Origin of the sequence: Burkholderia pyrrocinia (assembly GCF_001028665.1) — a bacterium.
Lineage (GTDB): Bacteria > Pseudomonadota > Gammaproteobacteria > Burkholderiales > Burkholderiaceae > Burkholderia > Burkholderia pyrrocinia.
Genome location: NZ_CP011503.1, coordinates 2,604,454 through 3,527,199, shown reverse-complemented (window position 1 = coordinate 3,527,199; position 922,746 = coordinate 2,604,454). Strand labels below are relative to the sequence as shown.

Sequence of the window (922,746 nt, the reverse complement as noted above, 5' to 3'; positions counted from 1 at the left end):
ATCGACACGTCGGCATGACCGAGCGGGATGCCGCAGTCGTTTTCGAGGATCAGGAAGATGTCGCGGGTCGCGAGATCGGCGCCCGCGAGGCGCTTGCCGAGCGCTTCGGGCACCCAGGTCTGTTCGAGCGACACGGGCTCGCGGTTCAGCAGCCGCACGCGGTGGATCTCGACGAGCGGCGCGCCTTCCGGCACGTTCAGCTTCGTCGCGAGATGGCGGTCGGCCTTCACGGTGCGAAAGCTGCGCAACTGGTTGACGATCTCGTAGCCCATCGTCGACATCGCCTCGGCGAACCCCTGCAGCGACGTCACGTTCTGGAACGCCTTCGGCTTCGACACGAACGTGCCCTTGCCGTGCAGCTTGAACAGCAGGCCTTCCTTCTGCAGGTCGCCGAGCGCCTGGCGCACCGTGATGCGGCTGACGTCGAACATCGCGCAGAGTTCGTGCTCGGACGGCATCCGGCTGTGCGGCGCATAAGTGCCGTCGAGGATGCGCACGCGCAGCGTGTCCTTGATCTGCACGTAGAGCGGGGCCGCCGACAGCGGCACGACGTTGGGTGGGGTCATCGGTCAACTTGTTATGACAAGATGGTTCGAGTGTAGCCGGCTCGATCGGGTGTCCAAACCAACCATTTCTGATTTCGACTTTCCGAATCCGGAAAAGCGGGGAGGCAGGCAGTGGGCAGAACGGGCGATCCGGCGTCCGGCGTCCGGTGTTCGAACGATCCGCTCCTTGCCAGTCGCGCGGATTGGCCGACAATCAAAAAAATTCGCCGGCGCGTGCGGCGCGCATGTCGATTTCCCGATGCGTCGCCCGTCGTATCCATGTCGACCAGGCTTGCGACAGCGTTGATGCGGCAGCCGGGCAGGCCGCCGTGCGGCGCCGCAGTAGCGCGGTTCCCGAGGATTGCCGAAACGAGACAGGAGACGCCAAATGCCGGATTCCCGATACCGCTGGGTGATCGTCGCCGCGGGCGGCCTGATGGGCTGCCTCGCGATCGGCGCGATGTTTTCGCTGCCGGTGTTCCTGCGCGCGATTGCGCGCGACACGGGCTGGTCGATGACCGGCATTTCCGGCGCGATGACGCTCGGCTTCATCGCGATGGCCTTCGCGAGCATGGGGTGGGGCAGCCTGTCGGACCGCATCGGTGCGCGCGCGGTCGTCATGACGGGCGCCGTGCTGCTGTCGGCGAGCCTCGCGCTGGCGAGCCGCGCGCCGTCGCTGCTCGCGTTCCAGCTGACCTTCGGCCTTGCCGTCGGCAGCGCGACGGCCGCGGTGTTCGCGCCGATGATGGCGTGCGTGACGGGCTGGTTCGACACGCACCGCAGCCTGGCGGTGTCGCTCGTGTCGGCCGGCATGGGGATGGCGCCGATGACGATGTCGCCGCTGGCCGCGTGGCTCGTATCGACGCATGACTGGCGCACGTCGATGCTGCTCGTCGCCGCACTGGCGGCCGTCGTGATGATCCCGGTGTCGCTGCTGGTGCGCAGGGCGCCCGCGCTCGACCGCGCGCACGCGGCGCCTCAGCCTGCCGGCGCGCCCGCGGCGATGTCGGTCGCGGACGCGCTGCGCTCGCCGCAGTTCATGGTGCTGGTGCTGACCAATTTCTTCTGCTGCGCGACCCACTCGGGCCCGATCTTCCATACGGTCAGCTACGCGGTGACGTGCGGGATCCCGCTGATCGTCGCGGTGTCGATCTACAGCGTCGAAGGGCTCGCGGGCATGGGCGGCCGGATCGTGTTCGGCCTCCTCGGCGACCGCGTCGGCGCGAAGCGGATGCTGGTGGCCGGGCTGCTCGCGCAGGCGCTGGGCGCGCTCGGCTACTACTTCGTGCGCACGCTCGACGGGTTCTACGCGGTCGCGACGCTGTTCGGCTTCATCTATGCGGGCGTGATGCCGCTGTATTCGGTGCTCGCGCGCGAGAACTTCCCGCTGCGGATGATGGGCACCGTGATCGGCGGCTGCGCGATGGCCGGCAGCCTCGGGATGGCCGCGGGGCCGGTTGCCGGCGGCCTGATCGTCGATACGTTCGGCAGCTACGGCCGGCTGTACATCGGTTCGTTCGCGATCGGTCTCGGCGCGTTTCTGATCGCGATGATGTTCCGCCCGTTTGCGAAAGCGCGGCCGGAAACGTTAGCCGCGTGATCCGGCAACGGCACATCGACGCCTGCCGTTTCACCGGATTCGCGACACCCGTCCTGTGTCATCGCAGATAAAAACAGGGCCCGACACCGCTTGTATTTGCCGGTGTCCGGAAGGCGCTCCGCCTGCTGCGGCGCAGCAGAGCGGCAAGTGGCGCCGATCGGCACGTATGCGCCGCGATTCGGCCCCTAAAAAACACAATATCGAGCATATATTCGAAGGGCCTGTCATACCCGCGTCACCCTGCTAGAATTCGGCCTGCCGCATTGTTCCAATTGACTGATGAGATTGCTTGACGCCCTGGTCGAACAACGTATCGCCGCCGCCGCCGCGCGGGGCGAGTTCGACGATTTGCCGGGTACCGGCGCGCCGCAGGCGCTGGATGACGACCTGCTCGTGCCCGAGGAGGTGCGGGTGGCCAACCGTATCCTGAAGAACGCGGGCTTCGTGCCGCCGGCCGTCGAGCAATTGCGCGCGCTGCGCAACCTGCATGACGAAGTGCAGGCGGTCAGCGACCGTGCCGCGCGCTGCCGGCTGCAGGCGAAGATCCTGGCGCTCGACATGGCGCTCGAATCGCTGCGCGGCGGCCCGATGGTGATGCCGCGCGACTACTGCCGTCGCATCGCGGAACGCCTGTGCGAGCGCGGGCTCGACGAGATGCCCGCCGAAGCGGGGCCGATGTGACGTCCGACGCGCTGCACGACGCAGCCCGATCGGCGGCCGACGCGGCCGCTGAACCCGCCGCCCGGTCTCCTGCTCCCGAAGCTGCTCCCGTATCGGCGCGCGACCTGCATTTCATGCGGCTTGCGCAGGCCGCCGCGGAAGAGGCGCGCGCGGCCGGCGAAGTGCCGGTCGGCGCGGTGCTCGTGCGCGGCGACGAAGTGATCGCACGCGGCTTCAACCATCCGATCGGCGGGCACGACCCGTCGGCCCATGCGGAAATGGCCGCGCTGCGCATGGCCGCGCAAAATCTGCAGAATTACCGGATGCCCGGCTGCGAGCTGTACGTGACGCTCGAGCCGTGCCTGATGTGCGCAGGCGCGATCATGCATGCGCGCATCGCGCGGGTCGTCTACGGCGCTGCCGATCCGAAGACGGGCGCGTGCGGCAGCGTGATCGACGCGTTCGCGAATCCGCAGCTCAACCACCACACCGAAGTGACCGGCGGCGTGCTCGCCGACGAGTGCGGCGCCGCGCTGAAGTCGTTCTTCGCCGAGCGCCGTCGCGCGCTGCGCGAAGCACGGCTGGCCCGCGACGCCGAAACCGGCGCGTCATAGTCGCGCCGGCCGTGCCTGTCGCTCCGGGCGCGCACGGTTCCCTGAACCGAAGACGGTTCGGACCCTCTAAGCAGGTTTGACGACCCGACACCTTTCGCCATGTCCTTTCAGCCCGCCGCGTCCTACACCATTCGCCTGCTGGCGCCGTCCGGTTATCCGCACGATCCCGACGCGATCAATCGCGCGCTCGAACGCCTCAGCACCGCGCAGCAACGCATCGAGAACATCGAAGCGACGCAGCGGCGCTTCCAGCGTTTCGGCGGCACCGACGGCGAGCGGGCAGGCGACCTGAACCGTCTCGCCGATCCCGAGCGGCCGCTGCCGGACATCGCGCTTGCGGTGCGCGGCGGCTACGGTGCCGCGCGGATCCTGCACGGGCTCGACTATCGCGGGCTCGAGCGCAGGCTGCGCGACCAGCCGGTTGCGCTCGTCGGCCACAGCGACTTCACGGCGATCCAGCTCGCGCTGTACGCGAAGGCGCGCATCAAGACGTTCGGCGGCCCGATGCTGTCCGCCGATTTCGGCGCGGAAACGCCGAGCGATTTCACGATGCAGCACTTCTGGCAGACGCTGACGCAGTCGAGCACGACGATCATCGCCGAGGCGCCGCAGGTGCAGACCGTGAACGTGACGGGCACCTTGTGGGGCGGCAACCTTGCGATCCTCACGTCGCTCATCGGCACGCCGTTCATGCCCGACATCGAGGGCGGCATCCTGTTCATCGAGGACGTCAACGAACAGCCGTTCCGGATCGAGCGGATGATCTATCAACTGCACCTGTCGGGGTTGCTCGCGCGCCAGCAGGCGCTCGTGCTCGGACAGTTCACCGGCGCGCGGCCGTTCGAATACGACAACGGCTACGACATGCAGGCGATGATCGACCAGGTGCGCGAGGTGGTCGGCATTCCGGTCGTCACGGGGCTGCAGTTCGGCCACGTGCCCGACCTGCTGACGCTGCCGTTCGGCGCGCACGCGCAGCTGGTCGCGAATGCGCACGGTTTCCGGCTTACGCTGTCGGACTATCCGCACCTCGGCTGAAGCTGACACGGTTGATCGAAAGGCGGGGTTCCCGCCTTTTTCTTTATGTAATTGTGCAACTAACGGTCAAAAATTTCGGCGGGCACCGACAGAATCGTCACCGGGTTTTGCACCAGTATTGTCAACAAAATGTCCGAAAGGGTATACGGCGAGGACGGCCTCTGTCATGGCTTATAGGCTTGGTGTGCATGGATTTCGCGCATCCTGCACCGATTGTGGTCGCGCCCGTGCACGCCGATTGTGCGAAATTCCGGAAAAGAATTGTTGACAATCTTTATGTCCATCCTAGGATGAGGACCATCACACGATGCAGATCATGAACGAGGCCGATTCCCACCCGTCCGGTGCAGCCAGTCCCGAAGCGATCGCCGAGCGGATCCGCACGGCGATCCTCGAGCATCGGCTCGCGCCCGGCGCGAAGCTGACGGAGGCGCAGCTCTGCGACGTGTTCGGCGTGAAGCGCGGGACGATTCGCCAGGCGCTCGCGCAGCTCGCGACCGACAAGCTGGTCGAACTCGAACCGAACCGCGGTGCGTTCGTCGCGAGCCCGACGCTGCAGGACGTGCACGAGGTGTTCGAGATGCGCCGGATCATCGAGCTCGCCGTGGTCGAGCGGCTCGCGGCCGGGCCCGGCGCGAAGCGGCTGAAGGGCGTCGCCGCGCTGATCGACAAGGAACGCAAGGCGTTCGAGCGGCACGACTTCGCGGCATGGATCCGCCTGTCGGGCGAATTCCATACGGCGCTCGCCACGCTGATGGGCAATGCGACGCTCAGCGAGTGCCTCGAAGGGCTCGTCGCACGCTCGACGCTGATGTCGGCGCTGTACGAATCACACGGCCGCAGCCCGTGTTCGTGTGACGACCACGACGAGATCCTCGCCGCGCTGGAGGCGGGCGATCCGAAGCGGGCGGTGACGCTGATGGCGCACCACCTGCAGCATGTCGAACTGAAGATGCTGGACCGGCCCGCGCAAGGGCAGGTCGATTTGCGCGAAGTGTTCGGCGGCGCCTGAGCGGCGACGCGAACCCGGCCGCGCGCCACAGAACGAGAGCAATGCAGGCCTGCGGCGTTCGCCGCGGGCCGCTGGTCCGACTCCGGGCGACGATCCGGAGCGATATCGATGACGGTGGAGCGGCCACCCGGCCGCGTCAAGGAGAAGTCATGGCTCAGTTCAGTGTGGCGCACGACAGCGCCTATCCGGCGGAAGAAGGCGGCGAGGGCGGCGACCCGACGCTGCCGGGCGGTTACAGCGAACGTCTGTATAACGAAGATTTGGCACCCCTGAAGAATCAGACATGGGGCTCGTACAACATCTTCGCATTCTGGATGTCGGACGTGCACAGCGTCGGCGGCTACGTATTCGCGGGCAGCCTGTTCGCGCTCGGGCTGACGAGCTGGCAGGTGCTGATCGCGCTGATCGTCGGGATCGGCATCGTGAACCTGCTGTGCAACCTGATCGCGCGGCCGAGCCAGCAGATCGGCGTACCGTATCCGGTCGCGTGCCGCGCGACGTTCGGCGTGCTCGGCGCGAACGTGCCGGCCGTGATCCGCGGGCTGATCGCGATCGCGTGGTACGGCATCCAGACCTATCTCGCGTCGAGCGCGCTCGTGATCGTCGTGCTGAAGTTCTTCCCGCAATGGCTGCCGTACGCGGACGTCCACCGCTACGGCTTCCTCGGGCTGTCGGCGGTCGGCTGGGCCGGGTTCATGCTGCTGTGGGTGCTGCAGGCGTTCGTGTTCTGGAACGGGATGGAGACGATCAAGAAGTTCATCGACTTCGCGGGCCCGGCCGTCTATGTCGTGATGTTCATCCTCGCCGGCTACATGGTGTGGCGCGCGGGCTGGCGCAACATCGGCCTCAACCTCGGCGGCGTCAAGTATCACGGCGCGGAAGTGATCCCGGTGATGATCACGGCCGTGTCGCTGGTCGTGTCGTACTTCTCCGGGCCGATGCTGAACTTCGGCGATTTCTCGCGCTACTGCCGCTCGTTCGGCGACGTGAAGCGCGGCAATTTCTGGGGGCTGCCCGTCAACTTCCTCGCGTTCTCGCTCGTCACGGTGATCACGACGGCAGCGACCTTGCCCGTGTTCGGCGAACTCATCACCGATCCGGTCGAGACGGTCGGCCGCATCGACCATCCGACCGCGGTGATCCTCGGCGCGCTGACGTTCACGATCGCGACGATCGGCATCAACATCGTCGCGAACTTCGTGTCGCCTGCGTTCGACTTCTCGAACGTCGCGCCGCGGCTGATCAGCTGGCGCGCGGGCGGGATGCTCGCGGCCGTCGCGTCGATCTTCATCACGCCGTGGAACCTGTTCAACAACCCGGCCGTGATCCACTACACGCTCGACGTGCTCGGTGCATTCATCGGCCCGTTGTACGGCGTGCTGATCGCCGACTTCTACCTCGTCAAGCGCGGCCGGCTCGTGCGCGACGACCTGTACACGATGTCGGAGAGCGGCACGTACTGGTACACGGGCGGCGTGAATCGTCGTGCGCTCGCCGCGCTGCTGCCGGCCGCGGTGATCGCGGTCGTTTGCGTGATGGTGCCGGGCTGGCAGGGCGTCGCGAACTTCTCGTGGTTCATCGGCGCGGGGCTTGGCTTCGTGTTCTACCGGCTGCTCGTGAGCGCGAAGGCGTGAGGAGCATGCGATGAAGATCCGACTGATCAATCCGAATACGACGCAGCGGATGACCGACGCGATGGGTCGCTGCGCGCGCGACGTCGCGGCCGCGGGCACGGAGATCGTCGCGGTGAGCCCGCCGATGGGGCCGCCGTCGATCGAAGGGTATTACGACGAGGCGCTCGCGACGCCCGGGCTGCTCGCCGAGATCGCGCAGGGCGAGCGCGACGGCTGCGACGCGTACGTGATCGCGTGCTTCGGCGATCCGGGCCTCTACGCGGCGCGCGAGCTCGCGCGCGGGCCGGTGATCGGCATCGCCGAGGCCGCGATGCATGCGGCGAGCGTGCTCGCGCCGGGCTTCTCGGTCGTCACGACGCTCGCGCGCACCTGCGGGATGGCGTGGCACCTGGCCGAACGCTACGGGATGAAGCGGTTCTGCCGCAACGTGCGCGCGACCGACGTCGCGGTGCTCGAACTCGACCGGCCGGGGTCGGCCGCGCGCCGGATCATCGTCGACGAATGCCGGCGCGCGCTCGACGAGGACGGCGCCGACGCGATCGTGCTCGGCTGCGCGGGAATGGCCGAGTTCGCGCACGAGATCGAGCAGCAGATCGGCGCGCCGGTGGTCGAGGGCGTCACGGCGGCCGTCAAGTGGGCCGAGGCGCTCGTCGCGCTGCGCCTCGCGACCGCGAAGCGCGGCGACTACGCGCGGCCGCTGCCGAAGCGCTACGACGGCGCATTCGCCCGCTTCAGCCCGCCGGACGGGGATGCGGCGGAACCGGTCCCGAATTTGCCGCAACCGCACATACACACCGTGTGACATGCACTATCTGCGCCGCTGTATGGGCGCGTATGGACGTTTTCGCTACACTGGGCCGTCATCGCATCGGCCCGCGCGGCCGGCCTGCGGCACCCGCGCGGTCGATGCGAACCCATTATTTCAGCGAACTTTCGCCGTACTTCGAACCATGTCACTCGATCCCAACTATCCTCGCGACCTGATCGGCTACGGCCGCCATCCCGTGCAGGCGAACTGGCCGGGGCGCGCCCGCGTCGCCGTGCAATTCGTGCTGAACTACGAAGAAGGCGGCGAGAACTGCGTGCTGCACGGCGATCCGGGCTCCGAGCAGTTCCTGTCCGAAATCGTCGGTGCGGCCGCGTATCCGGACCGCCACATGAGCATGGAGTCGATCTACGAATACGGTTCGCGGGCCGGCGTGTGGCGCATCCTGCGCGAATTCGAGAAGCGCGGGATGCCGCTGACGGTATTCGGCGTCGGCATGGCGATCGAGCGTCATCCGGAGCTCGCGCGCGCGTTCGTCGAGCTCGGCCATGAGATCGCGTGCCACGGTTGGCGCTGGATCCACTACCAGAGCATGACGCCCGAACTCGAGGCCGAGCACATGCGTCTCGGGATGGAAGCGATCGAGCGCGTGACGGGCGAGCGCCCGCTCGGCTGGTATACCGGCCGCGACAGCCCCAATACGCACCGCCTGGTCGCGGAATACGGCGGCTTCCTGTACGACTCCGACAACTACGGCGACGACCTGCCGTTCTGGATGGACGTCGGGGTGTCGGGCGGCGGCACGTCGCCGCAACTGATCGTCCCGTACACGCTCGACACGAACGACATGCGCTTCGCGACGCCGCAGGGCTTCAACACCGGCGATCACTTCTTCGACTACCTGCGCGACGCGTTCGACGTGCTGTACGCAGAGGGCGACGAGGCGCCGAAGATGCTGTCGATCGGCATGCACTGCCGACTGCTCGGCCGGCCGGGCCGGTTCCGCGGGCTGCAGCGTTTCCTCGATCACATCGAGAAGCACGATCGCGTATGGGTGACGCGCCGTGTCGATATCGCGCGTCACTGGCGTGAACATCATCCGTATCAGCCCAATCATCGAAACGAAGGGAAAGCATGAAGGCGATGCGTTACACGTTGAATCAACTGAACACGATGGCGCCGAGCGCATTCGTCGCGGCGCTGTCGGGGATCTTCGAACATTCGCCGTGGGTGGCCGAGGTCGCCGCGGGCGAGCGGCCGTTCGCGAGCATCGATGCGCTGCACAAGACGATGTCGGGCGCGGTGGAAACGGGCGGCGAAGTGCGCCAGCTCGCGCTGATCAACGCTCACCCGGAGCTGGCCGGCAAGGCCGCCGTGCGCGGCGAGCTGACGGCCGAGTCGACGCGCGAGCAGAGCGGCGCGGGCCTCGACCAGTGCACGCAGGAAGAGTTCGACAAGCTGCTGACGCTGAACCGCACGTATCGCGAGAAGTTCGGCTTCCCGTTCATCCTCGCGGTGCGCGGCTATGACCGGCACGGCATCATCGCGAACTTCGAGTCGCGCGTGAATCATTCGCGCACCGAGGAACTGCGCGCGAGTCTCGACCAGATCTACCGGATCGCGCGCTTCCGCCTCGACGACCTGATCGACGCCTGACACCGCATTACGGCCTGCTGCGCCGCAGCGGCCCGATCGCATCACTGAAACAAGGAAACATCATGGCTGTTCCGCTTCTCGACCCCAACGCACCCGAATTCACGCGGCGCTACGTGAATCTTGCCGACCCGCGTCTCGGTGCGCAGGCGCTCGAAGCCAGCGACGATTTCTTCGCGCCGAAGGACCGGATGCTGAACCCCGAGCCGGCCGTGTTCATTCCCGGCAAGTACGACGACCACGGCAAGTGGATGGACGGCTGGGAGACGCGCCGCAAGCGCACGACGGGCTACGACTGGTGCATCGTCAAGCTCGCGCGCCCGGGCGTGATCAAGGGCTTCGACATCGACACGAGCCACTTCACCGGCAATTTCCCGCCGGCCGCATCGATCGAGGCCGCCTTCGTGGCCGACGGCGCGCCGACGCACGCGACCGAGTGGGTCGAGATCGTGCCGTCGACGACGCTGCAGGGCAACAGCCATCATTACGTCGAAGCGGGCGACGCACGCGCATTCACACACCTGCGCGTGAACATCTACCCGGACGGCGGCATTGCGCGCCTGCGCGTGTACGGCCAGCCGCAGCTCGACTGGGCCGGCGCGAGCGCGACCGAGCAGTTCGATCTCGCGGCGATGGAAAACGGCGGTTATGTCGTGGCCGCGAACAACCAGCACTTCGGCGTCGCGTCGAACCTGCTGCTGCCGGGCCGTGGCGTGAACATGGGCGACGGCTGGGAAACCCGCCGCCGCCGCGAACCGGGCAACGACTGGGCGATCATCGCGCTCGCGCAGCCGGGCGTGATCCGCAAGATCGAAGTCGATACCGCGTTCTTCAAGGGCAACTACCCGGACCGCTGCTCGATCCAGGCTGCGTACGTGTCGGGCGGCACCGACAGCTCGCTGATCACGCAGTCGATGTTCTGGCCGGTGCTGCTCGGCGAACAGAAGCTGCAGATGGACAAGCAGCATTACTTCGAAGCCGACATCGCGTCGCTCGGCCCCGTCACGCACGTGCGGCTGAACATCATTCCGGACGGCGGCGTGTCGCGCCTGCGCCTGTGGGGGACGCTCGACAAATGAAGACGCTGGTTATCGAACCGCTGACCAAGGAAGCGTTCGCGCCGTTCGGCGACGTGATCGAAACGGAAGGAGCGAAGCAGATCCCGATCAACCTCGGCACGACGATCCGCTTTCACGATCTCGCGAAAGTCGACGTGACCGATGAAGACGGCCGCACGCTCGTCAACCTGTTCCGCGGCCAGCCGCGCACGCTGCCGTTCGAAGTGAAGATGCTCGAGCGGCACCCGCTCGGCAGCCAGGCATTCGTGCCGTTGAACGACCAGCCGTATCTCGTCGTCGTGGCGCCTGCCGGCGATCTCGATCCGGCGAAGATCCGCGCGTTCGTGACGAGCGGCTGGCAGGGCGTCAACTATGCGAAGGGCGTGTGGCATCACCCGCTGATCGCGCTCGGCGGCGTCAGCGACTTCATCGTCGTCGATCGCGGCGGGGATGGCCTGAACCTCAACGAGCAGGACCTGCAGGAATCGCTGTGGCTCACCGACGAGGCGCTGCACACGCTGACGGCCTGAGTCGCCGCTGGCGTTTCTGCCATCGCATGTCGAAACCCGCGCAACTTGCGCGGTTTTTTTTATGTGTCGCGCGTTTCAGGTCGCCACAGCCTTGCGCGTGTCGCGCGAACCGTTGCCGCCGCGACGCCGGTTCGCGACCGGCGCATGCTGCGCCATCAGGTCGGCGATCCAGTCGACGAAGACGCGCACCTTCGCGCTGACGTGCCGGTTCGGCGGGAACGCGACGTACATCGGCATCGGTTCGAGCTGCCACGCTTCGAACAGCGGCACCAGTTCGCCACGCGCGCGATGCGCGGCAGCCATGTAGTCGGGCAGCCACAGAATGCCCAGCCCGGCGAGGCCGGCCTCGAGGTACGCATTGCCGTCGTCGACGGCGAGCACGTAGCGTCCGCGCACGTCGACGCGCTCGCCGTCGCATTCCATCGCAAACGGCAGCGCCTTGCCGGTACGCGCCCACAGGAAGCCGACGATCCGGTGATGCGTGTCTTCCAGTTCGTTCGGATGCGACGGCGTGCCGGCACGCGCGAGATAGGCCGGCGACGCGTACACGCCGAGCCGCAGGTCGCCGACGCGGCGCGCGACCAGCGAGCGGTCGGCCGGTTCGCCGCCGCGCACGACGCAGTCGACGCTCTCGCCGATCACGTCCACCACGCGGTCGCTGACGCCCATGTCGAGCTGGAGGTCCGGATAGCGCGCATGGAAAGCAGGCAGCGCGGGGATCAGGATCAGGCGCGCGAACGGGCTCGGCACGTCCACGCGCAGCCGCCCGCGGGGCGAAGCGGACGCGGCGGACAGGCTCGTTTCGGCATCGTCCATGTCGGCCAGCAGCCGCACCACGCGCTCGTAGTACGCAGCGCCGTCGGCCGTGACCACGACCTTGCGCGTCGTGCGGTTGAACAGCTTCACGCGCAACCGCGCTTCGAGCTGCTGCACCAGTTGCGTGACGGTGGTGCGGCTCATGTGCAGCGTCTCGGCCGCCTTCGTGAAGCTGCCGGCTTCCACTACGCGGGCGAACGCCTGCATTGCGTCGAATCGATCCATCGGGTCGGGGCTCCGCGTCGTCGGGAATTGTTTGGGCCGCACAAACAGTGTTGGGCAGGGTTGCCGGTTTATCCGCCGGGCAACGGTCCTTAAAGTGCCTTCATCGTTGATGCAGGGGCGGCTTCGCCCCACTGACTGATGGAGGTGTTGGATGGCAAAGCGTAGCGTAGTTTTCCCGCCCGGTCGCCGGGCGCTGTATGAGCGCAACCGCTATTCGCCGGCGCTGGGCTCGAACGGCTTCCTGTTCGTGTCCGGGCAGGTCGGCAGCCGCGACGACGGTTCGCCCGAGCCGGAGCTGGGCGCGCAGGTCCGCCGCGCGTTCGACAACCTGAACGCGGTGCTGCGTGCGGCCGGCTGCACGTTCGACGATGTCGTCGACGTGACGGTGTTCCTCGTCGACCCTGAAGCGACGTTCGAGCGGATCTGGGAGATCGTCCCCGAGTATTGGGGCGACGCGCCGCACCCGACGCTGACCGCCGTCGGCGTGACCTGGTTGTACGGCTTCCAGTTCGAGATCAAGGCGATCGCGCGGCTGCCGGAGCCTGTCGACGGGTGAGGTGGCCGGCAGCGTTTCGTGTCGGCGCACGTCACAGGGCGACGAGCGGCTCCTGCTCATACGCGCGATGCAGCAGCGCGGCGAACGACGGCGAGTCGGGCAGCGTCGCCGTGCCGAACCGGCGCACGGCGATACCGGGCGTCCACGAATTCATCACGATGGCGCCGGCCATCGAAGGAATATCGGCCGGCGTCAGTTCGCGATCGTGCTGCGCGACGCCGAGGCGCGCCAGTTGCCGGCGCACGATGCGCATCGTGACGCCGCCGAGCATGCCGGCCACCGGCCATATGACTGCATCGCCGGTCCAGAACGCCAGGTTCCAGATCGAGCCTTCGCTGATGCGCCCGTGGCGATCGGTGAACGCCGCATCGTCGAAACCCTGCGCGACCGCGCGGCGCAGGAAATGCGTCTTCGCGACTTCGCCGACGTGCTTGATGTCGGGCAGCACGCGCTCGTATTCGAAAAGCGCGAGGTCGAGCGGGCCGGCCGGCCCCGACGACGGCGCGGCGGTACGAACCAGCACGTCGAGTGCTTCGTCGTCGCGCGCCGCGACGAATTCGCCCGTCGTCGCATGCACGGTTGCGGTCAGCGACAGCGCCGACGGTGCGCGCTCGAGCGCGGCGCGCAGGAACGCGCGAATCCGCTCGTCGGGCAACGCCTGGCCGAACAGCGCGTTCGATGCATCGCGCAACCGCGCGAGGTGCAGGTCGAGGCCGCGCACGCAGCCGTCGCGCACCTGCATCGCGGTGAAATGCGCATGGCCCGCGAACGCCAGCGCGGCGAGCGCGTCTTGCGTGGCGGCCACGCCGTTGATCCGGGCGACGGACGGGAAAGGGGCAGCGGTCATCGGCGAATCTCCGGGTTCGGCCTCGGGCACGGGGCGGCTCGCGGCATCTTCAAGAAAACCTATTGTTTGCCGATTGATGGCGTGCTGAAAAACGAGTAGTTTTGCAACGGTCATCAAATTATTTTTGAAGATCGATGGAACGCATGTGGCCCGGTACGCGCGCGCTGAGAACGTTCGATGCGGCGGCGCGGCACCTGAATTTCTCGCGGGCGGCCGACGAGGTCGGGCTGACGCCGGCGGCGGTCAGCCACCAGATCAAGGAAATCGAGGCGCAGCTCGGCATCGAGCTGTTCATTCGCACGAGCCGCAGCATCCGGCTGACGCCGGCCGGCGTCGTGCTGGCCGGCGCGGCCGCCGATGCGCTGGCGGGCCTGCAGCGCGCGACTGCACGGGCGCGGCGCGCCGCGCGGGAACAGACGGAGCTTCGCGTGTCGGTCGGCGCGCGCTTTGCGACGCACTGGCTGCTGCCGCGCCTGCCGCGTTTCAGGGCCGCGCATCCGGCGTTCGAACTGACGTTCGACATCACCGACCGGTTGCGCGATTTCGATGACGACGACGTGGATGTCGCGATCCGCTTCGGCACCGGGCGTTATCGCGGCGCGTGCGCGCAGCGCCTGTTCGGCACGTCGGTCGTCGCGGTGTGCAGCCCGGCGCTGCTGTCGGCCGGGCCGCCGCTGCGCAAGCCGCGCGATTTGCTGCGCCACACGCTTTGCCATGTGGACTGCGAAGTCGACGGCATGATCTGGCCGCGCTGGTCGGCATGGATGGCCGCGGCCGGCGTCGATGGTTTCGACGACAGCCGGTGCGTCGCGTTTCCGGATTCGAGCCACGTCGTGCAGGCCGTGACGGACGGCGCGGCGGTCGGTCTCGCGGAGCCGCACATGATCGCGCGCGATCTCGCGGACGGACGCCTCGTGCGGCTGTTCGACGTGAGCGTCGCGCTGTCGCCCGAGGTGGCCTATCACGTCGTGTATCCGGAGCGGACGCAGGATGATCCGCGCATCGTCGCGTTGCGCGGCTGGCTCGCGGACGAAGTGGCAATGGTGGATGCGTAGTGCCATCGCCGCGCGTGCTATCGTGCCCGCATCGCCACCGCACGACGTCCGGTTCCGGGCGTGTTCCTCCGATGAGCCAACCTGAAAACGACCTCGCAATCCTGCTGCGCACGATGCAACCCGAGCTGCATCCGGGCGCGTACGCGTTCGTATCGCTGCCGACCGATGCAGACGTATCGTTATCCGAAACGATTGCGACGTTCCGCGAAGCGGAAGGCCTGACGGTCGTCGTCCGCGAGGAGGTGGCCTCACGTCGCGGCTGGCCCGTGCTGTTCCGCGCCGCGTGGATCACGCTGACCGTGCATTCCGATCTCGCGGCCGTTGGCCTCACCGCGGCATTCGCGCGGGCGCTCGGTGCGGCCGGCATCAGTTGCAACGTGATGGCCGCCGCGTACCACGATCATATCTTCGTGCCGTTCGACGACGGCCCGCGCGCGCTCGATGCGCTCGTCGCGCTCCAGCGCGACGCGATGGGCAGTTAGCGGGCGGCGCATTCGGAACAGGCAAAAAAACGGGCCCGTCACCGGGCCCGCGAACGGAGAGGATCGCGCCGGCAACCGGCGCACGACGGCTTACTTGACCGCGCCACCCTCGAACCAGGCGGCGAGCTTCGTCCGCTCGTCGTCGGTCATGTGCGTGACGTTGCCGATCGGCATCGCCTTCAGGCGCACGGCCTGTTCGTAGATACGCTGCGCGTTCTTCGACACTTCGTCCGGCGTGTCGAACATCACGCCCGCGGGTGCGCTGCCCATCAGCGTCGGCTTCGACGAGTGGCACTCGACGCAGCGCTGCTGCAGGATCGGCATGATGTCGTTGATCACGATCTTCGGCGCGTTCGCGGCTTGCGCTTCCGGTGCGACCGGCTTCGGCGTCGTCCACACCAGCGCGCCGGCCAGCAGCGCGACGCCGCCGATCGGCAGGTACCACAGCTGCTTGCCGCGGTGACGCATCACGAAGAACTGACGGATCAGCGCGCCGGCCAGCATGATCAGCACGAGCACGACCCAGTTGAACTTGTTCGTGTACGTCATCGCATAGTGGTTCGACAGCATCGCGAACACGACGGGCAGCGTGAAGTACGTGTTGTGCACCGAGCGCTGCTTGCCGCGCTTGCCGTAGATCGGGTTCGGCTCTTCGCCCTTGAGCATCTTGTCGACCATCTTGCGCTGGCCGGGGATGATCACGAAGAACACGTTCGCCGACATGATCGTCGCGAGCATCGCGCCGACGATCAGGTAGGCGGCACGGCCCGCGAAGATGTGGCACGCGAGGTACGCGGCGACGACGACGTAGAGGCCGACGCAGATGCCGAGCACGCGGTCGTTGGTGCCGAGGATGCGGCACAGCGAGTCGTAGACGATCCAGCCGGCGGCGAGGAAGCCGAGCGCGGACGCGACGGCGACCACCGGGCCCATGTCGAGCACGCTCTTGTCGATCAGGTAGGTGTTCGGCGCGAGCAGGTACAGCACGAAGAACAGCGAGAAGCCCGACAGCCAGGTCGTGTACGACGGCCACTTCGACCAGTGCAGGTCATCCGGCATTTCCGGCGGGGCGACCGTGTACTTCTGCATGTTGTAGAAACCGCCGCCGTGGACGTGCCACAGTTCGCCGAACACACCGCGCTTGCGCTGGTTCGGGTCGGTCGGCGGTTTCAGGCTGTTGTCGAGCGCGACGAAATAGAACGACTCGCCGATCCACGCAATGGCGACGATGACGTGCAGCCATCGCAGCGCGAGGTTCAGCCAGTCGGTGATGAAGCCTTCCATGAAACTCCTCCAGACTCAGATCGTTTGTCTTTGATGTGGGCGCCGATGCGTATGTCAGCTGCCGCGATAGGTGCTGTACGACCACGGCGACACGAGCAGCGGCACGTGGTAGTGCGAGCCGGTGTCGGCGATGCCGAAGCGCAGCACGACGCGGTCGACGAAACGGGGTTCGGGCACCTTCACGCCGAGCGACGCGAAGTAGTCGCCGGCATGGAACACGAGTTCGTATTCGCCGGCGGCGAGCGCGGCGCCTTCGAGCAGGGGTTCGTCGCAGCGGCCGTCGCTATTGGTCAGTACGGTCTTGATCGCGCGGCGCGATTCGCCGTCCAGCGCGTAGAGGTCCACCTTGAGTGCAGCGCCGGGACGACCGTGCGCCGTATCGAGTACGTGGGTAGTGAGCTTTCCCATTCGTTGCGTCCTTGTATGAATGCGAGGTTCGGCGGCGACTCGATCCATTGACTGTGCGGCGGATCGAGGCTCCACGTCACGTGGCTACATACCCGTCGGCGAGGTGAAGCGAGCGCCGTGCAGGCATTGTAAAAAGGTTCCCCGAGCAAATACGGGCGCGATATCAAAGATAATGCGCCGCGCATGAGCGGCTGTCGACGGCACGCCGACAGGGCTTCCAGCGGGCGTTTCGGGCCTCCGGCGGCAGGACGGACCCAGCGCGCGCGGCGTACCATATCGAATCCGTGAAGCGCGGTATTCCGGATCGCGCATTGTGTGCCGCGCGTGCTTGGGCGATCCTCCCGCCGTGCGCGTCGGCCTGTGGCCCGCGCGTACCCCGAAGACGGCGAGCACGCCGGGTAACCGGGCCAGGGCGTTCGAACGGACGCAGGCACCGGGGCGTGCCGCGAATCAGCGTTCGAACGGCTTTGTGACCACCCCCAGGATTCAGCCCCTGGGGGCAGACCGACGCGGAGAACGCATGAACCTCGAGCAGCACGCCGGCGCACGCGCGCCGAACGCATCCCCATCCCGCCCGAAAACCCTGTTGGTCAAGCACGCCGACGTGCTCGTGACCATGGACGACACGCGCCGCGAGCTGCGCGACGCAGGGCTCTATATCGAAGACAACCGGATCGTCGCGGTCGGCCCGACCGCCGAGCTGCCCGACACGGCCGACGAAGTGCTCGACCTGCGCGGCCACCTCGTGATCCCGGGGCTCGTGAACACGCACCACCACATGTACCAGAGCCTCACGCGCGCGGTGCCGGCCGCGCAGAACGCCGAGCTGTTCGGCTGGCTCACGAACCTGTACCGGATCTGGGCGCACCTGACGCCCGAGATGATCGAGGTGTCGACGCTCACCGCGATGGCCGAGCTGCTGCAGTCGGGCTGCACGACGTCGAGCGACCACCTTTACATCTACCCGAACGGCAGCCGGCTCGACGACAGCATCGGCGCCGCGCAGCGGATCGGCATGCGCTTCCACGCGAGCCGCGGCGCGATGAGCGTCGGCCAGCGCGACGGCGGGCTGCCGCCCGATTCCGTCGTCGAACGCGAACCCGACATCCTGCGCGACACGCAGCGCTTGATCGAGTCCTATCACGACGAAGGCCGCTACGCAATGCTGCGCGTGGTGGTCGCGCCGTGCTCGCCGTTCTCGGTGAGCCGCGAGCTGATGCGCGACGCCGCCGTGCTCGCGCGCGAGTACGGCGTGTCGCTGCACACGCACCTGGCGGAGAACGTCAACGACATCGCGTACAGCCGCGAGAAGTTCGGGATGACGCCCGCCGAATATGCGGAAGATCTCGGCTGGGTCGGCCACGACGTATGGCATGCGCACTGCGTGCAGCTCGACGATGCGGGCATCGGTTTGTTCGCGCGCACCGGCACGGGTGTTGCGCACTGTCCGTGCTCGAACATGCGGCTCGCGTCGGGTATCGCGCCGGTGAAGAAGATGCGTCTCGCGGGCGTGCCGGTCGGCCTCGGCGTCGATGGCTCTGCGTCGAACGACGGCGCGCAGATGGTCGCGGAAGTGCGGCAGGCGCTGCTGCTGCAGCGGGTCGGTTTCGGGCCCGATGCGATGACCGCGCGCGAAGCGCTCGAGATCGCGACGCTCGGCGGCGCGAAGGTGCTGAACCGCGACGATATCGGCGCGCTGAAGCCCGGCATGGCCGCGGACTTCGCCGCGTTCGACCTGCGCCAGCCGCTGTTCGCGGGCGCGCTGCACGATCCTGTTGCGGCGCTGGTGTTCTGCGCGCCGTCGCAGACGGCGTACACGGTGGTGAACGGGAAGGTGGTGGTGCGGGAAGGGCGGCTGGCGACGCTCGATCTGCCGCCCGTCATCGAACGCCATAACGCGCTCGCGCAGGCGCTCGTCGAGGCATCGCGCTGAGCGAAGCCTGAAGAAGCGAGTCGGCGGCCGCCTTGCCGGGCGTGCCGCCGGCCGTCGCCGTGTTGCGCCGCGACGGCGCGGGCGGCGCGTGCCGTTACGCCTCGATCAGCGTGCGGGTGGCTTCGGCGACGAGGCTGCGCAGCCAGCGCACTTCGTCGGAGTAGTGGCAGCGCTCGTGCCACAGCTGGTAGTACTGCATCGGCGGGAAGTCGAGCGGCGCCGGCACGACCGACAGCGGCAGGAACTTCGCGTAGTGATCGGCGAACAGGCGCGTGGTGGTGAAGATCAGGTCGGACTTCACGAGCACGTACGGCGCGAGGTTGAAGTACGGCAGCGTGACGACCACGTGGCGCTTGAGCCGTTCGCGCGCGAGATGCACGTCGATCGCGCCGCGCTGGCCGACCGAGTACGGCGTCGGCGCGAGATGCGGCGCGTTCAGGTACTGGTCGAGCGTGAGCCCGCCGCGCTTCGCGAACGGGTGCGTGTTGCTCATCAGGCAGACGATTTCGTCGACGAACAGGTTCGACAGGTGCAGTTGCTCGGGTGGTTCGGGCCAGTTGCCGACGACGATGTCGAGCTTGCCGTCTTCCAGCGCGAGTTCGTAATCGAACGCGGGGCCGAGCGAGTGAAACTCGAGCGTCGCGTTCGGCGCGGCCAGGCGGAAGCGCTCGACGACGGTCGGCACGAACAGCACGTTCAGGTAGTCGGGGCAGCCGATCCGGTAGCAGCGGATCGACGTGGCCGGGTCGAAGTTGTGCTGCTGGAACTTGATGCGCTCGATTTCACGCAGTGCGTTCTGCACGGGCTCGAGCAGACGCAGCCCGTATTCGGTCGGCACCATGCCGGATTTGCCTCGCACCAGCAGCGGGTCGCCGGTGATGTCGCGCAGTCGCCGCAGCGCGGCGCTGATCGCCGGTTGCGACTGGTTCAGTTTGACGGCCGCGCGCGTGACGCTGCGCTCCATCAACAAGGTGTGCAAGACGCGCAAGAGGTACGTGTCGATCGCCTCGCGTTGCTGACTCATGATTTCTCCGGGTTATATGTCTGGGCTGATCGAGGGGTACTGTGGGTATATCGTTTTTAATATGAACGAAAGTCAGCGTCAAGAGATGGATACCCGCAGGCACCCGCCGGCCGGGCCTGAACAAGGGGCCTGAACGGGGTGGAAGGCGGGTTGTGCGGCGCCGCGCGGATGCGCATGGCGCGCATCCGGATCGCGGCGCGGCGTGTGACGCGGCGTGCGCGTCAGTCGTCGATGCGCATGCCGACCTTCAGCGTGACCTGCCAGTGAACGACCTGGTCGCCTTCGATGTGGCCGCGCGTTTCGGTCACCTGGAACCAGTGCAGGTTGTGCAGCGTCTTGCCCGCTTTCGAGATCGCGTTGCGGATGGCGTCGTCGCTCGATTGCTGCGACGAACCGGTCAGTTCGATCATCTTGTACACGTGGTCGCTCATGATGCGCTCCCTGGGATATCGACATATATCGTCGGTGCAGGTCGCGGTCCAGAAGCTGCGCCGCGCGTGCCCGGCTTCTTGAGTGATAGGTATGATGAGCGGCAAGTGCAACCCATATCGGAGACGAGGAACATCGTGGAAGTCGGATTTTGCGGACCGGGATTGATGGGCGCGCCGATGATTCGTCATTTGCTGGCGGCCGGGCATCGGGTCAGCGTGTGGAATCGCTCGCGCGACAAGGCCGAGGCGCTCGTGAAGGACGGCGCGCAGGTGGTCGGCACGCCGCGCGAGCTGGCTGAATGCGTCGATACGGTATTCGTGTGCGTGCTCGACGGGCGCGCGGTCGGCGACGTCGTGTTCGGCGAGCACGGGCTGCTTTCCGGCGATGCGGCTTCGCGCCGCCTGCAGCGCATCGTCGATCATTCGAGCATTCCGCCTGCCGCGACGCGCGACTACGCGGCGCGTGCGGCCGCGCTCGGCGTCGGCTGGGTCGATGCGCCGGTGTCGGGCGGCGTGCCGGGCGCGCAGGCCGGCACGCTCGCGGTGATGGCCGGCGGCCGCGCGGCCGATCTCGACGCGGTGCGGCCGCTGATCGGCACATACGCGTCGCGCATCACGCACATGGGCGACGCGGGCGCGGGCCAGACGGCGAAGCTGTGCAACCAGGCGATCGTCACCGCGACGGTGACCGCGATCGCCGAGGCGGTCGGCCTGGCGCAGGCGAGCGGCATCGACGCCGCGCGCCTGGCCGAGGCGCTGGCCGGCGGCTGGGCCGATTCGGTGCTGCTGCAGACGTTCGTGCCGCGCATGACGTCGGGCGGCCATCCGCCGATCGGCGCACTCGGCACGTTCCAGAAGGATGTCGATGCGATCGCCGACGCGGCGCGCGACACGGGCGCGGTGATGCCCGTGTCGGCCACCGTGCAGCAGGTGTTGCGGCTCGGCGCCGCGCAGGGGCTCGCCGGCGCCGATTTCGCCGCGTTCATCGACATCGTGCGGCCCGGCAACGGGCGTCAGCAGCCCGCGTGACGTAAACGCGGGGCGCATGAATGGCAGATGGGCCGCCCGGAGGCGGCCCATCGAATGACTGGCGGTTCAGCCGAGGGAGCGTGGTGTCGTGTCGCCGGCGTTCTGTCGACCGAGCCCGCCGCGCAGGCTCGCTTTCGTGCCTGCACCAAACTCGGGCAGGATGCGCGCGCGCGCCCGGCTCGCGAATACCAGGAAGCCGAAGCCGTTCGCTTCGTACCAGTACCCGCCGTTTTCGAGGCCGTCCAGCGGCTGCTCGAGCGCGTTGGCGATCGATTCGATGCAGCGCTTGCGCAGCTCGGCGATGGCCGGATAGGGCGGCTGTGCGCCGCGCACGCTGCACAGGAGCACGTCGAGGCCGGGCAGCACATGCGCGTAGAGGACGGGTTCGTCCTGCGCACGGGCGCGGGCAATCTTGGTGTCGAGCTGGGCGAAAGGTTTCGAGTGGCGCAAAACCGCAAGGAATGACTCCTGGCCATCCTGTTGGGCACGCCGACGTTTTTTCGGGAAGGACATAAACACTCGCCTCAAAAACAATTGCAAGAAATGCGGCACTTTCATGCGACCCACTCCCGGCTATGTACGCCGCATGTCGATCCTTTATAGCACACGAAAATGCTGCATTCGTGCAGTACGACGATCAATGTCTCCCGTCGACCTGCTCGCCATGATCGACACAGCCAGCGTCTTGGCGCCCGTACTGTCGTTTAGTCTCCATCATAGACCTGCTTTCCCCGCACGTGCATTCGCGCGTCACAAAAAAGTGAGATAGGCCGCATGCGGCGGGCGGTGCACGGCGCGCGCAATAAAAAAGGCCCGCACGGGGCGGGCCTGGCAGGCGGGGCGCCCGGCGCTCAGCGCTGCTTGAGCGAATCGCGGATCTCGCGCAGCAGCACGGTGTCTTCCGGCGTCGCGGCCGGCGCGGCTTCGTCCGGCTTGCGCAGCTTGTTGATGAATTTCACCATCAGGAAAATGATGAACGCGAGGATCACGAAATTGATCGCCACCGTGATGAACGAGCCGTAGCCGAACGCGGCGACGCCGGCGGTCTGCAGGTCCTTGAACGAATCGGGATTACCCTTGAACGTCGGGGGGATGGTGCCGAGCAGAACGAACTTGTTCGAGAAATCCAGACCGCCGGTCAGCAAGCCGATGACCGGCATGATGAGATCTTTCACGATCGAGTCGACGATCTTCGAGAACGCGCCGCCGATGATCACGCCGACGGCGAGATCCATCACGTTGCCCTTGACGGCGAACTCCTTGAATTCCTTGATGATGCTCATGAGCGGCTTTCTCCTGGTTGAGGCGAAGGGAGGCGTGCCGCGACGCGCAGGGATGCATTGCGTCGAATGAGGGTCGGTGGCACGCCGATGGCCGCATGATAGCGAACGCTCCCCATTGCCGGTAGTCCATCTTGAAATGATTGACAAATCCGCGCGTCGGCGCGGCCGGTCATGCAGGGGGGAGCGTGGCGTGCGTTGCAGCGCGTCGCGTCGTGCATCGACGCGCCGCGCAAGGTCAGGTGTTGTCGTCCGTCCAGCCGTCGTCGTTGCTGCCGAGATCGACGTTGCCGCTGCCGCCGTCGCTCCAGTTCGACGCGTCGCCGCGACCGAGGTCGAAGCCCGGGTCGGTTTCCTGCCGGCGTCGCTCGCCGTCGACGATCACGTCGCGTTCGACCACGCGTTCGCGGCCGCCCGACATCGCCTCGCCGAGCAGCACGCCGGTCAGCAGCCCGCCCATCCCGCCGCCGAAACCGCCGCCGCCTTGCTGGATCACGACAGGCGGCTGCTGTTGCGGGTAGGGCTGTTGCGGATACGGCTGGCCCTGCGCGCCCGTCATGCGATCGGCTTCCTGCGCGTACACGGAGCCGCTGCCGTTCGCCGGCGGCGCGGGTTGCGCGGCCGGATCGGGGCGGCCTTCGACGCGTGCCTTTAGGCTGGCATGACGCTGTTCGAGTTCGTCGACGCGATACGGCGGCACCGGATTCTTGCCGTTCGACAACGCCTCGACGAGCGTGCGCGCGTCGGTCTCGATCGCTTCGAGTTCGCCCATGAGCGCCGCGGCGCCGGGCGCCGTCGACAGCTTCGCGTCGAGTTTCAGCGGACGGATGTCGTTCAGCACGTCGGTCGCCCGCTTGAGCTGCGTGCGGCGTTCGTCGTCGGCGCGGCTGTTGTCGGCCGTGCGTGCGCGCCGCAGCGTCCAGCGCAGCACCAGCGCGATCACCGCGACGATCAGCCCGAGGCCGATCCACATGCCGGTCGACGGGCCGTGTTTTTCGGCGGGCACGGCGGGCGCGAGCGACGACTGCAGCGTGCCGGCCTGCGTGGCCGACGGCGTGTTGCCGCTTATGCGCGCGGCGTCGGCGCGAATGCGCGACTCCGTCTGCGCGAAGCGCGACGCGTCGGTGAAGCGCAGTTGCGGATCGAGCGACTTCGCACGCTGCAGTTGCGTGAGCGCGTCGGACGCGCGGCCTTCGCGGTCCAGCACCTGCGCATACAGGTAGCGCGCGTGCGCGTTGTTCGGATGGGCATCGATGACTTGCGACAGCTGCGTGTCGGCTTGTTGCCAGTTGCGCTGCGCGATCGACTGCTCGACCTGCTGCAGCGACGGTACCGCAAACGCGGCGGACGACAGCAACATCAGCGAGAGGCCGAGTGCGGCGAGAGATTTCTTCATGGTCGAACCGGGCGCAGGCGCCCGTCTCCTGACGATCGGTTCGCGCCGCGCGCCCGGGCGGGCCGCGGCGCGGTTGCCCGCGGTTGCCGTTACTGCGCGGGCGTGTCGAGCTGCTTCTTCAGCGCGGCGAGGCGATCCTCGACCGACGGGCCCTTGTTCAGCGCGGCGAGCTTGTCGTCGAGCGCCTTGCCGCTCGACGCGTCGGCCGAGTTGAGGCGCGCGTCCGAGCGTGCGTTCTGCAGCGCGACCTTGTCCTCGAGCTTCTGGAAATCCTCGGACAGGTTCTTGCCGCCGATGCCGCCCAGGGCGCTGGCCGCGACATCCTTCGCCTGCGCGATTTCCTGCTTGGCTTGCAGGATGTTCGAGCGCGCGTTCAGGTCGTTGCGGCGCTGACGCATGTCGGCGATCTGCCCCTTCAGCTTGTCGACCGACGGTTCGAGCGTCGTCAGCTCGGCCGCGAGCGCGTCGCGCTCCGCTTCCGCGTTCGACTGCGCGGCCAGTGCCTCGCGTGCGAGCGCTTCGTCGCCGGACTGCAGCGCGCGCTTCGCGCCGTCTTCGTACTTCTTCACCTTGTCGTCGGCCGCATCGCGCTTGCTACGCTGGGTCGCGACCTGTGCCTCGATCTCGATCAGCGAATTCTCGGCACGGCCGATGCTGTCGTCGAGCTCCCGCACGATCTGCCGTGCGTCGCGCGACGGATCCTGTACCGAATCGGCAGCATCGTTCAGCAGGCCTTTGATCGTGCGCGAAACAGAGTCGAAAAGCGACATGAAATCCTCCGTGGTTGAAAGGCGCCGCGTGGCCGCGGCAGTGCCCGCCGCGAGCCGGTTGCGACCCGCGTGAGCCGGCGGATATTACACCACCGGTTCACTTAAATACGGCTTAAACGCTGGAGTTCAAGCGGCTTGCGTATCAGGATGCCAAACCTTTCGCGATTGAAAGAAAATCGGCCGCGCGCGCCATATTGCGTGTCCATGATAGGCCGAGGATGCCGACAATACGTTCCGCAAATCACGGCGTTGCGGGGATTTTTACAAAAAATCGCGAAGTCACCCGGTCGATTTCATTAAAATGCGCTGTCACGTCGCGGGAACGGATCGCCGCGCGGCGGGGTCTGTCGACGTGACAGTGCATCTCGATGCACCCGCTCTGATCCATCCGCTTGCATTTCCGCATGCGTCCGAGGGCGCCACGTACGCCCGCCATTCCGACATGCCAATTATCAAACGACCGCCTTCTCCTTCCGACAGGAACGAACCCCACTACACGCTGCGCCGTTCGCCGTCCGGAGCCTATTACCCCGATGACGACGATCGCGACCATCGCAACGACGACCGCCGCGCACAGCGCAGCGGCGGCGGCGGGGGCCGTCGCTCGTTCGGCTCGCGCGTCGCGCTGTGGTTCGTCGGCCTGTTCGTCACGCTGGCGATCGTCGGCGCGTTGATCGTCGGCTACGCGCTGGTCGTGATGGCGCCGCAACTGCCGTCGCTCGATGCGCTGACCAACTACCAGCCGAAGGTGCCGCTGCGCGTGTTCACGGCCGATCACGTGCTGATCGGCGAGTTCGGCGAGGAGCGCCGCAGCCTCGTGCGCTTCCAGGACATTCCCGACGTGATGAAGAAGGCCGTGCTCGCGATCGAGGACTACCGCTTCTACGAGCACGGCGGCGTCGACTTCGTCGGCATCCTGCGGGCGGGCGTCGCCGACCTGATGCACGGCGGTGCGCGCCAGGGCGCGAGCACGATCACGATGCAGGTCGCGCGCAACTTCTTCCTGTCGAGCGAGAAGACCTACACGCGCAAGATCTACGAGATGCTGCTCGCGTACAAGATCGAGAAGGCCCTGACGAAGGACCAGATCCTCGAGCTGTACATGAACCAGATCTATCTCGGCCAGCGCTCGTACGGCTTCGCGGCCGCTGCGCGCGTGTACTTCGGCAAGGACCTGAAGGACATCACGCTCGCGGAAGCGGCGATGCTCGCGGGGCTGCCGAAGGCGCCGTCCGCGTATAACCCGGTCGTCAATCCGAAGCGCGCGAAGGTGCGCCAGGAATACATCCTGAAGCGCATGCTCGAGGTCGGCTACATCACGCAGCCGCAGTACGACGCGGCCGTGAAGGAAGAGCTCCGCGTGCGCACGCCGGGCAACCAGTACGCGGTGCACGGCGAGTACGTCTCCGAGATGGTGCGGCAGATGATGTACCAGCAGTACAAGGACGAAACCTATACGCGCGGGCTGACCGTCACGACGACGATCAACTCGGCCGACCAGGAAGCGGCGTACCAAGCCGTGCGTCGCGGCATTCTCGACTACGAGCGCCGCCACGGCTATCGCGGGCCGGAAGCGTCGATCAACCTGCCCGCGGCCGGCGACGACCGCGACGAGGCGATCGACGACGCGCTCGCCGATCACCCGGACAACGGCGACCTGCAGTCGGCAGTCGTGCTGTCGGCCTCGCCGAACGCGGTCGAGGTGCAGTTCGTCGGCGGCGCGACGACGACGATCGGCCCGGCCGGGCTGCGCTTCGTGTCGGCCGCGCTTGGGGCTCGTGCGAACGACGCGCTGCGCATCAAGCCGGGCTCGATCGTGCGCGTGCTGAAGGACGGCAAGACGGGTTGGCAGGTCGTACAGTTGCCGCAGGTCGAAGGCGCGCTCGTCGCGATCGCGCCGCAGGACGGCGCGATACGCTCGCTCGTCGGCGGCTTCGACTTCAACAAGAGCAAGTTCAACCACGTGACGCAGGCATGGCGGCAGCCGGGCTCGTCGTTCAAGCCGTTCATCTATTCGGCGTCGCTCGACAAGGGCATGGGGCCGGCGACGATGATCAACGACGCGCCGCTGTACTTCCCGCCGAGCGTGCCGGGCGGTACCGCGTGGGAGCCGAAGGACGACGACCAGCCGGACGGCCCGATGACGATGCGCACCGGCCTGCAGCGTTCGAAGAACCTCGTGTCGATCCGGATCCTCGCATCGATCGGCACGCAGTATGCGCAGCAGTACGTGACGCAGCGCTTCGGCTTCGATCCCGCGAAGACGCCGCCGTACCTGCCGATGGCGCTCGGCGCGGGCCTCGTGACGCCGCTGCAGCTCGCGACCGGCTACGCGGTGTTCGCGAACGGCGGCTACAAGGTCGATCCGTACCTGATCGCCGAAGTCGACGACGCGCGCGGCCAGCCGCTGCAGAAGTCGCAGCCGGTGATCGCGGGCAGCACGGCGCCGCGCACGATCGAAGGCCGCAACGCGTACGTGATGAACAGCCTGCTGCATTCGGTCGCGACGGCCGGCACGGGCGCGGGTAGCAACGCACTGGGCCGCAGCGACCTGCAGGGCAAGACGGGTACGACGAACGACGCGAAGGACGGCTGGTTCGCCGGCTACCAGCAGTCGCTCGTCGCGGTCGCGTGGATGGGCTTCGACCAGCCGAAGAGCCTCGGCAGCCGTGAATTCGGCGCGCAGCTCGCATTGCCGATCTGGGTGAACTACATGCGCACCGCGCTGAACGGCGTGCCGGAGCAGCAGATGCCGATGCCGGACGGCCTGACCTCGATCGACGGCGAACTGTTCTATGCGGATCGCACGCCGGGCAACGGCTTCGTCGCGAATGTCGACATCAACCCGGCCGAGAATGCGATCAGCGCGAACGACGCACTCGGCTCGGCCGGCGCGGCAGGGCTCGCGCCGCCGCCTGTCACGGCGCAGGAGAAGCAGCAGATCATGGACATGTTCGAGAACAAGTAAGCGGTACGCTGCTGTTCCGGTATGCGACGGGCGCCTTCGGGCGCCCGTTTTTTTTGCGCGGTGCCGGCAGCGGGAAAAGCGGAATCAGAACGACGCGCAGGTCGGCGCAAGCGTCATGCCGACCGATTGCTGCCGGAATCGCTGCACGTACGCTTGCCGGACCGCGGCGAGCCGCGCATGCGTGTCGGGCGTATCGTCGGCAACGATACGGATCACGAAGCTGTCTTCGCGTGTGATCCCGCCGGTCGCGCGGTCGCGCCACTGGCCGTGCGTGTCCCAGTAGGTGAGGCCGTCGGGGAAACGCGGCGTGACCGTGTCGGCGAGGAATGCGGCGCGTTCCGCATCGGTAACGGGGCCGCGCCCCGCGATGTCGCGCCCGAACAGCAGGTCGGCCTGCAGCATGCGGCTTTCGCCGGGCTGCGTGCAGGCCGGCTGCGCGCTGACGACGGGCGAGGGCGGCGCCGCGCAACCGGCGAGCAGCGCTATTGCCACGGCGGCGATCAACGGCCGCGCGCGGTGCCGCCACATTGCAGCCCATGGCGGCCGCATCTGCCCAATTCGTGTCGATCGACCTTCGCGCGCGCAAAACGCTGCGCGCTCAACCACTTGCGTGCTTGTCCGGCGGGTTATCAACAGGGCTGTCAACATAATCTGGGGATAACCCTAGGTTTGTCCACGTGCGCCCGGCGCGCGGTCAGTGCTGCAGTTTCGCGTGCGCGAGATGCATGCCGAGCGTGCCGGGGTCGGTGTTCGTGCCCGACAGCAGCACGCCGACGCGCTTGCCCTGCAGCGTTTCGCGCAGCGGGCCGAGCAGCGCGGCGAGTGCGGCGGCGCATGCCGGTTCGACCGACAGCTTCAGGTGCGAGAACAGGAACAGCATCGCGGCGCGCAGCGCGTCGTCGGACACGGTGACGATGCGGTCGACGTGGCGCCGGCACAGCTGGTAGCTGTATTCCTCGGTATGCGGTGCCATCAGCGAATCGGCGATCGTCTGCATCGCGCTCATCTTGATCGTGTGATTCGCGGCGAAGCTGCGGCTCATCGCGTCGGCGCCTTCCGGCTCCACGCCGTACACGTGCACGCGCGGATTCGCGAGCCGCAGCGCGGTCGCCATGCCGGCCGCGAGCCCGCCGCCGCCGATCGGCACGATCACCGCGTCGAGGTCGGGCGTCTGCGTCGCCCATTCGTAGCCGAGCGTCGCGGTGCCGAGGATCGTGTGATAGCCGTTGAACGGATGGATGAAGAAGCGGCCTTCCTCGGCCTCGATCCGCCGCACGAGATCGAACGCCTGCGATGCGCTGCCCGCGAGCACGACTTCCGCGCGGTACTGTTTGCACTGCGCGATGCGCGTCGGGCTTGCGGTATGGAACATCACCACCTTCGCGCTGCTGCCGAGCCGCATCGCCGCATACGCGACGGCCGCCGCATGATTGCCGGCCGATACGCACGTGACGCCGGCATTCTTGCGTGCCTCGTCGAGTGCGAGCAGGTTCGTGAATGCGCCGCGCGCCTTGAAGCTGCCGCTCACCTGCAGCAGTTCGAACTTGAAGTTGACGTGCGTGCCCTCGAGGGACGGCAGGTCGGCGCGTTCGAACACGGGCGTGCGCGCGACCCAGGGCGACAACGCGAAATGCTGCGCGGCGATTTCGTCGAGCGTCGGAATCGGCTCGCCGTCGATCGTCGTATGGGCAGTGCCCTGTTGGTCAGTCGACATGACGTGGCGGGTGGCGGAGTGGGCCGGCCCGCACACGCGGGCCGGCGTGGCGGGAGGCAGTCAGTGCGCGTCGACCGACATGCTGCGGATGAACTTGCGCAGGAACTGCTCGCAGCCGGCGAGCTGCGCGAGCTCGACATATTCGTTCGGCTTGTGCGCCTGCTCGATGTTGCCGGGCCCGCACACGACGCTCGGGATGCCCGCGCGTTCGAACAGGCCGGCCTCGGTGCCGTACGCGACCTTGCGCTTGTCCTGGTCGGCCGTCAGCGCGCGCACGAGCTGCGTGATCGCGGCCTGTTCGGTCGCGTCGAGCCCGGGCGCCGCGGCGATCTTCGAGAACTCGATCGCGGCATTCGGATGCTCGCGAAGCATCTGCGGCAGCAGCGTTTCCTGCGCATACGCTTCGATGCGCGTGAAGATCTGCTCGGGATCGAGCGTCGGCAGGTTGCGGAACTCGAAGTCGAACCGGCATTCGGCCGGCACCGTGTTGATTGCGTTGCCGCCCTGGATCGTGCTCGTCTGCGCGGTCGTGAACGGCACGTCGTACAGCTCGTCGAACGGGCCTTCGGCGCGAAAGCGCTCGGCGATGTCGCGGATGTGGCAGATCAGGCGCGCCGCGTACTCGATCGCGTTGAGCCCCTTCGGCGTCAGCGACGAATGCGCCGCGTGGCCGCGCACGCAGCAGCGGTACGCGTTGATGCCCTTGTGCGCGATGATCGGCCGCATGCTGGTCGGCTCGCCGACGATGCAGCCGGACGGTTGCACGCCGCGCTTGACGAGATCGGCGATCATCAGCGGCGCGCCCGCGCAGCCGATTTCCTCGTCGTAGGACAGCGCGAAATGGATCGGCTTCGCGAGCTTCGACGCCTGCATCTCGGGCAATAGCGCGAGCGCTGTGCCGATGAAACCCTTCATGTCGCAGGTGCCGCGACCGTACAGGCGGCCGTCGCGGATTTCAGGTGCGAACGGGTTGCTGTCCCATTGCTGGCCGTCGACCGGCACGACGTCGGTATGCCCCGACAGCACGATGCCTCCGTTCGTCGAGCCGTCGTGCGCGGGCACCGTCGCGAACAGGTTTGCCCAGCCTTCGCGCGGATCGTGCGTGATCGTCGACGCGATGCCTTGCGCGGCGAGCGCGTCGCGCACCGTTTCGATCAGGCCGAGATTCGGCACGCGGCTCGTCGTGTCCATCGACACCAGTTGCTTGACCCAGGGCAGGCTGACCAGCGATGCGTCGCCTTGGGTTGCGGCGGACGGCGCCGTCGCGTCGAGAGTGGACATGGCAAAACTCCGTCTGATGAATGGGAAAATCATACTCAAAAACGCGTCGGCCCGCCTGCGCCGGGCGCGATGCGGTGCAGCATCGCCGCCCCGTCAGCGCGCCGCGGCGGCCGCTCCCTGCTTCGGCGCGAGCGCGCGCAACGTTTCCTTGATCGTCGACACGCGGATCGCGAGATCGGGCGAGCGCGTTTCGATGCGCAGCTTGTCCTGGCCCGCGAGCTTGATGTGCCGGTGTTTCTGCACCATGTCGATGATCCGCATCGGATCGATCGGCGGATTCGGCTCGAACTGCAGCCCGATCGCGGCCTCGCTCGCGTCGATCTTCACGATGCCGAGCGGCTTCGCGGCGATGCGCAGCCGGTGCGTCTCGACGAGTGCGTGCGCCTGCGGCGGCAGCTTGCCGAAGCGGTCGATCAGTTCCTCCTGGATGCCGTCGATCGCGTCGCCGTGCTCGCAGTTCGCGAGACGCTTGTACAGCGACAGCCGCTCCTGCACGTCCGCGCAGTAGTCGGCCGGCAGGATCGCGGGCGCATGCAGGTTGATTTCCGTCGTCGCGGCAAGCGGCGCGGTGAGGTCGGGCTCCTTGCCGTTCTTCAGCGCCTTCACCGCGTCGTTCAGCATGTCCGTATAAAGCTGGAAGCCGATCTCGTGGATCTCGCCCGACTGCTTGTCGCCGAGCACCTCGCCGGTGCCGCGGATCTCGAGGTCGTGCATCGCGAGATAGAAGCCCGAGCCGAGTTCCTCCATCTGCTGGATGGCCTCGAGCCGCCGCTGCGCCTGCTTGGTCAGCGCCTGCGGATCGTGGACCAGCAGGTACGCATAGGCCTGATGATGCGAGCGGCCGACGCGGCCGCGCAACTGGTGGAGCTGCGCGAGGCCGAACTTGTCCGACCGGTGCATGATGATCGTGTTCGCGCTCGGCACGTCGATGCCGGTTTCGATGATGGTCGTGCACAGCAGCACGTTCGCGCGCTGCGCGACGAAATCGCGCATCACGCGCTCGAGCTCGCGCTCGTGCATCTGGCCGTGCGCGATCACGATGCGCGCCTCGGGCACGAGTTCCTCGAGCATCGCCTTGCGGTTCTCGATCGTCTCGACCTCGTTGTGCAGGAAATACACCTGGCCGCCGCGCTTCAGCTCGCGCAGCATCGCCTCGCGGATCACGCTTTCCTCCTCGCGGCGCACGAAGGTCTTGATCGCGAGCCGCTTTTGCGGCGCGGTTGCGATCACCGAGAAATCGCGCAGCCCTTCGAGCGCCATCCCGAGCGTGCGCGGGATCGGCGTCGCGGTGAGCGTCAGCACGTCGACTTCCGCGCGCAGCGCCTTCAGCGCTTCCTTCTGGCGCACGCCGAAGCGGTGCTCCTCGTCGATGATCACGAGGCCGAGGCGCTTGAACTGCACGTCCGACGACAGCAGCTTGTGCGTGCCGATCACGATGTCGACGCTGCCTTCGTTGATCTGCGCGATCGCCGTGTTCACTTCCTTCGTGGTCTTGAAGCGCGACAGCTCGACGATCCGCACCGGCCAGTCCGCGAAGCGGTCGACGAAGGTCTGCGTGTGCTGCTCGGCGAGCAGCGTGGTCGGCGACAGCAGCGCGACCTGCTTGCCGCCCATCACCGCGATGAACGCGGCGCGCAGCGCGACCTCGGTCTTGCCGAACCCGACGTCGCCGCACACGAGGCGGTCCATCGGCTTGCCGCTCGTCATGTCGCCGATCACGGCCGCGATTGCCGCGGCCTGGTCGGGCGTCTCCTCGAAGCCGAAGCTTTCCGCGAATTTCACGTAGTCGCGCGGGTCGAGCGCGAACGCATGGCCTTCGCGGGCCGCGCGGCGCGCGTACAGGTTCAGCAGCTCGGCGGCCGTATCGCGGATCTGTTGCGCGGCCTTGCGCTTCGCGCGCTCCCACTGGCCGGAGCCGAGCGCGTGCAGCGGCGCGCTGTCGGGATCGGCGCCGCTGTAGCGCGAGATCACGTGCAATTGCGCGACGGGTACGTAGAGCTTGCTGTCGCCCGAGTATTCGAGATGCAGGAATTCGGTCTCGCCTTCGCCGAGATCCATCGACACGAGGCCCATGTAGCGGCCGATGCCGTGCTGCGCGTGGACGACCGGGTCGCCGACCTTCAGCTCCGACAGGTCGCGCACCATTGCGTCGACGTTGCTGGCCTGTTCCTGCCGGCGGCGGCCCGCGCGGCGGCCGAGCGCGCCGTACAGCTCGGTTTCGGTGACGATCGCATAACCTTCGCCCGGCACCGCGAAGCCGCTCGACAGCGGCGCGACGCCGAGTGCGAAGCGTTCGTCGCTCGCGAGCCAGCCCGCGAAGTGGTCGTTCGACGCGGCGCGCAGGTGATGCTCGGCGAGCAGTTGCAGGATCGTCTCGCGGCGGCCGGCCGATTCGACGGTCAGCAGCACGCGCTTGCCCGACGATTCGACGAACGTGCGCAGCGACGCGAGCGGATCGTCGGAATGCCGGTCGACGGTGAGCTCGGGCAGCGCGGTCGCCCAGCCGCCGGCCGGTTGCGCGGGCAGCACGACGCGTGCGAACGGCTTCGCGAATGCGAAGAAATCCTCGTCGGACAGGAACAGGCGCTGCGGCTCGAGGATCGGCCGCTCGCGATCGTGCGACAGGAACGCGTGGCGCTGCTTCGTATCGGCCGTGAAGCGGCGGATCGAGGCTTCGAGATCGCCGGTGAACACGAGGTGCGCGTCCTGCGGCAGGTAGTGGAACAGCGTGGCCGTTTCGTCGAAGAACAGCGGCAGGTAATACTCGATGCCGGCCGACGGCACGCCGTTGCCGATGTCCTTGTAGATCGGCGCGCGGCTCGGATCGCCTTCGAAAGTCTCGCGCCAGCGGCTGCGGAAGGCCGTGCGCGCGGCTTCGTCGAACGGAAACTCGCGGCCGGGCAGCAGCCGCACGTCGCGCACCGGGTACAGGCTGCGCTGCGTGTCGGGGTCGAATGCGCGGATCGAGTCGACCTGGTCGTCGAACAGGTCGATCCGGTACGGCAGCGGCGAACCCATCGGGTACAGGTCGATCAGCGAACCGCGCACGCAGTATTCGCCGGGGCGCACGACCTGGCTCACATGCTCGTAGCCGGCCAGCGTGAGCTGTGCCTTCAGCTTCGCCTCGTCGAGCCGTTCGCCCTGCGCGAACGCGAACGTGTACGCGGCCATGAACGACGCGGGCGGCATCCGGTACAGCGCGGTGGTCGCGGGCACGAGCAGGATGTCGCAGCGGCCTTCGCCGAGGTCGTGCAGCGTCGCGAGCCGCTCGGACACGAGGTCCTGGTGCGGCGAGAACGTGTCGTACGGCAGCGTTTCCCAGTCCGGCAGCAGGCGCACGCGCGCGTCGGGCGAGAAGTAGCGGATTTCCTGCGAGAGCCGCTGCGCGTCGACCGCGTTCGCGCAGATCACCGCGAGGAGCGGCACGTCCTGGCGGTTGTCGGCGAGATAACGGGCGATGGCGAGCGCGTCGGCGGAACCGTGCGCGCCGTCGAAGGCGAAACGCTGGCCGGGTTTGACGCGGGCAACGGGCGAGGCGGACGGGTTGGAATCGTTATCTGGCATAGGGACGGCAGGGGTGGCGTGCACGGGCGCATCGCGGTGCGCCGGTCGAGACGAAAGACCTATTATAAAATCCGCTTCTCGATTTCATCTTTCCGGCGTTTCCTTTCGTGACTCCCCGACTTTTCGCCCTGATTCCCTGCGCCGGCACGGGCAGCCGTTCCGGTTCGGCCGTGCCGAAGCAATATCGCACGCTGGCCGGCCGCGCGCTCCTGCATTACACGCTCGCCGCGTTCGACGCGTGCAGCGAATTCGCGCAGACGCTTGTCGTCCTCGCGCCCGACGATTCCCATTTCGACGCGCGCCGCTTCGCGGGCCTGCGCTTCGCGGTGCGCCGCTGCGGCGGCGGTTCGCGCCAGGCGTCGGTGCTGAACGGGCTGCTCGAGCTGACCGAATTCGGCGCGACCGACCACGACTGGGTGCTGGTGCACGATGCCGCGCGCCCGGGCATCACGCCGGAGCTGATCCGCACGCTCGTCGCGACGCTGAAGGACGACCCGGTCGGCGGCATCGTCGCGCTGCCGGTGGCCGATACGCTCAAGCGCGTGCCGGCCGGCGGCGACGCGATCGCGCGTACCGAATCGCGCGACGCGCTGTGGCAGGCGCAGACGCCGCAGATGTTCCGCATCGGCATGCTGCGCGAGGCAATCCTGCGCGCGCAGCGCGAAGGGCACGACCTGACCGACGAAGCGAGCGCGATCGAATGGGCCGGCCATACGCCGCGCGTCGTGCAGGGCAGCCTGCGCAACTTCAAGGTCACGTACCCGGAAGATTTCGCGCTCGCGGAAGCGATCCTCGCACGCCCCGCGAACGCTTCCTGACTTTCACCCCATCTCAATCGGAACACGCATGGATTTCAGAATCGGACAAGGCTACGACGTGCACCAGCTCGTCCCGGGGCGCCCCCTCATCATCGGCGGCGTGACGATTCCGTACGAGCGCGGCCTGCTCGGCCACTCGGACGCGGACGTGCTGCTGCACGCGATCACCGACGCGCTGTTCGGCGCGGCGGCGCTCGGCGACATCGGCCGCCATTTCTCCGACACCGACGCGGCGTTCAAGGGCGCGGACAGCCGCGTGCTGCTGCGCGAGTGTGCCGCCCGCGTGCAGGCGGCCGGCTTCACGATCCAGAACGTCGACAGCACCGTGATCGCGCAGGCGCCGAAGCTCGCACCGCATATCGACGGGATGCGCGCGAACATCGCGGCCGATCTCGGGCTGCCGCTCGATCGCGTGAACGTGAAGGCAAAGACCAACGAGAAGCTCGGTTATCTCGGCCGCGGCGAGGGCATCGAGGCGCAGGCCGCCGCGCTGCTGGTCAGGCAGGGCGGCTGACGCCCGGCGGTGGCGGCGCGCGGTTCGTTCCGCGCGCCGTGCTGCGGAAATGAAAAATGCCACGCGTCAGCGTGGCATTTCCGTTTGGAGCGATGGCCGCTCCGGCATGGCTGCCGGTCGCGCGGCGAAACCGCTCATGCAGCCATTTACTCGCCTTCGGCGGCGATCACCTGCGCGGCGGCGTTGATCACCGACGCGATGCGGCCGACGTCGCGCAGTTGCGTGACGGTCATCCCTTGCTCGTTCTTCAGCAGCGCATAGTGCGACTTCACGCAGAAGTGGCACTTGCCGACGATCGACGCGGCGAGCGCGTACATCTCGAACTTGCGCTTGTCGACGCCGCCGTGCGTCGCATACGCGCCCATCCGCAGCTCGGCACGCTGCGTCTTCAGGTCGGCGTCGTCGGCCATCTCGACATACGGATACCAGGTGTTGTTCATCCCCATCAGCGCGGCCGCAGTCAGCACGGCGTTCGTCTCTTCGGGCGACAGCACGCCGGCTTCGCGGATCGTCTTCACGAGCACCGTGCTCTTCGCCGCGATCGCCGCCGCCAGTGCGACGCCGACCGCGTCGGTGCCTTCGAGCGACGAGCGAGAGATCGTGCCGTCGAGGTTCAGGCGAATGTCCTTCGCGTAGTCGGGGATGCGTGCCTTAATCGAGTCGATGAATTCCATTGATATCTCCTATGGGTTGGCCGTTAAAAAAGCCCGCAGGCAGCAAGTGCGCTGCGGGCTTCGTGCATCGATGCGCTTACAGCGTTGCGCCGCCGACTGCACGGTTGCACGGGCACAGTTCGTCCGTTTGCAGGCCGTCCAGAATACGCAGGACTTCTGCCGGGCTGCGGCCGACGTTCAGGTTGTTCACCGAAACGTGCTGGATCGTGTTGTCCGGATCGACGATGAACGTTGCACGCAGGGCCACGCCGGCTTCCTTGTCGCGCACGCCGAGCTGGTCGATCAGCTCGCCCTTGACGTCGCCGAACGCGTAGTGGTTCAGCTTGTCCAGGTCCTTGTGCTCACGGCGCCATGCGAGCTTGACGAATTCGTTGTCCGAGCTGCCGCCGAGCAGGATGGCGTCGCGCTCTTCGAACTGCTTCGTGAGCTTCGCGAACTCGACGATTTCCGTCGGGCACACGAACGTGAAATCCTTCGGATAGAAGTAGATGATCTTCCACTTGCCCGGGAACGACGCTTCGGTGACGGTCTCGAACGCCGACTGGCCGTTTTCCTCGTGATGATTGAAGCCCGGCTTCGCGGCTACGACGGTGAAAGCTTCGAGTTTATCGCCCACGGTTTTCATGCGGATACTCCTGTATGAGTTGGGAAGAAGACTGAGTCAAGCTACCTCGGTGCTGCAACGATGGTGTGACAGCATGGGGGAGACTGTAGCACTATTAGTAAAGCGCTTCAATAGATTTTGACTAACGATCCCCATAGTTTTTGTCAACCGGATCGATAGTGTGAAGCGGAGGAGGCGTGCGCGAGCGCGTCACGCAGTCGCACGCGCCTTGCCGGCGCCGGGGAATTCGAGGGTGACTTCGAGGCCCGCGTCGGGGTTGCGGTTGCGCAGGCGCAGCGCGCCGCGATAGCGGCCGACGAGCCGCAGCACGATCGCCATCCCGAGGCCCGTGCCGTCCGCCTTGGTGCGCGCGGTGTCGACGCGATAGAACGGCCGCATCACGAGCGGCAACTGATCTTCGGGGATGCCGGGGCCTTCGTCGCTCACCGACAGCTCGACGCGCGTGTGCGACACGCGCGTCTCGAGCGTGATGCGCGAGATGCCGTCCTGTTTGCTCTGGCCGTACTTGCGCGCGTTCTCGACGAGGTTGCCGATCACGCGGCGCATGTCGGTCTCGTCGGCTTCGATGACCGCGCTCGGCGCAAGCCGTGTGCGGATCTCGACGCCGTCCTCGCCCGACGCGCGCGCGGCGACTTCCTGCGCGATCGACGACAGGTCGACAGGCTCGGGCTTGCGCTGCGACGGGCGCGCGTAGTCGATGAAGGCCGCGATGATGCGGTCCATCTGCTCGATGTCGTCGACCATCGCGTCCTTGGTCGCCTGGTCGGACGGGCTCATCTCGGTTTCGAGGCGCAGCCGCGCGAGCGGCGTGCGCAGGTCGTGCGAGATGCCCGCGAGCATCAGCGCGCGGTCGGCCTCGAGCTGTTCGAGGTCGCGCACCATCTGGTTGAAGCTGCGGTTGGTGTCGGCCGCGACGCCCATCCCGCGCTCGGGCAGCAGCTCGGGCGCCTGGCCCGAGCCGACCTGGCGCGCGGCGAGCGCGAGCCGCGAGAACGGCCGGTTCACGAGGCTCGTGATGAACGCGGAGCCGAACAGCGACAGCGCGAGCGCGAACAGCCCCCAGCCGGCCCACTGCAGGCCGGTGACGTTGTCGAGCTGGTCGCGGTCGAGCGCGACCCAGTAATCGTCGTCGTCGATCTTGAAGCTGATCCACACGCCGGGAATGTCGTTGACCGACTGCGCGATCACGGTATCGTCGCCGAGGCGGCTGCGGATGTCGTGCTCGATCAGGCGGTTCAGCGATTCGTCGGGCTGCAGCTTGAACTTGTCGGTTTTCTCGCGCGGGTAAACGCGCACGCCCTCGTTGCTCTCGAGATCCTGCAGCAGCGCGCGCCGCAGATCGGGATCGGAATAGAGCAGGGCGGTGCGCGTGAGCTTCACGACCGCGACGAGCTGCAGCGCGACGCGCTGCGCACGCGGCTCGCGCTCGATCACGCGAAAGCTCTGGAACCACGCGGCGAGACTGACCGAGATCAGCAGCGCGATCAGCAGGAAGGTGCGCCAGAACAGCCCGCCGAACGCGAGCTGCAGGAGGCGCCGGTCAATACGCATGGGACGGGCCGTGGGCGGGCGAAACCGGAAAAGAAAAAATCAGGCGGCGCCGTCCGGGATGAACACGTAGCCGAGGCCCCAGACGGTCTGGATGAAGCGCGGGCTGCCCGGATCCGGTTCGATCAGCTTGCGCAGGCGCGAAATCTGCACGTCGAGGCTGCGGTCGAACACTTCGTATTCACGGCCGCGCGCGAGCTCCATCAGCTTCTCGCGCGACAGCGGCTGGCGCGGATGGCGCGCGAACACCTTCAGCACCGAGAATTCGCCGGTCGTCAGCGGAATTTCCTGGCCGGACTTCGTCAGCGTGCGGGTTGCGAGGTTCAGCGAGAACTCGCCGAACTCGAACACCTCGGTGGTTTCCGACGGTGCGCCCGGCAGTTCGGCCGGCGCCTGGCGGCGCAGCACCGCATGAATGCGCGCGACGAGTTCGCGCGGGTTGAACGGCTTCGGCAGGTAATCGTCGGCGCCCATCTCGAGGCCGACGATGCGATCGACGTCCTCGCCCTTTGCGGTGAGCATGATGATCGGCGTGCGGTCGTTGCTGCCGCGCAGGCGGCGGCAGATCGACAGGCCGTCTTCGCCCGGCAGCATCAGGTCGAGCACGAGCAGGTCGAAACGCTCGCGGACCCAGAGCTTGTTCATCGCCGTCGCGTTCTCCGCGACATATACGTTGAAACCCTGCTCGCCGAGATAGCGGCGCAGCAGATCGCGCAGGCGCGGGTCGTCGTCGACGACGAGAATCTTGGAGGGGTTTTTCGTTTCCATGATCGGCATCTTATCGCGAATGGGAATTGGCGCACGGCCGCGTATTTTCGTGCGTTACAGTCGGTTACAAAATTTACCCGTAGTGTCGCGCCGAGTAAAGGCAGGCTATAGAGATTCCTTTACTCGAAGCCGAAATTCGGTAGATACTCCCCTGCACTCCATCTTTCATCTTTGCACACCCGAATTCCGCAGGGTTTTTCAAGTACCAGAGGTAGCCGGTTGCCGCGTGACGAAGGGAACAAATCGACCAAAGAAGCGAGGACGGTCATGCGATCTGCCCGGATTGCACTGATGCTGACGATCGCGCTTGCCGGTCCGTATGCGTCGAACTTCTCGTATGCGCAGCGCCCCGAGCAGGGCGCACCGTCGCGCAAGCTGCCGCGCGGCAAGGCGCCGCAGCCCGACCGAGCCGCCGATGTGACGGTCCGTTCCGCCGTGCCTCCCGATCTCGAACAGCGCCGCCGCGACGGGCACATGACGCCCGAGGAGCGCCACATTTTGCGCCAGCACATCGAAGACGCCGTTCGCGAGTTGTACAAGCGCTGAAGCGTGCCGTCGTCGTCCTGCGCGGAACACCCCGCGCGGAAAAAATTCGTAGCACTTTTTCCGTCAACTTTCGCCTGCCGATTGCCGTTGTACCGGCATCCGCACCGCCGGTGCGCTCCGGGAGTCCATGACGATGAAAGCGAACGCTGCCGCACCGGCGCCGTCGCCCGCAATGCAGTCGGCGCTCGACGCCGACGATGCGCTGTTTTTCCTGAGCCGCACCGGTTTCTCTCCCGCACCCGCCGACGTCGCGCGCATCGTCGGCATGACGCGCGCGCAGGTCGTGGCCGACACGCTCGGCAACGTTCGCCGCGAACCCGTCACGGCGTGGCCCGACTGGATCGCCGAGCTGCCGCCGACGCGCGCGCAGCGCCAGGCGCTGACACCCGACATGCGGCGCGACGAGCAGCGCGAGCGCGATCGCCGCTACGATGCGTTGCGCGCGGCGTGGGTCAACGAGATGGTCGTGACGCCGTCGCCGCTGACCGAACGCATGACGCTGTTCTGGCACGGGCACTTCACGTCGGGGCAGGACAAGGTGCCTTATCCGCAAACGATGGCCGCGCAGAACGCGCTGTTTCGCCGCGAGGCGCTCGGCAACTTCGGCACGCTGCTGCATGCGGTCGCGAAGGACCCGGCGATGCTGCAGTATCTCGACGGCGCGAGCAATCGCAAGGGGCGCCCGAACGAGAACTTCGCGCGCGAGGTGATGGAGCTGTTCACGCTCGGTGAAGGGCATTACACGCAGTACGACGTGGCGGAAGCCGCGCGCGCGATGACGGGCTGGACCATCGATCCCGATACGCTGCGCTTCCAGGTGCGGCCGGATCTGCACGATGCGGGCGACAAGACGATTCTCGGCGAGACGGGGCCGTTCGACGGCGACGGCTTTCTCGACATCCTGCTGAAGCGGCCCGGCACCGCGCGCTTCATCGTCGGCAAGCTGTGGCGCGAGTTCGTGTCCGATACGCCCGACGCGGGCGCGCTCGATCTCGTGGCCGAGCGGTTTCGCGCGAGCGGCTACGACATTCGCGCGGCGCTCGCCGCGCTGTGGTCGACCGACGCGTTCTGGGATCCGCGCAACCGCGGCGTGCTCATCAAGTCGCCGGCCGAGTTCGTCGTCGGGTCGGTGCGGCTGTTCGACGTCGCGTACGGCGATCCGCAGATGCTCGCGAACACCGTGCGCACGCTCGGGCAGAACCTGTTCTATCCGCCGAACGTGAAGGGCTGGCCGGGCGGCGCGCTGTGGATCAACAGCACCACGCTGCTCGCGCGCAAGCAGTTCGTCGAGCAACTGTTCCGCGCGACGGAGACGGCCGGCATGCGGCCGCCGGCGCAACCGATGGCGCCGCCGCCGAATGCGCGTGCGCACGCGATGCCGGTGGTCGACGCGGCGTCCGCCGCCGGCATGCGCGGCGCGCCGGCCAAGCCCGCACGCGGCGGCCTGCGTTTCGATCTCGAGCGCTGGCTTGCGCAATATCGTGCACGGCCGCAGGCGATCGCGGGATTGTCGACCGAGCTTCAGCTCCAGCACGCGGTGCTGCCGGTGTCGCCGGTCGCGGCGATCGACACGGATTCGACCGGCAGCGCGTATCTCGAGGCGCTGCTGATGGATCCGGCCTATCAACTGAAATGATGCAAACGACGAAGAATCGGAGCGCCGGTGCGGCAAAGGTGCCGGGCGGCGAACCAAAGGATGCGCGATGAACCGACGTGATTTTCTGACGCTGACGGGTGCCGCGGCTGCTGCGGGCGTGTCGATGTGGCAGTCGCCCGCGCTGGCGGCATCGGTGGCGCCGGCCGGCCGGCAACCGGCGGCCGGGTACGCGAACGTGTTGATCCTCGTCGAGCTGAAGGGCGGCAACGACGGCCTCAACACGGTGGTGCCGTATGCGGACCCGCTGTACTACCAGTTCCGGCGCAGCATCGGCATCAAGCGCGAGCAGGTGCTGCAGCTCGACGCGCACACCGGGCTGCATCCGTCGCTCGCGCCGCTGATGCCGCTGTGGCGCGACGGGCAGGTCGCGGTCGTGCAGGGGGTCGGCTATCCGCAGCCGAACCTGTCGCATTTCCGTTCGATCGAGATCTGGGATACCGCGTCGCGTTCGGACCAGTACCTGCACGAAGGCTGGCTCACGCGCACGTTTGCGCAGGCACCGGTGCCGCCCGGTTTCGCGGCGGACGGCGTCGTGCTCGGCAGCGCCGAGATGGGGCCGCTCGCGAACGGCGCGCGCGCGATCGCGCTCGTCAATCCCGCACAGTTCATCCGTGCGGCCCGGCTCGCCGAGCCGTCGTCGCTGCGCGAGCAGAACCCGGCGCTCGCGCACATCATCGACGTCGAGAACGACATCGTGAAGGCGGCCGACCGGCTGCGCCCGCGCGGCGGGATGCGTGAATTCAGGACGGCGTTTCCGGCCGGCGCGTTCGGCACGTCGGTGAAGACCGCGATGCAGGTGCTGGCCGCATGCGAAGCGTCCGGGCCCGGTGCGCAGGATGGCGTCGCGGTGCTGCGCCTGACGCTCAACGGCTTCGACACGCACCAGAACCAGCCGGGGCAGCAGGCCGCGCTGCTCAAGCAGTTTGCGGAAGGGATGAGCGCGATGCGCGGCGCGCTGATCGAACTCGGGCGCTGGAACCAGACGCTCGTGATGACGTATGCGGAATTCGGGCGGCGCGTGCGCGAGAACCAGAGCAACGGCACCGATCACGGGACGGCCGCGCCGCATTTCGTGATGGGCGGCCGTGTGGCCGGCGGGCTGTATGGGGCGCCGCCCGCGCTCGGGCGGCTCGACGGCAACGGCAACCTGCCGGTCGCGGTCGATTTCCGCCAGCTTTACGCGACCGTGCTGGGGCCGTGGTGGGGGCTCGACGCGACGCGCGTGCTGCAGCAGCGCTTCGACACGCTGCCGCTGTTGAAGGCGTGATGCGTCGGGTTCAGCGCCGGCGTGCGGCGCGCCACGCGATCCACAGCTTGCGGATCGGCGTCAGCGCGATGCGCTGGTGCAGCACCTGGTAGCCGTCGCGCCCGATTTCGTCGAGCAGCGCGCCGGCCAATGCGATCTGCGCGCGCAGCGTGCGCTGCGTGCGGCGTTCGGATGCGGGGATCGCTGCGTCGGCGGCCGCGAGCGCTTCGCGCGCACGCGCCGTCTGGAATTGCAGCAATTCGGTGAAGGCCGGGCTGTAGCGGCGGTTCAGCAGATCGGCCGCGGTCACGTTGTAGCGCTGCAGTTCGTCGATCGGCAGGTAGATGCGGCCGTGGCGCGCGTCGTTGCCGAGTTCCTGCACGAATTGCGCGAGCATCAGCGCGCGGCCGGCGTCCGCGGCCCACGGCTGCGGGTCGGCCGGGTTCGCGGCGCTGGCGCGCGCGACCAGCGAAGCGAACGTGCTGCCGACCTGCGCGATGTAGCGCTGCAGGTTCGCGAAGTCGAGGTAGCGCGCCTGTTCGAGGTCCATCCCGTAGCCATTGACGAGCGTGCGCAACGTGTCGGCTTCGGCGGCGATCGCCGGATGATGCTGTGCGAGCGCCTTCGTGACGGGGTGCGACGGCTGCCCGTCGGCCAGTGCCGCGAGTTCCTTGTGCCACCACGCGAGCTTCGTGTGTCCGATGGTCGGGTCGCTGGTTTCCTTGACGGTTTCCTCGAGTTCGCGGCGCAGCGCGAACAGCGCCGTCAGGCGCGGCTGCGTGGCGAGCGGCGCCTGACGCAACGCGTAATAGACGCTGGAGCCCGCGGGGGCGGCCTTTTGCTGACAGTAGTCGTCGAAGTTCACGGGCGGAATCGGGTGGGGGCGGGTTCGGGGGACGCGCGGCGGCGCGGTGCCGAAACGTCGAGCGCGGCATTCTAGCACCGCTGCACGACGGGCGCCGGCAGGGCGAGACAAGGCCGCACGGATCGGGTAGAATCTCGCGCTCGCCTGATCGGGCGTGCCGGTTTTCGGGCCGGCATGACGTTCCGGGCGCGTGGAGAACGCATCTTGCGTGCCGCGCGGTCAGGCGACAGAAAATGCGCGTGAGTGGCGAAATTGGTAGACGCACCAGGTTTAGGTCCTGACGCCCGCAAGGGTGTGCCGGTTCGAGTCCGGCCTCACGCACCAGAAGTCGGACAAGCACCCGTCAGGGTGACGTTCCCGAAAAGCGCTGCCGGTCGGCTGACCGCAGCGCTTTTTTGTTTATGGCCATCGTTCCCGGCATGCGGGCCCGTACGAGCGCACGGGAAATTCGGGCGCGTGTAATATCGTGACCACGATTCATACAAGCAGCACATAAACCGAGGGGCCACCGATGAAGAGCACCGTACGCTTGCCGATTTCCATTTTCGCGCTGATGCTGGCCGCGCCGGCTTTTGCCGCGACGCCTGCCGACAACGTCGCATGGAGTGCGAAGCCCGTGCAGACGGTTGCAGCGTCGCCAGCGTGCTCTGCCTACTCGGGGCGGGTGATGTCGAGCGGTGAGCCGTTGTCGACGGAAACCGTGCTGAAAGCGCTCGGCACGTCGCTGGCCGGCGCTGCACTGGGTGCCGTCGCCGGCGGATATCAGGGCGCAGCCCCCAATCCGTGCCCGCGCCCCGGTCTTTGACCGGCTCGCAAGCGAACCGCAGGGATCGCCGCTTCGACTGAAACAAGCCGGATAACAAGCGCCGCGCGTCGCCCGACCGCGGCGCTTTGTCGTTTCAGGCGCGCCTATTCCCAGAAGCTCCGGATCGCGACCGCCACGATCACCGGCACCGAGAAGACCAGCGGGATCGCGAAATACTGCGCTTCGCGATCGACGATCCAGCTATAGATCACCCACGCCGCGCCGATCGCGAACGTGATGAGGCCGACCGTCACGGCGGCGATGTTCAGGACCAGCTTCGAAGGCTGGCGGCGCGTTTTGGCATTCTCGTTGTTATCGCGCGGGGACGATTTCATCGGAAGAGTGCGGCCTCGGGCCGGAACAGGGGTAAACGCACAGGAAACCCCATCCGCACGGATCGCGCAAGGGCCGGCGCATGCCGGCCCCGTCACGTTGATTCCCGCGCGTTACAACCCGAACGACGCAGCCAGTTCATCCAGCAGTCCGCGCTGGAACGCAACGAACCGCTCGCCCGGCTGCTGTGCGATCGCGAGGTCGAGCATCGGATCGGCGACGTCGGTGCGAATACCGGCCAGCGCCTCGACGATCGCGAGCCCGCAGAACGGCACGTACGCCTCCGAGTAACCGCCTTCGTGAACGATCACGAGCCGCCCGCCGCAATGGCGCTGCGCGGCATCCTTCACCGCATGCGTCATGAACCGGTAGCTGTCGGTATGCAGTTGCATGCGCGCGAGCGGATCGACCGCGCTCGCGTCGAGGCCGCTCGCAACGACGATCAGTTCGGGCCGGAAACGCTCCAGCGCCGGCAGTACGATCCGCTCGAACGCGTAGCGATACGCGTCGTCGCCGCTGCCCGCGAGCAGCGGCACGTTCAGGTTCGCGCCGACACCCGCGCCTTCGCCGCGATCGTCCGCGCCGCTGTAGCCTGGCGGGAAGCAGCGGTCCTGGTGCAGCGAGATCGTCAGCGTGTCCGGATCGTCGTAGTAGATCGACTGCGTGCCGTTGCCGTGATGCACGTCCCAGTCGATCACCGCGATGCGCTCGATGCCGTGTTTCGCGCGGGCGGCCTCGATCGCGATCGGGATGTTCGCCAGCATGCAGAAGCCCATCGGGCGGTCGCGCAGGCAGTGATGGCCGGGTGGCCGCGACAGTGAGAACGCATTGGCTGCGCGCTCGCCGACGACCATGTCGACCGCCGCGATCGCGAGGCCGGCCGACAGCGCGGCGATCTCGTAGCTACCTTTGCCGAACGGCGCGAGATCGCCGAGGTCGCCGCCGTTCGCGTCGCTGAGTGCGCGGAACGCGTCGAGATAGTGCGCCGGGTGAATGCGCAGCAGGTCGGCGGTCGAGGCCGGCTCGGCGCCGCGCAGGTCGAGTTGTGCGGCAAGGCCCGACGCCTGCACGAGCGACAGGAAGCGGCGTTTCGAATCGGGCGATTCTGCATAGCCCGCGCTCGACGGCGGTTGGACCCAGCCGCCGACCGGGAAGAACAGCGCGTGCGTGCCGCCGGTATGCCAGAAAGTGCGTTCGTCGGTGAAGAAGGCAGTGCGATTCATGGATGTGCGTGACCTGTCACGGTTGGGAGGAAACGGAAGGGCGCGTGCGGCGATCGATATGGCGCAGCGCGGCGAACGAAACGATCGCGACGGCCGTCGCGGCCGCGAACAGCGCGCGCATCGTGCCGCCGGCGTCGAGCATCAGCCCGGCCAGTAGCGGGCCGGCCGCGAGGCCGGCGCCGATCACGAAATTGAGCGTCGCGACGAGGCGGCCCGACGTGTCGATCTGCGCGACGGTCGCGAGGATGAACGGCAGCACGAAGGTCCACGCGAACTTGAACGCGAAGATCGCTGCGCTGTAGCCGCCCGCGTGCCGCATCGCCGCGAGCGCGACGAGCGAGGCCGCCAGCAGCGCGTAACCCGAGGCCAGCATCGCGCGCCGCGCGAGCCGGCCGCCGGCGCACGACGCGAGCGCCGCGCCGGCGATGCCCATCACGCTCGCGATCGCGAGCACGTTGCCGGTCGACTGCGGATCGAGCCCGGCCTCGGCCGCCGAGCGGCTCGCGAACGTCCATACGCTGCCGATCGCGAGATAGAACGTCAGCACCGCGCCGATTGCGAGCACGACGAAGCTTCGCGGCGTTTGCGTTGCGGCGCCGCGCGCGGCGTGCGCGGGCGTCGCCCGCGTGCCGAGCGACGACGGAAAGCCGCGCGACAGCGGTGCCGCGAGCAGCGCGAGCGCGGCGATCGCGATGTACAGCGCGCGCAACCCGAACGCGGCAAACACGTGCGGCAGCACGAACAGGCCGATCGCGCCCGCGATCAACTGGCCGACGACCCAGAGGCCGTATACGCGGTCGCTGTTCCTGCTCGTCGCCGCGCTCGTCATGCAGAGCACCATCAGCGAGCCGCCGCCGAGCGCGGTGACGGCGCGCAGCGCGAGCAACGCGGCGAAACCCGGCATCCACAGCGCGGTCAGCAGGTTGCCCGCGCCGAACAGCGTGATCGCGAACGCGGCGACGCGGCGCGCGTCGACACGGCCGAGCCACAGGTATGACGGCACGGTCGCGAGACTGAACGCGCCGAGTTCGACGAAGAAATAAGTGCCGATCTGTGATGCGGACAGCCCGAGTTGCGTCGCGAGCTGGCCGGCGACGGCCGGCGCCACGAGCAGCAGCAGCGGCGTGATGGCCGCGAACACGACGAGTGCGACGAGTGTCGAGCGCGCGAACGTCGGCGCGTGGCCGTCGGGCGAGAGTGCGGCATCCGGAGACAGGGTTTTCATGGCGGAATCTCGTCAGGGGAATCAGAACAGGTGGTACATGCCGACCATCGCGCCGAACTGCGACGCGCCGGCGAGCGGCGTCGGGTCGTATTCGTAGACGGTCTGCGAACTCTGGCCGCTGTTGCGCGCATAGCCGAGGTTCACGTACGCGACTGTGCGTTTCGACAGCGCGTACGTGGTGCTCGCGATGAACAGCGTCGGATGGCCGATCGCCGGCGTGCGCGAGTCGGTGTGGTAGACGCCTGCGTTCAGTCCGATTCCGTTCGACGTCAGATAGCGCGCGCCGCCCCAGACGATCGTGCGTGCCGCGTCGAGGTCGCCTGTCAGGCGTTCGACGCCGGCGTAGACGGTGAGCGGCAGTGTCGCGAACGCATAGCGCGCGGCGAGCGTGCCGAGTTCGCGGCGGCGTGCGGACGCGTCGTCGGCCGCCGCCACGTCGCCGTGCGCCTGATGCAGCACCGCGCTGACCGACAGGCCGTTGCTCGTGTACTGGCCGCCGAGTTCGAGCACGCGTCCCGCGCGCGTATTGCCGGCGACGCCGGCCGTCGCGGCGAGCGCCTCGACGTCGAAGCCGGCGAACGTCGGCGACTGGTACTTGACCGAGTGGTCGATGAAGTTCGCGTTCATCGGCACGATCACGCCCTGGCCGCTGTACGACGCGTACCAGAGCGGGTCGTAGAACAGCGTCTTGTCGAACAGCACGCTGAACTGCCGGCCGAGCGTGACGGTGCCGGCGGGCCCCGCGATGCCCACGTACGCGCCGCGAAAGAACGCGTAGCCGGGCGCGGTCGCGGTGCCGTCGTTGAGGTTGAGGCCCTGTTCGAGCTTGAACAGCGCACGCCAGCCGCCGCCGAGATCCTCGTTGCCCTTCAGCCCGATCTGCGACGGCAGGATGCCGTAGTTCTGCAACTGCACGGCCGAGTGGCGCCCGTCGGCGTGCGTCAGGTATTGCACGCCGGCGTCGAGCGCGCCGTACAGCGTGAGGGTCGACTGCGCGTGCGAGGCGCTGCACACGGCGAGCGTCGCGGCGGCCGCGGCCGTGCGGATGAAGCGGGGTTTCGTCACGTGGGGTTCTCCATACCGTCCTGCATCGGTTTGTCGTTGGTGTTGTCGCGACGCAGTGTCCGCAGCGGGAAAACCTTCGAACAGTCGTACAGATGAACGGTGCGGAAAACCCGCGGTGCGCGGCATGAACGCGATGCGATGCCGTAGCGCGGCGTGCTGCGGAGCAGCAACGTACCGTGCACCGTTCAAATGGATGGGGTTGCCGCCGGTTCCGGCACCGTGGCCCGCCAAAAAAGCCGCTCGCTATAATCGGCGGACTGCGTTGCGCGCATCAGCGGCCCGGTCGGGCAGGGGAGCGGAAGGTGAGGATCACGACGGATACCGGGCAGGATCTCGAAGCGCTGCGCGACGTGCCGGCCGCCATCGTGCTCGACGAATTCGCGTGGCCGCCGCTGCCTTCGCGTCGCGCCGATTTCAGCGGTGTCGCGCGCGGCGACGCATCGCAGCGCGAACTCGGGCTGATGCTGCTCGACCTGTACGCGGTCGCCGCGCAGTCCGGCATCGGCGAATTCGAATACCGCTTCTTTTCGCTGCTGCAGGCGCTCGTCCCGTTCGATGCCGCATGGACCGGCGTCGCGACGCACGCGTCCACCGGCCCCGTGATGCACAACAGCTTCCTGTACCGCCTGCCGCACGCGTTCTTCAGCGACTGGAAGCGCGTACGCGACTGCGATCCGCTCGCGCACCGCACGTTGCGCGGCGCACACGGACGCGCGGTGCGGCTGTCGGTCGTCGAGCCCGGGCTCGATGCGCGGTTTCGCGACTGGTGCGTGAAGTACGGGCTCGCGCAACTGATGTGCGTGTGCACGCTCGATCGTCGCTTCGGCCTGACGACGTTCATGTCGATCTATCGCCAGGGCCTGAATCGCCCGTTCGGCGACGACGATGCGCGCCGTTTCGAGGAAGTGATTCCGCATCTCGCTGCAGCGCTCACGATCAATCGCGCCGCGCAGTTCACGCGCGAGCGCGGCGATACGGCCGCACCGGCCGCACGTGCGCTGTGCGACAACTTCGGCGTGCTCCATCACGCCGATCACGGTTTCGACGACGTGCTGCGCGCCGAATGGCCGGCATGGGCCGGCACGCGTGTGCCGGAGCCGCTCGTCGCGCACCTGCGGCGCCAGTCGGGCCAGCCGTTCGTCGGCGACGCGCTGCGCATCCAGTGCGTACCTGTCGCGGGGCTGTTCCAGATCGAAGCGCGGCCGCGCTCGCTGCTCGACCGGTTGAGCCCGCGCGAACTGGCCGCGATCCGTTATTACGGCGCTGGCCGTTCGCACAAGGAAGTCGCGCAACAGATGGCGATTTCGCCGACGACCGTGCGCCACTACCTGCGCTGCGCGTACCGCAAGCTCGGCATGCACGACAAGAGCCAGATCGCGGGCGTGCTCGGCGCGACGGGCGGCGCGACCGACGACGAACCGGTGGAAGCGGGCGGCGAGCCGCGCTGAAGCGCGCGAACGCGGGCGTCCGGCATGCTTCCGCCATGATGGTTGTGTCCGCAACCATTGAGCGTTATGCTCGTCAGCTCCCAGGAGACGGAATTCCATCATGAACGACACGAATTCAGGGTCGGTGCGCGCGGCGGTGGTCGGTGTCGGCGCGATCGGCGGATTGCTCGCGGCCGCGCTGTCGCGGGCCGGCATGACCGTCAGCGCGTACGCACGCGGCGCGACGCTCGACGCGCTGAACGCGCACGGCGTGCGCGTGATCGACGAGGCGGGCGTCACATCGTCGGTGCCGGTGCGCGCGAGCGACGATGCGGCCGCGCTGGGCGTGCAGGACTACGTGGTGATCGCGCTGAAGGCGCAGGCGCTGCCGGCGCTGGCCGCGCGCATTGCGCCGCTGGTCGGGCCGGGCACCGTGATCGTCGCGGCGATGAACGGGCTGCCGTGGTGGTTCACGCACGGGCTCGAAGGGCCGATCGACGGCGTGCCACTCGACGCGGTCGATCCGGCCGGCGCGGTGTCGGCGGCGCTGCCGCCCGCGCAGGCGATCGGCTGCGTCGTGCACCTGTCGTCGAGCACCGACGGGCCGGGCATCGTGCGTCGCGGGCGCGGCAACCGGCTGATCGTGGGTGCGCCCGATCCGCGGCTCGACACGGCCACCGCGCGGTTCGCCGCGGCGCTCGCGGCGGGTGGTTTCGACGTCGAGTCGACGCCCGCGATCCGGACCGAGATCTGGACGAAGCTGTGGGGCAACATGAACATGAATCCGCTGAGCGCGCTGACGGGGTCGACGGCCGAGCAGTTGCTCGACGATCCGTTCACGCAGGAACTCGCGCTGCGGATGATGGAGGAGGCTGCCGCGATCGGCGCGAAGCTCGGCCTGACGACGGGGATGAGCGGGCCCGAGCGGATCGCGGTCACGCGCAAGCTCGGTGCGTTCAAGACGTCGATGCTGCAGGATTTCGAAGCGGGGCGTTCGCTCGAGATCGGGCCGATCCTCGGCGTGTTTCCGGAGCTCGGGCGCAAGCTCGACGTGCCGACCCCGTATAGCGACGCGGTGCTCGGGCTATTGCGCCAGCGTGCGGCGAACAGCGGGCTGTAACGCGTGCGTGACTGGCGGATTCGCGGTTGCCGGTAAGGCGGTAAAGCGCGATTCTTGCGGGGTGCCGCTGCCCAATGCAAAAACGGGCCGCCCGGGTCGCTGGTTACGCGACCCGGGCGGCCTGTCGAATTCGTCGGATCAATGCTGGCAGCAGGGCTCGCCCGTCTGGCGGTGCCGAGCCCGTCACGCGGCTCAGTCGTCCCGCTCGGTGGCGTGCGCGACGACCTTGTCGAGCAGCCGCTCGAACGTCTGGCGTTCGCTGTCGGACAGGCACGCGAGCAACCCGTCGTTCCACTTGCGCACGATCGGCATGATCTTGCGATGCAGTGCGCGGCCGTCGGCGGTCAGCGCGATCAGCACGATCCGGCCATCCTCGTCGCTCGCGCTGCGCTCGAGCAGCCCCTGGCGCAGCAGCGCTTCGGCCGCGCGGCTCGCTTGGCTCTTGTCGAGATTGGTGTGGCGCGCGAGATCCATGATCGAGAACGGACCGAACGCGCCGACGGCGGCGATCACGCGCGCTTCGGGCAGCGAGATGTCGAGCTTGTGCCGGTACACCTCGCCGATCCCGCGGTCGGATCGCTTCGTGAGCGCGTGGAGGCGATAGGTCAGATACTGATCGAGCCCGGCTTGACGGCCTTTCATGTCGAATCCTGAAGAAAAAGGGCGGGCCCGATTGTTCCTGTATCGCGCGCTCGGGTCAACGGTCAGTGTGCGCCGTATTTCAGGCGCGTCAATTGCTCCGCTTCGTTCGCGAGCAGGTTCGCCGCGTCGCGGATCGCGACGTCGAGCGTGATCGGCCCGGGAGCCGGCGAGAAGCAGCCGGAAAAATGTTCGGACAGGCGCGGCAGCGCGGCCGGGTCGACCGTGCCGGACAGCAGCGACGCGGGCACGCCGGCGGTCTGCGCGTGCCGGCACGCGATGAACGGCGCCTTGCCGTGCAGCGTCTGCACGTCGGAGCGGCCTTCGCCGGTGATCAGCCAGTCGGCGCCGGCGAGCGCCGCATCGAGTCCGACCTGCCGCGCGACCACTTCGGCCCCGGCTTCGAACTGCGCGCCGAGCATGTGCAGCGCGAAACCGAGGCCGCCCGCGGCGCCGGCACCGGGCAGGTCGCGCGCGCGCCGGTCGAGCGCGGCCTCGAGCAGGTCGGCGAAATGGCCGAGCGCGGCGTCGAGGGTCGCAACCTGCGCGGGCGTCACGCCCTTTTGCGGGCCGAACACGGCGGTCGCGCCGTGCGCGCCCGTCAGCGGGTTGTCGACGTCGGACATGCCGACGAATTCCGTTTCCTTCAGGCGCGGGTCGAGCCCCGACGCGTCGATGCGCGCGATGTCGGCGAGCCGCGACGGCACGGGTTCGACCGGCTGGCCGCCCGCGTCGAAGCATTGCAGGCCGAGGCCCGCGAGCAGCCCGGCGCCCGCGTCGTTGGTGCTGCTGCCGCCGAGCGCGACGAAGAAGCGGCGCACGCCGTCGTCGAGCAGCGCGCGGATCGCCTCGCCCATCCCGCGCGTGCTGCGCGCGTCGACCGGCACGCTCATGCCGACCGGGTCCGTAATGCCGACGATCTCGGCCGTCTCGACGATCGCGGTGCGCGCGTCGATCACGCCGACCGCCGCGTCGCGTGCCGCGAGCGACGCGCCGGCCACCCGCAGCGAGCGCCGCGTGCCGCCGCCTGCCAGCATCGCGTCGAGCGTACCTTCGCCGCCGTCGGCCATCGGGCAGCAGCGCACGACCGCGTCGGGGCGGGCGCGGCGGATGCCGGTGGCGATCGCGTCCGCGACCTGCTCGGCGGAAAGCGAGCCTTTGAACGAATCGGGCGCGATGACGACGACAGGCGCGGACGGGTGTTGCGGCATGGTGTCTCCGGAAGGCGTGATTGGTGTGAAGAATTAATGGGGCGCGACGACGGCGCACCCTCAATCGGAGCTTACAGGATGGCGGGCCCGCGGTGGATACGGCGTTCGGCATAGCGGCGATCCGCGCGCATCGCCGTGCAAGGGGCTGCCGACACGGCGGGGACGCATGCGCGTCGAGCCGAACTGGCGGTGCGAGGAAAATTGTTTGCTAGAATAGTCGATTCTTCCGGCCAAAGCCGTGCTCCGAGCCGCTTGCGCTAGCCATCCGGCGCGTGCAGGGATGGCGTGGCGCTCCGGCGCGGCGTGTATGCGTGTCGCAGTAGCGCCGCAGGCAGGCACGGCAAGGAAAACCCGATTCGCTCGAATAATTTTAGGACGATTGAAGCCATGGCTAACGTTGTTGAGAACCTCGGCAAGCTTGAACGCCGCGTGACGATTTCTTTGCCGAAAGACACGGTACAGAAGGAAATCGACGCCCGTATCCAGAAACTCGCGAAGAACGTGCGCATGCCGGGTTTCCGCCCGGGCAAGGTGCCGCTGAAGATGGTCGCGCAACAGTACGCGGGTCAGGTCGAGGCGGAAGTGCTGAGCGACAAGATCGGCCAGGAATTCTTCACGATCAGCCGCGCGGAAAACCTGCGCGTTGCCGGCCAGCCGAGCTTCGAGCCGAAGCAGGAGCAGGCTGAAGATGCGTACGCGTTCGACGCGACGTTCGAGGTCTACCCGGAAGTGAAGATCGGCGATCTGGCGACGGCTGAAGTCGAGCGCTCGACGACGTCGATCGGCGACGCCGAAATCGACCGCACGCTGGACATCCTGCGCAAGCAGCGCGTGCACTTCCACGCACGCGGCGAAGCCGGCGACCATGGCGACGGCGGCGCGGATACCGCAGCCAAGAACGGCGACCGCGTGACGGTCGACTTCGTCGGCAAGATCGACGACGTCGCGTTCCAGGGCGGCACCGCTGAAGACTTCCCGTTCGTGCTCGGCGAAGGCCGCATGCTGCCGGAATTCGAAACCGCGGCGCTGGGCCTGAAGGCCGGCGAAGCGCGCACGTTCGACCTGAAGTTCCCGGACGACTACCACGGTGCCGACGTCGCGGGCAAGACCGCGCAATTCACGGTCACGATGAAGAAGATCGAGTGGCCGCACCTGCCGGAAATCGACGGCGAATTCGCGAAGTCGCTCGGCATCGAAGACGGCGACCTCACGAAGATGCGCGGCGAGATCAAGGAAAACCTCGAGCGCGAAGCGAAGCGCCGCACGCAATCCATCGTCAAGAACCAGGTGATGGACGCGCTGCTGAAGATTTCCGAACTCGACGTGCCGAAGGCGCTGATCGAGCAGGACCAGCAACGTCTCGTCGAAATGGCTCGTCAGGATCTGGCGCAGCGCGGCGTGCCGAACGCGAAGGACGCACCGATCCCGGCCGAGATGTTCGCCGAGCAGGCCGAGCGTCGCGTGAAGCTGGGCCTCGTGCTGGCCGAGCTCGTGAAGTCGAACAGCCTCGAAGCGAAGCCGGAACAGATCCGTGCGGAAGTCGACGAGTTCGCGAAGAGCTACGAAGACCCGAAGGAAGTGGTCCGCTGGTATTATTCCAACCAGCAGCGCCTCGCCGAGATGGAAGCGTTCGTCGTTGAAAGCAACGTCGTCGATTTCGTGCTGGGCAAGGCAAAGGTGACGGACAAGGAAGTGAGCTTCGAGGCACTCGCGAGCGCATCGGCGCAAGCGTAAGTGTCGCTCTAGCGGCGTGCCGGCTGTCGGAGCGACGGCCTGCACGCCGTTTTTACGTCAAGCGCACGGTTGCCATTAATATGGCGATTGAGCGGGCGGCTTCCCTCCGTTCAATTTTCCATTCGAACAAGGTTCATTGAATGATCACTCGCGCTGAATTGCTGGACATGCTTGCTTCGAACGCGCCGCAGGGTTTCGAGGCGCAAGCACTGGGGCTGGTGCCGATCGTCGTCGAAACGAGCGGCCGCGGCGAGCGTTCGTACGATATCTATTCGCGTCTCCTGAAGGAGCGCCTGGTGTTCATGGTCGGCGAAGTGAACGACCAGACCGCGAACCTCGTGGTCGCGCAGTTGCTGTTCCTCGAGAGCGAGAATCCCGACAAGGACATCAGCCTGTACATCAACAGCCCGGGTGGCTCGGTGTCGGCGGGCATGGCGATCTACGACACGATGCAGTTCATCAAGCCGGACGTGTCGACGCTGTGCATGGGGCTCGCGGCCAGCATGGGCGCGTTCCTGCTCGCGTCGGGTGCGAAGGGCAAGCGCTTCGCGCTGCCGAACTCGCGCGTGATGATTCACCAGCCGCTCGGCGGCGCACGCGGCCAGGCATCCGACATCGAGATCCAGGCGCGCGAAATCCTCTACCTGAAGGAGCGGCTGAACCAGTTGCTTGCGCAGCACACGGGCCAGGACGTCGAGCGCATCGCGCGCGACACCGACCGTGATAACTTCATGTCGAGCGAGGACGCGAAGGCGTACGGGCTGATCGATCAGGTGCTGCTGAAGCGCCCGTAAAGTTAAGTGGGGTGCCGCCCCGATTCGCGCGGCGCCCCTGCTATGTTCCGCACGCCCCGAGCCTCTGCGGCAAGCGCATCCGGCCGGCTCCGGTCGCGCCCTAGGCGCGGCGTTCGGAGCATTCGGCGTATCATGTCATTTACCTGTCCGGAGGCTCTACATTCATGGCGGACAAAAAAGGTTCGAACAGCGAGAAGCTGTTGTATTGCTCGTTTTGCGGAAAGAGCCAGCATGAGGTGAAAAAACTCATCGCGGGCCCGTCGGTGTTCATCTGCGATGAATGTATCGACCTCTGCAACGAGATCATTCGCGACGAGGCGGCTGCCGCCGGCGTCGAGGCCAGCCTGTCCCGGTCGGATCTGCCGAGCCCGCAGGAAATTCGCGACATCCTCGATCAGTACGTGATCGGCCAGGAGCGCGCGAAGAAGATCCTCGCGGTGGCCGTGTACAACCACTACAAGCGCCTGAAGCATCTCGACAAGAAGGACGACGTCGAGCTGTCGAAGAGCAACATCCTGCTGATCGGCCCGACGGGCTCCGGCAAGACGCTGCTCGCGCAGACGCTCGCGCGGTTGCTCAACGTGCCGTTCGTGATCGCCGATGCGACGACGCTGACCGAAGCCGGCTACGTCGGCGAGGACGTCGAGAACATCATCCAGAAGCTGTTGCAGAACTGCAACTACGAGGTCGACAAGGCCCAGCGCGGGATCGTCTACATCGACGAAATCGACAAGATCAGCCGCAAGTGTGACAACCCGTCGATCACGCGCGACGTGTCGGGCGAGGGCGTCCAGCAGGCGCTGCTGAAGCTCGTCGAGGGCACGATGGCGTCGGTGCCGCCGCAGGGCGGCCGCAAGCATCCGAACCAGGATTTCATCCAGGTCGACACGACCAACATCCTGTTCATCTGCGGCGGCGCGTTCGACGGTCTCGAAAAGGTGATCACCGATCGCACCGAGAAAACCGGCATCGGCTTCGGCGCGACGGTCAAGAGCAAGCAGGAGCGCGACGCGGGCGAAGTGCTGCGCGAAACGGAACCGGAAGACCTGATCAAATTCGGGCTGATCCCCGAATTGATCGGCCGCCTGCCGGTGGTCGCGACGCTCGGCAAGCTCGATGAAGCCGCGCTGATGAAGATCCTGGTCGAGCCGAAGAACGCGCTCGTCAAGCAGTATCACAAGCTGTTCGCGATGGAGCGCGTCGAGCTGGAGATCCGGCCGGGCGCGTTGCAGGCAGTCGCCCGCAAGGCGATCCGCCGCAAGACCGGCGCGCGCGGTTTGCGTTCGATCATCGAACAGGCGTTGCTCGACGTGATGTACGAGCTGCCGACGATGAAAGGGGTCAGCAAGGTCATCATCGACGAGAACGTCATCGATGGGGACGGCAAGCCTTTGCTGATCTACGAGGACACGCCGAAGGTGGCGGGTTCGAACTGACCGGCTTGCCGACGATGTTCTGCGAAAAAGGCCGTTCATGAGACCGTGGGCGGCTTTTTTTCGTTTATCTTGTGGGTAACTCTGACTCGACACGCGGTGGTTACTTTCTTACCGAATATTTCCCGCACTTGAAGGCTTGCAATTCGTTGTGGCGGCCTCAATTACCGAACAATTGATTCCACTCATGGGGAAATGAAATGTCAGGCACCCAACTTCTCCCGCCGGAACGCATCACGCTCCCGCTGCTGCCGCTGCGGGACGTCGTCGTTTTCCCGCACATGGTGATTCCGCTCTTCGTGGGCCGGCCGAAATCGATCAAGGCCCTCGAAGCAGCGATGGAAGGCGGCAAGCACATCATGCTCGTCGCCCAGAAAACCGCGGCCAAGGACGAACCGACCGAAAAGGACATGTACGAGGTCGGCTGTATCGCCAACATCCTGCAGATGCTGAAGCTGCCGGACGGCACCGTGAAGGTGCTCGTCGAGGGCCTGCAGCGCGCGAAGGCGTTGTCGATCGAAGAACAGGAGACGCAGTTCTCCTGCGACGTGATGCCGCTCGAGCCCGATCATGCCGACAGCGCTGAAACGGAAGCGCTGCGCCGCGCGATCGTGTCGCAGTTCGACCAGTACGTGAAGCTGAACAAGAAGATCCCGCCGGAGATCCTCACGTCGCTGTCGGGCATCGACGAAGCAGGCCGCCTCGCGGACATGATCGCCGAGCGCCTGCCGCTGAAGCTCGACCAGAAGCAGCACATCCTCGAGATGTTCCCGGTCATCGAGCGTCTCGAGCACCTGCTTGCGCAGCTCGAAGCCGAGATCGACATCCTGCAGGTCGAAAAGCGCATCCGCGGGCGCGTGAAGCGCCAGATGGAAAAGAGCCAGCGCGAGTACTACCTGAACGAGCAGGTCAAGGCGATCCAGAAGGAACTGGGCGAAGGCGAAGAGGGTGCCGATCTCGAGGAACTCGAGAAGCGCATCAATGCCGCGCGCATGCCGAAGGAAGCCAAGAAGAAGGCCGATGCCGAGCTGAAGAAGCTGAAGCTGATGTCGCCGATGTCGGCGGAAGCGACCGTCGTGCGCAACTACATCGACACGCTGATCGGCCTGCCGTGGCGCAAGAAGAGCAAGGTCAACAACGACCTGTCGAACGCCGAGCAGGTGCTCGACGAGGATCACTTCGGCCTCGAGAAGGTCAAGGAACGGATCCTCGAGTATCTCGCGGTGCAACAGCGCGTCGACAAGGTCAAGGCGCCGATCCTGTGCCTCGTCGGGCCCCCGGGCGTCGGCAAGACCTCGCTCGGCCAGTCGATCGCCCGTGCGACGAACCGCAAGTTCGTCCGGATGGCGCTCGGCGGCGTGCGCGACGAAGCCGAGATCCGCGGCCACCGTCGTACGTATATCGGTTCGATGCCGGGCAAGATCCTGCAGAGCCTCACGAAGGTCGGCGTGCGCAATCCGCTCTTCCTGCTCGACGAAGTCGACAAGATGGGCATGGATTTCCGCGGCGATCCGTCGTCGGCGCTGCTCGAAGTGCTCGATCCGGAACAGAACCACACGTTCGCCGACCACTACATCGAGGTCGACTTCGACCTGTCTGACGTGATGTTCGTCGCGACGTCGAACTCGCTGAACATCCCGCCGCCGCTGCTCGACCGGATGGAAGTGATTCGTCTGTCGGGTTACACGGAAGACGAGAAGGTCAGCATCGCGCAGCGTTACCTGCTGCCGAAGCAGAAGAAGAACAACGGGCTGAAGGAAGGCGAGATCGACGTCGCCGAACAGGCGATCCGCGACATCATCCGCTACTACACGCGCGAAGCCGGTGTGCGTTCGCTCGAGCGGGAAGTGTCGAAGATCTGCCGCAAGGTCGTGAAGATGCTGCTGCTGAAGAAGGCATCGGGCGCGATCAAGGTCGATGGCGAGAACCTCGATACGTTCCTCGGCGTGCGCAAGTACGACTTCGGCCTCGCGGCGAAGGAAAACCAGGTCGGTCAGGTGACGGGCCTCGCGTGGACGGAAGTCGGCGGCGACCTGCTGACGATCGAAGCCGCGGTGATGCCCGGCAAGGGCAACGTGATCCGCACGGGTTCGCTCGGCGACGTGATGAAGGAGTCGGTCGAGGCTGCACGTTCGGTCGTGCGTTCGCGTTCGCGCCGTCTGGGCATCAAGGACGAAGCGTTCGAGAAGCAGGACATCCACATCCACGTGCCGGAAGGCGCGACGCCGAAGGACGGTCCGTCCGCCGGCGGTGCGATGACGACCGCGCTGGTGTCGGTGCTGACGGGTATCCCCGTGCGTGCCGATGTCGCGATGACGGGCGAAATCACGTTGCGTGGTGAAGTGCTGCCGATCGGCGGGCTGAAGGAAAAGCTGCTGGCTGCGCATCGCGGCGGCATCAAGCTCGTGCTGATCCCGGAAGAGAACGTGAAGGATCTCGCGGACATTCCGGACAACGTGAAGAACGCGATCGAGATCGTGCCGGTCCGCTGGATCGACAAGGTGCTGGAGCTCGCGCTCGAGCGTTCGCCGACTCCGCTGCCGCCGGAAGAAGAAGCGAAGGCAGCGGCGCCGGTCGGCGAGGCGGCGAAGGATGCCGGCTCGACGGAAGTCGTCAAGCACTGAGTACCCGAGCGCCGTTCTTCCTGACGGTTGTTCACGAAACCCGCGGCGTGTCCGCGGGTTTTTTTATGCGTGCGGGATCGCGAGCGGACGCTGCAGAAAAAATTCGCATCCGGGCTTGGCAAAATGATCTGGGATGAATTAAACTTGCGGGCTCGCTGGTTGTTGATGCGGAAACGCAGATCGCAGCCAGAACGAATCGGAAACGGGTGCTTAGCTCAGCTGGTAGAGCGGCGCCCTTACAAGGCGTAGGTCGGGGGTTCGAACCCCTCAGCACCCACCAGTTTCCTGATTCAGCCAGACCAAGGAGCGGTAGTTCAGTCGGTTAGAATACCGGCCTGTCACGCCGGGGGTCGCGGGTTCGAGTCCCGTCCGCTCCGCCAGAAAATGAAAAAGCCCGCCTCGTGCGGGCTTTTTCATTTGCGTTTCCGGTTGCGGCTGCTCGCAGCACGTCTGGATTTCTCCCGTCCCACCCCGTATGTTGTAATATCGGTCGTTTTGTCCAATTTTCCCGTCAAGCATGCTCGATTTCTTCCGTAATCACCAGCGCCTGATGATGGCGCTCCTGCTCCTGATCGTGTTGCCGGGGCTGGGTTTCGTCGGGATCCAAGGCTTCCGCGGCTTCTTCGACGATAGTGCGAACGCCGCAGCGGTCAACGGGCACAAGATCACGCGGGTCGAATTCGACGGCGCGTTCCGCCAGCAGATCGACCAGGCGCGTCAGGCGCTCGGCGGGCAGTTCGACGTCAAGATGTTCGATACGCCCGAGCATCGCAAGCAGGTGCTCGACGGCCTGATCCAGCAACGCGTACTGGCCGACGAAACGCAGCGTCTGCACCTGACCGCGTCCGACAATGCGGTGCGCGATGCGCTGATGAGCGACCCGATGATCGCGTCGCTGAAGAAGCCCGACGGTTCGATCGACGTCGAGCGTTACGCGCAACTGCTGTCGTTCCAGGGGATGACGCCCGAGCAGTACCAGGAGCGCGTGCGCTACAGCCTCGCGCTGCAGCAGATTCCGGCCAGCATCGTGTCGAGCGCGTTCACGCCGAAGAGCCTCGCGCAACACCTGTCCGAACTCGCCGCGCAGCAGCGCGAAGTGCAGGCGCTGGTGCTGAAGACGAGCGATTTCGCATCGAAGGTCCAGCCGACCGACGCGCAACTCACCGCGTACTACGACGCGCACAAGCAGAGCTTCGCGACGCCGGAGACCGCAACGATCCAGTACCTCGTCTATTCGCCGGCCGCGGCGGCCGCAGGCGCACAGCCGACCGATGCGGACATCAAGAAGTTCTACGACGACAACCCGACGCACTTCCGCACCGAAGCGCAGGTGCGCGTGAGCCACATCTTCATCGCCGCGGCGGGCAGCGCAAGCGCGGCCGACAAGGCGGCCGCGAAGACGAAGGCCGAACAGGTGCTCGCCGACGTGAAGGCGCATCCGGACCAGTTCGCGCAGATCGCGCAGAAGAGCTCGCAGGACGCGCCGTCGGCTGCGAAGGGCGGCGACCTCGGCTTCATTACGCGCGGCTCGACGGCAGGCGGCAAGGCGTTCGACGATGCCGCATTCGCACTCAAGCAGGGCGACGTGAGCGGTGTCGTGCAGTCGGATCTCGGCTTCCACATCCTGAAGGCGACCGAAGTGAAGCCGGCGGCCGTCAAGCCGTTCGCGGAAGTGAAGGACCAGATCGCGATCGACCTGAAGCGGCAGTACGCGTCGAAGGCGTTCACGGACAACGCGGAAGGCTTCACGTCGACCGTCTACGAAAAGGCGAAGACGCTGCAGCCGGCCGCGGACAAGTACAAGCTGACGATCCAGACGGCCAGCGTCACGCCGACGCCGAATCCGCAACTGCCGCCGACGAGCCCGCTGAACAATCCGAAGTTCCTGGCCGCCGTGTTCGCGAACGACTCGGTGAAGAACCAGAACAACACGCAGGCGATCGACGTCGGCAACAACACGCTGATCTCGGCGCGCGTGACCGACTACAAGCCGGCTGCGGTGCCCGCGCTCGACGCGATCAAGGACGTCGTACGCCAGAAGGTCGTCGCCGAGCAGGCCGCGGCACTCGCGCAGAAGGACGGTGCGGCGAAGCTGGCCGGGCTGCAGAAGTCGAAGTCGGCCGACGGGTTCACGGCAGTGCAGAAGGTGTCGCGCACGCAGTCGCAGGGCCTGACGCCGGCCGCGTTGAGCGCCGTCTACAAGGTCGATCCGAAGACGCTGCCGGCTTACGTCGGGGTCGATCTCGGCGCGGACGGCTATGCGATCTACCGCGTGAACGCGGTGATCCCGGGTACGGCCGTCGATCCGCAGCAACTGGCGGCGGCGCAGCAGCAGATGGCGCAGGTCGACGCGCAAAGCGAGGGCGAAGCGTATCTCGCCGCGCTGCGCGATCGCTCGAAAGTCAAGCTGTACGGGACGACGACCAGCCAGTCGCAGGACGGCGGCAACTGAGCATCGTTTCGCATGCAACAATAACAAGCCCCGCACGAAGCGGGGCTTTTTGTTTTCCGGCGGGGCTGCGTCGTCAGCTGCGAGGCTTGCCGAGCAGAGGCTTCAGTGCCGGCCAGACGTTGTCGAGCAGAATGCCCTGTGCCTGCTGCGCGGGATGCATCTGGTCGGCCTGGAACATCTCGGGCTTGTTCTCGATGCCGGCCAGCAGGAACGGCACGAGCGGCACGCCGAGATCCTTCGACAACCGCGTATAGACGGCGTGGAACTTCTGCGTGTAGTCGGGCCCGTAATTGGGCGGCACGTACATGCCGACCAGCACGACCTTTGCCTGCGCGCGCCGCGCGCCGGCGATGATGTCGCGCAGGTTCTGTTCGGTCGTCGCGAGCGGCACGCCGCGCAGCGCATCGTTCGAACCGAGCTCGACGACGACGATCGAAGGCTTGAGCCGCTGCAGCACCGCGGGCAGCCGAGCGCGGCCGCCGCTCGTGGTGTCGCCGCTGACGCTGGCGTTCGCGACGCTATAATCGATTCGCTCGGTCGTGAGCCGCTGCCGCAGCAATGCAACCCAGCCCGTGTCGCGCGGCAGCCCGTATTCGGCCGACAGGCTGTCGCCGAGCACGACGATCACCGGTTGGCCCGATGTCGGGGCCGGCGCCGTCACGGCGCGTGCGGGCGCGGTTGCGGCCAGCAGGGTGCCCAGCAGCGCGGCGAGCGCCGCGCGTCTTTTCCAGCGAAATGTCGTGTCCATGTTCAAGATTACCGATCCGATCATCGAAGTCCATGACGTGTGCAAGCGGGTCGCCGACGCAACGGGCGAGCTGACGATCCTCGACGGCATCACGCTCGCCGTGCGGCCGGGCAGCAGCCTCGCGATCGTCGGCGCGTCGGGGTCGGGCAAGTCGACACTGCTCGGCCTGCTTGCGGGGTTGGACAGCGCGACGAGCGGCACGGTTCGCCTGCTCGGCCGCGCGCTCGACCAGCTCGACGAGGACGAGCGCGCCGCGCTGCGCAACGGCGCAGTCGGGTTCGTATTCCAGTCTTTCCAGTTGATGCCGCACCTGACGGCGCTCGAGAACGTGATGCTGCCGCTCGAACTGCGGGGCGGCATCAGCGCGCGCGATGCGGCCGATCGCGCACGGGCGCTGCTCGTGCAGGTCGGTCTCGGCGAACGCACCGCGCATTATCCGAAGCTGCTGTCGGGCGGCGAGCAGCAGCGCGTCGCGCTCGCGCGCGCCTTCGTCACGCGCCCGGCGATCCTGTTTGCCGACGAGCCGACCGGCAGCCTCGACGCGGCGACGGGGCACGCGGTCATCGACCTGATGTTCGAACTGAACCGCACGCACGGCGCAACGCTCGTGCTCGTCACGCACGATGCCGAACTCGCGCGCCGCTGCGCGACGACCGTGACGCTCGACACCGGACGCATCGTCGAGCCGCACGCGGCGCAGCGCGGCGCCTGAATTTTTCTGCCAGCCGCGCGGGTTGTGCTGCGCGGCTGGCGTGCGCATGACGCCGTCGCGTCAGCGCTTGAGCGCCGCGCGGGCGCGTTCGATCAGCGCGGTGGTCGACGAGTCGTGCTTCGCGGGATCGACCGACTCGGCCGACAGGTCGGCTTCGACGACCTTGCCGAGAATCTTGCCGAGCTCGACGCCCCACTGGTCGAACGGATTGATGTCCCACACCGTCGCCTGCACCAGTACCTTGTGCTCGTAAAGCGCGATCAGCGCGCCGAGCGTGCGCGGCGTCAGCGCTTCGACGAGCAGCGTCGTCGTCGGGCGGTTGCCGGGGAACGTCAGGTGCGGCGCGAGCGCTTCGTTGCCGGGCCCGGCGACCTTGCGCGCTTCGTCGAGCGTGCGGCCGAGCATCAGCGCCTCGCTTTGCGCGAAGCAGTTCGCGAGCAGCTTCGGATGATGGCTCGCGAGCGGATGCTCGGGCGTCAGCACCGCGATGAAGTCGATCGGCACGATCGTCGGGCCTTGGTGCAGCATCTGGAAGAACGCGTGCTGACCGTTGGTGCCCGGCTCGCCCCACGTGACGGCCGACGTCGGGTAATCGACGAAGGTGCCGTCCAGCCGCGCGGATTTGCCGTTGCTCTCCATTTCGAGCTGCTGCAGGTACGACGACAGGTAGTGCAGCGCTTCCGAATACGGCGCGACGAGATAGCTCTGCGAGCCGAAGAAATTCCGGTACCAGATGCCGATCAGGCCGAGCAGTACCGGCAGGTTGCGTTCGAGCGGCGCTTCGCGGAAATGGCGGTCCATGTCGTTCGCGCCGGCCAGCAGTTCGTCGAACTGCTCGGGGCCGATCGCGATCATGATCGACAGACCGACCGCCGACCACAGCGAATAGCGGCCGCCGACCCAGTCCCACATTTCGAACACGTTGTCCGCGGCGATCCCGAACTTCACGACTTCGGCCGGGTTCGCCGACACGCCGACGAAGTGCTTCGCGAGCGCTTCCTCGGGGCAGCCGCGCGCGACGAACCAGTCGCGCAGCGAGCGTGCGTTCGTCATCGTCTCGAGCGTCGTGAAGGTCTTCGACACGATGATCGCGAGCGTTTCCTCGGGATCGACCTGTTCGAGCACGCGCGCAAGATCGGCGCCGTCGACGTTCGACACGAAGTGGGTCGAGATTTCAGGTGTCGCGACGTGATGCAGCGCATGCACGACCATCTTCGGCCCGAGATCGGAGCCGCCGATGCCGATGTTGATCACGTGGCGGATGCGCTTGCCCGTGTAGCCCGTCCACGTGCCGCTGCGCACGGCGCGCGCGAAGGTCGCCATCTTCGCGCGCTCGGCGCTCACCTGTGCGTGGAACGGCGCTTGCGGGTCGGTCGCGCGCAATGCGGTGTGCAGCGCGGCGCGGCCTTCGGTCGGGTTGACGATCTCGCCCGCGAACATCGCGTCGCGGCGCGCTTCGACGCCTGCGTCGCGCGCGAGCTGCACGAGCAGGCGCAGCGTTTCGTCGTTGATGCGGTTCTTCGAGAGATCGGCCGCGAGACCGCCGCCCGGGATCGTGAAGCGTTCGGCGCGGGTCGGCGCGCGGTCGTTTTCCGGCGCGAACCAGTCGCGCAGCCGGGCGTGGCGGATCTGTTCGAAGTGGGATTGAAGGGCAGTCCAGGCGGGGAGCGAATTCAGCGTCATGGCAGTTCGAGTGAAGCGTGAATCGGGAGGAATGCCGCGCCGGCTCATCGGGATCGGAAGGCCGGCGGACGAGAGGGCCCGCCGTGCGGCGGGGCAGTCAGTATAGCGGCGTTATGTGTCGGCGCGCGGCGACGGATAAAAAAGGCGATTGATCAGCGTGCGCACCATCGGCGCGAGTTCGCCGGCCGTGAGCCCGGCCGGGCCGGTGCCGTGCGCGGTCAGCGTGTCGGCCGCGAGGCCGTGCAGGTAGACGCCCGCGAGCGCCGCTTCGTACGGCGCGACGCGCTGTGCGAGCAGCGCGCCGATCAGGCCGCCGAGCACGTCGCCGGTGCCGCCGGTGGCGAGCGCCGCGTTGCCGGTCGGGTTGATCGTCACGCGGCCGTCGGGCGCCGCAATCACCGTGCCCGAGCCTTTCAGCACGACGATGGCCGCATGGCGCGCGGCGAGCGCTTGCGCGGCCGCGACGCGGTCGCGCTGCACCGTTGCCGTGTCGCTGCCGAGCAGCCGCGCGGCCTCGAGCGGGTGCGGGGTCAGCACGCAGGGATTGCCGCGCGCGCCGCGCTTGGCGACGGCGGCCGCGAGGTCCGCATGCGTCGCCACGAGGTTCAGCGCGTCGGCATCGAGCAATGTCGCGGCATCATGGGCGAGCACGTCGCGCACGAGCGTTGCCGCGGCCTCGCGCGTGCCGAGGCCGCAGCCGGCCGCGATCGCGGTCATCGCGCCGAGGTCGAGGCCGTCGGCCGGATGCAGCATCAGTTCGGGGAACGGCGGGTCGTACGGCGGGGCGCCGGCGCCGAGGAAGCCGACGTGCACCTTGCCGGCGCCCGCGAACAGCGCGGCGCGCGCGGCCAGGATCGGCGCGCCGCACATGCCCGTGTCGCCGCCGAGCACCGCGAGGCTGCCGAACGTGCCCTTGTGGGACGCGAACGCGCGCGCGGGCAGGGCCGCGGCGAATCGCGCGGGCGCATTCAGTACGATGGCCGGCGCGGCGGGCGGCGCGACGTCGAGCGACTCGATGTCGATCTCGCCGGCGAGGTCGCGGCCGTCGCCCGTGTAGAGGCCCGGCTTCGCGCCGATGAAGGTGAGCGTATGCGTGGCCGCGACGGCGACGCCCGCGCCGACGATCCGGCCCGTATCGCTGTCGAGGCCGCTCGGCACGTCGAGCGCGAGCACGCGGCCGCCGCTCCGTGCATGCGCGGCAATGCGCGCGGCCTGCTCGGCGAACGCGCCGTCGAGCGCGCGGCCGAGACCGATGCCGAACAACCCGTCGACGACCCATGCATAACCGTCCAGCGACGCGGGTGGCGTGGCCGACAGCGGTACGCCGGCCGCGCGCGCGAGGCCGAGCGCCCATTGTGCGTCGTCCGGCTTGACCGGCACCGGCATCCACGCCTGCGTCGCGACGCCGAGCTGCTGGAGCTGCGCGGCGGTCACCAGCGCGTCGCCGCCGTTGTTGCCGGGGCCGACCGCGAACCACACGGGGCGCTCGCCCGCGACGCGCTCGGACAGCCAGCGCGCGGCGGCGGCACCCGCACGGCCCATCAGCGTGTGCGGCGGCAGCGCCGCGGCTGCGTCGGCTTCGGCCGCGCGCAAGTCGGCGACGCGCAGCAGCGCGATCGGATCGGAATCGGGAAACGGGTGGGTAGCGGTCATCGCGGGATCGTGGCGGCTGGCAAGGATGCTGCCGCGGGACGATCCCGCGGCGGTCAGGTCGTGAAGCGCTCGGCGCGCAGCGCGGCGAGCGTGTCGGCGGGCCAGTGCTGCACGTCGCCGCCCAGATAGTCGGTCACCACTTTAGCAGACCCGCACGCGAGCCCCCAGCCGGTCGGGCCGTGCCCGAAATTGACGAATACGCGCGGATGCGGGGTCGGACCCACGACGGGCAGGCCGTCCGGCGACAGCAGTTGCGTGCCTTGCCACGACAGCGCGGCCGAGATCCGGGCGGCGCCGGGCACCCAGTCGTGGACGGCCTGGCCGAGCAGCGCGAGCGCAGCCTCGGACAGCGGCTCGGCGAGCGGCTTCGCGGTGTCGGGCAGGCTTTGCAGCACGGCGCCGCCGCCGACGCGCAGTCGCTGGTGGGTGCGCGTGATCGAGATGCGCTTGATCGAATCGACGACGCTCAGGTGCGGCGCGTGCTCTTCGTACGCGACCGGCGCGGTGAGCGTATGGACCCGTACCGGGTGCAGCGGCAGGCGCCAGCCGAGCCGGTCGAGCAGCGGCAGGCTGCCGGCGCCGGCGGCGACCACGATCGCGTCGGCGGAAATCACGTCGACTTCGTGCGCCTTCGCTGCGTTCCGGTGGCCGGACGGAACGAGTTCGACCGCGGTGCGGCCGGTGTCGACGCGAATCGCGGCAACGTCGGCGCCGAAGCGGAACTGCACGCCGTGCTCGTCGAGCGTCTGCTTGACCAGTTTCGCGAACAGCGGGCAGTTCCCGGTGCGCTCGGTCTCGAGCAGCACGCCGCCGGCGAAGCCGGGCTCGGCCGGCACCGACGGTTCGAGTGCCGCGCATTCGTCGGCGCTCAGCGTGCGGTACGGCTGGTCGAGCGTGCGCAGCAGGTCGAGCGCGGGCTGCATCGCTTCCCAGTCGCGCGGATCGCGCACGACGTGCAGGATGCCGGGCTTCTGTTCGAATTCGAGTTCGAGGCGCGCCTCGATGTCGGCGAGCGTGTCGCGCGACGCGTCGATCAGCGGGCGCAGCCGCGCGTACTGCGCGGCGAACACGTCGGGCTCGCGCAGCGCGGCGAGCTGCTTGACGAAGCGGCGCACGCCGCCGTTGAAGCCCGGCTTGTAAACGATGCCGCTGTCGCGCGGCTGGCGCTGGCGCATGAAGGTCGGGCCGAACCAGACGTCGAGCGGGCTCGGCAGCAGCGCGCCGCCGTCGCCGTAGGTCGCGCCTTGCGCGACGGTCGCGTGGCGTTCGACCACGCACACGCGATGGCCGGCCGCGCGCAGCTGGTAGGCGGTGGCGACGCCGCTGATTCCGCCGCCGATGACGATGACATCCATGGATTGCTTCGATGACGGGCGGCGCGCACGCCACCCGGTGAGAATTCGCAGAGGGCCCCGGCCCGGTGAACCCGGAATGATAGCGCCAAAATCGCGGTAACCGACGTCGGACGCGCGCGTACCGTGCGGCCGCGCCGCGGCCGCCGGCTGCCGCGTCCGCGCGGGCCGGCCCGGCGGGCGGCCGTGCGCGGCGCGCGCCGCGGCACCGTTGCGGTGCATGCGGACTACCGATCGGCCGGTTTGGGGCGACCGACTTCCGGGTATAATTACGGCCTTCCTTTCGCCCCACGTCGCCACCTTGCGCGACTCATCGACGTCAGTCCAGCCCATGGCTCACTTCTCGTGTTTTCCCGGCGCTTCGGCCCTCTCCGATTTCCGTCAAACCCGTCTGCTCGACACGCTCAGGCAAATCGACGCCAACATCGTCGCGGTGCGCGGCCAGTTCCTGCACTTCGTCAATGCGGCCGAGCCGCTGTCGGCCGACGACAGCGCGCGCATCGACGCGCTGATGCACTACGGTGCGCCGTTCGAGCCGGCGGCCGAGAAGGGGGCGGCCGAGACCTTCGTCGTGCTGCCGCGCTTCGGCACGGTCTCGCCGTGGGCGAGCAAGGCGACCGACATCGCGCAGCACTGCGGCCTCACGCAGGTGCGCCGCATCGAGCGCGGCGTCGAATTCACGGTCACGCTGAAGTCGGGCCTGCTCGGCGGCAAGAAGGCGCTGTCCGACGACGCGCGTGCGGCCGTTGCCGCCGCGCTGCATGACCGGATGACCGAAAGCGTGGTCGCCGCGCGCGACGACGCGAAGCACCTGTTCGACGAACTGCCGGCCAAGCCGCTCGCGAGCGTCGACGTGCTGGGCGTCGGCCGCGGCGCGCTCGAGCGCGCGAACGTCGAGCTGGGCCTCGCGCTCGCCGACGACGAAATCGACTACCTGGTCGATGCGTTCCGCAAGCTCGAACGCAACCCGACCGACGTCGAACTGATGATGTTCGCGCAGGCGAACAGCGAGCACTGCCGCCACAAGATCTTCAACGCACAGTGGACGATCGACGGCGCAGCGCAGGACATGTCGCTGTTCGCGATGATCCGCAACACCGAGAAGCTGAACCCGCAGGGCACGATCGTCGCGTATTCGGACAACTCGTCGATCATGGTCGGCGCCGAGGCCGAGCGCTGGTTCCCGCGCAACGCAGGCGCGGCCGGCGAGCCGGGCGAGCGTTATGGCCGCCACACCGAGCTCACGCACACGCTGATGAAGGTCGAGACGCACAACCACCCGACGGCGATCTCGCCGTTCCCGGGTGCGGCGACCGGCGCGGGCGGCGAGATCCGCGACGAAGGCGCGACGGGCCGCGGGGCGCGTCCGAAGGCCGGCCTCACGGGCTTCACCGTGTCGAACCTCGACCTGCCCGATGCACGCCAGTCGTGGGAAAACGCGCGCGACGCGGCGCAGCCGGTCGGCGAGCGCAACCCGAACGATGCGCACGGCCCGTACGGCCGCCCGGACCGCATCGCGTCGCCGCTGCAGATCATGATCGACGGCCCGCTCGGCGGCGCCGCGTTCAACAACGAATTCGGCCGCCCGAACCTCGGCGGGTATTTCCGCGTGTACGAGCAGAACGTCGGCGGCCAGGTGCGCGGCTATCACAAGCCGATCATGATCGCGGGCGGCCTCGGCAACATCGCGGATCAACATACGCACAAGCACGACGTGCCGGCCGGCTCGCTGCTGATCCAGATCGGCGGCCCCGGCATGCGGATCGGCATGGGCGGCGGCGCGGCGAGCTCGATGGCAACCGGCGCGAACACGGCCGAGCTCGACTTCGACTCGGTGCAGCGCGGCAACCCCGAAATCGAGCGTCGCGCGCAGGAAGTGATCAACGGCTGCTGGCAGCTCGGCGCGGAAAACCCGATCCTGAGCATCCACGACGTCGGCGCGGGCGGCCTGTCGAACGCGTTCCCCGAGATCGTCGACGGCGCGGGCAAGGGCGCGCGCTTCGAACTGCGCAAGGTCGCGCTCGAGGAATCGGGCCTGTCGCCGCGCGAGATCTGGTCGAACGAGGCGCAGGAGCGCTACGTGCTCGCGATCGCGCCGGCGGACCTGCCGCGCTTCGAGGCGATCTGCGCGCGTGAGCGCTGCCCGTTCGCGGTGGTCGGTGTTGCAACCGACGAGCGCCAGTTGCAGCTCGTCGACGCCGAAGCGACGGGGGGCGACGAATATCCGGTCGACATGCCGATGGAAGTGCTGCTCGGCAAGCCGCCGCGCATGCACCGCGACGTCGCACGCGTGGCGACCGAGCGCGCGCCGGTCGACGTGACGGGCATCGCACTGTCGGAAGTCGCCGTCGACGTGCTGAAGCACCCGACGGTCGGCAGCAAGTCGTTCCTGATCACGATCGGCGACCGTTCGGTCGGCGGCACGTCGGTGCGCGACCAGATGGTCGGCCCGTGGCAGGTGCCGGTGGCCGACTGCGCGGTCACCGCGCTCGACTATGCGGGCTTCAAGGGCGAGGCGATGACGATGGCCGAGCGCACGCCGCTCGCGGTGATCGACGCGCCGGCATCGGGCCGCATGGCGGTCGGCGAAGCAGTCACGAACATCGCGAGCGCGCCGATCGCGTCGCTCGACAAGCTGAAGCTGTCGGCGAACTGGATGGCCGCGTGCGGCACGGCCGGCGAGGACGCCGCGCTGTTCGACACGGTCAAGGCGATCGGCATGGAGCTGTGCCCGGCGCTCGGGATCGGCATCCCGGTCGGCAAGGACTCGCTGTCGATGAAGACGAAGTGGGACGAGCAGGGCGTCGCGAAGGAAGTGGTCTCGCCGGTGTCGCTGATCATCTCCGCGTTCGCGCCGGTCGAGGACGTGCGCCGTCACCTGACGCCGCAACTGCGCCGCGTCGCCGACGCGGGCGACAGCGTGCTGATCGCGATCGATCTCGGCCGCGGCAAGAACCGGATGGGCGGCAGCATCTTCGCGCAGGTCACGCAGCAGGTCGGCGACACGACGCCGGACGTCGACGATGCGGAAGACCTGAAGCGCTTCTTCAATGCGATCCAGTCGCTCAATGCGCAGGACAAGCTGCTCGCGTACCACGACCGCTCGGACGGCGGCCTGTGGGCGACGGTGTGCGAAATGGCGTTCGCGGGCCACGCGGGCGTGTCGCTGAACGTCGACATGCTGACGCTCGACGAGAAGCATGAATCCGACTACGGCGACGCAAAGGACTGGGCGAAGCAGACGAGCGGCCGCCGCGACGATCGCACGCTGCGCGCGCTGTTCTCCGAGGAACTCGGCGCCGTCGTGCAGGTGCGTGCGGCCGACCGCGACGCGGTGCTCGGCGCGCTGCGCGAGTTCGGTCTGTCGGCGTGTTCGCACGTGATCGGCTCGGTCAACGACCGCGACGTGATCGAGGTGTACCGCGACGCGAAGAAGATCTTCGACGCTCCGCGCACCGAACTCCATCGCGCATGGGGCGAAGTGAGCTGGCGCATCGCGCGCCTGCGCGACAACCCCGCATGTGCGGATGCCGAATACGACGCGCTGCTCGACGCGGCCGATCCGGGCATCTCGCCGGTGCTGAGCTTCGATCCGGCCGACGACATCGCCGCGCCGTTCATCGCGACCGGCGCGCGGCCGCGCGTCGCGATCCTGCGCGAGCAGGGCGTGAACTCGCATCTGGAAACGGCCTATGCGTTCGACCGTGCGGGCTTCGACGCGCACGACGTGCACATGAGCGACCTGCTCGCGGGCCGCGCGACGCTGGCCGATTTCGCGGGTGCGGTCGCGTGCGGCGGCTTCTCGTACGGCGACGTGCTCGGTGCGGGCGAAGGCTGGGCGAAGACGATCCGTTTCAACGCGAACCTCGCTGACATGTTCGCGGCGTTCTTTGCGCGTCCGGACACGTTCGCGCTCGGCATCTGCAACGGCTGCCAGATGCTGTCGAGCCTCGCGTCGATGATCCCGGGCGCGGAAGCATGGCCGAAGTTCACGCGCAACAAGTCCGAACAGTTCGAGGCACGCTTCTCGTTCGTGGAAGTGGAGAAGTCGCCGTCGATCTTCTTCGCGGGGATGGAAGGCTCGCGGATCCCGGTCGCGGTCGCGCACGGCGAAGGTTATGCGGACTTCTCGCAGCAGGGCGATATCGACCGCGTGGCAGTCGCGATGCGTTTCGTCGACCACCGCGGCGAAGCGACCGAGCGTTATCCGTTCAACCCGAACGGCTCGCCGGCCGGCATCACGTCGGTGACGACGGCCGACGGCCGCTTCTCGGTGCTGATGCCGCACATGGAGCGCGTGCACCGTACGGTCGCGATGAGCTGGCACCCGGAAGGCTGGGGCGAGGCGAGCCCGTGGATGCGCGTGTTCCGCAACGCGCGCCGCTGGATCGGCTGATCCGGATGATGTTCGACCCGAATGCGCCGGTCGAGGTCGTCACGCTGCGCGACGAGCGCAAGAGTGAGGTCGACACGATCGGCCGCGTGATTGGCGCGGCGTTTGCGGGCGAGCCGCAAGGCGGGCAGTTCGAGCGGCGGATCGTCGACGCGCTGCGCGCGGACGGTTTGCTGAGCGTGTCGCTCGTCGCGGAGCGCGACGGGCGCGTCATCGGCCACGTCGCGTTCTCGCCGGTCGCGATCGGCGGCGAACCGGCGGATCGACAGCAGTGGTACGGGCTTGCGCCGCTCGCGGTGCTGCCCGACTGCCAGCGGCAGAGCGTCGGCGCGGGGCTCGTGCGCGCGGGGCTCGACGCGTTGCGCCGGCTCGGCGCGCGCGGCTGCGTCGTGCTCGGCGATCCCGCGTACTACGCGCGCTTCGGGTTCGAGCCGTCCGGCGACATCGTGTTTCCGGACGTACCGCGCGAGTATTTCCTCGCGTTGTCGTTCGACGCATCGGCGCCGCTGCCGTCGGGCGAAGCGCGCTATCACGACGTGTTCTATCCCGCGTAGGGAACGCGGCGGCGCGGGTGATGTCCGGCACAGAAAAGGCTGCTCCTGGAGCAGCCTTTTTTATCGCGCGTCGACCGGCTGCCGAAACCTCGCGATGCGCGCGATCCCGCACGCCAAATGAAAAAGCCGCTCCGAAGAGCGGCTTTCCGATGCACGGGCGACGTGCGCCTGCGTTACTGGATCTTTGCGTGCTGGCGCAGACCTTCCTCGAACGCCTGCAGCTTCTGCTGCACGAGTTGTTGCGCGATCTGCGCCTTCACCTGGTCGAACGGCGGCGGCGCGATGTCGCGGATGTCGTCGACGCGGATGATGTGCCAGCCGAACTGCGTCTTCACCGGCGCGTCGGTCATCTGGCCTTTCTGCAGCGTCTGCGCGGCTGCCGCGAATTCCGGCACGTACGCCTTCGGGTCGGACCAGTCGAGATCGCCGCCGTTCTTGCCCGAACCCGGATCCTTCGAGTATTGCTTCGCGAGATCCTCGAACTTCGCGCCGGCCTTGATCTTCGCGATCAGGTCCTTCGCCTGCTGCTCGTTGTCGACGAGGATGTGGTGCAGGTGATATTCGCGGTTGCCGCCGGCGCCCTTGACGAGTTCGTCGTAGCGCGTCTTCACTTCGGCGTCGGTCGGCTGGTTCTTCTTCAGGAAGCTCTCGATCATCGAGCGCAGCACGACGGTCTGCTGCGCGACGGCGACCTGCGCCTTCACGTCCGGACGGTTCGGGATGCCTTCGCGGATCGCTTCCTGCATCAGGATTTCGCGGTTCACGAGTTCCTGGCGCACGGCCTGCTGCAGTTGCGGGCTGTCGGTCTGGCCTTGCTGGACGAGCTGAGCAACCATCGCGTCGGCGCGCGACTTCGGAATCGGCGTGCCGTTGACGACGGCGATGTTCTGGGCGAATGCCGGTGCCGCTGCGAAAGCAGCCGCCGCGACCCACAGGCGGGGGGATTTCAGGATCATCGGGAATTCCTAATGAGACTAGATAGAAGATTCGTTGAATTCTTCGGGCGTGTAAGCCACGATCGCGAGCGCGTGAATGCCGCGCTGCATCGCATCAGCGAGCGCATCATACACCAGCCGGTGCCGTGCGACGCGCGGCTTGCCCGCGAAGGCGGCCGACACGATCGTGACCGTGTAGTGGCCGCCGGAGGCCGCGCCGGCGTGGCCCGCGTGCTGCGCGCTGTCGTCGCGCACGGCGAGCGACACGGGGGCGAGCGACGCGGTGAGGCGTGCTTCGATCAGCGCGATGCGTTCGTCGGGCGACGCGTGGAGAAAGGCGTCCGTCATGTCATTCGTCCTTCAGGTACTTCGTGAGCCACAAGCTCTGCAGGATGATGAACACGACCATCGCGCCCGTCGTACCGAACAGCTTGAAGTTCACCCATTGCGATTCGGTGAAGTTGTGCACCACGTACAGGTTCGCGACGCCGAGCACCGCGAAGAACAGCGCCCACGCGACGTTCAGCTTGTCCCACACGGGGTGCGGCAGCGTGAGCTGCTTGCCCATCATCTTCTCGATCAGGTTGTTGCCGAACGCATAGCGCGCGGCAAGCAGCCCGACCGCAAACAACCAGTACAGCACAGTCGGTTTCCATTGAATGAATTTCTCGTCATGCAGGACGAGGGTAGCGCCGCCGAAGACGACGATCACGCCGAGGCTGACCCACAGCATCGTGTCGACCTTCCGGTGCCGGAAGGCGACCCACGCGACCTGGGCCAGCGTCGCGACGATCGCGACGGCGGTGGCGGTGAAGATGCCCCAGACCTTGAAGGCGACAAAAAACAGGATGATCGGAAACAGATCGAACAGGAATTTCATGGCGCTCGCAGCTGCGTGAAAGGCCGCTTGCGCGGCCTTTCACCGTTGTAGGGACCCGCCAGGCACCGCCGTCGCGGATCGGGGGCGGCCCGCCCGAGGGTAGCCGCCCGGCGAGGGTTGCCCCGCCGATCCGCCCGGCGCCGCTCATTCGTTTTCGGGTCGGGACTCGAAGTTTAACGCAGCCGAATTGATGCAGTACCGCAAACCGGTCTTGTCGCGCGGGCCATCCTCGAAGACGTGGCCGAGATGCGCGCCGCAATGGTTGCAGCGAACTTCGACGCGCACCATGCCGTGCGAGTAGTCGACCTTCTCGTCGATCACCTCGCCTTCGAGCGGCTTGAAGTAGCTGGGCCAGCCGCAGCCCGAGTGGAACTTGGAACCGGATTCGAACAGCGGCGTGCTGCAGACGACGCACTTGTAGATGCCGGCATCTTCGGTGTCGGTGTATTCGCCGGTGAATGCGCGCTCGGTCGCCGCATGCTGCGTGACTTCGTACTGCATCGGCGTGAGCCGGCGGCGCAGCTCGGCGTCGTCCTTCTGGTACGGGAAGGTTTTGTCGTCGGAATCGTGGGACATGTGGGGTTCTCCTGATCGGTCGGTCGATACGCGCGGGTTGGGTACTTCAGGACGAGCAGCTCACTTCGAGCGACCCGGCCCAGTCCGGCGGCAACGCCGCGTATGCTTCATGCTCCGGTTGTTCGTCGAACGGCCGGCGCAGGATCTGCGCGAGCCGCTCGACTTCCGAAAAATCCTTTTCCTTCGCGCGCCGGATCGCGACTTCGGCCAGATGGTTGCGAAGCACGTATTTCGGGTTCACGCGGTTCATCGCGGCCGCACGTGCCGCGTCGTCGCGCGTTTCCTCGGACAGCCGCGCACGGTAGAGGTTCGCCCATGCATCGAACGCGTCGCGATCGATGAACAGGTCGCGCACGGGCGCGTCGCGGCTCGCGTCGTGCTTCGACAGTTGCGCAAGCCGGCGGAACGTCAGCGTGAAATCCGCGTGGCTCGCATGCATCGTCTCGAGCAGCTGGTTGGCGAGTTCGGCATCGTTCTCGCGTTCGAGCTCGAGGCCGAGCTTCGCGCGCATCGCGCGTTCGAGCGCGGGGCCGAAGCGTTCCGGAAATTTCGCGAGCACGGCCTGCGCGTCGTCCACCGCGCGCTCGGCGCGCGCATCGTCATCGGCGATGCCGTGCTGCAGCCCGATCAGCGGCAGCAGCGCCTGCGCGAGGCAGTAGCAGTTCCAGTGCGCGATGCGCGGCTGCATCCGGTACGCGTAGCGGCCGCTGTTATCGGAGTGGTTGCAGATGTGGTTCGCGTCGAACGCGTCGACGAAGCCGAACGGGCCGTAGTCGATCGTCACGCCGAGGATCGACATGTTGTCCGTGTTCATCACGCCGTGGCAGAAGCCGACGGCCTGCCATTGCGCGACGAGGTCGGCCGTGCGCAGCGTCGCGGTTTCGAGCAGCGCGAGGTACGGATCGTCCGCGTCGCGGCAATCCGGATAGAAGCGGTCGATCACGTGATCGGCGAGCTGGCGGAGCAGGTCGGGGCGATCGTTCGAGAAGAAGTGCTCGAAGTGGCCGAAGCGCACGAAGCTTTCCGACACGCGCGTGACGACGGCCGACGTCTCGATCTCCTCGCGGACCACCGGCTGGTCGGAACCGATCACCGTCAGCGCGCGCGTGGTCGGGATGCCGAGGTGATGCATTGCTTCCGAGCACAGGAATTCGCGGATCGACGAGCGCAGCACCGCGCGGCCGTCGCCCATTCGCGAGTACGGCGTACGACCGCTGCCTTTCAGTTGCAGTTCGTAGCGCCGGCCGTCCGTGCCGGCTCGCTCGCCGATCGTCAGCGCGCGGCCGTCGCCGAGCTGGCCGGCCCACACGCCGAACTGGTGGCCGGAATACACCGATGCGTACGGCATCGCGGTTGCGGGCCAGTCGCGCGTCGGGTTGCCGGCGAACAGTTCGGCGAAGCCGGGCTGCGCGGCGATCGACGCCGGCAGTTCGAGCAGTTGCGCGACTTCGTCGGAAAAGCCGACGACGTACGGCGCGGCAAGCGGCGCGGCCGGCAGCCGCGTATGAAACGCGTCGCCGAGCTGGACGAACGCGCCTTCGGCGGGCGCGCCGAGCGTGGCGGCGAGGTCGGGAAGGGTGTCAGCCGGATCGGCTGCGCTTCGGGAAAACGACATGTTGAGCGCCTCTGGGTAAGCCGATATTGTAAGGCGGCGCAGCGCCGCCCGCATGGCGGCCCGCGCACCGTGCGCCACGCCCGTCCGGGCCGCTGACGGGCGCACGCCGGTCTCACGACAACGCATGTGTGTTCCTGATGGAAACAGCCGCCGGGCTGGTCACCGATTCGCGTCCTTCCGGGAGAACAAGACGATGGGTAAGCCGTTGCTGGGCCAGATGATGGACGTGCCGTTGCTGGTGTCCTCGCTGATTGCGCATGCCGCGCGTCACGCGGGCGATACCGAGATCGTGTCGAAGCGCATCGAGGGCGATGTGCATCGCTACACGTACCGCGCTTGCGAACGCCGCGCGAAGCAGCTTGCGCAGGCGCTCGCGCGGCTCGGCGTCGAAACCGGCGACCGCGTCGGCACGCTGGCGTGGAACGGCTACCGGCATCTCGAGGCGTATTACGGGATCGGCGGGATGGGCGCCGTATGCCACACGATCAACCCGCGCCTGTTCCCCGAGCAGATCGCGTACATCGTCAATCACGCGGAAGACCGCTACGTCTTCTTCGACATCAATTTCGCGCCGCTGATCGACGCGATCGCGCCGCAATGCCCGCACGTGAAGGGCTGGGTCGCGATGACGGACGCCGCGCACCTGCCGTCCTGCGCGACGCCGTTGCTCTGCTACGAAACGCTCGTCGAAGCGGAGGACGGCCGTTACGACTGGCCGCGCCTCGACGAGCAGCAGGCGTCGGGGCTCTGCTACACGTCGGGCACGACCGGCAATCCGAAGGGCGTGCTGTATTCGCACCGCTCGACGGTGCTGCACGCGTACGGCGCCGCGCTGCCCGACGCGATGAACCTGTCCGCGATGGATGCGGTGCTGCCCGTCGTGCCGATGTTCCACGTCAACGCGTGGGGGCTGCCGTACGCGGTGCCGCTCACCGGCGGCAAGCTGGTGCTGCCCGGCAAGGATCTCGACGGGAAATCGCTGTACGAGCTGATGGAGGCCGAGCGCGTGACGTTCTCCGCGGGCGTGCCGACCGTGTGGCTCGGCCTGCTGAACTACATGCGCGAAGCCGGCGTGCGCTTCTCGACGCTGAACCGCACGGTGATCGGCGGCTCCGCGTGCCCGCCCGCGATGCTGCGCACGTTCGAGGACGAATACGGCGTGCGCGTGATTCATGCGTGGGGGATGACCGAACTGTCGCCGCTCGGCACGCTCGCGAAGCTCAACTGGGCGCAGTCGCAGCGGCCGCTCGACGCGCAGCGCCGGCTGCTCGAGAAGCAGGGGCGCGTGATCTGCGGCGTCGACATGCGCATCGTCGGCGAGGACGGCGCCGAGCTGCCATGGGACGGCGTCGCGTTCGGCGAACTGCAGGTGCGCGGGCCGTGGGTGATCGATCACTACTTTCGCGGCGACGCGTCGCCGCTGTCGGACGGCTGGTTCCCGACCGGCGACGTCGCGACGATTGACCCCGACGGCTTCCTGCAGATCACCGACCGCAGCAAGGACGTGATCAAGTCGGGCGGCGAGTGGATCAGCTCGATCGACATCGAGAACGTCGCGATTGCGCACCCGGGTGTGGCCGAAGCCGCATGCATCGCATGCGCGCACCCGAAATGGACCGAGCGCCCGCTGCTCGTCGTGGTGCCGCGCGAAGGCGCGAACCTGAGCCGCGACACGCTGCTCGCGTTCTACGAAGGGAAGGTCGCGAAATGGTGGATCCCCGACGACGTCGTGTTCGTCGAATCGCTGCCGCACACGGCGACCGGCAAGCTGCAGAAGCTGAAGCTGCGCGAGACGTTCCGCGATTACGTGCTGCCGACGGCGGTGTGCGAGCCGTAAGGCTGAGGCCCGGGCCGGCGACGGCCCGGGATCCGGTCGCCCGATCCGTCCCCGGGTCGGGATAAAAATTCAAATTGAACGACCGTGCTTTTCCGTTGTATGCTGCCTCCGTTCGATCCGGACATGCGGCCGTTCGACCGCGCACAATGAAGCGTCGCCACCCCGGCGCGCGATGCATGGAGGCAGGCAGATGGCAGTGGATTACTCGACTCGCGACGGCGTGGCCGTCCTTACGCTCAACAATCCGCCCGTCAACGGGCTCGGCCTGTCGACCCGCCAGGGCGTCATGGACGCGCTCGATCGCGCCGCGCAGGACCCGTCGGTCACGGCCATCGTGCTGACCGGCGCGGGCCGCGCGTTCTCGGGCGGTGCCGACATCACCGAATTCAATACGCCGAAGGCGCTGCAGGAGCCGACGCTGCACACCGTGATCCGAGCGGTGGAAGCGAGCGCGAAGCCCGTCGTCGCGGCGCTGCACAGCGTCGTGATGGGCGGCGGCCTCGAGCTCGCGCTCGGCGCGCACTACCGCGTTGCGGCACCCGGCGCGCAGGTCGCGCTGCCCGAAGTGAAGCTCGGCCTGCTGCCGGGCGCGGGCGGCACGCAGCGCCTGCCGCGCGCGGTCGGGCTCGAAACCGCGCTGAACATGATCGTGTCGGGCGCGCCCGTGCCGTCCGAGCAGCTTGCGAAGAGCGGGCTGTTCGACGAGATGGCCGACGGCGACCTGCTCGATGCGGCCGTCGCGTTCGCGCGCAAGGTCGGTGCGCAGAAGGGGCCGCATCCGCGCGTGCGCGATCGCAAGATCGTCCACGAGAACGCTGCAGGCTTCATCCAGTTCGCACGCAATTCCGCGCGGGCCGCCGCGCCGAACTTCCCCGCGCCGCACAAGTGCATCGACGCGATCGAAGCCGGCGTGCTGAACGGTTTCGACAAGGGCAGCATCGCCGAGCGCGAGGGTTTCGTCGCGCTGATGATGACGCCGGAAAGCCGCGCGCTGCGCCATGCATTCTTCGGCGAGCGTGCGGCGAGCAAGATTCCCGACGTGCCGGCCGATACGCCGCTGCGCGAGATTCGCCGCGTCGGCGTGATCGGCGCGGGCACGATGGGCGGCGGGATCGCGATGAACTTCGTCAACGCAGGCCTGCCCGTCACGCTGCTCGAGACGAAACAGGACGCGCTCGAGCGCGGCGTCGCGACGATCCGCAAGAACTACGACGCGCAGGTGAAGAAGGGCAAGCTCACACAGGAAAAGCTCGACGCGCGCATGGCATTGATCACGCCGACGCTGTCCTACGACGACCTGAAGGATGCGGACCTGATCGTCGAGGCCGTGTTCGAGGAACTCGGCGTGAAGGAGCTGGTGTTCAGGAAGCTCGACGAAGTCGCGAAACCGGGTGCGATCCTCGCGTCGAACACGTCGACGCTCGACGTCGACAAGATCGCGGCGTTCACGAAGCGTCCGCAGGACGTCGTCGGCATGCACTTCTTCAGCCCGGCGAACGTGATGAAGCTGCTCGAGGTCGTGCGCGGCGCGCAGACCTCGAAGGACGTGCTCGCGACCGTGATGGCGGTGGCGAAGAAGATCCGCAAGACGGCGGTCGTGTCGGGCGTGTGCGACGGCTTCATCGGCAACCGGATGATCGAGCAGTACATCCGCCAGGCGCTCTTCATGCTCGAGGAAGGCGCGCTGCCCGCGCAGGTCGATCGCGCGATCGAGAAGTTCGGTTTTGCGATGGGGCCGTTCCGGATGAGCGACCTCGCCGGAAACGATATCGGCTGGGCGATTCGCAAGCGCCGCTACGTCGAGAAGCCCGATCTGCAGTATTCGAAGATCGCCGACCGCCTGTGCGAGCAGGGCCGCTTCGGCCAGAAGACGGGCGCCGGCTGGTACGACTACGTGCCGGGCGAGCGCAAGGCGAAGCCGTCGTCGCTGGTCGACGAGATGGTCGTCGCGTATTCGAAGGAGCGCGGCGTCGAGCGGCGCAAGATCGGCGACGACGAGATCGTCGAGCGGCTCGTGTTCGCGCTCGTCAACGAAGGCGCGAAGATCCTCGAAGAGAAGATCGCGTCGAAGGCGTCCGACATCGACATGGTCTACCTGACCGGCTATGGCTTCCCGCTGTGGCGTGGCGGCCCGATGCTGTACGCGGACATGGTCGGCCTCTACAACGTCGAGCGCGCGATTCGCCGCTACGCGGCCGCGCCGAACGGCGACGCATGGCAGCTCGCGCCGTCGATCGCGGAGCTCGCGAAGGCCGGCCGCGGGTTCAACGGCTGACGATGTCGCACGACGGTGCGACCGATTCCACCAGGAGAAACGCGATGAAACGCACCGACGACGTACTGCTCGTGATCGACGTGCAATACGACTTCATGCCGGGCGGCGCGCTCGCGGTGCCGGACGGCGACGCGGTCGTGCCGGTGATCAACGCGCTCGCGCAGCGCTTCGACCAGGTCGTGCTGACGCAGGACTGGCACCCGCGCGAGCACGTGTCGTTCGCGGCGAACCATCCGGGCCGCGAGCCGTTCTCGACGCTCGCACTGCCGTACGGCGAGCAGGTGCTGTGGCCCGTGCACTGCGTGCAGGACACCGACGGCGCGGCGCTGCATCGCGACCTCGACATCCCGCAGGCGCGGCTCGTGATCCGCAAGGGCGGCGACGCGCAGGTCGACAGCTATTCCGCGTTCGTCGAAGCCGATCGCACGACGCGCACGGGGCTCGCGGGCTATTTGCGCGAACTCGGCGCGAAGCGCGTGTGGTGCTGCGGGCTCGCGACCGACTATTGCGTCGCGTGGTCGGCGCTCGATGCGCGCGCGGCCGGTTTCGAAGCCGCGGTGATCAACGATGCGTGCCGCGCGATCGACCTGAACGGGTCGCTCGCGCACGCATGGCAGCAGATGCAGGCAGCGGGCGTCGCACATGTGACGTCCGCGGGCGCGCGCCCGACGGCGTAGCGCATTCCCCATCCGATTCAGGACATGAAGCAGGACCGAAGGAGACTCGCATGACCGAAGCCGTAATCGTATCGACCGCACGCACGCCGCTCGCGAAATCCTGGCGCGGCGCATTCAACATGACGCACGGCGCGACGCTCGGCGGCCACGTGGTCGCGGCCGCGCTCGAACGCGCGAAGCTCGACCCCGCGCGTGTCGAGGACGTGATCATGGGCTGCGCGAACCCCGAAGGCGCGACCGGTGCGAACATCGCGCGGCAGATCGCGCTGCGCGCGGGGCTGCCGGTGACCGTGCCCGGGATGACGGTGAACCGTTTCTGCTCGTCGGGGCTCCAGACCATTGCACTGGCTGCGCAGCGGATCATCGCGGGCGAAGGCGACGTGTATGTCGCGGGCGGTGTCGAATCGATCTCGTGCGTGCAGAACGAGATGAACCGGCACATGGTCCAGGAGAGCTGGCTCGTCGAGCACAAGCCCGAGATCTACTGGAACATGCTGCAGACGGCCGAGAACGTCGCGAAGCGCTACGGGATCTCGAAGGAGCGGCAGGACGAGTACGGCGTGCAGTCGCAACTGCGGGCCGCGGCCGCCCAGGAAGCCGGGCGCTTTCGCGACGAGATCGTGCCGATCACCGTGCTCGCGGGTATCGCCGACAAGGCGACGGGCCGCCTGTTCACGAAGGAAGTGACCGTATCGGCCGACGAAGGCATCCGTCCCGACACGACGCTCGAAGGCGTGTCGAAGATCCGTTCGGCCGTGCCGGGCGGCGTGATCACCGCCGGCAACGCGAGCCAGTTCTCGGACGGCGCGTCGGCGTGCGTCGTGATGAGCGCCGACGCCGCGCAGCGCGAAGGGCTGCAGCCGCTGGGCGTGTTCCGCGGCTTCGCGGTGGCCGGTTGCGAGCCGGACGAGATGGGCATCGGCCCCGTGTTCGCGGTGCCCAAGCTGCTGAAGCAGGCAGGGCTGAAGGTCGACGACATCGGCTTGTGGGAACTGAACGAAGCGTTCGCGGTGCAGGTGCTGTACTGCCGCGACACGCTCGGGATTCCTGAGGACCGCCTGAACGTGAACGGCGGCGCGATCGCGGTCGGCCATCCTTACGGCGTGTCGGGCGCGCGCCTGACGGGCCATGCGCTGATCGAAGGCAAGCGCCGCGGCGTGAAGTACGTGGTCGTCACGATGTGCATCGGCGGCGGCCAGGGCGCGGCCGGCCTGTTCGAAATCATCTGATTTTTGGCCGGTGGCGGCCGCGGTTTCGCTTCGGCGAGGCTCGCGGCCGCGACGCGAATCGGCGTGGCAGGACTGCCATTCCGAACAGTCGAGAAGCAAAAGCATGCTTTCGGCAATGCCGTTTCCCCTTACTTGTCAAACGAATTGCCCCACCTATACTTGCTCTGACATTTGCCTTTCGGCACGATGGGCAGGATCATGCTTCGCACGATCCGTGCCGCGAAGGTTCGAACCAACGCAGCAGACCGACCGGGGACCGAATGAGTACGACCTATGCAGCCGGGGAACCGCCGCGCGTCGTCAGCGCGGCCGCGAGGCTCTACGCGAAATGCCTGCTGATCGGTTTCGCGTTGCTGCCTGCCTATCTGATCGCCTATCTGTGGTTCTTCAGCGACCCGCACGTCGTGTTCGAGAGCCACGCGTTCCATGAAATCGCGATTGCGGCAGCGACCCTCGAGGGCGCGTTCGTCACCTATGTGACGTGGGTGTGCTACCGGTCGTCCGGCGAGCCGCTGCTGCGCTGGCTGACGCTCGGCTTTCTCGGCTTCGCGATGATCTATTCGCTGCACGGTGCGTTCACCGGGATGGCGCACCACAATATCTGGCTGTTCCTGCTGTACGGGCCCGCGTCGCGGCTCGTGATGTCGATCCTGCTGCTCACGGGCCTGATGTCTTATTCGCTTCCGCCCGATCGCATCGAGAAGCGCACGAGCGTGCGGACGTGGCTGCCGTGGATCGTATTCTTCTTGATCGTCAATGTGGCCGTGGCGTACATCGCGTATTCGCCGGTTGCGGGCGCGCTGGGCACGCGGCTGTCGATGGAGGGCGGCGCGCTCGTGTTCTCGCTGTTGAACGTCGGCGTGCTGCTCGCGCGGCGGATCCGCTCGCCGTTGATGGTGATCTACGGCGTGTCGATCATGGCGTTCGCGCTGTCGTCGCTCGCGTTCATCCTCGGCAAGCCGTGGAATCACATGTGGTGGCTTGCACATGCGATTTTCGCGGGCGGCTTCTTCCTGCTCAGCTATGGCGTCGTGCAGGCGCTGCAGACGACGCGCTCGTTCTCGGCGATCTACCGCCAGGAAGACCTGATGAGCCGGCTGTCGGAATCGATGGCGCGCACCGAGAGCGCGCTGCAGGAACTGCGGCGCACGAACCAGAAGCTCGAGTACATGGCCGCGACGGATCCGATGACGGGCGCATCGAACCGCCGGCAGTTCATCGCGCAGGTCGAGCGCGAGATGGTCCGGGCCGAGCGCGACGGCACGCCGTTTTGCCTGCTCGCGCTCGATCTCGACAATTTCAAGAACATCAACGATGCGTACGGGCACCAGATCGGCGACGAGGTGCTGCGCGGTGTCGTGCGCCAGTGCCTCGAGGCGATCCGCCCGGCGGGCGGGCTCGCGCGGGTCGGCGGCGAAGAGTTCATGGCGCTGCTGCCGGAGATGCCGCTCGAGGGCGCCCGGATGACGGCCGAGCGCGTGCGCTCGTCGATCGCGAGTTCGCCGTTCGGGCTGGACTTCAAGCGCGTGCAGGTGACGGTCAGCGTCGGCGTCGCGCAATACGGGGTCGACGGCAGCACGGTCGATGCGTTGCTGCGGGTGGTCGACGAGCGGCTGTACCAGGCGAAGCGGGAAGGGCGGAACCGGGTCGTGTCGCGGTGACGCGTGCGGTATCGGGACGGGTCGCGCACGGCCCGTCGAAGTCGGCTGCCTACGGTGCGAGCAACGGCGGAATCGCCGCAAGCATCGCATCGATTGCCACCCTCAGCTTGTACGGCAGGAACCGCGTCGCGGGCCACACCACATGCATCGGCGTGCCGGCCGACGGCACGTGTTCCAGCACGCGCACCAGCGCCCCCGTGCGCAACGCGTCGCGCACGAGCCATTCGGGCAGGTGAACGAGCCCCGCGCCGCGCATGGCGGCCGCGACCAGGCTGTCGATGTCGTCGAAGCCGAGCCGGTAATGCAGCGCGGGTTGCACGACACGACCGTCCGGCCCGGCCAGCGTCCACGGATTCGCGCGGCCGCCGTGCAGGTAGACGATGCAACGATGGGCGGCAAGTTCGTCCGTACTGCGCGGCGTGCCCCGCGTGCGCAGGTACGCGGGCGACGCACAGACCGCCATCGATTGCATGCCGAGCGGCCGCGCGATCAGCGTATCGCTGTCGGGCAGTGCACCGCTGCGAATGGCGAGATCGACGCCTTCGTCCGCAAAGTCGACGACGCGATCGGTGAAATGCCCTTCGACCTGCAGTTGCGGATGCTGCGCCGCCAGATCGAGCAGCAGCGGCGTTACGTGATGGCGGCCGAACACGACGGGCGCGCTCACGCGAATCCGCCCTGTCGCCTCGTTGCGGCCCGCTTCGAGCACGTGCTGCGCGGCATTGAGCTCCTCCAGCGCCTGCGCGCACCGTTCGTAGAACGCGTGGCCGTCGTCGGTCAGAGCTAGGCTGCGCGTGGTCCGCACGAACAACCGCGTCCCGAGCCGCGCTTCGAGCCGGCCGATCGCCTTTCCGACTGCCGAGCGGGTCTGTCCGAGCCGGGCGGCCGCCTGCGCGAAGCTGCCGGCGTCGACGGCAGCGACGAACGCGCTGATGCCGGCCAGCCTGTCGTGCGAGATTGGTTCCATTTTGTCTACTATAGGTCGATTAATTCGCGCCACATGGTGACTGCGGGAATCATTATCCTGCCGATTCCACTGTTTTCGTTATCGGAGTCGCCATGTCGTCACTCATGTATCGCTGGCAATCGCCGGCATTCGGCCGCCAACACCTGCAACTCGCGACCGTGCCCGTTCCGGCGCCGGGCCCGCGCGATGTGCTGGTGCGCGTGGACGCGGTCGCGCTGAACTATCGCGACCTGCTGGTGCTGCGGGACGGGATGGGGATGACCGTGCCGTTCCCGCTGGTGCCCGGTTCGGACATGCGCGGCGAGGTCGTCGCGACGGGGGCCGACGTGACGGATTTCGCGCCCGGCGACGCAGTGATCAGCACGTTCTTCACCGGCTGGCAGGACGGCCTCCAGCCGCGCGGCAGCGTGCCGCTCGGCGTGCCGGGGCCGGGGATGCTGTCGGAGTACGTGGTGCTCGGCGCCGATTCGCTGGTGGCCGCGCCGCGCACGCTCGACGCCGCGCAGGCCAGCACGCTCACCTGCGCAGGGTTGACCGCGTGGTATGCGCTGGCCGATGCGTCGACGACGCGGCCGGGCGATACGGTGGTCGTGATCGGCACGGGCGGCGTTGCATTGTTCGCCGTGCAGATCGCCAGCGCACAGGGCGCGCGCGTGATCGTCGTGTCGGGCAGCGACGAGAAGCTCGAGCGCGCGAAGCGGCTCGGCGCGCACGACGGGATCAACCGCACGCGGACGCCGGACTGGGCCGCCGAAGTGCGCGCGCTGACCGGCGGACGCGGCGCCGATCACGTGCTGGAACTCGCGGGCGCGGACAATTTCGGGCGTTCGCTGTCGTCGCTCATGCAGGGCGGCCGCGTGTCGGTGATCGGCAATCTGGGCGGCGATGCGCTGACGACGTCCGTGTATCCGCTGCTGACGGGGCGTGCGACCGTGCAGGGGATCGGCGTCGCGCACCGGCGCGCACTCGAGGATCTCGTGCGCGCGGTGGACTGGCTGAAGCTGAAGCCGGTGGTCGAGCGCGAGTATGCGTTCGATGCGCTGCCGGCCGCGCTCGACCATCTCGAACGCGGCGCGTTCGGCAAGGTGGTCGTGCGGATGCGTTGAGCGGCGTCGCACGCACCGAAGCCCCGGGATGAGACGGCCCCGGGGCTTTTGCGTGTTCCGCGTGCGATGCGCTATCGCGACGCGACGGCCGCCGTGCCGGTCGGCTGCGCGTCCTGCATCCGCTGCGACGCCTGCCACCAGTACTTGCCCGCGCGCTGCTGCGGATCGCGGATCGCGAGATACGTCGTACTCCAGAGCTGCGCCGCGTTGGCTTCGGTCGCATCCGCGCTGCGCGTGCCGAATGCATCGGTCCGGTACTGGCCGTTCACGTAGGACCACGTCCACATCTCCGACGTGCGCATGTCGCGTCCGTTCGAGATCACCTGCCAGATCGTCTGCCGCGCCTGCGTGAGCAACGCCCGGGTTGTCGCCGACAGATCCTGGCGCGCGAGCTGGCGATCGAGCCCGGCCACCCACATCGCCTGCTGCCACGACCAGATGACCGTGCCGTGATACGCGGAGCTCGTGAACTTCGGCCACAGCGACGGGTTCGCATACGCCGGGTTCGCGATCAGCATCCCGGCATCGGTCACGAGCCCGGTCGGGAACGGCCGCGTGACGTCGGTGACGATTCGCTGGAGCGCGTCGTCCGGCGGCGTGCCGAACAGCAGCGCGAAGCCGCCGTCGGAATTCATCACCGGAATCGGGTTGCCCTGCTGATCGAGCGACAGCGCGTAGAACGACAGCGGCGCACTCGGCGCGGCACCGGCCGGCACGCCGGCGGACGGCGCATAGGCCGACACGTCGGTGGCCGCCTGCGCGGCCGGTACGCTGACCTGGAACAGCGGCGGCGCCTGAGTTTCCCACCTGGCGGCTTCGTTCGCCGTGTCGGCGAGCGCCGCGCGCTGCCCGGCATCCAGGTACGGATCGAGCAGGCCGCGCGTGAGGAACGCGTTCGCCGCGCGCAACGCTGCCGGCACGAGCACCGCGTTGACGTCGTACGGGTAGACGCCGCCGCCGAGCCCGTCGGTGCTGTCGCGCCAGTTGCCGACGATCTCGCCGGGCCGCAGGTGGATCAGGTTCGCGACCGACGGCTGCTGCGCGAACGGCTGCGCGGTCGCCGCGACGTGCAGCAGGTTGACGACCAGGCGGCTGCCGTTGGTCTGCCCGTCGCTGCCGCGCTGCGCCAGATAGGCGGCCGCGCGGGCCTGGCCGCGCGTATCGTCGATCAGCCATGCGGCCGCGATCGGCGCGAGCAGGTAGTCGCTGTCGATCATCTTGTAGTCGTAGGTCGGCGTCGGATCGTTCGGCCGCCCGTTCTTCTGGTTGTCGACCAGCGCGAATTCGCCGATGCCTTCCTCGTGCGCGACCTTGCCGTCCACCGACAGGCGGCTCAGCACCGACGACAACCCGGCCTCGATCGCCGCGGGTTCGAGCACGGGCATCAGCATGCGCACCGAGATCAGCGTATCGCGGCCGAAGTACGTGTCGTACTGCCACGAGCCGGCCAGCAGCTTGTCGTGGAAGCTCAGGAATTCGAGCACGTTCTGGCTGACCGGATCGGGGTTCACGGACGGCGCGAGAAGATCGGCGCGCGTGATCGGCGACAGCGGCGTCTCGCCCGACAACGCATCGACATGCAACTTCAGCGTGTGCGAGCCCGCCGGTGCGCGCAGCACGAGCTTGCCGCCCGCTGCCGGCGCGATGCTGCCGCCGTCGCGCAGCGTGATCCGCAGCGCGTAACCGGGCGCGCCGTCGATCCGGTCGCGCTGCCATTGCGCGGCGCTGCCCTGGATCGTCGGCGCCGTGACGATCTGCTGCGGAATCGTCGCGCCGCCGTTGAAGTCGCGCAGGAAGCGCACGTTGCTGAGTACGCCCTGGCGGATCGTCAGCGTGTCGGTGTCCACCGACACGTCGGCGCCGATACCGTACAGCGGGCGGCCGTGCGTGTCGGGAGCCGACAGCGCGGACGGCGGCGTGTCGAGGCTCCAGTTCACCGGCTGCGCGGTGTCGTCGAACCACAGCCCGGTGCCGCTGTTGCCGGCAGGGAAGACCACGAGCAGGCGCGGTTTCGTCGACGAGCGCGCCAGCAGGTGCGCGGCGACCTTGTCCTGCCGGTAGAACGCATTGATCTGGCCGCCGGTGTCCATGCGGAACGACAGCGCGGCGTGGTTCGACGGCGTGCGGCTCGACCGGATGTCGTCGTCGTCGTGGCATGCGGCGAGCAGGCCGGCGCAGACGAACCCGAGACACAGCGACTTCGCAAGACGATGCATGTTGATGTCCCTCCTGGTGACTGGCGATTATTATCGGAATGGTCGAATGAACGGATCTTCTGTCCGTTTCGTTATGTGCTATGGACATTCGGGGAATGCCCGAAATCAGTCGGGATGCGGTGCTTCTGCAATAAGCGAATTGCGTGGCAAATAAGCGAGAGGCTGATCAGTGCCGAAAACTCAACTGGCAGAGGGCGTCTCCCCGGTGCGGCGCGGGGAAAGTCTCCGGGATGGCCTTCGCACGGGCGAATGGCGATTCGTGTGCGGCGGTAGAAAATAAAACGTAAGCCGTCGTAGGGGATTCTAAATTTGCGGGAAAGTTGGAGTCAATAATGTTTTCGAGATTTTCTGATATTCGATTGAAATGGTGGTCGCAATTATTGCCCGACGAGTCGGTAAAATATGCGATTTAATGAGGTTGGATAATGGAATTGCGATATCCGGTGGCGAAATAATTGGCAATGACGTTTCAATCCGGCGATTGATGCCTGACAGGAATTGAATCGTCGCGTGTGTGCCGGCCGCCGTTTGCGCGGATCGCGCCGTCGAGTGCCGACGCGGTGAAAAAGTGCGTATCGTCGCCGGAAAGGTCGGGCGATAGCCGATTCGATACGCGCTTTTTCCGAGCGTGGCTCCGGGCGAAAAATTGCGCATCGTGGAGTGCCAGGGCGGGCGCGGCACGGATTCCAACGAACAGGTGACGGTGTTCGCGAGACTTGCTCGACGGCAGATGTCTGCGGTCGGCCATGAAGCGACATTGAAGGTGACGCCTGATCCAACGTTCGTCGGTCCGTCACCTGTGAAAAAGCGGCCGTCCGTACTTCGCCGATACATGAGTCGGCATAGCCCGAGTTTCTCGCTACTGCTATGCGGGCAGAAGACCAGCAACGCGATAGCTTTCAATCAGCCCGTCATAGAGAGAAATATCCGAGCGACTCCTGGCAATGAGCTGAGCGCCGGCGACGGCCGCGAAGATGGCGCGAGCGCGCGGTTCGCTATCCTCGGAGCTGACCACGGCCGCGGCGGATAGCACCCGGCTCAGCCACGCAACATTCACATCGGCAAAGGTCTGGACCTCTTTCGTCACCGTTTCCGGCAGGTCATCAGATTCCGCGGCCATGAAGCTGCAGAGGCACATGCGATTGCCACTCTCGAGCGCCTTGCGAAACGTATCGGGATAGTGGCGCAGGCAGTCGATCGGATCCGCGGATTCGGCCAAAAGCGCATCCAGGGTAGCTGCCGAGTTCTCCCAATAACGCCTCGTCACCGCTGCGCCGAGATCGGCCTTGCTTGCGAAGTGATGGTAGATGCTCGCAGCCTTGATGCCGACATCCTCGGCGAGATCACGATAATTCAAGCCGCTGTAGCCGTGCGCCTGCGCAATCTTGGTGGCAGCCACCAGGATTCGCTCCCTGGAGTTCAAGCCTGAATCGTTCTTCACTACTACCGCCTCCGCAAACGGGGATGACTGTTGACATAGGGGAGTATAGCCTCTACCGTAAACCTAACGAACGTTAGGTAGTCAATGTGGACAATACCTCCCCATTTTGTCCGATCCCATGTAACAGTGCGCACAGCGAGGCAAGCATGACTTCCGGCACCATTGATTTTGACGTCACCACGATCCCGATCATGACGATTTACGATTTTCCCGAAGGGCCTTATCCGACACGCGTCCGTATCGCCCTGGCCGAGAAAAATCTGCAATCGCGCGTCGAGTTCGTGATGGTCGATCTTTACGAGGGAGAGCACAAAAGGCCCGAGTTCATCGCCGAGAAAAACTACTCGGGCACGCTGCCGGTCCTCGAACTCAACGACGGAACCTGCATCGCCGAATGCACCGCCATTACCGAATACCTCGATACGCTCGATGGCGCACCGACGCTGACCGGCAGGACACCGCTCGAAAAGGGCGTGATCCACATGATGAGCAAGCGCGCCGAGCTGGAGGTGCTCGATGCCATCAGTGTCTATTTCCACCATGCCACGCCAGGGCTTGGGCCCGACGTCGAGCTCTATCAGAACGCCGAATGGGGGTTTCGTCAGCGCGACAAAGCCCTGAGGGGCATGCGCTACTTTGATGGCGTTCTGAAAAAGCAGCTGTTTGTCGCCGGGGATGCCTTCTCGATGGCCGACATCACTCTCATTGGCGGCCTGGTCTTTGCGTCGATCGTGAAGCTGCCCGTGCCTGCAGAGTGCGAAGCCCTTCTTGCTTGGTACACGAGAATGCGGGAACGCCCGAGCGTCAAGAATCAGCCGGCGTTCGCCTGAAATCGCAGCCGTGGCCGACCGTCATCTATGATCGACCAATCTTTGGTTGCAAAGCCAAGGCGACCGGTCTGCTCGACTTCGACGACTGGTCTACGCAATCGATGCAGGATGGCCAGACGACGCCAGCTCTTCACCAAGCCGAAGACTGTGTTGATCCGGAAGTTGATCCGGTCAACGCTGCTGCAGCGTACGATCTGCACATTGTCTTTCACGGGCAATCGCGAACGTACTGGAGCGTTCCCGGCGCGGGGAGAGATAGCCCGTCTCCCCTGCAGGTTTTTGGCTCCCGCTTGTCCGCTGAACTACAAGAAGCCGTCGTTCAGCCGCCGTGAAGGTCAACGGCCGTTCAGAGTTGCGGATTCAACCGTTCGCCCGCCAGCGAGCCTGGCGTCATCGCATGCGAATTGCATGAGTTGACATGGGGGCCCGTGGCGGTCGTTCCGTCGGATCGAATGAACGCTACGAAACGGGCACTGAACGTTCGGATACCGCCCATGAGCATGCGCCGCGATCCGATCCGGGGATGCGCCACAACCGACGCTCTGGTGATCGCAATGGCGAGTGATTCAGGGAGATTGATCCACGGGAACCAGCATCATCGCCTTACCACCCAATTTCGGGGCAAGTTTCTGCTGCATTGCCACCACCGCAGGAAGCGGGCGCCACGCCACGGTCACGCTGTCGCCAAGGCCCTCATCGTTTAGATGCAGGTGGTCCACGCCATCGATGACTTTGTCGCCGAGTCTGATAGTGGAGACAGCGACAAAGTCGGCACCTTCGCGAATGAGGAACCTCGGTTCGAAGGCGTCCACAGTGCCAAAAAGGTGGGTGAGGACATCTGCGACGCGCCCCTTCCCTTCGAAGGGAGCGGGAGCGATCGGGCTACGGAGGATGACGTTATCTGCCAGGTGGGCCTTGATCCCTTCGACGTCGCGCCTGCCCATGGCTTCGAGGTAAGCGTCGAGATGTTCAGTAGTGTTAATGAATCCTCTCCTGATAGAACCGGCGCGCTGGCTCCGCGCGGTCAATTGGCGAAATGATGGTGACCCTGACGTTCGATACCGTCACTCAGTGCCCCAGGGCTTGGAAAAGCGCGACCGGTATCCCCCAGGGGCCAAGCCGCGTTTCGATTCCATCGTAAGGAGCGTCCGTCTTACGTCCGAAGGTGAGGTGTTCCTGGAACGGTGCGGACGAATCTTCGAGGAAGTTCGGACTCCTACGGGGAAGCTGTATCAATGGCCGCTGCTGCATTCGATATTCACAGCATCAGGCTCGTCACTGCCTTTGACAATGGTGTGCAACAGCCTGGACGCTATGCTTTATATGGCTCTGGCTGGGCGCGGGATCACATGCGTGCCTGCGCAGACCATTTTCTCCATGGGTCGCAGCGTTCGGCGACCGACAGGAGCCACATATACCCAGGGTTCTTCGACGTTTCAGAATTGGATCATCTGCTCCAATTTTTCCGTCTTCCGTGTGCATGAGCTTGTAGGCGCATCGCATGGACGGCACGGAATCGACGCTCCACGATTCAAGTCTGAAACATTACCCATCTTGCCCCATTTTAATTCGCCACGATGTAATTGGCCACCCTCATGCCACAAGCGAGGGCGACCGATGGTGCGCATTTTGCTTATTCGCTGATCGTGTACGGGGGCGTGCATGTGGGAAGAAGCAAGTTGTGTCGCGCAGGGTTAGGGAGCACTTCCCTTTGCGCGTTCGATGTCGACGGAATCATGAGCAGCGTCGGTGCATATGCGGTCGCACCAATCGGAAAGGACGGACCGCATCAAATGCTGCGCGGATTGGTGGTCATTTGATCTGTCTGGAGAAGAATTTTGAGGGCGTTGAGCAGTGTGCCAATTTTTCTACGCGGGGAAGAAAAATCATGAATCGACAATACTGGAAGAAGCAACGGGGTGTTGCAGCAGTTGAATTTGCATTGGTTCTCCCTTTGCTGCTGTTGATTCTGTTCGGCATTATCGAGTTCGGACTTGTAATGTTCGATCAAGCCGTTATCACAAACGCGAGCCGTGAAGGTGCGCGAGCAGGGGTTGTTCTTAAAACCCCCAAAGCGACCACAACCGATATTCAGAACGTCGCCCTCAACTACTGCCAAAGCCATCTGATCAGCTTGGGCAGCACGTCAGCGCCGACTGTCTCCGTTCCGTCGGGTCAAGGTGGCAGTTTTGGCACACCGCTCACTGTTACGGTCACGTACAAATTTACTGGACTGGCTTTGGGTTCCTGGATCGGTCCGATAAGCAAGCTGCTGACTTTGACGGCTACCACTGTCATGAACAACGAATGAGGAGCCGGTCATGGATCGCACTCACTCACATCGTGTACAGGTACCTTGCTCGTCCCGAAAGACGATGTACGCCCGCTGCGCTTTGAAGAGCCGTCGAAACCAGAGAGGTGCGGTAGCGATAACCGTCGCTTTCTTGATGTCGATACTGCTCGGTTTTGCTGCCCTCGCAATCGATGTCGGTTACCTCTTTGTTGTCCGGAATGAACTTCAGAACGCAGCCGATGCTGCTGCGCTGGCTGGTGCGCCATGTCTCTACCCGCGGGCGCAATGCGGTAATCCAAAAGCCACGGCTCCGGATTGGGCAACGGCCCAAGCGCAGACCGTGCAGGGTGTCTCGTTAAACAAGTCGTCGAACAAAACGCTGACGGGATATACGTCCGACGTCTCGTACGGTTACTGGGACGTTACTGGTAACGTCAAGGGCCTTCAAACCTCGATGCCGCCTTCGCCGGCCGTCGGCAAGCCTGCAGTGCAGGTGGTTGTCAGTCGCTCTGGAGCGAAGAATGGCGGCGGCGTTCCTTCTTTTCTGGCGAGGCTTTGGGGTTTCCAGTCTGTACCCGAGAACGCCGTGGCTGTCGCGGTCATTTCGGACCCCGGAAACGTTGGCTCCGGTGCATTATTCCCGGTTGCACTGACGAAATGCATGTATGACCAGTACTGGGATTCGACGAACGGAAAACCCAAAGTTGCAACATCCACGACGCCACCTGGCTCGGGGCAGCCAAACCAAACGGTCGGACAACCGTACACCTTTTATGTGACCTCGTCCTACCATGCTGGCCCCTGCGAGGCGGGTCAATGGACGACTTTCGATACAACCGCCAACGATGTGCCGACCGTGCGCAACTTGATATCCAACGGTAATCCGGATCCAGCATCAATTGGATCGCCAAGTGGTGTTTGCTCGACACCAGACGCAACATGCACCTATATCCAGCCCGGCACGAAGACGACGCTGTATACGTCCGTCAACGACTGTAGCGCGGCCGGCAATAAAGCTTGCGAATATGTAATGGTCCCGATTGTTCAGGATCTCACGACAAAGTCCTACGAGCGGATCCTTGCATTTGCGTGTGTGCACATTGACCAAGCAGTCGGCGGAAGCGGGAAATACATTCAAATGGAGATGAGCAACAATCCGGACAAATGCCAGACATCAGGAGCGGGCGGTGTCGGGCCTTACTATGGAGCGCTTACGCCTGCACGGCTGGTCGAATGAACTGAAGGAGACCCAAGACATGTCGATGGGCCCGCGAGACTCCGAGCGTCTGCCTCACTGTGCCTCTTCGAAAAAGGCTCGACGCTTCAGAAAGGCCGCACTCGTGACGGCGTTGGTGATCGTGCTGATTGTCGATTTGGGACTGTTGGCGGCCGATCTTGCCATACGTAGAGGAAGCCTTGAAAAGTCCGATAAGCGTCCCGAGCGTTCCGATGCTGTGCTTCGGGTGCCGACGTTGAGAGCGCATGGTACGTCAATGATGTACTACGTTTCGAGCGCGCGGAATTGTGAACTTATCGTCTCGTAAGGTTGCACAGTTGGCCCGCGGGATCAATGGATTCCCGTGTTGAGCCGTGTCCCGGGGGAGGGTGCCGGGCACGGCTCTCTTTTTGTCTATAAATAAATCTGCTGACGTTCACCTAGAATAGTAATCGACTTGAATCTGTAGTTTTCATCGAATTTTGACCCACGTTATTGAATGTCCCGGTCAACCTTTGAACTGCACCGGGAAATCATCAAAAGAACGAACAGGGGTAAGCATGGATGATCGCTACGTAACGATTGAACACGAACTGGCGCATGTGACATGCGCCCTTCAAACCCTTTCTGAGAAACGTGACGAGTTTCCGCTCGGGACGGTCATCGGCGATCCAGTATATTGGCGCGTGAGACTTCAGTCGATTCGCGTTATGGCCGAACGCTACAACCACCTGAAGCTCCGAGATCGTGCTGATGAACTGCTTGTCGTGGTCTCGAAGCTGCAATATTGGGTTCCTTGATATTGCGGTGTCGGGCCTGGCCACTAAGTGTGCCCATGTGCCCGGGAAAGTTGCTTTGGTGGTCGAGTTGACCGGCGGTTGTGAAGGGTAACCATGGAGCGTGCCTTGGCACCAGTTGCTCTAGATCGGCGGCACCAGCTTCGCTCGGCCTAGCCGTCTGCTCGCAAGACTGGGTTTCGATCAGGTCATAAGATAGCGGACAATCGACGCACGGATTGTGCGCGTCTTTCGAGGACTAGACAATATTCAGGGTACGCTTGCCAAGAGGCATGTGAAGCGAGCCTCCCCGGTCACGTGTCGAGCTGCCTTAAGGTGCGCCATGGCTTTCTATTTGGCAGCATGTCAGATGGGGCGAATGTACTGCTGACTCACAACGGAATTGGACGAGGATTGCGACATATGCGACGTACTGCATCGCGACACCGAAGAGCAATTTCTATTGCCCGACGCCCTGGGACAGGCCAGCCGCAACACGGCTCGGTTGCGCTTTTCTTCCTTCTGTTCCTCATACCGCTTCTATCATTTGGCGCCCTGGCGATCGATATCGCCTGGATCTCTGTTGTCAAAAATGAGTTGCAGAACGCTGCGGATGCGGCCGCGCTGGCTGGCGCAGCCAAACTGACCTCTGCAGGTGGAACAGCGCTGAATTGGTCGCAAGCTGCGGCCGCCGCCAATAATGCTGTTGCGCTTAATCGGGCTGCTGGGGCAGCACTGTCAACGGGGACCATAACCACAGGCTACTGGAATTTGACACGAAGCCCGTATGGAATGCAGTCAACAGCGATTACGCCAGGCACTTACGATGCGCCAGGTGTGCAAGTCACCATCTCTCGTACGGCGAACGTTAATGGCGGCCAGATTCCGTTGCTTCTGGGGCGCCTGCTAGGTATCCCCGGCGCGTCCGGGAGTGCGACTGCCGTGGCTGTTGTTACATCGCCAGCCACGATAGGCGCCGGGGGCGTGTTTCCCGTTGCAGTGGATCAGTGCGTGTACGGCCTGTACTGGAACTCGGCGACAAACCAGCCGCTTGTGAACCCGCTGACCGGCAGTCCCTATGAGCTTCTGATAACCAACGGGCAATTGTATGGCGCGTCGTGCATTGCGGGTACATGGACGTCATTCACGACCAATGCCAACGATGTGCCGACCTTGGCCGGCCTAATGGAAACGGGAAACTCGGAACCGCTGAGCATCGGCGACAGCATCTACCTCGCTCCCGGTACAAAGACCGCTCTCTACAATTCGGTCCCCGTTGGTGCGACCGTGGTATTGCCTGTAGTGGCGCAAAGCGCGACAAAGTCTTACGTACCTATTGTCGCGTTCGCCGCGTTTCAAATCGACGCTTCTGTTGGCGGCAGCGGTAAATATATCCTCGGCCATTTCGTCGCGGGCTACAGGTCGAAGGCCGCCGTCAGCGGGAGCGGGCCGAATTATGGTGTCTATGGCTCACCGACGCTTGCATTGTAATCGAGGGCTATCAGGCTCTTGCCCACAAGCGTAATCGAATACAAAGAGACGTGGGCGTCATGGCTGCAAGCACCCAATTCGTGCATTTCAGCGTAGGCGTTGGCGTAACTTCCGTCGTGAGGCCCTGTCACATAAGGCGGAGGTACTGCTGCATCATCGGGCATTGTCTATAGTCCCGTTGAGTGCCGCGCCGGCCAATGCCTCTGTTTCGAGCTGAGTAAGCAAGTCGCCCAAACTTGCATCATTTCTCGGCGATCCGGCAGATATTTCGCGTGATTGTATGTCGAGCGCGTCTTGTCCTTGTCCTTGTGTGAAAGCTGCATTTCAACAACTTCGTCTTTCCAACCCATTTCGTGAAGCTGTGTGGACGCGGTTGCTCGAAAGTCGTGACCCGTAATCGGTTGAGGGTTATCAGGGACCATATAGTCGATCGCTCTGTTGATCGTCGCTCGACTCATATGGGGTAGCTTCCGGTTGCGGTGAAGGATCGGCAGGACGTAGCCGCGATTACCATACATCTCCTGCAACTCGCGCAGCAGGCTCAATGCTTGTCGAGGCAACGGAACGATGTGTAGCCGCCGAGACTTGATCTTCTCCGCCGGGACCTTCCATTCAGCAGCACCCAGATCAATCTCTTCCCATCGCGCCCGACAAAGCTCGATCGTGCGGGGAAAGAGCATCATCAGTAACCGTATCGCGATCACGGTTCGCTTGCTCTTGTAGGTTGGGAGCTGCCGGAATATCGCATTCAGCTCGTCGCGACTCAGCGCACGTGCGTTCTCAGTCGGTGGTTTTACGACCGATCCACGCAATACCGATGCGGGATCTGTATCGGCTCGCAGTGTGATTACCGCATACTGGAACACGTTGGACACGTACTGGCGCAGTTTGATCGCTACGGCAGGGGAGCCACGCTCTTCGACCCGACGCATCAAAGCAAGCACGTCGTGCGCGGTAACAGAGCGCATGGGGCGGTTCCCGATGTACGGATACGCATCGGCTTCGAGCATGCGCAGAATCTCGCCAAAGTGCCGCTCGGTCCAAGTCTTCCGCTTCTTCTCCAGCCACTCGTCGCTGACGACGCGGAAAGTTGCTTTGCCTTCGTTGATGCGCGCGGACAGCACTTCCTGCCGCGCGTGAGACGGGTGCAGTCCCTTCTTGACGAGCGCACGGGCATCGTCGCGTGCCGCGGGTGCGTCTTGAAGGCTGATGGCGGGGCATTCGCCGATCGCGAACAGATTCTCCTTCCCGGCAATCCTGTATCGGTATCGCCAGAGCTTCGAGCCGGACGGATTCACCAACAGATACAGTCCATTGCCGTCGGCAAGTTTGGTAGGCTTGTCGCCTGCCTTCGCTTGTCGGATCTTGACGTCGGTAAGTGGTGCGGTGAAAAAGCGGGTATCGTCGTTGGAAGATTGAAATGACGCCCGCTTTGTTACCCGCTTTTTTCCCGGCCCGGCGCGATCTCTGACGAACGCGAGCGAACGGCGGAAGGGCGTAGAAAGCCCAACTGGCAAGGGTTACAGGCGAATCGCCGAACCAACACGAACAGGAGCAACCGAAGTGATCAGACATATTGTCATGTGGAAGTTGAAGGAATCGGCGGAAGGCGCGACGCGCGCGCAGAACGCGCTGAAACTGAAGGAAAAGCTCGAAGGCTGCCGCGACCTCGTGCCGGGCATCCTGCAGATCGACGTCGGCGTGGCGACGCCCGGCCTCGATGCGACCTCCGACATCGTGCTCGTGTCCGATTTCACGGACAAGGCCGCGCTCGACGCGTACCAGGTGCACCCGGTTCACCAGGAAGTGAAGAAATTCGTCGTCGCGGTGGCCGAATCGCGCGAGTGCGTCGACTACATCGTCGACAGCGCACGATGAGCGACGCGGCATCCCCGACGGACGGCCCGTCGATCGAAAGCCCGTTCGTCGACCTGCTCGGCGTGCAGCTCGTGTCCGCGAAGGACGGCGCGAGCGAGATCGTGTTGCCGCTCGAAGAGCGGCACATGAACACGTGGAGCATCGCGCACGGCGGCGTGACAATGACGCTCGCGGACATCGCGCTCGCGATGGCGGCGCGCAGCCTGACCGACGACGGCGTCGGCGTCGTCACGGTCGAGATGAAGGTGAACTTCATGCAGCCGGGTCGCGGCGAGTTGCGCGCGTACGGGCGCGTGATGCATCGCTCGACGACGATGGCCTACTGCGAAGGCGAAGTGCGCGACAGCGACGGCAACTTCGTCGCGAAGGCGCTCGGTACGTTCAAGTACATGCGGCGGCTCGCGGTGGGCCGCGACATCAAGCGGCAACGCTCGCGCACGGCGCCGGACGCGCAGCCCGGCCCGAGCGACGCGTAAGCGCCCGGACGCACGGCCCTGCCTCTTCACAGGCAGGGCCGTTTTGTTTGGCGGCGCGGGATTGCGTGCCGGATGCGCGTCACAGGACACCGAGGGGCCGGGATTTCGACACGCAGCCGCGCGTAGCGCTGGCCGGACGCGGGCGTGGCATCATGTGACGCTTGTCCGTTCACGGCGCCGCGCAGGCGTCGTTCTCACCGATGCCGCTGAATCCGAAGATCGCCCAGGTGCTCGACATGATCGAGCGCGCGAAACGTCCGTCCTATCACCACCAGACGCCGCAGCAGGCGCGCGCCGCGTACGAGAAGAGCGCGCCGATCCTCGACGTCGCGCCGGCGCCGATGCATTCGGTCGAGGAATGCGTCGTGCCGACGCGCGACGGGCGCACGATCGGCGCGCGGCTGTACCTGCCGGTCGAGCCGAGCCTCGCGGAGCCGTTGCCCGCGCTCGTCTACTACCACGGCGGCGGCTTCACGGTCGGCAGCGTCGACACGCACGATGCGCTGTGCCGGATGTTCGCGCACGATGCGCAATGCGCGGTGCTGTCGGTCGGCTACCGGCTCGCGCCCGAACACAGGTTTCCGACCGCGGTGAACGACGCCGACGACGCGTTGCGCTGGCTGCATCGCGAGGCTGCCGCGTTCGGCATCGACGCCGCGCGGCTGGCGGTCGGCGGCGACAGCGCGGGCGGCACGCTCGCGACCGTCTGCGCGGTGCTCGCGCGCGACGCAGGCATTCGCCTGACGCTTCAAATGCTGATCTATCCGGGCGTGTCGGGTTACCAGGACACCGAATCGCACGCACGGCTCGCGAACGGCTACCTGCTGCCGCAGGACACGATCCAGTGGTTCTTCACGCAATACGTGCGCGATCCGGCGGACCGCGACGACTGGCGCTTCGCGCCGCTCGACGGCACGCGCGACGCGCCGTCGTTCGCCGGCGTCGCGCCGGCATGGATCGCGACGGCCGAATACGATCCGCTGAGCGACGAGGGCGCCGCGTACGCGGACAAGCTGCGCGCGGCCGGCAATGCGGTTACGCTGGTCTGTTATCCGGGGATGATCCATGAATTCTTCAAGATGGGCGGCTACGTGCCCGAGGTGCGGGCCGCGCATGCCGATGCCGTCGCGGCGCTGAAGGCCGCATTCGACGACGTTTGACGGCGTGCGCGCCGCATGGAGGGCTGCGATGACGGACGGCGTGGTGGAAACGGGCGACTGGACGGTACTGGGCGGCGACGCTGCGCGGATTCGCGACGCGGTATTCGTGCGCGAGCAGCAGATTCCGCCGGAATGGGAACTCGACGACGACGATCCGCTATCGCTCCATGCGGTCGCGTACCGGATCGACGCGGCGACGGGAATACGCCGCGCGGTCGCGACGGGGAGGCTGCTGCCGTCCGGCACGATCGGCCGCGTCGCCGTGCTGGCCGACGCGCGCGGGCAGGGCGTCGGGACGGCCGTGCTGAACGCGCTGCTCGATGGCGCGCGGCGCCGCGGCGAAACCGTCGTGCGGCTCTACGCGCAGGATTCGGCGGTGTCGTTCTATGTGCGGCACGGCTTCGCGGCGGTCGGCGAACCGTTCGTCGAAGCCGGCGTGCCGCACGTCGAGATGACGCGCGCGCCGTAGCGCGGGGAATGCGTGTTCAGCGCGGTCGCGTTGCGTCGAGGTCGAACGTGAACGCGCGCTCGAACGCGCCCGGGCGGACGGTACGGTGCGAACCGTCGTCGTCGCAGCGCTCCTTGATCTCGACCGTCAGCCACACGCCTTCCTTCATCGTGACGCGCAGCGCAGTCGTGCCGCGCGTGCCGTACTCGGGCGTCTCGATGAACGCGGCCGACAGCGCGCGCTCGCGCTCGATCGGAATGCCGGTGTGCGGCAGCGCGTCGTCGTCCGCGACATGCGGGTCGCGCATCAGATCGATCAGTTCGTCGAGCGACGGGGTCGGATTGTCGGTGAGCAGCGTGCCGAGCTCCGCGCGCTTGCGCACCACTTTCGGCCAGGGCGTATCGAGCCGCGCATTCGACAACGCGTGCACGCCGGGCGCGATCGCGACGGGCGCGGCGACGGCGCTCTCGCCCTCGGGCGCACGGTTGCAGAACCACGCGAGTTCGCGCCGCTTCCAGTCGCCGACGAGCAGGTTGAAGCCGTTGTACACGGCCGCATGCTCGGCAAGCTGCCCGAGATAGTCGAGCGGCGCGACGGACGGGCCGCGGAGGAAATCGGACACGAGCTTGCCGCGGGTCGGCGCGCCGGCGCGGATGTCGAACGGTGCGCGGTAGTTGGTCAGCGCAGCGAAGCGGCCGTCGCGCGATACGCCGAGCCACGTGCCGCCCGCTTCGAGATCGCGGCCGGCCAGCACGCCCGGTACATCCTCCCACCAGGTGAGCGGCGCGCTCGTGCGGCGAAAGAACTCGTCGCGGTTGGCGGTCAGGGTAAAGACGGGACCGGCGGCGGCATCAGGCTGCCAGTCGAAGGCAATCAGACACATCGGGCGAATCTCTCGCAGGAAACATCGGGCGCCGGCTGCGACTCGCGAGCCGGCGCGCGAACGGGTTGTCAGTGCGTCACGCTTCCGTCGGCCATGCGTACGGGAGCGCGTCGAACGCGAGCGCCGGGCCGTCGGCCGAACCGAGGTGCACGGTGCCGTTGTCGAGCGCGGCGAGCTTGATCTCGACGAGCGCGTCGACGCCGCCCGCGGGCGCGGCCGCCGCGTTGACGATCATCCCGCACGGCTGGCCGGGATCGTCGCTGTGGAACAGCTCGACGCCGGCATGCACGGTATCGGTCTCGCCGGCGACGTGCGCGAGCGCGGTGCGGCGCTTGATCGTGCCGCGGTACTGGCTGCGCGCGACGACTTCCTGGCCCGGGTAACACCCCTTGCGGAAGTTAACGGCGCCGATCACGTCGAAGTTGACCATCTGCGGCACGAACTGTTCGACGGCCGGCTGCGTGATGCGCGGCTCGCCCGCGCGAACGTCGAGCCAGTCCCACACGGCCGGCGACACGACCGGCAGCGTGCCGGCGAGCGCGGCGAGGCGTGCATCGACTTCCGCGCGCGGGCCGATCCACAGATAGCGCTTGCGGCCGGCCGCATCGGGCACGCGGATCAGCGTGCCGGCCGGGCCGTCGACCTTCACGTGCACGCCGTCAGGCAGTGCATCGAAGATGCCCGACAGCGCGTCGCGCACGTCGCCCGCGAAGCCGACCACGGCGAGCGCGTCGCTCGCATCGGTGAGCTTCGCCTTCGAGCGCAGCACGAACATCGACAGCCGCTTCTGCACGGCGGGCTGCACGTCCATCGACACCAGCAGGCGCACGCCGTGGCCGGCACGCCACGCGAGGAACGACCCGAGGAGGCGCCCCTTCGGCGAGCAATAGCCGGACAGCCGCGCGCTCGCGGCATCGAGATGCTCGATGTCGTTGGTCAGCTGGCTGTGCAGGAACGTCGCGGCGTCGTCGCCGGCTACGTCGATCACGCCGAACTGCGGCAGCGGCATGCAGGCGCCCGGCGCGTCGAAATCGGCGGCGGACGGGCGGGGGAATACGGGGAGCGAGGCGGGGGCGGCCTGGGCAGCCGGTGAAGCGAACGGTGTGCTCATGGAATGAGGGAACAGTCAACCCTGACTTTGACGGAGGCGAACAAGTATTATATGGGTCTTACCTGAGTCACGTTTCCATGTCCCTACTGAAGAAATGCGCCGCGACGATCGTGGCGCTGGCCGTCGTTGTGGCCGCTGCCGGCGCGGGCGGCGGATATTACTGGGCAACCCGGCCGCTGCTGCTGGGTTCGGCATCGCTCGACGTCACGATCAAGCCGCGCAGCACCGTGAAGAGCGTCGCGCTGCAGCTCAAGCGCGGCGGCGTGCCGGTCGAGCCGCTCGGTTTCGTCGCGATGACGCGCGTGCTCGGGCTGTCGAGCCGGCTCAAGTCCGGCAACTACGAATTCAAGACGGGCATCACGCCGTATGAAGTCCTGCAGAAGATCGCGCGCGGCGACGTTAACGAGTACGTCGCGACGGTCATCGAAGGCTGGACCTTCAAGCGGATGCGCGCGGAACTCGACGGGAATCCCGATCTCGCACACACGACGGCCGCCATGAGCGACGCCGAGCTGCTGCGCGCGATCGGCGCGTCGGACAGCGCCGTACAGCGCGGCAGCGGCGAGGGGCTGTTCTTCCCCGACACCTACCTGTTCGACAAGGGCACGAGCGACCTGAACATCTACCGGCGCGCGTACCATCTGATGCAGACGCGCCTCGACGAGGCCTGGGCCGCGCGCGTGCCGGGGCTGCCGTACAAGTCGCCTTACGAAGCGCTGACGATCGCGTCGATCGTCGAGAAGGAAACGGGCCACGCGGCTGACCGCGCGTTCGTTGCTGCCGTGTTCGCGAACCGGTTGCGCATCGGGATGCCGCTGCAGACCGATCCGTCGGTAATCTACGGGCTCGGCGACGCGTACGACGGCCGCCTGCGCAAGCGCGACCTGCAGGCCGACACTCCTTACAATACCTACACACGACGCGGCCTGCCGCCGACGCCGATCGCGTTGCCGGGAATCGCCGCGCTGCAGGCGGCGATCAATCCGGCACCGACGAGCGCGCTCTATTTCGTCGCGAAGGGCGACGGCACGAGCGTGTTCTCGGACACGCTCGGCGACCACAACAAGGCCGTGGACAAGTACATACGAGGTCAATAATGGCGAGCGGTAAATTCATCACGTTCGAAGGCATCGACGGGGCGGGGAAGACCACCCACCTGCAATGGTTCTGCGAACGCCTCCAGGGCAAGCTGGCCGCGGCCGGCCGGCAGGTCGTCGTCACCCGCGAGCCGGGCGGCACGCAGCTCGGCGAGAAACTGCGCGAGATCCTGCTGAACCAGCCGATGGATCTCGAGACGGAAGCGCTGCTGATGTTCGCCGCGCGCCGCGAGCATCTCGCGCTCGTGATCGAGCCGGCGCTCGCGCGCGGCGACTGGGTCGTGTCCGATCGCTTCACCGACGCGACGTTCGCGTACCAGGGCGGCGGCCGCGGGCTGCCGCGCGACAAGCTCGAGACGCTCGAGCGCTGGGTGCAGGGCGGTTTCCAGCCCGACCTCACGGTGCTGTTCGACGTCGCGCCGCAGGTCGCGAGCGAGCGCCGCGGCGCCGCGCGGATGCCCGACAAGTTCGAGAGCGAGTCCGACGCGTTTTTCGCGCGCACGCGCGGCGAATACCTGCGGCGTGCGGAAGAGGCGCCGCACCGCTTCGCGATCGTCGACGCGACGCAGTCGATCCCCGAGATTCGCCAGCAGCTCGAACGCGTGCTCGCCGCGCTGTAACCCGCAAGGAACGCACCACATGATCTATCCGTGGCAGACCGACGACTGGAACCGCCTGCAGCAATTGCGCGCGCAATGGCCGCATGCGTTGCTGCTGCACGGCCAGGCCGGGATCGGCAAGCTGCAGTTCGCGCAGCATCTCGCGCAGGGCTTCCTGTGCGAATCGCCGCAGCCGAACGGCGAGCCGTGCGGCACCTGCGCGGCCTGCACCTGGTTCTCGCAGGGCAACCACCCGGACTACCGGATCGTGCTGCCCGAGGCGCTGGCCGGCGAAGCACCGGGCGCCGCAGACGACGCGAAGCCGGCCGACGCGGACGAAGGCGGCAAGAAGACGCGCGCGCCGAGCAAGGAAATCAAGATCGAGCAGGTGCGCGCGCTGCTCGACTTCTGCGGGGTCGGTTCGCACCGCGGCGGCGCGCGCGTCGTCGTGCTGTATCCGGCCGAGGCGCTCAACGTCGCCGCGTCGAACGCGCTGCTGAAAACGCTGGAGGAACCGCCGTCCGGCGTCGTGTTCCTGCTCGTGTCGGCGCGCATCGACCGCCTGTTGCCGACGATCATCAGCCGCTGCCGGCAGTGGCCGATGACCGTGCCGGCGCCCGACGCGGCCGCGGCGTGGCTCGCGGCGCAGGGCGTCGATCATGCGCCTGCGCTGCTCGCCGAAGTCGGCGGCGCGCCGCTCGCCGCGCTGGCGCTCGCGAGCGACGAGAACCGCCCGCTGCGCGACTACACGCTCGGGCAGCTCGCGGCCGGTGCGGCGTGCGACCCGTTCGCATGCGGCGAGACGCTGCAGAAGCTGCCGGTGCCGCTGGTGCTGGGCTGGCTGCAGCGCTGGCTGTACGATCTGCTCGCGCAGCGGATGGCGGGCACGCCGCGCTACTTCCCGATGCACGCGGCGGCGCTCGCGCGCTGCGCGGAGTCGGTCGACGCGAACGCGTTCGCGCGCTTCATGAAAGCCGTGACGCGGCAGCGGACGGTCGAGAACCATCCGCTGAACGCGCGGCTCGTATTCGAGGAATTGTTTCTCGGGTATCGGGAAATGTTCGCGTGATCCGGCATTGTTTCTTATGGGTTGAGAAACGATGACCGGTTCGCGCAGCGACGCGACCGTGGCCGGCCGGCCCGCGAACGCCGCCCGTTGCCGCCCGCCGGCGAGCGCATGAGCGCCCGCCTTACGTATTCAGGAACCACGATGTTCGTCGACTCTCACTGCCACATCAATTTCAAGGGCCTGGCCGACCGCCTGCCGGCCGTTCTCGAGAACATGCGCGAGCACGACGTCACGCACGCACTGTGCGTGTCCGTCGATTTCGAGACGCTGCCCGAGGTCCTTGCGATCGCGGACGCGTACGACAACGTCTACGCGTCGGTCGGCGTGCATCCGGATCACGAGGACGCACGCGAGCCGACGCTCGCGGAACTCGTCGAGCTGGCCGCGCACCCGAAGGTCGTCGCGATCGGCGAAACGGGCCTCGACTACTACCGTCTCGAAGGCCGCTCGATCGCAGACATGGAATGGCAGCGCGAACGCTTTCGCACGCACATCCGCGCGGCGACCGCGACGATGAAGCCGCTGATCGTCCACACGCGGTCGTCGTCGGAGGACACGCTGCGGATCATGGCCGAGGAGCGCGCGGACGTGCCGGGCGGCGTGATGCACTGCTTCACCGAGCCGTGGCCCGTCGCCGAGCAGGCGCTCGCGCAGAACTTCCATATCTCGCTGTCAGGCATCGTCACGTTCAAGAGCGCGACCGACGTGCAGGACGTCGCGCGGCGCGTGCCGCTCGACCGGCTGCTGATCGAGACCGACTCGCCGTACCTCGCGCCGGTGCCGTATCGCGGCAAGCCGAATGAACCTGCGTACGTCAGCCATGTCGGACGCTTTATCGCATCCGAGCGCGGGATCGCCGTCGAGGCGCTCGCCGATGCGACGACGCAGAACTTTTTCCGGCTGTTCAAGATCGCCCGCTAACGACGCGCGCGCAGCCGACAACCCAGGGAAGGAGCCCACAACAATGACGAAGCCGACCAACCATCTGACCAAACGCGCACTCGTCGCCGCCGCGCTGGTCGCGAGCGGCCTGTTCGCCGCCGCCGGCGCGCATGCCGAGTCGCTCGACGCGATCGTCAAGGCCGTCAAGTTCGACGACATCGCCGACATCGGCAAGCAGCTCAAGAACGGCCTCGATCCGAACACGCTCGCGCCGAACGGCGACCCGCTGCTCGTGATCGCCGCGCGCGAGAAATCCGACAAGGTCGCGGCAGCGATCGCCACGACGCCGAACGTCGACCTCGAGAAGGAAGACAAGGCCGGCGAGAACGCGCTGATGCTCGCGTCGCTGAACGGCGACGTCGACCTCGTCAAGCTGCTGATCGACAAGGGCGCGGAAGTCAGCAAGAAGGGCTGGGCGCCGCTGCACTACGCGGCGACCAACGGCCAGGACGCGGTCGTCAAGGTGCTGCTCGACCACGACGCGTATATCGACACTGCGTCGCCGAACGGCACGACGCCGCTGATGATGGCCGCGCGCGGCAACCATGCGTCGACGGTCACGCTGCTGCTCGACCAGGGTGCCGATCCGCAGGTGAAGAACCAGCTCGGCATCACCGCGCTCGAGTTCGCGAAGCACTACAAGGCGCCGGACGCGACCGACATCCTGAGCAAGCGGACGGTGCGCGTCGGTGCATCGGCGCCGGCAGATGCGCAAAAGAGTGCAAAATGACGGTTTTCGGTGCGGCGGCCGGTGCGCGCCCGGCCGGTTTCCGGCCGGCACGGTGCGCCCCGGCGCTGCGCCGGCCAAGGCAGCAGGCGGCCTCGGGCCGCATTGACATAAGGAGCACCATGTTGCGCGCAATGTTTTGTGCCGCGGCGTTTGCCGTGCCGTTGTCGGCGGCGGCTTTCACGGGCGCGGATCTCGACCGGCTGTGCGCGAAGACGGACGTCAAGTCGCGGGCGTCGTGCGCGGCCTACATCGAAGGCGCCGCCGACGGCGTCTACAACACCATCGACGCGATCGGCGGCACCACGGGGCCGCGTGTCGGCCAGTATTTCTGCCTGCCGCCCGACATCCGGGCGCAGCAGATGACCGATGCGGTGCGCAAGTACATCGCGGAAAATCCGAAGCTGGCCGACTACAACGCGAGCACCGCGGTGTCGCTCGGTCTCGGCAAGGCGTTTCCCTGCAGGGGCGGCAACTGACCTGACGCCGTATCCGGGCGCGTGCATTGCCCGGATGTCGCCGACGCATCCAGGACGAGGCGTGCGCGCCTCATAACCGAAGCATCCCGGGCGCCGATGATTTCAATCGAGGAACTGCAGCGCATTGCCGATGCGCCGCTGCATTCGTGGCTCGGCACGCTGGCCGTGTCGGTCATCGTCGTCCTGGTCGTTTCGATCGTGCACCGTCTCGGCGCCCGCATCGTCAAGCGCGTCGCGCAGCCGTATCCGCTGATGAGCGCGATCCTGCGCTACATCGACAAGTCGTCGCTCGTCGTGCTCGCGCTGCTGGCGCTCGAATTCCTGTGGGTCCAGGCCGACGACGGCATGTCGTTCGTGCGCGGCATGCGCACTGCGGCGGCGGTCGGCTCCATCGTGTCGCTCACGTGGCTGCTGGTGCGGCTCGCGGCCGGCGTCGGCGACGCGATCATCCAGGCGCATCCGATGGATACGGCCGACAACCTCCAGGCGCGGCGCATCCATACGCAGGCCAGGGTGCTCGTGCGGACCGTGATGGTGCTGATCGTGATCATCGGCACCGGCGCCGCGCTGATGACGTTCCCGAATGTGCGCCAGGTGGGTGCGAGCCTGCTGGCGTCGGCCGGCGTCGCGGGCCTGGTCGCCGGCATCGCCGCGCGGCCGGTGCTCGGCAACCTGATTGCCGGGCTGCAGATCGCGCTCACGCAGCCGATCCGGCTCGACGACGTGGTCGTGATCCAGGGCGAGTGGGGGCGCATCGAGGAAATCACCGGTTCGTTCGTGTCGGTGCGGCTGTGGGACCAGCGGCGCCTCGTCGTGCCGCTGCAGTGGATCATCGAGAACCCGTTCACGAACTGGACGCGCAGCAGCTCGGAGATCATCGGCACGGTCTACCTGTCGGTCGACTATCGCACGCCGCTCGCGCCGCTGCGCGAGGAGCTCGCGCGGCTCGTCCATGCGGCGCCCGAGTGGGACGGCCGCGTGCAGGTGCTGCAGGTGACCGACGCGACGGAGCGTGCAATGCAGTTGCGCGCGCTCGTCAGCGCGGCCGATTCGTCGTCGTGCTGGGATCTGCGCTGCCGCGTGCGCGAAGGGCTGATCGCGTACCTGCAGGATCGCTATCCGCAATGCCTGCCGCGCAGCCGGATGGAGCTGTATCCGCACGATTCCGCGCCGGACGCGCCGAATCCCGAACGGCCGCACGCACGGCCGCCTGCCGCCAGCACGGCGGCCAACACCGCAGCCGATCCGCAGGCCAACGAACGCCGCTGAACGCGGCCCGGTGCCTGCCCGCCATCCATCGCCATGTCCGGACTGAACACGCTCGCCATCGCCAATTACCGCTCGCTGCGCGAGCTGATCGTGCCGCTCGCGGCGCTCAACGTCGTCACGGGGCCGAACGGCAGCGGCAAGTCGAGCGTGTACCGCGCGCTGCGGCTGCTCGCCGATACCGCGCAGGGTCGCGTAATCCCGTCGCTCGCGCGCGAGGGCGGGTTGCCGTCGACGCTGTGGGCCGGCCCCGAGCGCTTTTCGCGGGCGATGCTGAACGGCGACGAGCCGGTGACGGGCACGGTGCGCAGGGAGCCGGTGAGCCTGAAGCTCGGCTTCGCGTGCGACGATTTCGGCTATGCAATCGATCTCGGCCTGCCGGTGAAGAACGACGCGTCGATGTTCCGGCTCGATCCGGTGGTCAAGCGCGAGTGCATCTGGGGCGGCGCGCTGCCGCGCCCGTCGACGCTGCTGGTCGACCGGCAGGGTGCGCAGATCCGCGCGCGCACCGCGTCGGGCGACTGGCGGACGATTCCGCAGCCGGTCGCGAGCTTCGACAGCATGATGACCGAGTTCGCCGACCCGACCGGCGCGCCCGAGATGATCGCGGTGCGCGAGCGGATCCGCTCGTGGCGCTTCTACGACCATTTCCGGACCGATGCGCAGGCGCCGGCACGGCAGTCGCATATCGGCACCCATACGCCGGTGCTGGCGGACGACGGCGCGGACCTGGCCGCCGCGCTGCAGACGATCCGAGAAATCGGCGACGGTGCGGCACTCGATGCGGCGATCGACGACGCGTTTCCCGGCGCATCGGTCGAGATCGACAATCCGGGCGGCCGGGGCCGCTTCGACATGCTGATGCGCCAGCCGGGGCTGCTGCGGCCGCTCGCGGCAGCCGAGCTGTCCGACGGCACGCTGCGCTACCTGCTGCTCGCGGCCGCGCTGCTGACGCCGCGGCCCGCCGGCGCTGATGGTGCTGAACGAACCGGAGACGAGCCTGCATCCCGATCTGCTGCCGGCGCTCGGCCGCCTGATCGCGCAGGCCGCGCAGCGCTCGCAGGTGCTGGTCGTGTCGCATGCGGCGCGGCTCATCGCGACGCTCGAGCGCGAGGCCGGCTGCGAATCGCTGGTGCTCGACAAGCAGCTCGGCGCGACCGCGCTCGTCGATGCCGACACGCGCGACCTGCCGGCATGGAAGTGGCCGTCGCGCTGACGGGCACGGCGGCGTGCGCTCGGCCGCGCTCGTCGCCCAAGGGCCCGAACCGGCCCGGCTGTACCCGGCGCGGCGCGATCGGGCCCGACGGGCCGAATGTATCCGGTCTGTAACAACGCCCATAAAATGAAAGACGGGCGGTTCCGCGCATCGGGATCGCGAATAATAATGAGATATCCGGCTGGCGCCATGCCGGCCGGCGCTGCATGGGAGCGTGGCGGACGCGCAAACGCCCGCCGGCCGTGCGGCAACGGACAGGACACAGGAGACGTGGACCATGAGAATTGCCCAGATCGCCCCGCTGACCGAATCGGTGCCGCCGAAGCTGTACGGCGGCACGGAGCGCGTCGTGTCCTACATCACCGAGGCGCTCGTCGAGCTCGGCCACGATGTGACGCTGTTTGCCAGCGGCGACTCGACGACACGGGCGAAGCTCGAGCCCGTCTGGCCGCGCGCGCTGCGGCTCGACACGTCGATCCGCGACCGCATCGCCCCGCACATGCTGCTGATGGAGACGGTCGCGCGCCGCGCGAAGGACTTCGACGTGCTCCATTTCCACATGGACTACTACTCGTTCTCGGTCTTCAACCGGCAGGAAACCCCTTACGTGACGACGCTGCACGGCCGGCTCGACCTGCCCGAGCAGCAGCCGGTGTTCGACACGTTCAACACGGCGCCGGTGATCTCGATTTCGAACTCGCAGCGCCAGCCGCTGCCGCAGGCGAAATGGCTGACGACCGTCTACCACGGGCTGCCCGATACGCTGTACATGCCGCAACCCGTCGAGCCGCGCTATCTCGCGTTCCTCGGCCGCATCTCGCCGGAGAAGCGCGTCGACACCGCGATCAACATCGCCCGCCAGTGCGGGCTGCCGATCCGGATCGCCGCGAAGATCGATGCGGCCGACCAGGAATACTTCGACCGCGAGATCAAGCCGCTCTTCGCGTTGCCGCACGTCGAATACATCGGCGAGATCGCCGATCACCAGAAGGCCGAATTCCTGTCCGGCGCGCATGCGCTGCTGTTCCCGATCGACTGGCCGGAGCCGTTCGGCCTCGTGATGATCGAGGCGATGTCGTGCGGCACGCCGGTCATCGCGTTCAATCGCGGCGCAGTGCCCGAAGTGGTGGACGAGGGTGTATCGGGTTTCATCGTCGAGGACGAAATCAGCGCGGTGGCTGCCGTGAACCGGCTGCACCTGCTGCCGCGTGCACGCGTGCGGCAGCGCTTCGAGGAGCGCTTCACGTCGCGCCGGATGGCGCAGCAGTACGTCGACGTCTACCAGTCGGTGATCCGCGCGCAGAAGCGCTCGCGCTTCAAGGTGATCGATTCGACGACCTGACGCGGGACGCGGGCGGATAAAAAAACGGCGATGCCCGCAAGGACATCGCCGTTTGCGCATGGCCCGCGCGCGTTGCGCACGGGCGGTGCATGAGCGTCAGATCTTGAGTTTCGTGACCTTCGTGCCGTTGATCGACACGTCGCCCATCAGGCCCGCGTTCGTCAGCACGACGACCTGGACCGGCGCGGTGGCCGTGGTCGTGTCGACCGCGCCGTTCGCGCCCATCTTCACGAGCGCGACCGACGCGCCAGCGCCGGCTGCCCAGCCGTCCGAGCCGCGGAATTCGTCGAGCGCTTCCTGCGTCATGAACAGGAACACGATCGCCTTCGATTGCGCACCGGCCTGCAGGCCGACCGACAGCGACGACGTGTTGTAGTAGCCGACCGTCGCGCCGCCGACGCGCAGCGCGCCGTTGCCGGACTGGCCGCCGACGATGAAGCCGGCCTGGAGCACGTCCGGGAACACCAGCACGCCGCGCGACTTCGCGACGAGTTCACGCGAACCCTTGACCGTGGAATACAGGCGCGACAGCGTCCCATCGACACTCGCGTCGATCGCCTGGCGCTTCGACGCGTTGGTCGCGGCGTTGTCCGGCTTGTCCGGGGTGGTGGTGCAACCGGTAAGCGCGAGGCTACCGACGATGAGCGCCGCGGCGGCTTTCAGCACAAGATTCCGTTTTTGCATCGTTCTTCTCCATCGGATGACGTTCGGAGTGAGTCTCGCTCAAGGAGCGGATCACGTCGGCAGTTATATCACAGTGGATTACAACCCCTTTTCGTTCGCGCATGAAAGAGCGTCAAATCGCGTTGGGGGTGTCGCGGCACGCCAACGGACGGGCCCGCGCCCGTGCGCCGACGCGCCCCGCGCCGGGGCGGCGTGCGGACAACTCGACGTAAACGGGATGGCGACGGCACTTGCGGGGCGCGTCAGTGCGTGACCGGCGGGACGGGCGGCTTGATCGGCGGGCGGCGCAGCGCGCGGCGGATCAGCGCGATCACGACGCCGCAGGCGAACAGGAACGCGGCCGGTACGACCCAGTAGCCGACGAACGCATGCCACAGATAACCCGCAAGCGTATTGCGGCGCACCACGTATTCGTCGCGGGCCGCCTGCTGGCGCGGCGCGTTGGCGGCGAGCACGTCGGCCGGGCAGCCGGCCGCGCGCGCCTCGTCAGAATCCCCATGGCACTTCGCGGCGGCGCCGGCGGCCTGCTGCGCGTCGGTGAGCTGCCAGGTGGTCAGCGCGAGCTGCAGGTCCGCCTTGTTGTAGGCCATTTCCTCGCGGATCTCGCGCACGGCGACGATCGCGACGGGCACGGCCCAGAACACGATCACGATCAGCCAGCGGCGGAACCAGCGGTGTTGTCTCCATGCCATCCATGCCTCCGTTTGACGCGCGTGCGCGTCCGTCTCGAGGGCGGCCCGATGGCGCTTCTTGTACTTTCTTGTACTTGAGTGGGCCGCGTTGCAGCCATCATAGAAGAAAACGCGGCGAATTGCCGCACCATGTGGCAGTGCCGGTGCGGTGGGCCCGGAAAGCGGGGTGGGCGGAGGCGGGCGGTCGAACGACGGCGGCGGAACGCGCGCGGCAGGTCGAGGTGCGCGACACGTGCGGCAGGCGCTTCAGGCGCGTACGCGTCGATGCGCATGCAACGAAAACAAAAATGCCGCGCCCGCCGAAGCGGTGCGCGGCATTCGATACGGGAGCGCCGGAGCTCAGGCGGCCGGCTGGCTGCTCAGGCAGCTCTTCATGAACGCCTTGCGGTCGTCGCCCTTCTTGCCGGTGGCCTGCGTGTTGCAGGCCTTCATCTTTTCCTGCTGCGACATCGCCTTCGCGGGCTTCGCCGACAGGCAGTCCTTCATGAACGCCTTGCGTTCGTCGCCCGTCTTGCCTGCTGCCTGGGTGTTACAGGCCTTCATCTTGTCCTGCTGGCTGTTCGCCGCGAACGCGGGGGAAGCCAGCATGCCGCCGAGAAGCACTGCGGCTACGAGCGATTGGATTTTCATTTCGACACTCCCATGGGGTGAATTGCGTGTTATTGACGCCGTCACGAAGCGCGTCGCGATGACGATAGGGTCGCATCGCGCCGCCCGCTCCGATTATGGCAAATCAATGTGAAAACACCAGAACGGCACTTTCTATAACGTTGCGGGCGCCACGGCCGTTGACGACGCGCGCGACCGGGCGATCAGGACAAACCATGACATACGGCGGCCGGCGTCGGCCGTGCCGCCGGAACCTGCCGGATCCCGGCCGCGAGCCATTACAATCGCGGCCATGAATACTCAGAATCCCGCATCCCCTTCGTCCGCGGCGGCCCTGCCGCGCATCGCCGTGCTCGCCACCGGCGGCACGATCGCCGGTGCCGCGCCCGACGCGGCCAGCACGGCCGGTTACCAGGCCGGCGCGCTCGGCGTCAATTTCCTGGTCGACGCGGTGCCGGCGCTCGCGTCGGTCGCGCGCATCGACGCCGAGCAGATCGCCAGCATCGACAGCAAGGATCTCGCGCTGCCGTTGTGGAACACGCTTGCCGCGCGGATCGACGCGCTGATGGCCGATCCGGCGGTCGACGGCATCGTGATCACACATGGCACCGACACGCTCGAGGAAACCGCGTATGCGTTGCATCTGGTCGTGAAGGGCGACAAGCCGGTCGTGCTGACGGCCGCGATGCGGCCGGCGACCGCGCTGTCGTCCGATGGCCCGCTGAACCTGCTGAACGCGGTGACGGTGGCCGCGCATCCGGCCGCGCGCGGGCAGGGCGTGCTGGTCGCGTTCAACAACCGGATCCACGGCGCGCGCGACGTCGTGAAGACGAGCACCTATGCGGTCGACGCATTCCAGTCGCCGGAACTCGGCGCACTCGGCTGGGTGCAGGACGGCCGCGTCGAATTCGCGCGCCGCGTCACGCGCTCGCGCGATGCGCAACTGGCGATCGCCGGTGCGTGGCCGCCGGTCGAAGTCGTCACGAGCTACGCGGGCGTGACGCGCACGGCCGTCGATGCGCTGGTGGCGGCCGGCGTGCGCGGGCTCGTCGTGGCCGGCACCGGCAACGGGTCGATCCATGCGACGCTGCAGGCGGCGCTTGCCGATGCCGTGCAGGCGGGTGTCGCCGTGATCCGCGCGTCGCGCGTCGGCTCGGGGCATGTGATGCGCAACGGCGCCGCGAGCGACGATGCGCTCGGTTTCGTCAGCGCGGGCTCGCTGAATCCGTTCAAGGCGCGCGTGCTGCTGATGCTCGCGCTGGCGAACGGCATCCTGGCGCGCGACGAACTGCAGCGCCTGTTCGATACGTTCTGACCGATGTCCGCCCGCCGCTCCGGCGGCGCGGCGGCGCCAAAGAAAAAGGCAGGCCAGATGGCCTGCCTTTTCCGTTTTTCAATCCTGCGCGGATGCTCAGGACTGCGGCGGAATCACGAGCTTCTGGCCCGGGTAGATCTTGTCCGGGCTCGACAGCATCGGCTTGTTCGCCTCGAAGATCGCCGGGTACTTGTTCGCGTCGCCATACACTTCCTTGGCGATCGCCGACAGCGTGTCGCCCGGCTTCACGTCGTGGTACTGCACTTCCGGATCGTCCGGCTGCAGATCGTCGTCGTTGACGCCCGCGACGCCTTGCACGTTGCCGGCCGCGACCTTGACCTTGGCCTTCGTGTCGAGATCGGCGACGCTGCCCGACAGCGTGACGGTGCGCGATGCGCCGTCGAACGCGACCGTCAGGTTCGACGTGTCGAGACCCTGCGTGCTGATGTAGTTCTTGATCGCATCGGCCGCGGTCTGGTTCGCGGCATTCGGATCTTCCGCCGCTTGCGCGTCGGCATGACCCAGCAGTTTTTCACCCGCCTCTTTGATAAACGAAAGAAGACCCATCGCTGCACTCCTTAGGTGGTTGAAAAGAAAACGCGCCGTGAAGTGGCGAAAAAAACATCGCGCTGGGCGCATTCACCGGAGTGAACGCAAGCGCGGCGGTTTTCTCGAAAGGCGTGGCGAAAGTGTAGGCGCTCAGCGCGACGATTGCATGAAAAATCGCATGCTCGAACGTAAAGAAATGTAATACGCGAAATCCGACAGGCGGACACCCGACGACGACGTCTGACCGACCAAGGCTTCCCCGGCGCCGCCGGGTGCCGCTGCGGACCCCACCACGCCGCTCTCAGCCCAGAGCGGCGTTTTTCGCCCCGTCCCGCACGCCGTTGGCGATGCGGAGCGGGGCGCCCCACCGTGATGCGCGAGTGCGTCGCGCATCGATGCGACCGGCCCTGGCCGAATCGCGCGTGTTCTTCGCGCGCGTCCGCCATTGCAGCGGAACCGCGCGTTGTTGCGTCCGCGTTACGCGGCCGGCGTCTGGCCGATCTCGAAGTTCGACATGATCTCGAGCGCGCGCACGAGTGCCGAGTGATCCCATGCCTTGCCGCCGTGCGATGCGCACACGCTGAACAGTTGCTGCGCGCTCGCGGTGTGCGGCAGCGCGAGGCCGAGCTTGCGTGCGCCGTCGAGCGCGAGGTTCAGGTCCTTCTGGTGCAGCTCGATGCGGAAGCCCGGATCGAACGTGCGCTTCGTCATCCGCGCGCCGTGCACTTCGAGGATGCGCGACGCGGCGAAGCCGCCCATCAGCGCCTGGCGAACGCGCTCCGGATCGGCGCCCGAGCGTGCGGCGAACAGCAAGGCTTCGCCGACGGCTTCGATGTTCAGCGCGACGATGATCTGGTTCGCGACCTTGCAGGTCTGGCCCGCGCCGTTGTCGCCGACGAGCGTGATGTTCTTGCCCATCTTCTCGAACAGCGGCCTGGCGCGCTCGAAGGCCGCTTCCGGGCCGCCGACCATGATCGTCAGCGTCGCTTCGCGTGCGCCGACTTCGCCGCCGGACACCGGTGCGTCGAGGTAGTCGCAGCCGAGCGCGTTGATCTGCTTCGCGAATTCCTGCGTGTCGAGCGGCGAGATCGAGCTCATGTCGATCACGAGCTTGCCGGCCGTCAGGCCCTTCGCGACGCCGTCGTCGGCGAACAGCACGTTACGCACGTCGGGCGTGTCCGGCACCATCACGACGATGACGTCCGCTTTTTGTGCGACTTCGGTCGAGTTTGCGACGACCTTCGCGCTCGCACGCAGGTCGTCCGGGATCGGGAACGCGCCGTTCACGACGAGCTGATGATCGCCCTTGAGCAGGTTGCGCGCCATGTGCGCGCCCATGATGCCGAGGCCGATGAAACCGATGGTTGCCATGTGAAAGTCTCCTATAGGGGCGAAAACGGGAAGGGCGGATCTCAGGCGGCGCGGCGCGCCGAGCCCGGTGCGCAGCCGGCGACGCCTTGTAACCAGCCGAGCCCTTCCGTCGTGGTGGTGCGGGGCTTGTATTCGCAGCCGACGTAGCCGTCGTAGCCGAGCCGGTCGAGCAGTGCGAACAGGAACGCGTAATTGATCTCGCCCGTGCCCGGCTCGTTGCGGCCCGGGTTGTCCGCGAGCTGGACGTGGCCGATCGACGCGAGGTTGCGTTCGATCGTCGCGGCCAGTTCGCCTTCCATGCGTTGCATGTGATAGATGTCGTACTGCAGGAACAGGTTGTCCGAGCCGACCGCGCGGATCACGTCGAGCCCTTCCGACGAACGGTTCAGCGCGAAGCCCGGGATGTCGAAGCTGTTGCACGGCTCGACGAGCAGGCGGATGCCTTCGCGCTTCAGCGCGTCGGCCGCGAAGCGCAGGTTGTCGACGATCGTGACGAACGTCTTGTCGCGTGCCGTGCTGGCCGACGGGATGCCGACGAGGCAGTTCAGTTGCGGCACCTTCAGTGCCTTCGCGTACTCGATCGCACGGCCGACACCTTCCTGGAACTCGCCGACGCGATCGGGCAGGCACGCGATGCCGCGCTCGCCCTGGTCCCAGTTGCCGGCGGGCAGGTTGTGCAGCACGAGGCACAGGCGGTGCGTATCGAGCCGCTCGGCGAGTTCCTCTTTCGAATACGGATACGGGAACAGGAACTCGACGGCGTCGAAGCCCGCGTCCGCGGCCGCGTTGAAGCGGTCGAGGAACGGCACTTCGTTGAACAGCATGGTCAGGTTTGCAGCAAACTTCGGCATGAGCTAAGCCTCTTCGGTCGGTCAGTCAAAAATGTCCTGCGGATCAGTCGAGCATCGAGATGGCGGTCGGCGCGTGCTCGGCCTTTTCGGCGAGATCCTCGAATTCGTTGATCGCGTCGATTTCGGTGCCCATCGAGATGTTCGTCACACGCTCGAGGATCACTTCGACCACCACCGGCACGCTGAACTCTTCCGCGAGCGTCTGCGCCTGGCGCAGCGCCGGCTCGATCTCTTCCGGCTTGAACACGCGCAGCGCCTTGCAGCCGAGGCCTTCGGCAACGGCCACGTGGTCGACGCCATAGCCGTTCAGTTCCGGAGCGTTCACGTTGTCGAACGCGAGCTGCACGCAGTAGTCGATGTCGAACGCACGCTGCGCCTGGCGGATCAGCCCGAGGTACGAGTTGTTCACGACGACGTGCACGTACGGCAGCTTGAATTGCGCGCCGGCCGCCAGTTCCTCGATCATGAACTGGAAGTCGTAGTCGCCGGACAGCGCGACGATCGGGCGGCTCGGATCGGCCGCACGCACGCCGAGTGCGGCGGGGATCGTCCAGCCGAGCGGGCCGGCCTGGCCGCAGTTGATCCAGTTGCGTGCCTTGAACACGTGCAGGAACTGCGCGGCGGCGATCTGCGACAGGCCGATCGTGCTGACGTAGCACGTATCGCGGCCGAACACTTTGTTCATCTCTTCGTACACGCGCTGCGGCTTGACCGGCACGTTGTCGAAGTGCGTCTTGCGCTGCAGCGTGCGCTTGCGCTCCTGGCATTCCGCGACCCATGCGCTGCGGTCCTTCAGCTTGCCGGCGGCCTTCCATTCCTGCGCGACCGCGACGAACAGTTCCAGCGCGGCCTTGGCGTCCGACACGATGCCGAGATCCGGACCGAACACGCGGCCGATCTGCGTCGGCTCGATGTCGACGTGCACGAACTTGCGGCCCTTCGTGTAGACCTCGACGCTGCCCGTGTGGCGGTTCGCCCAGCGGTTGCCGATGCCGAGCACGAAGTCGGACGCGAGCATCGTCGCGTTGCCGTAGCGGTGCGACGTCTGCAGGCCGACCATGCCGGCCATCAGCGGGTGGTCGTCCGGAATCGCGCCCCACGACATCAGCGTCGGGATCACCGGCACGCCGATCGTTTCGGCGAACTGGACGAGCAGGTCTTCGGCCGCTGCGTTGAGCACGCCGCCGCCCGACACGATCAGCGGCTTGTCCGCGTCGTTGAGCATCGCGAGCGCCTTCTCGATCTGCGCGCGGGTGGCCGCGGGCTTGTAGATCGGCAGCGGTTCATACGTGTCGATGTCGAACTCGATTTCGGCGAGCTGCACGTCGATCGGCAGGTCGACCAGCACCGGGCCCGGACGGCCCGAGCGCATCAGGTGGAATGCCTGCTGGAACACGCGCGGCACGAGCGCCGGCTCGCGCACCGTGACGGCCCACTTGGTGACCGGCTTCGCGATCGACTCGATGTCGACGGCCTGGAAGTCTTCCTTGTACAGGCGCGCACGCGGTGCCTGGCCCGTGATCGCGAGGATCGGAATCGAGTCGGCCGATGCGGAGTAGAGACCGGTGATCATGTCGGTGCCGGCGGGGCCCGACGTGCCGATGCACACGCCGATGTTGCCCGGGGCGGCACGCGTGAAGCCTTCGGCCATGTGCGACGCGCCCTCGACGTGGCGAGCCAGCACGTGGCTGATGCCACCCGACTTGCGCATGGCGGAGTAGAACGGGTTGATGGCTGCACCCGGCACGCCGAACGCGGTCTGGATGCCTTCCTTCTCGAGCACGAGCACTGCTGCGTCGACGGCTCTCATCTTGGCCATGAATGTCTCCTTGAATGTGGCGGATCGTGCGAATGGGTCTGTTGGGAACACTTTAGGGATGCAGGAAAGGTTTGATAAGATCAGCCGGAGTCGCTTATTTCGAAACTAAAAGTATGGAATGACGGCCGGACGGGGCTTCCCGCCGATGCCGGAACAGAGACGGAGACGGGAGATGGATCGCTTCAAGCAGATCGAGACGTTCGTGCGGGTTGCCGATGCCGGCAGCCTCGCGGCGGCGGCGCTCGAGGAGGGCGTGTCGCCGGTGGTGCTGGGGCGGCGCATCGACGCGCTCGAGAAGCGCCTCGGCGTGAAGCTGATGTACCGCTCGACGCGGCGGCTGGTGGTCAGCGAGGAGGGCGCCGCGTTCCTCGAACGCTGCCGCGGGCTGCTGTCCGAATGGGACCAGGCCGAGAACGAGCTGGCCGCCGGGCGGCGTGCGGTCAGCGGGCACCTGATCGTGTCCGCGCCGGCCGCGTTCGGGCGCAAGCACGTCGCGCCGCACGCGCCCGGCTTTCTGGCCGACAAGCCCGAGATGCAGCTGTCGTTCAACCTGACCGACCGAGTCGTCGATCTCGTGCGCGAAGGCTACGACCTGTCGATCCGGATCGGCGGCGCCGTCGATCCGAACTTCGTCGCGGTGAAGCTCGCGTCGAACCGGCGCGTCGTGTGCGGCACGCCCGACTATTTCCGCCGGCACGGCCGGCCGAAGTCGCTCGACGACCTGCTGAAGCACAACTGCCTGGCGTTCAACCTGCAGGGCGGGCAGAACCGCGGCTGGTATTTCCAGCGCCATGGCAAGATCGCGACGATGCGCGTCGCGGGCAATCTCGACTGCAACGACGGCGAGTTGCTGCACCGATGGGTGGCCGAAGGCCTCGGGCTCGGCTGGCGCTCGACGTGGGAAATCGCCGCGCAGCTCGAAACGGGCGAGCTCGAGACCGTGCTCGACGAGTACGCGCTGCCCGACTACGACATCCTCGCGGTCTACCCGCAACAGCGCTACGTGCCGGCGCGTGTGCGTTATTTCATCGACTACCTGCGCGCCGCGTACGCGCGCCCCGGCTACTGGAGCACCACGCCGTAACGGCGACGGGCGGCCCGGCCGCAGGGCCGTCCGGCGTTTTTTTACGCTTCATGTGCGTTGCGCGGGAATAAACTCGACGCAACGACGGTAAGGTCATCAAGCGAGCACGTTGCCGGTCTGTCCGGGCACGGTGCGCGGAACGGGCGCGGTTTCGGCCGCCGGGACCAGGGAGGCCACGTGGGGCAAGCCGGACAGGCGGTCGATGAGCGGGCAGCGGACGACGCGATAGCGCGCGGCGAGCGGTTTCGTACGCTCGTGCTGCCGCATCTCGACGCCGCGTACAACCTCGCGCGCTGGCTGAGCGGCAGCGCCAGCGATGCGGACGACGTCGTCCAGGACGCGTGCATGCGCGCGCTGCGCTTCGTCGATTCGTGCCGCGGCGACAACGCGCGGCCGTGGCTGCTGACGATCGTGCGCCACACCTGGTACACCGAGTGGCGGCGCCGTACGCACGAGCACGAGGTCGCGCTGCCCGACACGCTCGACGACGCCGACGTTCCCGACGACTGGCAGCCGGCGACCGAGGATCCGCTCGCGCAGCTGTTGCGCGGCGAGAACGTGCGGCTCGTGAATGCGGCGCTCGCAAAGCTGCCGCCCGAGTACCGCGAGGTGCTCGTGCTGCGCGAGATGGAGGACCTGAGCTACCGCGAGATCGCGGCGATCGCGGACGTGCCGGTCGGCACGGTGATGTCGCGGCTTGCACGCGGCCGTCGCAGGCTCGCCGTGCTGCTGGGCGGCGAGCCCGCGCCGGCGGCCAAAGGCCGGCCGGGCCGTACGCCGGCGGGCGGAACCGCATCGGAGGCTATCGATGGACTGTAACGAAGCGCGAGCGTTGCTGGACGCGGACGTCGACCGCGAGCTGTCGGCGCCCGATGCGTTGCGGGTCCAGCAGCATGTCGAAGGGTGCGAAGCGTGCCGCCGCGATCGTGCGCGGATCGTCACGCTGGTGCAGGCCGTGCGGCAGGCCGACTATCACCGGGCGCCGGATGCGCTGCGGGCGAGCATCCTCGCGAGCCTGCCGGCAGCGGGGGGCGGGCGGGCCCGAGGGCAAGCCCGGGCGGAACCCGAGCCCGAGCCGCGATCGCAGCCGCGGCCGCGCGGCCGTCGCTGGTTCTCCTGGCTGGGCGGCGGCGTATCGGCACGCCCGGCGCCGGCCAGCCCGGGGCCGCGCGTCGCCGCGCTGCCCGGGCTCGGCTGGGGCGTCGCGCTGCTGGTGGCGCTTGCCGCGGCGGCCGGGATGGCGCTGTCCGCGCGCCACGCCGACACCGACCGCACGGTCGACGAACTTGTCTCGAGCCACGTGCGGGCCGACCTGTCGGCGCGCGACATCGACGTGATCTCGACCGACCGGCACACGGTCAAGCCGTGGTTCAACGGCCGGCTCGACTATGCGCCGCCGGTCGAGGATCTCGCGGCGAGCGGCTTCGCGCTGGTCGGCGGCCGGCTCGACTATGTCGGGCGGCGCCGCGTCGCGGTGCTCGTCTACCGTTACCGGCAGCACGTGATCGACGTCTACGTGCGGCCGGCAGGCGAAGGGCCGGCGGCCCCGTATGCGACCGTGTCGCAGGGCTATTCGCTCGACCGCTGGGACGCGGCCGGGATGACGTGGTGGGCCGTGACCGATGCCGAGCCGTCGGCGCTCGCGGCGTTCAGGACGGCGCTCGACGCGCGGCTCGCCGGCACGCGCAGCGAGTGACGGCGCGCCGGGCCGGGGGCCCGGTGCGCTTGTGTTCCGGCCCCGACAGCAAAAAAGCCGAAGTGCGGCCGAATATGCATACCCGGACCTTCAAGTCGTTGAAAACACGGCTGAATCCGGCCGCGAATCGTCGATTGGCCTTGCATGCGCCCCGTATGCGGGTTAGAATCTTTGGCTTCTCACTTGCCACACCGGTTCAGACGCCCGGGTGGCTTTAATCCACAAGGAGTGTGTAATGCGTCATTACGAAATCGTATTCATCGTGCACCCCGATCAGAGCGAGCAAGTGCCCGCGATGATCGAGCGTTACAAGTCCACGATCACGTCGCACGGCGGTCAGATCCACCGTGTCGAAGACTGGGGCCGTCGCCAACTGGCCTACATGATCGAGAAACTCGCGAAGGCTCACTACGTCTGCATGAACATCGAGTGCGACCAGACGACGCTCGACGAACTCGAACACGCGTTCAAGTTCAACGACGCCGTGCTGCGCCACCTCATCGTCAAGATGAAGAAGGCCGAAACCGGCCCGTCGCCGATGATGAAGGAAGTTCAGCGCGAAGAAGCCAAGAAGGCGGCTGCAGCTCAGCCGACCGAAGCGCAGGCTTAAGTTCGTCATTCATTAAGCCATCAAGGAGCGCGCCACTCACGTGAACAGGTTGCAATTGACGGCGAGCGTCGTCGAACGCGCACCGGTGCGATATACGCCGGCAGGTGTTCCGATCGCAAGCGCCACGTTGCACCACCGCACGGAAGTCGTCGAAGCAGGCATTCCCCGTCAGGTCGAAATGACGATCGAGGCGGTGGCGGCCGGTGAGGCGAGCGGCAGGCTGGAAAGCCGTGAAATGGGCGTCGAAACGCTGTTCACGGGCTTCCTGGCAAAGAAAAGCCGCAACGCGAGAACCTTGGTGTTTCACATCACAGCATTGCAGGACATTGGAAAGGACTGAAATCATGCCCCGCCCGACTGGTAAGAAATTCGACAAGCGTCGTCAGCAACAAAACCCGCTCTTCAAGCGCAAGAAGTTCTGCCGTTTCACGGCTGCCGGCGTCGAGCAGATCGACTACAAGGACACGGAAACGCTGAAGGACTTCATCGGCGAAAACGGCAAGATCACGCCGGCTCGTCTGACGGGTACGAAGGCGCACTATCAGCGTCAGCTGGACACGGCAATCAAGCGCGCGCGTTTCCTCGCGCTGATGCCGTACACCGATCAGCACAAGGCGTAATCAGGCGACGCAATAAGGAGAATTCGAATGCAAATCATTCTGTTGGAAAAAGTCGCCAACCTGGGCAACCTCGGCGACATCGTCAAGGTCAAGGACGGTTACGCTCGCAACTTCCTGATCCCGAACCGCAAGGCTCGTCGTGCAACGAAGGAAGCGATTGCTGAATTCGAAGTCCGCCGCGCGGAACTCGAAAAGATCGCCGCTGAAAAGCTGGCAGCATCGCAGGCAGTCGGCGAGAAGCTGAACGGCCAGTCGTTCGAAATCACGCAGAAGTCGGGCGTTGACGGCCGTCTGTTCGGCTCGGTCACGAACGGCGACGTCGCGGAACTGCTGAAGAAGGCAGGTTTCGAAGTCGAGAAGCTGCAAGTTCGCATGCCGGAAGGCCCGCTGAAGATGATCGGCGAGCACAACGTCCAGGTCGCGCTGCACACGGACGTCGTCGTCGACGTCACGGTCAACGTGATCGGCGACCACGCGTAAGCGTACGCAAGCTTTCCGGGCGGCCTCCGCTGTCCGGACAAGGGCAGGCGCCCGGGCAACCGGGGCCTGCCTTTTTTATTGCCGCATCACTGGCGGCCGGTATGGCGCCGACCTGTGTAATTCGCGATAATCCCAACCCATGAACGCGCCGCAAGATCCCCAAATCGAATCGCTGAAAGTCCCGCCGCATTCGGTCGAAGCCGAACAGTCGGTGCTCGGCGGCCTGTTGCTCGACAACGCGGCATGGGACCGGATCGCCGACTTCCTGTCGCAGGGCGATTTCTACCGCTACGACCACCGGATCATCTACGAGCACATCGGCCGGCTGATCGCGTCGACGCGCCCGGCCGACGTCGTGACCGTGTACGAAGCGATGACCACGTCCGGCAAGGCCGACGACGTCGGCGGGCTCGCGTACCTGAATGCACTCGCGCAGAACACGCCGAGCGCGGCGAACATCCGTCGTTATGCGGAAATCGTGCGCGATCGTGCGGTGCTGCGCCGGCTCGTGTCGGTCGCCGACGAAATCTCGGCCGACGCGTTCAATCCGCAGGGCAAGGAAGTCCGCCAGCTGCTCGACGAAGCCGAGTCGAAGGTGTTCTCGATCGCCGAAGAGGGCGCGCGCGGCAACCAGGGCTTCCTCGAGATCGGCCCGCTGCTCACGCAGGTCGTCGAGCGCATCGACACGCTGTACCACACCGCGAACCCGAGCGACGTCACGGGCACGCCGACGGGCTTCGTCGACCTCGATCGGATGACGTCCGGGATGCACGGCGGCGAACTGATCATCGTGGCCGGAAGACCGTCGATGGGTAAGACCGCATTTTCGATGAACATCGGCGAATACGTCGCGGTCGAGTACGGGCTGCCGGTCGCGGTGTTCTCGATGGAAATGCCGGGCACCCAGCTCGTGATGCGTATGCTTGGTTCGATCGGCCGGCTCGACCAGCACCGGATGCGTACGGGCCGCCTGACGGACGAGGATTGGCCGAAGCTGACGCACGCTGTGCAGAAGATGAGCGAGGCGCAGCTCTTCATCGACGAGACGGGCGGCCTGAACCCGATGGAATTGCGCTCGCGCGCGCGGCGTCTTGCGCGTCAATGCGGCAAGCTCGGCCTGATCATCGTCGACTACCTGCAGCTGATGTCGGGTTCGTCGCAGGGCGAGAACCGCGCGACCGAAATCTCGGAAATCTCGCGATCGCTGAAGAGCCTCGCGAAGGAACTGGACGTGCCGGTGATCGCGCTGTCGCAGCTGAACCGCGGCCTCGAACAGCGTCCGAACAAGCGCCCGGTGATGTCCGATTTGCGTGAATCGGGCGCAATCGAACAGGATGCGGACGTGATCCTGTTCATCTACCGCGACGAAGTCTACAACCCTGACAGCCCGGACAAGGGCACGGCCGAAATCATCATCGGCAAGCAGCGTAACGGTCCGATCGGCCCCGTTCGACTCACGTTCCTGGGTCAATACACGAAGTTCGATAATTTTGCAGGGGCGCAGACGTTCTACGGCGAGTAACGCCGGATGTAAAGCCCTAAATCGCCAAGCGTTGTATCCAATCCCGGCGCGCGCATGTGCGCGCGTCGCGGCGCGACCGAAAACGGTACAATGTCGCCCGTTTTCGTGACAGTAGTTTGACAATCTCTCAGGAATCCCATGTTCGGTCGATTCATGCCCACCGAGGGCAAGTTCTTTGAACTCTTCAATGCGCACGCGAAGTACATCGTTTCCGGTGGCCGCGAGCTCGAACTGCTGATCGACAATCTCGCCGACGCCGAGATTCACAAGCAAAACGTGCAAACCGCCGAGAAGGCCGCCGACAAGCTCACGCACGAAGCGATCGATCTGCTGCACAAGACTTTCATCACGCCGCTCGATCGCGACGAGATCCACAAGCTGATCACGACGATGGACGACATCCTCGACCTGATGGAAGACGTCGCGACGGCCGTGTCGCTGTACGACGTGCAATCCGTCACGTCCGAGGCGAGCCAGCTCGCGCACATCGTCACGCAGTCGGCCCAGCACGTGCAGCAGGCTGTCGCGATGCTGTCGGACATGAAGCAGTCGGCGCAGATCCTCAAGCAGTGCGAGGAGATCGACCGCTGGGAGTCGGAGGCCGATCGCGTGCTGCGCGCCGCGATGTCGAAGCTGTTTCGCGAAGAAGACGACGTGAAGACGCTCATCAAGCTGAAGGCGATCTACGAGCTGCTCGAAGAGATCACCGACAAGTGCGAGGACGTCGCGAACATCATCGAAGGCATCGTGCTGGAAAACGCCTGAGCGGACCACGATGCATTCGATACAACTCGCCCTATGGATGGTCGCGACGCTGGTGCTCGTCGCGCTCGTATTCGACTTCATGAACGGCTTCCACGACGCGGCGAACTCGATCGCCACCGTCGTGTCCACCGGGGTGCTGAAACCCCAGCAGGCCGTGGTGTTCGCGGCGGCGTTCAACGTCATCGCGTATTTCATCTTCCACCTGAAAGTCGCGCAGACCGTCGGTAGAGGCACGATCGATCCCGAGATCGTCGACCACTATGTCGTGTTCGGCGCGCTGGTCGGTGCGATCGGCTGGAACGTGATCACGTGGTACTACGGGATCCCGTCGAGCTCGTCGCACGCGCTGATCGGCGGACTCGTCGGCTCGGCACTCGCGAAATCGGGCTGGAGCTCGCTGAATATCGACGGGCTGATGAAGACCGTCGCGTTCATCTTCATTTCGCCGCTGCTCGGCTTCATCCTCGGTTCGCTGTTCATGCTCGGCGTGTCGTGGCTGTATTTCCGTACCGCGCCCAGCAAGGTCGACCGGCGGTTCCGGCGGCTCCAGCTGCTGTCGGCCGGCCTGTACAGCCTCGGCCACGGCGGCAATGACGCGCAGAAGACGATCGGCATCATCTGGATGCTGCTGATCGCGTCGGGCTATGCGTCGGCGACGTCCGATGCGCCGCCCGCGTGGGTGATCGGCGCGTGCTACCTGTCGATGGGCCTCGGCACGCTGTTCGGCGGCTGGCGCATCGTGCGCACGATGGGCCAGAAGATCACGAAGCTCAAGCCGGTCGGCGGTTTCTGTGCCGAAAGCGGCGGCGCGATCACGCTGTTCATCGCGTCGTTCCTCGGCATCCCCGTCTCGACCACGCATACGATCACCGGCGCGATCGTCGGCGTCGGCGCGACGCAGAAGCTGTCGGCCGTGCGCTGGGGCGTTGCCGGCAACATCGTGTGGGCGTGGGTGCTGACGATTCCGGCATCCGCGCTGATCGCGGCCGGCGGATGGTGGCTCGGACACCGGATCTTCTGATCGCCAACGCTGCCGGATCGACATGAAATGCGCCGCAAGCCGAAAGGCTGCGGCGCATTTTCTTTGGGGGCAAGGAAGTTTGCGACGAACGGCGGGGCTGCGGCGGATGCCGCCGAGGTTGCCGTCGGGGTGTGAGCAACGGGCTAGTAGCTCCCGTTCGCGAACCGGGCAATCGGATCGTCTGCGGTGCCGGTGCGCGGGCTGACGGGCGCGGATTGCGTCGACGCACGCAGCACCTGCACGGCCGCGGGCTCGGTGCTGCGCGGCGACGTCGCGGCCGCTGCGGGCGGCGGTTCCGCATCGAATGCGGCCGCCTGGGCAGCCGTCAGTGCCGTCGTCGGAATCTGCGTGCCGACTTCTGCCGGGCCGGCCGGCGCTGCATTCGCCGTCATCGCGCTCAGGCCGCCATCGCCATTCGCCGACGTTGCCTGTTGCCGGGCTGCCTGCACGCGCGGCGGCGGCGGTTCGTACGGATCGGCGGGCGCGACTGCGGGCGCCACTGCGGCGGTCGTCACGGCCTGCGTGGCCGGCATGATCGGAGCGGGTGCCGGTGACGCGCCGGCTTGCGACGAAGCATAGGCAGGCTGCCGCGGCGCGGCGGCAGTCATGACAGGGGCGGGCGCAACCACCGGCGGGTTGCGCGGCTCGTCGCGCTTCGCTTCGTAGGTCGGCGCATCGAACGGCGTCGGCGTCGCGCGCGGCGGCGCGACGCGGCGAATGCCGTCGAAACGCTTGGCCCAGTACGGGTTCGTCAGGTAGTCGAGCCGCACGGTGCCGCCTGTCGACGGTGCGTTGACGAAGCGCAGCTTGCCGACGTAGATGCCGACGTGCGAATGCGGCCGTCCGGTCGTATTGAAGAAGATCAGGTCGCCCGGCGCGATCTGGTCGGGCTCGATCGACACGCCGCGGCCGCTCATGTCAGCGGTCGTGCGCGGCAGGTTCACGTCGGCCGCGCGGCCGATCACGTAGCGCACGAGCCCGCTGCAGTCGAAGCCGCTCGTCGGCGTGTTGCCGCCCCAGCGATACGGGACGCCGACGAGGCTCATTGCCTGGATCGAGATTTCTTCCTGGCCGACGCTGTGATCGACGAATTTCGGGAAATTGGCGGGAGCGGGGAACGCGCGCGGCGTTGTGATCCTCATTCCCGGCTCGCGCGATGCCGACTGCGGCGGCACGCTGGAGCAGGCCGCAAGCAGCGAAACGACGGTGACGGGAACCCAGATTCGAAGCATGGCAAGGCGGGCGAGCGCGGCGCGCTCGCGAATCGTATGACAACAGACAGACCCGATGGTAGACGCTCCGGCGGGGCTTAAGCAACCATTCCTGAGAATTTACTTGAAGTTTCGCGCGTAAGTGGGGCTGTTGCGTGACGATGCGTTACCTGCGTTTTCGACCCCAAATAAAAACGGCGCTCCGGAAACGGAGCGCCGCGATGCGTCGAAAGCCGGCCGGCGGGCCGGCCTGCCGCGTTACAGGATGTCCGACGCGTAGTCGGCGAGTCGCGAGCGTTCGCCGCGCGCAAGCGTCACGTGGCCGCTGTGGCCCCAGCCCTTGAAGCGGTCGACGACGTAGGTCAGGCCCGAGCTGCCTTCGGTCAGGTAAGGCGTGTCGATCTGCGCGATGTTGCCGAGGCACACGATCTTCGTGCCGGGGCCCGCGCGCGTGACGAGCGTCTTCATCTGCTTCGGCGTCAGGTTCTGCGCCTCGTCGATGATCAGGTACTTGTCGACGAACGTGCGGCCGCGCATGAAGTTCATGCTCTTCACCTTCAGGCGCGAGCGGATCAGTTCCTGCGTCGCGGCACGGCCCCATTCGCCGGCAGCGTCGTCGGTCTTCTGCAGCACTTCGAGGTTGTCGTCGAATGCGCCCATCCACGGCTGCATCTTCTCTTCCTCGGTGCCGGGCAGGAAACCGATGTCCTCGCCGACGGGCACGGTCGCGCGCGTCACGATGATCTCGTTGTAGCGCTTGTCGTCGAGCACCTGCGCGAGGCCGGCCGCGAGCGCGACCAGCGTCTTGCCGGTGCCGGCCTGGCCGAGCAGCGTGACGAAGTCGATCTCGGGGTTCATCAGCAGGTTCAGCGCGAAGTTCTGCTCGCGGTTGCGCGCGGTGATGCCCCACACGTTGTTCTTGTGGTGGCTGTAGTCGCGCAGCGTCTGCAGCAGCGCCGTCTTGCCGTTCAGCTCGCGGACGATCGCGTGGAACGTCGGCTCGCCGTTCTGCGGCTCGAGATAGACGAACTCGTTGACGAGCATCGACGCGACGAGCGGGCCCGTCACGCGGTAGTACGTGGTGCCCGTCTTCGTGTCCTGCCAGCTCTCCATGCCCTTCGCGTGCTTGGTCCAGAAGTCCTGCGGCAGTTCGCGCACGCCGTTGTACAGGAGATCCGAGTCCTCGAGCACCTGGTCGTTGAAGTAGTCTTCCGCGGGCAGGCCGAGCGCGTGCGCCTTGATCCGCATGTTGATGTCTTTCGACACCAGCACGACCAGGCGGTCGGGCCGGTCGCGCTGCAGCGCGCGCACGACGCCGAGGATCTGGTTGTCGGCCTTGCCTGCGGGCAAGCCTTCGACGGGCGCGATGTCGGCGAGCTTCGTCTGGAAGTACAGGCGGCCGAGCGCCTCGCGGCTGCCGAGGCGCGACAGCGGGATGCCGGCCGAGATCGGGCCGCCATCGGCGACGAGCGCGTCGAGCGTGCGGCTGACCTGGCGTGCGTTGCGCGCGACTTCGGACATCCCCTTCTTGTGGTTGTCGAGTTCCTCGAGCGTCATCATCGGCAGATAGACGTCGTGTTCCTCGAAGCGGAAGAGGCTGCTCGGGTCGTGCATCAGCACGTTGGTGTCGAGCACGAACAGTTTCTGCAGTTCGGCTTCGGCGGGCTTGCGGCTGCGCGACTTCGTCGCTGCGCCGGCATCGCGCGCGGGAGCCGCGGCCGGTTTGTCGGCGGCCGGCTTGTCGTTGCGCGCGACGACGGGCGCCGCGGGTTCGGCGTGGGCCGGCATCGGCTGCAACAGGGCAGCCGTCTGTTTGCTTTTGCGGCCGCGTGCGGGTGCGCTCGCGGTTTCTTGCGCCGAAGACGCGACGGCGCGCAGCGGCGCGGCCGTGTTCGCGGCTTCGATCATCGGTTGGGCCACGCTGGCCGGACCATAGTCACCGGCTGTGGATGCGTCCCCTTCGGCGGATTTCTTCGCGGCTTTCGCGGGCCGCGCTTTCGCCTTGTATTCGTCGGGCGGCAGCAGGCTGCCGAGCTTGCTGGGGGGAGTAGGCAAAGGCATGGTGTCCCTCGGGAGGAATCGTGTCGCAAGGCGTGCGCCGCTGATCGCATCCTGCGTGACGTAGACGCATGCAGTTTGCGCGCGGTGGCGCACAGGAAGTTCGTCTAGCCGGTTCGCCTAAGTGTCGATCAGCTCCTTGACGGGGTGAGGGCCGGACCGAGGGCCGGCGCGCAATCCATAAAAAAAGCCGCTGCCCCGTCGACAGGGACATGCGGCTCGGCTGATACCGTCGTGATGCGCGTCAGGTGCCGGGAAGCGTCGCATCGAGCACCGGCGCAGCTACGAGAAATATGGGGCGAACTGGCATTCATTGCGGCCCAATATAACGCGCCTCAAAGCGCTTGTACAGCACTTAGCACGTCGTCGACATGACCCGGTACCTTGATGCCGCGCCATGCCTGACGGAGCACGCCGTCAGCGTCGATCAGGAACGTCGAGCGCTCGATTCCGCGCACTTCCTTGCCATACATTTTCTTCATCTTGATGACATCGAACAGCGCGCACAGCGCTTCGTCGGCATCGGAGATCAGCGGGAACGGCAGTTCGAGCTTTGCCTTGAAATTGTCATGCGAGCGCAGGCTGTCGCGCGACACGCCGATGACTTCCGCACCGGCTTTCTTGAACTTCGGATAGAGATCGCGGAACTGCAGCCCTTCGGTCGTGCAGCCCGGCGTGTTGTCCTTCGGATAGAAGTACAGCACGAGCTTCTTGCCCTTCAGGTCGGACAGCGAAATGTCGCCGCCCGTGGCCGGCGCGGTGAAATCGGGAACTTGACGGTCAACTTCGACAGACACGTGTTTCTCCTGTTGTTATGGAAAGGCGCCGCGACGGCGGCGCGGTGCGGCGGGGCGTCGCGGCAGCGCGCCGCAAGGGCGCTGCGGGCGACGCCGGCTCGCGTGCGAACTCAGTCGGGCTGGACGATCAGTTCGCCGGAGCGGCCGGGGATTTCGCCCCACGTGACAGGGTACGATGGCAGCGAGTCGCGGTCCAGCGTCGCGTGGTAGTCGCCCATCGTCGCAAACGTGTGGCCTTGCGCGCGCCAGCCGGCGAGCAGTTGCTCGAACACGGGCGCGAGCTTCTGGCCTTCCAGCTCCGCATGCAGCGTGAACACCTGGTCGTGCGGATTGGTTTCGGTGAACTTGAGGATGTGCGCGGCGACGTTGTGCGTGTCGACGCCGTCGATGCCGAGCACTTCGTCGAGCGTGGGCAGCGTCGTCGGCATCTGCACGTGCGACAGCGTGCGGCCGCCGACGACGGGCAGGTACGGCGTATGGCCGCGACCGTCGGACGCGTAGCGCATCCCCCATGCGTCGATCTGCTCGAACGCGGAGTCGTTCATCTGCCAGCCGGCCGCGCCGTGCGTGACGGGCGGTGCGCCGAAGATCTCGATGAAGCGCGCATGGCTCTTCTGCATTTCACGCGCGGTCCAGTCGCGATCGCGCGCGCGGACGTTGTCCTGCCAGTACACGTGATCCCATGTATGGATCCCGCATTCGAAGCCGGCCTCGTGGATCGCGCGCATGTCGGAGATCGCACGGCGGCCGATGTCGGGGCCCGGCAGCAGCACGCCGTACATCAGCTGCTTCACGCCGTAGTGTTCGACCACCGACGTGCGCGACACCTTCTTCAGGAAGCCGGGGCGGAACACGCGCCGCAGCGCCCAGCCCGTGTGATCGGGCCCGAGGCTGAAGAGGAAGGTCGCGCGCGCATTGAAGCGGTCGAAGATGCGCGCGAGGTTCGGCACGCCTTCGCGCGTGCCGCGCAGCGTGTCGACGTCGATCTTGAGGACGATGCGAGCCAAGCGAGCGTCCCGATCAGCCTTGCTGTTCGACGAGCGCGCGCGCGTCGGCGACGTGGCCGCGATACGCTTCGAAGATGTTGCGCAGCGCGTCGTCGAACGTCGCTTGCGGCGCCCAGCCGAGCTCCTGCATCGTGTTGTCGATCTTCGGCACGCGGTTCTGCACGTCCTGGTAGCCGTTGCCGTAGTAGGCGCCGGACGTCGTTTCGACGAGCTTCACCTGCTTGGCCGAATCGGCGTACTCGGGGTATTCCGCCGCCAGTTCGAGCATCTTGTGCGCGAGTTCGCGAACCGAGAAGTTGTTCTTCGGATTCCCGATGTTGTAGATCTTGCCCGACGCGACGCCGTTCGCGTTGTCGATGATCTTCATCAGCGCGCTGATGCCGTCGCCGATGTCGGTGAACGCGCGCTTCTGCGAGCCGCCGTCGACGAGGCTGATGTTCTCGCCGCGCACGATGTGGCCGAGGAACTGCGTGACGACGCGCGAGCTGCCTTCCTTCGGCGTGTAGATCGAGTCGAGGCCCGGGCCGATCCAGTTGAACGGACGGAACAGCGTGAAGTTCAGGCCTTCCATCCCGTAGCCCCAGATCACGCGGTCCATCAGCTGCTTCGAGCACGCGTAGATCCAGCGCGGCTTGTTGATCGGGCCGTAGGTGAGCGCCGATGCATCCGGGTCGAACTGCTCGTCCGAGCACATGCCGTAGACCTCGGAGGTCGACGGGAACACGAGGTGCTTGCCGTACTTGACGGCCGAACGCACGATCGGCAGGTTCGCCTCGAAGTCGAGCTCGAACACGCGCAGCGGCTGCTGGACGTAGGTGGCGGGCGTCGCGATCGCGACGAGCGGCAGGATCACGTCGCACTTCTTCACGTGATACTCGACCCACTCCTTGTTGATCGTGATGTCGCCTTCGAAGAAATGCATCCGCTCGTGGTTGACGAGGTCGCCAAGCCGATCGGTCTGCATGTCCATGCCGAACACTTCCCAATCGGTGGTTTCAAGAATGCGCTTCGACAGGTGATGGCCGATGAAGCCGTTCACACCCAGGATCAGGACTTTTTTTGCTTTCATGAATGACGGGAAGAATGAATGAACTGCGCGAATTCCGCGGGCGTCACGACGGTTTCGCTGCCGTCGCGCTGCTGCCACAGCTCGAGAATGGATAGGGCGCGGCTGTCGCCGCAGACGCCGAATAGCGCATTATCGCTTACGTGCAGGCCGGGCGGCAAATCTGCCGCGGCGGCCGCTGCCGCGCTGCCGGGCGCCGCGAGGCGCGCGCGCGCGATCACGAAACGCGTGCCGTCGACATCCGTAAACGCGCCCGGATACGGGGGCGCGACCGCGCGCACCAGGTTGTAGACCTGCGCGGCCGGCTTCGACCAGTCGACGCGGCCGTCTTCGGGCTTGCGCCCGCCGAAGTAGCTGCCGGTCGCGAGATCGTTCGGCAGATGCGCAGCCTCGCCCGCGAGCAGCGCGGGCAGCACGCGCCAGAGCGTCTGCTCGGCGGCCACCGTGACCTTGTCGAACACTTGCGTGGCCGTGTCGTCGGGCAGGATCGGCACCGCGGTCTGGCCGATGATCGCGCCCGCGTCGGGCTTCGCGGCCATCTCGTGCAGCGTCGCGCCGGTTTCGGTCTCGCCGTTCAGCACGGCCCAGTTGGTCGGTACCCGACCCCGGTATTTCGGCAGCAGCGAGCCGTGCATGTTGTACGCGCCGCGCGGCGCGATCGCGAGCAGGTCCACCGGCAGCATGTGCCGGTAGTAGAACGAGAAGATGAAATCGGGCTGCGCGTCCGACACCGCGCGGCGCAGCGCCGGATCGGCGGGATCGGCCGGCGTGACGACCGGAATGCCGTGCTCGGCCGCGACCGACGCGACGCTGCCGAACCAGATGTTCTCGTTCGGGTTGTCCTCGTGCGTGACGACGAGCGCGACGTCGACGCCGCGCGCGAGCAGCACCTGCAGGCACCGCACGCCGACGTTGTGATACGCGAAGACGACCGCGCGCGGCTTCATTGCGCGGCTCCCGCGCGGTTCGCGCCGGCCGGCACCGCCGGCATGCCGTCGTGCTGCTCGAGCACGGCCTGGATCAGGTAGCGCGGCCGTGCGCGCACCTGCTGGTAGATGCGGCCGACGTATTCGCCGAGCAGGCCGAGCGCGAAGATGATCACGCCGAGCAGGAAGAACGTGATCGCGAACAGCGTGAACACGCCTTGCACTTCCGCGCCGACGATGAAGCGCCGCACGAGCAGCAGCACGAACAGCGCGGCGGAGCCGAGCGACAGGATCACGCCGATGAACGACAGCCACTGCAGCGGCACGACCGAGAAGCCCGTCACGAGGTCGAAGTTCAGCCGGATCAGGCTGTACAGCGAGTACTTCGACTCGCCCGCGAAGCGCTCCTCGTGCGCGACCTCGATCTCGGTCGGGTTCTGCGCGAACGTATAGGCCAGCGCGGGGATGAACGTGTTGACTTCGCCGCACACGTTGATCGTGTCGATGATGCGGCGGCTGTACGCGCGCAGCATGCAGCCCTGGTCGGTCATCTTGATGCGCGTGATGCGCTCGCGCAGCCGGTTCATCATCTGCGACGCCTTGCGTCGCCACAGGCTGTCCTGGCGCTGCTTGCGGATCGAGCCGACGTAGTCGTAGCCCTCGCGCATCTTCGCGATCAGCTTGCCGATTTCCTCGGGCGGGTTCTGCAGGTCGGCGTCGAGCGTGATGACGATCTCGCCGCGCGACTGCGCGAAGCCCGCGAGGATTGCCATGTGCTGGCCGTAGTTGCCGTTGAGCAGCACGACGCGCGTCGTGTCGGGGCGCACGTGGAACTGGTCGGCGAGCATCGCGGCCGAGCGGTCGCGGCTGCCGTCGTTGATCAGGATCACTTCGTATGACGTGTCGAGTGCGTCGAGTGCCGGATACAGCCGCGCGAACAGCGCGGCGAGGCCATCTTCCTCGTTGTACACGGGGATGATGATCGATACTTCGGGCCGGCCGGCGTCCAGGTGCCCGGCGCCCGGATGCCCGGCGCGTGCTTCAAGGTGACTCATGTACGCTTATTTTCCGTATTGTTCGCAAATCTGGTTGATGGCGTCGACCACGCGACGCACGTCGCCCTCCGTCATCTGCGTGAAGAGCGGCAGCGTGACGGTCGACGCGCCGTACCGTTCGGCGTGGGGGAACATGCCCTCCTTGAAGCCTCGCGCACGGTACAGCGTGAAAAGATGGATCGCCGGGTAGTGGATGCCCGTGCCGATGCCGCGTTCCTTCATCTGCGCCATGAACTCGGCGCGCGGGATCGACAGCTGCTCGAGCGGCAGCGTGATCTGGAACATGTGCCAGTTGCCGTTCTCGAATTCGGCGACCGGCAGGCCGACGCCGAGCTTCGCGGCCGCGCCGCCGTCGAACGCGGCGAAATACGCGCGCGCGAGCGCACGGCGCTGCGAGGTGAAGCGCTCGAGGTGCGGCAACTGGCCGAGGCCGACGCGCGCGGCGACGTCGGTCAGGTTGTACTTGCCGCCGAGCACGTCGCAGTCCATCCCGTCGAAGCCCGTGCGCGTGATGCCCTGCAGCCGGTACTTCTGCGCGAGCGTCGCCTCGTCCTCGTTGTTCAGCACGAGCGCGCCGCCTTCGATCGTCGTCAGGTTCTTGTTCGCGTGGAAGCTGAACGACACGATGTCGCCGAGCGCGCCGATGCGCTTGCCGTTCCACGTCGAGCCGAGCGCCTGCGCCGCATCTTCGATCACGCGCAGGTTGTGCGCGCGCGCGATCGCGTACAGGCGGTCCATGTCGACCGGCAGGCCGGCCAGGTAGACGGGGATGATCGCCTTCGTGCGCGGCGTGATCGCCTGTTCGAGCTTGTCGAGATCGATGTTGCGCGTGACGGGATCGATGTCCGCGAACACGGGCGTCGCACCCGTCTCGAGGATCACGTTGCTGGTCGAGACCCACGACGCCGGCGTCGTGATCACCTCGTCGCCCGCACCGACGCCCGCGATGCGCAGGCCGATCTCGAGCGTGCAGGTGCCCGAGTTGAACGCGCGGACCGGACGGCCGCCGCAGTATTCGGACAGCGCCGCTTCGAATTTCTGGCATTGCGGGCCGGTGGTGATCCAGCCCGAGCGCAGCACTTCGACGACGCCCTGGATGGTTTCCTCATCGATCTCGGGGCGGGTGAACGGCAGAAACGGAGCGGTAGTCTGGCTCATGAACGCTTTGGCCTGTAATGGCGTGTAATAAAAGGGTCGGGCGATCCCGACCGAAACCGGCATTAAACACCGGTTGGCGGATTCGCACCGTGATTTTTTGTAGGCAGGCGCTTAACGCTGCGAGGCATGCTCAGCTTCGTGCAAGCACGAGCACGCCGATCAGGATGATGCCGATGCCGACGAGCCGCTGGACCGACAGCACCTCGCCGAACAGGTACCAGGCCGCGACTGCGTTGACGACGTAACCGAGCGACAGCATCGGGTACGCGATCGACACGTCGACCCGCGACAGCCCGAGGATCCAGACGACGACGCTCAGCACGTAGCAGCCGAGACCGCCGATGATCGGCAACTGGGTCGCGATCTTCAGGCCGACCGGGAGGATGTTCGCACGGCTGAATTCGAAGTGTCCAACGGCGTTGACGCCGGCTTTCAGCAGCAGTTGCGCACAGGCGTTGAGCATCACGCCGGTGATGATGCAGACGAACGAAACGGGATTCATGCGGTGGGCGTCCTTACGATTGCGGTTTCTCGACGATCACGCGGCGGCTGTCGCGCGCGATCACGCGCATCGGCACGCCTTGCTTGACCAGCGTGTCGTACTGGCCGGGCGGCATGATCGCGAGCGCATGGGTTTCCTGCTTCCAGCGCGTGATCCATTCGTCGACGGTCGGAATCCACTTGTTCGGCTCGACCGAGATCCCGAATGCGAGCTCGTCCTGGCGCTGGACCATGATCGTCGTGTGGCCCATATAGAACGGGAACGTGTGATCGAGCATCTCGATCGAGTAGAACGGCGTGTCGGGCGGCAGCTTCGCCAGTTCGGCGCGCACGGCGGGCGCGAGCAGCGCGCCCGAGCTGTAGCGGCCGAACTCGTCGTGCCCGGTGCCGCCGATCGTGCCGAACGCGAGCCACGCGGCGCCGAATGCGGTGATCGCGGCTGCCACGCCCGCGCGGCGGTTCAGCCATGCCGCCGCGAGCGTCAGCGCGGCCGAGACCGCGAGGCCTGCGTACAGCCACATCTGGAACGCGCGGTACAGCGCGTTCGGCGTGCGGGCATCGCCCTGGTACGCGAGGAAGATGATCCCGAATGCCGCGACGACGAAAAACACGAGGTAGCCGAGCAGGTGGCGGCGGAACCGGTCGGCCGACATCAGCGGCAGGTACGCACCGATGATCAGCGCGAGCGCCGGCGCGACCGGCAGCACGTACGAGATCAGTTTCGAATGCGACGCGCTGAAGAACAGGAAGATGAATGCGCTCCAGATCAGCAGCACGAGCATCGGCGAGAAGCCGTTCGGCTGGCGCGGCATCCGCAGCGCATGGCGGATGCTCTGCCACGCGACCGACAGCCACGGCAGGAAGCCGACCAGCAGCACCGGCACGAAGTAGTACAGCGGGCCAGGGCGGTTCTGTTCCGGGGTCAGGTACCGGCGGAACTGCTGGACGATGAAGAAGAAGTTGAAGAACTCGGGGTTGCGTTGCTGGACGAGCACGAACCACGGCGTGACGATCGCGAAGAAGATCACGAGGCCGCTGACCAGGTACAGGCGCTTCCACAGCGCCCAGTCGCGCGCGATCAGCGTATAGAGCACGAGCACGGCGCCGGGCAGGATCAGGCCGACGAGGCCCTTCGACAGCACCGCGAACGCCATCGCGGCCCAGCACGCCCACATCCAGCCGCGCACCGCGGCCGGGCGCAGCCCGGGCCGCTGCGCGAGCAGCAGCGAGCACAGCGACAGCGCCATCCAGAACGCGAGACCCATGTCGAGCGCGTTGAAATGGCCCATCAGGTTCCAGTACGGCGAGCACGCGAGCACGACGGCCGCGAGGAAGCCCGACAGCGGGTTGAACAAGCGCGCGCCGGTGAAGCCGACGAGCAGGATGCCGGCGAAGCTCACGACGGCCGTGTAGAGGCGCGCCTGCCATTCGCCGATGCCGAACCACGCGAACGTCAGCGCGTTCAGCCAGGTCTGCAGCGGCGGCTTCTCGAAGTACTTGTAGCCGTTGTAGCGCGGCGTGATCCAGTCGCCGGTGACGAACATCTCGCGCGCCATCTCCGCGTAGCGGCCTTCGTCGCTCGGGATCAGGTGGCGCAGCCCGAGCGGCGCGAACCAGACGACCGCGAGCGCGACGAGCAGGAGGACGAGCGTGATGCGATTGAGCGGTAGCCTCGACGGCGTATCGTTCATGGATTTTCAGCCTGTTGGTTGTTGTGACGGGCCGCCGGCGGGTTGCGCCGGGGGCGGGCGGCCGGGCCGGGCCGATCCGGGGATCGACCCGCCGCGCCGGCCCGAGTTTTACCGCATCGGGGATTAACGTTCAATTAAGAGCGCGGCGGCGACTTTGCGGCCCTCGGCCATCAGGATGTTGTAGGTGCGGCACGCGGCCTGGAAATCCATCGTCTCGACGCCGATCCGCCTGGCCGTGAGCGCGGCGACCAGCCGCGGGTGCGGGAAGCGCAGCCGCGCGCCGCTGCCGAAGATCACGAGTTCGGGGGGCGGGTCGAGCAGCATCGCGAAATGCTCGGGTGCGAGCTCGTCGAACGACGACACGGGCCATGCCTGGACCGGCGCGCCGGGCAGCACGATGACGCTCGTTTCATGGCGTTCGAGATTGACGTCGACATAATCGGGGCCGTAGCCGGTGACGGTGTTGAGCGCGCCGCTCGCGTCCTGGTGCAGTTTCAAATCGGTATTCCGCGGTTCCGTAGGGGAATGTGTTGCAGGGCCGCACGGGCCCGGGTGGCCGGTTTCGCGCGCCTGCGCACGCGGGACGCCTCACGGCGCGGGCCCGGCGCGGCTATGGTGCATTGCGAAAGTCGGCCAAAATCCGCTAAATTATAACTTTTTGGTCGCCCCCGGGCGCCACTTGCATCGCGCGCTGCCACAAGTCGTGCCCGATCGCCCGCATTTTCCCAGTCTAGACAGCGCGCACAGACCGGCCGCTTTCCAGTTTTGATCCCGTCCCCCCGGCCGCAAGGCCAACCCAGGAACCGTGTCGTCGTGAAACCGATTCAGAAGTCGAACAAGCTGCTCAACGTCTGCTACGACATCCGTGGCCCGGTGCTCGAGCACGCCAAGCGCCTCGAGGAAGAAGGCCATCGCATCATCAAGCTGAACATCGGCAACCTCGCGCCGTTCGGTTTCGACGCGCCGGACGAGATCATCCAGGACATGATCCGCAACCTGCCCGCGTCGTCGGGCTATTCGGATTCGAAGGGCGTGTTCTCGGCCCGCAAGGCCGTGATGCACTACACGCAGGAGAAGGGCGTGGTGGGCGTCGGCCTCGACGACATCTACATCGGCAACGGCGCGTCCGAGCTGATCGTGATGGCGACCCAGGCGCTCCTGAACGACGGCGACGAAGTGCTGCTGCCCGCGCCCGACTACCCGCTGTGGACGGCGGCGGTGAGCCTGTCGGGCGGCACGCCCGTGCACTACGTGTGCGACGAGCAGAACGCGTGGATGCCCGACCTCGACGACATCCGCCGCAAGATCACGCCGAACACGAAGGCGATCGTCGTGATCAACCCGAACAACCCGACGGGCGCGCTTTATTCCGACGAATTGCTGCTGGAGCTGATCGAGATCGCGCGCCAGCACGGGCTGATCGTGTTCGCCGACGAGGTCTACGACAAGATCGTCTATGACGGCCTCGAGCACACGGCGATGGGCTCGCTGTCGGAGGACGTGATCACCGTCACGTTCAACAGCCTGTCGAAGAGCTATCGTTCGTGCGGCTATCGTGCGGGCTGGATGGCCGTGTCGGGCCTCGGCGGCGACAACCGCCGGCGCGCGAAGGATTACCTCGAAGGGCTCGGGATCCTGTCGTCGATGCGGCTGTGCGCGAACGTACCGGGGCAGTTCGCGATCCAGACGGCGCTCGGCGGCTACCAGAGCATCAACGAGCTGATCGTGCCGAGCGGGCGCCTGTACAAGCAGCGCGAGCTCGCTTACGACATGCTCACGTCGATTCCGGGCGTGACCTGCGTCAAGCCGCAGGCCGCGCTGTACATGTTCCCGCGCCTCGATCCGAAAATCTATCCGATCCAGAACGACCAGCAGTTCATACTCGACCTGCTGCTCGAGGAGCGCGTGCTGCTCGTGCAGGGCACGGGTTTCAACTGGGCGACGCCGGACCACTTCCGCGTGGTTTTCCTGCCGAACCTCGACGACCTGACCGATTCGATCAACCGGATCGCACGCTTCCTCGACGGTTACCGCAAGCGCCATTCGGCCTGAGCGGACAAGGACCACACGGAACTCACTACTTCTTACTCATCGATCACACGCAGCATGGAACCGATCAAAGTTGGCCTGTTGGGCTTCGGCACGGTGGGCAGCGGCACCTTCACGGTGCTGCGCCGCAACCAGGAAGAAATCAAGCGACGCGCGGGGCGCGGCATCGAGGTGGCGCGCATTGCCGTGCGCAACCCGGCCAAGGCGCAGGCTGCGCTCGGCGGCGACGCCGGCGCCGCGCAGATCACCGACGATTTCAATTCGGTCGTCGACGATCCGTCGATCGCGATCATCGCCGAGATGATCGGCGGCACGGGCATCGCGCGCGAGCTCGTGCTGCGCGCGATCGCGAACGGCAAGCACGTCGTGACGGCGAACAAGGCGCTGCTCGCGGTGCACGGCACCGAGATCTTCGAGGCTGCGCGCGAGCAGGGCGTGATGGTCGCGTTCGAGGCGGCCGTCGCCGGCGGCATCCCGATCATCAAGGCGCTGCGCGAAGGCCTGACCGCGAACCGCATCCAGTACATCGCGGGCATCATCAACGGCACGACCAACTACATCCTGTCGGAAATGCGCGATCGCGGGCTCGATTTCGCGACCGCGCTGAAGGCCGCGCAGGAGCTTGGCTACGCGGAAGCCGATCCGACCTTCGACATCGAAGGCGTCGACGCCGCGCACAAGGCGACGATCATGAGCGCGATCGCGTTCGGCGTGCCGGTGCAGTTCGACCGTGCGTACGTCGAGGGCATCAGCAAGCTCGACGCGACCGACATCCGCTACGCGGAAGAGCTCGGCTACCGGATCAAGCTGCTCGGCATCACGCGCCGCACCGAGCGCGGCATCGAACTGCGCGTGCACCCGACGCTGATCCCGGAGAAGCGCCTGCTCGCGAACGTCGAAGGCGCGATGAACGCGGTCGTCGTGCACGGCGACGCGGTCGGCACGACGCTGTACTACGGCAAGGGCGCGGGCGCGGAACCGACGGCGTCGGCGGTCGTTGCGGATCTCGTCGACGTCACGCGCCTGCATACGGCCGACCCCGAGCATCGCGTGCCGCACCTCGCGTTCCAGCCCGACAGCCTGTCGAACACGCCGATCCTGCCGATCGAGGAAGTCACGAGCGGCTATTACCTGCGCCTGCGGGTGGCCGACCAGACGGGTGTGCTCGCCAACATCACGCGCATCCTCGCCGAATCGGGCATCTCGATCGACGCGCTGCTGCAGAAGGAATCGGAGCAGGTCGACGGCGCGAACGGCGAGACCGACATCATCCTGATCACGCACGAGACGCTCGAGAAGAGCGTCAACACGGCGATCGCGCAAATCGAGAGCCTCGCGACGGTCGTGTCGAAGGTGACGAAGCTGCGCATGGAAGCGCTGAACTGAGGATCGAGGGCGACATGAATTACATCTCCACGCGCGGCGCCGGCATCGGCGAGCGCCACACGTTCTCCGACATCCTGCTCGGCGGTCTCGCGAAGGACGGCGGGCTCTACCTGCCGGCCGAGTATCCGACGGTGTCCGCCGACGAGCTCGCGCGCTGGCGCACGCTGTCGTACGCGGATCTCGCGTTCGAGATCCTGTCGAAGTTCTGCGACGACGTGCCGGCCGACGACCTGCGCGCGATCACGCGCCGCACGTATACGGCCGACGTGTACAGCAACACGCGCCACGGCGAGAACGCGTCCGACATCACGCCGCTGAAGACGCTCGGCACCGAGAACGGCGCGCCGATCTCGCTGCTCGAACTGTCGAACGGCCCGACGCTCGCGTTCAAGGACATGGCGATGCAGTTGCTCGGCAACCTGTTCGAGTACACGCTCGCGAAGCACGGCGAGGCGCTGAACATTCTCGGCGCGACGTCGGGCGACACGGGCAGCGCGGCCGAATACGCGATGCGCGGCAAGGCCGGCGTGCGCGTGTTCATGTTGTCGCCGCACAAGAAGATGAGCGCGTTCCAGACGGCCCAGATGTTCAGCCTGCAGGATCCGAACATCTTCAATCTCGCGGTCGAAGGCGTGTTCGACGACTGCCAGGACATCGTGAAGGCCGTGTCGAACGATCACGCGTTCAAGGCGCAGCAGAAGATCGGCACGGTCAACTCGATCAACTGGGCGCGCGTCGTCGCGCAGGTCGTGTACTACTTCAAGGGCTACTTCGCGGCGACGCAGTCCAACGACGAGCGCGTGTCGTTCACGGTGCCGTCGGGCAACTTCGGCAACGTGTGCGCGGGCCATATCGCACGGATGATGGGGCTGCCGATCGCGAAGCTCGTGGTCGCGACCAACGAGAACGACGTGCTCGACGAGTTCTTCCGCACGGGTGCGTATCGTGTGCGCAGCGCCGAGAACACGTATCACACGAGCAGCCCGAGCATGGACATCTCGAAGGCTTCGAACTTCGAGCGCTTCGTGTTCGACCTGCTCGGCCGCGATCCGGCGCGCGTGATGCAGCTGTTCCGCGACGTCGAGGAGAAGGGCGGTTTCGATCTCGCGGCGAGCGGCGATTTCGCGCGCGTCGAGGAGTTCGGTTTCGTGTCGGGCCGCAGCAGCCACACGGACCGTATCGCGACGATCCGCGACGTGTTCTCGCGCTACGACACGATGATCGATACGCACACGGCCGACGGCGTGAAGGTTGCGCGCGAGCATCTCGACGCAGGCGTGCCGATGGTCGTGCTCGAGACGGCGCAACCGATCAAGTTCGGCGAGACGATCCGTGAAGCGCTCGATCGCGAAGCCGAGCGGCCGGCTGCATTCGACGGGCTCGAGGCGCTGCCGCAGCGCTTCGAGGTCGTGAAGGCCGACGCGCAGCAGGTGAAGGACTTCATCGCCGCGCATACGGGCGCGTGACGCACGGCCGGGCCCGCGGGCCCGGCTGCGCAGGACGGCCGGAATGCCGATTCGTCGAACGGATCGGGATTCCGGCCGTTTCGTTTGGCGGCGCGGCGCAGCGGTGCTGCCGTGCTGCGATCGGCAGGCGTTCGCCCCCCGACGCGCGTGCCGCCGCACTGCGCGCGAAACAGGTGCCAGACCCGCGCGTTTGCGACGATCACAGTTTTCGCATGTCGGCCATATCGCGCGCCCGCGCGACGGCGTCGCTACAATGGCGTATTGATTCCAACGATCCCCGATTCCATCGATGTCGAACCCGAATCCCGCGGCGCCGCGCGCGCCGATGCTGTCGACCGCCGAGGCGCTCGCCGCGCTGCTCGATGCCGCGAAGCCGCTGCCCGGTACCGAAACCGTTGCCACGCTCGACGCGCTCGGCCGCGTGCTGGCGGCTGACGTGAGTTCGCCGCTCGACGTGCCGCCGATGCATACGAGCGCGATGGACGGCTATGCGGTGCGCGTTGCCGACCTGCTGCACGGCGAGCGGCGTTTGCCGGTGTCGCAGCGGATTCCGGCCGGTCATCCGGCCGTGCCGCTCGCGGCCGGCACGGCCGCGCGGATCTTCACCGGCGCGACGGTGCCGCCCGGCGCCGACGCTGTCGTGATGCAGGAGCAGGCATCGGCCGACGGCGACGCGGTCGAGATCCTGCATACGCCGAAAGCCGGTGAATGGATCACCGCGCAGGGCGCGGACATCCGGCAGGGCGCGGTGATCCTGCCGGCCGGCACGCGGCTCACGCCGCAGGCGCTCGGCCTGGCCGCGTCGGTCGGCTGCGCGCAATTGGCGGTCGCACGGCGGATTCGCGTCGCGGTGTTCTTCACCGGCGACGAGCTGACGATGCCGGGCGAGCCGCTGAAGCCCGGCGCGATCTACAACTCGAACCGCTTCACGCTGCGCGGGCTGCTGGAGCGGCTCGGCTGCCATGTGACCGACTACGGGATCGTGCCCGACTCTCTCGCCGCGACGCGCGACACGCTGCGCGAGGCCGCGCGCGATCACGACGTGATCCTGACGAGCGGCGGCGTATCGGTCGGCGACGAGGATCACGTGAAGCCGGCCGTCGAGACCGAAGGGCGGCTCGCGCTGTGGCAGATCGCGATGAAGCCCGGCAAGCCGCTCGCCTACGGCGCGGTGCGTCGCGGCGACGATCGCCCCGATGCGCACTTCATCGGGCTGCCCGGCAACCCCGTATCGAGTTTCGTCACGTTCCTGCTGTTCGTGCGGCCGTTCCTGCTGCGCCTGTCCGGCGTGCGCGACGTCGCGCCGCGTGCGCTGTCGCTGCGCGCCGACTTTTCGCAAGGCAAGGGCGACCGGCGCAACGAATTCCTGCGCGCGCGCGTCAATGCGGCCGGCGGCCTCGATCTGTTCCCGAACCAGAGCTCGGCAGTGCTGACGTCGACGGTCTGGGGCGACGGCCTGATCGACAATCCGCCGCAGCACGCGATCAGCGCGGGCGAGACCGTGCGTTTCATTCCGTTTTCCGAACTGCTGTCGTAACGCGACGGCTTCCCGAACCATGAAGATTCAGCTGAAATTTTTTGCAAGCGTACGAGAAGCGCTGGGCGTTGCCGACGAGCAGGCCGACGTGCCGGACAGCGTAACGACCGTCGGCGACGTGCGCGCGTGGCTGCGCGTGCGCGGCGGTGCGTGGGCCGAGACGCTCGCCGAAGGGCGCGCATTGCGCATGGCGTGTAACCACGAGATGACCGATCCCGACACGCGGCTCACCGAGGGCTGCGAGGTCGCGTTCTTTCCGCCGGTGACGGGCGGTTGAGCTTTGCATGGGACCCGAGTTAGCGCTGAAGCGCTAACTTGGGTCGACCGCGATGCATGGGGCCAGAGTAAGCGCTGAAGCGCTAACTCTGGTCGACCGCGAAGCATGGGACCCGAGTAACCGCTAAAGCGCTAACTCGGGTCGACAGAGGCAGATGATGGCAACGATACGAATCCAGACCGACGACTTCGATCTGAACGCCGAAGTCGCGGCATTGCGCGCGCGCAATCCGAAGATCGGCGCGGTCGCATGTTTCGTCGGCACCGTGCGCGACCTGAACGAAGGCGATTCGGTCGCCGCGATGGAGCTCGAGCACTATCCGGGGATGACCGAGAAGGCGCTCGAGAAGATCGCCGCCGAGGCCGGCCGGCGCTGGCCGGGCATCGACGTCGCGATCGTGCATCGGGTCGGCAGGCTCTTGCCGCTCGACCAGATCGTGATGGTGGCGACGGTCGCCGCGCATCGCGGCGATGCGTTCGCGTCGTGCGAGTTCGTGATGGACTACCTGAAGACCGAAGCGCCGTTCTGGAAGAAGGAAACGACGCCGGACGGCGAGCGCTGGGTCGATGCGCGCAGCGCCGACGATGCGGCGCTCGCGCGCTGGGGCGTCGAATCGGGCAACACACCGCGCTGAACGCGGCGTCCGGGTGATGCGGCGATGCGACGATGTGCCGCAGGTGCGCCAAGCGTCGCGCGCGATGTGTGAGCGTTAAGCGTCCGGATCGGTGCTGCGCCCGATGATCTTCGTCGGAAACGGTTCGCCGCGGGCGCGCGACGGCAACGCGTGCGGATCGTCGCCCTCGTCGCGGCGGCGCGGCGCGATCGCGTCGAGCAGCGCCTGCTGCTCGGGCGGAATCCGATAATCCCAGCCGAACCGGCTCAACTGCAGGCTCTGCGCGATCCGCAGCGCGGGTTCCATGAAACGGATCGCCGCGGGCGGCGCGTAGCGCGCCTCGACGGTCTTCAGGAACAGCGACAGCCAGCGGCTGAAATGGGCCGGCTCGATCCCGTCGAGCGGCTGGTGCGCCTGCTGCACATTGCCGCGATAGCCCTTGGTGCCGAGCACGAGGCTCGACCAGAACGTGACCATCTTCGGCAGGTGGTCGTCCCAGCGGCCGGCCAGTTTCGCGTCGAACACGGGCCCGAGCAGCGGATCGGCACGCACGCGGTCGTAGAACGCGTAGACGAGATCGCGAATGTTGTCTTCGGTCGGTTCGGCATCGCGAGGGCGGGCCGGTGCGGTTTCGGGCGAGGCGGGCAGGGCGGTCATGGCAAAAGGGCCGGAAGATTTGGGCGAAAGCGGAGCGGTGGCGCGGGCAACGAGCAGGACGCCGGCAGGATTTTGACGCAAAATAGCGTCCACCAACCCCTGAAAAACGTGTAGATGTCACGCATCTTATTGCGCGCACGCGATCCCGGCAACTCGCCGTCGCGGAACGGGGCCGTCAGCCGGCCCGGCGCGCGTGCCGATCGACTCGGCTCACGTCATCGGGGGACGATCGATCATTTCCGTATTCGCCCATGAGACTCACCGACTACACCGACTATTCGCTGCGCGTGATGCTGTACCTTGCCGTGCGCGGCGAGGGGCTCGCGACGATCCAGGAGATCTCGGACGCCTACGGCATCTCGAAGAACCATCTGATGAAAGTCGTGCAGCAGCTCGGCGAGCTGGGATGGGTCGACACGGTCCGCGGCCGCAATGGCGGGCTGCGGCTGTTCCCCGAATCGCTGCAACTGACGGTCGGCCAGGTCGTGCGCGCAACCGAGAGCGACTTCGCGCTGGTCGGCTGCTTTTCGACCGACGGCAGCGAGTCGCGCGGCTGCGTGATCGAACCGCAGTGCCGCCTGAAGGGCGTGCTGGCGGCCGCACGCGATGCGTTCTTCGCCGAACTCGACCGGCACACGCTCGGCGAACTGGTCGAACCCGCGTCGCCGCTCATGGCCTTGCTCGGCATCCGTCCGCTCGCGCTCGTGCGCGCCGCGCCGTCACCGGACGAATCGCCTGCGCCCGTCGAGCCGCCGTCGACTGCCGGCTGACACGCAGGCACCGCGTCCCGCGATCCGGCCGCGTCCCGCCCCCGGCTGCGGCATTGCCATCCTGCGATTTTTTGAACTGAATCAACCCGAATTTCGCTTGAAAGCCGCATAACGATCCTCATCTTGGTGTTAATCGAAAATTGGAGGTCTCGACTAAATGAGAATCGACAAGCTCACCACCAAGTTCCAGGAAGCGCTCTCGGACGCGCAAAGCCTCGCGGCAGGCCGCGACAATCAATACATCGAACCCGTTCACGTGCTGGCCGCGCTGGTCGCGCAGCAGGACGGTTCCGCCCGCTCGCTGATGTCGCGCGCGGGTGTTCACATCCAGGCGCTGCAAGGCGCGCTGAACGAAGCCATCTCGCGCCTGCCGCAAGTGACGGGCACCGGCGGCGACATCCAGATCGGCCGCGAGCTGGTCGGGCTGCTGAACCAGGCCGACAAGGAAGCGCAGAAGCTCAACGACACGTTCATCGCGAGCGAGATGTTCCTGCTCGCCGTCTCCGACGACAAGGGCGAAGCCGGCAAGCTCGCGCGTCAGCACGGCCTCACGCGCAAGTCGCTCGAGGCCGCGATCGCGGCGGTGCGCGGCGGCTCGCAGGTGCACAGCCAGGACGCGGAAAGCCAGCGCGAGGCGCTGAAGAAATACACGGTCGACCTGACCGAGCGCGCCCGTGCGGGCAAGCTCGATCCGGTGATCGGCCGCGACGACGAAATCCGCCGCTCGATCCAGATCCTGCAGCGCCGCACGAAGAACAACCCGGTGCTGATCGGCGAGCCGGGCGTCGGCAAGACGGCGATCGTCGAAGGGCTCGCGCAACGGATCGTCAACGGCGAAGTGCCCGAGACGCTGAAGGGCAAGCGCGTGCTGTCGCTCGACATGGCCGCGCTGCTCGCCGGCGCGAAGTACCGCGGCGAGTTCGAGGAGCGCCTGAAGGCCGTGCTCAACGACATTGCGAAGGACGAAGGCCAGACGATCGTCTTCATCGACGAAATCCATACGATGGTCGGCGCGGGCAAGGCCGAAGGCGCGATGGATGCGGGCAACATGCTGAAGCCGGCGCTGTCGCGCGGCGAGCTGCACTGCATCGGCGCGACCACGCTCGACGAATACCGCAAGTACATCGAAAAGGACGCCGCGCTCGAGCGCCGCTTCCAGAAGGTGCTCGTCGACGAGCCGAGCGTCGAGGCGACGATCGCGATCCTGCGCGGGCTGCAGGAGAAGTACGAGCTGCACCACGGCGTCGACATCACCGACCCGGCGATCGTCGCCGCGGCCGAGCTGTCGCACCGCTACATCACCGACCGCTTCCTGCCCGACAAGGCGATCGACCTGATCGACGAAGCCGCGTCGAAGATCAAGATGGAAATCGATTCGAAGCCCGAAGAGATGGACAAGCTCGACCGCCGGCTGATCCAGCTGAAGATCGAGCGCGAAGCCGTGAAGAAGGAGCAGGACGAAGCGTCGCAGAAGCGCCTGCAGCTGATCGAGGAAGAGATCGAGCGCCTCGGCCGCGAGTATGCGGACCTCGAGGAGATCTGGACCGTCGAGAAGGCGGCGGTGCAGGGCAGCGCGCAGCTCAAGGAAGAGATCGAGAAGGTGCGGGCGGACATCGCGCGGCTGCAGCGTGACGGCAAGCTCGAGAAGGTCGCCGAGCTGCAGTACGGCAAGCTGCCGCAGCTCGAGGCGCAACTGAAGCAGGTCACGCAGGCCGAAGAGAAGGAGCAGCACAACCCGACGCGTCCGCGCCTGCTGCGCACGCAGGTCGGCGCCGAGGAAATCGCGGAAGTCGTGTCGCGTTCGACGGGGATTCCCGTGTCGCGGATGATGCAGGGCGAACGCGAGAAGCTGCTGCACATCGAGGAAAAGCTGCACGAGCGCGTGGTCGGCCAGCACGAGGCGATCGGCGCGGTGGCCGATGCGATCCGCCGTTCGCGCGCGGGTCTCGCCGATCCGAACCGTCCGTACGGCTCGTTCCTGTTCCTCGGCCCGACGGGCGTCGGCAAGACCGAGCTGTGCAAGGCGCTGGCGTCGTTCCTGTTCGATTCGGAAGAGCACCTGATCCGCATCGACATGAGCGAGTTCATGGAGAAGCACAGCGTCGCGCGGCTGATCGGCGCGCCGCCGGGCTATGTCGGCTACGAGGAAGGCGGCTACCTGACGGAAGCCGTGCGCCGCAAGCCGTACAGCGTGATCCTGCTCGACGAGATCGAGAAGGCGCATCCGGACGTGTTCAACGTGCTGCTGCAGGTGCTCGACGACGGCCGCATGACGGACGGGCAGGGGCGCACGGTCGACTTCAAGAACACGGTGATCGTGATGACGTCGAACCTCGGTTCGCAGGTGATCCAGGCCATGACGGGTTCGCCGCAGGACGAGATCAAGGACGCGGTGTGGCTCGAGGTGAAGCAGCATTTCCGCCCCGAGTTCCTGAACCGGATCGACGACGTCGTCGTGTTCCATGCGCTCGACCGAACCAACATCGAGTCGATCGCGAAGATCCAGCTGGCGCGCCTGCACGACCGGCTCGCGAAGCTCGACATGGCGCTCGACGTGTCGGAAGCGGCGCTCGAGCAGATCGCGAAGGTCGGCTACGATCCGCTGTTCGGTGCGCGTCCGCTGAAGCGTGCGATCCAGCAGGAGATCGAGAACCCGGTCGCGAAGCTCATCCTCGCGGGCCGCTTCGGTCCGAAGGACGTGATTCCGGTCGACGTCAACGACGGCAAGTTCGTGTTCGACCGCGTCGTTCACTGAACGCAGGCCATCGACCGCCCGCCCGGTTCGCGCCGGGCGCGCAAAAACAAACACCCCGCCTCGGCGGGGTGTTTGTTTATGGAGCGGCTGAAAAGGCCGTGAAGCGGTGCTGCTTCAGCCCTGCTTGTTGCCGCCGAACATGCCGGCGAGCTGCGACAGCGAGCCGAGTACGTTCGACGGGTCGACCTGGGCCTGGCCATCGGCCGGCACCGCGCCGTCCGGCGTCGCGTGGTTGACGACGTGCGGCAGCACCTGCGCGAGGACGGTCGATGCCATCGACGGGTCGACGCCGAACTTGCTGGCCAGCGCACCGATCGCATCCGAGCCGAGCACGTTCTGCAGCGCGTCCGGCGAGATCGGCTGGTTCTGGCCGGTGCCGACCCACGAGCCGATGATGTCGCCGGCGCCGCCTGCCTTGAACTTCTCGATCAGGCCGTTCAGGCCGCCCGGCTGGTTGTTGATGAATTCGAGCGCGGTCGTGATCAGCGCGCTTTGCGAGTTGCCGCCGGCCTGGCCGCCGATCAGACCGCCGACGATGTCGAGGAGACCCATGGTTCTTCACCTTTACTGAGAAGGGCGCCGTGACGACGGCGCCCGTTGAACGAATGCCGCGCGCACGCCGTCGCGCGCGCGGCGCATATCAGGCGCCCGACGCCGCGGCGGCGGAGGCTGCCTTGTCCTTCTTGCTCTTTTTCTTCGAACCCTTCGTCGCCTTCGCGGACGACGCTGCGGCCGGTGCGCTCGCACCCGCGTCGGCGGATGCCGCTGCGGCCGCTGCCGCCTTTTCCTTCTTCGACGCGCGCTTGCTCTTCGCCGGTTTCGTTGCCGCTTCCGGCGCGCTTGCCGCCGGGGCCGGCGCCGTGGCCGTCGTGCCGGCCGTCGCGGTCGTGGACGTCGGCGCGGTGCCAGCGGACGTCGTGGCCGGCGTGGTGGCCGGCGTGGTCGCGGCCGGCTTCGACAGCTTCACGCCCTTCGGCGGCGTTGCCGAGCCGCCGATCGTCAGGCCGTTTTCCTCGAGATGCCCGACCGATTTCGTGCCGAGGCCCTTCACGCGGTTCGCCAGATCGTCGGCGTCCTTGAACGGGCCGTTCTTGGTGCGTTCGTCGATGATCGCCTTCGACTTCACGGGCCCGAGACCCTTCACGGATTCGAGCGCGGCCTGGTCGGCCGTGTTGACTTCGACGGCCGCGGCAAGCCCTGCGGCGAGCGACAGCGATAGCGCGACGAACAGCATCAGCAGCTTTTTCAGCATGGCAAAGGCTCCCTGGTTCTGACGGATGAATGGCTGTTGCAACGGACAGCGGGGCGGCACGCGGCCGGACGTCGCCGTTAAGCATAGGACAAATGCGTGCCCTTTTTAAGACAGGCTGACCGAATCTTGCTGAAGGCTTGCGTTGCTGTAAAGGTCGAAAGCCGTGCCGGGCGGCGATTTTGACCATTCTTTACGGTGTCGCGGGGTGTCGCGGGTTGTCGTCGCGCTGGCCGTTCAAAAGCGCTTGACTTAGAGTTTGCTCTAACTCTTAACCTTGTTTCTGCCATGTCGAAAACCGTATTCGGCAACAAGATCGCGTACTACGAGGCACGGGAACGCGAAACGGAACGACGGGCGACACCTTCTTACTCTCAATCGGAACAGGACGGACACAATGGAACAACTCGTTGAAGACCGCTACACGCGCGGCTGGAACAAACTGAAGGAAATCGACGGCGAAGTGGGCGAACGCGTGATTGCGGCGCTTGCGCCGATCGCGCCGGACTTCGGGCGGCTCCTGGTCGAGTTCGGTTTCGGCGACATCTATAGCCGGCCGCAGCTCGACCTGAAAGCGCGCGAGATCGCGACGATCGCGGCGCTGGCCGCGCTCGGCAACGCGCAGCCGCAACTGAAGGTGCATATCGAGGCCGCGCTGAATGTCGGCTGCACGCGCGACGAGATCGTCGAGGTGTTCATGCAGATGGCCGTCTACGCGGGTTTCCCGGCCGCGCTCAACGCGCTGTTCGCCGCGCAAGAGGTGTTCGTGCGGCGCGACGAAGCGGCCGCGCAGGCCGCGTGATGGCGGTCGCGCCGGCCGTTCGAAAGCGCTTGACTTAGAGTTGGCTCTAACTCTTAACCTTATTTCTGCCATGTCGAAAACCGTATCCAAACCTTCCGCCGCCGGTCCGCTGACGATCGGGCAAGTCGCCGAGCTGACCGGCATGTCGACGCATACGTTGCGGTATTACGAGCAGGCCGGCCTGCTGCGCGCGATTTCGCGCACGGCGGCCGGGCACCGGCTCTATGCGCCGGCCGACCTTGACTGGCTGGCCTTCGTGATGCGCCTGAAGGCGACCGGCATGCCGATCGCGCAGATGCAGGAGTTTGCGGCGCTGCGCGAGCAAGGCGAGCCGACGTTCGGTGCGCGGCGCCGGTTGCTGGTTACGCATCGCGACGCGGTGCGCGCGCATCTCGCCGAGCTGCAGGCGAGCCTCGATGCGATAGGCGACAAGATCGCGTACTACGAGGCGCGGGAGCGCGAAACGGAACGACGGGCGATACCTTCTCACTCTCAATCGGAACAGGACGGACACGATGGAACAACTCGTTGAAGACCGCTATACGCGCGGCTGGAACAAACTGAAGGAAATCGACGGCGAAGTGGGCGAACGCGTGATCGCGGCGCTTGCGCCGATCGCGCCGGATTTCGGGCGGCTCGTGGTCGAGTTCAGTTTCGGCGACATCTACAGCCGGCCGCAGCTCGACCTGAAAGCACGCGAGATCGCGACGATCGCGGCGCTGGCCGCGCTCGGCAACGCACAGCCGCAACTGAAGGTGCATATCGAGGCTGCGCTGAATGTCGGCTGCACGCGCGACGAGATCGTCGAGGTGTTCATGCAGATGGCCGTCTACGCGGGTTTCCCGGCCGCGCTCAACGCGCTGTTCGCCGCGCAAGAGGTGTTCGTGCGGCGTGACAAAGCGACCGCGCAGGCCGCGTGATGGTGGTCGCGCCGGCGCGTCACGCGCGGTGCGGCGCGACGATCCGGAGCTTCGCGATGCGCCGGTACAGCGTCGCGCGCGAAATGCCGAGCGCCTGCGCGGCCGAGTCGGGCCGCCAGCGGTGCGCGGTGAGCGCCGCGACGATGCGGCTGCGATCGTCGTCGGGCAGCGCGCCGGCCGGGGCGGCGCCGAGCCGGGCGGCGATGTCGGCCGGCAGGTCGCCCCGCGTCACGCGTGCGCTCGACGCGCTGTCGTCGGCCTGGCCGGACGTGTTCAACCACAACATCGAGACGGTGCCGTCGCTGCATCGCGCGGCGCGGCTGAGCGCCGACTATCGCGGTTCGCTCGAACTGCTGGTGCAGGCGAAGGCCGCGCGGCCGACGCTCATGACGAAGTCGGGGCTGATGCTCGGGCTCGGCGAGCGCGAGGTGCGCGACACGCTGCGCGACCTGCGCGCGCACGAAGTCGACGTGCTGATGTTCGGCCAGTATCTGGCGCCGTCCGCGCACCATCTGCCGGTGCGGCGCTACGTGAGCCCGGACGCATTCGCCGCGTGGCGCGACGCGGCGCTGGCGCTCGGTTTCAGGGAAGTCGTTGCCGGCACGCTCGTGCGATCGTCATATCACGCGGCCGACGTGCTGGCGGATGCGCAGCCCGCAGTGTGTCAGGCCTGCCGGGTCGATACGTGCGCGCGGCTCACGTGGCGCAGGTAGAACGCGAGCCCGGCGCCCGCGAGCATCAGGCTGACCGTGTTCGCGAACCAGAAGCCGCGCGCACCGGTCAGCCATGCGGGCGCGATGCCGCCGACGTCGAAGCCGAGCACGTAGCCGCCGCTGAGCCCGACGCCCCACAGCGCGACCGCATAGATCACGGTCGGCACGATCGCGACCTTGTACGCACGCAGCACGAACGCCGACGTGACCTGCAGCGCATCGAACACGTGGTAGCACGCGACGATCGCGACGAGCGGCATCGCGGCCGCGGCGACGGCCGGGTTCGGCGTATAGCCGCTGACGATCAGCGGGCGCAGCGTAAATACGAGCACGCCGTATGTTGCGGCCACGCCGCACGCGAACATCACGCTGTGCCGGCCGAGCAGCCGTGCCTCGTCGGGGCGTCCGGCGCCGAGCGCGCGCGCGACCAGCGTCGAGGCCGCGACGCCGATCGACAGCGGCGTCATGTACAGCACCGCGCCGATGTTGCCGGCGATCTGGTGGCCGGCGAGCGTCGTCGTGCCGAACTGCGCGATGAACAGCGCCATGCACGTGTACGACGTGACCTCGATCAGGTACGACAGGCCCATCGGCACGCCGAGTTTCAGGATCGCCTTCTGGCGCTCCCAGACGGGCCAGCAGAAGCGTGAGAAGATCGCGAGCGGCGCGAACACGTCGAGCTTCGCGAGCAGCGTGTAGCCGATCAGCGCGAGCGCCCAGTTGATCAGCGTGCTGGAGAGCCCGCAGCCGGGGCCGCCGAGGGCCGGCACGCCGAACCCGCCGAAGATGAACCACACGTTGAGCGGAAACTTGAGCAGCAGCGCGCCGATCTGCAGGATCATCGCGAGCCGCGGCTTGCCGGCCGCGTTGGTCAGCGCGTTGTAGATGCGGAAGACGAGGCTGGCGGGCAGCCCGTACGACAGGATGCGCAGGTAGTCGACGGTGCGGTCGTGCAGCGCGGCGGGCGCATGCGCGACGCGCAACAGCGGCTCGGGAAAATGCAGCAGCAGGAAGCCGGGCACCGCGAGCAGCAGCGCGAGCCAGAGCGCCTGACGGACTTCCTCGCCGATCTCGGCATAGCGCCGCGCGCCGTACAACTGCCCGGTGATCGGCTGCAGCGCGGACAGGATGCCCGTCAGGCCGATATAGATCGACACGTAGATCGACGAGCCGAGCCCGAGCGCGGCGAGATCGGTGGCCGAATAACGGCCGACCATCGCGGTGTCGATCACGCCGAACGCGATGATCGCGAGCTGGCCGACCAGCACCGGCCACGCGAGACCGACGATCCGGCGGATGTCGGCGAACATCGTCAATCGGCCGCCTGGCGGCGCGGCGGGCGCCGCTTGACGGGCGTCTTCGGCCGTTCGATGCGCTCGTACAGGCGGAAGCGTTCGTCGCGGTCGGCGACGCGGCGACCTTCCCACACGAGACGCCATACGTATTGCGACATCGCGCTCGGCTCGCCGAAGTCCGAGCGGTCCTGGCGCAGGATCACGTCGCAGTCGCCGGAGAAATCGAAGTGCATGTTGCCGAAATACGCGAAGGTCGCGATCTGCGCATCGCCGAGCCGCACCGGCGAGATGCATTCGTAGTCGGACGGCAGGTGCAATGCGATCTGCTGCGCGACGTCGCGATAGGTCCGGCCGTAGTTGACGATCGGCAGCCACAGCGTCATCAGCAGCACCCACATCAGCGTGGTGCCCGCGCCCGACAGCACGACGCTGCGCCACAGCACCTTCGGCTGCCGCGAGACGCGCCACCGCACGAGCACGCACCAGCACACGGTGACGATTACCGCGCAGATGAACGACAGGATCTTGAAATGCGGCTCGTAGCCGGGCACGAGACGCGCGAGGTTGCGTGCGAGCGGATGCGGGAAGCCGGTGAGCGACGCGAGCCACACGAGCCATACGAAGGTGCCGAGGATCGTGAAGCTCAGCACCGCGAACCAGTCGAACGCGTTGATCGCGCCGCGCTTGAGGGTCGGCAGCGCGAACGTCGCGAGCACCGCGAGCGGCGGCAGCAGCAGCATGTACATGCGGTTCGACTGCTGGCTCTGCAGGATCACGAGCGCGACGAGCGGCACGGCGACCGACAGCGGAATCGCGATGTGCGCACGGCGGCGCATGCCGGCCCAGCTCCACCACGCCCAGATCGCGAGCGGCCACGCGGGCCACGTGAACAGCGGCAGGTTCTTCGCCGCGTACGCGAGCACGGCGGTCGGCGGGCCCGAAAAGCGCATCAGGCTGCCGTGGATCCACTGATTGAAGAACCACGCTGCGTCGTCGGGCGCCGCGACGAACGCGGCAAGCGGCCACAGCGCGAAGATCGCGGCCGCGAGCGGCACGCCGACCAGCGGCAGGCGCAGGTTGCGCATCTCGGGCGTGACGAGCCACAGCGCGGCGGTGCCGGCGAGCAGCGCGACGACCAGCACGGGGTTGCCGGACAGCGCGACGAGGCCGATCGCGAGGCCCCACCACAGCGCGCCCTGCATCGGCTTGTCGATGCCGCGCACGATCCCGTAGACGAGCATCGCGATCCACGCGAACTGCGCGACCTGCGGCGTGGTCTCGTGCCCGCGTTCCGCGAGGCCGAAGCACGCGACGAGGACCAGCAGCGCGCCGTCGGCGAGCGTGCGGCCGTAGTCGCGCGGCTCCGGCTCGCCGCCGAATGCGTACTTGAACGGCTGGACCTCGGCGCGCCGGCCGAGCAGGTAGGCCGCGTACCAGACGAACGCGCACGCGACGCAGAACAGCACGCCCGTGTCGACGCGCGACGCGTTGCTCGCATCGACCCACGGGCCGAGGCCGCGGATCGACAGCGCGCCGAGCCAGTAGCCGAGCGGCCCGTCGGTCGTGATGAACTTGCCGACGAGGTTCGGCAGCAGCCAGTCGTGCCAGCCGCCCTTGGCCATCGTCCACATCACGCCGAAGCCCGCCGCGTCCTCGTTCTTCCACGGGTCGCGGCCGAACAGGCCGAACGCGGCATAGACGAAGCAAAGCGTGAGCAGCAGCCAGCGCGGCAGCGCGCGCGTGGCGGAGGCGGTGAGACGGACGACAGGCTTCATGCAGATGAGCGTTTTGTTATGGGCGGGCGGCCGGCGCGGGTGCGCGCGGCCGAGCCGGATTCGAGCATCCGGCATTGTAGACGCGCCGGCTGTTGCGCGTCAGGTCGATGCCCGGACGCCGGCCGGCGCTTTCCCGGCGAGCAGAGACAAAAAAGGGCAGCCTGGGCTGCCCTTTTGTGCGATACCGGTGCGTTGCAACCACCGGATGCGGTGCGAAGCTTACTTCGCCTTGCCGCTGGCGCGAACGCCGAACTTGTTCTTGAACTTCTCGACACGGCCTGCCGTGTCCATGATCTTTTGCTGACCCGTGTAGAACGAGTGCGATTCCGACGACACTTCGATCTTGGCGAGCGGGTAGGTCTTGCCGTCGAGTTCGATGTTTTCGCGCGTCTGGATCGTCGAGCGCGTGATGAACTTGAAGCCGTTCGACATGTCTTGGAAGACGACTTCGCGGTAATTCGGGTGGATGCCTTCTTTCATGGTCTTTCCTTGGTGAGAGCGGTAGCCAACCCGCCGCTTGCCGTGCCGGATCGCGCACATTGCGCGTACCAGGCGACGCCAAGCCCGGCGCGAGCCACTTGCCTAAGGTCGAAAAACGGCGATTATGCCAGAAAATCAGATGGTTGACGAATAATTTTCACGGTGCGTCGAGCGCGCCGGTGCCGGCCGGATCCTGCCGGTAATAGCGGGCGAGCAGACGATAAAGCTCCGGAAATTCGGACTCGAACGCCTTCGGCCGCACGAACAGCGCTTCGCTGCACACCGCGAAGAATTCCGACGGGTGGTCGGCCGCATAGGGATCGATCAGCGATTCCCGCTCGAAGCGCGCCCACGCGCGGTCCGGCACCGCGTCGACGCGCGCGCAGAACTGGTCGTACGCATGTTCGAACACGTCGGCCCACGCCTGTGCATCGAGGTGCGGCGCGTGCCAGCGGCGAAACAGGGGCGGATAGCCGTCGGCCGCGCCGTTCACCATGTCGATCTTGTGCGCGAACTCGTGGATCACGACGTTGTACGCGTCATGGCCGTCCGTCATCTGCGCGTCTTCCCACGACAGGATCACGGGGCCGCCTTCCCATGCCTCGCCGCTCGCATCCTGCTCGACTTCGTGGACGACGCCGTCCTCGTCCTGCACGGTCTTGCGGATCAGGAATTCGCCCGGATACACGACGACGCCGACCCAGCCGTCGTACAGCGACAGGTCGAGATTCAGCACGGGCAGGCAGGCCTGCGCGGCGATCGCGACGATCATCGCATCGGTCAGTTCGAGCCCGTGCGCGGTCGAGAACGATTTCTTCGCGACGAACAGGCTCGTCAGCTCGCGCAGCCGGCCGAGCGCGTCGGGCGTCAGTGTCGCGAGGAACGGCAGGCGTTCGACCGTTTCCTGCCACAGCGCGTCGGGGATCGGGTGGCTGCGCAGCGCGCGGTTGCGGCGGCGGTCGTCGAACCAGTGGGTCAGTTTCGAGAGCATGGAGGCTGCGGACGGAAATCCAAAGCCTGTCTTTTAACTCAATCGATCTCTTTTTGCCATGCTGCGAAGAGGCCGCCGACGAGCGCAACGCCTGCCAGGAAGTAAAAACCGTCGAGCGACGCGAGGAACGACGCCTGTTGCGCGACCATGCGGGCGATGGCGGCGATCGCGAGGCCGTGCGCTTCGTTCAGCGCGTGCCCGGCGGCCGCGTAGCTGCGTGTCAGGGTGTCGACGGTCTGCTGGAACAGCGGATCGAACACGTTCGCGCGCTCGACGAGCCGCGTCTGGTGCACGGCCACCCGGTGCTGCTCGACGATGATCACCGACGACGTCGCGAACGAGATCGTCAGTTGCCGCACGATGTTTTTCAGCCGGTAGCCGTGCGTGTATTCGTCGATTGCGAAGATCCGGAACGTCAGGTTGGCCACCGGCAGCACGATGAAGAGCAGCAGCAGCCCGCGCAGCAGCAGCGGGACGATCAGCGCGGCTTCGCCGACCTGCGGCGTCATCCGTGTCATCCACAGCGCGGCCGTGACGGCGATCGCGAACCCCGGCACGACGAACCACTTCTTGTGCGTGACGAATTTAGCGTAGCGCAGGTACGCGAACAGCGCGGTGGCCGAGATCAGCGACATCGTGCCGACCAGGCGCCCGGCGTTCTCGACCGGATAGCCGAGCCCGCCTTCTAGCAACCGCGACGTCAGGTAACTGAAACCCGTCGTCTCGTAGTAATAGAACATGTAGAGCAGCAGCCCGACCTGGAACGTCCGTTCGCGGAACGCATGCAGCCGCACGAGCGGCGTCGGGTGATGCCACTGGTGATATGCGAACCACGCGAGTGCGCCGATCCCCAGGAGCGTCAGCAGGATCAGCATCGGCGAGCCGCTGTAGAGCTGGTAATGCACCTGCTGCAGCACGATCTGCAGTGCACCTTGCGCGAGCGCGAACACGACATACGGCCAGAAGTGTCCGGAGCCGCGTTCGTCGTCGGGTGTCCGGCCCGAATCGGGCAGCGTGAGCAGCGCGAGGATCGCGAACGCGATGCCGGCGGGTGCCGTGCACGCGAACAGCGCGCGCCACGTCGAATGCGCGACGAGCAGCCCGCCGACGATCGGCGCGAGCGCGCTGCCCAGCAGGATCATGATCAGGAACGCGCGCGTCGCGGGCGGTCGTTCCTGCGGCTTGAAGCTGATCTGGATCAGGATCCGGCACGCGCCCATCATCGGGCCGATGAAGTAGCCCTGGAAGCCGCGTGCGAACGCGAGTTCCAGCGACGTATCGGCAAGCGCGGCCGCGACCGCGCCGAACGAGAACATCAGCATGCAGCCCGCGACGTAGCGGCGATGCCCGAGCCGGTCGACCCACCATTGCTGCTGCAGGATGCCGAGCACGGCCGTCACCGCATACGCGCTCGACGACCACACGAGTTCGTCGGGCGACGCATTGATGCCGCCCGCGATGTAGCTCGCGAAGAACGAGAAGGCCGCGTTGTCGAAGTAGTCGATGCCGGTGACGAGCGCGAGCGCCCACGGGAACAGGTCCGCGCGCAGGTTCGCGCGGCTCCACAGCGGCGAGCGGCCGGGCACCGCGTTCATTCGCGGTCCTTGCGCGTGCGCCGCGATCCGGCTTCGGCCTGCCGCTGCGCGATCAGCGCATCGGGGCTTTCGCCGGCGAGACGCCGCTCGACGTAGTCGATGTCGTGCTGCAGTTCCTTGCGCAGTGCGACGGCTTCCTTCAGCTCGCGCTGGACGGCCGCGATCCGCCGGTCGAGCGTACCGATCTGCTCGGCGAGGCCGGTGCGGATGTCGCGCAGCGACGCATCCGAATAGCGGCGCCGGCCGTCGCCCGTTTCTTCCAGCGGGCGCTTCAGCATTTCCGTGATGCCGTGCAGCGAGAAGCCGAGCGCGCGCAGCCGCAGGATGCGTGCGAAGCGTTCGAGATCGGCTTCGTCATAGAGACGGTAGCGGCCTTCGCTGCGCGACGGCGTGACGAGCCCGCGCTCTTCGTAATACTTCAGCGTGCGCGGCGTGACGCCGAGCCGCGATGCGGCATCGCTCACGGTCAGCAGCGGGGTGGAGGCGTCGTTCGGCATCGGGAGGCGGGGGATTCGATCAGGGGGGATGACGCGATTATAGATCAACCTGTACGTTCACGTTCAGGTTGGGATCGAAAAACGGCCGCCGGGCAGGATGCGCGGGCGGCCGTTCGTTGTGGGGCGGGGCGATCAGCCGCCGCGGCGCATCAGGTCGAAGAACTCGGAGTTGCTCTTCGTCTGGCGGATCTTGTCGAGCAGGAATTCCATCGCCTCGACTTCGTCCATGTCGTGGATGAACTTGCGCAGCACCCAGATCTTCTGAAGGATCTCGGGCTTGATCAGCATTTCCTCGCGACGCGTGCCCGACTTGTTCAGGTTGATCGACGGATATACGCGCTTTTCCGCGAGACGGCGCTCGAGGTGCACTTCCATGTTGCCGGTGCCCTTGAATTCTTCGTAGATCACGTCGTCCATGCGGCTGCCGGTTTCGATCAGCGCGGTGCCGATGATCGTCAACGAGCCGCCTTCCTCGATGTTGCGCGCAGCACCGAAGAAGCGCTTCGGACGCTGCAGTGCGTTCGCGTCGACGCCGCCCGTCAGCACCTTGCCCGATGCCGGGATCACGGTGTTGTACGCACGTGCGAGACGCGTGATCGAGTCGAGCAGGATCACGACGTCGTGCTTCATTTCGACGAGGCGCTTGGCCTTCTCGATCACCATTTCGGCGACCTGGACGTGGCGCGTGGCCGGTTCGTCGAACGTCGATGCGATCACTTCGCCGGCGACCGAGCGCTGCATTTCGGTCACTTCTTCAGGGCGCTCGTCGATCAGCAGCACGAACAGGATCACGTCCGGGTGGTTCTGCTTGATCGCGTGTGCGATGTGCTGGAGCATCACGGTCTTGCCCGACTTCGGCGACGCGACGAGCAGGCCGCGCTGACCCTTGCCGATCGGCGCGATCATGTCGATGATGCGGCCCGTGACGTTTTCCTCGCCGCGCATTTCGCGCTCGAGCGACAGCGGCTTGTTCGGGTGCAGCGGCGTGAGGTTCTCGAACATGATCTTGTGTTTCGAGGCCTCGGGCGGCTGCCCGTTGACTTTGTCGACCTTCACCAGCGCGAAGTAGCGTTCGCCGTCCTTCGGCGTGCGGACTTCACCTTCGATGGTGTCGCCGGTGTGCAGGTTGAAGCGGCGGATCTGCGACGGGCTGATATAGATGTCGTCGGTGCTCGCGAGGTACGACATTTCCGGCGAGCGCAGGAAACCGAAGCCGTCCGGCAGCACTTCGAGCGTACCGTCGCCGAAGATTGTCTCTCCCGTCTTGGCGCGCTTTTTGAGAATGGCGAACATCAACTCCTGCTTGCGCAGGCGGTTCGCGTTTTCGATCTCGAGGCCATTGGCCATTTCGATCAGTTCGGAGACGTGCAGAGACTTGAGCTCGGATAAATGCATACGGAGAACCCGCCAGGGAGGAGAAGCGACGAAAGAAATAAGGGAGGAGGGCGAGCGGAAGCGCTCAGAGACTTAAATGCGTCTTGTAGACGTTTTTTAATTCTAGCATAGGCCGATTCGCGCTTGAGCGGCCGATCGGCGGCTTGACGGCGGACGTGTTGCCGGTTGACAACACGTCCGCGGAACTGCCGGTATTACAGGTGGCTGTCCAGGAATGCGGTGAGCTGCGACTTCGACAGCGCGCCGACCTTCTGCGCGGCGGCCGCGCCGTTCTTGAACAGGATCAGCGTCGGGATGCCGCGCACGCCGAACTTCGCGGGCGTCGCCTGGTTGTCGTCGACGTTGATCTTCGCGATCTGCAGCTTGTCGCCGTAGTCCTTCGCGACTTCGTCGAGGATCGGGGCGATCATTTTGCACGGGCCGCACCATTCGGCCCAGAAATCGACGAGCACGGGCTTGTCGGACTTGACGACGTCCTGTTCGAACGATGCGTCGCTGATGTGTTTGATCTGTTCGCTCATTGGGTCAATACCTCTTACGGTTCGGGGACTGCCTGCTTGCGCGTTGCGGCGTGCCGGCCGCCGTAGGCTGCCGGCCGCTGCGGCAGGTCACTCCGCTCTCCGGAAGGGAGGTGCGTAAGCGCTGCATGCCGCGGCTCGCGGGTCGTTCGGGCGTCATATTAGCCTAAATTGCTATCTGCTGCGGGCGGCGATAGTAGCCGCTACGCGAGTAAGGGTACGACGCGACGTTCGACCGTTGTGCCCTGCAGGTGGAGGCCGGCTCGCAAATTACAAGGGGGGCGGCATATATGCAGCGATTCGGGAGGCCGGACGCGCGCCTGCTGGCAGGGTTGTTTGCATTGATGCGAACAAACGGTCGCATTCATCCGGAAGCGGTGATAGAATATGCCGTGACGGGCCTCCTCGCATGGTGGGGCGGTGAACCTGGTCAGGTCGGGAACGAAGCAGCCACAATCGTTTTCCGCCAGTGCCGAGGGTCGGGCTCGTCACCTTCCTTCTCGCCCCGTTCGCAGGGCGTTTTTTATTTCCGCGTCACACTCCGTTTACCTGCGCTTTGCCCGTCTTCCGCACCGTTTCGCGTGTCGGCGCGACGCAGCGTTACTGATACAATTTCCCGATGACCTATCAAGTTCTCGCACGCAAGTGGCGTCCGAAGGATTTCGCTTCGCTCGTCGGCCAGGAGCACGTCGTCAGGGCGCTCACGCACGCGCTCGACGGCGGGCGTCTCCATCACGCCTATCTGTTTACCGGAACCCGCGGTGTCGGCAAGACGACGCTGTCGCGGATCTTCGCGAAGGCACTCAACTGTGAAACCGGCGTCACGTCGCAACCGTGCGGCGTGTGTCGTGCCTGTCGCGAGATCGACGAGGGGCGTTTCGTCGATTACGTCGAAATGGATGCCGCGAGCAACCGCGGCGTCGACGAAATGGCCGCGCTGCTCGAGCGCGCGGTGTACGCGCCCGTCGATGCGCGCTTCAAGGTCTACATGATCGACGAAGTGCACATGCTGACGAATCACGCGTTCAACGCGATGCTGAAGACGCTCGAAGAGCCGCCGCCGCACGTCAAGTTCATCCTCGCGACGACCGATCCGCAGAAAATTCCCGTCACCGTGCTGTCGCGCTGCCTGCAGTTCAACCTGAAGCAGATGCCGGCCGGGCACATCGTGTCGCATCTCGAGCGGATTCTCGGCGAAGAGCAGATCACGTTCGAACCGCAGGCGCTGCGCCTGCTTGCGCGTGCCGCGCAGGGCAGCATGCGCGACGCGCTGTCGCTCACCGACCAGGCGATCGCCTATTCGGCGAACGAGGTGACCGAGTCGGCCGTGTCGGGCATGCTCGGCGCGCTCGACCAGACTTACATGGTGCGCCTGCTCGACGCGCTCGCGGCCGGCGGCGGCCCGGAAATCCTCGCGATTGCCGACGAGATGTCGCTGCGCAGCCTGTCGTTCTCGACCGCATTGCAGGATCTCGCGAGCCTGCTGCACCGGATTGCGTGGGCGCAGTTCGCGCCGGGCTCGGTGCTCGACGAATGGCCGGAAGCGGCCGACCTGCGCCGCTTCGCGGAGACGCTGAGCCCTGAGCAGGTTCAACTGTTCTATCAGATCGCGACCGTCGGCCGCGCGGAGCTCGGCCTCGCGCCGGACGAATACGCCGGTTTCACGATGACGCTGCTGCGGATGCTCGCGTTCGAGCCGGCCGTTGCCGCGGGCAGTGCGCCGGGCGGCCAGCCGTCCGTGCCGCGTGCCGTGCCGGGCCCGCGCGCTGCCGCGGCGTCGGCCGCTGCCGCGAAGCCGGTATCGGCTGCACCCGTCGACGCAGTGCGCCCGCAGGCTGCCGCACCGGCTACACCCGTTGCACCGGTCGCGCGATCAGCGGCACCGGCACAGTCCGGCGACGAAGCAGGCCGGCCGGTGGTGAAGCCGGCTACTGCTCCGGCATCCGCGCCGGCTTCGGTTGATGCACAAGTTGTCGAGACGCCGCAGCCGGAAACGAATCGGGCGCCGCAAGCGGCGACTGGCGGCGATCAGCCGCCACCGGCCCGCAAGGAGCCCGAGCAGCCTGCCGTTGCCGTTGCGCAGCGAAACGACGAACCGGCTGCGCCAGCCGAACCGGTGCCGCGCGCTGCGCCGTCCGAGCCCGCCGCGCGTCCGGCATCGCGAGCAGGCGGTGCTGCCGCTGCGCTCGACGTGCTGCGCAATGCGGGGATGCGCGTGTCGTCCGACCGTGCGCGGGCAGGCGCGGCCCCGAAGCCGGCTGTCCAGCCGGCCGCCGAGAAACCGGCCGCGCCGCGTCCAGCCGTGCAGGTGCCGACGCCGCGCGCTGCCGCCCGTGCGCCGCAAGCAGCCGATTCGCGCCAGGCTTCGCCGCCGTGGGAGGACATCCCGCCGGACGACTACGTGCCGCTCAGCGCCGACGAGATGTTCGGCGGGCCCGATGATGGCTTCGTTCCCGTGTTCGACAGCGGTCCCGACGACGTGCGCGTTTCGCCGAAGCTGGCGGAAGCCCGTCCGGCCGCGCCGGTCGACACGCGCCCGCTGCCGCCCGCGATCGCGCTCGATCCGGTCGGCTTCGACGGCGAATGGCCGGCGCTGGCCGCGCGGCTGCCGCTCAAGGGTGTCGCATACCAGCTCGCGTTCAACAGCGAACTGACGGCCGTCGATGCGACGACATTGAAACTTTCCGTGCCGGTGCCGCAGTACGCGGACGCCGCGCAGGTTGCGAAGCTGAAGGCCGCGCTGGCCGACGCGCTCGGCAAGCCGGTCGAAGTAGCGGTCGAGGTCGGGCCCGCACGGCGCACGGCGGCGGCGCTCGATGCGGCCGCGCGCGCGGCGCGCCAGCGCGAGGCCGAGCAGGAGATTCACGGCGATCCGTTCGTCCAGCAGCTCGTGCGCGACTTCGGTGCGCGCATCGTCGAGGGCTCGGTGCGTCCGCTCGCCGATTCGGCGCCGGACGGCCCGCCGCCGCTGCATTGAACTGACCGCACCGCGACAGGCACAATCACGCCCGCACACATTGGCCGGCACGCTCCGCGTGCCGGTTTTCACACGATCAAGAAAGAAGGAGTATTCCCATGTTGAAAGGCAACCTCGCCGGACTGATGAAGCAAGCGCAGCAAATGCAGGAAAACATGAAGAAGATGCAGGAGCAGCTTGCGCTGATCGAAGTCGAAGGGCAGTCGGGGGCGGGCCTCGTCAAGGTAACGATGACGTGCCGCAACGAAGTGCGTCGCGTGTCGATCGACCCGAGCCTGCTCGCGGACGACAAGGACATGCTCGAGGATCTCGTCGCGGCCGCGTTCAACGACGCCGTGCGCAAGGCCGAGGCGACGTCGCAGGAAAAGATGAGCGGCATGACGTCGGGCCTGCCGCTGCCCCCGGGCTTCAAGCTGCCGTTCTGAGCGCGGCGCCCTTGCCACTGTTTGCCGCCGTATGAAACAGCCGTCCGCCCTGTCCGCTCTCGTCGAAGCACTGCGCGTGCTGCCCGGCGTCGGGCCGAAATCCGCGCAGCGCATGGCGGTCCACCTGATGCAGCACGACCGCGAGGGCGCGGAGCGGCTCGGCCGGTCGCTGCTGTTCGCGACCGAGCACCTGCAGCACTGCGAGAAGTGCAACACGTTCACCGAAGCGCAGATCTGCGAGGTCTGCAGCGACGAGGAGCGTGATCCGACGCTGCTGTGCGTCGTCGAGACGCCTGCCGACCAGATCATGCTCGAGCAGACGATGACTTACCGCGGTCTGTATTTCGTGCTGATGGGGCGGCTGAGCCCGCTCGACGGGATCGGCCCGAAGGAAATCCATTTCGACCGTCTCGTGCGGCGCGCATCCGACGGAATCGTCAAGGAAGTCGTGCTCGCGACCAACTTCACGAACGAAGGCGAAGCCACCGCGCACTACCTCGGCCAGACGCTGAAGGCGCGCGGCCTTGCGGTCACGCGCCTCGCGCGCGGCGTGCCGGTGGGCGGCGAACTCGAATACGTCGACGCGGGCACCATCGCCCGCGCGATGCTCGATCGCCGCACGATGTAAGCCGGGCGCCGCCTGCCGGCGGCGCCGTTCCTCATGCCAGGGAGACACATGAGCACCAGCCAGGGCCCGCTCGCGGGCGTCAAAGTGCTCGAATTCGGAACGCTGATCGCGGGGCCGTTCGCGTCGCGGCTGTTCGCCGAATTCGGCGCGGAAGTGATCAAGATCGAGGATCCGAACGGCGGCGACCCGCTGCGCAAGTGGCGCAAGCTCCACCCGGAGCAGGGCGGCACGTCGCTGTGGTGGTCCGTCCAGGCGCGCAACAAGAAGTCGGTCACGCTCAACCTGAAATCCGATGCCGGCAAGGCGATCGCGCGGCAGCTCGCGGGCGAGGCCGACATCGTGATCGAGAATTTCCGTCCGGGCCTGCTCGAAAAGCTCGGGCTCGGCTACGACGTGCTGTCGGCCGACAACCCGGGCCTCGTGATGGTGCGCCTGTCCGGCTACGGGCAGACGGGCCCGTACCGCGACCGGCCCGGCTTCGGCGCGATCGCCGAATCGATGGGCGGGCTGCGTCACATCACCGGCTATCCCGACCTGCCGCCGCCGCGCATCGGCATCTCGATCGGCGATTCGATCGCCGCGCTGCACGGCGTGATCGGCGCGCTGATGGCGCTCCATCACCGCAAGGTCAACGGCGGTGCGGGGCAGGTGGTCGACGTTGCGCTGTACGAAGCCGTATTCAACATGATGGAAAGCGTGGTGCCCGAATACGGCGTGTACGGGATGGTGCGCGAGCGCACCGGCGCGTCGCTGCCGGGCATCGTCCCGTCGAATACCTATGCGTGCCGCGACGGCAGCATCGTGATCGGCGGCAACAGCGACCCGATCTTCAAGCGGCTGATGAAGGCGATCGAGCGCGCCGACCTCGCCGACGATCCCGCGCTCGCGAGCAACGACGGGCGCGTGCCGCGCACGCGGGAAATCGACGACGCGATTGCCGCGTGGCTCGCGCCGCGCACGATCGACGACGCGCTCGTCGTGCTCAACGCGGCCGACGTGCCGGCCGGGCGCATCTACAGCGCCGCCGACATGTTCACCGATCCGCAGTTCGTCGCGCGGCAGATGATCCAGCGCTTCAAGCTCGCCGACGGCACCGACATTCCGCTGCCGAACATCACGCCGAAGCTGTCGGACACGCCGGGCGAAACGCGCTGGCTCGGACCGGAGCTCGGCGAGCATACGGACGAGGTGCTGCGCGGCCTCGGCTACGACGCGCAGGCGATTGCCGCACTGCGCGACGCGGGCGCGATTTGAGCATCTCCGGACCCGTCGCTTCGCGCCGGGCCCCTCGAGGGGGGTATTCCCCAAGGGGACTACCTTCAGTGCGGAAAACCAGGGGCGGCCCGACGTTTTCCTGAGAGCGCAGAACGGCGCCGCGCAATGCGGCGGCGCACCGTGCTTACCTGCGCGCACCCGGCCATCCGCGGCCGCCGGACTGTCGCTCTCGCGCCATCTTTCCTCGGTTACAATCGCCGGATGCGAATCCTACTCAGCAACGACGACGGCTATCTCGCCCCCGGTCTTGCCGCGCTCAGCGAAGCGCTGCAGCCGCTGGCCGAACTCACGGTGATCGCGCCCGAGCAGAACTGCAGCGGCGCATCGAATTCCCTTACGTTGTGGCGGCCGCTGTCGGTGCAGCGCGCGACGGGTACGGGTTTCTTCTACGTGAACGGCACGCCGACCGATTCGGTGCACGTCGCGTTGACCGGGATGATCGGCGCGAAGCCGGACATCGTCGTGTCGGGGATCAACAACGGCCAGAACATGGGCGAAGACACGCTCTATTCGGGGACAGTTGCAGCGGCCACCGAAGGCATCATGTTCGGCGTTCCGGCCATCGCATTCTCGCTGGCCGACAAGGGCTGGGCCCATCTGGCGGACGCCGCGCGCGTCGCCGCGGAAATCGTCGAGCACTACCTCGCGCATCCGCTGCCGGGCCAGCCGCTGCTGAACGTCAATATTCCGAACCTGCCGTACGACCAACTGAAGGGCTGGAAGGTCACGCGCCTCGGCAAGCGTCATCCGTCGCAGCCGGTGATTCGCCAGACCGACCCGCGCGGCGAGCCGGTGTACTGGATCGGTGCGGCGGGTGCGGCGCTGGACGCGAGCGACGGCACCGATTTCCACGCCGTCGCAAACGGTTTCGTGTCGATCACGCCGCTGCAGCTCGACCTCACGCATACGCAGATGCTGCCCGCGACGCGCGAATGGGCGCGCGCCGGAGGGCGGGCTTCATGAGCGGCGAGCGCGCGAAGCGGTTCCCGCTCGCGCTCGAAGATCTCAAACGAGCGCCACGCAAGTCGGAAGGTCGGGCCGGCGAACGCCATGCGGCGGTCGCGGTGCCGAAAGCCGCCGACAAGCCCGCGGCCGTGCTGAAACCGGTTGCGGTGAAGCCGGCTGCCGGGCGGGCGCCGCTGTCCGGTTCCGCCGCCACGAAGCCTGCGACTGCGCCGAAGCCGACCGCGCTGAAGCCTGCGCTGCCGAAGCCGGCCGCGCCGAGCGTCGCGCCGGCCGGCACGTTCGCGCTCACGTCGGAACGTGTGCGCGAGCGGATGGTCGAACGGCTGCGCGCGAACGGCGTGACCGACGCGCGCGTGCTGGAAGCGATGGCCGCGGTGCCGCGCCACATGTTCGTGGATCCGGGGCTCGCGACGCAGGCCTATGAGGATTCGGCGTTGCCGATCGGCCACCAGCAGACAATTTCAAAGCCGTCGGTCGTCGCGCGCATGATCGAGCTCGCGATGGCCGGCCGCACGCTCGAGCGCGTCCTCGAGATCGGCACGGGCTGCGGCTACCAGGCCGCCGTGCTGAGTCACGTGGCACGCGACGTGTATTCGATTGAACGCATCAAGCCGCTCTACGAGCGCGCGAAGCTGAACCTGCGGCCGCTGCGCGTGCCGAACATCCGTCTGCACTACGGCGACGGGCGTGTCGGCTTGCCGTCCGCAGCCCCGTTCGACGCGATCGTGATCGCGGCGGCGGGGCTCGACGTGCCGCAGGCGCTGCTCGAGCAGCTCGCGATCGGCGGGCGGCTCGTCGCGCCGGTCGGCGCGCAGAGCGGGCAGCACCAGGTGCTCACGCTCGTCGAGCGCGTCGCGCACGCGCAATGGCGAGAGTCCCGGCTTGATCGCGTTTTCTTTGTCCCTTTAAAATCCGGAGTGATTTGATACCGATGAGTATGTTGCGCGCGATGCAAAACAACCGATCCAGGGAACCGCTCACGCTCGCCCAGCGCGCGATCTGTGTAGCTGCGTTCTCCACGCTTCTGGCCGCCTGTGCGACGCGGCTCGACAACGCGCCTGTCGTCGACCGCTCCGGGTCGCTCGGCACGACGGCCGCTGCGCAGCCCGCGGTGCCGCTCGGGCCGCCGCCGCCTGGCTTCTACCGTGTGAAGCCGGGCGACACGCTGTACCGGATCGCGCTCGAGAACGGGCAGAACTATCGCGACATCGCGTCGTGGAACAACCTGGCGAACCCGAACCAGATCGAAGTCGACCAGTTGCTGCGCGTTGCGCCGCCGGGCGGCGCCGCGGTTGCGGGCGTACCGGCTGCGGGCGTACCGGCCGCCGCACCGATCGCGGGTGCCGCCGTCGCGACCGCGCCGCTCAGCAGCGGCCCTGCGACGCCGGCCGCCGGCACGTCGTCCACGCTCGCAACGCCGCCGGCTGCGGCCACCGGATCGAGCGACACGGCGGCGGCTTCGAGCGGCCCCGTGACGTTTGCATGGCCCGCGCGCGGCCCCGTGCTGAACGGGTTCGACGACGCGAAGAACAAGGGTGTCAATATCGGCGGCGCGGCCGGCGAGGCCGTGAAGGCGGCGGCCGACGGCCGCGTCGTCTACTCGGGCAACGGCCTGCGTGGCTACGGCAACCTCATTATCATCAAACACGATGCAACTTACCTCACGGCGTATGCACATAATCGCGCTTTGATGGTAAAAGAGGGGGACGCGGTAACGAAGGGGCAGAAGATCGCCGAGATGGGTAACAGCGATTCCGACCGCGTGATGCTGCATTTCGAGGTTCGCCGGCAGGGTAAGCCTGTCGATCCGCTGAAGTATTTGCCGCCTCAATAACCGAGACGACCATGCCGAAATCGAAGCGCCACGAGCCGCAAGCCGAGTCTGAGAAGATCAGTCGTGCCACGCAAGCATCGGTGGGGCGAGCTGGTGCTTCGACGGACGACGAAGACGACGTCGCGGAAAACGAACGTGACCTCGAGGCACGCGACGCCGAGGCGGACGGTGGCGACGACGAGCGCGAAGGCCGCGCGGAAGCAGCGCCCGACGTCGACGATTTCCGCACGCTGCTGCAGGCCGAGCTCACGGCCGACACGATCCAGCATTACCTGAACCGCATCAGCGTGAAGCCGCTGCTGACCGTCGAGGAAGAGCAGCGCTATTCCCGGCTCGCCAAGGCCGGCGAATTCGAGGCGCGGCAGGTGATGATCGAGCGCAACCTGCGTCTCGTCGTCAGTATCGCCAAGGGGTATCTGAACCGCGGCGTGCCGCTGCTCGACCTGATCGAGGAGGGCAACCTCGGCTTGATGCACGCGATCGAGAAGTTCGACCCGACGCGCGGTTTCCGCTTCTCGACCTATGCGACCTGGTGGATCCGGCAGAGCATCGAGCGGGCGATCATGAACCAGGCCCGCACGGTGCGCCTGCCCGTGCACGTGATCCGCGAACTGAACCAGGTGCTGCGCGCGAAGCGCCACCTCGAAAAGAATTCGATGTCGACGGGCGAGGCGGCCGAGCGCCGCGAAGCCAGCATCGACGACATCGCCTATCTCACCGGCAAGACCGCCGAGGAAGTCACCGACATCCTCGCGCTCAACGAGCACACGGCGTCGCTCGACGCGCCGCTCGACCTCGATCCCGCGAGCAGCCTGCTCGACCTGCTGCCCGACGACCAGAGCCAGTCGCCTGACGCCGAGGTGCAGCACCGCGAGCTCGAGACGCTGACGCGCGCATGGCTGTCGCGGCTGTCCGACAAGCATCGGCACGTGATCGAGCGCCGCTTCGGCCTGAACCACATCGAACCGGCGACGCTCGAAGAGCTCGCAGACGAGATGGGGCTCACGCGCGAGCGCGTGCGGCAGATCCAGCAGGAAGCGCTGGTGCGCCTCAAGCGGTTCTTCGCCTCCAACGGCGTGCGCAAGGACGCCGTTCTGTAACTGATGACACCGATTCTTGTTTTTGACATCGAGACGATTCCCGATGTCGACGGCATTCGCCGTCTGGAAGACCTGCCCGCGACGCTCGACGATGCCGCGGTGGCCGAACACGCATTCGCCGCACGCCGCGAGAAGACCGGCGGCGATTTCCTGCCGCATCATCTGCAGCGCATTGCGGCGATCTCGTGCGTGTTCCGCGACAACAACGGCTTTCGCGTCCGCTCGCTCGGCACGCCGCAGGACAACGAAGCGACGCTGATCCAGTCGTTCTACCGCGTGATCGAGAAATACACGCCGCAGCTCGTGTCGTGGAATGGCGGTGGCTTCGATCTGCCGGTGCTCCATTACCGTGCGCTCGTGCACGGCATTCCCGCGACCCGCTACTGGGACCTCGGCGAGGACGACCGCGAATTCAAGTGGAACAACTACATCTCGCGCTATCACTCGCGGCATACCGATCTGATGGATGTGCTGGCGATGTATCAGGCGCGCGCGAACGCGCCGCTCGACGCGCTCGCGAAGCTGTGCGGCTTTCCGGGCAAGCTCGGGATGGACGGCAGCCAGGTGTGGCCGGCGTTCCAGGAAGGGCGAATCGAGGAAATCCGCAATTATTGCGAGACCGATGTCGTCAATACCTACCTGCTGTACTGCCGGTTCCAGTTGATGCGCGGCGGCCTGACGCAGAGCGAGTATGCGGACGAGATCCTGCACGTGAAGAACGCGCTCGCGCAGGAACCGGCATCGCACTGGGCCGAATACCTGGCCGGCTTCGACGCGTAGCGCGGGCGGGCGCCGCCGCGGCCCGCGGCTGGCGCGATCAAGCGAGTTCGAGCAGCACCGGCTGGTGATCCGATGCGCGCACGTCGCTGTCGATCTCGCACCGCGTGACGCGCGGCAGCAGCGTATCGGTCACGAACACGAAGTCGCACGCGAGCGGCCCCTCCGACCATTGCACCGTATCGTAGACGCCGGCCGTCGGTGGCGGCGTGCGGCCGGGATGCCGCGCGACCCATGCGTCGACCAAGCGCGGCGCGTCGGCGACCGGCTCCAGGAAGCGCCGGTACGCATCGCTGCCGAACGCGCTGTTGAAATCGCCGCAGACGATCGCGTCGCGCGGCTGGCCGGTCGCGCTGAACGGCCCTTCGGCGGTTTCGGCGGGCGCCGGCCGTTCCGCATGCGCGCAGGCCTCGCGATGTCGGTCGCGCAGCGCGTCGACCTGCGCAAGCCGCTGGCGCGCCGAATAGTATTCGAGGTGCGTGGTGACCACGCGCAGCGGGCCGAAAGGCGTCCGCAGCTCGACGTCGAGCGCGACGCGCGGCATCGATGGCGCGCCGGCGTCGGCCGGCCACGGCAGCAGCTGGCGCAGCACGCGCCCGACCGGCAGCCGGGTCGCGATCGCGTTGCCGAACTGGCGGCGCGGTGCGCCGGGTTCGATGGCCGGCAGATCCGCGCCGATCGCTTCGACGATCGTGTAGCCGGGCAGCAGCGCCGCGAGTTCGGCGAACTGGTCGGGGCCGGGCCGGCCGGGCAGTGCGCCGAAGCCGCGCGTGACCTCCTGCAGACACAGCACGTCGAAATCGCCGAGCCGGCGGATTGTCGCGACGGTACGCGAAAGGTCGACAACGCCGCCGGCGTCCCGACCCCATTGGATGTTCCAGTCGATCAACTGCATGGTCGAATCTCCTGCCGGGTGGATTTCGGGTTGCCGGCGTCTCCTGACTGGTTTCGCAGCCGACCGGCTGCGGGGCGTTCCTGAGCTACCTGCCTGCCCGCTCCGGTGCAACGCAGGGCCGTCTATGCTTAAGTGTCGGCACTTGCCCCATGCAAAGAGGCCAATGCGGGCCTGCGTCGTCTACAATCTCGCCTTCTTCAACGTTTGTCAGGAAAAGCTGGTGTCCGAAGCCGTCCCCACTTCTGTGCGCAAATCGAAAAATGCGCCCGTCGCGCCCGGGATCGCCCCGGTTCTCGAGATCGAATCGCTCGACATGGAAGCGCGCGGTGTCGGCCGCACGATGACCGAGGACGGCGAGCCGGGCAAGGTCATCTTCGTCGAGGGTGCGCTGCCGGGCGAACGCGTGACCTATTCGAGCTACCGCCGCAAGCCGAGCTACGAGCAGGCGACGGTTGTCGACATTCTGCGCCCGAGCGTGATGCGCACGCAGCCGAAATGCAAGTTCTTCGGCACCTGCGGCGGCTGCTCGATGCAGCATCTCGACATGCGCGCGCAGGTGGCGGTCAAGCAGCGTGTGCTCGAAGACAACCTGTGGCACCTGGCGAAGCTGCGTGCGGAAACGATGTTCGCGCCTATCCATGGCCCGTCGTGGGGCTATCGCTACCGTGCGCGCCTGACCGTGCGCAACGTCGCGAAGAAGGGCGGCGTGCTGGTCGGGTTCCACGAGAAGAAGAGCAGCTATGTCGCCGACATGACGAGCTGCGAAGTGCTGCCGCCGCACGTGTCGGCGATGCTCGTGCCGCTGCGCCGGCTCGTCGAGGGGCTGTCGATTCGCGATCGGATGCCGCAGATCGAGCTCGCGGTCGGCTCGGAGGTCACCGCGCTCGTGCTGCGCGTGCTGGAGCCGATCAACGCGGACGACGAAGCGTTGCTGCGCGCATTCGCGGACGAACACAAGGTGCAGTTCTGGCTGCAGCCGAAGGGCCCCGACACGGTGACGCCGTTCTATCCGCTCGACGTGTCGCTCGACTACACGCTGCCGGAGTTCGGCATCCGCATGCCGTTCAAGCCGACCGACTTCACGCAGGTCAACCATCAGATCAACCGCGTGCTGGTGGGTCGCGCGCTGCGCCTGCTCGCGCCGTCGCGCGACGACCGCGTGCTCGACCTGTTCTGCGGGATCGGCAACTTCACGCTGCCGCTCGCGCGGCTGTCGCGCGAAGTGATGGGCATCGAGGGCAGCGACACGCTGACGACGCGCGCGCTTGCGAACGCGCGCGAGAACGGTGTCGACGGCCACACGACGTTCGCGTGCCGGAACCTGTTCGAAGTGACGGGCGACGACATCCGTGCGCTCGGCGCATTCGACAAGTTCCTGATCGATCCGCCGCGCGAAGGCGCGCTCGCGGTGTCGAAGGCGCTGGCCGAGATTGCGCAAAGCGGCGAAGGCCCGCTGCCGAAGCGGATCGTCTACGTGTCGTGCAACCCGTCGACGCTTGCGCGCGACGCGGGCCTGCTCGTGCACGAGGCGGGCTACCGGCTGAAGGGCGCCGGAGTTGTGAACATGTTCCCGAACACGTCGCACGTCGAATCGATCGCGCTGTTCGAGCGCGACTGAGCCGGGCGGCGGACGTAAAAAAAACCGGCCCGAGGGCCGGTTTTTTCGTGGTGCGTGGCGAACGTCAGTTGCGGTTGCCGCCGAAGATGCCGAGCAGCGCGAGCAGGTTCGTGAACACGTTGTACAGGTCGAGGTAGATCGCGAGCGTCGCCGAGATGTAGTTCGTCTCGCCGCCGTTTACGACGCGCTGGACGTCGAACAGCATGTACGCGGAGAAGATCGCGATCGCGAGCACCGACACGGTGAGCATCAGTGCCGGCAGTTGCAGGAAGATGTTCGCGACCGACGCGAGCAGGATCACGATCACGCCCATGAACAACCACTTGCCGAGCCCCGAGAAGTCGCGCTTGCTGACGGTGGCGATCGTCGCCATCGCGGCGAAGATGATGCCGGTGCCGCCGAACGCGAGCATGATCAGCGACGGGCCGTTCGAGAAACCGAGGATGAAGCTCAGCAGCCGCGACAGCATCAGGCCCATGAAGAACGTGAAGCCGAGCAGCACGAACACGCCGGCCGCGCTGTTTTTCGTCCGCTCGATCGCGAACATGAAGCCGAACGCGATCGCGAAGAACGCAAGCAGGCTCATCATCGGGCTCGTGGCCGCGAACAGCGAGAAGCCCGTCGCGACGCCGACCCAGGCGCCCAGCACGGTCGGCACCATCGACAGCGCGAGCAGCCAGTACGTGTTCCGCAGCACGCGGTTGCGAACCTCGGCGGTGCTGACGGAACCGCCGCGGCCGAAATTGTACGGATAGTCGTTCATGGTTTCTCCTAACATTGAACGCGTGGGCGTCCGGGGCCGGCTCGGCGCGCGCGGTGTGCGGCGCAGCAAACCGGAGCAGCTATGGCTAAGATACGTTCCGCGTCGCGAGGTTTCAATGGCTGCGCGGCGCAAAACATATGGATTCGGAACCTTTCACGTGTGTAAGGGTTCAATCGCAATGATACACGGGATCGTGCTACAATAGCGGATTCATTTGAACCTGTAACTTCTTAATTTCTTGGAGTTTTTATGGCAATCGAGCGCACCCTGTCGATCATCAAGCCGGATGCGGTGGCAAAGAACGTGATCGGCCAGATCTACAGCCGTTTCGAAGGCGCCGGCCTGAAGATCGTCGCATCGCGCATGGCGCACCTGTCGCGTGCTGACGCAGAGAAGTTCTACGCGGTTCACGCAGCGCGTCCGTTCTTCAAGGATCTCGTCGATTTCATGATCTCGGGCCCGGTGATGATCCAGGTTCTGGAAGGTGAAGGCGCAATCCTGAAGAACCGCGACCTGATGGGCGCAACGGATCCGAAGAAGGCGGAACAGGGCACGATCCGCGCCGACTTCGCGGACAGCATCGACGCGAACGCGGTGCACGGCTCGGACGCAGCGGAAACGGCTGCCGTCGAAGTCGCGTTCTTCTTCCCGGAAATGAACGTTTACTCGCGTTAAGCCCTGGCTGACAGCAAGTAGGCAGGATTCAGCGCACGCGGCAAGGCAGCACATCATGACGAGCGAAACTTCCGTCAATCTTCTCGACTTCGATGCCGAGGGTCTTGTCGCGTACTGCGGCAGCCTCGGCGAGAAGCCGTTCCGCGCCAAGCAGTTGCAGCGCTGGATCCACCAGTACAACGCCGGCGATTTCGACGGCATGACCGATCTCGCGAAGTCCCTGAGAGAAAAGCTCAAGGGCCGCGCGTCGATCGTGATGCCGGATATCGCCAGCGATCACGTTTCCACCGACGGCACGCGCAAGTGGCTGATCGACGTCGGAAACGGCAATGCGGTCGAAACCGTGTTCATCCCGGAAGAGACGCGCGGCACGCTGTGCGTATCGTCGCAGGCCGGGTGTGCGGTCAACTGCCGCTTCTGTTCGACGGGCAAGCAGGGCTTTTCCCGCAACCTGTCGACAGCCGAAATCATCGGCCAGCTACGGATGGCCGAATTTGCGTTGCGAGCGTCGCTGGGCCGCGCGCCCGGCCCGAACGGCAAGGCCGAACGGGTCGTCACCAACGTGGTGATGATGGGCATGGGCGAGCCGCTCCTGAATTACAGCGCGGTCGTGCCCGCGATGCGGCTGATGCTCGACGACAACGCGTACGGCCTGTCGCGCCGCCGCGTCACGCTGTCGACGTCCGGCGTGGTGCCGATGATGGATCGCCTCGGCGCCGAGCTGCCGGTCGCGCTGGCCGTTTCGCTGCATGCGCCGAACGATGCGCTGCGCGACGAGCTGGTGCCGCTCAACAAGAAGTATCCGCTTCGCGAGCTGATGGCTGCGTGCCAGCGCTATCTGAAAGTCGCGCCGCGCGACTTCATTACTTTCGAATACTGCATGCTGGACGGCGTCAACGACACCGAAGCGCATGCGCGCGAACTGCTGGCCGTCACGCGCGACGTGCCGTGCAAGTTCAATCTGATCCCGTTCAATCCGTTTCCGGAATCGGGCCTCATCCGCTCGAAGCCTGAGCAGATCAAGCGCTTTGCACAGATCCTCATCGACGCGGGTGTCGTCACGACCGTGCGCAAGACGCGCGGCGACGATATCGATGCCGCGTGCGGCCAGTTGGCCGGCGCGGTGAAGGACCGCACGCGCCTCGCGGAACGAACGGGCGCAGCAGCAAAAATCATCGAAGTTCGGGCGATTTGACGGGGACGCCTAGTCGGGGGTGCCCGTCCGGGGATGCCCGAACCTATTGGCAGTACAACACGCGAATAGCGATCGGTCGCGGCGCCACGGCGCCGCGCATGGTATGAACAGTTGCGGGTGCCGGCCGGCGGGAGCCGGCGGCGGCCGCCAGTGAAGAAGAATCGACGCGAGGACAAGGATGAGTGAGCCGCAGCCGACTAACGGCGCAGAGACGAATGCCGCGAAGCCGGCACCGGCGGGACTGGAATCGCTGGCGGCAGTCGGCAGCCGGCTGGCGCAGCTTCGGGAGACGAAGGGCTGGACGGTCGACGACGTATCGGCGCGACTCAAGGTCGCACCGCAGAAGCTCCGGGCGCTCGAGGCCGGCGACATCAGCCATTTGCCTGGCGCGACGTTCGCGCTCGGTGTCGTGCGCAGCTACGCAAAGATGCTCGGCGTCGATCCGGAACCGTTCGCGCAGGCGTTGCGCCGTGAGCGCGGGGTGCCGGAAGTCGATCTGTCGATGCCCGCATCATCGGGGACGGATCTGCCGCGCGGCCGCGTGTCGATTCCGCTGGGCGGTTCGTCGCGCCACCACCCGTGGCTGTGGGGGACGGCGATCGTCGTCGTCGCGGTGGTTGCCGTACTGATGTGGCACACTGGCGGCGATTCGTCGAGCCTGCTCGCGCGCTTCAAGGGCAGCGACGCGGAGCATGCGTCGGCCGCAAGCGCACCGGCGGCATCCTCGTCGTCCGTCGACGAGGCGGCCGCGAGCGGCGCGTCGACCGTAGCCGCCAATGAGATTTCGGCCCCGGCCGCTGCGTCTGCCGCCCCGGCGCAGGCGATTGCGTCCGCTGTCCCGGCGCCTGCGGCACCGGTCGCGACGGCGGCTGCATCGCAGCCTGTCGTGGCAACGGCGGCGGCGAGTGCCGCTGCGCCGGCCGAGCCGGCGAGCGTCGTGGTCGCGGCAGGCCAGTCGATGGTCGAACTGAAGGTCAAGCAGGATTGCTGGTTCAGCGTGCGCGACAAGAACGGCAAGGAGCTGTTCTCGGCGCTGGTGCGGGCCGGCGAGACGAAGCAGGTCGCCGGCGACGGGCCGTTCAAGGTCACGATCGGCAACAAGGCAGGCCTCGACGCGGTTGCGTTCGACGGAAAACCTGTCGATCCGGCAAAATATTCGGCAGCGCGGGGTAATGTGGCGCGGTTCACGTTGCCCTGACGTCAAGCGCCGTGGCGAAGGCCTGTCGTCGATATCGACAGGCCGTGAGGACACGGCGCTTTTTCAATTCATGCGCCGCGTCGCGGCGCATTCCGCGTAAATGGATCTATCGATGCAATCCGAAGCTCAATCCCCACGCAGCAGTCAGATTTGTTCAACCGAACCGGTGTTCGGCGGGCATCAGCCCCGCCGCGTGTCGCATGCGGTGGATGTCCGCTGGGGCGGGCAGCTCGTGACGATCGGCGGCGACGCGCCGGTGCGCGTGCAGTCGATGACGAATACCGACACGGCCGACGCGATCGGCACCGCAATCCAGATCAAGGAACTCGCGAACGCGGGCTCCGAACTGGTGCGCATCACGGTCAACACGCCCGAGGCCGCGGCCGCCGTGCCGGCGGTCCGCGAGCAGCTCGACCGGATGGGCGTGACCGTGCCGCTCGTCGGCGATTTCCACTACAACGGCCACCTGCTGCTGCGCGACTACCCGGGCTGCGCGGAGTCGCTGTCGAAGTACCGGATCAACCCCGGCAACGTCGGTCAGGGTGCGAAGCGCGATACGCAGTTCGCGCAGATGATCGAAGCCGCGGCCAAGTACGACAAGCCCGTGCGGATCGGCGTGAACTGGGGCAGTCTCGACCAGGACCTGCTCGCGCGCATGATGGACGAGAACGGCGCGCGCTCGCAGCCGTGGGACGCGCAAAGCGTGATGTACGAGGCGCTGATCCAGTCGGCGATCGGCTCGGCCGAGCGTGCAGTCGAGCTGGGTCTCGGCCGCGATCGCATCGTGCTGTCGTGCAAGGTCAGCGGCGTGCAGGACCTGATCGCCGTATACCGCGAACTCGGCCGCCGCTGCGGCTTTGCGCTGCACCTGGGGCTGACCGAGGCCGGCATGGGCTCGAAGGGCATCGTCGCATCGACGGCCGCGCTCGGCGTGCTGCTGCAGGAAGGGATCGGCGACACGATCCGCATCTCGCTGACGCCGGAACCGGGCGCGTCGCGCACGGGCGAGGTGATCGTCGGCCAGGAAATCCTCCAGACGATGGGCCTGCGCTCGTTCGCGCCGATGGTGATCGCGTGCCCGGGCTGCGGCCGGACGACGAGCACGCTGTTCCAGGAGCTCGCGATGCAGATCCAGACCTACCTGCGCGAGCAGATGCCGGCCTGGCGCAAGGAGTATCCGGGCGTCGAGAAGATGAACGTCGCGGTGATGGGTTGCATCGTCAACGGCCCGGGCGAATCGAAGCACGCGAACATCGGCATCAGCCTGCCGGGTTCGGGCGAAAACCCGGCCGCGCCCGTCTTCATCGACGGCGAGAAGGTCAAGACGCTGCGCGGCGAGCGGATCGCCGAGGAATTCCAGCAGATCGTCAGCGACTACGTCGCACGCAACTATGGCCGCGCCGACGCGGCCGTGAACTAATTCGTCCACACACACGATGACTGAACAGAAACGCAAGATCGAGAAGCTCACCGGCGTCAAGGGCATGAACGACATCCTTCCGCAGGATGCCGGCCTGTGGGAATTCTTCGAAGCCACCGTGAAATCGCTGCTGCGCGCGTACGGCTACCAGAACATCCGCACGCCGATCGTCGAAAACACGCAGCTCTTCACGCGCGGCATCGGCGAAGTCACGGACATCGTCGAGAAGGAGATGTACAGCTTCACCGATGCGCTGAACGGCGAGAACCTGACGATGCGCCCGGAAAACACCGCGGCCGTCGTGCGCGCGTCGATCGAGCACAACATGCTGTACGACGGCCCGAAGCGCCTGTGGTACATCGGCCCGATGTTCCGTCACGAGCGTCCGCAGCGCGGCCGCTACCGCCAGTTCCACCAGGTCGGCGTCGAGGCGCTCGGCTTCGCGGGCCCCGATGCGGATGCCGAGATCATCATGATGTGCCAGCGCCTGTGGGACGACCTCGGCCTGACCGGCATCAAGCTCGAGATCAACTCGCTCGGCCTCGCCGAAGAGCGCGCCGCGCACCGCGTCGAACTGATCAAGTACCTCGAGCAGTTTGCCGACGTGCTCGACGAGGACGCGAAGCGCCGCCTGTATACGAACCCGCTGCGCGTGCTCGACACGAAGAATCCCGCGTTGCAGGAGATCGCGCAGAACGCGCCGAAGCTGATCGACTTCCTCGGCGACGAATCGCGCGCGCACTTCGAAGGGCTGCAGCGCCTGCTGCTCGCGAACAACATTCCGTTCAAGATCAACCCGCGTCTCGTGCGCGGCCTCGACTACTACAACCTGACCGTGTTCGAGTGGGTGACCGACAAGCTCGGCGCGCAGGGTACGGTCGCGGCCGGCGGTCGCTACGATCCGCTGATCGAGCAGCTCGGCGGCAAGCCGACCGCCGCGTGCGGCTGGGCGATGGGTATCGAGCGCATCCTCGAACTGCTGAAGGAAGAGGATCTGGCGCCGGAGCAGGAAGGTGTCGACGTGTACGTCGTGCACCAGGGCGAGACCGCACGCGAACAGGCGTTCATCGCGGCCGAGCGCCTGCGCGACACGGGTCTCGACGTGATCTTCCACTGCAGCGCCGACGGCGCGCCGGCGAGCTTCAAGTCGCAGATGAAGCGGGCCGATGCAAGCGGCGCGGCATTCGCGGTGATCTTCGGCGAAGAAGAGGTCGCGAACGGCACGGTGGGCGTGAAAGCACTGCGCGGTGCGGCCGAAGACGGGGAAAAGAACGTTCAGCAGACCGTACCGGTCGAAAGCTTGACCGAATTCCTAATCAATGCGATGGTTGCATCCGCCGAAGACGGCGACGACTGATCGCGCCGGCAATCGCTCGACTAGAAAGGCCTGAACAGGAAGGAATCGCTCGCCGATGAGTTATCACGACGAACAAGAATCGATTGAAAGTCTCAAGGCGTGGTGGGCCCGCTGGGGCAACCTCACCACGTGGATCGTGCTCGCGGCGCTCGTCGTCGCGGCCGGTTTCAACGGCTGGAACTACTGGCAGCGCCGTCAGGCTGCCGAGGCGTCCGGGCTGTACGAGCAGGTCCAGAAGGCCGCCGCCGCGAACGACAAGGCGACGATGGCCCGCGCGGCCGCCGACATGGAAGACAAGTTCGGCAGCACGCCGTATGCGCAGATGACGGCGCTCGCGGCCGCGAAGGTGCTGTACGCGGCCGGCGACGCCGCAGGTGCGAAGACGCAGCTGCAATGGGCCGTCGATCACGCCAAGGATGACGAGTACAAGCAGATCGCGAAGCTGCGTCTCGCGTCGCTGCTGCTCGACGAGAAGGCGTACGACGCGGGCCTCGCGCTGCTGTCGGGTACGCCGCTCGATGCATTCAAGGGCCTCGTGGCCGATCGCCGCGGCGATCTGCTTGCCGCGCAAGGCAAGACCGACGACGCGCGCGCCGCTTACAAGCTCGCGCTCGACGGCCTGTCGAAGGACGACCAGTCCGCGCGCCAGCTCGTGCAGTTCAAGCTGGACGCGCTCGGCGGCTGAACCCCGGCCCCCTCAACCTCTTAACTCTGCTTCGCTAACCGATGAATTTGCTGAAACGTTACGCTGTGCCCGTTGCCTGCGCGGCGGCTGTCCTGGCATTGGCGGCCTGCTCGTCGTCGAAGGATGCGCGCCGCGTGCCGACGCCGCTCACCGAGTTCAAGTCCGTGATGGACGTGCAACAGGTCTGGAAGGCAAGCGTCGGCAAGGGCGGACGCTACCTGTTCTCGCCGGTTGCCGTGGGCGACGCCGTCTACGCGGCGGGCGAAAACGGTTCGGTCGAGAAGATCGACGCGAAGACGGGCCAGACGATCTGGCGCTCGAAGGTCGGTTCGGACCTGTCGGCCGGTGTCGGCAGCGACGGCAACCTGACCGCGGTCGGCGCGCTGAAGGGCGGCGTGTTCGTGCTGGGTCCGGACGGCAAGCAACTGTGGAAGACCAGCGTGCAGGGCGAGATCTTCTCGCCGCCGCTCGTCGGCAACGGCCTCGTGGTCGTCCGCACGATCGACGGCCAGGTGATCGCGTTCAACGCGCAGACGGGCGAGCAGAAGTGGAACTACCGCAACCGCGCGGTGCCGCTGAACCTGCGCGTGTCGGCCGGCATGACGTTCGCGGGAGATGCGGCGGTGCTGGCGGGCTTCCCGGGCGGCGGTCTCGTCGCGATCAACCTGCAGACGGGCGAGCCGTTCTGGCAGACGCCCGTGTCGTTCCCGAAGGGTGTGACCGAGGTCGAGCGCATCAACGACGTCAGCGGTCCGCCGACGCTCGTGGGCGCCGAAGCCTGCGCGGTGACCTTCCAGGGTCAGCTCGGTTGTTTCGATGCGAACTCGGGCCGCCCGCTGTGGGAAAAGGCGTTCTCGAGCCGCAGCGGCCTCGCACAGGACGACTCGGTGGTCGCCGGCGGCGACGACTGGTCGGTCGTGACGGCGTACGACGCGGCCTCGGGCAACCAGCTCTGGCGCAACGACAAGCTGAAGAGCCGCGACGTCGGCGTGCCTTACCTGCTCGGGCATGCGGTCGTGATGGGCGACTACCAGGGCGTCGTGCACTTCCTGTCGCGCGAAGACGGCAGCTTCATCGCGCGGATGAAGACCGACGGCAGCGCGATTACGGCGGCACCGGTTCTCGCGGGCAATACGCTCGTCGTGCAGACGAAGGACGGCGGCCTGTACGGGTTCCGTCCGCGCTGACGAGCAGGAAACATGCGCAGCCGCGGCGCGGCGGGTTTGTCCCGCTCGCCCCGGCCGCGCGACATGAAGGCGGCCGGTGTTCCCGGCCGCTCGGTATTTGAAAGGCAGTTCGAGACGAAAGACGACGGCGCGCAACGCGCGCCCGGCGCGCGCATCCGGCGCTGCGCGAATTCGTGATATTTTCATTCAGCGCAGCCGCCCGCAGCAGCGGGCCTCCCGCTGCTGCGCTTCACCGTAGAAAACACAGATGAAACCGGTCATTGCCCTAGTTGGGCGCCCCAATGTGGGGAAATCCACGCTGTTCAACCGGCTCACGCGCTCGCGCGATGCGCTGGTTGCCGACTTGCCGGGCCTGACGCGAGATCGCCATTACGGCGAAGGGCGCGTCGGCGAGCGGCCGTACCTGGTCGTCGATACGGGCGGCTTCGAACCCGTCGCGAAGGACGGCATCCTGCACGAAATGGCGCGCCAGACGCGGCAGGCGGTCGAGGAAGCCGACGTCGTCGTGTTCATCGTCGACGGCCGCAACGGGCTCGCGCCGCAGGACAAGTCGATCGCCGACTACCTGCGCAAGACCGGCCGGCCGATCTTCCTCGTCGTCAACAAGGCCGAGGGGATGAAGTACACGGCGGTCGCGACGGACTTCTACGAGCTCGGGCTCGGCGATCCGCGCGCGATCTCGGCCGCGCACGGCGACGGCGTGACCGACATGATCAACGAGGCGCTGGAAGTCGCGTACGCGGACCAGCCGGAAGAGGAAGACGACAACGACCCGTCGCGCGGCATCAAGATCGCGATCGTCGGCCGTCCGAACGTCGGCAAGTCGACGCTCGTGAACGCGCTGATCGGCGAGGATCGCGTGATCGCGTTCGACATGCCGGGCACGACGCGCGACTCGATCTACGTCGACTTCGAGCGTAACGGCAAGAAATACACGCTGATCGACACGGCCGGCCTGCGGCGCCGCGGCAAGGTCTTCGAAGCGATCGAGAAGTTCTCGGTCGTGAAGACGCTGCAGTCGATCTCCGACGCGAACGTCGTCATTCTTCTGCTGGATGCGCAGCAGGACATCTCCGACCAGGACGCGCACATTGCCGGCTTCGTCGTCGAGCAGGGCCGTGCGCTCGTGATCGGCGTCAACAAGTGGGACGGGCTCGACGACCACGCGCGCGATCGTGCGAAAGCGGATTTGACCCGCAAGCTGAAATTCCTCGACTTCGCGAAATCGCACTTCATTTCGGCTGCGAAGAAGACGGGCATCGGCACACTGATGCGCTCGGTCGACGACGCGTATGCGGCGGCGATGGCGAAGCTGCCGACGCCGAAGCTCACGCGTGCGCTGATCGAGGCCGTCGAATTCCAGCAGCCGCGCCGTCGCGGCCCGGTGCGTCCGAAGCTGCGCTACGCGCACCAGGGCGGCCAGAATCCGCCGATCATCGTCATCCACGGCAACGCGCTCGACGCCGTGACGGAAACGTACAAGCGCTACCTGGAAAACCGGTTCCGCGAAACTTTCTCGCTGACCGGGACTCCATTGCGCATAGAGTTCCGTTCGTCGAACAACCCGTACGCGGACAAGGGCTGAAGCACGCCCCGCAACGGATAGGCCGCAAGGCCTATGCCCGGGGTGGGGCAGGCAAAATCGGCTATAGTGTAGCGATTGGCGCCGGATCTCTTTTTCTTCGTCGCCAATCCAGATCAACCTGCAAAAAAAGATGGAGTACGCCATGAGCAACAAAGGGCAATTGTTACAAGACCCGTTTTTGAACGCACTGCGCAAAGAGCACGTTCCCGTTTCGATCTACCTCGTCAATGGCATCAAGCTCCAAGGGAACATTGAATCGTTCGACCAGTACGTCGTGTTGCTCCGTAATACGGTGACCCAGATGGTCTACAAGCACGCCATCTCGACGGTCGTGCCGGCGCGCCCGGTGAATTTCCACCCGGACGCGGAAGCTACGTCCTAACCTATTGCAGCGGCCGGCATCCGGTCGCCGCGAGCGACCGATGCCAGCCGCCTTATCTTGACACCCGATAATTTGATCAACGCAGCGCTCGTCGGCATCGATTTCGGCAAGACCGATTTCGAAGCCAGTCTCGAAGAACTCAGTCTTCTCGCCTCCAGCGCGGGGGCCCGTCCCGCCGTCACCCTCACCGGGCGTCGCGCCAGTCCCGATGCCGCGATGTTCATCGGCAGCGGCAAAGCCGAAGAACTGCGGCTTGCCTGCGACGCGCACAACGTCGAAATCGTCATCTTCAACCACGCACTGGCGCCGGCCCAGCAACGCAATCTGGAGCGGGCGCTTAACAGGCGGGTCGTCGATCGCACGAGCCTCATCCTCGACATCTTTGCGCAGCGCGCCCGCAGCCACGAAGGCAAGCTGCAGGTCGAGCTCGCGCAGCTTCAATACCTGTCGACGCGGCTCATTCGTGCATGGACCCACCTCGAACGGCAAAAGGGTGGTATCGGCCTGCGCGGCCCCGGCGAAACCCAGCTCGAAACCGACCGCCGGCTGATCGGCGAGCGCATCAAGATGCTGAAGTCGCGGCTCGACCGGCTGCGCCGGCAACACAGCACGCAACGCCGGCAGCGCGCGCGCAGCGGCACGATGTCGGTGTCGCTCGTCGGCTATACGAACGCGGGCAAGTCGACGCTGTTCAATGCGCTGACGAAAGCGCAGGCCTACGCGGCCGACCAGCTGTTCGCGACGCTCGACACGACGTCGCGGCGCGTCTACCTCGGCGACGAGGTCGGCCAGATCGTCGTGTCGGATACGGTCGGGTTCATCCGCGAGCTGCCTCACCAACTCGTCGCGGCGTTCCGCGCGACCCTCGAGGAAACGATCCACGCCGATCTGCTGCTGCACGTGGTCGATGCGTCGAGCGCGGTCAGGCTCGAGCAGATCGAGCAGGTCAACGGCGTGTTGCACGAGATCGGCGCGGACACGATCCGACAGGTGCTGGTGTTCAACAAGATTGATGCCGTGCCCGAGCTGGCGGCCCGCGGCGACGCGGTCGAGCGGGACGAGTATGGTAATATTTCGCGCGTCTTTTTGAGCGCGCGCACCGGTCAGGGTCTTGACGCGTTGCGCGCCGCCATCGCCGAGATCGCCTCCGCGGAACACCTTTCCAGTGCGATGCCGCTTGACGGCGCGTCCGTTGAACCACACGAAGACCGCACGATTTCCGAACACGGGCGCTAACCGGTCCCGGCCGGTTCGCCGGCGTCTAATCTGGTGAACAAACTCTGGTGAACGAATACAACGAGCGGAGTACCTGGCGGCGGATGCGCGCCTTGCTGTCGAGCAACGATCCCCGCTGGGGACGCGGCGAGGGCAATGGCAAAGACGGATCCCGTCCCCGTGCGAACGAATCGAAGCGTCCGCAAGGCGGCGACGGCGAAGGTCCGCCCGATCTCGACGAGATGTGGCGCAACTTCAACCGGCGCCTGAGCGGCCTTTTCGGCGGCAAGGGCGGCAACGGCTTCCGTCCTGACAACGGCCGGGCGGCGCGGGTCGGCGTCGGCATCGTGATCGGCGTGCTGGTCGCGGTCTACGCGGGCAGCGGGCTGTTCGTCGTGCAGGAAGGCCAGACGGGCGTCGTGCTGCAGTTCGGCAAGCTGTCGGGCACGGTCGGCCAGGGCGTGCACTGGCGCGCGCCGTATCCGTTCGCGTCGCACGAGATCGTCGATACGTCGCAGGTCCGCTCGATCGAGATCGGCCGCAACAACGTCGTGCGTCTCGCGAACGTGAAGGAAGCGGCGATGCTGACGCGCGATGCCGACATCGTCGACGTGCGCTTCGTCGTCCAGTACCGGATCCGTTCCGCAACCGATTACCTGTTCCGCAGCGTCGATCCCGAGCGCAGCGTGTCGCAGGCCGCGCAGGCCGCGGTGCGTGCGATCGTCGGTACGCGCAGCGCGGCCGACGTGCTGAACCAGGACCGCGACGCGCTGCGCGAGCAGCTTTCCACCGCGATCCAGCGCGATCTCGATCGTTACCAGTCGGGGCTCGAGGTGACGGCCGTCACGATGCAGAGTGTCGCGGCGCCCGAGCAGACGCAGGCCGCCTACGGTGAAGTCGCGAAGGCGCGCGACGAGCGCGAGGCTGCGAAGCGCGCCGCGCAGGCGTACGCAAGCGACCTGCTGCCGAAGGCGCAGGGCGATGCCGCGAAGCTCGTCGACGAAGCGAAGGCGTATTCCGATCGCGTGGTCACGGAAGCCGAAGGCGATGCCGATCGCTTCAAGCAGGTCTACGCGCAGTACTCGAAGGCGCCGGCGGTGATCCGCGAGCGGATGTACCTCGAGACGATGCAGGAAATCTATTCGAACGCGACGAAGGTGTTCGTCGGCAACAAGGGCGGCAACAGCGTCGTGTACCTGCCGCTCGACAAGCTCGTCGAGCAGGGGCGACAAAACGCCGCGACGTCCACCGGCGCAACCGCGCCCGATGCGGCGTCGGCACCGGCGGCCGTCGCGCCGGCGGCAGCCGTACCCGCGAGCGCGGCACCGGCCGCCGCGGCGTCGAGCACCGACGTGCTGCGATCGCGTGAAGCGTTCCGCAGCCGGTCGCGTGAAGACGATGTGAAGTAACGGGGAGCGCAGAACATGAACCGAATCATTGCGCTTGTCGTCGCAATCGTGATCGTTGCCTTTGCGGCGTCCTCGACGGTCCTGACCGTCGATCCGCGCCATACGGCCGTGTTGTCCGGCCGCGACGGCGCGCAGCCCGAACTCGCCGGGCCCGGCATCCATTTCAAGCTGCCGCCGCCGCTGCAGACGGCCACGTTGATCGACACGCGCCTGCAATCGCTCGAGTCGTCCGATCCGCTGCAACTGGCAACGGAAGACAAGCACGACCTGCTCGTCGCGTATGCGGTGAAGTACCGGATCAGCGATCCGCTGAAATATTTCACGGCGACGGGCGGCGACCCGGCGGCAGCCACCGAACGCCTGGCCGGCGCGCTGAAGAGCGCGCTCGGCGACGCATTCGGCAAGCGTGCGCTCGACGACGCCCTCGGCGGTCAGCGCGCGATCGCCGATGCGGCCCGCGATGCGGCGAAGGCGAAGGCGTCCGGTTTCGGCGTCGACGTGGTCGACGTCCAGTTGACGCGCGTCGACTTGCCGGCCGCGCAGACGGATGCCGTCTATCAGCGGATGATCGGCGCGCTGCGCGAGCAGGCGGCGCAGGTGCGTGCGGAAGGCGCGGCTGATGTCGAGCAGATCAAGGCCGAAGCGGAACGCGAACAGCAGGCCGTGCTCGCGAACGCGTACAAATCCGCGCAGACGATCAAGGGCGAGGGCGACGCGAAGGCCGCGACGATCGCCGCCGATGCGTTCGGCCGCGATCCGCAGTTCTATCAGTTCTACGCGAGCCTGCAGGCCTACCGGAACACGTTCAAGCGGAACGACATCATCGTCGTCGATCCCGACAGCGAGTTCTTCCGCTTCATGCGCAGCCCGACGGGCGGTGCCGCACCGGCGGCGCCTGCTCCCCGCAAACATTGACCTTGGGGCGCCGCGTCGAGCGGCGCCGTCGCTCGCATGGACCTGGCTGGCTCGTTGTTGCTCGCAGTAGCGCTGATGCTGATCATCGAGGGGGCGTTCCCCTTCGTGTTTCCCGTCGCCTGGCGCGACACGTTTCGTAGAATAGCTGAGCGGCCGCCGCATCATATCCGGATCGGCGGGCTGATCGTGATGGTGCTCGGGCTCGTGCTGCTGCTGATCGCCACCTGACCGGCACCTGATCCGGACGGCGCATCCGCCGTTCGTCCCGCCCGATTTCGAATTTCCGATTCACATCGCGGCGCGCGTGTCGCGCGCTGTTTCCCGTCGTAGGACCGTACCGATGTCGACCTGGTTACTTCCCGAGAATATCGCCGACGTACTGCCGTCGGAAGCGCGCAAGATCGAGGAGCTGCGCCGCAGGCTGCTCGACCGCTTCCGTTCGTACGGCTACGAAATGGTGATGCCGCCGCTGCTCGAGTATCTCGAGTCGCTGCTGACGAGCGGCGGCGCCGATCTGCGCCTGCGCACCTTCAAGCTGGTCGACCAGCTGTCGGGCCGTACGCTCGGCCTGCGCGCGGACATCACGCCGCAGGTCGCGCGGATTGACGCGCACCTGTTGAACCGTCAGGGCGTGACGCGCCTCTGCTATGCGGGCCACGTGATGCATACGCGCCCGCGCGGCCTGCACGCGACGCGCGAGCAGATCCAGATCGGCGCCGAAATCTACGGGCACGCCGGGCTGGAAGCCGATCTCGAGATCCAGCAACTGATGCTCGACGCGCTGCATCTCGCGGGCCTGTCGCGTATCCGTCTCGACCTCGGCCACGCGGGTGTGCTCGCGGCGCTGCTGGCGCGCGACGCACAGGCTGCCGAGCGCGGCGAGTCGCTGTACGACGCGCTGTCGGGCAAGGACGTGCCGTTGCTGAACGAGCTGACCGACGATCTCGGCGCCGATACGCGCGCGGCGCTGCGCGCGTTGCCGAACCTTTACGGCGACGCGAGCGTGCTCGCCGAGGCGCGCGCACGATTGCCGGTGTTGCCCGAAATCACGCGGGCGCTCGATGATCTGGCGCAGCTCGCCGCACAGGCGAAGGGCGCCGAAGTGGCGATCGACCTCGCCGACCTGCGCGGCTACGCGTACCACAGCGGTGCGATGTTCAGCGCCTACATCGACGGCGTGCCGAACGCGATCGCGCGCGGCGGCCGCTACGACCACGTGGGCCAGGCGTATGGTCGCGCCCGTCCGGCCACGGGCTTCTCGCTCGACCTGCGCGAGCTCGCGCGGATTTCGCCGGTCGAGGCGCGCGGCACCGCGATTCTCGCGCCGTGGGCGCAGGACGACGCGCTGGGCGCGGCCGTCGCGGCGCTGCGCGATGCGGGCGAGGTCGTGATCCAGGCGCTGCCCGGCCACGACCACGTGCTCGACGAGTTCGCATGCGACCGTTCGCTCGTCGAGCGCAACGGCGCATGGGTGGTCGAACCCCGATAATCAGGCGTTCGCGGGCCGTGCTTCGGCGTGCATATCGTTGAAGCGAAACGGAAAAATTCGGAATCGCCCGCGAACATAGGTAGAATACGTTTTTAACCAGCTAACGAATCAACATGTCTGCCAGCGCAGTGAACGTGACTCCCGGGCGCAATGTCGTCGTCGTGGGAACTCAATGGGGTGATGAAGGCAAGGGCAAGATCGTCGACTGGCTGACGGACCACGCTCAGGGCGTCGTGCGTTTCCAGGGCGGCCACAACGCCGGCCACACCCTCATCATCGGCGGCAAGAAAACGATCTTGCGCCTCATTCCGTCGGGCATCATGCGTGAAGGCGTCGCCTGCTACATCGGCAACGGCGTCGTCCTGTCCCCCGAAGCACTGTTCAAGGAAATCGGCGAGCTCGAAGAAGCCGGCGTGAACGTGCGCGACCGTCTGTTCATTTCCGAAGCCGCGACGCTGATCCTGCCGTACCACATCGCGATCGACCAGGCGCGCGAAGCGCGCAAGGGCGCGGGCAAGATCGGCACGACGGGCCGCGGCATCGGCCCCGCGTACGAAGACAAGGTCGGCCGCCGCGCGCTGCGCGTGCAGGACCTGTTCGACGCGAAGACCTTCGCCGACCGCCTGCGCGAAAACCTCGATTTCCACAACTTCGTGCTGACCCAGTACCTGGGTGGCGCGGCCGTCGATTTCCAGGCCACGCTCGACACGATGCTCGGCTATGCCGACCGCCTGAAGCCGATGGTGGCCGACGTGTCGCGCCGCCTGTACGACGCGAACAACGCGGGCCAGAACCTGCTGTTCGAAGGCGCGCAAGGCACGCTGCTCGACATCGATCACGGCACCTATCCGTTCGTCACGTCGAGCAACTGCGTCGCGGGTGCGGCGTCGGCCGGCGCGGGCGTCGGTCCGCAGAAGCTCAACTACATCCTCGGCATCACGAAGGCGTATTGCACGCGCGTCGGTTCGGGTCCGTTCCCGAGCGAACTGTACGATGCGGACAATCCGCAGCGCCAGGACCAGGTCGGCGTCACGCTCGCGAACGTCGGCAAGGAATTCGGTTCGGTCACCGGCCGTCCGCGCCGCACGGGCTGGCTCGATGCGGCCGCGCTGCGCCGTTCGATCCAGATCAACGGCGTGTCGGGCCTGTGCATGACGAAGCTCGACGTGCTCGACGGCCTCGACGAGGTCAAGCTGTGCGTCGGCTACAAGATCGACGGCAAGGATGTGGACATCCTGCCGCGTGGCGCAGCCGATGTGGCGCGTTGCGAGCCCGTGTACGAAACGTTCTCCGGCTGGAAGGAAAGCACGGTCGGCATCAAGACGTGGGACGCACTGCCGGCCAACGCGCAGGCTTACCTGACCCGCGTCCAGGAAGTGGCTGGCGTGCCGGTCGACATGGTGTCGACGGGCCCGGACCGCGACGAAACGATCCTGCTCCGCCATCCGTTCAAGGTGTAACCCGAGATGACGCAGCAAATCACGATGACGGCGGCAGACTTGATGACCGATCCGCGCAACGACGACAAGAACCTGTGGGTGGGCTGGGACGAGTATCACCGTCTGATCGAGCTGCTCGCGCTCCACGTGCACGCATCGGGCTGGAAGTTCGACCAGATCCTGTGCCTCGCGCGCGGTGGCCTGCGCGTCGGCGATCAGCTGTCGCGCATCTATGACGTGCCGCTCGCGATCCTTGCGACGAGTTCGTACCGGGAAGCGGCCGGCACCGAGCAGGGCGACCTCGATATCGCGCAGTACATCACGATGACGCGCGGCAACCTCGCGGGCAACGTGCTGCTGGTCGACGATCTCGTCGATTCGGGCGTCACGCTCGCGCGCGTGCAGGAGCACCTGAAGGAGCGCTATCCGGCCGTGACGGCCGTGCGTTCGGCCGTGCTCTGGTACAAGGGTTGCTCGAAGGTCAAGCCGGACTATCACACGCAGTATCTGCCGACGAATCCGTGGATTCATCAGCCGTTCGAGGAGTGGGACACGGTTCGTCCGCACAACCTCGAGGCGTGGATCAAGCGCGGTCGCGCGCAGCGCGACGGTTCGGGCGCGTAAGCGGCCGGCCGATCGAAGGAAAGCCTTGTACGGCGCCGTTTGCGGCGCCGTTTTTCATTGCGGCACCGTTTGCGCGACGCGGCGTGCCCTGCGTATCCGGTAGGCAGACGGCGCCGCCCCGGCTATGATGGCAGCCCTGCCACAGCTCGCGCCGGATTGCATGCGCAGCGTGGATCACGTGGTTTCACGGCAACAGAGCAGGGCGGCGTTTCACGGGGGCGCGAGTAGAATAGCGCTCGTTTTGTCCGACCCGGACCCGATTATTACGCTTCATATGAACGACACGATCCACGCGACCGACGCAGCACACGCGCCGCACTCGACGCACCAACACTCGATGCGGGCGCTAGCGATAGCAGCCATCGGCGTCGTGTTCGGCGACATCGGCACCAGCCCGCTGTATTCGCTCAAGGAGGCGTTCAGTCCGGCGCACGGCATCCCGCTCACCGAAGGCTCGATTCTCGGCGTGATCTCGCTGCTGTTCTGGGCAATCATCCTGGTGGTCGGCATCAAGTACCTGCTGTTCGTGATGCGGGCAGACAACAACGGCGAAGGCGGCGTGCTCGCGCTGATGGCGCTGTCGCTGCGGCCGCTCGACTCGAAAACCCGTGTCGCGGGCGCGCTGATGGCGCTCGGGATATTCGGCGCGTGCATGTTCTACGGGGACGCGGTGATCACGCCGGCGATCTCGGTGATGTCGGCAGTCGAAGGTCTCGAAATCGCGACGCCGCACCTGTCCCATCTCGTGATGCCGATCACGATCGTGATCCTGATCGCGCTGTTCTGGATCCAGCGCCACGGCACCGCGCTGGTCGGCAAGCTGTTTGGCCCGATCATGGTGCTGTGGTTCATCGTGATTGCCGCGCTCGGCGTGTACCACATCGTGCGCGTGCCGGGCATCATCGCGGCAATCAACCCGTATTACGCCGCGTCGTTCATGTCGGAGCACGTGCTGCAGGCCTACGTCGTGCTCGGCTCGGTCGTGCTGGTGCTGACCGGCGCGGAAGCGCTCTACGCGGACATGGGCCACTTCGGCGCGAAGCCGATCCGCCTCGCCGCATATGGGCTCGTGATGCCGTCGCTCGTGCTGAACTACTTCGGCCAGGGCGCGCTGCTGATCCAGAACCCGAAGGCGATCGAGAACCCGTTCTTCCTGCTGGCGCCCGAATGGGGGCTGCTGCCGCTCGTCGTGCTGTCGACGGTCGCGACCGTGATCGCGTCGCAGGCCGTGATCTCGGGGGCGTATTCGCTGACGTCGCAGGCGATCCAGCTCGGTTACGTGCCGCGCATGAAGGTGCTGCATACGTCCGACCTCGCGATCGGCCAGATCTACGTGCCGGTCGTGAACTGGTTGCTGCTGTTCGTGATCCTCTGCATCGTGGTCGGCTTCAAGAGCTCCGACAACCTCGCGGCCGCGTACGGCATCGCGGTGACGGCGACGATGGTGATCACGACCGTGCTTGCGGCCGTCGTGATGGTGAAGGTGTGGAACTGGAACCGCCTGCTGGTCGGCGCGATCATCGCCGTGTTCCTCGCGGTCGATCTCGGCTTCTTCGGCGCGAACCTGCTGAAGGTCGCGCAGGGCGGCTGGCTGCCGCTCGGCATCGGCGCGTTGCTGTTCTTCCTGCTGATGACCTGGTACAAGGGGCGCCACATCGTCAAGGAGCGCACGGCGGCCGACGGCATTCCGCTCGAGCCGTTCCTGCAGGGGCTGCTCGCGCATCCGCCGCATCGCGTGTCGGGCACCGCGATCTACCTGACCGGCAATGACAAGCTCGTGCCCGTCAGCCTGCTGCACAACCTGAAGCACAACAAGGTGCTGCACGAGCGGACCATTTTCCTGACGTTCGTCACACGCGACTTTCCTTACGTGCGCGACGACAAGCGCCTGAGCTCGCGCGATGCGGGTGGCGGACTGTACATCGTGAAGGCCGAATACGGTTTCAACGAGACGCCGGACGTGAAGGCCGTGCTCGAGGAATTCGGCCGCACGCACGACATGACGTTCGAGCTGATGGACACGTCGTTCTTCCTCGCGCGCGAAACGGTCGTGCCGACGCATCTGCCCGGGATGTCGATCTGGCGCGAGCGCGTGTTCGCGTGGATGCATCAGAACGCGGCGAAGCCGACCGACTTCTTCTCGATTCCGGCGAACCGTGTCGTCGAGCTCGGCACGAAGATCGAGATCTGACCGGGCGCGGCGCGCGGGCCTCCTGGCCGCGCGCCGCGTCTGTCGACCGTCTGGACGGGCCGCGATCGTTCGCATCGCCGGCCGTCACCGCAAAAGCAAACGCAGCCGCATCGCGCTGCGTGTTCCGCACAAGCCAAACCATCCAATCCGGTAGCCGACTGCGCGCGCAGGCGCCAGCGCGCGTCGAGCCGTGCGCGTTCGCGGCAGCAATGAAAAAGCCCGCCTTGCGGCGGGCTGTTCGTGCGTCGACGGCTTTCGCGCGCTCAGCGCTTCAGCTTCGCGAATGCCGCGGCCATTGCGCCGGCCGGTTCCGGTTCGCGTGAACGCGGCGGGCGTGCGGCGCCGCGTCCCGCGTTGCCGCGATCCTGGCCGCCGCGAGACGACATGCCGGGTGCTGCCGCATCGTCGTCGAGGCGCATCGTCAGCGCAATGCGCTGGCGCTTCACGTCGACGTCGATCACCTTCACCTTGACGACCTGGCCGGCCTTCACGACTTCGTGCGGGTCCTTGATGAACTTCGTCGACATCGCGGACACGTGGACGAGGCCGTCCTGGTGGACGCCGATATCCACGAATGCGCCGAACGCGGCGACGTTCGTCACGACCCCTTCCAGCGTCATGCCCGGCACGAGATCCGACACTTTCTCGACGCCATCGCGGAACGTCGCCGTCTTGAATTCCGGACGCGGATCGCGGCCCGGTTTCTCCAGTTCGGACAGGATGTCGCGCACGGTCGGCAGGCCGAAACGTTCGTCGACAAATTCCGCGGGGGACAGGCCTGACAGCGCTTCGCGGTTGCCGAGCACGTCGTCGATGCGTTTGTTGATCTTCGCGAGCATCCGCTCGACGACCGGATAGGCTTCCGGGTGAACCGACGAGCGGTCGAGCGGATTCTCGCCGCCGTTGATGCGCAGGAAGCCGGCGGCCTGTTCGAACGTCTTGTCGCCGAGGCGCGGCACCTTGCGCAGGTGCTCGCGCGACGGGAACGGGCCGTTCGCATCGCGGTAGTCGACGATGTTGCGCGCGAGCGTCGCGTTCAGGCCCGACACGCGTGCGAGCAGCGGGGCCGATGCCGTGTTCGCATCGACGCCGACCGCGTTCACGCAATCCTCGACGACCGCGTCGAGCGAGCGGGCCAGTTCGCGCTGGTTCACGTCGTGCTGGTACTGGCCGACGCCGATCGCCTTCGGCTCGATCTTCACGAGCTCGGCGAGCGGGTCCTGCAGGCGGCGCGCGATCGACACGGCGCCGCGCAGCGACACGTCCATTTCGGGGAATTCCTTCGCCGCGAGCTCGGACGCCGAGTAGACCGACGCACCGGCTTCCGACACGACGATCTTCTGCAGGCGCAGCTCGGGGTGTTTCGCGATCAGTTCGCTGGCGAGCTTGTCGGTTTCGCGCGACGCGGTGCCGTTGCCGATGCTGATCAGTTCGGCCTGCGTCTGCGCGGCGATGCGCGCGAGTTTCGCGATCGAGCCATCCCAGTCGCGGCGCGGCTCGTGCGGGTAGATCGTGTCGGTCGCGAGTACCTTGCCGGTGCGGTCGACGACCGCGACCTTCACGCCGGTGCGCAGGCCGGGGTCGAGACCGATCACGGCCTTCGGGCCGGCCGGTGCCGCGAGCAGCAGGTCGTTCAGGTTGCGCGCGAACACGCGGATCGCTTCGGCTTCGGCTGTCTCGCGCAGTTGCGTGAGCAGCTCGTTCTCGATATGCGGCTGCACCTTCACGCGCCAGCACCAGCGGCATACGTCGGACAGCCATTTGTCGGCCGGGCGGTTCTGGTTCGCAATGCTGAAATGGCGCGCGATCATCGCCTCGCCGGGATGCGGCACCTGTGCGTCGAGCTCTTCGCCGAGGCCGAGCTTGACCGTCAGCACGCCCGCGTTGCGGCCGCGGAACAGCGCGAGTGCGCGGTGCGACGGCACGGTCTTGATCGTTTCCGCGTAGTCGTAATAGTCGCGGAATTTCTCGCCTTCCTCGTTTTCCTTGCCCTCGACGACGGCCGACGACACGACGCCCTGGTTGTGCAGGTAGTCGCGCAGCTTGCCGAGCAGCTCGGCCGTCTCGCCGAACTGTTCGGACAGGATGTCGCGCGCGCCGTCGAGCGCGGCCTTCACGTCGGCGACGCCCTTGTCGGCGTCGACATACGCGGCCGCCTCGGCCTGCGGGTCGAGCAGCGGGTTCGCGAGCAGCGCGTGCGCGAGCGGCTCGAGGCCGGCTTCGCGGGCGATCTGCGCGCGCGTGCGGCGCTTCGGCTTGTACGGCAGATAAAGGTCTTCGAGCACCTGCTTGCTGTCGGCCGCCTCGATCGCGGAACGCAGTTCGTCGGTCAGCTTGCCCTGTTCGTCGATGCTCGACAGGATCGCCGCACGGCGATCCTCGAGCTCGCGCAGATACAGGAGGCGTTCCTCGAGCTGGCGCAATTGCGTGTCGTCGAGATTGCCGGTCACTTCCTTGCGGTACCGGGCAATGAACGGAACGGTCGAGCCTTCGTCGAGGAGTTGCACGGCCGCCGCGACCTGGCGCGGCTGGACGGACAGTTCGGTGGCGATGCGCTGTACGATCTTGAGTGCTACGGTTTCCGTCATGTCGTGGATGATCTGCCTGCTGAAATCGCGGCGCGGGCCGGCAGGCCCGGCGCGGCGGGCTGCATGGCGGGCCCGACGGGCCAGATGCCGCGGGTGGGTGAAGCGGGGCATTTTGCCATAAATGACGGAGCGTCCAGCCGGGGGTGATAGAATTTGACACATGTCCCGCAGCTTTCCTACGACGTTGCCAACTTCCCGCATTTCTCTCGTCGCGCTCGGCGCAGCGCTCGCCGCGGCTTTGTCCGCCGGGCCTTCCGGCGCGTTCGCGCAGGCCTCGGGCGCAACCGCGCCGGCCGCCTCCGCAGCCGCGCCCGTTACGTCCACAGCCGCACCGGATTTCGACGCCCGTCAAAAAGTGCTCAATCAACGCTCCGCGGAAAACGATTATCGTTATGCGGTGGCCGAGCACGATTGCTACAGCAAGTTTTTCGTCAATCACTGTCTCGGCAAGGCGCGCGACCAGATGCGCGACGAGCGCGCGAGCATCCGCCAGGAACAGCTCGCGCTCGACGACGAGCAGCGTGCGGTGCGCGCGCAGCAGCGCGACCAGCAGCAGGCGCTGAAGCAGGCGCAGAATGCGGCGGAAGCGCCGCAGCGCGCGGCGAACGACGCGGCGAACGCGGCTGCGTTCCGCGACAAGCAGGAGCAGAATGCACTGAAGCAGGCGCAGCGCGGCGCGGAAGGGCCGCAGCGCGCGGCGAGCAAGCAGGCATACGACCAGAAGCAGGCCGACTTCCAGCGCAAGCTCGACCAGGCGCACCAGCAGGCGGCGCAGAAGGCGCAGGAGCGGGCGGACAATGCCGCGCGCTACGGACAGAAGCAGAAGGAAGCCGCGCAGCACAAGGCCGATGTCGAGCGGCGCCAGCAGGAAGCGACAGAGAAGGCCAAGCAGCAACAGCAGGGGCAGTAACGTGTTGGATTGATCGGGATCAGTCTCGTGCGCGTCGGCACGCCAGTCGGCGCGCTGCTTCGATGAGGAGGCAAACATGCAAAACCGTCTCACGGAACAGCAGCAGGAATTGCACAACCGTTTGGCTGCATTGCAGGAGCAGCACCAGCAGCTTGCTCGGGAGATCGAGCTGAAGGAAGGACACTCCGACATCGACGACATCACGCTGCACCGGCTGAAGAAGGAAAAGCTGGCAGCCAAGGACAAAATCATCTTGCTGCAATCGCAGCTGGAACCGGATAAGCGCGCCTGAGCGCGGCCTGGCAAGCGCCGGCGCCGCACGGGCGCTGGACACAGGAACGCTTGCCTTGAATTCACCGCTTGAAGCCACCCCCGATGCCCGGCGAGACACATCGTCCGCCGGGCGCGTTCGTGCGCCCGAAGGCACCTTCGAGCTGAGCCGCAAGCGCGTCGACGAGCTCGACACGATCTTCGGCGAAGGCGGATTGCTGGCGCGCGCGCTCGACGGCTATCGGCCGCGTACGTCGCAGATCGAAATGGCGCGTGCGGTCGCGTCCGCGATGGAAGCGTCCGCGCGCCGGATGCCCGAGCCCGAGATCTTCGAGACCCGCAAGCGGCCGGCGCGCCGCCTCGGCGACGGCGACAAGACGGCCGAACCGGGTGCGGACGCTGCTGCTGCGGCCGAATCCGATAACGACGCAGGCGACAACACGCTGATCGTCGAAGCCGGCACGGGTACCGGCAAGACCTATGCGTATCTCGTGCCCGCGATGCTGTGGGGCGGCAAGGTGATCGTGTCGACCGGCACGAAGCACCTGCAGGACCAGTTGTTCCAGCGCGACATCCCGACCGTGCGCAACGCGCTCGCGGTGCCGGTGACGGTCGCGATGCTCAAGGGCCGCGCAAACTACCTGTGCCACTACTACCTGCAACGCACGGCCGACAACGGCCGCTTGCCGTCGCGGCAGGACACGGCCTACCTGCAGGAAATCGTCCGTTTCGCGAAGATCACGAAGAGCGGCGACAAGGCCGAACTCGCGAGCGTGCCGGAAACGGCGCCCGTGTGGTCGATGGTCACGTCGACGCGCGACAACTGCCTCGGCCAGGAATGCCCGCATTACAAGGAATGCTTCGTGATGCAGGCGCGGCGCGAGGCGCAGCAGGCCGACGTCGTCGTCGTCAATCACCACCTGTTCTTCGCGGACATCATGCTGCGCGACACGGGAATGGCCGAGTTGCTGCCGAACGCGAACACGGTCATCTTCGACGAAGCGCACCAGCTGCCGGAGACGGCGACGCTGTTCTTCGGCGAGACGCTGTCGACGACGCAGATTCTCGAACTCGCGCGCGACACGGTGGCCGAAGGCCTGAGCCATGCGCGCGACGCGGTCGAGTGGGTGAAGCTCGGCGGCGATCTCGAACGCGCGGCACGCGACCTGCGCCTCGCGTTCGCGAACGACCAGATTGTCCGCATGTCGCTCGCCCAGCTCGGCGACGATCACCCGATGTTCGGTGCGCTCGACGCGCTCGAGGCAGCGCTTGACGCGCTCGCGTCGGCACTCGCGAGCCAGGCCGAGCGGGCGGAATCGCTCGGCGCGTGCCTGCGGCGCGCACGCGAGTTGCAGGATCTGCTGGCCGGCTGGGTCGCGCCCGGCGCGGCGGAAGCGGCCGCGAAGGCCGACGCGGCGGCAGCCGGCGACAAGGCGGCGTCCGACGGCGATCCGAACGAGAAGGTGCGCTGGGTCGAGGTGTTCGCGCATACCGTGCAGTTGCACGAAACGCCGCTGTCGGTTGCGCCGATCTTTGCGAAACAGCGCGCAGGCGTGCCGCGTGCATGGGTGTTCACGTCGGCCACGTTGTCGGTGCGCGGCGATTTCACGCACTACGCGGCACAGATGGGCCTCAGCTCGCGTCGCTCGATGACGCTCGCAAGCCCGTTCGACTACCAGTCGCAGGGGTTGCTGTACGTGCCGCGCAACCTGCCGCAGCCGTCTTCGCCGGCGTTTACCGATGCCGTCTTCGATGCCGCGCTGCCGGCGATCGAGGCGTCCGGCGGCGGCGTGTTCATGCTGTGCACGACGTTGCGCGCGGTCGACCGGATCGCGTCGAAGCTGCGCGACGTGATCGAGTCGCGCGGCTGGAATACGCCGCTGCTCGTGCAGGGCGATGCGAGCCGCACCGAGCTGCTCGATCGCTTCCGCGCGTACGGCAATGCGATCCTGGTCGGGAGCCAGAGTTTCTGGGAAGGCGTCGACGTGCGCGGCGACGCGCTGTCGCTCGTCGTGATCGACAAGCTGCCGTTCGCGCCGCCGGACGATCCGGTGCTGGCCGCGCGGCTCGACGCGCTGACGAAGAAGGGCCTGAGCCCGTTCGCCGTGCACCAGTTGCCGCAGGCCGTGATCACGCTGAAGCAGGGCGCGGGCCGGCTGATTCGCGCGGAGACCGATCGCGGCGTGCTGATGATCTGCGACACGCGGCTCGTCGACAAGCCTTACGGGCGCCGGATCTGGCAGAGCCTGCCGCCGTTCAAGCGGACCCGCGAGATCGCGGTCGTCCAGGACTTCTTCGACGAGCACCGCTCGGAAAAACGCACGTGACGGCATGCGCGGCGGCTGCCGCGCGCCTGCACCTGTGCCGCCGGCATGCGGTGCCAACAAAAAACCCGGCTCGATGGCCGGGTTTTTTGTTTGTGCAACGGGTGTTGCGTCGCGCAGTGCTTTAGAACTGCCACCACGACTTCTTCGCGCCGGGGCGCGAGTGGCCCGTCACGTACGGGCTGTCGGGAAACGTGCCCGCGAGCACGCGCTTCGTGTCCTCGGCGAGTTCCGGCTGGTTCAGCTTGCCGTACGACAGGATCATGATGTGCAGCGCGTCCTCGATCGCCGGCGCACCCTTGTAGTCCTTGATCGCGAGCTGCGCGCGGTTGATGGCCGCGACATACGCACCGCGCCGGTAGTAGTAGTCGGCCGCGTGCACTTCGTGCGACGCGAGCGCGTTGACGATGTAGCGCATCCGCGCGGCCGCGTCGGGCGCGTACTTGCTCTTCGGGAAGCGGTCGACGACGACCTTGAACGCATCGTACGATTCGCGCAGTGCCTGCGGATCGCGTTCGCTCATGTCCTGGCCGGAGAAGCGGCCGAACAGGCCGAGATCGTCGTTGAAGTGGATCATCCCCTTCAGGTAGTACGCGTACGGGATATCCGGATGATCCGGGTGGAGCTGGATGAAGCGGTCGACGGCCTGGTCGGCGGCTGCCGCTTCGTTGTCCTTCCAGTTGCAGTATGCAACGTTGATCTGTGCCTGTTGCGCGAAATGGCCGAACGGATCGCGACCTTGCAGCGATTCGAAATATTTCGCGCACTTGCCCCAGTCGCCGCCGGACAGTGCATCCTGGGCCTCTGAGTATAATTTGTTGTTCGACCAGGTAGCCGTCTCGTCCTGCTTCTGCGGCAAGCCGTGGCAGCCGGCGATGAGGGCCGCGGCCGCTACCGCCGCAGCTCGGGCGGCGACGGTTCTGGCCGTACGTTTGGTCGAATTCATCATGCTCGCATGTCCTAGCTTCAAGTCTCGGTGACCCAGTCTAAATGACCCGTTCAAGTTCGCAGAATGCCCAGCCGGGCACACCAAATCGCGAAGATTATAGCCCAAGCGGTCGGCCCGCCGACGCTGCCTCGGGGGATTCCCTCGATGACGATCTGACCGGCGACGCATTGCAACCGCCCGCGGTGCCGTCCGCGGCGGGCGATGACGCGCCGCGCGTCGTCGAAGTGCCGCTGTCGCTCGCGGGCGAACGCCTCGACAAGGCGCTCGCCCAGCTGTTCCCCGAATTCTCCCGCAGCCGCCTGCAGAGCTGGATCGAGGCGCAGCGCGTGCTGGTCGACGGCGCGCCCGCGAAGATCCGCCAGCCGGTGCCGCTCGGCGCAAAGATCGAGCTCGTACCCGACCTGCTTCCCGAGCAGCTCGCGTTCACGCCGGAGCCCGTGCCGCTCGACGTCATCTACGAGGACGACGCGCTCGTCGTCATCAACAAGCCGGCCGGCGTCGTCGTGCACCCGGCGGCCGGCAACTGGAGCGGCACGATCCTGAACGGGCTGCTGCATCGCTACGGCGACGCGGCGGCCGGCCTGCCGCGTGCAGGGATCGTCCACCGGCTCGACAAGGAGACCTCCGGCCTGATGGTGGTGGCGCGCACGCTGGCCGCGCAGACCGACCTCGTGCGCCAGTTGCAGGCCCGCACGGTGAAGCGCCGCTATTTCGCGCTCGTGTGGGGCACGATGCCCGAGGAAGGCACGATCGATGCGCCGATCGGCCGCGATCCGCGCGAGCGTACGCGCATGGCCGTCGTCACGGGCGCGTCGGGCAAGCCCGCGCGCACGCATTTCCGCACGGTTGACACATGCGTGTGGCAACGTCAGCCGGTTTCGGCGATCCAGTGCGACCTCGAAACCGGCCGCACGCACCAGATCCGCGTGCACTGCTCGCACGCCGGGCACCCGCTGCTCGGCGATCCCGTCTACGGGCGCGCGCGCGGCAAGCGCTCGGTCGCGCCGCTGCCGGACGGGTTCGCGCGACAGGCGCTGCATGCATGGCGGCTCGGCCTCGTGCATCCGGTCACGGGCAAGGCGATGCAGTGGCGCTGCCCGCTGCCGGACGACATGAACGCACTCGTCGCGGCGCTCGGCTTCGGGCAGGGCGACGAGGAATTCGACGACGACGACGGTGTCTACGACGATGACGATTTCGGCGGCGAGTATCACGACGATGAGCCGTACCTGGACGATGAGGAGGAGTGAGTGCCGATGACGAACCTGGCGCCGTTGACGTGGCAGGACTGCGTGCAGCCCGACTGGCAGGTGTCGCCGCGCGTGCGTGCGCTGATCACGACGCGCGACGGCGGTGTGAGCGAAGGCCCGTACGGGCGCTGGCAGGATGGTGCGGCGTTGGCAGGCGGGATGAATCTCGGCCTGCATACCGGTGACGATCCCGGCCATGTCGCCGGGAATCGCGCGCGCTTGCTCGCGCTGGCAGGCCAGTCGAGCGCGGCATGGCTCGAGCAGGTTCACGGCGCGCAGATCGTGCGCGCCGACGAGGTGATCGCGGCGGCGCCCGCGGCCGCGGCGCCGGTGAAGGCGGACGCGAGCGTCACGGACCGGGCGGGTGCCGTCTGCGTCGTGATGGTGGCCGATTGCCTGCCCGTGCTGCTGTGCGATGCACAGGGCCGGGCGGTCGGTGCCGCGCATGCGGGCTGGCGCGGGCTCGCGGCCGGCATCGTCGAGCAGACCGCGGCGCGCGTCGCGGCGCTGGCGGGCGGCGCGACGGACACGCTTCATGCGTACCTCGGGCCGGCGATCGGCCCGCAGGCGTTCGAAGTCGGCGCCGACGTGCGCGACGCGTTTCTCGACACGGCCCCGCAGTCAGAGCATGATGAAACCCGTCATGCGTTCGTCGCGATCGACGGCACGCCCGGCAAGTTTCTTGCCGATCTCTATGCGCTCGCGCGCCTGCGCCTCGCGCGTGCGGGCGTGGCGAACGTGAGCGGCGGAACGGCCTGTACGTTCGCCGAACAAGCGCGCTTCTATTCGTACCGGCGCGACCGGGTGACGGGCCGCATGGCGGCGGCGATCTGGCTGGCGGATTGACGGCATGCGCATGCGCGCATGGTTTTGTTGCGCCGCGAAATCGGGTATCTCGATATTTAGGCGGCAATACGGCGTTGCATGCGCAGTTGAATGAAAAATCCCGAAGTCAAGTCGATCAGAATATTTTATGTTTCGCCGGAACCCTTGTCCCGTCTGTTGCGCACGGATTATCTCCGTGCAGAAATGTTCAGCGGTTTGACATGGCGCTTCACATGGGGAAAACGATAATGATAAAAATACCGCACTGCGGCAGAATCTGGAGACGCCTCTCCAGAGCATGACGGCCCGGCTCGCAGCCGGCACGCCGCGCGCGAGCAGGATTTCACGATAGACGCTCACGAATCACCGGTAAGGCAGGTAATGACAGCATCGAAAAATTCGTCGACGTCCGCTCAGGCGGGCACTTCCGCAGGCAGCACCGGCTTCGATCCGGTTGCCCAGCCGATGCAGCAGATGTTCGAATCGTGGTTGAACGCGTGGCGCGGTTTTGCAGATCCGGCGCGCGCCGCGACTGCGTCGGCCACCGTCAATCCGTTCGCGACATTCCAGTTCCCGACTTCGTTTCCGTTCCAGGTGCCGTCGATGCCCGATCTGGGCAGCATGGCGTCGCCGTTCGCGGGGCTGAAGCTGCCGGTTGCCGCGATTCCGCCCGAACGGTTGCAGACGCTGCAGGCCGACTACGCGCGCGATTGCATGGCGCTGATGCAGCAAGCGGCCGCCGCGAAGCTCGAGTCGCCCGAACTGAAGGACCGCCGTTTCAGCGGCGATGCGTGGAAGGCGTCGCCGGCGCATGCGTTCGCGGCTGCCTGGTATCTGCTCAACGCACGCTACCTGCAGGAACTGGCCGACGCGCTTCAGACCGATCCGAAGACGCGCGAGCGCATCCGTTTCACGGTCCAGCAATGGACGGCCGCCGCCGCACCGAGCAACTTCCTCGCACTCAATCCCGACGCGCAGAAATCGATTCTCGAGACGCAGGGCGAAAGCCTGCGGCAGGGGATGATGAACCTGCTCGGCGACTTGCAGCGCGGCAAGATTTCGCAGACCGACGAATCGCAGTTCGTGGTCGGCAAGAACCTCGGGTGTACTGAAGGCGCGGTCGTCTACGAGAACGACCTGATCCAGTTGATCCAGTACGCGCCGAAGACGGACAAGGTGTTCGAGCGGCCGCTGCTGATCGTGCCGCCGTGCATCAACAAGTTCTACATCCTCGACCTGCAGCCCGAGAATTCGCTCGTCGCGCACGCGCTGTCGAACGGCCATCAGGTGTTCCTCGTGTCGTGGCGCAATGCGGATGCATCGGTCGCGCACAAGACGTGGGACGACTACATGAACGAAGGGCTGCTCGCGGCGATCGATGCCGTGCAGCAGGTCAGCGGCCGCGAACAGATCAACACGCTCGGCTTCTGCGTCGGCGGCACGATGCTCGCGACCGCGCTGGCGGTGCTCGCCGCGCGCGGCGAACATCCGGCCGCGTCGATGACGCTGCTGACCGCGATGCTCGACTTCACCGACACCGGCATTCTCGACGTGTTCGTCGACGAGGCGCACGTGCAGATGCGCGAGCAGACCATCGGCGGCAAGAACGGCACGCAACCGGGGCTGATGCGCGGCGTCGAGTTCGCGAACACGTTCTCGTTCCTGCGGCCGAACGACCTCGTGTGGAACTACGTCGTCGACAACTACCTGAAGGGCCGCACGCCGGCGCCGTTCGACCTGCTGTACTGGAACAGCGATTCGACCAGCCTGCCGGGCCCGATGTACGCGTGGTACCTGCGCAATACCTATCTCGAGAACAAGCTTCGCGAGCCGGGCGCGCTGACCGTGTGCGGCGAATCCGTCGACCTGTCGCTGGTCGACGTGCCGACCTTCATCTATGGCTCGCGCGAGGATCATATCGTGCCGTGGCAGACGGCCTACGCGTCGACGTCGATCCTGTCGGGCCCGCTGAAGTTCGTGCTCGGCGCGTCGGGTCACATTGCGGGCGTGATCAATCCGCCGGCGAAGAAGAAGCGCAGCTACTGGGTCAACGACAGCGACCTGCCCGAAGCCGCGGACGACTGGTTCGCCGGTGCGACCGAGCAGCCGGGAAGCTGGTGGACGACGTGGGTCGAATGGCTCGACCAGTACGGCGGCCGTAAGGTGGCGCCGCCCGCCAAGCCCGGTTCCGCGCAGTTCCCGGTGATCGAGCCGGCGCCGGGCCGCTACGTGTTGCAGCGCGATTGACGAAAACCGGACAGCGGCGCACGCTGTCCGATGCACCGCAGTTTTTTTAACAGGGCCGGTAACGATGCGCCGTGTCGTGCGGGCCTGGAGGAAAGGGAAATGACGGACGTAGTGATCGTATCGGCCGCGCGGACCGCGGTCGGCAAATTCGGCGGCTCGCTTGCGAAGATTGCGGCGCCGGAGCTGGGCGCGACGGTGATCCGCGCGGTGCTGGAGCGCGCCGGCGTGAAGCCGGAGCAGGTGAGCGAAGTGATCATGGGCCAGGTGCTGACGGCCGGCTCGGGGCAGAACCCGGCGCGGCAGTCGCTGATCAAGGCCGGGCTGCCGGCGGCAGTGCCGGGGATGACGATCAACAAGGTGTGCGGCTCGGGCCTGAAGGCCGTGATGCTGGCGGCGAATGCGATCGTCGCGGGCGACGCGGAGATCGTGATCGCGGGCGGCCAGGAGAACATGAGCGCGTCGCCGCACGTGCTGCCGGGCTCGCGCGACGGGTTCCGGATGGGCGACGCGAAGCTGGTCGACACGATGATCGTCGACGGCCTGTGGGACGTGTACAACCAGTACCACATGGGCATCACGGCGGAGAACGTCGCGAAGGAATACGGGATCACGCGCGAAGAGCAGGACGCGTTTGCGGCGCTGTCGCAGAACAAGGCGGAAGCCGCGCAGAAGGCCGGGCGCTTCGACGACGAGATCGTGCCGGTGTCGATTCCGCAACGCAAGGGCGAGCCGCTGCAGTTCGCGACCGATGAATTCGTGCGTCACGGCGTGACGGCGGAATCGCTGGCGGGGCTGAAGCCGGCGTTCTCGAAGGACGGTTCGGTGACGGCGGCGAACGCGTCGGGCCTGAACGACGGCGCGGCGGCGGTGCTGGTGATGTCGGCGCAGAAGGCGGCGGCGCTCGGCCTGACGCCGCTCGCGCGGATCAAGGCGTACGCGAACGCGGGCGTGGATCCGAGCGTGATGGGGATGGGCCCGGTGCCGGCATCGCGCCGGTGCCTGGAGCGCGCGGGCTGGACGCCGGGCGACCTGGACCTGATGGAAATCAACGAAGCGTTCGCGGCGCAGGCGCTGGCGGTGCACAAGCAGATGGGCTGGGACACGTCGAAGGTGAACGTGAACGGCGGCGCGATCGCGATCGGTCACCCGATCGGTGCGTCGGGTTGCCGGATCCTGGTGACGCTGCTGCACGAGATGGCCAAGCGCGATGCGAAGCGCGGGCTGGCGTCGCTGTGTATCGGCGGCGGGATGGGCGTCGCGCTCGCGGTCGAGCGTCCGTAACCGGTCGTCCGTTACCGGCGAACCGAATCCGGGCGCCGGCCGATTGCGGTTTCGGCCGGCGCCACGTGAAGTCAGAGCGGGCCTCCGGCAGCTCTCGAAACCAAAAAAATGGAGTGAGATCTATGTCTCAGCGAATTGCGTACGTAACGGGCGGGATGGGCGGCATCGGCACCAGCATCTGCCAGCGTCTGTTGAAAGATGGCTTCAAGGTCGTCGCGGGCTGTGGCCCGAACTCGCCGCGCCGTGTGAAATGGCTCGAGGATCAGAGGGCGCTCGGGTACGATTTCATCGCGTCGGAAGGCAACGTCGGCGACTGGGACTCGACCAAGGACGCGTTCGACAAGGTCAAGGCCGAAGTCGGCGAGATCGACGTGCTGGTCAACAACGCGGGCATTACGCGTGACGTCGTGTTCCGCAAGATGTCGCACGAAGACTGGACCGCCGTGATCGACACCAACCTGACGAGCCTGTTCAACGTGACGAAGCAGGTGATCGACGGGATGGTCGAGCGTGGCTGGGGCCGGATCATCAACATTTCGTCGGTGAACGGTCAGAAGGGGCAATTCGGCCAGACCAACTATTCGACCGCGAAGGCCGGCATTCACGGCTTCACGATGTCGCTCGCGCAGGAAGTCGCGACGAAGGGCGTGACGGTCAACACCGTGTCGCCGGGCTACATCGGCACCGACATGGTGAAGGCGATCCGCCCCGACGTGCTCGAGAAGATCGTCGCGACGATCCCGGTGCGGCGTCTCGGCGGGCCGGAGGAAATCGGCTCGATCGTCGCGTGGCTTGCGTCGAACGATTCAGGCTTCGCGACGGGCGCCGACTTCTCGCTGAACGGCGGCCTGCACATGGGCTGAACGCCCGGGCTGCGCGGGCCGGGTGGCCGCGCAGCCGGGTGTGTTCCGAAGGCCCCCGCCTCCCGGATTCGGGCGGCGGGGATTCGTCACTTGCGCTACGCTGCACTGAAAGGCGTTACATGACTACTACAAAGAAGACGGCCGAACGGCTCATCAAGAAGTACCCGAACCGCCGGCTCTACGATACCGAGACAAGCACGTACATTACGCTCACCGACGTGAAGCAACTCGTGCTGGAGCAGGAGGATTTCAAGGTCGTCGACGCGAAATCCAGCGAAGACCTGACGCGCAGCATCCTCCTGCAGATCATCCTCGAAGAGGAAAGCGGTGGCGTGCCGATGTTCTCGTCGTCGATGTTGTCGCAGATCATCCGTTTCTACGGTCACGCGATGCAGGGCATGATGGGCACGTACCTGGAAAAGAACATCCAGGCGTTCATCGACATCCAGAACAAGCTCGCGGATCAGTCGAAGAATCTGTACGAAGGCAACGCGATGAATCCGGAAGTCTGGTCGCAGTTCATGAACATGCAGGCGCCGATGATGCAAGGGATGATGACGAGCTACATCGAGCAGTCGAAGAACATGTTCGTGCAGATGCAGGAGCAGATGCAGAACCAGGCGAAGTCGATGTTCAGCACGTTCCCGTTCAAGCAGCCGGGCGCGTCGGAGCCGGAGAAGAAGTAGCGATTCGCGGCCGGCCGGCCGCGGCGGCGCGAGCCGTCGGGCGTCGGTGCCGCGAAGCAAGGTGGCGCGGGGCGGCCGATCGCGTGCCCGGGCACGACGATGCGCGGCTGCCGCCTGCCGGAAGATATCGCCGACGATCGTTCATGATCGTCGGCACGACATGCTTGCGCCGCGTATGGGGCGGGCATGACCGTTGTCCAGTCGATCGAGATCCAGTCAGCAAGCGAATAGAATGCCGGGACACGCTGCGCCCGACCGTGCGCGCTTGTGCCGATGCGGGTGTCTGCCTGCCGCATCCGATACGGCCGAGACGCGATGTGTCGATGCGGCTTTTGGCGAATCGCTGTATCGGGTCCCGGGCACGACAAGATGTTCGATGCCGCGTCGACGCGGTGCGGCTGAGAAAAACAAACCCACTGAGAGAAAGCATGCGAGGGATTCGAATGGCATCGGCCGGCAGGCTGGCCGGTCTTGCTGCGATGTTCATGTTTGGCGTTGGCCTGGCCGTTCCGGGCTTTGCGATGGATTGCGTGAAAGCCGCTCAGCCGATCGAGAAGCGCATCTGTGCGAACGGTGCGTTGCGTGCGGCCGATGCGCGAATGAATTCGGCCTATGCAGGCGCGCTGAAGGCCGCGCCGGACGCCGCTATCCACGACATGCTGGTGCGCAGCCAGCGCCGCTGGATCGATGCGCGCAACAACCGGCTCAACGCCGATTACGATGGCCATCCGCTGGCCGTCGACGAAGTGCGCAAGGCAATCGACCGGCGCACCGCCGAGCTGGCCGATCAGTCCGGTAAAGGACTGAACGCGCGAGCGCTGGCCGAGCGCCAGTGGCTCGCGAAATACACGGGCGGCCCGTTGACCGGTTTCGATGGAAACTGCGATTTCATTCCGGACGATGCGCGTGGCGCGCACGTTTCATATGCGTGTTTCGGCGCGGTTCATGTGCAGCATCGTGCACGGGTTTGCAGCCAGAGCGAGGACTGGGCGACCGGCGCGGTTTATCAGTACCGCTCGGTGAGCGCGGCCGATGGTGGGAAAGTGCGCCCGGTGGCGTTCTGCGAGGCGCAGGCGCATGGGCATGCGTGCGATAACGGGGGCGCGCAATCGGGGTGGATGCGCGCGGGGGTGTCCGGTGACGATAAGCGTGCGTCCGCGCCGGCAACCGGTTTACCGCAACTCGATGCGGAAATGTGGCCGATCGGCGATGGCGACGATGCGGTGTGGTTCGAGCGGTGTCTGACCGCGGCGATGTTTCCGTGAGGGCAGGACTGGATCGAGCCCGCTCCGGCGGGCTTTTTTACGGCCTCGTCGCTCGAGCGATTTCACGCAACGCGGGCCGGACGTGTGCGAATGCCGGCGGCAACGTCGACGGTACCGGCCCGGATTGCTTCACAGCGCCGGGAATCCTTGCTCGTCGTCGTGCGGAGGAAGGTCGAGCACGAGCTTGACGGCGCTGTAGTTGGCCTTGAGCGAAAACACGCGGCCGATCACGAGAAACGTCTGCCGCGAATTCTCGAGTTCGACGAAGTCGCCGGGCTGCGGCACGTGCGCGCCTTGATCGTAGGAAAAGCTGGTGCTGGTTTGTTCGCCGATGGTTTCGGCAGCGTGCTCGGTGAATTCGATCGTGATGTGGGTGGTCATGCGAACCCCGTTGGGTAATTGAAGAGAGCGGACGCTGCGATTTTCGCATAGTCACGGGGCGATTCCGGGGTGATTCCGGCGCGGTGGCGTTCGCCGATCGTGCCCGTCATCTCATTGCGTCGCCCTGAAAGGGACGGATCTGGTTCGGCTATCGACTCGGGGCGGCCGCGCGAGGCGCACATTGACGTCGTGGTCCGTATCGTCGCAACCGCCGGCTTGGGCTCGCTGACCGATGAATCGCTGTAACCCCACGCTGTTGACGGCCCGCCTTCACACGCCAGATGTCCCAATCCCCCAAAGTTGGGTTCGTATCCCTCGGGGTGGTCGAAGTTATTAAATATAACCTTGACCAGTATGGCAGTTTGAATTGTGCAAAGACTTGCGCGCGGCCGCGTTGACGGGCAGATGGCTGGCAGCTCCCGCGCTGGTCGCGTCGGCCGATAGCCAAGCTGCAGCTATCGGCCGTATGCGTGCCTGACCTCTTATGCGGACTCGCTAGCGGGCCGGCGGGGATAAGAGAAGACCTCGCAAATAATCGCGTTGGCGATGAGTGGCATCATTGTTCTTCCATTGATGCATAGGGGATCGGTTGCTCCAGTTGCCAGTTAACGCCATCGGACGTCGACGTGTAAAAAATGCTCGAGTCGGAGGCGCTTTGGTGCACCAAATAAAGAGTGTTGTTAAACACAGTCAATGAAACCGGTTCGGTGGTCTGGGCAACACCCAGGAGAAGTTCCCGCGGGAATTGCCAGTTAACACCATCCGAGGTCCATGTGTAATAGATGTTGTTGTTGGAGTCGGGGGCACCTTTATACGCCAGGTAAAGATTCCCGTTGAATGCCGCCATTGCAACAGGCACGTTGGTCGAGACAATTTCGGGTCGTACGATATTCTCCGTTGCCCAGTTAATGCCATCGGATGACGACGTGTAGAAAATTTTGGAGTCGGTGGCCCCTTTATGCGCCAAGTACAACTTCGTGCCAAATGCGGCCAATGCAACCGCCTGGGTGGTCCTGGCGACGCCCGAGAGGACTTGGTTCGGCGATGGCGCCCAGCTCGAGCCGTCGAATGTCGTGGTGTAAATGTTGGTGCCGGAGGCCTGTTTGAACGCCAGGTACAGCTTCGTCTTGAAATACGTCAGTGCGACCGGATTGTCGCTTCTGCAATTCTGAACGCCCCTGTCATTCCCCCATTGTGTGCCATTGGTTGAGTTGTAATAAACTTGGGTGTCGGTCCCGGAACTTTTGTGAGCCATATACAGATTATTGTTGAGTGCTGCTAATGCAATGGCTTGATTGGTCGTGTCGATGTTGTTGACCGGGGCAGGGCGCGTCCAGGTCGTACCATCATATGTTTGGTACTGCATTTTTGTACTACCTTGAGCTTTGTGTACCAAGTACAACTTCCCATTGAACGTGGCAATTGCAGGCCAATTCGTTGTCTGGGCGACGGCAGTGGAAATGTCTTGGTTGTTTTCTTCGTCAACAAGCCGGTTTTCGTCATTCATGATATGACCCTCAGGATTATTAATGGAGCTGGACCGGCCGATTTATTTGGGCCGGCACGTGAAATTTGAAAAATCACGTGCAATAAACGTAGTCTTGTTCATGCGGCAGAGCCATTACACTCGATTACGCGCCCACGCGATCTGGACGTAGCGCGATCAATGGAATTGCCGACGCTCGATCACTCGAAGCGCTAAGTGGCAGGCGTAACGAAAACGGCGCCGAAGCGCCGTTGTTCTCATGCAGGGGCCCGCTTTGATCATCCGCGAAGATATTTGCTGCCGATCAGGAAACATCGACAGAACCTGATCGCGTCATCTCGAACTGCGCGTGTGACGTTCGGGCCTGAGTCGATGATGCGCCTTTACATATCGATCACTGTGAGCGTCGCCGGCTCGCCGTCCGGCGTCGCGAGCCGCAACCCGTGAAAGCTGACCGTGCTGATCGTGCTGGTGATCGGCGCGACGAACGGCACGTTGTCCGTGCGGGCAATCTCGGTCGGCTTCGTCATTGCCGTGGTTCTCGCTTACATTCGAATACGATGATCCGGACCCACGGGTTCATTTCCCGGCAGTGGCCGCACGCAGTGTTGATGCTGTCCCACGGAGCGCGGAAACGCTCACATAGGGGCATCAAGTACCGGTCGCCGGTACAGCCGACGCGGCCTTCGTGCAGCCAGCAAACGACCGATCGGTAGCGCTTTCAGCTGCTCGCGGTTGTACGCGCGGCCGTCGCTGGCCGTCACGACAGGGAGGCTGGCGTTCATGATCTGCGCGAACCGCGCCTGAGCCTGTAGCCACTTGGCGAGGCTTGGGCGATTCAGACCCTCGACTTCAGGACCAAGTCGGTCGGCACCTCGTTGTCCTCGACGGCGCGCAGCAATACGCCAAGCGCGCCTTGCCTGACGTACCGCTGTCGATAGGCCGACAGACCCTCGTCCCGGAGAGAACGGGAGGTATCAACCCCCATCCCCCGATCCACCGCTGATCTGGCGGCCTGTCCGATCCCGTACTCCGTGGCCGTTTTCCCCCGCTTGTTTTGGCTCGCCGCCCCTAAATCGCTGTAAACTCACGCTTTTGCTGCCACGCCCCCACACATCCAGATGTCCCAATCCCCTAAAGTAGGGTTCGTTTCGCTTGGTTGCCCGAAAGCGTTAGTCGACTCCGAACAAATCATCACCCAGTTGCGCGCCGAAGGTTATGAAATCTCCGGCACCTACGACGGCGCCGACCTCGTCGTCGTGAACACCTGCGGCTTCATCGACGAAGCCGTGCAGGAAAGCCTCGACGCGATCGGCGAAGCGCTGACCGAGAACGGCAAGGTGATCGTCACCGGCTGCCTCGGCGCGAAGTCGAGCGCCAGCGGCTCGAACCTGATCGAGGAAGTCCATCCGAAGGTGCTCGCCGTCACTGGCCCGCACGCGGTGGGCGAAGTGATGCAGGCCGTGCATTCGCACCTGCCGAAGCCGCACGACCCGTTCGTCGACCTCGTGCCCGCGGCCGGCATCAAGCTCACGCCGCGCCACTACGCGTACCTGAAGATCTCCGAAGGCTGCAACCATCGCTGCACGTTCTGCATCATCCCGTCGATGCGCGGCGATCTCGTGTCGCGTCCGGTCGCCGAAGTGATGCTGGAAGCCGAGAACCTGTTCAAGTCGGGCGTGAAGGAACTGCTCGTGATCTCGCAGGACACGAGCGCGTACGGCGTCGACGTGAAGTACCGCACGGGCTTCTGGAACGGCAAGCCGATCAAGACGCGCATGACCGACCTGGTCGCCGCGCTCGGCGAACTCGCCGCGCAGTACGGCGCGTGGGTCCGCCTGCACTACGTGTATCCGTATCCGAGCGTCGACGAAGTGATTCCGCTGATGGCCGAAGGTCCGTTCAAGGGCCACGTGCTGCCGTATCTCGACGTGCCGTTCCAGCACGCGCACCCCGACGTGCTGAAGCGCATGAAGCGTCCCGCGAACGCCGAGAAGGTGCTCGAGCGCGTGCAGAAGTGGCGCGAGATCTGCCCGGACCTGACGATCCGCAGCACGTTCATCGCGGGCTTCCCCGGCGAGACGGAAGAGCAGTTCGAAACGCTGCTCGACTTCATCCGCGAGGCGGAACTCGATCGCGTCGGCTGTTTCGCGTATTCGCCGGTCGAAGGTGCGACCGCGAACGAACTGGACGGCGCGCTGCCCGACGATGTCCGGGAAGAGCGCCGCGCGCGCTTCATGGAAGTCGCCGAGGAAGTGTCGGCGAACCGCATCCAGCGCAAGGTCGGCAAGACCCTCAAGGTGCTGATCGACGAAGTCAGCGAAGAAGGCGGCATCGGCCGCACGGCAGCCGATGCGCCGGAGATCGATGGCGTCGTCTATGTCGAGCCGGCGACGAAGGCATCGAAGCGCTACAAGGTCGGTGATTTCGTGTCCGTGAAGATCACGGGCGCAGACGGTCACGATCTGTGGGGCGAGGTGTAAGCAATGACCGCCGCATTTCCGGAGATCCTCGCGCTCGGCGAGGCGATGATCGAATTCAACCAGTCGCAGCCGGGCCGTCCCGAATTCCTGCAGGGCTTCGGCGGCGACACGTCGAACTTCTGCATCGCGGCGGCACGCCAGGGTGCGTCGACGGGCTTCGTGTCGGCGATCGGCGACGACCCGTTCGGCCGCCTGCTGGCCGACATGTGGCGCGCCGAGCGCGTCGATACGACGTACGTGCGGCTCGACCGCGCGGCGCCGACCGGCGTGTATTTCGTCACGCACGGCGCCGACGGCCACCAGTTCGACTATCTGCGCGCGGGCTCCGCGGCGAGCCGCTATGCGGCGGGCGACCTGCCGCTCGACGCGCTGGCGGCCGCGAAGGCCGTGCACCTGTCGGGCATCAGCCTCGCGATCAGCACGGCCGCATGCGACGCCGCGTTCGCGGCGATCGACCATGCGCGCCGTAACGGTGCGAAGGTCAGCTTCGACACGAACCTGCGCCTGAAGCTGTGGCCGCTGCCGCGCGCTCGTGCGGTGATGCGCGAGGCGCTGCGCCAGACGGACATCTGCCTGCCGAGCTGGGACGACGTCACGGCGCTCACGGGCGCGAACGATCGCGACGCGATCGTCGACGCAATGCTCGAACACGGGCCGCAGGTCGTCGCACTGAAGCTCGGCAAGGACGGCGCGTATGTGGCGACGCCGAACGAGCGGCGCGTCGTGCCGGGCTTCGCGGTCGAGGCCGTCGACGCGACGGGCGCGGGCGACTGCTTCGGCGGCGCCTTCGTCGCGCGGATCGTCGCGGGCGACGATCCGTTCGCGGCGGCGCGTTATGCGAACGCGGCGGCGGCGCTGTCGACGACGGGCTATGGCGCGGTCGCGCCGATTCCGCACCGCGATGCGGTGGAGCGCCTGATGCAAGGCTGACGCGGCACACGCACGCCGGCCACGGCCCCGCACGATCGATTCATTCGAAGAGCAGGATGAGGAGGCAACATGCAACGTGAAGTGGTGGTGGTGAGCGGCGTGCGTACCGCGGTCGGTGATTTCGGCGGCAGCCTGAAGGACATCGCGCCGACCGAACTCGGCGCACAAGTCGTGCGCGAAGTGCTGCAGCGTGCGCAGGTGTCGGGCGACGAGGTCGGCCATGTGGTGTTCGGCAACGTCGTGCACACGGAGCCGAAGGACATGTATCTCGCACGCGTCGCCGCGATCAACGGCGGCGTCGCGCAGCATGCGCCGGCGCTCACGGTCAACCGGCTGTGCGGTTCGGGATTGCAGGCGATCGTGTCGGCCGCGCAGGGCGTGCTGCTCGGCGATGCGGACATCGCGATCGCGGGCGGCGCGGAGAACATGAGCCGCGCGCCGTATTCGATTCCGGCTGCACGCTTCGGGCAGCGCATGGGCGACATGCGCGCGGTCGACATGATGGTCGGCGCGCTGAACGATCCGTTCCAGACGATCCACATGGGCGTGACGGCCGAGAACGTCGCCGCGAAGTACGGTATTTCGCGCGACGCGCAGGACGCGCTCGCGCTCGAATCGCACCGTCGCGCGTCGCACGCGGCGAAGGCCGGCTACTTCAAGGACCAGATCCTGCCGGTCGAGTTGATCGGCTCGAAGAAGGGCACTCCGGTCGTGTTCGATCACGACGAACACGTGCGCCACGACGCGAGCCTGGACGACTTCTCCAAGCTGCGGCCCGTGTTCGTGAAGGAGAACGGCACGGTGACGGCCGGCAACGCGTCGGGCATCAACGACGCGGCGGCCGCGGTGCTGCTGATGGAGCGCGGCGTCGCCGAGAAGCGCGGCGCAAAGCCGCTCGCGCGCCTCGTCGCGTATGCGCATGCGGGCGTCGATCCGGCCTACATGGGAATCGGTCCGGTGCCGGCTACGCAAAAGGCACTCGAGCGCGCGGGGCTGACGGTCGCGGATCTCGACGTGATCGAGGCGAACGAGGCATTTGCCGCGCAGGCATGCGCGGTGACGAAAGAGCTGGGTCTCGACCCGGCAAAGGTCAATCCGAATGGGTCCGGCATTTCGCTCGGCCACCCGATCGGCGCGACGGGCGCGCTGATCACCGTCAAGGCGCTGTACGAGTTGCAGCGCATCGGCGGCCGATACGCGCTCGTGACGATGTGCATCGGCGGCGGGCAGGGCATCGCCGCGATTTTCGAGCGAATCTGAAGCAAGGAGCAACGCAAGGTGGGTCGATATTCGGAATGGCAACGGGCGCTCGTCGTCGCATGCGCGCTGGCGGCGGGTATCGCGCTGCCGGGTGCGGTCGCGGCGCAGGCCGTCGCGCCGGGCGCGCAACAGGATGAAGCGGCACCCGCGCGGCCGCTGCGGCCGAATCCCGAATTCGCCCGCCTGCCGCGCTACGAAGGCACGCTCGGCGACCGGCCGATCGTCGTGCATCTCGGCCCGAAGAAGGACGAGGAAGGCGTGCACGGCGAATACCAGTTCGCCGATACGGGCGAGGTCGTCCTGCTCGCGGGCGATCGCGACGGCGATACGCTTGAAATCGAGGAATCGAACGACGGCACGAACATCACCGGCGTGTGGGTCGGCCGCTTCGACGCGACGGGCGACCTGAAGGCCGACCGGATGAACTCGGACGAATCGGACCCGCAGCCCGTCGTGCTGCGCCTGGCGCCGGGCAAGCGCGCGGCGCTGCAGGTGCGCGACGGCCGCGTGCAGGAAATCGAGACGGTGGGCGGTGTCGTCAATCTGCGAACCGACGACTGAGCCCGCGCTGGCTCGGCGTGCGCGGCGCGCATTGTACCGGGCCAAATGCGCCGATTTTGGCTAATCTAGCGACATATTCCGCAACCGAACGGCCTTGTGCCCGGCTTCCTGTCATGACTGCATCCACTCCCAAGCGCGCGCTGCAAACCCGCATCGTTCAACCCGACGACGTCATTCCGGAAGGCTTCCGTTCGTTCGTGCCGCCGGTCGCGCGTGCGTCGACGGTCGTGTTCCCCGATCTCGCGACGATGCGCGCGCTCGTCTGGCACAACGACAACCAGTGGCGCTACGGGCTGCATGCGACGCCGACGTCGCTCGCGCTCGCGCAGCGGCTCGCCGAGATCGAGGGCGGCACGCACGCGCTGCTGCAGCCGTCGGGCCTCGCGGCGATCATGAACGTCTACTTCGGCATCGTGAAAGCCGGCGACGACGTGCTGATTCCGCACAACGTGTACGGGCCGAACGCGGATTTCGGCAACTGGCTCGCGAAGGATTTCGGGATCACCGCGCGCTTCTACGATCCGCTCGTCGGCACCGGCATCGCCGATCTGATCCAGCCGAACACGCGGCTGATCTGGATCGAGGCGCCCGGCTCGGTGACGATGGAAGTGCCCGACGTGCAGGCGATCACGGCGGCCGCGAAGGCGCGCGGCATCGTCACCGCGATCGACAATACCTTTTCGGCCGGGCTCGCGTTCAAGCCGTTCGAGCACGGCGTCGACATCTCGGTGCAGGCGCTGACCAAGTACCAGTCGGGCGGCAGCGACGTGCTGATGGGCGCGACGATCACCGCAAACGCGGAGCTGCACGCGAAGCTGAAGCTCGCGCGGATGCGCTGCGGGATCGGCGTGTCGGTCGACGATTGCTCGCTCGTGCTGCGCAGCCTGCCGAGCATGCAGGTGCGCTTCGATGCGCACAGCAAGAGCGCGCTCGCGCTCGCGCAATGGCTGAAGGCACGGCCGGAGATCGCGGCGGTGCTGCACCCGCAGATTGCCGACTGCCCGGGGCACGCGTCGTTCGTGCGCGACTTCACGGGCGCGGGCGGGCTGTTCTCGGTGGTGTTCGACGAACGCTACAGCGCCGAGCAGATCGACCGTTTCGTCGAGGCGCTCGAACTGTTCGCGATCGGCTGGAGCTGGGGCGGCGCGTGCAGCCTCGCAATGCCTTACGACGTCGCGTCGATGCGTCCGGACTGGCCGCATTGCGGCACGCTGGTGCGCTTCTATGTCGGTCTCGAGGACGAAACCGACCTGCGCGCGGATATCGAGCGCGCGATGCAGGCCACGCTCGGCTGATCGCAGGCCGATAAGGTCCCGCGGAAAAACGAAACGCCGGCGCGATGCAACATCGCGCCGGCGTTTTTCATTCGAGGTCGCGCGGGATCAGAACAGCCGCAGCAACCCGTCGAGGCCGACGTGGTCGAACGCGACCGTCGCCGCGTCGCGCACGACGGGCTTCGCGTGGAACGCGACCGACAGCCCGGCTTCGCCCATCATCTTCAGGTCGTTCGACCCGTCGCCCATCGCGATCGCGCGGCTCGGCTCGAGGCCGAGCGACGCGCACGTGTCACGCAGCATGCGCGCCTTCACGTCCGCATTGACGATCTCGCCGAGCACCTTGCCGGTCAGCTTGCCGTCGACGATCTCGAGCGTGTTCGCATGCGCGTAGTCGAGGCCGAGGCGTGCCTTCAGCCGCTCGGTGAAGAACGTGAAGCCGCCCGACACGAGCAGCGTTTTCATGCCGGCCGCCTTCACGCCGGCAAGCATCGTCTCGGCGCCCGGCGACAGTTGCAGCCGTTCCTCGTACACGCGCTCGAGCGCCTGCGCATCGAGCCCGGCCAGCAGCGCGACGCGGCGCGTGAGGCTTTCGTTGAAGTCGCGGATCTCGCCGCGCATCGACGCTTCGGTGATCTCGGCGACCTGCGTCTTGAGCCCGCAGAAATCGGCGATCTCGTCGATGCATTCGATCGTGATCAGCGTCGAATCCATGTCCATCACGACGAGCCCGAAATCGCCGAGCGTGCGGCCGGCCTCGACGAATGCGAAGTCGAGTGCGTGCGTGCCGCAGTACGCGTCGATGTCGAGGCGCTGCGCCGGGTTCGCATTTTCGACGCGCAGCGCGTGATCGTCGGTCTGCACGATGCGGGTGCCGCGCGACAGCGCGAGCAGCGGTTTGTGATGGGCGTCCGACAGCGGCGCAAGACTCTGGATGACGAGATTGTGGGTCATGGCGGGATGATTGGGATGCGAATGAAATGCGTGCGCGGCCAACGGGCGGCCGCCTGCGGACGCGGCCCCGTTCGGCTGCGGGCCGTTGCGTCGCGAACGCGCCATTGTAGCCGGTCGGCCGGGCCGGGCGGTCGCGGCAGGTACGAATCCTGAGGCCCGACTCGAACCGGCACGCCCGCGGCGCGAGCCGAACGCCGGCACCTATCGCTCGTCCGCGCGGTCCCAGTACGGCGAGTCGCCGAAATGCTCGGCCAGGAACGCGATGAACGCGAGCGTCTTCAGCGGCACGTGCGCGCGGCTCGGATAGACGGCCCAGATCGCGACGTCGTCGGCGAACGGATAGTCGTCGAGCACCGTGACGAGCGCACCGCTCGCGAGCAGCGGGCCGACGTCCCAGGTCGACTTGATCGCGATCCCGAAGCCGTCGACGAGCGCTTCGCGGATCGCCTCGCCGTTGCTCGCGACGAGCCGGCCGCCGACCCGCACGGTCAGCGGGCCTTGCGGCGTCGCGAACGACCAGTAGCGCTGGTCGCCGAGGATCACGCACTCGTGCTGCGCGAGGTCGGCCGGATGGCGCGGCGTGCCGTGTTCGGCGAGATACGCGGGCGAGCAGCACAGTACGCGGCGGTTCACCGCGAGCTTGCGCGCGACGAGCGTCGAATCCTTCAGCGCGCCGAGGCGGATCGCGACGTCGTAGCCGTCGTCGACGAGATCGACGATCTCGTCGGACAGCCGCAAGTCGAGCGACACCGACGGGTAGCGACGCAGGAACGCGGGAATCACCGGCGCGACATGCTGACGGCCGAACGACGACGACATCGACACCTTCAGCCGCCCGTACGGCTCGCTGCGGCCGCGGCCGACCGACGCGCGCGCGGCATCGGCGGCTGACAGCAGCGCGTCGGCGCGCGCCATGAAGATCTCGCCGTCCTGCGTGAGGCTGATGCGGCGCGTGGTGCGGTGCAGCAGCCGCGCGCCGAGCTGGCGCTCGAGCTGCGCGATGCGCGCGCTCGCGACCGCGGCCGACACGCCGAATTCGCGCCCGGCCGCGGTGACGTTCGCGAGCAGCGCCGCGCGCACGAACAGCGCGACGTCGAGCAGGTCGAGCGGCTTGTCGGGGGCCGGAATCGGATCGGACGACATTATTCTGAAATTCCTGAAAATGTTTCAGGAAATATAGCGGTTTTCTCGAAGGATCGGGTTGCCTACGATGACGTTCATGGGGCTGCGCCGCGGCCCGTCCGGTTTCCCTGAAAGGAGTTTCGTGATGAAAGCCGTTGGACTGACCCGTTATCTGCCGATCGACGACCCGCAGGCCTTGCTCGACGTGGAACTGCCGCAGCCCGTGCCGGGGCCGCGCGACTTGCTCGTGAAGGTCGAGGCCGTTTCCGTGAACCCGGTGGACACCAAGGTGCGTGCGCCGAAGCCGCAGGTCGAGGAGACGCCGCGCGTGCTTGGCTGGGATGCCGCCGGCACGGTCGTCGCGGTCGGCGCCGACGTCACGCTGTTCCGGCCCGGCGACGAAGTGTTCTACGCGGGCAGCATCACGCGGCCCGGCGCGAACAGCGAATTCCATGCGGTCGACGAACGGATCGCCGCGCTGAAGCCGCGCACGCTCGACTTCGCCGCGGCCGCCGCGCTGCCGCTCACTGCGCTGACCGCGTGGGAAGCGCTGTTCGACCGGCTGCGCGTGTCGCCGCAGGGCGCGGATGCAGGCAAGTCGGTGCTGATCGTCGGCGGCGCGGGCGGCGTGGGCTCGATCGCGATCCAGCTCGCGAAGACGCTCGGCAAGCTGCACGTGATCGCGACCGCGTCGCGGCCGGCGTCGGCCGAATGGGTGCGCTCGCTCGGCGCGGATGCGGTGGTCGACCATTTCGGCGATCTGCCTTCGCAGTTGCGCGAGGCCGGGCATCCGAACGTCGACTACGTGCTGATCTTCAACGACACGGACCGCCATTTCCCAGCCGCCGCGGAAGTCATCCGGCCGCAGGGCGGCATTTGCACGATCGTCGAGAACGAGAAGCCGGTGCCGGTCGAACTGCTGAAGGCGAAGAGCGCCGCGTTTCACTGGGAATTCATGTTCACGCGCGCGATGTTCGAGACGCCGGACATGATCGAGCAGCACAAGATTCTCGGCGAGGTCGCGCGGCTCGTCGACAGCGGCACGCTGCGCACGACGCTCGGTGAACAGCTCGGCGCGATCAATGCCGCGAACGTGCGCCGCGCGCACCAGTTGCTCGAAGCCGGGCGCACGATCGGCAAGCTCGTGCTGAGCGGTTTCTGAGCCGGCAGCGCGCGTAAGGTTGCAGCGCCGCGAACGCAAGCGGGGTAACACCCGATGCGTTTGCGGCGCATTGCATGCCGCTTGGCGGTAGACTGGCAACGCATCATGCATCGAAAACCGCGCGGCACGCGCGTGCCGCCGCATTACAAGGAGGTCAGCATGAGCCAACGCAGCTTGTCGGTCGCCGCATCGTGGTCGGCCGTGTTCGCGGCGGCGTGCGTCAGCGCGAGCGTATTCGCGGCGCCGCCGGTCAAGGGCAGCCTGAAGGGCGGCGGTACGGGACAGCTCGAATACACCGTCAAGGTCGACTCGAAGACCTTCGGCAATACGCAGGAGACCCGCAAGATCCGCTCGGGCGAGACGGACGACTTCAACTGGAAGTCGGTGCCGCCGAGCGGCGCGGTCGCGATGCCGGGCGGTTGCCCGAATGCGGATAATCTGCCGCGCGACGAGAACGGCGCGATGGTGCGCCAGACCCAGGTCCGGCTCGCGCCGTCGGTCGACGCGAAGGGGATCGCGAACGTGCAGTTGAGCTTCCAGGCGGCCGCGCCGAAGGGCACGCGCAACGTGACGGCCGGCGGCAAGTCGCTGCAGTGCCCGGACGTCGTGTCGGTGAGCCAGGTGAAGTGGGTGTCGATTCCGACCAACGGCGGATCGAAGGCCGTGACGATGAGCGACGGCACGAAGGTGACGGTGTCGATCAAGCGTTGAGCGGTGCGCTCGGGCCGGCGTTTCGTCCGGTGTGCGCGCCGGATTCTGCTGGCGGGGCGGGCAGGGCGGCACGTGACCGTTGCGTGTCGCCGTCACGATGCTTCTCCGCAACTTGCTTAGCAGTACGTTGCTGCGGCAACCGCTCGCGATGCGAGCGCGTCGCGTGGCGACCTGCGTGACGTCATACGGATATTACGTTATGCTTGCGATCGTCATCCTCCTTCCGTAGCGATATCCCGATGAAATTCCGCATGCCCATGCTGCTGTTGGCCGCTGCGTTCGTCTCTGCGCACGCGCAGGCGGCCGACGATTGCAGTTTCGTGAAGAAGGTCGAGCTGCCGGCGCGGCAGCAGGTGGCGGTCGTGTCGAGCGGCGCACTCGAACCGTGCTCGACCGGCAGCTACGCGGTGCGCGTGTATTCGACCGCGCATGCTGCCCCCGGCTTCGATACCGATGACTACGTGACCGGTGCGCTGCATGCGCGCGACGGCACGGTTACCGATGCGTACACGGCCGACCTCGGCACGCGGGCCCCGCAGGCGCTCGTCGTGACGACGCGCTCGGCCGGCAGCGGTGGCTATGTCGGCGCGCACGCCTATGTGACGACACCGCGTGCGGTGCGGCTCGTCGCGTCGGTCGACGGGCTCGCGCCCGACGCGGACATCGCGGCCGCGTTGCGGAAGGCGGTCGGCAAGCGCCGCGGCGCGCGCTGACCGCCACCGCGCGAATGCATCGCGCGGCGCCGCCGCGCGTCAGTGCGCGCGCTCTTCGAGCCGCGCTGCGAGAAAGCGGTGATCGGCCGAGAACAGCCGGCGATAGGTCATCAGCACCGCGCCGACGGTGCCGAGCGCGGACGCCGCGGCAATCAGGAACATGATCACGATCTGGTAGCGCACGGCCTGCAGCGGCGACTGGCCGGCCAGCACCTGGCCCGTCATCATCCCCGGCAGGCTCACGACGCCGACGACGGCCATCTGGTTCAGCGTCGGCAGCATGCCTGCGCGCACGGCCTGGCGCGCGGCGTCCTGCGCGGCTTCCCAGCGTGTCCCGCCCAGCGCGAGTACGGTCTCGACGCGGTCGCGGCGTGCCGTGAGCTCCTCCATCATCCGCTCGACGCCGAGCGACACGCCCGTCAGCGTATTGCCGAGAATCATCCCGAGGATCGGGATCGCGTATTGCGGCGCATACCACGGATGGATGCGGATCACGACGAACAGGCCGACCGCCGCGACGAACCAGCTGCTGAACCAGATCGACGCAATGCTGTCGATGCGCTGGCCGCGGTACGTGCGCTTGCCGCGTCCCGCGCCGGCGAAGCCGGCGATCAGCGTCATCAGCGCGGTGAGCGGCAGCACGACGGTCCAGTGCGGATGGCCGAACACCCAGCCGAGCACATAGCCGATCGCGAGCAACTGGACGACGGTGCGCACCGCCGCGAGCGCGAGCTTGCGGCCGAGGCCGAGCGACAGTGCCGCCGAGATCCCGCCGTTGACAGCGACGAGCGCGGCGGCGATGCCGACGTCGACGAGGCTCAGGTCCTGCAGTGCCGGGCTCATTGCGCAGCCTCCGCCGGGTTGGCAACGTGCAGCACGCCGGCCTGCATCACGAGCCGCATCGTGCCGATTCGTGCGGCCTGGGCCGGGTCGTGCGAGATCCACATGTACGCGCGTGCGTCGGGCGCCGCGTCGAACCACGCGCCGACGAGCGCTTCGATCGCGCGCGCCGATTCGGGATCGAGCGCGGACGTCGGTTCGTCGAGCAGCAGCACATCGGGATCGAGTTGCAGCACGCGCAGCAGCGCGGCGATCTGGGCTTCGCCGCCCGACAGGTCGCTTGCGCGCTTGTCGAGAAAGTCGGGGCCGCGGCCGGCACGTGCGGCGAGCGCTTCGGCGCGCGCGCGATCGAACGCGACGTCGCGATAGATCGCGAGCGAATACGGATAGCGCAATTGCGATTCGACGGTGCCGTCCATCTGAGCGGGACGCTGGCGCACATACGCGACGCTGCGCCGGTAGCGCGGGATCGCGCTGCGCCGGATCCGGCTGCCGCGCCACAGGATGTGGCCGCCGTCGATCGGATCGAGCAGTGCGAGCGCGCGCAGCAGCACGCTTTTGCCCGATCCGGATGGTCCCGTGATGGCAATTCGCGATCCCGCTGCGAGGCTGAAATCGGTCGGGGCGAGCAGGGTCTTGCCGCTGCTGGCGTCGCGCCGCGTGATGCGCTGTGCATCGATGAGGCCGGTGGGGGCTGTCATGTCACAAATGAAAAAAAGCGTTAATGGCGCCGAAACGTCACTACGGCGTGCGTCATAATACCGATTGAAAAGCCGCGGGTGTCGTGCGCCGTTCGTCCACGCAAGCGGCCCGGCATGATGCGGCAACACTTCAGAACAACAACGGAACCGCCATGACGCTAACCCGAGCCATCGGCAAATCGGCTGCATGGATCGTCGGTATCGTCGCGGTGCTCATCGCGGCGGCCGGCGTCTTTCTTTTCACGTTCGACTGGAACCGCGCGAAGCCGTGGGTCAACGAACAGGTGAGTGCGGCACTCGGCCGCCCGTTCGCGATCAACGGCGACCTCAAGGTCGGCTGGCGTCGCCCCGACGGCGAGACCGGCTGGCGCGCCTGGGTGCCCTGGCCGAGCTTTTCGGCCACGCAGCTCGAGATCGGCAATCCCGACTGGGCGAAGGTACCCAGGTTCGTCACGCTCGATGCCGCGCATTTCGATCTCGCGATCCTGCCGCTGCTCGCGCACGAAATCGTCATTCCGTCGATCGACGTCGTGAATCCCGCCGTCGACCTCGAGCGGCTCGCCGACGGCCGCAACACGTGGACCTTCCAGTTCAAGCAATCGTCGCAGCCGTCGCCGTGGAAGGTGCGGCTCGACAGCTTCGGCTTCGCGAAGGGCACCGTCACGTATCGCGACGCGATCACGAAGGCCGACCTGACCGTCGCGATCGATACGCTCGGGCAGCCGATTCCGCTCGGCGACGTGCTGAAGGAACAGGAACAGACGTCGCGTGAGGCGTCCGCGCAGCGTGTCGGCAAGCGCGGCGCCGCGCAGTTGAGCGCGAAGGCCAACGCGGAAGCCGCGTCGAGCGCGTCGGGTGCGCAGGCTGCGAGTGCGGTGTCGGCGTCGGGTGCTTCGGGTGCGTCGGTCGTTGCTTCGGCTTCGTCCGCGTCTTCCGCTTCTTCCTCCGCTTCCGCCGCGTCCGGCGCAAGCGGCGCCGCGGCGCCCGCGAAGCCGTCCGGCCCGACCTATGCGTTCGGGCTGAAGGTCGACGGCCGCTACAAGAACGTGCCGATCAGCGGCACCGGCAAGCTCGGCGGCGTGCTCGCGATCCAGGACGCGTCGCGGCCGTTCCCGCTGCAGGCCGACGTGAAGGCCGGCGACACGCGGCTTGCGATCGTCGGCACGCTGACCGATCCGATGCATCTCGCGGCGATCGACCTGCGGCTGTGGCTGCAGGGCACGTCGATGTCGCACCTTTACCAGCTCACCGGCATCACGCTGCCCGACACGCCGCCTTACGCGACCGAAGGGCGGCTGATCGGCAACTTCAAGCGGCACGCGAGCACGTTCCGCTACGAGAACTTCAACGGCCGCGTCGGCGGCAGCGATCTCGGCGGTACGCTGGTGTACGAGCAGCGCGAGCCGCGGCCGAAGCTGTCGGGCGAACTCGTGTCGAACTTGCTGCAGTTCTCCGATCTCGCGCCGGTGATCGGCGCGGATACGGCCGCAAGCAAGGCCAAGCGCGGCGACACGACGCGCCAGCCGCCGGGCCGCGTGCTGCCGGTCGAGACGTTCCGTACCGATCGCTGGCGCGAGATCGACGCGGACGTCAAGTTCACGGGCCGCAAGCTGATCAAGAGTTCGAACCTGCCGATCACGAACCTTTACACGCACATCGTGATGCAGGACGGCGTGCTGTCGCTCGAACCGCTGCAGTTCGGTGTTGCGGGCGGCACGCTCGCGACGACCGCGCACCTCGACGGCAGCGGCGCGCCGCTGAAGGGCCGCTTCACGGTGGCCGCGCGGCACCTGAAGCTCAAGCAGCTGTTCCCGACGCAGAAGGTCATGCAGTCGGCGCTCGGCGAGATCAACGGCGACGCGTCTTTGTCGGCGACCGGCAACTCGCCGGCCGCGCTGGCCGCGACGTCGACCGGCGAAGTGAAGGCGCTCGTCACCGACGGCCGCATCAGCCGCCTGCTGATGGAAGCGGCGGGGCTGAACGTCGCGAACGTCGTCTACGAGAAGCTGTTCGGCAACAACGACGTGAAGATCAACTGCGCGGCGATCGACTTCGTCGCGACCAACGGCATTCTCGACCCGAAGGTATTCGCGCTCGATACCGACGACGCGCTGATCAACGTCGACGGCCCGATCAGCCTGCGCGACGAGACGCTCGACCTGAAGATCCATCCGCATACGAAGGGTTTCCGGATCTTCTCGCTGCGCTCGCCGCTGTATGCGAAGGGCACGTTCAAGAACCCGAACGTCGGTGTCGATGCGGGCGCGCTCGCGCTGCGTGCCGGCGCGATGGTCGGGCTCGGGCTGATCAACCCGTTCGCGGCGCTGATTCCGCTGATCGCGCCGAGCAATAACAAGGACGTGCCGTGCTCCGAGTTGTTCGGGCAGATGAAGGAGAAGGCCGCGCAGAAGGCGGCCGCGAAGGCCGGCAAGTGATGCGTGCGCTCGTCGCAAGGCGAGTGCTACGCAGCCGCGCCGCACGCCGCGCGTGCGCGCAACGGCCAGCCGTCCGGTCGCACCGATCCGGCGAACCGTTGCGGCCGCCGGCGGCGCGTCAGCGGCCCGCGCGCGCCCAGAGCAGCACGGCGTCGACTTCCCGGCCGTCGATCCGCGCCGGGGCGGCGGTGCCGAGTTGCAGGCGATCGCCGTCAAGCATGACGACCCGCTGCTGCACGTTGCCGATCCAGTTCGGGTACAGGCTGACGTCCATTTCGTGGGTCAGCGTGCCGTCGTCGTCGACGCGAAAGGGGCCGGAATAGGCGATGTAGCCGCGGGCGGCGGTCGCGCGCTCGTCGACGGTGCCGCCGTGCAGGTCGCCGTCCGTGTAGGGCGGCCGACCGGCGGCCATCAGTTGGGCGGACATGTAGCCGTCCGGTGTGTAGAGAATCCAGCCGCGCACGTCGCGGCCGAGCGGATAGGCGACCGCGCTGCCGTCGCGCGGGCGCACTTCGTAGGACACGAGGCGCCAAGCGCCGACGAGTTGTTCGCGAAGCTGGCTGGCAAGCATGCGGGATTCCAGTAAGACGGCAGTGGGGCGCGTGCTGTCGTGTTGGCGGGCCACCGGGCGGCGGACCTGGGGTCGGAATGCGCTGCCGGAACGGCATGGTCGGCAGTTTCTCCGACACCTGCTAAAATACACGGTTTTCCGTCGATTTATCCTTTAACGGGACCTGCCGTGCTTTCTACTGCCAACATCACGATGCAATTCGGGCCAAAGCCCCTGTTCGAGAACATCTCGGTCAAATTCGGCGAGGGCAACCGCTATGGTCTGATCGGCGCGAACGGCTGTGGCAAGTCGACGTTCATGAAGATCCTCGGCAGCGACCTCGAGCCGAGCGCCGGCAACGTCGCGCTGGAGCCGAACGTCCGTCTCGGCAAGCTGCGCCAGGACCAGTTCGCGTACGAAGACGTGCGCGTGCTCGACGTCGTGATGATGGGCCACACCGAGATGTGGGCCGCGATGACCGAGCGTGACGCGATCTACGCGAACCCGGAAGCCACCGACGACGACTACATGCACGCGGCCGAGCTCGAGGGCAAGTTCGCCGAATACGGCGGCTACGACGCCGAGGCGCGCGCGGGCGCGCTGCTGCTCGGCATCGGCATCGAGGAGAAGTTCCACAGCGGCACGATGAGCGACGTCGCGCCGGGCTGGAAGCTGCGCGTGCTGCTCGCGCAGGCGCTGTTCTCGAAGCCCGACGTGCTGCTGCTCGACGAACCGACCAACAACCTCGACATCAACTCGATCCGTTGGCTCGAGCAGACGCTCAACGAGTACAACTCGACGATGATCATCATTTCGCACGATCGTCACTTCCTGAACTCGGTGTGCACGCACATGGCCGACATGGACTTCGGCACGCTGAAGGTCTGGCCGGGCAACTACGACGACTACATGCTCGCATCGGCACAGGCGCGCGAGCGCCAGGCCGCGGCGAACACGCGCGCGAAGGAGCGCGTGGCCGAACTGCAGGACTTCGTGCGCCGCTTCTCGGCGAACAAGTCGAAGGCCCGCCAGGCGACGAGCCGCGCGAAGCAGATCGACAAGATCAAGATCGAGGAATTCAAGCCGTCGTCGCGCCAGAACCCGTTCATCCGCTTCGAGTTCGAGAAGAAGCTGCACAACGTCGCGGTGGTCGCCGAGGACATCACGAAGAAGTACGAGCGCACGATCTTCCAGAACTTCAACCTGTCGGTGCAGCCGGGCGAGCGGATCGCGATCATCGGCGAGAACGGCGCGGGCAAGACGACGCTGCTGCGCTCGCTGCTCGGCGCGCTCGCGCTCGAGCACGGTACGGTGAAGTGGTCCGAGAACGCGAATGTCGGCTACATGCCGCAGGACACGTACGAGGAGTTCCCGAACGACATCACGCTGATGGACTGGATCGACCAGTACCGCAAGGACGGCGACGACGAAACGATGGTGCGCGGCACGCTGGGCCGCCTGCTGTTCTCGTCGGACGACATCAAGAAGTCGGTGAAGGTGCTGTCGGGCGGCGAGAAGGGCCGCATGATCTGGGGCAAGCTGATGCTCGGCCGCCACAACGTGCTGCTGATGGACGAGCCGACCAACCACATGGACATGGAATCGATCGAGTCGCTGCAGATCGCGCTCGAGCAGTTCGAAGGCACGCTGATCTTCGTGTCGCACGACCGCGAGTTCGTGAGCGGGCTGGCGAACCGGATCATCGAAGTGAAGACGGACGGCACCCTGTTCGACTTCGGCGGGAATTACGAGGAGTTCCTGACGAGCCAGGGGCAGGAGTAATTGTCCTGAGGCTTCCGTTCATGCGCCGCGGCTAGACAATACGAAGCCGAGCACATAAAGCGAAACCGCCAGAAACGCATCAGGCCCGCATCGACAGCAATGTCGATGCGGGCTTTTTCATTTCCGCCGCCGGCCAAGCCCGGCAGCGTCGCGCATTCCAGTTTCCTCCCATCAATCGACTTCGGGTAAATTACCCTCCGAACACCAATCCCCATTCCCCATCCCGACCCGGAGCCGCCCCTCGATGCAGGACCATCCTCTCCCGCTCGATCTATCCGGCCTTGCGCCAAGCCTGTACGCGCAGGGCACCGAGGAAAGCATCCTGGCGCGGCTGATGGAGCGGATCGCGCCGACGAATCGCTTCTGCGTCGACATCGGCGCGAGCGACGGCTTGCGCAACAGCAACACCGCGCGGCTGCTGCGTGAACAGGATTGGGCGGGCGTGCTGGTGGAAGGCAGCGCGTACCGCTTCGGCAAGCTTGCCGCTCACTACGCGGGCGCGGAGCGCGTGCGTCTGCACCACGACCGCGTCCAGCCCGACACGATCGACGCGTTGCTCGCCGATGCGAACACGCCGGCCGACTTCGACCTGCTGTCGATCGATATCGACGGCAACGACTACTGGGTGTGGCGCGGCCTGCAGGCGTTTCAGCCGCGCATCGTCGTGATCGAATACAACCCGTACTACACGCCGCCCGAACGCTGGGTCATGTGCTTCAATCCGGATCACGAATGGGACGGATCGACCTATTACGGCGCGAGCCTCGAATCGCTCGTTCATCTCGGCAGGCAGAAGGGCTATGAGCTCGTCTGCTGCGACGACATGGGCAACAACGCATTCTTCGTGCGGCAGGACCTGTACCCGCTGCTCGGCATCGCGAACAACGATCCTTCGGTGCTGTTCCGGCCGGCGATGTACAAGCTGCGCTACGTCGGGCACAACACGTTCCTGAGCGGTCATCCGTATCGGCACGGGCCGGCCGAGCACATCTGAATGGATCAGCCCGCCGTCACCTTCGACGAGATCCGCGACGCCTACGCGCTCGGCCAAAGCGGGCCGCCGCGGCAGGTCGGCGAACGCGTGTGGCATCTGCCGACCGACGACGGCGGCGTGGCGGTCAAGCTCTATGCGCAGGAGCATCGTGCGCGTGCGGCCAAGGAAGCCGCCGTACTCGCCCATTTCGAGACGCACGGTGATGCTCGCTTCCGTGTCCAGACGCTGAAACGCACGACGGCCGGCGAACCGCTGTGGACCGGCACCGGCGCGCACGCGATGCTGACGCGCTGGGAAGCGGGGCAGTTCAGAACTTACGACACGTTTTCGCCGGCGGAATGGGATGCGCTCGGCGCGAGTCTGGCGGCGTTGCATTTGAGCCTCGAACGGTTTCATCTGCCGTCGCTCGACACGATCCGCGCGCGGCTGACCGCGATCGACGCGGACGCGGTGCGCCGCAGCCTGCTCGACGCGCGGGATCGCGCGCGCTCGAACGACGGCGCCGCGAACCTGCGGCGCTATGTCGAGCTCGCGCTGCGCATGATCGACCGCTACTATCCGGGCAGCGTCGAAGCATTTCCCGCCGACGATCCGCAGCACCCGATCCACAATGACTACAACCAGTTCAACTACCTGTTCGCGGACGCGCGCACGCCGCCGCTCATCCTCGACTGGGAAGCGTCGATCGGCGCGCCGCGCGAATACGAGCTGGTGCGTTGCCTGAATCATCTGCCGCTGGAAGCGCCACACCTGGCGGAAGCCTTCGTGCATGCATACCGGCGGGTCCGGCCGGTGAATCCCGCGCATATCGCGTGGGCCGTCGATGCCGCGTGTCTGCAGCACGCGCTCAAGTTGTGGGTCGTGCAAGGCTGGTTCGACGATCCGTCGCGCTTCGCCGCGCACCTGAACGGGGCGGTGACGATGGCGTCCGCGATGGTGGACGCGCGCGGCCGTCTCGTCGATTTCTTTTCCCGTTGTGTGGAAACAGGAAGCTGATGTGAATGCGAATCTGAACCGGGCCACGAACCCGCTGCCATCCGGCGAGCGGCAACATGTCTTCCCGCCGCCGATGGATCGCGACTATCGCGTCGAAGACGGCCGCGTCCGGACGCGTTCGCTGGAAGCGCATATCGTCGATCACTGCAACCTGACCTGCGCGGAATGCTGCTCGCTGTCGCCGCTGTTGCCCGAGTGGTATGCGAGCCCCGATTCGCTAGAGGCCGACCTGCGCAAAGCAGCGAAGGTCTTGAGCCCGCGCATGTTCAAGCTGGTCGGCGGCGAACCGCTGCTGCATCCGGCGCTCGTCGAGCTCGTCGAGCGCGTGCGCGCCACGGGCATCGCACCCGTGATCTCGGTCACGACGAACGGCCTGAAGCTCGGCGAGATGCCGGACGCGTTCTGGCAGGCGGTGGATGCGTTGACGATCTCGCGCTACCCGAAGCCGCCGCTTTCGCCCGACCTGGTCGCGCTTGTCGAGCGCCAGGCCGCGCGCTTCGACGTCCGCCTGAACTGGAAGGTGCAAGACGTGTTCACGACGATGAATCGCGCCCAGCCCGGCACGGACCGCGATGATGCGCAGCGCCTCTATCGCGATTGCTGGATCCGCGAGCGCTGCCATATGATTCGCGACGGCATGTTCTACACGTGTACGCGTCCCGCGCATTTCCATACGCTGTACAAGGGCGCGAAGGATTTTCAATCCGACGGCCTGCCGTTGCGCGACGACGCAGGCATGCTCGACGCGATGCTCGCCTATCTGCAACGCGAGGCGCCGCTGGAAGCGTGCCTGCATTGCCAGGGCGGCAGCGCGCCGGTGGCGCCGCATCGCATCCTCAAACGTATTGAAGTGGACACCTTGAAGGCTCGTTATCCATGATCGTCGGCACGCGCGACCCGTTCGGTTTCGATCGTCTGCACTACCATCCGCGCAGCGGCGTGTCGGCGTCCGGCATCAGGGCCGTCCTGCATGCGTCGGGGCAACCGGCCGGCGCGCCGGACACGGCCGCCATCGCGGGCTACCTGAGCGGCGAGCGTCCCGTCGGTCGCACCGTGCTGCGCGACGTGCTGCCGGTGCCGCCCGGCCATGCGCTGATCCGTTCGCCGCAAGGGTTCGCGGTGCAGCCGGCGCCCGAGCGGCCGCAGCGCGGCGATCTGGAAACCGTGCTGCGCGCATCGCTGCAACGCGCGCTCGACAGCGGCAAGCGCGTCGCGCTGGCGCTGAGCGGCGGGCTCGATTCGGCGCTGCTGCTCGCGTTGCTGCGCGAACTCGGCGCGCAGCGGCATGTCACGTCCTACATCCTCGCGACCGACATGCCGGACTATTGCGAACGCGATGCGGCACTCGAACTGGCCGAGCAGATGCAGGCGACGGTGAAGATCGTGCGCGCGAACGAGGCCGATTTCGTGGCCGCGCTGCCGAGAACGACCCATGCGGTCGAGGAGCCGATGTTCAACCTGCATCCGGTCGCGAAGCTGCTGCTGGCCGAGGCGATGGCCGCCGACGGCATCGAGGTGGCCATCACCGGCGACGGCGCGGACCAGGTGCTGCGCCGCGACCGGTCGGCCAACTACCTGCCGCTGTGCCATGCGTTGTTCGATGCGGCGTCGGTCGACCTGCATCCGCCGTTTGTCGACGCCGCCGTCGTCGCGCATCTGACGAGCATCGAACCCGACCTGAACAAACAATGCCTGCGCGATCTCGGTGCGCGCCTGAACCTGCCGGACCGTCTCGTGCACGGCCCCAAGCGCGGGCGGCTCGCGCCGGCAATGGACCTCACGACACTGCTCGATCGCGACCGCACGCGCGCGCTCGCCGGCACGCTCGGTCTTGCCGCGCCCACGCTGCAGGCGGATACCGAACGCGTGCTGTGGGCGACGCTGACGCTGCTCCTCGATCATCTCGACCACTTCCACTTCGATGCCGCGCATCGCCCAACCTGAGCCGCTCATGAAACGCATCCTGTTCTGCGTGGTGCCCGAAAAAGGGCACGTCAATCCGTGCATCGGCCCGGCCCAGCATCTGCGTGCCGCCGGCTGCGACGTCGCGTTCTACGCGCCGGCCGACATCAGCGCGCAACTCGACGGCGCTGGCGACTTCGCGTTCGTCGGGCCGCGCGAGACCCCCGAACGCCACGACCTGTCGCGCGGCGCGAGCTTCGCCGCGAACATCCGCGACGCCGACTGGCTGCGGCACTGGATCCGCACGCTGCTGATCGACCTCGCGCCCGCGCAGGTGGACGGCATCCGCGCGGTGCTGCGCGAATGGCAGCCCGACGTGGTCGTGATCGATCCGCTGCTCTATGCGGCGGCGATCGCCGCCGAGCTGGAAGGGCTGCCGTGGGTGTCGATGTCCAATTCGCTGAATCCGGTGCTGCCGGACGATCTCGATTCGGAGCTGCTGCGCACCGTGCGCTGGCTCGCGCCGGAACGCACGCGCCTGTTCGCGCGCTACGGTCTCGACGCGCGTTTTCGCGGTTGCGACATCCTGTCGCCGCATCTGACGCTCGCGTTCACGACCGACGCGCTGGTCGGCGCGCCGCCGCCGGGTGTCGAGCTGGTCGGCCCCGCGCTGCCGTCCGGCCCGCGCGGCGACGAGACGCCGTTCCCGTGGGAACGCCTCGACGCGGATCGCCCGCTCGTCTACATGTCGCTCGGCAGCCAGCTTTACTACCACCCGGACGTGTTCGCGAAGGTCATCGACGCGACGCGCGCGACGTCGGCGCAACTGGTGCTGTCGGTGGGCGAACTGGTCGATTCGGATCTGCTGCCGGCCGATGACGAGCGCGTCGTCGCGGTGCGTTATGTGCCGCAACTGGCGCTGCTGCGGCGCACGCACGCGTTCGTCAGCCACGGCGGCGCGAATTCGGTGATGGAGTCGCTCGCGTGCGGTGTGCCGATGCTGCTGTCGCCGTTCTGCAACGACCAGTTCCATTCGGCGCACTTCGTCGAGCGGGCCGGCGCCGGATGCGTGCTGGATCTGCAGCAGGCCGGCGTCGCCGGCATTACCGCTGCGCTCGAACGCCTGTTGCGTCCCGGCCCGCTGCGCGAGCACGCGGCGCGAATCCGTGCGAGCTACACGCTCGACGGCTCGGCGCAGGCTGCCCGCCTGATCAGCGAACTCGCCTCAGGAAGCCGCCTGGCGACAGCGTCATGAGCACGCGATCCTCGATGTCCTCGTCGACTTCGAAGCGGTCGTCGCGGGCGAGAAATTCGCGCGCGGCCGTCGCCGGGTTGTTGCCTTTGCCGTACGGCTTGCCGTCGAACATCGATGCCGGCAGATACTCCATGATGGTGTCCATCACGATCGCGTAGCTGCCGGGCGTGACGAGGGATGCATAGCATTCGAGTTCGCGCAGCACGTGCGCGTGCGTATGCGTGAGATCGAGGATCGCCATCACGCGCGCGCCGTCGGCGATCTGTGCGCGCACCGACGCGAGCGTGTCGGCCGCGCACGATTCGCCTTCGATCAGCACCATGCGATCGGCGAGCCGGTGCGATTGCAGGCGCTGCCTGACCTCGTCGCGCAGGCGCGGTTCGATCGCGACGACGCGGCCGCGATCGCCTGCCAATTCCAGCATCGACGCGGAGAACACGACGCCGCCGCCCGCCGCGATGCCGGTCTGCACGATGCAGTCGGGGCGCTCGCGCCAGATCAGTTCCTGGAGCGCGAGCATGTCGCCGGGCAGATGGAAGAAGCGCTCGCCGAGCCAGCGCGTCTGGAACAGATGGTCGAATTCGGCAGCGCGCGTCAGCCATTCGATGTTGATGTCCCGCATGCGGGCCGAAGGACGCTCTGACATGGTCAATGCAACGAGTAGGAGTGACGTGAAAACGCTGGAACCCTGGCTTCGCCGGCACTGGAACCTCGGGCCGGCGCGCCTGCAGGCGCTGTCGTCGGGCCATACTAACAAAACGTATCTCGTCGAGTGCGATTCGGAGCGCGTGGTGCTGCGCGTGTCGTGGTCCGGCAAGCCGGTCGAGCAGGTGCATCGCGAGGCGTCGATACTCGGCGATCTCGGCCGTTCGCGCACGGCGCCGATGCTGCCCGCGCTGCCGCGACTGCGGCCGACCGTGGACGCGCAATCCGGTGTGCAGGCCCCCGATGGAAGCTGGCTGCACCTGTTCGAGCATATCGACGGCAGCCCCGGCCTGCCCGACGATGCGCAAGCGGGTGCGATCGATGCGATGCGCGCGCTCGCGCATCTGCATGCGGCGCTGGCGGCAATCCCAGTGAGCGAATCCGCGCCGATGGCCTGGTTGGCGGCGCGCCATGCGCGTGTGTCGGCGCGCGCGATGCCGTCGTTGCCGGGCGACTTGAATGGCCATTACGACACGGTGATCCGGCGGATCGGCATGCATCTCGCCGCGGCGGCGCGCTGGCTGACGGGGTCGGTGCATTGGCTGCACGGCGACTATCACGCGGGCAACCTGCTGTACGTGGGGCGTGCGGTGAGCGGCGTGCTCGATTTCGACGATGTCGGGCAGGGCGCGCAGTGGCTCGAGGCGGCCTTTGCGCTGTTCGCGCTGTCGCGCGATGCGGGCAGGGACGATCGATTCGTCTTCGATGCACAGCGATGGGAGGCCGGCCTGCAAGCCTATGCAGCGACGCGACCCGATGCTGCGCCGGACTGGATGCGCGCGAATCGCGATGCGTTGATGGCGCTGTTCTGCGTGGACCAGACGCTGATCCACCTCGAAGCCGCGCAGCGCGGCCTGTGGATGCCGGGGCCCGGCATCGGATTTCTCGGTGGCTGGCGGCAGTTGCTGGACGGCGCGGCGCCTGGACGCTAGCCGGCCACCGGGTCAGTTCTGTCGATTCAGGAACAGGCGCACGGCTTCGACCGTATTGGGCCGCGCTTCTCCATGCCGCGATCCGTCGTGCATGCAGAACAGCACGTCCTGGTGCCGCGCTGCGCTGTCGGCGACATGCGCGCGCATCGCGTCGCACAGTGCCTCGGGCGACGGTGCTGGCCGCTGCCAGTCGTCCAGTATCGCGGTCCAGCCCGTGTGTTCGCGCTGCAGCCGCGTGAGCACGCCGACGCGATTGTCCTGCGGTACCAGCCCGTAAGGCAGGCGCAGCGGGATCGCGTCCGGTGCGGGTACGCCGGCCCGGCGATAGGCCTCGCGAATCAGCGCGTCGGTCGCCTCGATCTCGTCGATCAGCGCGTCGTCTGCCAGCGCGCCCGGCCTTGCGTGCGAATGGGTGTGATTGCCGAGCCGATGACCCTCGCGCGCCATTCTTGCCGCGACGTCGAGCGCGCCCGCGAGGTTCTGGCCGAGCAGGAAGAAGGTCGCCTTGCACGAGGCGTCGCGCAGGACGTCGAGCAAGGGTGGTGTCGACGGGCCCGGGCCGTCGTCGAAACTGAGGCGAATGGACATCGCTTGGAGGGCGCGTCGTGTGAGTGGAACCTGAACGATAGCTCAATCCGACGGCTGGCCGGTCGAGCCTCGTCAGTGAGCGGAAGCGTGCGGGTGCAACGCGGCCGGCCGACACCGCCCGTACTCAAGCGTTGAATCGCTCAAGCGTCGCAAGCAAGCGCTGGCTCGTCCGGAATCGCCCGCTCCGCCAGCGCGACGTAATCGCCCGACGCCGTGCGCTCGATCCTTGCATCGACGCGGTACGCGCGCCGCAGGTTCGGCGGCGTCAGCACGTCGACCGGCGCGCCGTCCGCGACGAGTCCGTCGGCGCTCAGCAGCACGAGCCGGTCGCAGAAACGCGATGCGAGATTCAGGTCGTGCATCGCGGCCAGCACGATTGCGCCGCGCCGGCGGGCCGCGTCGCCGACCGCCTCCAGCGCGAGCAATTGCCAGCGCAGGTCGAGCGCGCTGGTCGGTTCGTCGAGCAGCAGCAGCGGCGTGTCGCGCACGAGCACCTGCGCGAGCCCGACCATCTGCCGCTGGCCGCCCGACAACCGGTCGAGCGGCGACATCGCGAGCGGGTGCAGCCGCAGCCGCGTGAACACCTGTTGCAAACGCCGGTCGTGCGTCGCGTCGGACAGGCTGCCGCAGGTGGCGCGCAACGCGCTGCGCACGGCTTCGTAGACGAGCAGTGACGACGGTTGCGGCAAGGTCTGAGGCAGATAACCGACCTGCCGCGTGTGCTCGCGGCGCGACCCGGACAGCAGGTCGAAGCTGCCGAATGCCGCGCGACCGGTCGCGGACGCGAGCCGCGCAAGCGCGCGCAGCAGCGTCGACTTGCCGACGCCGTTCGGCCCGAGCAGCCCGATCGTCGTGCCCGGCTCGACTGGCGCGAGCGACAGCCCGTCGAGCACGACCCGGGCGCCGTAGCGGACGCACAGCGCGTCGAGTTGCAGCATCGGCTCAGCCATCGAGCCTCCTGCGCCGGCTGACGAGCAGCATGAACAGCGGCACGCCGACCAGCGCGGTGATGATGCCGATCGGCAGCGTCACGCCGGGAATCAGCGTCTTGCTGAGCACGGACGCGCCGGCCAGCATGATCGCGCCGGCGAGCGCCGCGCCCGGCAGGTAGTAGCGATGCTCGTCGCCGACCAGCAGCCGCGCGACGTGCGGCCCGACGAGGCCGACGAAACCGATCGTGCCGACGAACGACAGCGCCGTCGCGGACAGCAGGCTGATGCGCGCGAGCGCGACGAGCCGCAGCCGTTCGACCGCGATGCCCATGCTGCGCGCCTGCTCGTCGCCGGCGCGCAGCGCCGTCAACGACGCGACGTCGATGCTCGCCCATAGCGTGCAGGTCGCGAACACGCAGGTCAGCAGCACGATCTTGCCCCATGTCGCGCGCGCCAGGCTGCCCATGCTCCAGAACACGATCTGCTGCAACGCATTCGCGTCGGCGATGAACTGCAGCAGCCACAGCAGGGCCTCGAAGCTGAACATCAGGCCGATGCCGAACAGCACGACGGTCTCGGTCGTCGCGCCGTGGCGCCACGCGAGCCAGACGATCAGCAGCGTCGCGGCGCTCGCGCACGCGAACGCGCCGAGCGACAGCGCGACGTTCTCGTTCCACAGCACCAGGTGCCAGCCGGAAATCACGACGAGCGACGCGCCGACGCTTGCGGCGGCCGACATGCCGAGCGTGAACGGGCTCGCGAGCGGGTTGTTCAGCACGGTCTGCATTTCGGCGCCGGCGAACCCGAGCGACGCGCCGACGAGCACGGCCATCAGCGCATACGGCAGGCGCACGTCCCACAGGATCACGCGCTGTTCGAGCGGCAGCCCGTCGGGCCGGAACAGGCCGCCGAGCAGGTCGGCGACCGGGAACGGCGACGGGCCGGTCGAGACGTCGACGACGAGCAGCGCGACGAGCACGCCTGCGAGCGCGGCCAGCGCACCGACACGCCGCGCGGCGACCGCGCGGTAGCGAAGTCGCAGCGACGGCGATGAAACGGGTGTCGTCGTGCTCATGCGGCCGCTCCGGATGCGGGCTCGAAAACCACGCGTGACGCAAGCGCGAGGCTCGGCAGCACGACGCCGCCGTGATCTTCGCCGTCGATCAGCCGGAACGCAGCGTCGAGCCCTGGGCGGCCGCCCACCCGCGCGACGAAGTCGCGGGCGGAACTGACCTGCTTGCGCGCTTGCTGGCGGCGCATCCGTTCGGCGTCGGGGTTCGGTGCATCTTCCTCGAGGCTGCCTGCGGTCACGAGGACGCGCAGCGGTGGTGCTAGCGGGGCGGCTTGCGCGGCGAACCGGTCGGCAAAAGGCAGCAGCATGCGCTCGCCCCACCAGATCGACGGGCTTGCGGCCACGTAGCGCCGAAACAGGTGCGCGCGCGTGAGCATCGCGTACAGCGTCAGCAGGCCGCCGTACGAGTGGCCGAACAGCGTCTGCCGCTCGGGATCGACCGGCAGCTGGCGGGCGAGCCACGGCTGCACGTCGTACTCGATGAAGTCGAGAAAGCGGTCCGCGACGACGCCGCGGCCGTTCGGCAACAGCGCGAGCGTGTAGTCGTCCGCGCGCGCGGCCATGTCGTAGGGCCCATCGACCGGATAGCCGATGCCGATCACGACGGCCTCGGCGTCGCGCGTGCCGTCCGGCCGCGCGCGGCGATTGCGGGTGAGTTGTGCCGCGAGCGGGAACAGCGCATTACCGTCGAGCACGGTGAGCACCGGATGGGGCAGCGAGCCGGAACGCTCGGCCGGCAACGCGACGAACAGACGCCGCGTGCGGCCGGCGATCGTCACGTCGAACTGGCGGCTGTTCGGCACGAAGACCGGCGGTGCGGCGTCGAGGCCGGGCCACGCACGCGTATCGGCGGCACACGCGGGCGCGAGCCGGCCGCCGAGCGGGCCGGCCAATCCGGCGACGAGCAGGGAGCGGCGCATGGAGGAGGCGGGCATCCGCATGTCAGGACCCTTCCTGCACCCAGTATTCGCCTTGCAGCGCAACGGGCTGGAAGCGTCGCACCATCGTGTCGAACGTGGCGCGCGGATCGAGATCGGCGAACAGCGCCGGATGCAGCCACTTGGCCAGCGCCTGCACGGCGACGACGTTGAACGGCGAATTGTAGAAGTGATGCCAGATCGCATACGCGCGCCGCTCGCGGATCGCGCGCAGCGGCGCGATCTGCGGCCGCTTCAGCGCACGGTCGAGCGAGCGGACGGCGGCGTCGCGCGGCACGCCGGCGCCGAGCGCGATGCGCTGCGGCGCACTTTGCAGCGTCTGGAGCGAGCCGATCGCGGTGCCGATGTAGAAATCGGGCTGGCGGCTCAGCAGGTATTCGGGGTTCAGCGTGCCATGCTCGCCGGGCACGCGGCCTTTCGCGACGTTGTTGCCGCCGGCGGCGTCGAGCAGGTGGCCCATCATGCCGGTCATCGTGTCGCAGCAGTCGCCCGACAGGCCGACACGGCTTTCGAGGAACACGCTCGGTGCGACCGGGCGTGCGGTCGCGAGCCGCGTGCGGACGAGGTCTAGCTGCTGCTGCCAGTACGTGTTGAATTCCGTCGCGCGCTGCGGCGAGCCGAGCACCTGGCCGAGCAGCGCGATGCTGCGCGGCGTGTTGGCGAGCGGGTCGTGCCGGAAGTCGACGAACACGATCGCGACGCCGGCCGCCTCGAGCCGCGCGAGCGTTTCGCGATCGCGCTCGCCGGGGCCGTGGCCGCCGCCGAGCCCGAAGATCGCGACCTGCGGACGCAGCGCGAGCGCGCGCTCGTCGCTGAAGCTGCCGGACTGCGAGCGTCCGATGCGCGGCACATCCTTCAGGCGCGGGAAGCGCGCGAGCCATTGCGCGTAGCTCGCGGGATCGAGTTGCTCGAAATCACCCATCATGCCCACGAGGCGGCGCGTCGGATCTTCGCCGTCGACCACCGCCAGCGCCGGCAGCAGGCGGCCCTCGCCAAGCAGCACGCGCTCGACGCGCGCGGGAATCCGGACCTGCCGCCCGGCCAGGTCGGTGACGGTCGTCGTGTCCGCTTGCGCGGCATGGATCACGAGCCAGCCGCACAGCCATACGCCCAGCATGGCCCACATTCCGCTTGTCTTTTTCACGCGACTCCCGATACGATATAAATGAGAACAATTCTCATTTAATTGTAGCCGAGCCGAGGCCATGCAAGGGGTATCGGCCGTTTGATCGAACACCAAAATAGTTTGTGCGGGCGCAAGAGGCCTGCGCGCGGGGGTATGACGACATGACAGCGCTGACGCCAGCCGCTTCCCATTCCGATCGCTATCGACACGATGCGCACGTCGCGCGGACCCGCGAGGTGCGGCCCGGGTTGCGGATCCATTCGGACGATGCAACGGACGAATTCGACGCCGTGATGTCGGGGCAGTGTTCACCGGGCCTGCATCTCGTGCTGCTGCTCGAGGGTGCGCTCGACGTGTCGTACGGCGACCGGCGCGTGGTGTTGACGACCGACGGGCGCCGCACCGGCCGCGTGGACCGCGAAACCGCGCGGCCCGCGGTGCGGATGCAGTCGTTCCTGCTCAACGCGGTCGAGCCGGACACGTTCCGCAGGCGGCTCAGCAAGGGCGGTTACGCGCGGCGGCTGAGCCTCGCGATGTCGGGCGAATGGCTCGGCCATCTGCAGGAGGCCAGCCGCGGCGTTCTGCCGGAACAGCTCGGCGCGATGCTGTCCGCGCATCTCGCGATCCGCTTCTGGCAGCCGACGCCGCGCGCGACGGCGCTCGCCGAACAGATCGTGCGGCCGCCGGCCTATCAGCCGATGCTGCAGGCGATCTATCTGGAAAGCCGCGTGCTCGAACTGCTCGCCGAGGCGTTCACGCCGCTCGAGAGCGATGCCGCGCAGGCGTCGGACGCGTCGCTCGGGTCGCGCGACTATCGCCGGATGGCCGAGCTGCGCGCGTTCCTCGCGAGCGACGCGGCGCAGGAACTGTCGCTCGACGACATCGCGCGGCACGCCGGGATGAGCGCGAACGCGATGCAGCGCCAGTTCCGCGCGGCCTACGGCACGACCGTGTTCGACTTCGTCCGCGAACATCATCTGCAGCGCGCGCGGCTCGCGCTCGAGCGCGACGCGGTGAGCGTCAAGCAGGCCGCGGCGCTGGCCGGCTACACGAGCGCCGCGAACTTCGCGACGGCCTACAAGCGCCGCTTCGGCGTCACGCCGACGCTCGCGCGACGCAGCGACCGACGCTGACGACGGCCGGCGACGGCGCTCAAACGACTTCGATGCTTACGCAAAGATTTCGGTTGATTACATGTTTCATAATGTAAATGAGAATCAATCACATTTTGAAACATCGAAAGCGCCACCATGTCGAGTCAAGCTGCAAGCCTTGCATTGAAGCCGGTTGTCGTCGCCGGCCTGTATCTGATGGGGGCGTCGTGCGCGTGGGCGCAGGCGCCTGACCGGGCGGCGGAACCTGCCGCCGCGTCTGCCGTCGCCGCCCGATCCGCCGCCGCCAAACAGGACGACCCGGCCAAGCCGGCCGGATCAGCGCCGCCGGAGGCCGCCGCCGATCCGGCCATGCTGAAGGAGGTCGTCGTCACGGCGAGCCGCCGCGAGCAGGCGATCCGCGAGGCTCCCGCGAGCATTTCGGTGATCAGCCGGGAAGACATCGAGGCGAAGCCGTATACGTCGGTTGCCGAGATCGTCGCCAACGTCGAGGGCGTGAGCGTCGTCGGTGCATCGCCGAACGACCAGGACATCTCGATTCGCGGGATGCCGGGCGAGTACACGCTGATCCTCGTCGACGGCCGTCGCCAGAACACGCGCGAAACAATGAACCGCGGCACGGCCGGTGTGCAGTCGAACCTGATGCCGCCGCTGTCCGCGATCGAGCGGATCGAGGTCGTGCGCGGCCCGATGTCGTCGCTGTACGGCGCCGACGCGATGGGCGGCGTGATCAACGTGATCACGCGCAAGGTGCCGAAGCGCTGGGGCGGCACGATCACGGCCGGCAGTGTGTGGCAGCTCGAATCGAACCAGGGCGACACGCAGAGCGTCGACTTCTGGCTCGGCGGCCCGCTGAAATCCGACGTGCTCGGGCTGCAGGCGTCGGGGCGTCTCCTGCATCGCGGCGAAGACGACATCTACTACCCGAACAGCGGGACGGGTGGCGCGAACGGCCAGCGGATCGGCAGCTTCGACGTGAAGTTGTCCGCGAAACCCGCGAGCAACCAGGACGTGAGCGTGAACATCGGGCGCGAGCAGCTCACCTATCTCAGCACGCCGGGCAAGAGCGCCGCGCCGCTCACGCCGCGCACGGCGGCCACCGCGCTCACGGAGACGCGTCATGTCCGCGATTACTGGGGCATCACGCACGACGGCCGCTGGGGCTTCGCCGACACGACGGTGTCGCTGTACGGCGAGCGCGGCGTGCAGGACCAGTGGACGCCGGCCGGGCGTTCGTCGGTGAAGCCCGCGCTGACCGACACGATCCTCGAGGCCAAGGCCGCCGTGCCGTGGTGGGGCGAGCGCAACATCCTGACGGTGGGTGGCCAGCACATCTGGTCGAGGCTGTCGGGCGTCAGCGTGCAGGACGCGGTGCCGAAAGGGCATGGCGCCAATGCGGATCGCGTCACACGCAACGCGTGGGCGCTGTTCGGCGAGAACGACTACTTCTTCAACGACCGCTTCACGCTGACGACCGGCGTGCGACTCGATCACGACGACCGCTACGGCAGCCACGTGAGCCCGCGCATCTACGGCGTGTACCAGCTCAGCAAGGCGTGGACGGTGCGCGGCGGCGTATCGACCGGTTTCCGCCCGCCGTCGCTGCGTCAGAGCACGGCCGGCTACTGCATGACGTCGGGCGGCGCGGCGGGCGCGACGCCCGGCACGCTGTGCGGCAATCCGGATCTCAAGCCGGAGACGAGTCTGACCGAGGAGCTCGGCGTGCGCTACGACCTGGGCGACACGTACGCGGGCCTGACGCTGTTCAACAACCTGTTCAAGAACAAGGTGGCGAGCTACGACACGGGCAAGGCCGATCCGCGCTCGCCGGGCCGCAACATCTATGTGTACGACAACATCGACCGGGTCAAGCTGTACGGGCTCGAGATCGGCGCGGGCACGCGCCTGTCGCGCACGCTGAGGGTGTCGGGCGCCTACACGCTGACCGAATCGCGTCGCGAGGGCAGCGGCGAGAAGGCGTTCAACGGCAGTTCGCTCGACGGCTATCCGCTCGACAAGACGCCGAAGCACAAATTCAACGTGCAGGTCGACTGGACGCCGACTGCCAGGCTCGACCTCTACGCGGCGGCGAACTACAGCGGCAGCGAATACTGGGCCGCGTTCCGCAACGGCGCGCAGGGCGTGCGCGAGCGGCCGTCGACGACGACCTTCGATCTCGGCGGGCGCTACCGGATCGACAAGCGTTTCTCCGTCAATTTCGCGGTGCTCAACCTGACCAACAAGATGGTGCCGATCGACGATCGCACGCGCACGACCGGGCTGAGCGGCAACTGGCTCGTCGACCAGGGGCGCCGCATCGCGGTGAGCCTGACCGCCGAAATGTGACGGCATGGCCGGCGCGCCGCGCCGGCTCATTCAATCTGGAGGCAATGTCATGAATGCGATTTCCCGACCCGACGAACTATTAGTACCCCATAACGTGTGGGATGTGTATCGCGCGGATACCCCGTTGTTTCTCGCAACGCCGGCGCATACGGTGCTGGCCTGCGATGTCGCGGAGGCGATCCCGCATGCGGACGCGGCGCTCGCGGCGCGCGTGAACGATGCGTTGCGCCGCGCACGGGCCGACGGCCACGTAGGCGCGACGGTGGTCGGCGCGGTGCCGTTCGACGTCGGCGCGCCGACTGCGCTGCGGGTTGCGCGCACGATGCTGCGCGCGCGGCCGCTCGGCGCGCAGCGGGCAGCCGGGCCGGCCGGCACGCGCTATGCGACGCGCGAGGTGCCGTCCGCGGATGCGTATGCGGACGCGGTCGCGCAGGCGGTTGCCAGGATTCGCGCGGGCGAGCTCGACAAGGTCGTGCTGGCGCGCACGCTGGAGGCGACCGGCGAGGTGCCGGTCGACGTTGCGGCGCTCGTCGCGCGACTCGCGTCGTGCAATCCGCACGGCTATACGTTCTCCGTGGATCTCGGCGCGGGACGCACGCTGCTGGGCGCGAGCCCGGAACTGCTCGTGAACCGCTTCGGCGGCGTCGTGCGCGCGAATCCGTTGGCGGGTTCCGCGCCGCGTAGCCGCGACCCGGTCGAGGACCGGCGCCGCGCGCAGGCGCTGCTGGCGTCCACGAAGGATCTCGACGAACATCGGGTCGTCGTGGAAGCCGTGCGCGACAGCCTCGCGCCGCTGTGCCGACGGCTCGACGTGCCGGCGCGCCCGTCGCTCGTCCACACGGAAACGATGTGGCATCTGTCGACCGAGGTGTGCGGCGAAACCGATGCGGATGCGTTGACGCTCGCACTCGCGCTGCATCCGACGCCCGCCGTCTGCGGCGCGCCGCGCGCGGCGGCGCGCGACTGCATTCGCGATGCCGAGCCGTTCGATCGCGGCTTCTACGCGGGGATGCTCGGCTGGGTCGATGCGCATGGCGACGGCGAGTGGGTCGTCACGATTCGCTGCGCCGAAGCGTTCGACCGCACGCTGCGGCTCTATGCGGGCGCGGGCGTGGTCGGCGAATCGACGCCCGAAGGCGAACGCGCGGAAACCGCCGCCAAGTTCCGGACGATGCTGGATGCGCTCGGTATCGATCGCGATGCCGCATCGGGCGCCGCGCGGGAGGCCGCATGACGTCCGCGAACCGCACGCCGTGGCCGGACGCGTTCGCCGCCGCGTATCGGCAGAAGGGATACTGGCTCGGCCAGTCGTTCGCGCAGTGGTTCGACGAACGCGTCGCGCGGCACGGCGAACGCGTCGCGCTCGTACAGGGCGACCTGCGCTGGTCGTACCGGACGTTCGCGGCGGAAGCCGAACGCACGGCCCGCGCGCTGACCGCGTGCGGGATCGTGCCGGGCGAGCGCGTCGTCGTGCAATTGCCGAACTGCGTCGCCTTCTTCGCGGTGACGTTTGCGCTGTTCCGGATCGGCGCGCTGCCGGTGTTCGCGCTGCCCGCGCATCGCCGGCGCGAGATCGGCTACTTCTGCCGGTACGCGGGCGCGGTCGCCTATGTCGCGGCCGAACAGCACGACGGGTTCGACTACCGGGCGCTCGCGAGCGAGATCCGCACCGATGCGCCGACGCTGCGCCATGTGCTGTTCACGACGCCCGGCAATACGCGCGTGGCGCTGCCGGATGCGACGCCCGACGTCGCGCTGCCGCCGGGGCCCGGCGCGCACGAGATCGCGTTCCTGCAACTGTCGGGCGGCAGCACGGGTACGCCGAAGCTGATCCCGCGCACGCACGACGACTACCTGTACAGCGTGCGCGAGAGCGCGCGCATTTGCGGGCTGACCGAACGCAGCGTCTATCTCGCGGCGCTGCCGGCCGCGCACAACTATGCGCTGAGTTCGCCGGGCTCGCTCGGTGTCTTCGATGCCGGCGGCACCGTCGTGCTGAGCGACGGCGCGAGCCCTGACGCCGCGTTCCCGCTGATCGAGCGCGAGCGCGTGACGGTGGCGGCACTGGTGCCGCCGCTCGTGCCCGTATGGCTGGCCGCGGCCGGGCAGCGGCGCGGCGCGCTGGCGAGCCTCGAACTCGTACAGGTCGGCGGCGCGCGCTTCGATCCGGCGCTTGCGGCGCGCGCGGCCGACGGCTTCGGCACGCAATTGCAGCAGGTGTTCGGGATGGCCGAAGGGCTCGTCAACTACACGAGGCTCGACGATCCGCGCGACGTGGTGATCGCCACGCAAGGGCGCCCGATCTCGCCGGACGACGAGATCCGCATCGTCGACGACGACGACCGCCCGGTCGCACCCGGCGAGGTCGGCCATCTGCTGACGCGCGGCCCGTACACGATCCGCGGCTACTACGACGCGGCCGCGCACAACGCGCGCGCGTTCACGGCGGACGGCTTCTATCGCACCGGCGATCGCGTCCGCCTGACGGCGGGCGGCCAGCTCGTCGTCGAGGGGCGCGCGAAGGACCAGATCAACCGCGGCGGCGAGAAGATCCCGGCCGAGGAAATCGAACACCTGCTGCTCGCGCATCCGGGCGTCGTCGACGCGGCGCTGGTCGCGATGCCCGACCCGTATCTCGGCGAACGCAGTTGCGCGTACGTGATTCGCGGCGCGCCCGCGCCGGCCGCGGCGGACCTCGTGCGCTTCGTGCGTGGCCAGGGCGTGGCCGCTTACAAGGTGCCCGACCGGATCGAATTCGTCGACGCATTCCCGAAAACGCCCGTCGGCAAGATCGACAAGCGCGCGCTTCGGCAGCACATCGCGGATCGGCTCGCCGCCGCTGCGTGACGGGTGCGGCGACGCCCCGTCGATTTTTCAATTCCAAAGCAATCCAACATGGCCATTCCGAAAATCGCTTCCTATCCGATGCCGGCCGAGCTGCCGGCGAACCGCGTGAACTGGCGGTTCGACCCGCGCCGCGCGGCGCTGCTCGTGCACGACATGCAGGACTACTTCCTCGACTTCTACGACCGTGCGGCCGCGCCCGTGCCGACGCTCGTCGCGCACGTGCGCCGCCTGATCGATTTCGCGCATGCCGCCGGGATGCCGGTCTACTACACCGCGCAGCCGGCAACCCAGGCGGCGGCCGACCGGGCGCTCCTGACCGACATGTGGGGACCGGGCCTCACCGCGCAGCCGTCGCGCGCGGCGATCTGCGACGCGCTCGCGCCGGCGCCCGGCGACACGGTGCTCGACAAGTGGCGCTACAGCGCGTTCCGGCGCTCGCCGCTCGAGACGCGCCTGCGCGAGCAGGGGCGCGACCAGCTCGCGATCTGCGGGATCTACGCGCACATCGGCTGTCTGATGACCGCCTGCGACGCGTTCATGCGCGACGTGCAGCCGTTTTTCGTCGCCGACGCGCTCGCGGATTTCTCCGAGCGCGAGCACCGCATGGCGCTCGACTACGTGGCTGGACGCTGCGGAATGGCGGTGACCACGGACGCGCTCGTCGGCGTCGCGCCGGCGGACGATGCGGCACCGATGCTCGCCGCGATCGCGGCGCAGGTCGCCCGCAGCCTGCGGATGCCGGCCGCCGACCTGCGCGAGCACGACAACCTGGTCGATTGCGGGCTCGATTCGATCCGGATGATGACGCTCGTCGAGCAGTGGCGCGCGCAAGGCTACGACGTCACGTTCGTCCAGCTCGCCGAGCAGCCGACGCTCGGCGCATGGACGCGGGTGCTGCAGCGCGCGGCGCGGGTGAGCGCATGACGGCGCGTCCGGCGATGCCCGATGCCCGTCCGGCGTCGTTCGTCAGCACGGCGGAGGTGTCGGTGCCGCAGGCCGACCGCGTGCTGTTCAAGCTGTGCAAGCACTACGCGATCAAGGTGCCCGTCGTGTTCGACGAGCATCGCGCGACCGTCGATTTCCCGTACGGCGTCTGCCGGATGCTGCGCACCGACGACGTGCTGCAGCTTCGCTGCGAAGCCGACTCGTCGGAGCAGCTCGAGCAGATCCAGTACGTGATGGACGAGCACCTGGGGCTGATGTCGCGTAACCGGGCGCTGGTGGTCGCATGGGAGCGGGGCGCGTGACGCGGCCCGCGTCCGGCTCAACGAACTTCGGAGCTAGCTCGCTCATGACAAACGAATCCCCGCCGATCCGCGCGACTTCGGCGCAGTACGGAATCTGGGTCGCGCAACAGGTCGACTCCGACGATCCGGGCTATCTGACGGCCGAGACCGTCGAGCTCGACGGCGCGCTCGACGTCGCCGCGCTGACCGACAGTGTCGAGGCCGTGCTCGATCACGCCGACGCGCTGCACATGCGGTTCGCGTGGCAGGACGATGCGCTGTGGCAGGCGCGCCGGACGCCGCGCACGCGGCTGCCGCTCGTCGACCTGTCGGCGCAAGCGGATCCCGTGCAGGCGGCGCATGCGTGGATGAAGGCGTCGCTGTCGATCTGCTGCGACGTGACGGCCGATCCGCTGTACCGCACCGCGCTGCTGCGGCTGTCACCGACCCGGCACTGGTGGTACCTGCAGGTACATCACATCGCGCTCGACGGCTTCGGCTACGGGCTGCTGCAGCAGGCCGTAGCCGTCCGCTACAACGCGCGTGTCGGCGGCGGGCCGCTGCCGGTGCTGCCCGACTGGCGGATCGATCGCGTGGTGGAGGCCGAGGCGCGTTATCGCGCCGACGGCGGCTTCGATGCCGATCGCGCGTTCTGGCGCGCGCATCTGCGCGACGTGCCCGCGCCGCTCGTCCTCGCGCGGAAGCAGGACATCGCCCCCGACGCATGGCGCGCGACGCGCGTGCTCGACGCCGAACGCGTGCGCGCGCTGCGCGCGGCCGCCGAGCGTGTCGACGTCGACTGGAATGCGTGGCTGCTGTGCGCGGTCGGCATCTGGCTCGCGAAGCAGGGCGGCCAGTGCGACCTGACGCTCGGGCTGCCGGTGATGAACCGACTCGGCACGCCGGCGCTCGGCGTGCCGTGCATGGCGATGAACATCGTGCCGCTGCGCATGCATGTCGATGCCGAGCGCTCGCCGCGTGCGCTCGCGCGCGAATGCGCGGAGCGCCTGCGCGCGATCCGGCCGCACCTGTATTACCGGTACGGCTGGATTCGCGGCGATCTCGGGCTGCTGGAGCGCAACGCGTTCCTGTTCAATCAGGCCGTCAACGTGATGCCGTTCGAACGGCAGGTCGCATTCCACGGGCTCGCGAGCGACACCCGCGCGGTGAGCGGCGGCCCGGTGAAGGATCTGAACGTGACGCTCGCCGTGCGCGGCGGCGCGTGGCATCTGACGCTGGAAGCCAACCCGAACGCGTACGACGAAGCCGTGCTCGCCGCGCATGCGCGCGACCTTGCCGCGTGGCTCGACGCATTTGCCGAACAGGCGCCGGACGAGCCGGTGAGCGTGCTGCTCGACGGGATGCCCGCGCCGTCGATCGTGCGCGGCGCGCCGCTCGCCGGGCCGTACGACGACGTGCTCGCGCGGATCGAACGCATCGCGCGCGACGCACCGGCGCACCCGGCTATCGAGGCCGGCGACTGGCGCATCGACTACCGCGCGCTGCTTGCCGACGCCGACGCGCTCGCGTCGGAACTCGAACGCCGGGGTGTGGCGCGCGATGCACGCGTCGCGATCGCCGCGCCGCGCGCGCCTGACGTGATCGCGGTGATGCTGGCCGTGCTGAAGGTTGGCGCGACGATCGTGCCGATCGATCCGGACGGACCGCCGCAGCGCGTCGCGTCGATGCTGGCTGATGCGGCGCCCGCGCTGGTGATCACGCGCGACGTGTATCGCGAATGTGCAGGCGGGCGGCCGGTGCTCGATCTGGATGCGGCGCGTGTGCCGTCGCCGCGCGACGTGGCGTGCGCGGCGCCCGACGCGGCACAGCCCGCGTACCTCCTGTACACGTCGGGATCGACCGGCCGGCCGAACGGCGTGCTGGTCGGGCGCGGCTCGCTCGCGCATTTCGTCGCGAGCACGCGCGACCTGTATCGCATCGGTCCGAGCGACCGGGTGCTGCAGTTCGCGCCGCTGCATTTCGATGCGAGCTTCGAGGAGATCTTCGCGACGCTCTGCAACGGCGCGACGCTCGTGCTGCGCGACGACGCGATGCTCGACTCGATCGACGCGTTCACGGCCGAGGTCGAGCGGCGCCGCATCACGGTGCTCGACCTGCCGACCGCCTACTGGCACGTGCTCGCCCATGCACTGGACGCGCGTCATGCGCAGCGCCTTGCCGGCGTGCGTCTGACGATCATCGGCGGCGAGGCCGCGTTGCCGGAGCGGATCCGGCGCTGGCACGCGCACCTGCCGCATCTGGCGCTGCTGAACACCTACGGGCCGACCGAAGCGACGATCATCGCGACGGCCGCCTGCGTGAGCGGCCCCGGCGTGGTCTGGCGCGACGGCGAGCCGGTGCCGATCGGCACGCCACGCGCGGGCGTCGACGCGCAGGTGGTCGACGAGCGGCTGTATCCGGTGGCCGAGGGCCGGACGGGCGAGCTGGTGCTGTGCGGCGACGCGCTGGCGCTCGGCTACCCGGGCAATGCGGCGCTGACGTCCGAGCGCTTCGTCACGCTGCCGGGGAGCGGCGCGCGCGCGTACCGGACCGGCGATCTCGCCACCGTGCGCGACGGCCGGCTGGTGTTCGACGGCCGGATCGACCACGAGGTGAAGATCAGCGGCGTACGCATCGATCCGCGCGAGATCGAGGACTGGCTGCTGCGCACGCCGGACGTGCGCGAGGCGGCGGTCGTCGCGTTGCGCGGCGACGCCGACGTGACGACGCTCGCGGCGTTCGTCGTCGGGGTGGACGAAACGACCGCGCTGCGTGCGCGGCTCGCCGACGCGCTACCGGCCGCGGCGATTCCCGACGCGTGGCACGTGCTCGAACGGCTGCCTCGCAACGTCAACGGCAAGACCGATCGCAACGCGTTGCGGCAGCACGCGATGGCGGCCCGCATCGGCGTGGACGACAATCCGCGCGCCGACGCGCTCGAACGGCAGGTGGTGCACGCGTGGCGCAGCGTGCTCGGCGGCGTTGCGCTGACGCCGGATTCGAATTTCTTCGACATCGGCGGCAAGTCGTTGCAGGCGATCCAGGTGAGCGCGCGGCTGGCGACCGCGCTCGGCCGCGACGTGCCGGTATCGATGCTGTTCCGCCATGCGACGGTCGCGGCGCTGGCGGCTGCACTGCGCACGCCGCTGCCGTACCGGCCGCGCGCGGAGCGCGACGCGTTTGCCCCGCATCTTGCGATCCAGACGGCGGGAGGCGCTGCGCAGCGGCTCATCTGCATCCATCCGGCCGACGGCCTCGCGTGGAGCTACCTGCGGCTTGCCGCGTACCTGCCCGACACGACGGTCGACGGGCTGCAACTGTCGGTCGGCGACACGAACGGCGCGGCCGATTTCGACGCGCTCGTCGACACCTATGTGCGGCGCGTGCGGGCACTGCAGCCGGACGGTCCGTACCACCTGCTCGGCTGGTCGCTGGGTGGCGCGCTCGCGTACGCGGTCGCGGCGGCCCTCGAACGCGTCGGCGCGCCGGTGGGCGTGCTCGCGCTGATGGACAGTTATCCGTCGTCCGCGTGGATGGCGCAGCCGCAGCCGGAGACGGGCGACGCGCTGCGGATCCTGCTGACGGTGAACGGCGATTTCGACACGGAGGCGTTGTCCGACGCATTGCTGCGGCAGCGCTTGCTGCGCGCGAACAGCCCGTTCGCGGCGCTCGGCGGCGCGGGGCTCGACGCGCTGGTCGACGCGACGCTGCGGCAGATGCGCCAGTTCCGCGCCGCGCCGACCCCGCAATACGGCGGCGAACTGCTGCTGTTCAACGCAACCCGCAAGCGGCCCGGCACGCCGGCGCCCGACAGCTGGGCCGCGCACCGGCCGGCGGCGTTACCGACCTGCGTGGCGCTCGACTGCTCGCACGACGGGATGTCCGATCCCGAACCGATGGCGGCGATCGGCGCCGCGCTGACCGAACGGCTCGCCGCATGGGCCGACATGGGAACCGTTACGAGGAACTTGAATCGATGAGCAGGGAAACCGAGATGGCATTTCCGGCGGGTGTGGCCGTCGTGACCGGCGCGGCGCGCGGGATCGGCGCCGCCGTGGTTCGCGCGCTCGCCGCGCGCGCGGTCGACGTCGCCGCGTTCGACGCCGACGGCGACGCGCTGGCGCGTGCGACCGAGGATCGCCCGCCGGCGCCAGGCCGCGTCCATCCGTTCGCGGTCGACGTGGCCGACGCGCGCGCCGTGCGCGCGGCAATCGAGCACGTGGAGGCGACGGTCGGCCCGATCGGCATGCTCGCGAACGTCGCCGGCGTGCTGCGGCTCGCGGCCGCGACGTCGCTGACCGACGACGACTGGGCGCATTGCTTCGCGGTGAACACGCATGGCGTGTTCCATCTGTCGCGCGCGGTCGCACAGCGCATGATCGAGCGGCGCGCGGGCAGCATCGTGACCGTCGGGTCGAATGCGGCGCTCGTGCCGCGCACGCAGATGGCCGCCTACGCCGCGTCGAAGGCCGCCGCGCATCAGTTCACGCGCTGCCTCGGCCTGGAGCTGGCCGGCCACGGCATTCGCTGCAACATCGTCGCGCCGGGTTCGACCGACACGCCGATGCAGCGCCAACTGTGGCGCGGCCCGGAAGGCCCGGCAGGCGTCATCGCGGGGTCGCTCGAAACCTATCGCACGGGCATTCCGCTCGGACGCATCGCCGCGCCGGACGACGTCGCCGGCACTGTGCTGTTCCTGCTGTCCGACGCCGCGCGCCACGTGACGCTGCACACGCTGTGTGTCGACGGCGGCGCGACGCTCGGCGTGTGACGGCCCGTCTGAATTCCGTCTCCGGAGCATCTTCATGAAACAGATATCGGCCTGTGCCGAACAAGGTGCGGCAGGCGCCTTCGCGTTGCCGCGTCACGAGAAACGATTGCGCGTCGGTGCGCGGCTGCCCGTGCCCGACGCGCTGCGCCACGCGGTGCCGGCGTCGTATGCCGCGCGGGCGACCGTCGACGCGGGACGCGCGCAGCTGCGCGCGATTCTCGAACGGCGCGACGCACGCCGGATCGTCGTCGTCGGTCCGTGCTCGATCCACGATCCGGCGGCCGCGCTCGACTATGCGCGCCGTCTCGCCGGTCTTGCGCACGCGGTGCGCGACGCGCTCTGCGTGGTGATGCGCGTCTACTTCGAGAAGCCGCGGACGACGGTCGGCTGGAAAGGGCTGATCAACGATCCGGGGCTCGACGGCAGCCATCGCGTCGAGGAGGGGCTGCGCACCGCGCGCCGGCTGCTCGTGGACATCAACGCGCTCGGGCTGCCGGTCGCGACCGAGGTGCTGGACGTCGCGACGCCGCACTACCTGTCCGACCTGGTGAGCTGGGCCGCGATCGGGGCGCGCACGACCGAATCGCAAATCCATCGCGAGCTGGCATCGGGGCTCGCGATGCCCGTCGGTTTCAAGAACGGCACGGACGGCCAGGTCGACATCGCAGCGCACGCGATGCTGGCCAGCATGCGGCCGCACACGTTTATCGGCGTCGATCGTGCTGGCAGTCCGGCCTTGCTGCACAGCACCGGGAATCCGCACGCGCACCTCGTGCTGCGCGGCGGTCGCCACGGGCCGAACTACGACGCCGCGTCGGTGGCGGCCGCGGTCGAAACGTTGCGCGCGCAACGCCTGACGGCGAACCTGCTGATCGACTGTTCGCATGCGAACTGCGGCAAGCAGGCGGTGCGGCAACTGGCGGTGCTGGACGATGTGGTCGGGCAGATGCGCGCGGGCAACGAAGCGATCCGGGGCGTGATGCTCGAAAGCTTCATCGAGGACGGCGCGCAGCCACTGGGCGGTGCACTGCGCTACGGCTGCTCGATCACCGATCCGTGCATCGGCTGGGAGGCGACCGAGGACGCGCTGTTGCGCGCCCGCTGCCTGCTGACCGACGGCGGCACCCATGCGCGCTGACGCGCGTCGTTTTCCTTTTCCATCGGAACACCTTATGTCGACGACTTCCGCTGAATCCCTGCAAGCGCCGGCCGATGCCGGCGCGTCCTTGCTGCCGCTGATGCTCGCGAATTTCGCGATGGTGGCCGGCACCTACGCATTCGTCACGATCGCCGGCCCGATGGCGCGCCGCATGCATCTCGAACCGCTGCACATCGGCGCGATCATCGGCGTCGTCGGGCTCGTGTGGATCGCTGTCGCGCCTCGCTGGGGGCAAGCGGCGGACACGCGCGGGCGCTTGTCGACCATGCGCGCGGCGATCGTCGGGTTCGTCGCGAGTTCGCTGCTGCTGGCCGGCTACGTCGGCTGGGCGTTGCGCGACGGCGGCAGCGCCGTGCCGCCGGTGTGGGCGGGCCTTGTCGCGCTGCTCGTCACGCGCGCGGTGATGGGCGGTTGTTATGCGGGGCTGCCCGTCGCGGCCACGGCGTGGATCGCGGACCGGACGCCGGCCACGGGGCGCGCGGCGGCGATCGCGCGATTCGGCGCGGCGGGCGCGATCGGGATGGTGCTCGCGCCGCCGCTCGCGGGCTGGCTGGCCGGGTTCGACATGACGCTGGCGCTCGCCGTGTTCGCGGTGCTGCCGCTCGTCGGGCTGGCGGGTCTGCGACGGCTGCGCGACAACGGCGCGCATGCGGTGCGGCAGGCGCCGCCCCGGCTGAAGCCGACCGATCCGCGTGTACGCCTGCCGTGGTGCAGCGCGTTCGCGCTGTACAGCGCGGTGATGATCGCGAACAGCGTGCTCGGTTTTTACGTGATCGACCGGCTGCACGTGCGAACGGGCGACGCGTCGCGGGTGGTCGGTTACGCGCTCGGCAGCGCCGGCATCGGGTTGATCGCGACGCAGTCGCTGGTCGGCCGCCTGCGTGCGGTCGCGCCGCTTCAATGGCTGCGCTGGGGCGCGCTGGCGGGTGGCGCGGGGTTCGTGTCGGCGCTGGCCGCGGAGGCCGCGCATCCGCTGCTGCTGTGCGCGAGCTACTTCGTGGCGGCGTGCGGGATGGGCGCCGCATTTCCAGCGGTCGCGGCGCTCGCGAGCACGCGCGTCGAAACGCATGAGCAGGCCGCGTGCGCGGGCGCGATGTCGATGGCGCAAGGGCTCAGCATGGTCGTCGCGCCGCTGGCCGGCACGATGCTGTACGAACTGCATCCGGCGGCGCCGTTCGTGTCGATCGGCATGGTGCTCGCGGTCGTATTCGTCGCGACATGCGGCGCCGGGGCACGCGCGCCGGCGGCGTGACGGTTTTCGCGAGCGTCGCGCGAATCGGTCGTCGGTTATTCGACCGGCGCAACGACCAGCGGACAGGCGCCGATCGCGCGCAGCCGCGTGCCGGCGATCAGCAGAAATCGATGGGCGGGCGCCACGCGAGCATCCTTCAGGTTCGGGGGGAGTTCGGGCCGGATGATTCGAACGGCCGGCGACGACGATTCCATGACGCTTCGCGCGTGCCGGCGCAGGGGGCGGTGCTGGCGCACCGTACGCCGCCAGCCAGTCCGGCTGTTACCTCCACATCGACGAAAAGACCGTCGCGCAAAGCGGTGCCTCGACCCGCGCACGGTTCGATATGCGGCTCAATCGGCCAGCCGCTTGTCCGCGAGCGCCTTGCAGCAGTCTTCGTACACCCATTGCACGAGTTTCGCCCGATAGTCGAGATCGTCGGTATCGACGATTTCCTCGACCGCGTCGCGTGCCCACGACGCGTCGACGAACCCGGCGTGGCGCTTCGCGATGTCCTGCGCCAGCGCCGCGAGCTTGGCGACCGCGAGCCAGTCGGCCTGACGGTGATGTCGGTCGAGCCAGCGGTGCGCGGCCTGGACCTGGAACGTGGCGTCCGGCCACGATTCGTTGAGGTAAAACGCGCCGAGATTGCCGCAGGTAAGCCAGCAAAGCAGCTCCAGGCGATCTTGCGAGCCGAGGGTATGGGAGGCGTCGGACATGGCAGCGCTCACGAAATGCATCGATTCCGGGCGGCGCCGGTCGCAATGGGCCGGTGCCGATAATAAAAACATAGCACGATGCGGGCCCGACCGCGCACCCGGGCGGATGCTGACATGGCGGCGGCGAAACGGACGTGGCGCCGGCGTTCACGGTCGACCGCGGAGCGAGGGTGCGGCAGCGGCCGGAGTCCTTTCGAATGGCTGTCAATCGTCACACCAGTCGACCGCAACGCTCGTTAGAATGTCGGCTTCCCGCGAAGCGTCGGGCTGGAGCAGGTGCCGAAGCAGCTATTCCAGCCGACCTGAGCGTCAACGCGCCAACTCGGATCAACAGGAGACGGAACACGATGAAAATCTACGACCAGTTCTATATCGACGGTGCGTGGCGCAAACCGGCCGGAACGGGCACGATCGACGTGATCGACTCGGGCACCGAGGCCGTGATCGGCCGGATTCCGGAGGGCATCGCATCCGACGCGCAGGATGCGATCCGCGCGGCGCGCGCGGCCTTCGACGCGTGGGCGGCCACGCCGGCCGCGACGCGCGCGGGCTACCTGCGCAAGATCGTCGAGCGTCTGCAGGCGCGCAGCGAGGAACTCGCGCAGTCGATCACGGGCGAAGTCGGGATGCCGATCAAGCTGTCGCGCGCGATCCAGGTCGGCGGCCCGATATACAACTGGAAGGCGTACGCGAAGCTCGCCGAGTCGTTCGAATTCGAGGCGCAGGTCGGCAACTCGCTCGTGGTGCGCGAGCCGGTCGGCGTCGTTGCGGCAATCACGCCGTGGAACTACCCGCTCAACCAGGTCACGCTGAAGGTCGCGCCGGCGCTCGCGGCCGGCTGCACGGTCGTCCTGAAGCCGTCCGAAGTCGCGCCGCTCAACGCGTTCATGCTCGCCGAAGCGATTCACGAAGCCGGCCTGCCGGCCGGCGTGTTCAACCTCGTGTGCGGCTACGGTCCGGTCGTCGGCGAGGTGCTGGCCACCGACCCGGACGTCGACATGGTGTCGTTCACGGGCTCGACGCGCGCTGGCAAGCGCGTGGCCGAACTGGCGGCCGCGGGCGTCAAGCGCGTCGCGCTCGAGCTGGGCGGCAAGTCGGCATCGGTGATCCTCGATGACGCCGATTTCGCGACGGCGGTGAAGGGCACGGTCAACGCGTGCTACCTGAACGCGGGGCAGACCTGCTCGGCGCACACGCGGATGCTGGTGCCGGAAGCGCGCTACGAAGAAGCGCGCGAGATCGCGAAGGCCGCGGCCGAAACGTACGTCGCGGGCGATCCGCGGCAGGACGCGACGCGCCTCGGCGCGCTCGCGTCGGCCGTGCAGCAGCAGCGCGTGCAGGCGTACATCCAGCGCGGGATCGATGAAGGCGCGGAACTCGTGACGGGCGGCACGGGCCTGCCGGAAGGGCTCGCGAAGGGCTTCTTCGTGAAGCCGACCGTGTTCGGCCGGGTCGATCCGAAATCGACGATCGCGCAGGAAGAGATCTTCGGGCCGGTGCTGTCGATCATCACGTATCGCGACGAAGACGAAGCCGTGCGGATCGCGAACGATTCGCCGTACGGGCTCGGCGGCGCGGTATGGGCCGGCAGCGACGAACGCGCGATGGGCATCGCACGCCGCATCCGCACGGGGCAGGTCGACATCAACGGCGGCACGTGGAACGGCGCCGCGCCGTTCGGCGGCTACAAGCAGTCGGGGCATGGCCGCGAGAACGGCGTGTACGGGCTCGAAGAGTATCTCGAGTACAAGTCGATGCAGTTGAAGCCGACGAAGCCGGCCTGAGCGCTTCGCGCTGCATGAACCGGAAACGGCACGCTCGCGTGCCGTTTTTTTATTGACGGCCGTCAAGGTGCGCGGCGGTGGATCGTCGATCATCGCGGTTCCGATGTTCCGACGAGGTATCCGATGACCGTATGCACTTCCTTTCCGCCGCTGACGATTCGCGGCCGCACCTTGCTGCCCGTCGTGCAGGGCGGCATGGGCGTCGGCATTTCCGCGCACCGGCTGGCGGGCAGCGTCGCCCGCGAAGGCGCGGTCGGCACGATCGCGAGCATCGACCTGCGCCACCATCATGCGGACCTGCTCGCGCGTTGCCGCGTGCAACCCGATCGCGCGACGCTCGAAGCCGCGAACCTCGACGCATTGGCCCGCGAGATCCGTCTTGCGAAGACCTACAGCGAAGGGCGCGGGATGATCGCGGTCAACGTGATGAAGGCGGTGAGCGCGCATGCGGACTACGTGCGTGTCGCGTGCGACGAAGGCGCCGATGCGATCGTGATGGGCGCGGGCCTGCCGCTCGATCTGCCCGATCTCACGCAAGGACACGACATCGCGCTGATCCCGATCCTGTCGGACAGCCGCGGAATCGCGCTCGTGCTGAAGAAGTGGATGAAGAAGGGGCGCCTGCCCGATGCGATCGTGATCGAGCATCCGGCGCACGCGGGCGGCCACCTCGGCGTCACGCAGATCGACGACATGCACGATCACCGTTTCGATTTCGCGCGCGTGCTCGACGAGACCGCGCAGGTGATGGCGTCGCTTGGCCTCGCGCGCGACTCGATCCCGCTGATCGTGGCGGGCGGGATCAACAGTCACGACATGGTGCGCGCGGCGCTGGCGGCCGGTGCGAACGGCGTGCAGGTCGGGACGCCGTTCGCGGTGACGGAAGAGGGCGATGCGCATCCGGATTTCAAGCGCGTGCTTGCCGATGCGGCGCCCGACGACATCGTCGAATTCGTCAGCGTGACGGGGCTGCCCGCTCGCGCGGTGAAGACGCCGTGGCTCGATCGTTACCTGCGCAACGAGACGCGCATCCGCAACAAGCTCGGCGCATTCAAGCAGCGCTGCCCGACCGCGCTCGAATGCCTGAGCGTATGCGGCTTGCGCGACGGCATCGAGAAGTTCGGCCATTTCTGCATCGACACGCGGCTGGCGGCCGCGCTGCGCGGCGACGTCGCGAACGGGCTGTTCTTCCGCGGCCGCGAAGCGTTGCCGTTCGGCCGCGCGATCCGCAGCGTGCGCGATTTGCTCGACCTGCTGCTGACGGGCTGTGCGACCGAGCCTGCGGCAAACCGTCCCACGTTTACGCTGGCTTGACGGATATCAAGACGAAGGAAAGACCCTACAGGGAGAATGGAAACCATTCTTTGGGGGTCCGTAACATGCATAAAACGATTCGAACTTGTGCCACCGCTGCCGCCGTCGCGGCAAGCCTCGTCGCGATGCCTTCGCTGTCGCACGCGGCGTCGCCGGGCGACGGCATCAACCAGGGTGACGTACTGGTTCGCCTGCGCGCGATCAGCATCCAGCCGAACGAGCGCGCGAGCGATACGCTGGGTGCGCTCAACGTCGGCGTGAACAACGCGATCGTGCCCGAGCTCGACTTCACGTACATGATCCGCGACTACCTCGGCGTCGAACTGATCCTCGGCACGTCGCGGCACCAGTTGACGTCGAGCCTCGGCAATCTCGGCGGCGTGGGCGTGCTGCCGCCGACGCTGCTGCTGCAGTACCACTTCAATCATGCCGGCAAGGTGCGTCCGTACGTCGGCGCGGGGTTGAACTACACGTACTTCTACAACAACGGGCTCAACGTCGGCGGGCAGGGCGTGTCGGTCAACAAGAGCAGCTTCGGCCCCGCACTGCAGTTCGGCGTCGACGTGCAGGTGACGAAGAAGGTGTTCGTGAACGTCGACGTGAAGAAGATCTGGATGAGCACCGATGCGACGCTCGGCGACAAAGGCATCGGCACGCTGCACATCGATCCGCTGATCGTTGGCGTGGGCGTCGGGATGAAGTTCTAGACGCGCGGAGAAGAGAACAGAGTTGGGGTTGGCGGCATGGCGGTCGGCATGCCGCTTTTTTTATGCGCGGCGGATTTACAGCTTGTCGTACTGGAAGCGCATCGCGGTGCCTTCGCGCTGGATGCGCTCCCACACCGCGCGCTTTTCGTCGTCGCTCAGGAACACCCAGTTCGACACTTCGGCGGCCGTGCGGCCGCAGCCCTTGCAGACTTCGTCGAAGAGGGTCGAGCACACGCCGATGCAGGGGCTGTCGGGCAGGTCGTGGAGATTGGAGGCCATCGGAAGGGTTCGCGCAGTTGAATCGTCAGCCGCCATTTTAATGCATCGCGGCCGGTCGGCCCGGCGGGTGCGGCCGGCATGCTGTACCGGCGCATCGTCATGACGGTGCGACCGGCCGGTCCGGCGCGGCCGCACGGCAAGGGCTGGCCGACGGGATTGCCCGCCGGGCGCCGATGCGCGAAGCGCGCCGCGATTTCACCGGTGAAACGGCGGTAGGCGCAGCCATTGGGCGCGCGACCCGCGCGGCCGGCGAACGCGGTTGCGCCGCTGCCTGTTTTTCCCGGTGGACAGCCGCCGATTACCCGATAGAATTCCTCCCGGAATACCCGGCCGCACGGGCGGCCTGAAAGGCCGCCAGCGGTAATCTGTTCCGTTTGCGCGACACCGGCATGATTTTTTTGTGACGGAGCGCGAATGGTGGTAGTTTTCGGGGTTTTCGAGGGGCGGAGCACCAGATTGCGCCGCCGTGACGAGGCAGACGGCAGCCGGACAAACGGTCCGGCCGGAGGGAGAACGGGATGAAAGCAAAGGTAGTGGGCCGGTTCGCAGCGCTCGCGCTGTGCGTGGGTGCATCGGCGGCAGCGGCGAAGGATACGCAGCTCAATGTCTATAACTGGTCGGACTACATTGCGAAGGACACGATCCCGAACTTCGAGAAGCAGGCGGGCGTCAAGGTCCGCTACGACAACTACGACAGCGACGACACGCTGCAGGCGAAGCTGCTGACGGGCAGCTCGGGCTACGACATCGTCGTGCCGACCAGCAACTACGCGGGCAAGCAGATCGCCGCCGGCATCTTCGCGCCGCTCGACAAGTCGAAGCTGCCGAACCTCAAGTACCTCGATCCGCAACTGATGGCGCTCGTCGCGGGCGCGGACCCGGGCAACAAGTACTCGGTGCCCTGGGCATACGGCACGACCGGTCTCGCGTACAACCTGACGAAGGCGCAGCAGGCGCTCGGCAAGGTGCCGCTCGACAACTGGGACATCCTGTTCAAGCCGGAAAACATCTCGAAGCTGAAGACCTGCGGCGTGTCGGTGCTCGACGCGCCCGACCAGATGTTCGCGGCGACGCTGCACTACATCGGCAAGGATCCGATGAGCACGAACCCGGCCGACTACAAGGCCGCGATGGAAGTGCTGAAGAAGATCCGCCCGTACATCACGCAGTTCAACTCGTCGGGCTACATCAACGACCTGGTCGGCGGCGACATCTGCTTCGCGTTCGGCTGGTCGGGCGACGTCGTGATCGCAAAGCATCGCGCGATCGAAGCGAAGAAGCCGTACAAGGTCGAGTACTACATTCCGAAGGGCGGCGCGCCGGTGTGGTTCGACGTGATGGCGATCCCGAAGGACGCGAAGAACAAGGATGCCGCGCTGCAGTGGATCAACTACATCGAGGATCCGAAGGTGCACGCGGCGATCACGAACGCGGTGTACTACCCGAGCGCCAACGCCGAGGCCCGCAAGTACGTGCGGCCCGACGTCGCGAACGATCCGGCCGTCTACCCGCCGGCCGACGTCGTGAAGACGCTGTTCCTGCTCAAGCCGCTGCCGCCTGAAATCCAGCGCCTGCAGACGCGTCTGTGGACCGAGCTGAAATCGGGCCGCTGACGCGAGCCGGCGTTCCCCAGCAGTCATGAAGCCCCTGGTGCCCCCGGGGGCTTTGTTCGTCAAAACGCAGGAGAGAAGCAGCACATCATGAATAGCCAGTCGGGTGCGCCGGTCGCGGGCGCACCGTTCTCCGTTTCCTCCTCCGGCGCCAGTGCGCGCGCCGAGAACTTTGTCCAGATCGTCGACGTCGTCAAGAAATTCGGCGACACCGAAGCCGTGCGCAGCGTCAACCTGACCGTGCGCCAGGGCGAGCTGTTCGCGCTGCTCGGCAGCTCGGGCTGCGGCAAGTCGACGTTGCTGCGGATGCTCGCGGGCCTCGAGACGGTCACGTCGGGCAAGATCCTGATCGACGGCGAGGACCTCGCGCAGATGCCGCCGTACAAGCGGCCCGTGAACATGATGTTCCAGTCGTATGCACTGTTCCCGCACATGTCGGTCGAGTCGAACGTCGCATTCGGCCTGAAGCAGGAAGGCGTGCCGAAGGCCGAGCTGAAGGAGCGCGTGCATGCGGCGCTCGAACTCGTGCAGATGAGCAAGTACGCGAAGCGCAAGCCGCATCAGCTCTCCGGCGGCCAGCAGCAGCGCGTCGCGCTCGCGCGTTCGCTGGTCAAGCGCCCGAAGCTGCTGCTGCTCGACGAGCCGATGTCCGCGCTCGACAAGCAGATCCGCCAGCGCACGCAGATCGAGCTCGTCAACATCCTGAACAAGGTCGGCGTCACCTGCATGATGGTCACGCACGACCAGGAAGAAGCGATGACGATGGCGAATCGCCTCGCGGTGATGAGCGAAGGCCAGATCGTGCAGATCGGCTCGCCGAACGAGGTCTACGAATATCCGAACAGCCGCTTCTCGGCCGAGTTCATCGGCTCGACGAACCTGTTCGACGGCGTGACCGTCGAGGACGAGCCCGACCACGTGTACATCGAATCGCCGGAGCTGCCGAGCCGGCTGTACGTGAGCCACGGGATCTCGGGCCCGCTCGGGATGCCGGTCACGGTGTCGGTGCGCCCGGAGCGGATCGCGCTCACGCGCAAGCCGCCCGAAGGCGCGTTCAACTGGGCGCGCGGCAGGATCAGCAACGTCGCGTACATGGGCGGCTATTCGCTGTATCACGTGAAGCTCGACGCGGGCAAGACGGTGATCGCGAACGTATCGAGCCTCGCGATTTCCGAGCTCGACACGCCGTCGCTCGGCGACGAGATCTACGTGCGCTGGAGCGCGACCGCAGGTGTGGTGCTGACGTCATGAACGCGTTCAAGTCCCTGCTCGAGTGGCCGGTGCGGCGCTTCAACCTGACGGGCGCCTCGGCGGTCGTCGCCGGGCCGTTCACGTGGCTCGTGCTGTTCTTCCTCGTGCCGTTCGTGCTGGTCGTCAAGATCAGCTTCGCGGAACTGCAGCTGGGCATCCCGCCGTACACGGAGCTCGCGTCGTACGCGGACGGCGTCGTGCACGTCGCGCTGAACCTGTCGCACTACGCGTTCCTGTTCACCGACAGCCTGTATTTCGCGACCTACGTGAACTCGGTGTGGGTGGCCGCGGTCACGACGCTGCTGTGTCTGCTGATCGGCTATCCGATGGCGTACTACATCGCGCGCTCGAACCCGGCGACCCGCAACCTGCTGATGATGGGCGTGATGCTGCCGTTCTGGACGTCGTTCCTGATCCGCGTGTACGCATGGATCGGCATCCTGAAGAACAACGGGCTGCTGAACAACTTCCTGATGTGGATCGGCCTGACCCATACGCCGATCGAGCTGTACCGCACGAACTACGCGGTGTACATCGGGATGGTGTATTCGTACCTGCCGTTCCTCGTGATGCCGCTCTACGCGCACCTCGTGAAGATGGACCTGCGCCTGCTGGAAGCCGCGTACGACCTCGGCGCGAAACCGTGGAAGGCGTTCGTGCAGATCACGCTGCCGCTGTCGAGGAACGGGATCATCGCGGGCTGTCTGCTCGTGTTCATCCCGGCGGTCGGCGAATACGTGATTCCGGAGCTGCTCGGCGGCGCGAACACGCTGATGATCGGCCGCGTGATGTGGAATGAGTTCTTCAACAACGCAGACTGGCCGATGGCGTCGGCGGTGACCTGCGCGATGGTGCTGCTGCTGCTCGTGCCGATGGCGATGTTCCAGCACTTCCAGGCGAAGGAGCAGGAGGCCCGTCGATGAAGCCGAATCGTTACCTGCAGTTCGCGGCGCTGTTTGCCGGCTTCGCGTTCCTGTACATCCCGATCATCAGCCTGATCGTCTATTCGTTCAACGAGTCGAAGCTCGTCACCGTGTGGTCGGGTTTCTCGTTCCGCTGGTACTCGGCGCTCGTCGAGGACGACGAGCTGCTGACGGCCGCATGGCTGTCGCTGAAGATCGGCGTGCTGACCGCGTTCGCGTCGGTGTGCATCGGCACGTGGGCCGGCTTCGTGCTCGCGCGGATGGGGCGCTTTCGCGGTTTCGCGCTGTTCAGCGGGATGATCAACGCGCCGCTCGTGATTCCCGAGGTGATCCAGGGGATCTCGCTGCTGCTGCTGTTCATCGAACTCGCGAAGTGGATCGGCTGGCCGGCCGAGCGCGGCATCTTCACGATCTGGCTCGGTCACGTGATGCTGTGCATCTCGTACGTCGCGATCATCGTGCAGTCGCGCGTGCGCGAGCTGAACCCGTCGCTGGAAGAAGCCGCGCTCGATCTCGGCGCGACGCCGCTGAAGGTGTTCTTCACGATCACGCTGCCGCTGATCTCGCAGGCGCTGATCGCGGGCTGGCTGCTGTCGTTCACGCTGTCGATCGACGACCTCGTGCTGTCGGCGTTCCTGTCGGGCCCCGGCTCGACGACGCTGCCGCTCGTCGTGTTCTCGCGCGTGCGCCTCGGGCTGAACCCGGAAATGAACGCGCTCGCGACACTGTTCATCGTCGCGGTGACGGCCGGCGTCGTGATCGCGAACTTCGTGATGCTGCGCCAGGAGCGCAAGCGGATGGCGGGGTTCGCGACCTGACGCGCAGGTTGCGGCCGCCATGAAAAACGCCCGGTGCCGACGACGAGTCGGGCCGGGCGTTTTGTTTGGGCGCTCTGTATGCCGGATAGCGCCGGTCGCCGCCGGTCAGTACGCGAAGGTCTTGCCGGGTGTCGTCCAGACCGCCGTGGCAGCCGTGCACGGCTGGAGGCTCAGCGTGCCGCCAGCGGCGGGCGACAGGCAGCGGCCCGTCGACTGCGATACGAGCTGTGCCGAACCGGGCGCCGTGCCGGCTTTCACGAGCCATTGCTGATCGGCCTCGCCGGCGACGCAGGTGCGCAGCAGCGCGCCGTTGCCCGCGCTCGGTGCCTGTGCGGTGAGGCAGTAGCTGTACTTGGTCTGCAGCGTGCCGTCGCCCGCGGCGACCCACAGTTGCGGATTGAAGTGCGTGCCGCCGGAGGCGCGTACCGACGCGAGCGTCGGGCACGCGCCGAGCACCGCGGGATGACCGTCGGCGAGGCCGCCCGACGCGGTCAGGCACGCGCCGTTCGCTTTCACGACGCCGGCCGCCGATTGCTGCGGGCCGCCGATCAGCGTCGCGACGCCGTTGGACACGGATGCGTTCGCATCGCTGGCGGGGCAGGTCTTGTTGACCGTGACCGACGGCGCGGGCACGGCCACCGCGTTGCCGATCGCGTCATACGCGCGGATGCTGAACTGCGCGTCGGTGTACGCGATCGACGTGCAGCTCGTGCGGCTCGAGTTCCAGTCGAAATATTCGACCCACTGGCTGATCGACGAGACCGGCACCTGCGTCTGCGTCGTGCCGACGTAGATGCTGCCGATGTCGAAGCTGTCGCCGGCCGAGCCGGCCGTCACGTCGGTGACGTTGCTCTTGAACCAGCCGGGCCCCTGGCTCGTGTCCGGCGTGATGCGGAACCGGTACGTGTGGCCGGCCTGCCAGTCGTAGCGGTAGCGGCACTGCGCGCCCGCGCTGCCGTCCGTCGCCGAGCCGCTGACCGTGCAGTAGCTGCCCGCGCCGATGCCGGCGCTGGCGGGCGTGCCGGGCTTCGCGGCCGTCGCGCCCCACAGGCTGAACAGGAATTGCCGGCCGGTGCCTTCGCTGGCCGACACGAGCTCGGTCGACTGCAGGCCGGTGTAGCCGTGCAGCGAATTGACCTGGTTCGACCAGAATACGTTCGAGTTCGGGCCGGGGTCGGTCCGCGGCGTGATGAACAGGTCGAGCGTGCCGACGCTGCGCACCGTCGACGGGAACCACGTGTTGCTGTAAAGGCCCGGTGTGGCGCCGAGGAAGCCGGACAGCGTCGGCGCGGTGCTGGCGGAAAGCGTCGCGAGACCGGGTGCCGGGTTGCCCGTGACGGTGAAGCTGCGCGCGCCCGCTGGCGGAAGCGACGCGACGGGCGGCACATCGAGCGTGAAGCTGAACGTGCAGGTGCCGCCGGCCGGCACGGTCGCGCCCGACAGCGCGACCTGCGCCGTGCCGTCGCTGGCCAGCGTGCCGCCGCACGCGTTCGTGAAGCCGCTGGCGGTGAAGCCGGCCGGCATGCCGATGAAGAGGCCGGCGGCGGCTGGATCGGTGCCGGTGTTGGTGAGTTTCAGTGTCGCCTTGTCGGTCCCGCCGACCGACGGCGAGAGACTGGCGAGCGTCAGCGCCGCCGTGTAGGCGGGCGTGGCGAGCGCAGTAAGTGGAGCGAGCATCAGTGCGGCGACAGCCGCGCGGCTGACGGATGGGACGAGCATGGCCGGACTCCTGAATAATTATTCGTTTTCGACGCGCGACGTACGGGCGCGCGGCGGCGAGTCTAGCATGCGGTCCTGACAAATTCACGACGGACGAAGGGCGTCGCGGGCCGGACGCGGGTTCGATTCCCGCGTCCGGGTCGTGCGCCGGATTACGCGCCGAATGCGGCCTTGCCCAGCAACCCCAGCGCGACGAATACGAGCACCGCCGCGAAGCCGGCCTGCACGTGTCGCGCGGCAAGATGCCGCGACGCACCGCGGCCGGCGGCCATGCCGAGCGCGGTCGCGACGGTGAACCACAGCGTCACGTCGAGCGGCGCACGCGTGCCCGATACGAGCGTCGCGAACACGCCGCCGGTGCCGACCAGCGCGATCACCATCAGCGATGTCGCGACGACTCCGTGCATCGACACGTTCGTGAACTTGCGCAGCATCGGCACGATCACGAAGCCGCCACCGACGCCGAGCAGCCCCGTCATCAGGCCCGTCATCGCGCCGGTCGACGCCAGCGCGAAGCCGACCGGCCAGGACCACACGAGACGGCCCGTATCGGGATTCACGCGGCCGACGCACAGCGGCGACGCGTCCGGGTCGGCGGGCGCGTGCCGCAGCGCCTGCCGCAGCAGGCGGCCGGCGACGATCAGCATCGTCAGCGCGAACAGCGCGAGCAGCAGGCGCTGCGGCAGCACGTGCGCGAGCCGCACGCCGAGCGTGGTCAGCGGCACGCCGGCCACGGCCATCAGCAGCGCGGCACGATAGCGCACGAGCCCGCGGCGGAAGCCTTCGAGCGCGCCGAGAGCGGCGCTGCCGGCCACCGCGACGAGTGCGACCGGCGTGGCCTGCTGCATCGGCCAGCTCATGCCGACGACGAGCGCGGGCACCGCGAGTATGCCGCCGCCGGCGCCGGTCAGGCCGAGCACGGCGCCGACGAAGCCGCCGAGTACGAGGGAAATCAGCATGACGTCATCGGGCTCCGGTCAACGTGCGATCGCGGGCTTCGCGAGCCATTCGCGGCCCTTGAGCATCGCTTTCCAGTAGAGCGGCGGCAGCACGCGTTCCTTGAGCAGCCACGCGAGCCGCGACGGGCGCTTGCCGTCGATCAGCCAGGCGGGGAAGGTCGGCGCGACCTTGCCGCCGTACAGGAACTCGGCGAGCACGATCTTGCCGCGCTCGACGGTGAGCGGGCACGAGCCGTAGCCGTCGTACGCGGCGTCGCCGTGCGCGCGGCCGAGCGATGCAAGCAGGTTGTGCGCGACGACGGGCGCCTGCTTGCGGGCGGCCGCGGCCGTCTTCGCATTGGTCGTGTTGGTGGCGTCGCCGAGCGCGTAGATGTCCGGAAAGTGCTTGTGCCGCAGCGTCGCCGGATCGACGTCGATCCAGCCGGCCGCGTCGGCGAGCGGGCTCGAACGCACGAAGTCGGGCGCTTTCTGCGGCGGCACGACGTGGATCATGTCGAACGAACGCACGACGGTTTCCTTGCCGCCGTCCGGCAGCGCGCGCGCGAACGTCGCGCGGCGCGCGGGCCCGTCGATCGCGACGAGGTTATGGCCGAACGACAGCGCGATGTCGTAGCTTTTCACGTACTCCATCAGCGCGGGCACGTAGTCGGCAACGCCGAACAGCGCGCCGCCCGCATTCAGGAACTCGACGTTCGCGGCCTCGAGGCGCCCCGCGCGCCGCCAGTGGTCGCACGACAGGTACATCGCCTTTTGCGGTGCGCCCGCGCACTTGATCGGCATCGGCGGCTGCGTGAAGAGCGCATTGCCGCCGCGGAACGAGCGGACGAGTTCAAACGTATACGGCGCGAGATCGTAGCGGTAGTTCGACGTGACGCCGTTGCGGCCGAGCGTGTCGGCGAGGCCTTCGATCGCGTGCCAGTCGAGCTTGAGCCCCGGGCACACGACGAGCTTGCGGTAACCGATGCGCCGGCAGCCGTCGAGCACGACCGTGTGCGCGTCGGGCTCGAAGCCCGCGACGGCGGCCTGGATCCGGTGCACGCCGCGCGGCAGCACGTCGGTCATGTCGCGCGCGGTCGTCTCGGGCCGGAACACGCCCGCGCCGACCATCGTCCATCCCGGCTGGTAGTAGTGGACGTCGGCCGGATCGATCACCGCGATGTCGAGCGACGCATCGCGCGCGAGCAGGCTCGATGCGACCGCGATACCGGCCGCGCCCGCGCCGACGATCACGATGTCGTGCCGCGCGTCGACGGCCGGCGCGGCCTGCCGGCCGCCTTGCGTGACGCGCGATGCGACCGCGCGCAGGTCGTAGCCGGCCGCATTGGCCGTCGCGACGATGTCGTTCAGCGGGCGCAGGCCGGCCTGCGACAGCGCCCACAGCGTGGCCGAACGCGTGCCGCTGCGGCAGTATGCGAGCACCGGGCCGTCGAGCGATGCGACGAGCGCGCCGAACTGCGCGGCCTGGTCGTCGGTCACCTTGCCCGTATCGACCGGCAGGTAATGCACGTCGATGCCGAGCGGCGCGGCCGCCGCGCGGATCTCGGTGACGGTCGGCTGGTCGGGGCCTTCGCCGTCGGGCCGGTTGCAGACGATCGCGCGGACGCCCGCCGCGTGAAGCGCGGCCAAGTCGGCCGCCGTGATCTGCGGCGAGACCGACAGCGCGTCGGTCAGCTTGCGGATGGTGGTCATGTCGGGGTTCTCGGTCGGGGGCGGCGGCGCTCAGATCGCGTCGAGCGGGATCTTCAGGTAGCGCACGCCATTGTTTTCGGGCTCGGGCAGGTGGCCGGCGCGCATGTTGACCTGCACGGACGGCAGCATCAGCACCGGCATCGCGAGCGTCGCATCGCGCGCGGTGCGCATCGCGACGAAATCGTCCTCGGTCACGCCGTCCTTCACGTGCACGTTCGCGCGGCGCTGCTCGGCGACGGTCGTCACGAACTGCACGTCGCGGCCGCCCGGCTGGTAGTCGTGGCACAGGTACAGGCGCGTGTCGGGCGGCAGCGCGAGCACGCGGGCGATCGAGCGGTACAGCGTGCGCGCGTCGCCGCCCGGGAAGTCGCAGCGGGCCGTGCCGTAGTCGGGCATGAACAGCGTGTCGCCGACGAACGCGGCGCGCTGCGTCGCGTCGTCGACGCAGTAGGTCATGCACGCGGGCGTGTGGCCCGGCGTGTGCAGCGCGCGGATCGTCAGCGCGCCGAGCGCGAGCGTGTCGCCGTCGTCGACGAGCCGGTCGAACTGGCGGCCGTCCTCGGCGAAGCCGGGGCCCGCGTTGAACAGCGTGCCGAAGACGTGCTGCACGCGGCGTACGTGCGAACCGATCGCGATCTGGCCGCCGACCCGTGCCTTCAGGTATGGCGCGGCCGACAGATGGTCGGCGTGTACGTGCGTTTCCAGCAGCCAGTGCACGGTCGCGCCGAGTTCGGCGACGCGCTCGATCAGCCGGTCGGCGCTCGCAGTCCGCGTGCGGCCGGATTTCGGGTCGTAGTCGAGCACGCTGTCGACCAGCGCGCACGCGCGGCTCGCCGTATCGAGCAGGAGATAGCTGACGGTGTGGGTCGCCGGGTCGAAAAAGCCTTCGACCGACAGCGTGGGGGCGTTGCTCACGGGGTGTCCTCGATCGGGTTCTGCATCTGCAATCGGGATATCTATCTCAAGAAGCGTGCCAACCGGTCCCGCGGCGCCGACCGATATGCCAGAGACTTGATTCGGCTCGGGTTTTCGGTGCGGCCGTGACGATGCGCGGGCGTTGGCGCTAGCCGGTCGAGCATGTGGACTGCCATATCTGGCAGTGTCGTGGCAGAATTGGCAGCCTGCCTGGCAGTCCGTCCGGCAGAACCGTCCCCGAGCGTCCGCATGAATCCGCACGACACCATCCCGATCGTTCCCGCGCCGCGTCGCGACGTCACGCCCGACGTCCGCGCGCTCGTCGCGTATCTCGAGCAGGACCCGCAGCCGATGATCGTCGTCGATCCCGACTACCGCATCCTCGCGGCGAACGATGCGTACCGGCGCCAGTTCGGCGTGGCGGGCGTCGAGCACGTGGGCCGCCACTGCTTCCAGGTCTCGCATCACTACGACGTGCCGTGCGACCAGGCCGGCGAGCATTGCCCGATGAAGCAGGCGCTCGAATCGCGCGGGCTGAACCGCGTGCTGCACATCCACCACACGCCGCGCGGCCCCGAGCACGTCGACGTCGAGCTGCGGCCGATCTTCGATGCGGACGGCAACGTGATCGCGTATGTCGAGCGGCTGACGACGGTGCGCAGCGCGTCCGCGCAGCCGAGTGCGGAAGGGCTCGTCGGCGGCGCCGACGCGTTCAACGCGGCGCTCGGCGCGCTGCAGCGCGTCGCGCCGTCGATGTTGCCGGTGCTGTTGCTCGGCGAATCGGGCACCGGCAAGGAGCTGTTCGCCCGCGCGCTGCACGAGGCGAGCGATCGCGCGATGGGGCCGTTCGTCGTCGTCGATTGCTCGGGGATCGCGGAGACGCTGTTCGAGAGCGAACTGTTCGGCTACGAGAAGGGCGCGTTCACGGGCGCGAACCAGCGCAAGCCGGGCCTCGTCGAGACCGCGCAGGGCGGCACGCTGTTTCTCGACGAGATCGGCGACGTGCCGCTGCCGATGCAGGTGAAGCTGCTCAGGCTGATCGAGTCGGGCACATTCCGGCGCGTCGGCGGCGTCGAGGCGCTGCGCGCCGATTTCCGGCTCGTCGCGGCCACGCACAAGCCGCTGCGCGAGATGATCGACGACGGCCGGTTCCGGCAGGACCTCTACTACCGGATCAACGCGTTTCCGATCCCGCTGCCGGCGCTGCGCGAACGGCAGGGCGACGTTGCGCTGCTGGCCGAATCGATCCTGCGGCGGATCGCAAACGCGCGCGCCGGCGCGGGCGACGCGGGCGCGCGGCCGTTCGCGGCCCGGCCGTTCGTGCTGACCGAGCGCGCGCGTGCGTGCCTCGATGCGTATGCATGGCCGGGCAACATCCGCGAGCTGCGCAACGTGCTCGAACGCGCGTGCCTGTTCGCGGACGACGGGACGATTCGTGTCGAGCACCTGCCGGCCGAGCTGGTGGCGGCGTCGGCGGCGCCGCAGGATGGCGCGAGTGCGGCGGGTGCGCTGACGGATGCCGAACTGGCGCGGATCGCCGGCGAATTCACCGGTACGCGCAAGGCGCTGGCCGAGCGCACGGGGATGAGCGAGCGCACGCTGTACCGGCGGTTGAAGGCGCTCGGGCTGGGGGCGCGCGAACGCTGAACGGGCGCGTTGCGCGCGGCTGGCAGCGATAGGCGGTTTTACCGATAATGGCGCGTTCGATCCAGTCCCCATCGCCGATGAAGAGACACATCCTTTCGCCCTGCCTGTTCCTCGCAGCCGCTGCGCTGGCCAACCCTGCACCGGCTGCCGAATACACATGGACCGATGCGGCCGGCGTGCATGCGGTGACGCTCGCCAGAACCGCGTCCGGCGACGACGTCGCGCTCAAGGTCTCCGCGACGCTCGACGGCCGGCCCGACTGGACGGTGCGCGACTACGTGAAGGAATGTCCGGTCGACGTGATCCTCGACGTCGTGCCCGCCGCGATCGAAATGACCGACCTGCTCGGCAACGGCCGCAAGCAGTTCCTGTTCGCGTACAAGCTCGGCTGCCGCGGCGACGTCAGCGCCGACCAGGTCAAGTACTTCCTGATCGACCAGGGTACGAAGTACGCGCTGCGCGGCGAAGAGACCGTCACGGTCAAGGGCAAGTTCATGGACGGCGGCGCGGCGCCGGTGCCGAATGCGGAGCTGAAGTCCCATCCGGTGTTTCTGCGCTACATGACGAAGCATTGGCGCGGGATCAGCATGCGCGACTACGAGTAGGTCGCTGCGCGGGCGGCGCGCGGAAAACGCATGCCGCCCGCACGATCACGCGATCAGCGCGCCGGCGCCAGCTGCGCCATCGCCTCGCGGATGAAACCGAGCAGCGTTTCGTCGACCCATGCGTCCTTCGTCAGCGCCGGCTCGTTCATCATCGCGTGACGGAATTTCGCATGCGTGGCCGGATCGTGGCCCGCATAGCTGCAGAACAGTTCGAGCCAGCGCTGCGCGAGCGCACGGCCTTCCGGCGCATCGGGCTTCGTGCCCGCATCGATCGCGTCGCGCACGTCGCTCATCAGTTGCGGCCATTCCATCGCGCGTTTGCCGTAGTGCGCCCGCATGAAGCGGATCTCGTCCGGCGCGAGATATTTCTCGAAGATCCGCATCTTCGTTTCGGCGGTCGCGCGCAGCACATAGTCGCGCAGCGCGGTCGAAATGCCGATCTTCGACTGCATCGCCGGTTCGTGTTCGTGCATCACGTTCAGCTTCGCGAGCAGCCGCGGGTCGTTGTTCGTGTCGCGCACGAGCATCGTCATCCAGCGGCCGGCGAGCGCACGGGCACGCTCGTCCTCGGGCGGCACGCCCGCGTCGTGCAGCGCGCGCACGTCGCCGACGAGCGCGATCCATTCCGCGTCGCCCGCCTGGCTCTTGCGGTACATCGGCATGCGCGCGAGTTCTTCCTCGGAAAAGTATTTGTCGTACACGGTCATCAACTCCAGTGTGGTGAGCCAATCGGCCAGTTCCGGCTCCGTGCCCGCGGCGAGCTGCGCGTGCAGGCTCACGAGCCGCTCGCGCAGCTGCGCGGTTTGCGCGAGCTGGCGGTCGAGCAGCACGATCTGCTTCGCGACGAGCTCGACGAGCGGGGTGCCGGGCTGGTTCAGGTAGTCGCCGATTTCGGTGAGCGACAGTCCGAAGCGACGCAGCGCCTGGATCTGGTGGAGCCGGGCGATGTCGTGGCGGTCGTACAGCCGGTAGCCGTTGTCGGCGCGCGCCGAAGGCGTCAGCAAACCGATCGCGTGATAGTGATGAAGCGTGCGGACGGTCAGCCCGCTGCGTTTCGCCAGTTCTCCCACTTTCAGCTGCATTCGTTCCTCCGTTCGGTACGCACACTGGAGTCTGGAACGTTACGCTACGTGAGGGTCAAGCGGAAGATCGACGATCAAGCGCGCGCGGGGTTGCTCCGCGCGCGCCCGATCGGAGGGCCGACTTTATTACGGCGAAGGTGCGGTGCCGGGCGTGGCGGCGCGTGCTTCCTTGCCGGTCGCGCTGTCGCCGGCTGCCTTGCCGGTCTTGCCGGCCTTGTCGGCTTTATCGGCTGGCGGCGTGCCCATCGCCTGATAGAGCCGCGCGGTATCCGCGAACCGTGCGCCGGTCGCGCGGATCTCGTCGAGCCGCGCGTTGCGGTACTGCAGCTCGCTGGCGCGCGCGGCCGACGGCGGCAGCGCGCCGAGCCGCACGCGGGCGGCCGCGTCGTCGTATGCGCCGCGTGCGGACAGTGCGGCGCGCGACGACGCGTCGAGCGCCTCCGCATCATGCTCGAGCGCCGCGAGCGAATCGGCGACGTTCTGGAACGCGCCGAGCACGGCCTGCTTGTACTGGTCGACCGCGGCCTCGTAGGTCGCCTTCGCCGCGCGGCGCTGCGAGAGCAGCGCGCCGCCGTGGAAGATCGGCTGGCTCAACGACGCGCCGACGTTCCAGATCGCGCCGGCGCCCGACAGCATGGTCGGCCAGCTGAAACCGCCTTGGCCCATCGCCGCCGACAGCGACAGTTGCGGGAACATCTGCGCGGTCGCGACGCCCACTTCGGCGGCGGCCGCCTTCAGCCCCGCGTCGGCCGCCTGGATGTCCGGGCGGCTTTGCAGCAGATCCGACGGCACGACGACGGGCACCTGGTCGGGCAGGTGCAGATCGGCGAGCGTGAGATCGGCCGGCGGCCGGTCGGGCGTGCGGCCGACCAGCACCGCGAGCGCGTGGCGCGCCGAGTCGCGCTGCTGGCGCAGCGCGGGCAGGCTGGCCGCGAATGTGTCGGCGCTTTGCCGTGCGTTCAGCGCGTCGCTGCGCGACGCCGAGCCGAGCGCGTAGCGGCGCTCGGCGTCGTGCGCCTGGTCGTTCGCGAGCGCGACGAGCCGCTCGGTCGTGTCGATCTGCGCGTTGAGCACCGACACCGTGATCGATGCGGTGACGATGTTCGCGGCCAGCGCGCGCCGCGCGGATTCGAGCTGGAACGCACTGACGTCGACGCGTTTCGCGAGCGCGCGGTTCGCGAAGCGCGACACGCCGAACAGGTCGACCGTGTAGCTCGCCTGCAGTTGCCCGACGAACGTGTCGTACAGCAAGGTCGGTGCGCCGAGCGCCGGAATCGGCACGCCGAGCGCACGCTGGCGCGTGGCCTGGCCGACCGCGTCGATCGACGGCAGCATCGAGCTGCCGATCTGCCCGCGCAGTTGCTCGCGCGCGGCATCCAGCGAATGCGACGCCGCGCCGAGCGTCGGGCTGTTGCGCAACCCTTCGTCGACGAGCGCGTTCAGCGCATCGGAGCGGTACTGCTTCCACCAGTCGGGCACCGGCTGCGCGCCGACTTCGAACTGCTGCGCGACGCCTTGCGCGGGCACGGTCTGCTCGACTTGCGGCGCGACGCCGTAATGCGCGGGCGACGGCATCGCGGGCGGCTCGCCGCTCGGCGCGAACCACGCGCAGCCGGCGAGCGGGCCGGCGAGGCTCGCGGCTGCGAGCGCACGCACGGCTTGGGTTTTCAGGGTCATCGACACATCCATGGTCAGGCTCCCGACGGCGCGGCCGGCGCGCTGCCGTCATGCGGCGGGCCGTCCTGCGGGTCGCGTTCGTCGCGCTTCACGCGGAACCACGTCGCGTACAGCGCAGGCAGGTAGAACAGCGTCAGCACGGTCGCGCTCGTGATGCCGCCCATCAGCGCGGTCGCCATCGGCCCGAAGAAGTTCGAGCGCAGCAGCGGGATCAGTGCGAGCACGGCGGCCGCGGCGGTCAGCGTGATCGGGCGGAAGCGCCGCACGGTCGCACCGATGATCGCGTCGACGCGGCCGTGGCCTTCCGCGATGTCCTGCTCGATCTGGTCGACGAGGATCACCGAGTTGCGCATGATGATCCCGAACATCGCGATCACGCCGAGCATCGCGACGAAGCCGAACGGCTGGCCGAACAGCAGCAGCGTGGCGACCACGCCGATCAGCCCGAGCGGCGCGGTCAGCACGACCATCAGCACGCGCGAGAAACTCTGCAACTGGATCATCAGCAGCGTGAACACGGCGATCGCCATCAGCGGCATCTGCGCGTTGATCGAGTTCTGCGCCTTCGCGCTTTCCTCGACCGAGCCGCCGATGTTGATCTGATAGCCGACCGGCAACTGCGCGCGCAGCGCGTTCAGCTTCGCGTCGACCGCATGCGTGACGTCGATGCCCTGTGCACCGGCGCGCACGTCCGACTGCACGGTGATGGTCGGCTGGCGATCACGCTCCCACACGACGCCGTATTCGAGCGTCGGCTCGAAGCGGCCGAGCGAGCCGAGCGGCACCGGGCCGTTCGGCGTCGGCAGCGCGAGGCCCGCGAGCTTTGCCGGATCGACGCGGTCGGCCTGCGGCGCGCGCAAATCGACCGCGATCAGCTTGTCGCGCTCGCGGTATTGCGTGACCGTCGTGCCGGACAGCGTCATCGCGAGGAAGCTCGACACGTCCTGCGACGTGACGTTCAGCTCGCGCGCCTTCTTCTGGTCGATCTCGAAGCGCACCGAGCGCTCGGCCGGCTCGTCCCAGTCGAACTGCACGTTGACCGTGCGCGCATCGCCGCGCATCGTCGCCGCGACCTTCTCGGCGATCGAGCGGACCGTCGCGATGGTGTCGCCGCTCACGCGGAACTGCACCGGATAGCCGACCGGCGGGCCGTTCTCGAGCCGCGACAGACGCCAGCGCACGGCCGGGAACCGGTCGCGCAGCGTGGTTTCGAGCCAGGTCGCGAGCTTTTCGCGATCCTCGACCGATTTCGCGGTGATCACGAACTGCGCGAAGTTCGGCAGTTGCAGCTGCTGGTCGAGCGGCAGGTAGAAGCGCGGCGCGCCGCTGCCGACGAAGTTCACCGAATGATCGATCTCGGGGCGCTTGTCGATCACCTTCTCGAGGCGCTCGGTTTCGCGCAGCGTCGCCGCGAACGACGCGCCCTCGGGCAACCGCAGGTCGACCAGCAGCTCGGGCCGGTCGGAACTCGGGAAGAACTGCTGCGGCACCAGCGAGAAGCCCATCAGCGACACGACGAACAGGGCGCCCGTGATCAGCAGCACGACGAAGCGCCGCTCGATGCACCAGTCGACCCAGCCGCGCAGCCGCCGGTAGAACCGCGTGTCGTAGATGTCGTGCTCGTGGTCGTCGGGCAGGTGCGCCTCGTGCGCCTGCCGCTTGCGCTCGGGCAGCATGTGGAAGCCGAGCAGCGGGATCAGCACGACGGCCGCGAACCACGACGCGATCAGTGCGATCGCCGACACCTCGAAGATCGAGCGCGTGTATTCGCCGGTGCTCGATTTCGCGAGCGCGATCGGCAGGAAGCCCGACACCGTGACGAGCGTGCCCGTCAGCATCGGGAACGCGGTGCTCGTGTACGCGAACGCGGCGGCGCGCGCGCGGGTGTAGCCCTGTTCGAGCTTCACGGCCATCATCTCGACCGCGATGATCGCGTCGTCGACGAGCAGCCCGAGCGCGAGCACGAGCGTGCCGAGCGACACCTTGTGCAGCCCGATGTCGAACAGGTACATGAACAGGGCCGTCACCGCGAGCACGACCGGAATCGAGATCACGACGACCATCCCGGTGCGCAGGCCGAGCGACACGAGGCTCACGACCAGCACGATCGCGATGGCTTCGGCGACCGCCTCGAGGAAGTCGTCGACCGAATGCGCGACCGCGTGCGGCATGCTCGACACCTCGACCAGCTTGAGGCCGGCTGGCAACTGCGCCTGCAGGTTCTTCGATTCGGCGTCGAGCGCCTTGCCGAGCCGGATCACGTCGCCGCCCGGTTGCATCGTCACGCCGATGCCGAGCATGGCCTTGCCGTTCGATCGCATCTGCGTGACGACCGGATCGTCGTAGCCGCGCTTGACCGTCGCGAGATCGCCGAGCCGGAACGTGCGGCCGTTGATGCGGATCAGCGTATCGGCAATCGCGTCGACGTTGTCGAACTGGCCGCTCGGCCGCACGAACACGCGATCGTCGGCGGTCGTCAGCACGCCGGCCGACGAGATGCCGTTCTGCGCGTTGATCGCCTGCCCGAGCTGCTGCGGCGAGATGCCGAGGCGCGTGAGCTGCGCGTTGTTCACCTCGATGAAGATCCGCTGGTCCGGGTCGCCGAAATAGTCGACCTTGCCGACGCCCGGCACGCGCAGCAGCACGGTGCGCAACTGGTCCGCGTAGTCGTGGAGCTGCGCGGGCGTGAAGCCGTCGCCTTCGAGCGTCCAGATGTTGGTGTAGACGTCGCCGAATTCGTCGTTGAAGAACGGGCCCTGCACGCCGGGCGGCAGCGTATAGCCGATGTCGCCGACCTTCTTGCGGATCTGGTACCAGGTCTCGGGCACGTCCTTCACGGGCGCCGAATCCTTCATCGTGAAGAAGATCAGCGATTCGCCGGGGCGCGAATAACTGCGCAGGAAGTCGATGGCCGGCGTTTCCTGCAGCTTGCGGCCGATCCGGTCGGTCACCTGTTCCTGCACCTGCCGCGCGGTCGCGCCGGGCCAGAACGTGCGGATCACCATCACGCGGAACGTGAACGGCGGGTCTTCGGACTGCGCGAGCCGCGTGTACGCGAGGATGCCCGCGAGCGTCGCGAGCGCGATCAGATAGACGACGAGCGCCTGGTGGCGCAGCGCCCACGCCGACAGGTTGAACCGGCCTTCTTCGCGGGAGGTGCTCACGATGCGAAGTCCTCCGGGTGCAGCGGCGCGATCGGGCGGACCTTCTCGCCCGCGCTGACCGTATGCACGCCCTGCAGCACGACGCGCTCGCCCGGCTGCAGCCCGTGCGACACGGTGACGGAGCGCTCGTTGAAGCGCGCGACGTCGACGCGGCGCAATTCGAGCGTGTCGTCCTTCGTGCGCACGACCCACACGGCCGGATGCGCGCCGTCGTGGAACAGTGCGGTCGCGGGCAGCGTGATCGGCTGCGCGTCGCCGGCGGCCGGCGCGCCGTCGAACGCGACGCTCGCGGTCATTCCGAGCCGGATCGCCGGATCGGGCGCGGCGAGCGTGAGCTTCACGCGATACGTGCGGCTTTGCGGATCGGCGGCCGGCGCGATTTCGCGCACCTTCGCGGCGAACTGGCGGCCCGGCAGCGACGGCAGCGTGACGGTCGCCGCGTGGCCCGGCGCAAGCGACGCGAGCGCGGCCTCGGGCACGTCGCTGACGACGTCGACGTCGCCGGACCACGCGAGCTGGTAGACGGCCTGGCCGGCCGACACGTTCTGGCCGGTGTCGGCCTGTTCGGCGGTGATGTAGCCCGCATGATCGGCGACGAGCGTCGCATAGCGGAGCTGGTTCTTCGCGAGCGCGAGCTGCTGCTGCGCCTGGTCGCGCTGCGCGAGCGCCGACGTATAGCTGTTCTGGGTCTGCTCGAGCTGCGCGGTCGCGATCAGGTTTTCGTGCGCCTGCGCGCGATCGCGGTCGAGCTGCTGCTTCGCGAACGCGAGGCTGTGCGTCGCGGCATCGAGTTGCGCCTGCGCGCTCGCGGCGTTTTTCTCGACGTCGGACGGATCGAGCAGCGCGACGACCTGGCCGACCTTGACCGTATCGCCGAGCCGCACCTTGCGCTCGACGATCTTGCCGGCGATGCGGAACGACAGCGGCGTCGCGTAACGCGGCTGGATCTCGCCGGGCAGCGTGCGCGCGACCGCGGCGTCGTCGGCATGCGCGGGCAGCGCGACGACGGGGCGCGGCGCGGGCGGCGCGGATTCTTTCGGATGACAGGCGGCGACGAAGAGCGCGACGCCGATCAGCAGCGCAGCGCGGGAACCGGAGCGATTCACGAAACCCCCAGGTGAGGTGGAGCGGAACGAAGCCGGCAAGCGCGGCGGGCGCTTGCCCCAAGCGGCGCCGACACCGGCGCGCGGACAACATCTTTCGGAAACTGTGGCGAATTCTAATACACACCTGTATCCGAGTGCAAAGATGAATCTGAAAGGGAATTGGTGCTAGACTGCGCGCCATGAAACCACAGCGCTTAACCCGCGAGCAGAGCAGGGATCAGACGCGCGAACGTCTGCTGAATGCCGCGCATCGTATTTTTCTGAAGAAAGGCTATGTGGCCGCGAGCGTCGAGGACATCGCGGCCGCGGCCGGCTTTACGCGCGGCGCGTTCTACTCGAATTTCCGCAGCAAGTCGGAACTGCTGCTGGAGTTGCTGGAGCGCAACCATGAGGCGGTGCGGGCCGATTTCGAGGCGATCTTCGACGAGGGCGGGACGCGCGAACAGATGGAAGCGATGACGCTCGCGCATTACCGGACGCTGTTCCGCGACGACGAATTCTCGCTGCTGTGGGGCGAGGCGAAGCTGCAGGCCGCGCGCGACGCGAAATTCCGCGTGCGCTTCAACCAGTTCCTGCACGGCAAGCGCCTGCAGATGGCCGAATTCATCCAGCGCTTCGCCGATCGCTCGGGCACGCCGCTGCTGCTGCCGGCCGAGACGCTCGCGTTCGGGCTGATGTGCCTGTGCGACGGCGTGCAGTCGTACTACACGGCCGATCCGCAGCACGTGCCGGCCGACGTGGCCGAATCGGTGCTCGCGGGGTTCTTCGCGCGGGTCGTGCTGGGGCGTGCGCCGGACTGAGCGGGAAGCGGGTTCGCATGTGTCGTGCCCGCCCGCGGCAGGCTGGAAGCGATGAAGCGGTCCGGCGCGAGCCGCGCGATGCGCATCAGCGCTCGCCGGTCATCCGCCGGTACGCGTCGAGCAGCGACGTCTTGTAGACGACGCCCGCGAGCGTCGGCTCGGCTTCGCTTTCGATCACCGGCAGCCGTTCGCCCTGGAACGCCATGAAGCGTTCGAGCGCGGTCGCGAGCGGCATGTCGGGCGTGAGGAGCGGAAACGGCGTATGCGCGTAGTGCGCGGCCGTCTTGTCGGTCGTGTCGCGCTTGTCGAGCAGGTCGGACGTGATGTCCTTCAGCGCGACCGCGCCGCGGAAGCGCCCGGCGTCGTCGGTCACGTACAGGTACTTCACCGGATATTCGAGAAACACCCGCGTCATGTCGGCGACGCTCGCGGTGAGCGACACGACCGTCTGCGCGGGCTGGATCAGCTCGCGCATCTGCGTGGTGCGCAGCCGCAGCCGTTCCTGCGCATCCTGGTGATGGTGCAGCGTGATCTCGTACATCGACGTCGTGCCCGTCGCGCGTGCGACGAAATATGCGAACACGCACGACACCAGCAACGGCAGCACGACCTGGTAGCTCAGCGTCATCTCGAAGATCATCAGGATCGCCATCAGCGGCGCCTGCGTGGCGCCCGCCATGAACGCACCCATCCCGACGATCGCGTACGCGAAATACGCCGACGTATGGCCGGGCCACACGGCTTCCATCACGAGCCCGAACAGCGAACCGAACACCGCGCCGACGAACAGCGTTGGCGTGAAGACACCGCCGATCGCGCCCGAGCCGACCGTCGCGGAGGTCGCGATCACCTTGAACACGAGCACCGCGATGAGCGCCTGCCAGGTCCACGGTGAATGAAGGATGTGGTTCACGACGCTGTAGCCGTTGCCCCACACGTCCGGAGTCCATACCGAGATCACGCCGACGACGAGGCCGCCGAGCGCGAGCCGCACGGGCAGCGGCACGGGCAGCCGCTTGAACTGGTTCTTCGACGCGTCGAGCAGGTGCAGGAACTGCGGCGCGAGCACGCCGCACAGCGCGCCGAGCACGACGAACAGCAGCACCTCGGGGCCCGTGACGGCCGGAAACACCGGCATCTCGTACGGCGGCCGATAGCCGGCGAATTCGCGCATCACGATGTTCGCGACGACCGACGCGACGACCATCGGCCCGAAGCTCTCCATCGCGATCGTGCCGAGCACGATCTCCGACACGAAGAACGCGCCGGCGATCGGCGCGTTGTACGCGGACGTGATGCCGGCAGCTGCCCCGCACGCGACCAGCAGGCGCAGGCGCGGCGGGTCGAAGTGCACGAAGCGGCCGACGAGCGACGCGGCGAGCGCCGCGAGCTGCACCATCGGGCCTTCGCGGCCGATCGAGCCGCCGCTGCCGATCGTCAGCAGCGACGACACGCTGCGCCACAGGCTCTGCCGCACGGGCACGATGCCGTTGCCGAGTGCGACGGATTCCATGTAGTCGGTCTTGCCGGATTTCTTGTCGCCGCGCGTCGCGAGCAGCAGCACGCAGCCGGCGAGGAAACCGCCCGCGGCCGGCATCCAGAACCGCACGTACCACGGCAGGCTCTTCGCCATCTGCACGAAGCTGCCGCTGTGCCCCGAGATCAGGCGCTGCATCACGTCGATGCCTTCGCGGAACGCCATGGTGGCAAAGGCGCCGCCGACGCCGACGATGGCCGACCAGATCAGCATCGTATGGGCGTCCGACAGGCGGAACAGCGTTTGGGCGCGAGTGCGCAGCTTCAGCAGGAACGAGAGCACGGCTGAAAGGGGGCGATGGAAAACGACGCGAAGCATAGCACTGCGCCGCGCCCGCGGGACCATCCCGTCGGGCGCGGCGCGCGAGGTATCACGGACACGCGGCTCAGCCAAGCCAGTGCTGCACGGCCCAGGTGATCCCGTAGCCGCCGGCGATCAGCCACACGTACAGGATCAGGCCGGTCACCAGTGCGCGGGGGCCGGCTGCGCGGATCTGCGACACGCGCGTCTCGATGCCGAGCGCGGTCATCGCCATCGTCAGCGCGAAGGTGTCGAGCACGTTCAGCGTATGCGTGACGTCGGTGGGCAGCACGTTCAGCGAATTGACGATCACGAAGCCGAGGAAACCGAGTGCGAACCAGGGCACGGCCACCTTGCGCTTGCCTTGCGCGCCGCCGGCCGTGGCGCGGGCCGAGCAGGCGAGCCACCAGCCGAGCACGAGCAGCACCGGGACCAGCAGCATCACGCGCGTCATCTTGACGATCGTCGCGATGTGCGCGACCTGTGGGCTGATGTCGCTGGCTGCACCGACCACCTGTGCGACTTCGTGAATCGTGCCGCCGAAGAACAGGCCGAGGCCGGCCGGATCGAGGTTCAGCAGCCCGGCGTGATACGCGATCGGGTACAGGAACATCGACAGCGTGCCGAACAGCACGACGCTGCCCACGGCCATCGCGCTCTGGTGCGGCTTCGACTGCAGCGTCGATTCGAACGCGAGCACCGCGGCCGCGCCGCAGATCGCGCTGCCGGCGGCGGTCAGCAGCGCCGCGTCGCGGTCGAGCTTCATCAGCTTCATGCCGGCCCAGGTGCCGATCACGAGCGTGCTGACGACGACCAGCACCGACACCGTCAGGCCCGGCAGGCCGACCTGCGCGATTTCCTGCAGGCTCACGCGCAACCCGAAGAACGCGACCGCGATGCGCAGCAGCTTGCGCGCGGAGAAATTGACGCCGGCCGCCCAGCTGGCCGGCATGCCGTCGCGCAGCGCATTGCCGTACAGCGCACCGGCGACGATGCCGACGATCAGCGGCGACAGGCCGAGCCCCGCGATCGCGGGGAGTTCGGACAGGCTCGTGACGGCGGCGGCGAACAGCGCAACGAACAGCACGCCGTTCAACTGGCCGCGCATCGACGGCGCGGCGTGGCTGAGAGGAGGAGTCGAGGCAGTGGACATGGAAGCACCGGGATGGAGCGTGTTGCGATGCTGTAATCCTAATTTCGTTATATCGATATGAAAAATTGTGATTTGTGACATAAACTATCCGGAAAGCCGATAATTCATCCCCATGACCCCGGATCAACTGATAACGTTCGCCGCCGTCGCCGAACACCTGAACATCAGCCGTGCCGCCGTGGCGCTGCATCTGTCGCAGCCGGCCGTGTCCGGCCAGTTGCGGCTGCTGCAGGACGAATTCGGCGAGCCGCTGTACCAGCGCGACGGCCGCGGCATCCGGCTGACGCCGGTCGGCGAACAGCTCGCGCAATACGCGAAGGCGCAGCGCGACACGTTCGCGCAGGCGCGCGCGTTTCGCGACGCGGTGCGCGGCCTCGAGGCCGGCACGCTGCGGATCGGCGCGAGCACGACGCCCGCGAGCTACCTGCTGCCGTACCTGATCGCGGCGTTCCAGCCGCGTGCGCCGCGCGTGACGATCCATACGATGAGCGGCAATACGGCCGACGTGGTCGCCGCGCTGCCGTCGCTCGACATCGCGATGATCGAAGGGCCGCCCGGCGAGGCGCTGCCGCCCGGCACGACGGTGCATGCGTGGCACGAGGACGAGATCGTCGCGATCGTGCCGGCCGGCCATCCGCTGGCCGCGCCCGGCTACGATGCGGGCGTGACGCTCGACGCGCTCGCCGCCCATCCGCTCGTGTTGCGCGAGGAGGGTTCCGGCGTGCGGCAGCTCGTCGAGCGCGCGTTCGCGCACGGCGGCGCGCCGATGCGCGTCGCGTTCGAGATCGCGGGTGTCGAGGCGGTGAAGGAGGCCGTGCGTGCCGGGATGGGCGTCGGGTTCGTGTCCTCGATGTCGCTGCGTCACCAGGAGGCGGCGCTGGTGCTGCGTTCGCTGGCGCCCGCGCCGCTGACGCGCCATTTTTCCATCCTCGTGCCGCATGGCGGCGCGCCGTCGCGGGTCGCCGCGCAGTTCCTCGAAATGAGTCTCGCGCAGGACCTTGCCTAAGCGGCCGAAGCCCGGCCGGGAACGCGCGATGTGCGCCGTGGGGCGCGCATTCGCGTGGCGCCCGGCCTTAGGGATTTCCTCTATGGCGTGCGTTCGACGCGAAGCGCACCATCCGTCTCAAGCAAATGGAACCGGTTCCATTCCGGCAAAAAAAGGGCAAAATGGCAGATATCGTGATCGTGGCGAGCGCATTCGGGATGGACCGCGTGCGCCAGGAGGGCCACAGCGCATTCGTCGCGACCGCGGCGGCATCCGGTGCGACCGGCTTCGAGGTGCGGCGCGAGCTGTTCGCGTCGGACGACGACGCGACGCCCGGCGCGCTGGCCGCGCTCGGCGCGCAACTGGCCGGGCACGGGCTGTGGTCGGTCTATTCGACGCCGGCCACGCTGTACACGGAAACGGGCGCGCTCGATGCCGACGCATTGCGCGACGCGCTCGCGGAAGCTGACGCGCTTGGCGCGCGCTTCGTAAAATTCCAGCTCGGCGGTTTCGCCGGAAATGCTCATGCGGCCGACATCGTCGCGCTGTCGCGCGGCGCGCGTGCCCGTGTGGTGGTCGAGAACGGCCAGCTTCCGGTCGGCGGCGCGCTCGCGCAGTTCCGCGAGCTGTTCGACGCGCTGGCCGCGGCGGGCATGCCCGACGCGCTCGGGATGACGTTCGACATCGGCAACTGGCAGTGGCCGGGAGAAGCGCCGCTCGATTGCGCGCAGGTGCTCGCGCCGCACGTGGAATACGTTCATTGCAAGGCCGTCGAGGGCGAGGGCGCGCGCCGTTTCGCGGTCGCGCCGGCGCCGAACGACCCGCTCGTGACCGGCGTACTCGCGGCGCTGCCGCAGCATGCGCCGCGCGGCATCGAATTTCCGTTCGACGCGGGCGACCTGGCGGGCGATGCATGCCGGCGCGTCGCGTGGCTCGCGGCCGCATGACGGCAGAAGGATCCGGAGGAGTTCACTCATGAAAGCAGCACTCGATGTCGTGACCTACGGCGAGGCGATGGCGATGTTCGTCGCGACCGAGCCCGGCCATCTCGCGCATGCGGCGCAATTCACGAAACGGATCGCGGGCGCCGACCTGAACGTCGCGATCGGCCTGTCGCGGCTCGGCTTCCGGGTCGGCTGGATGAGCCGCGTCGGCCGCGATTCGTTCGGCGGCTACGTGCTCGACACGCTCGCACGCGAAGGCATCGACGCATCGTGCGTGACCGTCGATCCGCGTTACCCGACCGGTTTCCAGTTGAAGTCGCGCAACGACGACGGCAGCGACCCGACCGTCGAATATTTCCGCAAGGGCTCGGCCGCGAGCCACCTGTCGTGCGACGACTACGTGGCCGACTACGTGCTCGGCGCGCGCCACCTGCACCTGACGGGTGTTGCGCCGGCGATCTCCGCGACGTCGTGCGAGCTCGCGTTCCAGCTCGCGCGCGAGATGCGTGCGGCCGGCAAGACGATCTCGTTCGACCCGAACCTGCGCCCGACGCTGTGGCCGTCCGCCGACGTGATGGCGAAGACGCTGAACGCGCTCGCGACGCTTGCCGACTGGGTGCTGCCGGGCCTCGCCGAAGGGCGGCAACTGACCGGGCACGACACGCCGGCCGACATCGCGGGCTTCTATCTCGCACAGGGCGCGCGGGTCGTCGTGATCAAGCTCGGTGCTGACGGCGCGTACTTCCGGACGGCCGACGGCCGCGAGGGCACGGTTGCAGGCGAGCGTGTCGAACGTGTCGTCGATACGGTCGGCGCCGGCGACGGCTTCGCGGTCGGCGTGGTCAGCGCGCTGCTGGAAGGCCGGAGTGTCGAGCAGGCCGTCGCGCGCGGCAACCGGATCGGTGCGCTCGCGATCCAGGTGATCGGCGATTCTGAAGGCTTGCCGACGCGCGACGCACTGGATCGGATCGAAAATGTCAGCAATCGCGCCGATCGCTTAGAGGAAACCGTCACCGCGCAATGAGAGGCCGGACACGGCACAATCCGCGGTTCAATTTCGTGCATCAAGCACCGCTTTGCGTGAGACCGGACGGCAAAGCAGGCGACCGGAGCGGTGCTGACGCACCGGTTCCGGCCGCGCAGCGCTGCAGCGTCAGCCCGGTCAACAAAGGAGACATTCTGATGGCAACCAATCTCGCAGCCCGACGCTGGTGGACGATCATGCCGATCGTGTTCATCACGTACAGCCTCGCCTACCTCGACCGCGCGAACTACGGGTTCGCGGCGGCAGCCGGCATCAACCAGGATCTCGGGATCAGCAAGGGCCTGTCGTCGCTGATCGGCGCGCTGTTCTTCCTCGGCTATTTCTTCTTCCAGATTCCCGGTGCGATCTATGCGGAGCGCCGCAGCGTGAAGAAGCTCGTGTTCGTCAGCCTGATCCTGTGGGGCGGCTGCGCGGCGCTCACCGGCGTGGTCAGCAACATCCCGTCGCTGATGGCGATCCGCTTCGTGCTCGGCGTCGTCGAGGCGGCCGTGATGCCGGCGATGCTGATCTACATCAGCAACTGGTTCACGAAGAACGAACGCTCGCGCGCGAACACGTTCCTGATCCTCGGTAACCCGGTCACCGTGCTGTGGATGTCGATCCTGTCGGGTTATCTCGTGCACGAATTCGGCTGGCGCCACATGTTCATCGCCGAAGGCGTGCCGGCCGTCCTCTGGGCCGTGTGCTGGTGGTTCCTCGTGCAGGACAAGCCGGCCGATTCGCCGTGGCTCAACGCGCAGGAAAAACGCGACCTCGACGCCGCGCTCGCCGCCGAGCAGGCGGCGATCAAGCCGGTACGCAACTATCGCGAGGCGTTCCGCTCGCCGGCCGTGATCAAGCTGTGCGCGCAGTATTTCTGCTGGAGCATCGGCGTGTACGGCTTCGTGCTGTGGCTGCCGTCGATCGTCAAGAACGGCTCCGATCTCGGCATGGTCGCGACCGGCTGGCTGTCCGCGCTGCCGTATCTCGCGGCGACGATCGCGATGCTCGCCGCCTCGTGGGCCTCCGACAAGGTCGGCTCGCGGCGCGGCTTCGTATGGCCGTTCCTGCTGATCGGCGCGGCTGCGTTCGCCGCGTCGTACGCGCTCGGCTCGTCGCATTTCTGGATCTCGTATGCGCTGCTGGTGGTCGCGGGCGCCGCGATGTATGCGCCGTACGGCCCGTTCTTTGCGATCGTGCCGGAACTGCTGCCGAAGAACGTCGCCGGCGGCGCGATGGCGCTGATCAACAGCATGGGCGCGCTCGGCTCGTTCGTCGGCTCGTACTTCGTCGGCTACCTGAACGGCGCGACCGGCTCGCCCGTCGCGTCGTACGCATTCATGAGCGCCGCGCTCGTCGCCGCGGTGATCCTCACACTGTCCGTCAAACCCCAGGCGCGCGATGCGCATCCGCTCGCCGCGCCGCTGCAAGGAAAATGAAACCGATGAAGCCTCGTATCGTCGCGTACAAGCCGCTGCCCGATGACGTTCTCGCGTACCTGCGCGAGCATGCGGACGTCGTGCAGGCCGATGGCGCCGACGCGCTTGCCGATGCGCTCGGCAACGCGGACGGCGCGATCGGCGCGAGCCTGAAGGTCCCGCCGCAGATGCTCGACCGCGCGCCGCGGCTGAAGGCCTGGTCGACGATCTCGGTCGGCTACGACAATTTCGACGTCGCGGATTTCACGCGGCGCGGTATCGTGCTCGCGCATACGCCGGACGTGCTGACCGAGTCGACCGCCGATACGGTGTTTTCGCTGATCCTGGCGTCCGCGCGGCGCGTGGTCGAGCTGGCCGAGTGGGTGAAGGCCGGCCACTGGCATCGCAGCATCGGCCCGGACCTGTACGGCACCGACGTGCAGAGCAAGACGCTCGGCATCGTCGGGCTCGGGCGGATCGGCGGCGCGGTCGCGCGCCGCGCGGCGCTCGGCTTCCGGATGCAGGTGCTGTACGCGAACCGGTCCGCGCATGCCGAAGCCGAGACGCAGTACGGCGCGCGGCGCGTGACGCTCGACGAATTGCTCGCGCAGTCGGATTTCGTGTGCGTGCAGGTGCCGCTGTCGCCGGAAACGCACCACCTGATCGGCACGGCCGAATTCGCGAAGATGAAGCGCGGCGCGATCCTGATCAACGCGTCGCGCGGGCCCGTCGTCGACGAAGCCGCGCTGGTCGACGCGCTGCGCGCGGGCACGATCCGCGGCGCGGGGCTCGACGTGTTCGAGAAGGAGCCGCTGCCGGCGGATTCGCCGCTGCTGCAGATGAAGAACGTCGTCGCGCTGCCGCATATCGGCTCCGCGACGCACGAGACGCGCCACGCGATGGCACGCTGCGCCGCGGAAAACCTGGTCGGCGCGCTGGCCGGCACGCTGCGCACGAATCTCGTCAATCCGGACGCGCTCGCGCGGGCCTGAGCCGCGCCGGGTAACGGGGCGACAGCCGGTCGGCGGGGTGCCGGCGTCGTTAGAGTCGATGGTCTTGGTGCCGGAGGGCTGGCTGCGTTATGATCGCCCGCTCGTCGCATCGACGGCCCGGCAATCCTGCCGGCGGCGTCCGGCGACGGGTATCCGCGCCAGGTCCGGTGCGGCCGACTGCTTTTGCACGTGACCGATCGGCGTAAGCGCTGAAGCGCTGACGCTGGTCGACCGCGAAGCATGGGACCAGCGTAAGCGTTGAAGGGCTGACGCTGGTCGACCGCGAAGCATGGGACCAGCGTAAGCGTTGAAGGGCTGACGCTGGTCGACCGCGAAGCATGGGACCAGCGTAAGCGCTAAAGCGCTAACGCTGGTCGACAGAGGAGGCCGCCGGGTGGCTTACGTTTCCAACAACAAAGGTCCGTCTGCTCACGAAGCGGCGCGGATCGTACGTCGCGAGGCACGACAGTGACCGATTCGCAACCTTCCACGACGCGTCCGGCGACGATCAGCGATGTCGCGCGCGAGGCCGGCACGGGCAAGACCAGCGTTTCGCGCTACCTGAACGGCGAGACGCATGTGCTGTCCGTCGATCTGCGCCAGCGGATCGAGGCGGCGATCGCGCGGCTCAATTACCGGCCGAACCAGATGGCGCGCGGGCTCAAGCGCGGCCGCAACCGGCTGCTCGGCATGCTCGCCGCCGACCTGACCAATCCCTATACCGTCGAAGTGCTGCAGGGCGTCGAGGACGCGTGCCATGCGCTCGGCTACATGCCGCTCATCTGTCACGCGGCGAACGAGGTCGAGATGGAGCGCCGCTTCCTGCAGCTGCTCACGACCTACCGTGTCGAAGGGTTGATCGTCAACGCGCTCGGCGCCGACGAGGACGTGCTGCGCCCGCTGCGCGGCGCCGGCATCCCGGCGGTGCTGGTCGACCGGACGGTCGAGGGTTTCGAGGCCGACCTGATCGGCCTCGACAACGCCGATGCGATCGAGACGGCGATCGCGCACCTGATCGAGCACGGCTTCGACGCGATCCATTTCGTCGTGCAGCCGTTCGAGCGCGTCAGCTCGCGGCGCGTGCGCGAAGCCGCGTTCCGCGCGGCGCTGGATGCGCGCGGGCTGCCGGTGCCGGCGACGGTCGTGCTCGACCTGAACGAGCCCGACGCGGCCGCGGCGGCGCTCGCCGACCTCGATACGCGCATCGACGATGCAACGCGGCGCGGCGTGCGTGCGGCGCTGTTCGCCGCGAATGCGCCGGTCGCACTCGCGATCGCGCGCCACCTGCGCGCGCGTTTCGGCGCCGCGTGGCAGCAGAAGGCCGCGCTGCTGTCGATCGACGATCCGGAATGGGCCGAGCTGATCGGCATCACGACGATCCGTCAGCCGACCTACGAAATCGGCTACAAGGCCGTCGAATTCGTGCACGAGCGGATCGACGGCGCAGCGGGCGACGTGCGCGTCGCGATGCTGCCGGGCGAGCTGATTGCGCGCGCGTCGACCGCAAGCTGAGTATCATTCGGGGCACGCAGCGCGCCAGGTGCGCTGCCCCGAACAAGGAAATACATGACTGTCGCTCCCGTCACGCTGGCGGTGCTGATCGCCGCCACGCTGATCATCGCGCTGCTGCCGCTCGTCCTCTTCCGTATCCTGCGCAAGCCGCTCGCGCTCAACCGCCGCGACACGATCGTCGGCGTCGCCGTCTTCACGCTGTTTGCGATGATCGTCGAACGCGCGTTCCACGGTCTCGTGCTGAGCCAGACGCCGGCGGATGGCTGGCTGACGCAGCCGCTCGCGTTCGTCGCGTACAGCGCGCTCGCGACCGCCGTATTCGAGGAAGTCGGTCGTTATCTCGGGATGCGTTTCCTGAACCGGCGCTACGGCACGTCGGCCGGCGACGGCCGCGCGATCGGCTACGGGATCGGTCACGGCGGCGCCGAAGCGTGGTTCGTCGGCGTACTGGTGTGGGGCCAGTGGTCGTATCTCGCGTGGCTGGCGAGCCGCGGCCAGCTCGAGACGCAGCTTGCCGACCTGCCGGGCGATACCGTCGTGCGGCTGCACGTGATGCTCGCGACGCTGTCGGCACAGTCGATCCTGCTGTTGCTGCTCGAACGCTGCGCGGCGTTCGTGCTGCAGCTTGCGCTGTCGGTGCTGGTCTGGCGCGGCGTGCGCGCCGGCCGTGCGGGCGTGCTGCCGCTCGCGATCGTGCTGCATGCGCTCGCGGCGGCGCCGGCGCTGCTGTACCAGGTGCGCGTGCTGCCGGCCGGATGGGTCGAGGCCGCGTATTTCGTGCTGGCCGCGATCCTGGTCGTCGTGATGGTGAAGACGTGCCGGCCGTCGCGTACGGCAGCCTGACGGGAGAGACGGGATGGACGACTATCTGATCGAATGCCAGAGCGCGGAGTTCGACGCGCTCGCGCGCGTGATCTGCGATCTCTTTCCGGAGCAGACGCGCTTCACCGAAAGCAGCGACGAGCGCGGGCGGTTCCTGTCCGTACACTGGCTCGCGATGCGTTTCGGCGCGACGCCGAAGCGGATGACACTCGATATCCGCGTCGTGCCGGCCGCGCTCGCGCGTTATCTCGCGTTCAAGCCGATGCAGCGCGCACGCAGCCATGCGGTGCTGCATGCGTATACGGAAGCGATGCTCGGGTCGCTCGAGGAGCGTCACGCGGCCGGCGAGGCCGTCGAGCGCAACGCGGAACTCGAACTCGACGAAGACTTTGCGTGAGCGTGTGCGCCGGCATCATGCCGGCGCGGCGGATTACGCGTCGCGGTAGACCTGCGCGAAGCGCTGCGCCTGCACGACGCCGTAGTCGCCGGGCGCGTACTGCATCACCCAGTCGCCGGCGACGCCGCGCAGCGTGTCGCCGTTTTCCGAGCGGGCGATCGTAAACGGCTCGTCCATCCGGCGCGCGAGCACGACGGCCGGCCGGTTCCGGTAGGCGCCCGATGCGCCGTGCGCGAGTGCCGGATCGGCGGGCAGGTATTTGGCGTCGAAGCGCGCGCGCGACACGACCCAGCGGTCGCCGGTCGAGCCCGTGATCAGCGCGTCGCCCGCGACATAGCGGTTCGGGCCTTCGAGGCTCATCAGTTCGCCGTCGGCGTCCGCGAATGACACGGCGACGGTTTCGTCCTTGACGACGCGACGGGCCTGCGGGTCGGTGCGCAGATCGATGTGCTTGAGTTCGAGCATGGCGAGGAAGTGCGGGAAAAGCCGGGAGCTTATCCCGAATTCGGCGCGCCGTGTGACGCGCGCCGATCGCGGGCAGGACACGCGGCGCCGTTCGGCCCGGACGGGCAGCGCGGCGCCGGCGGCGAGGGCGTCAGGGTTGCGCGGGTGCGCTGGCGGCCTGTGCGGCTGCCGCCTTGCCTTCCTTGCCCTTCGTCTTGCCCTTGCCGCGGTGCTCGCCGCCATGGTTCAGCCAGCTGCGGAACGTCGTGTCGGCCAGCGCCTTCTGCTCGGCCGGGAAGCTCGCGTAGAGCGGCGCGAATGCGTCGGCGAGCTTCTTCGCGCCGTCGGCGTTCGCCTGCGACAATTCCGCATACTGCTTCATGTCGTCGAGCGCGGAGACGTCGTGCTTGGCCATCCGTTCGCTATAGAGGCGGCCCATCGTTTCGCCGTTGCCGCGCATCGTGTCGGCGAACGTCTTCCATTGCGGTTCCTGCGCCGACGTGATCTTCAACTGGTCGTGCAGGTACTTGATGCGCTGCTCGATGCGCGCTTCGTGACGTGCCGCGCGCTGCTCGGCGCTCGGGGCCGACGCCGCGACCGCAGCCGTGGTGGCTGGAGCGGGCGCTTGCGCCGGCGCCGGGGTTTGCGCGAACGCGCTGGCTGCAACGGCGAGCGTAGCGAGGGTGAGCGAGATTTTCTTCATGGTTGGCTCTCCGGGGTGGTGTCTTGCGAGCGGGCGCGGCGGCAATTGCCGCAAGCGCGCATCTCGCGTCGCACGTTATTAGTAACACGTTGCGTGCGGCGCGGCGGTGAATGCGACACTTGCTTACATCCGATACGAGTCGAAATTGAAAGGGACATAGCGGCTCGGTACGGGGCGCGCGATGGCCCGGCACGTACCGGCGACGGGCGCGGCAAACAGGCGGCAAACAAGCGGCAAGTGCGATCCGGATGCGGACGTTGCGCACGCACAAGGCGGCGCGACCGCATGACGGCGTGCGATTGCGCCGTCGTGCGATGCCGTTTGGGCGTGCGGGCGTTCGGCGCTATCATCGCGTCACCTTCCACTCAGCCGGCGCGTCGCACGCCGGCCCAGCCTCATGCGTCCACCCCGCCTCGATCAACTCGACGATCTCGACCGGCAGCTCGTCGCGCTGCTGCAAGCCGATGCGCGCGCAAGCGTCGCGGATCTCGCGCGCCAGCTCGACGTCGCGCGTACGACGGTCGTCGCACGCATCGCGCGGCTCGAACGCACCAACGTGATCGCCGGCTACAGCGTCCGGCTCGGGCAGGACGTGCTCGATGCGAGCATCTACGCGTATGTCGGCATCATCCTCACGCCGAAGTTCGGCAAGGACGTGTTGCGCAAGCTCGACCGGATGCCCGAAGTGCAGCTGCTGTGCGCGGTGAGCGGCGAGTACGACTACGTCGCGTGGCTGCGTGCCGATTCGCCCGAACGGCTCAACGACCTGCTCGACCAGATCGGCACGCTCGAAGGCGTCGAGCGCACGACCACGTCGATCATCCTGTCGCGCAAGATCGATCGCGGGACGGTCGGCGGCTGACGCTCACGTCCGGCGACTTTCGCGCCGCGCGTCTTGCGCCGGCGCATCGGCCAGGCTGTCGGGCTGCGCTGCGCCGGACGGCCGCACGAGCGGAATCCGCACCGAGACGCGCAGCCCGCGCGATGCCGGTTCGTCCGCATACGCGAGCGCGATGTCGGCGCCCATCCGGTCCGCGAGGATCTTCACGATCGACAGGCCGAGCCCGGAGCCGATCTGCGCGTTGCCGGGCACCCGGTAGAACGGATCGAACACGCGCTCGCGTTCGTGCGGCGCGATGCCCGGCCCGGTGTCGGCGATCGTCACGCACACGTGTGTGTCCGTTCGTTGTGTCGACAGATCCACGCGTCCGCCGGGCGGCGTGTAGCGGATCGCGTTGTCGACCAGATTCATGACCAGCGACGTGAGTTCGAACTCGTCGACGGGCACGCGGGTGTCCGGGCCGTCGTCGACGCCGATGTCGATCGTCTTGGCGTCGGCGAGCGGCATCAGGTCTTCCAGCACGCGGCGATAGATCGTATGCACCGACACGGCGCCGGGCGGCGCGGCCGGCGCGCTTTGCGCACGCGCGAGCGCGAGGAGTTGCCCGATCAGGTGGCGGCTGCGGTCGAGCCCGCCGCGCAGCGCGGCAAGCCGCGCGCGCGCATCGTCCGGCAGGTCGGTGTCGGCCAGGCGCTCGGCCTGCAGCGACATCGCCGTGAGCGGCGAGCGCAGCTCGTGCGCGGCGTCGGCGACGAAGCGGCGCTGCGCGTCGACCGATTGCGTGACGCGCGCGAGCAGCCGGTTGATCGCGACGACGAACGGCCGCACCTCGACCGGTACGTGCTCGGCCGGCACCGGGCGCAGGTCGTGTTCGTCGCGCGCGTCGATGCCGGCGGACAGCACGGCTACCGGGCGGAACAGCTTGCGCACGAGATCGGCGACGAGCAGCAGCAGGATCGGCACGAGGATCAGCAGCGGCAGCGCGGTGCGCCACGCGCTTTCGCGTGCGACGTCGTCGCGCATGCCGGCTTCCTGCGCGACCGCGATGCGCTCGCCATTCGCGAGCGTATGGACCATCACGCGATACACGTTGCGGCCGGCTTCGACCGTATGCAGCCCGTCGGCGAGCGTCGGCGGCAGCGCAAGCCGCGGCGCGCCGTCGGCGGCCGGTTGCGGTGCGCCGCCGAGCGGCTGCACGATCACGCGCGACAGCTCGTCGCTTTCTCGCGCGGGCCCGGCACCGGCGGCCCGGGGCGAAGGCGCGCGCGCACGGTCGAGCAGCGTCGCGACCTCGCGCAGCACGTCGTCCTGCAGTTCGTGCGCCTCGTCGAACGCCGACGAAAACGCGAACGCGGCCGCGGCCATTGCGACGACCAGGATCGCCGCCGACAGCGCGACCGACAGGCGGAACCCGATCGACTCGCTCAGATGCTTCTTGAAACCATCCATCCCGCACCCCTGACGTTCTTGATCACGGTGCTGCCGAGCTTGCGGCGCAGCGAATGGATCAGGAATTCGACCGCGTTGCTTTCGACTTCCTCGCCCCAGCCATACAGGCGATCCTCGAGCTCGCGGCGCGACAGGATCGCGCCGGGGCGAACCAGCAGCGCGCGCAGCAGCGAGAACTCGCGATTCGACAGCGGGACCGGCGCATGCCCGTCGACGGCGGCCTCGCGCGTCGCCGGGTCGAGCGACACGATGCCGTTGCTCAGCAGCGGCGCGGCCGAGCCGGCCCGGCGCCGGATCGCGACGCGAATCCGCGCGAGCAGCTCGGCCATCTCGAACGGCTTCACGATGTAGTCGTCGGCGCCGCCGTCGAGGCCGCGCAGGCGATCGTCGAGCCCGTCGCGCGCGGTGACGATCAGCAGCGGCGCGCTGGCGTCCTTCGCGCGGATGCCGGCCAGCACGTCGAGCCCGTCGCGGCCGGGCAGGCCGAGATCGAGCAGGATCAGGTCGTAGGGCTGCGCCGCGAACGCGGTCAACGCGTGCGCACCGTCGGTGACCCAGTCGGTGGCGTACGACGCGTCCTTCAGCGCAGCATGGACTGCCTCGCCGATCATCGGGTCGTCTTCGACGAGCAGTATTCGCATGCGTGTTCTCCGTGCCGGGCAATCGCCGCCAGCGTATGCGATTCCCGGGCGCGCGTCACGCGCCGCGCGCCCGGCGCAACGCTTATTTGCCGCCGAACCGGTCGAAGGCCGCGAGCAGGTTCTTCATCGCCGCGGCCGAATCGGCCTGGGTCGGATGGTCGGCGCGCAGCGCGGACAGCGCGCGGTCGATCTCCTGGTCGACCATGTGCCAGTCGGCGGCCGCGCGCGGCTTGAGGCCGGCCTCGGCCGCATCCCACGCGATCTCGAGATCCTTGATGCGGGTCTTCGCACCGGACAGGTCGCCCTTGCCGACGAGCGTATTGACGTCGGCGGCGATCGTGCGGAACTGCGACAGGTCGCCGAGCTTCGATGCGTGCGCCGCCGCGGACGACGCCGCGGACGACGCCGCGGCCGGCGCGGGCGACGATGTCGATGCGTTCGCATCCTGTTGCTTCGAGCAGCCTGCGGCGGCGCCCAGCGCGGCAATCGCGGCAATCGCGGCCGCGGCAACGGCGAGACGGGAAACGGAATACGGGAAGCGCATGGGGTGTCCTCGATTCGATGAACGGAAAGGAAAGGGTGTCATTCGGTGGCGCCGGCCCGCGTGTGCGGGCCGCTGCCGAACTGCGCGACGGCGACGAGCAGCACGATCACGGTCAGGAACAGCAGGCTCGTCCACGCGGCGCCGAAGCCGAGCCCGCCGTATGCACGGGCCTGCGTGAGCAGGTCGCCGAGCGAGGCGCCGAACGGGCGCGTCAGGATGTACGCGATCCAGAACGCCAGCACTGCATTGACGCCAAGCCGCCACATCACGAACACGGCCGCGATCGCCGCGCCGAAGCACAGCGCGCCGAGCGTGAAGCCGAGCCCGAGCGCTTCGGTCGCGAGATCGCCCGCGGCGGTGCCGAGCGCGAACGTGCAGAGGATCGCGGCCCAGTAGAACAGCTCGCGCCGCGGCGTGACGATCGTGTCGATCGACAGCGTGCCTTCGACGCGATGCCACACGAAGAAGATCGCCGCGAGCGCGACGGCAAACGCAGCGGTGCTCGCATACAGGCTGACGTTCAGGCCGTCGGTGAGCAGGTCGGTGATCTGCGTGCCGACGATGCTGACCAGCACCACCGTGAGCCAGTAGATCCACGGCACGTAGCGGCGCGTGCGCAACTGCAGCCACAGCGCGATCGCGAGCAGCGACGCCATCGCGATGCGCGTGACGACCTGGCCGAGGCCCGCGTTGACCGCGAGAAAGTCCGCGCCGGTTTCGCCGACCGTGGTCGACATGATCTTGATGATCCAGAACGACAGCGCGACGTCGGGCACCTTGTTCAGCCAGTGCGACGCGCGATTGACGGATACGGATTGCATGCGATGCCTCCTTGGCGATCGGGTGGTCGGCATGCAGTCTGAAACGGGAAACTTAGGCCAGCCATAGCGAGGCCGGCGACGGGATAAATGCACTGTTTCGACATTTCGACGAAATGTGTCGTCGTAACGTCGAAATTATCGGTCGTTTCGCATCATTCTTCGTCTTGGAACTGATTTTGCGCGTCCCTAAACTGTGTTCATGGCTAAACGCCGTCCACAACACCAACCCATCATCAGGAGATAAGCGCATGAAAATCGCCATCGTCGGCGCAGGTCTGATCGGCCACACCATTGCTCACATGCTGCGCGAAACGGGCGACTACGAAGTCGTCGCGTTCGACCGCGATGCGGATGCGCTCGCGAAGCTGTCGCGCGAAGGCATCGCGACGCAACGGGTCGATTCGGCCGACGCGAATGCGATTCGCGAAGCAGTGAAGGGCTTCGATGCGCTCGTCAACGCGCTGCCTTATTACCTCGCGGTCAACGTCGCCGCCGCCGCGAAGGCTGCCGGCGTCCACTACTTCGACCTGACCGAAGACGTGCGCGCAACCCACGCGATCCGCGAACTGGCCGACGGCTCCGACCGTGCGTTCATGCCGCAATGCGGCCTCGCGCCGGGCTTCATCGGCATCGCCGCGCACGAACTCGTGAACGGCTTCAGCGAAGTGCGCGACGTGAAGATGCGCGTCGGTGCGCTGCCCGAGTATCCGACCAACGCGTTGAAGTACAACCTGACGTGGAGCGTCGACGGCCTGATCAACGAATACTGCCAGCCGTGCGAAGCGATCCGCGACGGCCGCAAGCAGTGGGTGCAGCCGCTCGAAGGCCTCGAGCACTTCTCGCTCGACGGCACCGAGTACGAAGCCTTCAACACGTCGGGCGGCCTCGGCACGCTGTGCGAGACGCTGTCGGGCAAGGTCGAGACGCTCGACTACAAGTCGGTGCGCTACCCGGGCCACCGCGAGCTCGTCCAGTTCCTGCTCGAAGACCTGCGCCTGTCGACCGACCGCGACACGCTGAAGTCGATCATGCGCCGCGCGGTGCCGTCGACGAAGCAGGACGTCGTGCTCGTGTTCGTCACGGTGACGGGCGTGAAGGACGGCCAGCTCGTGCAGGACGTGTTCACGCGCAAGATCTTCGCGAAGGACGTGTGCGGGATGCACATGAGCGCGATCCAGATCACGACGGCCGGCGCGATGTGCGCGGTGCTGGATCTGTTCCGCGAGAAGAAGCTGCCGCAGAGCGGTTTCATCCCGCAGGAAAAGGTGTCGCTGAAGGCGTTCCTGTCGAACCGCTTCGGCAAGCTGTACGAAGGCGGCACGATGGAGCGCGTGCACGCGGTAGCCTGACCACCCGCCAGCCTCTGGCACGAGGGCCGTACGACGCCGGGAGCGCAGCAGCGCTTCCGGCGTTGTTTTTTAGGGGGAGAAAGCGGGAAGGGCGCCGGTCAGGCCGGCAGCGGCGGGACGATTGTCGCCGGCGCCGGGGGCGGCACGATGCGGTACAGCAGCGCGGCGACATCCGCGTCGGAAGGCGCGGTGTTGTCGAACATCACGATGCCGTCGCATTCGCGGCCGGTCGGCACGAAGCGGCGCTGCCGGTATTCGTCCCAGTGCGTGAGCTTGTACGCATCGTTCGGGTTGCCGCGCGCGACGATCCGCGCGTGCGCGACGTCTTCCGACGTGTGGACCCAGACGACCGTCAGCGTGACGTCGGGCGCGATGCCGAGCCACGCGCGGTCGAGGATGCGCCGGTCGCGCACTTCGCGCGACAGCGGGCCGACCACGATCGCGCTGATGCCGAGCGCGAGATTTTCACGGGCCGTGTCGAGCAGGCCGTGGTATTCGGGATCGCGCAGATGCTTCAGGTAGAGCGGGCTGTCGCGATCGTTCGGATCCTCGGTCAGCGCGCCCATCGCGGCCGAGCTGTAGCGGCCGTACAGCGTATCCTTGTCGAGCAGGCAGAAGGCCTCGCCGGTCGCGCGTATCAGCGGCCCGATGAGCCGCTTCGCGAGCGTGGTCTTGCCGGTGCCGGCATGACCGCAAAAGAACACCAGGTGCGTCACGAAACCTTGCCTCCCGACCCCTGGCTCGACGTATCGCTGCGCTTGTCGCCGCTCGAGAACACTTCCGCTTCCAGCCACATCGCGTTGACGATGCCGAAACCGAGTGCCACGCCGATGCCGAGTATCCACGAGAAATACCACATGGGTCTGTCTCCTTGACGGTTGGGCCGCACGGCCGCACGGCCGTGCGGCGTGCGTGTCGAAGTGCGCTGGGGCGCGTGCTGCGGTGCACGCAGCCCGATCATGACCAATATCGGCGTACCGCGCAAGCCGGGCCGCCCGCGCAGCAAACCGGTAAACTGATGCGCAAACCGCAACATCACGGACAACATGCTGATCAACTGTGCTGCATACCAGGACGGCCGCAAGCTGGCCGACATCGATATCGACGCCATCAGCGACTACGTGTCGAAGCCGGAATGCTTCGTATGGGTCGCGCTGAAGGATCCGACGCCCGACGAAATCGACCTGATGGGCGAGGAGTTCGCGCTGCACGAGCTCGCGCTCGAGGATGCCCGCAAGGGGCATCAGCGGCCGAAGATCGAGGAGTACGGCGATTCGCTGTTCGCGGTGCTGCATATGGTCGAGCTCGACGATGACGGCGAACTCAAGGTCGGCGAGCTGAACCTGTTCGTCGGCCCGAACTATGTGCTGTCGATCCGCAACCAGACCGAGCAGGACTTCCGCGACGTGCGCAAGCGTTGCGAGCGCGAGCCGCATCTGCTGCAGGAAGGCTCGGCGTTCGTGTTCTACGCGCTGATGGACCAGGTCGTCGACCGCTATTTCCCGATCCTCGAAACGCTCGGCGCGGAGCTCGAGGAACTCGAGGACCGCATCTTCACGAAGGCCACGCCCGCGTCGTCGCGCGCGATCATCGAGGATCTCTATTCGCTGAAGCGCCGCCTCGTGATGCTGCATCAGCACACGGCGCCGCTGATCGAGCCGCTCGCGAAGCTCACGGGCGGACGCATCCCGCAGATATGCAGCGGGATGGAGCATTACTTCCGCGACGTGTACGACCATCTGCAGCGGATCGTGAAGACGATCGAAGGGCGGCGCGAGATGGTCGTGACGGCGATCCAGGTCAACCTCGGAATGATCTCGCTGGCCGAGAGCGAGGTGACCAAGCGGCTCGGCTCGTTTGCCGCGCTGTTCGCGATACCGACGATGATCGCCGGTATCTACGGGATGAACTTCGCGAACATGCCCGAGCTGCACCTGAAATACGGCTTCTACGGCTGCATTGCAGTGATGGTCGTCGCCGATTTCGCGCTGTGGTGGCGCTTCAAGCGGGCAGGGTGGCTGTAGCCGTTCTGCGCCCCTAGCGCGGCGCGTGCTTGCCGACCACGACGCGCCACGGACGTACGCGCCACGATTTCACGAGGCCGTTCTGCACGTACGGATCGGCGCGCGCGAACGACTCGGCCGCCTCCGGCGAATCACCTTCGAACACGAGCACGGCCTGGTCGGCCGGGTCCGTCAGCGCGCCGGCGAGCACGAGTTCGCCGCGTGCGGTCGCGGCCTGGGCGAGAGCGAGGTGTTCGGCACGGAACGGTTCGCGACGGGACAGGTAATCGTCGACGAGTTCGTAGATCAGCTGGTAATGCATGCGTTGCTCCGGGAAAAGTCGGCGGCCGCGGCAGGTGTGTCGGTGCGGCCGCCGGTCGGTCAGTCTGCTGCGGCCAGTATAGGACAGCCGGGCGGCCGCGGCGCCACGCAAGAGGAAGCGTATTTCCGCTTTCCTGAATGCAACTAACGGTCCGGTTTCCCTGCGCCCTGAAATCCCGGCCGCGAACGCGCCTTTGATGCAGCGGAGTCTGCAGGACAGGCGCCGGCAGGAGAGACGCGATCATGACCCATCCGCGTCGCCGGTCCGCGCCATTGCCGCGCGGTTTTAAGCAGCGGCTTTGGAATTCGTCCGAAAAAACGCAGCGAAAATCGTTTGCGGGGACGCGGTCGCCATTGGCGCAGGCATGCGCGTGCAGTCGCCATCGATCCGGCGCGCGCGCGTTGCCGGACGCGCGGTCCGGCCTGCCGGCGGCGCGTGCGCGGCACGATGGAATCGAGGTTGAAAATCGAATCAACTCGCCTATGCTCAACCTGTTTCCTCTGTGCAGGTTTTCGGGGTAAAGCAGGCATTCCGGTTGAATCCATGCCGCAACACAGGGCTCGCGCACGGCGCTGAACGTGGGTCGGATGCGACTGCGGGGTGGGGATGCCGAAGCTGATGCATGCCGGCACGAAAAATCAGATGAATGGCCGCATGACGGCGCTTCGCCAGTCGTCTCGTTGCATTGGGCGCGGTTTTGAAGAACGTTGAGGAACGACGAACATGCTCGCATCGTCGGGCGGCGCCTCGCATGCGCCGGTTCTCGTCGGCGCCAGCGCGGCGATGGAGCGGCTGCGCATCGATATCGGCAAGGTCGCGCGCATCGACGCCAACGTGCTGATCATCGGCGAGACGGGCACCGGCAAGGAATGCGTTGCCGAGTCGATTCACTGTGCGAGCAGCCGCGCGCGCTTTCCGCTGGTTCGGGTCAACTGCGCGGCATTGCCGGACACGCTGATCGAGAGCGAACTGTTCGGCTATGATCGCGGCGCGTTCACCGGCGCGCAGCAGCCCTATCCCGGCAAGGTGCGGCTCGCGGACCACGGCACGGTCTTTCTCGACGAGATCGGCGAACTCTCGCCATGCGCGCAGGCGAAACTGCTGCGCCTGCTCGAAAGCCATGAAGTGTTCCCGCTCGGTGGCCGGTCGGTCGTCAAGGTCGACGTGCGTTTCATCGCGGCCACCAATTCGGAACTCGAACTGCTGGTCGAAGCGCGTGCGTTCCGCCGCGATCTGTATTACCGGCTCAACGTCGCGATGCTGTGCCTGCCGCCGCTGAAGGAGCGGCGCGACGATCTCGTCGAGCTGTTCGCACACCACGTCCGCGAATTCAACCGGCGTTACGACGCGCAGGTCGGCGCGCCGAGCGCGGATCTCGTTGCCTGCATGCGCGCGTATCACTGGCCCGGCAACGTCCGCGAACTGCGCAATCTCGTCGAATCGATCTTCATCGATCCACCTGTCGGCACGGTCGGCGTCGAGCATCTGCGCGAGCCGTTCCGCCGGCTGTTCGCAGCCTACGCGCGCAGCGGCGACGGCGAGCGGGAGCGCCTGATCGCGATCCTGCAGGAGACCAACTGGAACAAGAGCAAGGCAGCGGAAAAGCTCAGCTGGTCCCGGATGACGCTCTACCGGAAACTCTCCAAGTACGCGCTCGACGATCACCTGCCGCACAAGGCGTGAGCGCTCGCGATCCGCGCGTCACGTGTTGTCACTGTGTCACACCGTTGCTAGTCCACTTGTGACAGTGCCGCGATCACGGCGGCGCGTGCCTGGGCGACGCGCCGCGCCATCGCGCGATCGCCCGGTGTCACATCGGCCTGTCACTTCGCTCCCGGCCGTCGCGTCGCGGATGCCGCGCCGTCCGCGCGCACCGCGCATTTGACCGCGTGTTCCCGGCTGGTACGGCAATTGCGTGATCGCACGCGTCCCTCACGTCGCGGAACCTGAGACGATGCACAAGACCTCGACCAAAGGCCAGCGGCCGCCGGAGCGGCGCTACGTCAACTATTTCGAAGTGGGCCACAACCTCTGCGAGTTCGTGATCGATCTCGGGCAGTTCAACGTGGAGATCGCGCGGCCGCTGCTGAGCAGCCGGGTCGTGACCGGGCCCGCGTACGCGAAGCTGCTCGCGCGAATGCTGCGGGAATCGGTGGAGCGCTTCGAAGCGTCGTATGGCGCGATCCGCGAAGCGGGCGACGAACTCGACCCGTTCGAGGTCGTCAAGCAGTCGATTGCCGGATACGACGGCGCGCCGGACGGCGGCGCCCGCATCAAACCGGACAACGAATAGGCGCGCAACCGCGCGGCATGAACCGTCGCCAAAGGAGAAGGGCATGGCTAGCCAGATCCGCCCGAACCGGATCGAGATCAGCGATCGCTTCCCGATGATCGGGTTCACCATCCACGCGGATGGCGGGCCGAAATCGTTCGAGGTCGCGATCGCCACCGATCCGTCGCTGTTCAAGCCGGATGCGCGCGCACGGCGCACGCGCGCGAACTTCTATTCGAGCCGCGCGCGCGGCCCCGTGACCGCCGCGCGCGGCGAGGCCGTCTATCTGTTGCCGGCCGACGTCGTCGCGCGATTCATCGGCCAGGACAAGTTGTATTACGGCCTCGCCGCCGTCGGCGACAAGTCGGTCGATGCGCCGACCGTCCCGGGCGACGGCAGTCCGTATATCAGCCTGAAAGGGCTCAGCGAGCGCGCGCTGCGCCGCGTGCGGGTCCTGCCGAACCGGCAGCAGATCGCGGCGGGCTATGGCGTGCCGTCGCCGAAGGAACTCGAATGGGCCGGCGACGTCGTGCAGCCCGGCGTCGCACCGATCGCGGCGAAGGGCAACGGCCAGTCCGCGCCGTCGCCGGGCACGCCGGTCGCCGCGCCCCCGGCGGGCGGCAATGCGGCGGGCGCGAACGGCGTCGCGCACGCCGCGTCGCTGGCCGACTACGACGACGGCTACGGCCCGCTGCCCACGGCGGACGGCGGTGCCAGTGGCAGTGGCGACACAGGCGGCAGCGGCGCCGCGTCCGCCGCGGACGACGACGCGCCGACGCACGCGATCGACTGGCCGATTCCGGACGACACGGCAACGGCAGGCGGCGGCACGGCCGCGAGCGCAAGCGCGCTCGGCGCCGACGTGCCCGATTATCCGCAGGCAAGCCGGTTCGTGCCGGCGGCCTCCGTCAACTTCCGCCACGTGAGCGGCACGCGCACGATCTCGCGTGTCGTGATCCACATCACCGAGGCCGCGACCACACGCAGCACGATCAACTGGTTCCAGAATCCGGACCAGCGTACCCGCGACGGCACGCACGTGAACGTCAGCGCGCACTACGTGATCGGGCGCGACGGCGAGGTCGTGCAGATGGTCCACGACAACGACGTCGCGTGGCATGCGCACACCGCGAACAGCGACAGCATCGGCATCGAGCACGTCGCGATCGCGGGGCGGCTCAATCCGACCCAGGCCGAATACTGCGCGTCCGCCGCGCTCGTCGCGTGGCTGTGCGACACGTACGGCATCTCGGTCGATCGCACGCATATCCTCGGCCACTCGGAGGCCGATCCGCACACGTCGCACGTGAACTGTCCGAACGCGGTGTGGGACTGGGACTACTACATGCATCTGGTGACGACGCGCAGCTGCGACGCGCAGCAGGCGGACAGCGCGCATCCGGCGGCCGCGCAGGCGCTCGCCGCCGGCAGCCAGCCGGTCACGCTCGCGCGGCCGGCCCACGACCCCGCGCCGCATCATGCGAACCGCCGTCACGACGGCCGCGCGATGGCGCTCGGCGGCCAGTCGTACACGCTGAACTGGGACGGCGTCGAGCTGATCGCGCAACCGACCGACTATTCGTGCTGGGCCGCGTCGGCCGCGATGGTGATCGGCTGGCGCGACCAGATGTCGCTGACGCCGGAGACGATCGCGTCGATCTGCGGGCGCACGACGGCCACGGGCCTGGATCCCGGCCAGGTCGGGCCGTTTGCGCAGGACATGGGGCTCACGTCCGAGCCGCCGCAGTCGTACACGATCGACGCGTTCCGCCAATTGCTCGAAGATCACGGCCCGCTGTGGGTCGGCGCGAAAGTGCCGGGGCTGCATGCGATCGTCGTCACCGGGATGTACAGCGACGGCGCGGAAGACGGTTCGGATACCTACGTGAGGATCACGGATCCGTGGGATCGCGTCGCGGGCACGCCCGGCGCGCCCGGGCCTTACCGGAACACGCATGCGACCGGCAGCCGCTACATCCTGCGCTGGGCCGATTTCGTCAGCGAGTATGAAGGTGCCGCGACGATGTCGAACGTGAACCTGCAGATCCTGCATCCGGACAATGCGCTCGGCCGCCAGCCGAATCGCGGCAAGCCGGCCGACTATGCGATGGCGGCTGCCCTCGCGGACCGGCGCGGCGCCGATGCGCGCTATCGCTCGCCGCGCGCCCATGCGCTCGATGCGCCGCCGCCGCTCGAGCCGGGCGACGTCGCGATATCGGGCGGCCGCACCTACGTGGTGTTTGCGAACGAGGTGCGCACGGGTGGCGTGCCGGCGTGGCGCAACCACAACCCCGGCAACATCACCGCCGGCGAGTGGGCGGACGCGCACGGCGCGTATGCCGGCAAGCGCAACGGCGGTTTCGCGATCTTCCCCGATGACGCGACCGGCTTCGACGCGGTGATCGCGTTCATCGGCAGGTTTCCGAACGACACGATCGTCGCGCTGATGTCGCGTTATGCGCCGCCCGACGACGGCAAGAACCCGATGCTGAAAGGCAACGATCCGGCGGCCTACGCGCGCGCGATCGCCGCGCGGCTCGGCGTGCCGGTCACGACGCAGATCAGCGCGCTCGACGACGGCCAGCGCCGCACCTTCGCGTCGGAAATCCAGCGGATCGAGACGGGGTCAAACGGCGCCGGCACCTCGTACGCATATAACGATCCGAAGCTGCCGGCCGAGATTCGCAGCCGCCTGCCGGCACCGGCCGCAAGTGCGCCCGATGCCGGCACCGACGCCGGCGGCCAGGATGCCGCGAGCCCCGACGCCGGCGCGCCGACCGGCGCTGCAGGCGCAGGGGATGCCGGGGCAGGCGCGGGCGACGCGGGGAGCAGCGATGCATCGGCGTCGCAGGCGCTCGCGTATGCGGCCGGTGCGACGCCGTCGCGGCCGCATCCGCACCACCCGCACGCACGCGCGCCGCATACGCTGACGCTGGCCGAAGGCGGCGTCCCGTCGAACCCGGCCGCGCCGCCGGCCGATGCGTCGCCGCCGAGCGTGGCGCCAGGCACGGTGCCGGGCGCCACGCTCGACACGCAGGTCGGCGAAGCGGGCGGCGTCACCTGGGCGCTCGACCAGTTGCACGGGATGAAAACCGTCGCCGGCGCCGATGCCGCAAACCGTGCGCTGGTCGACGGTCCGACGATCCGCATCACCGACTGGCCGTACCTCGACGATCCGGGCGGCCAGCGCGTCTGCGCGCATTTCTTCGTCGACTGGCATTTCGACGGCCGCTCGGTCGGCGACGTGCAGATCGTCAACGTCGGCGCGAGCGACGCGCCGGGACACACGCTGCACGTCACGGCGCACATCGAGGACGACCCGCAGCGCTATCCGCCCGGCAAGCCGCTGTTCGGCGCGCTGCGCGTGCATTTCGCGTACCGCTTCGTCGAGCCCGACGCGTCGGTCCACGAGGCGACCACCGAGCTGCACCTGTTCGGCGACGGCACCTACGAGCAGGCGAGCCACTGGGCCGCGCTCGCGGCCTGAGCGACGGACCGGCCCCTCCCGGCAATCATGGTCATGCTCCCCGCGCCCCCGCCACCCGTTCGCCGCACCGCGCGGCCGGCCGTCGCCTCCGCCGCGGCGTCGGCGGAGGTCGACGCCGCGCGCGCGCTGACGGCGAACCTCGGTTCGTCGCTGCATCGATCCGCGGCGTTCCGGGATCTGCCCGCTCACGCGCGGCAGGGCATCCTCGCCGACCTCGATCGAATCCATCGCGGGCTCGGCGGCGCCGCGGCGACCGCCGGCGCGCTGGGTACGCCGCTCGAACTGCACCGCTTTGCGCCGGCCTCCGCACCGGCGGACCCCGGCACGCCCACCGATCCTCCGCCGGATTCGTCCGCGCCCGGCGACGGCGCCGCGAAGACGCCAGGCCCGAAAGCCGCGGCGACCGAGACGATCGCGCGCCGCGCCGGCGCGCTGTCCGACGAGATCGATTTCCCGAAATTCGTCGCCGCGCTGGTGCACGGCACGTTCGACGCGATCGTCGAGGCGTCGATCCGGCAGATGGAGGCGTTCGCCGAGCTGGTCAGCGCGGTCGCCAAGTCGGCCGAGGATTTCACGCGCGAGAACATCACGCCGAACCAGGCGCGCGACTGGCTGGTCGCGCACTATCCGCAGGATCTCGAACTCGATCACGCGCAGGGCGAGCCGAAGGTGGTGCCGCGCGCGAGCGCGCCGCCGCAGGACGACAGCGAGCCGGACCAGCCGAACTCGCCCTCGTGGCTTGCCGAGTTCGATCTCGCGGGGGAGGAGCTGACGCCGGAGCTGGCCGAGACGCAACTGGTGCCGAAGGCGCAGCAGCGGGCCGGGCAGAACCGCCTGCAGACGCTCGCGACGATGGTGCTGCTCGGCATGAACCGCGTCGTCGTGCGCGACGGCACGATCTCCGCGCGCCTGCGGTTCCGCGCGGTGGCGGCCGACACCGCGAAGGTCGATTACGCGGTGTCGAACGACCCGAACCAGGGCAGCGATCTCGGCACGCGCGGCAGCACGACCTACGCGACGCCGTCGCTGCAGGTGTCGACGGTCGGCGTGAACGTGCAGGCCGACAGCGAGCTGCGCGCCGAACTGTTCGGCGAGGTGAAGATCAATTTCGCGAGCGAGACGCTGCCGCTCGAACGGTTCGTCGACGATGCGCGCCGCACGCTGCTCGAACGGCATGCGCGCCCCGCGCCCGTGCACAAGGCGTCGCCGGCGCCGGCGCTGCCGTCGCCGGCCGAGGTCGTGCCCGCCGTTGCGCCGTCGCCCGCGATCGCCGCCACGCCCGCGCCGGCGGGCGCCGTCAAGTGAGGACCGCCGCCATGCAACGCGCTCCGTTTTTCGCCAGCCTCGCCGCGATCGCGTCGGCCGCGCACGCGACGATCGTGTCGCCGGATCGCGCGCTGCACGCGCGGGAGATGGTGATCGAATTGCCGCTCGAACTCACGTGGGCGCGCACGGCCGCCGGCTGCGAACTGTTCGCGAATCCGCCGCGCTGGCGCTGGCCGACCGCGTTCGACGCGCCGCTCGCGCGCGTGTCGATGACGTGGTGCGAAATGCCGCGCAGCGCCGCGGACGACCCGGGGACACGGCGATGAGCGCGAGCGACAGCCTGCCGATCGAACTGTTCATCCAGGCGCTGACGACGCAGCTCGATCACGCGCAGACGGCGATGGCGGTGAAGGCGCAGAACCTGAACCTGCCGCTGACGTTCGCGGTGAAGGACCTGTCGCTCGACCTGCGCACGCACGTCGAATTCGTGCAGAGCGAAGTGCGCATCCGGCCCGCCGGGCCCGGCGACCACGACGCGAGCACGATCCGGCTGTCGCTGACGACGATCACGAAGCCGATGATCGAGGAGAACGCGCCGCTGCCGTCGACGCGCAACAGCGAGCCCGCGCTGCGCGACGTCGTCGGCAACACGCTGAGCGACGAGGAGCAGCGCCGGCTCGAATGGGCGGGCGTGCAGACCGCCGAGCAACTGAGGCGCTTCGAGCAGGGCGGCGAGCGGGTGCTCGAACGCGTGGCGAACCTGCCGGTCGAGCGGCTGCGCGCGGCGCTCGCGCGTGCGTCGGAGCCGCTCGTCACGCACGTCGAGCCGATCTTCCGCGACGGCAGCGACGGCGCAGGCGGCGATGCCGCGCCCACGGACGCGCCGGCGGCGCCGCCGTGGATGCGGATCCGCGGGCGCAACCTCACGGCAGGCGGCACGCCGCGCGTGACGATCGGCGGCGAGCCGGTGAGCGTGCTCGATGCGCGCGACGCCGAGCTGATCGTCGCGCCGGCCGCGCATCAGCTCGCCGGCGAGGTGGTGGTCGATCCGGGCAACGGCCGCACCGTCGCGCAGGCGTTCGATTTCGCATCGGCGCCGGCGCGGGCGGTGCGCGCCGGCGCGCCGGAGGAGGGGACGCGATGAGCGCGCCGGCTCCCTGGCTGCCGCACGGCGCCGGCTACGCGGTGCCCGGCGCGCTGCTCGTGAAGCTGCGCGTCGGCGAGGCGCCGCCCGCGGTGCCCGCGCGGCTCGACGTGATGCGGCGGCTCGGGGCGCCCGCGCAGGGGCTCGACGGCGGGCCGATCGACCGGCTGCTGCGGCATCACGGCGGCGCCGCACGGGTCACGCGCGTGTATTCGGCCGCGCAGTCCGTGCACCGGCCGGGCGCGCGCCATCTCGGCTACGACGACGTCGAGCATGCGCTCGGGATGGCCGCCACGTTCCTCGTCGAAGTCGACCGCACGACGCCGATCGGCACGCTGGTCGACGCGCTGCGCCAGTTGCCGGCGGTCGAGCACGCGTGTCCGCACTGGATCGCGACCGCGCCGTTCGAGCTGCCGGCGGCGGCTGACCTCGACGGCGCGTGGGCGCCGCGCGTGCGCGTGAACGGGCCCGACGCGCTGGCTTACGAAACCGGCGATCCGGCGATCGTCGTCGCGATCGTCGACACCGGCATCGCGCCCGTCCATCCGGAATTCGTCGACCGCTGGCGTGCCGGCTTCGACACGGTGCAGTTGAGGGACACCGATCTCGCGGCGGGCGTGACGCTGCTCGGCGATCACGCGCGCTTCGACCGGCGGCCGTACGACCCGTTCGTCGGCCACGGCATGGGCTGCGCCGGGATCATCGGCGCGAGCGGCGCATGCCTGCCGCCGGGCCTCGCCGGCGCGGCGTCGCTGCTGCCGATCCGCGTGCTGGGCGCCGCGCGCCTGCCGGGCCGGCCGGACCCGGTCGGCATGGGCGCGCTCGCCGACATCGACTGCGGGATGAAGATCGCGGTCGATCTCGGCGCGAAGGTGATCAACATGAGCTTCGGCACGCCGGATTCGGCGCTCGCGAACGGCGGGGCGAAGCCGCACGAGGACGTGGTGCGCTACGCGCTCGCGCACGGCTGCGTGCTGGTTGCCGCAAGCGGCAATTCCGGCCGCGACGAGGCGTTCTGGCCGGCCGCGTTCGACGGCGTGATCGCGGTCGGCGCGGTGGACGCGTCGGGCCGGCCCGCGCATTTCACGACGTCGGGCGCGCACGTCGCGCTGTGCGCGCCCGGCGAGCGGATCGTCACCGCCGCGCTGCGCGGCTACCAGTGCGCGACCGGCACCAGCTTCGCGGCGCCGTTCGTCGCCGGGGCCGCCGCGCTGCTCGTCAGCCGCGCGGAGCGGCGCGCCAGCCCGATCGACGGCGCGACGCTCCGCGCGCTCCTCGTCGAAAGCGCGAGCCCGTTTCCGGGCGGAAGCGCGCCGGGCTACGGCAGCGGCGTGCTCGACGTGCGCGCGGCGCTCGCGGCGCTCGACCGGCGGATCGACCGTGAAGAGGACGACGCGGACGCCGACGACGGATAGCAGGTCACGCCGACCGGAGCGCCCACCGGATCCGCGCCGGGTGGGCAGTCTAGGCACAGCGCGGAGACGGATCCGGCGGGCAGCGAGCGGCGGATCGGCATTGCAGCGGGGCGGGATTGAATCGACGTATCAGCCTTGCATGGGACCCGACCGGGCGCTGAAGCGCCCGGTTGAGTCGACATCAAATCGAAAGGAGCATGACCATGGCCACACAGGTGATCTTCACCGACCTGGGCTCGGCGGATGCGGCGAAGCGGCTGACGCTCGAGGGGCGGCAATCCGAGCTGAACCAGGTCGCGCAGCAGCGCGCGCTGATGCCGCAGGAACTCGCGGAACTGGCGCGCATCACGCAATGGCTGTCCAAGGTCGAACCGCCGCTGTTCGATCCGCTGTATATCGCGATCGCGAGCTACAACACGACGAGCGATCCGGTGCATGGCCTCGATTTCAGCGCGCTGCCGATCCAGCCCGCGATGCAGGCCGACGGCACCAACGCGTTCGGGATGGAAGCCGGCAGCCCCGCGGGCGACCCCGCCAGCTATCCGGACGACGGCGTGCAGATGGCCGCCGTGTACGGCTACCTGTCGGCCGACAGCGTGCAGCCGCCGGCGGTCCTGCTGACCGAGATCACGCCGAGCCAGCTCGCGAAGATGGTGCCGAACGCGGCGTCGCCGCGCGGCCTGCCGCCGATCCTGTCGCACCTGACCGATCCGTCGCGGATCCTCGGCATCGACACGTCGGACCCGGTCTACCGTGCCTTCAGCGAGGCCTATTTCAAGGCGATGGGCGAGTTCAACGGCTGCAAGGCGCTCGCGACGCTGGTGTTCCCGATTCTCGTCACGATCGGCGCGACCAACGGCTCCTTCGAGGTCGACGCGACCGAATACGCGCAGGTGCTGCGCATCCTGATCGGGCGCGGGATCGACGAGCACGAGCCGCAGCTCACGCGCAAGGTCAACGAGGCGCTCGACGCGGTGCAGAACGTCGCGAACGGCGGGCCGACGTCGCAGATCAGCATCGACCTGCCGGACCTCGAGGCGTCGACCAACACCGAGATCATCGCCGACAACATCCGCGCGATGCAGCCCGCGTACTTCTCCGCGATGTTCGAGGAGCTGAAGGTGTTCCAGGTGGTCGACAAGCTCGCCGAGCTGTTCCAGAACGGCGTGCTGCCGATCGGCCGCGGCAAGGCCGGCGACTACCTGTACGCGTACTGGAAGAACACGCCGAACCGCATCTCGGAAGCCGAGCGGCGCAGCTTCTACGCGCGCACGCTCGGCGTGCCGGGCGGCGACGACGGCGGCTCGCCGAACCGAGACTTCAACGACCTGTGGCTGCGCTTCGTGTCCGCGGTGTCGTCGTACGTGCGCCAGCAGCGCGTCGACGACCTGCTGCGCGCGCGGATTCCGAACCCGGTGAGCCAGCAGCTCGTGCGCAAGTCGGGGCGCGACATCGCGAACAACCTGTCGGTGCACGGCTACGGGATGGCGTATTTCATCGCGACCGAGCTGCAGCAGCTGATCAAGGATTTCATCGGACTCCTGTCGGATCCGGACATCATGCTGTCGTACGGCGCGAAAGACATGTGGGGCGTGATCGACCAGGTCGCGACGCTCGAGCTCGGCGGGGCGAAGAACAGCGTGAAGTACCGGACGATGGCGACCTCGGGCGCGATCGTCATGGCGTGGCTCGCGAAGAACACGGTGAAGCTCGGCCGCTCCGGCTACGACGTGATCCTCGACGACAACGCGATCCGCTTCCCGGTGCCGCGGCCGGCAGGCGTCAGCGCGATGGTGTCGCCGACCGACTACGACCTCGTGAACGCGTGCGACCAGTGGCTCGCGGTGACCGGCACCGAAGAGACGCGCATCGACCAGTATGCGCAGGCGCACGAGGCGCCGATGACGACCACACGGCCGATCCAGATTCCGTCGATCGCGCGCGACCTGCTCGATTCGGTCGGCGTGCCGGCGATGTCGCTCGGCACCGGCTACCGGCACTGAACGGAGGCAACGATGTCGCAACGACCCATGTCCCACGCCATCGTCGAGCGGTTGCGGCGCGCGGCGGGCCAGCTGGGCACCGCGGACCCGACGCCGTTCGTCAGGCCGCTGATGGACCGCACGTTCGCGCTGCCCGAAGGCGACCGCCAGTACGCGGACAATGCGCTGACGCCCGGCACCGCGCCGTTCGAGCCGTCGTTTTCCGAACTGCAGCCCGGCGTGCTGCGCTTCACGATCGAGCCGCTCGGCCCCGGCGCGTCGGGGCAGGACCGGCGCGACGAGGCGACCCGCGAGATGCGCCGGCTCGTGCGGCCGTGCTTCGGCCCCGACGCGCTTCGCTGGTTCGACCAGCGCAGCGAGGAATGGCGTACGGCCGGCTCGGGCACGATGCTGAACTACGGCGCGTTCTTCGGCAATTCGTTCGATCGGGACGGGCTGTATACGTCGAAGGTCTATTACGAGATCGGCCCGCACCAGATGCGCGCGCTGCCGCTCGAACTGCTCGATGCGGCAACCACCGTGCAGCAGATGCTGCCGCAGGCCGTGCCGTTGTTCACGACGATCGGCTGCCAGCGCGAGCGCGGCCAGCAGCGCCTGACGTTCCTGCATCGCGGGGCGTTGCGTCTGCGCGAGCTCGGCCCGGTGCTCGAACAGCTGCGGCTGGGCCATCAGTTGCCCGGCATCATGCAGATCCTCGGCGTGGCGCTCGGCGGCCGCTTCGACCTGCCCGAGCGCTCGGTGCTGCTCGCGATCGGCCATACCGACGACGGCCCCGAGTTCGAGATCTACGTGCTGCTCGGGATGGTGCCCGACGTGCCCGCGAATTTCCTCGACCTGCTCGCACTGGGCCTGACCGAGCGGCCGCGCGAACTGCAGGCGCTGGGCCGCTGGCTGCGCGCGTTCACGCCGGAGCGGGAAGACTGGCCCGGCCATTTCTCCGTGCTCAGCATCCACGCGGCCGCGCATTCGCCGCCGCGCGTGAGCCTCTATCTGCGGCCGGTCGAGTTCGAGATCAGCGACCGGATGGAGGCGCGCCGCGAACGCGAGGACACCGGCACCTGACACCCATCGCCCAGCGAGGCCAACCATGAACCACGTCCAGCCCGAGCGCGGCACGCACGCGAGCACCGGCCCGGCTCCGGCGGCCGTCCCGCGCGCCGAGGTGCGCCATGCGGTCAAGGATCTGCTGCAGCAGAGCCAGGCGTTCCGGCGCCTGCCCGGCCACGTCCAGCAGCAGATCGCGCACGACACCGCGCAAATCGCCGACTACCTGGCGGCACCGGAGGGCATTCCCGGCCACACGCTCGCGAGCAGCCGCGTCAGCGCTCAGGCGCTCGACAACCCGCCCGGCGCGGACCAGTACCAGACCGACCGGCAGGCCGTGCAGGCGATCGGCGCGCAGAAGTTCAGGGCGGGCGCCGCGCGCGAAGGCGCGGAGGTCGCCGGGCTGTTCCTGCAGAAGGTCAACTTCCCGACCTTCGTCGCGAAGCTGATCCAGGGCGTGTTCCATGCGATCGTGCAGACGTCGATCGAGCAGATGGAGGCCTACGGCAAGCTGGTGGCGAGCGTCGCGCAGTCGCTCGACAACTTCCGCGACGACAACGTCACGCCGAACCAGGGCCGCGACCATCTCGTCGAGCAGTTCCCGGACATCTTCCAGATCGGCGTCACCGACGGCAACGACGGGCAGTCGCAGCCGCGCCTGCAACTGCGCGACGACGTCGACGAGGATTCGGCGCTCAAGCGCGTGAACGACAAGCTGGCGTCGACGGGCACGAAGATCACGAGCCTCGACACCGAGGACGACGACAACGAGCGCGCGCTCGTCGAAGCGGCGCGCACGCACGTCGCGACGGGCCGCCAGCAACTGCTCGCGACGATGGTGCTGATGGGCATCAACCGGATCGTCGTGACCGACGGGCGGATCTCCGCGAAGATCATGTACGACTTCCAGGCGCAGGATTCGCGCAAGCTGCGCCGCAGCGCGACCGCGTACGACTACGCGCGCGACCAGTACGGCAACGTGCAGAAGTCCTACGGATCCGAAGGATCGTACGACCGCGGCGCCAGCCAGGGCTCGGGCGACGGCAGCCAGGATTCGAGCCAGAGCCCCGACCAGCAGGATCGCGATTCGAGCTGGTACACGAAGGGCACGTACAAGTACACCGAGACGCCGATCGTTACCGCGATGAGCGCGGCGTCCGACACGCAGGACGAGTCGCTGAAGGTCAAGGCGACGCTCGCGGGCACGGTCGACGTGAATTTCAAGAGCGACTATTTCCCGCTCGAGAAGATGGTCGATCCCGCACAGATCGCGCAGCTCCAGCTTGCGGCAGTGCCGGGACGCGGCGCCGGCGGCACGCGCGCGCCGGCCGGGGCGGCAGGCGCTGCGACGCCAGCGGCGGGCACGGGCGCCGTCACGGGGGCAGCCGCGACGCCTGGCGCGGGCGCGGCGGCACCGGGCAGCGCAGCGGCCGCGCCCGCGCCGGCCGCATGAGGCGACGGATTCGTCATGACCGCACGCTCAGCGCCCCAAGCGTGGGCGGACGATACAACCCTCGGGGTGGTGCGCCCGAAGGTCCGCGACATGCTGCTCGCGGTGCCGGCGTTTTCGCACCTGTTGCCGGCCGAGCAGCAGGCGATTGCGTCGCAGATGGTCAAGGTCGCCGCGTACATGGCCAACCCCGACGGCGCGCTGGCGGGCACGCAGCCGGCCGCACCGCCGGTCGCGGCCGCACAGGCCGACAACGTCGCCGAGGCGGGCCGCCGCGCGACCGAGAATCGCGGCTTCGCGAGCAAGCAGTTCGATGCGGCGGCGGTGCGGCAGGGCGTCCAGCAGTTCGGCGAGCTGGTGCAGAAGGTCGACTTCCCGAAGTTCGTCGGCGGGCTGATCCAGAACGTGTTCCAGGCCATCGTCGATTCGTCGATCCAGCAGATGCGCGCGTATGGCGAACTGCTCGCGAACGTCGCGAAGACCGTCGACGAGTTCGCGCAGGACAACATCAGCGAGAACAACGCGCGCGACTGGCTGTCCGGCAAGTATCCGGACGTGCTGGACATCGACACGACCACCGAGGACATGGCCCAGGCGGACGGTGCCGCGGCGCCGGCGCCGCAACCGGTGCTGGTCGCGAAAGGCGACGATCCCGCGGCGGGCCTGCAGCGCATTTCCGGCGACCTCGGCCTCGCCAAGCCCGTCACCGACATCTCGAGCCCCGAGGACGAAACCCGGCTCGTGCTCGCCGCGCGGCAGCAGATGGCACGCTCGCGCCAGCAACTGCTTGCGTCGATGGTGATGCTCGGCATCAACCGCATCGTGATCACCGACGGCCACATCAACGCGAAGGTCGTGTTCGACATGCGCGCGTCCGATACCGCGGGACGCGTCGCGAAGGCGTCGTTGTACGACCTGCAGCACGACACGTCGACGACGACCGCGAGCGCGAGCACCGGCGGCTGGTTCAATCCGATCCAGGCCGGCATCAGCTCGACCGAGACCAGCGACCACATGGCCACGGTGTCGTCGGCCGTCGACGACACGTCCGAATCGAAGGCCCAGGTGAAGGCGCAGTTGAGCGGTGAAGTTCGCGTGAACTTCAAGAGCGACTATTTCCCGATGGAGAAGCTGGCGAGCCCGGACATGATCGCCGCGATCCAGGGCAACTCCGTGCCGCAGCCGCAGCCGAAGGCGGCTGCCGCGGCCAAGCCGTAAACCGTCATGGCCCCGTTCGACATCGCTCCGTCATCGTGCCGCGTCGACGTGCGCGGCCAGCCGGTCGAGCTGGCGGTCGCGCAGGCGCTGGATCTCGCGCGGCTCGCGGAAACCGCGGGCTTCGCGCTCGCGTTCGACGTGCTCGGCGACATCGCGTTGCCGCCCGCTGCCGCCGTTTCCGGCGCGACGGACGCCGCGCACCTGAACGCGATCGCCGCGCTGTATCTCGCGTCGGAACTCGAGAACACGGAGCTCGTGAATGCGGCCCAGGCGCTGTGCGGCGTCGCGATGGCGGGCGGTCTCGCCGCCGACCTGGGCGACGCCGCGAACGATCTCGCGACCTTCTGGCACGGACGCAACCAGCGCGCGAGCGCGGCCGAGCGGCACGCGTTCTACGTGCACCTGTTCGGCGACGACGCACAGGCCGGCCGCGCCGATGCCGTGCAGGCGGACGCCGGCGAGCGTTTCGAGATGGCGTTCATCGACCTGTGCGAGGCGCTGTGCCGGCTCGACCCGGCGCTGCCGCCGGACGGGTCGGCCGATCCGGCACAGGCCGCGCAGGTCTCGCTCGCGGCGCGGCAGGTGCTCGACATCCTGATGGAGCGGGGTGCGGGCATCAGCGCATTCATGGCGGGCGACATCCTGTCGACGGTGCAGGCCGCGATCCGGCTGCTGCAGCATCCGTCCGTGCAGCGTGCGTTCGGCGTGCGCGCGCTGTGGGATGTGGTGCGGGTGCTCGCGCAGCGCTACCTGCGCACGCGGCCGGTGATCGAGCCGCGGGTCGAACGCGCGAAGGCCGGCTTCGCGGTGCTGACGTGGCTCGCGTCGACCGGCTCGCAAGGCCTGTACGCAGGGGACGCAGCGACGCCCGTCGTCGCGCCCGGCGATCCGGTGCGCGCGAACGCGACCACCTGGCTGCAGTCGAGCCTGGACCTGAGCGAAAAGCTGGGCAGCGCGGCGGGCGGTTGACATGCGAGCCGATGCCCGCGCCCCCCAGCCGCTGCCCGAGGTGCGTCTCGCGGTGCGGGACCTGCTGTCCCGTGCGCCGGGATTTCGCGCGCTCGCGCCGGACGACCGCAGGACGCTGTCGCAGGCGCTGGTGCGCGTGTGCGCGGCCGCGATGAACCTGCTGCTCGAGGAAGCGCGCAGCGACGCCGACGCGCGTCGCGTGCAGCGCACGGCCGGGCCGGAGGGGGCGCCGCGCCTGCCGGCGGCGACCGCGCTCGCCAACGCCGGACAGGCGTTCAGCGGCATCGCGACCGACAAGCTCGCGAGCACGACGCAGCGGATCCTGAACGCGGTGTCGTTTCCGCGCTTCGTATCGGACCTGATCAACGGCGTGTTCAAGGCGATCACCGACTCGAACCAGCAGCAGATGCAGTCGTTTCTCGACCTGCTGCGCAACGTCGCGACGACCACCGACGATTTCGCCGACGCGAATCTCGGCCCGGATCGTGCGCGGCAATGGCTGGTCGACAGCTTCCCGGGCTCGTTCGAGCTGGCCGGCGACGACACGTCCGGCGACGACGGCGGCGACCGCTCGCCGGGCGATGCGAATCCGTCGCGCACGGTGCGCCTGAAGGACGGCGCGGCGATGCCGCCCGACGGCGCGTTGCGCGCGGTGCTCGGGCTGGGGCCGAACGAATCGGTGCCGAGCGGCGATCCGGAAGCGGTGCTGCTGCCGTTCGCGCGCCGGGCACTCGCGCAGCAGCGCCAGCAACTGCTGGGCACGATGGTGATGCTCGGCATGCAGCGCATCGTGATCGAGAGCGGCCGGCTGAACGCGTCGATGCGTTTTCACATCGACACGCGCAGCGCGGCCGCTGCGGACGAAGGCAGCCGCTTCGATTTCCAGAACAAGATCGACGCGAAGGGCAGCTTCAACGTCGGCGTCTGGGGTGCGGAAGCGAAGATGAGCAACACGATCGCGTACGTGTCGACGCAGAAGACCCAGACCACCGAGGAAATGAACACGGACCTCGACCTGAACTCGGGCGTCGAGCTGTATTTCAAGACCGACTACCTGCCGCTCGATCGCTTCGCGGGCAAGGGGCAGGTCGATCGCATCAAGGCCAACACGCTGAATCCCGACGCGGAGGAGAAGGCCGCGATCGCGGCGCGCGGCGAGCGCGAGGCGAATGCGGACAAGGCGCAGGCGTCGCGGCTCGCGGCGCTGGACAAGGAGCTTGCGCCGCCCGCGGATGCCGGGGCCGCACCGGCTTCGCCGGGTACGCCCGCGCCGGCCGCGCATTCCGGTGCGGCAGGTGGAACGGGGGCAGCGGGTGGGGCCGGCGGGTCCGGTGGAAGTGGCGGCACGGGCACGACGGGCGGTGGCACGGCCGCGGGCGGTGCCGGTGCGGCAGGCAGTACCGGCGGCGGCACATCGGCCGGGCATCCCGCGCCGCACGCGAATCCCGCGACGCCCGCCGCGGGCGCGCCGCACCCGGCGGCGAGTCACGGTCAAGCCGCGGCGTCTCATGCATGAACCGGGCCGCAGAGGAGGGGCGGCATGCGCTTGGAGCAGCTCCCGCGACCCGCGTCTACGCCTTGTATCCGATCGTGCGCAGCAGATCCTTGCGCCAGCGCACGTCGTCGTCGTTCTCGATGCCGAGCGGCGGAAAGCCGTCGACGACGCCGACGATCCCGCGTCCTTGCGCGGTTTCCGCGACGATCACGTCGGTCGGGTTCGCGGTCGCGCAGTAGATCCGGCAGACCTCGGGCACGGCCTTGATCGCATTGAGCACGTTGACCGGATAGAAACCGTCGCCGAGGAACACGATGAAAGCATGACCGGCGCCGATCGCAAGGGCGTTGCGGCACGCGAGTTCGACGAGCGCCGCATCGGTGCCGGAACGGCGCACGAGCCGCTTGCCCGATGCCTCGCAGAACGCGAGCCCGAAACGGATGCCGGGCACGGTGCCGACCAGCGTCTCGTGGATGTCCTCGACGGACTTGATGAAGTGCGACTGGCCGAGGATGAAATTCGTGGCCTCGGGCTTGTCGACGGCGACGGTTTGCAATTGCAGCATGGCGGACCTCGTCTGGCGATGCGGCGCGCGCCGCAATGGGCTCTCCAAGCTTAGTACGCGGCGGCCGGCGCCGAAAGCGGCGGGCGCGTCCTATCCTTCGTTGTGTATGGCGCGCGAGCGCGAGGGCAACGGAGGGGAACATGGACGTGCGACAAGGCTTCGTCGACTGCGTGGGTCGCACACCGCTGATCCGGCTGGCGAAGCTCAGCGCGGAAACGGGCTGCGAGATCCTGGGCAAGGCGGAATTCATGAATCCGGGCGGATCGGTGAAGGATCGCGCGGCGCTCTACATCATCCGCGACGCCGAGCTGCGCGGCGCGCTGAAGCCGGGCGGCACCGTCGTCGAGGGCACGGCGGGCAACACGGGCATCGGTCTTGCGCATATCTGCGCGGCGCGCGGTTATCGCTGCGTGATCGTGATTCCCGATACGCAATCGCCGGACAAGATGGCGATCCTGCGCACGCTCGGCGCCGACGTGCGCCCGGTGCCGGCGGCGCCGTACCGCGACCCGAACAATTATCAGAAGATTGCCGGGCGGCTTGCGGACGAACTCGACAACGCGGTATGGGCCAACCAGTTCGACAACGTCGTCAACCGGCAGGCGCACTACGAGACGACCGGGCCGGAAATCTGGCGCGACACGGCGGGCACGGTCGATGCATTCGTCTGCGCGACCGGCACGGGCGGCACGCTGGCGGGCGTGAGCCGCTACCTGAAGGAACAGAATCCGGCGGTCCGGATCGTGCTGGCCGATCCCCACGGCAGCGGGCTCTATGGTTACGTGAAAACGGGCGACCTCAGCGCCGAAGGCAACTCGATCACCGAAGGCATCGGCTCGACGCGCGTCACCGCGAATCTCGCGGGCACGCAGATCGATGACGCCGTGCGGATCGATGATACGCAGTGCGTGACGATGGTCTACCGGCTGCTGCGCGAGGAGGGGCTGTACGTCGGCGGGTCGAGCGGCATCAACGTCGCGGCGGCGGTCTGGCTGGCCCGCCGGATGGGCCCGGGGCACACGATCGTGACCTTGCTGTGCGATCGCGGCGACATCTATCGCGCGCGGCTTTTCAACCGCGACTGGCTGCGCGAAAAGGGGTTGGATCCGGAGCTGGATCCCGAATGAGGAAGGGTCGACGCGGCGATTTCCATCGGCCGAAATGCGACCTATGCTGAACAAATCCGGAGCGAACTCCGTTCGCCCGATTCGCCCAGACGAGGTGTGCCATGCCTGTATCTGCCACCCTGCAGGATTGCCTGCGCCAGAAGTCATCGCGGTACGAAGTCGTGTACCACCCCTATAGCCATACGAGCATGGAGACGGCCGCCGCCGCGCATATTCCCGGCGATCGCCTCGCGAAAACCGTGCTCCTCGAGGACGACGAGGGCTACGTCGCCGCCGTGTTGCCGACGACGCACGCCGTGCGCCTGTCGGATCTCTGGGTGAAGACGGGCCGCCATCTCGTGCTCGCCCGGGAGGTCGAACTGCGCGAACTGTTCAAGGATTGCGACATGGGCGCGCTGCCGCCGGTCTGCATGGCGTACGGGATGAAAACGTTCCTCGAGGAACGCCTCGCGCAGCAGCCGGATGTCTATTTCGAGGCCGGCGACCACGAAGCGCTGATCCATATGACGCAGGACGAATTCCTGATGCTGATGGAAACGGCCGAGCGCGCGCATTTTTCGCACAAGATGCAGGGCATGCAGTCCTGATTGCGCGGCGCGTGCGGTGACGCGTGGGGCCGGCACGCACGCGTGCGTGCCGATGCGTGGCGACGTGTTCGTGCGCCGGGATGTCGCGTGTCATCAGCGAAAGTTAATTCGATATCCAAATCAGTTTGGCGGACTTTCATATGATGAAGGTCCGCCTTCTATTTGTATCGGATTGCAGATCAATTTTGAGGCGAACCATTCGTGCGATCGACGTGTCCCGGGAGCGGTGTCGGCCGACCGGGGCAGGTGAGCCGAGGCACTGGACCGCCGATTCCGGCGTTGGCGACGCGAAGGGGCGAGCCTTGCGCGTTGCTTCCGGAGTGGGCCATTTTGGTGCGGAGCCTGAAATATCCGGATATTTATGTCGAAAGGATTTAATATTCGATTTGGTATATATCCATACAAATCGATTACCGTTTCAATAATAAAAGTTGGATTTCTGCTTACCGAAATATTATTTGAATAAATCCTCCAAACTTTGTATTCGGGCATCAAATAAAGTTTGACGGCAAAATTTTTTCCTTGCTATCTTCTGCACCCAAGTGAACGGCGCCATTGACATCACCGCGTAACGAACGGCGAATCGTCATACGAATACGAGGTCGCGCCAGCTCAGCTGACAATTGCCTGACCGTGCAGGCGCGTGGATTTCCGGTATGACACCGGGCCGCGCCGGCCGGAACGATTCCTTGAAAACGAATGAATTGGAATTCGAATTTGATTCTTTCAATTCGGATTGCCAATTGAATTTGAAATGAAATATTCGGGTTGATGCGGTGGCGATGCCGACCTGGCTCCGCAGCCGGCAGCAACCCGAAACTGGGCGAATCGCTTGGGGGATGCATGGTGGGCATGAAAGTCGAAGAACGTCTGGCTACTTCGAACAGCGGACTGGCTACGCTGGGGCGTCCGCGAGAGTTCGGCAAGAAGCAGCAGAATCCGGTGCGCCGGTTCGGCGGCATCGGAATCGTCCTGGTGCTGCATGCAGTGCTGATCTACGCATTGCTCAACGGCCTCGCGACGAAAGTCGTGCAGGTGATCCAGCATCCGATCGAAACCCGCATCATCGAGCCGGTCAAGCCGCCGCCGCCACCGCCGATGCCCGTGGTCAAGCTCCCGCCGCCGAAATTCGCGCCGCCGCCACCGCCGTTCGTCCCGCCGCCGGAAGTGCCGGTGCAGGCGCCGCCGCAGGCGACGATCACGCACCAGGCGGCCCCGGTTCCCTCCGCGCCGGCCGTACAGGCGCCGGTCGTGGCGCCCGCTCCGGCGCCGGCCAAGCCGGTCAGCCATGACGTGGGGGTCGTCTGCCCGAATTCGGACACGCTGCGCGCGTCGATCCAGTACCCGAAGGAAGCGCAGGAAAACAACATCACGGGCGACGTGACGATCGAATTCGTCGTGGATGCGGAAGGGAACATCACGAACGAGCGCGTGGCGCAGTCCGCCGATCCGATCCTCGATCGCGCCGCCTACAACACCGTGAAACGGTTCAAGTGCGTCGCGCAGGGCCAGTCGGTGCGGGTCCAGGTGCCGTTCTCGTTCAATCTGAATTGATGCAGTGGGCGGTCCGGCGCGAGCCGGGCCGGGGAAAACCATCTCGAACTGACGTGTTTAGTTAACCGAAAGAACTGGAGTGGGGTATGACGAAGCGTTCACTGGCCGCGCTGGCGGCAAGCATGTTGATGTCCGTCGCCGCAATCGACGGGTTCGTTGCGCCGCAGCTCGCTCATGCGCAGGCAAGCGGGGCGGCCGGCACGTCGGCGCAGGCCGCGGCGCCGTCGGCTACGCCGGCACCGGCCCCGGCCGCCGCCGAGCCGGCGCCGCCGCCCGCGCCGGCCACGACGGAAGCGGTCGAGAATCCGTACGGGCTCGGCGCGCTATGGAAGAACGGCGACTTCGTCGCGCGTTTCGTGCTGATCCTGCTGGTGATCATGTCGATGGGCAGCTGGTACATCATGATCACCAAGTTCCTGGAACAGTTGCGCGCGAATCGCCGCGCGAAGCTGGCGGACGCACAGCTCTGGACCGCGCCGTCGCTGGCCGAGGGCGCGAAGCTGCTCGACGAGGCATCGCCGTTCCGGTTCATCGCCGAAACGGCGATCGAGGCCGGCGAGCATCACGAAGACGCACTGCTCGAAGCGGTGGACCGCAACACGTGGATCGACGTATCGGTCGAGCGCTCGATCACGAACGTGTCGAACCGGATGCAGGACGGGCTCGCGTTTCTGGCCACGGTGGGCTCGACGGCTCCGTTCGTGGGGCTGTTCGGTACGGTCTGGGGGATTTATCACGCGCTGACCGCGATCGGCATTGCGGGCCAGGCGTCGATCGACAAGGTCGCGGGCCCGGTGGGCGAGGCGCTCATCATGACCGCGATCGGCCTCGCCGTCGCGGTGCCGGCGGTGCTCGGCTACAACTTCCTGGTCCGGCGCAACAAGTCCGTGATGGAACGGGTCCGCAACTTCGGCGCGCAACTGCACACGGTGCTGCTGGCCGGCAACCGGCGCCCGGTGCGCGCGTCGGCGCCGGCAGCAGCGGCGTCGCTCGCGAACTGATCGGCTGACGGAGACGCGCGATGGCCATGAACGTCGGGCAGGACGATAGCGACGAGGTGATCGCCAACATCAACACGACGCCGCTCGTCGACGTGATGCTGGTGTTGCTGATCATCTTCCTGATCACGATTCCGGTCGTGACGCACACGATCCAGCTTCAGCTTCCGAAGGAGACGGTGCAGCCGCTGCAGACGACGCCGAAAAGCATCGAGATCGCAGTGAACCGCGACGGTGATTTCTTCTGGGGCGAGCAACTGGTGGACGCGCCGACGCTGCTCGCGAAGCTGAAGGGCGTGTCGCAGCAGCAGCCGCAGCCGAGCGTCCACGTGCGGGGCGACCAGGACACGCGCTACGAGTTCATCGGCCGGGTGGTCACGATGTGCGAGCGTGCGGGGATCGCGAAGTTGTCGTTCATTACGGAGCCGCCCGCGCGCGGCGGCTAGGCGTGTGCGGGAACGGCTGCGACGCATGGGGCCGGAGTACGTGCCGGGGCACGCATGCCGGCCGATACGAGCGCCGGAGTGCGAACGCTGATTGGCCGCAAAGCATGGGCTCGGATGCGAAGGATGGGGTTGGAGCAAGTGCTGAAACGCTAACTCCAGCCGACATAACCGCTAAAGCGCTAACTCTGATCGACAGGAGTCGAGAATGGGAATGAATGTGCCTTCGGGCGGAGGCAATGCGGAACCGGAAGTGATGGTCGACATCAACACCACGCCGCTGATCGACGTGATGCTGGTGTTGCTGATCATGCTGATCATCACGATCCCGATTCAGATGCATTCGGTGAAGATGGACTTGCCGGTGGGCAATCCGCCGCCGCCGGCAACGCCGCCGGAAATCGTGCAGATCGACATCGACTTCGACGGCACGACGACGTGGAACGGCGCACCGGTGCCGGACCGCGCGGCGCTCGAGGCGAAGCTGACCCAGGTGGCGGCGGAACCCGTGCAGGCGGAGATCCATCTGCGGCCCAACAAGCTGGTGCCGTACAAGGACGTGGCGGCTGTGCTGGCGTCCGCGCAACGCGTGGGCGCGACCAAGATCGGCCTGATCGGCAACGAGCAGTTCATGCAATGACGAAACGGACGAGCCGATGAACCAGCGACGATGGAAACAGACGATGGCGGTGACGGCGCTCGGCGCGGCATGCCTGCTCGGCCGGCCGGCGTTGCCGGCGGACGCGCTGCGGCCGGACGTGGCGAAACCGCTGGCGGCGGCGCAGGAGCTGTATCGGGCGCACAAGTATCGCGATGCGCTCGGCAAGATCGCCCAGGCGGCCGCCGTGCCCAACCGGACGCCGTACGAAACGTACATGGTGGAAGAGATGCGCGGAGCGGCGGCGATGGCGGCCGGCGACTCGGGCACGGCCGCGCAGGCGTACGAAACCGTACTGAACTCGGGGCGGTTGTCGGGCGACGACGAGCAGCGGACGACGGCGGCGCTGGCCGGCATCTACTTCCAGCAGAAGAACTACCCGCTGGCGATCCGGACCGCGCAGCGCTACCTGAAGGCGGGCGGGACGGATCCGGAAATGCGCACGCTGCTCACGCAGTCGTATTACCTGTCGAATGACTGCGCGCCGGTCGTGAGCCAGTTGAAGGCGAGCACGGACGCGCAGGCGAATGGCGGGCACGCACCGGATGAAGGGCAGTTGCAGATGCTCGCGACGTGCGCTCAGAAAGTGAAGGACGGCAGCGCGTACCGCGGTGCGCTCGGGCTGCTGGTGGCCTACCACCCGAGCCCCGCGTACTGGGACGAAATGGTCACGGCCATTCGCGGCAACCCCGGGTATCTGTCGTCGCTCGACCTCGACATCTACCGGTTGCGCCGCGCGACGGGGGCGCTCGCGACGGCCGACGCGTACATGGAGATGACGCAGCTCGCGCTGGTTGCGGGGTCTCCCGCCGAAGGCAAGCAGGTGATCGACCAGGGGTTCGCGTCCGGCGTACTCGGCAAGGACGCGCAGGCGGATCGCGAGAAGCGGCTGCAAGCGCTCGCCGCCAAGCGTGCGCAACCGGGCGGGGACGCCGCCACGCCGGCGACGCCGATCGACGCGGGCATGAACCTCGTCTTTGCGGGCCACGCGCAGCAGGGCTTGCCGATGATGGAGCAGGCGATCGCGAAGGGCGGGCTCGAGCATCCCGACGCGGCGCGACTGCGGCTCGGCGAGGCGTACTACGTAGCCGGCCAGAAGGCGCGCGCGGTCCAGGTGCTGCGTACGGTCAAGGGAGCCGACGGTTCCGGCGACCTGGCAAAGCTCTGGACGGCGGTGGCATCCCGGTAACGCCACGAAAGGGCGCGACGGCGCGCAACACGGGCGCGGTCGACGAGCGGCGTGCGGCCGCGGCAGTACGAGTGCTTGACGGTCAGGTCCAACGAGGAAAAGGGGTAGCCTTGTTAGTTAGTAAACCGAATGAAATATTCGAGCGATGCGCGACCACGCAACGACGTTGCCGTGCTGCGCCGCACGCCGCCTGTACGCAGCGGCAGCGCGCAGCCGGGTATCGCGCCGGGCCGATCGCGTCATCGCATCGGTCAAGGATCGCCGACATCAAACCGATTTCGACTGCGAGGCTCCGACTTTCCATGGTTTTGCCCCCTGATGAGTCGGTGCTCGTCGCCGTGTCGCTAGGCAACAAGATCCGGGCGCTGCGTCAGCGCCTGAAACTCACGCTCGACGAAACGTCCACGATCGCCGGCATTTCGAAGCCGTTCCTGTCGCAGGTCGAGCGCGGGCGGGCAACGCCGTCGATCACGTCGCTGGTCCGGATCGCGAAGGCGCTGGGCGTGACGATGCAGTACTTCATCGACACGCCGACGGAAGCGCGCTCGGTGTGCCGCGGGAACGCGCTGCAGTATTTCCAGTTCGCGAACTCGGCCAGCCAGTTCGCGAGGCTGACGAATCTGGTGGATGGCCGCAAGCTCGACGCGATTCTCGTCCGGATGCCGGCAGGGCAGCCGCCGTCCGAGGTGACGACGCATGCGGGCGAGGAGTTCGTCTATGTGATGCGCGGGCAGGTCGCGCTGACGCTCGAGGATTGTACGTTCACGCTGAACGAGGGCGATACCGCGCATTACGAATCGACGATGCCGCATGCGTGGCACAACACCGCCGACGAAGAAGCGGTGATCGTCTGGGTCGGCACGCCGAGGTTGTTCTGAAGGAGCGGCAGGCGCTGCACGCCGCGATGCAGGAGAAGTACCCGATCGACAGCGGATGACACGCGGTACGGCACGCGAGACGTTCTCGTCGCCTGCAGGAATCGCCGTCCGTCGAATCGGGAAGTAGCAGGAAATGCGCTCAATGTAGGTGCTTAGTATGTCGAATCAAAACTACAAGAAACGGTGATGCTGAATGGCACGGGTGCCCCGAAGCCGATCCGTACGAGTCATGGCAGTCGGAAGAGTGGCAATCGCGGGTTCCGATACACGGGCACCCAGGACGCGCAAGGAATTCACAAGGTTCCGGCGCACTGCAGGTGGGGTCTTACTACGAGCGAGAGGGAACAAGATGAAGCAGAGAGTTTTGGCGTTGGCCATCAAGAGGATAGTCTGGGCGGAACTGGCGCTGACGGCCGCACTGGTGCCGCCGGCGTTCGCCCAGAGCCAGCCGGCGCCGGGCGCCGTCGCGATCGCGGATGCGGTCGCGAACGGCGCGCCCGTGACCGTCGCGCAAGCGGACGGCACGCCGGATGCCGCCGCTGCCACGGGCGCCGCGGCAACCGAGGCGACGCCTGCCGCACCCGGCGCGAACGGACAGGGCAAGGTCGCGCAGATCAAGCGGTTCGAAGTGACGGGCTCGCTGATCCGGCAAGCCGACAAGACCGGTTTCCAGCAGGTGCAGACGATCACGCCGAAGGAAATCCAGAGCAGCGGCGCGGTGACCGTCGCCGACTTCCTGCGCGATGCGGCGGCCAACTCGGCGAACAGCTGGGGCGAGGGGCAGTCGGGCAACTTCGCGGCCGGCGCCGCCGGCATTGCGCTGCGCGGCCTGTCCGAAAAATACACGCTCGTGTTGATCGACGGCCAGCGCGTGGCGCCGTACGCATTCTTCTCGAACAGCGTCGATTCGTTCTTCGACCTCAATACGCTGCCGCTCAACGACATCGAGCGCATCGAAATCGTGAAGACGGGCGCCGTCTCGCAATACGGTTCGGACGCGATCGGCGGTGTCGTCAACATCATCACGAAACACAATTTCCGCGGCCTGCAGCTCGACGGCAGCCTCGGCAGCGCGATCAACGCCGGTAACGGCGACGGGACGATGAAGTTCGGCGTGCTCGGCGGCTTCGGCGACCTGAACGCCGACCGCTTCAACGTGACCGCGGCGCTCAGCTACTACAAGTCGAACGGCTTCACGCTCGCCGACCGCGATTCGACCCGCAACCAGGACTTCACGGGCAAGCCGGGCGGCTTCTCGCTGCTCGCGCCGTCCTACTGGAACATGCCCGGCGGCGTCGCGCAGGCGTTGAGCGGCGGCTGCCCGTTCGGCGGCTCGGTGCACCCGGCCGCGTCGAATTCGCTGTCGGCCGGGATGCCGGGCACGGTCTGCGCGTACAACACGGCCGAAAGCACGTCGATCCTGCCGATGACCGAGCGCCTGAACGCGAAGATCCATGCGGACTTCAAGATCGACGACAAGACGACCGCGTTCGCGGATTTCCTCGAGAGCTACAACACGACCACGACCAACGACGGCCTGTGGAACAACGTGATCGGCAACCCGCAGAGCCCGGCGCTCGTCTGGAATCCGCAGACGAAGCTGCTGTCGCCGTTCAACTTCGTCGTGCCGGTCAGCAACCCGTACAACACGACGGGCGCCGCCACGCCGCTCACCTACGCGTTTCCGAACACGGTCGCGCAGAAGACCTGGGCCAACTACTGGCGCGCGGCCGCCGGCATCAAGGGGTCGTTTACGCTGCCGTACGGCGACTGGGACTGGGCGACGTCGGTCAGCCATTCGCAGAGCACGGTGTCGAACGTGTTCACGAACCAGTTGAACGTCAACGCGCTGAACAACATCTACCAGAACGGCACGCTGAATTTCGCGAACCCGGCGGCGACGCCCAACGCGTTCAACGGGCTGTTCCAGGAAGCGAACAACCTCGGTACCTCGAAGCTCGACACGATCGACGCGACGCTGTCGACGCCGAACCTGTTCCATCTGCCTGGGGGCGACGTCGGCATCGGCTTCGGTGCGCAGTTCACGCACCAGAGCGAAGTGCTGACGCCGGGCTCCGAATACCTGAGCGGGGCGGTCATCACGCCGGACCTGGAAACGGTGAACGGCCAGCGCAACGTCGCGGCCGTCTATTACCAGATCAACGTGCCGATCCTCGAGAACCTGACGTTCAGCCAGGCGGGCCGCTACGATCACTACACGGACGTGGGCGGCGCCTTCTCGCCGCGCTTTGCGTTGCGCTACCAGCCGATCAAGGCGCTCACGCTGTATACGTCGTACAACCGCGGCTTCCGTGCACCGACCTTCGTCGAGGACAGCAAGTCGCAGACGCTCGGCATCCAGGTCGACCCGGCCACCGGCCAGAACTACACGTCGATCACCGTCGGCAACCCGAACCTCGCGCCGGAACGCACGCGCAACTTCAACATCGGCTTCCAGGTCTCGCCGAGCCGCTACACGGATATCGGCTTCGACTGGTACAAGATCCGCATCGACAACGTGATCGGCCAGGGCAAGCCGTCGCAGGTCGTGACCGACCCGACGACCGGCCAGTTGCTGTACAAGGTGATCCCGTATCAGAACCTCGGCTACCTCGACACGAACGGCTTCGAAGGCACGTTCCGCCAGGGGCTGCCGCTCAAGGGCTGGGGCACGGTCACGCTGTCGGGCGACTGGGCGTACATCAACAGCTACAAGATCGGCTTCCCGGGCGGCACGCCGGTGAACGGCGCGGGCAACAACTTCACGATCACGCAGCCGTTCGGCGGCAGCTTCCCGCGCTGGCGCGGCAACACGACGCTGGACTGGAACTACCGGAAGTTCGATGCGGCGCTGACGTGGCAGTTCACGGGCCCGTACGCGCAGAACCTGCTGCCGGCGCCCGCGCCGTCGAAGGTCGGTTCGTACAGCCAGTTCAACCTGATGCTGACGTATACGGGCTTCAAGAACTGGACGATCTACGGCGGCATCGACAACATCTTCAACCGCACGCCGCCGTACGACCCGATCTTCGCGAACGGCACGCTGGACCAGAGCGGTTACGACACGTCGATCTATTCGTACATCGGCCGGTTCGCGCAGATCGGCGCGACGTACAAGTTCTGACGGGGATCGCGATGCACTGACAGGCTTTAGACCGGCCGCTCCACGTCCACACCCCCCCTTTCCATGGAGCGGCCTTTTTTCGCGTGGCGCCACGACGGTCCGCAACCGGGACCGCGACGGCGCAGCTTGTCGGATCGTTTTCAGCACGAGTAACCAGCGGGACGCGGGCGGCACGCTGCGTCCGGTACAGGCATCGACCGCGCGCAGGCATCGCGCCAGCACGCTTCCGGACAGACTGACCATGACACTGTTGAAATGGCGATGGGCACGTGTACCGCGTCACGCGCGCCGGATGCGCGCGCACGGGCTGGTGCGCAACGGCACGCGCGCGGCGTTGTTTGCGTGCGCAGTGCTGCTCGCGTCGGGCGGGGCCATGCCACGGGCCGCGCTCGCGGTGTCGGCGATTTCGCAATACGACCAGCCGAAATATCCGCCGGACTTCACGCATTTCGACTATGCGGATGTGGATGCACCGGACACCGGTACGCTCGATTTCGAAAACTACGACGAAGCGCAAAGCTACGACTCGCTGAATCCGTTCCTCGTGCGCGGCTCGCCCGCGCCGGACATCAAGAACCTGATGTTCGACACGCTGATGCAGCGCAGCTGGGACGAGCTCGCGTCCGAGTACGCGCTGATCGCCGACGACGTCGAGGTCGCACCGGACCGGCTGTCGGCAACGTTCCACATCAACCCGGCCGCGCGCTTCTCGAACGGCGACGCGATCACCGCGGCAGACATCAAGTATTCGTTCGACACGCTGACGAGCCCGCAGGCGTCGCCGATCTACAACGCGCAGTTCTCGATCATCAAGCGCGCGGTGGTGGTCGACAGCCATGCAGTCCGCTTCGAATTCAAGCACGCGGAGCGCGACGCGGCGCTGATCGCGGGCGACCTGCCGGTGTTCTCGCCGAAATGGGGGCAACGCGCGGACGGCACGCGGCCGCCGTTCGACCAGATCGCGACGGTGCCGCCCATCGCGAGCGGTCCCTACCTGATCGAGCAGCGCAGGAACGACAAGCAGATCCGCTACGTGCGCAACCCGCACTACTGGGCCGCGAACCTGCCGTCGCGGCGCGGGATGTTTCGCTTCGCCCGCGTGTCGTTCAAGCTGTACCTGGACCAGTACACGTCGCTCGAAGCGTTCAAGGCCGGCGACGTCGACGCGCGCATGGAATACAGCTCGACGCAGTGGGCGCGCAAGTACGTGGGCAAGAATTTCCGCAACGGCATGCTGAAGAAGGGGGAATTCCCGGACGGCCCCGCGCAGATGCAGGGTTTCCTGATGAACATGCGCAAGCCGATGTTCCAGGACGTGCGCGTGCGGCATGCACTCGCGCTGGCGTTCGACTTCGACTGGATGAGCCGGATGATGTTCTACGGGCAGTATCGCCGCACCAGCAGCTTCTGGGAGGCGAGCCCGTTCGCGGCGTCCGGCGTGCCGAGCGCCAAGGAGCTCGCGCTGCTCGAACCCTACCGGTCGACGCTGCCGCCGGCGGTGTTCGGGCCGATGGTCGGCCAGCCGTCGACGCTGCCGCCCGGCTCGCTGCGCGCGAACCTGAAGGAGGCGCGCGACCTGCTTGCGCAGGCGGGCTGGCACTACCGCGACGGCGCGCTGCGCGACGCGAACGGCACGCCGATGACGATCGAGATCATCGACGACCAGCCCGGCATGGACCGCCTGATCCTGCCGTACACGCAGGCGCTCGCGACGCTCGGCATCCACGCGTACCTGCACGAGATCGACAGCGCGGTCTACCTGAAGCGGCTCGACAATTTCGAGTACGACATGACGACGTACATCTACCTGCCCGTGACGATCCCGGGCGCGGAGCTGACGCGCCGTTTCGGCAGCGCGGCCGCATCGCAGCCGGGCTCCGAGAACTATCCGGGCGTGAAGTCGAAGGCCGTCGATGCGCTGATCCGCGCGGCGCTCGCGGCCGACACGCTCGACGATCTCGAGACGGCCACGCACGCGCTCGACCGCGTGCTGATCAACCTGTACGCGCTGATCCCGCAGTACTATCTGCCGAACGCGCGGATCGCGTACAAGGCGACGCTCGGCCACCCGGCGATCGTGCCGGACTCCTATCAGTACGAGGACTGGATCATCGATTACTGGTACGTGAAGAAACCTGCGGCACAACCCGCTGCGGCGGCCTGACGGGGAGCAACGATGCTGGCATACATATTCAGGCGGCTGCTGCTGATGATCCCGACGCTGGTCGGGGTGGTGACGATCACGTTCGCGGTCACGCAGTTCGTGCCGGGCGGCCCGGTGGAGCAGGTGCTCGCGCAGTTGCGCCACGGCAGCGCGCGCGGGGGCGAGGCGGGCGGAGGCGGGGGCGGCTACCACGGCAGCCAGGGCGTCGATCCGCAGCAGATCGAGCAGATCCGCAAGCAGTTCGGCTTCGACAAACCGCCGCTCGAGCGCTATCTGCTGATGCTGAAAAGCTATGCGACGTTCGACCTCGGCCAGTCCTACTTCGCGCACCGCAGCGTGTGGGCGGTGATCCGGTCGAAGCTGCCGGTGTCGATCACGCTCGGGCTGTGGACGGTGATCCTCACCTATCTCGTGTCGGTACCGCTCGGCATCGCGAAGGCGGTGCGCAACGGCTCGCGGTTCGACACCGTGACGAGCGTGCTGGTGCTGACCGGCTACGCGGTGCCGGGTTTCGTGCTCGGTGTGCTGCTGCTGATGCTGTTCGGCGGCGGCACGTTCTGGCAGGCGTTTCCGATGCGCGGGCTCACGTCGGACAACTTCGACGACCTGACGCTGATCGGCAAGACGCTCGACTATCTGTGGCACATCGTGATGCCGGTGACCGCGTCGGTGATCGGTAATTTCGCGATCGTCACGATCCTGACGAAGAACACCTTCCTCGAGGAAATCGGCCGGCAGTACGTGCTGACCGCGCGCGCGAAGGGGGCGCCGGAGCGCGACGTGCTGTGGAAGCACGTGCTGCGCAATGCGGCGATCCCGCTGCTCACCGGGCTTCCGGCCGCATTCGTCGGCGCGTTCCTGAACGGCAACCTGCTGATCGAGACGCTGTTCTCGCTCGACGGGATGGGGCAACTGTCGTACGACTCGGTGATCCGCCGCGACTATCCGGTCGTGCTCGGCTCGCTGTTCCTGTTCACCCTGATCGGTCTGCTGACCAAGCTCATCGCGGATATCTGCTATGTCGTCGTCGACCCCCGTATCCAGTTCGGCCGCCTGGACCACTGATCGCGCGTGCGCGCCGTCGCCGTCGCCGTGGCGGCGCACGTGGCAGCGCTTTCGCGCGCAGCCGCTCGGTTATGCAAGCCTCGTGATCTTCGCGGCGCTGTTCGTGCTCAGCCTGTGTGCCGACGGCCTGTCGAACGACCGGCCGCTGCTCGTGCGCTACGACGGGCACTATTATTTCCCGATCCTGAAGGACTATCCGGAGACCGCGTTCGGCGGCGACTTTCCCGCGCGGACGAACTATCTCGATCCCTACATGCGCGCGAAGCTCGAGTCGCACGGCAATTTCGCGGTCTATCCGCCGAATCGCTACCGCTACGACACGATCGACTACTTCGCATCGCAGCCGTATCCGGCGCCGCCGTCGGCGAGCAACTGGCTCGGCACCGACCAGTTCGGCCGCGACGTGCTCGCGCGGCTGCTGTACGGGTTCCGGCTGTCGGTGCTGATGGCGTTCGCGCTGACCGTGTCGGGCGTGCTGGTCGGCGTGCTGACGGGCGCGCTGCAGGGCTTCTACGGCGGCCGCACCGACCTGGTCGGGCAGCGCCTGATCGAGATCTGGAGCGCGCTGCCGGACCTGTACCTGCTGATCATCTTCGCGTCGATCTTCACGCCGTCGCTGTGGCTGCTGTTCATCCTGCTGTCGATGTTCGGCTGGCTCGTGCTGTCCGATTACGTGCGCGCCGAATTCCTGCGCAACCGTATGCTCGACTACGTCAAAGCGGCGCGCACGATGGGGCTGACGAATGCGCAGATCATGTGGCGCCACGTGCTGCCGAACAGCCTCACGCCGGTGATCACGTTTTTGCCGTTCCGCATGAGCGCCGCGATCCTGTCGCTGACGAGCCTCGATTTCCTGGGCCTCGGCGTGCAGCCGCCGACGCCGAGCCTGGGCGAGCTGCTCCAGGAGGGCAAGAACAACCTCGACGCATGGTGGATCTCGATCTCCGCATTCGCGGCGCTGGTGGTGACGCTGCTGCTGCTGACGTTCATGGGCGACGCGCTGCGCAACGCACTCGACACGCGCGCGCGCGGCTCGGCGTTCGGCGGGGGGCGATGATGGCGAACGCGTTGCTGCAGATCGACGGGTTTTCGGCGCGCTTCGGCGCGAAGGCGGCCGTGCAGGACCTGAGCCTGTCGGTCGGCCGCGGCGAGCGCGTGGCGCTCGTCGGCGAATCGGGGTCGGGCAAGAGCGTGACGGCGCTGTCGATTCTGCGCCTCGCACAGCAGGCGACGCTGTCGGGACGGATGCTGTTCGACGGCGAGGACCTGCTCGCGAAGACCGAACAGCAGATGCGCGGGATTCGCGGCGCCGACATCGCGATGGTGTTCCAGGAACCGATGACCGCGCTGAATCCGCTGTATACGATCGGCAAGCAGATCGCCGAGAGCCTGCGGCTGCACGAAGGGCTGCGGCCGGGCGACGCGCGCGAGCGCGGCATCGCGCTGTTGCGGCGCACCGGTATCCCGGAGCCGGAGCGGCGTATCGACAGCTTTCCGCATCAGTTGTCGGGCGGGCAGCGGCAGCGCGCGATGATCGCGATGGCGCTGGCGTGCCGGCCGCGGCTGTTGCTGGCGGACGAGCCGACGACGGCGCTCGACGTGACGGTGCGCCAGCAGATCGTCGATCTGCTGATCGAACTGCAGGAGCAGGAGGCGGCCGCGCGCGGGATGGCCGTGCTGCTGATCACGCACGACCTGAATCTCGTGCGGCGCTTCGCCCAGCGCGTGGCCGTGATGGAGCAGGGCGTGCTCGTGGAGACGAATACGACCGACGCACTGTTCGCCGCGCCGCGGCACGCCTATACGCGCCGGCTGCTCGACAGCGCACCGCAGCGGGACGTCGAGCCGGTCGCGGCCGGCGCGCAGACGATCCTCGACGTGCAGGACCTCGCCGTCGATTACCGCGTCGCGGCGAAGGGTTGGCGCGCGGCGCTCGGCAAGACGACGTTCCGGGCCGTGCACGACGTGAAACTGAACCTGAGGCGCGGCGAAACACTCGGGATCGTCGGCGAGTCGGGTTCGGGTAAATCGACGCTGGCGGCGACCGTGCTCGGCCTGCAGCGGCCGGCGGCCGGCTCGATCGAGATCGACGGCATGCCGCTGGAAGCGCTGCGGAGGACGGGCGGCAGGCGCGCGCTGTACGGCAGGATGCAGGTCGTGTTCCAGGACCCGTTCGGCTCGCTGTCGCCGCGGATGACGGTCGAGCAGATCGTCGGCGAGGGACACGCCGTGCACCGGCCGCAGGTGGCCGGAGACGCGCGGCGCGCGCGGATCGCCGCGCTGCTTCAGGAGGTCGGCCTGCCGGCCGAGTCGATGCTGCGTTATCCGCACGAATTCTCCGGCGGCCAGCGGCAGCGGATCGCGATCGCGCGCGCGCTGGCGGTGGAGCCGGAACTGCTGGTGCTGGACGAACCGACGAGCGCGCTCGACGTGTCGATCCAGAAGCAGGTGCTGAATCTGCTGACGAATCTGCAAAAGAAGTACAAACTGAGCTACCTGTTCATCACGCACGATCTCGCGGTGATGCGTGCGATGGCCCACCGGGTCGTCGTAATGAAAGCGGGGCGCGTGGTCGAGGAGGGCGATACGCTCGACGTGCTGCATGCGCCGTCCCATCCGTATACACGCGCGCTGCTTGCGTCGTCGATGCTGGCTCCGGTGCGCGGCCCGCAAGAGGGAACCGATGATTGACGCGAACCGGGCGAAGCGCACCCAGGCCGCCCACGCTCTGTGCGGCGGTGCCGACGGTGATGCCGTCCTGCGGTCCCGCGCCGGAACGCCGGCGGTTCGCTGACGCATGTCGATGCCGTCGTTCTTCATCGATCGTCCCGTCTTTGCGTGGATCGTTGCGCTCGCAATCGTCGTCGCGGGCGTGCTCGCCATTCCGCAGCTTCCGATCGCGCAATATCCGCGCCTCGCGCCGCCGCGGGTCGTGATCACGGCCGCGTATCCGGGCGCGTCGACCGAGACGGTCGACGGCGATGTCGGCAGCATCATCGAGGAAAGCCTCGACGGCGCCGACGGGCTCCTGTACTACGAGACGAGCAGCGACGGTCACGGCAACCTCGAGATCGACGTGACGTTTTCGCCCGGCACCGATCCGGACATCGCGCTCGTCGACGTGAACAACCGGCTGAAGCAGGTCGAGTCGCGATTGCCGCAGCAGGTCGTCCAGCAGGGGATCGGTGTATTCAAGGCGGCGAACACGTTCCTGATGCTCGTCACGCTGACGTCGACCGACGGCACGCGCGATTCCGCGCAACTCGGCGATTACCTGAACCGCTACGTGCTGCGCGAACTGAAGCGTGCGCCGGGCGTCGGCGCGGCCGAGCTGTGGGACGCCGACGAGGCGCTGCGGGTCTGGCTCGATCCGCACAAGCTGCGCGAATACGGTGTCGGCGCCGACGACGTGATCGCGGCGATCGGCACGCAGAACGCGACGGTGACGGCCGGCGCGATCGGCGATGCGCCGTTCCCGGGCGGCCAGCAGCTCACCGCGTCGATCGTCGTCAAGGGGCAGCTCGCGTCGCCGGACGAGTTCGGCCGGATCGTGCTGAAGTCGAAGCCGGACGGGTCGGCGGTGCGTGTCGCCGACGTCGCGCGTGTCGAAATCGGCCGCGACGACTACTCGTTCTATTCGCGGCTGAACGGCCGGCCGGCGGCCACCGTCGGCATCCAGCTCGGCCCGCGCGGCAACGCGCTCGAAACGTCGAACGCGATCCGTGTGCGGCTTGTAGAGTTGTCGAGGACGTTGCCGCCGGGCGTGGCGATCGAGATTCCGTTCGACGGCGCGCATTTCGTGACGATCGCGATCCGCGAGGTCGTGCTGACGCTCGTCGAGGCGGTCGTGCTGGTGTTCTGTGTGATGTGGCTGTTCCTGCGCGATCTGCGTTGCACGCTGGTGCCGACCGTCGTGATTCCTGTCACGCTGATGGGCGCGTTCGTCGCGATGTGGGCGTTCGGCCTGTCGATCAACGTGTTCACGATGTTCGGCCTCGTGCTGGCGATCGGCATCCTCGTCGACGACGCGATCGTCGTCGTCGAGAGCGTGCACCGGGTGATGGAGGAGGGCGTGTCGCCGCGCGACGCCACGCGCCGGGCCATGAAGCGGATCGGCGGGGCGATCGTCGGCGTGACCGCGGTGCTGACCGCGGTATTCGTGCCGATGGCGTTCTTTCCGGGCACCGTCGGCGGCATCTACCGGCAGTTCGCGGTGGCGATGATCGCATCGATGCTGGTGTCGTCGTTCATGGCGCTGTCGCTCACGCCCGCGCTGTGCGCGAACCTGCTGAAGCCGGTCGCGCGACACGACGGCGGAACCGGCCGCGCACGGCGACGCGGCATCGGCGCGCGTCTGGCCGACCGGTTCGGTTCGGCCTTCGCGCGCGCTGAAACCGGTTATCGCCGCATCGCGGTGTTCGCCGTGCGCCGCACCGGCCTGGTCGTGGCGGTCTACGCGGCGCTCGTGATCGCATGCGGGCTGCTGTACTGGATGATGCCGGGCGGCTTCCTGCCGACCGAAGACCAGGGGCAACTGCAGGTGATGATCCAGTTGCCGGCGGGCGCCACGCAGGCGCGCACGCTCGGGGTCGTCGAGCGTGTCGAGGCGATCCTGCGCGCGGAGCCGGCGATCGCGAACGTGACGAGCGTGATCGGCTGGAGTTTCGCGGGCAGCGGGCAGAACGTCGGGATGGCGTTCGTGGAGTTGAAGGACTGGGCGCAGCGCGACGTCGACGCGATGGCGCTGCGCGACCGGCTCAACGGGCATTTCGGCACGATCCTCGACGGCGACGTCGAGGCGTCGCTGCCGCCGTCGGTGCGCGGCATCGGGCATGCCGACGGATTCACGTTTCGGCTCGAGGATCGCGGCGGCATCGGGCTCGACGCGTTGAAGGCGGCTCGCGAGCAGCTGTCCGAACGTGCGAAGGCGGATCCGTTGCTGGCCGCCGTGCATTTCGAAGACCTGCCGGACGCGCCGCGTATCGAACTCGATGTCGATCGCGCGAAAGCGTATGCGCTCGGCGTACCGTTCGAGCGGATCGCGGGGCTCCTGGGCGGCACGTTCGGCTCGAACTACATCAACGACTTTCCGGCGTCGGGCCGGATGCGGCGGGTGATCATCGAGGCCGACCCGGTCGCCCGCGCGACCGATGCGCAACTGATGGCGCTGACCGTGCCGAACCGCACCGGCGACATGGTTCCGCTGTCGGCCATCGCCGCGCCGCGCTGGACGATCGGCCCGGTGATGCTGAATCGGTACAACGGTTATCCGTCGCTCGACATCAGCGGCCGGCCGGCGACCGGCACGAGTTCGGGCGCGGCGATGGCGGAGATGGAGCGGCTCGCCGGTGCGCTGCCGGCCGGGATCGGCTTCGATTGGGTCGATGCGGCGCGCGAGGAGCAGGTTGCCGCGCGGCAAACGCCGCTGCTCGTCGGGCTGTCCGTGCTCGCGGTGTTCATGGCGCTTGCCGCGCTGTACGAAAGCTGGTCGATTCCGCTGTCCGTGCTGACGATCGTGCCGCTCGGCATGATCGGCGCGATTGCGGCGGCGCTTGCGCGCGGCATGCCGAACGACGTGTACTTCAAGGTCGGGATGATCACCGTGGTTGGGCTGGCGGCGAAGAACGCGATCCTGATCGTGCAGTACGCACGCGATCTCGCCGGGCGCGGGGTGCCGCTGCGGCAGGCGGTGATCGACGCGGCCGCTGCGCGGTTCCGGCCGATCGTGATGACGTCGATGGCGTTTTTGCTCGGGGTCGTGCCGCTCGTGCTGGCGACGGGCGCGGGTGCGGAAAGCCGACGGTCGATCGGCACGGGGGCGTTCGGGGGCGTGCTCGCTGCGACCATGTTCGGGCTCGTGTTCGCGCCGGTGGCGTTTCGGGTGGTGGTGTCTGTTGGCAGGCGCCGCCGGCACGCTGCGGTGACGAGACGCGAGGCGCGGCGGGCGGAAACGGTCGGGGATCTGGAGATGGATTGAGGGTCGCGGCGGGGTGTTGGTGGTGGGATCAGGGGTTTGAGAACGTCGATATCGTATTTGACATAATCAAGATTATCGATAGTTTGCGTGTAGGTCCCAAGTTCAGATGTCGCGTTTCCGCTAAATAAAAATGTCGTGTTTTGGGCCCCGAGAATGCAGTGATTCGTACCCATGATCGGGCCCATCGGTAGCCGCGTGTTATTCGGCGGTAATCCGACTGGCGACATCGGCCGCGCCACCCTTGACTCTCAACGCATGCTCGGCGCCGAAGAAGATCTGAGTTTCGTCCGACTGGGCTTCGCGCACGAAAGTTACGCGTTCGGGATTGACGTAGACGGCATTGCCATTCACGTCTTCAAAATGCACAAACTTGGTTGCCATAGGTCTTTCGCTGTAGTCATGTGATTGGCAGCGCGAGCCGCTGCCTAGCGAAAAACACTATCAGAGGAGGTGCGATTTCACAATCGTGAACCCGTTTCCGCCTTCGAGCACTGGCGATCATCCGCGATCGCTATCCACGTCGTGCCGACCATCCGTTTCATGCCCGACCGTCCCGCAAGATCGATCAGGCTCGACAACAGCGCACGGCCGAGCCCTTGCCGATGCCAGGCATCGTCGATCACGATCGCGCATTCGACGACATCGGTTTCGCCGTCGTTCAACGCATAACGCATAACGCGCGACGCCGATCAGCCGTTCGCGGCCGCTGGCACAGATCGTCGCGATCACCGCGCCTTCCCGCCGGCGGTCGATGCGGGTCCATCGAATCATCTCGTCTTCGGTCGGCTTGCGCGCCGACATCAACCGCATGTAGCGGCTCTGGCTCGACAGACGGTCGACCAGGTCGCGTTCGATCTCGAGATCGCTGTGCTCGATCGCACGCAGGAGCACCGGCGTTCCGTCCCTCGCCTCCCGGATGCGCCGGATGCTGAGGGCCGGCGCGTCCGGCATGGTCTCGCGGTACGGGGCCGGTTCGATCTCGATCGTATCCGTCGTTACCTCCGCATGGTTTTCGCGCTGCCCCGCGTGCTTCCGGATTCCGTTCGACACGGAAAGCGACGCCGCCTTCGGCTCGCGCTTCATCATGCAATCAGTCTAGCGAGCGCCCGCCTCTACCCCACGCGTGCCGGGTCAAAGCGGTTTTCCAATCGGATCAATAATGCCGAACGACAAACGGCGTGAGCCCGGCGGCCCGACGGCATCCTGCGACCCGGTTACGCACGGCCTTCCCCGCCGCTCGTTGCCGCTTGCGGCACCCGCATCCCGGTGCGCCGATTATTGACCGATCCGGAATGCCGCATTCATCGCCACCCTCTTACACCGCGTCGTAACGTTTCATATAGTGGCGTCAAGCCCGAACGACCACGCATCAGCGGCGCCGCCCGGATCACTCCTTCAGCGCATCGGATACGTCCATGGAACAGCAGCTTTTCTACTTCGACGATTTCACGGTCGGCGACACGTTCGTCGGCGCTACCCACGAGGTCACCGCCGCCGACATCAAGCGATTCGCCGCGGAATTCGATCCGCAGCCGTTCCATCTCGACGACGAAGCCGCGCGCGGCACGATATTCGGCGGCCTGGCTGCGAGCGGCTGGCATACCGCGGCGATCACGATGCGGCTGCTCGTTGCGAGCGGGCCGAAGCTGGCGAACGGAATACTCGGCGCCGGCGCCGACATCGAATGGAAGCAGCCGACGCGCGCGGGCGACGTGCTGCGCGTCGAGAGCGAAGTCATCGAACTGACGCCGTCCCGGTCGCGCCCGCAGTACGGGATGCTCACGCTGCGAACCAGGACGGTCAATCAACGCGGCGAAGTCGTGCAGATCCTGACCGCCAGGCTGATGGTCGCGCGTCGTCCCGCGTGACGCGTATCGCCCCGAACCGCGCGAATCAAGAAGACACATCGTGAGCGTCGATCCCTCCACCGAGGACACTACCGCGAACGACAAGCTGCTGATCGGCTCGATGCTGCCGCGCGCCGTCGCATGGGGCAGCACGCTTGCCGCAGACGGCGTCGCGAATCTCGCGCCGATCTCGTTCTTCAGCTAGCGAGACGCAGCCGGATTGCGGTTTAATGGCGACTCCACCCCCGACCGGAGTCGCGTACATGGACCGCATTGCTGCGATGAATGCATTCGTCCGCGTCGTGGAAGCCGGAACCTTCACGAAAGCGGCCGATACGCTCGACATGCCGAATGCGACGGTGACGCGGTTGATCCAGAAACTCGAGGAAGACCTGCAGGTGCGCTTGCTGCATCGCACCACGCGATCGGTGACGGTTACGCCCGAAGGGGCGATCTACTACGAGCGCGTCGTGCGGCTGCTCGCCGATCTCGCGGAAATCGAATCGTCGACGACCCATGCGCGCGCCAAGCCGTCCGGCAGGATTCGCGTGGATACCGCTGCCGCGATCGGCACGCTCGTCCTCGTGCCCGCCCTCGCGGAATTCTATGACGCGTACCCCGACGTCGAGATCGAACTCGATATCGGCAACAAGCGTACCGACCTGATCGCCGAAGGCATCGACTGCGCGATACGCGCGGGCGAAGTCGACGAGCAGTCGCTGGTCGCGCGGCAGATCGGCAGCTTCGGCTTCACGACCTGCGCGACGCCCGCGTTCGTCGACGCGCACGGCATGCCGGCGTCGCCGGACGCGTTGCGCGAGTTTCCGACCGTTGGCATGATTCCGTCGCGCGGCGGCCGCTCGTTGCCGTTCCAGTTTTCGAACGGCGGCAAAAGAAGCGATCTCGCGCTCAATCATCGTCTCGTCGTGAACGATACGAACGCCTACCTCGCCGCGGGTCATGCGAACCTCGGCATCATCCAGGCGCCGTCCTATTCGGTTCGCGACGCCATCGCCGCCGGCACGCTCGTGCCGATCCTCGAGGGCTGGACGCACCACGCCAATCCTGTCTACGTGATCTACGCGCCCAACCGCTACCTGAGCGCGAAAGTGCGCGTGTTCATCGACTGGGTCATTGCACTGTTCGAGCGCGACGAACATCTCAGGCGCCGCTGACGCCGGGTCTGGCCGATCGGATGGGCCGCGACATGCGCGCGGCCGTCTGATGCGTTGACCGCCGAAATTCGCGTGCAGTCCGCCAACCCCGGGGGATCAACCGTACGCGGATTCGGCTTCGTCCGCGCCGCGTATTTCGCGCAAAAGCCGTTCGATGCCGGCGTCCTGGAGACCGAGGCGCGTCAACGCCTGCACGGTCGAATCGAAGTAGTCGCGCGACGTGCCGAGCGGGCCGCGGCCGGTGCGGATCAGGTGCGCGACGCGGTCGAGCGTGTATCCGCCGAGGTAACGATCGTGCGACCGGTTGACGACGAAGGTCAGCGCGCGGATCGATTGGCCGTCGACCTGTGCCGCGACCCATCGCGGTTCGTACGAATCGGCCAGCATTTCGCGTCGCCACAGCAAGCGCAATTCGGCTTCGACCTTGGCCGCGTCGATCCGGTACAGCACGCCGTCGCACCTGCCGCCGCGGTCGAGCGCGAGCATCGCGCCCGGCTGCTGGGGCGTGCCGCGCGCGATGACGAGCCGCAGGCAGAACGCCCGGTGCCAGCCGTCGACGCGCGCAACCGACGAACCGGCGACATCGAGCGCCGGATTCCACATCAACGAACCGTACGCGAACACGTGCAGATCGCGACCGGGTGCGTGGCGGTCGAGCGTGGCCCGCAACGTGCGCTCGAGTTCCGCATCGCTGCGCACCGCCATGCCTGCCGGCGGGTCTGCGCGCAGCGCCTGCAGCAGCGTGCCTTGAGCCAGGCGCTCGCGCGTCATTGCGTAGACGGAGTCGGTGGTGCGTCGATCGTCGGACATGGCCGGAGGCGATTGCGCGTCGTGATGGTGAGACGACTGTATGTCGTGCCGCCGTCGCGAGGAATCCGCGCGCAAACAATGCGCTTTTGTCGCGAATGAAAAAGCGGACGCGATGCGGTCGATGTGTCGTCGGCGGCCCTTCTCGCCGGGCGGCACGATTGCTCAAGCACTTTTGTTCCAACTGGAACGTTGAATTGGAGCGGCGGGCATTTATCGCGACGTCGTTCGATCCTAACCTCCACTCGACGACTGAAACACAGGTCGCTTCGCTCAATCTTCCGGAGGTGGTCATCATGAAATCGCTGATTCGTATACTCGTCGTTGCATCCGCACTGGCCGCGCCGGCAATCACGTTCGCGCAGGAAACCCAGCCGCTGACACGCGCGCAGGTTCGCAACGAGCTCATCGAACTCGAGCAAGCCGGCTACGACCCGATGGCCTACGACTATGCGAAAAGCCTGCAGGATGCCGAAGCGAAAATCGCGCGCCAGCACGAACGTGACGCACAATCAGAATCCGGCAGCAAGCAGGTCATGTCCGAGGCCGACGCACATTCGCCGCTGAACGTCACGCGGAAATGACGGCTCGCGGTGCATGGGTACCGGCTTCCCGTGCACCAGGCACCAGTGACGCGGCGTCTCTTCGCAATTCCTGCGGAGGCCCGTGCCAGCGCTGCCGGCACTCCGGCTCCAGCCATATCGGGAACGACAGGATCACCGCCAGTCCGTGCTCCTCGATACCGGCCGCCACCTCGACCGCCCCGCCGTGAGATTCGGCGATTCGCGCGACCAGCGACAGGCCGATGCCGCTTCCCCGCCGCGCCGTACCGGGTACCCGGTAAATGCGTTCGAAGATCCGCGCGCGCTCGTCGACCGGCACGCCCTGCCTGTCGTCCGCGACAAGCAGCCTGATCCGCGCCCCGTCTCCTTCGGCAGGGCTGCCGCACGTGATCTCCACCCGCCCGCCTTCGCGGACGCCCTGCGGCATCCGTTCCCCGCGTTACGGATGATGCAGATGGAAGCGGCCCGGCTCGGCATGACGGGTGACTTCTTCGGCGGGGAGCGTGCACGTGTTATTGTGAGAGGATTGCCACTCGTCGCGATGCCGGTCGAACAGGCCGTCGCGATCGTTCACTGCGCCTTCGCGCGCCACCTGGCTGCCGGGGGCGCGTTCTATCCATTCACGTATGTGCCGCGCTGCCCGATCCCGGCGCGTTATCTGGAGGCCATGCGCATTCGCGCAGTCCGAGTCGGCATCGCGTGGATGAACTTCCCGCCCGCGATCGTGTATCGCTTCGAACGCCGAATCGATGCGGCCGGCCTCAGCGGCCTGGCGCGCGGCCTCTGTCGGAGGTGGTCGCGCAAGCCACTACGTCATACAGCCTCGACACAACCCGATTTCCCCGTACTCCATCACTCGACTCGAGCGGCGCCGGGCAGTCAACAGACGGAAGTCCATCATCATGAACGCTCTCGGGTATTGGCTGCTGTTCGGCCTCCTACGGTTCCTTTCCCTTCTTCCGTACTCGCTGGTCGCGAGAACTGGCAGCAGCATCGGCGCTGCGCTTTACCGCATACCGAGCCGGCGCAAACACGTGGTGCATGTCAACCTGCAACTCTGCTTTCCGCTGAAGACCGACGAGGAGCGCGACGTTCTCGCGCGTGCCCATTTCGAACATGTCGTCCGGAGCTACCTGGAGCGCGGCTTCCAGTGGTTCGGCAGCGCGCGGTCGATCAATCGCCTGGTCGAACTGGACAGCCACATCGACCTGCACGACCCGGATGCGCCGCCGACGATCTTCATGGGTTTTCACTTCGTCGGCATCGAGGTGGGCTGCATGCTCTATTCGTCGTCGCTGCCCGTGGCGGCGCTCTACACGCGCATGTCGAACCGTCGCATGTGCGATCTCGCCAAACGTCAGCGCGGGCGCTTCGGGGCCGAGATGATCGAACGCAGCGCGAGCGCGAAACACCTCGTCAGGCTTCTGCGCGCGGGTACCCCGGTGATGCTTGCCGCGGACATGGATCACGGCACGACGGGGTCGGTGTTTGCGCCGCTGTTCGGCGTGCAGGCCTGCACGTTGACGTCGGTATCGCGGCTGGCGAAGCTGAGCGGAGCGCGGGTCGTACCGTTCGTGACCGAAGTGCTGCCGGCGTTCCGCGGCTACAAGCTGACCATCTTCGAGCCGCTCGGCAGCTATCCGACCGATAGCGAGTCGTTCGACGCGCGCACGATGAATTCCTTTCTCGAAGCGCAGATCCTGCGATTTCCCGAGCAGTACTACTGGGTGCACCGACGCTTCAAGCATCGTCCGGCAGGCGAGCCAGGCGTCTATTGACGGCTGCGTGAGCGACAGAGCACGGCGCTGGGGCACGGATGCAAATCTGAAGGATATTTATCGTGTCGTAACGGGGCGACCTCTCGCCGCTCTACGAATGAGGAGGCAAATCCGGCGGCAGCGGCTCCTGTAACCCGCTGTTCTTGCCGATCAGCGGGCGTTCGCATCAAGACCGTCGCCGGCCGGGGCGGCTGCGCTTTTACGACCGATTCCCTGCCCTCGAATCGACGACGAATCGCATGCGAGCGGTCTGGGCAGTGACGTCAGGCACGTTTCTGGAATAGCGAGTTTTGATTCAAAACAACGGTGTTGTGATAAGAAAAGTTATCCGGATAGATGCATGGATTTTTCCAACTGCGTGTTCCGGGACAGACAAATCGGGGTGCAGTGTCGGTCGTATTCCGGCCGTGTTGTCGCGAACGACGGCGCTGGCGATTGCCGGCGCGCAGTAACCGCCGAGGCTTCAGCGGCTCGGTCCGTCAGGCCGCGGGAAAATCGGTCTCCTCGATGAGCGCGCCACGCTTCAAACCCGCCCTCCCCCTTCATTTGTTCCCGCGACGCAAGACTGTTGCTCCACGGCGGGTGTTCGAAATCGTGATCGACGCGCCTACAGTTTGCCCATCGGATTCATCGATCCGGTCGGCACTGAAGCCGAACACCATTCACCTGTCGAGGCAAGTCATGAGCACATCCAAAGTCATCATCGTCACTGGCGCATCGCAAGGCATCGGCGCGGAAACGGTCAACGCGTTCCGCGCACGCGGCCATCGCGTCGTCTCGACTTCCCGTTCGATCGGGCCGTCGAACGATCCCGATCTCGTCACCGTCGCGGGCGACATCGGCGATCCGGCCGTCGCGCGTCGCGTGGTCGACACGGCAATCGAACGCTTCGGCCGCGTCGACACGCTCGTCAACAACGCCGGCATATTCATCGCGAAGCCGTTCACGCAGTACACCGCGGACGACTACGCGCAGATCACGAACGTCAACCTGAACGGTTTCTTCCACGTCACTCAGCACGCGATCGCGGCGATGCAGCAGCACGGCAGCGGGCACGTGGTCAGCATCACGACGAGCCTGGTCGATCACGCGAACAGCAACGTGCCGTCGGTGCTCGCGTCGCTGACGAAAGGCGGATTGAATGCGGCGACGAAGTCGCTCGCGATCGAGTATGCGAAGGCCGGCATCCGCGTCAATGCGGTAGCGCCGGGCGTCATCAAGTCACCGATGCATGCACCCGAAACGCATGCGACGCTCGCGTCGCTGCACCCGGTCGGCCGCATGGGCGAGATGAGCGACATCGTCGACGCGATCCTGTATCTCGACTCGGCGCCGTTCGTCACCGGCGAGATCCTGCACGTCGACGGCGGCCAGAGCGCCGGGCACTGAGCATCGGCATCGAAAGAACGAGCCGGCGTGCTTATCGCGATGCGGCGGCTCGTTTGGTGCGTGTCCCGCGCGCCTGCTTGGCGGGCGCGCGCTCCAGATGCTCGACGAGAAAGTCGACGAACACGCGCACGCGCGACGACAGAAAACGCGCATGCGGATACAGCAGCATGAACGGCCGCGACCGGCCGCCAAGGCCGGGCAGCACCTCCACGAGCGTGCCGGCGCGCAGGTCCTGTTCGACGATGAAGCGGTAGGTCTGGAACAGGCCCGCACCGCTGCGCGCGAGCGTCACGCCGGCGAGGACGTCGCCCGACGTACTGTAGTTGCCGGTCGTCGCGATTTCGATCTCGTCCGCTCCGTCGTCGAACAGCCAGGGAATCGGCCGCCCGCTGCTCGGCAGCTCGAACTGGATGCATTCGTGCGCATGCAGATCGTCGATGGCGGTCGGCATGCCCGCGCGCTTCAGGTAGCCGGGCGTCGCGACGATCACGAGCTCGGCATCTTCCAGCTTGCGCGCGACCAGGTTCGAATCGGCCGGCGCGCGGCCGCGGATCGCGAGATCGAAGCCTTCCTCGGCGAAGTCGATGTTGCGGTTGCTCAGGTGGGTTTCGACACGCACGTCCGGATAGCGCTCGCGAAATGCGGGCAGCAGCGGCAGCACGCGATAGTGCCCGTACGGCGTCGGCATGCTGATCCGGAGCACGCCGGCGGGCGTGGCCTGCTGGCCGGTCGCTTCGCGTTCCGCGTCGACGAGCTGCGACAGCGCATCGCGGCATTGCTCGAAGTAGCGCCGGCCGGAATCGGTCAGGCGGATCTGCCGTGTCGTGCGCACGAACAGCCGCACGCCGAGACGCTCCTCGAGCCGCGCCACCGACCGGCTGACCGCGGCCGGCGTGACGCTCGCCGCGGTTGCCGCCAGCGTGAAGCTGCCGAGTTCGGCAGCGAGACAGAACAGCTCGATGCTGCCCAGCAGCAGGTCGTCGAATTGTCGTTGCATGGGGCGGTTCCTGCCGTCTCCGGTGTGGAGCGTGCGATGAAGCAACGAGTGTGCATCAATATCGCGCGGGAAACCAGCCGCCGTGCGTGGCGCGATTCGTTACATCGCGTCCCGAATCAATTGCGCTGCTGACATTTACCGGCTTCGGCCGCATGACTAGAGTGACTGACAGGCAACACCGATCGCCCGATCCATTTTCCCGCAAGGAGAACGACATGACCGTCGAACAGAAACTGGCCGAACTCGGCCTTGCATTACCCGAACCGCCGAATCCGCTGGGCAGCTATACGGCTGTCAGCGAAGCCGGCAACCTGCTGTTCGTGTCGGGACAACTGCCGCTCGTCGATGGCAGGATCGCCTTTACCGGCCGCGTCGGCGAGCAGTTGAGCGTCGACGAAGGCCAGCATGCGGCCCGGCTTGCGGCGCTGAACGTGCTCGCTCAGATCCGCACGCACCTGGGCGGGTTCGACCGCCTGCGCAAGATCGTGCGCGTCGAGGGGCACGTGAGCTCGGCCGACGGTTTTTACGGGCAGCCGGCCGTGATCGACGGCGCGTCGGACCTGTTCGCCGCCGTGCTCGGCGACAAGGCGGGACACGCGCGTTCGGCGTTCTCGCAGCGCCAGTTGCCGGCCGACGCGGCCGTCATCCTCGTCGTGATTGCCGAGCTCGACCCGGCGTGACATATCGGCCGCCCCGCAAGGCGACAATCCATTCCCGCGGGCGTTTCCGCCCGCCTTCCCCGGGAATCGTTGCCTCTCCCGTTACCTCAGATATCGGGGCTGGATCGCCTGAAAGCCTTGTCCAGCAAAGCCCGACATGTTCCAGATACATTGAAATACAAAATATCGGATGCGATTTAATCGAATACGCTTGACTAGGGTGGCCGGTTCAACGAAACTGCATCGCATGCGATCGAATCGCATCTGAGAAAAACCTGTCAAGCCAACTGACGGAGCAAATGATGAGCAAGATCGAAAAAGTGCTGTACACGGGCAAGACGCATACGACTTCGGGCGGCCGCGACGGCACGGCGCGCAGTGCCGACGGCCGCCTCGACATCCAGTTGTCGTCGCCGGGCAGCGCCGGCGCCGGCACCAACCCGGAACAACTGTTCGCGGCCGGCTGGTCGGCCTGCTTCATCGGTGCGATGCAGCTTGCGGCGCGTGCCGCGAAGGTGACGCTGCCGGCCGATCTCGCCGTCGACGCCGAAGTGGATCTCGGCACGGCCGGCAACGCGTACTTCCTGCAGGCCCGGCTGAACGTGAGCGTGCCCGGGCTTGATCGCGACGTCGCGCAGCGCATCGTCGATGCCGCGCACCAGACCTGCCCGTATTCGAAGGCGACGCGCGGCAACATCGACGTCGAAATCCGTATCGCCTGAACGTTGCATCGGGCGGCCGAGCGCCGCCCTCCCGAATTCCCGACTCTTTTCCTATCGAGGCAAATGATGAATACCCGACTGATCGCCGCCCTTCTCGTCGCTGTTTCGGCCGCCGTTGCCGCACCGGCGTTTGCCAGCGAAATCACCGTCACGCGTGCGCAGGTGCGTGCCGAACTCGCGCAGCTCCAAACGGCCGGTTATCCGCTGAATCGCGCCACCGACGCGACCTATCCGGACAATCTGCAGGCCGCGCTGACGCAGATTCATGTGGTCGATGCCGTCGCGGCCAACGAGCAGGCATCCGGCTACGGCAGCAACGGCGATGCGGCGACGCAATCGGGCCGCCGGCATGCCGTCAGCGTGGCCGACCGCTCGGTGTATTTCGGTCATTGAGCGCCGATACGCGAACCCTGAATCCTTTCTATCCCTGACTGTCGAGGTAAATGATGAAAACCCAACTGATCGCTGCCGTTCTCGTGGCCGTTTCTGCCGCCGTTGCCGCCCCGGCGTTTGCCGATGAAGCCGTCGTGTCCCGCGCGCAAGTGCGTGCCGAACTCGTGCAACTCGAACAAGCCGGCTATCGGCCGGGCCGCGCGAACGATCCGCACTATCCGGACGACCTGCAGGCCGCACTGACGCGCGTTCACGCGAACGACGCCGTGACGGCCGATGCGTCGGCATCCGGTTATGGCCGCGACGCCGTCGCCGCCACGCAGTCGGGCGGCCGCCCCGCGACGCGCATCGCCGAGCGCTCGATCTATTTCGGTCATTGAACGAAACCGCGAACGGCGCCGGTTGTCGGCGTGCGGTGCGCAACCCCTGAATTCCTTTTTTCTTGTCGAGGTAAATGATGAAGACCCAACTGATTGCCGCCCTCCTCGTTGCCGTGTCGGCCGCCGTTGTCGCACCGGCGAACGCCAGCGAAAGCACCGTGACGCGTGCGCAGGTGCGCGCGGAGCTGGCCGCACTGCAGCAGGCCGGCTACCTGCCGAACCGCCCCAACGATCCGAACTACCCGGACAATCTCCAGGCGGCGCTGCGCCGGATTCACGACAACGGCGCCGGCGCGGCCGATTCGATGGCGTCCGGTTACGGCAACGATGCCGACGGCGCGGCGCAGTCCGGCAGCCGCGGCGCGGTTCGCACGGCCGAGCGCTCGATCTATTTCGGTCATTGAGCATTGCACGACGGAATCGGCCGTCCACGTCCGCCATATAAAGCGCATGCGATGTAATCGCGTGCGCTTTTCTATTGGTGACGCCCGGATTTGCATCGACGTTTTCCGGCTATGGATCGTCGGGAACGAAGAAGGCCAACGCATGCGCGCCACGCCAATGACGCGATCCATATCGCTGTAGTGCTACCCGCTCGGCCGATCCGGTCTATTCTGTGCGGCACGAAATCTTCAATCGAGGAGCAGCCGATGCCGGAAGCCACGACCGGAAACACGACAGGCGTTGCACACCCGCTCGACCACGTCGTCTGGAATGCGCTCACGGGCAAGCAGCGCCGCTTTGCGCTCGGCAGCGACCGCGCGCTGCGGTTTCCGGCGGCCATTGCGCCGTTCGCCGCGATCGCCGACGCGAGCCCGGCATCGTTCGACGCGTTGCGCGATCTGATTGCCGCGCACGGGCCGGCGGCGCTGGTCACGCCGGACGAAATCCGGCCGCCGGCGGGATTGTCGGTGATCCGGCGCGCGACGTTGCTTCAAATGATCTGGCAAGGGACGCCCGACCCGGCGTATGCATCGGAGCATGTCACGCTCGCCGAAACCGATGTGCCGGACATGCTTGCGCTGACCACGGCCGCGCAGCCCGGCCCGTTCGGCCCGCGCACGATCGAGCTTGGCGACTATATCGGCGTACGCAGCGAAGGGCGGCTGGCCGCGATGGCCGGCGAGCGGATGCAGGTCGACGGATATACCGAGATCAGCGCCGTCTGCGTGGATGCCGCGTTTCGGCGGCAAGGGCTTGCGGCGCGTCTGATCCGGTCGTTGATCGCGGCGATCTGCGCACGATCGGAAACGCCTTTCCTGCACGTCCTCACGTCGAACCAGGTCGCGATCGAGCGCTACATCGCGCTTGGTTTTGCCGTCCGTCGCGAGATGAACCTGCTGGTGCTGGGCGACGCGCACGCGTGACGACGCGGCCGACGCGATACGCGCGTCGGGCGCCGGTTGCCACCGTGTTTATTCTTCGGTCGACTGGATCAGGTTGCCGCGCAGCGTGACGATCGCCTTCTGCACCTTCGCGAATTCGTCCGGCTTCAACCCGGTGGCGTCGACCAGATTCATGTCGAGCCCCTTCTCGCGTAAGCGCCGGCCGCTCTTCGTCAGGCTGACGAGCACCTGGCGTTCGTCCGACGGATCGCGGTGCCGCTCCAGGTAACCCATCGCCTCGAGCTTCTTCAGGATCGGCGTCAGCGTATTGGATTCGAGGAACAGCTTCTCGCCGAGCTGGCCGACCGTCTGGTTGTCCTGCTCCCACAGCGCAATGATCGTGATGTATTGCGTATAGGTGAGGCCGAGTTCGTCGAGGATCGGCTTGTACGCCTTGCCGAACGCAAGGTTGGCCGAGTAGATCGCAAAACACAGGAACTCGGACAGCTTCGGCGCGCCGGGCGATGGTGCTTCGGTCGGTTTCATGGGCTTCCTCCAGCGACGCGAGCGGTCGCAGATGAACGCATTATATATCGCATGCGATCTTATCGGAAGCATGAAAATCGGTCTCGATGAACCGGCGGGACGGTGCAACGCGGCCGGATTGCCGCCGTCAGTCCTGCCTGCGGCGCTTGTCGGTCTGCAACCGGCTTGCCGACAGCAGCGAGCATTGCACCGGATGCGCGATTTCGGTCGCGAGCCCGCCTGCGGCAAACAGCAGGATCATCAGCCAGCGTTTCATGCGTCCTCCACGATCGAGAGGCTTGCGCCGTCGGCGACCGTCGCGTCGAGCGCATACGGATCGACGCCGTCGAGGCAGCCGAGATTGACGCGCCAGCATGCGGGGTCCTTGCGCGTCTGATGGAACGGATAGACGCCGCAACGGCTGCAGAAATAGTGACGGGCCGTGCGCGTGTTGAAGCGGTAGCACGTCAGTGCGCCCTCGCCTTCGACGATCTTCAGGTCGTCAGCGGCGAACATCGGGCTCATCAGCGCGCCGCGCCGGCGGCACAGGCTGCAGTTGCAGCGGACCGCCGGCGCAATGGCCGTTTTCACTTCGAACTTGACGGCCCCGCAATGGCAGGACCCTTTGAACCAGGTTGCAGACATGATGTGCTCTCGAAGAAGTCATGCCTGCTTTATAGCGGACGCTCGAACATGCGTTGTATCGCGCTGTATCCGCGGTCCGCGCAGATACAGAACATTGCAAATCGGCGCCGGGTGGCGCACGTTCTGCGAGGCGATCTGCTGCACGGATCGCCGGCACGCGCGTGCGGCTTGCGGGCCGGGCGCGATCAGTCCAGCGCGTGCTGCAGGCGCTCGATCGCGGCCCGCGTTTCGCGTTCGAGCGTCGCGAACAGTTCGGCGGCCGGCAGCGAGCGGACGAGCGGCGCCGCCTGCCCGGCCCACTGCGCGCCGTAGCCGAATTCGCCCTGCGCCTTCGCGGCCGCATGCAGCGCCTTGCCCGCGTCGTACGCGATCGGATACGCGGGCGTGGCCGGCGCGTGCGAATCGTCGCCGAGCGCGGTCAGCCGGTTCGCGATGCCGCGTGCGATCCGGCCCGAGATCGCGGACGTCAACGTCGTGCGGCGTGCCCCATCGCCGAGGATCGCGCGGCGATAACCGTCGTCGATCGACGTCTCCGGGCATGCGACGAACGCGGTGCCGAGCTGCGCGGCCTGCGCGCCGAGCGCCAGCGCGGCGGCGATGCCTTCGCCGTCCATGATGCCGCCGGCCGCGATCACGGGCAGCGGACATTCGCGCACGATCAGGCGCGTCAGCGCGAACGTGCCGAGGCGATCGTCGTGGGCGGTCGAATCGAACACGCCGCGGTGCCCGCCGGCTTCGATGCCCTGCGCGACGATCGCGTCGATGCCGGCGGCGGCGATCTGCCGCGCTTCGTCGAGATTCGTCGCGGCCGCGAACAGCGTGATGCCCGCGCGCTTCAGCGCGGCGATCACGTCCGCGGACGGCAGCCCGAAATGGAAGCTGACGACGGCCGGCTTTTCTTCGGCGAGCATCGCCTGCATTGCGCCGTCCGCGACGAAACTCGTATAGATCTCCGACAGCGATGCGGGCGGCGTCGCGCCGTATTTGCGGAACACCGGTGCGAGCCAGTCGAGCCACGCGCGTTCGACGGCCGCATCGGCACGGGCCGGACTGTGGCAGAACACGTTGATGTTGAACGGCCGGTCGGTGAGCGCGCGCGTGTCGCGGATCATCTTGCGTGCGCCGTCGGCGTTCGTCGCGCCGACGCCGAGCGAGCCGAGCCCGCCCGCGTTCGACACGGCGGCAGCGAGCGCCGGCGTGCTGACGCCGGCCATCGGCGCCTGGACGATCGGCGCGCGAATGCCGAGCGTGCGCAACAGCGTCCGGTTATCGGTCGATTGATTCATGTCGATTGCCTCCTGCACGATCCGTCATCGAAATGCATCGGCCGCATGCAGGCCGAAGCGCGTTGGTCGGGGCCGGCACGACGCGCGTTCGTCGTTCTTCGCGCGCAGCCGGTCATGCGAATGTGAAATCGGTGTCCAAAACGATAGGCCGCCTCGAGGTGCTGCGTCCGGAACGCGTGGCGAAGCTGTGCGTTGTCACCGCTTCCGGGCGCGGCACCCGCAACTGCGCCCATCCTACGCCAGACCCCGATTCGCAGGTCAGCCGCTAACGGCCGCGCCCCCAGTGCGCGAGTACCGCGCAGGCCGCCAGCAGCGCGCCCGTCACGAAGAACACCGAATGCAGGCCGAGCGCGACGCCGATCTGCCCGCCGATCACCGGGCCGATCACCTGCCCGCTGAACTGGGCGGACTGCAGGTAGCCGAGCATCTGCCCCGTCGCGCGCTCGTCGACAGACTGCCGCACGAGCTTGCCGATCGACGGCAGCAAGCCCGCGAGCGTCATGCCCATCAGCACGCGCAGCGCGGCAAGCTGCCACCAGTGCGTGACGAATGCCTGCGGCACCATCGCGAGTGCGGTCAGCAGCAGGCAGCCAACGATCACGTTCCAGCTGCCGATCCGGTCGGCCAGCGCGCCGAGCCGTGCGGCGGTCAGCATGCTGCCGAGCGCCGAACACGCCATCACGACGCCGGCGACGCGTGCGAGGTGATCGCCGCCTACCCCGAGCCCGCCGATATAGACCGTGATGATCGGTTCGATCGACATGTTCGCGAGCAGCACCATCATCGCGGTCACCAGCAGCGCGGCGACCGCCGCGCGATTCGTGCCGTGCGCCGTGCTCGCGGCCGCACCGGAGCTGCGTGCTTTCGCGTCGGTGTCCCCGTGGAAGTCTTCCTTCACGACGAAGATCGTCAGCAGCGCGGCGACGGCGATCATCGCGCCACCCGCGAAAAACGTGCCGCGAATGCCGAGCCAGCCCGGCAGCAGCCCGCCGACGAGCGGCCCGACGAGATTGCCGGCGAGCGCGCCGGTCGACAGGATGCCGAGCGCCCAGCCCGCGCGCTCGCGCGGCGCCTGCGTGCCGACCATCACGGTCGACGCTGACGCATAGCCGCCGACGAGCCCCGCGATCAGTCGCAGCGCGACGAGTTCGACCACGTTGTGCGCGATGCCGATCAGCGACATCACGATGGCCATCCCGATCGCCGCGCGCACGAGCATCGGCTTGCGGCCGAAGCGGTCAGCGAGGCGGCCCCACAACGGCGCGGTGACGGCCGTGCCGAGAAACGTCGCGCCGAACGCGATGCCCGACCACTGGATCACGGCCGACTGCGTGTCGACGCCGAGTTGCCGCACGTACAGCGGCAGGAATGGCAGCAGCATGCTCAAGCTGACGAGCGTCGTGAACGATCCGAATACGCAGACGGCAAGATTGCGCCGCCAGTAGCGCGCGTTGCGTTCGGCATAACTGGCGGCCGGCCGTTCGGCGAACGCCGCGGCCGTCGCATGTGCGGTCGTGCTCATTGCGCCCTCGCCGTCGCGATCGAACCGACCGGGAGCGCCAGCGCGTCCGCCACGCGCGCACCGGCCGAATACCCACCGAGGTTCGCCGTGCCGGAAGACGCGGCCGTCGATGCCGGAAACCCGTGCACGGCGATGATCGCCGGCAGCGGCATGGACACGAAACCTGCCAGGCCGATGCCGGCCGGGCTGGCGGCGGACACCGTGCCGCGCGTCACGTTGGACGCATGTGCACGGGACCGATCGGGAAGCGCTTGATGCATGTCGACCTCCATTCGCTGGACGGGTGCCACGTGCGTCCGTCGATTGAAGAAAGTCTAGATTGAGTCGAATGTCGAGAGAATCACCGGCACACGAAAGCCATTCTTCCGTAAGTCGGTTCAATCGCCATCGGTAATGGCCGCCAGCCGCGCGAAGTGCTCGCGCAGGCGCGGCGTTGCGAAATCGACGAACGCGCGCACCTTCGGAACCGACAGCCGTCCGTAAGGTGTGACGAGATGGATCGGCAGCGGCGCATGCTCGCTGTCGCGCAGCACGATCCGCAGCGTGCCGTCGCGCACCTGTTCGGCGACGTGATACGAAAAGAGCCGCGTGACGCCGTGGCCGGCGACGGCCGACGCGACCGCGCCGCGGATCGTGTTGACGATGAAGCGCGGCGCGAACTGGACGACCTGCGGCAGCGCGGTCGGCCCGGACGGCGGGAAGCTCCATGAGTCGAGCCCGAAGTGCGTCATCGAGATGATCCGGTGCTGCGCGAGATCGGCCGGCGCATCGATCGCCGGATGTTTCGCCAGATAGCCGGGAGACGCCACGACGACGCGCCGCACCGTGCCGACCGGAATCGCGACGAGCGTGGAATCGGACAGATGCGCGATACGCAGCGCGACGTCCATCCCTTCGTCGATCAGGCTGACGGGACGGTCGAGCAGTTGCAGGCGAATCGACACGGCCGGATGGCGTTCGATGAACTCGTCGAGCAGCGCGCGCAGCACGTCCTCGCCCGCGGCGACCGGCGCGGTGATCGTCAACATGCCGCGCGGCGCCGAACGTTCGTCGGCGACCAGCATGTCGGCTTCCTCGAGATCGGACAGGATGCGGCGGCACGCAGCCGCGTAGCGTTCGCCGGCCTCGCTCAACCGGATCGTCCGGGTGGTCCGGTACAGCAGCGCGGTGCCCGTGTGTTCCTCGAGAAACGCGATCGCCGGCCTCGCTCAACCGGATCGTCCGGGTGGTCCGGTACAGCAGCGCGGTGCCCGTGTGTTCCTCGAGAAACGCGATCGCGCGGCTGACCGCCGCCGGCGACCGGCCGAGCCGCCGGCTCGCGCCCGCGAGGCTGCCCTCGTCCAGCGTGGCGACGAACACCTTCATCGCATCGATTCGATCCATGGCGTGTGTGTGGGCGCGAGCGGTCGTGTGATTGGCGGCGGGCAAGCGAGCCTGCAGTCTATCGCACGCGGGCGCGGCGCTTCCCCGGGGGGATTCGGCGGTGGCGGTTTTGGCCCTACAATGCGCAGGCGAAGAAACCGTACGACCGGCCGTCACGACACCGCGTTCATCGAACGCCGTGTCCGACATTCAAGCGGTTCCGCTGAATAACGAACAACAACCCGTACAGCACTCATGAAAAGAAGAACATTTCTCGCGCTGCCCGCCGTGGCAGCGTCCGGCATGCTTGCCGGCTGCAGCGATTTCGGTCCCGTCACCAATCACATGATGAAGGACCCGGAATACCGGGAAACGCTCACGGCGTTTCTGATCAGCGCGGACGGGAAGAAGCTCGTCGTGCTCGGCAAGCGATATCACTACATTTTCGATGTGCCACCGGCCCTCGCCGTCAACCTCACGGCACCCTATCGCCCCAAGCTATATACCGATTTCGACGATTTCGAGGCGCACGGGGACAAGATCACCGGGCGTTACGTGTTGCGACTTTCGCGCGAGGACGCACCGCCCGGCTCCGAGCTTCGCGAGCGCGCGCTTGCGGACGGTTTCAAGGACCAGCGCTTCGAACTGACGGAGAGCGGCACGATCAGCGGCAAGCGTTACCAGCCGAACGACGTCACGCCTTCATCGATCCCGCAAGCATTCAATCACGAGTACGACGTCAAGGTGATCGAGCGGCCGTCGGTGCTCGGCAAGGGGGTAAAGCTTGCGCTGTCGCCGATCACGATGGCGGCCGATGGCGTGGTGGGGCTGCTCGGCGTCGCGCTGATGCCGATCGCGCTCACCGCATTCGTCGTCATGGCGAAGCACGACCAGAAGTCACAATGAATCGTGGCGCGCGGCCGCGCGTCTGGTGAACAGTTCGCTCGATGGCGAGGATTGGGCAGGCGCGCAGCCGGCGATCGCGTGGCTGCTCGTTCATCACGTGCCGGCCGGATACAACAAGCTCGCGGACGTGCTGCAGGCGATGTCGGGCTACGACGGCGAAACGCCCGGCGAGCGCATGCGCGGGATGATCGCGTCGCGTCGCTGCGCTGGCGCGCGGCGCGCGAAGGCGACCCTGTCGCGCAGATGGAGATGGCCGATCTGTTCGAGAAGCTGGGCAAGACGGATCTCGTCACGGCACTGCGCGCATGCGCGACGCAGCAGGTGAAGTGACGTGCGCCGCGCGTTGCGGCGCAACAGTTCTACGCGCGACTGTTCGAGGTAGACGAGCGTCACGTCGGCACTGTACGCATACAGCAGGTCGAGCGCTTTATTGCGCGTCAGGGCGGAAAGGTTCGTCGAATTCGAGACGAACGGCTGACCGTAGCACAGCAGAGTCTTTGCGGCATCGATTACATGGCGCGTGCACTCTGAGGACCAGTTCGCTGCTGGATCAATCGTCAACCTTCACGTGGCCGCGAAGATCCACGGGAATCAATTGACGATCGCGTGGAGGGCTTGAACAGATTCAGCGTAAGAGTTCTGCAGCCCGAAAATCTCGGCCAATCAATTCACGATTGGGACTGTCGTCGAATCATTGCTGCTCACGTTTTCAGGCAAAACGTGTGGGGCGAAGTGAGTGTCGCCAACAGCTTCTCTCGACGCATCTTGCTAAGCTGCTCGGCAAGCCCAAGTGTTTTGAGAGACGTGGGCAGACATGATGCAAATTCAGCAATTTCTGGGTCTGTTGTGCGCTTGCGGACCTCACTGACAAATTCAGCGCTCAACACGTCTTTGGATAGCCGCGAAAACTGCTTGAACGCAAACGTTCGGAGCATGTCCGGCGTCGTATCAGGAATGCCGCCAAATTGGCGCGTCAAAATGTTTGTGAACTCCTGCTTTCGCAAGCAGTTGAACATCGTCCAGTGGTCTAGGCGCTCGATGTTTGAGATGGAAGGCTTGATCTGGCGCAGTGCGTTCCGTCGACTAAGTGCGATGACCCCGACATGCTGAGGAACCATTGCGAGCACTGCCGATATTGCCCCTTCGTGGGTCACGACATTGATGCGGTCAAACACCATGCTGTAGTCAGCAAGTTGTTGAGGTAAACGGGACAGATTGTCGTATTCCGTCTTGATTTCGTAGACCGTGCTTGTACCGTTCAGCACGACCGAGTCCGCTTTCGACATATTCACCCAGAACTCTGTCAGCAGAGCCGCCGACCGCGGGCTATGAACGCCGAAAATCAACTTCTTGGTGATGAGGTTCTTGTAAACATACTCACTTCGGTAGTTCCGAACGAGCTCGCTGAACGCGACTTCGAAGAGTTCACGAATTTCCCCGCCAGCGAAAGTTAGCGACTCGCTGGCGTTCAGCAACTGCCGCCTGATACCTACCGGAAGTTGGTCGGCAGCAAGTCCCCTGAAGACAGGGCGGGTAAATATGCCAGCGATTTGCCTCGCTTGAGCAGTTGAAAGCGTCATTCTTGATCTCCGGTTCGTTGCCCAGTGCGTATGCGAAGCAGATACGTCTTTTGTAGGGAATCGCTTTAAACGCCGGCAACCGAGCCAGACGCGGCATGCATATGCGTCGCACAGGCTGTTACAACCTGCGCGACGCATTCTACCTCAGGCCGCACGTGCACTGCGAAGCTGCACAGCCTGTCTCGTTGGGAAGGCTACTTGAATCGCCCCGACAGAAGCCCGCTCATCAAATCTAGATGATGCGCTACGCTCCAGCGCTTGTTCCTCTGCAGGTTCACTGATTCCTTCGTCTTGTCTGCTTCGAGGTATTTCGAGTAGGCGTCCGTGTGGCCGAACGAATCAGCCCCCCTTTTGGCAGCAACGGCAACCGCAGCGATGGCCTCCCTCATCTTCTTAGGCAGGTCACGGTCCGACTGCAACTGCGACTTGGAGACAAAGTGCTCGACAAACACCTCCTGCGATGCCTTGTTGAAATACGTGAGGTGTATGGCGACCGCTGCGGGCAGCGAACCACCTTCACGATACTTGCCTTGCAAGCAAGCGAAGTCGCCGAAGCCACCATATCCGTCTTTCTTGTATGTCAGATGTGCCCCGGTAAACGGCTCGCTACCTTTGTAACGTGCATTGCTTGGTTGAACCTGAAACCGGTCTTCCACAAAAACACAATGCTGCTTACCGAGCGTCGCAAGAGTGCTGGGCGAAGGCGTGGCACCCTTCAAGAAGAATCGACAGCTCGAAAATTGACCATCTACTTCTGCCCCGATCGCTGCCGGTGCCAATGTCGTGTTGCGGAATACCACGGCTGCATCACGCCCGCTCCACACCTTCACGAAACGTTTCAAGTCAGACACCGTCGATTCTGCACTCGACAGGAATGTCGGGCGGACGAACTCCGCAGCCTTCACGATTTTTGTGGCCTCGACGAACCACTCCTTTACTCTATTTTCGCCGCGGTTTTCGAAATTACCCAAAGTCGGATTCATCACGAGGTAGGACGGTTGCTCTGCCTTCTCCGCCGTTGCCAGCGCGAGACGCAAACTCGCAATATTTGCACTGACTGGTTCGAACACCGGGACAACGTGTCCGTCCGACGATAGGAGCGCTGCGGTGTCGCGGAAGGCAAGAAGCTCTCCTCGTCTGGCAAAAAGATATGGGTGATACATGTGTTGGCCTCCTTCTAATAGTTCGTGATTTCAAGGGAGTTGAAGTCGGGTGTATCTACGCCCTTGTTCTGTTTGTGAATTTTTCTTCATTATAAAATGATTTCTAATGAATGAAATTTATTGAGATTGAGGCGCCCTCCTGAAAATTTACTCTCCAAAAGAAATCGCAGTGGTCATCATATAAATTTTGTTATCTCGTGACGCGTCTCGGCGCTGGTTCGAAAGTGATATTAGCGTGTATTCATACATAATGCCTGCTTGGTGTTTGCGTGTCGATAACGTATTTGCACTTCGCACGCTAAGTGCGATTGTCTAGCTCCGGTATGTGCTCATCATCGAGATTCCGCATACTTGTCGCTACCCTTTCTGCCCAGGAAAGGATGCTTGAAGCATCCGCAATTATCGAGCGAGTCAAATTCACGCACCATGTGTCGGGTGATCGGCACAGCCCATGTATCCGCCTTTTATGGGTCTCACGGTTCCTGTGCACGCTTACGAACAGCCAGGCCCCGCGCCACGGCATATCGATAATCAGGAGACACGATGAACAGCCAATCCCTCGATCTGGGCGGCAACGCGGGCGGCCCCGCGTCCGCACGACCGCCGGCCGCATCCGCCGGCGTCGGCGCCGATGCGGCGGCCCTGCCCGCGCGCCGCGTCACGCTCGGCGATTTCATGGACGACCTGCCGGTCGGTGCATTGCACCGGTTCGTCGTCTGGGTGATCGGCATCGGCCTGTTCTTCGACATGTACGAGATCTTCCTCGTCAGCACGATCGGTTCCGCGTTGCAGAACGAGTACGGACTGAGCCGGCAGAGCACCGATTTCAAGCTGCTGCTGGCATCGGCATTCATCGGGATGTTCGTCGGCGCGATGTGCCTAGGCAGCCTCGCCGACCGCATCGGCCGGCGCAAGGCATTCCTGCTGACGCTCGTGTGGTACAGCGCGTTCTCGCTGGTCGGCGCGTTCTCGGTGAATGCCGACATGCTCGTCGCGTGCCGGTTCCTGACGGGCATCGGCGTCGGCGCGATCTATCCGGTCGCCGACAGCTTCCTGTCCGAAATCCTGCCGAAGGAAAAGCGCGGGCGGCTCGCCGCATGGGCGTATACGACTTCCTATGTCGCGGTGCCGCTCGTCGGTTTCCTCGCGCTGTGGCTGAACCCGATGCACGTGGCCGGCGTGGCCGGCTGGCGCATCATCCTCGCGATCGGCAGCCTCGGCGCCGTGTACGTGCTGCTCGTCCAGCATCGTCTGCCGGAGAGCCCGCGCTGGCTGCTCGCGCAAGGCCGCACCGCCGACGCGCGCGCGGCGCTGCAGCGTTTCGCGGAAGGCACCGGCGTGCGCGTGCCCGAGCACTTCGCAGAATCGGCCGAGCCGCAACGGCCGCTCGGCCTCGGCGAGCGCATCGCGCTGCTGCGCCGCGAACCGTACGGCGCGCGCTACCTGATGCTCGCGATCTTTCACCTGTTCCAGGGCTTCGGCTACTACGGCTTCGGCACGCTGGCCGGCACGGTCGTGAAGAGCCGCGGCTTCGACGTGACGGACAGCACGCTGTTCATCGCGCTGTCGTTCGTCGGTTATCCGATCGGCTCGCTGCTGTCGATTCCGCTGCTCAACTGGATCGAACGCCGCACGCTCGTGATCGCGTCGATCCTGTCGATCGCCGTGTTCGGGCTGTGCTTTGCGTATTCGGGAAATACCGTGCTGATCGTCGGTTTCGGATTGCTGACGACCTGCGCGTCGAACGTGTTCAGCAACGCGTATCACGTGTACCAGGCCGAGATTTTCCCGGCGCGCGTGCGCTCGACGGCGATCGGCAGTACGTACTCGTTGTCGCGCATCGTCAGCGGCGCGCTGCCGTTCGTGCTGCTGCCGGTGCTCGGCAGCTACGGCGCGGGCGCGATGTTCGGCGTGATCTCGATTGCGCTCGGCATCGTCGCCATCACGCTGCGCGTGCTCGGGCCGCTGACCACGCGGCGCAGCCAGGATGAGATCAATCCGGTTTGAGCGTGTGTCGATGCGGGGGCGCAGGAACGCGCTCCCGCATCATTCTCGATGCTTCGCGGCTTGCCAGGCTATCTGTTGCCTGGCGACCCACGTCGACGTTCTATCCAGCGACTGCGTCTTCCGTCAGGGTTGCTGCGCTGTCGCTCGATCGCGGCGATACACGGGGGTTGCTAAACCGTTCGGGCGAGCGTGATGGCGTGCTCGGGGCACGCCGTCACACACAGTCCGCATGACCGGCAGGCATGCGCGTTCGGCGTGTAGGCGACTTTCATGCCATGCACGCGCAGCTTCAGGCGATGCATCAGATCAAGGCCGACGTAATCGGCCTTGTCGATGCGCCGGATCTCGAACACGTTCTCAGGGCAAACCGCGACGCAATCCGCTTTGCCTTCGCAACGCGTCAGATCGACGACCGGCGCTATCACGCCCGGGTTCTGTTTGCAGTCGCCCGTTGATTGTTCGCGCACGTTCACTCTCCCGTGGGCCGGTTGCTGCCGGATTGCCACGCGGTCCGGAACTGCTCGCGTTCTTCGGGTGTCATGGATTCCCACTTGCGCCAGTGGCGCCGGCCGCGCCAGCCGTGGTGCCCGCGGAATCCGCCGAACAGGATGCGGCTCAACACGAGCAGGCCCAGCGCATGGGCGAAGTCGATCGTACGGGCGCCGACGAACAGCGCCGGAATCACCCAGTTCCATAACATCATGACGACCCATCCGAGCACGCCTATGGCGATCACGACGAGCAGCGCCTTGCCCGCACATCTGATTCGAAAATTCATCTGTCGACTCCTCTAGGTATTGTCCAATTCGTCATAAATGAGCTGCAGTCGGGCACGCAGATGCAAGACCGCATAACGTTTGCGAGCGAGCAGCGTATTGAGCGCGACATCGCTTTGCGCGGCCATCTCCTTGAAGGACCGGCCGTCCAGTTCGTGCGCGACAAATACCTCGCGCTGATTCGCCGGCAACTCGTCGAGCGCATCCTGCAAGGCCTTGAGCACCAGCGTGCGAGCGTAGAGCGCTTCGGGGCCGGCATCGTGTGCCGGTAGCGCAAGGTCCAGGCGATACTCGCTGTTCGCTTCGTCCTCGGCCTCGAACAGGTCGGTCAGCGGCTGCTCCTTCTTCTTGCGAAAGCGGTCGACAATACGGTTGCGCGCGGCACGGAAAAGCCACGCGCTCACCTGTTCGATTGGCGCGGGAAGCCGGTAAGCCTGAACGAATTCGTGAAACACATCCTGCAGAATGTCCTCGGCATCGTCCGGGTCGCGTATCCGACGCCGGATAAAGCTCACGAGTCTCGTTCGCTCACGCGTCACTATCGCGGTGATGTCGCGGTCCGGGTCGGTCATCGTGCGTGAAGTGGGTGGCGATTCCATGTGCCTGAAGACGTTTCAGGCGCGCGAATATTGTGTCGAGTGCGAAAAATGACTGCCGAACGCGTCGGCTTCGCGGGGGATGTCGATCACGCCGCCAAGCCAGGGGAATACCCGTTTGTCCGGCCCGGAGGTCATCGCCGACACAGCCGGGAACGGTGTAAAGATAGTGCAAGGAACGAACCCGCGACGACAAGGCGGAAAATGCGCTTCGCGGCAGCGAAACGTGCGGGCGGCAGGCGCGTGCCCCGGCATCGGCCTTCCCGGGGCGAAATGGGGAAGCGCGTGCCGTGCTCGCGATTGTCGGCTGTAGTCGAACCGTACTACGCGACGGTAGTTCGCGGTCGTCTGCCGGTCGGTCTGGCGCGGATGCGTCGAATCGGCTTCCTGCAGCAGTGGGCTGAACGCGCACCGATGCTCGCACTTCCTCGAAGCTGCGCCGCGCCAACTTTTACCGCTTGCGGGCTGGCCTCAGCGCGCCGACATGAAATCGAACAGCTTCGCGATGTCGGTCGTCAGCACGGTGCCGGCCTTGACGCCGACCCACAGCGTGCGCGTCGCCCACGCGTCGTCGAGCTTCACGACACCGAGCCGCGCCGCGCGCTCGCCGGTCACCGCATCGCGCGGCAGCACGCCGATGCCGAGCCCGGCCTCGATCATCCGGCTCACGCCGTCGAAATTCGATACCTGGATCCGCACCTTCAGCGAGCGCTCGGCCGCGAACGCGGCGTCGGTCATGCGCGCGAGCAGCGAGCTGCCGTCGCTCAGGCCGACGTAATCCTCGTCGAGCGTTTCCGCGAAGCGGATGCTGTCGCGTGCGGCGAAGCGATGCGCGCGCGGCACGAGCAGCACGAGTTCGTCGCGCCGGTACAGCCGCCGTTCGATGCCGGGCGCCGGCACGTTGTCGGCGAACACGCCGAGATCGGCCTTGCCCGACCCGAGCGCGTCGACGATCTCGTGGCTCAGCCGCTCCTCGAGACTCACCTTGATGCCCGGGTTGTCGGTGAGGAACGCGGCCAGATCGGCGGGCAGGAACTGGACGATCGCGGACGTATTGGTCCACACGTGGATATGGCCGCGCACGCCGGCGACGTAATCGCTCATCTCGTGCGCCATCCGGTTGACCTGCTCGATCACCTTCGCCGCATGGTCGAGCAGCGCGCGGCCCGCGGGTGTCAGCTCGACGCCACGTGCATGCCGGACGAACAGCGCGCTACCGGTCACGCTTTCGAGCTCGGCGATGCGCTTGCTGACCGCGGACAGCGTGAGCTGGCCGTGTTCGGCCGCCTTCGTCAGGCTGCCGTGTTCGGCGACGAGCGCGAACACGCGCAGCGACTGCAGATCGAAATGAAGCGGGTTCACCATGTCGGGGGTCCTGGGAAGGCCGTACGGCGCGCGCCATCATCGCGGCGGCCTGACGCCGATCATACGCCCGGCCATGCAGGCGCGATACGGCGCGGCTAGCGCGATGCGAGCGCCTGCAATGCGGCGAGCATTGCACCGTCCGGCTTCGCGAGATCGTCGAGCACCGCGAAGTGCTGCATGCCGGGCAGCCAGGTGCGCGCGATCCGTTCGCCGGCCGCTTCGCACGCTGACGCGTATTCATGCGCTTGCCGGACGAGTTCGGGCAGTTCGGCGTCGCCGACCGCGACGACGGTCGGCGCGCCGGGCCCGATGTGGCGCAGCGGGCTGTACGCGTCGACTTCTTGCGCGGTGAGCTGCAGCTTGTCGTTCAGGCAGCACAGCGAGATCGGTTCGAGATCGACGAGCGGGCTGATCGCGAGCGCCGAAACAACGGCCGGATGCGCGCGATGCATGGCCGTCAGGTGGCCGCCGGCCGAATGGCCGCTCAGGTGGATCGGCCGCTGCGCGGTGCCGAGTCCGTCGGGATCGTTCGCGAGATGATCGAGCAGCGCGCCGATCTCGCCGACGATGTCGGTCATCGTCGCGACCGGCGCGAGCGTGTATTCGGCGAGCACGACGTCGAAGCCGCGCGCGAGCGGGCCGCTCGCCGCGTACGCGAAATCCTCTTTCGTGCAGTGTTGCCAGTAGCCGCCATGAATGAACACGAACAGCGGCGCGTCGGGCTGCCCGCACGGCAGCCAGTCGAAGCGCTGCGCGGGGTGCGCGCCGTAACGCAGGTCGCGGCGGCCGGGCGTCGCGTCGTAAAGCGCTGCGCTACGTGCCTGGCACGATGCGAGCAACGCCGGGAAATCGGGAACGGCCTTCGTGTTCAGGTAGGCGGCGTCGAGCGCCGCGCGGTCCATGCCGCGATAGAGGATCGTCATTCGGGAAGTGTCCGGGGCGAGTTGCGGAGGTGCGGGGCAGGTTCGCCATGCCCGCTGCGAAGGCGTCGGGCGAACCGACGCCTTCGCACCATTATCCGCAGCGTGGCCGGGTCAGGCTATCCGGATTCGGCGGGTGCGGCACGTGCCTGTCCGCTTTCGGCGAAAGACTGCGACGCGATACGCGCATTGTGCCGGTGCTTGCGCGATCGGACGGATCGATGCGCCGAAGCAGCGCGGCCGGTGGTGCGACAGGCCGGCTGCCATCGGTCAGATCAACTCGGATATCTCGATCAGGTTCAGGTCGGGGTCGCGCACGTAGACCGAACGGATCTTCTGCGTCGCGCCCGTGCGTTCGACGGGCCCTTCGACGATCGGCCATTCGACCCGCTTCAGGTGCGCGATCACGTCGTCGAGCGGCACCGACGCGATGAAGCACAGGTCGAGCGCGCCGGGCACCGGCACATGCGCTTTCGGTTCGAACTCCGCGCCGCGCACGTGCAGGTTGATCTTCTGGTTGCCGAAACGGAACGCCAGCCGGCCGGCGCCGAAGGTTTCGAGCTGCATCTGCAGCACCTCGGTGTAGAAATGCTTCGTCCTGTCGGGATCGACGCAGGTCAGCACGAGATGGTCGAGGTGATCGATCAGCGCCATGGAATTCGCTCCTGTTTTCCTGTTCATGAAAATGCGCGTTGCGCGGGTATGTCGCCGGCGTCGGCGCGCGGCGGCGGATGAAGATCCGAGCGGCGCCCGGCCTTCAGGATCTGGCTCGGCACGTCATGCCCGATCAGCGCGGGCAGCCGTGCCGACGCGGCGAGGACGGCCGCGAGGTCGACGCCGGTATCGTAACCGTCCAGTTCGAGCATGTGCACGAGTTCCTCGGTACACGCGTTGCCGGTCGCGCCCGGTGCGTACGGGCAGCCGCCGAGCCCGCCGAGCGACGCGTCGAAGCGGTCGATGCCCGCGTCGAGCGCCGCGAGCGTATTCGCGAGCGCCATCCCGCGCGTATTGTGAAAATGCAGCGTGAGCTGCAGCGTGCCGAAGCGCTCGCGTGCATGTTCGGCCAACGCACGCACCTGCGACGGAAACGCCATGCCCGTCGTATCGCACAGCGTGAAGCCGTGCACGCCGAGATCCGCGAAGCGCTGCATCCACGCTAGCACGGCTTCGGCCGGCACGTCGCCTTCCATCGGGCAGCCCATCGCGGTCGACAGCGACACGTTGATCGCGACGCCGGTGCCGCGCACCGCGTCGATCACGTCGCGCAGCTGCGCGAACGACTGCTCGCGCGTCATCCGCAGGTTCGCGCGGTTGTGGCTCTCGCTCGTCGACATCACGAGGTTCACTTCGTCGACGCCGCACGACAGCGCGCGCTCGGCGCCGCGCACGTTCGGCACGAGCACGGTATAGACGACGCCCGGTGCGCGCGCGATGCCGTGCATCACGGCCTCCGCGTCGCGCAATGCGGGGATCGCCTTCGGCGACGTGAACGACGTGACTTCGATCTTCGCATAGCCGCATGCGCTCAATGCGTCGACGAGCGCGATCTTGTCGTCGGTATCGACGAACGCCGCTTCGTTCTGGAAACCGTCGCGCGTCGCGACTTCGTGGAGGTAGAGCCGTTTGCGTGGCTTGCTCATGATGTCTCTTCCTGTCTCCTGTTGCCGGTTCAGATCACGCCGCGCGTGCGCCAGTCGCCGCGCGTCGCGGCATCGATGCCGATCGATTCGAGTACCGCATCGGTATCCGCGCCGAGCGCGGGCGCCGAGCGCTCGATGCGCCCTGGCGTCGCGCCGAGTTTCGGCACGATGCCCGGCACGAGCACGGGCGTGCCGTCGGGCAGCGCGGCGTCGACGATCATGTCGCGCGCGCGGTAATGCGGATCGGCCGCGATGTCGGCCACGTCGTAGATGCGCCCGGACGGGATGCGCGCGTCGTTCAGCGCGGCCAGCACGCCGTCGAGATCGTGATGCGCGCTCCACTCGCCGATCGCCGCGTCGATGCGCTCGACCTGCGCGACGCGCCCGTCGTTGTGCGCGAGCGCGGGATCGTTGCCGAGGTCGGGCCGGCCGATCAGCTCCATCAGCCGCCGGAAGATGCTGTCGCCGTTGCCGGCGATCAGCGCGTACCTGCCGTCGCGGCAGCGGTACGCGTTGGTCGGCGCGATGCCGGGCAGGCTGCTGCCGGCCGCCTCGCGCACCGCGCCGAACGCCGAGTATTCGGGCAGCAGGCTTTCCATCATGTTGAACACCGATTCGTACAGCGCGACGTCGACGACCTGCCCCTTGCCGCCCTGCTGCTCGCGATGCCGCAGCGCGAGCAGCACGCCGATCACGCCATGCAACGCCGACAGCGAATCGCCGAGCGAGATGCCGACGCGCACCGGCGTGCGGCCGGGTTCGCCGGTCAGGTGCCGCAGGCCGCCCATCGCCTCGGCGATCACGCCGAAGCCGGGACGGTCGCGGTACGGGCCGGTCTGCCCGAAGCCCGACACGCGCAGCATCACGAGCCCCGGATTGATCGCGGACAGCGCGTCCCAGCCGAGCCCCCAGCCTTCGAGCGTGCCGGGCCGGAAGTTCTCGATCAGCACGTCGGTTTCCGCGACGAGGCGGCGCACGACGTCCTGTCCTTCGGGCGTGCGCAGGTCGAGCGTGAGCGAGGTCTTGTTGCGCGACTGCGCGGCCCACCAGACCGACGTGCCGTCGTGCAGCAGCCGCCATTTGCGCAGCGGATCGCCGAGGCCGGGCGGCTCGACCTTGATCACGTCCGCGCCGAATTCGGCGAGCATCCGGCCCGCGAACGGCCCGGCGATCAGTTGGCCGAGTTCCAGCACGCGGATGCCGTCCAGGGGGCGTGTCATGGCTGTCTCCGATGAAATCGTGTTGTCGATGACAGTGATCATGACGGCGTTCGCACACCGCGAAAATCGATCGATGCTCAACCAGCCTTTCCGAATCGGAAAGGCGCGCGTCGGTGCGATCGCTGCATTCGTTCCCGCGCGCTGTGCATCAGCCTTTCCATCCGGGAAAGCGCGCTCGCGCAACGGTCAAACGACATCACGCGCGCCGCCGGCAGAATCGAAGCCGTTCCGCGCCCGCCGGGCGCCTGTCACTGTCAGCGAGACCCGCCATGTTTTCCGTTTCTTCTCCCGCGCAGATCGTGTTTCTCGACCGCGCGACTCTGTCGCCGCAAACCGTGCTCAAGCCGTTCCCGTTTCCGCACACGTTGCAGACGTTCGACCGGACGGCCGCGCATGAGGTGGCCGCGCGCATCGGCGACGCGGACATCGTCGTGACCAACAAGGTGCGGCTCGACGCTTCGGCACTCGCCGCGGCACGCCATCTGCGGATGATCGCGATCGCCGCGACCGGCACCGACATCGTCGATCTCGACGCGTGCGCGTCACGCAGGATCGTCGTGAGCAACATTCGCGGCTATGCGGTCCGCACGGTGCCCGAGCATACGTTCGCGCTGATCTTCGCGCTGCGCCGCAGCCTCGTGGCTTACCGCGACGCGGTGCGCGCCGGGCGCTGGCTCGACAGCGGACAGTTCTGCTTTTTCGACCATCCGATCCGCGACCTGGCCGGCTCGACGCTCGGGATCGTCGGCGACGGCGTGCTCGGGCGCGCGGTGGCCGGCATCGCGCGTGCGCTCGACATGCGCGTGCTGTTCGCGGCGCACGGCGATGCCGCAGGTGACGACTACGCGCCGCTCGACACGCTGCTGCGCGACAGCGACGTGATCACGCTGCACTGCCCGCTCACGCCCGCGACACGACACCTGATCGATGCGGTCACGTTCGCGCGGATGGCGCGCCGGCCGCTGCTGATCAATACCGCGCGCGGCGGGCTCGTGGACGAAAGCGCGCTGGTCGACGCATTGCAGTCGGGGCAGATCGCGGGCGCGGGGTTCGACGTGGTCACGCAGGAGCCGCTGCCGGCCGCGCATCCGTTCCACGCGATCCTGTCGCATCCGGCGTTCATCCTGACGCCGCACGTCGCATGGGCAAGCGACGAGGCGATGCAGACGCTGGCCGATCAGCTCGTCGACAACGTTGCTGCGTTTGTTGGCGGCGAGCCGCGGCATGTGGTGTGATTCGTGCCGCGGCGGCACATCGATTCACGCGCGCAAACAGAACGGCCCCGCTCGATTGCTCGAAGCGGGGCCGACTGAATCCGGGGGCTGCTTACGCCAGCGACTCGGCACGTGACAGGTTCGTGCATCCGCCCTGTCTTGCGGCCGGTTTCTGAATTCCTGAAGGGCGCTACTTTAAGGAATCCAGACCGACAATGCTGTAGGGCCAGTCTGAAACTGAATCGGACGAATCACGAAAAACGTCCGGTCCGGCTGCAGCGCGAACGCGCGACGCAGATTTCAGTAAGCGGACATCTCGACGCAAGGATCGACCTTGGACGGCGAGCAGATGACCGAATACTTGGCGCTCTCGCGCATCAGCGCTTCGCCTTCGTGCAGCGCGATCTTGATCTCGGGGTGACGCTCGTACGCGAGGAATGCCGAGCACATGACCGCGGACATCACGACGAGGGAAAACACAAATTTTTCAAGGGTTTGGAAACGTTCAGGCATGGTTCGACCTTTCTCTCAGCCGGTGATTATACCCTGAGATAAGGGTTTTCCCTATAACCCGGCGCGCATACCGAGGATGTGCTCAATCGATGGCGGACCACGTGCTCGCGCCCTGTTTCTCCGTTAATCCGCGCTTAAGCGCCGGTCGAACAAGATGGGTCGACCGGTTGCGGGGGCTGACCGGCGCATGCCCGTGCGTCGACGCGACGCTCGCGTGGGCAACCGTCGTCGATTGTAGGGGCTCAGCGAACCAGCTCCTTCCTCCCTATAAAAATCAAAGAGTTAGGCGCATTCAATGAGAATTTATCGGTCGAGAATTCTCATGATTCGGCATCGCAGCCTACAAATTTCTCGTGAATATGAACGTACTCTGGTCAGGAGAGATCCCGACCTCGGCACGGGCGCCTTTGTGAAGTCGACCGGCCATTCCATTGTCAAATCGTGGAAACGCGTGAACGTCCCTTTATGGTCGATTGCCCCTGACAGGGCCAACCGTAACCGCCCCTTTCCAGCCCTCCAACACAAACTTGTGTTGACGGCAGGTTCCGAGGACAAACGGTCATTCCGTCTCATCCCGGAACGCCTGCTTCTCAGCGGGACTGCAGCGCGCGGAAGTTTGACGTCATGCGGAACAGCCCTCCGCAAACACCAGCCTTCGGTATTGAGCGGCATCGATTCAGCTACGAGTACTTGTCGCCGACCGTACTGCGAATCGGATGGGTGTCGTAGACGATGATCATCCGTTCGATGAGCCCCGCGACGTCGAACTCGAACACGTCGACGCACTCGAAGCTCACCACCGAGCCGTCTTTCAGGGCCCAGTCGTAGATGAAGTAACCTGTCGCACGTCGAGCCCCACTCGCGCTAACGCAGATATCGATCGGTGTAATCTTGCTTTCTCCCGACGCGGCAGCGACCTTCGAAAAGAAGCGCTCAGGGTGCATCCAGCCGAGAAATGGCGAGAAAATCTGCGCCCCCGGCGTAAATAGCGCGCAGATGGCATCGACATCGCCTCGCTCCAGTTCCCGCAGGTAAGCGCGAACCTGTTCCGTATATAGTGATTCCGACGTTGAGCCCAACATTATCCTCCGATCGTTCGTCGACAACCCCGTTCATTCGTAAGAACAGGGAATCCGGTAGACGCACGATAGCGACGCACCGATGACCGAACAATCGAAAAATTTGCAATCCGGGTATGCGGCGCATGCATATCCGCTGGCTGACCTGACGCGGCCCCTCCCACCGTTGGCAGCGATTCAGTCATTCGTCGCTGCGGCGCAGCTTGGCAGCGTCAGCAAGGCTGCGGATCATCTATGCCGTACGCAAGGCGCAGTGAGCCGCCAGATACAGCAGTTGGAAACGTATTATCGATGCGCACTCTTTGTGCGCCATGTATCGGGTCTGACGTTGACAGCAGAAGGCAATGGACTGCTGACGGTCGCGGTCAACGTGATCACGCAATTGGTTCAGCACGCGGATTTCCATGCACGGGCAACCTCGGTGCTCACATTGAAGTTGCCGTCCACGTTCGCCATTCGCTGGTTGCTCCCGCGGCTGCCGGACATTCATCGCGCCATGAGCGGTACGGAGCTTCGTATTTCGACATCCGCGGACGATACGCCGGATTTCACGACGTCCGACGTCGATGCCATCATTGTGCGAGGCACGGGACAGTGGACCGGTATGGAAGCGGTACCGCTGTTTTCCGAGATGCTCACGCCGATGTGCGCGCCCGCATTGGCAACATCACTGCGATCCGTTGCCGACCTTGCGCATGTCGATTTGCTCCATCCCGGGCCCAGCCACGCAGAGTGGAGATGCTGGCTCGATCATGTCGGGGCACGCCAAATCGATGCGGGACGTGGACTTGTATTCGATACCCTCGAATTGACGCTCGCGGCATCGGTGGAAGGACACGGAATTGCAATCGGCGACCCACGAATGGCAAGAGACCGACTCCGTGCCGGATCTCTGGTGACACCGTTTGAGGGTGTGGTTCAAGACGGCCTTTCCTACTTCCTCGTATATCCGCCCCAACGTGCGACACAACCGAAAATTCGAGCCCTCGCTGACATCTTGCTACAACTTGCGCGAGAAGACTGATTGATAGGCGAGAGTCCGATACCTGGTGGAGCCGGCCGACTGGCCGCTCGAACGGATAGCCGAACGATCGGGATTCGGAAGCGTGGACGCGATACAGCGTGCGTTTGCAAGATGCGTCGAAGCATCGCCGCGAGACTATCGTCCGCGGTTCGGGCTACAGTGCCGGGCAAACCCGAAGACATAGCGTTTCAGGCAACGCAACGCGCATGGCGCCAGCGGAATCATGCAAAATGCTCGGCATCTGACTGGTGGAGATTTGTTCGTGGGGATCAACTTCGATTTAACCGACTTGCAGGCATTTCGCGCCGTAGTGGAAACGGGAAGCTTCCGAAAGGCCGCCGATGCAGTCAACATTTCCCAGCCGGCCTTGAGTCGCCGGATCGACAAACTCGAGGAAGCGCTCGGCGTGCGGCTCTTCGAGCGCACCACGCGCAGCGTTGCGCTCACCACCGTCGGTCGCGTGTTCGCCCAAAGTGCCGAGCAACTGCTGGACGATCTCGATGCCGCCCTGCTCGGCATTCGCGACGTGTCATCGAGCCGCCTGGGCCATGTGACGATCGCATGCGTGCCGTCGGTCGCCTACTATTTCCTGCCCGCCATCATCGCGCGCTATCATCAGCGCTTTCCGCGCATCAGGGTGAAACTGCTCGATGCAAGCGCCAACGAGGTGCTCGGGGCCGTCATCAGCGGCGAGGCGGATTTCGGTGTGAGTTTCATCGGCAGCCAGGAGGCGGAGATCGAGTTCAAGGTGTTGCTCCAGGAACGGTTCGTTGCCGCCTGTCGCCGCGACCACCCGCTCGCACGCAAGAAGCGCGTGACCTGGAACGAACTTTACGAGCACGATTATGTGTCGGTCGACAAGACTTCCGGCAACCGTCTGCTGCTCGACCAGGCGCTGACCGCCGTCGCGCCGCGTGCGCCGAGCGTCTGCGAGACACGCCATGTGACGACCCTGCTCGGATTGATTGAAGCGGGGCTCGGCGTCGCCGCAGTACCCTCGATGGCGATGCCCGGGCACGACCACCCTATTCTCACGAGCGTGCCGCTCGTCGAACCGGCCGTCAAACGACGCGTGGGCATCGTCAAGCGCCGCGGACGACCGCTCACACCGGCCGCGGAGGCATTTCATCGGATGGTCGTCGAGGCAAAGCGTGGCGGTATCGCAAGCAGTGGCGCATCGGCGTAACGACGACAGAGAGATACGAAGGAAGACCGGACAGTGAGGTTGGCCAGGCTGCTTGGATCGCTTTACGTGCAGGTTCTGCTCGCGATGATGCTCGGCATGGGCATCGGTCACGTATGGCCGGCGGCGGGCGCGATGCTCAAGCCCCTCAGCGATGCGTTCGTCGGCCTGGTGAAGATGACCATCGCCCCGATCGTCTTTTGCACGATCGTCTCGGGCATCACGTCGCTGGTGGACGGGAAGGCCATCGGCCGCACGATCGTGCGGGCGCTGGCGCTCTTCTATCTGTTGACCGCTGCTGCGCTCGCGCTCGGGCTCGTCACCGCATACGTGCTGCAACCGGGCGCCGGCATGCACATCGATGTCCACCACCTGGATGCGAGCATCCTCGCTCCGTATGCGAAGCATGCGGAGCCACGCGACCTTGTGGCGTTCGGACTCGGCATGATTCCGGACACGATGCTCGGCGCGTTCGCCAAAGGCGAAGTGTTGCCGGTGCTGTTGCTGTCGCTGTTGTTCGGTTTCTCGCTGAATGCACACCCGCGGGCCGGCCGGCCCGTTCTTGCGCTGATCGACGGTGTCGCCCAGGTCGTCTTTCGCGTGCTCGCAATGATCATGCGGCTCGCGCCGCTCGGCGCATTCGGCGCGATGGCGTTCACGGTCGGCCGTTTCGGCATCGGTTCGGTCGGCTCGCTGGCGAAGCTGATGGCGTCCTTCTACGTGGCCTGCGTGCTGTTCGTCACGCTGGTGCTCGCACCGCTCGCGCGGCTGCACGGTTTCGCGCTCTGGCGGCTCTTGCGCTACATGCGCGAAGAGTTGCTCATCGTCCTCGCGACGTCGTCCACGGAGCCCGTTCTGCCACGTCTGATCGTCAAGCTGGAGGCACTCGGCTGCGACAAGGGCATCGTGGGGCTCGTGCTGCCGGCGGGCTATTCCTTCAATCTGGACGGTACCGCGATCTACCTGACACTCGCGGCATTGTTCATCGCGCAGGCGTGCGACGTGCCTCTCTCCGCGTCGCAGATCGCGGTGATGCTCGCCATCATGCTGCTCACATCAAAGGGTGCGGCCGGTGTTTCCGGTAGCGGGCTGGTTGCGCTAGTCGCCACGCTCGCCGTCATGCCCGACCTGCCCGTCGCCGGCGTGGCACTGCTGGTCGGCATCGATCGCTTCATGTCCGAGGCACGCGCACTGACAAGCGTGATCAGCAATGCCTGCGCGGTGATCTTCGTTTCGCTGTGGGAAGGTGCGTGCGATCGTGTACGTCTTGCGCAGAGGCTCGCCATGGCCGGCCCGGCATCCCCGAACGGGGCCGATGAAGGCGGTACCGCAGCGAATACGAGCGGCGACGGGAAGACTTTGTGACACAAGCCTTCCCGCGGATCGGACTCAATGCGCAGGGACGCCATCCAGTCCGGTTGATTTCACGTCCGCCTGCACGTCGGGCGACGCCAAATAGTTGAGGAGCTCCTTCGCTTCCTTCGGATGCTGCGCGCCGACGGGGATGCCGGCAGCGAAGCGCGTAACGGACTGCAGCGATTCGGGAATCTTGCCGACGAAGGTCGCACCGTGGACGGGCAGCAGCTCGCTGACCTGCTGGAAGCCGATTTCGTAGTCGCCGTTCGCGACGACAGAAGCCACCGGAATCCGCGGGATCATCTTCGCCTTCGACTTCGTCTGCTCCTCGATGCCGAGCTTCTTGAACAACTCGCGTTCGATATACACGCCGCTCGCGCTGTCCGAGTAGGCGATCGACTTCGCGTGCAGCAGCACCTGCTTGAGACCTTCGGTGGTGCTGATGTCGGGCTTTGCCGCGCCGTCGCGCACGACCATGCCGATGCGCGAGTCGGCCAGCTCGACGCGGGATCCGGGGATGACCTTGCCTTGCTTGATCAGTTCGTCCAGCGCGTAGCCGACCATGATGACGGCGTCGGCGGGCTCGCCGCGCGCGAGCCGGTTCGGAATCGCTTCGGGCGACTGGCCCATCGACGGGCCGAGCGCGGTGTCGAGCGTATTGCCGGTCGTGGACGCGAACCGGGGGCCGAGCAGTTTATAGGCGGCGGTGAAGCCACCCGAGCTCATCACGTGGAGCTCGGCCGCCTGCACGTTGGCCGCAAACGCCGCGGTAGCGACGAGCGCGGTCGCGCAAAATTTCAGGAGCTGATTTCTCATGGTCGTGGTCATGCGAATTCGTGTGTGTTGGTGAAGTTCCGGATGGGCCGGACATCAATGCGCCGGCGTCAACGTCGCCGTGCGGTGGCGATAGAGTGCGAACGTCGCAAGCAGCGCGCACACTGCGGCGAAGCTCATCCAGTAGCCGGGTGCTGCCTTGTCGCCCGTCATGTGAATGAGCCCGGTCGAGATGGCCGGCGTGAAGCCGCCGAACACGGCCGTCGCGAGGCTGTAGGCGAGCGAGAAGCCCGCGACACGCACCTGCACCGGCATCACTTCGGTGAGCGCGACGACCATCGCACCGTTATAGATCCCGTACATGAACGAGAGCCAGAGCAGGACGAGCAGCATGTTGGCGAACGACGGCGCGTGAGCGAGGAACGACAGCGCCGGATAGGCGGTCACGACGGTGAGCATTGTCATGCCGACCAGCAGCGGCCGACGGCCGATCCGGTCGGACAGCGCACCGCCGATCGGCAGCCACACGAAGTTCGACACACCGACGCAAAGCGTCACGAGCAGGCTGTCGGCGGTGCTCAGATGCAGCACCGTCTTGCCGAAGGTCGGCGCATACACCGTGATCAGATAGAAGCTCGTGGTGGTCATCGCGACCAGCATCATGCCGGCGACCACGACGCCCCAGTTCTGAACCAGCGTACCGAACACTTCCTTCATGCCCGGGCGATGCTTGCGCGCCTTGAACTCCTGGGTTTCCTCCAGGTTGCGGCGCAGCATGAAGATGAACGGCACGATCATGCAGCCGACGAAGAACGGCACGCGCCATCCCCAGGTGGCGATGGTCGATGCGCTCAGCCATTGGTTGAGCGCAAAGCCGAGGCCCGCTGCGACGACGATCGCGACCTGCTGGCTGGCGGACTGCCAGCTCGTGAAGAAACCCTTGCGGCCGGGCGTCGCCAATTCGGCGAGATAGACCGACACGCCGCCCAGTTCGGCACCGGCGGAAAAGCCCTGCAGCAGCCGCCCGATCAACACCAGTGCGGGTGCCAGCAGGCCGATCGTCGCGTAGCCCGGCACGAACGCGATCAGGATGGTGCCGCTCGCCATGATGGAAAGCGTGACGATGAGGCCCTTGCGGCGGCCGACGTCGTCGATGTACGCGCCCAGCACGATTGCGCCTAACGGACGCATCAGGAAGCCGGCGCCGAACACGGCGAAGGTCATCATCAACGATGCGAACTCGCTTTGCGCGGGAAAGAAGACGTTGGCGATCTGCGTGGCGTAGAAGCCGAACAGGAAGAAGTCGAACTGCTCGAGAAAATTGCCGGCCGTGACGCGGAAGACCGCGGCGGCCTTCGAACGTTCGGCCGGAAGGCTGGACGAGGGGTGCATCTGGGTGTCTCCTGAAAATCCTGAAATACGCGGAAGCGGCTGGTCGATTGTCGTTTTCCGGAATGTTCGCCCGGCGTCGATCAAACGATAAGTGCGATTTTTGGAAGAATTGATGCACCGCGGTTATCAATCGACGCGGTCTCACCTGTTTCGATCAGCTCCTGTACCGCCGAACGTCGCGCCGCACGGGATCAGGACGGCACGATCCTCGCCCGCACCCCGCCGTTGAACGGCAACCGGATGGTCCGCTCGCGTCGCTCGAAGGTGTTCGAGCGGGGGCGAGCCGCGAATCGGGCACGCGCTGTCGCATCACCGGAACATGGCGCTCTACCGCGCCGAGTTAGGTTTTGAAGCCGCAGACGGAATGGAAGTCGAAGCAGTGAGGTACCGAAAGATCATGAACTCTTTGGCTCAGTTTGATCCCGAGGGCAAGTCACTTGAATACGTCTACGTGAACTGGCTTGCGCCGGAGAGCCCCTCGGATACGGCCATGGCGTTCGATGAGACCTGTCACTGGCATGCGATTCGTCCAACTCGACCGAGGCCCCTCGATAGCGGTTTCCTGATGCCATCGGAAGAGAGTGGGCAACGGACTGGCGTTCACTGGCGACAGGAACGGCCTGCCTGATCGGACTTTGCGCAAGGGTGTGACGCGGAATTGCATCGAGAGTGCGTTAGGCCGCCCTCCGGGCAGCCCCTCGCCGACGAGGTCGCGGTCGGCGACGCGCCAGAAGCCCTCACTTTCGGACGCCGGGGCGAGAAAACACCGGAATGGCCCCCGCTCACGGAGGCACATTTACCGCCGACGCGAATGTTTCGCGAACCCCGCTCTTGAGCCAGAACACCGGTCATCGCATAGACTGCGGCCATGGTGCCTGTGTAGACTGCGCTTCCCGCTCGCGGGATGTGGGACGCGGGAAGGAAGAGAAAAGCCTGCCGCCGGCGCGTCACTTCGGCGCCGACGCGGCGCTGGCCGCGTTACCGGGCCACGCCTTGCCGATCTGGTCGATCAGCGATTTCGCGGTGCCCGTCGCGAGTGCCGCGTCGATGCCCGACGTCTGCCACGAGCCGTCGGCGGCCTTCACGAAGGTCAGGTTCGCACGCGACGGCGAGTAATCGGCATTGCGCCACGTGACGACGACGTCGCACGAGTACGTGCGATCGCCGAGCTTCTTGCAGTCGCCGTCGGGTTTCGCCGACACGACATCGGCCGACACGGGCAGCGGCTGGCCGAACAGCGCGTTCAGGCCGCCGTGGTTTTCCGCTTCGAGTGCGCGGCGCACCGCGGCGTCGACGTCGTTCGATCCGGGACCGTCGTGGAGCAGGTTGCAGGCGGCCAGCAGCGTCGAGGCACAGCCGAGTGTCAGCAGCGTTTGAAACTTCATGGATATCCGTTGTCGGGTGAACATGTCGGGTGGCGCGCGGCGACGTGCAGGAACGCGTTCGCCGGGCCGGTATGCCGCGTAGTCTGCAACGTCCGCGTGTCGTTCGCGGTATCCATTTGTAACCAATTGCACGGACGCGCGGCGGCACGGCGCGCCCGTGTGACGCCCCCGCCTACTGCCGCTCCTGCTTCACGCGGCTGACGAGCTGCGTCGGGCTCACGAACTGCAGCGCGATCACGACCCATACGAGCGTGATGGCCATGTAGATCATCGCCATCGCGTCGATCGACTGCGGCGCGCGCACGCCGGTCGAGAACACCGCGTAATACAGCGCGACGACCAGCGTCTGCGTGCTCGGGCCCGCGGTAAAGAACGTCAGCTCGAACATCCCGATCGTGCGCACCAGCACGAGCAGCCCGGCCGCGAGCATGCCGGGCACGAGCAGCGGCAGCAGCACGTAGCGGAAATAACGCCACGTGTTCGCGCCGAAGATGCGCGCGGCGGCTTCGAGATTCGGGTCGATCTGCTCGATGAACGGCGTCATCACGAGGATCACGAACGGCAGCGCCGGCACCAGGTTCGCGAGGATCACGCCCGGCAGCGTGCCCGCGAGCCCGACCTTGTACATCACGGTCGCCATCGGGATCCCGTACGTGACGGGCGGCACCATCAGCGGCAGCAGGAACACCAGCAACGCGAAGCGCTTGCCGCGAAACTGCACGCGCGCGAGCGCATAGGCGGCCGGCACGCCCAGCGCGATCGACAGCAGCACGACCGCGCCGACGACCTCGACGGTCACCCACAGCACGCTCGCGAGCTGGAAGTCCTCCCACGCCTTCGCATACCAGCGCAGCGTGAAACCCTGCGGCAGCGGCGTGCCGAACCAGCGTGTCGCGATCGAGTTCACTGCGACGGTCGCGATCAGCAGCATCACGTTCAGCAGGAAGAACGCCATCAGCCCCCAGACGAGCGCCTTCCACGCACGGCCGGCGAGGTTGCTTCTCATCTTTTGCGGTTGCCTCGCATTGACGGGCCGTGCATCGGGCGCGCCCTGCTTCGGCGGCCAGGCCGGCGCGGCATGATTGTCGGTCGCCATCAGCCCTTGCCCCCCGTCACCGGCCCCGTGTAGAAGAAACGGCGCGCGCCGAGCATCGACGCGACCACCAGCAACTGCACGAAGCCCATCACGATCGCGATCGCCGACGCGAGCGAATAGTCGTAGCTCTCGAACGCGGCCTCGGCCGCCGCGATCGAGATCACGCGGGTCGGCCCGGCCGGCGCGCCGAGCAGCACGGCCGACGGGAACACCGAGAACGCCTGCACGAACGACAGGCACGCGGCCATCGTGAGCCCCGGCACGAGCAGCGGCAGGTAGATCTGCCGGAACTGCTGCCACGGGTTCGCGCCGAGCGTCGCCGCCGCGCGCGCGAGCGTCGGGTCGATGCCGCTGATGTACGACAGCATCAGCAGGAACGCGAACGGAAAGCCCGACACGATCAGCGACAGCAGCACGCCCCAGTAGTTGTGCGTGAGGCGCACTTCGTCCGTGTACAGGTGCAGCCCCTGCAGCGCCTGCGGGAACCAGCCGTTCGGCCCGAAGTACGTGAGCATCCCGTCGGCGACGAGCACCGTGCCGAGCGTGACGGGAATCACGAGCAGCGTCGTGACGAACTTCTGGTACGGCGAATTGCGGCGCAGCGCGAACGCGACGGGCACCGAGACGCCGACGTTGATCAGCGTCGCCGGCACCGCGAGCTTCAGCGTGACGAGCACGGTCGGCCACATCGCGGTATCGGTGAAGAACTGCACGTAGTTCGCGAGCGCGCCGCCGCCGTTCATCGGCTGGAACGACAGCACGAGGCCGTACGCGAACGGATAGATGAACAGCGCGACGATGAACGCGAGCGCGGGCGTGACGAGCCAGGCCTTCGCGTCGCGCGGCGTGCCGGCCGCGAGCGTGCTCATGCGGCCTCCCGGCGCGACGGCGCGGCGCTCGGGCCGCTCATGCCGGCACTCCCGGATACACGAGCGTGCGCGACGGCGCGACGCGCAGCCGCAACCGTTCGCCTTCCGCGAATTCGCCGGCCACGCGCGCCCAGATCGGGCCGAACGGCGCGACCGCGCGGATCAGCGAATCGCGGCCGCCGTACTCGACCGTTTCGACCGTCGCGTCGAACGTGTTGTCGCCGGCGTCGTCCGCGCGCTCGATGTCGTCGGGACGCAGCGCGACCACGACGTCCTTCGCGTCGAAGCCGTCCATCGGCACGCCCGCGACGCGCACGCCGCCAGCGGTGACGTTCACGTAATCGCCGGCCATCCCATCGAGCGTGAACGGCAGCACGTTGCGATAGCCCATGAAGCGCGCGACATGCAGGTTGTGCGGGCGCGTGTAGACGTCCTTCGGCGATGCGACCTGCTGCACGACGCCCTCCTTCATCACGACGATGCGATCGGCCATCGACAGCGCCTCGTCCTGGTCGTGCGTCACGTAGATCGTCGCGCGTTCGAGCTGCGTGTGGATGCGGCGGATCTCGGCGCGCATCTCGATGCGCAGCTTCGTGTCGAGGTTCGACAGCGGCTCGTCCATCAGCACGAGCGGCGGCTCGATGACGATCGCGCGCGCGATCGCGACGCGCTGCTGCTGCCCGCCCGACAGCTGCCCGGGCAGCTTGCCCTCATGGCCGACGAGCTGCACGAGTTCGAGCGCCTGCTGCGCGAGGCGCCGCGTTTCCTGCTTCGGCACGCCGCGCATCTTGAGCCCGAAGCCGACGTTCTCGAGCACCGACATGTGCGGAAACAGCGCGTAGTTCTGGAACACCATCCCGAAGCCGCGGCGCTCGGGCGGGAGCACGTCGATGCGCGTGTCGTCGAGCCAGATGCCGCCGCTCGTGAGCGGCTGCAGCCCCGCGATGCAGTTCAGCGCGGTCGACTTGCCGCAGCCCGACGGGCCGAGCAGCGCGATGAACTCGCCGCGCCGGATCTCGAGGTCGAGCCCGTCCAGCGCGGCGACCTGTGCGCCTTCCGCATTGGTGAAGCTGCGGCACACGCCGTCGAGCCGCAGCCGTTCGAAACTGTGCTTCATTACGCGAACTCCATGGACGCGGGCGCCGCGGCGCCCGCCGGTTCAAGCGTCACTTCGACTTCTGCGAACCGATCTCGCGATCCCACTTCTGGAACGCGGCGACCATCGCCTGCGCGTTGAGCGGCTGCACGTGCGGACGATCCGCGAGCAGCTTCGCGTACTCGGGGCGGCCGAACTTGCGGATCACCTCCTGGCTGTGCGCGGGCGCCATCTCGAGCGTCACGCCCTTCACCGCCGGGCCCGGATAGAAATAGCCGTCGTCGTAGGTCATCGCCTGCTGCGCCGGTTCGAGCAGGAAGTTCATCAGCTTGAACAGCACGTCGAGCTTTTCCTTCGGCACGCCCTTCGGGATCACCATGTAGTGCGCGTCGTTGACCCACGTCATGTTGTCGAACGCCTGGACCCTGAACTCGGCCGGCACGATGCCGAGCGCGCGCGGGTTGAGGTCCCAGCCCGTGACGGTCACGGTCATGTCGCGCGTGCCCTCGCCGAGCTCCTTCATCACGGCCGACGTGCCGCCCGGGTAGTACGGCACGCAGTCGTTCAACGCCTTCAGGAACGCCCAGGTCTTGTCCCAGCCGTTGATCGGGTCCTGCGGATTCTTGTCGCCGAGCACGTACGGCAGCCCCATCAGGAACGTGCGGCCGGGGCCCGAGTTCGCCGGGCGCGCGTAGATCAGCTTGTTCGGGTGCGCCTTGCACCACGCGAGCAACTGGTCGGGCGTCTTCGGCGGGTCGCTGACCTTCGCCGGGTTGTATTCGAGCAGCGGGCCGGCCGGCATGTAGGTGACTGCGAGGCCGAAGCCCTGCGCGAGATCCTGCATCTTGCGCGGGCCGGGCGCGTACCGGTCCAGCACGCCGGGGAACGCGGCCGCGTTGTCGGGCAGGAGTTTCTGCCACAGGTTCTGTTCGATGCCCGCGGCCAGCGCGTCGGTGCCCGTCAGCACGAGGTCGATGTCCGAGCGCCCGGCCGCCTGCATCGCCTTGATCTTGCCCGGCAACTGCGGCGCGGGCGCATTCGTGAACGTGACGTTCGATACGAGGTTCGGGTTCTTGTCCTTGAACGCTTCGATGGCCTTCTGCGTGAGCTGCAGGTTGCCCGCGACGTCGACGATGTTCAGCGACACGGGCGCGGCAACGGCCGTCGCGGCCCCTGCCGCCGTCAGCGTGAAGCCCAGCGCGACGGCAATCCGGCGGGCACGGCGCGCGATCGTGGTTGTGTTCATGTCTCCTCACTTCGGTCGGTGGATGGGACCTTTCTTTTCAGGAAATCATGACGGCGTTATACGATGTCGGTCAACAAAAAACCACGGCGCGCGGGGCGGGACTTTCCCTGACAAAAACCCTTCTGCAGTAGCGTGATTCGAAAGGCTGAACGGATATAGGGTGCGTTGCAGCGGGTTGGGTGGAGCGTGTTAAGACATCGTATGTCGACGCGAGAGCCGAATCAGGCTGGCGTGTCGGGAACGCCCGGCCGGCGTGTTTCGCGAGAGAGATGTAACGCCGATCTGATACCCGGAAGACGTATCGAGTCCGTACGGGTTATCGGCGCGAGGTCATCAGAACGATGCCGCAGCGAATGGTTGCGTGAGGCATGGTTTCAACGGGACAGGGACAATTCCCAGACTGCACTGAAATACTCGGCCAGTTCCTCGCTCGTGACGCTGCCGTCGGCGACATCGACCATGAGGTCTTCGAGATCGGCAAGGCGTGGAATCGAGATGCCTTGCCGCTCCATATACGTCAAGGCGCAAGTGAGGCCGGTACGCTTGTTTGCATCATTGAACACATGGCCGCGCGCGATTGCGACGGCATAGGTCGCGGCGATACCGAACACGTCGTCGAGACCCGCGTAATGAACGTGATTTTCGACGCGATGCGGGGCGGCCTCGACACCGCCTCGGCCGGCATGAGCGAAACCGCTTAGGCCGCCGAGGTCTCGGATGATCTCGTCGTGAATCGTGATGACGTAATCCAGATCCAGCAAATCAGCGATCCTTCAGCGCGATCAGCACGTCTCGGTGTTCGGTAATGACCTTTCGTGCTGCGCGCAGCACGTCGCCTTTCTCGGTTTCGGTCGAAACCTTGACCTCCGTCGTGGGGCGAATGATCGTGCGAGGTTTCAGCTCGACTCCGTACAGCGTTTTCCTTTTGGGAGCCATGACAGATTTCCGATAAAAAGATAATAGTAATCAGCCACTTATCCGCGGCCACGCGACTAATAATCATAGCATCCAACGAGCCGCCTCAGGATGTCGGCACAGGCAAACGATGCCGACGTGTCAATCCGTCACTTCAGAGCGCTTTCGCCGAGCGCCACGACTTCGCCGATCCACCGTTCCGCGTCATGCCACTCGCCATACCCGGACGCCGGGTTCAGGTGCCCGACCTCGCCAAGATCGACGAGTTTGCTGCCCCACCCCGTCGCGAACGCCTCGACGCGTTCGAAGCGCGCGAGCGGATCGTTGCGGCTCGCGACGACGAGGCTCGGGAACGGCAGCCGCGCGGTCGGCACGGGCGTCCAGCCGTGCGCATCGATCGCATCAGGTGTTGGATAGCCGGCGGGCATCGGCATATCGAGATCGGCCGGCGCCGCAAGCAGCGCACCGTGGATCGCGCGCGTGGCCTGCCGCGCCCAGTGCACGGTGATCATTACGCCCGCGCTGTGCGCGACGAGGATCACGGGGCCGTCGATCTCGGCCAGCGCCGCGTCGAGCGCCGCGACGCGCGCGGCACGGCTCAGTTTGTCGGCTTCCAGCGGGGCGACGGAGCGTGCGTTCGGCAGGCGCCGTTCGAGGTGCGTCTGCCAGTGCTCTTCGACGTGATCGCGCAAGCCGGGCACGATCAGGATGGTGGGCGCGGTCGCCAGGGTCATGCAGCCTCCGGAAGGGTTCAGGAAAGGTGTGTCGCGCGCCGTTCGCGTTCGGCGCGCGCGAGATCGGCCGCGTAGCTCGCGCGTCCGATCGCGAACAGCACGGCGGCCGCGAGCGGCACGACGGGAATCCATTGCAGTGCGCCGACGAGCCCGGCGCGATCGGCCACCCACCCCGTCAGCAGCGGGCCCGGCGCCATGCCGAGCAGGTTGTTGGCGAGCGTGAGCGTCGCGAATGCCGATGCGTGGATGGCAGCCGGCGTCAGGTTCGCGACCATCGCGCCCGATGCGCCGGACGCGCCCGCGCCGACCAGCATGCCCGCGCAGATCAGCGCGAGCTGCAGCGGCCCGGGCGGCAGCCGGAACGCGACCGCGAGGCAGACGCCCGTGATCAGGCAATACGCGATCGCGGTCAGCCATTTGCGCGAACCGTCGGCGCGGCCGACGCGGTCGGTGACGATGCCGCAGCCGACCATCCCGACGCCCGCGAGCAGCACGAAGCCGGCCGCGAGCACCGCGGCACGGTCGGGCGCCATCGCGTAGTAGCGGTTCAGGTAGCTCGGCAGCCACGCGAACAGCGCGCCTGGCACGAACAGGTGCAGCCCGCTGCCGAGATACGCGCAGATCACTGAACGCGACGCGAACAGCCCCGACATCAGCGCGCGCACGCTGCCGCGCAGGTCGCGCGGTGCGTCGGCATCGCGCCGGCACGGCTCGACGCGGCACGCGGCGAGCCGCCGTTCGGTCACCGCGCAGCGATACGCGACGAGCAGCACGATGCCGAGCGCGGCCATTACGCCGAACGACCAGCGCCAGCCGAGATGCGCGCCGACCAGCCCGCCGAGCGCCATCCCGAACACGGAGCCGAATGCGCCGCCGGCCATGAACGCACCGGTCAGCGTCGCACGCAGGCGGGCCGGAAAGATGCTGAGGATCAGCGCGACGCCGACGCTGCCGTACGCGGCTTCGCCGAGCCCGACGAGGCCGCGCGCCACCAGCATTTCGGCGTAGTTGGTCGACAGCGCGCAGCCGAGCGTCGCGACGCTCCATAACGCGGCCATCAGCACGATGCTGCGCACGCGCCCGAAGCGGTCGGCGAGCACCGACAGCGGAAACGTCAGCAGGCCGACCAGCAGCGCGACGACGCCGGACAGCGAGCCGAGCTGCGTGTCCGACAGCCTCCACGCGTGCTTGAGCAGCGGAAACACGGCATTGAGCACCTGCCGCGACATGTAGTCCGACAGCAGCAGGCCGACGGTCAGCCCGAACACGAGCCACGCATACGCAGGCGCGCGCCGCTCGGTGGCCGCCAGATTCTGTAGCGACGGCTCGACATGATGAATCAACATGCGTGTCTCCTCCGGCACCGGTGCGGCAACGCGCCGGCGCGGCTTGCGCGGCCCCGCTCCGTTCGGCGGAGCTTGCCTCGCGCGCTGCGCGAGGGTGGGTGCCGCACCACATCGATCGGCGGGCGGCGTTCGCGGGCCGCCCGGATGCGCGGCGCGTCAGGCCGCGCGCAGCGGCACGCTCACCTGGCCCGGCCGGCGGTTCGGCGCCATCCCGAGCTGCGCGAGCGTTTCGTCGACGCCGTCGTACTGCACGCCGATCCGGTAGATCGCCTTCGCTTCCTTGCCGGTCGCGATGTCGCGGCCGAGTTCGCGCGCGATGCGCGCGCACTGCTCGACCTGCTGCACCGACGTCATCCGGTTGCCCTTCTGGTCGATGATCGTGTCCTCGATCCCGCAGCGCGGATGCAGGCCCAGCGCCATCGCGACCGTGTTGATCGGCAGCACGTTCTTCATCAGCGATTCGAGCGTGATGCACGCACCGTCCGGGCAACGCCGCACGAATTCCATGAAGTTGTACGGATTCGGGCCGTCGAAGCCGCCGCCGATGCCGACCCACGTGACGTTCAGCGGGCCGCGATAGACGCCGCGGCGGATGATCCGTTCGAGCGTTTCGAGCGCGTGCATGCCGGTGAGCTGGAAATGCGGCTGGATGCCGGCCGCCTGCAGGCGGCGCAGGTGTTCGTCGACCCAGCCGGGGCCGGCCGGCACGGTCATCTCGCGGTACGCGTCCCAGTACGCGGTTTCGTTCAGCGACGTGCCGGCGATGTCCTGGCGGTTCATCAGCTCGGTGATGTTCATCTGCACGGTGTTGATCGCGACCGTCACCTGATCGGGCTTCGGCGTCAGCTCGGCGAGCATGTGGCGCGTATCGTCGGACAGCCATTTCGCTTCCGCGCCGTCGCCTTCCGGCGCGAACGAGATCGAGCCGCCCACCTGCAGGATCATGTCGGGCACGGCGTCGCGCAGCCGGCCGAGCAGCTCGTTGAACTTCGACAGCCGCTTGCTGCCCTTGCCGTCGAGCTCGCGCACATGCAGGTGCAGCACCGTCGCGCCCGCGTTGTAGCAGTCGACGGCCTTCTGCACGTGCTCGTCCATCGTCACCGGAATGTCTTCCGGAAAATCGGCGGGCATCCATTCGGGGCCGTACGGCGCGACCGTGATGACGACCTTGTCCTGGTTTTCCGGGTGCAGCGAATCGTCGAGAAATTGCATGTCGTCCTCCAGTGGGAATCGTTGTATTCGGTTATTTCCGGGCGTACGGGCGTGCGTATCCCGTCGCGCCGGGCGGCGGGCCCGGCGCGTGGTGCGTATTGCGTGTTGTGAATCGGTTACGGTGCGGGCGCGCTCAGAACGGCACGTCGCCGACGATGCCCGCGCGCTCCATCCTGCGCACGCACGGCGGGTAATCCATCACCGCGTAGTGCTGGGTGCTGCGGTTGTCCCAGATCGCGACGCTGTTTTTCTTCCAGCGCCAGCGCACCTGGTATTCGGGGATGTAGGCCTGGCTGATCAGGTACTGCAGCAACTGGCCCGCGCCGGGGTTCGCGTCCTGCCCGAAACGCACGCGCCCGGGCGTGTGGAAGTTCGTGAAATGCGTCGCGAACGCATTCACGTACAGCACCTTCTCGCCGGTTTCGGGATGCGTGCGCACGACCGGATGCTCGGCGTCGGGATACTGCGCCTTCAGCGCGAGGCGCTTGTCGATCGGCATCGCCGCGCCGAAGCTCGCCTCGATGCTGTGGCGCGCGCGCAGCCCGTCGATCTGCTGCTTCACGTGTTCCGGCAGGTTCTCGTATGCGAGCACCATGTTCGCCCACATCGTGTCGCCGCCAACCGGCGGACCCTCGACGCAGCGCAGCACGCAGCCGAACGGCGGCGCCACGCGCCAGCTCGCATCGCTGTGCCACGCATTCTCGTAGCGGTCGTTCGGCTGGTCGGGCGACTTGTAGATCCGCACGAGCCCCGGGTGCTCGGGGTCGCTGCCGGCGACCGGATGATCCTCGAGTTCGCCGAAGCGCCGCGCGAATGCGACGTGCTCGGCGCGCGTGATGTCCTGGTCGCGCAGGAACAGCACGCGATGCCGGAGCAACTGCGCGCGGATCTCGGCGAACAGGCCGTCGTCGTGCACGGCGTCGGCGAGGCTCACGTCCAGCAGTTCCGCGCCGATCGCGCAGGTCAGGGGTTCGACTCGCATGCGCGCCTCCTCAGACGATGAACACCGACGAACCGGTCGTCCTGCGCGATTCGAGATCGCGGTGTGCCTGCGCGGCGTCCTGCAGCGCATAACGCTGGTTGATCTCGATCCGGATGCGGCCGGCGGCGACATGCGCGAACAGTTCGCCGGCCAGGTCGTTCTTCTCGGCAGGGTCGGCGATGTAGTCGGCCAGCGCCGGGCGCGTCAGGTACAACGAGCCCTTCATCGCGAGGCGTTGCGGATCGAACGGCGGGATCGTGCCCGACGCGGTGCCGACGCACACCATCAGCCCGCGCCGCTTCAGCGAATCGAGCGAGCCTTCGAAGGTGTCCTTGCCGACGCTGTCGAAGACGACGTCGACGCCCGCGCCGTCCGTCAGTTCGCGCACGCGTTGCGCGACATCCTCGCGGCTGTAGTCGATCGTATGGTCGCAGCCGTGCGCGCGCGCGATGTCGGCCTTGTGTTCGCTGGATACGGTGCCGATCACCTTGAGCCCGAGCAGCTTCGCCCATTGCGACACGATCAGCCCGACGCCGCCGGCGGCCGCGTGCAGCAGCAGCGTGTCGCCCGGCGCGAATGCATGGATGCGGCGCAGCAGGTAGGCCGACGTCAGCCCGCGCATCGTCATCGCCGCCGCGGTGTCGCACGCGATGCCGTCCGGCAGCCGGATCAGCGGCGCGGCCGGGATCAGCCGTTCGGTGCCGTACGCGCCGAGCGTGTTGATGAAGCCGGTGTAGGTCACGCGATCGCCGGCGGCGACGTTCGTCACGCCGGGGCCGACGGCGTCGACCACGCCGGCCGCCTCGACGCCGATGCCGGACGGCAGCGGAACCGGATACAGGCCGCTGCGGAAATAGGTATCGGCGAAGTTCAGGCCGACCGCCTCGTGCCGCAGGCGCACCTGGCCGGGGCCCGGGTCGCCGACGTCGACTTCCTCCCAGCGCAGCACGTCGGGGCCGCCGGTTTCGTGGAATCGCACTGCATGTGCCATCTTGTTCTCCGTAGGGTGTCAGTCCGATGCGCGTCGCGCATCGTCGGGTTCGTTCGCGCCCGGCGGCGTCGCGGCTGCGCCGCCCGCCGGGGGCTCGTCCAGTTCGGTCCAGTCGGCGTCGCCCAGGTAGCGCCGCGCGGCCGGGAAAATCACGCCTTCCATCCGCCCCATCTGCTCGAACGCGCCGTGTGCATAGCGCGCGAGCGCCGTGTCGAATGCGGCCGACGGCAGCCCGTCCCCGGCGATTCGTGCCAGTACGTCGAGCGCTTGCGCGTCGCGCTGCCGCTGGCGGTCGAGTTCGTCCAGTTCGGCCGTGACGCACTCCGCACGGGCACGCAATGCCGCGAACAGCCGTGCTTCGGCGGCCGTGCCGAACCGCGCGCTCTGCAGCGCGGCGAGCGAGGCCAGCGCACCGCGCGCATCGACCGCTTGCCGCTGCGGCCCGTTCGCGCGTTCGCCGCACGCCGTCAGCGCTTGCAGCAGCATGCCGACGGCGCGATGCGCATCGAGGCAGCGCGCCATCACGCGCGCCTCGGCCGACGAGCGCGGCGACGGGCACACGAGCACCGGCACGCCGCTCGTCGCGAGCAGGTACTGCCGCTGCGCGCAGGTTGCCGCATCGGCATCGTGCGGCAGCGCCGCGACGCCGATCAGGTCGCAGCCGAGCTCGCCGGCCAGCGTGCCGGGCGACGTGTCGCCGGCCGCCGGGTGGCCGGCCCCCGGATGGCCGGCCCCCGCGATCGCATGGGACAAACCCTGCGCCCGCGCGGCGGCTTCCACTTTCGCACCGTGTTCCGGCAGCCGCGCTCCGGACAAACGCGAGTCCGGCTCGGTGCCGGGCAGCACGAACGTGACCCGCGCGCCGACCGCACGGGCCAGTTCGAGCGCATGGCCGATCGCGTCGATGCCGCCGGGCGCGCCGTCGACCGTCACGAGCAGATGGCGGTACATCGTGCCGCTCCGCTTATCCGGCGGTCGGCGCGCTGCGCCGCGCGCCGGTCGATACGATCTTCATGGGTGCCCTCCTCGTGTGTTCGTCATGCATCGGAACCCATGCTATCGGCGCGGCGCCAGCGCGGCCCCACTCGTCGCGGGGGGGATTGACGCGCGAACGCGGTTCGACCGATCCTTCCCCCCACGCCCACCCCGGACGCTGGCCCGCACGGCACCGCCGGATTCCGACTGCTGCCCCGATGGCCCACCCACCCGATCGCGCCGACGCGCCCCCCACCGAACTGGTCCTGAAGACGACCGCGCCGCGCGTGCCGGCGCAGTTGCTCGCCCGCGCGCGGCTGAGCCTCGCCGCGCCGGCCTTCGACGGCCGTCCGGTCACGCTCGTGCAGGCGCCGGCCGGCTACGGCAAGACGTCGCTGCTCGCGCAATGGCGCCGCGAGTATCTCGCGCTCGGCGGTGCGGTCGTGTGGCTGTCGGCCGACGAGCGCGACGACGCGCCGCGGCTGCTGCAGGGGCTCGTGCAGGCGGTGCGCACCGGCTGCGCGCGGCCCGGCTTCGGGCGCCTGATCCCGGGCGGCGCGTCCCGCGCGCTGGACGGCCTGACCGCATGGCTGGCCGAGGTCGCGCAACTGTCGATCGACGCACTGCTGATCGTCGACGACGCGGAGCGGCTGCCGGCCGCCGGCCTCGACGCGCTGACCTATGTGCTGCACAACGCGCCGCAAAACCTGCATGTCGTCGTCGCGGCGCGGCGCGGGCTCGATCAAGCGGCCGGCGACCTGCTCGCCGGCGGGCAATGCACGCTCGCGGGCCCCGACTGGCTGCGCTTCACGCTCGACGAGACGATCGCGCTGGTCGGCGCGCGCTTTGCGCAGCGCGTCGACGCCGACGCGTGCGCGCGGCTGTTCGAACGCGTCGACGGCTGGCCGCTCGGGCTGCAGCTCGCGATGGCCGCGATGGCGCGCTCGGCCGATCCGCGCCAGGCGGTCGACGCGCTCGCCGCGCGCGTGGACGGCACGCGCGACCGGCTCGTCGAGTTGCTGCTCGCGAACCTGTCGGCCGACGACACCGCGTTCCTGACACGGGCGAGCGTCGCCGATCGCCTGCATCCGTCGCTGTGCGCCGCGCTGCTCGACGACGCTGGCGCACCCGACCGGCTCGCGCGGCTCGCACGCGACACGCCGCTGTTCATCGCATCGGACGATTCGGACTGGTGCCGGCTGCATCCGCTCGTGCGCGACACGCTGCGCGACCGCCTGGCCGCGGGCCCGGACGCGGAGCGCAGCATGCTGCACGCGCGCGCGGCGGCCTGGCTCGACGCGCACGGGATGACCGGGGAAGCCGCGCGCCACGCGTATGCGGCCGGCCAGGTCGAGACCGCGTACGCGCTCGCGCAGCGTTGCCTCGAGGATGCGATCAAGCAAGGCCGCATCAACGACGTGCTCGACTGGCTCGCGCTGCTGCCCGACGCGGAACTCGACAAGCGCCCGACGCTGCGGATCGCGGTCGCATGGGCGCTGGCGCTCGGCGAGCGCCATGTCGAGGCGCAGCGCCAGATCGCGGGCATCCTCGCGGATACCGGGACGCCCGCGGCGATGCGCTACGAATGCGCGCTGATTCTCAGCGCGGCCGCGTATTACGCCGATGAAATCGATCGTTTCGTCGAACTGTTCGAACCGTGGGCCGACTTCACGCCGCCGGCGGCGACATGGCTCGCGCAGATGCACGCGAACCGGCTCTCGGCACGTGCGATCATCGTCGGCGAACCGGCGCGGGCGCGCCGCTTCCAGCAAGCCGCGCCGCGCGGCGAGACGGCGGCCGGGTTCGGCTACGTCGCGCGCTGGGGCGAGCTGATCACGGGCCTGAGCTACCTGCGCGAAGGCCAGATCCGGCTCGCGGACGATGCGCTTTCACCGGCGCTGGCGCGCGCGGAAGCCGATCTCGGGCGCCGCCATCCGCTGACCTGCATGCTCGCGGCGATGTGCGCGGCGATCGCGTACGAGGCCGACCGCGTCGACCAGGCCGCCGCGCTGCTCGCGAACCGGCTCGACGTGCTCGAACATGCGGGCACGCCCGACACCGTGCTGCTCGGCTATCGCACCGCCGCGCGCATCGCGCTGCTGCGCGGCGTCGAGCATCGCGCGATCGACCTGCTCGAGGCGCTCGACGCGATGGGCGTCGCGCGCCGGCTGCCGCGCCTGTCGGTCGCGAGTCTCGCCGAGCAGGTGCGGATTCACGCGGCGCGTTATCGCGAGGCGACCTGCCATGCGCTCGTCGAGCGGATCGATGCGATCGCCGCAGCCGAGTTTCCGTCGCACGGGCCGCTGTGGCGGCGGCCCGTCGTGCTGCTGCAGGCGACCGCGCATGCGGGTGCGGCGCTCGCCGCGCGCCGCTGGGACGACGCGAGCGCCGCGCTCGACGAAGCGGCCGTGCTGGCCCGCGAAATGAGCATGGGGCGCGAGCGCATCGAGATCATGGCGCTCAGCGCGTTCGCGCTCGAACAGTCGGGGCACGGCGGCCGCGCGCTGCTCGACGAGGCGATGAACCTCGCGGACATGTTCGGGCTCACGCGCACGCTCGCCGACGCGCATCCGGCCGTCGCCGACTGGGCCCGCCGCGTGGGCGACGAGGCCGCCGCCGGCGACGGCCCCGCGCGGCACGCGCTGCCGCAGCCGCGCATCGTGCCGCCCGCGCCGCGCGGCGCACCCAGCCCGCGCGCGGTGCCGAGCGTCGTGCTGACGCCGAAGGAGCGTGCGATTCTCGAACTGCTCGCGCGCAACCTGTCGAACAAGGAGATCGCGGTCGCGCTCGCCGTCGGCGAGGAAACCGTGAAGTGGCACCTGAAGAACCTGTTCGGCAAGCTCGACGCCAGCTCGCGCAAGCACGCGGTGCGCCGCGCGCTGGTGCTCGGGCTGCTCGAAAGCGCGCCTTGACGCCGACTTGAAACGGCCTGTTCCGCCCGCATGGCGGCGTCGTTCGTCGTTGCAATCGCTGCGGCCATTGCGCGTCCTGTCTCCTTGCACGCGCCCAACGGAAGTTCCCTCGAGGGACGAACTGAAAGGCTCGTTCGCAAGCCCGTTATCAGCGTGAACAAGCCCTGACCCCCTTTCGATTCTCCGCAACCCTGCCCCCCGCGCATGGGGGGGAGCGGCCGCCCGCCGTTGCGTAGTCTTTCCGCACGGCTCGCACCGGCGTCGCATCCCGCGCGTTCCCGCCTGCCCCGATGCTTCCCCGCTTCACCCGGCCGGGCTCGATCCCGTCCGGTCCAATACGACCCTGGAGACTTCATGAAGACGAAACTGGCCGCGCTCGCGGCGCTTGCCGGCTGTTCGGCGCTCGCTCACGCGCAATCCTCCGTCACGCTGTACGGCGTGATCGACACGGGCCTGCTGTACCAGAGCACGTCGGCCGCGTCGTTCAGCCCGACCGCGCCGAATACCGGCAAGGTGTTCCGCATGAAGGACGGCGGCATCTATTCGAGCTTCTGGGGCATCAAGGGCAGCGAGGACATCGGCGGCGGCTACAAGGTCAACTTCAAGCTGCAGGGTTCGTTCGACAGCGGCACGGGCAAGCTGCAACTGAGCGACACGCCGGGCGCCGTCGCGATCTTCAACCAGGTCGCGTCGCTCGGCGTGTCCGGCCCGTTCGGCACGTTCACGGCCGGCCGCCAGATCGTGCCGATGATCTATGCGATGGCCGACACCGACGTGCGCAACGCGCAGTTCTTCGGCAGCGTGCTGACCGCGTGGCTCGGCCTGAACACCGCGGCCGGCTGGCCGGGGACGAGCACCAACGGTTCCATTGGCGCGCTGTACGACAGCAATGCGCTCGTCTACCAGTCGCCGACGTTCGCGGGCGCGTCGATCGCGCTCGAATACGCGCCGGGCGGCGTCGCCGGGCAGTTCCAGGGGGGCACGCGCGAATCGGTCGTGCTCAAGTACTCGAACTACGGGCTGAACGTGTCGGCGCTTTACTACAACGGCCACGACACGAACCCGGCGCCGGGCGTCGCGCCGACCGGCGTCGACAACAACCGCTTCATGTACTTCGGCGCGAAATACACGATCCGCGATTTCTCGGTGTCGGCGTCGTACGGCAACGGCAGGAATCCCGCGCATGCCGACAAGGTGAACCTCGACATGCTGTCGGCCGGCGTCGGCTATCGCTTCACGCCGGCGCTGCAGGTGACTTCCGCCGTGTACTACCTGAAGGACCGCAACCGTTCCGAGAACCGGTCGACGGCGGTCGTGCTCGCGGCCGACTACAGCCTGTCGAAGCGGACGATGGTCTATGCGCAGGTCGGCCACGTGAACAACCGCGGCACGATGGACCAGATGCTCGTGTACGGGCAGCCGGTCGCGCCGGGCGTCGGTACGACGGCCGCGATGGTCGGGCTGCGGCACAACTTCTGACGATGCGTTTGACCTGACGCGGAATCGGCGTCGCGGCGCTCGGGCGCGAATCCGGGCCACCGCCTGCATCGATTCCGGGGATCGGCTAAAGTGGGCGTTTTTCGGCGCGCTCCGGCGCCGTCGCCGCGCCGCGGACGTGCGCGAGCGCGGCGGCACGGCGGAGCGCGGATCACCCACCTCGTCGACGAGCGAACTTCCATGCCCGACCTGTCCGCCTTCCCGATCACGCAAAAGTGGCCGGCCCAGCATCCCGACCGTCTCCAGCTCTACTCGCTGCCGACGCCGAACGGCGTCAAGGTGTCGATCATGCTCGAGGAAACCGGCCTGCCGTACGAGCCGCACCTCGTGCGCTTCGACACGAACGACCAGTTGTCGCCCGCGTTCCTGTCGCTGAACCCGAACAACAAGATCCCGGCGATCATCGACCCGAACGGCCCCGACGGCAAGCCGCTGCCGCTGTTCGAATCGGGCGCGATCCTGATCTATCTCGCGGACAAGACCGGCCAGTTGATCCCGAAGGATCTCGCCGGCCGCTACGAGACGATCCAGTGGGTGATGTTCCAGATGGGCGGCATCGGCCCGATGTTCGGCCAGGTCGGCTTCTTCCACAAGTTCGCCGGCCGCGACTACGAGGACAAGCGTCCGCGCGACCGCTACGTCGACGAGTCGAAGCGCCTGCTCGCCGTGCTCGACGCGCATCTCGCGAACCGCAAGTGGGTAATGGGCGACACGTACACGATCGCCGACATCGCGATCTTCCCGTGGGTGCGCAACCTCGTCGGCTTCTACGAAGCGGGCGATCTGGTCGGCTTCAGCGAATTCCGGCACGTCGCGCGGGCGCTCGACGCGTTCGTGGCACGTCCGGCCGTCGCACGCGGGCTCAATATCCCGGCACGTAGCTGATCGGCGGCGCGGGCGCGCCGTGTGCCGCCCGCGATCCGCGCAGCCCGCCGCCTTGTGCTGCGGGTGCGCGTCCTTCCGTTCGGCGCGTTCGCGCCCGCCGTTTGCTGTTCGCTGTTCGCTGTTCGCCGACGCTACTTTCCGCCCGGCCCTTCCGGTGGTTGCGGCGCTCCGTCGGCCAGCCCCGCCAGCAACTTTCCCAGCAATTGCGACAACTGCGCCTGTTCCGCGTCCGACAGCGCGGCCAGCAGCGCGCGCTGGTTGTCGATGTGCGCGACGACCGCTTCGTCGATCAGCGCGCGGCCGGTTTCCGTCAGCGCGACGAGCGTGCCGCGCCCGTCGGCCGGGTTCGGCCGGCGCTCGACCCAGCCCGCCTTCTGCAGCCGGTCGATGCGCGCGGTCATCCCGCCCGACGACATCATCAGTGCGTCGTACAGCGCCGTCGGCGTCAGCGCGAACGGCGCACCGCCGCGCCGCAGCGTCGCGAGCACGTCGAATTCGCCCGGCTGCATCCCGTAGCGCGCAAACAGCGGATTGAGACGGTCGCGCGCGATCACGAGCGCGGCTTCCTGCAGCCGCCCCATCACGACCATCGACGACGCGTCGAGATCCGGACGCTCGGCGCGCCATTGCGCGAGCGCATGCGCAGCTCGATCCATTAACCCTCCTCGGCTCACCAGTTATCTTGACGTCGAGATAAATCGGCGTTTATCTTGATGTCGAGATACTTTACATGAAAACGCACGGCACCCGGACGGATGCCGTGCACCGATACCGAGGGCCTGTCGATGAATCGCTTCACTTCCCCTGGATGGCGGCTTGCCGCCATCGTGCTGGTCGGGCTGAACCTGCGGCCGGCGCTCGCCGCGGTCGGCCCGCTGCTCGACATGATCCAGCGCTCGACCGGCATCGGCGACGGCGCGGCCAGCCTGCTGACGACGATCCCGATCCTGCTGATGGGGCTCGGTGCGCTGAGTGCGCGGCGCCTGCAGCGCGTGACGGGCATCGCGGGCGGCGTATGGCTCGGCGTCGCGCTGATCGGGCTGGCGTGCGTGTCGCGCATCGGCGCGCAGCACGCGTGGCTGCTGCTCGCGAGCGCCTGCTGCGCGGGCGTCGGGATCGCGATGGTGCAGGCGCTGCTGCCCGGTTTCGTGAAGGCGCATTTCGCGACACGCGTCGGCGGCGCGATGGGCGTCTATTCGACGTCGATCATGGGTGGTGCGGTGCTCGCGAGCGTCGTCGCGCCGTTCGCCGCGGCGCGCTGGGGCTGGCTCGCCGCGCTCGCGGGCTGGGCGCTGCCGGCCGCGGTGGCGGCGCTCGCGTGGCCGCTGGCCAGCCGCGGCGGCGATGCGCTCGCCGCCGGGCCGGCTTCGGCATCGACCGCGCAGCCGTCGCGCTCGCCGCGCGCATGGCGGCTCGCGCTGTTCTTCGGGATCGCGACGGGCGCGTACACGCTCGTGCTCGCGTGGCTGCCGCCGTACTACATGCGGCTCGGCTGGTCGCCGACGGCGGCCGGCAGCCTGCTCGGCGGCGTGACGCTCGCGGAAGTCGTCGCGGGGCTGACGATCTCGGCGACGATCGACCGCCTGCCCGATCGCCGGCCCGCGCTGCATGCGGCGATCGCGTCGCTGTTCGTCGGCTTGCTGGTGATGCTGGCCGCGCCCGAAACGCTCGCGCTGCCGGCCGCGCTGCTGCTCGGCGCGGGGATCGGCGCGCTGTTCCCGCTGTCGCTGATCGTCACGGTCGACCATGCGGCGACGCCGGCGGATGCCGCATCGCTGACGGGGTTCGTGCAGGGGGTCGGCTACCTGATCGCCGGGTTGTTCCCGTTCGCGGCCGGCGTCGTGCGCCAGCATCTCGCGGACCTGACGCCCGCGTGGGTGGTCATGGCGTGCCTGTGCGTCGTGCTGTTCGCGCTGGCGGCGGGCTTTGCGCCGCGGTTCGCGCGGCAGGTTGCGAGTGCTTAGGCGGACGGCCGAACGTCAGCCGCCCGTTTCCCGCTCCGACGGCAACCGTCGACAGGCATGTTCGGACGGACCTCGCCGCAAATCGCACGCGTCTTCGTTGCACAGCCGGCACACCCGGATCGCGGGCTGCACGTCGTCGGCCAGTGCGCCGATCAGTCGCTCGCAGATCGGCATGAGGCATGGGTTGCGAACACTGTTCGACCGCCACCGGGCACGTGATGTCCGCGATCGCCGATCCGCGCGCGACGAGCACCTCCGCGAACGGCGCGCCGAACTCCGGCCAACGCACGCGTGATCAGCCCGCGCTCGCGTACAGCGTCGAATCCGCGAATCCTTCGGCGTCGAGCACGCGCCCGATCAGGATCAGCGCGGTGCGCTCGATCTGCGTGCCCTGCACCTTGCCGACGATGTCGGCGAGCGTGCCGGTCACGCGCTCCTCGTCGGGCCAGCTCGCGCGATAGATCACCGCGACCGGGCAATCGGCGCCGTAATGCGGCAGCACTTCGTCGACGATGCGCGCGAGATGGCGCACGCCGAGATGGATCGCTAGCGTCGCGCGGTGCGCGGCGAGCGAGCCGAGCGCTTCGCCTTCCGGCATCGTCGTCTTGCCCGCGAAGCGCGTGAGGATCACCGTCTGCGCGACGCCGGGCAGCGTCAGCTCGACGCCGAGCGTTGCCGCGCACGCGGCCGTGGCCGTCACGCCCGGCACGATTTCGTACGGAATCCCGAGCGTCTTCAGTCGGCGGATCTGCTCGCCGATCGCGCCGTACAGCGACGGATCGCCCGAATGCACGCGCGCGACGTCCTGCCCCTTCGCATGCGCGGCGGCGAACAGCGCGACGATCGCGTCGAGGTCGAGCTCGGCCGTATTGACGACCTGGTCCGCGCGATGGCCGTCGAGCACGGCCGCCGGCACCAGCGAGCCCGCATACAGGATCACCGGGCAGGTGCGCACGAGGCGCTGGCCCTTCACCGTGATCAGCTCCGGGTCGCCGGGGCCCGCGCCGATGAAATACACCGTCATCGAAAAATCTCCGTTTATTCGTTGGATGATCGGCCGCGCGGCGTCACGCGCGCGCGGCCGGATCGAGTGCGTCGAGCAGCGCGGCGGCCGAGTCGAACGCGCGGTCGGCGTCGGGCAGCGGCGGCCGGCGCAGCATCACGACCGGCAGCCGGCGTTCGCGCGCGACGTCGAGCTTGGCCTCGGTGGCCGCACCGCCGCTGTTCTTGCTGACGACGACATCGATCCCCATCAGCGCGAACAGCGCGCGCTCGCCGTCGAGCGTGAACGGCCCGCGCGCGGCGACGATCTGCGCATGCGCGTTGCCAGGATGCGCGTCGAGGCAGCGCACGAGCCAGAACTGGTGCGGCGGGATCGCGTCGAGATGCGCGAGCGGCTCGCGGCCGAGCGTGAACAGCGGCCGCTTGAACGGCGCGAGCGCGGCCTCGATGCCGGCCCAGTCGTCGACCATCCGCCAGTCGTCGCCGGATTGCGGCATCCACGGCGCGCGGCGCAGCGCCCACAGCGGCACGCCCGCGTCGCGCGTCGCGGCAGCGGCATTCGCGCTGATTTGTGCGGCATACGGATGTGTCGCGTCGATCACGAGGCCGATGCCGGCGCTGCGCAGATACGCGGCCAATCCCGCGGCGCCGCCGAAACCGCCGACGCGCACGTCGCAGCGCAGGTCGTCGGGCACCTTGCCGAGGCCGGCCAGGCTGTACACGTGGTGCGGGCCGAGTGCGCGCGCGATTTTCAGCGCGTCGCCGGTGCCGCCGAGCAGCAGGATGCGCGTGCTCATCGCGCTTGCCCGACGAAGCGGCCCTGCCGGTCGATCGCGAACATCTCGACGGCGACCGATGGCGGCACGATATCGCGCGCGACGCGCAGCGCCTGGGCGCAGACGAGATCGCCGAGTGGCACGCCGGCGGCCAGCGCGAGCTTCAGCGCTTCCTGGCTCGTGTTCGCGGCGCGCATCGCCGCCTGCAGCGCATCGCTCGCGCCGGCCTCGGCCGCCCACTGCGCGAGCAGCGGCAGGTCGATGCTCGAATGGCGGCTGTGCAGGTCGAGGTGGCCGGCCGCGAGTTTGCTGAGCTTGCCGAAGCCGCCGCACATCGACAGCCGCGCGATCGGTGCGCGCCGCAGGTGCTTGAGCACCGCGCCCGCGAAATCGCCCATCTCGACCAGCGCCATGTCGGGCAGGTGGTAGTGCGCGCGCATCGCGTCCTCGCTCGTATTGCCCGTGCACGCAGCGATATGCTCGATGCCGTTCGCGCGCGCGACGTCGATGCCCTGGTGGATCGACGCGATATAGGCCGAGCACGAGAACGGCCGCACGATGCCGGTCGTCCCGAGAATCGACAGCCCGCCGACGATGCCCAGGCGCGGGTTCATCGTCTTCAGCGCGAGCGCTTCGCCGCCTTCGACGCCGATCGTCACGTCGAAGCCGCCCAAGTAGCCATGCTCGGCTGCCAGCGCGTCGAGGTGGGTCGTCATCATCTGGCGCGGCACCGGGTTGATCGCCGGTTCGCCGACCGCCAGCGTCAGCCCCGCACGCGTGACCGTGCCGACGCCCGGCCCCGCGTGAAAACGCACGCCGGGTGCCGCCGCGAGCGCGACGCGCGCGAAGATCAGCGCGCCGTGCGTGACGTCCGGATCGTCGCCGGCATCCTTGATCGTGCCGGCTTCGGCGCCGTCGGCCGTGGTCCGGCAGAACTCGAGCCGCATCATCACGCGCTGCCCCTTCGGCAATACGATCTCGACCGCATCGTCCGCGTGGCCCGCGAGCAGCAGGCGCGCGGCTGCGAGCGATGTCGCGGTCGCGCAGCTGCCGGTCGTATAACCGAAGCGCAGCGGAGCGTGCTGTTCGGGGGTTTCGTCGCGCATCACGCGTCCGTTGCGTTCGTCAGGTTCGACGGTCCGGCCGTGGCGGCCGCGTCGGGCTTGCGAACATCGTACAGCGTGACCGGCAACGGCTGCCGCCACGTGTCGAAGCGGCCGAGCGGCTCCGCATGCGCGAGCGACACGCGCGTGAGCGTGCCACCGTGCGCGTCGCGCCATGCGGCGAGCGCCATCTCGCCCTGCAGCGTGACCGCGTTCGCGACCAGCCGCCCGCCGGGCTTCAGCGACGACCAGCATGCGTCGAGCACGCCGGGCGCCGTCGCACCGCCGCCGATGAAGATCGCGTCCGGCGCGGCGAGCCCGGCGAGCGCATCGGGCGCGCGGCCTGCGACGAGTTGCAGGCCCGGCACGCCGAGCGCGTCGCGGTTGTGTTCGATGAAACGCTGCCGCTCCGCATGCGCTTCGATCGCGATCGCCTGGCATGACGGATGCGCGCGCATCCATTCGATGCCGATCGAGCCGCTGCCGGCGCCGACGTCCCACAGCAGCTCGCCGGGCGCGGGCGCGAGGCGTCCGAGCGTCATTGCGCGCAGGTCGCGTTTGGTGAGCTGGCCGTCATGGCGGTACGCATCGTCGGGCAGGCCGGGCGTGAGCGCGCGGCGCGGTGCATCCGGGCCGGCCTGGCAGTCGAGCGCGACGAGATTGAGCGCGGCCGTTTCGTCGACGTTCCAGTCTTGCGCGAGGCCGTCGAGACGCCGCTCGAGCGGGCCGCCCAGATGTTCGAATACGCTGATGCGCGTCGGCCCGAAGCCGCGTGCGGCGAGTTCGGCCGCGACGGCGCCCGGCGTGCGGCCGTCGGCGCTCAGCACGAACAGGCGCCGGCCCGGCAGCAGGTGACGCGCGAGCGTCGCGAGCGGACGGCCGACGAGCGATACCGCGCCGACGTCCTGCAGCGCCCAGCCGAGGCGCGCGGCCGCGAGCGACAGCGACGACGGCGCGGGCAGCACGCGCCATTCGTCGGGGGAAAGCTCGCGCGCGAGCGTGGCGCCGACGCCGAACAGCATCGGGTCGCCGCTCGCGAGCACGCAGACGGGCGACGGGCGGCGGGCGAGCACGCCCGCGATGTCGAACGGCGACGGCCACGTTTCGCGCGCAGCCGGCAGCCGCGCGGGCAGCATGTCGAGATGCCGCTTCGCGCCGACGACGAGCGTCGCGTCGAGCAGCACGCGCCGCGCGCTGCGGCCGAGCCCCGCGTAACCGTCGTCGCCGATACCCACTACCGTCAGCCACGCCGTCATGCACCCTTCCCCATCGTTCGATTCCATCGTGTCGCCGCGCAGCCGTAAAAGGGCCGGCGCAGCCGTCCGCATTGCGAAAGACGGCATGGTACCGTGTTCCATCCCGCGTTTCATCTGCCGGCCCGCCGGCGCCGGGCCGTCGTCCGTTTCGCCCGTCGCGAACGGCTTTCCGGTCGCGAACCGCGGTCGAAATCGGGTATCCTACGGCCGTTCGTTCGCCGGTGCCCCTCGGGGCCGAAGAGGGAACACAGGGCGCGCCGCGCGCCGCTGTGGCTGCCCCCGCAACTGTAGACAGCGAGCCGATCTCCCCCCTCACGCCACTGGTTCGCCCGGGAAGGCCGGGAGTCGGCGCCGACCTGTCAGCCAGGAGACCTGCCGGCCAGAAAGTGCGTGCGTGCCAGTCGGCGTCGGGCGGGGTGTACCGATGCGTTGGCCGCGGCGCGACACTGTCCCGGTACCCCGTTGAGTCCCGCCCCCGATTCGATTCCTGCGTCGCCTGTCGTGCGCCCTTCGGCCTGCCCGGGGCTCATGCGCGTCGTTGCGGCCGCCGACGGCGGGCTGTGCCGGATCAAGCTGCCGGGCGGCCGGCTCGATGCCGCGCAGGCCCGCGCGATCGCCGCCGCCGCGCGTGCATACGGCTCCGGCGCGATCGACGCGACCAATCGTGCGAATCTCCAGCTACGCGGCATTCGCGACGGCGCGGCCGACGCGCTGACGCGCGCGTTGCTCGACGCGGGGCTCGGCCCGCGCGCCGATGCCACCGCGAACTCGACCGCGGATTCAACCGCCGATGCGGCCGCACTCGCCGCGAGCGACGACGTCCGCAACGTGATGCTCAGCCCGCTCGCCGGACACGATCCCGCGGCGCTCATCGACAGCCGCGCGCTCGCCGTTCCGCTGCTCGACATGCTGGCAAGCGAGCCGCGCCGCGGCGAGCTGTCGCCGAAATTTTCGATCCAGCTCGACGGCGGCGAATCGGTCGCGGCGCTCGATCATCCGCACGACATCTGGCTCGCCGCATGGCGCCGCGACGACGGCGCGGTGCGCATCGCGGCCGGGCTGGCCGGTTGCCCGCCGATTGCATTCGACGATACGCCTGCCGCGGTCGATGTGTCGCCCGACCAGAGCGTCGCGCTCGTCCGCGCACTGCTGCTCGCGTTCCTCGATCTCGCGCCGGCCGACGTCACGCGGATGCGTGCACTGCTCGCGACGTGCGGCGAACGCGCGTTACTGGATCGCGCACAGCACTACCTGCCCTTCCCGCTCACTGCCGATCCCGCGCTCGCCGGCTGGCGGCGCATGCATTCCGATTCCGCACTGCGTTTCGGCGCGCGTCCGTCGCTCGACGCAGCGCGTTGCAGCATCGGTGCGCAATTCGCGCTCGGGCGGCTCGACGCGACGCAACTGGAACGGCTCGCCGCATTGGCCGAAGCCGATGGCGACGGCACGTTGTCGATGACGCCGTGGCAAGGCATGTTCATCCACGGCGTGTCGCACGCACGCGCACCCGCCATGCTCGATGCGCTCGCATCGCTCGGCCTCGTGTGCACATCGTCGGACCCGCTTGCGACGCTCGTCGCGTGCACCGGTAGCGCGGGCTGCGCGAAAGCGCACGCCGACACGAAACACGACGCACTCGCGCTCGCTGCGCGCATCGGCCGTCCGGTCGACGTGCACCTGACCGGCTGCGAGCGCCACTGCGCGCTGCCGCATCCCGCGACGCACACGCTCGTCGCGGTTGCGCCCGCGCACTACGACCTTTACCGGCGCGACGCCGCCGCGGGCCTCGGCGCCCCGCTCGCGCGCCATCTGACGATTGACCAGGCCGCGGCCCGCCTCACGGGCGCACGGCATAGCCAGGACACCACCACCGATGCTTGACTACATTCGCGACGGGCAGGAAATCTACCGCCAGTCGTTCGCGACGATCCGCGCCGAGGCCGACCTGTCGCAGGTCCCGCCCGATCTCGAGAAACTCGCGGTGCGCGTGATCCACGCGTGCGGGATGGTCGATGTCGTCTACGACCTGCGCTTCTCGGCCGGCGCCGGCACCGCGGGCCGCACGGCGCTCGCGGCCGGCGCGCCGATCCTGTGCGATGCGAAGATGGTTGCCGAAGGCATCACGCGCGCACGGCTGCCGGCCGGCAATCCCGTGATCTGCACGCTCGGCGAACCGGAGGTGCCCGATCTCGCGCGGCATCTCGGCAACACGCGCTCGGCCGCCGCGCTCGAACTGTGGCGCCCGCATCTCGCGGGCAGCGTCGTCGTGATCGGCAATGCGCCGACCGCGCTGTTCCACCTGCTCGACATGATCGACGCCGGCGCGCCGCGCCCCGCGCTGATCCTCGGATTCCCGGTCGGCTTCATCGGCGCGGCCGAATCGAAGGCGATGCTCGACGCCGACAGCCGCGGCGTGCCGTACGTCGCGCTGCTCGGCCGGCGCGGCGGCAGCGCGATGGCGGCCGCCGCGGTCAACGCGCTCGCGACGGAGGCGGAATGACGACCGCGCGCGGACGCCTGTTCGGGGTCGGCGTCGGCCCCGGCGACCCTGAACTGATGACGATCAAGGCGCTGCGCGTGCTGCAGGCGGCGCCCGTGGTCGCGTATTTCGTCGCGAAGGGCAAGAAAGGCAATGCGTATGGCATCGTCGAAGCGCACCTGCTCGATACGCAGACGCAACTGCCGCTCGTCTATCCGGTGACGACCGAAGCGCTGCCGCCGCCGCTTTGCTACGAGACGGTGATCGCCGACTTCTACGATACGGCCGCCGAAATCGTCGCGGCGCACCTCGACGCGGGCCGCGACGTCGCGGTGATCTGTGAGGGCGACCCGTTCTTCTACGGCTCGTACATGTACCTGCACGACCGCCTCGCGCCGCGCTACGACACCGAGGTCATCCCGGGCGTGTGCTCGATGCTCGGCGGCACGGCCGTGCTCGGCCAGCCGCTCGTCTATCGCAACCAGAGCCTGTCGGTGCTGTCGGGCGTGCTGCCCGAGCATGAGTTGCGCGCGCGGCTCGCGCAGGCCGACGCGGCCGTCGTGATGAAGCTCGGCCGCAATTTCGACAAGGTGCGGCGCGTGCTCGACGAACTCGGGCTCGCGAAACGCGCGCTGTACGTCGAGCGCGCGACGATGGCGAGCCAGCGCATCGTGCCGCTCGACGAAGTCGACCCGATGGCGTCGCCGTATTTCTCGCTGCTCGTCGTGCCGGGGGAAAAATGGCAAGGATGACGACTCCGCCCGCGATCGTGATTCTCGGCGCCGGCGCGCTCGACACCGCGCGGCGCATCCAGGCGCGCTACCCGGGCGCCCGCGTGCACGGGCTCGCGTCCCGCGTCGATGCCGACGAGCCGTTCGACGAACTCGGCGCACACCTGCGCGAACTGTATGCGCGCGGCTTGCCGATCGTCGCGCTGTGCGCGGCCGGCATCGTGATTCGCTGCCTCGCGCCCGCGCTGGCCGACAAGGGCGTCGAGCCGCCGGTGCTCGCGGTCGCGGAGGACGGTTCGGCCGTCGTGCCGCTGCTCGGCGGGCTGACGGGCGTCAACGTGATCGCGCGCGAACTGGCCGATTGGCTCGGCGTCGCGCCGGCGATCACGACGAGCGGCGAACTGCGCTTCGGCGCATGCGTGCTCAATCCGCCCGAAGGTTATGCGCTCGCCGATCTCGCGCAGGGCAAGCGTTTCGTGTCCGACCTGCTCGCGGGCGCGTCGACGCGCATCGACGGCGCGGCGCCGTGGCTCGACGATGTCGCGCTGCCGCGCGACGATGCGGCCGCGCATGCGATCCGCGTGACGCCCGATGCCTGGCGCGGCACGCAAGACGAACTCGTGATCCATCCGCGCAGCGTGGTGGTCGGCGTCGATGCGCAAACCGTGCACGCGGACGAAGCGCTCGCCGCGCGCATCGAAGCCGCGCTCGACGCACAAGGCCTCGCGCGGCTGGCGCTCGCGGCCATCGTCGCGCCGGCATCGGAGATCGGCGAAGCGGCGCTGGAGGAAACGGCGCAAACGCTCGGCGTGCCGCTGCGCTTCGTCGATGTCGATGTCGACCCTCACGCGCAAGCCGATGCGGCCACGCTGCTCGGCCGCGCATTGCGCGTCGCGCACACGTTGCGCGCAGTATCGAACGGCCTTGCGTGCGCAGTCGCGTCGCATCCGGTCGATCCCGCCACGCTCGGCCGTGCGCGCGGCCGCCTGACGGTGCTCGGCCTCGGCCCGGGCGGCGCCGCGTGGCTCACGCCGGCGGCGCGCGCCGCGCTCGCGGATGCGACCGACATCCTCGGCTACACGACCTACGTGAACATGGCCGGCCCGTTCCGCGCGGACCAGCGCGTGCACGGCACCGACAATCGCGAAGAGATGCAGCGCGCGCGCCATGCATTCGAGCTCGCGGCCGAAGGCCGGCGCGTCGCGGTCGTGTCGTCGGGGGACCCCGGCGTGTTCGCGATGGCTGCGGCCGTGCTCGAAGCGCTCGACGAAGCGCGCGATCCGCAATGGGCGAAAGTCGACCTGCGCGTGGAACCCGGCATATCGGCGTCGCTCGCGACGGCCGCGCAAGCCGGCGCGCCGCTCGGCCACGACTTCTGCGCGATCTCGCTGTCGGACAACCTGAAGCCGTGGGACGTGATCGAGACGCGCCTGCGGCATGCGGCACAAGCCGATCTCGTGATGGCGTTCTACAACCCGATCTCGCGTGCGCGGCCATGGCAGCTCGACCGCGCGCTCGATGTCGTGCGCGCGCATCGTGCGGCCGAGACGGTGGTCGTGCTCGGTCGCGACATCGGCCGGCCGGGTGCGACGCTCGCGACGACGACGCTCGGCGCGCTGCGCAGCGACCAGGTCGACATGCGCACGATGGTGATCGTCGGCTCGTCGACCACCCGGCGTTTCGCGATCGACGGCGGACGCGAGTGGGTCTATACGCCGCGCTGGTATCGCTGAACGCGGTCAGCGCGTGAATCCGGCGCCGCGCACGTCGGCATGCCCGGTACCGACTGCGCTGCCGGTTCGCCAGAACCGGTACACGAGCACGCCGACGATCGCTTGAGCAACGACGACGAACGCGACGCAGCCGGCCCACCCCCACCGATGCCAGCCGGGCACTGGCAGGATCGACCCGAGACTGCCGCCGAAGTAATAGCAGGATAGGTAGATGCCGATCGCCGTCGAGCGTGCCGTCGAAGCGGCCTGCGAGATGAACGCGTTGGCCGACGCCTGTTCGATAAACACGGCGGTCGAGCTGAGCGCGAGGCCGGCCAGGATCGCCGGCACGCTGTCGGACAACGTCAGCAATGCACCGCCGATCGCGAATGCCGCAGCCGCGAGCCCCGGTGCGCGCGGGCCGCGATGCCGCGCGACGCGCCCCGCAAGCGGCGTGACGACCACCGCCACCAGGAAGACCGCATAGATCGCGCCGATCCCGACCGTGCCGAAGCCGAACGGCGCGCGGGCAAGCCGCAAGCCGACGAACGTGAATGTCGCGACCTGCGACGCGAGCACGCACGCGCCGATCGCGAACGACGCGAGCAGCGGGCCGCGCGTGACGATGCGCCATGACGGCCCCGCATCCGCGTCGTGGCCGGAACGCCGCGCGATCGCGCCGGCGGCCGGCAGGCTCGCGTAGATCGCGACGCCCGTGACGAGACACAGCGCCGCGACGATATCGAGCGCGTGCCGCCAGCCCCACATCGACGTCAGCAGGTTGGTCGCGAAGCGCCCCGCGAAACCGCCGAGCGTCGTGCCCGCGACGAACAGCGCGCCGATCTCGGCCGACGTGCCGCGATCGAAGCGCTCGCCGATAGTCGCGATCGACAGCGCGAAGATGAACGGCATCAGCAGCCCGGCGGCAAAGCGCGCACCGAGAAACGACGCGAAACTCGCCGCATGTGCGGACCACACGACCGGCAGCGCGACCGCCACCGCCGCGAGCGAAATCGCGACGCGCCGCTCGATGCGCGCAGCCAGCATGCCGACGAACGGCGCGATAATGGCGACGGCCGTCGTGGTCGCGCTCACGCCCTGCCCCGCGCGTTCCGCGCTGACGCCGAAGGTCGCCGCGAGTTCGTGCAGGATGCCCTGCGTCGAATAGAGATTGAGAAACGCGGCGAAGCCGCAAAGAAAGAACGCGATACGCGTGATCCTGTCGTTCATCGGGGCTGCCCTGTCATCGATGCCGACAGTCTGACGAGCGCGCCGCACGCGCGCCAATACCGTTTTCATCGCCATTGATACCGGAACGACAACAATGCTCGACCTGCGCCGCCTTCGTTATTTCGTGGTCGTCGCCGACGAACTGCACTTCGGCCGCGCCGCACTGCGCTTGCGTGTCGCGCAGCCGCCGCTGACGCGCCATATCGCCGCGCTCGAAAGCGAGCTCGGCGTCCGGCTGTTCGAGCGTTCGACTCGCGCGGTGCGGCTGACGCCGGAAGGCACGCTGTTTCTCGAGCATGCGCGCCACGTCGTCAGCGCGGCCGCCGAGGCGGAGACGAGCGCGCGCAAGATCGCGCAAGGCATCGCCGGGCGCATCGTGATTGGTTATGCGAGTTCGATTCCGATGTCCGACACGTTCCCGGACGTCATCCGCGCCGCGAGCCGGACGATGCCCGACGTCGAGCTCGCATTCCGCGAAGCGGCGACCGCCAGCCAGCGCCAGCAGATCGCAGACGGCACGATGGACATCGGCTTCGGCTGGGCGTGGGACGGCGCGCCCGGCGTAGCGGTTGCGTCGCTCGTCGCGTCGCGCGAACCGCTCGTCGCGGCCGTGCCGGCCGGCAATCCGCTCGCGGGCCGCGCGAGCGTCAGCGTGGCGGAACTCGCGGACGAAACCTTCGTGACCTTTCCGACCGGCTACGGTTCGGCATTCACTGCAGCGCTGGACGACCTGTGCACGCAAGCCGGATTCTCACCGCGCATCGGCGCGACCGCTGCGCAGATCACGACGCTCGTGTCGCTGGTGGCCGCCGAACGCGGCATCGCGATCGTGCCGGGTTTCACCGCGACGCTGCAGCGTCCGGGCGTTATCTACGTGCCGCTCGCCGGTGCGCGCGCGGTCGAGCAGATCGTGTCGTGGAGCGAGCCGTTTGCGTCGGCGTGCGTCGAACGCTTCGTCGCGCTCGCGTGCTCGCTTGTGCAGCCTGCATCGACGTAAGCGACATAGGCGACATAAGCGACGCGCATCGGGCTTCGCGCGATCGGCACGATCGATCGGGAAAATCGCCCGCCCGATGCGTTGCGCAACGGTGTCGAATCGGCAAGATCGTTACGTATCGGGAATCAAATAACAAAAAGAACTCCTGACTATTCACTATTCGACGCGAATCCTCCAAGATGGGCACGCCGCCGACCGGGCATGCCCGATCGTCCGCCCGGCGGCGATACGCGGGCCAGCGTATCCCTCTTCCACTTGGAGAACACAATGAACAACAATGTGTTGCCGCGTTTCATCCCGCGCGCGCTTGCCGCGGGCTGTCTGCTCGCCGCCGCGAGCGTGTCCCAGGGCGCCGGCGTCTATGCGCCTTTCGTCGACGTGACGCTCTATCCGACGCCGCTCGTCGACCAGATCGGCGTCCGGCAAGGCATCCAGCAGTTCACGCTCGCGTTCGTGGTCGCGGGCAACGGCTGCGCGCCGTCGTGGGGCGGCGTGCAGCCGATCGGCAACGGTGCGAGCGGCGGCCTGCTGACCGCGCTGTCGACGTCGATCGCGAGCTACCGCGCGAAAGGCGGCGAAGTCGCCGTGTCGTTCGGCGGTGCGAACGGCACGCCGCTGATGCAGGCGTGCTCGACGGTTCCCGCGCTGAAGACCGCGTACCAGACCGTGATCGACACGTACGGCCTCACGCATATCGACTTCGACATCGAAGGCGCGTCGCAGCAGGACACCGCTGCGGTCGCGCGCAACTTCCAGGCCGTCGCGCAACTGCAGTCCGACTATGCGGCGCGGGGCAAGCCGCTGCACGTCACGCTGACGCTGCCGACGATGCCGACCGGGCTCACGCAGGACGGCCTGAACGTCGTCAACGCGGCGATCGCGAACAAGTCGACGTTCGACGCGGTGAACCTGATGACGATGGACTACGGCCCCGCGAACATCGACATGGGCGCGGCCGCGATCAGCGCCGCGCAGGCGCTGTACGCGCAGCTCGATACGGCGTTCAAGTCGGCGGGCCAGCCGAAGACCGGCGCGCAGCTCTGGCAGATGGTGGGGGTGACGCCGATGATCGGCGTGAACGACGTGCAGGGCGAGACCTTCACGCTCGCGAACGCGCAAAGCGTGCTGAACGCGGCGGTCAACAACGGCTACGGGTTCTTCGGCAACTGGTCGGTCGGCCGCGACCAGCCGTGCCCGAACAACGGCGCGTATGCGTCGCCGACCTGCTCGGGCGTCGCGCAGCAGCCGTACGCGTTCGCGGCGATCTTCCGCAAGCTCGACGGCAAGTGGGGCGCGGGCGTCACGCAGGACCCGAACTACGGCGGCGGCTCGGACGGCGGCACGCCGCAGCCGGGCGCGCCCTGGGTGGCCGGCCAGGTCTATACGGCCGGCGAGACGGTCACCTACCAGGGCACGACGTATCAGGCGCAATGGTGGACGCAGGGCGACGTGCCCGGCCAGGCGGCGGTGTGGAAACCGGTCGGCGGCGGCTCGCCCGTGTGGTCGGCCACGACCGCCTACCAGGGCGGCACCTGCGTGATGTACCAGGGTGCGAAGTACTGCGCGAAATGGTGGACCCAGGGCGACAACCCGAGTGCCGGCGGCGTGTGGGTGAAGTCGTGATGGTGCAACGCGCCGGCGCGTGATGCGCGGCGGGCCGTTTCCGGCGCGGCAGGATCGCACGCCGTAACGGCTCGTCATGCTTCGCCATGCAAAACACCCCAAAGGTTGGATCGGTGCCCAGCTTTTGGGGTGCAGTTCGGACTGCCGGCCCGCTGCCGGCCGTCGCGTGCCGCTGCCCTACCCGCGCGCGTGCTCGGCCAGCAGCCGCGCCTTCGCGTCGACGAGCAACGCCGCATGCGTGTCGCGATGCTGGCGGATCCGCTCGGTCGGCCCGACGACCGACAGCCCGTACCAGTCGCCGTCGAGCGTCAGCGCAACCGCGATCGCCGACAGCTCGGGCGCGCTTTCGCCGAAGTTCTCGGCCCAACCGAGTTCGCGAAACCGCGCGGTTTGCGCAACGAGCGCCGGCAGGTCCGCCACCGTCGCGTCGGTGAAACGCTCGAACGGCAACTGCGCGCCGAGCGCCTGCTGCGCATCGCCGGCGAGTTCCGCGAAGATCGCCTTGCCGATCGAGTTCGCGTGCAGCGGCCGCAGTTCGCCCGGCTGGCGCGTATAACGGATCGCCTGCTCCGATTCGACGACGTCGAGGTAGGTCACCGACAAACCCTGGATCTTGCCGAGCACGGCCGTCTCACGGCTCGCGTTGCGCAGCGCGACGAGATGCGGATGCACGATGTCGACGACGGGATCGGTCGCATCGATCGCGGCGGCGACCGTCTGCAGGCGCCGCGTCGGGTAGTAGCCGCCGCGCTTGCGCACTTCGTACAGGTAGCCGCGGCTCACGAGCGTGCGCGCCATCGCGAGGCAGCTCGACGCCGGCACATTGAGCAGGCGCGCGAGTTCGGTGAGCGGCAGCGGCCGCCGTTCGGCGGCGAACAGCTCGAACAGGTCGAGCGTGCGGGCAACGAGTTTGACGTCCATGACGAGCGCTTGATTCGGGTCGGGAAACCGCGCGCCGGGCGGGCCGCCGCGCGTCAGTAAGACTTCGGCAGCCCGAGCACCTTCTCCGCGATGTAGCACAGGATCAGTTGCGGGCTCACGGGCGCGAGCCTCGGAATCATACACTCGCGCAGGTAGCGCTCGACATGGTATTCCTTCGCGTACCCCATCCCGCCGTGCGTCGCGATCGCCGTCTGGCATGCGTGGAACGCGGCTTCCGCGCCGAGGTATTTCGCCGCGTTCGCCTCCGCGCCGCACGACTGCCCTGCGTCGTAACGCGTCGCGGCCTTCATCACCATCAGCCACGCGGCCTCGAGCTGCATCCACGCCAGCGCGAGCGGATGCTGGATCGACTGGTTCTGCCCGATCGGCCGGCCGAACACGACGCGCTCGCACGCATACTGCGTCGCGCGGCGCAGCGCGGCCTGCCCGAGCCCGATCGCCTCCGCGGCGATCAGGATCCGTTCGGGATTCAGCCCGTGCAGCAGATAGCGGAAGCCGTCGCCTTCGTTGCCGATCAGGTCGTCGCGCGACACGCGCAGGTTGTCGATGAACAGCATGTTCGAATCGACGGCCTTGCGGCCCATCTTCTCGATCTCGCGCACCTCGACGCGCGAACGGTCGAGATCGGTATAGAACAGGCTCAGCCCGTCGGTCGGCTTCGCGACCTGGTCGAGCGGCGTCGTGCGCGCGATGATCAGCATCTTGTTCGCGACCTGTGCGGTCGAGATCCAGATCTTGCGCCCGCTCAGCACGTAGTGATCGCCGTCGCGGTGCGCCTGCGTGGTCAGGTGCGCGGTGTCGAGGCCCGCGTCGGGTTCCGTTACCGCGAAGCAAGCCTTGTCGCGCCCGGCGATCAGCGGCGGCAGGAAGCGCGCCTTCTGCGTGTCGTTGCCGAACACCTGCACCGGGTTCAGCCCGAAGATGTTCATGTGAACGGCCGATGCGCCGGACAGGCCGGCGCCCGACGCGCTGATCGTGCGCATCATCAGCGCGGCCTCGGTCATCCCGAGCCCGGCGCCGCCATGGGCCGGGTCCATCGCGATGCCGAGCCAGCCGGCCTCGGCGAGCGCCGCGTGGAAATCGGCCGGAAACCCGCCCGCGCGATCGCGTTCGAGCCAGTAGTCGTCGCCGAAGCGTTCGCAGATTTTCTCGATCGCGCTTTCGATCGCGCGCTGGTCGTCGGTCAGGTCGAACTGCATGGACTGCTCTCCCGAAAAAGGTGAACGGCCGCGCCGTTCTCAAGAAAACGCAGAGCCGCCCCGAGGATTCCGCCCCGAAGGAAATCCCCTCGGGGGGCCGGGCGCGACGCGACGGGTCTGGCGGCACTCATAACGGAAACACGCCCGTCGCGACCGCGGCGAAGACCATCAGCACGGTGGCGGCGAACAGGAACGGAATCGTGAATTTCTGGTGCTCGGCGAGCTCGACGCCGGTCAGGCCGACGATCAGGAACGTCGCGGGCGTGAGCGGGCTCACCGGAAAGCCCGTCGTCATCTGGCCGAGCAGCGCGGCCTGCGCCATCTGGATCGGCGGCACGCCGAGCAGCTTGCCGCTCTCCGCGAGCACCGGCAGCACGCCGAAGTAGAACGAATCGGGGTCGAACAGCAGGCTGAGCGGCATCGACAGCAGCCCGAGCACGAACGGCATGTGGCGCGCATGCTCGACCGGCACATGGGCGACGACGACTTCCGCCATCGCCTTCAGCATCCCGGTGCCGGACATGATGCCGGTGAATGCGCCGGCCGCGAGCAGCACGCTCGCCATCATCAGCGCGGCCTTCGCATGCGCATCGATCCGCTCGCGCTGGGCCTGCACGTCCGGGTAATTGATCACGAGCGCGGCGACCGTGCCGAGCATGAACATCACCATCGGGTCGACGATGCCCGACACCAGCGTGCCGAGCACGACGAGCGTCAGCGCGAGATTGATGCGGAAGCGGCCCGGCCGGCGCAGCGCGCGTTCGGCGTCGGTCAGCTCGCGCGGCGCGACCGCAAGCGACGCCGCGCCGGCGCGATCGAGCCCGAGCCGTTTCGCCTCGCGCACGCCGAGCACGTACGCGGTGCCGAACACGAACACGAGCCCGACGATCTGCACCGGAATCATCGGCATGAAGATCGCCGAGCCGGGAATGTGCAGTGCCGCCGACGCGCGCAGCATCGGCCCGACCCACGGCAGGAAGTTGACGCCGGCCGCCATCGACGCCACGCACGCGAGGATGCGTCGATCCATCCCGAGCCGCGTATAGAGCGGCATCATCGCGGGCAGCGTGACGAGAAACGTGACGGCGCCCGAGCCGTCGAGATGGATCAGCAGCGCGAGCAGCGCCGAGCCCATCACGATGCGCGGCGGATGGCAGCCGATCACGCGCAGCACGCCCGCAATGATCGGGTCGAGCATTCCCGCGTCGGTGAGGATTCCGAAAAATAGAATCGCAAAAACGAACATCCCGGCGATCGGGCCGATGTTCTGTACGCCGTGCACGATGAACTTGCCGGTCGTCAGCCCGAAACCGGCCGCGAGCGACGCGGCCACCGGCACGACGATCAGCGCCACGAGCGGCGACAGCCGCTTCGTGATGATCAGGCCGAACAGCGCGACGATGGCGATCGCGCCGATCCATGCGAGCATGATGCGTCTCCTCTTCAGCCGGTGCGCCCGTGCGCGGGCCGGCGTGGTGTTCGAATGTCGTGTGCGCCCCGCGCGGCCGTGTGTCGCCGTCGGGCGCACGGCACGGGGGTGCCGGCCGCGATGCCGGTCAGTCCCGGCGGGTGTCGTGATCGTTATCGGCGTCGGCAAAAACCTGCGCCGCATGTTCGTTCAGCGCGGGCGGCGGCAGCCGGTACGTGGCCGGCGTGCGGCCGAGCTTGATCGGCGACGCGATGCCGCGATGCCGGCCCAGCTCGACCTTCATCCCTCGATGCGCGACATGCGGATGGTCGAGCGCCGCGTCGAGCCCGAGCACGGGCGCGCACGGCACGCCGCGGCGCATCAGTTGCTCGGTGAGCGCCGCGCCGTCGTGTCCGGCCAGCGCCGTTTCGAGCAGCACGCGCAGTGCGGCGCGGTTCGCGCTGCGCGCACGGTTGTCCGCGAAACGCGGATCGCCAGGCCAGTCGCGCGTGCCGAGCACGTCGCACAGCGCCGCGAACTGCCCGTTGTTGCCGACCGCGAGAAAGATGTCGACGGTGGCCGTCGGAAAGCTGTCGTACGGCGTGATGTTCGGATGCGCGTTGCCGGTGCGAACGGGCGCGTTGCCCGAATGGAAGTAGTTCGGCGTATGCGGATGCAGGATCGACAGCGCGCAGTCGAACAGCGTCGACTCGACGAACTGGCCGCGGCTGCTCGCATCGCGCTCGCGCAGCGCCATCAGCACGCCGAGTGCCGCGTTCAGCCCGGTGACGAGATCGACGATCGGCACACCGACGCGCAGCGGCGCGCCGCCGGCTTCGCCATTGACGCTCATCAGCCCCGCGAGCGCCTGCACGGCCGCGTCGTAGCCGGGCAGCCCGCCGAGCGGGCCGTCCGCGCCGAAGCCCGACACGCGGCAATAGACGAGGCGCGGAAACCGCGCATGCAGCGCGTCGAAACCGAGCCCCCAGCGCTCCATCGTGCCGATCTTGAAGTTTTCGACGACTGCATCGGCATGTTCGAGCAGGCCGAGCAGCCGCTCGCGGTCGTCCGGTTGCGACAGGTCGAGCGCGACGCCGAGCTTGTTGCGGTTCACACCGAGGAAGTACGACGCGGTGTCGCCGTCGAACGGCGGGCCCCATGTGCGCGTCTCGTCGCCGGACGGCGGTTCGACCTTGATCACTTCCGCGCCGTGGTCGGCGAGGATCTGCGTCGCGTACGGGCCGCCCAGCACCCGCGACAGATCGACGATGCGCAATCCCGCCAGCGCGCCCTGCTGCTCCCGTTCCGCCATGCGTCTCGCTCCTGGTTCCGGTTGATCGGACTGCCGGTTCCGGCAGGCCGGCGCCTGCGGCGCGACTTTCCGGATTCGATGAATAATTCTTGTGCGTGAATTTATATTCACACTCAGGAATTACGTTGTCAAGCCCGGATGCATCCGGACGAAGCGCGGATAACGCCACCGGACGCAAGTGGGGACGACACCGAACGCGGGCCGGTTGCGGCGTCGCCCCGCCGTTCGTTAAGCTGACGAAAATCGTTCATCTCGAAAAAATCAGGCGGAATATTCATGAAACGGATCTTGCTGGCTGCCTTCATGCTGGCGTCGACGCTGGGCGTCGGACACGCGCAAACCCAGACTTTCCATTTCGGCGAAGGACAGACACAGACGCCGGGCGCCGCGCCGCAGGGCGCCACGCCGGCTGCACGGCCCGCGCCCGCGCCCACGCGCCGGCACGCGACGTCGCCGCATCACCGGCGCGCCGTTTACAAGGGCCGCCGTCCACGCCACGCGAAGCCGACGCGCAGCGGGATCTACACGCACGCGTAACACCGCTCAGGCGGCGCGACGCCATGCACGGAACTGTCACGAACGGCCGGTAAGATCGCTGCGGCAGCTTGCATGCCGTCGCGGCCCGCTGCCGGATCACGCATCGCCTACGCACCATTTCTCCACGATTCAGCACCTGTTTTGCCGAACATGAGTACCGGGCCGGATACCCTCGCCGTCATCAAGGAACGCGCCACGATCGTGTGCCGCCAGCGCAGCAGCGTGCTGCTGGTCGCCCGCACCGCGTCGCGCTGGTCGCTGCCGGGCGGTACGATCCGGCGCGGCGAGACGCCGCTCGAGGCCGCGCAGCGGGAACTCGCGGAGGAGACGCGGCTGGAGGGGCTCGCGCTCGACTACGCGGTGCAGTTCGGCGGATTGACGAAGCTGCATCACGTGTTCGTGGCCGACGTGCCCGCGCACCTGACGCCGCGTGCGAGCAACGAGATCGCCCGCTGCAAGTGGTTCACCGTCGACCGGCTCGACACGCTCCGTGCGAGCGTGCCGACGCGCAAGATCATCGAGTTGCTGCGCCTCGACTGCTTTTCGGCGATTGCGGACGGCCCGCTGCGCTGACGCCGATGTCGGCTGCGCCGGTCACGCGCGCAGGAACGGGCCGGCCTTGCGTTCGAGCAGCACGACGAGTTCGGGCTGCATGAACGCGTAACGGTCGGGGATATCGAGGCAGACGATCTTCTTGTGCTTTAGCTGCGCGCCGAATTGCGCCGACAGCCTCGCCTTGTGCGCGCGCTCCATCACGAAGACGATTTCGGCCCAATCGAGCTGCTCGGCGCACAGTCGCGTATCCGCGTCGGGCGCGAGGCCCGCTGAGTCGGTTTCGACGCCCGGCCACGCGGCGAATACCGCTTCGGCCGTCGGGCTGCGCAGCCGGTTGCGGCTGCAGATGAACAGTGCCCGCGTCATGCCGCTTCGCGGCCAGTCGGCCCGCTCACCACTCACCCTTGCGGAATCGTGCCGGGCCGCACGTACGCGAGCATGTGCGGCACGTAGTCGGCCTTGCCGAGTTCGACGCCGTGATGGCGCAGGATCGCGTACGCGGCGATCGCGTGGAAGTAGAACTGCGGCAGCGCCCAGTCGCGCGCGTATTGTTCGCCTGTCATGTCGAACGCGATTACGTTCGGGAATTCGAGCGCGATCGGCCCCGCGGCGCCGCCATCGAGCGCATCCGGTGCGAGTTCACCGAGAAACGCGAGCGTGCTCGCGATGATCGCCTGCGCATCGCTCAGCGAGCCGGGCTGCGCATCCGCATTCCATCCGGCTTCGCGCAATGCCAGCAGCGCAGCCGGCAGCGGCTCGCCGCGCAGCCGGTAGACCGGCTCCATCGCCTGGAAACACGAGAAGCGTACCTGTGCGGCGAGCGGATACATGTCGGCCGCCAGCTTTAGCGTCATCGCCGCATCGGGCTCGTCGCCCGCGGCCTGCCGGTGCGCGACAGCCTTGTCGAGCCACGCGGACTGCGCACGCAGCATCTGGGTAAACGTCGGAACGAGAAGTTGAGTCGGTGACACGCGTGCGCTCCTGTGTAGTGGTTCGCGCCACGATATCAGCGTCGGCAAAAAACTGCATTCAGACCAGGGTGGCGCGCACGATCCGATGCGGATCCGGCGCATGGCCGCATGGCGCGTGCGAGCGTTTCCGTATGCGGAACGGTCGATTGCGCGTGGCCGCCGAAACACGGCCTTACGGCTTGCCGTGTCGCGCCAGGAACCGGTCGAGCTGCGACGCAAACGTCTTGCCGTCGCGCGCGCTGAACGGCGCCGGCCCGCCCGTGTCGATGCCGGCGCTGCGCAACTGATCCATCATCGCGCGCGTCGACAGGCGTTCCTCGATGTTCTCGCGGCTGAACCAGTTGCCGCGCGGGTCGAGCGCGTGCGCGCCCTTGTCGAGGACGGCGGCGGCCAGCGGGATGTCGGCGGTGATCACGAGGTCGCCGGCCTCGGCCAGCTCGACGATGCGCGCGTCAGCGACGTCGAAGCCGGCCGGCACCTGCACCGCCTTGATGAACGGCGACGGCGGCGTGCGCAAAAACTGGTTCGCGACCAGCGTCACGCAGATTTCGGCACGACGCGCGGCGCGAAACAGCATGTCCTTGATGACGGCGGGACACGCGTCGGCATCGACCAGTACTTGCATGGCGGGTTTTCCAATGGGGAGAAGCAGAAGCGGCGATCATATCGCACCGCCGGCCGCGGCCTTGCGCCGGCACTCGGCCCGATCAGCCTGCGAGGTCCGTGCAAAGCGCGTCGGCCATCACCCACTGCGCGCCCCACGCAGCGGCAAGCCGTGCGCCCTGCCCGATCCGCACGGCCGCGTCGTCGAAGTCGACGAACACGACGTGATCGGCCGCCGCGGGTTTCACCGGCATTTCGCGCGTGCGCCCGTCGGACAGCACCCACAGCCAGCGCTGCTTGTCGGGCGTGCGCCGCGCATCGCGCGCGAGCAGGTTCGCGGCAGCCGCGATGCCGTCGGCAAGCGGCGTGCCGCCGCCGCCGTCGACCGGTTCGAGCCAGCGCGCGTTCCACCAGCGCGGCACGGCCGGGCCGAAGCGCCGCGCGGCACCGTTGCCGCCGAAGCAGATCAGCGCGGTTTCGGCGCGGTCGCGCGCCGCGCGATCGAAATACGCGACGATCAGCCCCTTCGCCAGCGCGAGCCGGTCGTGCGACAGCATCGACGCCGAACAGTCGAGCACGAAGCAATGCAGCACATGTGGCGTGCCGACCCGTTTCCGGAAGCGCAGATGGCCGTGGTGCAGCGAATCGCCGCGTTTCGCGGCGAGCGTCGCCGGCCACGCAACGGCCGTACCGGCACGTGCCGTGCCCGGCACGCGCGCGGCTGCGCCTGATTGCCATCGAGGACCGCGAACGGCGTTCGCGGCGGCGCCTGCTCGATGGCTCAGCGTTTTTTTAGCGGCAGCGGCACCACGCTTTTCACGTCGCGCAGCCCGGCGGGTTCGGCCGGCAGGTAGCCCCAGTCGCCCTGCGATGCCGTGGTGTCGTTCCTTGTCGCTCCCGGTTGGTCACCGGGCTGCTGGCGCGCATCCGGCGGCGAGCGATCGTTGCGATCGTCACGTTCGCGGTCCGACTGCGACGCTCCCGACGATGGCGGCGTACCCGCATGGCGCCGATGCCGCAGCACCGCTTCGGCCACGCGTTTCACGTGCGACACCGTCACCGCATCGGCCCGTTCCAGCGCGGCGAGCGCGCGCGCGGCGCGCAGCATCACGAGATCGGCGCGCAACCCGTCGACTGCCGCATCGATGCACAGCGCGCTGACGCGCGCATGAACCGCATCGTCGAAATCGAGCATCGCCAACCGCGCTCGCGCCGCATGAATCCGGTCGCCGAGTTCGCGCTGCGCGGATGCATGACGTGCGCGGAACGCATCGGGATCGAGATCGAATGCAAGCCGCGCCTTCACGATCCGCTCGCGCTGCGCGGCATCGAAGCAGTTCTCGAGCTCGACCATCAACCCGAAACGGTCGAGCAACTGCGGCCGCAGCTCGCCTTCCTCGGGATTCATCGTGCCGACCAGCACGAAGCAGGCATCGTGCGCGTGCGATACGCCATCGCGCTCGACGATGTTCACGCCGCTCGCGGCGACGTCGAGCAGCGTATCGACGAGCCCGTCGGCGAGCAGGTTCACTTCGTCGACATACAGCACGCCGAGATGCGCGCGAGCCAGCAGGCCCGGCCGGAAGCGTACGCCGTTCTCGGCCAGCGCATGCGCGAGATCGAGCGTGCCCGTCACCTGTTCGTCGCTCGCCGACAGCGGCAGCGTGACGAACTGCCCTTCGGGCAGCAGCTCCGCGAGGCCGCGCGCGGCGGTCGATTTCGCGGTGCCGCGCGGCCCGCTCACCAGCACGCCGCCGAGCGACGGATCGATCGCGGCGAGCAGCAGCGCCTGCTGCAACGCATCCTGCGCGACGAGCGCCGCAAACGGAAAGACCGCGCGGGCGCGGTGCATCGTCGGATCGGTCATCGCCGTCCCCCTTCCTGGAGTTGTTCGCTCGCGAGCCAGACCGCTTCGATCCGTTCGCGATAGTCGCCCGGCTGCTGCCACAGGCCGCGCTGCATCGCCTCGACGAAGCGCTCGCAGATGCCGTGCAGCGCCTTCGGGTTGTGGCGTTCGAGGAACGCGCGCGTGTCGTCGTCGAACAGGTAGGCGTCGGCGACGAGCGCGTACTGGTGATCGGACAGCACGCGCGCGGTCGCGTCATAGCCGTACAGGTAGTCGACGGTCGCGGCCATCTCGGCCGCGCCCTTGTAGCCGTGGCGCTTCACGCCGTCGAGCCATTTCGGGTTGACGACGCGCGAGCGGATCACGCGCGCGATCTCCTCGCGCAACGTACGCATCTTCGGCGCGGCCGGGTTCGCATGGTCGCCGTGATAGATGCTCGGCTGCTGCCCGGACAGGTGCCGTACGGCCGCCGTCATCCCGCCCTGGAACTGGTAGTAGTCGTTCGAATCGAGGATGTCGTGCTCGCGGCTGTCCTGGTTCTGCACGACGACGTCGATCGTCGCCAGCCGCTCGCCGAACACGTCGGGTGCGGCATCGCCCGCGCTGTTCTGCGCGTACGCATGGCCGCCCCACTGGCGGTACGCATCGGCGAGATCGGCGTCGCTCTGCCAGCGGCGCTGGTCGATCAGGTCCTGCAAGCCCGCGCCGTAGCTGCCCGGCCGCGCGCCGAACACGCGCCAGCCGGCGCGGCGCCGTGCTTCGTCGGGCGCCACGCCCTGCGCGATCCATTTCGTGCGTTCGCGCTCGATGCGTGCGCGGACCGGGTTCAGTTCCTCCGGTTCGTCGAGTGCGGCGACGGCCTGCACGGCCGCGTCGAACAGGTGCATCAGGTTCGGGAACGCGTCGCGGAAGAAACCCGAGACGCGCAGCGTCACGTCGATGCGCGGCCGGTCGAAGATCTCGATCGGCAGGATCTCGAAGTCGGTCACGCGATGGCTGCCGTGCGCCCATTTCGGTCGCACGCCGAGCAGCGCGAATGCCTGCGCGATGTCGTCGCCGCCCGTGCGCATCGTCGCCGTGCCCCACACGGACAGGCCGATCGCGCGCGGATAGTCGCCGTGATCCTGCAGATGCCGCTCGATCAGTTGCTGCGCGGATTTCAGGCCAAGCGACCACGCGGCCTGCGTCGGCACCGCGCGCGTGTCGACCGAGTAGAAGTTGCGGCCGGTCGGCAGCACGTCGGGGCGGCCGCGCGACGGCGAGCCGCTCGGCCCCGGCGGTACGAAACGGCCGTCGAGACCGCGCAGCAGCTGGCGCATTTCCTCGCAGCCGCATGCGTCGAGCGCGGGCATCAGCGTCGAGCGGACGCGTTCGATCACCGCGAGCGTATGCGGCCATTCGCCGGGCGGCGTCGCGTCGGTGCCGGGGTTGCCGCCGACGGCTGCGCACAGCCCGTCGAGCCATTGCTGCGCGAGCCGTTCGAGCCGCTCGCGCGTATCGCCCGCATGACGCCACGGCGACGCGTCGAGCGCCTGCAGGATCGCCGGCCGCGGGCCGGCCCACGGCGCGGCCCAGTCGGCCGACAGCGGATCGAAATCGTCGCCGAGCATCAGGTCGCGCGCCAGCGCGCCGATCAGCCCCGCGCGCGCACCCTTGCCGTCGCCGACCGGAAAGCGCGCGAGCGCGAGCAGCGTGTCGCGCCGCTGACGATCGGCCGGCGACACGCCGAACACATGCAGCCCGTCGCGAATCTGCGCTTCCTTCAATTCGCACAGCCATGCGTCGACGCGCGTCAGCAGCGCATCCTCGTCGCCCGCGTCGCGCGGCGGCGATACGCTCAGTTCGTCGTGCAGCCGGTGTTCGGCGATCGTCGCGAGGATCGTCTTCCTCAGCAGCTTCGCGCGCCGCGCATCGACCATCAGCGCTTCGTAGTATTCGTCGACCTGCCGCTCGAGATCCTGCAGCGGGCCGTAGTTTTCCGCGCGCGTGAGCGGCGGCATCAGGTGATCGACGATCACCGCCTGCGCGCGCCGCTTCGCCTGGCTGCCCTCGCCCGGATCGTTGACGATGAACGGATACAGGTGCGGCAGCGGCCCGAGCGTCAGGTCGGGCCAGCACGCGTCGGACAATGCGACGCTCTTGCCCGGCAGCCATTCGAGGTTGCCGTGCTTGCCGAGATGGATCACCGCGTCGATGCGATACGCATCGCGCAGCCAGAAATAGAACGCGAGATACGCATGCGGCGGCACGAGATCCGCGTCGTGGTAGCTCGCGTAGTCGTTCTCGTCGCGCGAGCGCGACGGCTGGATCCCGACGAACACGTTGCCCGCGCGCCAGCCCGCGATCGTGAAACGCCCGTGGCGCAGCGTCGGGTCGGCTTCGGGCGGGCCCCAGCGTTCGTTCAGCGCATCGCGCACGGCCGCCGGCAGCCGCGCGAAATGCGCGACGTAATCGGCCAGCGCGAAACTCTGGAACGCCGGGCGCAGCGCATGCACGGCCGCGTCGTTGGTCACGCCTTCGGTGAGCCGCGCGATCAGCGCGTCGCCGCCGGGCGGCAGGTCGGCCAGCGCGTAACCCGCGTCGCGCAGCGCCGCGAGCACGCGCAGCGCGGACGCCGGCGTGTCGAGCCCGACGCCGTTGCCGATCCGCCCTTCGCTTTGCGGATAGTTCGCGAGGATCAGCGCGATGCGCTTGCTCGCGTTGTCGAGCGTGCGCAGCCGGCACCAGCCGCGCGCGAGCGCCGCGACGAACGCGATCCGTTCGGCGTCCGGCTGGTAGCGCACGACGTCGACCTCGGTATGCGGGCAGCGATACGCAAGCCCCTTGAAGCTCACCGCGCGCGTGACGATGCGCCCGTCGACCTCGGGCAGCGCGATGTGCATCGCGATGTCGCGCGCATGCAGGCCCTGGTTGTCGGCCACCCACGCGTCGCGATTGCCGCCGGACAGGATCACCTGCAGCACCGGTGCGTCGCCGGCGAGCACGTCCGGCTCGGCGGCATCGATCGCGCCGGCCGCGAACGCGGTCGTGTTCAGCACGAGCGCGACGCCGTGCGTGTCGCAGAGCTGCGTGATGACCTCGCGGCTCACCACGTCCTTCAGCGACGTCACCGCGATCGGCAGCGGATTCAGTCCTTCCTGAACGAGCGCGTCGGCCAGCGCGTCGAACACGGCCGTGTTCGCGGCCTGCCAGTGCGCGCGATAGAACAGGATCGCGACGACCGGCGCGCCCGGCGTCCAGCGCGGCCGCCAGTCGTCGACGCTCGCGCGGTCGCGCGCCGGGTGATACAGCGCGGCGGCCGGCAGCGGGCGCGGCAGCTCGGGTTCGTCGCCGAAGCCGAGCGTATGGAAGGCGATGCTGCGCAGCAGTGCCTCGGCGTTGTGCACGCCGCCTTCGCGCAGGTAGCGCCACCACAGCCGGCACAGCTCGGGCGCGACCGTGCTTTTCGCGACGAGGTTCGGGTCTTCCTGCAGGTCGCCCGAGAACATCGCGAGCTGCTGCCCGCGCTTCGACGCGAGCGACACGGCCTGCTCGATCCCGTACGGCCAGTACGCTTCGCCGCCGAGATGATCGATCACGACCGTCTTCGCGTGGCGCAGCACGTCGTCGACATAGAAATCGACGGACGCCGGCTGCCGCAGGAACGTGACGTTCGCGAGCCGCACGCTCGGGAAGCCGGCCGGCAGTTTCGGCACGACGCTCGCGAGCAGCGACAGCGTCGTGTCGGCCGAACTCAGGATCACGATGTCGGCCGGTTGCTGGTCGATCCGGACGACGCCCTGCGTATCGTCGACGAAGCCGCCCGGCGTGGTGCGCAGCAGATGCATCGTGCGTTACGCCTGTTGCGGCTCGGCCGCGCACGCGGCGTCGAACGCGCGTTGCAGCGCGGCCGCGTCGAGATCCTCGCCGATCAGCACGAAGCGGCTCGCGCGCGTTTCGCCGTCCTGCCAGCGACGGTCGAAGTAGCTGTCGAAGCGGCGGCCGACGCCCTGGATCACGAGCCGCATCGGCGCGCCGGGCAGCGCGGCGAAGCCTTTCGCGCGGTAGATCGTGTGCGCTTCGACGACACGCTGCAGCGCGGCGATCGTCGCTTCGCGCGAGCCCGCGTCGCCCGACACGACCACCGAGTCGAAGTCGTCGTGATGGTGGTCGTGATCGCCGTCGTCGGCCGAGCCGTGATGGTCGTGGCGCAGGTGGATCGTTTCCTCCGACGCCGATTCGAGGCCGAGCAGCATTGCGAGGTCGAGCTCGCCGCGCGTCGCACGCACGATCTTCACCTGCGGCGGGATCTCGTCGCGGATCGCGGTTTCGATCTGCGCGAACTGCGCGTCGCCGACGAGATCGGCCTTGTTCACGATCACGAGATCGGCGGACGACAGTTGGTCGGCGAACAGTTCGTGCAGCGGCGATTCGTGGTCGAGGTTCGGGTCGGCACGGCGCTGCGCGTCGACGGCCTGCGGGTTTTCCGCGAACTGGCCGCTCGCGGCGGCCGGCCCGTCGACGACGGTCACGACCGCGTCGACCGTGAAGCTGTTACGGATCGTCGGCCAGTTGAACGCCTGCACGAGCGGCTTCGGCAGCGCGAGCCCCGATGTCTCGATCAGCACGTGGTCGATGTCCGCACGGCGCTCGACGAGCGCTTCCATCACCGGATAGAACTCTTCCTGCACGGTGCAGCACAGGCAGCCGTTCGCGAGTTCGTAAAGCTGGCCCGCCGCTTCGTCCTGCGCGTCGTCGCAGCCGATGCCGCAGCCCTTGAGGATTTCGCCGTCGATGCCGAGCTCGCCGAATTCGTTGACGATCACCGCGATGCGGCGGCCTTCGGCGTGCTGCAGGATGTGGCGCATCAGCGTCGTCTTGCCGCTGCCGAGAAAGCCCGTGACGATCGTGACGGGCAGCTTGCGTAGGGTCATGGAATATCCAGGTTCGTAAGGGGGAGTCAGGCAGAGATCGTCACGTCGATCTCGTCGTAGCGCTTTAACCGGTAGATCAGGGCCGACACGAGCCAGCATGCGAGGAACAGGCCGATCACGACATAGCCGAGCATGCCGAAGTGCGACGCCACCATCGACGCGAAGTCCCACACCGGGCCCTGCAGCGACAGCTTGTCCGCGAGCAGCGCGAGCACCTCGATGCCGCCGATCAGCGCGGCGACCAGCACCGACACGAAGGTGATCGTCATGTTGTAGTAGATCTTGCGGATCGGCCGCACGTACGCCCAGCGATACGCGCCCATCATCAGGATGCCGTCGGTCGTGTCGACCAGCGTCATGCCGGCGGTGAACAGCATCGGCAGCGCCATCACGGACCAGAACGACAGGCCGCCCTGCACCTGCGCCGCCGAGATGCCGAACAGCGCGATCTCGGTCGCCGTATCGAAGCCGAAGCCGAACAGGAACCCGACCGGATACAGGTGCCAGCTGCGCGACACGAGCCGGAACAACGGACGGAACAGGCGCGCGAGCACGCCGCGCTGGTTCAGCAGCAGGTCGAGATCGGCGTCGACGATCGGCTCGCCGCGCCGCGCGGCGCGAAACGTCCGGTAGACGGAAATCAGGATCAGCAGGTTCGCGATCGCGAGCACCAGCAGGAAGAACGCCGACACGCTCGTGCTGATCACGCCGCCCCACGCTTTCATGCTCTCGAAGCGCGCGAGCGACGCGGCCGTGAGCGCGACCACGACCGACATCACGATCACGACCGTCGAGTGGCCGAGCGAGAAGAACAGGCCGGCGCCGAGCGGGCTGCGGCCCTCCTGCATCAGCTTGCGCGTGACGTTGTCGATGGCCGCGATGTGGTCGGCGTCGACCGCATGGCGCAGCCCGAACACGTACGCGAGCAGCGCGGTGCCGAGCAGCACGGGCTGGCCGTGGAACGCGATGAACGCCCAGATCCACGCGCCGACGTTGAACGCGATCAACAACGAATAGATCGCGACGATCTTGCCGCGCAGCCCGGACGGGCTGTCGTTGAACAGGCGGGAAAGCGAGTCGAGCATGGTGCTCCCTTGCGAACGGTCGACATGAAGAATGCCAACACGGCCATCGCTGCGCGGCCCCGCGCGGTCCGGCCCTTCATCGGGCCGGATCATGCGCGCTCGCGCAGGCGGTCGGACGACGGGAATCGGGAAACGCTCGGGTGCCGGGCACGCTGCGTGCCGTGGACGATGCGCCGCCTCCCCGCGGCGCTGAACCCCAACGTTTAGGCCGGTATCCGGGCTGGCGAACACGCCGCTTCGCCTTCCCGGATGCGCAGGGCATCCAGTGGCGGTCGTCCGCATGCGCGCGGCATGCGGCGAAGCGGCGCTGCATCGCGGCGGGCACGATGCGTTCGCTTACCGTTGCGGGGGCAGCACAGGTTGGCTCGACTGCGACGCAGGCAGGCTCCCTGTTTCCCGTTTAACTGCGCGCGCCGGAGGGCACGCGCGAGCACCAAAACGCGTGCGAGTGTAGGTGGAGCGGGCGGGAGCGTCAAGGCGGCTCGGGCGGCCGAACGGCGTCTTGCATGGCCGCCGCGCCACGCCGGAGGCCGCTTCCGGCATCGGCGAAGCGGGTTCGCGCGGGCGGATCGCTGTGCTATCGTAGCGCCGCGTTCGGTGCTCGCATGCGCATTCCGCGCATGCAGTTAAACGGGAAACAGGAGGCGGACCACCGCCCGGCCTGTGCTGTCCCCGCAACGGTACGCCGCCCGCGCGACGCGCTTCCCCGCGCACGCGCCCATGCCGCCCACGATGCCACTGCCCTTCAGCCGGGCGGGAAGGCTGCGGCCTGGCAAGCGGCCAGCCCGGATACCGGCCGACGCAAGGGGCGAGCCCGACGCTCGCCGAACGCCCGGTCCGCGGGGGACGGATGGGGTGCGCATTCCGCCCGCGTTCGCGCGGGCTTCGCCCGATCCGTTATGCGTTGCCTGTCCGCCGGCCGCCGATGTGCCGCCCGCCTTCCCCTTTCCACTGTCTCGACACGGTGCGCGCCGTGCCGCGCGCGATGAGCCGCGCGTGGCTCATCGGCGCCGGTCCCGGCGCCGCCGACCTGTTGACGCTCCGGGCCGTGCGCGCGATCGGCGCGGCGGACGTGCTGCTCGTCGACGATCTCGTGAACCCCGACGTGCTGCGACATGCGCGCGCCGACGCGCACATCGAGCATGTCGGCAAGCGCGGCGGTCATGCGTCGACGCCGCAGGAAGCGATCGTCGCCGCGATGCTCGCGCACCTGCGCGCCGGCCGCAGCGTCGCGAGGCTCAAGGGCGGCGATCCGTTCGTGTTCGGCCGCGGCGGCGAGGAACTGGCCGCGCTCGGCGCGGCCGGTTTTCCGGTCGAGGTCGTGAACGGCATCACCGCGGGCATCGCCGCACCGGCCGCGCTCGGCATTCCGGTGACGCAGCGCGGCGACGCGCAGGGCGTGATCTTCGTCACGGGCCACGGCGCGGGCGCCGACGAACCCGACTGGCGCGCGCTGGCGGCCACGCGCATGACGATCGTGATCTACATGGGCATCCGCCGGCTCGATGCGATCGCGGCGGCGCTGCGTAACGGCGGCCTGCCCGGCGATACGCCGTGCGCGGCGATCGAGAACGCGACGCGCCCCGAACAGCGGCACGTGCTCGCGACGCTCGACACCGTCGTCGAACGCGTCGGCGCGACCGGCATCGGTTCGCCGGCGATCGTCGTGATCGGCCGCGTCGCGGCGCTGGCCGACGATCCCGCGATACGCGCGGCGCTCGGCGGCGGTGCATGATGCGCGTCGCGCTCGGCGTCGGTTTCCGTGCGGGCGTGACGGCCGCGCAACTCGATGCCGCGATCCGCGCGGCGCTGGCGCTTTACCCGGCCGCCGAACCGGCGCTCGTCGCGACGCTTGCCGACAAGGCGCGTGCCCGCGCGCTGCGCACGTTGTGCGCGCGACGCGGCTGGCCGCTCGTCGCGTTCGACGCGGCGCAACTCGCGAGCCGTCCCGAACTGGCCGCGAGCGGCCCGTCGGACGCGGCGCTCGCGCGCTTCGGCGTCGCGGGCGTGGCCGAGCCGTGCGCGCAACTCGCGGCGCCGCACGGCCGGCTGCTCGGCCCCAAATCCATCCGGGACGGCGTGACGGTCGCACTCGCCGGCCCGCTCTGAACCTTTTGTTTCGCTTTCGACAGGACGATTCCCGATGAAGACCGATTCCGAATCCCATCAGCGGATGGCCGAGCGCCGCCGCGCCGGCCACGAGAAGAAGCAGGCCGCCGCCACCCATGAAAAAGGCCTGCTGATCGTCCACACCGGCAACGGCAAGGGCAAGAGCACGGCCGCGTTCGGCATGGCCGTGCGCGTGCTCGGCCACGGCATGCGGCTCGGCGTCGTGCAGTTCATCAAGGGCGCGCTGCACACGTCCGAGCGCGATTTCCTCGGCGCGGTCGCGGAATGCGACTTCGTGACGATGGGCGACGGCTATACGTGGAACACGCAGAACCGCGACGCCGACATCGCGACCGCGCGCAAGGGCTGGGACGAGGCGCGCCGGATGATCGAAAGCGGCGACTACCGGATGGTGATCCTCGACGAGCTGAACACCGTGCTGAAGTACGAATACCTGCCGCTCGACGAAGTGCTCGCGACGCTCGTCGCGCGTCCGGAGTCGGTGCATGTGGTCGTCACCGGGCGGCACGCGCCCGATGCGCTGATCGATGCGGCCGATCTCGTCACCGAAATGCGGCTGGTCAAGCATCCGTACAAGGAGCAAGGCGTGAAGGCGCAGCGCGGCGTGGAGTTCTGAGCGTGCCGGCCTGCCCCGCACTGTTCGTCAGCGCGCCCGCGTCCGGCCAGGGCAAGACGTCGGTGACGGCCGGCCTCGCGCGGCTGCACCGCCGGCTCGGCCGCCGCGTGCGCGTGTTCAAGACCGGGCCCGATTTTCTCGATCCGATGCTGCTCGAACGCGCGAGCGGCGCGCCCGTGCATGCGCTCGACCTCGGGATGGTCGGCGAGGCCGGCTGCCGCGCGCTGCTGGCCGATGCCGCGCGCGATGCGGACCTGATCCTGATCGAAGGCGTGATGGGGCTGTTCGACGGCACGCCGAGCAGTGCCGACCTCGCGGCCGCGTTCGGCGTACCGGTCGTCGCGGTGATTTCCGCGAAGTCGATGGCGCAGACCTTCGCCGCGATCGCGTTCGGGCTCGCGCGGTTCCGGTCGGGGCTGCCGTTTCACGGCGTGCTGGCAAACCGCGTCGGCTCGGCCCGGCATGCGGAATTGCTGCAACAGGCGCTGCCCGCCGACCTGCGCTGGCTCGGCCACGTGCCGGCCGAAGCGGGCATCGCGTTGCCGGAGCGGCATCTCGGCCTGCACCAGCCGGCCGACATCGACGACCTCGATGCGCGGCTCGAGCGCGCGGCCGACGTGCTCGCGCAGACGGCGCTCGCCGAATTGCCGCCTGCCGTCGCGTTCGCGGACCCGGACGTCGCGGCGCCGCTGCCGCGTGCGCTCGCCGGCAAGCGGATCGCGGTCGCGCGCGATGCGGCGTTCTCGTTCATCTATCCGGCGAATCTCGCGCTGCTCGATGCGCTCGGTGCGCAGTTGGGGTTCTTCTCGCCGCTCGCCGACGAACCGGTGCCGGACGATTGCGACGCGCTGTTCCTGCCGGGCGGCTATCCGGAGCTGCATGCGGCGACGCTCGCGGCGAATGACGAAACCGCGCGGACGATTCGTGCGCATGCGGCCGCAGGCCGGCCGATCGTCGCGGAATGCGGGGGGATGGTGTATCTGTGTGAATCGCTGACCGACGTGGACGGCGCGACGACGCCGATGCTCGGCCTGCTGCCGGGCCAGGTGACGATGCAGCGCCGGTTCGCGGCGCTCGGCATGCAGCAGCTCGATACGCGCACCGGGCCGATGCGCGGCCATACGTTCCACTATTCGCGGCTCGCGACGCCGCTGGAACCGGTCGCGAACGCGGTGCGCCCGGATGGCGCGCCGGGCAGCGGCGAAGCCGTCTATCGCCGCGGCGCGATCGTCGCGACGTACATGCACATGTACTGGCCGTCGAATCCGGATGTGGTCGTGGCTTTGTTCAGCGGGGAAGCGTTCTAGACTGCTCGATGCCGCGCTCGGATCGAGGCGGCACACGTCAAGCCGGGATTGCGAGCTACTTTGCAACGATCGCGCCGCTCGACTTGCGCGGCTACAGATGTCGTTCGATATCCATTCGCTGATGCAGGACCCGAATCACGTCGATCGCGTCATCCGCTTCGCGATAGAACACGACGTGAGAGCCAACTGCGTACCGGAAATATCCATCCCGAACAATGCAAGTTCGACCAGCCTTCTTGCCGCGCGCCAGCGCTTCGATCGTCCCGATCAGATCGCGATGATAGTGGTCTGCCTGCGCGAGCGACCAATGCTCGGCGGTATAACGCCAAATGTCTTCGAGATCGAGTTCGGCCAGCGGTGTCAGCCGAAGCTGCTTGCCTTTAACCGCCATGCGTGGCCCGCATGCGGACCAGGAAGGCCTTGCTGTCGAATGGCTTGGGCGCCCCTGATGCCTCACCGGCCTTCAACGCTTCTTGCAACGCACGCATTTGCGTTTCGTGCGACTCGAGGAGCCGCAAACCGGCTCGCACGACGTCGCTTGCGGAACCGTATCGCCCCGATTGCACTTGAGCGTCGACAAATTCGGCAAAGTGGTCGCCCAGGGAAACGGATGTGTTTCGCGACATGAGTCACCTCCTTTTCAATGCGACCATCATATACCAAAATTTGGTACATCTTGCATTCGGACGCCGTGGCGCACTTGCCGATGTCCGGCCCGCACCGCATGCGTTGCCACCTTCGTCAGGTCAGGGTTTTTCGCGGCCCGGCGCTTCCGAACGCGAAGTCCGGATCACGGTGCCGTCGGGCGAGAAATGCGCGTTGAACATCGCATCGCCCGATACGCCGCCCTCGGCCCAGTGCCAGCTCCACACCTCTTCATGGCTCAACGCATATTGCGCGACCTCGGTCGGCTTGCCGAGCAGTTGACGCACGTCGTCCTTCGACATCCCGGGCACGACCTTCGCGATGTTCGCCGCCGTCAGCGCCTGCGTGATCGACACGAGCCGGCCGTCGGATCCGAAATCGAGCATGTAGGTGCTCGTGCCGTACGGGCCGCGCGGATACTCGAACCGCTGCGAGCCGTCTTCGCCCTGCCTGACCATCTCGGGCTTGCCGGCCTGGCGGAGCACGTCCTCGACCGTCGAGACGCCCGGCTGCAGGTTGCCGAACGCCATCGGATCGGGCTTGATCGCATTGACCGCATCGGCCACCTTCTGGTCGTCGCATCCGGCTGCCAGAACGCCGACCGCACAAGCCGTCAGCACGGTCAGAAACTGTTTTCGCATGTCGTCCACACCTATATTCATCGAGCCGATCCGGCGTCGCGCGCAGCGTAGCACGCGGCCTGTCCCGCCGATGTCAAGGAGCGTCAAATCGACGTGCAGAGCGCTTTCCAATGGAACATGAGCCTGGGCGGGGGCTGCACTGGCTCTTGTGAAGCGCCTTTGGCGCGTTTCCAATGCAAATGAGCCTGTTGTTGGCCTGACACGTACGAGTTGACCGACATCGGAGCACCGGGGTGGATGATCATTTACCGGATGATCATCAATTTGAACGAATCGCAAATCCGTGCCCTGGACCAAGTGCGCGCCGTCCTCGACGGCACACAGACGCTCGACTTTGCACCCGCCGCGTGCCCTCACAAACGTCGCGAATGGGTCGCGTCTGTGCTACGGCGCTTTCGCTACGACCAGCTCAAGCGACCTCACCGGGGGCTCGTGCTGCGCTATCTGCGACGCTTTAGCGGCTTCAGCCGAGCTCACATGACACGGCTGGTACAACGCTGGGTGCAAGGGCAAAGGCTCGCATGGCTAAAGGGTTCCCCCGAGAATGCCTTCGCCCGCCGCTATACCGATGAGGACATCTTCACGCTCGCCGAGACCGAGCGCGAGTACGGCAGGCTTTCCGGCCCGGCGATGGTCATCGTGCTGCGCCGGATGTATCAGGTCTACAACGATGAGCGCTACGTGCGCCTGCAGCACCTTTCAGCGTCTCATCTGTACAACCTGCGACGTTCGCAGACTTATCGTCTGCATCACACGGTCTACACGAAGACTCAGACCAACCCCAGAGGCGCGGCAATCGCCGTGCGCCGGGCTCCCGCACCAGAGAACCGCCCCGGATTTATCCGCATCGACAGCGTTCATCAGGGCAACATCGAAGAACAGCGCGGCGTGTATCACATCAATGCCGTCGACTGCGTAACCCAGTGGGAAGTCGTCGCGACCGTGCCAACGCTGGAGCGAGAACACATGCTTCCGGTACTGCGCGACATGATTGACCAGTTTCCATTCCGTGTTCTCGGCTTTCACAGCGATGGCGGTTCGGAGTACATCAACCATGAGGTCGCAAAGATGCTCAAGGAACAACTCATCGACTTTACCCGCTCACGTCCACGACGCTGCAACGACAACGCACTGGCCGAATCCAAGAACGGCAATGTGGTACGCAGGCAATTTGGCTATGCGCACATACCGGCCGAGTGGGCGAAGCAGTTCAATGCCTTTTGCGTAGATCTGCTTAATCCGTTTTTGAACATGCACCGACCCTGTCTTTTCGGCACCGAAGTTCCTGATCCCAAGAAGCCGGGCCGAACGCGACGCGTTCACCGACCCGAAGATGTGATGACGCCGCTTGAGAAGCTTGCCAGCCTGCCGGACGCAGATGATTTCCTGCGCAAGGGCATCACGCTCGATCAACTGAAGCAGCAGGCGCGCAGCCAGACAGATATCGAGTCCGCCCGTCAGGTTCGCCAGGCACGCGAACGTCTGATGGGCAAGGTTGCCGACCAAAACCGGCCTCGGTACCCCGATGTATGGAGCTTGGCTCGGGCACGCGGCACATAACCCGCGAAGGGGAAGCCGCTACGGGCTACGCCCTTCACGGCTTCCCCTTCGCAACCGAGGCTCCCCGTACCCTAAAATGCAGCTTCCTTTAACGACCATCCAGCCTCAAGTACTCCGCTCCCTCCAGGCTCCTTTCGGTTTTGGAAAGTACTGCAGAGCGCTTTCCAATGGAACATGAGCCTGGGCGGGGGCTGCGCCGCCGCGCCGCTGCGTCAAACCAGGAACGCCTCGGCCAGCTTGACCCAGTACGACGCGCCGGTCGGCAACGCAGCGTCGTTGAAGTCGTAGCCCGGGTTGTGCACCATGCAGCCGCCCTCCCCGTCGCCGTTGCCGATGATCAGGTAACAGCCCGGCCGCTTCTCGAGCAGGAACGCGAAATCCTCGCTGCCGGTGAGCGGCACCATTCCATCGATCAGGTTCGCATCGCCCACCCACTCGCGCGCGACGTTGCGTGCGTACGCGGTCATCTCCGCATCGTTGACGAGCACCGGGTAGCGGCGCTGGTAGTCGATCGTCGCGGTCGCGCCGAACACGGCCGCCTGCGCGTGCACGGCTTCCTTGATGCGTGTCTCGAGCAGGTCGCGCACCTCCGGTTTCAGCGCGCGCACCGACAGGCGCATCTGCGCGCGATCGGGAATCACGTTCGGCGCCTCGCCCGCGTGGATCGCGCCGACCGTGACGATCGCCATGTCGAGCGGCGGCACGTTGCGCGACACGATCGTCTGCAACGCCAGCACGATCTGCGCACACACGACGACGGGATCGATCGCCTTGTGCGGCATTGCGCCGTGGCCGCCGCGGCCCTGCACGTCGATGGTCACGGTATCCGACGACGCCATGAACGGCCCCGGCAGGAAACCGAACTTGCCCGTCGGGAAGCCCGGCATGTTGTGCATCGCGAAGATTGCGTCGCACGGGAACAGTTCGAACAAGCCTTCGTCGAGCATCTTCTTCGCGCCGCCGAGCCCTTCCTCGGCCGGCTGGAAAATCAGGTTCAGCGTGCCCGAGAAGCGGCGCTCGCGCGCGAGATGCTTCGCGGCCGCGAGCAGCATCGCCGTGTGGCCGTCGTGGCCGCACGCGTGCATCTTGCCGGCGATCGTGCTCTGGTACGGCAGGCCCGTCGCCTCGTGGATCGGCAGCGCGTCCATGTCGGCGCGCAGGCCGAGGCGCTGCGTGCCGTTGCCTACCTGCAGCTGCGCGACGACACCAGTGCCGCCGAGCCCGCGATGCACCGTGTAGCCCCACGACTGCAGTTGCTGCGCGACGAGGTCGCTCGTCGCGAATTCCTCGAAACCCAGTTCGGGATGTGCATGGATGCGGTGCCGGATTTCGATCATTTCGTCGGCAAGGCCTGCGGGAATCACGCTGTGCGTCACGGTGTCGTCTCCTGTGTCCGGTGGGGAATGTGCTGGCAAGAATAGTCGGTTCGCAGGCAACCGGGCAGACGGAAAGTCGTCGCGGTAGCAACCGGTGGTTGCCGTATCGGGCACGGCGCGCGGTAATCGCAAACCAGCCATCCGGACGACTGCCACACACGATCCGGACACGTGAAACTGTGCGCTCCGCATCGATTTCCCGTGCATGAAGGTCCGGCGATGGCTGCTCAGACATCTGAAATATCGTCTACACATCAAAGGCTTGTGAATTCTTGTTCACTTTTTGACGTCTGTACATTTTTTGTGTACGCTGACAAAGGAGTGAACAAACGATCGCCTCTGATGCCCGAGAACGCCCCCCTCCCGATGTCGGAACAGCATGTGCTCGACGAAGCCTGCGCCGCATTCGAACGCGCGACCCGGCGCTTCAGGGCGCGGCCCGTGCGAGTGCCGGCCGCGTACAACGCGCATGCCGACGCGATGATCCGCTTCGACGTTGCCGGGCAGGCATTCGAGATGCCGGTCGCCGTGAGCCTGCGCGTCGAATCGCTGCCGGGCGCGCTCGCGGAATTGCGCCGCCGCGGCGGCGCTGCCCAGATGACCGGCGAGCGGCCGCTGATGCTGATCGCGCCGTATCTTTCGGCCGAACTGGCCGCCGGCCTGACCGACCAGGGCATTCCGTTTCTCGACACCGCAGGCAACGCATGCCTGATTCAGCCGGAGGCGACCGTGATGATCGCGGGCCGGCCGAAGCCCGCACGCGCACCGCGCCGGCAGTCGTCGCGTGCGACGACGCCGAAGGGGCTGGCCGTGATGTTCGCGCTCGCGACGCAGCCGGGCCTCGTCGCGCAACCGTATCGGGGAATCGCCGCCGCGTCGGGCGTTGCGCTCGGCACCGTCAATCTCGCGATGGACGATCTGATCGCGCGCGGCCTCGTCGGGCAGCGCCGCAACGGCGAGCGCCTGATTCCCGACTGGCCGCGCTTCGTGCAGGAATGGGTCGCGCTGTACCCGAGCCGCTTGCGCGCAAAGCTGTCGAGCCGCCGGTTTGCCGGCCTCGCGCCCGACTGGTGGCGCGGTTTCGATTTTGCATCGTTCGATGCACGGCTCGGCGGCGAGCCGGCGGCCGACCTGCTGACGCACGACCTGAAGCCGGCCGCGATCACCGTCTATACGCACGGCGCGGTGCCGAACCGCCTGCTGCTCCAGGCCCGGCTGCGTCCGGACGAGCGCGGCGACGTCGAAATCCTCGAAGCGTTCTGGCCGCGCTCGCCTGCGCTCGACTGGCGCGAGCAGGATGTGCCGCTCGTACCGCCACTGCTGATCTACGCGGATCTCGTCTCGTCCGGGGACAGCCGCAATCTTGCCGCCGCCGAACGGATCCATGACCGATACCTCGCCCACCCGCCCGCTTGAAGTCGATGCACGCCGGCCGCTCGAGCCCGCCGCGGTCGCGCTGCTGCACGCGGTCGGCCTGGCCTGCGCACGCCTCGATGCGGGCTTCGTCGTCGCCGGCGCAACCGCGCGCGACATCCTGATGTGGCATGTCTATGGCATCCGGCCGGTGCGCGCGACGCGGGACGTCGACGTTGCGGTGTGCGCGGTGAGCTGGCCGTTTCACGAGCAGCTCGTCGATGCGCTCGTCGCGACCGGGCAATTCATGCGCGCGCCGAAACAGCAGCAGAAACTGCTGTTCGAAACCGGAACGCACGGTTTTCGCACCGAGCTCGATCTCGTGCCGTTCGGGCCGCTCGAAACGCCGCCGGGCGAGATCGCGTGGCCGCCGGGCGGCGAATTCGTGCTGAACGTGCTCGGGTTCCAGGAAGCGGTCGACACGGCGCAGCCGGTGTCGATCGATGCGCGCACCGTGGTGCCTGTGGCCAGCCTGCCGGCGCTCGCGTTGCTGAAGTTGCTCGCATGGAAGGACCGGCGCGCGCGCCAGAACAGCGACGCGTACGACCTGCTGTTCCTGCTGCGCAATTTTCACGATGCCGGCAACCGCGAACGCATCTGGGATGCCGCGCCGGACCTGCTCGAGACACATGCGTTCCAGCCTGGCATCGCCGCCGCCGCGCTGCTCGCGCGGGATGCGAAGCGGATTGCTTCGCCGCAAACGCGCGACGCCATCCGCGCGCTGTTGTCCGACGAAGCGACTTACGCGGCGCTCGGCCAGGATCTGCTGGCACGTGCGTTCGCGCTGTTGCCGGGAGAATTCATCGATGACGCCGACCGGTATCTCGACGCGTTCCGCCACGCCTTTCTCGTTGATCCGCCAGCGCCGCACGCGTGATGCGCCGCTGCGAAGCAGCAACGTCATCGCGCTTTCGCGGCACTGCGCTCAGGCCGCCCAGTCTTCGAGCGACAATCCGGCGACGCGGCCGAATTCCCGCCCGTTGTTCGTGACGAGCACCGCGCCGGCCGCGATTGCATGCCCGGCGATCGACGCATCGTTCGCACCGATCGGCGTGCCGCGCGCGGCGAGATCCGCGCGAATCGCGGCCGTTGCATCGACGGCCGCCGTATCCCACGACAGCACACCGTCCAGCCGCGAAACAAAGGCCGTCACGAGTTCCGCATGCTTCGGCGACGCCTTCCTGCCGACGGCCCCGAACCGCATCTCGGCATAGGTAATCGCCGACACGACGATCCGGTGCTGCGCGTTCACGCACGACTGCAGCCGCGACAGCACCACGGGCGGCCGCTCGCGCATGATGAACGAACAAATGTTCGTATCGAGCATGTAGAGCGTGGTCACCGGCCGGACTCCGTCGGCGCGCCGGCATCGCCGGACAGGTCGAAACGGCCGGACTCGATGACGGCCGGGCGTTCGGCGAGGAAATCGGCGTCGGCCAGAGGTTCGTTCGCGAACGACAGCCACGTGGGGCGCACGGGGCGCAGCAGCAGCGTGTCGCCCTCGCGGCGGATCTCGAGTTCCGTCACACCCTCGAACTCCATGTCCTTCGGGATGCGGATTGCCTGGTTACGGGCGTTCTTGAAAATGGAAACGGTGCGCATGAGCCACTCCATGAGAGTACGATGCGCCCATTCTAGACATATGTTTGCATATGTCAATTTGAGGGGAGGCGAATCGGACGTCGCGCCCCACGCTGTCGCGGGTGTTTTTGTCATGCTGCCGGCCTGTCGTCGATGAGGAGAGCGATCCATTCTTCACGACGCGGGCCGCGCAGTCCATATCCCGGACGGCCGATGCACGCGCGATGCACGGTCGCGCGCAACGTCGCACCGACGCTGCGCGCCCGCCCCGTCACGGCAACCGGAAAGTGTCGAAGAATGTGTCGCGCTCGATCACGGTGAGCGCCGCGCGCTTGTGCGGGAAGTCGAATTCCTTCAGCGTGTAGAACCCGAGCCGGTGCATGTACGCAATATGTCGCACGTGATCGACGCGCGGCTCGCCGACGAGCCGCTGCGTGCGCGGTTCGTCGACGAACATGTAGTGCAGCACCCCGCTCCACCACGCATGCAGCTTGCCCGCGCTCTGGAAGCGCGAATCGCCGATCAGCAGGTGCAGCCCGCGATCGTAGTCGTGCGCGTCGTAGAACGGCGCGAGGCGGTCCTCCTTCGCCCAGTAGAACTCGAAATAACCGAACGGCGTGTCGTCGAAATAGCCGATCATCGGATGCATGTGCGGATCGGCGAGCCGCTCGGCGAGATACGCCGCATGCTCGTCGCGCGTGCCGCGCTGGTCCCAGAACTGCGCGACGCGATCGAGGTTCATCCAGCCGCTGAACAGGTCCGCGTGCGCGTCGATATCGACGGTGCGCAGGCTGAACGTCATCCCGACCTGCGGCATGGTGCGCGCATAGATCTCGCCGGCCGGCGACGGCGGCCGCACCGGGTGCCGGTGGCCGTTCGTGATCGCGTAGCGCAGCGGCATCCCGCCCGATGCGGGCGCCTTCAGCCACGGCCGCCCGTTCTGCCAGAACGTCGTGCGCGACACGTTCAGGCGCAGCGTGTCGCCGGCGACCTGCGCGCCGTCGATCACGCCTTCGCGCACCGCGCGCGCGACGTACGACTCGACGGCCGCCGCACTGGCGCCGCCGAGCGGCACCGAGATCGTTGCCGCGTCGTGCCGCGTATCGGTGTTGAACAGCTCGACGAACGCATCGAGCAGTACGTCCGGCGAGTCGTCGGGATGCCATGCGTCGAGCGTGTGCTCGACGACCTGCGCCGCGTGGCCGTGCGCGACACCGTCGAGCGCAACCGCCACCTCGCCTTCGACGGCATCAGCGGCGCCAGCCGGCTTCGTCAGCGTGTCTTCCATCACAGTGCTCCCGCGTCGTGGCGGTCGGCGAGGACGTGAAGCCCCCGCTCGAGTGCCGGAAACAGGCTGCGCTGGAAGTTGTTCCAGCGCAGTTCGAGAATCGTGTCGTCCGGCGCGATCGGCGTGTCGAGCACGTCGCAGATCACCTCGCCGGAATCGATGCCGTTGTCGACGTAGTGGAACGACGCGCCCGTCATCGTCACGGGCTCGACGGACGACGTCGCGCCGCTCGCCCAGTCGACCCGTTCGCCGCGCGCGCCGTGCAGCGCGTCGAGCGTCGCCCACGCGCCGCGCCGCTGGTACGGCGAATCGTCGGCCGTGATGCCCGGGTGGATATTCGCGATGCGCCGGTGAAAGCGCGCGCCGGGCCGCACGAGTTCGTCGAGGATCACGAGCAGCCCGTCGAGCACGACGACGTCGGCGTCGAGTTCGAGCAGGCGCTCGAGCAGGCGGCGCTCGAACGCCTGTTTGCCTGCCACGCGCTCGCGCGCGTCGCGCGGCAGCCGCCGGTACGTCGACGGTATCGAGCAGAACAGTTCGTCGACCGGCCGGCCCTGCACCGTCAACCCGTCCGGCAGGATCCACGGCCGGCCCGGCGTGCGCGCGAAGCCGTAGTCGGCCACCTTCGCGCGGTCGGCCGGCGAACCGTCGTCGTCGTCGACGATCACGCCCTTGAGCGTGTAGCGCTCGCCGAGCGGCGAGTCGTTCAGGCGCTCGACGAGGAATTCGAGCGGTGCCTTCATGTAGCGCGTGCCGCCCTGATAAGCGACCGGCTGGCCGGCGCGATCGGCCGCGCCGTTGCGCAGCGACTGGATGTAGACGAGATTTTTCTTCGGCATGGATACGTCGTGGAAAAAGCGGACGAAGGCGCCGCGGCCGATCCGCGCCGGCCACGAAGGTCGGCAGGCCGCGGCGCGCGACGTCACCAGTTGTATTTCGCGGTCGCGATCACCGTGCGGTCGGTGCCGAACACGCAGACGTTGGCCGACTGGCAACCGCTGATGTAGTGGCGGTTGGCCAGGTTCGTCCCGTTCACGGCGAAGCGCCAGTTACGCGTGTCGTAATGCACGCCCGCGTCGAACACCGTGACGCTCGATACCGTCAGCGAGTTGTCGGCCGCACCGGCCGACGCGCTCTGGTAGCGAACGCCGCCGCCGAGGCCGAAGCCCGCGAGCGGCCCGGTGTGCCACGTCCAGTCGGCCCACAGCGACGCCATCTGGCGCGGGCGCGGAATGTCGACCGGCCAGTTGTTCAGCGACACGTCGTTCGCCTTCACGTTCTTCACGTCCTGGTACACATACGACGCGATCAGCGACAGGTTCCGCGTGAGCTTGCCGGTCGCGCTCAGCTCGATCCCGCGCGAACGCACTTCACCGGTCTGCACCGACTTCGTGCCGGTATTGTCCTGACTCGGCAGCGCCGGCGTGATCCCGTTGGTCTGGTTGATCTGGTAGATCGCCGCGTTCAGCATCAGGTTCTTGCCGGGCGGCTGCCAGCGCAGGCCGGCCTCGATCTGCTTGCCGCGCGTCGGCTGCGGCAGCCCGCCGCCGAGCAGGTTCACGCCGATCAGCGGGTTGAACGACGTCGCGTAGCTGACGTACGGCGACAGCCCGTAATCGCCCTGGTAAGTGAGGCCGACGCGGCCGGTGAATGCCGTCACGTCCGCCTTCGTCGACGTGCCGCCCGCGCGATCGTCCATCCGCATGTTGACCCAGTCTTCGCGACCGCCGAGCGTCAGCGTCCAGCGGTTCCACTTGATCTGGTCCTGCGCGTACAGGCCGAACGTGTTCAGCGTCGTGTACGTGTTGGTGCGGAACGTCGACGCCGGATCGAACACCGCCGTCGTGACCGGCAGGTAGACCGGGTTGTAGATGTTCAGCGGCGGCGCCGCGGCGAGCCATTCGCTGTCGGTCGCGGTCTGGCGGTTGTACTGGAAGCCGAGCAGCAGCGTGTGCTGGAGCGGGCCCGTCGCGAAGCGGCCTTCCACGTTGTTGTCGATGTCGAAGCGGCTGTAGTTCATCTGGAACACGCCGGCCCAGCGCGACACGTCGGTCGTGCTGCCGTCGACGAAGCCGTTGCCGAACACCGAGCCGTTGTCGAGCGACAGGTGCATCAGGCGCACGTTCTGCCGGAACTTCCACGCCGAAGTCAGGTTCTGCTCGAACTGGTAACCGACCGACCACTGCTTCTTGCGGTAGTAGTTGAAGTTCGGGTCGCCTTCGTAGACGTCCTTGTCGATCTGCCCGTTCGGGTTCGGCAGCACCGTGCCCTGCGCGGGCAGGAAGTTCGACGAGATGTCGCCCCAGTCCTGCAGGTAGGTCGCGGACAGCGTCAGCGACGTATCCGCGTTCGGGCGCCAGCGGAACGACGGCGCGAGCGCGACGCGCTGGTCGTTGTTCGGGCCCGTCAGCGCATTGCCGTCGCGCGCGACGCCGACGAAGCGGTACGCGTACTTGCCGTCGGCATCGAGCTTGTCGCCGACGTCGATCATGAACTGCTTGCGCGCGTAGTTGCCGATCTGCACCCCGGCTTCGCGCACGCGCTCGCCGTCGGCGAGCTTGGTCTGCACGTCGATGATCGCGCCGGGGTCGCCCGCGCCGTACAGCACCGACGTCGGCCCGCGCAGCACGTTGATGCTATCGATCATGTACGGATCGACGCGCCAGCTCGCGAGGTTGATCGTGTTCGGCACCTGCAGCCCGTTCACGTAGGCGGTCGGCGTGAAGCCGCGCAGCGCCGCGTACCAGTCCGAACGGTTGTCCGAACCGTACGACGAGAAGCCCGGCACGTAGCGCAGCGCCGCGTTCACGTCGGTCGCACCGGTCATCTCGATCTGCTGTGCGGTGACGACGTTGATCGTCTGCGGGATCTCGTTGATCGGCGTGTCGGTCTTCGTGCCGGTCCTGCTGCGCTTCGCGACGAGCCCGACCGTGCCGTCGCCTTCCGAGGCCGCGTTGACGGTGATCGCCGGCAGCGTGCCGTTCGGCGAGCCATTCTGCGCGCCGGTCGACGCACTGGCCGCCGCACTCGCCGCCACGCCGTTCTGCGCACTGCTGGCCGACGCCGCGGCGCCAGCGTTGACGGCCGGCGTCGTCTGGGCGTAAACCTGCCCCGCAGCCGCACCGAACGCCACGCTCGCCGCGGCTGCGATCGCACGCAAACGCGTGCCTGTTGCCCACTCCATCTTTCTCTGCTCCACTTTTTTCATGCGGTCTCCGACCGCGCCTTTGTCAAAGAGCGAAAGCCATCCGGCCCGCGCTCACCCCGTTTTCCTGTCGTTTTTCGTGCGGTGCCCGGGCCGCGCCATCGTCATGGGCGGGCGCGATCCCGTCTTCGAGCGATGCGCAGATCTCGTCCGCGCGGCGCGCCAGTACCGACAGCAGCGTGTCGGACAATCCGTGGCTGTCTTCGCAGCAGCCTTGCAGGTAGATGCGCGGCGCGAAGTGCTCGGGCGTCGCGAGCAGGTAGTCGCGCGTCACGTCGCCGCGCGTGAGCGCATCGCCCAGGTGCGGCGCGAGCCCTTCGAGCAGCGCGGAATGCGTGTCGCGGCGATAGCCGGTCGCGAGCACGAGCGCGTCGAAGCGCTCGACGCGCGTGGCGCCGCTCATCCGGTCGCGCAGCGTCAGCTCGATGCGGCCGTCGCCGGTGCGCACCGCCGCCTCGATCGCGCTGTTCGCGAGCAGCGCATGACGCGGCGTGCCGTCGATGCGCTGCAGGTACAGCATTTCGTAGATCTGCTCGATCAGCGGCCGGTCGACCACCGCGTAGTTCGTATCGCGATAGCGTTCGAGCAGCGCGCGGCGCGCGTCGTGCGGCTGCGCATAGACGACATCGGTGAACTCCGGGCTGAAGATCTCGTTGACGAACGGGCTGTCGTCGGCGGGCTTCAGCGCCCCGGCGCGCATCACGAGGCTCGCGTCGACGTGCGGGAAGCGGCGTGCGAGATCGATGAACACCTCGGCCGCGCTCTGCCCCGCGCCGATCACCGCGACGCGGCGGCGCTCGCCGTCCGGCGCCGCGACGAGCCGGTCGATGTCGGTCAGATACGACGACGAATGGATCACGCGGTCGCGGCCGAGCGCGGCGAACGCATCCGGAACTGCCGGCGTGCCGCCGACGCCGACCGACAGCGCGCGCGTGACACGCTGGCGCTCGTGGCCTGCGACGTCGCGCGACAGCACGCGCAGCGCATCGATTCGCGCGCCGTCGCCGTGCACCGGCTCGATCGCCAGCACGGTCTCGCTGTAATGAACGCGATCGTCGAACGCATCGGCGACCCAGCTCAGGTAGTCGTGGAATTCGACGCGGGTCGGATAGAAGTTCTTCAGGTTGACGAATTCGTTCAGCCGGCCGCGTTCGAACAGGTAGTTGATGAACGTGTAGCGGCTTTTCGGATCGCGCATCGTGACGAGATCCTTCAGAAACGAGATCTGCATCCGGCAATCGTCGAGCAGCATCCCGCGATGCCAGCCGAATTCCGGCTGGCGCTCGACGAAGCAATGGGCGAACGTGCGTGCGCCGCTGCGCTCCGCGAGGCGAATGGCCAGCGCCAGATTCGACGGCCCGAAGCCGACGCCGATCAGGTCGAATACGGTTTCTCTCTGCATGTCTCAGGTCCCTTGTCAGTGATTCCGGCCCGTCAGACGTGACGGCCGGAGAAGAACGTCTCGCGCAGCGTGCGCATCCACAGCGGCTGCGCGTCGGCCAGCGCGAGACGGCGCTGCCGCGCGAAGCCATGCCGCGCGAGATGGTCGGCAACCCGCGCGTGGCCGGCCGGAACGGCACAGCCGACCGCTTCGGTACGCGGGTCGTCGAGAAACAGGTAATGAACGACGGACGGCAGCCAGCCCGCCACGCAATGCGGGCCGCGCCAGCGCGACTCGCCGACCAGCATCCGCAGCCCGCGGTCGTAGTCGCGCGCCGCGACGTGCGGCGCGAGCGCGTCCTCCTTCAGCCAGACCGCCTCGAAGTACGCGAACGGCTCGCCGTCGAAACAGCCGACGAGCGGCGTCACGTGCGGATCGGCGTCGGGTGCGGCGCCGTCCGCGCCGGGCTGCGTGCCCGGCCAGCCGTCGCGCACGCGCGGCGCGTCGAACCAGCGCGCGAGCCGCCCGGCATCTTCCGCCGGCTGCCAGCCGCGCAGCGTGAAGCGCACGCCGAGCGCCGGCAGGTCGCGTGCGTAGACGTCGCCGCGCGGTGCCGGCGGCCGGCGCGGATGACGCCGGCCGTCGGTGAGCATCGGCAGCGTCGCGCACGGCAGGTGCGTGCCGCCGAGCCACAGATCGGCCTGCTGCGCCCAGCCGTCGCGCATGCAGCGGCCGCCGTCGGCGAGCACGCCGCTCGCGCGCAGCGCATCGAGCGCGACCGCCGGCCACGCGGCCGGGTCGAGCCGGATCGCCGCATGGTGTGCGCCGTCCGAAAACGCCGCGGACAGCGCGGCCAGCAGCGCGCGTCGCTGGTCGGCAGGCGCCGCGCGATGGTTGTACGCGACGAGGCGCAGCGTGCCGTCGTCGGCAAGTTGCGCGCGCAGCAACTGCGCGCCGATGCCGACGCCCTGCGCGACGCGAATCTCCGTGCCGTCGCGCGCGGCAAACAGGCCGTCCGCGAACGCGAGGCGGCACGAATCGGGCATCGTGAATCCGTCCGGACGCACTTCAGCCAGCATGGCGTTCCTCCTGTCCTGTTTCCGCGCGTGCGTCGAGCCGCGCGCCGAGCGCCGCGAGCGTCGGCGACGCGAACACGTCGGCGACCGTCAGCGCATGACCGGCACGGCCCGCCGCGTCGACGAAACGCACGACGTCGAACGACGTCGCGCCGGCTTCGAACAGGTTCGCGCCGGGCTCGGGCGCGGCCGTCGCGAACGTGTCCGACCACAGCGCCGCGAGCGCGGCAACCGCGTGCGACGGCGCGTCGGCCGGTGCTTCCGAGCTTGCTCGTGCAATGAAGTTCGCGCGCGCGACGGCACGCGTATCGGGTGCACCGAGCGCCGTTTCCGACGCGCCGGCAAAGCGCGCGACTTCGTCGTGATAGACATCGACCAGCGCATCGATGAAGCCGCGGTCGAGCAGTTCGTCCGCATACGAAAACGCGGCGCTCACGCGGCCGTCCGGATGCTCGACGACGTCCAACTCGAGCGTGAACACGACGCGATGGCGCACGTCGTGGAATTCGGCAAGCGACAGGCCGGCCCAGTCGCGTGCGGCCGCGCCCGTCGGGCGCAGGTAGTTGAACATCACCTGGAACAGCGGATTGCCCTGTGCGGTACGCGGCGCGCGCAGCGCCGCGACGACGTCGGCGAACGGCACGTCGGCATGCGCATACGCGGCGAGCGCCGTGTCGCGCACCTGTGCGAGCACGTCCGTGCGGCGCGCGGCCGGGTCGATCCGCGTGCGCACGACGACCGAATTGATGAACAGGCCGAGCGCATCGCGTGCCGCGTCGCCCGTCAGCTCGCGCGTCGACGCGAGTACGCCGACCGGCTGGTCGGCCGCGCCTGTCGCGCGGAACAGCGCGGTGTTGAGCGCCGCGTGCAGCAGCATCGGCAGCGTCGCGTGCGAGGCCGACGCGGCGTCGCGTGCGGCGCGGATCAGCGACGTGTCGAATTCCAACGGGATGCGTGCCGCGCGCCATTGCGGCGCGGCCGGCGCATCGGCGCGCTGCGGCAGCACGCGCGACGGCAGATCGGCCAGCGCGTCACGCCAGTACGCGACGCGGGCCGGATGGCACGGCGCGGGCAGCACGAGCGGTACGACCGGTTGGGCGGCCAGTCGGGCGGCCTCTTCTGCCGGCACGGCGTCGCCTCGTACACGAGCGACATAGCGCGCACGAACCGCATCGAGCCACAGCTCGATCGATTCGCCATCCGACACGATGTGATGGATCGTCACCGACAACACGTGGTCGTCCGTGCCGAGCCGCAGCACGCGTGCGCGCCACAGCGGCGCATCGGCGCCAAGGTCGAACGGCGCGAGCGCATCGTCGTCGGTCAGTGCCGACGCGCGGGCAAGCGCATCGGGTCGCGCCGACAGGTCGACGACCGGCAGCGCGACCGGCTCAGCCGCGTCGATCCGCTGGCCCGGCAGCGCGCCGTCGCGAGCGACGAGTCGCGCACGCAGCGCCGGATGCACGGCCGCCACATCGGAGAACGCGGCGCGCAGCGCATCGATGTCGAGCGGGCCGCGCACGCGCAGCGCGACCGGAATGTTGTACGCGGCGCTGTCCGGCTGCGCGCGCCACAGGAACCACAGGCCGAGCTGTGCGGGCGACAGCGGCCACACGCCGTTTGCGTCGGGTTTGGCCACCGCGACGCCCGGCGCCGCAGCGCCGGCATGCGCAGCGCGCGGCGCGTCGGCCACCTGCAGCGCGTACTGCGCGAGCACGGGCGCCTCGAACAGCGCGCGCACCGGCACGTCGCGGCCGAGCCGTTCGGCCACGCGCGTCGCGACGCGCACCGCGGCAAGCGAATGGCCGCCGAGATCGAAGAAGTGATCGCCGCGGCCGACGCGCTCGAGATTCAGCACGTCGCACCAGATCGCGGCAAGCGCGGTTTCATCGCCGTCGTGCGGCGCCTCGTACGCACGTTCGACGCGCACGGGCGCCGGTAGCCGCGCGCGGTCGACCTTGCTGTTCGCATTTCGTGGCAGCGCGTCGAGCACGATCAGTTGCGCGGGCACCATGTAGTCGGGCAGCGTGCGACGCAGGTGCGCGTCGAGCGTCGCGGCTTCGACGGGCTGCGCGGCCGCCTGTGCGTCGGCGGTCAGTTCGACGTACGCGACGAGCTGCGCAAGCGCGCCCTGCCCGTGCACGACCGCGCACGCTTCGCGCACCGCATCGTGCGCGGCAAGCTGCGCCTCGATTTCGCCGAGTTCGATGCGCAGCCCGCGCAGCTTCACCTGATGATCGACACGGCCGATGAAGTCGAACACGCCGTCCGCGCGGCGCCGCACCAGGTCGCCGGTGCGGTACAAACGCGCGCCCGGCGCGCCGTACGGATCGGGCACGAAACGCTCGGCGGTCAGCGCCGGACGGTCGAGATAACCGCGCGCGACGCCGATCCCCTCGCCGCCCAAATATAGTTCGCCGATCACGCCGACCGGCAGCGGATGCAGCCGCTCGTCGAGCACGTGCGCGGTGCGTGCGCCGACCAGCGTGCCGATCGGCAGATACGCGGCGTCGCCGAGCTTCGCGAGATCGTCGCCGGGCCGGAACATCCACAGCGTCGGCGTGATGACCGTCTCGGTCGGGCCGTAGCCGTTGACCACGCGCACCTTCGGCAGCGCGCGGCGCAGCATCGCGAACGCCTCGCGCGACGTCGCCTCGCCGCCGACGGTCAGCGAACGCAGCGTCGGCGGTGCGCCGTGCGCGAGCGCCCATTCGGCGAGCTGCGCGGCGCAGCCGGGCGGCACGTAGGTCATCGTCACGCCGTCGCGGACCATCATCGCGCAGGTCTGCGCGGGCGGCCACAGCACGTCGGCCGTCACCGACACGGCGGCGCCCGACATGTATTGCGAAAACCAGCCTTCGTGCGCGCCGTCGAAGTTGACCGACTGGAACAGCAGGAACACGTCCTGCTCGCCCGCGCCGTAGCGCTCGGCAATTGCCGCGCAATGCAGCGCGAACGACGCATGGTCGACGATCACGCCCTTCGGCTTGCCGGTCGAGCCCGACGTGTAGATCGCATAGGCGGCATGACCGGGCAGCACGTCCGGCAGCGCGACGTCCGCGGCTTCGTCGAGTGCATCGATTTCATCGGCGCGCCACACGCGCAGTTCCGGCAGTTCGGGCAACGACGCGACGCTTGCGCCGTCGGTCAGCACGTGCGCAATGTTCGCGTCGCCGACGATCTGCGCGAGCCGTTCGCGCGGGTGGGCCGGATCGAGCGGCACGAACGCGGCACCGGACTTCAGCACCGCGATCAGCGCGACGAGCAGGTCGACCGAGCGCTGCAGCGCGACGCCGACGCGCATCTCGGGCCGCACGCCGGCCGCAACGAGATGACGCGCCAGGTGCGCCGCGCGTGCATCGACTTCGCCGCGCGTCAGCGCGCGATCGATATCGGCGACGCCGCGTGCGTCGGGCCGCGCATGCGCATGCGCGGCGATGCGCGCATGCACGGGCACGAACGGTTCGGCTTCGGTCGCGCCTGCCGGCGCGTTCCACGCAAAGAGCTGCGCGCGCTCGTCGGCGGGCAGCCAGTCGAGATCGCCGACCGGCATGTCGGGGCGCGCGAGCGCATCGGCGAGCAGCGTGACGAAGCGCGCGGCCAGTCGCGCGATTGCGTCGGCGTCGAACAGGTCGAGCGCGTAGATGAACGCGGCGTCGAACGTACCGTCGGGCGTTGCCTCGACGGCGAGCGTGAGATCGAATTTCGCGGAAGGCGTGCCGGACGGCAGCAACGCGGCCGATGCCGCGCCGAGCGCCGGCAGCGCGCGGCGCTCGCCATACGCGGCCATTACCTGGAACAGCGGATGGTGGCTCGCGCTGCGCGGCACGCCGAGCGCATCGACCACCTGCTCGAACGGCACGTCCTGGTGCATCTGCGCGTCGACGAGCGCGCGCTGCGTGCGCGCGACCAGCGACGAGAAATCGCCGTGCGCGGGCACGTCTACGTCAATTGCGAGCGTGTTGACGAAGAACCCGATCAGGCCGGCGACTTCCGCGCGTTCGCGATTCGCGGCCGGCACGCCGACGCAAATCCGCGCATCGCCGGTCGCACGCGCGAGCAGCGCATCGAGCGCGGCGAGCAGCACCGCGAACGGCGTCGCGCCCGACGCGGTCGCGAACGCACGCAGTTGCGCACCGATGCGCGCGTCGAGCGAAAACACATGGCGCGCACCGCGCGCACTGCGGCGCGCCGGTCGGGCGGCCGCACCTGGCAGCGTCAGCACGCCGCGCTGCGGATCGAGCCGTTCGCGCCAGAACGCAAGCTGGCGATCGCGTTCGCCGGCGTCGAGCCAGCGGCGCTGCCACAGCGCGTAGTCGGCGTACTGGATTGGCAGCGGCGCGAGCGCCACCGGCTTGTCGGAAGCATACGCGTGGTAGAACGCCGCGAGCTCTTCCAGCATCACGCCCGACGACCAGCCGTCCGACACGATGTGGTGCACGGTCAGCGCGAGCCAGTGATGCGTCGCGTCGAAGCGGACCAGGTGCGCGCGCACGAGCGGCGCCGCGCCGAGATCGAACGGCTCGGCTTCGTCGGCCGTCGCGACGGCCTCCGCGCGCGCGGTGCGCTGCGCGGCCGGCAACGCTTCGAGATCAGTTTCGCGCCACGGGCAACGCAACGGCGCGTGGATCGTTTGCGCGACACCGTCCTGCGCTTCGTCGAAAGTCGTGCGCAATGCTTCGTGGCGCGCGATCAGCGCATCGCAAGCAAGACGCAGCGCATGCGCGTCCAGCGGGCCCGTCAGCGCCAGCCGCTCGGTGATGTGATAAGCGTCGGGCGCATCGATCAGGCGTGCATGCAGCCACAGCCGCGTCTGCGCGAACGATGCCGGCACACGGTCGCTGCGCGGCGTGCGCGGCGGAATCGGCAGCACGCGGAAGTCGATGCCGGCCGCGCCGAGCTTGTCGATGAAGACCGCGCGCTGCGCGTCGGGCAGTTGCGCGAAACGCGTCGCGAGCGCGAGCCAGTCGGGTTGAACCTTCGTCATCCGTCGTCCTTATTGAGTTTCCAGTTCGCCGAGCAGCGCGTCGATCGCGCTCGCCGCATCGGTCGCGCCACGTGCCGCGCAGGCCGCGTCGATCGCTTCCGCGCAGCGCGCGAGCGTGCGCGTGTCGAACAGCGTGCGCAGCGGCAGCGCGAGCCCCCAGTGCAGGTTCGCCTGCGCGTGGGCCTGCGTCGCGAGCAGCGAATGGCCGCCGAGCAGGAAGAAATCGCCGTCGCGGCCGATCGCGTCGACGTGCAGCACGCGTTGCCAGATCTCCGCGAGCGCACGTTCGGTATCGGTCGCGAGTTCGACGGCTTCAGCCGCTTCGCGCACCGGCGCGGGCAACGCATGACGGTCGCACTTGCCGTTCGGCGTGACGGGCAATGCGTCGAGTTCGATCAGTTGCGACGGCACCATGTAGGCCGGGAGTTGCGCACGCAATGCGTCGAGCAGCGCCGTGCGGTCGAGCGGGCCCGCGTCGCCGCGGGCGACATAACCGACCAGTTGCTCGTCGCGCACGATCACGACCGCATCGTTCACGCCAGGCGCCGCGCGCAGCAGCGCCTCGATCTCGCCCGGCTCGATCCGCTGGCCGCGCAGCTTCACCTGCGTGTCGACGCGGCCGAGATAGTCGAGCGCGCCGTCGGCGCGCCGGCGTGCGAGGTCGCCCGTGCGGTACATGCGCGCGCCCGGCACGAATGGATCGGGCACGAAACGATCGGCGGTCAGCGCCGGGCGGCCGAGATAACCGCGCGCCAGGCCCGCGCCCGCGAGATACAGTTCGCCGGTCGCGCCGGCCGGCACCGGTTGCCATGCGGCATCGAGCACGTGCAGTTGCAGGTTCGCGATCGGATGACCGATCGGCACTGCGACCGCATGCGCATCGTCGGGGCCGCAGGTCCAGTGCGACACGTCGATCGCGGCTTCGGTCGGCCCGTACAGGTTCACGAGCGTCGTGTTCGGCAGCAGCCGCGCCACCTTCGCGACGAGTTCGGGCGCCAGCGCCTCGCCGCTCGCGACGATCAGGCGCACGCTGTCGCATTGCGCGGCGGCCGAGAAATCGTCGAGATACGCGGCGAATGCGGCGAGCATCGACGGCACGAAATGCAGCACCGTCACGCCGTGCGCATGGATCGCGGCAGCGAGACGCGCCGGATCGCGATGGTCGCCGGGCGCGGCGATCGCGAGCTTCGCGCCGATCGCCAGCGGCCACACGAATTCCCAGACCGACACATCGAAGCCGAACGGCGTCTTGTGCAGTACGACGTCGTCGCGCGTCAGACGGTATGCGTGCTGCATCCACGCGATCCGGTTCGCGAGCGCGCCGTGCGTGTTGCCGGCGCCCTTCGGCTTGCCGGTCGAGCCCGACGTGTAGATCAGGTAGGCGAGTTGCGCGTCGTCGATGGCGACGCCTGCGGGCGCTTCCTCACGTTGCCCCGCTTCATCGGCGAGCAGGTCCGCAACCGTCAGCAACTGCGTCGCGGCACCGTCGCCAAGCGCGGCCTCGACCTGTTCGCGCAGATGGGCCTGCGTGATCGCGACGGCCGGCCGCGCATCGCGCAGCAGGTATGCGATGCGCTCGGCCGGATAGTCGGGATCGATCGGCAGGTACGCGGCACCAGCCTTCAGCACGCCGACGAGCGCCATCACCATGTCGAACGACCGCTCGACGCACAGCGCGACCGGCGTGTCGGGCCGTACGCCGCGCCGGCGCAGCGCGGCCGCGATGCGCGACGTGCCGATGTCGAGTTCGCGATAGGTCGCGCGATGCACGCCGCCGTGAACGTCCGCGTATTCGAGCGCGATCGCGTCGGGCGTCGCGTGCGCCGCATCGACGAACTGCAGATGCAGCGGCTGCCGTTGCGAAGCCGGCCATGAGCGCGCCGTGTCCTGCGCAAGCGCCAGTGCGTCGCGGGTTGCGGCGTCTGCGATCGACAGCGCGCCGAGCAGCGCATCCGGCGTGCGGGCCAGCGCATCGAGCGCGCACGCGAATGCACGGTGCCAGGTCTCGACCTGCCGCGCATCGATGCGCGCGGTGTCGTAGCCGTAGTCGATCGTCAGTTCGGCACCGCTCTCGATCACGAGCGTCAGCGCGAAATCGGTCGCTTCGATGCTGCGCACGCCGCTCAGCGCAAGCGCGCGCGGATCTGCGTCGCGCGCAGTGTCGTCCACCGGGTAGTTCTCGAACACGACCAGCGTGTCGAACAGTGCGCCGCCCGCGCCGCGCGCCCAGCGCTGGATGTCGGCAAGCGGCGTGTGCGCATGCTCGGCGGCGGCCGCGTTCTCGCGCTGCAGCGTTTGCAGCCAGTCGGCCGCGCGTTGCTGCGGCGCGGGCGCGGTGATCACCGGCAGCGTGTTGATGAACAGACCGAGTACCGTGTCGACGTCCGCGAGCGCATCGGGGCGGCCCGCGACGGTCGCGCCGAACGCGACGGCCGGCTGGTGCGTCATCCGCTGCAGCGCGAGCGCCCACGCGCCCTGCACCAGCGTGTTGACGGTCAGCTTCAGTGCGCGCGCCGTCTGCGCGACGCGCGTCAGCGCGTCCGCATCGATCGTCGCGCGCCACGTGACCATGTCGGCGTCCGCGCGGTCCGCCGTGCGTTCCGCGATCAGCGTCGGCGCGTCGAGCCGCGCGAGGCGGTCGGTCCAGAAGCGTTCGTCGGCATCGCGGTCGCGCGTACCGAGCCACGCGATGAAGTCGCGATAGCGCAGCGCCGGGCGGCTCGCGAACGGCGACACGGCGTCCGGATCGCGATAGTCGCGCAGCACGTCGGCGAGCAGGCGTGCGGTGCTCCAGCCGTCGAGCAGCACGTGGTGACGCGTCCATACGACGCGCCATGCATCGTCCGTCACGCGGATCAGCGTGAGCCGCATCAGCGGCGGCTCGCGCCAGTCGAACCCGCGTGCGCGGTCGGCCGCGAGCCATGCGTCGAAATCGGCGTCGAGCGTGTCGCCGCGCGTGCGCCAGTCGAGCTGTTCGACCGGCATGTGTGCGTGGCGATGCACGCACTGCAGCGGCGCGGCTTCGTCGGGCATCACGCTCGTGCGCAGGATGTCGTGGCGTGCGACGGACGCGTCGAACGCAGCTGCGAGGCGGTCGGCATCGAGCGCGGTCGCGGTCGCGACGAGCTGGTTCACGTAGCTCGCGTGGCCCGGCGCGAACAGCGCATGGAACAGGATGCCCTGCTGCATCGGCGACAACGGATACACGTCGTCGATCGCGCGCCAGTCGAGCGGCGTGCGTTCGATCGCTGCTTGCGTGAGACCGGCGGCCTGCGCGAGCGGGAAATCGCCCGGCGTCGCGCCGCCGCCGCGATGCGCGACGCGTGACGCACATGCGTCGACCAGCTCGCGCAGCGCGGCCGCGAAGCGTTCGGCGAACGCGTCGATCGTTGCGCGCTCGAACTGCGGCGCGCCATAGACCCAGTGCACTTTCAGCGTGCGCGCGCCGTCCCGGTCCGTATCGAGGTACGCGTGAATCGCGAGCGTGTTGCCGAGCGGCCCTTGGCGGTCGCGTTCGACGCCGGTGCCGCCGAAACGCGGCACGAGCGTTGCGTCGCGCGGCGCGTCGAACTGGCCGAGATAGTTGAACGTGACGCGCGGGCGCGGCACGGCGGCCAACGCCGCGCGCGTCGCCGCATCGCCGTAGTGCACGAGCACGCCGAAGCCGAGCCCCTTGTGCGGCACCGCGCGCAGCGTGTCCTTGACCGCGCACAGCGTGTCGCTCGCGGTCGCTTCGACCGGCAACGTCACCGGGTAGTGGCTCGTCAGCCAGCCGATCGTGCGGCTCGCGTCCGCATCGTCGAACAGCGCCTCGCGGCCATGCCCTTCCAGTTCGATGCGGCACGATGCCGAGCCGCGCACGCCGGCCAGTGCCAGCGCGAGCGCCGCGCCCAGCAGTTCGATCATCTGCGTGCGATACGCCGCATGCGCATCGGTCAGCGCCGCGCGCGTCAATGCCGCGTCGATCGTCTGCACGACGACGGCTGCATCGGCATTCGTCGCCGCCGCGTCGGGGTGATCGGGCACGAGGTCGTCGCCCTGCGCCATCGCGGCCCAGTACGCGGCCTCGGCCGCGAACGGCGATTCCGGTTCCGTCGCGGCGCGCGCGAGCCGTGCGGCCCACGCGTCCGCACGCAGGCCCGGCTGCGACAGCCGGACCGGCGTGCGTTCACATGCGGCGCGGTATGCCGAGTCAAGGTCGTCAAGCAGGATGCGCCACGATACGCCGTCGACGATCGCGTGGTGAATCGCGAGATAGAGCTGCGTCGAACCGTCCGGCAGCCGTGCCGCGCACGCGCAGGCGAGCGGCCCACGACCGAGGTCGAGACGGCGCTGCAACGCGTCGAAGCGCGCGAGCGCGTCGGCGTCGTCGCGTGCGGCGACTTCGACGAACGGCAGCGCATCGTACGGCTTCGCGGCATCGCTGGCGCGCCACGTACCGTCAGTGCCGCGCGCGAAGCGCTGGCGGAACACGTCGTGATGCGTCAGCAACGCATCGAATGCGCGCGCGAACGCGTCCGCGTCGAACGGCCCGCGCACGTCGAACGCGACCGACTGGTTCCAGTGGCCGCGCTGCGGGACGTCGAGCGCGAAGAAGCGTTGCTGCGCGGGCGTCAGGATTGGCGAAGCAGCGGGCGTCGCCACTACGGCTGCGATGGCAGGCTGAGCAGCAGCGGTCACGTCTTCGGTTTTCGCGATGCGTGCGAGTTCGGCCACCGTCGGACCGTCGAACAGTTGCTTCGGCGTGAAGCGCACGCCACGCTTGCGCGCACGGGCGATCACCTGCAGCACGAGAATCGAATCGCCGCCGAGTTCGAAGAAGTTGTCGTCGCGGCCGACCTGCGGCGCCTTCAGCACGGCCTGCCAGACTTCGGCGAGCACCGTTTCGACCGCGCCCTGCGGCGCATCGCCGGACGCGATTGCAACCGGCGCGGCCGCCAGTTCGCGTAACGCCGCGCGATCGATCTTGCCGTTAGCGGTCACCGGCAGGCGCGCGAGCGCGACGAACTGCGCGGGCACCATGTAGTCGGGCAGCTTCGCGGCGAGCGCCGCGCGCATGGCGGCCTCGTCGAACGCCGCACCGTCGCGCATCACGACGAAGGTCGCAAGACGCAGGCGGCCGTCGTGCTCGATCGTGAGCGTTTCGGCCTGTGCGACCGGGCCGGCCGCGCGCACGGCCGCACTCACCTCGCCCGGTTCGACGCGGTAGCCGCGAATCTTCACCTGGTCGTCGATGCGGCCGAGGAACGCGAGACGGCCGTCCGCGCGCAAGCGCACGCGGTCGCCGGTGCGATACAGCCGCGCGCCGGGCGTGAACGGATCGGGCACGAAGCGTTCGGCGGTCTGCGCCGGACGCCCGAGGTAACCGCGCGCGACGCCCGGCCCGCCCAGATACAGCTCGCCCGTCGCACCGGCCGGCACGCATGCGCCGAACGCGTCGAGCACGAGCGCGCGCGCGTTCGGCAGCGGCAGGCCGAGCGGCACGCCGCTCGCGGGATCGCGCGCATCGGCGGCGATCGACGCCGTGTCGCACGCGATCGCGCCGACCGTCGCTTCGGTCGGCCCGTAATGGTTGATCACGCGGCAGGCCGGCGCGAGCGCGGCCAGGCGCGCCACGAGCGCCCACGTGAGCGTTTCGCCGCCCGTCACGAGCGCGTGGCGCGGCAGCACGTCGGCCGGCACGCGCGCGTCGAGCAGCGCCTGCAGGTGGCTCGGCACGATCTTCAGCACGCCGACGTCGCGGCGGCGCATCTCGTCCGCGAACAGGTCCGGATCGAACGCGCATGCGGCCGGCAGCAGGTGCAGCGTGCGGCCCGCGCACAACGCGCCGAACAGCGTCGTGTGGCCGAGATCGGCGGCAACGGTCGACACCATCGCGAACGACGCGTCCGGTGCGAACGCGAGTTCGTCGAGCATCCCCTGCACGTAGTCGGCCAGTGCGCCGTGCGACACGACGACGCCCTTCGGCGTACCGGTCGAACCCGACGTATAGATCAGGTACGCGCCCTGTTCCGGATGCGGCGCAACGCGCACGCCGGCCGCATGGGCGAGCGTCGCGTCCTGTGCGAGAGTATCGACGTCGAGCGGTTTTGCGTCGATGCCGGCGGGCCATGCGGCCGTCTCCGCGACGAGCGCCCAGCGTGCGCCGCAGTCGGCTGCCGCCGCGGCGAGTCGTGCGGCAGGTTGCGCGGGATCGAGCAACACGGCGAGCGCACCGGCCTTCAACGCACCGAGCAGGCCGACGACGAAGCGTGCGGACCGTTCGATGCAGATGACGACCGGTGCTTCTGCCGTCGCGCCACGCTGCTTCAGCGCATGCGCGATGCGGTTCGACGCGTCGTCGAGTTCGGCGAACGTCAGCGACGCCGACGCATCGTCGAGCGCGACGCGATGCGGATACGCGGCCGCCTGCCGCGCGAATGCGGCGACGATGTCGGCATGTTCGACACGCAGCGCACGGCCGTCGCGCGGCTGGCGCGCTGCGGCCGATGCGTCGCACGGCAGCGCTGCCGTCGTGCGGTGCGGATCGTGCGCGGCCGCGCCGACGAGCGCCGCATAGCTGTCGAGCCACGCGCGTGCGGTATCGGCGTCGATGCAGTCGGTCGCATAGGCCGCGACCAGTTCGATCCCGTTCGCGTCGTCGGTGAAATCCAGCGCGAAGTCGAAGCGCGCGGCCAGATCGGGCCCCGGCGTCGCGACCGCCGTCGCGCCCGGCAGCACGCTGTCGTGCCGCGCGTCGAACTGCTGCGCGAATTTCACGCGCAGCCATTCGTCGCCGCGCTTGACCGGCGGCTTCACCGCATCGACGACACGCTCGAACGGCACGTCCTGGTGCGCGACCGCGTCGAGCGCCGCCGTGCGCGCCGCGTCGACGAGCGTGCGGAACGGCAGCGTCGGCGCCACGCGCACGCGCAGCGCGACCGTATTCAGGAACAACCCCAGCAGCGCGCGCGTTTCAGGCCGCTGGCGATGCGCGACCGGCACCGCGACGACGACGTCCGTTTCGCCGGTCAGGCGCGACAGCCATGCGTCGAGCGCAGCCAGCAGCACCGTGAAGACGGTGGCCTGCGCGTCGCGTGCGAGTTGCCGTACGTCGGCCGCAACCGCGTCGGGCAGGCGCACCGACACGCGCGCGCCCTGCAGCGTGCGCGCGGCGCCCGGCTGACGATCGACCGGCAGCGCGATCGGGCCCGGCACGTCGCGCAATGCGCCGCGCCAGTAGTCGAGCTGACGTTCGCCCTCGCCGCCGGCCAGCATGTCGCGCTGCCAGTCCGCGTAGTCGGCGTACTGGATCGGCAGATCGGGCAACGACGGCTCGCGGCCTTCGGCATACGCGCGGTACGCGGCCGACAGTTCGTCGAACGCGCAGCGCGAACTCCAGCCGTCGGTGATCGCATGATGCGCGGTCAGCAGCAGGCGGTGACGATCGTCGGCGAGCGCGACGAGCGTCGCGCGCAGCAGCGGGCCGCGTGCGAGGTCGAACGGTTCGGCCGCATCGCGCTCGGCGAGCCGTGCGGCTTGCGCGTCGCGCGCGGCCGGCGGCTGGTCGCGCAGGTCGAAGTCGGCGATCGACACCGGCAGATGCGCATGAATCCGCTGCATCACGATGCCGTCGTCATTGTCGACGAGCGTCGTGCGCCACGCTTCGTGCCGGCCGATCAAGTGATCGAGCGCACGCTGCAGCGCGTCGCGATCGAGCGCGCCGTCGATCGTCCAGTGCGCGGCGATGTGATATGCGGCGCTCGCATCGCGCGTTTGCGCGAGCACCCAGAAACGTTGCTGCGCGAGCGATGCCGCACGGTCGACATGCGGCGCGCCCGATGCGGCTGCATCGGCCGTCGCTCGGCGTGCGGAAATGACGGCCAGCGGTTCGCCGGTCTCGCGTTCCGAACGATCGACCGTTTCGGCCAGTTCGGCGAGCGCCGGATCGGCGAACAGCGTATCGAGCCGCAGGTTCACACGCCAAGCGGCGCGAATCGCGGCCTGCAACTGCATCGCGGCGAGCGAATCGGCGCCCAGCGCAAAGAAATGGTCGTCGCGCGACGGCGCGGCGTCGAGGCCGAGCAGCGTTTGCCAGAGGCCGGCGAGTTGCTGCTCGGTCTGCGTGCGCGGCGCGTCGCCGGCACCTTGCGTCGTGTCGCGCGCGGCGGCAATCCGCTCGCGCAGCGCGGCGCGATCGACCTTGCCATTCAACGTATACGGCAGCGCATCGCAGCGTACGAACCGGTGCGGCTGCCATGCCGCCGGCAATAACGCTCCCACGTGCGCCTTCAGCGCTGCATCGTCGGCCGCCGCGCGCAGCGCGACGCACGCGATCAGCCGCGTCGGCCCGTTGCCGGTTTCGGCAACCACGGCCGCATCGGCCACGGCCGGATGCGAGCGCAGGCACGCAGCGATTTCCGCGGGCTCCACGCGCACGCCGCGCACCTGGACCTGATCGTCGAGACGGCCGAGATAGTCGAACGCTCCATCGTCGCGCAGGCGTGCGAGATCGCCCGTGCGGTAGACACGCGCGCCGGGCTCGCCGTCCGGATCGGGAATGAAGCGTTCGGCCGTCAGCGCCGGACGGCCGTGATAGCCGCGCGCGATACAGACGCCGCCGAGCAGCAGCTCGCCGCCTTCGCGCGACTCGCCGTCGACACGCGCGACGCGCGGGCCGATCACGCGGCCGATCGGCAGCGACGCATACGCGTCATCGGCGGCCAGCACGGGCGTCTCGCCCGGTTCGACCGGCCACAGCATCGGCGAGATCACGGCCTCGGTCGGCCCGTAGCCGTTGATCAGGCGCACCGACGGGAACGTGCGGCACACGAGTTCGAATGCCTGCTGCGGCAGCGCTTCGCCGCCGAACGCGAGTACGCGCAATGCCGGCGGCACGCCGTCGCGCGCGGCGACAGCCGCGAATTCGCGCAGGTATGCAGGCGGAAATGCGGCGACGTTGACCGATTCGCGCACCAGCAGCGCATGCGCGGCGTCGGGCGCGAACGGCTGCGGCGGCGCCACGACGATACTGGCGCCGATCGCGAGCGGCGCGAGCCAGCACTCATGAGCGGCGTCGAAATTGACCGATGCGAAATGCAGCAGACGGTCGCCGGCCTCGATCGGCAGCGCTGCCGCGAGCGCGTCGCAGTGCGCGGCGAGCGGCCCGTGCTCGACGACGACCGCCTTCGGCGTGCCGGTCGAGCCCGACGTATAGATCATGTAGGCGGCCGAACGCGGGTGCACGGGCACGTCTTCGTCATCGGCAGCAATGTCTTGCTCGTCCGCCGTTTCGGCAGCCGCGTCGAACGCCTGTTCGAACGGCGTGCCGAGCGCCGCACGGCCGGCTGCGTCGACGATGCCGTGCCGCAGTTGCGCATCCTGGACGATCCAGTCGAGGCGCGCGGCCGGATGACGCGGATCGAGCGGCACGAACACGCCGCCCGCCTTCAGCACGGCCAGCAGCGCGACGAACAGCTCGCACGAACGCTCGACGCAGACGCCGACCCGCACTTCCGCGCCGACGCCGGCCGCGCGCAGTTGCCGGGCCAGCCGCGACGCACGCGCGTCGAGCGCGCCGCGCGACAGGCGCAAATCGTTCTGGAAAGGTACCGCGATGGCGGGCGCGTCGGGCGCGACGCGCGCCAGTTCGCGGATTCGGTGATGCAGCGCAATCGGGAAACTCGTCATGTGCGTGAAGTCCTTCGGTCCGGCCGCTTCGGCCAAGTCTCGGGGCCGCTTGGGGCGGCTTCACTGGTGTGACGAACGGCGCGGCCGATTTTTTACCGTTTTGCGCTCAAAGCATGCGTGGCCATCTTTTTTGCACGCGCCGCTAAATATTTACGCGGCCCGTTCGTCTATCAGTGAGGAAAGCCGGAACGGGCATACCCCGCCCGCCGCTTTCGCATCACCTTTTCCGCTTCCGCGTTTTGCGTTTCCGCGTATTCGCTTGCCTTCCCTTTACCGACGTTGCCGATGACAGCCGCCTACGAGCCTTCTTCCCCGCCGTCCCTCGACGCCTCGCCCGCCCGCCCCGCGGCGCGCCTGATCCTCGCGCTGTTGCGCGAAAGCCGCGCGTCGCTCGCGCTGGCACTCACCGCGTGCGTGCTGAACGGCGTCGCGAGCGTGCTGCTCGTCGCGACGCTGAACCGCGCACTCGCGCAACCGGGCGCCGCCGATGCGTCGCTCGCGTGGCGCTTCGCGCTGTGCGCGGTGATCGCGCTCGTCACGCGGATCGTGTCGGGCACGCTGTTCGCGCGCCTGTCGCAGGACACGATGGCGCGGCTGCGCGTGCACCTCGCGCGACGCGTCGGTGCGGCCGAGCTGCGCGACATCGAGCGGATCGGCGCGGCGCCCGTGCAGTCGGTGCTGACCGACGATGCGACCAACGTGTCGATGCTGTTCTTCGCGCTGCCGAACCTGGTCATGCACGGCTCGATCGTGTTCGGCTGCCTCGGTTATCTCGCGTGGCTGTCGTGGCCCGTGTGCGTGCTGGCGCTGGCCGCGATCATCGCCGGCTCGCTCGGTTATCACACCGGCGACCGCCGCGCGATCGCGTCGCTCGAAGCGGCCGGCCAGGCGCAGGACCGCCTGTTCGGCTATCTCGGCTCGCTGTTTTCCGGTGCGAAGGAACTGAAGCTGCACGATGCGCGCGCACGCCAGTTCGTCGACGGCCAGCTCGGCGCCGCGATCGGCGAGGTGCGCGACCACCGCCGCCGCGCGTTCAGCGCGTATGCGGTCGGGGTCGGCTGGATCATCTTCCTGTTCTACGTGTTCCTCGGCTTCGCATCGTTCTGGCCGCAACTCGGCGTGCACGCCGAGCCGGGCGTGGCGGCCGGCTACGTCGTCGTGTTCCTGTTCATGCTCGTGCCGCTCGACGGGCTCCTGAACAACCTGCCGACCGTCAACGCGGCGCGCGTATCGCTTACGCGAATCGAAGGCGTGATGGCCGAGTTCGGCGCGCTGCGCACGGTGCCGCCCGCGGCCGACGCGCCCGACGTGCCGCCGGCCGGCGCCGTCACATTGCACGGCGTCACGCACGCGTATTTCCACGAGCGCGACGAACGGATGTTCAGCATCGGGCCGATCGACCTGACGATCAAGCCAGGCGAGCTCGTGTTCATCGTCGGCGGCAACGGCAGCGGCAAGACGACGCTCGCGAAGGTGCTGACGGGGCTCTACGAGCCCGAGGAAGGCACGATCGAGGTCGACGGCCGCACGATCGGCTGGCGCGAGCGGGCAGCGTATCGGCAGCGCTTCAGCGCGGTGTTCAACGATTTCCACCTGTTCGATGCGCTGCTCGGCATCGTCGATCCCGACGATCCGGCCCGCGCGCAGGCCGATGCACGCGCGAACGCGCTCGTCGCGAAGCTGGCGCTCGACCACAAGGTGAAAGTCGTCGACGGCGCGTTCTCGACCCGTGCGCTGTCGACCGGGCAGCGCAAGCGGCTCGCGCTCGTCGTCGCGTATCTGGAAGACCGGCCGTTCTACCTGTTCGACGAATGGGCGGCCGACCAGGATCCGTCGTTCAAGGCCGTGTTCTACGAGCAGTTGCTGCCCGAACTGCGCGCACGCGGCAAGGCCGTGATCGTGATCACGCACGACGACCGCTATTTCGATCTCGCCGACCGGCTGCTGAAGCTCGACAACGGGCGCATCGTCAGCGACACGATGCCCGCGCGTTCGCGTGCGCAAGACGGCGTCGATGCGCTGAGCGTGTAAGCCATTGATGGATCGATCGCCGACGCGCCGCAATGGCAGCGCGTCGGCGATGTTCGATTCAGAAGGAAATGTTGCCGGAGCGTGGAGACAAGGAAAGGCCGGGACATCGACCGTCAAGCCGATTACAACGCCCTGCCCGTTAACACAGCGTTATCGATACCCGACAACCCTCCGCGCGCTCAACGCGCGGCCGGCAGCTTCAGCATCGTATCGGTCATCACGTCGGCCAGCTTCAGCGCCGACATCGGCCCGCCGAACCCCCAGATATTGCGTTCGATCAGCGCGATCCGGTGGTCGCGCAGCGCGGGCACGAAGCGCCACACCGGCGAATCGAGTTTCGCCGACAGCGGCACGTCCATCCCCGACGCGGTCACGAACATCACGGCCAGATTGCGCTGCGTGAGCAGGTCGGCCGACGTCACGTACAGCGTGCCTTCCCGCGTCGGCTTCTTTGGCCACGGATCGAGCCCGAGCGCACGCGCGAGACCCGCCGACGTGCTGTTGCCCGTATAGGCCCAGTAACGATCGGGCAAGCCGAGATCCTGCAGCAGCGCGATGCGCTCGCCCTTTCTGCCCGCTGCCGCGAGCCGCGCCGCATTGCGTGCGATCCCCGCATCGAGCTGCGCATCGACCACTTGTGCGCGCGCGTCGCGCCCCGTCACTGTACCGATCGTCCGGAAGATCTGCCGCATCCAGTCGAGCTGCGTGACGGGCACGCCGTCCTCGGCAACATTCGGGCTGAACTGGAACAGGATCGTCGGCGCGATCCGGTCGAGCGCGTCGAAGATCGGCGCATGCCGGAAGCCGACGCCGATGATCAGGTCGGGCTTGACCGCGGCGATCGCCTCGAGCCCCGGCTCCTGCCGCGAGCCGATGTCGGTCACGTGCGCGAGCCGGTCGCTCTGGTAGCCGAGCCAGCCCGGATAGAACGCGGTATCGGCCATCCCGACCGGCACGAGGTCGAGCGCGATCACGCTTTCCGCGAACATGAAGTCGAGCGCGACCACGCGCTGCGGTCGCACCGGCATCTTCGCGCTCGCCTGCGACACGACCGGGTTGCCGGCCAGCGACACGGCGCCCGGCGCGCGGTTGCTGCCGCCGGCAACGGCAACCGCACCGGCCGACGCAGAAAACACGCCGCAGCACGCAGCACCGAGCGCGGCGATTGCGCCCAACGCGTGTCGGCGGCCCGCGTCGTGCGTCACCGGATGGCGTCCTGCCCGGCCAGCGCCGCGTCGTCCATCGTCAGTAGCAGGGGGCAGCTCCCACACAGTTGTGTTTCTCCAGGAATTTCATAGCGCAGGCAGCACACGCGGCGCGCGCGAAACGGCGTCGGCAGCAGCGGCGAGCGCGGCACGGCATCGCGTACCGGCATGCGCAGCGGATTCGGTTCGCAGGCAAGGCACGTCGAGCCGAACAGCCAGCCCGCATCGCGCACGGGATCGGCCGCGCAAGGCAGCGACCGGCAGGTGTCGAGCAGATAGTCGAGCAGGTTGCCCGCGTTGCTCCACAGCACGCGCGGCGTGACGCGGCCCATCGCGGCGAGCAGGTCGATCACCGCGCCGAGATGCGCGACGAGCCCTGCATAACGAAGCGCGGGATCGTCGCACGGCGCGCCGAGCGCGTCCGCCGCGAAATACAGCGCAACCGGCATCCCGTCGTCGAGCGCGACGAACGTGCGCTCGGGCGTCATGTCGAGCGGCCGGCCGAGCGTCAGCGCGGCGACGACGCCGGCCGGCGCCGCACGGCCGAAATAGTATTTGCTCCATTGCGACATCAGCGCGCGCGCATGCTGCGCCGGATCGCCGCCGTAATGGCGGACCATTGCATCGAGCACCGCGTCGCGGTGCTCGGGCAACGCGCTGACGGGCATGACGATGCGGCCCGGCGCATGTGCGTCGTCGGGCATGCCAAGCCAGACGACGTCGAGATGGTCGGCGAACGGTTCGGGCGCGAACGCCGAGAAGCGCGTGGCGCGCGCGCCGTCGAGCGACGGCGTCATCGCCCCGCGCGCCGGGCGCGGCGCCCCTCGAGAATCAGCAGCCCGAGCAGGTACGGCGCGCCGATCAGCGCGGTCAACACGCCGGCCGGCACTTCGCGCGGCGCGACGACCGTGCGCGCCGCGAGATCCGCGACACCGAGGATCAGCGCGCCGCACGCGGCCGCGAGCCACAGCCGCGTGCGATGCCGGCGCGCGCCGAGCATCGTCGCGACATGCGGCGCCATCAGCCCGATGAAACCGACCGGCCCGACCGCCGCGACGGCCGCGCACGCGGCGAGCGTCGCGATCGTCAGCGCGAGCGGTCGCAGCGCGGCCACCGGCAGGCCGAGCGCGGCCGCCTGGTCGTCGCCGAGCGCGAGCATGTCGAGCGGTCGCGCGAGCCACGCGAACACGGGCACCGCGAGCACGCACCACGGCAGCAGCATCGACACCTCGCCCCAGCTTCGGCCATAGGTGCCGCCGACGAGCCACACGACGAAGCGCGCGGGCTGCACGCTTTGCTGCGTGATCAGCCATTGTGCGAGCGTGGTCCACAGCGCGCCGATCGCGATACCCGTCAACGCCACCGCGAGCGGCGCATAACGATGCCGGTGATTCAGCGCGAGCGTGATCGCGAGCGACAGTCCGCCGCCGATCAGCGCAGCCGCCGCAAGCGTCACGTGGCCCATCAACGGCCACGTCGACAATGCGAACAACGTAACGAGCCCCGCGCCCTGCGTGACGCCCAGCACTTCGGGGCCCGCGAGCGGATTGCGCACGACGCTCTGCATCGCGACGCCGCTCACGGCCAGCAGCGCGCCCGCGAGCAGTGCGCACAGCAGGCGCGGCATGCGCAGGTCGATCAGCATCCGCGCGAGCGCATCGTGGCCGGACAGCGCGGCGGACCAGCGTGCGGGCGACAGCCATTCGGGGCCGGCCGACACGCCGCCCCACACCACCAGCGCGCCGACCACGCAGAACAACGCTGTGCGCAGCGGCCAGCCGAGCCGTTCGAGCCAGCCGACGAGCCGCGTCGAGCCGCCGCCCGCCGCGCGTTCGCCATCCGCATGCAGCACGCCCGACCACGCGGCGCCGCGCCGAATCATCGCGAGCATCAGCGGCGTGCCGACCAGCGCGATCGCGACGCCGGTCGACAGCGTCGCGTCGAGGCCCGACGCGAGCACCGCGCTGTCGGTGACGAGCACGAGCGCGCCACCGGCGAGCGCCGACAGCGGCACCAGCACGCCGAGCCGCGCCGCGCGCGCGCCGCGCACCTGGCGCAGCAGGTTCGGCGCGACGAGACCGACATACGACAGCGGGCCCGCGATACTGACGGCCACGCTCGTGAACGCGACCGCGACGAGCGTCGCGGCGAGCCGCGTTGCATCGACGCGCACGCCGGCCGCGGCCGCCGCATCGTCGCCGAGCGTGAGCGGATTCAGCGGCCGGATCACGAACGGCAGCGCGACCAGCGGCACGACGAGCCAGCGCGCGGCGAGCGCGAGGCCCGTCGCGCCCGGCTGGTAAAGACTGCCGTTGGTCCACAGCGCGGCGCCCGCGATGTTCTGCTCGAAGAACGCGAGCACGAGCGTCGACAGCGCGGCGAACAGCAGCATGCACACGCTGCCCGCGAGCACGAGCCGCAACGGCGTCGCACGCCAGCCGCCGGCCGCGACGATCGCGCATGCGGCGGCGGCCAGCCCGCACACGAACAGCAGCGGCACCGATGCGACGCCCGCCAGTGCCGGCACGAGCATCGCCGCGAGCAGGCCGAGCTGCGCGCCGCCCGTCACGCCGAGCAGGTCGGGCGACGCGAGCGGATTGCGCGTGAGCGACTGGAACAGCGCGCCCGCGATGCCGAGGCAGCCGCCCGCGACGAGCGCGGCCGCGACCCGCGGCAGGTTGAGGTCGAACAGGAACACGTGCGCGAGCGCGGCGCCGTCGCTGCCGGGCGCCGCCGCCCACCACACGCGCAAATCGGGTGCGACGCGCAGCGCCGCGAGTATCGCGATCAGCGCGACGAGGCCGATCGCGATCGTGCCTGCCCGGCCGGACGCCGCGCCCTTCCCCGTCGCCGCGAGGCGCTTGCGCATCGCGAACGTCGTCATACGGCGAGATCCCGATCGAAGACGCCGGCCGCCTGCGGCGTGTCGGCACTCGACGGCCCGTAGGCCGGCACGCACATCGGCGCGCCCGTCTGCGGATGCGCGAGCTTCAGCATCTCGACGCCGAACGCCGCACGCAGCCGCGCCGGATCGAGCATCGCGTCGGGCGAGCCCTGCGCGACGAGGCGGCCCGCGCGCATCAGCACGATCTCGTCGCTGTACGCGGCCGCCTGGTTCAGGTCGTGCAGCACCCATACGATCGTCAGCCCGCGCGCGCGGTTCAGCGCGCGCAGCGCGTCGAGGATATCGAGCTGGTGATGGATGTCGAGATAGGTCGTCGGTTCGTCGAGCAGCACGATCGGCGCCTGCTGCGCGAGCGCCATCGCGATCCACGCGCGCTGGCGTTCGCCGCCCGACAGCGCGCCGACGTCGCGGCCCGCATCGTCGGCAAGGCCGCTCGTCTCGAGCGCCTCGTCGATCGCCGCATGATCGGCCCGCGACAGCCCGCGCAGGAAGCCGCCGTACGCATAGCGCCCGTACGCGACAAGCTCGCGCACCGTGAGGCCCGACGGAATCTGGTTGAACTGCGCGAGCATCGTCAGCTCGCGAGCGAGCGCGCGACGGCGAAACGACGCGAGCGGCCTGCCGTTGACTTCGACATGACCGGCACGCGCAGGCTGCAGGCCCGCGAGCGTGCGCAGCAGCGTACTCTTGCCGCAGCCGTTCGGCCCGCACAGCGCGGTCACGCGGCCGGCCGCGATCGACAGGTCCAGCCCGTCGATCACGACATGGTCGCGATAACCCACCGTCAACCCGCGCGCGGCAAGCGCGGCGGTACTACGCGTCATCGGTCCTCCGTTCGGTCGCGCGCGGGACCGTGTAACTCTGCGCCATCGCGACGACGACCTTGCGCGGCCCTTCGAACGGGTCGCGCGCGTGTGCGGTCAGCATGTTGTCGAGCATCAGCACGTCGCCCGTGCGCCACGGGAACACGATGCGCTGCTGGTCGAGCACGCCGCGGATCTGCGCGAGCGCATCGGCCTCGAGCGGCTCGCCGTCGCCGTAGTACACGTTGCGCGGCACGTTCTCGAGCCCCACCGCGTCGACGAGCGCTTCCTGCATGTCGTCGTCGAGCGCCGACAGGTGAAACAGGTTCGCCTGGTTGAACCACACGCGGTCGCCGGTGCGCGGATGGCGTGCGACGGCCTGGCAGCGTTCGCGCGTGCGCAGCAGCAGTTCGCCGTCGTCGTCGGTGCGCCATGCGCATTCGATGCCGCGCGCCGCGCACATCCGCTCGACCTCGGCCGGCTCGTCGGTGCCGAACGACTGCTGCCACGGCAGGTCGAGCCCCTGCCCGAAATTGCGCACGTACAGCAGCTCGCGCCGCTCGAAGCGCGCGACGAGCGCCGGATCGAGCGCGCGGTACACGGCGCGGCTGTCCGCGATCGGCGTCGCGCCGCCCTTGGGCGCCGCGAGCGCGCAGTGGAACCAGATCCGCAGCGGCCATTCCCGCGTATACGACTGCTCGTTGTGCAGCGGAATCGCGCGGTGCGGCGGGTATTCGGTCGACGTGTAGACGGCGCCTTCGACCTGGCTGCGCGGCGTCGACGCGTATTCATAGCCGATCAGCGGATCGCCGAACGATGCCGCGAACTGCTGGAACGCATCGATCGACGGCACGTGAAAGCCCGTGAACAGCACGCCGCCCGCCCGTTCGAGCGTGTCGGCCGCGATCTCGCGCGCCAGCGGCGCGACATCGTCGATCGACATCCCGTCGCTGCCGCGCGGCGACACGACGGTGGGCAGCCCCGGCTCGATACGCAGGTCGTCGAGCGTCGGCAACGAAAGCAGGGTCATGCAACGTCCTCTTCAGGTGGCGCGCCGGAATCCGGCGCAGCGGTTCACGAGGCGCGCGTCGCGCGCTCGCCGTCCATCGCGCGGCGCAGGCTCGCGGGGCGCATGTCGGTCCAGACGGTCTCGATGTGCGCGAGACAGTCGGCCTTCGGGCCGCTCACGCCGACCTCGCGCCAGCCGGCCGGCACGGGCCGGAACGTCGGCCAGATCGAATACTGTTCTTCGTCGTTGATGACGACCGTGTAGACGAGATCGTCGGTGTCGGCGGAAGGCGTCGTGGCTTGCGTCATGATCGGAAAAAAACGGGAGACGGTTGAAGGATGCGAAGCGGCGGATTGCGCCGCTCCTGTCTGATAGACGATTGGCCGGCGCGGTTTTTTACCGCCGCCGCGCGCGACCGCCCAGGAACACCGGGCACGCGACGCCGCGATGGCACGCGTCGAGGCATTCCGCGCAGTGGCGCTCCGCGTCGCGCACCATGAAATGCACGAGCGTCTGCGATACGTTCAGCGCGCGCGCAGCGGTCTGCAGCGTCTCCTCGCGCAGCCGCACCATCTCGAAGGCCGCGCGGCTGCGCGCCGGCAGGTCGTCGAGCGCAGCACATACGCGCCGCAGCGTATCGCGCGTCACCAGCGCGGCTTCCGGCGTCGGCTCGGGCGACGGCACGTCGAAGCCGTCGTCTTCTTCCGTGTGATAGACGTTCTCGAGGCTCTGCCGGCGGCACGCGTCGATCGACGCATTGCGCACCATCCGCGTCACGTACGCGACCGGCTGGCGCACCGCGTCCTGGTTCGGGAATTCGACGAGCTTCACGAATACGTCGTGCACGACATCCTCGGCACGGCTCGCACAGCCGACGAAGCCGCGCGCGACATTGACGAGCATCGCGCGATGCGAGATCAGCACGTCGAGCAGTGCGCCCTGCGCGCGGGGCTCCGCGGCACGGCGCGCACGCGGCACGGCGCGCGGCGGCAGGTCCGGATAACTGCCGAGGAACGGGTTCGCCGTTGCCGCCGCCGGTCGGTCGAGCACTTCCGCCATGGCCATCGATCTGCTCCGTCATATTTCGAGATAGCAAAATTTAACGTAAACGCAAATCATTCTCAATACGATTCCCAAATACCCCTTTCAGTCGTCAGGATTTGTCTGAACAATTGGCGAGATCGTTGATCGAGCGGACGGGGTTCGCTTCGTCGATCGCAGCGTGCGGCGAGCTTTCGGTCCTGAAGGGCCGGAACGATGCGGTCGTCGCCATCACAAGGTGTGCCGCTGGGTGCGACAAGCGTCACGCAGCAGATGCGGAAAAGCGCCGGCGTGCCGGCGCATTTTTCATGACTCGCGTGCAGGGCGGGTAGCCGCGCCCACCCGCGTCAATAGATGAACAGCCGGATCGTCGCCGTCGCATCGAACCGCCCGATCTTCGGCGGCCCGAACGACTTCAGCACCGCGTCCATCAATACGCTCTGGTTCATGACGTTGGACGGGAATTGAGCCAGGTTGAACTGTTGGTTGAACGGAATCGCCTTGCCCTGGCTGTCTTCGATGCCGATACCGAAATTGCTGTCCTTCGCCGGCACCAGCAAACCGTTCTGAACCGGGTAGCTCGTTTCGAAGTACCCGTCGACGCGTACCGCGACGTTGCATTTCTTGGTCAACGACAACGAGAATCGCTTGCGCGGCACCGCCGGCAGGAAGCCGTTGCCGACCGCCTGCACCTGTCCGAAATTGACGATGCCCGGTTCGGGCGTCACGAGCACGTCGACGAAACACGGCGTCGGCTTGAGGTTGCGCAGGCCGCTCAGGCGGTACTGGAAGCTCGGGCTGTACGCGTTCAGTCCGAACTCGCCGTCGAACTGGAACACCGTGTAGATATCGCTCGGCGGCTGGACCCAATTGCCTTTCTTGCGCACGACGACCTGATAGTCGATGCTGATGCGCGTCTGCTGGCAACGCCCGCGGCCGAAGTCGTACCTGCTGCACGGCGGCACCGAATACCCGGTAAACACCCCGCCGCCGCGATTGCTGGTCTTGTCGAAATAGTCGATGCCCTTGTAGCGGATGCCGATCTCGAGCCCCCATGCGGCGGGGTTCGTGCGATTCGGATTCGCGTAGAAGTAAATGTTGTCGACGACCTTCAGGCTGCCGTCGTCCCCCAGGTCCTTGTAGCAATACCCCGACGTCGTGCGCACCGGCGACACCCAGATCACGTAGCCGTCCGGCGCGTCGGTCGGATACGACGCAACGCCGCCGATCGGCTCGGTCAGCGAAGTCGCGCCGCTGTTGGTCAGACAGCGCAGTGCCCATGCCGGCTGCACGGCCGCGACCAGCAGCACGAGTACGATCCAGCGCAACCACGCCGCGGGCGATTCCCGATCACGCATTCCCCCGCTCATTTCTTCACGCTCTTGCAAGCACCCGCGTCGCACGCATACTCGACCGCCACCTGGCCGCCGTAATCGTCGATATGCGTGACGAACAGCGTCGATGGCATCGCGGCCTTGAACGGCACGTCGGCCGTGCTCATCGGGCTCACCATCACCGGCTCCATCGGCACCGGGGTCTTCTGCGCACCCGAGCTCACGTCGACCACCGTCACGTGGTACGGCGTCGGGTTGTCGAACACCAGCTTGTGCGCGGCCGCGTCGACGCGCAGCGTCATCGGCAGCGTCCAGTCCTCGTCGCGCGCGGGCTGCACGGCCTTCGGCCGGTAGAACAGCTTCATCTGCGTATGCAGCGCGATCTGCAGCGTGTTCGGCGTATCGGTCTTCGGCGGCACTTCGCGGATGTTCAGGTAGAACACCGATTCGCGATCGGCCGGCAGCTCCGTGCCCGGCAGCTTCGCGATCCGCAGCACGTTGCGCTCGTTCGCCTCGACGCGCTGCAGCGGCGGCACGACCATCAGCGGCGACGTGATCTTGTTGCCCTTCGCGTCCTCGAGCCACGACTGCACGAGATACGGATACGTCGTGCTCTTGTTGGTGATCGTGACGATCGCGGCCTGCTCGCCTTCGTTGAAGATCACGCGCGTGCGGTCCGGCACGATCGCCGCATGCGCGGCGCCCGCGAGCAGCGCACCGGCGGTCGCGAGCACGCACGACGCGCGGCGCAGGAAGGACAGGGAAAGAGAATTTTTCATCGCAGGATCCGTGGATTCATCGTTCGACCCGTGCGACCGCTGCGTGCGATTCGCCGGGCGTCTGGCACGTCACCGGGATCGGCGTGCCTTCGAGTTGGAGCTGGTTCGGCAGCGCATCGACCGTGCAGAGCGTGCGTTCGCCCGCACGCACCGCGAGCGACGACTTCGGCTGAACCTGCGTCAGGAACGCCGCGCCGCCCTCGCCGACGATGCCGAGCTCCTTGCCGTTCGCCGCGTCCTGCACCGACGCACCGAACGGCAGCGGCTTGCCGGCCGCGTCGGTCAGCGTCAGGTACAGGTTGCTGCCGCGCGCGGCGGAGAACTTCACGAAACCGATCGCGCCGTCGGTCAGCACCATGCGCTGGATCGGGTTCGTCACCTGCACTTCGAGCGGCAGCTTCTCGACGTTGACCGTCGCGTCGTACACGTTGTACGGCGAGATGCCGTCGAGCACCGCATAGCCGCGCGAATCGGTATGCGCGAGCGTGCCGGACAGCGGCACGTCGGGCACGCCGTCGGTCGACACCAGCAGCCGCGTGTCGCCCGCGTTGCCGTTCGCGTGTGCGGACACGCCGTACTGCGTCGCAACGAACGAACCGTCGACTTCGAGCGATGCCGCCGCATACGCATTGGCGAGCGTCGACGCCTGCGCGTTGAGCTGGTACGCCGACGTGCGCTGGCGGTAGCTCGCGTTCGCCGATGCGCGGCCGTCGGTCGCGCCCGCGTTGACCTGGTAGGTGCGGCCGTCCGGATCGTCGTAGATATAGCCCGCGTTCACGCTCGTGCTGCCGCTGCCCGTCGTCAGGTTCGACGTGACGGTGTGGCGGCCGCCGATCGGCAGCGTCGCAGTGATCGAGAACTGGTTGCCGCTCGCGCCCGCGCTCTGCGTGCGAAATGCCGACACGCTGACGTTCAGGTTGCGCAGCGTCCCGACCGAGAACGCGCGCGTCAGCGTGAGGCCGACACGCTGCTCGGACGAACGCGCCCAGTAGGTCGTCTGGTCGTACGAGAAATAGGTCGACGTATCGCCGAAGCGCTTCGACATCGTCGCCGAGTAGCGCTGCTTGCTGTTGGCGAGGCCGTATGCGGTCGGGTCGCCCGTGAACTGCGCGAAGTTCGTGTAGTCGCGCTCCGAAAACCGGTAGCCGAAGAAGCGCACGTCGGCGTCGAGCACATCGAAGTGCTTCGAATAGTTGACGCGGTACGAGTTGCCGTTGCGCGTCGCGCCGTTCCACCACAGGCGCGCCCGCGCATGCGTGACGTCGGCCGATACGGCGCCGAAGGTGCCGAAATCGCGGCCGACGCCGAGCGCAATCGACGTATAGCCCGATGCGGCGATGAAGCCGCCGTACACCGTGACGTCGAACGGCAGGCCGTACGCGATTTCTCCGAAACCGAAGAACGGCGTGATGCCGGCGCCGCCGAACAGGCGCGGCTTGCCGACGGCGGCCTTGTAGCGCAACTGCCCGGTGCGTGCCAGGAACGGCACGGCGGCCGTCGTCACCTGGAAGCGCTGCACGCTGCCGTCTTCTTCCTCGACCGCCACGTCGAGCGTGCCTTGCACGCTCGTGTTGATGTTCTGCAGCGCGAACGCGCCCGGCGACACGCGCGTCACGTACAGCACGCGCCCCGCCTGCGACACGGTCACGGTCGCGTTGGTGCGCGCGACGCCCGCGATCAGCGGCGCATAACCGCGCAGCGAAGGCGGCAGCATGCGGTCGTCGCTGCGGATCGACGCGCCCGTCAGCGCGAACGTGTCGAAAATGTCGGAGCTCAGGTAGTCGTCGCCGATCGTCGCCGTCGACTGGATCGACGGCAGCGCGCGAAATGCGTAAAGCCGGCTGAAACGGAACGTGCGGTCCGCGTACGCCGTGTTGCCCACGTTCGACTGCGCCTGGTAGTCGCCGCGAAAGCGCCATGCATCCCAGTTCGCGCCGATCGTCCCGTAGGCCTGGATCGAATTCGTCTGCCGGCCGCCCGCACCGAAGTTGCGGTTCGTGTTCGCGATCATGCGATAGTCGAGCATCGCGCCGGGGATCCCTTCGGACCAGCGCTCGGGCGGCAGGTAGGTCGAATCGCTGAATTCGAGTGCGGCCTGCGGAATCGTGATCTTGAGCCGTCCGTCGCTCTTCAGGTAACGCACGGTCGCCCCCTCGATCGCGCCGAGGTCGACGCAGCGTCCGCCCTGGAAGCGCGGCAGGTCCTTCGCGAGCGAAGGCTTCAGCCCGAACTGCGCGACGAGTTCCGGCCGCAGGCACGGCTTGCCCGCGCCGGACGCGTCGACGGCAATGAACTCGATCGACTGCAGCCCGTAGAACAGGTCGTTGACCTGCACGTCGAGCATGTACTCGCCCGGCAGCGTGAAGTCGGCCTGCGAGAACTGCGACAGGTCGACATTGCTCGTTCCGTCGATGTCGAGGAACGACGAATTGAATTCCGTCGCATGGCTCTGGCTGCCGACGACCAGCACGGAGACGCAAAGGAAGGAATGTCTGATTCGCACGCGGTGCTACCGGAAGTCCGAGGAGAGGAAAGCGGGAAGGAAAGAAGAAGAAGGAGGAAGGGATGCATGCCCCCTCCTCCATACGGACGCTTACTGGTAGCGGACCGTGAAGTTCGCGACGCCGTCGGCGGTACCCGGCGTCACGCCGGCTGCCGTCGCTTCGTACATCGCTGCGAAGCGGGCGATGTTCGTGCCGTTCTGCAGCACGGTCGGCGCCTTCTGCTCGGCGCCGTTGTCGAGGTATTCACCCGACGCGGCCTGCAGGCGGATACCGACGTTGGTTGCCGAACCGATCGTGGCGAGCAGCTTCGGCTGGCCCGCGCTCGACGTGCCCGTGAACGTGAAGTACGCGTTCTGCGCGATGCTCGTGTCGCAGTCGGTCAGCTTGATGTCGAAGTTGGTCGGCGTGGACTTGTCGCCGGCCTGCTTGAACACGTTGGTCGGCACCTTGCCGAGGTTCACGGTCTGGTTGACCGAGCCCGAATCGATGCCGCATGCGCCCGCGACGATCTCGCCGGTGAAGTTGATCGTGCCGGTGCCCGCTGCGAAGGCCGAGGTCGACAGGGCCGCGAGTGCGACAGCGGTCAGGAGGGATTTTTTCATGACGTTTTCCGTGAGAATTGCAAAGGGAATGGACGACGTGGCGGATACAAAAGGCAGCGTGTGGTTGGCTCCCGTCCGTCACGAGGCGGCATTATCGAGATAATCGTGAAAGTTTTTTGTAAATCATTGTCAAATACCTCTGACAATGTGCGATTTACGCTCGATCAATCGCATTCTTTCCCGGCAATTTTCAATCCTGACATTTTCATCCGCAGTCCTTTTTTGTTTCGCGGAACTGATTGAAGATTAACGATATTTCTGACCGATAATCATCACCACCCCGCCCACCCTTGCCGGCATTGGCCCGCGTGGATTCATCCGCAAAAAAGACAAAACATTGTCCAATGCCGCCACCGTTGCCAGGCGGCAACGCCAATATCGAATCATTTTCAACTGACAGGAAATGAACCGCGCCTTCCATCAATCCTGATTTATTGCGCAAACGATTGCGAATTGAATACAAACGTTTTACCGCGACACTTTGCCACTCTCATTAATTTCAATGCACGGATTAATCCAATCGTCAATTCCAGATCGGGAATCAGACAATTGCGCCGCAGTCGGAACGAGACATGCAGGCCGGAACGGACGAGATGAAAATGGAAGATGCGCGGCACACGCTTGCGCCGGGTGGCGACACGATCGGTCGCCGGATGGGGGTCGTTCCGGAAGATGCCCTTCCGCCCTGCCGCGGGATGAAAAACGTCTGGATGACTTGCCCCGCAGCGGAAGGTATCGCCGGTAGCGGTCGGCGATACAGCGGGCGACGATGTCGATCGAAGCGACGGCCGCACGACGAATCGTGCGGCCGCCGTCTTGTTGCCCGACTCGCTGCGGCGTCAGGCGAAGTCCATCACATCACGCGGAAGCCGCGACCTCCGCCGACGCCGAGGCCGGCGCCCAGCCGCCGCCGAGCGCGCGATACAGCGCGATCGCGTTCGCGAGCCTGAGCTGCTTGAGCCGGATCAGCTCCTGCCCCGACTCGTACGTGCTGCGCTGCGCGTCGAGCAGTTCGAGATACGTCGCGACGCCGCCCGCATAACGACGCTCCGCGAGCTTCAGCCGCGCGCCGTCCGCCGTGTAGACGTCCTGCTGCGCCGCGAGCTGCCGATCGATCCAGTCGCGCGCGGCGAACGCGTCGGCCACTTCGCGGAACGCGGTCTGCACGGTCTTCTCGTATTCGGCGACCGCGATGTGCTTGCGTGCGTTCGCGACGTCGAGGTTCGCGCGATTGCGGCCGCCCGCGAAGATCGGCAGCGTGATGCGCGGCGCGAACGTCCACACACTGGTGCCGGCCGCGAACAGGCTCGAGAACGCGTCGCTGACCGAGCCGTAGTCGGTCGTCAGCGCGATGCGCGGGAAGAACGCCGCGCGTGCGGCGCCGATCTGCGCGTTCGCGGCCTTGAGCCGCGCCTCGGCCTGCCGGATGTCCGGCCGCCGTTCGAGCAGCGCGCTCGGTGCGCCGGGCGCCACGGGCGCGATCGACAACGTGTCGAGCGCGGTCGCGTCGCCGGGCACGTTGCGCGCGAAATCGCCCGCGAGCAATTGCAGCGCCCGCACGGCCTGCGCATGCTCGCGCTGCAGCGCGGCCTGCGACGCACGCGCGGACGCCACCAGCATCTCGGCCGAACGCAACTCGATCGCGTCGCTCGTGCCGGCCTCGTAGCGGCGCTGCGTGAGCGCGGCCATGCGCACGCGCGCGTCGAGCGTGCGCTGCGCCAGCGCAAGCTGCTCGTACAGCGAGCGCTCCGATACATACGCACCCGCCACTTCGGCGATCACGCCGATGCGGACGGTGCGCTGCGCGTCGGCCGTCGCGAAATATTCGGCGAGCGCCGCGTCGGACAGGTTGCGCACGCGGCCGAACAGGTCGAGTTCGTAGGCGCTCACGCCGACGCCCGCGCGATACAGCCCGCTGATCGCGCTTTCGCGCACGACCGGGTCGTACTGGCGCGTGCGTTCATAGCCGAGATTCGCATCGACCGACGGCATCAGGTCCGCGCGCTGCACGCCGTACAGCGCGCGCGCCTCCTCGAGCCGGCCGGCCGCGATCCGCAGGTCGCGGTTGTTCGCGAGCGCCGCGTCGATCCACGCCTGCAGCGCCGGATCGGTGAAATACGCATGCCAGTCGTCGAGCAGCGCGGCGGCAGGCGTCGCTTCGGACGCCGCTGCCGGCTCCAGGCTTCCGTCTGCCGGCGCATAGGTAGCCGGCACCGGCGCCGCCGGACGCTCGTAGCGCGGCGCGAGCGAGCAGCCGGCGAGCGCGAGCGCGGCGGCCATTGCGAGCTGAGCGCGCAGCGCAGCGCGTGCATTCAGCGCAAACATCATCGGGATCCCTCCATCGTCGCCGGCTGCGCCCCGCCGCGCCGGCGCGGGCCGACGTCGAACAGGCGGCCGACGATCACGAAAAACAGCGGGACGAGGAACACCGCGAACACCGTCGCCGTGATCACGCCGCCGAGCACGCCGGTGCCGATCGCCATCTGCGCGCCGGACGCGGCGCCCGACGCGAACGCGAGCGGCAGCACGCCGACGCCGAACGCGAGCGACGTCATCACGATCGGCCGCAGCCGCAGGCGCGCAGCCTCGAGCGCGGCGTCGACGAGCGACATGCGCTGCGCGACCAGGTCCTTCGCGACTTCGACGATCAGGATCGCGTTCTTCGCCGACAACCCGATCGTCGCGATCAGCCCCACCTTGAAATAGATGTCGTTCGGCATCATCCGCAGCGTGACGCCGAGCACCGCGCCGATCACGCCGAGCGGGACGACCAGCATCACCGCGAACGGGATCGACCAGCTCTCGTAGAGCGCCGCGAGCGCGAGGAACACGACGAGCACCGACAGCGCGAACAGCATCGGCGCCTGCGCGCCCGACAGCCGCTCCTCGAACGACTGCCCCGACCACGCATAGCCGATGCCGGCCGGCAGCTTCGCGGCGATCCGCTCGATCGCGGTCATCGCCTCGCCGCTGCTGTGGCCTGCCGCGGCCGAGCCGTTGATCGTGAACGACGGATAGCCGTTGTAGCGCGTGAGCTGCGGCGGCCCCATCGTCCAGTGCAGCGTCGTGAACGCCGCGAGCGGCACCATCTCGCCGCGCGCGTTGCGCACGCGCAGCTTCTTCACGTCGTCCGGGGCGAGCCGGTGCAGCCCGTCGGCCTGCACGACCACGCGCCGCACCTGCGTGCCGTGCATGAAGTCGCCGATATAGTCCGAACCGAACATCACCGCGAGCGTCGTGTTGATCTCGTCCATCGACACGCCGAGCGCCGACGCCTTCGCGCGATCGATATCGAGCTTCAGTTGCGGCGCGTCCTGCGTGCCCGCGAACATCAGGTCGGTGAGTGCGCGATCCTTGCCGCCCGCCGCGAGCAGTTGCTCGCGCGCGGCGCTGAACGTCGCGTAGTCGAGCCCGCCGCGGTTCTGCAGCCGGAAGTCGAAGCCGCTCGACGAGCCGAGATCGGGCAGCGCCGGCGAGTTCATCGCGAACACCGTCGTGTTCGGCGTGCCCGCGAAGCGCTCGTTGATGCGCGCGACGATCGACTGCACATGATCGCGCTCGGCCTTGCGCTCCTTCCAGTTCTTCAGCGTGACGAAGATCATCCCGCCGTTCGGCCCTTCGCCGTACAGGTTGAAGCCGCCGAGCGCGAATGTATACGCGGCCGGCTCGTCGTGGCGGATATACGACTCGACCTCGCGCACGCTCTGCATCGTTTCCGCGAGCGGCGTGCCCTGCGGCCGGATCACCATCACCATGAAGTTGCCCTGGTCCTCGTCCGGCAGGAACGCGGTCGGCAATTGCGTGAGCATCAGCGCGGCGGCCGCGGTCAGCGCGCCGTACACGACGAGCCAGCGCACCGGCTTCTTCAGCATCGCGCCGACGCGCGTCGCGTAGCGCTGCGTCGCACGCGCGACGAAGCGGTTGAACCAGCCGAAGAAGCCGCGCTTCTCGTGATGGTCGCCGGACACGGGCTTGAGCAGCGTCGCGCACAGCGCGGGCGTCAGCGACAGCGCGAGGAATGCCGAGAAGCCGATCGACACCGCGAGCGACAGCGCGAACTGCCGGTAGATGTTGCCCACCGCGCCGCCGAAGAACGCCATCGGCACGAACACCGACGTCAGCACCACGGTGATCCCGACGATCGCGCCGCTGATCTGCGTCATCGCCTTGACGGTCGCGTCGTACGGGCCGAGCCCTTCCTCGACCATCAGCCGCTCGACGTTCTCGACCACGACGATCGCATCGTCGACGAGGATGCCGATCGCGAGCACCATCCCGAACATCGTCAGCACGTTGATCGAGAAGCCGGCCGCATACATCACGCCGAACGTGCCGGCGAGCGCGACCGGCACGACGAGCGTCGGGATCAGCGTCGCGCGCAGGTTCTGCATGAACAGGAACATCACGAGGAACACGAGCACGCCGGCCTCGATCAGCGTCGTGACGACCTTGTTCATCGACACGCGCACGAACGACGACGTCTCGTACGGGATCTGGTACTTCACACCCGGCGGGAAATACGCGGACAGCTCGTCCATCGTCGCGCGCACGCGCTTCTCGGTGGACACCGCGTTCGAGCCCGGCGCGAGCTTGATGCCCATCCCGGTCGCGACCTTGCCGTTCACGTACGACGGGTAGTTGTAGTCGTTGCCGCCGAACTCGACGCGTGCGACGTCGCGCAGGTAAAGCGCGGAGCCGTCGGCCTGCGTGCGCAGCGCGATCGCGCCGAAATCGGCCGGCGTCTTCAGCGGCGCGTCGGCGAACACGGTCGCCGCGATCGGCGCGCTGGCCGGCACTGCGCTGCGGCCGATGTCGCCGATCGTCACGCGCGCGTTGTGCGCACGCACGGCCGACGCGATGTCCGACGCGGTGAGGCCGTGCCCGGCCATCTTCACCGGGTCGGGCCAGATCCGCATCGCATATTCGGCGCCCCAGAACTGCACCTTGCCGACGCCGTCGACGCGGCGCAGCGCCTGCACGACGTTCGCCGACGCATATTCGCCGAGCTGCACGTCGGTCATCCGGCCGTCGTCCGACGTCAGCGACACGACGAGCTGGATGTTGTCGGCGGCCTTCTCGACCTGGATGCCGTCGCGGCGCACGGGCTCGGGAAGCCGTGCCTCGACCGTCTTCAGCCGGTTCTGCACTTCGACGGCCGCGAGATCGGCGTTCACGCCCTGCTTGAACGTCAGGTACAGCGACGCCATCCCGGCGCTGCTGGTCGCGGACGTATACATCAGCCCCGGCGCGCCGTTCATTTCGCGCTCGATCAACGCGGTCACCGATTCCTCGACGACCTGCGCGGACGCGCCCGGGTACGTCGCGTAGATGCTGACGACGGGCGGTGCGATGTCCGGGTACTGCGCAACGGGCAGCGCGCGGATCGCGAACGCGCCGCCCAGCATGATGAAGATTGCGATCACCCACGCGAAGACGGGGCGATCGATGAAGAAACGTGCCATGGTGGTTTGAACCGGTCAGGTTTGACGGGCGGCCGCGTGCGAAGCGGCCGCTGCCGGCGCCGCCTTCGACGGCGGCGCCTTCTCGACGGGCTGGACGGCCGTATCGGGCGCGAACTGCGCGGCGTTGTCGACGATCACGCGCTCGCCGCCCGTCAGGCCGCGCGTGATGCGCCAGTCATGGCCGCTCATCTGGTCGGCCGCGACCTCGACGTCCTTGACCTTGCCGTTCGCGCCGACGACACGCACCGACGTGCGATCGGTCGTGCGCAGCAGCGCATCGCGCGGCACGAGGATCGCCCGCTGGTCGACCGCCGTGTCGAGCGCGATCCGCACATATGCGCCCGGCAGCAGTTCGCGCTCCGGATTCGGGAACAGCGCGCGCATCGCGACGGTGTCGGTGGTCGGATCGACCGCGAGATCGCTGAACAGCAGCTTGCCTTTCAGCGGATACGCGCTGCCGTCGGCGCGCAACAGCGTCACCGCGATGTCGTGCTGCGCGATGCCCGTCGCGCGCCCGCTCTTCACCGCGCGGCGCAGCGCGTCGACGTCGGCGGCCGGCTGCGAGAAGTTCACGTAGATCGGATCGAGCTGCTCGACGGTCGTGAGCGGCGTCGCCTGGTCCTGGCCGACGAGCGCGCCTTCGGTCACGAGCGCGCGCCGGGCGCGGCCCGCGATCGGCGCGGTGACGGTCGCATAGTCGAGCTGCAATTGCGCACGCGCGAGCTCGGCCTTCGCGGACGCGACCTCGGCTTTCGCCTGCGTGTCGCCGGCGACGGCCTCGGTATGGTCGCGCTCGCTGACCGCGCGATCGCGCACGAGATCGTCGTAACGGCGGCGCTTGTCGCTCGCCGCGAGCGCGGCGGCCTGCGCCTTCGCGAGCGCCCCCTGCGCGGCATCGCGCGCGGCCTTCAGCGGTGCGGGATCGATGCGGAACAGCACCGCGCCCTGCTTCACTTCCTGGCCTTCCTCGTAGGTGCGCGCGGTGACGATGCCCGCGACCCGCGCGCGCACTTCCGCCTGCCGGTACGCGTCGAGCCGGCCCGGCAATTCGACGGTCATCGGCACGGCCGTCGGGCGCACCGTCACGACGGTCGCCTGCTTCGCGGTCTCTTTCTCCGCGTCCTGCCCGCCCTTGCCGCATCCGGCCACGACGAGCGCGGCCGCCAGCGTGAACGGCGCCAGCCGGCGGCAGCGCGACAGGAAGCAATTGTTGTTATTCATGGTGACCTCGGATCGTTCGCCGCCGATACAATGCGGCGGCTCAGGGTGGCCGATTATAATCAGTCACGACTGATTAAATAAACGCTGTTTCATTCTGACCGCCCCACTGTCTCAATAAAACGACAGCGAATTGTAAGGAAACTCACGACATGGCCCGCAAGACCCGGGAAGAATCGCTCGCCATCAAGCACCGGATCCTCGACGCCGCCGAGCTCGTGCTGCTCGAGAAAGGCGTCGCGCTAACCGCGATGGCGGACCTCGCCGAGGCCGCCGGGATGTCGCGGGGCGCCGTCTACGGCCACTACCGCAACAAGATGGAAGTGTGTCTCGCGATGTGCGACCGCGCGTTCGCGCGCACGTCGGAAGGCTTCGACGCGGGCGACGGCCTGCCGCCGCTCGCCACGCTGCGGCGCGCCGCGTCGCACTACCTGCAGGAATGCGGCGAGCCAGGCCCGATGCAGCGCGTGCTCGTGATCCTCTATACGAAGTGCGAGCAGAGCGAGGAAAACGGCGAATTGCAGCGGCGCCGCATGCTGCTCGAGCTGCAAATGCTGCGGATCACGAAGGCGCTGCTGCGCCGCGCGATCGCGGCGGGCGAACTTGCCGCCGATCTCGACGTGCATCTGGCCGCCGTCTATCTCGTGTCGCTGCTCGAAGGCGTGTTCGCGTCGATGATCTGGACCAACCGGCTGCGCGGCAACCTGTGGAACGACGCCGAAGCGATGCTCGACGCCGGCTTCGACGCCGTCCGCACCTCCGCTGCACTGCGAGGCCGCGCGCAAAAATTGCCGGACTGACGAAAATCGTCGTAACAAATGCTGATTTAACCCGATTTACCGCACTGCGAAACGAATGAGCTGACCCCCTTTAAAATTTTTAACGTTTCGCGGAACATCGGTAGACTGACGCTGTCATCTTTCTTTAGCGTCTTCGTGATAACCGGGTTCGACCCGGTATGCACGCCGCCGTTCGAAGCGGGCCCGCCCCGCGCGTTGGGTCGAACGGAAACGACACAGGCCCCTGGCGGGGCCTGTTTTGTTGCACGCCCGCCGCCCGCCCCGTCGCCACTCGACGGTTGTGCCGCCGACGGCCCCTGCCCACACCCCTTTGAACCGCTTTCCTGGATGTGGACACCTTGGTCAAGCCTGCCGCAACCCCTGATGCTTTCGCGCCCGGCCGCGCGCAGCGCGTCGTGCGCGCGCTCGTGCCGGCCGCCGTGCTCGGCGCCCTCGCCGCACTCGGCCTTGCCGCCGCACTGCCGGCCGTGTCGCAACTGCCCGGCGCCGTCGATTCCGGCACGGCCGCGCTGCCGCAGCGCGTACTGTCCGACACGCCGTTTCCCACCGCACAGCATTTCGTGACGAGCGAGCTCGCCCACACGCTCGGCGAGCGCAATGAATCCGGCGAACGCAACGACCGCAGCCTGCAGCCGGGCCTGTTCGCGCCGCTCAGCGCGCACCGCAACGAGATGCTCGGCTATGCGAGCCTGTTCCAGCTCGCGCCGCCCGAAAACCAGCACGGGATGCGCGCGGGCGACATCGAGCTCACGCTGTCCGATACGCTGAACCGTCTCGACGTGCCGCCCGAGGTGCGCATCCAGCTCGGCGATCTCGTCACCGGCAAGGTCGCGATGCGTGCGAGTGCGCAGCGCGGCGACTATTACCGCGTCGCGTACGACACGAACGACGGCACGCCGCGCCTCACCGCGCTCGAACTGCGCGTCGCCGGCCGCACGTTCGGCGCGATCTGGTTCCGCGCGCCCGGCACCGAGCACGGCGCGTACTACACGCTGGACGGCTCGCCGCTCGAAGCCGCCGCATTCATGATGCCGGTCAAGTGGACGCGCATCAGCTCGTTCTTCGGCGAGCGCATCCATCCGCTGTCGCAGGCGATGGCGTTCCATACGGGCGTCGATCTCGCCGCACCGAGCGGCACGCCCGTCGACGCGGCAGCCGACGGCGTCGTGTCGTTCGTCGGCACCGATCCGGGCGGCTACGGCCGCTACGTGATCGTCGATCACGCGGACGGCTACTCGACCTACTACGCGCACCTGTCCGCGTTCGCGCACGGGCTCAAGACCGGCGAAACCGTGAAGCAGGGCCAGCGGCTCGGCTCGGTCGGGATGACCGGCGCCGCAACGGGCCCGCACCTGCATTTCGAGGTGCGCGTCGCGAACGATCCGGTCGACCCGCTGGTCACGCTCGCCAGCGCACAGACAGCGCTGTCCGACATGCAGCTCACCGCATTCCGCCACGAAGCGGCGCAATGGCGCTTCCGCCTCGCGTCGATCAATACGGCGCCGTTCGCGTTCGCGCAGAACGACGGGCCGCTGTGGGGGGATTTCGCGACCGACAAATCGACACTGCGCGCGGTCTTCAACGCGCACTACTCGGCGTCGTGATGCGCGTGCCGCCCGCCGTCGCTACGGAAGCTGCGGCGCCGGCGGCCGGCCATCTACCATTCATGTCCGTACTGCACGCCGGGCCCGACCTGCCCGGTGTGCTGTCCGCTGCGGATATTCACTAGCGTTTCCTCACCGGCAGTTCACCACGGCCGCGCCACACCATCACCGCGCGGGCTCCGTGCACTTGGCCGTCGCCTGCGCGACGCGTTCCGCGCGCGAGCCCCGCGACAGCAGCCAGCGCGCCGCACCGTCGAGCGACGTGCACAGCACCAGATAGATCACCGCGACGAACAGGAAGATCGGCGCCGGATACACCATCAGCCGGTTGTTCACCTGTGTCGCGACGAACGACAGTTCCGGCACGCCGACGATATACGCGAGCGACGTATCCTTCACGAGCGCGACCCACTGGTTGACGAACGACGGCGTCATGATCCGGATCGCCTGCGGCAGCAGCACATGGCGCACCGTCTGCCAGCGCGTGAGCCCGAGCGACAGCCCGGCCTGCCATTGCCCGTCGCCCGCGGCGACGATGCCCGCATGCACCGCATGCGCGAGATACGCGCCGCCGACGAGCGCGAGCGCACAGACGACCGTCGCGAGCCCCGGCACATCCATGTGCAGCAGCACGGGCATCAGGAAGTACGTCCAGAAGATCAGCATCAGCACGGGAATCGCGCGGAAGAAGCCGATGAACGCGAGCAGCAGCACGCGTACGGGGCCGCGCGCGAGCGCCATCGCGACACCGAGCGCGATGCCGAGCACGGCCGATGCAACGGCCGACGCGATCGCAAGCACCAGCGACAGCGCGGCGCCGCCGAGCGGGCCTTCCGGGAACGCGCCGACGAGCAGATACGGCAGGTTGGCGAGCAGCAGCGAAAGGTCCATCGTCAACGCCCCGCCCCAAGCCGGTCGCGCCATTGCGTGGCCGCGTACGCACCTGCCTCGATCGCGGCCACTGCCGCGACGTACAGCAAGGTCGCGACACCGAACGCGGCGAAGGTCTTGAACGTTTCCGTTTCGACCTGCCGCGACGCATACGACAGCTCGGCCACGCCGATCGCCATCGCGAGCGACGAGTTCTTCACGAGATTCATGTATTGGCCGAACAGCGGCGGCAACGCGATGCGCACGGCCTGCGGCAGCACCACGTAGCGCAGCGACTGCATCGGCGTGAGGCCGAGCGCCGCCGCCGCGTCATGCTGCGCACGACGCACGCCGCGCAGGCCGGCTTCGCATTCCTCGGCGACGAACGCGGCCGTATATGCGCTCAACCCGACCCAGCCCGCGACGAATTCGAACGACGGCCATGCGAGCGTGAGCGGGCCCGCGCTCACTTCATGGCGCGCGTTCAACCACCCGATCCACGTGTCGGGCAGCAACGATGCGACGCCGAAATACCAGAACAGCAACTGCACGAGCAGCGGCGTGTTGCGGAACGCGACGACATACGCGGACGCCGTCATGCGCAGCGCCGTGCCGCGCGCATGCCGCATGACCGCGAGCAGCAGCCCGCCGGCGGTCGCGGCGACGGCCGACGCGGCCGCGAGGCCGAGTGTCAGCAGGAAACCCTGCCAGAGCCAGGACAGATATTTGGGAGCCAACCCGAGCATGCTGAGGTACGTGCGCGAAACACGCGATCGAAACAAACGGAAAGCGCCGTGATGCCGATGTTCCGACAGGTCGCGGCGCGCGTGCGGCGTGGCTCAGGTCTTGTCGCCGATGCGGAAGATGCGCGTAAGCGGCGTCTTCGTCGTCGGCCCGAACCATGCGTCGTAGATCTGCGTGGCGCGGCCGTTCGCCTCGAGCCCCTTCAGCGTGTCGTTGACGAAGCCGAGCAGGCGCGTCTCGCCCTTCGGCACGCCGACGCCCATGTAGTCGTTCGAGATCGTGAACGCGGGGATCTCGTAGTTCTGCTTGTCGGGCACGTTCGCAAGCAGGCCGATCAGCTTCGGGCCGTCCTGCGTGATCGCCTGCACGTTGCCGGCGCGCAGCGCGGCAAACGCGAACGGCGTGTCGTCGTACGCGACGATCGTCGCCTTCGGGAACTTCTCGCGCAGCGTGATCTCGTTCGTCGTGCCCTTGTCCGCGCCGACGCGCAGGCCGTTCAACTGGTCGGCCGATTTCAGCACGCCCTTCTTCGCAAGAAACTGCTGGCCCGACGAGAAATACGGAATGCTGAAGTCGACCTGCTTCGCGCGCTCGTCGGTGATCGTGAAGTTCGCGAGCACGAGATCGACCTTGCCGGACGTCAGGAACGGAATGCGGTTCGCCGGGTTGGTCGGCTGGAGTTGAAGCTTCACGCCGAGCTTGTCGGCGAGCGCCTTCGCATAGTCGACATCGAGACCGACGATGTGGTTGTTCCTGGCATCCACATAACCGAACGGCGGGTTGCTGTCGAACGTCGCGACGCGCAGCACGCCGGCCCTCTTGATGTCGTCGAGACGGTCCGCATGCGCGACGGTGCCTGCGGTGACGAGCGCAGCCCCGACGAGCCACGTAGCGAGAGTGTGGATTTTCATGAGCACGACCTGAATTGTTATGAAGGCCGCCGCGGATCGCGCGGCGGCCGGTTCGAGGAACATCGCGACGGAGTGTGTGGCCGCGAAGCCGCTAACGTAGCAGCGCGTGCGGCGAATCCGAACCAACAAATGGTGCTTTGCTCAGCGGGTTTCGTGATGAGGCATGGCTCGCGTGCATCACCGCGATCGCCATGCCACGCGCGCTTTCATGGAAACGTAAACGAAAACTCCGCACCGCCACTGGCATAACCGGGTGCCAGTTCGCTATCCGCGCCGGTGCGGATGTACTGGGCGCGCAGCGGCATCACGGCCATATCTCCGGTGCGCCGCATCGGATACTCGGTGGCCGCGCCCGGCTCGCCGTAGGCTATCCGCTCGCCGGTCAGCGCGTTCGTCATCACGATGTTGAAACCTTGCGCGACCCTCTGACTGGCCGGTGCGCTCAACTGCAGCAGCGTACGGTCCGGATTCGGCTTGGCGGCCTTGTCGCGGAAGCTGATCGACGGTTTCGCCGCGGCAGCGCACTGACTGAGCGCGATATCGAAATCGACGGGCTTCGACGTCGCGTGCAGGCTGGGGAAATTGCTGATCGCGAAATTGCCGAGCGTCACCGGCACGATCATGTTCGACTGGATCTCACAGCGGTTCGGCACCGTGATCTGGCATTCGCTGCCGATGCAAATGTTGCCGACGCCGACAAAGGTCTTCCTCTGCTTGCACCGATTGGGGGGAATGGTCAGTTCCGGCACAGTCACGTCGCCGCCGAGCGATACGGCGCCCTTCGGGAGATCGACCGCATAGAGCGCGACGGTCGGGTTGCCCGGCAAATTGCTGACGACCAGCTTGCCTTGCGGCAACTGAGACGCAGGCTTGTTGAGCATCAGGAACTGTCGGTAACGCATGATCTGGACATCGCCCTTGCTTCCCCCTCCTGCCGGATCGACGACTTCGCTTTTCGCAACGGCCATCGGGAAGCCACGTTGCAGCAACGTTCGCTCGACACCGTCATCGGATACGCCGGCCCACTTGAAGCCGATACCGTCGACATTCGTTTGCGCGATACCGTCCGCGATGATGGTGCCCGGCACCCAGTGCCCGGCGTTCACCAGTTCGTGCGCGCCGTCGCTGCCCGGGCCGCCGTATTTGAACGAAACGAACAGCGAAACGGAACGCTGATACAGGACTGAGCCAACCGGCGTCGAGCTCGTCAACGGCGTGACCACACGCCACGACGTCGCGTCGACGTTGCTGAATGCGCAATCGAGCGCCATTGACGCGCCCTGCGCCGCCGCATGCGCGCCCCAGACCAGCGCGATGCACCCGGCCACCGCGAACCGAAGTATCCGCCAACCTGCTCGCCCGAGCCCGCGCCATTGAATCCTTGTCATGATGCCTCTCATTGACTGGGCGGCGAACGCCTCACGCCGGTAGCGCGCGCGCCCGCCGCCGGCCGTATTACTCGATTACGCCAAGGTTGAGGCCTGCGATCTTTTGCAGCGCCGCGTCGCCCGACGTACCGCTGTTGCGGAACGTGCCCCGGTTGATGCCCACCAGACCGCCGAAGGTCTGATTCGACGATCCGATGATCCGGCCGCTAGCGGCCGAACGCTCGACCAGCCCCGCGTTCAGGCCCACGAGGCCGCCGAGCGTCGCAGCGCAGCCGCCCCCGACCGTTCCCGACGCGGACACGTCGGTCATCGTGCCCAGGTTCTCGCCCGCGAACCCGCCGACCGTGCTCGACGAGCTGCCCTGGACATTGCCGGTCGCCTGGGCCGTCGCAATCGTGCCCGACGACATGTTGGTGCCGGCGAAGCCGCCCACCGACGCCCAGCTTCCCGCCGACACGTCGCCGCTCGCGTCGACGTCCATCAGTTCGGCCGCGTTGCTGCCGACGAAGCCGCCCGTCTTGCTGTAATAGCCGCCTGTCGTCTTGCCGCGGGCAACCGCGTGGGAAATCCGGCCGGCGAAATGGCTGCCGACGAAACCGCCGTTGGCGCCTTGCCCGCCCGTGACCGCACCATGCGCTTCCGCCATGTCGATGAGCGAATCGACGCCCATGTTGATCCCGACGAAACCGCCCGTCGAACCGGTCGACGCGCTCGACACCGCGCCCGTCGCGTTGCTGTTGCGCACGATCCCCTGGTTCAGCCCGACGAAGCCGCCGATCCCCTGTGCGTATCGGCCGTCGACCACGCCTGAGGCGCTCGAGCCGGTAATGGTGCCGGCATTGATCCCGACGAGCCCGCCCGCCATGCCGCTCGATCCCCCCGTCACGCGTCCCGACGCCGATCCGCCGTCGATCGTGCCGAGCAGGTTCGCTCCCACGAGTCCGCCGACGTTCACGCCGGCAAGGTTCGCCCCTGACGTGGCGCCAAGGCTCGTCGAGCGGAGAATCGCACCGCCCCGGTTGATGCCGACGAGCCCCCCGATCGACGCCTGGTTCGACGCGCCGCCGGATACATTCGCGTTCGCCGTACTGTCGGACAGCACGCTTTCAGGTCGATTCAGGCCGTTCTCGCCGACCAGCCCGCCGACCGCATACGACATGCCGTTGCCTGTCACCGACCCGGCAAACGACGTATTGCGGATCTCCCCGAGGTTGATGCCGGCCAGCCCGCCCAGCGCATTGCTGCGATTGGCGCCCGCGCTCACCTGCATGCCAGTCGCCGTCACGTTCGAGATCTTGCCGACGTTTTCGCCGACCAGCCCGCCGATGGCTACCGGCCCGACACCCGACGCAGCGCTGACGCGCAGCGACTTGAGGTTGAGGTTGGCAAGGGTGCCGGTGTTGCGGCCGAACAGGCCCGCATACGGGCCACTGCTCGAGATGGTCAGGTTGCTGATCGTATTGCCGAGGCCATCGAATGTGCCGTAGAACGCCGTGCCGGAGCCGATGGTCTGGAACGCGCTGCCGTAGTAGGAACCGGCAATGTCGTTGCCGAGCACGTATAGCCCGCCGAGGTTCGAGCCGGCCGCCTGCAACTGGCCGAGATTCTGGATCACGGTGTAGCGCTGGCCATTCGACTCGAAGCCCGCGCCGAGCCCCGCCAACGTCACGGCCGCACCGTTGGCGAACGAATACCCGCCGACATGATTCAGCACGAACAGCGCATTCGCGCCCGTCAGCGAAATCGGCGCCGCAATTTTCACGTCCTGCCCGGAGGCGACGACAACGCGCGCGTTCGCGCCCGTCGCTCGCAGCGCGCCGTTGATCGCGACGCTGCCCTGCTTGCTGGCAAGACTCAACCGGTTGCCGCTGGCCCAGGTCACCGGCCCGTCGACCGACAGCGCGCCGCGTTCGGCGACGAGTTCGACATCGGTGGTCGCAAGGTTGCGGGCCAACGTGTCTGCCACGATCGTACCCGGCTGGTTCGCACCCGCCTTGACCCTCATCTCGGACGACGCGATGCGCCACGTACCGGCATATCCGTTGGTCGCACGCGTGTCGACCATCGCACCTAGCGCCACCTTCACGTCGGCGCCGCGCGTCTCGATCGTGCCGCCGTTGCCCGGCGTCGTCGCGCTGGCGTTCAGCATGCCCGCAACGTTGACGGTGCCTGCGTCGTAACCGTCCAGGGAGATCCGGCCAGCCGTATTCCTGAGCGTCTTCGCCTCGATGCTGCCCTGGTTGTTGACCACCGTGCGCAGCAGCGCATCGGCCGCCTTTGCGCTCATCAGCACCTGCCCGCCATCGGCCTTCAGCAGCTGTTCGTTGCTCGCCAGCGCGTCGACGATACCCTTGTCGATCTGCACGCCGAGCAGCTTGCCGCCGTCGAAATTCAACGTGACGTCGCTGCCTGCACCCAGCGCGACGGTGCCCATCTGCGCCTGGACGATACCGCGGTTCGTGACTTTCGCGCCGAGCAACGCGATCGCGCCACCTTCGCTCGCGACGAGATTGCCGACGTTCAGCACCTCGCTCGGCGACGAGCCGGCGAACCGGTAGCGGCCGGCCTCGAAGTCGTCATTCTTGATGTCCAGCGTCGTCGCGACCAGCCCGCCCACGTTGACCTGCGCCCCCTTGCCGAACAGGATGCCGTTCGGATTGACGAGGAACACGCGGCCGTTCGCGTCGATGTTGCCGTGAATTGCGCTGGCGTCCTGCCCGACGACCCGGTTCAGCGCGACCGACGTCGCGGACGGCTGGTTGAGCGTGACGCGCTGTCCTTTGTCGATGTTGAACGACTGCCAGTTCGTCACCAGTTTGTCGCTGTGCTGGTTGATCGACATCTGCTGCCCGTTGTCGTAGCGAAGAATGTCCGCCTTCCCGGACACGATCGTCTCGCCTACCGGCAGCGCGTATGCGGGCGTCAACGTCAGCGTGCCGCCCGCGAGCAGTGCCAGCACCGCGACGACGCGCTCGCGCACCGCGGACTTGCCGCGCCGGCGTACCCGTTCGCCGGCCACCTGCCAAGCGCCCTGCCCGGCGTTCCATACCAAAGCGTATGTCTTGTTCACTTCTGTTTTCCTTGTAATGGTTGAATCCCTGCCGATGCCCCCGGCAGGACGGGTACCGCAAGCGTTGACGTACCGGTGCTCGCTGCGGCGGCGAGCCGCGCCCGGTACTCGTGCGATGCGCCGCTGTCGTCGACGGCGTCGAACACGAGCTCGCCCGGATGCGCGGCGGCATGCGCACCGGTCGGGATCTCGGCGCGACCGAACGGCGCGACATCCACCGCGCCGTTCGCAAGCTCGACGGGTACGCCGTGCAGCGTCACGCGCGTGAGCGTCACGTAGTACGGGGTGGGGTTGATCGCGACGATCGACGAGGCCGCCTTCGTCCCGCCCTGCGTCCAGGCGAGCCGGTTCGGTGCGTGTTCGGGATCACCGTCGAGACCCGGCGGCCGATACAGCAGCTTCATCCTGAGCCGGTACGCGATGCGCAGCGTGTGATCGCCCGCCGACGCGGCCGGCGGCACTTCGAGCAGGTTGATCCAGAAGCAGGATTCCCGATCCGGTGCGAGATCGCCGCCGACGGACTGCACGCGGATCGACAGCGGCTGCGCCGGATCGAGTCTTGCGAGCGGCGGCGCGACGATAAACGGCACACGCAGGCGGCTCGGGTCGACGTTCGCGTCGCCATCGTCCAGCCAGGCCTGCACGAGGATGGGTGCCGGCCCGCCGTTGCGCGCGAGTATCGCCAGCGAACGCGCGTCGCCCGGATAAACGAAGCGGGTTCCGATCACGGACAGCGCCGCCTCGCACCGAACCGTGGCGATGCTCGCCACGCATGCCAGCACCGCCGCACGCACGATGCGAACGGTGCCGGCCCGCCCGCGTGAACGGTATCGCGCAATGCGGATGACAGCGTCGACAGGAAAGGCGGAGCGGTGCATCGGACTAACGCTCCCCGACACGGTCAGCGGACGGTGCGGCGGCCAGTGGAGGCGCCGTCGACACACGGCAGGTGCCGGTCATCGTCACGTAGCCACTGCCCGTGTGCTGTGCGGCCGGCACCGAATAATCGATCACGCACTGCTGATCGGCACGCGCCCCCCATTCGACGCGGATCCGACCATCGTTCGCAGCGCTGCGCACGAACAGGCGACTGCCCTGGCCGACCACGCCGAGCGCGGCACCGGTGCGCGCGTCGAGTGCGCGCGCCGCAAACGGCAGCGGCCGACCGTCGTCGGTCTGCGCGTCGATCAGCAACGCACGCGCCTTCAGCGTGTCGTAAGGCAGCATGACGACCGAGCCCGCGCGCGGGGCAACGCTGCGCGAGACGGTCTTCAGTTCGACATCGTCCGGGACGTCCTTCGGATCGATGTCGACCTTGTTGAGCTGATACGGAATGAGGCTCGGTACGATCGCGTAGCCGAACCGGTCGACGCGTGCGCTCGTGTTGGCAACCAGCGCGCCGCGCGCGTGCGGCGCGTGCACGACGCCGATCGTCTCGCTCAGCGTGGGTGCCGGCGTCAGACCGCCCGGGTGCAGCACCAGGCCGCCCGTCGCGTTCGCCGATGCCTGCTGGTATTCGCGCCCGAGGCCGAAATTCGCCGACAGCGACACCGACGGCAACTGATAACCGACGCCGACGCCGCCCGACGCCGCGCGGTTGTTGCCGTCGTAGCTCGACGACAACGAATACGACCCGTCGCTCCGCTCGCCGAATCGGCCGGCCACGCTCGCCGTGGCGCTCGTGCCGGCACTGCTGTCGTGCGTGACGAGCGTGCTGAAGATCGGCGCGCGCCGCGCGTTGTGCCCCAGCGGGATCGATACGTTCACGCTCACGAGCGTGCTGCCCGACCCGCCGCCAGAAGAAGGGCCTCGCGCGGACAGGTTGCGCACGCGCTGCACCGACGCGGTCAGCGTGGCGTCGCGCCATTGCGTGCTGTAGCCGAGCGTGAAACTGAGCGACTGCCCGCCCCCCGCCCAGTAGCTGAGCGCCGATCCGTTCGCGTAAACGTTGCCCGATCGCCCGATCTGCTGACTCACGTTGAGGTCGACCCGATTGCGCAGCCGCGGAAACACTTCGGCACCGGCTCCCTGGTCGCTCCGGCCATTCAGCAGCAACGCATCGCGCAGGCCGAGATAGCCTTTCGTCGAGTAGCGATAGGCGAGCAGCGAAAAGTTCGTGCCGCTGTTCGGCAGGTTCTTGCTGTACGACACGCGGATACTCGACCCGGTCAGACGGTCGCTGCCTGGCGGCTGGGTCCGCGCGATCGTGACGTCCGCCGCGAAGCCGCCGATCGACGTGTTGAGCGCGACACCCATCAGCACCGACTGGTAGCGATTTGCAAACGCGGCGCCTCCGTAGGCCGTCACCGTATTGCTGACGCCTCGCTGCACCGTGAACTGGCCGACGTATTGCGTGCCGATATCGCCGCCGAGGTCGATTGCCCGCCCGGCCATTGCGCTGAACCGCGTGCTGCCGGGACGCAACAACTGGACCGTCGTTGCAAACGGCACCACGAAACTGCGCGTTTCGCCGTTCGCCTCGGTCACCGTCACGTTCAGGTCGCCGCCGTAGCTCATCGCCTGGAGGTTGTCGATCGCGAACGGCCCGGGAGCGACGGTCGTCTCGTGAACGAGATAGCCGCGCTGATAGATCGACACCTTCGCGTTCGACTGTGCAACGCCTCGCACGGTCGGTGCGTAGTAGCGCTGCTCGTCGGGCAGCATCCGGTCATCGCTGGCGAGTTGCACGCCGCGAAACGACACGGCGTCGAACAGCGCGCCGCTGGTCGAACTCTCGCCCGCCAGCAACTGCGCGTGCCAGTCGGGCAGATCGGTTTGCGCATAGACGAAGCCGCGCTGATAGCGCGCGCCACCGCGCTGCGACCAGGTCAGGTTGCCGTTGTGACGAATCCGGAAGCGCCCTGCGCTCGCCGCCATCGAAAGGCCGGTGTAGAGCTGCGAGAACTCGTAGCCGCCGGAGCGCGTCGTGAACGCGCTGACGTTGTAGTTCAGCAAGGCAGCCGGCACGCCGTTCGTCCAGTTTGCCGGATCGACGTAGGTGCTGTGGCTGGCCAGCCGCATGTAGAACTGCGGTACCGTCAGATACAGTTTCTGCTCGGCCGGATCGAACGACAGCACCGCACCGGGCACGTACCGGGAAGGCGCGTCGCAGAACAGCCCGTCGGGCATCGGATTCGGCGGCTGGCTGCCGTCCTGGCCTCGCTCGCTCCGGTCGAGGTCGACGCCGGCCCGCTGCAGCAGCAGCCGGTCGTAGCACGGCCGCACGTCGCCCCGCTCGTCGCGACGGAATGTGATGTCTTCGACCCCGCGCCACTGCCCGTTGACGATCAGATCCGCACGATGCTGCCCCGGTACGACACCGTTCGGACGCTCGAACGGCGTCGTATCGATCGGCTCGCTGCCCGCGTCGCGCATCAGCATCGAATCGTCGAAATGCGTCGCGCCTGCGGGCGGGGGAATCGGCGATGCGCCCGCGCCTGCACCGCGTGCGTTGTCTGGCTCGATCGCGTCCGCGACAGCGTTTGCACTCGCCGACATCGCTACCGAAGCAAATACCGAAGCGACTGCCAGCAGACAGGGCCGCCGCGAGGGCCGCGGGACTAGTCCAGATGTGAATGAAGAACGTGAACCTTCTGAACTCCGCATGTCGATACAGTTATTTTGCATGCCGAACCGCTTGCATCTCATTGCCGCCTTGGATTCGACATGCAGGATCATGCCCCTGGACGCGTTGCGTGGACCGACTGCTCAGTCGGTCAGTTTTTTGGTTATCGTGCTGCGCCCGCCGTAGTCGTCGATGATCATGTATCGCACGGCTGCCGGGCGATGCGATCGTGTAGCGACACCCGGCAACGGGAAACGCTGGGTGCCGAATGGCGCGACCATCCCGCCGCCGGACGAGATGAAGGTTCCACCGACATCGCCTTCAACCATCCCGAACGAGACGTAATAGGGTGTCGGATTGGAAACCTCGAGCGACACCTGTCGCTCGCTCGTATGCGACGTACCGGCAGATACCTTCCAGACCAGTTTGTCCGGCGCAGTCTCGACGTCGTTCGCAAGCGCCGCGGGCCGGTAGAACAATTTGACGCGCGTCCGGAAGGCGAAGCGCAGCAGGTTGTCCGTGTCCTGCTCCGCTGCCGGCACCTCGAGCACATTGAGCCAGAACACCGACTCACGGTCGGCGGGCAGCGGCTCCTGCATGTTCGTGATGCGCAGCACCGCGCCCCGCCCCGCTTCGACGCGCACCAGCGTCGGCGTGACGATAAACGGCGTGCGCATCTGCTCGGGAGGAACGTTGGCGCGACCGTCGTCGATCCAGCTCTGTGCGAGTACCGGCGCGGCGCCGGAATTTTCCATCCGGACGGTCACGTCGCGGGCATGCTCAGGGAAAATCACCCGGGTACCGTCCAGCAGAAGCGCTGCCTGCGCCAGCGCGGCGCAGGCAGCCCACGCCACGAAGCCGGCCACGGATGCTAAATAAGGATTACGAATTGACAAGGCCATGACGTGGAACGGGAAATGCACCGATCAGTGGTAAGCGAGCGTGTACCGAATGAACGAGTTGCCCGAACCGGTCTTGATCGCGGCCGGTTCGGCGGTCGATACGTAAGCCGCCGAGTAGGTCAGGGTCGCCGTGTTTTTGTCGATGGTCGCGACCTGCGCGTCCGCCAGATTCTGCGGCTTGCCAAGCGGAATCTTGCCGGTCTTGCCGTTGCCCGCATCGCTGATCTGGATCTCGACGCCCTCCGCCGGCTTGGTCCCGATGAGCTTCAGGTTGCCGGTTTCCGGGTTGACGTTGACCGAAACCGGATCGAATTCGATCACGACCTTGGTACCGTCCGCACAACCCGCGTTGCCGCCAAGCACCAGGTTGAACGGGACGGGCGTCGACGTCGCACCGATCTTGTCGAACGTGCTCGGGCTGATGCGGTCGCCGAGCTGCACTTCCTTCCGGTTGCCGGGACCGGGCGCTGCGCCGTTGATGTTGCAGGTGACGTCGGAGATGCTGCCGTAGAAGGCGAGTTCGCCGTCAAATGCGTGGGAAACCGACGGTACCAGCGCGACGCTCGCGATGCCGGCGGCAACGCAACCCCGAAGCAGATTCATTTTCATCGTTGAATTCCTCTAAAAGCAGACGTTTTTCTCGAAACAACTCGATCGACATGCAGGCACCTCACTGCCTGCAACACGGATCGAATCGCCTTATTCCGAATAACCGAATGATTCCATCCAGAAAAATGACGACCGAGCCATTCTATTTTCCAATACGGATTCCCGATATCGTACAAGTAAGAATTATTTGATTAATTTGTCCACTCAGGCGAAGTTCAAATGAAGGCATATGCCGACGCCCATCGTTCCAGTCTGCGTGAAGCGGTTGTCGCGGATCACCTCGCCGATTCCCCAAGGACGATCAACCGCCTCGCCAGAAACGATTGGCAACGATGCGACATGACATCCGGTCGATTCGGCACGATGCGCCAAGGGCAGCCAAAGAAACCTTCACCAATCGTCAAAATTATTGAAAACCGATAATTTTTCACCTTGCACGCGAAGTAATTTGGAATTTATTTTCAGAGCCAATCCGACATAGGACAAATCAAATGACCCAATTCATCATGGATTTCCCTTTCGCCAAGAGATTGGTCGTGCGCAATCCCCATCGCCCCGACTTCGACTTTCGATCGCGATTCGCCATAGCGATCCAGAATTTTTCCCGAAATCACATCGACGAATGCTCCATCACGGACGCGTCTCATTCCGCGACTGACCTGCCCCCGGTTTTAGTCCGAACTGCAGTTAGAGTCCGAGGTTAAAAACTGCTGCTTCGCGTCGTGCGCCCGAGCGAACTGCGCAGGCGTCAGATAGCCGAGTGAACTATGGGGCCGCTCGGTGTTGTACTCGATACGCCATTCCTCAATCAGCCGCTTGGCGTGGCGCATTGAGACGAACCAGTGCTCATTCAGGCATTCATTGTCAAACGCATTTGAAATCTGAGCCACTTCGCGCCTGATCGCGCAAAGTAAAACTGAGCCAGTCGTTACTTCTTCGATGTCGGGACGTGCCCGGCTTTGCGTTGCTGTTTCAGTCTGTAGCTGTCTCCTTTGATCTGGATGATGTGGGCATGGTGGAGGATGCGGTCGAGCATCGCTGCAGTGAGGGTGGTGTTGCCGCCGAAGGTTTCGTCCCACTGCGCAAACGGCAGGTTGCTGGTCAGGATCATCGAGCCACGCTCGTAGCGCTTGGCGACGATCTGGAAGAAGTGACTGGCCTGATCGCCCGAGAGCGGTAGATAGCCGATCTCATCGACGATGAGCAGCCTCGGGCCGAGAATGTTGTGCCGAAGAACGGCGTCGTATCGCTCCTGTCGGCGTGCAGCCTCGAGCTGTAACATCAGATCCGCCGCCGTGATGAACTTCGTCTTGATGCCGGCCTGCGTCGCTGCATATCCGATGGCGATCGCGAGGTGCGTCTTGCCCACGCCCGACGGACCAAGCAACACGGCGTTCTCGCCTCGCTCGATGAAGCGTAGCGTGGCAAGCTCGTCGATTGCCTCGCGCGGGGCCCCGACGGCGAAGCTGTAGTCGTAGTCATCCAGTGTCTTGATGGCGGGAAACCCGGCCATGCGCACCAGTGTTTGCCGCGAACGAACTTGCCTCGTCTCTCGTTCGTGCGCGAGCGCGTTCTCGAGGAAGTCGAGGAAACTCCATTGCTTGGCCGCCGCGTCGCTGGCCAGAGCGACGTATCGGTGCATGAGTCCCTCGAGCTTCAGGCTTTGGCAGTGCCCGTCGATGCGTTCCTGCTGCAAGTTCATGCGCGCACCTCGGTCAGTAATTGCTGGTAGACGGACAACGGGTGCTGGATCGACATCGCGGGATCAACGCGCGGCCGAGCGACGGCGCGAGCCGGCAATCGGGGCAATGTGTAGCCAGGCATATCGAGCAAGCAAGCCCGTTCTCGTTGCTCCAACAGAATCGCGGGTGCCTGCCCGGTAACCGGATGCACGCGCTGGTTGGCCACGTCGCGCAGCCATTTACTCACCTCGACGTTCGCAGTCGCGGCATCGAGCATCAAGCCGGATTGTTTAAGCTGGCTTGCCAGCGGCACATAGAAATTGCCGCGCAGATAGCGGTGGAATCGCTCGACCTTGCCCTTGGTCTGCGCGCGGTACGGTTGGCACAATCTGGGCAGGAAGCCGTACCGCTTGGCCAGATCGAGCAGGCCGGCGTGCCAGCGATGTTGGCCGTCGCCATAAGCATCGCGCTCGACAACGATGGTCTTGGCGTTGTCGTAAAGGATCTCGCGAGGAATGCCACCCAAGGCTTCGAACAGCGCATGATGACAGGCAACCAGCGTCTCGGCGCGTTCATCGGTGGTGAAGCGTGCCCAGCGCCAACGACTGAAGCCGAGCGTGGCGGTGAAGGCGTAAAGCGGGTCGGTGCCTCGTCGGAAGACAACGAAATCGCACTGCATCTGCCGACCGGGCTCGGTCTCGAACCTTACGACTGGATCGGGCTTCGGCATGGGCTTATGCGTGTTCATGAAAGCCTGCAGGCTTCGCAGTTGGCCCTCGTAGCCGCGCGCCCGCAACTCGCGCAGCAGCGCCGGCGCTGCGATGGTCTCCGGTGCTGCGGCCCTCATGCGCTCGATGATGTACGCCTCGAACGCTCCGAGCTTGGTTGGCCGCGGTTCACGCGGCTTGTAGCGCGGCACTTCCTCAGCCGACAGGTACCGCGCCACCGTGTTGCGAGAAATGCCCAGGCGCCGCGCGATCTCGCGCTCCGATACGCCTTGGGCTTTGAGCACATGGATTTGCATCCACTGTTCCTTCTGGAGCATCGCCAGCCTTTGCGCGCAAAAGGCTGACTGTACTGAAAGGTGGCTTAGATTTACTTCGCGCGAAGTGGCTCATTATTACTTTGCGCCCAACATTCATCGCGGAACCGCCCGTTGAAGCTCTCGATATAGGCATTCTCCACCGGCTTGCCAGGCCGAATGAACGACAGCGTGACACCGGCTTCGTAGGCCCATGCATCCAGCACCTTACCAGCGAACTCCGGCCCGTTGTCGACCGTGATGGATGCGGGCAAGCCTCGCATCTCCTTGAGCCGCTCGAGCACTTGCTGCACGCGTAGGCCCGGCAATGAAGTATCGACCTCGATGGCCAAGCACTCGCGTGTGTAGTCGTCGACCACGTTCAGGCATCGAAACTGCCGACCATAGGCCAGCCCGTCAGAAACGAAGTCCATCGACCAGCTCTGATTCGGGCCTGTCGGTAACGGCAGCGGCGTGCGCTCGACAGCCGCAATACGCTTGCGTCGCCGCTTGCGCACGCTCAGCCCCGCCTTGCTGTACAGGCGCCAGATGCGCTTGTGGTTGGCGAAGCAGCCATCCCGCTGCAGCAGCACGTGAATCCGGCGATAACCGTAACGGCGCTTCTGCGCAGCGATGGCCATCATCCGGCCAGTCAGCGCTTCGTCGTCAATTCGGCGGCGTGATTCGTAGTGAAACAGCGAGCGCGAAATCCCTACCAGCCCGCAGGCCCGGGTAACACCCATGGCACGTTCGGTCATCAATATCCGGACCGCTTCGCGCTTGGCCTGCGGGCTTGCTACTTTCGAGCCAGCAGGTCCTTCAGCGCGGCGTTGTCGAGCATCGATTCGGCCAACAGACGTTTGAGCTTGCTGTTCTCCTGCTCCAGTTCCTTCAGGCGCTGTGCTTCGGAGACCGTCATCCCGCCGAACTTCGCTTTCCAGTTGTAGTAGGTCGCTTCCGATATGCCGTACTTGCGGCACAGCTCGGCCGGCTTCAAGCCAGCCTCGGCTTCCTTCAAGATGCCGATGATTTGTTCTTAAGTGAATCGCTTTTTCATTGCCGTTCCTCTCTGGAACGGACTCTACACCGTCACCGTACTAAACGCGGGGAGCAGGTCACGACCGCCCCAGTCATCGTCCGGCGAGCGATGCACGGCTCGCGTCGAGCGTGATGCCTTGCGCGCGTTCATCCGCACTGACATTCGCTGCTGGTCGGGGGTTTCGGCGGCGTCCGGCGCAAGTTCCGTGACGTGCGCGAGATCCGTATTCGGCAGGTCGCCAGCTTCGCTGATCGCTGCGCCGTCGTGCAATCGACCGACCGGCAGCACCGATCCGGCGCTGCTGCGCGACCATCTAGCGGGTGCGCTCGGCGTCGCCGGCAGGCGACGTAGGCGGTAGTTCGACCGCGTGCATCGACGCATGTCCTCTGCGTACCAGTTCGACGATCGTTTTGTCCCCTGCTCGGCGTCGCTCCGGAAGCCCCGAACGAGGCGACCGCAGGTTTGCTCATCGTGTCTTTCTTTGACTTGGCATGACACGTCATCGCATCGCCATCCACCCAGTCGGCCGCAGGCAGCCCCGTCACCGCGGTCCGGCAGATCCGGACCGTCGCGACGACATGTAGCAATCGACATGGGCAAGCCGCCACGCGGCACCAACCCTGCCTCGGCTCGCGAACAGCGCAGCGCACAAAAAAAGACGCCCGCTGCACGCAGCGGGCGCGAATCCCAGTCAAGGAGGTGTCACACGAACTACAGGTTCAGATTAAGGAAATCGCCTGCAACGGACAACGAATCGATTTCAATATCGATATGACGGGATGCGCTCATGCCCGCGCATCCCGCGTCGAGCAGTGGATGCCGCCGCCGTGCCGCTGCCGCCCGCGTAATCACACGCCGCAAAAAAAAGTCCCGCCGGCTGGCGGGACGTTCGTCACGATGCGAATGCGCGCGCGGCGCAGTCGATCACGGTTCGTGGCGCAGGTACCCTTCCTTGCTCGGATCGCGCATCCGCCACGACACGATCAGCGAGATCGCGCACAGCACCGTCACGTACCAGTAGAAGGTTTCCTCGCTGCCGATCGACTTGAACCACAGCGCGACGTATTCGGCCGAGCCGCCGAAGATTGCGTTCGCGACCGCATACGACAGGCCGACGCCCATCGCGCGCACTTCCGGCGGGAACATCTCGGCCTTGATGAGGCCGCTGATCGACGTGTAGAAGCTGACGATCGCCAGCGCGACCGTGATCAGCGCGAACGCGGCCACCGGGCTCGTCACGTCCTGCAGCGCATGCATCAGCGGCACCGTGCCGATCACCGCGAACGAGCCGAACAGGATCATCGACGTGCGGCGGCCGATCCTGTCGGACAGCGCGCCGAACACCGGCTGGATCAGCATGTAGACGAGCAGCGCGACGGTCATCACGTTGCTGGCCGTCTTCGCGTGCATGCCGGCCGTGTTCACGAGGTACTTCTGCATGTACGTGGTGAACGTGTAGAAGATCAGCGAGCCGCCGGCCGTGAAGCCGACCACCGTGAAGAACGCGCCCTTGTGCTGCCACACGCCGCGGATCGTGCCGGCATCCTTCTTGTCGCGCGACGCGCTGGTCGACGTCTCGTCGAGCGATTTCCGCAGGTACAGCGAGATCAGCGCGGCCGCCGCGCCGACGACGAACGGAATGCGCCAGCCCCACGCCTTCAGTTCGTCGGTCGACAGCGTCTGCTGCAGGATCACGAGCACCAGCAGCGCACACAGCTGGCCGCCGATCAGCGTCACGTACTGGAACGACGCGAAGAAGCCGCGTCGGCCCTTCAACGCGACCTCGCTCATGTAGGTCGCGCTCGTCCCGTATTCGCCGCCCACCGACAGCCCCTGGAACAGGCGCGCAACCAGCAGCAGCGCCGGCGCGAGCGCGCCGATCTGCGCATAGGTCGGCAGCACCGCGATCACGAGCGAGCCGCCGCACATCATCAGCACCGAGATCATCATCGCGGCGCGCCGGCCGTGACGGTCGGCGATGCGGCCGAACAGCCAGCCGCCGATCGGGCGCATCAGGAAGCCGGCCGCGAACACGCCGGCCGTGTTCAGCAGCTGCGTCGTGGTGTTGCCGCTCGGGAAGAACGCCGGCGCGAAGTACAGCGCGCAGAACGAGTAGATGTAGAAGTCGAACCACTCGACGAGGTTGCCCGATGAGGCGCCGACGATGGCGAACACGCGCCGCCGGGTGTCATGCGCGGACAGCGCAGCTTGGTCGGTCTGGACGTCCATGGATTGGTCTGTTCCTTTTAGTGCTTTCTGGGCGAGACGGCTGGAGGCCGCCGCGTGCGGTCGCACGTGGCACCGGTTCCGGCGGCACGGCGCTACGGGATTTTAGCGAAATGTAAAGTAACAGGCTTTCCGGGTTCGTCCGGATGTAGAAGATTTTTCTCCCGCCACGCGTTCGTCATATGAAAACGCCAGCCGGCAGGCTGGCGTCCGATGCAAACATTCTTGAAGCCGACGATCAAACGCGCACCTCCGGCGGCACGTAGCGGCACTCGTAGCGCTTGCGCACGGTGCCGGCCTCATCGACGCTTTCCAGGTACACGTCGAACTGCCAGAGCCGCGCCATGTGCTTGAGCACCTCGTCGCTGTCGTTCGACAGGTGGCGGTTGTCGGTCATGAAGTGACGCAGCGTGAGGCTGCGGTCGCCGCGCGTGTTCACCGCCCACACCTGGATGTTCGGCTCGCGGTGATGGATGTCGTACTGCCGCGACAACGCCTGCCGCACGTACTGGTAACCGGAACCGTCGTGGATCGCCGACACCTCGAGCGAATCGCGCATGTCGTCGTCGAGCACCGAGAAGAGCCGCATCTCGCGGATCAGGTTCGGCGACAGGTACTGCGCGATGAAGCTCTCGTCCTTGAAGTTGCGCATCGCGTAGTGCATCGCCGGCAGCCACGGGGTGCCCGCGATCTCCGGAAACCACTTGTAATCCTCTTCCGTCGGCGCTTCGCAGATCCGCCGGATGTCGCTCATCATCGAAAAACCGAGCGCATACGGGTTGATCCCGCTGTAGTACGGCTTCGTGACGGGCGGCTGGTAGACCACGTTGCTGTGCGAATGCAGGAACTCCATCATGAAGCCGTCTTCCAGCTTGCCCTGGTGGTACAGCGTGTTCAGCAGCGTGTAGTGCCAGAACGTCGCCCAGCCTTCGTTCATCACCTGCGTCTGCCGCTGCGGGTAGAAATACTGGCCGATCTTGCGCACGATGCGGATCACTTCCCGCTCCCACGGTTCGAGCAGCGGCGCGTTCTTCTCCGCGAAATACAGCAGGTTCTCCTGCGGTTCGGGCGGATAGCGGCCTTCCTGCTCCTCCATCAGCTCGGGCTTCTTGCCCGGCAGCGTGCGCCACAGTTCATTCACCTGCGACTGCAAGTACGCCTCGCGCTCGCGCCGCAGCGCCGCTTCCTTCGACAGCGACGGCTTCTGCGGCCGCTTGTAGCGGTCGACGCCGTAGTTCATCAGCGCATGGCACGAATCGAGCAGTTCCTCGACGCGATCGAGCCCGTAGCGCTCCTCGCATTCCGCGACGTAGTTCTTCGCGTACACGAGATAGTCGATGATCGCGTGCGCGTCGGTCCACAGCCGGAACAGGTAGTTGCCCTTGAAGAACGAGTTGTGCCCGTACGCCGCGTGCGCGATGACGAGCGCCTGCATCGTCATCGTGTTCTCTTCCATCAGATACGCGATGCACGGATTCGAATTGATGACGATTTCGTACGCGAGGCCCATCTGGCCGCGGCGGTAGCTCTTCTCGGTCGAGAGGAAGTGCTTGCCGAACGACCAGTGGCGGTAGTTGACCGGCATCCCGACCGACGCATACGCATCCATCATCTGTTCGGCGCTGATCAGTTCGAGCTGGATCGGGTAGATGTCGAGCTCGTATTGTTCGGCGACCTGCGAGATGTGCGTGTCGTATTCCTCGAGCAGTTCGAACGTCCAGTCGGACGGGCACGGCAGCGGCTTGCGTTCGGCAACGTTCATACGCGCTTCCTTTTGCCCGGAGCCGGGCAAGTCGGCGGCCGGCGGCGGCGGTTCGGCCTGCGCGCGTTGCTGCGATGCGGCAGGGCCGGCCGTGTCGTCGCCGGAGGGGCGCGGCTCGTAGCCGCGCGACTCGTTGTGCAGATGGCGCGTCGTCATGACATTTCCACCTGCTTTTCGAACAATTCGCGAAACACCGGGTAAATCTCGGCAGCCGATTCCACTTTTTTCATCGCGAGATGCGGCTGCGACAGCGCCAGCTGCGCGTATTCCAGCCACAGATTCTGCTCTTCCGGCGCGACCTGGATATACGCGAAGTAACGCGTCTTCGTGAGGATATCCTCTTCCAGGATTTTGCGACACTTGGGCGAATCGTCGGTCCAGTTGTCGCCGTCGGACGCCTGCGCGCCGTAGATGTTCCACTCGGTCGGCGAGTAGCGCTCGTTCTGCACCTTGCGCATCAGTTCGAGGGCGCTCGACACGACCGTGCCGCCGCTCTCGGTCGAATGGAAGAAGGTATCCTCGTCGACTTCCTCGGCGCGCGTATGGTGACGGATGAACACGACCTCGATGCGCTCGTAGTTGCGCTTGAGGAACAGGTAAAGCAGGATGAAGAAGCGCTTCGCGAGATCCTTGCGCTGCTCGTCCATCGAGCCCGACACGTCCATCAGGCAGAACATCACGGCCTGGCTCGACGGCTGAGGCTGCTTCACGCGGTTGATGTAGCGCAGGTCGAACGGATCGATGAACGGAATCCGCCAGATGCGCCCCTTCAGGTGATGGATCTCGGCCTCGAGCGTCGCGATGTCCTCGCGGCGGTCGTCCGGATCGCACTTCAGCGCTTCGAGCTGCGCCTCGAGTTCGCGCAGCTCGTTGACGAGCGGCGAGCCGAGCGCGATGCGCCGGCCGAGCGCGCTGCGTAGCGAACGCACGACGTCGATGTTGTTCGGCGTGCCTTCCGCCGACCAGCCCGCGCGCACGTTCTTCCAGCTCGGCACCGTCAGCAGGTGCGTCTTCACGAGGCGCGGCAGTTCGAGATCGTCGAAGAAGTACTGCATGAACTCGTCGCGCGACAGTTCGAACACGAAGTCGTCCTGCCCTTCGCCCTCGTTGCTGGCCTGGCTTCCGCCGCCGCCCGAGCCGCCCTGCGGACGCGGGATCTTGTCGCCGCGTACGTAGTCCTCGTTGCCGGGGTGCACGTATTCACGACGCCCGCCCGGCCCGTGCCGGAAATTCGGCTCCGCGATGTCCTTGCGCGGGATCGTGATGCTCTGCGTGCTCTGGATATCCTTGATGCTACGGTCGCGCACCGCGTCGGACACGGCACGACGAATGTAGTTCTTGACGCGACGCAGAAAGCGTTCGCGGTTGGCGATACTCTTGTTCTTGCCGGCCAGCCTGCGGTCGATGATTTGATGAAGCACTGCCGGTCTCCCGCTCGAAAGTCGATATGCCGGGACGCTCGCCGCACATGCCGTCTCCCGTCAAGCGGGCGGCGTCTCTGAAAGCGCCCGTACGGACTCGCCGTACGGGCTCGGTACCGCGCGCGTCATGACGACTTGCGCACGCGCAGGTACCAGTCGCAAAGCAGCCTCACCTGCTTCGGCGTATAGCCCTTCGCGACCATCCGGTTCACAAAGTCCTCATGCTTGCGCTGCTCCTCCGCCGAACCCTTTGCGTTGAACGAGATCACCGGCAGCAGTTCCTCGGTGTTCGAGAACATCTTCTTCTCGATCACGACGCGCAACTTCTCGTAGCTCGTCCACACGGGGTTCTTGCCGGCGTTCGCCGCCCGTGCACGCAACACGAAGTTCACGATCTCGTTGCGGTAATCCTTCGGATTGCTGATGCCGGCCGGTTTCTCGATCTTCTCCAGCTCCGCGTTCAACGCGGCGCGATCGAAGCTCTCGCCCGTGTCGTGATCGCGGAATTCCTGGTCCTGGATCCAGAAGTCGGCATACGTGACGTAGCGGTCGAAGATGTTCTGGCCGTACTCCGAATACGACTCGAGGTAGGCCGTCTGGATCTCCTTGCCGATGAAATCCGCGTAACGCGACGCGAGCACGTCCTTCACGAAGGACAGGTACTTCTGCTCGGTTTCCGGCGGGAACTGCTCGCGTTCGATCTGCTGTTCGAGCACGTACATCAGGTGCACGGGGTTGGCCGCGACCTCGCTCGAATCGAAGTTGAACACGCGCGACAGGATCTTGAACGCGAAGCGTGTCGACACGCCCGTCATCCCTTCGTCCACGCCCGCGTAGTCGCGGTACTCCTGGTACGACTTCGCCTTCGGATCGGTGTCCTTCAGGTTTTCGCCGTCATACACCTGCATCTTCGAGAACAGGCTCGAATTCTCCGGCTCGTGCAGACGCGACAGCACCGAGAACTGCGACATCATCTTCAGCGTGCCCGGCGCGCATACGGCCTCGGCAAGCGACGAGTTGCGGATCAGCTTCTCGTAGATCTTGGTCTCTTCCGACACGCGCAGGCAGTACGGCACCTTCACGACGAAGATCCGGTCGAGCAGTGCCTCGTTGTTGCGGTTGTTGCGGAACGCCTTCCACTCCGACTCGTTCGAGTGCGCGAGGATGATCCCGTCGAACGGAATCGCGCCGAAGCCCTCGGTGCCCTTGAAGTTGCCTTCCTGCGTGGCGGTCAGCAGCGGGTGCAGCACCTTGATCGGCGCCTTGAACATTTCGACGAACTCGAGCAGGCCCTGGTTCGCGAGGCACAGGCCGCCCGAGTAGCTGTACGCATCGGCGTCGTCCTGCGCATACTGCTCGAGCTTGCGGATGTCGACCTTGCCGACCAGCGACGAGATATCCTGATTGTTCTCGTCGCCCGGCTCCGTCTTCGCGATGCCGACCTGCCGCAGGATCGACGGATAACGACGCACGACGCGGAACTGGCGGATGTCGCCGTTGTATTCGTGCAGGCGTTTGACGGCCCACGGACTCAGGATGTTTTTCAGGTAGCGGCGCGGAATGCCGTACTGTTCCTCGAGGATCGGGCCGTCTTCGTCGTAGTCGAACAGCCCGAGCGGCGATTCGTTGACGGGCGAGCCCTTCAGCGAATAGAACGGCACGCGCTCCATCAGTTGCTTCAGACGCTCGGCGATCGACGACTTGCCGCCGCCCACCGGGCCGAGCAGATAGAGGATCTGCTTCTTCTCTTCGAGCCCTTGCGCAGCGTGGCGGAAATACGCGACCACTTGCTCGATCACTTCCTCCATTCCGTAGAACTCACGGAATGCGGGATACACCTTGATGACCTTGTTCGCGAAGATCCGCGACAGGCGCGGCTCGTTGCGGGTATCGATGTGTTCAGGTTCCCCGATTGCTGCCAGCATGCGTTCACCAGCCGTCGCGTACGCGGATGGATCGTTCTTGCAGAGCGCGAGATACTCCTCCAGCGAGAGCTCTTCCTCTCGCGTTTTTTCGAAGCGGTTCGCGAAGCTGCTGTAAATATCCATGCTACCTCCCTCGCCTGAGTCTGAAGACGTGCCTGCCTTCGTACGACTGCGCAGAAGCAAGCGCGTTCGAATTCATCCTAAACCCTTTCTTATTTTTTTTCACGAACTCTTCGTATGAAGTTCGTTATTCTCGACAACACCGCTTGGACAACACATTTCGTCGTTTTACAATCGATCTCCCGAGCCGCAGAATCTGCATCCGCCGCGTCTCGTCGAACGACGGAACGTCTTGTGCGTTGGACACATCCGACGTCGTCGCTTCTCCCCTTCATCCCTATACGTTCGAGCCGTCGTTTACGACGACACGTCGCGTGCACCGTTACAATTTTTTTTCGGCGTGCCCTTACGGAGATACCCGTACGACGGATGCGGGCATACGTCGCGCATCGTTGCGTGTATCCGCCGGGACGGGTCACGCGATGCACGCGACGATGCACGATCTTTCATGCGCCCTGTCACATTTTGTCCGCCGCCGAAACGACAACGCCCGCATGTCGCGGGCGTCGTTCGTCACCAAATGGGGATAGATACGCGGTACGCGCGAATCAGAAGGTCTCCCAGTCGTCGGCGCCGGCGGCCGCCGCGACCGGCGCCGCTGCGGATGCCGCAGATGCAGTCGCGGGCTTGCGCGCCGGCGTCGCCGCAGCCGTGCGCTTCGGCGGTGCATCGCGATCGTCGCGTGCAGCAGCCTGTTGCGCCGGCACGGCAACCGCCGCCGTGGGGGCACGCGACGCGTGACGCGCCGCAGCCGGCGCGATAACGCCCGGGCGTGCCGCTTCGTCGTCGAGCTGGAACACCGACGCCGTTTCGCGCAGGCGCGCAGCCTGTTCGTCGAGCGACTGCGCGGCGGCCGCGGCTTCCTCGACGAGCGCTGCATTCTGCTGCGTGACCTCGTCCATCTGCGCGACCGCGCGCGCCACCTGGTCGATCCCGCCGCTCTGCTCCTCGGACGCCGCGGCGATTTCGCCCATGATGTCCGTCACGCGCTGCACCGCACCGATCACGTCGCTCATCGTGCGCCCCGCTTCGTCGACCAGTGTCGAACCCGACCGGATGCGCTCCACCGACGCGTCGATCAGCGCCTTGATCTCCTTGGCCGCGGTCGACGAACGCTGTGCGAGGCTGCGCACCTCGCCCGCGACGACCGCGAAGCCGCGGCCTTCCTCGCCCGCGCGCGCCGCTTCGACGGCCGCATTCAGCGCAAGAATGTTGGTCTGGAACGCGATTCCCTCGATGATCGCGATGATGTCCGCGATCCTGGCCGAGCTGTCGTTGATCTCGCCCATCGTGCCGACCACCTGGCCGACCACCGTATTGCCCTTGTTTGCAATCTCCGACGCGTTCGCGGCCAGCGCGCTTGCCTGGCGCGCATTGTCCGCGTTCTGTTTCACGGTGCCGGTCAGCTGTTCCATGCTCGACGCGGTTTCCTGCAGTGCAGCGGCCTGTTCCTCGGTGCGCGACGACAGGTCGATGTTGCCGGCCGCGATCTGGCGGGCTGCGGTCGCGATCGACTCGCTGCCGCCGCGCACGGTGCGCACCGTGTCGACAAGCCCGCGCTGCATCTTCGCGAGGCCGTCGAGCAGCTGGCCCATTTCGTCGCGCCGGTGCACGACGATCGGCCGGCGCAGGTCGCCTGCGGAGATCGCGTCGAAATGTGCGAGCGCGTCCGCGATCGGGCGGCCGATCGCGCGGCTCAGCGTCAGCCACGACAGCAGCGCGGCGCCGATGCCGGCCGCGAGCGCGACGATCGACAGCACGCGCAACGTCTCGAACACCGTTTCCGCACGTTCGAAGTTCGCCTTCGCATCGGTGAACTGGAAGTTGCGCAACGCTTCGCCTGCCACCGAGAGGTCGTTGTAGAGCGCCTGGAGCTGCTTGGCGCCGTCGCCGATGCGATCGCGCTGGTCCGCCCCGACGATGCTCGCGAATGCGTCACAGCTGCGTTGCAGCGCCAGCCGCTTCGCGGCGACATCCTGCGCGAGCCGATCCTCCTCCGGCCCGCGCGGCAGCGCGAGATACTTCTGCCACCACGCGTCGGACTGCGTGCGCATCGCACGGCTGCGCTCGACGGCGGCCGCCGAGTCGGGCGTGCCGGACAGCAGCGCCGCGCGATCGAGCGCGAGGCGCTCGCGCGCAGAGAACATTTCCGCGACCGCCACGTCGACCGCACTCGGCATCTGGTTCGTGAAAATCTCGCGCGTCGAGTCGTTCGCACGCGTCATACCGTACAGCCCGAGCACACCGGTTACGCCCAGCAGCACCGCCAGAAACGCCATCGTCAAACCGATGCGCGCACGAATCGTCAGGTTCCTGAACACCATCATCCATCCTGTGTTGCGTCGTCATGAACGGGCCAGGCCCGTTGGCTCGAAGCATTGCTTCGCTCCGTGCATTTACGACCGTACAGCGCACAACTTGATGGTTTTCGCGCTATTTTTTCGAATTATTCGTATGTTTATTACAGGAGACTGAATAATTGACGCGAAATCCGGTGGGTTCGACGAACAGGATGGGAGAAAACCCGCGGGGCGCCGGCCGGTGGCCGATGACAGGTGACACGGCCGGCCGTCTGGTGTGACGGGCCGGCCGCGACGCGGAATCGGCGATCGGGCCCTATTCGGCCAGTTCGGCGAGCGTCGGAATCGACGGCTGCGCGCCCGCTCGCGTGACCGACAGCGCCGCCGCGCGTTGCGCGAAGCGGATGGCCGTGTCGACGTCCACGCCGGCCGCGATCCGTGCGGAAAAGCCGCCGATGAAGGTATCGCCGGCTGCCGTCGTGTCGACGGCCTGCACGGCCGGGGCCGGATAATGCCGCGCGGTGCCGTCGGCCGTCAGCGCAAGCACGCCGCGCGCGCCGAGCGTGACCAGCACGTTGCGCGCGCCGCCGGCCTGCAGCGCACGCGCGGCGGCTTCCGCATCGGCCGGATCGCGCACCGGCAGCGCGGTCAGCGCGGCCGCCTCGACTTCGTTCGGGATCAGGTAATCGACCAGCGGCAGCCAGCCGTCCGGCAGCGGCGCGACGGCCGGTGCCGGATTGAGCACCACCGTGCGGCCGAGCCGCCGCCCGGCCGACAGCGCCGCGAACACCGCATCGGGCGGCGTCTCGAGCTGGCAGATCAGCACGTCCGCCGACGCCAGCGCGGCTTCGTGGCGCGCGACCGTGTCGGTCGTGACCTCGCCGTTGCCGCCCGCGACGATCACGATCGCGTTCTGGCTCGCATCGTCGACGACGATCAGCGCGACGCCGGTCGACGCCGACGCGCTCGTCGCAAGCCCCGTGCAGTCGATGCCCTCGGCTTCGAGGCCCGCGCGCAATGCCGCGCCGTGCGCGTCCGCGCCGACGCAGCCGATCATCGCGACCTGCGCGCCGAGCCGTGAGGCGGCGACGGCCTGGTTGCCGCCCTTGCCGCCCGCCGCCTGCGCGAATGCGTGCCCGGCGAGCGTTTCGCCCGGCAGCGGCAGCCGCGGCGCACGCACGACGAGATCCATGTTCAGGCTGCCGACCACCGTCACGCGGCCGGCGCCCTCAGCGGCCGCCGTCATGCGCGACCGCCTGAGCCAGCCGGCTCGCGGTAGATCGCCGTCGATTCGCGCAGCACGAGGCGCGGCGACACGACGCGACGGCGGCTCGGCACGGCCGTCGAGCCGCCGCCGATCCGCTCGATCAGCGTCTGCGCGGCCATTTCGCCGAGCGCGCGCACCGACTGGCCGACCGTCGACAGCGCCGGATACGTGTAGCGGGAAAATTCGATGTCGTCGAAACCGATGATCGAGCAGTCGTCGGGCACGCGCAGCCCGCGCTCGGCCGCCGCGCGCAGCGCGCCGACGCCCATCAGGTCGTTGCCCGCGAAGATCGCGCTCGGTCGCACCGTTTCAAACAGCCGCGACGCCGCGTGATAGCCGCCGAGGCACGAGAAGTCGCTTTCCGCGATCGCACCCGGCACGATGTCGACCCCGCGCTCGGCCATCGCGCGGATGAAGCCGTGCACGCGCATCGCGCTGACGGCCGTATCGGTCGGCCCGGTGATGCAGCCGATCTTCGCGTGCCCGAGTTCGAGCAGGTGGCGCGTCGCCAGGTACGCGCCGCGCTCGTGGTCGATCTGCACGAGGTCGGCCGCGAGCCCCTCGATGTTACGGTCGACGACGACGAGCGGCGCATGTATGTCCGCAAGCGTCTGCGCCAGCACCGCATCCTCGCCCGCCGACGCGACGATCAGCCCGTCGATACGCTTTTCCTGCAGCACGCGCAGGTAGTTGCGCTGCTTCACGGGATCGTCGTCCGAGTTGCAGAAGAACACGCAATAGCCGTTGGCCGCGCACTGATCCTCGATGCCGCGCGCAAGCTCCGCAAAGTACGGATTCGTGCTGTTCGGCACGACGAGGCCGATGGTCGCCGTCGCCCGCGCCTTCAGCGAGCGCGCCACGGCCGATGGCACGTAGTTCAGCTCGCGGATTGCGCCCTCGACCTTCGCACGCACATCCGCGGACACCGGCCGCGAATTGTTCACCACGTGCGAGACGGTCGTAAACGACACGCCCGCCATGGCCGCCACATCCTTGATCGTCGCCATTTCCCGTTTCTCTCTGGTCTGTTCTGTCTGTCTTTCTACCGCACGCGCGCGCGCCGGCTGCGATACGTATCGAGCACGACCGCCACCACGATCACCGCGCCGGTGATGATCCGTTTCGTCGGCTCGTTCGCGCCGATCTGCGCCAGCCCCGCGGCCAGCACGGAGATGATCAACACGCCGAAAAACGTGCTGATCACCGAGCCGCGCCCGCCCATCAGGCTCGTGCCGCCGATCACGACGGCAGCGATCACCTGCAGTTCGACGCCTGCGCCCGCGTTCGGGTCGGCCGCCTCGAGCCGCGAAATCTGGAACAGCGACGCGAGCCCCGCGAGCGCGCCCATCATTGCGAATACGAGGATTTTATACGGCCGCGGGTTAACCCCGGCAAGTCGGACGGCTTCCTCGTTCGTGCCGATCCCGACGAGATAGCGCCCGAACACGGTGCGCGTGAGCCCGAACTGGGCCGCGATCATCACCGCGACCGCGATCAGGAACGCCGGCGAGATGCCGAGCGCGATCGGGTTCGACAGGAAATCGAACGCATCGCCGATATAGGCCGTGCGCGAATTCGTCAGCTGATACGCGAGGCCGCGCGCGGCCTCCAGCACGCCGAGCGACACGATGAACGACGGGATCCGCCAGCCGACCGTGACCGCGCCGGTCAGCGCGCCGGTGGCGGTCGCGACCGCGATCCCGATCAGCGCGGCCGGCAGCGGCCCCCACTGCCATTTCAGCGCGGCGACGCTGACCATCGACGCGGCGAGCGCGAGCACCGAGCCGACCGACAGGTCGATCCCGGCAATGATCAGCACGAAGGTCATCCCGACCGACATCACGACGAGATCGGGAATCTGGTTCGCGATCGTGCTGAACGTGTCGTAGGTCAGGAAATGCGAGCTCAGCACCGAAAACAGCGCGATCATCGCGGCCAGCGCGCCGGCGAGCCCGAGATAGTTCGACAGGCCGAGCCGCGTGCCGGACAGCATGCGCGCGCGGCGCCCCGTCACGTCCTGCTGCGCGCCTGCGTCGGTCGGGGATACGGGAGGCTGGGTCATTGCTGTCGTCCTGTCGTCGAAGTGCCGGGAGCGGCGCCCTGCGCCGGCCCCGCGTCCGGATGCCGCGCGCCGCCCGGCGGCGTCTCGCGGCCGAAGCCGGCGAACGCCGCGGCCAGCAGCGCATCCTGGGTCCAGTTGCCGCGCTCGAACACGGCGGTCATGCGCCCGGCCGACATCACGCCGATCCGGTCGCAGATCAGCATCAGCTCGCGCAGGTCGCTCGACACGACGACGAGCGCGCGGCCTTCGCGCGCGAGCGCGCCCATCAAAGTGTAGATCTCGAATTTGGCGCCGACGTCGATCCCGCGCGTCGGCTCGTCGAACAGCAGCACGCCCATGTCGCGCGCGAGCCAGCGGCCGATCACGACCTTCTGCTGGTTGCCGCCCGACAACTCGCCGACCGCCTGCGTCGCACCATGCGTGCGGATCCGCAGCGCGTCGATCTGCCGCTCGGCGAGCGCCGTTTCGCGCGCGGTGTCGACGATGCCGCCGCGCGCAAGCCGGTCGAGCTGGCCGAGCGACACGTTCGCGGTGACCGACTGCGACAGCAGCAGCCCCTCACCCTTGCGATCCTCGGTAATCAGCGCGATGCCGTGCTTCACCGCATCGACGGGCGAAGCGATCCGCGCCGGCTTCAGCGGCTGGCCGACCGCGATCATCCCGGCATCCGGCGTATCGGCGCCGTAGATCAGCCGCAGCAGTTCGGTGCGCCCCGCGCCGATCAGCCCCGAGATGCCGAAGATCTCGCCCGCGCGCACCTCGAGCGACACGTCCCGCACGGCCGACCCGCGCGTGAGGCCCGACACGACGAGCCGCGGCGCGCCGATACGGCGCTCGCCGAGATCGATGTGCTCGCCGATCTCGCGCCCGACCATCAGCGTGACGAGCCCGTCGGACGTCGTCGCCGCCATGTCGCCCGCATGCACGAGCCGGCCGTCGCGCAGCACCGCGACGCGTTCGGCGACGCGCGCGAGTTCCTCGAGCCGGTGCGAGATGTAGACGATCGCGACACCGCGCGATTTCAGCCGATCGATCTGCTCGAACAGCAGCGCGACTTCGCGCGCGGTCAGCATCGCGGTCGGCTCGTCGAGAATCAGCACGCGGCAATCGCCGATCAGGTTGCGCGCGATCTCGACCATCTGTTGATGGCCGATGCCGAGCGCACCGACGGGCGTATCGGGATCGACCGTGTCGAGCCCGACCTGCGCCATCGCGGCACGCGCGTCGTCGCGCAGCCGCGCGCGATCGATGATCCCGAAGCGCCGCGGCAGGCGGTTCAGGAACAGGTTTTCGGCGACCGTCAGCGTCGGCAGCAGGTTCAGCTCCTGCATCACCATGCGCACGCCGAGCGCCTCGGCCTGCGTGCGGCTCGCCGGCGCATAGGCTTGGCCGCCGAGCTGCATCGTGCCGGCAGTCGGTTCGACGAGCCCGCCGATGATCTTCGACAGTGTGCTCTTGCCGGCGCCGTTCTCGCCCGTCAGCGCGAGCGCCTGACCCGCCGAGAGCGTCAGCGTGACGTCGGCGAGCACGGGTTCCGCATAGGTCTTGCCGATGCCGGAAACGGACAGCACCGGGCTGGCTGAACGGGAGGGTTGGAAGGTCGGTTCCATCGCGATCCTGGTTGCGGCCGCGCGCACGCGGCGCGCGGGTGTGACGCTCACTAGTGCATGTGCATGCAGTGGCCGTGATCGCGCTCACTCCGGATAACGGCCGCCGCGCCGGATTCTTGAGGGCGGCGGCCGCACCGGCGCGGCGTCATTTCGTCACGAGATCCACCGGCGTCTCGACCACGCCGGACATGTCGGCCTGCTTGCGATGCTCGGCGATCGCCTTGAGCGCCGTGTCGATACCGAACACGGCCTGCTTCGCCGCGTACTGGTCGGCGGTCGCGAGCACGCGGCCGTCCTTCAGCATCGGCTTGATCGCGTTGATGTTGTCGTAGCCGACCACGGCCACCTTGCCCTGCTTGCCGGCCGCGCGCACGGCCGACACGGCGCCGATCGCCATGTTGTCGTTGCCGCACAGCAGCGCCTTCAGGTTCGGGTATTCGTTGAGCATCGCGGCCGCCACCGCATTGCCCTTGTCGATCTCCCATTCGCCGGACTGCACCGACACCACCTTCATCCCGCCCGCCTTCATCGCGTCCTGGAAGCCGGCCGTGCGCTGCTGCGCATTGGTCGTCGTCGACACGCCTTCGACGATGCCGACCTGGTCGCCCGCCTTCAGCTTCTTCGCGAGGTAATCGCCGATCTTGCGCGCGCCCTTGCGGTTGTCCGGGCCGACGAACGGCACGTTCAGGTTCTTCGACTTCAGCACGTCGGGATCGAGCCGGTTGTCGATGTTCACGACGATGACGCCCGCGTCGACAGCCTTCTTCACGACCGGAACGAGCGCCTTCGAATCGGCCGGCGCGAGCACGATCGCATCGACCTTCGACACGATCATCTGCTCGACGATGCGGATCTGGTTCGCGGTGTCGGTCTCGTCCTTGATGCCATTGGTGATCAGGTCGAACTGGTTCGCATTGTGTTTCTGGTAATCCTTCGCGCCGGTTTCCATGGTCAGGAAGAACTCGTTGGCGAGCGACTTCATCACGAGCGCGACCTTCGGCTTGGCTGCAGACTGCGCGTGGACGGCCGGTGCGGCGGCGACCGCGACAGCGGCGAGCGCGGCGGTCAGGAAGCGACGGCGAAAGCGGACATTCATACACATCTCCTGGCGACTGGCCCGAAGGCCGAACTGTTGTTTTAATGTGAGCAAACGTTTGCGCCACACTACCCGGGCAATGGCCATCGATGCTGCTGTCGGTACCACGGAATGGAAGCGAGGCAGACGGCCGACTGCCTGGCGCGTGCTGTCGTTGACGCGCCGCCGCCGGCGGGAAGCCGGCGGAGTGAAAGTATGCTGTACCGATTCGCTTCGGCGCGCAACCTGTCTGATCAATATTTAAGGGTTTATTCGGAGTGTGCGATCGTGCATCGCGACGCGCAAAAGCCACACTTGCGGAGGCCGCAGCGCGTCACGCCGGGTCCCGTGGCGCCGGCGCGTCTTCATCGGCCGACGGCGGCTCGCCGAAGCGGTTCGCATGCGGCGTGCCGGCGATGAAGCCGTTCATCACGAACAGTGCAATCGCGCCGACGATCGGCACGAAGATCAGCAGCATCCACCACCCCGACTTGTCGATGTCGTGCAGCCGCTTCACGCCGACGGCAATCGACGACCACACCGCGACGACCGCGATCGCGAACAGCACGAGCATCACCAGCAGCGGCAGATCGTCATTCGACGAACCGCGGGAACCTGCGTCGAAAAACGCGCTGAACAACGCGGAAACCAGCGCGTAGATCCACCACGGCATGCGCCCGATCCGGCCTTCGAAGGAAAAGAGAAACCATTTGAGACTCACTGTTTACCTCTTCTTCGTGCGTGTTGCGTGTTGCGTGTTGCGCGCTGCGCGATGTGTCGCCGACTGTGTCGGAGGCGACCCTCCGCGCGCGTATTTTTCTGGATGCGGATTGCCTGCCGGTTTCGCCTTCCGCGCTTCGTCCTGGCGATGTGAGTTGCGGGTTGCATTGCAGATGCTGGCCGGCCGGTCGGGATGACGGCCGTGGAGCGGCTCGAATGCCCGTCATCCGGCATTCACGCGCATTGAATCATGTCTTCCGAAAAATGGCCCGTTCGGCCTGGCCGAATGGCCGAAACGAAGCGTTCGGATGTGTCGTCTCGTTATTCTGCTGACAGGCGAATATCGGACTGGAAAGATTGAAAACCGCGACTGCGGTCGATGGTTCGATGTATCGGCCAACCACGACGGCGGCACCGCCCCTGCCGCCGCGCTGCGCATCGCATCCGGCGAGCGCACGCCGCGCCGCCCGGTGCAACAGCCCGGACGGCGCGAGAAGCACTGCCGTCAGACGGCTTCGCGCAACATCGCCGCGATTTCCGCTTCGTTCAGGTGCGGCGCGAACATCTCGATCAGCCGGTACGCATACGCGCGCAGGAATGCGCCCTTGCGCAGCCCGACCCGCGTCGTGCTCGCCTCGAACAGGTGCTGCGTATCGAGCGCGACGAGGCCCGTGTCACGCTGCGGATCGTAGGCCATCGCCGCGACGACGCCGATCCCCATCCCGAGCTCGACGTAGGTCTTGATCACGTCCGCGTCGATCGCGGTCAGCACGACGTCGGGCACGGCGCCCGCCGCCGTGAACGCCTGGTCGATGTGCGAGCGGCCCGTGAAGTCCTGGTCGTACGTGATGATCGGGTACTCGGCGATTTCCTCGAGCGTCAGGTTCTCGCGGCCGACGAGCGGATGGCCCTTCGGCACGACGACCGTGTGGTGCCACGAATAGCACGGGAACGTGACGATGTCCGGATAGCGGTCGAGCGCCTCGGTCGAGATGCCGAGATCGGCCTCGCCGTTCAGGATCATCTGCGCGATCTGCTGCGGGCTGCCCTGACGCAGCGCGAGATGCACCTTCGGGAACACGTCGGTGAACTGCCGGATCACCTTCGGCAGTGCGTAGCGCGCCTGCGTGTGCGTCGTCGCGACGACGAGGTGGCCGCTGTCCTGGTCCGCGAACTGGCGTGCGACGCGGCGCAGGTTCTCGGCGTCGAGCAGCATCCGCTCGATCAACTGGTGCACGGCCTTGCCGGGCTCCGTGAGGCCCGTCAGCCGCTTGCCGCGCCGAATGAAGATGTCGACGCCCAGTTCATCCTCGAGATCCTTGATCTGCTTCGACACGCCCGACTGCGACGTGTACAGCACGTTCGCGACTTCCGTCAGATTCATGTTCTGGCGCACCGCTTCGCGCACGAACCGCAATTGCTGAAAATTCATGGGTATGCCTCTTAGGCTGTCGTTGTTTGATTGTCGAATCGGAGCGAATTCCGCCCCCTGCCCTGCATTCTCGCCTCAACGCGCGGGAAACACGCGCACCGCGCGCGGCACGGCCGTCGCGCCATCGCCGACCTGCAGCGAGAGCGCACGCCACGCGTCGCGATCGAGTTCCGCCTCGAGCGCACCGCCCGCGCGCGCCTCGAGCTCGACGCGCACCGAACCGCCGAGCGGGATCACGCGGCGCACGTCCACCGCGATGCCGTCCCGGTGCCCTTCGCCTGCCGGCCAAAGCTGCAGGTCGTGCGGGCGCACATACGCGTTCGCGGGGCCCGCGAAGTCGGCGTCGACCTCGATCGGCGCAGCGGCGCCCTCCGCGACGAAGCCGCGCCCGGCAACCGTGCCCGGCAGCCGGTTCGCCGCGCCGAGGAACTCGTACACGAACGCGCTCTGCGGATGATCGTAGACGTCCTGAGGGCTGCCGACCTGCTCGACGTGGCCGCGGTTCAGCACGACGATTCGATCGGCCACCTCCAGTGCCTCCTCCTGGTCGTGCGTGACGAAGATCGTCGAGATGTGAAGGTCGTCGTGCAGGCGGCGCAGCCAGCCGCGCAGTTCCTTGCGGACCTTCGCGTCGAGCGCGCCGAACGGTTCGTCGAGCAGCAGCACCTTCGGCTCGACCGCGAGTGCGCGGGCAAGCGCGATGCGCTGGCGCTGGCCGCCCGACAGCTCGGACGGGTAGCGCTGCGCGAGCCAGTCGAGCTGCACCAGCTTCAGCAATTCGTGCACCTTGTCGCGAATCGCGGCTTCCGACGGCCGCTCGCGGCGCGGCTTCACGCGCAGCCCGAACGCGACGTTCTCGAACACCGTCATGTGGCGGAACAGCGCGTAGTGCTGGAACACGAAACCGACCTGGCGGTCGCGCGCGCCGACCGACGCGACGTCGAGCCCCTGCAGCACGACCTGGCCGGCGTCCGCGTGCTCGAGGCCCGCGATCACGCGCAGCAGCGTGGTCTTGCCGCAGCCGGACGGCCCGAGCAGCGCGACCAGCTCGCCGGGCGGGAAATCGAGCGACACGTTGTCGAGCGCCGTGAAATCGCCGAAGCGCTTCTGAAGGTTACGGACGGTGATACCCATTCTGGTTGCCTCTTTACGATTTCGACGAAACGGCGGCGACAGGGCCGGCATGTGCGGGAACGGCGTCGCGCGCGCCGGCCAGTTCGGCGGCGAGATGACGCTCGGCGAGCAGCTTCAGCGCGAGCGTGACGAGCGCGAGCAGCGCCAGCACCGACGCCACCGCGAACGCCGCCGCGAAGTTGTATTCGTTGTACAGGATCTCGACGTGCAGCGGCATCGTGTCGGTCACGCCGCGGATGTGGCCCGACACGACCGAGACCGCGCCGAACTCGCCCATCGCGCGCGCATTGCACAGGATCACGCCGTACAGCAGGCCCCACCTCACGTTCGGCAGCGTCACGCGGCGGAAGATCTGCCAGCCCGACGCGCCGAGCACGCGCGCGGCTTCTTCCTCGTCGGTGCCCTGCGCCTGCATCAGCGGAATCAGCTCGCGCGCGACGAACGGGAACGTGACGAAGATCGTCGCGAGCACGATGCCCGGCACCGCGAAGATGATCTGCACGTCGTGATCCTGCAGCCACGGCCCGAGCCAACCCTGCGCGCCGAACAGCAGCACGTACACGAGGCCCGAGATCACCGGCGACACGGAGAACGGCAGGTCGATCAGCGTCGTCAGCAGCGCCTTGCCGCGGAATTCGAACTTCGCGATCGCCCACGACGCACACACGCCGAACACGAGGTTCAGCGGCACGGCGATCGCCGCGACGGTCAGCGTCAGCTTGATCGCCGCCCATGCGTCGGGATCGGCCAGCGATTCGAGATAGAAGCCGACGCCCTTGCGCAGCGCCTCGACGAACACCGCGGCGAGCGGCACGACGAGGAAGAACGCGAGGAACGTCAGCGCGATGCCCGTGAGCAGCCAGCGCACGACGCGCGACTCGCTGACGGGGTCGAGCCGATTCGCGGTGCGCCCTTGCGCGGCCGACGGCGGGGTTTTCAGCACGACGGTGGCCTCCTGGCTCATTGCTGGCCTCCTGCTGCGGTTGCGGTGACGGTCGCGGGCGCGGGGCCGCTTGCGCCCTTGCTCGTCCTGCGCTGCAAATACCATTGCAGCGTGTTGATCAGCAGCAGCATCAGGAACGACACGACCAGCATCACGACCGCGAGCGCAGTCGCGCCCGCGTAGTCGTATTGCTCGAGCTTCGTGATGATGAGCAGCGACGTGATCTCGGATTTCATCGGCACGTTGCCGGCGATGAAGATCACCGACCCGTATTCGCCGAGCGCGCGCGCGAACGCCAGCGCGAAACCGGTCAGCAGCGCCGGCAGCACGGCCGGCAGCACGACGCGGCGGAACGTCAGCCAGCGCGACGCGCCGAGGCACGCGGCGGCTTCTTCCTGCTCGCGCTCGAAATCCTCGAGCACCGGCTGCACGGTGCGCACGACGAACGGCAGCCCGATGAAGGTCAGCGCGACCAGCACGCCGGCCGGCGTGAACGCAATCTTGATGCCGAGCGGCGCGAGATACTGGCCGACCCAGCCGTTGGTCGCGTAAACGGCCGCGAGCGAGATGCCGGCGACCGACGTCGGCAGCGCGAACGGCAGGTCGACGATCGCATCGACGAGGCGCTTGAACGGGAACGTGTAGCGCACGAGCACCCACGCGACGAGGAAGCCGAACACGGCGTTGATCAGCGCGCCGCCGAGCGCGGCCGAGAACGTCAGCCGGTACGACGCGAGCACGCGCGGCGACGTGACGGCGGTGACGAACTGGTCCCACGACAGCGTCGCGGTCTTCAGGAACGTGGCGGCGAGCGGAATCAGCACCACGAGGCTCAAATAGGCCACCGTGATGCCGAGCGTCACGCCGAAACCGGGCAGCGCGCTCGGCTTGCGAAAGGTGTACGTCGTCATCGGATGCTCTTGCTGGGTCGATGCTGCTCATGGGTCCGACGCAAACGCCGGCGCGATGAATTGCGCCGGCGGCCCGTCGGGGATGCGGCGCGCTGTCGTGGCGCGCCGCTGTCGTTATGGCGTTACTGCGGCTTGTAGATCGAATCGAACACGCCGCCGTCCGCGAAATGCGTCTTCTGCGCATTCGTCCAGCCGCCGAACGTGTCGTCGACCGTGTACAGCTTCAGCTTCGGGAACTGCTTGGTCAGTTCCGCCGGCACGTTCTTCGAACGCGGCCGGTAGTAGTTGCGCGCCGCGATCTCCTGGCCCTGCGGGCTGTACAGGAAGTTCAGGTACGCGTCGGCCAGCTTGCGCGTGCCCTTCTTGTCGACCACCTTGTCGACCACCGCGACGGGCGGCTCGGCCAGGATGCTCACCGACGGCACGACGATCTCGAACTTGTCGGTACCGAATTCCTTGACCGACAGGAATGCCTCGTTTTCCCATGCGATCAGCACGTCGCCGATCCCGCGCTGCACGAAGCTCGTGGTCGCGCCGCGCGCGCCGGAATCGAGCACGCCCGCGTTCTTGTACAGCTTCGTGACGAATTCCTTCGCCGTCTGCTCGCTGCCGCCCGGCTTGTGCACCGCATACGCCCACGCGGCCAGGTAGTTCCAGCGCGCGCCGCCCGACGTCTTCGGGTTCGGCGTGACGATCGAAATGCCCGGCCTGGTCAGGTCGTCCCAGTCCTTGATCCCCTTCGGATTGCCCTTGCGCACCAGGAACACGATCGTCGACGTGTACGGCGACGCGTTGTCGGGCAGCCGCTTCTGCCAGTCCTTGCTGACGAGCCCCTTGTTCGCGAGCGCGTCGATGTCGTACGCGAGCGCGAGCGTAACGACGTCGGCCTGCAGGCCGTCGAGCACTGAGCGCGCCTGCGCGCCCGAGCCGCCGTGCGACTGCTTGAAGTTGACGGTCTCGCCCGTCTTCGCCTTCCACTCCTTGCCGAACGCCTGGTTGAAGTCCTGATACAGCTCGCGCGTCGGGTCGTACGACACGTTCAGGAAGGTCGTATCGGCCTGGGCGTGCGTCGCGACGCCCAGCGCCGCCGCCGCGCCCAGCGCGAGTGTTGCGATCAGGCGGCCCACGCCGCCCACCAGCCCCGTATTGCGCTTCGCCATCCTTGGTTCTCCAGTGTTGTCGGTATTGCGATGTCGGGCCAGTCTAACGAACGGGTTACATGATTAAAAATAATCGTTCTTCATTTTTTAATACTCAAAAGTGCTAACGCATACGGGATGGACGGTTGCGGCAGATGAACCGGCGTCCGAACGTCACGAAATCACGCCGGAACCGGCGTGATCGCGTCGAACCTCAAGTAACACTTGAAATTCGCGAAGTACTGTATAAAAATACAGCTCACTGTCTATCCATACAGTTGAGCCATGACCAAACTCACCGCCCGTCAGCAGCAAGTGTTCGACTTGATCCGTCGCGCGATCGAGCGCTCCGGATTCCCGCCCACCCGTGCCGAGATCGCGGCCGAACTGGGCTTCAGCTCGCCGAATGCGGCCGAGGAGCACCTGCGCGCACTGGCGCGCAAGGGTGTGATCGAGCTGGCCGCCGGCGCATCGCGCGGCATCCGCCTGCTCGGCCTCGAAGATTCCCCGCACCAGTTCACGCTGCCGCACGCCGGCCTGATGCAACTGTCGCTGCCGCTCGTCGGCCGCGTCGCGGCCGGTAGCCCGATCCTCGCGCAGGAGCACATCTCGCAGCATTACGCGTGCGATCCCGCGCTGTTCTCCAGCAAGCCCGATTACCTGCTGAAGGTGCGCGGCCTGTCGATGCGCGACGCAGGCATTCTCGACGGCGACCTCCTCGCCGTGCAGAAACGCACGGAGGCGAAGGACGGCCAGATCATCGTCGCGCGTCTCGGCGACGACGTCACGGTCAAGCGCCTGATGCGCCGGCCGGGCGGTCTCGAGCTGATCGCGGAGAACCCGGATTACGAAAACATCTTCGTCAAGGCCGGCAGCGCGGAATTCGCGCTGGAAGGCATCGCCGTCGGGCTGATCCGCTCGGGCGAACTCTGACATTCCGTCTCGCTTAGGAGAACATCATGGAACGCCTTGCCCGCCTGCTGCCTTTCCGTCAATTCGGTCGCCTGCGTCATCTGCGCGGCCGCACGCCTTGCGCGCCGCTGTCCGCGGCAGCGCCTGTGAAAGAAGAAGTCGCAGTCGAACGGCAGGCGTCCCTGCTGCCATCGGCGCTCCCCGCTTTCGCGCGGGTATCGCTGAACGCCGGCCTGAATCATGCGGAACCCGCGCGCCGCGCGCCGGTGCGCGTCTATCACGGCCGGTCGCGCCTGATCATGGTCGGCACGATCGATGCCGTGTGCCGGATGATCGATCACTGCATCGCGGAGGAACGATCGGCCGCGCAAGGCGGTCTCTGATTGCGGAGCATTCCCGTACCGGAGGCAACGTGACTGGATCGTCGGGCCGCAAACCGCGGCTCAAGCCGCTGCTGATCGTCATGCTGGCCGTCGCCGTCATTGCGGCGATCGGCTACGCATATGCATCGCCGTACGTCGCGCTCGGTCGCCTGAAATCGGCGATCGATGCACGCGATGCGCAGGCCATCAGTGAATATGTCGATTTTCCGTCGCTGCGCATCAGCCTGAAGCAGCAGGTCACGGAAGAGTTGATGCGCCGGATCGACGCGGTGAAGAAAGACAATCCGTTCGCGGTGATCGGTGCGTTGATCGGGTCCGCGCTGATCGGCCCGCTGGTCGATGCGTACGCGACCCCGGAGGGCGTGGCCGCGCTGATGAGCGGATTGCCGCCGCGCGGCAATCCGGGCGAGCGCCCGCCCGAATGGTCGAATCTGCCGCAAGGCAATGCACCGGGCAGCGCACCGGCCGCACCACCCGCCAATCCGGCTCCGGCGAGCGCAGCCGTTCCGGGCAGCAACGCAGCCGCCGCGGCTGCGTCATCGCCGGCACCGGCCAGCGCGAACGATGCAACGCACACGCCGCATCAGCAGCAAACCAGCGCCGGCTACCGGAATGTCGACGATTTCGTCGTGACCTACCAGCGCAGCGCCGACGGCACGCGCTATGCGGCGATATTCCACCGCTTCGGGCTGTTCTCGTGGAAGCTGTCCGCGATCGACCTGCATGCGTAGCCGGCCGCGGTCGACGCCCGCGCCACTGATGCGGCGCGGCGCCTGTCAGGCCGTCATTGCGTCATCAGGTCATTTGCCGCTCGCCGTGGCCGCTTCACGCTCGCGCGCGATTTCGGCCTTCTGCTCTTCCGCCGACGAACACGCAACCAGAATGCTGCAGTTCACGCGATCGAGCAGTTGCGTATTGCCCGACCCCATCCACCATCTCGACAGCCCGCTACGGCACCGGTGGCCGACGACGACGAGGTCGACCTTCAGCTCCGACGCGAGATTCGCGATTTCGTCGATCGGGTAACCGAACGCAAAATGGCCTTCGGCCTGCACGCCGCGCTCGCGCAGCCAGTTCACGCCTTCCTGCAGGATTTCGCGCGCGGTTTCCTCGAAGCGGCCGCACGCGACATCGGTCAGCAGCCCCGCGCTTTGCGCGATGCTCGAGCGCATGTCGACGACCGACAGCAAGTGCGTTTCGGCCTTCAGGTCCATTGCCAGATTGGCGCCGCAACGCAGTGCCTTGCGCCCTTCGAGCGAGCCGTCGTAACACAGCAAAATCTTGTTGTAGCTAGCCATGAAACCTCCCTATCGCGACAACGAGCCTACGCATTCATCATGGTGCGCCGCAATTCAGGACGCAAGGGATGGAAAACGCTGATTCGCCCCGCTCGGCGCGTGCGCGATGATGCAGTGCACGATCGGTGTGCACCGGCATCGCATCGTGCAGGCATGCGCTGAAGAGACGCAGCCGATGCACTAGAATGGCCCGTTCGTACCCCAGCGGGTCGTGACGCGCCGGCGTCGTGCGCTTCGGTCATGCCCATGTGACACACATTCGCCCTATCCGTTCGCCGACCGGCCACGCATCGGGCCGCGGAACGCGCCCGCTTACAACGACAACATGCCCATGTCCGTCGCACCGATCGATCTCCGCAACGTCGAAAAGCGCTATGGCGACAAGCTCGTCGTCAACGGCCTGTCCTTCAACGTGCAGGCCGGCGAATGCTACGGCCTGCTCGGGCCGAACGGCGCCGGCAAGACCACCACGCTGAAGATGCTGCTCGGCCTCGCGTATCCCGATGCAGGCACCATTTCACTGTGCGGCGAACCGGTTCCATCGCGTGCGCGGCACGCGCGCCAGCGCGTCGGCGTGGTCCCGCAGTTCGACAATCTCGACCCCGACTTCACCGTGCGCGAGAACCTGCTCGTGTTCAGCCGCTATTTCGGGATGTCGGCGCAGGCTGCGCGCGCACTCGTGCAGCCGCTGCTCGAATTCGCGAAGCTCGAGAACAAGGCCGATGCGAAGGTCGGCGAGCTGTCGGGCGGCATGAAGCGCCGCCTCACGCTCGCCCGCGCGCTCGTCAACGATCCCGACGTGCTCGTGCTCGACGAGCCGACGACCGGCCTCGATCCGCAGGCGCGGCACCTGATGTGGGAGCGGCTGCGTTCGCTGCTCGCGCGCGGCAAGACGATCCTGATCACCACGCATTTCATGGAAGAAGCCGAACGTCTGTGCGACCGCCTGTGCGTCATCGAGGAAGGCCGGAAGATCGCCGAAGGCGCGCCGCACGCGCTGATCGAATCGGAGATCGGCTGCGACGTGATCGAGATCTACGGGCCCGACCCGGCCGCGCTTCGCGACGAGTTGTCGGCGTTCGCGAAGCACACCGAGATCAGCGGCGAGACGCTGTTCTGCTACGTGAGCGACCCGGAGCCGCTCAGTGCGCGGATCAAGGGTCGTACGGGGTTGCGCTATCTGCATCGCCCGGCCAATCTGGAGGATGTGTTCCTGCGGCTCACGGGCCGCGAAATGCAGGACTGATCGATCATGGATGTCCGCAACTATTCCGCCGCCGCACCTTCGGCCCCGCCGCGCGAGTCACGCTTCGCGATCGCGATGCCCGCGAACGCAACCAACTGGGTCGCCGTTTGGCGGCGCAACTATCTCGTCTGGCGCAAGCTCGCGCTCGCGTCGATGTTCGGCAATCTTGCCGATCCGATGATCTATCTGTTCGGGCTTGGTTTCGGGCTCGGCCTGATGCTCGGCCATGTCGACGGCGTGTCGTATATCGCGTTCCTCGCGGCCGGCACGGTCGGGTCGAGCGTGATGATGTCCGCGAGCTTCGAATCGATGTATTCGGGCTTCTCGCGGATGCACGTGCAGCGCACCTGGGAGGCGATCATGCATACGCCGCTCGCGCTCGGCGACATCGTGCTCGGCGAAATTGTCTGGGGGGCCAGCAAGGCGATGCTGTCGGGTGTCGCGATCATGCTCGTCGCGGGCGCACTCGGCTATGCGCAGTTTCCGTCGATGCTCGTGGCGCTGCCCGTGATCGCGCTCGCGGGCCTCGCGTTTGCCAGCGTCGCGATGATCGTCACGGCGCTCGCGCCGTCCTACGATTTCTTCATGTTCTATCAGACGCTCGTGCTGACGCCGATGCTGCTGCTGTCGGGCGTGTTTTTCCCGATCACGCAGTTGCCGCCGGTCGCGCAGCACGCCGCGCATGCGCTGCCGCTCGCGAACGCGGTTGAGCTGATCCGGCCCGCGATGCTCGGCCGGCCGGCGACGGACGTCGTGTTGCACGTTGCGGTGCTCGCCGGCTATGCGGTCGGCGGATTCCTGCTGTCCGCGTGGCTGTTCCGGCGGCGGATGATGCGCTGACGGCCGGCGCGCACGGCGCCGGCTTCATGACGACGTTACTCGTCGTCGTCGCTCCACGGAATCTCGACGTCGGTCAGGAACGCGACGGTCGCGAGCGGACCGCCTTCCTGGCGGCCGAGCTTGCCGTCCGCGCGATGCCATTCGACGCGGAACTGCGTGCCCGGATCGTCGGCGACCAGATAGACCGAGCGCAGCTCTTCCTTGTCGGCCTCGTCCACCGGGCCGTCGAACGACACCAGCATCTTCTGCGGCCACAGGCCGTTGACGGGATCGTAAATGCGGTCGCCCTGCGGAATGTCGATGCTGGCGTCGACGCCGATCGTTGCGGAGGCCTCGATGATCATCGTGCCGAGTGCGCTCAGCACGGCAGTTGCCCGCGCGGAATTGGCCTGGCGGATCGCGAGATCGCCGCGCGTCAGCGCCTTTTCGAGTCGAGGATGAATCTTCGGTTGGGTCATGCGTTTTCCTGTTTGCTTCTTGTAAAGGGCGCCGCACGCGTGAAACGCCGGCGCCGGATGAATACGACGATCGCGCCCGCCCGGCGCGCCGCTCGCGCGCGTCAGAACCCGAACGCGACCGCGAGCAAGCCGCTCACGATCCCGAACACGACGACGAGGGTCGAGACGATCGCCAGCATGTAGGGCTTGAACGAACGCGCGAGCATCGCCAGCGACGGCACGCTGATCGGCGGCAGCGTCATCAGCAGCGCGGCGGCCGGGCCGACGCCCATGCCGAGCGACAGCATCGCCTGGATGATCGGCACCTCGCCGGCCGTCGGGATCACGAACAGCATGCCCGCGACCGCGAACGCGACGATCCAGCCGAGATGATTGCCGATGTCCGGGCCGATATGCGGGAACAGCCATGCACGCGCGGCGCCGAGCAGCAGCACGAGCACGATGTATTCGGGCACGAGCCGCACGGCCATGCGGGCAAGCAGCTTCATCCAGCGGACGAACGGATTGCCGGCCGCGGCCTGCTCGGCCGCCAGCGCGGCGAGCTGTGCGTCGTCGATGCTGCGGTCTTCAGGGCGCGCAATGCGGTTCAGCAGATAGCCGATCCCGAACACCATCGCAATGCCGAGCACGAGGCGCAGCGCGCTCCAGTGCCAGCCGAGCACGAAGCCCATGAAAACCAGCGCCGCCGGGTTCAGCACCGTGTTGCCGAGCCAGAACGCGACCGCGCCGCCCGGCGACGCATGGCGCGCACGCAGCCCCGCGACGACCGGCGCCGCGCAGCACGTGCACATCATCCCGGGCAGCGACAGCAGCCCGCCCGCGGCGACGCTGCCGAAGCCCGTGCGACCGAGCACGCGTGCGACCCAGTGCGCGGGCAGCAGCGCCTGCACGGCCGAACCGAGCAGCAGGCCCAGTACCATCGCCTGCCAGATCGCCTTGCCGTACGCCCATGCGTAGTCGAGCGCGGCCTTCAGCGACGGCTCGGGTGCGGTCGCCGACGTGCCCATCAGGATCGACTGGCCGATCGAATGGTGCTCGGCGGCAACGAACGCCTTGTTGTAGTACGGAAACCATTTCACATAGAACAGCCCTGCGACCGCGATCAGCAGGAAGGTCATCCAGCCGAGGGCCGGATTGGGTTGGGTGCGTGTGGTCGTCATCGTGTGGTCGTCGATTGGTCTTTATCGGTTTTGGATTCCGCGCCTGCCGCAAGCGCGGCCGACGCAGGCAGCCCGGCCTGCGCGAGTTCGGCCAGCAGCGTGCGTGCCTGATCGCGCGCGTCGGCCGCGTTGGGCCGGAACGCGAACGTCAGTACCCGGTTCGGCTTGTTGTATGCCGCGCGATAAGTGCGCGCATAGGCGGGATCGTAATGCTTGTCGATCAGCGTGGTGAACAGTTCGGCCCGTGCGTTCGCATCGATCAACGCTTTCCAGTTCGTCACCTCTTCGCGGCTGTGCAGCCCGATCAGCCGATGGAGCTGCGCCTTGAACGCGGCCGGGTCGTCGAACAGGTGGCCGTAGTCGTCGAGCAGGAACGCGATGCGCTCGTCGTGCGCCGCTTCGACCTGCACCCACGGCCCCGCGTGAAACGCTTCGACCAGCGCGATCGGCAACTGGACGAGCCCGATCCTGCGGCTTTCCGATTCGACGAATACCGGCCATTCGGGGTCGAAACGTCCGAGCGTTTCGACGAGCCCCGAATCGAACCCCTTCTGCGCCGGCTGCGGCGTGCCCGGCAGCGCGCCGAGCAGCGAGCCGCGATGGCACGCGAGCGCCTCGAGATCGAGTGTCTGCGCACCCGCATCGCGCAGCGCGTTCAGCAGGCGCGTCTTGCCGCAGCCCGTGTGGCCGACCAGCGCGATATAGCGAAAGCGCGTCGGCAGCGTGTCGAGCGTCGCGCACACCGAGCGGCGATACGCCTTGTAACCGCCGTCGAGCTGGCGCGCCTGCCAGCCGATCAGGTTGAACCAGGCCGTCATCGAGCCCGAGCGCTTGCCGCCGCGCCAGCAATAGATCAGCGGCCGCCAGTTGCGCGGACGGTCGGCGAACGTCGTGTCGAGATGGCGCGCGATGTTGCGCGCGACCATTGCCGCGCCGACGCGGGTCGCCTCGTACGGCGACACCTGCCGGTACATCGTGCCGACGAGCACGCGTTCCTCGTTGCTGAGCACGGGCGCGTTCAGCGCGCCGGGAATATGGTCCTCGGCGAACTCGAGCGGCGTGCGCACGTCGATGATCTCGTCGAACTCGCCGGCGCGATCGAGGGTGACAATCAGGTTCTTCAATTTGGCGTCGAACAGGGGCGATGCGGCTCGGTGAGCCGCATGGGCACGGAAGGCGGATTGACGATTATCTCACGGGCCGGCGTCTCGGGCCGCGCGCGGCGGCCGGCGGCGACGATGCGACCTGCATCGCGTCGATCAGATGATCGCGGAACGCCCGTACCGACGCGGGCAGATCGCGCCCCGCCATCGTCTGCACCTGGATGCTCCGCTCGCGAAGCTGCGGGTTCGTCACGGGCACGACGACGAAGCCGTCCGCATCGCAGCGGTCGCGCACCGACAGCAGCCCCGTGAACATCACCGCGCCCGTGCGCCGCGCGTAGCCGTACATGGCCGCCGTGTTGTTGCTCGTCAATTCGGGCTCGAGCAGCAGCCCGTCGAGCGCGCACGCGATGTCGATCAACTGGCGCACCGTCGTGCCGGCCTCGGGCAGCACGTGCGGGTGACGTGCGACATCGGCGAGCGATACCGCGTCGCGCGTCGCGAGCGGATGGTCGCGCCGCACCAGCGCGAAGATCGGCGCGCGCTCGGTGTGCTCGACGCGCACGCCCTTCTCCGGCGCGAGGCTGAAGGTCAGCGCGATGTCCACATCGCCGTCGCGCACGCGCCGCGTCGCGTCCGCCGGCGATACGACCCACACGGAGAAATCGACGCCCGGGTGGCGCGCCTTGAAGCTCGCGAGCGCGCCGGGCAGGAAATCGATCGCGAACCCCTCCGAGCACGCGATCTTCAGCAGGCTGCCGTGCAGCGCGTCGAGCCCGCCGATGTCCTTCATCACATGCTCGGCCTCCAGCAGGCTGCGCTGCGCGAAGGCCAGCAGCCGCTCGCCGGCCTCCGACAGCGCCATCCCGCGCGGCCGGCGCTCGAACAGCGGCGCGCCGAGCTCGCTCTCGAGCTTCGCGATCTGGCGGCTGATCGCCGACACGGCCACGTGCAGCCGCGCGGACGCGTCGCTGATCGAGCCGGTGCGCGCCACCTCGACGAAATACCGCAGCGCCAGGCCATGCAGGAAAGCCGCCATCGTTCTGTCTCCGCGCCGTTCCCGGCCGCGCTGCTTTGCCTTTTCGGCAAAGGAAGGTTCGAAATTCGATCATTGTGACAAAAAAAACGGCTTTCTAGAATCGATCGCACTTCACGCTGCACGCGCGATTCGCGCACGCCGCCAGCCCGACAGAGGAGACCCGACTTGAGCCGTACCGCCGCCATCCAGCACGCGCTGAACCAGTTCGAATCCGGTGCGTTCTTCACGACCCTGAGCCGCCGCGTCGGCCTGCGCACCGAAAGCCAGGAAAGCGGCACCGAAGCCGCGCTGCGCGCCTACCTGACCGCCGAGATCGCGCCCGAGGCCGCGCGCCTCGGCTTCACGTCGCGGATCGTCGACAATCCCGTCGACGGCGGCGGCCCGTTCCTGCTCGCGTCGCGCCACGAAGACGACACGCTGCCGACCGTGCTGATCTACGGTCACGGCGACGTCGTGCGCGGCTACGACGCGCAGTGGCGCGCGCCGCTGTCGCCGTGGACGTTGACGGCCGACGGCGACCGCTGGTACGGCCGCGGCAGCGCCGACAACAAGGGGCAGCACACGATCAACCTGGCCGCGCTGGCGAGCGTGCTCGACGCACGCGGCGGCCGGCTCGGCTTCAATGCGAAGCTGCTGATCGAGATGGGCGAGGAAACGGGTTCGCCGGGCCTCGACGCGCTGTGCCGCCAGGAGCGCGACGCGCTCGCGGCCGACGTGCTGATCGCGTCCGACGGCCCGCGTATCGCCGCCGCGCGCCCAACCGTGTTCCTCGGCTCGCGCGGCTCGGTCAATTTCAAACTGAGCCTGCGCGCCCGCGACGGCGCGCATCACTCCGGCAACTGGGGCGGGCTGCTGCGCAATCCGGCGATCGTGCTCGCACATGCGCTCGCGAGCCTCGTCGATGCGCGCGGCGCGATTCGCGTCGCGGGGCTGCGCCCGCCGCCGATCCCGGCCGCCGTGCGCGACGCGCTCGCCGATCTTGTCGTCGGCGGCGGCCCTGGCGATCCCGCGCTCGACGCCGACTGGGGCGAGCCCGGGCTGTCCGCGGCCGAGCGCGTGTTCGGCTGGAACACGTTCGAGATCCTCGCGTTCAAGGCAGGCAATCCCGAGCACCCCGTCAATGCGATCCCGCCCGTCGCGTATGCGCACTGCCAGTTGCGCTTCGTCGTCGGCACCGACTGGCAAGCGCTGCATGCTCACCTGCGCGCGCACCTCGATGCGCACGGCTTCGCCGACATCGAGATCGACATCGAGCGCGGCGCACCGGCGACGCGCGTGCCGCCCGACGATCCGTGGGTCCGCTGGGCCGTCGCGTCGCTTGCGCGAACCACCGGCAAGAAGCCCGCGATCCTGCCGAATCTCGGCGGCACGCTGCCGAACGAAGTGTTCGCCGACACGCTCGGGCTGCCGACGCTGTGGGTGCCGCACTCGTACCCGGCGTGCTCGCAGCATGCACCCGACGAGCACCTGCTCGCGAGCGTCGTCAGCGAGGGGCTGCAGATGATGGCCGGCCTCTTCTGGGATCTCGGCGACGATGCGCCGCCCGTTCGCCGCGCGGCACCCGCCGCGGCCGGCGCCGCCCTGTAACGCGCTTCGCCCCTTTCTCGGGACCTGCCCACACGATGAATACGACCACCCTGACCTCGCAGGACGCCGCGCGCCCCAGCGCCGCGAAGATCCGGCGCATCATCTTCGCGGCGTCGATCGGCAATGCGCTCGAATGGTTCGACCTGATCGTCTACGGTTTCTTCGCGGTGACGATCGCCAAGCTGTTCTTCCCCGCGACGAGCGAAGCGACGTCGCTGATGCTGACGCTCGGCACGTTCGGGCTGTCCTACCTGATCCGGCCGATCGGCGGCTTCGTGCTCGGTGCGTACGCGGACCGTGCGGGCCGCAAGGCGTCGCTGCTGCTGTCGATCGCGATGATGATGGCCGGCACGCTGCTGATCGCGCTGATGCCGACCTACGCATCGATCGGCATTCTCGCGCCGCTCGGGATCATGCTGTCGCGGCTGATGCAGGGCTTTTCCGCGGGCGGCGAATTCGCGAGCTCGACCGCGTTCCTCGTCGAGCATGCGCCGCAGCGGCGCGGTTTCATGTCGAGCTGGCAGTTCGCGAGCCAGGGCCTTGCGACGCTGCTCGCTTCGGGCTTCGGCGCGCTGCTGACGTCCACGCTGACACCCGCGCAACTCGAAAGCTGGGGCTGGCGCGTGCCGTTCCTGTTCGGTCTCGCGATCGGCCCGGTCGGGCTGTACATCCGCCGCTACGTCGACGAAGGCGTCGAGTTCAAGACGCAGGCACGCTCCGAAGCGCCGGTGCGGGAGCTGTTCGCGGACCAGAAATTGCGGCTGCTGCTGTCGATCGGCGCGCTGGTGATCTCGACCGCGATCAACTACATGATCCTGTACATGCCGACCTATGCGATCAAGCAGCTCGGGCTGCCCGCGTCGACGGGCTTCGCGGCGACGCTCGCGACCGGCTTCGTGCTGACGCTCGTCACGCCCGTCGTCGGCCACCTGTCCGATCGCACCGGGCGGATCCGCATGATGGCGGTCGCGGCCGTCATCATGCTGGTCACCGTGTGGCCGACGTTCGCGTGGCTCACGCGTCACGCGTCGTTCGCGACGATGCTCGCCGCGCTGGTCTGGATCGGTGCGCTGAAGGCAATGTACTGCGGCGCGCTGCCGGCGCTGATGGCCGAGCTGTTCCCGTCGCAGACGCGTGCGACGGGCCTCGCGGTCAGCTACAACACGGGCGTCACGCTGTTCGGCGGCTTCGCGCCGTTCGTCATCACCTGGCTGATCAGCACGACCGGCAACCGGCTGTCGCCGGCGCTCTACCTGATGGGCTGCGCGCTGCTGAGCCTCGCCGCACTGTACGTCGCGCGCACGCGGCTCAAGATGAGGTAACGCAACCGACGACCGCGCACCAATGCGCCGCCGATGCGGCCCGTCGCGGCATCGCTGCCGCGCGGGCCGCACGCCGTTTACGGCGCCGGGTTCGGCTGCAGTTCGTGCAGCGCGTCGATCTCGGCGACGATCTCGTCGGACAGCATCACGTCGATGCTGCCGATGTTCTCCTTCAACTGCTCGAGCGACGTCGCACCGACCAGGTTGCTGCGCACGAACGGCCGGCTGTTGACGAACGCAAGCGCGAGCTGCGCGGGCGACAGCCCGTGACGCTGCGCGAGCGCGACGTAACGCGACGTCGCCTCGACGGCCTGCGGCTTGCTGTAGCGCTGGAAGCGCTCGAACAGCGTGATGCGTGCGCCGGCCGGGCGTGCGCCGTGCTCGTACTTGCCGGACAGCCAGCCGAATGCGAGCGGCGAATACGCGAGCAGGCCGACGCCGTCGCGATGCGTGAACTCCGACAGCCCGTTCTCGAACGTGCGGTTCAGCAGGCTGTACGGATTCTGGATGCTCGCGATGCGCGGCAGCCCGAGCTTCTCGGCCGCGCGCAGGAACTGCGCGACGCCCCACGGCGTTTCGTTCGACACGCCGATCGCGCGCACCTTGCCGGCTTTCACGAATTCCGCGAGCACGCCGAGGGTTTCCTCGATCGGCACCGTGTACGCGTCGTCGATCCACGGATACGCGGGACGGCCGAACGTCGTCGTGCTGCGGTCGGGCCAGTGCAGCTGGTAGAGATCGACGTAGTCGGTCTGCAGCCGCTTGAGGCTGCCGTCGAGCGCCTCGGTCAGGTTCTTGCGGTCGAACTGGTTGCCCTCGCCGCGAATATGGCGCGGGTTGTGCGGCTGCCGCGCCGGGCCCGCGATCTTCGTCGCGAGCACGATCCGGTCGCGCTGCGCGCGATGCTGCGCGAGCCAGGTGCCGATGTACTGCTCGGTGCGCCCCTGCGTGTCGGGCTTCGGCGGCACCGGATACATCTCCGCGGCATCGATCAGCGTCACGCCCTGCGCGACCGCATAGTCGATCTGCTCGTGCGCGTCGCGCTCCGAGTTCTGTTCGCCCCACGTCATCGTGCCGAGACCGACCAGGCTGACCTCGATGCCCGAATCGCCGAGTGTGCGGTATTCCATGCTGTTCCTGTCGCGTCGGTGGAAAGCAGGAACGCTATCACATTGAAGCGAACGCTTCAGACGTGCCCCACTGATGCTTACAGGCGACCTTCGGCGCCGCCGTGAATGCTCGGGCGCGGGCACGGAGAGTGGCCTTGCAACCTGCGTCGCACTTACGCGGCACTTCCTGCGGCCGGCCCGGCTTGCCGCCGTCCGTTATTGAGGCCGCTGAATGAAGCAGGTCGCCGACGCATGCGCGACGATCTTGTCGTCCGGCGTCTTCAGCGTGCCCTCCGCGACGCCCAGCGAACGCGACAGGTGAATCACGCGCCCTTCCGCGATCAGGTCGACGTCGCGCGGCACGGGCCGCAGCATCTTCACATGCAGATCGACCGTGCCATAGCCGACACCCGCGTCGAGCATCGAATGCACCGCGCAACCCGTGACCGAATCGAGCACCGTCGCGGCGAACCCGCCGTGCACGCCGCCCAGCGGATTCAGGTGCCGACCGTCCGCGCGCGCCGAAAACTTCACATAGCCGAGTTCGACATCCAGCGGACGCATCGGGATCGTCTCCGAAATCGACGCAAGCGGCACATCGCCCACCGCCGCGGCACGCAGCAGATCGAGACCAGACAGGGAAAGCGGATTCATCGGGTTGTCTCCGGGTTGAAAGCGCGTCGCCGCGCTAGTAAGTTCTAAATTGGAACCCATTATCGTCAGCGATGCCGGCCGTTGTCAACGCAGCCGCGCCCGTTGCAACCGAAGGCGGGTTCTATAATCGAACCCGCTATTTCGCTGAACCGCCGCAAGACGCAAGAGACTCGACGATGAAATGGGATGACATCGGCACGCTGAACTGTTCGGTCGCCCGCACGCTCGCCGTGCTCGGCGACCGCTGGACCATGCTGATCCTGCGCAACGCGTTCCTCGGCTGCCGTCGCTTCGACGCGTTCCAGGCACAGCTTGGCCTCACGCGCCATGTCCTGGCCGAACGCCTCGCGCGGCTCGTCGACGAGGGCGTGCTGGTCAAGCGCGCGTATCAGGAGCGCCCGCCGCGCTTCGAATACCGGTTGACCGAAAAAGGCCTCGACCTGTACCCGGCCCTGCTCGCGCTGATGGCGTGGGGCGACCGCTGGAAGGACGACGGCCAGGGGCCGCCGGTGCAATTGCGTCACCGGACCTGCGGCCAGCTGATGCATGCAGTTACCGTGTGCTCGGCCTGCGGCGAACCGCTCGATGCACGCGACGTGCAGCCTGAGCCTGGCCCCGGATGGATCGCACCCGACGAAGCCGGGGCGCCTGCCGCCAAGGATTGACGCGCGGCGCGCGCATGACCGTCTGACTCACGCGCACCACTTTTTGCACGCTTGTCTCTGTCACGGGCCACACCGAGCCCGCTCGACTGCACTCGCGCATTGCTTGCACGCCGGTATCCCGCAGCAGCGATACGCAATCGCACACCGTCGTCAGCAACATCCCCCCATCGACCTGATCGCACACGCGGATGCCACGAACGCAACTTTGCGTCATCGCGTCCGCCGCCGACGATCATCGCACGAGCAATCCATTCGCATCCGCACGTGACCGCGCCGCTGCGTCTGCGTTACACTCACGGCCCGCTGTCTCGAAATTGTTCGCTGTCCAAGATGTTGTCGCGCAATCGCCTCGCCGCTGCCTGCCTCGCCGCTTCTCTCCTCGCCACACCGTTCGCCGCCTTCGGCAAGACGCAAAGTGAATCGCTGCTCCAGCAGGCGATCGACTTGGTGTCGCGATGGCTGCCGGCGCCCACCCACGAAGCACCCGCGACGCAGGTGGTCGAATCGGCGTTCTCGCCCGACGGCGGCGCCGAGGCGCTCGTGCTGAAAGCGATCGGCGCCGCGCGCAGCTCGATTCGCGTCGCCGCGTATTCGTTCACGTCGCCGCCCGTCACGCGCGCGCTGCTCGCGGCAAAGCGACGCGGCGTCAACGTCGCCGTGGTTGTCGACGACAAGGGCAACCGCGCGAAGAGCAGCAAGCAGGCGCTGAACCTGCTAGTCAACGCCGGCATTCCGACGCGTACGATCGACGCCTATGCGATCCATCACGACAAGTACCTCGTGATCGACGCCGAGCACGTCGAGACCGGTTCGTTCAACTACAGCGCGTCAGCGGCCAGCCGCAATTCCGAGAACGTCGTCGTGGTGTGGAACAATCCGCAACTCGCATCTCGCTACCTCACGCACTGGCAAAGCCGCTTCGACCAGGGCACGCCGTACCGCTCCAGCTACTGACGCACGCCGCGCGCTTTCGCACGACCTTCGACACCTCGCATTCGATCCGCCGTGTTACCGATGATCGTCGAGTGTGGCGCGGGTATCAATTCGGCCGAATGGTCAGCACGCCGCCTCGCGCATCGAACGACACGCGCGACGGTCTGCGCGCGCTCAATGGATTTCGGGCAACCGCGCGGTCGCGGCACCGACCTGTGTGGTCGGCGCACAGCGGTTCGCGTGCCCGTCCACGCCGCTTGCCGACGACGTCGACAAGCCATGCGCGCCGCCCGGTAGCGCGCTGCTCACACAATCCGTGCTGAATGTCAGTGTGTTCTGAACCATCGGGTAAAGGAGATACAGCGCAAACGCGAGATACCCCGCGTACAGGATTCGAACCATGGTGCGATAGGATGCGATGAACGATTGGACTCGTCCTGTTTACGGCACCGCGACGAGCACCTTGAGGCATCGCGCAAACGGTCCCGCATCGGGACGCAACGCCGAGCCATGACGCCTGCTTCTCCCCGCATCCTCATCGATCCGGACAGAACCGAAAACGCCCGTCGCCGGACCCGCGGCTTGGCGACACGCCGAACAATGCGCATACTGTCCGACATACGATCCGATGACCGGCCTTGCAGCCGGGACAAGAGACAAAGCCCATGCAAATCGCACCGAAACCGGCCAACGAGGCGGCCCGGCTCGATACGCTTCATTCGCTCTCGATCCTCGACACGCCGCCCGAAGAACGCTTCGACCGCCTGACGCGTCTCGCGCGCCGGCTGTTCGACGTACCGATCGCACTCGTCAGCCTCGTCGACGAGAATCGCCAGTGGTTCAAGAGCCATGCGGGAATCGACGCCACGCAGACGTCGCGCGACGTGTCGTTCTGCGCCCACGCGCTGCTCGCGGGCGATACGATGGTGATCCAGGATGCGCTGAACGACAGCCGCTTCCACGACAACCCGCTCGTCACCGGCACGCCCGGCATCCGCTTCTACGCCGGCCGGCCGCTGGCAGCGCCGAACGGCGCGCCCGTCGGCACGCTGTGCCTGATCGACACGCGGCCGCGCTCGCTCGAACCCGACGAACTCGCGCTGCTCGGCGATCTCGCCCACATGACCGAACGCGAGATCGCCGCGATGCATTTCGCGACCACCGACGAGCTCACGCAACTGACGAACCGGCGCGGCTTCGAGATCTTCGCCCGCCACGTGCTGAGCCTGTGCGATCGCATGGGGCGTCACGCCGCGCTGCCGTTCTTCGACCTGAACGATTTCAAGGCGATCAACGACCGCTTCGGCCATGCCGAAGGCGACCGCGCGCTCAAGACCTTCGCCGATACGCTGACGGGCGCGCTGCGCGACAGCGACGTGATCGCCCGCCTCGGCGGCGACGAGTTCGTCGTGCTGTTGAGCGCCACCGATCCGGCCGACGTCGCGGAGCCGGTCGAACGCGTGACGCAGGCGCTTGCGTTGCGCAACGCAGCCGACGCACGCGGCTACGCGATCCGGTTCAGCGTCGGCCACGTCGACTACGATCCCGCGCGCCATCACGTCGTCGCCGACCTGCTCGCATCGGCCGATCACCGGATGTACGAGGACAAGCAGCGCGGCAAGACGGCCGGCACATAACCGCGGAAAAACGGGCGCGTGCGGATGCCGCCGCGCAACCGTTCAACCGCGGTTGCCTGGCTGCGTCAGCTTCCGCACGGCGGCGCGCTGGCCATTGCCGCCGCGATCTGCTCGGGCGTCAGGTCGCGCTGATGCGTCGCGAGCGACCAGCGATGCCCGAACGGATCCTCGACCTGCCCATAGCGATCGCCCCAGAACATGTCGGCGGCCGGCATCGTGACCGTCGCACCGGCCGCGACAGCCTTCGCGATCGCCGCATCGGTGTCCGGCACGTACAGGTGCAGGCAGACGGCAGTGCCTTTCAGCGCCTTCGGCCCGAGCGCGCCGTGCTCGGGCATTTCGTCCACCAACATCAGTGTCGAATCGCCAATCGCGAGGCACGCGTGCGCGAGCCTGCCGTCAGGCATCGGCAGGCGAAACTGCTCGCTCGCATTGAATGCGCGCTTGTAGAAGTCGATGGCTGCGGCTGCGCCGGCGCAGATCAGGTGCGGCGTCAGCGTGCGCATCCCTTCCGGGATCGGTTTGACGGACGTGGACATGGGTGTCGCTCCTTCAGTCGGTTGTCGTATCGGAAAACGGGACGGACGCGCGATGCGCACGCCTCCGATGCTACGACGGACGAACCCGACGGAAATCGACACGGCGCCCGACATTTTTTTGTTTTCTCGAGTGCCGGGGCGCTCCGGTCGCGCCAATCGGGCGCCATCAGCCCGTTCGGTCGACCCGTCAAACTGTTCGGCGCGATCGGCAATGCAGCATGGCCGGGTATCCGTTACTACGCGTCGCGATCGACGTTGTGCGAGCGGCCGGTCGGTCGCGCGTGGCAATCACTTCGGCTGCGCACGCTGCCGGCAGCGCGTTGCCGATCCGGTCAGATCTGCGGAAGATCCCGCAACGTGCGCGACTCGCTCGTCGCATCGATGTCGAGCTCGATGCCTTCCGACGCATCGCGGTACAGCACGCGTTTCAGCCTGGGCCCGACCGCGGTACCGTCCGACTCCGAGAAGATCGCGCGGACATCATTGCCGGACGCGAGTGCGTGCGCCACTTCCGCCACCGGCGCCTCGCTCGGCGTCGCCGCCCACGACCGGTCGGCCGGATTCACGGCCGCCCAGCGCACGTGCGTCACGCGCGCGCTGAGCGGATCGATTCGGACACCATTCACCGCAAACATCGACATCGGATTCTCCTTCGAAATTTTTGCGGTCCGCTGTTGCGGCCCGTCACGCACATGCACCGGGTCACGGGCAGCCCCGGATATCGCATACGTTACCAGCAGGATTTGCCATCACGCGCTTCTCCGGCCAACGCGATTTTCGATGATACATTGGGACGCTTTGCAACCGTCAACAGACAATCGTGTACGGGAGAAACACATGACCGACGCCTGGGGAACCTTCCCTGCCAGAATGGGCGACCATCAGGCTTTCATCAGCTTCAACCACAGCTTCGCGGAAATCGCCGAAGGCGATCCGCGCACGTCGCTGCTCAGCGTGCGCGTCCCCTTTGCGCATCCGACGCCTGAAGGACTGCCGGCCGGCGACGAATTCGCCGACCTCGCGAAGATCGAGGATCTGCTGGACGCCACGATCACCGCGAAAGGCGGCGTGCAGGTCGGCCGCATCACCGTCGACGGCAACCGGGATTTCCTCTTTTACGTGCCGTTCGACGAAGAGGCAGCAGCCGAGATCGTCGACTCGCTGGCCGAACAGACGACCTACGCACTTCAATACGCACACCAGGACGATCCGGACAAGGAAGCGTACTGGCAGACCCTTTACCCGACCGACGACGACTGGCAGATCATGCGCGACATGCGCGTGCTGGATGCGCTGCGGCAGAAAGGCGACGCCAGCGACGTGAACCGGCGCGTAATGCACTGGGCGTACTTCCAGGACCCGAGCGACGCACACCAGTTCGCGGACTGGGCCGAAGCGAAAGGCTATCCGGTCGAATCGGTCGCGCCGACCGAAGACGGCAAGTCGGCCGTACGGTTTTCGCACGAAGGCACCATGGCGTTGGCCGACATCACGCGCCATACGATCGCGATCAATCGCGAGGTGCGTTCGCTCGGCGGTGAATACGACGGATGGGAAACCAGCGTCGAACAGGCTGGCTGAGCGGATCGACATACCCGCTGCGCGCGACGTGATGCGATGCGTTCGGCGCAAAAAACTCCCGGCAGCGCGGCTGCACGCCGCCGGGATCAAGGCATCGCCGGCCGAAACCGGCGATGGGCCTGAGGGTTCGCTCAGGCACGAGGAAAGCGATTCGTGCGGACCAGGCGAACGGATGCCGGAGTGCGCCTGATGCAACTGCGCAGCCTGCCGAACGCCTGACCGGTTCCGCCGACGCAACTCTGCGGCGTCGGTCGGTCAAAAAGCCCCCGCTCCTGCACGAGCGAGCGGGGAAACGGTTGACCGGGCCGGGGAAGAACGGTCAACCGGCCAAATTGTGATTGCAGGTCGCGCGACGGTCTGTGCGGCAACTCACCCTTTGGTGACAATGTGGCGGCATCAGGCAGGGCCGCGAGCTGCCCGGCGTCACGGTCCGAGCTCGACACCGGCGGACGGCGCGAGCATCACCACGATGACGGGCAACAGCACCACCGTCCCGATCATCATCACGCCATCGGCTGCGAGCGTGACGGGCGCCGCGAGCACGCGAACGGTCTTGCCCGCCGTCAGCAGCGTTCTTCTTTTCATGTTTGGTGTTCTATTTTGTTTTAGTTCTGGCGGATGTTTTCAGACCCGGCCCAGTTTCCGGTAAGTCGCGGGCGATGTCAAAGCAGGGTTATTCTATTTTTTCGAATGATTTGATTTCGGCTTAATTTTCTGCACCGAATTTCGTGAAACCAGGTTTCGCGAATGCAATAACCTGCGTCAGGGAACCCCGGTTTCGTCATCAGGGTGAGCCGCTGGAAAACCAGTCGACGACCATATCGATCCAGTCGACATCGCTGGCTATTTCGATAACGGTTTCGCCGACGATTTCGGCAGTCGATGGGGCCGTTGCCACCACCGCCCCTGTCGAGGCAACCGCGCTTGCCTTCGCAATTTCGGCCGACGCACCGGACCTCGGGTCGGCAAGCCGCTCCAGCCAGTCGACGATATTTGCGCGCGCATCCTCTTCGTCGGCGAAGTCATTCCGCTCGAGAAAGCGGTCGAACACGATCCACGCGAGCGTCTTGCTTCGCGAAGCAGACTTCAGTTTCCGGTCGACAACGCACGTCCGGCCGGACTCCCTGATTTCGAGCGTCGCTGTGAAACAGTAATCGAGATATTCGATTTCAAGTTTCGACGACATGGTTTTCTCCGGTCAATCTGCCCTCTCTGTTCTTTTGACGATCCGCGGCGGCCCGGCTTCGCGACACTGCATGAAGCCCGCGTGAATTTCGCGCCGCGCGTCCTTTCCGCTGGCAGTATCGCGATATTCCCGCAAGCTGCCGATATCGACCACCGACGCATGACAGCATCCGCTTTGCCAAACGTTCCTTCTGCGCTTCCGGTTCCGCGGTGAATCGTTCCGTTTCCCTATTCCGGGTATCGATTTGCTCCGTTGTTGCAATCGCGCTGCTAAACTCCGGCCACGAAGACCGCTTGCGCCACCAAAGGAAATAATGACGCTCGCCCGCGCACAACAGAACGGCGTAGATGTCTGGATTGTCCAGCTTCCCGGGCACGCCCCCTATGCCTATACGCACCTCAAGCGGGTATTCGCGTCCGACGACTCGCGACATCGGGTCGTGACGATCGACCTGAAGAAATTGCTGACCTGCGCCGACCGCGACACGACCGACTACGTGCTGCCGTCAGTGCAGTACTGGGCGCCCGGAAAAGCGGCGGGTATTCGCGAATTCCTCGATCCGGACCAGGACAGAATTCCGGACATGCCGTTCATCACGTTTCGCGAAACGAGAACGCGAACACTGCTCGGCATTCCCGGCCTGTCGAAAGTCGGTGTCGCGTCGTTCCGCAACGGCCAGCATCGCGCACGCTATCTTGCCTATGCAGGCGCGACAACGATACCCGTCGAGATCCACGAGACAGAGGCCGATTTGCTTGTGCGGTATTGCGGCGAGTAACGACGGAACACATTCCGCTTTCGCCCGGCGTGACATCGTAGCGGCCGGAAGTGGCGGCCTGTCGCGAGATCGTTCGTCCGGATGCCCGCAGGCCTTTAGGCTTGTATCGCATAGATCCGATCGGTAACCTCCGTCTGGCCGATCCGGCTCGTTTCGATACCGGCCAATTGCCAGCCGTTGTGCTCATAGAAGCCGATCGCACGGACGTTACCTTCCAGCACCTGCAGATGGACCTTGTCCGCGCCGATCGTCCGGGCCCACATGCGAACGGCTTCGATCATGCGTTTGCCCGTACCGCTGCCGTGATGCGAAGGATGAACGTGCAGGCAGTCGAGCAGCACGCCGAGCGCGGGGTCGACAGGACGTTCGGCACTGACGAAGCCGACGGGCTCGCCATCCGACTCGGCGATCAGCACGAGGCCCCACTCGTCTTCATTGCGGTCGAGATATTTCCGCCAACGGACCGCGTGCTCCGTCGGCACCTCGTCGGACAGATAGGTCGCCGGAAGGATATGGCTGTATGCGGTTTGCCAACTCAGGGTGTGCAGGCGAGCGATGAGGGGCGCGTCGTGCGTTGTCGCGGCGCGAAGCGTGGTCCGGGTTTCCGGCATGGGTGGGTGACTCCTTCTGCTTGTTTTCGTGATCGGCATGGCTCGTCGCAACATACACCGTCCTTTGCGGGATGCGAAGTTCGCCACGAACCCGATGCAGTCGTCCGGCGTGAGTGCGATGTCGCCGTCGATGCAATCGCATCAATGCGCATCCGTCGAACTCGGCGTCGAAATCGCATGTTGTGACGGCCCGCGTTCGGGGCATCGGCGCGCAGGCAAAAAAAATCCCGACACCTTCATTGGTCGTCGGGATCGAACGGCCCTGCAAAGCATGAGGGCACGAGGAAGGCATACATTACATCAATGCAAGAGTGTTGCGCTTTGTCGGTTCGTGCCAACGTCCTGCTCTATTCCGCCAAGTTTTCAGTCCGCAGCTACCGTAAACGAAAAAAGCCTGCTCGCGCGAAACGCGAGCAGGCAAGAAAACGGATCAGCATTCGAGGCACGAGGGCTGTCCTAGGAAGATAACGGCACTGCGCGCGCGAACCTTAGCCGAGAATGCCGCGTCGCTCGCGGATTGCTGTGCGCGTGTTGTCAACGAAGCGCCGAGGAAAGACGACGCACATCTGGTCCTGGCTCGTCGACGGTTTTGCGATCCGCGCCGGCGACATCGCAAACACGAAAAGAAGCGGTGCTATACGCGCTATACAGCCCCTCGTTGAAGATGCTTTGACGACAACCGGCTACACGGTGGTTATACGGACGCCAGAAAGCAAAAAGCCCGGTTCGATGAACCGGGCTTTTTGCTTGAATTTTTTGGGGTGGCTGATGGGACTCGAACCCACGACGACAGGAATCACAATCCTGGACTCTACCAACTGAGCTACAGCCACCACTGATACTGCTTTCTGCTCTTCGCTGTTTTTGTTTCAGCAGCGAAGAAGCAAGATTATACGAAGTCTTTTGAATCTTGCAAAGCCTTTTTTTCAAAAATTTCTTCGACTTCGTTCAGATGCGCGCGCGCCTCGTCGAACACGGCCAGATCGCCGCGCGCGAGCTTCTTGTTGTCGGACAGCACCCGACGCCAGCCGCGTGCGCCGGGCATGCCGCGATACAGCCCGAGCGCATGCCGCACGATCGCGCCGAGGTAGGTCCCGCGCTTCAGCTCAGCCGCGCAGTATTCGATCAGTTGCGCTTCCGCTTCTTCACGCGTCGGCACCGCGCCCGTCGATCCGTAGAAGCGCGCATCGACCTCCGCGAGTACGTACGGGTTGTGATACGCCTCGCGGCCGAGCATCACGCCATCGACATGCTCGAGATGCTGCGCAACCTCGTCGAGCGTCTTGATGCCACCGTTGATGACGATCTCCAGCGACGGAAAATCGCGCTTCAACTGATACGCATAGTCGTACTTGAGCGGCGGGATCTCGCGATTCTCCTTCGGCGACAGCCCCTTCAGGATCGCGTTACGGGCATGCACGACGAACGTTTCGCAGCCGGCCTCGGCCACCGTGCCGACGAAGTCGCGCACGAACGCGTAGTCCTCCACTGCATCGACACCAATCCGATGCTTGACCGTGACCGGCACCGACACCGCATCGCGCATCGCCTTCACGCAGTCGGCGACGAGCTGCGGCTCGTTCATCAGGCACGCGCCGAACGCGCCGCGCTGCACACGCTCGGACGGACATCCGCAGTTCAGGTTGATCTCGTCGTAGCCCCACTGCTCGCCGAGCTTCGCGGCGCGCGCGAGATCGTCGCGTTCGCTGCCGCCAAGCTGCAGCGCGACCGGCGATTCGTTCGGCGTGAACGCGAGATGCCGCTGGGCATCGCCGAACAGCAGCGCACCCGTCGTGATCATCTCCGTATACAGCCACGTATCGCGCGTCAGCGTACGGTGGAACGACCGGCAATGGCGGTCGGTCCAGTCGAGCATGGGCGCGACGGAGACGCGGCGGGAAGGAAGCGAGGACGGTACGGACATGGAATTCGGGCAACAGGCCAGGCGGCGCGGAAACAACCCGGCATTTTACCGCAACCCGGGCCTTACCTGCCCGGCAGCCGCGCTACCCCTCGCCCAGTTCCGCATCGACCGCCTGCCGCGCCTCGTCAAGCACACGCTCGATCACGCGCCGTTCGGTCAGCAGCAGCCCGTCGACCTTGACGAGCCGCCAGTCGATCCGCACGGCGTCGCCCTGCAGCACGCGGTAGTGCGCATGCTCGCCGTCCCAGACCTGCTCGGTCTTCACCTCGATCTCGAAGCCGCGGTACGGCTCGCTGAAATCGCCGAGGTCGCTGCCTCTCGGTTCCATCGCACGCTCCGTGGCGACGCGGCGCCAGGCCGCCCGTGCAGCCGGCACCGTGCGCTCAATCGTATTCGTCGGATAAAAAGGCTTTGCCATCGGCAGTCAGGTCGACGCGGTCGGCCGCCGCCTGATAGATCAGCCCCTCGTTCAGCAACGCATAGACGACGTCGTCGAACGCAGCGGGAACCGGCCGGCTTTCGCCGAACTGGTCGATCCACTTCAGCGCCTCGATGGCTTCGGGGGAAAGGATGGGGGTCATGCGTTGCCCTCCGGCATCGGTGTCGTTCCATCCTAACACTTCATCCGGACGCCGAATACCGAGGCAAACGCGCTGCGGGAATGCCGGACGACGCCAACGGGCAGGCTGCCCGCCGGCGCCGTACCGGGTCAGGAAGCGCGCGGTCAGAGACGCGCGATCGATACCTCGGTCGACTTCACGAGCGCGACGACTTCCGCACCGACCTTCAGTTCGAGTTCGTCGACCGAGCGGGTCGTGATCACCGACGTGACGATGCCGAACGGCGTCTCGACGTCGACCTCGGACACCACCGGCCCGCGAATGATCTCCTTCACCTTGCCCTTGAACTGGTTACGCACGTTGATTGCAGTGATGCTCATCGGGTTGATCGCTCCGAAGAAAAAGTCTCAGAACGGGCGGCCGGAGCCGCCCGGATTAAACGGCCCAGCGGATCTGCCCGACCGGTCGAACGTTGTCTGCTTCATGCACTACGCCCTGTTCTGCCGCGCCAGGCCCGCCGGCGAGCACGCGCTTCAGCACGCGATCTTCCAGCGCCGCAAACGCCGCCGATGCGCGGGCGCGCGGCCGGTCGAGCGGTACGGCCTGGTCGAGCGCCACGCGCCCCTGCTCGATGAGCAGGATGCGGTCGCCGAGCGCGACAGCCTCCTGCACGTCGTGCGTGACGAGCAGCGCGGTGAACCGATGCTCGCGCCACAACCGCTCGATCAGCGCATGCATCTCGATGCGGGTCAGCGCGTCGAGTGCGCCGAGCGGCTCGTCGAGCAGCAGCAGTTGCGGCCGGTGCACGAGCGCGCGCGCCAGTGACACACGCTGCCGCTGGCCGCCCGACAGTTGCGCGGGCCAGTCGTTCGCCCGTTCCAGCAGACCGACTTCGTCGAGCACCGCGCGTGCGTCGTCGCGCGCACCGCGCCCGAGGCCGAGCATCACGTTCTGCAGCACGGTCTTCCACGGCAACAGGCGCGCATCCTGGAACATGATCCGCGTATCGAGCGCGCCGCCGCCCTCGCCGCGCGTCACGAGCGCACCGCTGCTCGGCTGCTCGAGTCCCGCGACGAGACGCAGCAGCGTCGACTTGCCGCAACCGCTGCGGCCGACGATCGCGACGAAGCTGCCGCGCGCGATGCCGAGTTCGACGTTGTCGAGTACCGTGCGCGTGCCGAAGCGCTTGCTGACGCCCGACAGCGTCACCGCATCGTCGGGTGCCGGGCTTCCCGCGCGCCGCCGCGCGAGCGGAACGACGGATGCGCTGCCGTCACGATCGAGAATCGCCGCGTCTCGCGCGTCGCCGTCCGCGACGCGCGCCTGCGCGAGCTCGACCTCGAGGTCTGCGCCGGCGAGCGGGCCGTAGGCGGCCGCCGAAGTCGTCGCATTCATGCCTTTGCTCCTGATTGGTAAGCGGGGTGCCAGCGCAGCGTCACGCGCTCGAGCCATTTCGCCAGCACATCGGCCAGCTTGCCGAGCACCGCGTACAGCAGGATGCCGACCACGACCACATCGGTTTGCAGGAATTCACGCGCGTTCATCGTCATGTAGCCGATGCCCGATTGCGCAGAGATGGTTTCCGCGACGATCAGCATCACCCACATCAGCCCGAGCGCGAAACGCACGCCGACGAGGATCGACGGCAACGCTCCGGGCAGGATCACGTCGCGGTACAGCGCGAAGCCGCGCACGCCGTAACTCTTCGCCATCTCGATCAGGTTCGCGTCGACCGAGCGGATCCCGTGATACGTGTTGATGTAGACCGGGAAGAACACCCCGAGCGCGACGAGGAACAGCTTCGCCTTCTCGTCGATGCCGAACCACAGGATCACGAGCGGAATCATCGCGAGCGCCGGGATGTTGCGGATCATCTGGATCGTCGAATCTAGCGCGACCTCGGCGGCCTTCGACAGGCCGGTCGCAAGCCCCAGTGCGAGACCGACGCCGCCGCCGATTGCAAAACCGAACAGCGCGCGCCACGTGCTCACCTTCACGTTCGCCCACATTTCGCCCGACGTCACGAGCGACCACGCCGCCCGCACGACCGCAACCGGCTCGGGCAGCACGCGGGTCGACAGCCAGCCGGTGCGCGCGCCGACTTCCCATGCAACCAGCAGCGCGAGCGGTACGAGCCACGGCGCGACGCCGCGCCATGCGCGGGCGGCCACGACGCCACCCGTTGTCGACGTTTTCGTTGTCATAGCAGGCCTCCCTTCGCTCAGCTCTGGCTCGCCTTCGGCAGATAGCTGTTGCCGACGATCTCGCCGAACGGCCCCGACAGCGGGCCGGCCGGCCGCTCCGCGCCCTTGCCCTTGATCAGCGGGAACACGAGTTCGGCAAAGCGATACGACTCCTCGAGGTGCGGGTAGCCGGACAGGATGAACGTCTCGATACCGAGATCCGCGTATTCGCGCATGCGTTCGGCGACCTGCTCGGGATTGCCGACGAGTGCCGTGCCCGCACCGCCGCGCACGAGGCCGACGCCGGCCCACAGGTTCGGATACACCTCGAGCGCCTCGCGGCCGCCGCGCTTGCCGCCGTGCAGTGCAGCCATCCGGCGCTGGCCTTCGGAATCCATGTTCGCGAATGCCTTCTGCGCACGAGCGATCGTTTCATCGTCGAGGCGACTGATCAGGCGCTCGGCGTCACGCCATGCTTCGTCCTCGGTCTCGCGCACGATCACGTGCAGTCGAATGCCGAACTTGATCTTGCGGCCTCGCGCCTCCGCGCGGGCGCGGATGTCGGCGATCTTCTTCGCGACGGCCTCGGGCGGTTCACCCCAGGTCAGATAGGTATCGATGTGATCGGCCGCGATCGCGTGCGCGGCCGGCGACGAGCCGCCGAACCACAGCGGCGGATGCGGGCGCTGCACGGGCGGATAAAGCGCCTTGCCGCCCTTCGACTGCAGATGCTTGCCGATGTAGTCGAAGCCGCCGTTGTCGTGCGACGCGGCAAGCAGCCCGCGCCAGATGTTCAGGAAGTCGTCGGTGATCTCGTAACGCGTATCGTGATCGGCGAACAGGCCGTCGCCTTCGAGTTCGGCCGCATCGCCGCCCGTCACGACGTTGATCAGCAGGCGGCCGCCCGACAGGCGGTCGAACGTCGCGGCCATGCGTGCCGACAGCCCCGGCGACGCGATGCCGGGACGGATTGCAACCAGGAACTTCAGGCGCTGCGTCGCCGGAATGAGGCTCGATGCAACGACCCACGCATCTTCGCAGGAACGGCCGGTCGGCAGCAGCACGCCTTCGTACCCAAGCGTGTCGGCCGCGACGGCGACCTGCTTGAAATAGTCGTAATCCGCGGCGCGCGCGCCTTCGGCCGTGCCGAGGTAGCGGCTGTCGCCATGCGTGGGGATAAACCAGAACACATTCATCTGCTGCTCCTGCTTGACTGTTCTTGCCGAAATCTGGAAAAAACGTCTCCCTGCTCGCGTCGCGGATGAGCGGCGCATGCATGGTGTGCGTTCGAATCGGGATGGTTCGCCGGTCAGGCCGTGCAGCGGGCGAATACGCGATTGCACGGCTGTTTCTGGGAAATCAGTCTAGGGATCGGTGCAGGGCTTTGGAACGATTTTTTTGAGCTTAGGTTTTCCGCTTTCGTGATTAGCACGACGCTGGAGCGAATATCGCGGCGGCCGGGCCCTATAATGACGCACCAATCCGAATAACTCCGCGCGTACGGCCCCGGCCGGGCGCGCCTGCGGTGCACTCATCGATGCAGAAAGTCATCCTGCCGTTCCTGTCCGGCTTCCTTGCCGCCCTGTTCTTTCGCGAGGCCACGCTCGCACTCCTTCACACAGCGGACCTGATCGCCGCGACCGGCTTCTCGACGCAGCCGTTCGCGCCGCTCGGCATTCCTGAATTTGTCGCGAACGCGCTGATCAGCGCGTGCTGCGCGATCCCGATGGCATGGCTGTTGCGCGTGTCGCCGGAACGCGAGGCGTCGTGGATCGGCGCACTCATGTTCGGCGGCATCGTGCTGACTGCAGCACGCGTGTTCGCGATCGATCCGCTGCGCGGCATCTGGCCGTCGGGCAACATGATGCCCGTGCTCGCGGCCGGCTTCGCGGCGAACGCGGTGTGGGGCTTCGGCGCGCTCGTGTTCATGCGCGCGTTCATGTCGGACAACGCGGGCGACGCGTAACGCAGGAACGGGCTCTGCGCCCTTCGAACGCAGATCGATCGACATCCATAAACGAACAGGCCGCCTGCATGTGTGCAGGCGGCCTGTTCGTTTCTGTCTCGCGCTTCGGTCAGTCCTTCAGGTGCCGCAGCGGATGCGTGTCGGGCGTCCACGGGCTGTCGAACATCGCGAGCACGTCTGTCCGATCGATGTCGGCGGCCGACCTGAAGCGCCAGACCGGCTGGTGATCCTTGTCGACGATCAGCGCACGCACACCTTCGATCACGTCGCCGCGCGCGAACGTCGAGCGCGTGAGATCGAGATCGCGTCGCAGACAATCGGCCATCGTCGCGCCACGTGCGCGTTCGACGACCTCGAGCGACACGGCCATCGACAGCGGCGACAGTTGGCCGCGCATCGCATGGGTCGCCTTCTCGATCCATCCATCGACGGTCGCGCAATCCGGCTCGGCATCGAGCGATGCGAGGATCGCGTTGATGTCGGGCTGCGCGAAATGGCGGTCGATCCCGGCGCGCGCATCGGCCAGCGCCGACGTGTCCGGTGTCGGCACGACCTTGTGCGCGGCAGCCGCGTCGGCCACGCAGGCGACGGCCTGCGCACCGCTGTCGATGCGCGCGCTGCGCAGCGTGTCGAGCAGCGCCGGCAGCGCGGCATCGGGCAGATAGACGTCGGCGAGCTGCGCGTACAGCGCACCGGCCGCATCGAGCGTCGCACCCGTCACGGCAAGATAGCGGCCGATCGCACCGGGCGTGCGCGCGAGAAACCAGCTCATCCCGACGTCCGGGAACAGCCCGATGCGCGTTTCGGGCATCGCCATCTTCGTCGAGTCGGTCACGACGCGCAGGCCGCCCGTATGCCGCGCTGCCTGCGAAATACCCATGCCGCCGCCCATCACGACGCCGTGCATCAGCGCGATATAAGGCTTCGGAAACGTGAAGATCGCATGGTTCAGCGTGTATTCGTCGATGAAGAACGTGTCGACCGCGTCGCGGTCGCCGCGCTGCCACGCCTCGTGGAAGAAGCGCACGTCGCCGCCCGCGCAGAAGGCGCGCGGGTGCGGACTGTGCACGACGACCGCAACGACCTCCGGATCGTCGCGCCATGCGTCGAGCGCCTGCTGCATCAGCCGGATCATGCCGACCGACAACGCGTTCAGCGCCTTCGGCCGGTTCAGTTCGAGAAAGCCGATGCGGTTCGCGACATAGGCGCGCACGTCGGGCTGGGCGGATTCGGCGGCGACAGCGGCGGAAGTGGAATCGGTCATGAGGGCCATCCGGCAAATGGCAGTCGCACGTTCAGTGCGCCTGCATCTTCGAGAACAGGTTCAGCACCACGACGCCCGCGATGATCAGCCCGAGGCCGATCACTGCCGGTACGTCCGGCACCTGGCGATAGAGCAGCATCGCGACGAGCGTGATCAGCACGATGCCAGCGCCCGACCAGACTGCATAGATGATGCCGACGGGCATCGTGCGCAGCGTCAGCGACAGGCAGTAGAACGCGATGCCGTAACCGGCGACAACGAGCGCCGACGGCCAGAAGCGCGTGAAGCCGTCCGCCGCGCGCAGCGCGGACGTGCCGACCACTTCCGCGACGATCGCGATCGCGAGCCAGGCGTATCCGGGAAGCTGCATCGCTCAGCTCCTCGCGAGGGCCAGCACGGCGTAGTCCTGGCCGAGCTCGGCACACAGCGCCTCGACGACGAATTCGTGGTCGGCGCGCTGCGGCAGCCCCGACGCGGTGATCGACCCGATCACGCCGGCGCCCGCGACGGTCAGCGGAAACGAACCGCCATGCGGCGAATATTCGGCGATCGGCAACCCGTGCTTGTCCGCCAGCGTGGCGCCGGCCTGCTGCATGCGCAGGCCGATCGCATACGAGCTGCGCCGGAAATGCGCGACGACGTTGCGCTTGCGGCGGACCCAGTCGGCGTTGTCGGGCGTCGCACCGGCGAGCGCCGCGTGGAACAGCGGCTGGCCGAACGTGACGATGTCGATCGCGATCGCATGGCCGCGCGACGTCGCGAGCGCATGCATCCGGTTGCCGAGCGCCCATGCGCGGGCGGGGTCGAAATGGGGAAACACGAGCGCCTGTTCCTGCGCGCCGATCGATTGAAGATCGTGAGCGATGTCCATGAATCCGTCGATGCAATAAGGTGAGTCGCAACGGTGCCGATGCGATCGCGCACGGCGCCGCTGCCGAAGAGACGAAACAAACCGCTCGATTCTAGCGCACGCGCCCACGGTACCGTCCCCACGAGACGCGACACGCGATTGTCAGAAAGTGCTTGCACGCGTCAGGGGAACTCCTTATAATTCATTTCTTCGACGGACGCGGGGTGGAGCAGTCTGGCAGCTCGTCGGGCTCATAACCCGAAGGTCGTAGGTTCAAATCCTACCCCCGCAACCAACCCGTCCAGAATCATGCAAAAAGCCCGGTCTCGTACCGGGCTTTTTGCTTTTCCGCACCCGATCCCCGCCCCCTCTTCGCCCACGCACGCCGCGTCGCGCGGCACGCCGCCCGCATGCGCAGGCGTTCAAGAATGCCGCGCCCCGGTGATACACTCGCATCACCTCGTCCCTTCCACTCGACATGAAATTCTGCTCCGTCTGCGGTCACGAAGTCATCGCGCGCATTCCTCCCGGCGACAACCGCGAGCGATTCGTCTGCGATCACTGCGGCACGATCCATTACCAGAATCCGCGCAACGTCGTCGGCACGGTCCCGGTCTGGGGCGATCAGATCCTGCTGTGCCGCCGCGCGATCGAACCGCGCTACGGGTTCTGGACGCTGCCCGCGGGCTTCATGGAAATGGGCGAGACGACGGCCGAAGCCGCCGCGCGCGAAACGCTCGAGGAAGCCGGCGCGCGCGTCGAGGTGCAGAACCTGTTCACGCTGCTCAACGTGCCGCACGTGCACCAGGTTCACCTGTTCTACCTCGCGCGGCTCACCGATCCGGGTTTCGAAGCTGGCGAGGAAAGCCTCGAAGTGAAGCTGTTCGACGAGGCCGACATCCCGTGGGACGAAATTGCGTTCCCGACCGTCAGCCAGACCCTGCGATTCTTCTTCGCCGATCGCGCCGCGGGCGACTACGGCGTGCACACCGGCGATATCTTCCGCTCGCTGCGCAACGGCTGAGCCCGCCCCCCATGGTCCCCTGGCTCGGCCCGGACGATCCGTTTCCACCCATCGAACGCGCGCTCGGTCCCGCGACCGGCGCGCCCGGACTGCTCGCCGCGAGCGCCGACCTGCTGCCGTCGCGCCTCATCGACGCGTACCTGCGCGGCATCTTCCCGTGGTACTCGGACGGCCAGCCGGTGCTGTGGTGGAGCCCCGACCCGCGCATGATCCTCGTGCCGACCGAATTCAAGGTGTCGCCGTCGCTGCGCAAGACGCTTAAGCGCGTGCAGCGCGACCCTGCATGGGAAGTGCGCGTCGATCACGACTTCCCGGGCGTGATGCGCGCCTGCGCGCAGGCGCCGCGCCGCGGGCAGCGCGGCACGTGGATCACGGCCGAGATCATCGACGCCTACACCACGCTCTACCGCTCCGGCAACGCGCACAGCATCGAGACGTGGCACGACGGGCGCCGTGTCGGCGGCCTGTACGGCGTGTCGTTCGGGCGGATGTTTTTCGGCGAGTCGATGTATGCGGATGCCACCGACGCATCGAAAATCGCGCTGGCCACGCTCGTCGCCCACCTTCGCGGCCAGGGGCTGGAGATGATAGACTGCCAGCAGAATACGTCGCATCTAGCGTCGCTCGGCGGCCGCGAGATCGCACGCAAGGCCTTTGTCGCTCACGTGCGCAGCGCGGTAGCCGAACCGCCGATTCCGTGGCAGTTCGACAAGCGCGTGCTCGCCGCGCTGACGGGCCCCGCCGAAACGGCGGCGCCCTCCGGGATCGAGCGCTAGCGCGGCACTCCTTCCCTGCATCGAGAGCTGCCCATGACTCACCCGACTGAGCTGCCGCTTTCACCGCTTTCGGCGCTGCAATTCTATGCAACGGCGCCCTATCCGTGCAGCTATCTGGACGGCCGTATCGCGCGCTCGCAAGTCGCGACGCCGAGCCACCTGATCAACTCCGACATCTACACCGAACTCGTGAAGGCCGGCTTCCGCCGCTCGGGCGTCTTCACGTATCGCCCGTACTGCGACGGCTGCCGCGCCTGCGTGCCGGTGCGCGTGCCGATCGACGCGTTCGTGCCGTCGCGCACGCAGCGCAGGATGTGGAAGCGGCACCGCGCGCTCGTCGCGACGGTCTCGCCGCTGCACTACGACGAAGAACACTACGCGCTCTACATGCGCTACCAGTCCGCGCGCCACGCGGGCGGCGGGATGGATCGCGACAGCCGCGACCAGTACGAACAGTTCCTGCTGCAGAGCCGGATCAACTCGCGCCTCGTCGAATTCCGCGATCTCGACGCGCCGGGCGGCGAGCCCGGCAAGCTGCGCATGGTCAGCATGATCGACATCCTCGGCGACGGGCTGTCGTCGGTCTACACGTTCTTCGAGCCCGACGACCGGCACACGAGCTACGGCACCTACAACATCCTGTGGCAGATCGAGCAGGCGAAGAGCCTCGGGCTGCCGTACGTGTACCTCGGCTACTGGATCCGCGAGAGCCCGAAGATGGCGTACAAGGCGAACTTCCATCCGCTCGAGGGGCTGATCGACGGCCGCTGGAAGATACTCGATCCGGATCGGGTCGACCTGCCGCCCGTCGACGCGGCGCTGGCCCCGCGCGCACCGTTGCCGGGCGGGCATTCCGGCTCGGGCTGACGCGCGCCGCGGGGGCGACGAAGCGAAGCGCGCCCCTGCCGCGCAACTCCCGGTAAAATAGCGGGTTGTCATTCATACCGGCCGTCCGCCCAATTCCCGTGTTCAGTTCCCTCTATCCGCTGGCCCGCGCATCCCTGTTCAAGATGGATGCGGAAGACGCTCACCACCTCACGCTGCGCGCGCTCGGCGCGGCCGGCCGCACCGGCCTCGCCTGCGCGCTGTCGGCCCGCGTGCCCGACGCGCCGCGCACCGTGATGGGGCTCACGTTCCGCAACCCGGTCGGCCTCGCGGCCGGCCTCGACAAGGATGGCGCGGCCATCGACGGCCTTGCGGCGCTCGGCTTCGGCTTCATCGAGGTCGGCACCGTCACGCCGCGCGCGCAGCCCGGCAACCCGCGCCCGCGGATGTTCCGCCTGCCGCAGGCCGAAGCGCTGATCAACCGGATGGGCTTCAACAACCACGGCGTCGACCAGTTCGTGAAGAACGTCCAGGCCGCCCGCTATCGCGGCATCCTCGGCCTGAACATCGGCAAGAACGCCGATACGCCGATCGAACGCGCCGCCGAGGACTACCTGTACTGCCTCGAACGCGTGTACCCGTTCGCGAGCTACGTGACGATCAACATCTCGTCGCCGAACACGAAGAACCTGCGCCAGCTGCAGGGCGCGGGCGAGCTCGACGCACTGCTCGCCGCGCTGAAGGACAAGCAGCAGCGTCTCGCCGACCTGCACGGCAAGCTCGTGCCGCTCGCGCTGAAGATCGCACCCGACCTCGACGACGAACAGGTCAAGGAAATCGGCGACACGCTGCTGCGCCACAAGATCGAAGCGGTGATTGCCACCAACACCACGCTGTCGCGCGCGGCCGTCCAGGGCCTGCCGCATGCGGACGAAGCCGGCGGCCTGTCGGGCCGCCCGGTGTTCGACGCGTCGAACGAGGTGATCCGCAAGCTGCACGCCGAAGTCGGCAGCGAAGTGCCGATCATCGGCGTCGGCGGCATTTTCTCGGGCGAGGACGCCCGGGCGAAGCTCGCGGCCGGTGCGTCACTGGTCCAGCTTTATACGGGCTTCATCTACCGCGGCCCCGCGCTCGTCTCGGAATGCGTGAAGGCGATCGCCCGCGAGCGCACCACGTAATATAGGCATAAACAAACGATATTTAGCTATCGATTGCATTTTTGCTATCATCGGCTCCACTATCAGAATCATTGACCCGGACAGGGCAAGGAAACACACGATGAAATTTGCGCTGCTGAAGAAGCTGCTGGTTGCCGGCCTGATCGGCACGTCGTTCGCCGCCACCGCGCATGCGGCCGACCTCCTCGACCAGGTGAAACAACGCGGCACGCTGCGGGTCGGCCTCGAAGGTACGTTCCCGCCGTTCAACGCGAAGAACCCGCAAGGCGAGCTCGTCGGCTTCGACGTCGACATCGCAAAGGCCGTCGCCGCGAAGCTCGGCGTGAAAGCCGAGTTCGTGACGACCGAATGGAGCGGCATCATCGCGGGCCTGCAGGCCGGCAAGTTCGACGTGATCGCCAACCAGGTCGGCATCACCGACAAGCGCAAGGAGACGCTCGACTTCTCGCCGGCATACACGTACTCGTCCGCGCAGCTGATCCAGCGCAAGGACGATTCGCGTGAGTTCAAGTCGCTGGAAGACCTGAAGGGCAAGAAGCTCGGCGTCGCGCTCGGCACGAACTACATGGACATGGCGAAGTCGGTGCCCGGCATCGACGTGAAGACGTACCCGGGTGCGCCCGAGTACCTGCGCGATCTCGCGGCCGGCCGTCTCGACGCAGCGCTCAACGATCGCCTGATGCTCGCGTACCTGACGAAGAATTCGCAGCTGCCGCTGCGCCCGGGCGCGAACGTCGGCTCGGCGAACCCGTCGGGCATCCCGTTCAAGAAGGGCAACCCGAAGTTCCAGAAGGCCATCGACGACGCGATGGCGCAACTCGCGTCCGACGGCACGTTCACGAAGATCTCGGACAAGTGGTTCGGCATCGACGTGACGAAACCGATCAAGTAAGCACGCCTGCATTTCCCGCCTGACGGCGGGCCGGACAGGGCGGCATCCGCAACGATGCCGCCCTTTGTTTTATTCGTCCGGTTTATGATTGCGCTTTCGCGCTCGCATTCGATTCGTATTCCATGTCGACAACGTCCCTGCTCGTCCAATCGTTGCCGGTGCTCGCCCAGGGCGCCGTATTGACCGTCAAGTTCGCCGTGCTGTCGATGGTGTTCGGCCTGCTCGGCGCCGTCGTGCTCGCGATGATGGGCATCCGGCAAAGCGAGCCGCTCGACGGCTTCGAACGCATCTGGGTCAACGCGCTCGCGGGGCTCGCGCGCGCGTACGTGAGCCTGATGCGCGGCACGCCGCTGCTGGTGCAGATCTTCGTCATCTACTACGGGCTGCCGAGCCTCGGCATCTCGCTCGACCCGACGCCGGCCGGCGTCATCGCGCTGTCCGCGAACGTCGCGGCTTACATGTCCGAAAGCATGCGCGGCGCGATCAACGGCATTCACCGCGGCCAATGGCTCGCGTCATACAGCCTGGGGCTGTCGTGGGGGCAAACGCTGCGCTACGTGATCGGCCCGCAGGCACTGCGCATCGCGGTGCCGAGCCTGTCGAACAGCCTGATCAGCCTGATCAAGGACACGTCGCTCGTGTCCGTGATCACCGTGACCGAACTGCTGCGCAGCGCGCAGGAAGTGATCGCGGCGACCTACCAGCCGCTGCCGCTCTATCTCGCCGCCGCGGCCGTGTACTGGATCCTGTGCCAGATCCTCGAATGGGCGCAGCGCTGGTACGAAAAGCGCCTGTCGCTGCCGTCGCGACACTGAGCGCACGCCTTCCGCCGGGCCGCGCACGCGGGCCCGGCACCGTCCTTTCCGCCTACTCGCCCGAATAGCGCACGCCGAGCGCGGCACGCGCGGCATCGGTCATCGCGATCATCTGCCGCGAATGGTCGTGCGTCATGATCGGGCTTTCGGTTTCGCCCGCGCGCAGCAGGTCGCAAAAATGCGCGGTCTCGTAGTTCAGCCCGCCGCCGTCGACCGGCGCGTCGAGTTCGACGGTACGCCCGTCCGCATAGCGAATCGTCGCGCGCGAGGGGTTCCACCACTTTTCGTGAATCGTCACGTGCCCGCCGGCTGCGGCAATCAGCGCGTCGCCGCGCCCCATCACGTCGAGCCCGCAAAAGAGCTGCGCGATCCCGCCGTTTGCATGCAGGCTGTTCAGGCTCGCGAACATGTCGACACCCGTCGTACCGACGCGGCCGAGCGTCTGCACGTCGAGCGCCGCGCCGAGCCAGTCGACCGCGAGAAACGCCTCGTAGATCCCGATATCGAGCAGCGCGCCGCCCGCGCGATCGAGGCGATAGACGGAATGGTCGCCGGGTACCGACGACGATGCGCACCCCGCGCGCACGAGCCGGATCTCGCCGATAGGATCGTCATGCAGGCGCGCACGCAACTGACGGTACAGCGGAAAGAACGGCGGCTTCATCGCTTCCATGAAGAGCCGCCCGGCGTCGCGTGCCGCACGCAGCACGGTATCGAGTTGCGCCGCGTTCAGCGTCGCGGGTTTTTCGCACAGCACGGCCTTGCCGGCGGCGAGCGCGGCCAGCGTGTACTGCGCGTGACTGTCATGGAGCGTCGCGATGTAGATCGCGTCGAGATCGCTCGCGAGGAGCGCTTCGAGGCTCGCGGCAGGCGTGCCGCCGCATGTCTCGCAAAAGGCTGCCGCTGCGTCGGCGCGGCGGGCCCAGGCGCCGGCGAGCGTGGCGCCCGGCACGTGTGCGAGGCTTTGCGCGAAGCGGCGCGCAATGCTGCCTGCACCGACGATGCCGAAGCGCACCGGGCGATGGTCGTTGTCGTTCATCCTGATCTTCCGTGTCGGTCGTATGACGATGGCCGGCACGCTGCCGACCGGCCGTCATGATAAACGGCTCGCCGGCACACGGATGAGCGACACGAACAGCGTCAGGCGCGCACGGGCACGTCGACCGAGAAATCGCGCGATATCTCGTCGGCGCTGAAATCGATCAGCGCGAGCGAGGCCGCTTCGGCTTCGCGCGGATCGCGCCGCTCGATCGCGTCGACGACACGCGCATGCGCTTTGACGGCGATTTCGTGTGCGCCCTCCTTCTTCACGACGCGCGGATTCACGAGGCGCACCGCACCGCGCACGATCGCCGCCATCTGCTGGAAGAACTGATTGCCGCTCGCCTGCACGATCCGCGTGTGCAGCAACTCGTCCGCCGTGTCGTAGCCGGAATCGCCCGGCTGCAGCACCTTGAACGCATCGAATGCTTCGCGGATGCCCGCGATGTCGGCTGCCGTCGCGCGCACGGCCGCCTGCGCAGTCGCGCGCGGTTCGATCAGCATCCGGAATTCGATGACGTCGCGCATGAACTGCGGATCGGGTTTTGCCCGAAACCGCCAGCTCACGACGTCTTCGTCGATCATGCGCCAGTCGCGCATCGGCCGCACGCGCGTGCCGACTTTCGGCCGCACGTCCAGCATGTCGCGCGCAAGCAACATCGACAACGCTTCCCGCATCACAGTGCGGCTCACGTCGAACTCTTTCGACAGCACGTCCTGCGGCGGCAAGATGCCGCCGTACTTGTCTTCGACGATACCCGAGACAAGCCCATCCATCACTTTGGCGACCAGTGACCGGTCTTTGCCCTGCTCCATGACACCTCCCCGTGCGTCGATTTGCGAACACCTGCTCCGCAGTTCCGCCGGCCCTGGTTACTACTGTTCTTATGATCTATAAGTTGATGAGTTCGAGGATATTTCGCTATCTGGTAAACACCTGACAGGGTTATCCCTCTTTTTGACGGGGTGATTTATAAGGCTACAAAAAAGGCCCGGGAAGCGCGCTGCGCTTGCCGGGCCTCGAATTCCACAAGATTTAAACATGCAATCCATTACGGGTCGCTGACACCATTACGGACTGCTTCTCATTCAACTCAATTCGGCCGAATAAACGATCCTTTCAACACCGTTTTCCGTGCCGAGCAAGCACAGATTCGCACCGCGCTCGGCAAACAGGCCGACCGTCACGACGCCAGGCCATGCATTCACCTGCGCTTCGAAACCGCGCGGATCGGCGATCTGCAGCCCCTTCACGTCGATGATCTCGTTGCCGTTGTCGGTGATGTACGGCGCGCCGTCCTTCGTCACGCGCAGCACGGGCACGCCGCCGAGCGCGGTCACGCGCCGGCCGATCGCCGTGCGCGCCATCGGCACGACCTCGATGGGCAGCGGGAACGCGCCGAGCACCGGCACGCGCTTGCTGGCATCGGCGATGCAGACGAACGTGTCGGCCACCGACGCGACGATCTTCTCGCGCGTCAGCGCGCCGCCGCCGCCCTTGATCATCGCACCGCTCGCGTCGATCTCGTCGGCGCCGTCGACGTACACCTGCAGCGAGTCGACCTCGTTCAGGTCGAACACCTTGATGCCGTGCGATTTCAGGCGTTCGGTCGTGGCGACGGAGCTCGACACGGCGCCGCGATAACGCGACTTGACGACGGCGAGCGCGTCGATGAAGCAGTTGGCAGTCGAGCCGGTGCCGACACCGATCACGGCGCCTTCCGGCACGTTCTGGATCACATAATCGGCGGCGGCCTGGCCGACGAGGCGTTTGAGTTCGTCTTGAGTCATGGCGTAGTAATGCTGCAGGATTGCGGAAAACCGCCAGTTTACCGGACTCGGATGACGGCCCGCGTTTTTCGGCGCGCGGTGCGCCGTGCGTTCAGGGTGCGTCCGCCGCGGGCGCGTTGTCCGCCGGTTGCGTGCCGGGGAAGTATTTGTCGAGCAACGCCTGCGCGATCGCGTCGCTTTCGGCGTCCGGATTGCCCGCATAGTCGGACGGCCGGAAATGCATCTGGAACGCCGCGAATACGCGCCGCGTGCGTGCGTCGAGCACGCCGTCGGTCGGCACTTCGTAACCGTAGCGCGCGAGCTTGAGCTGCAGTTCGTGCACGTCGACCAGTGCGTGCGGATCGCGGCCGCCGAGCCGTGCGGCCACGGTCGCATCGTCCGGCCATGCACCGACACCGGCCAGTGCGAGCGCATGCCAAGGGAACAGCGGACCCGGATCGATCTTGCGTTGCGGTGCGATGTCGCTGTGCCCGACCACCCGCGTCGGCGGGATCGCGTAGCGTGCGACGATGTCCTTCGACAGGCGAATCAACGCATCGACCTGTTCGGGCGGATACGGCTGCCACGTGCGATTCTGCGGATCGAGCGGGCCGCGGTTTACGTTCTCGATGCCGATCGACGCCGCGTTCAGCTCGGTCGTGCCCTGCCACTCGCTGACGCCCGCGTGCCATGCGCGTTTCGATTCCGGAACGAGCTGGTAGACGACGGGCATCCCGTGCTCGATGCGCGGCTGCGGCGGCACGACGTAATGCACGCTGACCGAATCGCCTGTCAGCGTGCGCAGCGATTTCGCTTCGTCGCTTTCGGTGTAATGCATCACGAGAAAGCGGATCCGCGAATCGGCACCGCGTGCGTGCAGGCTCGTGTCGGCGTAGTAGGTGCTGCGTTCGACGAGCGACGGCGACGTGCAGGCAGCCAGCAGGCATAGCACGGCGCATGATGCGCCGAGGCGAAACAGGGTCATCGGTCACGAGTTCCGGAGAACCGCGTGCCGCATCGCGTCGCGGCGCGCGTCGTTCGGGTCATCCCACGCCCGCGCACATCGCGCGAGACAGGTTGCGTCAGCCCTTCACGCGCCGCTGGCGCACGGCTTCGTACAGGCATACGCCGCTGGCGACCGACACGTTCAGGCTTTCCACGCTGCCGGCCATCGGGATGCTCATCACTTCGTCGCAGGTGTCGCGCGTGAGCCGGCGCATGCCTTCGCCTTCCGCACCCATCACGAGCGCGACGGGGCCGTCGAGCTTCGTATCGTAGAGCGTCGCCGATGCCTCGTCCGACGTGCCGATGATCCACACGCCGGCTTCCTTCAGCTCGCGCAGCGCGCGCGCGAGGTTCGTCACCGTGATGTACGGCACCGTATCGGCTGCGCCGCTCGCCACCTTGGCCGCGGTCGCGTTCAGGCCGACCGCACGGTCGCGCGGCGCGATCACCGCGTGCGCGCCCGCCGAATCGGCAACGCGCAGGCACGCGCCAAGGTTGTGCGGATCGGTGACGCCGTCGAGCACGAGCAGCAGCGCGGGCCCCTGGATGCCGTCGAGCAGCTCGGACAGGTTCTGCGCGAGCGGCACGTCCTCGACACGCGCGACGACGCCCTGGTGGCGCTCGGTATGGGCGAGGCCCCACAGGCGCGTTTCGTCGGCCGCGATCAGCCGCACGCCCGCTTCCTTCGCGGTGTGCAGGAAGTCCTGCATGCGGCGGTCGCGGCGCGTCTGGTCGTACAGCACCTCCGCAACCGTCGATGCATCGTGCCGCAAACGTGCGGTCACCGCATGAAAACCGTAAAGAACCTTCAGACGTGACATGACTGGAACAACCTTCGATCAAACGTGCGGCCGCGCGACGCGCGCAGCCGCGATCCATGGAAAAGGAAAGCGCCGCGTTGCCGGCCGATGACCGGTGACGCGGCGTCTCTCGATACTGCAGGGCGTGCGCATGCGCCGCCCCGAATACTCAATACTTCTTGCGGGCGCGCGGCTTCTTCGCGGTCGGTTTCGCCGCCGCGCCGCCGCTGCCACCGCTGCTCTTCTTCTTCGCGGCGGCACGTGCAGCCTGCGCTTCCTTCACCGCGGCGCTCGGCGCGCTCGCGGCCTTCTTGCGACGCGGCGCGAACTCCTCCGCCGGCGGCAACGCGCGGACGCGCGGGCCGTTGCGATCGGCACCGGCACCGGCACCGGCACCTGCGGCAGCCGGCGCGGACGCCGGGCGCGGCACCTTCACCGGCGTATCGCGCACGAGGCGGAAATCGATCTTGCGCGCGTCGAGATCGACGCGGCTCACCTGCACGCGCACACGGTCCGACAGGCGATAGCGGATGCCCGTCCGTTCACCGCGCAGCTCGTTCTTGATCTCGTCGTACTGGAAGTAGTCCGAGCCGAGTTCGGTGACGTGCACGAGCCCTTCGATGAACAGCGTGTCGAGTTGCACGAAGATGCCGAACGACGTGACGCCGTTCACCATCCCGCCGTACTCCTCGCCGAGCTTGTCGCGCATGAAATAGCACTTGAGCCATGCCTCCACGTCGCGCGACGCTTCGTCCGCACGCCGCTCGTTCGCCGAGCAGTGCAGGCCGAGCTCTTCCCAGATCGCCGTGTTCGAGCGCGAGCGATTGCGCGCCTCGTCGTCGGCCTGCTGCATCGCGCGGGCGCGCGGCGACAGCGCGGTGTTCAGTTCGAAGCCTTCCGGCGCCTTCGGCACATACTTCTTGCCGGACAGGATCGAGTAGATCGCGCGGTGCGTGAGCAGGTCGGGATAACGGCGGATCGGGCTCGTGAAGTGCGCGTACGCCTCGTACGCGAGACCGAAGTGGCCGATGTTGTCCGGGCTGTAGACAGCCTGCTGCATCGAACGCAGCAGCATCGGCTGCAGCATCTGCGCGTCGGGCCGGTCGCGGATCTGCGCCATCAGCGCCGCGTAGTCGCTCGCATGCGGCTTGTCGCCGCCGCCGAGCGACAGGCCCATGCCGCGCAGGAACGCGCGCAGGTTCTCGAGCTTTTCCGGCGTCGGCCCCGCGTGCACGCGGTACAGGCCCGGATGCTTGTTGCGCTTCAGGAAGTCGGCCGCGCAGACGTTCGCGGCCAGCATGCATTCCTCGATCAGCTTGTGCGCATCGTTGCGCTGACGCGGCACGATCTGCTCGATCTTGCCCTGCGAGTTGCAGACGATGTAGGTCTCGGTCGTGTCGAAGTCGATCGCGCCGCGCTTCTGCCGTGCGGCGAACAGCGACTTGTAGACGCCGTACAGGTTCTGCAGGTGCGGCAGCAGGTCCGCGCGGCGCGCGGCCTCCGGCCCTTTCGTGTTCGACAGCACGGCCGCGACTTCGGTGTACGTGAGGCGCGCAGCCGAATGGATCACGGCCGGATAGAACTGGTACGCCTTGATCTCGCCGCGCGCGGTAATCACCATGTCGCACGCGAGCACGCAGCGGTCGACTTGCGGGTTCAGCGAGCACAGGCCGTTCGACAGTTTCTCCGGCAGCATCGGGATCACGCGGCGCGGGAAATACACCGACGTGCTGCGTTCGAGCGCATCGGCATCGAGCCCGTTGCCCGGCTGTACGTAGTACGACACGTCGGCGATCGCGACGATCAGCCGGAAGCCGTCGCCGCGGCCGACCTTGACCGGTTCGCAGTAGACGGCGTCGTCGAAGTCGCGTGCGTCCTCGCCGTCGATCGTCACGAGCGGTACGTCGCGCAGGTCGACACGGAATCGCAGGTCGGCCGGCCGTACCTTGTCGGGCAGCGCGGCGGCTTCGTCGAGCGCCGGCTGGCTGAATTCATGCGGCACGCCGTACTTGCGCACCGCGATTTCGATTTCCATGCCCGGATCGTCGATGTCGCCGAGCACTTCGACGACACGGCCGAGCGGCTGCGAATGACGGCTCGGGAAATCGGTCAGCTCGACGACGACGACCTGCCCGACCTTCGCCTTCTTCACGTTCTGCGTGATCAGGATGTCGTGGCCGATGCGCTTGTCTTCCGGCGCGACGATCAGCGCACCGTTCTCGTTGAGCAGGCGGCCGATCACGCGCTTGTTCGCGCGCTCGGTGACTTCGACGACATGCCCTTCCGGCCGGCCGCGGCGGTCGTAGCCGACGATTCGCGCGAGCACGCGATCGTTGTGCATCACCTTCTGCATTTCGCCGTTCGGCAGGAACAGGTCGTCCTGGCCGTCGTCGCGGATCACGAACCCGTAGCCATCGCGATGCCCCTGCACGCGCCCGGCGACGAAATTCGACGGATGGGTCAACTGGTAGTGGCCGCGCTTGTCGAGGCGGATCTGGCCGTCGCGCTCCATCGCGGCGACACGCCGGAAGAACCCCTCGCGCTCCTGCCGCTTGATCGACAGTGCTTCGGCGATGTCGTTGGCAGCCAGCGGCGCGTCGCTCGTACGCAGCACGCCGAGAATTTCTTCACGGCTCGGAATGGGGTACGGATATTTGCTCAAGGGTTTGTCGATGATTGTTCTCGTTGCGTTGACTGATGGTGCACGGCATCAACATAGAGGTGTCCGTCAGACAGTTCTATATTGACGGCGGCGGGTCATTCTATCATCCGCCTGTGTCGCCAAATGACGGGAATGCCGCGGGCAGCCGCGACGGCAGCCGGTTTGCGATGCATCGCAAAAAAGTGTTGACACGAATAATTGGGGCGCTATAATTCCGCTTCTTTGCAGCAAGCAGCTACTGCAAAACGTGCCCAGGTGGCGGAATTGGTAGACGCACTAGGTTCAGGTCCTAGCGGTGGCAACATCGTGGAGGTTCGAGTCCTCTCCTGGGCACCATCTGTTTTTGAAAAGGTCGGCTTCGAGCCGGCCTTTTTTCATTTCCGGCCCGGGAAAAGGCGCGGCTTACTCGCCGATGAAGTTGCGCAGTAACCGGCACGGCTCGTCGAACGCGGCCTTCGTAAATTTCCGCAGGCGGACATTGAGCACCTTCGGTGCGATCTCCGGAATCTGCGCGGCGACTGCCTGCCCCGCTTCCATCAGTGCCACGCTCACGACCCGCCGATCGCTCATGCTGCGCGAACGCTCGACGCGCCCCTTGCTCTCCAGCTTGTCGAGCAGGCGCGTCACCAACCCCGCGTCGACCCCGAGCAACTTCGACAACTCGAAAGGGGTCGTCGCGCAGCCGATCCGTATCGACAACAGCATGCCCCTCTGCCGAGTCGTAATGTCGAGATCCTTCCATGCCGCATACCGTCGCGCCTTGATACCGGCGGGCATCCGCTTCCATATGCCCGCCAGTCGGATCGATAGCAGAATTTATCGGTTATCGTCTGCCCTTCCCGTTGGTACGTTTGCCGGCTCGATTCACCGCAACGAACCCAACGAGGGGCAAGACTCATGACGTCGATGAACCGTCGCGCGTTCGCGCGCGCAATGCTGGCCGCAGGCCTCGCTGTCGCGGGCGTCCGAACGCACGCCGAGAACGCGCCTGCCGCACTGCGCATCGGCTACCAGAAATCGTCGACGCTCATCACGCTGCTCAAGACACGCGGCACGCTCGAGCAGGCGCTTGCGCCGCTCGGCCTGCGCGTGTCGTGGCATGAGTTCGCGAGCGGACTGCCGCTGACCGAAGCGCTCAACGTCGGCGCCGTCGATTTCAGCGCCGACGTCGCCGACACGGTCCCGGTCTTTGCGCAAGCCGCGCATGCACGTTTCGTGTACGTCGCGCAGGAAGCGCCGTCGCCGAAAGCACAGGCGATCGTCGTGAAGCAGGACAGCGCACTGCGCACGCTCGCCGATCTCAAGGGCAAGCGCATCGCGGTCACGAAGGCCGCCGGCAGCCACTACCTGCTGCTCGCCGCGCTCGCACGCACGAAGCTCGCGCCCGCCGATGCGGCGATCCACTACCTGACGCCCGCGGACGGCCGCGCGGCGTTCGAGCGCGGCAGCGTGGATGCATGGATTACGTGGGATCCCTACGTCGCGTCGGTCGACCGGAATCCCGACGTGCGGATTCTCGCCGACGGCAGCGGACTCGCGTCGTACCAGCGCTACTACCTCGCATCGAGCAGTTTTGCCGCCGCGCGGCCGGACGTCGTCCAGATCCTGTTCGACCAGTTGTCGCAGGCCGGCACGTGGCTGCACGACCACCAACAGGAGGCCGCGAATACGCTCGCGCCGACCTGGGGACTCGACGCGGCGACGATCGTGCGCGCGAACGCGCGACGCAGCTACCTCGTCCGCGCAGTCGTCGCGCAAAACTTCGGCGAACAACAGAATATCGCCGACACGTTCCTCGCGGCCGGACTGCTGCCGGCCCGCATCGATACGGGACAGGCGCTGCGCTGGAATTTCGCAGCAAAACGCGCGGATCCGGTCGGCGCGTGAGCCCCCGTCGCACAAGAGCGCAATATTTTTATCGTTTCGGATGAAATTGTGTTGACAGTCTTCGAAGACACGCTAGAATAGCGGTCTTCGCATCGCAGCAAGCGAAACGTGCCCAGGTGGCGGAATTGGTAGACGCACTAGGTTCAGGTCCTAGCGGTGGCAACACCGTGGAGGTTCGAGTCCTCTCCTGGGCACCACTTATTTAAAAAGGTCGGCTTCTAGCCGGCCTTTTTCTTTTTCAGGCCCAGGAAGCAAAGCGCCTGCGCGCTTTGCGCGAGGACTCGAAAGGCTGCGCTTGCAAGCGCAGCCGGGGTCGCGCATGTGTGACCGAGTCCTCTCCCGGGCACCATCTGTTTTCAGAAAAGGTCGGCTTTTGCCGGCCTTTTTTCATTTCCAGCCCGGAACACCAAGCGCGATCCGGGCCGCGAATTCGAGATATTCAGCGAACGTAGCCGGCACGCGTCAAGCACTTCGATCACGTCTCGGCCCCACCCATCCGCCAGCCCGACGACCGTCGAGACACGGCCGCCCGGCCATCGATTTCAGGCACCGTTCCAGCGTTTCGCGGCAATCGCGACGCGCTCGCCCAGCAGTTCGGCCGTCTTTCGATCGCTCTCGAGAATCGCGTCGCCACCCTCGTCCGCATTCGCCTGCGCCATCGCACCGAGGAACGACCCGAGCCGATTCAGATCGTTGACCGAACCCTTGCTGTTGTTGTTGCCGGGCATCAGGCCGAGGCTGACCCACAGCATCTGATGCTGGGCAGCGAAGACAGCCAGTTGCTGCAATGTCGCCAGTTTGTCGCCGCTTTGCGAAGCCGACACCGTAAAGCCGGCCGCCAGTTTGTCTCGCCACTTGCCCCAATGCTTCGACGATGCATCCATGAAGCCCTTGAACTGCGCAGACGCGCTGCCCATGTAGGTCGGCGAACCAAAGACGATCGCCTTGGCATCGCGCTCCAGGTACTCCCAATGTTCGTCGATTGCGTCGACGGGGATCAGCTTGACCGACGCTCCATCGACTTTCTCGACACCACGTGCGACTGCGTCCGCAATGACGGCCGCATGGCCGTAGCCGCTATGAAAAACCACTGCGATTTCAGACATGAGGAACTCCTTGGCGCGGACCATTCCGCAAAAAAGTTACTGCGATGGTAACATAAATAATCGCGATGCAAATGCCTTCGCTTGCATGCGCCGCGCGCTCCATTGCGGCCGGCGAATACACGATGCGCATGGGCCGCCAAGCGAGCGGACAATTGCAGCGCCCGCTGCCTGCATTCGCGAGTCAGCGCGGCACGACAGGCACCCACCGACGATAACTTCTCCGGCAACGGACTTGAACATGCGATCTGGAAATTCGCTCGTTCGTCTCCGGTGGCAATCCTTCGCATCAGGATCGACCCGGCGGCGATATCCAAACAGGCGCATCAGGCACGCGCCTCTTTCTCGCCCGCCCCAAAGTCTGCGCAAAATCTGTTGACAAGCCGTTCGGGCACGCTATAATTGCGGTCTTTCGCATCGCAGCAAGCGAAACGTGCCCAGGTGGCGGAATTGGTAGACGCACTAGGTTCAGGTCCTAGCGGTGGCAACATCGTGGAGGTTCGAGTCCTCTCCTGGGCACCACTTATTTAAAAAGGTCGGCTTCTAGCCGGCCTTTTTCTTTTTCAGGCCCAGGAAGCAAAGCGCCTGCGCGCTTTGCGCGAGGACTCGAAAGGCTGCGCTTGCAAGCGCAGCCGGGGTCGCGCATGTGTGACCGAGTCCTCTCCTGGGCACCGCTTATTTGAAAAGGTCGGCTTCTAGCCGGCCTTTTTTCATTTCCGGTCCGGCATCACTCACACCGCCCCGTTGATCCACGCGGGGTGACATCCCCTTCCCTTGCCATCCTCCGGACGGACAAATCATTGTCGCTTCGGCGGCGAACACACGCCCATCTGGCGAATCCCAAAGTTTTCGCCCCCGGCATCCGCGACCCATCCCCATTTCCCTACACCCGCACCGCCCCCTTCACCCACGGCAAAAACCGGGATTTCCCTAGGCTGACATGCCGGCGCTCACGCGGTTAAATAAATCAACGTGATTTATTTAATGCGCCGCCAAGCGACGCAACATGGAAGGAGACGCCATGAGAAGCCCGCACATCGGCCAGGGAAGCAATTCGGCCAACGTGCGCCGTTACAACGAGCGCCTGTTGCTGAAGACGCTGCGCCGCGCAGGCAGCGCATCGAAGGCCGACCTTGCGCGTCTCGCGAGCATGACGGGCACGGCGGTCGGCAGCATCATCGCGTCGCTCGCCGACGCGAAGCTGATCGAATTCGCGGGCCGCACCGAAGGCCAGCGCGGCCAGCCCGCGTCGTTGATCCGCCTCGACCCGCGCGGTGCATTCGGCATCGGCGTCCATCTCGACCGGATGCGCATCGAGACCGCGCTCGTCAACTTCGCGGGCGACGTGCTCGGCCGCCGCTCGCACGACACGCTTCTGCCCCCGCCCGCCGACGTGCTCGAGATCGTGCGTCACGACATCGAAGCGATGCAGGCCCTGCTCCCCGACCACGAGCGCGCCCGCCTGACCGGCATCGGCGTCGCGCAGCCGTACAACCTCGGCGCGTGGATGCGCGAACTCGGCCTCGCACCCGACACGTTCCGCGCATGGGAAGACGTCGATTTCGCGAGCGATCTCGGTCGCGCGCTGTCGCTGCCCGTGTTCGGCGAAAACGACGGCAACGCGGCCGCGATCGCCGAGCTGTTCTACGGATACGGCCGGCAGTGCGACGACTTCGTCTACCTGTTCATCGGGCCGGCGATCGGCGGCGGCATCGCGATCGACGGCGACTGCCTGCGCGGCGTGACCGGCAATGCAGGCGACATCGCCGTGATTCCCGTACCGCCGAGCCGGCTGGCATCCGCGCCGCCGCCGCGCGGCCCGTGGGACATCCTGCTCGCGCGCGCTTCGCTGCATGCGCTCGTGCGCCATCTGCGCCATCACGGCGAGACGGTCGAGAACCGCGCCGATCTCGAAGCGTGCATCGCCCGCGGCCTGCCGGCCGTCGACGAATGGATCGACGACTGCGTCGATGCGCTCGCGCCGGCCTTGCGCGCGGTGCTATGCGTGGTCGATGCGCCGGTGGTCGTGATCGACGCCGATACCGACGCCGGCCTGCTCGACGCGGTCACGACGCGCCTGCGCTCGGCCCTGGTTGCCACCGCGCCCGAAGCGCGCGGCACGCCGACGCTCGTGCGCGGCACGTTCGGCGCCGACGCCGGCGCGATCGGCGCCGCCACGCTGCCGATGTTCTTCAACTTCTCCCCGCGGGCCGGCATCCTCCAGGGCGCCCGCACCGATTCGCAGGAGGTCAACCATGTCGCGATCTGAGTCGCCCCGCCCGCTGCTCGAAATGCGCCGGATCAGCAAGACTTTCCCGGCCGTGCGTGCGCTCGACAACGTCAGCCTGACCGTCTACCCGGGCGAGATCCATTCGCTGATGGGCGAGAACGGCGCGGGCAAATCGACGCTGATGAAGATCCTGTCGGGCGCGTACCGTGCCGACGCCGGCGGCGAAATCCTGATCGACGGCGAACGCATCGACATCGACGGCCCGCTCGCCGCGCGCGATGCCGGTGTCGCGGTGATCTACCAGGAACTGTGCCTCTCGCCGAACCTGACCGTCGCGGAAAACATCTACGTCGGCCGCGAACTTCGACGTGGCAACCGGCGCTGGGGCACCATCGACCGCGCGGCGATGGCGCGCGGCTGCCAGGACGTGCTCGCGCGCCTGGGCGCATCGTTCGGGCCCGAAACGCTCGTCGATACGCTGTCGATCGCCGAACAGCAGCTCGTCGAGATCGCGCGCGCCGTGCACACCCGCGCACGCATCCTCGTGATGGACGAGCCGACGACGCCGCTGTCGTCGCGCGAGACCGAACACCTGTTCCGCCTGATCCGCCAGTTGCGCGAGGAAGGTCTGGCGATCATCTACATCAGCCACCGGATGGCGGAGATCTACGAACTGTCCGACCGCGTGTCGGTGCTGCGCGACGGCGCGTACGTCGGCACGCTCGAGCGCGAATCGCTGTCGGCGGAGCGTCTCGTCTCGATGATGGTCGGCCGCGACATCTCCGGCTTCTACAAGAAGGAACACGCGCCGTACGATCCCGGCCACCTGCTGCTGTCGGTGCGCGACATCGCCGACGGCGCGCGCGTACGCGGCTGCAGTCTCGACCTGCATGCCGGCGAAGTGCTCGGCATCGCCGGGCTCGTCGGCGCGGGCCGCACCGAACTCGCGCGGCTGATCTTCGGCGCCGAATCGCGCGTGCGCGGCGACGTGAAGCTGGGCGACCGCACGTTCGGCGCGCACTCGCCGCGCGATGCGATCGATGCGGGCCTCGTCTACCTGACCGAAGACCGCAAGCGCCAGGGCCTGTTCCTCGACATGAGCGTGCGCGACAACATCAATATCTCCGTCTGCAACCGCGATGCACGGCTCGGCGCGCTCGACCTCGCACGCGGCGCCGAACGTGCGCGCGACGCGATTGCGTCGCTGTCGATCCGTGTGCCCCACGCGAACGTCAACGTCGGCGCGCTGTCGGGCGGCAACCAGCAGAAAGTGCTGCTGTCGCGCCTGCTGGAGACGAAGCCGCGCGTGCTGATCCTCGACGAACCGACGCGCGGCGTCGACATCGGCGCGAAATCCGAGATCTACCGGATCATCAACGAACTGGCCCGTGCCGGCGTAGGCGTGATCGTGATCTCGAGCGAGCTGCCGGAAATCATCGGCGTCGCCGACCGCGTGCTCGTGATGCGCGAAGGCGAGATCGCGGGCGAACTCGGCGGCCACACGCATACCCCCATCACGCAGGAAGCCATCATCGCGCTCGCGACCGGCTCGCAGGCCGAACTCGCCGACGCGCACTGAGCCGCGCTCTTTCATTCGACTCTTACATTCAGGTTACCGAAATGATCAACCCGACCAAGCAGCGGAATCTCGCTTCCGCGACGGCCCATCCGGTGGGCGATCGTACGCCCCAGGTGCGCGCCGCCGATCATCGCGCACGCATGCAGTCGCTGATACGCACCGCCGGCATGCTGCCGGTTCTGCTGGTCCTGTGCGTCGGCTTCGGCCTCCTGACCGACGGCTTCTTCACGCTGCAGAACCTGTCGATCGTCACGCAGCAGGCGTCGATCAACATCGTGCTCGCCGCCGGCATGACCTTCGTAATCCTGACGGGCGGCATCGACCTGTCGGTGGGCTCGGTGCTCGCCGCCGCGGCGGTCGCCGCGCTGCTGGCGTCAACCATCCCGGGCTGGGGCTGGCTCGGCGTGCCCTTCGCGCTCGTCGTCGGCCTCGTGTTCGGCGCGATCAACGGCGGCCTGATCTCGTTCCTGCGCCTGCCGCCGTTCATCGTCACGCTCGGTGCGATGACGGCCGTGCGCGGCGTCGCGCGCCTGATCGGCAACGACACGACCGTGTTCAATCCGCAGTTGCCGTTCGCGTTCATCGGCAACGGCACGATCCTCGGTGTGCCGTGGCTCGTCGTGATCGCGTGCGCGGTGATCGCGATCTCGTGGTTCATCCTGCGCCGTACCGTGCTCGGGATGCGGATCTACTCGGTCGGCGGCAATCCTGAAGCCGCACGCCTGTCGGGCATCAACGTGCGGGCGATCCAGATGTTCGTGTATGCGGCGTCGGGGCTGCTCGCGGGCCTCGGCGCAGTGATGTCGGCCGCACGGCTCTATGCGGCCAACGGCCTGCAGCTCGGCCAGTCCTACGAACTCGATGCGATCGCCGCGGTGATCCTCGGCGGCACGAGTTTCGTCGGCGGCGTCGGCTCGATCGTCGGTACGCTGATCGGCGCGCTGATCATCGCGGTACTGACGAACGGACTCGTGCTGCTCGGCGTGTCCGACATCTGGCAATACATCATCAAGGGGCTCGTGATCATCGGCGCCGTCGCGCTCGATCGCTACCGCCAGCGCGATTCGGCGCGCACCTGACACCCTTCCATTCCATTCAACCTTGCGGCGCAGGCAGGTCCTCCTGCGCCCATTCGCCCACAGACCTCACGGAGACACAACGTCATGTTCAAGCACAAAGCCGCCCTGACCGCCATCGCCTGCGCGCTCGCATGCGGCGCTTCCGCCGCGCACGCAGCCGACAAGCCGCTCAAATCGATCGGCGTCACGGTCGGGTCGCTCGGCAACCCGTACTTCGTCACGATCGTCAAGGGCGCTGAAGCGCGCGCCAGGCAGCTCAACCCGAACGCGAAGGTCACGGCCGTGTCGGCCGACTACGACCTGAACAAGCAATTCACGCAGATCGACAACTTCATCTCCGCTCACGTCGACATGATCCTGCTCAACGCGACCGACCCGAAGGCGATCGAGCCGGCGGTGAAGAAGGCGCAGGCGGCCGGCATCACGGTCGTCGCGGTCGACGTTGCGGCGGCCGGCGCGAACGCGACCGTGCAGACCAACAACGTGAAGGCCGGCGAACTGGCGTGCGACTACATCGCGAAGAAACTCAACGGCAAGGGCAACGTGATCATCGAGAATGGCCCGCAGGTATCGGCCGTGATCGATCGCGTCAACGGCTGCAAGACCGTGCTCGCGAAAAACGCGGGCATCAAGCTGCTGTCGAGCGACCAGGACGGCAAGGGCTCGCGCGAAGGCGGGATGAACGCGATGCAGGGCTACCTGACGCGCTTTCCGAAGCTCGATGCGGTGTTCACGATCAACGATCCGCAGGCGATCGGCAGCGATCTCGCCGCGAAACAGCTGAACCGTCCGGGCATCGTGATCACGTCGGTCGACGGCGCGCCCGACATCGAGGTCGCGCTCAAGTCCAACACGCTCGTGCAGGCGTCGTCGAGCCAGGACCCGTGGGCGATGGCGCAGCAGGCCGTCAACGTCGGCTACGGGATCATGAACGGCCAGAAGCCGGCCAATCCGATGATCCTGATCGAGCCGACGCTCATCACGCGCGACAACGTGAAGACCTACAAGGGCTGGAGCTCCCCGCGCTGATCGCGCCGATCGCTCTGCTCACCCACGGAACCGGGCGGTGCCGGGCCACGTCGCCGCGTGCGACGGCCGGCGCCGCTCGCCCGCTCACTTCAACCGCTGCATGGCCGCGCCACAAGGTTTCAACATGACGACGACGTTCCCCCGCCTGATCGTATTCGGCGAAGCGTTGACCGATTTCATCCGCGACGACGCGCAGCGCTGGCACAGCGTCGCCGGCGGCTCATGCTGGAACGTCGCACGCGTCGGCGCGCGACTCGGCGTGCCGACGGCATTCGCCGGCACGGTCAGCCGCGACATCTTCGGCGACGAACTGATGCGCAAGAGCGCCGACGCGGGGCTCGACATGCGCTTCGTCCGGCAGGTCGACCGCGCGCCGCTGCTCGCGATGGTCGTGTCGAAGCAGCCGCCCCACTATTTCTTCATCGGCGAGAACAGCGCCGATCTCGCGTTCGATCCGGCAGACCTGCCCGCCGGCGCGTTCGACGCGGCCGAGGTCGTGCACATCGGCTCGCTCGGCGTCGTGCGCGAACCGCTCGCGTCGCGCCTGATCGAAGTGGCGCAGGCCGCGCGCGCGGCCGGCAAGCGGATCTCGTTCGACCCGAACTACCGTGCGCCGATGGCCGCGCCGTCGTATCGCGACACGCTGCGCCGGCTGGCCGGGCTCGCCGACTGGATCAAGGTATCCGACGAAGATCTGCACGGGCTGTTTCCCGAACTCGACGAAGCGGCCGCACTCGCGCAACTGCGCGCGTGGGCGCCCGACGCGACGATGCTCGTCACGCGCGGCGCATCCGGCATGCAGCTCCTGCATCGCGACACCGTGCTGTTCCAGCCCGCGTTCCCGACCGAGGTCGCCGACACGGTCGGCTGCGGCGACGCCAGCATCGGCGGCTGGCTCGCGAGCCAGCTTGCGCGGCCCGATGCATCGGCCGCCGAGCATCTGCGCTACGCAGCCGCGTGCGCGGCCGTCGCCTGTGCGCACGCAGGCGCCTATGCGCCGACGGCTGCGGAAGTGGCCGACATGATCGATCGCGCTGCCGACACCGTGCTTTCGCAATAGACCGCGCCGACGCACCGCCTCGTCACGCGGCGGTCGTTCCGCCGCTGCCGCCCGGCGGCATGCCGGCCTGCAGCAGTTGCAGGCTCTCGTCGACGCTCAGTTCGGACATCGCGCCGTCGCGCAGCGTATCGTCCGCCGCGCGGTGCAACGCATGCAGTGCGTGCATCTTGAGCCGCACGATCGCGAGCCGCAGCCCGCGCGCCGTGCATTCGGCCGCGAACGTGCGCAACGATTCGATCGTCGTACCGTCGACATCCGGCGTCTCCTCGAGGCTCAGCAGCACGGTATGCGTATCCGGCGCGGCCTTCATCAGCGCACGCACACGATTCAGCATCCGGTCCGCGTTCGCGAAGAACAGTTGCGCCTCGGGCCGCACGATCAGCACGCCCGGCACCGGCTTCGCTTCGGCATGGCTCGCGACGTCGACGAAGTCATGGCTGTCGCGCAGCCGGCCGAGCACGCTGACGTTCGGTTCGGACAGCTTGCGCAGCGTCAGCAGCAGGCTCACGCCGATGGCCGCGAGCAGCCCGTGCAGCACGCCGAGCACGAGCACCGCGAGCAATGCGGCGATCACGACGAGCCGGTCGCGATGCCAGGCCCAGTACGGCTTGAATACGGACGGATGCAGCGAGTGGCTGACCGCGAAGATCACGATCGCCGCGAGCACGGGCTCCGGTGTGCGCGCGAGCTGCGGCAGCAGCAGCCAGACGATCAGCGCGACCACGCCGGCCGCCCACAGGCCGGCGAAGCGCGACTGCGCGCCGGCCGCTTCGTTCGCCGAGGTCGCCGAATAACCGGCGCCGACCGGCATCCCGTGCAGCAGGCCCGACACGAGGTTCGCGCAGCCGAGCGCGACGAGGTCGCGGTTCGGCGACACGCTGTCGCCGTGCTTCAGCGCGAAGTTGCGGATCGACCCGTACGACTCCGCGTACAGGATCAGCATCAGCGCGAACGCGAGCTCGACCGTCTGCATCCACGCATTGCGGTCGAGAGTCGGCAGGCCGAATTCGAGGTGACGAAAGTCGATATGGCCGACGATCGCGATCCCGTATCGCTGCCAGTCGACCGCGTAGCCGGCCGCGATCGACAGCACGATCACGACGAGCGTCGCGGGCACGCGCGAGCGGCGCCCGAGCACGAACAGCAGCGCCAGCGCGGTCGCGCCGACCACGACACTCGCGAGGTTCGCATGCGGCGCACCGGTGACCAGGTCGAGCGCGACACGCGGCGCATCGCTGTGCTGCACGGAAATCGCGAGAATCTTCGGCAACTGCTTGATGACGATCGTCAGCGCAAGGCCGAACGTGAAGCCGCGCAACACGGGCCGTGCGACGAAATCCGACATGCCGCCGAGCCGCGCGGCGCCCGCCAGGATGAACAGCACGCCCGTCATCGCGACCAGCGCCGCCGCCAGCGCGAGTTGCGCGGCCAGCGCCATCCCCGATTCGGCGAGCACGGTCGCCGCGAGCACGGCGGCCGACGACGACGTCGACGACACGATCGCGAAGCGGCTGCTGCCCGTGAGTGCATAGACGACGAGCCCCGACAGCAGCGCGATGAGACCGGCCTGCGGCGGCAGGTTCGCCAGCCCCGCATACGCGACCGCCTCGGGTATCAGCAACCCGGCGATCGACAGGCCGGCCAGCGCATCGAGGCCGATGCGCCGCGTGGGCGGCGGCGGGGCCGCGTCGAGCGCGGAGAAATGGTCGGCATGCTGCGGGCCGGCATCGGGGCGGATCGGGGCGCTCGTCATGAGGCGTTCTGTGCCGGTCAGGGTTTGACGGCGATGACGCCCGACCAGCCGGGCAGGTAGCGCGCATCCTGCTCATGCGCGCGGTGCAGCGCGACGTCGAGGGCTTTCGCGAAGTTCTTGCGGATCTGGTCGAGCGTCACGTGCTGGCGCAGGTAATCGGCCCACAGGAATTCGCTGAACGGCGTCGCGTCCTTCGCATAACCGCCCGCCGTACGCAGTTCGCCTGCGAGGCTGCGGTACGGATCGTCCTCGAGCCCCGTCAGCGCCTTCGGCAAATGCGCGTAGTCGCGGCGCGACCCGTCCGCGCCGAACGGATGCACCCACTGGTTGTGCTCCATCATCCGCCAGAAGATCGTGTCGTCGAGCCACGACAGATCCTTCAGCAGCATCGCGTTCACGCGCGACTCGCCCTCCTCGATCAGCGCCAGGCCGAGATGGTGGTGGTCGGTGATGTAGTGCAACCCGTCCGGGCCGATGACGGCCGGGAACCAGTGCGATTCGATCGCGGCCTTGCGCGCACGCTTGTCGAGCGTCTTCCAATGCTTGCGCTTCGCCTTGACTTCGCGATAGCCCACCGTCATCTGCGTCGGACGCAGCGCGTCGAGCCTGACGGGAATCAGATGAACATCTCTGCCGAGTGCCATGGTCGTACCCCATGTTGCGAAATTCCGGCAACGATACTCCTGATCGCACGTGCCGTTAATACGTCATGACCTCGATACGCCGGCGATTGACGATCTCTGACAACCGCCCGCACACGCGCACGACGCGACACTAGGCGCGCAGATCGTTGCGCTCGAGACGATGACGTATGTAAGGAATGCCGTCGTGCACGACGCTCACGCGACGCATCCCGAGCTTGCGCGCGACGTTCAGCGAAGCGCTGTTGGCCTCGGCGATATCGGCGATCACGCGCGGCAGGCGCACGGTATCGAATGCGTGACGCACGACAGCGGCCGCAGCCTCGCTCGCGAAACCGCGCCCCCATGTCGTCCGCACGAGCCGCCAGCCGATCTCGACGTCGCGCGCACCGTCCGCATAGTCGGGAATCAGCAGGACCCAGCCGATGAACGCATCGGGTGCAGCCTTCTCGAAGATCGACCAGTAGCCGAGGCCCGGCGGGTAGTCGCGCGTGATCCGGTGCATGACGAAGCGGCGATGCTCGTCGGGATCGTGCCACGGGCCCGCGATGTGCCGCGTGACCTCGGGATCCCGATCCATCGCGACGCATGCATCGAGATCGGCCAGCACGCGCGGACGCAGCCACAGCCTGGCGGTTTCGAGCACCGGCAACGCGGCGGCGGAACGTTCGTTCATCGGGATTCCTGATTCGGTGACGATGCGTATCGAACGCATTACAGAACAAATACGAAAACCTTCCGGAATGATACAGACGCCAGCCGCCGGTCCGGCGCGACTCCGTTTCAGTTTCCGAAACAGTTCATTTCGTAGGGATTATTCCCGATTCGGCGTTATCGCGCCCCACATCGCACGACGCCACGGCCTACACTCGATCCGTGCCCCCGCACCGCGCGCAAGCCGGGCCGGCATTCGCATGCACATCGTGAGCGCGCAAGCCAACGAGGAGACCTCGGACATGAGCTGGACCCGCGAACAACGCAACGTCACGATCGCCGCCTACCTGGGCTGGACGCTCGATGCGTTCGATTTTTTCCTGATGGTCTTCGTGCTGAAGGACATCGCCGCCGAATTCGCGTCGACGATCCCAGCCGTTGCGTTCGCGCTCACGCTGACGCTCGCGATGCGCCCGCTCGGCGCTCTGATCTTCGGCCGGCTCGCCGACCGCTTCGGCCGCCGCCCGACGCTGATGATCAACATCGCATGCTATTCGCTGCTCGAGCTCGCGTCGGGTTTCGCGCCGAGCCTGACCGCGCTGCTGGTGCTGCGCGCATTGTTCGGCATCGCGATGGGCGGCGAATGGGGCGTCGGCTCCGCACTGACGATGGAAACCGTGCCGACCCATGCGCGCGGCTTCGTGTCGGGGTTGCTGCAGGCCGGCTATCCGAGCGGCTATCTGCTCGCGTCCGTCGTGTTCGGCCTCTTCTACCAGTACATCGGCTGGCGCGGGATGTTCATGATCGGCGTGCTGCCCGCGCTGCTCGTGCTGTACGTGCGCACGCACGTGCCCGAATCGCCGGCGTGGAAACAGATGGAGAAGCGCCCGCGCCCGAGCCTCGGGGCCACGCTGAAGCAGAACTGGAAGCTCACGATCTACGCGATCGTGCTGATGACGGCGTTCAACTTCTTCTCGCACGGCACGCAGGATCTTTATCCGACGTTCCTGCGCGAACAGCATCACTTCGATCCGCATACCGTGTCATGGATCACGATCGTGCTGAACATCGGCGCGATCGTCGGCGGGCTGACGTTCGGCACGCTCTCGGAGCGCATCGGCCGGCGTCGCACGATCTTCATCGCCGCGCTGATCGCGCTACCCGTGCTGCCGCTGTGGGCGTTCTCGAGCGGCCCGCTTGCCCTCGCCGCCGGCGCGTTCCTGATGCAGATCTCGGTACAGGGTGCGTGGGGCGTGATTCCGGTTCACCTGAACGAGATCTCGCCCGACGAGATCCGCGCGACCTTCCCCGGCGTCGTCTACCAGCTCGGCAACCTGCTCGCGTCCGGCAACGCGACGATGCAGGCCTCGTTCGCCGTTTCGCACGGCAACAATTACAGCCTGGCGCTCGCGCTCGTGGCCGGCATCGTCGCCGTCGTGATCGCCGTGCTGATCCTGTTCAGCCGCGAGCGGCGCGGCATCGACATGACGCAATCGGTCAATACGCGTAGCGCGGTCGGCTGAACCTGCGCATTGCCGCATCGCACCATCGCGCGTGCCCCGTCCCGCCGGGGCCGCGCGCGATACTTTCCGCATTCGCACATCGAACTAGAGGAATTTGTCCAGATTCCCCGCTTGCCCGCTCGGCCCGCGATTTTTTATCTTAATAAAAACGACTGTTTGAATCAGATAATCAAATCACCTGTTCGCGGCCGGGCGACCGGCATGGGAGGCGGAACATGGCAGTAAGTCAGGAGGGGCGGCCATCCGCGGGACGGCCGTCCGGGGCACGGTCGCCCGGCACTCGGCAGACCGGCGGGACGAAGGCGCGCATCCTCGATGCGGCCGAGGACCTGTTCATCGAGCATGGCTTCGAGGCGATGTCGATGCGGCAGATCACGTCGCGCGCGGCGGTCAACCTCGCGGCGGTCAACTACCACTTCGGCAGCAAGGAAGCGCTGATCCACGCGATGCTGTCGCGCCGGCTCGATCAGCTCAACCAGGAGCGCCTCGGCATCCTCGACCGCTTCGATGCGCAGCTCGGCACGCACATCACCTGCGAGCACGTGCTCGGCGCGATGTTCATTCCCGCGCTGAAGGCATCGCGCAACCCGGACCGCGGCGGGCCCGGGTTCCTCCGGCTGATCGGCCGCGCGTACACCGATCCGTCGCCGTTCGTGCGCAACTTCCTGACCGCGCACTACGCGAGCGTCGCGGGCCGCTTCTTCGACGCGTTCCAGCGCGCATTGCCGCACCTGCCGCGCACGGAGCTCGGCTGGCGGTTGCACTTCGCGATCGGCGCGCTGTCCGGCGCGCTCGCGGGGGCCGAGACGGAAAGCCTGATCGACGAGTTCTCGCAAGGCCGCACGATGAACGACGTACAGATGATCGCGCGGCTGTCGTCGCTGATCGTCGCCGCGCTGAAGGCGCCGATGCCCGACAGCGCGCAACTGTCGATCTTCGCGGCGGTGCTCGACGACGCGGGAGCAAGCGAAGCGTTCGGGCTGCCGCCCAGTGCGGCGACCGCCGATACGGCGACGCTGCATTCCGCGAACTGAACGCGCGAGGCCACGCGCGACTTCCTGTTCACGAATCGATTTGTACGCGGGGTCATGCGGCGCGTCGAGGCGCCCGCATTGATCGCCCGTGAAGCATGGGGCACGGGCAGGCGTTGAAGCGCCTGCCCCCGCCGAAAGCAAAGACCGGAGACACGTCATGTCATCTTCCGCAGCAACCGCAGCGGCCCAGGTTCCGCCGAACACCGACGGCATCTGGTACGCGTCATACCCGCCCGGCGTACCGCACGAAATCGACGTCGCGCAATACGCGTCGCTCGTGCAGTTCTTCGACGAATGCACGACACGCTTCGCCGAGCGCGTCGCCTACGTGAGCGCAGGCGCATCGATGACCTATCGCACGCTCGCGCAGAAAGTCGACGCGTTCGCGTCGTATCTGCAAAGCCTCGGCGTGAAGCCCGGCGACCGCGTCGCGATCATGCTGCCGAACACGTTCCAGTATCCGGTCGCACTGTTCGGCACGCTGAAGACCGGCGCGATCGTCGTCAACGTCAACCCGCTCTACACCGCGCGCGAACTCGCGCACCAGTTGAAGGACAGCGGCGCGCAGACGATCGTCGTGTTCGAGAACTTCGCGAGCACGCTGCAGGAGGCGCTGCCGGAAACGCAGGTGAAGAACATCGTGGTCACCGCGCTCGGCGACCTGCTCGCCGACGGCTTCAATGCGAAAGGACGCCTGATCAATTTCGTGCTGAAGCACGTGAAGAAGCTCGTGCCGGCCTACCACCTGCCGCAGGCGATCCGGCTGCGCTCCGCTCTCGCGCTCGGCACGCGCGGCAAACCGCAGCCCGTGCAGACGACGCGCGACGACCTCGCGTTCCTGCAATACACGGGCGGCACGACCGGCGTCGCGAAAGGCGCGATGCTCACGCACGGCAACCTGATCGCGAACCTGCTGCAGGCGAAGGCGTGGATCGCCGACCAGGTCTCGGGCGATGTCGAAACCGTGCTCACGCCGTTGCCGCTTTATCACATCTATTCGCTGACGGTGAACGCGTTCATCTTCATGGGACTCGGCGGGCGCAATATCCTGATCGCGAACCCGCGCGACATGAAGATGGTGATGAAGATCATCCGCAACGAAACGTTTACCGGGATCACCGGCATCAACACGCTGTACAACGCGTTCCTCGACAACGAGGAATTCCGCAAGCGCGACTTCTCGAAGCTCAAGCTCGCGATGGCGGGCGGGATGGCGATGCAGCGCGCGGTCGCGGAGCGCTTCCAGCAGGTGACGGGCCGGCCGGTGGTCGAAGGCTACGGCCTCACCGAATGCTCGCCGATCGTCACGATGAACCCCGTGAACCTGAACGACATGGCCTCGTTCAGCGGTTCGATCGGCCTGCCCGCCCCGTCCACCGTCGTGCGCTTTCGCCGCGAGGACGGCACCTGGGCCGCCATCGGCGAACCGGGCGAGCTGTGCGTGCATGGGCCGCAGGTGATGCGCGGCTACTGGCAGCGTCCCGACGAGACGGCCAAGGTGATCGACGCCGACGGCTGGCTCGGCACCGGCGACATCGGCGTGATGGACGAACGCGGCTTCATTCGCCTCATCGACCGCAAGAAGGACATGATCCTCGTGTCCGGCTTCAACGTGTATCCGAACGAGATCGAGGAAGTGCTCGTGATGCATCCGGGCATCAGCGAGGCCGCCGCGATCGGCATTCCGGACGAGGTGCAGGGTGAGCGGATCAAGGTGTTCGTCGTGCGCCGCGACCCGTCGCTCACGGCCGACGACGTGCTCGCGCACTGCCGCAAGAACCTGACCGGCTACAAGATGCCGAAGTTCGTCGAGTTCCGTGACGCGCTGCCGCAGACGAACGTCGGCAAGATCCTGCGCCGCGCGCTGCGCGACGAGGAACTCGCCAGGATCAAGGCCGCGAAGCAAGGCTGAACGCTCCATCGCTCCGGGAGATGCTGTCGATGAACGAAGGAAAGAAGCGCAGCGCGCGGCATGCGGCCGCCGCGGCAGTCGCATGCATGTTGTCGCTCGCGCAGCCGGGCCTGCATGCGCAGGAAACGGCCGAGGCCGCAAGCGCGGCACAGGAGGTCGCGCTGCCGGCGGACCTGGCGAAAGTCACGCGCGAGCCGGTCGCGCAACAGGCGCACTGGCTGCGGACGGCTGCACACCGCGGGACGCTCGCGCAGCTGGATGACGCGACGCTCACGACGCTCTTCAAGGCGCTCGATCCGCTCGCCGTGCCGCTCTATATCCGTAATGGTCCTAACGGCTATCCGGCGTACCAGTTCACGATGGTGCGTCAGGAGCGCATCAGCGGGAAATGGTCCGACACCCCCGACCGCATGCTCGTGAAAACCACGCGCGAGCCGCTGCGGGTGTATGCGAAATGGCTGCCGGGCGGCGCGCATGCCGGACAGGAGACGATCTACGACACGACGCAGCGCAAGGACGAGATGTATGGCCATCTCGGCGGCCTGCTCGGCAAGATTCCGTTGTGGACGGCGCTCGACGGCGCGCTCGCACGCGCCCAGTCGAATCACCAGGTGAAGGATCTCGGCACCGAGTTCATCACGAGCCTGTACCTGACCGAAGGGAAGAAATACGTGGAAGCCGGCGTGCAACGACCGACCCGGGTGGAGGCAAAAACGATCGGCGGCGTGCGCGTCGTCGCGCTCACCTACGAAACGCCGACCGGCCGGCCGCAGTTCTACGCGAAGAAGGAAGTCCTCGGGCTCGACCTGCACGCCCCCTATTTCCGGACCGTCGAGTCCTACGACAACGACGGCAGGATCTTCGAGCGGATCGTCATCGAGAAAATCGCGCCGGCGACGCTCGACGACACCGCATTCGACCCGAAAAACCCCGACTACGCGTTCTGACTCGCGCCGGCGGGGCCGGCCTCGGGATCAATCGTCATCGTCGTCGCCGTGGTGCTTGTGCCAATGCTTGTAATAGTGCTTGCGCCACTTCCGGTAACGATCGTCGTCGTCATCGCCGTAGTAGCCGTATCCGTAGCCCGGATAGGCGACCACGGCCGGCTGCGGCGCCACATAGACCGGCGCCGGCTCGACATAGACCGGTGCGACCGGTACGCCGATGCCGACCGACAGGTCGACATGCCCCGCCATTGCACTGCCGGAAGCCAGCAACGCCACGCCGCCGACCCACCCTGCCCATCGCCTCTTGTTCATGTTCTGGATCCCTGATATGCCGGCCCATCCGGCTCGCGCGAGTAATGTAGGCGCAGCGCGCGCACCAAGGTGATACGGCGCTGCGAGAGTCGTAACGCGACGTAACGAAACAGCCCTGGCCGTTAGGCCGAATCGCGAAAATGCGCTGGAACGTCTATAGTGGGTTACGGTTCGACACAATCACGACTGCGCGCTTCCCCATCGAACAGGGTAGAATTCCGCCAAACGCCTTGTGGACGAACCCGTCACACACACGCACAACATATTCTCTGACGCAGGCTCCTGCCGCACCTCAATGGCCAATCCCGCAGAATCCCATCCGCAAAACGACTTCATCAATTCGGCGCGCAAGGAACGTAAGCGCGTTGAAATTTATCTCGTCAACGGCATTCGTCTGACGGGGTGTATCGAGTCGTTCGACCAGTATCTGGTGATGCTGCGCACCCCCGTGGGTCTGCAAGGCATCTACAAGCGCGCGATTTCCACGATCCAGCTCGACACGGGCGGCGCGCGCCCGGGCGGCGGCGGCCCCCGCGGGCCGCGCACCGGCGGGCGCCCCGGCGGCCGTGAAGGCGGCGGTCACAGCCCGTACGGCTCGCACGGCGGCCCGCGCGAATCGCGTGGCGACGGCGGCGGCTACGGTTCCCGCGAACCGCGTGAAGGCTATGGCTCCCGCGAGCCGCGCGAGGGTTACGGCTCGCGTGAACCGCGCGAAGGGTACGGCGCACCGCGCGAACCCCGTGAACCGCGCGAAAGCTACGGCGCGCCGCGCGACACCGGCGATGCATCCGGCAACACGTCGCCGTCGGATGCACGTGGCGGCAACGGGCCAGTGATCGTTACGCGCCGCCGGCGAATCGTGCCGGACGGCCAGTAAAACAAAAGGGCAAGCCAACTGGCTTGCCCTTTTTCCTTGTGCGGCCGGCGCGGCATGTCGCCGCACCGCTACTCTCAGCTCAGCGTGCCGCCGTCGGCAGGCCCGCGTTGGCCTCGCGCTGCAGCGAACGCACCTGCTGCTGCAACGCGCGCAGTTGCGACTGGAGCTCGGCCTGTTGCGCCTGCAACGCGGCCGTCTCGCTGCGTACGCTCTTCTGGCGATCCGCGACCGCTGCCTGCTGCTGGCGTGCGATCGAGATATCGGCCTGCAAGCGCCGCGCCCGGTCCTGCGTGACTTCGATCTGCTTGTCCATTTGCGTCTTCTGCGATTCCAGCTTCGCCGCCCGCAGTTCGTTGACGGCCAGCCGCTCCGCCTGGCGCGAGAAATCGCGATAGATCGCTTCCGCGCGCGTTTCGTCGTAAGTCTTGATCACGCGCCAGAACGCCTTCTGCTGGAACAGCGCGACGAAGTATGCCCCGTCCTTCACGTTGAATAGCAGGCTCGCACCGTAGCTGCCGTTGTAGCTCGTGCGCATTTCCGTCAGCGAGTGCGCCTGGATCTGGCGCTGCAGGTCATCGACCGTGCTCGGCCCGGTCGACTCGCCCGCCTGCGGCTGCACCGACGTCTGGACCTGCGAATCGATCACCGGAATCGCGGCCACCGGCGCCGATGCCTGCTGCACCGCCGGCGAATCGCTGCCTGCCAGCCCTTGCGCGTAAGCGCCCTGCATGCCTCCCACCACGGCGAGCAACACGCACGCCCGCCCCAACCCCGTCATATGGCTCATGAAGTTTTATTCCCGCCCGTGTCGTTGTAATTCTGCGCGATTTTATCTCATTAATTACTCGCTTTCGCGTGTCTCGGGCTCTTCGTCGAAGATCTGATACTTGCGCATTTTTTCCCACAATACCTTGCGGCTGATGCCGAGCTGCTGCGCCGTGTCCTGACGCCGCCAACCATTTGCGTCGAGCGCCGCGATGACGCGGTTGCGCTCGTTCATGTCCCACTTGCTGCGATCGACGAAGACCTCGGCCGCACTCTCCGCCGGCACCGGCTGTGCCGAGTTGCGCGCGTGCGCAATCAGCCGCTGCAGCCGCGCGGCATCCCACCCGCCCGTCTGCCGCACCGTCACGCCGACCCGCTCCGCGAGGTTGCGCAGTTCGCGCACGTTGCCGGGGAAATAGCTGTCCGCAACCGAATCCGTCAGCCAGTACGGCAGATCGGACAACTCGGCGAGCCGGTTCTCGCCGACGACCTGTGCCACGAACGACTTGAACAGCGCGATCTTGTCGACTGCGCCGCGCTCCTCCAGAGACGGAATGCTCAGCTCGATCACCGCGAGCCGGTAGTAGAGATCGGCGCGGAACAGGCCGTCCTTCACGAGCTGCGGCAGCTTCTTGTTGCTCGCCGCGACCAGGCGGAAATCGACCTTGACCGACGTCGCCGCGCCGACGCGCAGCACCGCGCCGTCCTCGAGCACGCGCAGCAGCTTGACCTGCTGGTACAGCGGCAGATCGCCGACTTCGTCGAGGAACAGCGTGCCGCCCGCCGCCTGCTCGAAATACCCTTTATGCGCAACAACCGCGCCCGTGAACGATCCCTTCGCATGACCGAAGAACAGCGATTCAAACAGGCCGTCGGGAATCGCGCCGCAGTTCACCGGCACGAATTCGCCGTGCCGGTAGCGCGAATGCTTTTCGTGCAGCAGTTGCGCGATGCGCTCCTTGCCGACGCCGGTTTCGCCGTGCAGCAGCACGTTGGTGTCGCAGTCGGCGAACGTATCGACTTCGTGCAGCAGCGCCTGCATCGATTCCGAGTGCGCGACGAGTTCGGACGGCTGTAACGTTTCGGCCGCGTGCGCACGCAGTTGCGTGACGAGCTTGCCGATCATGCCGCGCAGCTCGGCGCACGTGAAGTCGAGCGGCAGGATGTGCGAATACTCGGGCGGATACTGCGACGAGTCGTGGTCGCGCGCCGCGCCGACCCAGACGACCGGCATGCCGATGTTGGCCTGCCAGTCGCGCAGGAACGCCGCGCCGGTTTCGATCATCGATACGCTGATGATCGCCAGCGACGGCCGCAACGCGGCGCGCTCGGGCGAGATCTCCGCGTTGTCGGCACGGATCACTTCGACGTCGAAGCTCGCCATGCACCGGGCGACACGGTCGACGATGTCGGCCTTGCCTTCCCAGACGTACAGGTCGAGCTCTTCGATTGCGGGCGTGGTTCTCATGATTCGGGTGCGGCTTCAGTAATTGACGAGTGGCGTTGTATTGCTGTCGATTCAACGAACAAGCACAGGATCGCCGCATTTGATCGCGAGCGGCGAGTTTGCGACATAGGCGTTACCCAATCCGAGTCCCAGAACACCCGTGACCGAGGTCAGAATTGAATCGACCGGCTGCAGAAGGAGCGGAACGAGCGTGTTCCCGAGCGCGGTCAAAAGCGGTCCGGTCAACGTAGACAGCAACTGGCTCAATATCGAACTCACATCCAATCCCAATAACTTCAGCAAGTTCAGCAATGCTCCCGTTATACCGCCGCTCACCTGCAGCGATAGCGTCAGGCCGCTATTTGCGATTCCCTGCACTGCGGGCGCCAAAAATTGGGTCGTCTTGACCGGGCCCTGTATATCCGGTGGTGAATCCGATGACTTGAACGTAAGCGTCTGCGGGCTTTGATTGGCGACGGGAACCGACAGTTGCCCGGATTTCAGGCTGACTGTGACCGTGATCTGCTGAACAAGCAACGAAATCAAAGTGGATAGCAAGCCACCGCTGCCCAGCTGATTACCGAGCACCGTCGTCAAATTTGTCTGGCCGCCGAGACTAGGCTGATTGCCCAACAGAGTAAGCAGATTCTGTAAATTGACGGTCAGCAGCGGAACCGTTCCGCTACCGTCGGGAGCATAACCGGCAGGAGCAGTGAGATTGATCTGTGCCGGCGCGCTCGAGGAGCCGCCCAAATAGGCGGCAAGTGCCCCGGTCTGAACGTTCACTTTTGCGATTTTCTGGTTCGCACTACATACAACAGACTGCAAACCAGCCGTCGCGGGCGCCACATAGATGGTGACCGGCAATTGCACGGTCGCCACCGACGTCGGGCTACCTGTCGCACAACTATTGTTACCGTAGGTCAGCGAGCCATCGGAGCACGTCGTCAGCAGCGACAGCGTCGTATTGAGGAATATTGTCCCCTGCGAAGCCGTTGCATGGGTCGTACAATCCGTCGTCCCACAAGTCGACGGGCCGGGTGGACCGCTCGCCGTAGCCGGCTGATTACCTGCAAGCGACACCGAACCTTTCACGGTCGCATTCAACAGCGGCGCAAGCGCAGTCGGTGTCTGGACCTGTATGGACTGAATGCCGACCGGGGTCGTGCCGTTCGCGACTTGTAACGCCGTTGTCAACAATCCGAGCGCGTTGACGCTGGCATTAACCGCGCTGGCTCCACTTGAGACAGCGGTTTGAACGAGATTTCCAAGCGAGACTGAAGGACCACCACAGTTCTGGGAATTGGGGCAGATCGTAGCGACGATTGCGCTCAGAACGGTCAGATTCGCGGCTGCTACATTCTGTTGCGTCGCCGCCTGCAATTCGGCATTGAGCAGTTGGCCGAGTGTCACGGTACCCGATAGCACGGACGTGCTGGAACCGATCGGTAAATTGGCAAGAATGCCAGCCATGTTCAGGTTGACCTGCGCCAGCCCCTGATAGTCGGCTACCGACAGCGTCAACGGATTGGGGGAATTTGTGAGTGCCGTAAGCAACTGATTGACCAGGCCACCCTGCAACGTGGCAAGCGACGTGAGGAGCGTAAAACTGTCGGAAGGTGCACTCTTGGCAATGGCCGACGCGCTGATCGTCACTCCATTGATAAAAAGCCCGGTCACGGGTTCGGAGACGGTAACGCACACGGCGTTGACCGATTGACCGTTGCTGACGACTCCGCCCGACAAGCCGGCACATTGATTATTGGCGGGCAGCGGTGCGCCCGACGTGCGGGTGAACTGTGCGCTGCCGCCGCTGCTTTGCGGCGCGGCCCAGATGCCGCACGTCACGGTTGCGGACGGTTTTCCCGACAGCAGGCTCGCCGGCACGTTTGTGACTTGATTGACCGCAGTCGTTGCCGCGGTGCAAGTGGCGTCGCTGGCAACCTGCGTAACAGCGGAAAGCGCGGCCGCATCGGCGGCCGCCTGCATATGGCGTCGTTCGGCATAGTAGCGGCCGATATCTGTCGCGCCCAGCACGATGACCGCGATCGCCAGGAAGATCGTCACCATGATCGCAGCGCCGCCACGCTGGTGACGTCTCCGTGAGCAGCCGGCTCGGCGCCGCCGAGCTACATGTGATTGATCTGTGCGCATCGCCGCCTCGCCTACTGCTGCGCACCTTGCCCGCCACCCGACATGCCGCTGGCAGAACCGAGCTGCGAATTCATCGTGTCCGGAATCCGGTTCTTGAACGAGTCGAGATAGCGCTGATAGACGAGCGTCGCAACCTCTCCGAGCATCGGCTGCGTTGGCGCCGCCGCGCGATTGTCGCGCTGCATTGCGAGCCATTCCTTCGCAGAGCGCTCGACGTCGGATGCGCGCGGTGCGTCGACATCTTGCGCGTATGCGACCGTCGAGCCCGCTACCAGCAAGACGATCGCGCCCAGCACCGCAATCCGGCCGACGTGCATGTTTCGGTCATGTTTGTTGTTCATGTCGTTCCCCGGATGTCTGTTCATTGTGCAAAGCGCTGCAACAGCGGCACGGTCTGGTCGTAGCCGAAATTGTTCGCCAAAGGTGTAATCGGGGTCGCGGCGGCACGGCGCGACACCACCGGCGGCGTCGCAACCGCGCGCTGCTGCGCACGCACCGCCGCGACGATCTTCGCGGCGTCGCCGTTGATGTCCTTGCGGATGTCCGCCGGCAGATGCTGCTGGTTCATCAACCGTTGCGCATCCTGTGCGCGCCCCGCCGCAATCAGGTAAAGGGCGAGATTGCTGACGATCTTCGGATTGCGCTGGTCCAGTTCGGCCGCCTTCATCAACGGTACCCGCGCACCGACGACGTCGCCACTGCGTAGCTTCGCGTACGCGAGATCGGACAGCAGCGACGCATCGGTCGGCGCGAGATCCGACGCCTGCGCGAGCACCTGCGCCGCACGATCGAAATCGCCTGCCGCGCCCGCGATCAATCCGAGCCCGCGATAGCCTCGCGCGGCAAGCGGCGTTTTCAGCAGTTGCGTGTAGGCGGCCGCACTCGCGGCCGCCTGGTCAGTCATTCGCAGTGCGTCCGCGCGCAACAGGACCGACTCCGGGATCGCTCCATATGTCCTGTCGTATGAGTCGATGTGCGCGAGCGACGCAAAGTAGAGGCCCTGCGCCTGCATCCGCTGGATCAGGCCCAGATACATCCCCGGTGTATCCGGGACCGACTGTTTCTGATCGGCCGCCTGCAACAGCGACGCGCGCTCGGTCTGCGCGCTGACGCCGTACCCGTTTTCCTTGGTCGCGCACGCGCCGAGCAGCAGCACCGCTGCCGCCACGCCCGCTCGCACTGCCATTTCGCTGATCCGCTTCATCGTCTTTCCTTCCACCGTCAATGACGCGACGACAGCGCGTGCGTCACCGCCAACAAGCCCGGCCCGGCCGTCACGATCAGCAATGCGGGCAGCAACGTCAGCACCATCACCCCGGTCATCTTCACGGTCAACCGGCCGATCCGTTCGCGCAGCATCGCACGACGTGTCTCGCGCAACCGGTCGCCGAACTGCTTGAGCGGCTCCTGTACCGCGCCGCCATGCTTGTCGACCTGGACCATCAATCGCACGATCGCGCGCAAATCCTCATTGTCGAATCCGCCGGATAGCCGCTGCAACGACTGTTCGCGCGTCCGGCCCGCCGCGAACTGGCGCTGCGCAATCCCCATCTCCGACGACAGTACCGGCATCATCCCGCGAAAATCGTTCGTCACGACCTGCAGGCTCTGATCGAGCGACAAGCCGACGCCTTGCAGCAAGCGCAGCATGTCGACGAACAACGGCAGTTCATCGACCACGCTCTGCCGCCGCGCCGTCGCACGGCGCTGCACGTAGAGCTTCGGCAACATGAAGCCGAGCCCGAACGCGGCGAACATGCCGATCGTCCAGATACCGCCCTTCATGCGCCCGCTCGCGAGGATCGCGAACAGCAGCGGCAGTCCGATCCCGCACGCGACGCGCGCGCTCAGGAACAGCCCGCGCGTCCGGGCGTCGACATAACCGCATTGCTCGAGCAGGCGGCGATCCTCCTCCGCGACAACGTATTTGCCGAGCCCGGTATCGAGCCAGCGCACGCCCGCAGCCGACAGCCGGTCGAGAAAACGTTCGACACGCTGCCTGCCGCGCACGTCGGGCTTCGCGGGCGCATCGCCATCCGGCGCGGTCCGCGCTTTCGCTGCCTCGAGCGCAGCCATGCGCCGGTTCAGCGCATCGACAAGCGCGCGCTCGGCACGCGTCGCGGCACTCGCGCGCAACAACGCGATCATGCCGAACAGCAGCACGCCGAGTGCGCCGCTCGCCAGGGCAATCGCTCCGATCTGAGTCGCTGTCATAGCATCACCTGAGCCGAGCCATTCGATACAGCCAGACACTGCCGGCCAATTGCAACAGGAACGCGAACATGAGGAGCGTCCGTCCACCCGGATCGTTCCACATGCCATGCAGATATTTCGGATTGTTGACGACGATAAAGCTGCCGATCGCGATCGGCAACATCACGAGCACAAACGCCGACAACCGTGTCTCGGCCGACATCGCGGTCAGCTCGCGCTCCGCCTGTTCGAGATCGCGCATGAACACGGCCATGCGTTCGAGCATCACGTCCGCGCGGCCGCCATACTTGACCGACAAACGCAACACGGAGCCGACAAGTTCGAACTCCTCGGTTCGGTAGATCTTTGCGATGTGGACCATTGCGCGATCGATTTCGACACCGCCGCGCAACATCCGCGACACGTGGTCGAGACAACCGCGCAGCGGCTCCTCGGTCGTCAGCAGCGCGGACTGGAATGCCGCTGGCACGCTATTGCCGAGCGTCACAAGACGCACGATCCCGTCGAGGAACGACGGGATCTGCCGGACAATCTTCAATCTGCGCCGCTGAATTCGCGACGCGAGCCACACGCCGAGTATCGAGCTGCCGCACGCGAGCGCCGCGAAGCACGCAAGCGCGCCGCCGCGACTGCCCGCGAATCCCGCGACAACCACCAGCACGACGAGTGCGACGAGCGTCTTGCCCCGCGCATCCTCGATCCCCGCGCGACTCGCGAGGTTCGTCAGATACTCGGATGCCACCGCATACCAGTGCGCCCAAAATGCGTCGGACGATACATTCCGTGCCGCGCCCGGTTGCGGCACGGCACGCGCCGCACCGGCCGCGGACTGCCGTGCCGGCTGTGCCGCGGCACCGGCACGTGCGCCGGGTTCGAGCCGGCTGTCGATAAAACGCTTTGCGTCGGTCCGCACGCGCCGGGTCTCCGCGTGACGCCACAGCATCATCGCCGCCGCGACGCACAGCATCGCGCACGCCAGCGCCCACACCATCGCGCTATACATTGAAGCCCCCGCCGCCACGGCCGAACCCGCCACCGCCAAAGCCGCCGCCAAACCCGCCATCGCCGAATCCGCCGCTCGTCAGCGTCTGGCGGAAGCGCGCAAGCTTCGGCGAATGCGGATGAATGCCCAGCGTTTCCCAGTGGTCGACCTCCTCGCCCTCCGGCGTCACCCGCGCTTCGTAGCGATAAAGCTCCTGCGTCGCGATGATGTTGTCGGACAGCCCGGTCACTTCGGTGATCGACAGGATCCGCCGCCGCCCGTTCGACAGGCGCCCGATCTGCACGATGAAGTCGATCGCGTTCGCGATCTGCCGGCGCAGGCTCGACTCGGTCCCCTGGAAGCCCGCGAAGCCCGCCAGCATCTCGAGACGGTACAGGCACTCTCGCGGCGAACTCGCGTGCACGGTGCCCATCGAACCGTCGTGACCGGTGTTCATCGCCTGCAGCATTTCCAGCACTTCGCCGCCGCGCACTTCGCCGACGATGATCCGGTCCGGGCGCATCCGCAGCGTATTGCGCAGCAGGTCGCGAATCGACACGACGCCGGTGCCGTCGAAGCCGCCCGGCCGGCTCTCGAGCCGCACGACGTGCGGGTGGTTCAGCGACAGTTCCGCCGTATCCTCGATCGTCACGACACGCTCGATCTCGGGAATGTGGAACGCCAGCGCGTTGAGCAGCGACGTCTTGCCGGAACTCGTCCCGCCCGACACGAGAATGTTGCAGCGTGCCTCGACCGCCGCCTGGAGCAGCGTGTTGATCTCTTCGTTGAAGGTCCCGTTGCCGAGCAGGTCGGACGGCTTCAGCGGATCCTTGCGGAATTTCCGGATCGATACGACCGGGCCGTCGATCGACAGCGGCTCGATCACGACGTTCACGCGGCCACCATCGGGCAGCCGCGCATCGACCATCGGGTTCGACTCGTCGAGACGCCGGCCGATCGGCGCGAGGATGCGACGCACGATCCGCAACAGGTGCGCGTTGTCGGTGAAACGCACCGGCAACTTCGCGAGGATCCCGTGACGCGATACGTACACGTCGTTGTAGCCGTTGATCAGGATGTCCTCGACAGCAGGGTCCGCGAGCAGGTCCTCGATCGGCCCGAAGCCCGCGAGCTCCTTCGTCAGCGCCTCGGCGATCGCACGCACCTCCGTCTCGTTGAGCGGAATGCGGCGCAGGCGCACGAAGCTGTCGATCTCGAGATCGACGAACTGGTTGATCGCCTGGCGGGACCATCGGCCGAACTCGGCGCCCAGTTCTTCGATGCGCGTCAGCAAGTGCTCGTGCGCGGCATTCTTGATGTCGTGGAATTGCTGTGTCTGGGAGAACGGCGCTGCGCCGTCGGCGAATTGAATGTCGTGTGCCATCGCTTACGACCGCTTGGACGAGGGTTGAATGAAACGCTTCAGCGCAGACAGGCCGGACGCCGGACGTGGTGCCGCCGATCCGACCGACACGCCTGGCAGCCGTGCGGCGAGCGACTCGAGCGCGCGCACGTACGGGTCGCGCTCCGCCATATCGACGATGAGCCGGCCCTGGTTCGCCGCACGTCCGATCGTGACGCGGCGCGACGGCAAGGTACCGACCAGCGACAGGCCGAGGCGCTCGGCGATCTGCGCGGGTGTCAGGTCGAGTGCAGGGTCGTACTGGTTGACGACGAGCCGTACGCGATCGGTATCGACGCCCGCGTCGCGCAGCCCGGTAAGCAGATCGGCTGCCGACACGATCGACGCGACGCCCTGATCGCAGACGAGCCACGCTTCGTCGGCCGAGCTCGCGATCTGGGCGACGAACTCGCGGTTCGAAAAGCCGCCGAGATCGACGATCTGCTGATCGAAGAATGCGCGAAACCGGTTCAGCAAACCGGCACACGACGCGTACGAGACGTCGCGCAGCCCGCCGAGATCGGGCGGCAGCGTCGTCAATGCGACGCCGCTCTCATGCCGGGTCAGAGCGGTATTCACGAAGGTGCGGTCGATGCGGCGCAGGTTGTGAACCGCATCGATGAAATGGAATTCGCAGCGGGTATTCAGGAACAACGCGCCATCGCCTGCCGGCAGCCCCAGGTCGACGAGCGCGGTCTGGCGACCGGCCGGTGTGCCGCCATTCGGCACACCGCCCGCCCCCGGGCTCGCCGCGCGCTTCTGCAGCCATACGGCGAGATTCGCCGCGAGCGTGCTCACGCCCATGCCGGTACGCGCACCCAGCAACGCGACGAGCTTGCCGTGGCGGCTCGCCGGCTCGGCGACGTTCGCAAGCAGCCCGCGCGTCGTGCGCAACGCATCCTCGGCTGGTGCCGACACGTCGATGAAATCGCGAACGCCGGCGCGCAATGCGGCAAGCGTGCTCTCCGGCTGTGCGAGCGAACCGAGCGCGACGATCGGCAACCCCGGATGCGTGGCGCGAACTGCGGCGGCGGCAATGCTCGCTGCCGTGCCGCCATCCGAGAAATCGATGAAGACGAGCGCCGGATTGAGACCCGTGATGCGCTGTGCAAGCACGCCCGGTTCGAGCGATGCGGCCTCGACCGCACCGGCCGACACGAGCGTATCGGCCAGCCAGCGGACATGCGCCTCCTGTTGAGATGCGCAAACGAAATAGTCGGTCACGGCGGGTTCACACAATGATTGGATTCGCGCGTTCATGCTGAACACCCCCGATTACGCAAGGCGTGCCGAAGCATCGCAACACGCGATGCTTCGCACTCATTTCGAAAACCCCGGTGCGGCGTCCGGCGAAGCGGCACCACCCAGATACGACTGCCATACCGGCCCGTTGCGCTGTTCGGACAGCTCACCCGGCGTGGCAGGCAGCACCGCCCCCTTCGCGATTGGCGCGACGAGATGCGGCGTCACGATGATCAGCAGTTCCTTGTCGTTCTGCTGATAGCTCAAATTCTTGAAGAAGGTGCCGATGATCGGCAGATCGCCGAGCAACGGCACCTTGCTCACGTTCGACATCGTCTGACGATCGATCAGGCCGCCGATCACGAAGCTCTCGCCGTCGCCGAGTTCGACGGTCGTGTCCGCGCGGCGAGTCGTGATGCCCGGTACCGCGACGCCGCTGATCGTCACGCTGTTCACGAAATCGAGCTGGCTCGACTCGGGTGCGACCTTCAGCGCGATCCGGCTGGGACTCAGGACCGTCGGCGTCAGCGAAAGCCCGACGCCGTATTGCTTCCACTGGATCGCGGTCGAACCGAGCCCTTGCGGGGACGGCACCGGAATCTCGCCGCCCGCAAGGAAGCTCGCGCTCTGCCCCGACAGCGCGACCAGCGTCGGCTCCGCCAGCACGCGCGCGAGATTGTTCGCCTCGAGCAGTGACAGGTCGGCAAAGATGCCGCGTCCCGCAGCATTGACGACCAGGTTGAACGCGGACGCGACGGGTGACCCGAGCGTCGGAATGTAACCCGCGGTACCGGGACCCGCCCCGCCGCTATAAGACTGCACGCCGCCCGGCGAAAACGATCCGAACGAGAAGCCGTTGCTCTGCTTGAAGAAATTGAACCCGACCTGTTTGAGCACCGAGCGGCTGAATTCGACGACCCGCACGTCGACCTGTACGACATTCTTGCCGGTGACCGTCGAACGGTCGATCACGACGCCCTTCCCGCTCATGTTCTTGCCGACCGCGGCGGCGCGCGCATGCGCATCGAGCGACGCCGACGATCCCTGCAACACCGCCGTGCCGCCATATGCATTCACGCGCGGCGTGGAGCCATCGAGCACCGCTTGCGCTGCCGCGTCGACGACTGCGACGTTCCAGACCGTCGGTTCGTCATGACCTCGCTCCCACAGCATCACGTTCGTCGCGCCAGGCGCCTTCGCGGTCAGCAGCACGGAACCCGAGCGGCTGCCTTTCATGATCAGCACGTCGGCGATCGCCGGATCGCCGACCGCGACGCGCTGCAGCGTGCGGCCCGCCGAAATCTGCCGTTGCGCGCCGACCGCGAGCTCGATTGTGCCGCTCGCACTCGCGAACGATGCGAAAGTCATGGCGCAGATAGCAATCGCGAATGCAATCAGTGTGTTTTTCATTGTTTGGTAGACCGTCGCGCGGCCCTTTACTTGTCGTCGCTGATGTCAATGGCCGTCGATGTCGTTCAATAGGCAACCGTTTCCGACCGGCCGCCACGGATCACCTCGATGCCGCCGCCGCTCCCGCTCGGCCGAACCGCCGGCGGCAGACGCGACGGCAACGGCGGCACGTTCACGTTGGCCACCGGCGTTCTCGGTGTGCCGGACAGCTGTTGCAGCGAGACGCCGGCGGCGGCAATTGCCGACGGCGACAGCTTGTTGTCCGTACGCACCGCGACCGTCTGTATCGCAAGCTCGTCGTCGCGCGGATTTCGCAACGCGAAGGTCAGGCGGCCGCTCGCCTCGCCGAGCGTCAACGCATCGACCTGCGCGGTCGGCACCGCGAGCACCGCGATGCGGGCGCCGGACGCTTGACCGTTGTTGCCGGTGTTGTTATTGCCGCTGTCGCGATCGGGTGTCGCATCGCCGAACGACAGCACCCGCACCCTCGACAACAGTAGCCGCGCCTGCGTCTGCGACACTTCGCCGTCAAGCATCGTGCCGCCTTCGCGCTTCAGGTTCAGGAACACATCGACGAAATTGCCGGGACGCAGCCGGTTGCCGACCGCATTGGTTTCATCGACACGCACTGCGACCGCACGCTCGCCCGGTTGCACATCCTCGGCAAGCCCCGAGACCAGTGCACCCGCGACGACCGGCGACGATGCCGGAATGTCCGCCGCCGGCACCCGTCCAACGAGTGCGGACGGATCGGTGAATGCGCCCGTCGGCGCCGGCGTGGTCGGCTGAATCTTCAGCGCGTCGGCCGTGATCGGCTGGCCGACGGGCAACACACGCGTCGCGACCACGACCGGAACCGGACTGGCCGCAACGGTTTGTTGGACCGGCACGGGATTCGGCGTACTGCGTCCGAGCATCCATGCGTAGATTCCGAGCAATACGGCGATCGCAATCAGCAGCCCCGCGATGATCTTCGTTAAATTGTTGGCCATGTTGTCGTATGGATGCCGGAATAAAAGTCCGATAAGTTCTTTTTGCCCGATTCGCGAGTCAGCGTGCCCGTCGCGTCACGATGAGTACTTCACAGCATCGACTGCGGAATTTGCACGACCGCCGTGCTCGTCAACGGTTGAGTCAGTATCGATCCCAAAAGTGGCATGCTCGTTATCCAGCTCTGGGGGGTGTAGTTCACCGTGACCGACAGGCAGTACAACGACGGCGGAGTCGACTTGTCATAACTGCATTGGAGCGCCACGACCTGTGGCGTGCCGACATTCAGCCAGGCCACGACGCTCTGTGCAGTCGTCGTTGCGTTCGTCATGCGTGCAGCAAGACTTGGGGCGTAACTCAACCCGGCCCGTGCGCCCTCGCTGGCAGCAAACGTGAGGCTCTGCTGGATCGTGAAAATCATCCCGAAACTGAGGATGCCGTAGAAAATCACGAACAACAGCGGGAATACGATCGCAAACTCGACCGCCGTCGCGCCACGCTGCCGCCGGCGTCCACGCGGCTGCATCTGTCGTTTCATCGCACGCCCCCCGTTGCGACAAGAAAAACGACCCACGCAGCAGCCGGCGCCGCGAGGCATGCCGCATAGGGTGTTGCCCGGTATCCGCCGAGCGCCATTGCCGGTTTGCCCCGCCGCCGCAACGCGCCGATCGACGTGCGCGACAACAGCATCAGCGCAAGGGCATGAAAACCGGCGACGAGACTGGCGGCAACCCAGATCCACAGCAGCGCATTCGCGCCGCACCACACGCCGATCACGGCAAAGATCTTTACGTCCGCCGCGCCCATGACGCGAAGCAAAAAGAGCGGGAAAAAGGCGACCAACCCGACCAGCAGGCCGATCATGGCCTGCGCCGGGAGAATGCCGAACGGACTGGCGTTCAAATACGCTCCGCTCAAGCCACAGGCCAACCCCGCCAGGACGAGCGAATTCGAAACGCGCCGAAAGCGGATGTCGCTGGTTGCGACGAACGCAGCCCAGACCAGGAACATCCCGCTGAAAATGAAATGTGCCATCGCACCGCAACCTGCCAAAAATGTCGCGGTGGGCGGACTACCAAGGGTAATCCGCCCACCACAACACCAAGACGACCCCTTGTTTCGAGGTCGTACCAATTAACGCCAGGTGGGTTACGTAAAGATTTTGGCAACCGTGCAGTTCGCGCCGCCCGGGGTGGTGATACATGACCCGAGATTCGTGAACATATTGCCGAGACTGGTGCCGATCGACGAAGCACCAGCCAGGATCGCGACAGCGATAAGACCCGCAATCAGACCGTACTCGATCGCGGTAACCCCGTTGTTTTCCCTAAGGAAACGCTTGATGATTGCTTTCATTTTATTCCTCGTGCCTGAATTTACGTTCTTTGGCCTTTTATACGTAGTACATCCCCGCATATTGGCCGTTGCCCCATGTCGTTCGCCACATCTTCTGCAGCGACAACCGAGTGCGCTTTCTTTATAGGTCGCCCCAAAGGGCATGTCTCACGATTTGATGCAAGTTAACATTCGCGATAGCAACCCTCCTCGAACGTCGTGTACCGAACCGTACATTTGCTTACATCTGCTCCCGATTCTATATCCGATCCTATTTACTTTCCAACCTCTTTTAACCGCTCGGATCGAAAAAAATGACCTGGAACACAACGTATTTGTACGGCGTTTCGGTACGTCTTACACATAGGATTTACGATAGGTTAGATGTGCACACCTAATCCACCAGTAAAACAATTGCCTCGTCCACCAAGCCTCCGCGCACCCCACGTTACGCCGCACGCGTAACGCCAATGTTGTGACGTTACGTTACGAAACGGCCGAAACCGTTCTCATTCGTCTGCACTTAAACAGATTCAACAATCTTTCAATTTCCATAACTTCCTTTTCCGACAAGGAATTGCCTCGTTTAAAACCTGTTGTCGAACCGTCGGGCATCGAAATGGCACGACAGTTGCAGAGTAGACCTCGCATCACTCAACACAACGCAGTTCACAACACATTTTTAATGCGAGGAAGAAATGGACATTAAGGTTATCCCTCATGGCGTGTTCCGGACGACTCTGATCGCGGCCACCGTTGCAGCCATGCTTTCCCTCTCCGCGTGCGGCGGCTCCGGTTCCATCAGCCAGGGCCTCGGCAGTGGCCACTCGAGCTCGGGCGGCGGCGATTCGATCTCGACGTCCGGCGGCGGCACCTCGGGCGGCACGTCGGGTTCGACGAGCGGCAGCACGTCGGGCAGCACCAGCGGCTCGACCAGCGGCAGCACGAGCGGTTCGACGAGCGGCAGCACCAGCGGCTCGACGAGTGGAACGACCAGCGGCACGAGCGGCACCTCGGGTGTGTCGTCGAACGCGGTGGGAACTATCCTCGCAAACAGCAGCAATCTCGTTACGGGTGTCGGCGGAACCGTCTCGGGTCTCGGCTCCGTCATCGCCAGCCAGTCGCTGCCGGGCGTGAACCCGGCCACCACGCAAGCGGCGGGCGGCATCGTGCAAAGCGTAGGCGGTGCGGTGACCGCACTCGGCAACGGCCTCGGCAATGGTCTCGGCCAGCTCGGCGCAACGAAGGATCCGATCGGCACCACGGTCGCCAGCACGGGCGGCGTGGTCAATCAGCTCGGCGGTGCGGTCACGCAGACCGGCAACCTGGTCACGAGCCTCGGCAGCGGCCCGCTGTCGCCGCTCGCCCCGGTCACGGGTGCAGTCGGCGGCCTCGTGTCGACGCTCGGCGGCGCCGTGTCGAACGGCGGCACCACCCTCACCAACGCGCTGTCGACCGGCCCGATCCAGCAGGTCACGCAGACGGTCAGCTCGGCCATCACGCCGATCACGACGATGGTTGGCCAGACGACCCAGACGATCGGCACGGCGACCGGCCTCGGCGCCCCCGTCAACACGCTGCTCGGTACGGTCGGCAACGGCCTGAACCAGGCCGGCGCGCTGCTCGCGTCTGCAGGCGGCAACCCCGTGACGACGGGCCTCGGCAACACCGTCTCGGCGACGGGCAATACCGTGAAGGCCGTCGGCGGCCTGCTCACGGGCGGCACCGGCGGCGTGACCAACCCGCTCGCACCGCTCACGGGCCTCGTCTCGACGGTTACCGGCGCACTCGGCGGCGCAACGGGTGGCGGCAGCGGCCCGCTCGCTCCGGTCACCGGCCTCGTCTCGACGGTTACCGGCGCACTCGGCGGCGCAACGGGTGGCGGCAGCGGCCCGCTCGCTCCGGTCACCGGCCTCGTCTCCACGGTTACCGGCGCACTCGGTGGCGCAACGGGTGGCGGCAGCGGCCCGCTCGCCCCGGTCACCGGCCTCGTCTCCACGGTCACCGGCGCACTCGGTGGCGCTGCAGGCGGCAGCGGCAGCCCGCTCGCGCCGGTCACGGGCCTCGTCTCGACGGTCACGGGCGCGCTCGGCGGTGCAACAGGCGGTACGAGCGGCAGCCCGCTCGCGCCGGTCACGGGTCTCCTCGGTGCAGTCACGGGCGCACTCGGCGGCGCGACGGGCGGCGCAGGCGGCAGCAGCCCGCTCGCTCCGGTGACGAATGCCGTGTCCACGGTCACCAGCACGGTCGGCGTACCGGCACTGAGCGGCGGCACGGGTGCCGTCACGAACTCGGGCTCGTCGTCGAATCCGCTCGCGCCTGTCACGTCGCTGATCGGCGGCCTGCTCGGCGGCACGCACGGCAAGTAAGCCAATATCCATTCATCGACAAGACAGCGAGGAGTCCTTCATGTCCCAGCAACGTTCTCTCACGACGACCGCCCTGCGCCAGTGGCGCATGCCCCTCACCGCCTTCGCCGCAGCCTGCCTGCTGGCCGCCTGCGGCGGCGGCGGCGTCAGCTCGCCGCCGACCAGCAGCAACAACAGCGGTTCGACCAGCGGCACCAGCGGTACGTCCGGCACGAGCGGCACCAGCGGCACGACCACCGGCACCAAAGGTGTCGTCAGCACGGTCGGCCAGACGGCCACCGACCTCGGCAGCACGGTCGGCAACATCAGCCTGCCGGGCCTCGGCGACGGCGTGACGAAGGGTGTCGGCAGCACGCTCTCCAGCACCGGCACGATCGTCGGCGCAGCCGCCGATGCCGTAAGCAACGGGCTGGGGCAGATCGGCTCGACGAAGGATCCGGTCGGCACGACGGTTGCCGGTCTCGGCAATGTCGTCGGCGCGACGAGCAACACGGTGTCCGGCCTGAGCTCGACGGTCAAGGCGCTCGGCACGGGCCCGCTCGCGCCGCTCGCGCCCGTCACGACCCCGGTCGGCACCGTGCTCGACACGGTCGCCAACGGCCTGACGGCCGCCGGCACGACGATCGGCTCGACGCTGTCGTCGGGTGCCGTGCAGCAGGTCACGCAGCCGCTCAGCTCGGCGATCACGCCGCTCGTAATCACCGCCGGCCAGGTCACGCAACAGGTCGGCACGACGACCGGCCTCGGCCAACCCGTCTCGGGCCTGCTCGGCCAGGTCGGCGGCGCGATCAGCTCGGCGGGCAAGCAGGTCGGCAGCACGTCGAACCAGCCGCTCGTCGGCGATGTCGGTCAACTCGTGACCGCGGTCGGCAACACCGTGACCAACGCGGGCGGTCTCGTCAACCCGAACGGCCCGAACGGTGCGGCACCGATCCCCGGCCTGATCACGAGCCTCGTCGGCGGCTCGACCGCTGGCGTCCAGAACGGCACGTCGTCGGGCTCCGGTTCGACGAACCCGCTCGGCGGCCTGCTGTCGGGTCTCGGCTCGACGCCGCTCGGCTCGCTCACGGGCGCACTCGGCGGCGCAACCGGTGGCACGAGCAGCGGCCCGCTCGCTCCCGTCACCGGCCTCGTGTCGACGGTCACCGGTGCACTCGGTGGCGCGGCAGGCGGCAGCGGCGGCCCGCTCGCCCCCGTCACGAATCTCGTGTCGACGGTCACGGGCACGCTCGGCGGCGCAACGGGTGGCGCAGGCAGTGCAAACCCTCTCGCGCCTGTCACCGGTTTGCTGAATACTGTCACCGGAGCAGTCGGCGGTGCAGCGGGATCCGGGGGCGCGAGCCCGCTCGCGCCGGTCACGTCGCTGGTCGGCGGCGTGTCGGGTACGGCATCGTCGGGCGGCGGTTCGACGGGGCTGCTGGCGCCGGTAACGGGGTTGCTGGGTACGCTGGGTAGCGTTGGCAAGTAAGAAGGACGGTCGCACCTTCGCAGCCGGAGCGAGTGGCGCGGCCGTACAAATACAACCGGCATTGCGGCACGCGTCGCGCGACACCTTTGTGTCGCGCGACGGCATTAGAAAGAAGATGAAAAAAGGCCTACGAGGAAGAACAATGCAATCCAGACTCGACAGATGGATGATGCTGCTCGCCATCGCGGCAGCAAGCACGGCACATGCACAAACGCGCGTCGCGGGTAACCCGCTCGACTCCCTTCCCCAGATCAACGCACCGAAGACGGGCCCTAACGTCACCGTGCAGGTCGCACCCCAGGCGCCGCAACTGCAGGAGTTGCTGTCGCGACACCTGACGCCGACGACGTTCCAGGTCGAAGGCGTCAAGTCGGTACCGTTCGAGGAAATCTCGCAGCGCTTCACGCCCCTCGTCGGCAAGGACATCACGATCGGCCAGTTGATCGAAACCGCCAACGGCGTGACGAAGCTGTACCAGGATCGCGGCTACGCGCTGTCGTTCGCGTTCGTTCCCGCGCAGACATTCGAGAACGGCGTCGTGCGTATCACGGTTGTCGAAGGTTATGTGTCGGACGTCAAGGTCACCGGCAAACCCGGCGCGATGGAACCGAAGATTCGCGCGATCGCCGCGCATATCACTGCCGATCGCCCGCTGCGCCGCGCGACGTTCGAGCGCTACGTGAATACCTTCGGCCTGCTGCCCGGCCTCACGGTGAAAGCGAATGTGCCGCCGCCGCAAACCACCGACGGTGCAACGACGCTCGAACTCGCGGTCGACCGCAAGCCGTTCAACGTCAGCACCGGTATCGACTTCAACCACCCGGGCGTCCAGGGCCTCATCACCGCGACCGAAAACGGCCTCACGTCGTTCGGCGAGCAATTGAGCATCTCCGCGCTGGCGCCGCCGGGGCGTGACAAGCAGACCTACTTCGCGTTCAGCGGCGCGGTACCCGTCGGCAGCAGCGGCCTGATCACGCGCCTCGACGCAAGCACGTATCGCGGCAAGCCGACCGACAACCCGGGCTTGCCGTCGACCGTCGAGCGGACCGTCAAGAACGAAAAACTCGGTCTTTCGGCATCCTATCCGTTGCTGCTGAACAACCAGCGCAGCCTGCTCGGCACCGTGTCGGGTTATGCATCGCACAACGAAGACCGCTACCAGAACAAAATCAACGGCGCGACCCTCGATAACCGATCGCAAGTGCGCGTGATGCAACTGCAACTCGACTACACGAGCGTCGAGCCGAAGCAGGTGCGGAAACTGAGTGTCAACGTCGCCAAGGCATTCGACATCCTCGGTGCGTCAAAATCGCAGATCGGCACGAATGGCGGCACCACGACTACCTATGCAGACCCGATTTCGCTGACCTTCGTCCGCACCGGTGCGACCTTCACGCAAACGAACGAATGGCCGTTCCGGATCGGCACGTCGGTTTCGCTGACCGGGCAATACAGCCCCGATTCGCTGCCGACGTCCGAGCAGATCTCGTTCGGCTCGACCCGCTACGCGCTCGGCTACCAGCCCGGCGAAACGTCGGGCGACTCGGGCTGGGGGATGTCGCTGGAGGTCAACCGCGGCTTCACGCCGGGCTGGACGTATCTGAAATCCGTCACGCCGTACATCGCGTACGACATGGCGCGCGTGTACCTGCACGCGGGCACGCCGTCGCCGAGCCGCCTGTCGTCGGTCGGCATCGGCGTGCGGTTCACGGACAGCCGCTACTACAGCCTCGACCTGAACGTCGCGAAACCGGTGGGCGACGCCCCCGTCGAAAGCGCATCGCGCAGCCCGCGCATCAACGCCGCATTCTCGTATCAGCTCAACTGATCGGTCGGCACACAGCCCGCGTCACGCGGGCTGTTTCGATTAGAGTCCCCTCTATCAAACGTGGCGCGCGGATTCACGTATTCTGGCGAAGCTCGCAACATGCCCGCCCCATGCAGACGGTCGTGCGAGCGAATCGAACACGACATGCAAAACAAGGAGGATGACAATGATTCAACTGACCCGCCCGTTGCGTGCAATGGCCATCGCCGGCGCACTGCTCGCCTGCGCAGCACCCACGTTCGCTCAAGCCGACAGCCCGCTCGGCATGTGGCAGACGATCGACGACAACACCCATCAACCGAAGGCACTCGTGCAGATCGCCGAGGACGGCGACGGTGCGCTGACGGGCAAGGTCGTCAAGGGTCTCGGCGCGAACGATACGCCCGATCGCCGCTGCACCGCCTGCACGGACGAGCGCAAGGATCAGCTCATCAAGGGCATGACGATCATCAAGGCGATGAAGAAGGAAGGCGACCACTGGGACGGCGGCAACATTCTCGACCCTGAGAACGGCAAGGTCTACAAGTGCAAGATGACGCTTGAAGACGGCGGCCAGAAGCTCGTCGTGCGCGGTTACATCGGCGTGTCGCTGCTCGGCCGTTCACAGACCTGGGTTCGCCAGCAATAACGCAGCACGCGCTGAAACGCGCGACTCAATGAAAAAATCGGCCTGCGACGGAGTCGTCAGGCCGATTTTCTTTTGGTGCGTGCGTAGAAGCAAGCGACGGACATCATGCCGCGTGCTTCAGCGCGTCCGGCGCATAGCCGCCCGGTGTGCGACACGCGGGCGCCACGTTGCTACGCGCCTCCGCTGCCTTCGATTGCGCGTGCTTGCGCATCCGTGTGGACAATTCGTTGCACAGACTCACGCCCGAATCGCCATAGAGCTCACGCATCACGTTCAACAACGTGCCCGTCTCGTGCCAGACCTTGAAGCGGCGATGACATGTCTGATACGAAGGGTAACGGCGCGGCATGGCGGACCACGTTGCGCCGCTGTAGATCACCCAGAGCACGCCGTTCAGTACGGCACGCGTATTGGCCAGCGGTCGGCCGCGCAACTCGGTGCGCGGCTGCATTTCGGGCAGAAGCGGCGCGACGCAGCGCCACTCGTGGTCGGTCAGATCGCGATACGGTGTCATGGACATCTCCAGCCTTGGTAACCATGACACAACGATATCGGCTCACCTCAACGATGAATATAAGACAAATCCGAAAATACCCCGAGATTGCATGGATTTGACCGGAATTGACGTTTGAATCGCGCCAATTAACGAGAATCGCAATCAGGTCAGCGAAGTATCGACGATACGGCGCGGCGTTTCAAGATACTCCTTCGACTGCATCTCGACGATACGCGAGACCGTGCGCGCAAATTCGTTGGCCATCGGGCCTTCGACGTACAACTGCTCCGCCGGCACCGCCGCGGACATCAGCAGCTTGACCTTGTGGTCGTACAGCACGTCGATCAGCCAGGTGAAGCGGCGCGCCTCGGACGCCATCCGCGGCGACATCTGCGGCACCTCGGACAGCACGATCGCGTGGAAACGGCTCGCGAGTTCGAGATAGTCGTTCTGCGATCGCGGGCCGCCGCACAGCGTCGCGAAGTCGAACCATACGACGCCGTCCGCCTTGCGCAGCGCCTTCAGCTCGCGCTTCTCGATATGCAGGATCGGGCTCTCGTCGGGTACCGCGGCGAGCTTTCCGAATGCATGGCGCAATTCTCGATCGGCGTCGGCACCGAGCGGCGTGTGATACATCTTCACCTGCGCGAGCGTGCGCTGGCGATAGTCGACACCCGCGTCGACGTTGAGCACGTCGAGCTTGTCCTTGATCAGCGCGATCGCCGGCAGCATGCGATCGCGATGCAGCCCGTCCGGATACAGGTCGTCGGGATCGTAGTTGGACGTCATCACGAACTGCACGCCGTTGTTGAACAGGCGATCGAGCAGACGGTACAGGATCATCGCGTCGGCGATGTCCGACACGTGGAACTCGTCGAAGCAGATCAGCCGGTAGCGCTTCGCGATGCGCCGCGCGAGTTCGTCGAGCGGATCGGCCTGCCCTTTCAGCTCCTCGAGCTCGCGGTGCACTTCGCGCATGAATTCGTGGAAATGCAGGCGCGTCTTGCGCTGCACGGGTACGACCGCGTAGAAGCTGTCCATCAGGAAGCTCTTGCCGCGACCGACGCCGCCCCACATGTAGACGCCGCGCGGGAGGTCCGGATGAATGATGAGCTTCTTGAACGCGTTCGATCGGCGCGACTTGTATTCGACCCACTCGTCGAAACAGCGCTGCAGGCGATCGACGGCCGCGCGCTGCGCGGGATCGGACTGATAGCCGCGCGTGGTCAGCTCGCGCGTGTAGTATTCGGTGACGTTCATCGGGGCAAACCGGAAATGACGAAGGCGAGCGGGAAATCCCGCCCGCCTTCGTCGTAGAACCGCGGCGCCGGCCACGGAACGGGCCGGCGCGTCGGTCAGTGCGCGTTAGCTGTTCAGCGAGCGCTTGTCGACGGCGAGCGCCGCTTCGCGCATCACTTCCGACATCGACGGGTGCGGATGGCAGATGCGGGCGATGTCTTCCGACGCCGCCTTGAATTCCATCGCCACCACGGCTTCCGCGATCAGGTCCGACGCGTTCGCAGCGATCACGTGCACGCCGAGCAGTTCGTCCGTCTTCGCGTCCGCGATCATCTTCACGAAGCCGTCCGGTGCGTTCATGCCGAGCGCACGGCCGTTGATCGAGAACGGGAACTTGCCCGACTTGATCTCGCGGCCTTCCGCCTTCAGTTGCTGCTCCGTCTTGCCGACCCACGCGATTTCCGGGTACGTGTAGATCACCCACGGAATGCAGTTGTAGTCGATGTGCGGCTTCTGGCCGTCGATCACTTCCGCGACCAGCACGCCTTCGTCTTCCGCCTTGTGCGCGAGCATCGGGCCGCGCACCACGTCGCCGATCGCATACACGTTCGGCACCGCCGTGCGGCAGTGGTCGTCGACGTCGATGAAGCCGCGCTCGTTCGCCTTCAGGCCGATCGCCTCGAGGCCGAGGTTGTCGGTGTTCGGCACGCGGCCGACCGACACGATCAGGCGGTCGGCGTCGAGCGTCTGCGCGTTGCCGTCCTTGTCCGTGTAGGCGATCGACACGCTGTCCGCGGTCGTCTTCACTTCGTCGATCTTCACGCCGAGATTGATGTCGAGGCCTTGCTTCTTGAACAGCTTGGCCGCTTCCTTCGCGAGCGCTTCGTCGGCTGCGCCGAGGAACGCCGGCAGCGCTTCGAGCACCGTCACTTCGGCGCCCAGGCGACGCCACACTGAGCCGAGTTCGAGGCCGATCACGCCTGCGCCGATCACGGCGAGCTTCTTCGGCACCGAGTCGAACGTCAGTGCGCCTTCGTTGTCCGACACGATCTTGTTGTCGACCGGGACGCCCGGCAGGTGACGCGCCTTCGAGCCCGTCGCGATGATCACGTTCTTCGCGGTGACGACTTCGGATTCACCCTCGCCGCTCACTTCGATCTGCACGCCGGCGTCGGTCTTGCCGGTGAACTTGCCATGGCCCTTCAGCCAGGTGATCTTGTTCTTCTTGAACAGGAACTCGATCCCGCTCGTCATCTTCTCGACGATCGCATCCTTGCGGCCGAGCATCTTCGCGATGTCGAGCTTCACGCCTTCGACTTCGATGCCGTGATCGGCCAGGTGATGCGACGTGTTCTCGAACTCTTCCGACGACGCGAGCAGCGCCTTCGACGGGATGCAACCGACGTTCAGGCAGGTGCCGCCGAGCTTCAGCGCGCCGGCCGGGTTCTTCCACTTCTCGATACAGGCAACGGTCTTGCCGAGCTGTGCGGCGCGGATCGCTGCGATGTAGCCGCCGGGGCCGGCGCCGATCACGACGACGTCAAATTCCTTGGACATGACAATCCTTTCTTCTTGTGCATCCGCACGGGCGCGCGTTTCGCGCACCCGTGCGGAGCGGGTCAATGCAGTGAACCTGGCTTACAGATCGAGCAGCAGGCGTGCCGGATCCTCGAGCGCATCCTTCATCGCGACGAGCGACAGCACGGCTTCGCGGCCGTCGATGATGCGGTGGTCGTACGACAGCGCGAGGTAGTTGATCGGACGGATCACGATCTGGCCGTTTTCGACGACCGGACGCTCCTTCGTCGCGTGCACGCCGAGGATGGCCGACTGCGGCGGGTTGATGATCGGGGTCGACAGCATCGAGCCGAACACGCCGCCGTTCGAGATCGAGAACGTACCGCCCGTCATTTCCTCGATCGACAGCTTGCCGTCCTTCGCCTTCTGGCCGAATTCGGCGATCTTCTTCTCGATGTCGGCGAGGCTCAGTTGATCCGCATTGCGCAGGATCGGCACCACGAGGCCGCGCGGCGAGCCGACGGCGATACCGATGTCGAAATAGCCGTGGTAGACGATGTCGTTACCGTCGATCGACGCGTTCACGAGCGGGAACTTCTTCAGCGCATGCACGGCCGCCTTCACGAAGAACGACATGAAGCCGAGCTTCACGCCATGTTCCTTCTCGAACTTGTCCTTGTACTTGTTGCGCAGCTCCATGACCGGAGCCATGTTGACTTCGTTGAACGTCGTCAGGATCGCGTTGGTCTGCTGCGACTCGAGCAGACGCTCGGCGATACGCGCACGCAGGCGCGACATCGGCACGCGCTGTTCCGGACGGTCGTTCAGCCAGGTCGTCGCCGACGCCGGCACCTTCACGTCCGGCAGCGACGGCTTCGCAGCGGCCTTGGCCGGTGCGGCGGCCGGAGCGGCCTTCGGTGCGCTGCCTGCAGCCAGCGCGTCGCCCTTCGTGACGCGGCCGTCGCGGCCCGAACCTGCGACGTCGCCCGCCGACAGGCCCTTCTCGGCCAGCAGCTTCGATGCGGCCGGCGATGCGGTGGCCGACGATGCCGCTGCGGCGACCGGCTGCGCTGCCGGCGCGGCTGCAGCAGGCGCTGCTGCCGGCTGGACTTCGGCAGCGCCCGCCGCTGCTTCGGCTGCGCCTGCCTTCGCTTCGGTGTCGATCGTCGCGATCAGCTGATCGGCAACCACCGTGTCACCGTCGTTCTGCAGCACTTGCGCGAGCACGCCCGCGGCCGGTGCCGGCACTTCGAGCACGACCTTGTCGGTCTCGAGTTCGATCAGGATTTCGTCCTGCGCGACTGCTTCGCCCGGCTTCTTCTTCCACTGCAGCATGGTGGCTTCCGAAACCGACTCCGAAAGCTGGGGGACTTTGACTTCTACGATAGCCATGTGATTTTCCTGGATGCTTAATCTGGGGTATGACGAGGTTCGTGCGATTCCTTCGGCCGATGCGGCGCGCGACGCGCCCGGCAGGCCAAAAGAGACGGGAAAGCGCAGCGCGCCTTCCCGTTTCGCTTCCGTCGGTTATTTCGCGATCGATGCGCTCTTCAGGCGGCCGAAAGCACCTTCGATCAGGGCCTTCTGCTGCTCGTAGTGCTTCGCGTAGTAGCCAACCGCCGGCGAGGCCGAAGCCGGACGGCCGCTGTATGCCAGCTTCTGCCCTTCCTTCATGCCTTCCTTCAGATGGTGCTCGACGTAGAACCAGGGGCCCTGGTTCTGCGGCTCGTCCTGCACCCAGACCACTTCAGTCGCGTTCTCGTACTTCTTCATTTCGGCTTCGAACTGCTTGTGCGCGAACGGATACAGCTGCTCGATACGGATGATCGCGACGTCGTTCGCCTTCGCTTCGCGGCGATGTGCGACGAGGTCGTAATACACGCGGCCCGAGCATGCCAGCACGCGCTTGACCTTCTTCGCGTCGATGCCGCCGTCGGTTTCGCCGATCACCGGCTGGAACGAACCCTTCGCCAGTTCCGACAGGTCCGACACCGCTTCCTTGTGACGCAGCAGCGACTTCGGCGTTGCGACGATCAGCGGCTTGCGGAACAGGCGGATCATCTGGCGACGCAGCAGGTGGAAGATCTGCGCCGGCGTCGTCGGCTGGACGACCTGCATGTTGTGATCCGCGCACAGTTGCAGGAAACGCTCGATACGGGTCGACGAGTGCTCCGGACCCTGGCCTTCGTAGCCGTGCGGCAGCAGCATCGTGAGACCCGACACGCGGCCCCACTTCACTTCGCCCGACGAGATGAACTGGTCGATCACGACCTGCGCGCCGTTGACGAAGTCGCCGAACTGCGCTTCCCACAGCACGAGCGTGTTCGGCTCGGCGGTCGAGTAACCGTATTCGAAGCCCAGCACCGCTTCTTCCGACAGCACCGAGTCGATCACCGTGAACTTCGCCTGGCCTTCGGCGATGTTCTGCAGCGGCACGTACGTGCCGTCGTTCCAGCGCTCGCGGTTCTGGTCGTGCAGCACCGCGTGACGGTGCGTGAACGTGCCGCGGCCCGAGTCCTGGCCCGTCAGGCGCACCGAGTAGCCCGATGCGACGAGCGACGCGAACGCGAGGTGCTCGCCCATGCCCCAGTCGAGCGGCTGGTCGCCGCGCGCCATGTTGCGGCGGTCGTTGATCACGCGCTCGACGAGCGGGTGGACCTTGAAGTTTTCCGGGACCGTCGTGATGCGTTCGCCGAGGCGCTTCAGTTCGGCGAGCGGCACGGCCGTGTCGGCTGCATCCGTCCACTTGCGGTTCAGGAACGGAACCCAGTCGACCGCGTACTTGCTCTTGTAGTTCGACAGGACCGGGTCGACCGTGTGGTGACCGTCGTCCATCGCCTTGCGGTACGCCTTCACGAAGTTGTCGGCGTCTTCCGCGGTGATCACGCCCTGCTGCACGAGCTTCTCGGCGTACAGCGCACGGGTGCCCGGGTGCTGCGCGATCTTCTTGTACATCAGCGGCTGCGTGACGGCCGGCGTGTCCTGCTCGTTGTGACCCAGCTTGCGGAAGCAGACGATGTCGATCACGACATCCTTGTGGAACTGCATCCGGTAGTCGATCGCGATTTGCGTCGCAAGGATCACGGCTTCCGGATCGTCGCCGTTCACGTGCAGCACCGGCGCCTCGATCATCTTGACGACGTCGGTACAGTACAGCGTCGAACGCGCATCGCGCGGGTCGGACGTCGTGAAGCCGATCTGGTTGTTGATGACGATGTGCAGCGTGCCGTGCGTGCCGTAACCGCGCGTCTGGGCGAGGTTCAGCGTTTCCATCACGACGCCCTGGCCCGCGAAGGCCGCGTCGCCGTGGATCTGCACCGGCAGCACCTGCAGGCCGTCTTCGTCGCCGCGACGGTCCATCCGCGCCTTCGCGGAACCTTCGACCACCGGGTTGACGATTTCGAGGTGCGACGGGTTGAACGCGAGCGACAGGTGAACCGGGCCGCCTTGCGTCGACACGTCCGACGAGAAGCCCTTGTGGTACTTCACGTCGCCGGCCGGCAGGTCGTCGACGTGCTTGCCTTCGAATTCGGCGAACAGGTCGGCCGGCATCTTGCCCAGCGTGTTGACCAGCACGTTCAGACGGCCGCGGTGGGCCATGCCGATGATGATTTCCTGCACGCCGCGCTTGCCCGCATGCTGGACGACTTCGTCCATCGCCGCGATGAAGCTTTCGCCGCCTTCGAGCGAGAAGCGCTTCTGGCCGACGTACTTGGTATGCAGGTAGCGCTCGAGGCCTTCAGCGGCCGTGAGGCGATTCAGGATGTGCTTCTTCTCGCCCGTCGAGAAGTTCGGCGTCGCACGGGTCGATTCCAGGCGTTCCTGCCACCAGCGCTTCTGCTCCGGATCGCTGATGTACATGTACTCGGCGCCGATCGTGCCGCAGTACGTGTCGCGCAGACCCTTGACGATGTCGCGCAGCGAAGCCTGGTCGAAACCGAAATACAGATTGCTCGCGCTGTACGTCTGGTCGAGGTCGCCTTCGGAGAAGTCGTAGAACGCGGGTTCGAGTTCGGGAATGGCGGGACGTTCGCGACGCTTCAGCGGATCCAGATTGGCCCATTGCGAACCAAGGAAGCGATAAGCGCTGATGAGGGACTGGACGTGAACCTGCTTGCGCGCTGCAGCCAGATTGGTGCCGCTTTCGCGCGGGATGAAGGCATTGGCCTTCGCACGCTCGGCAAACGACTCGACGATCGGGAAATGCGCGACGTCATTGGCATTCGAACCGTCCGTTGCAGGCACATTCTGCAGCGCGTCGAAATACTCTCGCCAGTTCTCTGGCACTGACGCCGGATTGTTGAGATATGCATCGTACAGTTCTTCAACGTACGAAGCATTGCCGCCGAACAGATAGGAGTTCAGCTGAAACTGCTTCATTACATCTGACATTTTACGCTCACCTTTCTTCGAGCTTCTCGAGAAATAGCGGGTTACTCAACCTTCCGCGACACGGCCTGACCGTTTAGCGGATTGCGAATCAAGTCTTGCTTGGAAGGACCTAAAACTTGCGTGCGCGCAGCATATCACAGAACCGATACCGGAGTTCACGGCGAAATGTGCCTGAAAGCACCGCGCGACGGGGTTTTGCCGGATTGCCACCGGCCGCAGGAACAGTGTTTTGCAGACGGCCCGATTGCGCATAGCGCGGATGCAAAAAAGGCTGCCCGGAGGCAGCCTTTTCCGTGATGCACGGGAACGGTCGAAACGCTCAGTCGACCGCGCCTTCGCGGCTCGCGCGACGACGCTCGTGCTCCTTCAGGAAGCGCTTGCGCAGGCGGATCGACTGCGGCGTCACCTCGACGAGCTCGTCGTCGTCGATGAACTCGACCGCGTATTCCAGCGACATCTGGACCGGCGGCACCAGACGCACGGCTTCGTCGGTGCCCGACGCACGCACGTTGGTCAGCTGCTTGCCCTTGATCGGGTTCACGACGAGGTCGTTGTCGCGGCTGTGGATGCCGATGATCATGCCCTCATACAGCGCGTCGCCCGGCTTCACGAACATGCGGCCGCGATCCTGCAGCTTCCACAGTGCGTATGCCACGGCGGCGCCATCGTCCTGCGAGATCAGCACGCCGTTGCGGCGCTCGCCGACCGAGCCGTCCTTGACCGGTGCGTACGAGTCGAAGATGTGGCTCATCAGGCCCGTGCCGCGCGTGAGCGTCAGGAATTCGCTCTGGAAGCCGATCAGGCCGCGTGCCGAGATCTTGTATTCCAGACGCGTGCGGCCGCGGCCGTCCGACGCCATGTCGAGCATCTCGCCCTTGCGGCGACCGAGCTCTTCCATCACGCCGCCCTGGTGTTCGTCCTCGAGGTCGACCGTCAGCAGTTCGTACGGCTCGTGCTTCGCGCCGTCGATTTCCTGCATCACGACGCGCGGACGCGACACGGCCAGCTCGTAGCCTTCGCGGCGCATGTTCTCGACGAGAATCGTCAGGTGCAGCTCGCCGCGGCCCGACACTTCGAACACCGTTTCGTCGCCGGTGTCCTTCACGCGCAGCGCGACGTTGTGGTTCAGTTCCTTCATCAGGCGATCGCGGATCTGGCGGCTCGTCACGAACTTGCCTTCGCGGCCTGCGAGCGGCGACGAGTTGACGAGGAAGTTCATCGTCAGCGTCGGCTCGTCGACCGTGATCATCGGCAACGCTTCCGGCGTATCCACCGCGCAGATCGTTGCGCCGATGCCGACATCTTCAATACCGTTGATCAGCACGATGTCGCCCGCTTCGGCCGAGTCGACCTGCACGCGCTCGAGGCCCTTGAACGACAGCACCTGGTTGATCTTGCGGTTCAGCACGTCGCCTTCCGGGCCGAAGCGCATCACGACCGGCTGGCCCGGCTTGATGCGGCCGCGCGTGATGCGGCCGACGCCGATCCGGCCGACGTACGTCGAATAATCGAGCGACGTGATCTGGAGCTGCAGCGGCGCTTCCGGGTCGGCCGGGCGGACCGGCACGTGCGCGAGGATCGCCTCGAACAGCGGACGCATGTCGCCTTCGCGCGCGGCCGGGTCGAGCGACGCATAGCCGTTCAGGCCCGATGCGTAGACGATCGGGAAGTCGAGCTGCTCTTCGGTCGCGCCGAGCTTGTCGAACAGGTCGAACGTCTGGTTGATGACCCAGTCGATCCGCGCGCCCGGACGGTCGATCTTGTTGACGACGACGATCGGCTTCAGGCCGAGCGCGAGCGCCTTCTTCGTGACGAAGCGCGTCTGCGGCATCGGGCCCTCAACCGCGTCGACGAGCAGCAGCACCGAGTCGACCATCGACAGCACGCGCTCCACCTCGCCACCGAAGTCCGCGTGCCCCGGCGTGTCGACGATGTTGATGTGCGTGCCTTCGTACTCGACCGCGCAGTTCTTCGCGAGAATCGTGATCCCGCGCTCCTTTTCGATGTCGTTCGAATCCATCACCCGCTCCGCAATCTGCTGGTTCTCGCGGAAGGTGCCGGACTGGCGGAGCAGTTGGTCGACGAGCGTAGTCTTGCCGTGGTCGACGTGGGCGATGATGGCGATATTGCGAAGGGCGCGGGTCATAGAAACCTGGAAATCGTTTGAACGCGCAAACGCGCCCGCTCGTGTTTTTCACGGGCGCGCGCACATTGCAGCTTGGAAAGCCTCAAATTATAGCACGTGAGAGTGTCGAGAGCTGACCGGCACGTTGCGACGCAGCCAGCCGGGCATCCCTGCCCTCTCCGCGAACGCACACGTCGGCCGACGGCCCTGTCGCCGGCAGGCCGAAAAACCTTATCGGCACAAGGGATTCTTGCAACACGAAGCGCGCCCCTTGCCGTTCGATTAACATTTGCCGCGGCAAGCAATTGTGCCTATACTGCTGCCTAGTCAACTATTGCAGCTTCAGGGTTTTATGTCGGATTCTCCTACTCAACCGCCCGTTTCACCGCTGTCCACGTATCAGATGAACGACAGCGTCGGTTATCTGATGTCGCGCGTGAAGTCCGTGATGACCAACCTCGTCACGCAACGCACGCAGGAAGAGCTCGGCATCACGGGCACGCAGGCGAGCATGCTGTTCATGATCGCGGTCGGCAAGTGCTCGACGGCCGCCGAGCTCGCGCGCGAATACGGGATCGACGCGAGCGCGGTCACGCGCCTGCTCGACCGGGTCGAGAAACGCGGCCTGCTGTCCCGCGTGCGCAGCATCGAGGATCGGCGGGTCGTGCGCCTCGAACTGACCGACGAAGGCCGCGCGCTGGCCGAGCGGCTGCCGCCCATTTTCCGCAGCGTGCTCGACCAGGTGCTCGACGGGTTTACGCCGGAAGAAGTCGGGTTCCTGAAGAGCATGCTGCGCCGCATTCTCAGCAACTATTGCGAGACGGCCGGCGGCAGCCTCACGTAATAGTTGCCATAACAATTACTTTTGACAGATTAATGTAAGGAAATCCTTGCAGTGTCCATCATTCATTCCGAGTCAGGGGTCAGCGCGATGAAATCCTCCCCGTTGTCCGTGCGCGCCGGGTCGTGCCGCGCCGCCGTCGCCGCGGCGGTCGCCGCACTGGCGCTGGCGGGCTGCGCAAATTACATCGGCATCAAGAGCGACAAGCAGATCGCCCCCGCGTCGCAATTCGAATCCGCGCAGAGCCTGCCGGCCCAGGGCGGCCAGTGGCCGGCGCTCGACTGGGCCAACCAGTTCGGCGATCCGCAATTGCCGAAGCTGATCGACGAAGCTCTCCAGGGCAATCCGTCGATCGCGCAGGCGCAGGCGCGTATCGCGAAGGCATCGTCGTACATCGAATCGTCGCGTTCGAACCTGCTGCCGAAGGCCGAAGCCAGCTATTCGTGGACGCGCGAGCTGTATTCGTCGAACGCGCTGTTCCCGCCCCCGTTCGGCGGCCAGTGGTACAGCGAGAACAACGCGCTTGCGAGCGCATCGTGGGAACTCGACCTGTGGGGCAAGAACCGCGAACGCCTGCACACCGCCGTGTCGCAGGAAAAGGCCGCCGAAGCCGACATGCAGCAGGCGCGCATCACGCTCGCGTCGTCGGTCGCGCGTACCTATAACTCGCTCGCGCAGCTCTATGCGCTGCGCGACATCGCGCAACGCGAGATCTCCAACCGCGAGACGGTCGGCAAGATCACCGACGGCCGCGTCTCGGCCGGCCTCGACACCAACGTCGAACGCCAGACGGCCCGCGGCAATATCGCGACGACCCAGGCTTCGCTGTCGGATCTCGACGGCCAGATCACGACGGTGCGCTACCAGCTCGCCGCGCTGCTCGGCAAGGGCCCGGATCGCGGACTGCAGATCGCAGCGCCCGTGGTGAACCCGAGCGGCGAGGTCGCACTGCCCGGCAACCTGCCGGCCGACCTCGTTTCGCGCCGCCCCGACATCGTCGCCGCGCGCTGGCAGGTCGAGGCCGCGATGCACGACGTGAAGGAAGCGAAGGCCGAGTTCTACCCCGACGTGAACCTCGCGGCCGGCTTCGGCTTCGATGCGTTCGGCTGGGGCAAATTCCTGAACTTCGCGAGCCGCCAGGCGCAGTTCGGCCCGGCTATCCACCTGCCGATCTTCGACGGCGGCGCGCTGCGCGCCCAGCTCAAGGGCCGCTATGCGGACTTCGACCTGTCGGTGGCGAACTACAACCAGACGCTGATCGGCGCGCTGAACGACGTCGCGACGCAGGTCGCGTCGATCCGCGCGGTCGATCGCCAGATGGGCGACGCGCAACGCGCGCTCGACGCGTCGACGCGCGCCTACGATCTCGCCGTGATCCGCTACAAGGCCGGCCTGTCGCCGCAACTGCAGGTGCTGACCGCGGACAGCAACCGCCTCGCCTCGGAGCAGACGGTGACCAACCTGAAGATGCGCCGGCGCGACATGCAGCTCGCGCTGATCAAGGCGCTGGGCGGCGGATTCGACGCGACCGGCACGCCGCTCGCCGCGCCTGACGCCGACAAGCCGACAAAACAGGCCGCCAACTGATCCGGCGCCACCACTACGCAGACACTCGAAATAACGGACGGAGAAAATCGCCATGAGCGACCCTCAACAAAACGCCGCCAGCGCACAGTCGCAGAACAACGGGAAGCGCAAACGGATGATGACGCTGCTCGTCGCGGTCATCGTGATCGCGGCCATCGCGTACGGCCTGTACTACTTCCTCGTTGCCCGCTTCCATGAAGGGACCGACGATGCGTACGTGAACGGCAACGTCGTGCAGATCACGCCGCAGGTCACCGGCACCGTGATCGCCGTGAAGGCCGACGATACGCAGACGGTCAAGGCCGGCGACCCGCTGGTCGTGCTCGACCCGGCCGACTCGCAGGTCGCGCTGCAGCAGGCGGAAGCCAACCTCGCGCAGACCGTGCGCCAGGTGCGCGGCCTGTTCGTCAACGACGACCAGTACCGCGCGCAGGTCGCGCTGCGCCAGTCCGACCTGTCGAAGGCCGACGACGACCTGCGCCGCCGCATGGCCGTTGCGCAGACGGGCGCCGTGTCGCAGGAAGAGATCTCGCACGCACGTGACGCCGTGAAGGCCGCGCAAGCGTCGCTCGATGGCGCGCAGCAGCAGCTCGCATCGAACCGCGCGCTGACCGCGAACACGACGATCGCATCGCACCCGAACGTGCTCGCCGCAGCGGCGAAGGTTCGCGACGCCTACCTCGCGAACGCGCGTAACGTGCTGCCCGCGCCGGTCACCGGCTATGTCGCGAAGCGCTCGGTGCAGGTCGGCCAGCGCGTGTCGCCGGGCACGCCGCTGATGTCGGTGGTGCCGCTGAATGCCGTGTGGGTCGACGCGAACTTCAAGGAAGTCCAGCTCAAGCACATGCGCATCGGCCAGCCGGTCGAACTGACGGCCGACATCTACGGCTCGTCGGCCGTGTATCACGGCAAGGTCGTCGGCTTCTCGGCCGGCACGGGCTCGGCGTTCTCGCTGCTGCCGGCGCAGAACGCGACCGGCAACTGGATCAAGGTCGTGCAGCGCCTGCCGGTGCGTATCGAACTCGATCCGAAGGATCTCGACAAGCATCCGCTGCGCATCGGCCTGTCGATGCAGGTCGACGTGGACATCAAGGACGAACGCGGCAACCAGCTCGTCAACGCACCGAACACCGTCTACGAGACCAGCGTGTTCGCGAAGTACGGCGACGAAGCCGACGCCGAAATCGCGCGCATCATCACCGAGAACGCAGGCGGCAATGCGTCGGCGCCGGTCGCGGCGAAGCAAGGCAGCGCCGCGAAGATGATGTAACCGCTCCGACTCCGGAAAAACAACCGACATGGCTCAAGCTCCTGTCTCCTACCCGCCCTTGCAGGGCGGGAAACTCGTGCTCGGGACGATCGCCGTGTCGCTCGCGGTGTTCATGAACGTGCTCGACACGTCCATCGCGAACGTCGCGATCCCGACCATCTCGGGCGACCTCGGCGTGTCGTCCGACCAGGGCACGTGGGTCATCACGTCGTTCGCGGTCGCGAACGCGATCTCGGTGCCGCTGACGGGCTGGCTGACCGACCGTTTCGGGCAGGTCCGCCTGTTCCTCGCGTCGATCATCCTGTTCGTCATCTCGTCGTGGATGTGCGGGCTCGCGCCGAGCCTGCCGTTCCTGCTCGCGTCGCGCGTCCTCCAGGGTGCGGTCGCGGGGCCGATGATTCCGCTGTCGCAATCGCTGCTGCTGTCGAGCTATCCGCGCGCGAAGGCGCCGATGGCGCTCGCGTTGTGGTCGATGACGACACTGATCGCGCCGGTCGCGGGCCCGATCCTCGGCGGCTGGATCTCGGACAACTACTCGTGGCCGTGGATCTTCTACGTGAACATCCCGGTCGGCATCGCCGCCGCGCTCGCCACGTGGTCGATCTATCGCACGCGCGAATCGACGGTGCGCCGCGCGCCGATCGACGGCGTCGGCCTTGCGCTGCTCGTGCTGTGGGTCGGCTCGCTGCAGATCATGCTCGACAAGGGCAAGGATCTCGACTGGTTCGCGTCGACGACGATCGTCGCGCTCGCGTTGATTGCGATCATCTCGTTCGCGTTCTTCGTGATCTGGGAACTGACCGCCGAGCACCCCGTCGTCGACCTGTCGCTGTTCCGCCGGCGCAACTTTACGGGCGGCACGATCGCGCTGGCGGTCGGTTACGGGCTCTACTTCGGCAACCTCGTGCTGCTGCCGCTGTGGCTGCAGACCCAGATCGGCTACACGGCAACCGACGCCGGCCTCGTGATGGCGCCGGTCGGGCTGTTCGCGATCCTGCTGTCGCCGCTGACCGGCAAGTTCCTGCCGCGCACCGACCCGCGCTACATCGCGACCGCCGCGTTTCTCATATTCGCACTGTGCTTCTGGATGCGATCGGGCTACACGACGGGCGTCGACGAGTGGTCGCTCACGCTGCCGACGCTCGTGCAGGGCGTCGCGATGGCCGGCTTCTTCATTCCGCTGGTGTCGATCACACTGTCCGGCCTCCCCGGCCACCGCATCCCGGCGGCGTCCGGTCTGTCGAACTTCGTGCGTATCATGTGCGGCGGCATCGGCACGTCGATCTTCCAGACTGCGTGGGATCATCGCAACAACTTCCACCACGCGCAGCTGGTCGAGCAGACGAACGTGTACAACCCGACGTTCAACCAGGCCGTCACGCAGATGGGCAATCTCGGGCTGACGCAGGACCAGGCGCATGGCCTCATCAACAACCTGGCCACGCAGCAGGCCGCGCAGCTCGGCGTGAACGACCTGTTCTACATCTCGGCGGCGATCTTCGTGCTGCTGATTGCGCTGATCTGGATCACGAAGCCCGAACGCGCGGGCGGCGGCGATGCCGGTGCGGCGGCATCGGCGGCACACTGAACGCCACCCGACACCGCGCCACCGCGCGCCAAACGAAAAGCCCGGTCGAAATCGACCGGGCTTTTTCTTGCTCCGATGGCGCGCTCGCGCCGCTGCGTCAGGCGGCCGTCACGACGAGCCGTTCCGGCGCAAGCACACCATTCGCCTTGCGCGCCACGCCGAGCAGCCGCGTCGCGTCGTAGACGCGCACGCGCTCGCCGTCGGTCGCATCGATCGGCCCGAGCTCCGACAGCGGCAGGCGCTGGCCGTGCAGGAACCGCTTCGCGCTCGCGTCGTCAAGACGAACCGACGGAAACGTCGACAGCAATGCATCGACCGGCTGAAGCCACGCATCGCGCGCCGATTCGTCTGCGTCCGACAGCGCATCGAGCGTCACCGCATGCTCGAGCGTCAGCGCGCCGACGCCCGTGCGGCGCAGCATCGTCAGATGCGCACCGCAACCGAGCGCCTCGCCGATATCCTCCGCCAGCGTGCGCACATAAGTGCCCTTGCTGCAGGTCACGCGAAACGTCACGTCGGGCAGTTCGCAGGCGAGCACGTCGAGCGCATGGATCGTCACGTTGCGGCCTTCGCGCTCGACGGTCTGGCCCGCGCGCGCATATTCGTACAGCGGCTTGCCGTCGCGCTTGAGCGCCGAATACATCGGCGGGACCTGCACGATCTCGCCGGTGAAGCGCACGAGCGCGGCTTCCACCGCTGCGCGGTCGCATTCGACCGGCCGCGTGTCGATCACTTCGCCTTCCGCGTCGCCGGTGGTCGTGCGCAGGCCGAGACGCATCGTCGCTTCGTAGGTCTTGTCGGCCTCGAGCAGATCCTGCGAAAACTTCGTCGCCTCGCCGAAACACAGCGGCAGCAGCCCCGAAGCCAGCGGATCGAGCGTGCCGGTGTGACCGGCTTTCTTCGCGAGAAGCAGCCGCTTCGCGCGAATCAGCGCGTCGTTGCTCGACAGGCCGACCGGCTTGTCGAGCAGGAGGACGCCATCCAGCGCGCGCCGGGGCACGCGCGGACGTTGGGATGCTGCATTCGTCATAGGCCGGTCGAGCTCAGTCGTCCTTGGCGGGCGCGTCGGCCTCGTCGTCGTCCTTCGCACGCGTCGAGTTCGCTTCCTTGATCAGGCGCGACATTTCCACGGCCTTCTCGATCGTCTGGTCGTAGTGGAAATGCAGCGTCGGCACCGTATGAATGTGCAGGCGCTTGAACAGCAGGTTGTGCAGGTGACCCGACGCATGGTTCAGCGCCTCCTGCGTCTTTTCCGGATCGCCGGTGAGCGCCGTGAAGTAGACCTTCGCGTGTGCGTAGTCCGGCGTGAGCTCCACGCTCTGGATGGTCACGATGCCGATGCGCGGGTCTTTGACCTCGCGCATGATGAGTTCGGACAGATCTCGCTGAATCTGGTCGGCGATCTGAACGTTGCGATTGGGGGAAGTACGTTTCCTGGACATGATCGATCCCTGATTCGTTTATCAGGATAATGCGGCCGCCTTTTGGCGGGCCGCCATGAAAAATGGGCGGGACAAGCCCAAGCCTGCCCCGCCCATGAGCCGATACGCGACGATTACAGCGTACGCGCGACTTCGGTCACTTCGAAGACTTCGAACTGGTCGCCTTCCACGATGTCGTTGAAGTTCTTCACCGACATGCCGCACTCGAAGCCTTGCTTGACTTCCTTCACGTCGTCCTTGAAGCGCTTCAGCGATTCGAGCTCGCCCGTGAAGATCACGACGTTGTTGCGCAGCACGCGAACCGACGACGAGCGCTTGACGATACCGTCCGTGACCATACAGCCTGCGACCGCGCCGATCTTCGGCACCTTGAACACCTGGCGCACCTCGACCGTACCGGTAATGACTTCGCGCTTCTCCGGCGCCAGCATGCCCGACATCGCCGCCTTCACCTCATCCACTGCGTCATAGATGATGTTGTAGTAGCGGATATCGACACCATTGGCTTCCGCGAGCTTGCGCGCCTGCGCATCCGCACGCGTGTTGAAGCCGATGATGACTGCCTTCGATGCCGTTGCAAGGTTGACGTCGTTTTCGCTGATGCCACCCACCGCGCCGTGCACGATCTGCACGCGCACTTCGTCGGTCGACAGCTTGAGCAGCGACTGCACGAGTGCTTCCTGCGAACCCTGCACGTCGGCCTTGACGATAAGCGGCAGGTTCTGAACTTCGCCTTCGCCCATCTGCTCGAGCATGCTTTCCAGCTTCGCGGCCTGCTGCTTCGCGAGCTTCACGTCACGGAACTTGCCCTGACGGAACAGCGCGATTTCACGTGCCTTGCGCTCGTCCGGCAGCACGATCACTTCCTCGCCCGCGCCCGGCACTTCCGACAGACCCTGGATTTCGACCGGGATCGACGGGCCGGCTTCCTTCGTCGGCTTGCCGTTCTCGTCGAGCATCGCGCGCACGCGGCCGTAGGCCGAGCCCGCGAGCACGATGTCACCACGATTCAGCGTACCGGACTGCACGAGGATCGTCGCGACCGGGCCCTTGCCCTTGTCGAGCTTCGCTTCGATCACGATGCCCTTGGCCGGTGCTTCGACCGGTGCCTTCAGTTCCAGCACTTCGGCCTGCAGCAGCACGTTCTCGAGCAGATCGTCGATGCCCGCACCCGTCTTCGCCGACACCGGCACGAACGGCGAATCACCACCGTATTCTTCCGGCACGACGCCTTCCGTGACCAGCTCCTGCTTCACGCGATCGGGATTCGCTTCCGGCTTGTCGATCTTGTTGATCGCGACGACGATCGGCACGCCACCCGCCTTCGCGTGGGCGATAGCTTCCTTCGTCTGCGGCATCACGCCGTCGTCGGCCGCCACCACCAGCACCACAATGTCGGTCGCCTTCGCGCCGCGTGCACGCATTGCCGTGAACGCCTCGTGACCCGGCGTATCGAGGAACGTGATGACGCCGCGCGGCGTATCGACGTGATAAGCGCCGATGTGCTGCGTAATGCCGCCCGCTTCGCCCGCCGCAACCTTCGCGCGGCGAATGTGGTCGAGCAGCGAGGTCTTGCCGTGGTCGACGTGACCCATCACCGTAACGACCGGCGGACGCGGCAGCTGCTCCGCATCGGTGGTCGTTTCGCCTTCGACGAGCAGCGCTTCCGGATCGTCCAGCTTCGCGGCAACCGCGCGGTGGCCCAGTTCCTCGACGACGATCATCGCCGTTTCCTGGTCCAGCACCTGGTTGATCGTGACCATCTGGCCCATCTTCATCATCACCTTGATGACTTCGGAGGCCTTGATCGACATCTTGTGCGCGAGATCGGCAACCGACACGGTTTCCGGCACGTGCACTTCACGCACGATCGGCTCGGTCGGTGCCTGGAACGACGATGCGCTGTCCTGGTGACGGCCGCGACCCTTCGGGCCGCCGCGCCAGCCGCGGTCAACGCCGCCGCTCGAATCGCCGCGCGTCTTGATGCCGCGACGCTTCGCCGCGTCGTCCTGCCAGCCGCCCTTGCCTGCGCCCGGCTTCTTGTTGCGGTCGCCCGCGCCTGCCGGTGCCTGCGTCGTTGCCGGAGCGGCAGCGCCGGCCGGCTTCTTCACCGCCGGACGCGCCTGCGCGCCTTCCGGCTTCGCCGGCTTGTGCAGCGTGCCCTTCGCTTCAGCCGGCTTCGGCGGCTCGACCGGCTTCGGCGGCTCGACTGCCTTGACCACGGCCTTGCGCGGCGTGTTCATCATTTCGCGGATCGCGCGCGCTTCGGCCTCGGCGGCCGCACGGCGCTTGCTGATCTCTTCCTGCTCGGCGCGTGCCTTGTCCGCCGCCTCGCGGGCAGCATCCTCGGCCTTCTTCGCCGCTTCGCGCTGCGCCGCACGTTCGGCAGCCGCGCGGGCTTCGGCGGCTGCTCGCGCTTCGTCCTGCGCGGACTGCGCGCTCGGCGCTTCCGGCTCGGCCGCGGCGGCCTGCTGCGCTGCCACCTGCTGCTGCGCCGCAGCGGCTTCGGCCGCGGCACGCTTCGCCGCAGCTTCTTCCTCGGCGCGACGGCGCTCGGCTTCAGCCGCTTCCTCGCGGGCGCGGCGCTCGGCTTCCTCGCGTTCGAGGCGCTCCTGGCGCTCGCGCAGTTCCTGCGCCTGCTTCTCGAGCAGCTCGGCCTCGCGGCGCGCTTCTTCCTCGCGACGCTTCAGTTCTGCATCGTCGTCCGCTTCGGCGACCTGCGCCTGACCCTGTTCCGCACCATCGCTCACGTCGTCGCGCTTGACGAACGTGCGCTTCTTGCGGACCTCGACCTGAATGGTGCGAGCCTTGCCCGTCGCGTCAGATTGCTTGATCTCCGACGTATGCTTGCGGGTCAGCGTGATCTTGCGCTTGTCGCCGTCGGTTGCGCCGTGCGACTTGCGCAAATGATCGAGCAGACGCGCCTTGTCCGCTTCGGACAGCGCATCGTCTTCACTCGCTTTCTGGACGCCCGCTGCCTGCAGCTGTTCGAGCAGCACACCAGCAGGCATTTTCAGTTCCGCGGCAAATTGGGCTACGTTGTTACTCGCCATTCATTCCTCTTAGTGCAAGGACCGATTCCTTGCGGTTAGCATCGGGTCAGGCCATACGGCCGCCATCAAATCAGTGCGCCATGGTCATTTCTCACTGGAACCAGTGTTCACGTGCTTTCATGATCAACGCCTTAGCGGCATCCTCTTCCATCCCGGTCAGGTCGACCAGTTCATCCACTGCAAGCTCGGCGAGATCGTCTCGCGTCTGCACACCGTGTTCGGCCAGCTTCGCGAGCAACTCCGGCGTGATGCCGTCGAGGCTCTTCAGATCCAGCGCTGCGTTCTCGACCTTTTCTTCGTTCGCGATGGCCATCGTCAACAGCGCATCGCGTGCGCGGTTGCGCAGCTCGTGCACGGTGTCCTCGTCGAACGCCTCGATTTCGAGCATTTCGTTGAGCGGCACGTAAGCGATCTCTTCGAGGCTCGTGAAGCCTTCGTCGATCAGGATGTCGGCAACTTCTTCGTCGACGTCGAGACGCGCCATGAACAGCGAACGCAGCCGGTCGCGCTCTTCACCCTGCTTCAGGGCGGATTCGTCCGGCGTCATGATGTTGATCTGCCAGCCGGTCAGTTCGCCGGCAAGGCGAACGTTCTGACCGCTGCGGCCGATCGCGACAGCCAGCTCGTTCTCGTCGACGACGACGTCCATCGAGTGCTTTTCTTCATCGACGACGATCGACTGGACTGCGGCCGGCGCGAGCGCGCCGATCACGAACTGGGCGGGATCCTCCGACCATAGCACGATGTCGATGTTTTCGCCACCGAGCTCGTTGCGCACGGCCTGCACGCGCGAGCCGCGAATGCCGACACAGGTGCCGATCGGATCGATCCGCTTGTCGTACGCGATGACGCCGATCTTCGCGCGCACGCCCGGGTCGCGGGCTGCCGCCTTGATCTCGAGCAGGCCCTGCTCGATTTCCGGCACTTCCATCTCGAACAACTTCATCAGGAACTCGGGCGCCGTGCGCGACAGCTCGATCTGCGGGCCGCGCGCGGTGCGATCGACCTTCGCGATGTACGCGCGCACGCGGTCGCCCACGCGCAGGTTTTCCTTCGGAATCAGTTGGTCGCGGCGCAGCAGCGCCTCGACACGCCCCGATTCGACGATGAAGTTGCCCTTGTCGAGGCGCTTCACCGTACCCGTCATGATCTTTTCGCCGCGCTCGAGGTAGTCGTTCAGGATCTGCTCGCGCTCCGCGTCGCGCACCTTCTGCAGGATCACCTGCTTCGCGGCCTGCGCGCCGATGCGGCCGAACTCGATCGACGGAACGGGTTCCTCGACATATTCGCCGACTTCGACGTCGGGCTTCTGCTCACGTGCTTCAAACAGCAGGATCTCGCGATCCGGCTCCTGCAAGCCAGCCTCATCGGGCACGACGAGCCAGCGACGGAAGGTTTCGTGCTCGCCGCTTTCGCGATCGATATGGACGCGGATTTCGGCGCCTTCGTCGAACAGCTTCTTGGAAGCGGACGCGAGCGCAGCCTCGAGGGCGCCCAGCACCACATCCTTGTCGACGTTTTTCTCGCGCGCCAGCGCATCCACCAGCATCAACACTTCGCGACTCATTATTTGCGGCTCCTAAAGTCAACTTGCGGAATCAGGCGGGCTTTATCGATATCGGCCAGCGTGAAATCCAGCATGGCTGCCTCGCCCTTCTTCCCCTCAAATTCCAAACCGATCGTTTCGCCATTCGGCGCGTGCAGAATGCCCCGGTACGTCTTGCGCCCGTCCAGCGGCTTTTTCAAGGTCACGGAAACTTCGCTGCCGGCGAAGCGCTCGAAGTCGGCCAGCTTCTTCAACGGGCGGTCGAGCCCCGGGGACGAGACTTCGAGCCGTTCGTAATCGATGTTTTCGACCGTCAAGACGTGCTGGAGCTGACGCGTGACCTTTTCGCAATCTTCGAGCGAGATGCCGGCAGGCTGATCGATATAGATGCAAAGCATGCCGCGCCCGGTGCGCTCGAGATCCACCAGCTCGTAGCCGAGCCCGGTGACCGTGGTTTCTATCAGTTCCGTCAGTTGCACAGTGTCCTCTCAGGTGTTCGCGCCCGCCGCTCGCGATTACACCCGCGGGCGCGCGCCTTAGCCGGCGCAGGAAGCGCTACCCGAGATGCCTAACCGTTTCAGCAAAAAAAAATGGGCGGAACGCCCATCTTCTTACTGGTGGTCGCACCTGAGCCGCACATTGAATCCGTACGCCCAGCGACTCCGCGATTATAGCGATTTTTGGCGCAAACGCCAAGCCAGCCGGTAAAAGCAGCGTATCGACTGCTTTTACGGACCGAAAATGCGAAATCGGGCTGCCGGATCAACCGGCGCAATCCTGCCGCGCCGGAAATCGGCCATGCCGGCGGCCATCCAGCGGCACGCGGCATATATATACAGTCGAAAGCAATCAACGCAATGCGTCGTGCCGACAAAAAGCGGACGGATGCCGATTCTGCCGGCACGCCGGCGGCCTTGCGCCGCCGCGTGCCCGCACGCTCAGCGGCTGCGCGTGCGACTGCGTTGCGGACGCTGGCCGCCACGCGGGCCGCCGCTGTTGCCGCCGCCTTCGGGACGATTGCCGTTCGGATTACGATTGCCGCCCTTGGCACCACCGCGCTTGGCGCCCGCGCTCTCGCGCTTGGGGCCTGCGCCGTATGACGCGCGGTTGCCATCGACATCACGGCCGCCGCCAGCGCGGTTCCCATCTCGGCCGCCGCCGCCCGAGCGGTTGCCATCGCGGGCGCCGCCAGCACGGTTGCCATAGCCCGACGGCGCGACCGGCAGGCTACCGTAGCCGCTCAGGCCCGGCAGGCCCGGCCCGCCGCGACGGCCACCGCCGCGACGCGGCTGGTCGAGCTGCCCGTGCGTCGTCAGCACCGGCTCGCGACTGATGAAGCCCATCGACGTCTGCATCGGATCGGGCTGGCGACGCTCGGCCTGGTCGGCACCGCCGCGCTTGCCCTTCTCCTCGGACGGCGCCTTCAGGCCGACCGTCGCCATCAGCTTGCGCACCTGCGCATCGTCGAGCTCCTCCCAGCGGCCGCGCTTCAGGCCGCGAGGCAGCGGGATCGGGCCGTGACGCGTACGGATCAGCCGGCTCACCATCAGGCCGGCCGCCTCGAACATCCGGCGCACTTCGCGGTTGCGGCCTTCGGCCAGCGCGACGTGATACCAGTGATTCGTGCCTTCGCCACCGCCGTCGCGGATACGCAGGAAGTTAGCCGGACCGTCATCCAGCTCGACGCCGTGCAGCAGCTTTTGCCGGTTGCCTTCAGTGAGCTCGCCGACCACCCGCACCGCGTACTCGCGCTCCACGCTGTAGCGCGGATGCATGAAGCGGTTCGCGAGGTCACCCGAAGTCGTCAGCATCAGCAGGCCTTCGGTATTGAAGTCAAGGCGACCCACCGCAAGCCATTTCGCCGTCTTCATCGGCGGCAGGCGATCGAACACCGACGGACGTCCTTCCGGATCCGCGTGACTGACGATTTCACCCGTCGGCTTGTGGTACAGCAGCACGCGCGGCGGCTTGTTCGGCAGCTTGCGCTTGACCGGCTTGCCATTGATCCGCACCTGGTCGGTCGGCATGATGCGCTGGCCGATGTGCGCGGGCTCGCCGTTCACCGACACGCGGCCGGCGACGATCAGCTCTTCCATTTCGCGGCGCGAGCCCATGCCCGCTTCCGCCAGCACCTTGTGCAGCTTCGGTGCGTCGTCGTCCGGCGACAGCACGCGCTTGCTCGCCGGCTGGCTGCGGCCGCGACGCAGCATCGGCGCACGCACGCCGCTGCCCCCCGCGGAGTTGTCCGCGTCGAATGCGGGCGACGTCACGTATGCGAACAGTTCGTCCTGGGACGCATCGCCTTCCGCCTTCGCCGGACCGCCTTCAGCCTTCGGCGCGCCGCCACGGCGGCCTTGGCCGCCCTGCGCACCCTGGGCGGCGCCCTTGGCCGCGCCTTCGCGCTTGCCGGCCGGCTTGCGGCCGCCCTTGGCCGCACCTTCCTTGCGCGGCGCGCGCGCGGGCTGCGCTTCGGCGGCCTCGGCCGGCTGCGCGTCCGCGCCCTCACCGCCCTGCGACTCGCCTTCGGCGCCCTTCGACTTGGCCGCCGCGCGACGCCGCGCGATCAGGCTGCGCGGGCCTCGCCGCAGACCGCGGCGGGGACGCTCGTCGCCACCCTCGGCCGAAGCATCCTGCTCCGGTGCATCGTCGGCACGCGCTGCCTGCACGGCAGGCGCGGACGATTCAATATCGTGGATATCTGTCAAAACAACCTCAAAATGTCAGGTCTCGCGCCCGGCGCGGGCGCGGCAAGAAGTTGGCCGCGTTCAGGCGCGACGCTGTTCGGGTTCTGCTTCGTCGTCCGGCAGCGCGTCGGCGCCGATGGGCGCACTGGCGCTTCGTACGGCATCGGCGAGACTGTCGGACGTGTCGTCCAGCATCTCGCCGTCCGCGGGACGGGAACGGAAGGCGTCGGCCTGGCCAGCCTCGCCGGGCATGTCGCCGGCCGCTTCCGCTCCGTCTCCGGCAGCCACTTCGGCGGCCGGCTTGCGATCTTCCTCGCTCCAATCCGCGCGCAGCGGCTCGGGCTGCACATTGGTCGGCACTGCTTCGGCACCAACCTGTTCCGTTTGCTCCGCTTGCCCGAGATCACCATCGAGCGTAGCGCGGTTCGGCATTTCCTGCATCGACGCGGCATCGCCCGGCAATCCGGCGGATGCTTCATCCGCGTGCGCTTGCAGCACGTCAGCCGCTGCGTCGCCGGCTTGCGGCGCGTCGTCGGCAACCGGTACGTCGCCGTCGAAGTCCATTGCCTGCTGCGCAAGCAGCGCGGCCTCGATGTTCGCGGCCGGCTCTTCGAGCGCGGGCAGGTCGTCGAGCGCCTTCAGGCCGAGATCGTCGAGGAACTGCTTGGTCGTCGCATACAGCGCCGGACGTCCCGGCACGTCACGATGACCGATCACTTCGATCCAGCTGCGATCCTCGAGCTGCTTGACCACCTGCGTATTGACCGTGACGCCGCGAATCTCTTCGATGTCGCCGCGCGTGACCGGCTGCCTGTACGCGATGATCGCGAGCGTTTCGAGCACCGCGCGCGAATATTTCGGCGGCTTCTCGGGATGCAGGCGATCCAGATAGTGACGCATCGCCGGCTTGCTCTGGAAGCGCCATCCGGTCGCCAGCGCCACCAGTTCGACGCCGCGGCCGGACCAATCCTGTTTCAGATCTTCGAGCAACGTGCGGACCGTGTCAGCCGACACGCCGTCGGCAAAGAGCTTGCGCAAATCGCCGAGCTTCAGCGGTTCCTGCGCGCAGATCAAAGCAGTCTCGAGGACGATCTTCGCCTCTTGGGTATTCATGCAGCTAGGCCAGACCCTGTGGTCAAACGAACCGGATCAACAAACAGACGAAAGGAACGGAAGACGCGCTCGCCCGATTCTGATCGGTCATATTGATGGGAGCACGAACCGGGGGCGGCGAACCAACTTCAGGCCAGGCCCAAACCGGACGGAACAGCACGGCTCAACGACGGAACCGCGTGACTGAGCGCCATATTACGCAAAATTGCCCGGTGCGTAAAGATGAGCAGATTGGCTCGCCGCCAGTACGCCGCGCCCGCTCCGACCCCGCTTCAGCTGGCGGCCGCGCCGTGCGCGAGAAACCGGCGCAGCCGCTCGACGCCCGCGTCGAGTCGCGCCGGATCGCATGCGTAGCACCAGCGCACGAATCCTTCCCCCTCCGGGCCGAATGCCCGCCCGGGCGCAAGCCCGAGCCCCGCGTCGCGCACCAGTGTCTTGCAGAACGCGAGACTGTCGGCCGCGCCCGGCAATCGCAGGAACAGGTACATCGCGCCCGGCGGGGGCGGCACTTCGACGCCCGGCAGCGTCCGCAGCGCGGCGACCAGGTGATCGCGCGCGTCGCGCAGCGCCGCGACGAACGACTGCACGAACGGTTCGCCGTCGCGCAGCGCGACTTCGCCCGCGGCCTGCACGAAGCCCGGTGCACACGACGTGTTGTATTCGACGAGCTTCGACAGGTCGCCCATCACCGATGCCGGCGCAACGAGCCACCCCAGCCGCCAGCCCGTCATCGCCCATGCCTTCGAGAACGAATTCACGACAACGACCCGCTCGTCTCGCGAGGCGATATCGAGGAACGACGGCGCGCCGCCCTCGCCGAACGCGAGCCGTTCGTACACCTCGTCGGCTACCAGCCAGATGCCGTGACGGCGGCAATGGGCCAGCACGGCCTGCTGATCCTCGCGCGACATCGTCCAGCCGGTCGGATTGTTCGGCGAGTTGACCAGCAGCATCCGCGTATCGGGCGTCAGCGCGGCAAGCAGCCGATCGACATCGAGCCGCCAGCCCGCGTCGCCATAACCGAGCGGCACGCATTCGACCTGCGCGCCGAGGATTTTCGGAATCTCGACGAGATTCGGCCAGAGCGGCGTGACCGCGACGACGCGCTCGCCCGGGCCGACCAGCATCTGCGCGGCCAGCATCAGCGCGTTCACGCCCGAACTCGTCACGGCCACCGTGTCGGCCGCCGTCGCGCCGTGACGCGCGCTCACGTAAGCCGCAATCGCATCGCGCAGCGGCGCAGTGCCGAGGTTGTGCGTGTAGAAGGTCGCACCATCGCGCAGCGCCGCCGTTGCGCCATCGCGGATGAAATCCGGTGTCACGCGGTCCGACTCGCCGAACCAGAACGGCAGCATGTCCGGCACGCCGAAGCCGGCGTTCGCCACCTCCCGGATCAGCGACGGCCGCAGCGCGTGCACCGCGGCGCGCGCCGCCGGCTCGCCGGTCGTCAGGGAAAAATCCGAGGAATGCACCATCGAGAACCACCGTCGAGGAACACGATCCGCGTAGTGTACCGACCCGCAAGCCGGGCTGTCGCGCGTCCGCGCGCGTCAGTCGAGGTCTTCCGCCCTCGCCGGCATCTGCCGCACCAGTTCCCAGATCGCCTGCGCCGCAGGCGACAACGACCTGTCGCGGCGGCGCACCAGTTCGACCGTGCGCTCGGTACGCGGCGTGAGCGGCCGCGCGACGAGCGTCGAGCCGGCCGGCAGCGGCAACGACAGCCACGGCTGCACGCTTACGCCGACGCCGGCCTCGACGAGCCCGAATACGGTCGCCGAATGCCCGAGCTCCTGCATGACCGTCGCGTTGACGTGGTGGGCGGCCAGCGCGGCATCGATCAGCGGCCGGCTGCCCGACGCATGATCGAGGAGCACGAGGCGCTCGCCGTCCAGCGCCGTCCACGGCACCTCGGCACGCGCCGCGAGCGGATGGTCGGCACGCGCGACGAGGCAGAACGAATCGGTCATCAACGGCTCGCAGACGAGATCGGCGACCGTAAGCGGCCCGATCACGACGCCGAAATCGACCTCGCTCGACTTCACCTTGCGCAACACGTCACTCTGCACGTCGTCGCGCAGGCCGAGCGTCACGAACGGGAACTGGCGCTCGCACGATGCAACCACGCGCGGCATCAGCCTGCAGGCGATCGTCGGGCTCGCCGCGACGATCACCCGCCCGCGGCGCTGCTCGCCGATCTCGCGAATCTCGCGCAGCGTATCGTCGAGATCGTCGATCAGACGCGACACGCTCGCGATCAGGTTCGCGCCGACGTCGGTCAGTTGCACGTCGCGCGTCGTGCGGTCGATCAGCTTCAGCCCGAGCTCGGCCTCGAGCTCGCGCACGCAGCGGCTGACCGCGGACTGCGTGAGCCCTATCTCGTCACCCGCGCGACTGAAGCTCTTGAGCCGCGCTACCTCGATGAATACGCGAAGCTGGCGCAGCGTGACGTTCATCTCCTGACCTCATCAATCGTCGATATCGATGCGCGATTTTAATGCACGAATCCGGCTTCGATGTGCGAATGCGGCACCGGCCGGTCATGTTTCGCTGCGGTGCAATACACACGCATACGCACGCAGCACGGGCGAACTGCACAAGATTGGTGATTGTCCCGATTTGCTGGCGGGTTATTTTGGCGTCTTATACGCCCCTAGCTGACTTAGCCGTTAGCTCGCTGCCAAGCGGCTCTCGAGGGATTCGCCTCCGACGTGGCACGCTTCGTGCATAACCTGGCGCACAGGGCGTAGGTTTCGTCGGATGGAAAGGCAGAAACGCCGCTGCCGGCCAACCGGACGCCCCCACCCGGCACTCGACGATCGAGTGCTTGAAGAGTGCGCGGCGCAGGGCAGCGCACCGGAGTTAGCTTCGCTGAGGTGAGGACATGATGCTGTTCGACGATTTGAGAGATAACGAGTGGGCGCTGGTCGAGGGTCTGTTTTGCTCGGAACCCGCACGGAGTGAACGGCGCGGCCGTCCCCGCGTGGAAGCCCGGTCGGTGGTGAACGCCGTGTTGTGGGTGCTGTCGACGGGTGAAGGCTGGTCGAAGCTGCCGGGCCGCTATCCGTCACCGCCGACCTGCCGCCGTCGCTTCGACGAATGGCAGGCGGACGGCACGCTCGCCGAAATCGTGAAGCGACTCGGCACGAGCGGCCGGCAGATCTCGCTGCGCGGGCGCATCGGCGCGAGCGCCGCGAAGCCGCCCGCACCGCCGAGCCGCGACCGGTTGCGCGGCGCCTTCTGGACCAATCCGGAATCCTGGCGCGCGCCCGTCAAGATGGCGTAACGAATGCTCGATCGGGCGGCTTCGGCCGCCCGGTTTCTTTCTGCGACGCGACCTTTTCGCGACGCCTGCGTTGCCGTCGATTACCGCTGTCGTGCCGCGATACATCTATTTACCAATATTTACAGCAAGCCTGCACTCCCGCGCTTACCTTAGCGATATATCAACAGGCCGCATCGACGGCTTGAAGGGAGCCCCCGCCATGAAACCAATGTCACTGCTCGTCGCATGCGGCATTGTCATTTCCCTGGCGCTGACCGCTCCAGCTCACGCCGACGATCGCACGAAACCGCCCCATCGCCAGCAGGATCACGGCAACACCCTCCGCCAGCCGCCGCCTGCCGCCCAGTCCGGCCGGCAAACCGTGCCGCGCGGCGACCTGCGCGGCGACATCGCCAGCAATGCGCGTGCGCGCATCGGCTCGCAGCCGTCCGACATGCCGCGTCATCCGTAGTCCCGCCAATATCAGGATTTCGTCAAAGAAAATGCCCGCTTTCGGGAACTGCGCCGCATGCGGCGAGTCACATCGTTGCCATGAGCACAGCGTGGCAACAGCAAAAGTATCCGGTACGCCCGTATCCTCGCGATACGGGCTTTTTTTTGGCATCGCCGGCTCGCGCGGCGACCCACCAGGCGGGATGGCCCGCCGCTACAGGCGGCTTTCGAGAATCGCCACGGCGCTCGCTTCGCTCAATGCGTAGTCGTCCATGCGGCGATCGGTCCAGGAAAGTAATTTCTCGTCGCGCTCGAGGCGGGAAAATTCGGCTCGACCGCTGTCGGTCAGCACCGCGATATCCACCGGCGCGTGGAAACCCGGTGCGGGGGCGACGGTCTTCTGCCTGACCGTGTCCATCAGCCCGAGCGAACGGAGATACTCGAACACGCCCGGGCGGCGTGCCCACGGTACCTGGCGGTACTGCACTCGTCTCAATGCGTCGAGCACCGCTTCGTTGGAATACGTGGCCATCTCGATTCTTTCTTAAAGTGCAGCGACAATGCGAAGCGGCGCGCCGGGCAGGGTCTCCGCCCGCCGATACCGCCACCGATTCTGGAGGCCGACGTTCGGCGTCGCTTCAGGGCCGGATCGTCAGCCGTCCATAAAAAGACACCATACCCCAATCAAATTGATTCTGTTCGATTCATTTGTACTTCTCTTCATCTGTTTCATGCTCTGCCGCAAGCTGCGACGATTCATCTCGATCGCCGCCGTTGCGGTGTTCTGGCTGCTCGCGACAGGCTGGCTCGCCGCACCGCTGATCGCGTGGACCGAGGCAGGCGTCGTGCCGGTCGAGCACCCCACCATGCATGGGCGGACCACGCTGATTCTCATCGGCGCCGGCACGCATCGCACCGACTCCGGGCTGCAGCCGCCACCCGATGGCGTCGCGCGCATCCACAAGGTTGCGGCGCTCTATCGCGTGTGCCGGCAGCAGGCCGAACGCTGCACCGTGGTGATGTCGGGCGGCGACCCGCAGCATCACGGTGAAACCGAGGCGGCCGTATATGGACGCCGGCTCGTCGCGGAAGGCGTCGCTCCCGGCGACCTCGTTCTTGAACCGAACAGCCGCACAACCTACGAAAACGCGAAATTCACTGCGTCTATACTACGCCCACAGTATGACGACGCACGCATTCTCGTCACCTCGTCCTATCAGATGCGCCGCGCCCTGCTCGATTTCCGCCGATTCGGCATCGATCCGCAGCCCGTTTATGCGAATCGCCGGCGCGCGCAAACGGGCTGGCTGCCACGCTGGCGCAACGTGGCCAACGCCGAGCAGGCGCTGCACGAACTGGTCGGCATCGCGCAATTCCACGTCTACCGATGGCTCGGGTGGTTCTGACGGCCGCGCGGATACGGGAGCGGAATGGCAGCGCCGCCCGGGATGGCAGGCGCGTGCGAAGTGCGCGGAGTGTTGCGCGACTTCAACGCGGCCTTGCGTTGCGCCAAGATCCGGTGCACATTGATCCGTCACTTTTGTTACACTCGACACGCACTCGTTTGCAGTCGCCAGACAAAACGGCAACATTCGGGTTCATCACCACTTAGCGGAGGTAAAGCAATGAAGAAGACGTCCCTGGCTATCCTGGTAGCGATGTCGGCGCTGACTGGCGCAGCGTATGCGCAAGAGAGCACGGAAATCAAGACCATTACCGATCCGGCCAAGATCTCCGAGATCGAGCAGCGCGCACAGGCGCTGCAGCAGCAGCAAGCGGCCGAAGCCGCTCAGCCGGCGATGCAGGAAGAGCATCACCACGGCAAGAAGGCTGCTCACCACAAGGCTGCTGCGAAGAAGGCCGGCAAGAAGGCTGCCAAGGCCGCAGACGCTGCCAGCCAGTAAGTTCGGCCGCACCGCACAAGTAAAAAGCCGAATCCGGGCAACCGGGTTCGGCTTTTTTGGTTGCGGCGCCCGCGCGCTGTGCTAAAGTCGCGCACCGAAATTTTCCACCCGTGCGCACCCCGGTGCGGAGGACAGCATGAGCAACATTCAACTCGACATCGAGTGGACCGAAGCCGCCACTCGCCAGATCAAGCAACTGATGCCCCGCGGCTCGGCCGACGCGTTTCTCGCGCTGCCGCCGATCGAGTGCCTGCCGATGGAGGGCGACGTGCTTTTCCTTGGCCCGCAAGGCAAGCAGCAACCGTTCATCGTCGCCGAGCGCCAGTATCATCACGACGGCGACGCCGACTGGACGATCATCCTGATCCTCGACGTACCCGGCACGTCGCACTGACGCGCCGCTGCGACCGGACACGTCCGGTCGCCCCACCCTGCTCAGACGAGCTTCGACAGCACGCGGATTTCGGAACTTTCGATCCAGTCCGCGGCCGCTTCTCGATACGCGAGAATGTGCGCGGAACGCGCATGGGCGACCAGCGCCTCCTCGCTCTCCCAACGCTCGACGAATACGAACCGCGCGGGCTCCTTCAGGTCCCGGTGCAGGTCGTACTGCAACGCACCGACTTCGTTGCGGGTCGGCTCGACGATCCCTTCGAGCATGGTGCGCAGCTTTTCCTCGGCGCCCGGCTTCGCGACGATCAGCGCCACGACTGCAATTTCCGCCATTCCCGACTCCTTCATCCAGAAAAGTCCGAGGATACGCGAGTCACGCATCGCCCGCGCCGATGCGACACTGCACGACGGCCCCAAAAAAATAGCCCGCGCTTCGGAGAAGCGCGGGCGAAACCGTCGCCCTACGAGGATAGGCGACGGGGCCATCGAGATCCGCACGTTGGCGCGGATCGTCATCAGTTGCGCCAGCGCTTGTCGCGCCGGCATTTGAAGGCGTCGATACCGTTGATCGGGCGCTCGCAGCGCACACCCGGTATCTGACGCCAGCCTCCCTGCTCTAACGATTCCAACATATAAAGCAGGTTGCGTGCCAGGCATCGAATGCCGATCACGTCATTGATTTATAAGGATAATTTTTCCGTCGTCGACAATGTGACACGCGTTCTGCCGCCGTAACGCACGGATGTTACGTAACGTCACGAGGAGGGACCGAACCTTTCGCACATGCGCGCGCAAGCTGCTCGCAGGCGAGCGGCCATGAAAAAAGCCCGCCGAATGGCGGGCTTTTCACTGATATGGAGAAACGTCGGGATCAGCGAAGCTGATTCACGAGCAGCCCCATGATCTGGCGAGCCGGCGACGACGAGTCGATCGCGCCCGAATCGTCGACGACCGCGACGCGCGTCTGGTCCGACGTGAGCGCCTTCACGTTGACACGGTACTGCTTCGCCTGCTTTTCCTTCTTGCCGTGGAACAACTGGCTCCAGAAGCCCTGCTCGGCCGAACTCAGATCCTTCGGATCGACGTAGCGCACGAAATACAGCCCCTTCGAGCGATCGCGATCGTCGACCGTGAAGTTCGCTCGATCGAGCGCCAGACCGACGTGCAGCCACGACCGGTCGTACGGCTCGCCAAGCGTGACTTCGGACGGCACGGCCGCGTCGGCCGCATCATTGCCTTGCGCCGACGTGCGCGAGACGTTCTGCGCGGCGATCGCGGCGGCAGCCTTCGACGATGCGTCGGCGTCGGCCTTCTTGTCCTTCGGCACCGCGTTGTCCTTGATGTTCGCGATCGGCGGCTCGCCGTTCTTCGCGCGCTGCTCGTTCTGCGCGAGCACGGCCATCAGCCGCTTCAGGTATTCGGTCTCGAGCGCCGGATCGTTCGGCTTCGCCTCCCACTTGCTCGAATCGTTGTTCGAGCCGGTGATCGCCTCGCGCATCCCCTTCTGGCTGATGAACACGTAGGTGCCGCCGTTCGGCGCCGAGTCGAGACGCGTGCGGTACTTGTTGCGCTCGGCCGTCACGTACGAGTTGCCCATCGCCTTCGAGATCACGCTACGGATCAGGCCGTCGTTGATCTGCGGATGGGTTTCGTTCCAGTCGGTTTCCATCACGCCCTTGTCGCGCTGGTCGACGACGAGCAGGAAGCCCTGCTCCTGCCAGAAACGACGCACCTGCGGCCAGATGTCGGCCGGCTGCTTGCCGTCGATCACGAGCCAACTTTCGGTGCCGTCGCGCTGGATATGCATGCCGGTCACGGCCGGAGCGACGGTGTCCAGCGCAGGCGCCGCCTGCTGGACCTGCTGAAGCGCAGACAGGGAAGTCGCGCCGCCCTGGGGCGGCAGCGAACGCTGATCGGCCGTCTCGTCGAGCATGTTGGGCGGCACTGCGAGCGACGCTTCCTTCGATTTCGAATCGCTCTTGTAGTCCACTTTCGTGGGCGACGACGTACCGCAACCGGCAACGAGCGCGCCGGTGGCGAGCACTGCAGCGAACCGCATGGTAAGACGAAGATCAGTCATGTTCGGGGAATCCTCTTCCGCTAAATCACGGCGCTTTCCGTGGATCAACCTTGCATTTTACCGGGGCCGCGCCGCGATGTGCAAAAAAGCGACCGGCAAGAAAAAACCCGCGTCAGCCTAAGCCGACGCGGGTTCTTGTCTGGTCGGGGCGAGAGGATTTGAACCTCCGACCACCTGCACCCCATGCAGGTACGCTACCAGGCTGCGCTACGCCCCGAAAGAAGAAAAGTATAACAGACACTTTTCCGATTTAGAATCGGGTCGCATGCATTTTGTGCATGTTCTTGTGAAATTTTTTGGCGCAACGGCACCGCTACGGGTGGCGACGCACATCCCGGCGCAATACACGCCCCGACCACACGGTGCCCGCATCGCATTCACCGCTTGCGCGCAACGCAGATGACCGTCAGGCCAACAACGCGATTGAACCGGAACATCGGCAACTCGACGCGACAGATCGCCTTGAGCAAGCCGTTGACGAGCGGATGGTGCCGGCGCAATTGCGACGCCGGCTCGCGCGGATGCCGACGCACCCGCTCGCCCAGCCGCAGCGCTGCCGCGAGCGGAAACGTGAGGCCGAAGTAATAGGCGCCGCGCTCGACGTCGAGCCCTGCACGACGAACCACATCCTCGAGACCGCCGAGCGTATACCTGCGTTTGTGCTCGAGAAAATCGTCATGGCCGCTCCAGAGGAACTGGAACGCGGGAACCGTGATCAGGAACCGGCTGCCCGGAGGCGCTCCCTTCACGTACTGCGTCAGCAGCCCGACATCGTCGTCGACATGCTCGAGCACGTCCATCAGCAGAACGAGATCGGCATCGAATCGCTCGACGGACCGCCGGAAGTGGATGGGCTTGCCGGCCGTCTCCTCATCGGTATCGTCGGCGTAGCTCGTATCGACGCACCACGCTTCCGTCGCCTGCGTGCGTTCGAGCAAGTGCTTCGAGAAGAAACCGGAGCCTGCACCGACGTCGAGTATCCGGTTCGCACCCGACGCGCCCAGGAACCGACGGATCGCGCTCGCCTTCGACGCGTAGTACCAGTGATTGCCCACACCCGCACCCAATACGTCGACTTCCTTCAGATCCATGACGCTTCCCCGTGATGGCCAAGTGTTTTGATCCATACAGCCATGACGCCGATCTTACCTCGCCGTCGCCATCGATCGTACTTGTCGACGCAGCACGACCCGCACCGGCAACCCGCATTCCTCCCTAATCGAAAAGGACGATGGCTGTTTCGCCGCGGATCGCTACCGTGCGGTAACCCGGCGCGAGATTGATGCGCACGGCGAACCGTCCGACTGCAAGCCGATCGATCCGGGCCGCCCCGGCTGTGCCGCGTCGCCCGCGATGCGGCAGGCGGCTCCGGTCGCCGCCGCGGTCGCGACGTCTTGTACCCGTCTCCGACACAGGGCATCGAATGCATCAGAAAAACGAAATATCCCGTCGACATTTTCTCCGGTTGGGCGCCGGCACGATAGGCATGGCACTGGGAAGCGCATCGCTCCTGTCGGCATGCGGCGGCGACTCGATTTCGGTCGCGCCGGTCACGACGCCGCGGCTGGGTTCGGCGTCGAACTTTCGCGACACGGCCGGACCCGACGGAACCGGTTATGTAGCGACCAGCGGCGCGACGATGAAGAAAGGCGTGATCTATCGCTCATCCGCGCTCGCATTGTCCGCCGACGACGTCGCGACCATCGGCACGCTGGGCATCAGGCAGGTCTGCGATCTGCGCACGCCCGCCGAGATCAAGGCGCAGCCGGATGTGCCGCTGGCCGGCGCCACCTGGCAAAACCTCAACGTGCTCGGGGCTGCCAGTATCGGCCCGATTCCGACCACCGGCGCGACCGCAACGGCATTCATGCTAAGCATGTACCGGGCGTTCGTGACATCGGACACCGCACATGCAAGCTATCACGCGCTGTTCACCGGCTTCGCCGATGCCGGCGAAAACCTGGTCTTACACTGCACGGCCGGGAAGGATCGTACCGGCTGGGCGACCGCGATTCTGCACACGATCCTCGGCCTCTCTCAGCAAACGATTTTCGCGGACTACCTGCTGACCAACGTGTATAGCGCATCCGGAATTGCCGCGTCTGTCGCCCAGGCTCAAAAAGCCGGCGGGCAAAATGCGGCAGACATGATGACCGCGCTGCAAGGCGCGCACGCCGATTATCTGCAGGCGGCATTCGATCAGGTCACCGCGTCGTACGGCTCGATGACGTCGTACATCGTGAACGGCCTGCAACTCGACCAGGCGACGCTGAACGCCATCCGGCAGCGCATGCTGGTCTGATCGGCCCTGCGGGCGGCCACGACGGTGCCGGATCGCACGCTCGTTCCGACCGCATCGGCCGCCGCATCGCGAATCCGGTAAACCCGCGCCGGCCAAGGCTGGCAGCGGGTTTGTCGGTTCGCCGGAAAATACGTTGGCGCAGGGCCCGCACAAACCAAACAGCCGTTTGATCCGGCCGCCCCGCCACGCCGAATCCGTTGTCCCGCAGCCCGCCGGCTCGCCGCGCCCGTGCGCCCGTTGTTTGGTAACGCCGCTCTAGCGCGCTATGACACACTGCACGGCATCGACGCTCGCGCCGTGCAGTGGCGCGCGCCGCCGTCGATCACGACAAGACATGGAGACAGACGATGCGGAATGCGGTCCGGCGCGGCCATCGCTCGCCTTTGGCAATTTTCGACTGGATTTCCGGCCCGCGACGCGCGGCCGCCCCGGTCTCGCACAAGACATCCCGCGTGTTCGGCTGCGGCGCGCTGGCGCTCGCGCTGCTCTGCACCGGCTGTGCGGAATCGTCCGCGCAGCGCGACGGCAACACGTCGGTCGCGTCGACGAAGATCGAGCGCACCAAAGCCGAACGCCTCGCCCGCGAGCAGCAGATCGCGCGCACCGTGCCGTCGCTCGCATCGATCAGCCTCACGCAACCGCGCCCGTTCACGCTGCGCGACTCGGGCCAGAACGGCGCGATGACGTTCCTGCGCGACGTCGATTTCCGCATCGTCAACAACCTCGGCTTCTTCATCCATCAGTTGTCGGCCACGCTCGTGCCGACGCAGACCGGCGCGCCGATCGTGTTCGACGATCCGACGAGCTTCGAGATCGACGTGCACGAAGGCACGGTCACGCTCGACAACGCGAAGCTGACCGCCCTCTTCGACACCTACATCTTCGGTTACCGCAACGCACCGCTGCGCAAGCTCGCCGTGTCGGCCGGCGATGGCGTGATCCATCTGCAAGGCGAGATGCAGCGCGACGGCTGGGTGCCGTTCTCGCTGACCGGCACGCTCGCGATCCGCGACGGCAGCCAGCTCGTGTTCCACCCGACCGGCGTGCGCGTGTCGGGCATCAACGCGCAGCCGGTGATGCGCGCGGCCAATGTGAAAATGGCCGACCTGCTGAAGGTCCGGACGCCGATCGCGCAGCTCGCCGGCGACGATCTCGTGATGTCGGTCGACAAGCTGATGCCGCCGCCGCGCCTGAAGCTCACGATCACCGCGCTGCGCGTGACGCCGGCCGGCCTCGACCTCGCGCTCGACGACGGCACGCATGCAGGCTTCGCGATGCCTGCGAACGCGCCTCAGCAGGCGATGGTCATCCGCGGCGGCGACGTGAAGTTCATGCGCTCGATGCCGATGAATGCGGACATCCTGATCGGGCCGGTCGATCCGACGAAACGCGACCAGAATTTCGTGTTCGACCTGTATCACTATCGCGACCAGGTGTCGGCCGGCTACTTCAATTTCGACGAAAACGGTGCGATGGCAATCCGCATGCCTTCGTACACGGGCCCGACCAGCGGCGCGCCGCTCGGCAATGCGGCAGCGCGCCTGAACGACAGCTTCCTCGCCGTGCAGCAGAATGCGCTGCGCGACGTGCGCCAGCACTGGGAAGCCTACGCGCTCGCGGCGGACACGGCGCGACCCGGCATGCAGAAGGTCGCGATGCGGCGCGCGTCGACCACGCCGTTCAACGAACGTCACGTGTCGAACCGCAACCCGACGATCCATCTGCGCAACGTCGACTTCAACCTGTCCGGCGATATCGGCTTCCATGTCGAGGATCTCGACGTCGAACTCGTGTCGAAGCGTCCCGGCGAGCCCGTCGATCTCGACGATCCGAACCAGTACGACATCCGCATTCTCGGCGGCACGGTCGTCGAGTCGTGGAAGGCGATGTCCGCGCTCTTCAACAACTATTTGCTCGACTACTCGCCGCGCTCGCTGAACAACCTGCAGCTGAGCGCGGATGGCCAGAACCTGCGCGTCCAGGGCGGCATCAAGCTGTGGAATCACGTGCCGGGCGTCTGGCTACCGACCGACATGAAGGGCTCTCTGACGGTGCTGGATGACCGGCACCTCGCGTTCAAGCCGTCCCAGGTGTCGGTGCTCGGCATTCCGCAGGCGAAGCTGCTGCGCTCGCTCGGCATCGAGCTCGCTTCGTTGACGCCGCTGCAGCGTCGCGGCGCGGAACTGCGCGGCGACACGCTGGTGCTCGACCAGTACACCGTATTCCCGCCGCCGGTGCTGAACGGCAAGCTCGGGCAGGCAACGGTCGAGCGCGACGGGCTGCGCCTCACGTTCCGGCGTGCGGCGGGCACGCCCGCGCCGAAGCGGCCGCAGATCGATGCACCGAGCTACATGTGGATGGAAGGCGGCGACATGAAGATGTTCAACGTGCTCGAACTGAACGTGCGCGCGCTGATCCGGAATTCGGCCGAGGCCGGCCCGATGCGCTTCGACCTGTACGGCTACCGCAGCCAGGTCGCGCAGGGCTCGGTGCGGATGCTGCCGGACGGCACGCTGGTCGTCGACATGGGACAGAAGAATCCGCTCGCGTCGCGCTGATCCGTGTGCGCGACATGCATGAAAAAAGCCCGGTGGCGCGTCGCCAACCGGGCTTTTCATTTCATCCTTCGCGCTGTGCGCTCAGTCGTGCTTCAGTCCGTCGATCACGTCGAGCAGCGCCTGCCGCAACGCGACGACGTCGACCGTTGCGCCCGTCTTGCCCGACACGCGCGTGTCGGCGGCCTGCACCTCGTCGGGTTCGACCGGCTCCGCCGCGGCCCGCTCGCCGCCCGGCGAATCGAGCCGGTTGCGCGCGCCGTTGATCGTGAACCCCTGCTCGTACAGCAGCTCGCGAATCCGCCGGATCAGCAGCACTTCGTGATGCTGGTAATACCGACGATTGCCGCGCCGCTTCACCGGCCGAAGCTGAGTGAATTCCTGTTCCCAGTAACGCAGCACGTGCGGCTTGACCCCGCACAGTTCGCTGACTTCACCAATCGTGAAGTAGCGCTTCGCGGGAATCGGAGGCAAAACGACTTTCTCAACCGTGGTGGTCATCGTCGGTTAACCGTCGGTAAGGGTGCGCGGCGGCCGCGCGGGGACGTCAGCGCGCGGGACGTTACTCCGTGCCGTTTTCGACCAGCGCCTTCAGCTTCTGGCTCGCGTGGAAGGTTACTACCCGGCGGGCCGCGATCGGAATCGCCTCGCCCGTCTTCGGATTGCGGCCCGGACGCTGCGGCTTGTCGCGCAACTGGAAATTGCCGAATCCCGACAGCTTGACGCTTTCGCCGTTTTCGAGCGCGTCGCGGATCACTTCGAAAAACGCCTCGACCATGTCCTTCGCTTCACGCTTGTTCAGCCCGACGCTGTCGAACAGCAGCTCCGCCAGTTCCGCTTTCGTCAGCGTGGGCGTCTCGGTGGACGCCGGCGCCGAAGCGTCGCGGTTCATGGCGCTGCGTTGCGCCGTCAGGAGGGCTTCGAATTCACTCGAGGTCATGTCGTTCATATCTGCCATACAGCGCGTTGAATCAAAACTTACGATGGGAAAAAGCCGCCCGCGAACGGGCGGGCCCTCTCCTTAGCCGCGCAGGCGCGCACCGGCGCGAGCCATCCGCTCGACCAGCGTCTGGATCGCCTGATCGACGACCTCGTCCTGTAGCGTGCCAGCCGCGTCCTGCAGCGTCACGCGGAAGGCAAGGCTCTTCTCGTGCGCGGCAAGACCACCGGAAGTATTTGATTTTGCACGAAATTCGTCGAAGAGTACAACCTTCTGAACGAATCGGCAGGCCTCTTCTGCAAGCGCCTTCTTCATTTCGTCGAAAAGTGCCTGAACCTCGACCGCCTGATCGACGACAACGGCGATATCGCGACGTACCGGAGGGAATTTCGACACGTCGGTCGGCGCGGGCAGCGCACGCGCAATCAGCGCGTCCGCATCGATCTCGAACATCACCGGCGCGTGCGGCAGCTCGTACTTCTGCATCAGGCGCGGGTGCAGCTCGCCGATCCAGCCGACCGCGCGGCCATCGACCTCGATCCGCGCGCTGCGACCCGGATGGAGGGCCGGATGCTCTGCCTTCACGAAACGTGCGGCCGCGGGCGCGAGCAGCGCCTCGAGATCGCCCTTCACGTCGAAGAAATCGACCGCGCGGGTCGCTGCGCCCCACTGCTCGTCGAGTGCCGGACCGTACGCAAGCGCGCCGACACGCTTCGGCTGCGCATGACCCTCGACAGCCAGCTCGCCGGCCTTCACCGACGGATCGGCGACGAACACCCGGCCCGACTCGAACACCCGCACGCGATCGGCGCGGCGGTTCAGGTTGTGGCGCAGCACGGCGATCAGGCTGCCGAACAGCGTCGTGCGCATCACCGAAAGCTGGCTCGCGATCGGGTTCAGCAGCCGGATGGGGTTGTCGTTGCCCGCGAAATCGTGCTCCCACTCCGCATCGACGAAGCTGAAGTTGACGGTTTCCGCATAGTCGCGCGCGGCAAGCGCGTGACGGATGTCGTGGATCGAGCGCCGCGTCTCGTTGGTCGCACGCATTTCGCTCGTCGCAACCGGCGGACGCGCGGGGATCTTCTCGAAGCCGTAGATACGCGCCACTTCCTCGATCAGGTCTTCCTCGATCTCGATGTCGAAGCGGTGCGACGGCGGCGTGACGAGGAACGCGTCGTCTTCAAGCTCGAACGGCAGGCCGAGGCGCGTGAAAATGCTGGCGATTTCGTCGGCGCCGATCTTCACGCCGATGATGCGGTTCGCGCGCGACACGCGCATCTTCACCGGCACGCGCTGCGGCAGGTTCACGGACTGATCGTCGACCGGGCCGGCCTTGCCGCCGCAGATCTCGAGAATCAGTTGCGTGATGCGTTCGACGTGCTCGACGGTCGTCGCGTAATCGACGCCGCGCTCGAAGCGATGCGCCGCATCGGTCGAGAAGTTGTACTTGCGCGCGCGGCCGCGGACGCTGTCCGGCCACCAGAACGCGGCTTCCAGGTAGATGTTGGTCGTGTCGAGCGTGACGGCGGTGCTGTCGCCGCCCATGATGCCGGCCAGGCTTTCGACCTGGCGGTCATCCGAAATCACGCCGACCGTTTCGTCCAGCTCGACCGTGTTGCCATTGAGCAGCTTCAGCGATTCGCCGCGCTTGCCCCAGCGCACCTCGATGCCGCCGTGGATCTTGTCGAGATCGAACACGTGCGACGGGCGGCCGAGCTCGAACATCACGTAGTTCGAGATGTCGACGAGCGCGGACACGCTGCGCTGGCCCGAACGCTCGAGGCGCTCGACCATCCACTGCGGCGTCTTCGCGTGCGCGTTCACGCCACGGATCACGCGACCCGAGAAACGGCCGCACAGATCCGGCGCGGCAATGCGCACCGGCAGCGTTTCGTCGAGCTCGACGCGCACCGGGCGGATGTCGACCGGCGTCAGCGGCGCGCCGGTGATCGCGGCCGTCTCGCGCGCGATACCGAACACGGACAGGCAGTCGGCCTTGTTCGGCGTCAGCTTGATTTCGAAGATCGTGTCGTCGAGATTGAGCGTCTCGCGGATGTCCTGACCGACCGGCGTGTCTTCCGGCAGGATCAGCAGGCCGCTGTGGTCCTCGGACAGCTTCAGCTCGCGCGCCGAGCACAGCATCCCCTGGCTCTCCACGCCGCGCAGCTTCGACAGCTTGATCGCGAACGGCTTGCCGCCCTCTTCTGCCGGCGGCAGTTCCGCGCCGACCAGCGCGACCGGCACCTTGATGCCGGGCGCCACGTTCGGCGCACCGCAGACGATATTCAGCGTCGCGCCGGTGCCGGCGTCGACCTGGCAGACATTGAGCTTGTCCGCATCCGGATGCTTGACGACTTCGAGCACGCGGCCGACGACGATCTTCGACGTCGGCGGCGCAGCCTTGCTCAGCGATTCGACTTCGAGCCCCGCCATCGTCAGCGCATGCGACAGTTCGTCGGTCGTGAGCTGCGGGTCGACAAAGGTTCTCAACCAGGATTCAGGGAATTGCATGGATGTCTACGTTCGAAACAGGTTAGATCGACGCCCGGGCCCCATCGGATCATCCGTCGGGGCGTGCGCGGGCACAGGTCGGCGCGGCGAGCGGCGTTATGCGAACTGGCGCAGGAAACGCAGGTCGTTCTCGAAGAACAGCCGGAGATCCTGGACGCCGTAGCGCAGCATCGTCAGGCGCTCGAGGCCGCTGCCGAACGCGAAGCCGATGTAGCGCTCGGGATCGAGGCCCATGTTGCGAATCACGGTCGGATGTACCTGCCCCGAGCCGGAGATCTCGAGCCACTTGCCGGCGTTCTTGCCTTGCTCGAACATCATGTCGATTTCGGCCGACGGTTCCGTAAACGGGAAATACGACGGACGGAAGCGCACGAGGATGTCGTCGCGCTCGAAGAATTTTTTCAGGAAGTCGGTATAGACGCCCTTGAGGTCGGCGAAGCTGATGTTTTCGTCGATCCACAGCCCCTCGACCTGATTGAACATCGGCGAGTGGGTCGCATCGCTGTCGACGCGATACGTGCGGCCCGGCGCGATCACCTTGATCGGCGGACGGTTCATGCGCGCGTAACGCACCTGCATCGGGCTCGTGTGCGTGCGCAGCAGCAACTGGCGGCCGTCGGCGTCCTTGCCTTCGACGTAGAAGGTGTCCTGCATCGAACGCGCCGGATGGTTCTCCGGGCTGTTCAGCGACGTGAAGTTGTACCAGTCGGTCTCGATTTCGGGACCGTCGGCCACGTCGAAACCGATCGAGCCGAAAATCTGTTCGACGCGCTCCCACGTGCGCATTACGGGGTGCAGGCTGCCTGCGCCGGCGCCGCGGCCCGGCAACGTCACGTCGATCGCCTCGGTGGCGAGGCGCTGGTTCAACAGCGCGTCGGCCAGCGCCTGGCGACGTGCGGTCAGCGCGGCTTCGACCTGCTGCTTCACGACGTTGATGCGTGCGCCTTCGGTCTTGCGTGCTTCGGGATCGAGCTTGCCGAGGCCTTTCAGCAACTCGGTCAGCGCACCCGACTTGCCGAGAAATCGTGCTTTCTCGTTTTCGAGCGTGGTGATGTCGGCAGCCTGTTCGAAGGACTGCTGCGCGTCGGCGACAATCTGGTCCAGATCCATAGATCCCATCATTTCCAACGTCATTCGGTCTTGGTGAGCGAAACTGCTCCACCAAACAAAAAAGGGGCTCGGAAGAGCCCCGTTTTCGCTGCAGCGGCCGAGACTACCGGATCATCGCTGCAACTAACCACGCAGTGCTAATTTCGCAATTAGGCTGCAACGGCGGCTTTCACTTGCTTGACGATCGCAGCAAAAGCAGCCTTGTCGAACACCGCCATGTCGGCCAGCACCTTACGGTCGAGTTCGATCGACGCCTTCTTCAGGCCGTTGATGAACACGCTGTAGGTCATGTCGTGCTGGCGAACTGCCGCGTTGATACGCGTGATCCACAGTGCGCGGAACACACGCTTCTTGTTGCGGCGATCGCGGTACGCGTACTGACCAGCGCGCATCACCGCCTGCTTGGCGATGCGGTAGACGTTATTGCGGCGGCCGCGATAACCCTTGGCCAGGTTGATGATCTTCTTGTGGCGGGCCCGTGCGGTTACCCCACGTTTGACTCGAGGCATGTTTCTCTCCTTAGAGTATCGATTGAGGGGTTACGCGAACGGCAGCATCGCGCGGACGGAGTTCAGATCGGAATCATGAACTGCCGTTGCGCCGCGCAGGTGGCGCTTGTTCTTCGTGGTTTTCTTGGTCAGGATGTGACGCTTGAAGGCTTGACCGCGCTTGACGGTACCGCCCGGACGCACCACGAAGCGCTTTGCAGCGCTCTTCTTGGTCTTCATCTTAGGCATGACGAACAACTCCAGTTTATTAGATGGCGATGGGTGTGCGGTTGGCTTGCGCCCTTGACCCGCCCTTCGAAACCCAGTCCACTTGTGTACGGCAAACCGCTTGCGCAGCCGCCGTCATTGCTGGCGCGCCGCCCTGACCGGGCAACGCGCCGAACCACTGTCGAACCTGCGCGCGAAGCGCGCGGGCCCGTTACTTCTTTTTCTTCGGCGAGAGCACCATGATCATCTGGCGCCCTTCCATCTTCGGCATCTGCTCGACCTGGCCGACTTCCTCGAGATCCGTGCGCAGACGCTCAAGCATCCGCATACCGATTTCCTGGTGAGCCATTTCACGGCCACGGAAACGCAACGTGATCTTCGTCTTGTCGCCCTCTTCGAGGAAGCGCACGAGATTGCGGAGCTTGACGTTGTAATCCCCGTCATCGGTACCCGGGCGGAACTTGACTTCCTTGACCTGGATGACCTTCTGCTTCAGCTTCGCTTCGTGCTGCTTCTTCGATTCCTGGTACTTGAACTTGCCGTAATCCATCAGACGGCAAACCGGGGGAACCGCTTGCGGCGCGATTTCCACCAGGTCAACATCCAGTTCTTCCGATTTACGGAAAGCATCAGCGAGTTTTACGATACCGAGCGGTTCGTTCTCGATCCCGACCAGACGCACTTCCGGCGCAGTGATTTCACCGTTGATGCGATGCGACGACTTATCAGTAGCGATGTTACGTTTCCTCTAAAAATTAAAAAAACGAGCCGCGCTGCCAGGGCGGTTACTTGAACGAGCGCAGGTCTTCCTGCAGACGCTCAACGAAGGCATCGATCGGCATCACGCCAAGATCGACGCCGCCACGGGCACGCACGGCTACCGTTTGCGCATCACGCTCCTTATCGCCCACGACGAGGAGATAAGGCACCTTTTCCAGCGTGTGCTCGCGTATTTTATAGCTAATCTTCTCGTTGCGCAAATCGGCCGTCACTCTAACCCCTTGTTTTTGCAACGATTGGGCCAGAGATTGCGCATATTCGACCTGACTTTCGGCGATATTGAGCACAACAGCCTGCATCGGCGCGAGCCAGACCGGCATTGCCCCAGCATGGTGCTCGATCAAAATGCCGAGGAATCGCTCCATCGAACCGACGATCGCACGGTGCAGCATCACGGGCCGGCGACGGCTGTTGTCTTCCGCCACGTACTCGGCGCCGAGGCGCTCCGGCAGCATCATGTCGAGCTGCAGCGTGCCGCACTGCCACGAACGGCCGAGCGCGTCCTTGATGTGGTACTCGATCTTCGGACCGTAGAACGCACCCTCGCCCGGCAGCTCTTGCCACTGGAGGCCGCACGCCGTCAGCGCTTCACGCAGGCCCTGCTCGGCACGGTCCCACGTTTCGTCGGAACCCATGCGCTGCTCCGGACGCAGCGACAGCTTGATGTCGATGTGGTCGAAGCCGAAATCGCCGTATACGCTCATCGCGAGCTTGTTGAACGCGATCGACTCGGCAATGATCTGGTCTTCCGTACAGAAGATGTGCGCATCGTCCTGCACGAAGCCGCGCACGCGCATCAGGCCGTGCAGCGCACCCGACGCCTCGTTGCGGTGGCACGAGCCGAATTCCGCGTAACGCAGCGGCAGGTCGCGGTACGAACGCAGGCCGTGGTTGAACACCTGGACGTGCCCCGGGCAGTTCATCGGCTTGATCGCGTAGTCGCGCTTCTCCGACTCCGTCGTGAACATGTTCTCGCGGTAGTTCTGCCAGTGGCCGGACGCTTCCCACAGCGAGCGGTCCATGATCATCGGCGTCTTGATCTCGAGGTAGCCGGCTTCGTTCACGCGGCGGCGCATGTACTGCTCGACCTGCTGCCACAGCGCCCAGCCCTTCGGATGCCAGAACACCATGCCCGGCGACTCTTCCTGCATGTGGAACAGGTCGAGCTGCTTGCCGAGCTTGCGGTGGTCGCGCTTTTCCGCTTCCTCGAGCATGTGCAGGTATTGGTCCTGGTCTTCCTTCTTCGTCCAGGCCGTGCCGTAGATGCGCTGCAGCTGCTCGTTCTTCGAATCGCCGCGCCAGTACGCGCCCGCGACCTTCATCAGCTTGAAGACCTTCAGCTTGCCCGTCGACGGCACGTGCGGGCCGCGGCACAGATCGGTGAAGCCGCCGTGCGAATACAGCTTGATTTCGTCGCTCTGCGGAATCGATTCGATGATCTCGGCCTTGTACTTCTCGCCGAGGCTGCGGAAATAACCCGCAGCCTCGTCGCGCGACACGACGCGGCGCGTCACGGGCTCGTCCTTCTTCACGAGTTCCTGCATTCGCCTTTCGATCTTTTCCAGATCTTCCGGCGTAAACGGACGGTTATACGAGAAGTCGTAATAGAAGCCGTTGTCGATCACGGGGCCGATCGTCACCTGCGCATCCGGATACAGATCCTTCACTGCGTACGCAAGCAAGTGGGCGGTCGAGTGGCGGATGATGTCGAGGCCGTCGGCATCCTTGTCCGTGACGATGGCGAGCGACGCGTCGCGGTCGATCACCGTGGACGTATCGACGAGCTCGCCGTCGAGCTTGCCACCAAGCGCAGCCTTCGCAAGGCCGGGACCGATCGAGGCTGCAACCTCGGCAACTGTCACCGGATGCTCGTATTGTCGAACTGAGCCGTCAGGCAAGCGTATCGAAACCATAGCAATCTCCGTGATGCCGACAGTGGGCGGCAGACCAGGCACGCGATGTAAAAGTCACGCGCGGAATATTCGCGACAAAAAAAATGCGGCCCCGCTTTCGAGGGGCCGCATTCGATACTTCATTCAAACTGAAAGGGCGAAAACGTTCCTCGACTAGCGTCGCTCCGAAGTGGTTTCGGTCAACGTTCGCGGTGTCATAACCGTATTCGCCTTGTTTGCGTTGAGCAATTTACTGCATCGAACACCCGGAGACCGGGCATTCTCAATTCGTTGGTAGGCTCGATTGGACTCGAACCAACGACCCCCACCATGTCAAGGTGGTGCTCTAACCAGCTGAGCTACGAGCCTAGAGAAGCTGAAATTATATGGAGCCGTTATCGGTTTGGCAAGCGTTTTTATGCGGTCGCAGCAAAATAACGGTGTTCCAACCCCATCACGCCTTGCGACCGGCCCGCACGACGCCCTGCACCTCGCCGAGCAGCGTGCAGGCGCGCTGGACTTGCGCCGAGTTCGACACCTCGACCGTGAATTGCATGAATGCCGCATTGCGGCGGCTCTGCGTCTTCACGCCCACGACGTTGATCTTTTCGCGTGCGAACACTTCGGAAATGTCGCGCAGCAACCCTTGCCGGTCGCTCGCCTCGATCATCAGGTCGACCGGATAAACGGACGCGCCGCGCCCGCCCAGCACGTCGGCGGACCAGGTCGTCTGCAGCACGCGCTCCGGTGCGCGCTCGACCATCCGGCGAAACGTCGGGCAGTCGCTGCGGTGGATCGACATCCCCTTGCCGCGCGTAACGAAGCCGCTGATCGGATCGGGCGGCGCCGGCCGGCAGCAACGCGCGAGCTGGGTCAGCAGCGCGTCGACGCCCACCACCAGCACGCCGGTCGACGCGCCGTGCGCGACGCTCGCGCCGCTGCTGCGCTTCTCGAAATCGGCCGGCGCCTCGGGCGTCGGCTCAGGCGGCGGCGCATCGGACAGCGCGTGCTCGACATTGCGCAGGCTGAATTCTTCCTTGCCGACGACCGAGAACAACTCCTCGGGCGACTTGAAGCCGAGCTTCGCGGCGAGGTTGTCCAGGTTGACCGACGTCTTGCCTTCGCGCTGCAGCGTCTTTTCGACGAGCGCCCGGCCGTGTGCGACGTTTTCTTCCTGCTCGATCGAGTTGAACCACGCGCGCACCTTCTGACGCGCGCGCGGGCTCTTCAGGTAACCGAGCTGCAGGTTCAGCCAGTCGCGCGACGGCCCGCCCTCCTTCACCGCGACGATCTCGACCGTCTGGCCGTTCGCGAGCGGCGTGTTCAGCGGCACCATCGCGCCGTCGACGCGCGCGCCGCGGCAACGATGGCCGAGCTCGCTGTGCAGGTGGTACGCGAAATCGACCGGCGTCGCACCCTGCGGCAGCGCGATCACGCGCGCCTGCGGCGTCAGCACGTAGATGTGGTCGTCGTCGAGCGACGTCTCGCGCAATTGCGCCCACGCCTGGTCGCCCGATACCCCGGGGCCGTCCTCGACGTCGTCCTTCCACGCGAGCAACTGGCGCAGCCACGCGATCTTCTCGTCGTACTTGTCGCTCGCCGAGAACTGGCCGCCATAACCGCGCGCGCCGGCCTCCTTGTAGCGCCAGTGCGCGGCAACGCCATACTCGGCGAAGCGGTGCATTTCCTGCGTGCGGATCTGCACTTCGAACGCGCGGCCGTCGTCGCCGATCACGACCGTATGCAGCGACTTGTAGCCGTTCGGCTTCGGTCGCGAGATGTAGTCGTCGAACTCCTTCGGCACCGGCTGCCACAGGTGATGCACGATGCCGAGCACCGTGTAGCAATCCTTGATGTCGGGCACGATCACCCGAAACGCGCGTACGTCGTACAGCTCGGAGAAATCGAGCTCCTTGCCGCGCATCTTGCGCCAGATGCTGTAGATATGCTTCGGCCGGCCGCTCACGTCGGCCTGGATGTTCGCGTCCGCCAGCTCTTGCTGCAGCCGCGCGATCGCCTGCGTGACGTACGCCTCGCGTTCGATGCGCTTCTCGTCGAGCAGCTTCGCGATCCGCTTGTAGGTGACGGGATCCTCGAAGCGGAACGCGAGATCCTCGAGCTCCCACTTCAGTTGCCAGATCCCGAGACGGTTCGCGAGCGGCGCATAGATCTCGAGCGTCTCGCGCGCGACGTCGGGCGGCGGATCGATCTTCGCGGCCGCGTAGTAGCGCAGCGACTGCAACCGCGACGCGAGCCGGATCAGCACCACCCGGATGTCCTGCGCGAACGCGAGGAGCATCTTGCGCAGCGCCTCGATCTGCGTGCGCCGCTCTTCCGCCGCGTCGCGCCCCGCGTCGGGCACCGCATTCTGCGCGGCACGCAGGCTGACGGTGCCGAGCCGCAACAGCTTGCGCACGTCGGATACGAGCCGCGCCACTTCGTCGCCGAAACGCTCGGCGAGCTCGCGCTCGGGATTGCTCAGGTGCGGCGTCAGTACGAACAGCGCGGCGGCCTGCATCGCCGACGGATCGACGTTCAGCGTACGCATGATCGACGCCGTGCCCGCCGAGTGATCGGCAAGCAGTTCGCCGGACGACAGGCGCGCGTCGCCGGCCCGCTCGCGCACGAACGCGAGCACGTCGTCGAAAGACGGTGCCGCGACGGGGGAAGTGGAAACAGACTCGGTCATTGCACGGCCTGACGGAATGCGGTCATCGTCGGTTGATGCTTTGCCCCGCTCAGCTCCGCTGCGCGGCGACGACCACGATCTCGACGAGCAGCGCCGGATCCGCGAGCTTCGCCTCGACGGTGGCGCGCGGCGGCGTGTTGCCCTGCGCGACCCACGCGTCCCACTCCGCATTCATGCCTTCGAAATTCGCCAGGTCCGAGATGTAGATCTGCACCGACAGCAGATGCGCCTTGTCGCTGTTCGCTTCGGCGAGCAGGCGGTCGATGTGGCCGAGCACTTCGCGCGTCTGGCCCTTGATGTCCTGCGTGGTGTCTTCGGCGATCTGGCCTGCCAGATACACGGTACCGTTGTGGATCGCGGTTTCGGAGAGACGGGCCCCGACGTGGTGACGAATGACTGCCATGGAATGTTCCGGTCGTGAGTGGGTGAAGAATCGGACGACGACACGGCCCGCGTGCCGCCGAACCGCATATTATGACGCGTTTATGCGTCGCCTTCGACGAAAAACCGCCGCGCGAGCGCAATCTGGTCGGCGCTGATGAACGCCGGCGCGTGGCCCGCACCCGGAATCTCGGCCTGCGTCACATGCCGGCCGCGGCGCATCATCTCGGCCACCGTCTCGCGCGACAGCAGGTCGGACGTCTCGCCGCGCACGACGAGCAGCGCCGCGTCCGTCGTCTCGATGGCGCGCCACAGCGCGGCCTCGCCGAGCGCGGCCAGCTCGGGCGTCGTCGCCTTGAAGGGTTCGGCAATGCGCGGATCGTAGCGCATCGTCCAGCCGCCTTCGGGCAGCTCGCGCAGCAGCGGTCCGTTGATCTCGCGCCACTCGTCGCCAGTCAGCGCGCCGAACGGCAACGACAGCGACGTCAGGTAGTCGATGCCCTCCTGTTCGGTCGCAAAGCGCGGCTGCACGCCGAGATATTCGCCGATGCGCGTCAGCGAATCGGGCTCGATGCGCGGGCCGACGTCGTTGACGATCATCCGGCGCAGCGGCGAACCGGGCAGCCCCGCGAGCGCCATGCCGATCAGGCCGCCCATCGACGTGCCGAACCAGTCGACCGATTCGACGTCGAGCCGCGCGATCAGCGTCACCATGTCGGCCACGTATTGCGGAATCGCATAGAGCCGCGGATCGGCCAGCCGGTCGGACCGGCCGCGCCCGACGACATCGGGGCAAACGACGCGATACGTATCGGACAGCGCGGCGGCGAGCCGGTCGAAATCGCGCCCGGAACGGGTCAGGCCATGCACGCAGACCAGCACGCGAGGGTTGGCGGGATCGCCCCACTCGGTATAGGCGACGTGGTGAAGGCCGGCAGCGCTCGCACACTGCACGCGCCGCTGGCGAGGAACCGCCGGATTCGCTGGGGTCGTTGGCATCGTTGGCATCCTGTCGATCGGGGGGCGACGCGCGGGGCAACGCTTGCGACGCCCGATGCAAACGATTGTAAACCGCTTCCGCCGCACGGGTCCGCCCACCGGGCACCGTGCACCGGGCAGGCGGCGCGGCCGCACGCAATGACAAACGCCCCGCATGCCGTCGTCCGGCATGCGGGGCGTCGAAACGGCGCTTGCGCGCGGAGAACTTAGGCGACCGCGCTGACGTCGAGCGGCGCGCCCGTCTTCGCCTGGATCTCGTCGGCGCTCACGCCGTCGGCGAGCTCGAGGACCTTCAGGCCGGCCGGCGTCACTTCGATCACGCCGAGATCGGTGATGATCAGGTCGACCACGCCGACACCGGTCAACGGCAGGTTGCACTCGTCGAGGATCTTGTGCTGGTCGCCCTTCGCGACGTGCTCCATCAGCACGACGACGCGCTTCACGCCGGCGACGAGGTCCATCGCACCGCCCATCCCCTTGATCATCTTGCCGGGGATCATCCAGTTCGCGAGGTCGCCCTGCTTGCTGACCTGCATCGCGCCGAGGATCGCGAGGTTGATGTGGCCGCCGCGAATCATCGCGAACGAGTCGGCCGACGAGAAGATCGACGAGCCCGGCAGCGTCGTGACGGTCTGCTTGCCGGCGTTGATGAGATCGGCGTCGACTTCGTCCTCGGTCGGCGACGGGCCGATGCCCAGCAGGCCGTTCTCCGACTGCAGCCACACCTCGACGCCTTCCGGCACGTGGTTCGCGACGAGCGTCGGCAGGCCGATGCCGAGGTTCACGTAGAAGCCGTCCTGCAGTTCCTTCGCCGCGCGCGCGGCCATCTGGTCACGATTCCAGGCCATGTCAGTCTCCTTTCGCGCGTACGACGCGTTGTTCGATGCGTTTTTCCGGCGTCGCGTTCAGCACGATGCGCTGCACGAAAATCCCCGGCGTATGGACCTGGTCCGGATCGAGTGTGCCGTTCTCGACGATCTCCTCGACCTCCACCACGGTGATCTTGCCGGCCATCGCGCACATCGGGTTGAAGTTGCGCGCGGTGCGGCGATAGATCAGGTTCCCGGACTTGTCGGCCTTCCACGCCTTCACGAGCGCGACATCGGCCGTCAGCGACGGCTCGAGCACGTAGTGACGATCGCCGAACTGGCGCGTTTCCTTGCCTTCCGCGATCACGGTGCCGTAGCCGGTATTCGTGAAGAACGCGGGGATGCCCGCGCCGCCCGCGCGCAGCTTTTCGGCCAGCGTGCCTTGCGGCGTGAATTCGAGCTCGAGTTCCCCGGCCAGGTACTGGCGCTCGAACTCCTTGTTCTCGCCGACGTACGACGAGATCATCTTCTTGATCTGGCGCGTTTCCAGCAACAGGCCGAGACCGAAACCGTCAACGCCTGCGTTGTTGCTGATGCACGTGATGCCCTTGACGGCCGAATCGCGCAACGCCGCGATCAGCGCCTCCGGAATCCCGCACAGGCCGAAGCCGCCCACCGCGAAGGTCTGTCCGTCACGGACGATCCCTTCCAGCGCGGCAGCCGCGCTTGGATAGACTTTGTTCATCTGTTGTCCCTTCCTCTATGGAAACCAGCAAAACCGGTTCACGCGCCCATGTGGGCCGCAAGCCCGCCGCATCATTCTATGCATGCGCGGCGATGCCTGCGTCGAGGCGCGCTGTTTTTATGTCGCGGCAAAGCGCCGCGAGATGCCTGAAAGGGTACGATGCGGCGCGGATGCGGCACAATACGCAAAAATACATAAGCGTTTGCCTCCGGTTACCTGCGCCATGACCGCTCTCGATTACCAGACTGCCTTCCACCTCGCGCCGCTCGGCCTCGTGATGTCGCGCGACCGCGTAATCGAGGACTGCAACGACGCGCTCGCGTCGATCTTCCGCTGCGCGCGGGCCGACCTGATCGGAAAATCGTACGAGGTGCTCTACCCGTCGACGGACGAATTCCAGCGAATCGGCGAGCGCATCGCGCGCGTGATGGCCGCGAACGGCATCTACTCGGATGACAGAATCATGAAACGGGCCGACGGCGAGTTGTTCTGGTGCCACGTGACGGGCCGCGCGCTCGACCGCACCGCGCCGCTCGCCGCCGGCGTCTGGACCTTCGAGGATTTGAGCGCGACGCGCCGCGTCGCCGTCGAGTTGACCCCGCGCGAGCGCGAGATCGCCGCACAACTCGCGACCGGCAAGACCAGCAAGCAGATCGGGCGCGTGCTCGACATCAGCTCGCGCACGGTCGACATCTACCGCGCACGGCTGATGCGCAAGTACGGGACGAACAACACGCCGGAGCTGCTGCAGCGCCTGCTCGGGCAGTGAACGGGCAGCAAATGGCAGCGCCCGGATGACAATCGGCCGCGCATGGCGGCCGATTCGGGTAACGACAACGGGCATGGCGACTCACCGGCACGCCGGCGCCGGCCTCGCCGTATCGGCCCTCAGCCGATATTCGTCGCGAGCGCGCGTTCGATCGTGTCGCGCAGCAGTTGCGGCAGCGGCACCGACTTGCCGAGCGCGTAGTCGACCCACACGCAGCGCGCGTTGCCGCGCGCATAGACGTGCTGCGGATCGTCCGCACGCGTGAGCTCGAAACCGGTATCGAAGCTGCTTCGGCCAGGTTTCGCGGCCGACATCTTCGCGATCACGTCGCCCGGATAGTGCAGTTGCTTGAGGAATTCCATCGACGCCGTGACGATGACGGGCCCCTGCCCCTCGCCGTTGCCGCCGGCGATGCCGAGTTCCTCGAACCACGAGATCCGCGCCTGCTCCATGTAGCGGAAATAGACCGTGTTGTTCACGTGGCCGAACGCGTCCATGTCGCCCCAGCGGATCGGCATCGACATCTCAAAAACGGGTGAGTAATCGCTTGTTGCGCTCATTGCAGTCTTCTTTGTTGCGGTATGTCATCCGCTCACGCGAGGCCGAAGCCGTCGTCGGCGGAGATAATCGAGCCATTGATGAACTGCGACTCGTCGGCCGCGAGCAGCAACAACAGCCCGTCGAGATCCTGCGGCTTGCCGACGCGCCGGCGCGGCAGCATCGACTGCAGCTTCTGGCCCTGCTCGGTTTCCCACAGGTAATGATTGATTTCGGTATCGATATAGCCCGGACAGATCGCGTTGACGTTGATCCCGTGGCGCCCCCATTCGAGCGCCATCGCGCGCGTCATCTGCACGACCGCGGCCTTGCTCATCGCGTACAGCCCGATCTGCGGAAACACGCGCAAGCCGGCCACCGACGCGATGTTGATGATCCGGCACGGCGGCTTGCCGTTACCGCTGCCGTTCGCGCGCATGATCATCCGCTTCGCGACTTCCTGCGCGACGAAAAACGCGCCGCGCGTATTGGTATCGAACACGAATTCGAAGTCGGCCGGCGTCACGTCGACGAGCTTCTGCATCGTCGACACGCCCGAATTGTTCACGAGGATGTCGATCGTGCCGGCTTCCGTCTCCGCGTGCGCGACCGCCGCCTTGATGCTCTGGACGTCCGTGACGTCGAGCGACACCACGTGCGCGGCGCCCCCCTCCGCTTCGATCTCCGCGCGCAGTTCCTTCAGGCGCTCGACGCGGCGGCTCGCGAGCACGACCTTCGCACCGGCCTGCGACAGTACCTGCGCAAAGCGTTGCCCGAGACCGCTCGACGCGCCCGTGACCAGCGCAACCTTGCCTTCCAGATTGATCGACCGACCCATTGCATACCCCTTTCGATGTCGTTTCGCCGCCCCGGACAGCGCAGCCCGTGCGGCATAACCCTAGCATAAAAATAGAACGATCGTGCTAATCTAGCCACCTGCTGTTGCGGCAAGCGTTTCGTTTCGCAGACAATACGCTCCCGAATAAAAGCATTCTAACGGTTAGAGGAACGCCAATGACCCCCGCAAGCCTCATCGAGCAATACGGCCCGCGCGAATCGATGGAATACGACGTCGTGATCGTCGGCGGCGGCCCCGCCGGGCTGTCGGCGGCGATCCGGCTCAAGCAGCTGGCCGCCGAGAAAGGCACCGAGATCGGCGTGTGCGTGCTCGAGAAGGGTTCCGAGATCGGCGCGCACATCCTGTCGGGCGCGGTGATGGACCCGCGCGCGATCACCGAGCTGTTCCCTGACTGGAAGGAACAGGGCGCACCGCTGACCGTCGAGGTGAGCGAGGACCGCTTCCTGTTCCTGTCCGAGAAGAGCGCGGTGACGACGCCGAACTGGGCGTTGCCCGAGAACTTCAAGAACCACGGCAACTACGTGATCTCGCTGGGCAACGTCACGCGCTGGCTCGGCACGCAGGCGGAAGCGCTCGGCGTCGAGATCTTCCCGGGCTTCCCGGCTGCCGAGATTCTCTATAACGACGACGGCTCGGTGAAGGGCGTCGCGACCGGCAACATGGGCGTGGGCAAGGACGGCGAGCCGACCGAGAACTTCCAGCTCGGCATGGAGCTGCACGCGAAGTACACGCTGTTCGCCGAAGGCTGCCGCGGCCACCTCGGCCGCCAGCTGATCTCGAAGTTCAAGCTCGACGCGAACGCCGATCCGCAGGCGTACGGGATCGGCATCAAGGAACTGTGGGAAATCGATCCCGCGAAGCACAAGCCGGGCCTCGTGATCCACACGGCCGGCTGGCCGCTGAAGTCGGATACCTACGGCGGCTCGTTCCTGTATCACATGGACAACAACCAGGTCGTGGTCGGCTTCGTGGTCGGCCTCGGCTACACGAACCCGTACCTGTCGCCGTTCGAGGAATTCCAGCGCTACAAGACGCATCCGTCGATCCGCGCGTTCCTCGAAGGCGGCAAGCGCGTGTCGTACGGTGCACGTGCGATCACCGCGGGCGGGCTGCTGTCGCTGCCGAAGACGGTGTTCCCGGGCGGCGCATTGATCGGCGACGACGCGGGTTTCCTGAACGCATCGCGGATCAAGGGCAGCCACGCGGCGATCAAGACCGGCATGCTGGCGGCCGACGCCGCGTTCGACGCGTTGCAGGCCGGCCGTCAGTCGGACGAGCTCAACGCGTACCCGGACGCCTTCAAGCAGTCGTGGCTGTACACGGAGCTGTACCGCGCGCGCAACTTCAAGCAGTGGATGGCCAAGGGGCTGTATCTCGGCACGCTGATGGTCGGGCTCGAGCAGAAGGTGATGGGCGGCAACGTGCCGTGGACGCTGCATCACCAGCACGCGGACCACGAGACGCTGAAGCCGGCGTCGCAGTGCGAGCCGATCGAGTATCCGAAGCCGGACGGCAAGCTGACGTTCGACCGGCTGTCGTCGGTGTTCATCTCGAACACGAACCACGAGGAGAACCAGCCGGCGCACCTGACGCTGAAGGATGCGAACGTGCCGGTGAACGTGAACCTGCGCACGTACGCGGGGCCGGAGGGGCGCTTCTGCCCGGCGGCCGTGTACGAATTCGTGAAGAACGACGACGGCAGCGATCGGCTGGTGATCAACGCGCAGAACTGCGTGCACTGCAAGACCTGCGACATCAAGGACCCGACGCAGAACATCGTGTGGGTCACGCCCGAAGGCGGCGGCGGGCCGAATTACCCGAACATGTAACCTGCCGGAACGCGCCGCCACGAGCGTCGCGTTTTTTGGCGGGCCGCGCTGCAATCTGCAGCAAACGAAACGGGGCGCCGCATCACGCAGCGCCCCGTTTGCATTCATCGCTCGACGGTCGAGACGAGGCGCACCGCGCCCCGCCCGCTTGCGTCAGGTCGCGCTGCCCGCGATCTTCGGCGTCGGCGTCTCGACGTCGCCGCACTGCGCGCGATGGCGCAGTGCATGATCGATCAGCACCAGTGCGAGCATCGACTCGGCGATCGGCGTCGCGCGGATGCCGACGCACGGGTCGTGGCGGCCGAAGGTTTCCACCGTGGCCTCCTCGCCGGCCTTCGTGATCGAACGGCGCGGCGTGCGGATGCTCGACGTCGGCTTGATCGCGATCGACACGGTGATGTCCTGCCCCGTCGAAATCCCGCCGAGCACACCGCCCGCATGGTTGCCGACGAAGCCGCCCGGCGTCAGCTCGTCGCCGTGCACCGAGCCGCGTTGCGCGACGCTGTCGAAGCCCGCGCCGATCTCGACGCCCTTCACCGCGTTGATGCTCATCATCGCCTTCGCGATGTCCGCATCGAGGCGGTCGAACACGGGTTCGCCCCAGCCGACCGGCACCCCCGACGCGACGACGTCGATGCGCGCGCCGATCGAATCGCCGTCCTTGCGCAGCGCATCCATGTAGGCCTCGAGTTCCGGAACGACCGCCGCGTTCGGCGAGAAGAACGGATTCTCGCGCACATGCGACCAGTCGACGAACGGCACGTCGATCTCGCCGAGGCCGCTCATGTAGCCGCGCACCTCGACGCCGAAGCGCTCGCGCAGCCACTTCTTCGCGACCGCACCCGCGCCGACGATCGGCGCGGTCAGGCGCGCGGACGAGCGGCCGCCGCCGCGATAGTCGCGGATGCCGTACTTCTGCCAGTAGGTGTAATCGGCATGGCCGGGACGGAACGTCTCGACGATGTTGCCGTAGTCCTTGCTGCGCTGGTCGGTATTGCGGATCAGCAGCGCGATCGGCGTGCCGGTCGTCACGCCTTCGAACACGCCCGACAGGATCTCGACCTCGTCGGCCTCCTGCCGTTGCGTCACGTGCCGCGACGTGCCGGGCTTGCGGCGATCGAGCTCGATCTGGATGTCGGCTTCGGTCAGCCCCATCCCCGGCGGGCAGCCGTCGATCACGCAGCCGATCGCGGGACCGTGCGATTCGCCGAAGGTCGTGACAGTGAAAAGCGTGCCGAGGGTATTGCCGGACATGATGGAACCGCCCAAAGAGAAATGGGCAAACCGATGCGCTGCCCGGGCAGCAGGCAGATCGATCGTTTGCCGGTCGAGAAAAGAGGTAAACCGCTATTATGCCAGCCGTCCCGGGCCCGCGGGCCGCATGAAACGTCGGCCGGGCGCACGGTGCGCGCATACGCGGCCCGGATGGTGCGGCCGGAAGCCCGTTCCGGCCGGCTTGCAGCCGAATGCCTGCCCGCGCGATGCCCGCGGGCGCCCGCCTACTTCCGCGCGCCGCGCAGTTCGGTCACCGCGGCCTGCAGCGACTCGGGCGTTGCAACCGACGCCGGGATCGGCTCGCCGACCGCCAGCGTCAGCCGGCTCATCACGCCGCGCTTGATGGGCCGCGGCATCCGCGCATCGGAATGCCGTGAGAAATAGCTGCCCCAAAGCCCGCGCAGCGCCATCGGAATCACCGGCGCCGGCGTGCGGCTCAGGATCTCGGTGATGCCGTGATGGAACGTATTGATGTCGCCCGTCTTCGTCAGCTTGCCCTCGGGGAAGATGCACACGAGTTCGCCGTCCTTCAGCGCGGCCTCGCACGCGTCGTACGCGCGCGTGAGCATCTCGGGATCCTCGTGGCGCGGCGCGATCGGGATCGCCTTCGCATGCCGGAACACCCAGCTCGCGAAGCGCGTCTTGAAGATCCGGTGATCCATCACGAAACGGATCGGGCGCGGGCTCGCGGCGGCCAGCACGAGCGCATCGACGTAGCTGACATGGTTGCAGACGAGCACGGCCGCCCCTTCCGCCGGGATCCGCTCCGCGTGCACGAGGCGAATCCGGTAGAAGGTGTGCACGAGCACCCACGCAACGAAGCGCAGCAGGAACTCCGGCACGAGCAGGTAGATATACGTCGCGACGATCACGTTCAGCAGCGCGGTGACGAGGAACAGGCCCGGGATGTCGACGCCGGCCTTGGTCAGCCCCATCGCCATCACGGCCGACAGGATCATGAACAGCGCGTTCAGGATGTTGTTCGCGGCGATGATCCGCGCGCGGTGCGTCGGCGCGCTGCGGCTCTGGATCAGCGCGTACAGCGGCACGCTGTAGAAGCCGCCGAACATCGCGAGCAGGAACAGGTCGGCCAGGATGCGCCAGTGGCGCGCGCCGGCCAGGAATTCGCCGACCGACAGCAGATGGCCGGGCGACGGCAGCGCGTGGCTCGCGAAGTACAGCTCGATCGCGAACACGCTGATGCCGATCGAGCCGAGCGGTACGAGGCCGATCTCGACGCGCCGCTGCGACAGCCGTTCGCACAGCAGCGAGCCGAGGCCGATGCCGACCGAGAACGTCGCGAGCAGGATCGTGACGACGTCGGGGCTCGCGGACAGCACGTCCTTCGCGAAATTGAAGAACGACGTGAGGAACGTCGCACCGACGAACCACAGCCACGAGATGCCGAGCAGGCTCAGGAACACGGTGCGGTTCTGCCGCGCGAGCCCGAGGTTGCGCCAGGTCTCGCTGAACGGATTCCAGTTGATCACGAGATCGGGCTGCGGCGCCGGCGTGGACGGCACGCGCTGCGAGACGAGCCGCCCCGCGATCGCGATGACGACGACGCTCACCGCGAGCACGCGCTCGCCGCTGCCTTCGATACCCGCGGCCGCGCCGCCGATGATCGTGCCGATCAGGATCGCGATGAACGTGCCCATCTCGACGAGACCGTTGCCGCCGACCAGTTCGTGCTCGCCGAGATGCTGCGGCAGATACGAATACTTGACGGGCCCGAACAGCGTCGAGTGCATCCCCATCATGAACGTGCACAGATACAGCAGGGTCGCGCTGTGCGTGACGAAGCCGGCCGCGCCGACCAGCATCAGCACGATCTCGAAGGTCTTCACGAAGCGCGTGAGGGTCGCCTTGTCGTACTTGTCGGCGATCTGGCCGGACGTCGCCGAGAACAGCACGAACGGCAGGATGAAGATCGCGGAAATCAGGAATGCGGCAGTCTTCGCATCGACGCCGGAGAACCGCGCGGTGTGATAGGTGACGAGCGACGTGAAGCCGATCTTGAAGACGTTGTCGTTCAGCGCGCCGAGGAACTGGGTCGTGAAGAACGGTGCGAAACGGCGCTCGCGCAGCAGGTCGAACTGCGACGCGTGGGCGCGCCTTTCGTCGCGCTGCCCCGATGTGGCTTGCGTTTGATCGCTCATGCGGAATACGCGCGCGTCGTCTTGGCGAAGCTGCGCGGGCCTTGTCGTGTTGTCGTTGAAAAAACGGCGGCGCAGGACAAACCTGCGCCGCCGCGTGCCGGATGGCGACGCCCGCGCGTCAGGGCGCAGGGCGCGGCGTGGTTCACGGCTTGTGCGCTTCGGCTTCCGATTCCGGCCAGTCGCGAATGTACGCCTTCAGCATCCGGTTCTCGAAGCTCTGCGCCTCGACGACCGTCTTCGCGACGTCGTAGAACGAAATGACGCCCATCAGCACCTTCTTGTCGAGCACGGGCATGTAGCGCGCGTGGCGCTCGAGCATCATCCGGCGCACTTCGTTGACGTCCGTTTCCGGCGTGCAGGTGAGCGGCTCGTCCATCACCTTGCGCACCTGCACGTCGCCGATCGCGCCGCCGTTGACGTGCAGGCGCAGGATGATCTCGCGGAACGTCAGCATCCCGACGAGATCGCCGTACTCCATCACGACGAGCGAACCGATGTCGTGCTCGGCCATCGTATCGACCGCTTCGCGCAGCGGTTTATCGGGCGTCACCGTAAACAACGTGTTGCCCTTCACTTTCAGAATATCGCTGACGCGCATCGTAGTCCCCTCATGCTTGAATGCAAAACCTCTTTCGATCCTATCGGAAAGCCTGTCAAAAGGAAAGCGCGGGCCGGCGCGGCGGGCCGCCCCCGCTTGCGGACACCGGCTGCCGGCCGCACAATGGCCCCATGAACAGCGGCCCGAGGAGATGGCCATGGCGCATACGCATTCGGAGCAATTCGCCAGCTTCGCTGATTTCTACCCGTATTACCTGAACGAACACCAGAACCTGACGTCGCGGCGGCTGCACTTCATCGGCTCGCTCGGCGTGATCGGCTGCGTCGCGATGGCGATCGCGACCGGCCACTGGCTGTGGCTGCCGGCAGCTGTCGTCTGCGGCTACGGGTTCGCATGGGTCGGACACTTCTTCTTCGAGAAGAATCGCCCGGCCACGTTCCGGCACCCGATCTACAGCCTGATGGGCGACTGGGTGATGTTCAAGGACATCTGCACCGGCAAGATTCCGCTGTAGTCACCGGGTGGCCGGGCGCCGCATTCACGCGGGCCGCGGCGGCCGCGCGTGCGGGTCGGGTACGCCTTCCGGCGCCTGCCCCGGGATACCCGCCGGCTGTGCTCCCGCAAGCCGGTGGGCGGCGATCAGCGACGCGAGCGACACGTCGAACCGCTCGTTCGACAGCACCTCGAGCAGCGCCGCGCCGTCGACATGGCTGCGCCGCCGCTGCAACTGGTAGGTCAGCTCCGTGCGGTCGATCACCAGCACGTCGAACAGTTGCGCGAGCGTCAGCTGCTCCGGGTTCGCGAGCAGGACGTAGCGCGGCGCGGCATCGCCGCCGACGTCCAGCCTCGCAATCCATTCCCGCTCCTCCATCGTCGTCAGCAACCGCTGCGCGGTTTCCATGTCGCACCGCAGCATGGTCGCGAGCCGCACCGCCGCGTACCCGGGCTTGCCGGCCGCGCGTGCCTCGGCAAGCCGCGCGAGCAGTTCGAGCGCATCGAGCAGGTCGCTGCCCGGATAGTGGATGCGATGGAACTGACCGACGCGGATCGCCGGCAGCGCGGACGCCACCATCGCGCCGAGCAGCGCGACGAACCAGCTGAGATACACCCACAGCAGGAACACCGGCAGCGCCGCGAACGCGCCGTAGACGGCCGTATAGGTCGGAATGCGCCGCACGTAGTAGCCGAAACCGCGTTTCGCGAACTCGAACGCGACGGCCGCGAACAGCCCGCCGATCACCGCGTCGCGCCATGCGACCGTGCAGTTCGGCAGGTACACGTACAGCAGCGTGAACGCGAGCACCGTCAGCGGCAGCGACGCGAGCGCGAGCAGCCACTCGACGATCGACGTGGACGGCCCCGCGCCGGTGAACGCGAGCGACTGCGTGAACAGGTACGACGAGATCGACAGGCTCACGCCGAACAGCAAGGGCCCAAGCGTGATCAGCGCCCAGTACGCGAGCACGCGCTGCGCGAACGGCCGCGGCTTGCGCACCCGCCAGATCAGGTTGAAGGCCGATTCGATCGTCATCATCGTCATCACCGACGTGACGACGAGCACGATCAGGCCGGCCGTCGTCAGCCCCTTGGCCTTCGACGCGAACTGGTTCAGGTACTTGAAGATCTGGACGTTGAACTGCGCGGGCATCAGGTGATCCGCGAGGAACCCCTGCAGCGAGATCTGGAACGACGCGAACATCGGGAACGCGGTGAACAGCGCGAACGCGACCGTCACGAGCGGCACGAGCGCCAGCATCGTCGTGAAAGTCAGGCTGCCCGCCACTTGCGGGATGCGATCCTCGGCGCTGCGCCGGGCCGCGAACTGCGCGAGGCGCTTGAGGGTGTCGAGATCGACGCTCAACTTCGGCAAACTGCTTCTCCTTCCTGATGCCGCGCGCCTCACGGCGCGCCGCCGCCGCGCTGCGCGACGGCTTCAGCCCCTATAATAGCCGCTCGATCCAGCAGGGGCCGACTGCACCGGGCACGCGCGCGGCCGCACGCGGCTCCGTCGCCCATGAAAGACATCCTCGTTCTCTATTACAGCCGTCACGGCGCCACGCGCGATCTCGCGCTCGCCATCGCCAACGGCATCGACAGCGTGCCGGGCATGCAGGCACGCATCCGCACCGTGCCGCCCGTGTCGACCGTCTGCGAAGCCAGCGCCCCCGACATCCCCGCCGACGGCCCGCCCTATGCGGAACTGCGCGACCTCGAGGAATGCGCGGGCCTCGCGCTCGGCTCGCCGACCCGTTTCGGCAACATGGCCGCCTCGCTCAAGTATTTCCTCGACGGCACGACGCCGCAATGGCTGTCGGGCGCGCTGACCGGCAAGCCGGCGAGCGTGTTCACGTCGACGGGCAGCCTGCACGGCGGCCAGGAATCGACGCTGCTGTCGATGATGCTGCCGCTGCTCCATCACGGGATGATGATCGTCGGGATCCCGTACACCGAATCCGCGCTCAGCACGACGCGCACCGGCGGCACGCCGTACGGCGCGTCGCACGTCTCGCAGCATGATCGCGCCGCGCCCGGCGGGCTGTCGGCCGACGAAAAGGCGCTCGCGGCCGCGCTCGGCGTGCGGCTCGCACGCGCGGCGGCCGCCCTCTCCAACGCCCAGGCCGCCGACGCCGCATGAACGCGCCCGCCCGCCCCGCCGTCGCCGCCCGGCCGCGCTACGCGCTGGCCGCCGCCGCGTGCCTCGTCGCGCTGATCGCGCTGTCGCTCGCGTGGGAGCTGTGGCTCGCGCCGCTGCGCCCGGGCGGCTCCGCGCTGATGCTGAAGGCCGTGCCGCTCGCGCTCGCGCTGCCCGGCGTCTGGCGGCGTAACATCTATACGATGCAGTGGGCGAGCATGCTGATTCTCGTCTATTTCGCCGAAGGCATCGTGCGCGGCATGTCCGATCGCGGGTTGTCCGCGACGCTCGGCTGGTGCGAGACCGCGCTCGCCGTCGGCTTCTTCGTAGCGGCGCTGGCGTACGTCGCGCCGTTCAAGCGCGCGGCAAAAAAGTCGCGCGCCGCGTCCTGACCCTTACGCGACAAGGTGATGATGTCCTCCGAAGCTTTCGTTTCCGCGTGCCGTGACGCGATCGGCGCCGACCACGTGCTGACCGACCCGCACGATACCGAACCGTTCCTGACCGACTGGCGCCGCCGTTACAAGGGTGCCGCATGCGCGGTGCTGAAACCCGCGAACACGGCCGAAGTCGCCGCACTCGTCAAGCTGGCCAACGCGCACGGCATCGCGCTCGTGCCGCAAGGCGGCAACACGGGCCTCGCCGGCGGCGCGACGCCCGACGCGAGCGGCAGCCAGGCCGTGCTGAGCGTCGCGCGCCTGAACCGCGTGCGTGCACTCGATCCGCACAACAACACGATCACCGTCGAAGCCGGTGTGATCCTCGCCGACGTGCAGGCACGCGCCCGCGAAGGCGACCGGCTGTTCGCGTTGAGCCTCGCGGCGGAAGGCAGCTGCACGATCGGCGGCAACCTGTCGACCAATGCGGGCGGGACCGCGGTGCTGCGCTACGGCAACGCGCGCGAGCTGTGCCTCGGTCTCGAGGTCGTGACGCCGCAGGGCGAGATCTGGGACGGCCTGCGCGGGCTGCGCAAGGACAACACGGGCTACGACCTGCGCGACCTGTTCATCGGCGCGGAAGGCACGCTCGGGATCATCACGGCGGCCGTGATGAAGCTGCATCCGCTGCCGGCCGCGCAGGTCACGGCACTGGCCGCGCTCGAATCGCCGCACGCGGCGCTCGACTTCCTCGCGCTCGCGCAGCGCGCGGCCGGGCCGCTGCTGACCGGCTTCGAGCTGATGTCGGATTTCTGCATGCAGCTCGTCGGCAAGCACTACCCGCAACTGCGCTACCCGTTCGCGCAGACGCATTCGCAGACGGTGCTGCTCGAACTGTCCGACAACGAAAGCGAAGCGCATGCGCGCGCGCTGTTCGAGAAACTGATGGAAGAAGCGTTCGAGGCCGGGCTCGTGGTCGACGCGGTGGTCGCGGAGAATCTCGCGCAGTCGCGCGCGTTCTGGGACCTGCGCGAACACATCCCGCTCGCCCAGGCCGACGAGGGGCTCAACATCAAGCACGACATCGCGGTGCCGATCTCGTCGGTCGCGCGCTTCATCGACGAGACCGACGCGGCGATCCAGCAGGCCGCGCCGGGGGCGCGGATGGTCACGTTCGGCCACCTCGGTGACGGCAACCTCCACTACAACGTGCAGATGCCCGAAGGCGGCGATCCGAAGGCGTTCCTCGCCGCATTCCAGGCACCGATCAACCGGATCGTCTACGACAACGTGCACCGTCACCACGGCACGATCAGCGCGGAACACGGAATCGGCCAGTTGAAGATCGACGATGCGCAGCGCTACAAGTCGCAGGTCGAAACGACGCTGATGCGCACGCTGAAGACCGCGCTCGACCCGCGCGGCCTGATGAATCCCGGCAAGGTCCTGCGCTGAAACCGCCCACTCCGGAGCGAAGCCCGTGAAAGTCCGCGTACTGTCCGACCTGCATCTCGAAAGCAACCAGCCCGACGTGATCGCGCATGCCGACGCGGATCTCGTCGTGCTGGCCGGCGACATCCACAATCACGCGGAAGGCCTGCGCTGGGCCGCCGAGACGTTCGACCCGGCTGTGCCGGTGATCTACGTGCCGGGCAACCACGAGTACTACGACGGGGAATTCGGCGCGCTGGAGGCGGCGATGCGCGACGCGGCGCATGCGCTCGACAACGTGCATTACCTGAACAACGGCGCCTACGTCGATCCCGAGCAGCGTTTCCGCGTACTCGGCACGACGCTCTGGACCGATTTCTCGCTGTTCGGCAGCGACGAAGCCAGCATCGCCATTTCAATCGAAGCCGCGCTGCGCGTGATGCTCGATTTCAAGGGATTGATCCAGGTGACCTGGCCGCACGACGCGGCGCTGCATGCGGCGCCGGGCGCGGCGGAACGGGATTTCTCGCCGGCCGATGCGATCGCGCTGCACCGGCAAGGCCGTGCGTGGCTGGAAGCGCAGCTCGCGGTGCCGTTCGCGGGGCGGACGATCGTCGTCACCCACCACGCGCCGCACCGGCGCTCGCTGGCGGAACGCTATGCGGAAGACCTCGCGTCGGCGGGGTTCGTCACGGATATGGCGGAACTCGTGCGGCCGCCGGTGGATGTGTGGATCCACGGCCACACGCATACGTCATTCGACTACGTTTCGGACGGCGGCACACGCGTGGTGTGCAATCCGCGCGGCTACATCCACCGGCGCACCGGCGAACTGGAAAATACCGCGTTCGCGTGGGACAAGGTTGTCGAGCTCGGCTGAACGCCGGCCCGCCCGGCCGCTTTGCGCGGCCTTCTCCGACCCGGGCCGATATGGCCCGATCAGCGGTCGTTGCGGCGCGATCCGTGCTGCGCCGCGCGCACGCGCACCGGCACCGGCTTCATCCGCGCCTTCGCCTTCATCGCACGCAGCAGGTCGCGGGTCGCCGCGGCGGCCGCGGCCGCGCCAAGCAGGACGCCAATGCCGATCATCAGGTGCGTATTCATTGCTACTCCGGGGTGATGTATCTCGATAACTTTAACAGTATCAAACTGTCCGACACGCGTTCGTAAAAAAATGTTGCGTGAAGGACAAATCTCGTCAGATTGCGGTCAGCCGCGCGGTCATGTCGCACGCGTGTACTGCTCGAGCGCGGCCTCGTCGGCCGCAAGCGTGGACGGTAGCTCGTCGCGCAGGAAATCGACCCAGGTACGGATTTTCGCGTCGAGGTACTGGCGCGACGGATACAGCGCGTAGATGTTCATCACGTGCGACCGGTACTCGGGCATCACGCGCACGATGTGCCCGCTGCGCAGCCAGCCGATCGCCGAATAGAGCGGCAGCCCGCCGACCCCCATCCCCTCCCGCACGGCCACCGCGAGCGCCTCGGCGACGTTCACGCGAAACGGCGGCGCCGTGATCGGGACGACCTCGTCGCCATTCGGCCCCGACAGCGCCCATTCGTCGTAGTGGAAGCCCGGCGCGACCATCCCGAGGCACACGTGCTGCGCGAGATCCGCCGGCCGCTGCGGCACGCCATGCACCTCGACGTAGCCGGGCGATGCGCACACGACGCTGTAGCTCTCGCCGAGCCGCTGCGACACGAGCCCCGAATCGGGCAGGTCCCGGCCGACGACGATCGCGACGTCGTACCCCTCGTCGAGCAGGTCGGGCATCCGCTGCGCGAGCGTCAGCTCGACGTGCACGTCCGGATAGCGCTCGCGATAGCGCGCGATGGCCGGCACCAGGTAGTGCTGGCCGAGGCTCGTGAAGCAATGGACCTTCAGCTTGCCCGACGGGCGCGCGTGCGCGTCGCCGGCCTCGGCTTCGGCCTGCTCGACATACGCGAGGATCTGCTCGCAGCGCTGCAGGTAGCGCTCGCCGGCTTCGGTCAGCGCGATCCGCCGCGTGGTGCGGTTCAGCAGGCGCGTGCGCAGGTGCGCCTCGAGATCCGAGACCGCGCGCGACGCATAGGCGGTGGTCGAATTCATCTGCTGGGCGGCCGCGGTAAAGCTTCCCGCGTCGACCACGCGGACGAATACCCGCATGTTTTGTAACGTATCCATCCCATTACCCGTTTGAATCCGAACGGATTGTTGCACAGAGGCGAACAAGTATTGTCTCAGGATTCGTAAAAATGACTTGCACCGTTGTCCATTTATTCAGGAATCACTGAAAAATATAATCGCATCCGACTCATCTATATCCGAAAGGGAGAAAATCGTGCAGTCTCCGGCGACAAAAGGGACGCTCGCACTGGCGGTTCTTGCAGTCTCATTAATAATGGCCGGATGCGCGAGCATGGGCGACAACAAGCCGCAGTCGGCCCGCATCGAGGCGAACGCGCTCGACGCCGGTGCCGCGATCCGCGCGGCAGACCGCGACGCGGGCTGGCCCGCGGCCGACTGGTGGCGCGCCTACCGCGATCCGCAACTCGATTCGTGGATCGCCGCCGCCCAGGCCGGCAACCCGACGCTCGCAGCCGCCGAGGCACGCGTACGCGAAGCGCAGGCGATGGCGCGCGTCGCGCGCTCGGCCGAACTGCCGCAGATCAACGGCAACCTGTCGCTGATGCGCGAGCACTGGCCCGACAACGTGTTCTACGGCCCGGGCCCGCTCGCGAACGCCGATACCTGGAACAACACCGGCACGCTCGGCCTGTCGTATCACCTCGACCTGTGGGGCAAGGACAAGAACGCAACCGAGCGCGCGCTCGACACCGCGCATGCGACCGCCGCCGACGCGCGCGCGGCGAAGCTCGAGCTCGAAGTCAACGTCGTGCGCGCGTATGTCGGCATGTCGATGAACTATGCGCTGCTCGACCTCGCGCACGCAACGTTCGAACGCCAGCACTCGCTCGCCGATCTCGCGCGCAAGCGGCTGCAGGCCGGCCTCGGCACGCAGCTCGAAGTGAGCCAGGCGGAATCGACGCTGCCCGACTACGAGCGCCAGATCGACAGCTATGAAGAAGCGATCCAGCTCGCGCGTCACCAGCTCGCCGCGCTGGCCGGCAAGGGCCCGGGCGCCGGCGACGCGATCAAGCGGCCGCAGCTTTCGCTCGATGCGCCGGCCGGCCTGCCGTCGGCGCTGCCGGCCGACCTGCTCGGCCGCCGCCCCGATGTGGTCGCGGCGCGCTGGACGGTCGACGCGCAGGCGCGCGGCATCGATGTCGCAAAGGCCTCGTTCTACCCGAACATCGACCTGCTCGCGACGGTCGGCGGCTTCGGCGTGACTGCGCCGTTTACCGACTTCCTGCGCGCGATGAACGGCGGCTGGACGGCCGGCCCCGCGCTGTCGCTGCCGATCTTCGAAGGCGGCCGGCTGCGCGCGCAGCTCGGCGCCGCGAATGCCGGCTACGACCAGGCGGTCGAGCGCTACAACCAGACGATCGTCGGCGCGCTCAAGGACATCGCCGACCAGGTCGTGCGGATCCGCTCGCTCGATACGCAGAAGAAGGACGCCGCGCGTTCGGTGGCCGCCAACGACCGCAGCTACCAGCTGTCGCGCGAAGGCTTCCGCCGCGGGCTGACCGATTACGTGAACGTGCTGATCGCGCAACAGCAGTTGCTGCGCGCGCAGGAGACGGCAGCCCGCATCGACGCGGAACGCCTTGCCGCGCACGCGCAGTTGATGGCCGCGCTCGGCGGCGGCGTCGAGACGGGCAAGGACGTTCCTGCCGACGACGTACCCGCCGCGGGCGCCGCCGCGTCGGGCGCGAAGCCCGTGGCTGCGGTCGCCCGGCCCGCGCAGGTGGCCGCCGCCGGCGCGTCCGGCGTGCCGGCCGCACGGTAACGCGGAGCGCCCGCCATGTCAGCCTCCTCCCCCGCTTCCACGCACGCCGGCGGTCCGCTCGCGGCCTGGTCCGCCGCGTTCGGCGACTGGGCCCGCAGCGACGGCGCCGCGTGGCTCTACCTGTTCAAGGCACTGCTCGCCGCGTTCATCGCGACCGGCGTGTCGATGCGGCTCGACCTGCCCGCGCCGAAAACGGCGATGACCACGGTGTTCATCGTGATGCAGCCGCAAAGCGGCGCGGTGCTTGCGAAGAGCTTCTACCGCGTCGCCGGCACGATCTTCGGGCTCATCGCGACGCTCACGTTCGTCGGACTGTTCCCGCAGCAGCCGCAGCTGTTCCTGCTGGCGGTCGCGCTGTGGGTCGCGCTGTGCACGGCCGGCGCCGCGCGCAATCGCAACTTCCGCAGCTACGGCTTCCTGCTGGCCGGCTATACGACCGCGCTGATCGGGCTGCCCGCCGCACTGCATCCGGACAGCGCATTCATGAGCGCGATGACGCGCGTGGCCGAAATCATGGTCGGGATCGTGTCGGCCGGCGTGGTCAGCGCGCTCGTGTTTCCGCAATACACGGGCGAGCAGATGCGCACGACGGTGCGCAAGCGCTTCGGCAGCTTCGTCGACTACGTTGCTTCGGCGCTGTCGGGCAAGCTCGACCGCGCGCATATCGAAACCATCCATACGCGCTTCGTCGCCGACGTGGTCGGTTTCGAGGCCGCGCGCAGCATGGCCGTGTTCGAGGATCCGGATACGCGGATGCGCAGCGGCCGCCTCGCGCGGCTGAACAGCGAGTTCATGAGCGCGTCGAGCCGTTTCCATGCGCTGCACCAGTTGATGAACCGGCTGCATGCGGCCGGCGCGCAGGCCGCGATCGACGCGATCGAGCCGTACTTCCGCGAGATCGCGCCGCTGCTGATGACGCACGCCGGCGAACCCGTGCGGACGTCGACCGACGCGGGGCACGCGGCCGAGCAACTGCTCGCGTGGCGCGATGCTCTGCCGCGCCGCATCCGCGCGACGCGCGCGGCGCTCGAAACGCAGCCGGACTTTCCGCTGCTCGACTTCGATACGGCCGCCGAACTGCTGTACCGCTTCATCACCGACCTGCACGAGTACGCGGCGACCTACGCGTCGCTGTCGACCGCAACGCACGAACGCGAACGCTGGATCGAACGCTACGAGCCGCGCACCAACCTGACGGCGATGATGATCGCGGCGATTCGCACCGCGACCGTGATCCTCGTGCTCGGCTGGTTCTGGATCGAGACCGCGTGGCCGAGCGGCGTGACGCTCACGCTGACTGCGGCGGCCACCTGTGCGCTCGCGTCGTCGACGCCGCGCCCGACCGCGATGTCCGCGCAGATGGGCATGGGGACGGCACTCGCCGTCTGCACGGGTTTCCTGCTGACGTTCGGCATCTATCCGCACATCGACGGCTTTCCGCTGCTGTGCGTCGCACTCGCGCCGCTGCTCGCGATCGGCATCTTCATGACGCTGAAGCCGAAGCTCGCGGGCTACGGGATGGGTTACCTGATTTTCTTCAGCTTCCTCGCCGGCCCGGACAACATCACGCACTACGACCCGACCAGCTTCATGAACGACGCGCTCGCGCTCGTGCTGTCGATGCTGGTGTCGGCGATCGCGTTCGCGGTGCTGTTCCCGCCGACCGCGCCGTGGCTCAAGAAGCGGCTGTTCGCCGACCTGCGCCACCAGGCCGTCGCGGCCGGCCACGCGCGGCTCGCCGGCTTGCGCACGCGCTTCGAGAGCGGCGCGCGCGACCTGATGTACCAGGCCCATACGCTGTCGGCCGACCAGCCCGACGTACAGCGCGACGCGCTGCGCTGGATGTTCGCGGTGCTCGAAACCGGCAACGCGACGATCGACCTGCGCCACGAGCTGGCGACGCTGCCGCCCGACCCGCGCTATGCGCCGTCGATGCCGTGGCGTCATGCGATCGAGACGATGCGCACGGCCCTTTCCGCGCTGTTCACGAAACCGACCGCCGAACGTTTCGATGCGACGCTCGCCGCGACCGATGCGGCGATCGACGCGACCCGGCAAGCGCTCGACGTATTCGCACCGACGCGCGACGAGCGCCACCGGCTGCAGCGCATCCTGAGCCATCTGCATTTCGTGCGCACCGCGCTGCTCGATCCGGAATCGCCGCTCGAGCCGCTCAACCGCAACCGCCCCGTGCGTCCCCAACCAGGAGCCTCGTCATGATGCCGCGTGAAATCGCCATTCTCGATGCCTACATGCCCACGGTGGTGCTGATGTTCGTCCTCGGCGCGCTCGCGACCTGGGCCGTCGACCGCCTGCTCGCCTACACGGGCCTCTACCGTCTCGTCTGGCACCCGTCGCTGTTCCGGGCCTGCCTTCTCGTCTGCATTTGCGGCGGACTGAGTCTTGCCGTTTACCGTTGATTCCGAACCATCATGATTCTCAGAAAACTCTTCGGCTTCGTCGCGACCGCCGTCATCCTTCTCGTCGCGATCCTGATCGGGCGCTCGCTGTGGGTGCACTACATGGACGATCCGTGGACGCGCGACGGGCGCGTGCGCGCCGAGATCGTCAACGTCGCGCCGGACGTGTCGGGCGCGATCGTCGAGCTGCCCGTGCATGACAACCAGCTCGTGAAAAAGGGCGACCTGATCATGCAGATCGACCCGTCGCACTACCAGATCGCGGTCGAGCAGGCGCAGGCGGCCGTCGCCGCCCGCCGCGCGGAACTGCAGATGCGCCGCGACGACGCGGCCCGCCGCGCGGATCTCGATGCGCTCGTCGTGTCGAAGGAAAACCGCGAGAACGCGGCGCACAGCGCGTCGAGTGCCGATGCGCAGTACCAGCAGGCGATCGCCGCGCTCGACGCCGCGAAGCTCAATCTCGAACGCACGCGCGTCGTCGCGCCGGTCGACGGCTACATCACGAACCTGCAGACGTTCAAGGGCAATTACGCGGTGGCCGGCCAGGCGAAGCTCGCGATCGTCGACAGCCACTCGTTCTGGGTCTACGGCTACTTCGAGGAAACCAAGCTGCCGCGCGTGAAGGTCGGCGCGCCGGCCGAAATGCGGCTGATGAGCGGCGGCGTGATGAAGGGCCACGTCGAAAGCATCTCGCGCGGCATCTACGATCGCGACAACCCGCAAAGCCGCGACCTCGTCGCGGACGTGAACCCGACCTTCAACTGGGTGCGCCTCGCGCAGCGCGTGCCGGTGCGCATCCGGATCGACGAAGTGCCGGCCGACGTGGTGCTGTCGGCGGGCACGACCTGCACGGTCATCATCGATCCGGACAAGCAGAAGAAGTCTTAATGACCGGACGGCCGGGCGCGCTCAGGCCGCGATGCGAAAGCGCCCGACCAGCGACTTCAACGCCTGCGCCTGTTCATCGAGCGCGTTCGCGGCAGCGGCAGCCTGTTCGACGAGCGCCGCATTCTGCTGCGTGCCGGCGTCCATCTGCGTGACCGCGCGGCCGATCTCTTCGATCCCGGCGCTCTGCTCGTCCGATGCCGCCGAAATCTCGCCGATGATGTCGGTCACGCGCTTGACCGCGCGCACGACGTCGCCCATCGTGCGGCCCGCGTCGTGCGCGAGCGCCGCGCCGTTCGCAACGCGCTCGACCGATGCGCCGATCAGCGCGCGGATCTCCTTCGCCGCGGTCGCCGCGCGCTGCGCGAGCAGGCGCACCTCGCCCGCGACCACCGAGAAGCCACGCCCCTGTTCGCCGGCGCGCGCGGCCTCGACTGCCGCATTCAACGCGAGAATGTTGGTCTGGAACGCGATCCCTTCGATCGTACCGATGATCTCGCGAATGTTCTTCGCGCTGTCGTCGATCTCGCTCATCGTCGCGACCACGCGCCCGACGACTTCACCGCCCGTTTCCGCAACGGCCGACGCATTGGCCGCGAGCGTGCTCGCCTGCCGCGCGTTCTCGGCGTTCTGCCGCACGGTCGACGTGAGCTGCTCCATGCTGGCCGCCGTGCGTTCGAGCGCGACGGCCTGCTGCTCGGTGCGACGCGACAGGTCGAGATTGCCGGTCGAGATCTCGCCGGACGCGGCCGCGATGGCCTCGGCGCTGACGGCGATCTCGCCGACGGTCGCCGCGAGCCCCGTCTGCATTTCGGCCAGCGCGCGCACCATGCTGTCGCGGTCGTGCCGGCCGAGCGCGATCGGCCGCGTCAGGTCGCCGCGCGCGATGTCGGCGGCAATCGCCTTCGCGTGCGCGGGCTCGCCGCCGAGCTGCGACGCGAGGCGCCGTACGACGCGTTCGGCGATCGCGATCGCGAGCACGATCAGCGCGGCCGTCATGACCGCGATCATCGCAAACGACGACGAGAAGATGGTTGCGGATGCATCGAGCGTCGCCTTCGACTTCTCGCCGCGCGTCTTCACGAGTACGGCGACGAGCTTTTCGAGCTTGCCGGTTTCGACCAGCAGCGACACGTCCTGCGTGCCGACCTGCCAGTTCATCTGCGACAGGTCGAGCGGCTGCGCGCGCACGAGCGCGACGAAATCGCGCAGATGCGCGCTCCACGTGCCGACGGCCGTCGAGAACGCACGCAGCCGCGCCGAATCGTCGGCGTCGGCCGGATCCGCGTAACGCTGCAGCGTGCCGAGCGCCTGGCCGATCGACGCGAGCCCCGCGCCGACTTCGGCGCCCAGCTCGTCGCGCTCCTTCGCGGTGGTCGCGGTCAGCAGCATCTTCTGTGCACGGCTCGCCCGCAGCACCTCGGCCCGGACTTCCTGCGCCGCGCGGCTCGCGACGTGGCCCTGCTCGTAGACCGATGAGATCGACGCGTTCAGCCGGCTGATCTGCCACAGCGAAAACACGCCGATCGCGAGCGTCCCGGCCAGCAGGATCGCGAACGCGGCGCGCAAGGTCGCCTTGACGGTCCACGGCCGGCGCTCGCGGCGCGCCGTGCGCGGGCGCCGTGCGGCGCGACCGGCGGCAACGTCGGGTGCGGCGGCGGCCGCACCCGGCTGCGGATGCAATGATGCTGCTTTCATCGATATATCCCCGTATGGATCACGCTGCCGGAAAGGTCGGTTCCGGCGGTCCGCGATGGCAGGCCATGCCGTGCGTCCTGCGCCTGCACGGCGGGTAGCCGGTGCCGGGCGCGGCGCACCTGTGGTCATTGGGTCGTTCTACGGCCGCCACCGCCGTTTCTTGAGTCCGGTAAAACACGCACCGGGCCCCGGCGCGGCCTCGCAGTCAGGCAGACGCGCCGCCAGCGTTATACCCGGTCAAAAAAACGGGCAACGGCCGATCGGTCGGACGAATGTCCGATTCGCGATAAAACTTGGCCTGACATTCCCGATGCGCCACATTACACTTCTTTGACGCATCAACGATTCAACACGCGCCGATCCCCATCAGAGCGCGCCCGCCACCTCAACTCGTTCAGCTCACATGGAAACCAGCCTCGACACAGGAGCCGCCGGCGCAGCCGCCGTCCAGCCGTCCGCGCCACCCGCGTCCCGCACCGTCTATCCGGTGCTCGGCGCGATCAGCTTCTCGCACATGCTCAACGACATGATCCAGTCGTTGATCCTCGCGATCTATCCGATGCTCAAGAGCCAGTTCGCGCTGTCGTTCGCGCAGATCGGCCTGATCACGCTCACCTACCAGATCACCGCGTCGCTGCTGCAGCCGCTCGTCGGCCTCTATACCGACAAGCGTCCGAAGCCCTATTCGCTGCCGGTCGGCATGGGCTTCACGCTCGCGGGGCTGCTGCTGATGTCGGTTGCCCCGAGCTTCCCCGTGCTGCTGGTGGCCGCGGCGCTGGTCGGCTGCGGCTCGTCGGTGTTCCATCCTGAATCGTCGCGCGTCGCGCGGATGGCGTCGGGCGGCCAGCACGGGCTCGCGCAGTCGGTGTTCCAGGTCGGCGGCAACGCGGGTTCCGCGCTCGGGCCGCTGCTCGCCGCGCTCGTGATCATTCCGCACGGCCAGCACAGCATCGCGTGGTTCTCCGCGGCCGCGCTCGTCGCGATGGTCGTGCTCACGCAGATCGGCCACTGGTACAAGAAGCATCCGTCGATCAAGAAGAAGGCCGCGGCGGCCGGCCACCCGACGCTGTCGCGCGGCCGCGTGATCGGCGCGATGGGCGTGCTGGTGCTGCTCGTGTTCTCGAAGTACTTCTACCTCGCGAGCATCAACAGCTATTTCACGTTCTACCTGATCGACAAGTTCCACCTGTCGGTGCAGGCCGCGCAGATCCACCTGTTCGTGTTCCTCGCGGCCGTGGCGGCCGGCACGCTGATCGGCGGGCCGGTCGGCGACCGGATCGGCCGCAAGTACGTGATCTGGGTGTCGATCCTCGGCGTCGCGCCGTTCACGCTGCTGCTGCCGTACGCGAACCTGTTCTGGACGAGCGTGCTGACCGTGATCATCGGCATCGTGCTGGCGTCGGCGTTCGCCGCGATCCTCGTCTATGCGACGGAGCTGATGCCCGGCAAGGTCGGGATGGTCGCGGGCCTGTTCTTCGGCTTCGCGTTCGGCCTCGGCGGCGTCGGCGCGGCCGTGCTCGGCCAGCTCGCCGACGCGACGAGCATCACGTTCGTCTACAAGGTGTGCTCGTTCCTGCCGCTGATCGGCGTGCTGACGGTGTTCCTGCCGAACCTCGAAAGCAGCCGGCGCAAGAAGGCGTGACGAGCCGGCCGCGGCGTGCGCGCCGCGGCCGGTCCATCGGTTCGAAAGGAGAAAACGACGGCGGCTTCAGGCCGCCGTCGTCGCATGCAGCGTCAGGAAACGCTTGAGGATGCCGGACGAATAGCTGCTCGCGATCGCCGACAGGAAGTGCGAGAACGACTGCGTCGCGTGATCGTCGGCCGTATCGGAAATCGTGCGCACGAGCGCGAACGGCACGTCGTGCTCCGCGCACACCTGCGCGATCGCGGCGCCTTCCATTTCGACCGCGAGCGCGTCCGGCAGCGCGTCGCGCAGCGCGACGACCTCGCGCTCGCTCGACACGAAGCGGTCGCCGCTGATGATGAGCCCTGCGTGCAGCGCCGCGCCGGCGAGCCCGAAGCGCTCGGCGAACAACGCGCCCTCTTCCGCGACGAATTGCGTGCAGGCATCCCTGAGGCGGGCCGTCAGTGCCGCGTCGGTCGCGAAACGCGTGATGCCGAGCAGCGGCACCTCGTAGCGCGGAAAGAGCGGCGACGCGTCGAGATCGTGCTGCAGCAGCGTATCGGCCACGACGACGTCGCCGACGCGCACCGTGCGCGACACGCCGCCCGCGACGCCGGTAAACACGACGCCCGCGACGCCGAACACGTGGATCAGCGCGCTGACCGTCGCGGCGGCCGCGACCTTGCCGACCCGTGCGAGCGTGACGACGCAGGCCGCGCCGTGCACGGTGCCGACGTGGTATTCGCGGCGGCCGAGCGTGACCGTCTTCATTGCGCCGTCGACGCGCATCGCGGCGATCAGGTCACCGAGTTCCTCGGGCAGTGCGGCGAGAATGCCGAGCGGGCGCGTCGAAGGCGTGGCAACCATGTCGATGCCCATCATTCCACCGCCTGCAGTTTCGCGACCGCGAGCGCGAGCCACTTCTCGCCGTGCCGCTTGAACTTCACTTGCGCCTTCGCATCGGTGCCGTTGCCTTCGAGCGCGGTGACCGTGCCTTCGCCGAACTTGGTATGGAACACCTGCTGGCCGACCCGGAAACCGGCATCGGCCGCGCGCTGCTTGTCCGCGAACGCGGGTAGCGGCGCGGTCACGGCCGCGTCGACGATCTGCTCGCGGCTGCCGCCGCCCGGCCGCGCGAACCAGTCGCGCCCGTACCCGGCGTTGTCCGAACGCCCGCCCCAGCGCGAACCGGCCTCGACCTTCGGCGTCAGCCACTTCAGCACGTGCTCCGGCAACTCGTCGAAGAAGCGCGAGCGCACGTTGTAGCGCGTCTGGCCGTGCAGCATCCGGCTCTGCGCGAACGACAGGTAGAGCCGCTCCTTCGCACGCGTGATCGCGACGTACATCAGCCGGCGCTCCTCCTCGAGGCCGTCCGATTCGAGCACGCTGTTCTCGTGCGGGAACAGCCCTTCCTCGAGGCCCGTGATGAACACGGCCGAGAATTCGAGCCCCTTCGCCGCGTGCACCGTCATCAGCTGCACGGCATCCTGCCCGGCCTGCGCCTGGTTGTCGCCGGCCTCCAGCGACGCATGCGACAGGAAACCGGCGAGCGGCGTCATCGTGTCGGGGTTCTGCGCGGGATCGCCGGGCGACGCCGGATCGAGTACCTCGACCGCCGGATCGTCCGTCGCCGCGCCGAGCTCGGGCGCCGCGATCGCACCCGCGCGCAGCGGGATCGAGCGGGCCGGCGTGTCGAGCCCGTAGCCCTCCTCGGCGACGAACGCGGTGGCCGCGTTCACGAGTTCCTGCAAGTTCTCGAGACGGTCCTGGCCTTCGCGCTCGCCCTGGTAGAAATCGGCGAGGCCGCTCGCGCGCACGACGTACTCGACTGTGTCCGGCAAGTTCATCTGCTGGGTCTCGGCGCGCATCTTCGCGACCAGGTTCGCGAACCCGCCGAGGCTCGTGCCGGCCTTGCCCGTCACGTACGGGATCGCGGCCGCCATCGAGCAATCGTAGAGGCGCGCCGCATCGGCGAGTTGTTCGATCGAGCGCGCACCGATCCCGCGGGTCGGGAAATTCACGACCCGCACGAACGCCGTGTCGTCGTTCGGGTTGTCGATCAGGCGCAGGTACGCGAGCGCATGCTTCACTTCCTGGCGCTCGAAGAAGCGCAGGCCGCCGTACACGCGATACGGGATGCCCGACGACATCAGCGTGTGCTCGATCGAGCGCGACTGCGCGTTGCTGCGGTACAGGACGGCCACTTCGCTGCGCGCCATCCCGGTGTTGATCAGCGAGCGGATTTCTTCGACGATCCAGCCGGCTTCCTGCGAATCGGTGCTCGCCTCGTACACGCGCACGGGCTCGCCGTGGCCCGCGTCGGTGCGCAGGTTCTTGCCGAGGCGATGCGCGTTGTTCGAAATCAGCTGGTTCGCCGCGTCGAGGATGTTGCCGTGCGACCGGTAGTTCTGCTCGAGCTTGATCAGGTTGCGCACGCGGAATTCGTCTTCGAAGTCGCGCATGTTGCCGACGTTCGCGCCGCGGAACGCGTAGATCGACTGGTCGTCGTCGCCGACCGCGAAGATCGCGTTCTGGCCGCCCGCGAGCATCTTGAGCCACGCGTACTGCAGCTTGTTGGTGTCCTGGAACTCGTCGACGAGGATGTGCTTGAAGCGCGCCTGGTAGTGCGCGCGCAGCGGCGCGTTGTACGCGAGCAGCTCGTAGCAGCGCAGCAGCAGCTCGGGGAAATCGACGACGCCCTCGCGCTGGCACTGCTGGTCGTACGCCTGGTACAGCTCGACGAACTTGCGGTTGAAGCTGTCGGTCGCGTCGACCTTGTCGGGACGCAGCCCCTGCTCCTTCGCGTTGTTGATGAAGTACTGGACGTTCTTCGGCGGGTACTTCTCGTCGTCGACGTTCGCCGCCTTCATCAGCCGCTTGATCGCGGACAGCTGGTCGGCCGTATCGAGGATCTGGAAGGTCTGCGGCAGGCCGGCGTCGCGCCAGTGCGTGCGCAGCATCCGGTTGCACAGGCCGTGGAACGTGCCGATCCACATCCCGCGCGTGTCGATCGGCATCATCGCCGACAGGCGCGCCATCATCTCGCGCGCGGCCTTGTTCGTGAAGGTGACGGCGAGCACGGTGGGCGGCGACGCGTAGCCCTGCTGGATCAGCCACGCGATGCGCGTGATCAGCACGCGGGTCTTGCCGCTGCCCGCCCCTGCGAGGATCAGCGCCGGTTCGTTCGGCAACGTGACGGCGGCGTGTTGTTCGGGGTTCAGATTGGCGAGCAGATCGGGCATGGAGCGGCAGCGGGCAGGCGTAAGAAAAGCGGACCCGACATTATAAGTCGGCCGCGCGATGCCGTTCCCGATCCGTTCGGCCGAGCGCCGCAAGCACGTCGCGGCCGCGTCGCGACAGGCCCGCGTCGGCAACGCGATGGCTGGCCGATGGGCATCCATTTATAATTGTCAGATTCGGCATCCAATTCACGCATTTTTCGGCAGATTTCCAACATGAGCGACAACACGCTTGCGAAGAGCTTCGAGCCCCATACCATCGAGTCCCAATGGGGGCCGGAGTGGGAAAAACGCGGCTATGCCGCCCCGGCAATCGACCCGTCCCGCCCCGATTTCGCGATCCAGTTGCCGCCGCCGAACGTGACCGGCACGCTGCACATGGGCCACGCGTTCAACCAGACGATCATGGACGGCCTCGCCCGCTATCACCGGATGCTCGGCGAGAACACGCTGTGGGTGCCCGGCACCGATCACGCGGGGATCGCCACCCAGATCGTCGTCGAACGCCAGCTCGACGCGCAGGGCGTGTCGCGCCACGACCTCGGCCGCGAGAAGTTCGTCGAGCGCGTGTGGGAATGGAAGCAGCAGTCCGGTTCGACCATCACGGGCCAGGTGCGCCGTCTCGGCGCGTCGACCGACTGGTCGCGCGAATACTTCACGATGGACGACAAGATGTCGGCCGCCGTGCGTGACGTGTTCGTCACGCTCTATGAACAGGGCCTGATCTACCGCGGCAAGCGCCTCGTCAACTGGGATCCGGTGCTGCTGACCGCCGTGTCGGATCTCGAAGTCGCGAGCGAAGAGGAAAACGGACACCTGTGGCACATCCGCTACCCGCTCGTCGACGGCTCGGGTTCGCTGACCGTCGCGACGACGCGTCCCGAGACGATGCTCGGCGACGTCGCGCTGATGGTGCATCCGGAAGACGAGCGCTACGCGCACCTGATCGGCAAGCGCGTCACGCTGCCGCTGACGGGCCGCGAGATCCCGGTGATCGCCGACGACTACGTCGACCGCGAATTCGGCACGGGCGTCGTGAAGGTCACGCCCGCGCACGACTTCAACGACTACCAGGTCGGCCTGCGCCACAACCTCGCACCGATCGAGATCCTGACGCTCGACGCGAAGATCAACGACAACGGCCCCGAGCAGTATCGCGGCCTCGACCGCTTCGATGCGCGCAAGGCGATCGTCGCCGATCTCGACGCGCTGGGCTTCCTCGACTCCGTGAAGCCGCACAAGCTGATGGTGCCGCGCGGCGATCGCACGGGCGTCGTGATCGAGCCGATGCTGACCGACCAGTGGTTCGTCGCGATGACGAAGGCGGCGCCGGAAGGCACGTTCAATCCGGGCAAGTCGATCACCGAGACGTCGCTCGACGTCGTGCGCAGCGGCCAGATCAAGTTCGTCCCGGAAAACTGGACGACCACCTACTACCAGTGGCTCGAGAACATCCAGGACTGGTGCATCTCGCGCCAGCTGTGGTGGGGCCACCAGATTCCCGCGTGGTACGGCGAGAACGGCGAGGTGTTCGTCGCGCGCAACGAGGAAGAGGCGCGCGCGCAGGCCGCCGCGAAGGGTTACGCCGGTGCGCTGAAGCGCGACGACGACGTGCTCGACACGTGGTTCTCGTCGGCGCTCGTGCCGTTCTCGTCGCTCGGCTGGCCGAACGAAACGCCTGAACTGAAGCACTTCCTGCCGTCGTCGGTGCTCGTCACGGGCTTCGACATCATCTTCTTCTGGGTCGCCCGGATGGTGATGATGACCACGCACTTCACCGGCAAGGTGCCGTTCCATACCGTCTACGTGCACGGCCTCGTGCGCGACGCGGAAGGCCAGAAGATGTCGAAGAGCAAGGGCAACACGCTCGACCCGATCGACATCGTCGACGGCATCGACCTCGAGACGCTGGTCGCAAAACGCACGACGGGCCTGATGAACCCGAAGCAGGCCGCGACGATCGAGAAGAAGACGCGCAAGGAATTCCCGGACGGCATCGCCGCGTTCGGCACCGACGCGCTGCGCTTCACGATGGCGTCGATGGCGACGCTCGGCCGCAACGTGAACTTCGACCTCGCGCGCTGCGAAGGCTATCGCAACTTCTGCAACAAGCTGTGGAACGCGACGCGCTTCGTGCTGATGAACTGCGAAGGCCACGATTGCGGCGCCGACAAGCCGGAAGTCTGCGGCGCGGGCGACTGCGGCCCCGGCGGCTACCTCGATTTCTCGGCGGCCGACCGCTGGATCGTGTCGCTGCTGCAGCGTACCGAGGCCGACATCGCGAAGGGCTTCGCCGACTACCGCTTCGACAACGTCGCGACCAGCATCTACAAGTTCGTGTGGGACGAGTACTGCGACTGGTATCTCGAACTCGCGAAGGTGCAGATCCAGAACGGCACGCCGGAACAGCAGCGCGCCACGCGCCGCACGCTGCTGCGCGTGCTCGAAACGGTGCTGCGCCTCGCGCACCCGGTCATCCCGTTCATCACCGAAGCGCTCTGGCAGAAGGTCGCGCCGCTCGCGGGCCGCTATCCGCAGGGCAAGGCCGAAGGCGAAGCGTCGCTGATGACGCAGGCGTATCCGGTCGCCAACCTGCAGAAGATCGACGAGGCGTCCGAGCAGTGGGCGGCCGACCTGAAGGCGATCGTCGACGCATGCCGCAACCTGCGCGGCGAGATGAACCTGTCGCCGGCGACGAAGGTGCCGCTGCTCGCGGCCGGCGATGCCGAGCGCCTGCGCTCGTTCGCGCCGTACGTCCAGGCGCTCGCGCGCCTGTCGGAAGTGCAGATCCTCGCGGACGAAGCGACGCTCGACAAGGAAGCGCACGGCGCGCCGATCGCGATCGTCGGCCCGAACAAGCTGGTGCTGAAGGTGGAAATCGACGTCGCGGCCGAACGCGAGCGCCTGTCGAAGGAAATCGCGCGCCTGACGGGCGAGATCACGAAGTGCAACGCGAAGCTCGGCAACGAGGCATTCGTCGCGAAAGCGCCGCCGGCCGTGGTCGAACAGGAGCAAAAGCGCGTCGCCGAATTCCAGAGCACGCTCGAGAAACTGCGTGCGCAGCTCGATCGGTTGCCTGCGTAACAATCGGTAAGGCCGTTTGCGTTCACTATAATGCGAACGTGAACATAGACCGTCTGACAAGTCGATTACAGGAATAAAGGTTCGATCATGTTGAAAGTCACCAAGGCGGTATTCCCCGTTGCCGGCCTCGGCACGCGGTTCCTCCCGGCAACGAAGGCGAGCCCGAAGGAAATGCTGCCGGTCGTCGACAAGCCGCTGATCCAGTACGCGGTCGAGGAAGCGATCGCAGCGGGGATCACCGAGATGATCTTCGTCACCGGGCGCAGCAAGCGCGCGATCGAGGATCATTTCGACAAGTCGTACGAGGTCGAGGCCGAACTCGAGGCGCGCGGCAAGGAAAAGCTGCTCGAGCTCGTGCGCAGCATCAAGCCGAGCCATGTCGACTGTTTCTACGTGCGCCAGCCGGAAGCGCTCGGCCTCGGCCATGCGGTGCTGTGCGCGGAGAAGCTCGTGGCGGACAACCCGTTCGCGGTGATCCTCGCGGACGACCTGCTCGACGGCAACCCGCCCGTGATGAAGCAGATGGTCGACGTGTTCGACCACTATCACAGCTCGGTGATCGGCGTCGAAGAGATCCCGCCGTCGGAGACGAAATCGTACGGGATCGTCGACGGCAAGGAGTGGGAAGAGTCGATCGTGAAGATGTCGGCGATCGTCGAGAAGCCGGCGCCGGAAGTCGCGCCGTCGAACCTCGGCGTGGTCGGCCGATACATCCTGAAGCCGCGGATCTTCCAGCACCTGCGCGCGCTGAAGCCGGGTGCGGGCGGCGAGCTGCAGCTCACCGACGCGATCCAGGCGCTGCTCGCCGATGAACAGGTGCTGGCCTACAAGTACCAGGGCACGCGCTACGACTGCGGCAGCAAGCTCGGTTACCTGAAGGCGACGGTCGAATTCGCGCTGCGCCATCCGGAAGTCGCCGCGGAATTCGACGAATACCTGCGCACGCGCGGCGGCGCGCAACCGGCCGCCTGAACGCGCCAAGGGCTCGCCCCGGCGAGCCCGCCCTCACCTCGCCGGCCGGCGCTCAGCGCGCTTCGGCCGGCTTCACCGAGACGACGCCCGGCATCCCGCCCGCGTCGTCTTTTTTCGTCTTGACGAGCCAGCCGTCGCCCGCGCCGAACGGCACCTTCGCGAGCGCGCTCTTCACGAGCGCCGGCGCGGCCTGCTGCGTGCCCGGTTCGCGATCGCGCAGCGCGGCCGTCACGCGATAGACGTCGGCGCCCGAGTTCGCATCGACGAAACGCAGCGTCAGCACGTGGCGGTACACCTTGCCCACGAACGGCAGCGCGAGCGGCGACGGCCCGTCGACCGTCACGCACGCGCTGCTCGCGGCGCCGCACTGGTCGGCCACGGCCGCGACCGCCGCCGGCTGCGTCGCATATGCGATCGACAGCCGGTAGCGCGCGTCCTTGAGCGGCTGCGCGTCGAAACCGCGGCGCGCGAGTTCGTCGCGCACGAGCGTCTCGATCTGCCGGTATTCGGCGTCGTCGGCCTGCGCGGCCGTCCGGACGAAATCGTAGCCGTGCGCGCCGGATGCAAACGCATTCGGCTGCCCGACCGCACTCACGCCGCTCGTCACGCCGGCGCAGCCCGTCAACAGCGACGCCGCAAATGCGGCCGCTGCCCATTCCTTTCTCATGGCTTTCCCCAGTGCCTGCCGTCGTGCCCGGCCCTGTCAGGCGGACGGCTCGTCGATCGCGGGCAGCGATACCGTCACCGCGGTGCCGACACCCACTTCGCTGTCGACCGACACGCTGCCCCCATGGCGCGTGACGACCGTCTTCACGAATGCCATGCCGAGCCCGGAACCCGAGATCTCGGGCCGCTCGCCGGCATGGAATCGCTTGAAACGCTCGAACAGATGCCGCTGATCTTCCGGCGCAATGCCGTACCCCTGATCGCGAATCGTACAGAACATCCGCTTCGACGCGTGCTCGACCGTCAGCGTACACGCGATCACGGTATCGGACGGACTGTATTTGACCGCGTTGTTCAGCAGGTTCACGAACGCGCGCGTGATCAGCGAGCGATCCGCGCGCACCCAGCACATGTCGGCGCCGACCTCGGTGTCGATGCGGATGTGCTTCGCCTGCGCCTGCGGCCATACCTCGTCGCTCGCATCGATCAGCACGTCGACGAGGCTCGTCACCTCGAGCTGGTACGCCTGCGACTCGGCGCGCGCCAACTGCACGAACTCGTCGGCAAGCGACAGCGCGCGGTGCGCGTAGCGCTCGATCCGCGCGAGCAGCCCGCGCATCGCGTCGGTCTCGACACGGTCGCGCTCGATCTCGACGAGCGCGAGGATCGACGACTGCGGCGAGCGCATGTCGTGCGACAGCAGGTGCAGCGCCTCCTCGCGATGCCGCTCGGCCGCGTGCAGTTCGGTCACGTCGACGAGGCCGGCAATCCAGCCCGTCACGCGGCCCTGCGCGTTCGTGCAGGCGGCGTAGCGTAACAGATGGTCGAGCCCGTCACGATCGCGCACCTCGATGCCGCGCGCCATTGCATCGTGCTCGTCCTCGAACGTCGGGTCGAGCACGGCCGGCCAGCGCTCGCGGATCGCCGCGTCGTGTTCCGCGTTGCCGTCGACGGTCTTCATGAAGGTCAGCTCGCCGAGCGCGGCGCGCAGCGGCCGCCCTTCCGGCAGCGGCAGCGCGAGCCGCGACCCGTAGCGCTTCGCCGCATGGTTCGCGATCAGCACGGTGCCGGCCAGGTCGGTCACGAAGATCGGTTCGGGCATGCTGTCGAGGCTGTCCCACACGAAGCGCTTCATGTCCTGCACGCGCTGCGCGGCTTGCGCCATCAGCGCCATCTGGCGCTCGAGCACGTCGCCGCCGACGCTGCGCGTGCGCGGCGCCTCGGGCAGCAGGTGCGGCTCGTCGGCGAGCCGCTGCAGCTCGCGGCGCAGGTACGACATCGTCATTTCGAGGCGCCGCCAGTTCCAGATCGGGTAGACGGCGATCAGCCCGAAGATCGCCGGCGCCGGCGACAGCCAGATGCGCACCTCGAACAGCAGCGCCATGCTCGCGACGACGGCAAGCGCGGCGAGGCTCATCGTCAGCAGCAGTGCGCGCCACGGCGACAGCATCAGGAAGCCGCCCAGCAGCGCGGCGAGCGGCAGCAGCGACGCGGCGAACAGCCCCGCGCGCGACACAGGCGAGATCGCGCTGCCGGTCGCCAGCATGTCGAGCACGTTGGCGTGGATATACACGCCGGCGAGCGGGCCGAAATCGCCGGACACGGGCGTCGCGAAGCGGTCGTACAGCCCCGAAGCGGTCACGCCGACGACGACGATCTTGCCGCGCAGCGCGTCGGGCTTCACGCGCCCCTCGAGCACGTCGTCGAACGACACCGTCGGATAAGCGGGCGTGTTGCGGCTGAACGGGATCAGGTAGCGGCCCTCGCCGTTCGCATCGCGCGACAGGTCGTGCGCATCCGCGCCCGGCGCGCCGCCGACCGGATGCAGCCGGCCGGCCTGGATCGCGCGGTACACGGGCACCATCAGTTGCGGCCAGCGCACGCGGCCGTCGCTTTCGAACAGCGCGACGCTGCGCACGATGCCGTCGCGATCGACTTCGAGGTTGATGTGACCGAGCCCCGTCGCGCGCGCCGCGAGCGCGGCCACCGGCGGATCGACGGTACGCGAGCCGTCCGCCTGCTCGGGGCTCAGCAGCACCGGCAGGAAGGTCGGCACGTGGCTCATCGCGTCCGCGAACGCGCGATCCTCCGGCGATGGTTCGGTGAACAGGACGTCGTAGACGACGGCGGCCGGCTGCGCGCGCGCCAGCGTGTCGAGCAGCCGCGCATGCACGTCGCGCGACCACGGCCAGCGGCCGAGCGCCGACACGCTCTGGTTGTCGATGTCGACGACGACCACGTCGGGCGACAGCGGCAGGCTGCGCAGCATCAGCAGCCGGTCGTAGATCAGCCCGTCGACGCTCGACGACAGGCGGCCGAGCGCACACGCGAGGATGACCGCGATCCCGAGGCAGCCGATCGCGATCCATTCGATCAGGAAGCGGCGGCCGAGATGCCGCCGTGGGGAAACGGAGTCAGGTTTCATGCGCCGCGGGTCAGCGCGACAGCGTGAACGCGCTGACCGGACTGGTCTTCTCGTAGAACTTGCCGCCTTCGAACTCTTCGACGGTCACCGCCCAGAAATAATCGCCCGGCGGCAGGTGCGCGACGGTGATCTTGCGTGCCTGCAGGCCGACCTGGTCGACGACCGGCGCGCTCAGGTCCTTCGAGCGCGACAACACGAACCGGTAGCGCGCATCCTTGCCCGAACCGTTCGGCGTCCAGCGGAATTCGTAGCCGCCCGCACCGGGCGACGCGCTTGCGTCGAGCCCCATCACGCGGCGTTCGAACGCGTAGGTGCGCGGCAGCCCCTCGAGGCCGTTGGCATCGATCGCGGCAATCCGCACGAAGTAGTTCCCGTTCGGCACGTCGCGGAAGACCGCGCGCGGCGAATCGGTGCGCGTTTCGCGGAACAGGTCGAGCAGCCCCGCATCGTGCGCGAGCTGCATGCGGTACGCGTGCGCGTTCGCCTGGGGCGAAACGTCGAACGCGACGTCGGGCTCGTCCTGCACCTTGTCGGGATGCGCAAGCGCCGGCGCGGCCAGCAGCTCGACGGGCGCACCGACCGCGCCGGACGACGTCGCGACGCTGCCGAAGTTCGCATGCACGAGCGTCGGGCCGGCCGGCTGCCGGTTGCCCGCGACGCCGACGGTACCGTCGAGCACTTCGACGCGCGTCGACGCATTGCCGGCCGCGTCGTAGTTCACGCGAAAGCGCGTGCCGCGCACGCCGGCCACGACCGACGGCGAGCGGATCTGGAAGCGGTCGTCGCGTTTCTTCAGACGGGTGACTTCGCTGTCGACCGAGCCGCGCGTGAGTTCGAACTGGCGATCGAGCGTGCCGGTCAGCACGGTACGGCGCAGCGCCTTCAGGTCGAGCTGGCTGTCGGGCGGCAGGCTCATGTGCGTGCCGTCGGCAAGCTCGAGCGTCACGAAGCCGTTCGCGCCGGTGCGCACGCGGTCGCCCTCGGCGAGCGTCGCATCGTTCGCCAGCGGCACGTAAGCGTCGCCGGACGCGCGCTCGGCCGTGCCCTGCACCGCGACGACGCGCGCGGTCAGCTTTTCCTTGCGCAGGCGCGCAACCGGCAGCTTCAGCGCGATGCCGGGCTGCAGGTGCTTCGGCGCCGGAACGCCGTTGATCTGCTGGAGCAGTTGCCAGTCGTCCGCGCCTTGCAGGTAGCGCGCGGCGACGTCGTACAGCGTGTCGCCGGCCTGCGTGCGGTAGACGACCATCTTGCCCGCAGCAGCGGGCGGCTGTGCTGCCGCATGCTGCGCGGCGAACGCAAACGCGACCGCACAGGCCGTGCGCAGCGCGATCGTGCGCAGGTCCGCCGTGCGCTGCGTGATACCCGTGGTCACTCCGGTTCTCCCTGGCCGACCCGTTCGAGCCGGTAGCCGTAGCCGTAGATCGGCGCGAGGCGATAGCCGTTTTCGGGCCGCAGGCCGAGCTTGGTGCGCAGCATCGAGATGTGCGTATCCATCGTGCGCGACGGGATGTCGGTCGCCTGCTTCCACACGAGATCGAGAATGTGTGCGCGCGACAGCGGCCGGTCGAGATGCTGGAACAGCAGCAGCGCGAGTTCGAATTCCTTCTGCGTCAAGCTCACGGGCTTGTCGCCGACGTACGCCTGCTTCAGGTTCACGTCGAAACGGAACTGGTCGAATTCGCGCACGGTCGCCTCGGCGTTGACCGGATACGCGCGGCGCAGCAGCGAACCGATGCGTGCGCGCAGGATCGGGCCCGACACGGGCTTGACCACGTAGTCGTCGGCGCCGGCGTTCAGGATCTGCGTGATCCCCGCCTCGTCGTCGCGGCTCGTCATGAAGATGATCGGCAGGCTGTGCTCGGTCTGGTTGGCGCGCACCCACTTGAGCACTTCCTCGCCGGACATGTCGGGCACGTTCCAGTCGAGCACCAGCAGATCGAACGTCTCGCGCTGCAGACGCTTCTTCAGGGCCTTGCCTTCCTTGAACGCATAGCACGTATGGCCAACGGCAGTCAGCGTTTGACTGACGAAATCCGTCTGGGCCGGATCGTCATCCAGTACAGCAATTCTCATAGCACCCCGCAAATCGAAATCGATTCGTCCAGTTCAGCTCCCCGCACCCACCCCGACGCGCGCTGCATGCACGCGGCTTCCGGATACCGGATACCGGCCGGCAAGCCGTCGTTCGCCGCTCGCGCCACCTGCGCAAGCCGGCGACCGCGGCCAAATATCTCAAAAACGGGGCGCGGACGAACCGGCGATTTCATCATAGTAGTATGAAATTCGCCAAGAAATTGCGCGGACTACCGTCCTTTTTCGAATAATCCTTCCTGTCGCACCATCTGACGCCTAATCGGCGCCCGCGATGCCGGCCACCGGCTCGGCAAATTCGTCGGCCGGCAGGTGCTGCAACAGCGGTTGCGACAGCACCGGTTGCGCAAGCATCCGCTGCAACTGTCCGCGCACGCGCTCCCACGCGGTGGCCGCGTAGTCGGGCTGGCCCGCCGCCCATGCCTGCGCCAGATCGAACACGCGCTCGATCGTCGCACCGCAGTAGGTCGGGCCCGAGCCGTCGTCCTGCGCGGCGTCGCGCAGCCGTTCGTCGAGCCACTCGGCCAGCCACGGCATCTCGGCCGCGGCCGAATCCGCGTACGCCTCGAGCGCGGCACGCGCGTGGCGGTCCCGTTGCGGATCGAGCTCGATACGGCTCAATTCCGACGTGCGCTCGCGCGCAATGCATTCCGCTCCGGACGGACTTCGAAGGGTCCCTGGTCTGAAGGACATGTCCTCTCCCCGTTGTACGACGGTAGCGTCAGGCATGGCCCCCGTGCCCGCCGTGCGACGTACCGTGGCCGGTGCTTCCGCTGGGAGCGGACGACCGGCCGGGTCAGTATACGCAGCCGGCCACGAAGCGAGGTTTAAGAATTGTCAGAGGCTCGACCGGAGCGCTTTCCAATGGAACATGAGCCTGGGCGGGGGCTGCGGCCGGGCGCGCGAGGCGGGCCGTCAGCGGCGGCGCATCAGGAACACGAAGGTCTTGTCCTGCGTCGTCGATTCGACGATCTCGTTGCCCGTCTGCTTCGCGAACGCGGCGAAATCGCGCTGCGAGCCGGGATCGGTCGCGAGCACCTTGAGGATCTGCCCGCTTTCCATATCGGCAAGCGCTTTCTTGGCACGCAGGATCGGCAACGGGCAATTGAGCCCGCGCGCGTCCACTTCCTTGTGAATCTGCATCGGCTGTCGACCTTCGAATGTCGCGCCACACGAGGCGCGGGAAGAAGCCGCGATTTTACCGCAGCGCCGCCGCGCCCGCCCGGGCACGCCGAGGCCCGGCGCCGCGGGCACCGGCGTCACGCGCCGGAGAAGCCGCCCGCGAGCCGTTCGCGCAGGTGGCGCACGAGCGCGCGCACTGCGCTCGGCACGACCGGGCTGTACGGGCGGATCGCGAAGATGTGGTCGCCGAACGCGCCCGACGGCCGCCAGCCGTCGAGCAGCGCGACGAGCCGGCCGGCGTCGAGATCGCGCCGCGCGCTGAAATCGGGCAGCAGCGCGATGCCGAGCCCGCCGAGCGCGGCCTCGCGCATCGCCTCGCTGTTGTTCGCCGCGAAACTGCCGCGCACCGGCACGCTCACGCGCTGGCGCCGCCGGCCGTCCGGCTCGAAGCTCCACGCCGCCGGTTCATTGTCGCGCAGGTAGCACAGGCAGCTGTGGTCGACGAGTTCGCTCGGGTGCCGCGGCGCGCCGCGCGCATCGAGATAGTCGCGGCTCACGACGAGCAGCGAGCGCGTATCGCACAGCTTCCACGCGACGTGGGTCTGCGGCGCGGTGGTCGTGTGGCGGATCGCGAGGTCGAAACCCTCCTGCGTCAGCGAATGCAGCCGGTCCGACAGGTCGAGCTCGATGTGTACGCCCGGATGCTGCCGCAGGAAATCGGGCAGGTGCGGCACGACCTGCTGGCGCCCGAGCGCGACCGGCGCCGTCACGCGCAGCAGGCCGCGCGGCTCGCCGGCCAGATCCTTCACGCGCGCGAAATGCTGCCCGATCGACTCGAACGCGTCGCGCGTGCTGTCGACGAGCGTCTGGCCCGCATCGGTGAGCCGCACGCTGCGCGTCGTGCGGCGCACGAGCGGTACGCCGGCCGCCTTTTCGAGATCGGCGATGCGCTGGCTCATCGCGGCCTTGCTGATGCCGAGCCGCTGCGCGGCGGCCGTGAAACTGCCGGCCGCGGCCAGTACCGTCAGCGAATGGATATGCGGCCAGAGCGCCTGGACATTTTGCTGATTCATGCGTCGATTATTCAGAATTCTGAACAGTGAATCAAGTTTCGCGGCCTTCTCCCGCCCCGCCGGTTTCCCTAGACTAGGCTTCGTTCCCCCTCATCCCCAGGAGACACGATGAATCCGGTTCCCGCATACACGTCCGACGCCGACGTCGGCCACTATGTCGACGGCGCGCCCGTCGCCGGCCGCAGCGGCCGCTTCCAGGACGTCCTCAACCCGGCGCTCGGCCGCGCGGCACGCCGCGTGGCGCTCGCGGACAACAGCGAGGTGCAGCAGGCCGTCGCGTCCGCCCACGCCGCGTTCCCGGCCTGGGCCGAGACGCCGCCGATCCGCCGCGCGCGCGTGCTGCACCGCTTCCTGCAACTGATGAACGAGCACCGCGACACGCTCGCGGCGATCATCACGGCCGAGCACGGCAAGGTGTTCTCCGACGCGCAGGGCGAAGTCGCGCGCGGCATCGACATCATCGAATTCGCCTGCGGCGTGCCGCAGCTCCTGAAGGGCGACTTCACCGACCAGGTCAGCACCGGCATCGACAACTGGACGATGCGCCAGCCGCTCGGCGTCGTCGCGGGCATCACGCCGTTCAACTTCCCGTGCATGGTGCCGTGCTGGATGTTCCCGGTCGCGATCGCGACGGGCAACACGTTCGTGCTGAAGCCGAGCGAGCGCGATCCGTCGGCGGCGCTGTTCATCGCCGACCTGCTCACGCAGGCCGGGCTGCCGGCCGGCGTGTTCAACGTCGTGCAGGGCAACAAGGACGCGGTCGACGCATTGCTCGACCACCCGGACGTGCAGGCCGTCAGCTTCGTCGGCTCGACGCCGATCGCGGCCTACGTGCAGCAGCGCGCGGTGCAGTCCGGCAAGCGCGTGCAGGCGCTCGGCGGCGCGAAGAACCATCTCGTCGTGATGCCCGACGCGAACATCGAGCAGGCCGTCGACGCGCTGATCGGCGCCGCGTACGGCTCGGCCGGCGAGCGCTGCATGGCGATCAGCATCGCGGTGCTGGTCGGCGACGTCGCGGACAAGATCGTGCCGGCGGTTGCCGAGCGCGCACGCAAGCTGGTGATCGGCGACGGCATGCAGCCGGAAGTCGAGATGGGCCCGATCGTCACCGGCGAAGCGCTGAAGCGCATCGAAGGCTATATCGAGCAAGGCGTGAACGAAGGCGCGCAACTGGTGGTCGACGGGCGCGGGCTGCGCGTGCCGGGCCGCGAGGCAGGCTTCTTCACCGGCGGTACGCTGTTCGATCACGTGACGCCCGACATGCGGATCTACCGGGAAGAAATCTTCGGGCCCGTGCTCGGCTGCGTGCGCGTGAAGGATTTCGGCGCGGCGGTCGACCTGATCAACGCGCACGAGTTCGGCAACGGCGTGTCGTGCTTCACGAGCGACGGCGGCATCGCGCGCGAATTCGCGCGGCGCATCCAGGTCGGGATGGTCGGCATCAACGTGCCGATTCCGGTGCCGATGGCGTGGCACGGCTTCGGCGGCTGGAAGAAGAGCCTGTTCGGCGACATGCACGCCTACGGCGAGGAAGGCGTGCGCTTCTACACGCGCCAGAAGTCGGTGATGCAGCGCTGGTCGTCGAGCATCGGCAAGGGCGCGGAATTCGCGATGCCGACCGCGAAGTAAGCCGGCCGGTGCGCCGCCCGCCGATCGATCGCGCGGGCGGTGCGCCAGCAAAATTCGTCAGCCGGCTTTCGTGCCGTGCGCGCCGTCGGCGGTCGGCAGGTACGACAGTTCGAGCCGGTACGCGAGCGCGACGAACAGGCTCTGCGCGAGGCCCATCGTGGCCGTCAGCGCGCGGAACCCGAACGTCTCGCTGTCCTGCACCATCAGCGTCACCTCGGCCTCCCGCGCGAGCGGGCTCATCCGGCTGTCGGTGATCGCGATCAGGCGCGCGCCGCGCTGCACGGCCTGCTGCGCGACCTGCACGGTCTCGTCCGCATACGGCATGAACGAGATGACGATCATCACGTCGCCGTTGCGCACCGACCGGATCTGCCCGAGATGCATGCTGCCGAGCGCGCTGAACAGCCCGATGCGCTTGTCAGTGTGCTGCAGCGCATAGTCGAGATACACGGCGATCGGAAACGCCCGCCGCGAACCGGCGATCCAGATCGCCTGCGTGTCGGCGAGCAGGTCGACGGCCTGCGCGAGCGCCTGCGGGTCGAGCGTCTGCCGCAACTGCTGCATCCCGGCAATGCTGCCCTTGATGAATTCGTCGGCGATCTGCTCGGGCTGCAGGCTCGACGAGCCCGCTTCGATCACGTCGCGCAGCCGCAGGTTGTACGCACGCCCCGGCGCGATCTGCTGCGCGAGCCCTTCGCGGAACAGCCGCTGCATCTCGGAGAAGCCGGAGAAGCCGAAATGCTTCGCGAAGCGCACGACCGCCGACGGCTGCACGCCGCACGCTTCCGCGAGCGACTGGATGCCTTCCAGGCCAAGCTGGTCCCGATGCGTTTCCACGTGACGCGCAATGACCTTCAGGCGATTGCTGAGGCCGTCGTATTCCTGCGTCAGGTGCTGCAGGAACTGCTCGACGGTGGCGGGAGGTTTCTCGGATGAACTCATCGGATGGCGCGAAGTTGACGGCCCCGGTGCACGCGCGATGCTGACGGACGCGGCCCGGGGCTCACCTGGATACATGCATGAAGGGCGAATTTAATCACGTTTGCGGCACGGCCCGCGCCGCGCGTTTCGCTCCCACGCGCTCGATCATCACCTGCACACGCTCCACGGCAAGACTGGCAACGATTGTCCAACGCTCTCGCGGCGTCGTAAAGATTAGGGCGTCTACCGAGTCTGCCGACGCCGACGGCCGGTGCGAAGCGGCGGCCGGCGCGCCGCCTCCGGCCTGCCCTGCTCAGCGATAGTCGACCCACACGCTGCCCGCGTCGGCGGAACGCACGCAGTTCTCGACCCATCGGACGCCCTCGACGCCCGCGTGAACGTCCGGATAGCGGATGCCCTTCAGCGCCGCGGCGTCGCCGCGATCGGCCGCATCCATCGCGAGCGCGAAGCGCTGATAGAGATTCGACCACGCCTCGAACAGCCCTTCCGGATGCCCGGCGCCGATGCGATCCTCGTGCAATGCGTTCGGATGCAGGTAGCCCATCCCGCGATCGAGCACCTGCGCGGGCTGCCCCTGCACTTCGTAGCGCAACTGGTTCGGATGCTCGTCCCACCATTCGACGCTCGCCTTCGAACCGATCACGCGCACCTTCTGGCCATGCATCGAACCCGCGTTCACCGCACTCGACCACACGTAGCCGATCGCGCCCGTGTCGTATTCCATGATCGTGAACGCGTTGTCTTCCAGCGGCGCGCGGCTCTTCACGAAGCTCTGCCGCGAACACATCAGCCGCCGGATCTTCAGCTCGGGCGCCATCACCTCGGAGATGTACAGCGGATGCGTGCCAATGTCGCCGAGCACGTAGCTCGGGCCCGCGAACTTCGGGTCGACGCGCCAGCGCGCGGCCGCGCTCGCGGCCTCGACACCTTCGCTGTGAAACCCGTGCGCGAACTGCATCTGCACGATGCGGATCTCGCCGAGATCGCCGCGCGCGATCATCTCGCGCGCCTGTTCGATCATCTGGTGACCCGAATAGCCGTATGCGACGCCGACGATCCGGTTCTTCTCGACCGACAGGCGCTGCAGCGTCTCGGCCTCGTCGGTCGTGAAGCACAGCGGCTTCTCGCAGACCACGTGCAGCCCCGCGTTCAGCGCAGCGCGGCAGATCTCGAAGTGCGTGTTGTTCGGCGTCGCGATCGACACCGCGCGGATGCCGTCCGGGCGACGCGCCTCGGCGTCGAACATCGTCGCGTAGTCGGGATAGCAGCGCTCGGCCGCGACGCCGAGCTTCACGCCGAACTGGCGGCCGCGTTCGGGATCGATGTCGAACGCGCCGGCGACCAGCTCGAAACTGCCGTCGCGCAGCGCGGCCGACCGGTGGCTGTAGCCGATCTGGCTGCCGAGCCCGCCGCCGACCATGCCCCAGCGAATCGAATGTCCAAGCAGAATCTGTCCGTCAATCATGATGGTGGTGTTCCTGGTCCGTGTTCAGGTGTTCGGTGGTTCAGGTGTTCATGCGTAGTTCATGCGAAGCCGGCCGACGCGAGAAACGCGCGGCTCGCGGCGACGTCGCGCAGGCTCGTGCCGGCATTGCGCGGATCGCGCTCCTGCTCGATCGTGATGTAGCCCGCGTAGCCGATGTCGTCGAGCGCGTGCCGGATCGACCGGTAGTCGAGCACGCCGGTGCCGATCGGGCACATCACGCCGCGCGCGCATGCGGCGAAGAACGCGATGTGCTCGCCCATCACCGCGTCGTACACGGCTGCGTCGATATCCTTGAAATGCACGTAGTCGACGCGCGCCGCATGGCGGCGCAGCCAGGTTTCCGGGTCCATGCCCGAGTAGTACAGGTGGCCCGTATCGAGACAGAGGCCGACCGTGTCGGCTGGAAGATCTGCGACGATCCGGTCGATTTCGTCCGCGAACTCGATGTAGCCGCCCGCATGCGGATGGATCACCGCGCGCACGCCGAACTCGTCGCGCGCAATCGTCGCGATCTGCCGGATGTGCTCGACCATGCGCGCCCAGCGTTCGCCGGACAGCCGCGGCGCGCGATCGGCATGGCCGGCCGCATAATCGCGTTCTTCGTGCCCCCAGTCCATCACGACCAGGTACGGCGCCGCGTAGCGCTGCCCGTCCTGCGTCGGCAGCTTCGGCAGCCGCGTGATCAGCGCGCAGATCTCGCGCGTCTGGCGCAACAGGTTCGGCAGGTTCTCCGGCGACACGAGATCGTCGAAGATCGTGCCGGCGGTAATGCTCAGGCGCTGCCGCTCGAGCTCGGCGCTCACGACGTCGAGTTCGAGCGGGATATAGCCGTACGGCCCGAGCTCGATGCCCGAGTAGCCGGCCTGGGCCGCCTCGGCAAGCACGTGCCGCCACGGCGGCAGGTGCGGGTTCTTCACGTCGTCGACACCCCAGCAGCAGGGTGCGCAACCAATCTTCATCGTCATGTCGGTCAGTCCGATAGGTAAGCGGCACGCGGCCGCATGTGTGGCGACGCGGCCACGGTTCAGGCGCGATAGAACGCGGGGCGGTCGGCCATCGCGATCGGTTCGACCGCACCGCTCTGTTGCGCACGCACGCATGCGTCGGCCGCGACCGCCGCCGCGTAGCCGTCCCAGGCAGACGGGCCCGTCAGCGCACCCTGCCGCACGCCGTCGATGAACGCCTGCAGCTCGACGTCGTACGACGCGATGAAGCGCTCCTTCCAGTCGGTCATGATCTCGACCGATTGCCGCGCCGCGCGCTTGAGGTCCACGGCCGGCGGATCGGGCAGCTTCGCGATGCCCTGCTCGCCGACCACTTCGCACTGGATGTCATAGCCGTACTGGCAGTTCACGAAAATCTCGACGTCGATGCGCACGCCGCTCGCGGTTTCCAGCAGCACGATCTGCGGATCGGCGAGATGCGCGGACGCATGGCGCGTCTTCTTCGGATAGACGACCTGCGCGCTCGCATAATCCTCGCCGAGCAGCCAGCGCAGTACGTCGAGCTCGTGGATCAGCGTGTCGGTGATCGCCATGTCGGTCGTGTAGCGCTCGCCGACCGACTGGTTGCGGTGCGCGCAATGCAGCATCAGCGGTGCGCCGATCTCGCCGCTGTCGATCACGCGCTTAAGCGCGCGATAACCTTCGTCGTACGGCCGCATGAAGCCGACCTGCACGAGCCGTTTGCCGTGCGCGACTTCCGCTTCGACGATCCGCATGCAGCCGTCGGCCGTGACGGCGAGCGGTTTCTCGCAGAACACGGGCTTGCCGTGCGCGATCGCGTCGAGCACGAACGCTTCGTGCGTCGGCCCCCACGACGTGACGAGCACGGCCTGCACGTCGGCGGCCGCGACCACTTCATGGCCGTCGCCGTAGATCTCGGCGTCGAGCCCGTATTTCGACACCGCATCACGCGCCTGCTGCGGATCGATGTCGTTGACGGCCACCACGCGCGCGCCGGACAGCGTGCGCGTCAATCTGCGGATATGGTCCTGGCCGATCGCGCCGCAGCCGATCACGCCGATTTGCAAGGTCATCCGGGAGTCTCCAGTCGTTCATCAGCGGCGCGGCCCGTGCCGCGCCGGTCAGTAATCGGTCAGCGCGCCGTGCGATCGAAATGAAGATCGACGTAGCGCTGGATCGTGTCGCGCATGTAGCGCGACGACGCTTCCGCGCGGTCTTCCCACGCGAACACGCAAGACGACATCACGCCGTCGAAGCCCGCGGCGCCGAGCGCGCGAAAAAACACGTCCCAGTCGATCTCGCCCTGCCCGATGTCGAGATGCTGGTGCACGCGGATCTGGTTCGAGCCCGGCGGGTTCACGATGTAGCGAAGCTGGCTGCTCTTGCGGTGGTCGAAGGTGTCGGCCACGCGCACGTGCGCGAGGATCGGCGCGGCCTGCGCGATCATCGCGGCCATGTCGTCGCCGTAGTAGAACGTGTGCGGCGCGATATACGACAGCTTCAGCGACGGCGAGCCGAGGTTCGTCACGATGTCGATCGCCGGCTGCAACTGCTCGATCCAGTCCTCCGGATGCGGCTCGACCGACAGCACGATGCCCTCGCGTTCGAGAATCGGCAGCAGCTCGTCCATCGAACGGAACCACGCGGCTTCGCACAGCTCCTTCGGGTTCGCGCCCGGCCGCTCGCCGACCGAGCGCTCCGGCGACGCACCGCGCCCAAACTCGGACACCATCAGCGCGCACTCCATCTCGACCGCGACCTCGATCGCCTTCTTCCAGCAGCGCACGGCCCATAACCGCTCGTCCTCGAACGGGCTCGCCCAGCGGTACATCGGCTGCAGCGACGCAAGGCCGACGCCGCTCGCGCGCAGCGCCTGGCGAAATGCGGCCATGCGTTCGCGGGTCGCGCGCGGCATCACCCACCAGTCGAGGAAATCGCTGCGCGGCGACAGTTCGATCTGGTCGTAGCCGAGCTCGGCCACCGCGTGCGGCAACCGGTCGAGCGGCAGGTGGCGAATCATGTAGGGGTCCAGCGCGATCTTCATCAGGTTTCCTTCGTGAATGCGGGATGCAGTCGGACGCGTGCGCTCAGCGACGCTTCTTCTTGTTGCGATACTGGTCGGCGATCACGGCCGCGACGATGATCGCGCCCTTGACCATCTCCTGGTAATACGCGTCGATGCGGATGAACGTGAAGCCCGACGTCATCACGCCGAGGATCAGCACGCCGATCACGGTGCCCGTCACGCGGCCGAGGCCGCCCGACAGCGACGTGCCGCCGATCACGACCGCGGCGATCGCATCGAGCTCGTACATCACGCCCATGCCCGACTGGCCCGAGATCGCACGCGCGGCCGTCACGGTGCCGGCGATCCCGCTCAGCAGGCCCGCGATCGCATAGACGAACACCAGGTGACGCGTGACGTTGATGCCCGACACGACCGCCGCATGACGGTTCGCGCCGATCGCATAGGTGTACTTGCCGAAGCGCGTGTAGCGCAGCACGACGTGGAAGATTGCGGCAATCACGAGAAAGATGATCACCGGATTGGCGCCTGCGCCGATGGCCGCGAACTGGTCGGTCAGCATCGACACGGGCATCCCGTTGGTGAACCACTTCGCGAACCCGCGCGCGGCGACCATCGTGCCGAGCGTCGCGATGAACGGCGGGATGCCCGTCATCGCGATCAGCGAACCGTTCAGCAGGCCGACCAGCAGCCCGACGCACACGCCGGCCAGCACCGGCCAGATGATCGGCAGGTCGGTCAGGTGCGGAAACACCGCGCGCGGGAAGTCGGACACCTGCGCGAGGCTCGCCGACACGACGGCGGCCGCCGCGACGACCGACCCCGACGACAGGTCGATCCCGCTGGTGATGATCACGAGGTTCACGCCGACCGCGATGATGCCGATCACGGCCATCTGCAGCACGATGATCTCGAGCCGCTCGGCGTTGAACAGGAAGCTCTGGCCGACGACGATCCAGCCGACGATCTCGAAGAACAGGCTGATGCCGACCAGCACGAGGAAGATGCTCAGCTCGGGCGGCCACTTCGTGTGCCGCGCCTTGATTGTGATGGTCTGCGCGTCCGCGACCGGGTTCAGGTTGCCCATTTCTTTGTCTCCAATCTAGTTTCGGCTCAACGCGACGCGAGATCCATGATGCGGACCTGGTCGGCGTCCTTGCGTTCGACGATGCCGGTCATGCGCCCTTCGTGCATCACCATCACGCGGTCGCTCATCCCCAGCACCTCCGGCATCTCCGACGAGATCATCAGCACCGCGACGCCCTTGCCGGCGAGCGCGCTGACGAGCCGGTGGATCTCGGCCTTCGCGCCGACGTCGATGCCGCGCGTCGGTTCGTCGAGGATCAGGATGCGCGGCTGCGTGAGCAGCCAGCGCCCGATCAGCACCTTCTGCTGGTTGCCGCCCGACAGGTTCTGGATCTCCTCGTGCAGCCCGGGCGACTTCACGCGCAGCATCCGGCTCATTTCCTCGCAGTCGCGCTTCAACTGCGCCTGCTGCACGAAATTGAACTTCACGTAGCGGTTGCTGAGCACGGCCGCTTCCATGTTCGCGAGCAGGTCGAGATTCAGGAAGCAGCCGGTGTCCTTGCGGTCCTCGGTCAGGAACGCCATCCCGTGCTTCATCGCCTGCGCGGGCGTCGCGATCCGCACCGGCTTGCCGTCGATCCGGATCTCGCCCGACGTGGCCGGCACGACGCCGAACAGCGCCTCCGCGACGTTCGAGCGCCCCGAACCGACCAGGCCCGCAACGCCGAGGATCTCGCCCGCACGCAGCTCGAAGCTCACGTCGCGGAACACGCCGTCGACGCTGAGGTTCTGCACCGACAGCACGACGTCGCCGATCGGCACCTCTTCCTTCGGGAACATCTGCGTGATCTCGCGGCCGACCATCATGCGGATGATGTCGTCGCGCGTGACGTCGCTCGACGCATGCGTGCCGATGTACTTGCCGTCGCGGAACACCGAGAACTCGTCGGCAATCTCGAACAGCTCGTTCATCTTGTGCGTGATGTAGACGATGCCCTTGCCCTGCTCGCGCAGCTGGCGAATGATCCGGAACAGGTGCGTGACTTCCTTGTCGGTCAGCGCCGAGGTCGGCTCGTCCATGATCAGCACGTCCGAGTCGAACGACACGGCCTTCGCGATCTCGACCATCTGCCGGCTCGCGACTGTCAGCGTGCGCACGTCGGTTTCCGGATCGATGTCGATCGACAGCCGCTCGAACAGCGCGGCCGTGCGGCGGCGCAGCTCCGCGTGATCGATCAGGCCGAAACGGTTCTTCGGTTCGCGGCGGATCCAGATGTTCTCCGCGACCGTCATGTACGGCATCAGGTTGAGTTCCTGGTGGATCATCGCGATCCCGCGGTCGAGCGCGTCGAGCGGCCCGTTCAGCACGACGGGTTCGCCGTTGATCAGGATCTCGCCCTGATCGGGCGTGTAGACGCCCGCGATGATCTTCATCAGCGTCGACTTGCCCGCGCCGTTCTCGCCCATCAGCGCATGGACGGTGCCGCGGCGCACGCGGAACTGCACGCCGTCGAGCGCGACGACGCCGGGAAAGGACTTGCCGACGCCGCGCACCTCGAGCACGCAGTCGGCCGCAGGAGAAGCCGGCGAACCGGACGATCCGGATGCGCCGGGCGCTCCGCCGGACGAAGCGGCCGGCGCGTCGACGCCGGCCATCGGGCGCGCGATCCTGGCTGTAAACATGGACGTTCCTCGACAAGTCGCGCGCGAACCCGGCCAGGCCGGGCCCGCGCAGTTCAACGGATCGCCGCTCAGTGCTTGGCGTACTGGTTCATGTTCTCGGGCGTCACGAGCTCGAACGGCACGTTCACGAAGCGGTCGACGGGCTGCTTCTTCGCGAGCTTCAGCGCGGCGGCAACCGACTGCGCGCCCTGCCCGATCGCGTTCTGGTACACCGACACCTTCAGCTCGCCGCTCTTCATCGATGCGAGGCCGTCCGGCGTCGCGTCGATGCCGGCGACGACGGTCTTCGGCGTCAATTTGCGCGCGGCCTTCAGCGCATTGATCGCGCCGATCGCCATTTCGTCGTTGTTCGACACGATCGCGTCGAACTTCGTCCCGGAGCTCAGCCAGTTCATCGTGATGTCCTGGCCCTGCGTACGGCTCCATTTGCCTTCGCGCTTGTCGACGATCTTCATGCCGGAGCATTCCTTCGTCGCGATCACGTCCTCGATGTCCTTGGTGCGGGCACGCGCCGATTCGTTGGACAGCTCGCCCATCAGCACGAGAAGATCGCCCTTGCCGCCGAGCAGCTTGCACACCTGGCGCGCCTGCAGCGTGCCGGACTGCTTCTCGTCGGACGCGACGACCGCGACGCCGGCCGGCAGCTTGTCGAAATCGACCGGCTTGCGGTTCACGTAGACGAGCGGGATCTTCGCCGCCGTCGCCATCTTCGTGATCTTCGGCGTCGCGTCGGTGTCGACCGCGTTCACGATGATCGCGTCGACCTTCTGCGCGATCATGTTCTGGACCTGGCTCAACTGCTTGCCGACGTCGTTGCCGCCGTCCTCGATCTGCACCGTCGCACCGTCCTTCTTCGCTGCGTCGGTGATGCTGTTGCGCAGGATGGTCAGGAACGTGTCGTCGAACGACGCCATCGTCACGCCGATCTTCTCGGCGTGCGCGAGCGGCGCAGCCAGGATCGCGGCGGCCGCGACGGCCATCAGCTTGGTCTTCATGATCACTTTGTCTCCTCATCTCCGGGGGGCGGAAGACGGCGCGTTGCGCGCCGCCGGGCCGAGTCCGATACGGACTGAAGCATCCGGATGAAACTGTAGATCACTTCCTCGAAAATTTGGAAATTTATTTCTACGTGATTTCACCTAGGGAACTGGATTTCCAAAAAGTCTAGACTGCGTCCGTAGCCCGATTCCTTGCGGCAGGCAGCCTCGCGTCGTGCAGCGCACGTTGCGGACCGTCGCCGGCGGATCGGTCCCCTAAACCTGCCGGCAGCGCCGAACGCCGGCCGCGAGCGTGACACGTGATATGAGCCTGCTGAACTTTCCGAGTGACCGCCCCATCGATCTCGCCTGCCTCGGCCGCGTGGCCGTGGATCTCTATGCGCAGCAGTACGGCAGCGGCCTGGAGGACGCGCGCAGCTTCCAGATGTATCTCGGCGGCTCGTCGGGCAACGTCGCGTTCGGCGTCGCCCGGCTCGGGCTGAAGACCGCGATGATCTCGCGCGTCGGCGACGAGCAGATGGGCCGCTTCGTGCGCGAGACGCTCGAGCGCGAAGGCTGCGACACGAGCCAATTGCAGATCGACCGCGAGCGCCTCACCGCGCTGGTGCTGCTCGGGCTGAAGGATCGCGACACGTTCCCGCTGCTGTTCGTGCGCGAGAACTGCGCGGACATGGCCGTGCGCGCCGACGAGATCCGCGAGGACTTCATCGCCGGCTGCCGCGCGCTCGCGATCACCGGCACGCATCTTTCGACGCCGGCCACGCGCGAAGCATCGCTGACCGCGCTCGGCTACGCGCGCCGCCACGGCGTCGTGCGGATCCTCGATATCGACTACCGGCCCGTGCTGTGGGGGCTGACCGCACGCGGCGCGGGCGAGAACCGCTACGTGCCGGACGCGCAGGTGACGCGGCAACTGCAGCAGGTGCTCGGCGAATTCGACCTGCTGGTCGGCACCGAGGAGGAATTCCTGATCGCGGGCGGCGTGCCGCACGACCTGATCGGTTCGTTGCAGGCGGTGCGCGGGATCACGAACGCCACGCTGGTCGTCAAGCGCGGCGCGCTCGGCTGCTGCGTGATCGAGGGCGACATCCCCGCGCGCATCGACGATGCCCCGACGTTTCTCGGCGAACGCGTCGAGGTGCTCAACGTGCTCGGCGCGGGCGACGCGTTCCTGTCGGGCCTGCTGTCGGGGCTGCTGCGCGGCCGCGACTGGGCCGAATCGACGCGCATCGCGAACGCCTGCGGCGCGATCGTCGTGTCGCGCCACGCGTGCTCGGCCGCGATGCCGACGCCGGCCGAACTCGCGCACTGGTTCGACGGCAGCCGCAATCCCGTGGTCGACGCCGACCGCACGCTCGCGCACCTGCATCGCGTCACGGTGCCGCGCCGCGAATGGGACGACCTGTGCGTGATGGCGTTCGACCATCGCAGCCAGTTCTACGAACTCGCGGTGCAGGCCGGCGCGGACGAAGCGCGGATCAAGACACTGAAGCGCCTGCTCGTGCGCGCGGCCGAACAGGTCGAGCGCGATCGCCGTATCGAAGGCCACGTCGGCGTGCTGATCGACGGCGGCGCGTACGGCAGCGACGCGCTCGCGTCGGCCACCGGGCGCGGCTGGTGGGTCGGCCGCCCGGTCGAGCTGCCGGGCTCGCGGCCGCTGCGCTTCGACGAGACGCGCTCGGTCGGCTCGTCGCTCACGCACTGGCCGACCGAGCAGGTCGTGAAGTGCCTGGTCCACTACCACCCGGACGACGACGTCGACCTGCGCGTCGAGCAGGAGCAGCGCGTGCTGGAGCTGTGGGAAGCCACGCGCGCCAGCGGCAACGAGCTGCTGCTGGAAGTCATTCCGCCGCGCGCGGTCACGCCGGCCGGCACCGAGGACGATGCGGTGCTGCGCGCGGTCGCGCGCTTCTACAACCTCGGCGTGATGCCCGAATGGTGGAAGCTCACGCCGCTGAGCGCCGACGGCTGGGCGCGGCTGGCTACGCTGATCGCCGAGCGCGACCCGCATTGCCGCGGCGCGGTGATCCTCGGGCTGAACCAGCCGCTGCAATATCTCGTCGACAGCTTCCGCTCGGCGACCAACCCGATCGTCAAGGGCTTCATGGTCGGGCGCACGCTGTGGGCCGATGCGTCGCTGAACTGGCTCGCCGGCCGGATCGACGACCAGGCGCTGATCGACGAAGTCGCCGGCAACTTCGCGCAGCTCGTCGACGCGTGGCTCGGCCGCCGCGGCACCGCGCGCGCCACCGCGGCCTGATGCGCGTGCCCGTCATGACCGATCCGATCCTTCTTCACCGACCGACGATGACCCCTACCGTGAGACTGACCGTCAGCCAGGCGCTCGTGCGCTACCTGGCCGCCCTGCGCGCCGAAGTCGTCCAGCCCGACGGCCGCACCGAGATCCTGCCGTACTGCGGCGGCGTGTTCGCGATCTTCGGGCACGGCAACGTGGCCGGGCTCGGCGAAGCGTTGCACGCCGAGAAAGACCGGCTGCCGACGTTCCGCGCGCACAACGAGCAAGGGATGGCCAACGCGGCCGTCGCGTTCGCGAAAGCGAATTTCCGCCAGCGGATGATGGCGGCGACGTCGAGCATCGGCCCCGGCGCGACCAACATGCTGACGTCGGCCGCGCTCGCGCACGTCGGCCGGCTGCCGCTGTTGCTGCTGCCGGGCGACGTGTTCGTGTCGCGGCTGCCCGACCCCGTGCTGCAGCAGGTCGAGGATTTCGAACAGGGCGACGTCAGTGCGAACGACTGCTTCCGCCCCGTCACGCGCTACTTCGACCGGATCACGTCGCCCGAGCAGTTGCTCGTCGCGCTGCCGCGCGCGATCCAGGTGATGACCGACCCCGCGCAGTGCGGCCCCGTGTGTCTCGCGCTGCCGCAGGACGTGCAGACCTTCGCGTACGACTGGCCCGAGGATTTCTTCGCGCCGCCGGTGATCCGGATGCGCCGGCCGCCGGCCGACCCGTTCGAACTCGCCGACGCGCTCGACGTGCTGAAGGCCGCGAAGAAGCCGCTGATCGTCGCCGGCGGCGGCGTGCTGTACAGCCAGGCGTGGGACGCGCTGCGTGCGTTCGCCGACACGCACGGCGTGCCGGTTGCCGAATCGCAGGCCGGCAAGGGCAGCCTCGCGTGGGATCACCCGCTGAACCTCGGCTCGATCGGCGTGACGGGCTCGCCCGCCGCGAACCGCGCGGCCGCGCAGGCCGACGTCGTGCTCGCGGTCGGCACGCGGCTGCAGGACTTCACGACCGGCTCGCACGCGCTTTACGGCGACGCTACGCTGCTGAGCCTGAACGTGCAGCCGTTCGACGCCGGCAAGAAACGCGGCCGGCAACTGGTTGCCGATGCGCGCACGGGCCTCGGCCAGTTGTCGGCCGCGCTGGCCGGCTGGCGCGCCGACGCGGCATGGACGGCCGCCAACCGCGACCAGGCCGCCGCGTGGAACGCACGCGTGACCGAGCTGACGACGTGCGTGCCGACGGACACGCTGCCGTACGACGCGGACGTGATCGGCGCGGTGCGCGATTCCGCGGCCGACGCGGGGCGCGACAGCGCGCGCGACGACCTGGTCGTGTGCGCGGCCGGCACGCTGCCGGCCGAGCTGCACAAGCTGTGGCGCAGCGGCGTGCCGGGCAACTACCACATGGACTATGCGTATTCGTGCATGGGCTACGAAGTCGCGGGCGGCCTCGGCGCGAAGCTCGCGCGGCCCGAACGCGAAGTGATCGTGATCGTCGGCGACGGCTCGTACATGATGCTCAACGCCGAGCTCGCCACTTCCGTGATGCTCGGCCGCAAGCTCATCGTCGTGATCCTCGACAACCGCGGCTACGGCTGCATCGAGCGGCTGCAACTGAATTGCGGCGGCGCGAGCTTCAACAACATGCTCGACGACTGCGTGCCGGAAGGCGGCGAGCGTTCGACGATCGACTTCGCGATGCATGCGCGAGCGATGGGCGCCGACGCCGTGCACGTGCGCGACGTCGGCGAGCTGCGCAGCGAAATGAAGCGCGCACGCGCGGCGAAGACGAGCCAGGTGCTCGTGATCGACACCACGCACAAGCGCACGACCGACGACGGCGGCGCGTGGTGGGAAGTCGCGGTGCCGCAGGTATCCGGGCGTGCCGGCGTCGAAGCGGCGCACCGCGTGTATCTCGACGCAAAGACCCGGCAGCGGCGCTGATGCCGCGCGCTGCCTGCCCACCCGCCCCGCGAACAACACATTCGAACCAAGGAAGCACGTCATGAGCTGGAACGTCCGCATCGGTATCAATCCCCTGTCGTGGATGAACGACGACCTGCCGTCGCTCGGCGGCGAGACGCCGCTCGAAACGGCGCTGAAGGAAGGCGCCGAAATCGGCTATGCGGGCTTCGAGCTCGGCAACAAGTTTCCGAAGACGGGCCCCGAGCTGAAGGCAAAGCTCGCCGAGTTCGGGCTCGTATGCGTATCGGGCTGGTATTCGGGCTTCCTCGCGGAAGTCGAACCGGGCATGACCGACGCCGATGCGGTCGCCGCGGAAATCGAGCGCTGCCGCGCGCACCTGACGAAGCTGCAGTACAACGACGTGAAGGTCGTCGTCTATGGCGAATGCGCGGGGACGATCCAGGGCAACATCGACACGCCGGTCGCGAAGCGGCCGCGCTTCGTCGACGACGCAGCCTGGCAGCGCTACGCGGCGCGCCTCGACGCATTCGGCGCGCACCTGCTCGACACGTACGGAATCAAGCTCGCCTACCATCACCACATGGGCGCGTACGTCGAATCGCCCGACGACGTCGACCGGCTGATGGCGCTGACCGATCCGGCCAAGGTGTTCCTGCTGTTCGACACCGGCCACGCGTATTTCGGCGGCGCGGCCGACCCGGTGACGCTGCTGAAGAAGCACGTATCGCGCGTGGTCCACGTGCATTGCAAGGACGTGCGGGCGCAGGTCGTCACGCAGGCGCGCAACGACGGCTGGAGCTTCCTGAACGGCGTGATCAACGGCACCTTCACGGTGCCGGGCGACGGCGCGCTCGACTACGACGCGACGCTGCGCACGCTGAAGGACGCCGGCTACGAAGGCTGGCTCGTCGTCGAGGCCGAGCAGGATCCGGCCGTCGCGCCGAGCTACGCGTATGCGAAAAAGGGCTACGAGTCGCTGCGCGCGATCGTCGACCGGTTGAGCGCGTGAGCACGCAAGTGCTCGAATGCTTGAGCCCTACCCTATTGCGGAGCCCCACCCCATGACGATTTCTCCCCTGCTGGTCAAGGCATCTGCCGACCGCGAAATCTGCAACGTCACGCCCGAGTCGGCCGGCTGGAAGCATGTCGGTTTTCGCGCGCTGCGCCTGAAGGCCGGCGACACCGAAACGCTCGACACCGGCGCGCGCGAGCTGTGCGTCGTCGTGCTCACCGGCACGGTGCGCGCGGACGTCGACGGCGCAACCTACGATGCGCTCGGCAAGCGCGACAGCGTGTTCGAAGACGTGTCGCCGGACGCGCTGTACGTGCCGGGCGGCAAGACCGTCACGCTGGTCTCGACGCGCGATGCCGAAATCGCGCTGTGCACCGCGCCGTACGCGAGCGGCGACAAGCCGGTGCGGCGCCTCGACGGCGAACGGATGCGCCGCTCGGTGCGCGGGCAAGGCACCAATACGCGCTACGTGTGCGACATCCTGATGGGCGACAACCCGGCGGCCGACCGGCTGCTGGTCGTCGAGGTCGTCACGCCGGCCAGCCATTCGAGCAGCTATCCGCCGCACAAGCACGACCGCGACGCGGCGCCCGACGAAACCTCGCTCGAGGAAACCTATTACCACCGGATCGATCCGCCGCAGGGTTTCGCGTTCCAGCGTGTGTACACGGACGACCGCAGCCTCGACGAAGCATGCGCGGTCGAGAACCACGACGTCGTGATGGTGCCGCGCGGCTACCACCCGGTCGTCGCGCCGCACGGCTACAACCTGTACTACCTGAACGTGATGGCCGGGCCGAGCCGTGCGTGGGCGTTCAAGAACGATCCCGCGCACGAGTGGATGCTCGATGCGGCGCCGAAGCGCTGAACGAACCACGGGCAAGCGCGCGGCCCGTGACGAGGCGACGCCGGCGCGCGAACACGATTTGCGACGATACGGAGCCGCCATGGTGACGACCTTCCTGCGCATCGATCACGCGCCCTTCGACGACGACGCACCGGACATGGTGCTGCCGCACTTCAATGCCGATGTCGCACGCCGGCTCGGGGAAATCGCGACCAATATCGCATCGCGCCGCGGGTTGCCGATCGCGGTCGGGATCGTCGGCGAAGCAGCACCGCTGTTCTACTGCGCGCTCGACGGCAGCCGCGCGGAAGACAGCGACGCGATCCGCCGCCGACAGAACACCGTGCTCCGTTTCGGCCTGAGTTCGCTCGAGGTCGGCACGCAGTTTCGCCGCGCCGGCTGGTCGCTGCGGTCGCAGGGCCTGTCGGACGACGACTATGCGCTCGACGGCGGTGGCGTGCCGTTGCGAGTCGCCGGTGCGGGCTTCGTCGGTGCGATGACGATCGCGGGGCTCGACTCCGAACGCAATCACGCGCTCGTCGTCGAGAGCCTGCGCTGGCACGTCGGCGCAAACGCGCTGGCGATGATCGCTTGATGACGCAATCGGCACGATCGGCGCAGGCGTGCCGATCGTGCCGATTTGCCGACTCGCGGGATCAGTTCAACCCGCCGCTCACGACGAGGTGTTCGCCGGTCATCCAGCGTGCATCGTCCGACGCGAGGAACACGGCGACCGACGCGATGTCGTCCGGCTCGCCGAGGCGGCCGAGCGGCGTCTCGCTGCGCACCTGCTTGTCGAGATCGGAACCGATGATGCCCGCGCTGTGCGTGCCTTCGGTCACGATCATGCCCGGGTTGATCGCGTTCACGCGGATCTTGCGCGGGCCGAGTTCGAGCGCGAGCACGCCGGTGATCGCGTCGACCGCGCCCTTGGTGCCGCTGTACACCGCGCTGGCGGGCGGCGTGATGCTGGTCACCACCGAGCTGATGTTGATGATGCTCGCGCCTTCGCCGAGATGCTTGACGGCCGCCTGCGTCACGAGCAGCACGCCGAACACGTTCGTGTCGAACTGCCGGCGGTAGTGTTCTTCGGTGATCGCTTCGATCGGCGAGAATTCGTAGACGCCGGAATTGTTGACGAGCACGTCGAGACGGCCATACGTGTCGATCGCCGTATCGACGATGCGCTGCGCGTCGGCTGCCTTCGACACGTCGCCGCCGACCGCGACCGCGCGGCCGCCGGCCTCGACGATCGCGCTCACCACCGCATCGGCGCCCGCCTTGCTGCTCGCATAGTTGACGACGACCGACGCGCCTTCCGCGGCCAGCGCCCTCGCGATCGCGGCACCGATGCCCTTCGATCCGCCCGTGACGATCGCTACCTTGCCTGCCAGCTTGCTCATGATTTCATTCCTCAGTCTAAGACTATCGATGGATGGCACCGGTTGCCGCATCGATGCGGCGGCCCGGCATGAGTGGCAATTTAAGGTGCCGCGCGATGGCGATAAAGCGGCTCGACGCGAATTGTCTGGCGGGGCCAGCCGAACAATCGGTCGAGCGCCGTCAGCCGGCGCTCAACCATGCGTTGGCGACCTCGCCGCCCAGGCCGTCGAGCGCACCGTCGTAGACGATCCGTCCGCGCCCCATTACCGCGACGCGCCGCGCGAGCCGCGGCGCGAACTGCAGCCGCTGCTCGATCAGCACGATTGCGACGCCGTCGGCCTGCAGCGCGGCGAGGCACGCGCCCACTTCGTCGACCGCGAGCGGCGCGAGCCCTTCGGCCGGTTCGTCGACGATCAGCACGCGCGGGCGGCCGGCGAGCGCACGGACCAGCGCGAGCACCTGCTGCTCGCCGCCCGACAGCCGCCCGGCTTTCACGTCCGCGCGCGCGGCCAGCAGCGGAAAGCGGTCGAACAGGCGTTCGAGCGCCGCGCGTTCGGCCGCGCCGCGCGTGCCGCGCAACCCGAGCTTCAGGTTGTCGCGCACGGTCAGCAACGGAAACACGTCGCGGCTTTCGGCAACGTAAGCGACGCCGCGCCGCGCGATCTCGAACGTGCGTGCGCCCGCGCATTCGGCGCCGGCGATGCGCACCGAGCCGGCCGTGCGCACGAGCCCCATCACGGCCTTCGCGAGCGTCGAGCGCCCCGAGCCGTTGCGGCCGAGCAGCGCGAGCGTCTCGCCCGGCGCGAGCGCGAGATCGACGCCGTCGAGCACCGGCTGCATCCCGTACCACGCACGCAGGTCGCGGATGGCGAGCAGTGCGTTCGTCATACGCTGCCCTCCCCGAGATACGCGGCGCGCACGGCCGGATCGGCGCGGATCGCATCGGGCTCGCCGGTCGCGACCACCGAGCCGCGCACGAGCACCGTGATGCGTTCGGCGAAGCTGAACACCGCATCCATGTCGTGCTCGATCATCAATACCGTGCGGCCCTGCGTCGTCGCCCGGATCAGTGCGATCATCCGTGCCGCCTGCGCGCGGCTCATGCCGGCCGTCGGCTCGTCGAGCAGCAGTGTGCGCGCGCCGCTCGCGAGCGCGATCCCGAGATCGAGCGCGCGCTGCTCCGCATAGCTCAGTTCGGCAGCCGGCGCGTCGCGCCGCGCGTCGAGACCGATGTCGTGCAGCACGCGCGCGGCCGCGAGATCGACCGACGCCGATTCACGCAGCCGGTTCCACCAGCGCCGCCGCTCGGCCGGCGCATGCAGCGCCGCGCAGCGCAGGTTGTCGAATACGGTGAGCCGCGCGAACGCGCTCGTCTGCTGGAAACTGCGGCCGATGCCGAGACGGCTCGCGACGACCGGCCCGCGCCCGCGCAACTCGACGCCGTGCAGCACGACGCGCCCGCGGGTCGGCCGCGTCGCGCCTGCGATCACGCCGAACAACGTCGACTTGCCTGCGCCGTTCGGCCCGATCAGCGCATGGCGCTCGCCGGCCGCGATACTCAGCTCGACGCCGTCGAGCACGGTCTGCGCACCGAAACGCTGCGTGATGCCGTGGAGCGCGATCGCGTTGCCGTTCATCGCCCGTTCTCCCACTTGCCGGACTGCGCGCCCTGCGCGAACCGCGCGCGCCAGCCCCACAGCAGCGTGCCGATGCCGGCCGCCGAGCACGCGACGGCCCAGCCGGCCGGCGTATCGGCGTCGATACTCCAGGCGCCGAACGCGAGGCCCGTACCGTCGTCCTGCGCGAAGCGCCACGCATAACCGAGTTCGGCCGCGCAGACGATCGCGACGCCCCAGAACACGCACGCGCCGACGCCGCACAACAGGCGCCACCGCTCGGCTGCCGGCGCACCGCGGCGCAACGCGTGCACAAGCGCTTGCGCGATGCCCGCGATCCCGCGCGGCGCAGCGATGACGATCACGACGAACAGCACGCCGAGATACAGCGCCCACGCACGCGACACGCCCGCGACGACGATGCTCAGCGCGGTCAGCACGGCCGCGCCGGCCGCCGGCCCGAAAAACGCGCCGGTGCCGCCGATCACCGCGGCGATCAGCACGGTTGCCGAGCGTGCCATCGACACGCTGTCGGGCGTCGCTATTTCGACGTCGATCAGCGTCAGCGTGCCGGCGATGCCCGCGAAGAACGATGCGCAGGTGACCATCGCAAGCCGCACGCGGCGCGGATCGGTGCCGAGCGCGGCGACGCGCGCGGGGTTGTCGCGCACCGCGTTCGCGAGCCGCGCGAGCGGCGTGCGCGTCAATGCATGCATCGCGAACGCCGACACGACGCACCACGCGGCGATCACCGCGTACGCCTGCGCCGGCGCACCGAAATGCCAGCCGCCCCACGGCGTGCCGCTCGCGCGATCGATCGGCACGCCGCCGATGCCGCCGAACCACGCGGGCACGCTCCACGCGGCGGCCGCGACGCATTCGCCGAGCCCGAGCGTGATCATCGCGAACGCGGTGCCTGAACGGCGCGTCGCGAGCAGCCCGGCGACGAAGCCGAAACCCGCGCCGGCCGCGCCGCCGACGAGCGGCAGCAGCGGCAGCGGCCCGCCGAAGCGGTTGAACCAGTGCGCGGCCGCGAATGCGCCGAGGCCCGCGAACGCAGCATGCCCGAACGACAGCAGCCCGGTCGTGCCGAGCTGCAGGTTGTACGACAGCGCGAGCACGACGAGCGCCGCCGTCTGCGCGAGATAGCCGAGCACCGCGCCGTGCGGCCACAGCCACGCGGGCAGCGCGACGCACGCGACGAACAGCGCCCAGCGCGCGAGGCCGGCGAGCGAGCGGTTACGCATCGGCACGCTCGCCGAACAGCCCGCGCGGCCGTGCGACCAGCACCGCGACGAGCAGCAGGTACGGCACCAGCGGCGCAAGCTGCGCGATCGACACCGCGGCCACGCTGTCGGGCAGCGCGATGCCGGTCCATAACGCGAGGTCGCGCAGCGACGTGTCGCTCGCGGCCGCAAAGGTCTGCGCGAAACCGACCGCGAGCGACGCGGCGAACGCGCCGCCGAGCGAGCCGAGTCCGCCGATCACGACGACCGCGAACACCACCGACCCGACAGTCTCGGCCAGCGCGGGTTCGATCACCGCGAGCGGCGCGCCGATCACGCCGGCCAGCGCCGCGAGCGCGGTGCCCGCGCCGAACAGCGCCGTCATCACGCGCGGCACGTCGTAGCCGAGCGCCTCGACGGCCGCGCGATGCGTCAGCGCCGCACGCACGACGAGCCCGATGCGCGACACGCGCAGCAGCGCGCCGAGCGCGACCAGCATCGCCGCGGACATCCCCATCATGAACAGCCGGTAACGCGGCAACGCGAGGCCGAACACCGTCACGGGCGCGCCGTCGAACAGCGGCGGCACGGGTGCCGGCAGCGGCGCGAGGCCCCACAGCAGTTTCGCGCCCTCGCCGATCAGGTAGGCAAGGCCGAAGGTCAGCAGCAGCTCGCTCGTATGGCCGCGCGCCTGCACGCGGCGCAGCAGCCAGCGTTCGCAGCCGGCGCCGAGCAGCCCGACCGCGAGCGGCGCAAGCACGAACGCAGGCCAGAAACCCGCGCGGGCCGCGATGCTGTAGCCGACATACGCGCCGAGCATGTAGAAGCTCGCATGCGCGAAGTTGAGCACGCCCTGCACGCTGAAGATCAGCGTGAGGCCCGCCGACAGCATGAACAGCAGCAAACCGTAGCTGAGGCCGTTGAAGGCCTGGAGCGCGAACGCGTGCACCGCGAACCGTCAGGCCGCGAGCGGATCGAGCGCGGCGCGCAGCGCGTCGGGCAGCGGTACGGGGCGGCGCGTGCCGCGATCGACGTACACGTGCACGAAATGCCCCTGCGCGGCGGGCGATGCATCGCCTTGCGCGAACAGCCCGACCTCGTAGCGCACGCTCGACGTGCCGAGCTTCGCGACGCGCAGCCCCGCGTCGACCGACTGCGGAAACACGAGCGGCGCGAAGTAGTTGCACTGCGTCTCGACGACCAGCCCGATCGTCTGCCCGTGCTCGACGTCGAGCACGCCCGCGCGGATCAGGTACTCGTTCACGACGGTGTCGAAGTAGCTGTAGTAGACGACATTGTTCACGTGCCCGTAGACGTCGTTGTCCATCCAGCGGGTCGTGATCGGCAGGAAGTGGCGGTAGGCGTCGCGGGAACGCGGCTGCGGCTTGTCGGACATGGCGATGGCGGTCAGGACGATGGGGGCGATGAAGACGAAGCGCGACGACCGTATGGCACGGCGCGCCGGCAAGAAGCGAAGCGCCGCGTCGCGATCGCGCGCGGCGCGGCTGATGAAACCCTGCGGGCGGGCCGGCCCGTCACTGCCCCGGCCGGTCGACGAATTCGAAATCGAGGCCGCGCGCACGCATCCAGTCGGCGAGCGCGACGCCGGTGCCGGCGCGCCACGGGCGCAGCAGCGGCGGATCGACGAGCCGGTATTCGAGCAGTTCCGGCGACAGCGCGACCGTGCCCGACGCGCGCACGTGGTACGCGATGATCAGTTCGTTCTTGCGGATGAATTCGTAGACGCCGACGAGCGACACGTGTTCGGCCCTCAGCGCCGTTTCCTCGAACACCTCGCGCGCGATGCCGTCTTCGGGTGTCTCGCCGTTTTCGAGGAAACCGGTGATCAGCGCGAACATTCCTTCAGGCCAGGCCGCGTTGCGCGCGAGCAGGATCTTGCCGTCGAGCTCGACGATCGCGGCGACGACGGGCAGCGGGTTGTTCCAGTGAACATAGCCGCAGGTGTCGTCGGGACACGCCTGGCGGACGCGACCGCCTTCGTGGTCGGGATCGGCGCGCTCGGTCAGCGGGCTCGCGCAGCGCGGGCAAAAGCGATAGTCGGCGGTGGTCATCGATGGGGATCTGGCGGACGCCGGACCGCCGCCTGCCGGCTGCCCGCGCACCCGCTCGGCGCGGGAAAGGCTTCATTCTAGCGAGTTTGCCCGTGCCGCAGACGATCCGTCCCCGCCGGCGTCAGGGTCGCAGGCGGCCCTTGGCGGCAGTCGCCGCGAAGCCGGCGGCGCCCGCGAGCAGCGCGGCCACCGCGACCCACAACGCAGGAGAAAACGACCCGAAGCGCGCGGCAAGCGGCGCCGCGACGAGCGGGCCGAGGATCTGCCCGATCCCGTACGACGCGGTCGCATAACCCATCAGCCCGGCCGCGCGCTCGCCGTGCAGGCGCCGCGCCTCGCGCATCGCGAACAGCGTGATCGCGGTAAACGGCAGGCCGAGCAACGCGCTGCCGACCGAGAAGCCGAGCGCGTTCGGCCACACGATCCCGGCCCCGATACCGAGCGCCTGCGTGGCGCAGCCGGCCGCCAGCAGCAGCCGGTTGTCCCAGTGGCCGGGCAGCCGCGCGGCGGCGATCGCGCCGACGATCAGCGCCGCGCCGAACATCGGCCAGAACAGGTCGGGCCACGGCGAACCGGCCGGCAGCGCGGCGCGCGCGATCACGGGCAGGAACGTCGCGGTGATGATGTAGCCGAAGCCCGGCGTCCCGTACAGCACGACGAGCCACGCGGCGTCGGCGCGACGACGGCGCACGTCGGCGGGCGCCGCGGAGGCTGCCGAAGCTGCGGCAGCCGCATGCGGTGCCGCGCCTGCCGCCGGTACGGCCTGCGCCGGCGCGACGGCAAAGGTGCGCCAGATCGCGATCGACAGCACGGCCGACAGCGCCGCGAAGCCGAGCCAGCCCGACGCCGCGCGCTGACCGGCCATCGCGCTGCCGATCAACCCCGTCAGCACGATGCCGACGCCGGGCCCCGCGTAGATCACCCCGCTCCACTCGGGCGCGTACAGCTCGGCCAGGCGCCGCAGCCCCCATTGCGACATGAACACGAACGTCCACGCGCTGACGACGCCCGCAACGAAGCGCACCGCGAGCCACACGGGCAGCATGTGCCCGACACCCATCGCGGCGGTGAGCAGCACGGTGGCCGCGAGCCCGAAGCGGACCATCCGCGCGGGCGCGACGCGCAGCACCGCGCAACTGACCGCGCCGGCGAAGTAGCCCGCGTAATTCGCCGAGGCAAGCCAACTGCCGGCCTTCAGGCCGATCGAGCCGTCGGCGAGCATCAGCGGCAGCAGCGGCGTGAACGCGAAGCGGCCGACGCCGAGCACGACCGCGAGGCCGACCATGCAGGCCAGCGCGGCCGCACGGGCGCGGCGGTCGGCTTCGTCTGACGAAAGCGCGTGGGCGGCGGGTGGTGCATCGAAACGGGACATGGCGGCAGCTCGGGCCGCCGCATGCGATGCGCCGGCCGGGACGAGGATCGGGATGGCGTCATCGTAGCTTGACCAAACGTTCTCGAAAAATGAATAATTGAGAATCCAGCCATCCCTTGGAGAGAATCATGGATCTGGCGGCGCTGGCGATTTTCCGGGCGGTCGTGCGCGAGAACGGGGTGACACGCGCAGCGGCCAAGCTCAATCGCGTGCAGTCGAACGTCACGACGCGCATCAAGCAGCTCGAGGAAGAACTCGGCGCGGCGCTGTTCGTGCGCGACGGCCGTCGGCTCGTGCTGACGCCGGCCGGGCACACGCTGCTGCCGTATGCGGAGCGCCTGCTGGCGCTCGCCGACGAGGCGCGCGACGCGGTGCGCGAGGACACGCCGCGTGGGCGGCTACGGCTCGGCACGATGGAGAGCACGGCCGCGAGCCGGCTGCCGACCGTGCTCGCCCGCTATCACCACGCATGGCCCGACGTGTCGCTCGAGCTCGTGACGGGCACGACGGGCTGGCTGATCGGCAAGGTGCGCGACTTCGAGATCGACGCCGCGCTGTTCGCGCGCCCGCCGGCGCCGGACACGCTGCCCGATACGTTCGAGACGGTGCCGGTCTTCCGCGAGGATCTCGTGTTGCTCACGCCGCGCGGCCATCCGCCGGTGCGCACGCCGCGCGACGTGATACTACCGACGCTGATCGCGTTCGAGCGCGGCTGCACGTATCGGAAGTACGTCGAGCAGTGGTATGCGGCGCACGGGATGAAGCCGGCGCGCGTGCTCGAACTCGGCTCGTATCACGCGATCGTCGCGTGCGTCGCGGCCGGCGCGGGCATCGCGGTCGCGCCGCGCTCGGTGCTCGACCTGCAGCCGGAAACCGACCACATCACCGCGCATGCGATTCCGGAATTCGAAGGGATCGATACGCTGTTGGCGTGGCGGCAAGGTTATGCGTCGGCGGCGCTCGCCGCGCTGCGCGACGCGCTCGGGGAGGCCGCGCGGCAGCCGGACGCAGTACAGAAACCGCGGAAACCGCGCGTGGCGCAACCGGCCTGAAGCGATCCGCCAACGGACACGCGACGGCGAACTCGCGCACCGTCCGTTTGCGTGCCGGGCAACCGTTCGTGCGTCACGCATGGTGGCGGATCGCCCCCTCGCACCGCGCGTAAACGCAAAACGACCCGACCGGCACCCATGCCGATCGGGTCGTTTCATGCGATTCCGTCGAAAGAACCGCGCGGTGCCGGCCTGCGCTCCGCCCTCGCGGGCGCCGCGCAGGCCAGGCCCGATCAAAGACGCTCTTCGACCCAGCCCTTGACGCCAGCCAGCGCGCCCGGCAGGTTGGCCGGCTCGGTGCCGCCTGCCTGCGCCATGTCCGGACGGCCGCCGCCCTTGCCGCCGACCTGCTGCGCAACGAAGTTCACGAGCTCGCCAGCCTTGACCTTCTTGCTCGCGTCGGGCGTGACGCCCGCGATCAGGCTGACCTTGCCGCCTTCGACTGCCGCCAGCACGATCGCCGCGCTCTTCAGCTTGTCCTTCAGCTTGTCGACCGTTTCACGCAGCGTCTTCGCATCGGCGCCGTCGAGCGTCGCGGCCAGCACGTACACGCCGCCGATTTCGACGGCCTGCTGCGCAAGCTCGTCGCCCTGGCTCGATGCGAGCTTCGACTTCAGCGCGCCCAGTTCCTTCTCGAGCGACTTCACCTGGTCCTGCACCTGCGCGATGCGCTGCGTGAGCTCCGACGGCTGCGCCTTCAGCGCGGCCGCCGCTTCGTTCACGCGCGCGTCGAGATCCTGCACGAAACGCACCGCGTTGTCGCCGGTGATCGCCTCGACGCGGCGGATGCCGGCCGCGACGCCGCCTTCGACGACGATCTTGAAGAAGCCGATGTCGCCGGTGCGGTGCACGTGCGTGCCGCCGCACAGTTCGCGCGAAAAGCCGAGATCGAGCACGCGCACTTCATCGCCGTACTTCTCGCCGAACAGCGCCATCGCGCCGCCCTTCACCGCTTCGTCGTACGGCATCACGCGCACGATGCCCGGCGCGTTCGCGAGGATTTCGTTGTTGACGATCTGCTCGACGCGACGGATTTCATCGTCCGTCATCGGCGCGTTGTGCGCGAAGTCGAAACGGGTTTTTTCCGCGTCGACCAGCGAACCCTTCTGCTGCACGTGCGCGCCGAGCACTTCGCGCAGCGCCTTGTGCATCAGGTGGGTGGCCGAGTGGTTGCGCTGCGTGCGTGCGCGGCGGTGCGCGTCGATTTCCGCGCGCAGCACGTCGCCGACCTTCAGCGTGCCCTGCTCGAGCGAGCCGTGGTGGCCGACCACGTCGGCCTGCACCTTCAGCGTGTCGGCCACCGCGAAGCGCGTCGACGCATTCGCGAGCACGCCCTGGTCGCCGACCTGGCCGCCCGATTCCGCGTAGAACGGCGTGTGGTCGAGCACGACGACCGCATCCTGGCCGGCCTTCACTTCGTTGACCGACGAACCGTCGACGTACAGCGCGACGACCTTCGCATCGTCGAACGCGATTTCCTCGTAGCCGTGGAAGGTGGTCTTCGCGCCCGTGTATTCGAGGCCCTGCGTGGCCTTGAACTTGCCGGCCGCGCGCGCCTGCTCGCGCTGGCGCGCCATCGCGTCGTCGAACGCCGGCTCGTCGACCGTCATCCCGCGCTCGCGGCACACGTCGGCCGTGAGGTCGAGCGGGAAGCCGTAGGTATCGTGCAGCTTGAACGCGAGTTCGCCGTCGAGCATCTTGCCGCCCTTCGCCTCGACGTCGGCCAGCGCGCCCTCGAGGATCGACATCCCGTGCTCGATCGTCTCGAAGAAGCGCTCTTCTTCCTGGCGCAGCACGTCGGTCACGCGCTGCTCGGCTTCCTTCAGCTCCGGATACGCGACGCCCATCTCGGCGACGAGGTCGGCCACCAGCTTGTGGAAGAACGAACCCTTGCGGCCGAGCTTGTAGCCGTGGCGGATCGCGCGGCGCACGATCCGGCGCAGCACGTAGCCGCGGCCTTCGTTGCCGGGAATCACGCCGTCGACGATCAGGAACGAGCATGCGCGGATGTGATCGGCGATCACCTTCAGCGAGTTGTTGGTGAGGTCGCTGATCTCGGTCACGCGCGCGGCGGCCTTGATCAGGTTCTGGAACAGGTCGATCTCGTAGTTGCTGTGCACGTGCTGCAGCACCGCGGCGAGGCGCTCGAGGCCCATGCCGGTATCGACCGACTGCTTCGGCAGGCGCGTCATGTTGCCCTGCGCGTCGCGGTTGAACTGCATGAACACGAGGTTCCAGATCTCGATGTAGCGGTCGCCGTCTTCTTCAGGCGACCCCGGCGGGCCGCCCCACACGTCCGGGCCGTGGTCGTAGAAGATTTCCGTGCACGGGCCGCACGGGCCCGTGTCGCCCATCGTCCAGAAGTTGTCCGACGCGTAGCGTGCGCCCTTGTTGTCGCCGATCCGGATGATGCGCTCGGCCGGCACGCCGACTTCCTTCGCCCAGATGTCGTACGCCTCGTCGTCTTCCTGGTAGACGGTGACCCACAGCTTTTCCTTAGGCAGCTGGTAGACCGTGGTCAGCAGCTCCCACGCGAAGCGGATCGCGTCGTGCTTGAAGTAGTCGCCGAACGAGAAGTTGCCGAGCATCTCGAAGAACGTGTGGTGGCGCGCCGTGTAGCCGACGTTTTCGAGGTCGTTGTGCTTGCCGCCCGCGCGCACGCTGCGCTGCGCCGTCGTGGCGCGCGAATACGGGCGCGGGTCCGTGCCGAGGAAGACGTCCTTGAACTGGACCATGCCCGAGTTCGTGAACATCAGCGTGGGGTCGTTACCGGGCACGAGGCTCGACGAGCGGACGATCGTATGGCCCTTCGATTCGAAGAATTTGAGGAATTTCTCGCGGATTTCGGCAGCTTTCATGGCGTGCGGGGACAGTCTGGCAAAGACGGCTTCAAACGCCGGCGCCCTTGGCGGGACGCGCGGCGGCATGGATTCGGAAACGATCGATTATACGGGATCGGGGCCGGCTTCCGGGCAAAGCGCCGGCAAAGCGGCTCGGCCATCCGGCCGGCCCGGCCGGAGCCTGTTCCCGCTAATAACGGGCTCCAGGCCACCCGCGCGGCCGATTCGCCTTAAGATGCTCGGCATGCCAATCGGCCTTGCCGAGCAACGGAGGCCAGCCATGAAAGGAGACGATTCGACGATGGGTGCCCTGAGCCATATCCGCGTGCTGGACCTCACCCGCGTGCTCGCGGGCCCGTGGTGCGCGCAGACCCTTGCCGATTTCGGCGCGGACGTGATCAAGGTCGAGCGCCCGGGCGCCGGCGACGACACGCGCCACTGGGGGCCGCCGTACCTGAAGGACGCGGACGGCGCGGATACCGCCGAGGCCGCGTACTACCTCGCGGCGAACCGCAACAAGCGCTCGGTGACGATCGACATCGCGACGCCCGAAGGCCAGCAGATCGTGCGCGAACTCGCCGCGCAAAGCGACGTCGTGCTCGAGAACTACAAGGTCGGCCAGTTGAAGAAATACGGGCTCGATTACGAATCGCTGCGCGCGGTGAAGCCCGATCTCGTCTACTGCTCGGTCACCGGCTTCGGCCAGACGGGCCCGTATGCGCACCGCGCGGGCTACGACTTCATCGTGCAGGGGATCGGCGGCTTCATGAGCATCACCGGCGAGCGCGACGGCGAGCCGGGCGGCGGCCCGCAGAAGGCCGGCGTCGCGATCGCCGATCTCGCGACCGGCCTCTACTCGACGATCGCCGTGCTCGCCGCGCTCGCGCACCGCGACCGCACCGGCGAAGGCCAGTACATCGACATGGCGCTGCTCGACGTGCAGGTCGCGCTGCTCGCGAACATGAACACCAACTTCCTCGCGAGCGGCAAGCCGCCGGCGCGCTGGGGCAACGCGCATCCGAACATCGTGCCGTACCAGACGTTCCAGACCAGCGACGGGTGGATCATCGTCGCGGTCGGCAACGACGGGCAGTTCCGCAAGTTCGTCGAGGCCGGCGGCCGGCCCGAACTGGCCGACGACGAGCGCTTCGCGACGAACCCGTCGCGCGTGCGCCACCGCGACACGCTGGTGCCGATCCTCGCGGAGATGGTGAAGGCGCGCGGCAAGGCCGACTGGATCGGCGTGCTCGAAGCGGCCGGCGTGCCGTGCGGGCCGATCAACGATCTCGACGAGGTGTTCGACAACGAGCAGGTCGTCGCGCGCGGGATGCAGGTGTCGCTGCCGCACCCGTGCGGCGCGGACGTGCAGCTCGTGCGCAACCCGATCCGGATGAGCGCGACGCCGCCCGACGCGCGCACGGCCCCGCCGCTGCTCGGCGCGCAAACCGACGACGTGCTGCGCGGCATGCTCGGTTACGACGACGCGCGGATTGCGGCGTTGAAGGCGAAGCAGGCGATCTGACGAACGGACGCTTCAACGGCTCGCGCGGCGGCGGCTACCCGACCGGCGACTACCGCGCGAGCGCGTCCAGCCAGCCGCGTGCGGCCGGCCAGTCGCCGAGCCCGCTGTCCGCGTTGATGTGGCCGCGCGGGCCGATCTCGCGAAATTCACTGCCCCACGCGTGCGCGCAGCCGCGCGCGAACGCGAGCGAGCCGTACGGATCGTCGCTGCTCGCGACCACGCAAGTCGGAAACGGCAGCCGCTCGTGCGGCACGGGCCCGAAGCCGTGCGCGTCGGCCGGAAACGCCGGGCCGCCGGGATCGGGCAGCGCAACGAGCAGCGCGCCGCGCACTTTCGCGAGCGCGGCCGGGCGCGCATAGCGCGTCGCCCACCACGCGGTGGTCAGCGTGCCGAGGCTGTGGCCGGCAATCAGCACGGGCCCGCGCGCGGCTTCGACCGCACGATCGAGCGCGAGACACCAGCCATTGCGGAACGCACGGTCCCAGTCGGGCATCGCGACCCGCGAGAAGCGCGCATCGGCGCGCTCCCAGCGGCTCTGCCAGTGAAGCGGGCCGGAATTGCCGTAGCCCGGCAGGACGAAAACGAGGGGGTCGCTCATGAAAGGATTCGTCGACGAATGGTGTCGTTATGTGATGTCGACGAAGTGTCGCACACCCTCCTCTCCCTGATGCTGCCTGTCAAAAAACCGGAAGGGTGTGCGGTGGGTCGTGACGTGTTCAGGACGATGTCACGACCGGCCGGCGCTCAGGCGCGCCGGCTTCGATCAGCGTACGCCGGCGCCGACCAGGCCGCCTGCCGCCGCGCCGGCAACCGTGCCGACCGGGCCGCCCGTGATCAGGTAGCCGAGCGCGCCGCCCGCGGCCGCGCCGATACCGGCATTGCGTTGCGTATGCGTCATCGCGCATGCGCCGAGTTGCGACAGCGCCGCGACGATCACCGCGGTACGAACGAGAAAAGTGGTCTTCTTCATCATGGTTATTGGCTTCCTCCCGCCATGCAATTACGCGAATGGCGGCATTGATTCGGTGAAGCCATCATAGGAAAACCCGAATGGCGCGGGCAATCCGATTTACGTCGTGTTACAGCCGACACACACTCGAGATATTGCGGTACGCATCGCGAACGCAACGGCCCTCACCCGCAACCCGCGCGGGACGGACCCCGGTCAGGTAGAATTAGAGGATTAAACCGGCGCGACGCGCCGACACAACCTGACGCCAACCGCATGAGCACCGAACGCAACGACGCCCCCGCGGCTTCCAATTTCATCCGCAACATCATCGACGACGACAACCGCACCGGCAAATGGGGCGGCCGCGTCGAAACGCGCTTCCCGCCCGAGCCGAACGGCTATCTGCACATCGGCCACGCGAAGAGCATCTGCCTGAACTTCAGCGTCGCGCGCGACTACGGCGGCGTGTGCCACCTGCGCTTCGACGACACGAACCCGGAAAAGGAAAGCGTCGAATACGTCGACTCGATCGTCGACGCGGTACGCTGGCTCGGCTTCGACTGGCGCAAGGACGCGGTCGATCACCAGTATTTCGCGAGCGACTACTACGACAAGCTGTACGAGTTCGCCGAGCTGCTGATCAAGCGCGGCAAGGCCTACGTCGACAGCCAGAGCGCCGATGAAATGCGCGCGAACCGCGGCTCGCTGACGGAAGGCGGCAAGCCGTCGCCGTTCCGCGACCGCACGCCCGACGAAAACCTCGACCTGTTCCGCCGCATGAAGGCCGGCGAGTTCAAGGAAGGCGAGCACGTGCTGCGCGCGAAGATCGACATGGCTTCGCCGAACATGAACATGCGCGACCCGGTGATCTACCGGATCCGCTACGCGCACCACTACCGCACCGGCGACGCATGGTGCGTATATCCGATGTACGACTACACGCACTGCATCTCGGATGCGCTCGAAGGCATCACGCATTCGCTGTGCACGCTCGAGTTCGAGGATCACCGCCCGCTGTACGACTGGGTGCTGAACGAACTCGCGGAAGCCGGCATGTTCACGCGCCCGCTGCCGCAACAGATCGAATTCTCGCGGCTGAACCTCACGTACGCGATCACCAGCAAGCGCAAGCTGCTGCAGCTCGTGACCGAAGGCCACGTCGACGGCTGGGACGACCCGCGGATGCCGACGATCGTCGGCGTGCGCCGCCGCGGCTTCACGCCCGAAAGCATCCACCTGTTCTGCGAGCGGATCGGCGTGACGAAGATCGATTCGTGGATCGACATGAGCATCTTCGAGGGCGCGCTGCGCGACGACCTCGACGACAAGGCCGCGCGCACGGTCGCGGTGCTCGATCCGCTGAAGCTCGTGATCGACAACTATCCGGAAGGCCAGGAAGAAGCGTGCACGGCGCCCGTGCATCCGCATCACCCGGAGCGCGGCGTGCGCACGTTCCCGATCTCGCGCGAGCTGTGGATCGAGCGCGAGGATTTCGTCGAGAACCCGCCGAAGGGCTATTTCCGCCTGTTCCCCGGCAACAAGGTGCGCCTGCGCTACGGCTACGTGATCGAGTGCACGGGCTTCGACAAGGATGCCGACGGCAACGTGACGGCCGTGCACTGCAACTACTTCCCGGACAGCAAGTCGGGCACCGACGGCGCGAACACGTACAAGGTCAAGGGCAACATCCACTGGGTCAGCGCGAAGCATGCGCAGCCGGCCGAAGTGCGGATCTACGACCGCCTGTTCAAGGAGCCGCATCCGGACGCGGGCGGTGCGAACTTCCTCGAGGCGCTGAACCCCGATTCGAAGAAGATCGTGCAAGCGTACGTCGAGCCGGGCAACAGCGACATCGCGCCGGAAACGCGCCTGCAGTTCGAGCGGCACGGCTACTTCGTTGCCGACCGCGTCGATTCGAAACCGGGCAAGCCGGTGTTCAACCGGATCGTCGGGCTGCGCGACAGCTGGGGCAAGCCGGCCTGACGGCCTGCTCCGCGCGCGGCGCGCGGCCTCGGGCCGACGTCGCGCGACCATGAAAAAACCGGCTCGAGGGCCGGTTTTTTTATTGCATGCATCGAAGCGAAGCCAGGCAATGCGGCGGCGGTAGCCATCGCGTTCGTTCACGCACCCGACAGCCGCCGATGCAGTTCCGCCAGCGACAGCTTCGTGCGAAACAGCCGCGCGAGGCTGCGGCTCGCATACGCGTCGATCTCGCCCGGCACGGTCCAGCGGTACGCATCCATCTCGGGAATCATCGAGCCGTCGCGACGGCTCGGGAACAGCGACGTGCACGTGCAGTGCGCGGGATCGATCTCGCCGTCCGCCACCTGCACCGCGAACAGGTGCAGGTCCTTGTCGTGCCGGTACGCGAAGCGGCCGAGATCGAGCAGCCGCGCCGGCGCGAATTCGATGCCGGTTTCCTCGAGCAGCTCGCGCAGCGCGGCGTCGGCCGGCGTCTCGCCGGGCTCGCCTTGTCCCTTCGGGATGTCCCAGTGCGTGGTGTCCGTCGCGTGCGCGAGAAACACGCGGCCGGCCGCATCGAGGATCACGACGCCGCACGATACCGTGCGCGGCGCGCCGCCCCGCTTCATCACACGCGTGCTCAGTGCTTCTGCAATTGCCACTTGCCCGCGGCCGTCTTGCAGTAGACGGGCTTGAGCGTCATCGCCTGGCCCTTCGCGGTGATGTCGGTGGTGATGACGCGGCAGGTCTTGCCGTCCGTCTCGGTCGTGGTCGGCGTGAGCTTCGCTTCGATCTGCGTACGGCTGCCGCTGTTCTGCCACGTCGTCGTCTCGCCGTCCTTGCCTTCGTCGCGCACCTTCTCGGCGGCCTTCGACAGCGACGCCGTGTCAGCCTTGCTGAAATAGCTGAGCGGCGTGTTGGTCAGAAAGTTCAGGTTGTTCTGCGCATGGGCGGGCAGCATCGCGGCTGCGCACGCAGCGCCGGCCAGCACACGCGTGACGATGGAAAGGGATGCACGCATCGACATGTTGTTCTCCTTGGATGTTCGATCGAACGGCGCGGTGCATGCCGGCGAACCGGCACGCGCCACGCCCGTCAGCGAGCGAGCATAGCATGCGTGCGGCGTGCGACGCTTTTAGCGGGCCGCCTGCGTCGACCCCGGTTGATATCCGTCAGTCAGCGTACCGAGGAACGCGATCACGTCCTTGATCTCGGCTGCGTTCAGCGCCGGCTGCTCGCCGCGCTTGCGGTCGAACGGCGGTTCGCGGTTGATGTTCGGCCAGTAGCGCTTCGGCAGGTCGTCGTAGATCTGCACCCTGCCGTGCACGACCGGGTAGAACTTCTCCGGATGAATGTCGCGCTCGACGTAGAAGCGCATCACGTCCTCGAGCGAGTGATACACGCCGTTGTGGAAGAACGTCTTGCGCAGCGCGACGTTGCGCAGCGACGGCGTGCGGAACAGCCCGCAGAATTCGTCGCGGCCCTTCAGGTCGGTGCGCTCGGGGCCGCACGCGCCGAGATCGTGGAAGCGCGGGTCGCGGTTGACGGGCAGCGCGCGGTTGCGCGGCACCGCGATCGCGATCAGCCCGAAATCGCTGAACTGCGGCGGGCCGCCTTCAAGCGTGCGCTGGCTGATGTGGCAGCTCGCGCAATTGCCCTTCTTCTCGTCGTTGAACAGTTGCAGCCCGTGCAACTCGGCGGGCGTGAGCTGCGCGCGGCCGGCCAGGTACGCGTCGTACTTGCTCGTGTACGGATCGAACAGCGCAGGCTGCTGCTGGAACGCATCGAGCGCACGCAACACCGCGTCGAAGATCGCCTGATCATCGCCGAGCACCCGCTCGCCGAACGCGTTGCGGAACGCATCCGCATACGGCGCCGCGCGCACCGCTTGCGCAACCCGCGCCGGCGAGCTGCTCATCTCGAACGGCGACAGGAGCGGAATGCGCGCCTGCGCGTCGCGGGTGTCGACGCGGCCGTCCCACGTCAGCCCGCCGGTCGGGCCCGCGTCGATGCTTTCGTCGCCCTCGTCGGGAGAATCGTGGAAGTGCTCGCTGAACGGCGGGATGCCGCGCACGTACTTCAGCGACGGCACCGCGCGGAACCCGGTGCGATGCATGTCGTCGCCGCCGAGCTGCACCGACAGCGCGTTCGGCGGCCCGAACGCATGTTCGGCGCTGTGGCACGACGCGCACGCGAGCTTGCCGGAGCCCGACAGCGACGGATCGAAGAACAGTTGCTTGCCGAGCGCCGTCATCTGCTTCACGCCCTCGAACACCTGCGCACGCGTCTGCGGCTGGCTGGCCGGTGCGACCGCGGGCGCGGCCGGGGCGGCCTGGGCGGCCGGCACGACGGACGCGGCCGACGTGCTCGCGCCGGGCTTTGCATCGCAACCGGCGAGCGCCGCGAGCCCGGCAGCCAGCGCCAGGGCCGCCGCGGCATGGATCAACGATCGCGCGGACGCAAAGGATTTCGGGGTGGTGGGCATCGTCGTTCTATGGGTAGCGGTGGGCAATCGGCCGGAGCTTATGTCAGTTCCGTGACCGTCGCATGACGTTCCACCGACAGTCAATTGAAAGCACCCCTACACCCGCCTGTCAAATGGGTTCCAGATAATGCGCGCAGCCGGTCGGCGCCCGGCGCCCTACCGCGCCGACCCTACGCCAACCCGGTTCCCACACGCGACCAACGACGAAAGAGAGAACATCGCATGAAGAAGCACGCCTGGATTCGCTACACGCCGATCGCCCTCGCGGCCGCGCTCAGCCTGACCGCCTGCGGCGGCGACGACGTCACGCAACAGGGCCTGTCGGCCGTCAAGAACGTTGTCGTGATCTACGCGGAAAACCGCAGCTTCGACAACCTGTACGGCAACTTCCCGGGCGCGAACGGCCTGCAGAACGCAACGGCCGCGAACTCGGTGCAGAAGGATCGCGACGGCTCGACGATGGCGACGCTGCCGAAGGTCTGGGGCGGCCTGACCGCGACCGGCATCACGCCGGCCGTCACCGAGGCGATGACGGCGAACCTGCCGAACGCGCCGTTCGCGATCGACGATCCGAAAGGCTTCAACCAGTCGATGAGCATCGCGACGCGCGACATCGTGCACCGCTTCTACCAGGACCAGATGCAGATCAACGGCGGCAAGAACGACATGTACGCCGCGTGGACCGATGCGGGTGGCCTGACGATGGGCCACTACACGCCGGATCCGTCGAAGCTGCCGCTGTGGAAGATCGCGCAGCAGTACGTGCTCGCCGACAACTTCTTCATGGGCGCGTTCGGCGGCTCGTTCCTGAACCACCAGTACCTGATCTGCGCGTGCGCGCCGTTCTACGCGAACGCGAACACGAGCCCCGCGGCCGGCAAGATCGCCGTGCTGAACGCGGACGGCAAGTCGCTGAAGGTTGCCACGAACTCGCCCGCGTCCGCGCTGAGCGGCCCGCCGAAGTTCGTCAACGACGGCGCGATCACGCCCGACTTCTTCGCGGTCAACACGATGCAGCCGCCGTATCAGCCGAGCGGCAACAAGGCAGCCACGGGCGGCGACCCGCTGCTCGCCGACCCGGCCAATGCCTCGACGATGCCGGCGCAGACGGCGACCAACATCGGCGACCTGCTGACCAGTGCGAACGTGACGTGGGCATGGTATGGCGGCGCGTGGGGCCAGGCGCTGCAGGCGAGCCAGAACGGCACGTCGAACGTGATCTACGGCGCCGACCTGTCGACGCCGAACTTCCAGCCGCACCACCAGCCGTTCAACTACTTCGCGAACCAGGCGCCGGGCTCCGCGAACCGCGCGCAGCACCTGCTCGACGGCGGCGCGAACGGCGCCGAGTTCATCAAGGCGATCGACGCCGGCACGCTGCCGCAGGTCGCGTTCTACAAGCCGCAGGGCAACCTGAACGAGCACCCGGGCTACACGGACGTCACCTCCGGGGACCAGCACATCGCCGACGTGATCGCGCACCTGCAGGCGAGCCCGCAGTGGAAGAACATGGTCGTGGTCGTCACGTACGACGAAAACGGCGGCTTCTGGGATCACGCCACGCCGCCGACCGCCGACCGCTGGGGTCCGGGCACGCGCATTCCGGCGCTGATCGTGTCGCCGTATTCGAAGAAGGGCTTCGTCGACCACACGCAGTACGACACGGGCTCGATCCTGCGCTTCATCACGCGCCGCTTCTCGCTGCCGCGCCTCGCGGGCCTGCAACAGCGCGACGACGCGCTGAAGGCCAACGGCGCGCAGCCGATGGGCGACCTGACGAACGCGCTCGCGCTGTCGCCGAACCTGTAACGGCATCGCGCCGGACGGGCCGGCGGCGTTGCCGGCCCGGACGAACGAAGGGCGGCCTTGCGGCCGCCCTTTTTCCATGGGTGCGCGTTGCCGCGCCCGTTCGTCACCAGCCGTACTTGAGCTCGACGCCGACATAGTCGGCGTTGTGCCCGCCCGCCTGCCGGATCGCGTCGCCGACCTGGAAATGCACGGCCTCGACCGCGCCGATCAGGTTCGCGGCGATCGTCCAGTCCGCACGCAGCTGCACGTACATCCCCGTCCACAACCCGCCCTTGCCGGCCGTGCCCGGCACCACGGCATTGCCCTGCTGGTAGACGGCGTCGCCGGTCGTCTCGCGCCACTGGAAACCGAGCGCGCCGAGCAACGACAGGTTCGACGACGGCTTCAGCGTCACCGACGGCTTCACGTGGATCAGGTTCGAGTAACCCGTGTAGCCGGCAAGCGTGAAGTAATAGCCGTTCGGGAACAGCGGATTGAAGGTGCCGACGCGGCCGTCGTGCGGATGCCGGTCGCCCGACGCCGCGTCGACCTGCAGCGCGACGCGCGGCGACCACGGCGCGTCGAGCCGGTAGCCGGCGATCGAACCGACGGCCCATGCGCGGATCGAGCTGCTGCCGACCGTGCCCGTCTGCAGCATCGTTTCGAGATCCCAATCGAAGCGGCCCTGCGTGCCCGTGTAGCGTACGTCCCACACATCGCGGCGCTCGGCGCCGCTCGCGTCGAGAAAACGCGCGTTGCTGCGGTTGTAGCGCGACCAGTAGCCCGACAGGTCGCCGGGCCCGACCGACTGCCGCTCGACGCGCACGCCGCTGAACGTGAGGTCGCGGTTCGACACGTCGTCGAACGCGGACACGGTGCGGTTCTGCACCGGCTGCGTCGCGTATGCGATGAAGCGCCATTTCTGGTATTCGTAGTCAGCCCACACCGCATCGAACGCCTGCCGCACGTTCGGGCCGTCACGCGCGGCGATGAAGCGCTGCAAATCGAACGCCATCTCCTGGCGGCCGACGCGGAACTTGAACGTGCCGCCGCCGAGCGCACCCGTGTAGGTCGCAAACGCCTGTTCGAGATCGAGCGGGTTCTTGTCGACCGGCGTGATCGTGTTCTTGCCGAACGCGCGGTCGTCCTGCAACTGCACGAAGAACTGCCAGTGCTGGCCGAGATGCGCATCGGCATGTACTTCGACACGCTGGATCAGGTATGTATCCGATTGCGCGGAGCCGATGCCGAACAGCGGCGCGTTGTTGCTCTCGACGCGCTCGCGCAGGTTCACGCCGAGCGACAGATAGGAGGCCGGATCGTTGCCGAGCGGGATGTATTTCAGCCCGTCGAGCGGCGCGCGCGGCACGCATGGATTCGCGAGCACCGACCAGTCTTCCTGCCAGCGGTTGAACAGCACGGTCGGCCGCTTTGCCGTGCACGTCGATGCAGGCGCGCTGTCGGCTGCCGCCGATACCGTCGCCGTGTCCGCGAACACCGCATCGGCACCCGCGAGCAGCAGCCCCGCGACAACCGACGCGCGGGCGACCCGGTCGAAGCGGCTGCCTCGTGTCGTCGCGGTACGCCGCCCGCTTGTCGCGGCCATCCGCCCGCGACCACGTGCGTCGGTCCGGCCCGCTCGCCCCGCGCGGTCGCGACGCGCCCCTCCACGCCACACGATCATGCATGCTCCTGCGTAACGGTGCGGGCGGACATCCCCGCGCATGCCGCCAGCACCGCGAGCGCACCGGCGGGCACGAGCAGCGCCCAGAACCCGACATGGCGAAAACCCAGCGCGCCGCATATCGCGCCGAGCGCGAACGCGACAATCGCCGGCAGCATCTTCGCGAAGCGCGCGCGTGCCGTCGCGCGCACGCTGTCGGCCGTGCCGGCGGACAGCATGTCGACGACGTCGAGGATCGCCTGCGTGACATTGCCGGTCATCACCGTGTTCGGCACGCCGGCGCGCGCGATCACGCGCGGATGCGCGTTCTGCACGCCCATCGCGAACGTGCCGACGATGCCGGCCAGCAACACCGGCAGGCTGTCGGATTGCGTCACGGGCGTCGCCCATACGCCGGCCGCGCAGAAGCCGAGCAGCAGCACGGCCTGTACCGCATGCAGCACGCGCGTGCCCTGCCATGCGGGCCGCCCGGCAAGCGCGCGCGCAATCAGGCTGCTCGCGACGACGCCGCACACGAACGCGGGAAACACGCTGAGCTTCAACAGGATGCCCTGCCCGAACCCCGCTACGCCCGCGCCGATCAGCACGAAGTTGCCGGTCACGTGCGCGGTGAACAGCCCGAACAGCGCGACGAAGCTCAGCGTGTCGACGAAGCCGGCCACCGCGGCAAGGATCGTGTCTTCGTGCTTCATCGTGCCGCGCTCGCGTGGATCTCGGCGACGTAGCCGCCCGGGAACCGGACCAACGCCGCGTCACGCCCGTCCGCGGTGTACGACGGCACGAGCACGTTCACGCCCGCGGCCTGCGCCTTCTTCAGCGTCGCGGCCAGGTCGGACACTTCGTAGCCGGTCATCTCGCGTCCGTACGGGTACGGCAGTTGGCCGTCGGTCACGAGCACGGTCATCTTGCCGAAGCCCGACGTGATGCGAATGCGGCGATAGGTATCGTTCGGCCGGCCGATCTCGATGCCGGGCGCCTTGAGGTTGTCGGACACCACCTTGCCGTTCGAGAACTTGACGAAATCGTGGACGAACTTGCGCACGCTCTGCGGCGACACATACACGCGATTCTCGGGGATGGTCTGCAGCGCCTCGTAGTTCGGCGCCTGCGTGTGCCAGTAGAGCTGCATCTTCACGCCGCCCGTCCACGCGATCACCGCATCGCGGCCGATCGGATCGGGGAACGTGTCGACGATCACTTCCGCGCCGTGCTCGCGCGCCACCTTCATCGCCGCGTCCATGTCGGTGACGAGATAACCCGTGCGCTCCGCGCCGAACGGCCAGGGCACCGGCGTCTTGAAACCGAACACGGAGATCGTGCCGGACGGCGTGAAAACGAGTTGCGACATCGTCTGGCTCGGAGTTGGCGTGACCTGGAACACGCCCTGCTTCGACTTGCTGCCGCCGAACGTCGCGACAAAGCTGTCGGCGAAGCGATCGAAATCCTCGGGTGCCACGTACACGTGCGTCGTGTCGTATTGCGGCCCGACGGCAAGCGTCGGCGTGGCCGCCGGCGGCACGGGCGGCTTCGCGAACGACGCCGGCGCCGCGACGAGGCCGGCGGCGATCGCAAGCGCGAGCAAAGCGGAACGAATCGTTTTCATCACAGGATTTCCTTGTTGTTTCATCGTCATCGTGTGGCACGGCCGTCGCTGGCCGGGTGCTTCGCATCGGCGAGCAGCGTCGCGAGCACGAGTGCGGCGATCAGCCCGAGATGCTCGAAAAAGCTGTTGAGCGCCATGAAATGCTCGGCGCCCGTGCGGTTCCAGAAATCGTTCGCCACCGCCATCGCGACCAGCGTCAGCATGCCGAGGCTGCCGGCGCCGAGCCACGTGAAGCGTCGAAACACCACGCACAGCGAGCCGGCGATCTCGACCGCGATCGCAAGCGCCGCCCAGAGCGCGGCCGGATGCAGGCCGAAATGCGCCTGTTCGGCGACCGCACCGTCGAAATCCAGCGCCTTCGCGACGCCGCCGATCAGGTAGGCGGATACCAGCGCGAGGCGCACGAGCGGCAGGACCCACGGCTGCACCAGCAGCGCGCGGACCCACGCCGGATTGTCGAAGCCGCCGGAGTTGGTCGAGGCCGCCATGTCAGACCGCCCAGCACGAACAGCCGAACGCGCCCCAGAAGCCCTTCGCATCCGACGTCGGCAACGCGCGGCCCCATGCGCTCGCATGCGCGTGCGCGTGTACGTTGCACGCGCTCGCGCAGCCGCACGTCGCGGCAGCGGCAGCGGCCGCACGCTGCAGCGGCGCGCCGTTGCGCTGCGTCGCGCCCCAGCCGCCATAGCCGCCGTACTCGCGCACGGGCGACCAGTCCGGCATCGCGGGCGGAATCGGCGCATCGTGCGACGCGAACGGCCCCGCACCCCATACGATCTTTCCGCCAACTACCGTCAGCAACGCGGTCGTGTCGACGATATCGTCCTCCGCACATGTGAAGAAATCGCGATCCGGGACCATCAGGTCGGCGAGCTGCCCGACCGCGATGCGCCCTTTCTTCCCTTCCTCGTTCGAGAACCACGTCACGTATTCGGTCCACATCCGCAGCGCGGTCTCGCGATCGAGCAGGTTGCGCTGCGGGTACATGCGCAAGCCGCCGACCGTCTTGCCCGTCACGAGCCACGCGAGCGACACCCACGGGTTGTACGACGCGACGCGCGTCGCGTCGGTGCCGGCAGAGACCTTGAGCCCCTTGTCGAGCATCTTCGCAACGGGCGGCGTCGCTTCGGCTGCCTGCGCGCCGTAGCGCTCGACGAAGTATTCGCCCTGGTACGCCATCCGGTGCTGCACCGCAACGCCGCCGCCCAGCGCGGCGATGCGGTCCATCGATTGTTCGGAGATCGTTTCCGCGTGGTCGAAGAACCAGTTCAGGCCGGCAAGCGGGATGTCCTTGTCGACCTTTTCGAACACGTCGAGCGCGCGGCTGATCGTTTCATCATAGGTCGCATGCATGCGCCACGGCCAGCGGTTCTGTGCAAGCACGCGCACGACGCCTTCGAGATCGTCCTCCATCTGCGCCGGCAGGTCCGGGCGCGCGACGCGGAAGTCCTCGAAATCGGCCGCCGAGAACACCAGCATTTCTCCCGCGCCGTTGTTGCGGAAATAGTCGGTGCCGTCGTGATACTTCGTGCTCTTGGTCCAGTTCACGAAGTCTTCCTTCTCCGCATTCGGCTTCTGCGTGAACAGGTTATATGCGATCCGGATCGTCATCTCGCCCGCGTCGTGCAGCTTGCGGATCACTTCGTAATCGTCGGGATAATTCTGCGAACCGCCACCCGCATCGATCACGCCCGTCACGCCGAGACGGTTCAGTTCGCGCATGAAGTGGCGCGTCGAGTTGTACTGGTATTCGAACGGCAGCTTCGGTCCCTTCGCGAGCGTCGCGTAAAGGATCGTCGCGTTCGGGTTCGCGAGCAGCAGCCCGGTCGGGTTGCCCGCGGCGTCGCGCAGGATCGTGCCGCCCGGCGGCTCCGGCGTGTCCTTCGTGTAGCCCACCACGCGCAGCGCGGCCGCGTTCAGCAGCGCGCGGTCGTACAGGTGCAGGATGAACACCGGCGTATCGGGCGCGGCCGCGTTGAGTTCGTCGATCGTCGGCAGCCGCTTCTCGGCGAACTGGTGTTCGGTGAAGCCGCCGACCACGCGCACCCACTGCGGCGCGGGCGTGATCGCGACCTGCCGCCTGAGCATCTCCATCGCGACGGCAAGCGAACGCACGCCGTCCCAGCGCAGCTCCATGTTGTAGTTCAGGCCACCGCGAATCACGTGCGTATGGTTGTCGATCAGGCCCGGCAGCACGGTGCGGCCGTCGAGGTCGACGACCTTCGTCGCGCGGCCGGCGAGCGGCACGATGTCCGCGTTGCCGCCGACCGCGACGAAGCGGCCGTCCTTGATCGCGACGGCGGTCGCGACGGGGTTCGCACGATCGAGCGTCGTGATGCGCCCGTTGTGCAGGATGAGATCGGGTTGAGTGTCGGTTGCGCTCATCAATTGAGTCCTCGATGCAATCAGAAGCCGAGCCAGTGACGGACCGGTGCGATGGCCCCTGCGCCGATCAGCATGCCGGCCAGCCCGACCAGTGCAATCAGCGGCGGTGCGGGCGAGCGCACCTTGATCACGCTGTACACGACGCCGATCAACACGCCGGCGCCCAATGAAACTAGATACGATTCCATACGATCCCTTCCGACTGGATTAGAATGACCCGCATTGCCGCCTGCCCGGGCGCCGAGCGCCGAGCGCCGGGCGCCGGGCGCCGGCGGCGCGATCCGCTGTCGCCGAATCCGCTACGCTTGCCTGCCACGCTTTCCAGCCATGCAACATCTTCCCGATCTCGAAGCCTGGGCCATCTTCGCGCGCGTCGCGGAGACCGGGTCGTTCGCCAAGGCCGCCGACCTGCTCGGCATCACGCAACCGACCGTGTCGAAAGCGATCGCGCGCCTCGAAAAACGCCTGGGCTCGATGCTGCTGTACCGCACGTCACGCAAGCTGTCGCTCACGCCGACCGGCGAGCTGCTGCGCGATCGCGCGATCCGGCTGCTCGCCGACGCCGAGCTGATCGAAGGCGAGGCGTCCGCGCACGCGCTCGAACCGCACGGCCTGCTGCGCGTGAACGCGCCGATGTCCTACGGCCTGTGCAATCTCGCGCCGCTGCTGCCCGCGTTTCTCGAGCGCTATCCGCGCGTCGACGTCGACCTCGTGCTCACGGACCACTTCGTCGACATCGTGTCCGGCGGCTTCGACGTCGCCATCCGGATCGCCGAACTGAACGATTCGTCGCTGCGCGCGCGCCGCCTGTGCGCCGTGCGCCGGCCGCTCGTCGCATCGCCTGCGTATCTCGACCGGCGCGGCCGGCCGACCCATCCGAGCGAACTCGACCAGCACGTGTGCCTGACCTACACGAACATACCGACACCCGAATACTGGCGCTTTCGCCACACGGCGTCGGGCGACGAATTCGGCGTGCCCGTGCGCGGGCGCATCCGCGCCAACAACGCCGACGTCCTCTGCCCTGCGCTGATCGCCGGCCACGGTCTCGCGTTGCAACCGGCGTTCCTGGTATGGGATGCGCTGCAAAGCGGCGAGCTCGAGGAAGTGATGCACGACTGGAAAATCCCCGACATCAACGTCAACCTCGTCACGCCGCCCGGCATGTTGCGAGCGGCGCGTGTGACGGCCCTGCTCGACTTTCTCGTCGAGAATCTGACAGGTGCGCCGTGGGCACTGCCGCCCGTTTGAACATGCGGCGGCACGGGGCCCGTTACTTCGCCGGAACCGGCGCGAGCGACTCGTGCGGCGTCGCGGTGCGCTGTTCGGCCTTGTGGACCATCGTGTACGCGTAATCGACGCCCATCCCGTACGCGCCCGAGTGCTCCTTCGCGATCGCCATCACGGCGTTGTAGGTGTCGCGGCGTGCCCAGTCGCGCTGCCACTCGAGCGCGACCTGCTGCCACGTGACGGGCACCACGCCGGCCTGGATCATCCGTTGCATCGCGAAGTCGTGCGCGTCCTTCGACGTGCCGCCCGATGCATCGGCCACCATGTAGATCTCGTAGTCGCCCTCGAGCATCGCGCAAAGCGCAAACGTCGTATTGCAGACTTCGGTCCACAGGCCCGACACGATCACCTTCTTGCGGCCGTTCGCGGCCAGCGCGTCGCGCACCTTCTGGTCGTCCCACGAATTCATCGACGTGCGTTCGAGCGTCTTCTGGTTCGGAAACACGTCGAGCAGTTCGGGATAGGTGTAACCCGAGAAGCTTTCGGACTCCACCGTCGTGATCGTGGTCGGAATGTTGAAGGCCTTCGCGGCCTTCGCGAGCCCGACGACGTTGTTCTTCAGCGTCTGGCGATCGATCGATTGCACGCCGAACGCCATCTGCGGCTGCTGGTCGATGAAGATCAACTGGCTGTTCTGGGGAGTGAGGACTTCAAGCTTGGGGTTGCTCATGGCGCGAATCATCCTTTGGACAGGAAACGTTAAGGCTTGCCTCGAATGCAAAAGCACGAGGAGCCGACTGTGCGTTGCCCGGATCTGCGTCTTCCGGTTGCAATCATTTAATCGGAAAAATCGCGGTGCGAACATCCAAGAAACGGAATCGATCGAATTCCGAAAGAGAGGTCTGGCAAGGGCAATCCGCCCTTCTTTTCCGCACGTAAACCCGATACGCTTCCAGCACATTGAAGGCGCGCCATTCGCCCCCGACCAGCCTATCACGAGAGATTTTCATCACGAAACCGTATTTTCTGTCGCTGCTCGCCGGTATCCTCGCCGGTGCCATCTACGGCGCGCTCGGCGTGAATTCGCCGGCGCCGCCGATCATCGCGCTCACCGGCCTGCTCGGCATGCTGGCCGGCGAACAGATCCTGCCCGTCGCGCGCCGGATGCTTTCCGGACACCGGCTGAATACCGCGTGGCGCGACGCACAATGCAGCCAGCACATGTTCGGCGCGCTGCCGGGCGGCGCCGCGAACGACCGCAAGCCGTCGTGATGCACGCCATCGCCGCAGGCCGCGCATGACCAACGTCGAGCTGTTCCACTACCTGCTGCTGTTGATCTGCGGCGCGGGCGCGCTCACGTGGCTCGCCGAACGGATCTCGATTCCGCCGGCCGTCGTGCTGCTGCTCGGCGGCTGCGTGGTGGCGATCGCCGGCAAGCGCGTGCCCGACATGGACCCGGCGCTGCTGCTTGCGGCCGTGCTGCCGCCGCTGCTGATGTCGAGCGGGTTCTATACCGCGTGGAAGGAATTCAGGCAGGAGCTCGCATCGATCGCATCGCTCGCGCTCGGCGCGGTGGCGTTCACGACCGTCGCGGTCGCGGTGGCCGTGCATGCCGCGAACCCGGCGCTGCCGTGGGCCGCGTGCTTCACGCTCGGCGCGATCGTGTCGCCGCCCGACGCGGTGGCCGCGAAGGCGATCCTGCAGCGCTACCCGCTGCCCGCGCGGCTCGTCGCGGTGCTCGAAGGCGAAAGCCTCGTCAACGATGCGTCGGGCCTGCTGCTGTACCAGATGGCCGTGTCGGCCGCGCTCGCCGTGTCGATCACGGCCGCGAGCGCCACCGGCCTGTTCTTCTCGCTCACGCTGATCGGCATTGCGGTCGGCCTCGCGTGCGGCCATGCGATGTGCTGGGTGCTGCCGCGCCTGCGCGACCCGATGCTCGGCATCGTCGTGACCTTCGCGATGGCATGGGGCAGCTATGGGATCGCGGAAGCCGTCGACGGCTCGGGCGTGCTGTCGGTGGTGACCTGCGGCCTCGTGCTCGGCGTGCGCCAGCATCGCGTGTTCGACGCCGACCTGCGGATCAAGGCGAAGGCGACGTGGGAAGCGATCGTGTTCGTGCTCGATGCGCTCGTGTTCATCCTGATCGGTCTCGCGCTGCATGCGATCCTCGCGCGCGTGAACCACGAAGGCGCGGTGCTGATGGCCGGCCTGCGCGTCGCGCTGCCCGCCACCGCCGCCGCGATCGGTGCGCGCGTCGTGTGGGTGTTCGTCGCGATGTGGCTGCCGGGCCGCCTGCGCGCGCCGCGCGCGGGCCACGCGCCGTGGTCGTGGCGCGAGGCCGTCGTGCTCAGCTGGTCGGGCATGCGCGGCGTCGTGAGCCTCGCGGCCGCGATCGCGCTGCCGAGCAACTTCCCCGGCCGCGACCTGATCCTGTTCAGCACGTTCCTGCTGATCATCGCGACGCTCGTCGTGCAGGGCGGCACGCTCGCGCCGCTGATCCGCGTGCTGAAGCTGCGGCCCGCCGCGCGGCACACGATGTCCGAGCATGCGGCGCGCGCGCATACGTTCGGCGCGGCGCTCGCCGAACTCGACGCGCTCGAGCAGCGCGGATCGAACCTCGAGCGCCCTTCGCTCGATCGCCTGCTCGCCGAATACCGGAACCGCGTTACGTTCAACGAACGTGCGCATCGGCACGGCGCCGAACCGGCCGACATGCGCGCGCGGATGCTGCGTGTGGAACTCGAACTCGTCGGCGTGTCGCGCCAGGCGCTGCTCGACCTGCATCGCGACGGCAAGGTCGACGATACGGTGCTGCACCGGATCGAATCGGAGCTCGATTTCGAGGAACTGCGGCTGCAGCGGCTGCTCGAACCGTAACGTCCGGCCACGCCGCCGGCCCTCCCCCTTTCCCCTATGGAACTGCAATGAGCGAACTGTCCGTCGAAGCGAGCATCGGCTCGGTCGATTACCTCGTCCACTTCAGCGATGGCGTCCACCAGTGGCGCGCCGACGAACCGGCGTCGCTCGGCGGCGGCGATGCGGCGCCGACGCCCGTCGCGCTGCTGCTGTCGAGCCTCGGCGCCTGCACCGCGATCACGCTGAAAATGTATGCGCAACGCAAGGGCTGGCCGCTCGCCGAAGTGCACGTGAAGCTCGCGCACGAATCGGGCAGCGCGGGCAGCACGATCGTGCGCCGCATCACGCTCGAAGGCGACCTGTCCGGCGAACAACGAGAGCGCCTGCTGCAGATCGCGAACGCGTGCCCGGTACACAAGATCCTCACGCATCCGATCACGATCGACACGGCGATCGCCTGATCGCTTCCGCATCGAACACGAGATCCCCACCATGTCCGCATCGATCAAGACCCTGCTCACGCCGCGCGAAAGCGACATCGGCAACCTCGTCGTGCGCCGCGTGCTGCCCGCTCGCGCCGCACGCCTCGTCGGCCCGTTCATCTTCTTCGACGAGATGGGCCCGGCCGTCCTGCCGGCCGGCCGCGGCATCGACGTGCTGCCGCATCCGCACATCGGGCTCGCGACCGTCACCTACCTGTTCGATGGTTCGCTGATGCATCACGACAGTCTCGGCTTCCGGCAGAAGATCGTGCCCGGCGACGTGAACTGGATGACGGCCGGCCGCGGCATCGTGCATTCGGAGCGTTCGCCCGACGAAGATCGCCCGCACGACCAGCCGGTCCACGGGATCCAGACCTGGGTCGCGCTGCCGGTCGAGCACGAGGACACCGCGCCCGCGTTCGTCCATCATCCGGCCGACACGCTGCCGTCGTTCACGCGCGACGGCGCGAGCGTGCGCGTGATCGCGGGCACCGCATTCGGGTTGACGTCGCCGGTCGACGCGTTCTCGCCGACGCTCTATGCGTATGCCGAATTCGCGTCGGGCGGACAACTCGCGCTCGATGCCGAGCACGACGAGCGCGGCGTGTATCTCGTCGACGGCGACCTCGCCATCGACGGCACGCCGCTCGCCCCCGCGACGATGGCCGTGCTCGAACCGGGCGCGACCGTGGCGCTCGCCAGCACGAACGGCGCGCGCGTGATGCTGCTCGGCGGCGCGCACCTGCCGGGCGAGCGTTTCATCGAATGGAATTTCGTGTCGAGCGAGCGCGCGAAGATCGAAGCGGCGCGCGCGGCGTGGGCCGCGCAGACCTTCGGCAAGGTGCCGGGCGAGGAAAACGAGTGGACGCGCCAGCCGGAACGCAGGGCGCGACCGGCAGAATAGGCAGGTTCGCACGCAAGCCAACGACGGCCGGCACGCATGCCGGCCGTCTTTCGTTTACCGCTTCAATGCCATCAGTTTCGCGAGCGTCGGCCAGCGATCGAGCGATTCGATGAACGCGCGGCGCGCCTGCTCGTCGACATAACGCTCAGGATCGAGCGCGGGCAGATGCCGCGCGAGGCCGAGCACGTCGTTCGGCTGCGACAGGCGATCGTCGTCGCCTTCGCCGGGAAGGATTACCGTTCGTCGATCCATACGCCGTCCGGAGTTTTCACCGCGTAACCCGCGGCCGTCTGCATCGTCACCGTGCCCTCGTTCTCGCCGACCATCCGCGTGCGCGGCAGGTCCGCCGCATATTGCGCGAGCGTCGCGCCCGGCTTGAACGGGCTGTTCGACACGAGGTTCGACAGCAGCTGCGCGAGCGCGAGGAAGCTGGCCGGCTGCTCGACCACGGTCGTCGCGCCGTGGTTGCCGGTAAAGCCGACGAGCCGCACGCCGACCGGCCCGTGCACGATGCGCGGCGTCGGGATCTCACGCAGCCCCGCGACCTGGTCCTTGTCGCCGCGCAGCGCGGCGCCGTGCTCGGGCACGAACACGATCACCGCGCGGCGGCCCGATTGCGCGATCAGGTCGGCGAGACGGTCGAAATCGCTCATCAGCTTCGTCACGCGCTGCGGATACGAGTCGATGCTCGTCAGCGAACTGCCGACCACGCGGTTGCCGTCGTGCAGGCTGATCGTGTTGTAGTACAGCGCGACGGGCCCCTGCACCGACGCGCGCTGCGCATACCAGTTCGCGAGCGTGCCGTAGTCCTCCTTGATCGCGGAGCCGTCGAACGCATGCATCGCGACCGGCGCGGCCGCGTTCGAGATCATCGGCGCGCCGGCAGCGCCGATGTTGTCGTGAATCACCTGCAGGAAGTTGTCGAAGTGGCCGTCGTGGTTCAGCAGCGACTGCACCGTGTAGCCGGCGCCCGCGAGTTGCGCGAACAGATGGCACTGCTGCGGCGCGGGCTTGTACAGGTCCTCGTGCGCCTCCTGCCCGCAGCTCGCGCGCAGCACGCGGATCGCCGCCGGGCCGCTGTAGCTCGCGGCGGTGCTGAAGTTCGTGAACAGGTAGTCGAAGTGGCTCAGCATCGGGTGATTGCGCACCTTCGCGGCATCGAGGTCGTCCCACGACAGCGAGCAGACGTGCAGCACGATCACGTCGAACTGCGCGGCCGGATCGTTGCCGAGATGGCCGAACGCGACCTGCCGCTGCGACTCCTGCGCGCGGAACGTCGCGAGCGCGGCGTTGTGGTCCTCGGGCCGGTCGGCGCGCCCCATCGTCGTGGCGCCCGGCGCGTCCGCCTGCTGCGCGGCCGGTGCGACCACGCGCGCCATCAAGCCGCTGCCCGCTTGCCACAGCGGCATCACGACCAGCGCGGCCAGCACGAACGTCGCGACGCGCAGCCAGCGGTTGACGATGAAATAGACGATCAGCGCGCCGACCACCGTCAGCACCAGCACGGGCGGCAGCAGGCGCGGCAGCAGTTCCATCCAGTAGTCGAGACGGAACGTGCTCACCTCGCGCGCGGCCTCGGCCAGGCGTGCCAGCGGCGGCGCATGCAGCTCGCGTGCGAGCAGCGGCACCGCGATCGCGATCGCGGCGACCTGCCGGACGATACGCCACGCACGCTGCCGGAGCCGCGCGCTCGCCGCGAGCGCCACCGCGAACGCCAGGTTCGCGAGCCACATCGGCTGCAGGTGCCCGGTCGCGAACAGCGCGAACTTCAGGATGAAATACAGATTCCAGAACGTCATCTAACCCACTCCATGATGAGCGCCGCGTCAGTCGCGCGCCCGATCGAGTTTCGGCGCCAGCATGGCCTGCAGGCCGCGCGCCGCACCCTTCCACATCCGTACATAACCGTTCACGCCGATGCGCAGCACTTCCTTCAGCCCGCCGAGCGGCGTGTCGACGCGCGTGCCTTCGTGCCAGTCGAGCCACGCATCCGCGCGGCCGAACGTGCATTGCACGAGCTGGCGCTCCTGTTCGAGCGTCAGTTCCTCGAAGCTCACGCCGACGTGGGTCGGCGTCACGCGGGTCACGCGCACCGGGAACGGGAACGGCCGGTCGCCGCGCGTCACGCATACTGTCAGCGTGTCGCCGACGGCGAGCGGCAGCCCCGGCACGGCTTCGAGGCCGAGGCCGCCGGTCGAGTAGTCGCTCGTGAAGCATGCGGCGGTCGAGCCGTCGGCGAGCAGCAGCGTGGCCGGCACGCGCATCGCGATCCGGTGCGTGACGCGCACCTGCTTGGTCTCGCGCGCGACGGCCAGCGCCGCGCCGAGCATCGCGAGGTTGTACACGGTCCAGCCGAGCGTGATCAGGATCGTCGACGCCTCGTCGCCCTGGTCGGCCACCAGCCGCCACAGGCCGGCGACGATCGCGAGCACGTTCAGCGCGAACAGCACGAGATACGGCTTCGACGTCGACCAGTCGACGTAGCCTTCGTCGATCTTGCCGCCCTTGTCGGTCACGTTGAACTTGCCGTGCTTCGGGCTGAAGAACGCGACGGTGGTCGGCAGTGCGATGTACCACGCGAGCACCGATTCGTAGACCTCGGCCCAGAACGAATGGCGGTAGCGCCCCTGCATCCGCGAGTTCGCGACGTTCGCGAGCACGAGATACGGGATCACGTAGCTCGCGAGCGCGAGCGCCGACGCGTTGATGAAGTACAGGTGGAAGAACAGGTACGCGAGCGGGATCGTCAGGAACACCAGCCGCGGAATCCCGTAGAAGAAGTGCAGCATCGCGTTGCCGTAGCAGATCCGCTGGATGAAGCCGAGCCCGCGCCCGAGGAACGGGTTGTCGATGCGGAAGATCTGCGCCATCCCGCGCGCCCAGCGCGTGCGCTGCTTCACGTGGCCCGCGAGGCTTTCGGTCGCGAGGCCGGCCGCCTGCACGGTCGGCAGGTACGCCGACGTATAGCCGCGCCGGTGCAGCTTGAGCGCCGTGTGCGCATCCTCGGTCACGGTTTCCACCGCGACGCCGCCCACCTCTTCCAGCGCGCTGCGCTTGAGCACCGCGCACGATCCGCAGAAGAACGTCGCGTTCCACAGGTCGTTGCCCGACTGCACGAGCCCGTAGAACAGGTTGCCCTCGTTCGGGATCTCGCGGAACGTGCCGAGGTTGCGCTCGAACGGATCGGGCGAGAAGAAATGGTGCGGCGTCTGCACGAGCGCGCATTTCGGGTCGCGCAGGAACACGCCCATCGTCGTCTGCAGGAACGAGCGCGTCGGCACGTGATCGCAGTCGAAGATCGCGATGTATTCGCCGTGCGTCTTCGGCAGCGCGCGGTTGATGTTGCCGGCCTTCGCGTGGAGGTTGTCGTCGCGCGTCAGGTAGTCGATGCCGGCCTCGGCCGCGAACGCCGCGAACTCGGGGCGCCGGCCGTCGTCGAGCAGGTAGACGCGCAGCTTCGCGGTCGGCCAGTCGATGCTCTGCGCGGCGAATACCGTCGGCTTCACGACCGACAGCGGCTCGTTGTAGGTCGGGATGTAGAGGTCGACGGTGGGCCAGGTGTCGGGATCGTCGGGCAGCGGCACGATCGGCCGGTCGAGCGGCCACGCGGTCTGCACGAAACCGAGCAGCAGGATCATCCACGTATAGGCTTCGGCGCCGTACAGCAGGTAGCCGGCGATTGCTTCGACCGGGCCGCGGAAGTCGAGCGTCTGCGTCGTGCGCCACCACACGTAGCGCACCGTCGAGAGCAGTGCGAGCGACGCGAGCGCAAGCGTCGGCAGGTGGCCCGGCAGGCGGCGCAGCGCGAGCGCCAGCACCGCGACGATCGCGAAGAACGCGAACTGCGCGCCGGGCATCAGCGGCGACATCCCGGCCGCGGCCCACAGCAGCGCGCCGGCCACGAGCAGCAGCGGCGCGAGCCAGCGGCGCCGGCCGACGCCGTTCGCGCGCGCATCGAGCCAGCCGCCCCAGCGCGCCCACGGCAGGCGTTCGAGCAGCGCGTCGATGCGACGGCCGACGGCCCGCCCGGCCACGTAGACGGGCACGACGAACGTGTCGAACCACGCGAGCGGATCGCGCGCGGGCCGGCCGTCGGCCGCGCGCGGCGCGCGCACGATCGAGCGCCACAGCCATTCGCGCGGGCTCAGCGGCTGCAGCACGCCCCACTCGTGCGCGAGCCGCAGGAACGCGGCGCGCACCCAGCGGCGCACGTGATCGGGCCGGCCGGGCGGCGGTGCGTGGAAGAACAGCCGCACGAGCCAGTCGAGCAGCGTGCGCTCCGCCGGCAGCCCGATGCCGCGCGCGAACCAGTCCGCCGTACGGCGGCCGAGTGCGCGCAGCCGCGCCGCAACGGCGGCCTTCATCGCGCCGCTCCGGTGCGACCGGCAGCGGCCGCCGCCAGCCACGCATCGACCCAGTTCGCGATGCCGTTCAGGTCGTGCGATGCCTGCGAATACGGCGCGTCGTCGAAGATCCAGCTGCCGCGCGCGAGCGCTTCGGGCACGGCCGCGTCGACGTGGATCCGCTGCTCGAGCATCGACGCCGGCCCCGCAACCGCGCGCAGCATCGCGATCGCGTCGCGCTGCATGTCGCGTGCCGGATTCAGCCGGTTCACGACGATCTGCAGTTCGCCGCCTCCGGCGCGCAGCGCGCCGAGCCGCGCGGCCACCGTCGCGCAGGCGATCGGTTCGGGCGGCACGACGACGAGCGTCAGGTCAGCGCGACGAATCGCCTGCTCGGCCTGCGGCGACGGATAGCGCGCGGTGTCGACCAGCACGACGCCGTCGGCCGGCAGCGCGATCTCGTCGAGCGCACGCGACAGCCATGCCGGGTCGGCCGTGAGCCGCGCATCGCACGCGGCCGCGCCGGCCGCGTCGACCTGCCCGTACGGCACGAACAGCACGCCGTCGGCGTTGCGCCACGTATGCGCATGCCACGGCTCGGCGCCGCCGAGCACGCTCTGCGCGAGGCCGTGTTCGGCCAGCGAGTCGAGACCGAGCGTCGCACCCATCAGGTTCTGCGCATCGAATTCGACGGCGACGACCGGCCGGCCGCGACGCGCGAGCAGCACCGCGAGCGCGGCGGCGAGCGTCGTGCGGCCCGCGCCGCCCGTGGTCGACGTGATGGCGATCGTCTTCATCGGGCCGCCTCGTCGCTGCGTTCGGCATCGGGCAGCAAGCGCCCGCGCAGCGCGACCGGCACGAGTTCGCACGGCACCGCGTCGCGCCGCTCGATCCCGCGCGGCGCATGAAAGCCGCGGCCGATGCCGAGATGTTGCGCGACGATCCAGACCGGCACCGCGATCACGATGCCGACGACGAAACCGATGACGAGTTCGGCGATCATGCGCCCTCCGGCTTGCGCAGCGGCATCGCGCTGCGGATGGCGCCGCGCGTTCGTGCGGCGGGGTTGGCGGGATGCGGGGCCGGTGCGTCGGCGGCAAGGTGCGCGAGCGCCGGCATCGCACCGATCGCCTCGAGCGAGACGATTGCATCGATCGCATCGACCGCATCGCTCACCTCGCTCGCGTCAGGCAACGCCGCGCCGAAATCGGTGCGCGCAGCCGATGTGCGCGCAGCTCCGGCCGGCTGCTTGACCGCGAACAGGTCGCTGTAGTCCGCGATCGGCGCGCGCCGGTTCTCGGCCTTCAGCGCATCGAGCTCCGTGTCGATGCTGCCGTGCCCGAGACACACGACGCGATCGGACAGCGTGTCGACCGGCACGTCGAAGATCCGGCCAAGCGCGTCGTCGGCGTCGACCGGCTCGCACGCGAACAGGAACACGTACAGGTGCCCGGCGTCAGCCGTCACGACGTCGCCCGCGCGGCGCGGCCGGCAGTGCCGCAGCGCGTCGACATGCGACACGCCCGGCAGCAGCGCGATCTTCGCGAGCGTGTGCGGCAGCGCGAGCACCGCGCCGCGATCGAGCACCGCGCGAATCCGCAGGCAGAACGCGCCGACCGGCAGATAGCCGAGTACCGAATCGCCGAGCGCGGCGGCCAGCGCCGCGCGATAGTCGGCCGCGACGGGTCGCGCATAAAGCTGGCCGCGCAGCCCGTGCACGGCGGCCTGCATCCGCGACACCGGCAGGTCGCGCGCGACGACGCGGTTCGCGCCGACGCTCAGCACGAGCATCTCGAACTGCTGGCGCAGCACCTCGCCGCGCTCGACGACCGCGATCTTCAGCGCGCCGCCGCACTGCCGGCGCAGCGCGTGCACGTTCGCGCACAGCGCTTCGAGCTGCGCATGCGAGCGGAACACGAGCACCGCGGTCGCGGCCTGGGCTTGCGCGCAGGCCGCGACAACGGCCGCGTTGTCGTCGACGATTTCCCAGTCGCCCGGCACGCGGTTCGCACCGTCGAGCACCGCGCGGCTGACAACGACGCGATCCTCGTCGCTCGCGAGCTTCATCCGGCGCGCCGGCTCGGTCGCGCCGCCATCGATGTTCGCCGACAGCCGGCCGCCCGGCGCAAAGCGCAGCGGCCGCACCTCGCCGGCCGCGAGTGTGTCGCCCGCGCGCCAGAAATCGACGATCCACAGCAGTTCGCCGTGCGTGCGCTGCATCTGCGCGACGCCCGAGCACACGCCGTGGAAACCGCTGCGCGGCGTGCGATCGGCATCGCGCACGAGCGGCGGATCGTCGGTGCGCACATCGGTGCCCGCACGGGCCGCTTCGGGATCGAGCAGCAGCACGAGCGCTATGCGGCGCGTGCGGCACCAGTCGGCGAGCGCGTGTGCTTCGTCGGCGAGCGCGATCGGATCGTCCCAGCTGAACCAGCGCTGCGCGCCTTCGACGAAATACAGCGAACGCGCACGAAAACCGTAGCGCTTCATCGCCCGCAAGCCGCCGGTCAGCCGCGCGAACGGGACCGGCGCCGCGCGGCGCGGTGCGTCGCCGGTCGCGCCGGCGCCTTCTCCATCGGCCGGCGCGGCCGCCGCCGGCATCGCCAGCACGCTCAGGTTGCGCGGCCAGCCGGCCGGCTGCGCGCCGCCCGCGAAGCCGCGCGCCTGCATCTGTTCGGCGACGCGTGCCGCATCGCGTGCGAGCACGACCGTGACGTTGCTCGTGCGCGCCTGCCGCGTGCTCTCCCACACGAGCGCGTCGCACGCCGGCGTGCCGCCGGCCGCGTAGATCGCGTACAGGCCGCCCGCTTCCAGTTGCGTCCATGCGTCGGGCAGGCCGTCGATCGCGAGCCGGCTCAGCGTGCCGATGCGGCCGCCGGCCGGCCCCGCGCGCATCAGCGCACGCAGGCGGCCCAGCAAGCCGGCGGCGCCGAACGCGGGACGGGTGGCATCGATTTCCGTATTCACGACGGTCCCCTAATAGTCCGAATAAAGCCGCACCGGCGTCGGCGTGACGAGCCAGCTCCGCTGCGCGCGTGCATCGAATGCATAACGCAGGTACACGAGCGCCGAACTCGGCGCGTAATCGTGCGACCGGTCGACATGCAGTTGCGCGCCGACGCTCAGGTGCGGGTTCACGCGGTACTCGACGATCCCGTTCACGCCGTACGAGAACGACACGCCGCGTGTCGAGCTGCCCGCGTACACGAACCCGGCCGCCACCTGCGCGGCCCGCTGGTCCGGGAACGTCGGGTAAAACAGCGAATCCTTCTCGTAGCTGTTCGAGATCCCGCCCGTGAAGGTCAGGTCCCACGACAGCGCGTCGCGCCGCCCCGCCCATTCGATCGGCACGCCGAGCGACAGGTAGCGCTGCGGGCTGTAGTAACCGCCCTGCCCGTACGTGTAGTAGCGCAGGTTCTGCGCGTAGTGCCACGCATTGCCGACGAGCCCGGTGCTGACCTTCATCGTCGCGCGCTCGTACACGGGCACCGTGAACCCGGTGCGCAGCGTAACCTCCGCGTTGCGTTCGACGTTGCGGCCGGACAGCACGCCCGCGCCGAGTTCCGCGAACACGTTCGTGGGGCCGACGTCGACCGACGCGCGCAGGTTCACGCCGTCGCGCCGCACGCCGCCCCAGACCGCGCCCGTCCACGGGTCGCGCATCCCCGCGTACGACAGCACGCTGCTCGTTTCCGGCCGCCGCGACGCATTCACGCTGAAGCTCGCCGGGCCCGCGTCGAAGCGGTAGCGCACGCCGCCGACGAGGTAATGCACGGGGAAACCGAGCGGCGACGTGCCGAGATCGACGCGCCATGCATCCGTGCGATAGCCGGCGCCGAGCGCGACACCCGTCGTCGACTGGTGCAGCGAGCCCGGCGGATTAGCGATCAGCGCGGCGGCCTGCTGATTCGACGGGAACGGGGGCGGCAGCCCGGTCTGTGCGCTGAGCGCCGCATAGGTCCCGAACGTCTTCAGCGAATAGGCGTTCGGGTCGCTCGTATCGAGCGTGCCCGGATCCAGATGCACGGTGTCGATCTGCGCGAACACATGTCCGTCGTAGCGGATCGGCATCTGCATGTAGATCGGCACCTGCTGCGCGCGATACGAGGAAACGCCTTCGTCGCCCGACTTGTACGCCGGCGTCCAGCCCGTCTCGATCTCGGGGTTGCGCCGCTGTTCGAGATCCGCGAATGCGGCCTGCGCGGGCGTCAGGCCGTCACGGCCCGGGCTCACGCCTGCCGTGCGTTCCTGCGACCGCGACAACCGGTACAACGACGCCGCGTCGTCATAGCGGCCCTGTGCCTCGGCCACGCGCCCGGCCGCGACCGTCACGTCCGCACGCGCCGGATACGCGGCCTGCAGCCGGTCGGTCAGCTGCGCGGCCTCGTCCGGGCGGCGCAGCGCGTTCAGGCGGCGCACGGCCGACAGTTGCGTGTCGACGTCGTCGTCCGGCGTGCGCGCGAGCACGGCCTGCACGCGCGCGAGCGCGGCCGCGCGGTTGCCGCTGTCCTCGTCGATTCGCGCAAGCGCGAGCTGCGTATCGGCATCGTCCGGCGTGCGTGCGACGACCGGCGCGAGCGCGTCGCGCGCCGCGCCGTAATGGCCCTGCGCGCGTTCGAGATCGGCCAGTTCGAGCGCATGGCGCTTGTCGGCGCGGCCGGCCGGGCTCACGCGATCGAGCAGCGTGCGCGCCTGCGCGTAGTCCTGCCGCGCGATCGCGTCGTCCGTCTGCCGCAGCACGAGCCGCAGCGACTGATCCTCGAGCCTCGCCGTCTGCGCGGGCGTCAGCGACGGTTCGCGGCGCAGCGTGTCCAGCCACGCGGCGAGCGCGTCGTCGCGGCCCGCGCTGCCGAGCAGGTCGCCATAGCGCAGCCGCACGTCTGCATCGGCTTCGCGCGGATGCGCGGCGATCCAGTCGCGCAACGGCGCGAGGCCGCGTTCGGGCTCGCCCGCATCGATCCACTGCGCGCCGATCGCGGCGAGCATGTCGGGATCGTCCGGCGCGCTCGCCTGCGCATGCGCAAGCGATGCGGCGAATGCCGCGCGGTCGCCGCGCCCGAGCGCGCCGCGCGCGTCGGCCAGCGTGCTTTCGGCGTCGAGCTTGCGCGCAAGCGCGCGCATCCCGTCCGAGCGGTGCGCGTCGTCGACGGGCGCAAGCGCGGCCCGCGCGCCCGCGATATCGTCGAGCGAATTGCGGTACAGCGCGGTCGCGTAACGCATCTCGGGCGTATCGCTTTGCGCGAGTCCGTCGTCCATCACCGTGCGACCGAGTTGCGGCAGCCCCATGTCGCGGTACAGGCGCGCGAGCGCGAAGCGCGTCCACGGTGCGTCGGGCGCCGCGCGCACGGCCGCTTCGTAGCGTTGCGCGGCGGGCCCGCGTTCGCCCTTGTCCGCGAGCGCGCGCGCCTGGTTCGCGAGCAGGTCGGCACGCAGGCCGTCGAGCGCGCGGCGATCGTCGCGGCCCGTCACGCGTCCTTGCAGTGCGTCGAGCAGCGGGCCGATCCGGTCCGCGCGGCCGGTGTTTTCATACAGCATCGCGGTGCCGCGCACGGCCGGCAGGCTCGGCGAACGCGCGGCCAACAACTCGCGCAGCAACGGCTCCGCACGCACCCAGTCGCGCTCCGCGAGCAGCGCATCGGCAAGCTGCAGCTTCGCGTCCGGGCTGTTCGGCTGCATCGCGAGCGCCGCACGCGCCGCGCGCTCGGCATCCTGCGGCCGCCCCGCGGCGGCGGCCGCGCGGCCCTGCGCGAGCAGCCCCCAGAACTGCGCGGTGCGCGCCAGACCCTGCCATTTGCCGCGCTGGTCGGTGGCGAGCGTCGCGGCCCGCGCGAACAGCGCGCGCGCTTCGTCGTGCCGGCCTTCGCGCAGACGCAGCAGACCGAGCCCGCCGACCGCGTCGGCGTCGTCGGCCCGCGCACGCGCGGCGCGCGCGAGCAACGGATCGGCAGCCGCGAGGTCGCCGCGCGCGAGCGCCTGCAGGCCGCGCTGCTGCGCGACGTAGTCGGGATCGCGTTCGAGCCGGCGCTGCGCATCGCGCCGGCTGTCCAGCTCGGCAACGCGGCCGCGGAATTCGGTGTCGTCCGGCACGAGCGCGAGATACGCATGCAGCGCATCGAGGTACGCGGGATCGCTGCCGGCCGCCTGCAGCACACGCCGCCACAGCGACATCGCCTCCGTATGGTCGGCGTCGTCCCGCTTCGCGAGCGACCATGCGATCCGGTTCGCCTCCGCGCGCGTGTCGCCATGCTGGTTCAGCAACCGCGCCAGCGCCATGGCTGCGCCGGTGTCCTGCGAATCGGCCGCGATCCTGCGGCGCAGCGCGGCGATCGCCGACTCGCGCCCGCCCGGCGCATTCGCGAGGATTTCGTAGTACTCGGCGCCGAGTGCACCCGACGGCGCACCGTTCGGAAACAGCGCGACGATCCGCCGGGCCGCCTCGTCGGCGCGGCCGCTGCGCGCGAGCAGGCGGATCTGCGCCATCTCGCCGCGCCCGCTCGTCGCGACGCGGTATTCGTCGGCCGCTCGCCGCGTGGCGGGCGCATTGGGGGCCTGCGCCTGCAGGCGCGCGAGCGCGGCCTGCGCGCCTTGCGCGTCGCCGAGCCGCAGCAGCACGCGCACTTGCTCGGCAAGCAGTTCGGGATCGCCCGGCGCGATCAGCAGCCCCTTGCGCAGCGCATCGCGCGCGAGGTCGTCGCGATGCTTGACGCCCCACATCCGCGCGGTGTCGAGCTGACGCTGCGCGTCGGCGGAACCGGAAGCGGACGCCGCCGGCGCGGCGGTTTTCGGCATCAACGCGTCGGCAGCGGTGCCGGGCGCCGCCGCACACACCGACGACGCGAGCCACGCGAATCCCGCGACATGCGGCGCGGCGCGCTTCAGCGGGCGGCGCACGAACGGCCTCCCCAGCGGGCGTCGAGCGTGCCGTCCGCGCCGAACCTGTAGCGTCCGTCGCGCCAGCCGAGGCCGAACAGCGTCAGCACGCTCGTGTAATAGCCAGGTGCCGACTGGCGCGCGAGCGTGTCGACGCGGGCCGCCTGCACATCGGCGAGCGCGCGCTGGCCGCGTGCGTCGAGGAACGGCACGGCCGCCGCGGAAAACCCGCCGTTGCCGTCGTTCGGCCCCGCGACGCCCGTCGTCGTATCGACCTTCTCCGGCGGCGCGCCATGCGCGGAGATATGGTCGGCGAACGGCGCGAAACGCGCGAGCAGCGGCGCGGCGAGCGGATCGGCGCGGTCGAGCATGCCGGCCCACAGGTACACGCGGATCGCGTTGTACGCGCTCTCCGCATGCGTCTGCGGATCGGGCCCGAAGCCCGTGCCGGCGCGATACAGCGCCCAGTCGGGCGAAAAGCCCTTCGGCGCCGTGTCGAGCAGCACGCGCCCGGTGCTGGACGCCAGCGCAGCCCAGCGCCGGTCGTCGGGCAGGCGCGCGCCGAGCGCGCGGATCACCTGCGGCGGCGAATAACTCGGGTTCACGCGCCACTGGCCGTTGGCCAGCTTGAACCCGGTCGGCCCGGGCAGCAGCGTGACGCCGAGGCCCGGCACGGTCGCCGTTTCCTCGTCGAGCACGCGCTTCGCGAGCAGCGCACCGCGCGCGGTGTAGCTGCGCTCGTGCCACAGCCGCCCGGCCTCGACGAGCGCGTACGCGATCCACAGGTCGGCGTCGGACGCCGCGTTCGCGTCGAGCACGCGCCACGCGCCGTCCGGCGCACGGCCCCACAGCCACGCCGGCAGGCGCGCGCTCAGGTCGCCCTGCGCGAGGTTGTTCTCGGTCCATGCGAGGATCGTGTCGAACGTGCGCCGGTCGTTCGCGACCAGCGCGAAGAAAAGCCCATACGCCTGCCCCTCCGATACCGTGCGTGAATCGGCCGAGCCCACGTCGATCACGCGGCCGTCGGCCGAGATGAAATCGCGCTTGAACGCGTCCCAGCGCGGCCACGCCGCGCCGCATCCGGCGTCGGCCGCATCGGTCGCGTTGGCGCCCGCGGCCTGCGCGCGCCCGGCCGTGCCGGTTGCCGCGCACGCCATCGCAACCGCCAGCGCGAGTACCGCGCCGACGCGCCGCGCCGGCCGCGTTGCCCGTCGCTTCGCCATAACCCGCGCCATCCGTTACATCCCCCGTCGACGCGCGGCGATTCTCTGCAGCACGCTGAACACGCCGAGCGCGAGCAGCAGCCCCGCGACGACGCCGACCGCGCCGAGCACGACCGGATGCCGCGCCGCTTGCGTCCAGACGCGCGCATACCACGGCACGAAGCCGACCACGTAAGGCTCGCCGATGCGCAGGCTGTCGACCTGCCCCGGCCGCACCAGCGCGAGGTCGCCCTGCAACTGCGACACGAGGCCGCCATTCTCGAACACGTTCAGCAGATCGCCGAGGCGCAGCTGGTCGGTCGCCGTCAGCGCGACGACGCTGCGGCCGCGACTGCCCGGCAGTTCGAATCCGGCGAGCGCCGCGAGCGGACCCGACTGCTCGATATGCGCGCCGCCGTCGGCCAGGCCGACGCCGTTGCGCCAGCGCTCCTTCACCGTGAACGCGACACGCGTCGCGCCGTCGCCGCCCGCACCGCCCTGCTCGCCGATCGCGAGCGGCAGCGCCGAGCGCCAGCGCGCGAGCAGCGGCGACGCGGGCGAGCCGTCGATCACGAGCAGATCCTTGCTGCCCGACAGCGCGGCGACGTCGCCGGGCCGCGCGACCTGCACGCGCAGTGCCGGGAAGCCCGTCCACTCGCCCATGTGGCCGAGCATCGTCAGGTAGGCCTCGAGTTCCTGCGGCGACGGCCGGTCGGGCATCACGACGGCCGTCTGCGACAGGTCGGCGAAGCGCGTGAACGGAAAACCGCTGTTCGCGAAGAACGCGAGGTTCGGCAATTGCGCGTAATGGACGAAGTGCGAGAAGTCGATCGTCGAATCGGGATCGATCGCCGCGCGCTGCGGCTCGGCGGCCGCGCTCGAGCACAGGCCCGTCTTCTGCGAGTCGAGCGTGAAGCGGAACTGCAACTGGTTGCCGCTGCCGACGCGGAACGCCGGGATGTCGACATCGCTCGTCACGCGCCCTTCCGGCACCGACAGCAGCGGCAACTGCATGCGGCCGCGCGCATCCTCGGCATGGGCCGGCCCGAGCCGGTACGACTTCACGAGCTGGTCGTTGATCTCGACGGCGAGCGTCGAATTGTCCTGCACGGTCGGCGCCGTGTAGCGATAGCGCAGCGTGATCGGCACGCCCGCGCCGTTCCATGAATGGAGATCGGCCGGCACGCGCAGGTTCAGGCGGATCGCGTCGGGCGTCGTGCCGCGCGCTTCCAGTTCGCGCGGATCGGACACGAGTTCGCGGAACGTGATCGGCCGGTTCACCGGCAGCCAGCGCGGCGCGTCGTACGGCTTGCGCGGCGCGCCGAGATCGACGTGCGCGACCGTCGCCGCCGGCCCCGACAGCGCCGCGCGGCCGAGCACGAGCGTCGCGACCGCGTCGTCGACCTCGGCCGCCGTGCGGCCCGTGACGACGAGCAGCTTGCGCCCCGGCGCGGCCGGGTTGTCGGCGACCGCGAGCAGCGGGCCGCTGACCGACGGCAGCACGAGACCGGCCGGCAGCATCGCGGCCGTGCCGACCACCACCGCCTGGTCGTCGGCCGGCAGCGCGGCCGACACCGGGAAGCGCGCATGCCGGTAGTCGGCCAGCGCGCCGAACCACGACGCGAGCACCCCCGCGCTGCGCAGCGTCGCCGAATCGGGCGACACCGGCAGCACGAACGGCAGCCGCACGCGGCCGTTGTCGCGCCGGTCGAAGAACGGCGCGGGCAGCAGCGCGAGATCGTTCGGCAGGCGGACCGGCGATTCGTCGAGGATCAGCTCGCTCGTCGGGCTCACGTCGGCCCACAGCGCCGAGTTAGCCGGATCCTCGCAATGGTCGAGCGTGTAGTGCGCGATCAGGCGCAGGCCGATCTGGTTGAAGTCCGAGAAGTAGCGCGGATCGATCGGGATGTCCTGCGTGACCGCACGGCCCGCGCGCGCGGCGTCGAACGGGACGGTCGCGATGACCTCGCCGTTCACCGACACCTTCAGGTGCGACAGCGGGAACACGAGCGACGGCGAATAGGCGTAGGTCAGGCGCAGCCGCGCGCCCGTGACCACGCGGTCGAGCCGCACGCCCGCGTTGATCGTGCGCGCATCGTCGGCGCCGCGCAGGCGCAACGGATCGAACGCGCCGAGCGACGCGAACGGCAGGCGCACGGTCGTCGCCGGCAGCCCGGCGGACGGCGCACTGGCCGCCGTCGGCGCAGCCGCGAGCACCGGCGCCGGCGCGGCGCCGGGCGACGCCGCATTACCGGTACCGGGCGCCGCAGCGGCTACCGGCACCGCCGGCATCGGAGCGGCCGACAGCGCGGCCGTGTGGAAAGCGCCGGCCATGGCAACCGACAGGACGAACAGCGACACGGCCGGCTTCATGCGCCGCTCCGTTTCGTCAGAGTCATCCGGTCATCCGTCGCGTCGACACCGGCGCGCGCAAAGCAGCTATGCCCGTGAGTGAACATCCCCACTGCTTCCCCTCATATAGCTAACTGGCCTGATTCATTTATCGAAACGAAGCGGCCCATTCTTCAATCGGCTGTCGTCGTGCTTGTTCGCGCACCTGGCACCGGCGCACGCCCATTCGTCACACTATCTCAAAAATAGGACAAAACTTACCCCGATTCGCGACGATGAAGCGAAAAAAACCTCAATCCGGTCGGAAATGCTGCGTGAGAGGCGTGAATGGTAAGAATTGCGCCGTTGTCGCCGGACGGGCCGAACGGCATACTGCCGGCGCGGTGCGGGGCTGGCCGGCGGCGGTCCGTTGCAGACCACCCGGGACGCACTGCCGCAGGGCGGCGCGTATGCTACCGCAATCCCGCGACGCCGAACGTGCTTTCTTTCGTGGAAAACTGACTTGTATCAAATCGCCGACACCGCCACTCCGTCCCCCGATACGCTGCTGCGCATCATCGCGGCGCAAACCGAGATCGCGAAACTCGGGCTCGACCTCGGCAGCGTGATGGCCTATGTGACCGAGCAGGTGCCGCTGCTCACCGGCGCGAGCGCCGCGGCGGTCGAGTTCGCCGAAGGCGACGACATGGTGTACCGCGCCGCGTCGGGCACGGCCGCCGGGATGCTCGGCCTGCGGCTGCGGCGCTCGGGCAGCCTGTCGGGCCTGTGCGTGCAGCGCGGCGAGTTGCTGCACTGCACCGATTCGGAAACCGATCCGCGCGTCGATCGCGACGCGTGCCGCCGCGTCGGCCTGCGCTCGATGCTCGTGATGCCGCTCACGCATGCCGACACGACGGTCGGCGTGCTGAAGGTGATGTCGCCGGACGTCGACGGCTTCTCGCAGGCCGACGCCGGCACGCTGCGGCTGACGGCCGGGCTGATCGCTGCCGCAATGTTCCACGCGGCGCGCAACGAGGCGAACGAACTGTACCTGCGCGCGACGCACGACGCGCTCACGGGCCTGCCGAACCGCGCGCTGTTCTACGACCGCCTGCGGCAGTCGATGCATACGGCGCTGCGCGCGAACGGCCGGCTCGGCATCCTCAACATCGACATGGACGGGCTGAAGCCGATCAACGACGGTCTCGGCCATCGTGCGGGCGACGCCGCGCTGCGCGAGATCGCCACGCGGATGCAGGGCGCGGTGCGGCGCTCGGATACGGTCGCGCGCGTCGGCGGCGACGAATTCGCAGTGATCCTGCCAAACATCGGCAACCGCGACGACGCGCACGCGCAAAGCACGCGGCTCGCGCGGCAGGTCGGCGAACCGTTCGAATTCGAGGGACACGCGCTGCGGCTCGGCGTCAGCGTCGGGATTGCGATGCTGCCCGACGACGGCACCGACATGAACGCACTGATCGAGCATGCGGATCAGGCGATGTACGAAGTCAAGCGGACGCGATCGCAGCGTGCGGCACGCGCGTAGCTCGCGCCTGAAGGACGTCCTTTCGTAGAGCGGGCGCAAAGATCCGCCCGCGATTGGCATGAGCAGGCGCTAGCCGATCTGCGGAATCGCAATCGCGACCCCGACCACGAGCCACTGCACGACCGCGACGAGCACGCCCGCGCGGCACAGCCCGACTGCGCCGCGCACACGCGCGTCGAGCGTGCGCCCTGCCTTCGCCGCGTCGATCCAGCCGAGATCGGCAAGCGCACGGTCGAGCGCCGCGAGCCCGTCGTCGACCGACGCGGCGCCCGCCGCCGCCCGCGCCAGCGCGGCGAACAGCCGGCGGTCGATCGCGATGCGCACCGCGTACCACAGCGCCGCGATCCCCGACCCCGTGCTGACGACCGCCAGCAGCACGCGCGCGATCGTCGCCGGCGCCCAGCCCGATGCAATCCACCAGCCCGCGCCGGCCGCGGCCAGCGCGGCCGCGATCGCCCACGCGCCCGCATCGAGCGCGCCGCGCGCGGCGGCAATCCGGAACGGCGCGGACGGATCGTGCATCACGCGCCTCCCGCACTGCGGCGACGATCGATCCAGTGCTGCAGCACGGCCACGCCGTCGTCCGACCACACCGCGTGCGGCCGCACCGCGCGCACCGCGGCAAGCGCGTCGCGCGCATCGCCGAGCCCGCGCCGCGCGGCGAGCCATGCAGCCGCGCACAGCACGCTGCGCCCATAGCCGAGCGCGCAGCAGACCAGCACGTCACGCCCTTCGCCGTGCAGGCGCTCGAGCGCCGCGACGGCCTGCGCGAGTTGCGCGTCCGTCGGCGCGACGAGGTCGAGCTGCGGCACGGCCGCATACGCGAGCGACGCATCGGACGCTGCCCAGCGCGGCATCTCGGCGGTCAGGTCGACCAGCGCCGTAAAGCCGTGGCGCCGCACGTCGCGCGTCGTCGGCGTACGGCCGATCGACACGCGTTCGTCGATCCGGACCGGCGCCGGCTGCCGGAACGTCCACAGCCGCGAATTGACGAACGCGCCGGCGATCGTCGGCGCGAGCAGCCAGCGGATGAATACCGGGAAACGCCCGTGCGCATCCTTCTGGAAGGCACCGGCTGCGCCGCGCCGGTAGCTCCACGCGACACACGCGAGCGCCAGCGCGGCCCACCCCGCCGCCAGCGCCCAGCCCGGCGCGCGCGGCACGCACCAGAGCGCCACGAACGTGACCAGCGCCGCGCCGAGCGCATAACGACGCGCGAGCGCGCGACCGGCCGCGCCCGGCGCCGCATCGGCGCCCGGCAACCGGCCCGCGGCATCGCGCAGCGGAAACAGGAACAGCGCGAGACAGCCGACGGCCGCGCCGGTCGGCACGTCGATCGCGTGATGCTGGTAGGTCGTCAGCACCGACACGCCGATCGCCGCGAACCACAGATGCAGCACGACGCGTGCAACCGTGCCGCGCAGGTGCTTCGCATAGACGGCCCACAACACGACGAGCAACCCGATGTGCAGCGACGGCGCCTGGTTGAACGGCTTGTCGAACCCCATCAGCAGCGTGAACAGCGCGCCGGCCACGCCGCCCGCGTCGGGCCGCTCGAAGCCGAAGCGCAACGGCCACGCGATGAAGCACGCGACCGACACCAGTTGCACGGCGAGCAAGCGCTTCACGTGATCGAGCAGATCGTCGCGGCGCGTCCAGAAGAAGAACGACAGCGCATACAGAAGATCGATCGACCAGTACGGCACGATCGTCCACGGCACGAACGGGATCGCGTGCTCCCAGCCGAACGCGAACGTCGGCACCGCCGCGCGGTGCGCGGCGAGCCAGTTCGCGAAGCCGTACGTCGAGAAGAACACGGCGCCCATCGCCGCGAGCCAGCCGAAGCGCAGCGCGAACGACGCGTCGCGCGCGCCGGCCGCCGACGCGTGCGCCGCAAGGCCGCGCGCGTCGCCGCCGAATTCGCTCATGACGCGTCGACCCGCTGCGCGAGGCTCACCGTGAAGATGCCCATCTCGTCGATCCGCTGGTCGAGCTTGCGGAAGCCCGCGCGCGCGACGAGTTCGTCCATCTCGGCCTGCGAGCGGCGGCGCATCACCCAGGTCGCCTCGCCGCGGTGATTGTTCAGTGCACGCGCGATGAATTCGAGCTGCGGATGCCACGGCTGCCCCGTATAGACGAGATAGCCGCCCGGCGGCACGGCCTGCGCGAGCCCGCGCAGCGAGCGTTCGATCAGCGCGTTCTCGCCGAACAGCTCATAGAGACCCGACACGATCGCGAGCGTCGGACGCGGCTCGAGCGTCGCGAGCGACGTCTCGTCGAACGCGTCGCCGCGCTCGAAGCGCGCGATCGGCTCGAGCCCGCGCTGCGCGATCAGCACGCGCCCGGCCTCGACGTTCGGCGGGCTGTAGTCGCGCAGCGTGATGTCGTCGGGCGCCGCGCCGTCGCGCTCGGCGGCCGTCGCGATCGCGTCGAGCACGTAGCGCCCGTGGCCGGCCGCGATGTCGACGATCCGCACCGGCGTGCCATGGCCGCGCAGGCGGCCGATCGCCGCACCGATCAGCTCCTGCAGATGCACCTTGCGCTGGCGGATGCCGATCCAGCCCGGCGAATCGAGATACGTGCGGTCGATCAGCGCGCCGACGCCGAGCCGGCCCTGCGCGCGGTTGCGATACACGTAGTCGAGCGTCGAGCCCGAATCGAAGCCGAGCCGCAGCCCGAGCGCGATGCCGTCCGACAGTGCGCCGCCCGCTTTCAGGCCGGCGCGCGTGAGCGCCCAGTACGCCCGCGCGAACACGTTCGCGGGCGGGCGGCCGAGCGCCGCGTATTCGTCGTGGAACGCACCGCGCCGGTCGGCGTCGGCGAGCGACACGCGCGGGCTCGGCGCATCGAACTCGCGCAGCACGAACGCGCGCAGCGGCGCGAGCGCCTGTGCGCGGTCGCGCTCGCCGAGCGTGTCGTGATAGAAGCCCGGCAGCACGATGCGCTCCTTGCGCGCCGAGCCGAGCCGTTCGAAGAAACGATCCTGCGGGCCGCGATGCACGACCCAGTCGGCGCCCGAGATCAGCAGTTGCGTCGGCACGGTGATCGCGGCCGCGTCGGCGACGATCCGCTGCGCGGTGTCGTGCAGGTCGAGCAGCATGTTGACCGCGATCGGCCGCGTGATCAGCGGATCGGACGCGTAGCTCGCGATCCGCTCGGGATCGTGCGTGAGGAATTTCGGCTTCACGTAGCTGTTCACGTAGAACAGCCCGCGCAGCTTGTGCATCAGCCGCAGCCCCGGCCGCGCGAACGGCACGTAGAGCTTGATATGGAACGCCGGCGACGCGACGACGAGGCAGCGGATCGGCGGCGCGTAGTCGTGCGCCCAGGTCGCCGCGAGCACGGCACCGACGCTCTGGCCGACCACGGCCATGTCCTCGATCGCGATGCCGTGCGTGTCGCGGATATGCTCGACGAAGGTCTGCAGGTCGCGCACCGACGCGGCCGCGCTCGGGCTATAGCCGCGCGCGCCGGGCGAGCGGCCGTGGCCGCGCGCATCCCATGCGAAAAACGCGAAATCCGGCAGGTCGAGCTCGTCGACGAGGTGCGCGACGCGCGCCGAATGCTCGTGGCCGCGATGCAGCAGCACAATTGCGCCGCGGCAGCGCGGGCCCGTCGCGGGCCAGTGACGATAGAACAGCGTTTCGCCGTCGTGCGTGATGAAGTCGGCCTCACGGGCCGTGCGTGTGCTCATGCGATCTCTCTCGTTTCGTTATTCGAATCATGTGGCGCCGCCCTCCGGCGCCTCGTAGGTCAACCGCCCTTTTCGGCGATGCCGGCCTGCACGCGCCGCACCACCGTCACGATCGACAGCACGATCAGCAGGCGCCACAGCCATGCGGCGATGCTGCCGACCGGCAGGCCGAAGCCGATCCACAGTGCAAACGCGCCGAGGGCCAGCGCGCGGTCGCTCTTGCCGAACGGGCCGTCGTAGCGGCGCGTTGCGCCGACGAGCGGCCCGATCAGCCCGGCGCATTCGACGATCACCGCCGTCAGCGCGAACAGCCAGACGTCCGCCGGAGCGAACGCCGGAATGGCGAGGAACGGCAGTACGAGCGCGACATCGGACACGATGTCGCCCAGCTCGTTCAGGTACGCGCCGAGCGTGCTCTTCTGCCCGTGCTCGCGTGCGAGCATGCCGTCGATCGCGTTGAGCGCCATCCGCGCGAACAGCCACAGCGGAATCAGCAGGAACAGCGCGCGGGCGAATACGCCGAGCCCGGCGAGCGCGCCGACGACGATCGAGCCGCCGGCCGCAAACAGCGTGACCTGGTTGGCGGTGACGCCGCGTTCGGCGAGCGAATTCGCGAACGGGCGCAGACGGTCCTGGAATTTGGGTTTGAGTGCGTAGAGGCTCATCGTTTCGTATTCGTATTATTCGCGCGGCACAGTCGGACACGTTTCCCGCCGCCATGCCCCGGGCGGCGAAACGGCCTTCGTCGGCCTTCAATGGACGGCCCCCATCGTCGCCGAGCCGCCCCGATGCGTCAAGCACGCCCCGGCCCGCCCGCGCGGCGCCAATCTGGCGTTTTTGACGGAAACTCGCGATAATCCGCTGGCCCGATCGCAGCGAAGATCCATTCGAACTGCAAACGGGCGCTCGTGCAACAGCCGATCATCACGCCGCCGCTCGGCAAATTCGCCGCTACGCAACGGGGTATGACGGCGAACCGTCCGATTATCGCGGACCTGCGACAGGCAGCCACGAACTTGAATAAATTTAAACAAGGGCCGTCCGGCGCGCATCCTGCCGCGCCGGCATTCCGGGATCCCGTCCGCCGCACCCGCGGCCGGGCATGCAGGCAGGAGGCACCGCGCCGATGAACATCGTCAACGTCTGGCAGCGCGACTTCCTGCTGTCCATCGTGCGGCTCGTCGCCGGCGCGTATCCGGTCTGGCATCAGGCGCCGCCGTCCCCGACGCAGAAAATCTACTTCTCGAACCATACGAGCCACATCGACACGCTCGCGATCCTCGCCGCGCTGCCGCGCAACGTGCGCGCGGTCGTGCGGCCGGTCGCCGCGCGCGACTACTGGGACAGCAGCGACACGAAGCGCCACATCGCGCAGAAGCTGCTGAACGTGGTGCTGATCGACCGTCACCGCGAATCCGGCGGCGATCCCCTCGACCCGGTGCGCGACGCGCTCAAGCAGGGCCATTCGATCATCATCTTCCCGGAAGGCACGCGTGGCGCGGAGATCCTGCCGCAGCCGTTCAAGAGCGGGCTGTTCCACCTCGCGACCGAGTTCCCGAACGTCGCGCTCGCGCCCGTCTATCTCGAGAACCTGCAACGGATCATGCCGAAGGGTGCGATCTGGCCGGTGCCGCTGATCTGCAAGGTGCACTTCGGCGCGAACGATGCGCTCGGCGCCCAGGAAGACAAGCCGACGTTCCTCGCCCGCATGCGCGACGCGATCGTCGCGCTCGCGCCGCCGCAGCGGCCGGCCGGCTGAACACCGCCCCCTCCTCTCCCTTTTTGCGGATATCTCCATGCGAACTCTTTTCTGGGAACTGGTCGCGGGCGTCACGGGCGTGCTCGTCATCGCCACCGTGATCGGCGCGATCCTCGGCGCGCGCAGCGGCGGCACGAGCTCGACCATCGTCAACCTGAACCAGCGCATCCGCGCGTGGTGGGCGATGATCGCGATCATGGCCATCGCGATCGGCCTCGGCAACAACGTCACGTATCTCGTGTTCGCGCTGCTGTCGTACCTGACGCTGCGCGAATTCATCACGCTCACGCCGACCACCGCAAGCGACCACACGACGCTGTTCATCGCGTTCTTCGTCGCGATCCCCGTGCAGTACCTGCTGCTCGGGATCGACTGGTACGGGATGTATTCGATCTTCGTGCCGGTGCACCTGTTCTTCGCGATGTCGCTCGTGTCGGCGCTCACGCAGGACACGCGCGAATTCCTGAGCCGCAACGCGAAGATCAACTGGGCGCTGATGGTGTGCGTGTACGGGCTGAGCCACGCGCCGGCCGTGCTGATCCTCGACATTCCGCACTATGCTGGGCAGAACGCGCTGCTGCTGTTCTTCTTCCTGGTCGTCGTGCAGATCAGCGACGTGCTGCAGTACGTCGTCGGCAAGCTGTTCGGGCGCCGCAAGATCGCGCCGCAGCTGTCGCCGTCGAAGACGATCGAAGGCTTCGTCGGCGGCGGCCTGCTCGCGACGCTGTGCGGCGCGTCGCTGTATCGCGTGACGCCGTTCAGCTTCGGTGCGGCGTTCGGGATCTCGCTTGCGATCGTGATCGCGGGCTTCGTCGGCGGGCTCGTGCTGTCGGCCGTCAAGCGCTCGCTCGGCACGAAGGACTGGGGCTCGATGATCGCGGGCCACGGCGGGATGCTCGATCGCGTCGACTCGATCTGTTTTGCCGCGCCGGTGTTCTTCCATCTCGTACGCTACCTGTACGTGTGATGCGCGGTGGGCGCGACGCGGCCTTCGCGTCGCGCCGCAACCACTCAATACCCTTCCCGCAGCGCCTTCGGCACGATATAGCGGCCGCGCGCCGCATCGAACTTCACCGTGTAACGCGCCCGGACCGCGTGGTCGCCGCGCGTGCCGGTTTCGGTCACGATGAGCGGATAGACGTCGCCGGTGCCGGCCATGTCCGGCGCGATCTCGAAGCGACGCTCCTCGCAGCGCGCCCGGGCGTTCGCGCATTCGGTCGACTCCGCATTGTCGAGTGCCTCGTTGATGCGCGCCGCCGCCAGCACCAGCGCATCGCCGTGCGGCAGCCAGATCGAGCGGAGGCGTTGCGTATAGCCTTGCCGTGTATCGTCGTCGCCGATGACGAACCCGAACAGGTGCGGCCCGAGCCGCTCGATGCGCACCGTGCCCGGTTCGCCGCGCTTGCCCGACGCGATGTCCGTCTTCTTCAGCACCGATTCGAGCGTCTTGCCGTCCGGCGAAGGCTGCAACACGTACAGATCGACCGTGCCCGGCGTGGCGTCAGCATCCATGCCCGGCATTCCGTTCTGTACGGCCGCTTCGGTCTCGCCGCACATCGCGAGCAGATACCGCGGGCCGTCCGCGGTCGCGACGCGCAGCGAGCCGCACGGCGAATAGACGAAGTCGCCCGCGTCCGACTGCCAGCCCTTGCGGTCCGCACGCCACTTGCCGTAGCTGTCGTGGATGAACGTCTGCAATTGACGGTCGGGATGGATCGGATCGGCCGCGTAGACAGGCGACAACGCGGAGAATGCGGTAAGCACCGCGAGTGCGGCACGTGCGGCGAGCGAAGCCGTGAACGGCTTGCGGCGTTTATTCCGGTGCAGGTCAGTCATGACGGGCGTTCGGTCGGTTCGAATTGGAAAGACGTTCAGCGGAGGGTTGCGGATGCGCACGATCAGTTGCGTCAACCGGTCGTTGCACGACTCCGGCGGCGCGGCCACGGCCGCCTGTGCGGCCAGCGCACCCACGCACGGCAACGGCCGCGAACCGGCAGCAGCGCCCGGCCTCGCCATTCGTGCCGGCCGGCGTTACGATCTCGTTCTTCATTGCAGGATCCGGTCGAAACGCGCAGCCCGTGCCGCGCGCGCGGGCATGCACCCGCGAGCCCGTAGCGTACACGCACGGCGCGGCATCGCAAGCGCGCGTCGACCGGCCCCATACGGGACTGACGGGACTGACGCATGAACCTGACCTTGCAGGACGTCGCATGGCACCGGTCGGTCGGACGGCTCATCGAGTCGCTCGACCAGCCGGGCTTCTGGCTGTCGCTGATCCGGCTGATCGACGAATACGCCGCGGTCGACAGCTGGGTCGCGCTGATGTTCGACGACGGCCGCCCGCAGGTGTTCGCCGAATGCCCGTACGAAGGCGATGGCCCCGACCCGCTGTTCCGCGACTACGTGCAGGGCCTGTACCTGCTGGACCCGTTCTACATCGCGAACCGCGACGCGCCGAAGAGCGGCCTGTTCCGGCTGTCCGACGTCGCGCCCGAATGCTTTCGCGACACCGAGTACTACACGCTTTATTTCACGCACAACGTCGTCGAGGACGAGGTGCAGTTCAACGTCGTGCTCGACGCCACGCGCACGCTGTGCCTGTCGCTCGGCAGCAAGCGGCGCTTCAGCCCCGAGCAGGTTGCGCTGCTCGACCTGGTCCGGCCCTGGGTGGCCGGGCTGATGCGCCAGCGCCTCGCGTACGAGCACACTCCCGCCGACGCCGAACCCGCGCCGCCGCGCCGGGCCGGACCCGACGGGCAGGACGGCTTCGAGCATGCGATGGCGCGGCTCGGCACGCCGCTCACCGCGCGCGAACTCGACGTGATCCGGCTGATCCTGAGCGGCCGCTCGAACAAGGAAGTCGCGAACAAGCTGTCGATTTCCGCGGAAACGGTCAAGGTGCACCGGCGCAACATCTACGCGAAGCTCGCGATCAATTCGCAGTCGGAGCTGTTTTCGCTGTTCCTGAAGGCGCAGACCGACGGATAGCGCGCGGCGCCCGTTCCGCCTGCCCGTTCTCGCGCCCTTCGTACAACCTTCCCGCAGCCTTCGGCGGCCGCGGCCGGATCAAACCGATGCCGTCTAGGCCCGGTGCGAACCCGCGAGCTTGAATTCGCCGACTGTCTGCGCGAGCTGCGCCGCCTGCTCGCGCAACAGCGCCGCGGCGGCAGCCGATTCCTCGACGAGCGCCGCGTTCTGCTGCGTCGAGTGATCGAGCTGCGACACGGCCTGGTTCACCTGCGCGAGCCCGGTGCTCTGCTCGTTCGCCGCGACCGTCATTTCCGCGATCACGCTCGTGATGCCGCGCACGCCCTCGACGATCTCGTCCATCGTCGCACCGGCCGTCTTCACGAGCCCCGAACCGCCCTCGATCTTCTCGACGGACGACTGGATCAACTGCTTGATTTCCCTGGCCGCCACCGCGCTGCGTTGCGCGAGCGTGCGCACCTCGCCCGCGACGACCGCGAAGCCCCGCCCGTGCTCGTGCGCGCGCGCCGCCTCGACGGCCGCATTCAGCGCGAGGATGTTGGTCTGGAACGCGATGCCGTCGATCACGCCGATGATGTTCGAGATCTCGGCCGACGCCTTCGTGATCTCGCCCATCGTCGCGACCACCTCGCTCACCACCTCGCCGCCGCGCACGGCGACGCCCGACGCCGATTCCGCCAGCTGGCTCACCTGCGTGGCTGCATCGGCCGAGTTGCGCGCAGTACCGGCGATCTCCTCGAGCGCCGCCGCCGTCTCCTGCAGGCTCGATGCCGCATGTTCGGTGCGGCTCGACAGATCCTGGTTGCCCTGCGCGATCTCCGCGCTCGCCACGCTCACGGATTCGCTGAAGCCGCGAATCTGCAGCAGGATCGCACTGATCTTTTCAGCAAACAGGTTGAAGGCGCGCGCGATCTGCGCGGCCTCGTCGCTGCCGTCGGCCGGCAGCCGCTTCGTCAGGTCCCCGCTGCCGCTCGCGACGTCGGTCAGCGCGTCGCGCACGAGCAGCACGCGCTTGAATGCCGCGTTCGTCAGTGCGCCGACGAGCGCTGCCGCGACGCAGGCGACGACGAGGATCGCAATGAGCGTCGTCGTCGCGACGGCCCGCATGCCGGCCGTCACGTCCGACCGGTCGAGCGCCATGACGAGCGACCAGTCCGTCCCGGCGATCGGGCGCGCGCGGAGCAGCTTGGTCACGCCGTCCACGTCGATCGCCACCGGTTCGGTCGCCGCCTGCAGGCCGGCGAGGCGCTCCGGCGTCAGTTCGGGCGACAGTTCGACGGCCGGCTTCATGATCAGATCGGTCTTCGCGCCCGCGATCAGGCGCCCGCTCTTGTCGACCAGGAACGCGAAGCTCGACGGCGTCGGGTGCATCGATGCCACGATCGCGCTCGCGCGCTCCATGTAGAGGCTCGCCGCGAGCACGCCCTTCAGCGCGCCGCCGCGAACGATCGGTGCGGCGAACGCAAAGGCGGGCTTGCCGGTCGACGCGTCGCGGTACAACGCCGTGACGACGAGCCGGCCGGCCTCGACCGCCTGCTTGAACCACGGGCGCGCGGTCGGATCGTAGCCGGCCGCGAGCGGGACGTTCGAGAACGCCGTGCGGTCCGGCAGGCCGAGCGTGAGCACCTGGAAGCCGCCTGATTTGCCGAGCAGCGTCAGCGCCGGCAGCGGGTCTCCTTCGCCCGGCGCCAGCGTGTCCGCGAGCGCCTGGGTCTGCTGCGCGCGGCTCGCGACCCACTCGTCGAGCGCGAGCGCGTGGCCGGTCAGGACGGACTGCAGGTTCTGGTCGATGGTTGCGTCGTTGTGTTGCTTGACGACGTAGTACACAAGGCCGCCTGTCACGGCCAGGGCCGTGACCACGATGGCGACGCAGGTCGCCAGAATCCGGGCGCGAATCGATGACAGCATGATGACGGTGATCTCCGGTTGCCGCGTTGTTGTCGATTGGTCAAATGGGCACTCAATCGTCCTTAACGACCGCGCGAGACGCAACTTGAGGTTCGACTGGTCAGACCGGTGAAAAAAAAGCGAAACCGGGCCGGCGAACGCACGCGAGATCAATACCCCCGACGGGTTAACACGCCGGCGGGATGGGAAAACCGGCGGTTCGGCGCATACTCGGGCGTTCCGACATCCACCGTTGCGGGGCCGGCCGCGCCGGTCCCGCCCACCGAAATCGCCCATGAAACTGAAGCTCGACATCGTCCAGCTCGCCGGCCGCGACGGCGACACGCACTACAACCTGCAGCGCACGCTCGAAGCGATCGCGACCTGCGCGCCCGGCACCGACGTCGTGATGTTTCCGGAAGCGCAGCTCACCGGCTTCCTCGATCCGGCGAATCTCGCCGAAGTGGCCGAGCCGCTCGATGGCCCGAGCATCGGCGCGGTCATCGCGGCCGCACGGGCGCGCGACGTCGCCGTCGTGGTCGGGCTGATCGAGAACGATGGCGGCCGCTTCTACAACACGACCGTGTTCGTCACGCCGGACGGCATCGCGCTGCGCTACCGCAAGACGCATCTGTGGGTGAGCGAGCACGGCGTCGTGCTGCCCGGCGACCGCTACGCGACGGTCGAGTGGCGCGGCGTGCGGATCGGCCTGCTGATCTGCTACGACAACGAATTCCCGGAAACCGGCCGCGCGCTCGCCGCACTCGGCGCGCAATTGATCCTCATCACCGACGGCAACATGGAGCCGTACCGTTACGTCCACCGCACGTCGGCGTCGGCGCGCGCGATGGAAAACCAGGTGTTCGCGGTGGTCGCCAACCGCGTCGGCGACAGCTCGCACGACGTAGTCTTCGCGGGCGGCAGCCTCGCGGTCGATCCGTTCGGCAACCTGATCTTCGAAGCCGGCAACACCGAATCGCGTCACGCGGTCGAGCTCGATTTCGACCAGCTCGCCGCGTCGCGCGCGGTCTACGACTATCGAAAGGACCAGCGCCTGCACATCGCCGGCGAGCGCATCGAATACGCGGACGGGCGTCGCGAGCTGCTGATTCCGTGACCTGATGCCCGCACCCCGGCGGCGACGTCTGCCGTCACGCCGGGTCGGGCACGTCGATCGCCAGCAGCGCCGAACTGACCGACTTGCCGTGCGCATCGAGCGCGAGCGAACGCGTCACGCCGCCGCCGAGCGCATCGCGCAGCACGAAGTTGAACGCGCCCAGCGCCGGCAATTCGTAGCGCACGACGTCGCCGTGCACGATGCCCGCGAGCCACGCCTTCACCGTGTCGGCATCAAGATGCGCGCGCAGATGGTCGTAATGACGCGGATCGCGGCAGATGACCGACACGTTCAGCGTATTGCCCTTGTCGCCGGTGCGCGCATGCGCGAGTTCACGCAGTTGCATCATGCCTCCACGAATGAAAACGACGGCGTCACCGCGTCGCGCGGCAGCAGCACCGACTGCACGGCGATCACCTCGCGCGTCGACTTGAACGCGCCGCCGCCGCCGGCCGGCCCGTTCGTATAGAGCGTCTCGACTTCATTGCCGATCCGCGCCGCTTCATCGGCGCTCGCGGCGCGGCCGGCCACCCGCATCCGCACCTCGGCCGGCTCGCCGCGCACGGGCGGCGTCGCGTCGCCATACAGCGAATCGACACCGATCAGGTCGAAGCGCAACTCGGTCGCGGCGACGCCGGTCAGCGCCAGCCGCTCGCGGACGATGTCGAGTGCGAGACGCGCGCGTTCGAGCGCGCCCGGGCCGCCGTACGAGATCTGGCCTTCGCCGATGTAGCCGTCGATGTAGGCCACCGACACCTTCAGCGTATCGGGCCGCGCGGTGCCGCGCCCGCCGGTCACGCGCACGCGATCCGAGGCCTCCTCGGCGACCGCGACGCGCGTGAAATCCGCGACGACGTCGGGTTGCAGATACCGCGCCGGATCGTGAATTTCGTAGAGCAGTTGTTCCTTGCAGGTCGCCGCGCTCACGCGGCCGCCTGCATGCGCCACCTTCGTGATCACGACCGAGCCGTCGGCCGCGACTTCGCCGATCGGGAACCCGAGCCGCGCGAGATCCGGCACATCCTTGTAACCGGGATCGGCGAAATAGCCGCCCGTCACCTGCCCCGCGCATTCGAGCAGATGGCCGACGACCGTCGCCTGCCCGAGCGTGTCCCAGTCGTCCATCCGCCAGCCGAACGCGTGGATCAGCGGCGCGGCGAACAGCGACGGATCGGCGACGCGCCCGGTCAGCACGACGTCCGCGCCGGCCGCGAGCGCGTCGACGATCGGCGCGGCGCCAAGGTACGCATTCGCGGACACGATGCGGTCGCGATACGCGGCGACTTCGTCGCCCGATTCCTCGAAACGGAACGCGCCGCGCAGCACGACGTCGAGCACGTCGTCGCCTTCGACCGCCGCGACCTTCAGCCCCGCGATGCCGAGCGATTGCGCGATCCGTGCCGTGTGCTGCGCGGCCGCACGCGGGTTCGCCGCGCCCATGTTCGACACGATGCGCACGCCGTTCGGCACGGCGACCGGCAGCACGGCGCGCATCCGCGCGTCGAGCAGCGGATCGTAGCCGAGCGCCGGATCCTTGCGGCGCGCCTGCTGCGCGATCGCGATCGTGCGCTCGGCCAGGCATTCGAAGACGAGATAGTCGAGCTGCCCGTGTTCGGCCAGTTCGACCGCGGGCTCGATCCGGTCGCCCGAGTAGCCGGCGCCCGCGCCGATGCGCACGCGCCGTTCAGGTTGCTTTGCTGTCATGTCCGTACCGTCGTCCGGCGGGTTGCGCCGCCGGGAAAAATCAAAAGATCAAAAGATCAAAAGATGCCCAGCACGACGCACGCGATCGTCATCACGATCGAGGCGCCGAACAGCAGCGGGAACGTGAATTTCTGATGCTCGGCCAGCTCGATGCCGCACAGGCCGACGACCAGGAACGTCGCGGGCGTCAGCGGGCTGACCGGAAACCCGGTCGTCATCTGGCCGAGCAACGCGGCCTGTCCGACCTGCACGGCCGGCACGCCGAGCTGGCCGGCCACCTCCGCGATCACCGGCAGCACGCCGAAATAGAACGAATCGGGATCGAACAGCATGCTGAGCGGCATCGACGCGAAACCGAGCACCACCGGAATATGGCCGGCCATCGACGGCGGCACGAAACCGACCGCGGCCTGCGCCATCGCCTTCAGCATCCCGCTGCCCTGCATGATCCCCGTAAACACACCGGCCGCGAGCAGGATGCCGGCCATCATCAGCGCCGCACGCGCATGCGCGTCGACGCGCTTCCGCTGCATGTCGACGTCCGGGTAATTCACCATCAGCGCGATGCACAGCCCGACCATGAACATGATCGCGGGCGGGATCTTCTCGCCCATCACGACCATCGTGCCGAGCACGACGAGCGTCAGCACGAGGTTGAACCAGAACAGGTGCGGGCGGCGCAGCGCCTGCTCGTCGGGCGTCAGTTCGCGCGTCGGCAGCGGGATCGACGCATCGTCGCGCGACAGGCCGAGCCGCTTCTCCTCGCGCCGCCCGAGCCAGTACGCGACGCCGAACACGAACACGAGCCCGATCGCCTGGACCGGAATCAGCGGGTTGAACAGCGCCGACACCGGCAGGTGCAGCGACGCCGACGCGCGGATCATCGGCCCCGTCCACGGCAGGAAGTTGATGCCCGCGGCCATCGACACGGCCGCGGCCAGCACGCGCCGGTCCATCTTCAGCCGGTCGTACAGCGGCAGCACGGCCGGAATCGTCACGAGAAAGCAGACGGCGCCCGAGCCGTCGAGATGGATCAGCAGCGCGAGCAGCGTCGTGCCCATCACGATGCGCGTCGGCCGCGTGCCGACCGCGCGCAGGATGCGGTCGATGATCGGGTCGAGCGTGCCGGCGTCGGTGATCGTCCCGAAATACAGGATCGCGAACACGAACATCCCGACGACGGGCGCGAGGCCCTTCAGCCCGTCGATGACGAACTTGCTGGTGTGCAGCCCGAAACCGCCGATCAGCGACGCCGCGATCGGCACGATGATCAGCGCGACGAGCGGCGACATGCGTTTGGAAAGAATCGCGGCCAGCAGCACGACGATCGTGCCAAGCCCGAGTAACGGCAGCATCCGTGTCTCCTACCTTGTCTTTTGTTGGAGACGAGCGTAAGGTCGGCGCAGCGATAGCACAATTGAAATGATTTGATCGCAGCAATCACGAATCGTTATGGATCTGAATCTTCGCGACATCCGCGCGTTCGTCACCGTCGCGCACGCCGGCAACTTCACGCGCGCGGCCGCGCGGCTGCACCTGTCGCAGCCGGCGCTGACCGTGCAGATCCGCCGGCTCGAGGAAATCGTCGGCGCGCGGCTGTTCGACCGCAACAGCCGCAGCGTCGCGCTCACGCAGACCGGGCGCGAACTGCTGCCGCTGCTGCAGCGCTCGCTCGACGACATGGAGCGCGTGCTGCGCGATGCGCGCGCGCTCGGCGAAGGCGCGAGCGGCACGGTGCGGCTCGCGTGCCTGCCGACGTTCGCGTCCAGCGTGCTGCCGGAGCTGATCCAGTCGTTCCGGCGCGACGTGCCGCGCGCGGGCTTCGAGATTCGCGACGGCGTCGCGAGCCTCGTCACCGCGCTCGTGCGCAACGAGGAAGCCGATCTCGGATTGACGGGCGGCGACACGTTCGATGCGTCGCTGGAAGTGTTGTACGCGGGCGCCGACCGGCTCGTCGTCGTGTGCCCGAAAGATCATCCGCTCGCGCGCAAGCGCCGCGTGAGCACCGCCGATGTCGCAAGCGTGCCGCTCGTACTCACTGCGCAGGGCACGAGCGTGCGCAGCGTCGTCGACGCCGCGCTGGAGGCGGCCGGCTGTACGCCCGACATCGCGTGCGAACCGACCTACATGATGACGGCCGTCGCGATGGTGCGCGGCGGCCTCGGCGTGACGATCCTGCCCGCGACCGCGCGCGAGGTGCGTGCCGAACCGGAACTGGTCGCGAAGCCGATCGACGATCCCGCGTTCGTGCGGCCGATCGCGCTCGTCACGAAGCGCGGGCGCACGCTGCCGCGCGTCGCGCAGGCGTTCGCCGAAGCGATGCTGGCGGAATTGAAAAAGCGCGCGTGAGCCGCGCGCCCGGATCGGGAAAGAAGGCCCGCTCTATGCTTATTGCGCGTCCGGATCGACGTGCAGCGACTCGCCGATCGCATAGAAATTGCCGCCCGCGATGTAATGCAGGCTGCGCAGCGCCGGATCGGCCGATTCGAAATACCAGTGGCCGTCGCGGAACACGCGCGTGTCGGACCACGCACCGACCACTTCGCCGATGAACAGGTCGTAGGTCTGCTGGTTGTGCGGCTCCGGAATCAGCTTGCACGCGAGCCAGCCCGAGCAACCGGCGACGAACGGCAGGTCGTGGCCGTCGACGTCGAACAGCGTGACGCCCGCTTCGCGCAGCTTGTCCGGCCGCTCGGCAAGACTGTGGCTGCCGACCGCATGCGTGAGTTGCAGCTGCGCGGCCGTCGGCACCTGGATCACGAACGTGCCGCTGCGCTCGACGAGCTCGCGCGTCTTCGCGGACTTGTCGAGCACGACGGTCAGCTTCGGCGGCAGGAAGTCGAGCGCGCACGCCCACGCGGCGGCCATCACGTTGTCGACGCCGTCGTGGCGGGCCGACACGAGCACGGTCGGGCCGTGATTGAGGAGACGGTAAGCCTTCTTCAGCTCCACCGGAGCGATATGACTGTCCATACGGGTTCCTTGGGGAACGTCGCGCACGGACGGATGCCGTGCAGCGCGGCGCAGGCCGGAGAGCCTGCACAAGGCCCGGCCGGAGGCCGCATTCTCGCACCCATTTTCAATCGGCGCAGACTCGCTCGATCCGTCACTTCGCGAACAACTGCCCGATGTCGCGGAACGCCTTGAACTCGAGCGCGTTGCCGCACGGGTCGAACAGGAACATCGTCGCCTGTTCGCCGACCTGCCCCTTGAACCGCACGTACGGTTCGATCGCGAAGGTCACGCCGAACGATTTCAACCGCTCGGCCAGCGCTTCCCAGCTCGCCCAGTCGAGCACGATCCCGAAATGCGGCACCGGCACGTCGTGACCGTCGACGGCATTCGTATGCGCGCCTTCCTGCGATGCGGTCTTCGGGTGCTCGTGAATCACGAGCTGGTGCCCGTAGAAGTCGAAGTCGACCCACTGCGTGCTCGAACGCCCCTCTTCCAGCCCGAACACGCGGCCGTAGAAATCGCGCGCGGCCGGCAGGTCGTAGACCGGGATCGCCAGGTGAAACGGGGAAAGACTCATGGTTGCCTCGTGAAGGAATGCTCGCGTGGCGCGAGTACGGCACCATGGTAGACAACGCCAGGCAAAAATTAAATCAATATATAGTTTTGCGATTCACAAACGGAATTGATCAATGATCCGCGAGCTGAAAACCCTTGTCGCCGTCGCCCGGGAAGGCACGTTCGCCGCCGCGGGCAACCGTATCGGGCTGACGCAGGCGGCCGTCAGCGCGCAGATGCAGCGCCTCGAAGCCGAACTCGGCTTCGCGCTGTTCGATCGGCAAGGCCGGGCGGCCCGTCTCAACGAGATGGGCCATCACGTGCTCGGCCAGGCGCAGGCGCTGATCGGCCTGTACGAGAACCTGAGCTCGACCGCGCCCGGCTCGCCGGCCGCCGTGCGCGTGACGATCGGCGCGATCGCGTCGGTGCAGAGCGCGCTGCTGCCGGCCGCACTGGCCGAGTTCCATCGCCGGCAGCCCGCGTGCCGCACGCGCGTGATACCGGGGCTGTCGATCGAGCTGGTCAACCGCGTCGACGCGGGCGAGATCGACATGGCCGCGATCATCCGGCCGCCGTTTTCGCTGCAGAGCGACCTGCACTGGACGACGCTCGCGCAGGAACCGTTCCGGCTGATCGTGCCGCGCGGCGTGAAGGGCAAGGATTGGGCCGCGCTGCTCGCGAGCGAACCGTTCGTGCGCTACGACCGCGCGTCGTTCGGCGGCCGCCAGGTCGATCGTTTCCTGCGGAAGATGCACATCGCGGTGCGCGACACCTGCGAACTCGACGAGCTCGACGCGATCGTCAAGCTGGTCGAGAACGGCGTCGGCATCGCGATCGTGCCGCAAACTGCCGTGTATCGCCGCTGGCCGGCCGGCGTGCGCGCGATCGACCTCGGACACCACACATTCCATCGCGACATCGGGCTCGTGCATCGCGCGCGGCGGACGATGTCGGAACCGGCGCAGATGCTGGCCCGGTTGATTGAAGAGGCATCGCAGCGGCGCTCGCCGCCGCAGGCGGCCTGAAGTCGCGCGCGCGCCCGGCGACGCCGTGGCCGTTGCGGATCAGCGCCGCCCGGCTGCCCAGTCGACGGCCGCGTCGAACAGCGCGACGCCGGCCGGCGACAGGTTCACGAACGTATCGTTGTCGAGGAAGAACATTACGCGGCGCGCCGGCGCGAGTGCTTCGTAGTCCATCGTCGCGCCCTTCTCGTACGCGAAGATCGCGGCCTTGTCGGGTTGGCCGTACACGGTCGCGATCGTGATCGCGCCGAGCCCCGGCTTGCCCCAGCTCATCGGCGCCTGCTTGCCGTACACGTTCGTCGCGCCGGCCGGCAGCCCGGCGGACACCGGATGCGGCGCGTTGACGAGCCACAGGTAGCGCTCCTTGCCCGTTTCGCCGAAGTCGACGTCGTGACGCTTGCCCGTCATCGCGAAATCGTCGAGCAGGTCGTTCTCCCAGGTCACGAGCGGCTTGTCGAGCGTGCGCCAGCCCGGCCGCACGTTCTTCGACGACACCGTCGACGAGATCACGACCAGGTCGGCATCGCGCGCCGCATCGGGCGTGGACGATTCGTCGATCAGGCGCACCGCGTAACCGCGTTCGCCGAGATGCTGGCCGATGCGCTCGTCGACCTTCAGGTTCGGGCCGCGCAGTTGCACGAGCATCGCGACGCGCGTGACGGCCGGCGGTGCATCGGCTGCAAGCGCGGGTGCGGGGACACCCGCGCCCAGGCCCGCACACAGCGCGAACACCGAGCCCGCGATCGTGCGCAATGCGCGACGCCGCGCGCCGGCGGCAACGGCGCGCACGGCGCCGGTCTTCATCTTCCGGTTCATCTGGATCTTCTCCGTAGCCGCGCGCCGTCGAGTCGGCCGCGCGGCGATTGCGTGGTCAGAACTGCAGCGTGGTCAGCAGCGACACCTGTCGCGCATCGCCGATCGCGACGAAGTAGCGGTTCGCGCTCGACGGGTAGTACGTGCGGTTGAACAGGTTCTTCACGTTGAGCTGGAACGACAGCTTCTGCTTGCCGATCCGCGTGTCGTAGGTCGCGAATGCATCGGCGAGCACGTACGACGGCAGCGTGAAGCTGTTCGCCGAGTCGCCGGGCCGCGCGCCGACGTAGCGGGCCGCCGCGCCGATGCGCAGGTCGTCGCCGCCGATCAGCGTGCCGACGTCGTAGACGGCCGCGAGCGACGCGGTGTGCCGCGCGACGTTCCACAGCCGGTTGCCCGCGTACAGCGGATCCTCGACCGTCTTCGCGTCGATGTACGCGTAGCTCGCAATCACGTTCACGCGTTCGCCGATCCTGCCCGTCAGGTCGAGCTCGACGCCGCGCGAGCGCGCCTTGCCCGACGTGCGCCAGTCGGTCAGCTTCGTCGTGTCGTTGAACTGCGACACGAGCACGTTCTTCTTGTCGATGTTGAACAGCGCGAGCGTGCCCGTCATCCCGCCCGGCAGGTCGAGCTTGCCGCCGACCTCCCACGCGGTCGCCTCCTCCGGCGGCGTTGCGCCATCGATCACGTAGCCCGATGCCATCGGCGCGATCGACGACGACGGCTTCAGCGATTGCGAATAGCTGCCGTACAGCGAGAACGAATCGGTCCACTTGTACACGACGCCCGCGCGCGGCAGCCACTTCGAGCCGCTGAGGTCGGTGTTCGCCGTGAACGGCCGGCCGCGCCCCGCGACCTGGTTGTACGTGATGTAGCGCAACCCGCCCGACACGATCCACTTGTCGGTCAGGTGGATGCTGTCCTGGAGGAACACCGACGTGTCGTGCAGCGTATCGGTCTGGTCGCTGTCGCTCGCGGACACGGTGCTCGACGGCGGCAGCAATCCGTACACGGGATCGATATAGCTGAACGGCGTCTTCACGGCCTGCCGCAGCATGTCCTTGCGATAGATGCGGCGATACTCGCTGTCGACGCCGAGCTGCACGTCGTGGCGCATCCCCGCGAGCGTCATCTTGCCGTTCACGTAGGCGATGCCGTAGCTGTCGGTGCTGAGCGAACCGTGCGTCGCATCGTTGCTGCGCGACAGCGTGCCCTTCACCGGATCGACGCCGGTCGTGCGCAACTGGTTCGCGTCGTAGGTCTCGCGGTTGTAGCTGTAGCCGAGATGCGCGCTCCAGTCCGCATTGAACTGGTGATCGACGCTCAGTTGCGCGAGATGCGATTCGCCGTCCATGTTGTTGAACGGCTCGTCGAGCCGCCGCCGCGCGGGAATGTCGAGCGGCGCATTGGTGCGCGGGTCGAGCGCGGTACCGCGATCGAACGGCGAATGGAACTGGCGGTACTCGTAGGACACCGCGACCTGCGTATCGCGGCCGTACCACGCGAGCGACGGCGCGACGAAGGTCTGGCGGTTTTCGCCGAAGTTGCGCCAGTACTGCTCGTTCGACTGGTCGACGATCAGCCGATACGCGAGCCGCGAATCGCCGACCGGCCCCGTCGAGTCGAACGTCGCGCTGCCGCCGTTCTTGCCGTGCCCGAACGTCGACGCGCCGAGCGAGATCGCGTTGTAGCGCGTGAGCTGCGGCTGCTTGCTGACGACGTTGACGACGCCGCCCGGATCCATCAGCCCGTACAGCAGCGACGTCGGCCCCTTGAGCACCTCGACGCTGTCGACCGCCGCGTTGAACGAACGCCCCTGCACGATCGGCATCCCGTTGTGCATGATCGAACCGTCGCGGTTGCCGCCGAAGCCGCGTTTCATGATCGTGTCCTGCGTGCCCGCGAGCGTGTTGCCCTGCGTGATGCCGCTCACGTTGCCGAGCGCGTCGTCGAGATTGCGCGGACGCTGGTCGCGCAGCACCTGTGCGGGCACGACGTTGACCGCCTGCGCGGTGTCGAGCAGCGGAATCTCGGAACGCAGCACGCCCGCTTCCTTCGGCGCGCGATAGCTCTCGGCGCGCAGCGCGCGGGTGCGCACCGTGATCGTCGGCAGTTCGGCGGCGGCCGCCGCGCCGGTCGCCGCAGGCTGCGCGATCGAGCCGTTCGCGCGCATCAGCGTGTAGCCGCCTCCCGGCTGGCGCAGCGCGACGAGCCCCGTGCCCGCCAGCAGGCGGTCGAACGCGCCGTCGACGTCGAACCGGCCCTGGACGCCGCCGCTCGTCAGGCCGGCCGTCAGCTCGGCCGGAAACGCGAGCAGGATGCCCGCGTCACGCCCGAACCGGTTCAGCGTCGCTTCGAGCGGGCCGGCCGGAATGTCGAACGCGCGACGCAATGCGCGCTGCGCGGCAGGCGCCGCATCGGCGTCGGTATCGGCCAGCGCGGGCAGCGGCAGCAGCGCCGACAGCAGGACGGCGCCGGCCAGCCGGCGCACGAAGCGGCCCGGCGCGGCGGACGCGGCGAGCGTGGCCGGGCGCAATGCACGCGGCAGATGACGGGCGGGCGCCGGGCGGCGCCGATACGTGAGACGGATGGAAACCATGATCGGAGAGTCGGTGGACGATGGGCCAGTGCTGCTTTCATTACCCATGTCACGCGAGCGTCGAAAAACAGCTCAGGTCGGCGGAAAATTTTTTCGCAGCGCTCACGAACGGGCCGGCACGACCGTCGCCCAGTAGCGCGTCAGGTAGTCGACGTCGATCGGCAGCGTCGCCTTCAGCGTGTCGAGCACGCGCGCGGGATCGTCGAGCGGATAGGTGCCCGACACGCGCAGGTCGGCCACGGCCGCATCGCAGCGCAGGCTGCCGCGGCGATGGCGGTCGAGTTCGGCGACGAGGTCGGCCAGCCGCATGCGCGACGCGACGAGCATGCCGTCCGTCCACGCGGACGCATACGCATCGAGCGGCGCCGACTCGCCGATTGCGTCGCGCGTGAAATCCGCGCCCTCTCCCGCCGCGATCACGCGCGTGCCGGCCGTCGCGTCAGCCGGCTGCACGCGCACCGCGCCGGCGAACACCTCGATGCGCGTCGCGCCGTCGCGCTGCCGTACCGCGAAGCGCGTGCCGAGCGGCTGCAGCTCGCCCTGCGCGGTCGCGACGACGAGCGGCCGTGCGGGCCCGCGATCATCGTGGCCGCTGGTCACCATGATCGTGCCGCGCAGCAGGCGCAGGCGACGCACGGTGTCGTCGAAGCTCACGTCGAGCGCCGTATCGGTATCGAGCACGACGACCGTGCGATCCGCGAGCGTCACCGTGCGCCGCTCGCCGACCGCCGTTCGCAGGTCGGCCGGCCAGATCGCCGCGCGCCGCGCGGGCTCGGCCATCCACGCGGCGCCGCCCGCGAACAGCAGCACGGCCAGCGCCTTCACGGCCGCGCGGCGGCGGCCCGCACGCGGCGGCAGCAGCGCTGCGTGCGCGGCCTGCGTATCGAGCCCCGCCGCCAGCCGGCCGAACCTGCGCTGCATCGTTTCGATATGACGCCATGCCGCGTCGTGCGCCGGATCCTCGGCACGCCAGCGCGCGAGCGCGGCGTCGAATGCGTCGTCGGTGCGGCCGGCCTGCCGGTCGACCCACCATTCGACTGCGCGACGCGCGACGTGCGGCGGCACCGCCGGCGCTCCCGGGGCGGCCATCGGTCAGGCCGCCATCGCGAAGAAGCACTGCGTGCCGGCCTTCACGAGATAACGCTTCACCGTCGCGAGCGACACGCCGAGTTCGCGCGCGATCTCGGCCTGCGTAAGACCGTCGAGCTGCGCGAGCAGGAACGCGCGTTTCGCCGCGAGCGGCAGGCCGTCGAGCAGCCGGTCGATTTCGAGCAGCGTCTCGAGGACGACCGCCCGCTCTTCCGGCGACGGCGCATACGCTTCCGGACGCTGCGCGAGCACGTCGAGATAGGCGCGCTCGATCTGCTCGCGCCGCCAGTGGTTGCTCAGCACGCGCTGCGCGACCGTCGTCAGGAACGCGCGCGGCTCGTCGGCGCCGATCGGCTCGTCGCGCACGAGCAGGCGCATGAACGTGTCGTGCGCCAGGTCGGCCGCGCGGTGCGCGCAACCGAGCTTCCGGCTCAGCCAGCCGCGCAGCCACACGTGATGGCCGGCATAGAGGGCGTCGATTTCTCGATGGAGAGACAGCTTGTCAGCGGACATGGCCGGGTTCCGGAGTGTGCAGGCGGCGGCAATTTTGTAAATGAGAATGATTATTATATACAAAAGCGAGCCTGCGACCGCGGTTTCGGTGCGCGGCGGCGACGCGGCAGCGCTGGAGGGCGAAGCCGCGATGCCGTCGCCGGCCGCAGGCGATACGCCGCTAACACATGCATTTCAGCCCGGCCAATTCAATTCATTAAATAATTATTTGACGGAACAATAACAATAGCCGGGCCGCCACCATTTCCCCGAAAATCGCCGGGAATTATCACCGGATATGCAAAACGCCATAGGTAAATCGCAAAAATGAAAACTAATTAATACGCGATCTACAATAATTCAAATCCATCAATGGTGAATTTCGCAGGACATCCCTGTCTGCTTCAGACCACAAAAGAGAATTTCATTTTTGCCGCTTTGCTCCGAATCGGTAGTCTCCTGCCATTCCGGATCACGAACACAAGCCAATGCGCAAGGAGATGAAATGAAACGCACGACCCTCTCGCTGATTTCCATCGCGTCATTCGCGGCGATACCCGTCGCGCATGCGCAGTCGAGCGTCACGCTGTATGGCGTGATCGACACGTCGATCACCTATGTGAACCACGCGCAGGGCAAGGACAACGCGTGGATGCTCGGCAACAGCAGCGCGGGCAACCTGGCCGGCAGCCGCTGGGGCGTGAAAGGCACCGAGGATCTCGGCGGCGGGCTGAAGGCGCTGTTCCAGCTCGAGAACGGCTTCGACCCGAGCAACGGCCGGCAGGGCCAGGGCGGCCGCCTGTTCGGCCGCCAGGCATTCGTCGGCCTGACGAGCGACCGCTACGGCACGCTCACGTTCGGCCGCCAGTACGATCCGCTCGTCGACCTCGTGCAGGCCATCACCGCCGACAACACTCTAGGCAGCGTGTTCGCGACGCCGGGCGACGTCGACAACTACGACAACAGCTTCCGCGTCGACAACGCGGTGAAGTACACGTCGGCCGTCTATTCGGGCCTGCAGTTCTCGGCGATGTACTCGTTCGGCGGCATCGCCGGCAGCACGGGTTCCGCGCAATCGTATTCGGCCGCCGTGTCGTACAACAACGGCCCGTTCAGCGTCGCGGGCGGCTACTTCCACGCGACCAACAGCCCCGCGTCGAACGGCCTGCGCAGCGGCTGGACCAGCTCGTCGGACGGCACCTTCGACGGCCCGATCAACAACGGCTATGCGAGCGCACACTCGATCGGCATCGCGCGCGTCGCCGGCCAGTACGTCGCCGGCCCGTTCACGTTCGGCCTCGGCTACAGCAACGCGCAGTACCGCCGCGACGCGAGCGCGGTGTTCGGCTCGAACGAGCACTACAACACGGGGCAAGGTTTCGTGAACTACCAGGCGACGAACGCGCTGCTCGTCGGCGTCGGCTACAGCTACACGCGCTCGGGCGGCGACACGTCGGCCACCTATCACCAGGTATCGGCCGGCGCGGACTACAACCTGTCGAAGCGCACCGACGTCTACCTGACCGCCGCGTACCAGCACGCGAGCGGCCAGACCGGCGACGGCCACGGCGGCTCGATGGCCGCGCAGGCGTCGATCGGTTCGTACGGCTATGCGGGCACGAGTTCGCAGACGATGGTCAACCTCGGCCTGCGTCACCGCTTCTGATGCGAAACGGCCGGTTGCGCGCCGCGCGGCCGGCCGGAACCGCATTTCCTCGCACGGCGGCTTCGGCCGCCGTTGTCTTTCGATCGTCTTTTCATCGCCCTTTTCGGCCCGGATACCGACTGCCGGGCGATTTCCACTCCGATTGATTCTGCCCCGCTCTCCCGACGTGACTGACGCAATGCGTCAGGTTTCCGAGCGTCGCCATTGCACCGGCATGCGCCGAAAAGACGGCCATTTTTACCGATCCAACTTCGTCTCGACCGCTGATCCGACGCGATAAAAATGCGCGACGAGCGCACGGGCAAATGCAAAGGAAAGTTTGACGCGAGCCATTTGTCTGCTCGCTATGGCACACTTCGCGTCTCGCGTAATTTCCTTGCACCGGGCGGCCGGATTCCGCCCCATCCTGCCATGCCGTGTCAGACAACCCGTTCGATCAGCCGCGAAACGCTGAAGGTCGCCTCGACGATTGCGATGTCGTGCGTGCTGCACGGCGTCGCGCGCGCCGATTGCCTCGACGACGCGGCCACATTCCAGCACGTGAGCGTCAGCCTGATGCGCGGTATCGCGCAGGTCGAATCGGGGATGAATCCGAACGCCGTCAATAAGAATACGAACGGCACGTTCGACATCGGCCTGATGCAGATCAACAGCACGTGGCTGCCGACGCTCGCGCGCGAAGGCATCACGCAGCAAAGCCTGTTCGATCCGTGCACGAACGCGTATGTCGGCGCGTGGATCCTGTCGCAGAACATCCGCCAGCTCGGTCCCAACTGGAACGCGATCGGCGCGTACAACTCCGCGTCGCCCGACAAGCGCCTCGCGTATGCGCGCAAGGTCTATGATGCAATCCGGACCATGCCGGATTCGCCGGATACTCCCATGCCCATCCTTCCACCGTCCTTTACGCCGCCGCAACAGCAACAGGCGTACAACCCGTTCGCGAGCCTGAGCGTCGCGGCGCCGCAGGTCACTCGCCCGCGCACGGTATCGCCGGCCCCGCCTCCTCCGCCGCCGCAGGGCGGCCCTGCCGGCCCGGCCGGTACGTACAACTTCGGATGGTCGGTCACGGGCGCGGACCAGGCCAAGCCGACCCAGGTCTTCGACGACGGTGCGCGGATCTACGTGCAGTTCAGCGACATGAAGCACGTGCCGGCGATCTTCGCCGAAACGTCGTCGGGCCGCGTGCTGATGTCGTGGGAGCTGCAGTTTCCGTATGCCGTTTTGACGCGTCCCGCGCAAACGTTAATCTTTCAGCTCGGGCCGTTCGAGGCGCGCGCGCAGCGTGGCGCGGCCGGAGGCGCGGGCATGACCGCGCAGACGGGTACGGCCACGCAGCGGCCGGGTGCGGCGACGGCTGCCGCTTCGAATTCGAAGAAGTCCGCCGATGCGGCAGCGACTACGGCGGCCAATCCGGCGACGAAACGCACGGCCTCGGCCGATGCACTCTGGTATCTGAATACGCCGTCGACGTCGGGATCGGCGGCGGCATCGCCATCGACGTCGAATATTCCCGCCACGCTGCCGACAGCCGTGACGTCGAACACGCAGCCGGCCGCACCGGCTCAGGCACCGGCTGCCGCCGCTCAGCCTTCGCGCGTCAGCACCGATGCGCTGTGGTACATCTCGAAGTAACGCGCGGTCGCTTACGCATTCGCGCGCGTGGCACCGGCGCAATCCATCACCCGCGCCGCACCCAGATCACCTTCCCGTCGCGAATGCCGAGATTGCGGCGCTCCTGCCGGTAATCCATCGTGCCCGGCAACGCCTTGCCGTCGCGCTCGAGCACACGCCACAGACAGCCGTCGAGTTGCGCGGCCGCATCGGCCTCGGTCTTGCCGACCAGCGCATCGTCCTGCCCCGCGTCCGCCTTGCATGCCTGCGACGCGCCCGCCTGCCCGCCGTTCGCCGGCGTGCTGCCTGCGCTCGTGATTTTCGTGTTCATGTCCGCACATCCCGCAAACGTTGCGCCCGCAACCAGCGCCATCATCATCGCGATCGTCTTCTTCATCGATTTCTCCCTTTCGCGCCCGGCGGAGCAGATGCGGCGTTCCTCGCCGCCCGGGCGTTGCATGCATGAGCGGTTCCGCGCGTCGCCAGCCGTTTCCCGAGGATGCCGGCCAGCGAATCGCGGCCTCGCGCGCCCCGTCCGCGCCGATTCGGCGTGCCGGAGTCGCGGGCCCGGCCCAACGCCGAAGCCGCCTGCATGTTACCGCACGCGGTCAGCCGCTACGGCGCGGCGCCGACGCATCGCGCGGTGCGCGCGGATCGATCGCACCGGCCCATGCACGCCAACGCAACGCGGTATTCGGGATCGATGTCGGCGGCCCGTTCAGAACTTGTAGGTCACGCCCGCCATGCCGAAGTAGTTGCTGCGCGACTGGACGATCGGGCTGTCGCCGTAGCGGCCGAGCAGCCGCGTCACGCCGCCGGTCGCGAGCACCGACCAGTGCTGCGACAGGTTCCAGTTCCACGCGACTGCCATCGACGCGCTGTCGATCCCGCCGCTCGTCGAATACGGCCGGAACCGGCTCGTCATCGACTGTGCGTCGGTCACACCGTAGAACGTCTGCGTATAGCGTCCCGAGCCCGCGTGAACGGTGCCCGTCACGACGATCTCGTGCTGCGCGGTCTTGAACACGGGCACCGCGAGATCCATGTGCCCCGACACGCCGCGCGACGTGTGCGTCACGGGTGTATCGATCGTGACGCTCAGTTCGGCCGCATTGAACAGCGTTACGCCCGCGCGCACGCCGACCAGCACCGAGCCCGGGATCCGGCCCATGCCCTTCAGGTAGTCGGAACCCGGCAGGTCGAAACGGTTCTCGTCCGTGCGGCCCGCATCGTAGCTCACCGCCGCCGACACGAACACGCCGTGCGGCAGATCCAGCCGGTAGCCGGCGCCCTGCGTAGCGTCGATGAAGAAGCCGTTGCCGAACGTGGCGGAAAACGACGGCGCGACGACGCCGCGATACTGGTTGCTGCCCTGGTAGCGCGGCGCAAAACCGCCGCCGAGCGAGATCGAATACTGGTTTTCCGCGTGGGCGGCGGCGGCGAGGGTCAGGCCGGCGAGCGGCATGCAATAACGGTAGCGGCGGAGTGTTGGGCGCACAATATTGAGATAAGAGTGACGGAGCCCGCAGTCTAGGTGCCGCCCTGCGCCGAGACTGTCCTGAATCTGCGTCGAATCTGTGCTCAATTGTGTTCGATTGTTCGAGATTGTCGTACCGCTGCCCGGGCCGCCGGTACGCCGGATAGAATTCGCGTGCCGCGCCACATCCCGGCTTGCCGGGGTACGAGATCGCGCGCGCATCCTGAGGAGCCCATGAACGACAATCCGCTCAAATACCGTGTACTGCTGATCGAGGACGACGACCGCCTCGCGCAGCTCGTCCGCGAATACCTCGACGGTTATGAATTCGCGGTGACGGTCGTGCGGCGCGGCGACCTCGCCGTCGCGGCGGTACGCGAGCACCAGCCGGCCCTCGTGATACTCGACCTGATGCTGCCGAACCTCGACGGCATGGAAGTCTGCCGGCGCATCCGTGCGTTCACCAACATCCCCGTGCTGATCCTGACCGCGCGCGCGGACGTCTACGACCAGGTCGCCGGCCTCGAGACGGGCGCCGACGACTACGTGACGAAGCCGATCGAGCCGCGCGTGCTCGTCGCGCGCGCCCGCGCATTGCTGCGCCGCGCGCAGCCGGCCGCCGTGGAAGCGCCGGTTGCCGCACCCGAAGCGCTGGTGTTCGGCGAACTGTCGATCTCGCCGCCGAACCGCACCGTCACGTGGCGCGGCGAGCCGGTCGACCTGAAGACCGCCGAATTCAACCTGCTGCTGATCCTCGCGCGCGCGGCCGGCACCGTGCTGAGCCGCGACGACATCCTGAAGCAGTTGCGCGGGATCGAGTTCGACGGGCTCGACCGCTCGGTCGATTCCGGCATCTCGAAGCTGCGCCGCCGCTTCGAGGATGCTTCGTCGGAGCCGCACAAGATCAAGACGATCTGGGGCCGCGGCTACCTGTTCAGCCCTTCCGCGTGGGATGAATAAATGCTGCGTCCGTTGATCAGGCTGTACCTCGTCGTGATCCTGTTCGTCGCCGCGTCGATCGTGTTCATCCAGCTGTCGTTCGACCGGATCTTCTACGAGCGCGTCGCGCAGGCGCAGCGCGACTCGCTGACGACCTATTCCTTCGTGCTCAACGATTACCTCGAACGCCATCCGGGCGGGCAGCGCCTGCTCGCGCTGCGCGAACTCGCGAAACACGGCAACGAAGGGTTCGGTTTCATGTCGATGGCCGACGCCCGTGCGCAATTGAGCGGCGCGCCGCTTAGCGATCTCGATGCCGGCAGGATCGCGATCAGCTACAACGGCAAGGATTACTACATGCCGCTCGCGGACGGCTCCGTGCTGCACGCGCGTCCCATCGAAGCATCCGATCTCGACATCAAGATCTATGCGTACCTGCTGCTCGCGCTCGCCACGCTGTTCGCGGTGGTGCTGTGGATTCACTATCACTGGCGCGACCTGCGCAAGCTTCAGGAGGCCGCACGCGCATTCGGCGCCGGCACGCTGTCGACGCGCGTGAAGCTGTCGGGCAAGTCGAACATCGACGAGCTGTCGCAGCAGTTCAACGACATGGCCGAACGCATCGAGGCGTCGATCAAGCAGCAGCGCGAAATGATGCACGGCATCTCGCATGAACTGAAGACGCCGCTCGCGCGGCTCGAATTCGGGCTCGCGCTGCTCGCCGAGCCCGACGAAACCGACCGGATGCGCGAACGCCGCGACGCGCTGCGGCACGACGTGCGCGAACTCGACGAACTCGTCACCGAGCTGCTGACGATCGGCCGGCTCGAACAGGGCGCGAGCCAGCTCGCGCCGATGGAGATCGTCGTCGATGCGCTGATCGACAGCGTCGCCGGCAACGTCGCGAACGACCTCGCCGATCTCGGGATCGCGCTCGACGTGTCGACGCTCGGCGCGCCCGCGACCCACGTATGCGATCCGAAGCTCGTCGCCCGCGCACTGCTGAACCTGATCCGCAACGGCGCGCGCTACGCATCGTGCAAGGTGCTGCTGGCCGCTGCCGGCGACGGGTCCGGCGCGCTCGTGCTGAGCGTCGACGACGACGGCCCCGGCATTCCGGCCGCCGAGCGCGCCCGCGTGTTCGAACCGTTCCAGCGGCTCGACTCCAGCCGCGACCGGCAGACCGGCGGCTTCGGGCTCGGGCTCGCGATCGTGCGGCGCGTTGCGCTGGTGCACGGTGGCGATGTGCGGCTCGAGGATTCGCCGCTCGGCGGCGCACGCTTCGTGATCACCTTGCCCGCGCGAACACTGCCGGACAGCTTCTTCGACGCGGCGGGAGACCTCGCGCACGCCGACGCGCCCGGCGACAGCACGAGCACGGCCACACTGCCGCGCTGAAGCACACGACGGGGCACCGCCCCGCCCTCGCCTGACGGTGTGCCCGCTCCCGCTCAGCGGCGGCGCAGCAACGCGACGAAGAACAGGCTGCCGAACAGCGCGGTCACGATGCCGATCGGCAAATCCTCCGGCGCCGCTAGCGTACGGGCCGCGACATCGGCCCACACGAGCAGGATCGCGCCCGTCAGCGCAGCGACCGGCAGCAGCCTGCCGTGCTCGGCGCCGACGACGCGACGGCACAGATGCGGCGTCACGAGCCCGACGAAGCCGATCGCGCCGCTCACCGCGACCATCGCGCCCGTCGCGAACGATGCGACGACAAACACCTCGCGCCGCATCCGCGCGCTCGGCACGCCGAGCGCGGCCGCGGCAACATCGCCCGACATCAGCGCATTCAGTTCGCGCCGGCGCGCATACAGCACGCCGACGGCGAGTGCCGCGCACACGGCCGGCACCGGCAGCAGATCCCAGCGCGCGAGGCCGACGCCGCCGAGCATCCAGAACAGCACCGACGACGCGGCGCGTTGATCGCCGAGATACAGCAGCAGGTTGCCGAACGCGGCCATCATGAACGACACCGATACGCCCGCGAGCAGCAAGCGATCCGATTCGAGCCGGCCGCGCCGGTAAGCGAGCGCGATGACGCACGCGGTTGCCGCGAGCGCGCCCGCGAATGCGGCGGCCGACAACGTGAACGGGCCGAACGCCGCGCCGGCCACCACCGTGACCGCGACGGCGCCGAGCATCGCGCCCGCGCTCACGCCGAGCAGGTGCGGATCGGCGAGGCGGTTCGCGGTCGCCGCCTGCAACGCGACGCCGACCGCCGCCAGCGTTGCGCCGACCATCGCGGCCAGCAGCGCGCGCGGCATCCGGATCAGCCACACGATGCTGTCGTCGCCCGCGCCCGCCGCGAGCGCGCCGGCAGCGCCGAACGCCGACGCGATATGCGTGGCGACGATCCGCGCTGCGACCGGCATCGCAATCGGCGCGGGACCGAACGCGGCCGACACGACGATCGACACGATCAGCAGCACGGCCAGCGCCGGCAGCACCACGCGCATGCCGGGCCGCGACGCATGCACGGCCGCGCTCATCGCGCCGGCCCGGCGAACGCAGCCGGATACAGCGCGCGCGCGAGCGTCTCGACGGCCGCGACGTTCTCGGGGCCCGGTGTCGCCGCATCGTACGGAATCGTGACGAAGCGCCGGTCGCGAATCGCGGCCACGCGCGCGAGCGCCGGCTGGCTCAGCAGGAACTGCTGCTTCTGCGCGGCCGTCACCGCCGAATAGTCGACGATCACGACGACCTGCGGATCGCGCGCCACCACGCTCTCCCAGTTCACCTGCGTCCAGCTGCGCGGCAGGTCGTCCATCACGTTGCGCGCGCCCGCCGCCGCCAGCAACGCGGTCGGCATCGCGAGCGCGCCCGCCGTCATCGGCTTGTCGGTACCGCTGTCGTAGACGAACACGCGCAGCGGCGCCGGGCGCCCGATCGCGCGCGACACCGCCGCGAGACGCGCGCGCATCGCGGCGACGACCTGCACGGCGCGCGCCTCGACGCCGAAGATCCGGCCAAGATTGTTCAGGTCGCGGAACACGTCGTCGAACGACGCGGCCGATTGCTTCATCACGTGCGAGCACGATTCGGTCAGTTCATACGTGCGGATGCCGAACGGCGCGAGCGTCGCAGGCGTCACCGCGCCGCCGACATGCATCCCGTAGTTCCAGCCCGCGAGATAGAAGTCGGCGCGCGCGGCGGCCAGCACCTCGAGCGACGGATACTGGCTCGCGAGTTCGGGCACGCCGCGCAATGCGTCGCGCACGCGCGCGGTGCCCGTCTTCCAGCCGCCGATACCCGTATAGCCGACGAGCCGGTCCTTCAGGCCGAGCACGAGCATCATCTCGGTCAGGTTCACGTCATTGCTCACCGCGCGCGTCGGCGCGCGCTCGAACGTCACGTCGCGATCGCAACTGCGCACGGTGACGGGATAGGCGCCCGCTTGAACGGCAGCGCAGCCGAGCACGGCGACGGCAGCCAACCGGCGGGAGACGAAGGATAACGAAGGTAACGGCATGACGGTCATTCCGGGTGAAGCGGCGTGATGCGCGGCCGGCCCGTGACGGGATGGCGATCGACGAGCGCGGCGACGCCGAACACGTCGCGCAGCAGCGCTTCGGTCAGCACGTCGTCCGGCGCGCCGGACGCGACGACCCGGCCGTGCGCGAGCACATGGAGCCGGTCGCAATACGCGGCCGCGAGATTGAGGTCGTGAATCGTCGCGAGCGTCGCGATGCCGAGGCGCCGCACGCGCGCGAGCAGTTCGAGCTGGTGACGCAGGTCGAGATGGTTGGTCGGTTCGTCGAGCAGCAGCAGTTCCGGTTGCTGCGCGAGCGCACGGGCCAGCAGCGCGCGCTGCTTCTCGCCGCCCGACAGCGACGCGAAGCATTGCGTGCGGCGTGCGGCGAGGCCGACGTCGTGCAGCGCGGATTCGACGATCCGGCGATCGTCGGCCGACTCCGCATCGAACGGCCGCTTGTGCGGCGTGCGGCCCATGCCGACCAGTTCGTCGACCGTCAGCCCGAAATCGTCCGGCGTCTCCTGCTGCAGCACCGCGATGCGCTGCGCGACCGCGCGCGGCCGCATCCGCCACACGTCCTGCGCATCGAGCGCGACAGCGCCCGCATCGGGCCGCGCGTAACGGAACACACAGCGCAGCAGGCTCGTCTTGCCGCTGCCGTTCGGGCCGACCAGCCCGACGAACTCGCCTTCGGCAACGCTCAGCGTGACCGAATCGAGCACGGTAATCGCACCGCCGGGAGACCAGCTCACGCGATCGATGTCGAGCATGTGCGTCACGGGAGGCTCGCCGCGCCGCACTAGAAACGGATCGTCGCGACGAGCTCCGCCGAACGCGACGGACCGAGCAGCCACTGCTCGCCGCCGTTCGACGTCGTCACCGCGTACGTGCGATTCGCGAGATTGCGCAGATACAGCGCCAGCTCGGTGCGCGCCGTCGGCTGCCAGCGCAGCGACGCATCGAACACCGTGTACGACGGCACCTGCAGGCGGTTCGCATCGTCGCCGTACGTCGCGCCGACATAACGCACGCCCGCGTTCGTCTGCCAGCGTTCGGCGAACGCCCAGCCGAGCCACAAGTTCGCCGTCTGCTGCGGCACGCTGGACGGCACGTTGCCGGCCCGCGACACCGTCGTACCGGCTGCCACCTGGTTGAACTCGTCGTAGCGCGCGCGCAGCAGCGCGACGTTCGCATCGATCGTCCAGCCGTGGGGCAGCCGCGCACCACCCGTCAGCTCGATACCGCGCGACGATTGCCGGCCGACCTGCCGGCGCAGCGCGGGATTGAGCGGATCGGTGCTGAGCAGGTTGCGCTTCGTGATGTCGTACACGGCAAACGTCCAGTACGCGCGACCGTCGAGCAGCGTCTGCTTGACGCCAGCTTCCCACTGTTCGCCGGTCGCGAGCCGGTAGTTCGCCTGCGACGCGGACAGCGTCACGAGCGAACCGAGGCCCTCCGCGCCGGTCGTGTACTGCGCGTATGCGCTGAGCGTCGGTGCGACTTCGAACACGAAACCGGTACGCCAGCCGACGTTCGCGAAGCGCTTGTCGAAGCCCGCGCCGGTCGCCGCCTGCTCGCGGCTGAACGCGATGTGGTCGTATCGCAGGCCGCTCACCCACGCGAGCCGCGGCAGCATTTCGAGCCTGTTCTCGGCGAACACCGCGACCTGCCGCGCACGCGTGCTGAATTGCGGCACCGTCGGGTCGGGGCTCGTGAACACGCCGGGATCGAAGCCGTGCGCGGCCACCGTCGATTCGCCGCCGTACGGCGCATTGTTGGTACCGTCGAACGTGATCTGGCTGAACTCCGTGCCGACGACGAAACGGTTCGCGCGGCCGAACAGCGTGCCGTCGAAACGCGCGCTCAGCCGGTCGCCGATCTGCCGCTGATGGTGGCCGATGTCGAGATAGTCGCCGCGCGTCACAAGCCCGGTCGCAGGGTCCAGCACATACGATTCGGTGTTGCGCCAGTGGCGGTTCGACGTCAGGTAGTAGAGCTGGTTGTCGATCGTCACGCCGGCGTTGGGCCGGTAGCGGGCCGACAGGCGTGTCCACTGGTCGTAGTAGGAAATCGTCGCGTCGCCGACGTTGTAGTTGAGCTTGCGCAGCGACGGATCGAGCACGCCGTTCGGCGCGGGCACGCCATGGTACGTCGCCGGCATCTGGCGGCCGTAGTCGTAGTCGAGCGTCAGCGTGAGTTGCGGGCTCACGTCGAACTTCAGCGCGCCGCCGACCGCCGTCGTATGCGTATCGGCCCGCTCGGCGAGACCGTTGGCGCGCGCATCGCTCGCGTAGAACCGGTACGACAGCCGCGGGCCGAGCGCGCCCGTCGTATCGAACGCGACGCGCTTCGCGCCGTCGGGGCCGATACCGACCTGCAGCGTCGTCTCGCGCGTGCGCTGCGGCCGCTTCGGCACGACGTTCACGACGCCGCCGATCGCCCCTTCGCCGTACAGCACCGACGCCGGGCCGCGCAGCACGTCGATGCGCTCGACCGACCACGTATCGAACGGAAACGTGATCGTGCCGGCCGCCGGCATCAGCCGCACGCCGTCGAGCAGCGTCATCACCGATTCCTGCCCGCTGAAGCCGCGCACGCTCAACGCGGTGCCGCCGTTGCCGGGCGCCATCGCACTCGAGAAACCGGCCGTACGCGTGACCGCGTCGAGCACGGTGCGATCGCCGCGCGCTTCGATCGTGTCGGCCGTGACCGTCTCGACGCTCGCGGGGGTATCGAGGCTCGCCAGCCCGAGCCGCGAGCCCGTTTCGAGCGGCTGCGTCAACGGGTCGGCCGGCGCGGATCGCGCGGTAACGTTGATCGCCGGCAGCGCGTGCCGGTCGTCCGGTGCGGGGGCTGCCGCTTCGGCGGCCAATGCGCCGGAGGTCGCCATCGCGCAACCCAGCAGGGTCGTGCAGCCGCGCGCCGCGCGTGCGCGCCAGGCGCCGGTGTTCCGACGCGACGCGGCATGGTGCCGCTCCCCGCGCGCCGGGTTGTTTCTGGATTTCGTCACGTCGTATCGATCTTCGTGTGGTGTCGTCGCCGACCGGGCTGCCCGCACGGCCGGCCGGCGACGAAAACGTCAGATGATACAATATATCAATTTATTTCGTCAGGGTTTTGTCAGCTTGCGTCGCCCCCACGGCGCGCCTGCAGCGGAAAACCGAACTGCACCCACAGCTTGTCGCCCTGCGGCCGGTTGCGCACCGTGAACGACGGCGAGCACACGATCTACAACCATGCGTCCGCGCGCACCGCGTTCGTCTGCGACTGGTTCGTCGAGCGGCTGGCGCGGGCGGGCGGTGTGTGACGACGCATGCGTGGGTGACCGCAAGTACGGCCGCCCACGCCCGTCACACCAAGACTTCGCGCCGTCGCCCCGCAATCGCGCGGCTCAGCCGCCGACCTTGAACGCCGGCAACTGCTGCCCGAGCCGCGCGCCCATTTCCGCGCCGAGCGCCTGCAGCGCATTGAACGGCCGGATCATGACCTCGAATTCGACGATCCGGCCGTCGTCGTCGAAGCGGATCATGTCGATCCCCTTCAGCGCCTTGTCGCCGACGCTCGCGCTGAACTCCAGCACCACGTTCTTGCCGTCGTCGGCGACGAACTGGCGGTGATAGGCGAAATTCTCGAGGATCGTGATCACCGTGCGCAGCGCCATCAACAGCGCGGGCGCCGGCCCGTACGGCCTGAACGCCATCGGCGAACGGAACACGGCGTCCGGATGGACGATCGATTCCAGCGCGCCAAGATCCTTGCTCTCGATCAACGCATGCCACGTGTCGAGCGATTTCGCGACAGCGGGTTGAACATGCAGCGGTGAATGCATCATCGAAGACTCCTGTATCGTCGGGCGGAAAGGGAACGCATCGGTCTCACAGGGCCGCGGCAAGCGTCGTGCCCTGGTGAATCGCGCGCTTCGCGTCGAGCTCGGCGGCTTCATGCGCGCCGCCGATCACGTGAACCTTGCATCCTGCGGCTTCCAGTTGCACCGCCAGCTCGCGCAACGGCTCCTGCCCGGCGCAGATCACCACGTTGTCCACCGGCAGCGTCTGTTCGACGCCGTCGATCGTCACGTGAAATCCGTCGTCGTCGATGCGACGGTACGTCACCGCCGACGACATCCCGACGCCGCGCGCCTTCAGCGCCGTGCGGTGGATCCATCCGGTGGTCTTGCCGAGCCCGTCGCCGACCTTCGACGCCTTGCGCTGCAGCAGATGCACCTGCCGCGCCGCCGGTTCGGGCTGCGCATTGCGCAAGCCGCCGGCTTTTGCATACGACCGGTCGACGCCCCATTCTGCGAAAAACCGGTCGGCGTCGACGCGCGTGCCGTCGCCGCGATGGACGAGGAATTCCGCCACGTCGAAGCCGATACCGCCGGCGCCGACGATCGCAACGTTGCGGCCGACGGCCTTGCCGTCGCGCAGCACGTCGAGATAACCGAGCGTCTTCGGGTGTCCGACGCCGTCGATCGGCGGCATGCGCGGCACGATGCCCGTCGCGATCACCACTTCGTCGAATTCGCCCTGCAGCAGCATTTCGGCGGTCGCGCGCGTATTGACGTGAAGCGTCACGCCGCGCAGTTCGATCTGCCGGCGGAAGTAGCGCAGCGTTTCGTTGAACTCTTCCTTGCCGGGCACCTGCTTCGCGATATTGAACTGGCCGCCGATCTCGGCGCCGGCTTCGTACAGCGTCACCGCATGGCCGCGTACGGCCGCCGTGACCGCGAAGCCGAGGCCCGCCGGGCCGGCGCCGACCACCGCGATCCGCTTGCGCTGCTGCGCGGGGCGGATCACGAGTTCGGTTTCATGGCACGCGCGCGGATTCACGAGACAGGACGTGATCCTGCCGCTGAACGTATGGTCGAGGCACGCCTGGTTGCAGCCGATGCATGTGTTGATTTCGTCCGCGCGCCCTTCCCGCGCCTTGCGGACGAACTCGGCATCGGCGAGGAACGGCCGCGCCATCGACACCATGTCGCAATAGCCGTCGGCGAGCAGTTGCTCGGCGACTTCCGGCGTATTGATCCGGTTGGTCGCGACGAGCGGAATGCCGACCTTGCCCATCAGTTGCCGTGTCACCCATGCGTACGCGGCGCGCGGCACCTTGGTCGCGATGGTCGGAATGCGCGCCTCGTGCCAGCCGATGCCGGTATTGAGGATCGTCGCGCCGGCCGCCTCGATCGCCTGCGCGAGCCGGATCACCTCGTCGAGCGTCGAGCCGCCTTCGACGAGATCGAGCATCGACAGCCGGTAGATGACGATGAAATTCGTGCCGACCCGCTCGCGCACGCGCCGCACGATCTCGACCGCGAAGCGGATGCGATGCTCGTATGCGCCGCCCCACGCATCGTCGCGGTGGTTGGTGCGCGCGGCGATGAATTCGTTGATCAGGTAGCCCTCGGAACCCATGATCTCGACGCCGTCGTAGCCCGCATGCTGCGCGAGCGCCGCGCATCGCACGAAATCGGCGATCGTCTCGTCGACTTCGTCGCTGCTCAACGCATGCGGCGTGAACGGATTGATCGGCGCCTTCAGCGCGCTGGGCGCGACGAGCGCCGGCTGATACGCGTAGCGCCCGAAATGCAGGATCTGCAGCGCGATCCTGCCGCCTTCCGCATGCACCGCGCGCGTCACGACGCGATGACGCTCAGCGTCCGCTTCGGTCGTCAGCATCGCGCCGCCCGGCGCCGGACGGCCGCGCTCGTTCGGCGCGAATCCGCCCGTGACGATCAGGCCGGCCTCGCCGCGCGCGCGTTCCGCATAGAACGCCGCCATCCGCTCGAAACCGTTCGGCGCTTCCTCGAGGCCGACGTGCATCGACCCCATCAATACGCGATTCCTGAGCGACGTGAAGCCGAGTTCGAGCGGGGTCGTCAAATGCGGATAGCGGGGTGTCATCGAGTGTCTCCATCTTTATGCAACAAGTTGCAAAGATGGTAGCCCGCCGCTTTCGTTTATGCAACCTGTTGCACAAACATGGTCACCCGCTTGTACCGTGGCCCCGATATGGCAAGATGCGGTTCATTCCGCGGCCTCCTCCGACCCGACATGTCCCTGCCTCACGCACTCCTCACCGCTCTCGCCGAACGCCCCGGTTCCGGCTCCGAACTCGCCGACCGTTTCGATCGCTCGATCGGCTATTTCTGGCAGGCGACGCACCAGCAGATCTATCGCGAACTGGGGCGTCTCGAGGAAACGGGCTGGATCGAATCGCTGCCCGCCGAATCGGGGCGCGGCCGCAAGCGCGCGTACCGGATCCTGCCGGCCGGCAAGAAGGAGCTGCGGCGCTGGATCGCCGAGCAGGAAGACCCGACGCCGCTGCGCGAAGCGTTGATGGTGCGCCTGCGCGCGGAAGCCGTGCTCGGCCCGGCCGGGCTCGAGGACGAAATCAGGCGGCGCATCGCGCTCCACCAGGAGAAGCTCGACCTGTATCTGCAGATCGAGGCGCGCGATTTTTCGGAGGACGACGATTCGCGCACGAAGCGCCTTCAGCATCTGGTGCTGCAGGCCGGCATCGCGAACGAGCGGTTCTGGGTCGAGTTTTCGCAGAACGCACTCGACGTGCTGCGTTTGCCGAAGGACTGATCCGCGTGCGCATCGTCCGGATCGGGCGGATGCATCACGACATGCTCGTGCCGCCCGCCGTCGTTCGAACCGTTGTTCATCGTCAGCCCTTCCGAATCGGAAAATGACGCAGTGCGGCCGCCCCGCCGAACCGACGGGCGGCCGACGTTCAGTCGAACAGCTTGTTCGCGGTTCGCGCGATCAGTTCGCCCTGATGACGCGCACCGGCCAGCTCGATCGCGCTCGGCGCGCGCTGCCCCTGCCCGCCCGCGATCGTGGTCGCGCCATACGGCGCGCCGCCGACGATTTCGTCGAGCGTCATTTGCCCCTGGTGGCTGTACGGCAGCCCGACGATCGTCATGCCGAAATGCAGCAGGTTGGTGATGATCGAGAACAGCGTGGTTTCCTGGCCGCCGTGCTGACTCGCGCTCGACGTGAACGCCCCGCCGACCTTGCCGTTCAGCGCGCCGCTCATCCACAGGCCGCCGGCCTGATCCAGGAACGCCGCCATCTGCGACGAGATGCGGCCGAAGCGGGTCGGCGTGCCGACGATGATCGCGTCGTAGTCGGCCAGTTCGGCCACCGTCGCAACCGGCGCGTGCTGGGCGAGCTTGAAGTGCGCAGCCTGCGCGACTGCCTCCGGCACCGTTTCCGGCACCCGCTTGACGTCGACCGTGGCGCCCGCCGCGCGTGCGCCTTCGGCCATCGCATCGGCCAGCGCCTCGATGTGGCCGTACGACGAGTAATACAGCACTAGTACCTTGGACATTTCGAATTCCTCACGAGAGTCGCGACGATGTCGCGATGGAATCGGTGCGCATCAGCCGACGCACGCCGTGTTGCATGACCGGATGGATGCGTGAACGACCCGGGCGGGATTCTGACGAGACAACCGGGCCGGTCATGCGCCCGGTCGCCCCGGAGGATCGGCCCGTCCGGCTCACGCGGCAGGGGCGATACGCAGTGCCGCGCGCCCGATCCGCGCGTCGAGGCTGAATGCACCTGCACCGAAGTACGTGATCTGCAGCAGGCCGCCGGCCATCATCACGTTCTTCAGGAAGTGAATCATCTGGTTCTGGTCGGCGAAGTTGTGGTGGAAGAACACCGCGGTCACCACACTGAACAGCGCCATCGCCAGCGCCACCGGACGGGCCCGATAACCCGACATCAGCAGCAGGCCGCCGCCCGCCTCGACGAGCACCGCGACCACGAACGCGAGCGATGGCGCCGGCAGGCCGACGGATGCGATGTAGCCGACGGTTGCCGCATGCGCGGCCAGCTTGCTTAACCCGCTCATCAGAAACGGCGCGCCGATCAGAATGCGGCCCAGAAGCGGAAGATACTTGTAACGATCCATGATGAACTCCTGAAATTGAATGAATTGATTCGGTGGACTCGGAAACAAAGGCACTCAGCCGGCTTCCACCATCACCAGCTCGGAATCTTCGACCGCGGTGATGTCGAGCGCGGTCTCGTTCGTGATCGCGACGCCGTCGAGCGGCCCCACGCGTTCTCCGTTCACGTCGATGCGCCCCGACGCCGCGACGAGATACGCGCGGCGCGATGCGCCCAATCCATGCCGAACCTGCTCGCCCGCCTTCAGCGTCGCGCCGAGCACACGTGCATCGGCACGGATCGGCAGCGCGCCGTCGTCGCCGGCGAAGCCGCTCGCCAGCACGACGAAACGTCCGGACCGGTCGCCCTTGGGGAACTGCTTCATATCCCACCCGGGCGCCCCGCCATTCGTGCGCGGCAGCAGCCAGATCTGATAGACCTTGAGCGGCTGGTCGCCCCGGTTGAACTCGGCATGACGGATACCCGTGCCGGCACTCATCACCTGCACGTCGCCCGCGCTGATCATTCCTTCGGAACCCAAAGTGTCTCGGTGGCCGAGCGCGCCCTGGCGTACGTACGTGATGATTTCCATGTCGCGGTGCCCGTGCATCGGGAACCCGCTGCCGACGGCGATCTCGTCGTCGTTCCAGACGATCAGCGGGCCCAGCGGTGCGTGTTCGGGCGTGCCGTCGGCCGTGACCGCGAAATGGTATTTCGCGCGCAGCCAGCCATGATTCGCCGCATCCAGTGATTCCCAACGCCGATGAGCCAGCATGTCCGCATCCTTTTTCCTGCTGCCCGCACGACGGGCGATTGCCTGGCGGCGCCTCCCCGGAATCTGCGAAGCACCGAACGTTGGACGTATGCTAATTTCGCAAAGATCGCTCGCATATCTCCTGAATCGCAACGTATCATTGCTTCCAGTAGAACGATCTCGTCGAACGGAACCGTCGCCATGAACTCAATCGCCGATCTGAACGATCTCCGGCTCTTCGCGGAAGTGGTCGAACACGGCAGCTTCACGGCCGCCGCCCGCAGCCTCGGCGCGCAGACGTCGAAGCTCAGCCGGCGCATTCGCGCGCTCGAGGAGGAGCTCGGCGTGCGGCTGCTCAATCGCACGAGCCGGAGCCTGTCGCTGACGGAAACCGGGCGGCAGTTCCATCAGCATTGCGTCGCGCTGGTCGCGGAATCGAGGGCCGCGAAGGACATCGTGGATCGCACCCGCACGCAGCCGCAAGGCACCGTTCGCATCAGCTGCCCCGTCGGGTTGCTGAGTTCCGGTGTCGCGGAGATTCTGGCGCGGTACATCGAGCACAATCCGCAGGTTCAGGTGCTGCTCGATGCGACCAACCGGCGCGTGGATGTGGTCGAGGAAGGGCTGGATTTCGCGATCCGCGTCAGGGTTCCGCCGCTGGAGAACACCGATCTCGCGGTTCGACAACTGGGGCTGTCGTTCCGGATTCTCGTTGCGAGCCCGGCACTGATCGCACGTTATCCGGCGCCCGAGTCGATCGACAGCCTGAAGGACTGGCCGACGGTTTCAACGTCCAGCAGCGGCGACCGTTACGTGTGGAGTCTGACGGACGCCGACGGGCGCGCGATCTCCTTCGCCCATCGGCCGCGGCTGGCAACCGACGATCTGGCGAGCCTGCGGCTTGCGGCGCTCGGCGGCATCGGCGTCGCCGAATTGCCGCGCGAACTGGTGAGCGCCGATCTTCAGGCCGGCCGGCTGCTCCACCTGCTGCCCGCGCTGTGGGCACCGACGGCGCTCGTCCACGCGATCTTCCCGACACGCCGCGGCATGGTGCCCGCGGTTCGCCATCTGCTCGACGCGCTCGTCGCGGGCTTCGAGGAACTGAACCGGATCGGGTAGCGACCGTCGGCACGGCCGCAAACGCGGCGCGACGACGCGTGCCGTCACGGGGCGCGCGGCGCGCATCGCGCCGCCGCACGCCGGACCCGGATCATGCGTCCGGCAGGATCACCACCTTGCCCTTCACCTGCCGGTTGGCCATTCGCGCGATAGCGTCGGCCGCACCGGCCAGCGACACGCGCTCGGTGATCGCGGGTCGCACCTTGCCGGCCGCGAACCATTCGGCGAGCAGGCGCATGTTCGCGACATGCTGCGCAGGATCGCGGCGCACCGCGTCGCCCCAGAACACGCCGAGAATGTCGCGCTCCTTGAGCAGCGCCAGGTTCAGCGCGATCTTCGGGATCGCGCCGGCCGCGAAACCGACCACGAGGAACCGGCCGTGCCACGCGGTCGCGCGCAGCGCCGCCTCGCTGTAGGCGCCGCCCACCGGATCGTAGACGACGTCGGCGCCACGCCCGCCGGTCAGCTCGTCGACGCGGCGGCGCAGGTCTTCGGTCGAGTAGTCGATCGTTTCGTCGGCGCCCGCTGCGCGACACAGCGCCAGCTTGTCCGCACTCGACGCCGCCGCGATCACGCGCGCGCCGAGCGCCTTCGCGATCTCGATCGCCGCGAGTCCGACGCCGCCTGCCGCACCCAGCACGAGCAGCGTCTCGCCCTGTTGCAGGCGCGCGCGCTGCTGCAATGCGTGCAGCGACGTGCCGTAGGCCAGCACGAGCGCCGCCCCCTGCTCGAACGTCATGCCCGGCGGCAGCGCGGCGATCTGGTGCACGTCGGCCACGCACTGTTCCGCGAACCCGCCGTGTCCGGTAAACGCGACCACCGAATCGCCGGGCCGCCAAGCGGTCACGCCTTCGCCGACCGCGTCGATCACGCCGGCAAACTCGGCACCCGGCGAGAACGGCAGCGCCGGCTTCACCTGATACAACCCCTGGACGATCAGCGCGTCGGGGAAATTGAGCGACGCCGCCTTCACCTGAATCCGGACCTGGCCCGCGGCCGGTTCGGGAGTCGCGATGTCCTCGATGCGCAAGCGGTCGATCGGGCCGAATGCGGTACACAACAGGGCTTTCATGCTCTCCTCTCTCCTTGCGCGGCGTGGCCGGGCATCGGTACGGTTTGCGGGATACATCCGAACCTCCGGTTCACGACGAATACGCGGCGGCCGGAAGGATCGACATCCGCAACATCGTCAGCATTCCGGAATGTCAGCGTGGCAACGTTCAGAACCACGCGTCGTGCATGTCGAGCGTCGTCGTGTCGACGCTCGACAGCAGATCGAGCTGCGCATCCACCTTCGGCAATTCCCAGCGGAAGAAGTAACGGGCGGCCGCACGCTTGCCGTCGTGGAAACCGTCGTCATGCCCGTGCGCGGCGAGCGTCACGTCGAGCCACAGCCATGCGACGACGAGATGGCCGAACGCTTCGAGATAAACGCTTGCATTCGCGAGCCGCGTCTGCGGCTCGCCGATCGCGCCCAACTGCTGGGTGACATCGCACAGCCGCGTCCAGCGCTGCGCCAGCGCATCGGCCTGCTCGCGTGTGCCGGCATCCAGCGCCCGCGCGCGTTCGACGGTCGTGCGGATCCGTGCGTCGAGCGCGCGCAGCAATGCGCCGTCGTCCTGCGCGACCTTGCGGCCCAGCAGGTCGAGTGCCTGGATCCCGTGCGTGCCTTCGTGAATTGGATTGAGACGATTGTCGCGATAGAGCCGCTCGACCGCGTAGTCGCGCGTGTAGCCGTAGCCGCCGTGCACCTGGATCGCGAGATCGTTCGCGGCGAGACACCACTGCGACGGCCAGCTTTTCGCAATCGGCGTCAGGATGTCGAGCAGGCGCGTGGCATGGGCGCGCACCTCTTCATCTTCATGCGCGCGCGCTTCGTCGACCAGCTTCGCGCAGTACAGGATCAGCGCGAGGCCGCCTTCGACATAGGCCTTCTGCGCGAGCAGCATCCGCCGCACGTCCGGATGCGCGACGATCGGCGCCTGCGGCGCGGCCGCATCCTTGCCGGCCGGCCCGAGCGGACGCCCCTGCGGGCGGTTGCGCGCGTAGTCGAGTGCGTGCAGATAACCCGTGTAGCCGAGCGCCACCGCGCCCGCACCGACTCCGATACGCGCCTCGTTCATCATGTGGAACATGTATGCAAGGCCGCGGCCCGGCTGGCCGACCAGATAGCCGATCGCGCCCGCGCGCCCTTCCGGGCGATAGCGCGTGCCTTCGCCGAAATTCAGCAGGCAGTTGGTCGTGCCGCGATAGCCCATCTTGTGGTTCAGCCCGGCGAGCACGACGTCGTTGTGTTCGCCGGCTGCGCCGCCGTCGGTTCCCGGCAGGTACTTCGGCACGATGAACAGCGAGATGCCGCGCGTGCCGGACTGCAAGCGGCCGTGTTCGTCGGGAATCTTCGCGAGCACGAGGTGGACGATGTTCTCCGCCAGCTCGTGTTCGCCGCCGGAAATCCACATCTTGTTGCCGGTCAGCCGGTAGCGCGGGCCGAGCGGCGAATCGCGCTCGAAATCCGCGCGCGTCGCGATGTCGGACAGCGACGAACCGGCTTGCGGTTCGGACAGGCACATCGTGCCGAGGAAACGCCCTTCCAGTTCAGGGCGCGCGAACGCGTCGATCTGTGCGGAGCTACCGTGCGCGACGAGCAGGTTCGCGTTCGCGACGGTCAGGAACGGATAGGCCGCCGTCGCGATGTTCGCCGCCTGGAAGAACAGGAACGATGCGGCTTCGACCAGCTTCGGCAACCGCATGCCGCCGAGCGCTTCGTCGTGACCCGCGGCGATCAGTCCGGCGTTCGCAAACGCACGCACGGCCGGCTCGACTTCCGGGATCAGCGTCACGCGCTCGCCGTCGAAATGCGGCTCCTCGCGGTCGCCGCGCGCCGCATGCGGCGCGAACAGGTCGGCCGCAATCCGCTCGCTGGTGTCGAGCACCGCGTCGAAGGTCTCGCGGCTGTGCTCCGCATAACGCGGCAGCGTGACGAGCGCTTCGGCATCGAGCCAGTCGTACAACAGGAACGCGAGATCGCGTCGCGACATCAACAGGCTCATCGTGCTGCCTCCCGGGGTGCCGGCCTTGTCAGCCGAATGAATGGATCCGTGGTTGCAAGTGCTGGCAGGAATTTAGCACGGTCGTTCGCAAACAACAACGACAGGCGCTACTCCGCGTAGCCGGGATAGCGTCGATCGAGCCGGCGCAGCAGCCCGGGCCAGACGAGCGCCCCGGCGCCCATCCCTCTCGTGACCGCGGCGATCTGCTGCTTGATGCCGTCGAGAATCGGTTGTGCAATCGGCAGCAGCGCCGAGCCGCCGGCCTGCGCGCGGACCTGGATCATGCACGCCGCTTCGAAGAAGTACATCGCGACGAACGCCTCGGCCGGCGTGGCGCCGACGGTCAGCAGCCCGTGGTTGCGCAGCATCAGGTACGTGTTGCCGCCCAGGTCGCGCACGAGACGGGATTTCTCGCCCTCGCAGAATGGAATGTCACGACCGGCATGCTTGCCGGTGATCTCGCCGGCTGCTTTCGTTCCGGCTTGCGGGATGTCGTGCGCGGCAACGCGCAACGGGATGACTCGGGGAAACATACCGGCCCGACACACATCGACGGCGCCTGACCGGGCGTGTATCCGGCTTCGTCTGGTTGCCAAACGAGGTGGTCGCACATACGCAAAAGTCCGGCCGGCCTCGCGGCCGGACCGGATCCTTGCACGACTGCACCGGGCAGTTCGCTGCGCTACCGCGCGGCCACGTTCATGGCGACCGCAACGCCTGCAACCCCAGCGTCAGCGCGTTATACGGCATCTCCATGGCCCCCATCGAGAAGCTCGTCGTCTTCGCGGGCACCCCCGGCGTACGCATCAGCGCGTGCACGATCCGCTCGCTCGCATGACCGTCGCCATACGGATTGCTCGCGCGCGACATTTCCTCGTACGCGCTTTCGCTGTCGAACAATCGCGACGCCTCCCACACGATCCGTTCCTGATCCGTGCCGACGAGCCGCGCGGTACCGGCCTGGATCGCTTCGGGCCGCTCGGTCGTCTCGCGCGTGACGAGCACCGGCTTGCCCAATGCCGGCCCTTCTTCCTGAATGCCGCCCGAATCGGTGATGATGAAATGCGCGCGCGACATCAGGAATACGAACGACAGATATTCCTGCGGCTCGATCAGGTAAATGTTCGGCACGCCGCCGAGCCGCGCGCGCGCCGGCTCACGCACGTTCGGATTCATGTGCAGCGGATAGACGAACTGCGCGTCGCGATAGCGTTTCGCGAGCGTGCACAGCGCGTCGCAGAAATTCTGGAACGGCTCGCCGAAGCTCTCGCGGCGATGGCCGGTGATCAACACCACGCGCCGCGACGGTTCGAGAAACGGAAAACGTGCGGCGACCTTGTCCGTGAGCGCGGTCGTGCGGTCCAGCATCCGCTTGACCTCATGCAGCGCGTCGATCACGGTATTGCCGGTCAGCGAGACCGCCCCGCCCGGCACGCCCTCGCTGAGCAGGTTGTCGCGGGCCTGCCCGGTCGGCGCGAAATGCCATGACGACACCGCGTCGGTCACGCGGCGATTCAACTCCTCCGGCCACGGCGACCAGATGTCGCCGCTGCGCAAACCGGCCTCGACATGCCCGACCGGCAGATAGCGGTAGAACGCCGCGAGACTGACCGCGAGCGTCGTCGTCGTATCGCCGTGCACCAGCACGACGTCCGGACGCAATTCGTCGAAGACCACGCCGATCGCCTGAAGAATGCCGGTCGTCACGTCGGTCAACGTCTGGCTTTGCCGCATCAGGTTGAGATCGTAGTCGGGCTTGATGTCGAACAGCGTCAGCACCTGATCGAGCATCTCACGATGCTGCGCGGTCACGCATACCCTGGCGTCGACACCCGCTTGCGCCTTCAGCGCACGCACCAGCGGCGCCATCTTGATGGCCTCCGGCCGAGTCCCGAACACAAGCAAGATCTTTTTCATCGTTATCCTCGTTGAGCCACTTCGCGCCGAATGACCCTGCATGTGGCGCGAAGCATGTATTCAGGCGGCGCTACCCGTACTCGCACGCGGACAACATCACGTGGCGGTGTCGCGGGGCGAGCGCGCCGTCCTGTCCGCGCGGTCTGGGCCACGCGAATCGTCGTACTACCGGCGTCCCGTTGCACTTGATCCGTCACGTCATGTGTCGTTCCTCGCAGTGTCGAGCGTCGCATCTGTTCGCCACGTCCCTTCCACACCAGCAATATTCAAACCACCCGCCCCGCGTCCCGGCCCGCTTCGCGCGGCACTCACGGCGCACATGCAGTGCGTTGCGGAATGTTTCACAACTGCTACGAGCAGTCTCATCGCCGAATGAGCGCGACACGAATAAACATCCGGCGGCGTGCGCGATCCGTCTGACGACGTCGTCCGATGAATCGTGAATTCATGTCGAGCGCCGATTGCGTCCCGCACCTCACGAATCTTTCGAATCGCTTTGCGTCATCTCGATTCGCAACTTTCGTCTGTGCAGTGCGCGGTACTCGATCGACTGCCCGTCACGGTCATGCGCGCAAGATTTCCCGGACATGCAGCGTCGTTCGCGTCATACGAATCGATGCGCGGGAAACGTTGCGAATGTGTAACGCGGCGCCGGGACACGGTCGTTACATCGGAGTCCGTTCCATCCGGCGCGAGCGGCAGCGGGCACCGCATCGGCGTCCCGGCCAATGCACTTGCGACGAGCAGTGCGCGACGGTACGCCACGCAACGCCGCGCCCGGCAAGGCAGCACGGGTTCGGCAGACGAATCGCCCGCTGCATGACGCGTGCGAACCGCGACGCCGATCGCACGCGATGGCCCCGAGCGCCCGCCAGCGGAGTCCGCGATCGCACAAGCTGATTCGTCGGTGAATCAAAACACGCCGCCGCCACCCGGTCCACATTCACCGCCCGTCGCCGGACCCTTGCTGCGCGGGGCATCGCGGCCGATGGCTCACGCTTTGCTTAATGTCAGACAGGTGCGTCCCGAAGTACTCGCATGGCAACAGACAGACGGGGACGCCAAAGCAACGAAGCCGGGAGGCGACGCGACGCGTCCGCCAGGGGCGAACGACAGCGCCCCTGCGCGACGAACGTGCGACCGCCTCCCATTGATATCCGCGCGATCATCCACGGGCCGCCTTCCAGCCCGCATCGGTCGTCGTCGCGGACACGGGGACCAGAACATGAAGAAGGCGCGGACGGTGTCACTCTGCGGCGAATGCATGCTGCTGCTGGTCGTGCTCGTCTGCTCGCTGGCCGTACGCGACACCGCATCGCAGCCGGTCGCCGAGCCGACGCAGCTCGGCATGGCCGCCGCGGGCGCGATGGCGCGCACCGTCCGCTACGCCGACACCGCCCCGATCGCGATCGCGGAGCGGGCATCGCCCGATGCGGACGCGCTGCTTGCACCGCCGCCAGCCGGCACACCGGATCTCACGTTCGACCCCGACATCCTGCTGATCCCGTGCGTCGCGTACCTGTGGCTGTTCACGCTGCTGACGTGTGTCTATGCGTCGCGGCACTACATGTTCAGCGTCGACCGCCTGTTCAAGCCGCAGTTCGCGCCCTATCGGACGATTACCCACGGCGATTGGCCGCGGCTCACCGTCTTCGTCGCGGCCCACAACGAGGAAGCCGTCGTCGTCGATTGCCTGATGGCGCTGCTCGCGACGACCTATCCGCATGACCGGCTGACGATCATCCCGGTCAACGACCGCTCGACCGACAACACCCGTGCACTGATCGACGAGGTCCAGGCGCTCGCGCCCGATCTCATCCGGCCGTTTCACCGCGAAAGCGGCAAGCCGGGCAAGGCGGCCGCACTGAAGGATGCGCTGCACTTCATTCGCGGCGACATCATGGTGGTATTCGACGCCGACTACCTGCCACGCCCGGGGCTGCTGAAGGAACTCGTCGCGCCGTTCTTCGATCCGGAAGTCGGCGCGGTGATGGGCCGCGTCGTCCCGCAGAACGCGGACAGCAACCTGCTCGCCCGGCTGCTCGATCTCGAGCGTGCGGGCGGCTACCAGGTCAACCAGCAGGCCCGCAACAACCTCGACCTGGTGCCGCAGTACGGCGGCACCGTCGGCGGCATCCGCAAGGGCGCGCTCGACGCGGTGGGAGGCTGGCGCGACGACACGCTCGCCGAGGACACCGACATGACCTACCGCCTGCTGCTGAGCGACTGGCGCACGGTCTATCTGAATCACGCCGAGTGTTACGAGGAAGTGCCGGAGCGCTGGGCCGTGCGCGCACGTCAACTCACGCGCTGGGCGAAGGGACACAACCAGACGCTGCTGCGCTATCTGGTGCCGGTGCTGCGCAATCCGCTCATCTCTCGACGCTGCCGGCTCGACGGCGCGCTGCTGCTCGGCGTGTTCGTGATGCCCGCGCTCCTCGCGGTTGCATGGGGCACCGCGATCGCGCTCTACCTGTTCAACGGGCTCAACTCGACCGCGCTCGGCCTGCTCGTTTCGCTGTTCGCGCTGTTCTCGTTCAGCACCTTCGGCAACTTCGGCGTGTTCTTCGAGATCGTCGTCGCCGCGCGGCTCGACGGCCGCGCGACGCGCCTGCGGCTCGTGCCGGTCAACGTCGTCGGCTTTTGCGTGACGATTGCCGCGGTGGTCTCCGCGCTATGGGGGCTCGCGCTCGACGCGGCATTGCGCCGCGAACTGAAATGGGACAAGACCGAGCGCTTTCGCCGGCAACTGAAACCGGAGCGATGAACGATGACGACCTTCAATGTGATACTGCCGGTGGCCGGCGTGCTCAGCCTGCCGTTCCTGCCGATGCTGCATGAACTGATCCGGCGCAGCGACGTGGCGGCGCTGCCGATCGGCGACGGGCCGTTCGTCGATCAGGCGCTGCTCGCGGCGCGATGGCACGACGCGCTGCGTGCACACGTGGCCGGCGAGCCGCCGGCCGATCCGTCCGCCGCGCCGCCGTGGCAAGCGCTCGGGTTGGCCGTGCAGCACGCCGACGAGATCCACGTCGCGTGCGACGAGCATCGCGACGACGTGCTCTACGCCGATCGCACCATCACGCTCGACGGCGGCGCGCGCGCCGCGTACGCGTTCGCCGGGAAACGCATCGACATTCGCGCTGGCGCGACGATCGGCACGCTCGCGCACGCGCCGCGGATCGACATCGACGGAGCGGTACTGCGCGGCGTCGTGGTCGGTAAAGCGGTGCACCTGCATGGCGCCGGCGGCTTCGCGTGCCTGTACGGCGAACCGATCGTGTTCGGTGCAGCACCGGGCACGCGGCCCGCCAACGCGCCCGCTGCCCCGCGCCGCGCGGTCTCGCTCACCCGCCACTTCGCGACGCTGCCGCATCGCTTCCTGCATGGCCGCTACCTGTTGCACTGCGACGTACGCCTGCCCGCGGACACGGTCGTGCAAGGCAACCTCGTCGTCGAAGGCAAGCTCGTGCTCGGCGAAGGCTGCGTGCTGCGCGGCAGTGTCAAGGCGCATCGCGTCGAGCTCGAACATCACGCGTTGCTGCACGGCGCCGTGTTCGCGCGCGACGACGTCCTGCTCGCCAACGCGAGTTGCATCGACGGCGTCGTGTCGGCCGGCGGACTCCTGCGCCTGACCGGCGGACGCATCGGCGTCGCCGGCCATCCTGTCAGCGCGTGCGCGCTCGACGTCTCGGTCGTCGGTCATGCATGCGTGCATGGCGACCTCGTCGCCTGGCGCAGCGGCTGGTTCCACGCATCCCGTTAAGGAGCGCCTTCATGTCCGATCGCCCCTGCCATCGCGGCCCGCGCGTGCCGGTTGCCACCCTCGCGGTGCTGTGCGGCGTCGCCTTCGGCGCGACCGCGGTACCGGCGGCGCAGCCGGATGACGCCGACGCGGCACCACCCGTGCAGTCGCCCGACGTCGCGACCGTCATCACGCCGCGGCCGCGCGATGAATCCACGTTCGTGCGCGTGAGCGCAGACGGGCTGCCGGACGGCGTGCCGCTCGCCGAATTCGCGCCGGACGACACGAACCGGCCGCCGCTGCCCGACGCAGTCGTCACACACGTACAGGTGCCGCAAGCGTCGCATACCGAACTGTCGCTCGGCGTTTCGAGCGCGCACCTGACGCACGGCTACGGCGACTGGTACGGCGTGCATCTGCGCGGTGTCTATCAGGACAACGGCCGTACCGTGCTCGGCGAACTGGCGCAACTGCACCGCTTCGGCGAGAACACGCAGCTCGGCGCACTGACCTATGTGCAGGATCTGGGACCCGACTGGTTCGGCGGCATCGGTTTCGCCGGCACCACCTCCGGGACGATCCTGCCGAGCGCGCGCGTCGACCTGTCGATCAATCGCAAGCTGTTGTCCAATCGTTCGCTGATCGTGTCGCTAGGCGCAGGCTATGCATGGAACCGCAGCGGCCACCGCGATCAGCTCTATCACGCCGGGCTGATCTGGTACGCGCTGCCGAAGTGGATTTTCGAGGCGGGCACGAACTATACGGTCGACTCGCCCGGATCGGTGAAGGCGCCCGCCTACTACGGTGCCGTCACCTATGGCGAGGTCGGCAAGAGCGTGATCGTGCTGCGCGGCGGGTTCGGCCGCGAGGCGTACCAGGTCACCGGCTCCGGCTCGCAGATCGCGGACTTCCGCAGCCACGAGATGTCCGCGAAATGGCGCTACTGGTTCACGCGCAAGTGGGGGACGCAAGTCGAATTCGACTACTACCATAACCCCTACTATTCACGGATCGGCGGCGAGCTGAGCGTGTTCTATCGCTGGTAGCCGGGGGGCGCCATGCAGACGCATCCCGACCGGCCTCCCGTCGACCGTTCGCTGCGAACCCATGCGCATCCGCAGCGCTGGCTGGTGTCGATCGCCGTTCTGACACCCGCGCTGTATGCATCGCTATGGCTCGGCTTGCCGCTGGCCTGGCGCTACTGGCGCGCGGTGATGACCTGGGGCGCGCATCAGATCGATCCGGCGCTCCACGTGATCGTGCTCGGCTACCCGCCCGACGCGCCGCGCGTACCGCTGCTGTCGATCGACGTCGCCGCGCGGATGCCGGGCGACACGCTGCTGGCCGTCACGGCCACGCTTTGTGCGATCGGGTTCGCCACTTCATTCGTACGACGTACGAACTGGCTGCCCGTTGCATATCTGTTACGTATCGCGAGCATGACCCAGTTGTTGATCTGCGCGTACTTCTGGCTCGCGCCGGACGCGTTCCCGTATGTCCCGCTGCTTCATCTGCGCGACATGTTCGTGCTGCACGGCGCGGCAATCGTGTTGATTCCCCTGGTGATGGCCGCGCTTTACTACCCGCTCGATTTCACGCTGCTGCAAAAGACCCTCGCATCGGTACTGGTGCTCGGCTACTTCGTGTTCGCGTTGCCGTTCGTGATGCTGCTGCACGCAGTCATCATCCATCACGGTTCGCTGCTGTTCCTGCCGTTCTGCTATTTCGTGCTCGGCGGGCCGCTGCTGATCGGCCTGCTGGTCACGCTCTACACCTACTGCGCGAGCTGGCCCGGCGCGCTGACGCGCGACCGCGATTCTGTCTGCTGATTTCGCGTGCAAACGCGCCGTATCAGCGATGAAACGATTCTGTTGCGTTTTTTGCCGTGCCGCCCGGCCCGCATCGCAAGAAGCCAGCGGGACCGGGCCTCCGAAGCGAATGGCACGTTGTTCGCTTCTTTCAATGCGTCGCATCGAGTCCCCTCATCGGCAAACACAGCACATTGCACCGACGCATTTGCGTGGGTCCCGCTGTCGTCGAAAAACACCGCTCGATGCCCGACGAACCGGACAGCCGCACACACCTACGGGGCAGGATTGGTCGACCTGGCGGCACGCGCAGCGTGGCTGCCGAGCGCCCCCCATTCCTTTAGCGAGGAGCACATCATGTTGGCAAAGTCAGGCAAGTTCTTGCGGATCCTGTTCGCGTTGTTCGCGCTCGCCTTCGCGTTCAGTCCAGGCGGTGCTCAGGCTGCCAGCAACCAGCTCCTCCTGCTGGTGCCGAACACGCTGACGCTGCCCGATCCGCGCGTGTCCGCATGGCTCGACACCGCGCAGGAGGAAGGGCTGCAGATCACGGTGATGACCGACAGCCAGTTCATGGCGGCCGGCGCGTCGCTGTCGCAGTATCCCGGCCTGATCCTGCCGGACCAGGTGCATACGACAGCCGACGACACGCTCGTGACGGCGATCCAGAACTACGCGCTGAACGGCGGCAAGGTGATGCTCGTCTACGATTTCGGCGTGCTGAATTCGGCCGGCTTCTATGTGAGCCCGAAATCGCGCTTCAGCAGCATGGTGGGTGTGGATTACGTGTTGTACGATCAATATGGCGGCAACATGATCGGCCTCGGGAACGTAACCGGCATGAGCAGCTGGCTGCGCACGCTCCAGGTGCCTCCCGGCAAGTCGATGACGTGGACCACGACCTCGCCGGCCACGACGACCGCCGGCCCCATGGCCGCGGCCAGCACGACCAGCCCGGCGACGAATTCGTCGAAGCAGACGTCCGGCACCGCGCTCTATCTGTCTGCCAGCCCGTCAAACCCGGGCGGCCTCGCCAACTACAACCACGGCGCATGGTTCCAGTACGGCACCGCGCCCGCAGGCAGCGGCGTGCTGAACCAGACGGCCCCGAAACTGACCGGCACCGCAGTCGGCAAGCTGGTGAAGACCGGCACCTATGTCGCCGGTTCGGTCGTGAGCACTGCGACCAGCACGGTGTCCAAGACACTCGCCGCCACCTCGCTGACGACCACCGACACGCTTGAAGGCATCTCCGGCTACGTGTACGGCTTTCTGACCTATCCGAGCTTCGTCACGCAAGGCACGTATACCGGCACGACGATCCTGACCTCGCCCAATTTCGGGCTGGTGTCCGGCTACAACACGTACGGCAACGGCGGCGTCCTGTTCGTCAACCTGCCGCTCGCGTACCTCGACGGCCAGACCGACGGCATGCTGATCCACGGCTACCTGCATTATTTCGGCACCCAGATGCTGAACCTGCCGTCGCTGTCGGCGCTGCCGAAGGCAATGGCCGGGCTGGTGTTCAACTGGCACTTCTGCGCGGGCGACCAGATCCAGCCGGCGCAGACCCTGAAGAACCTCGGCGTCTGGAACAACGGGCCGTTCTCGCTCGTGATCACGGCCGGCCCTGATGAAGCGACCTTCGGCGACGGCAACGGCATCAACCTCGCCAACAACCCCACCGCGCAGAGTCTCGTCAGGTATTTCGTGAGCAAGGGCCATCGCGTCGGCAGCCACGGCGGCTGGATTCACGATTACTGGGGTGCGAATGCCAGCGAAACGAATCAAAGCACGTTCCAGCAATACCTGGTGCTGAACCACCAGGCCGTCATGGCCGCGACCGGCCAGCCGGACGTCGAATACGCCGCGCCGGAAGGCAACACGCCGACGTGGTCGGTGAACTGGCTCGAAAGCAACGGCTTCAACGGGTACTACTTCACCGGCCACACCGGCTCGGCGCCGACCCGCGCATACCGCAACGGCGCGCTGCTGAACCCCGGTCTGTGGGCCTACCCCGTGATGCCGTTCGGCAAGTACGCGACGTTCGAGGAGTTCCAGCAGTATGCGGTGCCGACGAGCGACGTCAACAACTGGTACGCAGCCCTGATGAACTTCGTCGTCGCGAACCGCACGAGCCGGCTGATCTACGCGCACCCGCTCGGCGCGTCGTCCTATACGTCGACACTCAACGCAATCTTCTCGCAAGCCAATACGCTGAAAACGCTCGGCCAGTTCAAGTGGTACACGATGAGCGACATCACGGTCTTCGACAGGGCGCGCCTGAACGTCACGTGGTCGGCTACCGACACGGGTAGCGGCTGGGCATTCGCGGCCAGCCACCCGACCAGCCTGACGAACATGACCTGGCTGCTGCCGAAGGCTGCCTACGCGCAACCGGTCGTCACGCAAGGCAGCGCCAGCGTCGTCGCCACCGACTCGACGAACTGGCTCGTGATCGCGAACAACGGCACCAGCCTCAAGTTCACCAGCGCCAAGGTGCACTGAGCCGTAACGTCGACACACTCGCCGGCGCGCGACGCGGCCAACGCCGCGCGCGGCGGAAATTGCGCAGGACCACCGCGCAGGAGCCCCCGATCATGAACCGGCCCGCGCTTTTCCCGGCCGCACGCGCATGCGTGCCGGCCGCCGTCCGGCTGTGCCGCCTGTGGTGCGTCGTCTGCTGCGTCGCCGCGTGCGGCTTCGCGCTGCACGCGAGCGCCGCCGAACTCCAGCTCAACGGGCTGTACCAACGCCCCGACGGCGCGATCACCGTGCGACTGAACGGCGCCGGCATCGATCCTTATTTCGCGGCGAAGGCGCTGCTCGCCGCCTCCGACGCCGGGCTCGACGCCCATCAGGCGGCACTTGCGTGGATAGCGTGGCTGTTGCCGCGCCAGCGTCCGGATGGCGGTTTCGATCGCTACTGCTTCAAGAACGCCCAGTACAGCGCATGCGCCGAAGCCGACGCCGACGACGCGATGATGGCGACCTGGATCGAACTGCTGGCCCGCTTCGCGCCGGCCGACGGACTGCCCGCTGCGTGGGAACTCAGCCTGAACCGCGCGGGCGCGCATCTGGACACCCTGCTCGGCAAGCCCTCCGGCGTCTATCAGATCTCGTCGACGCTGCACGTCGCGCTGCTGATGGACAACGTCGAGGTGCACAGCGCGTTCCAGGCGCTCGCGGCGTATTACGTCCGGCACGCCGACCAAACGCGTGCGGCCCCGTGGAGCCAGCGCGCCGACCGGCTCGCGTCGGCGATCCTGAAGGTGTTCTGGCGCGGCACGCAAACCGGCTTTCGCGCCAGCACGCAGCGGATCAGCGATACGACCTTTTATCCGGCGAAGGTCGCGCAGATTTTCCCACTGCTGTCCGGCATTCAGGTACCCGAGCAATCCAATGCGACGATCTATGCGCAGTGGATGCAGAAGTACGGCAAGACCTGGCTGCAACTCGCCGGAAGCGATTATCCATGGGGCTTGATCGCGCTGGTCGCGTTCAAGATGAACGACTGGAGCACCGTTGCATGCTGGCATGCGCGCTCGGGCCCGTACCGGCACGGCGCGCACTGGAACGTACTGGAGGAGTCGCTTTATCTGGCATTCGAGAGCCGGATGGCCGACCCCGTCGCGCCCGCGCAATGCGGATTCACGACGGCGGCGGCAACGGAGACCGCGTCGCGCTGACGCAAGCGTGCGCGCGGTCCGGGATGAGTCACCGGGAAGGAGACGTGTCATGTGTGGCATCGTCGGCGCGGTCGCGCAACGGGACATCGTCCCGATTCTGATTGAAGGTTTGCGCCGCCTCGAATATCGCGGCTACGATTCATGCGGCGTCGCAACGGTCGTCAACGGCCAGGCGCGCCGCGAGCGCAGCGTGTCGCGCGTCGCCGATCTCGACGCACATGTGCGCAGCGCCGGCCTGACCGGCAGCACCGGCATCGCGCATACTCGCTGGGCAACGCATGGTGCGCCTGCAACCTGCAACGCGCATCCGATCTTCTCGCGCGATGAAATCGCCCTCGTGCACAACGGCATCATCGAGAACCACGAAACGTTGCGCAAACAACTTTCTGACGAGCACTACGAGTTCGATGGACAGACCGACACCGAAGTCGTCGCCCACCTGATCCACAGCAAGTATCGCGGCGATCTGCTCGCCGCCGTGCGCGATGCGACGTCGCAGCTTCACGGCGCCTACGCGATCGCGGTGTTCAGCAAACACGAGCCGCAGCGGCTGATCGGCGCGCGGGTCGGCTCACCGCTCGTTGTCGGCGTGAAGGACGGCGAATGCTTTCTCGCGTCCGACGCGCTCGCGCTCGCCGGCATCACCGACCGCTTCATCTTTCTCGAGGAAGGCGACATCGTCGAGTTGACGCCGGGCGGCGTGCGCGTGCTAGATCGTTTCGGCGCACCGGTCGAGCGCGCGGTCCAGACCGTTTCCTCCGCGCAGGGCGTGGTCGAACTCGGGCCATACCGGCACTTCATGCAGAAGGAGATTTTCGAGCAACCGCAGGCCGTGGCCGCGACCATCCCCGATGCAGGGCTGTTCGATCCGGCGATATTCGGCCCGGACGCCGCGCGGGCGTTCGAGCAGATCGACAACGTGCTGATTCTCGCGTGCGGCACGAGTCATTATTCCGGACTGACCGCGCGCCGCTGGCTCGAAACGATCGCACGCGTGCCGGCGCAGGTCGAGATCGCGAGCGAGTACCGTTACAGCGACGCGCTCCCCACGCCGAACACGCTGGTGGTGAGCGTGTCGCAATCCGGCGAGACCGCCGATACGCTCGCCGCGCTCAAGTACGCGCAGGCGCTCGGCCATATCGACACGCTGGCGATCTGCAACGTGCCGACCAGCGCGATGATGCGTCAGACCAGCCTGCGGTTCCTGACGCGGGCCGGTCCCGAAATCGGCGTCGCGTCGACCAAGGCGTTCACGACGCAGCTCGTCGCGCTGTTCATCCTTGCCGTGACGCTCGGGCGGTTGCGCGGCTACGTCGACGACGCGCAGCTCGCGCGCTATACGACGCAGTTGCGACGGCTGCCCGGCGCGCTCGACGACGTGCTCGGGCTGGAGCCGCAGATCGAGCGCTGGGCGGCGGAATTTGCGCAACACGAAAATGCGCTGTTTCTCGGGCGCGGGCTGCATTACCCGATCGCGCTCGAAGGCGCGCTGAAGCTGAAGGAGATTTCGTATATCCACGCGGAAGCGTATCCCGCGGGCGAGCTGAAGCACGGTCCGCTGGCGCTCGTGACCCACACGATGCCCGTCGCGACGATCGCGCCGAACGATGCGCTGCTCGAAAAACTGAAGTCGAACATGCAGGAAGTCAGGGCGCGCGGCGGCCAGCTTTACGTGTTCGCCGATGCCGATACGCGGATCGACAACAGCGAAGGCGTGTCGGTGCTGCGGATGCCGGATTACTACGGACTGTTGTCGCCGATCCTGCATGTGGTGCCGTTGCAGTTGCTTGCGTATCACGCCGCGTGTTTGCGCGGCGCGGATATCGACAAGCCGAGGAACCTGGCGAAATCGGTGACGGTGGAGTGATGGGGTCGTGTAACGCGCGGCGGGCCGGCGAGGGTCTTCAAGGGGATTGCCTCGCCGCCTTCTCAACCGTCCGTGCGATTGGTAACAAAACCCTGCTGAGCAGCCCAGAGGGCAATGTCCTGCTTCTGGATCGCGGCAGCCATCAATTCCGGAAATCTATCGGGTGTGCAGGCAAAGGCGGGAATGCCGAGCGTGGCGAAGCGGGCCGCATTCTGGTGATCGTAACCAGGCGCGCCATTGTCGGCCAGCGCCAGCAGGCAGATGACGTTGACGCCGGCGGCCTTGAGCGTTGCGGCACGTTGCAGCATCTCTTGTTGATTACCGCCTTCGTATAGATCCGTGATCAACACGAGAATGGTTTGCTCCGGACGGTTGATCACCTGCTGGCAGTAGCCTAACGCGCGGTTGATGTCGGTGCCGCCGCCCAGTTGCACGCCGAACAGCAGATCGACGGGGTCGCCCGCTTCGTCGGTCAGGTCGACGACGTTGGTGTCGAACACGACCATGCGGGTACGTACCGCCCGTAGCGATGCCATGACAGCGGCAAACACCCCAGCGTAGACCACCGATGCCGCCATTGATCCGCTCTGATCCACACACAGAACAACGTCGCGCAGCGCCGAACGCTTTCGCGCATAGCCCACCAGTTTTTCCGCAATCACCGTCCGCTGTTCGGGCAGATAACGCGACAGGTTGGCGCGGATGGTGCGATGCCAGTCAATTTCGTTCAAGCGCGGCCGGTGGTTACGTTCTGCACGGTTGAGACTGCCACGTATCGCCTGGTGCATCGGCTCGGCCAGACGGCGCTCCAGTTCCTCGACTACACGCCGCACCACCCTGCGCGCGGTCTCCCGGGTTTTGGCCGGCATCACGCGCGACAAAGACATCAGGCTGGCAACCAGATGAACATCCGGCTCCACCGACTCGAGCAGTTCCGGTTCCAGCAGCATCTTGCGCAGATTCAGGCGCTCCAATGCATCCTGCTGCATGACCTGTACTACGGATGTTGGAAAAAACTCGCGAATATCGCCCAGCCAACGCGCAACATTCGGACTACTGGCACCGAGGTTGCCCTGGCGGTCGCTGTCATATAGCGCCGCAAGGGCATTGTCGGCACGGATGAGTTCCGTGGGCAACGTCGCACCGCAGCTTTCCTGGGCGTCACTGCCCAGAACCAGGCGCCAGCGCTGCATGCGGTCGGATTCGAGATCCGTGTTGACGCTCATGTCATTTCCCCAGGATGGCGGCGAGCACCGGCAGCACGCGGGCAGCCCGTGCATGGTCGAGTTCGGCGACGGCGGCTGCCACGACGACGGGCGCGTCCAGTCGCCGAACCTTGCTGCCCATTTCGCGCCGTTCGGCAGCGTGGAAGTCGGCGAACGCACGGCGCAGCAGCGGCAGACGTTCAAGAAAGACATCGTGCGCGAGGCCGGCAAGCCACGCGTCGATGACGCGCCAGAGCGCATCGTGTTGCAGCAACAAGAGCCCGCTTCCGCGCAGGAGTCCGGTCAGCCAGCCGGTAGAGTCTGCCGGCGGGACAGCGACGGCAAGCGCGAGGCCAGCCTGGCGCGCGAGTTCCTCGGCATCGACACGCTGACGGTCGAAGGCCAGACGCAGTGCGAAGCCGCGCACTGCGGGGGCGACGGCATCGTCTGCAGTCAGGTTGACCAGGCAGTCGAGCCAGTCGTCGCGCAATGCTGCAATGTCCAGCGTATCGAGCGCGCCCTGCACGCCGTCGAGTTGCGCCAGCATCCCGGTGGCAGCCGCTTCGTCCATATGGCTTGCGGCTGCCGCGAGCCCGACTACGATACGTTCAACCAGCCCTTCGACGATGGGTTGCAGATCCGCAACGGTGGTTCCTCGCACGTCACCATATCGGACCACACGCGCCAACGGCGGCAACGCAGTCATCAGATGCGCCAGATCGGCCGCGACGGCCGCCTGCGTCTGTACACAGGCAAGCAGAACATCGATAGCGACAGGAAGTCGTGCGAGCACGGCCCGGTCGAGCATTCCGGTGAGTTGCGGCAATTCCGCGCCCGCGCGTGCGCTTTCACACAGACGGTGCGTTGCGGCATCCTCGATCGTGTTGCCATAGCGACTGGTGGCGATGAGCGCGACAACCATGTCCGGCTGCCAGCGCAGTTCCCATGTCTCACGGAAGGTGCCGGTACGATTGTTGTCTCGCAGCAGCGTGCCCCAGCCCACGTCAAGCAGATTGAGGCGATGCAGCAGCACGCTGCGCTGTCGACCGCCCTCTTCGCGCAGATCGAGATCGATCTGCTTGATCTCGGTCGTCGGTTTGAGGCGCAGGCGCTTCTGACATGCCTCGAGATCCCGCTGTAGCGGTGCCGCCACGACAGATTCCGGCACCGAGCCCAGTTGTTCACCGATTTCGAGCTTGCGACGGATCAAGGACAACGGCTCGGCCTGACCGTGACAAAGTACGGTCATCATCGCTTCACGTTGCTCGGCCAGCCCCGGTATCGGCAAATCTCGGATCGCAGCGAGCGCATCGGCCAGACGTACGGTTTCGATCACGCTGGCGGACGGCGCATCCAGCCCTTCCGCGCGCATCAAGCGTGCGCTCTCGGTTACCCAACGCAAACAGGCGGAGTCCGGGTTTTGCCACAGGTGACGATACCAGCCCGGTGATTCGACACCCGCGCCGTACCCGCCGGCGTAACTCAGACGATCGTTGCTCCACGGCACCCAGGTTGCTTCTGTCCGGGTCTTGGGCAAGCCCTTGAGGAGCGCCGTGTCGTCCTTGATCCTGGCAGCCTGCGTCAATGCCGGAACGTGCCAGGCGCCGCACACGACAGCGATGTTCTGATAGCCGGCCCTTTGCGCTTCGCGCACCCGCGTGCGCATATGCGCTTCACGTCGCGCTTCGCGCGGCGGGGGCACCGGGGCGTGCTCGCGCAGCGCGACCATCGCCTCCCCGATGGCTGCAAACAGCTCGCCGGCGTCGCGACGCTGTTCGACTTCGATCTCCCACCACGATTCGTGATCGTCGTAACCTGCGGCGCGAGACAGTTCACCGATCGGGTCCATGCGCCAGGCCGGCGGTAATTCGACTTCCGGCTTCTCCGGTGACGGACGTGCCCCACCCTCCGCGTCGGGATCGATGGCAATATCATCGGCCTTCGACGCGGCTTCGGCAGTTGCCTGTTCTTGCGCGAGGGATTCGGCAAAACCATGCGTGGCGGGCAGATCCATGAACCACAGCGGCACGTTGTGTGTCGTCGCATGACGAATCGCCTGCCATTCCGGCGAAAACTCGGCAAACGGGTAAAACACGCCCAGCCGAGGCGCTTCGCTCGGGTAGACGAGTAACGCGACGGGAGGCCGCATGGCGGCGTCACCCGCTAACGCAACGATGGCATCCGCTTCCGGCGGCCCTTCGAGCAACACGACGTCAGGCTGTTGCACCGCAAGTGCAGCATGTAGCGCGCGCGCACAACCGGGGCCATGGTGTCGGATACCGTAGTATCGAACCGCCATCAGACCGTTTCCATGCAGGCGCGATAAAAATCCTTCCAGTCGTCGCGCTCTTTTACGACCGTCTTGAGATATTCCATCCACACCAGCTTGTCCTGCACTGGGTCCTTGACGATCGCGCCGGTCAGGCCCGCTGCCAGATCGGCGGCACGCAACACGCCGTCGCTGTAGTAGCCGGCCACCGCCATGCCGTGGCCCAGCACCGAAATCGCTTCCGCGGTCGAAAGCGTGCCGCTGGGGGTCTTGAGCTTGGTCTTGCCGTCCTCGGTCAAGCCGTTGCGCAATTCGCGGAACACGGCAACCACACGACGGACTTCCTCCAGCGCCGGCTTCTCGGCCGGCAACGCCAGCGCACGGCCCAGTTCGGCGACGCGACGGCTGACGATCGCCACTTCCTCGTCAAATGTCTCCGGGGTCGGCAGGATGACGGTGTTGAAACGGCGCATCAAGGCCGATGACATCTCGTTGACGCCACGGTCTCGATTGTTCGCCGTGGCTATCACGTTGAAGCCGCGCTGTGCCTGCACTTCGATGCCAAGCTCCGGCACCGGCAGGGTCTTTTCCGACAGAAGCGTAATCAGCGTGTCCTGCACCTCGCTCGGCACACGCGTCATCTCTTCCAGCCGCGCCAGCTTGCCGTCGCGCATCGCATTGAGCATCGGACTGGGGACCAATGCCTGCTCCGACGGCCCCTCCGACAACAGGCGCGCGTAGTTCCAGCCGTAACGTAATGCCGTCTCATCAGTGCCGGCCGTGCCCTGAATCAACAACGTGGAATCGCCGCTGATTGCCGCCGCGAGATGCTCCGATACCCAGCTCTTCGCGGTGCCCGGCACCCCGTAGAGCAGCAGCGCGCGGTCGGTCGCGAGCGTAGCGACGGCGATCTCCATCAGCCGGCCGCTGCCGATGTATTTCGGCGTGATCTCGAAGCCGTTGTCGAGCTTCCCGCCCAGCAAGTAAGTTTTGACCGCCCACGGCGACAGTTTCCAGTTTGCCGGCCGCGTACGCTTGTCATGGCGCGCCAGTTCCGCCAGTTCTTCGGCATATTGCGTTTCGGCGTGCTGGCGCAGCACGGTATTGAGGTTGTCGCTCACAGCGGCATCTCCTTGATCACGGTTTGTTTGGCTTGCATGAGCGTGACGATTTCACGCGCCTGTTCCAGCATTCGAGGTTGGCCGGCGAAGACGCCGCCAAGCCAGCCGGCATACAGTTCGACGACAGGTGACAGAAGGATCAAGTCGGCATCGGCTGCACGCAATATGGCCAACCGTGCCAGGCCGGCCAGGTCGTAACGCAGCATCAAGTCTGCCGGCGTTCGGCTTTGTTTGGCGTCCGAGAAAAAAGTGCGCGCGAAGGTGCGAATGACTTCGGTCGGCCACGGTGCATCCAGCCGACGAGCGAATGCAGAAGCCAGATCGACTTCGCCCAGCGCAAGCTGGCGGCACAGCTCGCTTTCGCAAACGACGGGAAGCGAAGCCTCCCACAACGCGGGTATCAGCGCGTTCAGTCGAGCCGATGGCTTGTCGCTGCCCAGCGCAAATCGCAGAAACGCCGCCGACCACTGGTGATCGCCAGCACGACACGCAGCGGCCGCGCACCCGGACAGCAACGGATCAGCCCAGTCGTTGCCCGCCATCAATGGAATCAGTACTTCCGCTTCGCTGCTCGCGGCCTCACTCCAGCGCGCGGGCGAAACGAGCGACAGCACCTGGCGTAACCATGACGCGCGCTTGCCCTCCCCGTGATTCGCCACATCGACGATGCCGTCGCGTACCCAGTCTTTCGGAAGTTCGCTCGGGATGTCGACGGTCAATACCGGGTCGTTGCGCTTGCCCAGGAAGGAGACGAACCTGGCGACGGCGCCGCTGGCAGGAGTTGCTGCTTGCCAGCGCACACAGGCGTCGGCCCGTGCCGTCATACGGCGCATGAAGGCAGAACCCGGTAATCGCGCGAGCAGGTCTGCCGCCGCGATACGTACCGTTTGTGCGCGATCGTCGAGCAGACTTTCCAGAAGCAACTCATCGTCCATGCCGAGATTGGCCGCCATCGCGTTGACGAATTGCTGGCGCGGATCCGCCTTCTCCTTCGGCAAGACATCGGCCAGCATGTCACGCGCTTTGGCGGCGTCGATGCCACGCAGCGCACGTAGCGCGTCGACGCGCGCCGCTGTCTCCCCCTCTTCCCATATCTGCAGCAACCCGGCTTCATCCAGATCGGGAGGTGCAAGCTTCTTCAGGCGCACATCCCAATCCGGGTTCTGTGATGCAAGCCATCGGCCACGCTCGCCAAGGACGTTATGCCAATGTGCCAACACCGAGGCTTTGCCTAGCACGTCCGGCAACAGCGCCGGCGGTAGCCGATAGCCAGCCTGCGCGACGCGCGGCGCCAGCCATTCGCTTAGTCCGGGTATCTCGTCCGCGATAGCGGACGCGATCAAAGGCGTGAGCATCGCAGGCGTTTCCCGTTCAACTTCGTCCGGCGCGGGGGCCGGCAGTATCGCCGTACGTGGCAGCCGTCCGGCCCCGCTGTAAACAGCAAGGCTACCGGCCTGCAACAATAGGCGCCGTTCGCGACTACCGTCCGGCAACAACGCATCGATCTCTGCCAGCGTGGACGCGTCGTACGGCACATTGGCAGTTCCGACGAGAGCGGTACGAACGAGATCCTCCATCACGCGCCTCCCGCCAGGCTTTGATAGCACCCATCGACATACACGCCCAGCGGGCGAATCGCACGACCGTCCCACTCCACGGCAACGGTCTGAGGGCGGCCGCCGGCAATCGCCAGCCAGGTCCAATGGTTGCCGCCATGCAGAGGTAGCCCATGCCCGCTCGGCGCGACGGCATGCCATGTACCGTCGGCGTACACCGGCACGACCGCGTCGAGTACGGTTGCAAGGCGATCGTGCCAAGGGTTCGCCGTCAGCGCATTCGCGGCGGCGTCGAGTAGGCCGATCTGATCCTGAGCGCGTGAGAAAGCAAGGGGTGACGGCAACGGAGCCGCAGTACCTTTAAGGATCGCGCGCTGCGATCCGGTCCCTGGCCAGAAGGCCAACTCACCGTCAAATGCGGTGCCGGGCAGCCAGGTCGCGGAAAAAGGTTGATTACCGACGGCAAACTGCAGGAACAGCGCATATCGACCGCTCGTCTCGCCGGAGAGCCAGGTCCGCTGCATCCGCACGCGGTCGTCAGCGTCGACAACCTGTCCGATCAAGTGCCAGCGATCACGCAACACTTCGCCGCTGGCCAACACGTCTTCTTCACGCACGCTAAACCCGATCAATTGCCGCAACTGCTGCTGCAGATCGACCGTGAGCTGATCGATTCGCTCGTAGGCGCGTACCGCCAACGCAAGGCGGCCGAGCTCGGCGAGCAGTTGTTCGGGCCAATCTTCACGGCCTCCTGGAAGTTCTGCCAACGCACGTACACGTGCCGCCAAGCCAGTTGCTTGTGCGTCGACCAACCGTGCGGCCATCTGCTCCCAGAACGCGGGCCCCTGCGCCGGCAGTCGCGCGAGACCGTTGCGTACCAAATCCTCCAGCCAGACTTGCAACCCGGCCATACCGTCGAGCACGCGGGTTTCACGCTTCTCGGCTCTCTTTCGCTGCGCCGCCTCATCTACCGGCGCGTCGGCCTTGATGGCCGCGCGTGCTTCCTTTTTGGCAGCATTGTTCGCGCGCTTGTCCAGCCATTCGCTGACCCACTCGGGCTCGTCGGCAATAGCAACGGCATCGTGCTGGTTGGCGACCAGGATCAACAAGCCAAGCGCATGCTTGCAAGGGAATTTGAAGCTGGGACACGAGCACTTACTCGCGAAATCGGCAAGATCCACACGGACCTGATAGGGGTTCTTGCCGCTCCCCTGGCACTCCCCCCATAGCACGCGGGCATTACGCCCAAGCATCGGCCACTGCTTCGGCTGCGCGAGCTTCTTGCCATTCGCGGCCGAACTACTATCCGGTGCCAACGCCAGAACCTGTTGTTCGGTGAGCTGCATATATGCGGCTTTGGTTAATGGTTACAAATAGACGGCCGAAGTCACTGTACCGACGTATCGCCAGGATAGTCGCCATAACGTGCGTGAATTCATGGCCGGATACGCAATGGAACTGGCAGCAAACTGTTCACCGCTCCATTGGTCGGTGAGCAGCGTCAACTCACGGTTGGCTGCGATCTCACCTGGAAACGAGAACGCTTCGTCAGGGTTGGATAGGACGCAGTTTATCGAGAATAAAGTTCTTGAAGGCAATCTCCTCGACCTTTTTGATCAAATAACTTTGTTCCTCGACCGTCATGTAACGGTTAGCTTAAATTTTGAAGAATATGAACGACATGATGTGAGAGCAATCCCACCATTTGTCATTCGAGAGGCAGTCGTGAACGCCTTAGTCCATCGCGACTATTCACAAGCGAATGCAAATGTGACAGTCGCCCTACATCCTGACAGATTCGAGGTGTGGAATCCGGGTAGTTTGCCAGAAGGCATATCGCCGGAAGCGCTTCCTCGCACGCATGTGTCACGCCGAGCCAAAACGATCACTATACCGGTGACACAATACGAATGCCAATCTGTTAGTCCGATCCGTCGCCACCCAATCCGGCCCGTCTCGTAACAAGGCTCGTATATCCATCGGACAGGGATCAGGCAGCGCTGGCCAGCCCGCCACGCCTTGCCATATAACCAGGACTCACCGACCGTTTCCGAACGGGCATTGACCATGTCGAGCTTTTTCCGCTTCTTCCCGCTGTCATCGACTCGCTCAGGTTGCATGAACTTCGGCCAGAAACAGAACACGGCCTTGACAACGCCAAGGCCATCACCGTCCGCCCATGCGATCGGCGCGGCATAGTCGGGATACACATCTGGCTCCCACGGATCGTGGCGGTACAGATCCGCCGATGCCGATCTTCAGCTCGTTGATGCCGGGATCTTCGTCTGACGTTCATATATGTTCACACTGCCCGCCCTCCCCCCCCCATTTTTGAGACTTAACGGCCCCATCTTACTGCGCGATAAGCTGTATATTCATACAGTGTTTTGCGTGCATCATGATATTGCCCCCATTTGACCCGTCCCCGTTCGACGCTATCTCGGAATGGTGGAACGCGTGCACGTCCGCCGAGGTTCATCGGCGGATTCTAGAGGTGCTACACCTGCGGATTACGTTGACCGAGATGAGTTCGCTTACTGGCGACGCTACGCGCATAATCGCGCACCTGGAGCAGGCAGACACATTGAAGTACGCCGCTCCGCTGCGTCGTTTGGCGATCAAGATCGACAAAGAAATTATGCGGGCCGGCCGAATGGGCAACCCACGTGCGCCCATCGCGCCTTTCTCCGATGAGTGGCGCGCACGTGAAACCATGAAATGCAGGCTCCACAACGTCCCCGGAGAACCAGATCCCGGCTCCGACAAGGCGACCAAGTTGCCTGAATTCCAGCGCCTGACTTGGGCAAAATTGCGCGACGCGTGGAGCGCAGCCAATTTCAAGAAGAATCGTTTGCTGACGCTAGAACAGCGCTTCGTGTTGGAAGTCGTGCATGTGCGCCGAACGCTGCGGCTCATGGAAAAAATGGTCTGCGCCGCCGAGCTGGCGCAGCAGATGCATCCGGTCTCGGTGTCCGGTGAGGATCTTGTGTGGATACGACGGATGACCGACGTCCCACACAATGCGGTCGTGCGGTGTATCGAACACGCAGTGCAACGCAATCGTTAATTCCACGCTGCCGAGATCGGACGACAGATGGCCGTCCGTGCGGGCCACGCTGTCGATGCGGAATGCACGAATCTCGTCAGCAAGCTGCGGCAAGACACCAGGTGGCAGCCTGCGCAAATCGGCTGGAAACCGGACGGCTTGAAGGATGGATTGCATGATGTCTGCTCCAACGCTAAACGTCGTCCAGAACCCGTCCGGGTACCGGTTCAACTGAATCCTTTCATAAACCAGAACGGTGGGCGATTGAGAATCTTTTGCCTATTGCGTTTTTTGTGTCGCAATCTTGAAAAATCCAATCTGATCTCTTATAACCAGTTCTCATGCGACTGAATTTTGAACATCGTGGTACTTCGTTCACGAAATTGCGAATTGAAGTGCCCGAGGTCGTCGCGATTTCGCGCAGCGGCGATGAGCTAGCACTCTGAATATAGAAATACCAATGGAAAATTGGCGCATCTTCTTCAATTATAAAACGGGGTAGAAACATGGACCGGTTCACCTGACAGCTCGGCAACTTTAATCCTCACGTCATTTCGTGCGCTTCAGAAATATTTTCTGAGGCGGGGGATTTATTTTCTTTTTAAGCGTGCCGTACTTGTCCGGCGGCCAGTGATGTGTCTTGTCATTCGACGATGGTTGACCTGCACGGAGATGCGATATGGACCAGATCAGCGAACGGACGATGGCGGATGCCCAGGTGCGCGGCAGCCTCCGCAAGTTACCTGTTCACCGGCTGTGTGGCGAAACGGTCAGCGAGTATCAGCGCAAGATCGAAACAACCTACGAAGGCGACCCGGCGGACTGGCGCAAGGCAATCGGCGAGTACCTGCTGTTCCAATTCGGTGTCTACGACGATCCACGCTCGACGCCGCCAATTTCGCTCGACGAGTCGGGAATCCGATACTTCGAGCGGCAATTGCGTCTCGCAGGATTCGACGAGCATGACCATTCGCCTGTCGGACGCATCCTCGACATCGGCTGCGGCTGGGGCTACATCCTGAAGTATCTCGCCGACCGCTTCGCAGATTGCGCTCGGCTCGATGGCGTCAACGTGAGCCACGAGCAACTCGAATACTGCGCGCAATTGCACGCGAAGCATGGCCTCGAAAGCAGGATCAACCTGTATCAATGCAACGCGCAGGACGTAGACCTGCTGCCCGACGCCGCGACGCCGTACGACCTGGTGATCATCCGCGGCGTGATCTCGCACTTTCCGAATGCGTTGTACGAAAAAGCGATGAAGGTGCTGTATCCACGCATACGCCCGGGCGGCTCGGTAGTGATTTCGGACAACCTGTACAACGTTGACCTAAGCGAATATCAGTCCGATACGCCGGACGAAGTCGACCGAATCGCGTGCAAGCACCGCAAAACGCCCGAGTACTTCGCAAAGGTGCTCAGAGATGCGGGCTTCACGCTGCACGACATGCGGGTGCTGCCGTCGAACATCGACGTCGCGCGCTGGCTGATGGATTCGAAGGCAAACATTGAGAAACACTTCCCGCATGGGACGACTGGCACGCTCGAGGAATTGCGGGTGCTCGCGGAGAACTGGTCGGTCGCGCTGATCAAGAACAAGGTGTCGACTTATAGCATCGTGGTCCGTCGGCCATAAGTACCACGCGTCCCAAATTCCCCTTTAGCCGCAGGAGACCTCATGAAATCGCGACATCGATCCCCCGATCCCGGTGATACGCGCCAACCGCTTCCCTACCCAAATGGATGGTTTGCGGTGTGCCTGAGCGGCGAACTGAAGACAGGCGCTGTGCTAACGGTTCCTTTTGCGGGACAGGAATTGCTGGTGTACCGGACCCGATCGGGTCGGGCGTGCATCGCTGAACCCTATTGCCCCCACCTGGGAGCGCATCTTGGTCATGGCGGCCGGATCGACGGGGAAGACATCGTGTGCCCGTTTCACGGCCTGGCCTTCGCGCCGGACGGCCATTGCGTACGGACCGGCAATGGCCAGAAGCCGCCATTTGCTGCATTGAGCCACCAGCATACCTGCGAGGTCAACGGCGCCGTATTCGCGTGGCGAGACAGCAGTGGGCAGCCGCCGAATTTTGCGTTGCCGGAATTCGGCTTCGAAGGTTTCTCCCGCCCGCACAGTAGCAGTGCCGAACCGACTGGCTACGTGCAAGACATGGTCGAAAACACGGCGGATGTCGCGCATTTCCCAGTGCTGCACGGCTTTACCGATACAGCGGTGACGCACCACGCCGACGACTGCCGGATCACGTTCGAACTCAGCGGGCGATGGCACGGCGTGGCGGTGACGATGTGTTTCACCAGCCACGGTCTTGGCTATACCGAAGGAGAAATCAATATACCCAACCTGGGCGTCCGAGTCCGAACGCAGTCTTTCGCAACGCCGCTCGCCCCATTGCGCTGGAAATTCAGGTGGAGTGACGCGTTGCGGATTCCACGGCTCGATGCGCTGCCGGTTGCGTTTCGCGCGGTGATCTATGCAGCGCTTTCCGGCGCCGCCCATCGTTGGTTTGCGAGGGTGGCTCGCGCCGATTTCGAAATCTGGAATCACCGTCAATATCTCGAGCACCCCAAACTCGTCGCGGGTGAAACCTCCATCTCTGCGCTTCGGCGATGGAGCAGGCAGTTCTACCCTGTTGCCGAGCTAGTCGTCAACGATCGAGCGGCATCAATCGTACTCGGGAGGACAACGCACCTGTCAGCGGAGCCTGAGGAACGCGGTATTTCCATTCTGGTCACCAACCAATAGCGAGGTCGGTCTTCATCATGAATGATGCTTCTGACATCGACAGAGTCCCCGCCGTGTACTGGCCCTTCTCCGTCAAATCTCATCTGCGCCTCGAAGAGGTGCATGTCGGGTCCGTCGCGTTTATGGACCGCTTCAGCTTGTATGAAGACCGCGAACAGCGCGACCGTCTGGAGATCGGCCGCGTAGGTGGTGGCCTGACTGGCTTGCTCTATCCGTCGGGGCCGCTGGAACTCGCGCAGATTGCTGCCGACTGGTCGATGGTCGTGTTTGCCTTCGACGATCACTACTGCGACGAAGGACCGACGCGCAACGATCCGGAAACGCTAGTGCAAGCCGTGTCGCGGATCCACCGGGCGATCGAGGCACCCGAGTACATCGAGGATCCAAACGACAACTATGCGCTCGCGTTTCGCGATATCCGAATTCGCCTGGAGCGCTTCGGGCCGCCGGAGTTGATCTATCAGTGGGTGGACGCGGTCAAGGGCTGGTATTTGCTGGAAGTGTTTAAGGCCAGCAACATTGCCCGTGGTGTCAAACCGTCGTTGAGCGACGGCGCCAATCTGCGTCTGCAATGCGGCGGCGGTTTTGCCTATATCGGACTGATTCCAATCGTCCGCCAGATTCCAGTGAGCATACGAATCCTAGCCGATCGCCGCGTTCGTGCGTTATCCGAAATGGCTAACATGATCGTCAACTGGGGAGGGGAAGTCTACTCGTACTTCAAGGAAGCACACCGGGCATATGACGACCACAACATGATCGACGTGGTCCGCAATGCGTATCGATGCGACAAGGAGGAGGCGCTTGTGCTGTCCAATCGGCATTACGAGCAGATCGTCAGGCGGTTCATTGAACTGCGACTGGAAGTGCTCGCAGGGACCAGCGATCCGGCATTGGCCAGCTACCTGGATGCACTAGTCGACTACGCAAGCGGAGGACTCTACTGGTGCCAGACGACGCTACGCCATATCTTCCGGGATACCTTTAGGGACAGCGGTAAAGCCTATGAGCATGACGGTTTTACCGACGTCACGAAAGGGGGGGCAGCAGCACTGCCAGTCGTTCCGTCGCTGGCGTGGTGGTGGCACGTTGGCGAGTCCTCGATGAAGTGAGCTCCGCCTGAATTCTCGCCTTTCGAGGTATTCGTACCTTCCGTGGAAATACTGATGGTCCGTTGCCGTAGCCCCTCGTCCTGTCAGGCTCCACTGTGCTGTGGCAACGTCTCAAATCGCGAAACACAAACCTTTGGTCAGAAAGGTGCTTCCCGGGCCGTCACCACATACCGTCCGCGCCGCGCGAAGCCGGCAAGTGGAGCAGCCCCCTGAAACGCCGGACACAGTCACCCACTTACAATAACGGGTAGGCATAAGACTGTGTTTTTGACTAACACCAGGCAGGAAGTGATGGAAGTGTTGACGGGCCCGGAGCGCCGGCGGCGCTGGACGGCGGAGCAGAAGCTGGCGATGGTTCGCGAGAGTTTCGAGCCGGGGAAATCGGTTTCGATGGTCGCGCGCCAGCACGGCGTGAATCCGAACCAACTGTTCCACTGGCGCAAGCTGTACCAGGACGGGAGCCTGTCAGCGGTCAAGGCTGGCGAGGAAGTGGTTCCCGCCTCAGAGCTGGCCGACGCGCTCAAGCAGATTCGTGAGCTGCAACGGATGCTCGGCAAGAAGACCATGGAGAACGAGATTCTCCGCGAAGCAGTCGAGTACGGCCGGGCAAAAAAATGGATAGCGCACTCGCCCTCGCTGCCGGAGGACGACCAGTGAAACTGGTTTGTGAAGTTCTCGGCGTGTCGCGCTCGAACGTATCGGCACGACTGTCGCGTCCGGCGACGTGGCGCGATGGCCGTCAATCGAGGCAGACTGACGACGCGACCGCGGTCGAGGAAATCCGCCGGGTCATCGGCGATTTGCCCAGCTATGGCTATCGCCGGGTTTGGGGCATATTGCGCAACGAGCGCGTCGCGGTTGGGCTGGTGCCGTTCAATGCCAAGCGCATCTATCGCGTCATGCGCACGCACGGGTTGCTGATGCAGCGCCGGCCGCTTCCGCCTCACCCCCAACGTCGACACGATGGCAAGGTGGCCGTCGCGCGCAGCAATCAGCGATGGTGCTCGGACGGCTTCGAGTTCCGCTGCGACAACGGCGAGCCGCTGCGGGTGACGTTTGCGCTGGATTGCTGCGACCGAGAGGCGATGAGCTGGGCGGCCACGACAGCAGGCCACAGCGGCGACATCGTGCGAGACGTGATGCTGGCTGCAGTGGAAAATCGGTTTGGCAACGAGCTGCATACGCCATCCGAAATCGAGTGGCTGAGCGACAACGGTTCGGGCTACACGGCCGACGACACGCGCCGATTCGCAGTGGCCATCGGCCTGAAGCCATTGACCACACCGGTGTGCAGCCCACAAAGTAATGGGATGGCCGAGAGCTTCGTGAAGACGATGAAACGCGACTACGTCGCCTTCATGCCGAAGCCGGACGCAGCGACTGCTGCACGCAACTTGGCCATCGCGTTCGAGCATTACAACGAGAAGCATCCCCATAGCGCGCTGAAATACCGCTCGCCTCGCGAGTTCCGGCGCTCGATGGATTCGGCAACCTTAGTGTGACGCTGTGTCCGGTATTACAGGGGCAACTCCAGCAAGGCACTCAGCGTGTCACGGCTTGTGTTCGCACTACGCGTGATAGCTGGTGATTTTCGGGAGGTTGCGGTCCACCACCTCAGCCAGTCCTGTCGTCCCACCTAATGCGAGCGCGGTTCGATGCTCATTAACATCTGCTCATCAAGCCGCGATCTCTGACACCGGAATCGGGGAGCGCCCCTACCTAACACAAAACGTTGCAGGTGATCCAAAGCCGCCAGATAGCGATGCTTGGGGATCACGGCCAGTTGCTCGTCATGTACGCTCAACACGCGCTCGACGTCAGCCAACTCGTTCTCGATAAGCGTCCAAGCCTCACCGCGTTCGGCTCGCGCGATACAAGCATCCAATACTGTTTCCGCCCGTCGATACAGGTCAAGATCAGAACCGGAAGCCGTCTCGCTTCGCATGAAAAACGCTAAGCCTAAGTAGACGACTCGCATTAGACAGATGTAGTGGTCAACTAATCCCGGACACTGCGTTAAGTTTTTCTTCCGCAACCGCCGGCGCCAGTCCGTCATTGAACTGATGCGGCCGTATCCAGTTGTACCGGTGCATCAGGTAGTGGCTGATGTCCCGGTGTGCCTCCTGCGCCGACATGTAGCCCACTGACGGTAGCCATTCGGTCTTGAAGCTGCGGAACAGCCTCTCCATCGGGGAGTTATCCCAACAATTTCCTCGACGGCTCATGCTCTGCTGTATCCGATAGCGCCAGAGGCGCTGACGGAATTTCCGGCTTGCATATTGGCCGCCTTGATCCGAGTGAAACAGCAAGCCTTGCGGTCGACCACGTTGCTCATAGGCCATCTCCAACGCCTGCACGACCAGATCGGCATCAGGGCGTGTCGAGAACGCCCAGCCAACAACCCGACGCGTGAACAGGTCGAGTACTACGGCCAGATAATGCCAACGGCCCTGCGCCCAGACATACGTGATGTCACCACACCACACCTGATTCGGCGTACCAACCTCGAATTCGCGATTGAGATGGTTCGGGATATCGATCCGCTCGACCGTGGCCTGCTTGTAGGCATGGCGGCCCGGCTGCTTGCAGATCAACCCGAGTTCTTCCATCAAGCGGCTGACCTTGAAGCGGCCAATCGCCGTACCTTCCTCGCGCATCATGCCCATGATGCTGCGACTGCCAGCAGAGCTTCGACTCTCGATGAACAGCTCGTGTACCCGGCTACGCAGTGCCATTCGCTCGGCATCAACGCGTCGGGCTCGCCATCGGTGTGCATACAGGCAGGACCGCGACACGTCGAATACCGCGCAGATCAGCTCGACCGATTCGCTTGCGCCAATCTGATCAATTACTTCGTACGTTCGATGCCTTCCGACATCAAGAGCGCGGTAGCCTTTTTTAAAATGGCCTTCTCACGCTCGAGGCGTTCGATACGCGCCTCGAGTTCCTGAATACGCTGTTGATCCGGCGTGATTGCCTTGCCCTGCGGCGTGACGCCCTGGCGTTCCATCTGAAGTTGCTGCACCCAGCGGCGCAGCACCGTCTCGCCGACGCCGACCGAGCGGCTTGCTTCCATATGGCTATAGCCCTGGTCGAGCACCAGACAGGCGGCTTGCTGTTTGAACTCCGGGGAAAACGTACGTCGTTGCTTGCTCATCAGACACCTCTTCATGGCGAACATTCTCGCCTAAATCAGTGTCCGGATTCATTAGACCACTACACTCACGGGCCATCAGCGTGAATCCCGCCGTGGCCAGGTAGTCACGAATTTTCGAGAGGCGATCGTTGCCGGTTGCCATAAAAACAGCGCTCGTTACCAATAACAAACCATGTGTTACCCAACACCCCAGCCCGGCAAAAGTGTGGGCACTAGGTACTATACATTTGTGAGTGCGGATTTCACTACATAACCGATGACGGTGTCGACACGGGGCTACCTGCTCGACCTCAAACTCAAACGAGACTTGAGATTAGGTGACAGCCGCACGTGGCGCGGTGGCCGTGACGAGCGATCGGAATACCATCATCCGTCATCGATGGATCGCCTTCCTCGATGAGGTTAGGTGAGACATCGGGATGTTGGGGGCACGACACGCGATCACCCTTGCGGGCGACATAGCGACCATCGAAACGCATGGTCGCCGAGCCCGTTTCGACCTTGCCGCCATGGTCGGTGTCGTCGCCGATGCGGATAAGATCAATCATGGCGGGATAATCAATAAAGTATTGTTCCCAGGAGGAATTTGTATTTTTTGTTATTTGATGCCCAGGTTCCAACATATGCGCTATCAAACTTCTTTCCAGTGAATGTCGCGACAGGCACGTTTCCTGAGCTCGAATATTCTGTTAAGTTCATACTTCCATTCGCCACTGTTCCTTTAATTGAAATTGGCGCCTTTTTCTTCAGATAGATGTAACTGCCGTCGACCGTGCCAGCCTCACTTTTGGGCAAGGATGCATCTATCCAAAAATCCTTTCCAATCCATCCACCTAAACGCTGATGTACTGGGTCAGCCTTGCAACCAGAAAGGCAGAGTAATGCGCTTGCGTCGGGCACGCTGTTGGAAGGGAAAGCGTACGTTGCCACCGACCAAACTCTCGTATCAGCATCGTATGCTGGCACTGTTACAACAAGCCCTGCTTGGCTTGCAACTCTGATTGCTTCTGTGTTGGTCGGAGTCGGCGAATCATTATTCACATTCCCATTGCACAGACCCTTAAAGGCACTCGCCAAAATGGTTTTCCCTCTGGTCAAGACCACATCCCCTCGGCAACTTTGCCCGCCCCATCGTTCACCATTCACTAACGTCATCTTCGAGAGCGATATGTAATTCTTAGCATGCAACTCGCCATTCTTGTAGGAGAAGATGAGGACGGTCCAGTTTTTTGACGATGAAGAATCGCTGTATTCCAAAGCCAGACTTGTCTTGCTTTCATAGAGCGTAGCATCACTCACGACTCCCTTGAAATCGGGATCAGAAGACAAGTGTGTACCGCTAGCACTATCCACGAGATAACCACTGCTATCCAACTGGAGGCCGCAGTGCTTCCCAGATGAATTCGCATCGCAAACTTCCAGACCAGGAATCTGATAGCTGCCCGCCAGTGCAGTTGACGCAAATGCAAACGCGAGGCATGTTCCAAAGCTAAACTTAGCAATCATTTCGTTTCCCTGATAAGCTTCTCAAATTTCTCGGCATAAAACTGAAACTGCTCGGCTTTGTCTGGATGACCTGACCCCGCCGGACTATCGCCATTAATAATGTAGCGAGCATGATAATAGTCAGGCTTTGTTCCATCGAGGTGAGTTGATAGCGAGTTCCCCCCTCTAAACAATCCATCCCTCATTCCAATCATCATAATTCTCACCGCAACCGGTAAATCCAAGACCAAATCTGGATTTGCGACAATATCGGCACCAGCTATTTCTTTAAATTTCTTGTATCCAATTTTCCACGTAAGTTGAACCAGTCCGCGCCCCCGATATTTATATCCATCTCCAGCTTCTGTGTTTCCGTTGGCTATAGCCCGTTTTTTATGTGCCTCTGTTGCATGAGGACCAACTCCGTAATTTGTCTCCGCCTCATCATATGAAATTCCTTCGCATATCGGGGAGAAGAAATGCTGAGTATGCCAGTCATATGACTCAATTCGAGCTGTTGCCAGCATATACGCAAGGTACTCTGTTTTGCATTCCTTGAAATGGACCGGGTATTGCTTCATCATTTCGGTCACAAGATCATGCAAGCTCTTGACCGACTGGGGATTCATCGGTGGCAACGTCACATGTTTCTTGCCTTCGAACCAGCCAAATTCAGTCGGATGTTGATCCGCATATCGCTTGCAAAACTCATCCACGTTTATGCAATTGCAGGAGCCTGATGCCGAAAAATTTCCAATCAGCCCGATCGGATGAAAATGCCACGGCTTTGGCTCTTTCGGCAGAATCTTCGCGTCAATCCCCTGAACATCCTCCCACCACTGCAGTTTTCTGATCCGCTCCATCTCGTTCAGCCATTTCCACGGCACGAGCTTCATATGGGGCGTGATGTCCTCCCACTTCCCCATGTTGCCGCCCCATTCGCTCTCACTTTTCACGACTATGTGCGAGATTGCTTCGGCTAACCATGGCGTCTTCTGCGCATCCGCCAATTCCGCGGCAGTAACCTTGCCATCGTGATTGACATCAATGGCTTTTTCGAGCTTCTGGATGAGCTCACTGGTGGCCAATGCATCAGCACTCGGCTTGAAGTTATCCTGATCCTCTCCCATGGCCAGTTCAGCGACGAACAGGTAACGCTTGAACATATCGACCATCGTGGTCGAACTGTTGTCGACGAGCTCGAACCCCGGCCAGTCCCACTGGCTACACAGCTGCACTTTGGGATGGTCCCGTTCACGCACCCAGCCTTGACGGGTTCCACCGTCTTTCGTGCCGACCGTCACATTCCACCAGCGTTTCGTTTTTCCGCTCGCGTCCTTGTCTTCTCGTGCCAAGCTTTGCGGTCCCTGCTTGTCGAGATCGACCACCCGAAACATGACCCGGAAGTCCGTTGGGGGCCCGTCTGCTTGGCTAACCTTTAGCGGAAAGTCTTTCCAGCCCTTGACAGGCGCCGTCGTCATTTGATTTACAAGACCTAGGGCGCTGTCGATCCAGAACGGGATACCGGTCGGCGTCTCGATTGCCTCAGGTTTTTTCGCAGGCTTTGCCTTGTGCTTCTTCCCCTTGCCAGCCGGAGCAGCAGGCTCCGGTTGCACGGCGGGAATTCTTACTGTCTTGGGCTGTACCTTGACCCATCGCGATTTCGGATCGCTGACGGGAACAAGCTTCAAACCCGTCTGCTCAAGGGTGTAATCTGGATCAGGCGCTTTCGTCACGAGTTTTGCACCTGTCAGAACTTCCAGAAAAGGCTTGTCCATATTCGGATCTGCCGCCGACAATTCCTTCGCGCGCGCCTGACTCTTGGCGATGAACGCTGGAAGATCGTTGCCCGCAAAAACTTCGAGGTGCAGCAACGGTCGGGTGGGCAACGGCGGTGTGGGCTTCGCTTCCCTGTATCGCTGGTATTGTCCGATATGCGCAACAACGTCTCCCGCCTTGACGGGGTACGGCTTCTTGAGCACGACCACCTTATCGACGGGGCCAGACTGGGGAATCGGCTCGAGCTCCGAAACGAAAACGTAACCCCACTTCAGTTGCACGTCGGGCGGCTGACCAACGACTGGGCCCACCGGATCACCTTTAATGATCTTCGTGATTTTTGCCCAGCCCTTGCGCCCACCGTTATCGGCCTCATTCACAGTGAGTTCCGTGCCCTCGGGTAGCAAACCGAGGAGCTTGGCGTTCGGAGTAATGCGAACCCGCACACCCGATACAGGCTCCGGCAGCGCTTCATCTGCGCCTCGTTGCTGCGGCGACGAATCGTCATCGGGCGCACTCGGATCGATCGGCTTCGGTTTCGGAAGGTCCTGTTTGTTCGGTTTCAATGCTCGATACGAGCGGTCAGCTTCCCAGTACGGAAGAGGCTTGAGTTGCGGAGCCTTGATGTCCGCACTCTCCGTTTTGGGCTGATCGAGCGCGGCTTTATACGTTTTCCAGTCGAGCGTATGCATGTACAGACTGAAGAACGTCAGCGTTTCACCGGGTTGCGGACCGGAGGACGCGGGAGCTGGTGTCGGGACCGGTGCCGGAGGCGTTGCATTGCCGCCTGAGGCGGGTGATCCAGCTGGTGCATTTGCGGGGGCGGGGGCTGGTTCCGTCTTTTTCGGTGCGGGTGGCAATTGCAAAGTATGGCGGATCAGCACAAAGCCCCGCGAGTACAACGCATGACGCTGGTCCTGGTAGGTCAGCGTGGGGTATTCGTTGTCGAGTCGGTAAGCGACAACCTCGCCCGTGGCGATGGCGCGTACGCCTTCGTCCTGTTTCAGGGCCTCACCTGTTTTCTGCCCGAAGTGAATGCCGCCGTGCCAGATGCCGCTAGCTCCCAGTGGATAAAATCCATCCTCCGCAGTCGCAAGCACCTTCATGTAGGTCATGGGGTCTGCGGCATCGGACGCTGCACCTTCCTTGGCAGCAGGCGAAAATGGATAGCTCCATGCAAGAGGCGTGTACGCGGGCTTGGCGTCCGGCTCAGGCGTCTTCGGAGGTTGTTTTTTTGGAGGGTGCTTATCCGTCATGGCAATTGAAATCGTAAGTCGTTATCGTGCTTCAGGAACGGGGCATCTCGATCAACCAGAGAAATCGTCCGCGTAACCACCATGCTTCGAAATCGGCGTGCCGTTCAGCGGATCACGCAACGTCATGGTCGACGCCCCGGGCTTGTCCCACGACGCGCATTTTTCGAGAATCTGGCCCGACGTCCCGTTCTCGATCATGTCAGGCGTGATCTTGATATACGATCCACCGACATTAAGAATCAGTTCCTTTTCTGCGCGCAGAATCATCCGTCCCGATGCACTCTCGATCTTGACGTCCTGCTGCGCCAGCATCGTCAACGCATCGTTCTGAGCCTGAATTTCGATAGGGCCTTTGGTCGCGAAGATTTTGATCCCGAGGTTTTGAGCGTACAGGCTGATCTTGCTCATCACGCTCGCGAGCAGCGACTTCCCGGCTGCGAGATTGACATTTTTCCCCGCAACCAAGTTGACCTGTTGATTCGCCGACACGTGAATCGATTGCTGGCTGGACAGGCCAACACCTGCCGGGCTCGACAGCAGCAACGCCGGTTTCGCAAAGCCACTGGCATTCCCCGTTCCGCCGCCAGCCGTGCGGCCACCTTTAGTAACGCCGGGAACGTTGCCCTGCGTCATCTCAGTAAAGGCCTTCATCGCATCGCTGCCGTCCTGCAGGCTTTCGGCCCGATTCGTTTCGCTCGCCTGCGAGACCGTCTCGAATACTGCCTCCGAAGCTGCGAGCTGATCGGTCGCGGCCGACACGTTCATTGGCTGTACCGCCGCCGGGTGAGTCGAGATCGACAGACCTTGCACCGCCCGAATCGCTCCATGCGCCTCCGACTTGAGATCGAAGCCACTGCCAACGAACGAGCCGCGCGTGTTATCGGACTGTTCGATCAGATAGCCAAGATGCAGGTGAGAACTGTAGCTCGACGAGTAAAGTTGAGCCCGGTTCTGCCCGCTCGAGTCGTCCATGACAAGCTGGTTGAAGCCGTCGCCGCCATACTCGCGGGAGCGGAAGCCAGACAGCAGGCCGTGCGTATGCCATACCGGCATCGTCGCGCCCCCGTGCAGTCGCGAGATGATCACCGGTCGGTCGCAATCACCATTTACGAATCCTAGAAGCACTTGGTCATCTTTGCGCAACGGGAAATAGCCGCCGCGCCTAGCGCCCGCGTCCGGCATCGCTGCGCGAATCCACGACGTGGACTTCGTATTGCGATCCTTTCGACTGTTCGACGTCCGGACCCGCACACGATTGCCGTCGTCCGTGTAGATTTCCTCGTCGCTGTCCGTCACGACGATCGCCGTCTGCAAGTGCATCTCGGGCTTCTCGTGCTCGAACGGGCTGCGGAATGGCGTCTTGCGGCGTTGCGCTTCGATCTCGACGTGAAAAAATCCGATACCGCCATCGCGATGGCTCACGGTCGTACCGACCCCGGTCGCGTGGACCTGCTCGATCTCGCTGCGCAGGCTGCGCGGGAATCGCGTGAGGGCGTCCATGCCGGGCAAGTTATTCTGGATCAACCAGTCGCTCGCGATGATTGACAGTTCGCGCTCCTCCTCCGGCAACGCATCGAAGAGGGGATGTCCCGACACCTTGAACCAGTAGCCGGGCAATGCATAGCGGGGACTGCCGATCGCGAAATAGCGCTTTGCTCGGGAAGCCCATTCCTCGGTGCGGATGCGGGCCTGTTGTTGTCCAGCATCAGACTCGGCCCATGTCTGCGAGCCGGTATAGAGATACTCTTCGCCTTGACCGGGTAACTCATCCAGGTCAGCCGCTGGCGTGCTAGCCTGTTTATCAAGGTCAGGTCGCTTATAGTCGGCGGTGCCGAGTGTCAGCGTCGCACTTTGGGCGTCCTGCTGTTCGCTCAACTGGGTAAGCCCGTCGAAATCCTCGTCGGTACCCGCGTGACTGAACTTCATCTCCGAATTCGGCAGCGACGGCCCGAAATACAGATCGTCCATCATGACGACCTTGTGCGACTTGCCGTCTTTCGCGAAATCGAAGCGCGGAAACACGCCGACTTCCTCCAGACTCCGGTGCACGAAATTCCAGTCGGTTTCCCACTGCACGCGGTGCGAATACGAGCGCATCGCCGCGCGCAGTTCCTGTCCATAGTTGCCGGAAGCCTGCGGATATTTGTCGAATATGTCGGTGAGAATCTGCCAGCCGCTGGCTTCCTGCCAATCGCGCCGATCGCTGCTGAGCCTGAGGAAGCTTAGCCACGAGGAGAACTGGAGTTGAAAATACGAAACGGTTCCATCATTTCCAAGGCGGCGAACCCGCTGCACATAGCCATGGATCGGCAGATAGCCGCCGTCGGTCTGGCGAATCCAGAGCGTGACGGGTTGCAGCATCAAGGCGTTGAGCTTGATCTTGTCGCCCATGACGGACGAGGCGTCGACAATCACCTCGAAATTGCGCCCAAGCCGCGCGTTGATCTTGACGTACAGCGGCGTGAGCCAGTCGTCACCAAGCGGTGTGTCAAGTTTGACGATGCGATCGAACTGCGCGTAGCCTCCGCGCAGCACCTTCAGCAAGACTTCCCCGCTCATGCGGCCACCCCGTTTCGTACAGAACGCGTCCGACCGTAACTAGACATCAAAACGCCGGGACTGCGTATGTGTTATATGAAAATTACAAATTACAAACATCTATATTAAATTACGCCTTCACCTAGAGACCGCCGCCGACCCAAAGTGTGTTTGCGGGAGATGCCTCCAAAGATCATACCAAAGTCCGCTCGCCGCGATAAAGGTGCCGTGACGATTTTTGACTGTCTTCTCGATGCTATCCACCGAAACTCATCGCAGAGTCGAATACTGACCTTCACAGCGGCACAACCAAAAACCAATGTCGTCGACCTGTCGATCGTCAAGTCGCCAACCACTCAATGTGTTATTTATTATAAGAAACCAGAGCGGTTGACGGCCCCCTCACGGGCTTTCTACGTCACCCCAGTGAAAAGACGAGGTACTAATAGACCGCATCTATTCTGACAACAAATTATGTAGCCTTCTCCACGACTTTGAGGTTCGTAGCGCAGGATCAGCCTCGACAATTTCATCCAACAACTCCCGCAAACCCATTGGGGGATAGTTAGGTGCCGGCTCGATAATCTTGTCCATCACGAAGAGCACTTGTTTTGGCCATCGCCTAGAAAGTGACAGATTGTCTGTCATTTTTTCCCGCAAGCTGTAAATCACGACATCCGGATGTTCAATTGGGGTAAGATAGTCACGCACAGCCTCTATGATCTTACTGAAGAGATTTGGTAACTCATGAGCTAGGCGAATTATGCCTTCCGTGATTGCACCAGTCTGAAACACAACTTCCTGCGGCCAAGTCGACGCAAAAAACGACTTTCCAAATGTTTCCCATGCCGATTGATCCACCACGATTCGTCCAGCCATCCATAGTGCGGACTGCCGCCCCAAATCACTGAGCCCTTGTAGAATACGGCGACATTCTTCATCATTAATATATCGACGATCCTTAGTTCGCCAATATCTCGCAACAATTAACATATGCACCGCATTTCTTTCAAGTTCCGCGTCTGACAACGGGCCTTGGGATTCCGAGAAAAGTTCTACAAAATCAGCTTTCAACAAATGAAAGAGCGTAGCCGAAGGCACATTCGCCTCCCAAATGAAACCCGCCCATGCCGCGTCTGATAGTGTGTTCTGGCGAGAGAAAAATTGAAGTAGTCGGCGCTTTACCCACCGACTATCCACATAAAAGAGAAAATTCAATCGTCGGCCAACCAAGGTGGCGGCATGATGCACACCATCCCCAGAGGATGTAAGTGCTCGGTAGATTCTTTCAAGCAGCTCGGCATCGAGTCCCTCATTTGATTGATAGCCCCCTTCCCTCAAAGTAGAAAACAACGTCTCCACCATGCGACCTATAGGTGCATTTATAGCAAAATCCACCGACCTCGTAAAAGATTTCACCTCCCCATCCCGCCTTACCTCGCGAATAGCACTTACCGTTGCCCTACTCCCGATCGCAACAATTTTATCGAACACTCGATCCCATAGGCTCCAGAAGATATTTTTACGAAGAGAGAACAACCGAGGCAAATATTTTTCAATCCATGACGTAGCCTCAAAGCGAATGCGAAAAAATAAATCTTCTTGAGCATCTGCAAGCTTGTGCGCGCAAATCAGAAGCGCTCGTCTTGGCGCGGAATCTGGCCAATTGGAAAGCAACTGTTTCCAAAGAAATACACTATGGTCGCCCTCTGGCTCATACAATGAAAGGGCTCGGAGGGCTCGGACTGGCCGCTCCGACGCAAGTCCAGCGAACGGTGCATGCTCAACAAAATCTGAACCGTCACGCATAGATAATTTAAGTGCCTGCGGGACGATTTCGGCTAATGGCAGGTGCACCAAATTCTCTGGGTCCGTCTTTCGCTGAACCCAACCGCTTCTACCGTCCCAATCATGGTCAGCAGACTTCTCAGCATCCGCACTCCAATCAGGATTTCTTCGGATAGCACCGAGAATATTTTTAGCTGATCGCGATAATTCACAGCCATTCCGTTCAAGCCATCCTAAAGAAGTGCCGGCATCAAAAATAACCCTCAAACCATAGTCGTCCGACGTCTCCCCCTCATACGGTTGCGGACCGTCGATGAACCTTTGCTCTATGTGCCTTCGGATTTTTGGCCGAATATCGCGCCATCGATCCCTGAGCAACAGAAGCACTTCCCGCCGCAAGTATGTATTCCAGAACGTCTCGTCAGATAGTTTAATAATTCCTTGCTCAACACACTCGCCATCAAATACGATACGATTTCGCCAAAAATGTAATTTTAGCTTATCGAAAAAATACCTATCTGATTTTGGCCATGCTTCCACCTCATCACGCGCCTCTGCCGGAGAAAGAACGCACAAGCGTTGAAACAGCTCAACCGCCCAGAAAAAATCGGCCTCGACACCTTCACGATGATGGATATGCCCTCCTGGCCTTGAATCTGGCTCAATTGCAGGCAGCCTAAAATAATTTAATGATCCAACGGTTTCACTCAGAAGGCCTATTGAACGAAACAATACTCGTCGAACAATCTGAAAAACAGCGAGCACCAAATGATCCGGGACGTTAATATCGGCCCCATGTCGCTGCGCAGTTACAACCTCAAATTGAACAAGTCTCTCTACATCCACCGATTCATCTATCGAGGGTGGTACGGGCGAGCGGGAGACAAGCCCAGCCTTCACGGAAAGTCGTGGCTGTGCGACTTTCTCGAGTTTGCGAAGTACGGAAGTAGACCAGCCCTCGGCACGAATTCGATCAGCAAGCCTATACCATGATGTAGTGGTCAACTAATCCCGGACACTGCGTTAAGTTTTTCTTCCGCAACCGCCGGCGCCAGTCCGTCATTGAACTGATGCGGCCGTATCCAGTTGTACCGGTGCATCAGGTAGTGGCTGATGTCCCGGTGTGCCTCCTGCGCCGACATGTAGCCCACTGACGGTAGCCATTCGGTCTTGAAGCTGCGGAACAGCCTCTCCATCGGGGAGTTATCCCAACAATTTCCTCGACGGCTCATGCTCTGCTGTATCCGATAGCGCCAGAGGCGCTGACGGAATTTCCGGCTTGCATATTGGCCGCCTTGATCCGAGTGAAACAGCAAGCCTTGCGGTCGACCACGTTGCTCATAGGCCATCTCCAACGCCTGCACGACCAGATCGGCATCAGGGCGTGTCGAGAACGCCCAGCCAACAACCCGACGCGTGAACAGGTCGAGTACTACGGCCAGATAATGCCAACGGCCCTGCGCCCAGACATACGTGATGTCACCACACCACACCTGATTCGGCGTACCAACCTCGAATTCGCGATTGAGATGGTTCGAGATATCGATCCGCTCGACCGTGGCCTGCTTGTAGGCATGGCGGCCCGGCTGCTTGCAGATCAACCCGAGTTCTTCCATCAAGCGGCTGACCTTGAAGCGGCCAATCGCCGTACCTTCCTCGCGCATCATGCCCATGATGCTGCGACTGCCAGCAGAGCTTCGACTCTCGATGAACAGCTCGTGTACCCGGCTACGCAGTGCCATTCGCTCGGCATCAACGCGTCGGGCTCGCCATCGGTGTGCATACAGGCAGGACCGCGACACGTCGAATACCGCGCAGATCAGCTCGACCGATTCGCTTGCGCCAATCTGATCAATTACTTCGTACGTTCGATGCCTTCCGACATCAAGAGCGCGGTAGCCTTTTTTAAAATGGCCTTCTCACGCTCGAGGCGTTCGATACGCGCCTCGAGTTCCTGAATACGCTGTTGATCCGGCGTGATTGCCTTGCCCTGCGGCGTGACGCCCTGGCGTTCCATCTGAAGTTGCTGCACCCAGCGGCGCAGCACCGTCTCGCCGACGCCGACCGAGCGGCTTGCTTCCATATGGCTATAGCCCTGGTCGAGCACCAGACAGGCGGCTTGCTGTTTGAACTCCGGGGAAAACGTACGTCGTTGCTTGCTCATCAGACACCTCTTCATGGCGAACATTCTCGCCTAAATCAGTGTCCGGATTCATTAGACCACTACACTCACGTGCGAGCGGGCGGCGTAACTGCCCGCAGATAAGCGCAGCAGAATTGGGTTTGGAGCGCCGCTGTTACCAGCAAATATGACTGTACTCACATAGTGTCTCCTGACCATTGAAGCTATGTTCGGATGGACGCCGGTAGAATGCTCCATGTCAGACAAACAAGTACGGTTCCACCAAAACAGACCTACGGGGTAACGAATGACCACTCATCTGCTATCACAACTGTCTCTCCCGGACAGGTACGAACGCCTTGTAAGCAAGCTTGGGGCGGAAGTCGCGAATCTACTTCTCGCGCCTTCGACGTCAAACGTTGACGCGCTGCGGTCGCTGGCAAATGAAGTGCGTTCGCGTGATGAGGGCGTACTCGTCCCTGTGTTCGGTGAAACCGGGGTCGGAAAGACCACTTTTGTAATGAACGCGTCGCAGTGGATCCCTGCCCTCTATGGGCCGACCTGCGCCTATGACGGTGAGCTTACATTTGACGGATTAGTTGCGGCTGTGCGGGAATTCGTGAAGACACTACCCGCCGACAACAAGCGCATTATCCCGATCAATATCGATCATAGAGAGAATGCCCCACCGACCGATACCGAACTTGCGAGTTTGAAGCGATTCCTGCGAACCAACGCAGGAAACGTTCCTAGCATCGTCTTCTGGCCAGAGACGAGCAAGGACATTGCAGAAAACCTCTCAAAGCGGTATGTCGACATCGCCGGGGAAGCATCGATCAAGCTCCCACTGGCATACGACGGCCCTCCGAGAGAGGTATGGCAGGATACTGCGCGACATACCCTTGCGCTTGCGAATCGCATCAATAACCTCGAAGAACTCGGCATTGATCCGTCGAATTATTCGCCAGCCGAATTTCGGACGTTGGGTGGGTTCTTGCGGCGGATTGCTCATGAATTCAATGCGCAGGTCGAAACCCTACGCGGCGAACTCGAAAAGGCTGTCGCCGTTGTTATCGCATTCGTCAGCGAGAGTTCTGATCCAGGTGTCCTTGCGCAACTGACTTCCCCCTCACGGTATGGCCTACTAGACTCCCACGCGCTTGTGTCGGTCACATCGCAGAGCGAAATTGGAAAATGGTGGAACCACCGGCGCGGGTTGCTGACACGAACTATCGTCCAACTCAATGCATACGCGCTTTGTCTACCGCCCAGCGCCGCTGCGTCATGTATCCGCAACTTTTCGAGTTCGATGGAGCTATTCGATACTGCGGGCTACCGCCGGTATGGCAATGCACGGGGCGTACGCGATCTGCGACGATCCGACCTAGGCAAGCTTCTTTCTGGCGTTGAGCTTTCACGCTTTGAGGCACGCGGAACCCCCGGCGATGACGCGCTTGCAGCCTTCCAACTGCTTGCCGAATCCGGATTCAACCTAGGGAAAGACAAGAACCTGAACAAGATCATGGCAGCAGGCATAGAGGCCACGCTGAAAGACGCAGAGGTTCCCTTTGAGCGCGTTACATGCGAGGAGAAGCTCTCGTTTTGCGGGCTCATTCCCGATAACGCAATTTACGATCAGGATCGCGTCCTGTGCGTGGAGTACACATGGCGGAAGGGGGACTTCCTGTCTTCCGGCAACCGCTCCGCCGTCGCGGGGTACATCCTTGAAAAGCTACGAAACTATGCTCGCCAGTTGGGTTGGACAAATGACTGACCCGGCACGCTAGGCTGTCGCCCGTTTACATCAACCGTCATAGGCAACCGCGTCGCATTAGATATGCGGCATCTTGCAGTGCCTTGGTAGCGGGAAGCTTTGACAGCATACTCGACTCCCCTCCCGTGCCGCCTTCTGAAGTCTGGCGGAGGTGCGCGGGAGAACTCAAACAGTTCACGGCGCGCTGTAGGACCGCGCAGAAATCTCCATCATATTCGGCCCGGCAGTTTGAGCAGAGTGCGAACAGGAAGGTAGAATCTCGCCACGCTCTCGCCACAATGAGAGTGCATCAGACCTGTATCCAATCCTGACCAAGCGGTTAATGCGCGATTGTAAGTGCTTGAATAAGCGAATATTTCTGGCCCGCCCTACACGATTCGAACGTGTGACCTACGGCTTAGAAGGCCGTTGCTCTATCCAACTGAGCTAAGGGCGGTCGAGGAGAAAAGACACGGCCTGACGCGGACTGCATTCGGCACGGGGCTTTGAGTAACAGCAGCAACTGCACACCACAAACTCAACGCCCCGAAACAAAACGGGCCCGGCATGAAACCGAGCCCGAAATTATACCCGATCATCGCGTCACATCACGCGAGACCGGCTATCGCAGCATCAAACCGGCTGCGGATGCAGCATGAACCAGCCGAGGCAGAACACGCCGGCGATCACGCAATACACGCCGAACGACGCGAGCCGGCCGCGCCCTTCGAAATAGCGCATCAGGAACCGCACGCTCAGGTACGCGGCGATTGCCGTCAGCACGCCGCCGAGCAGCGCATCGGCGAGCTGGTCGCGCGCATGGAACAGCTTCGGCAGTTCGAGCACGCCCGCCGCGAAGATGATCGGCGTGCCAAGCAGGAACGAGAACTCCGCCGCCTTCTCCGCGGTCAACCCGGCGGCATTGCCCGCGATCATCGTCAGCCCGCTGCGCGAGAAGCCCGGAATCAGCGCGCCGATCTGCGCGAGGCCCACGAAGAACGCCTGCTTGAACGTCATCTTCTCGGGCGCCTGATGCGCGCGGCTGCGCTGGATGCGATCGCCGAGCCACAGCAGCACGCCGTTCACGATCAGCGCGACCGCGACGATCCGAAGGTCGTGAAACACGCGTTCGATGCGCTTCTCGAGGAGCAGCCCGACGATGCCGGTCGGGATCGTCCCGATGATCAGCGCCCACATCAGGTGCCCGTCGTCGTTCTTGCGGCCGCCGAGCTGCGCGAAGAAGCCGCCGATCAGCGCGATCCAGCGCGCGCGGAAGTACCACAGCAGCGCCAGCGCGGTGCCGAGGTGGAGCGCGACGAGGAACGGCAGCAGTTGCGGCGCGTGCTTGTCGATATGCATGCCGAACAGCGCCGGCGCGAGCAGCGTATGGCCCAGGCTGCTGACGGGGAAGAGTTCGGTGACGCCCTGCAGGACGCTCAGGAATACCAGAAACCAGAGACTCACGCGTCGGTCCTTTTAGTGAAGATTAAGCGGGAAGAAAGACGGACGACGCGATGCGCGTCCGAAAAAACGCGCCCCGATTATGCCGAGCCAGGATTACTGCGCCAAGGCATTTGGCCGGATATTGCGGCATTGCACACAAACGCTTGCAATTTGTAAGCGTACAGAAAGCAAAAAGCCCGCCATTTGCATGGCGGGCCTTTCGACTTCGGCAGTAATTGCCGTCAGCGGCCGAGCTGATAGAAAAATAATACCGTGCTGCCGGTGAACATGCCGAACAACGCGATACCCATTGCCATTGCCAGATCCATGGCCCCCTCCACGAAGTGTCATGACCCGGCAACATCACCGGTTTAGACGCATTATCCAGACCGTTGACAATGTTAAAAACTCGCAATTTCCCGAGAAGGGTTTTCCCCGACCGGCCGCGGCCCGATAATGGAGCGCGCCGTGTCCCGTCCACCCGCCCAACCCGATTCGCCATGCCGATCTTCCAGCAACACGACATTCACGAACTTCACGCCGGCCCGTCGCTCGTCCGGGTCGCCCCGCAATTCGGCGGCCGCCTGCTGTCATGGGACATCGACGGCGAGCCGGTCATCTTCTGGCCGGAAACGGCCGACTGGAGCAGCCTCGCGCGCGTGCGCGGCGGCAACCCGCTGCTGTTCCCGTTCCTCGGCCGCCATCGCGTCGACGGCGAACTCGGCCGCTGGCGCGATGCCGCCGGCGTGGTCCGCGACCTGCCGATGCATGGCTTCGCGCGCGACCTGCCGTTCGCCGCGCACCCGTCGGCCGACGGCGCCGCCTTGTCGATGACGCTCGACGCGAGCGACGCGCTGCGCGCGAGCTACCCGTTCGATTTCCGGTTCGAAACGACCTACCGGCTGGCCGACGCGCACACGCTCGAAGTCGCGCTCACGACGACCAATCGCGGCGACACGCCGCTGCCCTACTACGCCGGCCACCACTTCTATTTCGCGTTGCCGCACGGCGAACGCGCCGAAACCACGCTCGAGCTGCCGCCCACGCGCCGCTGCGCGCAGCACGCGGACGGTTCGATCAGCACGCCCGAGCCGGGCGAAGCCCGTTACCGCCTGGACAATCCGGACATCCTCGATCGCTTCCACTGCCTCGACGGCCAACCGTCGACGCCGGTGCGCATCGTGATGCCGGGCCGCCGCCGCACGATCGAGATCGCGCTCGACGTGCCGGGCTCGATCCCGTGGTACGCGGTCACGACCTGGACCGAAAAACCGGAGTCGGACTTCTACTGCGTCGAGCCGTGGCTCGGCCTGCCGGATGCGATCCACAACGGCCTCGGGCTGCGCATGCTCGCGCCGGGCGCAACCGAAACGGCCACGCTGCGGATCCGCGTGATCCCGCTCGCAGGCTGACAACGAGCGCGCCAACAAGGCGCGCGATAGCCTCGACCAAGGCCCCAAACTGCGGTGCGCGGGTCGAACCCGTTAAAATCGGACGTTTTGTGTTGCCTGCCGCGTCGTGCGCGGCAGGGTTTTGCGAGGTTCAATGTTCGGAACAACAACGAAGCGACTCTTCGCAGCCGCCTGCGCCGCCCTGCTCGTGGCGTGCGGCTCCGCGCCTGTCGGCCCCGGGTTCTACCGCGTCGAGCGTGGCGACACGCTCTACAAGATCGCGCGCGACAACCGCACGTCGGTACAGAACATCGTGCGCTGGAACCAGATGACGAACCCCGATGCGATCGAAGTCGACCAGGTGCTGCGCGTCGCGCCGCCGCCCGGCACGACCACCGCATCGACGCCGTCGACCACCGGCACCGGCAGTGCGGGCCGCGCCCGCCCCGCGCCTTCCGCACCGGCCGAATCGGCCGTCAAGCCGGCCACGAGCATTTCGCTGGTCTGGCCGGCGGCCGGCAATGTGGTCCGCACGTTCGACGGCTCGAAATCCAAGGGGATCGACATCGCGAACTCGCCGGGCACGGCGGTGATCGCGGCCGCGCCGGGCGTCGTGGTCTACGCGGGTAACGGGCTGCGCGGCTACGGCAACCTGATCATCCTGAAGCACAACGCCGACTACCTGACCGCGTACGCGCACAATCGCGCGCTGCTGGTGAAGGAAGGCCAGTCGGTCACGCAGGGGCAATCGATCGCGGAAATGGGCAACAGCGACAGCGATCGCGTCGCGCTGCATTTCGAATTGCGCTACGGCGGCCGCTCGATCGATCCGTCACGCTACCTGCCGGCGCGCTGAGCGCGCGACAGCCGGCGCGCGATGCGGGTGCGCATCGCGTGCCGTCTCGGGCAAAATCGGGAAGGTTGAATCAGCGCTTGCGCAGACGGCCGGTAAACCGGCCGGACAGCGGATCGACGTGGCGGGCAAACGCCACCAGCACGCCGATTCCGATCAGGCTGAACCCCGCAGCAATCAGAAGCAAATCCATGGTCCTATCACTGTTGTGTCGTGATCTTATGCGTCATTGTGAAATCGTGCACTGAGCCGCCGCTATTGGACGAGCCCGAACATTCCCTATCCGCAGACACCATTGTGGATTCGTCTGCGTGAAACCCTGATGTAAGCCGTTCGCCCGACGCCACGTTCGACACCCAGGAGACCGCGATGCTGCCCGCCGCCGACCGCTACGACGACCTGCTCTCCCGCTTCCGGTGGGCCGTTCCGGCCCGCTACAACATCGGCGTGGACGTCTGCGACAAATGGGCCGACGGCAGCGGGCGCCTCGCGCTGATCCACGAAACGGCGCAAGGCGACGTTTTCCGCATCACGTTCGACGACCTGAGGAATGCCTCTAACCGGCTCGCGAACAGCTTTGCGCGCGCCGGCCTGCGACGCGGCGACCGGATCGCCATCTTTCTCGCGCAGGGCCCCGAAACAGCCATTGCGCATCTCGCCGCGTACAAGCTCGGCGCGATCGCGGTGCCGCTCTTCACGCTGTTCGGCGTCGATGCGCTGGAATACCGGCTCGCGAACAGCGAAGCATCCGCGCTCGTCACCGACGCGGCCGGCTACGCGAAAATCGCGCCGCTGCGCGCGCAACTGCCGGCACTGCACACCGTCTACTGTATCGGCGACGATGCACCCGACGCGCCGGGCGTGCTGCGCTACGACGCGGCGCTCGCCGCCGAAACGCCCGAGTTCGTGCCGGTCGATACGGCCGCCGACGATCCGGCGGTGATCATCTACACGTCCGGCACGACCGGCAAACCGAAAGGCGCGCTGCACGCGCATCGCGTGCTGCTGGGCCACCTGCCGGGCGTCGAGATGTCGCAGCAATGCTTCCCGCGCGACGCGCGCCTGTTCTGGACGCCGGCCGACTGGGCGTGGATCGGCGGCCTGCTCGACGTGCTGCTGCCGTCCTGGCATCACGGCGTGCCCGTGCTCGCCCGCCGTTTCGAGAAATTCGACGGCGACGCGGCGTTCGCGCTGATGGCACGGCACGGCGTCACACACGCGTTCCTGCCGCCCACCGCGCTGAAGCTGATGCGCGTCGTGGAGCGGCCGCGCGAACGCTACGCGCTGTCGCTGAAATCGGTCGCGAGCGGCGGGGAATCGCTCGGCACCGAGCTGACGGCGTGGGGACGCGACGCGCTCGGCGTGACGATCAACGAGTTCTACGGGCAAACCGAGTGCAACATGGTGCTGTCGTCGTGTGCGGCGCTGTTCGATGCGCAGCCGGGCGCGATCGGCAAGGCCGTGCCCGGTCATGCGGTCGCGATCGTCGACGCGGACGGCACGCCGCTGCCGCCCGGCGTCGAAGGACGCATCGCGGTGCGCCGCCCCGACCCGGTGATGTTCCTCGAATACTGGCGCAATCCCGGCGCGACACGCGACAAGTTCGCGGGCGACTACCTGCTCACCGGCGATACGGGCACGATCGACGCCGACGGCTTCGTGCGCTTCGTCGGCCGCGACGACGACGTGATCACGAGCGCCGGCTACCGGATCGGCCCGGGCCCGATCGAGGACTGCCTGCTCACGCATCCGGCGGTGCGGATGGCGGCGGTCGTCGGCGTCCCCGACGCGACGCGCACCGAGATCGTCAAGGCGTTCGTCGTGCTGAACCCCGGCCATGTCGGCGACGACGCGCTCGTCAGCGCGCTGCAGGCGCACGTGCGCACGCGGCTCGCCGCGCACGAGTATCCGCGCGCGATCGCGTTCGTCGACAGCCTGCCGATGACCGCCACCGGCAAGATCGTGCGCCGCGCGCTGCGCGACGCGTGAGCCGCCCACCGCCCGCTCGGCCCGCCCGGCCGGATGGTTTATAGTGGCGCCACGCAGTCTTTCCAAGAAACCGATGTCCTCCGAACACCAATCCGCCACGGGCGCGTCGCACAGCCCGCTCTACGCCAAACTCCTCGGCGAGACCGCCAAGATCGACTGGTGCGATCTCGAGCGCTTCTTCGCGCAGGGCAAGCTGCTGTCCGTCGCGCGCGACCTCGATCTCGTCAGCGTCGCGGAAGCGATCGCCGGCGACGAAGCCGAACAGGTCACGCGCTGGCTGTCGGCCGGCCTCGTCGCGCGCATGCCGGCCGAGACCGCCGCCGACTACGCGGCGCGCAACCCGGAGCTGTGGGCGGTCGTCGTATCGCCGTGGGTTTGCGTGCAGGAACGCGCCTGACGCGTCCGCCATGTCCGAATCCGCGTTACCGCACGGGGCCGGCACTGGCTCGGCCACCGTCACGCACCGGCGCGTCCTCGCGCTCGCCTTCCCGATCGTCCTTGCGAACCTGACCCAGCCGATCCTCGGTGCCGTCGACACGGCCGTCGCCGGCCACCTCGACGGCGCGCAGTATCTCGGCGGCGTCGCGCTCGGCGGGCTGTTCTTCAATTTCGTGTTCTGGGGCTTCGGCTTCCTGCGGATGGGAACGACCGGCCTCGTCGCGCAGGCGCACGGCGCCGGTGATGATGCCGGCATCCGCCTGAACCTGCTGCGCGCGTTGATCGTCGCATTCGCGCTCGGCGCCGCGGTGCTCGCGCTGCAGGTACCGCTGCTGTCGTTCGCGCTGACCGCGCTCGGCGGCAGCGATGCCGTCCGCGCGACGGCGCTCGCGTACAGCCACGCGCGGATCTGGAGCGCACCGTTCGCGCTCGCGAACTACGTCGTGCTCGGCTACCTGCTCGGCGTGCAACGGGTCCGGCTTGCGCTCGTCGCGCAGGTGTTCATCAACGCGGTGAACATCGGCGCCGTGCTGCTCTACGTGTATGGCTTCGGCTGGGGCATCGCCGGCATCGGCGCCGCGACCGCCACCGCGGACGCATGCGGCTTCGCGCTCGGCGCGTGGATGCTGTGGCGGTTGCGCCCGCGCGGCCTCGGGCCGATTGCCGCCCGTGCGCTCGCCGACCGCGTGGCGCTCAAGCGGCTGATCGTACTCAATCGCGACATCTTCCTGCGCACGCTGTGCCTGCTCGGTGCATTCGGCTGGTTCGCGCACCTCGGCGCGAAACAGGGCGATGCGACACTCGCGGCGAACGCGCTGCTGCTGAATTTCCAGACCTTCATGGCGTACGGCCTCGACGGTTTCGCGCATGCGGCCGAGGCGCTCGTCGGCGCGGCGGCCGGTGCTCGCGACCGGAACGCATTCCGGCAGGCCGTACGCGTCACGTTGTTCTGGTCGGCGCTCGGCGCGCTGCTGTTCGCGCTGGTTTACTGGGCTGCCGGCGGCTGGATCGTCGCGCGCCTGACCGATCAGGCCGAGATCCGCGCGGTCGCGCTGCGCTACCTGCCGTGGGCCGCGATCTCGCCGATCGTGTCCGTCTGGGGCTTCCTGCTCGACGGCGTGTTCATCGGCGCCACGCAGACGCAATCGCTGATGCGCGCGATGGTCGTGTCGTTCTCGATCTTCATCGCGGCCACGCTCGCCGTCGGCACATTCGGCAATCACGGCCTCTGGTTCGCGCTGCTGCTGTTCATGGCTGCGCGCGGCGCGACGCTCGCGCGCTACCTGCCGGGGCTGCTGCGGCGCATTGGCGCCGACGCGCACGCCGCACCCGCGGCACGCGCCTGACGGCCGGCCAGGCCGATCGTTACTGCACGGGCTTCGGCGGCGGCGCGTCGAGCATCGACGGCGGCGTCATGTCGGTCGGCACGCCGTGATAGTCGGCCGGATCTTCCGGCGGGTGGCCGCTGCGGGCCTGACGAGGATCGCTGGTGCAGCCGGCAAGAAGCGTTGCGGCCAGCACGGCCAGCATGAAACGGGTCATCGGGTATGGCTCCGGAAATCGGCGCGCCCATCGCGCCAGGACCGCGCCGAGTCTAGCGGAAATCCGGTTTCGGGGTCGCGCTGCGCATGTCCTACTATGTACGCATGGCGCTGTGCCGAGGAAAGGAGGCTGCCATGTCGTCTGAGGAAATTGCGGGCCTGATCGGTCTGTTCATCGGTCTGATGGTGCTGGTCGCGCTGTCGTACTTCGAGGCCCGCGAATACAAGCGGAGCCACGACGGTGAAGGGATGATCCACCACTGGATGGCGGAACACCACCTGCTCGACTGGCGGCGCAAGCACTGAGCAAGCCGCCCCGCCGTCCGGCCAGTGTCGAACCCGGGCCGTTCGCCAACGTGCCATCCCGTGGCACGGCAGGAACCGCGTTTCGTCGAAATTAACAGGGCCGGATACACTCACGTTGACTGAATGCACGAACGCCGTCGCGCGGCAGGCTGCCGCGCGACGGCGTTTGCTTGCGCGCGCCCGGAACGGGCGCGACGCGATTCAGAAGGCTCAGCCCAGGAAGTGGCGGGCGTAGCGCGCGTTGATGTCCGACAGGCGGAACAGCGTCAGGAAATCCGCGCAGTTGAAGTCGGGATCCCAGGCCGGTGCGCCGCAGATCTTCGCGCCGAGACGCAGGTAACCCTTGATCAGCGGCGGCGGCGCCACGGCGACGCCCGTCTGCAGTTCGTCGACCGGCAGTGCCGTGTGCGGGAATGCGCGGTACTCGGGCGCCGTCAGCGAGCTCGCCGCCAGCGACTGGTACAGGTTCGCCGCATAGTGGCCGCCGTCGGCCATCGACACGCTCGCGCAGCCGAGCATCGTCTCGTAGCCGTTCTGCATCATGTACGCGCCGAGGCCACCCCACAGCGCCATGATGACGGCGCCGCTGCGGTAGTCGCTGTGCACGCACGAGCGGCCGACCTCGACCATCTTGCCGCGCAGGTGCGTGAGGCGCGACAGGTCGAATTCGCCTTCGGCGTACAGGCGGCCGACACGCGCCGCCTGGTGCGGCGGCAGCACGCGATACGTGCCGACGACCTTCAGCGTATCGAGATCGCGAACCAGCAGGTGGTCGCAGTACGCATCGAACGGATCGACATCGAGACCGGAGGGGCCGCTGACCTGCGCGCCCATCTCTTCGGCGAACACGCTGTAACGCAGGCGCTGGGCTTCACGCAATTCGTCTTCCGTACGGGCCCACGCAGCGCGCAGGCGATACTCGGATGTGACGGTTTCAGCAGCGCGCGGCAGGTGGCGCCGCGACGTGTCGAGGGGCAGCGAGGCAAAGGGGAGCGTAGGCGTCGGCAGTTCTCGCATTAGGCTTTCCTGATCGTAAGGAATAGGACGACATGCCCGCCAATGTAGTAATCGGCCGTGACCGTTATGTGGCACGACCGTGTCCTTTCAATGACGTGTCGCCGAATTGACTTTAGCAGAAAGCTTGCGAAACCGTCTGATCAATCCCTCCAAACCCCTTCAGGCCTGCTTCACACGAGTTCCGGCGTCAATACCGCCCGCAGCACGGCCTGCCGGCTGCCGTCACGCGTGCGGCTCGCAAGCCACACGATTCCGCCCTTCTTGACGCTCCAACTGTCGTCGCTGCCGGCGATCAGTTGCGCGGCGACGCTGCCGAGCGTCGGCTGGTGCCCGACGATGACGACCGTCGGCGCGAGGCCTTCCGGCCAGCCGGCCGCCGCCAGCACCTCGTCGATGCTGCCGCCCGGCGCGAGCGCGTCGACGGTCCGATACTGGTCGGTCAGTGCCTCGGCGGTCTGCACGGTGCGGGCCGCCGGGCTCGCGAGGATCACGGCGTTCGTCTCGAGCCGGCCACGCAGCCATTTGGCCATCGCCTGCGCGTCCTTGCGGCCACGGACGGTCAATTGGCGTGCGAGATCGCTCGTCGCGTAGTCTTCGGCTTCGGCGTGGCGCCACAGGATCAGGTTCATCATGATGTTCTCCTTGCTTCGGCAAGCGGCCGCGCGCACGTGCGTCCGGGCCGGCCGATCTTGGTGCGAATTGTCGCAAATCGCGGCCGGTTCACCGCTGCGGCATGTACCCGCATATAGCGATTGACCGAATCAGTAGTTAGACGATACAATCTTTGGCTCGTCGGAGCGTAGCGCAGCCTGGTAGCGCATCTGATTTGGGATCAGAGGGTCGTAGGTTCGAATCCTATCGCTCCGACCAAAGGAATCAAGGGGTTACGGTTAAACACCGTAGCCCCTTTTTCTTTGGCGTTCCGTCGTGCCATTGCTACTACTTTGCTACCATCTGGAGCGATTTCCATAAGGGACCGTTCCGATGGCTCCCTACCCGATCCCCGCCCAGCACCGCTCATTCGTCACCCCGCCGACTGGCGAGACGAGAGCCAACACCCTCGCCCCGATCTACTCGCCCCGTCTATCCGGTCTTGGGAACTCCTGCGATGCAGCAATGAATATGCGCAGGAACGTGATTGTTCTCGCAACGGAACCGATATTGACTCAATACGCAGCGCAACTCGCGAGCCATCAGCGTGAATCCTGCTGCCGCGAGGTAGTCGCGCAATCCTTGCGAGACAATTATCACCGGTGACCGTAAAAACCGTATTCGCCGCCACTTACAAACGGGTCCCATTCAACAATCCGGCCCAGGTGCCGGGCCGAGTGATCGGAATGCCGCGATCCGCCGTCGATGGGCCGCCTTCCTCAGTGACGAGCGTCTGCTCAATCAATGCCATTCAGCGCATAAAGTTTACGTAACACTCCTTTTTCTCGACTTCTTCGCCTTTAAATCCCTTCTGACTCATGCACGAGGAGATTTCATCCTCACCCGGATGCAAATTAAAAATGCGATTTTTTGCTTCATGAGGGATACCATTATTCAACTCGAATTTCGCCTCTTCGCAAATCGCCTTGGCAAGACCGATTTTTACTGGCTCACCAGTGATGACGTTGAGAATTTTTTCATACTCCGAGTTCCGGCAGGAAAAAACAGTCTTCTTGAGGTGATCTGCATATACGGCGTCGATGCATTGATCGCTCTCCTTGTCGGCATCTTTGAATATCGCGCCAAGGGTTTGTGACTTCCATTTGAATTCCGAGCGTGTGGATTCGTCAAATGGCCAGCATCCGCACCCCGCTAGCATCGAAATGCCACCGGCAATAATGCCTGTTAACGTCAGGCGAAGGAGGCGTCGATTTCGCAATTGCATCTCTTTGTGATTCATGGAAGGTACGTGAGAATCGCCCCCTCAGACCTCGATATACGATACCGACTGTGACGCCACCAGCTTCGGCGGCATTGGACATGCGCACCGACAGAGGTCGTCACTTAACGCCGACTGTCGACCATCCGGTCCGGTGCTCGAATGACGCGGGCCGTCGCACACGATCACGCCGAGTGTCTTGCACACCGGGCACCACACCGGATCGTGCTCGTACGCTTGTTCGCGACCGTGCAGCATGTCCAGTCCGTCACCAGCCTGCACGATGCCGCCCACCGTCGTCGTGTCGCCTTTCACGATGTCATAGCGCTTCATACGGCTCTCCGCTCAGACAGCGCCCGGTCTCAACCGTAAACTGTTCAAGAGCGTATCCCACACTTGCAGCGCGCTCCCCTCGTCGACCGGGGACGTCGCCTCTTCCGGCTTCAAGTCGGGACTACTCGCGCCAAGCAGCAATTGAATAGCCGTATGCGGCTTCGCCAGCGTGCTCGAATCGCCCGGTGCAAGCAGATAAAAGCGGTACGAGGTGATGTCGCCTTCCTTCAGTTCGAACAACACTTCCTCGGCATCCATCCCTGCAACCGTTCGCTTGCCCTGTCGCAGGATCCGATAATGTCCGGACATCCGGTCCATCTGCGCGCGTAACTGTGGCAACGTCTTAGTTAGTGACTCTTTCTGATCCGAGCCCACCGCATCACGCAGCTGAATAACCAGTAACGCCGGACGGCCCGGCATCAATGCAAACGACTGGCTAACTTCCTCGGTATAGGTCGATGAACCCGTGACAATCCCACCATCGAAGCAGAACCCCGATTCGGTCGGTATAGTCCAGTTGTCTCTCGCCTTAATACGACGAATTGTATCGTTATAGATTTCCTCCGCTCGATCAATAGCAGTTGCGCCGATCATCCCCTTCGTTCGAACCACTTTGTCATCAAAGAAAACATAACCCTCGGTTTCAAAAGGCAGCTTTTCGACCTTTGCCACCGCATCTTCAAACACAAAAACCCGAGAATTTGGCACCGGCGAAAAAGCCTTCTCCAACCATGCGCGGCCTGTTTTTTCTTTCAGATTTACCGGGTTAATGCGCTGCTTAGTTCTCAGTTCTTTTTCCCGCGCAACAATTTCAGCTTGGTATGTCGCCGACGAGACGTTGTATTGGGTTGTTAACTTCTCCCCTCGAAACTCATATCGCTGATTCGAAATCTTGCTCGTTGCCGGCCGATCGAATAAAAAACGGCCAATACACCACGGGCGCGGCTTGGATAGCAAGGAATTAGTCATCGTTGGTTCCCCGGAAAACACAGTCGTACAGGCGCACACGCCCACCACAAGCAATAGAAACTTCTGTAAACCTTTCAACATGACGGCTCCGGCGCATCCTGCGCGATCTGTACAACGCTGTAGAGTAATGCCCATCGCGTCCACGGATGGTCATAGCTCCCTTGGTGATCGTAGCCCCCCTGCATAAACGCCAATTGCACACCTTTGGCCGGATCGCCTTTTACCCCGGGCTTCAGACCTCGTGCCTGTGCTTCGGCTGACCATGCAGGCACCGTACCATCACCCGGAATAATGCCGTTCTTATCCGGATCAGGCGCCGTCGCCCCGTTGGGCAACTTCGCGACCTTCTGAACCTCAAAATCGATGGACAGCTTGTGCGAATCCAAATATACCCGCACGTTACCTGTATGCGAATCATCGGCGCGCATGAACCTCGCAGCACGCAATTCTTCTTCCGTTACTCCCGGAGGGATATTCCCCCTCCAAATCACCTTACCGAATGTCAACACATCTTCGAGCGACTTCCCTTTTTCCACGCTCGGTTTGCCCTTACCCTCGCTTTCCGTCTTGATATCAGCGTGCGATTTTTGACCCAGAGCCCCAATATCATTGTATGCCGCGTACGTCTTTCCATGATAGACGTCTTTAATCTGACTTTGCTTCGCCACAACGTCCTTCAAGAGAAAATTAAATTTCTGAGAGACGGTTAAATCCTGATTATCGGCCTTCAACTTCCCTGCCACAGTTCCAGCCGGGTCCAGCAAAGAATCATCTGGAACCAATCCGTACCAATTCGAATTAAGATAGATTTCATTGTAAGCGTCGCCATCCTTCGGCAACTGCATCACCGGTTCGCCATTGAGCCGTGCGAATACCCACCATGGGTCACCGTTGATGTAGTCAGGCATCGGTATCAGTTCCAAAGGCCCAGGTGCATTCGCCATCACCGCCACAAATTCGTCGGCATCGCGACCGACAAGACTGCCGTTAATGAAGCTGTTCATACCGCCTTCATTGCCGCCGCCCGTCCTGAACCGCTTTACCGCAACCGGAGCCCCCGTCGCGGGCTGCACGTTATGAAACACCCCGTGCATCAAACCTTCCGCCCCATGCATTGCAATCGCCATCCGGGCCACCAATCCCCCCATCGAATGGGTGAGAATGATTGCCTTCCCGCTATTGTTCTCCGCGATGATTTCCTTGATCCCCATCAACCGCGTCGTTTTCTGCGTCTTCGGATCAAAGTAGTTGGAACCGTCGACCACCTGCTTTCCCGAGTCCGCATTCGACTGCAACCAGTTATAACCGATGGCGTACACGCGATACCGAAACTTCGAGAAATGCTCGAATTCTGCAGAATCCAAGGTGATTTTCCCGCCTTTTCCAAGCGCACCGTAGTCGGACGGATCGGTGTCGATCACCGGCTTGAGCGTCCATTTCTCTCCGTTAGGGTCCGGCGTGACCCACGGCCCATGCGGTTCACCCAGAAGCTTCGGCTGATTCAGCGTCTCTTCGAGCCATGCCAGCACCGGGTGATAGCTCGTGCGATGAATCGAACCCCACCCGCGCCGCCTCGCTTCTTTTTCGTCAACGAACTGCTCCGGGGTGTCGTTCTTGCCATGCTTGCCGACATTGATCGGCCCGAGCGGCGTCACCGCAGCCTTACTTGGATCGAATTGTTTTTCTCGCGATGATGCTTTCGTGAACCACAAGCCAATAAGTGCCGGAAGGGCACCTAGTTTTCCGAACATACCGTCCGTGTTCGGCGCAAAGAACAGTTCATTGCCGTTTTCCTTGTCGGTCAGCAATGACCCCATCACGCCCGGCAGAAAGATCACGGGGATAATGGGTCGTACATCGCACAACAGTTCCTTTTGTCGCGTATCGCTTGCAGGAGTGAGCGTGAATGTTCCATACGACGACCCGTCTGGAGCGGTCCGCCCCATTTGCCGCACGACCTCTTGCTCAGCATCGTCGCTGAACGGCGAGTCGCCCCCTTGATTACCTGCCTGATTGTCGCTCATAGGATTTTCTGGATCAGTATTAGTCGTTCAAGAAGGGATCATTCCTGGCCGTTGCCTGCGCTCGCGGGCGGCTCCGGACGAAGCGCATGCAATTTCAGCGTCTCGATGTCCTCATTCTTCTGCTCGGCAACGTGGCCAAGATCATTCGTCATCCCCTTGATGCGCGTGCCGTCGCCCCGTACCAGTTCGTAGGGGTGGTTCTTCAGCACTTCGCCGGAGATGCGATCACGCAGTACATAGGGATCGTTGAATTTGGCCTGCGGCAGGCTGTTCATATGCTGCGCAATCGAACTCGGCCCCTGACGGCTGAGCGACGCCGATTTGATCGTGCGTGGGCCTTGCGTGCCATCCTCGATGCCAGCGGCAACCCATCTTGTGTACGAGCCGCCAGCCTTGATGATGATTTCGTCGGCGTCGAGCACAATGCGCTTGGCCTTCACGGTCACGTCTTTGCCTGCGTTGACGTTCACGTCGTCCGTATTGGCCGACAGCTTGATCGGGCCTTTCGCCGTGACAAAGAACGCGCCAAGTTTCTGCGCGAAGAAGCTGACCTTTTCTGCAGCCGCCACGACAAACGACTTGCCCGTTGCAACGTACGTGTTTTCGTTGCTGACGACGTTGACCTCTTTCTCAGCCACGATATGCGTCGAGCTGTCCGCGACCAGTGCAATGTCCTTCGGCGTCGATACCAAAATGTTCGGCTGCGCAAATCCGTTGGCGCTGCCCGTACCGCCACCCGCCGTCACCCCGCCTGACGTATTGCCTGACACCGGGTGCTGGATATCCTTCGACAGCGCCTTGAGCGCGTCCTGTCCTGTTTGCAGCGATTCCGCCTGAGCAATCGTGCTTGCGCTGGACAGCGACTCGACCAGCATCCCCGCCTGCTGCAACTGCGATCGCGCTTCGTCCACACCCATTTGTTCGTCGTCGTAAGCCTTCGAATGCGCACTGATGGACAGCCCCTTGCTGGCACGAACCGCACCAAACTCGTCGGCGTGCAGGACGAAACCGGCCCCCAAATACTGGCCGCGTGTGTTGTCGTCATGCTTGATCAGGTAGCCCTGCGTCAGCGCCGCATAGCTCTTGCCGGTATAGCTGACCAGCCGTGTCCCGCTTTGATTCGTAGAGTCATCGTGAACGAACGAGTTGTAGGCACCCGTCTTGCCGAACCCCTCCGACTTGAACCCGGACAGCAACGCGTTCGAATGCCATTGGGACGGCGTAGTGCCTCCATTGATACGGCCCAACACGAACGGCTTATCACAGTCGCCATTCCAGTAACCGACGATGACCCATTCACGCGCCCTCGGCACGTGAACCGCCCCATAGCCGTTCCCGGTATCAGACTGAAGCGAAGACAGCAGCGGTGAGGAATTGAAGGCGTCCGGTGGATTCTTGCGATCCCAGGCGAAATGCACCCTGATCTGGTTGCGGTCGTTCGTCCACGCTTCCGCGCCATCCGGAGTCACGACAAGCGCGTGTTCGATCGACATGACCGGCTTCGGATGATCCAATGGGCTCCGGTACTCGACGGCCGTGGGTTGCGCCTCCACTTCGAGCATGAAAAATCCGGTTGTGCCATCTGCATGACCGGGCGTATCGAACCGTTCCCGGTGAATTGCCTGTTGCTCGGCCAGCGTCGCGCGAAGACTTTGCGGAAACTCGACCGTCTGCTGGCCGATCGGCACATTGTTCTCGATGAACCATCGCGCCTCGACCACCAGATACTCTCGCTTCTTCGCATCACCGTCTTCGTGGCGGGGATGCCCGTTCAACACAAACCGCGAACCGGCATCGAGCCACCGCACGCCTCCGACGCCAAAATATCGGCTTGCTCGCGCATCCCATATCTCTACTCGCCGTCGCGCTCGCACCTCACCAGCGTCTGAGCTGGAATAGCCGTAAGCCGTCGATTCGAAGACCGTCATCGGCGCATCAGGAACGCTATGCTCAGCTTTCTGGTGGCGCTCCTCCGCGACATAGCTCGTCGCGGCAAGCCCACTCTCTACCTGAAAATTGGACGCGGGCCGCTTGTAATCAAACGCACGCGACATGTAGCGCGTGCTCTGCATCGTCTGCACCACTGCCCAATGAGCGAAACCGTCAGATTCGTTGCTGTCGTTCGCTCGGATGAATTCGACCGGTTTCCCATCGGGAAGTGTCGAGACGCGGTCAACAATGACGAGCGTCGTCTTGGGCGCGTCACCTTCGCTAACGTTTTCGTGGACCCAGTAGAAATACCAGCCCTCGGCCTCAGCCAAGCGGTTCACAAAGTGAAGATCGGATTCGCTTTGCCTGCACCACGAACGCTTGGCGGGATCAGACGACAGCGAGAAACGGTACTGTCCGCGTAGCTGCGGATACCGATCAAGCACGTCGGAAATGATCTCGCGGGCGTCTTTCTCGAGCCAGCCCTCTTCGTTGTGGGTTTTCTCAAGGAAGACCAGCGCCGATGAAAACTCGATCTGGTACGTCGAAAGGCCGCCGTTACCGCCCAAATAGGCGACCCGATGCACGAAACCGTGGACCGGACGATAGACGGGAACCGCAAAGGGAGCCGTGACTTGCTGAATCTGCAGGGTGACAGGCTGGTGCATCAGCGACAGCAGCGCAGTATCATCACGCGTCGACGCAACGTCGATCGTGTACGAGTAGTCACGCCCGATTCTGGCCGATCCGCGTGCACGCAGCGGCACCAACGCGTTCTTGCCGAGCGGCGTATCCAGCATCAACAGCCGCCCCTGCTGCAAAACGCCCTTACTGATCGCCTCGTAGAGGTCGCGAAACTTCAGGTCCCCGAGTGCGGACGGTCTGATATCCATTTTCGTTATCTCTCTCAGGTTCGACCGTCAGGGCAGCGAGACAACGACGGTCAGCCATTGCGACAGCGGTTCGCTCGCGCGATTCTATCTAAAGTCAGACAAATATTGTTCAGTTTGACAAAAGTTAGCCGAGAGCTATCGATGACCTGCCCTTTGCTTTTTCTCCCTATCGCACATTGTTGCTACCGCGCGTAGCGCAGTGCGTCAGATCAGAAAATCCAATGACCCTGAATTTTTCATAAAATCAATGACTTATGATTTTCACTGATCGCCATCAGCGTCGATAATAACGAGGACACCCGATGTGGGATCAGAGGGTCGAAAGTTCGAATCCTTTCGCGCCGACTAAAGGAATCAAGTGGTTACGGTTAATGCCGCAGCCCCTTTTCCGTTTCTGGATCCGTGAAGCAACCGCCCGGTTCGCGGCACTCCGATTCATTGCAGGGATCAATTGGGGCGTCGATGCGACAACGCGCCGGCCTCTTGCGGTATCCCAACGCCCGCGACGCATCGCTTGAACTGCAGGCACTGCAGATCGCGACCGCCAGTCAGGCTGCCGACGACACACGCATGCCAACCATGCCGCCCGCAGCCCGCGCGCGACACTTCCGGGAACACGCGATAATGCGCGTGAACAACCCGCATCCGCGCATGAAAAACAACATTCTCAAGACCGCCCTCTGCGCATCGCTGCTCGCGCTTGCGACCGCCGGCGCCGCGTCCGCCAAGGCGCTCGACGACGCGCTCGACTGTCATTCGACCGGCCACAAGTTCGTCGCGCCGCTGCTTGCCGCCGGCGACATCCAGTCGGAGCCGATGCACGTCGAATCGAACTCGGTCAACGCGTTCCGCACGAACCGCTCGCTGACGGCGTATGGCTTCGGCGTCTATGTCGTGCTCGGTTACCAGGCGAACGACCCGATCTTCCGTCCGGGCGACGGCACGCCGATCGGCGACTGGGCCTACGGCGTCGTCGTGCGCGGCACGAAGAGCTCGGTGGAGGAAGCCGTGCGCAAGGCCGGCAGCGACGCGACCGTCAAACAGGCGTTTCCGTTCCTGACCGCGATCGTCTGTTCGTCGGATTGAGCGGGCGTCAGGACGATCACGCGGCACACCTGAAGGCGCAACGCCGCACCTTCCCGCCCGAGCCCCCCTTCCGGACCCCGCAATCGGCCTGTTACGCGCCCGTATACACCACGCGATACGGAATACCGACCTTCTCCCACTCGGCGGCCTCCTGGCTGAGGCTGTAGTCGGTCAACGGGTTCTGCTCGACCCACGCGCTCGGCAGGCGCACTTCATACCCGCCCTTCTTCATCTGCGAAACGGAGATGTCCGGCAGCCCCGCATCGGTCCGGCGCCGGCACAGCAGTGCCGCAAGCCGCAGGCAGAACAGCAGCGGCCACTCGACGTCGCGCGCCTGCGACAGCTTGCCGAGCTTGCCCGCGTGACCGAGCACGAGCGCGGCGAGCCGCGCCTGGTCCGTGCGCGAAAAGCCCGGCATGTCCGCGTTGCTCGCGATATAGGCCGAATGCTTGTGATACGCGCTGTGCGAGATCGACAGGCCGATCTCGTGCAACGCGGCCGCCCAGCCGAGGAACATCCGGCCTTCCTCGCGCGCTTCGTCGTCGGCTTCGTCGAGTTCGTCGTAGAAACGCGCCGCGAGCGCGCCGATCCGCTCGGCCTGCGCACGATCGACGCCGTAGCGGCGCGTGAAGCCCTCGACGGTCACCGCGCGCATGTCCTCGTGCTGCGTCCGGCCGAGCAGGTCGTACAGCACGCCGAGACGCAGCGCACCGTCGGTCGTATCGACATAGTCGACGCCGAGTTCCTCGAACACCGCGAGCATGATCGCGAGACCGCCCGCGAGCACCGGCACGCGGTCGGGCTTCAGCGCGATCAGCTTCAGCCGGTTGACGTTCTCCGCCTTGATCAGCGCGCGCTTCAGGCGCTCGAGGCCGCCGCGCGAAATGCCGTGCGTGATGCCCGAATCGTTGAAGCCGTTCGCCTCGACGAGTTCCGCGAGCGCACGCGCGGTGCCGGACGAACCGATCGCCTGGTCCCACCCGGCCTTCTTGTACTCGCTCGAAATGATCTGGATCTCGCGCTTGGCCGCGAGTTCGGCCTGCCGCATCGTGTATTCGTCGACGTTGCCTGCCGGAAAGAACGCGCGGCTGTGGCTCACGCAGCCGATATAGAGGCTCTCCATCACGATCGGCGTGTAGTGCGAACCGATGATGAATTCGGTCGAGCCGCCGCCGATGTCGACGACGAGCCGCTTGCCGGCGCTCGCCGGCACCGAGTGCGCGGCGCCCGCATAGATCAGCCGCGCTTCTTCGCGGCCCGCGATCACTTCGATCGGGAAACCGAGCGCCGCTTCGGCTTCGCCGAGAAATTCGGCCGCGTTCTTCGCGACGCGCAGCGTGTTGGTCGCCACCGCGCGCACATGATCGGGATGGAAATCGCGCAGGCGCTCGCCGAACCGCTTGAGCGCCTCCCAGCCACGCTCCTGCGACGCGCGATCGAGCATCTTGTCGCTCGACAGGCCCGCGGCCAGCCGAACGGGCTCGCGCAGCGCGTCGACGGGATAGATCTGGCTGCCCGCCGGCGTTTCCTCGACGCGACCGACGATCAGCCGGAAGCTGTTCGAGCCGAGATCCACGGCAGCCAGCAAGTGGGGGGTTGTAACCATCAGAATGGGGCTCCGTGCGCGTTCCCCCGCGGCAGCCGGTCCGGCAACACGGGGCGATCAATCAAAGGCGACATTTTAAGCGTGGAACGCTTGCCGTTACCACGCTTCACGGGCATACACACTGCTCGATTGCATATAGCCGAAACATTTATGAGACAAATCGGTTACAGCGTAGAATTTGCCGATATAAAACCATTATCGTCATCAGCACGTCATCGTACCGTGAGAGTTTCCGAGCGTCCTTTCGAATCATCGCCTGAATCACCCCCTACTCTGCCGATGTCCGTCCGTTACCCGCTTCTCAATCGTGAACTCGGCATCCTCGGTTTCAACGAGCGCGTGCTGGCCCAAGCAGCCGATCCGCAGGTTCCGTTGCTCGAACGCCTTCGCTTCATCTGCATCACCAGCAGCAACCTCGACGAATTCTTCGAAGTCCGGATGGCCGGCCTTCAGGAGCAGATCCGCGACAACCCCGGCGCGCTGACGCCCGATGGCATGTCGTTACAGCATGCTTACGATCTCGTCGTCGAACGCGCGCAACGGCTCGTCCATCGACAGTACACGATGCTGCACGAAACCGTGCTGCCCGCGCTCGAACAGGAAGGCATCTACTTCCATGCGAGCGACACGTGGAACGACGAGCAGCTCGAATGGGCGCGACGCTACTTCCTCGACGAACTGTTGCCCGTGCTGACGCCGATCGGCCTCGATCCGGCCCACCCGTTCCCGCGCGTGCTGAACAAGAGCCTGAACTTCGTCGTCGAGCTCGAAGGCCGCGACGCGTTCGGCCGCCAGGCCGTGATGGGCATCGTGCAGGCGCCGCGCGCGCTGCCGCGCGTCGTGCGCATGCCGCATGCGCTGTCGGGCTTCGAGCACGGCTTCGTGCTGTTGAGCTCGTTCATGCAGCGCTTCGTCGGCGAACTCTTTCCGCAACTCGTCGTGAAGAGCTGCAACCAGTTCCGCATCACGCGCAACAGCGAGCTGTTCGTCGACGAGGACGAAATCACCAACCTGCGCGTCGCGCTGCAGGGCGAACTGCCCGCGCGTCACCTCGGCAACGCGGTGCGCCTCGAGGTGTCGGCCGACACGCCGACGCACATCGTGCGGCGCCTGCTCGAGGAAAGCGAACTCGGCGACAAGGACTGCTATCGCGTGACCGGGTCGGTGAACCTCGTGCGCCTGATGCAGATTCCCGATCTCGTCGACCGCCCCGACCTGAAATTCGCGCCGTTCACCGCATCGACCCCGCCCGCGATTGCGAACGCGCCGACGATGTTCGATGCGATCGACGACGGCGACATCCTGCTGCACCACCCGTACGAGAGCTTCCAGCCCGTGCTCGAACTGCTGCAGCAGGCCGCGAAGGACCCGAGCGTCGTCGCGATCAAGCAGACGATCTACCGCACCGGCACCGATTCGCCGCTGATGGACGCGCTGATGGAAGCCGCGCGCAACGGCAAGGAAGTGACCGTCGTCGTCGAGCTGCTCGCGCGCTTCGACGAGGAAACCAACATCAACTGGGCGTCGCAGCTCGAAGCTGTCGGCGCGCACGTCGTGTACGGCGTGGTCGGTCACAAGTGCCACGCGAAGATGATGCTGATCGTGCGGCGCGTCGTGCAGGCCGGCAAGGCGACGCTGCGCCGCTACGTGCACCTCGGCACCGGCAACTACCACCCGCGCACGGCGCGCCTCTACACCGACTTCGGGCTGATGACGGCCGACCAGAAGATCTGCGAGGACGTCCATCACGTATTCCAGCAGTTGACCGGGATCGGCGGCGAACTCACGCTGCACGAGCTGTGGCAGTCACCGTTCACGCTGCATCCGCGCATCATCGAATCGATCCGCGCGGAGATCGACAATGCGCGTGCCGGCAAGCGCGCGCGCGTCGTCGCGAAAATGAATGCGCTGCTGGAGCCGACGGTGATCGCCGCGCTGTACGAGGCGTCGCAGGCCGGCGTGAAGGTCGACCTGATCGTGCGCGGCGTCTGCGCGCTGAAGCCCGGCGTGCCGGGGTTGTCGGAAAACATCACGGTGCGCTCGATCGTCGGCCGCTTCCTCGAGCATCACCGGATCTACTATTTCCACGCGGGCGGCGCGGAAGACGTCTATCTGTCGAGCGCCGACTGGATGGACCGCAATCTGTTCCGCCGGGTCGAAGTCGCGTTCCCGATCCGCGAGCGCAAGCTCAAGCGGCGCGTGATCGCCGAAGGCCTGTCGGTATGTCTCGGCGACAACCAGTCGGCCTGGCAGATGCTCAGCGACGGTCACTACCGTCGGCGCCGCGCAGGCAAGACGATCCGCAACGCTCAGCTCGGGTTGCTCGCGAAGTTCTGCTCGTGAGCCTGCGGCGCGGCGCCGATCGCGCGCCGCACGGCCAATAAAAAACGCAGCCCCGGCTGCGTTTTTTATTGGCCCGTGACCGTTACGCGATCATGCCTCGTACGTGGCCGGCCGGATCGCGATGATGCGCGAGCCCGGGAACCGCGCGGTGAACGTGCTGCCGCGCCCTTCCTCGCTCTGCACGTACAGGTGCGCGTCGTGCCGCTGCAGCACGTGCTTGACGATCGCGAGCCCGAGCCCCGTGCCGCCCGTATCGCGCGAGCGGCTGCGGTCGACGCGATAGAAGCGCTCGGTCAGCCGCGGCAGGTCGGCGGCCGGAATGCCGAAGCCGCTGTCCGTGACGGAAAACACGCCCTGCGCGCCTTCGCGGCGCCACGTCACGACGATCTTGCCGCCGTCCGGCGTATAGCGGATCGCGTTCGTGACGAGATTCGCGAACGCGCTGAACAACTCCGTCTGCGCGCCCGTGACGCCGAGCGTCTCGTCGATCGAGAACGCGATGTCGTGATGCCCGTTCGACAGCGTCTGCGCATCCTCCCTCAGATGGTCGAACACGGCTCGCATGTCGATCGCGCGATCGGCCGGGGGCTTGCTCTCGCCCTCCAGCTTCGCGAGCACCAGCAGGTCGGTCACGATGTGCCGCATCCGCGATGCCTGCTGCTCCATCATGTCGAGATAGCGCGCGCGGTCTTCCTCGTTCAGCGGCAGCTCGCGCATCGTCTCGAGGAAGCCCGACAGCACGGTGAGCGGCGTCTTCAATTCATGCGACACGTTCGCGACGAAGTCGCGCCGCATCGCATCGGTACGCTCGAGCTCGGTGATGTCCTGTGTCAGCAGCAGCTTGCGGTTCTCGCCGTACGGAAACACCTGCACGGCCAGCACGTTCTGCCGCGAGCCGCCCATGCCGCGCATCACGAGCGTCTCGTCGTAATGCTGCGCATTCAGGTAGCGGACGAATTCGGGATGGCGCACCAGGTTCGTGATGTGCTGGCGCAGGTCGCGCTTCGCATCGAGGCCGAAATGAACCTCCGCAATCTCGTTGCACCACTCGATCTGGTCGTGGTCGTCGAGCATCGCGACGCCGTTCGGCGAGGCCTGGATCGCCTGGATGAAACGCGAATGCTGCTGTTCGACCTGCCGCACCTGCGCATGCCACTGCTTCGCGAGCTTGTGCAGCCGGTAGTAGATCTCGCCCCAGATGCCCGGCGCGCTCGGCACTTCACCGTAGACGGGCGCATCGAGCAGCCGCCACAGACGCTGCGTATGGAAGGTACTGAAAAAACCCTGTGCGATCAGCATCACGGCCACGAACACGAGGCCCGCGGTCGGGCCGGCGAAGACGCCGACCAATACGCCGATCAGCACGAGCAGCACGAGCGACACCAGAAAGCGCGCCCAGATGATGTTCATGATTCAGCGCCCGAAAGAATGAGCGGCATGCCGTGGCACACGGCATGTCCGGATACGTTACGCGTGCTTGGCGAGCCGGTAGCCGCTGCCGCGCACGGTCTCGATCATCGCATCGCAGCCGGCCGGTTTCAAGGCCGCGCGCAATCGTTTGATGTGCACGTCGACGGTTCGCTCTTCGACGAACACGTGGTCGCCCCACACCTGGTCGAGCAGTTGCGTGCGGCTGTGCACGCGCTCCGGATGCGTCATGAAGAAATGCAGCAGGCGGAATTCGGTCGGGCCGAGATCGAGCTTGATCTCGCTGCCTTCCGCATGCGCGGCGACGCGATGCGTGGCCGGGTCGAGACGCAGCCCGTTGATCGACACGACGTCCTCGGTCAACTGCGGCGCGCGACGGCGCAGCACGGCCTTGATGCGCGCCATCAGTTCCTTCGGCGAGAACGGCTTCGTCACGTAGTCGTCCGCGCCGATCTCGAGGCCGAGCACCTTGTCCTGCTCGTCGCCGCGCGCGGTCAGCATGATGATCGGGATGTGTTTGGTCCGTTCGTTGTTGCGCAGGTCGCGCGCGAACGCGATACCGGACTTGCCCGGCAGCATCCAGTCGAGCAGCACGAGATCGGGCAGCACGTCGCTGATCAGGTTCTGCGCCTGTTCGGCGTTGTACGCACGGATCGGGCAGTGACCGGCGTGCTGGAGATTCACCGAGATCAGTTCGGAAATCGCGGGCTCATCTTCAACGACGAGAATGTTGCTGGGCATCGGCACCTCTTTTCTTCCTGTACGTGGTGGCGTTAACTGTTGGCTTCGCGATCGAGCGTGTCGCGCGGCTGGTGCCGGACGTCCGTGCCCTTCACGATGTAGATGATGAATTCGGCGATGTTCTTCGCGTGGTCGCCGATCCGTTCGATCGCCTTCGCGATGAACAGGTATTCGAGGCCGACCGAGATCGTGCGCGGATCTTCCTGCATGTACGACACGAGCTTGCGCACGAATGCGCGGAATTCCAGGTCGATCTCTTTGTCGTCCTTGACGATCTGCGCGGCGGCCACCGTGTCGAGGCGCGCAAACGCGTCGAGCGCGCGGCGCAGGATCGTCACGGCCATCTCGCCCGACACCTTGATCTCGGCGATGTTGACCGTGCGCGCGGCCGGTTCGTCGACCAGGCGACGCACGCGCTTCGCGATCTTCTCGGCTTCGTCGCCGGCGCGTTCGAGGTTCGTAATCGTTTTCGAAATCGACATCAAAAGACGCAGGTCGCGCGCGGCAGGCTGCCTCCGCGCGATGATGTTGCCGCATTCCTGGTCGATGTCGACTTCCATCGCGTTCAGCGTTTCCTCGGCCGTGATCACCTTCTCGGCCGCTTCGCGATCGAATTCGTTGAGTGCGTGCATCGCGCCGACGATCTGCGACTCGACGAGCCCGCCCATTTCCAGCACTTTCGACGACACGGCATTCAGGTCCGCGTCGAACTGGCTCGACAGATGTTTATCCGACATGGCTGTTGTTCTCCGTCATCAGCCGAAACGGCCGGTGATGTAGTCTTCCGTTTCCTTGCGCACCGGCTTGATGAAGATCTTTTCGGTTTCGCCGAACTCGATCAGCTCGCCCAGGTACATGTAGGCCGTGTAATCCGAGCAGCGTGCGGCCTGCTGCATGTTGTGCGTGACGATCACGACCGTGTAGTCGCTCTTCAGCTCAGCGATCAGTTCCTCGATGCGGCCCGTCGAGATCGGGTCGAGCGCCGAGCACGGTTCGTCGAGCAGCAGCACTTCCGGACGGATCGCGATGCCGCGCGCGATGCACAGACGCTGCTGCTGGCCGCCCGAGAGGCCGTAGCCGCTCTGGCCCAGCTTGTCCTTCACTTCGTTCCACAGCGCGGCCTTCGTGAGCGCCCACTCGACGCGGTCGTCCATTTCCGAGCGCGTGAGCTTTTCGAACATCTTCACGCCGAACGCGATGTTGTCGTAGATCGACATCGGGAACGGGGTCGGCTTCTGGAACACCATGCCGATGCGCGCGCGCAGCAGCGAGATGTCGCGCTTCGTCGTCAGCAGGTTCTCGCCGTCCATCAGGATTTCGCCTTCGGCGCGCTGCTCCGGATAGAGCGCGAACATCTTGTTGAACGTGCGCAGCAGCGTCGACTTGCCGCAACCCGACGGGCCGATGAACGCCGTCACCTTCCCTTCGGGAATGCGCAGGTTGATGTTCTTCAGCGCATGGAACTTGTTGTAGAAGAAGTTGAGGTTGTTGACCTCGATCTTCGCGTTCAGCGGCGCGAGCGGGCGATCGTTCGCCGCGTCGTGCGTGCCGACGGGCGCTGCGGTGCGCTCGACGGGATTCAGGTGGCTCTCTGCCATATTCATCGGATTGCTCCGCCGTTACTTTTTCGAGAAGACCGAGCGCGCCAGGATGTTGAGTCCGAGCACCCCGAGCGTAATCAGGAACACGCCCGCCCATGCGAGCGACTGCCATTCCGCGAACGGGCTCATCGCGAACTTGTAGATCGTCACGGGCAGGTTCGCCATCGGCTGGCTCATGTCCCACGAGAAAAACTGGTTCGACAGCGCGGTGAACAGCAGCGGCGCCGTTTCGCCGGCAATCCGCGCGATCGCCAGCAGCACGCCCGTGATGATGCCGCCCACCGATGCGCGCAGCGTGATCTTCAGCACCATTCGCCACTTCGGCGTGCCGAGCGCGAAGGCTGCTTCGCGCAGCGCGTTCGGCACGAGCTTCAGCATGTTCTCGGTCGTGCGGATCACGATCGGAATCTGCAGCAGCGCGAGCGCGATCACGCCGGCCCAGCCCGAGAAGCGCCCCGACTTCGCGACGACGAGCGCGTACACGAACAGGCCGATGACGATCGACGGCGCCGACAGCAGGATGTCGTTGATGAAGCGGATCGTGCTCGCCAGCAGGTTCTTCTGCCCGTACTCGGCGAGATAGACGCCCGCGAGGATGCCGATCGGCGTGCCGACCAGCGTGCCGAAACCGCATAGCAGCAGGCTGCCGACGATCGCGTTCGCGAGACCGCCGCCTTCGGTGTTCGGTGCCGGCGTCGATTCGGTGAACAGCTGCAGCGACAGGCCGCCGATACCGAGGTGCAGCGTCGTGTACAGGATCCACACGAGCCACAGCAGGCCGAACGCCATTGCGCCGAGCGATGCGGCGAGCGCGATCGCGTTGACGACCTTGCGCTTGCGCTGCAGGCGCTCGCGCATCGCTTCGAGCACGGCGCCGTCCGGCCCCGGGAAATTCATGATGGGCTCGCTCATTTCTTGCCCTCTCCCTTCTCGAGACGAAGCAGCAGCAGTTTGGAGATGGACAGCACGATGAACGTGATCACGAACAGGATCAGGCCCAGTTCCATCAGCGCCGACGTGTGCAGACCCGGTTGCGCTTCCGCGAATTCGTTCGCGAGCGCCGACGTGATGCTGTTGCCCGGCGCAAACAGCGACACGCTGTCGAGCAGGTTCGTATTGCCGATCACGAACGTCACGGCCATCGTTTCGCCGAGTGCGCGGCCGAGGCCGAGCATCACGCCGCCGATCACGCCGGTCTTCGTATAGGGCAGCACGACCTTCCACATCACTTCCCAGGTCGTGCAGCCGATCCCGTATGCCGACTCCTTCAGCAGCACGGGCGTGACCTCGAACACGTCGCGCATGACCGACGCGATGTACGGGATGATCATGATCGCGAGAATCACGCCGGCCGCGAGGATGCCGATGCCGATCGGCGCGCCGGACGTCAGCGGCCCGAGCACCCACACGTCCTTGAGCAGGCGGCCGAGCGGCTTCTGGAAGTATTCGGCGAAGATCGGCGCGAACACGAGCAGCCCCCACATGCCGTACACGATCGACGGAATCGCGGCGAGCAGCTCGATCGCGATGCCGAGCGGACGGCGCAGCCACACGGGCGACAGTTCGGTGAGGAACAGTGCGATGCCGAAACTGACGGGCACCGCGATGACGAGCGCAATGACCGACGTCACGATCGTGCCGTAGATCGGCACGAGTGCGCCGTAGATGTCCGAGTTGGGATCCCACTCGGATTGCCACAGGAAGCCGAGGCCGAACTTCTGGATGGTCGGCAACGACGCAACGATCAGGGAAACGATGATCCCGCCCAGCAGCAGCAGGGTCACGATCGCGGCAAGCCGTGCGAGGCCGCCGAACACAACGTCCCCGAGACGGCTCGGCGCGCGTTGCGATGAACCGTCGGCGGACCGTGAGGACGTATAGGAAATATCAGACATGGGTGCCTGCTTTTGAGTGCCGGGCGCCGTAACGCCCGGCTTTACCGCACACACTGCCCGACCGGCGCGGCCGGGCAGTGAACCGCTGCAATGCTTACTCGGCGGCGACCGGCTTGCCCGATGCGTCCGTCACCTTCGCCTTCCACTGCTTGCGGATTTCCGTCTCGACCGTCGCCGGCAGCGAGATGTAGTCGAGGCTGTCGGCTGCCTTCTCGCCGTTCTTGAACGCCCAGCTGAAGAACTTCAGCGTTTCCGCGCCCTGTTCCGGCTTCTCCTGCTTCGCGTGCAGCAGCACGAACGTCGCGCCGACGACCGGCCATGCTTCCTTGCCCGGCTGGTTCGTCAGGATCTGGTAGAACGACTTCGACCAGTTCGCGCCGGCGGCAGCGGCCTTGAACGTTTCCGTCTTCGGCTCGACCACCGTGCCCGTCGAGTTCTTCAGCGCGGTGTAGGTCATGTTGTTCTTCTTCGCGTACGCCCACTCGACGTAGCCGATCGCGCCCGGCAGGCGCTGCACGAAGGCCGCGACGCCGTCGTTGCCCTTGCCGCCCGTGCCCGTCGGCCAGTTGACCGTCGTGCCTTCGCCGATCTTCGACTTCCACTCGTCGTTGACCTTCGACAGGTAGTTCGTCCAGATGAAGCTCGTGCCCGAGCCATCGGCGCGGCGAACCACGGCGATGTCCGTATCCGGCAGCTTGACCTTCGGGTTCAGCGCGGCGATCGCCGGGTCGTTCCACTTCTTGATCTTGCCGAGGTAGATGTCGCCGAGCACCGGGCCCGACAGCGTCAGTTCACCGGCCTTCACACCCGGGACGTTGACGACCGGCACCACGCCGCCGACCACCGTCGGGAACTGGAACAGGCCTTCCTTCGCGAGTTCGTCATCCTTCAGCGGCGCGTCCGAACCGGCAAAATCGACCGTCTTCGCGACGATCTGCTTCAGGCCGCCCGACGAACCGATACCCTGGTAGTTGACCTTCGAGCCGCCGGACTGCTGGTAGTCGGCAGCCCATTTCGTATAGATCGGCATCGCGAACGTGCTGCCTGCGCCCGTGATGTCGGCAGCTTGCGCAGCAACGGCGAAAAGCGCGCCAGCCAGGCCGGCAATCGCGGTTTGCATCAATTTCATGAGACCTCCAGTGTGTGAGCGGATGACTACGGCACCGCGAAGGTTAGGGGCTCCTCATGACGGTAATGTGACAATCGATGAAACTGGCGTGACAGTAACATGACTGGTTGAAAGGGAGTATTGGGTGCGACGCGGGCGGCGCCTGGGCGGCACCGGAACGGCGATGGCGGCAAGAATTGCCGGTCTGGCGAGGACGGGGCAGACACCCGTTTTCGGGTGCGCCGGCCGATCGTAGCGCAGCGTCTACGGTACGGGAAGCCCCTGCCCGCGATGGGCGCAATATCAGGGGTCGGAAGAAATCGTCGATCAGGCGATGCGTTGGTCGAGACGACACACTATAGGTATCGCAAACCTTTGCGTCTGACGAAATTGCGGCGCCCCGAAGGCGCCGCATGCCGATTCACCGGAGAGCCGGCGCGCGGGCGGCAGGACCGCCCCGCGCCGATACCGTGCGTCAGGTCGTCGCCGCGCGCACCGCGTCGGCAATCGTCTCCGCATGGCGGACCGCATCGGCCGCCTGCTCCGCTTCGACCATCACGCGCAGCACGGGCTCGGTGCCCGATGCGCGGATCAGCACGCGGCCGCTGCCGGCGAGCGCGGCTTCGGCTGCGTCGATCGCGGCGCGAATCGACGTGCTGCCCTTCCAGTCGGCGCCCGGCTTCATCCGCACGTTGATCAGCTTCTGCGGGAACAGCGTGACGCCATCGAGCATCTGCGCGAGCGTTCGGCCGCTGCGCTTCAGCGCGGCCAGCACGAGCAGCGCCGACACGATGCCGTCGCCGGTCGAATGCCGGTCGAGCGACAGGATGTGGCCCGAGCCTTCCGCGCCGAGCTGCCAGCCGTGCTCGCGCAACTGCTCGAGCACGTAGCGGTCGCCGACTGCTGCGCGGACGAACTTCACGCCCTCGCGCTGCAGCGCGACTTCGACGGCGAGGTTCGTCATCAGCGTGCCGACCGCGCCTTCGACCTTGCCGTCGGTCGCGATCCGGTCCTTCACGAGCACGTAGAGGAGCTCGTCGCCGTTGTACAGGCGCCCGGCCGCATCGACGACCTGCAGGCGGTCCGCATCGCCGTCGAGCGCAATGCCGAGATCGGCGTGGTTCGCACGCACCGCGCGCACCAATGCGTCGGGCGCGGTCGCGCCGACGCCGTCGTTGATGTTGAAGCCGTTCGGCGCGACGCCGATCGGAATCACGTCCGCGCCGAGTTCGTGGAACACGTGCGGTGCGATCTGGTACGCGGCGCCATGCGCGCAATCGATCACGAGCTTCAGCCCGCGCAGGTCGAACGCGGCCGGGAACGTGCTCTTGCAGAACTCGATATAGCGGCCGGCCGCGTCGTCGAGTCGGCGCGCCTTGCCAAGGCCGTCGGACGACGCGCATTCGAGCGGCTTGTCGAGCCACGCTTCGATCGCGGCTTCGGTGTCGTCGGGCAGCTTGTTGCCGTCAGCGGAGAAGAACTTGATCCCGTTGTCGTGATACGGGTTGTGCGACGCGCTGATCACGACGCCGGCCGACAGGCGCAGCGCGCGCGTCAGATACGCGACGCCCGGTGTCGGCATCGGGCCGGCCAGCATCACGTCGACACCGGCCGCCGAGAAACCGGCCTCGAGCGCGGCTTCGAGCATGTAGCCCGACACGCGCGTGTCCTTGCCGATCAGCACGGTCGGACGCGAGCCTGTCGCGACGTCGGCCGAGCTGGCCAGCACCTTGCCGGCCGCGTAGCCGAGGCGCAATACGAAATCCGGCGTGATGGGCGCCTCGCCCACCGTGCCGCGAATGCCGTCCGTGCCGAAATATCGACGTCCCATAGCGAATCTTCCTCCTTCGTCTTCTGACTTATCGTTGCCGCGCGGCTTCGCGCACGGCATTCCAGACTTTCAGTGCATCGACCGTCGCCGCGACGTCGTGCACGCGCACGATCGCCGCACCGCGCTCGACCGCGCACAATGCGGCTGCCACGCTCGCCGCGACGCGCTCCATCGGCGGCTTGCCGCCGATCACCGCGCCGAGCATCGACTTGCGCGACATGCCCGCGAGAATCGGATAAGCGCGCCCGTCGGGCCGCGCGGGCGCCGTGTCCGGCAACGCGGCCAGCAGCGCATAGTTGTCCTCGACGACCGCCTTGCCGAACCCGAAGCCGGGATCCACGCAGATCCGCTCCGGCGCAACGCCCGCGTCGCGCAGCGCCTGCGCGCGCGCGGCGAGAAACTCGCGCACGTCGGTCACGACGTCGTCGTAGTCGGGCTCGCCGACCTGCATCGTCTGCGGCTCGCCGAGCATGTGCATCGCGCACAGCCCGCAGTTGCCGTCGCGCACCGCGTCGATCGCGCCCGGCTGGCGGAACCCCCAGATGTCGTTGATCAGGTCCGCGCCGGCGGCCAGTGCCGCCCGCATCACGGCCGGCTTGTAGGTGTCGATCGACAGCGGCACGTTCAGCGGCCGCAGCGCCTCGACGAGCGGAATCACGCGCGCGAGCTCCTCGTCGAGCGGCACGGGCGGCGCGCCGGGGCGCGTCGATTCGCCGCCGATATCGAGGAGGTCCGCGCCTTCGGCGATCATCCGCTCGGCCTGGCGCAGCGCATCGTCACGCGCAAGGAAGCGGCCGCCGTCGGAGAACGAATCGGGCGTGGCGTTGAGAATGCCCATCACGAGCGGGCGCTCGAACGTCAGTGCGAAGCGGCCGCACTGGAGCGGCGCGGGAATGGATGGAGAAACAGCGAAATCTGACACGAGCGACTGGCGTGGATGAATGCAAAACGGGCCGGTGTGAAGCCACACCAGCCCGTGAACGGTGCTAAAGCGGAGGTTATGCCGCCGGCGAAGCAGGCGCCGGCGCGGTGCCGGGCTTGACCTCGGCGCTGCTGCCACCGCCCGACGAATCGCCGCCGACGGCCGGCGAGCTCTTCGGCGAGCGCGGCGGACGGCCTTCCATGATGTCGTTGATCTGATCGGCGTCGATCGTCTCCCACTCCATCAGCGCGGCCGTCATCGCTTCGACCTTGTCGCGGTTTTCGTCCAGCAGGCGCCGCGCGAGGTTGTACTGATCGTCCAGCACGCGGCGGATTTCCGAATCGACCTTCTGCTGCGTCGCTTCCGAGATCGTGCGCGTGAAGCCGCGGCCGAACGGCGACGCATCGTTCTCGTCGTCGACGTAGACCATCGGTCCGAGCGCATCGGTCATGCCGAAGCGGGCGACCATCGCGCGCGCCGTCTGCGTTGCCTTGTTGAAGTCATCCGATGCGCCGGTGCTGACGAGATTCATGAACAGCTCTTCCGCCACCCGGCCACCGAACAGGATCGCGAGGCGGTCCAGCAGGTAGTCCTTCGAGTACGTTTCGTTGTCATGCTCCGGCAACTGCCACGTGACACCCAGCGCACGGCCGCGCGGGATGATCGTGACCTTGTGCACGGGGTCGGCCTTCGGCAGCAGCTTCGCGACCACCGCGTGGCCCGACTCGTGGTAAGCGGTCGCGCGCTTCGCTTCCTCGCGGATCACGGCCGACTTGCGCTCCGGACCCATGAAGATCTTGTCCTTCGCGTCCTCGAAATCCTGCATCTCGACGATGCGCTTGCCGCGGCGTGCGGCGAACAGCGCCGCCTCGTTCACGAGGTTCGCGAGATCGGCGCCCGAGAAGCCCGGCGTGCCGCGCGCGATGACTGCCGCGTCGACGTCGTTCGAGATCGGTACCTTGCGCAGGTGCACGCGCATGATCTGCTCGCGGCCGCGGATGTCCGGCAGACCGACGTAGACCTGGCGGTCGAAACGGCCCGGACGCAGCAGTGCCTTGTCGAGCACGTCGGAACGGTTGGTTGCAGCGATCACGATCACGCCCGAGTTCGCCTCGAAGCCGTCCATCTCGACGAGCATCTGGTTCAGCGTCTGCTCGCGTTCGTCGTTGCCGCCGCCCATGCCGGCGCCGCGATGACGGCCGACCGCGTCGATTTCGTCGATGAACACGATGCACGGTGCATGCTTCTTCGCCTGCTCGAACATGTCGCGCACACGGGCCGCGCCGACGCCGACGAACATTTCGACGAAGTCCGAACCCGAGATGCTGAAGAACGGCACCTTCGCTTCACCCGCGATCGCGCGAGCGAGCAGCGTCTTGCCGGTACCCGGCGGGCCGACGAGCAGCACGCCGCGCGGAATGCGGCCGCCCAGCTTCTGGAATTTCTGCGGATCGCGCAGGAAGTCGACCAGCTCGGACACTTCTTCCTTCGCTTCGTCGCAGCCCGCGACGTCGGAGAAGTTCACTGCGTTGTTGTTCTCGTCGATCAGCCGCGCTCGCGACTTGCCGAACGAGAAGGCACCGCCTTTGCCGCCCCCCTGCATCTGCCTCATCATGTAGAACCAGAACACGATGATCAGGATTGTCGGCCCGAGGTAGTACAGCGCGGACATCAGCGCGTTCGGCTCGTCGTCGGCCTTGCCGCTGACCTGCACGCCGTACTTCATCAGATCGCCGACCATCCAGATGTCGCCGGGCGACACGATCTGGTATTTCTGGCCATCAGCCGGAGTGACGGTGAGGTTGCGCCCCTGAACGATGACGTTCTTGACCTTGCCGTTCTTGGCGTCGTCCATGAACTGCGAATAGGACACGCCTTCCTGAACGCGGGGCTTGTCGAACTGCTTGAACACCGTAAACAGCACCAGTGCGATCACTAGCCACACCGCTGCCTTCGAAAACATATTGTTGTTCAAAGCACCACTCCTTCACTCGTAGACGAGCGCCTACATTTTCCTTGCGGCGCCCCTCGGTCATTCTAATCCAGTCCGACCACCCTCGCCATAAGCATTGACAACCGCCGCGATAGCGCTTCGCTTGTCTGGCAAGGGCCGGAGCCCGTTTCCGGCACTCCGCTCCGCGTCAGCGCGGATGCTTCAGATGCCGGCCCAAAATGAACGTTTCGGACGATTTGTCGCGGGACGCCTTGGGCTTGCGCGGCGCGACGGTCTTAAACTGCTGTTTGAATTTCTCGACGATCTGGCTGTAGCCGCTGCCGTGAAAGCATTTCACGAGCAACGCACCATCCGGCTTCAGATGGTTCTGCGCGAATTCGAGCGCCAGATCGCAGAGATGCTCGATGCGCGCCGCATCCGCCGAGGCCACGCCGGAGAGGTTGGGGGCCATGTCCGAAATAACAAGGTCTACCGCGCGACCTTCGAGCACTTCCTCGAGCTGGTGGAGCACGTCGTCCTCGCGGAAGTCGCCCTGGATGAAGTGGACGTCGGCGATCGGCTCCATCGGCAGCAGGTCGAGCGCGATGATCGTGCCGTCGATGCCGCCTTCGCGCTCGGTGTCGCGCTTCTTGCCCTGCGCGAGCTTGTTGCGGGCATACTGGCTCCAGCTGCCCGGCGTCGCGCCGAGATCGACGATCACCTGGCCCGGACGGACCAGCTTGTCCTGCTCGTCGATTTCCTTCAGCTTGTACGCGGCACGCGCGCGATAGCCCTCCCGCTGCGCCATTTTGACGTACGGGTCGTTGATGTGGTCGTGCAGCCAGTGCTGGTTGAAGCGGTTTTTTGCCATTCGAGAGAGAGATTGCTGCCATTTGCTTCGTGAAGCCGCGCTTTTAGCGGATAATACGCGTCTTCTTCGCGCGGCTGCGGCCCCTTTTCAGGCCCAAGCCGCGATTTTACGTGGTTTCGGCGCACGGCTGACGCGGTAACTTCCCGCGATCGTTTTTCAGGCCGCGTGCCCCTATTTAGATTTCGACATTTCCATGCCCGCCCTTTCGCTTTCTCCCGCCGAGCGCTCCGCGCTGCGCTCCCAGGCCCATGCGCTCAAGCCCGTCGTGCTGATCGGGGCCGAAGGGCTGACCGACGCCGTGCTGAAGGAAATCAAGGTGCACCTCGCCGCGCACCAGCTGATCAAGATCCGCGTGTTCGGCGACGAACGCGACGAACGCATCGCGATCTACGACGAGATCTGCGACCGCCTGAGCGCGGCGCCGATCCAGCACATCGGCAAGCTGCTGGTGATCTGGAAACCCGAGGCCGCCGCAGCGGCCCCGGCCCGCGGCCGTCGCGCCGGCACGCTGCCGAGCGCGGCCGAAGCCGCCGACGACAGGAAAGGCCGCGCACCGCGCACGGTCAAGGTCGTCAAGGTATCGCCGAACGCGAGCCCCGTGCGTCGCCCGAAGCCGACGAAGGTCGTCGTGCGCGGCAACGAGCGCGTGACGGCGGGCGGCAACGTGAAACGTGCGAAAAAGCGCCAGGCAAGCACCAAGCGGCCGTTCCAGGACAAGTAAAACGCGTACGCGGCACGGAGCACGCCGTGCCGCCCTGCCCGCGCGGCGCTCAGGCGTCGCGCGCCGGCAGACGCCAGATCAGCATCAGCCCCAGCACGCTCTCGACGAGATAGAACACGCTCGAGACGCCGTGCAGCATCCCGAAGCGACTCGCATACGGCGAGTTCGCGATATCGGTGCCCGCCTCCATCGCGGCCACCCGCAGCGCGTTCATGAACGGCTGCAGCGCGAAATACCCGACCAGCACGCACACGACCATCGCGGCGACGATCCAGCGCACGCGGCGATATTCGCTGCTGCCGCGCCGCACCTGCTGGTTCGACAACGCGAGCAGCAGCACGCCGCACACGACACCGAGGATCGCCTCGATACGGAACAACTGGGCGGCGACCGAACCGGCCGTCATTCGCTCCAGCGTCTTGAACAGCACGGGCGCGACCGCATACCCGATCGTCAGCAGGCTGCCGACCCATACGGCCGACAGCAGACGGAACACGCGATGCGGCATCACGTCGCCCCGCTTCAGATGTAGCTGACCGAGATGATTTCGTATTCGCGCACGCCGCTCGGCGCCTGCACGGCCGCGACGTCGCCTTCGGTCTTGCCGATCAGGGCGCGCGCGATCGGCGAGCTGACCGAGATCAGGCCGTGATCGATATCGGCTTCGTCGTCGCCGACGATCTGGTACTTGACGGTGTCACCCGACTCGAGATCCTCGAGTTCGACCGTCGCGGCGAACACCACGCGGCCATCGGCGTCGAGCACCGTCGGGTCGATGATCTGCGCGGCAGACAGCTTCGATTCGAGTTCCGCGATGCGGCCCTCGATGAAGCCCTGTTTTTCCTTCGCGGCATCGTATTCGGCGTTTTCGGACAGATCGCCCTGTGCGCGGGCCTCCGCGATCGCGTTGATCACGGCCGGCCGCTCGACGGATTTGAGGCGCTGCAATTCATCGCGCAGTTGCTCTGCGCCACGCTTTGTCAACGGAATGGTGCTCATAAACGGCTCAATCGCTAAAAACGGCTTTAAAAAAAATCACCGCGATTAAGCGCGTTTCCGATGAACCGGAAACACCGCTTAACCGCGGCACGTATTGCTTCGACAGGAAACTGACTGCTTAGTTTAGGCGAGCGTGAAGACCTTGTAAATCATAGACTTCCAGATCCTTCAAGTAGCGCAAGCCTTCGACGGCCGCGCGCGCGCCCGACATCGTCGTGTAGTACGTGACCTTGTGCGCCTGTGCGCTCATGCGGATCGAACGCGAATCGGCGATCGCCTGGCGCGTCTCGTCGACCGTCGTGAACACGAGTGCGATCTCGCCGTTCTTGATCATGTCGACGATGTGCGGACGGCCGTCCTTCACCTTGTTCACGACCTTCACCGGCACGCCGGCCGCTTCGATCGCGGCAGCCGTGCCCTTGGTCGCGACGATCGGGTAGCCGAGGTCGTGCAGCATGCGCGCGACTTCGACGGCCTTCGGCTTGTCGGCGTCCATCACGGTCAGCAGCACCGTGCCCGACTCCGGCAGGCGCGAACCGGCCGCGAGCTGCGACTTGAACAGCGCTTCGCCGAACGTCTGGCCGACGCCCATCACTTCGCCGGTCGAACGCATTTCAGGCCCGAGGACCGGATCGACGGTCGGGAACTTCACGAACGGGAACACGGCTTCCTTCACGCTGAAGTACGGCGGCTCGACTTCCTTCGTCACGCCCTGCTGCGCGAGCTTCTGGCCGACCATCGCGCGCGCCGCGATCTTCGCGAGCGGCAGGCTGGTCGCCTTCGACACGTACGGCACCGTGCGCGATGCGCGCGGGTTCACTTCGAGCACGTAGATGATGTCCTGCTTCGAACCGTCCGCCTGCGGCACCTGCTGGATCGCGAACTGCACGTTCATCAGGCCGACCACGTTCAGCGCCTTCGCCATCGCGCCCGTCTGGCGCTTCAGCTCGGCCACGGTTTCCTTCGACAGCGAGTACGGCGGCAGCGAGCATGCCGAGTCGCCCGAGTGGACGCCCGCCTGCTCGATGTGCTCCATCACGCCGCCGATGAACACGGCTTCGCCGTCGCAGATGCAGTCGACGTCGCACTCGATCGCGTCGTTCAGGAAGCGGTCGAGCAGCACCGGCGAATCGTTCGACACCTTCACGGCCTCGCGCATGTAGCGCTCGAGGTCACGCGGCTCGTGGACGATTTCCATCGCGCGGCCGCCCAGCACGTACGACGGGCGCACGACCAGCGGATAGCCGATTTCCTCGGCAAGCTTGAGCGCCTCGTCTTCGGCGCGCGCGGTGCGGTTCGGCGGCTGGCGCAGGCCGAGATCCTGCAGCAGCTTCTGGAAGCGTTCGCGGTCTTCGGCCGCGTCGATCATGTCCGGCGACGTGCCGACGATCGGCACGCCGTGCGCCTCGAGGTCGAGCGCGAGCTTCAGCGGCGTCTGGCCGCCGTACTGGACGATCACGCCGACCGGCTTTTCCTTGTCGACGATCTCGAGCACGTCTTCGAGCGTCAGCGGCTCGAAGTACAGGCGGTCGGACGTGTCATAGTCGGTCGACACCGTTTCCGGGTTGCAGTTGACCATGATCGTTTCGTAGCCGTCCTCGCGCATCGCGAGCGCCGCGTGCACGCAGCAGTAGTCGAACTCGATGCCCTGGCCGATCCGGTTCGGGCCGCCACCCAGCACCATGATCTTCTTGTTGGTGGTCGGCTGCGCCTCGCACTCTTCCTCGTAGGTCGAGTACATGTACGCGGTTTTCGTCGCGAATTCGGCCGCGCAGGTGTCGACGCGCTTGTAGACCGGGCGCACGTTCAACTCGACGCGGCGCTTGCGCACGTCTTCCGGCGTCGCGCCGAGCAGCTTCGCGAGCCGGCGGTCGGAGAAGCCGCTCTGCTTCACGTAGCGCAGCTCGTCGAACGTCAGCGACGCGAGCGTGCGACCCGCGAGCGCCTTTTCCTTCAGGATGATCTGCTCGATCTGCTCGAGGAACCACGGGTCGATCGCGGTTTCGGCGAAAATTTCCTGGGCCGTCATGCCGATGCGGAATGCGTCGCCGACATACCAGATGCGATCCGGGCCCGGCTCGTGGATCTCGATCGCGATCTCGTCGCGGTTGGTCGACTTTTCGTCGAGACCGTCGACGCCGACTTCGAGGCCGCGCAGCGCCTTCTGGAACGATTCCTGGAACGTGCGGCCGATCGCCATCACTTCGCCGACCGACTTCATCTGCGTCGTCAGGCGCGAATCGGCTTCACGGAACTTCTCGAACGCGAAGCGCGGGATCTTCGTGACGACGTAGTCGATCGTCGGCTCGAACGACGCCGGCGTCTGGCCGCCGGTAATTTCGTTCTTCAGCTCGTCTAGCGTGTAGCCGACCGCCAGCTTAGCCGCGACCTTCGCGATCGGGAAGCCGGTCGCCTTCGATGCGAGCGCCGACGAACGCGACACGCGCGGGTTCATCTCGATGACGACCATGCGGCCGTCCTTCGGGTTGATCGAGAACTGCACGTTCGAGCCGCCCGTGTCGACGCCGATCTCGCGCAGCACCGCGAGCGATGCGTTACGCAGGATCTGGTATTCCTTGTCGGTGAGCGTCTGTGCCGGCGCGACCGTGATCGAGTCGCCGGTGTGCACGCCCATCGGGTCGAGGTTTTCGATCGAGCAGACGATGATGCAGTTGTCGGCGCGGTCGCGCACGACTTCCATCTCGTATTCCTTCCAGCCGAGCAGCGATTCCTCGATCAGCAGTTCGCGCGTGGGCGACAGGTCGAGACCGCGCTTGCAGATCTCCTCGAACTCTTCGCGGTTGTACGCGATGCCGCCGCCCGAGCCGCCGAGCGTGAACGACGGACGGATCACGACCGGGTAGCCGCTGCCGCCCGTCTCCGCCATGATCTCGCCGTGCACCTTGGTCGCCTCTTCCATCGAATGCGCGATGCCCGACTTCGCGGAACCGAGACCGATCTTGGTCATCGCTTCCTTGAACTTCTGGCGGTCTTCCGCCTTGTCGATCGCTTCCGGCGACGCGCCGATCAGTTCGACGCCGAACTTCTCGAGCACGCCGTGGTGGTGCAGGTCGAGCGCGCAGTTCAGCGCGGTCTGGCCGCCCATCGTCGGCAGGATCGCGTCCGGGCGCTCCTTCTCGATGATGCGCGCGACGACTTCCCACGTGATCGGCTCGATGTAGGTCACGTCGGCCGTGTTCGGGTCGGTCATGATCGTCGCCGGGTTGCTGTTGACGAGAACGACCTTGTAGCCCTCCTCACGCAACGCCTTGCAAGCCTGCGCGCCCGAATAGTCGAACTCGCACGCCTGGCCGATGATGATCGGGCCGGCGCCGATGATGAGGATGCTCTTGATGTCTGTGCGTTTTGGCATGGCTTGTGAATTCAATAAGTAATCGTTGTCGTGGGTCGGCCGGCAGCGCTCAGCTCATGGTCGCGAGCGCAAGCTTCACCGAGAAACCGATGAACAGGCCGCCCACGCTGCTCGCCGCGCCTGCCGCAAGCTTGCGGCGGCGACGGAAATGCTCGGCGAGCCGCGCGCCCGCGAAGATCAGCGTGCTCAGGTACAGGAAGCTCGCGCATTGCGCGATCGCCCCGAGCACGACGAACGACAGCGCGGGATGCGGGAATGCCGGGTCGACGAACTGGATGAAGAACGAGATGAAGAACAGGATCGCCTTCGGATTCAGCAGGCTGACGATCAGCGCCTTGCGGAACGGCCGCTCGCCGTCGACCGCCTGCGGCGCGTCAGCCGGCGCATTGGCCGGCGCGCGCAGCTTCTGCCACGCGCTGCGCAACATGCCGGTGCCGATGTAGAGCAGATATGCGGCGCCGCCGTACTTGACGACGGAGAACAGCAGCGGATTGGCCTTCAGCAGCGACGCGACGCCCGCGGCGGACAGCACCATCAGCACCGTATCGCCGACGAACACGCCGCAGGCCGCGCGATAGCCGGCCTTCACGCCGCGCTGCGCCGCGAGCGACAGCACGTACATCGAGTTCGGCCCCGGCAGCAGGATGATGAAGATCACGCCGAACACATAGGTCCAAATATCCGTGATGCCGAGTGCGTGGCCGAACATGATGCGAATCTCCCGTCCTTCGGTTGCGTCAGTTGCGTTAAGCGTTGCGCTGCTTCGCCGCGTCCATCAGCGCGGTGAAACGGTCGAACAGATAGCCGATGTCGTGCGGGCCCGGCGACGCTTCCGGGTGACCCTGGAAGCAGAACGCCGGCTTGTCGGTCAGCTCGAAGCCCTGCAGCGTGCCGTCGAACAGCGAGACGTGCGTCACGCGTGCGTTGGCCGGCAGCGAATCCGCGTCGACCGCGAAGCCGTGGTTCTGCGACGTGATCACGACACGGCCGTCGCCGAGATCCTTCACCGGGTGGTTCGCGCCGTGGTGGCCCGTCTTCATCTTCAGCGTCTTCGCGCCGACCGCGAGGCCCATGATCTGGTGGCCGAGGCAGATGCCGAAGGTCGGCACGCCGCGCTCGATGAATTCCTTCGTGGCCGCGATCGCGTAATCGCACGGCTCCGGATCGCCGGGGCCGTTCGACAGGAAGATGCCGTCCGGATTCAGCGCGAGCGCATCGGCCGCGCTCGCCTGCGCGGGCAGCACCGTCACGTGGCAACCGCGCTCCGCGAGCATGCGCAGGATGTTGTACTTGACGCCGAAATCGTACGCGACGACGCGGTACTTCGGCGCTTCCTGCATGCCGTAGCCGCCCTCGAGGCGCCATTCCGTCTGCTTCCACTCGAACGGCTTGGCGGTCGACACGACCTTTGCGAGATCCATGCCCGCAAGGCCCGGGAACGAGCGCGCGAGCTCGATCGCCTTCGCCTCGTCGGCCGAACCGGCCAGGATGCAGCCGTTCTGCGCGCCCTTGTCGCGCAGGATGCGGGTCAGCTTGCGGGTATCGATGCCGGCGATCGCGACGACGCCTTCGTCGCGCAGGTAATCGCCGAGCGTGCGGTCCATGCGGAAGTTCGATGCGAGCGTCGGCAGATCACGGATGATCAGGCCGGCGGCATGGACTTTGGTGGCTTCGACGTCTTCGGCGTTGACGCCGACGTTGCCGATATGCGGGTAGGTGAGCGTCACGATCTGGCGCGCGTAGCTCGGATCAGTCAGGATTTCCTGATAGCCGGTGATCGCGGTATTGAACACGACTTCGCCGATCGTGTGGCCTTCGGCCCCGATCGAATAACCACGAAAGACCGTGCCGTCGGCGAGTGCAAGCAAGGCGGGAGAAAAAGACGGCAACACGGGAGGCTCCTTGGGGAACACCCTGCTGCCGACCTGTTTACCCTGCCGCGCGAGCGCCGCGCTGCGTGGGCGCGCGTGGTCGCTAGCTGGACGCGACCTGTGCTGTCGAGACGCGAACCCGGCGCGTGGCGCACGAGGCTTCGCGGCATCGCCCGGCAGGCGGCGTGCGGCGGATGAACGGGATGAAAGAGGTAGGCGCTAGGGTGCGAGGTTGATCAGCACAAACTTTCAAATTATAGCCTGAAAAAGGCCTTATCTTCAATCGATATGGCCGTCCGATCATGCGCGCGCCGCCGCCGGCAGCGCGGTGCGGCAGCACGCGCAACGTACTGCGGCCCCGTTTCCGCGGCCGCCCTGCCCCCAGCGTACCGCCGGATCAGTGCGCTTGGCCAGCGCCGCGCGCGGGCCACACGTACCAGACCGCACTCGCGAGCTGCAGCGCAAGCAGCACGCCCCACGCGGTGAAGTGCGCGGCAGCCGGATAACGGCCGTCGACGGCGGGCCAGTGCGACAGCACCGCGCCGACACCGATCTGGAACGCAAAGATCAGCAGGAAGATCACCAGCGTGAGCGTCGTGTTCGCGCGGCCGATCAGATGAGCGGGAAAGTGCCCGGCCATCACCGCGTAGGTCAGGATGCCGACGCCGCCGAACATCCCGTATGCAGCCCACAGCACGGCCGGCGGCAACGGCACGCGCGCGACGATCGCGACCTGCGTCGCGACGAACAGCGCCATGCCGACACCGCAGAACGCATAGACGGACACGCCGCGGCGCTCGAGCACGCGCGCCGCGGCACCGAAGCCGACGCAGCCGGCCATCATCGCGAAGCCGAGCACCGACACGAGGCGCGCGGCATGCGGCGCATCGAACCCCGCGACATCGCGCAGGTACGGCCCGACCCACAGCGACTGCATTGCGTAGAACACACCCTGCGTGACGACCGAGAACGACGAAATCTTCCAGAACGCGCGGCTGCTCAGGATGTGCCACGTGCCCTTGAACTGGCTGACGAGCCCGCCCTGGTGGCGCACCTGCTTCGCTTCGGGCGCGCCGAAGCCGATCGAGGCCGCGACGACCACCGTCAGCACCGCAAGGCCGAAACAGATCGCGCGCCAGTTCGTCCAGCCGAGCAGCCAGGTCAGCGGCGAACCGACCACGACGCCGCCGAGGCCGCCGACGGCCATCACGAGGCCGTTGACGAGCGGCAGCCGGCCGACCGGGAAATGCTGCGCGAGCGCCTTGAACGCCGCGCCGAGACACACCGACACGCCGACGCCGATCAGCAGCCGGCCGATCATCATCGTGCCGAGGCTGTGCGCGGCGCCGAACACGGCGGCGCCGGCCGCCGCGAACAGCAGCATGCCGGCCGTCACGCGGCGCGGGCCGAAGTGGTCGAGCATCACGCCGGCCGGGATCTGCGCGCCCGCGAAGCCGAGGAAATAGAGACTGGTGAGCAGGCCGAGATCGGCGGCCGACAACCCAAGCTCATGCGTGACGAACGGCGCGAAGCCCAGATTGACGCCGCGAAACACATACGACACGAAATACCCGATCGAAAACAGCGCGAGCACCCTCAACTGCACCGACGACATCGCTTCCCCTCGTTATATGAAGACGCTCGAAGCGGCACCCCCGCGCCGCGCACAAACGAAAACGCCGTCACCTCGGTGACGGCGTTTCGTCGCAATTCGTCGGATGATAGCGCAATCGCGCGACCGGGGCCGGCCGCCCGCTGCGCTTTGCAGCCGCGTTACTTCTTCTTGCTCTTGTGCGCGGCGGCCTTGGCCGGCGCGGCCTTCGCCGATTTGGCCGCCGGCTTTGCCGCGCCGCGCTTCGCGCCGTGCGACTTGCCGCCCACCGCCAGGCTGGCGCGCTCGATGTGCGCACTGCCGACCGACGTTGCGATCCGCTCCGGACCGGGTTCCGCCGGCACCGAACGGCCGACCGGTACGTGCAGCACGAGCGCCTGGCCCGGCATCGCGAGATCGCGATGCGTGCGGTTCCATGCCTTGAGCTGGCCGACCGATACGCCATAGCGGCCGGCGATCGCCGCCATCGACTGCTTGCGGCGCACGCGGATCAGCATCTTGCGCGTGTCGGGTACGTCCGGCTCCATCGCGAGCGCGCCGTTTTCGGCGACGTCGGCGCTGATGTCCTCGTCGTCGTCATCGCCGCGCGGCACGACGATCGTCGAGCCCGGCTTCAGGCGCATGCCAGCCGGAATCTTGTTGACCGACATCAGCGTATCGGCGTCCACGCCGATCTTCTCGGCGATCGCAGCCGGCCGCGCACGTTCGCTGACCGTGTAGGTGGTCCACGTCGAAAGCTGGCCGTTGTACGCCTTCAGGCTCTTCTCGAACGCGGACGCGTTGTCGAACGGCAGCAGGATCTGCGGCTCGGTCGCGCCGAGGATCACCGGCTTCGAGAACGACGGGTTCAGCGAGCGGAATTCGTCGAGCGACAGGTTCGCGAGCTTCGCGGCGACCGCGACGTCGATGTCGCGCGACGTCGTGACCGTAACGAAATACGGGTGGTTCGGGATGTCCGGCAGCGTCAGGCCGTACTGCTTCGGGCTCGCGATGATGTTCTTCACCGCCTGCAGCTTCGGCACGTAGTTGCGCGTCTCGTTCGGCATCCGCAGGCTCTGGTAGTCGGTCGGCAGGCCGGCCGCCTGGTTGCGCGCGATCGCGCGCTGCACGTTGCCCTCGCCCCAGTTGTACGCGGCCAGCGCCAGATACCAGTCGCCGAACATGTCATGCAGGCGCGACAGGTAGTCGAGCGCGGCGCTCGTCGACGCAAGCACGTCGCGGCGCTCGTCCTGCCACATGTTGCGCTTCAGGTTGTACGTGCGACCCGTGCCGGGCATGAACTGCCACATGCCGGCCGCCTTCGCGACCGACAGCGCCTGCGGGTTGAACGCCGACTCGATGAACGGCAGCAGCGCGAGTTCGGTCGGCATGTGACGCGCCTCGAGTTCCTCGACGATGTGGTACAGGTACTTCTGCGAGCGCTCGGTCATGCGCTGCACGTAATCGGGACGCTGCGTGTACCAGGTCGTCTGCATGTCGACGAGGTCGCTCTGCAGGTCGGGCATCTGGAAGCCGCGACGGATGCGGCCCCAGAGATCGGAGTCCGCACTGGTCAGGTCGCCGACGGATTGCTTGTCGACGTCGACAGTTTCTTTGGCGGTGGCTGATTTACGGAGGTAGTTGGACGTCGCCTGCGAATCGGCGGCGTTGTCGGCGACAGGAGCCTGGCTCGCACAAGCGGCGAGTAGCAGGACCACCATCGCACTCAATATAAGTCGCATGAAAATCTCGGCTTCCGACGGCTGGAAATTGCAGGCGATACTACGGAAGTGCGTGCTTCACGTCAATAAAAACACCGAAAACTCAGCGAAATCCTACATTTGGAGCAATTTTTACAGACTCCGCTTGAGCTTTGGAGTCCTCCAAAAATGATCATCGGAACCGATTTTTCCACTCGCGCATCAGCGTGAACGCCGCCAGACGATCCGGCACCGTTTCGTGGAGCTCGGCTTCGAGGGTCGCATGGATGGCCGTGCTGTCCGCCCGCATGAACGGGTTAACGGCACGCTCGTGCGCGATCGTAGTGGGCAGCGTCGGCACGCCACGCGCGCGCAATGCCTGCGCTTCGTCGCGCCATGCGGCGAGCGCCGCGTTGCCCGGTTCGCACGCGAGCGCGAAGCGGATATTGGACAGCGTATATTCGTGTGCGCAATGCACGCGCGTGTCGCCCGGTAGCGCCGCGAGCGCATCGAGCGACGCCAGCATCTGCGCGGGCGTGCCTTCGAACAGGCGGCCGCAGCCGCACGAGAACAGCGTGTCGCCGCAGAATACGTGCGGCACCGCGGCGCCCTGCCCGGCCGCCTGAAAATAGGCGATGTGACCGCGCGTATGACCGGGCACGTCGAGCACGTCGAACGCGATGGCCGGCGCGTCGAGCGTCACGCGATCGCCGCCCGAAAGCGGCCGCGTGACCACGCCGATCGCCTCGGCTGCAGGGCCGTAAACGGTGAGCGGCACATCGGCCGGTTGGCTATTGCGCAGCGCCTCGACACCGCCGACATGGTCGGCGTGATGGTGCGTGAGTAAAATAGCGGTCAACCGCCAGCCTCGTTCGGCAAGAACCCGGCGTACGGGCGCGGCTTCACCCGGATCGACGGCGATCGCATCGCGGCCGTCCGAGACGAGCCAGATGTAGTTGTCTTCGAATGCCGGAACCGGCACGTATTCCAGCTCGTTCATGGGCGCGCAATCATCGTTATGTCTGACCGTCAAATTATAGACTGGCCCGCCTGGACCGACTCGCCTCCCGGCCGCTACGTGCTGGGCTGGGAGCAGGCGCAGCTCGACCGGATCGTGTCCGACGTCTTCGGGTTCCACGCGCTGCAGCTCGGCCTGCCGCAGCTCGACGCACTGCGCGAGAACCGCATGCCGTATCGCGGCCTCGTGCTCGATCCGGCAAGCGGCGCGAGCGCGCCGTACCAGTATCCGTGGGCACGCGAAGCGCACTCGCCGGAGCACGCGCCCGCCGATCGCAGCACAACCTGGTGCGACCTGCTCGACCTGCCGTTCGAGTCGCAGAGCGTCGACCTGATCGTGATGCCGCACACGCTCGAGTTCACGTCCGACCCGCACCGCCTGCTGCGCGAGGCCGAGCGCGTGCTGATGCCGGAAGGCCAGCTCGTGATCACCGGCTTCAATTCGCTCAGCCTGTGGGGCATGCGGCAATCGTTCGGGCGCATGGCGAACCACCCGTTCGTGCCGGCCACGCGCGACCAGATCGCGTTCATCCGGCTCAAGGACTGGATCAAGCTGCTCGGCTTCGACCTCGAACGCGGCCGCTTCGGCTGCTACCGGCCGCCGCTCGTCACCGACAAGTGGCTGGCGCGCTACGGCTTCATGGAAGCCGCGGGCGACCGCTGGTGGCCGATCTTCGGCGCCGTCTACATGGTGACGGCGGTCAAGCGCGTGCGCGGCATGCGCCTCGTCGGCCAGATCAAGATGAAGAAGCCCGTGCTCGCACCAGGCCTGACGCCCGCGGCCTCCCCGACTACCCATCAAGAACATTCATGACAACCGATACGATCGACATCTATACCGACGGCGCCTGCAAGGGCAACCCCGGCCCCGGCGGCTGGGGCGCACTGATGCGCTACGGCGACCGCGAAAAGGAGCTGTTCGGCGGCGAGCCCAACACGACCAACAACCGCATGGAGCTGATGGGCGTGATCGCCGCGCTCGAGGCGCTGAAGCGGCCGTGCCAGGTGATCGTGCACACCGACTCACAATACGTGCAGAAAGGCATCAGCGAGTGGATCCACGGCTGGAAGAAGAAAGGCTGGATCACCGCGGCAAAAACACCCGTGAAAAACGCCGACCTGTGGAAGCGGCTCGACGCACTCGTCGCGCAGCACGAGGTCGAGTGGCGCTGGGTCAAGGGTCACGCGGGCCATCCCGAAAACGAGCGCGCCGACGCGCTCGCGAATCGCGGCGTCGAATCGCTCACGGCCTGAACGCCGGCCACTCCCCTGTTTCCTTTGCTTTTCCCGACATGCGCCAGATCATTCTCGATACCGAAACCACCGGCCTGAACGCCCGCACGGGCGACCGCCTCATCGAAATCGGCTGCGTCGAGCTGCTGAACCGGCGGCTCACCGGCAACAACCTGCACTTCTACGTGAACCCCGAGCGCGACAGCGATCCGGGCGCACTGGCGGTGCACGGCCTCACGACCGAATTCCTCAGCGACAAGCCGAAGTTCGCGGAAGTCGCCAGCCAGATCCTCGACTTCGTGAAGGACGCCGAGCTGATCATCCACAACGCGCCGTTCGACCTTGGCTTCCTCGACGCCGAATTCGCGCGGCTCGACCTGCCGCCGTTCACCGAACATTGCGGCGGCGTGATCGACACGCTCGTGCAGGCCAAGCAGATGTTCCCCGGCAAGCGCAACTCGCTCGACGCGCTGTGCGACCGCTTCGGCATCAGCAACGCGCACCGTACGCTGCACGGCGCACTGCTCGACTCGGAGCTGCTCGCCGAGGTGTATCTCGCGATGACGCGCGGCCAGGACAGCCTCGTGATCGACATGCTCGACGACGCGGGCGCCGGCGGCGGCTCGGCAAACGGCCAGCGCGTGTCGCTCGCCGCGCTCGACCTGGCCGTGGTGGCCGCGAGCGACGACGAGCTCGCCGCGCACCAGGCGCAGCTCGACGAACTCGACAAGTCGGTCAAGGGCGCATGCGTGTGGCGCAAGTCCGCCGACGCGGACGCCGCCGAAACGGCCTGACGTATCCGGCGCACGGCACGCGCTGCGGCCGCGCTTACGCGCGCGGCTGCAGCGCGATGACCGCCATCCCGCCGAGCGCCAGCACCGCGCCGGCCGCATCCCAGCGGGTCAGCGCGACGCCGTCGACCACCCGCAGCCAGATCAGCGCAACCGCGATATACACGCCGCCGTACGCGGCATAAGTGCGCCCCGCGGCGCTCGGGTGCAGCGTCAGCAGCCACGCGAACAACGCGAGCGACAGCGCGGCCGGCACCAGCAGCCAGACCGGCCGGCCGCCCTTCAGCACGAGCCACGGCAGGTAACAGCCGACGATTTCGGCCAGCGCGGTAGCGGCGAACAGCGCCGCGATCCTCATCAGTTCGGTCATCCGTTTCCTCGTGAATTCGGCCCCCGTCTCCGGGGGCTGCACGGCCCCGCCGCGCGCCGCCGATCATACCCGAGCAGGCCGCGCCGGACGCCCCGCCAGACGGGCGTCTCCCGGCAATTTGCACGATCATCCGTCATCGTGCTATCATGTCGCCTGTTTCAACATTCAATCTCTGTCTATTCGATTTCGCGAGAAGTCCGTCCGCGCGTTGTACGCCGGCGCTTCGACCGAAATTGCACCCACAGGAAAGCCCGCCCGACAGGCCCGCTTTTCTCGTTTCGTTGCCCCTTTCGGGGCGCTTGCCGGAACGCCGGACCTTCGTCCGCACCGGCATCTGCCGCCAGCTTCACGCGGCCCATTCTTCATGAGCGCACTGTCGCGACGGCCCATCGGGCCCGCGTCGAAGCAGCCCCTTACGGCCCTTTACCGCCTCTTGCGCAGTAAGTGCTTAATGGCCTGCCCCGACGCGCCGCACGCGACACCGCGCTTGCCGGCAAACCGTGTCGGACGGCCCGCCCGTTCCGGCGCAGTCAAAGGAGTGCATGACCTTGACCGCAACACACGCCAGCCCGACCGCTGCTTCTTCCTCCCCTTCGTCCGGCGACGCTCCGCTCGCCGCTGACGACATAACCGTCGTCGACCAGAGCCTGCTCAAGCGCGCCGTCAGCGCGATGGCCATCGGCAATGCGATGGAATGGTTCGACTTCGGCGTCTACAGCTATATCGCCGTCACGCTCGGCAAGGTGTTCTTCCCGTCCAGCAGCCCGTCCGCGCAGTTGCTCGCGACCTTCGGCACGTTCGCGGCCGCGTTCCTCGTGCGTCCGCTCGGCGGCATGGTGTTCGGCCCGCTCGGCGACCGCATCGGCCGCCAGCGCGTGCTTGCCGCGACGATGATCATGATGGCCGTCGGCACCTTCGCGATCGGCCTGATCCCGAGCTACGCGTCGATCGGCATCATGGCGCCCGTATTGCTGCTCGTCGCCCGCCTCGTGCAGGGCTTCTCGACCGGCGGCGAATACGGCGGCGCAGCCACCTTCATCGCCGAGTTCTCGACCGACAAGCGCCGCGGCTTCATGGGCAGCTTCCTCGAGTTCGGCACGCTGATCGGCTATGTGATGGGTGCGGGCGTCGTCGCACTGCTGACTGCGTCGCTGTCGCAGGAGGCGCTGCTGTCGTGGGGCTGGCGCGTCCCGTTCCTGATCGCCGGCCCGCTCGGCCTGATCGGCCTCTACATCCGGATGAAGCTCGAGGAAACGCCTGCGTTCAAGCGCCAGGCCGAAGAGCGCGAAGCGCAGGACAAGGCCGTGCCGAAGGCGCGCTTCCGCGAAACGCTGATGCGCAACTGGCGTGCGCTGCTGCTGTGCGTCGGCCTCGTGCTGATCTTCAACGTGACCGACTACATGGTGCTGTCGTACCTGCCGAGCTTCATGTCGTCGACGCTGCACTTCGACGAATCGCACAGCCTCGTGCTCGTGCTGATCGTGATGGTGCTGATGATGCCGATGACGCTGTACGCCGGCCGCCTGTCCGACAGGATCGGCCGCAAGCCGGTGATGCTCGCCGGCTGCGTCGGGCTGCTGGTGCTGTCGATCCCGTCGATGATGCTGATCCATACGGGCACCACGGCGTCGGTGTTCGGCGGCCTGCTGATCCTCGGCGTGCTGCTGTCATGCTTCACCGGCGTGATGCCGTCGGCGCTGCCGGCGCTGTTCCCGACCGAGATCCGCTACGGCGCGCTCGCGATCGGCTTCAACGTGTCGGTATCGCTGTTCGGCGGCACGACGCCGCTGGTGACCGCGTGGCTCGTCGAAGTGACGCACAACCTGATGATGCCCGCGTATTACATGATGGGCGCCGCCGTGATCGGCATCGTGTCGGTCGTCGCGCTCGCGGAAACCGCGCGCCAGCCGCTGAAGGGCTCGCCGCCGGCCGTCGCGACGCGCCGCGAAGCGCACCAGCTCGCGCGCCAGTTGCGCGAGGAGGACGACTCGGAGATCTACAGCGTCGTGTCGCCCGCACGCGCCTGAGCGTCGCCCATGAAAAAGCCCCGGCCGAAGCCGGGGCTCGATCGAATCCGATTCGCCCGACCGGCTTGCGCCGGCCGGGCTTTTTTTCATCCTTCGGCCGCGAGCACCCTCACGCTTGCGCTTCGCAGTGACGGCAGAACAACAGCGCACGCGACCGCGACACCGCCGCCTGCGCACCGCGTGCCGCGACGATCAGCCCGATCTGGCCGAGATTGAAGTCGCGCTCGACCATCAGCTGCGTCAGCGCGGCAAGCGGCAACACGACGGACGGGTGGTACAGGCTCGATTCGATCAGGGCTTTCATCATCGGCTCCATCTGGCAATGCGTGATTCGATGGAGTGGATTCTAGGGACCGGCCGCTTCCGGATAAACAGCGCGAATGCGAAGTCACTTGTCAGCCGCCGAGAACAATCGGCGGCGGCTTGCCGGGCGGGGCCGAGCGGGCGGCAGGCAACGGCGCGGGGCAGCCTCGCGCCGTGCCGCCAGAGGCCGCCAGGCCTAGACGAGCGGCGTTTCGACGAACGCCGGCAGCGCTTCCGCCCGCGCCGAATGCGCGGCAAGCGCCGGATAACGGGCCGGATCGATCCGCGCGAGCACCGGGTAATCGGCCGCCATGAACTGCGTGAAGCGCCACGCGACCGCAACCGTCACGTCGGACTGCAGCAGGCGCGCGCCGCCGAACCAGCCGTTCGCGGCCGCGACGAGCGGCTCCAGCTCGCCGTATGCGCCCTCGAGCTGGCTCAGCACACGCTCGATCCACGGCGCGTGCTGCTTGTCGAACGGGCGCAGCGCCTGCTCGTAGACGATCTGCACGGTCTTCTCGGCCGCCGCCAGCGCGAAACCGACCGGCACGAGCGTGCGCAGCCGTGCGTCGGCGGCGTCGGGCAGCAGGCGCCGCTCCGTCGCGACCAGGTGATCGAGATAGTCGACGATCAGCGACGAATCGAGCAGCGTTGCGCCCTCGTTGGTCACGAGCGTCGGCGCCTTGACGGCCGGGTTGACCGTCCTGAATTGCTCGAAATGACGGAACACCGAGATCGACTCGTGTTCGAACGGCAGGTCGAGCAGCTTCGCCGAAATGGCGACACGGCGTACGAACGGGGAATCCAGCATGCCGATCAGCTTCATCGCAAACGCTCCGCTAAAGGGGAATGGGACCGACGACTGTAGCAGCGTCGCGAGTCGTCGCCTAGCGTGTTCATGCGTCCGTCCGCTTGATAGGCATCGGTCGGCAGCGCATCAGCCCCCGCAACCCGGCCACAGTGACCATAATGCAGGTTCACGCCCCTTCCGTCCCAAGGTTCGCCATGTGGTATGCCCTCGTCGAGCAGCAGCGGGAATGGATGCGCGCCTGGCGCGAGGCGACGCGGCACGCGTTCGATGCATGGCCCGCCGCGACACTGCCGCACGCCGCGTCGTCGTGCTATGACGACCTGTTCGAGCCGCTGCTCGGGCAGCCGGTCGGACCGCCGCGCTTCGACATCGCGCGACCCGCGATCGGCGAGCGGGTTGCCGCGTGCACGCCGTTCTGCGACCTGCGGCACTTCACGCGCGCCGATGCGCAGCGCACGGTGCTGCTGTGCGCGCCGCTCGCCGGGCACGCGGCCGTGATGATGCGGGAAACCGTCGAGACGCTGCTCGCCGACGGCGACGTGTGCGTGACCGACTGGCGCAACGCGCGCGACGTGCCGCTCGCGTCGGGCCGCTTCGGGCTCGACGAGTATGTCGCGACGCTCGACGGCTTCGTCGACGGGCTCGCACTCGACGATCGGCCGCTGCACGTCGTCGCCGTATGCCAGGCGACCGTGCCGGCGCTCGGCGCGCTCGCGCTGCGCGCCGCGCGCGGCCTCGCGCCGCCCGCGAGCGTCACGCTGATCGGCGGCCCGCTCGACGCGCGCCTGAATCCGAGCGCGCTCGGCACCGCCGCGGCCACCCGCCCGCTCGACTGGTGCCGCCGCCACCTGATCGACATCGTGCCCCCCGGCTTCGCGGGGCACGGCCGTCACGTGTTCCCGACCTATCTCCAGCAGGGCGAAATCGCGCTGATGTACCCGCAACGCTTCATGTCGCTGATCGAGGCGTACGCGCTGGCCGCGACGCGCTTCGACATGGCGGCGCTCGCCGGTGCGCGGCGCGCGCTGCTCGAATACACGGCGCTGCTCGACATGCCGGCCGAATATTTCCTCGACACGGTCGACATCGTGTTCCAGCGCATGTGCCTCGCGAACGGCACGTGGAACGTGGGCGGACGGCGCGTCGAGCCTGCCGCGCTGCACGGCGTCACGCTGCTGACCGTCGAAGGCCGATGCGATGCGGTCACGGGCGCCGGCCAGACGCATGCGGCACTCGACATGTGCAGCGGCCTCGCGGCCGACGAGCGCCATCGCGTCGATATCGACGATTGCGATCACTACGGGCTGTTTACTGGCGCGCGCTGGCGCGGCAATGTCCATCCGATGCTGCAGCGCGTGTTCGCGCTGGCCGAGGCCGGCCGCCCTCGCCCGCGCTCGCGCCGGATCAGGCGGACGTGATGCCGCGTTGCGTGCGGGCCGCGTCGAGCAGCGTACGCACCTCGTCGTCGCTCGTTTGCTCGAAGCGCGCGTAAAACTGGCTGATCCCGAAGAACGGTCGCGGCTGCGATACCGTGACGAACGCGTCGGCCAGGTCGTCGAATCCATGCAGCGCGCCCGCCGGCGCGACCGGCGCAGCCGCGACGATCCGCGCGGGGTGGCGCTCGCGCAGCGCCTGCAGCGCGACGCGCATCGACGCGCCGGTCGCGACGCCGTCGTCGACGACGATCGCGATGCGACCCTCGACCGGCAGCGGCGGCGCGGTGCCGCGATACAGCACATCGCGGCGATGCAGCTCGGCCGTCTCGCGCACGATCACGTCGGCGAGCTGTGCGTCGGTCACGCCCATCGAGCGGATCACCGAACGTTGCAGATGCATCGCGCCGCCGGTTGCAATCGCGCCCATCGCGAGCTCGGGGTCGTTCGGCACACCGAGCTTGCGCACGACCAGCACGTCGAGCGGCGCGCGCAGCGCGCACGCGACCGGATACGCGACGGGCACGCCGCCGCGCGGCAACGCGAGCACGACGACATCGCTACGCCCCGCGTAGTCGCTCAGCGCGCCGGCCAACTGGCGGCCCGCATCGGCGCGATCGGTAAAACACTCGGTCACGATCGGCTCCCTGCCGTTGCGCCGGATGCGCGAAACCCGCGCCGGCCCTTGTCAACGAGCATGGTTCATCGGCAGCGCCGATGCAAGCAGGGTCACACCGGCGCGCGCGGGCGCAGAAGGTAGGGGTCAGAGGCCGCCGGCCTGCCGGTACAGCCGCCAGAACGACTGCGCGTAGGATTGCGCGAGCTCGGGCGCGCGCTGGAACACGTTCACCGTCTCGGCACGCGCGGCCGCGCCGTCGGACAGCGTCGTCAGCGCGACGCTGTCGTCGACGATCACGAAGCGCGGCGCGGGATCGCCTTGCCGGGAATCAATCGCCACGTCGATGCCAGCGGATTTCAGATACCCCGCGCCGCTGGTCTTGCCCGCGCGCGGCGAGCGCACCAGCACGACGCGCACCTCGACGCCCCGCCCACGGGCCGCGCGCAGCGCGCTCGCGACGGCGGGCGGCACATGCGTGTAGCCGGCCAGCAGCACGCGGCGCTGCGCCTGTTCGATCAGGTCGACGGTCGCGTCGGCCGCCGCGTTGTCATACGAAAAGTACGTGCCGACCGATGCGGCGTCGGACGGAATCTGGCTGGCGTGGGCACTCGCCGCGCAGCAAAGCGCGGCGAGAAGGAAGGCGGCTGGTCTCATGGCGGGCGCCATTGTAGCGACGCCAATTCGCGTGGCAAGCGCCGGCTGCGACGCTGCGGCGCCGGCGCAACACACAGTGCGGAACGGATGCCCGGCAGGTGTGTTTCAGGCCGTTTTTCGGGGCGGCGGTCAGCCGGCCGCGACGCGCGCGAGCCAGCTCGTCACACCATCGACGGAACGAAAATCCGCAAGGCTGCGCGCCGGCAGCGCGGGATATGCACCGCCTGCCATTTCGGCCAGCGCCCGCCCGGGGCCGAGTTCGAGGAACGCGGTCGCGCCGGCCTCCACGCAGGCGGCAAGACAGGCCGCCCACTCGACCGGCTCGGCGATCTGCCGGGCAAGCTTGTCGAGGCCCGTGTCGACGTCGAGCACCGACGCGCCGTCGAGGCCCGAAAACAGCCGCGTACCGGGCAGCGGCCGGCGCGCGCGCACCGCGGCAAGCGACGCGCGAAACGCCGGCACGGCCGCTGCGAGCCGGCGCGTGTGCGCCGCGATCCGCACGCACACGGGCGCGACGCGCAGCGCACCGGCGCGCGCCGCGTCGTCGGCCACCGCATCGACATCGGCCTGCCGCCCCGCGACCACGAAGGCGTCGCCGGGGTTCGCGATCGCGATCGCCGCGTCGCGGCCGTCGCACAACTGCGCAAGCTGCGCGCGCGTCAGGCCGCGCACGAACACCATCCGCTCGTCGCCGCCGCTCGCCGCATCCATCGCGCGTGCGCGTGCGTCGGCCAGGTCGAGCGCGTCGTGCGGATCGACCATCCCCGCGACGCTCCACGACGCGACTTCGCCGACGCTGTAGCCCGCGACGCAGCGCCGGCGCGGCCATGCCGCGTCGAGCAGCGCGGCCGCCGCAAGCGCCTGGACCGTGCAGAGGATCTGCGCGGCGCGGTTCTCGCGCAGCGCGTCCGGTCCGGCCTGCCGGACCCATGCGCGCGGATCGTCGCCGAGCAGCCGGCCCGCGTGCGCGAACAACGCATCGGCCTGCGGCGCCGCGCCCGTCAGGTCGAACATGTCGGCGCGCTGCGCGCCTTGTCCCGAACAGAGGATCGCCAGCGTCATCGCGCGTCCCCGTCGGCTTCGAGCGCATCGACGAATACGCTCATCGCGAGCAGGTCGGCCGCGCCGCCCGGGCTTAGCCGGCGCGCAACGAACGCACGATGCGCGGCAGCCGCGCGCAGTCGCCAGTCGCGCGCGCGCACGCCACCGCGTGCAACGAACGCGCGTGCGGTCGCCCGCGCGAACTCGAGGCCGGCCTGCCCGCCCCGGTGCAGCAGGTTCGTATCGTCGAGCGCGGCGATCAGCGCGAAGCACGCTGCGACGCGCGCGGCTTCCGGGTCGTCGGGCAGGTCGCGCTTCGCGCGGCGCAGCGCGGGCAGCCCGATCGCGTACACGGTCGTGAAACCGTCGGCCGCCTCGCGACGCGCGCCGCCGACGCCGTAGCGTCGGCTCGCGCGCTCGCCGTGGCTGTCCGGCAAGCGCGGGCCGCCGAGAATATCGGTGCCCCAGCGGCGGGAAACGAACGCGCCGAGCGTCATTCCGCCGGGCACTGCCCCCGGCGTCGCACGCCGGCCCGCGGCCGCGCACAGCAGCCCGAGCCCGAAGATCGCGCCGCGATGCGTATTGACGCCGCCGGTCGCGGCGAGCATCGCGTGCTCGGCACGCAGGCCGATCTTGCGCAGCACGGCCATGTCCGCGTCGCGCGCGCCCGCATCGGCGAGTTCCGCGAAGTACGGCCGCAGCACGGCGGCGCTGCGCGCGAACATCGCGGCATCCATGTCCGAATGGCTGCCGGTGTCGACGTGGCTGACCAGCCCCGGCTTCGGATAGGTGTCGATCTCGAGCACGAGACTGCGCTCGGCCAGCTCTGCGACGCGCTCGGCAGCGGACGGCGCCGGTACGCGGCAGGCAGCCCATGCGCTCATCGCGCGTCTCCGGTGAATGCGCCGGCAGGCATCAGTTCGACGGCGATCGCGGTCTTGACCGCGACTTCGGGCAGCCGCGCGTGCAGTTCGCGCCAGTTGACGCCCGCGCCGTCGTCGCGCAGCAGTTCGCCGTCGATGCGCATCGGCGCGCGCGCGTCGATCGCCGCGAGGCCGTCGAGCAGCGGTGCGAGCGACGCGGCAGTCGGCAGCGGAAACACGATGTCGAGATCGGACGACGCGCCCAGGTATCGCTCGCCCGTCAGCGCCTGCCACGCGAGGCTGCCGAACACGCGGCCCTGCACGCCGCAGCGCGCACCGAGCGCATCGAGCTCGCGCAACGGTGCGTGCCACGCATCGGGCGCGGCGGCGAGCACGTCGGCCAGTGCGGGCAGCGGGCCGACCGTCGCGAGCGCGTCGGCGGCAACGTTCAGCGCGATGCGCCGCTTGCCCGCGGCAGGCGGCAGCGGCATGCCGAGCGGCACGCGGCCGGCATCGGCCTCGTCGGGCGACGCGCGGCGCACGATCAGCGGCCAGCCGCGTTCGGCCCACGCACGCACGAGCGGATCGGCCGCAAGCGCGGGATCGCGCGCGAATGCCGCGCCCCACCCCGCCGCCGTCAGCGTGACGAGCGTGTGGCGGCGCAGCGGCATCTCAGCGTGCGGCACGCGCGAGTTCCTCGACGCGCCGCGCGACGTCGGTCGCGACCGGCCGGCCGCGCGCCGCGCGCCGGTCGATGCGGTCGGCCGCCTTGCCGAGCCATTCGCCGACCTGCGCATCGAGCGCGCGGGCCGGGTCGAGCACGGCATCGACGGCGCCCATCTTCACGAGGTTGTCGAGCCCGGGCGCGAACACGGGCGTCGAGCGCGCCATCTCCTTCAGCACGTCGATCGGCAGCTTGGTCACGCGCGACATCGACGGCAGGTCCATCACCTCCGGTTCGGCGCCCGGCACGGCGAGCAGCGTGCGCGTCGCGAGCGCGGTCGCGATGAACGCGCCCGCGGCCGTGTGGCCGTACAGCACGCCGATCGTCCGGTGCCCGGCGAGATCCGCGTGCATCAGGCACTTCGCGAGATGCGACAGCCCTTCGTTCAGGCCGAGCAGTTCGTCGCGCTTGCTCATCCGCTGGCTGTCGCTGTCGACGAGCACGAGGATCGGCGTGTCGCCGCCGCGCGCGATCGTGTCGAGCACGCACGATGCAAGCGTCAGCGCCTCGTCGATGCCGAACGGTAATCGGTCGGCGACGCCGATCACGTCGACGCGCGTGCCGGCCAGTTCCGCGTGGCCCGTCAGCAGGCCGCCGGTGCGCGCGATCGAATGGCCTTTTGGAAACAGCGAATTCAGGACTTCATCGAGCGTCATGCTGGGGCTCCTGTAACTGGTCGGCGAGTTTCGCGAACGCATCGTCGGGCATCCCGGGAATCGCTTCCGGCGCGTCCGCACCGAGCACGCGCCATACGTCGAGCGCATCCCTGCATGCGCCGAACCGTTCAACGCGTGCTTCGAGGCGCGCCTGTTCGGCACGCAGCATCGTCGCATCGAACTTCGGCGCGTGGCCGATCAGGTCGAGCGCCGCCACGCGGAACGCGTCCGGGGTATCGGCGACATAGCGGTCCGCACCGCCGATCAGCCGCCGGTGCTTGCCGCCCATCGTGCGCCAGATCAGCGCACGGTCCTTCGCGTCGAATTCCTCGACGCCGCGATTCGTTTCGATCACTTCGGGGCCCGACACGCTGATGCGCCCCTGCTCCGACACCGCCAGCGCCGAACAGCACGCGGCGAGCAGCCCGCCGCCGCCGTAGCAGCCCGCGCGCCCGCCGATCAGCCCGATCACCGGCACGCCGGCCGCGCGCGCGTCGACGAGCGCGCGCATGATCTCGGCGATCGCGAGTTCGCCCGCGTTCGCTTCCTGCAGCCGCACGCCGCCCGTATCGAACAGGATCAGCACCGGCTTGCCGAGCTCGCGCGCGGCGCGCAGCAGCCCGGTGAGCTTCGCGCCGTGCACTTCGCCGAACGCGCCGCCCATGAAGCGGCCTTCCTGCGCGGCGACGAACACCGGCTGGCCGTCGAGCCGGCCGTGGCCGACCACCATCCCGTCGTCGAACTGCTGCGGCAGGTCGAACAGCGGCAGGTGCGGGCTCGTCACGCGGTCGGCCGGCCCGAGGAATTCGCTGAAACTGCCCGCGTCGAGCAGCCCGTCGATGCGCTGCCGCGCCGACGCCTCGTACCAGCTCGCGCCGTTCGCGACGAACGCGGGCGCGTCGTGGATCACGTCGGTCATCATGCGTCTCCCTCGATCGCGCGCACGGCCTGCGCGAGCCGCAGCGACACCATGTCGGGCCGCGCGCCGCCGTCGTTGATCGACAGCTTCAGGCCGCCCGGCGTGCGCCGCTCGACGAAATCCGCCACCACGGCCTGCCACACCGCGCCGAAGCCGACCGCCGCGGTGCGGATGTCGATCTCGCATTCGTTGCCCGGCAGCACGCGCTCGACGAGCACTTCCAGATTGCCGGACGCGACCACGCCGACGAGCGCCGCGGCCTGCTCGCCCTTCGCGCGCTCGCGCGCGGTGAAGCGATAGTTCAACTGTTCCATGCCCTCTTCCTCACCAGTTGCGGAACCGGGCCGGCGGCGCATAGAGCCCGCCCGACCAGTGCACGAGATCCTTGATCGAGCGCGCGGCGAGCCAGCGGCGGTCGGCGTCGAGCGGATCGATGCCGAGATCCTCCGGGCGGCGGATCACGCCGCGCTCGCGCAGCCGCTCGACCATCTTCCGGTCGCGGCCGCGGCCGACGTCCGTATAGCCGGCGACGCCGCGGATCGCGTGCTCGCGCTCGTCCTTGTCGCGGCACATCAGCAGGTTCGCGATCCCTTCCTCGGTGACGATGTGCGTGACGTCGTCGCCGTAGACCATGATCGGCGCGAGGTCGAGCTGCAGCTTGTCGGCCAGCTTCAGCGCATCGAGCTTCTCGACGAACATCGGCACGTTCTTGTCGCCGAAGGTCTCGCCGATCTGCACGACGAGCTTGCGGCCGCGCCGCAGCGGCGCCGGCGTGTCGGGGTCGGCTTCCGCGCCGGCCTTCAGCCACGGCTCGCTCGGATGGCGCCGCCCGCGTGCATCGCTGCCCATGTTCGGCGCACCGCCGAAGCCGGCGATCCGCTCGGCCGTGACCGTCGACGAATGGCCGGACAGATCGATCTGCAGCGTCGAGCCGATGAACATGTCGCACGCGTAGAGGCCGGCCGTCTGGCAGAACGCGCGGTTCGAGCGCAGCGACCCGTCGGGGCCCGTGAACCACACGTCGGAACGCGCACGGATGTAGTCGTCCATCCCGACCTCGGAGCCGAAGCAGTGGATCTGCTCGACCCAGCCCGACTCGATCGCGGGAATCAGCGTCGGGTGCGGATTGAGCGCCCAGTGCGTGCAGACCTTGCCCTTCAGCCCGAGCTTCTCGCCGTAGGTCGGCAGCAGCAGCTCGATCGCTGCCGTGTTGAAGCCGATCCCGTGGTTCAGTCGCTTGATGCCGTACGGTTCGTAGATGCCCTTGAGCGCGAGCATCGCGGTGAGGATCTGCGTTTCGGTGATCGCGGCCGGATCGCGCGTGAACAGCGGCTCGACGTAGAACGGCCGGCCGGCCTCGACGACGAAATGCACGCGGTCGCCGGGGATGTCGACGCGCGGCACCTTGTCGACGATGCGGTCGACCTGCGCGATCACGATGCCGTCCTTGAACGCGGTGGCCTCGACGACGGTCGGCGTGTCCTCGGTGTTCGGGCCCGTGTACAGGTTGCCGTCGCGGTCGGCGCTGACCGCGGCGATCAGCGCGACGTGCGGCGTGAGGTCGATGAAGTAGCGCGCGAACAGCTCGAGATAGGTGTGCACCGCGCCGAGCGCGATCTTGCCGCCGAACAGCAGCTTCGCGATCCGCTGCGACTGCGGGCCCGAATACGCGAAATCGAGACGCTTCGCGATGCCGCGCTCGAACACGTCGAGATGCTCGGGCAGCACGACGCCCGACTGCACCATGTGCAAGTCGTACACCTTCGCGCTGTCGACGTCGGCGAGCGCCGTCGCGAGCAGGTCGGCCTGCTTCTGGTTGTCGCCTTCGAGGCAGACGCGGTCACCCGGCCGCAGCACCGCTTCGAGCAACGCGACGGTGTCGCGCGCGTCGACCCGCTTGCCCTGCGCGTAAGCTGCGCCGGCCGCGAGGCGTGCATCGCGCGCCTGCCGCGCGTGATTCCATCCCGTCATGAACAGTTCTCCCGCTTCGATGGTTCAGCGGCATTCTAAGCCTGGCGCCGCCGCCGATTGATGATGTTGACGAATGCGACTCAGAGGACGCGGCGATGGATGCGGCCCGCGCGGGCCGCATCGCATGGCCCTAGCCGCCGACCAGCGCGCGCGTCGCGAAGAACAGCACCGACGGGCCGAGCAGGCAGCCGACGCCCGTATGGAACGTCGCGACCAGCGCGCCGTACGGCACGAGCCGGCGGTCGGTCGCGGCGAGCCCCGCGCTCACGCCGCTGACGGTGCCCGCGAGGCCGCCGAAGATCATCGCGGAACGCGGCGTCTTCAGGCCCATGAAGTTCGCCGCGACCGGCGTGCCGACCATCACGATGATCGCCTTCACGAGCCCCGTCGCGATGCTGAGCGCGATCACGTCGGAGCTCGCACCGATCGCCGCGCCCGTCACGGGCCCGACGATGTAGGTGACGGCGCCCGCGCCGATGGTCGTCATGCTGACCGCGTCGGTATAACCGAACGCGCGCGCGATGCACGCGCCGACGATGAACGGCAGCACGGTGCCGAGCAGCAGCGATACGACGCCGACGAGCCCGGCCTTGCGCGCCTCGGTCGGCTGCACTTCGAACGCGGTCGCGACGATCGCGAAATCGCGCAGCATCGCGCCGCCCATCAGGCCGACGCCCGCGAACAGCGGCACGTCGGCGATTCCCTTCTCGCCGCCGGTGAACGCACCGCCGACATATGCGAGCACGAGACCGATCACGATCGCGATCGCGGAGCCGTGAACGCGGCCGAACGTGAGCTTGCGCGACGCGATCGACGACAGCCACATGATCAGGCCGACCAGCGCGAACGACGCGACGAGCCCGTTGTGGGCGACGACTTTTTCGAGCATCTGCAGCATGGCGGCCTCCGTTATTGTTCTTCGAATTGCGGCACGCCCGCGAAGGCCGTGTCGTCGCGCCCCATGCGCACGAGTACCGCGATGCAGCATGCGCAGATCGCGACCGCGCCGACGGCGGACAGCAGCGCGACCGGGCCGCCCTTCAGCGCGGCGACGACGTTCTGGTTCGCGGCCATCGCGACGACGACCGGGATGTACATCGCGCCCCAGAAGCCGACGCCTGCCTCGGTCTCCTTCGGCAGCCAGCCGCGCCGGTGCAGCCACAGGCGCAGGCAGATCAGCAGCAGCATCGCGATGCCGACCCCGCCGACGTTGGTCTTCACGCCGATCGCGCTGCCCAGCAGGTCGCCGAGGAACAGTCCGGCCAGGTGGCAGAACGCCAGCAGCGCGGTTCCGTAGATGATCATGAGTCGTCTCCAGTCTCTTCGTGACGGGCGCCTGACGCATGCAGAAAGCGGGCCCGCACGTCGATCCCGTGCGCGGACTGTCTCCTGCGGCGGTGCGCCGCGGCCCGGCGGCCCGTCGTGCGGGCGCGTTCTCGGGCGGTCGATGGGATGATGCGGTTTCGGGCCGGACGCCGGATGCCGTAGACTGACCGATGCAGCCGCCGGCACGACGCGGGCTACGCGTCCGGTGCGCCCCGTTGCGGGCCGCACCGGGGCGTGATCCGATACTAGCGCCGCAATATCCGGCCATTTATGAAGTTGTCGAAACCGATTCAGTGGATTTAGCAATGCGTCCGTTACCGCCCGAGCTGCTGCGCAGCTTCGTCGCCGTTGCCCAGTCCGGCAGTTTCACCGCCGCGTCCGAGCGCGTGAACCTGTCGCAGTCGACCGTCAGCCAGCATATCCGCCGCCTCGAGGAGCTGCTCGACCGGCCGCTCTTCGAGCGCGACACACGCAACGTGCACCTGTCGCAGCACGGCGACGCGCTGTTCCGCTACGCGGTGCGCATCCTCGAACTGATGGACGAAGCCGTCACGTCGGTGTGCGGGCCGCCGCTGTCGGGCAAGGTGCGGCTCGCGATGTCGGAGGATTTCGCGTCGACGCACCTGACGTCCGCGCTCGCGAGCTTCGTGCAGCGCAATCCGGAGGTCGAGCTCGCGATCTCGACCGGGCTGTCGGGCGACCTGTTCGACGCGCTCGACGAAGGCCGGCACGATCTGGTGTTCGCGAAGCGCATCGCGGGCAGCCGGCGCGGCCGCGTGATCCGCAGCGAGCCGCTGTACTGGTGCACCGGCCCCGATTCGCGGATCACCGGCCACGAAGCCGTGCTGCCGCTCGCGCTGCATCCGGAGCCGAGCGTGTCGCGCCGCCGTGTGCTCGAAACGCTCGACGCGATCGGCCGGCCTTACCGGATCGCGGTGGTGAGCAGCAGCATCGCGGTACTGCGCGCGGCCGCGAGCGCGGGGCTCGGCGTCAGCGCGTTCGCCGGCTACGTGATTCCGGCCGGGCTCGCGCGGCTCGACGCGGGGCTGCCCGAGCTCGGCGAACTCGAATACGTGATCGACCGGCCGGCCGCCGCGTCGCGCTCGACGCTCGCGCTCGAAGCCACGCTGGTCGCGGCGGCGGCGGAGTTGTAACCGTACCGCGCGTGACGCACGAAGCGCGGCCTCGCCCGCAACTGACAGCTTTGCCCGGAACGCGTCATCGTCCGCGCAGCACCCGCTCGCGACAATGGGCCCCATCGGAACGCACGGCAAGCCGCCGCGCGCATCCGGTGTCCCGTCCCCTTGATCGGAGCGCACCATGAACGTCTTGCGATTCGCCGTCGCGACCGCCGCAGCCACCCTGCTGTCCCCCGCCTTTGCCCGGACCGATGCCGCGGCGCCCGAACAGGGCCTGACACGCGCGGAAGTCATCGCCCAGCTCAAGCAGGCCTATCTCGACGGCGAACTGCCGACGAACGACGGCAACTACCCGCCGAGCGCCGCGACGCGCGCGCGCAACCGCGAACTCGTGCAGGCCGCGAGCCCCGCGTGGCTTGCCCAGACGCCGCAGGCACCGCAAACGGCTGCGCAGCAGTAGCCGAACGCGGCCCAACCGATCGCGGCCCGACCGAAACGCACCGCCGCGACGCAGTCAGGGCAGAAAGCTACGGCGACGCGCGTCGATCAGCTCGACGAGCAGCCGGTCGCGCTCGGCCGCCAGTTCCTGCATCGAATGCTCGCCCTGGATCGCGCGCAATTCGTCGGTCAGCTTGCGGTCGACGTCCGGATCGAACGAAGGCGTGCCGAGGTCGTCCCACCAGGTCGTGATCGGCCCCGACAAGTGTTCGAGGAAGTGTGCGATCCCACCCGCGCCGCCGCCGAGGTGATAGGTCAGGCACTGCCCCATCAGCCCCCAGCGCAGACCCGGCCCCCATGCGACGGCCTTGTCCGCATCGGCCACGCTCACGACGCCTTCGCCGACGAGGTGATACACCTCGCGGAACAGCGCGGCCGCGAGCCGGTTCGCGACGTGGCCGGTCATCTCCTTGTTGAGGACGATCGTCTGCTTGCCGAGTGCGTCGTAGAAATCCTTCACGCGCGCGATCACGTCCTGGCCGGTCGCGTCGCCGCCGACCAGCTCGACGAGCGGAATCAGATGCGGCGGATTGAACGGATGCGCGATCAGGCAGCGTTCCGGATGCTTCGCGCACGCCGTCTGGATGTCCGACATCTTCAGGCCCGACGAGCTCGACGCGATCGGCACATGCGCGGGCAGCACGTCGTCCATCTGCCGGTACAGCGCGCGCTTCAGGTCGAGCCGTTCCGGGCCGTTCTCCTGCACGAAATCGACGCCGTCGAGCGCGCGCACGAGATCGGCGTCGAACGACAGCCGCGCGGAAAGTTCGGCGGCCCGGTCGCCGAGAAACGCGGCCAGCGCGTCGCGCAGCCGCGCATCGGCTTGCGGCGCCGGATCGGTCGCGACGACGTCGAAGCCCTGCGTCAGATAGAAAGCGGCCCAGCTCGCGCCGATCACGCCGGCGCCGACGATCGCGATGCGTCGAATGTTCATGGTTGTCCCGTGTCGTTGGTCTGCAGATGGATCGCGGCGATTGTCGCATCGAATCGCACGGACACGCGTTAACGCAAGTTGCAGGTTCCCTCTTGAAATGCGCCGCGGCGGCCACTAATTACGCGTTGCCGGGCAGTGCTCCATGCAACGCACTGCCCCCGTTTCGACCCAGTGGAGCCACCCGTCGCGCCCGCCGCAGGCGTCGCGCCGTTGCGTCTCCCGCGTTCCCTGTTCCGGAGGACCATCATGAGCGGTATCCATAACGGCCACGACCTGTTCGACGAATTCGCCCGCGTGCAGCGGCAGGTCGCGAACCTGTTCGGCGAACTCCCGTCCGGCATCCGCGCGGTACGGCCAAGCGCGTTCCCCGCGCTCAACGTCGGCGCCACCGACGATGCAATCGAGATCGTCGCGTTCGCGCCCGGCATGGCCGCAGCCGACTTCGACGTGTCGATCGACAAGGACCTGCTGACGATCAGCGGCGAGCGCAAACCGGCGCCGCGCGGCGAAGGCGACGACGTGCGCACGTATGCGCAGGAGCGCTTTCACGGCACGTTCCGCCGCGTCGTCGAGCTGCCGCAGAATGCGGACGCCGACAACGTCAGCGCACGTTACGAAAACGGCTGCCTGCTGATTCGCGTCGGCCGGCGCGAAGCATCGAAGCCGCGTGCGATCACCGTTCAGTAATCTTCAGGATACCGACATGAATACGAACCCGACCGTGGCCGAACGCCACACCGCCACTGCTCACCCGGCCGCCGCCGACGCCGCGCGCCGGCCCGCGATTACGCCGGCCGTCGACATCGTCGAGAACAATCTCGGCGTCACGCTGCGGGCCGACCTGCCCGGCGTGCCGCGCGAGAACCTCGACGTAAAGGTGTACGACAACACGCTGACGATCGAAGCCGATACGCAGATCGACACGCCGGCCGACCTGCGCGTGCGGCACGCCGAAGTCCGCGCGCCGCGTTATGCACGTACCTTCGTGCTGAGCCCCGATCTCGACACGTCGAGGATCGACGCGAACCTGCGTGACGGCGTGCTGACGCTGACGATTCCGCGCCGCGAAGAAACACGTCCGCGCCGCATCGATGTGACGGCAGGCAACGCGTAAGCGTTGGCGCGTGTCGTGAGGCGACGAGCATGAAAAAGCCCCGCCGGGCGCGATGCCGGGCGGGGCTTTCTTGCATCGGGCGACGCGTGTGCGTGCGCACCGTATCCGGATTCAATCGAAATCGAACAGATCGAACATCGATTTGCGACGGCGCTGGCCGTCGTGCCGGTGACGGTCGTCGTGCGAGCGAGTGTCGCGCCCCCAGTTGTCGCGATCGCTCGGCGCGTGGGTGTGGGCGTGGGTGTCACGCGACGCAGCCGGCTCGTCGCGGCGCGCCGGCGCATCGCCGCCCTCACGGGCGATCAGCTTGTCGAGTTCGCCGCGATCGAGCCACACGCCGCGGCACGTCGGGCAGTAGTCGATCTCGATCGACTGGCGCTCGGCCATCAGCAGGTCAGGCGTCTTGCAGACAGGGCATTTCATCGTGTTGCTCCTTTCCGTGCGAATTCCGTATGAAGACGCGCGAGCCGGCGGCCTCGGCGGCCGCCGTCACGCGCGCTGGCTCAGTGGCCTTCCACCCGTGCCGCGCGCTTCGCCTTCGCGCGCCGCGCCAGCATGTTCATGCCCTCGACGAAAGCCGAGAACGCCATCGCCGCGTAGATGTAACCCTTCGGCACGTGCGAGCCGAAGCCTTCGGCGATCAGCGTCATGCCGATCACGACCAGGAACGACAGCGCAAGCATCACGATGGTCGGGTTGCGGTCGATGAAGCGTGCGAGCGGTTGCGCAGCGAACAGCATCACGGCCACGGCGACGATCACCGCGACGAACATGATCGGGATGTGCTCGGTCATGCCGATCGCGGTCACGATGCTGTCGATCGAGAACACGATGTCGAGCATCACGATCTGGCCGATCGCGGCCCACACCGTCAGGCCGGCCGCGCCGCCGGAACCGCCCTCGCCGTCACCGTCGTGCGACACGTGGTGATGAATCTCGGTGGTCGCCTTCCACACGAGGAACAGGCCGCCCGACAGCAGGATCATGTCGCGCCACGAGAACGCGTGGTCGAAGAGCGTGAACACGGGTTCGGTGAGGCTCGCGATCCACGCGACGCTGCCGAGCAACGCGAGGCGCATCACCAGCGCGAGCGCGATGCCGAGGCGCTGCGTGCGGGCGCGCTGCGCTTCGGGCAGCTTGTTGCTGAGGATCGAGATGAAGATCAGGTTGTCGATGCCGAGCACGACTTCCATCACGACGAGCGTCAGGAGCGCAGCCCAGACGGCAGGGTCGACGGCAAGCGTCAGCAGGTAGTCCATGAAATGGGCCGATACGAAAGTGGAAAGCCCGATGATATGCCGACCCGGACTTCGAAAAAATCAGCGAAAATCTTACTTTTGGTTCGGTTTTTCCGAAGTTTCGATCCGATGCTCAATTTCCGACATCTGTACTATTTCTGGGTCGTCGTGAAGGAAGGCGGCTTCGCGCGCGCGGCCGGGCGGCTCGACATGGCCGTGCAGACGATCAGCGCGCAGGTGCGCGAGCTCGAGAAATCGCTCGGGCACCAGTTGTTGCGCCCGGCCGGGCGCGGCGTCGCGATGACCGACGCGGGCCAGGCCGCGTATGCGCGCGCGGAGGTGATCTTCGAGATGGGGCGGCTGATTCCCGACGAAGTGCGCGCGGCGGCCAGCCAGCCGACCGTGCGGCTCGCGGTCGGCCTCGCTGACGGCATCTCCAAGCTCGCCGCGCATGCGATCCTCGCGCCCGTGCTCGACACGCCCACGCTGCGGCTGCTGTGCCACGAGGGCGAGCACGATGCGCTGCTCGCGGAACTCGCGCTGCATCATCTCGATCTCGTGCTGGCCGGCCAGGGCGCGCCGTCGGGGTCGAACCTGCGCGTGACGAGCGAGCGGCTGGTCGCGTCGCCGGTCGACTGGTATGGCCCCGCGGCGCTCGTCACGCCGGACGCGCGGCAACGCTTCCCGCAATGCCTGGCCGACCTGCCCGTGCTGCTGCCGACCGCGCATTCGGCGCTGCGCGCGCGCCTCGACCTGTGGCTGGAAGGCGAACGGATCGTGCCGCGGGTAGCCGGGGAATTCGAGGACAGCGCGCTGATGGCCGTGTTCGCGGCGCGCGGCCTCGGCGTGTTTCCGCTGAGCGAGCTCGGCGCGAACGACGCGTCGCTGCTGCGCGGCCTCAGGCGGCTCGGGCGCGCAGGCGACGTGACCGAGGAGATCCACGCGATCCGCTCGCGGCGCGGCGAACATCATCCGCTGACGTCGCAATTGCTGGCTTCCGCGCGGCCGTCGCCGGCCGGCTAGCGCCTGTTCGCGATCGGTCTCGCCGGTAACGGCTCGCCGAAACTGTCATGGGCGGAAACAGCGCCGGAAGCGAGCGCGACATCAAACGAAACTATAATGACGCCCCGGCCATCCGAGATTGCCACGCGCCCATTACCGGCCCCGCCCTTGCGCGACGGCCGCCATCCGGTTGCCGCGCGACGCGCGCAACCCGGCGCTGCAGCTCGCCGAGCCTTCTGAAAGACGCCATGCACAACCGATTTCGCCTGTTTTCCGTTTCGTGCGCGCTCGCGGCCGCGACCGTGCTGGCGGCGTGCTCGTCGCCGCCCAAGCCGATCTACCAGCAGGAACAGTTCGACGCGGCGACCAGCCCGTATGCGCATACGTTCCACTCGAAATCCGACGCGGCCTGCGAGGCCGCGCGGCGCGCACTGTTGAGCCAGGGTTATGTGGTGTCGTCGTCGCGCAACGACGCGGTCGACGGCAGCAAGAATTTCCAGCCGAACAACGACATGCACGTCGTGATCGAGTTTCACGTCGTGTGCGCGGATGCGACCGCGGACGGCTCGTCGAGCATCGCGTACGTGAACGCGGTGCAGGACCGCTACACGCTGAAGAAGTCGAATACGTCGGCCAGCGTCGGCCTCAGCGTGTTCGGCTCGCTGTCGCTGCCGATCGGGTCGAGCGACGATGCGCTCGTCAAGACCGCGAGCGAGACGATTCCCGCCGGCGTGTTCTACGAGCGCTTCTTCAATCTCGTCGACCATTTCCTGAAGATCGACCCGGCCCGCCGCGACCGCGCCACCGTGAAGGCCGCCGAGAAGGAACCCGTCACGCCGCTGCCCGAGCCTGCGCCGACGCCGCAGGGCGAACCGATGAAGATGACGACGCCGGTCGTGCCGACGCCGCCCGCGGCGCCGGTGCCGCTTTCGGTGCCGGGTGTCACGCCCGGGTCGGGCGCGATTGCAGTGCCGACCGCGGCGTCGGCCGTTATCGCGCCGGCTGCGATGCGTGCTGTCGCGCCGGTGGCGGCGTCTGGTTCGGTGGCCGCGTCGGCTTCCGCACCTGCGTCAGCTTCCGGTTCGGTGCCTGCGTCGGCTTCGGTTGCCGCACCGGTTTCCGCGCCGGCACGCACTTCCAGCCCCGCTTCGTTGCCCGCCGTCGCGGCATCGACTCCCGCCGTATCGGGGCCGGCCGCTGCTACGCCGGCATCGGCCGTGCCGGCGCCGGTGCCTGGGGCCGCAACATCCGCACCCGCATCGGCATCCGCACCGTCGAGCGCATCGCCTGCGCCGGCGGACAAAACGCCCGCCCCCGCTGCTGCGAACCCCGTCGCGTCGTCCGCGCCGTCCGGCGCGAGCGCACCGACCGCGAACTGACTGGCCGTCCTGACCGGCGGTCCAACTGGCCTTCCGTATCGTCGCACCCGCCCGCATCCGGCGCGGCGCGACGATACGCATCCCTTCCCCTTCATCCCCCGCAGGAATATCCGCGCCTCCGGCTGCCTGCCGGCTGCGTTTCCGCCATTGCAATAACGGAAACGTGACATCGACGCTTCGCGGCAAACCATGCGCGGCCGATGCCCGAGGTCGCCAAAGTCGACGATCGTCCTTCCGTCACCCAACCAACTTGCGTGCCGGCTTCTCCGTTTACCGCAACGTCGTGTGCAGCGTCTGCACGCTTCGCGACAAACCACGCGCAGCCAATGCCCGAGGTCGCCAAAGTCGACGATCGTCCTTCCGTCACCCAACCAACTTGCGTGCCGGCTTCTCCGTTTACCGCAACGTCGCGCGCAGCGTCTGCAGATGCTCGACGGTCGCCGTCACGCCGCCGCAGACGATCACGGCGATGTCCGATGCCGACGCGAGCACCGGCACCGGCCGCTCGAGCGCGGCCAGCGCGGCGCCGCACGCGGGCTCGACGACGATCCGATGCTCGTCGAGGAACCGCAGCGACGCGGCCACCGCGTCCGCATCGGACACGACGACAGGATGGATCTCGTGCCGCGTCGCCCATTCGACCGCCGTGTCGCACGGCCGCTTCGCGCCGAGCGACGTCGCGATGCTCGTGATCGCCGGCAATTCGACCGGGCGCCCCTGCGCGAGCGAGCGCGCATAGCAGTCGGCGCCTTCCGTTTCGGCCGCGACGACCGGCACGTCGTGCCAGCCGTTACGCGCCAGCCCTTCGAGCACGCCGCACAGCAGCCCGCCGCCGCCGACCGCGAGCACGACCGCGTCGGGCTTCGGGCCGACGGCCGCCATCTCGTCGATCATCGTCGCGTGGCCCTGCCACAGCACGCGGTCGTCGAACGGATGCACGAACGCGTCGTGCTCGCCGAGCGCCGACTGCGCGAACGCGTTCGCCTCGGCCCAGCTCGCGCCGTGCACGACCAGCTCCGCGCCCTCGACGCGGATCAGCTCGCGCGCGCGGGCCGACGCGCTTTCCGGCACGACGACGCGCACCGGGACGCCGAGTTCGCGGCCGCAATACGCGACCGCGATGCCCGCGTTGCCGCCCGACGACGACACGAACCGCCGCGCGCCGGCCGCGTGCCGCGCTTCGCAAACGGCGCCGATGCCGCGCAGCTTGAACGAGCCCGACGGCTGCAGCGCGTCGAGCTTCAGCCGGATGGTCCTGCCGAGCCGGCGGGACGCGATTTGCGAGCGGATATAAGGGGTCGGGATATGAAGCGGCATGGGGCGGGACACGATCGGAACGGAGGGAACGCACGCGACTCGCGAACGAGTGCGGCAACGACGGTCATCGTACGGCACGCGCGTCATGCTTTCCAATACCATCGAATGGCGTTTGTTATGCTTCACAGGCATATCCATCCACCGAAACGGGCTCCGCATGCGCCAGATCGAACTGCGTCACCTGCGTTACTTCGTGGCCGTCGCGCAAGCCGGCAGCGTGATGGCCGGCGCCCGCGCGGCCGGCATCGTCCAGCCCGCGCTGTCGCGGCAGATCCGCGAACTCGAGGACGCGATCGGCACGCCGCTGCTGATCCGCCGCGCCACGGGCGTCACGCTCACCGCGGCCGGCACGAGCTTCCTGCAGGATGCGACCGGCCTGCTCGCGACACTGCAGGACAGCCGCGAACGCGCGTTGCGCAGCGCGGCCGGCCAGCTCGGCGAACTGCGGCTCGGCGCGCTGCCGAACTGCCTGCCGCTACCCATCGTCGCGAAGGTCCTCAAGGCGTTTCGCGACGCGTGTCCGGACGTGAAGCTGTCGCTCGCGCCGATGCTGTCGGCCGAACAGGCGAGCGCGCTGGTGCGCGGCCAGCTCGACGCCGGGATCATGGCGTGGCGTCGCGAAGAGGCGCCGCACCTGTCGGGCGTGCGGCTGCTGAGCGACCGCTTCGTGCTCGCGATGCCCGCGCCGCCGGGCGGACGCTTCAACGCGCCGCACAGGCTGGCCGACGTCGCGAACGAGCCATTCGTCTGGTTCGACGCGCAGCGCTCCGCTGCGCACCACCGGTTCCTGATGGCGCAATGCCAGCAGGCCGGCTTCACGCCGCGCATCGCGCAGGTCGGCAGCGACATCCCGACGCTGATCGGCCTCGTCGCGGCCGGGATGGGCTGTGCGTTCGTGCCGGAAAGCGCGTCGCCGACGTGCCCGCGCACGGTCAGGCTCGTCGCGCTCGACGAGCTCGCGAGCCGCTTCGACATCGAGTTCGTGTTCGACGGCGCGGCAGCGGTACCGTCGCCCGTCGTCGCACGGTTTCTCGCGGCCGTGCGCGATGCGGCCGGCGAACTGGAATGACCGGGCGCCGGGCGCCGGGCGCGCGGCAAACGATCGAGCGATGCGATTCGCGCCGCCGGCTCACGAACGGATTCCGACCTCCGTTATACCGACGCTTTAGACGTTGCAGCACGCTAAACGGCGACATCACGTCCGCGAAGAATCTTTTAAAGCGATCACGTCGGACACCCGGGCGCCCGCATTCTTAAATTGACACCAAAAACGGCCGTTTAACGGCATTTCGAATTGTCATGTGCCGAAATATACTTCGCGCGCATCCAGCCCTCGTGCCAAAGAGAGGATGCATTTCCGCCCCGGTCACGGTCCCCCTGTGGCCGGGGCTTTTTTTGCCCGCGCGCCGCGCCGGCAAAGGGTTTCAGGTAGCACCGCAATGCCCGCGCCGGGTTGTAGCCGGCACATGAACGCCCCGTTCGATCCCCCGCGCCACACGCCGCTGTGCAATCGCCGGCAGGCTCCCGGATCGCCGTGCGGGACGATCGTCGATCCGTCGCGAACCACCGCCGGATCACGCCCCCCAACCGGAAGCCACGCCCTTCTCATTTCGAAAACCTTTCGAACAAGACACCTTCGCTCGCCCGCTCCGCCGGAGCGCCGGACGCGCTCCGCATTGTTGACATGAAATCAAGATAATTTCGCTATCACGCAGCTTTTTCCGCAAAAGTAATGCAGGCACACTTCGCTCTGTGCTCAACGGCCCCGTGCCGTTGTCCGTCGATTACAGGAGCCCATCGCGTGAACGCCACGACCTCTTCTCCTTCCCGCCCGCGCGGCGGCGCCGCGCTGCCGCTGCTGGCGCTCGCCGCCGGTGCGTTCGGCATCGGCACGACCGAGTTCTCGCCGATGGGCCTGCTGCCCGTGATCGCCGACGGCGTGCATGTGTCGATCCCGCAGGCCGGCATGCTGATCAGCGCGTATGCGATCGGCGTGATGGTCGGCGCCCCGCTGATGACGCTGCTGCTCGCGCGCTGGTCGCGCCGCTCGGCGCTGATCGCGCTGATGTCGATCTTCACGATCGGCAACCTGCTGTCGGCAGTCGCGCCGGACTACACGACGCTGCTGCTTGCCCGCCTCGTGACGAGCCTCAACCACGGCGCGTTCTTCGGGCTCGGCTCGGTGGTCGCGGCCAGCCTCGTGCCGCGCGACAAGCAGGCCAGCGCGGTCGCGACGATGTTCATGGGTCTCACGATCGCGAACGTCGGCGGCGTACCGGCCGCGACCTGGCTCGGCCAGATCATCGGCTGGCGCATGTCGTTCGCGGCGACCGCGGGCCTCGGCCTGATCGCGATCGCCGGCCTGTTCGCCGCGCTGCCGAAGGGCGAAGCCGGCAAGATGCCCGACCTGCGCGCCGAACTGTCGGTGCTGACCCGCCCGGTCGTGCTCGGCGCGCTCGGGACGACGGTGCTCGGCGCCGGCGCGATGTTCACGCTTTACACGTATGTCGCGCCGACGCTCGAACACCTGACCGGCGCGACGCCCGGCTTCGTGACCGCGATGCTCGTGCTGATCGGCGTCGGTTTCTCGATCGGCAACATCGCGGGCGGCCGCCTGGCCGATCGCTCGCTCGACGGCACGCTGGTCGGTTTCCTGCTGCTGCTGATCGCGACGATGGCCGCGTTCCCGCTGCTCGCCAGCACGCATGCCGGCGCCGCCGTCACGCTGCTCGTGTGGGGTATCGCGACGTTCGCGGTCGTGCCGCCGCTGCAGATGCGTGTGATGCGTGCGGCCCACGAAGCGCCGGGGCTCGCGTCGGCCGTCAACATCGGCGCGTTCAATCTCGGCAACGCGGTCGGCGCGGCAGCCGGCGGCATGGCAATCTCGGCCGGCTTCGGTTATGCGGCGGTGCCGCTCGTCGGCGGGCTGATCGCCGCGGCCGGACTCGCGCTCGTCGTGCTGCAGATGGCGCAGCGCCGCCGCGCACCGGCCACCGCGAATTCGTAAGCGCCACCCATCCGGTGCCGGGACCCGGCGCAGGCGGGCGGCGTACGCGATCCGGCCCCGCGGTGTCAGTCAGCGCGCGGCGGCGAACCCGCCGAAGAACGCACGCGCGTTCGCGTCGAGGCTGTCGAGGTGATAACCGCCCTCCTGCACGATCACCGTCGGCAGGCCGAGCGCGCCGATCGCGCCGCCGAGCCGCCCGAAGCCTTCGGTCGTAACGGCAACCTGCGATTGCGGATCGTCCTTGTAGATGTCGAAGCCGAGCGCGAGCACGAGCGCATCGGGCTGGAACCGCACGAGCGCGCGCAGCGCGTCGTCGAGCCGCTCGAAGAACGCCGACTCCGGCGAGCCGTGCGGCATCGGCAGGTTCAGGTTGAAGCCGTCGCCCGCCCCCGCGCCCGTCTCTTCCTCGTAACCGGCGACGACCGGGTAGAAATTGGTCGGATCGCCGTGGATCGATACGTACAGCACGTCGTCGCGGCCGTAGAAGATCTCCTGCACGCCCTGCCCGTGATGCATGTCGGTATCGAGGATCGCGACGCGGCGATGGCGGCCGAGCAGCGACTGCGCTGCGATCGCCGCATTGTTCAGGTAACAGAAGCCGCCGGCCGCGTCGCGGCGCGCGTGATGGCCCGGCGGCCGGCACAGTGCATAGGCCTCGCGCGCGCCGTCGTTGACGTCGGCCGCAGCCGCGAGCGCGCCCTGCGCTGACCAGTACGCAGCGCGCCACGTGTTCGCACCGACCGGGCAACTGCCGTCGGCCAGGTAGCGCGCGGCTTTCGCGAGCACGCCGCGCAGCGGGTTCGGCTCGCGCACGAATACGTTCGACATCACTTCGTCGCCCCAGTCGTCGGGCATCTGCTTCCAGTCGCGGTGCGCGTCCTCGAGAAAGCGCAGGTAGTTCATGTCGTGCACGGCCGCGATCGGCGCGGTGCCGCGATCGGCCGGCTCGCGCACGTCGAAGTCGAGCGAGCGCACGGCCGCGACGAGCCGCGCCGCGCGCTCGGGCACTTCCTGCGGTTCGCGCATCTGCCCGCGCGACAGGTAGCTGCGCGGATGGTGCAGCAGTTGTTCGGGATGGAAATAGGTTTTCATCGTTCGTCCTCGTCGGTTCGCCGTGTCATGCCCCGTGCGCGATGGTTGCCGTTTCGACGCCCGCCGCGACGCCGGCGCGCGCCAGCACCGCATGGAGCAGCACGTTCGTGCCGCGCGTCACGTCGTCCGGCAACGCATCCTCGGCTTCGTTGTGCGACAGGCCGTCGACGCACGGGATGAACACCATCGCGGTCGGGAAGCGGCGCGCGAGCAGGATCGCGTCGTGACCGGCGCCGCTGACGATCCGCTCGTTCGTGTAGCCGAACGCGGCCGCCGCCTGTGCGACCAGTTCGACGCAGTCGCGATCGAACGGCGTCGCCGGGCTGTGCCAGCACGTGTCGATCGCGACCTGCATGCCACGCGCGGCGGCAATGCGCGCGCACGCATCGCGCAGGTCGCGCTCCAACGCATCGACTTCGGCATCGTCGTGATGGCGCAGGTCGACCGTGAACGTCACGTCGCCGGCAATGGTGTTGCGCGACGCGTTGCGGATGCCGACCTGCCCGATCGTCGCGAGCCCGCGCGGTGCGTAGCCGGCGACGATCCGTTCGAGTTCAAGCGCGATCTGCGCGCTCGCGAAATACGCGTCCTTGCGATACGGCATCGGCGTCGTGCCCGCGTGCGCGGCGACGCCCGTCACCGTCACGTCGAGCCAGCGGATCGCCTGCCCGCCCGTGACGATGCCGATCGTCGTGCCGTTCGCCTCGAGCACGGGCCCCTGCTCGATATGCGCTTCGAAATACGCATCGACCGCGCCGCCCGTCGCGCGCGTGCCGCGATAGCCGCATGCGTCGAGTGCCGCGCCGAACGTGACGCCGTCGGCGTCCTGCTTCGCGAGCGCCTCGTCGAGCGGCAACGCGCCCGTGAACACCGCCGAACCGAGCATCGCCGGCGCGAAACGCGCGCCTTCCTCGTTGGTCCACGACACGATCTCCAGCGGCTTGTCGGTCGCGATGCCCGCGTCGTTCAGCGTGCGCACGAGTTCGAGCGCGGCGAGCACGCCGTACACGCCGTCGAAGCGGCCGCCTTCGGGCTGCGTATCGAGATGGCTGCCGATCAGCACCGGCGCAGCCCGCGCATCGGTGCCGTCGCGTCGTGCGAAGAGGTTGCCGGCTTCATCGACGCTCACCGTCATCCCCGCGTCGCGGCACCATTGCGCGAACAGGTCGCGCCCGCGGCGGTCGTCGTCGGTGAGCGCGAGGCGTCGCACGCCGCCGCGCGGCGTCGCGCCGACGCATGCCATGTCGGCCAGGCTCTGCCACAGACGCGCGCCGTCGATTTCCAACAGGTCTTTCATGTGCACTCCGGATGAATTCATTCGTATAGGCTCAGTGCGAACCGAGTGCTTCGGCAGCGGCCGGCTGTGTGGCCCGGCGCGCGTCGAGCGCGACGATACAGAGCAGCGAGATGCCGGCGAGACACGTATAGAACACCGCGAGCGGCCACCATTGGCCCGTGAAGCGATGCGCGAGCCACGTGCCGACGAGCGGCGTCAGGCCACCCGCGATCGCGCCGCAGATTTGATAAGCGAGCGAGATCGCCGAATAACGCACGTGCGCGGGAAACACGTCGCTCACGAAGCCCGCGATCACCGAATAGAAGCCGGCCATGCACACGACCGCGAGCGCGATGCCCGCGACGAGCGACGCTGACGTACCGCCCTGCACGAGCATGAACATCGGATACGGCGACAGCATCGCGAGCAGCGCCGCGAGTTTCAGGAAGCGCGCGCCGCCGATCCGCTCGGCGATCCATGCGGCGATCGGCTGCGCGACGAACTGGATGATCGCGACCGCGAACAGGCTGTCGAGGATCAGCGAGCGCGATACGCCGACGTACTGCGTCGTGTACGCGATCATGAACGTGTTCGTGAAATAGACGCCCGCGATCCCGATCGTGTTCGCGCCGATGCAGAGGACCACGAGCCCCGATGCGGAACGGAACACTTCGGCGACCGGCAGCTTCACGGTGCGGTTCGCTGCCTTCACGCGCGCGAATTCCGGCGACTCGTTCACGCCGAGCCGGATCAGGATGCCGACCACGAGCAGCACCGCGCTCGCGAGAAACGGCAGGCGCCAGCCCCACGCGAGGAAGTCGGCCTTGTCCATCGACGTGACCGCGCGGAATGCGATCAGCGACAGGATCAGCCCGGCCGGGCTGCCGAGCTGCGCGAACGACGCGAAGAACGTGCGGCGCCCCTGCGGCGCGTGCTCGCCCGCCATCAGCACCGCGCCGCCCCACTCGCCGCCGACCGCGATCCCCTGCACGATGCGCAGCACGACGAGCAGCACCGGCGCGAGCATGCCGACCTTCGAATAGTCGGGCAGCAACCCGACGCAGACGGTCGCGACGCCCATCATCATCAGCGTCGTCATCAGCGCCTTCTTGCGGCCGATGCGGTCGCCGAGATGGCCGAAGACGACGCCGCCGAGCGGCCGCGCGAAGAAGCCGACCGCGAACGTCGCGAACGACGCCATCGTGCTGACGAACGGGTCGTGCGACGGGAAATAGAGTTCGCCGAACACGAGCGCGGCGGCGGTCGCGTAGATGTAGAAGTCGTACCACTCGATCATCGTGCCGATGAACGCGGCCGTCGCGGCGCGTGCCGGCTGGCGGGCGGAAGGAAGGGACTGGGTCATGCGGGCTCCTGACGCGCGCCGCGTTGCGGGCGACGCGCACTATCGTGGTGACGGCCGTCTGTCGCGGCCTCGCGCCGCACGCTGCGGCACGCCTCCTTTATCGGCGACCGCAAATCATTAGTCAAATTTCAAGTTATTATTCGCCGTATAAATTCAACTAATGTCTGCCACGACGCCTCGCCCGGAGACCCGATGCGCCCCGACCTCGCCCCGTTCCTGAACGACCGTCTCGACTGGAACCTGCTGCGCACCTACCTGGTGATCATCCAGGAGCGCAGCGTGAGCCGCGCGGCCGCGCGCCTGCATGTGACGCAGCCCGCCGTGAGCCAGGCGCTGCGGCGGCTCGAGGACGCGCTCGAGCGCCGGCTGATCGAGCGCCGTGGCGCGCACTTCGCGCCGACGCCGGCCGGCGAAGCCGTGTACCGGATCGCGAGCGACATCTACGGCGGCATCTCGCGCCTCGAAACCGAAATCGACGACAGCACGGCCGACCTGACCGGTTCGATCCGGCTGCTGACGGTGAGCCGCATCGAATCGCCCGTCTACGACGAGTTCCTCGCGGACTTCCATCGCGCGTACCCGCGCATCGACCTGCAGATCGAGGTGATGCGCTCGTCGGACATCCTGTCGTCGCTATTGCAGAAGACGGCCACAGCCGGGCTCGGCCTGTGCCGCACGCCGCACGACAAGCTGGAGATGCACTGCTTCCTGCGCCAGCGTTATGCGATCTACTGCGGCCGCCATCACCGGCTGTTCGGGCAGACGCAACTGCGGATGGACGATCTGCTCGCGGAGAATTTCGTGTCGTTCACGAGCGACCAGATCGGCGACAGCCTGTCGCCGCTCACCGTGTTCCGCGACCAGAAGGGGTTCACGGGGCGCATCGTCGCGTCGTCGCCGAGCCTCGAGGAAGTGCGGCGGCTGATCTTCGCGGGCTACGGGATCGGCTGCCTGCCCGAGCACATCGTGCGCGACGACATCGCGCAGCAGCGGCTGTGGCGGCTACCGCCCGACGAAGGGCTCGTCGACGTCGACGTGTTCCTGCTGTGGCATCGCGACCGCAAGATGAACGCGGCCGAGCACGCGTTCCTCGACGCGATGGAGCGCTGCATGCAGCGCTATTCGCTCGCGGAGCGGCTAGGAAAGTAGCGGCGCGAACGCACCCGGGGAAAGCGCCGGGCGCAGACGGCCCGGCGCGTCGACGACGTCAGAAGCGATGCACGATGCCGAGCTGCACGCCGCGCGCATTCGCGCCCGGATACGCAAGCGGCAAGCCCGGGTTCGCCGCGCCGGCGAGCGTGTAGCCGGCCTGGTTGCGGTTGCGCAGGTAGGACAGCGCGCCGTAGAAGCTCGTGCGCTTCGACAGGTCGTACTCGTACATCAGCCCGAACTGGTCCGCATTGTTGCCCTGCGACGACTGGTCGTGCAGATACGCGTAGCCGAGCGCGACATAGTTCGCCGGGTTGAACTGGTATTTGACCGACAGCCCATACACGCGCGAATCGATCCCGAAATCGGCCCACTTCACCGCGGAGAAACCGCCGTACACGGTGGCCTTGCCGATCGCGTACGACGCGCCGGCCATGATCGTGCGATCGGTCGTGGTCGCCGTCGCGTTCTTCAGCCACTGGCCCGCGACGAACGCCGCGAACGGCCCGTGTTCGTAGGTCAGGTCGAACTGCTGGCTGGAGCCTGCCGAGCGCACGCCGCCCGCATCGCCGAACCCGAAATACAGCCCGCCCTGGAAGCCCGCGATCTCCGGGCTCTGGTACGAAAGCGTATTGCTCGTGCGGAACGCGAACACGGTCAGGTTGTCCATGCCGGACGCCTGCGTGACGCCGCCGAACGCATCCTGCCCGCCCTGGTCGTTGAACAGCGGCGAATTCTGCCGGCCCGCGCGCACCTTGCCCCACTGCCCCGCGATGCCGACCCACGCCTGCCGGTTGAACATGCTGCCCGAACTCGCAAGCGAGCCGTCGTTCGGGTTGAAGCCGTTTTCCAGCGCGAACTCGATCTTCTGCCCGCCGCCGACATCCTCGCCGCCCTTCAGCCCGAACCGGCTGCCCCACTGGCCGCCCGAGCCGATCGCCGCCGTATAGCCGTTGCCCGTATTCACGTATTGCGCGAATTCGTCGATCACGCCGTAGAGCGTGACGCCGTCCTGCGCGAGCGCGGCGCCCGAACCGGCGAGGCACGCGGCCGCTACCGTCATGCGAAGACCGGCGTGCACCGGCCGTGCCCGGGAAGCGCTGCCGCGGGCTTTCATTTGCTTAGTCATACTATTCAATGGCAAGAGAATGAAACGACGCCGGCCGCGGCGATAACGCCGCACCGGCATCGCGGGAAAGGGAATGTGCAGGAGAGCCCGGTGCAGGCAGCGCCCGGCTCGACGCGACGCTCAGGCCGGCTGCCGGCCGGCCCGATGCGCGAGATGTGTCGTCAGTGGTGAACTTCGCCGCGTTCGAGCGGCAGGATCAGGCGTTCGGGGATGCTGCGTCGCGACGCGCGCGCGCCGATGTAATACAGCACGGCCGGCACGATCAGGCCGAGGATCCACGAGATGTCGGTGCCGCCGAGCGCGTCGACGAGCGGGCCGGTGTAGATGTGCGTCGACATGAACGGCAACTGCACGAGGATGCCGACCACGTAGATCGTGATCGCCATCACGTTCCAGCGGCCGTAGCGGCCATCCGGATCGGACAGCGCCGGCACGTCGTAGCGCGAGCGTGTGAAGCAGTAGTAGTCGACCAGGTTGATCGCGCTCCACGGCGTGAAGAACGCGAGCAGGAACAGGATGAACGCGGTGAATTCCTTCAGGAACGAATGGCGGCCCGCGAGCGCGATCAGCGTCGACACGCAGATCATCCCGAAGATGTACACGAGGCGGCTCTTCGACGACACCGCGCCCTTGCCGCGAAAGCCGCTGACGATCGTCGCCATCGACATGAAGCTGCCGTACGCGTTGAGCGCCGTCACCGTCACCTTGCCGAACGCGATGCTGAAGTACAGCAACGCGGCCACGGCGCCCGTCGAGCCGAGGCCGACGATATACGCCACTTCATGGTGCGCGAACTGGCTGCCGGCCAGCGCGGCCGCGAACACGCCGAACACCATCGCCGCCTGCGCGCCGATCACCGAGCCCAGGCCGACCGCGAGAAACGTCGCGACCGACGACGTCGAGCGCGGCAGGTAGCGCGAATAGTCGGCGACGTACGGGCCGAACGCGATCTGCCACGACGCCGACAGCGACATCGACAGCAGGAAGCTCGCGAGCGAGAAATGCCGGTTCGCGAGCAGCGCGCCGACGTCGTGGTTCGCGAACAGTTGCGAGAACATGTAGACGAACGCGACGATGCCGACCACGCTCGCGATCCGGCCGACGAAGTGGATCGCGCGATAGCCGAACACGGTCAGCACGACGATCACGCCCGCGAACAGCAGGATGCCGGCCGCGTCGTCGACGTGCAGCAGTTGCGCGACGGCCTGCCCGGCCAGCACCGAGCCGCTGGCGGAAAAGCCGATATACATCAGGCACACGAGCACGATCGGGATCATCGCGCCGTACACGCCGAACTGCACGCGGCTCGAGATCATCTGCGGCAGCCCGAGCTGCGGCCCTTGCGCGCCATGCAGCGCCATCACCGCACCGCCGACGAGCTGGCCGAGCAGCAGCGCGACCAGCGACCAGAACACGTCGCCGCCGAGCACGACGGCAAGCGCGCCCGTGACGATCGCCGTGATCTGCATGTTCGCCGACAGCCACAGCGTGAACTGGCTCAGCAGGCCGCCGTGGCGCTCGGCGTCGGGAATGAAGTCGATCGAGCGAACCTCGATCAGGCCGCCGGCTTTTCCACTGGGATTCGTTGACACGGGGGAAATCTCCAAAATACTCAGGACCACAAATGGTTTGAACGAGACAGGTAACCTGCGAGCCGCCCTTTCGGCTCTTCGGATGCGGGGCGCCGTGGATCGCCGGCATGCGCCACGCACGCACGGGTTGCACGCTGGCGCGCAAGCGGCACGACGTGTGCCGACATTGCCAGCGGATGATCTTGTATATACAACTTGCGAGATATCGGTGATTACCCGGAATCGGGCAATTTTGGAAATTGTCCGAATAATCGTGGCGCGTCCGCCCGGCTCGATCGCAAGCAAACCGTCGGAAAAATGAAAGGTCACGCGCCGGCGGGCGATGCCTGATCGGGCGCGGCCGTCATGTCGCCGGCAGGGAGCAGGTTCAGCATGCGCCGCGCGGCTTCGATATCGCGCGCGTGCAGCCATTCGTCGTAGTCGTCGCGGCGCAGGATCACGACGCCCCGCTTCTCGTCGCCGGGCCGATGCATCCGCGCGAACAGCGGATGATCGTCGGCATTCACCGTGAGCATCGCCATGCCGATGCGTTCGCGGCCGTCGTCGCCTTCGTAGCGCCGCCAGATGCCGGCGACACAGTACGGCTGCCAGCCGTCCACGCCGATCCGGTGCCACACG

815 protein-coding genes, 12 tRNA genes, 1 other RNA gene, 13 pseudogenes and 3 riboswitches (2 of these 844 cut by a window edge) are annotated in these 922,746 nt (G+C 66.9%); of the genes and pseudogenes, 370 read left to right on the top strand and 471 right to left on the bottom strand.

Annotation, left to right across the window (positions count from 1 at the left end; genetic code table 11):
• Positions 1-566, bottom strand: the 5' portion of a protein-coding gene (locus tag ABD05_RS16085) for a GntR family transcriptional regulator (RefSeq protein ID WP_047900976.1). Its footprint begins 205 nt before the window's first position; the window shows 566 of its 771 coding nt (coding positions 1-566); the start codon lies at positions 564-566; the stop codon falls past the left edge of the window.
• 367 nt (positions 567-933) lie between these two features.
• Here ABD05_RS16085 and ABD05_RS16080 point away from each other — a divergent pair, with 367 nt between their 5' ends.
• The 11 genes from ABD05_RS16080 to ABD05_RS16030 all read left to right on the top strand — a co-directional run bounded on the left by ABD05_RS16080 (position 934) and on the right by ABD05_RS16030 (position 11,110).
• On the top strand, positions 934-2,145 hold the full coding sequence (locus ABD05_RS16080) for an MFS transporter (protein WP_047900975.1): 1,212 nt from the start codon (positions 934-936) through the stop codon (positions 2,143-2,145).
• A 279-nt stretch (positions 2,146-2,424) separates the two neighbouring features.
• Positions 2,425-2,826, top strand: a complete 402-nt coding sequence (locus tag ABD05_RS16075) for a DnaJ family domain-containing protein (RefSeq protein WP_047900974.1) — start codon at positions 2,425-2,427, stop codon at positions 2,824-2,826.
• Positions 2,823-3,419, top strand: coding sequence for a tRNA adenosine(34) deaminase TadA (gene tadA / locus ABD05_RS16070; RefSeq protein WP_082146114.1), 597 nt, complete (start codon positions 2,823-2,825; stop codon positions 3,417-3,419). Before ABD05_RS16075 ends, tadA begins: the two co-directional genes overlap by 4 nt.
• A gap of 99 nt (positions 3,420-3,518) precedes the next feature.
• Positions 3,519-4,457, top strand: coding sequence for a muramoyltetrapeptide carboxypeptidase (gene ldcA / locus ABD05_RS16065; protein WP_047900972.1), 939 nt, complete (start codon positions 3,519-3,521; stop codon positions 4,455-4,457).
• A gap of 307 nt (positions 4,458-4,764) precedes the next feature.
• On the top strand, positions 4,765-5,469 hold the full coding sequence (locus ABD05_RS16060; protein WP_047900971.1) for a GntR family transcriptional regulator: 705 nt from the start codon (positions 4,765-4,767) through the stop codon (positions 5,467-5,469).
• A 149-nt stretch (positions 5,470-5,618) separates the two neighbouring features.
• Positions 5,619-7,103, top strand: a complete 1,485-nt coding sequence (locus ABD05_RS16055; protein ID WP_047900970.1) for an NCS1 family nucleobase:cation symporter-1 — start codon at positions 5,619-5,621, stop codon at positions 7,101-7,103.
• 10 nt (positions 7,104-7,113) lie between these two features.
• Complete coding sequence (locus ABD05_RS16050) at positions 7,114-7,905, top strand: aspartate/glutamate racemase family protein (RefSeq protein ID WP_047900969.1); 792 nt, start codon at positions 7,114-7,116, stop codon at positions 7,903-7,905.
• A gap of 148 nt (positions 7,906-8,053) precedes the next feature.
• The gene (puuE, locus tag ABD05_RS16045) at positions 8,054-9,007 is read left to right on the top strand and encodes an allantoinase PuuE (protein WP_047900968.1); all 954 of its coding nucleotides are present in this window, start codon (positions 8,054-8,056) and stop codon (positions 9,005-9,007) included.
• Positions 9,004-9,525: a 2-oxo-4-hydroxy-4-carboxy-5-ureidoimidazoline decarboxylase gene (uraD, locus tag ABD05_RS16040; RefSeq protein ID WP_047900967.1), complete on the top strand. Its 522-nt coding sequence runs from the start codon at positions 9,004-9,006 to the stop codon at positions 9,523-9,525. Before puuE ends, uraD begins: the two co-directional genes overlap by 4 nt.
• A 62-nt stretch (positions 9,526-9,587) precedes the next feature.
• Positions 9,588-10,601 carry an allantoicase gene (gene alc, locus ABD05_RS16035; protein ID WP_047900966.1) on the top strand — a complete coding sequence of 338 codons (1,014 nt, stop codon included), beginning with the start codon at positions 9,588-9,590 and terminating at the stop codon, positions 10,599-10,601.
• Positions 10,598-11,110 carry an ureidoglycolate lyase gene (locus ABD05_RS16030; RefSeq protein ID WP_047900965.1) on the top strand — a complete coding sequence of 171 codons (513 nt, stop codon included), beginning with the start codon at positions 10,598-10,600 and terminating at the stop codon, positions 11,108-11,110. The genes alc and ABD05_RS16030 overlap by 4 nt, the downstream gene beginning before the upstream one ends.
• Positions 11,111-11,185: 75 nt before the next feature.
• Here ABD05_RS16030 and ABD05_RS16025 read toward each other — a convergent pair whose 3' ends face one another.
• Positions 11,186-12,151, bottom strand: coding sequence for a LysR family transcriptional regulator (locus ABD05_RS16025; protein ID WP_047900964.1), 966 nt, complete (start codon positions 12,149-12,151; stop codon positions 11,186-11,188).
• A gap of 151 nt (positions 12,152-12,302) precedes the next feature.
• Here ABD05_RS16025 and ABD05_RS16020 point away from each other — a divergent pair, with 151 nt between their 5' ends.
• Positions 12,303-12,707, top strand: a complete 405-nt coding sequence (locus tag ABD05_RS16020; protein ID WP_047900963.1) for a RidA family protein — start codon at positions 12,303-12,305, stop codon at positions 12,705-12,707.
• A 31-nt stretch (positions 12,708-12,738) separates the two neighbouring features.
• Here the strand turns inward: ABD05_RS16020 and ABD05_RS16015 are convergent, their stop codons facing one another.
• Complete coding sequence (locus ABD05_RS16015; RefSeq protein ID WP_047900962.1) at positions 12,739-13,554, bottom strand: aminotransferase class IV family protein; 816 nt, start codon at positions 13,552-13,554, stop codon at positions 12,739-12,741.
• A 134-nt stretch (positions 13,555-13,688) separates the two neighbouring features.
• Between ABD05_RS16015 and ABD05_RS16010 the strand changes: the two genes are divergently transcribed.
• Positions 13,689-14,609, top strand: coding sequence for a LysR substrate-binding domain-containing protein (locus tag ABD05_RS16010; protein WP_047900961.1), 921 nt, complete (start codon positions 13,689-13,691; stop codon positions 14,607-14,609).
• 71 nt (positions 14,610-14,680) lie between these two features.
• A complete protein-coding gene (locus ABD05_RS16005; protein WP_047900960.1) occupies positions 14,681-15,091 on the top strand; it encodes an ACT domain-containing protein in 411 nt (136 codons plus the stop codon).
• A gap of 90 nt (positions 15,092-15,181) precedes the next feature.
• On the opposite strand, the gene ABD05_RS16000 is transcribed toward ABD05_RS16005, so the two are convergent.
• Both ABD05_RS16000 and uraH read right to left on the bottom strand, forming a co-directional pair.
• Positions 15,182-16,375: a urate hydroxylase PuuD gene (locus ABD05_RS16000; protein ID WP_047900959.1), complete on the bottom strand. Its 1,194-nt coding sequence runs from the start codon at positions 16,373-16,375 to the stop codon at positions 15,182-15,184.
• Positions 16,376-16,429: 54 nt separating this feature from the next.
• Positions 16,430-16,783, bottom strand: a complete 354-nt coding sequence (gene uraH / locus ABD05_RS15995; protein WP_047900958.1) for a hydroxyisourate hydrolase — start codon at positions 16,781-16,783, stop codon at positions 16,430-16,432.
• A 520-nt stretch (positions 16,784-17,303) separates the two neighbouring features.
• On the opposite strand from uraH, the gene ABD05_RS15990 reads away from it, so the two are divergent.
• Positions 17,304-18,716: an 8-oxoguanine deaminase gene (locus ABD05_RS15990; protein ID WP_047900957.1), complete on the top strand. Its 1,413-nt coding sequence runs from the start codon at positions 17,304-17,306 to the stop codon at positions 18,714-18,716.
• A gap of 94 nt (positions 18,717-18,810) precedes the next feature.
• Here the strand turns inward: ABD05_RS15990 and ABD05_RS15985 are convergent, their stop codons facing one another.
• Together ABD05_RS15985 and ABD05_RS15980 are read right to left on the bottom strand one after the other, a co-directional pair.
• Complete coding sequence (locus ABD05_RS15985; protein ID WP_006478550.1) at positions 18,811-19,740, bottom strand: LysR substrate-binding domain-containing protein; 930 nt, start codon at positions 19,738-19,740, stop codon at positions 18,811-18,813.
• Positions 19,741-19,961: 221 nt separating this feature from the next.
• On the bottom strand, positions 19,962-20,171 hold the full coding sequence (locus ABD05_RS15980) for a dodecin (RefSeq protein WP_021160372.1): 210 nt from the start codon (positions 20,169-20,171) through the stop codon (positions 19,962-19,964).
• A 135-nt stretch (positions 20,172-20,306) separates the two neighbouring features.
• Here ABD05_RS15980 and ABD05_RS15975 point away from each other — a divergent pair, with 135 nt between their 5' ends.
• Complete coding sequence (locus tag ABD05_RS15975) at positions 20,307-21,200, top strand: NAD(P)-dependent oxidoreductase (RefSeq protein ID WP_047900956.1); 894 nt, start codon at positions 20,307-20,309, stop codon at positions 21,198-21,200.
• 66 nt (positions 21,201-21,266) lie between these two features.
• On the opposite strand, the gene ABD05_RS15970 is transcribed toward ABD05_RS15975, so the two are convergent.
• The 4 genes from ABD05_RS15970 to ABD05_RS15955 form a co-directional block, all read right to left on the bottom strand.
• Positions 21,267-21,713: a hypothetical protein gene (locus tag ABD05_RS15970; RefSeq protein ID WP_027784713.1), complete on the bottom strand. Its 447-nt coding sequence runs from the start codon at positions 21,711-21,713 to the stop codon at positions 21,267-21,269.
• 338 nt (positions 21,714-22,051) lie between these two features.
• The gene (gene mscL, locus ABD05_RS15965; RefSeq protein WP_047900955.1) at positions 22,052-22,483 is read right to left on the bottom strand and encodes a large conductance mechanosensitive channel protein MscL; all 432 of its coding nucleotides are present in this window, start codon (positions 22,481-22,483) and stop codon (positions 22,052-22,054) included.
• 235 nt (positions 22,484-22,718) lie between these two features.
• Positions 22,719-23,876 carry a tetratricopeptide repeat protein gene (locus ABD05_RS15960; RefSeq protein ID WP_047900954.1) on the bottom strand — a complete coding sequence of 386 codons (1,158 nt, stop codon included), beginning with the start codon at positions 23,874-23,876 and terminating at the stop codon, positions 22,719-22,721.
• Positions 23,877-23,965: 89 nt separating this feature from the next.
• Positions 23,966-24,646 carry a PspA/IM30 family protein gene (locus ABD05_RS15955; protein WP_047900953.1) on the bottom strand — a complete coding sequence of 227 codons (681 nt, stop codon included), beginning with the start codon at positions 24,644-24,646 and terminating at the stop codon, positions 23,966-23,968.
• A 442-nt stretch (positions 24,647-25,088) separates the two neighbouring features.
• Between ABD05_RS15955 and ABD05_RS15950 the strand changes: the two genes are divergently transcribed.
• Positions 25,089-27,614, top strand: a complete 2,526-nt coding sequence (locus ABD05_RS15950; RefSeq protein WP_047901255.1) for a penicillin-binding protein 1A — start codon at positions 25,089-25,091, stop codon at positions 27,612-27,614.
• 84 nt (positions 27,615-27,698) lie between these two features.
• Here ABD05_RS15950 and ABD05_RS15945 read toward each other — a convergent pair whose 3' ends face one another.
• The 4 genes from ABD05_RS15945 to mfd form a co-directional block, all read right to left on the bottom strand.
• A complete protein-coding gene (locus tag ABD05_RS15945; protein ID WP_047900952.1) occupies positions 27,699-28,142 on the bottom strand; it encodes a DUF3574 domain-containing protein in 444 nt (147 codons plus the stop codon).
• Positions 28,143-28,308: 166 nt separating this feature from the next.
• Entirely contained in the window at positions 28,309-29,328 is a 1,020-nt protein-coding gene (locus ABD05_RS15940; protein ID WP_047900951.1) for a threonine/serine dehydratase family protein, read from the bottom strand.
• A 60-nt stretch (positions 29,329-29,388) separates the two neighbouring features.
• A complete protein-coding gene (gene argE, locus ABD05_RS15935; RefSeq protein WP_047900950.1) occupies positions 29,389-30,609 on the bottom strand; it encodes an acetylornithine deacetylase in 1,221 nt (406 codons plus the stop codon).
• Positions 30,610-30,702: 93 nt separating this feature from the next.
• Positions 30,703-34,173, bottom strand: a complete 3,471-nt coding sequence (gene mfd / locus ABD05_RS15930; RefSeq protein WP_047900949.1) for a transcription-repair coupling factor — start codon at positions 34,171-34,173, stop codon at positions 30,703-30,705.
• Between the two features lie 107 nt (positions 34,174-34,280).
• Here mfd and ispD point away from each other — a divergent pair, with 107 nt between their 5' ends.
• Both ispD and ispF read left to right on the top strand, forming a co-directional pair.
• Positions 34,281-34,991 (top strand): 2-C-methyl-D-erythritol 4-phosphate cytidylyltransferase, encoded by a 711-nt coding sequence (gene ispD / locus ABD05_RS15925; protein ID WP_047900948.1) that lies wholly within the window; start codon positions 34,281-34,283, stop codon positions 34,989-34,991.
• A gap of 28 nt (positions 34,992-35,019) precedes the next feature.
• Positions 35,020-35,505 (top strand): 2-C-methyl-D-erythritol 2,4-cyclodiphosphate synthase, encoded by a 486-nt coding sequence (ispF, locus tag ABD05_RS15920; RefSeq protein WP_047900947.1) that lies wholly within the window; start codon positions 35,020-35,022, stop codon positions 35,503-35,505.
• Between the two features lie 146 nt (positions 35,506-35,651).
• Here ispF and ABD05_RS15915 read toward each other — a convergent pair whose 3' ends face one another.
• The 4 genes from ABD05_RS15915 to ompR all read right to left on the bottom strand — a co-directional run bounded on the left by ABD05_RS15915 (position 35,652) and on the right by ompR (position 39,129).
• A complete protein-coding gene (locus ABD05_RS15915) occupies positions 35,652-36,179 on the bottom strand; it encodes a carboxymuconolactone decarboxylase family protein (RefSeq protein ID WP_006478562.1) in 528 nt (175 codons plus the stop codon).
• A 76-nt stretch (positions 36,180-36,255) separates the two neighbouring features.
• Positions 36,256-36,804: a peroxiredoxin gene (locus ABD05_RS15910; protein WP_047900946.1), complete on the bottom strand. Its 549-nt coding sequence runs from the start codon at positions 36,802-36,804 to the stop codon at positions 36,256-36,258.
• Between the two features lie 189 nt (positions 36,805-36,993).
• Positions 36,994-38,355, bottom strand: a complete 1,362-nt coding sequence (locus tag ABD05_RS15905; RefSeq protein WP_047900945.1) for an ATP-binding protein — start codon at positions 38,353-38,355, stop codon at positions 36,994-36,996.
• A 39-nt stretch (positions 38,356-38,394) separates the two neighbouring features.
• Positions 38,395-39,129, bottom strand: coding sequence for an osmolarity response regulator transcription factor OmpR (ompR, locus tag ABD05_RS15900; RefSeq protein ID WP_006478565.1), 735 nt, complete (start codon positions 39,127-39,129; stop codon positions 38,395-38,397).
• Positions 39,130-39,387: 258 nt separating this feature from the next.
• Between ompR and ABD05_RS15895 the strand changes: the two genes are divergently transcribed.
• The 3 genes from ABD05_RS15895 to ABD05_RS15885 all read left to right on the top strand — a co-directional run bounded on the left by ABD05_RS15895 (position 39,388) and on the right by ABD05_RS15885 (position 42,590).
• Positions 39,388-39,666: a hypothetical protein gene (locus ABD05_RS15895; protein ID WP_047900944.1), complete on the top strand. Its 279-nt coding sequence runs from the start codon at positions 39,388-39,390 to the stop codon at positions 39,664-39,666.
• 133 nt (positions 39,667-39,799) lie between these two features.
• The gene (locus tag ABD05_RS15890) at positions 39,800-41,302 is read left to right on the top strand and encodes a DUF1800 domain-containing protein (protein WP_047901254.1); all 1,503 of its coding nucleotides are present in this window, start codon (positions 39,800-39,802) and stop codon (positions 41,300-41,302) included.
• 67 nt (positions 41,303-41,369) lie between these two features.
• The gene (locus ABD05_RS15885; RefSeq protein WP_047900943.1) at positions 41,370-42,590 is read left to right on the top strand and encodes a DUF1501 domain-containing protein; all 1,221 of its coding nucleotides are present in this window, start codon (positions 41,370-41,372) and stop codon (positions 42,588-42,590) included.
• 10 nt (positions 42,591-42,600) lie between these two features.
• On the opposite strand, the gene hpnD is transcribed toward ABD05_RS15885, so the two are convergent.
• A complete protein-coding gene (hpnD, locus tag ABD05_RS15880; protein ID WP_047900942.1) occupies positions 42,601-43,434 on the bottom strand; it encodes a presqualene diphosphate synthase HpnD in 834 nt (277 codons plus the stop codon).
• 237 nt (positions 43,435-43,671) lie between these two features.
• On the opposite strand from hpnD, the gene ABD05_RS15875 reads away from it, so the two are divergent.
• Both ABD05_RS15875 and ABD05_RS15870 read left to right on the top strand, forming a co-directional pair.
• A tRNA-Leu gene (locus ABD05_RS15875) sits at positions 43,672-43,758 on the top strand.
• 187 nt (positions 43,759-43,945) lie between these two features.
• Positions 43,946-44,239, top strand: coding sequence for a hypothetical protein (locus ABD05_RS15870; RefSeq protein ID WP_047900941.1), 294 nt, complete (start codon positions 43,946-43,948; stop codon positions 44,237-44,239).
• Between the two features lie 104 nt (positions 44,240-44,343).
• On the opposite strand, the gene ABD05_RS15865 is transcribed toward ABD05_RS15870, so the two are convergent.
• From ABD05_RS15865 to ABD05_RS15850, 4 genes are all read right to left on the bottom strand, one after another.
• Positions 44,344-44,574 carry a hypothetical protein gene (locus tag ABD05_RS15865; protein ID WP_047900940.1) on the bottom strand — a complete coding sequence of 77 codons (231 nt, stop codon included), beginning with the start codon at positions 44,572-44,574 and terminating at the stop codon, positions 44,344-44,346.
• 111 nt (positions 44,575-44,685) lie between these two features.
• Positions 44,686-45,795 carry a class II histone deacetylase gene (locus tag ABD05_RS15860; RefSeq protein ID WP_047900939.1) on the bottom strand — a complete coding sequence of 370 codons (1,110 nt, stop codon included), beginning with the start codon at positions 45,793-45,795 and terminating at the stop codon, positions 44,686-44,688.
• Positions 45,796-45,811: 16 nt separating this feature from the next.
• Complete coding sequence (locus tag ABD05_RS15855; protein ID WP_047900938.1) at positions 45,812-47,020, bottom strand: MFS transporter; 1,209 nt, start codon at positions 47,018-47,020, stop codon at positions 45,812-45,814.
• 21 nt (positions 47,021-47,041) lie between these two features.
• Entirely contained in the window at positions 47,042-48,085 is a 1,044-nt protein-coding gene (locus tag ABD05_RS15850; protein ID WP_047900937.1) for a porin, read from the bottom strand.
• Positions 48,086-48,387: 302 nt separating this feature from the next.
• Here ABD05_RS15850 and ABD05_RS15845 point away from each other — a divergent pair, with 302 nt between their 5' ends.
• Both ABD05_RS15845 and ABD05_RS15840 read left to right on the top strand, forming a co-directional pair.
• The gene (locus ABD05_RS15845) at positions 48,388-49,533 is read left to right on the top strand and encodes a helix-turn-helix transcriptional regulator (RefSeq protein ID WP_047900936.1); all 1,146 of its coding nucleotides are present in this window, start codon (positions 48,388-48,390) and stop codon (positions 49,531-49,533) included.
• A 100-nt stretch (positions 49,534-49,633) separates the two neighbouring features.
• Complete coding sequence (locus ABD05_RS15840) at positions 49,634-50,632, top strand: 2-dehydropantoate 2-reductase (protein WP_047900935.1); 999 nt, start codon at positions 49,634-49,636, stop codon at positions 50,630-50,632.
• A gap of 192 nt (positions 50,633-50,824) precedes the next feature.
• On the opposite strand, the gene ABD05_RS15835 is transcribed toward ABD05_RS15840, so the two are convergent.
• Entirely contained in the window at positions 50,825-51,274 is a 450-nt protein-coding gene (locus ABD05_RS15835) for a MarR family winged helix-turn-helix transcriptional regulator (RefSeq protein ID WP_047900934.1), read from the bottom strand.
• A gap of 62 nt (positions 51,275-51,336) precedes the next feature.
• Positions 51,337-52,482 (bottom strand): glycerate kinase, encoded by a 1,146-nt coding sequence (locus ABD05_RS15830; RefSeq protein ID WP_047900933.1) that lies wholly within the window; start codon positions 52,480-52,482, stop codon positions 51,337-51,339.
• A 387-nt stretch (positions 52,483-52,869) separates the two neighbouring features.
• On the opposite strand from ABD05_RS15830, the gene tig reads away from it, so the two are divergent.
• From tig to ABD05_RS15795, 7 genes are all read left to right on the top strand, one after another.
• Complete coding sequence (gene tig, locus ABD05_RS15825; protein ID WP_047900932.1) at positions 52,870-54,216, top strand: trigger factor; 1,347 nt, start codon at positions 52,870-52,872, stop codon at positions 54,214-54,216.
• Positions 54,217-54,356: 140 nt separating this feature from the next.
• Positions 54,357-55,010, top strand: coding sequence for an ATP-dependent Clp endopeptidase proteolytic subunit ClpP (clpP, locus tag ABD05_RS15820; RefSeq protein WP_010092137.1), 654 nt, complete (start codon positions 54,357-54,359; stop codon positions 55,008-55,010).
• 164 nt (positions 55,011-55,174) lie between these two features.
• Positions 55,175-56,446 (top strand): ATP-dependent Clp protease ATP-binding subunit ClpX, encoded by a 1,272-nt coding sequence (gene clpX / locus ABD05_RS15815; RefSeq protein ID WP_047900931.1) that lies wholly within the window; start codon positions 55,175-55,177, stop codon positions 56,444-56,446.
• Positions 56,447-56,643: 197 nt separating this feature from the next.
• A complete protein-coding gene (gene lon, locus ABD05_RS15810; RefSeq protein WP_047900930.1) occupies positions 56,644-59,067 on the top strand; it encodes an endopeptidase La in 2,424 nt (807 codons plus the stop codon).
• A 204-nt stretch (positions 59,068-59,271) separates the two neighbouring features.
• A tRNA-Val gene (locus tag ABD05_RS15805) sits at positions 59,272-59,347 on the top strand.
• A 23-nt stretch (positions 59,348-59,370) separates the two neighbouring features.
• A tRNA-Asp gene (locus ABD05_RS15800) sits at positions 59,371-59,447 on the top strand.
• A 137-nt stretch (positions 59,448-59,584) separates the two neighbouring features.
• A complete protein-coding gene (locus tag ABD05_RS15795) occupies positions 59,585-61,519 on the top strand; it encodes a SurA N-terminal domain-containing protein (protein WP_047900929.1) in 1,935 nt (644 codons plus the stop codon).
• A gap of 73 nt (positions 61,520-61,592) precedes the next feature.
• On the opposite strand, the gene ABD05_RS15790 is transcribed toward ABD05_RS15795, so the two are convergent.
• On the bottom strand, positions 61,593-62,267 hold the full coding sequence (locus ABD05_RS15790; RefSeq protein ID WP_047900928.1) for an arylesterase: 675 nt from the start codon (positions 62,265-62,267) through the stop codon (positions 61,593-61,595).
• Here ABD05_RS15790 and ABD05_RS15785 point away from each other — a divergent pair.
• Positions 62,266-62,979 carry an ABC transporter ATP-binding protein gene (locus ABD05_RS15785; protein WP_047900927.1) on the top strand — a complete coding sequence of 238 codons (714 nt, stop codon included), beginning with the start codon at positions 62,266-62,268 and terminating at the stop codon, positions 62,977-62,979. The two genes, ABD05_RS15790 and ABD05_RS15785, sit on opposite strands and share 2 nt — an antisense overlap.
• A gap of 60 nt (positions 62,980-63,039) precedes the next feature.
• Here the strand turns inward: ABD05_RS15785 and pgi are convergent, their stop codons facing one another.
• From pgi to ABD05_RS15770, 3 genes are all read right to left on the bottom strand, one after another.
• Positions 63,040-64,662: a glucose-6-phosphate isomerase gene (pgi, locus tag ABD05_RS15780; RefSeq protein WP_047900926.1), complete on the bottom strand. Its 1,623-nt coding sequence runs from the start codon at positions 64,660-64,662 to the stop codon at positions 63,040-63,042.
• A gap of 111 nt (positions 64,663-64,773) precedes the next feature.
• Positions 64,774-66,315, bottom strand: coding sequence for an NAD(P)H-hydrate dehydratase (locus ABD05_RS15775; RefSeq protein ID WP_047900925.1), 1,542 nt, complete (start codon positions 66,313-66,315; stop codon positions 64,774-64,776).
• Between the two features lie 53 nt (positions 66,316-66,368).
• A complete protein-coding gene (locus ABD05_RS15770) occupies positions 66,369-67,670 on the bottom strand; it encodes an FAD-dependent oxidoreductase (protein ID WP_047900924.1) in 1,302 nt (433 codons plus the stop codon).
• Positions 67,671-67,998: 328 nt separating this feature from the next.
• On the opposite strand from ABD05_RS15770, the gene purL reads away from it, so the two are divergent.
• Together purL and ABD05_RS15760 are read left to right on the top strand one after the other, a co-directional pair.
• Positions 67,999-72,063, top strand: a complete 4,065-nt coding sequence (purL, locus tag ABD05_RS15765) for a phosphoribosylformylglycinamidine synthase (protein WP_047900923.1) — start codon at positions 67,999-68,001, stop codon at positions 72,061-72,063.
• Between the two features lie 5 nt (positions 72,064-72,068).
• Positions 72,069-72,614 (top strand): GNAT family N-acetyltransferase, encoded by a 546-nt coding sequence (locus ABD05_RS15760; protein WP_047901253.1) that lies wholly within the window; start codon positions 72,069-72,071, stop codon positions 72,612-72,614.
• Between the two features lie 173 nt (positions 72,615-72,787).
• Here ABD05_RS15760 and ABD05_RS15755 read toward each other — a convergent pair whose 3' ends face one another.
• The 5 genes from ABD05_RS15755 to ABD05_RS15735 form a co-directional block, all read right to left on the bottom strand.
• Positions 72,788-73,570, bottom strand: coding sequence for a peptidylprolyl isomerase (locus ABD05_RS15755; RefSeq protein WP_047900922.1), 783 nt, complete (start codon positions 73,568-73,570; stop codon positions 72,788-72,790).
• A gap of 18 nt (positions 73,571-73,588) precedes the next feature.
• Positions 73,589-73,897, bottom strand: a complete 309-nt coding sequence (locus ABD05_RS15750; RefSeq protein ID WP_047900921.1) for a BolA family protein — start codon at positions 73,895-73,897, stop codon at positions 73,589-73,591.
• Position 73,898: 1 nt separating this feature from the next.
• Complete coding sequence (locus tag ABD05_RS15745; RefSeq protein ID WP_034181202.1) at positions 73,899-74,429, bottom strand: septation protein A; 531 nt, start codon at positions 74,427-74,429, stop codon at positions 73,899-73,901.
• A gap of 144 nt (positions 74,430-74,573) precedes the next feature.
• Positions 74,574-75,005 carry a peptide-methionine (R)-S-oxide reductase MsrB gene (gene msrB / locus ABD05_RS15740; RefSeq protein ID WP_047900920.1) on the bottom strand — a complete coding sequence of 144 codons (432 nt, stop codon included), beginning with the start codon at positions 75,003-75,005 and terminating at the stop codon, positions 74,574-74,576.
• Positions 75,006-75,051: 46 nt separating this feature from the next.
• Positions 75,052-76,620: a protein adenylyltransferase SelO gene (locus ABD05_RS15735; protein WP_047900919.1), complete on the bottom strand. Its 1,569-nt coding sequence runs from the start codon at positions 76,618-76,620 to the stop codon at positions 75,052-75,054.
• 193 nt (positions 76,621-76,813) lie between these two features.
• Here ABD05_RS15735 and ABD05_RS15730 point away from each other — a divergent pair, with 193 nt between their 5' ends.
• The 5 genes from ABD05_RS15730 (at position 76,814) to ABD05_RS15710 (ending at position 84,299) form a co-directional block, all read left to right on the top strand.
• Positions 76,814-78,457: a 3-(methylthio)propionyl-CoA ligase gene (locus ABD05_RS15730; RefSeq protein WP_047900918.1), complete on the top strand. Its 1,644-nt coding sequence runs from the start codon at positions 76,814-76,816 to the stop codon at positions 78,455-78,457.
• A 190-nt stretch (positions 78,458-78,647) separates the two neighbouring features.
• The gene (locus ABD05_RS15725; protein ID WP_047900917.1) at positions 78,648-80,732 is read left to right on the top strand and encodes a 3-hydroxyacyl-CoA dehydrogenase NAD-binding domain-containing protein; all 2,085 of its coding nucleotides are present in this window, start codon (positions 78,648-78,650) and stop codon (positions 80,730-80,732) included.
• A 44-nt stretch (positions 80,733-80,776) separates the two neighbouring features.
• Complete coding sequence (gene pncA / locus ABD05_RS15720) at positions 80,777-81,409, top strand: bifunctional nicotinamidase/pyrazinamidase (RefSeq protein ID WP_047900916.1); 633 nt, start codon at positions 80,777-80,779, stop codon at positions 81,407-81,409.
• A 50-nt stretch (positions 81,410-81,459) separates the two neighbouring features.
• Complete coding sequence (locus tag ABD05_RS15715; protein ID WP_047900915.1) at positions 81,460-82,638, top strand: acetyl-CoA C-acyltransferase; 1,179 nt, start codon at positions 81,460-81,462, stop codon at positions 82,636-82,638.
• A gap of 260 nt (positions 82,639-82,898) precedes the next feature.
• A complete protein-coding gene (locus tag ABD05_RS15710) occupies positions 82,899-84,299 on the top strand; it encodes a sensor domain-containing diguanylate cyclase (RefSeq protein ID WP_047900914.1) in 1,401 nt (466 codons plus the stop codon).
• Between the two features lie 49 nt (positions 84,300-84,348).
• Here the strand turns inward: ABD05_RS15710 and ABD05_RS15705 are convergent, their stop codons facing one another.
• The gene (locus tag ABD05_RS15705; protein WP_047900913.1) at positions 84,349-85,266 is read right to left on the bottom strand and encodes a LysR family transcriptional regulator; all 918 of its coding nucleotides are present in this window, start codon (positions 85,264-85,266) and stop codon (positions 84,349-84,351) included.
• Between the two features lie 92 nt (positions 85,267-85,358).
• On the opposite strand from ABD05_RS15705, the gene ABD05_RS15700 reads away from it, so the two are divergent.
• Entirely contained in the window at positions 85,359-86,372 is a 1,014-nt protein-coding gene (locus tag ABD05_RS15700) for a zinc-dependent alcohol dehydrogenase family protein (protein ID WP_175804798.1), read from the top strand.
• Between the two features lie 71 nt (positions 86,373-86,443).
• Here the strand turns inward: ABD05_RS15700 and ABD05_RS15695 are convergent, their stop codons facing one another.
• The 3 genes from ABD05_RS15695 to ABD05_RS15690 all read right to left on the bottom strand — a co-directional run bounded on the left by ABD05_RS15695 (position 86,444) and on the right by ABD05_RS15690 (position 90,029).
• Entirely contained in the window at positions 86,444-88,588 is a 2,145-nt protein-coding gene (locus tag ABD05_RS15695) for a hypothetical protein (RefSeq protein ID WP_047900911.1), read from the bottom strand.
• Positions 88,589-88,891: 303 nt separating this feature from the next.
• On the bottom strand, positions 88,892-89,491 hold the full coding sequence (locus ABD05_RS37590) for a hypothetical protein (RefSeq protein ID WP_148669089.1): 600 nt from the start codon (positions 89,489-89,491) through the stop codon (positions 88,892-88,894).
• A complete protein-coding gene (locus tag ABD05_RS15690; RefSeq protein WP_047900910.1) occupies positions 89,454-90,029 on the bottom strand; it encodes a TetR/AcrR family transcriptional regulator in 576 nt (191 codons plus the stop codon). The genes ABD05_RS37590 and ABD05_RS15690 overlap by 38 nt, the downstream gene beginning before the upstream one ends.
• Before the next feature lie 146 nt (positions 90,030-90,175).
• Between ABD05_RS15690 and ABD05_RS15685 the strand changes: the two genes are divergently transcribed.
• Entirely contained in the window at positions 90,176-90,859 is a 684-nt protein-coding gene (locus tag ABD05_RS15685) for a glutathione S-transferase (protein WP_047900909.1), read from the top strand.
• Here the strand turns inward: ABD05_RS15685 and ABD05_RS37585 are convergent.
• Complete coding sequence (locus tag ABD05_RS37585; RefSeq protein WP_141684933.1) at positions 90,841-91,071, bottom strand: hypothetical protein; 231 nt, start codon at positions 91,069-91,071, stop codon at positions 90,841-90,843. The two genes, ABD05_RS15685 and ABD05_RS37585, sit on opposite strands and share 19 nt — an antisense overlap.
• A gap of 354 nt (positions 91,072-91,425) precedes the next feature.
• The gene (locus tag ABD05_RS15680) at positions 91,426-91,887 is read right to left on the bottom strand and encodes a nuclear transport factor 2 family protein (RefSeq protein WP_208457035.1); all 462 of its coding nucleotides are present in this window, start codon (positions 91,885-91,887) and stop codon (positions 91,426-91,428) included.
• Positions 91,888-92,747: 860 nt separating this feature from the next.
• On the opposite strand from ABD05_RS15680, the gene ABD05_RS15670 reads away from it, so the two are divergent.
• The 4 genes from ABD05_RS15670 to ABD05_RS15655 all read left to right on the top strand — a co-directional run bounded on the left by ABD05_RS15670 (position 92,748) and on the right by ABD05_RS15655 (position 96,635).
• Positions 92,748-93,170 carry a TadE/TadG family type IV pilus assembly protein gene (locus ABD05_RS15670; RefSeq protein ID WP_047901251.1) on the top strand — a complete coding sequence of 141 codons (423 nt, stop codon included), beginning with the start codon at positions 92,748-92,750 and terminating at the stop codon, positions 93,168-93,170.
• Positions 93,171-93,306: 136 nt separating this feature from the next.
• Positions 93,307-94,389, top strand: coding sequence for a pilus assembly protein TadG-related protein (locus ABD05_RS36195; RefSeq protein ID WP_238594083.1), 1,083 nt, complete (start codon positions 93,307-93,309; stop codon positions 94,387-94,389).
• Positions 94,390-94,928: 539 nt separating this feature from the next.
• Positions 94,929-95,168 carry a hypothetical protein gene (locus ABD05_RS36190; RefSeq protein WP_082146110.1) on the top strand — a complete coding sequence of 80 codons (240 nt, stop codon included), beginning with the start codon at positions 94,929-94,931 and terminating at the stop codon, positions 95,166-95,168.
• A gap of 399 nt (positions 95,169-95,567) precedes the next feature.
• Positions 95,568-96,635, top strand: a complete 1,068-nt coding sequence (locus tag ABD05_RS15655) for a pilus assembly protein TadG-related protein (protein WP_082146109.1) — start codon at positions 95,568-95,570, stop codon at positions 96,633-96,635.
• A gap of 167 nt (positions 96,636-96,802) precedes the next feature.
• Here the strand turns inward: ABD05_RS15655 and ABD05_RS15650 are convergent, their stop codons facing one another.
• Positions 96,803-98,152, bottom strand: a complete 1,350-nt coding sequence (locus ABD05_RS15650; RefSeq protein WP_053059943.1) for a tyrosine-type recombinase/integrase — start codon at positions 98,150-98,152, stop codon at positions 96,803-96,805.
• 46 nt (positions 98,153-98,198) lie between these two features.
• Between ABD05_RS15650 and ABD05_RS15645 the strand changes: the two genes are divergently transcribed.
• The 4 genes from ABD05_RS15645 (at position 98,199) to ABD05_RS15630 (ending at position 100,618) form a co-directional block, all read left to right on the top strand.
• On the top strand, positions 98,199-98,513 hold the full coding sequence (locus ABD05_RS15645; protein ID WP_047900905.1) for a Dabb family protein: 315 nt from the start codon (positions 98,199-98,201) through the stop codon (positions 98,511-98,513).
• Positions 98,510-98,989 (top strand): PaaI family thioesterase, encoded by a 480-nt coding sequence (locus tag ABD05_RS15640; protein WP_047900904.1) that lies wholly within the window; start codon positions 98,510-98,512, stop codon positions 98,987-98,989. The genes ABD05_RS15645 and ABD05_RS15640 overlap by 4 nt, the downstream gene beginning before the upstream one ends.
• Before the next feature lie 200 nt (positions 98,990-99,189).
• A complete protein-coding gene (locus ABD05_RS15635) occupies positions 99,190-100,149 on the top strand; it encodes an alpha/beta hydrolase (protein WP_047901248.1) in 960 nt (319 codons plus the stop codon).
• Positions 100,150-100,177: 28 nt separating this feature from the next.
• Entirely contained in the window at positions 100,178-100,618 is a 441-nt protein-coding gene (locus tag ABD05_RS15630; RefSeq protein WP_047900903.1) for a GNAT family N-acetyltransferase, read from the top strand.
• Between the two features lie 16 nt (positions 100,619-100,634).
• Here the strand turns inward: ABD05_RS15630 and ABD05_RS15625 are convergent, their stop codons facing one another.
• Positions 100,635-101,480, bottom strand: coding sequence for an NRDE family protein (locus ABD05_RS15625; protein WP_047900902.1), 846 nt, complete (start codon positions 101,478-101,480; stop codon positions 100,635-100,637).
• A gap of 76 nt (positions 101,481-101,556) precedes the next feature.
• Positions 101,557-102,591, bottom strand: a complete 1,035-nt coding sequence (ygfZ, locus tag ABD05_RS15620; RefSeq protein WP_047900901.1) for a CAF17-like 4Fe-4S cluster assembly/insertion protein YgfZ — start codon at positions 102,589-102,591, stop codon at positions 101,557-101,559.
• Positions 102,592-102,668: 77 nt separating this feature from the next.
• Between ygfZ and mltG the strand changes: the two genes are divergently transcribed.
• The 9 genes and pseudogenes from mltG to ABD05_RS15575 all read left to right on the top strand — a co-directional run bounded on the left by mltG (position 102,669) and on the right by ABD05_RS15575 (position 111,328).
• Positions 102,669-103,688: an endolytic transglycosylase MltG gene (gene mltG / locus ABD05_RS15615; protein WP_047900900.1), complete on the top strand. Its 1,020-nt coding sequence runs from the start codon at positions 102,669-102,671 to the stop codon at positions 103,686-103,688.
• A complete protein-coding gene (gene tmk, locus ABD05_RS15610) occupies positions 103,688-104,308 on the top strand; it encodes a dTMP kinase (protein ID WP_047900899.1) in 621 nt (206 codons plus the stop codon). Before mltG ends, tmk begins: the two co-directional genes overlap by 1 nt.
• Before the next feature lie 19 nt (positions 104,309-104,327).
• Complete coding sequence (locus tag ABD05_RS15605) at positions 104,328-105,356, top strand: DNA polymerase III subunit delta' (RefSeq protein ID WP_047900898.1); 1,029 nt, start codon at positions 104,328-104,330, stop codon at positions 105,354-105,356.
• 141 nt (positions 105,357-105,497) lie between these two features.
• Positions 105,498-106,277, top strand: a complete 780-nt coding sequence (locus ABD05_RS15600) for a TatD family hydrolase (protein ID WP_047900897.1) — start codon at positions 105,498-105,500, stop codon at positions 106,275-106,277.
• Positions 106,278-106,320: 43 nt separating this feature from the next.
• Positions 106,321-107,028: an ankyrin repeat domain-containing protein gene (locus tag ABD05_RS15595; RefSeq protein ID WP_047900896.1), complete on the top strand. Its 708-nt coding sequence runs from the start codon at positions 106,321-106,323 to the stop codon at positions 107,026-107,028.
• Between the two features lie 119 nt (positions 107,029-107,147).
• Entirely contained in the window at positions 107,148-107,504 is a 357-nt protein-coding gene (locus ABD05_RS15590; RefSeq protein WP_011885036.1) for a Rap1a/Tai family immunity protein, read from the top strand.
• A gap of 96 nt (positions 107,505-107,600) precedes the next feature.
• Positions 107,601-108,773, top strand: a complete 1,173-nt coding sequence (locus tag ABD05_RS15585) for a mechanosensitive ion channel family protein (protein WP_047900895.1) — start codon at positions 107,601-107,603, stop codon at positions 108,771-108,773.
• A gap of 33 nt (positions 108,774-108,806) precedes the next feature.
• Positions 108,807-109,986, top strand: a pseudogene (locus ABD05_RS15580) (AAA family ATPase).
• 277 nt (positions 109,987-110,263) lie between these two features.
• Positions 110,264-111,328, top strand: a complete 1,065-nt coding sequence (locus ABD05_RS15575) for a glycosyltransferase family 4 protein (protein WP_047900894.1) — start codon at positions 110,264-110,266, stop codon at positions 111,326-111,328.
• 96 nt (positions 111,329-111,424) lie between these two features.
• Here ABD05_RS15575 and ABD05_RS15570 read toward each other — a convergent pair whose 3' ends face one another.
• The 3 genes from ABD05_RS15570 to ABD05_RS15560 form a co-directional block, all read right to left on the bottom strand.
• Entirely contained in the window at positions 111,425-112,012 is a 588-nt protein-coding gene (locus ABD05_RS15570) for a BPSL1445 family SYLF domain-containing lipoprotein (RefSeq protein WP_047900893.1), read from the bottom strand.
• Between the two features lie 242 nt (positions 112,013-112,254).
• Positions 112,255-112,704 (bottom strand): membrane protein, encoded by a 450-nt coding sequence (locus ABD05_RS15565; RefSeq protein ID WP_047900892.1) that lies wholly within the window; start codon positions 112,702-112,704, stop codon positions 112,255-112,257.
• 339 nt (positions 112,705-113,043) lie between these two features.
• Entirely contained in the window at positions 113,044-113,334 is a 291-nt protein-coding gene (locus ABD05_RS15560) for a PsiF family protein (protein ID WP_043188161.1), read from the bottom strand.
• Positions 113,335-113,605: 271 nt separating this feature from the next.
• Here ABD05_RS15560 and ABD05_RS15555 point away from each other — a divergent pair, with 271 nt between their 5' ends.
• Complete coding sequence (locus ABD05_RS15555; protein ID WP_047900891.1) at positions 113,606-114,628, top strand: asparaginase; 1,023 nt, start codon at positions 113,606-113,608, stop codon at positions 114,626-114,628.
• A 96-nt stretch (positions 114,629-114,724) separates the two neighbouring features.
• Here ABD05_RS15555 and lysM read toward each other — a convergent pair whose 3' ends face one another.
• The 4 genes from lysM to gcl all read right to left on the bottom strand — a co-directional run bounded on the left by lysM (position 114,725) and on the right by gcl (position 119,218).
• The gene (lysM, locus tag ABD05_RS15550; protein ID WP_047900890.1) at positions 114,725-115,195 is read right to left on the bottom strand and encodes a peptidoglycan-binding protein LysM; all 471 of its coding nucleotides are present in this window, start codon (positions 115,193-115,195) and stop codon (positions 114,725-114,727) included.
• A 459-nt stretch (positions 115,196-115,654) separates the two neighbouring features.
• Positions 115,655-116,548, bottom strand: coding sequence for a 2-hydroxy-3-oxopropionate reductase (locus ABD05_RS15545; protein WP_047900889.1), 894 nt, complete (start codon positions 116,546-116,548; stop codon positions 115,655-115,657).
• Between the two features lie 41 nt (positions 116,549-116,589).
• A complete protein-coding gene (gene hyi, locus ABD05_RS15540; RefSeq protein ID WP_047900888.1) occupies positions 116,590-117,399 on the bottom strand; it encodes a hydroxypyruvate isomerase in 810 nt (269 codons plus the stop codon).
• A 43-nt stretch (positions 117,400-117,442) separates the two neighbouring features.
• Entirely contained in the window at positions 117,443-119,218 is a 1,776-nt protein-coding gene (gene gcl / locus ABD05_RS15535) for a glyoxylate carboligase (RefSeq protein ID WP_047900887.1), read from the bottom strand.
• 172 nt (positions 119,219-119,390) lie between these two features.
• On the opposite strand from gcl, the gene ABD05_RS15530 reads away from it, so the two are divergent.
• From ABD05_RS15530 to ABD05_RS15485, 10 genes are all read left to right on the top strand, one after another.
• Positions 119,391-120,302 carry a LysR family transcriptional regulator gene (locus ABD05_RS15530; protein ID WP_047900886.1) on the top strand — a complete coding sequence of 304 codons (912 nt, stop codon included), beginning with the start codon at positions 119,391-119,393 and terminating at the stop codon, positions 120,300-120,302.
• Positions 120,303-120,479: 177 nt separating this feature from the next.
• Positions 120,480-121,121: an RNA polymerase sigma factor gene (locus ABD05_RS15525; protein WP_047900885.1), complete on the top strand. Its 642-nt coding sequence runs from the start codon at positions 120,480-120,482 to the stop codon at positions 121,119-121,121.
• Positions 121,111-121,998 (top strand): anti-sigma factor family protein, encoded by an 888-nt coding sequence (locus tag ABD05_RS15520; protein ID WP_047900884.1) that lies wholly within the window; start codon positions 121,111-121,113, stop codon positions 121,996-121,998. Before ABD05_RS15525 ends, ABD05_RS15520 begins: the two co-directional genes overlap by 11 nt.
• A gap of 235 nt (positions 121,999-122,233) precedes the next feature.
• Positions 122,234-122,608, top strand: a complete 375-nt coding sequence (gene rpsF / locus ABD05_RS15515; RefSeq protein WP_004193673.1) for a 30S ribosomal protein S6 — start codon at positions 122,234-122,236, stop codon at positions 122,606-122,608.
• A 40-nt stretch (positions 122,609-122,648) separates the two neighbouring features.
• Positions 122,649-122,948, top strand: a complete 300-nt coding sequence (gene priB / locus ABD05_RS15510) for a primosomal replication protein N (protein WP_011657069.1) — start codon at positions 122,649-122,651, stop codon at positions 122,946-122,948.
• Positions 122,949-122,952: 4 nt separating this feature from the next.
• Positions 122,953-123,228: a 30S ribosomal protein S18 gene (rpsR, locus tag ABD05_RS15505; protein ID WP_047900883.1), complete on the top strand. Its 276-nt coding sequence runs from the start codon at positions 122,953-122,955 to the stop codon at positions 123,226-123,228.
• Positions 123,229-123,255: 27 nt separating this feature from the next.
• On the top strand, positions 123,256-123,708 hold the full coding sequence (gene rplI, locus ABD05_RS15500; RefSeq protein WP_047900882.1) for a 50S ribosomal protein L9: 453 nt from the start codon (positions 123,256-123,258) through the stop codon (positions 123,706-123,708).
• Positions 123,709-123,847: 139 nt separating this feature from the next.
• On the top strand, positions 123,848-125,230 hold the full coding sequence (locus ABD05_RS15495; protein ID WP_047900881.1) for a replicative DNA helicase: 1,383 nt from the start codon (positions 123,848-123,850) through the stop codon (positions 125,228-125,230).
• Between the two features lie 138 nt (positions 125,231-125,368).
• The gene (locus ABD05_RS15490; protein WP_047900880.1) at positions 125,369-125,995 is read left to right on the top strand and encodes a DUF47 domain-containing protein; all 627 of its coding nucleotides are present in this window, start codon (positions 125,369-125,371) and stop codon (positions 125,993-125,995) included.
• A gap of 10 nt (positions 125,996-126,005) precedes the next feature.
• A complete protein-coding gene (locus ABD05_RS15485) occupies positions 126,006-127,016 on the top strand; it encodes an inorganic phosphate transporter (protein ID WP_047900879.1) in 1,011 nt (336 codons plus the stop codon).
• Between the two features lie 143 nt (positions 127,017-127,159).
• On the opposite strand, the gene ABD05_RS15480 is transcribed toward ABD05_RS15485, so the two are convergent.
• Positions 127,160-128,248: an NlpC/P60 family protein gene (locus ABD05_RS15480; protein WP_047900878.1), complete on the bottom strand. Its 1,089-nt coding sequence runs from the start codon at positions 128,246-128,248 to the stop codon at positions 127,160-127,162.
• A gap of 237 nt (positions 128,249-128,485) precedes the next feature.
• Entirely contained in the window at positions 128,486-130,288 is a 1,803-nt protein-coding gene (locus ABD05_RS15475; RefSeq protein WP_047900877.1) for a PhoH family protein, read from the bottom strand.
• Here ABD05_RS15475 and ABD05_RS39420 point away from each other — a divergent pair.
• Positions 130,184-130,428 (top strand): annotated as a pseudogene (locus tag ABD05_RS39420) (hypothetical protein); the annotation flags it as partial. The gene ABD05_RS15475 and the pseudogene ABD05_RS39420 overlap by 105 nt on opposite strands.
• Before the next feature lie 192 nt (positions 130,429-130,620).
• Here ABD05_RS39420 and ABD05_RS15470 read toward each other — a convergent pair.
• From ABD05_RS15470 to ABD05_RS15430, 9 genes are all read right to left on the bottom strand, one after another.
• Positions 130,621-131,082 carry a peroxiredoxin gene (locus ABD05_RS15470; RefSeq protein ID WP_006756046.1) on the bottom strand — a complete coding sequence of 154 codons (462 nt, stop codon included), beginning with the start codon at positions 131,080-131,082 and terminating at the stop codon, positions 130,621-130,623.
• A gap of 110 nt (positions 131,083-131,192) precedes the next feature.
• The gene (locus tag ABD05_RS15465; RefSeq protein WP_047900876.1) at positions 131,193-132,089 is read right to left on the bottom strand and encodes a polysaccharide deacetylase family protein; all 897 of its coding nucleotides are present in this window, start codon (positions 132,087-132,089) and stop codon (positions 131,193-131,195) included.
• A gap of 13 nt (positions 132,090-132,102) precedes the next feature.
• Positions 132,103-133,158, bottom strand: coding sequence for a bifunctional UDP-4-keto-pentose/UDP-xylose synthase (locus ABD05_RS15460; RefSeq protein ID WP_053059942.1), 1,056 nt, complete (start codon positions 133,156-133,158; stop codon positions 132,103-132,105).
• A complete protein-coding gene (locus ABD05_RS15455) occupies positions 133,155-134,102 on the bottom strand; it encodes a formyltransferase (protein ID WP_047900875.1) in 948 nt (315 codons plus the stop codon). Before ABD05_RS15455 ends, ABD05_RS15460 begins: the two co-directional genes overlap by 4 nt.
• Positions 134,099-135,136: a glycosyltransferase gene (locus ABD05_RS15450; protein ID WP_047900874.1), complete on the bottom strand. Its 1,038-nt coding sequence runs from the start codon at positions 135,134-135,136 to the stop codon at positions 134,099-134,101. The genes ABD05_RS15455 and ABD05_RS15450 overlap by 4 nt, the downstream gene beginning before the upstream one ends.
• A gap of 6 nt (positions 135,137-135,142) precedes the next feature.
• Positions 135,143-136,294 (bottom strand): DegT/DnrJ/EryC1/StrS family aminotransferase, encoded by a 1,152-nt coding sequence (locus ABD05_RS15445; protein ID WP_047900873.1) that lies wholly within the window; start codon positions 136,292-136,294, stop codon positions 135,143-135,145.
• A 130-nt stretch (positions 136,295-136,424) separates the two neighbouring features.
• Positions 136,425-136,796, bottom strand: a complete 372-nt coding sequence (locus ABD05_RS15440) for an SMR family transporter (protein WP_047900872.1) — start codon at positions 136,794-136,796, stop codon at positions 136,425-136,427.
• A gap of 13 nt (positions 136,797-136,809) precedes the next feature.
• Positions 136,810-138,486 carry a glycosyltransferase family 39 protein gene (locus ABD05_RS15435; protein WP_047900871.1) on the bottom strand — a complete coding sequence of 559 codons (1,677 nt, stop codon included), beginning with the start codon at positions 138,484-138,486 and terminating at the stop codon, positions 136,810-136,812.
• 123 nt (positions 138,487-138,609) lie between these two features.
• Positions 138,610-138,984, bottom strand: coding sequence for an Mth938-like domain-containing protein (locus tag ABD05_RS15430; RefSeq protein WP_047900870.1), 375 nt, complete (start codon positions 138,982-138,984; stop codon positions 138,610-138,612).
• A 315-nt stretch (positions 138,985-139,299) separates the two neighbouring features.
• Between ABD05_RS15430 and ABD05_RS15425 the strand changes: the two genes are divergently transcribed.
• The 6 genes from ABD05_RS15425 to moaE all read left to right on the top strand — a co-directional run bounded on the left by ABD05_RS15425 (position 139,300) and on the right by moaE (position 145,835).
• On the top strand, positions 139,300-140,538 hold the full coding sequence (locus tag ABD05_RS15425; RefSeq protein ID WP_047900869.1) for a pyridoxal phosphate-dependent aminotransferase: 1,239 nt from the start codon (positions 139,300-139,302) through the stop codon (positions 140,536-140,538).
• 54 nt (positions 140,539-140,592) lie between these two features.
• Positions 140,593-141,921 carry a homoserine dehydrogenase gene (locus ABD05_RS15420; protein ID WP_047900868.1) on the top strand — a complete coding sequence of 443 codons (1,329 nt, stop codon included), beginning with the start codon at positions 140,593-140,595 and terminating at the stop codon, positions 141,919-141,921.
• A gap of 14 nt (positions 141,922-141,935) precedes the next feature.
• Positions 141,936-143,387, top strand: coding sequence for a threonine synthase (thrC, locus tag ABD05_RS15415; protein ID WP_047900867.1), 1,452 nt, complete (start codon positions 141,936-141,938; stop codon positions 143,385-143,387).
• A 289-nt stretch (positions 143,388-143,676) separates the two neighbouring features.
• Positions 143,677-144,924 carry a molybdopterin molybdotransferase MoeA gene (locus ABD05_RS15410; protein ID WP_047900866.1) on the top strand — a complete coding sequence of 416 codons (1,248 nt, stop codon included), beginning with the start codon at positions 143,677-143,679 and terminating at the stop codon, positions 144,922-144,924.
• A gap of 19 nt (positions 144,925-144,943) precedes the next feature.
• The gene (moaD, locus tag ABD05_RS15405) at positions 144,944-145,201 is read left to right on the top strand and encodes a molybdopterin converting factor subunit 1 (protein ID WP_011352296.1); all 258 of its coding nucleotides are present in this window, start codon (positions 144,944-144,946) and stop codon (positions 145,199-145,201) included.
• Between the two features lie 157 nt (positions 145,202-145,358).
• A complete protein-coding gene (gene moaE, locus ABD05_RS15400) occupies positions 145,359-145,835 on the top strand; it encodes a molybdopterin synthase catalytic subunit MoaE (protein ID WP_047900865.1) in 477 nt (158 codons plus the stop codon).
• A 75-nt stretch (positions 145,836-145,910) separates the two neighbouring features.
• Here moaE and ABD05_RS15395 read toward each other — a convergent pair whose 3' ends face one another.
• A complete protein-coding gene (locus tag ABD05_RS15395) occupies positions 145,911-146,471 on the bottom strand; it encodes a group III truncated hemoglobin (protein WP_047900864.1) in 561 nt (186 codons plus the stop codon).
• A gap of 251 nt (positions 146,472-146,722) precedes the next feature.
• Here ABD05_RS15395 and ABD05_RS15390 point away from each other — a divergent pair, with 251 nt between their 5' ends.
• Both ABD05_RS15390 and clpB read left to right on the top strand, forming a co-directional pair.
• Complete coding sequence (locus ABD05_RS15390; protein ID WP_047900863.1) at positions 146,723-147,241, top strand: Rrf2 family transcriptional regulator; 519 nt, start codon at positions 146,723-146,725, stop codon at positions 147,239-147,241.
• Between the two features lie 157 nt (positions 147,242-147,398).
• Complete coding sequence (gene clpB, locus ABD05_RS15385; RefSeq protein WP_047900862.1) at positions 147,399-149,996, top strand: ATP-dependent chaperone ClpB; 2,598 nt, start codon at positions 147,399-147,401, stop codon at positions 149,994-149,996.
• A gap of 114 nt (positions 149,997-150,110) precedes the next feature.
• On the opposite strand, the gene ABD05_RS15380 is transcribed toward clpB, so the two are convergent.
• Positions 150,111-150,548: a YidB family protein gene (locus ABD05_RS15380; protein ID WP_047900861.1), complete on the bottom strand. Its 438-nt coding sequence runs from the start codon at positions 150,546-150,548 to the stop codon at positions 150,111-150,113.
• An 88-nt stretch (positions 150,549-150,636) separates the two neighbouring features.
• Entirely contained in the window at positions 150,637-151,248 is a 612-nt protein-coding gene (locus tag ABD05_RS15375) for a ComEA family DNA-binding protein (protein WP_047900860.1), read from the bottom strand.
• A 303-nt stretch (positions 151,249-151,551) separates the two neighbouring features.
• Between ABD05_RS15375 and ABD05_RS39415 the strand changes: the two are divergent.
• The 4 genes and pseudogenes from ABD05_RS39415 to ABD05_RS15360 form a co-directional block, all read left to right on the top strand.
• Positions 151,552-151,659: pseudogene (locus tag ABD05_RS39415) on the top strand (MerR family transcriptional regulator); the annotation flags it as partial.
• Positions 151,643-152,047, top strand: coding sequence for a carboxymuconolactone decarboxylase family protein (locus ABD05_RS15370; protein ID WP_047900859.1), 405 nt, complete (start codon positions 151,643-151,645; stop codon positions 152,045-152,047). The pseudogene ABD05_RS39415 and the gene ABD05_RS15370, both read left to right, overlap by 17 nt.
• A gap of 70 nt (positions 152,048-152,117) precedes the next feature.
• The gene (locus ABD05_RS15365; protein ID WP_047900858.1) at positions 152,118-152,579 is read left to right on the top strand and encodes a MerR family transcriptional regulator; all 462 of its coding nucleotides are present in this window, start codon (positions 152,118-152,120) and stop codon (positions 152,577-152,579) included.
• Positions 152,563-152,967, top strand: coding sequence for a carboxymuconolactone decarboxylase family protein (locus ABD05_RS15360; protein ID WP_047900857.1), 405 nt, complete (start codon positions 152,563-152,565; stop codon positions 152,965-152,967). The genes ABD05_RS15365 and ABD05_RS15360 overlap by 17 nt, the downstream gene beginning before the upstream one ends.
• A 19-nt stretch (positions 152,968-152,986) precedes the next feature.
• On the opposite strand, the pseudogene ABD05_RS15355 reads toward ABD05_RS15360, so the two are convergent.
• Positions 152,987-153,208: pseudogene (locus ABD05_RS15355) on the bottom strand (helix-turn-helix domain-containing protein); the annotation flags it as partial.
• Between ABD05_RS15355 and ABD05_RS15350 the strand changes: the two are divergent.
• Positions 153,192-153,617, top strand: a pseudogene (locus ABD05_RS15350) (lipoyl synthase); the annotation flags it as partial. The pseudogenes ABD05_RS15355 and ABD05_RS15350 sit on opposite strands and share 17 nt — an antisense overlap.
• 14 nt (positions 153,618-153,631) lie before the next feature.
• Here the strand turns inward: ABD05_RS15350 and ABD05_RS15345 are convergent.
• From ABD05_RS15345 to trxA, 8 genes are all read right to left on the bottom strand, one after another.
• A complete protein-coding gene (locus ABD05_RS15345) occupies positions 153,632-154,990 on the bottom strand; it encodes an MATE family efflux transporter (protein ID WP_047900855.1) in 1,359 nt (452 codons plus the stop codon).
• A 2-nt stretch (positions 154,991-154,992) separates the two neighbouring features.
• A complete protein-coding gene (locus ABD05_RS15340; RefSeq protein ID WP_047901245.1) occupies positions 154,993-156,750 on the bottom strand; it encodes an ArnT family glycosyltransferase in 1,758 nt (585 codons plus the stop codon).
• Positions 156,751-156,969: 219 nt separating this feature from the next.
• On the bottom strand, positions 156,970-157,230 hold the full coding sequence (locus ABD05_RS15335; protein WP_006753671.1) for a type B 50S ribosomal protein L31: 261 nt from the start codon (positions 157,228-157,230) through the stop codon (positions 156,970-156,972).
• A gap of 157 nt (positions 157,231-157,387) precedes the next feature.
• Positions 157,388-158,221, bottom strand: coding sequence for a M90 family metallopeptidase (locus tag ABD05_RS15330; RefSeq protein WP_047900854.1), 834 nt, complete (start codon positions 158,219-158,221; stop codon positions 157,388-157,390).
• Positions 158,222-158,259: 38 nt separating this feature from the next.
• Entirely contained in the window at positions 158,260-159,816 is a 1,557-nt protein-coding gene (locus tag ABD05_RS15325) for an MFS transporter (protein WP_047900853.1), read from the bottom strand.
• A complete protein-coding gene (locus tag ABD05_RS15320; RefSeq protein ID WP_047900852.1) occupies positions 159,813-160,313 on the bottom strand; it encodes a MerR family transcriptional regulator in 501 nt (166 codons plus the stop codon). The genes ABD05_RS15325 and ABD05_RS15320 overlap by 4 nt, the downstream gene beginning before the upstream one ends.
• A gap of 132 nt (positions 160,314-160,445) precedes the next feature.
• Positions 160,446-161,708: a transcription termination factor Rho gene (gene rho, locus ABD05_RS15315; RefSeq protein ID WP_006478662.1), complete on the bottom strand. Its 1,263-nt coding sequence runs from the start codon at positions 161,706-161,708 to the stop codon at positions 160,446-160,448.
• 194 nt (positions 161,709-161,902) lie between these two features.
• Positions 161,903-162,229, bottom strand: a complete 327-nt coding sequence (trxA, locus tag ABD05_RS15310; RefSeq protein ID WP_006402348.1) for a thioredoxin TrxA — start codon at positions 162,227-162,229, stop codon at positions 161,903-161,905.
• A gap of 391 nt (positions 162,230-162,620) precedes the next feature.
• Here trxA and ffs point away from each other — a divergent pair.
• The 10 genes from ffs (at position 162,621) to ABD05_RS15265 (ending at position 172,211) form a co-directional block, all read left to right on the top strand.
• An RNA gene (gene ffs / locus ABD05_RS35435) (signal recognition particle sRNA small type) lies at positions 162,621-162,719 on the top strand.
• A gap of 126 nt (positions 162,720-162,845) precedes the next feature.
• The gene (locus ABD05_RS15305) at positions 162,846-165,203 is read left to right on the top strand and encodes a DNA polymerase III subunit gamma/tau (protein WP_047900851.1); all 2,358 of its coding nucleotides are present in this window, start codon (positions 162,846-162,848) and stop codon (positions 165,201-165,203) included.
• 98 nt (positions 165,204-165,301) lie between these two features.
• Entirely contained in the window at positions 165,302-165,628 is a 327-nt protein-coding gene (locus tag ABD05_RS15300) for a YbaB/EbfC family nucleoid-associated protein (RefSeq protein ID WP_006482124.1), read from the top strand.
• Positions 165,629-165,659: 31 nt separating this feature from the next.
• Positions 165,660-166,256, top strand: a complete 597-nt coding sequence (recR, locus tag ABD05_RS15295) for a recombination mediator RecR (protein ID WP_034181272.1) — start codon at positions 165,660-165,662, stop codon at positions 166,254-166,256.
• 48 nt (positions 166,257-166,304) lie between these two features.
• The gene (locus ABD05_RS15290) at positions 166,305-167,510 is read left to right on the top strand and encodes a CaiB/BaiF CoA transferase family protein (protein WP_047900850.1); all 1,206 of its coding nucleotides are present in this window, start codon (positions 166,305-166,307) and stop codon (positions 167,508-167,510) included.
• A 222-nt stretch (positions 167,511-167,732) separates the two neighbouring features.
• Positions 167,733-168,494, top strand: coding sequence for a 5'/3'-nucleotidase SurE (surE, locus tag ABD05_RS15285; protein WP_047900849.1), 762 nt, complete (start codon positions 167,733-167,735; stop codon positions 168,492-168,494).
• A complete protein-coding gene (locus ABD05_RS15280; protein WP_047901244.1) occupies positions 168,491-169,423 on the top strand; it encodes a protein-L-isoaspartate(D-aspartate) O-methyltransferase in 933 nt (310 codons plus the stop codon). The genes surE and ABD05_RS15280 overlap by 4 nt, the downstream gene beginning before the upstream one ends.
• Before the next feature lie 5 nt (positions 169,424-169,428).
• A complete protein-coding gene (locus tag ABD05_RS15275; RefSeq protein ID WP_047900848.1) occupies positions 169,429-170,331 on the top strand; it encodes a peptidoglycan DD-metalloendopeptidase family protein in 903 nt (300 codons plus the stop codon).
• A gap of 11 nt (positions 170,332-170,342) precedes the next feature.
• Positions 170,343-171,431, top strand: a complete 1,089-nt coding sequence (gene rpoS / locus ABD05_RS15270) for an RNA polymerase sigma factor RpoS (protein ID WP_047900847.1) — start codon at positions 170,343-170,345, stop codon at positions 171,429-171,431.
• Between the two features lie 3 nt (positions 171,432-171,434).
• Positions 171,435-172,211, top strand: a complete 777-nt coding sequence (locus tag ABD05_RS15265) for a 3'-5' exonuclease (RefSeq protein WP_047900846.1) — start codon at positions 171,435-171,437, stop codon at positions 172,209-172,211.
• A gap of 37 nt (positions 172,212-172,248) precedes the next feature.
• Here ABD05_RS15265 and ABD05_RS15260 read toward each other — a convergent pair whose 3' ends face one another.
• On the bottom strand, positions 172,249-173,103 hold the full coding sequence (locus ABD05_RS15260; protein ID WP_047900845.1) for an endonuclease/exonuclease/phosphatase family protein: 855 nt from the start codon (positions 173,101-173,103) through the stop codon (positions 172,249-172,251).
• Between the two features lie 163 nt (positions 173,104-173,266).
• Between ABD05_RS15260 and rlmD the strand changes: the two genes are divergently transcribed.
• Positions 173,267-174,721 (top strand): 23S rRNA (uracil(1939)-C(5))-methyltransferase RlmD, encoded by a 1,455-nt coding sequence (gene rlmD / locus ABD05_RS15255; RefSeq protein ID WP_047900844.1) that lies wholly within the window; start codon positions 173,267-173,269, stop codon positions 174,719-174,721.
• Positions 174,722-174,785: 64 nt separating this feature from the next.
• On the opposite strand, the gene ABD05_RS15250 is transcribed toward rlmD, so the two are convergent.
• Positions 174,786-175,484 carry a Bax inhibitor-1/YccA family protein gene (locus ABD05_RS15250; RefSeq protein WP_006761414.1) on the bottom strand — a complete coding sequence of 233 codons (699 nt, stop codon included), beginning with the start codon at positions 175,482-175,484 and terminating at the stop codon, positions 174,786-174,788.
• 249 nt (positions 175,485-175,733) lie between these two features.
• On the opposite strand from ABD05_RS15250, the gene ndk reads away from it, so the two are divergent.
• The 18 genes from ndk to ABD05_RS15165 all read left to right on the top strand — a co-directional run bounded on the left by ndk (position 175,734) and on the right by ABD05_RS15165 (position 194,450).
• On the top strand, positions 175,734-176,159 hold the full coding sequence (gene ndk, locus ABD05_RS15245; protein ID WP_047900843.1) for a nucleoside-diphosphate kinase: 426 nt from the start codon (positions 175,734-175,736) through the stop codon (positions 176,157-176,159).
• Between the two features lie 55 nt (positions 176,160-176,214).
• Positions 176,215-177,354 carry a dual-specificity RNA methyltransferase RlmN gene (gene rlmN / locus ABD05_RS15240; protein ID WP_047900842.1) on the top strand — a complete coding sequence of 380 codons (1,140 nt, stop codon included), beginning with the start codon at positions 176,215-176,217 and terminating at the stop codon, positions 177,352-177,354.
• Positions 177,355-177,532: 178 nt separating this feature from the next.
• On the top strand, positions 177,533-178,552 hold the full coding sequence (locus ABD05_RS15235) for a helix-turn-helix domain-containing protein (protein WP_047900841.1): 1,020 nt from the start codon (positions 177,533-177,535) through the stop codon (positions 178,550-178,552).
• A 112-nt stretch (positions 178,553-178,664) separates the two neighbouring features.
• Positions 178,665-179,972 (top strand): flavodoxin-dependent (E)-4-hydroxy-3-methylbut-2-enyl-diphosphate synthase, encoded by a 1,308-nt coding sequence (gene ispG, locus ABD05_RS15230; protein WP_047901243.1) that lies wholly within the window; start codon positions 178,665-178,667, stop codon positions 179,970-179,972.
• 16 nt (positions 179,973-179,988) lie between these two features.
• Positions 179,989-181,329, top strand: a complete 1,341-nt coding sequence (hisS, locus tag ABD05_RS15225; RefSeq protein WP_047900840.1) for a histidine--tRNA ligase — start codon at positions 179,989-179,991, stop codon at positions 181,327-181,329.
• 55 nt (positions 181,330-181,384) lie between these two features.
• On the top strand, positions 181,385-182,014 hold the full coding sequence (locus tag ABD05_RS15220) for a tetratricopeptide repeat protein (RefSeq protein ID WP_047900839.1): 630 nt from the start codon (positions 181,385-181,387) through the stop codon (positions 182,012-182,014).
• A gap of 41 nt (positions 182,015-182,055) precedes the next feature.
• Entirely contained in the window at positions 182,056-183,201 is a 1,146-nt protein-coding gene (gene bamB / locus ABD05_RS15215; RefSeq protein ID WP_047900838.1) for an outer membrane protein assembly factor BamB, read from the top strand.
• Positions 183,202-183,213: 12 nt separating this feature from the next.
• Positions 183,214-183,378 (top strand): hypothetical protein, encoded by a 165-nt coding sequence (locus tag ABD05_RS38935; RefSeq protein ID WP_238594082.1) that lies wholly within the window; start codon positions 183,214-183,216, stop codon positions 183,376-183,378.
• Between the two features lie 70 nt (positions 183,379-183,448).
• Entirely contained in the window at positions 183,449-184,786 is a 1,338-nt protein-coding gene (der, locus tag ABD05_RS15210) for a ribosome biogenesis GTPase Der (RefSeq protein WP_047900837.1), read from the top strand.
• Positions 184,787-184,928: 142 nt separating this feature from the next.
• On the top strand, positions 184,929-185,168 hold the full coding sequence (gene hfq / locus ABD05_RS15205) for an RNA chaperone Hfq (RefSeq protein WP_047901242.1): 240 nt from the start codon (positions 184,929-184,931) through the stop codon (positions 185,166-185,168).
• 72 nt (positions 185,169-185,240) lie between these two features.
• The gene (gene hflX, locus ABD05_RS15200) at positions 185,241-186,404 is read left to right on the top strand and encodes a GTPase HflX (protein WP_175804800.1); all 1,164 of its coding nucleotides are present in this window, start codon (positions 185,241-185,243) and stop codon (positions 186,402-186,404) included.
• A gap of 47 nt (positions 186,405-186,451) precedes the next feature.
• Complete coding sequence (gene hflK, locus ABD05_RS15195) at positions 186,452-187,792, top strand: FtsH protease activity modulator HflK (RefSeq protein WP_047900835.1); 1,341 nt, start codon at positions 186,452-186,454, stop codon at positions 187,790-187,792.
• Between the two features lie 15 nt (positions 187,793-187,807).
• Positions 187,808-188,707: a protease modulator HflC gene (hflC, locus tag ABD05_RS15190; protein WP_047900834.1), complete on the top strand. Its 900-nt coding sequence runs from the start codon at positions 187,808-187,810 to the stop codon at positions 188,705-188,707.
• Between the two features lie 36 nt (positions 188,708-188,743).
• Positions 188,744-188,935, top strand: a complete 192-nt coding sequence (locus ABD05_RS15185; protein WP_047900833.1) for a DUF2065 domain-containing protein — start codon at positions 188,744-188,746, stop codon at positions 188,933-188,935.
• Between the two features lie 112 nt (positions 188,936-189,047).
• Entirely contained in the window at positions 189,048-190,196 is a 1,149-nt protein-coding gene (locus ABD05_RS15180) for an ATP phosphoribosyltransferase regulatory subunit (RefSeq protein WP_047900832.1), read from the top strand.
• Positions 190,197-190,309: 113 nt separating this feature from the next.
• Positions 190,310-191,656 carry an adenylosuccinate synthase gene (locus ABD05_RS15175; RefSeq protein ID WP_047900831.1) on the top strand — a complete coding sequence of 449 codons (1,347 nt, stop codon included), beginning with the start codon at positions 190,310-190,312 and terminating at the stop codon, positions 191,654-191,656.
• 6 nt (positions 191,657-191,662) lie between these two features.
• Positions 191,663-192,259: a phosphoribosyltransferase gene (locus ABD05_RS15170; RefSeq protein WP_047900830.1), complete on the top strand. Its 597-nt coding sequence runs from the start codon at positions 191,663-191,665 to the stop codon at positions 192,257-192,259.
• Positions 192,260-192,533: 274 nt separating this feature from the next.
• Positions 192,534-194,450 (top strand): potassium transporter Kup, encoded by a 1,917-nt coding sequence (locus tag ABD05_RS15165; RefSeq protein WP_047900829.1) that lies wholly within the window; start codon positions 192,534-192,536, stop codon positions 194,448-194,450.
• Between the two features lie 263 nt (positions 194,451-194,713).
• Here the strand turns inward: ABD05_RS15165 and ABD05_RS15160 are convergent, their stop codons facing one another.
• On the bottom strand, positions 194,714-197,038 hold the full coding sequence (locus ABD05_RS15160; RefSeq protein ID WP_047900828.1) for a Tex family protein: 2,325 nt from the start codon (positions 197,036-197,038) through the stop codon (positions 194,714-194,716).
• A 160-nt stretch (positions 197,039-197,198) separates the two neighbouring features.
• Here ABD05_RS15160 and ABD05_RS15155 point away from each other — a divergent pair, with 160 nt between their 5' ends.
• The 3 genes from ABD05_RS15155 (at position 197,199) to ABD05_RS15145 (ending at position 200,545) form a co-directional block, all read left to right on the top strand.
• Positions 197,199-197,948 carry a hypothetical protein gene (locus tag ABD05_RS15155; protein WP_047900827.1) on the top strand — a complete coding sequence of 250 codons (750 nt, stop codon included), beginning with the start codon at positions 197,199-197,201 and terminating at the stop codon, positions 197,946-197,948.
• Positions 197,949-198,024: 76 nt separating this feature from the next.
• On the top strand, positions 198,025-198,240 hold the full coding sequence (locus tag ABD05_RS15150; RefSeq protein ID WP_034181296.1) for a YdcH family protein: 216 nt from the start codon (positions 198,025-198,027) through the stop codon (positions 198,238-198,240).
• 55 nt (positions 198,241-198,295) lie between these two features.
• Positions 198,296-200,545: a DNA repair helicase YoaA gene (locus ABD05_RS15145; RefSeq protein WP_047900826.1), complete on the top strand. Its 2,250-nt coding sequence runs from the start codon at positions 198,296-198,298 to the stop codon at positions 200,543-200,545.
• 121 nt (positions 200,546-200,666) lie between these two features.
• Here the strand turns inward: ABD05_RS15145 and ABD05_RS15140 are convergent, their stop codons facing one another.
• Complete coding sequence (locus ABD05_RS15140) at positions 200,667-201,491, bottom strand: outer membrane protein assembly factor BamD (protein WP_011549700.1); 825 nt, start codon at positions 201,489-201,491, stop codon at positions 200,667-200,669.
• A 41-nt stretch (positions 201,492-201,532) separates the two neighbouring features.
• Between ABD05_RS15140 and ABD05_RS15135 the strand changes: the two genes are divergently transcribed.
• The 7 genes from ABD05_RS15135 to ABD05_RS15105 all read left to right on the top strand — a co-directional run bounded on the left by ABD05_RS15135 (position 201,533) and on the right by ABD05_RS15105 (position 209,908).
• Positions 201,533-202,741, top strand: a complete 1,209-nt coding sequence (locus ABD05_RS15135; RefSeq protein ID WP_047900825.1) for an RluA family pseudouridine synthase — start codon at positions 201,533-201,535, stop codon at positions 202,739-202,741.
• Positions 202,742-202,747: 6 nt separating this feature from the next.
• Positions 202,748-203,587 carry a peptidoglycan editing factor PgeF gene (gene pgeF / locus ABD05_RS15130; protein ID WP_047901241.1) on the top strand — a complete coding sequence of 280 codons (840 nt, stop codon included), beginning with the start codon at positions 202,748-202,750 and terminating at the stop codon, positions 203,585-203,587.
• A 360-nt stretch (positions 203,588-203,947) separates the two neighbouring features.
• Positions 203,948-205,813, top strand: coding sequence for a class I poly(R)-hydroxyalkanoic acid synthase (gene phaC, locus ABD05_RS15125; protein WP_047900824.1), 1,866 nt, complete (start codon positions 203,948-203,950; stop codon positions 205,811-205,813).
• 99 nt (positions 205,814-205,912) lie between these two features.
• Positions 205,913-207,094 (top strand): acetyl-CoA C-acetyltransferase, encoded by a 1,182-nt coding sequence (locus tag ABD05_RS15120; RefSeq protein ID WP_047900823.1) that lies wholly within the window; start codon positions 205,913-205,915, stop codon positions 207,092-207,094.
• Between the two features lie 122 nt (positions 207,095-207,216).
• Complete coding sequence (locus ABD05_RS15115) at positions 207,217-207,957, top strand: 3-ketoacyl-ACP reductase (protein WP_047900822.1); 741 nt, start codon at positions 207,217-207,219, stop codon at positions 207,955-207,957.
• Between the two features lie 119 nt (positions 207,958-208,076).
• Positions 208,077-208,643 carry a polyhydroxyalkanoate synthesis repressor PhaR gene (phaR, locus tag ABD05_RS15110; protein WP_011352239.1) on the top strand — a complete coding sequence of 189 codons (567 nt, stop codon included), beginning with the start codon at positions 208,077-208,079 and terminating at the stop codon, positions 208,641-208,643.
• Between the two features lie 443 nt (positions 208,644-209,086).
• Entirely contained in the window at positions 209,087-209,908 is an 822-nt protein-coding gene (locus ABD05_RS15105) for a lysozyme inhibitor LprI family protein (protein ID WP_238594081.1), read from the top strand.
• A gap of 129 nt (positions 209,909-210,037) precedes the next feature.
• On the opposite strand, the gene ABD05_RS15100 is transcribed toward ABD05_RS15105, so the two are convergent.
• The 3 genes from ABD05_RS15100 to ABD05_RS38930 form a co-directional block, all read right to left on the bottom strand.
• Positions 210,038-210,289 carry a hypothetical protein gene (locus ABD05_RS15100; protein ID WP_047900820.1) on the bottom strand — a complete coding sequence of 84 codons (252 nt, stop codon included), beginning with the start codon at positions 210,287-210,289 and terminating at the stop codon, positions 210,038-210,040.
• Positions 210,290-210,845: 556 nt separating this feature from the next.
• On the bottom strand, positions 210,846-211,796 hold the full coding sequence (locus tag ABD05_RS15095) for a sialidase/neuraminidase family protein (protein WP_047900819.1): 951 nt from the start codon (positions 211,794-211,796) through the stop codon (positions 210,846-210,848).
• Positions 211,797-212,158: 362 nt separating this feature from the next.
• Positions 212,159-212,305, bottom strand: coding sequence for a hypothetical protein (locus tag ABD05_RS38930; RefSeq protein WP_238594080.1), 147 nt, complete (start codon positions 212,303-212,305; stop codon positions 212,159-212,161).
• Positions 212,306-212,896: 591 nt separating this feature from the next.
• On the opposite strand from ABD05_RS38930, the gene rimO reads away from it, so the two are divergent.
• The 5 genes from rimO (at position 212,897) to ABD05_RS15065 (ending at position 218,304) form a co-directional block, all read left to right on the top strand.
• Positions 212,897-214,258, top strand: a complete 1,362-nt coding sequence (gene rimO / locus ABD05_RS15085; RefSeq protein WP_047900818.1) for a 30S ribosomal protein S12 methylthiotransferase RimO — start codon at positions 212,897-212,899, stop codon at positions 214,256-214,258.
• A gap of 3 nt (positions 214,259-214,261) precedes the next feature.
• Positions 214,262-215,188 (top strand): sugar kinase, encoded by a 927-nt coding sequence (locus ABD05_RS15080; protein WP_047900817.1) that lies wholly within the window; start codon positions 214,262-214,264, stop codon positions 215,186-215,188.
• Positions 215,189-215,257: 69 nt separating this feature from the next.
• A complete protein-coding gene (gene bktB, locus ABD05_RS15075) occupies positions 215,258-216,448 on the top strand; it encodes a beta-ketothiolase BktB (RefSeq protein WP_047900816.1) in 1,191 nt (396 codons plus the stop codon).
• Positions 216,449-216,466: 18 nt separating this feature from the next.
• On the top strand, positions 216,467-217,009 hold the full coding sequence (locus tag ABD05_RS15070) for a hypothetical protein (RefSeq protein WP_047900815.1): 543 nt from the start codon (positions 216,467-216,469) through the stop codon (positions 217,007-217,009).
• Between the two features lie 113 nt (positions 217,010-217,122).
• Positions 217,123-218,304 carry a cystathionine beta-lyase gene (locus ABD05_RS15065; RefSeq protein ID WP_047900814.1) on the top strand — a complete coding sequence of 394 codons (1,182 nt, stop codon included), beginning with the start codon at positions 217,123-217,125 and terminating at the stop codon, positions 218,302-218,304.
• Positions 218,305-218,391: 87 nt separating this feature from the next.
• Here ABD05_RS15065 and serB read toward each other — a convergent pair whose 3' ends face one another.
• Complete coding sequence (gene serB, locus ABD05_RS15060; protein WP_047900813.1) at positions 218,392-219,237, bottom strand: phosphoserine phosphatase SerB; 846 nt, start codon at positions 219,235-219,237, stop codon at positions 218,392-218,394.
• Positions 219,238-219,438: 201 nt separating this feature from the next.
• Positions 219,439-220,380, bottom strand: coding sequence for a LysR family transcriptional regulator (locus ABD05_RS15055; RefSeq protein ID WP_047900812.1), 942 nt, complete (start codon positions 220,378-220,380; stop codon positions 219,439-219,441).
• A gap of 124 nt (positions 220,381-220,504) precedes the next feature.
• Between ABD05_RS15055 and ABD05_RS15050 the strand changes: the two genes are divergently transcribed.
• From ABD05_RS15050 to ABD05_RS15040, 3 genes are all read left to right on the top strand, one after another.
• Positions 220,505-221,521, top strand: a complete 1,017-nt coding sequence (locus ABD05_RS15050) for a zinc-binding alcohol dehydrogenase family protein (RefSeq protein ID WP_047900811.1) — start codon at positions 220,505-220,507, stop codon at positions 221,519-221,521.
• 159 nt (positions 221,522-221,680) lie between these two features.
• Positions 221,681-222,232, top strand: a complete 552-nt coding sequence (locus tag ABD05_RS15045) for a DUF6013 family protein (protein WP_047901240.1) — start codon at positions 221,681-221,683, stop codon at positions 222,230-222,232.
• A gap of 239 nt (positions 222,233-222,471) precedes the next feature.
• Positions 222,472-222,945 (top strand): PliI family lysozyme inhibitor of I-type lysozyme, encoded by a 474-nt coding sequence (locus ABD05_RS15040; RefSeq protein ID WP_047900810.1) that lies wholly within the window; start codon positions 222,472-222,474, stop codon positions 222,943-222,945.
• Between the two features lie 39 nt (positions 222,946-222,984).
• On the opposite strand, the gene ABD05_RS15035 is transcribed toward ABD05_RS15040, so the two are convergent.
• Together ABD05_RS15035 and ABD05_RS15030 are read right to left on the bottom strand one after the other, a co-directional pair.
• Complete coding sequence (locus tag ABD05_RS15035) at positions 222,985-223,788, bottom strand: ABC transporter permease (protein ID WP_047900809.1); 804 nt, start codon at positions 223,786-223,788, stop codon at positions 222,985-222,987.
• Positions 223,785-224,486 carry an ABC transporter ATP-binding protein gene (locus ABD05_RS15030; protein ID WP_047900808.1) on the bottom strand — a complete coding sequence of 234 codons (702 nt, stop codon included), beginning with the start codon at positions 224,484-224,486 and terminating at the stop codon, positions 223,785-223,787. The genes ABD05_RS15035 and ABD05_RS15030 overlap by 4 nt, the downstream gene beginning before the upstream one ends.
• Positions 224,487-224,638: 152 nt before the next feature.
• On the opposite strand from ABD05_RS15030, the gene ABD05_RS15025 reads away from it, so the two are divergent.
• Complete coding sequence (locus ABD05_RS15025) at positions 224,639-226,921, top strand: AsmA family protein (RefSeq protein ID WP_047900807.1); 2,283 nt, start codon at positions 224,639-224,641, stop codon at positions 226,919-226,921.
• 118 nt (positions 226,922-227,039) lie between these two features.
• Here ABD05_RS15025 and ABD05_RS15020 read toward each other — a convergent pair whose 3' ends face one another.
• Positions 227,040-227,492, bottom strand: a complete 453-nt coding sequence (locus ABD05_RS15020) for a lipocalin-like domain-containing protein (RefSeq protein WP_047900806.1) — start codon at positions 227,490-227,492, stop codon at positions 227,040-227,042.
• 168 nt (positions 227,493-227,660) lie between these two features.
• Between ABD05_RS15020 and ABD05_RS15015 the strand changes: the two genes are divergently transcribed.
• From ABD05_RS15015 to ABD05_RS14990, 6 genes are all read left to right on the top strand, one after another.
• Positions 227,661-229,253, top strand: coding sequence for an ABC-F family ATPase (locus ABD05_RS15015; RefSeq protein WP_047900805.1), 1,593 nt, complete (start codon positions 227,661-227,663; stop codon positions 229,251-229,253).
• A 244-nt stretch (positions 229,254-229,497) separates the two neighbouring features.
• Positions 229,498-230,247 carry an FkbM family methyltransferase gene (locus tag ABD05_RS15010; protein ID WP_047900804.1) on the top strand — a complete coding sequence of 250 codons (750 nt, stop codon included), beginning with the start codon at positions 229,498-229,500 and terminating at the stop codon, positions 230,245-230,247.
• Positions 230,248-231,243: a phosphotransferase enzyme family protein gene (locus tag ABD05_RS15005; RefSeq protein WP_047900803.1), complete on the top strand. Its 996-nt coding sequence runs from the start codon at positions 230,248-230,250 to the stop codon at positions 231,241-231,243.
• A gap of 1 nt (position 231,244) precedes the next feature.
• The gene (locus tag ABD05_RS15000) at positions 231,245-232,123 is read left to right on the top strand and encodes a 4Fe-4S cluster-binding domain-containing protein (protein ID WP_047900802.1); all 879 of its coding nucleotides are present in this window, start codon (positions 231,245-231,247) and stop codon (positions 232,121-232,123) included.
• The gene (locus tag ABD05_RS14995; RefSeq protein WP_047900801.1) at positions 232,120-233,187 is read left to right on the top strand and encodes an asparagine synthase-related protein; all 1,068 of its coding nucleotides are present in this window, start codon (positions 232,120-232,122) and stop codon (positions 233,185-233,187) included. The genes ABD05_RS15000 and ABD05_RS14995 overlap by 4 nt, the downstream gene beginning before the upstream one ends.
• A gap of 7 nt (positions 233,188-233,194) precedes the next feature.
• On the top strand, positions 233,195-234,400 hold the full coding sequence (locus ABD05_RS14990; protein ID WP_047900800.1) for a glycosyltransferase: 1,206 nt from the start codon (positions 233,195-233,197) through the stop codon (positions 234,398-234,400).
• Here ABD05_RS14990 and ABD05_RS14985 read toward each other — a convergent pair.
• Entirely contained in the window at positions 234,357-235,046 is a 690-nt protein-coding gene (locus ABD05_RS14985; RefSeq protein WP_047900799.1) for a cephalosporin hydroxylase family protein, read from the bottom strand. The genes ABD05_RS14990 and ABD05_RS14985 overlap by 44 nt on opposite strands.
• Before the next feature lie 25 nt (positions 235,047-235,071).
• On the opposite strand from ABD05_RS14985, the gene ABD05_RS14980 reads away from it, so the two are divergent.
• A complete protein-coding gene (locus tag ABD05_RS14980; protein WP_047900798.1) occupies positions 235,072-236,037 on the top strand; it encodes a phosphotransferase in 966 nt (321 codons plus the stop codon).
• 12 nt (positions 236,038-236,049) lie between these two features.
• Here the strand turns inward: ABD05_RS14980 and ABD05_RS14975 are convergent, their stop codons facing one another.
• The 5 genes from ABD05_RS14975 to ABD05_RS14955 all read right to left on the bottom strand — a co-directional run bounded on the left by ABD05_RS14975 (position 236,050) and on the right by ABD05_RS14955 (position 240,693).
• Positions 236,050-236,625, bottom strand: a complete 576-nt coding sequence (locus ABD05_RS14975) for a polysaccharide deacetylase family protein (RefSeq protein WP_047900797.1) — start codon at positions 236,623-236,625, stop codon at positions 236,050-236,052.
• 140 nt (positions 236,626-236,765) lie between these two features.
• Positions 236,766-237,575, bottom strand: coding sequence for an ABC transporter ATP-binding protein (locus ABD05_RS14970; RefSeq protein ID WP_047900796.1), 810 nt, complete (start codon positions 237,573-237,575; stop codon positions 236,766-236,768).
• A complete protein-coding gene (locus ABD05_RS14965; RefSeq protein WP_047900795.1) occupies positions 237,568-238,632 on the bottom strand; it encodes a FecCD family ABC transporter permease in 1,065 nt (354 codons plus the stop codon). The genes ABD05_RS14970 and ABD05_RS14965 overlap by 8 nt, the downstream gene beginning before the upstream one ends.
• The gene (locus ABD05_RS14960) at positions 238,629-239,549 is read right to left on the bottom strand and encodes an alpha/beta hydrolase (RefSeq protein WP_238594079.1); all 921 of its coding nucleotides are present in this window, start codon (positions 239,547-239,549) and stop codon (positions 238,629-238,631) included. Before ABD05_RS14960 ends, ABD05_RS14965 begins: the two co-directional genes overlap by 4 nt.
• A gap of 22 nt (positions 239,550-239,571) precedes the next feature.
• A complete protein-coding gene (locus ABD05_RS14955; RefSeq protein ID WP_047900793.1) occupies positions 239,572-240,693 on the bottom strand; it encodes an ABC transporter substrate-binding protein in 1,122 nt (373 codons plus the stop codon).
• Between the two features lie 161 nt (positions 240,694-240,854).
• On the opposite strand from ABD05_RS14955, the gene ABD05_RS14950 reads away from it, so the two are divergent.
• The 10 genes from ABD05_RS14950 (at position 240,855) to ABD05_RS14905 (ending at position 255,406) form a co-directional block, all read left to right on the top strand.
• Positions 240,855-241,826 carry a helix-turn-helix transcriptional regulator gene (locus tag ABD05_RS14950; RefSeq protein ID WP_047900792.1) on the top strand — a complete coding sequence of 324 codons (972 nt, stop codon included), beginning with the start codon at positions 240,855-240,857 and terminating at the stop codon, positions 241,824-241,826.
• A 117-nt stretch (positions 241,827-241,943) separates the two neighbouring features.
• Entirely contained in the window at positions 241,944-244,151 is a 2,208-nt protein-coding gene (locus ABD05_RS14945) for a TonB-dependent receptor domain-containing protein (protein WP_047900791.1), read from the top strand.
• Positions 244,152-244,200: 49 nt separating this feature from the next.
• Positions 244,201-245,385 carry an isochorismate synthase gene (locus tag ABD05_RS14940; protein WP_047900790.1) on the top strand — a complete coding sequence of 395 codons (1,185 nt, stop codon included), beginning with the start codon at positions 244,201-244,203 and terminating at the stop codon, positions 245,383-245,385.
• Positions 245,382-246,998, top strand: coding sequence for a (2,3-dihydroxybenzoyl)adenylate synthase (locus ABD05_RS14935; RefSeq protein WP_047900789.1), 1,617 nt, complete (start codon positions 245,382-245,384; stop codon positions 246,996-246,998). The genes ABD05_RS14940 and ABD05_RS14935 overlap by 4 nt, the downstream gene beginning before the upstream one ends.
• A 48-nt stretch (positions 246,999-247,046) precedes the next feature.
• Positions 247,047-247,922, top strand: coding sequence for an isochorismatase (locus ABD05_RS14930; RefSeq protein ID WP_167347849.1), 876 nt, complete (start codon positions 247,047-247,049; stop codon positions 247,920-247,922).
• On the top strand, positions 247,919-248,245 hold the full coding sequence (locus ABD05_RS14925) for a DUF2218 domain-containing protein (RefSeq protein ID WP_047901238.1): 327 nt from the start codon (positions 247,919-247,921) through the stop codon (positions 248,243-248,245). Before ABD05_RS14930 ends, ABD05_RS14925 begins: the two co-directional genes overlap by 4 nt.
• Before the next feature lie 44 nt (positions 248,246-248,289).
• Positions 248,290-252,204: a non-ribosomal peptide synthetase gene (locus ABD05_RS14920; protein ID WP_047900788.1), complete on the top strand. Its 3,915-nt coding sequence runs from the start codon at positions 248,290-248,292 to the stop codon at positions 252,202-252,204.
• Entirely contained in the window at positions 252,201-252,995 is a 795-nt protein-coding gene (locus tag ABD05_RS14915) for a 2,3-dihydro-2,3-dihydroxybenzoate dehydrogenase (protein WP_082146108.1), read from the top strand. Before ABD05_RS14920 ends, ABD05_RS14915 begins: the two co-directional genes overlap by 4 nt.
• Before the next feature lie 34 nt (positions 252,996-253,029).
• Complete coding sequence (locus tag ABD05_RS14910; protein ID WP_053059941.1) at positions 253,030-254,133, top strand: 3-deoxy-7-phosphoheptulonate synthase; 1,104 nt, start codon at positions 253,030-253,032, stop codon at positions 254,131-254,133.
• 34 nt (positions 254,134-254,167) lie between these two features.
• The gene (locus ABD05_RS14905; protein WP_047900786.1) at positions 254,168-255,406 is read left to right on the top strand and encodes an MFS transporter; all 1,239 of its coding nucleotides are present in this window, start codon (positions 254,168-254,170) and stop codon (positions 255,404-255,406) included.
• Positions 255,407-255,738: 332 nt separating this feature from the next.
• Here ABD05_RS14905 and ABD05_RS14900 read toward each other — a convergent pair whose 3' ends face one another.
• Positions 255,739-256,104 (bottom strand): hypothetical protein, encoded by a 366-nt coding sequence (locus ABD05_RS14900; protein WP_047900785.1) that lies wholly within the window; start codon positions 256,102-256,104, stop codon positions 255,739-255,741.
• A 347-nt stretch (positions 256,105-256,451) separates the two neighbouring features.
• Here ABD05_RS14900 and ABD05_RS14895 point away from each other — a divergent pair, with 347 nt between their 5' ends.
• From ABD05_RS14895 to ABD05_RS14885, 3 genes are all read left to right on the top strand, one after another.
• Positions 256,452-257,888: an aldehyde dehydrogenase family protein gene (locus ABD05_RS14895; RefSeq protein ID WP_047900784.1), complete on the top strand. Its 1,437-nt coding sequence runs from the start codon at positions 256,452-256,454 to the stop codon at positions 257,886-257,888.
• 123 nt (positions 257,889-258,011) lie between these two features.
• Positions 258,012-259,202 carry an NAD(P)H-dependent flavin oxidoreductase gene (locus ABD05_RS14890; protein WP_047900783.1) on the top strand — a complete coding sequence of 397 codons (1,191 nt, stop codon included), beginning with the start codon at positions 258,012-258,014 and terminating at the stop codon, positions 259,200-259,202.
• 65 nt (positions 259,203-259,267) lie between these two features.
• A complete protein-coding gene (locus ABD05_RS14885) occupies positions 259,268-259,909 on the top strand; it encodes an OmpW/AlkL family protein (protein ID WP_047900782.1) in 642 nt (213 codons plus the stop codon).
• A 75-nt stretch (positions 259,910-259,984) separates the two neighbouring features.
• Here the strand turns inward: ABD05_RS14885 and ABD05_RS14880 are convergent, their stop codons facing one another.
• Complete coding sequence (locus ABD05_RS14880) at positions 259,985-260,188, bottom strand: DUF1289 domain-containing protein (RefSeq protein ID WP_021159754.1); 204 nt, start codon at positions 260,186-260,188, stop codon at positions 259,985-259,987.
• A 518-nt stretch (positions 260,189-260,706) separates the two neighbouring features.
• On the opposite strand from ABD05_RS14880, the gene ABD05_RS14875 reads away from it, so the two are divergent.
• From ABD05_RS14875 to ABD05_RS14860, 4 genes are all read left to right on the top strand, one after another.
• Complete coding sequence (locus ABD05_RS14875) at positions 260,707-261,801, top strand: polyamine ABC transporter substrate-binding protein (protein WP_047900781.1); 1,095 nt, start codon at positions 260,707-260,709, stop codon at positions 261,799-261,801.
• A gap of 87 nt (positions 261,802-261,888) precedes the next feature.
• Positions 261,889-263,049, top strand: coding sequence for an ABC transporter ATP-binding protein (locus ABD05_RS14870; RefSeq protein WP_047900780.1), 1,161 nt, complete (start codon positions 261,889-261,891; stop codon positions 263,047-263,049).
• A complete protein-coding gene (locus ABD05_RS14865) occupies positions 263,046-263,972 on the top strand; it encodes an ABC transporter permease subunit (protein WP_047900779.1) in 927 nt (308 codons plus the stop codon). Before ABD05_RS14870 ends, ABD05_RS14865 begins: the two co-directional genes overlap by 4 nt.
• On the top strand, positions 263,969-264,790 hold the full coding sequence (locus tag ABD05_RS14860; protein WP_047900778.1) for an ABC transporter permease subunit: 822 nt from the start codon (positions 263,969-263,971) through the stop codon (positions 264,788-264,790). Before ABD05_RS14865 ends, ABD05_RS14860 begins: the two co-directional genes overlap by 4 nt.
• Positions 264,791-264,895: 105 nt before the next feature.
• Here the strand turns inward: ABD05_RS14860 and ABD05_RS14855 are convergent, their stop codons facing one another.
• From ABD05_RS14855 to ABD05_RS14840, 4 genes are all read right to left on the bottom strand, one after another.
• Entirely contained in the window at positions 264,896-266,509 is a 1,614-nt protein-coding gene (locus ABD05_RS14855) for an RICIN domain-containing protein (RefSeq protein ID WP_047900777.1), read from the bottom strand.
• A gap of 152 nt (positions 266,510-266,661) precedes the next feature.
• Positions 266,662-267,468 carry a sulfite exporter TauE/SafE family protein gene (locus ABD05_RS14850; protein ID WP_047900776.1) on the bottom strand — a complete coding sequence of 269 codons (807 nt, stop codon included), beginning with the start codon at positions 267,466-267,468 and terminating at the stop codon, positions 266,662-266,664.
• 18 nt (positions 267,469-267,486) lie between these two features.
• Positions 267,487-269,157, bottom strand: coding sequence for a bifunctional protein tyrosine phosphatase family protein/NAD(P)/FAD-dependent oxidoreductase (locus tag ABD05_RS14845; protein WP_047900775.1), 1,671 nt, complete (start codon positions 269,155-269,157; stop codon positions 267,487-267,489).
• Positions 269,158-269,187: 30 nt separating this feature from the next.
• Positions 269,188-270,072, bottom strand: coding sequence for an MBL fold metallo-hydrolase (locus ABD05_RS14840; protein ID WP_047900774.1), 885 nt, complete (start codon positions 270,070-270,072; stop codon positions 269,188-269,190).
• 249 nt (positions 270,073-270,321) lie between these two features.
• On the opposite strand from ABD05_RS14840, the gene ABD05_RS14835 reads away from it, so the two are divergent.
• Complete coding sequence (locus tag ABD05_RS14835; RefSeq protein WP_047900773.1) at positions 270,322-271,719, top strand: sigma-54 interaction domain-containing protein; 1,398 nt, start codon at positions 270,322-270,324, stop codon at positions 271,717-271,719.
• Positions 271,720-271,796: 77 nt separating this feature from the next.
• Positions 271,797-272,324: a M949_RS01915 family surface polysaccharide biosynthesis protein gene (locus ABD05_RS14830; protein ID WP_047900772.1), complete on the top strand. Its 528-nt coding sequence runs from the start codon at positions 271,797-271,799 to the stop codon at positions 272,322-272,324.
• 53 nt (positions 272,325-272,377) lie between these two features.
• Here the strand turns inward: ABD05_RS14830 and ABD05_RS14825 are convergent, their stop codons facing one another.
• The 4 genes from ABD05_RS14825 to ABD05_RS14810 form a co-directional block, all read right to left on the bottom strand.
• Positions 272,378-273,406: a MerR family transcriptional regulator gene (locus tag ABD05_RS14825; RefSeq protein WP_047900771.1), complete on the bottom strand. Its 1,029-nt coding sequence runs from the start codon at positions 273,404-273,406 to the stop codon at positions 272,378-272,380.
• Between the two features lie 126 nt (positions 273,407-273,532).
• Positions 273,533-275,095 carry an efflux transporter outer membrane subunit gene (locus tag ABD05_RS14820; RefSeq protein WP_047900770.1) on the bottom strand — a complete coding sequence of 521 codons (1,563 nt, stop codon included), beginning with the start codon at positions 275,093-275,095 and terminating at the stop codon, positions 273,533-273,535.
• 2 nt (positions 275,096-275,097) lie between these two features.
• A complete protein-coding gene (locus tag ABD05_RS14815; RefSeq protein ID WP_047900769.1) occupies positions 275,098-278,247 on the bottom strand; it encodes an efflux RND transporter permease subunit in 3,150 nt (1,049 codons plus the stop codon).
• The gene (locus tag ABD05_RS14810) at positions 278,244-279,353 is read right to left on the bottom strand and encodes an efflux RND transporter periplasmic adaptor subunit (protein ID WP_047900768.1); all 1,110 of its coding nucleotides are present in this window, start codon (positions 279,351-279,353) and stop codon (positions 278,244-278,246) included. Before ABD05_RS14810 ends, ABD05_RS14815 begins: the two co-directional genes overlap by 4 nt.
• A 179-nt stretch (positions 279,354-279,532) precedes the next feature.
• On the opposite strand from ABD05_RS14810, the gene ABD05_RS14805 reads away from it, so the two are divergent.
• Positions 279,533-280,153, top strand: coding sequence for a TetR/AcrR family transcriptional regulator (locus tag ABD05_RS14805; RefSeq protein ID WP_047900767.1), 621 nt, complete (start codon positions 279,533-279,535; stop codon positions 280,151-280,153).
• Between the two features lie 85 nt (positions 280,154-280,238).
• Here ABD05_RS14805 and ABD05_RS14800 read toward each other — a convergent pair whose 3' ends face one another.
• Together ABD05_RS14800 and ABD05_RS14795 are read right to left on the bottom strand one after the other, a co-directional pair.
• Entirely contained in the window at positions 280,239-281,972 is a 1,734-nt protein-coding gene (locus tag ABD05_RS14800) for a ClcB-like voltage-gated chloride channel protein (RefSeq protein ID WP_202967907.1), read from the bottom strand.
• A 103-nt stretch (positions 281,973-282,075) separates the two neighbouring features.
• Positions 282,076-283,143 carry a YeiH family protein gene (locus ABD05_RS14795; RefSeq protein WP_047900765.1) on the bottom strand — a complete coding sequence of 356 codons (1,068 nt, stop codon included), beginning with the start codon at positions 283,141-283,143 and terminating at the stop codon, positions 282,076-282,078.
• Positions 283,144-283,255: 112 nt separating this feature from the next.
• Here ABD05_RS14795 and ABD05_RS14790 point away from each other — a divergent pair, with 112 nt between their 5' ends.
• The 8 genes from ABD05_RS14790 (at position 283,256) to ABD05_RS14755 (ending at position 291,237) form a co-directional block, all read left to right on the top strand.
• Positions 283,256-284,149, top strand: coding sequence for a LysR family transcriptional regulator (locus ABD05_RS14790; protein WP_047900764.1), 894 nt, complete (start codon positions 283,256-283,258; stop codon positions 284,147-284,149).
• Between the two features lie 161 nt (positions 284,150-284,310).
• The gene (locus ABD05_RS14785) at positions 284,311-285,075 is read left to right on the top strand and encodes an apurinic/apyrimidinic endonuclease family protein (protein WP_047900763.1); all 765 of its coding nucleotides are present in this window, start codon (positions 284,311-284,313) and stop codon (positions 285,073-285,075) included.
• 28 nt (positions 285,076-285,103) lie between these two features.
• The gene (locus tag ABD05_RS14780; protein WP_047900762.1) at positions 285,104-286,096 is read left to right on the top strand and encodes a sugar kinase; all 993 of its coding nucleotides are present in this window, start codon (positions 285,104-285,106) and stop codon (positions 286,094-286,096) included.
• Positions 286,097-286,254: 158 nt separating this feature from the next.
• Positions 286,255-287,535: an MFS transporter gene (locus ABD05_RS14775; RefSeq protein WP_047900761.1), complete on the top strand. Its 1,281-nt coding sequence runs from the start codon at positions 286,255-286,257 to the stop codon at positions 287,533-287,535.
• A 5-nt stretch (positions 287,536-287,540) separates the two neighbouring features.
• A complete protein-coding gene (locus ABD05_RS14770; protein WP_047901236.1) occupies positions 287,541-288,506 on the top strand; it encodes an NAD(P)-dependent oxidoreductase in 966 nt (321 codons plus the stop codon).
• A 468-nt stretch (positions 288,507-288,974) separates the two neighbouring features.
• Positions 288,975-290,018, top strand: a complete 1,044-nt coding sequence (locus tag ABD05_RS14765; RefSeq protein ID WP_047900760.1) for a LacI family DNA-binding transcriptional regulator — start codon at positions 288,975-288,977, stop codon at positions 290,016-290,018.
• A 54-nt stretch (positions 290,019-290,072) separates the two neighbouring features.
• Entirely contained in the window at positions 290,073-290,861 is a 789-nt protein-coding gene (locus ABD05_RS14760) for a YhfC family intramembrane metalloprotease (protein ID WP_047900759.1), read from the top strand.
• A 13-nt stretch (positions 290,862-290,874) separates the two neighbouring features.
• On the top strand, positions 290,875-291,237 hold the full coding sequence (locus ABD05_RS14755) for a DUF3022 domain-containing protein (protein ID WP_047900758.1): 363 nt from the start codon (positions 290,875-290,877) through the stop codon (positions 291,235-291,237).
• 33 nt (positions 291,238-291,270) lie between these two features.
• Here the strand turns inward: ABD05_RS14755 and ABD05_RS14750 are convergent, their stop codons facing one another.
• A complete protein-coding gene (locus ABD05_RS14750) occupies positions 291,271-291,702 on the bottom strand; it encodes a PGDYG domain-containing protein (protein ID WP_047900757.1) in 432 nt (143 codons plus the stop codon).
• A gap of 130 nt (positions 291,703-291,832) precedes the next feature.
• Positions 291,833-292,384 carry a Spy/CpxP family protein refolding chaperone gene (locus tag ABD05_RS14745; protein WP_047900756.1) on the bottom strand — a complete coding sequence of 184 codons (552 nt, stop codon included), beginning with the start codon at positions 292,382-292,384 and terminating at the stop codon, positions 291,833-291,835.
• A 397-nt stretch (positions 292,385-292,781) separates the two neighbouring features.
• Here ABD05_RS14745 and ABD05_RS14740 point away from each other — a divergent pair, with 397 nt between their 5' ends.
• Complete coding sequence (locus ABD05_RS14740; RefSeq protein ID WP_047900755.1) at positions 292,782-293,246, top strand: Lrp/AsnC family transcriptional regulator; 465 nt, start codon at positions 292,782-292,784, stop codon at positions 293,244-293,246.
• Positions 293,247-293,249: 3 nt separating this feature from the next.
• On the opposite strand, the gene ABD05_RS14735 is transcribed toward ABD05_RS14740, so the two are convergent.
• The 4 genes from ABD05_RS14735 to ABD05_RS14720 form a co-directional block, all read right to left on the bottom strand.
• Entirely contained in the window at positions 293,250-294,674 is a 1,425-nt protein-coding gene (locus ABD05_RS14735; RefSeq protein ID WP_047900754.1) for a sensor histidine kinase, read from the bottom strand.
• A complete protein-coding gene (locus tag ABD05_RS14730; protein ID WP_047900753.1) occupies positions 294,650-295,315 on the bottom strand; it encodes a response regulator transcription factor in 666 nt (221 codons plus the stop codon). The genes ABD05_RS14735 and ABD05_RS14730 overlap by 25 nt, the downstream gene beginning before the upstream one ends.
• Positions 295,316-295,397: 82 nt before the next feature.
• Entirely contained in the window at positions 295,398-295,859 is a 462-nt protein-coding gene (locus tag ABD05_RS14725) for a hypothetical protein (RefSeq protein ID WP_047900752.1), read from the bottom strand.
• A gap of 38 nt (positions 295,860-295,897) precedes the next feature.
• Positions 295,898-296,680, bottom strand: coding sequence for a COG4705 family protein (locus tag ABD05_RS14720; protein ID WP_047900751.1), 783 nt, complete (start codon positions 296,678-296,680; stop codon positions 295,898-295,900).
• 248 nt (positions 296,681-296,928) lie between these two features.
• Here ABD05_RS14720 and ABD05_RS14715 point away from each other — a divergent pair, with 248 nt between their 5' ends.
• The gene (locus tag ABD05_RS14715) at positions 296,929-298,029 is read left to right on the top strand and encodes a saccharopine dehydrogenase family protein (RefSeq protein ID WP_034181371.1); all 1,101 of its coding nucleotides are present in this window, start codon (positions 296,929-296,931) and stop codon (positions 298,027-298,029) included.
• 98 nt (positions 298,030-298,127) lie between these two features.
• Here the strand turns inward: ABD05_RS14715 and ABD05_RS14710 are convergent, their stop codons facing one another.
• Both ABD05_RS14710 and cydX read right to left on the bottom strand, forming a co-directional pair.
• On the bottom strand, positions 298,128-298,745 hold the full coding sequence (locus tag ABD05_RS14710) for a P-loop nucleotide/nucleoside kinase family protein (RefSeq protein ID WP_047900750.1): 618 nt from the start codon (positions 298,743-298,745) through the stop codon (positions 298,128-298,130).
• Entirely contained in the window at positions 298,742-298,888 is a 147-nt protein-coding gene (cydX, locus tag ABD05_RS35430) for a cytochrome bd-I oxidase subunit CydX (protein ID WP_047900749.1), read from the bottom strand. Before cydX ends, ABD05_RS14710 begins: the two co-directional genes overlap by 4 nt.
• Positions 298,889-299,075: 187 nt before the next feature.
• Between cydX and corA the strand changes: the two genes are divergently transcribed.
• Positions 299,076-300,053 (top strand): magnesium/cobalt transporter CorA, encoded by a 978-nt coding sequence (gene corA / locus ABD05_RS14700; RefSeq protein WP_047900748.1) that lies wholly within the window; start codon positions 299,076-299,078, stop codon positions 300,051-300,053.
• 13 nt (positions 300,054-300,066) lie between these two features.
• On the opposite strand, the gene ABD05_RS14695 is transcribed toward corA, so the two are convergent.
• Positions 300,067-300,354, bottom strand: coding sequence for a YciI-like protein (locus ABD05_RS14695; RefSeq protein WP_047900747.1), 288 nt, complete (start codon positions 300,352-300,354; stop codon positions 300,067-300,069).
• A gap of 723 nt (positions 300,355-301,077) precedes the next feature.
• On the opposite strand from ABD05_RS14695, the gene ABD05_RS14690 reads away from it, so the two are divergent.
• The 13 genes from ABD05_RS14690 to ABD05_RS14630 all read left to right on the top strand — a co-directional run bounded on the left by ABD05_RS14690 (position 301,078) and on the right by ABD05_RS14630 (position 318,138).
• Entirely contained in the window at positions 301,078-302,037 is a 960-nt protein-coding gene (locus tag ABD05_RS14690; RefSeq protein WP_082146106.1) for a sigma-54 interaction domain-containing protein, read from the top strand.
• Between the two features lie 271 nt (positions 302,038-302,308).
• Positions 302,309-302,647, top strand: coding sequence for a DUF3467 domain-containing protein (locus ABD05_RS37560; RefSeq protein ID WP_053059940.1), 339 nt, complete (start codon positions 302,309-302,311; stop codon positions 302,645-302,647).
• Between the two features lie 43 nt (positions 302,648-302,690).
• Entirely contained in the window at positions 302,691-306,113 is a 3,423-nt protein-coding gene (locus tag ABD05_RS35295) for an N-acetylmuramoyl-L-alanine amidase (RefSeq protein ID WP_053059939.1), read from the top strand.
• A 33-nt stretch (positions 306,114-306,146) separates the two neighbouring features.
• Positions 306,147-307,418 (top strand): hypothetical protein, encoded by a 1,272-nt coding sequence (locus ABD05_RS14675; protein WP_053059938.1) that lies wholly within the window; start codon positions 306,147-306,149, stop codon positions 307,416-307,418.
• An 11-nt stretch (positions 307,419-307,429) separates the two neighbouring features.
• On the top strand, positions 307,430-307,705 hold the full coding sequence (locus tag ABD05_RS14670) for a hypothetical protein (protein WP_047900746.1): 276 nt from the start codon (positions 307,430-307,432) through the stop codon (positions 307,703-307,705).
• Complete coding sequence (locus ABD05_RS14665) at positions 307,702-308,523, top strand: hypothetical protein (RefSeq protein ID WP_047900745.1); 822 nt, start codon at positions 307,702-307,704, stop codon at positions 308,521-308,523. Before ABD05_RS14670 ends, ABD05_RS14665 begins: the two co-directional genes overlap by 4 nt.
• Positions 308,520-309,938, top strand: coding sequence for a S8 family peptidase (locus ABD05_RS14660; RefSeq protein WP_047900744.1), 1,419 nt, complete (start codon positions 308,520-308,522; stop codon positions 309,936-309,938). The genes ABD05_RS14665 and ABD05_RS14660 overlap by 4 nt, the downstream gene beginning before the upstream one ends.
• Before the next feature lie 197 nt (positions 309,939-310,135).
• Positions 310,136-311,941 (top strand): hypothetical protein, encoded by a 1,806-nt coding sequence (locus tag ABD05_RS14655; protein WP_148669088.1) that lies wholly within the window; start codon positions 310,136-310,138, stop codon positions 311,939-311,941.
• A 27-nt stretch (positions 311,942-311,968) separates the two neighbouring features.
• On the top strand, positions 311,969-313,003 hold the full coding sequence (locus tag ABD05_RS14650; protein WP_238594078.1) for a hypothetical protein: 1,035 nt from the start codon (positions 311,969-311,971) through the stop codon (positions 313,001-313,003).
• Positions 313,004-313,028: 25 nt separating this feature from the next.
• Complete coding sequence (locus ABD05_RS14645; RefSeq protein ID WP_047900742.1) at positions 313,029-314,438, top strand: hypothetical protein; 1,410 nt, start codon at positions 313,029-313,031, stop codon at positions 314,436-314,438.
• Between the two features lie 15 nt (positions 314,439-314,453).
• Positions 314,454-315,653: a hypothetical protein gene (locus ABD05_RS14640; protein WP_047900741.1), complete on the top strand. Its 1,200-nt coding sequence runs from the start codon at positions 314,454-314,456 to the stop codon at positions 315,651-315,653.
• 6 nt (positions 315,654-315,659) lie between these two features.
• Complete coding sequence (locus ABD05_RS14635; RefSeq protein WP_047900740.1) at positions 315,660-316,622, top strand: hypothetical protein; 963 nt, start codon at positions 315,660-315,662, stop codon at positions 316,620-316,622.
• Between the two features lies 1 nt (position 316,623).
• The gene (locus tag ABD05_RS14630) at positions 316,624-318,138 is read left to right on the top strand and encodes a hypothetical protein (protein WP_047900739.1); all 1,515 of its coding nucleotides are present in this window, start codon (positions 316,624-316,626) and stop codon (positions 318,136-318,138) included.
• 55 nt (positions 318,139-318,193) lie between these two features.
• Here the strand turns inward: ABD05_RS14630 and ABD05_RS14625 are convergent, their stop codons facing one another.
• The gene (locus ABD05_RS14625; RefSeq protein WP_148669087.1) at positions 318,194-318,682 is read right to left on the bottom strand and encodes an adenosine-specific kinase; all 489 of its coding nucleotides are present in this window, start codon (positions 318,680-318,682) and stop codon (positions 318,194-318,196) included.
• A 140-nt stretch (positions 318,683-318,822) separates the two neighbouring features.
• Here ABD05_RS14625 and ABD05_RS14620 point away from each other — a divergent pair, with 140 nt between their 5' ends.
• Positions 318,823-319,809, top strand: a complete 987-nt coding sequence (locus tag ABD05_RS14620; protein ID WP_047900738.1) for a cysteine synthase A — start codon at positions 318,823-318,825, stop codon at positions 319,807-319,809.
• A gap of 101 nt (positions 319,810-319,910) precedes the next feature.
• Positions 319,911-320,396 (top strand): aminoacyl-tRNA deacylase, encoded by a 486-nt coding sequence (locus tag ABD05_RS14615; protein ID WP_047900737.1) that lies wholly within the window; start codon positions 319,911-319,913, stop codon positions 320,394-320,396.
• A gap of 491 nt (positions 320,397-320,887) precedes the next feature.
• Here the strand turns inward: ABD05_RS14615 and ABD05_RS37555 are convergent, their stop codons facing one another.
• On the bottom strand, positions 320,888-321,250 hold the full coding sequence (locus ABD05_RS37555; protein WP_148669086.1) for a hypothetical protein: 363 nt from the start codon (positions 321,248-321,250) through the stop codon (positions 320,888-320,890).
• Between ABD05_RS37555 and ABD05_RS14610 the strand changes: the two genes are divergently transcribed.
• From ABD05_RS14610 to ABD05_RS14555, 12 genes are all read left to right on the top strand, one after another.
• Positions 321,249-321,950, top strand: a complete 702-nt coding sequence (locus ABD05_RS14610) for an energy transducer TonB (RefSeq protein ID WP_047901229.1) — start codon at positions 321,249-321,251, stop codon at positions 321,948-321,950. The genes ABD05_RS37555 and ABD05_RS14610 overlap by 2 nt on opposite strands.
• Before the next feature lie 86 nt (positions 321,951-322,036).
• Positions 322,037-322,951 (top strand): MotA/TolQ/ExbB proton channel family protein, encoded by a 915-nt coding sequence (locus ABD05_RS14605; RefSeq protein ID WP_047900736.1) that lies wholly within the window; start codon positions 322,037-322,039, stop codon positions 322,949-322,951.
• Positions 322,952-322,971: 20 nt separating this feature from the next.
• Positions 322,972-323,394: an ExbD/TolR family protein gene (locus ABD05_RS14600; protein ID WP_047900735.1), complete on the top strand. Its 423-nt coding sequence runs from the start codon at positions 322,972-322,974 to the stop codon at positions 323,392-323,394.
• Positions 323,395-323,599: 205 nt separating this feature from the next.
• Complete coding sequence (locus ABD05_RS14595; RefSeq protein WP_047900734.1) at positions 323,600-324,031, top strand: ExbD/TolR family protein; 432 nt, start codon at positions 323,600-323,602, stop codon at positions 324,029-324,031.
• A 16-nt stretch (positions 324,032-324,047) separates the two neighbouring features.
• The gene (locus tag ABD05_RS14590) at positions 324,048-325,238 is read left to right on the top strand and encodes a tetratricopeptide repeat protein (RefSeq protein ID WP_047900733.1); all 1,191 of its coding nucleotides are present in this window, start codon (positions 324,048-324,050) and stop codon (positions 325,236-325,238) included.
• 302 nt (positions 325,239-325,540) lie between these two features.
• The gene (locus ABD05_RS14585) at positions 325,541-326,116 is read left to right on the top strand and encodes a helix-turn-helix domain-containing protein (protein ID WP_047900732.1); all 576 of its coding nucleotides are present in this window, start codon (positions 325,541-325,543) and stop codon (positions 326,114-326,116) included.
• 349 nt (positions 326,117-326,465) lie between these two features.
• On the top strand, positions 326,466-329,240 hold the full coding sequence (locus ABD05_RS14580) for a TonB-dependent receptor (protein WP_047900731.1): 2,775 nt from the start codon (positions 326,466-326,468) through the stop codon (positions 329,238-329,240).
• Positions 329,241-329,481: 241 nt separating this feature from the next.
• A complete protein-coding gene (locus tag ABD05_RS14575; RefSeq protein ID WP_082146104.1) occupies positions 329,482-331,404 on the top strand; it encodes an extracellular solute-binding protein in 1,923 nt (640 codons plus the stop codon).
• A 12-nt stretch (positions 331,405-331,416) separates the two neighbouring features.
• Positions 331,417-332,469 carry a microcin C ABC transporter permease YejB gene (locus tag ABD05_RS14570; RefSeq protein WP_047900729.1) on the top strand — a complete coding sequence of 351 codons (1,053 nt, stop codon included), beginning with the start codon at positions 331,417-331,419 and terminating at the stop codon, positions 332,467-332,469.
• Positions 332,423-333,526, top strand: a complete 1,104-nt coding sequence (locus ABD05_RS14565; RefSeq protein WP_047900728.1) for an ABC transporter permease — start codon at positions 332,423-332,425, stop codon at positions 333,524-333,526. The genes ABD05_RS14570 and ABD05_RS14565 overlap by 47 nt, the downstream gene beginning before the upstream one ends.
• A complete protein-coding gene (locus ABD05_RS14560; protein ID WP_047900727.1) occupies positions 333,526-335,160 on the top strand; it encodes an ABC transporter ATP-binding protein in 1,635 nt (544 codons plus the stop codon). Before ABD05_RS14565 ends, ABD05_RS14560 begins: the two co-directional genes overlap by 1 nt.
• 112 nt (positions 335,161-335,272) lie before the next feature.
• The gene (locus tag ABD05_RS14555; RefSeq protein WP_047901228.1) at positions 335,273-338,446 is read left to right on the top strand and encodes a multidrug efflux RND transporter permease subunit; all 3,174 of its coding nucleotides are present in this window, start codon (positions 335,273-335,275) and stop codon (positions 338,444-338,446) included.
• Between the two features lie 198 nt (positions 338,447-338,644).
• On the opposite strand, the gene ABD05_RS37550 is transcribed toward ABD05_RS14555, so the two are convergent.
• Together ABD05_RS37550 and ABD05_RS39535 are read right to left on the bottom strand one after the other, a co-directional pair.
• Entirely contained in the window at positions 338,645-338,827 is a 183-nt protein-coding gene (locus ABD05_RS37550; RefSeq protein WP_141684946.1) for a hypothetical protein, read from the bottom strand.
• A 77-nt stretch (positions 338,828-338,904) separates the two neighbouring features.
• A complete protein-coding gene (locus ABD05_RS39535) occupies positions 338,905-339,120 on the bottom strand; it encodes a GNAT family N-acetyltransferase (protein ID WP_047900725.1) in 216 nt (71 codons plus the stop codon).
• Between the two features lie 741 nt (positions 339,121-339,861).
• Between ABD05_RS39535 and ABD05_RS14535 the strand changes: the two genes are divergently transcribed.
• From ABD05_RS14535 to ABD05_RS14530, 3 genes are read left to right on the top strand one after another with little or no spacing between them, the layout of a single operon-like run.
• Entirely contained in the window at positions 339,862-340,314 is a 453-nt protein-coding gene (locus ABD05_RS14535) for a MaoC family dehydratase (RefSeq protein ID WP_047900723.1), read from the top strand.
• A gap of 40 nt (positions 340,315-340,354) precedes the next feature.
• A complete protein-coding gene (locus tag ABD05_RS38785) occupies positions 340,355-340,498 on the top strand; it encodes a hypothetical protein (RefSeq protein WP_202967899.1) in 144 nt (47 codons plus the stop codon).
• A gap of 58 nt (positions 340,499-340,556) precedes the next feature.
• A complete protein-coding gene (locus ABD05_RS14530; RefSeq protein WP_047900722.1) occupies positions 340,557-341,468 on the top strand; it encodes a LysR family transcriptional regulator in 912 nt (303 codons plus the stop codon).
• Positions 341,469-341,564: 96 nt separating this feature from the next.
• On the opposite strand, the gene ABD05_RS14525 is transcribed toward ABD05_RS14530, so the two are convergent.
• The gene (locus ABD05_RS14525) at positions 341,565-342,278 is read right to left on the bottom strand and encodes a gamma-glutamylcyclotransferase (protein ID WP_047900721.1); all 714 of its coding nucleotides are present in this window, start codon (positions 342,276-342,278) and stop codon (positions 341,565-341,567) included.
• Positions 342,279-342,436: 158 nt separating this feature from the next.
• Here ABD05_RS14525 and ABD05_RS14520 point away from each other — a divergent pair, with 158 nt between their 5' ends.
• A complete protein-coding gene (locus ABD05_RS14520) occupies positions 342,437-342,859 on the top strand; it encodes a DUF4148 domain-containing protein (RefSeq protein ID WP_238594076.1) in 423 nt (140 codons plus the stop codon).
• On the opposite strand, the gene ABD05_RS14515 is transcribed toward ABD05_RS14520, so the two are convergent.
• Positions 342,846-343,265: a sensor histidine kinase gene (locus tag ABD05_RS14515; protein WP_047900719.1), complete on the bottom strand. Its 420-nt coding sequence runs from the start codon at positions 343,263-343,265 to the stop codon at positions 342,846-342,848. The genes ABD05_RS14520 and ABD05_RS14515 overlap by 14 nt on opposite strands.
• On the opposite strand from ABD05_RS14515, the pseudogene ABD05_RS38920 reads away from it, so the two are divergent.
• The 3 genes and pseudogenes from ABD05_RS38920 to ABD05_RS14505 form a co-directional block, all read left to right on the top strand.
• A pseudogene (locus tag ABD05_RS38920) lies at positions 343,239-343,598 on the top strand (phospholipid methyltransferase); the annotation flags it as partial. The gene ABD05_RS14515 and the pseudogene ABD05_RS38920 overlap by 27 nt on opposite strands.
• A gap of 142 nt (positions 343,599-343,740) precedes the next feature.
• The gene (locus tag ABD05_RS14510; RefSeq protein WP_047900718.1) at positions 343,741-344,616 is read left to right on the top strand and encodes a lipid A biosynthesis lauroyl acyltransferase; all 876 of its coding nucleotides are present in this window, start codon (positions 343,741-343,743) and stop codon (positions 344,614-344,616) included.
• A gap of 681 nt (positions 344,617-345,297) precedes the next feature.
• Positions 345,298-346,005, top strand: coding sequence for an SDR family NAD(P)-dependent oxidoreductase (locus ABD05_RS14505; protein ID WP_047900717.1), 708 nt, complete (start codon positions 345,298-345,300; stop codon positions 346,003-346,005).
• 31 nt (positions 346,006-346,036) lie between these two features.
• Here ABD05_RS14505 and ABD05_RS14500 read toward each other — a convergent pair whose 3' ends face one another.
• Positions 346,037-347,002: a LysR family transcriptional regulator gene (locus ABD05_RS14500; RefSeq protein ID WP_047900716.1), complete on the bottom strand. Its 966-nt coding sequence runs from the start codon at positions 347,000-347,002 to the stop codon at positions 346,037-346,039.
• Between the two features lie 215 nt (positions 347,003-347,217).
• Here ABD05_RS14500 and ABD05_RS14495 point away from each other — a divergent pair, with 215 nt between their 5' ends.
• The 6 genes from ABD05_RS14495 to ABD05_RS14470 all read left to right on the top strand — a co-directional run bounded on the left by ABD05_RS14495 (position 347,218) and on the right by ABD05_RS14470 (position 350,523).
• On the top strand, positions 347,218-347,682 hold the full coding sequence (locus ABD05_RS14495; protein ID WP_047900715.1) for a RidA family protein: 465 nt from the start codon (positions 347,218-347,220) through the stop codon (positions 347,680-347,682).
• A 281-nt stretch (positions 347,683-347,963) separates the two neighbouring features.
• On the top strand, positions 347,964-348,383 hold the full coding sequence (locus ABD05_RS14490) for an organic hydroperoxide resistance protein (RefSeq protein ID WP_047901227.1): 420 nt from the start codon (positions 347,964-347,966) through the stop codon (positions 348,381-348,383).
• Positions 348,384-348,449: 66 nt separating this feature from the next.
• Positions 348,450-348,776: a DUF4148 domain-containing protein gene (locus ABD05_RS14485; protein WP_047901226.1), complete on the top strand. Its 327-nt coding sequence runs from the start codon at positions 348,450-348,452 to the stop codon at positions 348,774-348,776.
• A 53-nt stretch (positions 348,777-348,829) separates the two neighbouring features.
• Complete coding sequence (locus ABD05_RS14480) at positions 348,830-349,156, top strand: DUF4148 domain-containing protein (RefSeq protein WP_047901225.1); 327 nt, start codon at positions 348,830-348,832, stop codon at positions 349,154-349,156.
• A 74-nt stretch (positions 349,157-349,230) separates the two neighbouring features.
• A complete protein-coding gene (locus tag ABD05_RS14475) occupies positions 349,231-349,560 on the top strand; it encodes a DUF4148 domain-containing protein (protein WP_047900714.1) in 330 nt (109 codons plus the stop codon).
• Between the two features lie 246 nt (positions 349,561-349,806).
• On the top strand, positions 349,807-350,523 hold the full coding sequence (locus ABD05_RS14470) for a GNAT family N-acetyltransferase (RefSeq protein ID WP_047900713.1): 717 nt from the start codon (positions 349,807-349,809) through the stop codon (positions 350,521-350,523).
• Between the two features lie 48 nt (positions 350,524-350,571).
• Here ABD05_RS14470 and ABD05_RS14465 read toward each other — a convergent pair whose 3' ends face one another.
• The 7 genes and pseudogenes from ABD05_RS14465 to ABD05_RS14440 all read right to left on the bottom strand — a co-directional run bounded on the left by ABD05_RS14465 (position 350,572) and on the right by ABD05_RS14440 (position 355,842).
• Positions 350,572-351,027 carry a MarR family winged helix-turn-helix transcriptional regulator gene (locus ABD05_RS14465; protein ID WP_047900712.1) on the bottom strand — a complete coding sequence of 152 codons (456 nt, stop codon included), beginning with the start codon at positions 351,025-351,027 and terminating at the stop codon, positions 350,572-350,574.
• 127 nt (positions 351,028-351,154) lie between these two features.
• On the bottom strand, positions 351,155-351,283 hold the full coding sequence (locus ABD05_RS39290; RefSeq protein WP_261309841.1) for a hypothetical protein: 129 nt from the start codon (positions 351,281-351,283) through the stop codon (positions 351,155-351,157).
• Positions 351,280-351,651: a GFA family protein gene (locus ABD05_RS14460; protein ID WP_047900711.1), complete on the bottom strand. Its 372-nt coding sequence runs from the start codon at positions 351,649-351,651 to the stop codon at positions 351,280-351,282. The genes ABD05_RS39290 and ABD05_RS14460 overlap by 4 nt, the downstream gene beginning before the upstream one ends.
• Before the next feature lie 185 nt (positions 351,652-351,836).
• Complete coding sequence (locus ABD05_RS14455) at positions 351,837-352,937, bottom strand: NAD(P)H-dependent flavin oxidoreductase (protein ID WP_047900710.1); 1,101 nt, start codon at positions 352,935-352,937, stop codon at positions 351,837-351,839.
• 265 nt (positions 352,938-353,202) lie between these two features.
• Positions 353,203-354,459, bottom strand: coding sequence for an MFS transporter (locus ABD05_RS14450; protein ID WP_047900709.1), 1,257 nt, complete (start codon positions 354,457-354,459; stop codon positions 353,203-353,205).
• Complete coding sequence (locus ABD05_RS14445; protein ID WP_148669085.1) at positions 354,456-354,719, bottom strand: hypothetical protein; 264 nt, start codon at positions 354,717-354,719, stop codon at positions 354,456-354,458. Before ABD05_RS14445 ends, ABD05_RS14450 begins: the two co-directional genes overlap by 4 nt.
• A 117-nt stretch (positions 354,720-354,836) precedes the next feature.
• Positions 354,837-355,842, bottom strand: a pseudogene (locus tag ABD05_RS14440) (LysR substrate-binding domain-containing protein).
• A 234-nt stretch (positions 355,843-356,076) separates the two neighbouring features.
• On the opposite strand from ABD05_RS14440, the gene ABD05_RS14435 reads away from it, so the two are divergent.
• Positions 356,077-356,727: a hypothetical protein gene (locus ABD05_RS14435; RefSeq protein ID WP_047900707.1), complete on the top strand. Its 651-nt coding sequence runs from the start codon at positions 356,077-356,079 to the stop codon at positions 356,725-356,727.
• A 147-nt stretch (positions 356,728-356,874) separates the two neighbouring features.
• Here ABD05_RS14435 and ABD05_RS39620 read toward each other — a convergent pair whose 3' ends face one another.
• From ABD05_RS39620 to ABD05_RS37540, 3 genes are all read right to left on the bottom strand, one after another.
• Entirely contained in the window at positions 356,875-357,120 is a 246-nt protein-coding gene (locus ABD05_RS39620) for a hypothetical protein (protein ID WP_476577964.1), read from the bottom strand.
• Positions 357,121-357,428: 308 nt separating this feature from the next.
• The gene (locus ABD05_RS14425; protein WP_148669084.1) at positions 357,429-358,307 is read right to left on the bottom strand and encodes a sce7726 family protein; all 879 of its coding nucleotides are present in this window, start codon (positions 358,305-358,307) and stop codon (positions 357,429-357,431) included.
• 194 nt (positions 358,308-358,501) lie between these two features.
• Positions 358,502-359,470 (bottom strand): sce7725 family protein, encoded by a 969-nt coding sequence (locus ABD05_RS37540; RefSeq protein ID WP_148669083.1) that lies wholly within the window; start codon positions 359,468-359,470, stop codon positions 358,502-358,504.
• A gap of 543 nt (positions 359,471-360,013) precedes the next feature.
• Here ABD05_RS37540 and ABD05_RS14415 point away from each other — a divergent pair.
• A complete protein-coding gene (locus ABD05_RS14415) occupies positions 360,014-361,477 on the top strand; it encodes an MFS transporter (protein ID WP_047900705.1) in 1,464 nt (487 codons plus the stop codon).
• A gap of 170 nt (positions 361,478-361,647) precedes the next feature.
• Here ABD05_RS14415 and ABD05_RS14410 read toward each other — a convergent pair whose 3' ends face one another.
• The 8 genes from ABD05_RS14410 to ABD05_RS14375 form a co-directional block, all read right to left on the bottom strand.
• The gene (locus ABD05_RS14410) at positions 361,648-361,944 is read right to left on the bottom strand and encodes a 4Fe-4S dicluster domain-containing protein (protein ID WP_047901222.1); all 297 of its coding nucleotides are present in this window, start codon (positions 361,942-361,944) and stop codon (positions 361,648-361,650) included.
• Positions 361,945-361,946: 2 nt separating this feature from the next.
• Entirely contained in the window at positions 361,947-362,255 is a 309-nt protein-coding gene (locus ABD05_RS14405; RefSeq protein ID WP_047900704.1) for a hypothetical protein, read from the bottom strand.
• A gap of 12 nt (positions 362,256-362,267) precedes the next feature.
• A complete protein-coding gene (locus ABD05_RS14400; RefSeq protein ID WP_175804796.1) occupies positions 362,268-362,852 on the bottom strand; it encodes an RNA polymerase sigma factor in 585 nt (194 codons plus the stop codon).
• A 468-nt stretch (positions 362,853-363,320) separates the two neighbouring features.
• Complete coding sequence (locus tag ABD05_RS14395; RefSeq protein WP_047900702.1) at positions 363,321-364,214, bottom strand: LysR family transcriptional regulator; 894 nt, start codon at positions 364,212-364,214, stop codon at positions 363,321-363,323.
• A 95-nt stretch (positions 364,215-364,309) separates the two neighbouring features.
• A complete protein-coding gene (locus ABD05_RS14390; RefSeq protein WP_047900701.1) occupies positions 364,310-365,137 on the bottom strand; it encodes an alpha/beta hydrolase in 828 nt (275 codons plus the stop codon).
• 267 nt (positions 365,138-365,404) lie between these two features.
• Complete coding sequence (locus ABD05_RS14385) at positions 365,405-365,788, bottom strand: VOC family protein (protein WP_034184203.1); 384 nt, start codon at positions 365,786-365,788, stop codon at positions 365,405-365,407.
• Between the two features lie 23 nt (positions 365,789-365,811).
• Positions 365,812-366,774 (bottom strand): hydroxymethylglutaryl-CoA lyase, encoded by a 963-nt coding sequence (locus tag ABD05_RS14380; RefSeq protein ID WP_047900700.1) that lies wholly within the window; start codon positions 366,772-366,774, stop codon positions 365,812-365,814.
• Positions 366,775-366,803: 29 nt separating this feature from the next.
• On the bottom strand, positions 366,804-367,994 hold the full coding sequence (locus tag ABD05_RS14375) for a CaiB/BaiF CoA transferase family protein (protein WP_047901221.1): 1,191 nt from the start codon (positions 367,992-367,994) through the stop codon (positions 366,804-366,806).
• Positions 367,995-368,263: 269 nt separating this feature from the next.
• Between ABD05_RS14375 and ABD05_RS14370 the strand changes: the two genes are divergently transcribed.
• Positions 368,264-369,229, top strand: coding sequence for a D-2-hydroxyacid dehydrogenase (locus tag ABD05_RS14370; protein WP_047900699.1), 966 nt, complete (start codon positions 368,264-368,266; stop codon positions 369,227-369,229).
• Between the two features lie 279 nt (positions 369,230-369,508).
• Here the strand turns inward: ABD05_RS14370 and ABD05_RS14365 are convergent, their stop codons facing one another.
• Together ABD05_RS14365 and ABD05_RS14360 are read right to left on the bottom strand one after the other, a co-directional pair.
• On the bottom strand, positions 369,509-369,721 hold the full coding sequence (locus ABD05_RS14365; protein WP_047900698.1) for a hypothetical protein: 213 nt from the start codon (positions 369,719-369,721) through the stop codon (positions 369,509-369,511).
• A gap of 680 nt (positions 369,722-370,401) precedes the next feature.
• Positions 370,402-370,803, bottom strand: a complete 402-nt coding sequence (locus ABD05_RS14360; RefSeq protein WP_065500010.1) for a nuclear transport factor 2 family protein — start codon at positions 370,801-370,803, stop codon at positions 370,402-370,404.
• A 79-nt stretch (positions 370,804-370,882) separates the two neighbouring features.
• Between ABD05_RS14360 and ABD05_RS14355 the strand changes: the two genes are divergently transcribed.
• The 4 genes and pseudogenes from ABD05_RS14355 to dctA all read left to right on the top strand — a co-directional run bounded on the left by ABD05_RS14355 (position 370,883) and on the right by dctA (position 374,372).
• Positions 370,883-371,824: a LysR substrate-binding domain-containing protein gene (locus ABD05_RS14355; protein ID WP_047900697.1), complete on the top strand. Its 942-nt coding sequence runs from the start codon at positions 370,883-370,885 to the stop codon at positions 371,822-371,824.
• Between the two features lie 22 nt (positions 371,825-371,846).
• A pseudogene (locus ABD05_RS38915) lies at positions 371,847-372,008 on the top strand (GlxA family transcriptional regulator); the annotation flags it as partial.
• A gap of 78 nt (positions 372,009-372,086) precedes the next feature.
• Complete coding sequence (locus ABD05_RS14350) at positions 372,087-373,010, top strand: LysR family transcriptional regulator (protein WP_047901219.1); 924 nt, start codon at positions 372,087-372,089, stop codon at positions 373,008-373,010.
• 33 nt (positions 373,011-373,043) lie between these two features.
• A complete protein-coding gene (gene dctA, locus ABD05_RS14345; protein WP_047900696.1) occupies positions 373,044-374,372 on the top strand; it encodes a C4-dicarboxylate transporter DctA in 1,329 nt (442 codons plus the stop codon).
• Between the two features lie 24 nt (positions 374,373-374,396).
• Here dctA and ABD05_RS14340 read toward each other — a convergent pair whose 3' ends face one another.
• From ABD05_RS14340 to ABD05_RS14270, 15 genes are all read right to left on the bottom strand, one after another.
• On the bottom strand, positions 374,397-375,179 hold the full coding sequence (locus ABD05_RS14340; RefSeq protein ID WP_047901218.1) for a substrate-binding domain-containing protein: 783 nt from the start codon (positions 375,177-375,179) through the stop codon (positions 374,397-374,399).
• A gap of 54 nt (positions 375,180-375,233) precedes the next feature.
• Positions 375,234-376,529: an MFS transporter gene (tcuC, locus tag ABD05_RS14335; RefSeq protein WP_047900695.1), complete on the bottom strand. Its 1,296-nt coding sequence runs from the start codon at positions 376,527-376,529 to the stop codon at positions 375,234-375,236.
• A 947-nt stretch (positions 376,530-377,476) separates the two neighbouring features.
• A complete protein-coding gene (locus ABD05_RS14325) occupies positions 377,477-377,914 on the bottom strand; it encodes a hypothetical protein (RefSeq protein WP_047900693.1) in 438 nt (145 codons plus the stop codon).
• A 172-nt stretch (positions 377,915-378,086) separates the two neighbouring features.
• Positions 378,087-379,010, bottom strand: coding sequence for an ABC transporter permease (locus tag ABD05_RS14320; RefSeq protein WP_047900692.1), 924 nt, complete (start codon positions 379,008-379,010; stop codon positions 378,087-378,089).
• On the bottom strand, positions 379,010-379,879 hold the full coding sequence (locus ABD05_RS14315; protein WP_047900691.1) for an ABC transporter permease: 870 nt from the start codon (positions 379,877-379,879) through the stop codon (positions 379,010-379,012). Before ABD05_RS14315 ends, ABD05_RS14320 begins: the two co-directional genes overlap by 1 nt.
• A gap of 37 nt (positions 379,880-379,916) precedes the next feature.
• Entirely contained in the window at positions 379,917-380,996 is a 1,080-nt protein-coding gene (locus tag ABD05_RS14310) for an ABC transporter ATP-binding protein (protein ID WP_047900690.1), read from the bottom strand.
• Between the two features lie 49 nt (positions 380,997-381,045).
• Positions 381,046-382,221, bottom strand: a complete 1,176-nt coding sequence (locus ABD05_RS14305) for an ABC transporter substrate-binding protein (protein ID WP_047900689.1) — start codon at positions 382,219-382,221, stop codon at positions 381,046-381,048.
• Between the two features lie 374 nt (positions 382,222-382,595).
• The gene (locus ABD05_RS14300) at positions 382,596-382,982 is read right to left on the bottom strand and encodes a type II toxin-antitoxin system death-on-curing family toxin (RefSeq protein WP_047900688.1); all 387 of its coding nucleotides are present in this window, start codon (positions 382,980-382,982) and stop codon (positions 382,596-382,598) included.
• 1 nt (position 382,983) lies between these two features.
• Entirely contained in the window at positions 382,984-383,157 is a 174-nt protein-coding gene (locus ABD05_RS38610) for a hypothetical protein (protein ID WP_167347848.1), read from the bottom strand.
• A gap of 128 nt (positions 383,158-383,285) precedes the next feature.
• Positions 383,286-383,870 carry an RBBP9/YdeN family alpha/beta hydrolase gene (locus ABD05_RS14295; RefSeq protein ID WP_047900687.1) on the bottom strand — a complete coding sequence of 195 codons (585 nt, stop codon included), beginning with the start codon at positions 383,868-383,870 and terminating at the stop codon, positions 383,286-383,288.
• Between the two features lie 17 nt (positions 383,871-383,887).
• Positions 383,888-385,216, bottom strand: a complete 1,329-nt coding sequence (locus ABD05_RS14290) for an MFS transporter (protein WP_047900686.1) — start codon at positions 385,214-385,216, stop codon at positions 383,888-383,890.
• Positions 385,217-385,372: 156 nt separating this feature from the next.
• Complete coding sequence (locus ABD05_RS14285) at positions 385,373-386,428, bottom strand: beta-keto acid cleavage family enzyme (RefSeq protein ID WP_047900685.1); 1,056 nt, start codon at positions 386,426-386,428, stop codon at positions 385,373-385,375.
• Between the two features lie 133 nt (positions 386,429-386,561).
• Positions 386,562-387,410, bottom strand: coding sequence for a TauD/TfdA dioxygenase family protein (locus tag ABD05_RS14280; RefSeq protein WP_047900684.1), 849 nt, complete (start codon positions 387,408-387,410; stop codon positions 386,562-386,564).
• Between the two features lie 10 nt (positions 387,411-387,420).
• Positions 387,421-388,401, bottom strand: a complete 981-nt coding sequence (locus ABD05_RS14275) for a quinone oxidoreductase family protein (protein ID WP_047900683.1) — start codon at positions 388,399-388,401, stop codon at positions 387,421-387,423.
• An 18-nt stretch (positions 388,402-388,419) separates the two neighbouring features.
• On the bottom strand, positions 388,420-389,352 hold the full coding sequence (locus ABD05_RS14270; protein ID WP_047900682.1) for a universal stress protein: 933 nt from the start codon (positions 389,350-389,352) through the stop codon (positions 388,420-388,422).
• A gap of 242 nt (positions 389,353-389,594) precedes the next feature.
• Between ABD05_RS14270 and ABD05_RS14265 the strand changes: the two genes are divergently transcribed.
• The 3 genes from ABD05_RS14265 to ABD05_RS14255 all read left to right on the top strand — a co-directional run bounded on the left by ABD05_RS14265 (position 389,595) and on the right by ABD05_RS14255 (position 394,670).
• Positions 389,595-392,288 (top strand): winged helix-turn-helix domain-containing protein, encoded by a 2,694-nt coding sequence (locus ABD05_RS14265; protein ID WP_047900681.1) that lies wholly within the window; start codon positions 389,595-389,597, stop codon positions 392,286-392,288.
• Between the two features lie 354 nt (positions 392,289-392,642).
• Positions 392,643-393,767, top strand: a complete 1,125-nt coding sequence (locus ABD05_RS14260) for a porin (protein ID WP_047900680.1) — start codon at positions 392,643-392,645, stop codon at positions 393,765-393,767.
• A gap of 198 nt (positions 393,768-393,965) precedes the next feature.
• A complete protein-coding gene (locus ABD05_RS14255) occupies positions 393,966-394,670 on the top strand; it encodes a glutathione S-transferase N-terminal domain-containing protein (protein ID WP_047900679.1) in 705 nt (234 codons plus the stop codon).
• 131 nt (positions 394,671-394,801) lie between these two features.
• Here ABD05_RS14255 and ABD05_RS14250 read toward each other — a convergent pair whose 3' ends face one another.
• Entirely contained in the window at positions 394,802-395,326 is a 525-nt protein-coding gene (locus tag ABD05_RS14250; RefSeq protein ID WP_047900678.1) for a MarR family winged helix-turn-helix transcriptional regulator, read from the bottom strand.
• Between the two features lie 129 nt (positions 395,327-395,455).
• Here ABD05_RS14250 and ABD05_RS14245 point away from each other — a divergent pair, with 129 nt between their 5' ends.
• A complete protein-coding gene (locus tag ABD05_RS14245; protein WP_047901217.1) occupies positions 395,456-396,634 on the top strand; it encodes an MFS transporter in 1,179 nt (392 codons plus the stop codon).
• Positions 396,635-396,929: 295 nt separating this feature from the next.
• Here the strand turns inward: ABD05_RS14245 and cobM are convergent, their stop codons facing one another.
• The 4 genes from cobM to ABD05_RS14225 are packed head-to-tail and all read right to left on the bottom strand — an operon-like array spanning position 396,930 to position 400,771.
• Complete coding sequence (cobM, locus tag ABD05_RS14240; RefSeq protein ID WP_047900677.1) at positions 396,930-397,658, bottom strand: precorrin-4 C(11)-methyltransferase; 729 nt, start codon at positions 397,656-397,658, stop codon at positions 396,930-396,932.
• Positions 397,659-397,701: 43 nt separating this feature from the next.
• Positions 397,702-398,433: a cobalt-precorrin-6A reductase gene (locus ABD05_RS14235; RefSeq protein WP_047900676.1), complete on the bottom strand. Its 732-nt coding sequence runs from the start codon at positions 398,431-398,433 to the stop codon at positions 397,702-397,704.
• Positions 398,430-399,518, bottom strand: a complete 1,089-nt coding sequence (locus ABD05_RS14230; RefSeq protein ID WP_047900675.1) for a cobalt-precorrin-5B (C(1))-methyltransferase — start codon at positions 399,516-399,518, stop codon at positions 398,430-398,432. Before ABD05_RS14230 ends, ABD05_RS14235 begins: the two co-directional genes overlap by 4 nt.
• A complete protein-coding gene (locus ABD05_RS14225) occupies positions 399,518-400,771 on the bottom strand; it encodes a bifunctional cobalt-precorrin-7 (C(5))-methyltransferase/cobalt-precorrin-6B (C(15))-methyltransferase (RefSeq protein WP_047900674.1) in 1,254 nt (417 codons plus the stop codon). Before ABD05_RS14225 ends, ABD05_RS14230 begins: the two co-directional genes overlap by 1 nt.
• A 202-nt stretch (positions 400,772-400,973) precedes the next feature.
• A riboswitch (cobalamin riboswitch) is annotated at positions 400,974-401,165 on the top strand.
• A 107-nt stretch (positions 401,166-401,272) separates the two neighbouring features.
• Here ABD05_RS14225 and cobG point away from each other — a divergent pair.
• Genes cobG through cobJ form a run of 4 tightly spaced genes read left to right on the top strand, consistent with a single transcriptional unit; the run spans position 401,273 to position 405,714 of the window.
• Positions 401,273-402,652, top strand: a complete 1,380-nt coding sequence (gene cobG / locus ABD05_RS14220) for a precorrin-3B synthase (RefSeq protein WP_279613281.1) — start codon at positions 401,273-401,275, stop codon at positions 402,650-402,652.
• Positions 402,645-403,271 (top strand): precorrin-8X methylmutase, encoded by a 627-nt coding sequence (locus ABD05_RS14215; RefSeq protein WP_047900672.1) that lies wholly within the window; start codon positions 402,645-402,647, stop codon positions 403,269-403,271. Before cobG ends, ABD05_RS14215 begins: the two co-directional genes overlap by 8 nt.
• Entirely contained in the window at positions 403,268-404,002 is a 735-nt protein-coding gene (locus ABD05_RS14210) for a precorrin-2 C(20)-methyltransferase (RefSeq protein ID WP_047900671.1), read from the top strand. Before ABD05_RS14215 ends, ABD05_RS14210 begins: the two co-directional genes overlap by 4 nt.
• Positions 403,999-405,714, top strand: coding sequence for a precorrin-3B C(17)-methyltransferase (gene cobJ, locus ABD05_RS14205; RefSeq protein WP_047900670.1), 1,716 nt, complete (start codon positions 403,999-404,001; stop codon positions 405,712-405,714). Before ABD05_RS14210 ends, cobJ begins: the two co-directional genes overlap by 4 nt.
• Positions 405,715-405,720: 6 nt before the next feature.
• On the opposite strand, the gene ABD05_RS14200 is transcribed toward cobJ, so the two are convergent.
• Positions 405,721-406,923, bottom strand: a complete 1,203-nt coding sequence (locus tag ABD05_RS14200) for an MFS transporter (protein WP_047900669.1) — start codon at positions 406,921-406,923, stop codon at positions 405,721-405,723.
• Between the two features lie 94 nt (positions 406,924-407,017).
• Between ABD05_RS14200 and ABD05_RS14195 the strand changes: the two genes are divergently transcribed.
• A complete protein-coding gene (locus tag ABD05_RS14195; RefSeq protein ID WP_047900668.1) occupies positions 407,018-407,920 on the top strand; it encodes a LysR substrate-binding domain-containing protein in 903 nt (300 codons plus the stop codon).
• A gap of 267 nt (positions 407,921-408,187) precedes the next feature.
• On the top strand, positions 408,188-409,543 hold the full coding sequence (locus ABD05_RS14190) for a chitinase (protein ID WP_047900667.1): 1,356 nt from the start codon (positions 408,188-408,190) through the stop codon (positions 409,541-409,543).
• Positions 409,544-409,720: 177 nt separating this feature from the next.
• Here ABD05_RS14190 and ABD05_RS14185 read toward each other — a convergent pair whose 3' ends face one another.
• The 4 genes from ABD05_RS14185 to ABD05_RS14170 all read right to left on the bottom strand — a co-directional run bounded on the left by ABD05_RS14185 (position 409,721) and on the right by ABD05_RS14170 (position 414,404).
• Entirely contained in the window at positions 409,721-410,464 is a 744-nt protein-coding gene (locus ABD05_RS14185) for an IclR family transcriptional regulator (RefSeq protein WP_047900666.1), read from the bottom strand.
• A 53-nt stretch (positions 410,465-410,517) separates the two neighbouring features.
• Positions 410,518-411,684 carry an acyl-CoA dehydrogenase family protein gene (locus ABD05_RS14180; RefSeq protein WP_047900665.1) on the bottom strand — a complete coding sequence of 389 codons (1,167 nt, stop codon included), beginning with the start codon at positions 411,682-411,684 and terminating at the stop codon, positions 410,518-410,520.
• Positions 411,685-411,811: 127 nt separating this feature from the next.
• The gene (locus ABD05_RS14175) at positions 411,812-413,113 is read right to left on the bottom strand and encodes a CitMHS family transporter (RefSeq protein WP_047900664.1); all 1,302 of its coding nucleotides are present in this window, start codon (positions 413,111-413,113) and stop codon (positions 411,812-411,814) included.
• A 127-nt stretch (positions 413,114-413,240) separates the two neighbouring features.
• The gene (locus ABD05_RS14170) at positions 413,241-414,404 is read right to left on the bottom strand and encodes a CaiB/BaiF CoA transferase family protein (protein ID WP_047900663.1); all 1,164 of its coding nucleotides are present in this window, start codon (positions 414,402-414,404) and stop codon (positions 413,241-413,243) included.
• A gap of 276 nt (positions 414,405-414,680) precedes the next feature.
• Between ABD05_RS14170 and ABD05_RS14165 the strand changes: the two genes are divergently transcribed.
• Both ABD05_RS14165 and ABD05_RS14160 read left to right on the top strand, forming a co-directional pair.
• Complete coding sequence (locus tag ABD05_RS14165; protein WP_047900662.1) at positions 414,681-414,941, top strand: hypothetical protein; 261 nt, start codon at positions 414,681-414,683, stop codon at positions 414,939-414,941.
• Between the two features lie 150 nt (positions 414,942-415,091).
• A complete protein-coding gene (locus tag ABD05_RS14160) occupies positions 415,092-415,514 on the top strand; it encodes an NUDIX hydrolase (RefSeq protein ID WP_047901216.1) in 423 nt (140 codons plus the stop codon).
• Positions 415,515-415,535: 21 nt separating this feature from the next.
• Here ABD05_RS14160 and ABD05_RS14155 read toward each other — a convergent pair whose 3' ends face one another.
• From ABD05_RS14155 to ABD05_RS14120, 8 genes are all read right to left on the bottom strand, one after another.
• Positions 415,536-415,862 (bottom strand): low molecular weight protein tyrosine phosphatase family protein, encoded by a 327-nt coding sequence (locus tag ABD05_RS14155; protein WP_047900661.1) that lies wholly within the window; start codon positions 415,860-415,862, stop codon positions 415,536-415,538.
• A gap of 32 nt (positions 415,863-415,894) precedes the next feature.
• A complete protein-coding gene (locus ABD05_RS14150; RefSeq protein ID WP_047900660.1) occupies positions 415,895-416,467 on the bottom strand; it encodes a DUF1993 domain-containing protein in 573 nt (190 codons plus the stop codon).
• A gap of 172 nt (positions 416,468-416,639) precedes the next feature.
• Positions 416,640-417,092, bottom strand: coding sequence for a YaiI/YqxD family protein (locus tag ABD05_RS14145; protein WP_047900659.1), 453 nt, complete (start codon positions 417,090-417,092; stop codon positions 416,640-416,642).
• A gap of 82 nt (positions 417,093-417,174) precedes the next feature.
• Entirely contained in the window at positions 417,175-417,783 is a 609-nt protein-coding gene (locus ABD05_RS14140; protein WP_047900658.1) for a vWA domain-containing protein, read from the bottom strand.
• Between the two features lie 68 nt (positions 417,784-417,851).
• Positions 417,852-418,937 (bottom strand): magnesium chelatase ATPase subunit I, encoded by a 1,086-nt coding sequence (locus ABD05_RS14135; RefSeq protein WP_047900657.1) that lies wholly within the window; start codon positions 418,935-418,937, stop codon positions 417,852-417,854.
• Positions 418,934-422,743: a cobaltochelatase subunit CobN gene (cobN, locus tag ABD05_RS14130; RefSeq protein WP_047900656.1), complete on the bottom strand. Its 3,810-nt coding sequence runs from the start codon at positions 422,741-422,743 to the stop codon at positions 418,934-418,936. The genes ABD05_RS14135 and cobN overlap by 4 nt, the downstream gene beginning before the upstream one ends.
• A gap of 6 nt (positions 422,744-422,749) precedes the next feature.
• Entirely contained in the window at positions 422,750-423,829 is a 1,080-nt protein-coding gene (cobW, locus tag ABD05_RS14125; RefSeq protein WP_047900655.1) for a cobalamin biosynthesis protein CobW, read from the bottom strand.
• Between the two features lie 26 nt (positions 423,830-423,855).
• Complete coding sequence (locus ABD05_RS14120) at positions 423,856-424,914, bottom strand: HoxN/HupN/NixA family nickel/cobalt transporter (RefSeq protein ID WP_047900654.1); 1,059 nt, start codon at positions 424,912-424,914, stop codon at positions 423,856-423,858.
• Positions 424,915-425,103: 189 nt separating this feature from the next.
• Positions 425,104-425,367, bottom strand: a riboswitch (cobalamin riboswitch).
• Between the two features lie 125 nt (positions 425,368-425,492).
• A riboswitch (cobalamin riboswitch) is annotated at positions 425,493-425,729 on the top strand.
• A 110-nt stretch (positions 425,730-425,839) separates the two neighbouring features.
• Between ABD05_RS14120 and cobA the strand changes: the two genes are divergently transcribed.
• Genes cobA through ABD05_RS14100 form a run of 4 tightly spaced genes read left to right on the top strand, consistent with a single transcriptional unit; the run spans position 425,840 to position 428,967 of the window.
• Positions 425,840-426,649, top strand: coding sequence for a uroporphyrinogen-III C-methyltransferase (gene cobA, locus ABD05_RS14115; RefSeq protein WP_175804795.1), 810 nt, complete (start codon positions 425,840-425,842; stop codon positions 426,647-426,649).
• On the top strand, positions 426,646-427,023 hold the full coding sequence (locus tag ABD05_RS14110; RefSeq protein WP_047900653.1) for a cobalamin biosynthesis protein: 378 nt from the start codon (positions 426,646-426,648) through the stop codon (positions 427,021-427,023). The genes cobA and ABD05_RS14110 overlap by 4 nt, the downstream gene beginning before the upstream one ends.
• Positions 427,024-427,057: 34 nt before the next feature.
• Positions 427,058-427,660, top strand: a complete 603-nt coding sequence (cobO, locus tag ABD05_RS14105) for a cob(I)yrinic acid a,c-diamide adenosyltransferase (RefSeq protein WP_034184156.1) — start codon at positions 427,058-427,060, stop codon at positions 427,658-427,660.
• Between the two features lie 2 nt (positions 427,661-427,662).
• On the top strand, positions 427,663-428,967 hold the full coding sequence (locus ABD05_RS14100; protein WP_047900652.1) for a cobyrinic acid a,c-diamide synthase CobB: 1,305 nt from the start codon (positions 427,663-427,665) through the stop codon (positions 428,965-428,967).
• A 91-nt stretch (positions 428,968-429,058) separates the two neighbouring features.
• On the opposite strand, the gene ABD05_RS14095 is transcribed toward ABD05_RS14100, so the two are convergent.
• From ABD05_RS14095 to bamE, 3 genes are all read right to left on the bottom strand, one after another.
• A complete protein-coding gene (locus ABD05_RS14095; RefSeq protein ID WP_047900651.1) occupies positions 429,059-429,358 on the bottom strand; it encodes a type II toxin-antitoxin system RelE/ParE family toxin in 300 nt (99 codons plus the stop codon).
• Positions 429,348-429,593, bottom strand: coding sequence for a type II toxin-antitoxin system ParD family antitoxin (locus tag ABD05_RS14090; RefSeq protein WP_047900650.1), 246 nt, complete (start codon positions 429,591-429,593; stop codon positions 429,348-429,350). The genes ABD05_RS14095 and ABD05_RS14090 overlap by 11 nt, the downstream gene beginning before the upstream one ends.
• A gap of 120 nt (positions 429,594-429,713) precedes the next feature.
• Positions 429,714-430,253 carry an outer membrane protein assembly factor BamE domain-containing protein gene (bamE, locus tag ABD05_RS14085; RefSeq protein WP_047901214.1) on the bottom strand — a complete coding sequence of 180 codons (540 nt, stop codon included), beginning with the start codon at positions 430,251-430,253 and terminating at the stop codon, positions 429,714-429,716.
• 237 nt (positions 430,254-430,490) lie between these two features.
• Between bamE and ABD05_RS14080 the strand changes: the two genes are divergently transcribed.
• Positions 430,491-431,813 carry an integrase catalytic domain-containing protein gene (locus tag ABD05_RS14080; RefSeq protein WP_167347847.1) on the top strand — a complete coding sequence of 441 codons (1,323 nt, stop codon included), beginning with the start codon at positions 430,491-430,493 and terminating at the stop codon, positions 431,811-431,813.
• 212 nt (positions 431,814-432,025) lie between these two features.
• Here ABD05_RS14080 and ABD05_RS14075 read toward each other — a convergent pair whose 3' ends face one another.
• Entirely contained in the window at positions 432,026-433,189 is a 1,164-nt protein-coding gene (locus ABD05_RS14075) for a M20 aminoacylase family protein (protein WP_047900649.1), read from the bottom strand.
• 342 nt (positions 433,190-433,531) lie between these two features.
• On the opposite strand from ABD05_RS14075, the gene ABD05_RS14070 reads away from it, so the two are divergent.
• Together ABD05_RS14070 and ABD05_RS14065 are read left to right on the top strand one after the other, a co-directional pair.
• On the top strand, positions 433,532-434,605 hold the full coding sequence (locus tag ABD05_RS14070) for a type IV toxin-antitoxin system AbiEi family antitoxin (protein ID WP_047900648.1): 1,074 nt from the start codon (positions 433,532-433,534) through the stop codon (positions 434,603-434,605).
• Positions 434,574-435,479 carry a nucleotidyl transferase AbiEii/AbiGii toxin family protein gene (locus tag ABD05_RS14065; protein ID WP_047900647.1) on the top strand — a complete coding sequence of 302 codons (906 nt, stop codon included), beginning with the start codon at positions 434,574-434,576 and terminating at the stop codon, positions 435,477-435,479. The genes ABD05_RS14070 and ABD05_RS14065 overlap by 32 nt, the downstream gene beginning before the upstream one ends.
• 48 nt (positions 435,480-435,527) lie before the next feature.
• On the opposite strand, the gene ABD05_RS14060 is transcribed toward ABD05_RS14065, so the two are convergent.
• The 9 genes from ABD05_RS14060 to ABD05_RS14020 form a co-directional block, all read right to left on the bottom strand.
• Entirely contained in the window at positions 435,528-435,944 is a 417-nt protein-coding gene (locus ABD05_RS14060) for a PIN domain-containing protein (RefSeq protein WP_027787436.1), read from the bottom strand.
• Positions 435,941-436,204, bottom strand: a complete 264-nt coding sequence (gene vapB / locus ABD05_RS14055; protein WP_047901212.1) for a type II toxin-antitoxin system VapB family antitoxin — start codon at positions 436,202-436,204, stop codon at positions 435,941-435,943. The genes ABD05_RS14060 and vapB overlap by 4 nt, the downstream gene beginning before the upstream one ends.
• 250 nt (positions 436,205-436,454) lie before the next feature.
• Entirely contained in the window at positions 436,455-437,471 is a 1,017-nt protein-coding gene (locus tag ABD05_RS14050; protein ID WP_047900646.1) for a GNAT family N-acetyltransferase, read from the bottom strand.
• A complete protein-coding gene (locus ABD05_RS14045) occupies positions 437,471-438,310 on the bottom strand; it encodes a formyltransferase family protein (RefSeq protein WP_047901211.1) in 840 nt (279 codons plus the stop codon). Before ABD05_RS14045 ends, ABD05_RS14050 begins: the two co-directional genes overlap by 1 nt.
• Positions 438,311-438,393: 83 nt before the next feature.
• Complete coding sequence (locus ABD05_RS14040) at positions 438,394-440,655, bottom strand: TonB-dependent siderophore receptor (RefSeq protein ID WP_476577967.1); 2,262 nt, start codon at positions 440,653-440,655, stop codon at positions 438,394-438,396.
• Between the two features lie 46 nt (positions 440,656-440,701).
• Positions 440,702-442,078 carry a lysine N(6)-hydroxylase/L-ornithine N(5)-oxygenase family protein gene (locus tag ABD05_RS14035; RefSeq protein WP_047900644.1) on the bottom strand — a complete coding sequence of 459 codons (1,377 nt, stop codon included), beginning with the start codon at positions 442,076-442,078 and terminating at the stop codon, positions 440,702-440,704.
• Positions 442,079-442,110: 32 nt separating this feature from the next.
• Entirely contained in the window at positions 442,111-443,136 is a 1,026-nt protein-coding gene (locus ABD05_RS14030) for a GNAT family N-acetyltransferase (protein WP_047900643.1), read from the bottom strand.
• On the bottom strand, positions 443,126-448,120 hold the full coding sequence (locus ABD05_RS14025) for a non-ribosomal peptide synthetase (RefSeq protein WP_047900642.1): 4,995 nt from the start codon (positions 448,118-448,120) through the stop codon (positions 443,126-443,128). Before ABD05_RS14025 ends, ABD05_RS14030 begins: the two co-directional genes overlap by 11 nt.
• A 9-nt stretch (positions 448,121-448,129) precedes the next feature.
• Positions 448,130-457,789, bottom strand: coding sequence for a non-ribosomal peptide synthetase (locus tag ABD05_RS14020; RefSeq protein WP_047901210.1), 9,660 nt, complete (start codon positions 457,787-457,789; stop codon positions 448,130-448,132).
• 285 nt (positions 457,790-458,074) lie between these two features.
• On the opposite strand from ABD05_RS14020, the gene ABD05_RS14015 reads away from it, so the two are divergent.
• Positions 458,075-459,820, top strand: a complete 1,746-nt coding sequence (locus ABD05_RS14015) for a cyclic peptide export ABC transporter (RefSeq protein ID WP_047900641.1) — start codon at positions 458,075-458,077, stop codon at positions 459,818-459,820.
• A gap of 179 nt (positions 459,821-459,999) precedes the next feature.
• On the opposite strand, the gene ABD05_RS14010 is transcribed toward ABD05_RS14015, so the two are convergent.
• The 15 genes from ABD05_RS14010 to ABD05_RS13945 form a co-directional block, all read right to left on the bottom strand.
• Positions 460,000-461,025, bottom strand: a complete 1,026-nt coding sequence (locus ABD05_RS14010; RefSeq protein ID WP_047900640.1) for an ABC transporter substrate-binding protein — start codon at positions 461,023-461,025, stop codon at positions 460,000-460,002.
• The gene (fhuF, locus tag ABD05_RS14005) at positions 461,022-461,822 is read right to left on the bottom strand and encodes a siderophore-iron reductase FhuF (protein WP_047900639.1); all 801 of its coding nucleotides are present in this window, start codon (positions 461,820-461,822) and stop codon (positions 461,022-461,024) included. Before fhuF ends, ABD05_RS14010 begins: the two co-directional genes overlap by 4 nt.
• Complete coding sequence (gene fhuB, locus ABD05_RS14000) at positions 461,819-463,909, bottom strand: Fe(3+)-hydroxamate ABC transporter permease FhuB (protein WP_047900638.1); 2,091 nt, start codon at positions 463,907-463,909, stop codon at positions 461,819-461,821. Before fhuB ends, fhuF begins: the two co-directional genes overlap by 4 nt.
• Positions 463,906-464,754, bottom strand: coding sequence for an ABC transporter ATP-binding protein (locus ABD05_RS13995; RefSeq protein ID WP_047900637.1), 849 nt, complete (start codon positions 464,752-464,754; stop codon positions 463,906-463,908). The genes fhuB and ABD05_RS13995 overlap by 4 nt, the downstream gene beginning before the upstream one ends.
• Positions 464,744-465,763 (bottom strand): TauD/TfdA family dioxygenase, encoded by a 1,020-nt coding sequence (locus tag ABD05_RS13990; RefSeq protein WP_047900636.1) that lies wholly within the window; start codon positions 465,761-465,763, stop codon positions 464,744-464,746. Before ABD05_RS13990 ends, ABD05_RS13995 begins: the two co-directional genes overlap by 11 nt.
• Positions 465,764-465,807: 44 nt before the next feature.
• Positions 465,808-466,050 (bottom strand): MbtH family protein, encoded by a 243-nt coding sequence (locus ABD05_RS13985; RefSeq protein WP_047900635.1) that lies wholly within the window; start codon positions 466,048-466,050, stop codon positions 465,808-465,810.
• An 88-nt stretch (positions 466,051-466,138) separates the two neighbouring features.
• On the bottom strand, positions 466,139-466,807 hold the full coding sequence (locus tag ABD05_RS13980) for an RNA polymerase factor sigma-70 (protein WP_047900634.1): 669 nt from the start codon (positions 466,805-466,807) through the stop codon (positions 466,139-466,141).
• Positions 466,808-467,130: 323 nt separating this feature from the next.
• Positions 467,131-468,153 (bottom strand): fimbrial protein, encoded by a 1,023-nt coding sequence (locus ABD05_RS13975; protein ID WP_047900633.1) that lies wholly within the window; start codon positions 468,151-468,153, stop codon positions 467,131-467,133.
• On the bottom strand, positions 468,150-468,896 hold the full coding sequence (locus tag ABD05_RS13970; RefSeq protein ID WP_047900632.1) for a fimbrial biogenesis chaperone: 747 nt from the start codon (positions 468,894-468,896) through the stop codon (positions 468,150-468,152). Before ABD05_RS13970 ends, ABD05_RS13975 begins: the two co-directional genes overlap by 4 nt.
• 16 nt (positions 468,897-468,912) lie before the next feature.
• Positions 468,913-471,399, bottom strand: coding sequence for a fimbria/pilus outer membrane usher protein (locus ABD05_RS13965; RefSeq protein WP_476577963.1), 2,487 nt, complete (start codon positions 471,397-471,399; stop codon positions 468,913-468,915).
• 90 nt (positions 471,400-471,489) lie between these two features.
• Positions 471,490-472,002 (bottom strand): fimbrial protein, encoded by a 513-nt coding sequence (locus ABD05_RS13960; RefSeq protein WP_034184132.1) that lies wholly within the window; start codon positions 472,000-472,002, stop codon positions 471,490-471,492.
• Between the two features lie 205 nt (positions 472,003-472,207).
• Entirely contained in the window at positions 472,208-472,465 is a 258-nt protein-coding gene (locus ABD05_RS37525) for a hypothetical protein (RefSeq protein WP_148669082.1), read from the bottom strand.
• A 395-nt stretch (positions 472,466-472,860) separates the two neighbouring features.
• Positions 472,861-474,327 (bottom strand): efflux transporter outer membrane subunit, encoded by a 1,467-nt coding sequence (locus tag ABD05_RS13955; protein ID WP_047901209.1) that lies wholly within the window; start codon positions 474,325-474,327, stop codon positions 472,861-472,863.
• Entirely contained in the window at positions 474,327-477,464 is a 3,138-nt protein-coding gene (locus tag ABD05_RS13950; protein WP_047900630.1) for a multidrug efflux RND transporter permease subunit, read from the bottom strand. The genes ABD05_RS13955 and ABD05_RS13950 overlap by 1 nt, the downstream gene beginning before the upstream one ends.
• Before the next feature lie 15 nt (positions 477,465-477,479).
• Positions 477,480-478,685 (bottom strand): MexX/AxyX family multidrug efflux RND transporter periplasmic adaptor subunit, encoded by a 1,206-nt coding sequence (locus ABD05_RS13945; RefSeq protein ID WP_047900629.1) that lies wholly within the window; start codon positions 478,683-478,685, stop codon positions 477,480-477,482.
• A 149-nt stretch (positions 478,686-478,834) separates the two neighbouring features.
• On the opposite strand from ABD05_RS13945, the gene ABD05_RS13940 reads away from it, so the two are divergent.
• Complete coding sequence (locus ABD05_RS13940) at positions 478,835-479,482, top strand: TetR family transcriptional regulator (protein ID WP_047900628.1); 648 nt, start codon at positions 478,835-478,837, stop codon at positions 479,480-479,482.
• A 338-nt stretch (positions 479,483-479,820) separates the two neighbouring features.
• Complete coding sequence (locus tag ABD05_RS13935) at positions 479,821-481,086, top strand: M23 family metallopeptidase (protein ID WP_047900627.1); 1,266 nt, start codon at positions 479,821-479,823, stop codon at positions 481,084-481,086.
• Between the two features lie 165 nt (positions 481,087-481,251).
• Here ABD05_RS13935 and ABD05_RS13930 read toward each other — a convergent pair whose 3' ends face one another.
• From ABD05_RS13930 to ABD05_RS13890, 9 genes are all read right to left on the bottom strand, one after another.
• Complete coding sequence (locus tag ABD05_RS13930; protein ID WP_047900626.1) at positions 481,252-481,977, bottom strand: amino acid ABC transporter permease; 726 nt, start codon at positions 481,975-481,977, stop codon at positions 481,252-481,254.
• 2 nt (positions 481,978-481,979) lie between these two features.
• Positions 481,980-482,702, bottom strand: a complete 723-nt coding sequence (locus tag ABD05_RS13925; protein ID WP_047900625.1) for an amino acid ABC transporter permease — start codon at positions 482,700-482,702, stop codon at positions 481,980-481,982.
• Positions 482,703-482,795: 93 nt separating this feature from the next.
• Positions 482,796-483,611, bottom strand: a complete 816-nt coding sequence (locus tag ABD05_RS13920) for an ABC transporter substrate-binding protein (RefSeq protein WP_047901208.1) — start codon at positions 483,609-483,611, stop codon at positions 482,796-482,798.
• A 206-nt stretch (positions 483,612-483,817) separates the two neighbouring features.
• Entirely contained in the window at positions 483,818-484,822 is a 1,005-nt protein-coding gene (locus ABD05_RS13915; RefSeq protein WP_238594074.1) for a fimbrial protein, read from the bottom strand.
• A 244-nt stretch (positions 484,823-485,066) separates the two neighbouring features.
• Entirely contained in the window at positions 485,067-488,069 is a 3,003-nt protein-coding gene (locus ABD05_RS13910) for a two-partner secretion domain-containing protein (protein WP_047900623.1), read from the bottom strand.
• Complete coding sequence (locus ABD05_RS13905; RefSeq protein WP_231944037.1) at positions 488,066-488,797, bottom strand: fimbria/pilus periplasmic chaperone; 732 nt, start codon at positions 488,795-488,797, stop codon at positions 488,066-488,068. The genes ABD05_RS13910 and ABD05_RS13905 overlap by 4 nt, the downstream gene beginning before the upstream one ends.
• A 154-nt stretch (positions 488,798-488,951) precedes the next feature.
• Positions 488,952-491,567 carry a fimbria/pilus outer membrane usher protein gene (locus ABD05_RS13900; protein WP_047900622.1) on the bottom strand — a complete coding sequence of 872 codons (2,616 nt, stop codon included), beginning with the start codon at positions 491,565-491,567 and terminating at the stop codon, positions 488,952-488,954.
• Positions 491,568-491,777: 210 nt separating this feature from the next.
• Entirely contained in the window at positions 491,778-492,536 is a 759-nt protein-coding gene (locus ABD05_RS13895) for a fimbrial biogenesis chaperone (RefSeq protein WP_047900621.1), read from the bottom strand.
• A gap of 24 nt (positions 492,537-492,560) precedes the next feature.
• On the bottom strand, positions 492,561-493,145 hold the full coding sequence (locus ABD05_RS13890; RefSeq protein WP_047900620.1) for a fimbrial protein: 585 nt from the start codon (positions 493,143-493,145) through the stop codon (positions 492,561-492,563).
• 219 nt (positions 493,146-493,364) lie between these two features.
• Here ABD05_RS13890 and ABD05_RS37520 point away from each other — a divergent pair, with 219 nt between their 5' ends.
• Positions 493,365-493,568, top strand: coding sequence for a hypothetical protein (locus tag ABD05_RS37520; protein ID WP_141684951.1), 204 nt, complete (start codon positions 493,365-493,367; stop codon positions 493,566-493,568).
• A gap of 38 nt (positions 493,569-493,606) precedes the next feature.
• Here ABD05_RS37520 and ABD05_RS37515 read toward each other — a convergent pair whose 3' ends face one another.
• The 23 genes from ABD05_RS37515 to ABD05_RS13780 form a co-directional block, all read right to left on the bottom strand.
• On the bottom strand, positions 493,607-493,792 hold the full coding sequence (locus ABD05_RS37515; RefSeq protein WP_148669081.1) for a hypothetical protein: 186 nt from the start codon (positions 493,790-493,792) through the stop codon (positions 493,607-493,609).
• A gap of 24 nt (positions 493,793-493,816) precedes the next feature.
• Positions 493,817-493,975, bottom strand: coding sequence for an integrase core domain-containing protein (locus ABD05_RS38310; RefSeq protein WP_047900619.1), 159 nt, complete (start codon positions 493,973-493,975; stop codon positions 493,817-493,819).
• 98 nt (positions 493,976-494,073) lie between these two features.
• Positions 494,074-494,847, bottom strand: a complete 774-nt coding sequence (gene istB, locus ABD05_RS13880) for an IS21-like element ISBcen13 family helper ATPase IstB (RefSeq protein ID WP_047898708.1) — start codon at positions 494,845-494,847, stop codon at positions 494,074-494,076.
• On the bottom strand, positions 494,844-495,872 hold the full coding sequence (istA, locus tag ABD05_RS13875; RefSeq protein WP_047898709.1) for an IS21 family transposase: 1,029 nt from the start codon (positions 495,870-495,872) through the stop codon (positions 494,844-494,846). Before istA ends, istB begins: the two co-directional genes overlap by 4 nt.
• Positions 495,873-495,922: 50 nt before the next feature.
• Positions 495,923-496,606, bottom strand: coding sequence for an IS3 family transposase (locus tag ABD05_RS13870; RefSeq protein ID WP_047900618.1), 684 nt, complete (start codon positions 496,604-496,606; stop codon positions 495,923-495,925).
• Positions 496,607-496,644: 38 nt separating this feature from the next.
• Positions 496,645-496,875: a transposase gene (locus ABD05_RS38510; protein ID WP_338012461.1), complete on the bottom strand. Its 231-nt coding sequence runs from the start codon at positions 496,873-496,875 to the stop codon at positions 496,645-496,647.
• A 54-nt stretch (positions 496,876-496,929) separates the two neighbouring features.
• Entirely contained in the window at positions 496,930-497,268 is a 339-nt protein-coding gene (locus ABD05_RS13860) for a hypothetical protein (RefSeq protein WP_148669079.1), read from the bottom strand.
• Between the two features lie 543 nt (positions 497,269-497,811).
• Complete coding sequence (locus ABD05_RS13855; RefSeq protein ID WP_047900616.1) at positions 497,812-499,116, bottom strand: MFS family transporter; 1,305 nt, start codon at positions 499,114-499,116, stop codon at positions 497,812-497,814.
• 235 nt (positions 499,117-499,351) lie between these two features.
• On the bottom strand, positions 499,352-501,031 hold the full coding sequence (locus ABD05_RS13850; protein ID WP_047900615.1) for a SpoVR family protein: 1,680 nt from the start codon (positions 501,029-501,031) through the stop codon (positions 499,352-499,354).
• Positions 501,028-502,296 carry a YeaH/YhbH family protein gene (locus tag ABD05_RS13845; RefSeq protein WP_047900614.1) on the bottom strand — a complete coding sequence of 423 codons (1,269 nt, stop codon included), beginning with the start codon at positions 502,294-502,296 and terminating at the stop codon, positions 501,028-501,030. Before ABD05_RS13845 ends, ABD05_RS13850 begins: the two co-directional genes overlap by 4 nt.
• A 125-nt stretch (positions 502,297-502,421) precedes the next feature.
• Positions 502,422-504,344, bottom strand: coding sequence for a PrkA family serine protein kinase (locus tag ABD05_RS13840; RefSeq protein ID WP_047900613.1), 1,923 nt, complete (start codon positions 504,342-504,344; stop codon positions 502,422-502,424).
• A gap of 545 nt (positions 504,345-504,889) precedes the next feature.
• Complete coding sequence (locus ABD05_RS13835; RefSeq protein WP_047900612.1) at positions 504,890-506,665, bottom strand: methyl-accepting chemotaxis protein; 1,776 nt, start codon at positions 506,663-506,665, stop codon at positions 504,890-504,892.
• 292 nt (positions 506,666-506,957) lie between these two features.
• Positions 506,958-507,887, bottom strand: a complete 930-nt coding sequence (gene rbsK, locus ABD05_RS13830) for a ribokinase (protein WP_047900611.1) — start codon at positions 507,885-507,887, stop codon at positions 506,958-506,960.
• Entirely contained in the window at positions 507,884-508,915 is a 1,032-nt protein-coding gene (locus tag ABD05_RS13825; protein WP_047900610.1) for a LacI family DNA-binding transcriptional regulator, read from the bottom strand. The genes rbsK and ABD05_RS13825 overlap by 4 nt, the downstream gene beginning before the upstream one ends.
• 35 nt (positions 508,916-508,950) lie before the next feature.
• A complete protein-coding gene (locus ABD05_RS13820; RefSeq protein WP_047900609.1) occupies positions 508,951-509,970 on the bottom strand; it encodes an ABC transporter permease in 1,020 nt (339 codons plus the stop codon).
• On the bottom strand, positions 509,967-511,580 hold the full coding sequence (locus ABD05_RS13815) for a sugar ABC transporter ATP-binding protein (protein ID WP_047900608.1): 1,614 nt from the start codon (positions 511,578-511,580) through the stop codon (positions 509,967-509,969). The genes ABD05_RS13820 and ABD05_RS13815 overlap by 4 nt, the downstream gene beginning before the upstream one ends.
• A 145-nt stretch (positions 511,581-511,725) precedes the next feature.
• Complete coding sequence (locus tag ABD05_RS13810) at positions 511,726-512,676, bottom strand: sugar ABC transporter substrate-binding protein (protein WP_047900607.1); 951 nt, start codon at positions 512,674-512,676, stop codon at positions 511,726-511,728.
• 313 nt (positions 512,677-512,989) lie between these two features.
• Positions 512,990-513,376 (bottom strand): DUF805 domain-containing protein, encoded by a 387-nt coding sequence (locus ABD05_RS13805; RefSeq protein ID WP_148669078.1) that lies wholly within the window; start codon positions 513,374-513,376, stop codon positions 512,990-512,992.
• A 504-nt stretch (positions 513,377-513,880) separates the two neighbouring features.
• A complete protein-coding gene (locus tag ABD05_RS13800) occupies positions 513,881-514,807 on the bottom strand; it encodes a CysB family HTH-type transcriptional regulator (RefSeq protein WP_047900605.1) in 927 nt (308 codons plus the stop codon).
• A 75-nt stretch (positions 514,808-514,882) separates the two neighbouring features.
• A complete protein-coding gene (locus tag ABD05_RS13795) occupies positions 514,883-515,941 on the bottom strand; it encodes a sulfate/molybdate ABC transporter ATP-binding protein (protein WP_047900604.1) in 1,059 nt (352 codons plus the stop codon).
• A gap of 13 nt (positions 515,942-515,954) precedes the next feature.
• Positions 515,955-516,905, bottom strand: a complete 951-nt coding sequence (gene cysW / locus ABD05_RS13790; protein ID WP_047900603.1) for a sulfate ABC transporter permease subunit CysW — start codon at positions 516,903-516,905, stop codon at positions 515,955-515,957.
• Entirely contained in the window at positions 516,902-517,795 is an 894-nt protein-coding gene (gene cysT, locus ABD05_RS13785) for a sulfate ABC transporter permease subunit CysT (protein WP_047900602.1), read from the bottom strand. The genes cysW and cysT overlap by 4 nt, the downstream gene beginning before the upstream one ends.
• Positions 517,796-517,917: 122 nt before the next feature.
• A complete protein-coding gene (locus ABD05_RS13780; protein WP_047900601.1) occupies positions 517,918-518,955 on the bottom strand; it encodes a sulfate ABC transporter substrate-binding protein in 1,038 nt (345 codons plus the stop codon).
• A gap of 264 nt (positions 518,956-519,219) precedes the next feature.
• Between ABD05_RS13780 and lexA the strand changes: the two genes are divergently transcribed.
• The 3 genes from lexA to ABD05_RS13765 are packed head-to-tail and all read left to right on the top strand — an operon-like array spanning position 519,220 to position 520,960.
• Positions 519,220-519,867 (top strand): transcriptional repressor LexA, encoded by a 648-nt coding sequence (gene lexA / locus ABD05_RS13775; protein ID WP_047900600.1) that lies wholly within the window; start codon positions 519,220-519,222, stop codon positions 519,865-519,867.
• Between the two features lie 26 nt (positions 519,868-519,893).
• Positions 519,894-520,229 (top strand): hypothetical protein, encoded by a 336-nt coding sequence (locus ABD05_RS13770; RefSeq protein ID WP_047900599.1) that lies wholly within the window; start codon positions 519,894-519,896, stop codon positions 520,227-520,229.
• 29 nt (positions 520,230-520,258) lie between these two features.
• Positions 520,259-520,960: a DUF2939 domain-containing protein gene (locus ABD05_RS13765; protein ID WP_047900598.1), complete on the top strand. Its 702-nt coding sequence runs from the start codon at positions 520,259-520,261 to the stop codon at positions 520,958-520,960.
• Positions 520,961-521,029: 69 nt separating this feature from the next.
• Here ABD05_RS13765 and ABD05_RS13760 read toward each other — a convergent pair whose 3' ends face one another.
• On the bottom strand, positions 521,030-521,527 hold the full coding sequence (locus ABD05_RS13760; protein WP_034184109.1) for a universal stress protein: 498 nt from the start codon (positions 521,525-521,527) through the stop codon (positions 521,030-521,032).
• A gap of 331 nt (positions 521,528-521,858) precedes the next feature.
• Here ABD05_RS13760 and nodI point away from each other — a divergent pair, with 331 nt between their 5' ends.
• Together nodI and ABD05_RS13750 are read left to right on the top strand one after the other, a co-directional pair.
• Positions 521,859-522,773 (top strand): nodulation factor ABC transporter ATP-binding protein NodI, encoded by a 915-nt coding sequence (nodI, locus tag ABD05_RS13755; protein ID WP_047900597.1) that lies wholly within the window; start codon positions 521,859-521,861, stop codon positions 522,771-522,773.
• A gap of 6 nt (positions 522,774-522,779) precedes the next feature.
• A complete protein-coding gene (locus ABD05_RS13750; protein ID WP_047900596.1) occupies positions 522,780-523,613 on the top strand; it encodes an ABC transporter permease in 834 nt (277 codons plus the stop codon).
• Positions 523,614-523,648: 35 nt separating this feature from the next.
• Here ABD05_RS13750 and ABD05_RS13745 read toward each other — a convergent pair whose 3' ends face one another.
• From ABD05_RS13745 to ABD05_RS13730, 4 genes are all read right to left on the bottom strand, one after another.
• Positions 523,649-524,071 (bottom strand): hypothetical protein, encoded by a 423-nt coding sequence (locus ABD05_RS13745; RefSeq protein WP_047900595.1) that lies wholly within the window; start codon positions 524,069-524,071, stop codon positions 523,649-523,651.
• Positions 524,072-524,172: 101 nt separating this feature from the next.
• A complete protein-coding gene (locus ABD05_RS13740) occupies positions 524,173-525,231 on the bottom strand; it encodes a permease (protein ID WP_047900594.1) in 1,059 nt (352 codons plus the stop codon).
• Positions 525,228-526,355, bottom strand: a complete 1,128-nt coding sequence (gene mnmH / locus ABD05_RS13735) for a tRNA 2-selenouridine(34) synthase MnmH (protein WP_047900593.1) — start codon at positions 526,353-526,355, stop codon at positions 525,228-525,230. The genes ABD05_RS13740 and mnmH overlap by 4 nt, the downstream gene beginning before the upstream one ends.
• A 64-nt stretch (positions 526,356-526,419) precedes the next feature.
• Positions 526,420-527,373: a LysR family transcriptional regulator gene (locus tag ABD05_RS13730; protein WP_047900592.1), complete on the bottom strand. Its 954-nt coding sequence runs from the start codon at positions 527,371-527,373 to the stop codon at positions 526,420-526,422.
• Between the two features lie 165 nt (positions 527,374-527,538).
• Between ABD05_RS13730 and ABD05_RS13725 the strand changes: the two genes are divergently transcribed.
• Together ABD05_RS13725 and ABD05_RS13720 are read left to right on the top strand one after the other, a co-directional pair.
• On the top strand, positions 527,539-528,960 hold the full coding sequence (locus ABD05_RS13725) for a M20 family metallopeptidase (RefSeq protein ID WP_047900591.1): 1,422 nt from the start codon (positions 527,539-527,541) through the stop codon (positions 528,958-528,960).
• 35 nt (positions 528,961-528,995) lie between these two features.
• Positions 528,996-530,282: an MFS transporter gene (locus tag ABD05_RS13720; RefSeq protein ID WP_047900590.1), complete on the top strand. Its 1,287-nt coding sequence runs from the start codon at positions 528,996-528,998 to the stop codon at positions 530,280-530,282.
• Positions 530,283-530,359: 77 nt separating this feature from the next.
• Here ABD05_RS13720 and ABD05_RS13715 read toward each other — a convergent pair whose 3' ends face one another.
• Together ABD05_RS13715 and ABD05_RS13710 are read right to left on the bottom strand one after the other, a co-directional pair.
• Complete coding sequence (locus ABD05_RS13715) at positions 530,360-531,412, bottom strand: NADP(H)-dependent aldo-keto reductase (protein WP_047900589.1); 1,053 nt, start codon at positions 531,410-531,412, stop codon at positions 530,360-530,362.
• Positions 531,413-531,607: 195 nt separating this feature from the next.
• A complete protein-coding gene (locus ABD05_RS13710) occupies positions 531,608-532,045 on the bottom strand; it encodes a PaaI family thioesterase (protein WP_047900588.1) in 438 nt (145 codons plus the stop codon).
• 176 nt (positions 532,046-532,221) lie between these two features.
• Between ABD05_RS13710 and ABD05_RS13705 the strand changes: the two genes are divergently transcribed.
• On the top strand, positions 532,222-532,710 hold the full coding sequence (locus ABD05_RS13705) for a winged helix-turn-helix transcriptional regulator (protein ID WP_047900587.1): 489 nt from the start codon (positions 532,222-532,224) through the stop codon (positions 532,708-532,710).
• Positions 532,711-533,040: 330 nt separating this feature from the next.
• On the top strand, positions 533,041-533,664 hold the full coding sequence (locus ABD05_RS13700; protein WP_034201824.1) for a phospholipase D family nuclease: 624 nt from the start codon (positions 533,041-533,043) through the stop codon (positions 533,662-533,664).
• A 153-nt stretch (positions 533,665-533,817) separates the two neighbouring features.
• Here ABD05_RS13700 and ABD05_RS38910 read toward each other — a convergent pair whose 3' ends face one another.
• Positions 533,818-534,045 carry a hypothetical protein gene (locus tag ABD05_RS38910; RefSeq protein WP_047900586.1) on the bottom strand — a complete coding sequence of 76 codons (228 nt, stop codon included), beginning with the start codon at positions 534,043-534,045 and terminating at the stop codon, positions 533,818-533,820.
• Between the two features lie 263 nt (positions 534,046-534,308).
• On the opposite strand from ABD05_RS38910, the gene ABD05_RS13690 reads away from it, so the two are divergent.
• Positions 534,309-535,280: a sensor domain-containing diguanylate cyclase gene (locus ABD05_RS13690; RefSeq protein WP_047900585.1), complete on the top strand. Its 972-nt coding sequence runs from the start codon at positions 534,309-534,311 to the stop codon at positions 535,278-535,280.
• A 65-nt stretch (positions 535,281-535,345) separates the two neighbouring features.
• Here the strand turns inward: ABD05_RS13690 and ABD05_RS13685 are convergent, their stop codons facing one another.
• Together ABD05_RS13685 and ABD05_RS13680 are read right to left on the bottom strand one after the other, a co-directional pair.
• Complete coding sequence (locus tag ABD05_RS13685; protein ID WP_047900584.1) at positions 535,346-535,819, bottom strand: VOC family protein; 474 nt, start codon at positions 535,817-535,819, stop codon at positions 535,346-535,348.
• Positions 535,820-536,151: 332 nt separating this feature from the next.
• Positions 536,152-536,460, bottom strand: a complete 309-nt coding sequence (locus ABD05_RS13680) for a hypothetical protein (protein ID WP_047900583.1) — start codon at positions 536,458-536,460, stop codon at positions 536,152-536,154.
• 196 nt (positions 536,461-536,656) lie between these two features.
• Between ABD05_RS13680 and ABD05_RS13675 the strand changes: the two genes are divergently transcribed.
• Positions 536,657-537,400: a DUF695 domain-containing protein gene (locus ABD05_RS13675; RefSeq protein WP_047900582.1), complete on the top strand. Its 744-nt coding sequence runs from the start codon at positions 536,657-536,659 to the stop codon at positions 537,398-537,400.
• Positions 537,401-537,823: 423 nt separating this feature from the next.
• Here ABD05_RS13675 and ABD05_RS38305 read toward each other — a convergent pair whose 3' ends face one another.
• Both ABD05_RS38305 and ABD05_RS13670 read right to left on the bottom strand, forming a co-directional pair.
• Positions 537,824-537,985 carry a hypothetical protein gene (locus ABD05_RS38305; protein ID WP_158361588.1) on the bottom strand — a complete coding sequence of 54 codons (162 nt, stop codon included), beginning with the start codon at positions 537,983-537,985 and terminating at the stop codon, positions 537,824-537,826.
• A gap of 199 nt (positions 537,986-538,184) precedes the next feature.
• The gene (locus tag ABD05_RS13670; protein WP_047900581.1) at positions 538,185-538,586 is read right to left on the bottom strand and encodes a hypothetical protein; all 402 of its coding nucleotides are present in this window, start codon (positions 538,584-538,586) and stop codon (positions 538,185-538,187) included.
• 313 nt (positions 538,587-538,899) lie between these two features.
• Between ABD05_RS13670 and ABD05_RS13665 the strand changes: the two genes are divergently transcribed.
• Complete coding sequence (locus tag ABD05_RS13665) at positions 538,900-539,364, top strand: plasmid fertility inhibition factor family protein (protein WP_047900580.1); 465 nt, start codon at positions 538,900-538,902, stop codon at positions 539,362-539,364.
• A 95-nt stretch (positions 539,365-539,459) separates the two neighbouring features.
• On the opposite strand, the gene ABD05_RS13660 is transcribed toward ABD05_RS13665, so the two are convergent.
• The 9 genes from ABD05_RS13660 to ssuD all read right to left on the bottom strand — a co-directional run bounded on the left by ABD05_RS13660 (position 539,460) and on the right by ssuD (position 545,838).
• Entirely contained in the window at positions 539,460-539,975 is a 516-nt protein-coding gene (locus ABD05_RS13660; protein ID WP_047900579.1) for a GNAT family N-acetyltransferase, read from the bottom strand.
• A gap of 757 nt (positions 539,976-540,732) precedes the next feature.
• Positions 540,733-540,808, bottom strand: a tRNA-His gene (locus ABD05_RS13655).
• A 56-nt stretch (positions 540,809-540,864) separates the two neighbouring features.
• Positions 540,865-541,851 carry a tRNA dihydrouridine(20/20a) synthase DusA gene (gene dusA / locus ABD05_RS13650; protein WP_047900578.1) on the bottom strand — a complete coding sequence of 329 codons (987 nt, stop codon included), beginning with the start codon at positions 541,849-541,851 and terminating at the stop codon, positions 540,865-540,867.
• Between the two features lie 130 nt (positions 541,852-541,981).
• Positions 541,982-542,227 (bottom strand): hypothetical protein, encoded by a 246-nt coding sequence (locus ABD05_RS13645; protein WP_047900577.1) that lies wholly within the window; start codon positions 542,225-542,227, stop codon positions 541,982-541,984.
• Positions 542,228-542,282: 55 nt separating this feature from the next.
• On the bottom strand, positions 542,283-542,480 hold the full coding sequence (locus ABD05_RS13640) for a hypothetical protein (RefSeq protein ID WP_047900576.1): 198 nt from the start codon (positions 542,478-542,480) through the stop codon (positions 542,283-542,285).
• Positions 542,481-542,623: 143 nt separating this feature from the next.
• Positions 542,624-542,839 carry a TOBE domain-containing protein gene (locus ABD05_RS13635; protein ID WP_006400187.1) on the bottom strand — a complete coding sequence of 72 codons (216 nt, stop codon included), beginning with the start codon at positions 542,837-542,839 and terminating at the stop codon, positions 542,624-542,626.
• Positions 542,840-542,894: 55 nt separating this feature from the next.
• Positions 542,895-543,854, bottom strand: coding sequence for an ATP-binding cassette domain-containing protein (locus ABD05_RS13630; RefSeq protein ID WP_047900575.1), 960 nt, complete (start codon positions 543,852-543,854; stop codon positions 542,895-542,897).
• Positions 543,851-544,663: an aliphatic sulfonate ABC transporter permease SsuC gene (ssuC, locus tag ABD05_RS13625; protein ID WP_047900574.1), complete on the bottom strand. Its 813-nt coding sequence runs from the start codon at positions 544,661-544,663 to the stop codon at positions 543,851-543,853. Before ssuC ends, ABD05_RS13630 begins: the two co-directional genes overlap by 4 nt.
• A 17-nt stretch (positions 544,664-544,680) precedes the next feature.
• Positions 544,681-545,838, bottom strand: coding sequence for an FMNH2-dependent alkanesulfonate monooxygenase (gene ssuD / locus ABD05_RS13620; protein ID WP_047900573.1), 1,158 nt, complete (start codon positions 545,836-545,838; stop codon positions 544,681-544,683).
• A 341-nt stretch (positions 545,839-546,179) separates the two neighbouring features.
• On the opposite strand from ssuD, the gene ABD05_RS13615 reads away from it, so the two are divergent.
• Entirely contained in the window at positions 546,180-546,608 is a 429-nt protein-coding gene (locus tag ABD05_RS13615) for a hypothetical protein (RefSeq protein ID WP_047900572.1), read from the top strand.
• Positions 546,609-546,717: 109 nt separating this feature from the next.
• Here the strand turns inward: ABD05_RS13615 and ABD05_RS13610 are convergent, their stop codons facing one another.
• From ABD05_RS13610 to ABD05_RS13600, 3 genes are read right to left on the bottom strand one after another with little or no spacing between them, the layout of a single operon-like run.
• A complete protein-coding gene (locus tag ABD05_RS13610; RefSeq protein WP_047900571.1) occupies positions 546,718-547,872 on the bottom strand; it encodes an enoyl-CoA hydratase/isomerase family protein in 1,155 nt (384 codons plus the stop codon).
• A gap of 31 nt (positions 547,873-547,903) precedes the next feature.
• Positions 547,904-548,242 carry a DMT family transporter gene (locus ABD05_RS13605; RefSeq protein WP_047900570.1) on the bottom strand — a complete coding sequence of 113 codons (339 nt, stop codon included), beginning with the start codon at positions 548,240-548,242 and terminating at the stop codon, positions 547,904-547,906.
• 3 nt (positions 548,243-548,245) lie between these two features.
• Positions 548,246-548,743, bottom strand: coding sequence for a heme-degrading domain-containing protein (locus ABD05_RS13600; RefSeq protein ID WP_047900569.1), 498 nt, complete (start codon positions 548,741-548,743; stop codon positions 548,246-548,248).
• Between the two features lie 197 nt (positions 548,744-548,940).
• Here ABD05_RS13600 and ABD05_RS13595 point away from each other — a divergent pair.
• The 7 genes from ABD05_RS13595 (at position 548,941) to ABD05_RS13565 (ending at position 554,232) form a co-directional block, all read left to right on the top strand.
• Positions 548,941-549,017: transfer RNA gene (locus ABD05_RS13595), tRNA-Met, on the top strand.
• 183 nt (positions 549,018-549,200) lie between these two features.
• A complete protein-coding gene (locus ABD05_RS13590; protein WP_021161562.1) occupies positions 549,201-549,746 on the top strand; it encodes an NUDIX hydrolase in 546 nt (181 codons plus the stop codon).
• Between the two features lie 11 nt (positions 549,747-549,757).
• Positions 549,758-550,522 carry a leucyl/phenylalanyl-tRNA--protein transferase gene (gene aat / locus ABD05_RS13585; protein ID WP_047900568.1) on the top strand — a complete coding sequence of 255 codons (765 nt, stop codon included), beginning with the start codon at positions 549,758-549,760 and terminating at the stop codon, positions 550,520-550,522.
• Positions 550,523-550,555: 33 nt separating this feature from the next.
• Positions 550,556-551,389 (top strand): arginyltransferase, encoded by an 834-nt coding sequence (locus ABD05_RS13580; RefSeq protein ID WP_047900567.1) that lies wholly within the window; start codon positions 550,556-550,558, stop codon positions 551,387-551,389.
• A 98-nt stretch (positions 551,390-551,487) separates the two neighbouring features.
• Positions 551,488-552,525, top strand: coding sequence for a quinone-dependent dihydroorotate dehydrogenase (locus tag ABD05_RS13575; RefSeq protein WP_047900566.1), 1,038 nt, complete (start codon positions 551,488-551,490; stop codon positions 552,523-552,525).
• A gap of 100 nt (positions 552,526-552,625) precedes the next feature.
• Positions 552,626-553,417, top strand: coding sequence for a cystine ABC transporter substrate-binding protein (locus ABD05_RS13570; protein ID WP_047900565.1), 792 nt, complete (start codon positions 552,626-552,628; stop codon positions 553,415-553,417).
• A 122-nt stretch (positions 553,418-553,539) separates the two neighbouring features.
• Positions 553,540-554,232, top strand: coding sequence for an amino acid ABC transporter permease (locus ABD05_RS13565; protein WP_047900564.1), 693 nt, complete (start codon positions 553,540-553,542; stop codon positions 554,230-554,232).
• A 52-nt stretch (positions 554,233-554,284) separates the two neighbouring features.
• Here the strand turns inward: ABD05_RS13565 and ABD05_RS13560 are convergent, their stop codons facing one another.
• The 6 genes from ABD05_RS13560 to rnr all read right to left on the bottom strand — a co-directional run bounded on the left by ABD05_RS13560 (position 554,285) and on the right by rnr (position 561,510).
• On the bottom strand, positions 554,285-555,271 hold the full coding sequence (locus ABD05_RS13560; RefSeq protein WP_047900563.1) for a Gfo/Idh/MocA family protein: 987 nt from the start codon (positions 555,269-555,271) through the stop codon (positions 554,285-554,287).
• A gap of 101 nt (positions 555,272-555,372) precedes the next feature.
• Positions 555,373-556,089 (bottom strand): FadR/GntR family transcriptional regulator, encoded by a 717-nt coding sequence (locus tag ABD05_RS13555; RefSeq protein ID WP_047900562.1) that lies wholly within the window; start codon positions 556,087-556,089, stop codon positions 555,373-555,375.
• A gap of 273 nt (positions 556,090-556,362) precedes the next feature.
• Positions 556,363-557,064 (bottom strand): ribose-5-phosphate isomerase RpiA, encoded by a 702-nt coding sequence (gene rpiA / locus ABD05_RS13550; protein ID WP_047900561.1) that lies wholly within the window; start codon positions 557,062-557,064, stop codon positions 556,363-556,365.
• A gap of 91 nt (positions 557,065-557,155) precedes the next feature.
• Positions 557,156-558,028: an N-acetylmuramoyl-L-alanine amidase gene (locus ABD05_RS13545; RefSeq protein ID WP_047900560.1), complete on the bottom strand. Its 873-nt coding sequence runs from the start codon at positions 558,026-558,028 to the stop codon at positions 557,156-557,158.
• Between the two features lie 97 nt (positions 558,029-558,125).
• A complete protein-coding gene (rlmB, locus tag ABD05_RS13540; RefSeq protein ID WP_034184068.1) occupies positions 558,126-558,869 on the bottom strand; it encodes a 23S rRNA (guanosine(2251)-2'-O)-methyltransferase RlmB in 744 nt (247 codons plus the stop codon).
• A gap of 148 nt (positions 558,870-559,017) precedes the next feature.
• On the bottom strand, positions 559,018-561,510 hold the full coding sequence (gene rnr, locus ABD05_RS13535; protein WP_047900559.1) for a ribonuclease R: 2,493 nt from the start codon (positions 561,508-561,510) through the stop codon (positions 559,018-559,020).
• Positions 561,511-561,759: 249 nt separating this feature from the next.
• Between rnr and ABD05_RS13530 the strand changes: the two genes are divergently transcribed.
• Positions 561,760-561,846: transfer RNA gene (locus ABD05_RS13530), tRNA-Leu, on the top strand.
• A gap of 66 nt (positions 561,847-561,912) precedes the next feature.
• Here ABD05_RS13530 and ABD05_RS13525 read toward each other — a convergent pair.
• Positions 561,913-562,257 (bottom strand): annotated as a pseudogene (locus tag ABD05_RS13525) (MarR family transcriptional regulator); the annotation flags it as partial.
• 150 nt (positions 562,258-562,407) lie between these two features.
• Here ABD05_RS13525 and ABD05_RS13520 point away from each other — a divergent pair.
• Complete coding sequence (locus ABD05_RS13520; protein ID WP_047900557.1) at positions 562,408-563,397, top strand: aliphatic sulfonate ABC transporter substrate-binding protein; 990 nt, start codon at positions 562,408-562,410, stop codon at positions 563,395-563,397.
• A gap of 110 nt (positions 563,398-563,507) precedes the next feature.
• A tRNA-Leu gene (locus ABD05_RS13515) sits at positions 563,508-563,594 on the top strand.
• A 345-nt stretch (positions 563,595-563,939) separates the two neighbouring features.
• Here the strand turns inward: ABD05_RS13515 and ABD05_RS13510 are convergent.
• Positions 563,940-564,503 (bottom strand): flavodoxin family protein, encoded by a 564-nt coding sequence (locus ABD05_RS13510; protein WP_047901206.1) that lies wholly within the window; start codon positions 564,501-564,503, stop codon positions 563,940-563,942.
• Positions 564,504-564,935: 432 nt separating this feature from the next.
• Between ABD05_RS13510 and ABD05_RS13505 the strand changes: the two genes are divergently transcribed.
• The 6 genes from ABD05_RS13505 to ABD05_RS13480 all read left to right on the top strand — a co-directional run bounded on the left by ABD05_RS13505 (position 564,936) and on the right by ABD05_RS13480 (position 571,477).
• Positions 564,936-565,022 (top strand) — tRNA-Leu (locus ABD05_RS13505).
• Positions 565,023-565,521: 499 nt separating this feature from the next.
• Complete coding sequence (locus ABD05_RS13500; protein WP_047901205.1) at positions 565,522-566,769, top strand: ROK family protein; 1,248 nt, start codon at positions 565,522-565,524, stop codon at positions 566,767-566,769.
• Positions 566,756-568,309: a sugar ABC transporter ATP-binding protein gene (locus ABD05_RS13495; protein WP_047900556.1), complete on the top strand. Its 1,554-nt coding sequence runs from the start codon at positions 566,756-566,758 to the stop codon at positions 568,307-568,309. The genes ABD05_RS13500 and ABD05_RS13495 overlap by 14 nt, the downstream gene beginning before the upstream one ends.
• A gap of 41 nt (positions 568,310-568,350) precedes the next feature.
• The gene (locus ABD05_RS13490) at positions 568,351-569,388 is read left to right on the top strand and encodes an ABC transporter permease subunit (protein WP_047900555.1); all 1,038 of its coding nucleotides are present in this window, start codon (positions 568,351-568,353) and stop codon (positions 569,386-569,388) included.
• 84 nt (positions 569,389-569,472) lie between these two features.
• A complete protein-coding gene (locus tag ABD05_RS13485; protein ID WP_047900554.1) occupies positions 569,473-570,417 on the top strand; it encodes an ABC transporter substrate-binding protein in 945 nt (314 codons plus the stop codon).
• A 124-nt stretch (positions 570,418-570,541) separates the two neighbouring features.
• Positions 570,542-571,477, top strand: a complete 936-nt coding sequence (locus ABD05_RS13480; protein ID WP_047901204.1) for a carbohydrate kinase family protein — start codon at positions 570,542-570,544, stop codon at positions 571,475-571,477.
• A 22-nt stretch (positions 571,478-571,499) separates the two neighbouring features.
• Here the strand turns inward: ABD05_RS13480 and ABD05_RS13475 are convergent, their stop codons facing one another.
• From ABD05_RS13475 to ABD05_RS13465, 3 genes are all read right to left on the bottom strand, one after another.
• Complete coding sequence (locus ABD05_RS13475; protein ID WP_047900553.1) at positions 571,500-573,230, bottom strand: SulP family inorganic anion transporter; 1,731 nt, start codon at positions 573,228-573,230, stop codon at positions 571,500-571,502.
• A gap of 17 nt (positions 573,231-573,247) precedes the next feature.
• Positions 573,248-573,874, bottom strand: coding sequence for a ParB-like protein (locus tag ABD05_RS13470; RefSeq protein WP_047900552.1), 627 nt, complete (start codon positions 573,872-573,874; stop codon positions 573,248-573,250).
• A gap of 130 nt (positions 573,875-574,004) precedes the next feature.
• Positions 574,005-574,547, bottom strand: a complete 543-nt coding sequence (locus ABD05_RS13465) for a GNAT family N-acetyltransferase (RefSeq protein WP_047901203.1) — start codon at positions 574,545-574,547, stop codon at positions 574,005-574,007.
• Positions 574,548-574,827: 280 nt separating this feature from the next.
• Here ABD05_RS13465 and ABD05_RS13460 point away from each other — a divergent pair, with 280 nt between their 5' ends.
• From ABD05_RS13460 to ABD05_RS13445, 4 genes are all read left to right on the top strand, one after another.
• Positions 574,828-576,048, top strand: coding sequence for an MFS transporter (locus ABD05_RS13460; RefSeq protein WP_047901202.1), 1,221 nt, complete (start codon positions 574,828-574,830; stop codon positions 576,046-576,048).
• A gap of 215 nt (positions 576,049-576,263) precedes the next feature.
• The gene (locus ABD05_RS13455; RefSeq protein ID WP_047900551.1) at positions 576,264-577,082 is read left to right on the top strand and encodes a TetR/AcrR family transcriptional regulator; all 819 of its coding nucleotides are present in this window, start codon (positions 576,264-576,266) and stop codon (positions 577,080-577,082) included.
• 157 nt (positions 577,083-577,239) lie between these two features.
• Complete coding sequence (locus ABD05_RS13450; RefSeq protein ID WP_047900550.1) at positions 577,240-578,994, top strand: AMP-binding protein; 1,755 nt, start codon at positions 577,240-577,242, stop codon at positions 578,992-578,994.
• 29 nt (positions 578,995-579,023) lie between these two features.
• On the top strand, positions 579,024-579,941 hold the full coding sequence (locus tag ABD05_RS13445) for a DUF1571 domain-containing protein (protein ID WP_047901201.1): 918 nt from the start codon (positions 579,024-579,026) through the stop codon (positions 579,939-579,941).
• Positions 579,942-579,968: 27 nt separating this feature from the next.
• Here the strand turns inward: ABD05_RS13445 and ABD05_RS13440 are convergent, their stop codons facing one another.
• On the bottom strand, positions 579,969-580,253 hold the full coding sequence (locus tag ABD05_RS13440) for a PXPV repeat protein (RefSeq protein WP_047900549.1): 285 nt from the start codon (positions 580,251-580,253) through the stop codon (positions 579,969-579,971).
• A gap of 295 nt (positions 580,254-580,548) precedes the next feature.
• Between ABD05_RS13440 and hfq (ABD05_RS13435) the strand changes: the two genes are divergently transcribed.
• Positions 580,549-581,130 carry an RNA chaperone Hfq gene (hfq, locus tag ABD05_RS13435; protein WP_047900548.1) on the top strand — a complete coding sequence of 194 codons (582 nt, stop codon included), beginning with the start codon at positions 580,549-580,551 and terminating at the stop codon, positions 581,128-581,130.
• 79 nt (positions 581,131-581,209) lie between these two features.
• Here hfq (ABD05_RS13435) and ABD05_RS13430 read toward each other — a convergent pair whose 3' ends face one another.
• The 14 genes from ABD05_RS13430 to ABD05_RS13365 all read right to left on the bottom strand — a co-directional run bounded on the left by ABD05_RS13430 (position 581,210) and on the right by ABD05_RS13365 (position 595,092).
• Positions 581,210-581,917 carry a DUF2968 domain-containing protein gene (locus tag ABD05_RS13430; RefSeq protein ID WP_047900547.1) on the bottom strand — a complete coding sequence of 236 codons (708 nt, stop codon included), beginning with the start codon at positions 581,915-581,917 and terminating at the stop codon, positions 581,210-581,212.
• A gap of 54 nt (positions 581,918-581,971) precedes the next feature.
• Positions 581,972-583,363: a sigma 54-interacting transcriptional regulator gene (locus tag ABD05_RS13425; RefSeq protein ID WP_047900546.1), complete on the bottom strand. Its 1,392-nt coding sequence runs from the start codon at positions 583,361-583,363 to the stop codon at positions 581,972-581,974.
• Between the two features lie 51 nt (positions 583,364-583,414).
• Positions 583,415-585,412, bottom strand: coding sequence for a pilus assembly protein TadG-related protein (locus ABD05_RS13420; RefSeq protein WP_047900545.1), 1,998 nt, complete (start codon positions 585,410-585,412; stop codon positions 583,415-583,417).
• Positions 585,413-585,507: 95 nt separating this feature from the next.
• A complete protein-coding gene (locus tag ABD05_RS13415) occupies positions 585,508-585,837 on the bottom strand; it encodes a DUF3613 domain-containing protein (RefSeq protein WP_047900544.1) in 330 nt (109 codons plus the stop codon).
• 20 nt (positions 585,838-585,857) lie between these two features.
• Positions 585,858-586,700, bottom strand: a complete 843-nt coding sequence (locus tag ABD05_RS13410) for a tetratricopeptide repeat protein (RefSeq protein WP_047901200.1) — start codon at positions 586,698-586,700, stop codon at positions 585,858-585,860.
• Between the two features lie 17 nt (positions 586,701-586,717).
• Entirely contained in the window at positions 586,718-587,710 is a 993-nt protein-coding gene (locus ABD05_RS13405) for a type II secretion system F family protein (RefSeq protein ID WP_047900543.1), read from the bottom strand.
• Between the two features lie 4 nt (positions 587,711-587,714).
• Entirely contained in the window at positions 587,715-588,713 is a 999-nt protein-coding gene (locus ABD05_RS13400) for a type II secretion system F family protein (RefSeq protein ID WP_047900542.1), read from the bottom strand.
• Positions 588,706-590,076: a TadA family conjugal transfer-associated ATPase gene (locus ABD05_RS13395; protein WP_047900541.1), complete on the bottom strand. Its 1,371-nt coding sequence runs from the start codon at positions 590,074-590,076 to the stop codon at positions 588,706-588,708. The genes ABD05_RS13400 and ABD05_RS13395 overlap by 8 nt, the downstream gene beginning before the upstream one ends.
• 3 nt (positions 590,077-590,079) lie before the next feature.
• Positions 590,080-591,354 carry a fimbrial protein gene (locus tag ABD05_RS13390; protein WP_047901199.1) on the bottom strand — a complete coding sequence of 425 codons (1,275 nt, stop codon included), beginning with the start codon at positions 591,352-591,354 and terminating at the stop codon, positions 590,080-590,082.
• 60 nt (positions 591,355-591,414) lie between these two features.
• Positions 591,415-592,746, bottom strand: coding sequence for a type II and III secretion system protein family protein (locus ABD05_RS13385; protein WP_047900540.1), 1,332 nt, complete (start codon positions 592,744-592,746; stop codon positions 591,415-591,417).
• A gap of 65 nt (positions 592,747-592,811) precedes the next feature.
• Positions 592,812-593,738 (bottom strand): Flp pilus assembly protein CpaB, encoded by a 927-nt coding sequence (gene cpaB / locus ABD05_RS13380; protein ID WP_047900539.1) that lies wholly within the window; start codon positions 593,736-593,738, stop codon positions 592,812-592,814.
• Between the two features lie 89 nt (positions 593,739-593,827).
• Positions 593,828-594,274 carry a TadE family protein gene (locus tag ABD05_RS13375; protein WP_047900538.1) on the bottom strand — a complete coding sequence of 149 codons (447 nt, stop codon included), beginning with the start codon at positions 594,272-594,274 and terminating at the stop codon, positions 593,828-593,830.
• On the bottom strand, positions 594,271-594,771 hold the full coding sequence (locus tag ABD05_RS13370) for an A24 family peptidase (protein WP_047900537.1): 501 nt from the start codon (positions 594,769-594,771) through the stop codon (positions 594,271-594,273). The genes ABD05_RS13375 and ABD05_RS13370 overlap by 4 nt, the downstream gene beginning before the upstream one ends.
• Positions 594,772-594,885: 114 nt before the next feature.
• Positions 594,886-595,092, bottom strand: a complete 207-nt coding sequence (locus tag ABD05_RS13365) for a Flp family type IVb pilin (RefSeq protein ID WP_047900536.1) — start codon at positions 595,090-595,092, stop codon at positions 594,886-594,888.
• Positions 595,093-595,769: 677 nt separating this feature from the next.
• On the opposite strand from ABD05_RS13365, the gene ABD05_RS13360 reads away from it, so the two are divergent.
• From ABD05_RS13360 to ABD05_RS13345, 4 genes are all read left to right on the top strand, one after another.
• The gene (locus tag ABD05_RS13360) at positions 595,770-597,440 is read left to right on the top strand and encodes a collagen-like triple helix repeat-containing protein (protein WP_047900535.1); all 1,671 of its coding nucleotides are present in this window, start codon (positions 595,770-595,772) and stop codon (positions 597,438-597,440) included.
• 40 nt (positions 597,441-597,480) lie between these two features.
• Complete coding sequence (locus ABD05_RS13355) at positions 597,481-598,908, top strand: collagen-like triple helix repeat-containing protein (RefSeq protein WP_047900534.1); 1,428 nt, start codon at positions 597,481-597,483, stop codon at positions 598,906-598,908.
• Positions 598,909-599,050: 142 nt separating this feature from the next.
• Entirely contained in the window at positions 599,051-600,736 is a 1,686-nt protein-coding gene (locus ABD05_RS13350) for a ShlB/FhaC/HecB family hemolysin secretion/activation protein (protein WP_047900533.1), read from the top strand.
• A gap of 166 nt (positions 600,737-600,902) precedes the next feature.
• Positions 600,903-601,364, top strand: coding sequence for a DUF2147 domain-containing protein (locus ABD05_RS13345; RefSeq protein WP_047900532.1), 462 nt, complete (start codon positions 600,903-600,905; stop codon positions 601,362-601,364).
• Between the two features lie 103 nt (positions 601,365-601,467).
• Here ABD05_RS13345 and ABD05_RS13340 read toward each other — a convergent pair whose 3' ends face one another.
• The 6 genes from ABD05_RS13340 to typA form a co-directional block, all read right to left on the bottom strand.
• Positions 601,468-601,878: a transposase gene (locus tag ABD05_RS13340; protein WP_047900531.1), complete on the bottom strand. Its 411-nt coding sequence runs from the start codon at positions 601,876-601,878 to the stop codon at positions 601,468-601,470.
• A 144-nt stretch (positions 601,879-602,022) separates the two neighbouring features.
• A complete protein-coding gene (zapE, locus tag ABD05_RS13335) occupies positions 602,023-603,120 on the bottom strand; it encodes a cell division protein ZapE (RefSeq protein WP_047900530.1) in 1,098 nt (365 codons plus the stop codon).
• A 105-nt stretch (positions 603,121-603,225) separates the two neighbouring features.
• The gene (gene lpdA / locus ABD05_RS13330) at positions 603,226-604,656 is read right to left on the bottom strand and encodes a dihydrolipoyl dehydrogenase (protein ID WP_047900529.1); all 1,431 of its coding nucleotides are present in this window, start codon (positions 604,654-604,656) and stop codon (positions 603,226-603,228) included.
• Positions 604,657-604,737: 81 nt separating this feature from the next.
• Entirely contained in the window at positions 604,738-606,009 is a 1,272-nt protein-coding gene (odhB, locus tag ABD05_RS13325) for a 2-oxoglutarate dehydrogenase complex dihydrolipoyllysine-residue succinyltransferase (RefSeq protein ID WP_047900528.1), read from the bottom strand.
• A 135-nt stretch (positions 606,010-606,144) separates the two neighbouring features.
• Entirely contained in the window at positions 606,145-609,009 is a 2,865-nt protein-coding gene (locus ABD05_RS13320) for a 2-oxoglutarate dehydrogenase E1 component (RefSeq protein WP_047900527.1), read from the bottom strand.
• A 319-nt stretch (positions 609,010-609,328) separates the two neighbouring features.
• Positions 609,329-611,155, bottom strand: coding sequence for a translational GTPase TypA (typA, locus tag ABD05_RS13315; RefSeq protein WP_047900526.1), 1,827 nt, complete (start codon positions 611,153-611,155; stop codon positions 609,329-609,331).
• Positions 611,156-611,486: 331 nt separating this feature from the next.
• Here typA and ABD05_RS13310 point away from each other — a divergent pair, with 331 nt between their 5' ends.
• From ABD05_RS13310 to ABD05_RS13295, 4 genes are all read left to right on the top strand, one after another.
• A complete protein-coding gene (locus ABD05_RS13310) occupies positions 611,487-611,978 on the top strand; it encodes a MarR family winged helix-turn-helix transcriptional regulator (RefSeq protein ID WP_047900525.1) in 492 nt (163 codons plus the stop codon).
• Between the two features lie 87 nt (positions 611,979-612,065).
• Positions 612,066-613,562: an efflux transporter outer membrane subunit gene (locus ABD05_RS13305; protein ID WP_047900524.1), complete on the top strand. Its 1,497-nt coding sequence runs from the start codon at positions 612,066-612,068 to the stop codon at positions 613,560-613,562.
• 52 nt (positions 613,563-613,614) lie between these two features.
• Positions 613,615-614,832 carry an HlyD/EmrA/EmrK family protein gene (locus ABD05_RS13300; protein WP_047900523.1) on the top strand — a complete coding sequence of 406 codons (1,218 nt, stop codon included), beginning with the start codon at positions 613,615-613,617 and terminating at the stop codon, positions 614,830-614,832.
• A 28-nt stretch (positions 614,833-614,860) separates the two neighbouring features.
• Positions 614,861-616,420, top strand: coding sequence for a DHA2 family efflux MFS transporter permease subunit (locus tag ABD05_RS13295; RefSeq protein WP_047900522.1), 1,560 nt, complete (start codon positions 614,861-614,863; stop codon positions 616,418-616,420).
• Positions 616,421-616,517: 97 nt separating this feature from the next.
• On the opposite strand, the gene truB is transcribed toward ABD05_RS13295, so the two are convergent.
• From truB to ABD05_RS13250, 9 genes are all read right to left on the bottom strand, one after another.
• Positions 616,518-617,450 carry a tRNA pseudouridine(55) synthase TruB gene (gene truB / locus ABD05_RS13290; RefSeq protein ID WP_047900521.1) on the bottom strand — a complete coding sequence of 311 codons (933 nt, stop codon included), beginning with the start codon at positions 617,448-617,450 and terminating at the stop codon, positions 616,518-616,520.
• 13 nt (positions 617,451-617,463) lie between these two features.
• Positions 617,464-617,862 (bottom strand): 30S ribosome-binding factor RbfA, encoded by a 399-nt coding sequence (gene rbfA / locus ABD05_RS13285; RefSeq protein ID WP_034190142.1) that lies wholly within the window; start codon positions 617,860-617,862, stop codon positions 617,464-617,466.
• 113 nt (positions 617,863-617,975) lie between these two features.
• Positions 617,976-620,915: a translation initiation factor IF-2 gene (infB, locus tag ABD05_RS13280; RefSeq protein ID WP_047900520.1), complete on the bottom strand. Its 2,940-nt coding sequence runs from the start codon at positions 620,913-620,915 to the stop codon at positions 617,976-617,978.
• Between the two features lie 91 nt (positions 620,916-621,006).
• Positions 621,007-622,482, bottom strand: a complete 1,476-nt coding sequence (nusA, locus tag ABD05_RS13275; protein ID WP_047900519.1) for a transcription termination factor NusA — start codon at positions 622,480-622,482, stop codon at positions 621,007-621,009.
• Positions 622,482-622,940 (bottom strand): ribosome maturation factor RimP, encoded by a 459-nt coding sequence (rimP, locus tag ABD05_RS13270; protein ID WP_011351796.1) that lies wholly within the window; start codon positions 622,938-622,940, stop codon positions 622,482-622,484. Before rimP ends, nusA begins: the two co-directional genes overlap by 1 nt.
• A 459-nt stretch (positions 622,941-623,399) precedes the next feature.
• Positions 623,400-625,166, bottom strand: coding sequence for a 23S rRNA pseudouridine(2605) synthase RluB (gene rluB, locus ABD05_RS13265; RefSeq protein ID WP_047900518.1), 1,767 nt, complete (start codon positions 625,164-625,166; stop codon positions 623,400-623,402).
• A 60-nt stretch (positions 625,167-625,226) separates the two neighbouring features.
• On the bottom strand, positions 625,227-626,258 hold the full coding sequence (gene scpB, locus ABD05_RS13260; protein ID WP_047900517.1) for an SMC-Scp complex subunit ScpB: 1,032 nt from the start codon (positions 626,256-626,258) through the stop codon (positions 625,227-625,229).
• A 272-nt stretch (positions 626,259-626,530) separates the two neighbouring features.
• Complete coding sequence (locus ABD05_RS13255) at positions 626,531-627,733, bottom strand: pyridoxal phosphate-dependent aminotransferase (RefSeq protein ID WP_047900516.1); 1,203 nt, start codon at positions 627,731-627,733, stop codon at positions 626,531-626,533.
• Positions 627,734-627,808: 75 nt separating this feature from the next.
• Positions 627,809-628,711, bottom strand: coding sequence for a LysR family transcriptional regulator (locus ABD05_RS13250; protein WP_047900515.1), 903 nt, complete (start codon positions 628,709-628,711; stop codon positions 627,809-627,811).
• Positions 628,712-629,142: 431 nt separating this feature from the next.
• On the opposite strand from ABD05_RS13250, the pseudogene ABD05_RS13245 reads away from it, so the two are divergent.
• Positions 629,143-629,538: pseudogene (locus ABD05_RS13245) on the top strand (transposase); the annotation flags it as partial.
• Between the two features lie 202 nt (positions 629,539-629,740).
• Positions 629,741-629,992: a hypothetical protein gene (locus tag ABD05_RS38905; RefSeq protein ID WP_047900514.1), complete on the top strand. Its 252-nt coding sequence runs from the start codon at positions 629,741-629,743 to the stop codon at positions 629,990-629,992.
• Positions 629,993-630,187: 195 nt separating this feature from the next.
• On the opposite strand, the gene ABD05_RS13235 is transcribed toward ABD05_RS38905, so the two are convergent.
• The gene (locus ABD05_RS13235; protein ID WP_006495354.1) at positions 630,188-630,505 is read right to left on the bottom strand and encodes a hypothetical protein; all 318 of its coding nucleotides are present in this window, start codon (positions 630,503-630,505) and stop codon (positions 630,188-630,190) included.
• Positions 630,506-630,662: 157 nt separating this feature from the next.
• Here ABD05_RS13235 and ABD05_RS13230 point away from each other — a divergent pair, with 157 nt between their 5' ends.
• The 3 genes from ABD05_RS13230 (at position 630,663) to ABD05_RS13220 (ending at position 632,271) form a co-directional block, all read left to right on the top strand.
• Positions 630,663-631,379 (top strand): YdcF family protein, encoded by a 717-nt coding sequence (locus ABD05_RS13230; protein ID WP_047900513.1) that lies wholly within the window; start codon positions 630,663-630,665, stop codon positions 631,377-631,379.
• 219 nt (positions 631,380-631,598) lie between these two features.
• Positions 631,599-631,877: a hypothetical protein gene (locus tag ABD05_RS13225; RefSeq protein ID WP_011351789.1), complete on the top strand. Its 279-nt coding sequence runs from the start codon at positions 631,599-631,601 to the stop codon at positions 631,875-631,877.
• A gap of 136 nt (positions 631,878-632,013) precedes the next feature.
• Positions 632,014-632,271 (top strand): hypothetical protein, encoded by a 258-nt coding sequence (locus tag ABD05_RS13220; RefSeq protein WP_034184019.1) that lies wholly within the window; start codon positions 632,014-632,016, stop codon positions 632,269-632,271.
• A 41-nt stretch (positions 632,272-632,312) separates the two neighbouring features.
• Here ABD05_RS13220 and ABD05_RS13215 read toward each other — a convergent pair whose 3' ends face one another.
• The 4 genes from ABD05_RS13215 to ABD05_RS13200 all read right to left on the bottom strand — a co-directional run bounded on the left by ABD05_RS13215 (position 632,313) and on the right by ABD05_RS13200 (position 635,441).
• Positions 632,313-632,603, bottom strand: coding sequence for a putative quinol monooxygenase (locus ABD05_RS13215; RefSeq protein WP_047900512.1), 291 nt, complete (start codon positions 632,601-632,603; stop codon positions 632,313-632,315).
• A gap of 538 nt (positions 632,604-633,141) precedes the next feature.
• Entirely contained in the window at positions 633,142-634,350 is a 1,209-nt protein-coding gene (gene bamC, locus ABD05_RS13210) for an outer membrane protein assembly factor BamC (RefSeq protein WP_047900511.1), read from the bottom strand.
• A 140-nt stretch (positions 634,351-634,490) separates the two neighbouring features.
• A tRNA-Pro gene (locus tag ABD05_RS13205) sits at positions 634,491-634,567 on the bottom strand.
• Positions 634,568-634,727: 160 nt separating this feature from the next.
• A complete protein-coding gene (locus ABD05_RS13200) occupies positions 634,728-635,441 on the bottom strand; it encodes a class I SAM-dependent methyltransferase (RefSeq protein WP_047900510.1) in 714 nt (237 codons plus the stop codon).
• A gap of 332 nt (positions 635,442-635,773) precedes the next feature.
• Between ABD05_RS13200 and ABD05_RS13195 the strand changes: the two genes are divergently transcribed.
• Both ABD05_RS13195 and ABD05_RS13190 read left to right on the top strand, forming a co-directional pair.
• The gene (locus ABD05_RS13195) at positions 635,774-636,652 is read left to right on the top strand and encodes a tyrosine-protein phosphatase (RefSeq protein ID WP_047900509.1); all 879 of its coding nucleotides are present in this window, start codon (positions 635,774-635,776) and stop codon (positions 636,650-636,652) included.
• 347 nt (positions 636,653-636,999) lie between these two features.
• On the top strand, positions 637,000-639,210 hold the full coding sequence (locus tag ABD05_RS13190; protein ID WP_047901198.1) for a hypothetical protein: 2,211 nt from the start codon (positions 637,000-637,002) through the stop codon (positions 639,208-639,210).
• An 81-nt stretch (positions 639,211-639,291) separates the two neighbouring features.
• Here ABD05_RS13190 and ABD05_RS13185 read toward each other — a convergent pair whose 3' ends face one another.
• The 14 genes from ABD05_RS13185 to ABD05_RS13120 form a co-directional block, all read right to left on the bottom strand.
• Positions 639,292-639,708, bottom strand: coding sequence for a MerR family transcriptional regulator (locus tag ABD05_RS13185; RefSeq protein ID WP_047900508.1), 417 nt, complete (start codon positions 639,706-639,708; stop codon positions 639,292-639,294).
• 61 nt (positions 639,709-639,769) lie between these two features.
• Entirely contained in the window at positions 639,770-640,156 is a 387-nt protein-coding gene (locus tag ABD05_RS13180; protein WP_046545481.1) for an integration host factor subunit alpha, read from the bottom strand.
• A 72-nt stretch (positions 640,157-640,228) separates the two neighbouring features.
• Complete coding sequence (gene pheT, locus ABD05_RS13175; protein WP_047900507.1) at positions 640,229-642,658, bottom strand: phenylalanine--tRNA ligase subunit beta; 2,430 nt, start codon at positions 642,656-642,658, stop codon at positions 640,229-640,231.
• 96 nt (positions 642,659-642,754) lie between these two features.
• Entirely contained in the window at positions 642,755-643,768 is a 1,014-nt protein-coding gene (gene pheS, locus ABD05_RS13170; protein ID WP_047900506.1) for a phenylalanine--tRNA ligase subunit alpha, read from the bottom strand.
• A gap of 149 nt (positions 643,769-643,917) precedes the next feature.
• Positions 643,918-644,277 (bottom strand): 50S ribosomal protein L20, encoded by a 360-nt coding sequence (rplT, locus tag ABD05_RS13165; protein WP_004192938.1) that lies wholly within the window; start codon positions 644,275-644,277, stop codon positions 643,918-643,920.
• Between the two features lie 30 nt (positions 644,278-644,307).
• On the bottom strand, positions 644,308-644,505 hold the full coding sequence (gene rpmI, locus ABD05_RS13160; RefSeq protein WP_004191477.1) for a 50S ribosomal protein L35: 198 nt from the start codon (positions 644,503-644,505) through the stop codon (positions 644,308-644,310).
• 190 nt (positions 644,506-644,695) lie between these two features.
• A complete protein-coding gene (infC, locus tag ABD05_RS13155) occupies positions 644,696-645,220 on the bottom strand; it encodes a translation initiation factor IF-3 (protein ID WP_071734130.1) in 525 nt (174 codons plus the stop codon).
• Between the two features lie 49 nt (positions 645,221-645,269).
• Positions 645,270-647,177: a threonine--tRNA ligase gene (thrS, locus tag ABD05_RS13150; protein ID WP_047900505.1), complete on the bottom strand. Its 1,908-nt coding sequence runs from the start codon at positions 647,175-647,177 to the stop codon at positions 645,270-645,272.
• Between the two features lie 271 nt (positions 647,178-647,448).
• Positions 647,449-647,525: transfer RNA gene (locus tag ABD05_RS13145), tRNA-Val, on the bottom strand.
• An 85-nt stretch (positions 647,526-647,610) separates the two neighbouring features.
• On the bottom strand, positions 647,611-649,845 hold the full coding sequence (locus ABD05_RS13140) for a RelA/SpoT family protein (protein ID WP_047900504.1): 2,235 nt from the start codon (positions 649,843-649,845) through the stop codon (positions 647,611-647,613).
• 49 nt (positions 649,846-649,894) lie between these two features.
• Positions 649,895-650,248, bottom strand: coding sequence for a RidA family protein (locus tag ABD05_RS13135; protein ID WP_014897238.1), 354 nt, complete (start codon positions 650,246-650,248; stop codon positions 649,895-649,897).
• A gap of 80 nt (positions 650,249-650,328) precedes the next feature.
• Positions 650,329-651,225, bottom strand: a complete 897-nt coding sequence (locus ABD05_RS13130) for an alpha/beta fold hydrolase (RefSeq protein WP_047900503.1) — start codon at positions 651,223-651,225, stop codon at positions 650,329-650,331.
• A 206-nt stretch (positions 651,226-651,431) separates the two neighbouring features.
• Positions 651,432-652,073 carry a CoA transferase subunit B gene (locus tag ABD05_RS13125; RefSeq protein ID WP_047900502.1) on the bottom strand — a complete coding sequence of 214 codons (642 nt, stop codon included), beginning with the start codon at positions 652,071-652,073 and terminating at the stop codon, positions 651,432-651,434.
• Position 652,074: 1 nt separating this feature from the next.
• Positions 652,075-652,779 carry a CoA transferase subunit A gene (locus ABD05_RS13120; RefSeq protein ID WP_011545238.1) on the bottom strand — a complete coding sequence of 235 codons (705 nt, stop codon included), beginning with the start codon at positions 652,777-652,779 and terminating at the stop codon, positions 652,075-652,077.
• Positions 652,780-653,002: 223 nt separating this feature from the next.
• Here ABD05_RS13120 and ABD05_RS13115 point away from each other — a divergent pair, with 223 nt between their 5' ends.
• A complete protein-coding gene (locus tag ABD05_RS13115; protein ID WP_047900501.1) occupies positions 653,003-653,548 on the top strand; it encodes a LuxR C-terminal-related transcriptional regulator in 546 nt (181 codons plus the stop codon).
• A gap of 119 nt (positions 653,549-653,667) precedes the next feature.
• Here the strand turns inward: ABD05_RS13115 and ABD05_RS13110 are convergent, their stop codons facing one another.
• Together ABD05_RS13110 and ABD05_RS13105 are read right to left on the bottom strand one after the other, a co-directional pair.
• Positions 653,668-654,108: an acyl-CoA thioesterase gene (locus tag ABD05_RS13110; protein WP_047900500.1), complete on the bottom strand. Its 441-nt coding sequence runs from the start codon at positions 654,106-654,108 to the stop codon at positions 653,668-653,670.
• Between the two features lie 32 nt (positions 654,109-654,140).
• The gene (locus tag ABD05_RS13105; protein WP_047900499.1) at positions 654,141-654,923 is read right to left on the bottom strand and encodes an SDR family oxidoreductase; all 783 of its coding nucleotides are present in this window, start codon (positions 654,921-654,923) and stop codon (positions 654,141-654,143) included.
• A gap of 176 nt (positions 654,924-655,099) precedes the next feature.
• Here ABD05_RS13105 and ABD05_RS13100 point away from each other — a divergent pair, with 176 nt between their 5' ends.
• Positions 655,100-656,773 carry an electron transfer flavoprotein-ubiquinone oxidoreductase gene (locus ABD05_RS13100; RefSeq protein WP_047900498.1) on the top strand — a complete coding sequence of 558 codons (1,674 nt, stop codon included), beginning with the start codon at positions 655,100-655,102 and terminating at the stop codon, positions 656,771-656,773.
• Positions 656,774-656,926: 153 nt separating this feature from the next.
• Here ABD05_RS13100 and aroC read toward each other — a convergent pair whose 3' ends face one another.
• The 3 genes from aroC to ABD05_RS13085 form a co-directional block, all read right to left on the bottom strand.
• Positions 656,927-658,027 carry a chorismate synthase gene (aroC, locus tag ABD05_RS13095; protein ID WP_047900497.1) on the bottom strand — a complete coding sequence of 367 codons (1,101 nt, stop codon included), beginning with the start codon at positions 658,025-658,027 and terminating at the stop codon, positions 656,927-656,929.
• A 245-nt stretch (positions 658,028-658,272) separates the two neighbouring features.
• Positions 658,273-660,207: an MFS transporter gene (locus tag ABD05_RS13090; protein WP_047900496.1), complete on the bottom strand. Its 1,935-nt coding sequence runs from the start codon at positions 660,205-660,207 to the stop codon at positions 658,273-658,275.
• 142 nt (positions 660,208-660,349) lie between these two features.
• On the bottom strand, positions 660,350-660,805 hold the full coding sequence (locus ABD05_RS13085; RefSeq protein ID WP_006488504.1) for a CBS domain-containing protein: 456 nt from the start codon (positions 660,803-660,805) through the stop codon (positions 660,350-660,352).
• Positions 660,806-660,962: 157 nt separating this feature from the next.
• Here ABD05_RS13085 and ABD05_RS13080 point away from each other — a divergent pair, with 157 nt between their 5' ends.
• A complete protein-coding gene (locus ABD05_RS13080) occupies positions 660,963-661,280 on the top strand; it encodes an Mpo1-like protein (protein ID WP_047900495.1) in 318 nt (105 codons plus the stop codon).
• A gap of 24 nt (positions 661,281-661,304) precedes the next feature.
• On the opposite strand, the gene ABD05_RS13075 is transcribed toward ABD05_RS13080, so the two are convergent.
• On the bottom strand, positions 661,305-662,636 hold the full coding sequence (locus ABD05_RS13075; RefSeq protein WP_047900494.1) for a YihY family inner membrane protein: 1,332 nt from the start codon (positions 662,634-662,636) through the stop codon (positions 661,305-661,307).
• Between the two features lie 144 nt (positions 662,637-662,780).
• Here ABD05_RS13075 and wrbA (ABD05_RS13070) point away from each other — a divergent pair, with 144 nt between their 5' ends.
• The 4 genes from wrbA (ABD05_RS13070) to ABD05_RS13055 are packed head-to-tail and all read left to right on the top strand — an operon-like array spanning position 662,781 to position 666,086.
• Positions 662,781-663,401: an NAD(P)H:quinone oxidoreductase gene (gene wrbA, locus ABD05_RS13070; protein WP_047900493.1), complete on the top strand. Its 621-nt coding sequence runs from the start codon at positions 662,781-662,783 to the stop codon at positions 663,399-663,401.
• Positions 663,398-663,790: a DUF2069 domain-containing protein gene (locus ABD05_RS13065; RefSeq protein ID WP_047900492.1), complete on the top strand. Its 393-nt coding sequence runs from the start codon at positions 663,398-663,400 to the stop codon at positions 663,788-663,790. Before wrbA (ABD05_RS13070) ends, ABD05_RS13065 begins: the two co-directional genes overlap by 4 nt.
• Before the next feature lie 18 nt (positions 663,791-663,808).
• Positions 663,809-665,230: an FAD-binding oxidoreductase gene (locus ABD05_RS13060; RefSeq protein WP_047900491.1), complete on the top strand. Its 1,422-nt coding sequence runs from the start codon at positions 663,809-663,811 to the stop codon at positions 665,228-665,230.
• A gap of 25 nt (positions 665,231-665,255) precedes the next feature.
• Positions 665,256-666,086 carry a metallophosphoesterase gene (locus ABD05_RS13055; protein ID WP_047900490.1) on the top strand — a complete coding sequence of 277 codons (831 nt, stop codon included), beginning with the start codon at positions 665,256-665,258 and terminating at the stop codon, positions 666,084-666,086.
• A gap of 59 nt (positions 666,087-666,145) precedes the next feature.
• Here ABD05_RS13055 and ABD05_RS38600 read toward each other — a convergent pair whose 3' ends face one another.
• Both ABD05_RS38600 and ABD05_RS13050 read right to left on the bottom strand, forming a co-directional pair.
• On the bottom strand, positions 666,146-666,310 hold the full coding sequence (locus ABD05_RS38600; protein WP_167347846.1) for a hypothetical protein: 165 nt from the start codon (positions 666,308-666,310) through the stop codon (positions 666,146-666,148).
• Between the two features lie 117 nt (positions 666,311-666,427).
• Complete coding sequence (locus ABD05_RS13050) at positions 666,428-667,369, bottom strand: LysR family transcriptional regulator (RefSeq protein ID WP_047900489.1); 942 nt, start codon at positions 667,367-667,369, stop codon at positions 666,428-666,430.
• 157 nt (positions 667,370-667,526) lie between these two features.
• Between ABD05_RS13050 and ABD05_RS13045 the strand changes: the two genes are divergently transcribed.
• Genes ABD05_RS13045 through ABD05_RS13030 form a run of 4 tightly spaced genes read left to right on the top strand, consistent with a single transcriptional unit; the run spans position 667,527 to position 672,403 of the window.
• Positions 667,527-669,095: an efflux transporter outer membrane subunit gene (locus tag ABD05_RS13045; protein ID WP_082146095.1), complete on the top strand. Its 1,569-nt coding sequence runs from the start codon at positions 667,527-667,529 to the stop codon at positions 669,093-669,095.
• A 15-nt stretch (positions 669,096-669,110) separates the two neighbouring features.
• Complete coding sequence (locus tag ABD05_RS13040) at positions 669,111-671,315, top strand: FUSC family protein (RefSeq protein ID WP_047900487.1); 2,205 nt, start codon at positions 669,111-669,113, stop codon at positions 671,313-671,315.
• A complete protein-coding gene (locus ABD05_RS13035; RefSeq protein ID WP_011351756.1) occupies positions 671,312-671,515 on the top strand; it encodes a DUF1656 domain-containing protein in 204 nt (67 codons plus the stop codon). The genes ABD05_RS13040 and ABD05_RS13035 overlap by 4 nt, the downstream gene beginning before the upstream one ends.
• A 12-nt stretch (positions 671,516-671,527) precedes the next feature.
• Complete coding sequence (locus ABD05_RS13030; protein WP_047900486.1) at positions 671,528-672,403, top strand: efflux RND transporter periplasmic adaptor subunit; 876 nt, start codon at positions 671,528-671,530, stop codon at positions 672,401-672,403.
• Positions 672,404-672,424: 21 nt separating this feature from the next.
• Here ABD05_RS13030 and ABD05_RS13025 read toward each other — a convergent pair whose 3' ends face one another.
• Positions 672,425-674,098 carry a methyl-accepting chemotaxis protein gene (locus ABD05_RS13025; RefSeq protein WP_047900485.1) on the bottom strand — a complete coding sequence of 558 codons (1,674 nt, stop codon included), beginning with the start codon at positions 674,096-674,098 and terminating at the stop codon, positions 672,425-672,427.
• A gap of 403 nt (positions 674,099-674,501) precedes the next feature.
• On the opposite strand from ABD05_RS13025, the gene ABD05_RS13020 reads away from it, so the two are divergent.
• On the top strand, positions 674,502-675,740 hold the full coding sequence (locus tag ABD05_RS13020; protein WP_047900484.1) for an MFS transporter: 1,239 nt from the start codon (positions 674,502-674,504) through the stop codon (positions 675,738-675,740).
• 66 nt (positions 675,741-675,806) lie between these two features.
• Here the strand turns inward: ABD05_RS13020 and ABD05_RS13015 are convergent, their stop codons facing one another.
• Positions 675,807-676,604 (bottom strand): 5'-methylthioadenosine/adenosylhomocysteine nucleosidase, encoded by a 798-nt coding sequence (locus tag ABD05_RS13015; RefSeq protein ID WP_047900483.1) that lies wholly within the window; start codon positions 676,602-676,604, stop codon positions 675,807-675,809.
• On the bottom strand, positions 676,601-678,964 hold the full coding sequence (locus ABD05_RS13010; protein WP_047900482.1) for a UvrD-helicase domain-containing protein: 2,364 nt from the start codon (positions 678,962-678,964) through the stop codon (positions 676,601-676,603). The genes ABD05_RS13015 and ABD05_RS13010 overlap by 4 nt, the downstream gene beginning before the upstream one ends.
• A 213-nt stretch (positions 678,965-679,177) precedes the next feature.
• On the opposite strand from ABD05_RS13010, the gene ABD05_RS13005 reads away from it, so the two are divergent.
• A complete protein-coding gene (locus tag ABD05_RS13005; protein ID WP_047900481.1) occupies positions 679,178-682,045 on the top strand; it encodes a valine--tRNA ligase in 2,868 nt (955 codons plus the stop codon).
• A gap of 87 nt (positions 682,046-682,132) precedes the next feature.
• A complete protein-coding gene (galU, locus tag ABD05_RS13000; RefSeq protein ID WP_047900480.1) occupies positions 682,133-683,017 on the top strand; it encodes a UTP--glucose-1-phosphate uridylyltransferase GalU in 885 nt (294 codons plus the stop codon).
• Positions 683,018-683,069: 52 nt separating this feature from the next.
• Here the strand turns inward: galU and ABD05_RS12995 are convergent, their stop codons facing one another.
• The 7 genes from ABD05_RS12995 to ABD05_RS12965 all read right to left on the bottom strand — a co-directional run bounded on the left by ABD05_RS12995 (position 683,070) and on the right by ABD05_RS12965 (position 690,394).
• On the bottom strand, positions 683,070-683,684 hold the full coding sequence (locus tag ABD05_RS12995; RefSeq protein WP_047900479.1) for a DUF4136 domain-containing protein: 615 nt from the start codon (positions 683,682-683,684) through the stop codon (positions 683,070-683,072).
• Between the two features lie 36 nt (positions 683,685-683,720).
• A complete protein-coding gene (locus ABD05_RS12990; protein ID WP_047900478.1) occupies positions 683,721-686,108 on the bottom strand; it encodes a CHASE2 domain-containing protein in 2,388 nt (795 codons plus the stop codon).
• A gap of 10 nt (positions 686,109-686,118) precedes the next feature.
• On the bottom strand, positions 686,119-687,480 hold the full coding sequence (locus ABD05_RS12985) for a FecR family protein (protein ID WP_047900477.1): 1,362 nt from the start codon (positions 687,478-687,480) through the stop codon (positions 686,119-686,121).
• The gene (locus ABD05_RS12980) at positions 687,477-688,181 is read right to left on the bottom strand and encodes a response regulator transcription factor (protein ID WP_034183383.1); all 705 of its coding nucleotides are present in this window, start codon (positions 688,179-688,181) and stop codon (positions 687,477-687,479) included. Before ABD05_RS12980 ends, ABD05_RS12985 begins: the two co-directional genes overlap by 4 nt.
• 276 nt (positions 688,182-688,457) lie before the next feature.
• Positions 688,458-688,892: a hypothetical protein gene (locus tag ABD05_RS12975; protein WP_047900476.1), complete on the bottom strand. Its 435-nt coding sequence runs from the start codon at positions 688,890-688,892 to the stop codon at positions 688,458-688,460.
• A gap of 222 nt (positions 688,893-689,114) precedes the next feature.
• Positions 689,115-689,342, bottom strand: a complete 228-nt coding sequence (locus ABD05_RS12970) for a sulfurtransferase TusA family protein (RefSeq protein WP_006402122.1) — start codon at positions 689,340-689,342, stop codon at positions 689,115-689,117.
• 116 nt (positions 689,343-689,458) lie between these two features.
• On the bottom strand, positions 689,459-690,394 hold the full coding sequence (locus ABD05_RS12965; protein ID WP_047900475.1) for a LysR family transcriptional regulator: 936 nt from the start codon (positions 690,392-690,394) through the stop codon (positions 689,459-689,461).
• A gap of 108 nt (positions 690,395-690,502) precedes the next feature.
• Here ABD05_RS12965 and ABD05_RS12960 point away from each other — a divergent pair, with 108 nt between their 5' ends.
• Positions 690,503-692,023 (top strand): CoA-acylating methylmalonate-semialdehyde dehydrogenase, encoded by a 1,521-nt coding sequence (locus tag ABD05_RS12960; protein ID WP_047900474.1) that lies wholly within the window; start codon positions 690,503-690,505, stop codon positions 692,021-692,023.
• Between the two features lie 57 nt (positions 692,024-692,080).
• On the opposite strand, the gene ABD05_RS12955 is transcribed toward ABD05_RS12960, so the two are convergent.
• From ABD05_RS12955 to ABD05_RS12920, 8 genes are all read right to left on the bottom strand, one after another.
• A complete protein-coding gene (locus ABD05_RS12955; RefSeq protein ID WP_047900473.1) occupies positions 692,081-692,965 on the bottom strand; it encodes a MurR/RpiR family transcriptional regulator in 885 nt (294 codons plus the stop codon).
• Between the two features lie 292 nt (positions 692,966-693,257).
• Positions 693,258-694,430 carry a Gfo/Idh/MocA family protein gene (locus ABD05_RS12950; protein ID WP_047900472.1) on the bottom strand — a complete coding sequence of 391 codons (1,173 nt, stop codon included), beginning with the start codon at positions 694,428-694,430 and terminating at the stop codon, positions 693,258-693,260.
• A 59-nt stretch (positions 694,431-694,489) separates the two neighbouring features.
• Positions 694,490-695,416, bottom strand: a complete 927-nt coding sequence (locus ABD05_RS12945; protein WP_047900471.1) for a TIM barrel protein — start codon at positions 695,414-695,416, stop codon at positions 694,490-694,492.
• 59 nt (positions 695,417-695,475) lie between these two features.
• Positions 695,476-696,489, bottom strand: a complete 1,014-nt coding sequence (iolG, locus tag ABD05_RS12940) for a bifunctional inositol 2-dehydrogenase/D-chiro-inositol 1-dehydrogenase (RefSeq protein WP_047900470.1) — start codon at positions 696,487-696,489, stop codon at positions 695,476-695,478.
• A gap of 59 nt (positions 696,490-696,548) precedes the next feature.
• The gene (locus ABD05_RS12935; protein ID WP_047900469.1) at positions 696,549-697,460 is read right to left on the bottom strand and encodes a sugar phosphate isomerase/epimerase family protein; all 912 of its coding nucleotides are present in this window, start codon (positions 697,458-697,460) and stop codon (positions 696,549-696,551) included.
• A gap of 43 nt (positions 697,461-697,503) precedes the next feature.
• On the bottom strand, positions 697,504-698,529 hold the full coding sequence (locus tag ABD05_RS12930; RefSeq protein WP_047900468.1) for an ABC transporter permease: 1,026 nt from the start codon (positions 698,527-698,529) through the stop codon (positions 697,504-697,506).
• A 26-nt stretch (positions 698,530-698,555) separates the two neighbouring features.
• Complete coding sequence (locus ABD05_RS12925; RefSeq protein WP_047900467.1) at positions 698,556-700,151, bottom strand: sugar ABC transporter ATP-binding protein; 1,596 nt, start codon at positions 700,149-700,151, stop codon at positions 698,556-698,558.
• A gap of 68 nt (positions 700,152-700,219) precedes the next feature.
• Positions 700,220-701,146, bottom strand: a complete 927-nt coding sequence (locus ABD05_RS12920; protein ID WP_047900466.1) for a sugar ABC transporter substrate-binding protein — start codon at positions 701,144-701,146, stop codon at positions 700,220-700,222.
• A 307-nt stretch (positions 701,147-701,453) separates the two neighbouring features.
• On the opposite strand from ABD05_RS12920, the gene ABD05_RS12915 reads away from it, so the two are divergent.
• The 5 genes from ABD05_RS12915 (at position 701,454) to ABD05_RS12895 (ending at position 707,776) form a co-directional block, all read left to right on the top strand.
• Positions 701,454-703,409 carry a bifunctional 5-dehydro-2-deoxygluconokinase/5-dehydro-2-deoxyphosphogluconate aldolase gene (locus ABD05_RS12915; protein WP_047900465.1) on the top strand — a complete coding sequence of 652 codons (1,956 nt, stop codon included), beginning with the start codon at positions 701,454-701,456 and terminating at the stop codon, positions 703,407-703,409.
• A 47-nt stretch (positions 703,410-703,456) separates the two neighbouring features.
• Entirely contained in the window at positions 703,457-705,340 is a 1,884-nt protein-coding gene (gene iolD, locus ABD05_RS12910) for a 3D-(3,5/4)-trihydroxycyclohexane-1,2-dione acylhydrolase (decyclizing) (protein WP_047901197.1), read from the top strand.
• A gap of 61 nt (positions 705,341-705,401) precedes the next feature.
• Positions 705,402-706,331 carry a myo-inosose-2 dehydratase gene (iolE, locus tag ABD05_RS12905; RefSeq protein ID WP_047900464.1) on the top strand — a complete coding sequence of 310 codons (930 nt, stop codon included), beginning with the start codon at positions 705,402-705,404 and terminating at the stop codon, positions 706,329-706,331.
• Between the two features lie 52 nt (positions 706,332-706,383).
• Entirely contained in the window at positions 706,384-707,202 is an 819-nt protein-coding gene (gene iolB / locus ABD05_RS12900) for a 5-deoxy-glucuronate isomerase (protein WP_047900463.1), read from the top strand.
• 79 nt (positions 707,203-707,281) lie between these two features.
• Complete coding sequence (locus ABD05_RS12895) at positions 707,282-707,776, top strand: heme-degrading domain-containing protein (RefSeq protein ID WP_047900462.1); 495 nt, start codon at positions 707,282-707,284, stop codon at positions 707,774-707,776.
• Positions 707,777-707,837: 61 nt separating this feature from the next.
• Here the strand turns inward: ABD05_RS12895 and ABD05_RS12890 are convergent, their stop codons facing one another.
• From ABD05_RS12890 to ABD05_RS12855, 8 genes are all read right to left on the bottom strand, one after another.
• Positions 707,838-708,584 (bottom strand): glucose 1-dehydrogenase, encoded by a 747-nt coding sequence (locus ABD05_RS12890; protein ID WP_047900461.1) that lies wholly within the window; start codon positions 708,582-708,584, stop codon positions 707,838-707,840.
• Positions 708,585-708,744: 160 nt separating this feature from the next.
• Complete coding sequence (locus tag ABD05_RS12885; protein ID WP_047900460.1) at positions 708,745-709,452, bottom strand: ABC transporter ATP-binding protein; 708 nt, start codon at positions 709,450-709,452, stop codon at positions 708,745-708,747.
• Positions 709,449-710,201, bottom strand: a complete 753-nt coding sequence (locus ABD05_RS12880; RefSeq protein WP_047900459.1) for an ABC transporter ATP-binding protein — start codon at positions 710,199-710,201, stop codon at positions 709,449-709,451. Before ABD05_RS12880 ends, ABD05_RS12885 begins: the two co-directional genes overlap by 4 nt.
• Complete coding sequence (locus ABD05_RS12875; RefSeq protein WP_047900458.1) at positions 710,198-711,427, bottom strand: branched-chain amino acid ABC transporter permease; 1,230 nt, start codon at positions 711,425-711,427, stop codon at positions 710,198-710,200. The genes ABD05_RS12880 and ABD05_RS12875 overlap by 4 nt, the downstream gene beginning before the upstream one ends.
• A complete protein-coding gene (locus ABD05_RS12870) occupies positions 711,420-712,355 on the bottom strand; it encodes a branched-chain amino acid ABC transporter permease (RefSeq protein ID WP_047900457.1) in 936 nt (311 codons plus the stop codon). Before ABD05_RS12870 ends, ABD05_RS12875 begins: the two co-directional genes overlap by 8 nt.
• 9 nt (positions 712,356-712,364) lie before the next feature.
• A complete protein-coding gene (locus ABD05_RS12865; RefSeq protein ID WP_047901196.1) occupies positions 712,365-712,802 on the bottom strand; it encodes an acyl-CoA thioesterase in 438 nt (145 codons plus the stop codon).
• A 139-nt stretch (positions 712,803-712,941) separates the two neighbouring features.
• Positions 712,942-713,478 (bottom strand): NUDIX domain-containing protein, encoded by a 537-nt coding sequence (locus ABD05_RS12860; RefSeq protein WP_047900456.1) that lies wholly within the window; start codon positions 713,476-713,478, stop codon positions 712,942-712,944.
• A gap of 121 nt (positions 713,479-713,599) precedes the next feature.
• Complete coding sequence (locus tag ABD05_RS12855; RefSeq protein WP_047900455.1) at positions 713,600-714,850, bottom strand: YbfB/YjiJ family MFS transporter; 1,251 nt, start codon at positions 714,848-714,850, stop codon at positions 713,600-713,602.
• Positions 714,851-714,978: 128 nt separating this feature from the next.
• On the opposite strand from ABD05_RS12855, the gene ABD05_RS12850 reads away from it, so the two are divergent.
• The gene (locus ABD05_RS12850; RefSeq protein WP_047900454.1) at positions 714,979-715,902 is read left to right on the top strand and encodes a LysR family transcriptional regulator; all 924 of its coding nucleotides are present in this window, start codon (positions 714,979-714,981) and stop codon (positions 715,900-715,902) included.
• 233 nt (positions 715,903-716,135) lie between these two features.
• On the opposite strand, the gene alaS is transcribed toward ABD05_RS12850, so the two are convergent.
• Positions 716,136-718,760 carry an alanine--tRNA ligase gene (gene alaS, locus ABD05_RS12845; protein ID WP_047900453.1) on the bottom strand — a complete coding sequence of 875 codons (2,625 nt, stop codon included), beginning with the start codon at positions 718,758-718,760 and terminating at the stop codon, positions 716,136-716,138.
• A gap of 283 nt (positions 718,761-719,043) precedes the next feature.
• On the opposite strand from alaS, the gene ABD05_RS12840 reads away from it, so the two are divergent.
• Entirely contained in the window at positions 719,044-720,264 is a 1,221-nt protein-coding gene (locus ABD05_RS12840) for a CaiB/BaiF CoA transferase family protein (protein ID WP_047900452.1), read from the top strand.
• Positions 720,265-720,313: 49 nt separating this feature from the next.
• Here the strand turns inward: ABD05_RS12840 and ABD05_RS12835 are convergent, their stop codons facing one another.
• Both ABD05_RS12835 and ABD05_RS12830 read right to left on the bottom strand, forming a co-directional pair.
• Entirely contained in the window at positions 720,314-720,862 is a 549-nt protein-coding gene (locus ABD05_RS12835; protein ID WP_047900451.1) for an RBBP9/YdeN family alpha/beta hydrolase, read from the bottom strand.
• A gap of 165 nt (positions 720,863-721,027) precedes the next feature.
• Positions 721,028-721,237, bottom strand: coding sequence for an ornithine acetyltransferase (locus ABD05_RS12830; RefSeq protein ID WP_006497729.1), 210 nt, complete (start codon positions 721,235-721,237; stop codon positions 721,028-721,030).
• 252 nt (positions 721,238-721,489) lie between these two features.
• Between ABD05_RS12830 and ABD05_RS12825 the strand changes: the two genes are divergently transcribed.
• Positions 721,490-723,199 (top strand): glutamine--tRNA ligase/YqeY domain fusion protein, encoded by a 1,710-nt coding sequence (locus ABD05_RS12825; RefSeq protein WP_047900450.1) that lies wholly within the window; start codon positions 721,490-721,492, stop codon positions 723,197-723,199.
• A 137-nt stretch (positions 723,200-723,336) separates the two neighbouring features.
• Here the strand turns inward: ABD05_RS12825 and ABD05_RS12820 are convergent, their stop codons facing one another.
• From ABD05_RS12820 to ABD05_RS12810, 3 genes are all read right to left on the bottom strand, one after another.
• A complete protein-coding gene (locus ABD05_RS12820; protein WP_047900449.1) occupies positions 723,337-723,807 on the bottom strand; it encodes an NUDIX hydrolase in 471 nt (156 codons plus the stop codon).
• An 11-nt stretch (positions 723,808-723,818) separates the two neighbouring features.
• On the bottom strand, positions 723,819-724,205 hold the full coding sequence (locus ABD05_RS12815; protein WP_047900448.1) for an RT0821/Lpp0805 family surface protein: 387 nt from the start codon (positions 724,203-724,205) through the stop codon (positions 723,819-723,821).
• A gap of 108 nt (positions 724,206-724,313) precedes the next feature.
• On the bottom strand, positions 724,314-725,663 hold the full coding sequence (locus ABD05_RS12810; protein ID WP_047900447.1) for a cytochrome-c peroxidase: 1,350 nt from the start codon (positions 725,661-725,663) through the stop codon (positions 724,314-724,316).
• Positions 725,664-725,885: 222 nt separating this feature from the next.
• On the opposite strand from ABD05_RS12810, the gene ABD05_RS12805 reads away from it, so the two are divergent.
• A complete protein-coding gene (locus ABD05_RS12805; RefSeq protein ID WP_047900446.1) occupies positions 725,886-727,472 on the top strand; it encodes an acid phosphatase in 1,587 nt (528 codons plus the stop codon).
• 103 nt (positions 727,473-727,575) lie between these two features.
• Here ABD05_RS12805 and ABD05_RS12800 read toward each other — a convergent pair whose 3' ends face one another.
• The 6 genes from ABD05_RS12800 to ABD05_RS12775 all read right to left on the bottom strand — a co-directional run bounded on the left by ABD05_RS12800 (position 727,576) and on the right by ABD05_RS12775 (position 733,311).
• The gene (locus ABD05_RS12800) at positions 727,576-729,057 is read right to left on the bottom strand and encodes an alginate export family protein (protein WP_047900445.1); all 1,482 of its coding nucleotides are present in this window, start codon (positions 729,055-729,057) and stop codon (positions 727,576-727,578) included.
• 74 nt (positions 729,058-729,131) lie between these two features.
• Entirely contained in the window at positions 729,132-729,827 is a 696-nt protein-coding gene (locus ABD05_RS12795) for a YoaK family protein (protein ID WP_047900444.1), read from the bottom strand.
• The gene (locus tag ABD05_RS12790; protein WP_047900443.1) at positions 729,824-730,738 is read right to left on the bottom strand and encodes a VOC family protein; all 915 of its coding nucleotides are present in this window, start codon (positions 730,736-730,738) and stop codon (positions 729,824-729,826) included. Before ABD05_RS12790 ends, ABD05_RS12795 begins: the two co-directional genes overlap by 4 nt.
• 26 nt (positions 730,739-730,764) lie before the next feature.
• The gene (locus tag ABD05_RS12785; RefSeq protein WP_047900442.1) at positions 730,765-731,226 is read right to left on the bottom strand and encodes a DoxX family protein; all 462 of its coding nucleotides are present in this window, start codon (positions 731,224-731,226) and stop codon (positions 730,765-730,767) included.
• Position 731,227: 1 nt separating this feature from the next.
• Positions 731,228-733,123 carry an amidohydrolase gene (locus ABD05_RS12780; RefSeq protein WP_047900441.1) on the bottom strand — a complete coding sequence of 632 codons (1,896 nt, stop codon included), beginning with the start codon at positions 733,121-733,123 and terminating at the stop codon, positions 731,228-731,230.
• Positions 733,124-733,143: 20 nt separating this feature from the next.
• Positions 733,144-733,311 carry a DUF1427 family protein gene (locus ABD05_RS12775; RefSeq protein ID WP_047900440.1) on the bottom strand — a complete coding sequence of 56 codons (168 nt, stop codon included), beginning with the start codon at positions 733,309-733,311 and terminating at the stop codon, positions 733,144-733,146.
• A gap of 139 nt (positions 733,312-733,450) precedes the next feature.
• Between ABD05_RS12775 and ABD05_RS12770 the strand changes: the two genes are divergently transcribed.
• Complete coding sequence (locus ABD05_RS12770) at positions 733,451-734,374, top strand: LysR family transcriptional regulator (RefSeq protein WP_047900439.1); 924 nt, start codon at positions 733,451-733,453, stop codon at positions 734,372-734,374.
• A gap of 22 nt (positions 734,375-734,396) precedes the next feature.
• Here the strand turns inward: ABD05_RS12770 and ABD05_RS12765 are convergent, their stop codons facing one another.
• Complete coding sequence (locus tag ABD05_RS12765) at positions 734,397-735,083, bottom strand: hydrolase (RefSeq protein WP_047901195.1); 687 nt, start codon at positions 735,081-735,083, stop codon at positions 734,397-734,399.
• Positions 735,084-735,361: 278 nt separating this feature from the next.
• On the opposite strand from ABD05_RS12765, the gene ABD05_RS12760 reads away from it, so the two are divergent.
• From ABD05_RS12760 to ABD05_RS12745, 4 genes are read left to right on the top strand one after another with little or no spacing between them, the layout of a single operon-like run.
• Positions 735,362-735,625 carry a XapX domain-containing protein gene (locus tag ABD05_RS12760; RefSeq protein WP_047901194.1) on the top strand — a complete coding sequence of 88 codons (264 nt, stop codon included), beginning with the start codon at positions 735,362-735,364 and terminating at the stop codon, positions 735,623-735,625.
• A gap of 25 nt (positions 735,626-735,650) precedes the next feature.
• Positions 735,651-737,231: a cation:proton antiporter gene (locus ABD05_RS12755; RefSeq protein WP_047900438.1), complete on the top strand. Its 1,581-nt coding sequence runs from the start codon at positions 735,651-735,653 to the stop codon at positions 737,229-737,231.
• Positions 737,232-737,278: 47 nt separating this feature from the next.
• On the top strand, positions 737,279-737,671 hold the full coding sequence (locus tag ABD05_RS12750) for an OsmC family protein (protein ID WP_047900437.1): 393 nt from the start codon (positions 737,279-737,281) through the stop codon (positions 737,669-737,671).
• A gap of 31 nt (positions 737,672-737,702) precedes the next feature.
• Positions 737,703-738,596: a pirin family protein gene (locus tag ABD05_RS12745; RefSeq protein WP_047900436.1), complete on the top strand. Its 894-nt coding sequence runs from the start codon at positions 737,703-737,705 to the stop codon at positions 738,594-738,596.
• Between the two features lie 54 nt (positions 738,597-738,650).
• Here ABD05_RS12745 and ABD05_RS12740 read toward each other — a convergent pair whose 3' ends face one another.
• The 9 genes from ABD05_RS12740 to bcsB are packed head-to-tail and all read right to left on the bottom strand — an operon-like array spanning position 738,651 to position 753,384.
• On the bottom strand, positions 738,651-738,848 hold the full coding sequence (locus ABD05_RS12740; RefSeq protein ID WP_047900435.1) for a hypothetical protein: 198 nt from the start codon (positions 738,846-738,848) through the stop codon (positions 738,651-738,653).
• Complete coding sequence (bcsG, locus tag ABD05_RS12735) at positions 738,830-740,395, bottom strand: cellulose biosynthesis protein BcsG (protein ID WP_047900434.1); 1,566 nt, start codon at positions 740,393-740,395, stop codon at positions 738,830-738,832. The genes ABD05_RS12740 and bcsG overlap by 19 nt, the downstream gene beginning before the upstream one ends.
• Before the next feature lie 27 nt (positions 740,396-740,422).
• Positions 740,423-742,960, bottom strand: coding sequence for a UDP-forming cellulose synthase catalytic subunit (gene bcsA / locus ABD05_RS12730; RefSeq protein WP_047901193.1), 2,538 nt, complete (start codon positions 742,958-742,960; stop codon positions 740,423-740,425).
• Positions 742,957-743,736, bottom strand: a complete 780-nt coding sequence (bcsQ, locus tag ABD05_RS12725; RefSeq protein ID WP_047900433.1) for a cellulose biosynthesis protein BcsQ — start codon at positions 743,734-743,736, stop codon at positions 742,957-742,959. The genes bcsA and bcsQ overlap by 4 nt, the downstream gene beginning before the upstream one ends.
• The gene (locus tag ABD05_RS12720; protein WP_047900432.1) at positions 743,733-743,942 is read right to left on the bottom strand and encodes a hypothetical protein; all 210 of its coding nucleotides are present in this window, start codon (positions 743,940-743,942) and stop codon (positions 743,733-743,735) included. The genes bcsQ and ABD05_RS12720 overlap by 4 nt, the downstream gene beginning before the upstream one ends.
• Entirely contained in the window at positions 743,939-745,906 is a 1,968-nt protein-coding gene (gene bcsE, locus ABD05_RS12715) for a cellulose biosynthesis protein BcsE (RefSeq protein ID WP_047900431.1), read from the bottom strand. The genes ABD05_RS12720 and bcsE overlap by 4 nt, the downstream gene beginning before the upstream one ends.
• A gap of 9 nt (positions 745,907-745,915) precedes the next feature.
• Positions 745,916-749,830, bottom strand: a complete 3,915-nt coding sequence (locus tag ABD05_RS12710; RefSeq protein WP_047900430.1) for a cellulose synthase subunit BcsC-related outer membrane protein — start codon at positions 749,828-749,830, stop codon at positions 745,916-745,918.
• Positions 749,815-751,044 carry a cellulose synthase complex periplasmic endoglucanase BcsZ gene (gene bcsZ, locus ABD05_RS12705; protein WP_047900429.1) on the bottom strand — a complete coding sequence of 410 codons (1,230 nt, stop codon included), beginning with the start codon at positions 751,042-751,044 and terminating at the stop codon, positions 749,815-749,817. The genes ABD05_RS12710 and bcsZ overlap by 16 nt, the downstream gene beginning before the upstream one ends.
• Before the next feature lie 3 nt (positions 751,045-751,047).
• Positions 751,048-753,384: a cellulose biosynthesis cyclic di-GMP-binding regulatory protein BcsB gene (bcsB, locus tag ABD05_RS12700; protein WP_047900428.1), complete on the bottom strand. Its 2,337-nt coding sequence runs from the start codon at positions 753,382-753,384 to the stop codon at positions 751,048-751,050.
• 481 nt (positions 753,385-753,865) lie between these two features.
• Here bcsB and ABD05_RS12695 point away from each other — a divergent pair, with 481 nt between their 5' ends.
• Positions 753,866-754,888: a sensor domain-containing diguanylate cyclase gene (locus ABD05_RS12695; RefSeq protein WP_047900427.1), complete on the top strand. Its 1,023-nt coding sequence runs from the start codon at positions 753,866-753,868 to the stop codon at positions 754,886-754,888.
• A gap of 69 nt (positions 754,889-754,957) precedes the next feature.
• On the opposite strand, the gene ABD05_RS12690 is transcribed toward ABD05_RS12695, so the two are convergent.
• From ABD05_RS12690 to ABD05_RS12675, 4 genes are read right to left on the bottom strand one after another with little or no spacing between them, the layout of a single operon-like run.
• The gene (locus tag ABD05_RS12690) at positions 754,958-755,410 is read right to left on the bottom strand and encodes a hypothetical protein (protein ID WP_047900426.1); all 453 of its coding nucleotides are present in this window, start codon (positions 755,408-755,410) and stop codon (positions 754,958-754,960) included.
• Positions 755,410-756,816 (bottom strand): phosphatase PAP2/dual specificity phosphatase family protein, encoded by a 1,407-nt coding sequence (locus tag ABD05_RS12685; RefSeq protein ID WP_047900425.1) that lies wholly within the window; start codon positions 756,814-756,816, stop codon positions 755,410-755,412. Before ABD05_RS12685 ends, ABD05_RS12690 begins: the two co-directional genes overlap by 1 nt.
• Complete coding sequence (locus ABD05_RS12680; RefSeq protein WP_047900424.1) at positions 756,813-758,582, bottom strand: bifunctional alpha/beta hydrolase/class I SAM-dependent methyltransferase; 1,770 nt, start codon at positions 758,580-758,582, stop codon at positions 756,813-756,815. The genes ABD05_RS12685 and ABD05_RS12680 overlap by 4 nt, the downstream gene beginning before the upstream one ends.
• 59 nt (positions 758,583-758,641) lie before the next feature.
• The gene (locus ABD05_RS12675; protein ID WP_047900423.1) at positions 758,642-759,247 is read right to left on the bottom strand and encodes a CDP-alcohol phosphatidyltransferase family protein; all 606 of its coding nucleotides are present in this window, start codon (positions 759,245-759,247) and stop codon (positions 758,642-758,644) included.
• 461 nt (positions 759,248-759,708) lie between these two features.
• On the opposite strand from ABD05_RS12675, the gene ABD05_RS12670 reads away from it, so the two are divergent.
• Positions 759,709-760,341 carry a lysophospholipid acyltransferase family protein gene (locus tag ABD05_RS12670; RefSeq protein WP_047901192.1) on the top strand — a complete coding sequence of 211 codons (633 nt, stop codon included), beginning with the start codon at positions 759,709-759,711 and terminating at the stop codon, positions 760,339-760,341.
• A 37-nt stretch (positions 760,342-760,378) separates the two neighbouring features.
• Positions 760,379-761,308, top strand: coding sequence for a phosphatidate cytidylyltransferase (locus ABD05_RS12665; RefSeq protein ID WP_047900422.1), 930 nt, complete (start codon positions 760,379-760,381; stop codon positions 761,306-761,308).
• 44 nt (positions 761,309-761,352) lie between these two features.
• Here the strand turns inward: ABD05_RS12665 and ABD05_RS12660 are convergent, their stop codons facing one another.
• Positions 761,353-762,177 carry a hypothetical protein gene (locus ABD05_RS12660; RefSeq protein ID WP_047901191.1) on the bottom strand — a complete coding sequence of 275 codons (825 nt, stop codon included), beginning with the start codon at positions 762,175-762,177 and terminating at the stop codon, positions 761,353-761,355.
• Between the two features lie 348 nt (positions 762,178-762,525).
• Here ABD05_RS12660 and ABD05_RS12655 point away from each other — a divergent pair, with 348 nt between their 5' ends.
• A complete protein-coding gene (locus ABD05_RS12655; RefSeq protein ID WP_047900421.1) occupies positions 762,526-763,329 on the top strand; it encodes a helix-turn-helix transcriptional regulator in 804 nt (267 codons plus the stop codon).
• A gap of 93 nt (positions 763,330-763,422) precedes the next feature.
• On the opposite strand, the gene ABD05_RS12650 is transcribed toward ABD05_RS12655, so the two are convergent.
• Positions 763,423-765,237: a methyl-accepting chemotaxis protein gene (locus ABD05_RS12650; protein ID WP_047900420.1), complete on the bottom strand. Its 1,815-nt coding sequence runs from the start codon at positions 765,235-765,237 to the stop codon at positions 763,423-763,425.
• A gap of 274 nt (positions 765,238-765,511) precedes the next feature.
• Here ABD05_RS12650 and ABD05_RS12645 point away from each other — a divergent pair, with 274 nt between their 5' ends.
• On the top strand, positions 765,512-766,333 hold the full coding sequence (locus ABD05_RS12645) for a carbon-nitrogen hydrolase family protein (protein WP_047900419.1): 822 nt from the start codon (positions 765,512-765,514) through the stop codon (positions 766,331-766,333).
• A 34-nt stretch (positions 766,334-766,367) separates the two neighbouring features.
• On the opposite strand, the gene ABD05_RS12640 is transcribed toward ABD05_RS12645, so the two are convergent.
• Genes ABD05_RS12640 through ABD05_RS12630 form a run of 3 tightly spaced genes read right to left on the bottom strand, consistent with a single transcriptional unit; the run spans position 766,368 to position 769,392 of the window.
• Positions 766,368-766,679: an AtuA-related protein gene (locus ABD05_RS12640; protein WP_047901190.1), complete on the bottom strand. Its 312-nt coding sequence runs from the start codon at positions 766,677-766,679 to the stop codon at positions 766,368-766,370.
• The gene (locus ABD05_RS12635) at positions 766,679-768,037 is read right to left on the bottom strand and encodes an acyclic terpene utilization AtuA family protein (protein WP_047900418.1); all 1,359 of its coding nucleotides are present in this window, start codon (positions 768,035-768,037) and stop codon (positions 766,679-766,681) included. Before ABD05_RS12635 ends, ABD05_RS12640 begins: the two co-directional genes overlap by 1 nt.
• Positions 768,038-768,093: 56 nt before the next feature.
• Positions 768,094-769,392 (bottom strand): CitMHS family transporter, encoded by a 1,299-nt coding sequence (locus ABD05_RS12630; RefSeq protein ID WP_047900417.1) that lies wholly within the window; start codon positions 769,390-769,392, stop codon positions 768,094-768,096.
• Between the two features lie 97 nt (positions 769,393-769,489).
• Here ABD05_RS12630 and ABD05_RS12625 point away from each other — a divergent pair, with 97 nt between their 5' ends.
• Positions 769,490-770,386, top strand: a complete 897-nt coding sequence (locus ABD05_RS12625) for a LysR family transcriptional regulator (RefSeq protein ID WP_047900416.1) — start codon at positions 769,490-769,492, stop codon at positions 770,384-770,386.
• A gap of 39 nt (positions 770,387-770,425) precedes the next feature.
• On the opposite strand, the gene ABD05_RS12620 is transcribed toward ABD05_RS12625, so the two are convergent.
• Together ABD05_RS12620 and ABD05_RS12615 are read right to left on the bottom strand one after the other, a co-directional pair.
• On the bottom strand, positions 770,426-771,010 hold the full coding sequence (locus ABD05_RS12620) for a flavin reductase family protein (RefSeq protein ID WP_047900415.1): 585 nt from the start codon (positions 771,008-771,010) through the stop codon (positions 770,426-770,428).
• 133 nt (positions 771,011-771,143) lie between these two features.
• Positions 771,144-771,569, bottom strand: coding sequence for a VOC family protein (locus ABD05_RS12615; RefSeq protein WP_034183320.1), 426 nt, complete (start codon positions 771,567-771,569; stop codon positions 771,144-771,146).
• A gap of 112 nt (positions 771,570-771,681) precedes the next feature.
• Here ABD05_RS12615 and ABD05_RS12610 point away from each other — a divergent pair, with 112 nt between their 5' ends.
• Positions 771,682-772,572: a LysR family transcriptional regulator gene (locus tag ABD05_RS12610; protein WP_047900414.1), complete on the top strand. Its 891-nt coding sequence runs from the start codon at positions 771,682-771,684 to the stop codon at positions 772,570-772,572.
• A gap of 39 nt (positions 772,573-772,611) precedes the next feature.
• Here the strand turns inward: ABD05_RS12610 and ABD05_RS12605 are convergent, their stop codons facing one another.
• From ABD05_RS12605 to ABD05_RS12590, 4 genes are read right to left on the bottom strand one after another with little or no spacing between them, the layout of a single operon-like run.
• On the bottom strand, positions 772,612-773,385 hold the full coding sequence (locus ABD05_RS12605) for a hypothetical protein (protein ID WP_047900413.1): 774 nt from the start codon (positions 773,383-773,385) through the stop codon (positions 772,612-772,614).
• 55 nt (positions 773,386-773,440) lie between these two features.
• Complete coding sequence (locus tag ABD05_RS12600) at positions 773,441-776,029, bottom strand: TonB-dependent siderophore receptor (protein ID WP_047900412.1); 2,589 nt, start codon at positions 776,027-776,029, stop codon at positions 773,441-773,443.
• A 54-nt stretch (positions 776,030-776,083) separates the two neighbouring features.
• The gene (locus ABD05_RS12595) at positions 776,084-777,070 is read right to left on the bottom strand and encodes a FecR domain-containing protein (RefSeq protein WP_047900411.1); all 987 of its coding nucleotides are present in this window, start codon (positions 777,068-777,070) and stop codon (positions 776,084-776,086) included.
• Between the two features lie 3 nt (positions 777,071-777,073).
• Entirely contained in the window at positions 777,074-777,583 is a 510-nt protein-coding gene (locus tag ABD05_RS12590; protein ID WP_047900410.1) for a sigma-70 family RNA polymerase sigma factor, read from the bottom strand.
• 40 nt (positions 777,584-777,623) lie between these two features.
• On the opposite strand from ABD05_RS12590, the gene ABD05_RS38300 reads away from it, so the two are divergent.
• The 3 genes from ABD05_RS38300 (at position 777,624) to ABD05_RS12580 (ending at position 780,863) form a co-directional block, all read left to right on the top strand.
• Positions 777,624-777,806 (top strand): hypothetical protein, encoded by a 183-nt coding sequence (locus ABD05_RS38300; protein WP_158361584.1) that lies wholly within the window; start codon positions 777,624-777,626, stop codon positions 777,804-777,806.
• Between the two features lie 261 nt (positions 777,807-778,067).
• Positions 778,068-779,228 carry a porin gene (locus ABD05_RS12585; protein WP_047900409.1) on the top strand — a complete coding sequence of 387 codons (1,161 nt, stop codon included), beginning with the start codon at positions 778,068-778,070 and terminating at the stop codon, positions 779,226-779,228.
• A gap of 411 nt (positions 779,229-779,639) precedes the next feature.
• Positions 779,640-780,863: a lytic transglycosylase domain-containing protein gene (locus ABD05_RS12580; RefSeq protein WP_047900408.1), complete on the top strand. Its 1,224-nt coding sequence runs from the start codon at positions 779,640-779,642 to the stop codon at positions 780,861-780,863.
• A 46-nt stretch (positions 780,864-780,909) separates the two neighbouring features.
• On the opposite strand, the gene ABD05_RS12575 is transcribed toward ABD05_RS12580, so the two are convergent.
• Both ABD05_RS12575 and ABD05_RS12570 read right to left on the bottom strand, forming a co-directional pair.
• Positions 780,910-781,239, bottom strand: coding sequence for a hypothetical protein (locus ABD05_RS12575; RefSeq protein WP_047901189.1), 330 nt, complete (start codon positions 781,237-781,239; stop codon positions 780,910-780,912).
• 321 nt (positions 781,240-781,560) lie between these two features.
• The gene (locus ABD05_RS12570; RefSeq protein WP_047900407.1) at positions 781,561-782,307 is read right to left on the bottom strand and encodes a MipA/OmpV family protein; all 747 of its coding nucleotides are present in this window, start codon (positions 782,305-782,307) and stop codon (positions 781,561-781,563) included.
• Between the two features lie 246 nt (positions 782,308-782,553).
• On the opposite strand from ABD05_RS12570, the gene ABD05_RS12565 reads away from it, so the two are divergent.
• Entirely contained in the window at positions 782,554-783,279 is a 726-nt protein-coding gene (locus tag ABD05_RS12565; protein ID WP_047900406.1) for a response regulator, read from the top strand.
• Complete coding sequence (locus tag ABD05_RS12560) at positions 783,280-784,656, top strand: ATP-binding protein (protein ID WP_047900405.1); 1,377 nt, start codon at positions 783,280-783,282, stop codon at positions 784,654-784,656.
• A gap of 53 nt (positions 784,657-784,709) precedes the next feature.
• On the opposite strand, the gene ABD05_RS12555 is transcribed toward ABD05_RS12560, so the two are convergent.
• The 6 genes from ABD05_RS12555 to ABD05_RS12530 form a co-directional block, all read right to left on the bottom strand.
• A complete protein-coding gene (locus ABD05_RS12555) occupies positions 784,710-785,750 on the bottom strand; it encodes a FecCD family ABC transporter permease (protein ID WP_047900404.1) in 1,041 nt (346 codons plus the stop codon).
• Positions 785,747-786,739 carry an ABC transporter substrate-binding protein gene (locus ABD05_RS12550; protein WP_047900403.1) on the bottom strand — a complete coding sequence of 331 codons (993 nt, stop codon included), beginning with the start codon at positions 786,737-786,739 and terminating at the stop codon, positions 785,747-785,749. Before ABD05_RS12550 ends, ABD05_RS12555 begins: the two co-directional genes overlap by 4 nt.
• Positions 786,736-787,503, bottom strand: coding sequence for an ABC transporter ATP-binding protein (locus ABD05_RS12545; RefSeq protein WP_082146094.1), 768 nt, complete (start codon positions 787,501-787,503; stop codon positions 786,736-786,738). The genes ABD05_RS12550 and ABD05_RS12545 overlap by 4 nt, the downstream gene beginning before the upstream one ends.
• A gap of 29 nt (positions 787,504-787,532) precedes the next feature.
• A complete protein-coding gene (locus ABD05_RS12540) occupies positions 787,533-789,623 on the bottom strand; it encodes a TonB-dependent receptor (protein WP_047901187.1) in 2,091 nt (696 codons plus the stop codon).
• A 501-nt stretch (positions 789,624-790,124) separates the two neighbouring features.
• Positions 790,125-790,565 carry a nuclear transport factor 2 family protein gene (locus tag ABD05_RS12535; RefSeq protein WP_047900402.1) on the bottom strand — a complete coding sequence of 147 codons (441 nt, stop codon included), beginning with the start codon at positions 790,563-790,565 and terminating at the stop codon, positions 790,125-790,127.
• A gap of 43 nt (positions 790,566-790,608) precedes the next feature.
• Positions 790,609-792,633, bottom strand: a complete 2,025-nt coding sequence (locus ABD05_RS12530) for an NADPH-dependent 2,4-dienoyl-CoA reductase (RefSeq protein WP_047900401.1) — start codon at positions 792,631-792,633, stop codon at positions 790,609-790,611.
• 150 nt (positions 792,634-792,783) lie between these two features.
• Here ABD05_RS12530 and ABD05_RS12525 point away from each other — a divergent pair, with 150 nt between their 5' ends.
• Positions 792,784-793,320 carry a PadR family transcriptional regulator gene (locus tag ABD05_RS12525; protein WP_047900400.1) on the top strand — a complete coding sequence of 179 codons (537 nt, stop codon included), beginning with the start codon at positions 792,784-792,786 and terminating at the stop codon, positions 793,318-793,320.
• A gap of 148 nt (positions 793,321-793,468) precedes the next feature.
• Here the strand turns inward: ABD05_RS12525 and wrbA (ABD05_RS12520) are convergent, their stop codons facing one another.
• The 3 genes from wrbA (ABD05_RS12520) to ABD05_RS12510 all read right to left on the bottom strand — a co-directional run bounded on the left by wrbA (ABD05_RS12520) (position 793,469) and on the right by ABD05_RS12510 (position 795,409).
• The gene (gene wrbA, locus ABD05_RS12520) at positions 793,469-794,068 is read right to left on the bottom strand and encodes an NAD(P)H:quinone oxidoreductase (protein ID WP_047900399.1); all 600 of its coding nucleotides are present in this window, start codon (positions 794,066-794,068) and stop codon (positions 793,469-793,471) included.
• A gap of 171 nt (positions 794,069-794,239) precedes the next feature.
• A complete protein-coding gene (locus ABD05_RS12515) occupies positions 794,240-794,656 on the bottom strand; it encodes a DoxX family protein (RefSeq protein WP_047900398.1) in 417 nt (138 codons plus the stop codon).
• Between the two features lie 54 nt (positions 794,657-794,710).
• Positions 794,711-795,409, bottom strand: a complete 699-nt coding sequence (locus tag ABD05_RS12510) for a pirin family protein (RefSeq protein WP_047900397.1) — start codon at positions 795,407-795,409, stop codon at positions 794,711-794,713.
• Between the two features lie 180 nt (positions 795,410-795,589).
• On the opposite strand from ABD05_RS12510, the gene ABD05_RS12505 reads away from it, so the two are divergent.
• Positions 795,590-796,507 (top strand): LysR substrate-binding domain-containing protein, encoded by a 918-nt coding sequence (locus ABD05_RS12505; RefSeq protein WP_047900396.1) that lies wholly within the window; start codon positions 795,590-795,592, stop codon positions 796,505-796,507.
• 91 nt (positions 796,508-796,598) lie between these two features.
• Here the strand turns inward: ABD05_RS12505 and ABD05_RS12500 are convergent, their stop codons facing one another.
• The 4 genes and pseudogenes from ABD05_RS12500 to wecB form a co-directional block, all read right to left on the bottom strand.
• A complete protein-coding gene (locus ABD05_RS12500; protein ID WP_047900395.1) occupies positions 796,599-797,579 on the bottom strand; it encodes an NADPH:quinone oxidoreductase family protein in 981 nt (326 codons plus the stop codon).
• 148 nt (positions 797,580-797,727) lie between these two features.
• The gene (locus tag ABD05_RS12495; RefSeq protein WP_047900394.1) at positions 797,728-799,557 is read right to left on the bottom strand and encodes an acyl-CoA dehydrogenase; all 1,830 of its coding nucleotides are present in this window, start codon (positions 799,555-799,557) and stop codon (positions 797,728-797,730) included.
• A gap of 107 nt (positions 799,558-799,664) precedes the next feature.
• Positions 799,665-799,982 (bottom strand): annotated as a pseudogene (locus ABD05_RS12490) (class II aldolase/adducin family protein); the annotation flags it as partial.
• Positions 799,983-800,256: 274 nt separating this feature from the next.
• A complete protein-coding gene (wecB, locus tag ABD05_RS12485; protein ID WP_047900393.1) occupies positions 800,257-801,474 on the bottom strand; it encodes a non-hydrolyzing UDP-N-acetylglucosamine 2-epimerase in 1,218 nt (405 codons plus the stop codon).
• 1,225 nt (positions 801,475-802,699) lie between these two features.
• Between wecB and ABD05_RS12480 the strand changes: the two genes are divergently transcribed.
• The 7 genes from ABD05_RS12480 (at position 802,700) to glmS (ending at position 812,580) form a co-directional block, all read left to right on the top strand.
• Entirely contained in the window at positions 802,700-804,241 is a 1,542-nt protein-coding gene (locus ABD05_RS12480) for a glycosyltransferase family 2 protein (RefSeq protein WP_047900392.1), read from the top strand.
• A 3-nt stretch (positions 804,242-804,244) separates the two neighbouring features.
• A complete protein-coding gene (locus ABD05_RS12475) occupies positions 804,245-805,240 on the top strand; it encodes a bactofilin family protein (protein ID WP_047900391.1) in 996 nt (331 codons plus the stop codon).
• Between the two features lie 11 nt (positions 805,241-805,251).
• Complete coding sequence (locus ABD05_RS12470; RefSeq protein ID WP_047900390.1) at positions 805,252-806,265, top strand: YaiO family outer membrane beta-barrel protein; 1,014 nt, start codon at positions 805,252-805,254, stop codon at positions 806,263-806,265.
• 12 nt (positions 806,266-806,277) lie between these two features.
• Complete coding sequence (locus ABD05_RS12465; RefSeq protein ID WP_047900389.1) at positions 806,278-807,048, top strand: hypothetical protein; 771 nt, start codon at positions 806,278-806,280, stop codon at positions 807,046-807,048.
• 336 nt (positions 807,049-807,384) lie between these two features.
• Complete coding sequence (locus tag ABD05_RS12460; protein ID WP_047900388.1) at positions 807,385-809,532, top strand: polysaccharide deacetylase family protein; 2,148 nt, start codon at positions 807,385-807,387, stop codon at positions 809,530-809,532.
• A 92-nt stretch (positions 809,533-809,624) separates the two neighbouring features.
• Positions 809,625-810,713 carry a hypothetical protein gene (locus ABD05_RS12455; protein ID WP_047900387.1) on the top strand — a complete coding sequence of 363 codons (1,089 nt, stop codon included), beginning with the start codon at positions 809,625-809,627 and terminating at the stop codon, positions 810,711-810,713.
• Between the two features lie 49 nt (positions 810,714-810,762).
• Positions 810,763-812,580 carry a glutamine--fructose-6-phosphate transaminase (isomerizing) gene (glmS, locus tag ABD05_RS12450; protein ID WP_047900386.1) on the top strand — a complete coding sequence of 606 codons (1,818 nt, stop codon included), beginning with the start codon at positions 810,763-810,765 and terminating at the stop codon, positions 812,578-812,580.
• 62 nt (positions 812,581-812,642) lie between these two features.
• On the opposite strand, the gene ABD05_RS12445 is transcribed toward glmS, so the two are convergent.
• From ABD05_RS12445 to ABD05_RS12425, 5 genes are read right to left on the bottom strand one after another with little or no spacing between them, the layout of a single operon-like run.
• The gene (locus ABD05_RS12445; RefSeq protein ID WP_047900385.1) at positions 812,643-813,806 is read right to left on the bottom strand and encodes a vWA domain-containing protein; all 1,164 of its coding nucleotides are present in this window, start codon (positions 813,804-813,806) and stop codon (positions 812,643-812,645) included.
• Between the two features lies 1 nt (position 813,807).
• A complete protein-coding gene (locus tag ABD05_RS12440) occupies positions 813,808-816,084 on the bottom strand; it encodes a DUF5682 family protein (RefSeq protein ID WP_047900384.1) in 2,277 nt (758 codons plus the stop codon).
• Positions 816,084-817,175 carry an ATP-binding protein gene (locus ABD05_RS12435; protein WP_047900383.1) on the bottom strand — a complete coding sequence of 364 codons (1,092 nt, stop codon included), beginning with the start codon at positions 817,173-817,175 and terminating at the stop codon, positions 816,084-816,086. Before ABD05_RS12435 ends, ABD05_RS12440 begins: the two co-directional genes overlap by 1 nt.
• Positions 817,172-818,752 carry a DUF5691 domain-containing protein gene (locus ABD05_RS12430; RefSeq protein WP_047900382.1) on the bottom strand — a complete coding sequence of 527 codons (1,581 nt, stop codon included), beginning with the start codon at positions 818,750-818,752 and terminating at the stop codon, positions 817,172-817,174. The genes ABD05_RS12435 and ABD05_RS12430 overlap by 4 nt, the downstream gene beginning before the upstream one ends.
• Positions 818,752-820,077 (bottom strand): SWIM zinc finger family protein, encoded by a 1,326-nt coding sequence (locus ABD05_RS12425; protein WP_047900381.1) that lies wholly within the window; start codon positions 820,075-820,077, stop codon positions 818,752-818,754. The genes ABD05_RS12430 and ABD05_RS12425 overlap by 1 nt, the downstream gene beginning before the upstream one ends.
• Before the next feature lie 106 nt (positions 820,078-820,183).
• Between ABD05_RS12425 and ABD05_RS38900 the strand changes: the two genes are divergently transcribed.
• Entirely contained in the window at positions 820,184-820,693 is a 510-nt protein-coding gene (locus ABD05_RS38900; RefSeq protein ID WP_238594072.1) for a putative DNA binding domain-containing protein, read from the top strand.
• Here ABD05_RS38900 and ABD05_RS36105 read toward each other — a convergent pair.
• A pseudogene (locus ABD05_RS36105) lies at positions 820,621-821,002 on the bottom strand (SOS response-associated peptidase family protein); the annotation flags it as partial. The gene ABD05_RS38900 and the pseudogene ABD05_RS36105 overlap by 73 nt on opposite strands.
• 613 nt (positions 821,003-821,615) lie before the next feature.
• Positions 821,616-821,954, bottom strand: a pseudogene (locus tag ABD05_RS36100) (1-deoxy-D-xylulose-5-phosphate synthase N-terminal domain-containing protein); the annotation flags it as partial.
• 502 nt (positions 821,955-822,456) lie between these two features.
• On the opposite strand from ABD05_RS36100, the gene ABD05_RS12415 reads away from it, so the two are divergent.
• From ABD05_RS12415 to ABD05_RS12395, 4 genes are all read left to right on the top strand, one after another.
• Positions 822,457-823,413, top strand: coding sequence for an SAM-dependent methyltransferase (locus tag ABD05_RS12415; protein ID WP_047900379.1), 957 nt, complete (start codon positions 822,457-822,459; stop codon positions 823,411-823,413).
• A 42-nt stretch (positions 823,414-823,455) separates the two neighbouring features.
• Entirely contained in the window at positions 823,456-824,535 is a 1,080-nt protein-coding gene (locus ABD05_RS12410; RefSeq protein ID WP_082146091.1) for a Rieske 2Fe-2S domain-containing protein, read from the top strand.
• Positions 824,536-824,552: 17 nt separating this feature from the next.
• Entirely contained in the window at positions 824,553-825,647 is a 1,095-nt protein-coding gene (locus ABD05_RS12405) for a terpene synthase family protein (protein ID WP_047900378.1), read from the top strand.
• Positions 825,648-825,938: 291 nt separating this feature from the next.
• A protein-coding gene (locus ABD05_RS12395; protein WP_148669077.1) for an IS3 family transposase occupies positions 825,939-827,149 on the top strand; the annotation gives its coding sequence in 2 pieces (ribosomal slippage) (positions 825,939-826,254 and positions 826,254-827,149; 1,212 coding nt in all).
• Positions 827,150-827,641: 492 nt separating this feature from the next.
• On the opposite strand, the gene ABD05_RS36095 is transcribed toward ABD05_RS12395, so the two are convergent.
• From ABD05_RS36095 to ABD05_RS36090, 7 genes are all read right to left on the bottom strand, one after another.
• Positions 827,642-828,804 (bottom strand): IS3 family transposase gene (locus tag ABD05_RS36095; RefSeq protein ID WP_148669076.1). Its coding sequence is split into 2 segments (ribosomal slippage): positions 827,642-828,549 and positions 828,549-828,804, totalling 1,164 coding nucleotides; the frame shifts between segments, so codons are not numbered across the junction.
• A 296-nt stretch (positions 828,805-829,100) separates the two neighbouring features.
• The gene (locus ABD05_RS12375) at positions 829,101-829,352 is read right to left on the bottom strand and encodes a PAAR domain-containing protein (protein WP_047900375.1); all 252 of its coding nucleotides are present in this window, start codon (positions 829,350-829,352) and stop codon (positions 829,101-829,103) included.
• Between the two features lie 10 nt (positions 829,353-829,362).
• A complete protein-coding gene (locus tag ABD05_RS37470; protein WP_148669074.1) occupies positions 829,363-830,310 on the bottom strand; it encodes a hypothetical protein in 948 nt (315 codons plus the stop codon).
• Positions 830,307-833,324, bottom strand: a complete 3,018-nt coding sequence (locus ABD05_RS12365; RefSeq protein ID WP_053059936.1) for a calcium-binding protein — start codon at positions 833,322-833,324, stop codon at positions 830,307-830,309. The genes ABD05_RS37470 and ABD05_RS12365 overlap by 4 nt, the downstream gene beginning before the upstream one ends.
• A 51-nt stretch (positions 833,325-833,375) precedes the next feature.
• The gene (locus tag ABD05_RS12360) at positions 833,376-835,883 is read right to left on the bottom strand and encodes a type VI secretion system Vgr family protein (protein WP_047900374.1); all 2,508 of its coding nucleotides are present in this window, start codon (positions 835,881-835,883) and stop codon (positions 833,376-833,378) included.
• 435 nt (positions 835,884-836,318) lie between these two features.
• Entirely contained in the window at positions 836,319-838,550 is a 2,232-nt protein-coding gene (locus ABD05_RS37465) for a hypothetical protein (protein WP_148669073.1), read from the bottom strand.
• A gap of 101 nt (positions 838,551-838,651) precedes the next feature.
• Positions 838,652-839,814, bottom strand: a protein-coding gene (locus ABD05_RS36090; RefSeq protein ID WP_148669060.1) for an IS3 family transposase whose coding sequence is annotated in 2 segments (ribosomal slippage) — positions 838,652-839,559 and positions 839,559-839,814 — 1,164 coding nt in all. Because the reading frame shifts where the segments join, the coding sequence is not laid out codon by codon here.
• Between the two features lie 265 nt (positions 839,815-840,079).
• Here ABD05_RS36090 and ABD05_RS37460 point away from each other — a divergent pair.
• Positions 840,080-841,546, top strand: a complete 1,467-nt coding sequence (locus tag ABD05_RS37460) for a hypothetical protein (protein ID WP_148669072.1) — start codon at positions 840,080-840,082, stop codon at positions 841,544-841,546.
• A 359-nt stretch (positions 841,547-841,905) separates the two neighbouring features.
• Here ABD05_RS37460 and ABD05_RS12340 read toward each other — a convergent pair.
• Positions 841,906-841,982 (bottom strand) — tRNA-Arg (locus tag ABD05_RS12340).
• 176 nt (positions 841,983-842,158) lie between these two features.
• Entirely contained in the window at positions 842,159-842,989 is an 831-nt protein-coding gene (locus tag ABD05_RS12335; RefSeq protein ID WP_047900372.1) for an undecaprenyl-diphosphate phosphatase, read from the bottom strand.
• 479 nt (positions 842,990-843,468) lie between these two features.
• Here ABD05_RS12335 and ABD05_RS12330 point away from each other — a divergent pair, with 479 nt between their 5' ends.
• From ABD05_RS12330 to ABD05_RS12310, 5 genes are all read left to right on the top strand, one after another.
• Complete coding sequence (locus tag ABD05_RS12330) at positions 843,469-844,380, top strand: aldose epimerase family protein (protein ID WP_047900371.1); 912 nt, start codon at positions 843,469-843,471, stop codon at positions 844,378-844,380.
• A 133-nt stretch (positions 844,381-844,513) separates the two neighbouring features.
• A complete protein-coding gene (locus tag ABD05_RS12325; RefSeq protein WP_047900370.1) occupies positions 844,514-845,215 on the top strand; it encodes a peptidoglycan DD-metalloendopeptidase family protein in 702 nt (233 codons plus the stop codon).
• Between the two features lie 366 nt (positions 845,216-845,581).
• A complete protein-coding gene (locus tag ABD05_RS12320) occupies positions 845,582-847,201 on the top strand; it encodes an acyl-CoA synthetase (RefSeq protein WP_047900369.1) in 1,620 nt (539 codons plus the stop codon).
• Between the two features lie 73 nt (positions 847,202-847,274).
• Positions 847,275-847,598 (top strand): DUF2288 domain-containing protein, encoded by a 324-nt coding sequence (locus ABD05_RS12315; RefSeq protein WP_047900368.1) that lies wholly within the window; start codon positions 847,275-847,277, stop codon positions 847,596-847,598.
• A gap of 10 nt (positions 847,599-847,608) precedes the next feature.
• Complete coding sequence (locus tag ABD05_RS12310; RefSeq protein WP_047900367.1) at positions 847,609-848,985, top strand: MATE family efflux transporter; 1,377 nt, start codon at positions 847,609-847,611, stop codon at positions 848,983-848,985.
• A gap of 19 nt (positions 848,986-849,004) precedes the next feature.
• Here the strand turns inward: ABD05_RS12310 and ABD05_RS38595 are convergent, their stop codons facing one another.
• A complete protein-coding gene (locus ABD05_RS38595) occupies positions 849,005-849,181 on the bottom strand; it encodes a hypothetical protein (protein WP_167347845.1) in 177 nt (58 codons plus the stop codon).
• A gap of 134 nt (positions 849,182-849,315) precedes the next feature.
• Between ABD05_RS38595 and ABD05_RS38590 the strand changes: the two genes are divergently transcribed.
• Positions 849,316-849,486, top strand: a complete 171-nt coding sequence (locus ABD05_RS38590; protein ID WP_167347844.1) for a hypothetical protein — start codon at positions 849,316-849,318, stop codon at positions 849,484-849,486.
• Positions 849,487-849,696: 210 nt separating this feature from the next.
• Here the strand turns inward: ABD05_RS38590 and ABD05_RS12300 are convergent, their stop codons facing one another.
• Both ABD05_RS12300 and sixA read right to left on the bottom strand, forming a co-directional pair.
• Positions 849,697-850,503, bottom strand: a complete 807-nt coding sequence (locus tag ABD05_RS12300; RefSeq protein ID WP_047900365.1) for a GNAT family N-acetyltransferase — start codon at positions 850,501-850,503, stop codon at positions 849,697-849,699.
• A 170-nt stretch (positions 850,504-850,673) separates the two neighbouring features.
• Entirely contained in the window at positions 850,674-851,135 is a 462-nt protein-coding gene (gene sixA / locus ABD05_RS12295; RefSeq protein WP_047901181.1) for a phosphohistidine phosphatase SixA, read from the bottom strand.
• A gap of 161 nt (positions 851,136-851,296) precedes the next feature.
• On the opposite strand from sixA, the gene ABD05_RS12290 reads away from it, so the two are divergent.
• A tRNA-Pro gene (locus tag ABD05_RS12290) sits at positions 851,297-851,373 on the top strand.
• Positions 851,374-851,905: 532 nt separating this feature from the next.
• On the opposite strand, the gene ABD05_RS36085 is transcribed toward ABD05_RS12290, so the two are convergent.
• Genes ABD05_RS36085 through ABD05_RS12265 form a run of 5 tightly spaced genes read right to left on the bottom strand, consistent with a single transcriptional unit; the run spans position 851,906 to position 858,521 of the window.
• The gene (locus ABD05_RS36085; RefSeq protein ID WP_082146090.1) at positions 851,906-852,394 is read right to left on the bottom strand and encodes a hypothetical protein; all 489 of its coding nucleotides are present in this window, start codon (positions 852,392-852,394) and stop codon (positions 851,906-851,908) included.
• Positions 852,395-852,418: 24 nt separating this feature from the next.
• Entirely contained in the window at positions 852,419-852,706 is a 288-nt protein-coding gene (locus tag ABD05_RS12280; protein ID WP_047900363.1) for a PAAR domain-containing protein, read from the bottom strand.
• 12 nt (positions 852,707-852,718) lie between these two features.
• Positions 852,719-853,756, bottom strand: coding sequence for a T6SS immunity protein Tli4 family protein (locus tag ABD05_RS38295; protein ID WP_047900362.1), 1,038 nt, complete (start codon positions 853,754-853,756; stop codon positions 852,719-852,721).
• Positions 853,750-855,699, bottom strand: coding sequence for an esterase/lipase family protein (locus ABD05_RS12270; RefSeq protein WP_047900361.1), 1,950 nt, complete (start codon positions 855,697-855,699; stop codon positions 853,750-853,752). The genes ABD05_RS38295 and ABD05_RS12270 overlap by 7 nt, the downstream gene beginning before the upstream one ends.
• 38 nt (positions 855,700-855,737) lie before the next feature.
• Complete coding sequence (locus ABD05_RS12265) at positions 855,738-858,521, bottom strand: type VI secretion system Vgr family protein (protein WP_047900360.1); 2,784 nt, start codon at positions 858,519-858,521, stop codon at positions 855,738-855,740.
• A 651-nt stretch (positions 858,522-859,172) separates the two neighbouring features.
• Here ABD05_RS12265 and ABD05_RS12260 point away from each other — a divergent pair.
• Positions 859,173-859,607, top strand: a complete 435-nt coding sequence (locus tag ABD05_RS12260) for a hypothetical protein (RefSeq protein WP_047901180.1) — start codon at positions 859,173-859,175, stop codon at positions 859,605-859,607.
• 91 nt (positions 859,608-859,698) lie between these two features.
• On the opposite strand, the gene ppx is transcribed toward ABD05_RS12260, so the two are convergent.
• Positions 859,699-861,213 (bottom strand): exopolyphosphatase, encoded by a 1,515-nt coding sequence (ppx, locus tag ABD05_RS12255; protein WP_047900359.1) that lies wholly within the window; start codon positions 861,211-861,213, stop codon positions 859,699-859,701.
• A gap of 279 nt (positions 861,214-861,492) precedes the next feature.
• Between ppx and ppk1 the strand changes: the two genes are divergently transcribed.
• The gene (ppk1, locus tag ABD05_RS12250; protein WP_047900358.1) at positions 861,493-863,556 is read left to right on the top strand and encodes a polyphosphate kinase 1; all 2,064 of its coding nucleotides are present in this window, start codon (positions 861,493-861,495) and stop codon (positions 863,554-863,556) included.
• 90 nt (positions 863,557-863,646) lie between these two features.
• Here the strand turns inward: ppk1 and phoR are convergent, their stop codons facing one another.
• The 11 genes from phoR to ABD05_RS12195 all read right to left on the bottom strand — a co-directional run bounded on the left by phoR (position 863,647) and on the right by ABD05_RS12195 (position 875,886).
• The gene (phoR, locus tag ABD05_RS12245) at positions 863,647-864,966 is read right to left on the bottom strand and encodes a phosphate regulon sensor histidine kinase PhoR (RefSeq protein WP_047900357.1); all 1,320 of its coding nucleotides are present in this window, start codon (positions 864,964-864,966) and stop codon (positions 863,647-863,649) included.
• Positions 864,967-865,023: 57 nt separating this feature from the next.
• Positions 865,024-865,725, bottom strand: coding sequence for a phosphate regulon transcriptional regulator PhoB (gene phoB / locus ABD05_RS12240; protein WP_027787869.1), 702 nt, complete (start codon positions 865,723-865,725; stop codon positions 865,024-865,026).
• 32 nt (positions 865,726-865,757) lie between these two features.
• Complete coding sequence (phoU, locus tag ABD05_RS12235) at positions 865,758-866,462, bottom strand: phosphate signaling complex protein PhoU (RefSeq protein ID WP_047900356.1); 705 nt, start codon at positions 866,460-866,462, stop codon at positions 865,758-865,760.
• 18 nt (positions 866,463-866,480) lie between these two features.
• Positions 866,481-867,329: a phosphate ABC transporter ATP-binding protein PstB gene (pstB, locus tag ABD05_RS12230; protein WP_047900355.1), complete on the bottom strand. Its 849-nt coding sequence runs from the start codon at positions 867,327-867,329 to the stop codon at positions 866,481-866,483.
• 15 nt (positions 867,330-867,344) lie between these two features.
• On the bottom strand, positions 867,345-868,238 hold the full coding sequence (gene pstA, locus ABD05_RS12225) for a phosphate ABC transporter permease PstA (protein ID WP_047900354.1): 894 nt from the start codon (positions 868,236-868,238) through the stop codon (positions 867,345-867,347).
• Positions 868,235-869,221 (bottom strand): phosphate ABC transporter permease PstC, encoded by a 987-nt coding sequence (gene pstC, locus ABD05_RS12220; RefSeq protein ID WP_047900353.1) that lies wholly within the window; start codon positions 869,219-869,221, stop codon positions 868,235-868,237. The genes pstA and pstC overlap by 4 nt, the downstream gene beginning before the upstream one ends.
• Positions 869,222-869,315: 94 nt before the next feature.
• Positions 869,316-870,350 (bottom strand): phosphate ABC transporter substrate-binding protein PstS, encoded by a 1,035-nt coding sequence (gene pstS, locus ABD05_RS12215; RefSeq protein ID WP_047900352.1) that lies wholly within the window; start codon positions 870,348-870,350, stop codon positions 869,316-869,318.
• 454 nt (positions 870,351-870,804) lie between these two features.
• Positions 870,805-872,160 (bottom strand): phosphoglucosamine mutase, encoded by a 1,356-nt coding sequence (gene glmM / locus ABD05_RS12210; protein ID WP_047900351.1) that lies wholly within the window; start codon positions 872,158-872,160, stop codon positions 870,805-870,807.
• A gap of 28 nt (positions 872,161-872,188) precedes the next feature.
• On the bottom strand, positions 872,189-873,082 hold the full coding sequence (folP, locus tag ABD05_RS12205) for a dihydropteroate synthase (protein ID WP_476577962.1): 894 nt from the start codon (positions 873,080-873,082) through the stop codon (positions 872,189-872,191).
• Between the two features lie 76 nt (positions 873,083-873,158).
• Positions 873,159-875,057, bottom strand: a complete 1,899-nt coding sequence (gene ftsH / locus ABD05_RS12200) for an ATP-dependent zinc metalloprotease FtsH (RefSeq protein ID WP_047900349.1) — start codon at positions 875,055-875,057, stop codon at positions 873,159-873,161.
• Positions 875,058-875,223: 166 nt separating this feature from the next.
• Positions 875,224-875,886, bottom strand: coding sequence for an RlmE family RNA methyltransferase (locus ABD05_RS12195; protein ID WP_047900348.1), 663 nt, complete (start codon positions 875,884-875,886; stop codon positions 875,224-875,226).
• A 193-nt stretch (positions 875,887-876,079) separates the two neighbouring features.
• Here ABD05_RS12195 and ABD05_RS12190 point away from each other — a divergent pair, with 193 nt between their 5' ends.
• On the top strand, positions 876,080-876,607 hold the full coding sequence (locus tag ABD05_RS12190; protein ID WP_047900347.1) for a YhbY family RNA-binding protein: 528 nt from the start codon (positions 876,080-876,082) through the stop codon (positions 876,605-876,607).
• 49 nt (positions 876,608-876,656) lie between these two features.
• On the opposite strand, the gene ABD05_RS12185 is transcribed toward ABD05_RS12190, so the two are convergent.
• The 8 genes from ABD05_RS12185 to gloB all read right to left on the bottom strand — a co-directional run bounded on the left by ABD05_RS12185 (position 876,657) and on the right by gloB (position 887,141).
• Positions 876,657-877,115, bottom strand: a complete 459-nt coding sequence (locus ABD05_RS12185; protein WP_047900346.1) for a DUF4149 domain-containing protein — start codon at positions 877,113-877,115, stop codon at positions 876,657-876,659.
• Positions 877,116-877,129: 14 nt separating this feature from the next.
• Positions 877,130-877,606 carry a transcription elongation factor GreA gene (gene greA, locus ABD05_RS12180; RefSeq protein ID WP_047900345.1) on the bottom strand — a complete coding sequence of 159 codons (477 nt, stop codon included), beginning with the start codon at positions 877,604-877,606 and terminating at the stop codon, positions 877,130-877,132.
• A gap of 118 nt (positions 877,607-877,724) precedes the next feature.
• Positions 877,725-880,979, bottom strand: a complete 3,255-nt coding sequence (gene carB, locus ABD05_RS12175; protein WP_047900344.1) for a carbamoyl-phosphate synthase large subunit — start codon at positions 880,977-880,979, stop codon at positions 877,725-877,727.
• Positions 880,980-881,028: 49 nt separating this feature from the next.
• On the bottom strand, positions 881,029-881,688 hold the full coding sequence (gene leuE, locus ABD05_RS12170; RefSeq protein ID WP_047900343.1) for a leucine efflux protein LeuE: 660 nt from the start codon (positions 881,686-881,688) through the stop codon (positions 881,029-881,031).
• Between the two features lie 37 nt (positions 881,689-881,725).
• Positions 881,726-882,871, bottom strand: a complete 1,146-nt coding sequence (gene carA / locus ABD05_RS12165) for a glutamine-hydrolyzing carbamoyl-phosphate synthase small subunit (protein WP_047900342.1) — start codon at positions 882,869-882,871, stop codon at positions 881,726-881,728.
• Between the two features lie 376 nt (positions 882,872-883,247).
• Positions 883,248-884,465 (bottom strand): MFS transporter, encoded by a 1,218-nt coding sequence (locus tag ABD05_RS12160; protein ID WP_047900341.1) that lies wholly within the window; start codon positions 884,463-884,465, stop codon positions 883,248-883,250.
• 158 nt (positions 884,466-884,623) lie between these two features.
• Entirely contained in the window at positions 884,624-886,183 is a 1,560-nt protein-coding gene (locus tag ABD05_RS12155) for a transglycosylase SLT domain-containing protein (protein ID WP_047900340.1), read from the bottom strand.
• Positions 886,184-886,334: 151 nt separating this feature from the next.
• Entirely contained in the window at positions 886,335-887,141 is an 807-nt protein-coding gene (gloB, locus tag ABD05_RS12150; RefSeq protein WP_047900339.1) for a hydroxyacylglutathione hydrolase, read from the bottom strand.
• Positions 887,142-887,159: 18 nt separating this feature from the next.
• On the opposite strand from gloB, the gene ABD05_RS12145 reads away from it, so the two are divergent.
• The 3 genes from ABD05_RS12145 to dnaQ are packed head-to-tail and all read left to right on the top strand — an operon-like array spanning position 887,160 to position 889,185.
• The gene (locus ABD05_RS12145) at positions 887,160-887,972 is read left to right on the top strand and encodes a class I SAM-dependent methyltransferase (protein ID WP_047900338.1); all 813 of its coding nucleotides are present in this window, start codon (positions 887,160-887,162) and stop codon (positions 887,970-887,972) included.
• Positions 887,969-888,412 carry a ribonuclease HI gene (gene rnhA / locus ABD05_RS12140; protein WP_031401007.1) on the top strand — a complete coding sequence of 148 codons (444 nt, stop codon included), beginning with the start codon at positions 887,969-887,971 and terminating at the stop codon, positions 888,410-888,412. The genes ABD05_RS12145 and rnhA overlap by 4 nt, the downstream gene beginning before the upstream one ends.
• Before the next feature lie 38 nt (positions 888,413-888,450).
• A complete protein-coding gene (dnaQ, locus tag ABD05_RS12135; RefSeq protein ID WP_047900337.1) occupies positions 888,451-889,185 on the top strand; it encodes a DNA polymerase III subunit epsilon in 735 nt (244 codons plus the stop codon).
• A gap of 34 nt (positions 889,186-889,219) precedes the next feature.
• Here dnaQ and ABD05_RS12130 read toward each other — a convergent pair whose 3' ends face one another.
• Positions 889,220-889,552 (bottom strand): YnfA family protein, encoded by a 333-nt coding sequence (locus ABD05_RS12130; RefSeq protein WP_047900336.1) that lies wholly within the window; start codon positions 889,550-889,552, stop codon positions 889,220-889,222.
• 542 nt (positions 889,553-890,094) lie between these two features.
• On the opposite strand from ABD05_RS12130, the gene proP reads away from it, so the two are divergent.
• On the top strand, positions 890,095-891,579 hold the full coding sequence (proP, locus tag ABD05_RS12125; protein ID WP_047900335.1) for a glycine betaine/L-proline transporter ProP: 1,485 nt from the start codon (positions 890,095-890,097) through the stop codon (positions 891,577-891,579).
• A 109-nt stretch (positions 891,580-891,688) separates the two neighbouring features.
• Here the strand turns inward: proP and ABD05_RS12120 are convergent, their stop codons facing one another.
• Together ABD05_RS12120 and ABD05_RS12115 are read right to left on the bottom strand one after the other, a co-directional pair.
• Complete coding sequence (locus ABD05_RS12120; RefSeq protein ID WP_082146089.1) at positions 891,689-891,895, bottom strand: hypothetical protein; 207 nt, start codon at positions 891,893-891,895, stop codon at positions 891,689-891,691.
• Between the two features lie 183 nt (positions 891,896-892,078).
• Positions 892,079-892,708 carry a glutathione S-transferase gene (locus tag ABD05_RS12115; protein ID WP_047900334.1) on the bottom strand — a complete coding sequence of 210 codons (630 nt, stop codon included), beginning with the start codon at positions 892,706-892,708 and terminating at the stop codon, positions 892,079-892,081.
• 179 nt (positions 892,709-892,887) lie between these two features.
• On the opposite strand from ABD05_RS12115, the gene ABD05_RS12110 reads away from it, so the two are divergent.
• Positions 892,888-894,111 (top strand): polyhydroxyalkanoate depolymerase, encoded by a 1,224-nt coding sequence (locus ABD05_RS12110; RefSeq protein WP_047900333.1) that lies wholly within the window; start codon positions 892,888-892,890, stop codon positions 894,109-894,111.
• On the opposite strand, the gene ABD05_RS12105 is transcribed toward ABD05_RS12110, so the two are convergent.
• The 11 genes from ABD05_RS12105 to madL all read right to left on the bottom strand — a co-directional run bounded on the left by ABD05_RS12105 (position 894,098) and on the right by madL (position 902,878).
• Entirely contained in the window at positions 894,098-894,763 is a 666-nt protein-coding gene (locus ABD05_RS12105) for a phosphoribosyltransferase (RefSeq protein WP_047900332.1), read from the bottom strand. The genes ABD05_RS12110 and ABD05_RS12105 overlap by 14 nt on opposite strands.
• Before the next feature lie 126 nt (positions 894,764-894,889).
• Positions 894,890-895,411 (bottom strand): phospholipase D-like domain-containing protein, encoded by a 522-nt coding sequence (locus ABD05_RS12100; RefSeq protein WP_047900331.1) that lies wholly within the window; start codon positions 895,409-895,411, stop codon positions 894,890-894,892.
• Positions 895,412-895,528: 117 nt separating this feature from the next.
• Entirely contained in the window at positions 895,529-896,461 is a 933-nt protein-coding gene (locus ABD05_RS12095) for an acyltransferase domain-containing protein (RefSeq protein WP_047900330.1), read from the bottom strand.
• Positions 896,458-897,324 carry a triphosphoribosyl-dephospho-CoA synthase MdcB gene (mdcB, locus tag ABD05_RS12090; protein WP_047900329.1) on the bottom strand — a complete coding sequence of 289 codons (867 nt, stop codon included), beginning with the start codon at positions 897,322-897,324 and terminating at the stop codon, positions 896,458-896,460. The genes ABD05_RS12095 and mdcB overlap by 4 nt, the downstream gene beginning before the upstream one ends.
• Positions 897,321-897,989: a malonate decarboxylase holo-[acyl-carrier-protein] synthase gene (mdcG, locus tag ABD05_RS12085; protein WP_047900328.1), complete on the bottom strand. Its 669-nt coding sequence runs from the start codon at positions 897,987-897,989 to the stop codon at positions 897,321-897,323. The genes mdcB and mdcG overlap by 4 nt, the downstream gene beginning before the upstream one ends.
• A complete protein-coding gene (gene mdcE / locus ABD05_RS12080) occupies positions 897,976-898,683 on the bottom strand; it encodes a biotin-independent malonate decarboxylase subunit gamma (protein ID WP_047900327.1) in 708 nt (235 codons plus the stop codon). Before mdcE ends, mdcG begins: the two co-directional genes overlap by 14 nt.
• Entirely contained in the window at positions 898,670-899,605 is a 936-nt protein-coding gene (locus ABD05_RS12075; protein WP_047900326.1) for a biotin-independent malonate decarboxylase subunit beta, read from the bottom strand. Before ABD05_RS12075 ends, mdcE begins: the two co-directional genes overlap by 14 nt.
• Positions 899,602-899,916 carry a malonate decarboxylase acyl carrier protein gene (gene mdcC / locus ABD05_RS12070; RefSeq protein WP_047900325.1) on the bottom strand — a complete coding sequence of 105 codons (315 nt, stop codon included), beginning with the start codon at positions 899,914-899,916 and terminating at the stop codon, positions 899,602-899,604. Before mdcC ends, ABD05_RS12075 begins: the two co-directional genes overlap by 4 nt.
• Before the next feature lie 10 nt (positions 899,917-899,926).
• Positions 899,927-901,573, bottom strand: coding sequence for a malonate decarboxylase subunit alpha (gene mdcA / locus ABD05_RS12065; RefSeq protein ID WP_047900324.1), 1,647 nt, complete (start codon positions 901,571-901,573; stop codon positions 899,927-899,929).
• A 130-nt stretch (positions 901,574-901,703) separates the two neighbouring features.
• A complete protein-coding gene (gene madM, locus ABD05_RS12060; RefSeq protein WP_047900323.1) occupies positions 901,704-902,471 on the bottom strand; it encodes a malonate transporter subunit MadM in 768 nt (255 codons plus the stop codon).
• A gap of 11 nt (positions 902,472-902,482) precedes the next feature.
• Positions 902,483-902,878: a malonate transporter subunit MadL gene (gene madL, locus ABD05_RS12055; protein ID WP_047900322.1), complete on the bottom strand. Its 396-nt coding sequence runs from the start codon at positions 902,876-902,878 to the stop codon at positions 902,483-902,485.
• A gap of 326 nt (positions 902,879-903,204) precedes the next feature.
• Between madL and ABD05_RS12050 the strand changes: the two genes are divergently transcribed.
• Both ABD05_RS12050 and ABD05_RS12045 read left to right on the top strand, forming a co-directional pair.
• Positions 903,205-904,053 (top strand): LysR substrate-binding domain-containing protein, encoded by an 849-nt coding sequence (locus tag ABD05_RS12050; RefSeq protein ID WP_047900321.1) that lies wholly within the window; start codon positions 903,205-903,207, stop codon positions 904,051-904,053.
• 166 nt (positions 904,054-904,219) lie between these two features.
• Positions 904,220-904,498: a DUF4148 domain-containing protein gene (locus ABD05_RS12045; protein WP_047900320.1), complete on the top strand. Its 279-nt coding sequence runs from the start codon at positions 904,220-904,222 to the stop codon at positions 904,496-904,498.
• Positions 904,499-904,552: 54 nt separating this feature from the next.
• On the opposite strand, the gene ABD05_RS12040 is transcribed toward ABD05_RS12045, so the two are convergent.
• Entirely contained in the window at positions 904,553-905,470 is a 918-nt protein-coding gene (locus tag ABD05_RS12040; protein WP_047900319.1) for a 3-hydroxyacyl-CoA dehydrogenase NAD-binding domain-containing protein, read from the bottom strand.
• Positions 905,471-905,716: 246 nt separating this feature from the next.
• Here ABD05_RS12040 and ABD05_RS12035 point away from each other — a divergent pair, with 246 nt between their 5' ends.
• Both ABD05_RS12035 and ABD05_RS12030 read left to right on the top strand, forming a co-directional pair.
• Entirely contained in the window at positions 905,717-906,157 is a 441-nt protein-coding gene (locus ABD05_RS12035) for an Hsp20/alpha crystallin family protein (RefSeq protein WP_047900318.1), read from the top strand.
• A gap of 16 nt (positions 906,158-906,173) precedes the next feature.
• On the top strand, positions 906,174-906,584 hold the full coding sequence (locus ABD05_RS12030) for an Hsp20/alpha crystallin family protein (protein ID WP_047900317.1): 411 nt from the start codon (positions 906,174-906,176) through the stop codon (positions 906,582-906,584).
• Between the two features lie 111 nt (positions 906,585-906,695).
• Here ABD05_RS12030 and ABD05_RS12025 read toward each other — a convergent pair whose 3' ends face one another.
• Both ABD05_RS12025 and ABD05_RS12020 read right to left on the bottom strand, forming a co-directional pair.
• Complete coding sequence (locus tag ABD05_RS12025; RefSeq protein WP_047900316.1) at positions 906,696-907,007, bottom strand: TFIIB-type zinc ribbon-containing protein; 312 nt, start codon at positions 907,005-907,007, stop codon at positions 906,696-906,698.
• A gap of 80 nt (positions 907,008-907,087) precedes the next feature.
• The gene (locus tag ABD05_RS12020; RefSeq protein WP_047900315.1) at positions 907,088-907,843 is read right to left on the bottom strand and encodes a TerC family protein; all 756 of its coding nucleotides are present in this window, start codon (positions 907,841-907,843) and stop codon (positions 907,088-907,090) included.
• A gap of 108 nt (positions 907,844-907,951) precedes the next feature.
• Here ABD05_RS12020 and ABD05_RS12015 point away from each other — a divergent pair, with 108 nt between their 5' ends.
• Both ABD05_RS12015 and ABD05_RS12010 read left to right on the top strand, forming a co-directional pair.
• Complete coding sequence (locus ABD05_RS12015; protein WP_047900314.1) at positions 907,952-908,845, top strand: LysR family transcriptional regulator; 894 nt, start codon at positions 907,952-907,954, stop codon at positions 908,843-908,845.
• A 227-nt stretch (positions 908,846-909,072) separates the two neighbouring features.
• Complete coding sequence (locus ABD05_RS12010; RefSeq protein ID WP_047900313.1) at positions 909,073-910,203, top strand: DUF2242 domain-containing protein; 1,131 nt, start codon at positions 909,073-909,075, stop codon at positions 910,201-910,203.
• Between the two features lie 396 nt (positions 910,204-910,599).
• Here ABD05_RS12010 and ABD05_RS12005 read toward each other — a convergent pair whose 3' ends face one another.
• A complete protein-coding gene (locus ABD05_RS12005; RefSeq protein ID WP_047900312.1) occupies positions 910,600-911,520 on the bottom strand; it encodes a pyridoxal-phosphate dependent enzyme in 921 nt (306 codons plus the stop codon).
• A gap of 157 nt (positions 911,521-911,677) precedes the next feature.
• Between ABD05_RS12005 and ABD05_RS12000 the strand changes: the two genes are divergently transcribed.
• Complete coding sequence (locus tag ABD05_RS12000) at positions 911,678-912,589, top strand: LysR family transcriptional regulator (RefSeq protein ID WP_047900311.1); 912 nt, start codon at positions 911,678-911,680, stop codon at positions 912,587-912,589.
• A gap of 732 nt (positions 912,590-913,321) precedes the next feature.
• A complete protein-coding gene (locus ABD05_RS11995; protein WP_047900310.1) occupies positions 913,322-914,527 on the top strand; it encodes an MFS transporter in 1,206 nt (401 codons plus the stop codon).
• Positions 914,528-914,596: 69 nt separating this feature from the next.
• Here ABD05_RS11995 and ABD05_RS11990 read toward each other — a convergent pair whose 3' ends face one another.
• From ABD05_RS11990 to ABD05_RS11980, 3 genes are read right to left on the bottom strand one after another with little or no spacing between them, the layout of a single operon-like run.
• Positions 914,597-915,619, bottom strand: coding sequence for a histone deacetylase family protein (locus ABD05_RS11990; protein WP_047900309.1), 1,023 nt, complete (start codon positions 915,617-915,619; stop codon positions 914,597-914,599).
• 25 nt (positions 915,620-915,644) lie between these two features.
• The gene (locus ABD05_RS11985) at positions 915,645-916,916 is read right to left on the bottom strand and encodes a Zn-dependent hydrolase (RefSeq protein ID WP_047900308.1); all 1,272 of its coding nucleotides are present in this window, start codon (positions 916,914-916,916) and stop codon (positions 915,645-915,647) included.
• A 31-nt stretch (positions 916,917-916,947) separates the two neighbouring features.
• Complete coding sequence (locus ABD05_RS11980) at positions 916,948-918,258, bottom strand: MFS transporter (RefSeq protein ID WP_047900307.1); 1,311 nt, start codon at positions 918,256-918,258, stop codon at positions 916,948-916,950.
• Positions 918,259-918,450: 192 nt separating this feature from the next.
• On the opposite strand from ABD05_RS11980, the gene ABD05_RS11975 reads away from it, so the two are divergent.
• The gene (locus ABD05_RS11975) at positions 918,451-919,407 is read left to right on the top strand and encodes a LysR family transcriptional regulator (protein WP_047900306.1); all 957 of its coding nucleotides are present in this window, start codon (positions 918,451-918,453) and stop codon (positions 919,405-919,407) included.
• A 58-nt stretch (positions 919,408-919,465) separates the two neighbouring features.
• Here ABD05_RS11975 and ABD05_RS11970 read toward each other — a convergent pair whose 3' ends face one another.
• From ABD05_RS11970 to ABD05_RS11960, 3 genes are all read right to left on the bottom strand, one after another.
• A complete protein-coding gene (locus tag ABD05_RS11970; RefSeq protein WP_047900305.1) occupies positions 919,466-920,536 on the bottom strand; it encodes a porin in 1,071 nt (356 codons plus the stop codon).
• A gap of 161 nt (positions 920,537-920,697) precedes the next feature.
• Positions 920,698-922,128, bottom strand: coding sequence for a purine-cytosine permease family protein (locus ABD05_RS11965; protein WP_047900304.1), 1,431 nt, complete (start codon positions 922,126-922,128; stop codon positions 920,698-920,700).
• Positions 922,129-922,433: 305 nt separating this feature from the next.
• A protein-coding gene (locus ABD05_RS11960; protein WP_047900303.1) for an SOS response-associated peptidase family protein crosses the window boundary here: on the bottom strand, positions 922,434-922,746 show its end. Its footprint extends 365 nt past the window's final position; the window shows 313 of its 678 coding nt (coding positions 366-678); its start codon lies beyond the right edge, outside the window; it ends in the stop codon at positions 922,434-922,436.

Coding starts and splice junctions, on each gene's coding strand:
- ABD05_RS16080 (WP_047900975.1), top strand. CDS start 934: ATGCCGGATTCCCGATACCGCTGGGTGATCGTCGCCGCGGGCGGCCTG.
- ABD05_RS16075 (WP_047900974.1), top strand. CDS start 2,425: ATGAGATTGCTTGACGCCCTGGTCGAACAACGTATCGCCGCCGCCGCC.
- ldcA (WP_047900972.1), top strand. CDS start 3,519: ATGTCCTTTCAGCCCGCCGCGTCCTACACCATTCGCCTGCTGGCGCCG.
- ABD05_RS16060 (WP_047900971.1), top strand. CDS start 4,765: ATGCAGATCATGAACGAGGCCGATTCCCACCCGTCCGGTGCAGCCAGT.
- ABD05_RS16055 (WP_047900970.1), top strand. CDS start 5,619: ATGGCTCAGTTCAGTGTGGCGCACGACAGCGCCTATCCGGCGGAAGAA.
- ABD05_RS16050 (WP_047900969.1), top strand. CDS start 7,114: ATGAAGATCCGACTGATCAATCCGAATACGACGCAGCGGATGACCGAC.
- puuE (WP_047900968.1), top strand. CDS start 8,054: ATGTCACTCGATCCCAACTATCCTCGCGACCTGATCGGCTACGGCCGC.
- uraD (WP_047900967.1), top strand. CDS start 9,004: ATGAAGGCGATGCGTTACACGTTGAATCAACTGAACACGATGGCGCCG.
- alc (WP_047900966.1), top strand. CDS start 9,588: ATGGCTGTTCCGCTTCTCGACCCCAACGCACCCGAATTCACGCGGCGC.
- ABD05_RS16030 (WP_047900965.1), top strand. CDS start 10,598: ATGAAGACGCTGGTTATCGAACCGCTGACCAAGGAAGCGTTCGCGCCG.
- ABD05_RS16025 (WP_047900964.1), bottom strand. CDS start 12,151: ATGGATCGATTCGACGCAATGCAGGCGTTCGCCCGCGTAGTGGAAGCC.
- ABD05_RS16020 (WP_047900963.1), top strand. CDS start 12,303: ATGGCAAAGCGTAGCGTAGTTTTCCCGCCCGGTCGCCGGGCGCTGTAT.
- ABD05_RS16015 (WP_047900962.1), bottom strand. CDS start 13,554: ATGACCGCTGCCCCTTTCCCGTCCGTCGCCCGGATCAACGGCGTGGCC.
- ABD05_RS16010 (WP_047900961.1), top strand. CDS start 13,689: ATGGAACGCATGTGGCCCGGTACGCGCGCGCTGAGAACGTTCGATGCG.
- ABD05_RS16005 (WP_047900960.1), top strand. CDS start 14,681: ATGAGCCAACCTGAAAACGACCTCGCAATCCTGCTGCGCACGATGCAA.
- ABD05_RS16000 (WP_047900959.1), bottom strand. CDS start 16,375: ATGGAAGGCTTCATCACCGACTGGCTGAACCTCGCGCTGCGATGGCTG.
- uraH (WP_047900958.1), bottom strand. CDS start 16,783: ATGGGAAAGCTCACTACCCACGTACTCGATACGGCGCACGGTCGTCCC.
- ABD05_RS15990 (WP_047900957.1), top strand. CDS start 17,304: ATGAACCTCGAGCAGCACGCCGGCGCACGCGCGCCGAACGCATCCCCA.
- ABD05_RS15985 (WP_006478550.1), bottom strand. CDS start 19,740: ATGAGTCAGCAACGCGAGGCGATCGACACGTACCTCTTGCGCGTCTTG.
- ABD05_RS15980 (WP_021160372.1), bottom strand. CDS start 20,171: ATGAGCGACCACGTGTACAAGATGATCGAACTGACCGGTTCGTCGCAG.
- ABD05_RS15970 (WP_027784713.1), bottom strand. CDS start 21,713: ATGTCCTTCCCGAAAAAACGTCGGCGTGCCCAACAGGATGGCCAGGAG.
- mscL (WP_047900955.1), bottom strand. CDS start 22,483: ATGAGCATCATCAAGGAATTCAAGGAGTTCGCCGTCAAGGGCAACGTG.
- ABD05_RS15960 (WP_047900954.1), bottom strand. CDS start 23,876: ATGAAGAAATCTCTCGCCGCACTCGGCCTCTCGCTGATGTTGCTGTCG.
- ABD05_RS15955 (WP_047900953.1), bottom strand. CDS start 24,646: ATGTCGCTTTTCGACTCTGTTTCGCGCACGATCAAAGGCCTGCTGAAC.
- ABD05_RS15950 (WP_047901255.1), top strand. CDS start 25,089: ATGCCAATTATCAAACGACCGCCTTCTCCTTCCGACAGGAACGAACCC.
- ABD05_RS15945 (WP_047900952.1), bottom strand. CDS start 28,142: ATGTGGCGGCACCGCGCGCGGCCGTTGATCGCCGCCGTGGCAATAGCG.
- ABD05_RS15940 (WP_047900951.1), bottom strand. CDS start 29,328: ATGTCGACTGACCAACAGGGCACTGCCCATACGACGATCGACGGCGAG.
- argE (WP_047900950.1), bottom strand. CDS start 30,609: ATGTCCACTCTCGACGCGACGGCGCCGTCCGCCGCAACCCAAGGCGAC.
- mfd (WP_047900949.1), bottom strand. CDS start 34,173: ATGCCAGATAACGATTCCAACCCGTCCGCCTCGCCCGTTGCCCGCGTC.
- ispF (WP_047900947.1), top strand. CDS start 35,020: ATGGATTTCAGAATCGGACAAGGCTACGACGTGCACCAGCTCGTCCCG.
- ABD05_RS15915 (WP_006478562.1), bottom strand. CDS start 36,179: ATGGAATTCATCGACTCGATTAAGGCACGCATCCCCGACTACGCGAAG.
- ABD05_RS15910 (WP_047900946.1), bottom strand. CDS start 36,804: ATGAAAACCGTGGGCGATAAACTCGAAGCTTTCACCGTCGTAGCCGCG.
- ABD05_RS15905 (WP_047900945.1), bottom strand. CDS start 38,355: ATGCGTATTGACCGGCGCCTCCTGCAGCTCGCGTTCGGCGGGCTGTTC.
- ompR (WP_006478565.1), bottom strand. CDS start 39,129: ATGCCGATCATGGAAACGAAAAACCCCTCCAAGATTCTCGTCGTCGAC.
- ABD05_RS15895 (WP_047900944.1), top strand. CDS start 39,388: ATGCGATCTGCCCGGATTGCACTGATGCTGACGATCGCGCTTGCCGGT.
- ABD05_RS15890 (WP_047901254.1), top strand. CDS start 39,800: ATGAAAGCGAACGCTGCCGCACCGGCGCCGTCGCCCGCAATGCAGTCG.
- ABD05_RS15885 (WP_047900943.1), top strand. CDS start 41,370: ATGAACCGACGTGATTTTCTGACGCTGACGGGTGCCGCGGCTGCTGCG.
- ABD05_RS15870 (WP_047900941.1), top strand. CDS start 43,946: ATGAAGAGCACCGTACGCTTGCCGATTTCCATTTTCGCGCTGATGCTG.
- ABD05_RS15865 (WP_047900940.1), bottom strand. CDS start 44,574: ATGAAATCGTCCCCGCGCGATAACAACGAGAATGCCAAAACGCGCCGC.
- ABD05_RS15860 (WP_047900939.1), bottom strand. CDS start 45,795: ATGAATCGCACTGCCTTCTTCACCGACGAACGCACTTTCTGGCATACC.
- ABD05_RS15855 (WP_047900938.1), bottom strand. CDS start 47,020: ATGAAAACCCTGTCTCCGGATGCCGCACTCTCGCCCGACGGCCACGCG.
- ABD05_RS15840 (WP_047900935.1), top strand. CDS start 49,634: ATGAACGACACGAATTCAGGGTCGGTGCGCGCGGCGGTGGTCGGTGTC.
- ABD05_RS15835 (WP_047900934.1), bottom strand. CDS start 51,274: ATGAAAGGCCGTCAAGCCGGGCTCGATCAGTATCTGACCTATCGCCTC.
- ABD05_RS15830 (WP_047900933.1), bottom strand. CDS start 52,482: ATGCCGCAACACCCGTCCGCGCCTGTCGTCGTCATCGCGCCCGATTCG.
- tig (WP_047900932.1), top strand. CDS start 52,870: ATGGCTAACGTTGTTGAGAACCTCGGCAAGCTTGAACGCCGCGTGACG.
- clpP (WP_010092137.1), top strand. CDS start 54,357: ATGATCACTCGCGCTGAATTGCTGGACATGCTTGCTTCGAACGCGCCG.
- clpX (WP_047900931.1), top strand. CDS start 55,175: ATGGCGGACAAAAAAGGTTCGAACAGCGAGAAGCTGTTGTATTGCTCG.
- lon (WP_047900930.1), top strand. CDS start 56,644: ATGTCAGGCACCCAACTTCTCCCGCCGGAACGCATCACGCTCCCGCTG.
- ABD05_RS15795 (WP_047900929.1), top strand. CDS start 59,585: ATGCTCGATTTCTTCCGTAATCACCAGCGCCTGATGATGGCGCTCCTG.
- ABD05_RS15785 (WP_047900927.1), top strand. CDS start 62,266: ATGTTCAAGATTACCGATCCGATCATCGAAGTCCATGACGTGTGCAAG.
- ABD05_RS15790 (WP_047900928.1), bottom strand. CDS start 62,267: ATGGACACGACATTTCGCTGGAAAAGACGCGCGGCGCTCGCCGCGCTG.
- pgi (WP_047900926.1), bottom strand. CDS start 64,662: ATGACGCTGAATTCGCTCCCCGCCTGGACTGCCCTTCAATCCCACTTC.
- ABD05_RS15775 (WP_047900925.1), bottom strand. CDS start 66,315: ATGACCGCTACCCACCCGTTTCCCGATTCCGATCCGATCGCGCTGCTG.
- ABD05_RS15770 (WP_047900924.1), bottom strand. CDS start 67,670: ATGGATGTCATCGTCATCGGCGGCGGAATCAGCGGCGTCGCCACCGCC.
- purL (WP_047900923.1), top strand. CDS start 67,999: ATGGCTCACTTCTCGTGTTTTCCCGGCGCTTCGGCCCTCTCCGATTTC.
- ABD05_RS15760 (WP_047901253.1), top strand. CDS start 72,069: ATGATGTTCGACCCGAATGCGCCGGTCGAGGTCGTCACGCTGCGCGAC.
- ABD05_RS15755 (WP_047900922.1), bottom strand. CDS start 73,570: ATGATCCTGAAATCCCCCCGCCTGTGGGTCGCGGCGGCTGCTTTCGCA.
- ABD05_RS15750 (WP_047900921.1), bottom strand. CDS start 73,897: ATGACGGACGCCTTTCTCCACGCGTCGCCCGACGAACGCATCGCGCTG.
- ABD05_RS15745 (WP_034181202.1), bottom strand. CDS start 74,429: ATGAAATTCCTGTTCGATCTGTTTCCGATCATCCTGTTTTTTGTCGCC.
- msrB (WP_047900920.1), bottom strand. CDS start 75,005: ATGTCCCACGATTCCGACGACAAAACCTTCCCGTACCAGAAGGACGAC.
- ABD05_RS15735 (WP_047900919.1), bottom strand. CDS start 76,620: ATGTCGTTTTCCCGAAGCGCAGCCGATCCGGCTGACACCCTTCCCGAC.
- ABD05_RS15730 (WP_047900918.1), top strand. CDS start 76,814: ATGGGTAAGCCGTTGCTGGGCCAGATGATGGACGTGCCGTTGCTGGTG.
- ABD05_RS15725 (WP_047900917.1), top strand. CDS start 78,648: ATGGCAGTGGATTACTCGACTCGCGACGGCGTGGCCGTCCTTACGCTC.
- pncA (WP_047900916.1), top strand. CDS start 80,777: ATGAAACGCACCGACGACGTACTGCTCGTGATCGACGTGCAATACGAC.
- ABD05_RS15715 (WP_047900915.1), top strand. CDS start 81,460: ATGACCGAAGCCGTAATCGTATCGACCGCACGCACGCCGCTCGCGAAA.
- ABD05_RS15710 (WP_047900914.1), top strand. CDS start 82,899: ATGAGTACGACCTATGCAGCCGGGGAACCGCCGCGCGTCGTCAGCGCG.
- ABD05_RS15705 (WP_047900913.1), bottom strand. CDS start 85,266: ATGGAACCAATCTCGCACGACAGGCTGGCCGGCATCAGCGCGTTCGTC.
- ABD05_RS15700 (WP_175804798.1), top strand. CDS start 85,359: ATGTCGTCACTCATGTATCGCTGGCAATCGCCGGCATTCGGCCGCCAA.
- ABD05_RS15695 (WP_047900911.1), bottom strand. CDS start 88,588: ATGCATCGTCTTGCGAAGTCGCTGTGTCTCGGGTTCGTCTGCGCCGGC.
- ABD05_RS15685 (WP_047900909.1), top strand. CDS start 90,176: ATGACTTCCGGCACCATTGATTTTGACGTCACCACGATCCCGATCATG.
- ABD05_RS15670 (WP_047901251.1), top strand. CDS start 92,748: ATGAATCGACAATACTGGAAGAAGCAACGGGGTGTTGCAGCAGTTGAA.
- ABD05_RS36195 (WP_238594083.1), top strand. CDS start 93,307: ATGTCGATACTGCTCGGTTTTGCTGCCCTCGCAATCGATGTCGGTTAC.
- ABD05_RS36190 (WP_082146110.1), top strand. CDS start 94,929: ATGGATGATCGCTACGTAACGATTGAACACGAACTGGCGCATGTGACA.
- ABD05_RS15655 (WP_082146109.1), top strand. CDS start 95,568: ATGCGACGTACTGCATCGCGACACCGAAGAGCAATTTCTATTGCCCGA.
- ABD05_RS15640 (WP_047900904.1), top strand. CDS start 98,510: ATGAGCGACGCGGCATCCCCGACGGACGGCCCGTCGATCGAAAGCCCG.
- ABD05_RS15635 (WP_047901248.1), top strand. CDS start 99,190: ATGCCGCTGAATCCGAAGATCGCCCAGGTGCTCGACATGATCGAGCGC.
- ABD05_RS15630 (WP_047900903.1), top strand. CDS start 100,178: ATGACGGACGGCGTGGTGGAAACGGGCGACTGGACGGTACTGGGCGGC.
- ABD05_RS15625 (WP_047900902.1), bottom strand. CDS start 101,480: ATGTGTCTGATTGCCTTCGACTGGCAGCCTGATGCCGCCGCCGGTCCC.
- ygfZ (WP_047900901.1), bottom strand. CDS start 102,591: ATGAGCACACCGTTCGCTTCACCGGCTGCCCAGGCCGCCCCCGCCTCG.
- mltG (WP_047900900.1), top strand. CDS start 102,669: ATGTCCCTACTGAAGAAATGCGCCGCGACGATCGTGGCGCTGGCCGTC.
- tmk (WP_047900899.1), top strand. CDS start 103,688: ATGGCGAGCGGTAAATTCATCACGTTCGAAGGCATCGACGGGGCGGGG.
- ABD05_RS15605 (WP_047900898.1), top strand. CDS start 104,328: ATGATCTATCCGTGGCAGACCGACGACTGGAACCGCCTGCAGCAATTG.
- ABD05_RS15600 (WP_047900897.1), top strand. CDS start 105,498: ATGTTCGTCGACTCTCACTGCCACATCAATTTCAAGGGCCTGGCCGAC.
- ABD05_RS15595 (WP_047900896.1), top strand. CDS start 106,321: ATGACGAAGCCGACCAACCATCTGACCAAACGCGCACTCGTCGCCGCC.
- ABD05_RS15590 (WP_011885036.1), top strand. CDS start 107,148: ATGTTGCGCGCAATGTTTTGTGCCGCGGCGTTTGCCGTGCCGTTGTCG.
- ABD05_RS15585 (WP_047900895.1), top strand. CDS start 107,601: ATGATTTCAATCGAGGAACTGCAGCGCATTGCCGATGCGCCGCTGCAT.
- ABD05_RS15575 (WP_047900894.1), top strand. CDS start 110,264: ATGAGAATTGCCCAGATCGCCCCGCTGACCGAATCGGTGCCGCCGAAG.
- ABD05_RS15570 (WP_047900893.1), bottom strand. CDS start 112,012: ATGCAAAAACGGAATCTTGTGCTGAAAGCCGCCGCGGCGCTCATCGTC.
- ABD05_RS15565 (WP_047900892.1), bottom strand. CDS start 112,704: ATGGCATGGAGACAACACCGCTGGTTCCGCCGCTGGCTGATCGTGATC.
- ABD05_RS15560 (WP_043188161.1), bottom strand. CDS start 113,334: ATGAAAATCCAATCGCTCGTAGCCGCAGTGCTTCTCGGCGGCATGCTG.
- ABD05_RS15555 (WP_047900891.1), top strand. CDS start 113,606: ATGAATACTCAGAATCCCGCATCCCCTTCGTCCGCGGCGGCCCTGCCG.
- lysM (WP_047900890.1), bottom strand. CDS start 115,195: ATGGGTCTTCTTTCGTTTATCAAAGAGGCGGGTGAAAAACTGCTGGGT.
- ABD05_RS15545 (WP_047900889.1), bottom strand. CDS start 116,548: ATGGCAACCATCGGTTTCATCGGCCTCGGCATCATGGGCGCGCACATG.
- hyi (WP_047900888.1), bottom strand. CDS start 117,399: ATGCCGAAGTTTGCTGCAAACCTGACCATGCTGTTCAACGAAGTGCCG.
- gcl (WP_047900887.1), bottom strand. CDS start 119,218: ATGGCCAAGATGAGAGCCGTCGACGCAGCAGTGCTCGTGCTCGAGAAG.
- ABD05_RS15530 (WP_047900886.1), top strand. CDS start 119,391: ATGGATCGCTTCAAGCAGATCGAGACGTTCGTGCGGGTTGCCGATGCC.
- ABD05_RS15520 (WP_047900884.1), top strand. CDS start 121,111: ATGGACTGTAACGAAGCGCGAGCGTTGCTGGACGCGGACGTCGACCGC.
- rpsF (WP_004193673.1), top strand. CDS start 122,234: ATGCGTCATTACGAAATCGTATTCATCGTGCACCCCGATCAGAGCGAG.
- rpsR (WP_047900883.1), top strand. CDS start 122,953: ATGCCCCGCCCGACTGGTAAGAAATTCGACAAGCGTCGTCAGCAACAA.
- rplI (WP_047900882.1), top strand. CDS start 123,256: ATGCAAATCATTCTGTTGGAAAAAGTCGCCAACCTGGGCAACCTCGGC.
- ABD05_RS15495 (WP_047900881.1), top strand. CDS start 123,848: ATGAACGCGCCGCAAGATCCCCAAATCGAATCGCTGAAAGTCCCGCCG.
- ABD05_RS15490 (WP_047900880.1), top strand. CDS start 125,369: ATGTTCGGTCGATTCATGCCCACCGAGGGCAAGTTCTTTGAACTCTTC.
- ABD05_RS15485 (WP_047900879.1), top strand. CDS start 126,006: ATGCATTCGATACAACTCGCCCTATGGATGGTCGCGACGCTGGTGCTC.
- ABD05_RS15480 (WP_047900878.1), bottom strand. CDS start 128,248: ATGCTTCGAATCTGGGTTCCCGTCACCGTCGTTTCGCTGCTTGCGGCC.
- ABD05_RS15475 (WP_047900877.1), bottom strand. CDS start 130,288: ATGCCTTTGCCTACTCCCCCCAGCAAGCTCGGCAGCCTGCTGCCGCCC.
- ABD05_RS15460 (WP_053059942.1), bottom strand. CDS start 133,158: ATGAAAGCAAAAAAAGTCCTGATCCTGGGTGTGAACGGCTTCATCGGC.
- ABD05_RS15455 (WP_047900875.1), bottom strand. CDS start 134,102: ATGAAGCCGCGCGCGGTCGTCTTCGCGTATCACAACGTCGGCGTGCGG.
- ABD05_RS15450 (WP_047900874.1), bottom strand. CDS start 135,136: ATGAGTCACCTTGAAGCACGCGCCGGGCATCCGGGCGCCGGGCACCTG.
- ABD05_RS15445 (WP_047900873.1), bottom strand. CDS start 136,294: ATGAGCCAGACTACCGCTCCGTTTCTGCCGTTCACCCGCCCCGAGATC.
- ABD05_RS15440 (WP_047900872.1), bottom strand. CDS start 136,796: ATGAATCCCGTTTCGTTCGTCTGCATCATCACCGGCGTGATGCTCAAC.
- ABD05_RS15435 (WP_047900871.1), bottom strand. CDS start 138,486: ATGAACGATACGCCGTCGAGGCTACCGCTCAATCGCATCACGCTCGTC.
- ABD05_RS15420 (WP_047900868.1), top strand. CDS start 140,593: ATGGAACCGATCAAAGTTGGCCTGTTGGGCTTCGGCACGGTGGGCAGC.
- thrC (WP_047900867.1), top strand. CDS start 141,936: ATGAATTACATCTCCACGCGCGGCGCCGGCATCGGCGAGCGCCACACG.
- ABD05_RS15410 (WP_047900866.1), top strand. CDS start 143,677: ATGTCGAACCCGAATCCCGCGGCGCCGCGCGCGCCGATGCTGTCGACC.
- moaD (WP_011352296.1), top strand. CDS start 144,944: ATGAAGATTCAGCTGAAATTTTTTGCAAGCGTACGAGAAGCGCTGGGC.
- moaE (WP_047900865.1), top strand. CDS start 145,359: ATGGCAACGATACGAATCCAGACCGACGACTTCGATCTGAACGCCGAA.
- ABD05_RS15395 (WP_047900864.1), bottom strand. CDS start 146,471: ATGACCGCCCTGCCCGCCTCGCCCGAAACCGCACCGGCCCGCCCTCGC.
- ABD05_RS15390 (WP_047900863.1), top strand. CDS start 146,723: ATGAGACTCACCGACTACACCGACTATTCGCTGCGCGTGATGCTGTAC.
- clpB (WP_047900862.1), top strand. CDS start 147,399: ATGAGAATCGACAAGCTCACCACCAAGTTCCAGGAAGCGCTCTCGGAC.
- ABD05_RS15380 (WP_047900861.1), bottom strand. CDS start 150,548: ATGGGTCTCCTCGACATCGTCGGCGGTCTGATCGGCGGCCAGGCCGGC.
- ABD05_RS15375 (WP_047900860.1), bottom strand. CDS start 151,248: ATGCTGAAAAAGCTGCTGATGCTGTTCGTCGCGCTATCGCTGTCGCTC.
- ABD05_RS15370 (WP_047900859.1), top strand. CDS start 151,643: ATGGAACAACTCGTTGAAGACCGCTACACGCGCGGCTGGAACAAACTG.
- ABD05_RS15365 (WP_047900858.1), top strand. CDS start 152,118: ATGTCGAAAACCGTATCCAAACCTTCCGCCGCCGGTCCGCTGACGATC.
- ABD05_RS15360 (WP_047900857.1), top strand. CDS start 152,563: ATGGAACAACTCGTTGAAGACCGCTATACGCGCGGCTGGAACAAACTG.
- ABD05_RS15345 (WP_047900855.1), bottom strand. CDS start 154,990: ATGTTCGCCGACATCCGCCGGATCGTCGGTCTCGCGTGGCCGGTGCTG.
- ABD05_RS15340 (WP_047901245.1), bottom strand. CDS start 156,750: ATGAAGCCTGTCGTCCGTCTCACCGCCTCCGCCACGCGCGCGCTGCCG.
- ABD05_RS15335 (WP_006753671.1), bottom strand. CDS start 157,230: ATGAAAGAAGGCATCCACCCGAATTACCGCGAAGTCGTCTTCCAAGAC.
- ABD05_RS15330 (WP_047900854.1), bottom strand. CDS start 158,221: ATGCTCTCGAAACTGACCCACTGGTTCGACGACCGCCGCCGCAACCGC.
- ABD05_RS15325 (WP_047900853.1), bottom strand. CDS start 159,816: ATGAACGCGGTGCCCGGCCGCTCGCCGCTGTGGAGCCGCGCGAACCTG.
- ABD05_RS15320 (WP_047900852.1), bottom strand. CDS start 160,313: ATGCCGAACGACGCCTCCACCCCGCTGCTGACCGTGAGCGATGCCGCA.
- rho (WP_006478662.1), bottom strand. CDS start 161,708: ATGCATTTATCCGAGCTCAAGTCTCTGCACGTCTCCGAACTGATCGAA.
- trxA (WP_006402348.1), bottom strand. CDS start 162,229: ATGAGCGAACAGATCAAACACATCAGCGACGCATCGTTCGAACAGGAC.
- ABD05_RS15305 (WP_047900851.1), top strand. CDS start 162,846: ATGACCTATCAAGTTCTCGCACGCAAGTGGCGTCCGAAGGATTTCGCT.
- ABD05_RS15300 (WP_006482124.1), top strand. CDS start 165,302: ATGTTGAAAGGCAACCTCGCCGGACTGATGAAGCAAGCGCAGCAAATG.
- recR (WP_034181272.1), top strand. CDS start 165,660: ATGAAACAGCCGTCCGCCCTGTCCGCTCTCGTCGAAGCACTGCGCGTG.
- ABD05_RS15290 (WP_047900850.1), top strand. CDS start 166,305: ATGAGCACCAGCCAGGGCCCGCTCGCGGGCGTCAAAGTGCTCGAATTC.
- surE (WP_047900849.1), top strand. CDS start 167,733: ATGCGAATCCTACTCAGCAACGACGACGGCTATCTCGCCCCCGGTCTT.
- ABD05_RS15280 (WP_047901244.1), top strand. CDS start 168,491: ATGAGCGGCGAGCGCGCGAAGCGGTTCCCGCTCGCGCTCGAAGATCTC.
- ABD05_RS15275 (WP_047900848.1), top strand. CDS start 169,429: ATGAGTATGTTGCGCGCGATGCAAAACAACCGATCCAGGGAACCGCTC.
- rpoS (WP_047900847.1), top strand. CDS start 170,343: ATGCCGAAATCGAAGCGCCACGAGCCGCAAGCCGAGTCTGAGAAGATC.
- ABD05_RS15265 (WP_047900846.1), top strand. CDS start 171,435: ATGACACCGATTCTTGTTTTTGACATCGAGACGATTCCCGATGTCGAC.
- ABD05_RS15260 (WP_047900845.1), bottom strand. CDS start 173,103: ATGCAGTTGATCGACTGGAACATCCAATGGGGTCGGGACGCCGGCGGC.
- rlmD (WP_047900844.1), top strand. CDS start 173,267: ATGCGGGCCTGCGTCGTCTACAATCTCGCCTTCTTCAACGTTTGTCAG.
- ABD05_RS15250 (WP_006761414.1), bottom strand. CDS start 175,484: ATGAACGACTATCCGTACAATTTCGGCCGCGGCGGTTCCGTCAGCACC.
- ndk (WP_047900843.1), top strand. CDS start 175,734: ATGGCAATCGAGCGCACCCTGTCGATCATCAAGCCGGATGCGGTGGCA.
- rlmN (WP_047900842.1), top strand. CDS start 176,215: ATGACGAGCGAAACTTCCGTCAATCTTCTCGACTTCGATGCCGAGGGT.
- ABD05_RS15235 (WP_047900841.1), top strand. CDS start 177,533: ATGAGTGAGCCGCAGCCGACTAACGGCGCAGAGACGAATGCCGCGAAG.
- ispG (WP_047901243.1), top strand. CDS start 178,665: ATGCAATCCGAAGCTCAATCCCCACGCAGCAGTCAGATTTGTTCAACC.
- hisS (WP_047900840.1), top strand. CDS start 179,989: ATGACTGAACAGAAACGCAAGATCGAGAAGCTCACCGGCGTCAAGGGC.
- ABD05_RS15220 (WP_047900839.1), top strand. CDS start 181,385: ATGAGTTATCACGACGAACAAGAATCGATTGAAAGTCTCAAGGCGTGG.
- bamB (WP_047900838.1), top strand. CDS start 182,056: ATGAATTTGCTGAAACGTTACGCTGTGCCCGTTGCCTGCGCGGCGGCT.
- ABD05_RS38935 (WP_238594082.1), top strand. CDS start 183,214: ATGCGCAGCCGCGGCGCGGCGGGTTTGTCCCGCTCGCCCCGGCCGCGC.
- der (WP_047900837.1), top strand. CDS start 183,449: ATGAAACCGGTCATTGCCCTAGTTGGGCGCCCCAATGTGGGGAAATCC.
- hfq (WP_047901242.1), top strand. CDS start 184,929: ATGAGCAACAAAGGGCAATTGTTACAAGACCCGTTTTTGAACGCACTG.
- hflC (WP_047900834.1), top strand. CDS start 187,808: ATGAACCGAATCATTGCGCTTGTCGTCGCAATCGTGATCGTTGCCTTT.
- ABD05_RS15185 (WP_047900833.1), top strand. CDS start 188,744: ATGGACCTGGCTGGCTCGTTGTTGCTCGCAGTAGCGCTGATGCTGATC.
- ABD05_RS15180 (WP_047900832.1), top strand. CDS start 189,048: ATGTCGACCTGGTTACTTCCCGAGAATATCGCCGACGTACTGCCGTCG.
- ABD05_RS15175 (WP_047900831.1), top strand. CDS start 190,310: ATGTCTGCCAGCGCAGTGAACGTGACTCCCGGGCGCAATGTCGTCGTC.
- ABD05_RS15170 (WP_047900830.1), top strand. CDS start 191,663: ATGACGCAGCAAATCACGATGACGGCGGCAGACTTGATGACCGATCCG.
- ABD05_RS15165 (WP_047900829.1), top strand. CDS start 192,534: ATGAACGACACGATCCACGCGACCGACGCAGCACACGCGCCGCACTCG.
- ABD05_RS15160 (WP_047900828.1), bottom strand. CDS start 197,038: ATGACGGAAACCGTAGCACTCAAGATCGTACAGCGCATCGCCACCGAA.
- ABD05_RS15155 (WP_047900827.1), top strand. CDS start 197,199: ATGTCCCGCAGCTTTCCTACGACGTTGCCAACTTCCCGCATTTCTCTC.
- ABD05_RS15150 (WP_034181296.1), top strand. CDS start 198,025: ATGCAAAACCGTCTCACGGAACAGCAGCAGGAATTGCACAACCGTTTG.
- ABD05_RS15140 (WP_011549700.1), bottom strand. CDS start 201,491: ATGATGAATTCGACCAAACGTACGGCCAGAACCGTCGCCGCCCGAGCT.
- ABD05_RS15135 (WP_047900825.1), top strand. CDS start 201,533: ATGACCCGTTCAAGTTCGCAGAATGCCCAGCCGGGCACACCAAATCGC.
- pgeF (WP_047901241.1), top strand. CDS start 202,748: ATGACGAACCTGGCGCCGTTGACGTGGCAGGACTGCGTGCAGCCCGAC.
- phaC (WP_047900824.1), top strand. CDS start 203,948: ATGACAGCATCGAAAAATTCGTCGACGTCCGCTCAGGCGGGCACTTCC.
- ABD05_RS15120 (WP_047900823.1), top strand. CDS start 205,913: ATGACGGACGTAGTGATCGTATCGGCCGCGCGGACCGCGGTCGGCAAA.
- ABD05_RS15115 (WP_047900822.1), top strand. CDS start 207,217: ATGTCTCAGCGAATTGCGTACGTAACGGGCGGGATGGGCGGCATCGGC.
- phaR (WP_011352239.1), top strand. CDS start 208,077: ATGACTACTACAAAGAAGACGGCCGAACGGCTCATCAAGAAGTACCCG.
- ABD05_RS15105 (WP_238594081.1), top strand. CDS start 209,087: ATGGCATCGGCCGGCAGGCTGGCCGGTCTTGCTGCGATGTTCATGTTT.
- ABD05_RS15100 (WP_047900820.1), bottom strand. CDS start 210,289: ATGACCACCCACATCACGATCGAATTCACCGAGCACGCTGCCGAAACC.
- ABD05_RS15095 (WP_047900819.1), bottom strand. CDS start 211,796: ATGAATGACGAAAACCGGCTTGTTGACGAAGAAAACAACCAAGACATT.
- ABD05_RS38930 (WP_238594080.1), bottom strand. CDS start 212,305: ATGACGAAGCCGACCGAGATTGCCCGCACGGACAACGTGCCGTTCGTC.
- rimO (WP_047900818.1), top strand. CDS start 212,897: ATGTCCCAATCCCCTAAAGTAGGGTTCGTTTCGCTTGGTTGCCCGAAA.
- ABD05_RS15080 (WP_047900817.1), top strand. CDS start 214,262: ATGACCGCCGCATTTCCGGAGATCCTCGCGCTCGGCGAGGCGATGATC.
- bktB (WP_047900816.1), top strand. CDS start 215,258: ATGCAACGTGAAGTGGTGGTGGTGAGCGGCGTGCGTACCGCGGTCGGT.
- ABD05_RS15065 (WP_047900814.1), top strand. CDS start 217,123: ATGACTGCATCCACTCCCAAGCGCGCGCTGCAAACCCGCATCGTTCAA.
- serB (WP_047900813.1), bottom strand. CDS start 219,237: ATGACCCACAATCTCGTCATCCAGAGTCTTGCGCCGCTGTCGGACGCC.
- ABD05_RS15055 (WP_047900812.1), bottom strand. CDS start 220,380: ATGTCGTCCGATCCGATTCCGGCCCCCGACAAGCCGCTCGACCTGCTC.
- ABD05_RS15050 (WP_047900811.1), top strand. CDS start 220,505: ATGAAAGCCGTTGGACTGACCCGTTATCTGCCGATCGACGACCCGCAG.
- ABD05_RS15045 (WP_047901240.1), top strand. CDS start 221,681: ATGAGCCAACGCAGCTTGTCGGTCGCCGCATCGTGGTCGGCCGTGTTC.
- ABD05_RS15040 (WP_047900810.1), top strand. CDS start 222,472: ATGAAATTCCGCATGCCCATGCTGCTGTTGGCCGCTGCGTTCGTCTCT.
- ABD05_RS15035 (WP_047900809.1), bottom strand. CDS start 223,788: ATGAGCCCGGCACTGCAGGACCTGAGCCTCGTCGACGTCGGCATCGCC.
- ABD05_RS15030 (WP_047900808.1), bottom strand. CDS start 224,486: ATGACAGCCCCCACCGGCCTCATCGATGCACAGCGCATCACGCGGCGC.
- ABD05_RS15025 (WP_047900807.1), top strand. CDS start 224,639: ATGACGCTAACCCGAGCCATCGGCAAATCGGCTGCATGGATCGTCGGT.
- ABD05_RS15020 (WP_047900806.1), bottom strand. CDS start 227,492: ATGCTTGCCAGCCAGCTTCGCGAACAACTCGTCGGCGCTTGGCGCCTC.
- ABD05_RS15010 (WP_047900804.1), top strand. CDS start 229,498: ATGCAGGACCATCCTCTCCCGCTCGATCTATCCGGCCTTGCGCCAAGC.
- ABD05_RS15005 (WP_047900803.1), top strand. CDS start 230,248: ATGGATCAGCCCGCCGTCACCTTCGACGAGATCCGCGACGCCTACGCG.
- ABD05_RS14995 (WP_047900801.1), top strand. CDS start 232,120: ATGATCGTCGGCACGCGCGACCCGTTCGGTTTCGATCGTCTGCACTAC.
- ABD05_RS14990 (WP_047900800.1), top strand. CDS start 233,195: ATGAAACGCATCCTGTTCTGCGTGGTGCCCGAAAAAGGGCACGTCAAT.
- ABD05_RS14985 (WP_047900799.1), bottom strand. CDS start 235,046: ATGTCAGAGCGTCCTTCGGCCCGCATGCGGGACATCAACATCGAATGG.
- ABD05_RS14975 (WP_047900797.1), bottom strand. CDS start 236,625: ATGTCCATTCGCCTCAGTTTCGACGACGGCCCGGGCCCGTCGACACCA.
- ABD05_RS14970 (WP_047900796.1), bottom strand. CDS start 237,575: ATGGCTGAGCCGATGCTGCAACTCGACGCGCTGTGCGTCCGCTACGGC.
- ABD05_RS14965 (WP_047900795.1), bottom strand. CDS start 238,632: ATGAGCACGACGACACCCGTTTCATCGCCGTCGCTGCGACTTCGCTAC.
- ABD05_RS14960 (WP_238594079.1), bottom strand. CDS start 239,549: ATGCGCCGCTCCCTGCTCGTCGCCGGATTGGCCGGCCCGCTCGGCGGC.
- ABD05_RS14955 (WP_047900793.1), bottom strand. CDS start 240,693: ATGTGGGCCATGCTGGGCGTATGGCTGTGCGGCTGGCTCGTGATCCAT.
- ABD05_RS14950 (WP_047900792.1), top strand. CDS start 240,855: ATGACAGCGCTGACGCCAGCCGCTTCCCATTCCGATCGCTATCGACAC.
- ABD05_RS14945 (WP_047900791.1), top strand. CDS start 241,944: ATGTCGAGTCAAGCTGCAAGCCTTGCATTGAAGCCGGTTGTCGTCGCC.
- ABD05_RS14940 (WP_047900790.1), top strand. CDS start 244,201: ATGAATGCGATTTCCCGACCCGACGAACTATTAGTACCCCATAACGTG.
- ABD05_RS14935 (WP_047900789.1), top strand. CDS start 245,382: ATGACGTCCGCGAACCGCACGCCGTGGCCGGACGCGTTCGCCGCCGCG.
- ABD05_RS14930 (WP_167347849.1), top strand. CDS start 247,047: ATGGCCATTCCGAAAATCGCTTCCTATCCGATGCCGGCCGAGCTGCCG.
- ABD05_RS14925 (WP_047901238.1), top strand. CDS start 247,919: ATGACGGCGCGTCCGGCGATGCCCGATGCCCGTCCGGCGTCGTTCGTC.
- ABD05_RS14920 (WP_047900788.1), top strand. CDS start 248,290: ATGACAAACGAATCCCCGCCGATCCGCGCGACTTCGGCGCAGTACGGA.
- ABD05_RS14915 (WP_082146108.1), top strand. CDS start 252,201: ATGAGCAGGGAAACCGAGATGGCATTTCCGGCGGGTGTGGCCGTCGTG.
- ABD05_RS14910 (WP_053059941.1), top strand. CDS start 253,030: ATGAAACAGATATCGGCCTGTGCCGAACAAGGTGCGGCAGGCGCCTTC.
- ABD05_RS14905 (WP_047900786.1), top strand. CDS start 254,168: ATGTCGACGACTTCCGCTGAATCCCTGCAAGCGCCGGCCGATGCCGGC.
- ABD05_RS14900 (WP_047900785.1), bottom strand. CDS start 256,104: ATGTCCGACGCCTCCCATACCCTCGGCTCGCAAGATCGCCTGGAGCTG.
- ABD05_RS14895 (WP_047900784.1), top strand. CDS start 256,452: ATGAAAATCTACGACCAGTTCTATATCGACGGTGCGTGGCGCAAACCG.
- ABD05_RS14890 (WP_047900783.1), top strand. CDS start 258,012: ATGACCGTATGCACTTCCTTTCCGCCGCTGACGATTCGCGGCCGCACC.
- ABD05_RS14885 (WP_047900782.1), top strand. CDS start 259,268: ATGCATAAAACGATTCGAACTTGTGCCACCGCTGCCGCCGTCGCGGCA.
- ABD05_RS14880 (WP_021159754.1), bottom strand. CDS start 260,188: ATGGCCTCCAATCTCCACGACCTGCCCGACAGCCCCTGCATCGGCGTG.
- ABD05_RS14875 (WP_047900781.1), top strand. CDS start 260,707: ATGAAAGCAAAGGTAGTGGGCCGGTTCGCAGCGCTCGCGCTGTGCGTG.
- ABD05_RS14870 (WP_047900780.1), top strand. CDS start 261,889: ATGAATAGCCAGTCGGGTGCGCCGGTCGCGGGCGCACCGTTCTCCGTT.
- ABD05_RS14865 (WP_047900779.1), top strand. CDS start 263,046: ATGAACGCGTTCAAGTCCCTGCTCGAGTGGCCGGTGCGGCGCTTCAAC.
- ABD05_RS14860 (WP_047900778.1), top strand. CDS start 263,969: ATGAAGCCGAATCGTTACCTGCAGTTCGCGGCGCTGTTTGCCGGCTTC.
- ABD05_RS14855 (WP_047900777.1), bottom strand. CDS start 266,509: ATGCTCGTCCCATCCGTCAGCCGCGCGGCTGTCGCCGCACTGATGCTC.
- ABD05_RS14850 (WP_047900776.1), bottom strand. CDS start 267,468: ATGCTGATTTCCCTCGTACTCGGCGGCTTCGTCGGCGCCGTGCTCGGC.
- ABD05_RS14845 (WP_047900775.1), bottom strand. CDS start 269,157: ATGACCACCATCCGCAAGCTGACCGACGCGCTGTCGGTCTCGCCGCAG.
- ABD05_RS14835 (WP_047900773.1), top strand. CDS start 270,322: ATGAATCCGCACGACACCATCCCGATCGTTCCCGCGCCGCGTCGCGAC.
- ABD05_RS14830 (WP_047900772.1), top strand. CDS start 271,797: ATGAAGAGACACATCCTTTCGCCCTGCCTGTTCCTCGCAGCCGCTGCG.
- ABD05_RS14825 (WP_047900771.1), bottom strand. CDS start 273,406: ATGCAGCTGAAAGTGGGAGAACTGGCGAAACGCAGCGGGCTGACCGTC.
- ABD05_RS14820 (WP_047900770.1), bottom strand. CDS start 275,095: ATGGATGTGTCGATGACCCTGAAAACCCAAGCCGTGCGTGCGCTCGCA.
- ABD05_RS14805 (WP_047900767.1), top strand. CDS start 279,533: ATGAAACCACAGCGCTTAACCCGCGAGCAGAGCAGGGATCAGACGCGC.
- ABD05_RS14795 (WP_047900765.1), bottom strand. CDS start 283,143: ATGTCCACTGCCTCGACTCCTCCTCTCAGCCACGCCGCGCCGTCGATG.
- ABD05_RS14790 (WP_047900764.1), top strand. CDS start 283,256: ATGACCCCGGATCAACTGATAACGTTCGCCGCCGTCGCCGAACACCTG.
- ABD05_RS14785 (WP_047900763.1), top strand. CDS start 284,311: ATGGCAGATATCGTGATCGTGGCGAGCGCATTCGGGATGGACCGCGTG.
- ABD05_RS14780 (WP_047900762.1), top strand. CDS start 285,104: ATGAAAGCAGCACTCGATGTCGTGACCTACGGCGAGGCGATGGCGATG.
- ABD05_RS14775 (WP_047900761.1), top strand. CDS start 286,255: ATGGCAACCAATCTCGCAGCCCGACGCTGGTGGACGATCATGCCGATC.
- ABD05_RS14770 (WP_047901236.1), top strand. CDS start 287,541: ATGAAGCCTCGTATCGTCGCGTACAAGCCGCTGCCCGATGACGTTCTC.
- ABD05_RS14760 (WP_047900759.1), top strand. CDS start 290,073: ATGACTGTCGCTCCCGTCACGCTGGCGGTGCTGATCGCCGCCACGCTG.
- ABD05_RS14755 (WP_047900758.1), top strand. CDS start 290,875: ATGGACGACTATCTGATCGAATGCCAGAGCGCGGAGTTCGACGCGCTC.
- ABD05_RS14750 (WP_047900757.1), bottom strand. CDS start 291,702: ATGCTCGAACTCAAGCACATCGATCTGCGCACCGACCCGCAGGCCCGT.
- ABD05_RS14745 (WP_047900756.1), bottom strand. CDS start 292,384: ATGAAGAAAATCTCGCTCACCCTCGCTACGCTCGCCGTTGCAGCCAGC.
- ABD05_RS14740 (WP_047900755.1), top strand. CDS start 292,782: ATGCGTCCACCCCGCCTCGATCAACTCGACGATCTCGACCGGCAGCTC.
- ABD05_RS14735 (WP_047900754.1), bottom strand. CDS start 294,674: ATGGATGGTTTCAAGAAGCATCTGAGCGAGTCGATCGGGTTCCGCCTG.
- ABD05_RS14730 (WP_047900753.1), bottom strand. CDS start 295,315: ATGCGAATACTGCTCGTCGAAGACGACCCGATGATCGGCGAGGCAGTC.
- ABD05_RS14725 (WP_047900752.1), bottom strand. CDS start 295,859: ATGCGCTTCCCGTATTCCGTTTCCCGTCTCGCCGTTGCCGCGGCCGCG.
- ABD05_RS14720 (WP_047900751.1), bottom strand. CDS start 296,680: ATGCAATCCGTATCCGTCAATCGCGCGTCGCACTGGCTGAACAAGGTG.
- ABD05_RS14715 (WP_034181371.1), top strand. CDS start 296,929: ATGAAAATCGCCATCGTCGGCGCAGGTCTGATCGGCCACACCATTGCT.
- cydX (WP_047900749.1), bottom strand. CDS start 298,888: ATGTGGTATTTCTCGTGGATACTCGGCATCGGCGTGGCACTCGGTTTC.
- corA (WP_047900748.1), top strand. CDS start 299,076: ATGCTGATCAACTGTGCTGCATACCAGGACGGCCGCAAGCTGGCCGAC.
- ABD05_RS14695 (WP_047900747.1), bottom strand. CDS start 300,354: ATGCATTACCAGCTGATCTACGAACTCGTCGACGATTACCTGTCCCGT.
- ABD05_RS14690 (WP_082146106.1), top strand. CDS start 301,078: ATGCTCGCATCGTCGGGCGGCGCCTCGCATGCGCCGGTTCTCGTCGGC.
- ABD05_RS37560 (WP_053059940.1), top strand. CDS start 302,309: ATGCACAAGACCTCGACCAAAGGCCAGCGGCCGCCGGAGCGGCGCTAC.
- ABD05_RS35295 (WP_053059939.1), top strand. CDS start 302,691: ATGGCTAGCCAGATCCGCCCGAACCGGATCGAGATCAGCGATCGCTTC.
- ABD05_RS14675 (WP_053059938.1), top strand. CDS start 306,147: ATGCTCCCCGCGCCCCCGCCACCCGTTCGCCGCACCGCGCGGCCGGCC.
- ABD05_RS14670 (WP_047900746.1), top strand. CDS start 307,430: ATGCAACGCGCTCCGTTTTTCGCCAGCCTCGCCGCGATCGCGTCGGCC.
- ABD05_RS14665 (WP_047900745.1), top strand. CDS start 307,702: ATGAGCGCGAGCGACAGCCTGCCGATCGAACTGTTCATCCAGGCGCTG.
- ABD05_RS14660 (WP_047900744.1), top strand. CDS start 308,520: ATGAGCGCGCCGGCTCCCTGGCTGCCGCACGGCGCCGGCTACGCGGTG.
- ABD05_RS14655 (WP_148669088.1), top strand. CDS start 310,136: ATGACCATGGCCACACAGGTGATCTTCACCGACCTGGGCTCGGCGGAT.
- ABD05_RS14650 (WP_238594078.1), top strand. CDS start 311,969: ATGTCCCACGCCATCGTCGAGCGGTTGCGGCGCGCGGCGGGCCAGCTG.
- ABD05_RS14645 (WP_047900742.1), top strand. CDS start 313,029: ATGAACCACGTCCAGCCCGAGCGCGGCACGCACGCGAGCACCGGCCCG.
- ABD05_RS14640 (WP_047900741.1), top strand. CDS start 314,454: ATGACCGCACGCTCAGCGCCCCAAGCGTGGGCGGACGATACAACCCTC.
- ABD05_RS14635 (WP_047900740.1), top strand. CDS start 315,660: ATGGCCCCGTTCGACATCGCTCCGTCATCGTGCCGCGTCGACGTGCGC.
- ABD05_RS14630 (WP_047900739.1), top strand. CDS start 316,624: ATGCGAGCCGATGCCCGCGCCCCCCAGCCGCTGCCCGAGGTGCGTCTC.
- ABD05_RS14625 (WP_148669087.1), bottom strand. CDS start 318,682: ATGCTGCAATTGCAAACCGTCGCCGTCGACAAGCCCGAGGCCACGAAT.
- ABD05_RS14620 (WP_047900738.1), top strand. CDS start 318,823: ATGGACGTGCGACAAGGCTTCGTCGACTGCGTGGGTCGCACACCGCTG.
- ABD05_RS14615 (WP_047900737.1), top strand. CDS start 319,911: ATGCCTGTATCTGCCACCCTGCAGGATTGCCTGCGCCAGAAGTCATCG.
- ABD05_RS14610 (WP_047901229.1), top strand. CDS start 321,249: ATGAAAGTCGAAGAACGTCTGGCTACTTCGAACAGCGGACTGGCTACG.
- ABD05_RS37555 (WP_148669086.1), bottom strand. CDS start 321,250: ATGCCCACCATGCATCCCCCAAGCGATTCGCCCAGTTTCGGGTTGCTG.
- ABD05_RS14605 (WP_047900736.1), top strand. CDS start 322,037: ATGACGAAGCGTTCACTGGCCGCGCTGGCGGCAAGCATGTTGATGTCC.
- ABD05_RS14600 (WP_047900735.1), top strand. CDS start 322,972: ATGGCCATGAACGTCGGGCAGGACGATAGCGACGAGGTGATCGCCAAC.
- ABD05_RS14595 (WP_047900734.1), top strand. CDS start 323,600: ATGGGAATGAATGTGCCTTCGGGCGGAGGCAATGCGGAACCGGAAGTG.
- ABD05_RS14590 (WP_047900733.1), top strand. CDS start 324,048: ATGAACCAGCGACGATGGAAACAGACGATGGCGGTGACGGCGCTCGGC.
- ABD05_RS14585 (WP_047900732.1), top strand. CDS start 325,541: ATGGTTTTGCCCCCTGATGAGTCGGTGCTCGTCGCCGTGTCGCTAGGC.
- ABD05_RS14580 (WP_047900731.1), top strand. CDS start 326,466: ATGAAGCAGAGAGTTTTGGCGTTGGCCATCAAGAGGATAGTCTGGGCG.
- ABD05_RS14575 (WP_082146104.1), top strand. CDS start 329,482: ATGACACTGTTGAAATGGCGATGGGCACGTGTACCGCGTCACGCGCGC.
- ABD05_RS14570 (WP_047900729.1), top strand. CDS start 331,417: ATGCTGGCATACATATTCAGGCGGCTGCTGCTGATGATCCCGACGCTG.
- ABD05_RS14565 (WP_047900728.1), top strand. CDS start 332,423: ATGTCGTCGTCGACCCCCGTATCCAGTTCGGCCGCCTGGACCACTGAT.
- ABD05_RS14560 (WP_047900727.1), top strand. CDS start 333,526: ATGGCGAACGCGTTGCTGCAGATCGACGGGTTTTCGGCGCGCTTCGGC.
- ABD05_RS14555 (WP_047901228.1), top strand. CDS start 335,273: ATGCCGTCGTTCTTCATCGATCGTCCCGTCTTTGCGTGGATCGTTGCG.
- ABD05_RS37550 (WP_141684946.1), bottom strand. CDS start 338,827: ATGGCAACCAAGTTTGTGCATTTTGAAGACGTGAATGGCAATGCCGTC.
- ABD05_RS39535 (WP_047900725.1), bottom strand. CDS start 339,120: ATGCGTTATGCGTTGAACGACGGCGAAACCGATGTCGTCGAATGCGCG.
- ABD05_RS14535 (WP_047900723.1), top strand. CDS start 339,862: ATGGAACAGCAGCTTTTCTACTTCGACGATTTCACGGTCGGCGACACG.
- ABD05_RS14530 (WP_047900722.1), top strand. CDS start 340,557: ATGGACCGCATTGCTGCGATGAATGCATTCGTCCGCGTCGTGGAAGCC.
- ABD05_RS14525 (WP_047900721.1), bottom strand. CDS start 342,278: ATGTCCGACGATCGACGCACCACCGACTCCGTCTACGCAATGACGCGC.
- ABD05_RS14515 (WP_047900719.1), bottom strand. CDS start 343,265: ATGCCGCAGGGCGTCCGCGAAGGCGGGCGGGTGGAGATCACGTGCGGC.
- ABD05_RS14510 (WP_047900718.1), top strand. CDS start 343,741: ATGAACGCTCTCGGGTATTGGCTGCTGTTCGGCCTCCTACGGTTCCTT.
- ABD05_RS14505 (WP_047900717.1), top strand. CDS start 345,298: ATGAGCACATCCAAAGTCATCATCGTCACTGGCGCATCGCAAGGCATC.
- ABD05_RS14500 (WP_047900716.1), bottom strand. CDS start 347,002: ATGCAACGACAATTCGACGACCTGCTGCTGGGCAGCATCGAGCTGTTC.
- ABD05_RS14495 (WP_047900715.1), top strand. CDS start 347,218: ATGACCGTCGAACAGAAACTGGCCGAACTCGGCCTTGCATTACCCGAA.
- ABD05_RS14490 (WP_047901227.1), top strand. CDS start 347,964: ATGAGCAAGATCGAAAAAGTGCTGTACACGGGCAAGACGCATACGACT.
- ABD05_RS14485 (WP_047901226.1), top strand. CDS start 348,450: ATGAATACCCGACTGATCGCCGCCCTTCTCGTCGCTGTTTCGGCCGCC.
- ABD05_RS14480 (WP_047901225.1), top strand. CDS start 348,830: ATGAAAACCCAACTGATCGCTGCCGTTCTCGTGGCCGTTTCTGCCGCC.
- ABD05_RS14475 (WP_047900714.1), top strand. CDS start 349,231: ATGATGAAGACCCAACTGATTGCCGCCCTCCTCGTTGCCGTGTCGGCC.
- ABD05_RS14470 (WP_047900713.1), top strand. CDS start 349,807: ATGCCGGAAGCCACGACCGGAAACACGACAGGCGTTGCACACCCGCTC.
- ABD05_RS14465 (WP_047900712.1), bottom strand. CDS start 351,027: ATGAAACCGACCGAAGCACCATCGCCCGGCGCGCCGAAGCTGTCCGAG.
- ABD05_RS39290 (WP_261309841.1), bottom strand. CDS start 351,283: ATGAAACGCTGGCTGATGATCCTGCTGTTTGCCGCAGGCGGGCTCGCG.
- ABD05_RS14460 (WP_047900711.1), bottom strand. CDS start 351,651: ATGTCTGCAACCTGGTTCAAAGGGTCCTGCCATTGCGGGGCCGTCAAG.
- ABD05_RS14455 (WP_047900710.1), bottom strand. CDS start 352,937: ATGAATCAATCGACCGATAACCGGACGCTGTTGCGCACGCTCGGCATT.
- ABD05_RS14450 (WP_047900709.1), bottom strand. CDS start 354,459: ATGAGCACGACCGCACATGCGACGGCCGCGGCGTTCGCCGAACGGCCG.
- ABD05_RS14445 (WP_148669085.1), bottom strand. CDS start 354,719: ATGCATCAAGCGCTTCCCGATCGGTCCCGTGCACATGCGTCCAACGTG.
- ABD05_RS14435 (WP_047900707.1), top strand. CDS start 356,077: ATGAAAAGAAGAACATTTCTCGCGCTGCCCGCCGTGGCAGCGTCCGGC.
- ABD05_RS14425 (WP_148669084.1), bottom strand. CDS start 358,307: ATGACGCTTTCAACTGCTCAAGCGAGGCAAATCGCTGGCATATTTACC.
- ABD05_RS37540 (WP_148669083.1), bottom strand. CDS start 359,470: ATGTATCACCCATATCTTTTTGCCAGACGAGGAGAGCTTCTTGCCTTC.
- ABD05_RS14415 (WP_047900705.1), top strand. CDS start 360,014: ATGAACAGCCAATCCCTCGATCTGGGCGGCAACGCGGGCGGCCCCGCG.
- ABD05_RS14405 (WP_047900704.1), bottom strand. CDS start 362,255: ATGAATTTTCGAATCAGATGTGCGGGCAAGGCGCTGCTCGTCGTGATC.
- ABD05_RS14400 (WP_175804796.1), bottom strand. CDS start 362,852: ATGGAATCGCCACCCACTTCACGCACGATGACCGACCCGGACCGCGAC.
- ABD05_RS14395 (WP_047900702.1), bottom strand. CDS start 364,214: ATGGTGAACCCGCTTCATTTCGATCTGCAGTCGCTGCGCGTGTTCGCG.
- ABD05_RS14390 (WP_047900701.1), bottom strand. CDS start 365,137: ATGACGATCCTCTATCGCGGCATGGACCGCGCGGCGCTCGACGCCGCC.
- ABD05_RS14385 (WP_034184203.1), bottom strand. CDS start 365,788: ATGGCGCTGATCGATCACCTCGACCATCTCGTGCTGACCTGCGTCGAT.
- ABD05_RS14380 (WP_047900700.1), bottom strand. CDS start 366,774: ATGAGCAAGCCACGCAAACGGCTCTACCTCCACGAAGTCGCGACGCGC.
- ABD05_RS14375 (WP_047901221.1), bottom strand. CDS start 367,994: ATGACACGCCCCCTGGACGGCATCCGCGTGCTGGAACTCGGCCAACTG.
- ABD05_RS14370 (WP_047900699.1), top strand. CDS start 368,264: ATGTTTTCCGTTTCTTCTCCCGCGCAGATCGTGTTTCTCGACCGCGCG.
- ABD05_RS14365 (WP_047900698.1), bottom strand. CDS start 369,721: ATGCCTGAACGTTTCCAAACCCTTGAAAAATTTGTGTTTTCCCTCGTC.
- ABD05_RS14360 (WP_065500010.1), bottom strand. CDS start 370,803: ATGTTGGGCTCAACGTCGGAATCACTATATACGGAACAGGTTCGCGCT.
- ABD05_RS14355 (WP_047900697.1), top strand. CDS start 370,883: ATGACCGAACAATCGAAAAATTTGCAATCCGGGTATGCGGCGCATGCA.
- ABD05_RS14340 (WP_047901218.1), bottom strand. CDS start 375,179: ATGAGAAATCAGCTCCTGAAATTTTGCGCGACCGCGCTCGTCGCTACC.
- tcuC (WP_047900695.1), bottom strand. CDS start 376,529: ATGCACCCCTCGTCCAGCCTTCCGGCCGAACGTTCGAAGGCCGCCGCG.
- ABD05_RS14325 (WP_047900693.1), bottom strand. CDS start 377,914: ATGAAGTTTCAAACGCTGCTGACACTCGGCTGTGCCTCGACGCTGCTG.
- ABD05_RS14320 (WP_047900692.1), bottom strand. CDS start 379,010: ATGGCGACCGACAATCATGCCGCGCCGGCCTGGCCGCCGAAGCAGGGC.
- ABD05_RS14315 (WP_047900691.1), bottom strand. CDS start 379,879: ATGAGCACGCTCGCGGCCGGCACGCCGCGCGACGCGAAGGCCTGGCTC.
- ABD05_RS14310 (WP_047900690.1), bottom strand. CDS start 380,996: ATGAAGCACAGTTTCGAACGGCTGCGGCTCGACGGCGTGTGCCGCAGC.
- ABD05_RS14305 (WP_047900689.1), bottom strand. CDS start 382,221: ATGAACACAACCACGATCGCGCGCCGTGCCCGCCGGATTGCCGTCGCG.
- ABD05_RS38610 (WP_167347848.1), bottom strand. CDS start 383,157: ATGGCTCCCAAAAGGAAAACGCTGTACGGAGTCGAGCTGAAACCTCGC.
- ABD05_RS14295 (WP_047900687.1), bottom strand. CDS start 383,870: ATGACCCTGGCGACCGCGCCCACCATCCTGATCGTGCCCGGCTTGCGC.
- ABD05_RS14290 (WP_047900686.1), bottom strand. CDS start 385,216: ATGTTGATTCATCATGTCGAGCCGTCGCTACAGAATCTGGCGGCCACC.
- ABD05_RS14285 (WP_047900685.1), bottom strand. CDS start 386,428: ATGCAATTTCTCGACGATTCGCTGCACCCGGAAAACCAGGACAAGGTC.
- ABD05_RS14280 (WP_047900684.1), bottom strand. CDS start 387,410: ATGCGAGTCGAACCCCTGACCTGCGCGATCGGCGCGGAACTGCTGGAC.
- ABD05_RS14275 (WP_047900683.1), bottom strand. CDS start 388,401: ATGGCACATGCAGTGCGATTCCACGAAACCGGCGGCCCCGACGTGCTG.
- ABD05_RS14270 (WP_047900682.1), bottom strand. CDS start 389,352: ATGTACCGCCATCTGCTCGTGACGGTCGACGGCGCGCCCGGCGGCATC.
- ABD05_RS14265 (WP_047900681.1), top strand. CDS start 389,595: ATGGCCCACCCACCCGATCGCGCCGACGCGCCCCCCACCGAACTGGTC.
- ABD05_RS14260 (WP_047900680.1), top strand. CDS start 392,643: ATGAAGACGAAACTGGCCGCGCTCGCGGCGCTTGCCGGCTGTTCGGCG.
- ABD05_RS14255 (WP_047900679.1), top strand. CDS start 393,966: ATGCCCGACCTGTCCGCCTTCCCGATCACGCAAAAGTGGCCGGCCCAG.
- ABD05_RS14250 (WP_047900678.1), bottom strand. CDS start 395,326: ATGGATCGAGCTGCGCATGCGCTCGCGCAATGGCGCGCCGAGCGTCCG.
- ABD05_RS14245 (WP_047901217.1), top strand. CDS start 395,456: ATGAATCGCTTCACTTCCCCTGGATGGCGGCTTGCCGCCATCGTGCTG.
- cobM (WP_047900677.1), bottom strand. CDS start 397,658: ATGACGGTGTATTTCATCGGCGCGGGCCCCGGCGACCCGGAGCTGATC.
- ABD05_RS14235 (WP_047900676.1), bottom strand. CDS start 398,433: ATGAGCACGCGCATCCTGCTGCTCGGCGGCACCGGCGACGCGCTGAAA.
- ABD05_RS14230 (WP_047900675.1), bottom strand. CDS start 399,518: ATGCGCGACGAAACCCCCGAACAGCACGCTCCGCTGCGCTTCGGTTAT.
- ABD05_RS14225 (WP_047900674.1), bottom strand. CDS start 400,771: ATGACGGCGTGGCTGACGGTAGTGGGTATCGGCGACGACGGTTACGCG.
- ABD05_RS14215 (WP_047900672.1), top strand. CDS start 402,645: ATGCTTGACTACATTCGCGACGGGCAGGAAATCTACCGCCAGTCGTTC.
- ABD05_RS14210 (WP_047900671.1), top strand. CDS start 403,268: ATGACGACCGCGCGCGGACGCCTGTTCGGGGTCGGCGTCGGCCCCGGC.
- cobJ (WP_047900670.1), top strand. CDS start 403,999: ATGACGACTCCGCCCGCGATCGTGATTCTCGGCGCCGGCGCGCTCGAC.
- ABD05_RS14200 (WP_047900669.1), bottom strand. CDS start 406,923: ATGAACGACAGGATCACGCGTATCGCGTTCTTTCTTTGCGGCTTCGCC.
- ABD05_RS14195 (WP_047900668.1), top strand. CDS start 407,018: ATGCTCGACCTGCGCCGCCTTCGTTATTTCGTGGTCGTCGCCGACGAA.
- ABD05_RS14190 (WP_047900667.1), top strand. CDS start 408,188: ATGAACAACAATGTGTTGCCGCGTTTCATCCCGCGCGCGCTTGCCGCG.
- ABD05_RS14185 (WP_047900666.1), bottom strand. CDS start 410,464: ATGGACGTCAAACTCGTTGCCCGCACGCTCGACCTGTTCGAGCTGTTC.
- ABD05_RS14180 (WP_047900665.1), bottom strand. CDS start 411,684: ATGCAGTTCGACCTGACCGACGACCAGCGCGCGATCGAAAGCGCGATC.
- ABD05_RS14175 (WP_047900664.1), bottom strand. CDS start 413,113: ATGCTCGCATGGATCGGCGCGATCGCCATCGTCGCGCTGTTCGGCCTG.
- ABD05_RS14170 (WP_047900663.1), bottom strand. CDS start 414,404: ATGGCGGAACGGGAGCAGCAGGGCGCGCTGGCGGGATTGCGCATCGTC.
- ABD05_RS14165 (WP_047900662.1), top strand. CDS start 414,681: ATGAAACGGATCTTGCTGGCTGCCTTCATGCTGGCGTCGACGCTGGGC.
- ABD05_RS14160 (WP_047901216.1), top strand. CDS start 415,092: ATGAGTACCGGGCCGGATACCCTCGCCGTCATCAAGGAACGCGCCACG.
- ABD05_RS14155 (WP_047900661.1), bottom strand. CDS start 415,862: ATGACGCGGGCACTGTTCATCTGCAGCCGCAACCGGCTGCGCAGCCCG.
- ABD05_RS14145 (WP_047900659.1), bottom strand. CDS start 417,092: ATGCAAGTACTGGTCGATGCCGACGCGTGTCCCGCCGTCATCAAGGAC.
- ABD05_RS14135 (WP_047900657.1), bottom strand. CDS start 418,937: ATGACCGATCCGACGATGCACCGCGCCCGCGCGGTCTTTCCGTTTGCG.
- cobN (WP_047900656.1), bottom strand. CDS start 422,743: ATGCATCTGCTGCGCACCACGCCGGGCGGCTTCGTCGACGATACGCAG.
- cobW (WP_047900655.1), bottom strand. CDS start 423,829: ATGACCCTACGCAAGCTGCCCGTCACGATCGTCACGGGCTTTCTCGGC.
- ABD05_RS14120 (WP_047900654.1), bottom strand. CDS start 424,914: ATGCTCGACTCGCTTTCCCGCCTGTTCAACGACAGCCCGTCCGGGCTG.
- cobA (WP_175804795.1), top strand. CDS start 425,840: ATGTGCCGCCCGCCTTCCCCTTTCCACTGTCTCGACACGGTGCGCGCC.
- ABD05_RS14110 (WP_047900653.1), top strand. CDS start 426,646: ATGATGCGCGTCGCGCTCGGCGTCGGTTTCCGTGCGGGCGTGACGGCC.
- cobO (WP_034184156.1), top strand. CDS start 427,058: ATGAAGACCGATTCCGAATCCCATCAGCGGATGGCCGAGCGCCGCCGC.
- ABD05_RS14095 (WP_047900651.1), bottom strand. CDS start 429,358: ATGGCGGTTAAAGGCAAGCAGCTTCGGCTGACACCGCTGGCCGAACTC.
- ABD05_RS14090 (WP_047900650.1), bottom strand. CDS start 429,593: ATGTCGCGAAACACATCCGTTTCCCTGGGCGACCACTTTGCCGAATTT.
- bamE (WP_047901214.1), bottom strand. CDS start 430,253: ATGCGAAAACAGTTTCTGACCGTGCTGACGGCTTGTGCGGTCGGCGTT.
- ABD05_RS14080 (WP_167347847.1), top strand. CDS start 430,491: ATGATCATTTACCGGATGATCATCAATTTGAACGAATCGCAAATCCGT.
- ABD05_RS14070 (WP_047900648.1), top strand. CDS start 433,532: ATGCCCGAGAACGCCCCCCTCCCGATGTCGGAACAGCATGTGCTCGAC.
- ABD05_RS14065 (WP_047900647.1), top strand. CDS start 434,574: ATGACCGATACCTCGCCCACCCGCCCGCTTGAAGTCGATGCACGCCGG.
- vapB (WP_047901212.1), bottom strand. CDS start 436,204: ATGCGCACCGTTTCCATTTTCAAGAACGCCCGTAACCAGGCAATCCGC.
- ABD05_RS14050 (WP_047900646.1), bottom strand. CDS start 437,471: ATGGAAGACACGCTGACGAAGCCGGCTGGCGCCGCTGATGCCGTCGAA.
- ABD05_RS14045 (WP_047901211.1), bottom strand. CDS start 438,310: ATGCCGAAGAAAAATCTCGTCTACATCCAGTCGCTGCGCAACGGCGCG.
- ABD05_RS14040 (WP_476577967.1), bottom strand. CDS start 440,655: ATGGAGTGGGCAACAGGCACGCGTTTGCGTGCGATCGCAGCCGCGGCG.
- ABD05_RS14035 (WP_047900644.1), bottom strand. CDS start 442,078: ATGCAGAGAGAAACCGTATTCGACCTGATCGGCGTCGGCTTCGGGCCG.
- ABD05_RS14030 (WP_047900643.1), bottom strand. CDS start 443,136: ATGCTGGCTGAAGTGCGTCCGGACGGATTCACGATGCCCGATTCGTGC.
- ABD05_RS14025 (WP_047900642.1), bottom strand. CDS start 448,120: ATGACGAAGGTTCAACCCGACTGGCTCGCGCTCGCGACGCGTTTCGCG.
- ABD05_RS14020 (WP_047901210.1), bottom strand. CDS start 457,789: ATGACGAGTTTCCCGATTGCGCTGCATCACCGAATCCGCGAACTGGCG.
- ABD05_RS14015 (WP_047900641.1), top strand. CDS start 458,075: ATGACAGCCGCCTACGAGCCTTCTTCCCCGCCGTCCCTCGACGCCTCG.
- fhuF (WP_047900639.1), bottom strand. CDS start 461,822: ATGACGCCGTCGCTCGACGGCGCGCGCGCCACGCGCTTCTCGGCGTTC.
- fhuB (WP_047900638.1), bottom strand. CDS start 463,909: ATGACGACGTTCGCGATGCGCAAGCGCCTCGCGGCGACGGGGAAGGGC.
- ABD05_RS13995 (WP_047900637.1), bottom strand. CDS start 464,754: ATGACGCGTAGTACCGCCGCGCTTGCCGCGCGCGGGTTGACGGTGGGT.
- ABD05_RS13990 (WP_047900636.1), bottom strand. CDS start 465,763: ATGACCCTGCTTTCGTTGCCGACGCTCGACGACCTGCGTATCGAGCCG.
- ABD05_RS13985 (WP_047900635.1), bottom strand. CDS start 466,050: ATGACGCAAGCCACGACGCCTTCCGCCGACACCGACGATCTCGTCTAC.
- ABD05_RS13980 (WP_047900634.1), bottom strand. CDS start 466,807: ATGGCCATGGCGGAAGTGCTCGACCGACCGGCGGCGGCAACGGCGAAC.
- ABD05_RS13975 (WP_047900633.1), bottom strand. CDS start 468,153: ATGAGCGGGGGAATGCGTGATCGGGAATCGCCCGCGGCGTGGTTGCGC.
- ABD05_RS13970 (WP_047900632.1), bottom strand. CDS start 468,896: ATGAAAAATTCTCTTTCCCTGTCCTTCCTGCGCCGCGCGTCGTGCGTG.
- ABD05_RS13960 (WP_034184132.1), bottom strand. CDS start 472,002: ATGAAAAAATCCCTCCTGACCGCTGTCGCACTCGCGGCCCTGTCGACC.
- ABD05_RS13955 (WP_047901209.1), bottom strand. CDS start 474,327: ATGTTTGCGCTGAATGCACGCGCTGCGCTGCGCGCTCAGCTCGCAATG.
- ABD05_RS13950 (WP_047900630.1), bottom strand. CDS start 477,464: ATGGCACGTTTCTTCATCGATCGCCCCGTCTTCGCGTGGGTGATCGCA.
- ABD05_RS13945 (WP_047900629.1), bottom strand. CDS start 478,685: ATGAATAACAACAATTGCTTCCTGTCGCGCTGCCGCCGGCTGGCGCCG.
- ABD05_RS13940 (WP_047900628.1), top strand. CDS start 478,835: ATGGCCCGCAAGACCCGGGAAGAATCGCTCGCCATCAAGCACCGGATC.
- ABD05_RS13930 (WP_047900626.1), bottom strand. CDS start 481,977: ATGGACCTTTCGCTGCTGCTCGCCAACCTGCCGTATCTGCTCGTCGGC.
- ABD05_RS13925 (WP_047900625.1), bottom strand. CDS start 482,702: ATGCTCGGGTTGGCTCCCAAATATCTGTCCTGGCTCTGGCAGGGTTTC.
- ABD05_RS13920 (WP_047901208.1), bottom strand. CDS start 483,611: ATGAAAATCCACACTCTCGCTACGTGGCTCGTCGGGGCTGCGCTCGTC.
- ABD05_RS13900 (WP_047900622.1), bottom strand. CDS start 491,567: ATGTCGGCGAGTGCAAACGCTGTCGCGGACGCGATCGAGCCAGACAAC.
- ABD05_RS13895 (WP_047900621.1), bottom strand. CDS start 492,536: ATGGCCTTGTCAATTCGTAATCCTTATTTAGCATCCGTGGCCGGCTTC.
- ABD05_RS13890 (WP_047900620.1), bottom strand. CDS start 493,145: ATGAAAATGAATCTGCTTCGGGGTTGCGTTGCCGCCGGCATCGCGAGC.
- ABD05_RS37520 (WP_141684951.1), top strand. CDS start 493,365: ATGAAGGCATATGCCGACGCCCATCGTTCCAGTCTGCGTGAAGCGGTT.
- ABD05_RS37515 (WP_148669081.1), bottom strand. CDS start 493,792: ATGAGACGCGTCCGTGATGGAGCATTCGTCGATGTGATTTCGGGAAAA.
- ABD05_RS38310 (WP_047900619.1), bottom strand. CDS start 493,975: ATGCGCCACGCCAAGCGGCTGATTGAGGAATGGCGTATCGAGTACAAC.
- istB (WP_047898708.1), bottom strand. CDS start 494,847: ATGAACTTGCAGCAGGAACGCATCGACGGGCACTGCCAAAGCCTGAAG.
- istA (WP_047898709.1), bottom strand. CDS start 495,872: ATGCTCCAGAAGGAACAGTGGATGCAAATCCATGTGCTCAAAGCCCAA.
- ABD05_RS13870 (WP_047900618.1), bottom strand. CDS start 496,606: ATGACCGAACGTGCCATGGGTGTTACCCGGGCCTGCGGGCTGGTAGGG.
- ABD05_RS13860 (WP_148669079.1), bottom strand. CDS start 497,268: ATGCGTCGATGCACGCGGTCGAACTACCGCCTACGTCGCCTGCCGGCG.
- ABD05_RS13855 (WP_047900616.1), bottom strand. CDS start 499,116: ATGGACGTCCAGACCGACCAAGCTGCGCTGTCCGCGCATGACACCCGG.
- ABD05_RS13850 (WP_047900615.1), bottom strand. CDS start 501,031: ATGACGACGCGCCATCTGCACAACGAGTCGCGCGGCTACGAGCCGCGC.
- ABD05_RS13840 (WP_047900613.1), bottom strand. CDS start 504,344: ATGGATATTTACAGCAGCTTCGCGAACCGCTTCGAAAAAACGCGAGAG.
- ABD05_RS13835 (WP_047900612.1), bottom strand. CDS start 506,665: ATGGTGTTCAGGAACCTGACGATTCGTGCGCGCATCGGTTTGACGATG.
- rbsK (WP_047900611.1), bottom strand. CDS start 507,887: ATGACGGCGGCCGCTGAGGGCGCCGGCCGCGTGACGGTGGTCGGCAGC.
- ABD05_RS13825 (WP_047900610.1), bottom strand. CDS start 508,915: ATGGCGACGATCAAGGATGTGGCGGCCATGGCGGGCGTGTCGTTTACG.
- ABD05_RS13820 (WP_047900609.1), bottom strand. CDS start 509,970: ATGACCCAGCCTCCCGTATCCCCGACCGACGCAGGCGCGCAGCAGGAC.
- ABD05_RS13815 (WP_047900608.1), bottom strand. CDS start 511,580: ATGGAACCGACCTTCCAACCCTCCCGTTCAGCCAGCCCGGTGCTGTCC.
- ABD05_RS13810 (WP_047900607.1), bottom strand. CDS start 512,676: ATGAATGTCCGCTTTCGCCGTCGCTTCCTGACCGCCGCGCTCGCCGCT.
- ABD05_RS13800 (WP_047900605.1), bottom strand. CDS start 514,807: ATGAATTTTCAGCAATTGCGGTTCGTGCGCGAAGCGGTGCGCCAGAAC.
- ABD05_RS13795 (WP_047900604.1), bottom strand. CDS start 515,941: ATGGGTATCACCGTCCGTAACCTTCAGAAGCGCTTCGGCGATTTCACG.
- cysW (WP_047900603.1), bottom strand. CDS start 516,905: ATGAGCCAGGAGGCCACCGTCGTGCTGAAAACCCCGCCGTCGGCCGCG.
- cysT (WP_047900602.1), bottom strand. CDS start 517,795: ATGACGACGTACACCTTTCGCAAGCCGAGCGCGCTGCCCGGTTTCGGC.
- ABD05_RS13780 (WP_047900601.1), bottom strand. CDS start 518,955: ATGGCGAAGCGCAATACGGGGCTGGTGGGCGGCGTGGGCCGCCTGATC.
- lexA (WP_047900600.1), top strand. CDS start 519,220: ATGACCAAACTCACCGCCCGTCAGCAGCAAGTGTTCGACTTGATCCGT.
- ABD05_RS13770 (WP_047900599.1), top strand. CDS start 519,894: ATGGAACGCCTTGCCCGCCTGCTGCCTTTCCGTCAATTCGGTCGCCTG.
- ABD05_RS13760 (WP_034184109.1), bottom strand. CDS start 521,527: ATGGCTAGCTACAACAAGATTTTGCTGTGTTACGACGGCTCGCTCGAA.
- nodI (WP_047900597.1), top strand. CDS start 521,859: ATGTCCGTCGCACCGATCGATCTCCGCAACGTCGAAAAGCGCTATGGC.
- ABD05_RS13750 (WP_047900596.1), top strand. CDS start 522,780: ATGGATGTCCGCAACTATTCCGCCGCCGCACCTTCGGCCCCGCCGCGC.
- ABD05_RS13745 (WP_047900595.1), bottom strand. CDS start 524,071: ATGACCCAACCGAAGATTCATCCTCGACTCGAAAAGGCGCTGACGCGC.
- ABD05_RS13740 (WP_047900594.1), bottom strand. CDS start 525,231: ATGACGACCACACGCACCCAACCCAATCCGGCCCTCGGCTGGATGACC.
- ABD05_RS13730 (WP_047900592.1), bottom strand. CDS start 527,373: ATGGCGGCTTTCCTGCATGGCCTGGCGCTGCGGTATTTCGTCGAGGTG.
- ABD05_RS13720 (WP_047900590.1), top strand. CDS start 528,996: ATGAATACGACCACCCTGACCTCGCAGGACGCCGCGCGCCCCAGCGCC.
- ABD05_RS13715 (WP_047900589.1), bottom strand. CDS start 531,412: ATGGAATACCGCACACTCGGCGATTCGGGCATCGAGGTCAGCCTGGTC.
- ABD05_RS13710 (WP_047900588.1), bottom strand. CDS start 532,045: ATGAATCCGCTTTCCCTGTCTGGTCTCGATCTGCTGCGTGCCGCGGCG.
- ABD05_RS13705 (WP_047900587.1), top strand. CDS start 532,222: ATGAAATGGGATGACATCGGCACGCTGAACTGTTCGGTCGCCCGCACG.
- ABD05_RS13700 (WP_034201824.1), top strand. CDS start 533,041: ATGTTGTCGCGCAATCGCCTCGCCGCTGCCTGCCTCGCCGCTTCTCTC.
- ABD05_RS38910 (WP_047900586.1), bottom strand. CDS start 534,045: ATGGTTCGAATCCTGTACGCGGGGTATCTCGCGTTTGCGCTGTATCTC.
- ABD05_RS13690 (WP_047900585.1), top strand. CDS start 534,309: ATGCAAATCGCACCGAAACCGGCCAACGAGGCGGCCCGGCTCGATACG.
- ABD05_RS13685 (WP_047900584.1), bottom strand. CDS start 535,819: ATGTCCACGTCCGTCAAACCGATCCCGGAAGGGATGCGCACGCTGACG.
- ABD05_RS13680 (WP_047900583.1), bottom strand. CDS start 536,460: ATGTCGATGTTTGCGGTGAATGGTGTCCGAATCGATCCGCTCAGCGCG.
- ABD05_RS13675 (WP_047900582.1), top strand. CDS start 536,657: ATGACCGACGCCTGGGGAACCTTCCCTGCCAGAATGGGCGACCATCAG.
- ABD05_RS38305 (WP_158361588.1), bottom strand. CDS start 537,985: ATGAAAAGAAGAACGCTGCTGACGGCGGGCAAGACCGTTCGCGTGCTC.
- ABD05_RS13670 (WP_047900581.1), bottom strand. CDS start 538,586: ATGTCGTCGAAACTTGAAATCGAATATCTCGATTACTGTTTCACAGCG.
- ABD05_RS13665 (WP_047900580.1), top strand. CDS start 538,900: ATGACGCTCGCCCGCGCACAACAGAACGGCGTAGATGTCTGGATTGTC.
- ABD05_RS13660 (WP_047900579.1), bottom strand. CDS start 539,975: ATGCCGGAAACCCGGACCACGCTTCGCGCCGCGACAACGCACGACGCG.
- dusA (WP_047900578.1), bottom strand. CDS start 541,851: ATGCTCGACTGGACCGACCGCCATTGCCGGTCGTTCCACCGTACGCTG.
- ABD05_RS13645 (WP_047900577.1), bottom strand. CDS start 542,227: ATGGAACCGAGAGGCAGCGACCTCGGCGATTTCAGCGAGCCGTACCGC.
- ABD05_RS13640 (WP_047900576.1), bottom strand. CDS start 542,480: ATGACCCCCATCCTTTCCCCCGAAGCCATCGAGGCGCTGAAGTGGATC.
- ABD05_RS13635 (WP_006400187.1), bottom strand. CDS start 542,839: ATGAGCATCACTGCAATCAACGTGCGTAACCAGTTCAAGGGCAAGGTG.
- ABD05_RS13630 (WP_047900575.1), bottom strand. CDS start 543,854: ATGAATGCGACGACTTCGGCGGCCGCCTACGGCCCGCTCGCCGGCGCA.
- ssuC (WP_047900574.1), bottom strand. CDS start 544,663: ATGACAACGAAAACGTCGACAACGGGTGGCGTCGTGGCCGCCCGCGCA.
- ssuD (WP_047900573.1), bottom strand. CDS start 545,838: ATGAATGTGTTCTGGTTTATCCCCACGCATGGCGACAGCCGCTACCTC.
- ABD05_RS13615 (WP_047900572.1), top strand. CDS start 546,180: ATGCAGAAAGTCATCCTGCCGTTCCTGTCCGGCTTCCTTGCCGCCCTG.
- ABD05_RS13610 (WP_047900571.1), bottom strand. CDS start 547,872: ATGACCGATTCCACTTCCGCCGCTGTCGCCGCCGAATCCGCCCAGCCC.
- ABD05_RS13605 (WP_047900570.1), bottom strand. CDS start 548,242: ATGCAGCTTCCCGGATACGCCTGGCTCGCGATCGCGATCGTCGCGGAA.
- ABD05_RS13600 (WP_047900569.1), bottom strand. CDS start 548,743: ATGGACATCGCTCACGATCTTCAATCGATCGGCGCGCAGGAACAGGCG.
- ABD05_RS13590 (WP_021161562.1), top strand. CDS start 549,201: ATGAAATTCTGCTCCGTCTGCGGTCACGAAGTCATCGCGCGCATTCCT.
- aat (WP_047900568.1), top strand. CDS start 549,758: ATGGTCCCCTGGCTCGGCCCGGACGATCCGTTTCCACCCATCGAACGC.
- ABD05_RS13580 (WP_047900567.1), top strand. CDS start 550,556: ATGACTCACCCGACTGAGCTGCCGCTTTCACCGCTTTCGGCGCTGCAA.
- ABD05_RS13570 (WP_047900565.1), top strand. CDS start 552,626: ATGAAATTTGCGCTGCTGAAGAAGCTGCTGGTTGCCGGCCTGATCGGC.
- ABD05_RS13565 (WP_047900564.1), top strand. CDS start 553,540: ATGTCGACAACGTCCCTGCTCGTCCAATCGTTGCCGGTGCTCGCCCAG.
- ABD05_RS13560 (WP_047900563.1), bottom strand. CDS start 555,271: ATGAACGACAACGACCATCGCCCGGTGCGCTTCGGCATCGTCGGTGCA.
- ABD05_RS13555 (WP_047900562.1), bottom strand. CDS start 556,089: ATGGAGCAGGGCAAAGACCGGTCACTGGTCGCCAAAGTGATGGATGGG.
- rpiA (WP_047900561.1), bottom strand. CDS start 557,064: ATGACTCAAGACGAACTCAAACGCCTCGTCGGCCAGGCCGCCGCCGAT.
- ABD05_RS13545 (WP_047900560.1), bottom strand. CDS start 558,028: ATGACCCTGTTTCGCCTCGGCGCATCATGCGCCGTGCTATGCCTGCTG.
- rlmB (WP_034184068.1), bottom strand. CDS start 558,869: ATGTCACGTCTGAAGGTTCTTTACGGTTTTCATGCGGTGACCGCACGT.
- ABD05_RS13520 (WP_047900557.1), top strand. CDS start 562,408: ATGACGTCGATGAACCGTCGCGCGTTCGCGCGCGCAATGCTGGCCGCA.
- ABD05_RS13510 (WP_047901206.1), bottom strand. CDS start 564,503: ATGTCTGAAATCGCAGTGGTTTTTCATAGCGGCTACGGCCATGCGGCC.
- ABD05_RS13500 (WP_047901205.1), top strand. CDS start 565,522: ATGAGAAGCCCGCACATCGGCCAGGGAAGCAATTCGGCCAACGTGCGC.
- ABD05_RS13495 (WP_047900556.1), top strand. CDS start 566,756: ATGTCGCGATCTGAGTCGCCCCGCCCGCTGCTCGAAATGCGCCGGATC.
- ABD05_RS13490 (WP_047900555.1), top strand. CDS start 568,351: ATGATCAACCCGACCAAGCAGCGGAATCTCGCTTCCGCGACGGCCCAT.
- ABD05_RS13485 (WP_047900554.1), top strand. CDS start 569,473: ATGTTCAAGCACAAAGCCGCCCTGACCGCCATCGCCTGCGCGCTCGCA.
- ABD05_RS13480 (WP_047901204.1), top strand. CDS start 570,542: ATGACGACGACGTTCCCCCGCCTGATCGTATTCGGCGAAGCGTTGACC.
- ABD05_RS13475 (WP_047900553.1), bottom strand. CDS start 573,230: ATGACGAGCGCCCCGATCCGCCCCGATGCCGGCCCGCAGCATGCCGAC.
- ABD05_RS13470 (WP_047900552.1), bottom strand. CDS start 573,874: ATGGCACTCGGCAGAGATGTTCATCTGATTCCCGTCAGGCTCGACGCG.
- ABD05_RS13465 (WP_047901203.1), bottom strand. CDS start 574,547: ATGAACGAACGTTCCGCCGCCGCGTTGCCGGTGCTCGAAACCGCCAGG.
- ABD05_RS13460 (WP_047901202.1), top strand. CDS start 574,828: ATGAGCTGGACCCGCGAACAACGCAACGTCACGATCGCCGCCTACCTG.
- ABD05_RS13455 (WP_047900551.1), top strand. CDS start 576,264: ATGGCAGTAAGTCAGGAGGGGCGGCCATCCGCGGGACGGCCGTCCGGG.
- ABD05_RS13450 (WP_047900550.1), top strand. CDS start 577,240: ATGTCATCTTCCGCAGCAACCGCAGCGGCCCAGGTTCCGCCGAACACC.
- ABD05_RS13445 (WP_047901201.1), top strand. CDS start 579,024: ATGAACGAAGGAAAGAAGCGCAGCGCGCGGCATGCGGCCGCCGCGGCA.
- ABD05_RS13440 (WP_047900549.1), bottom strand. CDS start 580,253: ATGAACAAGAGGCGATGGGCAGGGTGGGTCGGCGGCGTGGCGTTGCTG.
- hfq (WP_047900548.1), top strand. CDS start 580,549: ATGGCCAATCCCGCAGAATCCCATCCGCAAAACGACTTCATCAATTCG.
- ABD05_RS13430 (WP_047900547.1), bottom strand. CDS start 581,917: ATGAGCCATATGACGGGGTTGGGGCGGGCGTGCGTGTTGCTCGCCGTG.
- ABD05_RS13425 (WP_047900546.1), bottom strand. CDS start 583,363: ATGAGAACCACGCCCGCAATCGAAGAGCTCGACCTGTACGTCTGGGAA.
- ABD05_RS13420 (WP_047900545.1), bottom strand. CDS start 585,412: ATGGTGACGATCTTCCTGGCGATCGCGGTCATCGTGCTGGGCGCGACA.
- ABD05_RS13415 (WP_047900544.1), bottom strand. CDS start 585,837: ATGAACAACAAACATGACCGAAACATGCACGTCGGCCGGATTGCGGTG.
- ABD05_RS13410 (WP_047901200.1), bottom strand. CDS start 586,700: ATGAAGCGGATCAGCGAAATGGCAGTGCGAGCGGGCGTGGCGGCAGCG.
- ABD05_RS13405 (WP_047900543.1), bottom strand. CDS start 587,710: ATGACAGCGACTCAGATCGGAGCGATTGCCCTGGCGAGCGGCGCACTC.
- ABD05_RS13400 (WP_047900542.1), bottom strand. CDS start 588,713: ATGTATAGCGCGATGGTGTGGGCGCTGGCGTGCGCGATGCTGTGCGTC.
- ABD05_RS13395 (WP_047900541.1), bottom strand. CDS start 590,076: ATGGCACACGACATTCAATTCGCCGACGGCGCAGCGCCGTTCTCCCAG.
- ABD05_RS13390 (WP_047901199.1), bottom strand. CDS start 591,354: ATGAACGCGCGAATCCAATCATTGTGTGAACCCGCCGTGACCGACTAT.
- ABD05_RS13385 (WP_047900540.1), bottom strand. CDS start 592,746: ATGAAAAACACACTGATTGCATTCGCGATTGCTATCTGCGCCATGACT.
- cpaB (WP_047900539.1), bottom strand. CDS start 593,738: ATGGCCAACAATTTAACGAAGATCATCGCGGGGCTGCTGATTGCGATC.
- ABD05_RS13375 (WP_047900538.1), bottom strand. CDS start 594,274: ATGAAACGACAGATGCAGCCGCGTGGACGCCGGCGGCAGCGTGGCGCG.
- ABD05_RS13370 (WP_047900537.1), bottom strand. CDS start 594,771: ATGGCACATTTCATTTTCAGCGGGATGTTCCTGGTCTGGGCTGCGTTC.
- ABD05_RS13365 (WP_047900536.1), bottom strand. CDS start 595,092: ATGAAAGCAATCATCAAGCGTTTCCTTAGGGAAAACAACGGGGTTACC.
- ABD05_RS13360 (WP_047900535.1), top strand. CDS start 595,770: ATGGACATTAAGGTTATCCCTCATGGCGTGTTCCGGACGACTCTGATC.
- ABD05_RS13355 (WP_047900534.1), top strand. CDS start 597,481: ATGTCCCAGCAACGTTCTCTCACGACGACCGCCCTGCGCCAGTGGCGC.
- ABD05_RS13350 (WP_047900533.1), top strand. CDS start 599,051: ATGCAATCCAGACTCGACAGATGGATGATGCTGCTCGCCATCGCGGCA.
- ABD05_RS13345 (WP_047900532.1), top strand. CDS start 600,903: ATGATTCAACTGACCCGCCCGTTGCGTGCAATGGCCATCGCCGGCGCA.
- ABD05_RS13340 (WP_047900531.1), bottom strand. CDS start 601,878: ATGACACCGTATCGCGATCTGACCGACCACGAGTGGCGCTGCGTCGCG.
- zapE (WP_047900530.1), bottom strand. CDS start 603,120: ATGAACGTCACCGAATACTACACGCGCGAGCTGACCACGCGCGGCTAT.
- lpdA (WP_047900529.1), bottom strand. CDS start 604,656: ATGTCCAAGGAATTTGACGTCGTCGTGATCGGCGCCGGCCCCGGCGGC.
- odhB (WP_047900528.1), bottom strand. CDS start 606,009: ATGGCTATCGTAGAAGTCAAAGTCCCCCAGCTTTCGGAGTCGGTTTCG.
- ABD05_RS13320 (WP_047900527.1), bottom strand. CDS start 609,009: ATGTCAGATGTAATGAAGCAGTTTCAGCTGAACTCCTATCTGTTCGGC.
- typA (WP_047900526.1), bottom strand. CDS start 611,155: ATGACCCGCGCCCTTCGCAATATCGCCATCATCGCCCACGTCGACCAC.
- ABD05_RS13310 (WP_047900525.1), top strand. CDS start 611,487: ATGTCGGATTCTCCTACTCAACCGCCCGTTTCACCGCTGTCCACGTAT.
- ABD05_RS13305 (WP_047900524.1), top strand. CDS start 612,066: ATGAAATCCTCCCCGTTGTCCGTGCGCGCCGGGTCGTGCCGCGCCGCC.
- ABD05_RS13300 (WP_047900523.1), top strand. CDS start 613,615: ATGAGCGACCCTCAACAAAACGCCGCCAGCGCACAGTCGCAGAACAAC.
- ABD05_RS13295 (WP_047900522.1), top strand. CDS start 614,861: ATGGCTCAAGCTCCTGTCTCCTACCCGCCCTTGCAGGGCGGGAAACTC.
- truB (WP_047900521.1), bottom strand. CDS start 617,450: ATGACGAATGCAGCATCCCAACGTCCGCGCGTGCCCCGGCGCGCGCTG.
- rbfA (WP_034190142.1), bottom strand. CDS start 617,862: ATGTCCAGGAAACGTACTTCCCCCAATCGCAACGTTCAGATCGCCGAC.
- infB (WP_047900520.1), bottom strand. CDS start 620,915: ATGGCGAGTAACAACGTAGCCCAATTTGCCGCGGAACTGAAAATGCCT.
- nusA (WP_047900519.1), bottom strand. CDS start 622,482: ATGAGTCGCGAAGTGTTGATGCTGGTGGATGCGCTGGCGCGCGAGAAA.
- scpB (WP_047900517.1), bottom strand. CDS start 626,258: ATGAATACCCAAGAGGCGAAGATCGTCCTCGAGACTGCTTTGATCTGC.
- ABD05_RS13255 (WP_047900516.1), bottom strand. CDS start 627,733: ATGGTGCATTCCTCGGATTTTTCCCTGACGACCGGCGAGCCGGCGGCG.
- ABD05_RS13250 (WP_047900515.1), bottom strand. CDS start 628,711: ATGAACGTCACGCTGCGCCAGCTTCGCGTATTCATCGAGGTAGCGCGG.
- ABD05_RS38905 (WP_047900514.1), top strand. CDS start 629,741: ATGAAACCAATGTCACTGCTCGTCGCATGCGGCATTGTCATTTCCCTG.
- ABD05_RS13235 (WP_006495354.1), bottom strand. CDS start 630,505: ATGGCCACGTATTCCAACGAAGCGGTGCTCGACGCATTGAGACGAGTG.
- ABD05_RS13225 (WP_011351789.1), top strand. CDS start 631,599: ATGAAGAAGACGTCCCTGGCTATCCTGGTAGCGATGTCGGCGCTGACT.
- ABD05_RS13220 (WP_034184019.1), top strand. CDS start 632,014: ATGAGCAACATTCAACTCGACATCGAGTGGACCGAAGCCGCCACTCGC.
- ABD05_RS13215 (WP_047900512.1), bottom strand. CDS start 632,603: ATGGCGGAAATTGCAGTCGTGGCGCTGATCGTCGCGAAGCCGGGCGCC.
- bamC (WP_047900511.1), bottom strand. CDS start 634,350: ATGACTGATCTTCGTCTTACCATGCGGTTCGCTGCAGTGCTCGCCACC.
- ABD05_RS13200 (WP_047900510.1), bottom strand. CDS start 635,441: ATGGATCTGAAGGAAGTCGACGTATTGGGTGCGGGTGTGGGCAATCAC.
- ABD05_RS13195 (WP_047900509.1), top strand. CDS start 635,774: ATGCATCAGAAAAACGAAATATCCCGTCGACATTTTCTCCGGTTGGGC.
- ABD05_RS13190 (WP_047901198.1), top strand. CDS start 637,000: ATGCGGAATGCGGTCCGGCGCGGCCATCGCTCGCCTTTGGCAATTTTC.
- ABD05_RS13185 (WP_047900508.1), bottom strand. CDS start 639,708: ATGACCACCACGGTTGAGAAAGTCGTTTTGCCTCCGATTCCCGCGAAG.
- ABD05_RS13180 (WP_046545481.1), bottom strand. CDS start 640,156: ATGAACGACATGACCTCGAGTGAATTCGAAGCCCTCCTGACGGCGCAA.
- pheT (WP_047900507.1), bottom strand. CDS start 642,658: ATGCAATTCCCTGAATCCTGGTTGAGAACCTTTGTCGACCCGCAGCTC.
- pheS (WP_047900506.1), bottom strand. CDS start 643,768: ATGGATCTGGACCAGATTGTCGCCGACGCGCAGCAGTCCTTCGAACAG.
- rplT (WP_004192938.1), bottom strand. CDS start 644,277: ATGCCTCGAGTCAAACGTGGGGTAACCGCACGGGCCCGCCACAAGAAG.
- rpmI (WP_004191477.1), bottom strand. CDS start 644,505: ATGCCTAAGATGAAGACCAAGAAGAGCGCTGCAAAGCGCTTCGTGGTG.
- thrS (WP_047900505.1), bottom strand. CDS start 647,177: ATGGTTTCGATACGCTTGCCTGACGGCTCAGTTCGACAATACGAGCAT.
- ABD05_RS13140 (WP_047900504.1), bottom strand. CDS start 649,845: ATGACCGAGTCTGTTTCCACTTCCCCCGTCGCGGCACCGTCTTTCGAC.
- ABD05_RS13135 (WP_014897238.1), bottom strand. CDS start 650,248: ATGGCAGTCATTCGTCACCACGTCGGGGCCCGTCTCTCCGAAACCGCG.
- ABD05_RS13130 (WP_047900503.1), bottom strand. CDS start 651,225: ATGCCAACGACCCCAGCGAATCCGGCGGTTCCTCGCCAGCGGCGCGTG.
- ABD05_RS13125 (WP_047900502.1), bottom strand. CDS start 652,073: ATGGCCTGGAATCGTGACCAGATGGCCGCGCGCGCGGCGAAGGAACTG.
- ABD05_RS13120 (WP_011545238.1), bottom strand. CDS start 652,779: ATGAACAAAGTCTATCCAAGCGCGGCTGCCGCGCTGGAAGGGATCGTC.
- ABD05_RS13115 (WP_047900501.1), top strand. CDS start 653,003: ATGACCGCTCTCGATTACCAGACTGCCTTCCACCTCGCGCCGCTCGGC.
- ABD05_RS13110 (WP_047900500.1), bottom strand. CDS start 654,108: ATGAGCGCAACAAGCGATTACTCACCCGTTTTTGAGATGTCGATGCCG.
- ABD05_RS13105 (WP_047900499.1), bottom strand. CDS start 654,923: ATGGGTCGGTCGATCAATCTGGAAGGCAAGGTTGCGCTGGTCACGGGC.
- ABD05_RS13100 (WP_047900498.1), top strand. CDS start 655,100: ATGACCCCCGCAAGCCTCATCGAGCAATACGGCCCGCGCGAATCGATG.
- aroC (WP_047900497.1), bottom strand. CDS start 658,027: ATGTCCGGCAATACCCTCGGCACGCTTTTCACTGTCACGACCTTCGGC.
- ABD05_RS13090 (WP_047900496.1), bottom strand. CDS start 660,207: ATGAGCGATCAAACGCAAGCCACATCGGGGCAGCGCGACGAAAGGCGC.
- ABD05_RS13085 (WP_006488504.1), bottom strand. CDS start 660,805: ATGCGCGTCAGCGATATTCTGAAAGTGAAGGGCAACACGTTGTTTACG.
- ABD05_RS13080 (WP_047900495.1), top strand. CDS start 660,963: ATGGCGCATACGCATTCGGAGCAATTCGCCAGCTTCGCTGATTTCTAC.
- wrbA (WP_047900493.1), top strand. CDS start 662,781: ATGAAAGACATCCTCGTTCTCTATTACAGCCGTCACGGCGCCACGCGC.
- ABD05_RS13065 (WP_047900492.1), top strand. CDS start 663,398: ATGAACGCGCCCGCCCGCCCCGCCGTCGCCGCCCGGCCGCGCTACGCG.
- ABD05_RS13060 (WP_047900491.1), top strand. CDS start 663,809: ATGATGTCCTCCGAAGCTTTCGTTTCCGCGTGCCGTGACGCGATCGGC.
- ABD05_RS38600 (WP_167347846.1), bottom strand. CDS start 666,310: ATGAATACGCACCTGATGATCGGCATTGGCGTCCTGCTTGGCGCGGCC.
- ABD05_RS13050 (WP_047900489.1), bottom strand. CDS start 667,369: ATGGATACGTTACAAAACATGCGGGTATTCGTCCGCGTGGTCGACGCG.
- ABD05_RS13040 (WP_047900487.1), top strand. CDS start 669,111: ATGTCAGCCTCCTCCCCCGCTTCCACGCACGCCGGCGGTCCGCTCGCG.
- ABD05_RS13035 (WP_011351756.1), top strand. CDS start 671,312: ATGATGCCGCGTGAAATCGCCATTCTCGATGCCTACATGCCCACGGTG.
- ABD05_RS13030 (WP_047900486.1), top strand. CDS start 671,528: ATGATTCTCAGAAAACTCTTCGGCTTCGTCGCGACCGCCGTCATCCTT.
- ABD05_RS13025 (WP_047900485.1), bottom strand. CDS start 674,098: ATGAAAGCAGCATCATTGCATCCGCAGCCGGGTGCGGCCGCCGCCGCA.
- ABD05_RS13020 (WP_047900484.1), top strand. CDS start 674,502: ATGGAAACCAGCCTCGACACAGGAGCCGCCGGCGCAGCCGCCGTCCAG.
- ABD05_RS13015 (WP_047900483.1), bottom strand. CDS start 676,604: ATGATGGGCATCGACATGGTTGCCACGCCTTCGACGCGCCCGCTCGGC.
- ABD05_RS13010 (WP_047900482.1), bottom strand. CDS start 678,964: ATGCCCGATCTGCTCGCCAATCTGAACCCCGAACAACACGCCGCCGTC.
- ABD05_RS13005 (WP_047900481.1), top strand. CDS start 679,178: ATGAGCGACAACACGCTTGCGAAGAGCTTCGAGCCCCATACCATCGAG.
- galU (WP_047900480.1), top strand. CDS start 682,133: ATGTTGAAAGTCACCAAGGCGGTATTCCCCGTTGCCGGCCTCGGCACG.
- ABD05_RS12995 (WP_047900479.1), bottom strand. CDS start 683,684: ATGAGAAAGGAATGGGCAGCGGCCGCATTTGCGGCGTCGCTGTTGACG.
- ABD05_RS12990 (WP_047900478.1), bottom strand. CDS start 686,108: ATGAAACCTGACTCCGTTTCCCCACGGCGGCATCTCGGCCGCCGCTTC.
- ABD05_RS12980 (WP_034183383.1), bottom strand. CDS start 688,181: ATGAGAATTGCTGTACTGGATGACGATCCGGCCCAGACGGATTTCGTC.
- ABD05_RS12975 (WP_047900476.1), bottom strand. CDS start 688,892: ATGTCCTTCAGACCAGGGACCCTTCGAAGTCCGTCCGGAGCGGAATGC.
- ABD05_RS12970 (WP_006402122.1), bottom strand. CDS start 689,342: ATGCAGATTCACAAGGAAGTGGACGCGCGCGGGCTCAATTGCCCGTTG.
- ABD05_RS12965 (WP_047900475.1), bottom strand. CDS start 690,394: ATGAATCAGCAAAATGTCCAGGCGCTCTGGCCGCATATCCATTCGCTG.
- ABD05_RS12960 (WP_047900474.1), top strand. CDS start 690,503: ATGAATCCGGTTCCCGCATACACGTCCGACGCCGACGTCGGCCACTAT.
- ABD05_RS12955 (WP_047900473.1), bottom strand. CDS start 692,965: ATGAGTTCATCCGAGAAACCTCCCGCCACCGTCGAGCAGTTCCTGCAG.
- ABD05_RS12950 (WP_047900472.1), bottom strand. CDS start 694,430: ATGATTGACGGACAGATTCTGCTTGGACATTCGATTCGCTGGGGCATG.
- ABD05_RS12945 (WP_047900471.1), bottom strand. CDS start 695,416: ATGACGATGAAGATTGGTTGCGCACCCTGCTGCTGGGGTGTCGACGAC.
- iolG (WP_047900470.1), bottom strand. CDS start 696,489: ATGACCTTGCAAATCGGCGTGATCGGCTGCGGCGCGATCGGCCAGGAC.
- ABD05_RS12935 (WP_047900469.1), bottom strand. CDS start 697,460: ATGAAGATCGCGCTGGACCCCTACATGATTCGCCACCTGCCGCTCGAC.
- ABD05_RS12930 (WP_047900468.1), bottom strand. CDS start 698,529: ATGGGCAACCTGAACCCGGTCGCGGACGCGCAGACCATCACAATCAAG.
- ABD05_RS12925 (WP_047900467.1), bottom strand. CDS start 700,151: ATGTTTACAGCCAGGATCGCGCGCCCGATGGCCGGCGTCGACGCGCCG.
- ABD05_RS12920 (WP_047900466.1), bottom strand. CDS start 701,146: ATGAAGACCAAGCTGATGGCCGTCGCGGCCGCCGCGATCCTGGCTGCG.
- ABD05_RS12915 (WP_047900465.1), top strand. CDS start 701,454: ATGAGCCTGCTGAACTTTCCGAGTGACCGCCCCATCGATCTCGCCTGC.
- iolD (WP_047901197.1), top strand. CDS start 703,457: ATGACCCCTACCGTGAGACTGACCGTCAGCCAGGCGCTCGTGCGCTAC.
- iolE (WP_047900464.1), top strand. CDS start 705,402: ATGAGCTGGAACGTCCGCATCGGTATCAATCCCCTGTCGTGGATGAAC.
- iolB (WP_047900463.1), top strand. CDS start 706,384: ATGACGATTTCTCCCCTGCTGGTCAAGGCATCTGCCGACCGCGAAATC.
- ABD05_RS12895 (WP_047900462.1), top strand. CDS start 707,282: ATGGTGACGACCTTCCTGCGCATCGATCACGCGCCCTTCGACGACGAC.
- ABD05_RS12890 (WP_047900461.1), bottom strand. CDS start 708,584: ATGAGCAAGCTGGCAGGCAAGGTAGCGATCGTCACGGGCGGATCGAAG.
- ABD05_RS12885 (WP_047900460.1), bottom strand. CDS start 709,452: ATGACGAACGCACTGCTCGCCATCCGCGACCTGCGTGCGTGGTACGGG.
- ABD05_RS12880 (WP_047900459.1), bottom strand. CDS start 710,201: ATGAACGGCAACGCGATCGCGCTCCACGGCATCACGCAGCGTTTCGGT.
- ABD05_RS12875 (WP_047900458.1), bottom strand. CDS start 711,427: ATGCGTAACCGCTCGCTCGCCGGCCTCGCGCGCTGGGCGCTGTTCGTC.
- ABD05_RS12865 (WP_047901196.1), bottom strand. CDS start 712,802: ATGTCCGACAAGCCGCAGCCGCGTTCCCGCGACGCCTACCGCCACTTC.
- ABD05_RS12860 (WP_047900456.1), bottom strand. CDS start 713,478: ATGACCACCGCCGACTATCGCTTTTGCCCGCGCTGCGCGAGCCCGCTG.
- ABD05_RS12855 (WP_047900455.1), bottom strand. CDS start 714,850: ATGTCCCGTTTCGATGCACCACCCGCCGCCCACGCGCTTTCGTCAGAC.
- ABD05_RS12850 (WP_047900454.1), top strand. CDS start 714,979: ATGGATCTGGCGGCGCTGGCGATTTTCCGGGCGGTCGTGCGCGAGAAC.
- alaS (WP_047900453.1), bottom strand. CDS start 718,760: ATGAAAGCTGCCGAAATCCGCGAGAAATTCCTCAAATTCTTCGAATCG.
- ABD05_RS12840 (WP_047900452.1), top strand. CDS start 719,044: ATGGGTGCCCTGAGCCATATCCGCGTGCTGGACCTCACCCGCGTGCTC.
- ABD05_RS12835 (WP_047900451.1), bottom strand. CDS start 720,862: ATGAGCGACCCCCTCGTTTTCGTCCTGCCGGGCTACGGCAATTCCGGC.
- ABD05_RS12830 (WP_006497729.1), bottom strand. CDS start 721,237: ATGATGAAGAAGACCACTTTTCTCGTTCGTACCGCGGTGATCGTCGCG.
- ABD05_RS12825 (WP_047900450.1), top strand. CDS start 721,490: ATGAGCACCGAACGCAACGACGCCCCCGCGGCTTCCAATTTCATCCGC.
- ABD05_RS12820 (WP_047900449.1), bottom strand. CDS start 723,807: ATGAAGCGGGGCGGCGCGCCGCGCACGGTATCGTGCGGCGTCGTGATC.
- ABD05_RS12815 (WP_047900448.1), bottom strand. CDS start 724,205: ATGTCGATGCGTGCATCCCTTTCCATCGTCACGCGTGTGCTGGCCGGC.
- ABD05_RS12810 (WP_047900447.1), bottom strand. CDS start 725,663: ATGCCCACCACCCCGAAATCCTTTGCGTCCGCGCGATCGTTGATCCAT.
- ABD05_RS12805 (WP_047900446.1), top strand. CDS start 725,886: ATGAAGAAGCACGCCTGGATTCGCTACACGCCGATCGCCCTCGCGGCC.
- ABD05_RS12800 (WP_047900445.1), bottom strand. CDS start 729,057: ATGGCCGCGACAAGCGGGCGGCGTACCGCGACGACACGAGGCAGCCGC.
- ABD05_RS12795 (WP_047900444.1), bottom strand. CDS start 729,827: ATGAAGCACGAAGACACGATCCTTGCCGCGGTGGCCGGCTTCGTCGAC.
- ABD05_RS12790 (WP_047900443.1), bottom strand. CDS start 730,738: ATGAAAACGATTCGTTCCGCTTTGCTCGCGCTTGCGATCGCCGCCGGC.
- ABD05_RS12785 (WP_047900442.1), bottom strand. CDS start 731,226: ATGGCGGCCTCGACCAACTCCGGCGGCTTCGACAATCCGGCGTGGGTC.
- ABD05_RS12780 (WP_047900441.1), bottom strand. CDS start 733,123: ATGAGCGCAACCGACACTCAACCCGATCTCATCCTGCACAACGGGCGC.
- ABD05_RS12775 (WP_047900440.1), bottom strand. CDS start 733,311: ATGGAATCGTATCTAGTTTCATTGGGCGCCGGCGTGTTGATCGGCGTC.
- ABD05_RS12770 (WP_047900439.1), top strand. CDS start 733,451: ATGCAACATCTTCCCGATCTCGAAGCCTGGGCCATCTTCGCGCGCGTC.
- ABD05_RS12765 (WP_047901195.1), bottom strand. CDS start 735,083: ATGAGCAACCCCAAGCTTGAAGTCCTCACTCCCCAGAACAGCCAGTTG.
- ABD05_RS12755 (WP_047900438.1), top strand. CDS start 735,651: ATGACCAACGTCGAGCTGTTCCACTACCTGCTGCTGTTGATCTGCGGC.
- ABD05_RS12750 (WP_047900437.1), top strand. CDS start 737,279: ATGAGCGAACTGTCCGTCGAAGCGAGCATCGGCTCGGTCGATTACCTC.
- ABD05_RS12745 (WP_047900436.1), top strand. CDS start 737,703: ATGTCCGCATCGATCAAGACCCTGCTCACGCCGCGCGAAAGCGACATC.
- ABD05_RS12740 (WP_047900435.1), bottom strand. CDS start 738,848: ATGGATCGACGAACGGTAATCCTTCCCGGCGAAGGCGACGACGATCGC.
- bcsG (WP_047900434.1), bottom strand. CDS start 740,395: ATGACGTTCTGGAATCTGTATTTCATCCTGAAGTTCGCGCTGTTCGCG.
- bcsA (WP_047901193.1), bottom strand. CDS start 742,960: ATGAAGGCCGCCGTTGCGGCGCGGCTGCGCGCACTCGGCCGCCGTACG.
- bcsQ (WP_047900433.1), bottom strand. CDS start 743,736: ATGAAGACGATCGCCATCACGTCGACCACGGGCGGCGCGGGCCGCACG.
- ABD05_RS12720 (WP_047900432.1), bottom strand. CDS start 743,942: ATGATCGCCGAACTCGTCATCGGTTTCGTCGTCGGCATCGTGATCGCG.
- bcsZ (WP_047900429.1), bottom strand. CDS start 751,044: ATGGCGCGGGTTATGGCGAAGCGACGGGCAACGCGGCCGGCGCGGCGC.
- bcsB (WP_047900428.1), bottom strand. CDS start 753,384: ATGAAGCCGGCCGTGTCGCTGTTCGTCCTGTCGGTTGCCATGGCCGGC.
- ABD05_RS12690 (WP_047900426.1), bottom strand. CDS start 755,410: ATGCACGATCCGTCCGCGCCGTTCCGGATTGCCGCCGCGCGCGGCGCG.
- ABD05_RS12685 (WP_047900425.1), bottom strand. CDS start 756,816: ATGAGCGAATTCGGCGGCGACGCGCGCGGCCTTGCGGCGCACGCGTCG.
- ABD05_RS12680 (WP_047900424.1), bottom strand. CDS start 758,582: ATGAGCACACGCACGGCCCGTGAGGCCGACTTCATCACGCACGACGGC.
- ABD05_RS12675 (WP_047900423.1), bottom strand. CDS start 759,247: ATGAGCCTCTACGCACTCAAACCCAAATTCCAGGACCGTCTGCGCCCG.
- ABD05_RS12670 (WP_047901192.1), top strand. CDS start 759,709: ATGAACATCGTCAACGTCTGGCAGCGCGACTTCCTGCTGTCCATCGTG.
- ABD05_RS12665 (WP_047900422.1), top strand. CDS start 760,379: ATGCGAACTCTTTTCTGGGAACTGGTCGCGGGCGTCACGGGCGTGCTC.
- ABD05_RS12660 (WP_047901191.1), bottom strand. CDS start 762,177: ATGACTGACCTGCACCGGAATAAACGCCGCAAGCCGTTCACGGCTTCG.
- ABD05_RS12655 (WP_047900421.1), top strand. CDS start 762,526: ATGAACCTGACCTTGCAGGACGTCGCATGGCACCGGTCGGTCGGACGG.
- ABD05_RS12650 (WP_047900420.1), bottom strand. CDS start 765,237: ATGCTGTCATCGATTCGCGCCCGGATTCTGGCGACCTGCGTCGCCATC.
- ABD05_RS12645 (WP_047900419.1), top strand. CDS start 765,512: ATGAAACTGAAGCTCGACATCGTCCAGCTCGCCGGCCGCGACGGCGAC.
- ABD05_RS12640 (WP_047901190.1), bottom strand. CDS start 766,679: ATGCAACTGCGTGAACTCGCGCATGCGCGCACCGGCGACAAGGGCAAT.
- ABD05_RS12635 (WP_047900418.1), bottom strand. CDS start 768,037: ATGACAGCAAAGCAACCTGAACGGCGCGTGCGCATCGGCGCGGGCGCC.
- ABD05_RS12630 (WP_047900417.1), bottom strand. CDS start 769,392: ATGCTGCCGTTACTCGGGCTTGGCACGATCGTCGTGCTGCTGGCCGCG.
- ABD05_RS12625 (WP_047900416.1), top strand. CDS start 769,490: ATGGATCTGAATCTTCGCGACATCCGCGCGTTCGTCACCGTCGCGCAC.
- ABD05_RS12620 (WP_047900415.1), bottom strand. CDS start 771,010: ATGGACAGTCATATCGCTCCGGTGGAGCTGAAGAAGGCTTACCGTCTC.
- ABD05_RS12615 (WP_034183320.1), bottom strand. CDS start 771,569: ATGAGTCTTTCCCCGTTTCACCTGGCGATCCCGGTCTACGACCTGCCG.
- ABD05_RS12610 (WP_047900414.1), top strand. CDS start 771,682: ATGATCCGCGAGCTGAAAACCCTTGTCGCCGTCGCCCGGGAAGGCACG.
- ABD05_RS12605 (WP_047900413.1), bottom strand. CDS start 773,385: ATGAACCGGAAGATGAAGACCGGCGCCGTGCGCGCCGTTGCCGCCGGC.
- ABD05_RS12600 (WP_047900412.1), bottom strand. CDS start 776,029: ATGGGTAATGAAAGCAGCACTGGCCCATCGTCCACCGACTCTCCGATC.
- ABD05_RS12595 (WP_047900411.1), bottom strand. CDS start 777,070: ATGGCCGCCCCGGGAGCGCCGGCGGTGCCGCCGCACGTCGCGCGTCGC.
- ABD05_RS12590 (WP_047900410.1), bottom strand. CDS start 777,583: ATGTCCGCTGACAAGCTGTCTCTCCATCGAGAAATCGACGCCCTCTAT.
- ABD05_RS38300 (WP_158361584.1), top strand. CDS start 777,624: ATGAGAATGATTATTATATACAAAAGCGAGCCTGCGACCGCGGTTTCG.
- ABD05_RS12585 (WP_047900409.1), top strand. CDS start 778,068: ATGAAACGCACGACCCTCTCGCTGATTTCCATCGCGTCATTCGCGGCG.
- ABD05_RS12580 (WP_047900408.1), top strand. CDS start 779,640: ATGCCGTGTCAGACAACCCGTTCGATCAGCCGCGAAACGCTGAAGGTC.
- ABD05_RS12575 (WP_047901189.1), bottom strand. CDS start 781,239: ATGAAGAAGACGATCGCGATGATGATGGCGCTGGTTGCGGGCGCAACG.
- ABD05_RS12570 (WP_047900407.1), bottom strand. CDS start 782,307: ATGCCGCTCGCCGGCCTGACCCTCGCCGCCGCCGCCCACGCGGAAAAC.
- ABD05_RS12565 (WP_047900406.1), top strand. CDS start 782,554: ATGAACGACAATCCGCTCAAATACCGTGTACTGCTGATCGAGGACGAC.
- ABD05_RS12560 (WP_047900405.1), top strand. CDS start 783,280: ATGCTGCGTCCGTTGATCAGGCTGTACCTCGTCGTGATCCTGTTCGTC.
- ABD05_RS12555 (WP_047900404.1), bottom strand. CDS start 785,750: ATGAGCGCGGCCGTGCATGCGTCGCGGCCCGGCATGCGCGTGGTGCTG.
- ABD05_RS12550 (WP_047900403.1), bottom strand. CDS start 786,739: ATGACCGTCATGCCGTTACCTTCGTTATCCTTCGTCTCCCGCCGGTTG.
- ABD05_RS12545 (WP_082146094.1), bottom strand. CDS start 787,503: ATGCTCGACATCGATCGCGTGAGCTGGTCTCCCGGCGGTGCGATTACC.
- ABD05_RS12540 (WP_047901187.1), bottom strand. CDS start 789,623: ATGGCGACCTCCGGCGCATTGGCCGCCGAAGCGGCAGCCCCCGCACCG.
- ABD05_RS12535 (WP_047900402.1), bottom strand. CDS start 790,565: ATGATGCATTCACCGCTGCATGTTCAACCCGCTGTCGCGAAATCGCTC.
- ABD05_RS12530 (WP_047900401.1), bottom strand. CDS start 792,633: ATGACACCCCGCTATCCGCATTTGACGACCCCGCTCGAACTCGGCTTC.
- ABD05_RS12525 (WP_047900400.1), top strand. CDS start 792,784: ATGTCCCTGCCTCACGCACTCCTCACCGCTCTCGCCGAACGCCCCGGT.
- wrbA (WP_047900399.1), bottom strand. CDS start 794,068: ATGTCCAAGGTACTAGTGCTGTATTACTCGTCGTACGGCCACATCGAG.
- ABD05_RS12515 (WP_047900398.1), bottom strand. CDS start 794,656: ATGGATCGTTACAAGTATCTTCCGCTTCTGGGCCGCATTCTGATCGGC.
- ABD05_RS12510 (WP_047900397.1), bottom strand. CDS start 795,409: ATGCTGGCTCATCGGCGTTGGGAATCACTGGATGCGGCGAATCATGGC.
- ABD05_RS12505 (WP_047900396.1), top strand. CDS start 795,590: ATGAACTCAATCGCCGATCTGAACGATCTCCGGCTCTTCGCGGAAGTG.
- ABD05_RS12500 (WP_047900395.1), bottom strand. CDS start 797,579: ATGAAAGCCCTGTTGTGTACCGCATTCGGCCCGATCGACCGCTTGCGC.
- ABD05_RS12495 (WP_047900394.1), bottom strand. CDS start 799,557: ATGAGCCTGTTGATGTCGCGACGCGATCTCGCGTTCCTGTTGTACGAC.
- wecB (WP_047900393.1), bottom strand. CDS start 801,474: ATGAAAAAGATCTTGCTTGTGTTCGGGACTCGGCCGGAGGCCATCAAG.
- ABD05_RS12480 (WP_047900392.1), top strand. CDS start 802,700: ATGAAGAAGGCGCGGACGGTGTCACTCTGCGGCGAATGCATGCTGCTG.
- ABD05_RS12475 (WP_047900391.1), top strand. CDS start 804,245: ATGACGACCTTCAATGTGATACTGCCGGTGGCCGGCGTGCTCAGCCTG.
- ABD05_RS12470 (WP_047900390.1), top strand. CDS start 805,252: ATGTCCGATCGCCCCTGCCATCGCGGCCCGCGCGTGCCGGTTGCCACC.
- ABD05_RS12465 (WP_047900389.1), top strand. CDS start 806,278: ATGCAGACGCATCCCGACCGGCCTCCCGTCGACCGTTCGCTGCGAACC.
- ABD05_RS12460 (WP_047900388.1), top strand. CDS start 807,385: ATGTTGGCAAAGTCAGGCAAGTTCTTGCGGATCCTGTTCGCGTTGTTC.
- ABD05_RS12455 (WP_047900387.1), top strand. CDS start 809,625: ATGAACCGGCCCGCGCTTTTCCCGGCCGCACGCGCATGCGTGCCGGCC.
- glmS (WP_047900386.1), top strand. CDS start 810,763: ATGTGTGGCATCGTCGGCGCGGTCGCGCAACGGGACATCGTCCCGATT.
- ABD05_RS12445 (WP_047900385.1), bottom strand. CDS start 813,806: ATGAGCGTCAACACGGATCTCGAATCCGACCGCATGCAGCGCTGGCGC.
- ABD05_RS12440 (WP_047900384.1), bottom strand. CDS start 816,084: ATGGCGGTTCGATACTACGGTATCCGACACCATGGCCCCGGTTGTGCG.
- ABD05_RS12430 (WP_047900382.1), bottom strand. CDS start 818,752: ATGGAGGATCTCGTTCGTACCGCTCTCGTCGGAACTGCCAATGTGCCG.
- ABD05_RS12425 (WP_047900381.1), bottom strand. CDS start 820,077: ATGCAGCTCACCGAACAACAGGTTCTGGCGTTGGCACCGGATAGTAGT.
- ABD05_RS38900 (WP_238594072.1), top strand. CDS start 820,184: ATGGAACTGGCAGCAAACTGTTCACCGCTCCATTGGTCGGTGAGCAGC.
- ABD05_RS12415 (WP_047900379.1), top strand. CDS start 822,457: ATGGACCAGATCAGCGAACGGACGATGGCGGATGCCCAGGTGCGCGGC.
- ABD05_RS12410 (WP_082146091.1), top strand. CDS start 823,456: ATGAAATCGCGACATCGATCCCCCGATCCCGGTGATACGCGCCAACCG.
- ABD05_RS12405 (WP_047900378.1), top strand. CDS start 824,553: ATGAATGATGCTTCTGACATCGACAGAGTCCCCGCCGTGTACTGGCCC.
- ABD05_RS12375 (WP_047900375.1), bottom strand. CDS start 829,352: ATGATTGATCTTATCCGCATCGGCGACGACACCGACCATGGCGGCAAG.
- ABD05_RS37470 (WP_148669074.1), bottom strand. CDS start 830,310: ATGATTGCTAAGTTTAGCTTTGGAACATGCCTCGCGTTTGCATTTGCG.
- ABD05_RS12365 (WP_053059936.1), bottom strand. CDS start 833,324: ATGACGGATAAGCACCCTCCAAAAAAACAACCTCCGAAGACGCCTGAG.
- ABD05_RS12360 (WP_047900374.1), bottom strand. CDS start 835,883: ATGAGCGGGGAAGTCTTGCTGAAGGTGCTGCGCGGAGGCTACGCGCAG.
- ABD05_RS37460 (WP_148669072.1), top strand. CDS start 840,080: ATGACCACTCATCTGCTATCACAACTGTCTCTCCCGGACAGGTACGAA.
- ABD05_RS12330 (WP_047900371.1), top strand. CDS start 843,469: ATGCCGATCTTCCAGCAACACGACATTCACGAACTTCACGCCGGCCCG.
- ABD05_RS12325 (WP_047900370.1), top strand. CDS start 844,514: ATGTTCGGAACAACAACGAAGCGACTCTTCGCAGCCGCCTGCGCCGCC.
- ABD05_RS12320 (WP_047900369.1), top strand. CDS start 845,582: ATGCTGCCCGCCGCCGACCGCTACGACGACCTGCTCTCCCGCTTCCGG.
- ABD05_RS12315 (WP_047900368.1), top strand. CDS start 847,275: ATGTCCTCCGAACACCAATCCGCCACGGGCGCGTCGCACAGCCCGCTC.
- ABD05_RS12310 (WP_047900367.1), top strand. CDS start 847,609: ATGTCCGAATCCGCGTTACCGCACGGGGCCGGCACTGGCTCGGCCACC.
- ABD05_RS38595 (WP_167347845.1), bottom strand. CDS start 849,181: ATGACCCGTTTCATGCTGGCCGTGCTGGCCGCAACGCTTCTTGCCGGC.
- ABD05_RS38590 (WP_167347844.1), top strand. CDS start 849,316: ATGTCGTCTGAGGAAATTGCGGGCCTGATCGGTCTGTTCATCGGTCTG.
- ABD05_RS12300 (WP_047900365.1), bottom strand. CDS start 850,503: ATGCGAGAACTGCCGACGCCTACGCTCCCCTTTGCCTCGCTGCCCCTC.
- sixA (WP_047901181.1), bottom strand. CDS start 851,135: ATGATGAACCTGATCCTGTGGCGCCACGCCGAAGCCGAAGACTACGCG.
- ABD05_RS36085 (WP_082146090.1), bottom strand. CDS start 852,394: ATGAATCACAAAGAGATGCAATTGCGAAATCGACGCCTCCTTCGCCTG.
- ABD05_RS12280 (WP_047900363.1), bottom strand. CDS start 852,706: ATGAAGCGCTATGACATCGTGAAAGGCGACACGACGACGGTGGGCGGC.
- ABD05_RS38295 (WP_047900362.1), bottom strand. CDS start 853,756: ATGTTGAAAGGTTTACAGAAGTTTCTATTGCTTGTGGTGGGCGTGTGC.
- ABD05_RS12270 (WP_047900361.1), bottom strand. CDS start 855,699: ATGAGCGACAATCAGGCAGGTAATCAAGGGGGCGACTCGCCGTTCAGC.
- ABD05_RS12265 (WP_047900360.1), bottom strand. CDS start 858,521: ATGGATATCAGACCGTCCGCACTCGGGGACCTGAAGTTTCGCGACCTC.
- ABD05_RS12260 (WP_047901180.1), top strand. CDS start 859,173: ATGAAAAACAACATTCTCAAGACCGCCCTCTGCGCATCGCTGCTCGCG.
- ppx (WP_047900359.1), bottom strand. CDS start 861,213: ATGGTTACAACCCCCCACTTGCTGGCTGCCGTGGATCTCGGCTCGAAC.
- ppk1 (WP_047900358.1), top strand. CDS start 861,493: ATGTCCGTCCGTTACCCGCTTCTCAATCGTGAACTCGGCATCCTCGGT.
- phoR (WP_047900357.1), bottom strand. CDS start 864,966: ATGAACATCATCTGGGCGCGCTTTCTGGTGTCGCTCGTGCTGCTCGTG.
- phoB (WP_027787869.1), bottom strand. CDS start 865,725: ATGCCCAGCAACATTCTCGTCGTTGAAGATGAGCCCGCGATTTCCGAA.
- phoU (WP_047900356.1), bottom strand. CDS start 866,462: ATGTCGGATAAACATCTGTCGAGCCAGTTCGACGCGGACCTGAATGCC.
- pstB (WP_047900355.1), bottom strand. CDS start 867,329: ATGAATATGGCAGAGAGCCACCTGAATCCCGTCGAGCGCACCGCAGCG.
- pstA (WP_047900354.1), bottom strand. CDS start 868,238: ATGAGCGAGCCCATCATGAATTTCCCGGGGCCGGACGGCGCCGTGCTC.
- pstC (WP_047900353.1), bottom strand. CDS start 869,221: ATGTCTGATATTTCCTATACGTCCTCACGGTCCGCCGACGGTTCATCG.
- pstS (WP_047900352.1), bottom strand. CDS start 870,350: ATGAAATTGATGCAAACCGCGATTGCCGGCCTGGCTGGCGCGCTTTTC.
- glmM (WP_047900351.1), bottom strand. CDS start 872,160: ATGGGACGTCGATATTTCGGCACGGACGGCATTCGCGGCACGGTGGGC.
- ABD05_RS12195 (WP_047900348.1), bottom strand. CDS start 875,886: ATGGCAAAAAACCGCTTCAACCAGCACTGGCTGCACGACCACATCAAC.
- ABD05_RS12190 (WP_047900347.1), top strand. CDS start 876,080: ATGCCCGCCCTTTCGCTTTCTCCCGCCGAGCGCTCCGCGCTGCGCTCC.
- ABD05_RS12185 (WP_047900346.1), bottom strand. CDS start 877,115: ATGCCGCATCGCGTGTTCCGTCTGCTGTCGGCCGTATGGGTCGGCAGC.
- greA (WP_047900345.1), bottom strand. CDS start 877,606: ATGAGCACCATTCCGTTGACAAAGCGTGGCGCAGAGCAACTGCGCGAT.
- carB (WP_047900344.1), bottom strand. CDS start 880,979: ATGCCAAAACGCACAGACATCAAGAGCATCCTCATCATCGGCGCCGGC.
- leuE (WP_047900343.1), bottom strand. CDS start 881,688: ATGTTCGGCCACGCACTCGGCATCACGGATATTTGGACCTATGTGTTC.
- ABD05_RS12160 (WP_047900341.1), bottom strand. CDS start 884,465: ATGTCGTCGGTGCAGTTGAGGGTGCTCGCGCTGTTTTCGATCGGGTAT.
- ABD05_RS12155 (WP_047900340.1), bottom strand. CDS start 886,183: ATGCGACTTATATTGAGTGCGATGGTGGTCCTGCTACTCGCCGCTTGT.
- gloB (WP_047900339.1), bottom strand. CDS start 887,141: ATGAACGAGCTGGAATACGTGCCGGTTCCGGCATTCGAAGACAACTAC.
- ABD05_RS12145 (WP_047900338.1), top strand. CDS start 887,160: ATGTCTGACCGTCAAATTATAGACTGGCCCGCCTGGACCGACTCGCCT.
- rnhA (WP_031401007.1), top strand. CDS start 887,969: ATGACAACCGATACGATCGACATCTATACCGACGGCGCCTGCAAGGGC.
- dnaQ (WP_047900337.1), top strand. CDS start 888,451: ATGCGCCAGATCATTCTCGATACCGAAACCACCGGCCTGAACGCCCGC.
- ABD05_RS12130 (WP_047900336.1), bottom strand. CDS start 889,552: ATGACCGAACTGATGAGGATCGCGGCGCTGTTCGCCGCTACCGCGCTG.
- proP (WP_047900335.1), top strand. CDS start 890,095: ATGACCTTGACCGCAACACACGCCAGCCCGACCGCTGCTTCTTCCTCC.
- ABD05_RS12120 (WP_082146089.1), bottom strand. CDS start 891,895: ATGGAGCCGATGATGAAAGCCCTGATCGAATCGAGCCTGTACCACCCG.
- ABD05_RS12115 (WP_047900334.1), bottom strand. CDS start 892,708: ATGAAGCTGATCGGCATGCTGGATTCCCCGTTCGTACGCCGTGTCGCC.
- ABD05_RS12110 (WP_047900333.1), top strand. CDS start 892,888: ATGTGGTATGCCCTCGTCGAGCAGCAGCGGGAATGGATGCGCGCCTGG.
- ABD05_RS12100 (WP_047900331.1), bottom strand. CDS start 895,411: ATGGCGCCCGCCATGAGACCAGCCGCCTTCCTTCTCGCCGCGCTTTGC.
- ABD05_RS12095 (WP_047900330.1), bottom strand. CDS start 896,461: ATGACGCTGGCGATCCTCTGTTCGGGACAAGGCGCGCAGCGCGCCGAC.
- mdcB (WP_047900329.1), bottom strand. CDS start 897,324: ATGAGCGCATGGGCTGCCTGCCGCGTACCGGCGCCGTCCGCTGCCGAG.
- mdcE (WP_047900327.1), bottom strand. CDS start 898,683: ATGACGCTCGATGAAGTCCTGAATTCGCTGTTTCCAAAAGGCCATTCG.
- ABD05_RS12075 (WP_047900326.1), bottom strand. CDS start 899,605: ATGATGACCGACGTGATCCACGACGCGCCCGCGTTCGTCGCGAACGGC.
- mdcC (WP_047900325.1), bottom strand. CDS start 899,916: ATGGAACAGTTGAACTATCGCTTCACCGCGCGCGAGCGCGCGAAGGGC.
- mdcA (WP_047900324.1), bottom strand. CDS start 901,573: ATGACGGGATGGAATCACGCGCGGCAGGCGCGCGATGCACGCCTCGCG.
- madM (WP_047900323.1), bottom strand. CDS start 902,471: ATGCTGCAGATGCTCGAAAAAGTCGTCGCCCACAACGGGCTCGTCGCG.
- madL (WP_047900322.1), bottom strand. CDS start 902,878: ATGATCATCTACGGAACCGCGCTGCTGGCGTTCTGCCACCTGGCCGGA.
- ABD05_RS12050 (WP_047900321.1), top strand. CDS start 903,205: ATGCGTCCGTTACCGCCCGAGCTGCTGCGCAGCTTCGTCGCCGTTGCC.
- ABD05_RS12045 (WP_047900320.1), top strand. CDS start 904,220: ATGAACGTCTTGCGATTCGCCGTCGCGACCGCCGCAGCCACCCTGCTG.
- ABD05_RS12040 (WP_047900319.1), bottom strand. CDS start 905,470: ATGAACATTCGACGCATCGCGATCGTCGGCGCCGGCGTGATCGGCGCG.
- ABD05_RS12035 (WP_047900318.1), top strand. CDS start 905,717: ATGAGCGGTATCCATAACGGCCACGACCTGTTCGACGAATTCGCCCGC.
- ABD05_RS12030 (WP_047900317.1), top strand. CDS start 906,174: ATGAATACGAACCCGACCGTGGCCGAACGCCACACCGCCACTGCTCAC.
- ABD05_RS12025 (WP_047900316.1), bottom strand. CDS start 907,007: ATGAAATGCCCTGTCTGCAAGACGCCTGACCTGCTGATGGCCGAGCGC.
- ABD05_RS12020 (WP_047900315.1), bottom strand. CDS start 907,843: ATGGACTACCTGCTGACGCTTGCCGTCGACCCTGCCGTCTGGGCTGCG.
- ABD05_RS12015 (WP_047900314.1), top strand. CDS start 907,952: ATGCTCAATTTCCGACATCTGTACTATTTCTGGGTCGTCGTGAAGGAA.
- ABD05_RS12010 (WP_047900313.1), top strand. CDS start 909,073: ATGCACAACCGATTTCGCCTGTTTTCCGTTTCGTGCGCGCTCGCGGCC.
- ABD05_RS12005 (WP_047900312.1), bottom strand. CDS start 911,520: ATGCCGCTTCATATCCCGACCCCTTATATCCGCTCGCAAATCGCGTCC.
- ABD05_RS12000 (WP_047900311.1), top strand. CDS start 911,678: ATGCGCCAGATCGAACTGCGTCACCTGCGTTACTTCGTGGCCGTCGCG.
- ABD05_RS11990 (WP_047900309.1), bottom strand. CDS start 915,619: ATGAAAACCTATTTCCATCCCGAACAACTGCTGCACCATCCGCGCAGC.
- ABD05_RS11985 (WP_047900308.1), bottom strand. CDS start 916,916: ATGAAAGACCTGTTGGAAATCGACGGCGCGCGTCTGTGGCAGAGCCTG.
- ABD05_RS11980 (WP_047900307.1), bottom strand. CDS start 918,258: ATGACCCAGTCCCTTCCTTCCGCCCGCCAGCCGGCACGCGCCGCGACG.
- ABD05_RS11975 (WP_047900306.1), top strand. CDS start 918,451: ATGCGCCCCGACCTCGCCCCGTTCCTGAACGACCGTCTCGACTGGAAC.
- ABD05_RS11970 (WP_047900305.1), bottom strand. CDS start 920,536: ATGACTAAGCAAATGAAAGCCCGCGGCAGCGCTTCCCGGGCACGGCCG.